Here is an 825428-nt window from a genome sequence, read left to right as displayed (position 1 = left end):
TGACGGTCACTCCTATCCCTGTTGGTACGATGGCAAAACCTGATGCCGCTATGCTAGTCGATTCTATTGGGGTAAGCCGCTCATCCATCCACAGATGCAGGGACTTGTTGATGAAGGTTATACAGAGGGGGATTATGTTGTTCACATTCTTATCCACAGGCTGTTGATAAATCAAGCCGTCATTGCTCTCCGTCCACAACAAAAACAAATCTATCATAGCAAAAGAAAGGCTCTATTTCAACGCGTGGCGGAATATTATCCACAATCGCTACTGCTTGTGTATAAGAGTTATCTACAGCACAAGATATTGTTAACAGCTTGTGCGCAGGTTCGACAGCAGGCGCCAAATCTCTTTTTTATTATGCACATGTTACTAAATTGCGACGCTTCCCGACCCGTTCCTCGGTTATCCACATCCATTTAGATGAAGGGAGCGGGCTGCGGACGGGAAGAGCGGAGCCCTGGAGGTGGTGGACGATCGAGATGCCGGTTGACTTCGCGGGCGTGAAATGGTTAAATGGAAAAAGGCGTTTTTACTTGGGCACGGACGAACAGATCGCTCGTCCAGCCGTTCCGCGGCTTCGCGCCGAGGAGCAGCCGAGTTGGACGAACGACCTTTAAAGCGGGGAGGTGCATGTAATGAGACCGACTTTCAAACCGAACGTGAGCAAGCGCAAGAAGGTTCACGGCTTCCGTAAGCGGATGAGCTCGAAAAACGGCCGCAAAGTATTGGCTGCACGCCGTCAGAAGGGCCGCGCCAAGCTGAGCGCGTAAGCTCTTTTCCTTCATAAAAGCGGCTTAGCCGCTTCAAAGCGAGAATGAACGATAGTTCTGGCTTGTGGAAAAAAGACCACCTGGCGTGGTCTTTTTTTCGTAAGGCAGCGCATATGGCGCCGAGCGGCGCCGAAAACTCATGGAGTCGGTGAACGATGCAAAGAAAATGGCGCCTCAGAAGGCGCGAGGATTTTGCCCGGACGTACCGGGGCGGGAAGTCCTTCGCCAACGGCCAGTTCGTCGTCTACTGGTCGCGGCAGCCGATTGCCGAGCCGTTCCGGCTCGGCATCTCCGCCAGCAAAAAAATCGGCAACGCCGTCGTCCGCAACCGGATGCGCCGCGTCTTGAAGGAAATCGTGCGCAAGCATGCCGACCGGATTTGCGAGCGGACCGACATGATCCTGATCGTCCGCGCGGGCGCGGTCGGCAAGCCGACCGAGGAATTGGAAAAGAACGTGCTCCACGTCCTTCGCAAAGCGGGATTGCTGAAGCCGCGGTGAAAGCTCTTTTCCGAGGCGCAGAGCCGGACGGGCTTGTTTCTTTGCCCCTTTTTGTATGGTATAGTTTAGGTTGAATCGCGACAGGCTGTCAGAGAGGAGATTTACATGTTTTTTTCGCGCTTGGCTTCAAAACGCAAATGGCTCGTCCTAGTCTCCCTGATTACGTTGGTGGCGCTCCTCTCTGGATGCATGCCGAATACGGATCATGCGACGACGACCGAGGATCTGAAGGCGAACGGCAACTGGTGGGAACGCAACGTCGTCTACTACTTCTCCTACTCGCTGGATACGTTCGCAGACTGGTTCGGCGGCCAATACGGCTTCGCGATCCTGCTGATGGTCATCATCGTCCGCACGCTGATCCTGCCGCTCACGCTTAAGCAGTACCGCAGCTCCAAGGCGATGCAGGCGATCCAGCCCGAGCTCCAGGAAATCCGCAAAAAATTCGCGGACAACCCGCAAAAGCAGCAGGAAGAGACGATGAAGCTGTTCCAGCAGAACAAGGTCAACCCGATGGCGGGCTGCCTGCCTCTGCTCATCCAGATGCCGATCTTCATCGCGCTCTACAATTCCATCTACTATAACAGCGACATCAAGACGCATGAATTCCTGTGGCTGCAGCTCGGCGAGCCGGACCATTGGCATATCCTGCCGATCATCGCGGCGATCACGACTTACGTGCAGACCAAGATGATGCAGAAGTCCCAGCCGGACAACCCGCAGATGCAGATGATGAATACGATCATGATGATCTTCCCGATCCTGATCCTCGTCATGGCCTGGAACTTCCCGTCGGCGCTGCCGCTTTACTGGATCTACACGAACATCTACACGATCGTGCAGAACTATTTCCTGTACGTCCGCAACGCGGACAAGAAGGAGCCGAAGAAAGAAGACGGCGGCCAGAACCAGGGCAAGGGCAGCCAAAAGAAAAACAAAGGCAAGGGCAAGGCTGCCGTATCCTCCAAGAACAAATAAGGAGGAGAGGCCGGCCGGCTCTCCATGCATAAAGAATCGATTTGGCGGCAATGGCTCTTACAGTCATTGCTTTTTTGCCATCATCCGGCCTGCGGCTGAGCTCCGACCCTCGGGCCTCCGCCGGACCGATCAAACGAGGTGAATGTCAGCATCATGATGACTCAAGATACGATCGCGGCCATCGCGACGGCACTCGGCGAAGGCGGCATCTCCGTCATCCGCGTCAGCGGTCCGCAGGCGATCGCGAGCGTAGGCGGCGTGCTGCGGTCCAAACAGCCGCTGGCCGAAGCTCCGTCGCATACGGTGACGTACGGGCATATCGTCGATCCCGCCAGCGGCGAGGTGATCGAGGAGGTGCTCGTGACGGTCATGAAAGGTCCGCGCTCCTTCACGGCGGAGGATGTCGTCGAGATCGGCGCGCATGGCGGCCTCATCGCCGTCCGCAAGGTGCTTGAGCTCGTCCTGCGGCAGCCGGGCCTGCGCGTCGCCGAGCCGGGCGAGTTCACGAAGCGGGCGTTTCTGAACGGCCGCATCGACCTCGCGCAGGCGGAGGCCGTCATCGACCTGATCCGCTCGAAGTCGGACCGCTCCTATACGGTCGCGCTCAAGCAGGCCGAGGGCACGCTGTCCAAGCGGATCCACGCGCTGCGGCACAGCCTGATCGAGCTGCTCGCCCATATCGAGGTGAACATCGATTATCCGGAGCATGATGTCGAGGAGATGACGAGCCGGTACATCCGAGACAGCTGCGGCGCCGCGCTGGATTCGATCGAGCGGCTGCTGCGGACGGCGGCCGAAGGCAAGATTTTGCGCGAGGGCATCACGACGGCGATCGTCGGCCGTCCGAACGTCGGCAAGTCCTCGCTGCTGAACGCGCTCGTGCAGGAAAGCAAGGCGATCGTGACGGACATACCGGGTACGACCCGCGACGTGATCGAGGAATACGTGACCTTGTCGGGCATTCCGCTGCGGCTGCTTGATACGGCTGGCATCCGGGAGACGACGGACGTCGTGGAGCGGATCGGCGTCGAGCGTTCCCGCTCGGCGGTCGCGGAGGCGGAGCTGCTGCTGCTCGTGCTCAGCCATAACGAGCCGCTGCACGAGGACGAGCGCGAGCTACTCGGCAAGCTGACTGGCCGACAGGTGATCGTCATCGTGAACAAGACGGATCTGCCGGAGCGGCTCGAGCTGGCCGAGGTCCGCGAGGCGCTGCCGGACAGCCGGATCGTGCCGATGTCGGTGCTGCAGGAGCAGGGGCTCGACGATCTGGAGCAGGCGATCCGGGAGCTCTTCTTCGAGGGCCAGCTGGAAAGCGCCGATTTGACGTACGTCAGCAATGCGCGCCATATCTCGCTGCTGCACCGGGCGACGGATGCGCTGCGCGATGCGGTGAGCGCCACCGAGGCGGGCATTCCGATCGACATGGTCCAGCTGGACGTACGGGCGGCGTGGGAGCTGCTGGGCGAAATCGTCGGAGATACGGCGGCCGACTCGCTGATCGACCAGATCTTTTCGCAATTCTGCTTGGGCAAATAGATTATCCACATGTGAATAACGATAAAGGAAGGCCGGATCAATCGAGAAGATTCGCCGGCAATGGACAGCATGGCGACGGCAGAGGGCAATTCAGGCTAGCGAATGCCGTCGGATGCTGGGTTTGAAACCCTATTTTCATAAAAGAGGGAGAGGCGGGCTGAAAAGCGGCCGATTCCGACCAGGAGGCAATCCAAAATGAATTACGAGGCAGGACAGTACGACGTCCTCGTCATCGGCGCCGGCCACGCAGGCTGCGAGGCGGCGCTGGCGGCGGCCCGGATGGGCTGCGAGACGCTGCTGCTCACAATCAATCTCGACATGGTGGCGTTCATGCCGTGCAACCCGTCCATCGGGGGACCGGCCAAGGGTCATGTCGTCCGCGAGATCGACGCGCTCGGCGGCGAGATGGGACGGAACATCGACAAGACGTACATCCAAATGAGGATGCTCAATACGGGGAAAGGCCCGGCCGTGCATGCGCTGCGCGCGCAGGCGGACAAATTCCTCTATCAGCATACGATGAAGAAAACGATCGAGGAGACGCCGCATCTGACGCTGCGCCAAGGCATGGCGGAGGAGCTGATCGTCGAGGACGGCGCCTGCGTCGGCGTCATCACCAAGACCGGCGCCGTGTATCGCGCCAAAACCGTCGTCGTGACGACCGGCACGTATTTGCGGGGCAAGGTCATTATGGGCGAGCTGATCTACGAGAGCGGTCCGAACAACCAGCAGCCGTCTGTGCGGCTGTCCCAGTCGCTCAAGGAGAACGGCTTCGAGCTGGTGCGCTTCAAGACGGGCACGCCGCCGCGCGTCCATAAGGACAGCATCGACTTCGGCAAGATGGAGATCCAGCCGGGCGACGAGAAGCCGAAGTTCTTCTCGTTCGAGACGGAATATGCGGACAACGAGCAGCTGCCGTGCTGGCTGACGTACACGTCGGAGGACACGCATCGCATCATCAACGAGAATCTTCATCGCGCGCCGATGTTCTCGGGCGTCATCGAGGGCACGGGACCGCGCTATTGCCCGTCGATCGAGGATAAGATCGTGCGGTTCGCCGACAAGCCGAAGCATCAGATCTTCCTCGAGCCGGAAGGCATGAATACGTCGGAGTATTATGTGCAGGGCCTGTCCACGAGCATGCCGGAGGACGTGCAGCTCGGCATCCTGCGCTCGATTCCCGGCCTGGAAAAGGTCGAGATGATGCGCACCGGCTATGCGATCGAGTATGACGCGGTCGTGCCGACCCAGCTGTGGCCGTCGCTGGAGACGAAGGTGCTGCCGGGCTTGTTCACCGCCGGCCAGATCAACGGCACGTCCGGCTACGAGGAGGCGGCCGGACAAGGCGTCATCGCCGGCATCAATGCCGCCCGCAAGGCGTTAGGCAAGGAGCCGGTCATCATCGAGCGCTCGCAAGGCTATATTGGCGTGCTCATCGACGATCTGGTGACCAAGGGCACGAACGAGCCGTATCGCCTGCTCACCTCCCGCGCCGAATATCGGCTGCTGCTCCGTCATGACAACGCGGATCTGCGCCTGACCCCGATCGGCCGCGAGATCGGCCTGATCAGCGAAGAGCGGTACGCCAAGTTTCTGGAGAAGAAAGCCCGCGTCGAGGAAGAGCTTGCCCGCCTGAAGACGATCAAGATCCGTCCGGAGGAGGCCGAGGCGATGCTGCAGGCAGCCGGCTCCGCTCCGCTTCAGTCCACGACCGACGCGCTTACGCTGCTGCGCCGTCCCGAGCTTTCCTACGCCCATCTGGAACCGTTCGCTCCCGCGCCGTACGAGCTGAGCGAGGACATGAAGGAGCAGGTCGAGATCCAGGTGAAGTATGCCGGCTATATCGAGAAGCAGCTCGCTCAGGTAGAGCGGCTCGGCAAGATGGAGAAGAAGAAGCTTCCGGAAGGCATCGACTACAGCGCCGTGCATGGCCTCGCATCGGAAGCGAAGCAGAAGCTCGCCGCCATCCGTCCGCTGAATATCGGACAGGCTTCCCGCATCGCGGGCGTGACGCCGGCCGACATATCCATCTTGCTCGTGCATCTCGAGCAGTTCAACCGCGCCGGCGCGGCGAGGGCATAACGCATGGACAAGGTGATCGATGCGTTCTCCGCCCGGCTGCTGGAGCGGGGAATTCCGCTTGCGCCCCGTCAGCTGGAGCAGTTCCAGCGCTACTACGAGCTGCTCGTCGACTGGAACGAAAGGATGAACCTGACCGGAATCACGGAGCGCGCGGCGGTGTTCGAGAAGCATTTCTACGATTCCGTCACGCTCGCCTTTTATGCCGACCTGTCATCCGCGGACCGGCTCGCCGATATCGGTTCGGGGGCGGGCTTCCCGAGCCTGCCCCTCAAAATCTGCTTCCCGCAGCTGCAGGTGACGATCGTCGATTCGCTGGCCAAGCGGATCTCGTTCCTCCAGCATGTATGCGAGCAGCTCGGACTGGAGGACGTGCAATGCGTCCACGGCCGAGCCGAGGATATCGGACGCCTGCCGGAGCATCGCGACCGCTATGCGATCGTGACGGCGCGCGCTGTCGCCCGTATGGCCGGGCTTAGCGAGCTGTGCTTGCCGTTCGCCCGCAAGGGCGGACTGTTCGCGGCGATGAAGGGAGCCGACCCGCAGGAGGAGCTCGAGGAGGCCAAGCATGCGATCCGCGAGCTTCGCGGCCGTGTAGATCGCGTCGAGACGCTGCGGCTGCCGGAGGAGCAATCGGAGCGGGCGATCATCCTGATCGCCAAGACGGATGCCACGCCAAAAGCGTATCCCCGCAAGGCGGGCGTTCCGCTGAAGCAGCCGATGCTCAAACGGCGCGGATGACGATGTTTCACGTGGAACATTTTGTATCCATCCGGTGAAAACTTCGTGCAAGCGCGAAATCCAGCAGGAAATTTCCGAGCCTTCAACGAATTGGAAGTAGGGAAAGGGATTGTCGTCCTCCGTCAGGAGCGTCGACGCGGCTGCCCGTCCGGCGGAAGCGACGCGACGCGACCTTATTCGGCCGATCATTGCGGGAACCGCATACCGACCTGCCCGTGCTGCATGAACCAGAGCCGCGACCGGCTCGCCTCCGCCGCCGCGACGCGAAGCTGCGGAAGCACAATGTCGGCGGGTCGGGGCAGACGCACACGGATCCTACAGCAAGGACATTGGCACATTGAATTCGGGTGGTTGTAGAATGATGAAGGAACAATTTTCCCGGCTGTTCGGGCTGTCCGACCCGAAAGCTGTTCAAGATGAAGTAAAGCAGATTCCCGTCGGCAGCATCGATACGAGTCCTTATCAGCCGAGAACGATTTTTGACGACGACCGGATCGAGGAGCTCAGCCAGACGATCCGCACGCATGGCGTCATCCAGCCGATCGTTGTTCGGATTCGGGATGGCCGCTACGAGATCATCGCTGGAGAGCGGCGTTGGCGGGCGGTCAGCAAGCTCGGCCTGGAGACGATTCCGGCGATCGTACGCGACTTCAACGACTCGCAGGCGGCCTCGATCGCGCTGATCGAGAATCTGCAGCGCGAAGGGCTGAGCGCGATCGAGGAAGCGGTCGCGTACCAGAAGCTGATCGACCTGCACAGCCTGACTCAGGAAAGTCTGGCGCAGCGGCTCGGCAAGAGCCAGTCGACGATCGCCAACAAAATCCGTCTGCTCGGCCTTAGCGATCCGGTCAAGTCGGCGCTCACCGACCGCAAGATTACGGAGCGGCACGCCCGCTCGCTGCTCGCTCTCGATTCCGAGGAGCTGCAGCAGAAAGTGCTCGACGACGTACTCAGCAAGGAGTTGAACGTCAAGCAGACAGAGGCGAGGGTCGCCTTTTACAAAGAAGCGACCAAGGCCAAAAAAGCGAAGCGCATCTCCTTCACGAAGGATGTCCGCCTCGCTCTGAATACGATCCGCCAATCGATCGATATGGTGTCCGGCTCCGGGCTGCAGATCAAGACCGACGAAAAGGACTTCGAAGATCACTACGAAATCGTCATCCAAATTCCCAAACGCTGATATCGCCGCCCGGGAGCGGTTCCCAATTCCGGCGGATTCCTTTATACTGGCTTCAATCCCTGCGATGGATGCGCGGCGTCCTGCGGCTACCGACACCATGATCGACTCTCCGATGCCCGAACGATGCCGCCGACGTCCTGGGAGCGCATAAAGCGGCAGCAGCCGCTTTTTTTTATCATCCAAGCTCTGCTTTTCCTATGCAAGCGCTATCCGCCGGATCGACTCCGACGGGATGCATGTCCGAAGATTTGGAATATTGAGGTGACAAGGTTGTCCAAAATAATCGCCATAACGAACCAGAAGGGCGGGGTCGGAAAAACGACCACTTCCGTCAATCTGGGGGCCTGCCTCGCTTCTCTCGGGAAGCGGGTGCTGCTGGTCGACATCGACCCCCAGGGCAATACGACCAGCGGTGTCGGCATCAGCAAAGCCGACGTGGAAAACAGCATTTACGACGTCTTGATCAACGAAGTCGATCCTCATGAGGCGGTAGCGCCGACGGCGGTGCCGAATCTGAGCATCATTCCGGCCACCATCCAGCTGGCTGGAGCCGAAATCGAGCTTGTTCCGACGATTTCGAGGGAAGTGCGGCTGAAAAAGTCGCTTTCGCAGCTGCGCAACGAATACGACTACGTGCTGATCGATTGCCCGCCGTCGCTCGGCATCCTGACGATCAACTCGCTGACGGCCGCCGACTCGGTCATCATCCCGATTCAATGCGAGTATTACGCGCTGGAGGGGCTGAGCCAACTGCTCAATACGGTGCGGCTCGTGCAGAAGCACCTCAATACGTCGCTGCAGATCGAGGGCGTGCTGCTCACGATGTTCGATGCGCGCACGAACCTGGGCATCCAGGTGATCGAGGAAGTGAAGAAATACTTCCAGCAGAAGGTGTACCAGACGATCATTCCGCGTAACGTGCGGCTGAGCGAGGCGCCGTCCCATGGTCAGGCCATCATCACTTATGATCCCCGCTCCAAAGGCGCCGAAGTTTATCTCGAACTGGCGAAGGAAGTGATTCAATATGAGCAAGCGGCTAGGTAGAGGACTGGATGCGCTCATTCCCTCCCTTTCGATCCAAGAAGACGACAAAATCGTCGAGATCGAGCTCAAGCAGCTAAGGCCGAATCCGTATCAGCCTCGACTGACGTTCCATGACGAATCGATCCATGAGCTGGCCGAATCGATCCGCCAGCATGGCGTCATTCAGCCGATTTTGGTCCGTTCCGTGCTCAAAGGCTACGAGATCATCGCAGGCGAACGACGATTCCGGGCTTCGCAGCTATGCGGGCTCAAGACGATTCCGGCGGTCATCCGCAGCTTCACCGACCAGCAGACGATGGAGATCGCGTTGATCGAGAATCTGCAGCGGGAGGATCTCAACGCCATCGATCTTGCAGCGGCCTATCAGGCGATTATGGACAAGTTCGAGCTGACGCAAGAGGAGCTCTCGCTCAAAGTGGGCAAGTCGCGCTCGCATATCGCCAACTTCCTGCGGCTGCTCACCCTTCCTCCGGAAATCAAGGAAAATGTTTCACGTGGAACATTGTCGATGGGCCATGCGCGAGCTCTCGTCGGCGTCAAGGAAGACAAGCTGCGCAAGGAGCTTTCCAAGCAGGCGATAGAAAGCGAATGGAGCGTGCGCGAGCTGGAGCAGGCGATCCAGGAGCTGGACCGCAAGCAGCCGGAGCCGGCGCCGAAGGCCAAAGCCGTCAAGCGCGATCCGTATTTGGAGGCGTTGGAGGAAAACCTGAGGGAGCGGTTCCAAACATCGGTCAAGATCAAGGCTTCGCGCGAGCGAGGCAAGATTGAGCTTGCCTATTACAACAAGCAGGATCTGGAGCGGATACTGGATTTGCTGAAGCTGTAGGGCGCGGTTAGGCCCGCTTCTACAGCTTCGAAGCCGAAGCGCCGCTTCAGTCGTCGAACGAGCATACCTTGGTTGTAATCTGCTTTCCGAGAGATTAAACTTAGGTATGCTATTGTTGTTTTTGGAAGAAAGTCAGATGAGAGCCGGCCGATGCCAGAGGGCCTGCTTCGAGGAAAGGATGCGAGCGACCATGACGGCAGATCGGCCCTTGATCTATCTGGATCATGCCGCGACCTCCTGGCCCAAGCCGGAGGAGGTCGTAGCGGCCGTGCTGGAGGCGATGCGCCAAGGCGCCGCCAATCCAGGGCGAGGAAGCCATCGCATGGCGGTGCAATCGGGCAGGGTGCTGTTCGAGGCGAGAAAGAGCCTGGCCAAGCTGTTTCGGATCGCGAATCCGAACGATATCGCCCTGACGGCGAATACGACACAGGGACTCAATCTTGCGATCAAAGGGCTGCTGAAGCCTGGGGATCATGTCGTAGCTACGGCGGTGGAGCATAACTCGGTGCGCAGGCCGCTGGAGTTCCTGAAGGCGGCGATCGGCATCTCCGTCACTTATGTCGAGACGGCTGCGGACGGCAGTCTCGATGCGGCTCGAGTACGGGAAGCCCTGCGGCCGGAAACGGCGCTGATCGTGGCCACGCACAGCTCCAACCTGCTAGGGTCGATCTTGCCGGTAGCCGATATCGGCGAGATTGCCCGTGCCAGCGGCGTGCCGTTTCTGGTCGACGCGGCCCAGTCCGCCGGCGTGCTTGAGCTGGATGTCGAGGCGATGGGCATCGATCTGCTCGCTTTTCCCGGACACAAGGCGCTGCTGGGACCGCAAGGGACCGGCGGGCTCTATATCCATCCGAGGCTCGATCCGCTGCCGCTGCTTCATGGGGGCACCGGCAGCCAATCGGAAGCTGCGGAGCAGCCGACGGTGCGGCCGGACCGCTACGAGGCGGGGACGCCCAACACCCCCGGAAGCGCCGGCTTGGCTGCAGGCGTCCGCCTCGTGCTGGAGCGGACGACGCGAGCCATACACGCTCGCGAGACGGAGCTCGTCGGCCGGATCATGGACGGGCTGTCCGCAGTGGCAGGCGTCCGGCTGCTCGGGCCGGACATCGGGCAGCCTCGGACCGGCATCTGCGCATTCACGATGGAAGGCGTCGAGGCATCGGAGCTGAGCTTCATCCTGGATCAGCATTACGGCATCGCGGTCCGGGCAGGCTATCACTGCACCCCGCTGGCTCATCGAAGCGCCGGAACGGCGGAAAGCGGCGCGGTCCGGGCGAGCGTCGGCTTCTCCACGACGGAGGAGGAAGCGGATGCGCTCGTACGCGCGATGCGCGAGATCCGGACCCATTATCCCCTGTAGGGAAAGATGAGGAGCGTACTTGGAATCATGAATGATTGGATCGAGTCGTGGACAGAAGAGCCATTTTACGGCATCGCGATCGGCCTGCTGGCGCTGGCGCTGCTGCTGCTGATCGTCTGGATCGCGGCGCTCGGCCGCAGGCTGAAGAAGCTGCGGAAGCAATATGTGCAGGTGATGGGGCAGACGGGCGTAACCAATCTCGAGGAGGTCATCGTCGGCCTGAGGCTGTCGCTGGACGAGCAGGAGGAGCGGCTGGGACGGTTCGACCGGCAGCTGGCCGAGTTCGGCCAGCTGCTGCGGGAGACGAAGGGCAAGGTGGGGGTACTGCGCTACAACGCGTTCTCGAATCAGGGCAGCGACATGAGCTTTTCGGTCGCCATCATCGACGAGGCCGGATCGGGCGTCGTGCTGACCGGACTGCATGGGCGGGACGAGACCTACATGTACGCCAAGCCGCTGAAGCAGGGGGGCTCGTCCTACCCGCTGACGCCGGAGGAGCAGCAGGCCATCACTCTTGCGTCGCCGCATGCATCGGATAAGGGCGGCAGTCTCGGATAGCGAGAGCGAGCGTATCGGCCATGAGCTCGGCCATGCGCATGACGAGGTTCAGCCTCGTATTCTGGAGGACGAAGTATTCCATGAAGCCGCCGACATTGACGATGCCGGTCATATGGATGTCTCCGACGGGAGGGAGCTCCTTGTTGACGCCTGCGCCGGGCCTCACCGGGCCGGCGCCGAGCTGGATGCTGCCGACGCTGCTCAGCTGGCCGAGGCAGGCGTCGATGCCGATGATGAACGGCTTGGCGTCGGCACGATGGATGTCCTGCAGGGTGCTCTCCAGATTCATCGCATGGACGGGTTCGTCCAGCGTGCCGTACAGCTCGAATCGGGAGCCGCGCAGCTTGTCCAGGCGGGAGCCGATGATCGGTCCGAGCGCGTCGCCGGTCGAGCGGTCGGTGCCGATGCAGACGACGGCGATCCGGCGATCCGCCGGCACGTGCAGCAGATGCAGCAGCAGCCGGCTCGCCAGCTGCTGGGAGGCGCCGGGATCGGTATGCGGCACCTTGAGCGGGACTTCATGCATGGCAGCAGGACGTTTCATAGATTCCCCTCCGCTAAAATGAACTACTAATAGTATATGGTAGAGACGGGGGATTTATACTTGCCTGTCCCTTCGAAAAGGAGCCCTGACGATGCTCATCGCCTTTGATTCGACGCAGCAGGCGCTGCGGACCGAAATGCTGCTCGAATATGCCGAAATCGAGATCGACATCCGGCCGACGCCGAAAACGATCACCGCGGGCTGCGCGCTGTCGATCGATTTTCCGGGCGAAGAGCTGGAGCGCGTCCGGGCGATTCTGGAGGAGCAGTCGGTCGAGATCCGCGGCATCTTCCGCGAGACGGCGGATGGGTACGAGCCGGCCTAGCTCATGTTATAAGGTCTGATGACACGAGCCTTCCCGCAGCCGATGCGGAGAGGCTTTTTTAAAAGGTAGAAAGGCGAAGCGAATCGCTAACGAAGCGTGCTTCGCCGCCAGAGAATCATGAATGCCGTTCCGCCTTGTATAGAAAGGAGCACGAATCCGATGAATCCCATGCTTCAGCTGCTGACGGCAGCGACTCCTGCGGCGACGCTGACGCCTTCCGCAAGCCCGGTGCCGTCTGCGAGTCCGGAACCTTCCGTCGCTCCGCTTCCGACGGATCTGGAGGGAGTGAAGGAAGAAGTGGCCCAGAAGACAAGCGCTTTCTGGGAGGCGATGACCAGCTACTTCGACAGCCAGTTCTGGATCAACGCGACGATCATCTGCATCAAGGTCGCCTTCATCCTGCTGATCGGCCAGCTCATCATCTTCGTCGTCGGCAAGGCGATCGACAAGGTGATGGAGCGGGAGACGCGGGTGCAGCAGCGGACGCGGCGCGTCGTGACGCTGGGAAGGCTGCTCAAGAACGTGACCAACTATGTCGTCTACTTCATCACGGGGATGCTCGTCCTGTCGATGCTGAACGTGAATGTCGCGCCGCTGCTGGCGGGCGCCGGCGTGCTCGGTCTGGCGATCGGCTTCGGCGCGCAGAGTCTCGTGAAGGATGTCATCACGGGCTTCTTCATCGTGCTGGAGGATCAGTTCGCCGTCGGGGACGTCATCCAGACCGGGACGTACAAAGGCACGGTCGAGCTGATCGGACTGCGGACGACGCGGCTGAAGACATGGACGGGCGAGGTGCATATCATTCCGAACGGCACGATCTCGCAGGTGACGAACTACTCGCTGAACAATTCGCTTGCGGTCGTCGATGTCGACGTGCCGAACGGAATCCAGGTCGAAGCCGCGGCGGAGCGCATCCGCGACATGCTGGCCAAGCTCGACAACCCGAATCTCGTCAAGGTGCCGGATCTGCTCGGCGTCACGTCGATGACGACGGCGGAATACAAGCTGCGCATCGTGGCGGAGTGCATGCCGAACACGGAGGCGTCGGTCTCCCGCCAGATCAACCGCGAGCTGCAGCTGCTGCTGCGCAGCGGAGAAGGGCCGCAAGAAGCGCTGGCCTAGAAGCGGCGGGAAGTGTAAGATGGAAAGGAACGGCCCCCTTGCAGGGAGGATCGGCGAGGCGGCCAGAGGAAGAGGTGACGGGTATGGAGCGCAAGCAGTTCGAGCTGGGAGATGTCGTCCAGATGAAGAAGCCCCATCCGTGCGGGACGAACGAGATGGAAGTCATTCGCATGGGGATGGACATCCGCATCAAGTGCGTCGGCTGCAAGCATAGCGTGCTGATTCCGCGGGCGAAGTTCGAGAAGAACCTGAAGAAGGTGCTTCGCGCGGCGGCCGATCGGGAAGAAGCGGGCGGCGAGGCGGCGTCTTCCTAGCCCGTCAGAAGACATGCTTGCACGATTGCTCGATGTATGATATGATCTATCATGCTGCGGAAAGGTACCCAAGTGGCCCAAGGGGGCTGACTCGAAATCAGCTAGGCGTCTCACGGCGTGCGTGGGTTCGAATCCCACCCTTTCCGCCATCCACAGCGACCAAGACAGCGGCACTCTACGGAGGGCCGCTTTTTTCATGCTCTTTTATCGCGCCGTCCCTGCAGGCAAAGGCGGCGAAGGCAAGACAAAAGCCCAGCCGGATGGCTGGGCTTTTGCTGACGGCGCTTAATGGGCTGCAAGATCATTCAAGCTGCACTTTCCTCATCGAATCGTACGGAATGCCGCCCGGCTTCAACTGTCCGAAGACTTTTGCGCCCGCTGCGGCGATGGCCTTAAAGACAACTGTCTTTGGCGCAACCCCTCGCTTCTCTGTGATCGTGAACATGAGTCCTCTGCTGTGTCTGTGCCCTTGCGCTTGTTACGGCCAACGGAACCACACCCTCATCTTGTCGCGCCGTCAAGGATAGTATGGCCGGCGCCGGCGCTTTTATGCGCGGCATTTTCAAACGGCATCCGCTCAGACCTTCGGCATCTTGACCCAGACGCGGTTGTGGTTCGTGTTTTTCGGGAAATGCTGGCCTTTCTTCAAGGAGATCTTCTTCGGATGGCTGATTCCCATATGGAAGGAATCTTCTCCCGCCTCCATGTACCAGCCGTCGTTCGGCGCCTTGAAGCCAGCCACAAACTTGGTCCGCTCGCCCATGTCGCTTCTCCTCCTCAAGCTTGGAATTCGGCCGCCGGAGCGCTCCCGGCAAGCTCGCGCCAGGCATCGGCGCCAGCAAGCGGGCACGTCTCAGGGCCGGACGCTTAGTGTCTGCCGGGCGGATTGGAATCATCAGCGGCAATTATTCGCACGCATAGCGTTAGGGACACGCCATCGGCCGCTCCTTTTGCCCTGCGTTTCGTCGACATGCGTCTAGCATCAAGATAAGCGAGCAAGCTTCGTCAAGCTTGCGTTGGACTTTCATTAACTTGCGTCAGACAAGCTGTTCTGGTATAGTAGGTTGGTATGCGAGTTAATCCCTCGCTCCTTGCTCTTTCATCCGCAAGGATGGGAAGGGCCGCTTAGTCCAAGAGGAGGTGAATCAAAGTGCGCAAATACGAATTGATGTACATCATTCGTCCGGAGACGGAGCAAGAAGCTGTTCAAGCTCTCGTCGAAAAGTTCAATGGCATCATCGCGAATGGCGGAGAGGTTTCCAAGTCCGACGTTCTCGGCAAGCGCCGTCTTGCGTATGAGATCAACAAGATCCGTGACGGGATCTATGTTCTTGTCCACTTTACGGGTCCGTCCGAAGTGGTCAACGAGCTGGACCGCGTCATCAAGATCACGGATGAAGTCATCCGTTTCCTGATCGTCAAAGACGTAGCGTAAGCCAAGATTCAGCTGACTTGGGAGGTGCGTACGATGTTGAACCGTGTCATTCTGATCGGCAGGCTCACCCGAGATCCGGAGCTTCGCTATACCCCTTCGGGAGTTGCGGTCACGCAATTCACGCTGGCGGTGGATCGGCCCTTCAACAGCCAATCCGGCGAGCGCGAAGCCGATTTCATTCCGATCGTCACCTGGAGGCAGCTTGCCGAAACCTGCGCCAACTATTTGCGCAAAGGTCGTCTGGCAGCAGTCGAAGGCCGGATGCAAGTCCGGAACTATGAGAACAACGAAGGCAAGCGCGTCTACGTGACGGAAATCATTGCCGACAATGTTCGGTTCCTGGAGTCCGGCAACCGCGAGAACGCTCCGCGTGAGGAAGGCTCTTACAGCGGCGGCGGAAGCAGCGGCAACGGCGGCGGCGGTGGAAATTACGGCGGCGGCAACGGAGGCTACGGCGGCGGCGGCCAATCGGGCGGCGGAAGCCAAGGCGGAGGTTCCTACGGGGGCAATCGCGGCGGCGGTGGTGGTTCTTCCAACAGCCGGGATCCATTCTCGGATGACGGACGTCCGATCGACATCTCCGAAGATGATTTGCCATTTTAGAGAGCGTAACATCTGAGATCAGAAAATGCTTTAAGACCTCAGTAAAATCAAGGGGTTTTAAAGCATTTTAACTGTGTAATGGTAATCTTCATTTACGACCAGCATCCACGGTTTATTAAGATCGCGCGATGTTGAGTAAAGTGTGTAATACGTTATGACCGTCAATGTAGTCTAGTGATGATGACCATCCTTATTTCAAGATGTGGGTGTAGCCCCGTAGTGAGAAGTCGGGTGTGGGTAAGTCGTAAGACTTATCCATACCCAACTTTGAACTAGAGGATAGTCAGAAAAAACTTGGCACGTTAACCAATGTGCAATAATGAAGGGAACGAGAAAATAACAATGGCATTTGCACAAAGAAATGACGAAGAACGTGGTGAAAGAAAGTTTGCTCCACGTAGAGGTGGCAAAGGTAAACGTAGAAAAGTTTGCTACTTTACAGTCAATAAAATTACTCATATTGATTACAAAAATACGGAAGTTCTTAAAAAGTTCATTAGCGAACGTGGGAAGATTCTTCCTCGCCGTGTGACTGGAACAAGCGCAAAATATCAACGTGCATTAACAGTTGCAATTAAACGTGCTAGGGCGGTAGCGTTGCTTCCGTACACAACGGATAATATCTAGGAAAAAGGTGTGTTGGCCTTATGGCAACACACCTTTTTCTATGGTAGCACAAAAGAGTTCATTGAACCCGCGGCGGAAGAGCATTGCATGTGCGAATCGTTCCTTTTGTTTCTTGAGTTTACTCCGGAACTCAACTATGATAATTGACAATTAACTCTATAATAATAGATGATGGATGATATACACACTCAAGATCGGTAAAAGTGGGAAAACATTGGCTAAACATCATATAGGATTGATCTCGGTGGTGATGAATATGGGCAATCTGAAAATTGAAAAAACTCTCAATGAGGCCGGAAAACGAAATGTAGTAGTTGTGGATGAGGACTACAACATTGTCGAGGAAATAACATTGTTTCTTCACTATTTAGAAGAGAAGGGGCACTCTGAGAACACAATCGAAGGTTATAGTAGAGACTTAAAGGAATATTTCACTTGGTTAAACGAAGTGGGGCTTAAATTTTACGAGGTTAGGAAAGCGGATATGTTTTCTTGGCTTGAGTATTTGAAAACGAAAGTCGGAAAGACGGACAAAGAGAAATCTGCAAAGACAAAGAATAAGTATATGGCAACAATAGCCTCATTTTATCGATATTATGAAGTGATTGGGGGCTTTGTGACGGAGAACCCATTAACTTATAAAGATGATTCAAAAAACAGACATTTCCTAGTTCAGAAAGTTAGTCGTAAAGATATGGGTTTTAATTTCTTCCGAGTTAAAGAGAAAAAATCAGTTAAGGGTAAGCGTTTGACTCGGGAACAGGTTGAAAAGCTCTATCAAGGACTTGAGATGTTACAGTCAGATGAGAGCTTGAATGCCCGAAATCAGTTATTGTTCAGATTTCTTTATGAAACGGGTTGCCGGATTAGTGAGGCACTAGGTCTTCGTATAGGTGATTATGAGATTCAAACAAAAGTTGGGGTTATAAAGGTAAAAGAGCATGATCCACTATACCATAAAGACCACAACATCAAATCACTAGAAAGGGAAATACCCGTCAGCAGAGATATTGTCTTTGCCATAGAGGATTATATCTTGTATCATCGCCCTGATGATGGAAAACATCTTACGATATTTGTGAATCATGAAACCAGCCCTGGCCAATATATGATCCGCGATACGATAACAAAGCTCTTCAATAAGCTATCTGAACAAGTGGGTATTAAATGCACTTCTCACATGCTTAGGCACACCCATGGAACCGAACTCACCGAATCGGGATTTGATATGCGTTATGTCCAAGATAGGTTAGGTCATAATGATGTTAAGTCTACGAGTAAGTATCAACATTTGTCGCTTGAAGCGAAAACAACGGCATATGAAAGCTTCATGCGTCAGAGAAGGAGCGCGGAGTTGAATTGAGTAGAGCGTATATTTCAACAGTTGATACAAAAACTGATAGATGGGAGGTTCCGTATCAATCGAGTTATGGTGATAAATTATCTTTTGAATTTTCATATTTGCCAAATAAATGGTTCAAGAAAATACATAAGCAAATAACAATTGAATGCATGAGTCTAGGGAAGCCGAGTGTCGAAACACTGTATCGATATAATTATTCATTGAAACGGTTCTTTGAATTCCTGAAAGAATACAACTTGAAAATTATGGATTATGCCGATTTATCGCACCAAATCACTCAAATGTATATTTATTATTTACAACAGATTCAATTAGCAAACTCTACAAGATCGGTTGCTATGTCTGCACTAAAATGGGTAATAGAACATGGGCAGTTTTTTGAGTATGATGGTTTTCCGGAGGGACAGGTTTTTGATGGAGATGAGTACCAAGCACTTAAGCAAGATGATGTTTTAAGGACAAGGTATATACCCGATAATGTAATGGAACAGATTGAAATAGCTTTAAAAAAGGAGAAAAACATCCTCTTGAAGTCTATTGTGGAGATCGGCATCGATTCGGGAATCAGGCTTTCAGAGGTTTTGGACCTAACCGAGGGGTGTATAACTGAAGATTTTACAGGAAAACCCGTATTGTATGTTTTCTCTCCGAAAAATAAGGCTGACAGATATATCCCCGTATCAAATCGAGTCAAACGGGCAGTTCAACTACTTGAACAATACTCAGAAGTGGCCAGGAAAGAACTTGCAACAAACTACATTTGTCTTTACTGGCAAAAACGGAATATACGGTATGCCAGACTGCTCCAAAAAATATTTCGAGATAAACTTTATCGGTTTGTCAAAAAGCATGATATCAGAGATAACGATGGCGAATTATACCCATTAACCTTTCACGCATTTAGGCATACGCTTGGAACGGACATGCTAAACAAGGGTATGAGTATGTTTGAAATTCAAGAATATCTTGGTCATGAATCATTACACTCTACAAGTTTATATGCAAAGGTCAAAGATCCAAAAATTGAAAGCGAATATAAAAAGCTTGGATTTATCGGCTTGATAGTCAAGGAAATCAGTGAGAAGGAAATAGGAGAAGGAAAAAAAATCGACACGGAAACGCTATTGTCTGCTTCATTGCCTGATGGGGCTTGTCAGAAGCCGATAAATAATGAGGGCAAGATATGCTCTAAATTTAATATGTGCGTGATCTGTCCTAAGTTTATCACGACTCCCGAACACTTACCAATTCATAAAGACCATTTGGATCGTCTCAGAGCCAACAGAGAGGCATATATGGCTCAGGAGTACATCGGTACGACGAATCATCTTGAGACTGTTGAATACGCCTTAGAAACGATTATAGGGCGTTTGGAGGCGATGCTGAGTGGTTGAAAGTATAAAGCTTCAATTGTTTGATTACAACCCCCTAATACCCCAATTAGATTTCCGCTGCGGTAATAGTAAATTCTCAGACAATGTATGGGATTTTAACGGATTTATTAATGTAGAGCATTTGTCTGGCAAGAGGCTTATGATTGATTTTGAATTTGTTGTTGATAAGCCCAAAATGCTAGAAGTAATAAAATGGTTTATGCATCATGAGTTAACCACGGGCAAGTTTTCAACTGCCAAACGAAATTTAGACGGTGTTGTTCGATTTTCTAAATTTATAAAAGAATATGCGCCGGAAGTGGAGTCGTTTTCAGAAATTGATCAGAGTTTATTGGAGACGTATTTTACGTATTTGCCTGAAGCGAAAAGCGAGACAAGTGGTCAGTCAATAAGCTCTGTTTCAATCAAGAAAAGTGCATTGGCGTTAAAAGAAATCTTATTAAAGGGAAATATTAAAGGCTGGGATGTTCCAAAAGATGTTCGATTTGTTCAGGGCATGTACAATGAGCTCATTATTAATAACAAAGCGTTAAAGAAGGATGCCAAGCAAGCAGAGCAAGTAAACATTGATAAAATATCGGACGAACAGTTGATCGATCGGATATTGCGTAAAGCAGTAAGTGATTTAGATATGGACGAAAATATACTTGTTGCAGCTAGCGTAGTAGTTGGATTGCAGCTTGGACTTCGCATTAGCGAAATCATTACGATGTATAATGCCTCCATTGAGCCAATTGGCGGAGAAACAAAATTAGTATACAACACCGGTAAACTGCAAGCCGAACCTACGAGGGTGTATAAACCAGCGAATGCCCTTGTCGTACAAGCCATTACGAAAGTTGAAAAATACACGGATCCGTTAAGAAAAGAATCGGGCTTACCGTATTTATTTCTTAATCGAATACGTAATGTCAAAGGATATCCCGTGGGTATAGTTTCCCATGCAAATTGGTCAAAGAATTTTCTAAGACCCTGGCTTCAAAAACACAATCTCCGATATAAAAATGGAGATATTGCTGATTTTTCATCTCATACATTCCGCCACGCTTGCGCTACGTATGCTTTAAAAGGCGGGGCCTCTCTGGAAACCATACGGGAATTGTTAAATCACAAGTCCATTAGAGGTACACAGCACTATACACACCTGCTTCAAGAGGATGTAAGGAACAAGTTCGCGAAAGTATTCAATGAAGGCGCAGTTCTTGTTGGTAAGCAGGCTCTTCAAATAAAAGAAAAACTTAAAGTAATTAACCCATTCAAAGGAAAGACCATCGAACAAGTTGATAAATTGCGTAAAGCGCATAAGATTCAAATTTTGTCACATGGACTTTGTCTTCACCATCCAATGCGAAATGAACCTTGTGAAGGCGACGGGATATGTTTAGGATGCCGCAATTTTTTGACTACTCCGGACTTTCTTGAAGTTCATAAAGGCCGGTTGAAAAAAATTCGTGGCGAATTGGCATCTGCACCTGCTGGAGGTCCTTATGAGAACAAGTTAAAGACAATTGAAAAATACCTCGTAGGAATTATTGATGAGTTGGAAACCCAGGTGAATTATTCCGGAATTGATAATCATTCAGATTACAATATCACACCAAGCGAATGGGAGGGAATGGCATGAGTGACCCTTCTAAAGAAAATAAACTCGTTACACTGGAGCGTATCGAACAAGCAATAACAAACCTCCGAAAAGGAAAGAAAAAACTGTCCATATCAGCGATTGCTAAAAAAGCTGGCATTGAGCGAAAGACGATCTATAATCGTCCTGATCTTAAGGAACGCTGTGATCAAGCCATTTTGCTGCAGATGGAAATTGAAAAAGGGGCAGAAGAAATTGCAGCTACTGCAATCGAAACGTCAACCAGACCAAGCGGCAAAAGATTGCTTGAGAATCGGTATGAAAAAGTTAAGCAGGCGCTTCAGAATGAGAAGGAAAAGAACGAGAAACTTCTGGAAATATGCAGAAAACATGTCATAGAGAAAGCACAACTAAAATCTCGCATCGAATATTTAGAAAATAAAATTCAAGAACTAAGGGATAGGCAATTGAAACCATTCAAATAAAGGCTTGTGCTTGACCACCACCATGTGACGAGCCGCACGCTGGGAGTCGCGCACGGCTAATAGAAATAAACATAAATAAAGGTTTCGTATACATGCCATATAAGCAGCAACCCTTACCCGTATAGGAACGCAACACCTTACAATCCGGCGAGCTTTTGCAGCCGTTGGGCAATCTGCATAAAATCCTCATTCGAGATGCCAGGGGCAAATTCTTCCGGCACTTCTTCAAGATCGGGCACTTCCCCTCCTTGGGGAACTCCTCTGACGACTTCCAATCGCTCTCCGTCGGAAGGGTGGGATCCTTTCCAGATTTGAGCGATATCTTCATAGTCTGAATCGCTAAACGTATATAACTTTCGATGAATTCCCTGTTCTTCGTATTTGCGGGTCGCATCAAATGCCCGATTCTCAAGATTGGGAATAGGGAGCATTTTTTTGACGTCGACTCCGGTCATGATTTCGAGCGCCTTCGCGTAAGCAAGCACATGAACTCCCCCGCGGACCAGCAAGTAACCCGTCATTTCGCGGGCGACAGGATGATCTGTCATCTCGTACACGCGCATCTTATGGGTGCGGGCGCCGCATTCGAGAAAAAAGTTATGCAGCAGATCAAGTACCAGATTGCCACTGTTAAAGACATAATCACCGTTCCATGCTTTGCCCATCGAATCGCCGGGCAACGAGGTTTGAGCCGTTGCAATAAAATGGTAGGTATTGCGTTTGTCAAGCCCGTTGCGCAGAGGAGCCGCATCCGGATCTGCCGGAAATGTGGAACCGGACAGGCATAAATTAATGGAATTCATCACCAATTCCACATGGCCAACCTCCTCCGCCGTAATGCTGGCCACAAGTTCATAAAAGGGCTTCAGCTTTTTTTTGCTGCGAAAATTCGAAGATTGGACCAAATAATTATTCAACGTAGACATCTCCCCGAAACGGCCGCCTAATAGTTCCTGCACAGCCGCCGCGGCGTTGGCGTCCGGATGTTTGGGAACAGGCAATGCAATGGGCAATCGATTGATGCGCTTGAACATGGCGGACATCATCCCCTTATCAGATTAATAGTTCTTATTATCTTTATGACAGGGAACGTTTGTCTCATGCCGCGCCGGAGCGCTAAGAGGGCATAACCCAAATCATTTGCTGCGTGCGCAGAAAAAATGAGGAATTGTCTGTTTGCAGCAAGACATGATCCGGTTTCACGTCGGTTATCGTACCCCGAACAGGGCCCCGAAACGTTTCAATAACCACCGGCTTTCCTTGAAGCGAGCGCAAGGTGTGATAAAAATACGGGTCAACCAAGGTTACTGTGGATAATGCGGGATTTGCCGTTTCCCTGTACATTCCATTCGGATAAGCATACACGATGAAATCTCCTCCTCATTCTCGTTACCATTTAGCCTATGCCGAAGTAAGGAAGGATGTGTCTCCGCCTGCGTATAGACAAACAACCCGATAAAAATGACCGGAAACCGGGCGGATGCCGGTGTCGCTTCTACACGTCTGCCATAGACTGATGCTGTAAGTTCAAAATTCACCTACCCAAGGAGGAATGGTATCGAATGCAGTTTACTAAACAGGCAATGCCCATGTTTACGCATGACCACGCCGTTTATGTCAGGCAAATGCACGACTGGCACATGAAAATGGCTCAATATCACGACCAATTGCGTGCCTTTCATCTGGAAAGAGCGAAACAATTTCAAAAGCTGGCCGAAGAAAGAGCGAAAACGTCAGAAATATCCAGCGATACCAGCGCCGCTTAAAGGCGAACCGACATGGAGCGATGTGATGAGTTGGCAGCATTCCGAATCAAAATCTGGGACCGTTATGTAACCCTTCGTTCCCAATATGGAACCCGGATGCCCTTGTCTTTCGATCAGTTCTGGTACGACTTTTTGGCCAGGCACATGATATCCGACAGCAAGGTTGAGAAAGTGTATGAGGACTTCTGCAACAACTGGGAGAAGTAGTGTTCGCAAAATGTTCACGATTCAAGCCACCGGTAGTAAAATCGGTGGTTTTTTCACGAACCGACTCATAATCTCAAGACTGCCAACAACCCGGAACTGCGAAGCATGTTTTTTGTTATATCGGGAAAAATAATACATGGACTGAACGCGAAAGGCAGGGAGACGATGCGTTGGATCGGTTGGTTTAAAAAGCAAGACAAAAGCGATACGCCAAAAGAAGCCGATACCCAACCTCCTGCAGGTAACTTGTCTCCGCAGCACGTGCAGCAATTGTTTCACGATATTCACGATGCACAAGTGCATGAGTTGGATGCGGGAGGGCGGAAAGTCAAGCTGTTCTACATCCGTTCCTTTGTGGATCAAAATCAGGTCGAAAGCGACATCGTGCTTCCCCTTTTGCACGCCCCGGACGAACAAGCAGGACAAAAGGTGATTTCCGAAGATCGGGTGGACGTAACGACGCTGCAGCAAACCGAAGAGCTCATCTTGCAAGGAGGAATCCTTGTTTTTGATGAAATCGGGAACGTTTGTGCAATCAAAAAGCAGAATCAGTTGGGCCGCGCCATCGATTCTTCCGAGCAGGAATCGATTGTGTACGGCCCTAAAGACAGCCTAACCGAGCAGTTGGACAAAAGCTTGAGCTTAATTTGTTTCAATCCCCAGAAGACTATGTACATCGCTGGTTGGTAAGCACCTTCCTGCGGGGACTTCGTTTTGTCGCGTTTGTAATTGCTTTGTTTTTGACCCCGGCTTACGTAGCGGTGACGGTTCATCATTATCAGGTGGTTCCTTTGGAGATGCTATTTCTTCTGATGTAATCACGGAGTGAAATTCCATATCCACCGTTCTGGGAGGCGCTGCTCATGCTGCTGACTCTGGAAATATTAAAGGAAGCCAGTATGCGCATGCCCACCAAATCCAGCCAAACACTCGGCATCGTAGGCGGTATTGTCATCGGTCAAGCAGCCGTGGAGGCGGGAATCGCAAGCAACGTGATGGTGATTGTAATCGCCATTTCCGCCATGCCTCCTTTCTCGTTCCCAATTATTTAATGACAAATGCGAGCAAGCTTCTTCAATTTTCACTGTTGATTCTGGCGGCATGGCTTGGCATGTGGGGTATCGGTCTTGGTTTGATCTGGTTCTGCATCCACCTGCATGGACTGACTTCGCTCGGGCAGCCGTACTTGCAACCACTTAGCCCGTTTTTTGCTAGCGACTGGAAAGATACAGTGCTTCGTTTGCCGCTATCCAAAATGCGTACAAGGCCAGCTTATTTGAAGACGTTGCAACGGCGATGCGCGTAACCGGGAGGAAACCGTGATGTCCCCCCCTGTGCGTCCGGTCAGTTTGTATTCGATTTCAGCGCCTTTCGGATTTTTGTCCCTCGCTTTCTGGGCAAACCGGATGCAGATGGCTGCATTCCAGAAGGAAACCGAGTTTATTACGAATCATGATATGGAAGTACACAGCCTGGCTCAATCCATCGAATAAGATCTTGTCGATATGGAAACGGGCCAGCGTGGTTTTGTGATAATCGGAGAAGCGCAATATTTGGATCCTTATAATAACGGGAATTAAAACTGGCAGACGTACTATGACGCTCTGTTCGGACTTGTCGCCGATAACCCGGACTAGCAGGAAAAACTGAAATTCAAGTCGCCGGAGAGAAAGTGATTGCTTTGCTCGCTTCGCGCGTTAGTTGGAAAATTCAAAGTATAATTTTCGAAGACAACTTATCCTGCGAAATAGGACCAAAGCCCGGCTGTTGTCCAATATGGACAGATCCGGTCTTTGATATTTGTATGCGGGGGCTGGAGTAGATTGGATCAAAGTGGAACTTTCACGATGCGGATTGCTGCTTGGCGGAATAGGATAATTCGTTTCTGGACAACTTAAATGCTGTTTGCATAAATTTGGAAAGGTGGATACCTGCATGTCACCAACATCCAGTACAAGCGTTGAAAACCGGACTACCTCTGCCCCAAGACAACCGAATCGATGCAAAAATTGCATCTGGGGCAACTGGGATGGACTGAAACAATTTTGTTCAAAACCTGTCTGCATTAAGAATCAACCGCTATAATTGAAAAACGCCAACAAATGTCAAGGAGAGGGATGAGTTTCCATTTAGCCATTGCTTTGTGGACAGTATTGTGTTTCCGCTGAAAGGTAACGTCCAACTTCTGGCGGGATTGCCTGTTCAGAAGTTGCTGAATATAATGACCGTATTCACAGGAATCGAAAAGGATGCGTCCTCATTATGTTGGCCTGCAGGAACGGGATACTCGAAGCCATAGCGAGATTGAAAGAGTCCGCCATCGCTTGGGGCAATCGATACGAAGAGCGAGCGGCTTTCTGCAAGGCTTGGCGACCGCTTCAGGATTTTCGAAACGGTTCCTGCCGTGCTGCACCAAGAAGTCGACAAGACGTTGGACAGACATCTCAGCAAGCTCTTCGATCGATTCGAACTCCTGGCTATTTTGAATCGGATTTCGGGATAAGAGGGCTACGGGACAGTTTCTACTATCCGGGCTTACGATGATTATCGTGTCGTCGTGGCTGGACCAGCTTGGGATTGCCATGGGACTTTGGCATTATCACTGGGAAGTCATACCATTCATGCCCGCTAATTTTCCATGGAATTTTTCACTTCTTCCCGTCACGGTTATGTTCTTACACCAGTACAAGTCTGGCATACATCCGTTGTTCAAAGCTCTCCTATTTGGGGGATTTTCCGCTTTTGTGGCCGAGCCGGTCTCACAAATGGCCGATTTATACCACCCCGTTCACTGGAAACATACATATTCGTTTCCTATCTATGTGGGGCTATATCTGCTGGCTTCGAGCATCGCCAAGCGGGGCGTTGATTGCACAGATTCATCCTCGGTAGATAAATAAAGGCCAAAACCATAAGTTTACCGATTCCAAAAATCATGCCCAGATTCATGAGCTGCATATTTACCATGTCATTGTTAAAGACTCAAGTTTGTTAATTGATGATCTACCGGACCACTATCGATTCTCGTCATAACGGCTGACAACGAGTTCCTTTTGGAATAAGCATTTTTTTTAAGTATAGAATTTAATGATTCTATACTATACCAGGACATGGGTGAAATATGAAGAAAAATACAAGTATGATAATACAAATCGCCGCAACATATTCGGGAACCGTGGTGGGAGCCGGATTTGCTTCAGGACAGTCGATTATGCAGTTTTTCACGGTATACGGAGCCTATGGGGTATTAGGCATTTTATGCAGCACCTTTCTTTTTGTGTGGATCGGCACTAAAATGATGATTCTAGCTCACCATATCAAAGCATTTTCATATCAGGAGTTTAATGTTTATCTGTTTGGCAAGATTTTCGGCAAAGTCGCAAATGCCTTGACTTTAATTATTCTATTTGGGGTAACGGCCGTGATGCTTTCAGGAACCGGTACCATTTTCGAAGAACAACTCCGTCTACCCTATCAACTGGGTATTATCATCAGCATCGTTTTGTGTTATCTGGTGATGACGAAGGAAATCAGCGGAATTATGTTCGTAAACTCGTTAGTTGTTCCCATGATGCTTTTTTTCACTTTTCTCCTTGTCGTAAAGGTTGTCAATGTAGACAATATTTTTGAGACTGTCGGTTGGCAGAACCAACAACTGTACAATTTGAAGTGGTTCGTGAGTCCGTTTGTGTATGCAGGATTGAATTTTGCTTTTATTCTAGCCGTTATGGTTCCTCTGGGGAGTGAGGTGGATGACGAAAGCGCATTAAAATGGGGAGGGTTTTGGGGAGGCATTGGTCTTGGTTTTATGCTTCTTGTCAGCCATTTTGCAATGAGCTCAAAGATGCCCGAGATTCTTCAATACGATATTCCGATGGCCGAGATTATTCGAGATTTCGGGCGGTATTTTCATGTATTGTTTTTGCTCGTAATCTATGGAGAAATATTCACCACATTGATAGGCAATGTATTCGGAATTTCTCGTCAAATCCAAAGTCTTTATAATCTTCCTAAAAGTTGGTTGGTTCTTGGCATATTACTTGCTAGTTTTTTGATTAGTCAAGCCGGGTTCACCTCCTTACTTGCTTATCTTTATCCGCTATTTGGGTATATGGGTTTGATACTTCTTATTTTTTTAGCAGTTCAACGGATGCCCAGGGACTAAGTCTCCATATTTTTATAAGTTGATTTCGGCACGAAATCTAACTATTAGCTCTTCTATCATGACTAATTTTAAAAAGTTCCTGCAACAAATGCCGGACTCCGATATAGAGTATTCCTCGCCATCTAATTCCTGAAACTTGCCGATGATCTTTAAAGTCACATCCGTTATAAAGAAGATGGTAATTTTTCTACTATCGGAAGTAAGGCACAAGATTCCAAAGACTTCTTGTACCTAAATGGCATTCATTTCATTCAAGGCAATGAACTCAGTACTCAACTCTGCGAACCGATTTCAACCTCTAATGTAAATTCGTATTGGTACAAGCGTTCGTGCATCTTTAGTATGAATGTTCTTACCAGTCTTTGTTGATTCCGCACCGCAATATTCCAAATGGGCGTCGAATACTGCTTGCAGTTCGTTTTCAGGTTTACCTACTTATTCAGTATGGGTGTCGCGCCAAAAGCGACATTCGAACCTTTAATCCGGTATATTCATCCCCGATATTGATGCCTCCAGTAAAAGCTTCCTGACCATCGAATACAACAATCTTACAATGATTTCGGCAACTCCAATAGGACAGCGCCCAAGGGAAGCGAATGGGGAAAAAAGATCGGCATTCAATTCCAACCTTCATCATTTGGCGGCCGTAGCCATGGGCGTGCGTTGGGCCTAGGGGGAACTTGGATACTGTCAGCTTTAGCAGTGGCGATGGGGGCGGCAGTGTTTAGGTTTATCCAAGGTTAGCTGTCTAAACAATAGAATAGTGGCGAAAAGAGATCAAACCCTACTCAACTTGTAGGGTTTGATCTCTTTTCTAATCTGTTCACCGATGAAAACAGACAAGCCATGTCCTCAATATTCATGGTTTGTCTGTTTTTCTTAAAACCCCTTATATTGAGGCTCTTCATTTTCCAACTGTTGTACGCGGCTTTCTACTTGCTGCACGATTTGTTGGGTTTGTTGGGCCGCATTCGTAAAGAGCGATTTTGCTTCTTGATTTTGTGTTTCCAAAGCAAATTGTTCCAGACTCGCCTGAGCACTTTTTAAAGATGCTACGCACGTTTTCACTTGAGAAGCAACTGTCACGGAATGTCACCTCCTTTACCTTAGGATAGGATAATGTTTCACGGGTAATAGGAATAGATGCTTGCATTCTCCCAATACCGAAATTATTATTTCCGTCTCGCAACAAAAGCATACGTTAGAAAAATTTTCAGATGGAAATGCATGAAAATAATGGAATAGGGACATATTAACCTTTGTCGATTAATGTGATTGGAAAGGAATGGTGATATTATGCCGGATTGGGTAGAAATCGCTTTGCGAACGTTATTGGCTATGGGGGTTCTTTTTGTCCTAACGAAGATATTGGGTAAACGACAGGTATCACAGCTTTCATTGTTTGAGTATATCACCGGAATCACGATCGGCAGCCTTGCAGCTTACGTTTCGTTGGATCTGGAGTCCAATTGGTATCTGGGCTTGGTTTCGATGACGGTTTGGACCGTTGTTTCTTTAGGGATTGAATTTTTACAGCTGAAAAGCAAAACGGCAAGAGACCTATTCGACGGCAAAGCAACAGTGCTCATTAAGGACGGCAAGATCATGGAGGATAACCTAAAAAAAGAAAGGATTACCACGGATGAACTTATGGAACAGCTTCGAATAAAGAATGTGTTCAAAGCTGCCGATGTTGAATTCGCCATCATGGAGTCAAGCGGTGACGTTAGCGTTCTTTTAACCAAGGAAAATCAACCGTTAACGCCTAAACACCTGGGAATAAATGTCGGGCCAGAACAAGAACCTCAATCGGTCATTATGGATGGAAAAATAATGGACGAACCGCTTGCCACGATAGGTCTAAACAGGAAATGGCTGGATACGGAACTGGAGAAATTAGGTGTTTCGATTGATAACGTATTTCTTGGACAGGTGGATTCCTATGGCCAGCTATACGTTGATTTATTTGATGATCAGATCAAAGTACCGAAACCCCAGAAAAAAGCCGCGTTGCTTGCAACATTGAAAAAGTGTGAAGCGGATCTCGAAATGTTTGGCTTATCTACCAAAGAACAAAATACAAAGCAGATGTACGAGCAATGTTCAAAAGCGTTAGAAGAGATTATTGGTGAAGTGAAACCATTGCTGATTCGTTAACTATACGCCAGCTGAAAAAATACGAGGAGAATGTTCATGGCTAATAATATAAAGAAAAATTTAACGCGGGTACAACAGGAATATAAAGAATTGGCGCAAAGCGTCGAACCTCCGAGGCCCATACTCAAAAACTTCATTCGTGCGTTTATAGCTGGCGGGGCCATTTGTTTGGTTGGACAAGCCATCCAGGAAATGTTTGTGCATTGGGGCGGCTTTGATGAGAAAAAAGCTGGAGACCCTACCGTGGCGGTTATGATACTCCTTTCTGTCATTCTGACCAGCATGGGGGTGTACGATAAGTTTGCCCAATGGGCTGGTGCGGGTTCCGCAGTGCCTGTGACGGGATTTGCGAATTCGATGGCATCCGCTGCGATTGAACATCAGAGTGAAGGTATGGTGCTCGGTGTTGGCGGTAAAATGTTTAAACTGGCTGGACCGGTTATTGTATTTGGTACAGTCGCCGCCTTTGCGGTAGGAATTGTACATTTGCTGATCAAAGGCGGGGGAGGCTCTTAATATGTTAAAGGGACACCAGAGTTGGCTATTTGAGAACAAGCCGTTCATCCGATCAACAGCAACGGTAGTGGGTCCATTTGAAGGAAGAGGCCCGCTGGCCAAAGATTTTGACATTGTCCATGGAGAATCCATGATGGGACAAAAGAGCTGGGAGAAAGCAGAAAAGGTATTGATTGAAGAAGCGGCAAAACTGGCTATTGAAAATGCGGGGTTGACAAAGGAACAAGTCCAGTTTTACATAGGCGGGGATTTGATGAATCAAATCATTAGCAGCAGTTTTGCCGCGCGAACATTATCGATCCCTTACATCGGTGTGTTTGGCGCTTGTTCAACCTCGATGGAAAGTCTGGCATTAGCAGCTAACCTTGTAAATTCCGGTTCGGCGAAATTTGTGTTGGCGGGGACATGCAGCCATGATTCCAGTGCGGAGAAACAGTTCCGATATCCGACCGAGTACGGTTCGCAAAAACCGCCTACCGCCCAATATACGGTAACCGGGGCCGGTGCTGCCATCGTATCCATGGAAGGTGACGGACCGGTTGTTACATCTGCCACCATTGGCCGGGTTATCGATATGGGCATTAAAGATCCGTTTAATATGGGCGCAGCGATGGCTCCTGCAGCGGTAGACACCATTGAGGCGCATGTTCGAGATTTGGGAATTGAACCGGGTTATTACGATTTGATCGTTACCGGCGATCTTGCGAAAGTCGGATATGAAATCGCCTGTAAATTGTTTAAGAAACATAACTTTCCCATCGAACAAACCGAATATTCCGATTGCGGGATGATGATTTACGATTATGAAACCCAAATGGTTCAGGCCGGAGCAAGCGGCTGCGGTTGTTCGGCAGTTGTTACCTATGGACATTTGCTAAATCGGATGCGAAGAGGTGAACTGAAACGAATCCTCGTTGTCGCTACGGGGGCGCTGCTATCCCCGATTTCATTTCAACAAGGGGAAAGCATTCCTTGTATCGCTCATGCCGTATCCATAGAGGCAGGAAGGGAGATATTATGATTTTTCTTTGGGCTTTTTTGGTGGGAGGTGCAATCTGTGTTTTCGGACAATTTTGTTTTGATGTCTTGAAACTTACACCGGCCCACACCATGACCCTGCTTGTTGTATTGGGTGCGATTGTCGACGGAATTGGATGGTATGATCCGCTGATTGAATTTGCCGGGGCAGGAGCATCGGTCCCGATTACAAGCTTTGGTAACGCGCTTGTCCATGGTGCGCTTCAAGAACTAAAGAGCAATGGCTGGATTGGGATCATCACCGGAATTTTCGAAGTGACCAGTGCCGGAATATCCGCAGCGATTATTTTTTCGTTTCTCGCTGCATTGTTCGTAAAACCCAAAGGATAATACGGGGCCCAATCCGAATTTCGTTGGCTAAAATACACTGTAACGGTCGGTCAGGGCGATCCCTAACCGGCCGGTTTTGATTATGAGAAACATTTACTTGTTCCAATCTGTACGGAATGTCCCCATCGATAATCTCAAAGGTTACGTTGACCAAGCTATAAAAGCCATATACTGTCAGACGCTATTTATTTCGGTTCCTATATTCTCCATCACTTCTTTGGTTCGCTCCATTAAACTCGGCTCGGTTGGAACATTTTCACTTGCCTTTCCATCCAAGATTATTGGAGATTTGTTACTTGTCGTTTTGATTCGCTGTTTAAATTGTGATTTAAGTTCGCTTTTTTCCATACTTTCTCCTTTTCATTCGCCATTTTCAGAATATGCAACTGATATTATTCCGATTTTCATATCCTTTATGCATCATAGGAGTCAGGTCCCCCAAAGGCTGTGTTTCCGCCTGCATATAGACAACCAACCCGATAAAATGACCGGAAACCGGGCGGAATTCTATGCGCCTGCCATAGAATAATGCTGTAAGTTCAACTTTACCTAACCCAAGGAGGAATGTTTTCAAATGCAGTTTACTAAACAGGCAATGCCCATGTTTACGCATGACCACGCCGCTTATGTCAGGCAAATGTACGACTGGCACATGAAAATGGCTCAATATCACGACCAATTGCGTGCCTTTCATCTGGAAAGAGCAAAACAATTTCAAAAGCTGGCCGAAGAAAGAGCGAAAACGTTAGAAATATCCAGCGATACCAGCGCCGCTTAAAGGCGAACCGACATGGAGCGATGTGATGAATTGGCAGCATTCCGAATCAAAATCTGGGACCGTTATGTAACCCTTCGTTCCCAATATGGAACCCGGATGCCCTTGTCTTTCGATCAGTTCTGGTACGACTTTCTGGCCAGACACATGATATCCGACAGCGGAGTCGAGCAAGTGTATGAGGACTTCTGCAACAACTGGGAGAATCAGTGTTTGCGAAATGTTCACGATTCAAGCCACCGGTGGGAAGGAGGCCACTGAAAAAGACACGTTTTTCTGTGATGCATCGATTTTTAAGTTTGATGTTGCAGAAAAATAAGGAAAAGTCCGTTTAAAGCCGTCTCACAGGCTAAAAACGGACTTTTTGCATCGCAGAACGAAGGCGAGGGGACTTTTTTCAGTGGCCTCGCAGGAAGCCCGTGGTTTTTTCACGAACCGACTCATCATCGCAGGACTGCCAACAGCCCGGAACTGCGAGGTATGTTTTTTGTCATATCGGGAAAAATAATATATGGACTAAACGCGAAAGGGGGGAGCCGATGCGTTGGATCGGCTGGTTTAAAAAGCAAGACAAAAGCGATACGCCAAAAGAAGCCGACACTCAACCTCCCGCAGGCAACTTGTCTCCGCAGCACGTGCAGCAATTGTTTCACGATATTCACGATGCACAGGTGCATGAGTTGGATGCGGGAGGGCGGAAAGTCAAGCTGTTTTACATCCGTTCCTTTGTGGATCAAAAACAGGTCGAAAGCGACATCGTGCTTCCCCTTTTGCACGCCCCGGACAAACAAGCAGGACAAAAGGTGATTTCCGAAGATCGGGTGGACGTAACGACGTTGCAGCAAGCCGAAGAGCTCATCCTGCAGGGAGGAATTCTTGTTTTTGATGAAACCGGGAACGTTTGCGCAATCAAAAAGCAGAATCAGCTCGGCCGCGCCATCGAGTCTTCCGAGCAGGAATCGATTGTTTACGGTCCCAAAGACAGCCTGAACGAGCGGCTTGACAAAAACTTGACCTTAATCCGTCGCCGGCTGCCCGTAGCAAGCCTAAAGTCAAAGAAATGGACCGCCGGATCGTTAAGCAAAACTTCTGTTGTGCTGCTGTACATGGAAGGTATTGTCAATCCGGAACTGGTGCGGATCGCAGATATGAAGACGAAACAAATTGATTTCGATGTGCTTCTCGATTCTTCCCATATCTCCGCTTTGATGGAGGACCACGTCAACAGCGTTTTTCCGCAATTTCAACAGACGGACCGTCCGGATGTGCTGGCCGCGGCGCTGGCCAGCGGCAAAGTGGTCTGGCTGGTGGACAACACGCCGTTTGCGCTTGTAGCGCCCATTACGTTCTTTGATCTGTTTCAGTCCCCGGAGGACTATATTCACCGATGGATGGTGGGCAGCTTCCTGCGGGGGCTTCGTTTTGTCGCGTTCGTGGCTGCACTGTTTTTGACCCCGGCTTACGTGGCGGTGACGGTTCACCATTATCAGATGGTTCCGCTGGAGATGCTGTTTGTCCTCATGCAATCCCGCAGTGAAATTCCGTATCCTCCGTTCTGGGAAGCGCTGCTCATGCTGCTGACGCTGGAGATATTAAAGGAAGCCAGTTTGCGCATGCCAACCAAATCCGGCCAAACGCTCGGCGTCGTGGGCGGTATTGTCATCGGTCAAGCGGCCGTGGAAGCAGGAATCGCTAGCAATGTGATGGTCATTGTGATCGCCATCTCCGCCATCGCCTCGTTTCTCGTTCCCAACTATTTGATGACGAACGCGAGCAAACTGCTCCAATTTTTCCTGCTCGTTCTGGCGGCATGGCTTGGCATGTGGGGCATCGGGTTCGGTTTGCTCTGGCTGTGCATCCACCTGCATGGGCTGACTTCGCTCGGGCAGCCGTATTTGTCCCCGCTAAGCCCGTTTTTTGCAAGCGACTGGAAAGATACGGTGTTTCGTGCTCCGCTGTCCAGGATGCGCACAAGGCCGGCTTATTTGAAGCCGCTGCAGCGGATGCGCGTTACCGGGAGGAAACCGTGATGGCTTCTCGTGTAGGTTCGGCCGGTTTGTTTTCGATTTCAGCGCCCTTCGGTTTCTTGTCCCTCGCCTTCTGGGCGAACCGGATGCAAACGTTATATTATCTTTTATATTTGCCCAGTGTGCTTGCGGAGCCGGTTATGATCGGCCTCATCCTGCTGGCGGCGGGATGCTCGCACCTCAACATTTTGATGATTGCCCGCTGTTTTGCATGGAAAGAAACGCCCGGCGGTTATCTCGGCATCGTCCGCACGTTGGGAACGGCGGTGTCTTTCCTGTTTTTGCTTGCGGGGCTGTTCGCTGTTTTGATGAAAGGTATCGTGCTGATGATGGGTTATGTCGATATTGTGCACCATATTTTGTTTCCCGCCTTACATGCTACGTTGTATGGCATCCTGCTATTGTGTGCTTGCGTATACCTGGCTCGATTGGGCATGGAGAAGACCATTCGTTTTGCGATCGTTGCGTTTGTCGGCACGATATGGGTTACCTTCCTGTACGTGCCGTTCGCGTTTTCGCCGGCTGCCGAATACCGCCATCTGCTCCCTCTTCTTCCGGAGCACATGCCCCAAGGCATCTGGCAAGCCTTTCTTACGGTATGGGCGGCGTTCTCCGGTCCCGAATATATGCTGGCATTGCCGAAAGAGGCGGTAGACGCGAAGAAATTGAAAACGGCTCTCATTGCCGCCAATGCATTTACCGCATTCGAATACATATTCTTTTTTGTCATTTGCCTGACGTTTTACGGATCCGATTATTTGCAACTGCAAGACTTGCCGATCGCCGATCTGATCCGGTATATTCAGCTTCCTTTCGCCGAACGGCTGGAAATGATCCTGATTCCAGCCTACGCCATTTCCTTCGTTTACGTCGTCGCCATCCTTCTATTGTATGCGGCGGGAGCAATCCAATGTCTTGCGCGTAGTCGTCTTTCAGCAGGAAGAGCGCCGCTTTGGTTGGCGTTTTTGATGATGCTTCTGCTGACATGGATGGCCGGTCGCTGGATATGGCCGGACGAATGGAAAGCCAAGGAGTGGATCACCTGGCTTTCATGGCTGGATGCCAGCACCTATACTGTTTTGCCTTTCGGCTTCTTCCTCTTGGGATGGATCACGATTCGCAGGAAATGGAGGGTCCGACATGCCGGCGGCTCGAAATAAATGGTTTCTTCTTTTGTGGATGTTGCTCGTTCTCGGCGGTTGCTCGTTTGTCGATAAAACCAATACCATTGAGGAAATATCGCCGGTTGTATTGCTTTATCTGGATGAAGGGAACGACGGATCCGTAAAGCAGTCTACCATCATTTCCCCGCTGAAGAAAGAGAAAAAGAGCGTGATTACCACGTCCTCCAATACGTTAATCGAAGGGAGATACTTACGAAACTTGAAGTATTACCGGGAAACGAAAGGGGGGCAGATCCGAATGATTTTCTTCTCCGAAGCCATGGCTAACCGGGGGCTGACGTCTCTGCTCGATACGTTACTGCGTGATCCCGAAATTTCCAGCCACGTGTTTCTCTCCGTTGTAAGCGGCGATATGATCGGATATCTGAACAGGCAGATGCAGAGCGGGCAGGAGGAAATCGACTTGTATCTGTACAAAATGTTTTCGCATTACGAAAAGCAAGGGCAATTGACGACAAGCAACGTGCATGAATTCCTGGCCAGGGTGTACAACCCTTATGCCGATCCGGTTCTTCCCTATTACGCCGTCGCGAACAATGAACTTCGTTATTCCGGGACGGCGCTGTTCCGCGGGGATAAGATGGTCGGAAAGATTCCGCTGTCCGATGACGTCTTTTTCCAAATGCTGCGTGAAAAGAGAGGCGTTCAAAAGACGGTGCCGCTAACGGAGGCGGATGTCGTGCTCGGCAGTATCAAAACCGAGCGGCAAATTCATTTTACCGATTCGTTCCGGAACGTTCATATTGACGTGATGCTTAAAGGACGGGTGGAAGAAGTCCCCGCTGGACAGAAGACGGACAGCCCACGGGAACTGCAGGAGTTCGAGCGTACTCTTGAACGGAGAATCCAGGAGAAGCTGGAGAAAGTCATCGAGCGAACGCAGTTGTTATCTGTCGACCCGTTTGGCCTGGGCATGCACACGGTAGGATGGAAGGAACAGCCATTCACCCGTGAGCAGTGGAACAAACGATGGCCGGATATGGACGTGACGATCCATGTTTCGCTGAAGCTGGAGCATACCGGGATGCTCGATTCGCATGCGGACCGGCGATGAAGACGTAGCTCGCGCGCCCTGTGTCGCTCGCCAATTAACGCGTCTTCATGACATGGAACGTTTGAAGCCGCGTACAAAAGCGCTTACATTACCCAAACAGCAAGTTCCCTGCGGATTGTAGATCTCGCATGCGCAGCGACCAGCCTGTAGCTGAGTTTTGATCCGGTAGGGACACGCATAGGTGGGATCAAAGCGGAACTTTCACGATGCGGATTGCTTCTTGGCGGAATAGGATGATTCGTTTCTGGACAAATTAAATGCTGTTTGCATAAATCTGGAAAGGCGGATGCCTGCATGTCACCAACATTCAGTACAAGCGTTGAAAACCGGACTATATCCGGCCCAAGACAACCGAATCGATGCAAAAATTGCATCTGGGGCAACTGGGATGGACTGAAACAATCCCGATGACGATACTGTCCATATTCTTTTACTTAATCATGTTCGGTTATCTGTAAAGAATTCATGCCTAGTGACTGGCATTTTTTCCGAGGAAGCATATAATGACGTGATCCAACTTTGAGGAGTGATGAATCATGTCCGTTGCGGCTCAAACAAGTACAAAGAGTTTACCTCCCTTTTCCATATGGGGAGTTCATGCATCTGTCGCCGGAAGACCGGTTGTGTGGGGCAAACTCGTGATGCGTGTTTTGCCGGACCAACAATTTCAAGGCACCATCCAATTTCGCGGAACGCCGATTCCGATTGAAGGAAGCTGGAATGAAAGCGCGAAACAGATCACGTTTCATTCCCCCTACGCCGCCTACTCCGGCCATTTAACCATCTATGACGATGTCCAGATTCAACTTCGGCATCTGGTTCTCACCGGACGTCTGCAGATGCTCCCCCCCTCTTTACAGGCGGGCGAATATGGAACCTGGGTAGCGACAACTGATATAAGCTTGCCGGAGTATAGCGGCTATGTCCCACCCCAACCGTCTTCAACTTCGCTGCCGCCGGTTGGCGTATTTGTAACGTCGAATATACTGCATGGAAACTCGCGTATATAAAGCAGGCACATATCCGTCATTGTCCCCAAATATGGCCTTGACGGATAATAAATGACCGGTGCCGGGTTCTGTGCAGGGTATGGAAATGAAATCGCTGGTGCATCGTCTTGTCAACAGAAGAGCAAATGATGGGTATCCAGATAACGGAAAGGGGTGGCATCGGTGGACGAAAATCAGATTCATCATGCAATCGAACAAGCCTATCAATTGATTGTTGAAGCACACCGCAACATGACTGACATTTGGCGCACTCACGTACTGTTTACGCGGCAATGGTGGTTGGGAGTAGGTTTATCGATATGCCCCTGGCTATTTTGGATCGGATTCCGGGACAAGAGAGCTACGGGACAGTGATGATTATCGTGTCATCGTGGCTGGACCAGCTCGGGATTGCCATTGGACTCTGGCATTATCACTGGGAAGTCATACCGTTCATGCCGGCCAATTTTCCATGGAATTTTTCACTTCTTCCCGTCACGGTTATGTTCTTACACCAGTATAAGTCTGGCATACATCCGTTGTTCAAAGCTCTCCTATTTGGGGGATTTTCCGCTTTTGTGGCCGAGCCGATCTCACAAATGGCCGATTTATACCACCCCGTTCACTGGAAACATATATATTCGTTTCCTATCTATGTTGGGCTGTACCTGCTGGCTTCAAGCATTGCCAAGAAGGGCATAGATTGCGGTAAGTCTTTTCAGGAAGACTCTAACCCCTGACAATCGCCGATCATCAAATTTTACCATTCATTAATTTTCTGACGGGTTGACATATTACATATGGATGCCATTTCAGGAGGTGATCAACATGACGGTAGCTTCTCAATTGAAAACAGCTGTAGCTTCATTAAAAAGCGCGCAGGCGAGTTTTGAACAATTTGCGTTAAATACACAAAACCAGCAGGCCAAAACCACGTTCACAAATGCAGCGCAACAGACACAAAACATCATTGACCAGGTCATTCCACGGTTACAACAAATTGAACAGGAAGAACCGCAGTATAAAGGGTTCTAAAAAAGGCCATGCCGATCTCTTCTCGGCATGGCTGCCCCTTTATTCCATCGTAGATGACTTGATTGGGAGGCTGATTTTCTTGGCATGGATAGCAGGATTATGGCTAGTAAATACGGCACTGTTGATCATTATTGCGGTTCGGGAGGTGCGCCGCCCCGCCAAAGCGTTGACTTGGATATCAGTCGGACTTTTATTACCGATTATCGGATTCGTTTGTTACCTGTTCGTCACGAATCCTGTGCAAATGCGGCGGGACAAGCTCGTTTCTTCGCACAATAACCCGATAGCGTTGCCTCCAGCATGCGGTCACTCCGCTTTTGTTATCGCCCGGGCTTTGCAACCTTTGTCTGTCAGTGGCCTTCGAACCGGTTCCGTCCAAATCCTCACGAACGGGATGGAAACCTACGGAAAACTCCTTCAATCAATTCAGGCCGCACAAAAGACAATCGATCTTGAATATTACATATACCGGAATGACCATATCGGTAAACGTATCACAGATGTGCTGATTGACCGGGCTTTATCCGGTGTGAAAATTCGTTTTATAAGGGATGGCTGGGGAAGTCGGTCGTTTCCCAAACATGCGGTTCGCCGGATGATGGAAGCAGGCATTGAATGCAGGACTATTTTTCCTATGCGATTCCCCTGGGTACTATCCAACTTGACATACCGGGATCACTGCAAGATCGTCATCGTCGACGGAAAGGAAGCTTTCATGGGAGGAATCAACGTTGGGGACGAGTATACCGGAATGAAGCCGGATGTCGGTTTTTGGCGCGACACTCATATGCGGTTAACCGGCGAAACAGCGGATGATGTGAAAGCCGTTTTTGAGGCTCACTGGAAAATGGCGTCACCGGACATGCTCCATTCAACGGGAAAGGCAAAATTTATCCCTGAATTGGCTCAACTTTCAGACGATAAAGCCATTCATCCCTTTCCATCCGGCAAAACGGAACGATCCGGATACGGATGGGAATGGGGATCGGAGCTGGGAACGATGGAGAGCACCCAAACTGGAAAAGCTTCCCCATCCGAGGATTCGCATAGCGTCTATATACAGATATTTGAAGGCAATCCCGGGCTGCCTACCCCGGTCATTCGGGAAATGCATTTCATCTGCCTGACGCAGGCGACCCGAACCATCGACGTGACCAACCCTTATTTTATACCCGATGCGGATATCATGATGGCCATCAAAACAGCCGCGGCGCGTGGCGTTCGAGTGAGATTACTGGTGCCGCGCCAAGTGATTCCTAAAGTTGCAGGAGCTGCAAGCCGTACGTATTATGGCGAACTCGTGGAAGCAGGGATCGATGTGTTTCAGTACAACAAAGGGGTGCTGCACGCGAAAGTCATGATTATCGATGGCGAGATTGCCGAAGTGGGTTCTTCCAACTACGATCTCCGTAGTTACCGTTTAAACTACGAAGTGTGTGCAGTGCTGTATAATTCCGATGTGGCTCGGGTGCTTACGGAACAATTCGAACGGGATCTCACCGAGGCTACTCCATATCGTTTGGAAGATCATATGCATCGTACCTCTTCCGAGCGCATGCTTGATCAAGCAGCGCGTTTGTTATCTCCTTTGTTATAAATCTCAAAAATTACATGGAATTGAATCGAAGTCCAATTACACATGTATATGGCGAAAGGGGAGAAGGCGCCTCCAACGAATACAAGTAATATCGAATTTGGGCAACAGTCTATGGTGCAAATATCACGCCCGGCATATAGTGTAGAAAAAAAGGAGCTGCATCATAGATGATCATGATGAAACCGATTGAAGTTGAAGGTCATCAGGTTATAAGTATCGAGGTCGCCCTGCCCAAAACAACACTTCTGGCCATCACAACCGATCACGGATATATCATGTGCGGAGCGCTTGATATTCGTTTGTTAAATGAGAAATTAAACGATCGCCGCATTGTGGCAGGACGCGCAACCGGGGTACGAACAATAGAGCAATTGCTGGATGCCCCACTCGATATGGTGACCACAGAGGCGGAATTACGCGGAATTTGCCCTGGGATGAAAGGAGCAGATGCGCTTTTAAAGATGGTAAACGAGGTTAGTTAATTTTAAATCCATACTTAAGGAAAGTAGGGGGATTTTTTGTTAACGGGTCTGCATATTGTTTTCCTTGGAGGCGATGCCCGACATCTTGAAATCATTCGGTCATTCACAGACCTGGATGCAAATGTTGTGGTAATCGGTTATGAAGATTTGCACGAACAACTTCTTGAAGTTCAGCATTCCAAGCTTACGAGGGAGGTGCTTCGCAATGCTGATGTATTGATATTACCGGTTGTCGGTACAGACGACCATGGCAGAGTAGAGTCTTCATTTTCATCTGAAACGTTATTGCTGAACAAGGAATATATGTCTTCCTTGCCGAAACACGCAAAAGTCTGTACTGGCATAGCCAAGTCTTACTTGAGGAACCTTTGCGTAGAACTAGGAATAGATCTGATTGAATTATTCAGCAGGGACGATGTTGCCATATACAATTCCATTCCCACTGCGGAAGGCGCCTTATTGATGGCCATTCAACATACGGACATTACCATACATGGTTCGCGTTGTATGGTGCTGGGTTTGGGGAGAATCGGTCTTACGTTAGCCGGCATGCTTCACCGCCTGGGAGCACACGTCAAAGCGGGGGTTCTGAAACCGGAGCAGTTTGCACGTGCATGGGAGATGGGGATTGAGCCGTTTTATACGAAAGATTTGTACGATGAAGGCGTAAATGTGGATATTATTTTTAACACGGTTCCGGAGCAAATCCTTACTTCTCGTGTGTTGACCCGTATTCCGCATCACGCTATTATTATTGATTTGGCTTCCAAACCAGGTGGGACCGATTTTCGTTTTGCCGAAAAACGTGGAATCAAGGCCTTGTTGGCACCAAGTTTACCGGGATTGGTCGCCCCAAGAACGGCTGGACGTATATTGGCGAGAACGTTATGTCAATTGATCCAGGACGAACGGAGTCAAAATCGAGAGCAAATGGATATACTTGCTTGTCCTTCCGGGATATGAGATAGCGAACACTGTAAAACGAATCCTTTGGAGGCGTCATTACTTGTTTATACTTGATCTGAGAGGCCGGCACTTTGCCGGCCTCTCAGAGTGAAGACAAACTCCCTTGCTGATTCAAAAGCAATGGGAGTTTTTGTGAATTTGAAGCACATATTGAAAAAGAGCGTGCGTTCTATTTATCCGGCGACCTGACTTCCAAAGCCAGGTCGCCATTTTTTTCAGGTTCATAGCAGTGAAAACAAGCATCGCCTGCATCGTCACCTTCTTAAGTCCTCGTAAGGTCGTCCAACGCATGCCATGCTTTTCTTTCAAATCCGCAAATACTCGTTCTATTGTTTCTTTTCGCTTTTGGTAAAGCTGTTTGCTTCCTTCCGTATGTCGGAGGTGCTCAGCTTCCTCTACGTATTCAGCCCAGATGTGCCGGCTGATCCGCTTTACAGCATCCTTGCTCTCTGTGCACCGATCTCGAAGTGGGCAGTTCTGACAAATGCTCGGATCGGACCGAACATTTTATACCCGTCGCGGTTGGTTGTTTCGTAAGACAGTACAGCGTTCGCCGGGCAAATGTAGCAGTCATAATATTCATCATACACATACTCATACTTTCGGAAAAAGCCATCTTTCGTATGGGGCCGGGTGTAGGGCATAACCGGGCGAATTCCTTCTTTGAGCAGCGTCCTGCAAATGTAGGGTGTCTTGTATCCTGCATCCGCGGCAACCGCCCTTGGAGTCGAGAGGTTCCGGGCCACCTCGCCTAGTAGATCCTCAAACATTTGACTGTCGTGAACGTTGCCTGGAGTTACCTTGACGCCCAGTACAAACCCACTCCGATCACACGCGGTATGGAAGCTGTAGGCAAATACCCGTTCTTTTTCCCCTTTTACAAACAACCCGCTCTCTGGATCAGTGGCGCTGGTCTTCACCTCCTTCATGGAGACTTCCGACTTTTTTTCCAGAGGCTTCTTTCCATGCGCAATACGGTCCTGATTAATCTCATCATCCAGCAGATCTTGAAACTTTTTGCTTTGTTCTTGGACTAGCTCTTTCACGTATTTGTTTCTGTTCGCATTAGCTTTCACGTGAGTGGCATCGATGAAAAGCACATCAGGGTGCACAAATCCATGCTTCACGGCTTCTTCTAAAACCCGGGCGAAGATCGATTCAAAGAGCCCTGTATCCCGGAAACGGCGGACATAGTTTTTACCCAGCGTCGAGAAGTGAGGAATGGGCTGGCTAAAGTCATAGCCGAGGAACCAACGATAAGCAATGTTGGTTTCGATTTCTTTGATCGTCTGACGGATCGAGCGGATGCCAAAGATACACTGAATAAGAGCGATCTTGATGAGAACGACAGGATCGATGCTAGGACGACCGGTATCTTCGCTGTAAGTGTCACGAACGAGATCGTAAATGAAATTAAAGTCAATTGCATTTTCAATTTGACGAACAAGATGCTCTCCCGGAACCAACTCCTCCAGAGAGACCAAGGATATTTGTGTACGTCCTTCATAGCCTGTTTTCCGCAGCAATTGCAAGCACTCCCATTCATCAGTGATTAATACTATTATATCATATTAACGCGGTGAATGGATGAAGTTTTTGATTAAAAAGAAACTGTCGAAAGGTACTTTGTCGACAGTCTGAGAGGCCGGCACTTTGCCGGCCTCTGTCTTATTGCGACTTTAGTCAGTTGAGCTCGCGAAGCGTGCGAAACAAAAAACCACCCGCTATGCGGGTGGAGGGATCGAGGGTTTGACCAACAAGACGGAATGGTCTTAGATGGCAAACAAGAGCTATAGCCTAGCTCACACGAAGTGGATGTGCAAGTACCACATTGTGTTCACCCCGAAGTATAGACGGAAAGAGATTTATAATCAAGTGAGGAAAGACTTAATCGAAATTTTCAAACGATTATGTAAATACAAGGGAGTGGAGATAATCGAAGGCCACATGATGCCCGATCATGTACATATGTTGGTAGCAATTCCCCCAAAGATCTCAGTATCATCATTTATGGGATACCTGAAGGGAAAAAGTTCACTCATGATATTCGAGAAGCATGCTAGCTTGAAGTATAAATACGGCAATCGGAAATTTTGGGCAGAGGGATACTACGTCAGCACAGTGGGCTTGAATGAAGCCACCGTGGCAAAATATATCCGTGAGCAAGAAGCACACGACCAAGCAATTGATAAACTGAGTGTGAAAGAGTATGAAGATCCATTCAGCAAAAACAGTAGCAAGAAGAAGTAAACCAGTTTAACTGGTAAGTGAAAGTGACAAATTACACTGAGCCTGAACAATTTTATTGTCAGGCTAGCGTCTTTAGGCGCAGTTTGGCAACAAGGGGTTATACCCCAAGAGCAAACCACCCGTTTGACGGGTGGTTCTGATTTTCGTAAGAATCGGATGATGAAGCGCGTGGTGAAGCGGCTCTTTCGTAGATCACAAGTCGGTTTCCATGGCTAGCGTTCGGGGGACTCCAAGTTAAGCTGGTCTCGGAATCTTGTTCCAACTGTTACAAATGACCTATATAATAGAGTACATACATAGGTTCTTAACAGAAGAACGTTACGTATGCAAACATATAAGCTTATTGCACAGTCGGAGGTTACTTGCACAATGGATATTTCAGATTTGCTTTCGCATCCTGTCGCCCACCACGCATTTCATTATACACTTGTCGGAAAAGCTTTGGTTCGGTTCGGCGGGGAAGTGGCAATGGTCAATCGCTCGCTATACAACATGCTGGGCTATACAGAACAAGAACTGCTGCGAATGAGAATACATGATATCATTTATACGGAAGACGCTCCATTATACAACGGATCCATCAATGACTTGTTAGGCGGTAATTCCGATTATGTCGAAATGGAAAATCGTTATATTTGTCTTGACGGCAGACACAAATGGGGAACGACAACCCTATCGATCATCGAAGTGGAGGAATATCCGGAAAGGATATTCTTGATCCAGATTCAGGAGAGCACGTATCGCAAAAGGCTTGTTGAATTGAACGAGGAATATGCCGATAAATTCAGAATGCTGGCTGACAATCATTCTGATCTTGTTTACGACGTCATGTTAGATGGAAGTATCAGCTATGTGAACCGCGCCTGCACGAAATTATTGGGCTATGACTTATACGAGTTGGAAAGAGCACTTGGAGACATCATTCGGAAAAGTCTGGAGCACGTGACGGAAACGTATACCAATGCCCCGTTTGAGATGGAAACTTCAATTGAAGCGAAAGACGGCCAAATATTAAAATTCAGCGTATTGCATATTCCGAATTTCATTCAGAATGAACTCGTAGGGCTGCATTGCATCGCAAGGGATATTACCCTGCAATCCAGTATGGAAAGGGCACTGAAGCACAGCGAGAAAAAGTATCGTTTGTTAGCGGATCACACGGGGGAAATGATCGCTACACTGAATATCAATGGCATTATCTACTACATATCGCCGGCGTGCAAACCATTGCTGGGTTATGATGCGACGGAATTGATAGGAAGACCTGTCTGGGAACTGTTCTATCCTCCCGATATAGAAAAATTGGACAACTCGCAAGAGTGGATGAATGAAGACGGCTATGTCAACATTTTGCGATTGCGCCGAAGAGACGGCTCCTTTGTTTGGGTGGAGGTCGTAAGCAGCACGCTGCGGTACGATTCGGGCAATGTTCGTGAAATCGTAAAAGTTTTTCGGGATATCACGAGCCGAAAGACACTGGAAGACGTCCTGGCTACTCAAGAACGTGTCATGAGTGGTATTGTGGAAACGATGGATGTCGGCGTTGTGATTTGTGATGAAAATGGGATATTGACAAGTATGAATAGAGCCGCAAGACAATTGCACGACTTTGTAAAGATACCTCTTTCGCCCGAACACTGGAGTTCTGTATACGGATTGTATCAAACAGATGGAAAAACGCTGTTGAGCAAGGAACGCGTCCCGCTTTATCGGGCGTATCGAGGCGAAAGTTTCCGGGATTTAGAAATGGTGGTTAAAAAGTCGAATGGCGAGCATCGCCTCATTCTCTGTCATGGGAAGCCGATCATTGTTCACAATAAAATTGTGGGCGGCATTTGTGTCATGCACGATATTACCGAATTTGATGCAGCCAAGCAATCTGCTCATCAGGCAGACAAATTATCCATAGCGGGTCAAATGGCCGCGGGAATTGCGCATGAAATTCGAAACCCGCTTACCGCGCTGAAAGGATTTCTGCAATTGTTAAGCGCCGGCAACGAAAATGGAAGTAAGTACTACGATATTATGAAGGATGAATTAACTCGTATCGAACTTATTGTAAATGAACTGCTGGCCTTAGCCAAACCGCAAGAGATGAACTTGACGCGGCATGATCTTTCCGAGCTGATTCAGGATATCGTTGTGCTGCTTCAGACGCAGGCCACTTTACATAATGTTGAAATTCACTTTCATCCAACCAAGGAATCCGTGCAGATCCGGTGCGATGGAAATAAAATCAAACAGTTATTTATTAATTTGATTAAGAATTCCATTGAAGCGATGCCTGAAGGAGGAACCGTCTGGATCGAACAAATGCGATGCGATGAATGGGTTAAAGTAAGCATAAGGGATAACGGGGTTGGAATTCCGCAAGAATTGTTGCAAAAGATCGGACAACCTTTTTTTACACAGAAAGAGACAGGAACGGGTCTCGGGCTATCCATTTGTTATCAGATTGCAGAGTATCACGATGCGAATATTGAGGTTGCAAGCGAGGTTGGTGAAGGTACAACTTTCACCGTATCGTTTCCCGTCGCTCTGTAACAGCGAATTCAATCACTTCTTTGAAAGTGGGTTTAATTTTCTTCATAACCCATCCACTTCGTGACGAGAAATTCGCTCGCTTGTTTACTTGAGTTTGCACATGATAAGTGGCCGGGAAGGGAGTTAATGGAGGAAGCAAATGGAGGACGTTAATAGAGATGAAGCAAATCGTAGAGTTCCTAATGAATTCCGATCAAATGGATATTGGACTGGCTGTCGTTGATTCAGAAGCCAGAATTTTATGGTTAAATACAACCATGAACAGATGGTACTCAGTAACCCCAAAAGAAGAATTCCCTGCACACTCGGCAATACAAGCGATCGTGGGGCAAGTATTGCAGGATAAAAAGAATTACCCGGGAGTACTCGTACAAGAGAAGTTAGATGGCAAAGTGCGATCCATGATCGCCTATGTATACCCTCAGTTAAAAGGGGAATGTTTTGTTCTAATGGCCGATATCCAAGATTTTCAGCAGTACGTGCAGCTCCAATGCGAGAAAGAAAGAAGGGAAACGATTGGGCATATGGCGGCGGGCACAGCCAATATCATTTTAAATCCTTTAGCGGTAATCAAAGGAACGCTTCAACTTTTAGAAAAAAATTTGAAGAATCATGTTTCCGTTCTGCAATTTGCTGCCTCTCCGCCTCATCAGAAAATGGCCGGATACTTTAAGCTGCTCGATGAGCAAGTTCAGACGCTTGACAAAGCGTTGCAGCGGTTTTTGCTCTTTGGAAAGCCTTCCGAATGGAAATTTGCTCCTGTTTCTGTCCTTTCGTTTTTGCAAGAATGGGTTCCCGATATACAGGTTCAAGCGTTGGAGAAAACAGTACGTTTCGCTCTGGAATATCCGGAGCGAAACGGTTTTGTGTTTGGACACCCCAAGTTGCTGCGAGCCGCGCTGCAAGAAATCATTGACAACGCCTTAGATGCAAGTCCCCCAGGTTCTGTCTTAACGCTTCGCACGCACATTACCGACAATCATATCCAAATCATTGTTCGCGATCAAGGTGCAGGAATTCCAAAAGATTTGCAGCCCCGAATCATCACACCGTTTGTTACAAGTAAACCGGACGCGATCGGATTCGGGCTTAGTTTCAGTTATGCTATGATCGAAAAAATGGGGGGAACCTTGAATATCGATAGCTCGGATGCCGGTACAAGCGTAATCGTTCAATTACCGACATTTACGGGAACAACTTAAAATTGTCGGTAACATTGCTGTAAATGCCAATGGCTACACAACAAACCCTCAAAAATTCTTTTCGGGGGCTATTGCCGGGAGTTTCCGACCAAAGGCATATTCCAATCAACTATGCAGGGTAGCAAAGAATAATATTTTCCGAAGAGTACAAAATAAAGCTGAAAAAAAAATAATGTGACAATGGAGGAAATTACATGCCGCTCATTCCTTGGGATTCGTTTCGCAATACCGATCTATGGAGAAGGGATTTGGAAAAAATTTTTAACGAAGGTTTTCCTGAAATCGGCGCGCGTCTGGGATTTGCAACCCCTCGTATTGATGTATTTGAGACTGAACATGAAGTGATTGCTTCTTGTGAAATCCCTGGTTTGGATAAAAAAGAAGACCTTCATATCGATGTGGATGAAAACATGCTTACAATTAATGGGACCATAAAGCAAGCGAATGAAGTGAAACAGGAACAAATACATCGCAAAGAACGGTTTCTCGGACGGTTCCAACGGTCGGTGTCTTTGCCATCACGCGTTCAAACGGAAGGAACGACAGCAACGTATCGCAACGGTGTCCTTGAAGTTCGCATGCCGAAATTAAAAGCCGATACCCAACGGCAAATTGATGTGCAGTTTCATTAAAATGAATTGTGAGATCACAATATAGGCGTTACATGAAAAATGGGCGCTTGCACATAATAAGCTTTGGGGGATGAAGTCCTACCATATTGAAGGAGGTCAAAAATCGTGTATCAACAAAACCTTTCACAGCAAGCAAGCCAATGCGCGCAAATTATTCAACAGTTGATCCAGCAAACCCAGCAATCGAGCAACATGTATCAGCAAATGTTGCAACAGGAGCAGCAAAACGCCGCCCAACTGGATCAGCTGGCCCAGAAAGAACGTCAAGCGGTTCAAACCATTCAATCTGTTCTGCAAGGACATCAAACTGCCATACAGCAGATGCAGCAGGCGATGCAAATTTGTTCTCAGCTTCAACAAACAGCGCAACAACAACCCGGCTTGCAGAGTGCGGGCTGGCCAACGGCTCAGAGCTGGCAGAATCAGAATTTGCAGCCACGGCAATATCAATAAAACAGCAAGTGAAAACGATCGTATTCTTTAAAAAGAAGGCGGTCGTTTTTTCACTTGACGATGCGTATACCCCAAAACCATCCAAGCCAAGGCGCGCTGGTTTGCCCGGGATGCTGAAGGCGCTGGGCGAGGCAGAGGTGCAAGTCACGTTCGGCATGCTGCCTCTTGCGCGGCATTTGCGACTATTTGCAAAGAAAACAGGGTAAGCTTTTAGCGGCGGACATTTGTCCATCGCTTTTCTGGTTGCAAAAAGGAATTTCACTCCCGTGAAACTTGAATTGTTGAACCATGCCGAATTGCCCAGCAAGAGGCGAGGATCTGACCATTAAAAATGTGTATGTACCACGAACCCCGATTTTGTGGAACACGTGAACCGATACGTGAGGGATGTTGAGCAAGGAAGACCCGTTTAGCGGATTTTTCGAAGAATTTAGCGATATGGTTCAGCGAATTTTTCCAAATGTCCAGAGTAAATTGAATGAGGATCCTGCCTTCATAGGCGGGGGATTTTTTTCGCCTATCTGATTAGGGATTTTGGTGCTAGGAAAAAGCAGATTGTACACTTCGTCCTTCATCTCGCGGCTAATTCGTATTTTTTGCGACGTGTTCAAAGCCTTCTTTGGCCAGGGCGTGGTATGATTGATAACCGGCTTGCCCGCCGGGACGGCGCGCAGTCCACTTTTCTCTGTCGGCCGCTCATACCGACGACGAACTAACCGATGCCGCCACCCGCATATGCGAAGGATACCATTAGAGTCGCTGTATCACTTCTCGTACAGGCTACCAAGGCGCTGGCGCCGACAGCTTTTATCGCATTAAAGTATCGCTGAAGGAGAGGATGAAAAACAGGAAACCGTCTACGGAAAGTTAGCGTATAGTATGAAAAATAACAGGACAACGAGGGCTTAGTACAAAAATTACATATACATCTTTCGTCTGGGAACGTTTAAATTTCTGCCTGTTTAGTTCTGGAGAGACAAATAGACTACCATAACTAACAATCGTGGTAGCCTATTTGCTCTAAATGCAAGGAGGGGACTGTACCCCACCATTAGTATATACACCGAGGAGGTTGTATAAGTACGTACAATTATCGAGGCGGAACGTGGCCCGATTAAACATTTGATTTTTAGATGTATTTGTGGTAATTTAAGAAAAGTGAATTCACGATTTACACAGCGACGTGTGTGTAATCAATAAAAACTCAATTAGAACAAGGGGTATCGGGGAATTACACAGTGTACGTTCTTCAATATTGCCGTTTTAAAGGAAAGGACGGATAGACCATGGGATTCAAGCAAAGAGAAGACGGCGGCGAGCGCCCAGAGCGCAAGTTCCGCAAAGGCGGCCGCAACAAGCGCCGTAAAGTCTGCTACTTCACCGTGAACAAAATCAAGCATATTGATTACAAGGACACGGATCTGCTTCGCAAGTTCATCAGCGAGCGCGGCAAAATTCTGCCACGTCGTGTGACGGGCACAAGCGCGAAATTTCAGCGTGCTCTGACGGTTGCGATCAAACGCTCCCGCCAAGTAGCCCTGCTGCCATATACGACGGACAACTAGGCCGTCAAGACGAACCGGCATCCGTCGTCCTCGACGGCGATGCGGGCCTCGTTCCGAGCAAGCAGCTCTTCCACTTCCGGGAGGGCTGCTTTTTTGCGTTTGGGTGCAGGCGAAGCATGAACATGACGACGAGGGCGCAAAAAACCACCTGCCCTGCGGCAGGTGGCGGAGAGAATCGTGCATAGGGGATCAAGAGGAGGAAGGCTCTCCGTTCAGCTCGGCTTGAGCCTGCGCGGCCTGGGCTTCCGCCGAGGAGATCTCGTCCTCGGTATGGATGATGAGCTCGATCTTGCGGATGCGGTTTTTGGTCGCCTCGCGGATGATGAACGTGAGGTTCTCATAATCATGCTGCACGCCGACCTTGGGCGACTGCAGGCGGGTGTACAGCCAGCCGCCGACGGTATCGGTATCCTCGTTGTCGAAGTTGTGTCCCGACAGCTGGCCCAGCTCGTCGAGCGAGACCTTGCCGTCGAGCAGGTAGCAGTTCTCCTCAAGCTTCTCGATCTCGCGGCGCTCGTCCTCGTCGAACTCGTCACGGATCTCGCCGACGATCTCCTCGAGGATATCCTCGATCGTGATCAAGCCGGACGTGCCGCCGTACTCGTCCACCAAAATGGCGATATGGACGCGCTCGAGCTGCATGCGCTTGAGCAGCTGCTTGACCGGAATGCTCTCCGGCACAGACACGACGGGATGGATCAGATCCTTGAAGTTGAACTCCTTGTCCTCCTGATACGTCAGGAAGAGCTGCTTCGTGTTGATCATGCCGACAATATTGTCCTTGCTCTCGGTGGCGACCGGGAAGCGGGTATATTGCTCCTTTTGGATGACCGCCAGGTTCTCCTCGCGGCTGTGGTTCGTGTACAGGCACACCATGTCGGTGCGGGGAACCATGATCTCGCGGGCGACCATCTCGTCGAAGGCGAAGATGCGGCTCACGTAGCCATACTCGGTATTGTTGATCTTGCCGCTCTGCAGGCTCTCGCTGAGGATGATCTGGATCTCTTCCTCGGAGTGCGCGTTCTCATGCTCGCTGACGGCGCGCAGGCCGAACAGGCGGATGAGGGCGTTGGCGGAGCCGTTGAGCAGCCAGATGAACGGATAAAGGATGCGGTGGAACCAGATGATCGGCTTCGCCACGAGGAAGCTGATGAATTCGGCTTTCTGGATGGCCCACGACTTTGGCGCGAGCTCGCCGACGACGACGTGCAAGTACGTGACGACCAGAAACGCGATCAGAAAGGACAGAAGTCCGGCCAGGCTGTCGTTCAGATGGAATTGGTGAAAGATGGGATGCAGCAGCTTCTCCATCGTCGGCTCGCCGAGCCAGCCGAGTCCGAGAGCGGTGATGGTGATCCCGAGCTGGCAGGCGGAAAGGTATCCGTCCAGGTTGCTCGTTACTTTCTGCACGGCCAACGAGCCTTTGCGTCCTTCGACGACGAGCTGATTCACGCGGCTCGGCCGTATCCGGATGATGGCGAACTCCGTCGCCACGAAAAAGGCGGTCAGAAAAATCAGCAGTGCGACCAAAGCCAAATTCAAGCCTATACTGTCCATTCTAAATCATCGACATCCTTTACCTATGAAATGAGTTCTTTTGAACCAGTATAACGAACCTATCGCCTGTCCATCAACTGTTTCAAAGCCTTTGGCTGACGGTATAAGGCTGTGGGAGCCGAAGAGAGCGGCTCAATCGGCGTTTTTCTCCTTCATGCCAGTCTTTACAGCCGCATGAGGGGGACTTATGATAGGTTCATATGAACTTGATACCCTGGAACGGAAGGAGGAAAACGGCATGGAAGCCTTTATGCTGACTCGGCGCCAGATGGCGGAGCTGCTGCTCTCGCTCTGCGGACGCCGGGCGGAGAGCCCGATCCAGATCGTTCAGGACGCATGGCGCAAGGAGCATCGCGATCAGGTGGATTCCGGCAAGGCGCTGCCGGCTTTCCTCTCGACGGATTGGCCGGCGGTGCTGGAGAAGCTGATCAAGGGGCAGGGCATCAAGGGCGTCTCGCTGCAGGAGGCGGCGACGCTCGGCGCAAGGGTCGAATATTCGTCCTTGTCGATCACGGCCATGCAGAATTGGGTGAAGCGGGATTTCAAGCCGTTCTTCGAGTCGCCCAAGGCCGGAAAAAAATACTCGCTCGAGCAGGCGGCGCTGCTTTATATCATCGACGATCTCAAGGCGAGCCTCGATTTCGAGTCGATCCGCCAGCTGTTCGAACGTCTTTTCGGCTGCGGCGAGGACGGCCGGTGCCGGCCGCTGCTCGGGGCGCTGGAATTCTATCTGGCCTATTCCTCGATTTTTGAGGATATGGACGCCGACGGAGACCAGATCCTCGACAGCGGGCCCGCTCTGACCGGCTACGGGGCGGCTCCGCTGGAGACTCGGGTCCGGGATGCCGCCAAGGCCTATCTCGACGGCCTCGAGCGGCTGAGCGAGCTGGAGCGCGTCACGCTGGAAAATATGCTGCTGATCGCCGTCTTTTCGGTGCAGGCCGCGTATTTCCATGCGCTCACCCGGCGGTACTGCAATGCGACGCTCTTCCTGCATTAATCTTCTTGTAACTATTTTTTAAGGATACTCGTCTACACTTAGGCTAAACTAAATGAATCTATTCGACCGATAGAAAGGAACTTTTTCCGATGAAGCCAAAAAAATCGCGCGCCCGGAAGGCATGGACATGGACGGCATCCGTCCTGGCGCTGCTGCTCGTACTCGGAGCGGCGGGATATTATAACCGCACGACGCTGGCGCTGTGGGGCTTTGATCTTTTCCTCGCGAAGGACGTGGAGAAGCAGCTTGAGAAATCCTACAAGCCGACCGTCGACAGCAAGCCGAAGCCGCCGGCGGCCGAGCAGATCAAGTATACGCAGGCCGATCCATACTCGGTGCTGCTGCTGGGCGTGGACGCCCGCGACGCGGAGCAGGGACGTTCGGACACGATCATGTACACCGTCATCCGGCCGAAGGAAGGCGCGATCCTCATGGTGTCGATCCCGCGGGATACGTATGCGGAGCTCGTCGGCAGGGACCGCGAGGACAAGATCAACCATGCCTACGCCTTCGGCGGAGCCAAGATGGCCATCGATACGGTGGAGAACCTGCTGGGCAGCGAGGTCGATTATTATGCGGCCGTCAACTTCAATGGATTCAAGAACCTGATCGACGCCATGGGAGGCATCTCCCTGCCGATCGAGGAGGATATCGTCAACAAGGATCCCGGCCATGAGAAGTTCACGATCAAGGCCGGACAGGACAAATACATGGGCCAGGACGCGCTCAACTTCGTCCGCTACCGCGAGGACGCGGGCGGCGACGTCAGCCGCACGGAGCGCCAGCAGACGTTCGTCGAGTCGATCATGGACGAAGCGTCGAGCATGTCCTCCTGGTCCAAAATTCCGGAGTACGTCGGCATCATGGGCGAGAACTTCGCCACGGACATTCCTCCGAGCGAGATGATCGAGATGGCCAAGGCGATGATGCAGGGCAAAAACCGCTCCATCTATACGCATACGCTCAAAGGCGAGGGCGGAAAGCTCGCCAGCAACGGCGCCTGGTATTACTTTGCCGACGAAGAGGATGTCGCCAAGAGCAAGACGCTCATCGAGGATTGGATGAATCCGGCCAAATCGCTGGCGGAGCTGACTGGAACCGGAGCGTCGGCTGCGGATAAGCAGGATGTCGCGGGCAGCGGCAAAGATCGGGAAGTGTCCACGGCCTCGGCCGGCGCGGACGAGTAAGCTTTCCCGCTAGAGAATGGAGTGCAGGCCAAGATGAACATTGCGTTTTTCCTTCTTCCCAAAGCGGAAGTCATCACGCTGACGCAGGAAGCGACGCTGCGGCAGACGCTGGAGAAGATGGAGCATCATCGCTACACGGCGGTGCCGATCCTCGACGACAAGGGCGGCTACGCGGCTACCGTCACCGAGGGCGATCTGCTCTGGTTCATGAAGAACGAGAACCTCAGCTTCGAGCAGACGCATCGCGTCAGCCTCTCCGAGGTGCCGATGCGCGTGCGGCTGAAGCCGGTGCGCATCGACGCCAACATGGAGGACCTGATCTCGCTGGCCAAGATGCAGAACTTCGTGCCGGTCGTGGACGACATGAACCGGTTCATCGGCATCGTCCGCCGGAGCGACATCATCGATTATTGCGCCAAGGGCCTTTTCCGGGGCAAGGAAGAGACGGCCGCCGTAAAGGAATAGCGCAGAACCGGATTTCCGCATCGGCGGAAAACCGGTTTTTTTCGTTTCGGCAGCGCCGTCCAAGGCGCCTTCCGCTCGCTTGCCGGCCTTGGATTTGTGGTATAATGGGTGGTAAAGCTTCTGGCCGGCCATGCCTAGGTCGGGCCAAGAGGAATCGCAGATTTGAGGTGAACGGGCTTTTGAAAACCGATGGGAAATCCATCCTCTGGAGCGTCGCCGCTCTCTTGCTGCTGCTTTCGATCGGAGTGCCGCTGCTGAACGTTCTGACCATCGCCTTGCTGATGGTTCCATATGTCGTGCTCTACACGACGCTTTCCAAGCGCATGTTCGCCGCCCATTTGATTCCGGTGTGGCTGATCGTCTATCTCGTGGCCGGACCGGCTCCGCTGATCGTCGGCCTGTTCTTTCTCGTGCCCTCGATCGTCATGGGCCATTATTACCGTACCGGCAAGCCCGTACGCTCGCGGATGACCGCGGTGCTCGTCAGCCTCGTCGCGATCGTGCTGCTCGAGCTGGTGCTGTTCGATCTCGTGCTGGACCTGTCGGTCATCGGCGCGCTGCAGGACCAGCTGCGCTCGGCTGCGAGCCGGGTCGCGAGCGAAGGGGTCATGAAGGACCTGTGGACGGCCGACATGGTCGACCAGCTCGTCGATTCCACCGTGCAGGTCATACCGCAGGCGCTGCTGCTGTCGGCCTTCCTGCTGACGGCGGTCGCCCAGTACGGATCGAGGATCGCGCTGCGCGCCTACGGCCTGCATCCGGCCGGCATGCCGCCCGCCCGCGAGTGGCGGGTGCCGCGCATTCTCGTGACGTATTACCTGATCGCGCTGCTGCTCCAGCTGATCGTGCCGGCGGGAGACAGCTCGTTTCTGACGACGGCGGTGGCCAATCTCGTTCCGCTGCTGCGGTTCGTCTTCACCGTCCAGACGATCGGCTTCTTTTTCTTCCTGGCGCATCAGAAGCGCTGGCCGAAGGGCGTGCCGGCCTTCATCGGATTTCTCGTGCTGCTGTTCCCGCCCCTCAGTCTGATCGGCGTGCTGGACGCGGCGTTTCCGATCCGCAAGTCGTTCCAGAAACCTTGAACAGGGGCGTGACTTATGCCTAGGAATCTACTCAAGCGCTGGCATGGCATGCACGGGATCGCATGGGCGGCCGCCCTCGTCCTGATCGCCGCGGCGCTGATGGCCTACAATCTGGCTCTGGGCATCGCGGGACTGGTGCTGGCGGCCGGCTGCGGCTTCTACACGTACCTGGCGGAGAGGGCGTTCCGCCGCGAGTTCAAGAACTATCTCGGGACGATGTCCTACCGCATCAAAAAAGTCGGGAGCGAGGTCATCCACGAGCTGCCTTTGGGCATTATTCTTTTCAATGATGAGCGCGTCGTGGAATGGCATAATCCGTTCGTAGCGAGCATGATGGAGGAGGAGTCGGTCATCGGCGTGCCGCTGATGGAGCTGTTCCCGACGCTGGCGCAGGCCAAGGACCGGCCCGGCAAGATGGAGATCGCGATCGGAGCCGACATCTACGAGCTGCTCTATCGTCCGGCGGAAAAGCTGCTGTACGTGCGCGACATCACGGAGATGTGGCAGCTCTCCAAGCAGTACGAGGAAGAGAAGCCGGCGCTCGGCATCGTCTTCATCGACAACCTCGACGAGGTGACCCAGTCGATGGACGATCAGCAGCGCACGACGCTGCTCTCCCGCGTCACGTCCGAGATTACGGAATGGTCGCAGCGCGAGAACCTGTATCTCAAGCGGCTCAACTCCGACCGGTTCCTGCTCATCACCGATCAGCAGGCGCTGCGCCAGCTTGAGCTGTCCAAGTTCATCATCCTCGACGAAGTGCGGGAGATGACCGGCGACCTCAAGATTCCGATGACGCTGAGCATCGGCTTCGCGGCCGGGGCGTCCAGCATCCAGGAGCTCGGCCAGTGGGCGCAGGTCAGCCTCGACATGGCGCTTGGCCGCGGCGGCGATCAGGCGGCGGTCAAGGTCGGCGAGCGGACCAGCTTCTACGGCGGCAAGTCCAACGCCGTAGAGAAGCGGACGCGGGTGCGGGCGCGCGTCGTCGCGCATGCGCTGCGGGACATGATCCGCGAGAGCGAGAAGGTCGTCATCGTCGGGCACAAGATGCCGGACATGGATGCGATCGGAGCCGCCGTGGGCGTGGCCAAGATGGCGTCCCATCTCGGCAAGGAAGCGTACATCGTGCTCGAGGGAATCAATCCCGCGATCCAGAAGATGATGGAGATGATCAAGGAGGACGAACGGCTGTACCGCCGCTTCATCTCGCCGGAGCAGAGCCTCGCGCTCGTCGACGGCCGCACGCTCGTCGTCGTCGTCGACACGCACAAGGCTTCGATGCTCAAGGAGCCCCGGATTCTCAGCCAGACCGGTCGGATCGTCGTCGTCGACCATCACCGCCGGGGCGAGGAGTTCATCAGCCACGCGGTGCTCGTCTACATGGAGCCGTACGCCTCGTCGGCATGCGAGCTCGTGACGGAGCTGCTCCAATATATCCATGACCGCCTCGTGCTCGACATCCGCGAGGCGACGGTGCTGCTCGCGGGCATCACCGTCGACACGAAGAGCTTCGCTCTGCGGACCGGCGCGCGCACGTTCGAAGCGGCCTCGTTCCTGAGGCGCAACGGAGCGGACACCGCGATGGTGCAGCGGATGCTCAAGGAGGATCTGGAGGAATATCTCAAGAAAGCCGACATCATCAAGCATGCCGAAGTGCTGTACGGCCATGTCGCGCTGGCGGTGACGGAGCCGGGCAAGCGCTACTCGCAGCTGCTGATCGCGCAGTCGGCCGATACGCTGCTCAACATGACGGGCATCTACGCGTCGTTCGTCATCGGCGAGCGTCAGGACGGCCTCGTCGGCATCAGCGCCCGCTCGCTGGGCCAGATGAACGTGCAGGTCGTCATGGAGCGCATGGGCGGAGGCGGCCATCTGACTAACGCCGCCTGCCAGCAGGAGGGCAGCGTCCAGGATGTCGAAGAGAAGCTGAAGCGCGTGCTGCAGCAAATTCATGAGGAAGAGGGGTTGTTCGAATGAAGGTCATCTTTTTGCAGGATGTAAAGGGACAGGGCAAACGCGGCGAGGTCAAGGAAGTATCGGAAGGGTACGTCCGCAACTTCCTGCTGCCGAAAGGCCTCGTAAAACCGGCGGAAGCGGGCAACATCAAGACGCTGGAGATGCAGAAGGCGTCGGAGGAGAAGCGCAAGGCTCAGGAGAAGGCCGACGCCGAGGCGCTGGCCGCCAAGCTGGAGCAGGTCACCGTCGTCGTCCGGACGAAGGCCGGCGAAGGGGGCCGGCTGTTCGGCGCGATCACGACCAAGCAGATCGCCGAGGCGCTGGAGAAGCAGGAGGGCATCAAGCTCGACAAGCGCAAGCTCGAGCTGCCGGAGCCGATCCGCTCGCTCGGCTTCACGAATCTGGACGTCAAGCTGCACCCGCAGGTTAAGGGCAAGCTGAAGGTCCAGGCGGCCGAAGAATGAGAACGGAGGCGCAGGCGGGATGAGTCAAGACGGCTTGATGTTCGACCGGGTCCCCCCTCAAAATCTCGAAGCCGAGCAGGCCGTGCTGGGCGCCGTCCTGCTGCAGGCCGAAGCGCTGATCACGGCGATGGAAAAAGTCCGCCCCGAGGACTTCTACCTGAGCTCGCATCAGCTCGTCTTCGAGGCGATGATCGAGCTTGGCGAGAACAATCAGCCGATCGACCTCGTGACGCTCACCGCCTATCTGAGCGACCGTTCGCAGCTGGAGGAGGTCGGCGGCGTCAGCTACCTGGCCAAGCTGGCGAGCGTCGTGCCGACGGCGGCCAACGTGGAGCACTACGCCCAGATCGTCGAGGAGAAGTCGATGCTGCGGCGCCTGATCCGCACGGCGACGACGATCGTCTCCGACGGCTATGGGGCGACGGACGACATCGGCCTCATGCTCAGCGAGGCGGAGCAGCGCATCATGGAGATCGCCAACCGGCGCTCCAGCAGCGGCTTCGTCTCCATCCGCGACGTGCTGATGGAAGTGTTCGAGCGCGTCGAGTTCCTTTATACGAACAAAGGCGGATCGACGGGAATTCCGTCGGGCTTCGTCGATCTCGACAAGATGACGAGCGGCTTCCAGCGCAGCGACCTCATCATCGTGGCCGCGCGTCCATCGGTCGGCAAGACGGCGTTCGCGCTCAACATCGCCCAGAACGTCGGCGTGCGCGCCCGCGAGACAGTGGCGATCTTCTCGCTCGAGATGAGCGCGGCGCAGCTCGTGCAGCGTATGGTGTGCGCGGAGTCCAACGTCGACGCCGGCCGCATGCGGACGGGCTTCCTCGAGGGCGACGACTGGGAAAAGCTGACGATGGCGATCGGCGCCTTGTCCGAGGCGGAGATCTATATCGACGATACGCCGGGCATCACGGTCAGCGACATCCGCGCCAAATGCCGGCGGCTCAAGAAGGAGCGCAACCTCGGCATGATCCTGATCGACTACCTGCAGCTTATCCAGGGCCGCGGCAAGGCCGGAGAGAACCGCCAGCAGGAGGTTTCCGAGATCTCCCGTACGCTCAAGCAGATCGCGCGCGAGCTCGAGGTGCCGGTCATCGCGCTGTCGCAGCTGAGCCGGGGCGTCGAGCAGCGCCAGGACAAGCGGCCGATGATGAGCGACCTTCGTGAATCCGGCTCGATCGAGCAGGACGCCGACATCGTCGCGTTTCTGTACCGCGACGACTACTACGACAAGGAAACCGAGAAGAAGAACATCATCGAGATCATCATCGCCAAGCAGCGTAACGGTCCCGTAGGCACGGTGGAGCTCGCTTTCCTCAAGAATTTCAATAAATTTGTTAGCTTGGATCGAACTCACGAGCCCGCATCTTAGGCTCGAGAGTTCGATCAGTCGTACTCACGAGCCAGCATCATAGGCTCGTGAGTACGATCAGTCGAACTCACGAGCCGGCATCATAATCTCGAGAGTTCGATCAGTCGTACTCACGACCCAGCATCATAAACTCGTGAGTACGATCAGTCGTACTCATGAGCCTGCATCATAAGCACTCGATCCAACCGGCCGGTCCTTCTGGACCCGGCCGGTTTTTTCGCTTCTCTCGCTGCCGGGGCCGTATGCGGACCGGAAAACGTCTATTTTCCGAACAATGATTCTTCCCTCATATGGATTGTTCGCCTTTCTAGTTGACATGCCATGGCAGGGCTGATACACTGGGATTGCTGCTTTCGGACCGCCTCCGTACTTGCGCGTGGTAACGTGTCACAGCGCCGTATGGCATTCCGGGCGGATGAGAACGCTAAAAGCAGCAAATTCCAAGCAAGCAAAGCGGAGGTATGATCATGTCTACGGTTGTTGTTGTCGGCACGCAGTGGGGAGACGAAGGAAAAGGCAAGATTACCGACTATCTGGCCGACGGCGCGGAAGTGGTCGCCCGTTATCAAGGCGGCAACAACGCCGGTCACACCATTCTCATCGACAACAAGAAATACAAGCTGACGATGATTCCATCCGGCATTTTCAATCATAATAAAACCTGCGTCATCGGCAACGGGATGGTCATCAATCCGGCTGCCCTGCTCGACGAGATCGACTATATCCACGAAAACGGCTTCTCCACCGAGAACCTGAAAATCAGCGACCGCGCGCATGTCATCATGCCGTACCATCTCGTGCTCGACGGGCTCGAAGAGGACAGCAAGGGCGACAACAAGATCGGCACGACGCGGAAGGGCATCGGCCCTTGTTACATGGACAAAGCTGCCCGCAACGGCATCCGCATCGCCGATCTGATGGACGCCGAGGAGTTCGAGAGCAAGCTGCGCCGCCTTGTCGCCGAGAAGAACCATGTCATCCAGCAAGTATACAGCGGCGAGACGCTGGACGCCGACGCCATCCTGGCGGACTACCTCAAGCATGCGGAGCGCCTGCGTCCGTACGTGACGGACACCTCGGTCGTCCTGAACGACGCGATCGACACCGGCAAGCGCGTGCTGTTCGAGGGCGCGCAGGGCGTCATGCTCGACATCGACCAAGGCACTTATCCGTACGTCACGTCGTCCAATCCGACGGCTGGCGGCGTGTGCATCGGCTCGGGCGTCGGCCCGTCCAAAATCCAGCAGGTCATCGGCGTCGCCAAAGCCTATACGACCCGCGTCGGCGACGGCCCGTTCCCGACCGAGCTGCATGACGCCATCGGCGACCAGATCCGCGAGACCGGCCATGAATACGGCACCGTAACGGGCCGCCCGCGCCGCGTCGGCTGGTTCGACACGGTCGTCGTCCGCCACGCCCGCCGCGTCAGCGGCATCACCGGGCTGTCGCTCAACTCGCTCGACGTCATGACCGGCCTCGAGACGGTCAAGATCTGCACCGGCTACAAGCTGCGCGGCGAGATCATCGAGCACTACCCGGCCAGCCTCAAGCTGCTTTCCGAATGCGAGGCCGTCTACGAGGAGCTCCCAGGCTGGAGCGAGGACATCTCCGGCGCCAAGACGCTGGACGACCTGCCGGCCAATACGCGCCGCTACGTCGAGCGCGTCTCCGAGCTGACGGGCATCCCGATCGCGATCTTCTCCGTCGGCCGCAACCGCGAGCAGACGAATCCGGTCCGTCCGATCTACGAATAGGCCGCTTCGGCCGAGCCGCTGCTTCCCTACCGGAAGCGGCGGCTCTTTTTGTTCCGGAAAAATAGAGAGAATGCGCCGCAGCGCCCTTGCCCATACTGATAGAGAGAGCAGCAGAGCGAGGGAGGAGGACTCATTCCATGAACATGAAAAAGACGGCCGCCTGGCTCGGAAAGCTGGCGGCGGGCGCGCTGCTCGTAAGCGTGCTGTCGATCTGGACGACCGGGTATATCGTGACCAGCTACGTGGAGGTGCTGCTGAAGCAGTTCCACATCCCGCTGCAAATGCAGCCGATGTCGATGAGCGGGGTATGGGGGGCGTTGTGGGGAGCCGATTCGGCGGCCAAGCCGGCCTTTGCGCCGACAGGCGCACCGGAGCCGTCGCCGGAGCCGTCGCCGTCTCCGGCCTTCGAGGCGACACCTGCGCCACAAGGCGGCAGCGGCGATGGAGATCCGGCGGCTGGCGGAATTCCGGCCGATCCGTCGGCGACCGACGGGGGAGCGCAGGAGCCGGCCTGGCAGCCGGAAGGGTCGGAAGCTCCGGACGTCAGCGGGCCGTCTTCGTCCGGCTGGCCAGAAAGCGGAGGCGGCTCCTCCGGCACCGGCGGAGCCGACGGGCTTTCCGGCGCCGGCGGCCTGGACGACGGCTGGCCGTCCGGGCAAGCGGAGCCGGGAGCGACGGGACCCTCTTCGGTGGGCCCGCAGCCGTCGTCCTCTCCCGTTCCCGGTCCGGGAGCGGAAGAGACCGATCCGGCGGCATCCGGGACGAGTCCGGCGCCATCCCCAGGCAGCCGGAGCGAGCCGGATGCCCTTCCTTCCTGGAAAACGCAGCCGCAGAACATGTAGGCGAAAGGATAAGTAATCCTTTGGAATACTCGGTATTGCTAAAGTCGAACGCCTCCGTTTCGGAGGCGTTTTCGGCTTGACCGCTTCCCCTGCTGAAGCCCGACCCCAGGCTGCGCCAAGCTCATGCAAAGCATCCCCCAATTATGGAAGCGGATTCGCAGGCAAGGGTTCCATAACCGATTGCCGCAAAGCCTGCCTCCCAGCTCGATCGTCTAGAAATCAGCGCCTGTCGCATCCTGTCGATCAATTCTGAAAAAAGTTTAATCCGCTGTGGCCGAGAAGCGGTTGAACGGGCAAAACGGGCTATGGTAAAGTAAGAAACGAATTCTTCCTCAGGGGAGGATTCGTCGTTTTTTGCCGACGGCGGCTGCCGGAGGCGAAAAGCACGGGGAACGAAGCCGAAGCAAGCGAGCATACGACAGAAGGAGCACACCTTGAAGATGATTGCTTTTAAGCCGAACGAGCACCCCTCGAATCCATCTTTTCCGGACCCGCCCTCGCAAAGGCGCTGGATCCGAATCCTCCTGATCGCCGCGGTCGCGATCGCAGTCCTCGCTGTCGCAGCGACGATCGGAACGAAGCAATATATCAACGCCCACACGTACAGTTACTATAAGGTGCTGCTCGACGGACAAGCCGTCGGCACCGTCGAGGATCCGGCTCAGGTCGACGAGCTCGTCGAGAGCGAGACGGCCAAGCTCAAGCAGTCGTACCCGAATCTGGAGATGAAGCTTCATACCGGCGTCATTTCCTACGAGGAGGTGCGGGAGTACAAGGGCGAGCCGCAGACGCAGGCGGCGCTGGACAAGCTGGCCTCCTCCTTCACGTCGACCGCGGTCGGCACGGAGGTGATCGTCGGCGGCAAGGTCATCGGCGTCGTGAAAAACGAGGCGACCGCCCAGGCGGTGCTCAAGCAGCTGCAGGACAAGTATGCTCCGCCGTCCCGCATGAAGAGCGCGCAGCCGCAGGTGACGACGCTGTCCACCGCGACCAAGGCGGCGGCCGCTCCGGTGAACCGCATCAGCGGCGTCAAGTTCGCCGAGGAGGTCAAGGTCGAGCCGACCGAGCTCGATCCGTCCGAGGTGCTCGGCCAGGACCAGCTGCTGCGCCTGCTGAGCGGCGGCACGGAGACCGCGACCAAGTACACGGTGCAGCCCGGCGACTGCGTCGGCTGCATCGCCGCGAAATTCGACATTTCGCCCGAGGTCATCTATAAGAACAACCCGTCGATCCAGGACGACCTCATCAAGGCGGGCGACGTCATCGACCTGACCGTGCAGAAGCCGGCGATCAACGTCGTCACGACGGAGAGCCAGTCGGAGATCATCACGACCGAGCCGCAGGTCATCATCCAGAACAAGGCGACGCTCAAGAAGGGCGAGTCCAAGGTGATCCAGGAAGGCCAGGCGGGCTCGAAGCGGCTCACCTACGCCGTCGTCAAGCAGAACGGCTACAAGATGAGCGAGGAGCTCGTCAGCATCGACGTCCTCGCGAAGTCGGTGCCGAAGATCATCGTGCGCGGCACGAAGGTCGTCGGCGAGGGCAGCGGCACGTTCAGCTACCCGGTCTCCGGCGCCCGCATCACGAGCACGTACGGCACCCGCTGGGGCCGGCTGCACAAGGGCATCGACCTGGTCGGCTCGAGCACGATCAAGGCGGCCGACGAGGGCGTCGTCGAATTCGCCGGCACGAAGAGCGGCTACGGCAACGTCGTCATCGTCAACCACCGCAACGGCTACAAGACGCTGTACGGCCATCTGCGAAGCATCTCGGTCGGCGTCGGCGATACGCTCGAGCGCGGCGAGAAGCTCGGCGTCATGGGCAATACGGGACGTTCGACCGGCACGCATCTGCACTTCGAGATCTATAAGAACGGCTCTTTGCAGAATCCATTGAAATACCTCTAATCGGCAATCATCTCTTCCTAATCCGCGAGCGCGGCCTTCCGAGGCCGCGCTTTTTTGATGCTCGGGGCCTCGAAGGGCCGGACCCGAAGCGGAGCGCCTGCCGGCTGTGGTAAACTAAGGAGAAAGAAGGCGGCGCTCCGCAGGCAGGGGGCAGGGGCTGCAGCGAGGAAGGGAGCGGACGGCAACGATGCAGGGCAAAATTCTCGTGGTCGACGACGAGCGGCCGATAGCGGACATATTGAAGTTCAACCTGGAGAAGGAAGGCTATGAGGTCATCTGCGCCTTCGACGGCGGAGAAGCGGTGAGGGCGGCCTTCGAGGAGGAGCCGGACCTGATCCTGCTCGACCTCATGCTGCCGGTCAAGGACGGCATGGACGTCTGCCGCGAGGTGCGGACCCGGCTGCAGACGCCGATCATCATGCTTACGGCCAAGGACACGGAGATCGACAAGGTGCTCGGCCTGGAGCTTGGCGCCGACGATTACGTGACGAAGCCGTTCGGCACGCGGGAGCTGCTGGCGCGCGTGAAGGCGCATCTGCGCCGCACGCAGAAGACGCGCGAGGCGCTGGCCGCCGGCGCGGCGCAAGGCGCGGCCGAGGCGGAGCCGGACAAGCAGGGGCTGAAGCTGTTCAACCTGTTCATCGATACGGACATGTACGTCGTCTACAAGGACGAGCAGCCGCTCGACCTGACGCACCGCGAGTATGAGCTCGTCTACTACCTCGCCCGCCACAGCGGCAAGGTGATGACCCGCGAGCATCTGCTGCAGGCGGTATGGGGCTTCGAGTACTTCGGCGACGTGCGCACGGTCGACGTGACGATCCGCCGGCTGCGGGAGAAGATCGAGGACGACCCGAGCCGACCGGAGTACATCCTGACGAGGCGCGGCCTCGGCTATCTGATGCGCAATCCGAAGCAGGGAGGACTGGGCGGCGGATGAAGGGCAGGCGCTGGTTCAGTACGATCCAAGTCAAGCTGATCGCGATCTACATGCTGCTCATCCTGATTTCGATCCAGCTGATCGCGGTCTATTTTGTCAGCACGGTCAAAAGCTCGCTCACCGACACGTTCACGAACAGCCTCAACGACCAGGCGCGCGCGCTCGCGGTGCTCGCCGCGGACAAGCTGTCCGAGGGCTCGCTCGCCGGAGGCGAAGCCGAGGAAGGCGCGATCTCGCTGTCCGACTACGTGAACAGCCTGTTCAGCCGCACCGGCGCGGAGCTGCAGGTGCTCGACTCGAGCGGGCGCGTGCTGGCGACGTCGGACGCGTACAGTGCCTACATCGGCAAGAAGAACACGTCGCTCATGGTGAGCCAGGCGCTGCAGGGCATCCCGGACAACGAGCAGGACATCCTCGACGAGGACAACGTGCGCAAGAAGATCATCACCCAGCCGATCCAATCGCCGGACAACCGCGTCATCGGAGCGGTCTACATCGTCGCCGGCATGACCGAGGTCAACGCCACGGTCGACCGGGTCAACCAGATCTTCGTCTCCGGCACGCTGATCGCGCTCGGCTTGACCGGCGTGCTCGGCATCGTGCTGGCGCATACGATCACGAGCCCGATCAAGGGGCTGACCCGTCAGGCGGAGGCGGTCGCCGAGGGACGCTTCGACCAGCAGGTGCCGGTGCTCGCGGACGACGAGATCGGACGGCTGAGCGAGGCGTTCAACGAGATGACGCAGCGGCTGCGGGAGGCGCTGTCGGTCAACGAGGAGGAGAACGAGAAGCTGCAGTCGGTCCTCTCCAACATGAGCGACGGCGTCATCGCGGCTGACGAGCGCGGCACGGTGATGGTGTCCAACCGCCGCGCGCTGGAGCTGCTCGGCGTCGACCAGTGCGAGGGCAGCCCGCTGACCGACGTGCTGGAGCTGCCGCAGGAGCGGCTCGAGGCGCTGCGCGCCTCGCGCGGCCTCGCCGCCGTGCTCGTCAAGGAGTCGCCGGACGGCGAGGAGCGCTGGGTGCTGCGCGTCACGCTCAGCCCGATCCACCGCCGCGACCGCGGCATCACCGGCACGATCGCGCTGCTGCAGGACATCACCGAGCAGGAGAAGCTGGACCAGTCGCGGCGCGAGTTCGTGGCCAACGTCTCGCATGAGCTGCGCACGCCGCTGACGACGATCCGCAGCTATGCCGAGGCGCTCGGCGACGGAGCGCTCGCGGAGCCGCAGCTGGCGGACCGCTTCGTCGGCGTCATCCGCAACGAGACCGAGCGGATGATCCGGCTCGTCACCGACCTGCTGCATCTTTCGCGGCTCGACTCCCAGCAGTCGACGCTGCGCCGCCGCGATACCGACATCGCCGAGATGCTCGACGAGGTGGCGGACCGGTTCTCGGTGCAGATGCGCAAAAAAGGCATCCGCGCCGTCGTCCAGGTCGACCGGCGCGTCGGCAAGGCCGTGCTCGACCGGGATCAAATCGATCAGGTGCTGGACAATCTGATGTCCAACGCGATCAAGTACACGCTCGAGGGCGGCCGCATCGAGCTGTCGGCCGGCCTGCAGGAAAGCGGGGCGCTGGCCGTCAGCGTCAAGGACTCCGGCATCGGCATTCCGAAGCGCGACCTTGCCCGCATCTTCGACCGTTTCTATCGGGTCGACAAGGCCCGCTCGCGAGAGATGGGCGGCACCGGCCTCGGGCTTTCGATTGCCCGGGAAATGATCAAGGCGCACGGAGGCACGATTACGCTGGAGTCCGAGCTGGATGTAGGCACGACGGTGACGTTCATCCTGCCGCAGCCGCAGCAGAAGGGGGAGCAGCCGACATGAAGGAAAGGCTCAAGACGATCGCGCTCGCAGCCCTCGTCGCCCTCAGCCTCGTGCAGAGCTACATGCTCGCCTACAGCACGCCGGGCGCGGCCGTGCGCACCGCGCAAAACTACGTCAGCACCGAGCAGATGGGGCAGGCGAGCAAGACGGAGGAGACGCTGTTCCCCGAGCAGCTCGTCCTGCACTTCGGCAACGGCAGCCACACGGTGCTCAATCCCGGCGACCTGCCGTTCTACAACCTCATCATGAGCAAGCTCAAGGGACGGGAGTTCCGCGGCTTCCAGCGGATGGCCGATACGGTCGTGCGCTGGAGCGAGATCCGCGACAACAACCTCGGCCTCGAGCTGCGGCTCGGCAGCGGCTTGCCGGTGACGCTGCTGTCGCGGATGCTGCAACTCGACAGCAGCGACGAGAGCTTCCTCGGCGATACGGTCGACCGCATCTGGATCTTCCGCAGCAGCAGCACGGAGGAGGTGCGGACCTTCTTCTTCAGCGCGGGCGGCGGCGTCGTCTACGAGGCGACTCAGGCCGACTTGACCGTGCGGGACGTCGAGGACGACGTCGGCCTCGGCGAATACTGGACGCCGTACGAGCCGGACGCCTACGGGCTGTACGTGCCCCGGCAGCCGGTGGAGGCGGCGCAAGCGCGGATCGGCTATCAGTCGTACTCGGCCGATCTGCTGCAGCGCAACCTGTTCATCGATCCCGGCACGACGCGCATGATCAAGGACCGGGACGGCTCCCAGGTGTACACGGACGGCAAAAGGGCGCTCCAGGTCGAGCAGAACGGCCAATGGATCAGCTACACCGATCCGGCCGCGCCGCTGAGCGGCAGCGGGCAAGCGCGCAGCAACCCGGCCGGCAGCATGAGCAGCGCCATGCAGTTCGTGAACCAGCATGGCGGCTGGGACGGCTTGCATCAGCTCGTCTCGCTGGGCGGCGCGGACGCGGCGGCGGGCGGATCGGCGGGGCAGACGCCCCGGCCGGGCCAGGGAACGGCCGAGGAGCAGCATGCGCTGCTGTTCCGGCAGTATTTCCGCTTCGGCGAAAATCGCGTCCTGCCGGTCGTCCCTTCGGCGGACTTCCGGTTCGGCTTCATCCGGCTGACGGTGCAGCAAGGCTCCGTAACGACCTATGAGCGCTCGCTCATCACGCTCAACCCGTCGCCCGCGCAGAAGTCGGCCCGCTGGCTGCCGGGAGGGCAGCGTCTCGACCAGTCGCTCGCGGCCTACTCGAGGCGCTCCGAAATCGAGGCGCTCTATCCGGCGGTCAAGGCGGAGCAGGCCGAGGACGGCCAGCTGCGCTTCCTGCCGGTGTGGGCGGTGCGTCTGACGGACGGCACGGAGGAGGCGCTGGCCGGGCCGCTGGAGGAAGGCTTCGACGGCTCCGCCTTGCCGCGCGAGAATCTGTCGGCGCTCGGCGGAGCCAAGAACGGCGGCGAAGCCGGCGCGGCGCCGACTCCATCGCCGCCGCAAGGCGACGGAGCGGCGCGCGTAGAGGAAGGAGGAGCGGCCCGTGGATTGGGGTAGAGCGAAGAGCGTATTGATCCTGGCGTTTCTGCTGCTCAACCTGCTGCTCGGCTATCAGCTGTGGGGCGATGTGCGGGAGCGCGTGCAGCCGAGAAGCAACTCGGCCGAGCTGTCGCCGGAGACGCTGGCGGCGCTGAAGGCGAAGCGCGTCGCGTTCTCCGGCGTCATCCCGAAGGAGACGCCGGAGCTGCATGACCTGACGTACCGGTACGTCGGACGGGCGGGAGCGCCGGCGTTTGACGCCGAATCGGCTGGCGCAGGGTCGAAGGCTGGCGCTGCGGAAAGCGGCGCAGGCGCGGAGCAGCCGGACGGCGGCGTCGCGGAGCCGGAAGGCATCACGCCGCTCGAGACGCCGGTGGACAGCCGCGTCGTCTTCCAGCGGGAGGAGCTGCTCAAGGCGCTGGGAGGAGTCATCCCGGAGCTGGACCGGTATGAGCTGGACACGCTCGGCCTCGACGACCGCAAGTTCGTGCTGTACCGAATGGAGGCTGGCCGGCCGATGTTCAACGTGAGGCTGGAGCTGTACTATAGCGACCAGCGCATCACCGGCTACCGCCAGGACCGAATCGAGCTGCTGCCGGCGGACGAGGGCCAGCGGCCGCAGCCGGTGCTGCCGGCCTCGCGGGCGATCCGCCCGGAGGTCGTCGAGAAGTACATGCCGGACGGAGCCGCGATCAAGGAGATCCGGCTCGGCTACAAGGAAGGCCAGCGGTTCGATTCGGAGACGCAGGTGTCGACGCCGTCCTGGCGCATCCTGATGGAGGACGGCAGCTCGATCTATCTGCAGGCGTCCAGCGGGGAAGTGCTGATCGACAAGCCGGAGCCTTCGCCGGCATCGGGAGGCTAGCGGAACCGCCGCCGGCAGGCGGAGCGAGGCTCGCAGCGGAGAGGGAGCCGCCGGTGCGCGGAGCGAGAACCGCCCCAGTGACGGAGCCTCTTTCCGCTTCCAATGGCGGTTTTGGCTGCTATCCTCAAAACAAAACGGCCGTCCCCTGGTCCGCGAGTCGGACCGGTCGGGACGGCTCCTTTTTTCTAGCGAAATTTCCAGCAGACTGTAGAGACGCCGGACGGACAATGGTACAATGGGACTTTAAGGGCTTGGATGGCCTTGCGGGCCATGGAAGGGAAGGCAAGGAGAATGGAATTCCGATTTACCGTGCTGGCCAGCGGCTCGACCGGCAATGCGACGGTCGTGCAGAGCGGGGACAAGACGGTGCTCGTCGATGCCGGGCACAGCCTCAAGAAGCTCGAAGAGCTGATGGGCAGCCGGGGCATCGCCGGCCATGACATCGACGCCGTGCTCATCACGCATGAGCATTCCGATCATATCAAGGGACTGGGCGCCCTCGCGCGCAAATACGAGCTGCCCGTGTACGCCAATGAGGCGACATGGGCAGCCCTGGAACGCCATGCCTCCCACGTGCCGCCCGAGCGGCGGATCGTGATGGGCACGGGCGAGGAGATGCGGTTCGGCAGCATGACGGTCCGCTCGTACCCGATCTCGCATGACGCGGCGGAGCCGGTCGGCTATACGTTCACGGACGACGGCTACAAGCTGAGCCTCGCGACGGACCTCGGGTATGTCAGCGATCTGGTGCGGCGCAGCATCATCGACTCCGACGTGCTCGTGCTGGAGTCCAACCACGACCCCGAGATGCTGCGCATGGGCCGCTACCCGTGGAACATCAAGCGCCGCATCCTCAGCGACATCGGCCATCTGTCCAACGAGGCGGCCGGCGAGGCGCTGTGCGAGCTGATGACCGACCGCACGAGGCGGGTCTACCTCGCGCATCTGAGCCTCAACCATAATCTGATGGATCTGGCGAGGCTGACGGTGAACGGCGTGCTGGAGGACCGCGGGCACTTTTTCCGCAAGGACGAGCATCCGCTGCGGGACACGCATCCGTACGAGCCTACTCCATGGGATCAAATAAAGCGGAAAGCGCTCTGAGCGGCTCGCTGTCGCCGGCCTCGAGCTGAGCGGACTTCTGCTCAAGCTCCTCGCGGGTGAGGATGCCCTTGTCGACGAGCAGCTCCAGCATGGCGCTGAGCGCCAGCAGCGTCCGGTACTGCGTATCGCTCAGATCTCCGAGCTTGCCCATGACCGCGACCTGGTTCCAGGCGCTTGGAGCGGCGTCCGGAGTGGTAATGAGCTTTATATCCATCGGCTTTCTTCCTTTCCCGGTATCGGCTGGATGAGCGGGCAGGCAGCGCTACATAGTGGATTTATCGGCGTCACGCTGCAACATTTGAGCTTTCGCCTCCGTCTAAAAGGGGAGCCTAGGCTCGCCCTATCATTATTCTAGACGCATCTTCCGAAATCATTCCAAGAAGAGAAAAAACATCCTGTAGTCGAACCAGAAGCAGCCACGTATGCTTAGAAAATAGAGCAATCGAACGCGTGCGCAAACCACGGGAGGAGCGGGTATCATGGGTTTGTTCGAGGATGAGTTCTATTCGACAAAGATCTCCCGGCGCGCCAGCAAGACCAGCCGCAAGCAGATGTCCGGATTCCCCTTGCGCAGCCGCAAGGACTGGGGAGCCGGCCGGCTCGCCCTCTTGTCCGGGGCCTCGGGAGCCGCGATCGTGCTTGCGCTGGCGCTCGCCCTTGGCGGCGGCAGCCCGGAGGCCGCGGTCGAGACGGCGGGGACGCCGGCGGCGAGCGGACTCGTCGCCCCCGGCGATGCGATCCAGCAGACCGTCGCCGCCTCGTCCAAGGTGCGTCCGGCGGTCGTGAGCGTCGTCAACGAGCAGGCGGCGTTCCAGCCGCAGCCGCAGGACGGCGAGGACGCGCCGCAGGACGCCGAGCTGCACCCGGCCAGCGTCGGGAGCGGAGTCATCTTCGCCAAGAAGGACGGCAAGGCGTATCTGATCACCAACAACCATGTCATTGACGGCGCGGCCGGGCTCAAGGTCGTCCTGATCGACGGCGAGACGCGTCCGGCCAAGCTGGTCGGCGGCGACTACATCACCGATCTGGCCGTGCTGGAGATCGACGGCGAAGGCATCGAGACGATCGCCGAGATGGGCGACTCCGCCAAGCTGCAGTCCGGCGAGATGGTCATGGCGATCGGCAATCCGCTCGGCCTCGGCGACTCGCTGTCGATGGGCATCGTCAGCAAGACGAAGCAGATCATCCCGGTGTCGCTCAGCCAGGACGGCAACTACGACTGGGAGCAGGAGGTCATCCAGACCGACGCCTCGATCAACCAGGGCAACAGCGGCGGGCCGCTGATCGACATGCAGGGCCGGGTAATCGGCATCAACAGCATGAAGATCTCCGACATCGGCGTCGAAGGGGTCGGCTTCGCCATTCCGGTCAACAACGTCATGCCGATCGTCGATCAGCTGATGAAGACCGGCGCGGTTCCTCGCCCTTATCTCGGCGTGTACACGCTCGACCTGGCGTCCTATTACGCCCAGCAGGGGCTCGGCGGCGGCGTGCCGGACGCGGAGGACGGCGATGCCGCGGCGCAGACGCCGACCTCGCCCGGCGGTCCGAAGCTGCCGCCGGAGGTCACCTCGGGCGTCATCGTGCTGGAGTCGGTCGGACCGGCCAGCGAGGCCGGCCTGCAGTTCAACGACGTCATCACCAAGCTGGACGATCAGCCGATCGGCAGCACGATGGAGCTGCGCAAGTACCTGTACGGCAAAAAGCGCATCGGCGACAAGATCAAGGTGACGTTCTATCGCGACGGCAAGCCGGATGCGGTGACGTTCAAGCTACAGGACAAGAGCGAAGAGGAAGAGTAGGAGAAAGCGGGTCGCCGGCGGGATGCCGGCCCCGCTTTTGTGGTATAATGGCGGTAATCGACATCATTTCAGGAATGAGAATAGGGGTAGGTCATCGAATGTATTGCGTGTGCAAGGGACATATTGAGCTGGCATTGGACAAGTTCGTGGATGAGTACGAGGATGCGCCGGACATGGTGGATCTGAACGAGACGCACTTCGCGAATTGGGACCCGCCGGTAAAATGTGACTTGTGCGAGGAGAAGGCGGAATTCCTCATCGTATAAGCCCGGCAAACGTTTCGAGCGCTAAAGTCTTTCCCGAAAGGGAAAGGCTTTTTTTGCTTTTCCGCATGCATGCGCGCGCCCGAAGTCCGGACTGTGGACAGCTGGCGGCGTATCCACGGAGAGCTGTGGAAAAGCGCAATCGCCCCCTTGCGGAGAGCTTATCCACATGTGGATGAAAAAAATCCGGCGCAGCTGTCGATTCGTCCGCTTCCTGTTCGTCGTGTAGATAAAGGCCACCAATCCGCATGAAGGAGAATGATCATGAACATCGCCATTTCGAAGGACGGAACCCGCATCGCTTATGAAAAGACAGGAAAGGGACCGGCTGTCGTGCTCGTGACGGGAGCGTTCAGCTACCGGAGCTTCCCGGACCAGGTCGAGCTGGCCCGCCTGCTGTCCGACCGCTATACCGTCTACTACTATGACCGCCGGGGAAGAGGAGACAGCGGGGATGCGGCCGTCTACGCCCCGCAGCGCGAGGTCGAGGATCTGGAGGCCGTGCTGGCGGCGGCCGGGGAGCCGGCCTGCGTATGGGCGCTGTCCTCCGGAGCGATGATCGCCCTGCGGGCGGCTGCAGGCGGAGCGGACATCGCGAAGCTTGCGCTCCACGAGCCCCCCTTCATCGTCGGGGAACAGGACCGGCGGCCGCCGGCGGACTTCGAGGAGCAGACGCGGAGGATCGCCGCCGCTGGCGACCGGGCGGAGGCGGTGCGTTATTTCATGACCGAGGGGCTGGGCGCTCCGGCGTTCATCGTGAAGATGATGCGGATGATGCCCGGCGTATGGAAAAAGCTGCTCGCGGTCGCGCACACGCTGCCCTACGACGCGGAGCTCATGTCCGGCTGGATGGACGGAAAGCCGCTCCGAGCGGATGACTGGAGCGCCGTGACGACGGAGACGCTCGTGCTCGCCGGCACGGAAAGCCCGGCCGCCCTTCGGCGGGGAGCGGAGGCGATCGCGGCCGCGCTTCCATCGGCGGCGCTATGCAGCGCCCAAGGGCTCGGGCATACGAAAAAGCTCCAGCCGAAACGGATCGCGGCCGAGCTGAACGCCTTTTTCGGCTAAATGGCCTCGGACTCTCCGCAATTGGAAGGGATAGGAAAGGGCAGGCGCGAAAATAGAGAGGACGCGATGTCGATTCCTCCGCGCCGTGATCGACGTGTAGATAGGAAGGGAGCCGAGGCTCTCCTAACCAAAGGAGGATACACGATGAAATTCATGATGATCGTCAAAGGAACGACCGATTCCGAGGCCGGCGTGCTGCCGGCCCCGGAGCTGATCGAAGCGATGCAGCGCTACAACGAGGAGCTGGCGCGAGCGGGCGTGCTGCTGGCGGCGGACGGCTTGCAGGCGAGCGCGAACGGCATCCGCATCAGCTATCCGGAGCCCGGAGGCAAGCCGAAGGTGGTGGACGGGCCGTTCACCGAGACGAAGGAAATCATCGCCGGCTACACGCTGATCGAGGTCAAGTCGCGCGAGGAAGCGATCCAATGGGCGATGCGCATGCCGGACCCGCATGGCGGCGGACAGGGGCAGATCGAGCTGCGGCAGGTGTTCGAGCCGGAGGAGCTGACGCCGGATGCCGAGTGGCGGCAGCGCGAAAACGAGCTGCGGCGGCAAGTCGAGTCGCAGCGCCGAGGATGAGCGAGGTCCGCCGGACGATCGAGGCGGTGTGGAGCATGGAGGCGCCCAAGCTGATCGCCGCGCTCACCCGCCTGACTCGGGATGTCGGCATCGCCGAGGATCTGGCGCAGGACGCGCTCGTCGCGGCGCTGGAAAAATGGCCGCAAACCGGCCTGCCCGACAACCCGGGCGCTTGGCTCATGACGACGGCGCGGCGGCGCGGCATCGACCTCATCCGCCGCAGCCGGCTGCGGGAGCGCAAGTACGAGCAGCTGGCGGGCCATACGCCGCTCTATGCGGAGGATGAGCCGGATCTCGGCGAGGGCGTCGGCGACGATCTGCTGCGGCTGATCTTCCTGACCTGCCATCCCGTGCTCGCTCAGGAATCCCGCGTCGCGCTGACGCTGCGGCTGCTATGCGGCCTGACGACGGAGCAGATCGCCCGCTCCTACCTCGCCGCCGAGCCCGCGATCGCCCAGCGGATCGTGCGCGCCAAGCGCACGCTGGCGGCGAAGCAGGTCGCGTTCGAGCTGCCGGAGGGGCGGCAGCTGCAGGAGCGGCTGTCCGCCGTGCTCGAGGCGCTGTACCTGATGTTCAACGAAGGGTACGCGGCGACGTCCGGCGACGACCTGCTGCGGCCGCTGCTTTGCCGGGAGGCGCTGCGGCTGAGCCGCGTGCTCGCGGAGCTCATGCCCGGCGAGCCCGAAGTCCACGGACTCGCCGCTCTGCTCGAGCTCCAGTCGTCGCGGCTCCGCCAGCGGGTCGCGCCGGACGGACGGCTCGTCCGGCTGCGCGACCAGAATCGCGCCCGCTGGGACCGGCTGCATATGCGGCGCGGACTGGCAGCGCTGGAGCGGGGCCGCTCGCTCGGCCGGCGCTATGGGCCGTATCTGCTGCAGGCGGCCATCGCCGCCTGCCATGCCGAGGCTCCGTCCGAGGCGGAGACGGACTGGGTGCGCATTTCGGCGCTGTACGAGGCGCTGATGCAGGGCCAGCCGTCTCCGGTCGTCGAGCTGAACCGCGCGGTCGCCGTGGCGATGGCGTTCGGGCCGGCGATCGGCCTGGCGATCGCCGACGAGCTGGAGCGGCGCGGCGAGCTTGCCGGCTATCATCTGCTGCCGAGCGTGCGCGGCGAGCTGCTGCAGCGCCTCGGGCGGCCCGCAGAGGCTCGCGCCGAGTTCGAGCGCGCGGCCGGTCTTGCCCGCAATGCCCGCGAGCGCGAGCTGCTGCTGGAGCAGGCGGCGGCTTGCGAAGCGATCTAAATCTATCACGTCGAGGAGAGATGACTTGATGAATCCCGAAGTAACCGCATTCCTGGAAGCCCTGAACGAGCCGTGGCAAGCGGAGCGGTCCGCCGAGCTGCGGCAGCTCGTGCACGATACGATCCCGGACGTGCAGGAGCGCATCCAGTACAAGAAGCCTCATTTCTTGAAAAACGGCAAGTATGCGGCCGTCATCTCGACGTCCAAGGACGCCGTCAGCTTCACGATCTTCAACGCCGAAGGGCTGGAACTGCCGGAGGGGCGCTTCGACGGCCCGCCGGAGCGCAAGACGATCAAGCTGCGCAAAGGCGACGCCGTGGAGACGGAGCTGCTGGCGCCGCTGCTCGCGCAGGCGAGCGCCGGGCTGGGCTGAGCGGAGGAATTCCGATCGTCTGGCGCATCAGCCGCCTGCATGCAGACATAAAACAGGAGGGACCCATTTGGGATCCCTCCTGTTTTTTGCTTCCAGCCCCGAGGCTGGCCGAGAGGCGCTTATTCTTCTTCCTCCTGGACGGCGAGCACGAGCCGGTTGGAGCGGGCTCTTGCTCGGAGAAGGCTGCCGCTCTCGTCCCGGAACGAGTAGCCGACGAGCGCGACGTTGACGAGCTCTCTCGCGTGCAGCGGAGAAGCGACGCGGACGCTGAACTGGACGATCCGCTCCGCCCCCGGGGCGAGATTGCCGATCGGCAGTCCGGACAGGGAAGGCCGGGCCGGCGGGGCTCCGTCGATCACGAGGCTGCCGGGGACGAGGCTCAGCCCTTGCGGCAGCGGATCGGACAGCGTCAATCCGGTCGTGGCGACCGAGCTCGAATTGCGGATCGCGATCCGGAACAGGACGACGTCCCCCGGCGTCGTAACGGCGCGATCCGCGCTCTTGCGCACCTCGAGCAGCGAAGGAAGGATGCGGACGGAGGCCGACGCCTGCTGCGGATCGACGCCTGTCGCCGAGGTGCGCGCGGTATTGACGATCTCCGAGCCGGTCGGAGCGGAGTCCGGCACCAGGTACGGCACGGAGAGGATCGCCCGGGCGCCGTTCACGGTCGTCGGGGAGCCGCTCGGCAGCAGGTTGACGACCGTATCGATGCCGAGCAAGGTGTCGACGATGCGCACCGGGCTCAGCGGCACGTTGCCTGCATTGCGCACGGCAATCAGGAACGCGATTCGCTGTCCCGGCCGCGCGACGGCCGGAACCGCCTGCTTGGTGAGGATCAGCGCCGGACGAGGCAGCACCGTGAAGCTGGCGACAGCCTGGGCCGGAGGCGTCTGGTCGCTGACGGCCGTCACGATGTTGGTGATGACCGAGCCCCCCGGCGCGGCGGCGGGAACGATGTACTCCACCTCAAGCACGACCGACCGGCCTGCCGGAATTTCCGTGATGATCTGGGAGAAGCCGAGCACGCGGTCGACGACCCGGATGTTCGTCACCGGCGCGTTCGAGTCGTTGCGCAGCTCGATCCGGTAGGTGACCGTATCGCCTGGCGCGGCTGCCGTGGCGCTGACGGACTTGAGCACCGCGAGGCTGAACCCGCTCCGTACCGTCACGGCAGCGGAGCTTTCCGTTGGAGGCGTCTCGGCGCTCGTGACGGTCGCCGTATTGATGAACACCTGGCCGGCCGGCGCCGTCTCCGGAATCCGGAACGGCTGCCGGATCGTCTCCGACTGTCCGATGCCGAGCAGCGGCAGCACGGCATTCAGGCCGATCAGCGTGTCGGAAAGGACGACATTCGTCAAAGGCACGTTGCCCGTGTTGCTGATGGTCAGCGAGTAGATGACCGTCTCGCCCGGGAACGCGGCCGGCGTGCTCGACGACTTGAACACGGCCAGGGCCGGAGCCGGAGATACGGTGACGATCGCCGTGTCTTCGCCAGGCGGAGTCTGATCCGATTGGGCGACGACGGTATTGGCGATGACGGTGCCTGCCGGCGTGCCGGGAGGAACGGTCAGCTGCGTCGGGATGACGACCGACTCGCCCGGTCCGAGCTCGGGCACCGAGACGCCAAGCTGCGTCACCGGATCGGCGATGAGCACATTGGTCAGCGTCAGCGGAGACGGGTTGGTCACCGTAATCGTGTAGACGATCGGCTCCATCGGCGCGGCTGTCGCCCGGTCGGAGGTCTTGACGACGACGAGCGTCGCGGCCGGATCGATGCCGACCCGGGCAGAGTCCATGACGGGCGGCGTCTGATCCGACTCGGCCACCGCCGTGTTCACCAGCACCGTATCCGACGGCGCGTCGGCCGGCACGGCATAGACGGCGGTCAAGACCGATGTCTGCGCCGGTCCGAGCGCGGCGATGACCGTATCGAGCGCGACGAGAGGGTCCTGCACGCGGATGTTCGTCAGCACGACATTGCCGGTATTGGTCAGCGTATAGGTGTAGGTGATCGTCCCTCCGGGCGAGACGATGGAGACGTCGGCGACCTTGCTCAGCTCCAGCGCCGGGTCGGCCTCCACCGTGACGGCCGCGTCCGCGGATTCGGTCGGCGCCTCATTGGACGAGGCCGTGGCGACGTTCGCGATGACCGTGCCGGGAGCGGTCCCTGCGGGCACGACGTAGGTGCCGGTAAAGGAGACGAACTCGCCCGGGATGAGCCGGTCCAGCGTCTCGAGCAGGCCGAGAAGCGGATCCTGCACGACGATGCCGGTCAAGTCGGCTCCGCCCGTATTGCGCACGACGACGACATACTGGATCACGTCTCCCGGAACCGCCGTGACGCGGTCGGCTGCTTTTTCGATGCGGATGTCGAACGTCGGCAGGACGAGCACCTCGGCCGAATCCTGCTGCGGATCGGTCTCGTCGGACCGGACGATCGCCGTGTTGACGAGCACCGTGCCGGGCGGCACGGTCAGCGGCACCGTATAGGTCCGCTGGAATTCGGCGGTCTGTCCGGGCGCAAGCGAGCGGATCGTCTCGTTCAAGCCGAGATCAGGGTCCGTGACCCGCACGTTCGTCAGCGCGACATCGCCGACATTCACGACCTGGATCGTGTAGAGCACCGTATTGCCCTGCAGCACCTCGGTCCGATCCGCCGTCTTGGAGAACAGCAGCTCCGGCACCGTCACGATCGTCAGGCGGGCGACGGCTTCATTGCTTCTCACCGGCGTGCCGTCCTCGGCCGTGCCGGTCGCCACCGCCGTATTGACGAGCACGCCGCCCGGCGGCACGGTGGACGCGACATACACGAACTCAAAGCGGAACGACTCGCCCGGCAGAAGCTGCGCCTGAGCAATCGTGAGACCGAGCACCGGATCCTCGATGGTGATGTCGCGCAGCGTGAACAGGCTCGTATTGGTCGCGGTAAACACATACAGGGCAGATTCTCCGAGCCGTACCGTCTCCGGCGTGACGGACTTGGAGAGCTTCAGGCTCTCGGGACCGGCGACGACGAACACCGTCTCGGAATCCTCGACCGGACCGGTCTGATCGGTCTTCACCGTGACCGTATTCGAGATGCGGCCATCCTGCACATAGGGCGGCGATGCCGTGATCGACACCGTGATTTCCCTCGTCTCCCCGATCCCGAGCGTAAACGGAGGCACGGATACGGGGATAAGCGAGTCGTTGACGAATACGTTCGTAAGCGGCACGTTGCCGGTATTGGTCACGCTGATCGTGTAGACGACTTCTTCGAACTCCACGACGACTTCCCGATCCGCGCTCTTGATCACCTCGATCCCGGGAAGGGCGTTCACCTCGACGACCGCCTCCGCGTCGTCGCCGGCTTCGTCGCTGATCGCGGTCACCCTGTTGAAGAACGGGCCGGCGGGGGCATCCTCCGGAATCTCGAACGGCACTTGCAGCAGCACGCTTTCCCCGATGCCGAGCTCGTCGATGAACTCGACATAACCGAGCGTCGGGTCATCCACGACGATGTTGTGCAGGATCGTATCGCCGGTGTTGATGACCTCGATCGTATAGGTGACGAGATCGCCCGGATTGACGGACGTGATGCCGCCTGTCGATTTGGTGACCAGGATGGCCGGCGAGGTGGAGCGGATGTTCGGGATGTCGATGTACTCGCCGAACTCGATGTCGATCGTAAACGGAGGGACCGGCTCATAGCCGGGAGGAGCGGCGATTTCCTGGACAAAGTAACTGCCGGGCAGCAGCTGGAAGGCGACGACTCCGTTCTCACCGGTGACGACCTGCACGTAGGAAGGGCCCTGGAACAGGAACACCGCTCCCTCGAGGCCTGCTCCCGTCTCGATATCGTACTTCCGCAGGAAGACGTTGACGAGGCTGCGGAAGTTCGTCAGCTGCAGGAAGACGGTCTCGCCGGAAAATTGGATCGTGAAATAGAGCGGCAGCGGCTCCGGAATGTAGCCGGGCGGAGGCGTGACCTCGACCACCTCGTATTCGCCGAGCGGCAGCCCTCCGAACAACACCCGGCCGTAGCTGTCGGTTACGCCCGTAAGCTCGATGCCAGGCGGATTGAGGCTGACGACGGTAATCCCGACGCCTTCAAGCGGATTGCCGCTCTCGTCCGTCTTGTAGATTTCCACGGCGCCCGTATCGCCGAACACTTCGAGGCGGTCGACGCCGATCGGCACGAGGCCGACAGGAATCTCGGCGATCAGCTGGTCCGTAGCCGTGTCGATGACGATGACGCTGTCCGTGCTCGTAATGGCGACATAAGCCTCGCGCAGCGTCGTGATCGTGATGCCTTGGGCGAGCGGATTGGTCGGGACGGGCAGCACGGAGCCGCTGCCGGGCACGATGACGAACACGTTGCCGTCCGCGTCGGTCGCATACAGCTTGGAGCCGTCGGGCGTCAAGGCGAGGTTCTGAAGATTGGGACTGACCGCGATGACGTCGATGACCGTGTTGGTAAGCGCGGCGATGACGGCAATGCCGGTTTCGTTGATGGCGTAGACCAGGCTGCTGCCGGGATCGACGACGATGCCGGCGCCGGCCGGCGGGCCGACGTCGATCGTGGCGATCGCGGCCAGCGCGACGGTGTCGATGACGGTGACCAGACCGGTGGAGCTCGTCACATAGGCGCGCTCGCCGTTGCTCGCGACCGCCACTTTGAGCGGCGTGCCGACGCCGGGGAGGGGGATCGTGGCGATGACGGAGTTCGTCCCCGTGTTGATGACGGACAGGTCGGAGCTGCCCTCGTTCACGACATAGACAAGCGAGTTGTCCGGCGAGACGGCGATGCCGTTCGGCTGCACGCCGACCGGTATCGTCGCCTCCACGAACAAGCCCTCGCCGTTGATGACCGAGACAGTGCTGCTGCCTTGATTGGTGACGTAGACCCGGTTGATGATGCGGGCCGCTGCAGGGTATTGGGGAGCGCTTCCGACCGGTATTCGGGCAATCTCCGTCTTGCTGGCCGTACTGATGACCGACACGGTGTCCTCGCCTGAATTGGCGACGAACACGAGAATAGAATCAAGACCTGGCACTCTTTCACCCGCCTTTCCTGTTCCTTTAATCCCAATCTTCATAGCCATATGTGGAGAGGCTCGGCTGATATGCCGCACGCCTTGCGTCGGCCTTGTGATTTCCATCACAACCCCGGCGTGCGATTGCTGGCACAATAGACCCAGCTAGAAGCCTCACCCATTTAGGTCGAAAGAAGGGGAAAGCATGGATGTGGTCGAGCTGTCGCGGCTTCAGTTCGCGTCGACGACGATTTTTCACTTTTTCTTCGTGCCGGTCAGCATCGGGCTCGCGCTGCTGCTCGCGATCATGGAGACTCTCTACGTGCGCCGGGGAGACGAGACGTACAAGCGCATGGCCCAGTTCTGGGGCAAGCTGTTCCTGATCAACTTCGCGATCGGCGTCGTGACGGGCATCCTGCAGGAATTCCAGTTCGGCATGAACTGGTCGGACTACTCGCGCTTCGTCGGGGACGTGTTCGGCGCGCCGCTCGCGGTGGAGGCGCTGCTGGCGTTTTTCCTGGAGTCGACGTTCATCGGCATCTGGATCTTCGGCTGGGATAAAGTGTCCAAGAAGATCCATCTGCTGTCCATTTGGATGGTCGCGCTCGGCACGACGATGTCCGCCTTCTGGATCCTCACGGCGAACTCGTTCATGCAGCATCCGGTCGGCTTCGCGATCACGAACGGGCGGGCGGAGATGAACGACTTCTGGGCGCTCGTCACGAACGGCCAGGCGCTCGTCGAGTTCCCGCATACGGTATTCGGCGCGTTCGCCACCGGGGCGTTCCTCGTGCTCGGAATCAGCGCCTGGAAGCTGCTGCGGCGGCAGGACACGGACTTTTTCCTCCGGTCGTTCAAGATCGCCGCGCTCGTCGCCGTCAGCTCCTCGATCCTCGTCGCCTTCGCCGGCCACTGGCAGGCCCAGTACCTCGTACACACGCAGCCGATGAAGATGGCCGCCGCCGAAGGGCTGTGGGGCGAGAGCGGCGATCCGGCCGCGTGGACGGTCGTCGCCAGCATCGATCCCGAGAACAAGGTGAGCAAGCATGAGCTGCAGATTCCGTATCTGCTCAGCTTCCTCTCCTACAGCCGCTTCAGCGGCGAGGTGAAAGGGATGAACGAGCTGCAGGCCGAGTACGAGCAGCAGTACGGCCCGGGCGACTACATCCCGCCGGTGCGCACGACGTTCTGGAGCTTCCGCATCATGGTCGCCGCCGGCATGGCGATGATCTTCATCGGCCTGTACGCCTCGTGGCTCATCTGGCGCCAAAAGCTCGCCGGCATGGGACGCTGGTTCCTGCGGCTCTGCTTCGCCGGCCTGCTGCTGCCGCCGATCGCCAATACGGCCGGCTGGTGCATGACGGAGTTCGGCCGCCAGCCGTGGACGGTGTTCGGCCTGATGACGACGGCGGACAGCGTGAGCCCCGGCGTCACCGCCGGCGAGGTGCTGTTCTCGCTGATCGTATTCAACGGCATTTACGCGGCGCTGGCCGCCGTGCTCGTGTACCTGTTCGTGAAGGTCATCCAGAAAGGGCCTTACGCGTCGGCGGAAGAAGAGGCGGATGCGGGGCCGCTGCCGCCGCGCCGCCCGGGAAAGGAGGCGCCTCATGCTCACGCTTAGCGATCTGTGGTTCATCCTGATCGGCGTCCTGTTCGTCGGCTTCTTCTTCCTCGAAGGGTTCGACTTCGGCGTCGGCATGCAGTCGCAGCTGCTCGCCCGCACGGAATCCGAGCGGCGCGTCATGATCAACTCGATCGGCCCGTTCTGGGACGCCAACGAGGTATGGCTGCTGACGGGAGCGGGCGCGATGTTCGCGGCGTTCCCGCACTGGTACGCGACGCTGTTCAGCGGCTTCTACGTGCCGTTCGTGCTCGCTCTCCTCGGCCTCATCCTGCGCGGCGTGGCGTTCGAGTTCCGCGGCAAGGCGCAGAGCCTGGGCTGGAAAAGGACATGGGACGCCGCGATTCTGACCGGCAGCTTCCTGCCGCCGTTCCTGCTGGCCGTCGTGTTCGCCTGCTTCATCCGCGGCCTGCCGATCGATGCCGACATGGAGATGCATGCCTCGCTGCTGGGCGACATCGTGAACGGCTATACGGTGCTCGCCGGCATCGCCGTCGTGCTGCTGTGCAATGTGCACGGCCTGCTGTTCACGGCGCTGCGCGTCACGGGCGAGCTGCAGGAGCGGGCGCGGCGGCGCGCCCGGCTGCTGCTGCTCCCGACCGGCGTGGCGCTCGCCGGCCTCGTCGCCGCGACCGCATTCGAGACGGACATCTTCGACGTCCGCGGGCCGCTCCTCTACGCGCTCTGCGCCGTCGGCGCGGCGGCGCTCGCGCTCGCCTGGCGGCTGGCCGGCGCCGGCCGCGACGGCTGGGCGTTCGGCATGACGGGGCTGACGCTCGCGGTGATGGTGTCGTCGGTCTTTATCGGCCTGTTCCCCCGGGTCATGGTCAGCAGCCTCGACGCCGCCTACAGCATGACGGTCGCCGGCTCGGCATCGGGCGCCTACTCGCTCAAGGTGATGACGATCGTGGCGCTGACGCTGCTGCCGTTCGTGCTCGGCTATCAGGCGTGGAGCTACTTCATCTTCCACAAGCGCGTCCATGCCAAGGACCATCTGGAATACTAGAACGAGATCGAGACGAAGGAGACGGTGAGCGCGGATGGACCGGAACTTGCTGACGTACAAAGGAATCCACAAGGCGCTGGGTCTCATCGGCGCGCTTGCCGTCCTGCAGACCGCCTGCATCGCGCTCGCGGCAGCGGGACTGGCGGAGGCCGTCTCCTCGCTGTTCGCGGGACAACCGGCGAAGGAGCAATGGCGCCCGGCGCTGTTGTTCCTTCTTGCTTTCTTGGGAAGGCATGGCTGCGCGGCGCTGTCCGCCCGCATCGCCTGGCGGTTCGCCGAGACGACGGCCGCCGCGCTGCGGCGGGCGATGCTGGAGCGGCTGCTGCGGCTCGGCTCCCGCGCCGCCGGCGACCTGGGCGTCGGCGGCTGGGTAACGCTCGCGCTGGAGGGGACGGGCAAGTTCCGCGCCTACCTCGAGCTGATCCTGCCGCGGATGGCCGGCATGGCGGCGACGCCGGCGCTGCTGCTCGTCTGCGTGCTGGCGCTCGACCGGCTGAGCGCCCTCATCCTGCTCGTGACGCTGCCGATCCTGATCGTGTTCCTCATCCTGATCGGCATGACCGCGCGCGGGCAGATGGACCGCCAGCTGGCGACGTACCGGCGGCTCGCGGGCCACTTCGTCGACTCGCTGCGGGGGCTGGAGACGCTGTTCGTGCTCGGCCGCAGCCGCTCGCATCGCCGCAGCATCGAGGACGTCAGCGAGCGGTACCGGGCGGCGACGATGAAGACGCTGCGCGTGGCGTTCCTCAGCTCGTTTGCGCTCGATTTCTTCACGATGCTGTCGGTCGCCTCGGTGGCGGTCAGCCTCGGCGTGCGGCTGGTGAACGGCCAGATGGAGCTCGTCACCGCGCTCACGGTGCTGATCCTCGCGCCGGAGTATTTCCTGCCGGTGCGCCAGGTCGGTGCGGACTTCCACGCCACGCTCGACGGCAAGGAGGCCGGCGAGGCGATGCGCGCCGTCATCGAGACGCCGGTGCCGGAGGCGAGGCTGCTCGGCGCGGCGGCGGAGCGGACTGAAGCAGAGGGAGCAGGGGCGGAAGGCGGGGCTTTTCCCCCGTATCGCGATCCGTTCGCCTGGGGGCCGCACAGCCGCCTGCGGCTGGAGGGCGTCGGCGTCCGGCATGGCGACGGTCCGGCCTCGCTGGAGAGCGTCAGCCTGGAGCTGCGCGCCGGCGAGCGCGTCGGCATCGTCGGAGCGAGCGGCGCGGGCAAGTCGACGCTGCTGGGCGTGCTGGGCGGCTTCCTCGCTCCGACGGAAGGCTCGGCCGTGCTGGAGAGCCGCCGCTGGAGCGGCTTGACGGCGGACGGCTGGCGTTCGCAGATCTCCTACATTCCGCAGCGGCCGCATCTGTTCGGCGGCACGCTCGGCGACAACATCCGGTTGTACCAGCCGGAGGCGACGGATGAGGAGACGGCCGCCGCTGCTCGGGCCGCCGGCCTCGGGCCGCTGCTGCGCTCGCTGCCGCTCGGCCTGCAGGAGCCGATCGGCGAGGGCGGCCGACAGCTGAGCGGCGGCCAGCGGCAGCGCGTGGCGCTCGCGCGGGCGCTGCTCGGACAGCGGCCGATCGTGCTGCTCGACGAGCCGACGGCGCATTTGGACATCGAGACGGAGTATGAGCTCAAGCCGTCGATGCTCCCTCTTTTTGAAGGGCGGCTCGTCGTGCTCGCGACCCATCGGCTGCACTGGATGGAGCAGATGGACCGCATCGTCGTGCTGGACGGCGGCCGGATCGTCGAGTCCGGCACGCCGGAGGAGCTGATGGCGCTTCGCGGCGCCTACTATGACCTGGCCACGGCCGGATGGGAGGAGACCGCATGAGCCGGCCGCGCTGGATTGCACCGTATCTGTCCCTCTACCGGTGGCGGATGCTGCTGTCGCTGCTGCTCGGCACGCTGACCGTCTTCGCCGCCGCGGCGCTCATGTTCACGTCCGGCTTCCTCATCTCCAAGTCGTCCACTCCGATCGAGAACATCCTCATGGTCTACGTCCCGATCGTCGGCGTGCGCGCCTTCGGCACGAGCCGGGCCGTGCTGAGCTATGTCGAAAAGCTGTGCAGCCACGACACGGTGCTACGCATCCTGTCGAGCATGCGCGTGCGGCTGTATCGAATTTTGGCGCCGCAGGCGATGGAGCTGGCGGCGCGCTGCCGCACGGGCGACCTGCTCGGACTGCTCGCCGAGGACATCGAGCAGCTGCAGCAGGTGTTCCTGCGCGTCGTGTTCCCGGCCGCTGCGGCGCTGGCGCTGTACGCCGCCGTCGTCGCGGGACTCGGCCGCTTCGATGCCGGCTTCGCCCTGTTGGCCGGCCTGTACCTGCTGCTGCTGATCGCCGTGCTGCCGCTCGTCTCGCTGCTGCGGACGCGCCGCGCCCAGCGGCAGGTCAAGGAGCGCCGGGCCCGCTTGTACCGGTCGCTGACCGACGCCGTGCTCGGGCTCGACGATTGGATGCTGAGCGGGCAGCAGGCGCGCTTCCTCGGCGGCTACGAGGATGACGAGCGTTTCGTCGCGGCTGCCGACGGCGAGCTGCGCCAGTGGGCGCGCCGCCGCCAGCTGCTCGGCCAGGCGCTCGTCGGCTTCGCCGTCGTCGCCGTCGTCGCCTGGGCGGGCGGCGAGGCCGGAGCCGGGCGGCTCGAGCCGACGCTCATCGCCGCGTTCGCGCTGGCGGCGTTTCCGCTGGCGGACGCCTGGCTGCCGCTGTCCGAGGCGGCGGAGCGCATCCCCGCTTATCGCCGTTCGCTGGAGCGGCTGAGAGGCTTGCAGCAGGCGGGAATGAACGGGGAGGATTACTCGATCATACAAAATGTTACCGAGGAAGTGAGAGAATTCGAGATAAAGAAGGAGAATAGAGAAGTAGATGCAGTTAAGCATGCTAGAGAGCTTGCGGCAGCGGGGGCGGTACGGAACGGGCTGACGGGCGGCGCATCCGGCGGCGCATTCGGCCTGGCGGGGGGAGGCGGATGGAGCGGGACGGCCGCTGCGGCGGAGCGAGGACTGGGGAGCGAGAGCTTCCAGAAGGCTGACGCATCGGAGCGGAGATTGGGGATCGAGCGCTTGCAGAAGGCTGGCGCATCGGAGCGGCGGCGCAGGGATAGAAGCTTCCGAGGGACGGCTGACGAAGGGAGCGCTCTGCATCTGCGCCGCCCGTCGGCGGTGACGGTCGAGCTTCGGGACGCCGGCTATCGCTACGGCGGCGAAGCGGCCTGCGCGCTGAAGCATGTCGATCTCTGTCTGCCGCAGGGCGCGAAAATCGCCGTGCTCGGCCCGAGCGGCGCGGGTAAGTCGACGCTGCTCAAGCTGCTGTTCGGCGCGCTGAGGCCGACCGCCGGGAGCGCGCGCATCGGCTCGCGGGCGGCGGCCGACTACGGCGAGCGGATCTCGGAGCTGGTCGCCGTGCTGAACCAGGCTCCGCATCTGTTCGACGACACGATCGCGGCGAACATCCGGCTCGGCCGTCCGGAAGCGACGGACGCCGAGGTGGCGCGCGCCGCCTCGCTGGCGCGGCTGGACGCGGTGACGGAGTCGCTGCCGCTGGGCCTTGCCACGCGAGTGGAGGAGGCGGGCAAGCGCTTCTCCGGCGGCGAGCGGCAGCGCATCGCGCTGGCCCGCATCCTGCTGCAGGACGCGCCGGTCGTGCTGCTCGACGAGCCGGCCGCCGGGCTCGATCCGCGCACCGAGCGCGAGCTGCTGGCGACGATCTTCGCCGCGCTGGAGGGGCGGACGATCGTCTGGGTGACGCATCATCTCGCCGGCGTCGAGCGCATGGACGAGATCGTGTTCCTGGACCGCGGCGAGATCACGATGCGCGGCACCCACGCCGAGCTGCTGGCGCGCGAGGAGCGGTATCGGCGGCTGCGGGAGCTGGACCGGGGCGATTTCCGTCGTGAAGCGGCCATCTTCAAGCGAAGGGATTGAAAGAGGAGAATCGGCCTATTTTTTATTATGAATTTTTTTAATAAAATGGATGTCATTGGGAGGTGCTAGAAAATTGAATGAAGAAGATGTGCAACAAATCATTCAAAGTCTAACTAATTCTGCTGGCTCCAACCAAGAGATAGCGGGCAAGCTTCAATTCATGGAAATGTCCGTTTCTTCCATGGCCGATCAGCTTGAAGAAGCGAATCGGAATCTGGAGATTCTTCTCTACCTGATAGGTGCGATGATCGTCTTGATCGCGATCGGTCTGGCATTCCTGATTTTCAAAAAAGCCAAGTCTTGATCTGCGCGGGTTCGTGCCGAGACAAGCGTCGCTAGAGTTGCCAAAAAAGCCCCTGCGCCGCCGAAGCGGAAGCAGGGGCTTGCTTTTGTTGGGAGCCTTACGCTTTGCCGGAAGAACCGAACTCGCGCATTTTGCCTTGAACCGTCGCCTTGATGGCGTCGCGGCCTGGGGCGAGGAATTTGCGCGGATCGTAGACTTCGAGGTCTTTCGTCACGATTTCGCGGACTTTTTTGGTGAACTCGATCTGGTTCTCGGTGTTGACGTTGATCTTCGCCGTGCCGAGGCCGATGGAGCGCTTGATGTGCTCGGTCGGGATGCCTGTGCCGCCGTGCAGGACGAGCGGCAGCTTGATCGTCTGGCAGATCTCTTCCATCTCTTTGAAGCCGAGGTTCGGCTCGCCTTTGTAAGGGCCGTGCACGGAGCCGAGGGCCGGAGCGAGGCAGTCGATGCCGGTGCGCTGCACGAGCTCGAAGCATTCCTTCGGATCGGCGTAGATGACGCCGTCTGCAACGACGTCGTCCTCTTGGCCGCCGACAGTGCCGAGCTCGGCTTCGACGGACACGCCTTTGCTATGCGCGTACTCGACGACTTGCTTGGTCGTCGCCACGTTCTCTTCGAACGGATGATGCGAAGCGTCGATCATGACGGACGTGAAGCCGGCGTCGATCGCAGCCTTGCACTTCTCGAAGCTGGAGCCGTGGTCGAGGTGGATCGCTACCGGTACCGTGATCTTCATCTCTTCGATCAGGGCGCTGACGATGTTTGTCACGACCTTGAAGCCGCCCATGTAGCGGGCTGCGCCTTCGGAGACGCCGAGGATGACCGGGGACTTCTCTTCTTCGGCGGCCGCGAGGATCGCTTGCGTCCACTCCAGGTTGTTGATGTTGAACTGGCCGACCGCGTAGTGCTCCTCGAGCGCCTTGTTGAGCATGTCCTTCATGGAAACGAGAGCCATTGTAACTCCTCCTAATGTCTGATGTCTGCAGCAGGTTTCTCCTCATGCCGGGGCATGAGAATGGCAAAGTAGGGCCTCGGCCCGTGCTTGTCTTTCGTTATTTTAACATAAATGAGGGGCTTTGAACCTGCAATTTCAGACATGAATCGCGCGCAATTCGTTACGAAAAGAAGGCATTGGGCTTAAAATTCCGCTAAAGCGTGGCAATTATGCGCGATATGGAACAAGCTTCCTTCAGAATCCGGGCAGGCGGCAAGGCGGTTCCAGGGGAGCCGCCGGAGGCGGATTCGCTTGCGCCGTCCGGCAAGGGGTATACTGGAGGAAACGTTGGCTAGGCCAAGGAGGTCATCCAAGCATGAGCGAAACGAAGGCAAGCGCCGCGGCGGCAGGCTGGCAGCTGGAGAACGGCTACGCCGAGCTGCCCGAAACGCTGTTCACCAGGCAGCATCCGCTGCCGGTCCGCGCGCCCGCGCTGGCCGTGCTGAACCGCCCGCTGGCAAAGGAGCTCGGACTCGATGCCGACGCGCTGGCAGGCGCGGACGGAGCGGAGGTGTTCGCCGGGAACCGGCTGCCCGAGGGCGCCGAGCCGCTGGCGCAGGCTTACGCGGGGCATCAGTTCGGCTACTTCAACCGGCTCGGCGACGGGCGCGCGGTGCTGCTCGGCGAGCAGCGGACGCCTTCCGGAGGGCTGCGCGACATCCAGCTCAAGGGCTCCGGGCGCACGCCGTACTCGCGCGGAGGCGACGGGCGCGCCGCGCTCGGCCCGATGCTGCGCGAATACATCATCAGCGAAGCGATGCACGGGCTCGGCATCCCGACGACGCGCAGCCTCGCGGTCGCGACGACCGGCGAGCAGATCGTGCGCGAGTCGCTGGAGACCGGCGCGGTGCTGACCCGCGTCGCGGCGAGCCATCTGCGCGTCGGCACGTTCCAGTTCGCTGCCCAGTGGGGCTCGCCGGACGAGCTGCGGCAGCTCGTCGACTACGCGCTGCGCCGCCACGATCCGCAAGGGTGGAGCGAGGCCGAGGCGGCGGGAGCGGACGGCTCCGCCCGCGCGCTGCGGCTGCTGCAGGGTACGGTCGCGCGTCAAGCGCCGCTGATCGCGTCGTGGCAGCTCGTCGGCTTCGTGCACGGCGTCATGAATACCGACAACATGACGATCAGCGGCGAGACGATCGACTACGGCCCGTGCGCTTTTCTCGACCGGTTCGATCCGGCGACGGTGTTCAGCTCGATCGACTCGCAGGGACGCTATGCCTACGGCAACCAGCCATATATCGCGGCCTGGAACCTCGCGCGCCTCGCGGAGTCGCTGCTGCCGCTGCTGCATGAAGACCAGGAGCAGGCTCTGGAGCTGGCGGAAAGCGCGCTCGCGGCGTTCGAGGGCGCCTATCACGGGCACTGGCTGGCGGGGATGAGAAACAAGCTCGGCTTGCTCGGCACGGAAGAAGGCGACGAGGAGCTCGCCGCCGGGCTGCTGCGGCTCATGCAGGAGCAGGGCGCGGATTATACGAACGCGTTCCGCGCCTTGACGCTCGGGCAGGCTGAGGCGGCCGGGCTGGGCGGCGACGGGTATGCGGACTGGCTCCGAAGCTGGCGCGAGCGCCGCGGACGTCATGGCGACGCCGCCGCATCGGAGGCGCTCATGCGCCGCAGCAACCCGAGCGTCATCCCGCGCAACCATCGCGTCGAGGAGGCTTTGGCGGCGGCCGAAACGGGCGATTTCGGCGTCATGGAGCGGCTGCTGGCCGCTCTGGCCGACCCGTACGCCTATACGCCTGAGCAAGAGGAATACGCCGGGGCCGCCCCGGCTAGCGATCGTCCGTATCGGACGTTCTGCGGGACGTAAGGGCCGGACCCGAGGCCACGGGCTCGAACCAAGGCACAAACCTGCCTTGGATCGGGCGGACCCGGGCTCGAAAGCCAAAACCAAGGCACAAACCTGCCTTGGATCGGGCGAACCCGGGCCCGAAAGCCAAAACCAAGGCACAAATCTGCCTTGGATCGGGCGGACCCGGGCCCGAAAGCCGAAACCAAGGCACAAACCTGCCTTGGATCGGCGAACCCGGGCCCGAAAGCCGAAACCAAGGCACAAACCTGCCTTGGATGGGCGAACCCGGGCCCGAAAGCCAAAACCAAGGCACAAACCTGCCCTGGATGGGCGGCTCATCTGCGGATGAGCCGCTCTTTTTTGGACATCTTACTCCTATATTCCAGATAAGGGAGACGATGAACGATGAGCTTCAGCCGCATCACCGTCGCGGGCAGCGGCGTGCTGGGCAGCCAGATCGCGTTCCAGGCCGCGTTCAAGCGGTTCGACGTGACCGTATACGACATCAACGACGAGGCGCTGGCCAAGGCGAAGGAGCGCATTGAGGCGCTGAAGCCGCGCTACATGGCGGATCTCGGCGCTTCGCAGCAGGAGCTCGACGACGCCTACAGGCGCATGGCGTTCGAGAGCGACCTGGCCAAGGCGGTCGAGCATGCCGACCTCGTCATCGAGGCGGTGCCGGAAGTCGTCGACATCAAGACGGACTTCTACCGCCGGCTCGGGGCGGTCGCACCGCTGCACACCGTGTTCGCGACGAACTCGTCGACGCTGCTGCCGAGCCAGTTCGCCGAGGCGACGGGGCGGCCGGAGAAGTTTCTTGCGCTTCATTTTGCCAATGAGATCTGGAAAAACAACACCGCCGAGATCATGCGCCATCCCGGCACGGACGAGGGCGTGTTCGGCGCGGTCGTCGGCTTCGCCAAGAAGATCGGCATGATCGCGCTGCCGCTGCGCAAGGAGCAGCCTGGCTACATCCTCAACTCGCTGCTCGTGCCGCTGCTGGACGCCGCGCAGCTGCTGCTCGTCAAGGAGGTCGCCGACGTCGAGACGATCGACAAGACGTGGATGGCGGCGACCGGCGCGCCGCTCGGCCCGTTCGCGATCCTCGACGTCGTCGGCATCAACACTGCCTACAACATCGGCCTCGCCAAGGCGAAGGCGACCGGCGACCCGCTGTACCAGGCCGTCGCGGACAAGCTCAAGCGCGACTACATTGACCAGAACCGGCTCGGCCGCGAGACCGGCGCCGGGTTCTACACCTATCCCGACCCGAGCTTCGCGCGGCCGGACTTTCTGAGCGCAGAGGTCAACTGATACCGCAACTCCATTCCTCTTTCGCGCGTCCATGTTAGGGAAAGAACTCGCATCTGCGAGTGCGAGCGAAAGGGAGGACGACTTCGTGAACGTACGTGCCGCTGCGCCTGATCGAAGAGGTGCGTCAACGGTGTTTGTTATGCTCATCATCCTGCTTTTTTGCTTCGCTTGCACAAACCATACAGATGGTGATGGGAGTAAAAAGGAAAGCATTTCAGTGCATCATTTAAAAGGTTTAATCCAAAGCGGGACGACGTTGAATTGGGAAAGGTGCTGCCTGCTCACATTTGTGAGAAGCAGCACCTTTTTCACAGAAGGCCACTTTCAACGAACTCATTCAGCTCTTGGAACAATTGCCTTCCTTAGTAAGCCGTCCAGCCGGCATCGGCCGCGATGACCGTGCCGTTGACGAAGCTGGAGTCGTCGGAAGCGAGGAACAGCGCGACCTTGGCGATCTCCTCGGCCGTGCCGACGCGCGGGTTGACGCCCATGCCGGCCATCGCGCGGCTCATGCCGAACTCGTTCGGCTGGCCCATCGTGGCGCTGATGTTCGTCTGCACGCCGCCCGGAGCGATGCCGTTGCAGCGGATGCCCTTCGTCGCGTACTGGAAGCCGACGTTTTTGGTGAAGCCGACGACGGCATGCTTGGATGCCGTGTACGCCGCGCCTGCGCGCGAGCCGTTCAGGCCGCCGGCCGAGGCGATGTTGACGATGACGCCGCTCTCCTTCTCCAGGAAGATCGGCAGCACTTTGCGCACGGTGCGCATCGGACCGGTCGTATTGACCGCGAAGACGCGCTCCCACAGCTCGTCCGTCAGATCGCCTGCCGGCACGAAGCCGTCCATGATGCCGGCGTTGTTGACGAGGATGTCGACGGTGCCGAATTTCTCGACTGCGGCGTCGATCAGCGCCTGCACGTCCTCTTCCTTGGCGACGTTGGCGGCGACGGCGAGCGCTTGTCCGCCTTTGCCCTCGATCTCGGTGACGACCGTCTGCGCGGCCTCCAGGCGCAGGTCGCTGACGACGACCTTCGCTCCCTCGGCGGCGTACAGCTCGGCGATCGCCTTGCCCATGCCCGATGCGGCTCCCGTGACGACGGCTACTTTTCCATTCAGCTTCATTCCGAAGTCCTCCTTCGCATTTATGAATAAATGTTGACTAACTATACAGGTGACGCCTTCAGTATAATACGGAAGAAGGGACCTGGATATCCGTAAAACAGGCGGTTTTGTCCATTAATGAACAAGATGAAAGCGCTTGTTGACGAAAGCGAGGATGGAGATGGCTGGAAAAGTGGATCCGCGCGTCGCGCGCAGCAAAACGGCGCTCAAGCAGGCGCTGCTCGGGCTGCTCGAGGACAAGGAATTCGAGGCGGTCACGATCACGGAGATCGTGCTGACGTCCGGGTACAACCGGGGGACGTTCTACAAGCATTACGACAACAAGGAAGCGCTGCTCGAGGACATCCTGAACGATCTGATCGAGGGACTGCTGGAGGCGTTCCGCTATCCGTACGAGCAGACGGAGGTGTTCCGCGTGCATCAGCTGCCGCCGGGCTCGGTGAAGATCTTCGACCACTTCATGGAGCATGCGCCGACATACCGCATCCTGAGCCGCAGCCAGGTCATGCCCGCGCTGCGCGAAAAGATGTTCCGGGCTCTGAAGGACATCTCCTCCCGCGAGCTGCTGCCGGAGCTGGACGGCATCGACGCCGAGCTGCTGGCGGACTATTCCATCTCCGGCCTGCTCGGCATCCTGTTCCACTGGATCGAGAGCGGCTTCGCGCGCTCGCCGGCCTACATGCAGGAGCAGCTGGTCAAGATCATCCGCTTCCGTCCCGACGAGCTGCAGACGCGGCCATCGACGTAGGCGGTCAGGGTTTCAAATAAAGGCGCGCGTCGTCGTCCGAGCTTTCGGCACCGGCTTGCAAGCGTTTTGGAAGGCTAGAGACGTCGATACATCTCTGTGCTGATCTATAACCATGTGGCAATATAGAAGCACGAATTCCGATATATAGCTTGAAGTGCTCGCCGAGCCAAGCCGGCGGTCCAAGCCCGCGCGCCCTCCGGCGTCACGCCTTGCGGTCGGCGAAGCGACGGTAGTCGCGGGTAACGGCGAGCAGCCGGCTTCCTTTCCGATAGAACCCGTCGTCGACGCGCCAGGTGTGCGTGCTCTTGTTCCGGCGCCTCATATAGACGTAGTTGTACGGCGACGTCGCGCGGATGCGGTAGCCCTTGCGCTTGCAGCTGCGCAGGAAGCGGACGTCCTCGCCGAGGGAGCGGTCCGGGAAGCGGACGCCCTTCAGCACGCGCCGGTGGAACAGGATCGTGCCGCCTTGCACGAAGTCGGCCTCCTTGTCCCTCTCCTTGGGCGAGCGGATGAGCAGCTGCCGGCTGGCTTCCAGATAGACGAGGCAGGAATGCTTGCCGACGACGGAGCTGCGGGTGCGGCGGAGCTCCTTCACCTGCTCGCTCAAGTAATCGGGAGCATAATAGTCGTCGTGGTCGAGCTTCGCGATGAGCTCGTGCTTGGCGCGGGAGATGCCGCAGTTCAGGCACTGGCCGAGCGAGACGCGCTCCGGCACCCGGTACACCGAGACATGGGGCAGCTGCCGGGCTTGGCGGCGCAGCTGGCGGATGTCGGCCGAATCGAGGTTGACGATGACGATCAGCTCTTTGCGGGCATAGCGCTGGCGCTTGTAGTTGGCCAGGATGTTCGCGAAGAACTCGGGCCGGTTCGTGCAGGCGATGATCGAGACGCCGAGAGGCATGGCAGCAGGCTCCTTCGTAGCTTTTCTGTCACTATATGTAGCGCGGCGGGCTTGAGTCCGCCGGGCGTGCGCCTCTTTTGATGCCCGGGGCCATGAGGCGCCCGTCCCACAATGAAAGCGGAGAGGGGAACTCGACATGTCGATTGAATGGAATTTGGAAATGGCGCGCAAAGAAGCGGCGGCGATCTTCGCCGATGCGCGGGAGGGTGCGTCGGCTTGTCCGGAGCCTCTGCGAGGCGTCCTGCGGCAGCTGATCGACCGCGCGGATCCGTCTGCGCGCGAGGGAGGGTCGAACTTCATCGCCTACCTGCTGCCCGCATGGACGGGAGAGCAGGCGGGCCTTCCTCCAGCCGTGGGCCGCGAGCTGGCCGTAGGCAGCGTCTATATGATGCTGCATTATCTCCTGCTGGACGACGTGATGGACGGGGACGAGATCGGGCTCGGGCCAAAGGAGGCGCTGGCGGCGGGACAGCTGCTGCATAGCCTGTTCCTGGAACGGTACGAGCGCGCCGTGCCCGGCTCGGCGGAGCTGTGGAGCCGCTACCGGGCCTATGCCGGCGAGTGGGCGCAGGCCGTGTCGCAGGAAGGACGGCAGCGAGCCGAGCCGCAGGATGCGGCCGCTCTGGCGGCCAAGTCGGCGCCGGTGAAGATCGGAGCGGCCGCCGTCTGGCTGGCGGCGGGCCGGCCGGAGCGCATCGCCGACGCGGAGCAGGCGACGGAGCTGGCGCTCGCCTCGCTGCAGCTCGCCGACGACTGGGCCGATTGGCGGGACGATCTGGCCGCGGGCGAGGAGCGGTCGAACGCGTTTTTGACGCTGGTCCGGCGGATGCTGGACCAGCCGGAGGAGCAGCCGCTGGCGGAGCGGCTCGTACGCCGGGCGGTCTACCAGGAGGACGCGGTGGAGCGGCTGGCCGAGCTCGTCCGAGGCCATCGGCGGGAGCTGTCGGATCGGCACGAGGCGCCTTCGGGACTCGCCGGATTCCACCGGGCGGTGCTCGCCGGCATCGAAGCCGACGTTATGTCGATACGGCAAACGGCAGATGGTCTGGCGTTGAATGGAGGGTTCTTTCATTATTTGTCACATCTTGAAAATTGATAGGGACTTTTTCCTAGCCATGTGTTAATCTGTAGGAAGATTTACCCATACCACTTTGAGAGGCTGTGATTTCATGACCGTTGCCGTAGAATCGTTGAGAGTTCAGATCATTCGTAAAGCTTGGAAGGATGAAATCTTTAAGCAGCAGTTGCTCGCTGATCCCAAAAAAGCCATCAAAGAAGCCTTTGATTACGAGGTAGCGGCTGATATCCAGGTCACGGCTGTTGCCGAAACAGAAAAGCACTTCTATCTCGTTCTTCCTCCTAGCCCTGAAAATGTGGCAAACGGCCAAGGCGAGGTCGAGCTAGTCTGGTAATGATATAGCATCGGTCATCTCGGAGACGATCTGACCGGTTAGAGGGAACCGAATTGTTACTTCGGTTCCCTTTCCTTTTTCGCTGCGGAAGTCGATGCTGCCGTTCATCACCTCGATGATCCGCATCGTCACCATCGTGCCGAGGCCGGTCCCCTTCGTCTTGGTCGAGAAATAAGGCACGCCGAGCTTGGCGAGCTGCTCCTCATCCATCCCCTCTCCGTTGTCCTTCAGCCGCAGCACGGCTTCTCCGCCCTCGGCGCGCGCGGTCAGCTCAATGATTCCCTCCTGGCCGAACGCCTCTACGCTGTTCTTGATGAGATTGATCAGAGCCTGCTTGAGCTTGGAAGGGCTGCCCATGATCTCCAAGCCTTCCTCTGAAATGATGACCAAGCGGCCGCCATGCATGGCGGCATGAGGCCCCATGATGAGATCTAATTGCTCCAGCAATTCATGGAGATCTATCTTTACAATCATCTCAAGATCGGGCTTGGCGAAGGTGAGGAAGTCCGTGATGATCTCGGCCGCGCGGTCCAGCTCGCTGACGGCGATCGTGATGTAGTCCTGGCTTTGGGGATCCTCCTTTTTGGAGAGGAGCTGGAGAAAGCCGCGCGTCACCTGCAGCGGGTTGCGCACCTCATGCGCCACGGATGCGGCGAGATCGCTGATGATCTTGAGCTTCTCCGTGCGCTCGAGCGACAGGTTGAACTGCTCCAGCTGCTTGGAGTAGGACACCAGCGTCTTGTAGTCGGACGAGACGCGCCGCGCGAGGATGACGACGAGCGAGAAGATGAGGGCGACGATGCCGAGCTTCCAGAGGAAGAGGACGTAGCTTTTGCCGCTTCCGTAAAACAAAATCAGGTCGATGGCGCTCGACACGGCAAAGGCCAGCAGTCCCAGCGACAGGATGCGTGCCTGCCGATCACCCTGAAAGGTGTGTGCGATGGAGAGAATCGAAATCCACACCATCTGTACCAGGATCAAGAAGCCGACGGCGACAACAGAGACGAGATCATAGAAGGCATGCAACTGACCGTCCGACAACCGGTAGGCGACGAAGCAGAGCACCCCGAACGCCGAGTAGTACGTCTGCCAGCGCGTGAAGCGCTGGAACGGCGGCGATTTGCGCTCCAGCGCCTCGTTCACGAAGTAGCCGAGCGCGGGGAACATCGTGAACAGCGACAGCTCGAAGCAGGCCAGGAACACCTGGGCCGCATCGGGGAAATAGAGGTAGAGAAGCGGCGAATAGGCGCTGATCAGCAGTCCGGCCGAGAGCGCGATCAGGCAGAGCGAGATCCAGAAGCCGCGCTGGCGGCGGCTGAGGAAGCTCGAGCAGATGAACATGATTGCCGCGAGGAAGACGAGCGAGACGCCGAGCAGCAGGCTGGGCAGCTCTTTGCGGATGTAGGTGCGGTCCAGCTCGTCGAACTCGCCGAGCTGCGGAGGCGTCAGGAAGCCGGCTCGTTCGCCCTTGTTCAGGATGCGCACGTCGAGCACGGTCTCTTGGGGCTTCGCGTCCAGCGGCACGAGCAGGCGGCCCTGGTCAAAATCGAACCCGCGGCTCGACTCGTAAAGCAGCACTCCGCGCTCGTACACCTGTACGTGCCGGCTGTACATCCGTCCGGCCAGCAGGCCGGGACGATGCCACTGCTCCGTCGCCGGCACGCGGAGCCGGATCCAGATGCCTTGGGCGTCCTTCGGCAGCTCGACGCGCGGCTCCCTCAGCTCGGCGTCCAGCCAGTCGGCGTCCGCAGGCGGCGCGGTGCCGGGCGTTGCATCGGCGGGGATAGGCAGCACCTGCCAGCGGTCCAGGGAGGATCTGGCGGCGGGAGCGGCAGAGGCGGCGACATCGCCCGGCTCGGCTGCCGATAGAAGAGAAGGCCAGTGGAGCCATCCCGCCAGCAGGGCGAGAACGGCCAGAGCCGGGAAGAGACATAGACGAAGCGTTCTCATAGATTCCTCCGAGGATTGATTGTACTCGAATTATACCTCGTCTCTCGGTATTCGTCCGCAGAATTCGACATTTTCCGCGTTGAAATCTGTAGGAATTTTCCAATATGGGAGAACTAGCTATAGGTGGGAAATTCGGCTAGGCAATCTTGAGGAAAAGGATTCGCTGCAGGCATCGAGAACGGCTAGTTGAACAAGCTCGTCCAATGGCGTACGAATGCCGGTCCTCTGCCGGTCGGCGGAGCAAGGAACGCCGTCGATGGAATCGAAGAACGTCCGGCCGCGCCTGCGTCCGGGCGTTTTTTTGCTATCGAGGCGGGGGATCGGATAAGCTGGTGGGAGAAGAATTTTCATCGAAAAGAGGCTCGCTCGACATGGGAGTATGGATCGGAATCGCCGCCGCGCTCGCCGCCGCATTGACCTTGGCTTACCTCTACATCCGCCCCGCCCTGGGCGGGAAGCCGTCTCCCGAATCGCGGGAGCGCATCCGCCGCTCGAAGCAATACCGCGACGGCGTTTTTGCCTACCCGCTGCCGACGCCGATGCTGAGCGGCTGGAAGGACCAGGTCTCGATCCTGGGCGAGTTCCTGAAGGGCACGCCGCAAGCCGTTCCCGACCGGCCGCTGGACGTGGAGCGGTACTCGCCTGCGTCCGCCGCAGAGCGGGAGAACGCGGTGCGAGTCACTTGGTTCGGGCATTCGGCGGTGCTGCTGGAGCTCGGGGACATGACGGTTTTCCTGGATCCGATGCTGGGGCGGGCGCCTTCGCCGGTTCCGATGATCGGGGGGCAGCGGTTCAAGGGCTCGTCGCCGGTCGACTTGGAGCGTCTGCCGCGGCTGGATGCGGTCGTGCTCTCGCATGATCACTACGATCATCTCGATTACCCGACGATCCTCCGGCTGAAGGAGAAGACCGGGATGTTCATCGTGCCGCTCGGCGTCGCCGCGCATCTGGAGCGGTGGGGCGTCGCGCGCGAGGCGATCCGCGAGTGCGACTGGTCGGAAGCGGTGAAGCTCAATGGCTTGACGCTGACCTGCGCCGCGGCGCGCCATTTCTCCGGAAGAGGCTTGCTCAGCCGGAATTCGACGCTGTGGTGCTCCTGGGTGATCGAGGGGCAGGGGCGGCGGATCTTCTTCAGCGGCGACAGCGGGTACGGCCCGCACTTCCGCGAGATCGGGGAAACGTACGGTCCGTTCGACCTGACCTTGATGGAATGCGGCCAGTACGACAGGCGGTGGGCGAGCATCCACATGCTGCCGGAGGAGACGGTGCAGGCGCATCGGGATGTCCGAGGCAGCTTGCTGCTGCCGATCCACTGGGGCGCGTTCCGCCTGGCGCTGCATGCCTGGACCGATCCGGTCGAACGCCTGCTCCGCGCCGCGAGCGCCGACGGCGTCGCCGTCTGCACGCCGCGGATCGGGGAAACGGTGACGCTCGGGCAGGGCGAGCCGCCGGCCACGCCCTGGTGGCGCTGATTGCGGCCACGCCGTGGTGGCGCTGAACGCGGCCACGCCTAGTGGGCTGAACGCGGCCACGCGCTAGTGGCGCTGAACGCGGCCACGCGCTAGTGGCGCTGAACGCGGCCACGCGCTAGTGGCGCTGAACGCGGCCACGCGCTAGTGGCGCTGAACGCGGCCACGCGCTAGTGGCGCTGAACGGGGCCACGCCCTGGTGGCGCTGAACGCGGCCACGCCGTGGTGGCGCTGAACGCGCCAACGGGGTTGGCTCCAGTGCCGAGCGCTCAGGCCGAGGGGCCTTCTGCGGTAGCCAAGGCGCCTGCCCTGCCTTTTAGGGGCGGCAAGCGCGCGCCGAACGAGCAAACGGGACGAAGCGGAGATGGCTCCGTTTCGTCCCGTTTGTGTTTTTCTGCCGCAGCGTGCGATGGAATTTCGTCGCCAGCCGCGCGTCTGCTACTCTTTGTCGCTGACGACCGTGAACCGCTCGTTCACATGCTGCGGATGCTCGATCTCGTCCAGCACGGCGATGGCGAAGTCGGCGTAGCTGACGTAGCTGTCGCCTTGAGCGTTCGGGATGACATGGTCCTTGCCCTTGCGGTAAGAGCCGGTGCGAGGGCCCTCTGGGTCGAAGAACGCGGCCGGGCTGATGTACGTCCAGGTCAGCGAGTCGGTCTGGCGCAGATGCTCCAGCTGCTTGCCCGCATTGAAGGCAGTCGGATAGACGAAGTCCGGGAAGTCCGGCGTATCCATCAGCAGCGACGTGCTGTCGGCGTCGACGAACAGGCTGCCCGCGCCGCCTACGACGATCAGCTTCGTGTCCGGCGCGTCCTGGAGCGCGGCCGCCAGGGCGACGCTGGAGTCGAGGTACAGCGTCTCTTGGCCGATCGGCGCCTTGAAGGCGCTGACGACGACGTCGAACGGACGGAGGTCGGCTCCCGTCAGGTCGAACAGGTCTTTCTCAATCACGGCGACGTTCGCGGCGGAGATTTTGGACGCATCCCTCACGATGGCGGTGACGTCGTGGCCGCGGTCGACCGCTTCCTTCAGGATGAGGCTTCCGGATACTCCGTTAGCCCCGATGATGGCGATGTTCATGGTGGTTCCTCCTCTATCGTCAGTCAGGAATAGGTTGTGGACAAGGCTCTAATCCTATACTATGGCAATAGTCCAAAAAGGAACAGTAGGCACATTTAAGATACCTAGTCACATTTTTAAGACCATGAAGAGGAGAGATCGTATGGCGAGAGCCAACTTCAAGGGCGAAATCCCGGAGGAGAAGCGGGAGCTCTGTCTCGTGTCGGATGCGCTGAACGTCATCGCGGGCAAGTGGAAGCTCATTATCCTTTGGCAGCTGAAGGAAACGAGAAGGTTCGGGGAGCTCCAGCGGCTGCTGCCGGGCATTTCCAAAAGCATCCTGACGAGCCAGCTCCGCGAGCTGGAACGGGACGGAATGGTGCATCGCGAGGTGTATCACGAGGTGCCGCCCAAGGTGGAGTATTCGCTGACGGGCATGGGGCGAGGCTTTCTTCCGATTCTGGACAGCATGGGGGAATGGAGAAAGAAGCATGCCGCGGGCAAAGGGGAAGACGCGGACAGCTAGGACGGGGCCAAACCGACTCTATCGCATCTACTAAGTCTATCACCACTAGGGAGGCTTTTGGATGGGACTTAGAGAGGTTCAAGGGTATGATCCGGTTCAGATCACCAACTCCACGTCGTTCAATGCGTATGGGGCGGTGGAGTATTCGTCCATCTTTTGCTCGGATGACCTTTATTCGGTGCAGCGCGACGAGACGTGGCGAGCTTCGGGCCGCGGCGTCTGCCTGCTCACTCGGATTACGGCTACGGTGCGGACGCCCAGCGGGGATATTGCAGCGGAGCCGTATACTTCATCCGGCACCTCCTACAGCCGGTTCGCCATCATCCAGGTCGGAGAGAACCGGTTCCAGGTGACGCGCATCGTCAGCTAAGTCCAGATGCCAAGCGAAAAAGACGACTTGCCTGAACATCGGGCAGGTCGTCCTTTGCGTTCTAATGGTTTCGGTACCAATGGATTCGGCGCAGCATCGTGGAGTCCTTCAAGAGCCGGAAAGGGCGCAACGCCGGCTGGTAGTTGCCCTCGATGATCCAGATCCGGCGCTCCCTATCGATGCCGATGTCGAATCCGACTTGCCGGAGGTCGGGATAGCGCTCTCCGAGCCGTTCGGCAGCCTCCAGCGCGGCCCGCGCTATTTTCGCCGGGAGGCTCCGGTCCTCGATGCGGGCGGATTTCAGCGCCCGAAGCAAGGGGAGCGGGCGGCTGGCCACATTCGTGACCAGATAGCCTTTGGTCGCCGCTTTTGCATAAGAGCCGGTCACGGTCCAAGGGGACGAGGCTGCTTTTTGGCGCTGGACCATGACCCGGATGTCGAACGGCCTGCGCCCGATGCGAGCCAGCGGGATCCGCTCCTGGACGATGTAGCCTCTTCCTTTGCTTTCAATCCACAGCCACTCGAGAACCTTGTCCGTGCCGCTCATCGTGATGGCGTTGTTCTCGTGCTGCATCCGGTAGGCGCCCGTTTCGGTTCGTTGGATGAAGATGATGTTCGTGCCGAAGCTCCCGTCGCGCGGCTTCAGGACGACGCTGGGATGGCGCTGCAGCATGCTGGACAGGGCGTCCTTCTCCAGCAGCCGCGTCTCCGGCAGCCGCGCGTCCAGCGGAGGGCCGGCTCGCAGGACGCCGTATTGCTCCCATTTGTCTTTTTGGACCGCCACTGTCATCCCTGCCTTTTTCATCGGATACGGTCATTTTAAGGGGAATCCGCGCGCCGCATAAGCGAGCATTCGTCTATCTTTTGCTACGGGGGGCTGGAATCGGATAAGCTGGGAGGAGCAGATCAATCGTTCGGAGGACCGTGGACATGCAGATTCAGATCGTATGCGTGGGAAAGCTGAAAGAGAAGTATTGGACCGGCGGCGTGGACGAGTATGCGAAGCGGCTGGGCGCCTATGCCAAGCTCGACATCCGCGAGCTGCCCGACGAAAAGACGCCGGACTCCATGAGCCCGGCGGAGGAGGACCAGGTGCGCGCGCGCGAGGGCGAGCGCATCCTGGGCGCGCTGCGGGACGGCGCGCATGTCGTCGCGCTGGCGATCGACGGCGAGACGTGGTCGAGCGAGCAGCTGGCCGCGCATCTGGACAAGCAGGCCGTCTATGGCGGCGGCTCCGTCAGCTTCGTCATCGGCGGCTCGCTCGGCCTGTCGCCCGCCATCCTGAAGCGCGCTGACAAGAAGCTGTCTTTCGGGCGGATGACCTATCCGCATCAGATGATGCGGGTAATGCTGCTCGAGCAGATTTATCGCGGGTTCCGGATTAATCGGGGGGAACCGTACCATAAGTAGGGCGAAATCTGTTTTAATTAGAGGCGCGCCAGGCGTGGCAGTCTAGTGAATCAACAAGGTAAACATTAATTGGATTTCTATTCACCAACTCGCGGTCAGCCACCTACGATCATAAATTTCTTTGTCGCCATATGCAAAATGCACGATCTGCTTCGCCTCTCGCTGTTCATAGAAACGTCTATAGCTCTACTGTAAAACGGAAGCTTATGGACTCTAAAATTTCCTTCGCTCGTTATTGCATGATATAGTGGCTTGCGCTGTAATCTATTGAAGGCTAGGTATATAATAATGTGTATTTCCAAGATCAAGATTTGGTGGGACAGCATGATGCGGAATGAGGTATCCGTCAATGACTACGAATGACATGAAGCTGAAGGATTATTTAATAGATGTAGGTTCGCCCGTTGCGTTGCCGATCTTCATCCCACTCTCGATTGCGATAACTGAGCTGGTGTACCGGGAGCATCAGCAGACTGCGGTGATCGGGTACTTGAACCCTGCGAACATCAGATTGGAATCAGAGACGCCAGCCAAGCAGGTTCGACTGTCCGCCTATATGGACTGGGATGAAGTTTATCAATCCCCTGAGCAGACAGGGTTGCTCAACCTCCAGATAAATGGTCGTAGCGATCTCTATAGTTTGGGCGTTATTTTTTATGTGATGTTGACAGGAACTACGCCATTCCAACCTGAAGAGGGGGATAGCTGGGCGGTTGCGCATATTCGGATGCCCCCGGCCGCATGGACGAGCAGTTCGGATGCATTACAATCCATAATCATGAAACTGCTGGCCAAATCGCCGGATGATCGCTATCAGAGCGCCTATGGTTTACTGGATGATTTGCGCCAGTGTGAGCGGATGCTGGTAGATGACGACAAGATGCACGCTTTTGAAATCGGTCGTCTGGATCGTCTCCGTTCCTTTCGTCTGCCAGATGCCTTGTATGGGAACCACGTAGCGATTGAGCGAATGCAAGCGGCTCTTGCACAAGCTGCGAGCGGAGCGTCTGTGTTTCGCTGGCTGTGTGGTTCTGCGGGGAGTGGCAAGTCAGAGCTGGTACAGAAGCTAAGGGAAGACATCGCAGCAGTTGGTGGAAGATTGGTCGCAGGTGTGGGGGAACAGTCGCGATCGGTTCATCCGTTGGAGCCGTTGCTCCAAGCGCTGCGGCAATGGATCGATCAACTGTGGAGCGATCCGCCCGAGACGATTGCGAGGTTGCAGGAGCGACTGACGGCGGTGTTCGGACAAGATGCACAGACGATTGTTACCGTGTTGCCTGAGGCGCGAATCTTGTTTGCGAACTTGGTGGACATCCAAGCGAAACAACGACCGACATCGGATGCGGACAGTTGGGTGCGATTCGGCAGGTTATTGCCAGCGCTCATTCGTGCTTTGGTGAATTATGGTTCACCCCGGACGCATGGGCGAGCAGTTCCCGAAGGGAACGATCAGCCGGTCGTGCTATTCATCGATCAAATACAATTTGCGGATGAACATACACTGGATGCGATTCAGATAATGGTGCGAAACCGCGGTATTCCTGGGTTGTTCGTGATCGGTGCGATACGGACAGAGCATGTGGAGCGTGTGCCGTGGCTTGCCGACAGGTTGCGCACCAATCCTGATGAGTGGGTTGATCTTCATCCGTGGACATACGAGGACATTAGACAATATGTCGTCGATGCGGTGCAAGAGGATTCGGCGCGTGTGCGATTGTTGGCAAGATCGCTACATCTGTTAACCGACGGCAATCCCCATGCGCTTCGCCTACGGCTGGAAGATTGGGTGCGGGACAAGAAACTTGTCTTTGACGATACGCAGCGGCGATGGACATGGGAAACGGAGATTGCGCGACTGACAGAGGACTTGCAGGCGAAGCGTGAGCGGCTGGAGATCGACTTCGCCATGCTTACGGATGAAGCGAAGGGGCTACTCGCGACGGCTGCCGCTATGGGCTTAACTTTTCGCTTAACCGTTCTCTGTGCATGCACGGATCTCCAACCCGATGAGGTGCTGCGTCATTTTGATGCTGCGGAAGCGCTAGGCATCGTCTGTTGGGAAGATGAGCCGGATCTATATTCTAAATCCGATCGGATGTACATGTTCATGCACGATCATCTGCACCATCTGGCGTATACTTACGATGCGGCGGGAAATGCGCAGCGGCATCTGAAGATTGGACAGTATCTGCTGCGAGATTATAGGAATGCAATGGATTCGGAGCGGTTACGAACAGCGGTCGATCATTTGAATCGTGGTCGAGCGGAATTGTCTGCGTCGGAGAGGAAGCAACTAGCATCCTATAATGCGCAAGTCGGACAGCAGTTTGGGCAAGAGAGACGATTCGATAAAGGGCAAGCGTATATGGAGGTTGGTCTGGAGCTGGTCGATGGGGATGATGAGCCGCTTTTCTACCAGCTTAAACGGGCGGCGGTTGAATTCGCCTACATGAGTGGCAACACCGAACAGTCGAAACAGCATCTGCTGGATATGGATCAACTCGGCGAACGGTTGCATCGTGCAGACCGCGCCTGGGTATGGAACAAGCTGCTTGAAATGAATTCTTTTGTTGAGAATGAAACTGCGATCAACTACGGCAAGCAAGCGCTGGAAGCTTATGGATGGCATTTGCGGGAGAAGCCCTCTAAGCTGGTTGTCCTTCGAGAGATTATCCATACCCTGGGCCATATGCGTTCTAAGCAAGCCCGGCGGATTACGCTCGCTTCTCCGCACGATGAAGATTACATGGCACTGTGCGAATCTGTGGAACTGATCATGTTCCAATTGGCAATGCACGATGGGAACGCACTGATTGATTTGTACGCTCGCTTCATTCGTTATGGGCTAGGCAAAGGATTGAATGCATCGCTGCTGTCGATTATGTGCGTCTATGAATTGCTTATGCAGCGTGGACTAAAGTCGCGCTATACAGGCGCGAATCCGCTTGCCCGCCTGCGGACGATCGGCGATGCGATGGATTATGATCCGAAGTACCAGCATACGATCGACTTTACCGTCGGCATGTTTCAACAATTAGATCATCCTGCTTCCGCCTACCTTCACATGGAACGTGCGTTGCGTGGTGCGTTGGAGATGGATAGGGTTACTGTTGCCAATGTGGATATGATCCTGTGTTTGGTGACGTATAATCATGACTTGAACGCGCTATCGAACTTGCTCACTTACTTCGACAAAGATTTGAAGTCTTATGGTGCATCCGACACGACACTGGAGATGGCGGACATTATGAGACGTTATCTGGTTGCGTTACGGGATGTTGACGCGTTAACCCCCTTCGTAGCAATTCCTTCCGGCTTGGACGATGAGGACAACGTCAGCTATATGTGCAAACTTGAAGTTGCCTACTTGTCTGGTCAGTATCGAGAAGCGCTGCATTGGGCGAAGCGAGCAAGAGAAAATGAGTTCGCCATGGATTGGGTGCGGGTATGGAAACATCGGCTCTATGAGACGTTGGCATTAGCGGCGGTATACCCGGAAGTCGATGCAGTCGAGCGCAAGTCCATTAAGCGTTCGATGCAACGGCAATTACGCGAGATGAAGCGACGGAAAGGCTACCTCGGCGTAGATTCTTCCGCTTATCTGCTATTGAACGCAGAGTGGGCGAGAGTGACTGGGGATGAGCGCGGCACATGGCGGGGATATACAGATGCGGTGCAACGTGCCAAAGAAGAGCAATATGCCTTGATCGAAGCGATTGCCTGCGAACGACTTGCCGCGTATTTGCAGCACCACGCGAAGAAACCATCGGCGGCGCTGATCGCCGCGATGGATGCGTGTACGGCGTATACCTTGTGGGGCGCCGATGCCAAAGTAGCGCAGATGAGAAGGGAATATCCGAATCTGCAATGGATGGTGACGCAACCGAATGAAGATGTCCCCGCGGAAGAGGAGAATCGAATCGACACCGCGAGCGCATCGACGCGGACACCCCGTGTATATCCTTACCGCTCCGTGGACCGCAGAGAGCTGGAACGTCCTGACGAATTGTTGCGCCAGATGATGGACTGGACGAGCCGTTCCCACGGAGAGCGATCTTGGCTGGATCACTTCTTGCACATCGCACTCCGCCAAGCGGGGGCCGATCGAGGGAGCATTATCCGTTGTCGGAACGATGAATTTCAACTGGAAGCAAGTTCAGACCGACAGGTTCATCATGAAGTGTCCGCGTTGGCTGCGATGTCTGTGTTGCGATATACGATCATGATGAATGAGGCGGTTATGCTCCATGATGCGACAGAGAGCCACTTCTTGCGTGATGCTTATATTCGCGAGTGGCGCACGAAGTCGATCTTGTGCCTACCGATTCAGGTACCTGGTGAAGATTATCTGATCTTGTTGTATTTGGAAAATCGCACTGTGGCAGGTGTCTTCACAGAGCGCGATGTGAATGTGCTTCAGCTTCTGATTACACGCGTCGTATATTTGAAGATGTTAGCGGATGTTTCGATTGAGATTGCGCCTATTAGCAGCGATGCGGAGGTGTTGGCTGAACCGTTAACCAAGCGGGAACTCGAAATTTTAGTTGCAATGGCGGAAGGGCTGTCTAATCAAGAGATTGCCGAGCGGTTCGCGATTACTGAAAGGACTGTGAAGAAGCATGGCACAAGTATATTCGGCAAGTTGGACGTGAAGCGGCGCGGGCAAGCGGTCAGTCGAGCGAGGGCGTTGCATATTATAGACTAGCGTATAGGGGACTTTTCCTGCATGAATGAGGAAAAAGTCCTTTTTTGTCGCTTATACTCCTTTCGTACACTGTATGTTACGGATGGCTCTACTATACTGTGACGAGGTAAGATGCGTTCAAGAAACACGAAAGAGGAGAACTGCTATGCATCTTGTAAAAGGGAATTGGGGCAAGCCAGCGTTGGCACTGTTGCTGATGCTGACGTTGGTACTGGGTGGGATGCCGATATGGGGAGCGCATGCGGCGCTTGCCGCAGATACGGTATCGGGCTTATCAGGAGGAACTTATCGCGCTTATAATCCCGATGGGAGTTTCAAAGATAATCTCCCTATTCCAACAGGAGTAGTATCCGGAGCGATTGCCGTCACCAATGCCACGACGACAATCGGTGACGGTACGACAAGTCCGAAGTGGTACTATGTAAGCGGATCGGTGACGACCACCGGTCTTGTGGTGTCGGGCAATGCGCATCTGATTCTGCTGGATAACAGCGTGCTGACCGCGAATGGAAGCAATCTCAGTTCGGCGGGGATAAACGTCGTAGGCACGAACAGCTTGACTATCTATGCCCAGTCTACAGGAAACAACAGGGGTCAACTACTCGCCCAAACATACGTTGATGGATGGGGATACGGTGCAGGTATCGGTGGTGGTCAATCTGGTGTTACGGATGGTGGCACAGTCACCATCAATGGCGGCACTGTAACCGCCAATGGAGGCGACGGTGCAGGTATCGGTGGTGGTTACACTGGTGCTGGTGGCACAGTCACCATCAATGACGGCACTGTAACCGCCACTGGAGAATATTCAGCAGGTATCGGTAGTGGTCTGGATGGCGATGCTGGTGGCACAGTCACCATCAATGGCGGAGCTGTAACCGCCACTGGAGGCGGCAGTGCAGCAGGCATCGGTGGTAGTTACGATGTTGCTGGTGGCATAGTCACCATCAATGGCGGCATTGTAACTGCCACTGGAGGCGACAGTGCAACAGGTATTGGTAGTGGTGGTAATGGTGCTGGTGGCACAGTCACCATCAATGGCGGCACCGTAACCGCCACGGGAGGGCACTTTGCCGCCGGTATCGGTAGCGGTAGTGGTGATGGCGGCACAGTCACCATCAGTGGCGGAACTGTAACTGCCACGGGAGGGTACTATTCCGCCGGTATCGGTAGTGGTTACAATGGTGCTGGTGGCACAGTCACCATCAGCGGCGGCACTGTAACCGCCTATGGAGACGACGGGGCTGCAAGCATCGGCGGTGGTCAGGGCGGCGCTGGCGGTACAGTCACCATCAGTGGCGGCACTGTAACCGCCACTGGAACTTACTACAGTCGTGGTATCGGTGGTGGTGCTGGTGGTGGTGGTGATGGCACATTAACGGTAAGCGGCGGGGCGGTATATACATCAGCCACACAACCGACGGGGGCGAATCTATCTATTACCGGTGGTGGCTTGTTGTTCAGTGCAGGTATATTGCAGTTCACGGGCGCGACGATCACCCTGACCGCAGATGTGACGCTGCCGGACAACCGGCAATTGACAATACTGCCGAATAAGGTGTTGTGGATTTCAGAGGGCGTAACATTAACCATTCCAAGTGACACGGTATTGCAAAGCGACGGTTCCGTAGTTAACTATGGTACGCTAATGAACAACGGCATTTTTTCAAACCTTTTTGCCTTCCATAATTTTGCTGATAGCCATCTTAATAACAACCGCATGTTTTATAACGACGGTGATTTCTACCGTTATGAGGGGAGTTTGATCACAGGCGACGGCGAATGGGTGGGTGATTTGATTCCGCCCATGGCGACAGACTTCACCTTCACGCCAACAAGCGGCACCTATAATGGTACCCAGCAAGGTGTCGCTGTAACGCCTGTGGCCGGGGTTACCGGGATGGGTTCGATAACGGTATATTATACCGGCACGTCAGGAACGAATTACGCCAAGTCGTTCACTCCCCCTACTGACGCCGGAACGTATGCCGTCACAATAGATGTCCAGTCGGGAACGAAGATCTATGATTCGGCGACGGGGCTTTCATTGAGGGATTATACGATCAACAAAATAACCCCCACGCTCACCCTTGCGGCAGAGCCGCAGAGTTCACAGACGCACCCGGGCGACGTTACGTTAACGGCGGCGCTTACTGCGGGCGGGGTGCCGCTTAGTGGACAGGCGGTCGTATTCTTGGTTAATGATGAGCTTATAGAAGATTCTATGTCAACAACTGACGATAAGGGTCATGCGACGTATACGGTGAAGAGTCCGACGGCTGGCACGTATAGCTTCGGTGCCGCATATCCGACTACCACGAATTACAATCCTGCAATTGCGACACCGATCAGTGACTATACGGTTGAATGGGGCACACAGGATGATCTAAACATCGTGGGACTTGAATCGGCTTATACCTATGGCCATGAGCCGGTTAAGATCTCCACTTCCGGCGGTTCCGGCACGGGTGCGGTGACTTATCATTCGAGTGATTCTACTGTGGCGAGTGTGTCTGGCGACATGGTGACGATTCACAAGAAGGGTGACTTCGAGATTACCGCGACCCGGGCGGGGGATGCCAATTACAACGCGGTAACGAAGAAAAGCGGTACGGTGACCGTCAATGCGGCGACGCCGGATGTGGCGTTGGAACTGACAGGCGGGGCAGACTTCAATGATCCGTTAATATTGACCACGAAGGTCAGTGCCGTAGGTGTCGGGGAGATGCCGACAGGTACGGTCACGTTCAGTGTGTACCAGGGGACGGTATTGGCGGAAGTTGAGCTGGAAGGTTCCGGCGTCGACGGCGTTGCCCAAGCGATTTACACGATCCCCAATCCGACAGGCAGCCATACGTACACGGCGACCTATAACGGCAAAACGGACAAGTACAACACGAATGCGGACCGTGAGGAGTTTAAGGTCGGTTTGGCGAAACAAGCGGCATTGGCGATTACGGACATTCCATCGACGATCACCTACGGTGACGCGGGAGTTACGTTATCGACGAGCGGTGGCTCTACCGACGGCGCAGTGACATTCGCTGTGGCGAGTGACAACGGCGTGCTGGATGTTACCGCGGACGGCAATGTGACGATCGTTGGTGCAGGAACGGTCAGGGTGAAGGCGACCATGGCGGGGGATGCCAACTACAATTCAGTCTCAACTGAGGCAGAGATTACCGTGCTCCCGCGTGACATTAGCAATGCGACGATTACGGTAACGGGTACACCGTTCACCTACAGCGGCACTCCATGGCAACCGAAGTTCAGCGTGACGGATGGTGACATTACGATCACTTCCGGCGATTACACCAACCGTTACGGTGCGAATGTGAACGCTGGCACGGGTGCAGGTAGTGTTACGCTGACAGGAAAGGGGAACTATGCAGGCGCCCAGACGGTGGTGTTCGATATTGCGCCGTTGTCGCTTAACGGGGCGACGATTACGCTCGCGGATACGTCCTTCACAGCGACGGGTAGCGAGATTGAGCCTAAGGTTACGGTTGTTGACGTGAACGGGATTACCGTTCCAGCGACGGACTATAAGGTGAGCTACAGCAACAATGTAGCGGCAGGAACGGCTACGGTGACCGTGACGGCGACGGGCACGAACTTCACGGGAAGTGCCAGCACGACGTTCGCGATTAACCAAGCTGCTGGCGGCAGCGGCAGCACTGGCGGCAGCGGCGGGGTGGACAATGCGACCGATACGAGCAGCCCCGAGCCAACGCCATCACCTTCCGTGGAGTCAACGCCGATCCCTGCGCCAGCGCATGTTATTTTCAATGATTTGGTGAATGAATCGTCATTGAAGAATGCCGTTCAGAACGCGCTGGCATCGGCACCTGTACGGACGTTCAATGACGTGCCTGCGGACAGTTGGAGTGCAGATGCCATCACGATAGCGTCGCAACTGGGCTTCGTTGGCGGTTATGGGGACGGTAGCTTCCGTGGCAACCAGCCGATTACTCGCGCCGAATTCTCCGCGATGCTCGTCAGAGCACTTGGGTTAAGCACAACAACGACGAATGCAGGGTTCAACGATACGGAAGATCATTGGGCCTCAAGTGCGATTAACACGCTAGCAGCCTTGGGGATCATTTACGGCTACGACAACGATACTTTCAAGCCGGACAAGAACATTTCCCGTGCCGAGATGGCGGCAATTCTCGCTCGTGTGCTGAACTTCAGCATGGATGTGCGAAAAGAAAGCTTCGCAGATGTGGCTTCGGACAACTGGGCAGCCACATACATCGAAAATTTGGCGGGTGCCAATATCGTGAATGGTACAGGCAATGACAAGTTCAATCCGACTGCGACGGCAACACGGGCAGAGTCGGTCGTGATGATTTTGCGGATGTTGAATGCTGCGCTTGATCTTGGGTTGGACGTTTAAGGAAGCAAGTCGCATGAGGTGATCCAAAGCGGTCAAGAAACAAACGCCGCCCGCACTCCTTGCATAAGGGGCGGGCGGCGTTTGTTATGGTTTACAAATTGATCGGCGAGTTTCAGGAGAACGGGGACTGGCGGGTTAATCGCGGGTCTCCTTTTGTTTTCGCCGATAGACCCGTTGCGCTGAGCCTTATCACAGCATAAGACCAGGATGGTATAATCCCTCTAGAGTGTTGGAACCAGGAGGGTGAGAGCCATGAGCGTCATACGGTTGGAGAACGTCACGAAGAAGTATGAGGACTCCGTGATTTTTCGCGATATCTATTTTAGGGTCATGCAAGGGGAACGTATCGGCCTGATCGGACGGAACGGTGCAGGCAAGTCTACGGTATTCAAGCTCATTATGGGCAAGGAAGAGCCGACGTCCGGCAGAGTAGAGATCGATCCTAAGGTGAAAATCGGATATTTCTCGCAATTCTCGGAATTAAGCGGAAGCCTGTCCGTTCAACAAGAACTGGAAATGTGCTTCGAGCAGGTTGCATGTATCGAACGAGAGCTGCAAGAGGTCGGAGAGAAGCTGGGCATGTCTCCAGACGATAACGAAACGGAGGAGCTGCTGGCGAGGCAGGCAGAGCTGTTCGAGCAAATGGATCATCTCGACGGCTGGAACGTGTCGATCGAGATCAACACCGTGCTCACGAAGCTAGGATTCAATGACCGATCCCGCAATCAGCCGATCGATGAGCTGTCGGGGGGATGGCGCAACCGCGCGGCGCTCGCCAAGATGCTCATTGAGCTGCCCGATGTCGTTCTGCTCGACGAGCCTACCAATTATTTGGATATAGAAGGCATTACATGGCTGGAGCAGTGGTTGTACCGGTTCAAGGGAGCCATGATTCTGGTGTCGCATGATCGGCAATTCATCGACAAGGTCGTCACGCGTACCATCGAGATTGAAAATTACCATTTTCAGCAATACGAAGGCAACTACACCGAATACGTCCGCAAGAAGAAGATGCGCAAGAAGGAGCTGGACCGCCAGTTCGAATGGGAGGAACAGCTGCTGCTCCTGGAGTCCGAGGAGATCGACAACCGCGCGAGCAGGAAAGCGGCTTCCAAGGATCGTCTTTCGCGCAAGCTGGCGGACAACAAGAAGCGGATCGAGCCGCATCCCGTCAACGTGCTGATTACCGATATCTACGAGAAACTGCGCTTCCCGGACAAGCTATGCGAAGTGAAGAAGATCGGGCAGACCTACGAAGGCAGGCAGATCTTCGAGAACGTCAGCTTCGATATTCAGAAGGAGGATCGCCTGGTCATCACCGGACCGAACGGAAGCGGGAAGTCCACGCTCATCAAGGTGCTCACGGGGACGGAGAAGCCGGAGTCAGGAGAGGTCATCTGGGAGAAGGGCGTCAGCTACGCCTACTTCAACCGAATGTGGGAGGAGCTTGACCCTAAGGATACCGTCAGCCACGCGGTGAATACGTATGGATTGGGACTGGATGCCCCTCGCAAAAAGGTGGCCAAATTCCTAGCCATGCTGCAATTCTCGGAGGCGGATCTGAGCAAAGCGATCGGCAATCTGTCCGGCGGACAGAAGGCTCGAGTGGCGCTTGCCAAGTGTTTGCTATCGGGTGCGGCGGTTATCGTCTTGGACGAGCCAACCAACCATCTGGATCTCATGAGCATTCAGGTCATGGAGCAGGCTCTGATCCATTTTCCCGGGGCCGTCATTACGGTAAGCCATGATCGCTTCTTCATCGATAAGATCGGGACGAAAATGCTGACCTTCGATCCGGCAGCGGGAGTGACGGAGCAGAGGTTGTAGAGGAGAATGGACAAATCCGTGACCAAGGGATGAGCATACTTCGCAGTTGAACATTGAAGGTGAGCATCTACCAAGAAAGGGCTGTCCCATAAGCAAATGGAGACACCCAAAATCTCGAAAAACAGCAAAGACCTCGAATGAAGCCAACTACCTCGGCTCCATTCGGGGTCTTTGCGCATCCACAGCTGCCATTGGAAGATGGAGTGAATCGCATTGCACCAGCGCTTTGCCATTAGAGTGATACAGAGAACGTAATCTACGAGTAACGGCAAGTTTTGATTTTATTAATTGTAATATTAAGCATTAGGGAGAACCCCATAAAGGTTTCTCCCTTCTATTCAGTAGGCAAAGAGGCTAAGTCTAATAATTCCTTTTTATCCTATAGACTTAACCAAATGAGGAATCCACGATCTACAACTTGTAGTCTTGAAGTGAAACGATCCCCGCCGAATTCAGGGATTAAATCATCCCAACGGCTGCATCTGCCGAGACCTTTCTTCGGAAAGGGATGTACATTATCCTGAAAGGAAAGCTTGCTATTGTTTTGCCAGAGAGCAATGTGAATTCGACGATCCATGGAACGATCTATGTCCGGCCCTTGTCTAATAGAGCGGAGGTGAAGAAATGGAGTCCCGCATGGAGTTTCAATATCTCATAAATACAGACAGCATGAGCGAGACGGAGCTCTGCCGTCTGATGACGACATACGGGGACGATGTGCGGAGATACGCGTACGCCATCACGCGGAACCAGGAGCAGGCCAAGGATATCGCGCAGGAGGTCTTTCTCAAAGCCTTCCATCATGTGGGCTCGTTCAGGGGGAACTCCTCCTTCAAGACGTGGCTGTTCGCCATCGCCAGGAACTTGGCCATCAACGAAATGAGGTCCAGCTATGTGCGCCGAATCGTGCTGTTCGAATGGGTCCATCCCCAGGCCAACGAGCGATCGGCGGAGTCGGACTATTTTGCCGAACAATCCGTGCAGGAGCTAAGAGGCATCATCCTGAGCTTGCCGGCGAAGCTGCGCGAGGCGCTGATCTTGACGCTGGAGCATGAATTGACGATGGCGGAAGCAGCTTCGTTGATGGGGGTATCGGAAGGAACGGTAAAGTCGCGGCTGCATCGGGCCCGCAAGATCATCAACAAAAAGTGGAAGGAGGCGGAGCGGTGAGCGAGCATTCGATGGAGTGGGAGGACAAGGTGAAGCAGGGACTTTTTGCAGAGGAGACCTTCTCGGAAGAAATGAAGCGTTCCGTACTGGACGCCGTGAACCGGCGCCACGCCAGATATAGGCTTCGCCCATGGAAGCAGCTCCTGGGGAGCGCCATGCTCGTTGCCGCCGCGTTGCTTGTAGCGATCCACTGGCCGTCGGACCCTGCCTCCAAGATGGCGGCCGGCTCGCCCGACAGCGTCTCCGGGCCAGCCTCCGGCTCGCCCGAGAGCGCTCCCTTGCCCGTCTCGTTCGAGCCGCTGGCGGCGAAAGACTGGGAACGGGGGCAGCCGACCTACGCGGAGGATCCGGACATTCTTCCGGGCCTGTCCAACAAGTTCAATCCGCTGAGCAACGAGTCCAATGAGCGCATCGATCAGATCCCGTTCAGCGACATTCAGCTGCTTGAGGAAAAGCCGATCGAAGGGTTCGGCACGGCCTTGCGCTACACCTTGAAGCCTGGCTCGACCGCTCCTCACGTTCTCCCGAACAACGGAGCCTACTTCGGCTTCACAGTAGACGGATCGACGGAGCCGGATACGCTTTACCATTATGGCACCGGGCATATGTACGATCTGAAGTTCAGCATGACGCGGCTGTTCGGTCAGGAAGCGCTGAAGATCGAACAGACGATTTGCAGGACGGATGGCGAGTCCTGCGTCTGGTATTTCCGCAAAGACGTGCACGGAGAAGTCTACTCCTTGATGAGGCTGGACGCCGCCAGCTATGAACGCGACTGGGATGGCGACGGCAAGGAAGAGGCGATCGTCGCGACGCACAAGCGGAATCAGATCTACGTCTTCAAGGAGCAGGACGGCCGGCTACTATGGACGAGCATAAGAGATGCGCTGCGGGCTGGGCGCGACGATGAGGTGCAGTATGACGATGGCCGCGGAGTGTTCCTTCTCCGTTCCGCCGGCGGCATGCTAGAGACGTACCGGCTGCAAGGGGAGCCGGACTCGTTGGTCCGGGTGGGCTAGCGGAGGCCCGCCGGCGAAAGCCTGATTGCCTCGTAATGGTGCCAATCCAGAGGTTATATCATCGGAACGGGTGCATCTGCCGTGACCTTTCTCCGGGAAGGGATGTACATTATCCTGAGCAGCGATGCAAAGGAGACAATGGGATGCGTGGAAAAGGCAGCGGGAGCATTTCCCTGAAGAATAAATGGATAAAGACAAAATGGCTGCAGTCCAACCGCGACTTGAAGCCGTTTGTTCCGGATACGAAGCTTTTTGATCGATCCGCGCTTGTCCAAATGACAGGCCGGTATGAACGGGTATATTTCAAGCCTACAACCGGGACAGGCGGCAACTGAATCGCGCGGATCGAGAAGGCCCCTTCGAAAACGTTCCGGTTGAAAATCAAGACGAGAACGGTTGCCGTCCGTTCGATGGATGATTTATTCCGCGAATTGAAAAAGACCGCCCGCGGCAGGAGCTACCTTCTTCAGAAGGGCATCTACCTGAAAACCTCGAACGGCAGGCCGTTCGACTTGCGTACGATGGTACAGAAGTCGAAACGGGGGAAGTGGGTCGCCACCGCCATATTCGTCAAGCTTGGTCTGAAGAATAAAGTGGTCACGAATTATCATCAAGGAGGACGCCTTGCTCTTGTAAAGCCGACGCTGCTCCGGGCAGGCTGCACGGCGGCGGAAATCGAGGACTATTTGCGAAGATTGAAGACGCTGGGTCTGAAGACGGCCCGATGCTTTGAAGGGAAAAGCCGGCGCTTCAAGGAGCTTGGTCTGGATGTGGCTCTCGACCGCAAAGGGCGGCTATGGATTCTGGAGGTCAACACACGTCCAAACTTTTACGGGCTGAAGACGCTGCCCGATAAAAGCCTGTACAGAACCGTCATTCGCTACGGCGCGGGATACGAAAGAACGAAATGAGCAGCAGGTAGACAAAGCATAGGGTCATCCTCCAGAGGATGGCCCTACTCCTGCTGCGTATCCAAGCCGCTCGTAACGGTAGCCGTCTTCTCTACGCAAAGATTGACCGTCCTCTCCTTGGACCAGGTCCGGTGCATGACGCCTTGCGGAATCGTGAACGACTCGCCTGGCTTCAGGCTCACCGTCTCTCCCTCCAGGTCGATGTAGAGCTCTCCCTCCAGCACGAGGAACAGCTCATCGCCTTCATCATGCTTATGCCAATGGAACGGCCCGTTCATGACCGCGATGCGCAGCGCATGGTCGTTCACCTCGCTGACCATCCAGTTCTTGTATTCCGACACGCCTCTCGTCAGCTCAAGCAGGTTGATCTTTTCAAGCTGTCCGGTTTTCATTTGCGTTCACCCTTTCGCATGAAGTCAGATCCAAGCAATCGCCGATCGGCCCGGTCCGGTCGGCCTTCCCCGGCTCGCAAGCTCGTCCGCCGTCTGGCCGATGAGCCGGATGCCCTGCTCGATCTGGTGTTCGTTCGTGCGGATGATGCTGAGGCGCCAGCTGTTCGAGCTTCCCGTGCCGGGCAGGTAGCAGGGCGTCGTGGGGAAGACGAGCACGTCCTTCTGGCGAAGAGCCGCGGCCAGCTCCTCTGCACCGGGATGCTCGGGCAGCTCGAGGCAGGCGAAGATGCCGCCTCCGGACGGGCTTAGCCGGAAGCCGCCGCTCAAGTGCCGGCCGCACGCCTCCTGCAGCGCCATCATCCGGCTGCGATAGCGATCCTTCACCATGGCGGCGTGGCGCTGAAACAATCCGCTGCCCAGGTGGATCTCCAATGCGGCCTGGGACAGGGCGGCCGTGCTCAGGTCGCTCATCGACTTGTACCTTCGGAACATGGGGACGAATGCCTCCGGCAGCACGGCGGCGCCGAGCCGCAGGCCGGGAAGCATCGTCTTGGAGAAGCTGCGGATGTAGATGACGCGGCCCGACCGGTCGTAGCTGAAGATTGGATCGGACTTGCGGTCCGTCTCCAGGTCGGCGAGGTAGTCGTCCTCCACGATGTACACGTCATGCCTGTCCGCCAGGTCGGCGAGGGCCTCTTTTTCGCGGCGGGACAGGCTGGTGCCGAGCGGGTTGTGGTAGCGGGGAACCGTATAGAAAAAGCGGATAGAATTGCTCCGGAAATGCCGCTCCACTTCCTCCAGGTCAAGGCCGGATTCCGTTCGGGGAATTCCGATCGCGGTCGCCCCGAGGAGATCCAGCGCCTTCAGCATCCCGGCATAGCAGGGCTGCTCGACCAATATCGTCGATTTCCCGTTCGGAAACGGCATGGACGCAAGCAAGTGCAGAGCCTGCTGGGAGCCGGAGACGACGCAGATCCGCTCAGGCCCGGCAAAAACCTGGGCGGCGGCCAGATGGCGGGACAGCGCTTCGCGCAGCGAGGGGAATCCAAACGGATCTCCGTAGGCGAACAGCTGGTCGCCGTACAGCTGCACCGCCCGATTCAGCCCATGCTGCAGCTCCTCGTACGGGATGAGGCCCGGATCGGGAGCGGCCGCGGCAAAATCGATCCGTCCTTGCGGCGGATCGTCGGACGGGGAGGAGCGGACGAGGACGTAGTGGCCGCTTTTGGGGACCGAGTAGATCAGATGCTCCTTCTCCAATTCGTCGACGGCCCGGATGACGGTGTTCTTGCTGCATGCCCACTGCAGGCTGAGCTCCCGGATGGACGGCAGCTTGGCTCCCGGCTTGATCGCTCCGCTGTTGATCTGCTGCTTCAGCCCGTCCCTTACCTTCGCATACTTCATGATCCTCCGCCCCGATCTGTATGGGTATAGAACTGTCCTAATTCCGTATTCGGCTTCAACTGGAACCATTATACTGAACCCATCTCGATCTTGAACAGGAGGAACTTGTCGATGGAATGGATTCCGGGCGATCTGCCTTACCGAATGAGCGACCGTACCGAGGAGCTGCAGCCGGACGTGGTTGTCGGCTTGCTGCAGGGCAGCTACTGGGCTGCGGATAGGTCGAAGGAGACGATCCTGGACAGCTGGCGGGACTCGCTTTGCTTCGGGGTTTACGGCGAGGACGGAGTCCAAGTCGCGTTCATGCGCGTCGTGACCGACGGAGCGACCTTTGCCTGGCTGTGCGATGTCATCGTCGTCCCGGAGCATCGGGGAAAAGGGCTCGGCAAATGGATGATGTCGGTTCTGATCGGCCATCCTCGCCTTCGCGGCACGGCGATTCATCTCGGCACGCGGGACGCGCATGGATTGTATGAGCAATACGGCTTTGAGCGAAGGGAAACGATGGTCCGCCGCGCGGTGCGATAAGCCGATTAAGGAGCCGCTCGCCGTTACTTAAACGCTTAGCAAATGAGCAACAAAAGATTCCACAGCCTCGTTTTACAGAATGGATGTCGCTGCCGATAGCGCCTTAATCCAGACGATATTCCAAATTCAAGGAGGCGAGGCTTGTGGGTAAAAAAAGACTTTTAAGCAGCTTAATAGGAGTTGCGATGCTAGCTGCAATGGGAAACAGCGCATTCGCAGCGGAAGCTCCTCTTCATCTCAACGTCAATGGAACGAAGCTTGCCGATCAAAAGCCGGTCATCATCGACCAATCGATCTTGGTGCCCATTCGGACGATTTCCCAGCTTCCTGGCTTTCATGTGGATTGGGACAACAAGAGTAAGACGGTATCCGTGACAAATGGAAGCACGCAGGACGTTCTCAAGCTGACCGTCGGCAAAACGAAGGCTGTTTTAGGGGCCAGCACCGTAACCGTCAGCGTTCCGCCCCGAAACATCGGCAGCTCCGTCTATGTGCCGCTGCGTTTCATTGCAGAATCGCTGAATGCTTATGCAGCATGGGACGCAGAATCCAGAACCGCCGTCGTATATCCCTTTCCCGCAAGCGAGGAGTACAAAAGCGAGGATCTTGCCGCCTCCCGGCAGGCCGTTTTGGGATTGCCGAAAATCAGCTTGAAGGACCATTTGGGCTTCACGCCGGATGTTCGTACAACCACGTATTATTTCCCTCAAAACCAGTCGCAAAAATTCTTCATTCAAGAAGGAGAGTACATCCGCTATTTCGAGGTGGAAAACGGCGCCGCGTGGCAGCGGTGGGAAGGGCAAGCAGGCGCCAAAAAAGCCGGCGAGCGCGATGCAGTGCCGAATTTAGTTCCAGCCGTAAAAGGCGAATGGGGAAAGCGTCCCGCTTACAGCGGCGCTTATGTTTATTTCATGCATGAATGGATGGCAGGGGAAGTAAGGTACGGGCTGCTCGATGAGACTGGAGAAGGTACGGAGCTCGGAAGTAAAGAAGGCGTATTCGACCAAGTGATAATTTTCCCGATCGATGGCGAAAAGGGAATGGAGTTGAGATGAATCAACAAAGGACACCTCTAGTCGGGTTCCTCCTCGCGAGGAGAACATGCTGGAGGTGTCTTATGGTTTAATCAATCTATTTACATACATACAGTATGTATGTTAATGTGAAAGCATTCCAAGCCGAAAGGGGCATTTCGCATGAAAGCATCCAGTTTCTATCCGGTCCTGTTGACGGATCAGGTTCGTTCTACGGCGTCGTTTTACGAGGAGCACTTCGGCTTCCAAAAAGTGTTCGAGGCGGACTGGTACGTCAGCCTAAAACTGTCCGGCGAGAAAGTTTCGTACGAGCTGGCCGTCCTGGACGCGGCGCATCCCACGATTCCGGAGCCGTACCGGAACCGTACGAACGGACTCATTCTGAACTTCGAAGTGGAGGATGTCGATGCCCAGTACGATCGCCTCATCCGCGATGCCGGGCTGCCGCTGGCGCTCGAGCTCCGGAGCGAGGACTTCGGCCAGCGGCACTTCATCACATCCGATCCGAACGGCGTGCTGATCGATGTCATCACCGTCATCCCTCCTTCGGACGGATACAGCGAGCAGTATTCCGAACAAATTTGGAACGAATAATAGAAAGAGGACTGCCTGTGAAAAGAAGCAAGGAAGAAGCGGCGGAAACGATCCGCAAGCTGATGGAGGTCGCCCGGAGCCATTTTGCCGAACATGGCTATGCGGAGGCGGCATTGGAGTCGATCGTGCAAGAGGCGGGCCTGACGCGCGGGGCGGTCTATCATCATTTTCGCAGCAAGAAGGATCTGTTCCGGGCGGTGCTCGCCGATGTCCAGCAAGACGTCGCGGAGAGGGTGGAGAGCGAGGCGGCGACCAGCGAGGAGATGGGGGAGCAGCTCTACTTGGGCTGCCGCGCGTTCATCCTGGCGGCGATCGAGGAACGCAACCGGCGCATCCTGCTGATCGACGGCCCGGCGATCGTGGGCTGGGAAGCATGGAGAGAGATGGACCGCCATCATTCCATGCGGCTGCTGAGAGAGCAGCTCGGCCTGATGCAGGAGCACGGCTATGTTCGGCCCATGCCCCTCGACGCTTTGGTCCACTTCATTTCGGGCGGCCTGAACGAGACGGCGCTGTGGCTTGCCGGTGCGTCGGTGGAGCCCGACGCTCAGGAGGAGACGATGAAGATGCTCGCATTCCTGCTGGATGGACTGAAAAAGCAAAGCTAGCGCCGATAGGACTACCCTCCCTGCACGAGACCTTCCAGATCCGGCTGCAGCTTTTTGCGCAGCGCATACAGCAGGATGGCTCCGACCAGGAACGCGGCCGCATCCGCGATGACGAGCGACCAGACCACGCCATGGAAGCCATGCAGCCGGTCGGCGAAGTACAGCACGGGAATCAGGGTAATTCCCTGGATTACGGACATAATAAACGCTGCGGTTCCTTGCGCGGTCGCCTGGAAGATGCCGACGAACAACGTGGTCAGGCCGGTGATGAACAGCGACAGGAACGTCACATGCAGGATATAGCTGCCCATCTCGATCAGGTGCGGGTCATGCGTGAACCATCCGATCAGGTGGTCGGAGACGAGGTAGACGATGACGCCGAACGAGGCGGCCAGCGCCAGGATCGTCTTGATCGTGAAGCCGATCGTCTGCTTCATGCGCCCTTTGTTCGCGGCGAAAGAGAAGGCGATGAGCGGCACGACTCCTTCGCATAAGCCCATCAGGATGAACTCGGGAAATTGCAGCAGCCGGGAGGAGATTCCGTAAGCGGCAACGGCCGGGTCGCCGTACTCCACGAGGTAATGGTTCAGGATAAGCGACATCGCCCCGAGGAAGACGCTCATGATGAAGACGGGAACGCCGATTTTGAACACGTTGGCCAAAATCTTTCGGCTTGCCTTGAACCAGCGGGCCGAGACGGTCAGGAACCGGCTCTTGACTCCGATATGATAGGCGTAGAACGCGCTCGCGACCCCGTTGGAAACGACGGTGGCGGACGCGACGCCGACTACGCCCCAGTCGAGCACGAAGACGGCGATCGCATCGAGCGCGATGTTGACGGCTACGCTCAGCATCATGCCGGCCATCGAGGTGACGGCCGCGCCCTCGGCGCGCACGATGTTCTCCAGCGTGAAGAAGAGGACGACCAGCGGCGAGCCGATCAGCATAACCGTCACATAATCCTTGGTGAATCCGAACGAATCCGGCGTCGCCCCGAGGCTATGGACGATCGGATCGATCAGCGGGAGGCCGATCGCCATGACGATCAGACCGAGGACGAGGCTGCTGTAAAAGGCGAAGGACGAGACCTGCTTCGCCTCGTCATAGCTCCTCTCGCCCAGCAGGCGGGAGATGAAGGTGCCGCTGCCCATCCCGATCAGGTTGCCCAGCGCCATGATGATCGCGAACAACGGCAGCGTCAGCGCGAGCGCGGTCAGCATGGCCGTGTCGTGGAGCGTCCCGAGGAAGTAGGCGTTCAAGATGGAGTAGATGACGCTCATCGACGTGCCGAGCATCATCGGGACGGCGAAGTGGGCGACGGCTTTGGCGATCGGGGCTTTCTCGAAATAGTGAAGGTTTTCTGCATCCATGCGGATCCCGGCTTTCTAGGTTTATTTTTTTGAGATCAATCTAACGGCGTTAGGTTGTGCCTTACAGTGTTAGATGATATCATGGCCTTATGAACCTGTAAAGCATAAACTTACACCGTTAGATAAAAGGCGGGTGCCAGATGAAAAAGCAGCAGCCTTCGATTTCGGAGGACAAGATTCTCGGGGCTTCTTGGGAGCTTCTCGGCGAGGAGGGCATCGAGAAGTTCAGCATGAGGCGGCTGGCCGAGCGGCTGGGCATTCAGGCGCCCTCGCTCTACTGGCATTTCAAGAGCAAGCAGCAGCTGTACCAGCGCCTGGCCAACCAGGTGTCGAAACGGATTCTGGAGGAGTTCCGCTCGGACGGGGACTGGAAGGAGCAGCTGGCGGCGCTGGCCGCCACGGTGCGGAGCGTGCTCGGCCGCTATCCCTGCTCGACGCAGCTCATGATGATGACGCTGCCCCACGAGCCGGACATCATCCGGTTCACCAACCGCATGCTGCTCTGCGTGGAAGAGACGCCGCTGGAGCAGGAGCAGAAGATGCAGGTCGTCACGACGCTGGTGAACTACGTCTTCTACTTCGTGCTGGACGATTACCAGCATGAGCGGAACGTCTCCGCGATGCTGCAGGACAAGGGCGCCGCTCCGGGCGACGAGATGATCCGCCTGCTCGATTCCATGGACGACGCGGAGGCGGGGCTGTTCCGGAGAATGTTCACGAACGGGCTGTTCGAGCTGATGGGCACCGACCGCGCGTTCGAATTCGGAGTGAAGCTCATTTTGCTCGGGATCGAGCAAGTCATGGAAGAGCAGGCGAAGCCATGAAGGCCGCATCCGGCAGGATCGACAAGCAACTGCGGCTGCGCGGCGAGCTGGTCGAGTGGATCGAGGCGATGCGCGAGTCGAGAAGACCGCGTTCATGGAGCCAGGCGGACCCGGAGGAAGCGGGACATGCGCGGAAGAAGCGGGTATAATAGCAGAAGGGCAAGCGGCACAGGCCCAGCAGAAGGAGCGAGCGCGCATGATCCAAATTACCATTCCAAAGCCAGACGTGACCCTATACAAGGAAAAGGATCCTCAGTCCAGCCATATTTACGGGTTTACGGATTTCCATCGGATCACCAGGGAAGAAGGCGGAATCTTCCTGTTCTACAACGACAAGGACGAGCTGCTGTTCGTCGGCAAGGCGCGGAAGCTGCGCCCCCGCATCAAGAAGCATTTCGAGGATGCTTCGTCCGTCATGAAGAACCATCGCAGCGAGGTCGCCAAGATCGAGGTGTGCCTGATCGAGGAGCCCATGCACCGGGAAATCTACGAGACGTACCTCATCAACCAGCTCAAGGCCAAGTACAACATCGAAAAGGTGTTCTATAAATAAGGACGGCAAAAAGGAAGGCCCCCCTCGGAGGGGGGCCTTCCACCGTTTTGCTGATTTTCAGCAAGCGCTTCGTTCATGTCAGGCTGCAGTGGATGACGGGCACGGGCCATGTCCCCGTAGCGGACCTGCGGCTCCCAGACAGCCATGCGGCCATGGATGAAAGTTTTTGTTTACATGTGCACACGGATGCATATAATTAAGGTAGGCGGTGAGAGGATGGGACTTGGCCACGATCCGAGCAGGTGCAAGAAGCTGATTGAAGACAATATCGATATTGAATTCTACCGAGCCGTTTTCGACCCGGTCCGAAGCGAGCTGCTGGTCTTCCTCTCCATCTACGGGGAGATGGCCATCGGGCAGATCGCCGAGCACTTTCCCCAGAACCGGTCCGTCATCTCTCGCCATCTGGACTACATGAACCGGTTCGATATCGTGCAGAGAAGGAAGGAAGGCCGGGAAATCTACTACAAAGCCAACCAGCACGTTGTCGTAGACAAGTTCGAGAAGACGGCGAGCAACATGAAAGCACTCCTGAACCTGCAGTCCTAGGGTGCTTTTCTTTTTGATCAATAGGTGCATATGTGTGCACAAAAACATGAAAAGAGGGACAACGAATGGAAAACCGTTCTCGAAAGTGGTGGGTTCTGATCATCGTCAGCCTGGCGGTGTTCATGGCCATGCTGGATCTCACCATCGTCAATGTCGCGCTGCCCGATATTCAACGAAGCTTCGCTTCCGATTTCTCGAGTTTGCAATGGGTGCTGAATGCTTATACGCTGGTTTATGCCGCCATGCTGCTGCCGATCTCCAAGCTGGGCGATGTCATAGGACGCAAAAAAGTCTTTCTGATGGGACTCGGCTTGTTTGTCATCGGCTCCTTGGCCAGCGGACTCGCGCCCAGCGATGTCTGGCTGAACCTGTTCCGAGGGTTGCAAGGCATCGGCGGCGCGGCGATGATGTCCCTGTCGCTGACCATCGTCACCGCTTCTTTCCCCGACAGGCAAAGGGGACTCGCGCTCGGCATCTGGAGCAGCGTGGTCGGTCTGGCGATCTCCGCCGGACCGCTTATCGGCGGCGCTCTGGTGGACAGCTGGGGCTGGCGATCGATCTTCCTGATCAATCTTCCGTTCGGCATCGCGGCTATTTGGGCAGGAATGTATTTCATTCAGGAGAGCGCTCGGAACCGCAAGGGGAAGATCGACTATCTGGGCTTCGCCTTCAGCACGGCGACGATCTTCACGATGGTGCTCGCCTTGATCCAGAAGGAAATGCACCCGGGTTATTCCTGGACAAACGGGCCTATCCTAGGCTTGTTCGGCGCATCGCTGCTCTTCTTCATCGCGTTTATCGTGACCGAGCGGAAAGTCGATCAGCCGATGATCGAATTGTCGATGTTCAAAAGCGCGTCGTTCAACGGCGCCAACATCGCGGCGTTCGCTTTGGGAGCGGGACTGTACGGGGGATTCACCTATCTCACGATTCTGATGCAGAATTATATGGGCTATTCCGCTTTTGAAACGGGAGCGAGGATGCTCTTGATCAGCGGATTCACCTTGGTGCTGGGGCCGGCGGCCGGAGTCCTATCCGGAAAAATCGGCAACCGGTGGCTGATCAGCGGAGCGCTGCTGATCGGGGCGATCGGAGTCCTTGTCATTCGCCAACGCATCCAGGTTCCGTTGGAATGGAGCCATCTTCTGGCGGGATTCATCCTTCTCGGCATCAGCAACGCTCTGGTCAATCCGCCCATCGCCAACGCCGCGATGAGCTCCGTCGACAAGAGCCAGGTCGGCATGGCGTCGGGCATGCTGAACGTCTTTCGGCAGGTCGGACTGTCCTTCGGCGTGGTCCTGCTCGGGATCAAGCTGACAGAAGGATATCGCGAGTCGCTGGGCAAGCAGGTTGCGAAGCTTCCGGACATCGACGTAGAATCAAAGAACAAGCTGCTCGAGCGGCTTCAGGAAGCGGGAGCTTTTGCCGGATCGCATCTTTTCGACCGCGGGCAAGCGGGGGCATTCCAGGCCCTGCCTGCTTTCCAGGACGCGAAGCCGATCGTGTTCCATGCGTTCAACGCCGGCATGAAAGAAGCGAGCCTGCTCATGGCCGTCTTCCTGCTGATCGGAACGGCGGCGAGCGCAGTTTTGATCCGCAAGCCCTCGCAGCGCGAGCAGGCTTTTGGGGATAAGCAGGAATCAACCGGTCGATCCTAACGCCTTGGTCAATCAGAATGGGAGGATATGTACATGACGCCTTATGAAAGAATGCACTCCGGCGGGCTCTACAACAGCGGGAACGAGGAGCTGCTGAGCGAGCAGCGCGAATGTCTGGAGCGGCTCTATGACTTCAATGCGACGCGTCCATCCGAGGGGGAGAAGCGCGCGCAGCTGATGAAGCGGATGTTCGCCGAGCTGGGCGAGGGCTGCTACATCGAGCCGCCGTTCCACGCCAACTGGGGCGGCAGGCACGTCCATTTCGGGAAGGGCGTCTATGCCAACTTCAACCTGACGATGGTGGACGACACCCATATCTATGTCGGAGATCACACGATGTTCGGTCCCAATGTCACGGTAGCGACGGCAGGCCATCCCATCGTGCCCCATCTTCGGGAGCAGGTGAGCCAGTTCAACCTGCCGGTCCGCATCGGCCGGAACGTGTGGGTCGGCGCCGGCGCGGTCATCCTCCCGGGAGTCGCGATCGGCGACAACACCGTCATCGGCGCCGGCAGCATCGTGACGAAGGACATCCCGGCGAACGTCGTTGCCGTCGGCAATCCGTGCCGCGTGCTCCGGGAGATCAACGACCGCGACAAGGAATTTTATTACAAGGACCGGAAGATCGACGCCTAGTGTGAGCCAGGCCGGAGGAAGACCCTATTAGGAGAGTGGATGCAATGGAATTTAGCGACGTCCTGCACGGACACCGATCGATCCGCCAGTATCAAGACCGCGAGGTGAGCCCGGAGCTGCTCGAGCAGATTCTGGACGCCGGCATCCGAGCCTCGTCCAGCGGCAACATGCAGTCCTATTCCATCATCGTCACGCGGGACAAGGAGCTGAGGCAGAAGCTGTACGCCGCCCACATGGAGCAGTCCATGGTCGTGGACGCCCCGGTGCTGCTGACCTTCTGCGCGGATTTCAACCGGATGCGGAAATGGCTGGCGATGAACGATGCGCCCGTCCATTTCGACAACTTCATGAGCTTCATGATCGGCGCCATCGACGCCACTCTGGCTTCGCAGAACTGTGCGCTGGCTGCGGAAAATGCCGGCCTCGGCCTCTGCTACATGGGCTCGACGCTGGCCAACTGCGACCAGATCGGCGAGCTGCTGAACCTCCCGCCGAATGTCGTGCCCGTCGTCGGGTACTCGCTGGGCTACCCGGCCGAGGATCCCGCCCGCCGCGACCGGCTGCCCCGGCATGGTCTCGTCCATGACGAGCAGTACCGGGACTACTCCGACGAGGACATCGTGGAGATTTACCGCGAGCGCAACGAAAAGGGCTGGAAGCGCTACATGGACGTTCCGAGCCTGAAGCGGATGACCGAGGAGATGGGACTGGAGAATCTCGCCCAGATCTACACCCGCGCGAAGTATACGAAGGAATCCCATTTGGAGTTTTCCCGGACAGTGCTGGATTACCTGGAGAAGCAGAACTTCATGAATCATCGGTAGGACGGCGCACGCCGGGCTGGAACTCGGAATCTCGCATGATGCCGTCCTCCCGGCATGGCGGGCGCTCGATTCCGGCCTTCCTTTTCGACGCATATCTATGCAGAAACGGGGAGTCGGTGGTATAGTGCTTATATAGTTAATTAACTTTACTAACTTAAAAGGAGGCTTAAGATGGCATACACTCCACAGTCGATGCGCACATCCAACGACAACGTCATTCTCGACGCTGTCATGGAGCGAGGAAGCCTGTCGCGCGCGGACATCAGCCGGTATACCGGGCTCAGCAAGCCTACGGTATCCGCTGCGGTCGAGCGTCTTATCGCTCGCCGGCTCGCGGTGGAGACGGGCCAGGCGGACAATGCGCAAGGCCGGAAAGCGACGCTTGTCAGCTTCAACGAGCGGGGGCATTACACCTGCGGCATCGACCTTGGAGCGACCCGGATCCGGATCGCCTTGTGCGATCTTAGCGGCAGGCTCCTCGGGTACGATGCCTGTCCGATGCCGGCGGACGCGACCGGCGAGGAGGCGCTCGCGCTCCTCAAGAGCAGGGCCGATTACCTGCTGTCCCTGAACGAAGTGACGTGGCAGCAGCTCAAGCATATTTGCGTCGGCGTGCCGGCAGTCGTGCTGCCGGACACAAGTCAGATCTCGCGCATCGTTGCGCCGCTCGCCGGTCTGCAGGAGTCGTTCGCTCTCGAATCGCTATCTGCGATATTCCCGTGCGAGGTCACGATCGAGAATGACGTCAATCTGGCCGCGCTCGGAGAACAAAAGCAAGGAGCCGCGCAGGGCGTGGGTCAATTTGCCTTTTTTTCGATCGGTGCGGGCACGGGCGGCGGGATCGTCGTTGACGGGCGCCTGTTGAAAGGCCATGACGGGCAAGCCGGCGAGTTCGCCGAGATGCTGCTGCCCGATGGCTCGCGGCTGGAGACGGCGTTGTCCGCGCAGGGCTTGATGACGCTCGCGGCGCGCGTGCTCGGCGAGCGGGACGACGAGGAAGCAAAGGCGCTTGCCCTTCATTTGTCGCCCGAAAAGCTGTTCTCGGCAGCAAGGCGAGGGGAAGCGGCGGCAGTGGAAACATTGGAGGCCTACGGCCGCCTGATCGCTTGGGCCGTTCATAATTTATGCGCCGTGCTGGCTCCTGAGATGGTCGTGCTTGGCGGCGGTATCGGGGGCAGGGGCGATCTGCTGCTGCCGATCTTGCATCGCCATCAGGCGGAGGGGCTGGCGAGGGGAACGAGGCTGGTCGCCTCCGGGCTGGGCGATCGGGCGGTCGTTATTGGCGCGTCGCTCTTGGCGCGGGAACGAGCGGTTGAATCGCTTCGTCTGGAGTTGTAATCGAACTAAGGGGGGAGGGCGATCCATGAGTACATTGGGCAAGGGAACGTTGGGGCAGGCAGAGGGGGAATGGCTTGCCGGCATCGATGTTGGAGGGACGAAGACGCTGATGATGCTGTCTCCGATCGCTTCCGGGGGGCCGACGATTCAACGCAAGATCGGAACCCGTACGAGCGGCTCGCCGGCGGAATTCATCGATTGGCTGTTCGCGGAATTAAAGCAGTTCGGAGAGGATTCGGGCATTCCCTATGCGCGCTTGGTCGGGGTCGGCATCGGATTCCCGGGCATCATCCAGGATGCGCGAGGCATCCTGCTGAACGCGCCGGCATTCCATTGGCCGCAGCTGGATATCCGGCCGCTGATACGCAAAGTCTACGCCGGCCGGATCTATCTGGACAATGACGTCAATCTGGCGGCGATCGGCGAGCATGCCGAAGGAGCGGCGCAGGGCTGCGACGACTTCGCGATGATCACGGTAGGGACGGGCATCGGCTGCGCGCTGTTTTTAGACGGCCGCCTATACGGCGGACACGAGGGCGGGGCGGGCGAGATCGGGCATCTGATCGTCGGCGATGCCGGACTCGAAGGCCGCGCAGGCTCCGATCCGAACGAGTTCGGCGTGCTCGAGCAGATGGCTTCGGGTACAGGCATAGCGCTTCAGGCCCGCAGGAGATTCTCCGAGCATGACGCCGATCCCTCTTCGGCTGTGCTCGAGCTGGCCGGGGGCGACCAGGCGCGCATCGAGGCCAGGCATGTGCTGGAGGCCGCCAAGGACGATGACCCTGAAGCCCTTCGCGTCATGGACAGGGCGCTAGGCTATATGGCCCGCTGCATCGCGAATATTGTCGGCCTGCTCAATCCGGCGTTGGTCATCCTCGGCGGAGGCGTGGCGGCCGCCGACCCGGATTATTATCTCGGCGGCATTGCCGAGCGGCTCGCCGGGCTTACGGCTGTGCCGGTAGCGCTCGCGCCTGCCCGCCTTGGCAACGAGGCTGGCGCAACGGGCGCGCTCGTCGCCGTCCGAGCCAAGCTGTCTGCACGCTGATTGACCGGCGCGCTAGCAAGAGCCGGATTCTGAGCCAACGGATGGAGTGGAGTTTAGGATGGGAAGCCTGCTAGCACCGGCTCGCCAAACAAAGATACGAGCCGATAAAAAAGCCAGAATCGTCTTGCTCAAGCTTCAGGGACTTTATCTGTTCATGGGGCTGGCCGGAGGGATCTTCAACCCTTACGTGAATCCACTACTCGTGAAACAGGGCTTTTCGAGCCAAGAAACCGGCCTCGTCATGGCCTTCGGCACACTCGTTTCGATTGTGCTGCAGCCGGCATGGGGGATGCTGGCGGACCGGTTCAAAATGACGCGATCGATTCTGATCGTCAGTCTTCTTGTCCCTTCGTTCGCCGCTTATTTCTATAATATCAAGTTGTATCTCTTCCTTATATTCATTTATACTCTTTGCACGATATTTCAAGTGACGCAGTATCCGGTAGCGGATTCCTATGCCGTAACCGCCGCGCGGGAAGCCCGCACCTCCTACGGCGTCATTCGGTTATTCGGAAGCATCGGCACCGGAGTAGGCGGTTATGCAGCGGGTCTGTATTTGTCGCAGTTCTCGATCCATATGCTGTGGCTGCCCTTTCTGGCGTTCAACGCGCTCAGCGCCGTTCTGGCCGCTGCGCTTCCGAGCCGGACCGACGTATCCGGGAGCTCGACCGCTTTTACCGCCGGACTGTGGGAGCTGCTTCGCAACCGGTCGTTTGCTTTGTTTTTGCTGGGCTGCTTTCTGGTCAATCAGACGCTTACCGCGTTCAATTCCTTTTTTGTCCTGTCCTTTCAGGCTGTGGGAGGCTCCTACGCGCTGACCGGCATCGGTCTGCTTCTCGCCTCGACGACGAACGTGCCCTCGATGCTGATGGCTTCATCCGTGCTGAGGAAGTGGGGATTCGAGCGTACGCTGCTTATCGCCTCGGTTGCGTATATGCTGCGTTGGGGAATTCAGTGGATATGGCCGACTCCCGGGGTGATGATCGGCGTGCAGGTGCTGCACGGCTTGTCCTTCGGCTTGTTCTATATCGCGGCGGTCGAGTACGTAGCCGCGATGACGAGCGCGGAGTCGCAAGCGACCGGGCAGAGCTTGTTCAATATGGTGTTCATGGGTCTTGGCGGCATTATAGGGAACATGCTGAACGGCTATCTGATGGACGCGGGAGGTCCGACGGCGATGTTCCTTGCCTGTACGATCAGCGCAGGGCTTGGCTCAGCCGTGTTGCATGCCGTCAGCAGGCGCGCGCGACGCAGCGGAGCGTACAGCTAGAGGATCGCGGAGGGAGGAGAGTTGAAGTTGAACATGAAGCGGAATTGGTACGCCCGGATGCTCTATTCGTATTTCCCTCTGTTCCTGCTGACCATCTCCGTCCTCGTCTTCCTGACTTTCTTGATTGTGAACGAGCTCTCGCGCAAGGAAACGCAAAAGGCCGATCTTGTTTCTACCCGCTATATCGCAGACACGATCGACCGGACGTTGGGCGATATCGAGCTGCGGCTGCTCGAAGAGATCGCTTCGGCCAAGCTGTACAATGATTTTCTCGAGCCGGGACCGGAGCAGCAGACCATTTCGTTTATCTATGATGCGGCAAGCGGACTTCGGAAAATGGTCGACCGTCAGGACAAGATCGCTTCGGTCTATCTCTATCGGGCCGCCGATTCCGAGGTGCTGACTACGAGAGGGATGACGTCGCTGATGGGCTTTGGAGACGCGGAGTACATCACCGAGTCTCTTCAGCGCCGCGGCGAGACCGGTTGGAGCGCCCCTCGCGACTACAAGGAAAGGTCGAGCGATTCGGCCGAAAAGGTCATCAGCATGAACAAGTGGCTGCCGTTGCCGTTCGGAGGGGAGGGGCTGCTCGTCGTCTCCGTGCGCATGTATGCGATTGAGCAGCAGATCGACAGCATGACGAATGATCAGCTGTCGTTCCTGAGACTATGGGATGATGAGCGCAATCTGCTGTACGTGGCCCACGGGCGCGAAGGCCTCAAGGGCCACACCTTGAACCGGCTCCGTTCCGAGAAGAGCGGGTGGACGTTCGAGAGCGGCATTCAATCCGGACAACTGTATGCTTGGGTATCGCTGATCTCTTATGTCTGGATCGGAATCGGCCTGCTGACCATCGTCGGCGCCATCATCGGCCTGCTCTACATCACGAAACGCAACTATCGCCCGATCCAGCTGATCCTGAACCGGATCCAGTCGATGCAGCTGCGCCCGGACGAGAACGAAGCCGCATCGTCCGTCAAGGACGAGCTGATGATCATCGATCGGGCGCTGGAGCGACTGATCTCGCAGACTGTCGACTACGAGCAGCGGCATCATGAGAATCTGCTCGTCCAGCGCAGGCAGCTGCTGCTTGATATCGTGGAGAGCGGGGAATCCAATTCGGCGCGAGCACGGCTGGGCCAGCTGATGCCGCTCGAAGAAGCGTACCTGGAGCCGCGCAGCCTGACGGTCATGATCGCCGAGTTGAACGGCGACGATCTGAAGCCGGATCAAAGCTTGTTGAAGCTGGCCATCATGAACGTCGTGAGCGAGATGGCGAACGGCGAGCAGATGGGCGGTTGGGCGGAATGGTTCAGCGGTCGGCGTCTCGTCGCCGCTATCGCTTCCGTCAACGAGGAGGCGCCCAGTCGGGAGAAGCTGTCGGAGCTGGCGAGGCAAGTGCGCGAATGGATTATCGAGCACTTCGGACTCTCGTTCACAGTGGCCGTCGGCCATACGGCTCCGAGCTGGGATGGCGCGGCCGGCTCCTACGCCGATGCGAATTCCGCCTTGCAGCGCAAGCTCACGACCGGTCGAGACATCCTGCTGATCGAGCGGATGCCCGGGGGCTCGGAGCTGCACGCGCATCCGTACCTGCAGCTGTTCGCGGATTTCGTCCGCGAATTCCGCTTGACGAGCGATAGCTGGCGGGAGCGGCTTGATGAGCTGTTCGCGGCGTTCGGCTCCGACCAGCTGAGGGATACCGAGATCCGCATGCTGCTGCAGGCGCTGATCCAGATGCTGGCCCGCGAATTCGGCGACCTGTCCGAGCGCCTGCACAGCCAGTTTGCCAAGGAAGTTCTCGCCCGTATGCTTGGAGAGATTCAACGGGCGGCGACGATGGCCGATGTGCAGGCTATTCTTCAGGAGTGGCTGAAGGAAGTGTACCGCAATTATGTGGCCATCAACGAGATGAAGAGCCACCGAGCGATGATCAGCGAAATGAGGACTTATATCGAAGAGAACTTCGATAACCCGGATTTATCGCTGAAGAGCCTTAGCGATCGGTTTCAGATTTCCGGCAAGTATGCCAGCTATCTGTTTAAGGAAGAATACAACATGAAGTTCGTGGACTTCCTTCTCCAACTGCGCGTCGAGCGGGCGTGCCGGCTGCTCGTAACGACCGACTGGACAGTGCAGGACATCGCGCTGAAGGTCGGCTATGCCAACTCGATTTCCTTTGGCCGCGTGTTCAAGCGGGTTACGGGAGTTACTCCCGGCGAATATCGCAAGAAGAAAGGACGGAGCGAATAAACCGAATGTCGTTCGTCCCGGCTGCGCAGCGCCCAGCCGCCCGTGAGGGCGGTTTTTTTGCGTACCGGCAAGGAAATCAGGACAGCTCAGCTTGAGCTTTCCCGATGACTTTCCCGATGAATGGATATGAAAATCGTTTAAGGCTTCGCGATTCCTGTTTATATGTTAGGTTTTATAACCATTTCCTCCGATGAAAAGCCATATGAAAATCGTTTATTGAGCAAACAAAAAAAGAGATGTAATAATTAGTGACATCCCGAGGCGCCGCTAGGCGGAGCTTGCGGGAGACGACTATCCATAGCAGGAGAGGGGAAGAGTCAAGATGAAATGGCTGCATAAAAGATCTGCAGGCAAGGCGCTGGCCGCAGCAACGGCGCTGACGCTGCTGTTGTCCGCCTGTTCTTCCGGAGACGATTCGTCATCCGGTTCCACAGGTTCCGCAGATGCCGGCTCGACGAAGAGGACAAAATTAAAAGTGGAGATCTTCGATCGCGGCAATACGCCGTCCGGCTACACGATCTCCGACAGCTACCTGACGCGGCTCGTGCAAGAGCGCTTCGGCGATCCGAACCATATCGACGTCGAGTTCGTGCCGGTCCCACGTTCCGAAGAGGTGCAGAAGCTGAACGTGCTCATGGCGAGCGGCTCGGAAGTTCCCGACATCGTTTTTACCTACGACTCGGGAACCTTCAACCGTTATGCGGAGCAAGGCGGCCTGACGGAGCTCTCTTCCCTTCTCGACCAATTCGGTCCGAATCTTAAAGCGTTTCTGGGCGAGGATACGCTGGCTTACGGTCAATACAAGGGCAAGCAGCTGGCCGTGCCCGGACGCCGTCTGGTGCTCGGCAAGTACGCCTCGTATATCCGCCAGGACTGGCTGGACAAGCTCGGCCTCCCCGCCCCGACTAACGCCGACGAGCTCTATGCGACGCTGAAGGCGTTCAAGGAAAAGGATCCAGGCGGCGTAGGCAGCAGCATCGTGCCGTTCGGCATGTCGATCGCCTCCGCTCAGTACGAGCCGCTCATCTGGTCGTTCATCAAGCCGCTGACCGAAGAACAGCGCTATACCCTGACCCAGCAGCTCGGTTCAAACGACTATCCGACCTTGCTGCCCGGCTTCAAGGACGCGCTTCAGTATATGAATAAGCTGTACAACGAAGGACTGATCAGCAAGGACTTCGGCCTGGACAAGGATAAGAAGAAGCTGTGGGAAGACATGCAGAGCGGCAAGGTCGGATTCTACAGCGAAGATGCGGGAGAGCTGTACTTCGTCGCCAACGGCTCCTACAAGAACTTGCAGACGAACGTGCCGGGCGCCGTCATGACTCCGATCGACGCCTTCAAGAACAGCGAAGGCAAATTCGCCAAGCCGGCCTATGCGCCTAACGCCATGTACGTCATGATTCCGAAGTCCAGCCAGAACGCGGAGGCAGCGGTCAAGTATCTGGATTGGATGGCTTCCGGCAAGAACCTCTTCGACATCCAGTTCGGCGTAGAGAACGAGAACTATACGATGGTCGACGGCGTGCCGGTCGTCAAGGAAGACGCCACCAAGGAAGCAAGCGACCGCATCTACAACTTCGGCGATATCGGGATCATCGTCAACGGCAAATACGCGGGCAGCGACGAGAAGAACGAAGCGGCCTACATCGCGCAGACGCCGAAGGAATATCAGGCCGACATGCGCAAGTCCGTCGAGATTTCGAACACCGACACGATCGCGCCGGTTCGGTTCGATCATCCGATCGAAGCCGAAGCCAAGTATGGCAGCAGCCTGAGCGACAAGTTCCAGGAATTCATCGTCAAGGCGACCATCGTCAAGCCGGCCAGCTTCGAGAGCGTGTACGAGAGCATGATGAAGGATTATATGGCGAGCGGCGGTCAGGCGATCCTGGACGAACGTACGGCAGCCTACAAGGAAATGTCCGGCAAGTAATCGTGTCATGCATGATTCAAACTACGTCGCCGTCCGCACGGATGCACGCCGATCCTGCGGACGCCGGCCCGTTTGAGAGGAGGATCCGCAGGTGGTATATATCCGAAGGTACTGGCAGCTGTACGCGCTGCTCCTATTGCCGATGGCTTACTTTTTGATTTTTCGCTACGGCCCGATGTACGGGACGCAGATCGCGTTCAAAGACTTCAATTTCTTCCAGGGAATATCCGGAAGTCCATGGATCGGCCTCGACGCCTTCCGCGAAGTGTTTGCGAACCGGGATTTCTTCGATGCGCTTCGCAACACGCTGATGCTTAACCTGCTCGATCTGGCCGTCTCCTTCCCGGCCCCGCTCCTTCTCGCGGTCATGCTGTACGAGATGCGCTCCGCCTGGTTCAAAAAGCTGGCGCAGACCGTATTATATGTCCCGCATTTCATCTCCTGGGTCATTATCGGCGGCATCGTGCTTCAGGTATTCGGCACGCAATCCGGGTTCATCAACAATATGCTGACGGGGCTGGGCTTCGACGCAGTGCCGTTCCTGTCGGACAAGAACTACTGGCTGATCACCTATCTCGCGGTCGGCGTCTGGCAGAGCGCGGGCTGGGGGACGATCCTGTACCTGGCTGCCATGATGGGCATCAACCGCGAGCTGTTCGAGGCGGCCGAGGTCGACGGCGCCAGCCGCATGCGCCGGATCTGGCATATCACGCTGCCCGGCATCAAGCCGACGGTCGTAACCCTCCTCATCATCAATTTAGGCAACATGGTCTCGATCGGTTTCGACCGGCCGTTCATCATCGGCAACGTTGCCGTCCGCGATTATTCGGACGTGCTCAGTACATTCGTTTACCGCGTCGGCCTCCAATCCGGGCAGATCACGCTCGCGACGGCAGTCGGCCTGTTCCAGGCGGTCGTCGGCCTGATCTTTCTGCTCGGAGCGAACTACGCTTCTCGCAAATTAACGGACGAGAGCATTCTCTGACCGTCCCGCAGACATAAGGAAAGGGGTCGTATTATAGTGGAACGCTCGCCTGGGCGGTTGTTCGATGCCGTCAACTATGTTCTCGTGCTGCTCGCGATCGTCGTATGCCTCGCTCCCTTCATTCATATCATCGCGATCTCGCTCAGCTCGGGCCGGGCGATCGGATCGGGCGAAGTCTCGTTCCTGCCCGTCGAGCTTACGTTCGAGGCGTACGTCAAGGTCTTTTCCGATCCATCCATGATTTCCTCGCTCGGCTTTACGGTTTTCTTGACGCTTCTCAGCACCGTTCTAAGCATGGCCGCGACGATCGCGGTCGCTTATCCGCTCTCGAAGCGCGCGCTCAAGGGCCGCAGATGGCTCATGCTCGTCATCGTCATTACGATGTTCTTCAGCGGGGGCATGATTCCCGAGTACATGCTCGTTCGCAATCTGCACCTGCTTGACGAGATTTGGGCGCTGGTGCTGCCTGCTCTTGTCAGTCCGTTCTACATGATCATTCTGATCTCGTTCTTCCGCGGCATCCCGGACAGTCTTGAGGAGGCCGCCGACATCGACGGCAGCACGCAGCTCGGGACGCTGGTGCGCATCATCCTGCCGTTGTCGCTGCCGGTTTTGGCCACGCTGAGCCTGTTCTATGCGGTAGGCCGATGGAACGGCTTTCAAGATGCGCTCATGTACATCACCAAGCCGGATTTGTATCCGCTTCAGCTGAAGCTTTACCAGATGATCCAGCAGAACCAGGTATCCGAGCTGATGCAAAACGAAGGCGTCGGCGCCGTCAAGATGCTGCCGGAGAGCTTGAAGGCCGCCAGCGTGATCTTCTCTTCGATTCCGATTCTGCTCGTCTACCCGTGGCTTCAACGCTATTTCGTGAGCGGGGTCATGGTCGGAGCGGTCAAGGGGTGACGGAGGATGGGAGATGACGCCACTAATCGCTTGGGCCGGGAGCAGGGGATGACGGAGCGCCAGCGGTTCTTGATCACGCAGTCCATGGCTCTCATGGATGGAGCGTACGATGAGCAGGCCAGGCTCATTCGCAGCTATGAGGAGCCGGAACGGCAAGACACCCGCGGCAGCGCGCATTATGCGCTTGGATTGCTGCTGCGCGACGAGGGGCAGGATCGGGAGCGGGCTTGCGCCGTGATCGGACGCGTTCTGGATCTGCAGTTCGATTATCCCGGGGAGATCTACCATGGGACGTTCCGGACGTCGCCGCAAGCGCCGCATCCGCCTGTCGGCGGCTACCCGTGGCAGCGGTTCGCTCCGGGCACCGCCTATTATCTGGACCGGACGCTGGAGGCGATCGCCGGCAAGCTCGCGGCGGCCGAGGCGGCTGATCCACGCAAGATGAAGCGTCTGTTCAAGTCGGCCGTATCCGAGGTGCTGCCTCCGGTATGGGATAGCTACGACCCGAACTGGCGGGAGTTCATCGCCAGCGCCTTTGCCGTGATCCTGTCCTTGTTCGAGGAGAAGCTGCCGCCCGACCTCGTCCGCCGCATGGACGAATCGATGGCGCGCGCGGTGCAGGGATCGATCGACCGCCGGCTGTCCGATGCGGTTCCGATGAATACCAACATTGAGCTGATGCATATTTTCATCACGCATTGCTACGGCTACAGGCTCGGGGAGACCGGATGGATTTCCCATGCGTACGCCCAGGCCGAAAGCTTTCTTGAACGGCATCGCGAATTCGGCACCTTCGCCGAGTTCAACACGACGACCTATTACGGCGTTGACTTGACCGTGCTGGGCCTATGGCGCCGGTTCGGCCGCAGCGATCGTCTGCTGCAGATCGGCCGCGAGCTTGAACGAGGACTGTGGGAGAACATGGCTCTTTATTACAACGCGAATCTTGAAAATCTGTGCGGGCCTTACGCCCGCGCCTACGATATGGAGATGCAGGAGCACAGCTCGATAGGCGTCTTCGTGTATTTGCTGCTTGGCGAGGGCTACGAGCATCTGACTCGCGTCAATTGCGAGACTTGCCATGACGTGATGATCGCTCTCGTCGGCGTTGACGCGCCAACCGAGGTGATTCCGTACTTCGTCTCGCACCAGGGCGACCGGATGGTGAGGAAGCGGTTCGTCGAGCTGTGCGAGCGCGACGATCCGCAAGCGAATACGAATCTGTGCACGGCCAAAGCCTGGATCGGCGCGGACCGAATGATCGGAGCGATGTCGGGAAGCCGCAACACGAACGGCCAGCTGCATCCGGCGACGATGCACTGGCGAGACGAGAGGGGAGGCCGGTATACGATGCGCCTCCTTCGCCGAGAGGCGGGGGAGGGCTGGAATGCCCATCTTCGCGGCATTGCGTTCGAAGCCGACGCAACGCCGGATTCGCTGGAAATCGACGTGCGGCTCGAGGCGGACGTGCCGATCGACGTCTTCTTCGAAATCCGCGGCCCGGCGCTTCAAGAAGCTGTGATCGAGCCGACGCGCTGGCGGCTGCCGGGATTGGACTGCCGTGTCGAGGCCGATGCTCCCAAGCCGGACGTCGTGCTGTCCGAAGGCGTGGCCGAGGTCTCTTACCGCTATAGCCCATCTGCTGCAGACGGCGCGACGATGAAGTTCACGCTTCGCTTCGACTGAAGGCGGAGGGCGGCTTCGCTTCATAGAAGAGAGGAGGGCTCCGATGTTTGCCGACAAGCAAGACTACTCCTTTTCCACCTGCTGGAACATCAGGCGCCATTCGTTCGGAGCCGATATGATCGACGAGATCCGGGGCCTGGGCTTCAGGCGGGTGGAGCTCAACTACAACGTGACGGACGATCTGCTGCGCACGATAGAACCGATGATCGAACGCGGCGACATAGCGGTGTCCAGCGTCCACAATACGTTTCCGCATCTGGACGATCCGGACTACGGCACCGACTCCGTCCTGCTCGGATTCGAGGACGGACCGCGCCGGGACCGATCGATCGAGCTGCTCGTACGCTCGGCTGAGCATGCCCATCGTTATGGCGCGTCCGCGGTCGTCGTGCATCCCGGGGAGGTGCCGATCGAAGAGGAGCTTGACCGCGAGCTGAAGACGTTGTGGCGGCAGCATGGCCCGGACTCTGCGGCATACCAGTCGCGGTGGAGCGAGCTGCTGGAACGCCGGGAGGCAGCTGCGCCCGCTTATTTGGCGCGTATCGGCGACAGTCTCGAGGCGGCATGCGAACAGATCGCCCGCCGCGGTTACCGGGTAAGGCTCGGTCTGGAAACGCGCTCGCGTTGCTATCAGATTCCGACGCTGCGGGAGGCGCGGCTGCTCTGCGATCGTTTGGCAGGCGCGCCCGTCGGGCTATGGTACGATATCGGCCACGGCATGATGATGGGGCACATGGGGCTGTACGATCCTGTCGGCGAGGCTCTCGCCATGAAGAACGATATCGTCGGCGTGCATATTCACGAGACCGTAGGCCTTGCCGATCATTGGTGCCCGTACGTGCACAGCGGCGACCCCGACGGATTCGACGTCTTTTTGCCGCTCATCGCAGCCGCGCCGGTCCGCGTATACGAGCTGAAGGCGGCCTGCGCGCCTGACGAAATCGAACGCAGCCACCGTCTGATCGCGTCGAGGATCGCGGCGCTTGGACTGGACAAGGGGGGTCTGGAGCAATGAGCGATTATAAACGCCTCGTCATCCTGAACGACCAGTGGGCGGAGCGGATCGCCGCGCGGCAGATCGACGAGGCCGGCGGGGCGTCGGCCGGCGGAATCCTCGATCCGCTGACAGGCGCCGCTTGGCCGAATCATACGACGACGGCGGCGGCTATCGAGATGTGGGCGGGGGCGCTCGCCAATCCGGACTCGGCGAGATACCGCGATCCAGAGCTGGCCGACCGCCTGGAGATGGTCTGCCGCTTCATGCTGCGCTTTCAGCATGAGGACGGGACGATATCGCCTGGCTGGACCAATTATCACTCTCCGCCCGACACGGCCTTCGTCGTGTGCGCCCTCGCGCGCGTCGTCAATCTGTGCGACCGTACCGGCTGGGACGGCTTCGCCAACGTGCTGACGGATCTTCGTCTGTGGCTCCGGCGCTCGATCCCGGCGATGCTGACAGGCGGCTGCCACACGCCCAACCATCGCTGGGTGATGACGGCCGCGCTAGGCTATCTGCATCGGATGTTCGGCCTTCCCGAGCTGGAAGAGCGCGCGGAAGCCTGGCTCTCCGAAGGACTGGACGCGACGCCGGACGGAGAATGGACTGAACGAAGCAACGGCATCTACAACGCGGTCAGCGATACGATGCTCATTCATGCGTCTCAGCTGCTGGACAAGCCGGAGCTGCTGGATTCGGTCCGGCGCAATTTGAGGATGATGGTCTATATCGTGCACCCGGACGGCGAGGTCGTCACGGATTACTCCAGTCGTCAGGATTTCGGCCGCCGCCATACGCTGGCCTATTACTATTGCGCCTACCGCCTTATGGAAGAGATCGACGGCGATCCGCTATATGCCGCAATGGCCGATCTGGCCGCCGAGGCGATCCTGGTGGACGACGTTCCGCCGAATCAGGCGATCATCGGCCATCTGCTGCATCCGCGGTGGCGCGAGCGGAGCGGCGAGCGTGCGGCCTTGCCGGAGTCGTACCGCATTGTTCTTAACCGCGGCTATGCCGCGACCCGCGCTGCCGATCTGGACCAGCTGGCGCGCAATCCGCAGCCGCAGCCGGCTCACGGCGGCCTTCATACGGAGTTCGGCTCCCGAGTCGCCCGGTATCGGCATGGCAAGACGAGCGTCACGGCGATGACGGAGGCGCCGTCGTTCTTTTCTCTTCGGCACGGCGCCGTTCGGCTGCTAGGGGTCCTGCTGGCCTCCACGTTCGATCCCGGAAGCATGCGGATGCAGGAGCTGGAAGAGGTGGGCGGAGGCTGCAGGCTGTCCGGCAGTACGGTGAAGGGCTACTACGGCCCGCTGCCGGCGAGCGAGTTGACGAGCAGCGGCGCCCCTTGGTATTTGCTTCCCCACGGGCAGCGGCCCATGACGCATGAGCAGCGCCATTCCGTCGAAGCGCTCGTAACGGAGGCGGATGGAGGCTGGGACATCTCGCTGAGCGCGGAGGGCCCGGAGAGAGTGCTCACGCAGGTGTTGTTTCTCTTCGGCGCGGAAGGCGAGCTGACGGCCGACCTGCCGCTCGCGGAAGACGGCGAGGGGAGGCTCGGCTGGCACGGGGGCGGTGTCCGGTACGCATGCGGCGGCGATTGGCTCCATCTCGAAGGGGGAGTCCAGCAACACGCTCTTTCGACGATCAGCCATATGGCGTATCCGTCGGACTGCATCGCGCTCGTCGCCAAACTTATGACGCCGTATGCGCATACGTTCAGGCTGCGGTTGTCATAGATGGAAAAAGGACGGAAAAAAAGGAAGGCGACCCTCCGCGGGTCGCCTTCCTTTTTCAGCTGCGGCTTGACGCGCCGGCCTGAGCCTCGCCGCTCAGCGTCAGCCGCGTCCTTGTCCGGCCGCTGCCGCATGATGCCGGCCTCTCGGCACGACGAGCGGCGTGCCGGATACAGGATCCTCGATGACGGTGCAGTCGAGGCCGAAGATGTCTTTGACGAGCGAGCCGGTGACGACGTCCGCCGGCTTGCCTTCGGCGACGAGCTTGCCCTCGTGCAGCGCGAAGATGTAGTCCGCGTACCGGGCGGACAGGTTGATGTCATGGAGCACCATGACGATCGTCGTGCCGTGGTCGCGGTTGAGGTCGGTGAGCAGGTCGAGGATCTCGACCTGATACGTGATGTCCAGGTACGTCGTCGGCTCGTCGAGGAACAGGATGTCGGTCTGCTGGGCGAGCGCCATCGCGATCCAGACGCGCTGGCGCTGCCCGCCCGACAGCTCGTCGATCGGCTTGTCCGCGAACTCGGTCACGCGCATCAGGTCCATCGCCTCGGCGACGGCCGCCGTATCCTTCTTGGACCAGCCGCCGAGCAGCGGCTGATGGGGATAGCGTCCGCGTCCGACCAGATCGGCGACGGAGATGCCCTCCGGCACGATCGGCGACTGCGGCAGGATGCCGACCGTCCGCGCGAGCTGCTTGGGAGCGATCGAGCCGATGGACCGTCCGTCCAGCGTCACCTGGCCGGCGGACGGCTTGATGAGCCGCGCCAGCGTCTTGAGCAGCGTCGACTTGCCGCAGCCGTTGGCTCCGATGATGACGCTGATCCGGCCGGACGGCACGACGAGGCTGACGCCGTCGACGACCGTCTTTTGGTCGTAGCCGGCCTCCAGCCGCTCGGCTTGGAACACAGGAGTCGGTTTCATGGTTACAATTCTCCCCTTCGATTCATGCGGACAAGCAGGAAGATCAGATACGGCGCGCCGAGCAGCCCGGTGACGATGCCGACCGGGAACCGGTACGCGAAGGCGAACTGGCCGATCAGATCGGACGCCAGCACGAGGCTGGCTCCGACGAGCCCGGCCGGCACGACGTTCGAGAAGCCGGCTCCGGCGAGCCGCTTGGCGATCGGTCCCGCCAGGAAGGAGACGAAGGCGATCGGTCCCGTCGTCGCCGTGGCGAGCGCGATCATGCAGACGGAGGCGAGGAACAGCGCGATCCGCGTCCGGTCGGCGCTGACGCCGAGCGACGTCGCGGACTGCTCGCCGAGCTCCAGCAGATGCAGCGGCTTGCCGAGCAGGATCAGGATCGGCGCGCAGATGAGCACGGACAGCGCCAGCGGCGGCAGCTCGTCCATGTGCGAGCCGTTGAGGCTGCCGGTCAGCCAGCGGACCGCCGCCGGCACGTCCTGCTCCGCGCTGACGAGCAGCAGGTACGAGATGACCGCGTCGAGCATCGCCTGGATGCCGATGCCGACGAGGATCAGCCGACCGATGGAGAACGACTTGCCGCGCGACAGCACGTAGATGACCGCCACGGTCGCCAGCCCGGCGATGACCGAGGCGACGTAGATGACGGCGCCGCTTGCCTGCAGGATGACGATGCCGAACACGGCCGCCGCGCTCGAGCCGGAGGTGATGCCGATGACGTTCGGATTGGCCAGCGGATTGCGCAGCAGCGTCTGGAAGATGTAGCCGCCCATGCCGAAGGCGAGTCCGGCCAGCAGGCCGGCGAGCATCCTCGGGAGCCGGATCGTGTTGACGGCGAAGGAGACGCCTTTGACCGACTCGCCCGTGAGCGCCCGGATGACGTCCTGCACCGGATAGATCGTGCTGCCGAGCAGCAGCATGGCGCAGCAGAGCGCGAGCGTCAGCAGGGCGAGCAGCGACGTGACGGCGATCCAGCGGCGGCGCCGGGCGCGGCGCCCCGCCGTGATGAGGGAGATCGAGGCCGCGCTCATAGGGAACGCACCTTCGCTTTCATCGCCAGCACGATCAGCAGCGGGGCGCCGATGAACGCCGTGACGACGCCGACCTCCAGCTCGCCGGGGTTGCCGGCCAGCCGGCCGACGATGTCGGACAGCGTCAGGATGACGGCGCCCGCGATCGCGGACATCGGGATGACGTACCGCAGGTCAGGACCGAGCACGAGCCGCATGAGATGGGTGGCCAGCAGCCCGATGAACCCGATCGGGCCGGCGAGCGCCGTCGTCGCTCCGCACAGCAGCACGCCGCCGAGCGCGGCGACGAACCGCAGGAAGCCGGTGCGGACGCCGAGGCCGGTCGCCGCGTCGTCTCCGAGCGCGAGCGCGTTGAGCGCCGGGGCGCATAGGATGGCGATGCCGATGCCCGCGAGCAGGAACGGCAGGAACGTGCCGATGCCGCTCCATGTCGCCGAGCCGACGCTGCCGACCTGCCAGAACCGGAACTGGTCCATGACGTAGGAGCGCGGGATCATAATCGCGGTGACGAGCGAGGCCAGCGCCGCGCTCGTCGCCGCTCCCGCCAAAACGAGCTTAAGGGGCGTGGCGCCGCCACGTCCCATAGACCCGATGCCGAAGACGAAGACGGCGGTGATCGCCGCTCCCGCCAGAGCGAGCCAGATGTACTGGCTCGCGGTGCTGATGTTCAGGAAAGCCAGCCCGCAGACGACGAACAGAGCGGCGCCGGTGTTGACGCCCAGGATGCTCGGATCGGCGATCGGATTGCGGGTGACGGCCTGCATGAGCGCCCCGGACACGCCGAGCGCTCCGCCGCAGCAGAGGGCGAAGACGGTGCGGGAGATCCGCTTGCGGACGACGTTCGCCCCGTAGGTGTCCACCTCCGGATGGAACAAGCCGTCCATCAGCTCGTGCCACCGCACGAAGCGGGCGCCGAAGGCGAGGGAGGCGACGACGCACAGCGCGAGCAGGACGAGCCCGAGGATCAGCACCTTCGCAAAATGCTTCGGCGCCGGCGAGCTGCCCGCCGCGTCCGGAATGGCCGCCGCCGGATTAGCCATTGCTCTTGTCGACGGCTTCTCCGATCAGCTTCAGATAGTCGTCGATCGTATAGGCGATGGACAGCGGATTCGGGTTGCCGGCTGCCGCGAGCGGCGTGCCGTTGCCGATGAAGACGACGGAGCCGCGCTGGATCGCGGCGATCTTGCCCAGCACCGGATCGGCCTTGACCGCTTCGTAGAGCGCTTCGTCGCCATAGCCGACCAGAATGTCGGCATCGCTCAGCGCTTCCGCGTTCTCGGCGCTCAGCTTGAGGGAGTAAGCCGTCGGATCGGTGATCTGGCTCGTGACGCTCTCCGGATACTCCATGCCGAGCGAGACGAGGAATTCGCCGCGCGGATCGGCCGGCGTGTACAGATGCAGCTGCGACATGTCCTTCGCGGAGAAGTTGACCCAGACGACCTTTTTGCCTTTGAACTGCGGATAAGCCGCGGCTTTTTCCTGAATGAGGGCTTCCGTGTCCTTGATGAGCTGCTCGCCCTCGGCCTTCATGCCCATGCCGGTCGCGTTGAGCAGCACCTGCTCGCGCCACGTCGTCGCCCATGGAGCCTTCTCGTACGGCACGACCGGAGCGATCTGGCTCAGCGTGTCGTAGTCTTCCTGCGTGATGCCGGAGTACGACGCGAGGATGACGTCCGGATCGGAGTCGGAGATCGCTTCGAAATCAAGGCCGTCCGTGTCCTGGTAGACGTTCGGCTTGTCCACGCCGAGCTCCTTGAGCTTCGCGGCGGTCCAAGGGAGCAGGCCGCTGTCGTCCTGTACGCCGTAGTTGGCTGCGGAGAAGCCGACCGGCACGACGCCGAGCGCGAGCACGACGTCGTGGTTCGCCCACTGGACCGTCGCGACGCGCTCCGGCTTGCTTTCGATGGTCGTTTCGCCGAAGGCGTGCTTGATGACGATCGGATAGTCGGCGGCCGGCGCAGCGGTCGCTGCGGCTGTAGGAGCGGCGCTCGGAGACGGACTCGGCGAGGAGGCCGGGGAGTTGTTGGACGTCGAGCTGGAGCAGCCGGCGAGCGCGAGCGTCAGCGCGGCGGCCAGGATCGGGAGACGGAGGGAGAAGCGGCGGTTCAAGGCATTCATCGTGGCATGACCCTTCCTTTGTCTGTAATTTTGAAAATGATGATAATGATTATCAGCATCAATGATAGCCCTCTTTTGAACAGCTTGTCAATAAAAACAGCTTGACGCGATCCGCGAATAGGCGCGGCGGCGCGGTTTCCGAGCGGATTTCCCTCACAAGCGCTGCGAGGTTTGCCGATGTACGTTTCAGCACTTGATAGCGGTATCGAAAGGGGAAATCACATGGACAGACATCCATGCGGACAGATCGGGCCTTGGCGCAGGCGCCTGAGCGGCCTGCTGGCGCTGCTGCTGCTGGCCGGCCTGCTGCAGCCGCCCGGGCCGGCCTATGCGTCGTCCGGGACCGAGATTCACGGGACGCTGCATGCGGATGAGGCGGGAATTCCCGCAGACGGGACGAGCCGGGCGACGGTGACCCTCGTGCTGAGGGACGGCAGCGGCGAGGCGGTGGAGCTGCCGCCGGAACAGATCCGGCTCCGGGCGACGCTCGGAGCCTGGGCGGGTCCGCCGGCAGCCCAGGGCGACGGCGAGTATGTCGCGGTGCTGACCGCGCCGACGACAGCCGGCATCAGCTACGTCAGCGCCGAGGCGGCGGGCGTGGCGGTGACGGATCTGGCGCGGGTCTATTTCAAGGCGGGACCGCCGTCGCCCGAGCGCTCGGTGCTGACGGCCAGCCGCATGAGCCTGCCGGCGGACGGCATCAGCCGGACGGTGCTGACGCTGCAGCTCAAGGACCGCTACGGCAACGACATCGCCGAGCCGGCAGCCTCGGTGCAGTTCGCCGCTACGGGTGGGGAGCTCGGCACGGTGACGCATGCCGCTTACGGCCGCTACGCGGCGAACCTCGTCTCGGCGGCCTACGGCTCGATCGGCAGCCTGACGAGCGCTGCCGACGCGCCGCTCGAGCTGCGCCAGCACTGGGACGACGGCGCGATCCCGCAGGAGGCGCCGAACGGAGAGCCGCTGCCGGTGTCGCTCACGTTCGCCTACGAAAGCTACGGCGCCTACCAGGCCGAGCTGACGGCGCCGACCGAGGAAGGCGGAGCGGAAATCACTGCGGCCATGAACGGCGTGACGGTGGCGTCGAGCGTGTACGTGGCTTTCTCGCACGAGACCCCGCCGCTTGAGCTCGCCTCGCTGCAGCTCGGACGCCCGGCTTATGACGTGGACGTCGGCGGGCAAGCGGAGCTCGAGGTGAGCGCGCTCTGGAGCGACCGCTCGGCGAGCCGCGTGACGGAGCTCGCCTCCTACCGGCTGGACGACGGCTCGATCGCCTCCGTGGACGCTAAGGGCGTCGTGCGCGGGCTGAAGCCCGGCCGGACGATGCTGACAGCCCAGTACGGAGGCTTGTCCGCAAGTGCCGAGCTTGTCGTGAACGCGCCGGCAGTCGAGCCGGAGCCGACGGCCTCTCCGGGCCTGCCGGAGCCGACCGCTCCGCCGGAGCCGCCTCCGATCCTGCCTCCCGCGCCGGGACCGTCGGCCCCGCCGGCGGAGCCGGATGCGGCGGTGCGGGCCGAGATCGTGTCGGCTGACGGGACGGCCGCGGCTGCGGCGATCCCGCTCGAGGCGATCCAAAACGGCGTCGTGCGGCTCGACCTGCCGGCTGCCGGAGGGGAGATCCGGCTGTCCGGCGCTGCGCTGCGCGAGATCGCGCGGCTGAACCCGCAGGCGAAGCTGCAGCTCCGCGAGGCGGGCGGAGCGATGCTGTCGGTGCCGATCGCCGAGCTGTCGGCCAAGCGGTACAGCGAGCGGTTCGGCGTGGCGGAGGATGCGGTCGGGTTTCATTTCAAGGCGCGCACTCCGGACGAGGCCATCGAGGCGGCGGTCTCTCAGGCGGCGGAAAGGCTTGGGGCGCGGAGGCTTTCGGCGGCAGCCTCGATCGACATCCAGGTGACGGGCGGCAACGGCAAAAGCGCGTTCCTGAGCGTGTTCGACCGCTACGCGGCGCGTACGGTTCCGCTGTCGGCAGACGCCGTCCCGGCGACGGCTGCGGGCGTCGCGTGGGATGCGGCGGCGAACCGCTTCCAGTTCGTGCCGACCCGGTTCGAACGGCAGGACGGCCGCTGGGTCGCGGTCATGCAGCGGCAGGGAGGCGGCATATTCACGGTCATCGACCGGCCGGCGACGTTCCGCGACGTGGAGCGGCACTGGGGCCGGGCCTCGATCGAGCAGCTTGCTTCCAGGCTGATCTTCGAGGGACGGGGCCAGGGCCTGTTCGCTCCGGATGCGCCGATTACGCGCGCGGAGGTCGCGGCGCTGCTCGTGCGGTCGCTCGGACTCGCCGATGCGGAGACGGGCAGTCCGTTCGCGGATACGGCCGGCGGCTGGTACGAGCAGGCGGTGAGCGCGGCCTATCAGGCAGGGCTCGTCTCCGGCTACGAGGACGGATCGTTCCGTCCCGGCCGATCCGTGACGCGCCAGGAGCTCGTGCGGATGGTCGTCGGAGCGATGGCGTACACGGGCGCGGAGCCGGCCGGCTCGGCCCGGACAACGACGCTCGCCGATGCAGGCGAGATTGCGGCCTGGGCGCAGGCCGCAGCGATCAAGGCCGCAGAGACGGGCATCATCGCGGACGGCGGCAAGTTCAGGCCGACCAGCTTGTCCACGCGTGCGGAGACGGCCGCCATGCTGGAGCGGATGCTGAAGCTCGTGCGGTTCATTTAACGAGAGAGAGGGTCATCATCGATGAAGATGCTGAAAAGCAAGATTGTCCTGGTGGCGGGCGCTTTGATGCTCGTCGTCCAGATTCCAGGAGCGTGGGCGACTTCCGCGCCGCTCGATTCCATCCAGATCTGCGTCAGCGGCACCGGCCAGATGAGCCTGCTCGCTCCAGGCAGCAGCTGCGCTTCGGGCCAGACGGCCTACAAGCTCAGCCTGAAAGGCGACCAGGGACCGGTCGGTCCAAGGGGAGCGCAAGGACCGGCGGGCGCGCAAGGAACGAAGGGCGAGACCGGGGATGCGGGACCTGCCGGCCCGCAAGGGCCGCAGGGCGAGAAGGGCGAGAAAGGTGAGAAAGGCGAGAAGGGCGAGCCGGGAGCGGCGGGAGAAGCCGGAGCGCAAGGCTTGCCGGGAGTAAAGGGAGAGCCGGGAGAGCCAGGTCCGCAAGGCGAGAAGGGGGAGCCAGGTCCGCAAGGCGAGAAGGGGGAGCCAGGTCCGCAAGGGCTGCAGGGCGAGAAAGGCGAGCCGGGCGCCGCTGGAGCAGCCGGACCGGTTGGTCCGCAGGGGCCGAAAGGGGACGCCGGAGCGGCCGGGCTGACGGGGCCGCAAGGGCCGCAAGGACCGGCCGGGGCGACGGGGCCGCAAGGACCGCAAGGACCGCAAGGGCCGGCCGGCGACAGCGGCGCCTACGGCGACGGCTCGGCCGGAGCGCTGAACGTGCCCGCCGGCCAGTCGCTGGATTGGGTGAATTCTCCGGGCGCTTATGCGAGCGGCAACCTGCAGTTCACCAACGTCACGATTTCAGGGAATCTGCTCGTACCGAGCGGCACGATCATCCGCGCTACGGGGGACATCAAAATAACAGGCGCCATCACGGTGCAGACCGGAGCGGGCAACGCCAATCCGTACAGCCCTCATCCCGGCGTCTCGCTGTCGGCGGCAGGTCCTGGAGTCGGCGGCAAAGGGCTGTCCTCGATCGCTGCGGCCCGGATTACGCTGCCTGAGGCGGCGGCAGGGGGCGCGGGCAGCCGAAGCGCGGCGGCCAGCGGCGGCGAAGGAGGCGGAGCCATCGTCCTGATCGCCCAGGGGAGCCTGGATGTGGCGAGCGGCGCGGTCATCAACGCCAGCGGAGCCAACGGGATGAATCCAGGCGTCCCCGGCCAGGGCATCCCAGGGGGCGGCGGAGGAGCCGGAGGAATCGTCGTGCTCGGCTCGAAAGGCCTTTTGACCGTGAACGGCGTGATCTTGGCGAACGGAGGAGCCGGCGCTTCCGGCTTCGACGGCAACGGCGGCGACGCCGAAGGCGGCGGAGGAGGCGGGGGCGGCGGCATCGTGCACCTGATCTCGGCGAACCCGCTGGCCATTACGGGCCAAATCTACTGCAATGGCGGAGGGGCAGGAGCGATGGCGGGATCGTCGCCGTCTGTCAACGCCGGCGGAGGCGGCGGCGCGTCCGGCGGCAATGGCGGGGCCGGAGGCTCCACAAGCAGCTTCGCGGCGCGCAACGGCGACGCCGGGCGGCTGATTCAGACGGTCGTGCCTTCGCCGGAGAAACTGTTCTAAACGCGCGAAGGAGCGTGCCCGAATAGCAAAGGGGCAGCCCCCAGGTCCGATTCATCGGCCTTTGGGGCTGCCCTTTTTGCTGCTCGTACGAAATCTCTTCACCGTCGCCGCCGCTAGGCCAGCCGCCACTCGCAGGTCAGCTCCAGCTCGTCGCCTTCCATCCTGGCGCTCAGGGTGCCGCCCATCTTGACCATCAGCCCGCGGGCGATGGACAGGCCGAGGCCGGAGCTCGAGCCGGAGCGGGACGCATCGGCCATGTAGAACCGGTTGAACAGCAGCTCCGGGTCGATGCCGAGCAGCTGCGGCGCGCGGTTGCGGAGGCGGAGCGCCGCGACCCCTCCGTCTGCCGTCAGGGCGATCTCGATCCGTCCCGAGGCGTGCCGGATCATGTTCAGCGTCAGGTTCTCCATGACGCGGCGCACCGCGGACTCGTCCGCGCGGATGACGAGCGGCCGCTCGGTCAGCTCGAAGGCGGGCTCCAGCCCCTTTTCCTCCATCGCGTCGTAGAAGCCCATCAGAATCTCGGGGACGAGCGTGTCGAGCCGGAGCCGCTCCGGCTTCAGCGCATAGTCGGCGGAGTCGATCCTCGACAGCTCGTAGAAGTCATCCAGCAGCGACTTCAGCCGTACGGCGCGCTTGCGGATGACGGCGACCGCTTCCCGGCGCTCGTCCCCGCCGAGGCCCTCCCGCTCCAGCAGCTGGATGTAGCCGGATATGGACGTCAGCGGCGTGCGCAGGTCATGCGAGATGTTGGCGACGGCCTGGCGGAGCTCGTCCTCCGTGCGACGCCGCTCGGCATGCGCCTGGACGATGAGGCCGGTGTGGCGGTTGATCTCCGCGGCCAGCGCCTCCAGCGCGCGGTCCGGCCCGCCGATGACGGCTTGGCCGGACACCTCGCCGTCGTTGTAGCGGCGCAGATGGCGGGCGAGGGAACGCACTTCCTTGCGCATCCGCAGCAGCCGGAGCAGGCAGAGCGCGGCCAGGCCCAAGGACAGGGTGATCAGGACGGCCGTCATGAGCTGCCTCCTCCTTTTTATGAGCTAGCGGATTTCCTTGCGCTCGAAGACGGCGATGCCGATGCCGACGAAGGCGGCGGCGACGAGCAGCGGGACATAGATCGACTGCGCGAGCTGCGCGGAGCCCATCGCCGGATCGGCATAGGTGTTGATCAGATGGAAGATGGAGTGCCGGTACATCGTTTCGACGAACGGGATGAACTTGCCGATCATGCCATACAGGCCGTCCGCGAAGAAATAGAAGACGAACAGGGCGCCGATCGTCTTGCCGCTGTCGGTCAGCGCGGTCGCCACCGCTCCGGTCACGGCGGCGAACGCCGCGGACAGCGTGATCGTCACGAGCAGCGAGCGCCAGGCGTAGTCCGCCGCGGACGCTCCGCCCGGCAGCTCGCCGACGCCCATGAGCGCGGAGCCGAGCGCGAAGATGACCGCCGGAAAGATCAGCGAGACGAGCGCCGAGCCGCCGATGAAGACGAGCAGCTTGGCGGCGATGAAGCGGCTGCGGCCATAGCCGGAAGCGGCGCCGCGCTTGATCGTGCCGGCGCTGTATTCGCTGGAGATGAAAAATCCGGCCAGCACGCACAGCCCGATCTTGATGACGTAGTTGTTGCCTCCCATCGCCATGGCCAGCAGGTCGAGCCCGCTGACCGCGCTCAGCGTCCCGCCGCCGTTCGATTCGTCGTAGTACGCCATCAGGACGTAGGCGATGCCCGATGCGGCCAGCACGGCCGCGAGCAGCCAGAGGGAGCGGTTGCGGAGCAGCTTGTAGCTTTCGGAGCGCAGCAGGTTAAGCATGATCGCCGCCTCCGATCCGCGAGGCGAAGTAGCTTTCGAGATCCTCGCCTATCGGCATGAGCTGCTCGAGCTCCAGTCCGCCGGCGACGAGCGCCGAGGCGACGGCGGCCGGCCGGTCGAGATGCGCGTACAGCCGGATGCTGCCGTCCGCGGCCACCTCGAATTCCCGGGTCGCGAGCTCGCGCTCGAGCACGACGGCCGCGCGCTCCGGCAGATTTACTTTGATATGGATGAACTGGCGGCAGCGCTCCTGCAGCTCCCGGCTCGTCAGCTGCTCCAGCAGCCGGCCCTGGTGGATGATGCCGTAGTGCGTGGCCAGCAGATGGAGCTCGCTCAGGATGTGGCTGGAGATGAGGATCGTAATCCCGCTCTCCCGGTTCAGCCGCGTGAGCAGCTCGCGCATCTCGACGACGCCCATCGGATCGAGTCCGTTGGTCGGCTCGTCGAGGATGAGCAGCTCCGGCTGCCCGAGCAGCGCGACGCCGAGCGCCAGCCGCTGCTTCATGCCGAGCGAGAACGCCCGCGCCTTCTTGCGTCCGGTGCCGGACAGGCCGACCAGCTCGAGGGTGCGGCGGACGCTGTCCCGGCCGGGGACGCCCTGCTGCAGCCGGTGCGCCTCCAGATTCTCGGCGGCGGTGAGCTGCGGGTAGAGCGCGGGGCTCTCGATGGACACCCCCATGCGCCGGCGCGCCTGCACGAGCTCGGAGCCGCTCGCGGCTCCGAACAGCTCGACCGATCCGGATGTCGGGAACGCGAGTCCCGTCACGAGCTTCATGAGCGTCGACTTGCCGGCTCCGTTCTGCCCGATGAAGCCGTAGATCGCGCCTTTGCGGACCGTCATGTCCGCATGGTCGAGCGCGACCTGCTTGCCGTACTGCTTGGTCAATTGATGCGTCCTCAGGACGTATTCCTGCATGATTGCCTCAGCCTCCTGTTCCCTGATCGGGTCATAGCTCAAGCATAGAGGCCGTTTCGTAAGCGTTCGTAAAGCCGATCCATAAGAAAGGCTTAAGTTTTGAGCCGGTAGCCCATGCCCCAGATCGTCTCGATGTACTCTTCCTCCGGATTGCCCTTGGCCAGCTTGCTCCGCAGATGGCTGATATGCACGCCGACGACGTTGTCGCCTCCGCCGAGGAATTCCTCGCCCCAGACGCTTTCGAACAGGTTCGCCTTGGTGAAAAGCTTCCTTGGAGAAGCCATCAGCAGCGCGACGATGTCGAACTCGCGCGCCGTCAGCGCAAGCTCGGTCCCTCCCGCCGTCAGCGTCCGGGCCTCGGGGTCGAGCTCCAGGTCCTTATGCCGCAGCGGCGGCCGCGGGCCCGGCTGCTGCGGCAGGCGGCGATGGCGCCGGAGCACCGACTCGACGCGGGCCGATACCTCCTCGAGGTCGAACGGCTTGGTGATGTAGTCGTCCGCGCCGGTCCGCAGCGCGGAGATCTTGGGCTCGCGCCCGTCCCGCGCGGAGATGACGATGACGGGGCAGCCGTGCCGCGCGGTGATCGTCTCCAGCAGCTCCTCGCCCCGCTTGCCCGGCAGCATCAGGTCGAGCAGCACGAGCGCCCACGGCCGCTGCTCGAGGTACAGCAGCGCCTCCGTGCCGGAGTAGGCCGGCTGGGGCTCATGCCCGTCCTTGCGCAGCACGCCGCACAGCAGCCGGCTGATGTCGTCGTCGTCCTCGACGACGAGGATGGACAGCTTGTCCGCCATCGGTCTCCTCCTCTCATTCGAACTCGCGGTAATCGCCGCTCAGCACCGCCGTCAGCATCCGGTAGAACAGGCCGTAGTCGGCCTCCAGGCACACCTCGGCGCTTGTCCGCTCGCCGCCGGTCCAGGCCGGCGTATTTTCGGGCGCGGGCCGCGTATCGACGGCGCTGAAGCCGCGGTTCGCCTCGCTCTGGCACTCGATCTCCACCTGGCAGCGCTGCGAGCGCAGCATCAGCTCCGGACGGATCGCTATCGCCATCGTGACGGAGTCGGGATGGGTGACGCCGTCGAGGCCGTTGGCGCGGTTGAAGGCGAGCGCCTTGCGGTTGACCTGGCGGTAGAAGCGGGCGATCGGCGTGTCGATCGCCTGCAGGCGGTCGAGATCCTCGCCGCCGACGAGCGCGTTGCGGCAGCAGATGTCCCAGCCGATCATGACGATCGGAAAGCCCGCCTGGAACACGATCCGGGCCGCCTCGGGATCGACGTAGAAATTGAATTCGGCCGTCGCCGTGATGTTGCCCCGGAAGTGGCAGCTGCCGCCCATGACCCACACCTTCTTGACCTTGCGGACGATGGACGGATCGAGCATATAAGCGACGGCGAGGTTCGTGAGCGGGCCGTGGGCGACGAGCTCCAGCTCGCCGGGATGCTCGCTGAGCAGCCGGACGATCGCGTTCGAGGCATGCTCGGCCTCGGCGCGATGCCGGGGCGGCGGGAAGTCCGACTCGCCCATGCCGTCCGCGCCGTGGACGTAGGCCGCCTGCACGAGCGGCCGCAGCAGCGGCCGGTCGCAGCCTTGGTAGACCGGCACCTCGCCGCCGCGGCCCGCCGTCTCGACTGTCGTCAGCGCGTTGGCCGTGCATTGCTCGACAGGGATGTTGCCCATGACGGTCGTGATCGCCTCGATGCGCACGCCGGGCCAGAGCAGGCCCATCAGCAGCGACGTGACGTCGTCGCCGGCGGTGTCGGTATCGACGATCAGTCGGAGATTCGGATTCATGAAGAGACCACCCTTTGCTTGTAGGTTGAAGCGGGCTTGCCTGGCCGGCCCGCCCGCAGGCGGCCGGAATCAGGGGGAAAGCCGCGCCTTCTTTCCACAAGGATACCATGCTTTGCGCTTCGGACCGAAACCTGCGGCGAGCGGCTCCTGCTCGATGAGCCGGAACCCGTCGCAGCTGGCGGCCCGCATGGCCGGCATGGCCGGAGGCGGGCGCTTCAGCTTGGCTGGCGGCTAGACGGCGGCGATCCCGGCTTGCCGGTCCGCAGCCCCGTCGAGAGCACGAAGCAGAGCAGCAGCACGACGCTCGCGAGCGCATACGGCATGGCGATATGGAGATCGAACAGCACGCCGGCGACGATCGGGCCGGCGATGTTGCCGAGGCTCGTGAAGGCCGAGTTCAAGCCGGCGACGTAGCCCTGCTCGGCGCCGGCGAGCTTGGACATCTGCGTGCTGATGGCCGGCCGCAGGATGTCGATCGCGAGGAAGACGACGAACGTCACGGCGAAGATGAGCCAGAACGTATGCACGAACAGCGTCAGCAGGATGAAGACGCCGGCGAACAGCAGGCAGGTTGAGATGACGCGCTTTTCGCCGAACCGGTTCAGGATCCAGCCGAAGGCGGTCACCTGCACGACGGCGCCGGCGATGGAGCCGAACGTGATGATGAAGGCGATGTCCTTCGGCTCGAAGCCGAACCGGTGGTCGACGAACAGGCCGAACACCGTCTCGAAGTTGGCGAGGCCGAACGACAACGTGAAGACGACGATCAGGCTGAAGAAGTACGGCTCGCGGTGGGACGTCAGCAGCTGGCCGGCGAGGCCGCGCCGGCGGCCGTAGGAGGCGTCCGGAAGCTGCGCCGCGTAGGCGGCTGCGTCCGGCTGCGCCGGCTTCGACTCGCGCAGCACGAACAGCGTGAGCGCCGCGGCGATCAGGCCGGCGACGCCGGCCGCGTAGAACGGCACGCGCAGGCCGAACTCGGCGATGTAGCCGCCGATGCCGGGCCCGATGATGAAGCCGGTCGTGATCGCGGCGTTGATGTAGCCCATCCCTGCGGCGCGCTCCTCCTTGGTCGTCACGTCCGCGGCGTAGGCCATGACCGCCGGCATGATGAGCGCGGCGCTGACGCCGCCGAGCAGGCGCGAGGCGAACAGCAGCCAAGGCTGCTCGGCGAAGCCGAACAGCGCTTCGGATACGGCGAAGACGGTCATGCCGATCACGATCAGCCGCTTGCGGCCGAACCGGTCGGAGAGCCGTCCCGCGAGCGGAGAGAACAGCAGCTGCGTCAGCGAGAAGGAAGCGACGAGCAGGCCGACGAGGCTGCCGGAGATGCCGAGCAGCTCCATGAATTTCGGCATGATCGGGATGACGAGGCCGATGCCGGTGAAGACGATAAACAGGTTGAGCATGAGGAGCAGGATCGCTCCGCGGTTGCGCAGTAGAAGCGTCATGATGATGGTACCCCCTGATGGATTGCGAAAATCCTGAATATTCGTTCTAGAATATGGCGAAAAAAAGCGCGGCTGTTACCGAGCCGCTCCGGCGATTCCGTACAGGAACGCATCCATTCCGGCCCGATAGGCCGCGAGAGCCTTTTCCCGCGTCATGCGCTTGGCATGCTGGCTGAGGCCGTAGAGCAGGCTGTCCAGCAGGAGAGCCGCCGTCTCCACGTCCTGGACCGCGAACTCGCCGCTGTCGACGCCCTTTTGCAGCAGCTGGCGGTTGAACGCCAGATAGCCTTCCACGATGCCGTGCATCCGCTCCTCGACGCCGCTCGTCTTGTCGGACAGGTTGAAGAACTCGTCGACCGCCTTGGCCAGCGGGTGGCTCCACTGGTCGAGCGCGAGATGCTCGGCCATGCCGTACAGCTTGTCGGCCGCCGTCTCGTAGCGGGCTTCCTCGGCGAGCCAGTTGTCTTCCCATTCGCGGTTCCACTCGTCGAGCAGATGGAGGATGAGCCCTTCCTTGCTCTTGAAATGGTAGTAGATGTTGCCGGCGCTGCAGCCGGTCGCCTGGACGATCTCGTCGATCGACGTCGCCTTGTAGCCTTTTTGCACGAACAACGTCCGTGCGGCGTCGGCGATCCGTTTTTTCGTCTGCTCCGTCTGCTGCTGCTTCTTGTTCAACTCGGCCTCACCCCGGTTTCCTAGCCTTGATCGTATCCTGAACGTATATTCAGTATTATAGCGAGGAATGCCGCCTTCCACAACCGCTTCCGCAAGGGGAACGGCTGGAAACGAAGCCGCCCGGCCTTCTACCGCCGCTCTTGCCTATTCTCCCGTGCGAGCCTATACTTCATGCATCAAAGGGGGAACGGCAATGGGTTACGTGCTTGTGCTTCTGGCCACGCTGGCCTGGAGCTTCGTCGGCGTGCTGGTCAAGACCGCTTCGCCGATGCTGGACAGCTTCGCGATTTCGTTCGGACGCTTTTTCTTCGGCGTGCTGTTTCTGGGAATCTATATGCTCGTGCGGGGCCGCGGGCTGCGGCTTCATCTGGCGCTCAAGTGGATCTGGATCGGCGGAGCGGCCAAAGCGGCCAACTACCTGTTCGAGAACGCCGCGATCACGCTCGGCTACTCGTACTCCAACATCCTGATCCCGCCGGTGCAGACGACGGCGATCCTGCTGTTCTCCGCCTGGCTGCTGCGCGAGCGCGTATCCGGCCGCGGCTGGACGGCCGCCGCGCTGTGCATGCTCGGCGTCGGCCTCATCGGCTGGAACGGCATGCCGCTGGAGCAGCTCGGCTCGGGCGGGCTGACGATGCTGCTGCTCGTGCTCGGAGGCACCGGAGCGGGGCTGCATGTCATCAGCCAGCGCCGCCTCGTCGGCGAGCTGGATTCCGGCAGCATGAACCTGTCGGCGTTCGCCGTCAGCGCGCTGCTGCTGGCGCCGTTGCCGCCGCTGCAGCCCGGCTGGGGCTTCGTCGGCGAGATGTCGCTCGCCGCATGGGCGGCGGTGCTCGCGCTCGGCCTCATTACCGGGCTCAGCTTCGTCTGGTTCGCGGAAGGGCTGAAGCGCGTGCCGCTCGCCGCGGCCGCGCTGCTCGGCAACGTGCAGGCGCTGTTCACGATGCTCTGGTCGGTGCTGTTCTTCGACGAGCCGATGACGATCTACGTCGGGATCGGAGCGGCCGTGTTCATCGGCGGCATCCTCTGGCTGCAGCTGCCGCTGTTCAGGCGGCCCGCCAAGCCGGCCTCCGCGCAGGCGTAAGCGGCGGGCGCGAGGAGCCGCTCGCTCGGCAGTCGGCCCCCCTCGGGCGACGTTGGCGAAGCTGGCCTGCGGGCCACACGGGCATCGCGGGCCATACAGGCGACGCTGGCCTCGCTGGCCACACGGGCGACGCCGGCGATGCTGGCCTCGCACGGGCCACCCGGGCGACGCAGGCGAAGCTGGCCTCGCGGGCCACACGGGCGACGCCGGCCTGCGGGCTTCAGGCCGCCATCCAGAAGCGGATTAGGCCCAGCGCGGCGAATCCGAGCAGGATCGTCCCGCAGCCGATGCCGGTCATCGCGCTCGAGGCGACGTTCAGCTTTCGCGCCAGCGGGACAGCGGCCAGGGCGACGGCGATCATGAGCGCCGCGAGCAGGTACAGCGCGGCATCGTCGAAGACGCTTTTCAGGCTGATGAAATGGACGCCGACGACGAGCGTGATCCACGGCGCCACGAAGGATGGCCGCTTGGCCCGGTACAGAAGCCAGGAGCCGATGCCGGCCAGCGCCAGCTCCGCATAAAAAGCGATCAGGTAAGCGCGGAAAGCGCTCGTCTCGTTCAGCGCCGAGGGCGCGTCCCAGTTCGTGATGCTCAAGTAGACGCCGGCGAGGCAGACGAGCAGCGCGGCTCCTGCCGCGATCCCGAGCCCGGCCCGCCATGACTCGCGCGGCTTTTCCTGGGCCCAGCCGAACCAGCTCATGCTGAACAAGCCGAATACGGACGCGTACATCGCATAATCTCTTACATATTCCTCCATCGGACATCTTCCTCCTCGGCAATCGTTTTCGGATAGGTAAACCATACCTTTTTTTCCATAGGGGGCATAGTCCAGAAAAAGATTGTTCGTCCGCTAAACAAAGTTTAAGCTAAGGGGAGCTGTCCTTGCAGCGAGGCATGCGAACGAAGCAGTGCAGCTAAAACCCAACTAGAGGAGGCAGATCCGATCATGTCATCTGCTGGCAAGAAAGTGGTCGTGACCGGAGGAAGCGGCGTGCTGGGACGCTGGGTCGTCCGGCATTTCCTCGAGCAAGGCTATGAAGTGACGAATGTCGATACCCGCCACCCGGAGGAGCCGCTCTGCCCGACGCTCATCGTCGATCTGCAGGATCTCGGCCAGACTTACGGCGCGCTCGCCGGCGCAGACGCGGTCGTGCACCTGGCGGCGATCCCGAGAGCGGGCATGGTGCCGCCCGAGACGACGTTCCGCAACAACGTCATGTCCACCTACAACGTGCTGGAGGCCGCGGCGGGGCTCGGCATCCGCAAAGCCGTCGTCGCCTCGAGCGAGTCGAGCTACGGCATCTGCTTCGCCGTGCATCCGTTCGGCCCGCAGTATGTGCCGATGGACGAGGCGCATCCTCAGCTGCCGCAGGACAGTTACGGCCTGTCCAAGGTCGTCGGCGAGCTGACGGCCGATATGTTCCATCGGCGGACCGGCATGCAGGTCGTCTCGCTGCGGCTCGGCAACGTCATTCCGCCGGAGTGGTACGAGCAGTTCCCGTCCTGGATCGACAAGCCCGAGGAGCGGGAGCGCATCCTATGGAGCTACATCGACACGCGCGATGCCGCCGAGGCTTGCCGTCTGGCCGTCGAGGCGGAGGGGCTCGGCTCGGTCGCGCTGAACCTGGCGTCGGACGAGACGAGCATGGCGGTTCCGAGCCGCGAGCTGATGGCCGCGCGCTATCCCGAGGTGCAGGATTATCGCGCTCCGCTGGAAGGGCATGAGTCGCTGCTGAGCAGCGAAAAGGCGATGCGCCTGCTCGGCTGGCAGCCGAAGCGCCGCTGGCGGGAGCAGCTCGGCCTCTAGGCGAGCTGCACTGCGGGTGAGCGGCAGGACGAGGCGGGACGGGCAAGGCGGACAAGGCAAGGCAGGTAAAGGCAGGTAGAGGAGGACGAGGCGGACGAGGCGGACAAGGCAAGGGCAGGTAGAGACAGGGCCGGACAAGGGCCGGACAAGGGTAGTAGAGGCGGACAGGACTAGCAGGTAGAGGCAGGCGGGACAAGGGCAGGTACAGCCAGGACGTACGAAGGTAGTCTGAACTCCTTCATCGCAGTCCGCCGTATGCAGCCATCCTCGCTTGCCCGGAACCGTGGATCCAAGGCAGAAAACTGCCTTGGATCCGGCCCGACGGCCGGAATCGGCGAATCCAAGGCAGAAAACTGCCTTGGATCCGGCCCGTCGGCCGGAACCGTGGATCCAAGGCAGAAAACTGCCTTGGATCCGGCCCGACGGCCGGAACCGGCAAATCCAAGGCAGAAAACTGCCTTGGATCCGGCCCGGCCGGAGTTAAGTCCATATAATTGTGTAAAATGCTCCTGACCATAAAAAGAAAAGCCATGGTAGGACTCTCGGTTAGAATGGAAGTTGTCGAGACCAACATTCCAAGGAGAGTGCCTACACATGACTCAATACCAGATTACCGTAGATCAGGACATTTTGCACCAGCTGTTTATCGGAACCGATCGGGACGCGGGAGTGGCCCGCTTGTTGGAGACGGTGCTGAATCAGGTGCTGACAGCCCAGGCGACAGATCAGCTGGCGGCGCAGACGTACGAGCGCACCAGCGAGCGCAAGGGCTATCGCAACGGCAGCTACGAGCGCGACGTCATTACCCGCGCTGGCAGCGTCACCTTGCGCGTCCCCCGGTTTCGGGACGGCTCCTTTTCTACCGAGCTTTTCGCCCGGTATCAGCGCAGCGAGCAAGCGCTGGTTCTCTCGCTCATGGAAATGGTCATCAACGGCGTGTCGACGCGCAAGGTGACTAAAATCACCGAGGAGCTGTGCGGAACCGAGTTCTCCAAGTCAACGGTCAGCCACCTGTGCAAGCAGCTGGACCCGGCTGTCCACGACTGGAACAACCGCTCTCTGGCCGACCACGCCTTCCCCTTCATCACCATCGATGCGATCTACGTGAAGGTGCGTGAAGAAGGCCGTATCTGTTCTCGAGGCGTTCTGGTGGGCTACGGCGTGAACGAGCAAGGCCGGCGTGAGATTCTGGGCCTGCGCGTCGACGACACCGAGTCGGAGGAGAGCTGGGGCGCCTACTTCCGCTGGCTGAAAGAGCGCGGCCTGCACGGCGTAGAGCTCGTCACGAGCGACTATCATGGCGGGCTGGTCAAGGCCATCGAGAAGGAGTTTCAAGGGTCTCGTGGCAGCGGTGCCAGACGCACTTCATCAAGAACGTGCTGAACGCAGCGCCCAAAGCGCTCCAAAGCGAAATCAAGAGTCGCGTCCGATCGATCTTCGATGCGCCCGACATGAAGACGGCTCGTTCCTATCTCGAACAGACGCTTGAGGCGTATGCCGAGACAGCACCCAAAGCGATGAAAATACTGGAGGACGGGTTCGAGGACGCCGTCGCGGTGCTGGCCTTCCCGGAGGCCTACCGCGTGCGGCTGCGCACCTCCAACGGCATGGAACGCCTGAACGGGGAGATCCGCAGGCGCGAGACGGTCATCCGCATCTTTCCCAATCGCGCTTCCGTCATCCGTCTCATCGGAGCCATGCTCATGGAAGAGAACGAGTACTGGATGACGAAGAAGCCGTACATGGACATGACGGACTTCAAGGCGTGGAAGAAGCAGAAAGCCACTCAGGGCGCCGGCTCGGAGGAGCAGGAAACCAGCACCACCATGACGGAAGCGACGGACAGCCTTTAAACCCGATTCCATTTTCTACCGAGAAGTGTTTTTACACACAATTATGGACTTGACCCCCGGCCGGCCGGAACCGGTGAATCCAAGGCAGAAAACTGCCTTGGATCCGGCCCGACGGCCGGAATCGGCAAATCCAAGGCAGAAAAGTGCCTTGGATCCGGCCCGACGGCCGGAATCGGCGAATCCAAGGCAGAAAAGTGCCTTGGACCCGGCCCAACCGGCCGGAACCGGCGAATCCAAGGCAGAAAAGTGCCTTGGATGCGGCCCGACCGGCCGGAACCGGCGAATCCAAGGCAGAAAACTGCCTTGGATCCGGCCCGACCGGCCGGAAACGCTGAACCCAAGGCAGAAATGTGCCTTGGATCCGGCCCGACCGGCCGGAAACGCTGAATTCAAGGCAGAAAACTGCCTTGAATCCGTCCCACCGGCCGGAACCGGTGAATCCAAGGCAGAAAAGTGCCTTGGATCCGGCGCGACGGCCGGAACCGGTGAATCCAAGGCAGAAAACTGCCTTGGATCCGGCCAGCCAGCCGGAACCGATGGATCCAAGGCAGAAAACTGCCTTGAATCCGTCCCGTCCCGCCGGTTCCGGCGGTCCATCCGCCCATCGCCATCAACCGCAAAAAAGAGAAGGAGCCGAGCTTGCTCGGCTCCTTCTCTTTTTTGCGACTTTCCCGTCCGTCCGCGCCTTACAGCGTGAGCCCGCCGTCGGCGACGACGATCGAGCCGGTCATGTAGCTGGCGCGATCCGAGGCCAGGAAGCAGGCCACCTCGGCGAGCTCGTCCGGCTGGGCGTAGCGGCCCATGCGCATGTTGCCGACTTCCTCCGGCACGTAGCCGCCGGACAGGAACGCCGCCTCGACGCCCTTCGTCAGCGCCGTCTCGACGCCGCCCGGGCAGATGGCGTTGACGCGAATGCCTTTTTTCGCATATTCGATCGCCGCGCCCTTCGTCAAGCCAACGACCGCATGCTTGCTCGCGGAATAGGCCGACGCGCTATGCTCGCTCTTCACGCCCGCGGTGGAAGCCGTGTTCACGATCGAGCCGCCGCCCTGCTGCTCCATCACCTTCAGCACATACTTCATGCCGAGGAAGACGCCGCGCACGTTGACGCTCATGATGCGGTCGAACTCGCTCTCCTCGATGTCGGCGAGCCGGTTGAACTTCTGCACGATGCCGGCGTTGTTGAAAAAGACGTCGATCCGGCCGAAGGCGTCGACGGCCGCCTGCACATAGCGCTGCACGTCCTCGGCCTTGGAGACGTCGGCCTGGACGAAGATCGCCTCGCCGCCCTGCTCCTGGATCAGCCGGACCGTTTCCTGGCCTCCGGCCTCGTTGAAGTCGACGATGACGAGCTTGGCTCCGTAGCCGGCCATCTTCAGGCTCGTGGCGCGGCCGATGCCGCTGCCTCCGCCGGTGACGAGCGCGATTTTTTCGTTAAGCATATGGGAATCATCCTTTCGGAGAGAGTGGGATCTGCTGCTCCTCCATTGTAGAGCGCTTACATCGGCGTTCCTTGTTCTTTTCTCCGATTTGTAGTACTTTTTTCACATCTTGAGATCGGCCGGCAGCCGAAGGGGGACGGACATGAACAAGCTGGAGCAGCTGAGGGAATTCGGAAGGCTTCTATACGACGCCCTGCAGGTGCCGGTCTTCATCGTCCATCCAGGGCGAAAAATCGAAGCGGAGCACGCCCCCGCCGCGCTCCGGACCAATCCGTTCTTCGCGGCCGTCCGCGACCAGGTCGCCGGCGCCGAATATGCGCTTGTGGCGGCCGACCAGCCGATCCGCTTCACGCGCTCGCGGCTGCAGTACCTGTTCGTGAACGCGCTGGACGACGAGCGGCTCGCCGGCACGATCGTGCTCGGACCGTTCGCGCAGGAGCGGGATGCGGGCGACGGCCTGGACGAGGGGCTGGCCGCGCTCCATGCCGGCAACCGGCGCCAGCTGCTCGAGCTGTACGAGGCGGTGCCGCTGCTGGAGCCGGAGCGGGCCGCCGCGATCGGCCTCATGGTCCACTTCGCGGTGCGCCGGACGCCGGTCGATCCGGCAGCCGGCCTGCTCGCCGAGGCGCCGCTGCAGGAGCCGGCCTCGGCGGAGCGGCGCGGCGCGGAGGCGGAGCTGTCGCGCAGCCGGCGCAGCGGGCTGCAGCATGCCAATCTGCCGCATGAGCGCGTCTTGCTGCACTACGTGCGCACCGGGGAAAAAGAACGGATGCGCGCGTTCGTCATGGAGTTCATCGTCGGCGAGGAGGAATTCGGCGTGCTCGCGCGCCGCAGCCGCCTGCGCAGCGAGAAGAACCTGATGATCACCGGCATCGCGCTCATCTGCCGGGCCGCCATCGAGGGCGGCCTGCCGGAGGAGACGGCTTTCACGCTCAGCGACTACTATATTCAGCAGCTCGAGGACCAGCCGTCGCTGCAGGAGGTCGGCGCGGTCATGACCAAGGCGCTGTTCGACTTCGTCGACCGGGTGGCGCAGGAGCGCCGCGGCCGCTTTTCTCCCGCCGTGCAGGACTGCCTCCATGAGATCGCCAGCGGGCTGTACGGAGAGCTGACGCTTCCCCGGCTCGCCGAGCGCGCCCACCTCAGCCCCAACTACCTGTCCGGCCTGTTCCGCCAGGAGGTCGGGCTGACGATCTCGGCCTACATCCAGCGCGAGCGGATCGAGGAGGCCAAGAAGCTGCTCTCGCTCACCGACTACCCGGTCGCGGACATCGCGGCGTGGCTGAGCTTTCACGATCAGAGCTACTTCATCAAGGTGTTCAAGAAATGGGAGGGCCAGACGCCCCGGGCGTACCGGCGCGCGGAGCGGCGTCCGGCGCGGAGGCTGCCGCAGGCTTGACGATCCCTCTGCCGAGTGGAACGATAAGGAGGAGATCGGCGCGGCCTAACCGTTAGGCTGCGCCGCCCGTGGGCGCTGGACCCATGCACGGATGCAGGGCTCGCGCGAAAAGAGCCGACGAGGGGGATGCGAGAATGGAACGGAAGATGCGGACGATGGCGCTGGAGGATGCGCCGCTGATCCGAGCGCATGGGAGGACAGGGCCGTCGCGCTCGCCGCTCGCGCTGTTCTGGACGGGCAGCGGCATCGAGCTGGTCGTGACGGGGACGGAGCTGTGGCTGGAGGTCGAGGCTTCGTTCGGATCGTATGAGCCATGGTTCAGCCTGCTGGTGAACGGGGCTCCGGTCAGCCGCCAGATGGCGCAGGAGGGCCGACGCTGGGTGCCGGTGTTCCGCGGGATGGACCCGCGGACGGCCAAGCGCGTGCGTTTCGTCAAGGAAACGCAGGCAATGAGCGGAGATCCGGCCTGCGCGCTGCTGCTCCACGGCCTGCGCACGGACGGGGAGCTGCTGCCGGTGCCGGAGCGGGCGCGCCGGATCGAGTTCGTCGGGGACAGCATTACTTCCGGCGAAGGAGCGGTCGGGGCGCAGGCGGAAGAGGACTGGATCCCGATGTGGTTCAGCGCGCTCGACAGCTACGGCTGGCGGACGGCCGAGGCGCTGGACGCCGACTGCCGCATCCTGTCGCAGAGCGGCTGGGGGGTGCTCAGCGGCTGGGACAACGACCCGCGCTCGCGGATGCCGGCGGTGTACGAGCAGACATGCGGCCTGCTCGGCGGCGAGCGCAACGCGGCGCTCGGCGCGCTGGAGCCGCATGACTTCGGCTCCTGGCAGCCGGATGCGGTCGTCGTCAACCTCGGCACGAACGACAGCGGCGCGTTCCGCTCGCCGCAGTGGACCTGCGCGGAGACGGGGCAGACGTTCAAGCAGCGGCTGAAGGACGACGGCAGCTTTCACGAGGACGATCTGGGGGCGTTCGAGGCGGCGGCCGAGCACTTCCTCGGACGGCTGCGCGCCTGCAATCCGCAGGCGTGGATCGTCTGGGCATACGGCATGCTCGGCATCGAGATGATGCCGAGCCTCTATCGCGCCGTCGACGCCCATGCGAGGCGCACCGGCGACCGCCGCGTCGCCGTGTTCCAGCTGCCGGCGATGACGGCCCGCACGCAGGGCGCCCGCCAGCATCCCGGCGCCGAGGCGCATCGGCTGGCGGCGGAGGCGCTGGCGGAGCATTTGCGGGGGCTGCTGCACGAACGTTGACAGCCGACGGCCGAGCCCCGCGCGCTGCTGGCTGACCGCATGCCGCCGCAAGTGTCGGCGAGCTCTTTGCCGCTAGGGGCAAGGCGGCGGCGCTACTAGCTTTCGCCAGGTCTCGACGATTGGCAAAAGAAGCGTCCGTCCAAGCTCTTGCGAGCCGGAACGGACGCTTCTTTTTTTCTTTCCGGTGAAGCCTTCCTACCTCTTCGTCAGTCCGATCAGCTCTTTCAGCACCTCATGGTGGAACCCGTCCATGCCGCGGAAAAACGCCACGTAATGCCGGCCGCCGCTTTCCCAGATGTAGTAGGTGTGGGTGCGGTCATCGTTGTAGCCTTTATCGAATCCATATGGATTTGTTGCGGAATTGCTGTCTTTCACGACTAATAAATCCATGCCGTGCAAGCTTATGCGGCTTGGGGGAATCAGCTTGTCCGCCTCGACGAGGGGGCCGCTGCCTTGATAGAAGGATACCGTATCGTTCCGATCGCCTATGGGGGCATTGGAAGGCGCGCGGTAGGTGCTTTCCAGAGAATCGCTCACAATTAGCGACGGATAGCTAATATTCCGTCCCCCCCGCTGGAGCATAACCGCATTATCAAGCGTCAGCTTCTCTGTCATGATCGTCTTCGGCAGCATTGGCTCGAAGCCGAGGATTTTTGTCGCAGCGTCCAGATCTTCGGTATCGTAAAGCGGAAATGGTTCGCCTGCTCCGCTGTAGTCCGTCGCCTTTACTTGATCCGGCCAGACGAACGAGCGGAGCACCTGATCACGCTGCGCGTCGCTGAGGTTCATCCAGTGCTGAGGCGTTCCTTCCTTCTGGCTATGGTTCTCGCTGAAATAATCGAGAGCGTACCAGACGTCTCCGTCCTTCCAAATGAATGTCTTGGCGTGCTCGGGAAGATGCCAGGCATAGTTCTGGACCTCCGTGACGAGCGTGCCTTGGATACCCGCGAATTCGGCCGGCTCGTGCCGGAACGCAATCGGCTCCGGTTTTCCCCACATCGCCGGAGCGTTCGTCCAAAATTCCTCGCCTGGCTGCACGCGATACGTCTCTCGCAGATCGTTAAGCGAGGCCTTAAGCTCGAACCTCGGAACGTAGCCCGCTGCAGGGCTCATGGAGACGAACCCGACGGTGACCCGGTCTTTTTCCTCTTCTCGGACGGCCTGGTCGACGTTTAAGTGGCTCATTTTATACCCCTGCGGCAGATCGTCCGGCACTTTAAAGTCAAAGTTCGTATGGACGCGCAGCCGATCCAGACTGGAAAACCATTTGAAGTCATCCATGTTGCGGGTGATGCCGAGAGATCCAGGCCCGCGGCTGTCACCCTTCGCCGAGACCGTTTCGAGCGTCTTCGGCCCTTGAAGCGGGGCGGAGGCCATCATCAGCAGCACGGCGCTGGCGGCGAGCGCCAGTACGATGATCGGAAACGAAAGGCGATACGAGCCTTCGCGGAAGCGCGCGATCATGGCGATCCGCCGCTTCAGCTCTCCGCGCTTCTGCGGGAACAGCGCGAACGGCAGTCCCGGCGCCGGGCGCGGGCCGGGGCGGCGGGCAAGCTGGAGCAGCGTCATGCCGTAGGAGGAGCCTTCCCGTTCGCCGAGCGCGTCCAGCACGCCGGCGTCGCAGGCGATCTCACGGTCGGCCTTCATGCTCCGCAGCGCCAGCCAGACGAACGGATTGAACCAGTAGATCGCGGCGACAGCGGCCCAGAGCGCGCCGACCCACACGTCCTTCCGCTTCACATGGATCAGCTCATGCAGCAGCACATGCGTCAGCTGCCGGGAATCGGCTTCGGCGGCGAACCCTGCGGGCATGTAGACGGCAGGCCTCATCCAGCCATAGACGAAAGGACCCGCTCGCCCGGGCAGCTCGTACAGCCCGATGCGGCGCCGGATGCGGAGCCGCTGCCGACACGCTTCCAGGGCGAAAAGGACGGAAGCTTCCTGAACCGGTACGGCATGCTTCAAGATACGGCGGAAGCGCAGCGCGGCATAGAGGCCGGTGCCGCCCAGCGCGAGCATTCCTGCCAGCCAGACGAGCGCGCCTAACGTCAGCCAGAGGCTGAGGGCGGAAGCAGCCGGATCCGGCGCTGCAGCAGCAGTCGGCTTGTCTGAATCCGTTGTGCTGATTGCGCTGGCCTCGGCGCCAGGAGCCGCCGGCTGAGCTGCTGCCGGGAGGCTGGCCGGACCCGATGCGGCCGACTTCGCAGGAGCTTCCGAGACGACGCTGGAAGCTTCCTGAACCAGCGCCGGGACGACCCGGAATAGATTGAACGGCGTTTCCGGCAGCGCCGGAACGAGCAGCTTGACGAGCACGAGCAGCCAGAGCAGCGGCATGACGCGCGGCAGCAGCCGCCCCTCGCGCCAGCGGCGGAGAAGGAGCACGAGCGCGATGAGCGCCGACGAGCCGATGGAGGCCTGGAGCAGCAGCAGGAAGATCGCCTCGAGCGCGCTCATGCGTCGCCGCCTTTCTTCTGCTTGTCCAGCAGCCGCTGCAGCTGCTCGATCTCTTGATCGGACAGCCTTTCTTCCTCCAGGAACTTGGCGCACATCATGCCGATCGCTCCGTCATAGACGCGGTTCAGGAACGAGCGGTTCTCCGATCTCAGGTACTCGTCGCGCGTGACGAGCGGATAGTAGAGATACGTGCGGCCGGACTTCTCGAAGCGGATCGCTTCTTTATTGAGCAGGCGGTTGAGAAAGGTCTTGATCGTCTGATCCGACCAATCCATCTGCCGCTGCAGGCGTTCGATGATCTCGCTGGCCGTGAGCGGCTCCTGCTCCCACAGCAGCTTCATCACCTCGCTCTCCGATTCGCTGATGCGGATGGGGGCGTTCATTCGGAATTCCTCCTTTTCCTTGAACATCTACACATGTAAACGATAGGTATAGATTACAGGTGTAAATGATGGAGGTCAAGAGAAATCTCGGAACGCGTGCGTGGAGCGGCGGGCAAGAGACGGGCTCAGGATGGAGGCAGGAACATTCTTCCGTCGACATCCGTCTATTCGTGAAGACCCCCATAAAAAGGAGACCCGACATGAAAAAGACTGCGCTCGCCGTTCTCGCGGCCGCCCTGTGGGCTGGCGCCGCGCTTGCTCCCGCCGATGCGGCGGACAGCGGCGCTCCGGCCTCGACGTCGCTGAAGCAGGCGTTCGACCGGACCGTCATCCTGCCCTACGACTTTCAGCAGAAGGTGTTCATCCGCGGACAGAAGACGGACCTGTACCTCGACTACAAGCTCGTGCAGCGCGAAAGCCGCGTCTTCGTGCCGATCCGCCTGCTGAGCTACTTGGCGGGAGAAGCGAACCGCTCCGGCGGCATCTGGGAAACGATCTGGGACGCCAAGCGGCCGAATGAGGTCGTGCTGACAAATGCCGCGCTCAAGAGGACGATCCGCTTTGCCGTGGGCAGCCGGACGATGGAAGTGAACGGCAAAGCCGTCGCGATCGACGTCGCCCCGTACAAGGTGAACGGCACGATCCTGCTGCCGCTGCGCAGCGCCTCGAGCGCGCTGGAGAAGGAGATTCAATGGCTTGACGGGCTCATCCTCATCGGCGACGACAAGATCGATCCGAAGCTTGCCGATACGCGCTCTCTGATCGATCCGATCAAGCGGCAGCTGACGGACAAGCGTACGCGCGCCGAGGTGGAGAGCTCGACCGGGTTGCTGGCAAGGTCGGGTAACACTTCGTACTACTACCGTGCGTTCTATACCGCCACGGCGACGTCCGAGCTGCTGTACAAGCAAAAAGACGGCGGCAAGCCGGTCCGGATCGAGCTGCCGGGCAAGCCGGTCCTCAGCCAGGCGAAAGCGGCGGACGGCAAGGTCTACTATCCGACGGTCATCAGCGGCAAAGCGGAGCTCCACGCGCTCGATCCGGCGACGGGCAAGGCGGCCAAAGCCGCCTCGCTGAGCGGCTGGAAGCCAAGCGACGGCTGGCTGGAGGCAGTGGTCAAGCTGGAGGGCCAGCTGCTGGTCAACCTGCATTCCGGCGATCTTACGATGGGCTCGGAGACGCTGTACCGGCTGGACGGCGGGTCGCTCAAGGAGGTCGGAGGCGGCAAGAGCCTGATGGCCTATGCCCGCTCCGGCGACCGGCTGCTGTACACTAACTTTCACTTCATGACGATGCAGCCGGGCAACCTGAAGCAGGTCGACCTCCGTACCGGCAAGTTTTCGTCCATCGGCGACAGCGCCTTCACCTACGGCATCAATCGGACGGTCTCAGGCGGCAGCGTCGGCCATGTCGGCAGCGACAAGCTGTACGTCAAGGACGGCAGCGCCTATGCGCTCGGCTATGAAGAGGCGGACCAGACGGCGACGAGCGCCGTCTACCGGATCCCGCTGGACGGCGGCGCGCAGACGAGGCTGACTCCATCGGCCTCCGACTTCTGGCTGGAAGGCGCCTCCGTCTACTATGTGGACCGCGCGACCGGCAAGCTTGGCCAGGCCGGACTCGGCGGAGGCGCGAGCCGCATCGTCGTCGACCGTCCCGTCTTCGACGTCCGGCTGCATGGAGGTAGCCTGTACTACCGGGCGCAGCCGGTCGGGACCCGTCCGAGCGATCTGCATGCTCAGGCGGGCGATCTGTACCGCTACGATCTGGCGGCCGGGCGCGAGATCAAGTTGAGCGACAAGCCGGCCCATTCGTACGAGGTCGGACCGAAGGGCGTCTATTACGTCTCAGATGGCTATGAGCCGGGACTGTACAAGGTCGGAGCCGACGGCAAAAGCACGGCGATCGTCCGCGACAATGTCGCTGCGACGCTGCTGACGGACAGCGGCATCGTCTATACGCTCACGTACAAAAGCGGCGTCTTCGCCGCCGGCGGTTGAGCGTAACATTTGTGCAGGGCGGCCTTCCTCGCGGGAAGGCCGCCTTTTTTGCGCGTCAGCAGAACGATTGGAACTTATCGATTCCGTGTAAAAAGGGAATACAAAAGCGGAAGAGGTGATGCATCATGTCGGAAAAGCAGACGACCCATGAACAAGCGGTGGAGAAGGTGCGGGAGCTGATCGACGGCATCGAGACCGCGATGCTGACGACGATCGCGGAGGAAGGCCTTGTCTCGCGGCCGATGAAGACCCAGGAGATCGAGTTCGACGGCGACCTGTGGTTCGTCACGATGAAGGATACGGCGAAGTACGGGGAGCTGCGGCGCGATCCGCGGGTCAACGTCGCTTATGCGGGCAAGTCATTCGTCTCGATCCGCGGCAAGGCGGAGTTCGTCGAGGATCTGGAGAAGAAGAAGGCGTTCTGGAACAAGGCGTACGAAAAGCTGCTCCATGCCTCCTACGACGACCCGAACGTCGTGCTCGTCAAGGTGAACGCCGAGGCGGCGGAGTATTGGGACACGGCGAATAAATTCGAGGCGGCCAAGCTCATGCTGCACCGGCTGACCGGCGCCGGCTCGGGCGACAGCAAGCTGAACGAGACGGTTGAGCTGCAATAGGCGGGGTTCCGCCGCAGGACGAGCCTGGAAGCCGAGAGTCGTTATTCAAGCGATGCTTGAGTGACGGCTTTTTCGGCTGTCCGCCAAGCGGTCCGAAAAAAGGGCCGCCCGAGGGCGGATGGCATGCCCCGTCCCTCTTTTCGCAGCCGTGAAGGAACCGCGAAGCGCCGGGTCGAACCCTTAGAGAGACCGAACAATATAAGGCATCAGGGGGAGCTAACCATGGACAAGATCCGGATGGCCGTCATCGGCCTGGGCAATATGGGCAAGGGCATGTCGCTGCGCACGCAGCCGAGGTTCGCGGAGCAATGCGAGCTGGTCGCGGCGAGCGAGCCGCGCGCGCAGACGCTGCGGGAGATCGGGGAGCAGCGGCCCGGAATCGCGCTGTACGAGGATTGGCGGCTCATGCTGGAGCGGGAGAAGCTCGACCTCGTCTACATCGCTGTCCCGCCGTCCCTGCATCGGGAGACGGCCGAGGCCGCGATGGCGAAGGGCATCCATGTCTTTTCCGAAAAGCCGCTGGCGAGCAGCCTCGAGGAGGCGGAGCGGATGCGCGCGGCTGCGGAGGCGGCCGGCGTCGTGAATGCCGTTCATTTCTCCTTCCCGCAGGACCCGGCCGTGAGGGAAATGCGCCGCCTGCTGCTGGAGGAGCGGACCGTCGGAGAGATCGAGAGCATGGAGCTCATCCTGGAGTTCCCGCAGTGGCCGCGCGCCTGGCAGCAGAACGATTGGATCACGACGCGCGCGGAAGGAGGCTTCCTGCTCGAGGTCGGCATCCACTGGATCCACATGATCCAGCAGCTGTTCGGCGACATCGTCGGGGTGCGCAGCCAGGTCGACTACGGCGACGGAGCGGAGGCGAGCGAGACGCAGGCCGAGGCGGAGCTGACGCTGGCGGACGGCAAGCGGATCCGGCTGACGGGGCGCACGCGCGGCGTAGCGGAGGAGCGGGTGTCGATGGTGATTCGCGGCCGAGACGGCGTCGTCGCGCTGGAGAACTGGCGGCAGCTGCTCGCCGGACGGGACGAGGCCTCGCTCGAGCCGGTGGAGGTCGCCGAGGACGAGGGACCGCTGCCGATGCTGAAGCAGGTGCTGCGCCGCATCCGCGGCGAAGAGGCGATCGTGTACGACTTCGCCGACGGGGTCAAGGCTCAGGCTGTGCTGGAGGCGCTGCATGACCCGGCTTATCGGGACGGCAAGGAGCTGCGCTAGCGCCCAGGCGCCCTACGCGCGGAAAAACCGCGCGAAGCGCACGCTGCGCTAGCGCCCAGGCGCCCTACGCGCGGAAAAACCGCGCGAAGCGCACGCTGCGCTAGCGCCCAGGCGCCCTACGCGCGGAAAAACCTCGCGAAGCGCACGCTGCGCTAGCGCCCAGGCGCCCTACGCGCGGAAAAACCTCGCGAAGCGCACGCTGCGCTAGAGCCCAGGCGCCCTACGCGCGGAAAAACCGCGCGAAGCGCTCGCCGCGCTAGCGCCCAGGCGCCCTACGCGCGGAAAAACCGCGTGTAGCGCACGCCGCGCTAGAGCCCAGGCGCCCTACGCGCGGAAAAACCGCGCGAAGCGCTCGCTGCGCTAGAGCCCAGGCGCCCTACGCGCGGAAAAACCGCGTGTAGCGCACGCCGCGCTAGAGCCCAGGCGCCCTACGCGCGGAAAAACCGCGTGTAGCGCACGCCGCCCGCGACACCAATACAAAAAAGCTGCCCGAATGATCCGGGCAGCACGGCCGTTCCCGGCGAGGGGGCGGCTTTTTTCTTTTGCCTGCGTCAAAAATCTACGCCTGCGCCGGCACCTGCGCCGGCTGCTCCGGAGCCTTGTGCCTGGCGATCGGCAGCATCGCCAGCGCGCCGAGCAGGAACAGCAGGCCCGAGCCGCTGTAGATGGCGACGAGCGGGAACGCGCTCTTCAGCACGCCGGCCAGCGACATCGACACGACCATCATGCCGATGAACAGCGGGTTGAGCACGCCGTTCACCCGCCCGACGATCGACGGCTGCGACCAGGTCAGGATCATCGTGCTGATGCCGATGTGGATGCACGGGAAGGCGAGGCCGTTGATGAACTGGGTGACGAGCGTCACCGGCACGCTCGTCGAGAAGCCGACGATGACCGTGCACACCGCGCTGAACAGCATGCCGGTGGCCAGCAGCAGCTGCGGAGGGATGCGCTTCGCGAACGCGGCGACGACGCCTCCGCCGATCAGCATCGCGACGCCGCTGACGACGAGCAGGTACTGGAGGAACTCTTTGTCCTGGCCGAGCCGCTCCGTCACGATGAACAGGTTGAGCGCCTGCGCCAGGCCGACGGCCAGGCCGGCGAGCAGGAAGGCGATGCCGAGCGTCCGCAGCACCGTGCTGCGCCAGACGTAGCGGAAGCCCTCGGCGAGCTCGCCCCAGAACTGTCCGCTTGCGCCGGCCTCGCGCGGCTGCGCGAGATCCTTGGGCAGGCGCACGAGCACGAGCGCCGACAGCAGGAACGCCGTGCCCATGACGGCGATCGACGTCTCCAGGCCGAAGCGGCTGTAGACGAACGTGCCGAGCATCGGCCCGAGCACCATGAACGTCGCCTGCAGCGACTGGAACAGCGCCATCCCTTGCTGCATCTGGCTTTCCGGGACATGCTGCTTGAACAGGCGCATGCCGGACGGCTGGGAGAACTGGGACAGGATGGCGGAGATGAACGCGACCAGGTAGATCGACTCCCAGCTGCCGAAATGGACGGCCAGCAGCACGGCGAAGACGGATACGGCCGAGAGCAGGTCGCACCAGACCATCGTCCGCTTGGGCCGCCAGCGGTCGGCGAACGTGCCTCCGATGAACGAGAAGATGAAGATCGGGGCGAACTCGGCTACGCTGATGAGCGAGATGGCGATCGGATCGTCGTTGGTCTTTTCGGCGACATAGAGCAGGATGGCGAAGTTGCGCACCCAGATGCCGATCTGCAGCGTCATGCTCGAGAGCAGGATCGTCTGCAGGAACCGGTTGTGGAAAAGGCTCGGCGAAGATGGTAGGTTCGTGGATGGAGCATCCATGGAATCAGCCCCTTTAAGGTTAGGAATGGGAAGAGGACGGCATGCGCCGGAGTCGATGCGAACCTCCGTTTCCCAGTATAACCTTATCGGGACTTCGCCTTTCAGGGGCAAAACATCTTTATCCAAACTATACCAGAAATGAAAAAAGGCGAGCTCATGGCGGGCTCGCCCGGCTGTATGCCCGATGATCGTCTTTGCGTCAGGTTCTGGAGCTGGCTTCTCTGCTTGCGGCGGCTTGATCCGGGTGCTTCTGAGGTCGTATTCTTTTAGAAACATTTATCATTACAGTCGAGAAGACTCCTCCCTCTTAGGGAGGAGATGAATCGGCGGTTTTGGTGTTTTGGGCGAACGTATGTGCTATAATGTCAAAAAACATCCATGAGGTGTGGCATGTTGGTGCATAAGGCGTACAAGTACCGGATCTACCCGTCTGTGGAGCAGCAACAGCTCATCGGGCAGATGTTCGGCTGTTGCCGGTTTGTCTTCAATTATTTTCTGAGCCTGTGGAACGCACGTTCTGAAGAAACCGGCAACGGGCTGTCCTACAACGCCTGTGCCGCACAGCTGCCTGCCTTGAAAGGCGAGCACGAGTGGCTCAAGGCGGCCGACAGCATTGCCTTGCAATCGGCCGTTCGACATGTGGCGGATAGCTTTAACCGCTTTTTCAACCGTCAGAATCGACAGCCACGGTACAAGAGCCGCAAAAATCCGGTGCAGAGCTATACCACTCGGCAGACGAATGGCAACATTGCGGTGAACGGCAATCAGCTCAAACTGCCCAAGCTCGGCTGGATCCGCTTTGCGGCATCCAGACCGCTGGAAGGCCGAATCCTCTCGGCCACGATCCGCCTAAATGCGGCAAGCAAATTCTTTGTCTCCATCGTCTGCGAGGTCGACGTCCAGCCTTTGCCGGAGGCGAATAAGACCGTCGGCATCGACCTGGGACTGAAGGCATTTGCCGTCTGTTCGGACGGACTCCGTGTCGAGAATCCCAGGGCGTTCCGCCGCTACGAGCGCAAGCTGGCGGCTTGGCAACGCCGCATGGCTCGCCGCACGAAGGATGGAGCCAACTGGCAGAAGGCCAAGCGCCAGGTCGCCCTCATCCACGAGAAGATCGCCCACGTTCGGCACGATTTCCTGCACAAGCTGACGACGAAGCTGGTTCGTGAAAACCAAACGATCCACATCGAAGGCTTGCGGGTGGCGAACATGCTGCGGAACCCTCGTCTGGCGAAGTCGATCGCCGATGCGTCCTGGAGTGAGTTTCGGCGACAGATAACCTACAAGTCGGAGTGGTATGGTCGCCAGCTGAAGGTGGCCGACTCCTTTGCGCCAACGAGTCAGACGTGCCATGTCTGCGGCCACGTTCACCCGGAGGTCAAGAACCTGACCGTTCGGGAATGGACCTGTCCCGTCTGCCAGACGCTGCATGATCGGGACGAGAACGCCGCACACAACATCGAACAGATGGCTGTCTAACAGCCTTACCATATGAACTGCGGGAATCGCAGGGATCGCTTGGTGAACTCTGCTTCGATAGAAGCAACTACCCAAGAATCCTTCACCTCTTAGGTGAGGGAGTGTTCAAATGGAATATTTTAAAAAAAAGCCGTAAATTAGGAGGGGCTCTTGATTCGTAGAGGAGAGGCAGGACAGGACGATGAGAAGAATAGTTACGAAGGGGTTAAGCGCATTCCTAGCGGCGGCAGTCCTATTGTCGGGAGGGGTTTCAGGACTCGGGGCAGCCGGCACGGCGCATGCCGAGAAAGCTCCGCAGGCAGTGACATTGAAGCAGATCGGAACGATTCCGCTGGCAAACGAGCTGACGGACTGGGACTTGGACGAAGCGAGCGGAAAGCTGTATGCGATCTCCAAGTCAGCCAACACCTTGACCATTGTGGATACGGCCACGCAGCAGGTGGAAAAGGAGCTGACGGTCGGCTCCATGCCGTCGGATCTGGAGCGGTACGGCAACGAGCTGTATATCGCCTCCTCCGGAGCGACATCGATTCGGGTCGTGGACATGACGACGCAAACGCTCGCTTCGGTCATCGAAACGACGTACAGCCCTCTGCAGCTGGCTGTAACCTCGCAATATATATTCTATACAAGCGGCGGCTCATGGAATACGGTCTATAAGCAGGACCGTTCCACGGGGGTTACGACCCGATTTGCAGAGTCGTACTCCGATGCGGTCCTGAAGGCGGATGAGAGCCGTCGTCTGCTGTACATCGGCGAGACGGGGAGTACAGGCTCCAACTTGTTGTCCTATGAGTACGACACCGGAAGGAAGAGGGGCGAGTCCAACTACCGAGGAGGGTATGGATTCGAGTTTCCAGCTCCGTACATCGGTCTTGACGGGGATGACGTCTTCTATGCAGGCTCGCGTCTGGATGCGCTCGACTTGACGTGGATCAAAGGCATGTACCCGAGATCAGGCAGCTACTCGTATCTGATTTCCAAGCTGATGGACCAAAAGGGAGAGCTGATCCTGACCCACCAAGGCCTGTACAGCCGGGATCGCTATCTGCAGCTGGCCGGATTTCCTGGAGACGTTTTCGCCGAGGCGGAGCGCGGACAGATCGGGGACGGCAGGATCTACGTGCAGAAAGGCCGGTGGGATGCCAAGGAAATTGAAGTCTACGAGCTTCCGGAGAAGCTGATGCAGCCTGAATTCAAGCTGCAGGCGGCATCCGGCTTCCACGCCGTGCCGAACGCCCCGCTTTCGAGCATCGTCTCGGACGAGACTTATCTCTATGGCGTGTCGAAGGACACAAACGAAGTCGTCAAGCTTTTGAAAAGCGACCTGTCGGTCGTGGAGAAGGCTTACGTCGGCTCCCAGCCCGCTCATCTGGAGCTGCAGGCCGGAAAGCTTTATGTGGCCTTCCATGGGGAAACCGCGATCGGCATCCTCGATGCATCTGCTCTTGGGAGCGGAGTGCAGCGGGTCCGGACGTCGTCCAATCCGCAGCGGCTGCTTCCCGCAGGCTCCAAGCTTTTCTACTGGGGCGAGGAAATGAATGGAGAATTGCGCCTTGCAGGCAGCGGAACGAATCAGCCCGTCTTCGCCTATCCGAACGATCCGTCCCAAGGCCAAGCGGTCTACGATGCGGCAAGCGGCAGCCTGTACGTCGCTACTTACAGCAAGATCAGCCGCTATGATGCAGCCACCCTGCAGGAGCTCTCCTCGACCTCCGTTGCTTTCTCCTCGGGCGACGGTCCCGTCCTGCAGGATGGGACGAGCCTCTATCTGGGCAACGTCAGGCGGAGCAAGAGCTCTCCTGCCCAGATTCTCGGAACCTACCCCGAACGGCCGCTTGCCGTGGGCAAGGAATTCGTCATCGGAAGAAAAGCGGTCTACGGCCGGGATTCCTACGCCAAGATCGCCGACCTGCCGTTTGAAGTCAAGGAGGCTCATGTCGCTGCGGACGGAACGATCGTGCTGGCCACGGACAGCCGGACGTATCGGTTCGCGAATCTGGACGGGCTGGAGGAGTACGTCCAGACGATGCTCATGCCGAGCGATGTGCAGCTGGAGTATGGCTATTCCAGCCCGAACTCCTTCCAGGGCAAGCTGTACCTGACTCCTGGAGAAGATTCCGAGATGGTGAGGGGCTACGTGGCGGAGCTGAGGGATGCATCCGGCAAGAGTCTGTCCTCCAACCTGTCAATCTACTCGGAGGCCAAGCTGGAGGACGGCACAGTCGTCCTCAAGGCCAGCGTCTATGATGCTCCTGCTCAAGCGGTCTCCCTGGCCGTGTGGCCCCGCACGGACAACTATGACTGGAAGCCGCGCAAGCCGGTCGTGCTGCCGTTCTGGAATTTCCCTGAGGCATTCGCCAAGGAGTTCTCGCTGGCGGAGCTGCCGGCAAAGGACGGGGAGCTGGAAGGCACGTTGACTTGGAAGCCTGGCGTGGAAAGAACCGCCATGACCTACAAGCTGTACTGGATGGGAGAGGACGATCTGCTCGGCGAGGCGATCGCTTCCGTTCCGGGAGGCAAAGCCTCCTATAGCCTGAAAGTCGGCCCTGTGCGGATTCCGGACAAGGCGGTCGGCCTGGCTCTGGTCCAGAGCGGCGCGGATGGCGAGGCGCCTTTATATCAGTACCTCGTCCTGAGTCGTTTTGAAAGCTCGCCGCCAGACGCGCGAGATATCTCTTTGTACAAGTATCTGTACGCGAGCGACCGGGTAGAGGTCAGGAATCTGGCGGCTGGCGACATGATCCGTGTCTATCATTCGAATTACGCGCTCCTTGCCTCCGGCAAGCCCTCCTCGGGCAGCAGCTCCGTTTCTTTGGATACAGGCGACATGGGATCGCCAGGAGGTACGGTCTTCATTACGCGGACGAGCCAAGGCAAGCTGGAAAGCGAGCCTGTCGCCATGACCATTCCGGCGATGATCATAGATACCCCTGGCGGCGGCGTCAAGCCGACTGCGCCCCCGGCCGGCGGCGGCGGGGGAGGAGGCGGAGGCGGCATGATCGGCGGCGGCGGCGGAGCGCCGGCGCCGAGTCCTACGCCAGCGCCGGCGAAGCTCGATGTCAAGGAAGAGACCGACGCGAATGGAGTCGTGACGGCGGTCATCGGCTTGAATGCGGCCTATGCGGCCGGCCAGCTCGCAGGGTCATCGGACGTCCGGGCCAAGAGCGAAAGCAAAGCCGGACAAATTGTTTTCCAAATCGAATCGGGAGCGGTCCAATCGGCCGCGCAGAAAAACGGCCGCCTGATTCTGGAAACATCGGTCGGAACCTGGACCGTTCCTGCCTCAGCCCTAGCCTCGAACATGCCGGAAGCGAGCTCGCTGCGGCTGTCCATTTTCGTCCAGGATGCCTCGCTTGGCGCGGAGCTGCGCACATCCAATAAAGGCGCGATGCTAGGCTCTGTCGTCAAATTCGATCTGGCGGCAGTTCAGAAAGACGGGTCCGTCCAGGACTTGAACGACTATGGGCAGTACGTGGGGCATACCATCCTCGTTTCCGGCAGCACGCCTGCTTCTCAGATCGGAGGCTACCGGCTCAACCCGGAAACGAACCGGTTCGAACCGGTTCCCGTACGAGTCGACTCCGCTTCAGGCGGTGCGAACGTCACGATGTACAGCCTGAAGGACGGATTGTTCGCGGTCGTCAAGAAAGCATCGTCCTTCAAGGATGCGACGGGAAATGCGGCGTACGACTCCAGCATCCTGACGCTGACTGCGCGCGGCGTCTTGAACGGCTATTCGGACGGGACGTTCCGGCCGGACGGCAAGGTGACGCGGGCCGAATTCGCCGTCATGCTGAGCAAGGCGCTGGGCTTGTCGCCGTCCGCGAGCGGCGAAGCGGCGGCGGCCTTCAAGGATGTCGCTGCAGGAAGCTGGTACAGCGATGCCGTCAAGCTGGTCGCAAAGGCAGGCATCATCAACGGATACAGCGACGGCGCGTTCAAGCCGAACCAGACTATCACGCATCAGGAAATGATGGTCATGCTTGTCAAAGCGATGCAGTTCAGCGGCTACAAGTCCATCTCCGTAGACATGATCGCCACGCCGAGCCTCTCGGCATGGGCTGTAGAGTCCTATCGCCAGGCGATCGGCTCGAAATTGATCGGAACCGCGAACGACCCGTTCCATTTCGAAAGGAACGCATCAAGCAGCCGCAAAGAGAGCGCCTTGCTGCTTCAGCGTCTGCTGGGAGAAATTCTCTTCCAGTCCTGATCCTCTCCGGAAGCTGCAGCACGAAGGGCCTTCTTCCACCGTTCCTGGTGGGAGAAGGCCCTTTTTTCGTCATCCGCCCAGCTGCATATAAAAGCTCGTCTCCGCGCCCGGGACGCTTTTCGCGTACAGGCGCCCTTTGTGCTGCTCGACGATCGAGCGCGCGATGGCGAGGCCGAGGCCGTACCCGCCCTGCTTGCGGGAGCGCGAGGCATCGACGCGGTAGAAGCGGTCGAAGATGCGCTCCAGATGCTCCTCGGGGATGCCCTCGCCGGTGTTCGTCACCTGCAGCAGGCAATGATGATGCTGCTTCTTGAGCGAGATCGCGATCCGTCCTTGCGGGCCGGCGTACTTGATCGCGTTGTCGAGCAGGATGAGCACGACCTGGCGGATCTGCTCGGCGCTGCCGACGGCGGTCAGCCCCGGCTCGATGTCATAGTCCAGCTCCAGCCGCCGCTCGTAGACGACGGCTTCCATCGTCAGGATGACGCTCTCCACCGTATCGCTCAGGTCGAACGGCACCTGCAGCGGCTGCTCGCGCGCGTCCTCCATTTCCGTCAGGTAAAGGAGGTCGGTCGTGAGCCTCTTCATGCGCTCGGTCTCCGACTTGATGCGCTGCAGCCACTTGGCCTGGCTGTCGATCGTCTCGGAGCCGCTCGCCAGCAGCACGTCCGCGTTCGTGTTGATGACCGCGAGCGGCGTCTTGAGCTCATGCGAGGCGTCGGCGATGAAGCGCCGCTGCTTCTCGAACGCCTCCCGCACCGGCTCGATCGAGCGCCCGGCGAAATAGCGGCTGGCGAGGAAGATGGCGGCGAACATGACGAGCGCGACGGCGGTGAACGTGTAGATTAGATTCGTCAGGATCGTCTGCTGCGCGCTCACGTCGAGATAGACGATGGAGTAGCCTGCGCCGTCCGGGCGCTGCTGCACGCTGTACGCCCAGCGGGTCCCGTCGAGGGTGAAGCGGCCGATTTCGACCGGGCTTGCGACCGCTTCGTCCTTGGCCTGCTCGTAAAAGTCGTCCTCCATGTCGAAGCGGGTCGACTTGGAGAGCAGGTTCCACTCGCTGTCGGTGTGCAGCGCGAACGAGACGGAGCGCTCCGGCGGCGGCTCCATGCGTCCGCCGGGCTGGAACGGCCGGAAGCCGTCGCCTTTTCCCCCGTCCTGATGCGGCCCGGCGCCTGGCCCGCCCAGATCGTTGCGGTAATAGTCCGCCACGCGCAGCAGCTCCAGGCGGATGTCCTGGTTGATGTTCTGCACGGTGATGCCGTAGATCGCGCCGAAGGCGGCGAGCATGAGGATCGAGAACAGGCCCAGGTTCAGCAGCAGGAACCGGTTGCGCAGCCGCTGGAACATCATGTCCCCTCCTCCAGCACGTAGCCGACGCCGCGGATCGTGGCGATGCGCGCCTTCGCCTTGAGGAAGGCCAGCTTCTTGCGCAGGAAGCTGACGTATACCTCGACGTTGTTCGGCTCTGCGTCGGAGTCGAAGCCCCACAGCTTCTCGATGATCTGCTCCTTGCTCGTGACCGCCGCGCGGCGCGTCATGAGCAGCTCCAGCAGCTCGCTCTCCTTCAGGATCAGCTTGAGCTCCTTGCCCCCGCAGCTCAGCTTGAGCGTCTGCGGGCTCAGCTCGATGTCGCCGAAGCGCAGCCCCTCCTCCGGCAAAACCTCGCCCTTGCGCCTCAGCGCCGCGCGGATGCGCGCGAGCAGCTCGCCGGTATCGAACGGCTTGGCGATATAGTCGTCGGCTCCCGTATCGAGGCCGGCGATCTTGTCGGCCGTCTCGCCCTTGGCCGTCAGCAGGATGACCGGCGTCGCGACGCCTTCGGCGCGGAGCGCCCGCAGCACCGAGATGCCGTCGCGCTCCGGCAGCATGATGTCCAGCAGCACGAGATCGTAGATGCCGCTGAGCGCGTGGTCGAGCCCTTCCTCGCCGTCATGCGCCAGATCGACCGAATAATGATGCTTGCGCAGCACCTGCGCGAGCGCTTCGGCGAGATTCGTCTCGTCCTCCACGATCAGAATCCTCATCGCAGTCCCTCCTATCGCCTGCGGACCCGGCCGCTCCCGGTCCCGCTTCGTTTCTCTTGTTCCCTTGCGCTTATTTTAAGAAGCGAACCTTTAGCCAACCTTAACCGGCGGCCTGTACGCCCTAAGTGTAGCATGTCCGGCGGGGTTTAAGCTTCGCTAAAGGTTGACCCTCTAAGCTAAAGCCAGCACGACGGGGACGCCCGCCGATACGACAGCCGAAAGGGGCGATGGGATCATGGCGATCGAGGTGTTCAACCGGTACGAGAACAAGTACCTGATGGATGCGAAAGCCTTCTATGACCTGTACAACCGCCTGATGGAGCATATGCAGCTGGACGAGTTCAACCGGAACGACAAGTTCTATGCCATCAGCAACCTGTATTACGACACGGAGCAGCACACGCTCATCCGCACGAGCCTGGCCAAGCCGAAGTACCGCGAGAAGCTGCGCATCCGCGCTTACGGCGTGCCGGGGCCGGACGCCAAGGTGTATCTGGAGCTGAAGAAAAAGGTGAGCGGACTCGTCAACAAGCGCCGGACCGCGATGCGGCTCGGCGAGGCGTACGGCTTCGCCCGGAGCGGCGTGCCGCCCGAGTGGCGCGAAGGCATGAACCGGCAGGTGATGAGCGAGATCGAATACTTTCTCAGCCGCTACGAGCTGCGGCCGATGGCCTATCTCGCCTACGACCGCATCGCGCTGTTCAGCAAGGAAAGCCGCGACCTGCGCATCACGTTCGACACGAACATCCGCTCCCGGCGGCATGACCTGCGGCTGGAGGCCGGCGATTACGGCGAGCCGCTGCTGGAGCGAGGACAATGGCTCATGGAAGTGAAGGCGGAGAAGACCGTTCCGGTCTGGCTGTCGCGGCTGCTCTCGGAGCTCGGCCTGTACCGGACCGGCTTCAGCAAGTACGGCAACGAATACAAGAAGAACATCCGCGGCGCAGGGGCGCCCGTCATCGAAAGGGAGAGAATCGTGCTATGATCGAATCCATCTTCGGCACCGCCGCTGCCGGCGAGTCCGCGCTCACGCTCGGCCATGCGCTGCTGACGCTCGGCGTCGCGATCGGGCTCGGCCTGCTCATCAGCCTGACCTATATGAGGACGCAGCCGGCGTACAGCCCGAGCTTCACGCTGACGATGATCGTGCTGCCGACGATCGTCGCCATCATCATCCTGCTCATCGGCAGCAACATCGCCCGGGCGTTCAGCCTGGCCGGAGCGTTCTCGATCATCCGCTTCCGCAGCGCCCCCGGCGACGCCAAGGACATTTCCTATGTGCTGTTCTCGATGGCGGCCGGCCTCGCCTGCGGCGTCGGGGCTTTCGGCTATGCGGTCCTGTTCACGATCGTGCTCTGCGCGCTGATGCTCGTGCTGAAGGCAGTCAAGTTCGGCGCGAGCCGCCCGGCGATGAAGACGCTCAAGGTGACGATACCCGAGAGCCTCGGCTACGAGGAGGCGTTCGCCGAGGTGTTCCGCCTGCATCAGGTCGAGTACGAGCTGAAGCGGGTGCGCACGACCGAGCTCGGCAGCTTGTATGAAGTGATGTACTCGGTCCAGATGGGGCCGCAGACGAACCAGAAGGAGTTTCTCGACGCGCTCCGCGTCCGCAACGGCAATCTCGACATTACGCTGACGATGAGTCCCGTCGTGCAAGAGTATTGAACCTACCTCGTGTGGAAAGGAAGATGACGATGAATGTATCGGTAAAAATGGCCGGCCTCGTCCTGCTGTCCGCCATTCTGGCGGCCGGCTGCAGCGACGGAGCGGCGGATACGGCTGCGGAGGCCGCAGCCACAGGGAGCGAGGCCGCGGCTGACGCCTCGGCGGAAAGCGCGGCGGCTGCCGCCAAGCTGGCGAGCGTCAAGCTGAGCGATATCGCGTCCTATGACGAGGATGACCTGGCGGTCGAGTGGGACGCTTCGGCAGCGACGACGATCACGCTGAGCGGCGCTGGCGCCAGCGTCGACGGCGCCGGGGCAAGCGTGGACGGCGGCATCGTCACGATCTCGGCCGCCGGCACCTATGCAGTCAGCGGCTCGCTGACGGACGGCCGCATCGTCGTGGACAGCGCGGACGAGGGCGCCGTGCGTCTCGTGCTGGGCGGAGCGGAAGTGTCGAGCTCCAGCGGTCCGGCGATCTGGGTCAAGCAGGCCGGCAAGACCGTGCTGACGCTGCAGGAGGGCACGTCGAACCGGCTGGCCGACGGCGCGGCCTATGCCGAGCAGGACGAGGACGGCGAGCCGTCGGGCGCGGTGTTCAGCAAGGACGACCTGACGATCAACGGCGCGGGCAAGCTGTCCGTGACGGCCCGTTTCAACGACGGCATCGTCGGCAAGGACGAGCTCAAGATCGTCAGCGGCACGATCGACGTGACCGCCAAGGACGACGGCATCGTCGGCCGCGACCTGCTGGCGGTGAAGGATGCCGTCCTGACGGTGAAAGCGGGCGGCGACGGCTTCAAGTCGACGAACGACGGCGAGGAAGGCAAAGGCTATGTGGCGCTGGAGGGCGGCAAGTATGACGTGGCCTCGGGCAGCGACGGCTTCCAGGCGGCGAGCTCGCTGCTCGTCGGCGGCGGCACGTACCGCATCGTCAGCGGAGGCGGCAGCGCCGAGGCGGAGCCCCATCAGGAGGAGGGCTTCGGCTTCGGCGGCATGGGGCAGCGCCAGCAAGGCGGAGCCGGAGAGGGTACGGGGAACGGGGCAGGCACAGGTACGGACACAGGCGTGGAAAATGGAACGGGCGACGAGGGCACGGAGACCGATGCGGAATCCGGCAGCGCCAAGGCGTTCAAGGCGACCGTCGGCATCTCCATCGCGGACGGCGACTTCGACATCGACGCCAAGGACGATGCGGTCCATAGCAATGGCGCGGTCGCAATTAGCGGCGGCCAGCTGGCGATCCGCACCGGCGACGACGCGGTCCATGCCGACGCCTCGCTCGCGATCAGCGGCGGCATGATCAACATCGCCGCCAGCTACGAAGGCTTGGAGAGCGCCGACATCGCCATCAGCGGCGGCGAGATCCATGTCGTCGCCAGCGACGACGGGGTCAATGCCTCGGAAGGCAGCACGGAGGAGACGGCCGCATCACCGACAGGCACGGCGGGACAAGGTCAAGCGCCGGCTGAGGAGCAGGGCGCCGCCGATGGCGCATCCGGACAGGGCCAAGGCGGTCCGGGCGGCGAGCCAGGAGGCCAAGGTGGCGGCCCGGGCGGCGGCTTCGGCGCGGCGGGCAAGGCGCGGCTCGCGATCAGCGGCGGCTATCTCGTCGTCGACGCGGAAGGCGACGGACTCGATTCCAACGGCTCGATCGCGATGTCCGGCGGCACCGTCATCGTGAACGGCCCGACGAACGGCGGCAACGGCAGCTTGGATTACGACGGAACGTTCGAGCAATCGGGCGGACTGCTCATCGCCGCCGGCAGCTCCGGCATGGCGCAAGCTCCGTCGGACACCTCTTCCCAGCGCTCCGTATCGATGACGTTCCCGTCGGCTCTCGCGGCCGGCACGCTCGTGACGCTGGCGGATGAATCGGGCACGCCGCTGGTGAGCTTCGAGACGTCCAAGACGATCCAGAACATCGTCATCGCCTCGCCGAAGCTGGAGTCCGGCAGAACCTACAGCTTCTATACGGGCGGGACGTCCGGCACCGCAGCGAAGGACGGCCTGTACGAGGGCGGCTCGCTCAGCGGCGGCATGGAGGTCGTAAGCTTCGAGCTCGGCGATTCGGCTGTCACCTATGTCGATGAATCGGGCGTCACGACCGGCGGCGGAGGCATGGGCGGAGGCCGCGGCGGCTTCGGCGGCCAAGGCGGAGGGCGCGGTCAAGGCGGCATGACGCCTCCCGATGGCCAAGGCTTCGCCCCGCCGGACGGTGCTCCAGGCGAGCCTCCTGCGCAGGGGGACGGTCCCGGCAGCACGACGCCGGGCGACAGCTCCGCTCCGGGCGCGGCCGGCTCGGCTTCCGGCGCGGCCGGCGCCGAGAGCGGCGCGTAGCCTCTTTCGCATCCGGAGCGTGCGAGCCTCCCTTGGAATTGGCGCGTGCGGCATGGAAGCCCCAGGCAGGCGATAGCCTGCCCGATCCAGCCAACTAAAAGGCCGGCGAAGCTCGATGCCAGGCATGCGGGAAGCCGCCCTCCACTACGTCGCAGGACGGGGTGGAGGGCGGCTCTGCTTTTGCTTAAACGTGCAAGAATCCCTCTTTTCCAATCGCAACGAAAGGTGTAAAGTAAAGAAGAATGGAAACAAAGAAAATGAGAAAAAAGGAAAATGGGGTATACTATGGCAATTGCAAATGAGGTGATGAACGGTATGGAATGGAAGCGTGCGCGAGTCTCGCCGAAGCGCCAAGTAACGATACCTCAAAAGTTGTTCGAACAGGCGGGCATCCAGGATGAAGTCGAATTCAGCATCAAAGGCAGCCACATCATCATTCGGCCCGTGCGTGAACAGGCTGGGAACGACTATTATGCCGATTTGATTCTTGCCGATCTCATTCAGGAAGGTTATGTCGGTTCCGAATTGCTCTCTAAATTCCGCGAGAAGCAGCAGGCTTTGAAAGCCGCCGTCAAAACCATGATTTCCGAATCCCAGGATGCCGCTCGCCACTTCGAAGGCTCCGACCGAACGGAAGCCATCTTCGGCGATGTGATGGAGGATTAGATGCTTCCCGTCATCTATCTTGGTCCTGCGGAACGCTACTTCAAAAAGCTCGTCGAGAAGCCGCTGAAGCGTGCGTACTTCGATGCGATTCTCGCCATTCGTCATGATCCATCAATCGGGGAACGAAAGACCGGGGATCTTTCGGGCTTATTCGGCTACGATGTCTCTTATAAGGAAACAAATTATGAGATCGCGTACCGTGTCGAAGAGAACGAGGAAGGAGAACTGGTCGTCATTATCCTGGCTGGTTCTAGGGAAAACTTTTACGATCAGCTGAAAAGATGCTTGAAGTAGGACAAACGAAAGGAGCCGTCTCTGAGACGGCTCCTTTTTTGATATCTTTTCAGGCTGCTGAGACTGTGGGAAAAATAGGATCATGGAAACGAACCTCTTAAAGCGGGTATTGCATGCGGCCGTAATGAATTCAAGCTGGCGGTGTGCGAGCGTTCGTCGGCATCAGCGCGTCCTAACGTCATTTTTGCCTTTAGGGAGCGCGGTTCGTCGGTATGAGCGCGTCCTAACGTCATTTTTGCCTTTAGGGAGCGCGGTTCGTCGGCATGAGCGCGTCCTAACGTCATTTTTGCCTTTAAGGAGCGCGGTTCGGGGGCCTTCGCTCTCTGCAGAAGCCAGAAGCGAAACGGAGTCCGTGTGGAAGAAGAAAGCGGCAGCGCTTTTTTCCTTGATGGACTTCGAATTCACCTAGGAACAATATCCCCCCTAGGGCGTGTTTGCAAACCCGCTCAGGGGCATCTATCACCGCCTTTTTGCCCCCTGCTTCGTCACGCAGGGATCAAAAATTCGGCCCCATCTGCTTCCTTCGGGGTATGCAAACACGCCCTGGCGAATCCGCCTCCGGCCGCTACTTCATCCGCACGCGGAGCCCCGCGGCGGCGAAGGCGTCGAGCAGCGCGACCGCCGCGTCGACCTCGTCCGGGCCGTGGATCTCGAGCGTGTAGCATTCGTCCCGCACCAGCGTGACGGTGAGGCCGAGGATGCTTTTGACGTCGATGCAGCGGCCGCCCGCATGCAGCACGATGCTGGACTCGAAGCCCGACGCCGTACGGTTGATGTCGATAATTTCCTTCGTTCCGATTCCGCTCATGCTTCATTCCTCCTGATGGCCTCTCGGGCCGAGTAACGAGAACGTTTTATGCCGCCCGCCTCATCCAAACAGCTGCTGAGCGGCGAACACGGTCGCCGCCACGGTCAGCGAGCTGAGCAGCGTCGTCAGCAGCACCGCCTCGGCGGCGTAGTCGGGATCGTTGCCGTGCTCCATGGCGAACTGCGCCATGTTGCGCGAGCAAGGGAACGAGCCGGCGATGAGCAGCGCCTGCGCGGTCACGCCGTCCAGGCCGAGCGCGAGGATGAGCGTCAGCGCCAGCGCCGGAGAGATCAGCAGCCGGCCGGTTGCCGTCAGCAGCAGCGGCAGCGACGGGCGCCGCAGCCGCAGCCCGGCGATCTGGGCGCCGAGCGTGAACAGCGCCACCGCCAGAAAGGCGGACGCGACCGTGTCGATCGGCCGCCAGATGAAATCCGGCAGCCGCAGCCCCGTCGCCTGCAGCGCGATGCCGGCCAGCATCGCAAGCACGATCGGGTTCAGCGCCAGTCCGCGCAGCGCGCGCCAGCCTGGCGTTTCCACCCGCATCGCGTTGAACAGGCCGTACGTGTTCGTGACGAGCGTCTGGAACAGCGTCACGATGACCTGGATGGACATCCCGACCGGCTGCGCAGCGAAGACGAGCTGGCTGACCGGCAGGCCGAAGTTGCCCGAGTTGAACAGGACGATGCTGTTGCGGAACGTCGAGGCGGTGCGCGCCTCCAGCCGCAGCCAGCGCGCGGCCGCTTCCGCGGCGAGCATCAGCAGGCCGTTCTGCAGCAGCAGGAACAGCGCGACCTGCAGCACGAGCGTGGCCTCGAACCGCGCCTCGTACAGATTCGCGAACACGAGCGCCGGCAGCAGCACGCTGCCCGTCAGCCGCGACAGCGTGCGCGGATCGAAGCGCAGCCGGCGATGGAGCAGCGCGCCGAGACCGAGCAGCGCGAACACGGGGAAGATGACCTGCAGCAGGATGAGCAGAAAGACGCCCATGACGGCGGATCAGCGGAAGTCGCGCGGAATGCGGCGGGCGACGCCGGTGTCGATCGCCGCCTGGATGACGGCCGTCCGCACGCGCTGCACGACTTCCTCGTTGAACACGCTCGGGATGATGTAGGACTCGCTGAGCTCCTCCTCGCTGACGGAGCTTGCGATCGCCTCGGCCGCGGCCAGCTTCATCGGCTCGTTGATGGAGCGCGCCCGGCACTCCAGCGCCCCGCGGAAGATGCCGGGGAAGCAGAGCACGTTGTTGATCTGGTTCGGATAATCGCTTCGTCCGGTCGCCATGACGCGAACGTACGGCTCCGCCAGCTCCGGCTCGATCTCCGGCTCGGGGTTCGCCATCGCGAACACGATCGGATCGCGGGCCATCCGCTGCAGATGCTCCACCTTCAGCACGCCCGGTCCCGATACGCCGAGGAAGATGTCGGCGCCGGCGATGGCCTCGTCCAGCCCGCCGCTCTCGCCATGCGGATTGCTGTGCTCGGCGAGCCAGCTCCACATCGGATTGTCGTAGGCCTCGCCCGCGCGGATCGCCCCGTGCCGGTCGACGCAGACGACGTTGCGGAAGCCTGCGGCGAGCAGCATTTTGGCGCAGGCGACGCCCGCCGCGCCGATGCCGACGATGACCAGCTTGACGTCCTCGCGCCGCTTGCCGACGATCTTGAGCGCGTTGAGCATGCCCGCCAGCATGACGACGGCGGTGCCGTGCTGGTCGTCGTGGAACACGGGGATGTCGAGCTCCTCCTTGAGCCGCTCCTCGATCTCGAAGCAGCGCGGCGAGCTGATGTCCTCGAGGTTGATGCCGCCGAAGCCCGGCGCGATGTTCTTGATCGTGCGGATGATGTCCTCCGTGTCGGTCGTGGCCAGGCAGATCGGGAATCCGTCCACGCCGGCGAACTGCTTGAACAGCATCGCCTTGCCCTCCATGACCGGCATCGCGCCGTACGGCCCGATGTCGCCGAGGCCGAGCACCGCGGTGCCGTCGCTGACGATGGCGACCGTATTGCGCTTGATCGTCAGCGAGAACGCCTTGGACTCGTCCTCATGGATCGCCCGGCACACCTTGGCGACGCCCGGCGTGTACACATGGGACAGCTCCTCCCGGTTTTTGACCGCGATGCGGGGCGTCACCTCGATCTTGCCGCCGAGATGGACGAGGAACGTGCGGTCGGAGACGTTGACGACCTTGAGGCCCTGCAGCGAGGACAGATGGGAGACGAGCGCTTCGCGGCGCTCGTCCGGCACGTGGACGGTGATGTCGCGGATCGCCGTCTCCGGCGACGAGCGGATGACGTCGGTGGCGACGATGTCGCCGCCGCAGGCGCCGATCGTCACCGCCACCTCGCCGAACGAGATGGCGGACTTGCGGATTTCCAATCGGATGATGATGGTCGAGCTGGATGCCATGGCGGATCTTCCTTTCCGGTCGGACGGGGATGAGGAAAGGGAGCGTCGCCGCTCCCCTCCTTACGCTTCTTCGTTGATGATCACTTTTTTGCCGCGCAGCTTGAGCAGCAGCGGCACGAGCAGCCACAGGACGGCGACGAGGAGGAAGGCGAGCGAGATCGGCTTCGTCAGGAAGATGCTGAAGTCGCCGTTCGACGCCGTGAGCGCGCGCCGCATGTTGTTCTCGATCATCGGCCCGAGCACGAGGCCGAGCACGAGCGGAGCGAGCGGATAGTCGTTCTGCGCCAGGAAGTAGCCGGCGATGCCGCAGCCGATGAGCAGCAGCAGGTCGAACGTCGTGTACTGCACCGCGTAGACGCCGAACACGGAGATGGCGATGATGATCGGCAGCAGGTACTTCGGCGGCGTCTCGATGATCTTGGCGAACACCTTGACGAGCGGCATGTTGAGCACGAGCAGCATCAGGTTGCCGATGAACATGCTTGCGATCAGCCCCCAGGCGACGCCCGGATGGTCCTCGAACAGGAGCGGGCCCGGCTGCACGTTGTACATGATGAGCGCGCCCATGAGGATCGCGGTCGTGCCGGAGCCGGGGATGCCGAGCGTGAGCAGCGGGATCATCGCCCCGCCGGAGGCCGCGTTGTTGGCCGACTCGGGCGCGGCGACGCCGGCGATGGCGCCCTTGCCGAACTTCTCGGGATTGCGGCTGAGCTTCTTTTCCATGATGTAGCTGAAAAAGGAGGCGAGCGTCGCGCCGGCGCCCGGCAGCACGCCGATGAAAAAGCCGAGCAGCGAGCCGCGCGCGATCGGGCCTGCGCTTTCCTTGAGATCCTGGCGGGTCGGCAGCACGCGGCCGACCTTGATGATCTCGCCTCCGCCATAGTCGCGGTGCAGCACCGTCTTGAACACCTCGCCGAGAGCGAACAGGCCGACGGCTACGGTGAGGAATTCCAGCCCGGAGTACAGCACCGGCACGTTGTAGGTGAAGCGGGCGACGCCGGAGACGTTGTCCATGCCGATCGTCGCGAGCAGCAGGCCGAGCACGGTCATGATCAGCGCCTTGGTCATCGACTTGCCGGCGAGGCCGCTGACGGCGGCGAGGCCGAGCAGCATGAGCGAGAAATATTCCGCCGGACCGAACTTGATCGCCACCTCGGACAGCGGCTTCGCCAGCAGCACGAGCGCGACGAGCGCCACGATGCCGGCGACGAACGAGCCGATCGCCGCGATCGAGAGCGCCGCTCCCGCCCGGCCCTGGCGGGCCATCTGGTAGCCGTCGAGCGTCGTCACGACGGACGAGGACTCGCCCGGCGTGTTGAGCAGGATCGACGTCGTCGAGCCGCCGTACATCGCGCCGTAGTAGACGCCGGCGAGCAGGATGATCGCGCTCGTGGCGGCGGACGCCGGATCCTGCCCGCTCGTCAGCGTCGCCGTGACCGGGATGAGCAGCGCCACGCCGCTCATCGGGCCGATGCCGGGCAGGACGCCGACCGCCGTGCCGATGAGCACGCCGACGAAGGCGAACAGCAGGTTTTGCCATTGCAGGGCCGAAGCGAAGCCGTCGGCAAGGAATTGCAGCGTTTCCATGGGGACAGCCTCCTTCTACCCGAGATTCATCCAGGAGGGAAAGCCGGGCAGAGTGCCCTCCAGGACTTGGACGAACAAATAATAGACGCCGAACGAAAACAGCGCGGACACGAGCAGCGAGACGAGCCATCGGCCCCGCTCGATGACCTGGAAGCCGAGCAGGAGGAAGAGGAACGTGCCAAGCACGTATCCGATGTCCTCCAGGAAGTACGCGTACAGGAGCGCGGCGCCGACGAGGATGCCGAAGCGCTTGTAGTCGAGTCTCGGCTTCTCGCCGCTTGCCGCGTCCGTCATCCGGCCGCGGAGCGTCTCATAGAGCAGCCGCGCGCTCAGCAGGATGAGCAGGATGCCGAGCCCCATCGGAAAGATATCCGGACCGACGTTGCTGCCGTAGGAGCTCTCGCCGATCTTGCGGCTTTCCCAGACGAAGGCTGCGCCGACCAGCAGGAACGCGACGCCGGCGTACCGGTCGAAGATGCGGTTCATGATGCCTCACCTCGCAAGAATGGAATCGAAATCAATCGGAAATACTCGGTGTTACTTAGCCATGCCGAGCGCGGTCAGCAGCTCTTGAATCATCTTTTCCTGCTCGCCGAGGAACGCGGCGAAGTCGTCGGAGCCTTTGAATTCCGGCTCCCAGGCATTGGCCGCAAGCTCTTTCTTCCACGCGTCCGAGTCGTTCAGCGCCTGCAGCTTCTCGGCCCAGTACGCCTTCTGGTCGTCGGTCATTTCCTTCGGTCCGAACACGCCGCGCCAGATCGTGAACTCGGCGTCGATGCCGGACTCCTTGAGCGTCGGCACGTCCTTGAAGTCGCCGCCGAGGCGTTCCGGGGACGTGATGCCGAGCACGCGCACCTTGCCGGCCTTGAGGTACTCCGACGCGCTGGAGATGTCGGTGCCGATGGCGTCGGCGTTGCCGCCGAGCAGCGCCGCGATCGCTTCGCCGCCGCCGTCGTAGGAGACGTACTTGACCGCCTTCGGGTCGATGCCGGCCTTATAGGCGGGCAGCACCGTGATGAGATGGTCCATCGAGCCCGGAGCCGAGCCGCCGGCGACCGTCACCTTCGTTGGATCCGCTTTCAGATCGGCCATCAGCGACTGGATGTCGGCATGCTTGGAGTCGGCCCGCACGACGATCGCGCCGTAATCCTTGGTCAGCTGGGCGAGCGGCGTCGCGTCCTTGTAGCCGTAAGGGCTGTTGCCTTCCTTCTTGAGGTTGTTGATGAGGATCGGCGGCGAGCTGACGAACAGCCGATACGGGTTCTTCTTGTCCTGCGTGGCGTATTCGGCCATGAATACGGCGCCGCCGCCTCCGGGCTTGTTCTCGACGGTCATCGTCTTGTCGACGAGCTTGGTCTCGCCGAGCACCTTCGTCAGCGAGCGGGCGGTCTTGTCCCAGCCGCCTCCGGCTCCGGACGGAGCGACGACGACGATCGGCTTGGACGGATACGAGCCCGAGCCTCCGGAGCCGCCTCCCTCTCCGCATGCCGTCAGCGCGGACATTGCCGCTGCGGCCGCCAGCGCGGCGACGACCGGTTTCCATTTCCACGAATTGAATTTCATGACGCTTCCCCCTTGTGGTATAGTACGGATACTCCAATCAAGCGCCAATCCTTTATGATAGCGGTTACAATTGTGACTGTATCATGAACATATTCCAGCCGGCTATATTGCGCGCATACCTTGCATTTGCCGCATTTCAGCCATTTTGTTCATAAAAACCACGGAAAGGACGAGCCGACCGATGCGCCTGCAAACGAAGCTGACGCTGCTCCTCTGCGCGCTTACCTCCATCATCCTGCTGCTGCTGTCGCTCGCCTTTCGGGAGATGCTGCTCGATACGTACAAGAAACAGGAGGGCTCCAAGGCGCTCAATCTGGCGCAGATGGTCGCGGCCATTCCCGACGTCCGGGACGCTTTTGCCGAGCCGGACCCGTCGCTCATCCTGCAGCCGATGGTCGAAGAGATCCGCCGCCGCACCGATGCCGAATTCATCGTCGTCGGCAATGCCGAGGGCATCCGCTACGCGCATCCCAATGCGAAGCTGATCGGCCAGCCGATGGTCGGAGGCGACAACGGGCCGGTGTTCGCCGGTCAGTCGATCGTGTCGGAGGCGACGGGCACGCTCGGCCCGTCGCTGCGCGGCAAGACGCCGGTATACGGCGCGGACGGGAGCATCATCGGCGTCGTGTCGGTCGGCATTCTGACCGAGGACATCGAGCGCGAATCCCGCAGCTTCCTGCTGCCGATCGCCGCGCTCGCCTTGGCCGCGCTCGCCCTGAGCGCGCTTGGCGCGGCGCTCATCGCGCGCCATGTGAAGCGCGCCATCCACGGCCTCGAGCCGGAGGACATCGGGCGGCTGTATCGCGAGCAGGAGGCGGTGCTCGAGTCGGTGCGCGAGGGCATCGTCGCCGTCAACAACCGGGGCGAGGCGACGCTGCTCAACCAGCAGGCGATGCGGATGCTTGGCCTCGAGGACCGCGCGCAGCTGCTCGGACGCCCGGCGCGCGGGATTTTGCCCGACGCGGCCTTTCCGCGGCCGGGCGAGTCCGAGGCCGCGGCCTACGGCGAGGAGGCGATTGTCGGCACGCGCGCGGTCATCGTCAGCCGGGTGCCCGTCAAGGATGCCGGCGGCCGCGTCGTCGGCGCCGTGTCGAGCTTCCGCGACCAGTCGGAGCTGTACCTGCTGACGCAGCAGCTGTCGCAGATGCAGCAGTACGCCGACGGCCTGCGCGCGCAGACGCATGAGTTTTCCAATAAGCTGCATACGATCTCGGGGCTGCTCCAGCTGGACCAGTACCGCGAGGCGGTCGCGTTCATCGCCCGGGAGTCCGACAGCCACAGCAGCCGCATCGGCACGATCCTCAAGGAGATTCCCGATCCCGTCATCGGCGGGCTGCTGCTCGGCAAGATCAACCGCGCGCAGGAGCTGCGGGTGGAGCTGGAGGTCGACGAGGACAGCACGTTCCGCGACGTGCCGCCGGAGCTTGACCGCTCGCAACTCGTGACGATCCTCGGCAATCTGATCGACAACGCGCTGGAGGCGGTCAGCCACGACGGAGAGGGGCGCGTCGCCGTGCTGCTGACCGATCTCGGGCCGGATCTCGTGCTGGAGGTGGAGGACAACGGCTGCGGCATTCCGGAGGAGGCGGCCGAGCGCATCTTTGAGGTCGGCTATTCGACGAAAAGCAAGGAGAGAAGAGGCTACGGCCTGGCGCTCGTGCAGAGCTCGGTCCGCCAGCTCGGCGGCTGGCTCGAATTCCAGCCGGGCGAACGCGGAGGCACGCGCTTCACGGTCGCCATCCCCAAGCAAAGGAGCGATTCGCCATGATTCAAGTGCTCATCGTCGAGGACGACGTGCGCAACGCCGAAATCCACCGCCGCTTCGTCGGCAAGGTGGACGGCTTCGAGGCGGCCGGCGTCGCCACGGACGGCCGCCAGGCGCTGGAGCTGCTGGACATCCTGCAGCCGGACCTCGTGCTGCTGGACCTGTTCCTGCCGCATGTCGACGGCTTGGAGCTGCTGCGCCGCATCCGCGCCGGCCATCCGCGCACCGGCGTCATCATGGTGACGGCGGCCAAGGAGCTGCATCGGGTGCGCGAGGCGATCGAGGGCGGAGTGTTCGACTACCTGCTCAAGCCGGTCATTTTCGACCGGCTGCAGGAGACGCTGCTCGGCTTTCGCTCCTACCGCGAGCGGATGGCGGAGCTGGAGGCGGCCGGCGCGCTCGGCCAGTCCGAGATCGACACCCTGCTGAGGCTGCGCGAGCCGGTCGTGGAGCGGGGCCGGCCGACCGGCTATCCGAAAGGCATCGACCAGCTCACCCTCGACAAAGTAAGCGGGCTGCTCGGCGAGGAAGAGGGGCCGCTCACCGCTCCGCTGCTGAGCGCGCGGCTCGGCATCAGCCGCTCGACCGCCCGCCGCTACCTCGAATATCTCGTCAGCGCGGGCCGCTTGCAGGCCGACCTGGCCTACGGCAGCGTCGGTCGGCCGGAGCGGGTGTATCGGCGCAAGGCCTAGCCGCTGCGCGCTCCTTAGCGGCAAGAACGGCCGGAACAACAAAGAGGGCTGTCCCATCGATCGGTTTCTCGACCGATCTTGGGACAGCCCTCTTGTCGTTGCGCCAGCACCAGCCGCCGCCCGGCTCAAATTCAATGCCGCGCCGTCAGCGCAGGCGCATCCGTGCGCGCATCAAGGCAGCACGTTGCCCGCAGCGCGGAAGATCGCGTACCATTCCTCGCGCGTCAGGCGGATGTCGGCCGCACGCACGCAGTCCGTGAGCCGCTCGATGTTCATCGTGCCGGTCACCGGCTGCATGTTCGCCGGATGGCGCAGCAGCCAGGCCATCGCGATCGTCGTCGCGCTGACGCCGTAGCTTTCCGCGACCTCGTCGATCTTGGCGTTCAGCTCGGGGAATTTGGCGCTGCCGAGGAACACGCCCTCGAAGAAGCCGTATTGGAAAGGAGACCAAGGCTGGATCGTGATGTCGTGCAGGCGGCAGAAGTCGAGCACGCTGCCGTCGCGGTTCACCGCCGATTCGTTTTCCAAGTTGACGTTGAAGCCCTGCGAGATCATCGTGCTGTTCGTAATGCTCAGCTGCAGCTGGTTCGCGACGAGCGGCTGCTTGACGAATTTTTGCAGCAGCTGGATCTGCATCGGGTTCTGGTTGGAGACGCCGAAGTGGCGCACCTTGCCGGAGCGCTCCAGCTGGTCGAACGCCTCGGCGACCTCTTCCGGCTCGACGAGCGTATCCGGGCGATGCAGCAGCAGCACGTCCAGATAGTCGGTGCGCAGCCGCTGCAGGATCTTGTCGACCGACCCGAGGATATGCTCCTTGGAAAAGTCGAACTGTCCCGAACGGATGCCGCATTTGGACTGAAGGATCAAGCTCTCGCGCACGCTCGGGCTCATGCCGACCGCCTCCGCGAAAATCTCCTCGCACTCGCCGGCGCCGTAGATGTCGGCATGGTCGAAGAAGTTGGCGCCGAGATCCAGCGCGCTGCGGACGAAGCGCTCCGCCCCCGGCTTGTCCAGCGAGTTGATGCGCATGCAGCCGACCGCGACCGCCGGCACCTCCAGGGCGCTTGCGCCTAGCTTGAATGTTCTCATGGATCGATAGCCTCCTTAGGCTGTTAAGGTAGGATGAATCCAGCGGATTCGAATCCGCGTCCTCCTTATTGTGGCACAGCGCAAGCAAGCGCTTCAACCTTTTTTAGAAACCGATTTCACAGTCAGCGCGGACCGGCTCGCGTACCAGGCCTGAACGACGACCGAGGCCGTCCCGTAACGGGACGGCCTCTTTGCTGTCCGGCGCTTCACCGATCGTCCTCCGGCACGACAACCTCGACATGGCCCGGCAGCAGCTGCAGCTCCAGCGGCAGGTCGGGGCCTTCTTCTCCGTCCACGTTCGTCCGCACGCGCTCGGACGAGCGCACGCTTACCTGGCGTGCCGTGAAGGCGACGACATCCTTGTGCTCCCGCAGGCTGCCTGCCCAGAGCGACCAGCCCGCCGTGAGCGTGCCGAGCCAGCCGATGTCCTTGAAAATGAAGCCGTGGATCAGGCCGTCGTCGACAGCCGCGTCCGGCACCATCTTTTCGAAGCCGGCGACCGAATTCGTCAGCGCGGCGACGAACAGCGGCGATTCGCCTTCCCAGACCTCTCCATCATATTCAATCCGCATCGGATAGGCTTTCTGCGAGACCAGCTCCTTGAGCCCTTCCTTGAGGTAGGCGAGCGAGCCCAGGCGGGACTTCTCCTCCGAGCTGACCGCCGCCACCGCTTCGGCGATGTTGCCGGCGGCGACGACGTTCGTGAACAGCCGGTCGTTGATCCGGCCCAGATCGACCGCCCGGACGCGGCTTGAAGCGAGCGCCGCGATCGCGGCTTGCGGATCGAGCGGGAGGCCGAGAGCCCGCGCGAAGTCGTTCACCGTGCCGAGCGGCACGATACCGAGCTGCGGCCGATGCTCCTGGCTCAGCAGGCCGTTGATCGTCTCGTTCAGCGTGCCGTCGCCGCCCGCCGAGACGACGAGGTCGCAGCGCATCCCGCAGGCGGAGCGGCAGAAGCGCGTCGCGTCCTGCTCGCCGGCGGTCTCGCGCAGCTCGACGTCGTAGCCTTTGGCGCGCAGCACGTCTTCGATGTCGCGCGCGTATTCGGCCGCCCTTTCCTTCCCGGAGGAAGGATTGAGGATGACCATCGCTTTGCGGGCCGGCTTTGCCTTTCCGATCTCGTTATCTACCGTGAATCCACTCATGACGACGCCTCCGTCCGCTGGTCCGGCCGCCTCCCGGCGCTGCCGTCGACCGCAAGTCATTACTACGGAATTACCACGAATGCTCCTTTTGCAAACCGCCCGGGAGGAGTCTGTTTTTTCCTATTGACAGGCAGGGGCGGCCCCCTTATAGTAATGAAGTCGCCACTGATAATCATTATCAATTACTTCATGAAACATATAAAAAGGGGTTCTTCATCATGAGAAAATGGCTTGCTCCGATCGCGCTGACGCTGGCGCTCGTCCTCAGCGCCTGCGGATCGAAAAACGACTCCAGCGGCGGCTCCGAGCCGACGGCTTCTCCGGCCGCGACCGGCACGATCACCTACCAGGCGGAATCCGGCCCGGTCGAGGTGCCGGCGAACCCGCAGCGCATCGTCGCGCTGGCCAGCGCGCCGAACGTGCTGTCCCTCGGCCTGCCGCTCGTCGGGGTCGACGAATGGACCGGCAAGAACCCGCTGTTCACGGATAAGCTGGCCGGCGTCGAGATCGTCTCCGAGGACAACCTCGAGAAGATCGTCGAGCTTGACCCGGATCTCATCATCGCCGGCACGCACAACAAGAACCTCGACAAGATGGCGGAGATCGCGCCGACCGTCGCCTACACCTGGGGCAAGCTCGACTACCTGCAGCAGCAGGTCGAGATCGGCAAGCTGCTGAACAAGGAAGCCGAAGCCCAGGCCTGGGTCGACGACTTCAAGACGCGCGCCGCCGAGGCGGGCGAGCAGATCAAGGCGAAGATCGGCGAGGACTCGACCGTATCCGTGTACGAGTATGACGCCAAGAACATCTATGTCTTCGGCAACAACTGGGCGCGCGGCACCGAGGTGCTGTACCAGGCGATGGGGCTCAAGATGCCGGAGAACGTCACCAAGGACGTGCTCGGACCGGGCTATTACGCGCTCTCGAGCGAAAAGCTCGGCGATTACGCCGGCGACTACATCGTCCTCAGCCAGACCAAGGGCATGTCCAACCCGGTCTTCGAAACGGAGACGTGGAAGGGCATCCCGGCCGTCAAAGCGGGCCGCGTCATCACGATCGACACGGAAGCGTCGACCTACAGCGATCCGACGACGCTCGACCACCTGCTGAAGCTGTTCACCGAGCAGTTCCTGGCGCTGCCTTGATCGCGCCCTGACGCGGCGCTCTTAGCGCCGCACCGACATCGTTTCCTCCACCCGCAAGCAGCCTTCGGGCTGCCTGCGGGTTTTTTTTGTTGCTTTAACGTTGACGTGAAGGTGAAGCGGTGGTACGATTGTCGCATAATATTTCAGTAATAAGATATATAGAAAAGAGAGAGTGGGCGCCATGTACAAGATCGAGGACATCGCGCAGATGACCGGGCTCACGAAGCGCACGATCCGCTATTACGAAGAGATCGGCCTGCTCGCCCCGGAGCGGAGCGACGGGGGGTACCGGCTGTACGGAGAGGAGCATGTCGCGCGGCTGCGCAAGCTGATCGATGCTCGGGACGCGCTCGGATTCTCCTTGCAGGAGCTGCAGCAGTATGTGGCGATCCATGAGGAGCTGACGCGGCTGCGGCAGGCGGTGCGGGAGGAGACGGGCGCGGAGAAGCGCGCCGCCGTGCTGCGGCTCGAGGACACGGTGCGGCAGCAGCTGGACGTGATCGACGCCAAGCTGGCCCAGATCGGACGCGTCCGCGACGAGTATCGGGAGCTGCAGGCGCGCATCGACGAGGCGAAGCAAGCATGGCGACAGGAACAGGAGTGACAACAGCGTGGCGAAATCGACTTTGACGGCAAAGGCCGTCCAGGAGGCGGCGCAGCCGTCGTCCAGCATCTTCAACCAGCCCCGGGCCGTATGGGCGGTCTTTTTTGCGGGCGTCATCTCGTTCATGGGCATCGGGCTCGTGGACCCTATCCTTCCGGCCATATCGGAAAAAATGAACGCGACCCCAAGCCAGACGACGCTGCTCTTCACGAGCTACAACGCCGTCATGGCGGTCGCGATGCTCGTGACCGGCCTGATCTCGAGCCGTCTCGGCATGAAGCGGACGCTGCTCGTCGGCGTCGTCATCGTAGCGCTGTTCTCCGGGCTCGGCGGCATCTCCAGCGGCATCTGGGAGCTCGTCGCCTATCGGGGCGGCTGGGGCTTCGGCAACGCGCTGTTCGTCGCGACCGCGCTGACCGCCATCGTGTCGATGTCGCGCGGCGGGGTCACCAAGGCGATCATCCTCTATGAAGCGGCCATCGGCATCGGCATCGCGGTCGGGCCGCTGCTCGGCGGCGAGCTCGGCACGCTGTCCTGGAGGGGACCCTTCCTCGGCGTCGCAGGCTGCATGCTCGCGGCCTTCGTCGCGCTGATCGCGTTCATGCCCAAGGAGCGCAAGGCCGCGGCCGGAACGGCTCCCGCGCGCCGCGCCTCCTTGCTGGATCCGATCCGGGCGCTCGTCCGCCACCGCTCGCTGCTCGTATTCGGCCTCACCGCCTGCCTGTACAACATCGGCTTCTTCACGCTGATGGCCTACGCCCCGTTCGTCATGGGGCTGGAAATCCGCGGCATCGGCTACGTGTTCCTCGGCTGGGGCGTCCTGCTTGCCCTGACGTCGGTGTTCATGGCGCCGCGCCTGCAGCGGGCGTACGGCACGGTCAAGACGATGGGCGCGATGCTGGCGCTGTTCGGGCTGACGCTGCTCGCGATGGCGGTCTGGACCGACGTCCAGTGGGTCGTCATCGCCAGCGTCGTGTTCGCCGGCGCGCTGCTCGGCAACAACAACACGCTCATCACGACCGGCGTCATGAACGCCGCTCCAGTCGAGCGCTCGACGGCCTCGGCCGCGTACAGCTTCCTGCGCTTCATCGGCGGCGCGATCGCGCCTTACATGGCCGGCAAGCTCGGCGAGCGTTACGGCCATAGCGTGCCCTTTTACGTCGGCGCCGGCTTCGTGCTGCTGTCGGTGGCCTTCTTGGCCGCGAACCATAAGCATATCCGCCATGTGGACCAGGCCGAGTGCCACTAGCGCGCGGCCTCCGGGCGAATGGCGGGCCGCTTCTCCCGCAGGCTCCGATGCGGGCGGGAGCGGCTTTTTTTGCCTGACGGCCTGCGATCGGGCGCTGAGGCAGTATATTTCATTCGAAGCTTGCGTTATGATAGAAGGGAATATTCGCGGATTGCAGCTTACGGAGCCTACAAGTTCGACCATACCGTGAAAATAGATCATTCAAAACGATAGGAGACCCAATGAAATTCACTGAGTTGAAGCTGATTTCCCCCATTCTCAAAGCGCTTGAGAAAGAAAGCTACACCGAGCCGACGCCGATCCAGGCGCAGGCCATCCCGGCGGCCCTCGAAGGCCGCGACGTGCTCGGCTGCGCGCAGACCGGCACCGGCAAGACGGCCGCCTTTTCCATCCCGATCATCCAGCGGCTGACGAGCCAAGGCGGCAAAGCCCAAGGCAAGCGCCGCATCCGCTCGCTCATCCTGACGCCGACGCGCGAGCTGGCGATCCAGATCGAGGACAACATCCGGGCGTACAGCCAGTTCACCGACATCCGCTGCTTCTCGATCGTCGGCGGCGTGTCCCAGCGGGCGCAGGAGATCCAGCTGGCGCGCGGCATGGACATCCTGATCGCGACGCCGGGCCGCCTCATCGACCTCATCAACCAGAAGCACGCCGACCTGCAGCATGTCGAGATCCTCGTGCTCGACGAGGCCGACCGCATGCTCGACATGGGCTTTATCAACGACGTCAAGAAGATCATGGCGCGCATCCCGGCCAAAAAGCAGACGCTGTTCTTCTCCGCCACGATGCCGCCGGAGATCAACCGGCTCGTCGAGTCGCTGCTGCATGACCCGGTCAAGGTCGAGATTACGCCGGTCTCCTCCACGGTCGACCGGATCGACCAGTCGGTCTACTTCGTCGACAAGGACAGCAAGCCGCAGCTGCTCATCCATCTGCTGCGCGACCGCTCGATCGAGTCGGTGCTCGTCTTCACCCGCACCAAGCATGGCGCGGACCGCGTCGTGCGCGTCCTGACCAAGGCCGGCATCACCGCGCAGGCGATCCACGGCAACAAGTCGCAGAACGCCCGCCAGGCGGCGCTCGGCAACTTCAAGAGCGGCGCGACGCGCGTGCTCGTGGCGACCGACATCGCGGCCCGCGGCATCGACATCGACGAGCTGGCGCATGTGATCCAGTTCAACCTGCCGAACATCCCGGAGACGTACGTGCACCGGATCGGCCGCACGGGCCGGGCCGGCAAGAGCGGCACGGCGATCGCGTTCTGCGAGGACGAGGAGGTTCCTTACCTCAAGGACATCGAGAAGCTGACGAAAAAGAAAGTGCCCGTCGTAAGCGACCATCCGTACCCGATGGCCGGCGGCGAGCCGGTGCTTCCGTCGCTGTCGCAAAGCCAAGGCGGCGGGAACGCGCGCCAAGGCTCGCGTCCGCAGTCGGGCGGCGCGCGCCAGGGCGGCGGCTCCCAGCAGCAAGGCGGCGGCAACGCGCGTCAAGGCGGGCGTCCGCAGCCGAGCGGCCAGCCGCAGCAGCGTCCCGCAGCCGGCGGCTCCGAAGCGCAGCAGCCGGGCGCAGCCGGCGCCGGCCGCAAGCGCAAGCGTCGCCGCGGCGGCTCCGGCCGCGGTCCAGTCTCCGCCGGAACGGCTCCGTCCGCGCAAGGCGCGCGTAGCGGCCAGCCTCGCGGCTAAGGCGGCTGGCAGCCGGCCTCCGGCATATCGGCGGCCTGGCGCCGCTGATATGCCGGAGGAGGACCATTTCTCGTACGGTACGCAAAGAACCTTATCTCCGCAAATGCGGGCGAGATAAGGTTCTTTTTTTATCCCGTTTTTTTTCATCTCGACTGATAATAAGAATCATTATTGGTTAATATAACAAAAGAGAAAGACGACCGCTGGCACGGCCGCCTTTCGGATGGATCACACTTTCGGTTCAAAGGTTTTGCAGTCGGTTTCGTCGGAATGGCTCGGCTTGCTGCTGCGGCTCACGACATAGATCGAAGAAGCGTTGCAGTGATTGCCGGCAGCCCAGTGCTTGCACGAGTTTACTTCACAGCGCACGTCTTTTGCCATGGATCTCACCTCCTTGGCATTAGGATGGTCGATCAGGATAGCTTTTTATACCTCCATTCGCTCGCCTTGAATCGTTGCAAGATTCGAGCGGGCTTTTTTTCGTTGCTTCGGTGAAGAAGCAATGTGTAAAAAGGCTAGACAGGAAAAGAATTTTTATTAATCCCATCATTCGTTTCGCGGAATACTGTGATTAATCGCTAACAACTTGGCCTTATCATGTCGAAATACATTCTATTCTGTTTTAGAAAGGATTATTTTCGCATGAAGATCAAGCTGAGGCACAAATTAATCGCCATTTTTGTTCTCGTCTCTCTTCTGTTCGGGCTGGCATCCGTCCTTTCCTATTTCAATGAGAAGTCGACACGGGCTTCGTACGCGTACATCACCGATGTGGCCGGGGAGCTCCGCTCCGACGCGCAGACGATCCAGATGCTGTCGGAACGGCAGGTAAGCCGGCTGAGGGCATTCCTGCTGTACGACGACCCGTCCTACAAGGAAGGGCTGTACGAGTCCAATGACGGGATCGACCAGACGATCGCGTCCGCGATGAAGCGGAGCGATGCCAAGGAGGTCCGGGAGCAGCTGGAGCGCATTCAAAAGGCGAACCATCAGTTCCGCCAGATGACCGTGCGCATCATGAACGCTTATCTCGTCAACAAACGGCAAGCCGCGCTGGAGGGGCAGAAGGACATCAAGCCGATCAGCGACGAGATCCGGGCCGAGAGCGACGCGCTGGCCACCTGGGTCGAGAAGGAAGTCATCGAGGTCGTCAAGCTGGAGGCGCAGCGTAAAGCCGAGAAGGGGCAGCTGTTCATCATGGTCATCTGCGGCCTGGCTTCGGCCGCGGCGATCGCCGCCGGCTGGTTCGCCGCGCGCATGATCAGCCGTCCGCTCGCCGGCCTGAACGGCGCCGCGCAGCGGATGGCCGACGGCGACCTGACGGGGGAGCAGCCGCAAGTGCGCGGCCGCGACGAGCTGCGGGAGCTGAGCGACTCGTTCCGCCGCATGTCGGACAACATACGCGGCATGGTCGGCGGCATCGCCGTTCACGCGGGCAGCCTCGGCTCTGCGGCGGAGCAGCTGAGCAGCGGCGCCGAGCAGTCGGCGCGGGCCGCGGAGTCCGTGGCGTCGGCGATCGAGGAGATGGCTGGCGGCGCGGAATGGACCGCCGCGCGGGTGGAGGAGAACCGGGAGACGCTGAAGGAATTCGCCCAAGGCGCGGAGCTCGTCGGATCGACGTCCGCCGAGGTGCTGGAGCTGTCTCGCCGGACGAGCCAGGAGGCGGAGCAGGGCGGACGCATCGTCGCCGAAAACCTGGAGCAGATGCAGACGATCCATGCTTCGATCGAACGCGCGAGCGGCGTCGTGCACTCGCTGTCGGAGCGCTCGCGGGAGATCCGCGGCATCCTGCAGGTGCTGGGCGAGCTGTCTCGCCAGACGAACCTGCTGGCGCTCAACGCCTCGATCGAGGCGGCCCGCGCCGGCGAGCATGGACGGGGCTTCGCCGTCGTGGCCGACGAGGTGCGCTCGCTCGCCGAGCAGTCGCATCGGTCGGCGGGCTCGATCGGCGCGCTGATCGGCTCGATCCTGCAGGAGACGGAGGAATCCGCCCGGCTCATGGAGGAAGCGATGCGCAGCGCGGAGGACGGCGTCGAGGTGTCGCGCCAGGCTTCCGACAAATTCGGCGTCATTCTCGGCGGCACCCGAGGCATTACTCCGCATATGGAGGAAATGGCGGCCGTGGCGCAGCAGATCCGCGTCCGCGCCGGGGAGATGACGGAGTCCGGCCGCCGCATGGCCGAGGTCGCGCAGTCGCATTCGGCGAGCGCCCAGGAGGTTGCGGCTTCGACGGAGGAGCAGCTCGCTTCGATGGAGCAGATGCGCGCCTCCGCCCGATCGCTCGCGGAGATGGCCGACGAGCTGCAGGGGCTGGTCGGCCGGTTCCGTACGTAGGCGGATGGAGCCTTGCCTAGCGGCGGCCAGGATGCCGCTTGCTCCATGCAGCGTCCCATGGGACGGGCTTTTGCCCTCCATGGGGCGTTTTTGCTTTGCCAAAAAACGTATAAAAGGGAGGCGGGAGGAAGAAGCTAGCAGGTGGAAAAAGGAGGAGAACAGAGCCTTGAAGCAGAGCAGGTGGAGAAAAACGGCTGCGATGGCCGTATTGGCGACGGGAATCGGCGCGACGCTGGGAGGCGGCTATCCCGGGCCGGAGGCGCAGGCGGCCCCGGCCCCGGCGCTTGCGCCGAGCTTGATGGCCATGGCGGCCCGAGCGCCGCATGCGCGGAACGAAATGGACGGAGCCGCGCCGTCGCCGCAAGCGTCGAATGCGACGGCGGGAAAGGCGGCGCGGCTGGATGCGCCGCATCAGGCAGCTGGAGCCGCGCCTGCGCCGAATGCGGCGCGCCTGGCGCCGGGCGCCGCCGCGCCAGGACAGGCAGGAAAGCCTGCGCCTCCTGGCGGCAAGAGCGGCCTCGCCGTCGCGGACGCGGCCGTCGGCCAGGCGATGGCGCGGCCGATCGCGTCGTCCGCCGAGGCGAGATGCCCGGCGCAGCCAACCAAGCCGGAGCGGCCGGGCGAAGCGTCCCAGACGGATGCGCCGTCGCGGCTCGTCTGCCTGGCGGTGGCGTTCGAGGCGACGCTGACGCCGCCGCAGCGGGAAGCGCTGCGGCTTCCTTTTACGGCCAAGCATGCCGTCAGCTGGAGCAACCGCCCCGTCGACGAGTTCCCGCGCAACGGCATCGCGCTCGGCACGCTCGGCGAGGACAGCCTGGAGGCGCTCAAGGCGCTGCTGCGGGAGGCGCTCAGCGAGAGCGGCTACGACACGGCCCGAGGCATCATCCTCGCCGACGACAAGATGTCGTCGGCCGCAGGCGGCAATCCGCGCTGGGGCTCGGCGCTGTACCATGTCGCGTTCCTCGGCGACCCGAGCAGCCGCGAGCCGTGGATGCTGCAGCTGAGCGGGCGCCATCTGGCGCTCAACCTCGCCAGCAACACGCGCGAGACCGGCGTGACGCCGATGTTCCTCGGCATCGAGCCGCGGCTGTTCTCCGCCGGCGGACGCGACTGGGCGGTCATGGAGCCGCGGCTGGAGAGCATGTACGCGATGCTGCGCTCGCTGCCGCCCGACCAGATGGCGGCGGCACGGCTCGGCGACAGCCACGCCGACGTGCTGCTCGGCCCGGGCAAGGACGGGCACTTCCCCGAGGCGGAGGGCATCCCTTACTCCCATCTCGGGGAGCAGCAGAAGCAGCGGGTGCGCGCGTCGATCGCCGCCTGGGTGCGCACGGCGGCTCCGGCATCGGCGCAGGCGCTGCTCGCGGCCTACCTTTCGCCCGAAGCGCTGGAGCGCACGTACATCGGCTGGTCGGGCTCGACGGACGACCGCGTGCCTGGCTCGTACGTCCGGATCGACGGGCCTCGCCTATGGCTGGAGACGGTCACGCTGGCGGAGGAGGCGCTGCCCGGCCGCGGCCATGTGCATACGGTGTGGCGCGACCGCAAGGCCGATTACGGCGGCTGCTTCTTTTAGGACGTGCAAGGCATGTTTGCAGCCTAAGTCCGGCTCGGCGGCATTCCGGTCGGTGACGTCCTTTTCGCCCCCTTCGCGTCAATGGCCCGGAAGCGGGTATATCTTCAATAAAACGAAGGCGCGGAGGAGAAAGGGATGCGGACGCAAGGGAGAAGAGGCAGCGCGAACGTGGAGGACCGCCGGGGCAGAGGCATCGGCGGCAAGACGGTGGTTGGGGGCGGCATCGGCGGCATCATCCTGCTGATTCTCGTCACGCTGATGGGCGGCAATCCGGGCGACCTGCTCGGCGGCGTCATCGGCGGAGCGGGCACGGAGCAGTCGCAGCCGTACGAGGAGACGGCCGAGGAGGCGGAGCTGTCGCAGTTCGTGTCGGTCGTGCTGGCCGATACGGAGGAGATCTGGGGCGGCCTTTTCCAGCAGCAGGGACTGACGTATGAAAAGCCGACGCTCGTCCTGTACGACGATGCGGTCGAATCGGCCTGCGGCACGCAGCAGTCGGCGGTGGGGCCGTTCTACTGTCCGGGCGACCGCAAGCTGTACATCGACCTCAGCTTTTATGACGAGCTGCGCCGGCAGTTCCAGGCTCCGGGCGACTTCGCCATGGCGTATGTGATCGCCCACGAGGTCGGGCATCATGTGCAGACGCTGCTCGGCACGTCGGACAAGATCATGCCGCTGCGCGAGCAGCTGAGCGAGGAGGAGTTCAACCGGTACCTCGTGCGCTTCGAGCTGCAGGCGGACTATTACGCCGGCGTCTGGTCGCATCATGCGCAGGGCAAGAGCCTGCTGGAGGAAGGCGACCTGGAGGAGGCGCTCACGGCCGCGAGCGCGGTCGGCGACGACCGCATCCAGGAGAAGGCGCGCGGCTACGCGGTGCCGGAGAGCTTCACGCACGGCACGTCGGAGCAGCGCAAGCGCTGGTTCTACAAGGGCTTCGAGTCCGGCGCGCTCGAAGGCGGCGACACGTTCGGCGCGAAGAGCTTGTAGACGCGGAGCAGCAGAGCATGCAAAAAGGTCCTCGGGGCATGAGCCCTGAGGACCTTTTTTGGCTGGCGGCAGGAGCCGGCAATCGAATATTCGCAGGTTCCTTCCTCGGAGGTCAGCAAGCGGATTCCGCGGTCCATGGCATCCTCCTTCATCTCCTGATGGTGTAGCGTTCCGGCGCGGCTACCGCTCGCCGTCCCACTCCAGCCGGAACTGCTCCAGGTAGCCGAGCATGAAGTCATGGCGCTGCTCGGCGATGCGCTTGGCCGCCGGCGTGTTGAGGCGGTCCTTGAGCTTCAGCAGCTTCTCGTGAAAATGGTTGATCGCCGTGCTTTTGTCCTTGCGGTATTCCTCGGCCGTCAGCACGAGGCGGTCGCGCGGCGGCAGGCCGGGATCGTGGATCGGATGGCCGACGTGGCCGGCATAGGCGAACGTGCGCGCGACGGCGATCGCGCCGATCGCGTCCAGCCGGTCGGCGTCCTGGACGACGCGGCCCTCGGGCGTGCGCATCGGGGGATTCGCCCCGCCATTGTAAGACATCGTGCCGATGATCTCCAGCACATGCTCCCGGTCGCCGGGAGCCAGCTCGCGCGCCTCCAGCCAGGAGGCGACTTTGGCCATGCCTGCTTCCTTGGACGGGTTCAGCTTCTCGTCGGCGACGTCGTGCAGCAGCGCGGCGAGCACGCAAAGGAAGGCGTCGGCGCCTTCCTCCGCGGCCAGACGGCGGGCCATGTCGGCGACGCGCTGCACATGCCACCAGTCGTGGCCGCTCGTATCGCCGCCCAGCTCGGCGCGGGCGTAGGCTTCGGCATCGGCGAGCAGGGCGGCTGCGGACGGGCTTGGCGGCGTCGGAGCCGCAGTCGGATCAGGATCAGGAGCCTGGGTCGGTTGCTCGTGGAGATTGGACACGGGGATCACAGCCTTTCGGGCAGGCGCTGGGCCTGGCGGGAATGGTTCATTCAGGAGGCGAAGCTCCTTCGGCAGCAAAGGATCGGGAGGGCGCGGACGAGCGGGCCTCCCTTGCGGCGGCTTCTGGCTCCAGTGCAGCAGGAGCTGTTCAGGCCGCCTCCCTTGCGGCGGGCTTCTGGCTCCAGTGTAGCACAGGAGCCGGGCGGCTCGTCTGCCCTTTCCGGGCGGCTTTCCGTGCCAGGACGGCCGGCTTTTGGTAGAATCAGGAGACAGAGGGCGGCCGAGGGCCGGGGAGGAGCGAGGACATGGAACAGGTGAAAGCGCTTGCCGATGCCGTTCGGACAAGCTTGGCGCAGACGATCGTAGGCAAGGGGGAGGAGGTGGAGCTGCTGCTGACGGCGCTGCTCGCCTCCGGGCATGTGCTGCTGGAGGACGTGCCGGGGACGGGCAAGACGCTGCTCGCGCAGTCGCTGGCGGCGGCGCTCGGGCTGGAGTTCCGCCGGGTGCAGTTCACGCCGGACCTGCTGCCGTCGGACCTGACGGGCATCCATTACTACAACCAGAAGGAAGGCGAGTTCCGCTTCCGCCCGGGCCCGCTGTTCACGCAGATCGTCCTCGCCGACGAGATCAACCGGGCGACGCCGCGCACGCAGTCGAGCCTGCTCGAGTGCATGGAGGAGCGCCAGATCAGCATCGAGGGCGAGACGATGGCGCTGCGGGAGCCTTTCCTCGTGCTCGCGACGCAGAATCCGATCGACAGCCAGGGCACGTTCCCGCTGCCGGAGGCGCAGATGGACCGGTTCATGATCCGCATGAAGCTCGGCTACCCGGATCGGGAGGAGGGCGTCGAGATTTTGCGGAGGACGGCGCTCGGGCAGCTGCAGCGGGGCGGGACTCCGGGCGAAAAAGACCCCGCGGCGGCAGGCGGCCGCGCGGACGAAGGGAACCGGTCCCGAGAGGCGCAGCTGCTGGAGGCGCAGCGCCGCTGCCGCGAGGTCGCGGTCCACGCCGACCTGCTCGCCTATTTCGTCGAGCTGGCGGAGGCGACGCGCGAGCATCCGGACGCGCTGCTCGGCGTCAGCCCGCGCGGCACCCAGGCGTGGCTGCGCGCGGCGCAGGCGTACGCGGCGATGCAGGGGCGAGCGTATGTGCTGCCCGACGACATCAAGCGGCTGGCGGTGCCGGTATGCGCCCATCGCATCGTGCCGCGCCGCCGCCAGGAGCCGCAGGCGGCGGCCGCCGGGCGCATCGTGCAGGACGCGCTGGCGCGCGTGCCCGTGCCGAGCGAGGAGGCGCTGGCCGCGCTCGCCGCGAGCGCCGCGGGCGGGGCGGGCCTGGCCGGGCCGGCAGGCGGGACAGGCGGGAATAGCCGGGCTGTCGGGGCAGCCGGATCAGCTGGCGGGGTCGGGCCGGCCGGGACAAGCGGGGCAGGCCGATTTGCCGGGACAGCGGGCGAGCCGGGCGCTTCTTCGGGCGCCGGCGCGGGAGGCCGCTGATGGGGATGCTCGCGCTGCTGGCCGCGCTGGCGGCGGCGCTCGGCCTGCAGGGGCTGCTGCTCGGGCGCTGGGCGCTGCGCGGCGTGCGGGTGGAGCGCTCGTTCAGCGCGTCGGCTTGCCATGCGGGAGATGCCATCGAGATGGTCGAGACCATCGAGAACGGCAAGCGGCTGCCGGTGCCGTGGCTGCGGCTGGAGGCGATGCTGCCGGCGGGGCTTTTGTTTCGCGGGACGGGCCAGATGTCGATCAGCTCCGGCTCGATCTACCAGAACCACGCCAGCTTGTTCACGCTGCCGCCGCGGGTGCGGATCATTCGCCGCCATGCCGCCGTCTGCGCGAGCCGGGGCGTCTGGCATATGGGCACCGCGACGATGACGGGCGGCGATCTGTTCGGCCTGTTCGCGGCGTCGATCAAGGTCGAGCTGCCGTGGCGGCTCGTCGTCTATCCGGAGCTGGCCGGCCTCGAGCGGCTGCCGGAGTCGTGGCTGCGCTGGCAAGGCGAGCTGGAGGTGCGGCGCTGGGTGGCCGAGGATCCGTTCGTGACGAGCGGGGTGCGGGACTACGCGCCGGGCGACGCGATGAACCGCATCCACTGGAAAGCCTCGGCGCGCTCCGCCGGCCTGCAGGTGCATCGCTACGGCCACACGGCGAATCCGCGGGCGATGCTGCTGCTGAACGTCGAGGAATCGGAGACGATGTGGGGCCGGGTGAACGACGCGGAGGGGCTGGAGGAAGCGCTGCGCTGCGCCGCCACGAGCGCGGCCGAGCTGCTGCGCCGCGGCCTTGGCGCGGGCTTCGCGCATAACGCGATGCTGGCCGAGGAAGCGGCCGGCTTGCCGGACCGCGTCGAGCCCGGCTACGGCGGCCTCGCGCTGGAGCCGCTGCTGGAGGCGATGGCGGCGGTGGCGCCGCAGGCGCGGGTGCCGTTTCACGAGCTGCTGCGCCAGGAGGCGGATCGGCAGGAGCAGGGAGCCGGCGGCGAGCGGCTCGATTATCTGCTCATCACGGCGCATGAATCGGCCCGCGTGCGGGAGGCGGCGGAGCGGCTGTCCGCGCTCGGGCATGGCGTGACGATCGTGCGGCCGCCGTCCGCGGACGGGCGCAAGCGAAGGAGGGAGCCGGCATGAGCGGGCGAAAGCGGTTGGACGACGGCCCCAAAGGATGGCGGCAGGAGCCGGGAGAAGCGGATTCAGCTGCAGCGGGCGGTCCGAAGCAGAAGGACGCGGGCCGGCTGGAGGTCAGCGGCTCGGGCGGGTCGGGGCACGAGGGAGCGACCGGTCCGGAGCAAGGCGGAGCTAGCGGTCCGGGGCATGTCGGAGCGAGCAGGTCGGGGCACGGGGAATCGAGCGGTCCGGAGCATGTCGGATCGAGCGGGTCGGGGCACGGGGGAGCGAGCGGTCCGGAGCAAGGCGGAGCTAGCGGGTCGGGGCACGGGGGAGCGAGCAGATCGGGGCACGGGGAATCGAGCGGCCCGGAGCGGGATGAGTCGGCGCTGGCGGCGGCGCAGCTGGCCGAGGATCGGCGAGGCCTGCTGCTGTGGGGCACGCTGCCGGAAACGGCGGCGCTCTACCCGGCGGCCGTGCTGGCCGCCGAATATGCCGCGCCGGCGCTGGCGGCGCCGCTGCTGTGGGCGCTCGGCGCGCTGCTGCACGGCCTCGGCGGCTGGAGCGGCCTGCGCGAGGCGCAGCGCGGCCGCTTGGGCGCCGGGCGCTGGCTGTCGGCGCTGGCCGCCGCGCTCGGCGCGGCGCTCGGCTGGGCGGCCGTGCCGGCCGGCGGTTCGGCCGCCGGCATCGCGGCCGCGGCGCTCGGCGCGCTCAGCGCTGCCGCCGCGATGCGCGGCCGGCAGCACGGCCGCCGCCGGTTATGGCTCGGCGGCGACGCGCGCCTGGCTCTGGCCGGGCTCGCGCTGGCGGCAGGGGTTTATTTCGCCGGCGCGGGGATCGAGCGGCTGCTGCCGTACCGGCAAAGCCTGCTGCTGTTCGCCTTCGCCGCGATCAGCTTGCTGCTGCTGCGCTGGAACGGCTGGCAGCTGCGCCGAGCGGCGCATGCGGAGGATAGCAGCCGCGCGGTAACACCGAGTATTGCCATGCTCAATCGGCGGCTCACGCTCGGCGTCGTCGCCCTGCTCGGGCTCGGCGTCCTTTGGCTCGGCCCGCTGCAGGCGCTTCTGGACGGCTTGCGCTCGCTGCTGCGCCGCCTGCTGTCGGGCTCGACAGAGCCGCCTCCTCCCGCGACGGAGCCGCCGGCCGGCGCAACGGGGATGCCGCCGATGCCTCCATCCGAGCCGCCGCCGGCTTGGCTGGCGCTGCTCAGCGATTGGTTCGGCTACCTCACCGCTGCCGCCGCTGCCGTGCTCGCGCTGGTGCTGCTTTACCGGCTCGTGCGGCGCTGGCTGCCGGAGCGGCTGCGCCGGCTGCTCGGCCAGCTGCTGCGCTGGCTGCGGCTGTCGCGCGAGCTGCGCCGTCCGGGCGTCGAGACCGGCTACGTCGACGAGGTCGTCCGCCTGGAGCGGGTCGGCGACGCCCAGCGGCGCGGCCGCCGCAGCGCCGGCGGCGGCGATCCGGCCGCCGGGCCGGGCGGCGAAGCGCGCCGCCGATACCGGGCGCTGATCGCGCGCGAGATCGGCCGCGGCTACGCGTACCGCGCCGACCGCACGCCGGCGGAGCATGCGCGCGAGCTGGAACGGCGGCTCGGCGGCGACGCGTCCGGCGGTGGAGGAGGCGTTGGCAACGGCGTGGGATCCGCGTCCGGAGTTAGAGGAGACGCGGTCGGCAGCGCGAGATCCGCGTCCGGCGGTGGAGGAAGCGCTGGCAACGGCGGTGTGAAATCCGCGTCCGGGGTTAGAGGGGGCGCGGTCGGCAGGGTGGGATCCGCGTCCGGAGTTAGAGGAGGCGCGGGAGACGCCGAGCAGGCTGCTGCTCCAGGGCGTCCTGCTGCCGGACCGGCCGCGGCCTCTATACAGCGGGGCGCAGCTTCACGCTTGGCCCGCTGGTTCGGCGGCCGAGGCTCCGTGGACAGCGGTGCGGCTGCGCCCGCTGCGGACTCGGGCGCCGAGCTGCGCTCCGCGAACGAGCTGGCGGAGCTGCTCCGCCAGTACGAGGCGGAGCGGTACGGGGCGCCCGCTGAGGCGAATCGGCATCGGCCAGCGGCTATGGACGGGCCTGGCTCCGTTTCAATTGGGGGAGGAGCGTCAAGTTCCGGCGCTCTGGCCAGCGGTGACGACGATTCTAGCGATCTCCGCGACTAAGCTGGCGACCGCTTGAGCCCGGCAGGCACCCCAATTTGGGCCGCCGACTAAAATCCAAGGCACAAAAGTGCCTTGGATGCACCGAAACGGGCTGCCGACTAAAATCCAGGGCACAAAAGTGCCTTGGATGCACCGAAACGGGCTGCCGACTAAAATCCAGGGCACAAAAGTGCCTTGGATCCTCCCAAACGGGCCGCCGACTAAAATCCAGGGCACAAAAGTGCCTTGGATGCACCGAAACGGGCCGCCGACAAAAATCCAGGGCACAAAAGTGCCTTGGATGCACCGAAACGGGCCGCCGAATGAAATCCAAGGCACAAAAGTGCCTTGGACCCGCCGATGGGATCCATAAATTTGGACCGGTGGCTGCCGCTTCAGAGGCTTGGCCTGCGTGCCGCGTCCGGAGCCGTTCAATTGAAGCGCAGGCGGTCATTCCTGCCGCCCGTGCCTCTTCTTTCCTCTGCTGTTTCAAAGGGACGGGCGCGGCGGTACTCATGAAGAAAACCCTCGCGAAACGCGGGACTAGAAAGAGGCCTTCCATGAGCGCATCCCGCCCCAATGAACCGATTCCTCCATCCGACCTCGCGGACGCCGATCCATCCGATCCGCGTCGCCGCCAGCGGCCATCCGACCGCCGCCATGCAGCGAACCCGCTTCCGGCAAAAGCGGCACGCAGCGCGCCGGCCGCTGTACAGGGCGGGGATGAGCCCGCGCCCGCTCGGCCTGATTCGGGCGGAGCTTCAAGCCGTCCGCGCCGTTCTCGGCGCCCCCGCCGCCCCGGCCTGCGGCTCGTCCTGCTCCTGCTTTTCTTGCTCTTGTACGCCGGCGTCGTCCTCTATCAGGCGAACAAGCCGCTGCCGCCCGGCGTGTCGTTCGAGGGCGCGGTCCATCCTGTGCCGGCAAGCCGCATCGAGCTGCTGACCGACCTGACGTTCGAGGACGAGGACGGGGGCAAGACGACGGAGCAGGCCATTTTCTCGCGCATGCTCCGGGCGATCGGGGACGCCGAGCGGTTCGTCGTGCTTGACCTGTTTCTTTTCAACGGGTATTACAACGAGGACCAGTCGTTCCCGCCTCTGAGCCGGCCGGTCGCAGACGCCCTCATCGCCCGCAAAAAAGAGCTTCCGAATCTGAGCGTCACGGTCATCACGGATGACGTGAACACCTCCTACGGCTCGCATCCCGCTCCTGACCTGGAGCGGCTGCGGCAGGCCGGCATCGCCGTCGTCGTCACCGACGTCGATCCGCTGCGGGACTCGAATCCGCTTTATACGGCGGGCTGGCGGTTGACGGCGGGCTGGCTCGGCACCGAGGGCCGGGGCTGGCTGCCCAACAAGATGGCCAGCGGAGCCCCCGACATGACCGTCCGCTCCTACCTCAAGCTCGTCAACGCCAAAGCCAACCACCGCAAGACGCTCATCACCGAGGATACGCTCGTCGTCGCCAGCGCGAACGCGCATGACGCGAGCTTTTTCAACTCCAACAGCGGCTATGCCGTCACCGGCGTGCCGGAGCTGCTGGCCGAGGCGCTGCGAACCGAGCAAGCGGCGATCGACCTGTCCGGCTCGGACGTGCGGCTGCCGGGACCGGATCAGCTCGCTCCGACGCCAGCAACTGAAGCGCCGTCCTCCGCCGCATCCGATCCAGCCCTGGCATCCTCCGCGCCGTCCTCCGCCGCATCCGATCCAGCCTCGGCATCCTCGGGTCCGCCCTCCGCCGAGCAAGCTTCCGTGCAGCTGCTGACCGAAGGCCGCATCCGCGCGCATGTGCTGCGCGATCTGGACGCGGCGGGAGCGGAGGACCGGATCTGGCTGGGCATGTTCTACCTGGCGGACCGCGACGTCGTGCAGGCGCTGGTCCGCGCTTCCGACCGCGGCGCGCAGGTGCGGCTCATCCTCGATCCGAACGAGGTCGCTTTCGGCAACTCCAAAATCGGCGTGCCCAACCGCCCCGTCGCCGCCGAGCTGCGGGACCGGACGGAGGGCCGCATCGAGGTGCGCTGGTACAACACGGACGAGGAGCAGTACCACGCCAAGCTCATGCTTGTCTCCGGCCCGAACGGCGCGGTTATCCATAACGGCTCGGCCAACTTCACGACGCGCAACCTGGACGACCTCAACCTGGAAACGAACCTGCGGGTGCAGGCCGCTCCGGACAGCCGTCCCGCCGCCGAGCTGGAGGCGTATTTCCGCAAGCTGTGGACGAACGACGGCGCCCGCTACACGCTCGACTACAGCGAGTACGAGGAGAAGACCGTCTGGCTCAAGCGGCTGATGTACCGCGTGCAGGACCGGCTCGGGTTCACGACGTTCTAGTCGGGACAGTCGAGCGCTTGGACTCGAATAAAGCCGCGCGTTCCGCAAGGAGCGGGCGGTTTTTCTGCTTCGGTACTCGCTTCGGGAGCTGCATCCGCACCGCACTCGCTTCGGCACCTGCTCCCACACCTGCCCCCGCAGCGCGCTCGCTTCGGCACTCGCTCCAACACCTGCATCCGTCTCCGCACTTGCTTCGGCACCTGCCTCCACACCCGCATCCGTCTCGCCCCCGCTCTCGCTCTACTCCCGCCTCGGCTTGACTATTCCGGCCGAACCTTCTTCAATGAGATCAGGAATCGAACTTGGGAACGGAGGAGACAGATGGCGCTGCTGCTGGCAGGAGAGAAGGGCTTCGAGGTGGAGGCGATCCTGTTCGACAAGGACGGGACGCTGCTCGAATTCAGCTACACATGGGGAGTATGGACGCGGCATATGCAGGAGGCGTTCGCGGAGCGGCTGCGGGGAAAAGGGTTCCCGGACCTGCCGCGCGAGGAGCTCGGCCGGGAATGGGGCATCTCGTTCGCGGAGAGCGGCATCGCCTCCGGCTACGACCGGAACGGTCCGCTCGCGGCCGGCACGCTGGCCGAGCTGCTCGCGCTGCTCGCGGCAAGCGGCTACCGGCGCGGCCTCGGCTGGAGCGAGGCGCGCGTCTTCGCCCAGGAAAGCCTGCATCTCGCCGAGAGCCGGATGCAGCAGGAGCGGCCCGCGCTGGCGCTGCCCGGCGTGCCGGAGCTGCTCGCGTCCTGCCGCGAGCTCGGGCTGCCGGCTGCGGTCGTGACCGCAGACGAGACGACATCGGCCGTGCAGCATCTGAGCTGGCTCGGGCTGGACGGCTATTTTGCCGAGATCATCGGCACCGACCAGGTCGACCGCGGCAAGCCATACGGCGACATGGTCGAGCTCGCCTGCCGCCGGCTCGGCGTCGATCCGGCGCGCGTCGCCGTCGTCGGCGACACGAACGGCGACATGCTCATGGCGCGCGCCGCCGGAGCGGGAGCCGCCATCGGCCTGGCCGACGCGGACAAGGCGCAGGAGCTGCCGGACGCGGATGTCGTCGTGCCGTCCTGCGCGCAGCTGGAGCTGCAGCGCTAGGGCGTGTTTGCAGCCCCGCTCCAGCGGGCAGGGAAGAAGGGCGACGGTTCTCGGACCGTCGCCCTTCGATTTGACACGACCGTCCGATGACTGCATCGACGCCCGCCACGGGAACGCCACATCTGCCTCCGGGACGCCACGCATGCCTGTGATATTCTGGAAGAAAACGCGAATTGGAGGCGCTTCCGAATGACCTCATGGAGGCAAGCGGTCCTGCTCGTCAGCGGACTGGGACTGTCCTATCTCGGCAACTGGATCTACTTCGTCGCCATCAACCTGACGGTGCTGGACCTGAGCGGCGGCTCGGCGGCCGCCGTGGCGGTGTTGTTCGCGCTGCGCCCTGCGGCGCTGCTGCTGACGAACTTCTGGTCGGGCAGCATCGTCGACCGCGCCGACCCGCGGCGGCTGATGATCGCCTCCGATCTCGTGCGCGGCGCGCTGATGGCGGCCATTCCTTTCGTCTCCACGCTGTGGGGCATCTACGCGCTCGTGTTCCTGATCGGGCTTGCCGGCTCGTTTTTCGGTCCCAGCCAGCAGGTGTACATCGTCAAGCTCATCCCCGGACAGGAGCGAGCGCGCTTCAACTCCATCCTCGGCATGAGCAGCTCCGGCGCGTTCCTGCTCGGACCCGCCGTCTCGGGCCTGCTCATTCCGCTATGGGGCGCAGACTTCAGCATCTTCTTCAACGCCGCGACGTTCTTCGCTTGCGCCGGCATGATCGCGCGGCTGCCGTCCGTGGGCAAAGGCGCAGCGGGCGCGCCTGCGGCTCCCAAGGAGGCCGAGGCGGATCGGGGCGAGCCGGCCGCCGGTGCAGCCGAACGCTTGCCTCATCGCTCGAATTCGGCCAACGAACCGAGCCTCCCTTCCGGCTCCGCCCTGGCCGCGCCAGGGAAAGTCCGGCTGCCGCGGCTGCGGGCATGGGCCGCCGACTGGCGGGAGGTCGGGCGCTTCGCCCGCTCGGCCAAGCCGTTCCTGCTCGTGTACGGCCTTTTCCAAGGTGCGATGCTGCTCGGAGCGGCGATCGACTCGCAGGAGGCGACGTTCATCCGCGAGCAGCTGGCGCTGTCCCCGGAGGCGTACGGCCTGCTCGTCAGCATGACCGGCATCGGGTCGCTGGCCGGCGCGTCGACGGCGGCGCTGCTCGCCCGGCGCGTGCCTTTCCTCTGGTACCTCGGCGGAGGCACGTTCATGACCTGCGTCTTCTACTTGCTCTTCTATCTGTCGGACGGGTTCTGGATGCCGTCGGCGGCGTTCATCGGGCTCGGGTTCGGCATGGCGTATGCGGGAGCGGGCTATGCGACGTACTTCCAGCAGCAGGTGCCGGCGCAGCTGATGGGCCGCGTCGCGAGCGCGTCGGACATGGCGCAGGGCGGGCTGCAGATCGCGCTCACGCTGCTCGTCGGCCTGCTGGCGGACCGGCTCGGCCTGCAGCCGGTATGCGTGGCCGTTGCCGCGCTCGCGGCCGGACTGGGGCTGGCGCTCTTTCTCCGCACGTCGCTGTTCAGGCGGTCGATGGGGGCAGGCGGGCCTTCTACGCTCGGAATGTGAGGCGCATGGCAACCTTTGGCAGGCGGCGGGCGTCAGGAAGGGCATAAGAGGCGTTCGGTCGAGCCGAAGCCGACCCGAGAAAGGGGAGCGTGCCATGCGAAAACCAGCCGTTCGGCAGCAGGAGGGAAATGTCCTCCGCGCGTCGTCGTACCCTTCCGCCGTCCCGCTTGTCCGTGCCGAAACCGCCGCAGTAAACCGCCGCCGTCCGGATCTAGAGAGGCTGGACAGCTCCAGGCTGAACCATCGCCGCCCGGTTCGGCAGGGGCCGGCAGCCACCGGCCTGCGCCATCGCCGCTTGCTTGGTCTGCTTGCCGCGCTCGCCCTGCTGGCCAGCGTGCTGGCGGGCTGCGGCTCAAGCGGCGACGCGGAGTCGCCGGCCGTCTCCACCGCTCTCCCGTGGATCGGACATGCCGTGCGCGTCGAGGAGGGGCGGTTCCTGTTCACTTCCTCCGCGCCCGGTTTGCCGAGCAACGAAGCGGTCTGGGTCGCGATCGGAGGCGAGCTGGAGCTGCCGCCGGTCGGACAGAAGGTATCCGTCGATTTTCAAGGCGGAGCGATCGCGACCAGCTATCCCGGACAGGGAACCGCCCGCGTCATCAAGCATCTGCAGGAGGAGGGAGAGCCGTTCGCAGGCGCGTCGCTGACGACGGCCGAGGCGATTCGCCGGGCGCTGGAGCAGCTGCCGGAGCTTGCCGTTCCGGTCGTGCAGGGAGTCGTCTATGCGGCGGACGATGCGAGCTGGACGGTGCGGCTGGAGGATGACCAGGCGAAGGACGAACGAGTTCAGGAGGTCCGGATTCCGGATGCAAAGACGCCCGCCGAACAAGGAGCGTCCATGACCGGACATGTCGTCCGCATCGACAAGGGCGGGTTCCTTCTCACCGGAGAGGGCGGCCCGTCGGGCAACGCCCTGTCCGTCACGAGCCCTGTTTCCGTCGAGCTCGGTCAGCAGGTGAGGGTCCGCATCGACGGAGGAATCAACGAGTCCTATCCGGCTCAGGCGAAGGCGGCGTCTGTCGAGCGGATCGACAGCGGCGACCCGCAGAAGCTGGTCCTGTCGCGGTCGGAGGCGATCCGCCGTGCTCTCAAGCAGACGCATGCGGCCGTGCCGGTCATCGTCGAAAGCTCGTACCAGGAAAACGGCGCGAGCTGGACCGTCGTCATCCAGGACGGCATGGATGCCGAGGCGGAGCCGGAAAGCATCGGCATCCGAGTCGATGCGTCGACCGCGCCGTGAACCCGGCGCTGGACACCATCGATTCGTCGATAGCGGCAGGAGCCGGCTCGTCTCGGGACGAATAACCTTTGCGATGAGCCTGGAGCTGTCTATCCGAGGAGGAGAAAGAGATGAGCCTAGAAGAGGCTGTAGGACAAAGCGGGGACGTCCGCGCCGAGCTGAAGCGCCGGCTGAACCTGAGGGAGCTGGGCGGCTTGCCGGCCGAGGGCGGCAGGCGGGTCAAGCCGGGATATCTGTACCGGTCGGGGGAGCTGACCGATCTGAGCGAAGGCGAGTTCCGCCTGCTGGAATCGCTCGGGCTGGCGTTCGTCTGCGACCTGCGCACGGCGGACAAAGGGGCCGAGGTGCCGACGCCGCGCATCGGCGAGGCGCCGTATCTGCAGCTGCCGGTGTTCGGCGGCAACTTCAGCTCCGGAGAGATTCCGAAGCTGCTCGGCCAGCTCGCGGCGGGCGGCCAGCTCGACAATCCGCTGCCCGGCATCTACCGGCAGTTCGTGACCGACGAGCATACCCGCGGCGCCTATGCCCGCCTCATGCGCGCGCTGCTGGAGGCGGAAGGCCGCCCAGTGCTGTGGCATTGCACGGTCGGCAAGGACCGCACGGGCTTCGCAGCCGCCGTCGTGCTGCTGGCGCTCGGCGCCTCGGAGGAGACGATCTCGGCCGACTACATGGCGACCGAGGGCACGCGGCCGGAAGCGACGGAGCGCATCCTCGCCCAGGTCGGCGCCGTGCTGCCGGACGAGCGGGTGCTCGGCTTCGTCCGCTCCGTGCTGGGCGTGTCGCCGGAGTACATCCATAGCGCGCTGGACGAGATGCGGCGCGTGTACGGCTCCACCGACGGCTACCTCGAGCAGGCGCTCGGCGTGAGCGCGGAGGAACGCCGCTTGCTTCGGGAGCGGTATTTGGAGTAAGGGGGCGCGGCTTCTAGAAGGCCCGCTCGATTGCCTGCGTGGAAAGGGAGGGACAGGATGGCTTTCGCCTACGAAGGAATCGACCATGTGCAGCTGGCCGCGCCGGCGGGCTGCGAGGAGGAGGCTCGCCGCTTTTACGGCGGCCGCCTCCAGTGGGAGGAGCTGCCGAAGCCGCCCGAGCTGGCGAAGCGGGGCGGCGTCTGGTTCCGCTGCGGCCGGCATGAGGTCCATATCGGCGTGCAGGACGGCTTCGTGCCGGCTCGCAAAGCGCATCCGGCCTTTCTCGCGACGGGGCTGGAGGAGCTGCGCCGGGCGCTGGACGAGGCAGGGATCGCGACGGCCGACGACGACGCAAGGCAAGAAGAAGGCATCTTGCGCTTCTACGCGCAGGATCCGTTCGGCAACCGGCTGGAGTTCATGGAGCGGGTGGCGGCAGCGCCATCGCTTATAAAGCGGACTTTCGAGGGATTGCAAAAGAGGATAGAGCTTGGGGGCGGCCGCCTGTTTCTCCAGGACGATTCTGGCGAGGCAGGCCGCTACGCTTGTTCGTTTCAGCCGCCGGCGACAGCGGAAGAAATCCAGAGCCTCCTCGATTCGACCGGATTGGATATGCCGGGCAGCTATCTGGAGCTGCTTCAGCTGACGAACGGATGCTCCCTATTTGATCACGAGCTCTACGGAGGGGCAAGCTGCTTGATCGCGGCCGATCAGGCGGAGCATCTCTACGAGACGTATCAAGAGCCGGGGTATTTGATGATCGCGGTCGTTTTCGACGATCGGATCGTCATGGATTGCGAGAAATACGCGAGAGGCGAAGAAGACTACATGCTCGTCGGCAACAGCGCGGCACCGGTGAAAGAGCTGACAAGCCTGGGGAGCGATTTCGAAACCTGGTTCAGCCGATTCGTCGTCAGCAACGGAGCCAAGTTCTGGACTTGGCGGTCCGCCGGCGCAATGCCCGGATATTCAAAAGGGTGACGTCTAGGGACGGAGTGATGGGGCCGCGAATCTCCGGGAGCGGCGAACTAGGCGCAGACCAGCACGACACCGCGCTCGAATCGGTCGTTGCGCAGAAGAAAATCAAAACAGCGACATCATCGTTTAGGATGCGTCGCTGTTTTGTTCCTCTTATTATTGCTGAATGAATAGCAATAATCCTGTAATCGTCCATAGAATTAGAGCAAAGGAGATTGAACTGACAATCTTCAAAAAATAGCTTTTTTCTTTGGCTGTAATCTGTAGGAAAGAAAACATAAAGATGAAAGCAATAATCGGTGTTGCATACAACCCTAGGAAATTAAATATATACATGGGTACCTCCTTTAAGAAAGCTTATCTTGTTGCCCCCATGCTACACTAGCTGTCGCGGAACTCTTTGAGCTATCGTAACTAGTTGCCCAACCGATTTGAATGCCTGGGATTGCTGAGCCTCCTCCAAAAGAAATTGATCCTGAAGGCTTTAAAAATTGATGGAAGTACATCGCTGAGAAGGAAGTGGTGACAATATTTTTAGAGTTGTCATGCCCTTTGCGAATGCTGAATCCGCTCCACCCCTTATGTCTATATGTTGAAAATGTCTTAGCGGCTGCTGAGCCAGGGTTTGGTCTAGACCAAGAGCCAACTAAGTTAACTTTATACGCCATACCCGCACCAACGGTATAAATTCCCCCTGTCTGGGTAACGCCGCCGTTAGTATCTTCTTCAGTACTTCCGATAAGGTCGGTTCTTTTTCCATAAGCAATATACTTATATTGCGAGGAATTGTCTACAAGTGTAAAGCCGTCTGACCAAGCGATCCCCCACTGATCTTCCATCGTATAAGTGGGATCATATTTCCAGTCCCAGTTATAATTCAATGCAATTTGAACCGTTCCTTTAGCGGATACAACTCGACTTGCGCTTACGGTGTGGGAGAAATTGTTGCTGGAGTCTAAAGCATAAGGCTGGATCAAACGTTCGTCAATTCTATTTCCAACTGTATTATAACCTAGAAAGTCGGCTTTTTGGTTGTAAAGATCCTGCTTTTGTTCTACATCGTAAAGAGCTATGAGATCGTCAGGAAAACCTTTGCTTTTTAAGTAAGCATCCAAGCTCGGGGGAGAGGTCGAAGTACTGTTTACCTGTAAAGAGTTAGTATCTTGAGCTCCGTTGGCACTAACCATGGAGAATGAAGAGAGAGAAGTTACTAAAACTGTAGCTGTTAAAGCTGTGGACAAGAAACACTTTTTCAAGAACATCTCATTCCTCTCGTTTTTAACCAATTATTCTTATGAGGCAACAAATTGGATTCTAACGAAATATGGGAGAAATGTATATGATTATATTTGCCTGGATCGATGGTCCTACAAGTCGGAGCGAGATGCAAAGAGCAAGATGCTGGAGATGAAAAACGAAACCCAAACAAGCGAGAACAATCGTTCTCGCTTGTTTGGGTTCAATAGGCGACTACTTCTTCTCGCCGGTCAGGATCGACTCGATGCGCTCGACGATCTCAGCGTCGAGCTTCACGCCGGAAGCCTTGGCGTTCTCGACGACCTGCTCGGGACGGCTCGCGCCGACGAGGGCGCTGGCGACGTTCGGCTGGCGCAGGATCCAGGCGAGCGCCAGCTGGCCGACCGTCAGGTCGAGCTCTGCCGCCACGTGCGCGAGCTGCTTGACCTTGCCGATCTTCTCCTCGGTGATGCCGTTCTTGACCCAGTCGAGCTTGGCCGCGCGGCTGTCCGCCGGGATGTCGGTCGCCGACGTGTACTTGCCGGTCAGCAGCCCTTGGGCCAGCGGCGAGAAGACGACTTGTCCGACGCCGCTGCGCTCGCTGTACGGGATGATCTCCGGCTCGATGTAGCGGTTGAACATGTTGTACTGCGGCTGGTTGACGACGATGCGGTCGAGCAGGTAGCGGTCGGCGACCGCATGCGCTTCCGCGATCTGCGACGCCGTCCACTCGCTCACGCCGACGTACAGCACCTTGCCGGCGCGCACGAGGTCGTCCAGCGTGCGAAGCGTCTCGTAGAGCGGCGTCTCCGGATCATGCCGGTGGCAGTACATGATGTCGACGTAATCCACGTCCAGCCGCTTCAGGCTCGCGTGGAACTGGTCGGTCAGATGCTTGCGCGACAGGCCGCGGTCGTTGGGCAGGTCGCCCATCGGCCAGAACGCCTTGGTCGCCAGCACATAGGAGTGGCGCGGGAACGCCTTGATCGTCTCGCCGAGCAGCGTCTCGGCCGCTCCGCGCTCGTACACGTTCGCCGTATCGAAAAAGTTGATGCCCAGATCGTATGCCGTATGGATCGCCTTGACGGCGTTCTCGCGTTCCACGTACCCTCCGTACGTCAGCCAGCTGCCCAGGCTGATGTCGCTCACCTTGACGCCGGCGCTTCCCAGCCTGCGGTAATTCATGCTCATCGGGATATCCCTCCATTGGAATCGGATTTCGGAACAGCCTCTATTCTACGCATGTTTCTACCGGGATGGAAGTAGTGAAATATTCGTCACTTTATTATACGAGGGTTATCTACTATACTTTAGGTTACTAGCTTACGAGAAGGAGACGTTCGACTTGGCTGCCAACAACTATGTACCGAAAAAGCCCGACGTGATCGACTGCAACATCGAAAAGACGCTGGACGTCATCGGCGGCAAATGGGCCTTTCTCGTCCTGCGGGAGCTGTTCGTCGGCACGCGCCGCTTCGGCGAGCTGCAGCGCCTCATCCCGGCCGTCAGCCCGCGCGCGCTCACGAGCACGCTACGCCATATGGAGCAGAAGGGCGTGCTTGAACGCAAGGTATACCCGACCGTGCCGGTCACGGTCGAGTACACGCTGACGCCCAAGGGCGAGGATCTGCATCAGATCATCCGGGAAATGAAGCTCTGGGCTTCCAAATGGACGTGAGGCCGGCTGCGGCGGCCGCCGCGCTTGCGGAGCCCCGCTAGACGCGCCGGCCGCTCGAGCGCAGGCCGAGCCGCTTGCGCCGCAGGAACGCGGCGCCGTATTCGCCATGCGGATGGATGCGGGCATGCTCGACCTGCACGGTGGAGTGGGAGATGCCGAAGTTCTTTTGAAGCGTGTCGTTGATGGCTAGAATGATGCAGTGGGGCTGGATGCGCTCGTCGGCGAACACATGCGCGGTCAGGGAGTAATGCTCGGTCGACACGGCCCACAGATGCATCTCGTGCACGTCCTCGACGCCTTCGACGGCGCGGATCGCCCGGCGGATCTCCTCGAGATCGAAGCCTCCCGGCACGGACTCCATCAGCACGAGGTACGCCTCGCGCGTGATGCGCGCGCCGCCGGCGAAGATGATGCCCGCGATGACGAGGCTGACGAGCGGGTCGAACCAGACGCGTCCGGTCCAGAGGATGAGCAGCGCGGAGGCGATGACGCCGATCGAGCTGAGCAGGTCGCCGATGAAGTGCCAGAGCGCGCTGCGCACGTTCAGGTTGTCTTCCTCCTTCATGCTGCGGCTGAGCACGATCGTCAGCACGATGTTGACGACGAGCCCGATCGAGGCGATGCCGAGCATGAGGCCGAAGTCGATCGGCTCCGGCCGCAGGAAGCGGCGGACGCCCTCGATCAGGATGCCGACGGAGATCGCGGCCAGCGCCAGCCCGTTCAGGAACGAGGCGATGATCTCGAAGCGCAGGTAGCCGAACGTATAGCGCGAGTCCGGCTGGCGCGACGCCATGTAGATGGCGGTCATGCTGAGGCCGAGCGCGATGACGTCGGAGATCATATGAGCGGAGTCGGAGAGCAGCGCGAGCGAGTTCGACAGCAGGCCGCCGACGATTTCCACGATCGTGAAGAAAAAGGTCAGCAGCAGCGTGATCCAGAGCGTGCGCTTGGACCGGGATTGCGTTTTGACATGCTCCAGGTGATGATAGTCTGGCATGGGGGTCGCGACCTTTCCGGATCCGGGGCGCGGAGCACGGTAGCAGCCGCTGTCCGGCGCCCTCGGATCTAAATTAGATTAATTATTATATTAACTCAATTCTTACATGGTTACAATTATTATAAATGACAATGATTGTCAGTCTCAGAAAAGAGGAATGAAACGATGACTTCCCTGTATGGATTCACCCAGGAAGGGCTGGAGGCTTGGCTCGGCGAGCGGGGACACCGCAAGTTTCACGCGATGCAGGCGTGGGAGAGCCTCTATCGCAAGCGGGTGCGCGACTTCGCAGGCATGGAGGAAGCGGGCGTCAAGCCGGAGGTCGTGCGGCTGCTGGAGACGTCGTTTGCGATCGGCACGCTGGAGGAGCATACGCGTCAGGAGTCGGTGGACGGGACGGTGAAGTTCCTGTTCCGCCTGCAGGACGGCAACCTGATCGAGACGGTGCTGATGAAGCATAAGTTCGGCCTCAGCGTCTGCGTGACGACGCAGGTCGGTTGCAACATCGGCTGCAGCTTCTGCGCGAGCGGGCTGCTCGCCAAGAGCCGCGATCTGACGGCCGGCGAGATCGCCGAGCAGATCATGCGCGTGCAGCTGTTCCTCGACGATGCGGGGCATGGCCAGCGGGTGAGCCACATCGTCGTCATGGGCATCGGCGAGCCCTTCGACAACTACGCGCATCTGATGGACTTCCTCGCGATCGTCCAGCATCCCAAGGGGCTGGCCATCGGGCCGCGCCACATCACCGTATCGACGAGCGGCCTGACGGCCAAAATCCGCGAGTTCGCGGACAGCGGCGTGCCGGCGAACCTCGCCGTGTCGCTTCACGCCCCCAATGACGAGCTGCGCACGCGCATCATGAAGATCAACAAGGCGTACCCGATCGCGAAGCTGCTCGACAGCATCGACTACTACCTCGAGCGCACGCGCCGCCGCATCACGCTGGAGTACATCCTGCTGGCGGACGTGAACGACCGCCGCGAGGAAGCGCAGCAGCTCGCCGAGCTCGTCCGCTCCCGCCCGCAGCTGCTCCGGCTGGCCAACGTCAACCTCATTCCGTACAATCCGGTCGACGAGCATAGCCAGTATCGGCGCAGCACGCAGGAGGCGATCGACGGCTTCTACGACGTGCTCAAGAAAAACGGCGTCAGCGTCAGCGTACGGCTCGAGCACGGCGCCGACATCGACGCCGCCTGCGGCCAGCTGCGCAGCAAGCAGCTGCGCGGCGGCGAGGGCAAGGAGCCGGCCGCTGCCGGCGTGTAGGCGCATCACGGCCTCCAGGGCTGCCCCGAACGTCCTTTGCGGACGGGACGGGGCAGCCCTTCTTTGGCTATATCCGTTTCCTCCCTTTACCGGGCCTGCGGCAGGCTTCCATAATGGAGTCATCAAGGACGCCGACAGGCGGACAGGGACAGGGAGGAACGCCATTGATCGGGACGAAGATTCGGGCGCCAAGGCTGCCGGACGATTACGACGGCATGGCCGCGCTGTGGAACGAGTGGCTGGCGGAGCCGACGACGGCGGAGGCGCTGGCCGAGGAAGACCGCAAGATGTACGAACAGGGAAAGCTGCATCGAAACGAGGAAGGCAAGCTCGCGGGCTACGACCGGCTGCGCCAGGTGGCCGAGGCGGAGGACGGACGGCTCGTCGGCTACTCGACGATCTGGCGCGCGCCCTGGACGCCGCCGGGCATGGTGAACCACTTCGTGCTCGTCGCCGCCGACGCGCATGGACAGGGCATCGGCGCGGAGCTGACCCGGAGCTCCCGCGAGTGGGCGCGCGCGGCCGGCGCGGACACGCTGCTCAGCGAATGCTGGGACGATGACGAGCGGGCGCTTGCCTTCGCGCGACGCGGAGGGTTCGAGACGGAGCGGCGCTCGTGGCAGTCGGTGCTCGATCTGACGGACGGCCAGGACCCTTCGCAGCCGGAGGACAGGATGATCATCGAGCGGCTGGAGGAGGAGGGCATCGCTTTTGCCTCGCTGGCGGACCTGCCTCCGGGAGAGGAGACGCTGCGGCGGCTGCATGAGCTGTGCACGTCGACCTATACGGACATCCCCGGCTTCCTCGGCGAGACGATGCCGTACGAGGAATGGCTCAAGTGGGGTCTGCAGGTGGAAGGCTACGCGCCGGCGCGGGTGCTCGTGGCGATGGACGGAGAGCGTCCCGTCGGCATCTGCAACGTCATCTACAACGAGGATTCCGGCGGCATGTACCACGAGTATACCGGCGTCGCGCGGGAATATCGCGGCCGCGGCATCGCCCGCGCGCTCAAGCTGCTGTCGATCCGCCTCGCGCTGCGCGCCGGGGCCCGCTATTTGCGGACGGACAACGACTCGCTCAACGTCCCGATGCTGGCGATCAACCGCCGCCTCGGCTACCGGCCGCTGCGAGGCCGCCATCGCCTGATCGCGACGCTGGAGCAAGGAGCTTCGACCCGGGAGGGCTCCGGCGCCGGCCGGACCGCAGCGCCGACGGCTTGAGGGAATTCGCCCGTCTCTGCCGCGTCGGGGCCGCCGCTCAGCATGGTCCGGCTCGATTGTGATACACTAGAGGGCATATGCGACCCGATAGGAGAGAATGATCATGGCGAATGAAGAAATAATCCTGACGGCCGAGGGACTGGCCAAGCTGGAGGCGGAGCTGGAAGACCTGAAGGGTCCGAAGCGCCGCGAGCTGGCGCAGCGGATCAAGACGGCGATCAGCTACGGCGACCTCAAGGAGAACAGCGAGTACCACTCCGCCAAGGAAGACCAGGCATTCATGGAGACGCGCATTCTGCAGATCCAGGCGATGCTCAAGAAGGCGCGTGTCGCCGACAGCTCCGATACGTCCAAGGTGACCGTCGGCTCCCTCGTCTCGCTGCTCGATCAGGAGTTCGACGAGAAGCTGCAGTACCGCATCGTGGCGCCGGCCGAGGCCGACGTCATCGACGGCAAGATCTCGTACGAGAGCCCGCTCGGCAAGACGCTGATCGGCAAGCGGGTCGGCGATACCGTCGAGGTCGACGCGCCGATGGGCAAGATCCAATACAAGGTGCTGGAGATCAAGAGCGCCTGATTTCGCAAAAAAAAGCGCATCGTTCCCGGAAGGGGACGATGCGCTTTTTTCGATATTAAAGAAAGGATATCTTTTCAGGCAATGAAGTGAGATTTTTCGATGAGAACCATCATTGGGAGCGATTCGTAGAGAAGAATCGAGACCGCATGCGGCCGTAATGAATTAGGTGTACGAGCGTTCGTCGACATGAGCGCGTGCTAACGTCATTTTTGCCTTTAGAGAGCGCGGTTCGACGGCATCAGCGCGTCCTAACGTCATTTTTGCCTTTAGGGAGCGCGGTTCGACGGCATGAGCGCGTGCTAACGTCATTTTTGCCTTTAGGGAGCGCGGTTCGACGGCATCAGCGCGTCCTAACGCCGTTGGAACCTTCGCTCTCTGCAGAAGCCAGAAGCGAGACGGAGTTCGTGGAAGATAACAAGTTAAAAAGGTTCAACTTGAAAAAGTAACCATCATAATGCCCATCGTTAGGATATAACAAACAATATATATTGATTGGCTTACTCAAATTGTCAAGAACCCCATGCTTTTTTAAAGGCATCGGGTTTCTTTTTGTTGTTTGCTCCTTTTCAGGCTGAGTGAAATAGCATTCTACGCCGGTAGCCAACAGGGGCGTTTTGGATGCACTTCCTCTCTTGCTCCTATCGCCGCCTGCTTAGACGGCAATTGCTCTTGCCCGCTATTGCAGCTTCGGATCAACGGAACGCGAGCCGTGGCCCTGGCGGGACACCTCGTCGAACAGCTCGGCCGGTCCGGCCGCCGCAGGCAGATGCTTCAGCAGCAGGTCCTCCAGGTCGCCGACGGTCGCCGGGCGCGCCCGGCGCGTCAGCTGGTAGCCGATCAGGCCGTTCGGCTCCAGCGTCGCCCGCTCGACCTCGCTCAGGCTGGAGATGCCGAGGTTGCGCAGCTGCATCTCGATCTGATCGACGGAGTGGCGCAGCTTGCGCAGGTTCGCCTCGTGGATCTGGCCGTTCTCGATGATGATCTTGGAGCCGCCCCGGACGAGCCGCTCGAACCGGTTCGACTTGAGCTCCAGCCAGTCGACGGCCAGCAGCGTAAGGATGAACATCACGGCGGAGCCGATGGCGATCCAGAGGTGGTGGTTGGCGATCGGCTGCACAATCGTCGTGCCGATCGAGATCATGATGACGGCTGGCGCGATGCTCATCTGCGACAGCGGCTTGCGGCCGGCGGCACGCAGCAGGACGATGCCTACGAGCACGAGAAAAGCGGATTTCCAAACCCAGTCGAACGACATGCAAAGCCTCCTTTATGGCAAAACGAGGATATCCATAGGGTAGGCAGCGCAGCCGGGGATTATGTGGCCGAAGGAAAAAGCTCGCCAAAAAGCCCCGGCATTCGATGCCGGGGCTTGGGATCGGGCTGCTCACGCTTACTCAAAGAAGGTCTTCAGCCGGTCCGCGATCGCGTCCGCGTCCGCCGGCGACAGCTCGACATGCGTCGGGCGCTCGAACAGCTCCGCGATCTGCGGCGGGTACGTCTGCTCGATTCCGACCAGCCGGATCGACTCGTCGAACTTGGCCGGATGCGCCGTCGCCAGCGCGACGACCGGGCTCGCCGGAGCGATGCGGTCGGCGGCTGCGACGCCGCAGGCCGTATGCGGATCGAGCAGATAGCCGGTGTCGCGATGGTAGCGGGCGATCGTGTCGAGGCATTCCTCGTTGCCGACCGCATGGGCGGAGAAATCCGCCTGCACGGCGGCGAGCTTGTCGGCCGGAATCGAAAGGGAGCCTTGCTGCTTGAACTGCTCCATCAGCCCGGCGACGCTCGCAGCGTCCTCGCCATAGAGATAGAACAGGTAGCGCTCGAAGTTGCTCGCGACCTGGATGTCCATCGACGGGCTGTGCGTGCCGCGGAACTCGCCCGGCTGATACACGCCCTCAGCGACGAAGCGGGCGAGGATGTTGTTCTCGTTGGTCGCGAGGATGAGGCGGTCGACCGGCAAGCCCATGCGCTTGGCGAGGTAGCCGGCGAAGATGTCGCCGAAGTTGCCCGTCGGCACGCTGAAGCTGACCGGGCCGGCATGTCCGCGCTTCGCCAGCTGCAGGTAGGCGTAGAAGTAGTAGACCGTCTGCGCGAGGATGCGGGCGATGTTGATGGAGTTGATCGCGCGCAGGTGGTAGCGGTGCTTGAAGTCCACGTCGGCGAACAGCTCCTTGATGATGCGCTGGCCGTCGTCGAACGTGCCGTCGATCGCCAGGTTGAGCACGTTGGCGTCGTCGATCGTCGTCATCTGCATCTCCTGCACCCGGCTGACCTTGCCGTGCGGATGGAGGATGCAGATGCGGATGCCTTCCTTGCCGCGCACGCCCTCGATCGCCGAGGCGCCGGTGTCGCCGGACGTCGCGCCGAGGATATGGATCGTCGAGCCGGTCTTGGCCGCGACGTAGCGGTACAGGTTGCCGAGGAACTGCAGCGCCACGTCCTTGAACGCGAACGTCGGGCCGTGGAACAGCTCCAGCACGTCCAGGCCGTCCCGCAGCCCGCGCACCGGCGTCACGTCCTCGTCGCGGAACGTGGCGTAGCTGTCGTCCACGAGCTGCTTGAGCTCCGCGCGCGGAATTTCGTCCCCGATGAACAGGGAGAAGATCTCAAGGGCGAGCTCTTGGTAGCGAAGCTCCTGCCACTGCTTGAGCGCAGCCTCGGACAGCTGCGGCAGGCGGGCCGGCACCAGCAGGCCGCCGTCGTCGGCCAGTCCCATCAGGATGGCGTCGACGAAGCCGACCCCGGACACTTTTCCTCTCGTGCTGATGTACTCCATATCGATCCCCTACTCTGAGTGAATTTTTCGTTATTGTATCAGAAAAGCCCTCTCTTACCCACCCCTCGCGGGTAAAATAAAGGCAGATTCATGGCAGATCGGAGAAGGAGAGGACGCGCATGGAATGGATGCCGGTCGATCAGGACTTTTTCCGCCGGCCGACGCTGGAGCTGGCGCGGGCGCTCATCGGCATGGCGCTCGTCAAGGAGACGCCGGAGGGGAGGGCGGCCGGCTGGATCGTCGAGACGGAAGCCTATTGCGGCCCGGACGACCGGGCGGCGCACAGCTACGGCGGCCGCCGTACGAAGCGCACGGAGGTCATGTTCGGCGAGCCGGGACATGCTTATGCGCATGTGATGCACACGCATTGCCTGCTCAACATCGTCAGCGAGCAGGCGGGATGTCCGCAAGGCGTGCTCATCCGGGCGCTGGAGCCGTGCGAGGGGCTGGAGCTGATGGCGCGCAGGCGCGGCCTCGGCCTCCGGCCGCATGAGCTGGCCAGCGGACCGGGCAAGCTGTCGCGGGCGCTCGGCATCACGATGGCCGATTACGGCCATGCGATGTGGGCGCGGCCGCTGTTCGTCGCGGCCGGGCGCGAGCCGGGAGAGATCGTGGCCGGCCCGCGGGTCGGCATCGGCAATAGCGGCGAGGCGCGGGACTATCCGTGGCGCTTTCGCGAGGCGGGCAACCGGAACGTGTCGCGGCCGCGATAGCGCGTTTGGCAAAACTAGCAATTGCATTTTTCTGGAATGAATGCTGTAGTAGAGTAGAGAAAAGCATTCATTATGATCCATGGGGGAATCTGATTGTGATATTGTTGCCGATGCCGGCGCTCCTGCGCCGAACGCTTGCTCTGGCGATGGCCGTATTGATCGCGCTGGGTGGCGGGCTGCTGCCTGCGCCGCCAAAGGCCAATGCCGCTTCTGGAATCGAGCCGATGCTCGGGCAGGTCGCGCTGTTCGCGACTGATTTCGCGCCGCGAGGCTGGACGTATTGCGATGGCCGGCTGTTGAGCATACAGTCGAATACCGCTTTGTTCAGCTTGCTGGGGAATAAATATGGAGGAGACGGGAGATCGACATTCGCGCTTCCGGATCTGCGGGACGAGGATCCGATGGGCGGAGTGGGTTATTATATCGCCGTGAGAGGCGCTTTCCCCAATCGCGATGAAACGGCGGATATGCCGGGTCAGATCGGAGTGAACATCGGCGAGGCCGTTCTATTCGCCGGCAGCTTCGCCCCGGGGGGCTTTCTCAGCGCCAATGGCGGCACGCTGGCCATACGCGAGCACTCCGCCCTGTACTCGCTTGTCGGCACGACCTACGGAGGGGACGGCAGCTCGACGTTCGCTCTTCCGAATGTGGCGGATGTCGATGGAGTGAAGGTGCTGGTCGCTCACAAGGGCGGCTTTCCCGACCCGCAAGTTTCTACGTATCCGCAGGAGTTAGCCTACATGGGCATGGTGTCGATGCATGCCGGCGCTGCCAGATGGCCGCAGGCCGTCGGGCAGACAATTCAGATATCGGAAAACGAGGCGCTCTTTTCCGTGCTGTACGCCCGCTTCGGAGGCGACGGCATCCGGATCTTCCAGCTTCCTGACCTGAGAGGCAAGCTGCCGTTTCCGGCTTACCTGGCGGAGACGGGCATTTATCCGGTTCGCGAGGGGGGCTCCGCGCCGCTGGCGGCAGGAGACAGCTTCAGCTTTAGAGCGGCGCCGGCCTTTGCGTCCAGCGTCAGCGTGCTCGCCAATGACAGCGGAGCCAACCGGGCGGCGGTGAGCAAGCCTCCATCGAACGGAACGCTGACGCTGCGCCCCGACGGAACCTTCATCTATCAGCCGAGGATGGGCTTTGTCGGAGGGGACTCATTCCTTTACCGCGCCTCCAACTCGGAAGGCAGCAGCACGGATGCGCTCGTCCAGCTGAACGTAAGTGCGGAGCCGGCGCCGGTCGTGACCGGCGTGACGAACGGCGCCTCGTACAGCCGGCCCGTGACGATTGCGTTCGACAGCGGTACGGCGACGCTAGACGGCCGGCAGATTCCGAACGGCCATGTGGAGTCGGGCGAAGGCTCCCATGTGCTGGATGTGCGTTCGCTGCATGGAACGTCGCAGACCAGGCTCACCTTCAGCATCGACATGACGCCTCCAATCGTGACAGGCGTGAAGGATGGGGGCTCCTACAACGTCCCGGTGACGCCGGTGTTCACGGAAGGCACGGCGACGCTCAACGGGGCGCTCTGGACGAGCGGCCAGCCGGTGTCGGCAGATGGGACGTATACGCTCGTCGTGACCGACGCGGTCGGCAACGCGGCGACGATCACCTTCCGCATCGAAACAAGCGCGGTCGTGGCTTTCGACAGCCATGGAGGCAGTACGGTCGCATCGCAGACGGTGCCGGCCGGAGGGAAAGCCGTGAAGCCGAGCGACCCTACGCGGACGGGCTATACGTTCGGGGGCTGGTACACGGACGCGGAGCTGAAGCAGGCGTATGATTTTAATGCGGCAGTGACGGGCCCGCTGGAGCTGCATGCGAAGTGGACGCTGAATCAGTATGCGGTGAGCTTCGACAGCCATGGAGGCAGCGCGGTTCCGGCGCTGGACGTGGATCATGGCGCCAAAGCCGCGAAGCCAAGCGATCCGACGCGAACGGGTTACACGTTCGGCGGCTGGTACACGGAGGCGGAACTGAAGCAGGCGTATGATTTTGACGCCGAGGTGACGGGTGCGCTGGAGCTGCATGCGAAGTGGACGCTGAATCAGTATGCGGTGAGCTTCGACAGCCATGGAGGCAGCGCGGTTCCGGCGCTGGACGTGGACCACGGCGGCAAGGTCGGCAAGCCGAGCGATCCGACGCGAACGGGCTACACGTTCGGCGGCTGGTACACGGACGCGGAGCTGAAGCAGGCGTATGATTTCGACGCCGAGGTGACGGGCGCGCTGGAGCTGCATGCGAAGTGGACGCTGAATCAGTATGCGGTGAGCTTCGACAGCCATGGAGGCAGCGCGGTCGCGAAGCTCGACGTGGATCACGGCGCGAAAGCCGCGAAGCCAAGCGACCCGACGCGAACGGGCTACACTTTCGGGGGCTGGTACACGGACGCGGAGCTGAAGCAGGCGTATGATTTTGACGCCGAGGTGACGGGTGAGCTTCAGTTGCATGCGAGGTGGACGCTGAATCAGTATGCGGTGAGCTTCGACAGCCATGGAGGCAGCGCCGTTCCGGCGCTGGACGTGGATCATGGCGCCAAAGCCGCGAAGCCGAGCGATCCGACGCGAACGGGCTACACGTTCGGGGGCTGGTACACGGACGCGGAGCTGAAGCAGGCGTATGATTTTAATGCGGCGGTGACGGGCGCGCTGGAGCTGCATGCGAAGTGGACGCTGAACCAGTATGCGGTGAGCTTCGACAGCCACGGAGGCAGCGCGGTTCCGGCGCTGGATGTGGATCATGGCGGCAAGGTCGGCAAGCCGAGCGACCCGACGCGGACGGGCTACACGTTCGGCGGCTGGTACACGGACGCGGAGCTGAAGCAGGCGTATGATTTTAATGCGGCGGTGACGGGCGCGCTGGAGCTGCATGCGAAGTGGACGCTGAACCAGTATGCGGTGAGCTTCGACAGCCACGGAGGCAGCGCGGTTCCGGCGCTGGAAGTGGATCACGGCGGCAAGGTCGGCAAGCCGGCCGACCCGACGCGAACGGGCTACACGTTCGGGGGCTGGTACACGGACGCAGAGCTGAAGCAGGCGTATGATTTTAATGCGGCGGTGACGGGCCGGCTGGAGTTGCATGCGAAGTGGACGCTGAACCAGTACGCGGTGAGCTTCGACAGCCACGGAGGCAGCGCGGTTCCGGCGCTGGACGTGGATCACGGCGGCAAGGTCGGCAAGCCGAGCGACCCGACGCGAACGGGCTACACGTTCGGCGGCTGGTATACGGACGCGGAGCTGAAGCAGGCGTATGACTTCGACGCGCCGGTAACGGGCCCGCTGGAGCTGCATGCGAAGTGGATGGCCGTTCCAACGCCGGAGCCATCGCCAACACCGACGCCAGCTCCGACGCCAACACCGACGCCGACGCCGACGCCAACGCCGGGAACGGCGAGCCCGAGCCCGACGCCAGCTCCGACTCCCGGCGCGGACGCGGTTCTCATGGTGAACGGCCAGCCGGCGGCAATGGAGAAACAGGACGTACGGCTGACGGACGGACGGCAATCGACCCGCTTCCTTGTCAGCTCGGAGCAGCTCGCGGCCTGGATGGCCGCCGCTGAGGGAAGGAGCCTGACGCTGCGCCTCGAGGCGACGAGCGAGCTTGCCGAGCTGGTCTTCCCGGCCGGAGCGCTGCAGAAGCTGACGGCCGGCGCGGCTGTCGAGCTCATCGTCGAGAAAGGCTCGGCGAGCTACAGGCTGCCGGTCTCCCGTCTTGCCGGGCTGAGCAGCGAGGCTGTCGTAACGGTCGTGATCGGCGTTCCTTCGTCGGAAGCGGCCGCTCAGGCGGCTCGCGCAGCAGGCGCTTCCGGCCGCAGCCTCGGTCCGATGGCGGAGTTCTCGCTGCGGATCGACGGCAAGAGCGCCGGCGACCATGCCGGAACGTATATCGAGCGGACGCTCGTGCCGCCTTCGACGGAAAGCGGCTGGTCCGCCTTCTATTTGGATGAGCGCACCGGACAGCTGCGGTTCATCCCGCTGCGAAACGAGAACGGACGGATCACGCTGCTGTCGCCGCATGACAGCGTCTACGGGCTGATCCGGTCCGATGCGGCGTTCAAGGATCTGGCGGGCCACTGGGCGCAGGCCGACCTGAACCGCCTGGCCCGCCTCGGCATCGCGAGCGGAGTCGGGGAAGGCCGATTCGCGCCGAACCAGGCGGTCACGCGCGCGGAGTTCGCGGCGATGCTGGCTCGCGCGCTCGGCCTGGCCGAGCCGGCGGAGCGCTCCGGCTTCGGCGATGTGCCGGACCAAGCCTGGTATGCGGGCGATCTCGCCTCTGCCGTGCGTGCCGGCCTCGTGAACGGCGTCTCCGCCGAGAGCTTCGCTCCGCAGGCGCTCGTCACGCGGGAGCAGATGGCGGTCATGGTCGCCAAGGCGCTGGCCTATGCGGGCCAGCCGGCAGCGGCAGATGCTGCGGCGCTGTCCGCTTACCGCGATGCCGCCGCTGTCTCGAGCTGGGCGCAGGAGCCGGTTTCCGCGCTGACGCAGCTCGGCCTGATGTCCGGCACCGGCAGCGGCGAGCTGGATCCGCAAGGCAAGGCCGACCGCGCGCAAGCGGCGGTGCTGATCCTGCGCTTGCTGGATCGGCTCGGCTTCGCCGGATAAAAGAAAAAAGCGTCCAGCCCCGCATCGACATGCGGGGCTGGACGCTTTTTGCCTTCAGGGCAGCCAGGATCAGCCGCTGCGGGGCATCACTTCTGCGCCCGCCCGAGCTGCTCGGCCTGGGCCAGCATTTTCGCTCGCCGCTCGTCGCTTGAGCCGCGGATCGAGCCGAAGCGGGTGACGCCGACCGGGCGGATGCCGCAGAACTCCAGCACGCCTTTTTTCATGACGGTAATGCCGGCATCCCGAAGTAGGGTTCGGTAATACCAAGTCGGAGAGTCCATCGTGGCGATGATCCGTCCGCTCCTGCCGCCCAGCAGCTTCACCGGCACCGGCTTGCTGTCGTCGTAGCGGAAGGCGAAGCCGGGCAGCAGCGCGCGGTCGAGAAAGCCCTTGAGCACGGCAGGCATGGAAGCCCACCAGATGGGGAAGATCCAGACCGTATGGTCGGCCTTCAGCAGCGTCTGCTGGGCATGCAGCAGATCCGGCTCCAGCTCGGTGCGCTTGCGGTAGCCGTAGCGGAGGCTCGGCTCGAACGCCAGCGAGGCGAGGTCGAGCACGCTCACCTGCGCGCCGGACGCTTCGGCTCCGCGGATATAGGCGGCGGCCAGCGCGTGGCAGAGGCTTTGTGAATCAGGATGGCCGATGATGACGGCGATGCGGCGGGACATGGGCAGTTCTCCTTTTTTCTTCCAGGATGAGGTTGATTCTATGATAAACTGGCCGTAACGCGCCGCGCAGTGAGCGAAGGCGCTGCGATGATGACGAAAGGCGCAAGGAGGTGCCGCATGAAGGAAAACGGAATGACGGTGGCGCTGCTGGCCGCGTCGGTGCGCGGCATGGCCGCTCGCGGGCTCGATACCGGGCGCTTCTGCCGGGAGGCCGGACTGGATCCGGAGCTGCTGCGGCGAGGCGATGCCCGGATCGCGCACGAGGAGATGGCGCGCCTCATGGACGAGGCGGCGCGCTTCGCCGGCGACCCGCTGTTCGGGCTGCATCAGGGAGCTGCGATGGAGCTGGCCGATCTCGGCGTGGCGGGCTATGTCGTGCAGCACTGCGCCACGGCCGGCGAAGCGGTGCAGGCGATGAACAAGTATCATGAAATGATCTGCAGCGGCTATGAGCTGAAGGCCGCGCCTGCGGAGAACGGCCTGACGGAGCTGCGCTTCCGTCTGAACGACCCGGCGCTGGAGGCGTCCCGCCACTGCACGGAGGACATGGTCGCCTCGCTCTGCCGCTCGCTGCTGCGGCTCGTCGGCCGCCCGGTCGAGCTGGCCGGGGTGTCGTTCCGGCATGCGCCGGCGGCGGACCCGGAGCGGTACCGGGACGTGTTCGGGCTGACTCCGGAATTCGAGGCGGCGGAGGATGCGATCCGGCTGCCGGCCGAGGTGCTGGACTGGCCCGTGCTGGCGCGGGACGAGAGGCTGCGGCAGGAGTTCCAGGCGCTGGCCGACCGGATGCTGGACTCGCTCGCAAAAGGCCAGGAGACGACGCGCGAGCTGACCCGCTATCTGCTGGAGCGGACCGGAGCCGCGCCGCCTGCGCTGCCCGCGGCCGCGCGGGCGCTCGGCATGAGCGCGCGCAGCCTGCAGGCCAGGCTGCAGCGAGAGGGGGCGACGTTCGCCGGCGTCGCCGCGGAGATGCGCCGCAAGCTGGCGCTCCGCTACTTGGCGAAGCAGGAGCTGAGCGTGGCGGAGGTGGCGTACCTGCTCCACTTCTCGGAGCCGAGCGCTTTTCACGGGGCGTTCAAGCGCTGGACCGGCATGACGCCGGGCCAGTACCGGAGCAGCCTCGCGCTCGAAGCGGGGCAAGCCGGCGGATGAAGGGCCGTCGCGGCAGGCTTCGCCTCGCGCTGGCCGCCTGCGCGGTCTACGCGCTGCTGCTGTCGCTGTCGCTGCACGCCCGGTCGGCTCAGCCCCGCGGCGAGCAGGCGACCGACGTCGGGCGCGTCGTCAGCGCGCGCGTGGACCGGACGGTGACGGTCCGCAGCGCGGACGACGCCCGCCGGGCCGTGCTGGAGGCGGCCGCCGAGGGCCGCAAGGTCAGCATCGCCGGCACGCGCCACAGCATGGGCGGGCAGACTTTTTATGAAGGAGCGGTCGTGCTCGACCTGAAGCGCTACGACCGCATCCTCGCGGTCGACGAGCAGGCGCGGACGGTTACGGCGCAGGCCGGCGCGACGTGGGCCGACATCCAGGAGGCGGTCAATCCGCTCGGCCTGTCGGTCCGCGTCATGCAGTCCCAGAATCTGTTCACGATCGGCGGCTCGCTGAGCGCCAATATCCACGGCCGCGACCCGTCGGAAGGCCCGCTCATCGCCGCCGTCCGCTCCATCCGGATGCTGCTGGCCGACGGCAGCATCGTGACGGCGAGCCGGGAGGAGCGGCCGGAGCTGTTCCGCGCGGCGATCGGCGGCTTCGGCGTGCTCGGCGTCATCCTCGAGGCGACGCTAGAGCTGACGGCGGACGAGGTGTACGAGTCCCGCACGTCGCTGCTGTCGTACCGCGAGTTCCCGCAGCGGTTCGAGCAGGCGGCCCGCTCGCCGGATACGGGGCTGCTGATCGCGCGGCTGTCGACGGCGCCGGAGCATTTTCTCGAGCGGATGTACATGACGGAGTTCCGGCGGACCGGGCTGCCGCTGGCGAGCGCGGACCGGGAGCTCAAGCAGGACCGGGCGGTCGAGCTGACGCGCTTCGTGTTCGGCCTGCAGCGCAAGCACGATTGGGGCAAGAGCCTGAGCTGGAGCCTGCAGGAGCGGCTGTTCCGCTCGGAGCAAGGCGGGCTCGTCACGCGCAACAATGCGATGCGGCCGGAGAGCGACTTCCTGGACTATCGGGATGCGCAGCACAGCGACCTGCTGCAGGAGTATTTCGTCCCGCTCTCCCGGTACGAGGCGTTCGTCGACGGCCTGCGGGCGCTGCTGCGGGAGGAGCCGCTGAATGTCGTCAACATCACCGTCCGCTACATGCCGCAGAACGGCGAGTCGATGCTGTCCTACACCGCCTCGGAGGATCGGGCCGCGCTCGTGCTGCTGATCAACGAGAAGCGGAGCGCGGCCCGGCTCGATCGGCTGGAGCGGCTGACGCAGCGGATGATCGGACTGGCCCAGTCGCTCGGCGGCACGTATTACTTGACCTATCAGCCCTATGCGACGCTGGAGCAGTTCCGCCGGAGCTACCCCGGATGGACGGAGCTTGCGGCAGCCAAGCGGAGGTACGATCCGGGAAGCCTGTTCTGGAACGACTGGTACGGCAAGTATGGAAGCGAAGAAGGGGGAGGACGCCGATGAAGCCGATGAAGCGGAGCGCGCTGCGCTGGGTCATGCTGTCGCAGAACGCGATGACGCTCGGTTCGGGCATCGTCTTTCCGTTCTACTTGATCCAGATCAAGGAGATCGGGGGCGGCTTCGCGGAATACGGCATCGCCTACGGCTTGTTCACGATCTGCTCGGCGTTTCTGAACGGCTGGTTCGGCCGCTCGTCCGACCGGTTCGGCCGGACGCCGCTGCTGCTGATCGGCTCCTGGGGGATGGCCGGACTGTTCCTGCTGTTCCCGCTCGCCACGAGCATCGCCCAGGTATACGCCCTGCAGATCGCGATGGGGGCGTTCGGAGCGATGCAGCGCACCTGCGAGAAGGCGCTGCTCGCCGATCTGACCGACGGAGAGCCCGGACGAGGCGAGAAGATCGGCCGCTATCAGACCGGCATCGCCTTGTTTTCGGGGATAGCGGTCATCGCGGGAGGCTTCCTGATCGACTACTTCACGCTCGACCTGATGTTCTATGCGGGCTCGGCGCTGCTGCTGGCCAGCGGCCTGCTGCTGCTGCGGGTGGACGAGCGGGGCGAGGAAGGACAGGCGGGCTAGGGGCTCGGCGATGTCGGATATTGGGGCTTGCCAGCCCTTGTCGAATTGTGTAGGATACGTTAAAGATAACTGAATACAAGCTCGTATAATCATGGGGATATGGCCCATAAGTTTCTACCGGACGACCATCGCAATCGTCTGACTATGAGTGGGAGCGCCCGCGCGGGCGGCCGGCCCGGACCTGGAATCAGGTCCGCCGGACCGCTTCGCGCAGGCGCCGACAGGACTTGTCATCGCAGACAGATCTCACTTGGAGCAGCGCGCCCAGGGGAGGTCTGTCTTTTGTTTTGCCGGGTGAGAGGAATCGAGGAGAAGAGGGGCGACGGACAATGGAAAAGCTGGAGCAAAGGATCCGCCAGGAAGGGCTGATCCTCTCCGACAAGGTGCTGAAGGTGGACTCGTTCCTGAACCACCAGGTCGACACGAGGCTGGCGCTGGAGATCGGGCAGGAGTTCGCCCGCATCTTCGCGGGACGCGGCATCACCAAGGTGCTGACGATCGAGGCGAGCGGCATCCAGTTCGCGATGGCCGCGGGCATCGCGCTGGACGTGCCTTTCATCTATGCCAAGAAAAAGAAAGCCGTCACGCTGACGGAAAACCTGTTCACGGCCGAGGTCGTGTCGTTCACCCGCGGAGAGACGTATCAGGTGAGCATCTCGCAGTCGTATCTGACGCCGCAGGACCGCGTCCTCATCGTGGACGACTTCCTCGCGACGGGCGCGGCGCTGGTCGGGCTCGTCGACATCGTGAAGCAGTCGCGCGCCGAGCTGTGCGGCGTCGGCTGCGTCATCGAGAAGAGCTTCCAGGAAGGGCGCGGGCTGCTCGAGGAGCTCGGCGTCGAGGTGCATTCGCTGGCGCGGATCGCGTCCATGCGCCCGGGCGAAGTGACCTATGTGCGCGAGGCGCAGGCGGCGGCATCCGCCGCATCCGCGCCGGCCGGCGGCCAAGGCGGAATCTCGCATGGCTAAGCCGCTCGCTCCCGGCAAGGTGGCCGCGCTTGGCCTGCAGCATGTGCTGGCGATGTATGCCGGCGCCGTCGTCGTGCCGCTCATCATCGGCGGCGCGCTCGGCCTGACCGAAAAGCAGATCGCCTATCTGATCGCCGCGGACCTGTTCACCTGCGGCCTGGCGACGCTGCTGCAGGTCATCGGCTCGCGCTGGTTCGGCAGCCGCCTGCCGGTCGTGCTCGGCTGCACGTTCACGGCCGTCGGCCCGATGATCGTCATCGGCTCCGAATACAGCCTCGCCGCCGTCTACGGGGCGATCATCGTCTCCGGCCTGTTCGTCGTGCTGGCGGCGCCGCTCTACGGCAAGCTGCTGCGCTTCTTCCCGACGGTCGTCACCGGCTCGGTCGTAACGATCATCGGCCTGTCGCTCATCCCCGTCGCGATGAACAACGTCGCCGGCGGCCAGGGCGCCGCCGACTTCGGCGCGCCGCGCAACCTGCTGCTCGCGCTGCTGACGCTCGTCGTCATCCTGCTCGTCAGCCGCTTCGCGCGCGGCTTCCTGCGGGCCGTCTCGGTGCTGGTCGGGCTCGCGGCCGGCACGGGCGCGGCGTATGCGATGGACATGGTGAGCTTCGGCGGCGTCGCCGAGGCGTCGTTCGTCAACGTGCCGACGCCGTTCTACTTCGGCGCGCCGGAGTTCAGCCTCGTAGCGATCGGCACGATGATCCTCGTCAACATCGTCAGCATGGTCGAGTCGACGGGCGTCTATCTTGCCGTCGGCAAGGCGACCGACCAGAAGGTCGAGCAGCGCCAGATCGTGAACGGCCTCCGCTCCGAAGGCGCGGCGATCATGCTCGGCGGCGTGCTCAACGCCTTCCCTTATACGGCGTTCTCGCAAAACGTCGGCCTGATCCAGCTGACCAAGGTGAAGACGCGCAACGTCATCTTCGCCGCGGGCGGCATCATGGTGCTGCTCGGCCTGCTGCCGAAGCTGGCGGCGCTGACGACCGTCATCCCGAACGCCGTGCTCGGCGGCGCGATGATCGTCATGTTCGGCTCCGTCGCCGCGGCGGGCATGAACATCCTGTCCGAGGTCGACCTGCGCAAGGAAGGCAACCTCATGATCGTCGCCTGCAGCCTCGCCGTCGGGCTCGGCTCCGCGACGGTGCCGTCGATGTTCGCGCAGCTGCCGACCGAGCTGTCGATGCTGCTGCAGAGCGGCATCGTCACCGGCTCGATCACGGCGATCGTGCTCAACCTCGTCATGACGCGCCGCCGCGAATCCGCCGCCGCGTTCCAGGAGGCCGGCGAAGCTTCCTGAGCGGGGCCGAGCCAGGGAAGAAGCTTCCTTGCCGGGACGTCCGCATGGCTGTCCGTAAAATAAAGAAAGGCCTCTCCGACAACGGATGAGGCCTTTCTTCATTTCTTGCGGCGCGCCGCCCTCGCTCTAAGGGGTCAGCTCGGAGCGGAGCTGTCCGCTTAAGGAAGGCTGCCGGCCACGCCTCGCGTGGCGTTAAAACCGGTTGTCGACCTTGTCGCGCAGGTTTTGGGCGCGCTCCTTGAGCGTGACGTCGCCGTCGCCGTCGCGGTCCTGATTCAGCGGCGGACCGTCCCGGCGGACGCCGTTCTCTTCATAATAACGGCTGTCCCGCGTGCGTCCCGGCTCGGCGTAGCCGTCGGCGGCGCGATAGCTGCCGTCCACCGGATCGCGGTCGCTGCCGATCACCCGGCCGTCGCGGTCGCGGTCCAGATCGGTATCGACGTAGCTGTCGCCGGCCAAGCCGATCGTCGTCGACGCGTCGGAGCGGCCGGCCCGCACCGGCGTGCCGTCCGGGTAGACTTCGCCTGCCGGCACCGCCCCGGCATCGCCGGGCAGCTCGGTCGCGGCCGCCGACTGGCCGTAAGGCTGCACGTCGCGCTCATACGAGGGGGCGTTGATGGAGCCGGTGCTCCGCAGGGAGTCATAGACTTCATGGTCGCGCTCGGCGCGCGATTCAACCAGCACCAGGATGTTGCCGTCCTGGACATATTCATGGTAAAGGGAAGCCTCGTTCTCCGGAATGCCGAGGCCGATCAGCCCGCCGACCAGCCCGCCGGCTCCCGCTCCGACGGCCGCGCCGGTAAGCGCGGCCGCAATCGGGCCGGCCGCGACGATCGGGCCGATGCCCGGGATGGCCAAGGCGCCGAGGCCGACGAGCAAGCCGGTCATGCCGCCCAGCATGCCGCCGCCCGCCGCTCCGGCGGCGACGCCCTCCGGCGCCATCGTGCCCGTCTCCTCCTGAATCGTCGAGACATCGCCCTTGTCGCGGGCCAGGATCGAGATGTCGTCGCTATCCACGCCCCGCTCCTTCAGCAGCTCGATCGCCTCGATCGCCGCCTGCTCCGTGTCGTATACGCCTACGATTTTTTTGCTCATGTCCAATGACCTCGCTTTCGTGGAGTCGTCGAGCTTGCTTCCGTACATGCATTTCCTGTCGTGGAAGTTATATAACCGGTCGGCCGATTCGATAAACGGAAGGCATCCCAGCGCGGGGCGATGCAGATCTAGGTCCAAAGAATGTCAAAATCCGACTTCTGTCGACAACATTCGAGTGATGTATGGCTCGAAAGGATACCTTGTACGGCACTTTGGGCTACTACACTGGGGTTGGAATGGACGGAACAAGGAGGAAGAGTAGCATCCTTTCGACGAGGCGGGTCTCGCTGTGGTATTCCATCGGACTGATAAAATTGGGGCGAACTGGAACACCGCAAAGTATCCTCGGGGGGGAGGCCTCGGCGCGCGCCGCTCCTCTATACTGAGTACAGACAGCAGGACGAAAGCTCTTGAGACGGAAGGTCGAGGTGAACGGAATGAAACGGAGAGGCTTGGCTGCCGGCACGGCAGCGCTGGCGCTCGCGGCGGCGATCGGTTCGGGAACAGCCTTTGGCCAAGCGGGCATCAAAGCGGCGGTGCAGGAATGGTATTCGGAAGCTTTCGGCCAGAAAGCGGACGAGCTGCGCTGGGGGGCGGAGCGCCAAGCCGCCGAGTCGTTCCGGGAAGCCGCCGACCTGCTCGCTCAGCAGGCCGAGCCAACCTACGGGAAGCAGGTCGAAGAGGCCGCTGAGCGGGCCCGTCAGAGAGCTTTCGACACCTACAGCGAGCATCTGGAGCGCTATCTCCGCGAGCTCGACGAAGCGGATGCCGCGCTTGCCGGTCCGGAAGGCGGCATCGGGCGGCAATTCAACGAAGCATCGGCGGCGGCGCGAGCCCAAGCGGATGACGAGCTGGAGCGCAGCCTGGACGAGCTTTTGACGGAGCTGACGCAAGGGGAATAAGCGCTCGAACCGGCGGCAAGCCGGATGCGGGAAGCCTTACATAACTCAACCAAAACCAATTCAAAGGGGATAAATCAATCATGGCTATCAAAATGCTTAAAACGAAAATCGCAGTCGGCGTCGTCGCAACGGGAATCGTAGCCAGCATGGGAACGGCATTCGCAGGCGTGGACATCGCAGGCCAATTCAACAGCTGGTACAACAAGCAGTTCCGCTCGGCAACGACCGAAGTGGCCGTGAAGGCGCTCATCGAGAACGGCAAGAAGCTGGACGCCTACAACACCGAGTACAAGCAGCTGAAAACGGAATCCGTAAACGGCGTCGTGTCGTACCAGAAGCAGCAGTCCGAAGGCTCCATGAAAACCATCAACAGCCAGAAAAACGACTACATCAACCAAGTCAACGCGGCGGCGGACAGCCTGTCCTCCAAAGCGCCTGCAGACTTCGATAAATTCGTGAGCGACGTGAACGCGACGGTCGACACGGCGAAAAACCTCGCCAAGGGCGTAGGCGAGATCGATCTGAAAAGCTCGGTCGAGAGCCAATCCAAAGCAAGCGTAGAGCAAGTCGGCAAAGACGTCGCTGCCTACCAGAAGTCCTCCACGGACAACCTGACGGCGACGATCAAGGACCGCCAGGACAAGCTCAGCAAGCTCATCGAGGAGCAGGCAGCGGCATCCGATGCGGAGATCCGCGCCCATATCGAAGCCAAAATCGCCGAGCTGCGCGCCGAGCTGAGCGCTTATGCGAAGCAGCAGGTCGAAGCCGCGCAGGCGAAAGTAAAAGCCGAAGCCGACACCAGGACGAAAGCCGCGCTTGCAGCGCTGGATGCGGCGGCAGTCATCAAGTAAATCGAGCGCAATCGCAAGGAAGGGAGCAGCATGGCGGGGATGCCCGTCATGCTCTTCGCTTCATGGCTTTACGGCTGAAGAGAAGGAGCGGGAACCGACATGAGGAAGCAGCGGAGCGGCGCGAGGGCCGCGAACGGATGGTGGCGGAGAATGGCGATCGGAGCGGCGGCGATCGCGTCTGCGATGGCGATTACGGCCGGAGCGGCCTACGCCGATGTGGATCTGAAGGGCAGGATCATGGCTTGGGCAGGCTTGCAGGCCGATGCCGCCGTCTCCGAGCTCGATCGCGCCATCCAGGACGAGACCGCTCGGCAAGCAGCGGAGCTGCAGCGCCAGGTCCGCTCGGAGCTGGAGCGCCAAGCGGCTGAATTCGAGCGATTCTCTGCGGAGCTGCAGACAGCCAAGCGCCAGGAGATCGCCGACTATGCCGAGTCGCTGCTCTCCTCCCGCAGCTTCGACAGCGAGGAGCAGAAGCGGGAGTACGCTTCCCGTCTTGAGGCGGCAACCGCTGCCGCGCTCGCTTCCTTATCCGGCGTAGACATGCCCGCTGCCACGCCGACGGTGTCCGGCGACGTATACGCTGGAGACGGCGCGACGCCATGAGCGGCCTGAAGAAGGAGCTGTGGGGCTGGGTCCGCTATATCGCGGGCTTGGCGGCCGTCGTTTTCCTCATCACGAGCATCGCAGGGTTGAACCGCGTCTCCGGGGAGTCGATGGAGCCCTCTCTGGCCGACCGGGACATCCTGCTCGTGAACAAGCTTTCTCGGTATATCGGCGAGCCTGCTTACGGAAAAGTCGCCGTCATCGCCAGCAGCAGCCTCGGCTATCGTCTCGTGAAGCGGGTCATCGGCCTGCCGGGCGACATTGTCGAGATTCGGGGCGGCATCGTCTATGTCAACGAGGAAGCCCTCCCGGAGCTGTATTCGACGGGCGATCCGGAAGATATGGCTCCGCAGCCGGTGCAGCCGGAGCATGTCTTCGTGCTCGGGGACAACCGCGAACCCGGCGCGAGCCTGGACAGCCGCAATCCGAAGCTCGGCCAAGTGCCGGTGAGCGAGATCGAGGGCTATGCCTTGATGAGGCTCCTTCCTTGGGGAGGCATAGCCGGTCCGCTGGACTGACCGGAACGGATCCTGCGGAGCCGTCCGCGGATGCCTTCGGGGACGTACGATAAGCGGCAACGGAAAAAGAGCCGGCGGACCCATGTCCGCCGGCTCTGTGCGTTTGCATGCAGGAAGCATCAGCTGCCGATCGCCGACCGGCTCTGATGGTAGTAGAGCGCCGCTTTGGTACGGTCCGGCAGGTCAAGCTTGGAGAGGATCTGGCTGACATGCTTCTTGACCGTGTACTCCGTCACGACCAGCCGCGCGGCGATCTCCTTGTTGGACAAGCCCTCGCTCAGCATCTGCAGCACTTCGCTCTCCTTGGGCGTGAGGCCGGCCGTGATGTCGGCGGGCTGATCCGTCAGCCGCGATTCGAGCAGCTCGACGTCGTAATACTTGCGGCCGCGGGAGATCATGCGGATGGCGTGGATCAGCTCCTCGGGAAGCGCCTCCTTGAGGACGAGGCCCTCGACCTGGAGCTCGAGCGCGCGCTTCAGCTCCGCTGGCGGCATCGACGAGGTCAGATAGACGAACCGGCATGACGATCCGGCTTGCCGGAGCTGTCCGATCACTTCCAGGCCGCTCTGCTGGTTGATGCGGTTGTTCATGATGCAGATGTCCGGCCGCAGGCTGTGGATCAGCGACTGCGCCTCCTTGCGGTCCGAGGCTTCGCCGACAACCTGAATCGAGTCTACCCCGGACAGGATAGACGTGATGCCGCGCCGGACGAGCTGGTAAGGGTCTACGACTATGACTCCGATCATCTGAATTCCCCTCTCTATCGGAACGGTCATGCCGCTATGGGATTTCAATTGGCATGAGCTATTATACAGTTACTTCATTATCCGATCAATCCGAAATATGGGAATATTCCGTTGTCGCCGTACGCCGCATCGCCAAAAAAGCGAGCCTCTCCAGCCGGAGAGGCTCGCTTTTTTGGTTTGGAAGCAGGAACGGAAGCCGGCCGCTCAGCCCAGCTCCCGGAACGCTTCGGCCGTCAGGCGGCAGGAGTGCAGACGCGCCGCGTGATCGAAGATCTGGCTGGCGACGATGAACTCGTCCGCTCCGGTCTCTTCCTGGATCTCCGGCAGGCGCCGCTTGACGGTCTCCTTGCTGCCGGCGATGGAATAGCGCAGCGTGCTGGTCAGGATCGCCTGCTCCTGCGGCGAGAGCAGGCCGTCCATCGAGTCGACCGGGGGCTGCAGCTTGCCGGTGCGGCCGCGGACGATGTTCAGGAACTGCTGCTGCTGGGAGGTCGCGAGCCACGCGGCGATCTCGTCCGTGTCGGCGGCGATGACGTTCACGGCGACCATCGCATAGGGCCGCTCCAGATGGCGCGACGGCTTGAAGCTGCTGCGGTAGAGCGCCAGGGCCGGCAGCAGATAGTCGGGCGCGAAATGGCTGGCGAAGGCGAACGGCAGGCCGAGCTCGCCGGCGAGCTGGGCGCTGAAGCCGCTGGAGCCGAGCAGCCAGATCGGAATGTCGAGCCCTTCTCCCGGAACGGCGCGCACGCCCGGGGCGGCCGTGCCGAGCGTCGGGTCGAAATAGCCGCGCAGCTCGCTCAGCAGCTCGGGGAAGTCCTGCCCGCCGGCAGTCAAGCCGCGGCGCAGGGCGCGGGCGGCCGGCTGATCGGAGCCGGGCGCGCGGCCGAGGCCGAGATCGATGCGGCCGGGATAGAGCGATTCGAGCGTGCCGAACTGCTCGGCGATCGCCAGAGGAGCATGGTTCGGCAGCATGACGCCGCCGGAGCCGACGCGGATGCGCTTCGTGCCGCCGGCGACATGGCCGATGATGAGCGCGGTGGCGGAGCTGGAGACGCCGGGCATGTTGTGATGCTCGGCGAGCCAGTAGCGCGTATAGCCGAGCTCGTCCGCGAGCTGAGCGAGCTCGAGCGTGCGGCGGAACGACTCGGCCGCGTCCGAGCCTTCGGTGACGGGCGCGAGGTCCAGCAGAGAATAGGGAATCGGCGTATGGTCAGAGGGGGTCATGATCGTTCCTCCTTGAACGTAATGGACATCCTTGTATCTATAATACTAAATAAACGGATGAATGCCTAATCTCCGGTCAAGAACTGGGTCCATAGACTCATTTATTCCCCGATCCAATCCGATTATATAGATGATAAGACCTATTTTCGTCTAATGTATTCGTATCGTTACATCCGTAATCAAAGCGAGGGATGGCAGAATGTTGAAGCTTCGTACCGTATTGTCTCTCGGGTTCGCCGGCGTGCTGCTCCTGACGATGGTCGTCGGAGGCGCCGGCTGGTTCCAGGTTGGCTCTGTCAAAGGGACTTACCAGCAATTGATGGAGGAGCGAGTCGGGAATATCGTCCTTATTCAAAATCTGCGCTATCTCGCGGCAAGCGAGGACAAGAACATCCGCGGCTACCTGTTGACGGGCCAAGAGAAAAACTACACGGCCTACAATCAGGATCGGAAAGCTTTTGCGGCCGGGATGGAGCGGCTGCAGGCAGACATGCGGGAGGAGAAGGCGGCGGGTCTCGTCACGGAGCTGCACCGTCTGGAAGGCGAATATGGGAAGGTTGTCGCCGAGCTGACGAAGCTGCGGCAGCGCGGCGACACCGAGGGCTACACCGCCCTGCTGGTGGAGAAGAGCATTCCCTTGTCGGCGCAGCTGTCGGACAAGGCCGCCGAGCTGGAGGCGTTCCAGCAGTCGCTGCTGGACGAGTCGATCGCCGCGTCGCAGGAGCAGGTGGAGCGGACGAGGCTGGTGCTGGCGATCATCGTCGCCGCCGCGCTGCTCGTCGGCGCTGCCGCCGCGGCCTGGCTGACGCGCCTCATCGTCCGGCCGGTGCGGGCGACGGCGCGGCTCGCGGGCGACATCGCCTCGGGGAACCTCGGCGGCGAGGACATGGAACGGCCGAGGATCGCGGAGCTGGGCGCGATGGCGGAGTCGGTCAACGCGATGAAGGCCAAGCTGTCCCGCCTCATCGAAACGATCGGCGACAATGCGGACGAGCTCGGAGGAGCGGCGCGGCTGCTGGCGAGGAGCTCGTCATCGGCCGAAAAGGATTCGGAGCGGATGGTGGAGACGATGCGTCTCATCTCCGAGTCGGCCGAAGGCCAGCGGCAGCGCATGGGCGAGAATCGGACGGCGCTGGAGGAAAGCTCGGTGAGCTTGAACGGCGTCGCGGAATCGGCGTCGCTGACGGCGGAGTCGTCGGAGCGGGCGATGCAGGCGGCCGAGGCGGGCAAGGCGCGCATGGCCGAGGCGCGGCGCCGGATGGACTCGGTCGGAGCGGCGATCGAGCAGGCCGGCGCGGTAGCCGAGCGCCTCGTGCGGCAAGCGAAGGAGATCGGCCAGGTGACGGATGTGATCACGGCCGTGGCCGAGCAGACGAAGCTGCTGTCGTTCAACGCTTCGATCGAAGCGGCGCGCGCGGGCGAGCATGGCCGAGGCTTCGCGGTCGTCGCCCAGGAGGTGAAGAAGCTGTCCGACGAAACGGCGGCGTCCTCGGTGCGGATCGCGGCGGCGGTGCGCGGCATGGCGCAGCAGGCCGATGAGGCGGCGGAGGCGATGGTGCGCGGGCTGGAGGAGACGAAGGCGGGCTTCCGCGAGCTGGAGCGGACCGGAGCGGCGTTCGATGACGTCAACGAGTCGATCGCGGTCGTCGCCGAGCAGGCGCAGGAGGTGTCGGCGTCGACGGAAGAGCTGTCGGCCTCGATGGAGGAGCTGCTCGCCTCGAGCGACGATCTGCTCGGCCTTGCGACGTCGATCGCGAAGCATACGGTTCACGCCGAGGAGCTGTGCGCGGCCCAGCGGGGCGTCATGCAGGAAGTATCCGCTTCGACGGAGCAGCTGCGGGACATGTCCGACGCGCTGCGCCAGGAGCTGAGCGGCTTCCGCAGAGCGGAGAACGCCGGATCGCCGCCAGGCCGGCGCGACGGAGCTGCGGCGGGCGGCTCCTCGCCGGACGCCGCCTAGAAGCTCGCGCTCTTGATTGGGGACCGTCCCCTCCGGTTAAGGAGGGAGGACATCAACCCATCTGGAGGAGGACGTTTTTTCCATGAGCGAGCAGCCGAAGCGGCACCCGAACGAGACGGCCAAGACGGAGCGACTGAAGGACTTCACCGTCGACAACGACGGGCAGAAGCTGACGACCAATACCGGCCTGCATGTAGCGGAGGACGAGCATTCGCTGAAGGCGGGCGTGCGCGGCCCGACGCTGATGGAGGACTTCCATTTCCGCGAGAAGATGACGCACTTCGACCATGAGCGCATCCCCGAGCGCATCGTGCATGCGCGCGGCGCCGGCGCCCATGGCTACTTCCAGGCGTACGAGCCGCTGACGGAGCTGACGGAGGCGGGCTTCCTGCAGGACCCGTCCAAGCAGACGCCGGTGTTCGTGCGCTTCTCGACCGTCGCCGGCTCGCGCGGGTCGGCCGATACGGTGCGCGACGTGCGCGGCTTCGCCGTCAAGTTCTACACCGAGGAGGGCAATTTCGACCTCGTCGGCAACAATATGCCGGTGTTCTTCATCCAGGACGCGATGAAGTTCCCGGACTTCATCCACGCCGTCAAGCCGGAGCCGCATAACGAGATTCCGCAGGCGCAGTCGGCGCATGACACGTTCTGGGACTTCGTCGTCCACAACACGGAGACGGCCCATATGGTCATGTGGGCGATGTCCGACCGCTCGCTGCCGCGCAGCTACGCGATGATGGAGGGCTTCGGCGTGCATACGTTCCGGCTCGTCAACGCCGAGGGCAAGGCGCGCTTCGTCAAGTTCCACTGGAAGCCGCTGCTCGGCACGCACTCGCTCGTGTGGGACGAGGTGCAGAAGCTCGGCGGCAAGGATCCCGACTTCAACCGCCGCGACCTGCATGACTCGATCGAGGCCGGCCGCTGCCCGGAGTGGGAATTCGGCATCCAGGTGCTGGAGGAGGAGGACGAGTTCAAGTTCGGCTTCGACATCCTCGATCCGACCAAGCTGTGGCCGGAGGAGCTCGTTCCGGTGCGCAAGATCGGCAAGCTGACGCTGAACCGCAATACGGACAACTATTTCGCGGAGACGGAGCAGATCGCGTTCCACCCGGGCCATCTGGTCAAGGGCATCGACTTCTCCAACGACCCGCTGCTGCAGGGGCGGCTGTTCTCCTACACGGACACGCAGCTGTCGCGCCTCGGCGGCCCGAACTTCAACGAGCTGCCGATCAACCGACCGATGTGCCCGGTGCACAACAACCAGCGCGACGGCATGCACCGCATGACGATCAACCGCGGCCCGGCCGCGTACCACAAGAACGGCATCGCCGGCGGCTCGCCGCATCCGAGCGCGGACGGCTACAAGCATCATCAGGAAAAGGTCGAGGGCCATGTCACGCGCGAGCGCAGCGACAGCTTCAAGGACCATTACAGCCAGGCGGCGCTGTTCTGGAACAGCATGTCGGACGTGGAGAAGGGACATATCGTCTCGGCGTTCAGCTTCGAGCTCGGCCATGTCAAGGACAAGGCGCTCCGCCAGGCCGTCGTCGACATGTTCGCGAACGTGAGCGGCGAGCTGGCGGCGGGCATCGCCGCCAACATCGGCGCGGCATCTCCGGCGGAGGCGGACGGCGCAGCGGGCAAAAGCAAGAGCGGCGCTTCGCCGGCGCTCAGCATGATGAACACGGTCAAGACGCCGAAGGGCCGCAAGGTCGCGGTGCTTGTCGCGGGAGGCTTCGACGGCGCGGCGACGGACGCGCTCGTCCGCGAGCTGAGGGCGGCCGGCATCGTGCCGGAGTTCTGCAGCACGCGGCTCGGCCCGATCAAGAGCGGCAGCGGGGCGGACGTCGAGGCGGACCACAGCTTCCTGACGAGCGACTCGGTGCTGTTCGACGCTGTGCTCGTCGCCGGCGGCAAGGCGAGCGTCGAGGCGCTGGCTGCCGAGCCGAAGCTGGCGGACTTCCTGAAGGAGGCATTCCGGCATTTCAAGGCGATCGGCTTCGCCCGGACGGAGGACGCGGAGCGGCTGCTCGCGCTTGCCGGCATCAAGGCGCAGGCCGGCGATCCGGGCCTGCTCGCAGGCGATGGGCTCGGCCAGCCGTTCATCCAGGCGGTCGCCGAGCATCGCCACTGGACGCGTCAGGCGCAGTAGCGGATGGACGGACGGGTGCGGGGGCGGCGGCGAATCCGGTCCGCCGCGCGCATGTCCTTCATGCAGGCATGACCAGGTATGACTTGGTCATGCCTTTCATTTTGCCGGCCGCTCAGCCCGCCCGCCGAAGCCCGGTTCGTTTACGGATGCGGCCGTCTCCCGTTATACTAGCCCTATCCGAACGAGCAAGGAGGACGAGCCAGCATGACGCTGCAGCAGCTGCGCTACATCATCGAGGTGGCGGCGAGAGGGTCGATGAACGAGGCGGCCCGGCGGCTGTTCATCTCGCAGCCGAGCCTGTCCAAGGCGGTGCAGGAGCTCGAGCAGGAGCTTCAGATCACGATCTTCCGCCGTACGAACAAGGGCATCGAGCTGTCCACCGAGGGGACGGAGTTCCTCGCTTACGCGCGCCAGGTCGTCGAGCAGGCGGACCTGCTGGAGAGCCGCTACCGGAGCGCCCGCCAGGCGCCGCAGCATTTTTCCGTCTCGACCCAGCACTATGCGTTCGCCGTGAACGCGTTCGTCCGGCTCGTCGAGCAATACGGGCAGGAGGAGTACGATCTGGCGCTGCGCGAGACCAAGACGCATGAGATCATCGAGGACGTGCGGCTGCTGCGCAGCGAGATCGGCATCCTCTACCGCAACGAGTTCAACGCCCAGGTCATCCAGAAGCTGCTCGCCTCGGCCAGCCTGGAGTTCCACAGCTTGTTCACGGCCGAGCCGCATGTGTTCATCAGCATCCGCAACCCGCTCGCCCGCAAGGCGAGGGTGACGGTCGAGGATCTGGAGCCGTACCCGTACCTGTCGTTCGACCAGGGCGAGTACAACTCGTTCCATTTCGCGGAGGAGATCCTCAGCACGCTGTCCCATCCCAAAAGCATCCGCGTCAGCGATCGGGCGACGCTGTTCAACCTGCTCATCGGCCTCAACGGCTACACGATCTCCACCGGCGTGCTGAGCAAGGACCTCAACGGCAACGAGATCATCCCCGTGCCGCTGGAATGCGACGAGACGATCGAGGTCGGCTGGATCAGCCAGCGGCAGCGCGCGCTTTCCCGGCTGGGGGCCGCCTACGTCGAGGAGCTGGAGCGGGCGGTGCGGCGGGAGGACTGAGCAGGTCCGGGAGGACGATCTCCCGGGCTTTTTTGCATGCGAAAAAAAGGAAGCCCGCGGCCGTTCGTCCGCTCTCGATCCCCATGCTTCCGCGTCCGCCTCCATCCGCAGGCGGAGCCCGATCCCCGACCGAAGTCCGGGCCCTTTGCCCTCCCGCGGATGGGAATGAATACCATCCCCCAGCCGTTTCCAGGCCTCCCCGGGCGCAAGGTACACTTTCTATGGCACTTTAATCAGACAAAGAGCAAGCGATGATGGGGAGGAAGATGGGGATGAGGTCATTCATTCAAGGAGCATTCCGAAACAAGGCGGCGGTGTGGCTATGCGTCGTGCTCGTGCTGGCGATGGGGACGGCGAGCTACCTGAAGCTGCCGATGGAGTTCCTGCCGGAGGCGGACAATCCGGAGGTGACGGTGACGACGATCGGGCCGGGCTACGACGCGGCGTCGATGGAGGCGCTCGTGACGAAGCCGATGCAGGAGGCGACGGCGGGCATCAAGGGCAAGACCGCTTCGTTCGCCTCGTCCGGCGACAGCTACTCGCAGCTCAATCTGAGCTTCGACTCGTCGACGGACATGAAGCAGGCGCGGATGGACGTGGAGCGGGCGATCGCCGCCGTGCCGCTGCCCGAGCGGGTTGCCCCGCCCTATGTGATCCAGCTGAACACGTCGATGATCCCGGTGAGCTGGGTGACGCTGACGTTCGACGATACGGTGGCCGAGGCGAAGCGCGCCGAGGCGGAGAAGGACATTCTCGAGGCGTTCCAAGGCATCGACGGCATCGGCGCGGCGCAGCTGTCGGGCCGTCCGCAGCCGTCGGTGACGGTAGCGCCGGACCCCGATAAGCTGGCCGCCAAGGGCTTGCCGCTGCAGGCGCTGTACGGCGTGCTGCAAGGCCGCACGGGCTCCGCCTCGGTCGGCGAGAGCCAGCTCGGCGGCAGCGCCGTCAACCTGAACGTGGCGTCGACGCTGCGCGACGTCGAGACGCTGCGCAAGCTGCCGGTCGCTCCGGGCGTCGCGCTCGGCGACGTGGCGCAGGTCGAGGCGAAGAGCGAGGCCGGCGGCATCAGCCGGCTCGGCGGCAAGGACGCGCTCGTCCTGACCGTGACCAAGGCGCCGGGCGCCAACGCAGTCGCCGTCGGCGAAGGCGTGGAGAAGGCGGCCGAGCGGCTGAACGAGGAGATTCCCGGCGCGGAGCTCAAGGTGCTCATGAGCACCTCGGAGCAGGTCGTGCATTCCGTGAACAGCATGATGAAAGAGGTGCTGCTCGGGGCGCTGTTCGCGACGCTCGTCATCCTCGTCTTCATGCGCAACATCCGCGCGACGCTCGTCACGATCGTGTCGATCCCGCTGTCGCTCGGCCTGACGCTCTATCTGCTCGACCTGTCGGGCGTGTCGCTCAACATCCTGACGCTCGGCGGCGTCGCCGTCGCGGTCGGACGGCTCGTCGACGACAGCATCGTCGTCATCGAGAACATCTTCCGCCGGCTGCAAAAGGAGCGCTTCTCGATCCCGCTCGTCGTCGACGCGACGCGCGAGGTCTCGACCGCGATCACCGCGTCGACGCTGACGACTGTCGCGGTATTCCTGCCGATGGGCCTGCTGCGCGGCTCGCTGCAGGCGTTCCTGCTTCCTTTCGCGCTGACGGTGACCTACTCGCTGCTCTCGTCGCTGCTCGTCGCGCTGACGGTCATTCCGCTGCTCGGCGCCGGGCTGTTCAAGGGCGTGTCGCTGAAGGAGCATGGGCCGTCCCGCCGCTTCCAGCGCTTCCTCGACTGGAACCTGCGCCGCAAGTGGCTGCCGCTGACGGCCGCCGTCGTGCTGCTCGCCGGCTCGATCGGCGCCTATGTCGCGATGCCCAAGGGCGCGCTCGACACGTCGGACGCCTCCAACCTGACGGTGACGCTGAAGTTCAAGGCGGACGCGACGCAGGAGCGGATGGACGCGGACGGAGAGAAGCTGGAGTCGTATCTCCGCAGCCTTCCTGAGCAGGAATGGGTGTACATGTCCGCCGGAGGCAACGCGGAATCGGCCCAGTACGGCGGAGTCGCGTCGCGGACGCAGATCAGCTATATGCTCGGGCTGAAAAAGGGGACGGACGCGGAGGCTCTGGTCGAGCAGGTGAAGGCGAAGGCCGGAGCGCCCGCCGACGCCGCGCTTGAGGTGCAGACGTCCAGCCTGATCGGCGGGGGCGGCGGCTCCCAGGTGTACGTGGACGTGACGGGACCGGACGCGGCGACGGCGAGCTCGGCCGCGGCGAAGGTCATGGCCGCCATCGAGCCGGTCCGGGACGTGCTCAAGGTCGAGAGCAACGAGCAGGAGCGGAAGACGGTCTACACGCTTGAGGTCGATCCGGCGAAAGCCAAGTCGGCGGAGCTCGCCCAGCAGCTGCAGGGCATGCTGAATCCGGTGCCGATCGGCATGCTGGCCGGGGAGGACGGGCGGCAGACGCCGGTCGTGCTGCAGCCGGCGCTCGCTCCGGCGGATGCCGCGGAGCTGGACGCGCTGACCGTGCTCACGGACGCCGGTCCGCAGCCGGTATCGGCGGTCGCCAAGTGGGTCAAGGAAGAAAAGCCGGCCGTCTATTACCTCAAGGACGGCAAGCCTTACGTCCGCATCGCGGCCGAGGCGGAGCCGAGCCGGCTGTCCGTCGTCGGCGCGGATATCGCCAAGGCGGTGGGCGGCCTGAAGCTGCCTGAAGGCACGCATGCCTATGTCGGCGGCGCCTCCGCGGACATGTCGCAGGACTTCGCCGATCTCGGCATGATCGCGCTCATCTCGATCGGCATCGTCTACCTCATCATGGTGCTGACGTTCAAGACGCTGCGGACGCCGCTGGCGATCCTGTTCACGCTGCCGCTCGCGGCGATCGGGGCGGTGCTCGGCCTGATCGTGACGCAGGTGACGCCGGACTTCACGGCGATGTTCGGCGCGCTCATGCTGATCGGCATCGTCGTCACCAACGCGATCGTGCTGCTCGACCGCGTCAAGCAGAACGAGGAGACGATGCCGATCCGCGAAGCGCTGCTCGAGGCGGCCGGCACGCGCATGCGGCCGATCCTGATGACGGCCGTCGCGACCGTGTGCGCGATGCTTCCGCTCGTGTTCGGCTCGGCGGAGAGCGGCAGCATCGTCTCGCAGAGCCTCGCGATCGTCGTCATCGGCGGCCTGATCGTCGCCACCGTGCTGACGCTCGTCATCGTGCCTTGCATCTACGAGCTGCTGTTCTTCCGCAAGGCGGCCCGCCAGCGCCGCGAGGCCGCAGGCGCCGCGCCGAAGCGCGAGGAAGCCGGCGAGGCTCTCGCTCTGTAGAGGACGGACTCGGGCCTTCGGGCAGATGGAAAAGAAGCCGTTCCCCCGCTTCGGCGCAGGGGAACGGCTTTTTGGCATGCGGGCCCGGGCAGGGGGGCGTAGGCCGAGCCGGGCCGAGCGCGGTCAGCCAGTGCGGTACGAACGGCCCGCATGCTCTGCATGCCGGGAGCGCTCGATCACCTCGCCGTACTGCTCCAGCAGCTCGTCGAAAATCGAGACCCATGAGCGGGTGACGGCATGGCTGCGGCCTTGCTCGCCCATGCGGCGCGCCAGCTCCGGGGCGGCCGTCAGCCGCTCGATGGCAGACGCGAAGGCGGCGGCGTCGCCGGGCGGGCAGAGCAGGCCGGTCGCTTCGTGGCGCACCGACTCCCGGATGCCGCCGGCGTCCGCGCCGATGACGGGCAAGCCGCTCGCCATCGCTTCCAGCGCCACGTTGCCGAACGTCTCCGTGCTCGATGGAAAGACGAACAGATCCGCCGACGCGTACAGCTCGGCCAGCTCCTCGCCTTCGCGATAGCCGGCGAATATGGCGTTGTCCGGCGCTGCGGCCCGCAGCTCCGGCAGAGCGGGGCCGTCGCCGACGATCAGCCAGCGCGCCCTTCCCTCCCGGGAAGCGGGCAGCCTGCGCAGCAGCTCGGCCAGCGTGGCGACATCCTTTTCCGGCGCGATGCGGCCGACGTAGAGCAGGATGCGCTCGTCCGGGGCGATGCCGAAGCGCTCGCGGACGAGCCCCGCGCGGCGCTTGGCGGGATGGAACAGCTCGCTGTCGACGCCGCGCGTCCACAGCCGGAGGCCGCCGACGCCCTGGCGGTAGAGGGCGAGCAGCGTCTCGCGCGACGGCGCGAACGTCGCTCCGCAGCTGCGGTGGAACCAGCGGATGTAGCGCCAGTAGAGCGGGACGGCTTTGGCCATGCCGTAGTAGGCCAGGTAGCGGTCGAAGTGGGTGTGGTAAGAAGCGGCATGGGGCAGGCCGCGTCGCCGGGCGTAGCGGAGGCCGCACAGGCCGATGTTGAACGGCGTCGCCAGATGAAGCAGGTCGGGGCGGAAGCGGTCGAGCTGCTGGCGGATCGACAGCAGGTTGGGCAAGGCGAGGCGGCATTCCGGATAGAGCAGGAACGGGACGCTGGGAGACGGGCGCAGCGACAGCGGCGGCGCTTCCGGGGCGGGAGGCGGCGTTGTCGCTTCTTCAGGCGAGGCGGGGGCGAAGACGAGATGCTCGATGCCGCGGCGCTCCAGATGGGCGGTCAGCCGCCCGAGCGTGCGGGCGACGCCGTTCATCTGCGGGGCGAACGTATCCGTAAACAAGGCGAGGCGCATGGCGATCCCTCCCGGTTCGGTCGTAGCGAAAGCGGCAGATTCGGCGATCCCGTCCCGCGCGCTCTCTCGGCTAGAGCCTACCGGACGACTGTCAGCGCCGGATCAGCGCGGGGTGTAGAGGTTGTAAATGAGGGCGGCTTTGGCGGTGGTGGCGCGCTAGCGGTTCGGCAAGAGCTTGGCTTCGAGGAGCGGGTTCGGCGGGCGATAACTCGAAAAAATCGAGTTACGGGTCGCCAAAGAGGGAGCGGGGTGGGCAATAAGTCGGAAAAATCGAGTTACGGGGCACCGAGGAGGGAGCGGAGTGGGCAATAAGTCGGAAAAATCGAGTTACGGGGCTTGGAGGAGGGGGCTGGGTGGGCAATAAGTCGAAAAAATCGAGTTACGGGTCGCCGAGGAGCGGGTTTGATGCAGTTCGGCAGGCTGAACGCACAAAAACGCCGGCAGGCAAGGAGCGGCGCTCCCTGTCTGCCGGCGTTCATCATCATGCGTCTAACTTTTGCCTAGGCGCCCGTGCCTGCAGCATCCGATCCTGCGTATCCGCAACGCTCGCGCCTGCAACGTCCAAACCTGCGTCCGGCGCCTGCGTATCCGCAACGCGCACAATTTCAACGCCTACGTTTGCAACGTCCGCATCTGCATCCGAGCCTGTGTTTCCACAACGCGCGCGCCATAACGCCTACGCATGCAACGCGCGCGCCATAACGCCTACGCCTGCGGCGCTTAGGCGCCCGCCGCCTCCCAAGCCCGGCGGGCGGGCTAAGCCTGCTCCTCCGCCAGAGCGGCGATGCGCAGGATGACCTCGGCCGCCTTGACCATCGTGTCGGCGGACACATATTCGTAGCGGCCGTGGAAGTTCTCTCCGCCCGCGAACAGGTTCGGCGTCGGCAGCCCCATGTAGCTCAGCTGCGACCCGTCCGTGCCGCCGCGGATCGGCTTGATGTCCGGCTTGACGCCGCAGTCCTCGAGCGCCTGCCGCGCCAGCTCGACGATGTGCATCACCGGCTCGATTTTCTCGCGCATGTTGTAGTACTGGTCCTTCAGCTCGAGCGTGACGCTGCCCGCGCCGTACGTCTGGCGGAACTCCTCGGCGATCGTCGCGAGCAGGCTCTTGCGGTTCTCGAAGCTTTCGCGGTCGAAGTCGCGGATGATGTAGCGCATGCGCGTCCGATCGACCGTGCCCTCGAACGAGATCAAGTGGAAGAAGCCCTCGTAGCCCTCCGTGAACTCCGGCACCTCGCCCGCCGGCAGGCGGCCGTGCAGCGCCATGCCGATCGACTGCGCGTTCAGCATCTTGCCCTTGGCGTAGCCGGGATGCACGTTTTTGCCCTGGATCGTGACGACGGCCTCGGCGGCGTTGAAGCTTTCGTACTCCAGCTCGCCGAGCGGACCGCCGTCCATCGTGTAGGCGAAGTCGGCGCCGAACGCCGCGACGTCGAAGCGATGCGGCCCGCGGCCGATTTCTTCGTCCGGCAGGAAGCCGACGCGAATCCGGCCATGCGGAATTTCCGGATGGGCGGCCAGATAGGCCATCGCGGTCATGATTTCGGCGATGCCCGCCTTGTCGTCCGCGCCGAGCAGCGTCGTGCCGTCGGTCGTAAGCAGCGTCTGGCCCTTGTAGCCGGCCAGCTCGGGGAACTCGCGCGGCGAGAGCGTAATGCCGGGCTCCGCGCTGAGCACGATGTCGCCGCCGTCGTAGCTCTCGATGAGCTGCGGCTTCACGTTCGTGCCGGTGAAGTCGGAGGCGGTGTCCATATGCGCGAGGAAGCCGATCGTCGGCACGGCCTTGGCGCTCGTCGCTGGCAGCGTCGCCATGACGTAGCCGTTGGCGTCGAGCGTGACCTCGGTCAGCCCGATCGCCTCCAGCTCGTCCGCCAGCTGGCGCGCCAGCACGAGCTGGCCCGGGGTCGAGGGGCATGTCTCGCTGCTGTCGTCGCTCCGCGTATCGACGGCCGCATAGGCGACGAAGCGGCGGATCAGTTCCGATTTCAGATCATGCTTGTCCATGAAAAAAATCTCCTTTGCTGTGCTGGGACGGCTCGTGGAGCCGCCGCTTCAGCGGAATCTGTCGCTTGCGCCTGCCGCGCCGCCTCCAGGACGGCTCAGCAGGCTCTTCATGCGTCCACTATAGCAGGTGCGCGGGCACATAATCCAGCGAGGCCGGCGCCAGCGGCATTCCTCCGAGCGCTGGGTCGCGGCGCAGGCCGCCATTTCCCCGAAGCGCCTGTCCGGCCGGCCGCCCGAGCCGCCAAGGCATCGGCCCCTTCATCCTGCTTGCCCAGCCCCGGCCCCCGCGGGCGGCATATGCTGGTGGCAAAGCTTTTGACGACCGTACAGGAGTTGATCGAAACCATGCCGAAGCCGAAGGCGGCGGGAGCCGCAGCGCTCCCCCGCATCGACGTGCTCATCCCCGCGATCGAGAAGGACCTTCCGACGCTGCCCCATGTCATCCGCGCCGCGCGCGCCCAGGTGCGCCATCCGATCGGCGAGATCGTCATCGTCGCCCCCCGCAAGGACGCCATCGTCTCCCTGTGCCGCGAGCACGGATGGAGATTCGTCGACGAGAACACCGTGCTGCCCCTGACGAAAAAAGACATCCATTACCGCTCCGCCCGCTGGGAGCGCTCCGGCTGGCTGTTCCAGCAGCTGCTCAAGCTGAGCGGCGACAAGCTGTGCTCGGCCGATTTTTTCCTCGTCATCGACGCCGACACCGTGCTCATTCGGCCCCACACGTTCCGCTCCGGCGGCCGCACGACGTTCTACACCCGCAGCTGGACGCAGCCGGAGTACCTGCGCATGCACGAGCGGCTCATGGGCCGCAAGGCGGCCGCGCCGCGCTCGCTCGTCACCCACTACATGCTGTTCGAAAAGGCGAAGCTGCGCGACATGAAGCGGGACATCGAGATGCGCCACGGCATGAGCTGGCATCGCGCGATCCTGACCAAGCTGAACCGCTCGCAGCAGTTCGGGTTCAGCGAGTACGAGACGTACGGCAACTATGTGTACAGCCGCAATCCGGCCGCCGTGCGGCTGCGTCCGGCGCTCAACCGCGCCCTGCACGACGGCGTCCGCAGCCTGACGCCGGAGCGGACGCGCCAGCTGGCCGCCAAGCATCGCTCCGTGAGCTTCCACGAGCGCAAAGGCTATGTGCGCAAGGCCGGAGCGTCCGCGCGCCGGATCGAAGCGCCGGCCGGAGCCGGCTCAGCTCGGCGCACGCTCGGCGGAAGCGGACGCGCCGATGACGCGGGCAGAACGGCTTTCCTGCGCGGCGGGGCGGCGAAGCGTCGGCCGCCGGCCTTTGCCGGACCGAGGCTTGCCGCTTGCGCCGCCGTGCGGCGAGGCGGGGGCGGCCGCCGATGAAGCCGCGCGGCAGCGGCCGGGCCGGACACGCCGCGCCAGGGCGGGGCCGCTCGCCGCAAGCCCGCCGCTCCGGCTGGTCCGTCGACTGGCGCGGCCCGCTCGGCCGCGCCGGCGGACTGGGCGGAGCGAGCCGGAGCTATGTGCGCGCGCTGCGCGGGGCCGGCCTGCCGGTGAACGCTTCGGCGGCCATGGGGCAGCCTGCCGCCGGCCGGCTTGCTCCGGGGACCCGCCGGATGCTCGTGTACCATTATCCGCCGCATACGCTCGATCCGGATCGGGCGCGCCGGGCCGGCTACGGACGGGTCGTGCTCAACGCCGTCTGGGAGACGTCGCGCATCCCGTCCCAGTGGCGCAGGACGATCAACCGCTACGATGCGGTGCTCGTGCCGTCGCGGCACAACGTGCAGGCGATGAAGGACAGCGGCGTCAGCGTGCCGGTGTACCGGGTGCCGCACGGGGTGGACACGCGGCGGTTCCGGCCGGGCAGGCCGAAAGCCGCGCTGTCTGGAGCGGAGGGGCGCTTCGTCTTCCTTTCGGTGTTCAGCTTTCAGCATCGTAAAAATCCGGAGGCGCTGCTGCGCGCCTACGCGGAGGAGTTCAGCGAAAAGGACTCCGTGCTGCTCGTCATCAAGACGAGCGGCTGGCGGGAAGCCGGCGGCTCGGCGGGGGCAGAGCGGGCGATCCGCCGCTACGTGGCTTCGCTGCGCCTGTCGCATCGGCCCGCGCCGATCCACATCGTCGCCGGCCATATCGGCGAGCGTCGGCTGCTGGGGCTGTACGCGTCGGCGGACGCCTTCGTGCTGCCGACACGGGGAGAAGGCGTCGGCATGCCGTTCATGGAGGCGCTCGCGAGCGGCGTGCCGGTCATCGCGCCCCGCTGGGGCGGGCAGAGCGACTTCCTGACGGACGGCAATTCGTTCGCCGTTCCTTACAAGCTGCGGAAGCCGGCGGAAAGCATGAAGGGAGCCGGCGCGATCTCGCGCCGGTTCGGCGGCCTGTTCGCGCAGGAGGGGCAGCTGTGGGCCGAGGCCGATCTGGCCGGGCTGAAGCGGCAGCTGCGCGCCGCGAGCCGGGACGTCGCGCTTTGTCGGCGTAAGGGCCGGCAGGGCTGCCAGGACATGAAGAGCTGGAGCTGGGAAGCGGCGGGACGGCAGCTGCGGCAAGCGCTGGAGAGGATCGGGACGCAGCCGCCGCGGGGCGGCGCGGCCGCTTCGCGGGAGAGCGGCGAGGCCGATCCGCCAGGCTTTGTTTCGGCCGCGCTGCGCGGACAGCGCCGGCGGGCGCCGCGCGGGAGCGGGAGCGCTCCGGCAGACGCCAAGGAGAGGAGAACGAGACGGAAGTGAGACTTATCCTATTGTCCGGAGGCTCGGGCAAGCGGCTGTGGCCGCTGTCCAACGAGATTCGGTCGAAGCTGTTCCTGAAGCTGCTGCCCGCACCGGACGGCACCCTCGAGTCGATGATGCAGCGGCTGTGCCGCCAGCTGCGGGAGGAGGGGCTGCTGGAGGGAGCGGTCATCGTGACCCATCGCAGCCAGGCCGAGATTACGCGCGCCCATGCCGGAGCGGACGTGCCGATCGTGGAGGAGCCGGCCAAGCGCGGCACGTTCACGGCGGCGGCGCTCGGCGCCGCCTATCTGGCCGGTCCGGGCCGCGCGCCGGAGGATGAGGCAGTGTGCGTGCTGCCGGTCGACCTGTTCGTGGAGGCGGACTTCCTTGCGCTGCTGCGGCGGCTGCCGGAGGCGCTCGCCCGCGGCGCGGACCTCGGCATGATCGGCACCGAGCCGACGCATCCTTCGGCGCAGTACGGCTACATCGTGCCGATCCGCGAGCCCCGCCCCCGCCGGCCGAAGCGGCGTGCGGCGGCCGGCGGCCGGAAGTTCGGCGGCATGACGGACGCTGGCGCGGGAGCGGGAGCGGGCGAGAGAGCGGCGCGACCGGACGCGGATGCAGGCGCAGACGGAGCGGGAGTTGGCAAGAGCGCAGCGCGGCCGGACGCGGATGCAGGTGCAGACGGAGCGGGAGTTGGCAGGAGCGCAGCGCGGCCGGACGCGGATGCAGGCGGAAACGGCGCGAGAGCGGGCAGGAATGCGGCGCCGCCTGGCGCGGACGCAGGCGCAGACGGAGCGGGCGCGGGCTGGCTGCCGGTCGGGCGCTTCGCGGAGAAGCCCGATCCGCCGGCGGCGACGAGGCTGATCAAGCAGGGCGGGCTGTGGAACAGCGGCGTCTTCGTCTTTCGCCTAGGGTGGCTGCTCGGTCAGCTTCAGGCGAGGGGATATCCGTCCTCGCTGCCGGAGCTGCTGCGGGGCTACGACGAATGGAGCGAGAAAAGCTTCGATCAGGAGCTGGCGGAGAAAGCCTCCCGCAGCCTCGTGCTGCGTTATGCCGGCAGCTGGAAGGATCTCGGCAGCTGGAGCACGTTCCTCAGCCAGCTCGGCGAGGCGCAGCTGGGGCCGGGAGCCGTATCGGCCGGCGCCCGCAACACCCATCTCATCAACGAGCTGGGCTGCCCGATCCACGTCATCGGCATCTCCGACGCGGTCGTGGCTGCGAGTCCCGACGGAATCCTGGTCGCGAGCAAGGAGCACTCCGACCGGATCAAGGAAGCGCTTCGCGAGCTGCCCGGACTGCCGATGCAGGAGGAGAAGCGCTGGGGCAGCTGCCGCACGCTGGAGATCGACCGGCTGAGCGGCGGCGGCCAGGTGCTGACGCGGCGCGTCGCCGTCCATGCGGGCAAGTGTACGAGCTACCATCTGCATGAAGGCAAGGAAGAGGTGTGGACCGTGCTCTCCGGCGAGGGGCGCTTCATGCTCGAGGACGAGATCTACCCGATCGGACCGGGCAGCGTCATGCGGTTTCCTCCCGGCTCGCGCCATGGCGTCAAGGCCGTGACCGAGCTGCAATGCATGCAGGTGGAGATCGGACGGGTGCTCGACGAGCGGGACATCGAGCGGCTGCTGATGAGCTGGTAGAGCTGGCGAGCGCGATGCAGGCAGGCGGTTGCAGTGAAAGTAGGCGAGCGCAATGCGCGAAAGCGGGCACGCTGTCGCGGCAGGCGGACACCTCGACAGGGAGGCTTTGCCGCCGCGAAAGCTTGCGACGAATCAGCTCGTTAGAGGGCTTCAAGCGGCCCCATTGAAAATCTAACGACGGATGAAACGCTTAGAGCGGCAAAAGCCGCCGAAACATGGCCGAAACACGCGCATCGGGACATCTAAGCGCGTGAGGAATCGTTAGCGCCGCGAAAGCAGGCCAAATGAGCTTCTAAGCGTCTGACGCGTCGTAAAGGTTGAAGCCGCGTCAATGAGGCGGCTTTCCCTGACCGCGGCAAGGCAATGGGGGGCTGGAGGCGCGGCTGCCGGCTGCAGCAAGCAGATTCAGCCGCGGCAAAGAAGCTTCTCGATCCGTTTTCGAGCGGCAACCGATCATTCCGGGCTGCTTCTGCGGGGTTCATCGATCCGCTTGAGGGCGAGTTCAGCGGTGGGCCGTCTCCTCGGGCAGCGAATTTTGACCGTCGCCAGCCTGGGGGCGGTCGCCTCGACCGTCCTCGACCAAAAGGCAGCCGCTCGCAGATCGGTTTTTTCTTGCAGCGTCTGCCTATAGGGGCATGCCCAGCTTTTTCATGCGGTTGTACAGCGTCGCTCGCGATATTCCGAGCTGGCGGGCAACCGCTTTTTTGTTGCCGCGCTCAGCCTCGAGCAGCCGGCGAATGCGCTCGCGCTCGTAGTCTTCCGGGCTGTCGGGCCAGCGAGCCGGAGGGAACGGCTGGCTTCCATTGCCGTAGCCGTGGGCAGCCCCGCCAGGAGCAGGTCCGGCGGAGAACGGCCTGCCTAGAGCAGCTCCGTCGACGGAGAGTTCGCTGGAAGCTGCGCTGCCGGGAACAGCCCCGTAGGCAGGCCCGCCGGAAGCGGCGCTGCCCGAGGCTGGCCCCCCGAAGACTTGCTCGCCGAAGGCAGCCCCGCCAGCGGCTTCCGACGTGCCGGCCCAGCCGAGGCGGTCGGGCGTCGCGGCGCTGCGAGCGCTCTTTCCGCCCGTGCCGCTGCTCTGGCGCGCCGCGTTCTGCAGCAGCCGAGGCGGCAGATGCTCCAGCCGGATGACGCCGTCGGTCGCGAGCAGCACGAGCCGCTCGGCCGCGCCGCGCAGCTCGCGGATGTTGCCCGGCCAGTCGTAGGCGGCGAGCCGCTGCACGACCTCATGCGGACAAGCCTCGATGAAGCGGCCGTACAGCAGGGCGAACTCGCTGAGGAACGCGGGCAGCAGCTCGTACACATCCCCGGTGCGCTCGCGCAGCGGCGGGATGTCGAGCGTGACGACGCTCAGCCGGTAGTAAAGATCCTCGCGGAAGCGGCCGTCCGCAATCATCGCCAGCAGATCGCGGTTCGTCGCCGCGAGGATGCGGCAGTCGGCGCGACGCAGCGTCGTGCCTCCGACGGCGTAGAACGTCTTTTCCTGCAGCACCCGCAGCAGCTTCACCTGCAGCTCCAGCGGCATCTCGCCGACCTCGTCGAGCAGCAGCGTGCCGCCCGCCGCCAGGTCGAGCTTGCCCTTGCGGCCGCGCGGATCCGCGCCGGAGAAGGCGCCGCGCTCGTAGCCGAACAGCTCGCTCTCGAACAGCGTCGGCGAGATCGCTCCGCAGTTGATCGCGATGAAAGGCGTCTCCGGCCCCGGTCCGGCATCGTGCATCGCACGGGCGTACAGCTCCTTGCCGACGCCGCTTTCGCCGAGCAGCAGCACGGGCGCCTTGGCGGAGGCGAGCTTGCGCGCCGTCTCGACGGAGGCCCGCACCGCCGGGCTGCCGCCCCGGATCGCCGAGAACGGGTCGGCGCCGCTCGGGTCGAGCCGCTCGACCTTGCGCTCGAGATGCTGCATCTTGGCTGTCATCCGGAACAGCTGCTGGTTCAGGCGGATCTGCGACGTGATGTCCTGCTCGGCCGCCACCGCCCCGATGCGCTCGCCGCCGAGCTCGATCGGACGGGCGTGGATGACGGCGTGCATGTCGGGCCGCGGCTGATGCTGCGCCCCCTGCAGCACCTCGCCGGTCGTCAGCGCGCGCAGCACTTGGAGCCGTTCTTTCTGGAAAAAAGCATCCGCCGGACGCCCCATGATCTCCTCCCGGCGGATGCCGAACATCCGCTCCGCCTCGCCGGTCCAGGCGATTACCTCGCTGTCGGCGTTGATGACCGTGATCGCGCTGTCGACCGTCTCCAGCGTCGCCTCGAAGCCGGCCCTCAGCCGCCGGAACGACTGGCGCAGCTCCTCAAGCGCCGCAGTCGCAGAGACGCAGCCGCAGGGCTGGCCGCCTTCGTCCAGCAGCAGCAGCCAAGGGCAGCCGTCCGGCAGCGGCGGCAGCTCGTCCAGCCGCAGCGATGCGGGGAACGCCGACGCGGGCAGGGCGGCTGCAAGCCGGTCGGGCAGGCTCGCAAGCGCTTCGGGCAGCCAGCTCCAGCTCCCGTCTGTCTCCTGGCGGAACAGGGGACGATCCGGCGGCTGCTCCGGCCATTCCGCGAGCGCATAACTCGTCTGGGGCAGCTCGATCAAGCGGGGGAGGTTCAGCTTCATCGTTGGTTCCTCCTCGTCGATGGGGGTGTCTAATAAGTGTATGAATAGGCAGACAATTATGTCTATAAAATTAGACACATTAGACACGATTCCTGCATGCGAAAAGCCCTTCCGCCGAAAATAGCCGAGCGGAAGGGCTTTGTCGGAAAAAAGAAGCGGCCCCGCCGGGCGGGCCGCTCCTCGGGAGCTGCGGCTTGCGCCGGCCGCTGCGGGGCGGGCGGCATTTTTCAACGGAACATGTTCTGCAGCACCATCATCAGGTTGGCTGGCTTCTCCGCGAGACGGCGCGTGTAGTAGGGGTACCACATCTTGCCGTAAGGGACGTAGCAGCGGACGCGGTAGCCCTCGGAGGCGAGGCGCGCCTGCTCGTTCATGCGCAGTCCGTACAGCATCTGGAACTCGAACTTGTCTTGGCCGATGCGGTTGGCGGAGGCGTACTCGCGCACCCAGCGGATGATCGTGTCGTCATGGGAGGCGATGGCGGTGTAGACGCCTTGGTCGAGGTGCATGCGGATGATCGCCTTGAAGTTGTCGATGACCTCGGACTTCTTCTGATAGGCGACCTCGGCGGGCTCTTTGTAGGCGCCTTTGACGAGCCGCAGGTTGACGCCGCTCTGGATCAGGTCGCGGACGTCGGCCTGCGTGCGGCGCAGGTACGCCTGGATGACGGTACCGACGTTCGTCAGCCCTTCGCCGTGCAGCCTCTTGACCATGTCGATCGTCGCCTGCGTGTAGGGCGAGTCCTCCATGTCGATGCGCACGAAGTTGCCTGAGGCGGCCGCTTCGCGCACGACGGCGCGGATGTTGGCGTAGCAGGCTTCTGGATCGAGCGCCAGCCCCATCTGCGTCGGCTTGAGCGACACGTTGGAGTTGACGCCGGCCTGCTCGATGCCGCGCACGAGGCGGATGTATTCCTCGCGATAGCCCGAGGCTTCGCTCAGCGCCCGGATGCCTTCGCCGAGATGGTCGAGCGTGACCATAATGCCTTTGCGGTTCAGGTCGCCGATGACCTGGAGCGCGCCGTCCAGCTCCTGGCTGGCGATGAATTTGGCGGCGAGCTTGCCGCCGTATTTGAGCGTCAGCTTCTCGACGAGCGAATTGCCGGAAATCGTGAGCAGCGTCTTGCGGTACAGCTCGGAGCCGATGTCCATAGTGATCCTTCCCCTTTATATGCGGATAATGGCGTTCTTAGGGAGTTGTAGTAGCAATATTCATGCCAACGGTATAGGCTATGGCATCCAGGGCGCTGGCGCCACGGCGGTTTCTGGCGGCTTGGCCGGCACGCGCCGCGGCGGCGCGCGGGCTGCTTGGAGGAAGTCAGGGCAGCGCGGCGGAATGCGGATGAGCTGGCTGCGGATGGGGCTGGGCAATGGAACGGGGCAGATGCACAGCCGGAAGAGGCAGTTGCGCGGAAAAGCCGAGTAACTCGGGTCGGATGTGCGTCCGGATGGGGGAGATACGCGGAAAAACCGAGTAACTGGGGTCGGATGTGCATCCGGATGGGGGAGATACGCGGAAAAACCGAGTAACTGGGGTCGGATGTGCATCCGGATGGGGGAGATACGCGGAAAAACCGAGTAACTCGGGTCGGATGTGCGTCCGGATGGGGGAGATACGCGGAAAAACCGAGTAACTGGGGTCGGATGTGCGTCCGGATGGGGGAGATACGCGGAAAAACCGAGTAACTGGGGTCGGATGTGCGTCCGGATGGGGGAGATACGCGGAAAAACCGAGTAACTCGGGTCGGATGTGCGTCCGGATGAGGGAGATACGCGGAAAAACCGAGTAACTCGGGTCGGATGTGCGTTCGGATAGGGGAGATACGCGGAAAAACCGAGTAACTGGGGTCGGATGTGCGTCCGGATGGGGGAGATACGCGGAAAAACCGAGTAACTCGGGTCGTGTGAGGGCATCCGGCGGGCGGCAAGACGAAGAAATCGAGTTACTGGGCATTGAAGTGGGCGCTTGGCGGACATTAAGTCGAAGAAATCGAGTTACTGAGCCCGGATTTCCGAGGCTAACGCCCTCCAGCCGGCTCCGCCTGCTATATCGGAGCCCGGATTTCCGAGGCTAACCTGGCTGTCCAAGGCTGGCGCCTCTGTACGCCAGCCCGGACTTCCGAGGCCAACCTCCTCCAGCCGGCTCCGCCCGCTATATCGGAGCCCGGATTAGTGGCACGATTCTTGCTTATCTTTTACGGCGAAGAGCCCCGGTCAGCAGCGAGGGCCAAGGAGACCTTTCCGAGGAGGATGAATTCGCATGAGAATGGAATATGCCAACGAGCCGTTCACGAATTTCAGCAAGGAAGAGGAAAGCGCCGCCTACGAGGCCGCGCTGGCCGCCGTCCGCGGGCAGCTGGGCCGCACGTACCCGATCGTCATCGGAGGCGAGGCGATCGAGACCGGGCGCACGCTCGACTCGATCAACCCGGCCGACAAGGCCGAGGTCGTCGGCGTCGTCCACCAGGCCGACCGCGAGCTGGCCGAGAAAGCGATCCGCACCGCCTACGAGACGTTCGGCTGGTGGCGCCACACGAGCGCGAAGGAGCGCTCGGGCTACCTGTTCAAGGCCGCTGCCGTCATGCGCCGCCGCAAGCATGAGTTCTCCGCGTGGCTGACGGTCGAGTCCGGCAAAAACCGCGCCGAAGCCGACGCCGATACGGCCGAGGCGATCGACTTCATGGAATTTTACGCCCGCGAGATGCTGCGCCTGAGCGAGCCGCAGCCGCTCACCCGCATCCCGGACGAAGACAACGAGCTGTACTACATCCCGCTCGGCGTCGGCATCGTCATCCCGCCGTGGAACTTCCCGCTCGCCATCATGGCCGGGATGACGACGGCCGCGCTCGTCTCCGGCAACACCGTCGTGCTCAAGCCGGCGAGCCCGACGGCGGTCATTGCCGCCAAGTTCGTCGAGCTGCTGGAGGAGGTCGGCGTGCCGGCCGGCGTCGTGAACTTCCTGCCGGGTCCGGGCTCCGAGGTGGGCGACTTCCTCGTCGAGCATCCGCTGACCCGCTTCATCAGCTTCACCGGCTCGCGCGACGTCGGACTGCGCATCAACGAGCGGGCCGCCAAGACCGCGCCGGGCCAGAAATGGATCAAGCGCGTCATCGCCGAGATGGGCGGCAAGGACTCGATCGTCGTCGACGCCGACGCCGATCTGGAGCTGGCGGCGGATGCGATCGCGGCGTCGGCGTTCGGATTTTCCGGTCAGAAGTGCAGCGCCTGCTCGCGCGCGATCGTCCATGCGGACGTGTACGACGAGGTGCTGGCCAAGGTGGTCGAGCGCACCGCCAAGCTGACGCTGGGCGATCCGGCCGAGCGCGGCACGAACCTCGGACCGGTCGTCGACGACAAGGCGTACGCCAAGATCCAGGAGTATATCGAGATCGGCAAGAACGAAGGCCGTCTCGTGCACGGCGGCGGCACAGGCGACGAGAAGGGCTTCTTCATCGAGCCGACGATCTTCGCCGACATCGCTCCGGAAGCGCGGCTCGCGCAGGAGGAGATTTTCGGGCCGGTCGTCGCCTTCATCAAAGCGTCCACGTTCGACGAAGCGCTCGAGATCGCCAACAACACCGACTACGGCCTGACGGGAGCCGTCATCTCCCGCAACCGCAGCCGCCTGGAGCAGGCTCGCCGCGAATTCTTCGCCGGCAACCTGTACTTCAACCGCAAGTGCACCGGCGCGCTCGTCGGCGTGCATCCGTTCGGCGGCTTCAACATGTCGGGCACCGACTCCAAGGCCGGCGGCCGCGACTACCTGCTGCTGTTCACCCAGGCGAAGCTCGTCTCCGAAAAAATGTAATCCCGCGCCGCGACCCGCGCGCGGTATACTGAATAAAACCGCCCAAGGAGGCCGCCGCCATGCCGGGACCCGTCCTGCAGCCTCAGGCGCTGCTCCGTCAGGAGCAGCGGCAGAAGCTCGCGCTCACGCAGCAGATGCGCCAGTCGCTGGCGCTGCTCGCGCTGCCCGCGGCCGAGCTCGACCGCGCCGTGCGCGAGCTCGCCGCGGACAATCCGCTGCTCGAGATCCGCGAGCCCGCGGCCTCGCGCCGCCTGGGCGGCCGCGGCCACGCCTCGGCCGCCGATCCGCTCGAGCGCGCCGCAGCCGCGCCGCCCACGCTCGAAGCCGAGCTGCTCGCGCAGCTGCGGCTGAGCGGCGCCCCCGCGCCTCTCCGCCGCGCCGCCGCCTGGCTCGCCGGCAACCTCGACGAGAGCGGCTGGCTGGCGCTGCCGCTCGCGGAAGCGGCGGAGCGGCTGCGCCTTTCCGCCGCCGAGGCCGAGGCGGCGCTGCGGCTGCTGCAGTCGCTGCAGCCGGCCGGCATCGGCGCGCGGGACCTGCGCGAATGCCTGCTGCTGCAGCTGGACCGGGAGCCGGAGCCGGCTCCCGGGGCGCGCGAGCTCGCCGCGCGCTGGCTGCCCCAGCTGGCGGCCCGCCGCTGGGAGGAGATCGCGGCCGGCACCGGCCTTAGCCGCGCGCAGCTCGAAGAGGCGCGCCGAGCGCTGCTGCGCCTCGACCCGCGGCCCGGCCAGCGGCTGGCGGCCGGAGCAGCCGGCCGGACGCAGGCGGTCGTGCCCGACGCCCTCGTCCGCCAGGGCGCGGACGGCGAGCTGCTCGTCGAGCTGGCCGCCGCTTGGGAGCCGCGGCTGTCGCTCGCCGATATCGGCTCCGGCCCGCTCGCGGCCGTTGCCCGCGGCCACGAGGCGTACGCCTACGTGGAGAGCTGCCGCCGCGCGGCGCGCGCGCTCATCGGCGGGCTGGAGCAGCGGCGGGAGACGCTCGCGCGGGTCGTGCGCGCCGTCTTTGAGGAGCAGGCCGCGTTCCTGGAGCGCGGCTGGCCGGCGCTGCGGCCGCTTACGCTCGCGGACGTGGCGCTGCGGCTCGGCTTGCACGAGTCGACGGTGAGCCGCGCCGTGTCCGGCAAGCAGGTGCGGACGCCGCTCGGCACCTATCCGCTCAAGGCGTTTTTCAGCGCCGCGCTCGGCCGGGGCGGAGCGGCCGAGGAGGTGTCCGCCGCCGCCGCCAAGCAGCGGCTCGCCGAGCTCGTCGCGGCCGAGTGCCGCGAGCGGCCGCTGTCCGACCAGCAGCTCGCGGAGCGGCTGGCGGAGCTCGGCATCCCGCTGTCGCGGCGCACCGTCGCCAAGTACCGGGCGGAGCTGCGCATACCCAGCTCCTCCTCGCGGCGGGGCGACTGAGCGTGGCGTTCCTACATTCGAGAAGTCCAGGGCCTCCTTGCGGGGCGCCTGGGCTTTTTCGGCTTTTCTTTCTGGACGGGCGTCCTGCCGATTCGCCATAATAAGGAAAAGGAGGTCGGACCATGGACGATCGCGAGCTGCTGCCGCTCAACAACCGCGCCATCTTCGAGCCGCGGGCGGCGGCGCAGAGCTTCCGCCTGCAGCGGCTGCTGCCGCAAGGGCCGGCGGCGGCCTATATCCGCCATTATTGGCTCATCGAATGGAATCTGCCGCCGGGCGCCGTCCACACGCAGGAGGTGCTGGAGCATCCGACGGTCAACGTCGTCCTGCAGCCCGGCCGTTCGGTCGTCAGCGTCGCCGGAGCCGAACGCTCGCAGCAGCGGCTCGAGGGGCGGGACGAGGTGCTCGGCATGCTGTTCCGCCCGGGACTGTTCCGCCGCTGGCTGGACCGCGATCCCGGCGAGCTGGCCGGCCGGCGGCTGCCGGCGGAGCAGGTGCTTGGCCCCGGAGTGCTGGAGCTGGAGCGCGCCGTCTTCGCCGAGCCGGATTCCAGCCGCCGAGCGGCGCTCGTCGATGCGTTCTGGGCCGAGCGGCTGGCAGAGCCCGGAACGCTGCCCTGCTTCCGCACGACGTCCGACCCGACATCCGACCCGCCATCCGACCCCGAGCCCGACCCGACGTCCGACCCGCCATCCGACCCCGAGCCCGACCCGACGTCCGACCCTACGCCGGACCCGACATTCGACCCGGCATCCGACCCTACGCCAGCATCCGCCCCGCCGGCCCCTGTCCCGTCCGGTTCGGTTTCCTTCGCCCCGGCCTCCCTGGGGGCCGCGCCCGAAACGGATCCGTCCAAGATGGCTCCGTCCAGATCGGCCGCGCCCGGAACGGATCACTCGAAGCGGGCTCCGTCCGGCTCGGCCTCGCTAGCGCCCGATCCGTCCGCACAGCTGGCCGATCGCATCGTCACCGGCATCCAGCTCGACCGCAGCCAGCGCAGCGCCCGGGAGGTGGCCGCGCGCTGGGGGCTGTCGCCGCGCAGCCTGCAGCGGCTGTTCCGCGCCTACATCGGCATGACGCCGCAGGCGGTCATCCGACGGTACCGGCTGCACGAGACGATGGGCCTCGCCAGCGGCGACCCGGACTGGGCGTCGCTCGCGCTGGAGCTCGGTTATTTCGACCAGGCCCATCTGATCCGCGACTTCAAGGCGGTCGTCGGCATGACGCCTGGTTCCTATGCGAAGCGAATCACGAGCGAGGAAAGATAACATCGAACAAGCGTGGATCCTCGGATCCGCGCTTTTTTCATCCTTCGGCACCGTATTGTGTAATATATATTGACATCAACCTATCTTCATCTCTATACTCTCCGCAAGAACGGTCAGGGGGAGAGATGCAAGTGGGGAGAAGATGGGGGCATTTCGGAACGGCCGGCATGCTTGCGATCTTGCTGGTGCTGGGAGCGTGCTCGGGCGGAGGCGGAGCGGCGAACGAGGGGGCGGGGCCGACGTCGGTCCCGAGCGCAGGCGAGCCGGCGGGCGCTTCTCCCGCCCCGGCAGGCGGCGGCATCGCCAAGCCGCGCGTCGCGTTCGTCTATCTCGGCGTGCCCGGGGACGGAGGCTGGACGTACGAGCATGACCAGGGGCGACTGATGATGGAAAAGGAGCTGGGCATCGAGGCGACGACCGTCGAGAACGTGCCGGAAGGGGCGGACGCCGAGCGCGTGTTCGAGGAGCTGGCCCAGAACCACGACGTCGTCTTCGGCACGAGCTTCGGCTATATGGACGCGATGGTCAATGTGGCGAAGCGCCATCCCGACGTCAAGTTCATGCACGCGAGCGGCTACAAGACGGCGGACAACCTCGGCACATACCTCGGCAAGGAGTATCAAAGCGCTTATCTGGTCGGCATGGCGGCCGGCAAGATGACGAAGAACGACCATCTCGGCTATGTCGGCGCTTATCCGATCCCTGAGGTCATCTATACGATCAACGCTTTCGCGCTCGGCGCGCAGAGCGTCAATCCGGACATCAAGCTGTCCGTCGTCTGGAGCAATACCTGGTATGACCCGGCGACGGAGCGCCAGGCGGCGGTCAGCCTGCTGGACAAGGGCGTCGACGTGCTGGCGGCCTACCAGGACTCGCCGGCGAGCATCCAGGCGGCCGCCGAGCGCGGCGTCTGGGGCATCGGCAACGATTCCGACATGGGCCGCTACGCGCCCGAGACGTACATTTCCAACCCGGTCTGGCGCTGGGGGCCGTACTACGTGGAGCAGGTGAAGGCGGTCATCGACGGCACCTGGCAGAGCGGAAGCTACTTCGGCTCGATGGCCGACGGCATCACCGACATCGCTCCATTCGGCAAGAACGTGCCGGAGGACGTGAAGGCGCTGGCGGAGGAGAAGAAGCAGGAGATCCTTGCCGGGAGCTTCGACGTGTTCGCTGGTCCGATCCGCGACCAGAGCGGGGCGGAGCGGGTGCCGGAGGGCGGCGCGATGACGGTCGAGGACATTTTGGGCATGACGTGGTTCGTCGAGGGCATCGAGGGAACGATCCCGCAGTAGGCGGAGGGGTGAAAGGAGAGGAAATGAATGAGGCTGGAAGATCCCGTACTGACGGCCTGCTGGCATCCGGCCGCGCTCGCGCGCGACGTGACGGACCGTCCCTATCCGGTCACGGTCCTGGGAGAGAAGCTCGTCCTGTTCCGCAGCGGCAGCGGCGTCCACGCGCTCAAGGACCTGTGCATCCATCGCGGAGTGCCGCTGTCGCTGGGCAAGGTCGACCGGGGCGAGCTCGTCTGCGCTTATCACGGGTGGCGCTATGACGGCGGCGGGGCATGCGTCTGCATCCCATCGCTGCCGCCGCGCCAGCCGATTCCGTCCAAGGCGCGGGCCGAAGCGTACCGCTGCCGGGAAGAAGGCGGCTTCGTCTGGGTGTGCCTCGGCGAGGCCGAGCCGGAGCGGCTGCCGCTGCAGGGCAAGGTCGACCCGGCGCTGATCCCGGTCTGGATGGGCCCTTATCCGGTGCAGGCCGCGGCGCCTCGCGTCGTCGAGAACTTCCTCGACGTCTCGCATCTGATGTTCGTCCACGAAGGCCTGCTCGGAGACAGCCGCCATGCGGAAATCAACGACTACGGCGTGCATCGGCGCGAGGACGCGCTGTTTACGGACGAGATCGTCGTCTACCAGCCCGACCCGGACGGGCGGGGAGTCGGCGTCGAGAGCCGGTATGTCTACGAGATCTTCGGTCCGACCTGCGTCAAGCTCGTCAAGCGCAGCAGCGGTTCCGACGAGGAATTCCACTTGTTCCTGATCGTCCTGCCGGAGACGGCGACCGCCTGCACCGCCTTCATGCTGCAGCTGCGCAACTACTCGCCGAACGTGCCGGAGCAGGTGTTCATCGACTTTCAGAATACGCTGCTCGCTCAGGACAAGGTCATCGTCGAGGCGCAGAAGCCCGAGCTGCTGCCGCTCGATCTGCAGGCCGAGCTGCATCTGCGTTCCGACCGCGTCGCCATCGCCTATCGCCGCATGCTGAGGGAGCAAGGCATGACGATCGGCACGGAGTAAGGAAAAAGCCCCGTTCGCCGGACAAGATCCGGGAACGGGGCTTTGTTGCGCCTGCTTGGCTGCTTCGTGGCTTCATGGCTCGTTGCGGCTTGGAGAGCCGCCCCAGCTCCGCGCGGCTTGCCTGGCGGCCTCAGCGCCCTGCCTTGCGGCGGCTGCGGTAGAACCAGAACGCGCCCGCGAGCACGCCGAGCGCGATCAGCGCGTACGCGATGTTGGAGTAGATGTCCATGTAGCCGACGATCGTTTCCCACGACTCGCCGACGGAAGCGCCGACGGAGACGAGCACGGTATTCCAGATGAGCGAGCCGATCGTCGTCAGCAGCAGGAACAGCGGGAAGCTCATGCCGGACATGCCCGCCGGGATCGAGATGAGGCTGCGCACGAGCGGCACGAGCCGGCAGAGCAGCACGGCCCACGGGCCGTAGCGGTCGAACCAGGCGTCGGCCTTGCGGACGTCCTCGGGCTTGAGGCGCAGGATGTGGCCCCAGCGCGCGACGATCCGCTCCAGGCGCTCCGCGTTCAGCCACGCGCCGATGTAGTACAGGATGACGGCACCGATGACCGAGCCGAGCGTCGCGGCGATGATGACGCCGACGACGGTCATGCTCGTGCGGGCGGTCATGAAGCCGCCGAAGGTCAGGATGACCTCGGACGGAATAGGCGGGAACAGATTTTCAATCGCGATCAGGAATCCAACGCCGAAGTAGCCGAAGCGATCCATGATCTCCGTTATCCAGGCTTCCACAAAACCATCCTCTCGAAGGGCGTCCGCCGGCGGACATAGTTCTTCCCCTATACGATTCAGCCTGTCCCTTGGTTTCAGAAAACAAGCCGCCATGGCACGCTTCGCGAATGAGGAACGCCAGAGAGGCTTTGGTTAGACGTATACGTGATCTGCTATGGCGGCGACAACTAGGCCATTCGTCGAATTATGACATTCCTTGTAAAAAGTATAGATCTATAGGAGTATTGCTTTTTTTTTGATTTAAATTGTAACTTATGGTTGCGAAAAGACGTTGAGAGGAAAGCTCATCCCTATTCTTCCACGGCACGATAAAGAATAGCCGAATCGAAAAGGAGGGACAAGTAAATCGAGTAAGGGAGGTTCTTGCGACTTTCTGTCAGGACAGATTAAAAACAGAAACATGCGCTCTGTGGTCGTTCCATCCGTTGCGAGCGCAGGAAAAGGAGATTCAGATCATGAAAAAATCGACGATAACAATCGTTTTGACAAGTGCGCTTATCCTTGTCGGTGCTGCAACTTCCCATATCATACAAGCATCAGCACCAAATGGGCCTGATCCATATCAGCTGGAAGCTGTTCCTTATGAAGGACAGATCAGTAAAGTCATGAGGGGAGAGAGCGGCTCTTCTCTTCTGGTTGACTCCATTGGTAGTAACGAGTATTCGAAAATGATGAGCATTCTTTACCCTAACGGGATTGTAGATGCGCAAGGCCAGGAAGTACCGGGGATAGACAATTTAGTCGAAGTGCGTGAACGATTTATTGAGGAGCATATGAGAGCACTTTCTCTGGTTGGTTCGACTCCAATCGAAATCGAGAAGACGCCGTTTACGATTTCTATCGCGGATGAATCGAATGGCGAATACAAAAGTTTGTTTTATAAAGCGAGTATCGGCAAGGACACCTTTGTATTCCCATCTGAATGGGGAAATCAGCCTTTTGATTTTGTCTCCGACAGTGAAAAGAATATCTATATCATCTATACGGATGCGGGGATTTGGAAGATTGATCCGATTGCTCTGAGCGCAAAAAAAATCACAGCAGACACATATTCGGGCAAAGACCGGCAACAAATCGGCCAAGAATTGACGAAGCTTCATCCGGATGCATACCTGCTCTGGGTCAGTAGTGTTATGATTAGCCCCGATGGCAAGCAAGTCGTTTATCGGACGAATCGTGACAGCACAAGGCTTGATGAGACATCAATATGGGCAATTGATCTTGATTCAGGAAAAGAGAGCCAACTAGTTCCGCCTTCTGTGAACAATGATATCCTAGGGTTCATCTCAGATCGCGATGTTGTGGTAGGGGCTCTCGCCGACACTCGTGCAATAGATGTGTATGACAAGTCGATTATTGCGCTCGATGTTCCGAAAGTGCCGAATCTGCGCATAAGTGCGGTTCAGGATGGGAAAATCGTCATATCCAGTCATGAAGAGGGCAGTTCGACTTCGACTGCGACGGTGAGTAGTGTCGATCTATCAAAGGGAATCCTCACTGAAATTTCTGAAATTTCTGGATATCTTGATGGAGAACCCCGATTTTCGCCATCGGGAACCCAAGTTGCGATCGGTTATGGAGACGATCCTTCGGTCGGGGTTGAAGATGTCATGATGGTTGAATTGTCGACGAAAACACAAAAGCTGCTCTCCAGTTCGTTGCAGAACAAGCGGTCTGTCAAAGGGAATATCATTCGTTTCCAATGGCTTAATGATGAAACAGCAGTTGTAGAAACGCAAACAGGAAGCAGCTTTTCAAGCGCTGTGGTCAATTCGACAGAAAAATGAGCCGATACTGAAAACAATTTGTTAGAAGAAGGTGTTGAGAAATGAGATACAAGAAATTAACGATAATGATGCTCTCTTTTGTTTTAGTTACTTTTATTTTCCCGGCTGGTGTTTTTGCTGCGGATTATAGCATCGTTTTCGGAAATACGCCGCCGTCTATCGTGAATTTCAACTCTCCTCTTTCAAATTCTTCATCTGCAGGCTTTGCGGCAGTGAACAGCAAATGGAATCAACCTCGGTCGAGTGGGACAAATCCCCATAACGGAGCGGATCTTCAAGCTGCATTAAATACGAATGTTTATGCTCCATATGACGGGTGGGCAACCGGAATTACTGTTACTGGTTCGTATGATATTGATTTCCTAGTCGATGCAAATAATAATAATGTTAAAGATGATGGGGATTATCATGTTCGATTTTATCATATGAATAGCAGGGAGACAGATGGGAAGAAAAGTCAAGGGGCTTTAATAGGAAAATCCGGCAATCAAGGAGATGTCCCTCCACATCTTCATTTTGGAGTTTGTTCGACATCGGGTGGATTGAAATGGCTGAGAAATGAAGTGAACTACAGGCACTTGTCTTCATCCAATTGGAGCTCAGGGAAAGACCTTGACGCTTATTCTGTGGTGGCCTGGAACAGCAACATCGCTTCTTTTACTGCATATATTAGGAATGATGGTACTAAAGAATCCTTCTCAGAAGTGAGAATTTATTATCGTACATCAGCGGGATCTTGGACGGATGGTGGAGTCATGAACAAGTCGGGAGATGTTTATAGTTACAACTTTACTGGTAAGGTGTCCTCTGGAACATCAGTACAGTGGATGTTTAGGATGCTTCGATCCGGAGTATCTCAGGCGGCATTCGGTCCGGCTAAATTTTATCAGCCAGACAACAATCCGAATGCAAGCTCATATGCATATAGCTACTTTACTAACACGGTGACATGAGTGTCATAGTACCCACGCCGATCTTGGCGAGGGTACTATGAAGTGTTTTACAGAAAAGGAGGACCTGCCATGAACCGTTTCCCCAAAGCGCCGCTGCCGATGCTCGTTACCGGAATGATTCTGACAGCCTTGACGGGCTGTACGAACGAAGCCCCCGCTGAAATGCCGCCCCCTAGCCCCCGAGTAAGCTCCGTCTCGACACCGACGGCAACGGTGTCACCCACCGAAATCCCGACGCTGTCGCCAACGCCTTCTGCGCCAGTCGGCGAGATCAGAACCTTCACGTTTGGCCGGCTGAAACTGGAGGTCACCCAAGTCATCGAGACTCGGACAAAACAGAGCAGTGATGGGGGTGTTCCTTGGGAGTACCAGCAAGTTGTTTATGGTGCGGGTGCTCGTGTTCGCGTTTTAGACACTGGCATGAGCGATGCGAGTATAACGGAAGATGGCAAGTCTCATCCCCAATTTGGGATATCCTTTGAACCGGATGGACGACAGGAAATCGACGAGAAGCTGGAGTCGTTTGAAATCACGCCCGATATGCGAGGAATTTTCAGCTTGGAGTCAAGTGTTTTTGTACTGGGATTTGAAGCCTACCAAGCAAGCTGATTCAAGAAGAAAGCCCCTTTGCAGGGGCTCTTCTTCGTTTCATCCCACCCGTTTCAGCCAAACAAGCCGCCCCTGAGGGGCTCCGCGAACGGAGCCCTCAGGGGCGGCGGTATGGAAACGCCGGGCGGCCGGGGGGCGGCCGCCTCGGACGGGACCGTCGAAGCGAGGCGGCGGGCCTGCCTCCGCCTTACCCCAGATGCTGCAGGTAAGGCGTCAGGTCGACGCCCAGCGCGCCCGCCAGCCGCTTGCCGAGGTCGGCGTCGGCGCGGTAGAAGTTGCAGACGGCGCGCAGCTGCGTGCTGGACTCCGCCTGCGCGAGGTCGCCCGACAGGTTGCGGATGACCGCGTCCTGCTCGGCGGCGGAGTAGCGGCGCCATACTTGGCCCGCCTGCCCGAAGTCGTTCGTCTTGGCGATCTTCTGGCGTCCGGCCTGCGCGCCGGCGGCGAGCGGCGCCGGCGGCTCCGCGTATGCCGGATCCTCCTGGGGAGCGTCTTTGTGGCGGGATGGCTCGTAGTTGACGGAGCCGCCGGGCTTGCCGTGCTGCATGGTGCCGTCGCGCTGGTTGTTGCTCACCTGGGCGAACGGGCAGTTGATCGGCAGCTGCAGGTAGTTCGTGCCGACGCGGTACCGCTGCGTATCGGAGTAGGAGAACAGGCGGCCCTGCAGCAGCTTATCCTCGGAAGGCTCGATGCCCGGCACGACGACGCCCGGGTTGAAGCCGACCTGCTCCGTCTCGGCGAAGACGTTGTCCGGGTTGCGGTTCAGCGTCATCGTCCCGACATGCACGTACGGGATGTCCTCTTCGAACCAGTCCTTCGTCGGATCGAGCGGATCGAAGTCGAACGAGTCGAGGTCCGCCGGATCGAGGATCTGCACGAACAGGTCCCATTCGGGGAAGTCGCCGCGCTTGATCGCCTCCTGCAGGTCGCGCGTCGCGTGGTTGAAGTCATGCGCCTGGATCGCGCTCGCCTCGTCGCCGGACAGGTTGCGGACGCCCTGCTTGGGCACCCAGCGCAGCTTCGTGTAGACGCGGTTGCCGTGCTCGTTCACCCACTTGAACGCATGCACGCCGGAGCCGCGCATCTCGCGATAATTGGCCGGGATGCCTTCGTCGGAGAACAGATGCAGCAGCATGTTCGTCGACTCCGGCGTCAGCGACATGAAGTCCCAGTAGCGGTCGGGATGCTGGATGTTCGTGCTCGGATCGGGCTTGAGCGAGTGGACCATGTCCGGGAATTTCATCGCGTCGCGGATGAAGAACACCGGCAGGTTGTTGCCGACGAAGTCGTAGTTGCCCTCGGTCGTGTAGAACTTGACGGCGAAGCCGCGCGGATCGCGGAGCGTCTCCGGGGAGTGCTGGCCGTGGATGACCGTGCTGAAGCGGACGAATACCGGCGTCTCGGTGCCGGCGTCCTGCAGGAAAGCCGCCTTCGTCCAGCGCTTCATGCTGGCGGCCGTGCGGAATACGCCGTGCGCGCCGGCTCCGCGGGCGTGGACGACCCGCTCCGGAATCCGCTCCCGGTCGAAGTGCGCCAGCTTCTCCAGCAGCTGGTAGTCCTCGAGCAGCGTCGGGCCGTTCGGGCCGGCCGTCCTGGAGTTCTGGTTGTCCCCGATCGGGACCCCCTGGTTCGTCGTCAGTCGATTCATGAATGAGTTCCCCTTTCTCCCCGGTTCCCCGGCTTCAATGAGATTTGTTTTCAACTTTACATGTTTCTCATCTTATAGTCAATATCTATTTATAATAATTATAAATTAGAACTGAAGAAGGAATTGACCCCACGCCGCGGAAATCATAAGGACCACCAACGACAGCGCCTGCGGATTGCGAATTCCATGCCGGGCGCGCCGATTCCCGAAACGGCCGTCCGCCCGGCCCGAAGGGGAGAGCGGAATGCAGACGGAAACGCAGCCGCAGCCCGGCCGCCGGCCGGAAGCGGGACAAGCGAGGCTGGGGCGAGGCATCAACTCCAGCTGGACGTACGGACTCGGCATGCTGGCGATGATGGTGCCGAGCCAGGCGTTTTTATCGTTCTACAGCTACTACTATGTCGACAAGCTCGGACTCGGCATCGGGCTGGCGACGCTCGCCCGCACGATCTACCTCGTCTGGGACGCGGTCAACCAGCCGCTGCTCGGCTACTGGTCCGACCGCACGCGCAGCCGCTGGGGCCGCCGCAAGCCGTGGCTGTACGGCGCGCTGCCGGCGTTCGCCGCCGTTTTCATCGGGCTGTTCTCCGTGCCGGACGGCGTCGCCGCGACCGCCGCCGAGGGCGGCCTGGCGCTGTTCTACTGGTTCCTCGCCGCGCTCGTCCTGTTCGAGACGGCCTCCTCCGTCATCTGGGTCAACTACGGCGCGCTGCTGCCCGAGCTGTTCGCCGGCGCGGCGGCGCGGGCCAAGGCGTCCGCCGTCCAGCAGGGCTTTCAGATGCTCGCGATCCTGATCGGGACGGCGGCGACGCCGCTGCTGTTCCAGCGGCTCGGCTTCGGCGGCATGTCCTTCGTCTACGCCGCCGTCTTTCTCGTCTGCATGCTCGCCTTCCTCCGCCATCTGCGCGAGCCGCCGCAGTCCCGCAGCCAGCCTCCGCTGCCATTCCTCCAAGCGTTCCGCGTCACGCTGTCCAACCGCAGCTTCTGGATCTTCCATCTCGCGAACTCGTTCGCCCAGACGGTGAACGGGCTGCTCAGCTCCATGATTCCGTTCTATGCCAAGTATGCGCTCGGTATTCCCGAAAGCCAGGTGTCGCTGCTGCTCGCCTCGGTGTTCGTGCCGGTCATTCCGCTCGTCGCCGTCTGGTATGTCATCGCCCGCCGGCTCGGCGGCCTGCGCAGCTGGCGGCTCGCGCTCGCGGCCTACGGCGTCAGCGCCGTGCCGCTCTGGTTCGCGCAGGGGCTCGGCGGCGGCATCGCCGCGGGCGTCTACATCGGCTTCGGCCTCGCCGGCTTCCTCGTGACGCCGGCCGTGCTCAGCGGCCGCATCATCGACCTCGACGCCGAGCGCACGGGACGCCGCCGCGAGGGCGTCTACACCGCCGTCGGCGGCTTCATCACCCGCTCGAGCGGCTTGCTGTCCGCGGTCGCGTTCTGGGTCGTCGGCCTGCTGCTCGGCTACCGGAGCGGCGCCGATCCCGGGCCGCATCCGGAGCTGGCCTTTCGCGTGCTGATCAGTCTCGTGCCGGTCGGTCTGCTTGCCGTATCCGTCGCCATATCCTTGTTGTACCGGGAAGAAGAGGAGGGACCGCATGACAAGCCGCAAGAGGCTCATCCTGAATTGTGACGACTTCGGCCAGTGCCGCGCCGCCAACGAGGCAATCATCGCCCTGCTCGAAGAGGGGCTCGCCAGCTCGGCGACGATCATGGCTCCCGCTCCGGCGTTCCGCGAGGCGGCCCAGTGGGCGCGCCGGCAAGGAGATCGCGTCAGCATCGGCGCCCATCTGACGTTCACGAGCGAGTTCCCCGGCTGGCGCTGGGGCTCGCTCACGGGAGCGGCCTCGCTGCAGGACGCGGAGGGATTTCTCCATCCGGACGTGGAGTCGTTCGAGCGCCGGGCGGAAGCCCGCGACGTGAAGCGGGAGATGGAGGCGCAGTTCCGCGCCGTCCGTGACGCCGGCGTGCGGATCACGCATGCCGACAACCATATGGGCAGCCTGTACGGGCTTGCGACCGGACGCAGCCATCTGCAGCTGACGCTGCGCGAATGCTCGGCCCGCCGCCTGCCGTTCCGCCTGTTCCGCCGCATCTGGGAGCAGGACGAGTTCCTCGCGTCGATCGCCGGCGCGGAGAAGACGCTCGGCAAGGTCGTGCTGCTCGCCGACCTGCTCGGGGTGCCGCTCCCGGATTATCTCGTCAGCCATCCGTACCATGTGGAGCCGGGGGAGACGTACGCCTCGTTCAAGGCGATTCTGTGCGCCAAGCTTTACGAGCTGCCGGAGGGCATCACGGAGACGTACGTGCATCCAGCCGTGCCCGACCGCGACATGGAGCGCATCGTGCCCTCGTGGGAGAAGCGGGTGTGGGAGTTCCGGCTGCTGCAGGACGACGACTTCCTCTATGCGCTGCGGGACGCCGGCATCGCGCTCGCCACGTACCGCGACGTCGCCCGCGAGCAGAAGCGCTCCCGCCTCGGCGCGCTCATGGGCATCGGCAAGCTGCTCGGGTGAAGCGCGGCGGCGCGAGGCCGGCGCTTTTCGCCATCGCGGCTCGTCTTTTCATGGAAAAGGAGAAGGAGGCAGGGCCGTGGGGAATCCATCGCGTCTCTCGGACGCGCCGGGCTTGGAGAGGACGCCCGATAACGACGGCTCCCGGAAGGGAAGAGCGGCTCGCCTCATCGTGCTGGCGCTGCTGCTCGGCCTAGGCGCGGCCTTCGGCACGCTGCTGTCGCCGCAGCTGGCGATCCGCGCCGACCTGCTGCTGCGGGTCCAGCCGGAGGCGGCGCTGCTGGCGGACATCGACCGGACCGACATCGTCTATCGAGGCATGCGCTACTACGGCATCGACCGCGGCCGGGACCGGCAGACGGGCAACAGCTTGGGCGGATTTTATGTGAAAAAGGTCGGACCGCTTCATTTCGTTCAGGCATCCGGAGCCCCTTGATGCCCCAGCGGAGCTAAATTTAGGCATTTTCATGACAAAAAAGGATTTTATTCGACAAAAACTAACAACAAACGGAATGAAGGGCGATAAAGAAGGAAAAGACTCGAAATCGAGGTCCTATGCCTATTTATAACCAATTCCTATATCGGCTGATCGGCAATTACCTGATCGGCTCGGCGCTCGCCGTCGTCGGCGTCGGAGGCGCGATCATCAGCCTGAGCCTCGAGCTGCAGCCGGGCCAGCCGCTCGTCGTCGTCGTCATCCTGCTGTTGTCCATCGCTTGCATGCTGCTGTGCGAGGGAGCGGCCTTCCTGCGCCATGTGGCGCCGGTCCGGGCGCTGTACCGGATGGCCGAGCCGGACGCATCTGCGATACGCCAAGCCTATTTCCGCGTCCATCGCTTGCCCGCTCTGGCGGTGAGCCGCATCATGGGGCCGCATCTGCTCGGGTTCACGCTGCCGGCCCTGCTGCTGACGCTGGCCTGCCGGCCGCTCGGCTGGCTCGCCGTGCCGAACGGTTACCTCGTCATCGCGGCGCTCTCGTCGGCGCTCATCGCCTCGCTGCATGCGATGGTGGAATATTTCCTGACCGCCCAGGCGATCCGCCCGCTGCTGCTCGACATCAAGAGCTTCGCGGAGCCCGGAGCCGAGGAGCTGAGCCTGCGGGGCAAGGTGCTCGTCCCGATCCCGATCAAGTTCCAGGCGAGCATATTCGTCATCGGGGCGCTGCCGGTCATGATCTTCGTCCTGTCGACCCAAGTCCGCCTGTCCGTACGGGGCGAGTCCAGCGTCAGCTACTGGGCGTGGAGCGCGCTCGTGCTGCTCATAAGTCTCGGATTCGCCTCCTTCGCCGCCTGGCTGCTCGGCAAGAGCGTGCGCCAGCCGATCGAGGAGCTCTACACGATGATGCGGCTCGTGCGCAAGGGCAACCTGTCCGTCCGCGTGCCGGATCTGTACTCGGACGAGTTCTCGCGGCTCGTCGACGGATTCAATCATATGGTGCAGGGGCTCGGCGAGCGGGAGCGCATGAACGAGCAGCTGCTGCAAAGCTACTTCTCGACGCTCGCCGCGGCGCTGGACGCCCGCGATCCGTACACGGCCGGCCATTCCGAGCGGGTGGCCTCCTACGCGCTCATGATCGGCCGGGCCGAGGGCCTGTGCGGCGACCAGCTCGACGTGCTGAACAAGACGGCGCTGCTGCACGACATCGGCAAGATCGGCGTCCGCGACAGCGTGCTGCTCAAGGACGGCAACCTGACCGACGACGAGTTCGCTCAGATCAAGCTGCACACGGTCATGGGCGAGAACATCCTGCGCCAGGTGGAGCCGCAGGAAGCGATGGCGGCCTTCCTGCCGGGCGTGCGCTCCCATCACGAGCGCTACGACGGCACGGGCTACCCCGACGGCCTGCGCGGCGACGAGATCCCGCTCATGGGCCGGATCATCGCCGTCGCCGACGCCTATGACGCGATGACGTCGGACCGGCCGTACCGCAAGGGCATGCCGACCGCCAAGGCGCTGGAAATTCTGGAGGAGGGCCGCGGCACGCAGTGGGACCCGAAGTTCGCGCGCACGTTCATCCTGGCGATGGGGGGCTTGGAGCAGCCGGGGCAGGTGACGCTGCTGCCGCGACGTCCCGACGGCGCGAAGAACGAGGCCGAGCCGCCGCAAGCAGCGGACGGCGAGCGCAGCAAGAGTTCGTAGCCGCTCTTAGGGAGAAGGGAGCGGCGGGAGATGCGCTCCGCTCAGGCGGCTCGCGGGGCGCGAGTCCGGGCCTCTGCCTCTGCCGCGAAGCGCGGGCGATGCGGCCGGCCGCCGGCTGCTCGTCCATGGCATGCAAGTCCGGCCTAGCCGGGCAGCAGCATAGGCAGACAAGCAAGGGCTGTCCCGGCGCCGTCATCCTCAGGATGACGGCGCCGGGACAGCCCTTTTTGGCCTTCGCGGCCGAAAGTCGCGGAGGCCTGCTCCGGTCAGGCGACGGCTGGGAGGCTTCTCCCTCTTATACGACAGGCGCTGGACTTGCTGACAGGCAGTTGTCAGCAATGAGGGGTATAATAACAGAATTCGAGTCAGCGGAGGGTGGGGGGCGGAGATGCAGAGGACGGATAATTGCGATTCCCTGCCGCAGGAGGAGCCGGCGCAGGGCCGAGTCCCGGACAGCCTGAAGCTGCTGCGCTGGCCGGAGCGCTTCGAGGCGGCTGCGGCCTACATGGCCGCCCTGCCCGACAGGGAGCGGTACAGCCGCGAGGAGCTGCTGGCGGAGCCGCTGCTGCTGAGCCGCGAAGGGGCGCTCTCCATCTACTACGCCCCGCATAACGAGCTCGCCGCGCCGGATGCCCGACTCATCATCGCAGGCTTGACGCCGGGCTGGCGGCAGATGGAGATCTCGCTCCGCGCCATGCGCGCCTGCCTGGCGGCGGGAGCGCCCCCTGCCGAAGCCTGCCGGCAAGCTCGGCGGGAGGCTCGCTTCGCCGGCCCGATGCGGACCGATCTGCTCGGAATGTTGGGACGGCTCGGCTTGCCCGAAGCGCTCGATGCCGCTCTCGGCCGGCACGACGATTGGTCGCTGCTCGACCACCCCCTCGTCCACACGACCTCGGTGCTGCCGTGCCCGGTGTTCAGGGACGGGGCGAACTACAGCGGCCATCAGCCGCCGCTTCGGCGCAGCCCGCTGCTTTGGCAGACGGCCATGGGCCATCTGGAGGACGAGCTCTCGCGGCTGAAGCGGCCGGCGCTGCTGCTGCCGCTCGGCAAGGCTGCGGAGGACGCCGCATCCGAGCTGGTCCGCCGCGGCCTGCTGCCGGAGGAGCGGCTGCTGCGCGGATTCCCGCATCCGTCGGGGGCGAACGGACATCGGTTCGTTCAGTTCGAGCGGGCTTATCCGGAGCTGAAAGCCAAGCTGGACCGCTTCTTCGCCCACGAGAGCGGCGGTCCGGCATGAACCATCGAGGAGGAACGGAACATGCTGCCGCTAAGAGATCTGTATAACGAACGGATGCTGCTGGACGTCGGGGAGGCGCTGCGGGAGCTGCATCCGGCGTTCGACCCGCAAGGCTTCGCGGCGTCGGCGATGGAGGAGCCGTGGGAAAAAGCCTCGTTCAAGGAGCGGACCCGCCTCGCCGCGCTGGCGCTCGGCCGCTTCCTGCCGCCGTCGTTCCCGGAGGCGGCCGCGCTCGTCTGCGAGGCGGCGGAACGCTTCCGCGGACTGGAGTACATCCTCTTTCCCGACTTTGTCGAGCTGTTCGGCCTGGAGCACCGGGAGACGGCAATGGACGCGCTGGCCCGGCTGACCCGCCGCTCCACCTCGGAGTTCGCCGTGCGGGCCTTCCTGCTCGCCGACCCGGCCTGGGCGATGGAGCGCCTCGGCCGCTGGTCGCGCGATCCGGACGAGCATGTGCGCCGCCTCGCGACCGAAGGCTCCCGCCCGCGCCTGCCGTGGGGGCAGCGGCTGCCGATGTTCGTCCGCGACCCGGGGCCGACGCTCGCCTTGCTGGAGCCGCTGCTCGCCGACGAGAGCGAGTACGTCCGCCGCAGCGTCGCCAACCATCTCAACGACATCGCCAAGGACCATCCGGAGCGGGTGCTGGAGCTGGCGGAGCGGCATCTCGGACGGGATGCCGCCTCCGATTGGACGCTGCGCCACGCGAGCCGCACGCTGCTCAAGCAGGGGCATCCGCAGGCGTTGCGCCGCTTCGGCTTCGCGCCGGCCGCGCAGGTGTCGGCGCATGGGCTGCAGGTGCTCACGCCCGTCGTGCCGTTTGGCGGACGGCTGGAGTTCGCGTTCGAGATCCGAAACGAGGGCGAGCCGGTGCAGCTGCGGCTGGAATACGAGATCGGCTTCGTCAAGGCCAGCGGACGCCGCGCCGGCAAGCGCTTCAAGCTGTCCGAGCGGGTGTACCCGCACGGCTCGACGCCCGTCGTCCGCTCCCATGCGATCAAGCCGATTACGACGCGAAAGTATTACCCGGGATTGCAAAGTATTACGTTGTTGATCAACGGCGAGCCCCAGGGAGAGCTCGGCTTCGAGCTGACGATGGAGCCGGCCGCAGCCGGCGGCGAGGCAGCCGAAGGCTGACGGGCGGCTCGGGTCAGACCGCCGGCCCGGCCGCCGCTTCTACAGCGCGGGCGCGGATGCGCAGCGCCATGAGCGCGGCAAGCAAGCAGACGAAGCCGGCCGCGGCGAAGGAGATCGTATAGCTGCCGAACAGGCTGCGCAGCGCGCCGGCGGAATAGGCGGCGGCCGAGGCGCCGAGCTGATGGCTGACGAGAATCCAGCCGAAGATCATGCCGGCGCGCTGCTTGCCGAACGCTTCGCCCGTCAGCTTGACGGTCGGCGGGACGGTGGCGATCCAGTCGAGGCCGTAAAAAATGGAGAATAGCAGCAGATGCGCCGGGCTCGCCGTCAGCGCGTACGGCAGGTAGAGAAGCGACAGGCCGCGCAGCCCGTAGTACCAGAACAGCAGCTTGCGGCTGTCGAAGCGGTCGGTCAGCCAACCGGAGAGCGTCGTCCCGACGAGGTCGAACAAGCCCATCAGGGCGAGCAGTCCCGCCGCCGTCACAGCGAGCATGCCGGCATCGCCGCAGGCGGCGATGAGATGCGTGCCGATCAGGCCGTTGGTGGAAAAGCCGCAGAAGAAGAACGTGCCGGCCAGCAGCCAGAACACCGGCGTGCGGGAGGCGTCCCGCAGCGCCAGCAGCGGCTCGAGCAGGATCCGGCCTCGGAACGGCTCCGGCGCCTCGACCCGGTCCGCCCCGTAGGCGGGAAGTCCGGCTTGGGCGGGATGATCCTTGAGCAGCAGCAGCACGAGCAGCAGCACGGCTGCGAGCGCGCCGAGAGCGATCCAGACGGCGCTGCGCCAGCCGAACGTGTCCGTCGCCTGGGCCATGAGCGGCAGGAACAGCAGCTGGCCGGCCGCGGCGCTCGCGGTCAGCAGGCCGACGACGAGTCCGCGGCGCTTGACGAACCAGCGATTCGCGATCGTGACGCCAAGCACGCTCGCCAGCATGCCGCTCGCCGCTCCGGACAACACTCCCCACAGCAGGACGTATTGCCAGAGCGCCGTGATGAACGGCGCGAGCGCCAGGCTGAGCCCGAGCATGCCGAGCGAAGCCCCTACGACGCGGCGGATGCCGAAGCGCAGCAGCAGGGAGGCCGAGAACGGGCCGGACAGGCCGTACAGCAGGATGCCGAGAGAAATAACGGCGGATATATGGCCCCGGTTCCAGCCGAACTCCGCCTCGAGCGGCAGCAGGAACAGGCTGGACAGCGAGCGCACCCCGGCCGAGAGCAGCAGCACGGCAAAGGTGACGGCGAGCACGACCCAGGCGTAATGGAGCCGCGGACGGGAGACGGGCGTCTCGGGAAGCGGCGGCGTTGCGGCGCTCATCGGCCATGCTCCGATTGCGGCCGAGACGGACGCCGCAGCTCGGCCTGCAGCTCGGCGGAGGCGGCGGTCAGATCGTCGGACAGCGCGCGGGCCGCCTCGGGGCCGAGCAGCGCCTCATACTGCCCGCGCAGCCTTCGGGAAGCGGCATTCAGCTCCGGCACAAGGCGCAGTCCGGCATCCGTCGGATCGATCCGGACGCTCTTGCCTTCGCCGCGCCGACGGACGAGGCCTTGAAGCTCCAGCTTGTCGAGGAAGCGGGTCAGCGTGGACGGCGCGATCGCCAGCTTTTCGGCCAGCTCCTTCTGCGGGCTGCCGGGCGCGGCGGCGGCCAGCTTGACGACATAGGCGTACATCGGGCTCATGCCGGTCGGAGCGAACGCCTCCTCGGCCATGCGGGTGATCGCGCGGGCGATCCGGTTGGCGCTGAAGAACAGGCATTCGTCGAGAAACGCTTCTTGCGGGGGGCGCGGATCGGCGGGCATGGCGTTCTCTCCTCTTTTTCATTTGTATGTACAACTAAAAATAAGCCGGAATCGGCTTTGTTGTCAAGCATTTCCAAAATCGGTTCCTTCGCTGTCTGAGCCTAAGCCAGAGCTGGAGCCTGGGTCGGCGGAAGCGACAAAAAAGCGCGCCGGGGCGGCGCGCTGCGATGCAGGAATCTAATTGTGGGATGGGATGGACGGAGCCAGCTCCGCGCCGATCCGGCTCATGTCCTCGCGAATGTCGCGCAGCAGCTGGATCGACGCCTCGATCTCGACCTTGCGGGTGGAGACGCTCTCCACGCTGCAGCCGATCGGGATGCCCTTCTCGAGGCCGAAGCGGTACAGCTCGCGGAAGACTTGGCGAGACAGCTGCACCGACTTGTCGAGGATGTCGACGGAATGGATCAGCTCGTTCTCCAGCCATTTCGGGATGCTGATGCCGAGCCACTTCATGAACTCGAGCGTCTTGGCGGAGCCGCATGGAGCGAGGTTGAACAGGATCGGCGCCATCTCGGCTCCGCTCTCGCGGCTGGAGTAATAGTAGTCCGACAGGAAGCTCTTGGACGCCTCCACGTCGAAGGTCGCCTGCGAGACGAAGAAGCCGCAGCCGGCCTCCTGCTTGGCGCGCGCCCGCTCGTGCTCGTCGCCCTTGCTGCGGTGGCGCTCCGGGATGACGACGCCGCCGGGCAGCAGCCGCTCGTTGAGGATCCCGCTCATGCGGTACGCCTCGGGCAGCCGGATCTGCACCTGCTGGCGGCTGGAGGAGGCGCCGACGAAGACGGAGTAGCGCTGCTCGTCGCGTCCCCGCAGGATCCAGCTGGCGAGCTTGTCGGGCCCTTCGCAGGCGACGCAGTGGTAGATGATCGCCGGCACGCCGAGCTCCTGCTTGAGATACTGCTCGTAGTATTCGGTCGGATCCAGCGCCTTGAGAAACGGAAACGGCCGGTTCTCGTCGGTCCGCTCGGCCTCGTCCTGCACGTCGTACAGCACGAGGCCGTCGATGCCGGCTCCTCTCAGCCGCTCGATCTGCTTGTCCGCGATCTCGCGGATCTTTTCCGGCGGATGGCTGCTTTTCGGCGGCGTCATGCCATAGGTCAGAATGCCGCTTTCCTTGCGGAGCAGCTTGTCTTTCAGGGTCGAGCTCATAAGGGCCTCCTCGGGTGATAGTCCATCTTGCACGCTGACGCGCTGACGCGCCCTGCAGCTTTTCTCCTAGTGTACCACTTTGAATTCATCCGCTGTAGCGGTTTCGGCAAAAACGGCTATAGCGATCTGCGGGAGCTGGCTATCATCGGCGGTTATAGGCGGGGACCGGCCCAGGTTCCGGACCGGGCGCGCCCGGGAAGGCCCCGTCAACGACGGGAATACGAAAATCCCCATACGGAACGCAAAAATCCCCATCTGGAATGCAAAAATCCCCAACGGGAACGCGAAATTCCCCGATGGAAACGCGAAAATCCCCATCCGGAAGGATGGGGATCTGCTGCGGACGGAAGGCAGGGGAGCCGCCGTCCGTCCTGCGGCCGGCTTTCAGCCGGCCTTCGTCACTGCAAGAGCCATAGAGCCGGAGTCGTGGCCGGCTCCCAGCCGGTCAGCGACGTGTGCGCCTGACGGCAGGAGTACGTCTTGCCGCCGTACGTTACGAGATCGCCGATCTTGTAGGCGATGCCGGGAGCCCAGGCTTGCGCGCCCGGATTCGGGTTCGTCGTGCCGACGGCCGTCTTGCCGGTCACCGTGGCGGCGGCGCTGACGTTGCCGGCCGCGTCGACGGCGCGGACCGTGAACGTGTAGCTCGTGTCGGCGCTGAGGCCCGTCACGGTGTAATCCGTCGCGGAGCCGGACAGCGTGGCGATGAGCGTGGAGCCGTTGTAGACGCGGTAAGCCGTTACGCCGACATTGTCGGTGGAAGCCGTCCACATGATGGAGATGCTGCTTGAGGTCGTCGTGTGGACGTGGATGCCGCCCGGCACGCTAGGCGCTGTCGTGTCCGGCGTGGAGCCGGTGGACGTGGACACCGTCAGGGCGTTGCTGGCGGCGCTCGTGTTGCCTGCCGCATCGACGGCCTGCACCGTGAAGGTGTAGCTCGTGCCGGCCGTCAGGCCGGTCGCCGTATAGCTCGTGCCGGATACGGTCGCAAGCAGCGTCGAGCCGCGGAACACTTTGTAGCCCGTGACGCCGACGTTGTCGGAGGAGGAGGTCCAGGACAGGGCGACGCTGCTCGTCGTGATCGTACCTGCCGCCAGGCCCGTCGGAGCGGTAGGAGCGGTCGTGTCGACCGGAGGGTTCGTGCCGCCGCCGCCAATGTTCACGTCGATGGCGTTGTAGAACGCGTTGCCCGTGTCGGCGATTTCCCAGACGCCGAGGATGACATAGTAGCCGGTGCGGTCGGAAGGCACGCTGCACGTATGCGTGACGGTCGCTTCCGGCTGCTTGCCGTTGTCCTTGATGTTGCAGAACAGCTCCAGATCGGAGCGGGCGATCGTCTTGTTCGGATCCCAGCCCTTTTTGGTGATGTAGTATTTCCACTCGGAAGTGGCATGGCGGGCCGTCAGCTTCCAGGTGAACGTGTTGGAGCCGCTGTTGATGTTGACCTTGGACCAGCGGGTCGAGCTCTGCTCGTTCAACTGCGGGAACGCGCTGCCGGCGCCGGTGATCTGGCCGTCGGCCGGTCCGCCGGTCGGGAAGTTGCCCTTGGCTTCCAGGCTCTGAGGCTCGTACACGATGTTGCCGCAGTTCGTGTTCGTGCCGGTGGAGCACAGCTTGGCGCGGCCGGCGGGCGAATCGATGTAGCCGTGCGCGGATGCGCTTCCAGCGAACACCTTGGTACAGACGATGGCCAGCGCCATCAGGGCGAAGGCGGCGAGCACCTTCAGGACAAGCGAGCGGCTTTCGGTCAAGCGTAACGTCATTATTCATGCCTCCTGGTTCGAAATGGAATGATGATGCCAACGTGAATCTTCAGCCTGAGCGATCGATTGCGGTCAGCGATGCGGCCGGACAAGCCTCCTTTGCGGAAGAGTAGGGAAGCGGGACCGAGCGTGTGCCTCCCTTTGATCCCAATGTAAGGGAAATACCGGTAAAACAATAGGGGGAATTTTCCTGGCGGCAGGGGGAGAATAGTGTGTAAACGGAACGAAACGGACAAAAAAACACGACATCGGAAAAGATGTCGTGTTCATTCAAACGAATCTACTGGTCTTGCAGACGGCGCAGCGTGTCGCGGATCTGCTCCAGATGGCGCGCCTCGTGCAGCGGCACGAGCTCGACCCACTGCGCCGCGCTCATCGGGCCGAACAGCGGATGCTCGAAGCCGCGCGTCTCCATGCGCTCCGTCCCGTAATCGGCGGCAATCGCCTCCAGCAGCCGACGGCGGACGTCGGCGAGCGCCTGCTCCGCCTCCGCTGCCGTATGGATGCGCCCGGCGGGCTGCACATGGGCCGGCGCGTCCACGAGCCGGGAGCGGTCCTTCACCAGCTCCAGCGGCGCGCGGCGCAGATCGCTGCGCTCCGGCCCGGCCAGCGCGGCCGACAGCCCTTGGGCGACCGCGCCTTCGAGCGCGGCCAGATGCTCCAAGTTCTCCAGCACCGACCAGCCCCCGCCCGGACGCGGCGCCTCCAGCGTCTCCAGCGGCAAGCCGCGCACCTCCTCCAGCAGCTCCAACCTCGTCATTTCCAATCGGTTCAGCACCAGCTCGCTCATCTCTCTCTTCCTCTCTGCGCCGAGGGTCAGCCCTCGGACGGCTCTTGATGGGGAGGCTCGACATCGAATTCCGGAAGCGCCCAAACGGACACGCTGCCGCCCTGCACCGGGAACTCGGCGAAGCCGTCCTCGCCGATGACGACGCGCTCGGCGCGGGTATTGGTCAGATCGACCCATACCTCGTTCGCGCGCTCCTCGCCGACGAACATGCGCTTCGCGCAGTCATCGGCGTTGCAGACGACGACCGCGCAGCCGGAGCGCTCGATGTCCGGCACGCCGCGGCGCACCCAGCCGATGACGTTCGGATCGTCGAGGTAGTCGTCCTGATCTCCGTAGGCGCGGTGGCAGCGGGCCCACAGGAGCGGGTCGATCGCCGCTTTTTTGCCCTCGATCGGCTTCTCGCCTCCGATGCCGTAATAATCGCCGTAGAAGACGACCGGATAGCCGTCGAGGCGCAGCAGGATGAGGGCGTAGGCACTCTGCTTGAACCAGTCGGCGACCCAGGACTCCAGCGCCTCGCCCGGCTGGGTGTCGTGGTTGTCGACGAGCGTGACCGCATGCTGGGGCCGCTCGCGCACGAGCGCGCCGTCGAAGATCGTCCGCAGGTCGAAGTCGCGTCCGCCCTCCGAGGCTTCCTTGAGGCGGTAATGGAGCGGCGCGTCGAACAGGTCGAGCTCATGGTCGGCGGCGTCCAGATAGGCGAGGCAGTCCTCCGTGATGCTGTTCCAGAACTCGCCGACGATGTAGAACGGGCCGTCGGCCGTTTCCTTCGCCGCGCGGCAGAAGTCGCGGACGAACGTGTGGTCGATATGCTTGATCGCATCGAGGCGGAAGCCGTCGACGCCGGTCTCGCGCACGAGCCACTTGCCCCAGGAGATCATTTCCTTGCGCACCTCGGGGTTGTTGTAGTCGATGTTGGCGAACATCAGGTAGTCGTAGTTGCCGAACTGGTCGTCGACGTTCTCGTTCCACTGCTTGTTCTCGCCCAAGATGCGGTAGACGCCCGTCTCGTCGCGCTTGGCGTCGAAGTCAGTGCCGTTGAAGTGGGTGTAATTCCACTTGAACGCGGAATGGGCGTCCCCCCGCCCGGGGAAGGTGAACTTCGTCCAGCCCTCGATGCTGCGCGGGTCGGAAATCTCCTCCTGGCGGTTCTCGCCGTCGACCTCGACTACCTTGAACCTCTCCTTCTCGTCCGCGCCGGCCTTATGGTTCATGACCAGATCGGCGTAGACGGCGATGCCCTGCTCGCGGCAGGCGGCGATCGCCTCCAGCAGCTCGTCCTTAGTGCCGTACTTCGTGCGCTGCGCGCCTTTTTGGTCGAACTCGCCCAGATCGTAGACGTCGTAGACGCTGTAGCCGTTGTCCTCGGGGGAGGTGGCTTTGGTCGCAGGCGGAATCCAGACGGCGTCGATGCCGGCGTCCTTCAGCTCCCCGGCCCGCTCCTTGAGGCGCTGCCAGTGCTTGCCGTCTGCCGGCACATGCCACTCGAAAAATTGCATCATCGTATGATTGCGTTCCATCTGGATCGGATCACCCTTCGAACTTTTTACCGATCCATTACCCCGCACCGCGGATGCGTCAATCAGGACGGCCGCATGGGCCGGCCCGCCACAGCTCCGTCAGCGGTCCGCCGCGGCCAAACACCGGGTCGCTCTGCGGGATCGGCACGAGCCGGATCTCCTCCAGGTCGCGTTGCCGCTCGTCCGGCTTGCCTGTCCTCATGTTGTAGTCCATGCCTCCGGGATACCCGCCCGCGATGAGGAAGTCCGCCGTCGCGGACAGGCGTCTGTGCCCGGTGCCGGCCGGCAGCACGAGCACGTCGCCCGCCCGCGCCTCGATGCTGCGTCCGCCGTCGCCGCCGAGCTGGAGACGGGCGCTGCCGCGCACGACGCCGAGCGCCTCGTGGGCATCGCTATGGTAATGGTGATAGGGGTAGACGCCGTTCTCCCAGGTGTTGCCCCAGCCGGCGGCCTCGAAAAGAGCCGTCATCCGAGCCGGCTCGTTGACCGCTCCCGGATAATAAAGCACCGGCAGGAACGGATGGTTGGGCATCGTTCCGTCGTCCTTGAACCGGAAAGTCTGCACGCCGCCGGGGGCGGCTTTGTCGCGTTTCGTCATCGTCTGCCGCCTCGCTTTTCGAATCGGTTGTCTCTTTAGATTACCCCTTCTCACCCTGTCCGCAACCCCGCCCGGAGCTTCGCTAGCTGCGGCGAGGCCCGATTGAGGGCGATCCGCGCGATTCAGGTCCCCCTGCCGGGAGGTAAGAGAAGGCAATACGACTATTCCAAGTGAAGCAGGCGAAAGGGAGGCGGCGGAAATGAAGGAGCGGGACGAAGGCGTGCAGGAGCAGACAGGAGGCTTGGCGCCGGCAGAGGCAGAGGCGGTCAGGGAAGAGGCGGCGGCCGCTTACGCGTCCTCCTTCGAGGCGGAGCCGGCCTCCATCGAGTCCGGAAAGGCGGACGGCGGGGCCTTTGCCGAAGGATACAGGCCGGTTGCCGTCCGAAGCAAGGGGGCTTCTCTGGGTCAGGAGCCGGATTCCGGTCCGTCATCCGTATCCAGAGAAGGCCGGATCGAAGCGCTGCTGCCGTCCGGCTCCGCCTGGGAGCGCGAGTGGCGGCGGGCGGCCGAGGCCCAGTACGACCAGCATATGGGCGAGATCGGCCGGGAGCTCGATCAGGATATTCTGATCGCCCTCGTCGGCGACGTCAACGCCGGCAAATCGTCGACGCTCAACCGCATCGTCGGCGAGCCGGTCGCCGGCGTCGGCGCGGAGCCGGGAGAGACGGCGGCGATCAAGCCGTATTTGTTCAAGGACCGGATCTTCTTCGTCGACACGCCGGGGCTGAACGACGTGCGGCTGGAGAACTCGCAGCTGACGATGGACTATTACCGCAAGGCGGACATCATCCTGTTCTTCCTCAATGCGGCCGGCACGGTGTACTCCGAGGCGGAGAAGCGCAGCTTCGAGGCGATCCGCGACGCCAACGCCAACATCGTCGTCGTGCTCAACAAGATCGACGCCGCCGACGAGGTGGAGCGGATCGTCGAGCGCGTCCGGGCGGAGACGGGCGGCCGCTTCGACATCGTGCCGGTCTCCTCGCGGACGGGAGAGAACATCGACCGGCTGCGGGCGACGATTTTGGAGCTGCTGCGAAAAAAGTCCAAGGATCTGCTTTTCGCCCGGAACCTCAAGGAAAAGTCGGCGACGGCCAATAAGTGGATCCTCGGAGCGGCCGCCTCCGCCGGAGCGATCGGCGCCGCGCCGATTCCCGGCGCGGACATCGTGCCGATCACGGCCGTGCAGATCGGCCTGCTGACGCGGCTCGCCGTGCTGTACGGACGGCCGATCAGCAAGGAGACGGCGCGCGAGCTCGTGCTGGCGACCGTCGTCGGCAACATCGGCAAGAGCGTGTTCCGGCAGGTGGTCAAGCTGTTCCCGGGCGCAGGCTCGATCGCCGGGGCGTCCGTCGCGGGAGCGATGACGCTCGCGCTCGGCTACGCGGTCAAGTATGCGTACGAGCATGACATGGAGATCAGCACGGCGACGGTGACGAAGCTGTACGGCATGTTCCGCAAGCAGCAGGGAGCGGCCGGGACGGCCGGGACCTGAGCCGGCCTGCGCCGCGGCGGGTTCAAAAGGCGGCGCGTCGGGGAAAGCTTGAAGCAGCGGAGGCGGAAAGGCGAAGGGAGGGGAAGGTCATGTCGAAGCCGAACGAGGAGAAGGACAAAGCGATCCGCGAGCAGGAGGAGCCCGAAGGCGGGCGCGAGGTGCCGGCGGAAATCGTCGAGCAGCAGGACGACCCGGAGCCGGAGGGCGGCAAGGCCAGCGGCCAGCCGGGACTGGGCGGATAGGAGCAGGCAAAAGGAAAGAGGCCGGGCGCGGCGCCGATGATCGGCATCGCGCCCGGCCTCTTTGCCCTGCGTTGGGGGGAGCCGACGCATCCGGCGGGCCAGGGGAGGGGCGGATGCGGGGCTTCAGCCGCCGAGCCGCTGTCCTTTGTGGCGGGAGGAGGAGTCGCCGCGCAGCAGGGAGACGAGCCGGGCGCGCTCCTTTTTGAGCTGCCAGGCGGCGTTCCACAGGCTGCTGCGGATGGAGCCGCTCTCCTCCTCGCGCAGCTGCAGGTAGATGCCCTCCATTTGACGGGAGATCTCCTCGAGATCCAGCTGCAGCTGGAGGCGCCGCTCCTCCTGCTCCTCGAGCTCGCGCAGGGCGTCGCCGTGGCGCAGCTCCTGAAGGATCGACTCCCGCCAAGCCTCGTCGCCGATCGAGGAAGCATAATTGAGCAGATCCAGCCAATCGTTCGTCCATCTGGCTTGCCTGGCGTTGCGGTCCATCCCTACCACTCCCGTCCTGTTTTTAATTCCTTATATACCCACTATTATACTAGGATATAAAAAACCTGCAATGCCTTCCGCTTTGAATCTTATTCGGAAGCGAAGGCTCGCATGACGGATGAACGGCTTTCAGACGCGAGCGCGTCTTGCCGCGGCGAGCGGACCCGCCGCTGCGCCGCCCGCAGCGGGCGATTACACCGCGCCGGCGGATACGACGCGGTTGCGGCCCTGCTCCTTGGCCTGGTAGAGCGCCTGATCGGCGCGCCGGTACATCTCCAGATAGTCCGGAATCCGTCCGGCAGGCGAGGCCGCGGCGCCGAAGCTCGCGCGGATGCCGATCTCGCGGCCGTCGGGCAGCGCGAGCCGCGCCTCCTCGGCGGCGGCTCGCAGCTGCTCGGCGAAGCGGATCGCTCCCTCCTCGTCCCAGCCCGGCAGCAGCAGGACGAATTCCTCGCCTCCGTAGCGGGCGAACAGCATCTCCGGCTCGAGCCGCTCCCGGACGATCGAGGCGGCGCCTTGCAGGGCGATGTCCCCGGCCTCGTGGCCGTACGTGTCGTTGATGCCCTTGAAGTGGTCGAGGTCGAACAGCAGCAGCGAGCAGGGCCGCTTGGCGCGGACGCAGCCGGCCAGCGCCTCGGCCGACAGGGAGAGGAAGGCGCCGCGGTTGAGGATGCCGGTCAGCGAGTCGAGCGAGGCCAGGCGGTGCAGCTCCTCCTGCAGCCGCCGGCGCTCGGTCGTGTCGCGCAGCACGAGCAGATGGCCGCCGATGCGTCCGGCTCCGCGCTGCACGGGAGCGGAGTACACTTCGAAGTGCAGCGCGGAGGCGCCTTCGCCGCGCGAGAACGGAATCGCTTCTCCGGCCGTCGCCAGCGCCGCATGGAACGCCGCGGACGCCTCCGCAGGCAGCTCCAGATCGTGGAGGCTGCGGCCGACGGCGGCCTTTTCCAGCTCGGGCAGATGCAGTCGGGCCGAACGGTTCGTATCGAGCAGCCGCCAATCGGCATCCATGACGAGCACGCCCTCGCCCATGCTCTCCATGACGCTGTCCCGCGCGAGCGGCACGATCGTGATGAGGTCCGCGCGCAGGAACGCCCAGGCGTACAAGGCGCTCGTCAGGCAGAGCACGATCGGCACGGGATCGACGCCATGCGGGCTCAAGCCGAGCAGATAAGCGAGGGAAGAGGCGACCGGCACGGCGATGCCGACGGCGACGGCCGCCAGCTGCGGCTTGAAGCCGCGGGAGGGCTGGGCGAGCCGGATCAGCACGAGCACGAGGCTGAGCATGAGCGTGCCCGACGTGAAGCTGCCATGCACGATGTACCATTGCCCCATGTCGAATTCGAGGCTGCGCACGCCCCCGACCTCCTCGAAGCGCATCGCCCGATAGAACAGGGAATGGTAGGAGCTCGTCGCGACGAGCAGAAAGCTGACGGCCGGGATGACGAACAGCAGCCGCTTGCCCCAGCGCGGCAGCAGGTCGGGCTTGCCGATCAGCTCCAGCGCCATCAGCAGCGTGAGCGGAGCGGCGAACGGCATGCCCGCGTATTGGACGGCGGTCCAGAACAGGACGCCGGAGAGCGTATCGGAAGCCTTTTCGAAGGCGGCGCCGAACGTGTAGAGGACGAAGGAGCCGCAGAGCAGCAAGTAGATTAGCCGCAGCGACACCATGCCGCGGATGAACAAGGCGTAGATCGCGATCAGGAGGTTGAGCACGCCGCTCAGCCCGGACAGCACGATATAGACGGCGGTGAACGCAGGCATCGCATGACATCCTTGTCGTAATTTGGTCGTATCTTCAGGGTAGCATAGCGAATCGGGATTAGAAATGGAAAGTTGCGGCGGTCTGTGTCGAGCGGTTGAACGGGCGCAGAACGCGAAAAGGCGTCCCCTGGGGGGGACGCCTTGAACAGGGATGGCGGCCGGGCTGGACCAGGGAGCGCCGGGAGTACCGGCAGTCTGGCGGTCAGCCCAGGCAGTTCGGCGGCCAGCCCCAGGAGGACCGGCACCGGCAGGCTGGCGGCCAGCCCCGCGAGCACCGGCAGTCCGGCGCTCCGGCCGCCGCCTACAGGCGCGGCACGGCCGCGTCCGGCTTCGCGAAGGCGAGCAGCGTCTCGTTGAACCTGGCCGGCTCGTCGAACAGCATCGCATGCCCGCTTTCCTCGAACCGATGCAGCTCGGCATGGGGCACGAGCTCATGCGCGCGCTCGGCCAGCTCCGGCGGACAGATCTTGTCCTTCATGCCCTGCAGCAGCGCGGTCGGCACGGTGATCGCCGGCAGATCCTGGCGCAGGTCCTCGTCGCGCAGCGATTCCATCGCCCGCACCGTGCCGTGCGCGGACGACTCGAGGCAGATCGAGCCCATCCACTGGGCGAACGGCGGCGAGGGCGTCTTGGCCGCGAACAGCTTGCCGAACGCCTCGACCATCGCCGGACGGTCCTTGTGCGCATCGTCGAGCATCTTGTCGACCTGCTGCGCGGGCGTGCCGTCCGCGAAGCCGCTCGTCTGCGTGAAGCGCGGCACGGCGGCGCCGGCGAGCATCAGGCGGGCGGCGCCATGCTCATGATGGCGGTGCATGTAGCGCGCGGCGATCGCGCCGCCCATCGAGAAGCCGACGAGCGTGAACCGCTCGAGGCCGAGCGCGTCGACGACCGCCCGCACGTCGTCGGCCATGCGGTCGTAGCCGTAGCCCTCCCACGGCGCGTCGGACTTGCCGAAGCCGCGGAAGTCGATGCCGACGAACCGCAGCCCGTGGCGCGGCAGCAGCATCGCCTGGTACTCGAACATGCGCGAGCTGGCCGGCCAGCCGTGCAGGAAGACGACCGGGTCCCCCTGTCCGACGTCCTCGACGTTCAGCTTGACGCCCGGCTCGACTTCAATCCTTTTTCCCATTTCTCTCATCCTCCTCGGTCTGGTCCGCTTCGATCCACGGCCTTGTCCTCCCCTCTTACCCCTGTCCCCCTTCGTCGACGCGCCGGGAGCGGCATGCTACAATGAAAGGCAAACGAATGTTCGGAGGCGGCGGGATGGAAGAGCGGGAAAAGGAAGGAGGGGCGGAGCTGGCCGAGGGCCGGCTGCGCATCGCCGTGCGGGCGCTGGCGGAGTACGCCTGCCGCAGCGGCAGCATCGAGTACGGCTTCCGCAGCTCGGCCGCGCTCGCCGAAGGGACCCGCATCCACAAGGAGGTCCAGGCGGCGTACGGCGAGCAGGACGAGCGGGAGCTGTTCCTGCGGGAGGAGCTGGAGCATGCGGGCGTGTCCTGGACGGTCGAGGGGCGCTGCGACGGCCTGCTGCGGGAGGGCGGCACGGAGACGATCGACGAGATCAAGTCCGTCTCGCGGCCGCTGGCGGACATTCCGGGAGACGGCTGGCCGGTCCACTGGGCGCAGGCGACGGGCTATGCCGCGATCTATGCGGAGCGGGAGGACCGGGCGGAGATGCGCGTGCAGCTCACCTATGTGCAAAAGGACACCGGAGCCGCGGTCCGCTTCGCGCGCGTCTGCTCGCGCGCCGAGCTGCGGGCCTCGCTGCTCGGGCTGCTGGAGGCGTACGCGCCGTACGCCCGCATGCTGGCGGAGCACCGCCGGCGGCGGGACGCCAGCCTCGCGGCGCTGGACTTTCCGTTCGGCGCCTTCCGGCCGGGGCAGCGCAAGCTGTCCGCCGCCGTCTACCGCACGCTCGAGACGCGCGGCGGGCTGTTCGCCAAGGCGCCGACGGGCATCGGCAAGACGATGAGCGTGCTCTGGCCGGCGGTGCGGGCGCTCGGCGAGCCCGCGGACGGCGCGGGCGGGGGCAAAGGCGGCGGCGCGGGCGTCTCGCGCCTGTTCTACCTGACGGCGCGCACGACGACCCGCGCGGCCGCCGAGGACGCGCTGCGGCGCATGGAGGCGCAAGGGCTCGTGCTGCATGCGGTGACGCTCACCGCCAAGGAGAAGATCTGCCCGCAGGAGGAAGTGCGCTGCGACGGGGCGGAATGCCCTTTTGCGGACGGCTACTTCGACCGGATCAACGGCGCGGTGCTCGACCTGCTCGGCAGCGAGACGCTCGTCACGCGCGAGACGGTGGAGCGGTACGCGCTCAAGCATCGCGTCTGCCCGTTCGAGTTCTCGCTCGACGCCGCCTACGCGGCGGACGCGGTCATCGGCGACTACAACTACGTGTTCGATCCCAAAGTGTCGCTCAAGCGGCTGCTGGCGGAGCAGGCGCGCCGCAGCGCGCTGCTCGTCGACGAGGCGCATAACCTGCCGGACCGCGCCCGCTCGATGTACTCCGCCGCGCTGGAGAAGGATCCGTTCCTCGCGCTGCAGCGCGAGCTGAAGGCATCCGCGCCCGCGCTCGCCGCCGCCGCGAAGGCCGTGAACGCCGCGTTCATCGCGCTGCGTAAGGAGATGGACGCTGGAGGCGGGGGCGCGGCAGGGCTGCGGCCGGCCGGCGGCGGCGCGTTCGCCGCGGACGAGGCGCCGGCGGAGCTGCTGGCCGCGGCGCGCGGCTTCCTCGAGGCGGCGGCCGAGACGCTGGCCGCCGGAGGAGCGCCGGCCGCCGGCGTGCCGAGCGGCGAAGCGCCGGCGGGCGCGGCGGACCCGGCGGCGGGCGATGCCGGCCCGGCCGGGCGCTCCGGCGAGGCGACGCTCCGGCAGGAGGCGCGCGCGCCGGCGGACGGGCAGCAGCGGCTGCTCGACGCCTACTATGCGGCCAAGGCGTTCGTCGCGGCCGGCGAATGGTTCGACGAGCGGTTCGCGCTCGTCCTGGAGCGCCAGCGCGGCTCGTCGGTCAAGGCGACGCTCCAATGCCTCGACCCGTCCGCGCTGCTGCGCCAGACCGGCCGCCAATACGGCGGGCGGGTGTTCTTTTCGGCGACGCTGTCGCCGCTGCCTTTTTATATGGATCAGCTGGGCGCCGAGGAGGAGGACCGCTCGCTGACGCTGCCGTCGCCGTTCGACCCGGCGCAGCTGGAGGTGCGGGTGCTGCCGCTGTCGACGAGGTACGCCGACCGCGCGCATACGCTGCAGCCGCTCGCCCGCGCCCTCGCGGACGCCGCGCTGGAGAAGGGCGGGCATTGGCTGGCCTTCTTCCCGTCCTATGCGTACATGAATGCTGCCTACGGGCAGCTGCGCGCGGAGCTCGGCGGAGAGCGGGAGCAGGCGGACGCGCGGCCGGAGTCCGGTCCGCCGGACGAGCCTGGCCGTCGGGACTGGAGCGGCGAAGCCCCGTCGGCTGCGCCGGACGGGCCAGGCCGCCGTGAACGGGACGGCGAAGGCTCGCCGGCCCCGGCGGCCGGCGCAGGAGGCGCCGGCGAGCCGGATGCTCCCGGCGGGGAGCGGGCGTTTCCGCTGCCGGACGGCCGGGAGCTGCGGCTGCAGCTCCAACGGCCGTCGATGACGGACGAGGACCGGGACCGGTTCCTGGCCGCCTATGCCGAGCCTCCGGGCGAGGACGGGCCGATCCGGCTCGGCTTCGCCGTCATGGGCGGCATCTTCTCCGAGGGCGTCGATCTGGCGGGCGACCGGCTGACCGGCGTCGCCGTCATCGGCGTCGGCCTGCCCCAGCTCGGGCCGGAGCGCGACCTGCTGGCCGCCTACGAGCAGCGCCAGGGCCGCAGCGGCTTCGACTACGCCTACGTCTATCCCGGCATCGGCAAGGTGCTGCAGGCCGGCGGGCGCCTCATCCGCAGCGAGTCGGACCGCGGCACGCTGCTGCTCGTCGACGACCGCTACGCCCAGCCCCGCTATCGGCGGCTGCTGCCGGAAGAGTGGCTGGCGGCGGAGCCGCGTTGATTGTCCCTCCATAGCCTCGGTCCGCTTCGGCGGACGGGGGCTATTGCTTTTGGGCCCGATTGCCGAATGCCGCCATGCTCGCCAGCCTCCTCCGCCTATCCAGAGCGACGATGTGCGAGGACGGATCCCCGTTCTGTCCGTACGGCCCGGCCGCATAGAAATAAAGGACAAGACCATGACGAAGAATGATTGAAAAATTATACCGATGGGTTAATATTAGTAGACGGGCTCTGTCCCTTTCCAGGCCTTGAGCCGGGCTCGGCCAACGAAACGAAGGAAGCAGGTGGGGGAAGTGGGGAAACGAATCAAGGCGGCCGTCGTCGGCGCCGGTCCGGGAGGCTTGGCCGCCGCGATGCTGCTGGCGGCTCGCGGCCACGAAGTGACGCTGCTGGAGAAGCAGGCCTACGTCGGCGGGCGGACCTCGGCGCTTCGCATCGGCGCTTACACATTCGACCGAGGACCGACGTTCCTGATGATGCTGCCGGTGCTGGAGGAGCTGTTCGAGCGGGCCGGCCGCGACGTGAGGGACTACCTGGAGCTGAAGCGGGTCGATCCGCTCTATACGCTGAAGTTCGGCGAGATCGAATTCTCTCCCGGAGGCAGCCACGAGGAGACGGCCCGCCGGGTGGAGGAGCTGTTCCCGGGCAACGGCGAGCGCTATCTCCGCTTCATGAGCCGGGAGCGGGACAAGCTGAGCCGCGTGCTGCCGCTGCTGAAGCGGCCGTTCGGCTCGGCCCGCAGCTATTTCGCGTCCGACGTGCTGCGGGCTCTGCCCAAGCTGGATGCCGCGGACACCGTACATAAGCGGCTCTCGCGCTATTTCACCGACGAGCGGCTGCGCTGGGCATTTTCGTTCCAGTCCAAATACCTCGGCATGTCGCCGTGGGAATGCCCCGGCACGTTCACGATGCTGAGCTTCCTCGAGCATGAATACGGCCTCTACCATCCGATCGGCGGACTGAACCGCATCAGCGAGGCGATGGCGGACGTCGCCCGCGAGCACGGCGCCGCCATCCGCGTCGGCGAGGGCGCGCGCCGCGTGCTGACGGACGGCAGGCGCGCCGTCGGCGTCGAGCTGGAGAGCGGGGAGCGGCTGGACGCCGACGCGATCGTCATCGGCGCGGACTTCGGCCATGCGATGACGACTTTATTCGAGCCCGGCACGCTGAAGTCCTACACGCCCGCCAGGCTGGAGAAAAAAAAGCTGTCCTTATCCACCTTCATGCTCTACCTCGGCATCGGGGCGGAGCTGCCGACGCTGCCTCATCACAAGATCGTCTTTGCGTCCGACTACCGGCGCAACGTCGACGACATGACGAAACGGATGACGCTGTCGGACGATCCCTCCCTCTACATCCATCATCCGTCGCGGCTCGACCCGACGCTGGCTCCTCCGGGAAAGTCGGCGCTCTACCTGCTGATGCCCGTCCCCAACAACCGCTCCGGGCTCGACTGGCGCGAGGAGGCGCCGCGGGTGCGCGCCGCGATGCTGGAGCGGCTGGCGGCGGAATGCGGCCTCCCCGGCGCGGCCGCCGTCGAGGCGCTCATCGAGGAGGAGCGGATGTATACGCCGGAGGACTGGGAAAAGCAGTCGTACGTCTATCGAGGCGCGACGTTCAACCTCGCGCACAGCCTGGACCAGATGATGCATCTGCGGCCCCGCAACCGCTTCGAGGAGCTGGAGGGCTGCTATCTCGTCGGCGGAGGGACGCATCCCGGCAGCGGGCTGCCGACGATCATCCAGTCGGCGATCATCAGCGCGCAGCTGCTGGAGGAGGAGCAGCGGGAGCGGTCCGGGCGAAGCGGCGGAGCCGGACGCGGCCGCTGGAGCGGCTGGAGGCCAGGACGACGCGGCGGAGCGGCTGGAGCCGCCGGTCCCCCGGCAGCGGGCGGCTCGGAGACTCGCGGAGCGCGCGGTGCTGCTGCCGCTCCGCCGGAGGTCCGCTCATGAAGGCCGCGATCATCGGCGCCGGCGTAGGCGGCCTCGTGACGGCGCTGCTGCTGCGGCGGCAAGGGCTGGAGGTGGACGTTTACGAGAAGGAGGCCCGCGTCGGAGGGCGGCTCGGCTACGAGGAGGACGGCACCGGCCGGTTCCGCATCGACCAGGGGCCGACGATCGTGCTGCTGCCGGACCTGCTCCGCGACATTCTGGCGGAGGCCGGCGTGCCGCCGGAGGACATCGAGCTGGAGCGCATCGACCCGCTGTACGACTTCTACTACCCGGACGACTCGCGCTGGACGAAGTGGCAGGACGCCGGGCAGCAGGAGCGCGTGCTGGAGGCGGCCTATCCCGGAGGGGCGGAGGATTTCCGGCGGTACATGCGGGACATGGAGGGGCTGTTCGACTACGGCTTCGAGGCGTTCCTCTCGCGTACGTTCCCCGGAGCGCGCTCGTTCCTGACGCCGGCCAACCTGCGCTTCCTCTATCGCTCGCGCGCCTGGCGCGGGATGCATCCTTGGACGTCGGCCTATTTCCGCGACGAGCGCATCCGCGAGGCCTACTCGCTGCAGTCGCTCTACATCGGCGGCTCGCCGCTGCAGGCGCCGGCGCTGTACGGGCTCATCCCCTACAGCGAGCACAAGCACGGCATCTGGTATGTCCGGGGCGGATACGGCCGGCTGGCCGAGGCGCTGGAGCGGGCCTGCCGCCGCTCCGGCGTGCAGATCCGCCTGTCGACGCCGGTGGAGCGCGTGCGGGTGCGGGACGGGCGCTGCGAGGGACTGTCCGCCGGCGGCGAGGAGCAGGCGTACGACGCCGTCGTCTACAACGGCGACTACCCCGCCCTGGCGGGACTGCTGGACGGCTGGCGCAGCCGGCCGAAGCGCTGGATTCCTTCCTCCGGCTGCCTGCTCGTCTATCTCGGGCTCGAACGGCGCTGGGAGGAGGCGGGAGTCCACCAGTTCTTCCTGTCGGACCGGCATCTCGACCATATGAAGGATGTGTTCGGCCGCGGACGCATCAGCCGGACGCCTTCCTTCTACGCGTTCAACCCGGTCGCGGCGGATGACGGAGCGGCTCGTCCGGGAGAAAGCGTGCTCTATTTCCTCATCCCGGTGCCCGCGGACGAGCGGCTGGACTGGGACGGGGCGGGAGTGGAGCTGGTCGACCGCGTGCTGGAGCGCGCCGAGGCGCTGCGCTTTCCCGGGCTCCGGGAGGCGATCCGCTGGCGGAGCGTACGCACGCCGCGGGACGCCGCCCGGTCCGGCCTGTACCGCGGCGGCAGCTTCGGCATCGCGCCGGTGCTGAGCCAGTCCGGCGGCTTCCGGCCGCAGGTGAAGCCGCTCCCGGTCGAGCGGCTGTACGCGGTCGGAGCGTCGGTCCATCCGGGAGGAGGCATTCCGATCGTCATGCAGGGAGCCCGCCTGCTCGGGCGAATCATCGCAAAGGAGTTGGGGACATGAACAACGGCACGACAGGACTGGATGCCGCCCTCGCCGCGGAGTGCGAGGCGGTCATGAAGCGAAGCTCGGCCAGCTTTTACGAGGCGTTCCGGCTGCTGTCCTCCCCTCGTCGGGAGGCGGTATTCGTGCTTTACGCCTTTTGCCGGATGATCGACGACAGCGTGGACGAGCCCGATACGAGCCCGTACACGCTGGATGAGCTGGAGGAGCGCTTCGAGCGGCTGGAAAGCGCGGAGGGGCACTTCATCTGGCCGGCGCTGCGCTGGCTGCTGGCGAGCTTCCCGATCGGCAAGGAGCCGTTCCGCACGCAGATGGGCGGACAGCGGATGGATCAGGTCCGCACGCATTACCGCAGCATGGAGGAGCTGGAGGATTACTGCTACCGCGTCGCGGGCTCGGTCGGCGAGATGCTGCTGCCGGTGCTGCATGAGCGGCCGGGAGCGGCGATCACCGAGGCGGGCGTGTGGCTGGGCAAAGGCATGCAGATCGTCAACATCATGCGCGATGTCGGCGAGGACCAGCGGCTCGGCCGGCGCTACGTGCCGCTCGAGCTGATGGAGCGCTGCGGCTACAGCGAGGAGCAGTTCGAGCGGGGCGTCGTCAACGAGGCGTTCCTCCGCGTGCTGGAGGAGCTCGCCTCCGTCGCCGCGGAATGGTTCCGCCGAGGACTGGAAGGCATCCACACGTATCCGGCGGACAGCGCCTTCTCGATCCGCCTGGCAGCCGCCTATTACGGCGAGATCGTGGAGGCGGTGCGGGCGATCGGCGGCGAGGTGTTCACGCGGCGGGCCTATGTCGATGACGAGGGGCGGAAGCGGCTGCTGCGCGCGGTGCTGCAGGGCATGGCGGCGGCCGAGACGGCGCGCGGCGGCGAGCGGAGCCCCGAGGTCGAGGCCGGTCGAGGCGCCGGCGGCCTGGACGGGGACGAGGCCGAGCCGTCCCGGGTGGCGCTGTGAGCCGCAGCGGCGAGGCGGGGCAGGATCAGGCCGAAGCGGCTTCCTCGCCGCCGGGCGCAGCATCCCCGCTGCGGCTCGCCGAGCTCCCGCCGCCGGTCGCCCCGGCCGCTGCGCGGCGGCCCGGTCCGCCGCTGCTCGCCCGCATCGGCCTCGGCGGCTTGCCGCTGACCGCGTTTTTCCTCGTCTGGTATGCGGTCGGCTTCGTGCTGCAGGTGTTCGCGGAGGTGCCGCCCGCGCTGTCGTTCGCGAGCGGCGTCTTCCTCGTCCTGTACGCGCTCAGCGGGCTCGAGCTGCTCGCGGTCCGTACCGGCTGGCGGCGCCTGGCGGTCCCGGCGCTGCTCATCGCCGCCGGCACGTTCGCCGTCGAGTGGGTCGGCACGCATACGGGCTTCCCGTTCGGCGAGTATGTCTACACCGACGAGCTCGGCCGCATGCTGTCCGGCGTGCCGTGGACGATGGGGCTGGCCTGGATCGGCGTCATCGCGGGAGGCGCGCTGCTGTCCGGGCGGACGAGCCGGACGCGGCGGGCGCTGGAGACGGGCCTGTGGGTCGTGCTGCTCGACCTCGTGCTCGATCCGGTCGCCGAGGCGCGCGGCTTCTGGGACTGGGCCGGCGGAGGCTTCTACTACGGCATCCCGACCGCCAACTTCGTCAGCTGGTTCATCGTCGGCGCGCTGCTCAGCCTGCTGCTGCCGGCCGTCTCCTGCGGCGCGCGCGAGCGGCGGCTGGCGCTGCGGCTGTACCAGCTCATGCTGCTGCTGTTCGGCCTGCTGGCGCTGCGCGCCGGACTGACCGCCGCGTTTGTCCTCTCCCTCTTTTGGATCGCGCTCGCCGAAGGGAGGGTCCGCCTTGATTCCCGCCGCCAAGAGCGTTCCGTTTAGACGGCTGTTCGCGCTCTACCAGAGCCTCTATCTGTTCCCCCGGCATCTGCACGGCGTCTATCTGTGGGGCGAGCTGGAGCCGGAGGCGGGCGCGGCCGCTGGCGCGGGTGGCGTCGGCAAGCTGCCGGTCGTGTATGCCGCCAACCATGTGTCCTGGTGGGACGGGCTTGTCCTGTTCCAGCTGACGGAGCGGCTGACGCAGTCGGATCCGTACATCCTGATGGATGAAAAAGGCTTGAGAGAATACCCGTTCTTCCGCCGCCTCGGGGCGTTCTCGGTGAACCGGGACCAGCCCCGCGACGCGCTCGCCTCGCTCGCCTACGCGGAGACCAAGCTGCGCGCCGGGCATCCGCTGTGGATCTTCCCGCAGGGCGCGATCACGCCGCCGGATCGGCCGATCGAGGCGCTCGGCGGCATCGGGCATCTGCTGCGGCGGCTCGGCCCGGCCGAGCTGCGTCCGGTGACGCTGCATTATGCGCTCGGCGACCACCAGAAGCCGGCGGCGACCGTCATGGCCGGCGAGCCGATCCGGCGTGATTGGTCCGCGCTGAGCCGGGACGAGGCGGCGGCGCTCGTCGCCGGGCTGCTGCAGCGCCAGCTGGAGGTCCATCGCCGGGAGCTGACGGATCGGCCGCTTCCGGACGGCGGGCGCTTCCGGCTCGCGCTGCGGGGAGGGCAATCCACCTCGGACCGCTATCGCGGGTGGAAGGAGGGATGGCGGAGATGGAAGCCGTTTTCGCGCTCGTAGCCGCAGCGCTTTTGCTGCAGCTCGTTTTCATTGTATGGAACACTCGGTATTACCGACCGCTTGGCGACAGGGGGAAGCGGGCATTGCCCGCACCCGGAACGGCAGAGAGGAAGGCGGAGGCAGAGAAGGATTCTCTTCCAAACGCGCTTAATCTCTCTGAATCGCGGGATTTTAATCGAAGTAATCCTGAGAATGATATTGTATTACTAAGTGATATTTCTGTTCTCATCCCTGCCCGCAACGAGGAGCGGAACCTGCCGCGCTGCCTGGAAAGCCTGCTCGCGCAGCGCGGCCGGCCGCGGGAAATTCTCGTCCTCGACGACCGTTCGGACGATGACACGGCGGACATCGCCCGGCGATTCGCCCGGCTGCCGGACTCGCGTATCCGGCTGCTGGACGGCCGCGAGCTGCCGGAAGGCTGGCTCGGCAAGTCTCATGCCTGCGCCCAGCTGGCGGCGGAGGCGTCGGGCAGATGGCTGCTGTTCCTCGATGCCGATGTCGCGCTCGAGCCGGAGGCGCTGGAGGCGGCGGCCCGCGAGGCTTCCGCGCAGCGGAGCGGACTCGTCAGCGGCTTCCCCCGGCAGGAGACCGGCACCTGGATGGAAAAGCTCGTCGTGCCGATGATGCTGTTCACGATCCTCTGCCATCTGCCGCTGCGGCTCGTGAGCCGCTCGCGCGATCCGCGCTTCGCGGCGGCGAACGGCGCGTTCATCCTGATCGCCGCCGACAGCTACCGGCGAATCGGCGGACATGCCGCGGTCCGCTCGTCGCTGCTCGACGACATGGAGCTGATCCGTCTCGCCAAGCGCGGCGGGGAGCCGGCGCGGCTCGCCCGCATCGACGCGCTCGCCTCCAGCCGCATGTACCGCGGCGCCGCCGAGGTGTGGACCGGCTACCGCAAAAACCTGTTCCCCGGCCTCGGCCGCAGCCTGCCGCTGCTGCTGGCGGTGAGCGCGGCTTATGCGGCGCTCTACCTGCTGCCTGCGGCGGGGCTGCTGGCGGGGCTCGCGGCGTGGGCTGCCTCAGGCCAGCCCCCGGCGTGGCTGCCGGCGGCCGCCGCGGCATGGGCGCTCGGCGCGCTCGTCAAGCTCGCGGTCGACGTCCGCGGAGCGGTGCCGGCTGCGTACTGCCTGCTGCTGCCGGCGAGCATCGCGCTCGTGCTGCTGATCGGGGCGGACTCGGCCCGCTGCCATTACCGCAAGCGGGGCTACGAATGGAAAGGAAGGCGATACGCATGAACGACGGGTCCAGACTCGGCCGCGGCCCTGAGCTGCCGCCCGCGCGCGCCGCGGCTGCGAGCTCCGGCCGGACCGGACGCCGCATCGCCGTCGTCGGAGGCGGGCTCGGCGGCCTGTCCTGCGCGATCCATCTGGCGGCCCGGGGCTGCCGGGTGACGCTGCTGGAGAAGGAGCCGGAGCTCGGCGGCAAGCTGCAGCGCGTCGAGGAGGGCAGATACCGCTTCGACAACGGGCCGAGCACGCTGACGATGCAGCCCGTATTCGACGCCGTATTCGCCGCCGCGGGGCGGAAGCGCGAGGACTACGTGCGCTTTCGGCCGCTCGATCCGATCGCGCGCAGCCGCTTCGCGGACGGGTCGGTCGTCGACCTGACCGCCGACGCGGAGCGGATGGAGGCGCAGATCGCCGTCTACAGCCCCGAGGATGCGCGGAGCTACCGAGCCTACATGCGGGAGAGCGCGCGGCTGCATGCGCTCGCCGAGCGGGAGTTTCTGAGCGGGCTCATCCTCGGCTGGAAGGACCGGCTGCGTCCGTCGCTGCTCGCCGGCTTCGCCCGCATCCGGCCGCTCGCCTCGATGGACCGCGTGCTGCGGAGCTATTTCCGCCACCCGAACACGCTGGCGATGTTCGGCCGCTATGCGACCTATGTCGGCTCGGCTCCGCGGCAGACGCCGGCCGTCTTCAACATGATGGCGCATATCGAGGCCGGAGACGGCGGCGGCAGCGGCGTATTCGCCGCGGACGGCGGCAGCTACGCGATCGTGGAGGCGTACGCGCGGCTCGCCCGCGAGCTCGGCGTGGACATCCGCACGCGGGCCGAGGTCCGGCGCATCGCCGTCCTGCACGGCCGCGCGGCCGGCGTCGAGACGGACGGCGGCTTCGTCCGGGCCGACGCCGTCGTCCTGAACGCCGATCCGCTCGAGGCGCTGCGCCGGCTCGTGCCGGAGCTCCATCGCCCGTCGACGCCCGATCGGCGGCTCGACCGGCTGGAGCCTTCGGTAGCGGGCTTCGTGCTGCTGCTCGGACTGCGCGGGGAGCTGGGCGGCCTGCTGCATCACAATGTCTTTTTCCCGAACGACTACGAGGCGGAGTTCGACGATCTGTTCGGACGGCGGGAGCTGCCGGCCGATCCGGCCATTTATGTGTGCCGGTCGGGCGGCGGGGCGGCGGCAGGAGCGGTCGGCGGCAGCGGGCGGACGAGCTTGTTCGCCCTCGTCAATGCGCCGGCCCAGCGGGACGGGCTGGACTACGAGGCGCTCAAGGACGCCTATGCCGAGCGCATCCTCGGCCTGCTCGAGGCCCGCGGCCTGAGCGGCATCGCGGAGCGGACGGGCCCGCAGGCGGGCGGCCTGCGCCGCGTGCTGACGCCGGACGATCTGGCCCGGCGGACGGGCGCCTGGCGCGGAGCGATCTACGGCATGTCGTCGAACCGGCCGAGCCAGGCGTTCTTCCGTTTTCCGAGCCGGGACCGCGACATCCGCGGCCTCTGGTATGCGGGCGGCTCCGCCCATCCCGGCGGCGGCACGCCGATCGTCACGATCGGCGGGCGGCTCGTCGCGGAGCGGCTGCTGGAGGAGCTGGGCGATTAGCGCGAATTCCAATATGCGGGTGAAACTTTTTTCCAGATTGGGCCGTATCCATCTCCAGCATCATTCCCCGGCCGGCAGTCCTTAAGCGGACCCGAGGGCGAGCGGAATGAGCAACTATCGGTCAGGGAGCGTGGGCGGCATGTCCTTCTTCAAAAACATGATGGCTTCGATGGGTATCGGAGCGGCCAAGGTCGAGACGGTGCTGGAGGTGCCGTACAGCGGCGTCCGTCCCGGGGACGAGATCTCCGGGCGGATCCTCGTCGAGGGCGGAGCGGTTCCGCAGCAGATCAACGGCATCGAGCTCGTGCTCATGACGAGCTATATCAAGGAAGTGAACGACAGCAAGGTCAGAGAGAACGTCGCGCTGGCCCGCCTGCCGCTGCGCGAGTCGTTCCAGATCGGCGCCGGCAGCCGCGAGGAATTCGACTTCCGCTGGGTGCTGCCGCAGCATACGCCGATCACGGCCGGCGGCACGCAGGTGTGGATCAAGACGTCGCTCGACATCGCGAGCGCCCTCGATGCGGCGGACAACGACTACATCAAGGTGCTGCCGCATCCGCTCGTCGCCAGCGTGCTGGAGGCCGTCGAGCGCCTTGGCTTCCGCACCCGCGAGGTGGAGTGCAAGCATGTCGGGCATTCGCGCTACGGAGTGCCGGTGCTGCAGGAATTCGAGTTCGTGCCGCGCACGCGCGAGTTCGGCCGGCTCGACGAGCTGGAGATGGTGTTCCTCCCGTCCCCGGGCTACGTAGACGTGATGATGGAGGTCGACCGCCGGGGCGGCGCCTTCTCCGAATGGCTCGGCACCGACGAGACGCGCGCTTCGTTCCGCCTGCACGAGGCGGATGTGCGGCGCGGCCCCGATGCGCTGGCGCGGGAGCTCGGCGCCCGCATCCGCAGCTATATGTAGCGACGGCAAAAAGCCTCCTTTCCGACCTTCGGCCGGAAAGGAGGCTTTTTTCATGCGATGCGGGCTCCGCTCAGGCGGACGCCCGCTCGCTCGCTCGCAATCAGCGCTGGCGCGTCAGCTCGGCATAGCGCGCGTGGATCGCGCGCGCGACCGGCCCCGGCGAGCCGGAGCCGATCGGACCGCGCCCATGGACGCCGGCGATCGGTACGAGCTCGATGCCGCTGCTCGTCAGGAACGCCTCGTCGGCGGCCAGCAGCTCCTCCGGCCCGAACGCTTCCTCGATGAACGGGATGCCCTGCTCCTCGGCGATGCGGCGCACGGCGATGCGGGCGATGCCGCCGAGGATATGGTTGGTCGCCGGATGCGTGCGGATCGCGCCGTCCCGGACGAGATAGGCGTTGGAGCTCGAGCCCTCGGTCACGAAGCCGTCCCGCACGAGCACCGCCTCGAAGCAGCCCGCCTCCACGGCGGCCTGCTTGGCGAGGATATTCGGCAGCAGGTTGAGCGACTTGATGTGGCAGTTCAGCCAGCGCTCGTCCGGATGGAGCAGCACCTGCACGCCTTGCTCGCGGACGCCGGGGGCGAGCTCGCGCCACGGCTTGATCGTCATCGTCAGCGAGGACGGCACCGACGGAAAGGCGTGGTTGCGCGGCGCGACGCCCCGCGTCACCTGCAGGTAGATGTCGCCGCTGGCGAGGCCGCTGCGCGTGACGAGCTCGTCCATGATCGCGCGCAGCTCGCCGCGGTCCGGAGCGATGTCGATGCGGATCAGGTCGGCGCTGCGGTACAGCCGGTCGAGATGCTCCTCCAGCATGAACGGATGGCCCTCGTACACGCGGAAAAATTCATAGACGCCGTCGCCGAACTGATGGCCGCGCTCCTCGATCGGCAGCACCAGCTCCTCCAGCGACACGAAGCGTCCGTTGATATAGCCGAGACTTGTCATGCTTGCTTCCTCCTTCGGATGAATGCGTTCTTCCTGCGGCACGCCTATGGGCCCGGAGCCGTCCGCCAGCCGGACGAGCGGCCAGCGCTCCAGCCAGCCCTTGGCCGCCACCCGCCGCGCGAACAACGACGGATCGCGCTGCAGCGGGCTCGGGCGCAGCTTCATGGCGAACAGGTCGCTCAGCCCGTGCGGGGCGAGCGCCTCGACCTGATCGTCCGACGAGAGCCGCAGGGCGACGGGGGTGGCGGTCTCGGGCCAGCGGCTCATCGCTTCCGCCACGCCGGCGAACGGCTCGTCCCCGTTGATCGGGTGCATGCGCGCCTGGTTTTTGACCGACCAGCGCAGGCCTGGCCTGGCCGCGGCGAGCGCCTGCTCCCACGGCTTTTCGGCAGCCTCGTCGGGGCAGGCGGGATCAAAGTAGACGACATCGGCGTCGTCCAGGGGCGTGCGCTCGGCGCGTCCGTGCAGACGGTCCCAGACGAGGTTGCGGACATAGCCGGCGGCGAGCCAGGCCCCGGGCGGACCGTGCTCGCGGACCTGCCGCAGATCGGCGAGCAGCTCCGGCTCCGAGGCCGCGAAGTCCAGCAGGCGGCGCAGCAGGGCGGCCTCGGCGTCGCGGCCGGGCGCGTTTCGTTCGGATTCACAGGCATCGGATCGGTTCGTCAGAGATCGGCCTCCTCCCGCATCGGAATCGTGATCAGCATTCAGCATACTGCGGACAGAGGGGCGTGCACAACCTCGCGCTCACGATTCGAAGCGAACTTCGCGATTCGACTCGCTCACCTCGTAGAGCAGCAGAATCTTCAGACTGTAGAGCAGGCGGGATTTCAAGCGACGAGTCTCCTTTCCGAATCGCGACAGCGAATGATCCCTATCATACCAGCGCTGGGCATGAATGGAAACCGGATCGTTCCATCGCAACCTTCGCTCGATCCGGCTCGTCCTAAGGGCAGCATCGGCCCGCGCAAGAGCGGGCAAGCGGGAGAAGAGGAGGCGAGGGAATGGGCGCCATCATCTGGATCAACGGAGCGTTCGGCTCCGGCAAGACGCAGACCGCCTGGGAGCTGCATCGGCGGCTGCCGGGCTCGTTCGTGTTCGACCCGGAGAACGCCGGGTACTACATCCGCGAGAACCTGCCGGCGGAGCTGGAGGCTTCTTTTCCATGAGCGGGCTCTTCCCGAGCGGATGCCGGTCTTGGCTGCCAAGGGAACAACCGCCGCCGAGAGCGGTTGAACCAGGAAAGAAACGAAGCCGAATCGGCTTGCGGTTCGTACCCAGTTCCATGGAAACGAAACGAGGGAAAGAGGAGGAGAACCGATGAAGAAACGCGGACGCTGGATTTGGCTCGCCGTGACGCTGGCGCTGCTGGTCGCGATCGGAGGCTGCACCGCCTGGTATTTCAGCACGGAGAACGGCTCCAGGCAGCTGAAGACCTGGAAGTCGAACAATGCCGGAGGACTGGAGCGGACCGTCAAGGTGTACGATCAGAACGGAAATCTGCTGCAGCAGTATGAGGGACGCATCGACATCCAGGACACGGAGTACGGCAACAAGGTGCTGTTCGACCTGAACGGCAAGCGCATCGTGATCTACAACGCCACCGTCATCGTCGAGGAAAAATAACCGTTCCCCGCCGCGCGCGGCCAGGTTTCCCCTTACTTCGACACGGGGGCTGGGTTACACTGGGTATGCCTGTACCGGCCTATGGTCCGGCTCCGTCCTCATCGGCGTCCGACAGCAGCTGACCCGGCCCGACAGACGCCAGCCGACGCCAGCTTCGTTCGAAGAAGGAGGAAGCCGATGGAAACGCTTGCCGCTTCGCTGTTCTTTCTCATCTATGCGCTCATCGCCGGAGTGCTGGTGTACCGGCTGCGCAAGGGCACGTTCCGCCGCCTGCGCAAGGAAAACGCCGGACTCGTCGCGCTCGTGCTGCTCCAGCTGCTTCTCCTGAACGGCACGGCCGCGCTCAAAACGGTGCTCGGAGCGGCGATGGCGGCGCTGTTCGCGGTCGGCTGGCTGCTGGCGGACAAGGCCCGGCAGCGCGGACAGCCGTGACGATTGCCCAGGAAATATTCCCCTGAACGGGGAACAAGCTGTGAACTTGCCGGACTACGGAAGGAAAACCGCTGCCCCTGTCGAATGATATTACCAGGCAATACCGCCTGGCCGCGAACAGGGCGCGCCCGCGCCCGGCCGGCCGTGGCCGGCCACAACCGCTCTCCCGAGCCGAGAGACGAGGAGGAACCGAAACATGAAGGTACATTTTCAGGTAGGCAACGACAACGGCAACAGCGAGCATGATCTGTTCGTCGACGGCAAGATGATCCGCCAGCCGAACGTATGCTGCCGGGTGGACAAGCTTCCGTGGAGCGACGAGCTGCCGCCGGAGAGCTTCATCCGCAACCTGCAGGACCAGCTGATCGTCACGATCGATTCCCCGGCGGCGCGCCCGGGCATGTACTATATCGGCAAGTTCGCCCTGATGAGCGGCGAGCTGCTGGAGAATCTGCAGATCGGCATCGACAACAAGGCCGACATGGATCTGCCCATCATCAACACGCTTGCGCAGGTCGCGGCGGTAGCCGTGCAGCGCGCCTACGACGAGGCCAAAGGCGTGCCGAGCGAGCCGATCGAGGTGACGGTCGACATGGCGACGGCGCTGCCGGTCACGCAGCATACCGACGAGAACGCGGCGAAGTTCGAAGCCAAGTTCACCGAGGGCACGCACCGAGTCACCGTCCACCTCAACAAGATGCGCGTGCCGGTAAGCATCGTCTTCGACTACGTCAAGGCGATTCCGGAAGCGACTCCGGTCGTATTCGCCCTGCAAAAGGACCGCGAGGGCGCTTGGCGCTCGGGCGACATTTTCGCTGAGTTCGTCGAAGCGTACGAGCTGGGGTCCAAGTTCAATGGCTCGTACTTCAAGGACAAGCGCGTGCTGCATACGGACATCGGCGACGGATCGACGGAATATCCGATCACCGAGGGCAACAAGTTCCTGCGCCAGTTCGTGCACGGCAGCCATCACGGCGCCGGCTACGCGATCGAGGAAGCGCTTGACGACTTCAACCGGCTCGTGCATCTGCCGGACAGCCCGCGCCAGTTTTTCAGCGACGTCATCAAAAACCCGCAGCATAAATACCATAGCCGCGCGATCCAGACGCTGCGCCGTCCGCTCGAGGGACAAGCCCGCCATATCGTGCAGAACCTCCGCAAGCAGCTGACCAAGGCGCGTAACGAGATCGACGTCATCTGCGTGTACGGCGGGGGCAGCGTGCTCATGAAGCCGATCCTGCAGCCGATGCTCCAGGAGCTGTGCGAGGAGCGCGAGATCAAGCTGCTCTACATTCCGGCCGAGCATGCGGTGACGATGAACGCCGAGGGCCTCGATGCCTTCGTGCGCGGCAAGATCTTCGAGGCGCTCAAGGCCAAGGGCCCGAAGCAGCCGGCCTGAGGCCGGCACAGAACGACAGCAGGCGAAGGCGCACAGGGGGTGAGGCCGGGTGAAGAAGATCAAGCAGCCCGGAGAGAATATCAGCCTGAAGACGAAGAAGAACGAGTCGCCCGAGGTGATGGACTGGATCAACGGCCAGTCGAACCTGATGGACTCGATCCGTTATCTGGTTGAAAATGAGATCCGCGCGAACGGCGTGCGGAATCTGCAATTGTTCATTCCGGCCGAGAGGGGCATCCTCGTGGCCGGAACGGCGGGCGGCGGCGCGGCCTATGCCGCCTCCGCAGGCTTGACGGCGCCGACGGAGCTTGCTGCCGCGGCCGGCGAAGCGTCGGCGGCCGCGGGCGAGGCGGCTGCGGCCGCTGAGGTTGAGATCGAGCAAAATCGCTACGCTGACGCTGAAGAAGAAGGCGAGGAAGGCGGCATCGCTGACGCCGCTAGTGCCGGCGGCATTGGCGAGGAAGGCGACGTCGCTGACGCCGCTAGTGCCGGCGTCGATCTTGAGGGAGACGATATCGACGATGACGATATCGACAGTTGGATGTAGCAGCCGCGCGGTTTTTGCGCATCCGGCTGTGCTCCGACCAGGAGCCGGCTTTGCCGGCTCGCCTATGGTTTTAGCGCATGGAACCGCTCGAGCGGTTCCATGCGCTTTTTTTACGCCTAATCCGACAAGGCCCGCATGATGTTGGATTTCGCCTCTGCCGCAATCGCTTCATTCCCGTCATCGACCGCTTGCATCAAGATCAGGATGGGGATGTATACCGCGATCAGCCGCGCCAGCAGCTTCGTTTCCTCGTCCGCTCCTCCGTACGTCTCGAAAAACGCGCCGCGAGCGCAAGGCGGCAAAAAGCTATAAGCAACGCTCAAATCGCAAGCCGGATGGCCTACGTTCAGATCGCCCCAATCAATGATGCCGGAAACGATCCCGTTCTCATTCACAAGCATATTTTTGAAATGAAGATCGCCATGCAGCAGCACATTCACCGACTCGACACGGTCCTTTTGCAGCCTGCCCATATACGCTTCGATCGCATCGGACTCCTCCGGCGACAAGTGTTCAACCACCTTCGATAGAAATCCCGTCATTTGCACTTTGCGCGACGCGATGTCCGTCAAGTTTCGATGATCTTGCCGAGCTCCGCCCTTCAGCGCCGCCTGCACGGGAAACTCATGCAATCTGCGCAAAAATTTCGCCAGCTTTTCTACCGATAAAGCCCGGCGTTCTTCCGTCAAGCCGATGGGGAAATCTCCTGGCACGTAGGCATAGCCAAGAAATGGCGCCGGGTATTCGTCACTTGCTTCGCCGTAAAACAACGGTTTCGGATAGGGGATGGTCATATAGGGCTCCAGCTTCGGCAGCAGCTTCCCTTCTATACGAATCGTGCCGATTGCAAATGTTCTTCTTGGAAACCGGAACACGTACTCATCCCCGATGAGAAAAACCGTATTGTCCCAGCCCCAGCCCAAACGCTTCACTTGCTTCGATGACAGCTGAGGAAATTGTCTGCCGATCAGCGTCCGCGCCTGCTCCTCGTCGATCTCCCACTCCGCATCCCATAAATTCGTTCCTCCCATGAATAGTCCGCCTCCTCGTTCCTTATGTTATTTAGATGTCTACATTCCCTAAAAGTTACGCATGACGGCCCGTTAGCTTAACAAGCGGCCCCGAGCCGTGTCCGCGCCGGCAACCGCCTCGCGCAAATCTGCCGCCCGCCGCGAAATGGCGCCATTTTTCCGGATGGCGTCTGCGGGGGCGCATAAAACGCTTGCGGCCTGTAAATTCTGTCGAGGGAATCCTCATTTTTCTTTTGCAGTTCCGTCGTTTAAGTTGTAAACTTACGTGTAGAAGTTCCGGGCCGTTTACGGGCCGACAACGCAAAGACCGGGAAAGCGACCGACCCTCGTCGTTCGCGGCCGGGTGCAGCAGGTCAGCGGGTACGGGCAAGATTTTGCGCCTTGTTTTGTGAAATTTGGTACAAAGCCGTCCCGGCCCGCGAGCCTGCCGATCCCGCAGCGAAGCGAATTGCCTCCCCGACCGGCCGTCCAGCGGCCGCATGGGGGCGGAACCGCATTTCCAGAGTAAAGGAGGAAGTATTTCCATGTCCGACAACCAAACCACTCCAGCGGTGGCGACGCAAGAGCCGGCCGCCGCGCAGCAGCGCGACATTCTTGACCAGCTCATGAAGCCGGAAGTGCAGCAGTCCCTTACGGTGCTCGTCGACAATCTTCCGAAGCTGGCCGAAATCGTGACCCTCATGACCAGCTCCTATGACGTGGCCAAGTCCCTCGCTACCGACAAGGTGCTGCTGAGCGACTTCGGCGGCGGCCTGGGCGAAATGGTCAAGCCGATCGTCGACAAGACGAAAACGGTCGCTCAAGCAGCGATCGAGGCAGGCGACCATGCGGCCAACGAGTCCAACACGGTCGGCCTGTTCGGCATGCTGCGCATGCTCAAGGATCCGAACGTGCAGCGCACGCTGCGCTTCACGCAGGCGTTCCTCGAAGCGCTCGGCGAAAAGGAAAAGCAGAAGAACTAGAACGAATCCCGTCCTCCCGCGCGGAGGCCGATAGAACGTGAACGGAGGATGAACATGGCCAAGCATATTCTTATCCTGGGCGGCGGCTACGGCGGACTTCTCGCTGCCACGACGGCGCGCAAGCATTTTACGCCGGAGCAAGCCCAGATTACGGTCGTCAACCGCATCAATGCGCATCAAATCATCACCGAGCTGCACCGTCTGGCCGTCGGCAACCTGTCCGAGGGCAACGTCGCGCTGCCGCTCGACAAGCTGCTGCGCGGCAAGGACATCGACCTGAAGATCGGCGAAGTGACCGAGATCAAGCCGGACGAGAAAACCGTCAAGCTCGGCACGGGCACGACGCTGTCGTATGACGCGCTCGTCATCGCCCTCGGCACCGAAACGGCCTTCTTCGGCATCCCGGGCCTGCAGGAGCACAGCTTCACTCTCAAGTCCGTCGCCGATGCCAACAAGCTGAAGGCGCATGTCGAGGCTTCCGTGGCGAAATACAAGCAGTCCGGCGACAAGGCCGACCTGACCTTTGTCGTCGGCGGCGGCGGCCTGACGGGCATCGAGCTCGTCGGCGAGTTCGCCGACATGCTGCCGGGCCTCGTGAAGCAGCACGGCATCAGCTACGATGACGTGTCCCTGTACTGCGTCGAAGCCGCTCCGACGATCCTCCCGGGCTTCCCGGCCGAGCTGGTCGAGCGCGCGACGACTTCTCTCGAGAAGCGCGGCGTCGTCTTCAAGACGGGCCTGCCGATCACCGAGATGAAAGGCAAGACCGTTTCCCTGAAGGACGGCAGCACGATCGAGTCGAGCACGGTCATCTGGACCGGCGGCGTGCAAGGCACCGCTGTCGTGGCGAACTCGGGCATCGAGGTCAACCGCGGCCGCGCGACGGTGACGGAAGGACTGCAGTCGACGTCCCACCCGGATGTCTTCATCGCCGGCGACAGCGCCGTCGTCATGGGTCCGGAAGGCCGTCCGTTCCCTCCGACGGCTCAGCTGGCCTGGCAGATGGGCGAGCTCATCGGCTACAACCTGCATGCCTACTTCAACGGCTATCCGCTCGATACGTTCCAGCCGGTATTTTCCGGTACGCTGGGCTCGCTCGGCCGCAAGGACGCGATCGGCACGATCGGCGGCAACCAGACTCGTTTGAAGGGCCTGCCGGCTACGCTGATGAAGGAAGCCTCCAACATCCGCTACCTGTCGCATATCAACGGCCTGTTCTCCCTGGCTTACTAAGCGATTCGGCAAGCAGCCGCGCGGCAAGGAATTCCGATTCCTTCCGCGCGGCTTTTTCGTTCTCAGAGCCTTGTCCGAGGCGGGCGCGGCTCTTTGCCGGGCTGCGATTCGTTTATCGCTTTCCCGTTCCGGGTAAGAAGAACCAGATGCCGCAAGGCCACCCTTACCGAAAAGGAGCGATCAGACATGGCAGATGGACTGAGCGATAAAGTAAAAGGCGCCGTCAACAAAGCAAAGGGCGAGGTCAAGGATCAATGGGGCAACGCGACGGACAATCCTCGCCTGCAGGCGGAAGGCAAGATCGACAAGGCGAAGGGCGAGGTGCAGGAGAAGATCGGCGAGCTGAAAGACCGTAGCTAGTAAGGCGCGTATCGCGCGCCGCCAGTAAGGCGCGTATCGCGCGCCGCCAGTAAGGCGCGGTCCGGCAGAGCGCCGCCAGTAAGGCGCGGTCCGGCAGAGCGCCGCCAGTAAGGCGCGGTCCGGCAGAGCGCCGCCAGTAAGGCGCGGTCCGGCGGAGCGCCGCCAGTAAGGCGCGGTCCGGCAGAGCGCCCGCCTGAACCGCCGCCGCTCGACTCGGCAAGTCATTCCCGATCCCACCCGATAAGCTTCCCTGCTGCGCAAGCAGCGCGGCGGAGCTTGTCTTTTTTGTTCCGCTGCAAGCGGAGCTGCGCTCGGCTTGCGGCGTCATGCCGCCGCCTGGCTGCCTGGCTGCTTGGCTGCTTGGCTGCCTGCTGTCGGCCTGAGCGGCGCCATTTGGAGCGGGCGAGCCGTTCGTTCGGGAGGAAGAGGCGATTTTCCGCCCTGCGTTTGAAATGAGGGTTTTGAAGCGGGATATTCCGCATTATTGTTTGGTGGACCTCTACAAATGTTCGGTTTATTAGCAACCTCTCCCTCTTTTTTGACTCTTTCTTGACCAAAAAAGCCCAATCGGACGGATTTATCCGTTCGATTTCGTCGTTCTTCGCTATTTTATGCGGATTTCCTTTGATAAGGGCCATTTTTCGCACGGCGCCCGAGCCTTCGGCGTCCGCTAATGCGGTGCCTGCCCGCTGCTCCTCGGCATGCTTCGTCGCATCGAGCACGGTTGAATCGCGCCGGCTGAACGTCTGAATTCGGCGGCTGGCCGCACCCGGCCGCTCGTCCAACCGCCAACCCGGATCGTGCGGACCTGTCCTTCCTTCGTTGAGAATTGCTGCGCCGCGTATTCTATTTCGCCTAACCGGTTCGCGCGCCGCTCCATGTTTAGCGCCATTCCATTCCGCTTGCTGTCGCTTTCCCTTCCGGCTGCTTGCCGCGCCTCGCAGCGAGCCGCAATCCAACCAAACCGAAATAAGCCTCCCCATTACGGCAAGTCGGCTTTATTGACGCATGTTTCTGATCATAAAATTGTACATATCAAACCCGTTTTATTCGTGGGAACGGAAGGGGTTTTAATTGGATAAGTTTAAAATGATCAAAAAAAGAACGCCCCTAGGGGCGTTCTTTTGGCTGAGTGCGATCGCTGCTGCGAAGAAGCGGGTTCGGAAAGATCTAGTACAGGAAAGCGCGGCTGATGATGACCAGCAGAATGAAGAGAACCAGAATGGCGCCCGTGCTGGAGTAGCCGAAACCGCCATAGCCGCAACCTGGGCCGACGCCTGCTCCTCCGACGGCTCCGCCGCCTACACCGTAAGACATGTGCAAATCCCCTTTCAAGTTGGATGGATTATTTCAAGTTGAATCGGTTTACGATTTCTCGATCGAGCCGGCAGGATGCCGCTCGCGGGAGTCCGCGATCCGCTCTTCGAGCGGGCTCCTTCTGTGCGAACTAGTAGAGGAACGCCCGGCTGATGATTACCAGCAGAATGAACAGAACGAGAATCGCTCCCGTGTTCGTCCAGAGACCGCCGTAACCGACTCCGCCACAGCCTGCTCCGACTCCACCTACACCGCCAACGCCGTATGACATTTGTCAAATCCCCTTTCGCTTGAGATAAGACATCATACGCATGGGACGGCCGGGATGTTTGGGCAGGGAGGGCATTCGCGCATAAATGGGCATAAGCCGAGATGGCCGGCTGCAAGGGCGGAAAAAGCACGGAGAGGCATGGGGGAGGGCGGCCGTTCGGCCGTCCTCTCTCATGGCTGTTCCGTTGTCTCCGCCGGGGGCTGCGCAGCAGCCGGCGGGACGGCTGGCGTTCGTTTCAACCTACACGAAGAAAACGCCGGAAATGACGACCAGCAAAATGAACAGGACGAGGATGATGCTGGTCGAGGAAGGACCGCGCGAAGCCGAGGCGACTCCGACGCCTTCGACAAACTCGGACATGGGGCAATTCTCCTTTTCTCGTAAGTTACCTCAGCATATGCGAGATTCGCCGGGACGTTCGGACAGGGCGGACAAATGTGCGGTTGCCGCCACGCTCTTGGTGGCGTGCGGTCCGGATCGCTGCCGCCGCTGCAAGAGCGGACGGCCCGCGTCACTGCCGCCGCTGCAAGAGCGGACGGCCCGCGTCACTGCCGCTGCTGCAAGAGCGGACGGCCCGCGGCGCTGCCGCCGCTGCGAGGCGGAAAGGAGCGCATGCAAAATCCCCGCGGCGGCTGCCGCGGGGAACTTCGCTTCAAGTTGGATCAAGCCGCGATTTTGTCAGGTAGTACTAGCAGAGAAATGCGCGGCTGATAATGACCAGCAGGATGAAGAGAACCAGAATGGCTCCGATGCTCGAGTAGCCCCAGCCGCCGACGCAGCCCGCGCCGACACCACCAACACCGCCAACTCCATAAGACATGGTGTCAATCCCCTTTCTTGTGGTATGCGACATCATACGAAGCGGGAGGGCAGGGCGATTGGGCCTTCGGTACAAATGTGCAGGAGCGCAATTCCAGCCATCGCCCATTCGGGTCAAGCCAGACCGGCATAGGAGCCTGGCCGAGGCGCCGAGGCCGCATCCCGGCGTTCCGGAAAAGCGGCGCCGCCGCCTGCTCGAGCGAGCTTCGGCGCCGTCGGGGAGCCGGCTTCCTAAAGCGTGGCGGACGCGGACCGCATATCGGGAGCGCCTCCCCGCATACACTGTAGTCCGCGAAGGACAAGGGGGGGACGGAGCATGGATATTTTCCGGGAAATAATTCAGGAGACGCATGAGCAGGTCATGCTGTGCCACGATGCGCCAAGCGGGCTGAAGGCGATCGTCGTCCTGCACGATACGCGGTCCGGCCCGGCGCTCGGCGGCTGCCGGATGAAGCGCTACGGCTCCGAGGAGGAGGCGCTGCGGGATGCGATGAGGTTGGCGAAGGGCATGACCTATAAAAACGCAGCCTACCGGCTCCCGTACGGCGGAGGAAAGGCTGTCGTCTGGCAGGACGATGGAGATCCGTGGAAGGCGGGAGAGACGGACGAGGCCGCGCGCACGCGGCTTTTTCAAGCGCTCGGCACTCAGATCGAGCGTCTTGGCGGACGTTATGTCGCCGGCCTCGATCTCGGCACGACGATCCGCGACATGGATGCGATCCGGACGCGGACGAAGCATGTGACCGATACGACCGGCACGATCATGGCCACCGACGAATTCACGGCGGAAATGACCGCGTACGGCGTCTACCTGGCGATGCGCGCCGCAGTGAAGAGGGAGATGAACCTGCCGACGCTGCATGACCTGAAGGTGCTCGTGCAGGGGCTCGGCAAGGTCGGCCGCCGGTTATGCCGCTATTTGTACGAGGATGGCGCGCGGCTCCTCGTCTCCGATCTGAATCCAAAAGCCGAAGCGGAGGCGATCCGGCTTTTCGGGGCGAAAAGGGTCAGGACCGAGCACGTCGCCGGCACGGCCTGCGACATTTATGCGCCGTGCGCGGCAGGCGGCGTGCTGGACGACCGGACGATCCCCCGGCTGAAATGCCGGATGGTCGTCGGCGCGGCCAACAACCAGCTGCTGATGGAGCGGCACGGCGAGCTGCTGCACGAGCGCGGCATCCTGTATGCGCCGGACTTCATCGTAAATGCCGGAGGCATCATCATCACGGCCGGCGAGCTGCAGGGGCTCGGCAAGGCGCGGCTGAAGCGAAACGTGGAGGCCGTCGGGCAGACGCTGCTCGACGTGCTCGATCTGGCCGAAGAGCGCGGCATTCCGGCATCGGAGGCCGCCCTGCGGCTCGCGGAAGAGCGGCTCTCGGGCGGGTGACGGCAAGAAAAAAGCCTCCTCCACCGCAGAGTGCGAGTGGAGAGAGGCTTTTGGAGCTTCCGTTCCGGTAACGCCATGCAAAAAGGCTTCGCCCGGCCGGCACCGGTCCCGTAAGGCTCGGCGTGCCACAGCGGCTCAGCCGCCGAGGCCGCGAGCCATCGCCGCGATCAGCCGTCCCGTCCGGTCGAGGCCGTACTCCCAGAACATGAGGCCGCCGAGACCGCGCTCGGCGATGTAGGCGCACTTGGCTGCGATGGACTGCTCGTCGTCATAGGAGATGAACGTCTGCCCGTCGAACAGGTACGGCGCCTGGGCATCCTCGTCCCAGTAGCGCTCGAAGCCGTTCTTTCCGATATACGCCTCGTCGAGCTCGGTGAAGTCGGGTCCGTATCCGCCTGTCGTGGCCGCCATCTGATGCAGGCCCTGCTGCCGGTCCGGCACCCCGCGCCAGAGACGGGAATAGAACGCCGCTCCGAGCACGAGCTTCTCTCGCGGCACGCCGGCGGCCTCGAACAGCCTGGCCGAAGCGTCGGCGCTGATGCGGAACAGGTCGCCCGGCGGCGTGAACAGGTTCGTGTGATGGCCGGTCAGCACCTGGAAGCCGCCGCGCATGTCGTAGGTCATGAGCTGGATGAAATCCAGCAAAGGATGGACCTCGCCCATGTCCGTGCCGTCCAGGTAGTATTGGTCCGCTCCGGCGGCGATCGTAAGCAGGTACGTCCGCCCGTCCGCCCGGCTCTTGGCGTCGAGCGCCTCGCGCAGCTCCCGCAGCAGCAGCGTGAACGTCCGCTTGTCGTCCCGATGGCCTGCGATGCCGGCGACGCTGTAGCTCGGGTACTCCCAGTCGAGGTCGATGCCGTCCAGCGGCAGCTGCTCGAGCGCTTGCAGGGCGGAGGCGGCCATGCGGGCGCGGCCTTCGGCCGTGGAGGCGGCTTCGGAGAACCCTCCGGCGCTCCAGCCGCCGACGGAGAGCAGAAGCTTGAGCTGCGGGTAGGAGGAACGGATTCGGAGCAGCGCGTCGACGTGGCGCAGATGCGAAGTCTGGATCGCGTCCTCCCGCACATGGGCGAAGGCCAGGTTGAGATGCGTCAGCTGCGCCAGATCGCGGTCCGTCAGCAGCGGCAGATGATGGTCGTTCACATATCCCGCGCGGATATAGCTTCTTGTCATGCCCCGCACTCCTCCCACAGCCGCCGCATGTTGTCCATCGCGATGCGCGATGCCGCCCGGCATTCCTCCATGCCCTCGAACTCCACCGTAATGTAGCCGTCGTAGCCGGAAGCGCGGATGAGGCGGATCAGCTTGCGGATCGGCAGGTCGCCGTGGCCGACGATCGCGCCGCGCAGATACTTGCCGTGCGAGCTGCGGAACCAGACGCCGCCGCCGGGGTTCTCGTCCTCGGGACGGACGTAGAAGTCCTTGAAGTGCACGAAGGAGGCATAGGGCAGGTTGTTCATGACGCCGACGACCGGGTCCTCGTCGACGCACAGGAAGTTGCCGACATCGAGCGTCGTGCGGAAGTTCGGCCGGCCGACGGCTCGCAGGATGCGCTGCACCCGGTCGCTCGCCTGGGCGCTGAAGCCGTGGTTCTCGATCGTCGTCGTGATGCCGAGCGGAGCGGCATAGTCGGCGATGCGCCGGGAGCCCTCGACCATCTCCTCGAAGCGGTCGTCGAACCAGCCGATGCCCATCTGCTCCGCCGGAATCGTGAACGCGGTCACGTCATGCCGCATGTGGCGCACGCCGAGTCGGGCGCACAGGTCGACATGCCGCTGCACGCGCCGCACCTCCTCCTCGAACGCCTCCGGCGTCTCCTGCGCGAAGTTGGCCGGCAGGCAGTAGTTGGACAGCTCGATGCCGCGCGCCGCGGCCTTCTCCCGCACGGCGTCCGCCAGCTTTGGATCGTCCACGAGCGTGTACCCGTACGGCACCATTTCCATATGCTCGCCTCCGTTGTCCGCGATCCAGTCGATCGCGTCCAGCACGGTCATTTCTCCCGCCTTGATCGCGTTCAGCAGGCTGTACGTGCTCAGTCCCAGCTTCATCTCATTGGCCTCCTTCTTGGGCTCCGGTCAGTCGAAAAACGAGCGCGAGCGGATTCGGCTCCGAGCGCAGGCGCTCGGGCACCGTCAGCGTCCAGCCCGCGCCGCTGCGCTCCAGCGGCGCGGGAAGCGGATCGCCGGCAGGGCCGGCGAGAGCCTCGGCCGAGACGAAGCCGCTCGGCCCCAAGGCGTCGGCGGCCGGCCCAAAGCCGTCCCGCGCCGAGGCGTGCGCCCCGACCGGCGCTCGGTCCGTCGCGGACGAGCGGCCCGCAGCCGGGCCGCAGCCGATGCCGCCCGGCAGCTCCGGCAGCTCCAGTCGCTCCCCGACCGCCTCTCCCTCGGCATAAAGGCGGATCGCATAAACGAAGCCCTGCTTCGCGGTGAAGAACCAGCTGCCGTCCCCGTAAGGCGCGATCGGACGCGTGCCGTAGATCGCCTCGCCGTTCGAGCGAAGCCACGCGCCGAGCCCGTTCATGCGCTCGATCGCCGTGCGCGGCAGCCTGCCGTCGGGCTGCGGGGCGACGTTGAGCGCCAGGTTGCCGCCTTTGGCGACGATCTCGACGAGCAGATGCACGAGCTCGCGCACGCTTTTGTACTCGTCCTCGTAACGGAAGCTGAACGCCGTGCCCATCGTGATGCAGCTTTCCCAAGGAATGAACATCGGGCGCTCCGGCAGCGTCTGCTCCGGCGTCACGACGTTCTCGTACGGTCCGCCGATCGTGCGGTCCGCCGACAGCAGCCAAGGCTGCCGCAGCCGCGCCCGCTCGACGGCCTCGCCGAGCCGGATGTCCTGGCCGCTGCGCGGGCCGACCCAGCCGGCGTCCAGCCACAGCATGTCGATCCGGCCGTAATGCGTGAGCAGCTCGTCGAGCTGCTCATGCGTGTAGGAGACGAACTTTTCCCACAGCGAGGGATGCTCGGCCGGATCGTAGGACGGCCCGCGGCTCGTGCGCTCGCGCGGCATGTCGGGCGACCAGTAGTACGGCGTATGCCAGTCCGCCTTGGAGAAGTAGGCGCTGATCGCCAGCCCGCGGGCGCGGAAGGCGTCGAACAGCGCGCGGCAGACATCGGCGTAGGGATGCGTATGGAAGGGCGTGTCGCGGCCGGTGACGGAGTAGCCGGTCGTCTTGGTGTCCCACATGCAGAAGCCGTCGTGATGCTTGGTCGTGAAGTTCAAGTAGCGGAAGCCGTTGTCGGCGGCAAGCTCCGCCCACCGCTCCGGCTGGAAGCGGAGCGGGTTGAACGTGCGGTTCAGCCCCGCGACCTCGCGCTTGATGCGCGCCGGATCGTCGGTCCAATCGACGCTTTCGCGGGACCATTCGGCATCGACGTCGTCCAGCGCCCACGACTCGACGATGCCGAGCTGGGAGTAGGGCCCCCAGTGCATCATCAGGCCGAGCTTCTGGTCGCGGAACCATTCCAGCCGCTCGCGCAGCAGCGGTTCGTCCGGCCAGACATAGTCCTCCTCGCGGCTGTAGTTGTGGACGCCCTCCTGGACGTCTCCGTCCTCCAGGGCCTCAAGCGGGAGGCCGGCTGGAAGCGGCTCCGAGGGCTCGGATGCCGCGCCCGAGCGGGTGCTCGGATCGATTCCGAGGGTCAGGCTCGCTTCGGAAGGTCGGTCGTTCATAGGAATTCCTCCTTCGGTTCATTCGGATCGGCAGGACGGAAAGAGCGTTCAAATCGGCTTGCGGCTCTGTTATGATGAAACGGCAACCCTAGTTTGGTTCAGTTAGGCTGTTAGGTCAATTCAGGGCGAAAAGGGAGAGGCCGGCGAAAAAGGCAACCTGCATCCGGGAGGGCGGACCGTACTCATGAGCTACCTGAAATCGCGTTTGTTTCTGAACTATGCTTTGTCCTATCTGCTCATCCTGCTCGTGCCGCTGCTGCTGTTCGCGGGAGCCATCTCGCAGAGCGCGACGGGCAACCTGCAGCGCGAGGTGGAGCGGGCCCACTACAATCAGCTCGTGCAGGCTCGCCATACTGTGGACTCGAGGATGCGCGAGCTCTCGATGATCGCCACCCGCATCGCCTACGATACCCGGCTGACCAACTACCGGACCCATGACCCCTATTACGGCAGCGAGGCGATCCAGGCGCTGGACCAGTACATGGCGACGAGCGCCATGATCGGCGAGCTGTTCTTGTATTTCCATGGCGACGACCGGATCTTCTCGTCGAAAGGCATGTCCGGAATGGACGTCTTCCACGAGCGCTACGCCTTTCACAACTGGCCGTCCCGCACGGTGGAGACGGATCTCGACGAGGCGAAGTTCCCGGCCATGCGGCCGGCGGATCTCGTTCAGCGCACCGCCGGCCTCCAGCAGTCGATGCTCGCCTATATGGTGCCGATCACGCCCGGCAGCCCTAATCCGCATGCCACCGTGCTGTACCTCATCGAGGAGTCTCAGCTCGGCGGCCTGATCGCCTCGATCCTCGGCAGCTACCAAGGCTCGACCTTCGTATTCGACGACAAGGGCCAGGTGCTGACGGCGACGCGGCGGGGAGAGTCGCTCGGCCCGGACGACATCCGCCGCCTGTTCCGCCAGCCCGAAGGGACGCACAGCCTCGAGCTGAACGGCACGAAGCACTCCGTCGTCTCGGTCAAGTCGGAGCAGAACGGCTGGACCTATGTGACGGCGGTGCCGAGCAGCCAGTTCTTCTCGAGCGTCGTCGAGCTGCGCAACATCCTCGTGCTGCTGCTCGGCGCGGTCGCGGCGGGCGGGGCGGGCCTCGCGCTGATCATGGCGCGGCGCCACTACGGCCCGATCTCCGATCTGGCCGCCTATGCCAGCTCCAGCGCCCGGCAGCCCGGCGCGGCCAAGGCGGCGGACGAGCTGGGCCGGATCCGCAGCGTGCTGCAGTATTCGACCCGCATGGCGGATCTGCAGGAGCCGTATGCGCGCAATCATTTTCTCCTCATGCTGCTCAAACACGGCGGCTCCGGCAGCGTCGCGCCCGAGCTGCTGCAAGCGCTTCAGCTCGGATTCGACCGGGAGCGCTATGCGGTGCTCGTCGCCGGCTGGGAGGAGGAGCAGCCGGAGGCGGGCTCCGTCTACGGAAGGCTGCGCAGCCTCTCCATCCCGGAAGCGGATGCGGCCGTCTACGGCGTGGAGCTGCCGGAGCCGCGGCGCATGGCGTTCATCGTCGGCATGAAGGGGCCGGACGGAGAGCGGTCCGATCCGCTCGGCATTGTGCTGGGGAAGCTGCGGCCGCTGCTCGAGGACGCAGGCGCGATCCGGCCGACGATCGGCGCGGGCCGGCTGTACGAGGGGCCGGGGCCGCTCAGCCAGTCGTACATCGAGGCGCTGTCCGCGTTCGAGTCGGCCCAGGCCGCCGGAGCGGGGACGGCGCAGCGATTTGATCTCATTCCCGAGCTGCGGGAGGAGGCGAGCTGGCTGCCGGCCGGCCCGCTGCTCAAGCTGGCGCAGGCGCTCAAGCAAGGCAGCTACGAGGTGGCCGCGGCGACGATTGCCGAATGCGTGGCCGCCATCCGCGCCAGCGTCGCCTCCGCTCCGCTGCTGCGGGCGATGGGCTACGAGGTGCAGGGCACGATGCTGCGCTCTGCGCCCGAGCTCGGCCCGCTGGCTCGCCAGCTGCCTCCGCCGTCGGCTTTCCGCTCGCCGGACGCGCTGGAGCAGGCGCTGCTCGGCCTCGCCGCGCAGATCTGCTCGCAGGCGGAATCCCGCTCGCTCACGGAGGAGCGCTCGCTGATGGACCGCGCCGTGCAGCACATCCATGAGCGCTATGCCGACCATTCGCTCAGCCTCGAGTCGGTCGCCGACGAGCACGGCATCTCGCCGTCGCACTTCAGCCGCTCCTTCAAGGAGAAGACGGGCCTCAACTTCACCGCCTACGTCTGGCAGCTGCGGATCGACGAGGTCAAGCGCCAGCTCGACGCTACGGCCGATCCGCTCAAGGACATCATCCAGCGGGTCGGGTACCTCGATACGCCGAACTTCATCCGCAAGTTCAAGAAGGAGACCGGCATGACGCCGGGCCAATACCGCAAGCGCGGCGAGCCGGGAGGCGGCGCCGGCGCGGAGTAGCCCGCTCGGGCGAGCGCGTCGGCGGGCTGGCGGAACAAGGGAAGAAGTTCCCTTGTCGGAGCGCCTTGCGAGTGGGCGGCCATGGAGCCCGGCAAAAACAAGCAAGCCCGGACGAACGAAGCAGGAGCAGCCGCTGCTTGGTCCCTCCGGGCTTGTTTGCGTCCCGAGTCGCTTTTCTAACGAAACAGAGCGGCGCTATTTTGCTGAAAATCGCCGTTCGGATTTTTTAACGAAACCCACAAACGTTATTCCGTTGATAAAGCGGGTTTTTCAGCGACTTATCGCCCCATAACGCGGGTCAGTTTCGTTAGCTTTTGCATTCGCCCGATTCGGAGCGAATAGCGTCTTGTCGCCGCGCCCGCGCCTAGCGGAACGCCGCGCCCGCGCCTCGCGCCTTACTTCGAGCCGTTCCAGCGGTCGTAAGCCGCCTGGTAGATCTCGACGATGCGGTCGCTGCCCATCTTCTTCAGCTGGGCGGCGTACTTGTCCCAGCCGGAGAGCGGCTCCTGGCCGGTGATGAACTTCGCTTCCATCTGCTCGACGTACGGGTTCATGTCGGACAGCATCGCCGTCACCTCGGACTGCTCCTCTGGCGTCAGGAACACGTTCGGGAACGGAATCTTGCCGATCGGCACGAGCTTCTTCTCGTTCTCCTCGGCGATGAAGGCGTCGAAGTCCGACTGCAGCCCCTTGTTGTTCTCCGGCAGGTTGACGCCCGGAGGCAGGATGCCGTAGTTCGGCGTCAGCGTGCCCTTGTAATCGTCGCGGCTGCCGCCGCCCGGCACTTCCAGCGGCTCCTTCGTGAGCGTCGCCTTGTCGCTGTATTTCCACAGCACGTTCTCCGGGCCCTGGCTGAACAGCAGCGAGCCCTCGTAGCCGTACTGGTAGTCGGCCCAGCGCATCGTCGCCTCGGGGTTCGGGTTGGTCTTGGAAATCGCGAACACGCCGTTGGCCGACTGGCCCGGATGCTTGCCGTACACCGGCGTGCCGGCGATCTCGCTCTGCAGCGGCTGCATCATCGGATGCTCGCGGCTCGGCTCGCCGCCCATCGTGAAGTACGGATAGTAGTCGTTGAATACGGCGACCTGGTTGTTCTTGCCCTTGGCCTTCTTCTGCTCGTCGGTCTGCGAGAACGTCTCGTGGTCGAGCAGCTCCTCGCTCCACAGCTTGTTCATGAACGTCAGGTAGCCTTTGTAGCCTTCCTCCTGCGGAGAGTAGTGGACCTTGCCGTCCTTGTCGGCGTAGATGACTTCGTCGTACATGCCCCAGAAGCCGAAGAAGAACATGCGCAGGTCGTCGAGCTTCGTGCTCGTCAGCGGGATCTCGTCCGCCTTGCCGTTGCCGTTCGCGTCCTCCGCCTTCACGCGCTTGAGGTAGGCGTAGAATTCGTCGGTCGTCTTCGGCAGCTCCGAGACGCCGAGCTTCTTCAGGAAGGAGCCGTTGTACCACATCGGGCTCCGGTACCAGACGGCCGTCAGATCGACGTTCGGCAGCGCGTAGATGTGGCCGTCCGGGGTCGTGATGTTTTTGCGGATCTGAGGGTTCTCATCGAGGATCTTTTTCAGATTGGGCGCGTAGCCGCCGTCGATCAGTCCTTCGAGCGGGATGAGCACGCCCTGCGAGCCGTACGTCACCTGCTCCGCCGGCTTGAGGTCGGCCGCGTAGAAGATGTCCGGGTAGCTGCCGCTCGCGAAGACGAGGTTCTTCTTCGTCTCGAAGCTGTCCTGCGGCGCGTTCTGGAACGTCAGCTTGATGTTCGTCAGCTTCTCCATTTCCTTCAGCACCGCCATGTCCTCCCACTTGGCGTGGCCGACGTCCGGCGCCATCAGCGACAGCGTGATCGGCTCCTGCACGATCGGCATGCCTTCCTTGGCGACGGCCGAATCGGCCGCGCCGGCGTTGCCGGCGGAGCCGCCTTGGCCGGCCGAGCCGTTGTCCGCGCCGGAGTTCGTGCCGGAGCAGGCGGCCAGGGAGCCCGCCAGCAGGCTCATGCCGATGGCGGTCGTCAGCAGCTTGCTGAGGTTGGTGCGAGGTTTGGTCCACATCGTCGTATTCCCCCTTGAATGTAGTATAACGCTTTCTTGCGGCTCAGCCTTTGACCGAGCCGATCATGACCCCTTGCACGAAATAGCGCTGCAGGAACGGATAGATGACGATGATCGGCAGCGTGGCGACGATGATGACCGCATACTTGACGAGCGCGGCGATCTCGGCCTTGTTGTTGAGCGCCGAGGCGGTAGAGGCGTCGATCATGCCTCCGCCCGTCTGGGCGGACATCTCCTGCAGCACGAGGATCTGGCGCAGGATGATCTGCAGCGGGTACTTCGTCTCATCGTTGAGGTAGATGAGCGCCGAGAAGTAGCTGTTCCACTGGCCGACGCCGTAGAACAGCGCCATGACGGCGACGATCGGCATCGACAGCGGCAGCACGACGGTGAGGAACAGGCGGGTCGTCGAGGCGCCGTCGATCTGGGCCGCCTCCTCGAGCTCCCTCGGGATGGTGGACATGAAGAACGTGCGGGTGACGATGATGTTGTAGATCGAGGCGGCGCCGGGCAGGATGATCGCCCAGATCGTGTCGATCATGCCCAGATCCTTCACGAGCAGGTAGGAGGGGACGAGGCCGCCTCCGAAAAACATCGTGACCATGAACATCGCCATGAAGAAGTTCCGGCCGACGAAGTCGCGGCGCGCCAGGGCGTAGGCCGCCGGCAGCGTCACCGCGAGGCTGACGAGCGTGCCCGTGACGGTATAGAGGATCGTGTTGGCATAGCCGCTCCAGATCCGGTTGTCCTGGAACACGCGCTCGTAGCCCTCGAAGGTAATGCCCTTCGGGAAAAGCCACATCTCGCCCGAGCCGACCGCCTGCGGACTGCTGATCGAGGCGCTCAGCATGTAGAGGACCGGATAGGCGACGATGACGAGCGCGATCAGCAGGTACAGGTAGTTGGCGACGAGGAAGACGCGGTCTCCGCGCGATTCCTTGATCGCTTGGCTGGTCATGGACGGCAGGCCTCCTTTCGGCGGAATCGGATTCGCGTCACCACAGGCTGTTCTCGCTCGTGCGGCGGACGATCTGGTTGATGGCGACGAGCAGGATGCAGTTGATGACGGAGTTGAACAGGCCGACGGCGGTCGAGAAGCTGTACTGGGCATCGACGAGGCCCGCCTTGTACACGAACGTCGCGATGATGTTCGACGCTTCCATGTTGAGCGGATTCTGCAGCAGCAGAATCTTCTCGAAGCCGACGCTGAGCAGGCTGCCGATGTTCAGGATGAGCAGGATCGTCATCGTCGGCACGAGCGTCGGGATGTTGATGTGCCGCAGCCGCTGGAAGCGGCTCGCGCCGTCGATAATCGCGGCCTCGTGCAGGCCGGGATCGACTCCCGACAGGGCGGCGAGGTAGATGATCGTGCCCCAGCCCGCTCCTTGCCAGACGCCGGAGAGGACGTACATCGTCTTGAACCAGCGCGGATCGGTCAGGAAGTCGGGCGGATCGAGCCCGATCCACTCGAGCATGTGGGTGATGATGCCGGTCGACGGCGACAGGAAGGTGATGATCATGCCGGCCATGACGACGACGGAGATGAAGTGCGGCGCGTAGGTGACGGTCTGCACGGTCTTTTTGAACCAGCCGTTCTTCACCTCGTTGAACGCGAGCGCCAGGATGATCGGAATCGGGAAGCCGACGGCCAGCTCGTACAGGCTGATGCTCAGCGTGTTCCAGATCAGGTCCCAGAAATAATAGGAGTTGAAGAAGCGGGTGAAGTGGTCGAATCCGACCCACGGACTGCCGGCGAAGCCAAGCGTCGGCACGTAGTTCTTGAACGCGATCTGGATGCCGTACATCGGCCCGTAGGCGAAGATCAGGAAATAGAAGAAAGCCGGGGCGATGAACGCGTACAGCTCCCAGTTGCGCAAAATCCGCCTCCAGCCCCGGCGCTTTTGCGGCTGGGCCTGCGTCTGCAGGCCGGCGGCGGCGTTCGTCGTTCCCATCGTTGAACCTCCCTTCGAGTCTAGTTTAAGTGAGGAAAGATGACGCCACATCCCTCGTCAGGCCCGATCGGAAAGAGTGGCAGCGGTCGATCCGACAGCGGCGCATCGGGGATGAAGCGTTTGCATCAGCATAGCGGGATGCGGCCGGAAGCGTAAATATGTCGTTTCGGGAGCGGCGCCAGCCGGTCTCCGATTGGCCGAATCTGCTCGGGAAAAAGCCGGGAATGCCGCGCCTGGAGCGGTTCCCGCCTGCAAGATGTCATTTCCGCCCTGCGCCTGTCCGAGGCGGCGAAGCAGAAATGACTATCGTCGAAGCGCCAAAACGGATAAGCGCTTACAGGCATGTCAGATATGAGTCATCTTTCCGAGGGCTTGTGGGAAAAAGGATGACGCTTGTTACGAATGACATATTTACGAGGCGCGACGGCCGCCCCTAGAATGAAAGCGGTAAACCGAACCGAAAGGCGGGAAGGGCATGCAGAAGTGGTTTGAGGAAGCGAAGCTCGGCATCTTCATTCATTATGGCATCTATGCCGTGGACGGCGTGGCGGAGTCGTGGTCGTTCTACAACGGGCGGCTGTCGTACGAGGACTATATGAAGCAGCTGGACGGCTTTACGGCGTCGAGGTTCGACGCGGAGCGCTGGGCGGAGCTGATCGAGCGCTCCGGCGCGAGGTATGCCGTGCTGACGACGAAGCATCATGACGGCGTCGCGCTGTGGGACACGCGGCAGAGCGAGCTGAACGTCGTCAAAAGGACGCCGGCGGGACGGGACCTCGTCCGCGAGTATGCGGACGCGATCCGCGCGCGGGGCATCCGCTGCGGCCTGTACTATTCGCTGATCGACTGGTCGCATCCGGATTACCCGAGCGTCTTCGAGGGCGGGCGCGCGCCGGACGACCTGTCCGCCGTCAACCGCTTCTCCGCCCCGGCGGACGGCGTGCAGCGGCCGGAAGCCTGGGAGCGGTTCCTCGCGTTCAACGACGCCCAGCTGCGGGAGCTGCTGACGGACTACGGGCCGGTCGACCTGCTCTGGTTCGACGGAGACTGGGAGCGCAGCGCGGAGCAGTGGGGGCTGCCGGCGTTCAAGCAGCGGCTGCTGGAGCTGCGGCCGGAGCTTATCGTCAACTCCCGGCTGCAGGGCTACGGCGACTACAAGACGCCGGAGCAGGGCTTGCCGATCACGAGGCCGGAGGGGCCATGGGAATTCTGCACGACGATCAACGCGTCGTGGGGGTATGTGCCGACGGACCATAAGTACAAGTCGGTCGGCCAGATCATCCGCATGTTCTGCGACTGCATCGCGATGGGCGGCAACATGCTGCTCGACATCGGGCCGCGCGAGGACGGCACGATCGACGAGCGGCAGGAGGCGGCGCTGCTCGGCCTCGGCGGCTGGATCCGCGACCACGAGGAGGCGGTGTTCGGCACCGGTGAGGGCGTCATGACGCGCTACTATCCGGGCGGCAGCACGCTGTCCGCGGACCGGCGGACGCTGTATTTGTTCGTGCGCGACGAGCCTAAGGAGAGCGTCTGCCTGAAAGGGCTGTGCAACCCGATCCGCCGGGCGAGCGTGCTGCACAGCGGCCAGGAGCTGGAGTGGGAAATCCACGGCGGCGTGCCGTGGTTCGACATTCCCGGCACGACATGGATCGGCCTGAAGCCGGAGCAGACGCATGAGCAGGTGACGGTCATCAAGCTGGAATTCGACAACGAGATCGATATGTACGGCGGCTCGGGCGCCGTCGTCACCCATAATTGAACGGACAGGGAGAGTGGCGCGGATGAACCGGAGCGGAGTGCCAGAGCCGGCGATCGGGAAGTATGAGCCCAAGAGCTACCGCTGCGAGCGGGCGAGCGGCCCGCTGGAGCTGGACGGACGGCTCGACAAGCCGTTTTGGGCGGCGGCGGCGTGGACGGACGATTTCGTCGACATCGAGGGGGACCGGCGTCCCCGTCCGGCGAAGCGGACGCGGGCCAAGATGCTGTGGGACGACGAGTGCTTCTATGTCGGGGCGGAGCTTGAGGACGATGAGATCTGGGCGACGCTGACGGAGCGCGACTCGGTCATTTTCCAGGACAACGACTTCGAGATCTTCATCGATGCGAACGGCAGCACCCATGGCTACTACGAGTTCGAGATCAACGCGCTCGGCACGGTGTGGGACCTGCTGCTGCCGAGGCCGTACCGCGACGGCGGGCCGCCGGTGAACGGCTGGGACATCGCGGGGCTGCGCACTGCGGTGCATGTCGAGGGCGAGCTGAACCGTCCCGGAGCGGACAACCGGCGGTGGAGCGTCGAGGTCGCGATGCCGTGGGCGAGCCTGAAGGAGTGCGCGGCGGAAGGACGGCCGCCGGCTGCGGGCGACAGCTGGCGGGTCAACTTCTCGCGGGTGCAGTGGCAGGTCGACGTCGCGGACGGCCGCTACGTCAAGCGGCTCGACCCGGAGACGGGTCGGCCTTGTCCGGAGGACAACTGGGTGTGGTCGCCAATGGGCCTCGTCAACATGCACTATCCGGAGCTGTGGGGCTACGTGCAGTTCGCGGAGGCGGACACGCCGGCGTTCGAGCTGGCGGAGGACGAGCGGATCAAATGGCAGCTGCGGCGGCTGTACTACCGGCAGCGCAACTATTATGAAGCGCAGGGCCGATTCGCGGCCGACGCGGCCGAGCTCATGACCGGCGAGGGCTGGACGATCTCGCCGCAGGTCGAGACGACGAGCGGGCTGTTCCAGCTGTCGGCGCCGTCGGAGGACGGGCGGTCGCGGCTGTGCATTCGCGAGGACGGCCGTTTGTGGAAGGAGGAGTTGCGATGAGCGGCAGAGCAGGCGGTTCGCGCTCGCCTGAGGAATCGGGGGGAGCGGACGCCGGGCGGCAGCGGGAGAGGCGGCGGGAGCCGGCCCCCTGGTCGCCGGGAGAGCGGGAGAAGGAGGGCATCGCGCGCAGGCTGGAGGAGCGGAGGCGGCTGGCGGCGGCGCGGGAGCGGGAGCTGTTCGGCGCGCTCGTCGAGGCCCGGGACGAGGAAGAGGCGTGGGCGCTCCGGCTGCTGCTCGCCTCGATGCCGGTCGGCGATCTGGCCGACTATGACGGCGCGATGCTGCTGGAGCATGCCCGGCAGTCGCTGGCGATCCGCCGCGCGATGCCGTGGGGCGGGGAGGTGCCGGACGAGCTGTTCGCGCACTTCGTGCTGCCGTACCGGATCAACACCGAGGACATCGACGGCTCGCGCGGGCTGCTCCACGCCGAGCTCGCTCCGAGGGTGCAGGGGAGGAGCATGGAGGAGGCGATCCTCGAGACGAACTACTGGTGCCACGAAAAAGCGACGTACGCCGGCAGCGACCTGCGCACGGCGTCGCCGCTGACGACGATCCGCGCCGCCCGCGGCCGCTGCGGCGAGGAGTCGACGCTGGCGGTGGCGGCGCTGCGCAGCGTCGGCATCCCCGCCCGCCAGGTGTATACGCCGCGCTGGGCGCATTGCGACGACAACCACGCCTGGGTCGAGGCGTGGGCGGACGGCCGCTGGCGCTATTTCGGGGCATGCGAGCCGGAGGCGCGGCTCGACCAGGGCTGGTTCACGCCGCCGGCGCGGCGGGCGATGCTCGTCGACACGCGGGTATTCGGCGGCTATGCCGGCTCGGAGGAAACGACGCTGGAGCGGGACGGCTATGCCGAGCTGAACCTGCTCGCGACCTACGCGCCGACGCGCGTCCTGGACGTGTCCGTGCGGGAGGAGGACGGCTCGGCCGCAGCCGGAGCGCAGGTGCGCTTCGAGCTGTACAACATGGCCGAGCTGCATCCGATCGCCGTGCTGACGGCGGATGCCGACGGACGGGCTTGGCTGCGCGCGGGGCTCGGCACGCTGCTCGTGCGGGCGGCCGGACGCGGCGGCCGCTGGGACGAGCGGCTCGTCCACGCGGGCTCGCCGGACGCGCTGGAGCTGCGGCTCGCGCGGCGCGGACAGCCGCAGGCGCCGGCGGAGCTGGACTTCGTGCCGCCGCCGGAGCGGGACGGCGAGCCGCTGCCCGAGCTGCCGGAGGCGGCGCTGCGCCGCCATGAGGAGCGGCTGCGCGAGGGCTCGGCGCGCCGCGGCGAATTCGAGGCCGGCTTCCTCGGGGAGCCGGAGGCGGCGGAGCTGGCGCGCGCGAGCGGACTGCCGGCGGAGCGGCTGCTGCCGCTGCTGGCCGGCGCGCGCGGCAACGGCGCCGAGATCGCCGCGTTCCTCGGCGAGCAGGCGCGCGCCGGGCGCGGCGCTTGGGCGCTGCGCCTCGTCGAGACGCTGAGCGCCAAGGATCGGACCGACGCGATGCGGCCGACGCTGGAGGATCATCTGCTCGGCGCGCTGGCGGCGCTCGGCGAGGCGCCGCCAGCGTCGTCGACGGATGCGGAGGACGAGCGGGAGCGGTTCGACTCCTATGTGCTTTGTCCGCGCGTGCTGCATGAGCGGCTGGCCCCTTATCGCGGCTTGCTGGCGGCGGCGTTCTCCCGCGAGGAGCGGGAGGCGCTGCGCCTCCGCCCGGCCGGGCTCGCGGCGCAGCTGGAGCGGCGGTTCGCGCTCGCCGATACGGTGCCGAACCTGCGCGGCAAGGGCACGCCGGCCGGCGCATGGAGGCTGGGCCGGGGCGATCGGGAGACGAGGGACATCCTGCTCGTCGCGCTGTACCGCAGCCTCGGCATTCCCGCCCGGCTGCAGCCGGGCTCGCATCGTCCCGCCTTCTGGCAGGACGGCTGGCGGGAAGCGCGCTTCGCGGACGAGCGCGAGCCGATGCCGGATGCGGCGGGTCGGACAGGCGACGGCGCCGGCAGCCGGCATGCGGAGCTTCGCCTCGCCGCCGTGCCGGGCGCGCCGGCAGCCGTCTACGGCGTCACGATGACGCTGGCGAGGCTGCAGGACGGCGTCTACCGGACGCTCGCCTATCCGCATGGCAGCACGGGCTACGAGGATCGGCGGCTGCGGCTGGAGCCCGGCGAGTACCGGCTCACGACCGGAACGCGCCTCAAGGACGGCACGGCGCTGGCGCGCCTGAGCTACGCCGAGCTGCGCGCCGGGGAGCTGGCCGAGCTGGAGCTGGCGTTCCGGTCGGCGGACGAGGCGGTGCCGGTGCTCGGCGAGCTGCGGCCGGCCGGCGAGCTGTGGCCGCTGGACGGCGGCGCTCCGCTCGGCTGGACGCAGGCGCTCGGCGAAGGCGCGGCGCTCGTCGCCTGGCTGGAGCCGGAGCGCGAGCCGAGCCGCCATCTGCTGCGCGAGCTGGCCGAGCAGGCCGAGCCGCTGCAGGCGGCAGGCGCGGCGGTGCTTCTGCTGCTCGCGGAAGGAGCCGCAGACGGCGGTCCGCGCGCGGCGGCGACGGCTCGGCAGCCGGACGGCGGCGACAGCCTCGCCGCCAGCGCCGTGCCGGCGGGCGGGAGGCTCGCCCGCGAGCGCGGCGGCTCGTCGCTGCCGGCGCTGGCGCAGGCCGCTTCGGCGGCAGAGGCGGGCTGTCCGCATCTGTTCGTCGTCGACGCCGAGCGGCGCATCCGCTACGCCAGCTCCGGCTACCGGATCGGCGCGGCCAAGGAAGCGCTGGAGACGCTCGCGGCGCTGCGCCGATAGGAGCCTCTTCGCCAAAGCAGCCCCCGGCCCGAATGCGGGCGGGGGGCTGCTTTTTGTGCTAGGCCGAGCGGCAAGCGCCGACGAAGGCGGCGAACAGCGCGCGGCTCGACGGCTCGCTCTCGTAGCTGAATTCGGGATGCCACTGCACGGCGGCGACAAAGGCTTTGCCGGGCAGCTCGACCGCCTCGATCAGGCCGTCGTCCGCCTTGGCCGCCGCGGCGAGGGACGGAGCGAGCGCTTTGATCCCTTGATGATGATAGCTGTTGACATGCAGGCGGTCGGACCCGACCAGGAGGCGCAGCTGCGAGCCGGGCTCGACCTGCACCGGATGGGCCGGGTTGTCGTAAGGGGGGCGCTGCTTGTGGCCGATCGCCGAGTCGAAGCCGGCCGCGCTTGGAAGATCCTGATGCAGCGTGCCGCCCAGCAGGACGTTGAACAGCTGCAGGCCGCGGCAAATGCCGAAGGCGGGCTTGTCCAGCTCCAGCGCCAGCCGGAACAGCTGCGCTTCCATGCGGTCGCGTTCTCGGCACAGCTCGCCGCAGGCTTCCGCGATCTCCTCGCCGTAGAGCGCCGGATCGACGTCATGGCCGCCGGTGAACAGGAATCCGTCCAGGCTGCGGGCCAGCGCGGCCAGCGCCTGCTCCTCGCCCGTCAGAGGCAGCATGACGGGGATGCCTCCCGCCTGCTCCACGGCTTTCATATAGCCCGGCAGCATCCAATAGCTTTCTTTCTCCGAATCGTACAGCGGCAAGATGCCGATCAGCGGCATGCTCATGATGACCCCTCCATTCGGGCGGATGGCTTTCCGGCCCTCGTTGTTCCTCCATTGTATCCGATCGCCGCAGCAGGATGGAAGAAGCCCCGACATCCGGCTGTGCCGGAGTTCGGGGCTTCTTTCGGTTCAATATTTGTACCGCTTGGAGAGCAGCTGGCTGTCGACGCGGACGACGCCCGCGATCGGGTACAGCCTGTCCTGCAGGAAGACGTCCATTTCGTCCAGGTCGGCGAACAGCGCCCGCACATGCAGGGCGCTCGGTCCGGTCAGCCGGCACACCTCCGTCACCTGCGGCTCGGCGGCCAGCCGCTCCGCCGCTTCATGCAGTCGGGGCGGCTCCACCTCGACGAGGAAAAACGCGCTCGCGCCGAGGCCGATCTTGTCCGGGCGCAGCGTGAGCGTAAAGCGCTCGATGACGCCGGACTCGGACAGCGCGTTCACGCGGGCCTGGACGCCGACGCGCGAGATGCCGACTTCCTTGCTGATATCGGTATAGGACATGCGCGAGTTGGCGCGCAGCAGCTCCAAGATGCGGCGGTCGATCTCGTCGAGCCGCGTCGCCGGGATCGGGTAGCGAGGCCGCTCGGGCGGGGATGACATGGCGATCGTCTCCTTTGGGCAGGCGGTCATCATCGGCATGGAAGAGCCTGGCAGTATCCCCTAAATGATAGCTTGAATCCGGCATCGTTGCAATGCCCGATGCAGGCGCTACAGCGACGTCAGCCGGGCGAGCGCCTCGACGAGCGTCGGCCAGCGGCCGGAGGCGGCGATGGCGGCGCGCTGCGCCTCGAAATGCGCCCGCTCCGCGCTGCCGGGCGGGCAGCCCGCATGGGCAGCCAGATGGGCCGGCTGCTGGCCGTGGCGCAGCAGGTAGCCGGCCGCCTCCAGCATGGAGCGCATCGTGCCGAGCAGCGGCAGGTAGATGCCGGCGCTTTCGGCGTCGAGCCGGTAGACCTCGTCGAGCACGAGATGCGCCTGGTAGAAGCTCATCGGCACCGGAAGATACAGGAGCAGCAGGACGAGCAGGCTGATGTCCCGGTATTTCTGCTGGAAGCGGAAGAAGTTCTCCTGCGCCTCCCGGCCGACGGAGGGCGCTACGGGATGCTCCTGGTGGTAGACGGCGGGCTCGCGGATATGCGCGAAGCGGTAGCCTTGGCGGAACAGACGGTAGCCCAGCTCCAGATCGTCCCAGCCGTAGCCCTCGTACTCCTCGAACAGCCCGCAGCGCTCGAACGCCGCTCGCCGCACGGACAGATTGCCGGTATGGCTGATCAGCCAGGGCAGATGGAAGCCCGTCAGACGGTCGCCGAAGCGCTGCAGGATCTCGGCCTCGAACACGGCCTCCATCGGCTTGGCGAACGACAGCTCCACGTACGCCTCGGCGTGGATGTCCTCCCGCCCGAGCAGCAGCTGCGGTCCGCCGCCGCCCATGAACGCCTCCCAGGCGGCATGATGGCGGGGGCGGGGAAAAATCAGGCTATACGCCTGCTGCACCTGCTCGGCCGAGAATCCGGGATGCAGATGCGTATAGGCGCCTTTCATTGTCAGCACGCCGGAGGCGAGCAGCTGTCCGTCCTGCTCGTGCAGGCGCAGATGGGACTCGACGAAGCCTGGTCCGACGAGCACCTCGGCGTCGAGAAAGATCAGCACCTCCCCCTCGGCGATGCGGATGCCCGCGTTGCGCGCGGCGGGCCGGCCGAGGCCGGCTTCCGAGCGGAGCAGGCGCAGCCGGTAAGGAAAGCTCCATGCGGCGGGGATGCCCGGCGTCGCATCCGACGAGGCGTCGTCCACGAGAATGACCTCGTAGCAGTCTGGCGGCACGGTCTGGCGCTCCAGCGCGAACAGCGTCAGCAGCACGAGCGGATGCTTGTCGCGGCAGGGCAGGATGATGCTCGCCCGCATGCCCATCGGCTCCGCCTCCTTTCCTGCTTCTAGTCCTACCAGTCTATGGGGCCGGCCGGGGACGGGGCTGGCCGCCTGCCCGGCGGCATGCGCCTGATTTGCCGCGAGCGGAGGCGTTTGCCGCATCGGGAGACTTTGCCCGGCATAGGATGGACTAGACGAGCCGGACCGGCCGAAGGAGGAGCCAACATGATTCAACGAACGGCAAGCAAGGACTTTCTCGGGTTTTTGAACGGCATGATCGCGGGCGCGGACACGCTGCTTGACGTCGGCTGCGGACCGGGCGTCCTGCTGGGCGCGATGGACGCGCGCAAAATCGTCGCGCTCGACGTGCATCGGCCCTACCTGGCGCATGTGGCCGCCCATTCGCCGCTCGTCATCCCGATCCATGCCGACGCGCTCGAGATCGGCCGCCTGTTCGTGCCCCGTTCGTTCACGGCGGTGACGATGGTCGACGTGCTGGAGCATCTGGACAAGAAGGACGGCTACGAGCTGATCCGGCAGGCGGAGTCGATCGCCCGCGAGCGGGTCATCCTGTTCACGCCGCGCGGCTTCTTCCCGCAGGCGAGCATCGACCACTACGGCCTGAACGGCGAGCAGCACCAGACCCATCGCAGCGGCTGGGAGCCGGAGGAGCTCGAGGCTCTCGGCTACGACATCCTGCTTATGGAAGGCTTCCACGACCGCTCCAACATCGCCTTCGTCGAAGCGTTCGGAGCGGAGCATCCTCCGATCGACGCGATGATGGCGATCAAGAGCCTTATTTAGCGGGCTCGCCGCCCGCCATTCGCTCGATTCGCCCGCGTCCGCGCTCCCTGCTTCGGCAGAGGGCGCGGACGTTTTCCTTTTCCGAGGGGACAGGCGGCTGCAAGTCACGAGTATTCAGATGCCGGCAAACGCATACCTATGAGCAGAACGAAGGGGAGGGGAGCGGGGAGATGGAGGATGGAAACAAGGGGCGCTTGCCGATCGGCGCCCGCAGGCCGCATAAAGGGTCCGACTGCAAGGTTTCGAAAAAGACGGGCGCCACTTGCATCGTGCCGTTCCGACCGGAACAGGCAGACCGGATGGAGGAGATCCTGGAAGGAATCGATGCCGCGCTGGCGTCTCCGGCGTCATCGCCGCCGGCCGGACGGCTGACGGCAGAGCTCAGGCAGCTGCATCAGCTGGCGGTCGATCTGGCGATGCCGAGACGGGAAAAGGCGCGTCTGCTCGCTGCCGTGGAGCTGGCGATCGGAACGGCGGAGCGCGCGGGGAGCTGGACGGATCCCGTCATTGCGGCCGTGCAGCAGCTGCTCGGAGAGCTGCTCGCGGTCGTGCTGCTCAGCTGCGTGTCGAACGCGGTCAAGGACGGCTGGGTCGCGCGGCTGAGGCTTGCCGCCCTTGAAGCGTCGTCGATTCCGACCGGCGGGGGCAGCGGACCGCCGGGACCTCCCGGACCGCCGGGACCGCCAGGGCCGCCAGGATCGACGGGCTTACCCGGGCCGGCAGGAGCGCCCGGCGCTCAGGGGCCGGCGGGCTCGGTCGGCCCGGCGGGACCGGCTGGGGCGCCGGGACCGGCGGGTGCGCCGGGGGCGGCCGGCGCGACGGGGACGACGGGAGCGGCCGGAGCGATAGGAGCGACCGGGCCGACGGGCGCAACAGGCGCGACGGGAGAGGCGGGACTGTCGGTGACCGGAGCGACCGGGCCGACGGGAGCGACAGGAGCTGCGGGAGCGCTAGGGGCGACCGGCGACACCGGAGCGACGGGGGCGACGGGCGACACTGGAGCGACCGGGGCGACGGGCGACACTGGAGCGACGGGGGCGACGGGTGTCACCGGAGTAACCGGACCGACGGGAGCGACCGGGCCGACGGGAGCGACCGGAGCTGTGGGAGCGCTAGGGGCGACCGGCGTGACCGGAGCGACCGGCACGACCGGCGACACCGGAGCGACCGGGGCGACGGGCGACACCGGAGCGACCGGGGCGACGGGGGCAACAGGCGCGACGGGAGCGACAGGAGCTGTGGGAGCGCTAGGTGCGACCGGGGCGACCGGAGTGACCGGAGCGGCCGGAGCCGGGGCGATCCTTCCTTTCGCATCCGGCCTGCCTGCGGAGCTGACCACGATCGCGGGAGGACTCGTCGGGACGACTACGCTTGTCGGCTTCGGCAGCTCCGCCACGGGCGTGAGCGTCGTCGGCAATACGATCGACTTGACGGGCGCGGCGGGAACGCTGCTCAACTTCGCCTTTTCCGTTCCGCGCGACGGCACGATCACGGCGCTCTCGGCGTATTTCAGCACGACAGCCGCCCTCAGCCTCGTCGGCACGACGATCAGCATTACGGCGACGCTGTACAGCTCCTCGACGCCGGACAACACCTTCACTCCGATTGCAGGGACCGTGGTGACGCTCGCCCCTGCGCTGACCGGCGTGCTGGCGCTGGGCACGATCTCGAACGGCATCGCCACCGGCCTGGCCATCCCGGTCACGACGCAGCAGAGGCTGCTGCTCGTCTTCAGCGCGACGGCGACCGGCCTTAACCTGGTCAATACGGTGGCGGGATATGCGAGCGCCGGACTGTCCATCTCGTAAAGCGCGTCGAAACGCAAAGAGAGAGGGGGGCAATTTCAGCCTCCCTCTTTTTGACGCGCTCCGGCTGTGCTATGATAGACCAGGTTTTTTCGGCAGGCGCAAGGCGAATCGCGGCATGGAAACAGCCGCCGCCCGCGACTACAGCTGCCGGACGCGGTTCGAGACCATCCCGCGTAACCAAAACTAGGGAGGAATCATGTTCAACTTCTATTGGGGCGTCTTTTTCGTCCTGGTCAACTTCGTGCTGTTCCTGGCCTGCTTCCGGCTGTTCGGCAAAATGGGCCTGTACGCCTGGATCGGCTTCGCGACCGTGATCGCCAACATCCAGGTGACCGAGACGATCCAGATGTTCGGCATCGTCATGACGCTCGGCAACACGATCTACGCCTCGCTCTACATGACGACGGACCTCATCAACGAGCGCTACGGCGGCGCGGAGGCGCGCAAGGCGGTCTGGTTCGGCTTCTTCACGCTGCTCGCCACGACCGTGCTCATGCAGATGGTGCTGGCGTTCGATCCGGCCGAGGGCGACTTTGCCCACGAGCCGCTGAGCATCATCTTCGGCCTGATGCCTCGGCTGGCGCTCGCTTCGCTCAGCGCGTATCTGATCAGCCAGTTCCTGGACGTACGGGTGTTCTCGGCGCTGAAGCGCCGCTTCGGCGGCCGCAGCCAGTTCTGGATCCGCATCAACGGCAGCACGATCCTGAGCCAGTTCGTCGACTCGCTCGTGTTCTGCACGATCGCATTCGCCTTTCATCCGGAATATCCGTGGGACATCTGGATCCAGATCTTCTTGACCACCTACGTGCTCAAGTTTGTCATCTCCATCGCCTCCACGCCGGTGCTGTACATCGCCCGCTCGTTCCGCTTCAAGGACGAATGAGCGCCTAGCGCCATGCGGGCGGCAGGAGTTCTTGAGCCGTCCGGCGAAAGGAAAGGGAACTTTCTTTTCGAAGGGCGGTTTTTTCATGGACAAAAGACCCGATCCGGCCGTCGTGCCGGCTCATGAAGTTCCCTATCTCTCCCGCGTGCCGGAAGGCGACCTGATCGCGATCCTGGCCGAGCAGAAGGAACGCGCGCTGGAGCGGCTCGGCGCGCTCAGCGAGGAGCAGGCGAGCCATCGCTACGCCCCCGAGAAATGGAGCGTGCGCCAGGTGATCGGCCATCTGGCCGATACCGAGCGCATCTTGAGCTACCGGCTGCTGGCGATCGCCCGCGGCGACCGGACGCCGCTGCCGGGCTTTGCCGAGGAGGAGTACGTCGACGCCGGTCCGTTCGAGGGCTGGACGCTGCCGCAAGCGCTCGCCGACTATGCGGCCGTGCGCGAGGCGACGCTGTCGCTGCTGCGCGGGCTGGCTCCGGGCGACTGGGAGCGCTCCGGCACGGCCAACGGGCTGCCGCACAGCGCGCTGCTGCTCGCCTGCGTCATCGCCGGGCATGAGCGGCATCATCTCCATATCCTGACGGAGCGCTACGGCATCGCCTAGCACATGCGCCCCAGGGACGCCCAGCATGAAAAAAAGGACGAAAGCGGCTTCGGCGCCGCTTTCGTCCTTTTTGTTCGGAGGAGAACCTCTTCGAGCGCGCCGTCACGACCGCTCCGGCCGGCTCGACGAAGCAGGGGGGAAGCGCCGCTTCAGCGCGTACACCAGCAGCAGGCTGAGGATGACGAGCAGGAACCAGCTGCTCAGCTTGCCCCAGTGGACGAGGCTCCAGCCGAGCCGCTGATCGGGATACGCCCATGCGCCGAGGAACGTCGAGACGTTTTCGGCGAGCCAGATGAACAAGGCGATGAGGGCGAAGCTGGCCAGCACCGGCATCTTCAGCCTTTGCCCGCCGGCCGTGTAGGATACGCTCGCGCGCCAGAACGCCGCGAAGATCGCTGCCGTCAGCCACCACCGCAGATCCGGCAGCCAGTGATGCGTGAAGAAGTTCGCATAGGCGAGCAGCGCCAGCCCCGTCGACAGCCGCAGGTCGGGCCAGCCGCGGAAGCTCAGCTCCAGCCTGCGCCACGCCTGACACATGTAGCTGGCGACGCTGGCATACATGAAGCCGCTGTACAGCGGCACGCCGCCGATCTTGCTCCACCCCTCGCCGGGGTAGCTCCAGGAGCCCATCCGCACCTTGAACAGCTCCAGCATCAGGCCGATGAGATGGAACAGCAGTACGACCTGCAGCTCGCGCGCCGTCTCCAGCCGCAGCAGCAGCATGGCCGCCTGGATCGCCAGGCAGAGCAGGAGCAGCAGGTCGTAGCGGGCGATGCCCGGCACGTCGACGAGCTTCGTGAAGCCGAGCGAGGCGAAGATGAGCACGGGAAACGCGCAGCTGAGCGCTTGCTTCCGCCCGAAATCGAGCAGCATCGCCGCCTTCAGCCGCAGCGGCCGCCTCGGGCCGGACAGCGTTTCTTCCATTGTCGCACGCTCCTTCATGGATATCCGATATCCAAGTGAACGAGCGAGCGCGAAGAAAAGCTGAGGACAGGGCCGATCAGCGCCCGGCCGTCAGCAGGGCGGCGAAGCGCTCCAGCTGGACGCGGTCGGTCTCGTCGAAGCGGTCCGTGACCGGGCTGTCGATGTCGAGCACGCCGAGCAGCCGGCCGTCCTGCGCGAGCAGCGGCACGACGATTTCCGAGCGTGAGGCGGCGTCGCAGGCGATATGGCCGGGGAACGCGTGCACGTCCGGCACGACGACTGTCTCCTTGCGCTCGGCGGCCGTCCCGCAGACGCCGCGGCCGACGGGGATGCGGACGCAGGCCGGCAGCCCCTGGAACGGACCGAGCACCAGGCCCTGCTCGTCGAGCAGGTAGAAGCCGACCCAGTTGATCTCGGTCAGGAACTGGCCGAGCAGCGCGGAGGCGTTGGCCAGATTGGCGATGAGGCTCGGCTCGTCTTCGATGAGCGCCTGCAGCTGGCGGAGGACTGTCTCGTACTGCTGCTCGCGCGTGCCTTCGTAGGCCGTCGTATGGAACATGGGGGAATCCCTTCCTTTTCGTATCAAAATGAATGGCCCGGTCGGCTCGGCCGCGGAACGGGCGCGGCAGCCGGATCGAGCCCGGCTGCCGCGTGCAGGAGCGGGCCGTTCGTCCCTCCACGATACCATATCCGCTCCAGTCGGGGGAATAGAGCCGGCCGGAGGCTGCGGGCGTGGCGGCGCGCCGCTCAGGCTCCCTGCACGCTGCGGACGGAGCGGTACTTGATGAAGCTGCCGATCCGCCATACCGCGATGTAGCAGAGCGCCAGCGTCATCGTCAGCAGGAGGAAGCGGTCCGGCTCGATTCCCTGGAGGAACGAGGAGAGGGCGATCCTCAGGACGATGACGGCGAGAATGACATACTTGAAGTTCGGGTTGGGCTTGGAGTAGATTTCCCCGTCCGCTCCTCGCTCGTAGGCGGTGTGCGCGAGCATGATCCAGCCGATCGCGACGCCGATCGCCGCGGCGCAGAGCTCCTCCCACAGGGGAGGAAACGGCGGGTTTCCGCCGCCGGCGGACAGGGAGCCGAGGCTGGCGGCGAAGCCGAGCGCGAGGAAGGCGAGCGGCAGGAACATCAGCCAGCCGCCGGCCCGGATGCGGCGCGGTCTCGAGCCGGAGCGGGCTCGGCGCCAGTAGACGAAGAGCAGGATAAGAGCGATGAAGCCGTACGTGCCGAGAGCTTGCATGGATGCAGCATCCTTTCGGGATGAGAATGGCCGTGCTGCCCTTAAGTGTACGGGGCGGACCATTTATTTACAACTAAACGATGCGCCTTGCGATCGAGGTCCCGAAGCCCCCCGTCCCCGCCAGTTTCGTTTAGGCCAATTTAGGCATTGACGGCCCCTGAGCGGCTGCAGTAGAGTTACGGAATGGAAGGAAGTGTTCGTGTGAAAGGGGAACAGAAAGAGGAGCGGAAAATCGGCGGCTGGAGCGTCTACCGCGAGATGCTGGGCCGCTACGTGCTGCCGCAGAAGCGGCTGCTCGGCTGGCTGGCCGCGCTGCTGCTGCTGTCGATCGGACTGCAGCTGGTCAATCCGCAGATCATCCGCTATTTCATCGACACCGCTCAGGGAGACGGAGAACTGACGGCGCTTTATTGGGCCGCCGGCTTTTTCATCCTGTTCTCCCTCGTGCAGCAGGGCGTGTCGGTGGCCGCGGCCTACTTCAGCGAGAATCTCGGCTGGTCGACGACGAACCGGCTGCGCGCGGAGCTTGCCGAGCATTGCCTGGCGCTCGACATGGGCTTCCACAAGACGCAGACGTCGGGCTCGCTGATCGAGCGGGTGGACGGCGACGTGAACGCGCTGGCGAACTTCTTCTCGAGCTTCATCATCCACCTCGCCGGCAATCTCGTGCTGATGGTCGGCATCCTGGCGCTGCTGTTCCGCGAGAACGTCTGGATCGGGCTCGTCATGACCGCCTTCGTCATCGGCGCGGTGTACGTTATCCAGTGGATCCGCCGCTTCGCCGTGCCGGTCTGGAAGCGCTGGCGCGAGATGAACGCGGAGTTCTACGGCTTCATCGGCGAGAATCTGGAAGGCACCGAGGACACGCGCGCCAACGGCGCGGCCGGCTACGTCATGAACCGCTTCTACGAGCTGACGCGCCGCATGCTGCCCGTGCGGGTGCGGGCGTTCTTCGGCTTCTGCATGATGTGGAGCACGACGATCCTCGTCTTCGCGCTCGGCAACGCCGCCGCGTTCCTCGTCTGCGCCTGGCTGTGGGAGGGCGGGCAGGGAGCGCTCACGATCGGCTCCATCTACCTCGTCTTCTACTATACCGAGCAGCTCGCCAAGCCGATCGAGAAGATCCGCACCCAGCTGGAGGATCTGCAAAAGGCCGACGCCAGCCTGCTGCGCGTGCGCGAGCTGCTGGCGACGCAGCCCAAGATCCAGGACGGTCCCGGCGCGGAGCTGCCTGCCGGACCGCTGTCCGTCGAATTCCATGACATGGAATTCGCCTACGAGGAGGGCGGGCGCAATACGCTGCACCGCCTGCAGCTGAAGCTCGAGCCCGGCCAGACGCTCGGCCTGCTCGGCCGCACCGGCAGCGGCAAGACGACGCTCGCGCGGCTGCTGCTGCGCTTCTATGATCCGCAGGCCGGCGGCATCCGGCTCGGCGGCGTCGACCTGCGCGAGCTCAAGCTGCACGAGCTGCGGCGCAAGGTCGCGCTCGTCACGCAGAACATCGAGATCCTCGAGGGCAGCGTGCGCGACAACCTGACGCTGTTCGACGACTCGATCCCCGACGCCCGCATTGCCGAGGTGCTGCATGAGCTCGGGCTGGGCGCCTGGCACGACTCGCTGCCGGACGGCCTCGACACCGTGCTCGCCTCCGGCGGCGGCAGCCTGTCGGCCGGCGAGGCGCAGCTGCTCGCGTTCGCCCGCGTGTTCCTGACCGATCCGGGGCTCGTCATCCTCGACGAGGCGAGCTCGCGGCTCGATCCGCTGACCGAGACGCGCATCGAGCAGGCGATCACGCGCCTGCTGCAGGAGAAGACCTGCATCATCATCGCGCACCGGCTCGCGACCGTGCAGCGCGCCGACCGCATCCTCATCCTGGAGCACGGGCGGGTGCTGGAGAGCGGCGGCCGCGAGCAGCTGGCATCCGACCCCGACTCGCGGTTCAGCCGGATGCTCGCGGTCGGCATGGAGGAGGTGCTCGCATGAAGACCAGACAATTTTTCATCTCCATCATTCGTTATCGGCCGGGCCTGTATGCGCTCAACCTGATCGCCTGGTCGCTCATCCATATGGCGCCGCTCGTGCCGGGCCTGCTGACCAAGGCGTTCTTCGACGATCTGGAGGGCAGCTACGACTTCCCTTACGGCATCGCCGCGATCGCCGCGCTGCTCGTCGCCGCCGCGCTCGGGCGCATCGCGCTCATCTACGTCGGCTTCCTGACCGACGTCAACGTCCGCTACCGGGTCAGCATGCTGCTGCGCCGCAACATGCTCGCCCATGTGCTCAAGGAGCCGGGGGCGAGGGCGATCCCCGTATCCCCGGGCGAAGCGATCAGCAACTTCCGCGACGACGTCGACCATACCGAGGAAGCGTTCAGCTGGTCGGTCGACATGCTCGGCCTCGTCGGCTTCGTCGTCGTCGCGAGCTGGATCCTGCTGTCCATCGACGCGCAGATGACGGTGCTCGTCTTCGTGCCCCTCATCCTCGTCGTCACGGCTGCCCAGATCGGCACGGCGCGCATCCAGAAGTATCGCGCCGCCAGCCGCGAGGCGACGGCCAAGGTGACCGGAGCGATCAGCGAGATGTTCTCCAACGTGCAGGCGATCCAGGTCGCCGGCGCCGAGAAGCGCGTCGTCGGACGGTTCGTGCAGCTGAGCGAGAAGCGCCGCGAGACGATGGTCAAGGACAAGCTGATGACCGAGGCGCTGTCCTCCGTCTTCGCCAACTCCGTCAACCTGGGCACTGGCCTCATCCTGCTGCTCGCCGGCTACAAGATGCGCGCCGGCGGGTTTACGGTCGGCGACCTGGCGCTGTTCGTCTACTACTTGACGTTCGTGACGCAGCTTATCGGCAACGTCGGCAACTTCATGACCTACTACAAGCAGATGGCCGTCAGCTTCGGCCGCATCAAGTCGATGCTGCAGGGCGCGCCGGCGCAGCTGCTCACGAAGCCCGCGTACATCGGACTCGGCCGCCGCAAGCCGCGGCGCGGCGGACAGTCGGAGGAGGCGCGAGCCACGCAGGCCGCTCCAGCGGGTGCGGCGAGTCCGGCGGATGCCGGACAGCCGGCCGAATCGCCGGTCGACGACGGCTTCCCGCCGCCGGTCGCAGCCCCGCCGCTGCAGATGCTGGAGGCGCGCGGCCTGACGTACCGGTTCCCGGAGACGGGACGCGGCATCGAAGGCATCGACCTGACGCTGCGGGCCGGCTCGTTCACCGTTGTGACCGGCATGATCGGCAGCGGCAAGACGACGCTCGTGCGGACGCTGCTCGGGCTGCTGCCGGCCGAGGCGGGCGAGATCCGCTGGAACGGCGAGCTCGTCGAGCGGCCGGCCGATTTCTTCGTGCCGCCGCAGAGCGCGTATACGGCGCAGATTCCGCGCCTGTACAGCGACCGGCTGCGCAACAACATCCTGCTCGGCCAGCCCGAGCGGCCCGGCAGCGTGGAGGGAGCGCTCCATGCCGCCGTCATGGAGGAGGACATCGGCGGGCTGGAGCAGGGGCTCGACACGATGGTCGGCCCGCGCGGCGTCAAGCTGTCCGGCGGACAGGCGCAGCGCACGGCCGCGGCCCGCATGCTCGTGCGCGACGCCCAGCTGTACGTGTTCGACGACCTGTCGAGCGCGCTCGACGTCGAGACGGAGCGCCGGCTCTGGGAGCGGCTGTTCCGGCAGCGCGGAGACGCGGCCTGCCTCGTCGTCTCCCACCGCAAGGCGGCGCTTGCCCATGCCGACCATATCATCGTGCTGCACGGCGGCCGCATTGAGGCCGAGGGCAGCGCCGAGGAGCTGCTGCGCACGAGCGAGAGCTTCCGCCAGCTATGGCATGGCGAGGAGACCGGGTGAGGCGCGGGCAAGCCTGCCGCGCGGCAAGGCCCGTTTGTCCGCCGGTCATGCGGCCTTTCGCGAGACGCGATTGAGGAAACTCAGTCGCGTCTTTTTTTTGTTGCGCTTGACAATAACCCACTTAGTCGATAGGATTTAACTATCAACTGACTGACGAGTCAATCGGGAGGCGGGAGCAGGATGTCCACCAGCGTGGAAACGGAGCGGCGCCGGCAGCTGATGGATTGCGCGCTGCAGCGGTTCGCCCGGCATGGCTACCATGCGGCCAAGATTTCCGACATCGTCGCCGATGCGGGCGTCGCGCAGGGCACGTTTTACTGGCATTTCAAAAGCAAGGAAGCGGTCGCGCTGGAGATCGTCGCCGAAGGGCGCCGCCAGCTGACCGAGGTGATCGCGCAAGGCTACCGCCGCAGCGGCGGCACGGTGCCGGACATGGTGCGGGCGTCGGAGCAGCTGTTCGCGGATCTGTACCGGTTCGCGGAAGGCAACCGCGAGTGGATGGAGCTGCTGCTCGGCGGGCTGCAGGGCAGCGAGACGGTGTCGGCGGCGATCGCGGAGTCGAGGCTGTCGCTGGAGCAGGCGTTCGTCGCCAACATCGAGCGGGCGGTGGAGCTCGGCATGCTGCCGGGAGACATCGACGCGGCGCTGCGGGCGGCGATGCTGATGAGCCTCGTCGAGGGGCTGATCGGGCGCTGGCTGCTGTCGCCGCGCCTGCCCGGCAGCGGCGTCGCCGGCCGCACGGCCGAGCAGCTCGCCGCCGAGACCGCGAGATTCGAGTTTTACGGCTTGCCGGGGGGCGCCTAGCCGTCTGGCAGGCGCGCTCGCGCTGCGGCTGGCCGAGCGGAGAGCGCGGGCCGTCCGGCGGGCGGGCGCATGATTCCGGCGCTGTCGGAAAGCTTATAGAGAAAAGGGTATCCAATCTTACCTGACTATGGGAGTGTGTGAATGATGAACAAATGGACCAAGCAGCTCGGGCTGATCGCCCTCATCTCGACGACCGCCTTGCTGGCGGCATGCGGAGGCGCGAACGGCAATGCCCCGGCGGCATCGCCGGCTCCGTCCGCGAGCCCAGGCGCGGAGCAGCCGGCCGCAGAGGGCGGCCAGCTCGCCGACATCAAGAAAGCCGGCGTGCTCAAGGTCGGCCTGATGGGCACGTACGCGCCGTATAATTTCCTGAACGACAACAAGGAGATCGACGGCTTCGACGCCGACATCGCCAAGGAAATCGCGAAGCGCCTCGGCGTGCAGGCGGAGTTCGCGCCGCAGGAGTTCTCGGGTCTTATCCCGAGCCTGCAGGCCAAAAAGATCGACGTCATCATCAGCCAGGTGACGATCACCGACGAGCGCAAGAAGGCGATCGACTTCTCGCAGCCGTACATCACGAATCAGGTGAAGGTCATCGTGCAGGAGAAGAACGATGCGATTACGAAGCTGGCGGACTTCAAGGGCCATAAGATCGGCGTCGGCCTCGGCACGAACGACGAGACATACCTGCGCACGACCGTGCTGCCGGAAGTCGGCGACTTCGAGATCAAGACGTACGACGACGTCATCACGACGCTGCAGGATCTGAACGCCGGCCGCATCGACGCGACGATCAACAACCTGTACGCGCTGAAGCCGGTCGTGGAGAAGAACGGCTTCCAGATCAAGGCGGTCGGCGAGCCGATCAAGTCCGACCGCGCCGGCGTCGCGCTGCGCAAGGACAACCCCGACCTGCTCGCGGCGATCGACGAGGCGCTGACGGGCATCAAGGAAGACGGGACGTACAAGACGATCTTCGTCAAATGGTTCGGCGAGGAGCCGCCGGCGGAATGACGGACGGCGGCAGCCGGCTCGCGAGGGGAGACTGAAGCCATATGGATCTGGTGTTCGACAACGCCGGCTTCCTGCTCCGGGGCGCGTATTATACGCTGCTCATCACGCTGCTGTCGATGTTCTTCGGCCTCTTGATCGGCCTCGCCGTCGCCCTCATGCGGCTGCGGGGGCCGTGGCCGCTGCGGGCGCTCGCCCGCGGCTACGTCTCGGTCATCCGGGGGACGCCGGCGCTCGTGCAGATCGTCATCGTCTACTACGGCCTGGTCGACTACGGCATCACGCTCGGGCCGATCACGGCGGCCGTCATCGCGCTCAGCATCAACGTCGGCGCGTTCCTCTCGGAGACGTTCCGCGGGGCGATCCAGGCGGTGCCTAAAGGCCAGCTCGAGGCGGCCTACGCGTCCGGCATGACGACGTGGCAGGCGATGCGGCGCATCATCCTTCCGCAGGCGGCGCGCATCGCGCTGCCGCCGATGGGCAACACTTTTGTCGGCATGCTGAAGGAGACGTCGCTCGTCTCGGTCATCACGGTGACCGAGCTGCTGCGCTCGGCGCAGCTGCTGATCGCCCAGTATTACGTGAACATGCCGTTCTACATCGGCATCGCCGTCATGTACTGGGTTATGAGCACGGCGTTCACGACGCTGCTGCATGCGATGGAGCGCCGGCTGGCGCGGGCGTACTGAAGAGACAGCGGAGGAAGGGATCGACATGATCGAGGCGCGGGAGCTGGTGAAGCAGTTCGGGTCGCAGCGCGTGCTGGACGGAGTCGGACTGAAGGTGGAAGAAGGAGAGATCGTCGTGCTGCTCGGCCCGAGCGGCTCCGGCAAGAGCACGCTGCTGCGCTGCCTGAACGGGCTGGAGACGATGAGCTCCGGCTCCGTGGAGGTGGCGGGCGTGGCCGTCGATGCCGGAATGAAGCCGCGCGAGCGGGAGGCGCGGTTCCGCAGCATCCGGCAGCGGACCGGCATGGTGTTCCAGCAGTTCAACCTGTATCCGCACAAGACGGCGCTCGGCAACGTCACGGAGGCGCTGCGCGTCGTGCGCGGCATGGCGGCTGCGGAGGCCGACCGGATCGGCGAGCGGCTGCTCGCGCGGGTCGGCCTGTCGGACAAGCGCGACGCCTATCCGTCGCGGCTGTCGGGCGGCCAGCAGCAGCGCGTGGCGATCGCGCGGGCGCTGGCGACGGAGCCGTCCGTCCTGCTTTTCGACGAGCCGACGTCGGCGCTCGATCCGGAGCTTGTCGGCGAGGTGCTCGCCGTCATGCGGGAGCTGGCGCGCGAGGGCATGACGATGGTCGTCGTCACGCATGAGATGAAGTTCGCGCGCGAGGCGGCGAGCCGCGTCGTCTTCCTGGACGGCGGCCGCATCGTGGAGGAGGCCGCCCCGGCAGACTTCTTCGCGGCGCCGCGCAGCGAGCGGGCGCAGCGGTTCATCCGGCAGCTGCAAGAAGAGCGCTGATGGCGCGAGGCACGACCTAATTTAGCGAAAGAAGGCGGATCGACGTGATCGTAACGACAACCTGGCAGGGAAAACGCGCGTTTACCTCCGAGGGGGATTCCGGCTATGCGATCGGCATGGACGCCACGCCCGCCTACGGCGGCGAGGGCAAGGGAGCGACGCCGATGGAGCTGCTGCTGGCCGGCCTGGCCGGCTGCATCGGCATCGACGTGACGATGATCCTCGACCACTTCCTGGATCAGATCGACCGGCTCGACATCGTGGCCGACGGGACGCGCAAGACGGAGACGCCGAGCGGCTTCACGCATATCGCGCTCACGTTCCACGTCGACGGCCGGATCCCGGACTACCGGATCTGGAAGGCGATCGAGCTCGGCAGCAAGAAGTATTGCGCCGTCTCCGACTCGCTCAAGGCCGAGATCGACTATCGGCTCGTGCTGAACGGAGAGCCGCAGACGCGGCCATGAACGAACGATAAAGGGGCAGCCTCCACCGCATCCAGCGGAGGGGCTGCCCCTTTTTCGATTGGCGCATCCGCTCAATGCAGATACGTATAGATGTACGTCTTGCCGCACATATGGCGCTCATCGGCGTCATAGACGCGGATGCGCAGCAGCTCGCTCACCGTCAGCGAGCGCAGGTAGGCGTTCAGCTCCGATTGGCGGCGGAACACCAGCTCCTGCGGTTCCTTCTCGCCACCGGCATAGCGCAGAGTCCAGGTCGACATGCTCGTTCCCTCCACGTTCGCTTCGTTCGCCTTCCGGCGAAGGGCTCGTTTTCATTGTTTCCTTTTTGGCAGGGGCTAATCAGGAGGCGGGGGCGGGCTGCCGCGGACCGAGCCGCCGCAGCTCGCGCTGGACGAGCTTGTGCAGCAGCAGCTTCTCCTCCGGCGGCAGCTCCTCGCAGAGCCGGGCGGCGGCCAGCGGCAGCATCCACGCCTCCAGCTCCGCGGCCTCCAGACCGCTGAGCCGCAAGTAGGAGCGGCGGTATTGGCGCAGCAGCAGCGAGCGGACCGCTTCAAAAAGGAAGCCCGAGAGACGGGACAGCTCCGCCGGCAGCGCCGCCGTCCGCAGCAGCAGCACGGTGCGGGCCGCGTCGGCGGCCGGATGGCCGTAGACGGCCGTCATCCAGTCGATGACCCACAGCTTGCCGCCTTTGCCCAGCAGCACGTTGCCGGGATGGAAATCGCCGTGCAGCAGCTGGCGGCCGGCCGGGAGCCTATGGAGAGCCGCTATGGCGGCCGCCTTTTCCGGCTCGGCGAGCAATGGCGCGGCCTGGATGCGCCGGCTCAGCCAGTCGATCTGGCTGGGCAGGCCGGAGTCCGGGCCGGCGCCCTTGGTGTGGATGTCGACATGCAGCCGGGCCAGCGCGGCTCCGCTGGAGGCGATGCGCCAGGGCTGGCGGAACAGGGCGGCGAGCATCGACCGGCCCTCGATCCGCTGGAAGGCGATCGCCGGCCGGCCTTGCCACTCCGACAGGAAAAGGGCCCTCGGCACGGGCAGTCCGGCCGAGGCGGCGAAGCGGGCTGCCGTCATCTCTTGCTCGGCGGCGAGACGGGGGATGTTTTCCTTGAACCATTTCAGAATCTGGTCGGGGCCATAGCTGCATATCTGAGCGGTACGGCCTTGGGCCGCGACTGGACCTGGAGCATGTTCCATGATGTCGGCTCACTCCGTTCTCGATTGTGCCTCACGCATTCCTTTCCTCATTCTGCAAGCGGTGCCAAAAATCCTGCCGGGGCCGCGCATCGCATGCGGCTGGCGCGGGCTGGCGCGCTGTGGTACGCTGAGTTCAGATGAAGCGGAGGAGGTGAGATCATGCTGGACATGCATGAGCTGCTGTCTTGGATCTGGTCGATCGGCTTGGCCTGCTCGGCCGCGTATTATTACATGGCGTGGCTGCATTCCGGATCGCGCAGCGCTTCCCTGCTGCCTGCGGCGGCCGTGCTCGGCGCTCCTAGCGTGATCCGGCCCGCTGCCGCCAGCCGTCCGATCAGCCACAGGCTGATCCGGCTGAGGAAGCGCAAGGAATCGCCCGATGACGACGCCTCCGCCTGCCTGTCCCTTGTCGCTGTCGCTTAGACAACACAAGGGAGGATCACTATGTTTGCCATGATTCCGAAGCCGAGGCTCGGAGCATTCGCCAAGGGCGCGCTGGCCGCAATCGCCCTGCTGCTGCTCGCCGGCTGCGGCGCGCACGGCTCCATTGATGCCGACACGCCAGGGCTGTTCAACCACTACGTCGTCTTTCCGCTGAGCTGGCTGCTGCGCGTTCTGGCAGGGGGGCTGCACGATAATTACGGCATCGCGCTCATCCTCGTGACGCTGCTCGTGCGGCTCGCGCTCATGCCGCTCATGCTGCGCCAGTACCGCGGCCAACAGGTGATGAAGGGCAAGATGAAGCGCATGCAGCCGGAGCTCGAGGCGCTCAAGGCGCGCCATGCAGGCGGGGACAAGACGCCGGAGTCGATGCAGAAGCAGCAGAAGGAAATGATGGAGCTGTACAGCAAGCACGGCTACAACCCGCTTGCGATCGGCTGCCTGCCGCTGCTCATCCAGCTGCCGATCCTGACGGGGCTCTACTATGCGATCCGCATGAGTCCGGAGCTGTCGAGCCACAGCTTCCTCTGGTTCCAGCTCGGCCAGCCGGACCTCGTCCTGCCGCTGCTCGCGGCGGCCGTCTACTTCGTGCAGGCGAAGCTGTCGCAGCGGGGCATGGAGCAGACCGACATGCAGAAGCAGATGGCCTGGATGGTCTACCTGTCGCCGGTCATGATGGGACTGTTCTCGTTCACCGCTCCCGCGGCGTTGCCGCTCTACTGGACGGCGGGCGGCCTGATCCTCATCGTGCAGACGCTGCTGGGGCAGCGGCTGTACCGGCATCTGGCCGAGGGCGAGGAGCCTGCGGCTCCCGCCGGACGCGCGCGCGGCGCCGCCGCCAAAGGGGCGCGCTGACGCCGCAGGGCGCCGGCCGCGATACGAAAAAAGCCATCCGACCGCCGCTGGCGACATGAAAAAGAGCCTTTCCGACCGCCAACGGCGGCTGGAAAGGCTTTTTGGCGCGGCCTGGGGCCGAAAGCTACACGTTGACCTCGATCGGCTCGTCCTTTCCCTTGAGCTTCACCCGCATGTACTCCACGTTCTGCGAGCTTCCGAGATTGACGTTCTTGGAGTCGAACTCGATCTCGTCCTGCACTTCAAGGCGACCTCCGTCCTCGACGGTTTGGCCGATCGTCTTGCGCAGCGAGCGGTCGGGATCGTTCAGCAGCAGGTTGCTCTTGAGGACGGGCTCGACCCATTCGACGTCCTGCGCCGAGCCGCTGACATTTTCGAGCGTGACGCGGTAGGTGAGCTTTTTCCAGTTGGCCTTGCCGGGCATGATATCGAGACCTTCGCTGGCGACGCGGGACTTCCAGCCGTCGGTCACGGGAGAGGTGAAATTGCAGCCGCCGAGCAGCAGCGTGGAGAGCAGGGCGAGCAGCGCGAGCAGCTTCATCGAACGGACGGCCGGACGGCGATCCAGCGAGGTGTTCATCGGGCGACAGCTCCTTGTACGCGAAAGTCGGGCAGCCGCGGAAGGCGGCCCTTTCCTCCATTGTAGAGAACGGCGGCTGCCGGGGCAAAGGACATTCCGTGACAATTGAGGCTGCGCCTGTCCGAATGACTGGCGGTGCCGGGAGAAAGCGGCTCTCCTGGCATAGCCTTCCCGGGCGAGGCAGGTTTCATGAGCGGCACGGGGAACCCCGGCGCATCGGCCCGACGAGGGAGTCGGGAGTGCCTTGGATAGCGGAACTCCGGCGCGTCGGCCCGACGAGGGAGCCGAGGGTGCCTTGGCTAGCAGAAAACCGGCGCACCGGCTCGACGAGGGAGTCGGGAGTGCCTTGGATAGCGGGACTCCGGCGCGCCGGCTTGAGGAGGGAGTGGAGAGTGCCTTGGATAGTGGAAAGCCGGCGCGTCGGCCCGACGAGGGAGCCGAGGGTGCCCTGGATAGCGAAAAGCCGGCGCATCGGCTCGACGAGGGAGTCGAGAGTGCCCTGGATAGCGGAACTCCGGCGCGCCGGCCCGACGAGGGAGTCGGGAGTGCCTTGGATAGCGGAAATCTGACGTGTTGGCCCGACGAGGGAGTCGAGAGTGCCTTGAACTCTTCGAGCCTGCGCCCGACCTCAAAGAGCCCGCACGTACACTCTCCCGCCATGCGTCTCCGCGGCGACCGGGGCCTCGAAAAACTCCGTCAGCGTCGGCGAGTCGAGCACGTCGGCCACCGGCCCGCTGCGGAAAATCTGCCCCCGGCGCAGCAGCAGCGCATGGCCGAGCTCCGGCACGATCTCCTCGGTATGATGCGTGACGTAGATGAGGGTCGGTGCATCGGGCCGGCGGGCCAGCTCGGAGATGCTTTCGAGCAGCCGCTCGCGCGAGAACAGGTCGAGCCCGTTGCACGGCTCGTCGAGGATGAGCACCCGCGGCGAAGCCATGAGGGCGCGCGCGACGAGCAGCTTCTGCTTTTCGCCCTGCGAGCAGGTGCCGTACTCCCGGTCCCATAGATGGGAGCATCCGAGCGCCTTCATATGCTCCCGGGCTCGCGTCTCGTCCCCCTCGGATACATCGTCGTACAGCCCGATCGTCGCATGGATGCCGCTCAGGACGACGTATTGGGCGCGGTCGGTCTTGTACAGCTTGTCCTGCAAAGAATTGCTCACCCATCCAATCGACTTGCGCAGCTCGCGCAGGTCGACCTCGCCGTACTTGCGCCCGAGCACGGACACCTCGCCCGACGTCGGCCAGATGTAGCCGCAGACGATGTTCAGCAGCGTCGTCTTGCCGGAGCCGTTCAGGCCGAGCAGCGCCCAGTGCTCGCCGGGCCGCACGCGCCAGCTGACATCGTCGAGCAGCGTCCGATTCTCTCTTTTCCACGTCACATGCTTCAGCTCGATCATGATGATCCCTCCCGATTCAATTGACCTGTATATCGTTCTATTCTAAAGGATTTTCCTGCAGCGGACCTATACAAAATCTTTAAAATTCGCTGACGAGGCCTTTACATCGCCTTGATATGCTCGCTAGCAGGACAGCCAAGCTGACGAGGGGGACAAACAAGATGAACAGGAAGAAGCGGAACTGGATGCGCGCGGCAGGACTCGGACTGAGCCTGACGACCGCGGCGGCCGGACTGGTGCCGGCAGCGGGCCTGGGAACGGCCGCTGCGGCGACGGAGGAGCAGGCGGCGGTCGCGGCCGTTTCGGCGACGGCGTCCGAGACGGTGTCTCAGCAGGTGTACGCCGATGCCTTCGCCATGACCAAGATCGGCGAGTACCGCGTCGGCATGGCGAGCGAGGACGGCGGCGTGGCCGAGATCGTGAAGTACAACCGCGACAACGGACGGTTCTACGTCGTGAACGGCTCCGCCACTCCGCCGAGCCTCGACATTGTCGAGCTGAAGGCGGGCACGATGCAGCTTCAGCGCAAGCTCGACGTCAAGCAGCTGGCTGAGGCCGAGACCGGCTTCGCCTTCGGCGACCTGACGAGCGTCGACATCAACGTGGCGGCGAAGCGCGTGTTCGTCGCCGTGCAGGCGGCAGGCGCGAACGACGCGGGCCGGGTGCTGGAGCTCGATTACGAGGGCAATCTGGTGAAGGCGTATCCGGCAGGCAAGCAGCCGGACATGGTGAAGTCGACGCCGGATGGCCGGTACGTGCTGACCGCCGATGAGGGCGAGCCGCGCGGCGGCGCCGGCACGCCCGATCCGGAGGGCAGCGTCACGATCGTCGATCGCAGCACGGGCACGTCGCGGCAGATCGGCTTCGGCGACGCGAGCGTCATCGACGACCGCGTCCATATCCGCGGGGCTGTCGACGGCAGCGGCCAGATCGTCGGCAAAGGACCGAAGTCCAAAGCGGCGACCGATCTGGAGCCGGAGTACATCGCGCTGTCGAAGGACGGAAAGACCGCGTATGTCTCGCTGCAGGAAAACAACGCCGTCGCCGAGCTCGACATCGAAGCGGGACGCTTTACGGCGGTGCGCGGCCTTGGTCTTAAGGATCTGAGGCTGCCCGAGAACGCGCTCGACCTCGACGGCAAGGACAAGCAGTACAAGCCGGTGACGGCCGACGCCTACGGCGTCTACATGCCGGACGGCATCGCTTCGTACGAGGCGGGCGGCCGCATGTATCTGGTCACGGCCAACGAAGGCGACGCCACGGAATGGCCGGGCATGACGAACGCCTCCAAGGTGAAGTCGCTCAAGGACAAGCTGGCGCCGGGCTCGGCCGCGGCGGCGTTTTTCGGAGCAACCAAGGCGTATGACGACGTCGAGGCGATGAGCGACTGGGGCACGGACGCCATCTATCTGTACGGCGGCCGGTCGTTCTCGATCTGGGACGCGGCGGAGCTGAAGCAGGTGTACGACAGCGGCAACGCGTTCGAGGCGATTACCGCCTCGCGGCTGCCGGACTATTTCAACGCCTCCAACACGAATAAGAAGTTCGATTCCCGAAGCACGAAAAAAGGACCGGAGCCCGAGGACGTGCGGATCGGCCATGTCGGCGAGCGCACGCTTGCCTTTACCGGCCTCGAGCGCATCGGCGGCGTCATGGCGTATGACGTGACTTCTCCGGCGGATGCCCGGTTCGTCAGCTACGTCAATACGCGGGACTTCAGCGAAAGCGGGGGCGAAAACGCGATGAACACCGATTCCGCGCCAGAGGGGCTCGAGTTCATTGCCGCGGCGGACAGCCCGACGGGACAGCCGCTGCTGCTCGTCGCCCATGAAGTGAGCGGCACGGTCGCCCTTCTGCAGCTGGAGACGACGCGCGTAGAGCTGGCCAGGCAGGAGCTGGCCTTGACGGCTGGCGAGGCGGCGGTGCAGCTGGAGGCGAAAGCGGTGCCCGGAGCGGGAGCCCCGACGGTTACTGCGCTGACCTATTCGTCCAGCCGGCCGGATATCGCCTCGGTCGATGCGGCCGGCAAGGTGAAGCCGCTCCAGGCTGGCAGCGCGGTCATCCGCGTCGTCAGCGCCGACGGCTACGGCGTCGCCGAGCTGAGCGTGACGGTGAAGGCGGCGGCAGAGCCGAGCGTCTCGCCGACTCCGACGCCAAGCGCAACGCCTACGCCGACGCCGACGCCGGGTGGTGGCGGGGGCGGCGTCGTGCCGACGTCGAGCCCGAGCGTCTCGCCAAGCCCGACGCCATCTCCTGCGGCTGTGCAGGTGAGCGTGATCGGCGGCGTCGCGAGCGGCGTGCTGGAGCAGGCGGCAGGCACGGACGGCTTCGCCGAATTCGGCGCGGCCGGTCTGGAGCAGGCGCTGGAGCAGCTGAGCACGGCCGGAGCGGCCCGGCGCGAGCTGGAGCTGCGCGCGGCAGCCGGCTCGGCGGACGCGGCCGGACTGCGGCTGACGGCCGAGGCGGCCGCGAAGCTGGCGGCGGCAGGCTTGGAGCGCGTGACGCTGAGCGCGGCGGGACTGGCTTCCGCCGAGTGGAGCGGCGAGGCGTTCGCCGCGGCGGTGCGTGCCGCCGGAGGCGGCGCATGGTCGCTGGAGGCGAAGGGCGGCAGCGGCGCGGTGAGCGTGACGGTCATCGCCGCCGGCAAGGAGCTGCGCGGAGCGGACGCCGCAGCGGTGCGGCTGAGCCTGCCTTACGCGCCGTCGACCGTGGAAGCGAAGCGGCCGGAAGCGATCGTGGCGCTCGATGCGGCGGGCCGGCCGATTATCCGCAGCTCGTATCGGGATGGCCGGCTGATCCTGGCCGGCAGCGGCTCGGGCTCGTACCGGATCGCATTTGAAGCTGCGGCCTATGGCGATACCGCCGGCAAGTACATGGAAGCCCCGGCCGCGTTCCTGACGGCCCGCGGCATCGTGCAAGGCACGGCAGCCGGCGTTTTCTCGCCGCAGCGGACGCTGACCCGCGCCGATCTCGCGGTCATGCTGAGCCGCCTGGCGGGAGCGGACGGCGGCGCTGGAGCGGCAGCCGGCGGCAGCGGCTTCGCAGACGTGCCGAGCGGCGCCTATTATGCGCCGGCAGTCGCTTGGGCGGCGGCCGAAGGCATCGCGGGCGGCACCGGCGGCGGACGCTTCGAGCCGCTCGCGCCGGTGACGCGCGAGCAGCTGGCCGTGATGCTCGCGCGCTTCGCGGGCAGCGCCGGCTGGGAGCTGCCGTCCGTCGGAGCGAGCGCCTTCGCGGATGCGGCCTCCATCTCGCCGTTTGCACGCGAGGCGGTGGACGTCTTGGCCGGGGCCGGCATCGTGAGCGGGCGTCCGGGCGCGGACGGCCAGGCGCGCTTCGCGCCGCAAGCGTCCGCCACGCGCGGCGAAGCGGCGGCGATGCTCTCGATGTTCGTGCAGGCTTCCTTCCTCTAGAGGTTACTGGGTTTATCCGGCTGTACGGCATGAGCCGGCTGCAGCCGGAAAAAATCGGGTTGCAGCTGTCGCGGAGCGCTCGAAGCCGGCTGGAACCGGAAGAAATCGGGTTGCAGCTGTCGTAGAGAGCTCGAAGCCGGCTGGAGCCGGAAATAATCGGGTTGCAGAAACGATGGCTTGAAAACGGATCGGCCAATATGTCGGAAAGCGAACCCGGGCATGTGAAAAGGATGTTCTTTGTCGAGGCGATCGACAGGGAACATCCTTTTTCGGTCTTGAAGGAAAGTCATTTTCGCAGGTTGCCGAGATTAGGGTATGGATACGAACAGAGGAGGCTGCAACCCGGCTGTTCGCGTAAGGCCCTTTTTTTGAAGAGACCCAGAGTCCGTCTCGCATCCATTCGGGTAGACGAGGCGATGTTGCTGCGGCGGAGAGGACGCTCGTCAGTGCCCAATTTACCACTGGTGGAGGCCTTGCGACAGAAATGGAGCCCGTCAGTGGCAAATCTACCACTGGTGGAGGCATTGCGGCGGAAATGGAGCCCGCCAGTGCCCAATTTACCACTAGCAGAGGCGCTGCGGCGCAGCATGCGTCTGTGCGATCGGATAACCAGCAAGGGCAGCATGCGTCTGTGCGATCGGATAACCAGCAAGGGCAGCATGCGTCTGTGCGATCGGATAATCACCAGGGCAGCATGCGGCTGCATGCAGACCGCCTGTACGGCCTGCATGCAGCTGCGCGAGCGGACCGCCCAGCCTTATCCCGCCTACCCCCGCATGCGCGAGAGGAACTGGTTCATGAGCAGCGGCAGCGAGATGAGGATCGGCGGATCGTCGGGGCGCGGCTCATACAGCAAGGCATGCTGAAAGGGCGCGGGCGAGGAAGGGCCGACCTCGATCGGCGAGCGGGCGCGGGTGCGCAGCGTCGTCTGCGGCAGCAGCATGTCCATCGCTCCCATCGCCCAGGAAAGCGTCGTCCCCATCAAATAGTAGGTGCCGGGCCGGACGCCGGTGAACCGAAAGGCGCCGGGCCGCGGCAGCAGCGTCCCGTGGATCGGCATGCCCTCCGGAATCGGCTTGGCGAACAGGCCGATCAGGACGAAGCCGTCAAAAGGCAGGACGGGCTCGACGAATCCGCTCACCTCCGACCAGACCGGGGAGGACGACGCCTGGATCGTCGGATCGTCCCAGCTGTCCAGCGCCTGCAGCCGGCGGGCCTGATCGCCGACAGCGGAGCGGGACTGGCGGAACTCGGACGGCGTCAGCCCGACCCGCTGGGTGAAGCGAGTCGTGAACGTGCCGAGGCTCTGCTGCCCGATCTCGAGGCTGATGTCGCGGATCGTGTACTCGGTTTTGAGCAGCAGGTCCTTGGCCCGGCTGAGCCGCAGCGAGGAGACGTAGTAGAGCGGCGTCAGCCCGGTGCGCTCCTTGAACAGGCGGGCGAAATGAGAAGGGCTGTACGAGATATGCTTGGCCAAACGCTCCAGGGGCATAGGGTCGAACAAATTGCCTTGGATATAGTCGATGACTTGATCCAGCTCATCTTGCGGCACGAGGCTCCTCCTTTGTCCGAAGCCGCGCATGGCGGACCTGCAGCCTCGGTCGAGAACATTTGTTCCTATTCTAGTCGATCTGGATGCGATTGGCAAGACTGGGTTTCGGGTCCCGCTCCTCTCAGCGCCTCGCGCTGAGCTGGCTTTTCCACAGCACGAAGCGGTGCCGGTCGCGCTCCGCTCCGAGTCCGCGCAGCGCCTCGGCCGCCGGCGTCTCGTCCACCGGGCGGCCGTTCCACTGCTCGACGGCGATTTTGGCCAGCCCCTGGCGGGCGGCGATCGACGCGAGCGCCTGCTGCAGCGAAGCGGCCGCAGGCGCTTCGTCCCGCGCCTCTCCCTTCGGGCCGAGGCTGCGGATGCGGCGGCCGTTGCTTTCCACCCAGAAGCGCCATTCTCCGTCCTCCAGGACGAGGAAGTTGCCGGGCTTGCGGGCAAAGCCGCCGTCGCCGTCCCCGGGCCAGTCGGCCAGCAGGCCGAACGGATTGGCCGGATCGGCCGCGCTCAGCACGGTCAGGCCATCCTCCTCGCCGGGCAGCGGCTGGCGCAGCGACTCGGCGATTTCCCGCGTCGTGAACTGCATCGCCGGGACGCCTTCGATGAGCTGTCCGCGCACGAGCACGCCCCATTCCTCGAGCCGCTTGAGCGCCGGCAGCAGCTCGTCCCAGGCGCACGGCGACATCGCGGCCGCCAGGTCGCGCGACACGATGCCGTAGACGTCGAGCAGCCGGTCGATCCAGCGCAGCGCCGGCGATCCGTCCTGCGGGAGAGAGCCTGCGGCGGGCGCGGCGCCGTCCCCATGATGCGCATTGGAGGCGGACGTCTCTGAACGGAGAGCCGGCAAGCCGCTCTCCGTGCCCGCGCTTGGCTCGGCCGCGCTCCGCTCCGCCAGTCCTGGGCTTGCCGCGGCTTGCGGCCTATGCGAACCGCTGTCCTGCGGCGGACGCAGCGAGCCGGTCCAGAACCAGCGGCCGAGCCCGGAGCCGCCCCAGGCGCCCCGGCCGGAACGGGAGCCGCGCGAGCGGGAGGCCGAAGACGGGCCGCGCAGCGGGGCGAACTGGTCGTTCGATACTTGACCTTGCCAGACGAGCTCGAGCAGCTCGGCCTGGACCTCGGACGGCTGGCGGCCGAGCTCGCGGGCGAGCGGGGCGAGGAACATCGCGCCGCCGCGCTTCAGTCGCTCCAGCAGCTGCGGATGGGCGGGCCGCGCATCCTCCTGCGGCAGCCAGGAGGCGATCAGATCGCGCGATTCCGGGAGGAAGAAGGCGATCTTGCCTTCCTTTTCCCCGTCGCCCTGGCGTCCGAGCCACAGCACCTCGCCGGAGGCGCAGAGCAGGTCGAGCTCCTCGGGCCGGTAGGAGGCGAGCCGCGACGGCAGCAGGAACGACTCCCAATACGACAGCGGGAAAAAGAAGCCCTGCAGCTGCTCCAGCACCCGCAGCAGGCCGTGCTCTCCTTGCAGCTGCGTGCCTTGGAGCGCATGCTGCCGGCCGGCGAGGAGACGGCACCAGCGGACGGCGTCCGCCGCCTCGCTGCGGCCGCGCGCCGCCTGCACGGACAGCCGGACGACGCGCGCGGCGGTCAGCGCCGACGTATAGAGGAACTCGTCCTCCTCGGCGAAAGGCGCGAGCTGGATGCGGTCCGCCTCCAGCAGCCGCGGAATCAGGCTCCGCGCGCCGTCCGCGCCGAGCGCCGGATAGCGGGCGGCCAGCTCCTCCGGCGTGAAGGCGAGCCGGCCGGCGATCCAGCGCTCGACGACGAAGGACGCGGCGTCGTCCTCCTGCGGGAAGCGGCCGTACAGCTCGGCCTCGTCCGCGCAGATGAAGCGGCCCGCTAGCCCGCCGCCCGGCTCGTAGCCGGCGACGCGCCGCTGCTGCCGCAGCTGGCGCAGCCAGCCGGCTGCCGAAGGATCGGCATCGGCTGCGCCCAGCAGCTCCGCCTCGGTCAGGTCGCCTCGCTGCTTGAGCAGCCGGTAGAGCTCGTCCGCGCTGCCCGGGGCTCCTGCGGCCGGCGTCTCGAGACGCCTGCGCTCCGCTTCGAGCACCTGCGGATCGACGGCTCCGCGCAGCGCTTCCTGGCCGAACAGCTCGCCGGCGAGCTCGCGGCTCATCTGCAGCAGCTGCGCCTGGACGGCGCGGTCGAGGCCGTCGCCCTCGTAGATGCGCATGTTGACGTAGTCGGCGGCGAACTGCGAGGCGAGCGGGGACGGCAGGTCGCGGTTATGGACGGCCATCGCGATCCGGCCTTCCTGCATCTGGCCGAGCAGATCCTTGAGGCGCGGCTCGTCGAGATAGTCCCGCAGGCATTCGCGCATCGCCTCGCCGAGATAGGGGAAGCGGTCCGCATAAGGAAGCGCGGCCCGCAGCAGCTCCTCCCCGCGCAAGCGGAGCTGCCACATCGGCGTGCGGCCGAAGCTGCGCTTCAGCAGCAGCGACGTCTCGGCGATGCGCCGAAACGCTACGGCGAGCAGCGGCGAGCCGGGCAGCGCCTCGACGAGCAGCTCCCGCAGGTTGTCCGGCGTCACGGAACGGACCGCCTGCAGCCAGGACGGATCCCACTCCGGCAGCACGAACTCGATGCCGTTGTCCTTGGCGTTGCCGTACAGGCGATGGGGCAGGCTCGTCTCGAACTTCCGCTCGATCGCCAGCTGCCAGGTGCGGTTCACTCGGCGGCCCCAGGCGTTGTGGATGACGATATGGGTCTGGCCGGCGATGTCCTTGTACACCTCCACCGCCAGCCGCGCGGCGGTCGGGACGACGCCGGTCGCCCGCTGCGCGCGCACGAGGGAGACGAGGCTGCGCGCAGCCCGGTCGTCGAGGCGGTACGGCTCCTGCAGGTCGCGGATGACCGCTTCCTCCGCCGCGCTGAAAGGGGCGTCCGATTCGGCGGCGTTCGTCGGAGCGAGCGGAGCCCCGTCGCCGGCTGCCGGCGACATGGGGCGGGCAGGCTCGGACTCCGGGCCGTCGGGCAATGCCGGGGCCGCTCCAACGCGAGCCGCGTCGAATGACGTTTCCGAGGGAGCTTCATGGGAAGCCGCATCGGCCGCAAGGATGGTCGGCGCCGCATCGCGAGCATCGGCCGGGGCGGGCGCTCCAACGCGAGCCGCGTCGAATGACGATGCCGAGGGAGCTTCACTGGAAGCCGCATCGCCGTGAGCCGCATCTGCGGCCTCCAGCCGCTCCATCAGCTCCGTCCAGAGCTGTGCGACGCGTTCGCCGAGCCGGTAGGAGCGGGAGCCGGCCTCGTTGCGCCAGAATGGAATCTCGCTGAAGCGGTTGCCCGTTTCTTTGACATAGACGCGGTCCTTGCTGATGCTCGAGATCATCCAGGAGCTCGTGCCGAGCTGGAACACGTCGCCGACGCGGCTCTCCTGCACGAACTCCTCGTCCAGCTCTCCGACATGGGAGCGGCTGTCGGCGTGGTGCACGGGATAGGCTCCGCTCTGCGGGATTGTGCCGGCTCCCGTCACGGCGGCCATGCGGCTGTTCGGGCGCGGGCCGACGGCGTCCGCCTCGCGGTCCCATTCCAGCAGCGGGCGGGCGAACGGGTACAGTCCGGCCAGCACCGCGAGCATGTCGAGCAGCCGCTGGCGCGGAAAAGCCCGGTAGCTGTCGCTGCCGAGGATGAGCCGGTACATCTCCTCGACCGGAACCGTGTCGAGGGAGGCGATCGCCACCGCCTGCTGCGACAGCACGTCGAGCGCGTTACGCGGCACCTCGATCGGGTCGATGTCCCGCTCGGCGATCATGCGCGCGAGCACCGCGATCTCCGGCAGGACGCCGCGCTGGCGGGCCAGGATGACGCCGCGGCTCGCCTCGCCGACGCCGTGGCCCGCGCGTCCGATGCGCTGGATGCCGGCTGCCGCGGACAGCGGCGAGTCGAGCTGCACGACGAGGTCGACATGGCCGACGTCGATGCCGAGCTCCAGCGAGGAGGTAGCGACGATGCAGCGGAGACGGCCTTCCTTGAGCAGGCGCTCCACCTCGAGCCGCCGCCCCCGGTCCATGCTGCCGTGATGGGCGCGGCACATTTCCTGGCCGGTGTAGTCGTTGAGGCGCAGGCACAGCCGCTCCGCCATGCGGCGGCTGTTGACGAACACGAGCACGGAGCGGCAGCCCTCCATCAGCTGCAGCAGCCGGTCCATGATCGGGAACCAGACGGAGTCGCGGCTGCCGCCGAGCCGGACGCGCCCCGGCATCGTGACGAGGACGTCCATCGTCTTGGCCATCGCGCTTTCGATGATGGCGACCGGACGGGGAACGTAGCCGAGCGGATGGGCAGGCAGCGGCTCGGCTTGGGCGGATGCCTCCTCGGCGAGGGGGCCGATCGGCGCTGGAGCCGCGTCGGGGAGAACCGCCTGCGCAGTCCCTGCGTCGGGGAGATCCGCCAGCGCCTTCGCCGCATCAGCGATGCTCGCCGACTCTTCCGCCGCGAAGGCTTTCGGCGGCGCCCAGCCGCCGAGGAAGCGCGCGACGCGCTCCATCGGCTTTTGCGTCGCGGACAGTCCGATGCGCTGCAGCGGGCTTCCCCGCCAGGCTTCGAGCCGCTCGAGCGTCAGCGACAGGTGCGAGCCCCGCTTGTCCGCAGCCAGATCGTGGATCTCGTCGACGATGATCTGCTCGGCCGTCTGCAGCATGAGGCGTCCTTTGTCGGAGCCGAGCAGGATGAACAGCGATTCCGGCGTCGTCACGAGCACGTCGGGCGGACGGCACAGCATCGCGGCGCGCTTCGAGGAGGGCGTGTCGCCGGTCCGGACGGCGCAAGTAATACCCGGCACTCCTTGGTGTGACCATTGTTCCATCCGCTCCGCGATCTGCGCGACGAACTCCGTCACATGGTCGTAGATGTCGTTGTTGAGCGCCTTCAGCGGCGTGACGTAGAGGACGCGCACGCCCGGCCGCCAGACGGAGGCGGCCTTGCCGGATCCGGCGGCTGGCGCAGAGTCGGATGCCGGTGCAAGGTCGGGAGCGGAGGCAGATTCGGATGCCGAAGCGGATCGGGGCGTGGGATCGGCTCCGGGATCGGCTTCCGCAGCTGGCGCAGGCTTGGCTGCGGCGACGCGACCCGCTCCGGCTCCATCCGGCGAAAAGGCGGCTTCCTTGGCCCGCAGCAAGCGGTCCAGGCAGGGGAGCAGCGCCGCAAGCGTCTTGCCGGAGCCCGTCGGCGCCGCGAGCAGCGTATGAGCGCCGCCGAGGATGGACGACCAGGCGCTGCGCTGCGCATCGGTCGGCATCCCGAACGAGTCGGCGAACCAGCGGGCCAGCACGGGGTGAAACGGCTCGAGAGCCGGATCGAGGCTGTCCGCGCTCCGGGCATTCCCTGGCGGGCGGTCTCCGGCGCCCCCGATGGCTTCCGCTCCCGCGTCGACGCCGTCGGCCGGGACTGCGCTTCCTTCATGGCGCCCGGACCGGCTTTTCGGACGAACGCCGGCTTCGGCTTGACGCCGGTCCCGGCTCGGACCGCCTTTTTCTCCTGGAGCTTTCATGCTTGCCAAGCCTCCCTCGCGCGCCGGATGGCGGCATTTTCCATTAGCATACACCATTGGCCGGGCCGTTGCCTGCTCCGCCGAAAAGAGCGGCTATCGCCATCCGGAGAGATTCCGTCCGTCCGCAACTCTATCAATCTCCCACTCGTCTAGAAGAGCAGGTAGAAAATTCCGGAAATCCGCTATCCCGCCGATCCGCCGAAGGAGGACCTCCATCCATGTCCGTAGTCCCGACCCGCCGTCTGACCGCCGCCGCGCTCGCCTCCGCCCTGCTGGCCGGAGCCGCACTGTCCGGTCCGGCCGGAGCAAGCGCTTCGCCGCTCGCTGCTCCAGTCGCTGCCGCCGCTGCCAAGCCGCTGCCGCCATTCGCTGGAGCGGCCGTCGCTGCGCCTTCGGCGAAGCTGTTCACGCTGGCGTCCGGCGTCCTGCCCGGCGCATCGTCCGCGACCGCCGCTCCGGCTCCGCTGGCGGCCAAGCTGTACGCTTCCGTGCCGCTGGCCGCGCCGGCGGCCGCCGTGCCGTACGCTGCCGCCGCCGCATCGGCGACGATTTTGCTCGACGGCTTCCCGCTCGCCTTTCCTGCCGCGCCGCAGCTCGTGAAAGGCACGACGATGGTGCCGTTCCGCGCCATCGCCGAAGCGTTGAACGTCCCGGTCGTCTGGGACGCCAAGGCCAAGACGGTCGCCGCGAACAAGCCGCTTGCGGACGGCAGCCGGCGCTCCGTGCTGCTGCGCGTCGGCAGCAAGCAGGCGCAGCTGGACGGCCAGGCGGCCGCGCTCGCCCAGGCGCCCGTGCAGAGCGGCGGCAGCGTGCTCGTGCCGCTGAGCTTTTTCAGCAGCGCCTTCGGCGCCCAGGTGAGCTGGGACGGCGCGGCCAAGACGGTCCGCATCCTGTCGCCGGCCGAACGCGTCTACGTCAAAGGCTATTATGCGATCAGCTCGTTCTCGCAGGTGAAGATGCTCGACCGCTTCGACTCGGTCGCCTTCGGCTGGGGGCGGATCGGCGAGGACGGCAAGCTGACGCTCAGCGGCAAAGACTTCTACTGGCCGAGCGCCAGCGGCGCCACGACGCCGGAGAGCATCGTCGCGGACGCGTCGGCGGCGGGGGTCAACACGCAGTTCATGGTGTTCGGCGCGGACGGGCGCGGGGAGCTGACCAAGCTGCTCGGCGATCCAGCGCTGCGGACGGAGGCGATCCAGGGCATCGTGTCGACCGCTTCGATCGGCGGCTTCCGCAGCATCGCGCTCGATTTCGAGGGGCTCGGACTGACGGGGGACAAGGCGGCGGCCAAGCAGTCATTCACCCGCTTCGTCACCGACCTTCGCACCGCTTCCCGGGCCGCAGGGCTCGGCTTGTCGCTGGCGCTCCACCCGCTCAACGGGGCGTTCGGCGGGTATGACTACAAGGCGCTGGCGCAGCAGTCGGACGAGATCGTCATCATGGCCTATGCGTACGAGGGGGAAAAAGGTCCGGAGCCGCTCGTCCGCGTGGACGAGGCGATCCGGCTGGCGCTAAAGGAAACCGACCGCAGCAAGCTGCTGCTCGGCATCTCGATGGGCAGCGAGACGGCGGTCTCGCTGCGCGGTCCGGCCGGGCTCGCCAAGCGCTACGGCCTCAAGGGCATCGCGCTCTGGCGGCTCGGCGCCGGCCTCGTCGACGCCAGCTCGCTCAAGGCGCTCGAAGGCACCGTGCAGCTGCGCAAGCCGGTGGAGGGCTAGGGCTAGCCGGCTTTTGCGCTTCGTGCCGCTGGCGGAGCTTTCGGCTCCTCCCGGTTGGTCGGTCGGAGCTTCTCGGACGTCGACCCGAGGCATGAGCCCAAGCTGCTGGCCAGCCTGGAATAGAGCGCGGCTTCGCCAGCCCGACAAAATCGGGCTGCAGGCGCATGAGGCCGCGGGAAAAAGGCCGCAGTCCGACAAAATCGGGCTGCACCAGCCCCTTTCGGAGCAGCTCACGCTGCCCCGAAAGGGGCCTTTGGCATGTCTGACGCACAGGCATGGAATGGACAAGCGTCTTGTGCTCATGCGTTGGCTAGCTTGTCTGAGCGTGCCGTATAATGTAGAGAACGGTTTTGCCCGTGAAAGGAGACCTCACCATGTCCGAATCGACTTCCGGAGCTTCGTCGCGCCGCATGGCGTCCAGCACCGCCGCCCCGGCTCCGCCACCGGGCTCCGCCACAGCCGAGCCCGCCGCCCCGGCTCCGCCACCGGGCCCCGCCGCCCCGGCTCCGCCACCGGGCCCCGCCACTACCGAGCCCGCCGCGCCGCGGGCCGGCTGGCGGGACTTCGTGCGGCTCATCGCCGAGACGAAGCCGCCGCGCGGGCTGTCCGCCGCCGCGCTGACGCTCAGCCTGCTGGCGACGGTCGCCGGCCTCGTCGTGCCGCTCGCGACGAAGCAGTTCATCGACGGCTTCAGCCTGAGCCGGCTGACGGGCGGGCATATCGCGCTGCTGGCCGTCTTTTTCCTGCTGCAGGCGGCCGGCGGAGCGTATTCGAGCTACCTGCTCGCGCGCATCGGCCAGCATGTCGTCGCCCGCCTGCGCGAGCGGCTCTGGCGCAAGCTGATGGCGCTGCCGGTGCCTTATTACGACCGCCACCAGACCGGCGAAACGGTCAGCCGCATGACGAGCGACACGCTCGTCGTGCGCGGGCTCATTACGGACCACCTCGTCGGCTTCGTCACCGGCCTCATCTCGGCAGCGGGCGCGCTCGTCCTGCTGCTGCTGCTCGACTGGCGGATGACGCTCATCCTGCTCGTCGCGATCCCGCTGCTCGCCGGCATCATGGTGCCGCTCGGCATCCGCATGAACCGCATCGCCAAGGCGACGCAGGACGAGACGGCGGGCTTTTCCGGCCATCTGAACAACGTCGTCTCCGAGGTGCGGCTCGTCAAGGCATCCGGAGCGGAGCAGCGGGAGCTGCGCGAGGGACTCGCGGGCATCCGCCGCCTGCAGGCGCTCGGCGTGCGCGAAGGAGCGACCGGCGCGCTCGTCGGCCCTTCGATCTCGCTGACGATCATGACGATGCTCGTCGTCATCATCGGCTACGGCGGCGTGCGCGTCTCCTCGGGCGCGATCACGGCGGGCGACCTCGTCGCCTTCATCCTGTACCTGATGCAGATCATCCTGCCGCTCAGCCAGGTCGCCGTCTTCTTCACCCAGTTCAACAAAGCGATGGGCGCGACCGAGCGCATCAACGGCATGCTCGCCGAGCCGGAGGAGCGGTTCGAGGAAGGGCTGGAGCTCGCGAGAGCGGACCGGCCGATCGTCGCGGAGGGCTTGTCCTTCGGCTACGCAGGGGGAGAGCCGATCCTGAAGGACCTCGGCTTCACGCTGCAGCCGGGGCAAGTGACGGCGATCGTCGGGCCGAGCGGCGGCGGAAAAACGACGCTGTTCTCGCTGCTCGAGCGCTACTACGAGCCGACATCAGGGAGGCTGCTGCTCGGCGGGCAGCCGATCGGCTCGTACTCGCTGGCCAGCTGGCGCGCGCGCATCGGCTACGTCGCGCAGGAAAGTCCGCTCATGGCCGGCACGATCCGCGACAACATGACGTACGGCATCGAGCGCGAGCCTTCTGCGGAGGAGCTGCGCGAGGCGGCCCGCCTCGCCTATGCCGACGAGTTCATCGACGCCTTGCCGGACGGCTATGACACGCAGGTCGGCGAGCGCGGCATCAAGCTGTCCGGCGGCCAGCGCCAGCGCATCGGCATCGCCCGGGCGCTGCTGCGCGCGCCGGACCTGCTGCTGCTCGACGAGGCGACGAGCGCGCTCGACAGCCAGTCGGAGATCGTCGTGCAGCAGGCGCTCGGCAACCTGATGGAGGGCCGGACGACGGTCGTCATCGCGCATCGCCTGTCGACGGTCGTGGATGCGGATCAGATCCTGTTCGTCGAAAAGGGCCGCATCACCGGGCGGGGCACGCATGAGGAGCTGCTTGCCTCGCATGCGCTGTACCGCGAGTTCGCCGAGCGGCAGCTGCGTACGCCCGCCGACCCCGGTTGACCCTTTTTCAACAAGAATCTATACTTAGGGCAACGCCATCAGGCCGAGGAGGAAGGCCTGGGCACGGCATCTCGCCGGAAACCTGCCGAGGCGGCACGATCCGCCGAAAAAACAGAGAGACCCGGACCGCCGGGAAGGATAGAGAGGACTCATCCTCCGAAAGCGTCGGAGGGAGAGGGAGGAGAATGGATATGCCGATGATTTTCAGCGAGGAGGACCTGCAGCGGATCGCCGAGCCGCATCTGCACGGGTACGGAGCGGCAGTCGCGGAAGAGGCGCGGAGCGCGCTTGGCGGAGGCGCTTCCGGCATCGCCGAGGAGGCTCCGGCCGAAGCGGCGCGCGACGCGAGGGACGAGCGCGGGCCATTCCGCGAAACCGCCGCCGAAGCGGCGCCTATCGTCTGCGCCTCGACCCGCCGCATCGTGCTCATCAGCCCGTATCCGAACCTGCTGCATGAGCTGATCCGCGACCTGTCGGCCGCCTGCTACGACGTGCTCGTGTTCCACCGCGTGGACGATCTCGTCCTGCACAGCCTGCAGGCGGACCTGTATCTGCTCGATGCCGGGGCGGCCAACGTGCTCGGCTCGGACCCGGGCTTCCGCACGTTCATCGCCGATCCCGCCAAGCGCCGCCGGGCGCTGGCGATCAAGCCGCAGCGGGGCCAGACGGCCTACGGAGGCAAGGCCGCCCGCCAGGCGGCGGAGTCGTGGCAGCTTGCCGCCGCCGCTCCGCATGAGATGCTCGAGCGCATCGGCCAGCATCTGCTGCGGGAGCGCTCTGCCCATGCGGCGGCGGACGAGGGGCTGCCGGGCTTCAAGGATCTCGTCGTCGACACGAAGCGCATGGCCGTCTTCCGCTCCGGCTCCCGGGTCGACCTGACCAAGACGGAGTACGAGCTGCTGCTTCACTTCATCCTGGCCGAAGGCGCGGTGCTGACCCGCGACCATCTCATGGAGGAGATCTGGGGGGCGGCCTTTTTCGGCAACAGCAACGTCGTCGACGTGCATGTCAAAAGCTTGCGGCGCAAGCTCGGCGACAGCGCCGTCAGCCCGAGCTACATCGAGACCGTGCGCGGCGTCGGCTACCGGCTCGCCGATTAGATCCGCGTGCGTCAGAACGGCCGTTTCCATGGAACCAAGGCATTCAGGGCGCCTTGATCCGCGGAAGCGGCCGTTTTTTTGCGGGAATCAGGAGGGTCTGCGCCCTGATTTTCGCCTCATCTCCGCCTGCCCCTCGTTTTCTCTCGCCGCAAGCCGGGTAATGAAGAGCACGACGATGGGCCGGCTGCGCGCGTGCCGCGGGGACCTGAGCCCATGCCAGAAATGGAAGCGGAGGAGAAAGCCAGATGGGAATTCCAACGGGATTGATCGGCTACGGACTGTCGGGCGCGGTGTTCCATGCGCCGCTGATCGCGGCGGAGGAGGGGCTGACGCTGACCGGCGTCGTCACCTCGCAGAGGGAGAAGGTGCTGGAGGATTATCCGGAGGTGCAGGTGCACGACGATGTCGAGTCGCTGCTCGCGAGCGGCGTCGAGCTCGTTGTCGTGGCGAGTCCGAACACCCTCCACTACGAGCATGCCCGCAGCGCGATTCTCGCCGGCAAGCATGTCGTCGTCGAGAAGCCTTTCACCAACACGTCGAAGGAAGCGGAGGAGCTGATCGCGCTCGCGCGCGAAAAGGGCGTTCGGCTGAGCGTATTCCACAACCGCCGCTGGGACAACGACTTCCTCACCGTCCAGCAGGTGCTCGCCTCCGGCGGCATCGGGCGGATCTCTGTCTACGAGGCGCATTATGACCGCTACGCGCCGGAGGTGGAGGTCGAGACGGCGTGGCGCGACCAGCGGCTGCCGGGCTCCGGCATCCTGTACGATCTCGGCTCGCATCTGATCGACCAGGCGGTGCATGTGCTCGGCATGCCGGAGAGCATCTGGGCCGATCTGCGGCTGGACCGGGAGGGCGCGGTGACGGTCGATTATTTCCACCTCGTGCTCGGCTATCCGCAGTCGCGGGCGATTTTGCGCGCCGGCACGCTCGTGCGTCAGGCCGGTCCGCGCTACATGGTGCATGGGGAGCAGGGCAGCTACATCAAGTACGGGCTCGATCCGCAGGAGGAGCAGCTGAAAAGCGGCCGCCGCCCCGGCGACGAAGGCTGGGGCGCCGACAAGCCGGAATGCTACGGCGAGCTCACGACGGCCGTCGGCGAGCTGACCGTGCGCACGAAGGTCGATACGCTGCCCGGCCGCTACGAGGACTTTTACCGCGGCATCGCCGAGGCGATCCAAGGCGGCGCGGCGCTGCCGGTGCCTCCGGAGGACGCGCTCGGCGTCATCCGCCTGATCGAGGCGGCGCGCCGCAGCGCCAAGGAGAAGCGCGTCATCGAGCTCGCCGAAGACGCGTCCATGGCTTGAGCCCAGGCGGCGCGGCTGCGGCGGGCGGTACGCCAGCACGGCTGCGCAGATGCGGGGCTGTGCGGCTGCACAGCTGTGCGGCGCGCGGCGCTGCCTGGCGCCTAGCGCTGTTTTATCCCGCAAGCTCTGCGGCTCGATCGCGCGGAAGCGAAAAAAGGGGCTGTCCCAAGGATCCCAAAACGGATCTCGGGGCAGCCCCTTTTGCATGCAGGCATGGCCAGCGGGAGCCGACAATGCCTTGACCCGGCGCGGGGATGGCCTTGCCCATCGCTCCGCTTCGGCGGCTCCATCGCGCGCGGCGCTTTGCCGCGCTTAGCGCGCGCCGGCGCCGCCGCGCCGCCTCGCGCGCTCGCGGGCGGCGAGCAGCTTGGCGCGCTGCGCGTCCTGCTGCGGCTGGCCTTGGCCGGCATGCAGCAGCAGCGCAAGCGCCCCGGCCGCCGCGGCGCAGGCGGCCATCGCGGCCAGGAGCAGCGACACGGAGCTGCGCATCAGCAGCGAGGCGACGGGAGGACCGGCCGCTACGCCGACGAAGCGCATGCTGCTGTAGAGCGAGGTGATCGAGCCGCGCTCCTCTTTGGCGATGCCTTCGGTCAGGAAGGCGTCGAGGCACGGCAGGGCGGCGCCGATGCCAAGCCCGGCGACGCTCAGACAAGCGACGCGCACCGCCGTCGCTTCCAGCGGCAGGCAGGCGGCGATGCCCGCCGCAGCCAGCGCGCAGCCGCCGGCGATGATCCACTTCATCGCCGCCTTGCGCTTGCCGATCGTCTTGCCGGCGGCGAACGAGGCGGTGCACAGCACAGCCAAAGGAATGGCCAGCACGAGCCCCTTGCGGATGCCGTGCAGGCCATGCTCTTTTTCCAGCGTCTCCGACAGGTAGAACAGCAGGCCGAACAGGATGAACATGGCGAGGCCGCCGATCAGGAACAAGGCCGACAGCCAGCGCGCGTTGATCCGGAAGAGCCGCCACACCTTGGCGAGGAATTGCTTGGCGGGCGGAGGCGGGGCAGCTCCGTCCCGCCGGGCGGGCACGCGCACGAGCGTCAGCAGCAGGAGCAGGGAGAGGGCGCATAGCGCCGGGATCGACCAGAAAGGCGCTTGCCAGGCGAGGACCGCCAGCGCCGAGCCGACAATCGGGCTCAGCACCTTGCCGAAGGTGTTGGCCGTCTCGATCAAGCCGAGGCCCGCGCTCACCTGCGCCTCGCTGCGGAACATGTCGCCGACGAGCGGCAGCACGATCGGCATCGCGCCGGCAGCGCCCATGCCCTGCAGCAGCCTGCCGGCCAGGATCCATCCGTAGGCGCTGTCGCCGGCGCCGGTCCAGACGCCTTCCCAGCCGCCCGCCCAGCCGCAGATCGCGCCGCCCGCGCCGGCGAGGATGAGGCTCGGAACAATGACCTTGCGCCGGCCGATGCGGTCGGACAAGTAGCCGGCGACCGGGATGAGCAGGATCGCCATGACGGAATAGACGGTAATGAGCAGGCTGGATTGAAGCGGCGTGATGCCGAGAGCGGCCTGGATCCCAGGCAGCACCGGGATGAGCATGGAGTTGCCGAGCGTCATGATGAGCGGCACGGAGGCGAGGGCCAGCAGAGCGGCCTTCTGCCCCCGCGCTCGGGTAGACAGACGTTTCAAGCGAGCCACCGGCACCTTTCTCGTCCAAAAATGCTTGCCTGCGAGTCGCGCGAAAGGCAAGGAACGCCTTGCTTACTATGCGGCTTGCAGGCCCGTTTCATACGGCTTCGCCGTCTGCCGAAGCCTGGGGGAATTGGCGCTCGTACAGACTGCGGTAGCGGCCGCTGCCGGCCATCAGCTCGTCATGCGAGCCGCTCTCGACGATCCGTCCCGCCTCCAGCACGACGATGCGGCTGGCGCTGCGCACCGTCGACAGCCGATGGGCGATGACGAGGCAGGTGCGCTCTCGGAGAAGCGCGGCAAGCGCCTCCTGGATGAGCGCCTCGGATTCGGTGTCGAGCGAGGCGGTCGCCTCGTCGAGCACGATGAGGCGCGGATCGGCGAGCAGCGTCCGCGCGATCGCGAGCCGCTGCTTCTGGCCGCCGGAGAGGCGCACGCCGCGCTCGCCGATCTCGGTGTCGTAGCCGCGGGGCAGAGCCTCGATGAAGCCATGGGCGAAGGCGGCCTTGGCGGCGTCGATCATCTCGCGCTCCGAGGCGTCCGGCCGCCCGTACCGCAGGTTGTCGCGCACCGTTCCGCTGCGCAGCATCGTCTCCTGCGTCACGATGCCGACCTGTCGGCGCAGCGATGCTTGCGTCACGTCGCGCACGTCCTGCCCGTCGATGGCGATGCGTCCGTCCCATACGTCGTAATAACGCAGCAGCAGATGGGCGATCGTCGACTTGCCCGCGCCGGAGGAGCCGACGAGCGCGGTCGTCCGTCCCGGCTCAAGGCGCAGGCTGAAGCCGTCCAGCAGCGGCGCGTCCCTCTCCGGATCGCCGTAGCCGAAGCGGACCTGCTCGAAGCTCGCCTCGCCTGCGCCGAGCCGAAGCTCGCTGGCGCCGGGACGATCGGAGACGTCCGGCTCGGCGCTCATCGTCTCGACGATCCGGTCGTAGGCGGCCGCGGACTGCTGCACCGTGCTCATGAGGCGGCTGAAGCGGCGGACCGGATTTTGCAGCAGCCTGAGGTAGGCCAGGTAGGCGACGACCTCGCCGGCGGTCATGTCGCCGCGCATCGCCTGCCAGGAGCCGAAGGCGAGCACGAACGCCATGCCGGCATACTGGAGCAGGTCGATCGCCGGACCGAACAGGGCGGAGAAGCGGGTGGCGGCCAGATTGGCCTCCTGATTGGCCCGGCCGAGCTCGGCGAAGCGCTCGTTCTCGCGTTCCTCGGCGGCAAAGGCCTTGACGAGGCGGATCTGCGACAGGCTGTCCTGCAGCTGGCCGCTCATGTCGGCGACCGTGTCCTGCACGCGGCGGTAGCTGCGGCGCAGCCGTCCGCCGTACAGGCGCGCGGCCAGCAGCATGAGGGGGAACAGCACGAGCAGGAGAGCCGTCAGCTGCCAGTTGTGCCACAGCATGAACGCGGCGATGGCGGCGAACGTGACCGCGTCGGTCAGGATGCCCATCGTGCCCCCGCTGACCATCTGCTGCAGCTGGTTCACGTCGCTCGTCAGGCGGGACATGAGCTCTCCGGTCCGGCGGCGGTCGAAAAAGGCCATGTCGAGGCTCTGCAGATGGCGGTACAGCGAGGTGCGGATGTCGAGCACGGCGCGCTGGCCGGCCTTGGCGAACGCATAGCTGCTGGCGTAGCCGAACGCGCCGAGCAGCGCCGCCGTCGCCATGATGCCGCCGGCGAGCGGCAGCAGCATGGCGTAGTCCCGCTCGGGAATGATATGGTCGATGGCATGCTGCGTCAGCCGCGGGATGACGAACTGCAGCGCGGCGATGCAGCCGGTAGCCGCCCAGGCGGCCAGCAGCAGCGGCCATTGTCCCTTGATGGACAGAAACAGGCGGCGGAACATCGGCCATAGGGGCGCCTTTGCCGCCGCCTGGGCAGGCGGCAAAGGCGCGGAAGGAATGGCTCGGTTCATGACGGTCTCCTCGCTGTCTGCGCGCCGCTCAAGCTCGCGCGATGATGGACCCGGCGGGCAGGCCGGACCGCTTCTCGGGATAAAGGTAGCATGCCGGTTCGCGGCTTGGACGATGCAGCATGCCGGGCTAGGCGCAGCTTGGCCGCGCTCGCCCCGCTGAAACGTCCTGGAGCCTGCTCGGCTGCCGCCGCCCCGCTGAAACGTCCTGTAGCGGCACGGCTGCCGCCGCCCCGCTGAAACGTCCTGAAGCCTGCCCGGCCGCGGAGCGGCTCTGCCGTCGCCACGCGAAACGGCTTGGGACCTGCCGGCCGCCGCCGCTCCGCTGACACGGCCTGTAGCGGCACGGCCGCCGCTGCTCCGCAGAAACGCTAGGCGGAGCTGGAACGCTGCCGTCCCGCCGCGGCCTTCAGCACGGGCAGCGTCACGACGACCTCGGTGCCTTCTCCGACCTTGCTCCGTACGAGCAGCGTGCCTCCGTGGTTGGTCACGATCCGTTGGCTCACCATGAGGCCGAGTCCGTTTCCTTTCTCCTTGCTCGTATAGAACGGCTCTCCAAGCCGCGCCAGCTGCTCCTCGGGAATGCCGACGCCCTCGTCGCGGATCGTCACGACGGCCTGGCCCGGCTCAGGGCAAGCGAGCGCGACGCTCAGGCGGCTGCCTCGCTCCGGCATCGCCTCGATGCCGTTTTTCATCAGATTGAGGAACACCTGCTTGAGCTGGTTCGGCTCGCCGGCGACGATCGGATCGCCGCCTCCGAGCTCCATCCGCACGCGCACGTCGTTCAGCAGCGCCTCCGGCTCGATCAGGGCAGCCATGTCCTCGAGAATCTCCCGCAGCCTGCAGTCCTGGTAGCGGTCAGCCTGAGGCTTGGCCAGCACGAGGAACTCGCTCACGATGAAATTGATGCGGTCGAGCTCCGCCAGCATGATCGTATGGTAATACGGCGCGAGCGTCTTGCCCTCGAGCTGCATCTGCACGAAGCCGCGCAGCGTCGTCAGCGGATTGCGGATCTCATGCGCCACGCCGGCGGCGAGCTGTCCGACGATCGACAGCTTCTCGGCGCGCCTCAGCAGCTCCTCGGTCTGCTTGCGGCTCGTCATGTCGCGGGTGATGCACGATACGGCGATGATTTCGCCGTGCTGGTCGCGCACCGGCGAGGCCGTCGTGCTGACGTCGATGCGGCGGCCGTCGCGCGTCTGCATCCACGTCTCCGCGTCGACCCAGGGCACGCCGAGCAGCACGCTTTCGATCATGCGCTCGAGATTGCAGCGCTGCTCCTCCGGCAGCACGGCCATGCCGCCGGGAGCCTTGAGCTCCGCCTCCGTCCAGCCGAACATCGCTTCATAGGCCCGGTTGGCGCTGATCAGTCCGCCCCTCAGATCGTAGCTGTGGATGGCGTCCCTCGTATGGGTGACGAGCGATTCGAGATATTCCTTCGTCCGGCGCAGCTCCTCCGCGGAATCCTTGAGCCGGTTCGTATAGGAGTCGAGGCTCGTCGCCATGACGTTGACGCTGGACGCGAGCTCGCCGATCTCGTCGTTCGAGCGGACCGTGACGGGCTGGCTGAAATTGCCGGCGGCGAGCTGGTTGACGCGGCGCACGACGAGCTTGAGGCTGCGCACGGCGACGCCGGCGAGCGCATAGCTGACGATGACGGTCATGACGACGAGCATGAGGGAGATGGCGAAAAGCAGCAGCAGCTGCTGGCGCAGGTCGCGGCTGAATACCGATTTGTCGATCGTGACGATGAGCGCGTAGTCCCGAATGTTGTCGACCGAGTACGGAATATATCCGCGCAGCGCCGGCATGTCCCCGATCGTCGTGTCGACGGTGATCGGCTCGCCGGAGCGCACGGCCTGACGGATGTGGCCGTAGTCCTCCGGAGCGGCCAGCCGGTAGCTGCCGAACTCCAGCGCGCTTGAAAAATCCAGCCGGCCGCCGTCGTCGCCCGCGCCGCCGGAGCCGGGCGGGGGAATGAGGCTGTAGTTGAAGCCGCTCAGCTCCACCAGCCCGGGGATGCGGACAAAGGAGCTGCCGAGCTGAAGCTCGCCGGGCTGCTTGCCGCTGCGGATGGCCGCCGAGCTTTCCAGGGTGAGGCGGATCAGGTAATCCATCGTGCCGTCGTAATAATAGCTGGTCATGACGGTCCTGCCTTCGTCGAGCACGGTCGCGCCGCTCGCCCAGAAGTCCTGCAGGCTGGTGCCTCCGGGCAGCGTGACGTAGCGGCTGCGGTAAAGCTGCCGCAGCGCGTCGTAAGGCGGCGCGACGGCGGACAGCGTCGTTCCCGCCTCGCCGGGGCGGGTGCTTTTCACGATCTGCATTTCCCCGTCCACGGGAAGGATGAGCGCGATATTGTCGAGGCCGAGCTTGCTGCGCGACTCCTCCAGCCGGGCGGACTCGGCGGCGCCGGCTTTGTCTCCGATCAAGGCGCGGACGGCGATCGAGGCGACGCGCAGCCGCTCCGACTGCCCGAGCTCCAAGTAGTAGCTGTCCTTGAGAACGGGAGTGAGCGCGCCGCGGATCTGGTCGCCGACCGAGAGCAGCTGACGCTCGGCCGCATGTCGGCTCTGATTGGCGGTGTAGAGGTAGAAGACGAGCAGGTTGAGGGACAGCATGATCGTCACGACGGCAAAAATCAGCGCGGACAGCTTGAGTTTGATGGACATGCCGGTATCCCTCTCTTCGAGTGGTGCTTCCGGGGTCGGACCGTTCATGGATGCCCTCGGCGCCGCTAGCCGACGCCGGCCCAGAACATGTCCATGATCTGGCTGGCCAGCTCGGTCGTGGAGGCGTACATGTTCTTGGCCGCCTGGCGGTTGCCGATCATGAGCAAGGCGGTATAAGAGTGGGCCATGAGCATCGAATCGCCCTTCCTGATTTCTCCATCGGCTATCGCCCGCGCAAAATGCAGAGAGAGAAGATCGTGCAGCTCCTGCTCGGCTTCGCGGATCGCGGTCCGCTGGCGGTCATCGAGATAATGCGACGCCTCGCGCATGAGCGCCTCGAATTCGATATGCTGGATCCGCGACAGCCTCCTCTCGGCAACCTCCTGCAGGCGCAGGCGCAGGCTCTTGCCCTCCTGGTCCAGCACGCGCCGCGTCCCGGCGAGGGCGAGCTGGAGCATGCGGATGACGGCGGCCGTGAACAGCGCCGGCTTGCCTTCGAAGTGATAGTAGACGGAAGCCTTGGTCACGCCGCAGCGTTCGGCGATGCCGCTCAGCGAGACGGCCTCGTAGCCCTCCTCCATGAACAGGACGGAGGCGGTTTTCAAGATCTCGTCCCGCACCGGCATGCGGTCCTCCCGCCGGGGGCGGCCGGGCGAGCGGCGCTGCGGCTCGCGTGCTTCGCCGTCGGGACGGACGGCTCCATTCGAGGCGGAATCATGGGGATTGGACATGGGCTCGTCCTCCTTTTGTTGAATATTAACCGTTGGGTATATATAATGATCTCAGTCAGACCGGCGCCCCGCTTCTCCCGGAAATTGGGGGGAAGAGGAAGAGCTGTCTTGGAGATTACAGTTTACCATGAATAAGGCCGGAATGGATGAATGGCAAGCCGGGCGAGGGAGAGATGGAACATGGCAAAACGAGGATCGTGGATCGCGTGGGCGACGACCCGCCGCGGACGCTGGATTACGCTGGGCGCGTGGGTGGCGGTGGCCGCGCTGCTGATGCTGCTGCTGCCGGGCGTGCGGTCGCAGGCGGACAGCAACGCGCCGAATTTCGACGAGAGCAAGCCCTCGGTGCAGGCGGAGAAGCTGCTTGCGGAACAGTTCCGCAGCGAGGAAGGCACGCCGGCGCTCGTCGTCTGGCATCGGGAGGGAGGGCTGTCGCAGGACGATCTGAAGGCGATCTCGGCCGTATCGGCGGACGTCGCCGCATCGCCGCTGCCGGGGCAGCGCTCGTCGCTGCCGCTGCATGAGCTGCCGCCGCCGGCGCTGGCGGCGCAGCTGTCGGAGGACGGCAGCACGCTCGTCTGGCCGGTCGTATTCCAGCCGGACGCGCCGACGGAAGAAATCAAGCAAGGCGTCGAGCAGCTGCGGGAGCGGACGGAGAAAATCGCCGGCACGCCGGCCTTCGAGGCGGACACGGCGGACGGGGCGGAGCTGAGCGCCCGCCTGACCGGCCCCGCCGGCATCTCGGTCGACGCGACCGAGCTGTTCAGCAGCGCGGATGTGTCGCTCATGATCGCGACCGTCTTGCTCGTGCTTGTCTTCCTGCTGGCGATCTACCGCTCGCCGGTGCTGGCGCTCATCCCGCTCGTCGCGGTCGGCTTCGCCTACGCGGTCACCGACCCGCTGCTCGGCTACATGGCGTCCAAAGATTGGATCGACGTCGACTCGCAGGCCGTCGCGATCATGACGGTGCTGCTGTTCGGCGCAGGGACGGACTACTGCCTGTTCCTCGTCAGCCGCTACCGCGAGCTGCTGGCCGAGGAGCGCAGCCCGGCCGCCGCGCTGCGCGCGGCGCTCGGCAGCTCCGGCGGCGCGATCGCCATGAGCGGCCTGACGGTCGTCATCGCTCTGCTGACGCTGCTGCTCGCGCAGTACGGCGTCATCAAGCGCTTCGCCGTGCCGTTCGGCCTGTCGATCCTCGTGATGGCGCTGTCCAGCTTGACGCTGCTGCCGGCGCTGCTGTCGATCTTCGGACGCGGCTCGTTCTGGCCGTTCGTGCCGCGTACGCCGGAGATGGCGGAAGAGCGGGCGCGCCGCAAGGGCAAGCCCGCTCCGAAGCGGACCGGGCGCCGGGGTCCGGGCTTCACCGGCCGCCTCGTCGTCCGCCGGCCGTGGACGGTCACGCTCGTCTCGGTCGCGCTGCTCGGGGTGCTCGCCCTGTTCAGCACGCAGGTGAAGTTCACGTTCGACATCCTGTCCTCGTTCCCCGAGGAGATGGAGTCGCGGCAGGGCTTCGCCCTGATCGGCGACAACTTCTCGGAAGGCACGCTTGCTCCCGTGACCGTGATGGCGCAGGGGGAAGCGGGAGCGATTCCGCCGGTCGCCGAGAAGCTGCAGGCGCTCGGCTCGGTCGCCAAGGTCGGCGAGCCGGCGGAGGCCGCCTCGCAGCCGGGCCTGCGCGCCTGGAAGGTCGAGCTGGCGATGAATCCGTACTCGCAGGAGGCGATGGACGCGCTGCCGGCGATCCGCGAGGCGGCGGAGCAGGCGATCGGCGGCGCAGACGCGGCGGACCGCGTCTGGCTGGCCGGCCAGACCGCCGTCCAGTACGATACGCGCGAGGCGGAGGCGGTCGACCAGCAGGTCATCATCCCGCTCGTCATCGTCCTCATCGCCGCGCTGCTGCTCGTCTACCTGCGCTCGGTGACGGCGATGGTCTACCTGATCGGGACGGTCATCCTGTCCTACTTCGCCGCGCTCGGGCTCGGCTGGCTCGTGCTGCACGAGCCCATGGGCGTCGATGCGATCCAGGGAGCGATCCCGCTGTACGCCTTCGTGTTCCTCGTCGCGCTCGGCGAGGACTACAACATCTTCATGGTATCGAGCATCTGGAAGAAGCGCCGGAAGATGCCGCTGAAGCAGGCGATCGCCGAAGGCGTGAGCGAGACCGGCCCGGTCATCACCTCGGCCGGCCTCATCCTGGCGGGCACGTTCGCCGTGCTGGCGACGCTGCCGATCCAGGTGCTGCTGCAGTTCGGCCTCATCACCGCGCTCGGCGTGCTGCTCGACACGTTCGTCGTGCGGCCGTACCTCGTGCCGGCGCTCACCGCGCTGCTCGGCCGCCGCGCCTTCTGGCCCGGCGAGCTGTCGCGCGTGCCGGAGGACGAAGTTCCAGCGGGCGGCGAGTTGGTGAAAGCCAGCGCTGAAAGAAGCTTGAACAAGTAGGCTGTCAGGCGAATGCGCCGGAGAATTGGACTGCGTCCGAATTAGTCAGGCCAGCCTTCTGCTGATGGCAGAGCAGAAGATTGAAGCGTGGTAGGGGATGACCAAACGCTCCTAAACGACATCATTCCCGGCCGAAATTTAAGGCGAAAAAATGAAACGGGACGAAGCTCCGTGGGTATTCCGGCTTCGTCCTGTTTGCGTTTTCATCTAAAGTTGCTTATTTTCCTGCGATGACCACAACCTGCGGAAGCCCCAGTTGCAGAACACGATGTTAAGAGTGAAGAAACGACAAAAGAAGACCATGCGTTAAAGAAGGCTGCGAAACGGTCTTTAATACAACAAGAAAAAACTTACAAAGATTATCCAGTAGGAGTGATGACAATCAAAGGGCGATGAGGTAAAGTGGATATATTACCAGATATCTACATTTGTGGAATTGGAGAAATATATCGTTGAAAGCCAACGTTAAAACGGAGGAAACACTAGTGAAAAAGTTCAAGAGCTTTTTTGTTGCTGCCGTTGTTGTTGCCGCAATGTCGTTGTCGTCTGCTTCGGCCATTGCTGAAACTGCACCGCCATCCTCAACCATTGTAGATTCATCTAATCCTGTAAAGCAACCAAGAACGAGCTTCCTGACTATCGACAATGCCAATCTTAATAATGGCGGAAATTCTTGGTTCCAGCCAAGTGGATACGACTATGCAAGAGTATACGTTACCAATACAACATCTTCATCTCTGACCGTTTACGTATCGTACGATTCGGACAAAACAAACATCGGTACGCATACTGTCTCTGCAAATAGCAGCTTGACTATTAATGTCTCTCATGCAAGTGGACATGTATTTTACCTTGATTACGCTACGAGTAGTGGCACAGCAGGTGGAAAACTTAGCGTACGAGCATCTGATGTACCTCTAACCTAATATCGGATGTGAAGTAATAAGGCGCTACAGCCTTATGGGAGTAAAACGAATAAAGAATAAAAAAGGTCGGTAGAATTTCTACCGACCTTTTTTCATGGAAGAGAGCATGAGCGTCCCTCGAGCTGAGCGATCGCCGCCTGTCTGCCTTTTTTAATATCGTCAAGCCTTCAGTCCATCTCATAAATCGACCCCGACTTGCTGGCGAACAGCTCGGCGTACACCTTCTCGGCGTAGGCGTCGGTCATGCCGGCGATGTAGTCGGCGACGAAGCGCGGCCAGCTCCACTTGGCGCTGTGGCGCTCGTAATTCTGCAGCCAGTCGGTAGGGATGATGAGCCGGCCGGTCTCCGGCCGGATGAAGCTGTCCCACAGCCGCTGGATCATGATCTCGCTGCGCATCTGCAGCCGTTGGACGCGGAAGTCCTTGATGAGCGTCACCCAGGCGAGCTTTTTCAGAATCTCCATCGTCCGCAGCAGCTCGTAGTCGCATGCCCCGTCGCGCACGAACGTGACGCGCTTCCAGCCGCCCTCGTCGATGATGCCGATCCGCCCGGCGAACGTGCTCACCCAGCGCGCCTTGATCTCGCGGCGGGTCCGGGACGACTCGCGGCCGCAGGCGAGATAGATCTCCTCCCACTGGCCGATGAACGCGTCCAGCACGCGGCGTACCATCGCGGGGATGTCCACTTCCTCCCAGTGGAAGTCCTGATTGCCCTCGTCGTCGACGATTTCCTGGACGAGATGCGTCTGCAGGAACTCGCTTTCGAAAAAGCTGCGGTTCATGTCGATCTTGCCCGCGCGGATGCCGTCCTCGATGTCATGCGTCGAGTAGGCGATGTCGTCGCACAGGTCCATCAGCTGCGTCTCCAGCGTGCGCGCGCCCTCCGGCATCTGCCAGCGCTCGCGCAGCTCGCGGATGACCTCCCACTCGGGAGCGTAGGCGCCCTTGATGCGGCCGGGCTCGTCGAGGTTGTACGGATACTTGTTGACGGCCAGCAGCACGGCGGCGGTCAGGTCGAGCCCGCTGCCGCTGCCGGCGCGCTTTTCGAGGAACATGAGGATGCGGAAATTCTGCGCGTTGCCCTCGTACTTCATGCCGTACTGCTCCTGCAGCAGCCGGTTCAGCACCTCTTCGCCCCGATGGCCGAAAGGCGGGTGGCCGAGGTCATGCGCGAGCGCCGCGCATTCCACGACGGCCGGACTGACGACCAGGCCCGGATGCTCGCCCTGCTCGACGAACGGATAGTGCTTGGCCAGCCTGCGCGCCGCCTCGCGGGCGATCTGCGACACCTCGAGGGAATGCGTCAGCCGCGTCCGGTAGTAGTCGCCCGATCCGGCGCCGAACACCTGCGATTTGCCTTGCAGCCGGCGGAATGCCGGCGATTGGATGAGCCGCGCGTAGTCGCGCTCGTATTCTTCCCGTTCCTCGCTGAAGGTGCCAAGGGCCGGTTCGTCCAGTCTCATATGCCGAATATCCATCTGCTGCCGCGTCCCCCTTGGCCGTGCCGAGTATTTTGCAAATTGTAGCATGAAGCGCGGGCGCTCCGGTAGAGCAAGCTGTCCCGCAGGACAGCCGCCTTGAGAGCCCTGCCGTGCGGCGCAGCCGGCCCGCCATGCTGGAGAAGTCCTGCCGTGCGGCGCAGCCGGCTCGCCCTTGCCGCGCGGCAAGGAACCGGCCCGCCTGCGCCGCACTCCTTACAGCGCCGGCAGCCTCGCCATCGTCTGGCGCACGATCGCGCAGGAGCGCTCGAACAGCTGCCGCTCAGCCTCGTTCAGCCGCAGCTCCAGCACCTCCTGGATGCCGCCGCGCGAAAGGATGGCCGGCACGCCGATGCCGATGTCTCGCTGCCCGTACTCCCCGTCGAGAATGGCCGACACGGCCATGATCCGATGGTCGTTGTTCAGGATCGAGCGGGCGATCGCGGTCAGCGCGGCGGCGATGCCGTAGTGGGTGGAGCCTTTGCCGAGCAGGATCTCCCAGCCCGCATTGCGCGTGCGCAGCGCGATCTCGTCGAGGCTCAGGTCCCGGAACCGCTCGGGGTGCTGGGCCAGGATGTCCGCGAGCGGCTTGCCGCCGACCGTCACATGCGACCAGACGGGGAACTGGGACTCCCCGTGCTCGCCCATGACGTAGCCGTGCACGCTGCGCGGATCGACCGGCAGATGCTCGGACAGCAGCGTCTTCAGCCGGGCGGTGTCGATCGAGGTGCCGCTGCCGACGACGCGCTCGCGCGGCAGGCCCGACAGCTTCCAGACGACGTAGGTGACGATGTCGACCGGATTGGCCGCCACGAGGAAGATGCCGTCGAAGCCGGTTCCCATGATGCGCTCGATCATGCCCTGATACAGCCCGTAGGAGGAGTCGAGCAGGTCGAGCCGCGTGCGGCCGTCGACCGGATTCTCTCCCGCGCAGAGGAGGATGAGGTCCATGTCGCCGCATTCGTCCAGCGATCCGGCCCGCACCTTCGTGCGCGAGTGGCTGAAGTCCACGCAGTGGGAAAGGTCCAGCGCCTGGGCCTGCGTCCGCTGCTCGCTCCGGCCGACGAGCAGGATCTCGTCGCATACCGACTGGTTGAGCATCGCGTAGGCGCAGCTCGCCCCGACCTGGCCGGCTCCGATGATGGCGGCCTTGCGCAGTTTTCCCGTCATGTCCATCCGCTCCTTCGCTCGGCTTCGGAGCCTCGCCCCGATTCGCCGGTATGGAACAAAATATGCCCGATCGCCCGTCCAGTGTCAAATAAATGTTAGCATAGATCACATAATCATCGAAAGACCCGTACATAGCCGCGCCCGTGCGGCCGACCGACCGCCGTCATCCAGCGAGGCGCCGCGCGCTGGGAGCTGCGCGAGGCGGATACGAGCCGGAGTCAAAAAGGCATCCTCCGCGTCCAGTCACGCAGAAGATGCCTTTTTTGGAACGGACTCGTGCCTTGCGCGCAAGCAGCCGCGCCTCTCGCAACGACTCTCGGGTCCAGCCGCGGCGTCCGGCCTGCCGCGTCCTGTCCTCGGCCCGCGGAGCCGCGCCTCCGGCTCGCAGCGGCGCTCCGCTTATCCCCGGCGCTCCGCCGCGTCGCGGATGAGCCGGTGCAGCAGCGGCAGCGGATCGGCCGGAGCGGCCGCCGCCATGCGGGCGTCCAGCTCCGGGCCGCTGTCCGCAAGAGCGCGCAGCTCCTGCATCAGCGTGACGGTGGACAGCTTCTCCTCCGGCAGCACCCGAGCCAGTCCGGCCGCCTCGAACGAGGCGGCGTTGCGGATCTGGTCGCCGCGGCTCTGCGCCAGCGTCAGCGGCACGAGCAGCATCGGCTTGCGCAGCGCGAGCAGCTCGAAGATCGCGTTGGCTCCGGCCCGCGAGAGCACGGCGTCCGCCAGCGCCAGCACGTCGGGCAGCTCCTCGGACAGGTATTCGAACGAACGGTAGCCGTCCGTGGCCTCCATCAGCTCGGAGCCGCCGCCTTCCGCTTCCTCGGAGCCGCCCGTCCCGGCCGGCCTCGATGCCTCTGCGCCTGTCGCGGAGCGTCCGTCCGCCGGAGCCGTCGGCCCCAAATCTCCGCCTGCTGCGGGGGCGATCGGCGCGCCGCCGATGCGGACGATCGGCCCGCTCGGCTGGAGGGCCGGATCCCGCGGAGCGGCCGCCGCCGCCGCTTGAGCCGGCGCTGCGGCCGGAGCCGCCGCCTGCCCTTTGCCGCGCAGATGCACGACCTGCCAGCGCGGCAGCAGCTCCGGGAGCGCCTCGTAGATCGCCTCGTTGAGGCGGCGCGAGCCGAGGCTGCCGCCCATGACGAGCAGCACGGGGCGGCTGCGGTCGAAGCCGCACAGCCGCCGGCCGCGCTCGGCGTCGCCGCTGTACAGCTCCGGACGCACGAGCGGGCCGGCCTGCACGACCTTGGCGCTTTTGATGTAGGCGGCCGTTTCCGGGAATGTCGTGCAGACGGCCGTCGCGCACGGAATCGCGATCCGGTTGGCGAGGCCCGGCGTCACGTCGGACTCGTGGATGATCGCCGGCACGCGGTTCAGCTTGGCGGCCAGCACGACCGGCACGCTGACGAAGCCGCCCTTGGAAAAGACGACATCCGGCTTCAGCTTCCGGATGAGCGAGGCCGCCTGCACGAGCCCCTTGCCGACGCGCAGCGCGTCGGTGACGTTTTTGCGGTCCCAGTACCGCCGCAGCTTGCCGGTCGAGACGGAGTGGTACGTCACGCCGTCGATCGGCTCGATCAGGGAGCGCTCGATGCCGTCCCGCGAGCCGATGTAGTGCACGCTCCAGCCGTCCGCGAGGAGGCCGGGGATGAGCGCCAGATTGACGCTCACATGGCCCGTCGTGCCGCCGCCGGTGAGCACGATGCGCTTGCGCTTGCCGCGGCTCGGCAGCGCCGTTCCGCCCCGATGGCCGGCTTCATCGCGCTCGGCATCTGCGCCCCGGAGCTCCATGTCGGCGCGCTCCGCCTCCGAGACTGGCGCGCCCGCCGCTTCCTTTCGGTTGTGCTCCATGCGCTAGCCCCGTTCCCAGGCTTCGCGCCGCAGGACGCGCACGCCCTCCGGTCCGGCGATGTAGGCGGCATCGGCCATGCCGACGAACAAGCCGGTCTCCAGCACGCCGAGCAGCCCCTTGAGCTCGCGGTCGAGCGCGCCGGGATCCTCGATCAGGCCGAAGTCGCAGTCGAGCACGTAGTTGCCGTTGTCGGTGACGACTGGCTGGCCGTCCCGCTCGCGGCGCACGGCGCGGCAGCCGGCGGCCTCGACGCGGCGCGCGGTCGAGCGCCAGCCGTACGCGGCGATCTCGACCGGCACGGTGAACGCGCCGAGCTTGCCGACCGCCTTGGACTCATCGGCGACGATGACGAGCCGCTTGGACACGGCCGCCACCATCTTCTCGCGGAAATGCGCCGCGCCGCCGCCCTTGATGAGCGCCAGCTCCGGCGTCACCTCGTCCGCGCCGTCGATCGTGACGTCGAGCGGCTCGAGCTCCGACAGCTCCGCAAGCGGAATGCCGAGCTCGAGCGCCAGCTTCTCGGTCGCGTCCGAGGTCGGCACGCCCGTGAAGCGCAAGCCTTCCTCCTTCATGCGCCGTCCCAGCTCCAGAATCGTATAGTAGACGGTCGATCCCGTTCCGAGTCCGACCTTCATGCCGCTCGCGACCGCTTCGGCCGCCTGGATGCCCGCCGCCTGCTTGAAATTCATCGTTTCGTTTCCTCCCGATTCGTTGGTCTGTCCGCACGGGTCAAGCTCTTCGCGCGTCACCTGTCTCTTTCGCACATTAGACGGTTCCGAAAGCCTTGTCAAATGCGAACAAGCCCTTTTGCCGCCGCCCGCGCGAACTTTTTCTGCGGCGGCCGGCCCGCGGCCCCTGCTATCCGGCCGGCCAAGTCTGGTATACTGGAAGATGCCGGCTTCTCCCGCCTTCCGCGGGCTGCGGAGCCGCCACTTGAATCTCCAGACAGGCGGGTGCCGAGTTGATCTACTTCCAGCAGGCCTATTCCCTTTTTTATGTGCTCAATATCGTTCTGGCCATCGCGGTCATCTTCCTCGAGAGGCGCAACATCGCCTCGACCTGGGCATGGCTGATGGTCCTTTATTTCCTGCCCGGCATCGGCTTCGTGCTCTATCTGCTGCTCGGGCAGAACCTCAGCCGCCGCAAGATCTACAAGTTCAAGCTGAGCCAGCTCAAGAACGCCCGCCAGCGGCTGAAGACGCAGCAGCGCATCGTCGAGAAAGGATTGTATTCCTTCAACGACCCGCTCATGACCTATTACCAGGATATGGTCTACATGAACCTGGTATCGAGCGACGCGCTGTTCACGCAGGACAACGAGGTCGAGGTGTTCACCGACGGCGAGCGCAAGTTCGACTCGCTGCTGCGCGACATCGAGGAAGCGACGCATCATATCCATCTGATGTATTACATCATCCGGGCGGACAAGCTCGGCAAGCGCGTGCTGCACACGCTTTGCCGCAAGGCGGAGGAGGGCGTCGAGGTGAGGCTCATCTACGACGACATCGGCAGCATCCGGCTGAATAAGAAATACTTGCGCATGCTGCTCCGGGCCGGCGCCCAGGTAGGCGCCTTCTTCCCGTCGAAGATCTTCTTCATCAATCCCCGGCTCAACTACCGCAACCATCGCAAGATCGTCGTCATCGACGGCAAGATCGGCTATGTGGGCGGATTCAACATCGGCGACGAGTACGTCGGCAAGGTGAAGCGCTTCGGCTTCTGGCGCGATACGCATCTGCGCATCCAGGGCGGGGCGGTGGCGCAGCTGCAGGGCCGGTTCCTGCTCGACTGGAGCCTCGCCTCGACGCAGCCCTTCCTGACCGACAGCCGCTACTATCCGGCGCCGGAGGCGGGCGGCAGCGTCGGCATGCAGATCATCTCCAGCGGCCCGGACTCCGAGTGGCAGCATATCAAGAACGGCTACATCAAGATGATCAACTCGGCCAAGATGTCGGTTATGCTGCAGACGCCGTATTTCGTGCCGGACGACAGCCTGCTCAGCGCGCTCAAGATGGCCGCTCTGTCCGGCGTCGACGTCAAGGTGATGCTGCCGAGCAAGCCCGACCATTTCTTCGTCTACTGGGCGTCGCACTCGTACTTCGGCGAGCTGCTCTCGGCGGGCGTGAAGTGCTATCTGTACGAAAACGGCTTCCTGCACGCCAAGACGCTCGTCGTGGACGGCAACATCGCCTCCGTCGGCACGGCGAACATCGACATCCGCAGCTTCAAGCTGAACTTCGAGGTCAACGCGTTCATCTACGACTCCGCGACGGCCATGCGGCTGCAGCGGATTTTCCAGGACGACCTGCTCCATTGCCGGGAGCTGTCGCTCGAGGATTACGATTCCCGCTCGCTCTGGAACAAGTTCAAGGAATCGGTCAGCCGGCTGCTGTCGCCGATCCTCTGACGCGAGGTATGGTATAATAGAGTCTTATCCACAGAGAGGATGGTTCCCATGTCCCTGGACGTAACCGCCGTCGGCAAGGCCATCCTGGATCGAGAAGACCGCCTTGCCGAGCGGATCACCCGCCTGCAATACGAGCGTCAGCCCGAGCTGCAGCAGAAATTCGGCGAGATCGGCTGGATCAAGACGAAGCAGGATACATCCTATACGCTCAAGTACCTCGCCGAGAGCATCCACCTCGAAAGCCCGCTGCTGTTCTCCAGCTACATGACCTGGCTGAGGGTGCTGCTGCAGCAGTACCAGGTCGGCACCGAGGACCTGTACGTCAACATCCTCTGCTTCCAGGAAGTGCTGCGGCAGGAGCTGGACGAGGAGACGTACCGCTATGCCACCCCTCATCTCGAGGCGGCGCTGCGCCAGCTCGGCTCGGATGCCGAGCAGCAAGGCTCCTATCTTGAGGAGAGCGGCATGGCCGCGGAAGCGACCGCCTATACCGAGCTGCTGCTGGAAGGCCGCCGGGCCGAAGCGAGCCGGCTCGTCATGGATCTCGTCGATGGCGGCGTGCCGCTGCAGACGATCTATCTGGACATTTTCCAGCAATCGCAGTATGAGATCGGCCGGCTCTGGCAGACGGGCCGCATCACGGTCGCCCAGGAGCATTACTGCAGCGCGGCTACGCAGCTCGTCATGTCGCAGCTGTTTCCTTACCTGTTCCACCAATCCCGCAAGGGACTGAAGCTCGTCTCGGCCTGCGTCGGGGGCGAGCTGCATGAGATCGGCCTGCGCATGGTGACGGACATCTTCGAGCTGAACGGCTGGGATACGTACTATGTCGGGGCCAACGTGCCGGCGCGCTCGCTCATCGAGCTGCTCAAGGACTACAAGGCCGACGTGCTCGCGATCTCCTGCACGATGACCTATCACGTCAGCCTCGCCCGCGAGCTGATCGCCGCCGTCCGGCAGGATCCGGACATCGGCGGCATCGTCGTCCTGGTCGGGGGCTATCCGTTCAATACCGACCGGGAGCTCTGGCGCGCGATCGGCGCGGACGGATATGGCCGCGACGCCGAGCAGTCCGTGCGCGTGGCGACGGAGCTGACCGGCCGAAAGGGGCGATCAGGCGCATGCCAGGCATGAATGCGGCTCCGCCGCAAGACCATCGGGTTGTCTCCCTGCTGTGCAAGCGCACGGGAGAGATCGCGCAGATCATCCGGGACGATTTCGGGCTTGCCCCTCATCTGGACGGGGGAGGCAGCGTCTTTTCCTTGATGGACGAGCAGAACCGGCTCAAGTTCCAGGATTTCCTGCTCCGGCTGGAGCGGGACAAGGCCGTCTACAACTGGGAGCTCAACCTGACGCTCGGAGGGCGCACGGAGCTGTTCTACTTCAATGGCGGCGTCGTGGACGACCGGCTGCTCGTCGTCGGCGCGACCTATCATCCGGGCTACTCTTATTTCTATGACGAGCTGACCAAGATCAACAACCAGCAGATGGTGACGCTGCGCGAGACGATCAAGAAGCTCTCGGGCCAGGTCGTCGAAAAGATGGAGCAGGAGCTGCGCGCCTTCGACGAGTTCTCGGCGCTCAACAACGAGCTCGTCTCGGTGCAGCGCCAGCTCGCCAAGACGAACATCGAGCTGAAGCTCGCCAAGGAAAGCGCCGAGCAGGCAAACCGCTCCAAAAGCGTGTTCCTCGCGACGATGAGCCACGAGATCCGTTCTCCGATGAACGGCATCATCGCGATGAGCGAGCTGCTGGCGCAGACCGAGCTGAGCGGACAGCAGCGGGAGTCGGTGTCGATCATCCTGGACTCCGGGCAGCTGCTGCTGACGATTTTGAACGACATCCTCGACCTGTCCAAGATCGAGGCGGGCGAAATGAGGCTCGATCGCGCCGAGTTCGACCTGCGGGCGGCGGTCCAGCATACGCTGGGGCTGCTGCAGTCCCGGGCGAAGCTGCAGCGGACGGCGCTGCGAACCTACATCGATCCGCGCATCCATCCGGAGGTGCTCGGCGACGGGGGACGGTTCCGCCAGATCCTGCTCAACCTCGTCGGCAACGCGGTCAAGTTCACGCAGGACGGCGAGGTGGAGACGCGCCTGTTCCTGCTGTCGCGCAGCGGCGGCCGGCAGCGGCTGCGGCTCGAGGTGCGGGATACCGGCATCGGCATTTCCGAGGAGCATGCCGGCAAGCTGTTCACGCCTTTTTTCCAGGTCGACCATTCCCTCACCCAGCGCTTCAGCAGCACGGGCCTCGGGCTCTCGATCACCAAGCATCTCGTGGAGCTGATGGGCGGGCAGATCGCCGTGGAAAGCAAGCTCGGCGAAGGCTCGGTGTTCGGCATCGAGCTGGAGCTGGAGCAGGCCGCCTCCCCTGCGGAGCCGGCGAACGGAGGGCGCTCCGCGGCGCGCAGCCGGCTGAAGGCCAAGGACAGCCGCTCCGTCATCCTGCTGGCCGAGGACAATCCGGTCAACCAGCATGTCGCTACGCTTCAGCTGCGCAACCTCGGCTTCGAGACCGTCGTCGTGGCGTCCAATGGCGAGGAGGCGATGGAGCTGTGGCGCCGGCATGAGCCGAGCCTCATCCTGATGGACAACCAGATGCCGCTCATGAGCGGCTTGGAGGCCGCGGCTGCCATCCGCGAGGAGGAGCGGCGCCAAGACATGCCGCGCGTGCCGATCGTCGCCTTGACGGCCGGCGCGCTTGCCTCCGAGCGCAGCAAGGCGTTCGAGGCCGGCATGGACGCCTTCCTGACGAAGCCGGTCACGCTCGACAAGCTGGCCGCCGCGCTGCTGGAATGGCTGCCTGATGCCCAAGGGCAGCAGGAGCTGCGGCAGCCGGGAGCGGACGAGGCCGAGGGGGCGGAAGCGGCGGAGCTGATCCACGTTGCGACGCTCGAGGACATCGCTCCGCGGCCCTGGGGCGCGGACGACCGCTCGATGCTGGAGCATCTGCTTGCGCTGTACGAGCAGGATACGCCGGCCAAGCTGCAGCAGCTGCGCGAGGCCGCCGCGCTGGACGAGCACGACCTCATGGAGCGGCTGGCGCACAACGTCAAGTCGGCCTCGCTCAGCATCGGTTTTGCCGGCGTGGCGAAGCTCGCCCTGGAGCTGGAGCAGAAGGCGAAGTACGGAGCCGGCGGCTACGAGCCGGAGCTTGCGCTGCTGGAGCTGCGCTACGGCGAGTCTTGCGCGGCTTGCCGGGGGCTTTTGGAAGAAGCATAAAGAAGCAGCACCGTGCTTCGAAGCACGGTGCTGCTTTATTTTAGAGACTGAGAACCGGATCAAGTTCTTTTCTATGATCAGACTTGGCCTCGTCAACGGCTTTCCGGCGGACGGCGGGAGGAAGCTCCCGCTCTACGATGTAAAGCGGTCGGCGTTTGACCTCGCGATAAATCTTGCCGATATATTCACCGATCAGTCCAACCGAAAGCAGCTGCACGCCTCCGATGAACCACATGGATACAATGAGGGAGGACCAGCCGCTGACGGCTTTGCCCATTAAATTAGACGTGATTCCGTAGATGGCCATGACGATGCTGACGGCAAAAACGACGAATCCAGCTGCCGTGACCATGCGGATCGGCTTCACCGAAAGCGAGGTGATGCCCTCCAAGGCGAAGTTGATCATTTTCTTCAAAGGATACTTGGATTCACCGGCAGCCCTTTCCAGCCGTTCATAATACACTACGCCGGTCTGGAAGCCGAGCAACGGGACCATGCCGCGCAAAAAGATATTCACTTCCGTGAAGCGAGCAAGTTCATCAAGCGCGCGGCGGCTCATTAGACGGTAATCCGCATGATTGTTCACAATGCGTAGGCCAAGGCCTTCCATTAATTTATAAAAGCTTTCTGCTGTTGTCCGTTTAAACCAAGTATCGCGCTTGCGGCTGCTGCGCACGCCATAGACGATGTCGCAGCCTTCGCGATATCGGAGTACCATGTCTCGGATGACTCGTACGTCGTCCTGGAGATCCGCATCAATGCTGACGAGGCAATCGGCATGCTGTTTAGCCGTCATGAGGCCGCCGAGAAGAGCGTTTTGATGCCCGACATTGGCGGCGAGATTGAGTCCGGACACACGCTCGTAGCGCCCCTTGAGATCTTCGATGAGAGGCCATGTTTGATCTCGGCTTCCGTCATTGACGAATAGGATGAAGCTCTCTGATGAGACCAGGCCTTCCTTTTCCATTTTATCGAGGACGGAATCGAGCTCTTCGACGGTAAGGCTCAGAACCTCTTCTTCGTTATAACAGGGGACAACAATGCCGAGAATCGGCTTCTGATGGTACATGATTCATTCACTCCCAATTGACTTTTGAGACACTTAATCGAGATGCTAGTCGGTTCTCTACCAAAATAATGCCTAATTATACAGGATCATTTAGTAAAAGAACAAAGATTTCCGCCTAGCCGATCGGGGTAAGTCTCTACCAAGAGACCCGACAAGGAGGCGTTTTTCATGGCGATTCGATATGTAGGGGTGTATGAGCGGGATGCGCAGGCCGAACAAGCGCTCGGCGAGCTGCAGCGCGCGGGGTTCAGCCGGGACGAGCTGTCGGTGCTGACGCGAGACAGGGAGCGGTATGACGGCGTGCTGGACGAATCCGGAACGATGGCGCCCGAAGGCATCGCCGCAGGCGTGACGACCGGCGGCCTCGCCGGCGGCACGGTCGGCTTGCTGGCCGGCCTCGGGGCGCTGGCCATCCCGGGCATCGGCCCGATCATCGCGGCCGGTCCGATCGTCGCCGCTCTTGGAGGCGCGGCTGTCGGCGCGAGCACGCTCGGCATCGTCGGCGGACTCGTCGGCATGGGCTTCGCGGAGAGCGAGGCCAAGCGCTACGAAAAAGAGGTGCAGGACGGACGCATCCTTGTCTTTGTCGAAGCGGCTCCGGAGGATGCGCGCGATGCGATCGGCATCCTGGGCGCTGCCGGCGCGCTGCGCACCGAGCGCGTCGACGACGAGGAGCCGCGTGCCGGCGGCGATGTGACGCTGCTCTGACCGCCGGAGCCGAGCCCGGAGCTGCAAGTGCCGGAGAGCGATATCCATGCCCAAGGAGGAGATCCGGATGCCGTGGAAAAAGAACGACTACCCGCCATCCATGAAAAATCTGGATGAGCGGACGCGCGGCAAGGCGATCGACATCGCCAACGCGCTGCTGGAGGACGGCTATGAGGAAGGCAGGGCGATCGCCATCGCGACCGCCCAGGCCGAAAAATGGGCGGAGGACCATCCTGGTCGAGACGACGCATGACTATAGCCGAGCAGTGAGCGCACGAAGCTGAACAGGGCTGTCCGAAGATCTCCATCCTGAGATCTTTGGACAGCCCTGTTTGCGAGCAGGATCGGGTGGGAAGACGAGATTGCATGGCTTGCAGCCTCTCCGAGCCGGACGATGCAGAAGGATTACGTTCGCGCTCGAGCAGCTGCCGGACGCTGCCTCGACCTTCTCGCCTACGGCCGCCGCACAGAGCCGTCAGTCAGCTCTACGCCTTCGGCGCTTCCAGGTTGACGACATCCCCGCTGTAGGACACCGTCGCCTTGAGCAGCTCGGTGAACAGCGCGAGCGGCACGGTCAGCCGGCCTTTGCCGTCTACGACAGGGGCCGCCCCGAGCCGGACCGGAGCCGACTTGTCGACGCTGTAGCTGTCGAGTCCTTTGGATACGGCGGTCCACGTGTCGCCCTTGCTCAGCTCAAGCGTGCTCGTCGCGGCGGTCCACTTCGTCTTGTAGCCGAGCGCTTCGGCGACCTGGCGCGCCGGAATCATCGCGACGCCGTCCTTGCTTTGCGTCACGCCGATGCCTTCGAGAGGCTGGCCCTGCACCTGAACGGCGAGCACGGGCTCGGGCAAGCCGGCTTCCGGCAGCGCGATCGGGAATTCCGGAGCTCCGGTCGCATACGGCGCGATCTCATAGGGCTGGAACACGACGCGCGCCTTGCCGCTCGAGATGTAGAACGGCTGGTCCTCCTTCACGCCCGCGAATCCGTCCTCGAAGTACAGCTCGGGATGGGCCGCGATCTGGCGCTTGATCTCCTTGTCGACATGCTCGGCGTAGTCCTCTCCGTAAAGCGTCGCCAGCGTCATGTACGAAGCCTCGGCGCCGTTCGCGACGTTGTACGTATCGATGCGGCTGATGCCATGGGCGCCTCCGCTATAGATGTAGGTATTCAGCTTCAGGGAGAGGAAGCCCCCGTCCACGAGCGACTCGCTGCGGGCGGCGGAGAACTGCAGCTTGATCTCATGCTTATGGAATGGATAAGATTCCTTCTGCGACGAAGCCCGATCCTCCTCCGCCTGCCTGGCCACCGCCTCGAGGTCTTTCAGCGCGGCGCTTTCGAGGATGCCGTTCAGCTGCTGCTGGAACTTGGCGTCCTTCAAGCCGCTCACAACCGGGATGTACAGGGAGGCCTCGTAGGCTTTCGTGCTGCGGACGATCTTCTTGACGGAAACGGCCGGGTGGACGGCTGTCTCAGCCGGCGCCGGCGTCGCGGCCGCGGCCGCGGCAGACGGGGCGTGGGAGCCGAGCGCCGCGCCTCCGAACAGGGCCGTTCCGGCCAGAGCGAGCATCAGCCTCCGGGCATGCTTTCCTTTTTGCGTACGAACGTTCATGATGCATTCCTCCTCCAACCGTGGTTGCCTTTTCTTTTCTTCTCTTCTTTTATCCTAGACTGCTTCGGCCGCCATAAGGTTACAGAAGGGTAACGTTTTGTCGAACGCCGTCAGCGAGGATCGGTCGAGGCGCCGCTTGCGCCGCGCGGCGTTCGGTTCAGATGGGGCGCGGAAGGGTAAAGTAAGGCTGTATCTTAGGAACCTTCAGGCAAAGGAGAGAATCATCATGGCAAAGGTAGCTTTTTTGCTCGGACCCCAGTTCGAGGACAGCGAGATGCAGGCCCCTTATGAGGCGATCCGGGCGGAAGGTCACGAGACGGTAATCATCGGCCTCAAGGCCGGAGAGAAGCTTGAGGGCAAGCAGGGCAAGGCCAGCTATACGACGGAGCTTGGCATCGCCGACGCGAAGCCGGAGCAGTTCGACGCGGCGGTCATTCCCGGGGGCTCCTCTCCGGAAGCGCTCCGCAACGACCCGTCGATCCAGTCGTTCGTACAGCGGCTCGACGAGGAGAAGAAGACGATCGCGGCGATCTGCCACGGTCCGCAGATTCTCATCAGCGCCGGGCTGGCGAAAGGCCGGACGCTGACCTGCTATCCGCCGCTGCGGGACGATCTGGCGAATGCCGGCGCCCACTATGTCGATCAGGAGGTCGTCGTGGAAGGCAATTTCGTCAGCTCCCGCACGCCGGAGGACGAGCCGGCCTTCATCCGCGAGACGCTCAAAAGCATCGGCTCCCGCGTCAAGCAGTCGTCGCGCTGAGCACGCGCATTCCCGCCGCCGGACAAGCCGCTTCCTGCTGCTGTCCGGCGGTTTTTCGCGTTCATTTGCATGGAGGAGGCATTTTGGGTACGATGGAGAAAGCTGTAGAGGCGCGGCCGAAAAGCAAGGCTGGCGCGCCTATTTTCCAAAGGGAGTGCCGATGCCCGTATGAACCTGTCGATCCAGATCTCGCCGCTGTGGTCCTTGCTTATCCCGTTGCTCGGAGGGCTGGCGGTCATCATGGTGCGCGTCCGTTCCACCCGCAAGCCGACGACCTTGCGCAAGATCCTCATTCCGCCCCTCGGCATGGCGACCGGTTTTTTGATGTTCGTCGTTCCCGAGACGCATATACCGCTCCTCTGGGCGCTTTGCGCTTTCGCCGTCGGCGCTCTGCTGTTCTCCATCCCGCTTATCCTGACGTCCAAGATGGAGTTTGTCGGCGAAGATGTCTACTTGCGCCGCTCCAAGGCGTTTTTCTTTCTGATCCTTATTCTGCTGGCGATTCGTCTGGTGCTTCACGACGTCGTCGAGCAGTACGTTTCGGTGCTGCAGACCGCCTCGCTGTTCTTCCTGCTGGCGTTCGGCATGCTCGTGCCTTGGCGGCTCGCGATGGCGTACAAGTTCCGCCAGCTCCACCGGGATCGTGCCGGCGCTTCGCTGTCCTGACTGCGGCGGCGTCTGCTCCTGCGCAGGACGAGGCGGGCCCTGTCCGGTTCCTTCCGAGCCGATCGCCTGGGACTTGCCCGGGCAGGCCGGGCCGTGCTTTTCTGGATTTCAGAAAAGCACGGCTTTTTTCATCGGCGGACAGCGCCGCTCGGGACAGCCGGCAGCGGTTTGCCCTGGGCGATCCATGCGGCTTCGACATCCGGGGCGATGCGTTCGGGCTCGAAGCCGAGATCCTCGAGCATGTCGAGATCGCGGCTCCACTCCTGACCGGCCGTCGTCAAGTAGTCGCCGAGGAAGATCGAGTTGGCGGCGTATAGCGCCAGCGGCTGCAGCGAGCGGAGCGTCAGCTCGCGTCCTCCGGCGACGCGGATCTCCTTGTCCGGACAGACGAAGCGCAGCAGCGCCAGCAGGCGCAGCGCATCTGCGGGAGAGACGCGCTCGCTGCCGCCCATCGGCGTCCCTTCGACCGGATGGAGGAAGTTGACCGGAATCGAGTCCGCCCCAAGCTCTCGCAAGGCGAATGCCATCTCGATCCGATCGTCGATCGTCTCGCCGAGGCCGGCGATGATCCCGGAGCAGGGAGAGAGGCCCGCTTCCCGGACTCGGTCCAACGTCTGCAGTCGGTCTTCATAGCTGTGCGTCGATACGACCTGGCCATGATGCGCGGCGCTCGTATTGAGGTTATGGTTGTAGCGCTGCACGCCCGCCTCGCGCAGCTCTGCGGCCTGCTCGGCCGTCAGCTGGCCGAGGCAGGCGCAGATCTTGAGCGGCAGCTCCGCCTGGATGGCCCGGACCGCCTCGGCTACCCGCGCCGTCTCCCGTCGGCTTGGGCCGCGGCCGGAGGCGACGATGCAAAACGTGCCGACGCCTTGGGCATACGCTTTGCGGGCGGCTTCCAGCATCGCCTCGGGGCGGAGCAGCGCATAGCTGGCGATGTCGGCGCTTGAGACGATCGACTGGGAGCAGTACCCGCAGTCCTCTGGACAAAGCCCGCTTTTTGCGTTCAGGATGCGGTTCAGCTTGACCTTCCGGCCGAAATGATGGCTGCGAACGCGGAAAGCGGCCTGGAGCAGCGGCAGCAGCTCCAGGCGGTCGGCTTCCAGGACAAGGCGCGCCTCCTCGCGCGAGGGCGGACTCCCGGCAAGCGCTTTGTCGGCGAGCTTTTCCCAGAGGGACGGGCCATCGGCAGCGGAAACGGGATGCGGCATGGGGAACCTCCTCTTTTGGTTAACCGATATTATATATTTTTTAGTTAACTAATAACAGCTATTGTAGCAGCAACTTCCATAACCTGTAAAGGCGTCGATTGACTTTAGGAGGCTTGAATGCTAAGCTGAAGTCAACGTGTTAGATTGTATGCAATGTATAGAGGGGGAGTCCATCCCATGACACCTTCACGTCCGCCGCGCCCGAGCGCCGATCAGCCAGGCGCGGCGGGCCGGGCCCCGAGCCCTTCCTCGGAAGGGCTTGGAACCGGCGCAGCAGCAGGAGCGCTCCCGCTGGATCTCCAGCTCTGCTTCGCCCTTTACGCCTGCTCCAAGGAAGTGACGAGGCTGTATCGTCCGCTCCTGCAGGAGCTGGGCATCACGTACACCCAATATGTGACGCTGCTGGCGTTGTGGGAGCAGGACGGGCTGCCGGTCAAAGGCCTGGGCAGCCGGCTTTATCTGGACTCCGGGACGCTCACGCCGCTGCTCAAGAAGCTGGAGGCGGCCGGGCTCGTGAATCGGATCCGGGACGGAGCGGACGAGAGGGTGCTGCGGGTGTACTTGACGGAGCAGGGACGGGCGCTGCAGATGCAGGCCGCGAACATCCCGCAGGAGCTGTGCCGCGTGCCCGGCATCGACCTGCAGGAGCTGGAGGAGCTGAGGGTTCGGCTGCAGTCGCTCCATGGACGGATTCATCATCAGGTTGAGGAGGAGAGTTCAGATGGCTATCGTCACGAACCATAAGCTTGAAACGCTCGGAGGAGAACCGGCGCAGCTGGCCGACTACGAGGGCAAGGTGCTGCTCGTCGTCAACACGGCCAGCAAATGCGGGCTGACGCCGCAGTACGAGGAGCTGCAGGCGCTGTACGAGAAGTACAAGGATCAAGGCTTGGTCGTCCTTGGCTTTCCAAGCAATCAGTTCGGCGCTCAGGAGCCGGGCTCCTCGGATGAGATCGAGGGCTTCTGCAAGGTGAACTACGGCGTCAGCTTTCCGCTGTTCGCCAAGACGGATGTCAACGGCGCGAACGCCCATCCGTTGTTCCGGCAGCTGACGGCGTCAGCTCCGTTCCAAGGCTTCGACGACTCCGACAAAGGCCGCCGCTTCGCCAGCATGTTCAGCCCAGAGCAGCTGGAGAGCGACGACGTGAAGTGGAACTTCACCAAGTTTCTGATCGGTCGCGACGGCTCGATCGTCGGCCGCTTCGAGCCGAGCGTGCAGCCGCTGGATATCGCCCCGGCTATCGAGGAGCTGCTTTAGGCGGACGAGCCGACGCTTTGCTTTCGAGGCTCCGCTCTGCGAATCGAGCCGCGGATGCCGGCACCGATCCGCGGGCCGACTGGACCTTCGGGCGCGCTCAAGAGCAATCCGGACGTCCGGACGGATGGTCTTGCATCGCCCTGCCCCCTTATATCAGGGGGCTTTTTTGTGTACAATAGTAGGATATAGGTCATAGAAAGGTTGGGTGGTCGCATGGATCCGAAAAATCCTCCGATTTCTAATTTCATACGCGCAATCGTCGCTGACGACGTGGAGAGCGGCCGCACGCAGCAGGTCGCGACCCGATTTCCGCCGGAGCCGAACGGTTATCTGCATATCGGCCATGCCAAGTCCATCTGCCTGAACTTTGAGGTCGCCGATGAATTCAAGGGACGCACGAATCTGCGATTTGACGATACGAACCCAGTCAAGGAAGACACGGAATATGTCGAGTCGATTCAGGAGGACGTCCGCTGGCTCGGCTTCGAGTGGGAGGAGCTTCGGTTCGCGTCCGACTACTTCGAGGAGTTCTACGAACGGGCGCTGCTGCTCATCCGCAAAGGGCTGGCCTATGTCGACGATTCGACGCCGGAAGAGATGCGGGAGCTGCGTGGCACGCTGACGCAGCCTGGGCGCAACAGCCCGTACCGAGACCGCAGCGTCGAGGAGAACCTGGACCTTTTCGGCCGCATGAGGGCAGGCGAATTCCCGAACGGAGCCCGCGTGCTGCGCGCCAAGATCGACATGAGCTCGCCGAACATCACGATGCGGGATCCGGTGCTGTACCGAATTTCCCACGCTCATCACCATCGGACCGGCGATGCCTGGTGCATCTATCCGATGTATGATTTCGCCCATCCGCTCAGCGATGCGATCGAGGGCATCACGCATTCCATCTGCACGCTCGAGTTCGAGGATCACCGTCCGCTGTACGACTGGGCGATCGAGCAGTGCGAGATGGAGTCGCGGCCGCGCCAGTACGAATTCGGCCGTCTCAATCTGACCAATACGGTCATGAGCAAGCGCAAGCTCAAGCAGCTGGTCGACGAAGGCATCGTCGACGGCTGGGACGATCCGCGCATGCCGACGATCAGCGCGCTGCGCCGCAAAGGCTTCACGCCGGAGGCGATCCGCACGTTCTGCCGCGAGATCGGCGTCGCCCGCGCTTACAGCATCGTCGACGAGCAGATGCTGGAGCATTTCATCCGTGAGGATCTGAAGCTCAAGGCTCCGCGCACGATGGCGGTCGTGCGGCCGCTGAAGGTCGTCATCACCAACTACCCGGAAGGGCAGGTCGAATGGCTCGAGGCGGAGAACAACAATGAGAACGAAGAGATGGGCACGCGCCAGATTCCGTTCTCGCGCGAGATCTACATCGAGCAGGACGACTTCATGGAGAACCCGCCGGCCAAGTACTTCCGCCTGTTCCCAGGCAATGAAGTCCGGCTCAAGCACGCCTACTTCATCAAGTGCGAGGAAGTCGTGAAAAATGAAGCCGGCGAAGTCGTCGAGCTGCGGTGCACCTACGATCCCGAGACGAAAAGCGGCACCGGGTTTACCGGCCGCAAGGTCAAGGGCACGCTTCATTGGGTCGAAGCCTCGCATGCCGTTTCGGCGGAGTTCCGTCATTTCGAGCCGCTCATCACGAGCGAGGCCGAGGAGGGCGACAAGACCTTCCTGGAGTGCATCAACCCGGATTCGCTGCAAGTGCTCGGAGGCTTTGTCGAGCCCGGCATGAAGGAAGCGGCAGCCGGAGACAAGTTCCAGTTCTTCCGTCACGGCTATTACAGCGTCGATCCGAAGCTGACGACTTCCGAGCGTCCCGTTTTCAATCGCGTCGTCTCGCTGAAAAGCTCGTTCAATCCGGCGCAAGCCTGATCTTTCCAACATGATGAAGAAGCCGTCCTTTCCCGCGATGAAGCTTGCGGCGATCGGGCGGCTTTTGGTTATTCGCGGCGGAAGCCTCTGCTCTCTAGAGCAGAGGCTTCCGTTTCTTCTCTCCATGAGAGGGTCTAGCTTTCTCCTCTGAACATGAAAAAGCGGCCCCGAAGGGCCGCTTTTTTGCTGGCTAAGGAAGGATTAGTTCGAGAGGCCAGCGATCGGCAGATAGCGTGCGATCATCGTTGCCGCTTCAGCACGGTTAGCAAAGGCGTTTCCTGCGATCGCAGTCGAGGATTGGCCGTTCACGATGCCGGCTTTCACAGCAGCGGCGACCTCAGCTTTTGCCCATCCGAGGATTGCCGTATCCTTGAATCCAGCCAGAGCTGCGTTTGCATCCGCATCCGACAGCTTGATGGATTTTCCGGCGTACTCCGTCGCGCGAACGACGATAGCGGCTACCTCTTTACGAGTGATTGGCGCGTTCGGGTTGAAGTTGCCTTTCTCGTCCCCAATGACCAGGCCGATTTCAGCAGCAGCAGCTACCGTGCCGGCATACCATTTGGTGGAGATGACGTCGTTGAACTTGTAGGTCGACGACGTTACAGGCTGTACTCCCAGCGAACGGATGACCAGCGCTGCGAATTCCGCACGCGTGATGCCGCGTTTCGGCTCGAACAGGTTTTTGCCCGTACCTTCAACGATCAGCTTCTCGGAGAGGGACTCGACAGCGTTCTTGGACCAGAACGGCAGCGCGTCATTGAAGCGAGCCGTCTTGCCTTGAATCACCGTGTAGATGGAGGAACCGTCACGCTTCAGCGTAGCGATCGTCTTGTCGTCTGCCTTGGCGAACGTGCTAGGCACGAAGCTCAGCTCTTTCGCGGTCGGGTTGAACAGGACGCCTGCAGCGCTTGGCGTAGCGGCCGAAGTCAGAGGAATCGTACGTTGTACGAGTTGTCCGAACTTCTCGATCGGGAGCTCCTTGCCGCCGCCGACAGCTACAACTTTGAAGTCGTAAGCGTCAGCCAGCTGCGTCGCGCCGACTGCTTTCACGGCATCGTTGACGGCTTTCGCCGCATCGCCTTCAAGCTTCTTCATTTCCACGCGGATGACCAGATCTTTCAGCTCGACCCCGAGGGATTTCGCCAGATCAGCCAGTTTCAGCGCAGCAAGCGGAAGCGTGATGGATACGCCGGCATCGTTGTAGATGGTCAGCGTCTTGCCGTTCAGCAGAGCGTCGGCAGGCAGATAAACCGTGTCCGTAGTCGTTTTGATACGGGCGTTTTCGTCTGCTGCCAGAGCTGCGATCAACCGGTCGCGGTTAACTTTGCCGTCAGCACCGATGATGTCACCGCCGGTCACCGGAGGAATCCCTGGGAAACCTGGGAAGCTCGTGCCATTCGTGACTCGACCGTATACAGCGCCGCCTACGGCGCTTTTATCGCCGTATTTGAGGGTGTAGTAAGTAGAGTAAGATACCGTAGAGTTGATGGTGTAGAGATATCTGCCGTCGGCGGTGTATGTACTGTAAGTCGCATAAACCGTAGTTCCGACAGTGTCGTTTTCTCCATACACTTGAATCGCGATGCGATTTTGGTCATCAATATACACGTCTTTGGCAATATAAGAATCTGCTTCGACGTATACGGTACCTGTTACACGACTATCCGTAGCGGACAGGTTCTCAAAGTTCGAGGCCGCGAAGGCGAGCACCGGAGACAGAGCGGATACCATCATCATGAAGACGAGCAAAGCCGCAGTCTTTTTTGTTACAAGCTTTTTCATAATTTTCATTTCACCTCCTTTCGAGAAAATAAATGGAAATCAAAAGGGCAGTAAGAATCCTTGTGATTCTGCGCTTGCAGATCACTGTTCTTGAAGCTATGCAACTCGTTTCCCTCCTTAATGCCTTTAGTAGAACTCTTTCTCGGGAGTCCTGCAGAGATAAAAGCTATTATAAGCAAGAATCCCGAGAAAGAAAAGGGCCTTTGTGGTAATTTTGTAAAACTATCGGGTATTCGGTAGTATCCTGTCGATGAGTGTAAAAATCAGGACGCTATGAGCTGATTAACCAGCTTTTCCTCGTTTGAATCCGCTTGAATCAATTTCTCTTTCAGAGCGTCATCCTTCTGTCCCAGCTTTTCCAAGGAAGCGATGTAATAGCGGACAGTAGAGCGCGAGGTCCCGGCAGCCGTCTGAGCTTCTTGAGATTCATCGGCTGGGGTGAGAGCATCGCCGATAGACGGTTTCAATACTTCTACCGCTTCTGCAAAACGTCCGGAGTGGAAGTCGACTTGTCCCATCGCTTGGCGGATGGTCGTCGAGATGTCGAAGCGGCGGCCTTGCAGCTGCTCCGGCGGCAAATCCTTGAGCTTGTCGGTCCTCGATACGACTTCCTCGTAAAGCTCGGAGGCGCGACCCCAGCTCTGTTCGTAAGCAGGATCTTCATTGCCGTGTTCATTCAAGCCGAGATCGGCATACTGCTTGATTCCCATTTCGTAGAGCGTAATATCCCATGGGAACTTGACCAATCCGTCTTCGATGATCGCGATCGCTTCCTTTACGTTTCCGGCCAAAAGACGGTTGTTGTATTCAGCCTGTATGATTTGACGCTCGTACGGGTCATGAAGTTGCGCTTTTTGAAGATTTTTTTTAGCTTGGTCTAAATAGTCGGCATTTTGCGTCTGCTGATAGACTTGCGTCAGCCAATCGGCCTTGACCAAATAGTATTGGGTATTGGAGGGGGAAAGCGAGATCGCTTTGTCCAAAGCCGGGAAAATCTGGTCAATCGACGCTTGTTGCTGAGCAAGGGCGCGAGCCTTGTCGAACTGGATATAGGAAGCATAGAACCGGTAGGCGAATACGCCGACAAGAATGGTCAAGGCAGCCAATACAGTCGGATAGAGCCGATTGAAGGCGGTCTTTTTCAAAGTGAGTTTAGGCAGGGACAACTCCTTGTCGTAGACGCCGATCATGCTGCCGAGAGAGAAGAAGACGATGGCTGCGATGGAAATATAGCTCATGTCGAAGTCGAAGAAGCTATGAAGCAGGATGGAAACGGTGAAAATATAGTAGATGAGCTGGCTGCCGCGCTTCTCCGGATGGCGGATCCAGCTGCGGACGAACAGGAAGTAAGCGAGCGCGAACACCGCAAGGTGAAGAAGCAAGCCGATCCAGCCTGTTTCGACGAGCAACTGAATGAGATAGCTGTGGGCCTGGTTGCTGGTATAAGGGTTCGACTGATATTGCTGGTAAAGGGCTTGCCAGCCGCCCCCCCCTGCTCCGAACAGCGGATAATCGGCCGCGATGTCCAGACCGTTTTCATAAAACGTCGCCCGCTCGAGCACGCTATGCTGCTTGAAGCTGATGTTCTCCAGGCGGTTGGCCAGGTTGGCAGGGAGCAGATCCCGCACAGCGGAGCTGGACAGGACGAGCGCGGCACCGATGACGGCTAGAACAATCATTGCGGCTGGAGCGGCGAGATAAGAGATCTTGCGCTTGGAAAATGATTCAAGGCCGCGTTCTAAAGCAGGCTCGATCCACCGATTGACTGCGAGCACAAGGAGCATGGCGACAAGAGAAGCGCCGAGGAGAGCGCCCCAGCCCGCCAGAGCTTCCGAGCTGAAGAGCGGCATCAGCTTTTCAGGTGGGATCTGAGATCCGCCTTCGTTGAAACGGAGCACTTGCTGAGCAATCGTGAAGGCTTTTGACTCGACGACGCTCAGTACGGCAAAGGAAACGCCGACGGTGATGAAAAGATGCAAGACGTAAACAAGCTGTTTGCTGACCTTGAGAAACGGCATCGTCAGCAGGACGGCTGCCGGAATGACGACCAGCGCGGCGCGCGAGTAGGTCAGCATGAACGACACGAATACCGGGACGAGCATGAACGCATGGATTCCGATCCAAAGGCGTTTTTTCGCATGAGTCGTGTAATAGGCTGCCGCCAGCAGGATGGCGATCAGCAAGGCGGCATATGTATTCGGATACTGGAAGACAGAGGTCATCCGATAAGTGCCGAGCTGGAACCAGAGCGCGTCGGGGTACCAATATTGGCCGAACAGGTTGAGGATGCCGAACCAGACGAGCACGTAGCTGGTCAGGATCAGAATGGTCTCGAGCGCAACTCTCGTAAAGCGGTTGTCGTTATAATAGAGACCGAAGACAAAGAAGGAAGCGAGCAGGCAGCTGACCATCATCATGATGTTGGCTGTATTGTCGGAGGCGGCTCCGATGGAGGAGATGGCGAAGCTGAGCGGGAGCAGCCAGATGGCGATGGACAGGATCGCTTTCCAGCTGTTCATGGTCCAGACCTTGAACAGGTGCACGGACATGAGGAGCACGAAGCAGAGGGAGTAGATTGAGGCGCCGATCAGCTTCTTCTCGAAGTTGAAGTCATACCCGTTGAATAAGCCGGCTTTGAACGTATACATCAGGAAGAAAATGGCCGCCATGAGAATCGCTGCCCACTTTAGCAGGGATACGTCAGATTCTTCCTTTTTGATGTACTTGGGTGGTGAAGGTTGTCGATTCATGGTAAACTCCTTTTTATCAAGTCTGGGCTCTACAGTTATTTTAATTGATTTTCATTTGTTAGACAGTACTAAATTCTCAATTCAGTTCAAATGTAAGATCGTGAGGTAAAAGTCGTGAAAATGCTGGATATAGTACTCGTGACCTATAATTCAGAAAAATGGATTTCAAATTGTTTGGATGCTATTAGTAGTTCTACATATCCGGCAGAATGCATTTATATCACCGTAGTAGACAATGGCTCTACGGACAACACTGCTTTCATCTTAAAAAAATATCAAAATGAAAAACTTAAACAATTTCAGATTCTTTTTCAAAAAGAGAATTTAGGTTTTGGAAAAGCTAATAATGTGGGAGTTCGCCATACAAGTCAAGAGTTGGTTTTCTTTTTAAATATTGATACTGAAGTTGCTCCTGATGCAATCGCCGAGCTTATGAATGCTGTTCAAACGTCTTCTCCCGATGTCGCATTGTGGGAATCTAGACAGTTTCCATATGAGCATCCGAAACGTTACAACCCTGTCACTCTTGACGTGTCCTGGGCAAGTGGAGCTTGCATGCTTGTGAGGAGGGATGCGTTTTTAGAGATAGGAATGTTTGACGAGAACATTTTTATGTATGGGGAAGATGTAGATTTAAGTTGGAGACTTAGACACAAGGGATATAAGCTTCGTTATGTGCCGAAAAGCGTCGTATTTCATTATACTTACGATAATGCAAATCAAGTTAAGGAAACCCAATTTTATAATAGCGTATATGTTAATTTGATGCTTCGATATAAGTTCGGGACTGCGCTTGATGTAATGAAAGGGTATGTACTAATGCTGGGATTGCTGGGTATAGGGGGCCCCTCAACTAAGCATCACGCTATTACGCTAAGCCAAATTTACAGAAGTTTTGGAGAAGGTCGAGTTTTTAGGGCTTGGAGGGGAAAGCAGAATGTTGGCTCCTCTTTTCTTCCTAGCTTTAAGTTATGGGATTACGAGGTGAATCGAGAAGGGGCTTTTTATTTTCATAAAAAAGTCGAAGAATTTCCCCTGGTTTCAATTTTGATTCGAACATGCAATAGGCCTCAAATGTTGAGGGAAGCTTTGATCAGCTGTCGGAACCAGACGTACCCCAATCTGGAGATCGTAATCGTTGAAGACGGCGAGCCGAAATCAAAAACACTTATTCAATCTGAGTTTCATGATCTAAATATCGTCTACACAGCAACCGGAACTAGGGTAGGCCGTTGTAATGCAGGGAATATCGCGCTTCAAATGGCGTCCGGAGAGTGGTTCAACTTCTTGGATGATGATGATCTTTTATTTGCAGATCACATTGAAGTGCTTGTTCGAGGAGTTACGGAGCAGAGAGGAACGGCGGCTGCTTACTCCACGAGTTTTGAAGTTCCGACTAAAATCCTTTCTTTAGATCCTTACCGTTATGAAGAGCATCTCTACTTTGTCCAACATAAGCAGCCTTTTGATCTAGCTACCCTAATTCATCACAATTATTTTCCGATACAAACCGTTTTGTTCAACCGATCGCTCTACGAGGAGCTTGGAGGCTTTGATCCGAATCTTGAGGTTTTAGAAGATTGGGACTTATGGTTAAGGTATGCTTCGCATAGGCCATTTTTCTTTGTTGACAAATTAACTTCTCTCTACCGCGTCCCTGCTGAAGGCCATACAAACTCAGAACGGCAACGGTTACTTGACTCTTACCTTGATATAGTTAGAAGGAAGCATATGAATGAATACGTAAATGTGACATTTAGAGAACTTTTCGAGCTCTATGAAATTAAGTTCTCGAAGCAATTTTCTTCTAGGTTAAGAGCTGTAGGTCCGCGTGTTTTATTGCATAAAGTAAAGAAAAAAATCTATCGTCAAATAAAAAGAGTTTTAAGCTAGCATATTCAGGGGGGATGCGAAATGAAGGGAATCATATTAGCAGGAGGAACCGGTTCACGTCTTTATCCACTGACTAAGGTTACAAATAAACATTTGCTTCCCGTAGGTAAATATCCTATGATCTTCCATTCGATTGCAAAGCTTAAGGTTGCAAATATCTTGGATATATTAATTGTAACCGGCAAAGAGCACATGGGCGATGTCGTGAACCTCTTAGGAAGCGGACATGAATTTGGCGTCAATTTGACCTACAAGGTCCAGGATCAGGCAGGAGGAATCGCTCAGGCTCTTGGCTTGGCTGAACATTTTGCCGATGATGATCAAATAGTCGTCATCCTTGGGGATAATGTATTTTCCGATTCAATTTCGGAATATGTAAACAACTTCCGCAGTCAACAGAAAGGCGCTAAGATCCTCATCCAAGAAGTTCACGATCCGCAACGCTACGGCGTGCCCGAACTCGATGGTGATCGAATTGTTTCCATCGAAGAGAAGCCGGCGCAGCCGAAGAGCAGCTATGCCGTTACAGGCATCTATATGTATGACAGCAAGGTGTTCGACATCATTAAAACTCTCCAGCCTTCCGGCCGAGGAGAGCTTGAGATTACGGATGTCAATAATGCCTATATCAAATCCAACTCTCTCTCATATGATATTTTAAGAGGATGGTGGACCGACGCGGGTACGCATGCCTCCTTGACCCATGCAAACGAACTGGCTAAAGATCTCGTTTTTGGGGAAGAGTTCGGCAAGCTCAAGCTTTAAGCAATGAGAAGAAGAGAAAGGATGGTGTTTTCTTGAACGTTCACGAGACGAAGCTGCCAGGGTTGAAACTTATTGAGCCAGCCGTTCATGGAGATCACCGGGGCTTTTTTGTCGAAAGCTATAACGAAGCCCGGTTTCATCAAAATGGCATCAAGCATGGCTTCATTCAAGACAATCATTCCCTTTCCGCAGAGGCGGGTGTCCTCCGCGGTCTTCACTATCAGCTCAACCCCAAAGCCCAAACTAAACTCGTCCGCTGCACAGCCGGAGCGATCTATGACGTGGTCGTCGACATCCGCAAAGGTTCTCCTACTTTCGGCCAGTGGCAAGGTTTTATCCTGAGCGCAGCCAACCATCGTCAGCTGCTCGTGCCGAAGGGCTTCGCGCATGGCTTCTGCACCTTGGTGCCGAACTCCGAGGTTCAATACAAGGTGGATGAATTCTACTCGGCGGAACATGATCGCGGCATTGCGTGGAACGATCCTGCGCTCGGAATCGATTGGCCGGTTCGTAAGCCGGTGCTCTCTGATAAAGACGGGAAGCATCCGGTACTGGCCGATGCCGATATCAATTTCACCTTTGAAGGCTGATTCCAACGAGAAAGGAACGTTGCCACTGTGAAGCTGCTTGTTACCGGCGGAGCCGGATTCATCGGGAGCAATTTCGTGCTGTATATGGCCGAAAAATACCCCGAGTATGAAATCATCAATGTCGATGCTCTAACCTATGCAGGAAATCTGGAAAACCTCAAATCGGTGGAAGGCAATCCGAAGGTCCGATTTGTAAAAGCCGATATTACGAAGCGAGATGAGCTGGAGCCGCTGTTCCAAGCCGGAGTCGATGTCGTGTCGAACTTCGCGGCGGAGTCCCATGTCGACCGCAGCATTCTGGAGCCGGATGTCTTCGTCAAGACGAATGTGCTCGGCACGCAGACGCTGCTGGAGCTGGCCAAGCAATACGGCGTGCAAAAGTTCGTGCAAGTCTCGACGGACGAGGTGTACGGCACGCTCGGAGAAACGGGCCTCTTTACCGAGGAGACGCCGCTCGCCGCCAACAGTCCTTACTCGGCCAGCAAGGCGGGAGCCGATCTTCTGGTGCGCGCTTACCACGAGACATTCGGGCTTCCGGTGAACATCACGCGCTGCTCGAACAACTACGGACCGTTCCAATTTCCCGAAAAGCTCATTCCGCTCATGATTCAGAATGCACTGCAAGACAAGCCGCTGCCTGTGTACGGAGACGGGCTCAACGTACGCGACTGGCTGTATGTCGAGGATCACTGCAGCGCGATTGATCTCGTCATTCACAAAGGCGTGAACGGCGAGGTGTACAACGTCGGCGGACGCAACGAGCGGAACAACTTGCAGGTCGTCAAGACGATCCTTCAGGAGCTTGGCAAGCCGGAAAGCCTCATCCAGTTCGTCAAGGATCGGCTTGGACATGACCGGCGTTATGCGATCGACGCCGACAAGATCCGCAGCGAGCTCGGCTGGACGCCGAAGCACGACTATGAATCCGGCATCCGAGCGACGATCCGTTGGTATTTGGACAACGAGGAATGGATGAAAGGCGTGCTCAGCGGAGCGTACCAGCAGTATTACGACATGCAATATGGAGATCGGCTGCAGCAGCCGAATGACAAGGCATGAGCGCTGGCACGCAGAAGCCATTGAACATCCTGGTCACTGGCGCGAATGGGCAGCTGGGAAAAGAGCTTGCGCTGTGGCAGCCGGAGGATGGGCTGAACATCGTCGGTCTTGGCCGCGACGAGCTCGATATTACTTCGCTGGAGCAATGCAGGAAGGCCATGGAAGAGTTCAAGCCGGACGTGGTCATCCACTGCGCCGCTTACACGGCTGTCGATCAGGCGGAGACGGATCGGGACGGCGCCTATCGGGTCAACGCGGCGGGGACTCGCAATGTCGCTTTGGCGGCGAAGGAAGTAGGAGCCAAGCTCATTTATGTCAGCACGGATTATGTGTTCGATGGTCAAGCAGAGCGTCCTTATGAAGAGTACGATCTGCCGAATCCCAAGACTGTGTACGGAAAATCAAAACTGGCCGGGGAGCAGCTGGTGCAGTCGCTGCATGACCGCTGGTTCATTGTCCGGACGTCGTGGGTGTATGGCAAGCATGGCGCTAATTTCGTCAAGACGATGTTGAAGCTCGGGGCGGAAAAGGATCGCCTTTCCATCGTGAGCGATCAGTTCGGTTCGCCGACGTATACGAAGGATCTTGCCGCGCTCCTGCTGGAGCTGGCGCGCTCGGAAGCTTACGGCATCTACCATGCCTCCAATACGGGCAGCTGCTCCTGGCATGAGTTCGCACAGGCGATTTTTGAGGAAGCCGGTCTGAAGGCGCAGGCCGATCCGTGCACGACGGAGGAGTTCCCGCGCCCCGCGCCAAGGCCGAAGTTCTCCATCATGGATCATGGGGCAATCCGGTCAAACGGATTTAATGATTTGCCACATTGGAGACAGTCTCTGGGGGAATTTATTTCTTCTATTTAAATCCATACTGGCGTATTTAATACGCCAGTATAATCTTTGAAAAGGGAACGTTGCCTATGGTTCTAAACAAAAAGTCATTGTTGTATATATCGTTGATTTATGTTGCCCTACTGGCGATTCATCTGCAGATTACCCTTTCAGACGGGAGTGATGATATTCATTTTGCCAATATAGAAGGATCCCTATTTGAGTGGATTGCATATCGATACCAAAACTGGTCTAGCAGGCTGTTTTCCGAAACTTTATTTTATCTTATTCTAGGGCATGGTGTATGGTTTTGGAAATTATTTAATCCTCTAATAATATTTCTTTTAAGCTATGCGATGATCAGGTTGCTGAAGAAAGAAGTTGATTTAAAAGATTTCTTGCTATCTTTAACTTTGATTGGGTTTTTGAGCAAACCAATTTTAAGTTCATCTTTTTTTTGGATTACTGGTTCATTAGTATATCTCTGGCCAATAACTATTGGATTATTTGTTTTAATCCCTTATTCAGATCACTTGTTTAGGGGGGAGGCCAAACTAAGTTTCAAAAAATTTTTACTCTTTCTTTTTCTAGTTGCTATGTCATGCTTGTCAAATGAACAAATGATCCTATGTGTAACAGCATTTGCAGTTCTTACACATATTTCCAGAGCGATAGAAAAGAAAAAACAAGATAAATATTTATTGGTTTTGACTTCAGCTATGGTTATTGGGCTGATCTTTGTGTTAACAGCTCCTGGAAACGATCTTAGATTTGCGAGTGAGGTCAAGTCCTGGTATCCAGGTTTTGATGATTTATCTTTAAAGGATCATGTATATGTAGGTGTTATATGGATGTATGATAAACTATTTAATCAAATGAATATTTTGATTACGTTCACTTCAGCTGTGATTATCTGGATTCTGTTTAAAAACGGGTGGTATGAAAAAAAGAATATACTACCTTATATATTTCTGGTGTTATTCTCCATAAACATCGCCATGTCTCTTACCGAATTTTATGGATATCTGTTTCGAGATTTTAATCAAATAAAAAATTTTAATTTCCTTCACACTACTTTTGATGCTTCTGAATGGAATATTAAGTTCTTTTCTGCTTTGATACCATACATATTCTGGTCACTATACTTGATTTTATTAATGATTCTATCTATAAAGGTGTCGCATAAAAAAGTCTTATCCTTCTTTTTGTTCATGTCTGCTATTTCTGCGATGGCTGTCATGTTCTTCTCGCCGACAATTTTTGTTTCAGGTAATAGAGTGCTCACGGTAAGCGCCATTATTATTTTATTTTTAAATATAAAAATGATTAAAGAGAACGGACTTGATTTTCCGAAGCCGATGTTTTTATTAATATCTGTGTTCTCTGTTGTTAATCTAATTGAACTAGTAATGTGGTGGAATAAAGATGGTGTTTATCTGATCATGTATTAATAAAAAACGATAAAAACGATTATTTTCTTAAGTGAAAATAATCGTTTTTATTAATTGAGGGATGGTAGTAGGAAGTCCCAATTTAACATTAGAGATAGTTGACACTAGAAACGGGTTCATGAGCGGCTTCAAGAGAAACGGCGCAAGCCTGTCGAGATAAACGGTCGGTTTCTCGACGGTATCTTGAGCCGCAGCGTACAAGTACTTTCGAAAGAACGGCACATATATCCATCGGGAATTGGATACAGTCTAGTCCGACGGGGGCGATATCAAGGCATGTGCAGTTGCGTTAATTTAATGTAGGACGCAGTTGTACGCGGCAGTCCTAATGCCAGATCGTACGGCTGCTTCTTTGGAAATCTACTTCCCAGCTCGGTGTCTATATGGAATCTTCAATCCGCTACGAACGATCTGAGCTTGAAGCAATGAATCCACGATGCTACGATTTTAGAATTCCTCCGAGGATTGAAGATCTGCTTTGCGGGCCGATACCCGTCCTAGGAAGTAGCTCTAACTAGAACGTCAAATGGTTGGCTACGTAGGTACTTTCTTAGGGCATGAGTTCGCCACGGAAACGGTGGAGCAATTAAACGAAGCTCTAACGGCTCATCAAAGATCGCCCCGGAGAATGCCCAAGTTTAAAGTCCGATCCTCTTAATTTAAAAGCGATATTTACGGGTTAAGGCAAGCGTCATTAGAGTGAAAGCAATAAAGAGTAGAATCATATTTGCTCCACCCAGAAGTACAGAAATACAAAACTCCCATCTTCTCATGTCCATACCATAAGCAAAGCGGTGTGGATGGTAATGAGGAGGTATTAATTTAAGTCTTCTTTCCACGAATCTCCCGCCCATCCCGCCGTTCAGCACCATCCAGATGTTGAGCGCGGTCGAGAGGGTGAACCAGCCGGCGGCAAAAGACCAAAGGCGGCGCGGCGTCCAGCGACGTAGAGGATGGGGTGAGCCGGTGCCGGCGGCTGGTTCCGGGACAAGGACAATCCTCGGACTGGCCGTTGTGTCGAAAGCGGACGTTGTCTCGCGTCCCATCAAAAATGGAACCAGCACCAGGAACAGCATCGCCGGAACACCGTACCGCTCGTGGATCTCGGTCGGGAGCATGAAGAAGGCCAGGTTGATGAATGCGGAGGCCATCAGCAGGTGAACGGTGCGAAGCTGCTTCAGCAGCAGGACGTAGGCGGCGACGAAGGCGCAGGCCAGGCCGAGCAGGAGGAAGCCGAACGTCTTGTAGCTCATCCCGGCCGCCAAGGTGGTCGTGTCGTTCAAGGACGGATCTGTAAACAGGTGGTACCACAGGTTGAAGGCGTTCAGCGACAGCTGCGGGTACATGTCGGTCGCGCTCAAGTAGGCGGCCTGGACCATGTCGTCCAGCGTGCCGTTGGCGCTGAACCAGGCGGCTGTCAGCGCTAGCGGAGCCAAAAAGCCTGCCGCAAGCAGCAGCGGATGGGCAAAGTCCCGCCGCAGCATCCGGCGCAGCGCATACGCTCCGATAATAGGCGCGATGACGATCGCCTGGAACTTGCTGAGCAGCGCGATGCCGAGAAGCGCTCCCGCCAGAAACGGCTGGCCGACGAGCGCAAGTACGCCCAGCGCCATGAGCAGGCTATGGAAGACGTCAATTTGACCCCAGATCGCCCCGTCGGCGAGCAGCGCCGGATTCAGCGCGAGCGCTCCAAGCAGGAGCAGCTGCGAGCGCCGGGACAGCCGGCGGCGCAGGACGAGGGGCAGGATCGCCATGGCGAGCAGATCGAACAGGATCGGAAGCGCTTTGGAGGTCAGATGGGCCGTCTTGATCTCCAGCCCAAGGGCATTCAGCACATGGCCATAGCCCTCCAGGATCGCGATGAAAACGGGAGGGTAATTCTGCATGTCCGCATGTACGTAGGAAAGGCGGACGCCATGCTCCATCGCGCCTTGCATCCAGCGGATGAAGTACATTTGGTCGCCGACATAGCCGTTTGTATAGAGGCCGAGGAGCAAGCGAGCGGCAAGTCCGGCCAGGAACAGCCCGGCGGCCCATAGGCCGAAGGTCCGTGCGGACATCGGCTCGGCTAGAGAAGCGGCAGAGGAGGAAGAGGACAAGGGCGGGGGCCCTCCTTTCGGCAGGAAGTGGAGATGTCCAAGAATCCGGCTTATATGTCGGTATCCGGAATCCGGCATTAGGTACCCGGCATCCGGATGCCGGCACCCTGTACCTGATGATGTCGGAGAAAAAAGCGCGATGAATCCCTACTCCCTACTCCCGCCTCCGGTAAGCCCCGGGCGGCACGCCGTACTTTTCCCGGAACACCCGGTGGAAGTAGGTGTAGCTGCCGAAGCCCGCTTCGTCGGCGATCTGCTCGAGCGTGAGCTGGCTGCCGGCCATGAGCCGCAGCGCCAGCGCGAGCCGGACCTGCTGCGCATACTGCATGATCGAGCCGCCGGTCTCCTGCTTGAACAGATGCACGGCGCGCGTCTTGCTGATGCCGACATGGGCCGCCGCCTCGTCGAGCGTGAACGCCCGCGTCGCGTGGGCTTCGACGAAGTGCTTGAGCTTCATCGCGAGCAGCGCGCCCGGACCGCCTTTGGCCGGCGCTTCGCGGATCGCGCGCTCCAGCAGCAGGCACAGCGCCTGCAGCAGCGCCGACAGGATCTCGGGGCTGCCCCCGTCGAGGCGCCGGCTCTCCAGCGCGAGCTGATGCCAGATGCCCTGGATCTTGCCGTCGTCGGCGATCCGGGCGCGGCGCGGGCGTGCTTCCTGCTGCCACCAGCGGTCGAGCCACGACCCGGTCGCCATGAAATAATAATCCGCGCTCGCTCCGTGGCCGGGCTCATCCCCACCAGGGACGATGTCGATCTCATACGCCTCGCCCGGCGGAAAAAGCAGCAGCTCCCCCGGCAGCACGGTCTCCATCCGACCGCCCAGCAGGACGGACGCCTGGCCTTCGATCTGCAGACGGAACAGGTAGCACTCGAGCCCGCCGCGCATCGACTGCTGGAACGGCTGCTCATGCCGCGAATAGTCGCACAGGACGATAGACACCGCGGGCGCATCCGCAGGCGCCAGCGGCTTGACCGCAGGCGCGCCGGGAGCCGGGAGCGGTCCGTTGTACCAGGACATGGCGGGCAGCCACCTTTCTCAGGAAGGATTGGAGTGCCGAGCCGTGAGCGGCTTCAGGCTGGGGAATGCGGCGGCTGGCAAGGGGGTGGACGCGGAATCATCCGGTCGACCCTCTCTGAAATCGGTGGACGCCGTCGGGCGAGAGGCCGTCGGAAGGATCCGTCCGGCCTTGGTCATTGCCGCATCCGCGCGAGCTCATCTTCCAGACGGCGCAAGCCGGGAATTTGTTCTGGATCAAGGCTTTTCCAGTATATCCGATTCAGATGAATGGCAGATGAATGGCGGGCGAATCTTTTCGGCGACCAGATCGTTGAGGTTCCTAGCCAGATTGTTTCTACAAAGGATAAGGGCTCTCCTTTTATAATAAGGGCATAGGTTGAGGAAAGGATGAGCCCGATGAACGAGCAGGCTGCAAGCGCATTCTTAACGACGGAGGCCGGAACGATCCGTCTCGTGCAGACCGCGAAAGACACCGGCGAACGGCTCGCCGAGCAGCCGCGGCTGAGCTTCCGCGCCGACGAGAACGGCCACGAGAGCCAACTGATCAACATTTACGACGACATCTCCTACCAGACGATCGAAGGCTTCGGCGGAGCGCTGACAGAGGCGTCTGCCGTGACGATCGCCAAGATGAGCCCGGCCCGCCAGCAGGAGATCATCGACGCGTACTTCGATCCGGAAAAGGGCATCGGATACACGCTCTGCCGCTCGCATATCCAGAGCTGCGACTTCTCCCTCGGCAACTATGCCTATGTGGAGGACGGCGACGACGAGCTCGCCACGTTCACGGTCGAGCATGACCGCGAGCAGATCCTGCCGCTCATCCGCCGCGCGGCTCAGAAGGCCGGCCGCGAGTTCAAGCTGTTCTCCTCGCCGTGGAGCCCGCCTCCGTTCATGAAGACGAACGGCCAGATGAACCAGGGCGGCCAGCTGAAGCCGGAGTACCGCCAGGCGTGGGCCGACATGTTCGTGAAGTACGTGCAGGCGTACGAGGCGGAGGGCGTCAAGATCTGGGCGCTCAGCGTGCAGAACGAGGCCAAGGCGGTGCAGACCTGGGATTCCTGCGTGTATACGGCCGAGGAGGAAAAGGACTTCGTGCGCGACCATCTCGGTCCGGTGCTGCAGCAGGCCGGGTACGGCCACATCAAGGTGATGATCTGGGACCACAACAAGGAGCGCGTCTATGAGCGCGCGGTGACCGCGTTCACCGACCCGGAAGCATCGAAGCACATTTGGGGCATCTGCTTCCACTGGTACTCCGGCGACCACTTCGAGGCGCTCTCGGCGGTGCATGACCGCTTCCCGGACAAGGCGCTGTTCTTCAGCGAGGGCTGCCAGGAGGGCGGCGTCCAGCTCGGCTCCTGGGCGACCGGCGAGCGCTACGGCCATGACATCCTCGGCAACCTGAACCACTGGACGACGGGCTGGACCGACTGGAACATCGTGCTCGACGAGAGCGGCGGTCCGAACCATGTCGGCAATTTCTGCGACGCGCCGATCATCGCCGACACGACGACCGACGAAATCACTTATGAAAGCTCGTTCTACTACATCGCGCATTTCAGCCGCTACATCCGTCCCGGCGCGGTGCGCATCGGCAGCTCCCGCTACACCGACAAGCTGGAGCAGACGGCGTTCCGCAACCCGGACGGCACGATCGCGCTCGTCGTGCTGAACCGCACCGACGCCGAGCTGCCGTACGTCGTGCGCCATCGCGGCCAGCTGGCCGACAGCTCGATTCCGGCGCATGCGATCCAGACGCTGCTGTTCCGCTAGCCCGTTCGGACTTCGTCCGCAGAAGAAGCCCGGCACTGCGGCATCAACCTACTTGATCAGGAGGAATTCCTATGGCACGCATTTCTTTCCCGAAAGACTTCGTCTGGGGCACGGCGACCGCCTCGTACCAGATCGAGGGCGCTTATGACGAGGACGGCCGCGGCCTGTCCATCTGGGACACGTTCGCCCGCACGCCCGGCAAGGTCGTGAACGGGGACACAGGCGACGTCGCCTGCGACAGCTACCATCGCTACGAGGAGGACATCGCGCTGCTCAAGCAGCTCGGCGTGACGTCCTACCGCTTCTCCATCGCCTGGCCGCGCATCTTCCCGCAGGGCACGGGCGAGGTCAACGAGAAGGGTCTGGACTACTACCGCCGCGTCATCGACGGCCTGATCGCCGCCGGCATCGAGCCGGCCGTGACGCTCTACCACTGGGACCTGCCGCAGGCGCTGCAGGACAAGGGCGGCTGGGACAACCGCGAGACGATCGATGCGTTCCTGGCGTATGCGGAGGTCGTGTTCAAGGCATTCGGCGACAAGGTGAAGTCGTGGATCACGTTCAACGAGACGTGGTGCGTCTCGTTCCTCTCGAACTTCATCGGCGTGCACGCTCCGGGCCACACCGACCTGCAGCTGGCGACGAATGTCGCGCATCATTGCCTCGTGGCGCACGGCCGCGCCGTGCAGCTGTATCGCAGCCTGAACCTGCCGGGCCAGATCGGCACGACGCACAACCTGAGCTGGTCCGAGCCGTATACGACGCGGCCGGAGGACGTGGAGGCGGCGCGCCGCTCGCGCGCTTGGGGCAACGAATGGTTCCTCGAGCCGACGCTGAAGGGCTCCTACCCGCAGTTCATGGTCGACTGGTTCCGAGGCAAGGGCATCGAGGTGCCGATCCTCGAAGGCGACATGGAGACGATCGGACAGCCGATCGACTTCATCGGCGTGAACTTCTACACCGGCGGTTACACGCGCTACAAGAAGGACAGCGGGCTGTTCGACAGCGAGGACGTGCAGGTCGGCTTCGACCAGACGTTCATCGGCTGGAACGTATACCCGGAGGCGCTGTACAAGGTGCTGAGCTGGCTGCATGAGGAGTACGGCGACATCCCGATCTACATCACGGAAAACGGCGCCTGCACCGACGACCATGTGGCCGAGGACGGCGGCGTGCACGACGCCCAGCGCGTCGACTACTACCGCAAGCACTTCATCCAGTGCCAGCGCCTCATCGACTCCGGCGTGCCGCTCAAGGGCTACTACGCCTGGTCGCTTCTCGACAACTTCGAATGGGCCGAAGGCTACGCCAAACGCTTCGGAATCGTCCATACTGATTACGAAACACTGGAACGCACGCCGAAAGACAGTTATTATTTTATACAGAAGGTCATTTCGGAAGGCGGGTTCGACGTTTAAATGAACATCCAGGATTCGGCGGCGCAGGCGTCGCCGTCTCCGGACAAGGGCGGCAGCGGGGCCTCGCAGGGCTCCGCTGCCGCTTCTGTCCGGGCGACAGTGAGCGTGCATATCGTGACATACAACAGCGTGGACGACATCGAGGGCTGCCTCGCCTGCGTCCGCGCCCAGAGCTACCCGATCGAAAAGATCGTCGTGCTGGACAACGCGTCCGGCGACGGCACCCCGGAGCTCCTCGGCCGCATCGGCGAGGGGCTCGACGTCGTGCTCAGCCCGGTGAACACCGGGTTCGCCGGAGGGCAGAACCGGGCGCTCGCGCGTTCGGACGCCGACTATGCGCTCGTGCTCAACCCGGACGTGCGGCTGCATCCGGACTATGTTCGGCGGCTCGTCGAGAGTCTGGAGCGCCGCCCGGAGGCGGGCAGCGCGACGGGCATGCTCGTGCGGCAGCCGGCAGAGGGGCTGGCCGGCGCCCCTGGCGTAGGGGGCGCCGAAGGCGGGATTGCGGCGCCGGACGAGGCCGGCGGCGGGGAATCGCCGCCGGCGGTCCAAGCCTGGCTGGACCGCCTGCCGGCGGAGGCGCTCATCGACAGCACCGGGCTGGCGATGGACGCGGCGCGTCAAGCCCGCGACCGCGGCGCCGGCGAGCCTGCGTCCGCCTGGCTGGAGGCCGGCGAGACGTTCGGCGTCTCCGGCGCGGCGGCGATGTACCGCCGAAGCATGATCCGGCATGTCTCCCTCGGCGGGGAGTTTTTCGACGAGACGTTTTTCGCCTACAAGGAGGACGTCGACGTCGCCTGGCGCGCCCGCGGGCTCGGATGGGCCGCGCTCTACGCGCCGGATGCCCGCGCGCTGCACGCGCGCGGCTGGAAGGAGGGCGGACGGACGTCGGTGTCGGCCTTCGTCCGCCGGCATTCCTATCAGAACCGCTTCTACACGCTCGTCAAGAACGAGCGCGAGTGGAGGCGGCTGCCGGCGATCGTCGCGATCGAACTCGCCAAATTCGGGTATATCCTGCTCAGGGAGCGCGATCTGCTCCGCTGCTGGCCGGAGATCATGCGGAGGCTGCCGGAGATGCGCGCGAAGCGTCGCGAGCTGGTTGCAATGAAGTGTCTGAAATAAATTCTGAATGAAAAAACTCGCTCATAAGAGCGAGTTTTTTTGTTTCAATAATGCACTGGAGTCAATCTAGGCTTTTAAGCAGTAAATCAAAGGGAGATAGGACCTTTCTGCTCTTTAGGTCTGTGATTTTATTGATCAGTTATGCTCATCCATTTTATCATTCTCATCTCAACCTCAGCTTTTTCTAAAGAAACGAGTCAATCTCCAACTTTTAGAATTCTGGGCATGATGAATGAAATCATCTAGTTCTTTTTCACTTGATTGGAATATATTCGGAACTTCGGTACGTTCGCCCATCCACTTCTTTATGATTCTTAAAGGTTTTGTCACGGCCCAGGAATCGGAACTTAGAATCTGATGAGCGATGTCTCGCTTGGCCCAAAGCATTTCTTGAGGCTCGCTTTGCGCAGGATGAGAGACTGGTCCTCCATGCGAAAGGGCATCTACCATAGCCGATATTCGTTTTGCGTTCCCAGGAGGCAGAATTAAATAGCTCTGATTGATTTTATTTTGTACATGCCGGTAGTTCTCCGTCCATTCTTGTGAATCATGCAGAGTTTGAGAACTATTCCCCTTTGCCCACCATCGATAGATGTTCGTTACGACGGGACTGCTCGCGACACCGCATATGAATGTAGCTCGAAGAATAAAGTCCCAATCTTCAACGGTGTTGATGGTTTCGTCAAAACGCAGGCCGAAGTCGTGATAAACGGAGCGCGGAAAGGCCAAGCATAGCCCTGGGCACTGATTATGATGCAACATGGTCAAATAATCAAATTCGGCCGGATAATCCCGATGGAATGAACTGATTGCCATCGATGCTTTCGAACCATATTCTGTTTGAACAGGTTCAAACTCTTGACGAACAGAGACGGATTTAAGTATTTTTCCATAATTCTTTTTGGATAGCGAGTAGAACTGCTCGATCCAGTTGCTAAAGACGATATCATCGTCGTCCAAGATAGAGATATATTCCCCCTGCGCCTCTTGAAAACCGGCATTTAATGGGGCAGAACGGTTGCCGCCATTTATCCGAATCAAGCGAATTTTAGCGCGAATCCAGTCGGGTGTGGATTGGATGACATTCTCTACTTTTATCTGGTTATCAAGGGTAAGGTTATGACCGACAATCAATACTTCAAAGTCCGTATTTTCCTGACCAGTTAGACAAAGAAGGACTTCTTTCAGTTCTTGCGCGCGATCTCCAGTTGTTCGAGTAACGATGGTGAGAAAAGGTCTCTTGCTCTCGGGTGCAGGTAGGACGGATGGGTGACTGGCTACGAAGAGCCGAACAATCTGATTGACTTTTCCATTAGCATTCATTCCGGCCCTGAGATTCAGCAATAGTTGCCTAAGGGAAGAGGCGTCTGCAAGCGAAAGCAGGTCTCTTGGAAAGTATTGATCGCTTTTTTCAAGTAAGACATCTTTTTCTGCTAGTTGATGCAGTCCATTCTTTTTGCAGGTATGCAGCAGCTTTTCGGCTGTAAAGAGATTAATGTGCGTTTCATCGAGCAACCCGGACGAGGTTTCATCCAATCGATTGCAAAGTAGCTTGAAAGCGACATCATCATGGGCAAAGTTTGGTACGCTGATGACTACAGGGGCTCCGTATTTATGAGAAAGAGCGCTTATGGTCTTTATTAATTCTTCATAGTACAGAACGTGCTCCAGTGTGTCGAGGACAGTAATAGAAGCCAAAGGCCGCCCTTGGAGAACTGTTTCTATGGCTTCTATGTTAGCTTTAAATAAACCGAACTGAAAAGTATGGGATTCTCTTCCGATGGATCGCAAATGCTCTGTGGCATCAGGATCAGCATCCATGCCGACATAATGGAGACCGAGCTCGTTTATTTTCTCGCTAATCGCTCCCCAACCGCAGCCCATATCCAAATGAACGCCATTTTTGGGGAAGTTAAATTTTTTCAATAAACTGAAAGCATGTCCATATACATTATCGAAAGCGTACTCGAATTTATATGCATAATCTATTTCACTTTTTCTTTTCATAGAACGAACCTCATTTTGCCATAATTATTATTTGAAAATTCTCCAATTTTATGATTGGTATCATATTGCTTGGGAAGAATTCCGGCGGCTTCTCTTCTCCTGAATTCGGCTGCCGCTTTAATATAATAATCAACATCCGATTGTTCGAAATATGCCAGTATATTTTGAAGAATATCGATTCTCGACCATTTGTACGCTAGAAGTAAACCTGCTTCTGCAGAAAAATAATCTTCAGCCGAGCTGGTCCTCCATGATGCTTCATCCGATAGTGTCTTGTCGTGGAAAGCTACAGCAGAAGGCTGGAATAGAACTTGAAAACCTTCCTTTCGAAGCATCCATGAAAAATCGACATCATCGCAATAAAGGAAGAAAGTATCTGCATCGAAACCGTCGACCGAATCAAATGCTTTTCTAGGCATAAGAACGCATGCCGTAGATGCCCAGCTTGTAGCACCTGATTTAGGATCGAACCATTTCGGATGTTCAATGGGAAGCTGTTTCGCTTCAACAATACCTATATTGTTCTTGCTTTCCCAAAAAGGTTTGGCTAATTCCAAAATCGTATCCGGAGCTAGAAGAATATCGGGGTTTATAATCATAATGAAATTTGTCGAAGAAAGACTGGCAAGCCGATTGTGCCCTCTGGCCGAACCTAGATTCTCTCCGAAGAACTCATACTTGAGTTCTATAAACTCCCCATATTCTTTTTTTAAGCATTCAAGATCTTCATCCGTGAAAATAGGGGCAGGGGAACCGTCCCCATACTGAACGACGACTTTATCAAAGATTCGTTCATGGATGGAGAAGTCTACTGCCCGGACAATACTCTTAATCGAGCGAATGATTCGAGACTTCTCGTTATGGTAGAGGACGCTTTGGATTTGCAGATTTCTTAACTGAGACATGAGAGAACTCCTTATCGTTGGAATTAGCCTAGCTGCAGGTCAATCCAGTCGCACAGATTATTCATTCCTTCATTCAGCGTCACTTCTGGAGTCCAGTTCAGAGTCGCTAAAGTATCCGAAATGTCGGCTTGAGCGTGCCTCACATCTCCATTTCTATACTTCTTACAGACAAAGGGCTGCGGCGCTCCATAGCGGATCGCGATCAATTCGGCAATTTCTTTTATCGTGGCACCGTAACCGCTGCCGACATCAAGAATCTTTTTGTTGGCATCCGGATTAATCATGGCTTCCCTGATCGCACTGGCAACATCTGATATATATACAAAGTCTCGAATCATGAGGCCATCTTCATAAAGAGGAATGCTTTCGTTTTGTTTTGCCATGCGAACGAATAAAGAAACGATACCCGTGTATGAATTAATCAAGGACTGTCCAGGGCCGTAGACGTTTTGAAAACGCAAAATGGAATAATTCACATCAAAAGAGTTGCACCAGCATGTCAGTATATTCTCTTGAGTTAATTTGGTCGCACCGTAAATACTTGTAGGCATCGACAATGTAGAAGCGCTTCTCATAGGAAGGAACGAGGATTCAACAAAATCCCATTCCTCTCGAGCCAATTGCTCATTGGTCCTTTGACCTGGATAGTAGATCGAATCATCTTGATTCATCCAATTGCCTTCACCATACACAGCCCGGCTGCTTGCCAAGACAATTTTTTGAGGCATAATCTCGTTTCGAACAAAAGCATCTAGCATCTGCGTGGTTCCTACCACGTTTACGCTTGCATGGCGGGTACTTTCCGTCAAGGACTGCCCTGTGCCTGTCTCGGCAGCCAGGTGCAGGACGACATCGGGTTTCCATTTGCTCAGAAGCTCGTCCCATGCAGAAGGATCGGTTATATCTGAAACGTAAAGATTGGCTTTCAATGAGAGTGCAGCTGGCTTTTCGGGTGATTTATGTATTTGTGGGTGCATGCTGTCCATTATGATAATGGAGGAAAAATCATCTTCAATTAGCTTGGAAACCTCACAACCGATAAATCCGGCTCCGCCGGTAATAAGACATGTTCTTGTCATCTGGATCACTCCTAATAGCATTTAGTTTTTTATTCTATATTCAGTTGGAATTCATATAAATATCGCAAATCTCAGCCGCTTCCCCTTGTGCAATCAACCTTCCTTGCTGAAGCAAAAAAGCTTTGGTGCACATAGTCCTAATTTGTTCAATGGAATGCGACACCATAATTACTGTAGTATCATCGCCGATCATTGTCCGGATCCGTTCCTCGCATTTCATTTGGAATTTATAATCACCTACGGAAAGGATCTCGTCGACAATCAAGATATCGGGCTTTACAACAGTTGCGATGCTGAACCCTATACGGGCAATCATACCAGAAGAGTAGTTTTTGAGTGGAACGTCAAGGAAATCATGAATTTCTGCAAAATCTATAATTTCGTCGAATTTGTTTTGGATAAATCGTCTTGAATATCCCAGAATGGCTCCATTTAAGAAAATGTTCTCGCGCGCAGTCAGTTCCATATCGAAGCCAGCGCCGAGTTCGATCAATGGAGCAATTTTCCCTTGCGTTTCAATTTTGCCTGTGGAAGGAACCAGCACTCCGGCAATTGTTTTTAAAAGAGTGCTTTTACCAGCTCCATTGAATCCGAGTATACCTGCGACCTCTCCTTTTTCAATAGTCAGAGAGATGTTTTGCAATGCATAGAACTTCTCGGTCTGGAGTTGTCCTTTTAGTCGCTTAATAATCATTTCCTTAAGGCTGCTGATATTCTCTTTATGAAGATCAAACACCATAGAAACATCGCTGATTTTGATCGCATAGTTCGACATTGTAGGCTCCTTAGAGATGTAAAACAATTTTATTCTCGTTTTTATTAAATATATAAAACCCTATAATTAAGCTGACCATGCTATATGCTACTGCAAGAATATTTTGAGTCAAATCAGGGAACTGGCCTTCGATCAATAAGGATCGTAGATAGTGAATATAAACATAAACGGGATTATATTCGACAAATGTTCGATAGGGATACGGAATAATTTCAATCGGATAGAACGTGGCAGAAAAGAAAGACAGCAGGCTAAGGATAATGCTATAAATGTGTAGTAAATCCCGATAGAAAACCGTCATGCAGGATAGGAAAAGACCGACTCCAGTCGAGAAAATGAATAACAGCAAAATAGGAATGAAGAAAAAAAGAGCGGTTAATGTAATGCTGTATCCCATGATTATAAATATAATTAAAATAGCGAGAAGCGAATAGCAGGTATTTACTAATGAAAAGATGATTTTTGAAAGCGGGAAAATATACTTGGGAGTATAGACCTTTTTTATAAGCGACCCATTTCCGAGCACTCCCATTTGAGCCATAGAAGTAGATTCAGCAAAGAAGGCGTACATGATTTGTCCGGTCAAAAAGTAGATTGGGAAGTTCTGAATTTGATTTTTAAACATTGTGGAAAAGATCATGGTCGTTATAAGCATAAATAATAGAGGATTCAGAATGCTCCAGAGCACCCCAAGCACTGAGCGCCTGTACTTGATTTTAAGGTCTCTCTTAACAAGCTCTGACAAAAGTTCCCTATAATTAATTATTCTTGAAAAGTGATTCACGGGGCAGCACTTCCTGACCTGATTAATAAGAATTTCAAAGATGTGTTACGAGTGTATATATCATGTAAAAACATTCCGGTTCAAACGTTCGACAGAATATGAGCTACGGTTAATATTAAGTGACTTTAATTTGAAAAACAAGGTTAGATCGAACCTAAGAAGGGTTGACTTTTCTGATTAGCAAAAGGGTAAAGATGGTACCGAACAAAATGAAACATTCTGACATACTCTGCGTCTAACGAATAGATGGGAGTCTCCTTTTTTGGTACAATGTGAGAGAAAAGAACGACTATATTGCACGAGCGGTGATGCGAATGCTTCGAAGAAACCAGCGTTTTCTGACGCAAATGTACGTGCTGTCCGATCTGGCGGTCATGCTCGGCCTGTTCTTGGGCGCCTACTGGATCAAATTCCATAGCGGGCTGCTCGTCTACTACAATACCGTGCCTCTCAAAACTTATCTGGTATGGAGCACCGTCTACGCGTTCGCGGCCGTGCTGATCGGCTTCTATACGAGCTTCTACACGCCCAAGCGGCGCAAGAAGTTCTCCCATGACCTGCTCAAGATCTTCCAGGTGCAGACGCTGAGCCTGCTGCTGCTGCTCAGCCTGCTGTTCATCACCAAGGAAGTGCATATCTCCCGCGAGTTCCTGGCGATCTTCTTCGCCTTCAACCTCGTCGGGCTGGGACTCTACCGCTACGCGCTGAAGCGGACGCTGACCGTGCTGCGCCGACGCGGACTCAACAAGCGCTACGTGCTCATCCTCGGGGCGGGCAGCGTCGGCCGCAGCTTCCATGACCAGCTGAGCCTGTACCCGGATCTCGGCTACGAGGCGTACGGCTTCCTCGACGACTTCCACGAGGAGCATGACGCGGCCGTGCTGCGCCGATACTCGGGCCGTCCGCTCGCGCCGATCGTCGGCCGGCTGGACGAGCTGGAGCGGCTGCTCGCGGACAATCCGACGATCGACGAGGTCATCCTGGCGCTGCCGCTCGAAGCGCATTCCAAGTACGGCGAGCTCATCCAGACCTGCGAAAAGGCTGGGGTGAAGACGCTGATCATCCCGGACTACTTCGACCTGCTGCCGGCCAAGCCGTTCTTCGACAACTTCGCCGGCATGCCGCTCATCAACATCCGCGACGTGCCGCTCGACGAGATGGGCAACCGGATCGCCAAGCGCACGTTCGACATCGTCTTCTCGCTGACGGCGCTGATCGCGCTCTCGCCGGTCATGCTGCTGATCGCCCTCGGCATCAAGCTGACGTCGCCGGGACCGGTGCTGTTCCGCCAGGAGCGGGTCGGCCTGAACCGCCGCTCGTTCGCGATGCTCAAGTTCCGCTCCATGCGGGTGAGCACGGACGCGGACGCGAGCCGCACCTGGACGGTGGAGAACGATCCGCGCCGCACGCGCTTCGGCACGTTCCTGCGGAGCACGAGCCTCGACGAGCTGCCGCAGTTCCTCAACGTGCTGCGCGGCGAGATGAGCGTCGTCGGCCCGCGGCCGGAGCGCCCGTTCTTCGTCGACCAGTTCCGCGAGGAGATTCCGCGCTATATGGTCAAGCATCACATCCGTCCCGGCATTACGGGCTGGGCGCAGACGAACGGCCTGCGCGGCGACACGTCGATCGACGAGCGCATCCGCCACGATCTGTTCTACATCGAGAATTGGAGCTTCTTCTTCGATATCCGGATTATTTTCAAGACCGTGCTGAAAGGACTCATCCATAAAAATGCATACTGAAATCCAGCAGGCTCCGGGCGGCATCCGCTCTCCGGAAGCGCCTGGTTCCGAAGCAGCCGGCCCCGTGCCGGCTGCTTCTGTAGGGGATCGGGTATCCGTCATCATTCCGACGCGCAACGCCGGGCCGGACCTTGAGGAGCTGCTGTCGCGGCTCTCGCGGCAGACGCTGCCGCCGTACGAAATCATCGTCATCGACACGGAGTCGACCGACGGCACGCCCGAGCGGGCGATTCGCGCCGGCGCCCGCCTGCTGTCGATCGCCCGCTCGGAATTCGACCATGGCGGAGCGCGCAACCGGGCGGCCGCCGAGGCAAGCGGCTGCATCCTGCTGTTCATGACGCAGGACGCGATGCCCGCCGACGAGCGGCTCGTCGAGCAGCTCGCCCGCTCCGTCGGAGATCCGGGCGTCGGCTACGCCTACGCCCGCCAGCTGGCCCGGCCGGAGGCCGACCTGCTGGAGCGCATGTCGCGGGAGCATAATTACCCGGCGCAGTCGAGGCTCAAGAGCCGCGAGGACCTGTCCGAGCTCGGGCTCAAGACGTTTTTCTGCTCCAACGTCTGCGCGGCGACGCGCCGCGAGACGTTCCGGACGATGGGGGGATTCGCGGAGCCGACCTTTTTCAACGAGGATCTGTTCCTGGCCGGACGCATGGTGCTGGAGGGCTACCGCATCGCCTACAACGCGGAGGCGCAGGTCGTCCACTCCCACGCCTATACGCCGGGGCAGCAGTTCAAGCGATTTTACGACAACGGCACGTCGATGGCCGAGCAGGCGTGGATCCTGCCGTATGCCGGCGTCGGCAAGGAAGGCTCGTCGCTCGTCAAGGCGCAGCTGAAGGCGCTGGCGCAAGAAGGGCAATGGGGAAAAATGCCGCGGCTGGTGGCGGACAACGCCGCCAAGCTGATCGGCTACAAGCTCGGCATCCATCATCGGCGCCTGCCCGAGCGGCTGAGGCGGGCGTTCAGCATGTACCGTCCGGGCTGAGGACGCCCGTGACGCCCGCGAGGACGCCGGGAGCGGAGAAGAAGGAGCGTTGGCGATGGAAGAAGACATGAGGGAGCGGCATGCGGCGCGCATCCAAGGCGAGCTGCTGCCTGGCTTGGATGTCGTCAGCGTGAAGAGCTGGGAGCCGGTGCAGGTGCGGCGCGCGCCGCAAGGGTGGAAGACGCTCGGCTGCGGCAATTATGCCGCCGTCTTCGCCTATCCGGGCGACAGCCGGCTGGCGGTCAAGGTGTACGCGCCCGGCCGGGACGGCTGGGAGGCGGAGCGGCAGGTGTACCGTCTGCTTGGCGAGCACCCGGCGTACGGCCGCTGCTTCGCCTCCGGGGAGCATGGCGGCAAGCGCTGGCTGCTGCTGAGGCGGCTGCACGGCAAGACGCTGTACGACTGCCTGCTGCAGGGCGTGCCGATTCCGGAGCAGGCGATCCGCGACGTGGACGCCGCGCTCGACTATGCGGTCAGCCGGGGGCTGCGGCCGCACGACGTGCACGGCAAAAACGTCATGGTGCAGGACGGACGGGGCATCGTCATCGACGTCTCGGATTTTCTCAAGCAGGAGAGCTGCGAGATGTGGAGCGACTTGAAGCGGGCCTATCGCTATGCGTACAAGCCGCTGCTCGGGCGCAAGCCGTTCCCGGTGCCCGGCTGGGCGATGGACGGCCTGCGCTCCGCTTATCGTCGAATCCGCCGCCGGAGCAAGGAGCAGCCATGCCGCGACGTCCTGGACGAGACAAAAGCCCCTCCGGACGGAGGGGCTGTGTCGAAGCCATGAGCCGAGGCGGCTGCGCAGGGGGACTGCGTCGCCGCTCTTAGGTGCTGGCGGCAGGAAGCGGCTAGCCGAGCAGCTGGCCGAGCCTCCGCAGCAGAAGCAGCAGCTCGGAGTGGGGATAGGCGCCGGAGAGGGCGTACTGCCCTTCGAAAACGAACAGCGGCACGCCGCCCTGGCCGATCCGGCGGCCGAGCTCCAGCATCGCCTCCATCTCCACCCGTCCGTCGCCCTGCTCGAGCCGGTCGGCCAGTCCGTCGGCCTCCCAGCCGGCCGCTGCTCCGGCTTGAGCGACGATCTCCAGCTCGCCGATGTTCTCGCCTTCCTCGAAGTAGCGCCGGGACAGCTCGTCCACGAACGCGCCCTGCGCGGCGGCGGGCGTCAGCGCCAGCGCCTGATGGGCGAGGCGCGTCGAGGGCAGCGTGGCGATGCGCTCGAAGCGAAAGTCGAGGCCGACCGCCTGGCCGTCGCGCGCGACATGGCGCAGCGTGCGGGTGAGCGCGGCCTGGCCGCCCCCGAGGCGCTGGGCCATCGCCTCGCGGAAAGGCAATCCTTCCGGCGGCACGGAGGGATGAAGCAGGTACGGACTGAAGCGGACGGATGCCTCTCGGCCTTCCGGAGGCTGCCACTCTCGCAGCGCCAGCTCGAGATGGCGGCGCCCGATGCGGCACCAAGGGCAGAGAAGGTCATGGTAGACTTCGATGAGCAAGGGCGGCCTCCTTTCCCGGGGCCGGCGGCCCGCGATCGTTCCTTCTAGTATGAACCAAGCGGACGGCGGCTTCAATGCTTGGCCGCCCGGAAGGTGCGCGAGCGGCGTCATGCGGGCTCGTCTGGCCTGCTTGTGAGCGCCGGGCCAGCGGGGACGGGAGGGCAGACGCCGTTGACGTCGTTCCTGCCGGGCGAATCGAGAGGCGCAGCGGCAGACAAGCGCAAAAGGACCCCGAAGCCCGCCGCCGTAAAGCGGTGGACGAGGTCCTTTTGCCGCTGGAGCCCGGCTGGGAACCGGGACTCCGCCATCCGATAAGCGATTGCTGCCGGAAGCCGGACTGCGGAAGGAGCGCGGCGCGGACTCAGCCGGTCTCTTCCTCGTACGCCTCCAGCAGCTCCCGGCCTTGCTCCAGCTGCTTGCGCAGGACGAGCAGCCGCAGATGGCCGTCCTCCTCCTCGGTGCGCGTGCGCACGCCGTTGCTCTTCAGATGCGCCTCCAGCCGGTACAGCTTGTCGATCCTCGCCTTGCTCTCACTGCGCAGCAGCGTCCAGCGCTTGCCGGACGCGATCGCCGCGTACACGACCGCGCCCGCCGCCAGTACGATGATCGCCGCCCATACATACGTCATCCGATGCACCACCTCGATCGATAGGGATCCGTCCTACACGGTTATTCTATTCCGGTAGAGGGTCCAGACATGACAACGCTCTGCCGCCAGGCGGAATGGAAGGAGGAGAGGCCTATGATTACGATCGGACTTGCCGGCTGGGGCGACCACGACTCGCTGTACCGGACGCGGGAGGCGGCCAAGGCCAAGCTCGCCGCATACAGCCGGCTGTTCGGCACCGTCGAGGTGGACAGCAGCTTTTATGCCGTCCAGCCGCAGCGCAACATGGAGAAGTGGACAGCCGAGACGCCGGAGGACTTCCGCTTCGTCGTCAAGGCGTACCAGGGCATGACCGGGCATAGCCGCGGGGCGATTCCCTATCCGGACGAGGAGGCGATGTTCGCCGACTTCAAGCTGGCGCTGACGCCGATGCGGGAGAGCGGCAAGCTGAGCTGCGTGCTGTTCCAGTATCCGCCGTGGTTCGCCTGCACGCGCGAGAGCGTCGAGACGCTGCGCAAGGCGAAGCGGCTCATGGAGGACATTCCGTGCGCGCTGGAGTTCCGCCATCAAAGCTGGTTCGTGCCGCAGATGCGGGAGCGCACGCTCGGCTTCATGCGCGAGGAAGGCTGGCGCCACAGCGTCTGCGACGAGCCGCAGGCGGGCGAGGGCTCGATCCCGATCGTCGAGGCCGCCACGGACGAGAGCCATACGCTCGTCCGCATGCACGGCCGCCACGCGGAGGGCTGGCATTCCTCCGGACAGCCGAACTGGCGCGAGGTGCGGTATCTGTACCGCTACAGCCGCCAGGAGCTGGAGGAATGGGCGGAGCGGCTGCGCCGGCTGGAGGCGCAGAGCCGGACGGTGGAGGTCATTTTCAACAACAACTCCGGGGGAGACGCCGCGGACAACGCCCGCGAGCTGATGGCGCTGCTCGGCCAGACGCCGCCGCCGATTCCCGAGGAGCCGCCGGAGCGCGATCCCGGGGTGGAGCAGCTGGAGCTGTTTTGAGGCGGGAGCGGTTTGCTCGGGCATCGGCTTCGAGGACAGGAGGGAGGAAGGCTCTCGGCATGATTTTGCCGAGAGCCTTTTTGCATCCTTGCGGCTGGCGGAGACGCTGCGGCGGAAATGGGGCGCGTATATGGTAAATGTACCACTGGCGGAGACGCTGCGGCGGACTGGGCGTAGTTTGACGAGGGGGCTGTCCGGGCAAGCTGGAGTCTGTCGCATGAGCTTTCGGCACGGCGGAGCAGGCAGGTCTATACGAACCTGCTATCCTGTGTTATCCTATGTGCCAGTTGTTAGCGCTTGCAACGCTAACGGGAGCTAACAAACCTAACAAAACGGACGGCTCAGGAGGGATCTACATGGCGGAACGAGTCACGATGCAGGACATCGCCGATTATGTCGGGATGTCCAAATTCGCCGTCTCCAAGGCGCTTTCCGGCAAGGGCGGCGTCAAAGCGGAGACGCGCGAGCGGATCATCAAGGCGGCGATCCAGCTCGGCTACCGCTTTCCGCCCAAGGCGGCGGAAGGAGCGGAAGCAAATGCGAGATGGCCGGGAGCCTCCGGCGCGGGCAAGAGCGATGGCGAGGATCTGGCGGGAAGCTGGCCGTTCGGCCCAGCTGCCGCTATGGGCCATCCAGAGCCGTCCGGCAGCGGCCAAGCATCCGGCGCCACTGCCATCGGCGGCCAGCCGGGAGTGCCCGGCTTCCCCGCCGGCGAGGCGGGCCGCTTTTCGCCGGCGAGCTCCCGCGCGGCCTCGAACCCGGCCGCGACGCAAGCCGCGTCGGACGGGCTCGGCAGCCAGGTGATCATCCTCGTGCCCAACGTGCGCTTCCAGACGCGGCTGTCGTACTATTGGGGACGCATCATCGAAGGCGTGCAGGAGGAGCTGGAGGAACGCGGCATCGGCTCGATCCTCATCACCGAGCAGGGCACGACGCGCTTCTCCTCCCTCATCAATCCCCGCGGCGTCATGGGGCTCGTCGGCGTCGGGTTCATCTCCTATCCGGTGCTGCTGGAGATCCGCAACCTCGGCATCCCGACGGTGCTCATCGACCACGAGGAGCCGCTCGTGCCGACGGACGTGCTGTCGATGAACAACTTCGAGTGGATGCGCCGCGTAGCCAATTATCTCATCGGACTCGGCCACCGGCGGCTGCAGTTCGTCGGCAACCTGACCTACTCGCGCAGCTTTTACGACCGCTGGTTCGGCTTCCGCGCGATGATGGAGGAGCATGGCCTCAGCACGGACGGGCAGCATGACGGCCTGCTGACCGTGCGCGGGCACAACCGCTCCGAGATGACCGAGGCGCTGGAGCCGATGCTGCAGGAGCTGCGCCGCGAGGGAAGGATGCCGACGGCGTTCGCCTGCGCCAACGACTCGATCGCGATCTGCATCATGACGATCCTCGCGCGCATGGGCGTGTCCGTGCCGGAGGACGTTTCGGTCGCCGGATTCGACGACATCGAGGACGCGGCGCTGTCGAGCCCGACGCTGACGACGGTGCATGTGCACAAGCACGGCATGGGCCGGCGCGCGGTCGAGGCGCTGCTGCGCCGCGTGCAGCAGCCGGCAAGCCCGGTCGAGAAGGTGCTGCTGACGGGCGAGCTCGTCATCCGCGCCTCTACAGGAGCGGCGCGCGCCGATGGCTAGGCTCTGGAGCGCGCTGCGCCAGCAGCTGGAGCCGCTGCTGCATCGGCTGGAGACGAGGCTGCTGCTCGTCTACTTCCTGCTCGTGCTGCTGCCGATCGCCGTCATCACCTACGTGTCGGCTTCGCACAACTTTGCGACGATCGAGCAGAACACGGTCACCTACGCCTCTCAGGTATCGGACCGGATGCTGAACTCGCTCGACGATTACATCCACGACATGAAGCAGATCGCCATCATTCCCGCCTATCTCGACGAGATCCAGAGCGGGCTCGAGCGCTCCAACCAGTTCTACGCCACGCGCGCGAGCGAGGGGGGCGGCGCGGACCCGTGGCTCGAGGCGGGGCTCAAGCTCAGCATCCAGCGCGAGGTGGAGAGCAGCATCTATTTCATGAACAACCTCAAGAAAGGCTCCAGCAACGTCTATCTGTTCGACCGGCAAGGCAATCCTTATACGGCGGTCAAGAGCGGAGGCGTGCGCAGCGACCTGAAGGAGGTGTACGAGCGCTGGCGCCAGCTGGCCGAGCCGAAGAACGGCACGCCGGTGCTCGTCAGCACGCAGGCGGTCACGAGCAGCGCGAACAGCAGCAAGCAGTACGTGTTCACCGTCGTCCGCGACATCATCACGACGTCGTTTCGCTCGGTCGGGCTGATCGCCGTCGACGCCAACATCAGCGTCATCGAGGACATGGTGCGCGACCTGGACGAGGCGACGCGCGGCACGACGATCATCGCCGACGAGGGAGGCACGGTCATCTACGACAGCGAGAAGCGCTACCTGGCGGAAAACCTCGGCTCGGCGCCGCTGCTCGCCGAGGCGCGGGGCAGCGCGGGCAGCTACCGCACCTCGGTCGACGGCGAGGAGCAGCTCGTCATCTACCGGCAGTCGCCGGACACCGGCTGGAAGCTGCTCATCACGATCCCGCAGCGGCATCTGGTCGAGGACGCGGTGCGCAACCGCAACTTCAGCCTGATCGCCGCCGGCGTCGCGATGGCCGCGGCGATGGCGCTGACCGTCGTGCTCATCCTGGCGCTGACCAAGCCGCTGCGCTCGCTCGTCAGCCTCATGAAGCAGGTGCAGGGCGGCAACTTCGAGGTCAGCTTTCCGGTGCGCCGGCGGGACGAGGCGGGCATGGCCGGCCAGGCGTTCAACCGCATGATCGCCCGCACGCGGGAGCTGATCGACAACATCTACCGGATCGAGCAGCGCAAGACCGAGGTGCAGCTGGAGAACCTGCAGCGGCAGATCAACCCGCACTTCATCTACAATACGCTGGAATCGATCCGCATGACGGCCGTGCTGAGCGACGCCGACGAGGTCGGGCGGATGGTGCAGCTGCTCGGCGAGCAGCTGCGCTACAGCCTGCATGCCGGCTCCGCCGCCGTGCCGGCCCAGCGCGAGTGGGAGCATCTGGAGCAGTACGTCGAGTTGATGAACTACCGCTACGGCGGCGAGCGCTTCCGGCTGACGCTGAGCGCCGAGGCGCGAGCGGCGGACGCGAGCGTCATGAAGCTGATTTTCCAGCCGATCGTGGAAAATGCCGTGCTGCACGGCTACGACGACTCGCGCGAGCGGCTGACGATCGAGATCGACAGCTGGATCGAGGGCATGGACCGGGTCGTGCGCATCCGCGACGACGGCCGCGGCATGCAGCCGGAGGTGCTCGCCCGCGTGCGGGCCGAGCTGGCGTCGGCCGCGGCCCCTTTGGACGAGGAGTCCGGCGGCATCGGGCTGCGCAACGTGCAGGAAAGGCTGCAGCTGCGCTACGGCCCGGGCTACGGGCTGCAGCTGGCCAGCGAGCCGGGCGCCGGCACGACCGTCACGATGAGGATTCCCCAGATTCAGGCTATGGACGCTCCGGCAGAAGGAGAGAAGAGAGGAGAGGGAGCCGATGCTTAAGGTCGCCGTCGTGGACGACGAGGAGAAGATCCGCCTCGGCCTGGCGAAAATCATCGAGCGCACCGGCCCGTACGAAGTTGTCGGCGTCTGGGCGAGCGCGCGCGAGGCGCTCAGCAACCTTGACGCCTCCGGGGCGGAGCTGCTCATCACCGACATCCGCATGCCGCAGATGGACGGGCTGCAGCTGATCGACGAGCTGCGGGAGCGCGGCAGCCAGATCGCGGTCGCCGTGCTGAGCGGCTACAACGACTTCGCCTACGCGCGCGAGGCGCTGCGCGGAGGAGTGGAGGACTATCTGCTCAAGCCGGTCAACCAGGACGAGCTGGCGCGGCTGCTTGAGCGCATCGCCGAGAAGGTCGGCGTGTCGCGCAGCCGTCAGCCGCTGCATGCGGAAGCGCTCATCGAGCTGCTGCTCGCCGCCGATGCGAAACGCATCCCGGAGCCGGTCATGCAAACGGCCTGCGCCCAGCTCGACGAGCTCGGCTCCATCCGCGGCATGTATGCGTTCGTCGTGCTGCACGCCGCGCCGATGCCGGACGGCGAGCGGATTGCCGAGGCGCTGGCGGCGCTGCGGCGCGAGCATCGCCTGCTGCTGCGCGAGGCCGGCCCGCCGGCCGTGCTGCTCGCGCTCCGGCACGGCGACCACGCCGACACGCCGCGCGAGCTCGCCGTCACGCTGCTCGGCCGGCTGCCGCTATCGGCCGAGCCGAGGGGCGGCATCAGCGGCGTGCACTCCGGCGCCGCCGCGCTCGCGCGCGCCTACGGCGAGGCGGAGGCGGCGCTGCTGCAGGCGTGGTATGCCGGCAGCCCTGCCGGCACGGCCGTGTCCGCGGCCGCTTCGACGCCGGGCCGCATGCCGGCGGCCGCGCAGATGCCCGGCGCCGCGCGGCCCGACGAGCAGGAGCTGCGCGCCGTGCTGCAAGCCGCCGATCTGGAACGCGCCGCCGCCATCGCCGAGGAGTGGCTGGGCGCGGCGGAGCAGCGCCGCCTGAGCTGGGCGGAGCTGGATGCCGCCGCCGCCACGCTGCTCGGCGTGCTGGACGACAGCCTCGCGGGCCAGCCTGGTCCGCAGCCGGGCAGTCGGCCGCAGCCGATCCGCAGCCGCAGCTGGGACGCTTATGCGGCCGCGCTGCGCCAGGAGCTGCAGCAGCGGCTGGCGCTGCTCGGCGAGCTGAAGCATCAGAGCCGCGCGGTCGAGGCGGTCAAAGCTTATTTGCAGGAGCATTATGCCGATGAGCTGGACCTGCAGCGGCTGGCCGAGCTCGTCCATCTGACGCCGAGCTATCTGAGCAAGCTGTTCCGCAGCGAGACGGGCGAGACGATTACCGACTATGCGATTTCCGTGCGGATCGAGGTCGCCAAGCGGCTGCTCAAGGACCGCCCCGAGCTGAAGACCTATGAGGTGGGCGAACGGTCCGGCTATGCGGACCCCGCGTATTTCACCAAGGCGTTCAAGCGGGTCACGGGCAAGACGCCGAAGGAGTACCGGGACAGCGCGCGCTAAGCGGCGGTCGCTGTGCAAAAGAAGCTGCGCGGCGAGCGTCCGCAAGCGGCGGTCGCCTCAAGTATGCAAACAGCAGGAGTTAACCTTGCAAAGACCCTGGATGGGACAGGCGAAGCCTCCCTATCCGGGGTCTGTTTACATATACGGTCAAACCTTGCGATTTCAAAACACGTTCCAATTCCAGTCGATTCGAGCGAAGTAAAAATGGGCCGCGCTTGCCGCGAAGCTACTCGGCCGAGCCGCCTATTCTGCAGCCGCGATGCCTCCGCTCCATCCCGATCTACAGCTAACAAACCACCCCGGCATGCTAACAGTCGCCTCCTGTTAGCACAATACAAGACAAAAAAACGAAACGCCGTCCATTCAGGACCCGCCGAGACGGGGCGTATAATGATAAGCACACTGAAAGCGGTCCCAACACCGGATGGAAAGCGAGGAACAACGGATGAATCAATTAAGCTATAAAGCGCAGCGGCGGCTGATCCTGTTCGGATTCCTGATCGTGCCCGTGGCGCTGTGCCTGACCTTCAGCTATTATCCGGCCGCGTCGCTGATCTACTACAGCTTCACGGACTGGACGGGAACCGGCTGGGACATGAACTGGGTCGGCCTGGACAACTACAAGCAGATCTTCACCGAGCCCGAGGTGTTCCTGGCGCTCAAGAACAACGCCTATTACTTCGTCGGCGGCCTGATCCAGGTGGCGCTGTCGCTCTGGTTCGCCGTCATCCTGACGAGCCGGCTCAAAGGCCGCTACGGCTTCCGCGTCATGCTGTTCCTGCCGTACGTGCTGCACAGCGTCGCGACGGTCATCATGTTCAAGAACGTGTACCACCTCGACTACGGCTCGCTCAACTCCCTGCTGCGGACGATCGGCCTGGAGTCGTGGCAGCAGAGTTGGCTCGGCAACCCGCATCTGGTCAACGTCTCGCTGGCGTTCATCTCGATGTGGAAGTACATGGGCCTGAACATGGTCATCTTCATCGGCGCGCTGCAGTCGATCCCGAGCGACCTGTACGAGGCCGGCTCGATCGACGGCGCCTCCGGCTGGCAGAAGTTCCGCTACATCACCGTGCCGAGCATCAAGAGCGTGCTCTCGCTCATGCTGCTGCTGACGCTGACCGGCGCGCTCGAGGCGTTCGACATCCCGTACATCATGATGCTCGGCGCGAACGGCACCTCGACCTTCGTCGTGCAGACCGTCGACACGGCGTTCAAGTACCAGAGCTTCGGCCTGGCCTCCGCGATGGCCGTCGTGCTGCTGATCATCGTCATTTTCTTCATCATCATCCAGCGCAAAGTGCTGTTCCGGGAGGAGAGGTAATCGATGGATACGACCAAAAGCCCGCCGCTCTTCACGGCGTTCAAGTACTTGACGCTGCTGATCGCGCTGTTCGTCGTCTTCTTCCCGATCTACTCGGTGTTCGTCGGCGCGTTCAAAACCCAGGCGGAGTTCTACCAAAGCTCCGCGCTGGCGTTCCCGGCCGATTTCTTCCACTTCGACAACTTCAAGCGCGTCTATGAGGTCGGCGATCTCGGGCTCGGCTTCCGCAACACGCTCGTCATCCTCGTCTGCGCGGTCGCCGGCAACGTCGTGCTTGGCACGATGGTCGCCTATGCGCTCGGCCGCTTCGACTTCAAGCTGAAGACGCCGATCATGGGCATGTACCTCGTCGCCCAGGTCATCCCGATGGTGACGACGCAGGTCGCGACGTTCAGCATCATCCAGAACCTCGGCCTGTACAACACGATGGGCGCGCCGATCCTGCTCTACCTGGGCGCGGACGTGCTGCAGATCGTCATCTACCTGCAGTTCGTCAACAGCATCCCGAAGGATCTCGACGAAAGCGCGATGATCGAGGGGGCGTCGCTGTTCCGCATCTACCGCTCGATCATCTTCCCGCTGCTCGGCCCTGCGACGGCGACGCTCGTCATCCTCAAGACGATCTCGATCTACAACGACTTCTACACGCCGTACCTCTACATGCCGTCGCAGAAGCTCAAGGTCGTCTCGACCGCGATCTATTCGTTCGTCGGACCGAACGCGGCGCAGCTCAACGTCATCTCGGCGGGCATCCTCATCATCTTCATCCCGACCGTCGTGCTGTTCCTGTTCCTGCAAAAATACATCTTCGCCGGCGTCACGAACGGCGCGGTGAAATAAGAAGCGGCCTCTCGGCCGCGCCACAAGGAGGCTTCATCCGATGACGACACAAGCGAAGGCGGCCGGCTCGGCCGCCGCAGCGGCAGAGCTCGGCTACATCGCCGGCATGACCTGGGGCTGGACCGGCGTGCGAGGCACGTGGGAAGGGCCGGAGGCCGACTTTTCCCTGAGCGAGATGGCCAAGCTGAACGTCGGCTGGACCGCCGTCACGCTCGGCGCCCTGCAGGCGACCGCGCAATCGACGGAAATCGAGTATTGGAACGAGCCGACGGTCACCGACGACGAGGTGCGCAGCGCGATCCGCCGCGCCAAGGCGCTCGGGCAGAAGGTCTGTCTGAAGCCGGTCGTCAACGTCGCCGACGGCACCTGGCGGGCGCACATCAACTTCTTCGACATGGACATTCCCGGCGAGCCGACATGGGGCCAGTGGTTCGAGTCGTATGCGCGCTTCATCCTCCACTATGCGGACATCGCCCGCGAGGAAGGCTGCGAGATGCTGTGCATCGGCTGCGAGATGGTGCAGGCCGACAAGCGCGAGGCCGAGTGGCGGGCGCTGATCGCCCAGGTACGCGAAGCCTACTCCGGCCTCGTCACCTACAACTGCGACAAGTACCAGGAAGGCAACGTCAAGTGGTGGGACGCGGTCGACCTCATCTCCTCCAGCGGCTATTATCCGATCGACCAGTGGGAGGAGCAGCTGGACCGCATCGAGGCGGCGGTCGCGCCGTATGGCAAGCCGTTCTTCTTCATGGAGGCGGGCTGCCCGAGCCGCGACACGTCGCCGGCGCGGCCGAACGACTGGTCGTTGGCCGGCCGCCCGGACGGAGAGGCGCAGCGCGCCTACTACGAAGCGATGTTCGGGGCTTGCGGCCGGCGCGAGTGGGTGCGCGGCTTCGTGCTCTGGGACTGGCCGGCGCGGCTGTACGCGGCGCCGGACGCGGCGGCGAACGACGACTACTGCATGTACGGCAAGCCCGCGGCGCAGACGGTGAAGGACTTTTACGGCAGCAGGAGGGAAGGCTGAATGGACAAGCAGGCATGGCTGCATGAGCTGCAGCAGGAGCTGCAGGACAACATCCTCGGCTTCTGGCAAACGCATGCGCTCGACGAGCTTCATGGCGGCTTCATCGGCGAGATGGACAGCTCCGGCAAGGTGAATCCCGAGGCGGACAAGTCGCTCGTGCTGAACGCGCGCATCCTGTGGACGTTCGCGGCGGCGCATCGGCGCACGAAAAATCCGCAGCATCTGGCGCTGGCCGAGCGGGCGCTGGAGCAGCTGCGGACGGTGTTTTACGACGAGCTTCACGGCGGCTTCTACTGGATGGCGACGCCGGACGGACGGCCGAGCGAGGACAAGAAGCAGGTATACGGCCAGTCGTTCGTGCTGTATGCGCTGGCGGAGTATATGCTGGCGACGGGGAGCACGGCCGAGCTGCCGCTCGCCGAGGAGACGTACCGGCTGCTGGAGCGCTGGGCGCATGATCCGGTCCACCGGGGCTACATCGAGGCGCTCGCGCGCGACTGGAGCGAGACGGACGACCTCAGCCTGAGCGGCAAGGACCTGAACGAGCGCAAGTCGATGAATACGCATCTCCATGTGCTGGAAGGCTATACGAACCTTTATCGCGTCTGGCCCTCGGACGGACTGCGGGATCGGCTGCGCGAGCTGATCGAGCTTCATCTGGAGCGGATCCTCGACGGGGAGACGGGACATTTCAAGCTGTTCTTCGACGACGAGTGGAATTCGGCGACGCGCGACGTCAGCTACGGCCACGACATCGAGGGCAGCTGGCTGCTGTGCGAGGCCGCGGAGGCGCTCGGCGATCCGGAGCTGCTGAAGCAGACGGAGCGGGCGGCGCTGCAGATGGCCGAGGCGACGCTGCTTGAAGGCGTCGACGAGGACGGCGGCGTGTTCAACGAGCTGCATGAGGACGGGCGGCTCGACGACAGCAAGGACTGGTGGCCGCAGGCGGAGGCGATGGTTGGCTTCCTGAACGCCTTCCAGCTGAGCGGCGAGGAGCGTTATGTGCAGGCGGCCGAGCGCAGCTGGAGCTTCATCCGGCAGCATGTGCGGGACGAGGACGGCGGCGAATGGCATTGGCAGGTATCCCGCGACGGCCGGCCGGATCGGACCCAGGTCAAGATCGGCGCCTGGAAATGTCCGTACCATAACGGACGCGCCTGCCTGGAGGCGCTGCATCGTCTGGAATCGCTAACAAAGGAAGATGCGTTAGCATAATCGGAAACAAGAAATGACAATGGAGTTCATTTTTCGGCCTGGAGCCAGGCGGTACAATGGACTTGTAAGCGATAACAACATAGCGAACCGATAACCAATCCTTACGACTCAGGGGGAAAACGAGATGAAAAAACCGCTTCTGGTTACGATGACGGCAGTCCTGTCCCTGTCCATGCTGGCCGCTTGCGGCAGCAACAACAACGAGGGCAATGCGAATACGGCGGGCAATACGTCCGGCAGCGCGAATACGGCCGCGAACGAAGGCGGCTCCGGCGGCGAGGCGAAGCTGAGCGGCACAATCAAGATGCTGACGCACCGCACGGACTACATCAACGACGGCACGATGGAGCGCTACCTGAAGAAATTCCAGGAGAAGTATCCGGACGCGAAGGTCGAGTTCGAAGGACTGACCAACTACGCGACCGACATCAAGACGCGCCTGACGACGGGCGAGACGGGCGACGTGCTCATGATTCCGAGCGGCATGCCGGCCTCCGACCTGCCGAAGTACTTCGAGCCGCTGCCGGACAGCATGTTCGACGACGTCTACTTCGCCGACAACTCGGCGTTCGAGGGCAAGCGCTACGGCATCACGACCGGCGTCAACACGCAGGGCATCGTCTACAACAAAAAGGCGTTCGAAAAAGCCGGCATCGCCAAGGCGCCGACGACGCTTGACGAGCTGTATGACGCCGCCAAGAAGCTGAAGGAAGCCGGCATCATCCCGCTGTACATGAACTTCGGCGCGCAGTGGCCGATGGGCTCGTGGGGCGACGGCTCGGCGTTCTACGTGGCCGGCGACGCCGACCTGACGACCAAGATGGCCGCCGATCCGGCGCCGTTCCAGGAGGGCAACGCCTGGGGCATCCTGGCCAAGATCGGCCGCGACTTCATCAAGAACGGCTGGGTCGAGAAGGATCTGTACACGAACAACTGGGAAATGTCCAAAGGCGAGATCGCTTCCGGCAAGGCGGCGATGTACTTCCTCGGCAACTGGGTCATCCCGCAGGTCATCGGCGCCGGCGCGGCGTCCGAGGACATCGGCTTCGTGCCGTTCCCGTATGACAACAGCGGCAAGCTGAACGCTCCGCTCGGCGGCGACTACATGATGGGCGTGAGCGCGAACAGCAAGAACAAGGAGCTGGCGATCGCCTGGACGGACTTCTTCGTCAAGGAATCCGGCTACGTGGCCGACTCCGGCTTCATGCCGATCCTCAAGTCGGAGAAGGCGGAATCGCCGCAGCTGGCCGAGTTCCAAGCCGCGAACCCGACCTTCATCGAAGGGCTGCCGAACAATGACAAGTTCGCTGAGATCGCCAACAAGGCGCAGATCGGCATCGGCACGGGCAACTACATCCAAGATCTGCTCCTGTCCAAGGACCTGAAGGCTGGCCTGGATGAGCTGAACAAGAAATGGGCGAAAGCGAAGACGGATCTCGGGTATTAAGAGCTCCGAAAGAACGGAACCAAAAAGCAAGCAGCGGACCGCGCGGTCCGCTGCTTTTTCGTTCGAATTGATCCGCTTGCGTCCGCTGCGAAGACGACGCTTTGTCGTTCGCATCGTCAGTTCTGCCCACGGCTAAATCGCAGCAGGATGCTTGATCGAGCAGCAGGGGGGTTTACAAAGTTGTATACGGTTGAAAGAAGTTGTGTATAATAAAGGTAACTTAAACGAAGAGAGAGCGCGCCAACGCTCTCTCCGTGCACAAACTTGGATGGAAATCCTCCAGTAACTGCCTTGCCAGAGAATAACCCGTTAACCAGGCGCTAACTTGGACGGGTTATTTTCGTTTTAAGTAGGTGAGCAGAGCGAGGAGAAACATCCCCAGCATGGTCACTTCCTGAAGCGAAAACATAGGCATCACCTCCCGACTGGAGGCTACCTTTTCCGTCCAAGCGTTGTGCTTCCAGCCAGATGACTGATGCCGCCGAATTTGTTTGATTCCGCCCTCCGGTGGTAAAATATAGAGGCGATAAACGGCAGTGAAAACAAAGCGCAAGGAGGCGTTCTCATCGTGACGGTACGACTTCAAGGGCTTGGCGATACGGTCGAGCTGCACAACGGCGTGCGGATGCCGAGGCTCGGCCTCGGCGTCTGGAAGGTGACGGAGGAGGGCCAGGTCGAGCAGGCGATCCGGGACGCGGTCAAGGCCGGCTACCGCAGCATCGATACGGCCAAGGCTTACGGCAACGAGGAAGGCGTCGGACGGGCGATCCGCGAGTGCGGGGTGCCGCGCGAGGAGCTGTTCATCACGACGAAGGTGTGGAACAGCGATCAAGGCTACGAGAGCACGCTGCAGGCGTTCCAGGACAGCCTGGACAAGCTGGGCCTCGACACGCTCGACCTATACCTGATCCACTGGCCGGTCAAGGGCAAGTACAAGGACACCTGGCGCGCGCTGGAGCAGCTGTACAAGGACGGCAAGGTGCGCGCGATCGGCGTCTGCAACTTCCACGTCCATCATCTCGAGGATCTGCTCCAGGACGCCGAGATCAAGCCGATGGTCAATCAGGTCGAGTACCATCCGCTGCTGACCCAGGTCGAGCTGCGCCAGTACTGCCAGGACCAGGGCATCGTGCTGGAGGCGTGGAGCCCGCTCATGCAGGGCAATCTCGACGTGCCGCAGATCCAGGAGCTGGCCGCCAAGCACGGCAAGACGCCGGCGCAGATCGTGCTGCGCTGGGATCTGCAGAACGGCGTCGTCACCATTCCGAAGTCGACGCATGAGAAGCGCATCCGCGAAAACGCCGATGTGTTCGACTTCGAGCTGTCCCACGAGGACATGGCGCTGCTCGACGGGCTCGATCAGGGCAAGCGCTTCGGCCCGGACCCGGACAACTTCAATTTCTAGAACGGCCGATGAGCAGCGAGCCGGGGCGGGATCGAGGAGTAGCCGCGGCCCCCGGCGAGCATGCTAACGGAAAGGGAGGGCCTATTGACAGCCTCAACTGTAACTGGTATTATTACAGTACGAAACGGGGTGGCCGTCTCGCATGAACAGTGAATTCACGATTGCCGTCCACAGCCTCGTCTATCTGGCTTACGTCCCGGAGCGCAGCGCCTCGAGCGAGGCGATCGCCGAGAACGTCTGCACCAATCCGGCGAGGGTCCGCAAGGTGATGGGCTACCTGAAGCGCTGCGGCTACGTGGCGACGAGGGAGGGCTCCGGCGGAGGCTACCGCTTGACGGCGGAGCCGTCGCAAGTGACGCTCAACGACATTTACCAGGCGATCGCGCGCGGCTCGCTCATGCCGAACTGGTGCTCGGGCGATCCCGATTGCGAATGCCTCGTCGGCTCCAACATGCAGGAGGTCATGAACGGCATCTTCTGCGGAGCGGAGCAGCGGCTGGAGAGTTACTTCCAGGGGCTGACGATCGCCGGGGTGCTGGAGCGGATCCATCGCTGCGAAACCTGCTGAGGCTTGGTGAAAGCTGCTGTGGGCGGAGAACCGACTTTATTTTTTCAAATCGAAAGGATGATCGAACATGGCAGTAGCCCTGACGAAAGAAACCTTCAACGAGAGCGTACAGAACGGCGTCGCGCTGGTCGACTTCTGGGCCCCTTGGTGCGGACCTTGCAAAATGCAGCTTCCGATCGTGGAGGAGCTGAGCACGGAGCTGGAAGGAAAGGCGACGATCGCCAAAATCAACGTCGACGAGCAGCCTGAGCTCGCTTCCCAGTTCGGCGTCATGAGCATCCCGACGCTGATCCTGTTCAAGGACGGCCAGCCGGTCGACAAGATGGTCGGCGTGCAGAGCAAGGACGCCCTGAAAAACAAGATCCAAGGCCAGCTGTAAGCATAGCCTGATCGGGCGGATGCATGCCGCTGTGCGACGGCTCCAGCCGAGCTCGGCGGACGGAAGCTCCGCCTGCGATACATCAAGCCCCCGCGGCACGCCTTGAGGCGACCGCGGGGGCTTTTTCGGCTTTTGTCCTAACCCGAGGGCGATTCGTGCGCCGCGATCAAGGCGCAGGGCCTGACGCTGCGGCGGCCTCCGAGCGGGATTTGCCGGGGCGCAGCGCGGCGAGCCTTGGAAGGACGAGCGCGTCGAGTCCGAAGCGCCCGGCGTTGCGTCCGCCCGTGACGAGCAGGAAGCCGATCAGGATCAGCCATGGGTTGAGGCTGAGCGCGCCGGCGAACAGGAACGAGAAGTTCATGACGAGGCCGAAAAACGCCCCCGCCGTCGTGAACAGGCCGAGCAGCAGCGACAGGCCGACGAGCAGCTCCCCCCAGCTGACGAGCAGGCTGAACAGCCCGAGCTGCGGCGATACGAAGTGTTCCAGGAACGAGACATAGGTCGGATAAAGCACCTCGTTCGTGCCGCTGCGCAGGACGGGATTGGCGATCGCATGCTGCACGAAGCCGCCGGCGCTGAACGCTTCGTCCCCGGTCAGCTTGCCCCAGCCGGAGCGCGTCCAGTTCCATCCTGCGTACAAGCGAAGCAGCAGCAGCGCGGCTGCTGCCGCCAGGTTGGTTCTCCACCATCGAAATGCCATGAATAGTCCCCTTTCATGATGCGGCTGGCGAGCCGCGTCCATTTCGGCCTTTGAAGGCCGTCACTTCCGAATCCTCACCTCCATGGGCTTCATCGTATCATCGAGGCGCATGGGGAAAGGACGGGGAAAAAGCTCGGATTTCGGGTGCAATTTTATTCATATCGAAGAAGATGAGTGCGAGAAATGTCGAAATTGACTTCATGTATCGCGATATTCGGTCGCGCATGCACAAAAAGGCCCGCCGGAAGGGGCGGGCCTTGTCGTTCCGTTACTCGGTTCCGCTAAGCCTGGATCGGACTGCGCTTCAGCAGCCGCTTGATCGCGCGGTCGGCCTCATGCAGGGTGACGTCCTTATCGACGGTGAGCATGACGCCGCGATCCATGACGATGCGGCCGTCGACGATCGTCGTCTCTACGTCGGCCCGGGTCGCCGAGTAGACGATGCGCGAGATCGGATCGACGTCGAACGAAGGAAACGTATGGAACTGGTTCAGGTTGAGGATCGCCAGATCGGCCTTTTTGCCGACCTCGAGGCTGCCGATCTCGTCCGCCATGCCGACGGCGCGCGCGCCGCCGATCGTCGCCATGCGGAACACGCTGCGCGCGTCCATCGCCGTCGGGCCGTGGCGCGGCTTGTGGATGAGGGCGGCGAGGCGCATCTCGTTGAACATGTCGAGGTTGTTGTTGCACGGAGCGCCGTCGGCGCCGAGGCTGACGCTGATGCTCGTGTCGATCATCTCCGGCACGTCCGCGAAGCCGGAGGCGAGCTTCATGTTGGAGCCCGGACAGTGGCTCACATGCACGCCGCGCTCGCGGATGATGCGCTTCTCGTTGTCGTCGAGCCAGATGCAGTGCGCCAGGATGAGGCGGTCCGTCGCGAGTCCGATGTGGTCGAGATAGGCGATGTTGCGCATGCCGGTCATCTGCTCGACGAGCTCGATCTCGCCCTGGTTCTCCGAGGCGTGCGTATGCACGTTGACCTGATACTGGTCCGACAGGCGGGCGACCTCGCGCAGCAGCTCGTCGGTGCAGCTGATGACGAAGCGCGGCGAAAAGGCGTAGCGGATGCGGCCGTTGTCGTGGCCATGCCATTTTTCGAGCAGGTCGACGCTCTCCTGCAGCGACGCTTCCGTCTCCTCCTGCAGCGGCAGCGGGATGTCGGCGCCCTTGCGGTCCATCATCACCTTGCCGGAGAGGGCGCGGATGCCGCTCTTCGCGATCGCCTGGAACGCCGAGTCCGTATGATGGACCGTCTCCATGTCGACGATCGTCGTCGTGCCGCTCTGCAGCAGCTCGCCGAGCCCCAGCATCGCCGAATAGTAGATGGATTCCTCGTCATGCGCCGCCTCGAGCGGCCAGATGCGCTTGCGCAGCCAGTCGAGCAGCTCGAGGTCGTCGCCTTTGCCGCGGAACAGCGTCTGGCACAGATGGATGTGCGTCTGGATGAAGCCGGGGATGACGACGCGGCCGCTCGCGTCGATGACGCGGTCCGCCTGGGACGGATCGAGGCTCGGACCGATCGCCGCGATGCGGTCGCCCTGGATGAGCAGGTCGCCGTGCATAATCTCCTCGGTGCGGTTCATCGTCACGATCTGAGCGTTCTGAATTAGGATCGTTGGGGACATAGCAGCTACCACTCCTTGGTCAAAAAAAATAGCCGCGAAAAATACGCCGAGGGCCTATTTTTCGTAGCTAGAAATTTACGGTTTCCGGTAGAGACCCTGAGCCCCATTGCTCAGGATATACGAAAGGATGCGCATTTATGCGGTTGTGGAACCAGAATACTTCATCGGCCGCTGGACTGTCAAGGGAGTGTGAGGTAAGCTGACGCCGCTCCGCGGCCGCTCGCCGATCTTTTTCCAGCTTCATGAACGGCCGATCCGGTTAAAGACGATCAACAACCAAAATCGACTCCAGACAGGGGGAATCGCTCCATGCCGTTTCTGGCCGTTCTGCTCATTCTCGTCGGACTGTTCTTCGGCATCGGCGGGCTGTTCGACTTGTTCGTCGGCACGCTGAAGCTCGTCTTTTATGTCATCGCGATCCTGTTCCTCGGCGGCGGCATCATGATGCTGCTGCGCAAAATCCGCAACTGATCCCGGGCCGTCCCCTGCAGCGGGACGGGCGGACAGAGAGCTTTCTTCGCCGCATGAGACGGCGAGGGAGGCTTTTTTTCGTTTCCAGGACGATCCAATCTATCCATCTCTAAATCCGCGATGATAGAATAGGAGGGAAGATGGTAGACGAGAGGAGCCGATCCTAGATGAATAGCAAGAGACAAGCCGCTTGGGCGGCGAAGCTGGGCCTCGCGGCCCTGCTGCTGGCCGCTCCCGGCGTCGCCGGAGCCGCCGCGGCGTCGGCCGCGCCGCCGGCTGCTGCCGCGGAGTTCCAGCTGGTGGCGCTGGGAGATTCCATTACGGCCGGATTCGAGCCGAACGTCGATTATGCGAAGCAGCAGCCGTACGGCTATGCGGACCGCCTGTACGAGCAGTCGCTGCTTCACGGCCGCGCTTCGTTGGCCAACTACGGCCTGGTCGGCTTGAAGTCCGAAGGGCTGAAAGCGTTCGCCCAAGCGGTGGCCGCAGGCCAGCCGATCGCCGGAGAGGCGATTCAGAGCGGGCTGCCGGACTATCGCGCGGACGAGTTCGGACAGAAGGCGTCCGAGATCCGGGCCGAGCTGGCCGGCGCCGACGCGGTCGCGGTGACGATCGGCGGCAACGACGTCTCCTCGCTGCTGAACGATGCCGCCTCGATGACGGATGAGGCGCTCGAGGCCAAGGTCGCCGAGCTGCTGGGACAGTACAGCCTCAACGTCTCGGCTTCGATCGACGCGCTGCTGTCGGTCAACCCGTCGCTGCGCCTCTACATCGCGGATCAATACCAGCCGGTGCCGATGCTGGCGGGCAAGGATCTGTACGCCAAGCTGAACAAGGCGACGGCCGCGTTCACGGCCAACCTCGACGCGCTGGCCGCCGGCTACAAGGCCAAGGGCGCGAATGTGACGGCGGTGCATGTCGCGGACGACTTCGCCGGCCGCGAAGGCATGCTTACGCATATGGTGTCCGCGCGCGACTTCCATCCGACGCAGGCGGGCTACGCCGTCATCGCCGGGGAGTTCGGCCGCGCGGTGTGGGGCTCCTATACGGAGCTTGCCGCTCCGGCAGCCGGCTCGCCGATGAGCATCTACGTCTCCGGCAAGGCGCTGAACACGCCGTACAAGCCGGTGCTCAAGCAAAGCGTCAACTATGTCGCCATCCAGGACATCGTGAACGCCGTCGGCGCGACGACGGCATGGGATGCCAAGACGTCGACCGCCAACATCAAGTACGGCTCCCGCACGGTCGGCGTGAAGATCGGATCGCCGACGGTGACCGTGGACGGCGCGCCGGTCAAGGTAAGCTCTCCGGCCTACATGCAGAAGGTCGGCGCCGAAGGCAAGACCTATGTGCCGCTGGCGACCGTCGCCCAGGGACTCGGCTTCTCGGTCGTCTACAGCCCGAAGCTGAAGACGGTGTTCATCAATCCTTAAGCGGCGGATCGCCATGATCGCCGGAACGTGAAGTCCGCCCCGCTTTTCCTGGCTGAAGGAGAGGAGGGGCGGACTTTTTGGCCGTCCTGATCCGATTCATGCCGTCCGTCGTTGTCCATCAGGAAGAGAAGCTTGCCGAAAGAAAGGGGTGCAGCAAAATGCGCGGACGCGTAAAGGGGATGCTCGCGGCATGGCGACGGCGGCATGGGCGGAAGCTCGCCTGGCTCCATTCGTGGAACGGCTGGCTCGTGCTGCTGCTCGCGCTGTCGGGCTTGATGCTGCTTGGAGGCTGGTGGAGGGGCGTGCTCGGCGAGGGCCGGGTCTGGCTCAAGGGAGCCCATATCGGACTTGGACTCGCGCTGCTGCTGCCGATCACCGGCTACATCCTGCTGCTGCCGAAGCACTGGAGGCAGCTGCGCGGCAAGCCGGGGCAGCGGGCCAACGTCGCGCTCGTGCTGGCGCTGCTCGCCGGCTGGATCGGATCCGGCCTCGCGCTGTGGGCGCATCGCCTGCTCGGTCCGGGCTGGGCCAATCCCGCCCTGCTCGTCCATGACGCGCTCACCTGGATCGGCCTGCCGTACATCGCGTACCATTCCATCACGCGGCTCAAGTGGCTCAAGGAGCCGGCCCGCCGCACGGTGAAGCCGCCCGAGAGCAGCTCGGCCGGCCGCGGCGGGCTGCATCCGGCCGCCGCGCCATCGCCGCTGCTGACCCGGCGGGCCTTCCTGCGCGCGGCGATCGGCGCGGGACTGGCCGTCGCCGCAGGGCCGTCGTTCCTGCAATGGGCCGGCCGCGCGCTCGGCTCCATGGGCGGCAGCTCGGCGGGCGAGCTTGCCCGGCAAGACGGCAATCGGCTGCTGCCGGCGCCGGAGCCGCAGCCGGGCTCGATTCCTTTGCCCGGAGGCGGGGCGAAGGGGACTTTCCGCGTCTATACCGTGACGCCGCTGCCGACGTTCACCAACGCGGACTGGTCGTTCCGCATCGACGGCCTCGTCGACCGGCCGGAGAGCTGGACATGGGAGCAGTTCGTGCGGCTGCCGCGCGACGTGCAGGTCAGCGACTTCCACTGCGTGACGGGCTGGTCGGTCTACTCCAACACCTGGGAAGGCATCCCGCTGCGGAGGCTGCTGGAGCAGGCGGGCGTGCGGAGCGGAGCGCGGACGGTGAAGCTCTACTCCGGCGACGGCGTCTACGCCGACTCGCTGACGCTGGAGCAGGCGATGGAGGAGGACGTGCTCGTCGCCGTGCTGCATGACGGACAGGCGATCCCGAGCCCGCTCGGCGGCCCCGTGCGGCTCGTCGTGCCGCGCATGTACGCCTACAAGTCGGTCAAATGGCTGAGCCGGATCGAGCTCATCTCCGGCGAGCATACCGGCTACTGGGAGGAGCGCGGCTACAGCAAGGACGCCTGGGTGTGAAAAAAGCCTTCCCGAAGGGAAGGCTCGATGCGCGAAGAATGAGGGCTCTTCGAGGAGGTCAGCGCTTCGTGGAAAGCTCGATGCTCCGGCTGTCCGCGGAAACAATGGATGCCCCGGCCATGCCGGCTGCGTAACGCAGGGGAACGTAATAAGCCCCTTCGATTTGAATGGCCTTGAATCCGGAGAACCCCGCGCTTCCGTTGATTTTCCGCGTTTGCGCTTCAATCTCGAACGCGGTCTTCTTCTGCTTGACGACAGACACTTTGGTCTTAGCGACGTCGAGGCTGAACCCGAAGAGGCGGGAGAAGTCCCTCAGCGAAATATAATTCGTCTGCTGGAGGCTGACGATGCCTTTGTCCAGGGCGGCGAGTTTTTCGTCTACATAAAGCGAAAGGGAGGTCTCTTCGTATTTGGCGCCGCTGTCCGTCGATTTCCGGCAGTCCCAAATCCGTTCATAGTACCGATACTGCGACGAGCTTCCGGTCAGTACATCGCTTACTTTCGTGCAATGAGCCTGAGGCTTGGCTTCATTCGCGATCACGCTCCGGACCGTCGTGGACTTTTTGGAGGATGCCGCGGTCGAAGAGGATGTGGACCCGCTGGACGAGCTGCTGGACGACCCGCTGGACGAGCTGCCGCCGTTATGATAGTGATAGCCGGTGCACAAGCCCTTTCGGATCGATTTCTCGGAGCAGTTGTGCCCTCCGCTGCTGTCGGTTCTCCCGGAGTGAGCGGAAGCGGACAACGGCAGGGACAACAGGGAGAGGAGCAGGATGATCACGACCGCCGGCCGATGGAGCTTTTTCATATCAAGACCCCTTTTCTATCGTTTTCAACTCCATCATAGATGATCCATCCTAAATATGGAATGCATAGAAAAACAGCGGCTCTCCGGTCTGGAGCCGCCGCTGTTTCATCGCTTGCGCCGAGGCGGACGGACGGGGGAATCCTCAGTCCGTCTTCTTCTTTTTCTTGCCGGTGAAGTTGGTCACGGACTTGACATCCTCCACGACATCGTTGACGAATTCCATACTTTGGTTCTTTGCATGCATGGAGGCCGTTCCTTTATAGTTACCTTGATGAGTCTTGTTCTCCATCGCTGTTCACCTCCCCTGCCGGTAGTATGGTTCGGCGGGAGGGCGAAGATGCAGGCGCGGCCGCACGGCCCGTTGCCGGACAGGCTTGGAGCAGGCTTCATCAGGAAAGGAGAGTGCAGCATGAATCCGACCCCGATTCCATTCCGCAAGGAACAACCACATACCGCGTCGGCCGCTCGCCCAGAGGCGGGTCCGCTGCGCCGGACCGCGCTCGCCGCCGGGCTGCTCGCCCTGCTGCTCGCGGCAGGCTGCTCGAACGCAGGCGGAGACGGAGCGGCCACGCCGCAGCCGGCCACGCCGAAGCAAGCCGCCTCGGCGCCCGCCGAGGAAGGCGCGCCGAGCGCCGAGCAGGTGCTCGGCCGCGCCGCAGAGACGATGGCGGACACGAAGAGCCTCGAGCTGTCCATGGAGCTCAAGCAGGACATGGAGACGGACGGCCAGACGACGTCCATGTCGATGACCAACGAGGGGCGCATCATCGTGCAGCCGCTCGCCCTCATGCAGAAGACGGTGAACGACTACATGGGCGAGTCGTCGACGCTCGATTCCTACCTGACCGACAGCGGCTATTATATGTACGATTATTCCAACGAAGCGTGGAGCCGCATGCTGGCGGACGAGGTGCCCAAGATCAAGGCGACGCTGTCCGATTTCCAGATCGCCCCGGCCAAGGAGATCGAGAAGATCGCCGAGCATGCCGCCGCGTTCCGCAGCGGACTCGAGAACGGCGAGCAGGTGCTCGTCTACGCGGGCAGCGGCAGCGACGAGGCGGCCGAGGCGCTCGTGCGCGACCTGCTGCGCAGCACGATGGGACTCGACGACATGGAGGCGCGCGTGCGGGATTCCATCCAAGTGAACGCGCTCGATTACCGCCTCCGCTTCGACGAGGCGACGGGACGGCTGACCCGGCTGGAAGCGACGGCCGACGTCTCGATCGAGTACGATCCGGGCAACCCTTCCCGGCTGAGCCAGACGTTCACGCTCGGCTACAGCGGCTGGAACGAGGCCGAGCCGGTCGTCGTGCCGGATGAAGCCAAAGACGCGCCCGAGGTGATGCCGGCCGACCAAGGACTGCTGGACGCTCTCGGCGAGGATGGACTGGAGGAGCTGGAAGGGCTGCAGGAGCAGCCGTAAGGCCAGGCGAGGCCGCCAAAAATTCCCTTTGCATAAGAACGTACATTCGGGTATATAATCAATATACGAATGTATGTTCTTTTTTGATCGCGAAGGGAGCGGCCCGCAATGAATCTGCGCAAATGGATCGGACGCGACGTGGAATTGATCTATGCCGACGCGGACGGACGGCTGACGCGCCGCCTCGTGAGGCTGGCGCGGGTGGAGGCCGACTACGTCTACGGCTTCGACCGGGAGAAGCGTCTCCCGCGCACGTTCCGGCTGGACGGCATCCTCGCGGCGCAGCCGGCAGACGGCCCCGGCGGCCGGGCCGGGAGGCGGCTCGGCTGAGCGCTTTCCTTTATCATTGCGCCCGCGTCATGTATAATGGCACCTAGATGATTCAGAGAATGTGAAGGAGTTGTTCCCATTGGCGCTCTCATGCGGCATCGTCGGTCTCCCGAACGTCGGGAAGTCGACGCTTTTCAATGCAATCACCCAGGCGGGAGCCGAGTCCGCCAACTATCCGTTTTGTACGATCGACCCCAACGTCGGCGTCGTGGAAGTGCCCGACGAGCGTCTCGATAAATTGACCGAGCTGGTCGTGCCCAAGCAGACCGTGCCGACCGCCTTCGAGTTCGTCGACATCGCGGGCCTCGTGGCCGGCGCGAGCAAGGGCGAGGGACTGGGCAACAAGTTCCTCGCGCATATCCGCGAGGTGGACGCGATCGTCCACGTCGTGCGCTGCTTCCAGGACGAGAACATCACCCATGTCTCCGGCAAGGTCGATCCGCTGGGCGACATCCAGACGATCAACCTCGAGCTGATCCTCGCGGACATCGACTCCGTCGACCGCCGCATCGACCGCTCGCGCAAGAACATGAAGGGCGGCAACAAGCAGTACGCCCAGGAGGTCGAGGTGCTCGAGCGCCTCAAGGCGGCGCTTTACGAGGACCGCGCGGCGCGCAGCGTCGAGCTGACCGAGGAGGAGCGCGTGCTCGTGCGCGACCTGCATCTGCTGACGATGAAGCCGGTGCTGTACGCGGCCAACGTGAGCGAGGAAGAGGTGGCGGACGCCGAGGGCAACCCGTACGTCAAGCTCGTGCGCGAGTTCGCCGCGGCCGAGAACGCCGAGGTCGTGCCGATCAGCGCCAAGGTCGAGGCGGAGATCGCCGAGCTCGAGGGCGAGGACAAGGCGATGTTCCTCGAGGAGCTCGGCATGCAGGAGTCGGGCTTGAACCGCCTCATCCGCAGCGCGTACAAGCTGCTCGGCCTGTACACGTACTTCACGGCCGGCGTGCAGGAAGTGCGCGCCTGGACGATCCGCAAGGGCATGAAGGCGCCGCAGGCGGCCGGCGTCATCCACACCGACTTCGAGCGCGGCTTCATCCGCGCCGAGGTCGTCGCCTACGACGACCTGGTCGCCGCAGGCTCCATGAACGTCGCCCGCGAGCGCGGCCAGCTGCGCCTCGAGGGCAAGGAGTATGTCGTGCAGGACGGCGACGTCATGCACTTCCGCTTCAACGTCTAGGACGGCCGGGCGCCGGACGAGACTCGGCCTCGCTGGAGCCCCGGCTCCCGCGGGGCTTTTCGCATGACCGTTTATGTTCTCCCGTCATATATGGTATAATGAAGGGCAAGGCATTTATCCAAGAACCTACGATACGCAATCCCATACAGAGGTGAAGTCTGGTGTTGGACCGATTACAAGCGCTGGCCGACCGATACGACAAGCTGAGCGAGCTGCTGTGCGATCCGGATGTATCCAGCGATCCTAAGCGGCTGCGCGATCTTTCCAAGGAGCAGTCGGATCTGCAGGGCGCATACGACGCCTATACGGAATACAAGCAAGTGCATGCCCAGTACGAGGACGCCAAGGCGATGCAGGCGGAGAAGCTCGACGACGAGATGCGCGAGATGGTCAAGATGGAGCTCGAGGAGCTCGGCGCGCGCCTCGAGCAGCTTGCCGAGGAAGTGCGCGTCCTGCTGCTGCCCAAGGATCCCAACGACGACAAAAACGTCATCGTCGAGATCCGCGGCGCGGCCGGCGGCGACGAGGCGGCGCTGTTCGCGTCGGATCTGTACCGCATGTACACCCGCTTCTCGGAATCCCAGGGCTGGCGCGTCGAGCTGATGGACGCGAGCGAGAGCGATCTCGGCGGCTTCAAGGAAGTCATCTTCAAGATTTCCGGCAAGGGCGCCTACAGCAAGCTCAAGTTCGAGAGCGGCGCGCATCGCGTGCAGCGCATTCCGGTAACGGAGTCCGGGGGGCGCATCCATACGTCGACATCGACGGTGGCGGTCATGCCGGAGGTCGAGGAGGTCGAGGTCGAGATTCTCGACAAGGACATCCGCGTCGACACGTTCTGCTCGAGCGGCGCGGGCGGCCAGTCCGTCAACACGACCAAGTCGGCCGTGCGTGTGACGCATGTGCCGACCGGCATCGTGGCGACCTGCCAGGACGGCAAGTCGCAGAACGAGAACAAGGCCAAGGCGCTGCAGGTGCTGCGCGCCCGCATCTACGACATCCATCGCCAGGAAGAAGAGGCGAAGATCGCCGGCGAGCGCAAGAGCAAGGTCGGCACGGGCGACCGCAGCGAGCGCATCCGCACGTACAACTTCCCGCAGAGCCGGGTGACGGACCATCGCATCGGCCTGACGTTGCATCGCCTCGACTCCGTGATGAACGGCGACATGACGGAGATCATCAACTCGCTGTCGGTGGCGGAGCAGGCGGAGCTGCTGGAGAAGGAAAACCTCGCCTGATCGAAGCCGCCCGGAGCATCTGACGGCGCAGGCCGGCGGCGATGATCCGAGCAGGCGCGCAAGCGAAGCAAAAAGCTTCTCCCGTCCGGGAGGGGCTTTTTTGCGATCAGGACTCCTCGCTCGAGCGTTCGGGCGGAACGGAGCCGGAGTCGAATTCTAAAGGACAAGGGAAACGGAAAGGGGCGGCGGGCATGGAGCATCGGGAGCTGAAGGACGCAGCGGAGGGCGCTGCGCTTCGGGAGGAGATGGAGTCAGCCAGGGAATACCGGCTGCCTGCGGCAGCGACGATCGCCGAGGCGAAGCGCCATGCGGCGGGCTATTTGGCGGAGCGCGGCGTGGACGAGCCGGAGGACAATGTCTCGCTGCTGCTGCAGCATGTGCTCGGCCGCAGCCGGACCGAGCTGATGCTCGGGGCGCGCGAGCCTTTCCCGGCGGACCGGGAAGCGGCGTGGACCGACGCGATCCGGCGCAAGGGCCGAGGGGAGCCGGCGCAGTATATCGCCGGCGAGCAGTGGTTCTACGGGCGGGCGTTCGCCGTGTCGTCGGCCGTGCTCATCCCGCGGCCGGAGACGGAGCTGCTCGTCGAGGCGGTGCTGCAGGCGGCCGACCGGCTGTGGCCGGAGGCGAAGGGCTCTGCCCGTGCGGCGGAGCATCCGCCGGCTTCGGGGCAAAACGGCGCTGCGGCCGGGACTGGCGGCGAGGCGGGGAGCGCCGCTCATGGCGCGGCCCGCGCCGTGCCGCCCGCCGGGCCGATCGCGCTGGACGTCGGCACCGGCAGCGGCGCGATCGCGCTGACGCTGGCGTCCGAGCGTCCGGGCTGGCAGGTGTACGCCTCCGACCTGTCGGCGGCGGCGCTGGCTGTCGCCCGCGCCAATGCAGAGAGGCTCGGAGCCCCGGCGCGAGGCTTCGCGGAAGGCGATCTGCTCGCCCCTGTCCTCCCGGGCAGCGGCTCGCCGTTCGAGGGGCTGGCGGTCGACATCCTCGTGTCCAACCCGCCCTATATTCCGGCTGCGGACCTGGCCGGGCTGCAGCCGGAGGTGCGGGACTACGAGCCGCGCCTCGCGCTGGACGGCGGAGCGGACGGGCTGGACCCGTACCGCCGGATGGCGGAGCAGCTGCGCGGCATGGCGTCTCTTCCGCGCATCGTCGCCTTCGAGCTCGGCATCGGCCAGTCCCGGCAAGTCGCCGGCCTGCTGGGGGCGTTCGGCTGGTGGGACGACATCCGGATCGTGACCGACTACGGCGGCATCGAGCGCCATGTCGTGGCGGCGCGCACCCGCTAGCCTGGGAGCCGGGCCGGACTCGAATCTCTTTTTCAATCTGCTAGTTTAAAAGAATCGCGGGCGGACATACTGAAGGTAGAAAGCGTTCCGGAACGCAAGCGGCGGTGCCGACGGGTGCCCGAGAGGAGCTTGTGTCATGCTTGGATCATCCCTTTCCTATTCTTCCGTATCCCGCACTTCTTCCTATTCTTCCGTCCGCCGCCCTTATGCCGCTGCGCCGCACGCGTACCGCTTCCCGTTCCGCCTCTCTCACCTGTACCTGCTCGTCAGCCTGGCCGTGCTGCTCATGAGCTGGGAGTCCGTGCGGGAAAACGCGGCGATCGCGCCGGGCGGAATTCCGAACGAGGCGATCCGCCTCCGCATCCTCGCGAATTCGGATTCGGCGGTCGACCAGGCCGTCAAGCGCGCTGTCCGCGACGCGGTCGTCGCCGAGATGAACGGCTGGGCCGCCGGCCCGCAGACGATCGAGCAAGCCCGCGCGGCGCTCCAGGCCCGCATGGGCGACATCGAAGCGGTCGTAGCCCGCAAGCTGCAGGCGCGCGGCTTCGACTATGGCTTCAAGGCCGAGCTCGGCCTTGCGGAATTCCCGACCAAGATCTACGGGGAAAAGGTGTATCCCGCCGGGGACTATGAAGCGCTGCGGATTACGCTCGGCGCAGGCGACGGTCAGAACTGGTGGTGCGTGCTGTTCCCGCCGCTCTGCTTTGTCGACTCGGACTCCGGCGAGGCCGTGCCGAAGGCGGAAGCGGCCGCCGCCAAGGGCGGTGCCGTGCAGGCGAGCGCATCCGTACAGGATGGAGCCAAGACGACGGCAGCGGCCCCGGCGGAGCCGGGCGAGGCTCCGCAAGCGAAGTTTTTCGTATGGGAGCTGCTGGAGTCTCTGTTCGCCTTCCTGCGCGGCTTGTTCGCCTAAAGGAAAATGAGGTCGGGCGCCGCGGTCGCGGAGTCCGGCCTTTTCGGTTCCGGTTCCGAGCGCAGCGTCGGCCGATCGTCGTTTTTCCGCTGCGGATCGCGAAGCGCTGCCTTGGTTTTCGCTTGCCGCGGCCCTCGCCGCTGCAGGGGCGAGCTTGGACGGAGCCGGCGATGAAGGGTATACTGGTACCATGCAAAATGCAGCGGATGGATGGGATGATCGCATGTCTGACAAGCTTCACGAAACGAACCGGCCGACGAAGCGCTGGCCCTCTGCGGAGGGCGGGGCGCTGACGGAGGCCGAGCTGAACGAGGCGGCCGCGCTGCTGGCTGCCGGGGAGACGGTCGCCTTTCCGACCGAGACGGTATACGGGCTGGGAGCCGACGCGCGCAGCACCGAGGCGGTCGAGCAGGTGTTCCGGGCCAAGGGGCGTCCGTCCGACAATCCGCTCATCGTGCATATCGCCGGGATGGAGCAGCTGCGCGGGCTCGTCCGGCCGCTCGGCGAGGCGGAGCGCCGGCTGGCGGAGCGGTTTTGGCCGGGACCGCTCACGCTCGTCCTGCGCGCCGTGCCCGGCGCCGTATCTCCGCGCGTGACCGCAGGGCTGGATACGGTCGCCGTGCGCATGCCGGACCATGAGGTGGCGCTGCGGCTCATCCGCGCGGCCGGCTGTCCGGTAGCGGCCCCGAGCGCGAACCGCTCGGGGCGTCCGAGCCCGACGGCCGCGCAGCATGTGCAGGAAGACCTCGGCGGCCGCATCGCCGGCATCGTGGACGGCGGGCCGACGGGCGTCGGCTTGGAGTCGACCGTCGTCGAATGCGCCGGTCCGGACTCGGTCCGCATCTTGCGGCCGGGCGGAGTGACGCCGGAGCAGCTGCGGGCCGCGGGCTTCAAGGTGCTGCTGGAGGCGGACGGCGCGGGCGGGCACGCCGATCCGGCGCAAGCGTTTGAGGAAGGGATGGGCTCAAGCCCTGGCGGCGCTTCTGGAGAAGGCGCGCTTGCCAGGGATGCTGCCGCAAAGCTTGCCGAGGCGCCGCCGACCGCTCCGGCCTCCGCAGCGGCCGCGCCTGCCGCCGCCCCGCGTTCGCCCGGCATGAAGTACGCGCACTACGCTCCGCGCGGCGAGATGCGGCTGATCGCCGGCGATCGCGAGCGGGTGCGCGCGGCCGTCCAGGCTGCGGCCGACGAGGCTCGCGGCCGGGGGCGGCGCGTCGGCATCCTCGCTTACGAGGAGACGGCGGCGGCCTATCGGGCCGACATCGTGCTCGCCTGCGGCTCGCTGGCGGCGCCGGAGACGGCGGCGCAGTCGCTGTACGCCGTGCTGCGCGAGTTCGACGAGCGAGGCGCGGAGGTCATCTGGGCAGAGGGCTGCCCGACGGACGGCATCGGCCTCGCGCTGATGAATCGATTATCTAAGGCTGCGGGGGGCAGAGTCGAGCATATCGACTGACGTCCCGCAGCCAGCCGGAGGCGAAGAAAGGCTGCGGGGGGCAGGGTCGAGCATATCGACTGACGTCCCGCAGCCAGCCGGAGGCGAAGAAAGGCTGCGGGGGGCAGGGTCGAGCATATCGACTGACGTCCCGCAGCCAGCCGGAGGCGAAGAAAGGCTGCGGGGGGCAGGGTCGAGCATATCGACTGACGTCCCGCAGCCAGCCGGAGGCGGAGAAGGGCTGCGGGGGGCAGGGTCGAGCACATCGACTGACGTCCCGCAGCCAGCCGGAGGCGAAGAAAGGCTGCGGGGGGCAGAGTCGAGCATATCGACTGACGTCCCGCAGCCAGCCGGAGGCGGAGAAGGGCTGAGGGTGGCAGGGTCGAGCATATCGACTGACGTCGCGCAGCCAGCGGAAGGCGAGCAGGAGCGGAGGGGACGGAATCCTCTTGGAGAAGCGCCAGCGGTTCCCTTGAAGGCCGGGTTCCTTCCATATTGGAAAGGAAGATCAAAGGAACCTGGGCTTCAGCGGAATCGGAAAGAGGATCCGTCCGCGGAGCGGCGTTTGCGTAAGTCCTCCGGCACACGTCTACATAGCGGCGTTTGCGTAAGTCCTCCGGCACTCGTCTACATAGCGGCGTAACTCCTCAGCAACACGCCCCTACGCCACCGCCCCTGCGCCACCGCCTCTACGCGAACGCAGGCCAAGCCAATCATATTCCGTTCCCTTGTCCGCATAGGCTGGATAGAACAAGCCATCGGACAAGGGGAGATCGAGACCATGTTGGAAGCTACTCTGCACGAAGGACAGCTGCTCACGCTCCTGATCATGGCGCTCGCGCTCGGAATGGACGCGTTCTCGCTCGGAGTCGGCATCGGCATGCGGGGCATCCGCCTGCTGGACATCCTCAAGCTGAGCGCGGTCATCGGACTGTTCCACGTCCTCATGCCGCTCGTCGGCATCGCGGCGGGACAATACATGAGCCTGCTGCTCGGCCATGTCGCGACGCTGGTCGCCGGGCTGCTGCTCCTTCTGCTGGGGGGGCATATGCTGTTCGTATCGCTGCGCGGCGGGGAGGAGCTCGGTCCCTCCTTCGCCGACCACCGCACGACGGGCGGCCTGCTGCTGTTCGCGCTCAGCGTGAGCGTGGATTCGTTCTCCGTCGGCATCTCGCTCGGCATGTTCGCCGCCGACGCGCTGCTGACGATATTGCTGTTCGGCCTCGCCGGCGGACTGATGTCCGTGCTCGGCCTGCTGGCCGGTCGGCGCATCGGCCGCAGCCTCGGCAGCTATGGAGAGGCTGCGGGCGGCGCCATCTTAATGACCTTCGGCATTCTCTTCCTGCTCTAGGGGGGGGCCGGGGCAAAAGGAGGGGTGAATCCGATGAAACCGGTTCGCATCTTGTTCGTGTGCACAGGCAATACCTGCCGCTCGCCGATGGCCGAAGCGCTGCTTCGCGCCGAAGCCGCAGGCACAGGCATCGAGCTCGAGGTGCGCTCAGCCGGCGTGGCGGCCTCCGCGGGCATGTCGGTGTCGCGCCATGCGCGGGAGGCGCTGCGCCGTGCCGGCATCCAGCACGAAGGCTCGTCTTCCCCGGTGAGCGGAGAGCTGGTCCGCTGGGCAGACCTCATCCTCGCGATGACCGGCTCGCATCGCCGGACGCTGCTGCAAGCCTTCCCGCAAGCGGCGGACAAGCTGCATACGCTGCTGGAGTACGCCGCCGGCGATCGTTTGGCGGAGCTGGACCGGCTGTATGGGGAGCGCGAGCTGGAGCGCTCGCTCGGCAGGCCGCCGGAGCCGGAGCTGGAGCGGCGCATCGCGGAGCTGGAGCGGACGGTCCGCGGCGACATCGCCGATCCGTTCGGCGGCCCGCTGGAGGAGTACGAGGCCTGCGCGGCGGAAATCCGGCAGGCCGTGCGCGCCGTCCTGCGCCGGCTGAGCGAGGAGCGGCGGGACTGAGCCTGGGCGGCCCTCTCCCGGCTCGAAGCTTCCCCCGGCTGTCCCGCGAGCGGGCTTGGAACGAGCCCGCCCGAGCCGCTGCCGGCTGCTCGCGGAGCCTCGCGTCGCCGGCTCCGTCCGGAGCTCCGAAAGGCCGCTTCGCGGCCGCTCGCGAGCATTGACAGTCCGCTTTCCGATAGGCTATGATGAGGGCAAGCAACAACGGTTTCCGATGTGACTGGCGACGAAGTGGGTCCAACCACGATGGAGCATCGGAACATACGGCCGGTCGCCTGGGCAGAGAGCGTGTGCGCGATTTTTTCGCGCGCAGAGCTCTCTTTTCGTTTTTTCAGACCTCTCGTCTAAAGGGAGCCCGTTTCGGTATAATAGGACACGAACGGCATCCACGGTCAGGAGGGATAGCATCATGGACAGGAATGCAGCATCGCCGGAGGCGATCGCCTCCGGCGTCGAGACGCTGATCCGCGAGCTGGCGGCCGGCGGCCGGCTGCTGCCGGGACAGCTGCTCGTTTTCGGCGTCAGCACGAGCGAGGTGCTCGGCCGCCGCATCGGCACCTCCGGCAGCGGCGAGGCGGCCCGGGCCATTTTCGCGGGCATGGAGAGAGCTCGAGCCAATCTCGGCTTCGTGCCGGCGTTCCAGTGCTGCGAGCATCTCAATCGGGCGCTCGTGGTGGAACGGTCCGCCGCCGAGCGGTTCGGCCTGGAGCCGGTGAACGCCGTGCCGGTGCCCGGCGCGGGCGGCTCGATGGCCGCCCACGCGTTCCGCCGGCTGGCGGATGCCTGCCTGGTCGAATCGGTGCAGGCGCAGGCGGGCATCGACATCGGCGAGACGCTGATCGGGATGCATCTGAAGCGCGTCGCCGTGCCGGTCCGTCCTTCCGTACGGACGATCGGCGAGGCTCGCGTGACGATGGCGTACGCGCGGCCGAGGCTCATCGGCGGCCCGCGCGCGGTCTACGAGCTGCCGCCGGACGCCGGGACGGAGACGGGCAGCTGCGACTAGAGGGAAGCAATCATCATTTACCATAGGGAGGACTTATCGATCATGGACCAACTCCGCAAGCAAGACCCTGAAGTGCTCAAGGCAATGGGACTGGAGCTGAAGCGCCAGCGCGACAACATCGAGCTGATCGCATCCGAGAACATCGTCAGCGAGGCGGTGCTCGAGGCGATGGGCACCGTGCTCACCAACAAGTACGCCGAAGGCTACCCGGGCAAGCGCTACTACGGCGGCTGCGAGCATGTCGACATCGTCGAGGACATCGCGCGCGATCGCGCGAAGGAGCTGTTCGGCGCGGAGCATGCCAACGTGCAGCCGCACTCCGGCGCGCAGGCCAACATGGCCGTCTACCTTGCCGCCCTCAAGCCTGGCGACACCGTGCTCGGCATGAACCTCGCCCACGGCGGCCATCTGACCCACGGCAGCCCGGTCAACGCCTCCGGCCTCTACTACAACTTCGTCGCCTACGGCGTCCAGGAAGACAGCTTCACGATCAACTACGACGACCTGCGCAAGGCCGCCTTCAAGCATCGTCCGCGCATGATCGTCGCCGGCGCCAGCGCCTACCCGCGCATCATCGACTTCGAGAAGATCGGCCAGATCGCCAAGGACGTCGGCGCGCTGTTCTTCGTCGACATGGCCCACATCGCCGGCCTCGTGGCGGCGGGCCTGCATCCGAGCCCGGTGCCGCACGCGCACTTCGTCACGACGACGACGCACAAGACGCTGCGCGGACCGCGCGGCGGCCTCATCCTGACGACCAAGGCATGGGCGGCGGCGATCGACAAGGCCGTCTTCCCGGGCTCCCAGGGCGGACCGCTCATGCACATCATCGCGGCCAAGGCCGTCGCTCTCGGCGAGGCGCTGCAGCCGGAGTTCAAGACGTACGCGCAGAACGTCATCTCCAACGCCAAGGTGCTGTCCGAGGAGCTGATCGCCCGCGGCCACAACATCGTGTCCGGCGGCACGGACAACCATCTCATGCTGCTTGATACGCGCGGCTTGAACATCACCGGCAAGGAAGCCGAGCATGTGCTCGACTCCGTCGGCATCACCGTCAACAAAAACGCCATTCCGTTCGATCCGACGAGCCCGTTCGTCACGAGCGGCATCCGCATCGGCACGCCGGCGGCGACGACGCGCGGCATGGACGCCGACGCCATGCGCACGATCGCCGAGGTCATCGACCTGACGCTGCGCAGCCCGCAGGACGAGGCGGCGCTGGACAAAGCGCGCGGCCTCGTGCGCGATCTGACCGCGCGCTTCCCGCTCTATCCGAGCATCCAATACTAAAGCGGATCCGCTCCGCCGCAAGCCCCTTTTCCTTCCCGATCCAGCGGGAGGGAGGAGGGGCTGCTTCGGCATGCGGACGGCCCCGCTCCTTTTTGCCGGTTCGTGACGATGCTTGATGCGCCGCCCTGCTGGGAATGCTATAATAGTTGGGATTATGCCCCGGGACGCCGGGGACAAGCAAATTCAAGCGAATACCAGGAGGGCAACCCCCATGAGCAATCTGGTCGTCTGTGACCATCCACTCATTCAGCACAAGCTGACGTTCATCCGCGACAAGGACACCAAGACAAAAGACTTCCGAGAGCTTGTCGACGAGGTCGCCACATTGATGGCGTACGAGATTACGAGGGACATGCCGCTCGATACGATCACGGTCGAGACGCCGGTCGCGACGGCCCAGTCCAAGGTGCTGTCCGGCCGCATGCTCGGCATCGTGCCGATCCTGCGCGCAGGCCTCGGCATGGTCGACGGCATCCTCAAGCTGATTCCTGCCGCCAAGGTGGGGCATATCGGATTGTCGCGCGACCATGAGACGCTCCAGCCGACCGAATATTATATGAACCTTCCGACCGACGCCACGGAACGGCTGCTCATCGTCGTCGACCCGATGCTCGCTACGGGGGGCTCGGCCAACGCGGCGATCGGCTCGCTCAAGAAGCGCGGCTGCACGCAGATCAAGCTGATGGTGCTGATCGCCTCGCCGGAAGGCGTGCGCGCCGTCCAGGAGGCTCATCCCGACGTGGACATCTACGCCGCCGCCGTCGACGAGAGGCTCAATGAGCTGGGCTACATCATCCCGGGGCTCGGAGATGCCGGAGACCGGATGTTCGGCACGAAATAATTTTCTGATGGGAGAGGTATAAGTTGGACAAGCTGAAAGTGATGACCATATTCGGGACGCGTCCCGAGGCCGTCAAGATGGCGCCGCTCGTGCTGGAGCTTCAGAAGCATCCCGAGCAGATCGAGTCGATCGTATGCGTCACCGCGCAGCATCGCCAGATGCTTGACCAGGTGCTGGAGCTGTTCCGCATCGAGCCCGACTACGACCTCAACGTGATGAAGGACCGCCAGACGCTGACGGAGACGACAGTCCGCGTGCTCGAAGGACTCGAGCCGGTGCTGCGCGAGTCGCAGCCGGATATCGTGCTGGTCCACGGCGATACGCAGACGACGTTCCTGGCCAGCTATGCGTCGTTCCTGCAGCAGATCCAGGTCGGCCATGTCGAAGCGGGGCTTCGCACCTGGAACAAGATGTCTCCGTATCCGGAGGAGATGAACCGTCAGCTGGCCGGCGTGCTGTCGGACGTGCATTTCGCGCCGACGGAGTGGTCCGCAGGCAATCTCCGCAAGGAGAACAAGTCCGAGGCGTCGATCTACGTCACGGGCAACACGGCGACGGACGTCTTCCAGTATACGGTCGACCCTGCCTTTACCCATCCGATGCTGGAATGGGCGGCCGGCAAGCGTCTGATCCTCATGACCGCGCATCGCCGCGAGTCGCTTGGAGAGCCGCATCGCAGCATCTTCCGGGCGGTGAAGCGCATCGCTGACGAGTTCGACGACATCGCGATCGTCTACGCCGTGCATCCGAATCCGGCCGTGCGCGAGCCCGCGCAGGAAATTCTCGGCGATCATGAGCGCATCCGCCTGATCGAGCCGCTTGACGTATTTGAATTCCATAATTTCTATCCTCACGCGTACATGATCCTCACGGATTCCGGCGGCATGCAGGAGGAGGCGCCGAGCTTCGGCGTGCCGACGCTCGTGCTGCGCGATACGACGGAGCGTCCCGAAGGGATCGAGGCCGGCACGCTGGAGCTGGTCGGCACGGACGAGAGCCGCGTCTACGATCGGACGAGAGCGCTGCTGACCGACAGGGGAACGTACGAGCGCATGAGCCAGGCCGCCAATCCGTACGGAGACGGGGCGGCGTCGGAGCGGATCGTGCGCGCGATCCTGCATCATTTTGGCAGGGGCGAGCGGCCCGATACGTTCACACAACGTTCATAGTTTTTGCGAGGCGGCGGTCAAGTCCAACAACAGCCTAGCATACAGTTCTACTGTATGGTTTGGAAGTTCGCCAAATCCCGTCAAATCAACGTTTTTTATCCCAAGTTCACGGAAAGTTTGCTATTATCAAAATTGACAAACCTTCGGCGGCTTGGATAAAATGATGAAGGTTGATGGGGGACACTCATGACCAAAAAGGGCAAGGGAGAGGACCCGCTGAAGGCGCTTGCGCTTGTCGGCGCTCTCGGAATCGACGTGGCGATCTGCACGCTGATCGGCTACTGGCTTGGAGCAAGATTCGGAGGAACTCCGGGATGGATCATCGCGGGGGTTTTGACGGGGCTTGCGGCAGGCATCGTTTCGGTCGTCTTCATTGTAAGAAAGGTTTTGGAGGACAGCAATGAATGAAGTGCTCAAGATGACCAGGTCCGTCGTCGTGCTGCTCTTCGCCATCAGTCTGCTGATCTGGGGCATCGTTCCCGATTGGCGCGCGGCGGCGGCCGGATGCATGCTTGGCATCGCAGCAGGATCGTTCAACGCCTTTCTCCTGCGCAGGCGCGTGGACTGGATCGGTGTCATGGCTCAAGGGGACAAACCCCGCCGTGCCGGAACGGGCATGGCCGGCAGGCTCGCGATGGTGCTGCTCGCCGTCATGATCGCCTACCGCTATCCCGAGGACATCAGTCTCCCCGCTACACTGGCTTCATGTTTTGCGGTGCCTTTTGTCATACTGGTATGCGCTTTCTTCAAGCTTGGCCGACCACGCAGTGGAAAGGGGTGAAATATAAGGTATGCATGAATTTCCCATTTTGAAATGGAACGGCCTCAACATCGATCTTTCGGCCGTCATCGCGATTCTCGTCTCCGCGATCGCGACGTTCGTCCTCGTCAAGGTGATGACTCGGAATCTATCCGTGGCCAATCCTTCGAAAGCGCAGAACTTCATGGAATGGGCCGTTGATTTCGTCCACTCCACCGTCGCGAGCGCGATGCCGCTGAATCGGGTACGTCCATTTCTGAGCTTGGGCTTGACCCTGATTCTTTTCATCTTCATCTCTAACCTGCTGGGCCTTCCGTTCGGCATCGTGACGGAGATCGATCGGCCGATGTTCGGCGTGGACGCCGCTTTCCTGGCCTCCCATGACGGACATGCGCACATCGCATGGTGGAAGTCGCCGACCGCGGACCTGTCCGTGACGGCGGGGCTGGCGCTCATCGTGTTCGTTCTCGTCCATCTTCTGGGCATCAAGCAGAACACGAAGCATTACTTCCAGCACTACTTTAAGCCTTACCCGATTTTCTTCCCGCTGAACATCATCGAGACGATCGCGAAGCCGGTCACGCTGGCTCTCCGTCTTTTCGCCAACATCTTCGCGGGCGAGGTGCTGATCGCCACCATCCTCATGCTCGGCTGGATCGGGATTCCGTTTATGGCCGTTTGGCAGGGCTTCAGTATTTTCGTAGGCGCCATCCAGGCGTTCCTGTTCACGATCCTCACCATGGTGTACATCTCGCAAGCCGCCATCCATGACGATGACGGCGCGCACTAGATCCGCAGCAGTTCGTGCTGGACGCGAGGCATTCCGCCCGTACGTTCGGTGTTAGACATATTCCACTCATTACCCAATTCAGAGGAGGATTTCAAACAATGGAAGTATTGGCAGCAGCTATCGCAGTTGGTCTGGGCGCAGTAGGCGCAGGCGTAGGTAACGGTCTGATCGTCAGCAAAACGGTAGAAGGCATCTCCCGCCAGCCGGAAGCAGCAAGCAAGCTGCAAACGACGATGTTCATCGGTGTAGGTATCGTCGAGGTCGTGCCGATCATCGGCGTCGTTATCGGCTTCCTCGCGTTCTTCAGCTAATCCATCGCTACCCAAGCGAACCATTCGTATGGCGGGGAAGGCCAGTGCCCTCCACGCCATCGTTTTCATTAAGTGTTGAACGGCATGTGAAAGGAGAGCGGTCATGCATTTTTATTGGGAGTCTACCGTGCTAGCGATCTTGGCTTTCGGCATTCTGTACTTCCTGCTGAACAAGTATGCCTTCGGCCCGTTGTTCTCCATCATGGAGCAGCGCCGCCAGATGGTGCTTGAGCAGATGAACGCTGCGGAGAACAGCCGCAAGGAAGCTTCCGCCGAAATGGAAGCGCAGAAGCAAGCGCTGGCGCAAGCCCGCCAGGAAGCGAACGAGATCATCGAGAAAGCCCGCATCACCAGCACGAAGCAGGCCGACGGCATCGTCGACACCGCCCGTGCCGAAGCGGCCCGCCTCAAGGAAGAGGCCGTGCGCGACATCGAGAGCGAGAAGAACAAGGCCATCGCTTCCCTGCGCAGCGAAGTAGGCAGCATCTCCGTCGCGATCGCTTCCAAGATCGTGGAGAAGCAGATCGACGAGAAATCGCAAGAGCAGATCGTTGATCGCTATCTGAAAGAAGTCAGCAGCAAATGAGCCGCGACAACGTCATCGCGAAAAGATATGCGCAGGCGCTGTACGAAGTCGCGGGCACTCAAGGGATCGTTTCCGAGGTGCGCCAGCAGCTGCAGCTTGTCTCCGAGGCGCTGAACGGCGACGCGGACGTGCTGCGCTTCCTCGGCACTCCGGGCATCGAAGCCTCCGAGAAAACGGAGCTCGTCAAAAAAGCGATCGGGGACCGCGTGTCCTCTATTGTTCTGAATATCGTCACGCTGCTCATCGAGCGCGGCCGCTACGCGGCCATCGGCGAGGTGTATGCGGCCTACAGCCGGATCGCGGACAAGGCATCCGGCGAATCGCGCGCGACGATCTATACGGCCCTCCCGCTGTCGGCGGTTGAGCTTTCCAAAGTCGTTCAGCAGTTCAGCTCCCTGTCGGGCAGCCGGATCATCGGCGAGCAGGTCGTAGATCCATCCCTGATCGGCGGCGTGAAGGTGCGCATCGGCGACAAGATTTACGATGGCTCTCTCTCCGGCAAGCTGGAGCGGCTGAGCAAGCAAATGAATTCCCAAGCACTGTAGACAGGGGTGAAGAAGTTGAGCATCAGACCTGATGAAATCAGCACGCTGATCAAGCAGCAGATCGAACAATATAAATCCGACATCCAAGTAGAGGAAGTCGGCACGGTCATTCAAGTCGGCGACGGCATTGCGCGCGTCCACGGCCTGGAAAACGCGATGGCGGGCGAACTTCTCGAGTTCGCGAACGGCGTCGTGGGCATGGCACTCAACCTCGAGGAAAGCAACGTCGGCGTCGTCATCCTCGGACCTTACACGGACATCCGCGAAGGCGACACGGTAAAGCGTACCGGCCGCATCATGGAAGTGCCGGTAGGCGAAGCGCTTCTGGGCCGCGTCGTCAACGCGCTGGGCCAGCCGCTCGACGGCAACGGACCGATCGCTACGACGGCGACTCGTCCGGTCGAATCGCCGGCTCCTGGCGTCATGGCTCGTAAGTCCGTCTTTGAGCCGATGCAGACCGGCATCAAGGCGATCGACGCGATGATCCCGATCGGACGCGGCCAGCGCGAGCTCATCATCGGCGACCGCCAAACGGGCAAAACGCAAATCGCGATCGATACGATCGTCAACCAAAAAGGAAACGGCGTCATCTGCATCTACGTGGCTATCGGCCAAAAGCAATCGACCGTCCGTACGGTCGTCGAGTCCCTCCGCCGCCAAGGCGCGCTGGACTACACGATCGTCGTTACGGCGAGCGCATCCGAGCCGTCCCCGATGCTCTACATCGCTCCGTACACGGGCTGCTCCATGGGCGAGTACTTCATGTACAACGGCAAGCATGTCCTCGTCATCTACGATGACCTGTCCAAGCAAGCCGCCGCTTACCGCGAGCTGTCCCTGCTGCTCCGCCGTCCGCCGGGCCGCGAGGCTTACCCGGGCGACGTCTTCTACCTGCACTCCCGCCTGCTGGAGCGCGCGGCCAAGCTGAACGACGAGCTCGGCGGCGGTTCCCTGACGGCGCTGCCGTTCATCGAGACCCAAGCGGGCGACATCTCCGCCTATATCCCGACAAACGTCATCTCCATCACGGACGGCCAGATCTTCCTGGAGTCGGACCTGTTCTACTCCGGCCAGCGTCCGGCGGTCAACGTCGGCAACTCGGTATCCCGCGTAGGCTCCTCCGCCCAGACCAAGGCGATGAAAAAGGTTGCCGGCACGCTCAAGCTTGACCTCGCCCAGTACCGCGAGCTGGCGGCATTCGCCCAATTCGGCTCCGATCTGGACAAAGTCACGAAATCCCGTCTGGACCGCGGCGAACGCACACTGGAAATCCTGAAGCAAGGCATCAACCAGCCTATGCCTCTGGAGCGCCAGGTCGTGTCGCTGTACACGGTCACGCGCGGCCTCGTGGACGACATTCCGGTTCAGGACGTCCGCCGCTTCGAAGGCGAGCTGCTCAGCTTCATGGATGCCAACAAGCCGGAAATCCTGGCGTCCATCCGCGATACGAAAGACCTCAACCCCGACAACGAGAAGGCTCTTGCAGCGTCCATCCAGGAGTTCAAGAAAGGCTTCTCCCGCTCGGTCTAATAGCTAGGAACGATGATGCCGGTCCATGTCCGGGCTCGGACATGGACCGATAAGTAAGGTGGTGACTACCAATGGCAAAAGGCATGCGGGAGATCAAGCGCTCGCTCAAGAGCAAGCAGAATATGAAGCAGATCACCAAAGCGATGGAAATGGTCGCTGCGGCGAAGCTTCGCCGCGCGCAGGAGGCGGCATTATCGGCTCGTCCATACACCGACAAGATCCGTGAAGTCGTCTCCAGCATCGCCGCTGGCGCAGGCAGCATCCGGCATCCTATGCTGCAGACTCGCGAAGTGAAGCGCACCGCTTACCTGATCATCACGTCGGACCGCGGTCTCGCGGGCGGCTACAACATCAACGTACTGCGCAAGCTGATGGGCACGATCGCCGACAAGCACCGGTCCAAGGACGAGTACGAAGTTCTCGTCGTCGGCCGCAAAGGCAGCGCCTATCTGAATCGCCGGGGCATCAACATCGCCGAGGAAGTGACGGGCATCTCGGACTCTCCGAAATATGGGGACATCAAGCCGGTCGCTTACAAAGCGGTGCAGGGCTTCGAGGATGGACGCTACGACGAGGTCTATATCGTCTACAACCGTTTCCTCAATGCCATCTCCCAGGTTCCGACGATGAAGAAGCTGCTTCCGCTGAGCTCCGACGAGTTCACCGGCGCTGCGGCGCAGTACGAATACGAGCCGGACGCGGAGTCCGTGCTCAGCGTCCTGCTGCCGAAATATGCCGAGACGGTCGTGTACAGCGCGATCCTCGAAGGCAAGGCGAGCGAGTTCGGCGCCCGGATGACGGCAATGGGCAACGCGACGAAAAACGCGACGAAGCTCATCGGCGAGCTTACGCTCTCCTACAACCGCGCCCGTCAGGCCGCGATCACCCAAGAGATCGCCGAGATTGTCGGCGGCGCCAGCGCCCAGCAATAAGAAACAGCCGATTTGGAGCAGGCTGCGGCCTGCTCGCCGCATAGACATGCAACTATCTTTACTACAGGAGGGACCCCCATGAGCAACGGTCGCGTTGTCCAGGTACTGGGGCCGGTCGTCGACGTTGAGTTCGACAACGGCCATCTGCCTGAAATCTTGAACGCCATTAAGATTGAACAAAAAGCTCAGAGCGCTTCCGAGCAGGACGTGAAGCTGACTCTCGAAGTGGCCACCCACCTCGGGAACAACACGGTCCGCTGTGTCGCCATGTCCTCCACGGACGGCCTCGTGCGCGGAACGGCTGCCATCGATACCGGAGCTCCGATCACGGTTCCGGTTGGACCGGCCACGCTCGGCCGCGTCTTCAGCGTCGTCGGCGATCCGATCGACGGCAACGGCGATGTGGACCGTAGCGTAGCGCTGCCGATCCACCGTCAGGCACCGGCATTCGAAGAGCTCTCCACCCAGCAGGAAATTCTGGAAACCGGCATCAAGGTCATCGACCTGATGGCTCCGTACGCCAAAGGCGGCAAAGTCGGCCTGTTCGGCGGCGCGGGCGTCGGCAAGACCGTTACGATGCAGGAGCTTATCCACAACATCGCATCCGAGCACGGCGGCATCTCCGTCTTCGCCGGCGTCGGCGAGCGTACTCGTGAAGGCAATGACCTGTACCACGAGATGAGCGACTCCGGCGTCATTGAAAAGACGGCGATGGTATTCGGCCAGATGAATGAGCCTCCAGGCGCGCGTCTGCGCGTAGCCCTGACAGGCCTGACGATGGCGGAGTACTTCCGCGATCAAGAGAACCGCGACGTGCTTCTGTTCGTCGACAACATCTTCCGCTTCACGCAAGCGGGCTCCGAAGTATCCGCCCTGCTCGGCCGCATGCCGTCCGCGGTAGGCTACCAGCCGACGCTGGCGACGGAGATGGGCCAGCTTCAAGAGCGCATCACTTCGACCAAAAACGGCTCCGTCACGTCGATCCAGGCGATCTACGTGCCTGCCGATGACTACACCGACCCGGCTCCTGCGACGGCGTTCGCCCACTTGGACTCGACGACCAACCTGGAGCGCAACATCGCCGCCATGGGCATCTTCCCGGCCGTCGACCCGCTGGCTTCGTCCTCGCGCGTCCTGACGCCGGAAATCGTCGGCGAAGAGCACTATCAAGTGGCTCAAAGCGTGAAGAAGCTTCTTCAGCGCTACAAAGAGCTGCTCGACATCATCGCCATCCTCGGCATGGACGAGCTCTCCGAGGAAGACAAGCTCGTCGTCCTTCGCGCCCGTCGCGTCCAATTGTTCCTGTCGCAGCCGCTTCACGTTGCCGCGGCGTTCAACGGCATTCCGGGCCTCTCGGTACGGATTCAGGATACGGTTCGCGGCTTCAAGGAAATTCTTGAAGGCAAGCATGACGATCTTCCTGAGCCGGCCTTCCACAACGTCGGAACGATCGAAGACGCCGTTGCCAAGGCGAAGAAACTCGCTCAAGAGGTTTAATCCTCGGCGGATGGAGGGATCGTATGAGCACCTTACTGCTTGAAATTGTAACGCCTGAGCGGACGGTCTATGCCAAGGACGTCAATATGGTCATTCTTCGCGGCGTCGAGGGCGAGATGGGCATCCTGCCTCATCACGTCCCGACGGTAACCCCGCTGAAGATCGCCGCCGTCGTGGCGAAGATCGGCGGCAAAGAGGAGAAGATCGCCGTCAGCGGCGGCTTCGCCGAAATCCGTCATGAAAAGGTCGTCATTCTCGCCGAAAGCGCCGAGCTTCCGGATGAGATCGACCTCGACCGTGCCCAGCTGGCCAAAAAGCGCGCCGAGGATCGTCTCCGCGGCCGCAAGGACGAGGTGGATTTCCGCCGCGCCGAAATGGCTTTGCAGCGTGCGATGAACCGGATCAGCCTGCGCGGCTGATGCTCCGGATCGATTTAAAGCCCAGTCTCCGTTCAAGGAGACCGGGCTTTTTTTTCATGCCGTCGATCGAACGGAATCTGGGGATAAACGAATGGTCATGGGGATGGAATGGGAGTGGAATGTGAATAACGAGTGGATATGTGGATAAGTTGTTCGCATCCCTCCTTTTATTGAGGATAACCCTGTGAATATCCTGTGAATAGAAATCGAATTTCGAAAAATGAAGCCTAGGCAGGATGACGATCGTCTAGGGTTGAATGAATAGGGAGCCAATTCATGGGAAAGAGGGGCATGAACCGATGATCGACATCCATACGCACATCCTGCCCGGCATCGATGACGGTGCGCGTCACCGGGAGCATTTGCTGGAGCTGGCGGAGGCCGCAGTGGAGGAAGGCATTACCGACGTGATCGCGACCCCTCATCATGCCAACGGCGTCTACTGGAATCCAGCCTCCCGCGTGAAGGAGCTCCTGCAAGAGTCCCAGGCGGTTTTAGAGGCGCATGGGCTGCCTTTGCGCCTGCATCCCGGACAGGAGATTCGCGTCCACGGCGAGCTGCTCGACCACTTGGAGGCAGGCGAGCTGCTGACGCTGGCAGGCACGCCTTATCTGCTGCTGGAGATGCCGGCCGAGGAGATGCCTGCCGAGATGCTCGAGCTCGTCTACGAGCTGACGCTGCTCGGCATCCGTCCGGTCATCGCCCATCCCGAGCGGAACCTCGAGGCGCTGCGCGAGCCGCGCAAGCTGGAGGAGCTGATCGCGCTCGGAGCATGGACGCAGGTGACGACGCATTCCCTTCTGGGCCTTTACGGCAAGACGTTCGAAAAAGGCGCGTGGTCGCTCGTGCGGAACGGACTGATCCACCTCGTCTCGTCCGATGCCCATCATGCCCGCCGGCGCGGGTTCAAGCTCGCCGATGCGTACTCGCTGCTGGAGACCAGGCTCGGGAGGCCGGCGCGGCTTTATTTCGAAGGGAATGCCCGGGCCTTGCTCGCGGGAGAGGAGCTGGCGCCTTCCGGCGACATGCTCGCCGAAACAAAAGCAGCAGCCGGCAAAGGGCTGCTGAAGGGCTGGTTCGGACGCAGAAGCTAGGGCTGGGGCAATAGAAGAGGAAGCAGGAAAACGGGGCCGGCCGCGAGCAAGCACGGTCAAGAATGCCGCCGGTCGCAGCCGAAACGGCTAGTCGTCGTAGCGGCCATAGCTGCGGGCGAAGCTCGCCATTCGATTGTAGGCGGCCCGGTCGAGCTTTTTCACCGGTCTGAACTGGGGATGGTTCGTATTGACCTCGAGCACCCACAGCTTCTTGCTGCGGTCGATGGCGAAGTCGATGCCCATTTCATGCATGCCCTTGTAGCGGCGAGACAGCGAGCGGCTGACCGCGAGCGCCTTGCGCTCGATCAGGTCGGTGTTGGCCCTGGCGGCGGAGGCCGGCAGTCCTTGCATCTCCCACAGGCTGGACAGCATGACGAGCTTCGCGCCTTGATGGACATTCGTCACGATCTTCGAAGGAGAGGCGATCTTGGCCGTGAAGGCGGTGCAGGTCCAGGGGCCTTTCGGCCGTCGCTGCACCATCGCGCGCAGATCATAGGGCCTGCCTTCGACTTGATCGAGCGGTATGCCGCGCTGGATGAGCAGCTTCTTGCCCGACTTCCGCCGCTTCAGATGCCGATAGACGGCGTCGATCGTGCGAAAGCTGCGCGTGGTCTGCTTGCGCGACAGGACGGAGGCGAGCTCGTAGTCTCCGGACGCGGTGCGGCGCAGGCGATGGACGCCCATGCCGAGCGAGCCGATATTCGGCTTGATATAGAGCATTTCGTAGCGGGAGGCCATTTGAGTCAGCCGCTCGAGCGAGAAAGGCTTCGCGGCCGGAACAAGTCCAGCCGTCGCCGGATCCTTTTTCAGCATGCGGCTGACCCGCAGCTTGCCCCAGAGAGCGCGGGATTTATATCGTTTGACATACTTCTTGACGGATGGCATGCGGGTCACCTCCCCTTACCTTATGAAGGGCGGGCGGGGGAGAATTGTGCGAATGGCGCGATGACAGAAAAAGGGCTCGGGCCGCATAAGGGAGCGCGCGCAAGCGCAACCTGAAAGAGATGGGCCGCGCTGTTTGTTTGTTCGCGGACAAGGGTAAAGAAACCGTAGATGCTTCTCCGCAAGCAAGCCTGATTGCCAAAGCGAGAAAGGGGAAAACGACAATGGCTACTTCATCCGCAAGCCGCGCCGCAAAAGCAAACGTCAAGACGCAGGAGGCGCTGAACAAGCAAGTCGCCACGCTCGGCGTCCTTTATATGAAGCTTCACTCGTTCCACTGGAACGTGACCGGACCGAACTTCTATACGCTGCATGTCAAATTCGAGGAGCTGTACAACGCCGTGACGCTCATGTTCGACGAAGCGGCGGAGCGCCTGATCGCGATCGGCGGCAAGCCGGTCTCGACGATGAAGGGCATGCTGTCGCAGTCCGCGATCAAGGAAGCGACGGAAAAAGAAGATGCGGACGCGATGGTGCGCGCCGTCATCGACGACTTCGCGACGATCGCCTCGGAGATGAAGGAGGCGGCGGAAGCGGCGGAAAAAGAAGACGATGCCGCGACGGCCGACATTCTGACGGGCATGGTCGAGCAGCTCGACAAGCATCGCTGGATGCTGGAGAAATTCCTCGGCTGATCCGTTTCCCGGCAGCCGAACGATGAAGCCCCTGCGCCCCCGCGCGCAGGGGCTTGTTTCGTTTCGTCCGGGCCTTGCCGCTGTCTGCGGGCGAGCGGAAAGCGACCGGAGAAGAGGAAATCGGCTGTGCGAAAGCGAATGAGTAGAGAGTGGAATTCCCGGTTTCCGGCGGAAGGGATAGAAGCGCGGCTTCGTCATAGGATAGATACAGAGCAAAGGATTTGAGGCTCATGAATAGATGGCATATCCTCGCGGCGACGCTTCGCCGCAAGCGGCTGGCCGCCGTGGCGTCCGCCGTCTTCCTGACGTCCGTGCTCGGCGCGGGGCCCGCGCACCCGAACGAACCGGTTCGGGTGCTAAGCGCGCGGAGCGCATCCCCGGCGGAAGCGGCGGCGACGGGACCGGCGGGAGCAAGTCCGGCAGCGGCCGCGCAAAAGGAGCAGCAGGCCTATCTTCGTCAGATCGGAGCGCTTGAGGTCCAGTCCGCCAGGAAGCAGTCGAGCGGTCTGACGGTCGCGATCGTCGATACGGGCGTCGATCTGCAGCATCCGGCCTTGAAAGGGCGCCTGCTGCCGGGCGTCAACCTGCTGCAGCCGGGCAAGCCGCCGCAAGACGACAACGGCCACGGCACGAGCGTGGCTGGCGTCGTAGCGGCGCTGCTGCCGCAAGCGAAGCTGCTGCCGGTGAAGGCGCTCGACGAGAACGGCTACGCGGAGGAGCGCGGGCTCGGCGAGGGCATCCGCAAGGCGCTGGACAAAGGAGCTCGCATCGTCGTGCTGTCCGTCGGGCTGTATCATTCTTCGCCCTATATGGCCGATATCGTCAATCGCGCGGAGCGGACGGGCGTGCTGCTCGTCGCGGCGGCCGGCAACGACATGCAGCGGTTCGGCGGCAAGACGACGGTCAAATATCCGGCCGCCTACCCGACCGTGCTCGCTGTCGGAGGCGTCGCTGCGGACGGAGCTCCGGAAAGGCGCTCGAGCCGCGGCAGCGAGATCGACGTCGCCGGGGCGTGGCGCGTCTTTACGGCGCAGCTGGGCGGCGGGTACCGCTACGAGGAAGGCACGTCCATGGCCGCTCCGCAGGCGGCCGCGGCGGCCGCCCTGCTGTGGAGCAAATACCCGGCGCTCAAGCCTTACGAGATCCGCTCGTTCCTGCGCCAGACGACGAAGGATACGCTGCCGGCCGGCTTCGATCGTGCGACCGGCTACGGACTGCTGCGGATGGACCAGTCGCTTGGCGGCAAGTACAAGGCCGATCCGCATGAGCCGAACGATACCCGCGCGCTGGCGGCGGCGCTGCCGCTCGGCAAGCAGCTGTCCGCGGAGCTGGCGGGGGGCGGGGATCGCGACTGGTACGTCCTCGACTGTCCGCATGACGGCAGCGTCAAGCTGCGGCTGCAGCAGCTTCTCTCTCCGGACGCCGCTCCGGCGCCGCTCGACGTTCTGCTGGAGCAGGACGGGGGCACGGTTGAAAAAAAACTTGCCGCCAGCAACAACGTGCTCGTCTGGCGCGTCAAGAAAGGAGCGAACCGGCTGCGCATCCAGCTGCAAGGCGCCGGCATGGAAAAAGCGGCTCCTTATTTGCTGAGCAGCGTATTTTCCATGCGTCCGGACGACGGGGAGCCGAACGGCAGCGCCGAGGAGGCGACCGCGCTTCCGGACCGCAGCCAGACGGTGAAGGCGACCTTCCACGAAACGGGCGACTCCGACTGGTACAAGATCCAGGTTCAAAAGGAGGGCAGGCTCCGCCTTCAGCTCGAGCCCGGCACGATGCGGATGGACCCGGCCTTCGCCTACCGCCGCGCCGGATCGCCGGAGACGGCGGTCGACGAGGCAGGGGAAGGTGCCGCGGAGGCCTCCGCTTCGATCCGCGTCTCTCCAGGCACTTATTATGTGCGCGTCTGGGATGCCGCGGAGCTTCCCTATGCGCCGCCCGAAGGCTATTACACGCTGTCGATCGAGCGGAGCTGAGCCCGCCGGGCGCGGAGGCGCGGGGAGCCGGCCAAGCGCTTCAGGAAGGCTGCCCTGCTGCCGATGACTATAGGGAGCCGATCCGATGGAGCGCCTGGCGGAACGACAGATTCCTGCTGCGAAGGGCAGCAGGGGTTATTGCAATGTCGATCGATTTGTCAAGATGCATATTTTACCGTTTATCGGTATGGAATCGGGGTTATTAAATGAACAGCAATCAGGGAATCAGAGAGGCGTTCACCTCGCTCGGGCTCGTCGGCCTGTTCTCCATCCTCGTCACGATCCTCAGCATCCTGCTGGCCTGGTATCTGCTGCAGGAGCTGAAGCTCGACACTTGGTTCAAGCATCCGCGCGGTCCAAGGGCGCGCGTGCTGATCGCGGTGCTCGCCGTCATCCTCGGCCATCAGTTCGCGCGCTTCATCCTCGATTACTGGTCCTGGACGAACATGCTCAAGCTGATCTAGGCCGGAGCGCTTGCCAGCTCCGCTCTTCGCATAAGCCGGGGAGCGATTGCAGACACTAAGCTCAAAACACGGTCCGAAAAGAAAAGCGGCTCCCGAATGCTATAAGCTGCAGCAGACAAATTTCGATCTTCTTCTCCGGAAGGAGCCAAGAACGGCCCGCTGCAAATTAAACCTTGTCGATTTCTGTAGACGAGTGTTAATATGGTCTGTGGTATTCTGGGTTATACTCGTCCTTTTAACCGGAATTCCCTCTGAATCCCAATGAGGAATCAGCAACGCCCGTCACTCGAATCGAACTTCAATCCTGATTCAAATAGAAGAAACGCATGAAGAAAATGCAGCGTCCGGAGGGAACGGTATATGAGCAAAATTGTCGTTAGAGGAGGCCGCAGGCTGGAAGGAACGGTGCGCGTCCACGGAGCTAAAAATGCGGTGCTGCCGATTCTGGCCGCCTCCCTACTCGCCACGGAAGGAGAAAGCGTCATTTGCGACGTTCCCCTCCTCGATGATGTCCTGACGATCCGCCAGGTGCTGGAGACGCTCGGCGCAACAGCGGTCATCGGAGAAGACTGCATGACGATCTCGGCCGAACGGCTGACCTCCTGCGAAGCTCCGTACGAATGGGTCAGCAAGATGAGGGCTTCGTTCCTCGTCATGGGTCCGCTGCTTGCCCGGCTCGGCAAGGTCCGCATCTCGATGCCCGGCGGCTGCGCCATCGGCACGCGTCCGATCGACCAGCATCTCAAGGGCTTTGAAGCGATGGGGGCGGAAATCACGATCGGTCAGGGCTTTGTCGAAGCATCCGCGCCGGACCGCCTGAAAGGCGCCAAGATCTACCTCGACGTCGCCAGCGTAGGCGCGACGGAAAACATCATGATGGCGGCGGCTCTCGCCGAGGGCACGACAACGCTGGAAAATGCCGCCAAGGAGCCCGAGATCGTCGATCTCGCGAACTACCTCAATGCGATGGGCGCGCGCGTGCGCGGCGCCGGCACGGGCATGATCCGCATCGAAGGCGTCGAGAAGCTCGTCGGCGCTCGCCATCACGTCATTCCGGACCGCGTGGAGGCCGGCACGTTCCTGATCGCCGCGGCGATCACCGGCGGCGACGTCTTTGTCGAAGGCGCGATCAGCGACCATCTGGGGCCGGTCATCGCCAAGCTGCAGGAGATGGGCGTCCAGCTGACCGAAGAAGATACGGGCATCCGCGTCACCGCCGGCCGCCCGCTGCGCGGCGTCGACGTCAAGACGCTCCCGCATCCGGGCTTCCCGACCGACATGCAGTCGCAGATGATGGCGCTGCTGCTCGTATCCGAGGGCACGTCGGTCGTCACGGAGACGGTGTTCGAGAACCGCTTCATGCATGTGGACGAATTCCGCAAAATGAACGCCAACATCAAGGTGGAAGGCCGATCGGCCATCATCACCGGCGGCGTGCCGCTGTACGGCGCCAAGGTGACGGCGACCGACCTGCGCGCCGGAGCGGCGCTCATCTGCGCCGGACTCGTCGCCGACGGCGAGACGGAGGTCGGCGGCTTGCATCACGTGGACCGCGGCTACGTCGACATCGCCGGCAAGCTGGCCGCGCTCGGCGCGGACATCCGCCGCACGGAGCCGGTCGAGCCCGCTCAGGAGCTACTCGAGCCGATCGTTCTTCCGTCGCTGCGCGAGCCGGCCGAGACCGAAGAAGTTCAGGTCGCCGCGGCGGCCGCATCGGAGGAAGACAGCTACAAGGCCGAGCAGGAAGTGGCGATCGAGGACGTGGAAGCGACGCTGGCTTGACCGTTTCGTTTAGCGGCCGCCGAGCAGCGCCTCTCGCAGGCGCGGCGCGTGAAGGCCGACAGAGATAAAGGGAGTGGAGCGCCGGTTGCCGGGGCTCTTTTTTTACGTTCATTTTCGGTTCATTTGCCTATGCTACGCTTCCCCGTGTGAGGAAGGGGAGGAGTGGCGAAGTGAGAAAATGGATGGTTGTGCTTGGAGTGCTCATTCTGGCGGGCGGAGGCTACGCCTATTATGCCTATCGCTCTCAGGATCAGGCACCCGCCGCGGCAGCGGCGACAGCCCGCACCGTGCAGGCGACGCAGGGCAGCATCGAGACGAGCGTATCGGGCAGCGGCACGGTGGCGGCGGCCGATCCGACCGTCGTGCGCACGGGCCGCCAAGGCACCGTGGAGAAGGTGCTCGTCCAGGAAGGCGACGAGGTGAAGGCCGGCCAGACGCTGCTGACCTTTGAAAAGAAGGACAATGCGCTGAGCATTCGCCAGAAGCAGCTGGAGCAGTCCAAGCAGGAGCTGTCGCTGCAGCAGCTGAAAATCCAGTATTGGCAAGAGGGCGACGAGGACAAGCAGGACGAGCTGATGCTGCAGATCGACAGCGCCAAGCTGTCGCTCGAGCAGCTCGCAGCGGACATCGCCGACTTGCAGGCGGAGCAAAATGCCGACGGCAAGGTCGTCGCTCCTGCAGCGGGCACGGTGACGTCGGTCGCGGTCGAAGCCGGCCAGGAGGTGAACGGCAGCGTCGAGGCGGTGACGCTGACCGACTACAGCGAGCTGACGTTCACGATGAGCGCGGATGAGCTGGACGTGCCGAAGCTGAAGGCTGGCCAGCCGGCGGAAATCGTGCTGAACGCGCTGCCGGACGAGACGTTCGAGGGCGAGATCACGGAAATCGCCCGCGCAGGGACGTCCAGCAACGGCGTCGCCTCGTACCCGGTGACGATCCGCATGACCCGTCTGGACGGCGTGCTGGCCGGCATGTCCGGCTCGGTCAAGATCGTGACGGAATCGGCGGACAACGCCGTGCTCGTCCCGGTGGACGCCGTCGTGACGATGGCCGGCAAATCGTATGTGCGCGTGCCGGCGAGCGGAACGGATGCGGCCGCGGGCGGCGCCGGAGCTGCTGCAGCCGACGGCGCTTCCGGCCAAGGCCAAGGCCAGTGGCAGGGGCAGCGCGGCGAGCGTCCGGCCGGAAGCGGCCAAGGACAGCCGGGGACCGGAGCGGCAGGGCAAGCCGGAGCGGCAGGCCAGCCTGCGGCGGCAGGGCAAGCTGGATCGGCAGGGCAAGTCGGAGCGGCAGGGCAAGCCGAAGCCGCAGGCGAGGCTGGAGCAACGGCCGGCCAGTCCGGCAGCAATCGCGCCAATCGAATGGCGCTCGGCGGCCAGCTGCAGGAGGTCGAGGTCGGCCTCATCAGCGAGGACTATGCGCAGATCGTCTCCGGCCTGTCCGCGGGCGACTCGGTGCTCGTGCCGTTGCCGACCGGCACGGTCGGCGGCTCGACCGGGCAATCCACGCAGCAGGGCGGCTTCGGCGCAGGAGGCGGCTTCGGCGGCGGAGCGGCCGGCTTCGGCGGCGGCATGCCGGGCGGCATGGGCGGCGGAGGCGGCTTCGCCGGCGGCATGGGCGGAGGCCGCAACTGATGGGGCGCGGGCGAAGAACGGCCGCTGCGCACGGCGACGTATCGCTGACGGCGACACTGCCGCCAAGCTCGGAGAGGGCTCCGCTCATCTCCATCCGCGACGTGCGCAAAAGCTACCGGATGGCCGGCGAGGAGGTGCCGATTTTGAAGGGAGTCGACCTGGAGGTGATGGCGGGCGATTTCCTCGCAATCATCGGCCCGTCCGGCTCCGGCAAGTCGACGCTGATGAACGTCATCGGCTGCCTCGATACCCCGACCTCCGGCAGCTATAAGCTGGACGGCCAGGAGGTCGGCGGGCTGAGCGAGAACCGGCTGGCCGAGGTGCGCAACCGGGGCATCGGCTTTATTTTTCAGAGCTTCCACCTGCTCCCCCGGATGACGGCCCGCGAAAACGTGGAGCTGCCGCTCATCTACCGGGGCTTGTCCGGCAAGGAGAGGCGGGAAGCGGCCGAAGCGGCGCTGGCCAAGGTCGGCCTCGCCGACCGGATGGACCATCGGCCGAACCAGCTGTCCGGCGGCCAGATGCAGCGGGTGGCGATCGCGCGGGCGCTGGCCGGGCATCCGCCGATCCTGCTCGCCGACGAGCCGACGGGCGCGCTCGACACGAAGACCGGCGCAGAGGTGCTCGGGCTCGTGCAGGAGCTGAACCGGCAGGGCCATACGATCGTGCTCATCACGCATGATCTGGACGTCGCGGCCAAGGCCGGGCGCATCGCGTTCATGAAGGACGGTCTGCTGACGGAGGAAGGAGGGGACGCGCGTGAAGCTTTCGCAAGGCATCCGCATGGCCTGGAGCAGCATTCTCGCTAACAAGCTCCGCACGGCGCTGTCGATGCTCGGCATCCTGATCGGCGTCGCGACCGTCATCTCGCTCGTGGCGATGGGCCAAGGCTCGGCCAACGAGGTGAGCGCGCAGCTGCAGGGCCTCGGCACGAACATGCTGTCGGTGAACGTCACCGGCCGCGGCAGCAGCACGACGCTGACTCTTCCGCAGGCGGAGACGCTCGGCGACGGGATCGACGGGATCGACGGCCTGTCGCCGACGGTCAGCGGGAGCGCGGCCGCGCGCTACGGCAGCGTGCAGACGGAGTCGTCCGTCACCGTCGAAGGCGTGACGCCCGATTACGAGGACGTGCAGGACTTCCACCCGCAGGAGGGACGATTCATCGCGCCGCTCGATCTGGAAGCCTACAGCAAGGTGGCGCTGCTCGGCATCGACACGTCGGAGGAGCTGTTCGGCCCCGGCGTCAGCCCGGTCGGCGAGACGATCCTGCTCAGCGGCGTGAAGTACAAGGTCGTCGGCCTGCTGGAGCCGAAGGGCACGTCGCTCGGCGCTTCGAACGACGAGAAGATCCTCGTGCCGATCACGACGGCGCAGCGGCTGTTCCAGTCGGAGGGCGTGCGGACCGTTGCGGTCAAGGCGGCCTCGGAGGAGACGATGGACGCGGTGACGGCGGCGCTGGAGGCGAAGCTGTCGGCTATTTTCCGGGGCAATACGAACAGCTACCGCATCACCAACTCGGAGGAGCTGAAGGAGACCGCCACGTCCGTGTCGAAAACGATGTCCACGATGATGGCCGGCGTGGCCGCCATCTCGCTGCTCGTCGGCGGCATCGGCATCATGAACATCATGCTTGTGTCCGTGACCGAGCGCACGCGCGAGATCGGCATCCGCAAAGCGCTCGGCGCGCGCAAGCGGGACGTGCTGCTCCAGTTTCTCGTCGAGGCGGCCTCGATCAGCAGCCTCGGCGGTGCGCTCGGCATCGCGGCGGCGTTCGGCGCGGCCGCCATCATGGAACGGACCGGCACCGCCACGCAGATCGAGTCCGACATCGTGCTTTATTCGTTCGTCTTTTCCGCGCTCGTCGGCATCGTGTTCGGCTTGTTCCCCGCCAACAAGGCGGCTTCCCTCAAGCCGGTCGACGCGCTGCGCCATGACTGACCGCTTCTAATCTGGAGGTATGCCGCATGAAATCCCCGTCGATCCTGCTCATCGAGGACGATCCGCTCATCACCGACCTGCTCGAGCTTTATCTCGAGCGCTATGGCTTCCGCTTCTCGGTCGCGCATGACGGCGCGGCGGGCCTCGCCCGGTTCTACGACCAGATCCCCGATCTGGTCGTGCTCGACGTCATGATGCCGGGTCGGGACGGCTGGAGCGTCTGCGAGGAGATCCGGAGCGCCAGCAAAGTCCCGATCATCTTTCTCACCGGCAAAGGAGAAGGCTACGACAAGCTGAAGGGCTTCTCCCTCGGCGCCGACGACTACCTCGTCAAGCCGTTCGATCCGAAGGAGCTGATCGCGCGCATCCGCGCGGTGCTGAAGCGGACGCATCCGACGCTGTACAAGGACAGCGCGGAGTTCCCGGATCTGGTCGTCGACGCGACCGAATACCGGGTGCTTGTCCGCGGCAAGGACGCCGGCTGCGCGCCGAAGGAGGTCGAGCTGCTGTACTGCCTCGCCTCCCGGCCGGGCAAGGTGTTCTCGCGCGAGGAGCTGCTGCAGGCGGTGTGGGGGATGGATTATTTCGGCGACTCCAACACGGTCGACGTGCATATCAAGCGGATCCGCGACCGGATCGGCGAGCATCCCGCCTGGCGGATCGGCACGGTGCGCGGCGTCGGCTACCGCTTCGAGGCCGGGGCGTCATGAGCGCCGGCGGCCTCAAGGACGCTGCCCGGCGGCTCGGCGAAAGGGCCGCCGCTGTCGCGAGGCGGCTCGGCGTCGGCGGCATTTTCGCGAAGCTGCTGCTCATCTCGCTGTCGACGCTGGCGGTCACGTTCCTCGTCTACAACCTGCTCTCCTCGCAGCTCGTCGGCCGGGACATGCTCGACCGCAGGCAGGGGGTCGAAGGAGCCGAGCTGCGGCGCACGATCACGCTGCTGGAGACGGCGGCCCGGGACGGCTGGAGCGACGACTCGATCCGGACCGCGCTGCAGCTCGTCGTGCCGCCGCAGATGAAGAGCATCCTCATCATCGACCGCGGCGGACGCTACATGCAGATCGGCCAGGTGCCGCTGCCCGAGTCCGACATCCGCGAGCTGATCGCCTCGGCCGGCATCGGCCGGAGTCCGGAGGCCCGCACCGAGATGGTCGAGAACGACTCGGGCAAGTACATCGTCAGCTCCCAGTACGTGCCGTCGCTCGATCGCTACGTCGTCTCGCTGTCGACGGGCTTCCAGCGGGAATTCCGGCGGGTGCAGAACCTGAACGCGCTCGCCATCGGCATCGCGATCGCCGTATCGGTGCTCGTCTCGTGGGCGTTCTCGCGGTACATGACGCGCCGCATCCGGCGGATGAGCCTGGGCGCCGAGCAGTTCGCCAAGGGCCGCTTCGAGACGAAGATCGCCGACCGCTCCGCCGACGAGCTCGGACAGCTGGCCGGCTCGCTCAACCGGATGGCGGGCGAGCTCGGCGCGCTGGAGCAGATGCGGCGGGACTTTCTGGCCAACGTCTCCCATGACCTGCGCTCGCCGCTCACGTCGATCCACGGCTATCTCGAGGCGATCCTGGACGGCACCGTTCCGCGCGACAAGGCGGACCGCTACCTGCGCATCACGCAGGACCAGACGGCGCGCCTCATGAAGCTCGTCAGCGACCTGCTCGACATGTCCAAGATCGAGGCCGGCCAGTTCGACGTCGTGCCGGCCGAATTCGATCTCGCGGACATGATCCGGCTGCTGCTCTCGCGCATGGAGTCTACGTTCAGCCATCACAGCGTACGGTACGAAATTGCCGGGCTGCCAGGAGGGGAGCGGCGCGAGCGGGCGGAGCCGGAAGGGGCCGAAGCGGGCATGGCCGGGACGGCTGGCGCGCCGCGAGCCGCGGAGCCGGGCGAGGTGCTCGTCGTCGGCGACCCGCACCGGCTGGAGCAGGTAATGGTCAATCTGCTGCAGAACGCGATGGCGTTCTCTCCGCATGGCTCGACGGTCCATGTCACGCTGGAATGCGGGCCGGACCGCGCCTGCGTCTCCGTGCGGGATGAAGGCATCGGCATGAGCGAGGAGCAGGCGCGCCGCATCTGGGAACGCTTCTACAAGAGCGACGAAGCCCGCGGCGGCCGCGGCGGCACCGGCATCGGGCTGTCGATCGTCAAGCATATCCTCGACGCGCACGGCTCGCGCATCGAGGTGCGGAGCGAGCCCGGCCAGGGCAGCGAGTTCCGCTTCTGCCTCGTTCGGGCGGGCTTGGCCGGTTCCGACGAGCAATACCGCGAGTCATCCGAGAAATAGGGATGACTCGCGGCTTTTTTTTGCATTGTTGGCGGCCGTGGGCTGGCAGGAGCCAGCTGGGCAGCAGGTGCAGCAGGTGTAGTGCGAATGCCAAGCTCCCATAAAATCTCCGGGGGATTCGCACCTCGAAAGTTGTCGAATCCCATCGAAAAATGGTTGTCTTGATTTTTGTCAAGTCAAAACTTATGCTAAATTCAGAGCAACAGTAGAAGCTGGCACCCCCTTTCAGGGCTGGAAGCGCTGTTATTCGCTGTCGCTCCCCGCTGGGGAACGTGGATTGAAACGCCAGGCAAGCCGCCCTCAACGAAGAACGGCGAGGTCGCTCCCCGCTGGGGAACGTGGATTGAAACTCGCCTAGCTCAATCAACCTTTTGGTGATTGTACCGCGTCGCTCCCCGCTGGGGAACGTGGATTGAAACCACTCCGATTTCATATCTTCGAGTCGTGAAAAAGTCGCTCCCCGCTGGGGAACGTGGATTGAAACAAGCGGAGCCGGTCGGACGTCGCCATTTTGATTAGTCGCTCCCCGCTGGGGAGCGTGGATTGAAACCACACGATATAGCCTCTCGACGAGGTGTTCGATTGTCGCTCCCCGCTGGGGAGCGTGGATTGAAACCGTACATGAGCGAATAGCAGACGCATTGCTTGACGTCGCTCCCCGCTGGGGAGCGTGGATTGAAACGGCGGTTGGTAGGCCGGCCGGCTGCCGGGAGCCGCGTCGCTCCCCGCTGGGGAGCGTGGATTGAAACGCCCCGCTGATGCCGCCCATGATCGCCCCGATGCCCGTCGCTCCCCGCTGGGGAGCGTGGATTGAAACCGATAAGTGGGGAAGCCGCATACAGTTGCCCCGGTCGCTCCCCGCTGGGGAGCGTGGATTGAAACCTCCGCGAAGGCGGCGAGATCGGCGATACGCTGAGTCGCTCCCCGCTGGGGAGCGTGGATTGAAACAGATGCTGCTGCGATTTCGTCCATCGAGTCCAATCAGTCGCTCCCCGCTGGGGAGCGTGGATTGAAACCATAGTGTTTTTCGTCGCCTCGAACTGCTTGCGCGTCGCTCCCCGCTGGGGAGCGTGGATTGAAACGGGTGCGTGAGCAATCGCGTCAGGACGGTGTTGGGTCACTCCCCGCTGGGAGCATGAATTGAAACGCGATTCGCGCGTCTCTGCCATCTGCTCCGCCGTGTCCCTCCCCGGCATGGAGCGTAATTGGAAGCCTATTTCCGTAGCCTTTGGAAAGGCGAGGGAATCTTTCCCTATTGGGAGCTTGAAAAACTAGGCGAGCGCTTCTCCTCACGAGAGATCATAAAAAACAGCTGATAAAAGCACAAAACCAACCCCCTCTGCGCGAGGCGGTTGGTTTTGTGCTTTTTCACAGGCAGTGTTCCCCCGCCTTCGCCCTGGGAGGCATTTCAAGCCTCTTTCCAGACTCGTTTCGCCTGACCCTTCCTGTTCTATTCTATAATTCCCCTCTCATACTCTATAACGATGAGATGGAAGTAGAAGAAGACTCCGTCTACGGCGGGAAAGGGGACATGTGGAGATGCGGCAGGAAAGGGAGCGGGCGCGCTGGACTTGGGACGAAGCTGTCCGAAGGACAGAGGGGACCGAGCCGGAATCGGACCCGATGATTACGGCGAGAGATCGGTCTTTGCCGGCCGGCGAAAGCAGGAGCGAGGAAGTCCGGCAGACGAGAGATTCGCCGCGAGAAGCAACGTTGGCTGAAGAAACGAAGCAACAACGAACGTTGCAGCGAGATGCGCAGCAAGACAGCACGTCGCAAGAGAACACCACGCAAAAAAACACATCGCATGAAAACACATCGCTACATCAATCGCCGCACCGGGACGAGCCGCCAGAGAAGAAGCTTCAAGAGAAACGGTTTAATGAACGGACGGTTCAGCCAGAAGCTCCGCGGGAGGTGAAGCAGCAGCAACACGCGCCGCAAAGGCAAGCGATGCGACGAGAAGGCCCTTCTGCCGGAGCGCTGAAAGGAAGAGGCGGGAGCGGAAACGGCGCAGAGGAAAGCCGGCGGGGAAGAGTGCCCGTCAAAGGCTCCCCCGATGCGGCTGTCCGCCGAACGCCGCCGACGCCATCGCCATGGACGCTGGCGGCGCTCGGCGCGCTGACAGCGGCGGCGATCCTGCTGCCGGGCCTGATCGCGCACCGGCAGGCCGAGCCGGAGCGGGCGGCCGTGGACGGGCCCGGCGGCTATGGGGCATCGGCTGTCTTCACGGAGCGCCAGCCGACGTTCACGACTTCCGCGGGCAAAGTCGTGCCGCTGCTGGGCGGCGCCCCGGACGTCCCGGCCCCAGGCGACGGCGGGACGAGCTCCGCCGCAGGCGGACAAGCCGCCTCCGCCTCTGCCCCCGGGGCATCGGACGCGGACGGCTCCCCGCCGTCCGGGCGCGAACAAAAGCCGGCCGAAGCCGGCCATGTCGAGCCGGAAGCGGAGCCCTCCTCTCCTTCCTCCGCCTCGGCGAACGCAGCGCCCGCCGAGCTCCCGCCGCTCGGCGAGCTCGACCGGATGCTCGTACGGGTTTATTTGACGGAAGAAAAGCGGGTGGAGAAGGTGCCGATGGAGCTGTACGTCCGCGGCGTGCTCGCCGGGGAGATGCCGATCGGCTTCGAGCCGGAGGCGCTCAAGGCGCAGGCGATCGCCGCGCGCACCTACATCGTGAAGCGGCTTGCCGCGAAGGACCGCTCCGGCGTGCCGGGCGGAGCCGCCGACGTGACGGATACGACGGCGCATCAGGTGTACGTGCCGCTCGCCGAGCTGCAGAAGCGCTGGAGCGGCGAGGAGCGCGAGCGCAACCTCGCCAAGCTGAACGCGGCGGTGCAGCAGACGAGAGGGCAGATCGTGACTTATGAAGGCAAGCCGATCGAAGCGCTCTTTTTCAGCACGAGCAACGGCTACACGGAGAACTCGGAGGATTACTGGGACGCCAGCCTGCCTTATCTGCGGAGCGTGGCCAGCCCGTGGGACAAGACGATCAGCCCGGAATACAAGGAGACGACGACGATGAGCCTGGCGGCGTTCTGGCGCAAGCTCGGCGTCAGCTCGAAGGCAGGCGCCCGCAGCCTGCGCGTGCTCGATACGACCGACGGCCGCCGCATCCGGAAGCTGGCGGCAGGCGGGCAGGTGCTTACGGGACGGGAGGTCCGGGAAAAGCTCGGGCTGCCCTCCACCCAGTTCACCTGGAAAGTAGAGGGCGGCGACATCGAGATCACGACGTACGGCTACGGCCACGGCGTCGGCATGAGCCAGTGGGGCGCGGACGGCATGGCCAAGGCAGGCCGCTCGGCCTACCAGATCCTCTCTCATTATTACACCGGCACGGAGGTCGTGCGGACGGCTTCGCTGCCCCGCAATCCCGCCTGAGCCCCGGACGGCCCGAAAGGGGAGGCCCGGCGTCCCTCTCAGGCGCTCTTGCAAATTCTCTATCGCCTCACGTATAAAGCCATCCAATCCGGCAACAATGGCTAGTGAGGTGATGAAAGATGAATGAACAAGATCAGAAGAACGCCAAGCAAGACCCTCCTAAAAATCAACTGGGAGGAAGAAAGCCCGCTTCAACCTACAAGAAGACCCTGTCGCGCAAATGGATCTCTCCGGCCATCTTTGTCGCAGCGGCAGCCATCATCGTAACCGTCATGTGGCTCTATCAAGGAGACGAGCAGAAGACTTCGACTACCGAGACTCCCGAGAGCGTGCAGACGGAGCAAGGCGGACAGGAGCAGATCCAAGAGACGGTCAAGCCGGTTCCGGGCGAGACGGCGCTGTGGCCGGTCGCCAGCGTCGAGGACGTGCTGGTGAAGCGGGGCTACTTTGACCGCAATGCCAGCGCGGCCGAGCAGGAAGCCTCCCTCGTGGAGCAGGGCAATACGTATAAGGGCAATACGGGCATCGACCTGGCCCGGGCCGACGACCAGCCGTTCGACGTGCAGGCCGTCCTGAGCGGCAAGGTAACGCTCGTGCAAGACCAGCCGACCAACGGCACGGTCGTCGAGATCGCGCACGGCAACGGGCTCGTCTCCGTCTACCAGAGCCTGAGCGGCGTCACCGTCAAGCCGGGCGACGAGGTCAAGCAAGCGACCGTCATCGGCAAAGCGGGCCGCAACGATCTGCAGAAGGAGCTCGGCGTGCATCTGCACTTCGCGCTGCTGAAAAACGACGAGCATGTCGATCCGTCCTCGCTGCTGCCGGCCGCAGCGCCCCAGCTGCAGACGGCGGCAGCCCAGCCGGAGGCGGGCAGCTCCGCAGCACCGGACGCGGCCGAGCAGACGGACGCGGGAGCGGCGGACAGCGCCGGCGCCGCGGACGGCGCTCAGCCGGACGACGCCGAATAAGCTTTTCGCAGGCGGTCCCATACGCCGGCCTTCCCCTAGGGAGGGCCGGTTTTTTTTATGTCCGCGCAAGGTCCAATTTCGGTTCTAGAAGCATCGGGAGTCCTATTTTCAGCCAATTGGGACGGAATTCCGGCTTAGGACTTGGCCATAAAGAATATCTGCCCGACCCCCTCATATAATGTACCAAACTTACAAACAGTCAAGGAGGCGGGAACGTGCACGATTACATCAAAGAGCGGACCATCAAGATCGGCCGGTGCATCGTGGAGACCAAACATACGGTGCGTACGATCGCCAAAGAGTTCGGGGTGTCCAAGAGCACGGTGCACAAGGATCTGACCGAGCGGCTGCCGGAAATCAACCCGGACCTGGCCGATCAGGTGAAGCACATCCTCGAGTACCATAAGTCCATCCGCCACTTGCGGGGCGGGGAGGCCACCAAGATCAAGTATAAAAAAAGCACCAAGCGGCGCGAGGTGCTGGCGGCCGGGAAACGCTAATTTTTTTCAACAAAATCAGAGGAAAAACGAGGTTTTCAGCGAATAATGGGTAATGGGCTTCCACACTATTCGTTAGGGGACTTCGGACGTTATGCTGAGCAAGGATATCGGAATCGATCTGGGCACCGCCAACGTGTCCATTCATGTAAAAGGGAAGGGCGTCGTGCTTGACGAGCCCTCTGTCGTCGCCGTTGAGACCGACACCCGCCGGGTGCTGGCGGTCGGCGACGAAGCCTATCGGATGGTCGGACGGACGCCGGGCAACATCGTGGCGATCCGTCCGCTTCGCGACGGCGTCATCGCCGACTTCGAGATTACCGAAATGATGCTCAAGGCGTTCATCGACCGCATCGGCGGGCGGAGCTGGTACAGCCGCCCGCGTATTCTCATCTGCGCTCCGACCAATATCACTTCCGTCGAGCAAAAGGCGATCCGCGAGGCGGCCGAGCGCTGCGGCGCGCGCGAGGTGTATATGGAGGAGGAGCCGAAGGCGGCGGCGATCGGCGCGGGCATGGACATCTACCAGCCGAGCGGCAACATGGTCGTCGATATCGGAGGCGGCACGACGGACGTCGCGGTGCTGTCGATGGGCGACATCGTCACGTCGGCATCCATCAAGGTGGCAGGCGACACGTTCGATTCGGACATCAGCCGCTACATCAAGGCGAAGTACAAGCTTCTGATCGGAGAGCGGACAAGCGAGGAGATCAAGATTCGCATCGGCTCGGTGCATTCCGGCGCGCGCAACGACGCGATCGACATCCGGGGCCGCGACATGGTGACCGGATTGCCGCGCACGATCAGCATCCATTCCGAGGAAGTGCGCGAGGCGCTGTCGGACTCCGTGGCGGCTATCGTGGCCGCGGCCAAGACGGTGCTGGAGCAGACGCCGCCGGAGCTGTCGGCGGACATCATCGACCGCGGCGTCATCCTGACGGGCGGAGGCGCGCTGCTTGACGGACTCGACCTGCTCATGGCGGACGAGCTCAAGGTGCCGGTGCTGGTCGCCGAGGATCCGATGCACTGCGTCGTCAAAGGGACGGGCTACATGCTCGACCACCTGGACCGCATGTCGCGTAAGAAAGCGCGTATCTAGCCCGCTATCAACCCGCCTGATTTTGGCGGGTTGATAGTCGGGAGCCCGCCAACCCGCCTGATTTTGGCGGGTTGATAGTCGGGAGCCCGCTAGCCCCCCGCCGTGTCCTAGGCGGGGGCCGGCGCTCGCTTGGCCGCTGCCGGAAGCAGCGGCTTTTTTGGCGCGTCCGCATCGGGGCTGCCGAACTATTCCGCCAGCGCTTGCCGGGACTCATCGCAGGCGGAATGCCGGCAAGTGGGCATCCAGCCCTATTCACAAGTCCTGGCGGCATGCCGATATAGACGACAGCAGAACACCCTCAAGGAGGCTCCTCCATGATCAGAGGCTTATATACCGCCGCGGCGGGCATGATCGCCCAGCAGCGCGTCCATGACACGGCGACGACCAACATCGCGAACCTCAATACGACCGGCTACAAAGCCTCCCATGCGCTGAACCGCTCGTTTCCCGAAATGCTGCTGTCGATGAGCGGCAAGAACGACGAGCCGGTCCGCCGGATCGGACGGCTCAGCACCGGCGTGCTCGCCGAGGAAAGCATCGCGCTGCAGGTCCAGGGCGACCTCAACAAGACGGACAAGCCGTCCGACTTCGCGATCCTCTCGGAAATCCAGGTGCCGGGCGTCACGTTCGACGCTTCCGGCAAGTCCGTCGCCGAGGACGGCACGGTGACGTATCGGCCGCAGGCTTACTTCACGGTGCTGAATGAGCAGGAACAGACGCGCTACACGCGCGGCGGAGAGTTCCACCTGACCGGAGAAGGCGCGCTCGTGACCTCCGACGGCTCGCCGGTGCTGGGGGCCGGAGGGCAGCCGATCGCCTTCGAGCCCGGCACGAGCCTGGACTCGCTGAAGCTGGACGGCAGCTTCCGCTTCGTCGACGCGACGGGAGCGCCGACGGGCCAAGCGCTGCTTATCACGCAGGTCGATCGGGTCGCCGATCTTGTCCGCGAGGGCGACGGCAAGCTGCGGCTTGACGGCGAGGGCGGCGCCGCGCCGGCGCAGCCGGGAGCGGGCATCGAGGTGCGGCAGGGCTATGCGGAGCGCTCGAACGTCGATCCGACGCAGACGATGCTCGATCTGATGGGCGCGATGCGCGCCTACGAAGCCAACCAAAAGGTGATCCAATTCTACGACAAGAGCCTGGAAAAGGCCGCCAACGAGATCGGCCGAGTGTAAAGGAGGGATGACCGGTGAACAATTCCATCATCAATGCGACGGTGTCGATGAGCGCGCTGCAGCAGCGGCTTGACCTGCTCGCCGAAAATATGGCCAACGTCAATACGGCCGGCTACAAGCGCAAGGAAGCGACCTTTCAGGACCTGCTCACGAACGCGAAGCAGCAGCCGGAGGCATTCCGCCGCGAGGGCCGCGTCGGTCCGCTCGGCTACAATCAGGGCTGGGGCGCGCGCTTCATCCAGATGGGGCCGGACATGACCCAGGGCAGCCTCAAGGAGACGGGGACTTCGACCGATCTGGCCCTCGAAGGGAACGCGCTTTTTGTCGTCGCGTCCGATGATGCCGGCGGCCGCGGCTACACCCGCAGCGGGGCGTTTCAGTTGACGGTGACCGGCCAGGGTGATACGATACTCGCGACAGCGACCGGGTATCCGGTCCTGGGTCAGGTGCCCGTGCAGACGGCGAACGGCGTCGTATTGCGCGAGGGCCCGATTGTCGTGCCGGAGGGCGTATCGCTGCAGATCAGCCCGGAGGGCGTCGTCGACGGCGTTCGCGCCGACGGCAGCCGGACTCGCCTCGGACAGCTGTCGCTGGTGCAGCCGACGCGTCCCGAATCGCTCGTCGCCGCAGCCGACAACCTGTTCGCCGTCGCCGCAGGCACCGATGCCGCCGACGTGCTGACGCCCGTCCAGGCGGGAGAGGGCGGCGCCGTCGCCGTGCGCCAAGGCTTCATCGAGCAGTCCAACGTAGACCTCGTGGAGGAGATGACCGAGCTGCTGAGCGTGCAGCGGGCCTATCAGCTCAGCGCGCGTGCGCTGACCTCTGCCGACACGATGGCCGGACTGGCCAACAATATGCGCGCTTGAGCCTTTCCTCCTGCAGCATGACGGGCGGGAGAGGGGCTCTGCCGCGCCGTCAAGGATGATGATCATGACCAACGATACTCAGGCTTCGTCGATGGGCGGAGCGCCGTCCCCGCGGGAAGGCGAGAAGAGCTCGTCTGCATCCGCAGGCGGCGCGGCGCGCCCCAAGGAAAAGCAAGCCGCGGCGTCCTCGGGCAAGCCGCGCAAGAAAAGCCGTTTTACCGCCTGGTGGTTCGCGCGCAAGCTGATCGTGCTCGCGCTGTTCGCCGGCGCGCTCGTAGGCGGTCTTTACCTCGGCTTTGTCACCGTAGGCGGAGGCAGCATGTCGGATGCGTTCGACATCGCGACCTACAAGCATATTTACGACCTGATCTTCTCGGATTCCTAGCCGGACCGGTTCCTTCGCGGAGCCGGTTTTTTGCACATCCGTCGGGAACCGGGGAGCCGTGCGCGAGGGCGCTGGCGGCAGCAGCCGGGCATGAGAAAAGGGACGAAGCCGAGATCATCTCGGCTTCGTCCCTTTTTTAGTGAAGCGGCCCGAAGGGCGGATGGGATCGAAGCGGCAGTGCCGCCTCGGAGTCCGATTTATTTGACCGTAACGCGCGCGGTGACCGACTTGCCGTCGAAGACGGCTTTGATCGTCGCCGTGCCTTTGGCGACGGCGCTCACCGTGCCGCCCTGCGTGACCGCTGCGGAGCTTTCACGGCTCGAGGACCAGAGGGAGGCTGCAGTTACTTCCTCATACGTTCCGTTGTCATAAAAGGCTTTCAGCTTCAGCTGAGCCGAAGCTCCCGGAGCAAGCTTGAGGCTTTTTTCGGAGAGCACGAGGCTCTTGAGCTTCGGCTTGACGGACAGCGATACGGTGACGCTCTTGCCTTGGTACGTGCCCGTCAGCTTGGCGCTGCCGAGCTTGAGCGCCTTGATCGTGCCGCGCTGCACGCTCGCGACAGCCGAAGCGTCCGTGCTCCAGTCCATTTTGGCCGCCAGGGAGACGGTAGAGCCGCTCTTGTACGTGCCGGTCACCTTGACCGTCTTGCTGCGGTTCGGATTGAGCGTGAGCGAGGACGGATCGACCGTCAGCTTGACGATCTCCTCCTCGATCGTTACCGGGAACGAGACGGTCTTGCCGAGGTAGGAGGCGGTCAGCGTCGTCTTGGCGCTGGCGAGGCCGCGCATCGAGTCCTCCAGCACGAGCAGGCTGCTGCCGGAAGCTTTCCAGACGGCTTTGGCAGTGACATCCTCTTCCTCGCCCGTCGTGTAGGTGATGGTGAGCTTCGGCAGCCCGACCGTCTTGCCGATGACTAGCGACAGGTTCTTCGTCTCGGACAGCAGGGCGAGCGGCTTGGCATTCACCTCGAACGGCAGCTCGACCGACATGTCGCCGAGCTCGGCCTTGAGCACGGCGCTGCCGCTCTTGCGCGCGATCCACTTGCCGTCCTTGATCTCCACGATATCGGAATCGCTGGACGTCCATTTGACGAGCTTCGTGACGCTGAACTCCGCGTCGTCGAGGCCGGCGGCGGTGATGGACGGCAGCTCGCGCGTCTCCTCGACGATCGCGGACAGCTTCTCTTCTGCTGCCTTGATGCGGACGGCGGTCGGATAGACCGTCACCTTGAGCGAGCGGCTGACGCCCTTGTATTCGGCCTTGATCGTCGAGGATCCGGCCGCCTTCGGCGTGACGAGTCCGCCGTCCGCGGTCGCCGCGTACAGGTCGGAGGACGTCCATGCCGCGAGCGCCGTCACGTCCTCGGCGCTGCCGGACGCGCTCGGGATGGAGGCGGACAGCTGCACGGGCGAGTCGGAGAGCAGCAGGTGCAGCTCGGCGGACGGAGACAGCTTGAGCACTTCATACGGCTGGCGCACGACGGCCTGCACCGTCGCGGTTACGCCGTGCAAGGAGACGGAGATCGTCGCCGTGCCGGGACCGACCGGCGTCAGGACGCCGTCCTTCTCGGCCTTCACGACCGTCGGAGCGGAGCTGCTCCAGACGGCCTTGGACGTGACGTCGAGGCTGGCTCCGCCGTCCTTCGGCTGGGCGGTCGCGCTCAGCCGGGCCGGGCTGCCTCCCGTCTCGAGCTCGACGAGCGACGTTTCGGAGAGCTCGATCGCCTTGTAAGGCGATTCGGCCGTCAGCGTCAGCGAGGCGGATACGCCGCGGTAGGAGGCCTTGATCGTCGTCGTGCCCGCGGACAGGATCTCGATTTCGCCGTCCTTGACCGTGGCGACGGCGGCGCTGGAGCTCGTCCAGTCGGCGTCCTCGGTCAGCTCGGTCGTCAGGCCGTTCTTGACGCCGAGGACATCGAGCTGAAGCTTGTCGCCGACGGCCGCCTCGAGCTTGGACGGGGCATTCTCGCCGCCGCGCTGCAGCTGCAGCTTGCTGTACGGATATTCGACCGTGACGGCCACGCTGGCGGAGTAGCCGCCGAACTTGCCGGTAATCGTCGCCTTGCCGGAGGCGACCGGCGTCAGCACGCCTCCGCTCACTTTGACGACCGAGGAGAGCGAGGTCGTCCATACGGCCGAGGACGTGACGTCTTTTTTAGCGGAGGAGCCGGAGTAGGAAGCCCACAGCACGAGCGCGAACGGGTCCTCGCCGTAGGTCAGGGACAGGCTGGAGCCGGCGTCGAGCGAGACGGAGGTGACGGCATCCTCGGCATGGGCCGCAGGGGCCAGCAGGGAGAGGGCCAGGACGGCCGCCAGCAGCAGCGACAGCAGCGTGCGGCCGCGCGGTGTAGCGTGTCGGGTCAACGGTAGACACTCCTTTTGAGTCGGGATTTTCGTCGGAATATACTAGTTAACGGCATATCGATGCGGAAAATGTAGGCAAAGGCTGGAAAATAGGAAGGGCGGCGGTTTTTTTTTCATTCGCCGGGAGGTATAATAACGGGGGCATGGCTAGGTCCCGAGGGTGACCGAACAGCCTCCGGAATCGACAAAAAGGACAAGCCCTTCGCGGATGTTCGTCCGGCGCGGGCCTGCCCTTATCTCAACCCCTGCGACCTGCAGGCTCGCGGGGGACAGTTCTAGTCTGGCCCGAAGCGGAGCGTTCCATGCGGATGCGGCCGCCGGGCCGGCGATACTATTTCCTCCGGGAGGAGACCCACAACTTGCTGAATATCAACGAAATCATGGACATCATTCCGCATCGCCAGCCCTTCCTGCTGATCGACCGCATCCTGGAGGTAGAAGAGGGCAGACGCGCCGTCGGCCTCAAGAACGTGACGATGAACGAGCCGTTCTTCGCCGGACACTTCCCGGGCTTCCCCGTCATGCCGGGCGTGCTCATCGTCGAAGCGCTCGCCCAGGTGGGCGCGGTCGCGATCCTCAAGCTGGAGGCCAACCGCGGCAAGCTCGCGATGTTCGCGGGCATCGACGAATTCCGCTTCCGCGGGCAGGTGACGCCGGGCGACACGCTGCGGCTCGAGGTGGAGATCACGCGGCTCAAGGGCATCGTCGGCAAGGGCAAGGCGACCGCCAGCGTCGATGGCAAGGTCGTGGCCGAAGGCGGCATCATGTTCGCGCTGACGGACCCGAGCTGATCCCGGCGAGGACGGCAAAACCATTCGGATAGGAAAATCGTCTTAGCGGGTGGACACTCCGCCCGCGGACGCCATACATAGACAAGGGAGAGATCAACGGATGTCCGTAACCGCAATCGCGACCGAACGCTATCATGCCTGGCTGAGCGATCCGCTCATCGACGAGGCGACGAAGGAAGAGCTGCGCGGCATCGCCGGCGACGAGAAGGAGATCACCGACCGCTTCTACCGCGATCTCGAGTTCGGCACGGGCGGCCTGCGCGGCGTCATGGGCGCCGGCACGAACCGGCTGAACGCCTACACCGTCGGCAAGGCGACCCAGGGACTGGCCCAATGGCTGCTTGCCCAGACGGATTCTCCGTCGGTCGTCATCGCCCACGACTCGCGCAACAACTCGCCGGAGTTCACGCTGGACGCGGCGCTCGTGCTGGCCGGCAACGGCATCAAGACGTATCTGTTCCCCTCGCTGCGGCCGACGCCGCAGCTGAGCTTCGCGGTGCGGGATCTTGGCGCGAGCGGCGGCATCGTCATCACGGCCAGCCATAACCCGCCGGAGTACAACGGCTACAAGGCGTACGGTCCCGAGGGCTGCCAGCTCGTCCCGCATGAGGCCGAGCAGGCGATCGCGGCGATCGGCCGGGTCGGCAGCTTCGCCGAGATCAAGCGGATCGGCCGCGAGGAGGCCGAGGCCAAGGGCCTGCTCGTCTGGCTCGGCGCCGCCGACGACCGCCGCTTCATCGAGGCGGTGGCGGCGCAGAGCCTGAACCGCGATCTGCTGAAGCGCGGCGCTGGCTCCGATCTCAAGGTCGTCTTCACGCCGCTGCACGGCACGGGCAACCATCCGGTGCGGGAGGCGCTGGCCGAGATCGGCCTCTCGAACGTGTCCGTCGTCCAGGAGCAGGAGCAGCCGGACGGCTACTTCAGCACCGTCAAAAGCCCCAATCCGGAGGAGCGCGAGGCGTTCACGCTCGCGATCCGGCAGGCGCAGGAGCAGGATGCCGACCTGATCATCGGCACCGATCCGGACGCCGACCGCGTCGGCGCGGTCGTCAAGAACAATCGCGGCGAGTACGTCGTGCTCACCGGCAACCAGTCCGGCGCGCTGCTCGTGAACTACGTGCTCAGCCAGCTCAAGGAGCGGGGCCAGCTGCCGGCGAACGGCGTCGTCGTCAAGACGATCGTGACGAGCGAGATGGGCGCGGACATCGCCAAGGCGCATGGAGCGGACGTCATCGATACGCTGACCGGCTTCAAATACATCGGCGAAAAGATGACCGAGTTCGAACGGACCGGATCGCATGCATTCCTGTTCGGCTATGAGGAAAGCTACGGCTACCTGACCGGCATGTACGCCCGCGACAAGGACGCCGTCGTCGCCGCCATGCTGATCGCCGAGGCGGCCGCTTATTACAAGCATCAGGGCAAGACGCTGTATGATGTGCTGCTGGAGCTGTACGACGAGTACGGCACCTATCTGGAGGGGCTGGAGTCGCGTACGCTCAAGGGACTGGACGGCGTGCAGAAGATCGGCGCCATCATGGACAGCTTCCGTTCGGCGCCTCCGGCAGAAGCGGGCGGCGTCAAGATCGCCGAGGTGCTGGACTACAGCATCGGCCTGGACGGCCTGCCCAAGGAGAACGTGCTCAAGTACCTGCTCGAGGACGGCTCCTGGTTCACGCTCCGCCCTTCGGGCACCGAGCCGAAGATCAAGGTATACTTCGCGGTGCGCGGCGAGTCGCAGCAAGCGGCGGGCGAGGCGCTGGACGCGCTCCGCTCCTCCGTCATGGAGCGCGTCGACGCGATGGCTTGAGGCGGCTGGCTCGCGAGCCGGGCAGATGCAGCCGATATAGATCGAACAGCCGCAGGGCGGGAGCGAGAGACGCCCCGCCCTGCGCGCCATAGAGGAACATGCAGTCAAGGGAGCGAGTGGACAAGTGTTGAAATGGCAGCAATGGAATCGGGGAGCCCGCAAGGTGCTGTGGGTGCTGGCGCTGGCATGCGTCGCCCTGTCGATGCCGATCGGAGCGAGCCGATGGCAGATGGAGAAGACCGCCGATACGGTGGAGTACGTATTCGATTATTCCGATCTGGTGCTGGTGGCCTCCTATCAGGCCAAGCCGGAGGAATTCATGAGCGCCGAGCTGGAAAAGCTCAAGGCCGCGGGCGTCGGCACGATGTCCGTATTCGAAAGCCGGCTCGACGAGCTGGAGATGGCCGGACGGCTCGGCTTGTACAGCGAGGCCGAAGCGGCGCTGCTGCAGAACAAGCCGGTTCCGGCCGATCGGAACTTCACCTACCTGCTGTTCGAAGGCGAAACGGAGCAGGCGGCGCTCGAGCCGATCATCCGCGCCCGCTTCGAATCGTCCGGCATCCGCGTGGACTCCTGGTCGTTCGACGGCCTCGCGGGGCTCGTGCTGGAGACGCCTTTGTCCGACGCGGTGCTCAAGACGATGGAGCCCGATCCGCTGGCGCTGGATCGGCTCACCCAGGCCGGCTTCCATCTGCTGCCGCGCCTGTCCGACCGGATTCCGTACGACCAGCAGCAGGCCGACGGCATGCTTGCCCGGTTCAAGGAGCTCGGCGTCACGCGCATCCTGTTCGACGGCAACGCCGTCAAAGGCGCGGCGGAGCAGGCGAACCTGCGCAGCCTCGACGGCTTCGCCGAGCTGCTGAACAAGTACGGCATCGGCCTGTCCGCGATCGAAAATCTCAAAAAGCCCCAAGAAGGGCTGAATACGCTTGCGTATAAGACGCACTATAATGTAGCGCGGCTCTACTCGTTGTCCGACAAGGATGCGGCTGCGCTCAAGCCCGATGTCATCGTGGACCGCTTCCTGCTGGCGGCCAAGGACCGCAACATCCGGATGTTCTACCTGAACGCCGCGCCCTCGGCCAACCTGGACAAGGGCATGGTGACCAACCCGCTCGACAATCTGTATGCCTCGATCGGGGGCAAGGACGGAGCGGTGCAGACGCTGGACCGCTCCGGCTTCCCGTCCGGTCAGGCGACGGCGTTCGAGCGCGACCAGCCGTCCTGGCACAAGGCGCTCAAAGGGGCGTCGGCGCTTGGCGCCGTCAGCTTGATCGCGCTGCTTGCAGGCGCGTTCTTCGGCGGATTGACCATTCCGGTGTTCCTGCTCGGCCTTGTCGGAAGCGCCGGCCTGTACGTGCTCAACAGCTCGCTGATGGAACAGGGCCTGGCGCTCGGAGCGGCGATCGCCGCTCCGACGCTGGCGATGGTGTGGGTCATCAATCGCATTTACGCCCATACGGACGGTCCTCGTCGCCCGGTAGGCGGCGAATGGAGCTCATCCGGCTCGGAGGCGACCTTCCAAGTGTCGCCGTGGAGCGCGATGCTCGGCGGCCTCAGCCAGCCGGGCACCCGCTGGGTGTTCCACGGCCTTTCCGCCGGCAGGAGGCTGTCGATGGCGCTCGCCATGTTCGTCGTGGCGACGCTCATCTCGCTGCTTGCCGTGCCGATCGTCGTCGGCCTGCTCAACAACATTACGTACAGCCTTGTCCTTCAGCAGTTCCGGGGCGTCAACCTGCTGGCCCTGGCGCCGATGGCGCTGACGGCGGCGTACCTGTTCCTGTTCACCGGGGGCAGCTTCTGGACGAGCCTGCGCCGCCTGCTCAGCCTGCAGATCACCATTCTGTGGATCGCGGCGGCGGCTGTGCTCGGCATCGTCGGCCTGTACTACTTGTCCCGGACAGGCAACGGCGGCACGGCGCCGGGCTTCGAGCTCGTCTTCCGCAATCTGCTGGAATCGACGTTCGGCGTGCGTCCGCGGACCAAGGAATTCCTGCTCGCTCACCCGCTCATGCTCCTCGGCCTGTTCCTGGCGCTTCGCTATCGGGCGGCCTGGGTATTGCTTGTTGTAGGAGCGATGGGCCAGCTGTCGATGGTCGGCACGTTCACCCACATCCACACGCCGCTGCCGATGTCGCTCATCCGCGTGCTGCTCGGTCTCGGCCTCGGCGCGATCATCGGGCTGGCGCTGATCGCCGCCTGGCAGATCGGCGAAGCGCTGTACCGCAAGCTGCGCAGCCGCGGAAAGGAGGCCACCCTTCATGGCTGAGATCCGGCAGGCAGGCGGCTCGCCGACATTCCGTATTGCCATTTCGGGTTATTACGGATTCCGCAACAGCGGCGACGAAGCGGTGCTGAAGTCGATTCTGCTCGCGCTTGAAGCAGAAGGACGCGAGCAGGGCGTCCGCATCAAGCCGGTCGTCTTGTCGGGGGACCCGGCCACGACCGAGTCGATGTACGGCGTGCAGGCCGTCGGCCGCATGAGCCCGGCAGGGCTGCTGCGGACGATCGCCGGATGCGACGGGCTCATCAGCGGCGGGGGCAGCCTGCTGCAGGACGTGACGGGCAGCAAGACGATTCCTTATTATGCCGGCATCCTCAAGCTGGCGCAGCTGCTCGGCAAGCCGACGTTCATCTATGCCCAGGGCGTCGGCCCCGTGCTGAACCGCCGCATGGACGGCCTCATCCGCCATGTCATGACGCGCAGCGCCTATGTATCCGTGCGCGATGCCGAATCCGCCGAGCTGCTCGGCCGGATGGGCGTCCCGCGCGAGCGGATCGGCATCGTGCCGGATCCGGTCATGGGGCTGCCGCTGCCAATCGGCGCGGCGGACGCGGCGAGCGGCGGAGCGGGCGATCGCACGCCTGTGGTCGGCATCTCCCTGCGGCGCTGGCGCAAGGACGGCGCCGACCTCGCCCGCGCCGCAGAGGCGCTTGGCGAGCTGGCGCGCCGCCGCCCGGTTCGTCTGCGCTTCCTGCCCTTCCATGTGCCGGCGGATGCGGAAGCTTCGCGCGAGACGATCGAGCGGCTCGGCGAGCTCGGTCCGGGCAGCAGCGCCGAGCTTGCCGAGCCCGGCGACGATCCGCAGCGGATGCTGCTCGAGGTGAGCCGCTGCGACCTGCTGGTCGGCATGAGGCTGCATGCGCTCATCTACGCCGCCGGCCAGCGGGTGCCGATGCTCGGCATCAGCTACGATCCGAAGATCGACCAGTTTCTCGCCAGGCTAGAGGAGCGCCCGGCTGCGACGACCGAGGCGATGGACGCTTCTGCATTCGCGGATGCGGCCGAGAGGCTGCTGGACGGTTCTGACGCCTGGCGGGCCGACAAGGCTCCGCTGATCGACCGGCTGCAGCGCGAGGCGGCCTGGCCCGCGCAACATATCGTCCGCCATTTGCGTCAAAAAGCGAAGAGGTGAAGGTTCGACCCATGTCGACGAATATAGACTCGAACAACAAAATAACAGCTGCCTCGGCTGCCGGGGCCGAGGATGCCGATCCGCCGAGCGGAGCGGCGCTTCAATCCGACGCTCCGGAAGCGGTCCGGCTCGCGGAAGCGATGGAGGACGCTACGGATGCGACCGAGTGGCTGGAGAGCCGGCTCGTGCCGAAGGTGTCGATCTACGGCGTGCCTTTCTCCCGCATGGGGATGGACGAGACGGTCGAGTATCTGACCAACCGGATCGAGGCGGGGCGGCCTTCCCAGATCGTGACGGCCAATCCGATCATGGTGATGATGGGCTTGGAGGATCCGGCCTTTCACCGGATGCTCCGCGAGGCCGATCTCGTCGTGCCGGACGGCGCGGGCGTCGTCTGGGCGGCCGGCCATGTCGGCCAGCCCGTGCGGGAGCGGGTGCCGGGCTTCGATCTGATGCACCGTCTTTTCCTCGAGGGAGAAGAGCGGGGCTGGACGGCCTACCTGCTCGGCACGACGCAGGAGGTCATCGACGAGGCCGCGGCCAAGCTTGGGGAGAAGTACCCCGGCACCCGCATCGTCGGGACCCATCACGGCTTCTTCGGCGAAAAGGAAGACCCCGACGTCATCGCACGCATCCGGGCGGCCCGTCCGGACATGCTGTTCGTCGCCCGCTCGGCGACGACGCAGGAGCCGTGGATCGCGCGCTACAAGCAGGAGCTCGGCGTTCCGCTCGTCATGGGCGTTGGCGGCAGCTTCGACATCATCGCCGGGAGGCTCAAGCGGGCTCCCGTCTTCATGCAAAAGCTGCGCCTCGAATGGTTCTATCGTCTGCTGCAGCAGCCGACGCGGTTCCGGAGAATGCTCGTCTTGCCGCAATTCGCTTTAAAAGTGATCCGGGACAAGGAAAAGGTGACAAAACCCTACGAACTTCGATAATTCACCGATATTCGCTGTGAAATGACCGAATATTGGGGTTGGTGTTTCTTTTTCATGCGAGTTATAATTCATTCCGGTGAACTTAAGGGGAGTTGAATTCGAGTGAATGCCACAATGCTTTATATAACGGGATTTGCCGTCGCGCTCGTTCTGGCGCTAGGACTGACGCCGCTCGTCAAGCGCTTCGCCTTCAAGGTCGGCGCGATTGACAAGCCGAATGCGCGCAAGGTCCATACTCGCATCATGCCGCGTCTGGGCGGCCTCGCCATCTTCTTGGCGTTTATCGGCTCGTTCTTCATCGTGCTGCCGTTCATTCCGGACGGCTTGCTGAGCGCGTATGACCGCAACCTGATCCGAGCCATGCTGGCGGGCGGCACGATCATCGTGCTGACCGGCGCGCTCGACGACCGCTTCGAGCTGTCGGCCAAGGTGAAGCTGCTGCTGCAGCTTGTCGCCGCCAGCGTCGTCGTCTTCGGCTTCGGCGTCAAGATCGACTTGCTCAACATTCCGTTCGGCCAAAGCATGCAGGAGATCTCGGGCTGGATCAGCATCCCGCTGACGATCTTCTGGATCGTCGGCGTGACCAACGCGATCAACCTGATCGACGGCCTCGACGGCCTCGCCGCAGGCGTGTCCGGCATCGCCATTACGACGATCCTCGTCATGGCGTTCGTGCTCGGCTTCGAGCCGATCATCCTGATGAGCTGCCTGCTGCTCGGCGGCATCCTCGGCTTCCTGGTATTCAACTTCCATCCGGCCAAGATTTTCATGGGAGATTCCGGCTCGCTGTTCCTCGGCTTCATGCTGGCGACGCTGTCGATGATCGGCTTCAAGCAGGTCACCGTCGTCTCCCTGATCACGCCGCTGCTCATCATCGGCGTGCCGATCGCAGACACGTTCTTTGCCATCATCCGCCGCTGGGTCAACAAGCGGCCGATCTTCGCGCCCGACAAGGGCCATCTGCACCACTGTCTGCGCGAGCTCGGCTTCAGCCATCGCAAGACCGTCCTCATCATTTATGGGGTGGCCGCCTTCTTTGGCTTCGCGGCGATCGTGCAGTCCACTTTCGTCCAATCTCACGCAGCCAACTGGGTGACGTTCGTCGTCATCAGCCTGCTCGTGTTCTTCATGCAGATTGGCGCCGAGCTGATCGGCATCGTCGACAAGTCCAAGCGGCCGCTGCTGAGCTTGCTGGCCCGCATGAGGCTCAAGCCCGACCAGCAGCGCGGCAAATAGCCTTCATTAGAATCGAAGCCTGTCCTTCCACGCGGAGGGACAGGCTTTTTACTATCTTCATGATAATAGAAGTTATCGTAAATCCGGCGCGCTCCTAACAATTTTCCAGTCATGGTCCGATAAATAACGTACACAAATTCCTATGCAACAGTATGGAGGAGGCTTCCCGTGTTCAAACGATTCAGCGCCATGGTCCTCATGCTGGCCCTCGTGGTCCAGCTGCTGCCGGTACTGCCTGCCCGGACGGCTGATGCGGCCGCGACCGGCTATTTCACATTCCCGAAGGAGACGAGCAGTTCGCTCAATCCCCGGGTGACGACGAACGGCCGCGTCAATCTGGAAGGCTCGGTCAGCAACATCGATCCGACGAGCATCACGTACAGCGTCCTGCAAATTGTGAACAACAAGAATACAGAAGATCCCGCCGACGACCAGATCGGCTCCAAGACGGAGAACGTCAAGGGCGGCATCTACCTGACCGGCTATAATCTGACGGCGAACAACATTGAACTATACTCCGGCCTCAACCGGATTACGTTCAAGGGCCTGCAGGGCGGCGCTGAGGTGTCGACCTCCATCTACATCATGTACCATGACGGCCCGGTGTTCTACAACCTGGCCGCTCGCCTGGACGGCAGCACGTTCCCGATGAAAGAGAACGCGACGACGGTCGTCTCCTCCGGAGCTTCGCGCGGCCGGACTTCGGCCGACATCGCCATCACCGGCAACGCGCCCAATGCGCAAAAGGTGACGATCGAGGTGAACGGCTCGAGCCGCAGCTACAATGTCTCCGCGACAAACAACTACGAATTCACGCTCTCGCCTTTGACGGTCAAAAAAGGCAAGAACCTCGTCACGATCAAGGTGACGAACAACAACCAGACCGTGGAAACGACGCGCGAGATCGCGTTCTACAACGGCGAGGTGACGTTCTATGACCTGAACCTCAACGAGCTGAACGGCACGACGATTACGAACAGCGCGGCGCTGGAATACTCGCCTGATTTCGGGACGAGCAAAGCAAATTCGCCAGCCGACCTCAGCGTGACGGGTACGGTCATTGTGCCGAACAACAAAAAAGTCGTGAACGGCGTGACGGTGCCGAATCCGGACCCGACGCAGCCGATTCAAATTACGCCTCGTCTGGATGGGACGGCGGCCGCGCCGGTCAATGCGATTCCGACTGTCAGCGCGGGCGGCTTCAGTCCAGAGGATGCCTTCTTTATTTATAAGGTCGACATCAAGCTCAGCCAGCTTCTATCCAGCTTCAGCTATGACCGCGCCTACTACCTCTCGCTGGAAGCGCTGAATACGGTCGCAGGCGAGTCTCAGGGCGTGTACAACCTCAAGTTCACGCTGCGCGACTCCTTGGCTCCGTTCATCAGCGAGATCAACTACATTCCGAACTATAAAACGACACAGGACCGCAACAATGAGAGCAAGCCGCTCTCGGGCGTGAATATCTACGACACGCCGCTGGCGGTCGAGGTGCTGATCGGCAACACGTCAGACACGACGCTTCCATTGACGGTATCCAAGATCACAGATATCAACGGCAACACGACGGACTATGAGTTGACAGGCGCAGTTCAACCGATCGATACGACACAGACCTATTCGACGACGGTAACCAAGACCGTCAACGGCGTTAACAAAACGTTCGTACGCAAGATTCTTGTCTTTACGAAGCTTCCCTATGAAGGAACGCAGACGGTCACGTTCAAGCACGACGCCAGCGCAACCGGCTCGGTCACGTTCAACATGCTGTTCGGACCGTTCCTCAAGTACGACAGCATCTATGATACGATGAAGATCGACTACGATTCGACCAAATTAACACAGCTCGATACGATCGTTTCCACGACGCTCAAGAACTTTGCTGCCACGCTGACCAACCTGAACGATCTGACGGACATTCGCTATGCTCCGGCTGGCGGCAAGCCGCAGACGATGTTTTTCTATATCAACAATGCCCCGATCGAGATCCAGCAGAATGGGGCGGTCAACTCGTTCCAGGCGACAGCAAACGGGATCGCGGCGGCCAAGGAGATCATGAAGTCCGCCGGCGCCTTCAATCTGAAATTCGTCTACAAGGGAAGCAAGAACAATTATGAGAACTCGATTACTATTTTCCTGAACCAAGTCAACCTCCCGGTCATTCCGGTCGAGGCCGACAGCATCTATCCGTACAGCAGCGACCTGCCGGCTCCGCTGGCCAATGATCCGAACTTCCCGAAATCGGGCAGCGTGTTCACGACGAAGGAACCGTATATGAACCTTCACGGCACGTTTGATTTCATCGATCTTGGAACGAGTTTGTCCGATGCGACAAATGCGCTTAATGGAACAGGCAGCACGATCGATAAGAGCAAATTCATCTTGAAGATCGAAGGCAGCAACATGAGCAGCCCGATCGTCTGGACGCTGGCTAGGGAGCTTCGCGTCATTGATACAGGTCTGCCTAAGGATCAGCAGACGGTTGGAACGATCAACACCGGCAATACCATCCCGGAGATTCCGAAACAAGGCGAGCGCGTGCCGAAGCTCGTCGTCACGTACGACCTCAAGACGCAGACATTCTCTTGGGTGCTGTCCAACCAGTACCTGAGCAAGGACGGCACGTCCAGCGTCTACAACTTCTACGTCTACAACAACGGCGAAGCCGGCGCGCGCGCCAGCTACCGCCTCGAGGTCGATCCGACGGCGCTGCCGTATAAAATTCTGCGCCCTCTGAACAGCAAGCGCATCGTCAACCAGAACTTCGTCGAGGTCATCATCGACGCGCCTAGCGCCAAGACGGTCACGGTCAACAAGCTGAACGCGGAGAAGATCGCCTATGACGCGGACAACGACGGCACGATCGACTACACGACCGCTTACCGCGTCGTCATCAGCGGGCTTAAGTCGGGCAAAAACGACCTGAAGTTTACGATCGCCAACGAGAACGACTCGATCAACGGCACCGTTACCGTCACTTACGCGCCGACGAATATTCCTGGCGCTGGCTTCATGGAAGAAATGAAGAGCTCGCACAAAATGTTTGAAGGCGAGCTGCAGCTGACCTTCCCGAAATCGACGACGCTTATCCGCCGCGACTACAACGTGCCGGAGAAGCTCAAGAACCAGGTGTTCACCGGCCATCGCCTGCTGTTCGGCATCGCCAACCCGACCGACGGCGTCGTCGACCGGCATGAGTTCGAAGTGCCGCCGGCCAACTTCGACCTGATTCTCGAGAGCCTCGGCAATATGTTCGAGAATACGTTCTCCACCAACTTTAACAAGGCGGGCAAGGTATTCTGGATCGACGCCGGCATGGCGGATGACCCGCAGACGGACAGCGTCAACGACCCGCTCACCTACGGCATCGATCCGTACCAGTATCCGACGGCGGACTTGCCTTCGTATGTGGATCGTCCGATCAACCGCGAGCTGGTGACGTCCAAAGAAGGCAGCCTGACGTTGTCGTATGACGCCAATATCGTCGATGCCAACGGCACGTTCATCACCGTGTTCCACTTCGATCCGAAAAAGCCGGAATGGGTCAACCTGGGCGGCGTTGTCGACACGAAGAAAAACACCGTGACCGTACCGTTCAAGGAATTCGGCTATTACGTCGTCGGACAGCTGAAGTATTCCTACCTGGACATCACGTCGCATCCTTATGCGCGCAACTACCTGGAGGCAATGTATGCCAAAGGCTTCATGAATGCGGCGGGGCTCGATGAGTTCGGCGCCAGCCTGTATACGTCGCGCGGCGAATTCGCCACGATGATGGTCAAGGCGCTCGGCGTACAGCTCAATTACAATACCGATCCTTCCAAGCGGCTGTTCAACGACGTCGGCGTCGAGAGCACCGCGCTGTGGGATTACCGCTACATTGAGACGGCGTTCAACGAAGGCTATATCCGCGGCAAGGCGCCGAAGACGTTCGAGCCGACGAGCAACCTGACCCGCGAGGATGCGGCCGTCATCCTGGCCAGGGCCCTCAAGCTCAAGCTGGAGACCGATCCGGCCAAGATCGAGAAGGCATTGCAGAAAGCGTTCAAGGACTACAGCGGCATCGACTATTACGCCCGCGCCTCGGTCCTTGCGATCTACCAAAAGGGCTATATTCAAGGCTCTCCGGTAGACAGCACCAATCCGAAGAACGGGTATGTGTTCGAACCGAAATCGAACCTGCTTCGCTCCGACTCGGGCATCATTCTCGGAAAAGTGCTGGTCGGCCTGAAACGACTGCCGAAAATCAATTAGATTAAATACAAGCAAATGAGCGGAGAGTCGTAAATAAGACAAGCTCATTTGCTTTTTTTATACATCTTGTGAATGTGGCAATCTATTTGGTTCCTGAATCTGGAGATGGGAAGTCAAATAAAAATTATGATTTTGATTCTAAAATATTTCATCCCAATAATACTCTCATACAGGCAGACGATCATGGTGCAGGAAATGATTATGTTATGTATTTGAGCAATCTCGCACCAAGTGAAACTGTTTATTGGAGGGTAAGAGGGCATACAACAAATGGTTTCTCGAGTACTCAGAGTTACCTTAAATGGATTGGAATTACTAGATTGTGAATGAAATCAAGTTTTGTTCTAATGGCATACAAAAAGCAAGAGAAGCTGCGAGAATAGTAGTTTCTCTTGCTTTTTGTGTGCTTGGCAGCACAATAAACTAACGAGGCACACCGTAACGCTTTTAGCGAACACCTATCTTCACCCGCTGGACCATTCTCGGACATGAATCCGAACCGGGAAAACGAACGACGCCATCGGACAAGGTGATGACGAAATTCAAAGAACGGTTGAAAGCTCTCAGGTACGAGTTCAGCTCCTTGTTGGCATAGGTAAACCTTTGGGTTAATCGATAAACTATCTAGGTTTTTTGGATGGTCGAAAGTCATTGGATTGATAAGTTAAAATTTTGATGAATGCGAAAATGGTAACATCTCATATTTCTTCATGAAAATACAAAGTTCCCGCTGGTTCCTTTGCGATACTTGGGAATTCTGAATCATAACAGAGATCAAGAATGGTAAATGGGGCTTATTCACATATAAATATAAATAATGTAATTTTGTATAAACCATATCCTTTTGAATGGAAGAAGGATCGCATTATTCCATCCAAAGGATGGGGGCTAATATTAAATCAATTCAGGAGGTTATTGTGAAAAAACTAAAACTGCTAGCACTATCAGTTGGGTTGGCCACTTTATCTTTTGCTGGAAGTGCTTCTGCAACTCCAGGTTTCGCCGATGATGGTTACAGTGCTCATTTCCTTCCTCCTAATCAATTTTTCTCTGGGAAAATTACTAGTTATGGTGACGAGGACTGGTTTCAATGGTTTAACTATACCGGTAGCCCAGTTAATTTGACTGTCTTTCTAGCAAATGGAAACGGTGACGGTACCCCAAGTAAGAATTTTGATTTTGATTTTAGAATCTATAGTCCAAACAATACTCCAGTTTCTCCTCTAGATAATGGAGCTGGAAATATAGATACAATGAGTGTTACAGGACTGCCGCCGGGATACACTATTTATTGGAACGTTAAAGGCCATTCGCCTAATGATTATTCGAGTACGCAGGAATATCTGACATGGTTATCTATTAATTAGATGAAAAATCAATTTAGGCTCCTCTGGGTTAGCTTTAGCTAACCCAGAGGAGCCTAAATTGTGAATAGACGTAAAGTAACAGATCAGTTGGCGACTTTTTTAGAATGAGGCCACCTTCTCGCTTGGTATTGTGAGTTTTAGTTAATTCACTCTATCAAACCTTTTTTGATTCTCAAGATGAGATTTGGCTGCATTCAACCGACTCCTCAAATGGGTTTAGATTGACTTGAGGCATGTTGAGTAGTCGAGTTTAGAAATCTTTAATTCATGTAAGCGCTCAACGCACATGGCGTTATTTAAGAATCTAAATTTAAATGATTTCGTTACCGACAGATGTAAAAGGGGCTAATTCAAAGAAGTCAAAGGATATTTTCAGGCTAAACTAGATGGTAAGAAGTATGAGGCCAATCTTCGACAGATTCCGAGGGATGGAAAAAGTTTCGAGTCGACGGAGCCAGGTTAACCAAGTTATACTAGGAATGCAGCCAAGAAGTACGCATCAAGGCAATACATAGCAAAACAACAGGCAAGAAAAAGAAAAAAAAGTTCCGACGGCTCGCAACTTTTCGAAACGCCCTGCGTTTAAGTACATGGAGTCGCACAGAACGGAATCCAAAGATGGCAGGGAAGCCCGTCCGGAACATCAATTCCTTTTGCTCCGGTAACTCCGATGGAAATGGAACATATTCTCATCTCCCTCTTTACTGCCTCTACTAGCCCATTGTATAATGGTTTAGTGGTTTGACAGGCTTCCATTATTTTCTACTTGATTTTACGAGTTTCTGCGACATGTTTTCACACGTGTCTACAGCATGAAGCAGACATTTTTCTATATTATACTGCTCCCACACTCTGGGAAGGGGGTGACACAACAGATGAGTACAAAGAGCACTCATAGTTCTACCAAACACTCTCACATACTTAAGCAAGTTAGAGGAGGAGACAAAAAGGTTATGAAGAAAAGTTTATCCCTGGTCGTTACTGGCGCACTCGTAACTTCCGTATTCGCAAGCTCCGCTTTCGCGGCTGAACTGTCCCCACAACAGAAATTCGACGCTCTGAAGCAAGCGGGCATCCTGACGGGCTATCCGGACGGAACGGCCGGCCTGACGAAGAACATCACGCGCGCTGAGTTCTCCAAAGTCCTCGTTCTGCTCAACGGCCTGACGGAAGACGCCGCTGCAGCCAATTACAAGGACGTAGCAGCAACTCACTGGGCGAAAGGCTTCATCGGCGCTGGCACGAAAGCTGGCTACCTGAACGGCCTTGGCAACAACCTGTTCGGACCTTCCCAGTCCCTGACGGTTGAGCAAGTAGCCAAAACGCTCGTTATCGCAGCAGGCCTGACGCCTAAAGCGGACGCAGCTGTTTCCGGCGCGGTAAGCGCTTGGGCAAAAGGCTACGTAGCAGCTGCTATCGAAGCCGGCCTGATCGATTCCGCCGCTTCTTACAAAGTAGCCGCTACTCGCGGTCAAGTCGTTGAAGCAATCTACGACCTTTCGGATGCAGCTGTATCCGTCAAGTCCGCTGTTGCTGTCGACGCTACGAACATCGAGGTTACTTTCTCCGACAACCAAGTCGTGAAGCACGCGCTGACGACTCCACTGGAAGTTGGCAAAGAAACGACGGTTTCCGTTTCCTACAACGGCAAATCCTACGATGTTAAAGTTACGCTTCAAGCTGTTAAAGCAACGGAAGCGGCTCAATCCGGCGCCAAAGCAATCACGGTTAAATTCAACCGCGCGCTGACGGCTACGGAAAAAACGTACCTGGATGGCGGCTACACGCTGAAATCCAACCTGTCCACGTTCCCTGTGACGGCTAAATACGCTGACGACAACAAATCCGTTGTTCTGTCCGCTGTATACCTGCCGGTAGGCGACTACACGCTGACGGTAAAAGGCACGGACGCTCCGTTCGCGGTTAAAGTTGCTGCAAGCGTAACTTCCTCGATCGAAGTAACGTCCCCTGCTCTTCAACTGGCTGACAATGTCGATCTCGGCGTTAAAGTCTACAACCAGTTCAAAGAGGATGTAACGGCTACGACTAGCACTTACATCACGGCTGTAAACACGACGAAGACGAATGCTGCTCTTACGGTTACAGGCGGCAAGGTCAACCTTAAGACGGCTGGAGCTGCTTCTGGCGATAAAGTCCTCGTGACGGCATTTGTCCCAGCTACGGGTCTTAGCACGAACAAAACCATTCCGGTCGTAACGGGCTCGACGGCCACTGTCCTGGAACTGGGCGAAGTTCAGCCGCTGGCTGGCAAAGTTCGTATCTCCGCTGGCGAAACGGGTCTTATCGTTCCGCTGACTCTGAAAGATGCAAGCGGTCAAGCGCTGACGCTCACGGCTGGCGATATCGACTTTAAAGCCGGCGTTGCAGCTGATACGTACACGAGCTGGAAAGAAAAAGACGGTCTGATCTTCTACAACAGCGACAACCGTGTTGTTGAGAAAATTACCGTGGACAGCAAAGGCGTTCTGAAATTCACAGCTAAAGCTGCCGGCTCCACGACGCTGACGGTTAGCAACCCGAGCGCCGGTCTTGCTAAGTCCATCGTTATCACCGTTGCAGGCAACTCGGTTGTGAAAGATATTCAACTGGGTGCACCAAGCTCGCTGGTCGTAGCCGGTGAAGAAGTGGTCTTCCCGTTCGTAGCTACCGATATCTTCGGTCAAGAAGTTAAAGGTACGGCTCTGAGCACGGACCAAATCGACATCTCCGGTGCAAACATTGCTGAAGGATACCCTAAGGTGAACGCTAAGGGCGAGCTCGTCCTGAAGTTCACGAAAGAGGGCTACTCCTACCTGGTTGCTCGTGGCAAAGTCGCTACTTCCGTACCTTCTACGCTTGGCGTGACGGTTCAAAAAGCTTCTAATGTCGTAGGCGTAAACGGCATTAAAGATGTCGTAACGACGCTGGAAGACAATGCTACGGTTACGCTGAAAGGCGATAACATCGTACTGGTTGATAACTATGGACGTACGAAGACGGCAACAGCTGCAGAAGCAGCCTATGATGTTGTCCTCTCCGAACAATCCGAAGCGAACCTGCTGACCTACAACAAAGCAACAGGCGAACTGAAAGCCGCTAACGGCAAATCCGGTTCGGCAAAAGTGACGATCTCTTCTGGATCCGCTGAAGTATACACCTTCACGGTAACGGTTGTTGATTCCGCTGACGTCAAATCCTTCTCGATCGATTCGATCGGTGCAGCATTTGCAGCTAAGACGGCTGGAGCTTACTCCAAGACGATCAAACTGTCGGGTAAAACGGCTTCCGGCGAAGCAGTCGCACTGGCTAAAGCTTCTGCTGACTTCGTAACCAGCTCCGAGCCTACTGTGCTGAAAGTTGAGTCTGACTTTGCACTTACAGGTCAAAAAGCGGGTAAATCGACGGTTACTGCATATGTGGGCAACACAGCTGTAGCAACGCAAGAAGTGACTGTTTCCGAAGATGCTCCAGTGGCTAAAGAAGTAACGCTGAAGCAAAACGGCAACAAAATCACGGCTACGGTTAAAGACCAATATGGCATCGCGATCAGCCCAATCGGATACTTCTCCTCCTCGACGCCTTCGCTGGTAACGGTTGATCAAGCTGGCAACCTGTCCCCAGTCGCTGGTAAAAAAGGAACGGCTGTTATCACGTACACGACGAGCAACAACGTGTCCGGTACGATCACGGTTGAAATCGGCTAATCTAAGGCCTCATCCCCAAAGAGCAAGCAGGATTCCCTGCTTGCTCTTTTTTTGTTGCACAAAAGTTGGAGCAAGCGGTAAATAACAGAAACAAAGGAGACTCTCTCTGCGTCTAAATGCTATATGGATTCAGGAGGGTATGACGACGTGAAGCATAACTGGATGAAAAGCGGATTGACCGCATTGACTGCAGCAGGCTTGCTGCTGGGCGGTACGATAGCGGAAAGCGGAATGCAAGTAGCCTATGCAGCGAAGAGCGTTACGCTGTCGGGACAAGCAGTTGGCTTGACGGGAGGCTCGCTGAGCATAAGGGACGCCCATTTCCTCATGCAGGACAAGGGTAAAGTGTTAGCCTATACGGTCGTGATCACGAATAAAAGCTCGAAATCTATGGATCTGCTGGATTACTGGATTCGTGTCAAATCCAAGTCAGGCAAGTCATTCAAGGCTACGGTCGTTGAAGGAGACAAGGAGAAGACATCCGTTCCTGCCAACAGTACGCAATATATGACTTATTATGCGGTCGTCGATTCAGCGACCAAGCTTACGGATCTATCCTTTGACATCATCAAGTGGGATTTCTCTTCCTCCAACTATGAAAAAAGACTGGGCACGATTTCATATCCTTCCCAAGGCACCGACAGGATCGCAGCCTTTCAGCCAGGCGTCATGCTATACGGCAGCGGCAAGCTCAAAGGAGCGGTCAAGCAAGCCTACATATCCAAAGACAAGGACAATGGCTATGTCACCGTCAATTACTTGCTTGAGAATGTAGGACAACAAGTGATTGACTTATCCAAGCTGACGTTCAACATTCAGACGGAAAGCCTTTCGGTCTATAACGTTTCATCTCCCAGCCTGGAAACGATGACGATCCAGCCGAGAGAGAGGAAAATCATTACGCTTCGTTCGACGCTTCCTTTAGCTGTCGTCGCAAAGCCGCTGACTCTCGTTCCTTCCTTCAATGACGAGGCGACAAAGCTCAAGCTCCCGACAGGCGTCTTTCAATTGCCGGCGTTGAAAGTGCAGTCCGCTTCGACTGCGGGTCAGCCTCGGAGCATCTATTTAGAGGGACAGCCGGTCACGACGAAAGCCGGAAACGCCATCATCAGCCAAGATGCCGAGGGACAGTCCGTGTCGCTTGAGTTTTCGCTCACCAACACGGGATCGACTGCAGTCGCAGCGGGGGCCTTCGATTTCTATCTTGTGACTGGCAACGGCAAGAGCTATGCTTTGACTTATGCCAAAGAAGAAAACGCGAGCCTGCTGCCAGGGATCGGCAAGTCGTTGGCGCTGACGGGGACGCTGCCTGCGGAAGCAAGTCTGACTGGCGCCGAGCTGGTCATGAAATCGTTGGCGACGGATAAAGAAAAGTCGTATGTCATTGCCTCCTATGTCGTCGAAGCCGCCTCCTTGGAAGGCGGACTGGGAACTGCATTCAGCTATAAGGATTACAGCATCCAATTGAAAACCGTGACTCGAACTTCCGGAGTCGAGCAGGACAAGCTGGTCGCTGGCATCGCCATTACGAACAACAGCAAGGTTGCGAAGCAGATTCCAGCCCTCGGAGGCTACTTTATGGTCAACGGCGTCAAGATCGGAACCGAGCAGAAAGCGATCGGTCTGGATTCTACGCTTGTACTCGCTCCCGGATCCAGCTACGAGGCTGTCGTGGCCGCAGATATTCCGTACAGTACGTCCATCAGTCAAATCGCCTTTGTCGCCACGGAATCAGCCGCGGACAAGCCAGGCAAGATGCTGTATCAATTTACGGGACAGCAACTGTCGGAGATCCCGGTTATCGGCAATCTCACGGACTACGTCATCTCTGGAAGCGGGCAAAAAGCGACGATTAAGCTTAAACGCAATGCCGTTTATAAAGGCGTAGGCACTCAAACCTTCTATGCGGAGTTCGAGGGAATCAATCAGGAACCGCGAGCCACCGCGATCGCCAAGCTGGGCGGGTACCTGGTCGATAAAAACGGCTTGATCGTACCGGTCCAGTACGCCGAAGTCAAAGAGCGGATTAGTTCGGGAGGCAAGGCACTCGTCTCCGCATGGTCTGCCCTTCCGCGCGCCTTTGACGCCAGCGATTACAAGCTTGTCATCGGACAGGCGATCGGTACGGAGCCCGCCGCTCCACCTGCAGGGGAGAATGGAGGTTCGGGAACGGGCACGAACGCAGGCTCGGTCACCTCTCCGCTTCTGGTCAAGCCGGTTTCGTTCCAGCTCGGACAGACGAACGAGAGTGTGGCGGATCAAGTAAAAGAACTGAAAGTTGGCGGCTTCGGATTGTCGCTGGCTAAGACGAGTGCTTTCTATGATGTCAAAGATATGTACAACGTCGCCGGACTTAAACTGGAGACCGTCTACTCGCTCGGACGAGATGCAACTTATGAGGCCATCGCCGGAACGCATAAAATCAAAGTCGAATTTGTCAATCAGGACACCAATCAGCTCACTTATTCCAAAACGTTTGACCTTGCTGCGGCTTTGGAAGGGTCCCAAGACGAAGTACTGAAAGAGGGTACGGACATTCCTCTCAAAATATTGTTCAATGATCCGGAGATTCAAAACAAAGTCCGCACCAATAGCAAATTCAAGCTTAATATTTATGATGTTTTCCAGGGATCGTCGATTCTGATTGCTTCCCAGGAAATGAACTGGTTCTTGATCAACAATTAATGATTTGAGCGAAGCCGAAGAAGCCGTGCCTGAGCGCGCGGCTTTTCTGCTTGATTCCATCGGGCTCATAGACAATTCGACAGCCTTTTAGTAGAGTCGGGATATTGGCGGAGTCTGGTTTAGGAGGAGATTACATTGAAAAGAAGAACACAGGCAACAGCAGCGCTCGCATTGGCCGCAGCGATTGGAGTCGGTACCCAGTGGCAAGCCATTCTCAAGACGTGGAACGGAGAGGCCTTTGCCGCCTCTTCGAGCACCTCCGCCTCGGTCGGCACTGTGCCGGGCACGGCGGACGATCCGGTCGTCACCAAGAGCTATGTCGATCAAAAGATCGCCGAAGCGCTTAAGGGAGGAGCGACAGCTCCGACCAGCACGCCGTCGCCGTCACCGTCGCAGGCGCCGTCCTCGGCTCCGACGGCGACGCCGGGCGCAGGCGGAGGAAGCTCCGACGAAGGCGGCGTCAAGGTCATCAACGTGCCGCTGGGCAAAACGCTGATCGCTGCCGACGGTACGGAGGTCGTCGTGCGGGGCGGCAAGGCGGTTGCCTATAGCCCGGACAGCAACGGCATCGCCGACGTCACGGCAGGCATCGACATCAAGTCCGGCTCGAGCGTGCCGCAAAACCATCTGATCCTGTTTCCTCGGGGCGGGAGGGGCGTAGGCTCGGCGGACGGCATGAAAGTCGGCCTGACCGTCATGGTGCGCGGGGCTTATGAGATCAAGACGATCGAGAAGTAAGCGGGGATATTTTTCCCGAAGTGGCAACAGGTTATACGCGTAGCGGACGCGGCGCGGCGGCAAGCTACTAGCACATCCTTATCTATCCCAATCCTTTGGAGGTGCTTGGTGCAATGGCAAAGACAAACCGCGTCGTCGTCCCTGCATGCAAGGAAATGCTCAATCAGATGAAATATGAAATCGCCGGCGAGCTGGGCTTGTACTCCGCACCGGCTCCTGGCTCTGCGGATACGGAATTTGCTGGCGAGCTCGGCGCATCCGGACCGGCATCCGCTCCTGGCTCGATCCACTGGTCGTCGCTGGCGACTCGCCAAGCCGGCTCGGTCGGCGGCGAAATTACGAAACGTCTGGTCGCCAAAGCCGAGCAGTCGATGCTTGGCCTGTAAGCGGGAATTTCGGTGAGAGGCAAGGCGAGTTCACGATCTGTTCACAGCTGAACCCGCCTTGCCGCACTTGCCGCTCGAGTCCTTAGAACCAGGATCCGGCAAGGGATTCCGTCCATTGACACGATCCGACAGTTGGGCTATCATAGTGTCCTAGAAGAGTTGTCTACCCGACCTTTTCCAATGGGAAAAGGTTGATTTTTTGTTAAGACATCATCCTTTTCTCATTCCATGGTTCTAGGAGGTCGATCAGCTTGTCCCTTAAAGGAAGACACCTGTTTACTTCGGAATCCGTAACGGAAGGCCATCCCGATAAAATATGCGACCAGATTTCTGACGCAGTTCTCGACGCTTTCCTTGAAGTGGATCCCCATGCCCGCGTAGCTTGCGAGGTATCCGTAGCGACCGGTCTCGTACTCGTCATCGGCGAGATCAGCAGCCGCGCGGACTATGTCGACATCTCCGCGATCGCGCGCCGCACGATCAAGGAAATCGGCTATACCCGCGCCAAGTACGGCTTCGACTCCACGACCTGCGCCGTGCTGACCTCGCTCAACGAGCAGTCGGCCGACATCGCTCAAGGCGTCAACGCCGCGATCGAGACGCGTGAGGGCAAAGACGTCCATCAGGAAAACGAAGACATCGGCGCCGGCGACCAAGGCCTCATGTTCGGCTTCGCGACGAACGAGACGCCGGAGCTGATGCCGCTGCCGATCGCGCTGTCGCACCGCATCGCCCGCCGTCTGGCGGAAGTGCGCAAGAACGGCACCCTCGACTACCTCCGTCCGGACGGCAAGACGCAAGTCACGATCGAATACGACGAGAACGGCAAGCCGGTCCGCGTCGACACGATCGTCGTCTCCACGCAGCATGACGAGAAGGCGACGCTGGAGCAGATTCAAAAGGATATCCGCGAGCATGTCATCGCTCCAGCCGTGCCGGCTGAATGGCTTGACGCAGAGACGAAATACTTCATCAATCCGACGGGCCGTTTCGTCATCGGCGGTCCTCAAGGCGATGCGGGCTTGACCGGCCGCAAAATCATCGTCGACACCTACGGCGGCTACGCTCGTCATGGCGGCGGCGCATTCTCCGGCAAGGATCCGACGAAGGTCGACCGTTCCGCCGCTTACGCAGCCCGCTATGTGGCCAAGAACATCGTTGCCGCTGGCCTGGCCGACAAATGCGAGATCCAGCTGGCTTACGCGATCGGCGTAGCCAACCCGGTTTCGATCAACGTCGACACCTACGGTACGGGCAAAGTGGCCGAGGAGAAGCTCGTGGAGCTTATCCGCGCCAACTTCGACCTGCGCCCGGCCGGCATCATCAAGATGCTGGACCTGCGTCGTCCGATCTACGGCAAGACCGCTGCCTACGGCCACTTCGGCCGTACGGACATCGATCTTCCTTGGGAGCGCGTGGACAAGGCTTCCCTGCTCAAGCAGGAAGCACTGGTCTAAGCAAGATTGCAAGCAGAGCCTCTGTCTCCATTTCATGGAGCAGGGGCTTTTTTGCGTTCAGATGCTATCGCTTTCTCCATTTTTCCTAAACATTCCCTGCGCAGCGACCGACAAAGTAACTACGAATGTTCAATCGGGGAGTGGAAAATGGTCGTGGGAAAACGATTGTGGTTGAAAGGAATCGTCGCTCTGCTTGTACTGGCGCACACGGCTTTGCCTGCAGCCGGATTGACGGCAGGCACCGCGTACGCGGCCCAAGGGGGGCCGGTCGCAGCAGGCAAATATCCGGCTGACGACGCTGCGGCGGCGCCGGCGAACGCCAGGCTTTCGCTCTATTTCGACGAGCCGGTCTTGAAAGGCAACGGGGCGGCCGTCATCTCGATCCGCAAGGTTGCGGACAACTCCGAATGGGGGCGCTACGCCGTCTCGGACAGCCGGGTGACGGTCGATCCGTCCAACTCGTCCCTCGTGACGATCCAGCCGGAGCGTCCGTTCGAGGCGGGGCAGTCCTATTATGTGCTGATCGACAGCGGCAGCTTCGTCAGCCAGTCCGGCAGCGGCGCTTTCGCCGGCATCTCGAGCGCGACGGAGTGGAATTTCACTGCAGCCGAGCCGGATACCTCCGCGCCTGTTGCGACGGACTATAGCCCGGGCTCCGGCCAAGGGGACGCGTCGGTCTTTTCGGCGCTGCGCATTACGTTCAACGAAGCGGTGTTCCCGGCTGCGGGCTTCCTGCAACTGACGAACGCCTCGACCGGAGACAGCGTGCCGATCGGCATCACCTCGACGCTGGTCAGCGGCGGGGGGACGAACGTTCTGTCGATCGCGCCGCCAAACGGCTTGCTGCCGAGCCAGTCATATACGGTGAGCGCTCCGGCCGGCCTGGTCCAGGACGGCTCGGGCAACCGCTCCGGATCGATCGGCTGGAGCTTCCGGACGGCGGCTTCGCCGATCGGGGTGACGGGGATGAATCCGACAAACGGCACCCAAGGCGTGGACGTCCGGACGGAGCTGAAGCTCGTCTTCGACAAGCCGGTCAGCCCGAACAGCAGCTCCGCTGCGCCTAAGCGCATCGAGCTCAAGAAGGTATCCGACAACAGCACGGTCCAAAGCTGGACGGCGGATCAGCTGAAATACGCCGATGACGGGAGGAGCGCGATCCTCCCGCATAACGGCCTCGCCGGCAGCACCGCTTATTATGTGCTGGTCGAAGCCGCCGCATTCCGCAGCGGCGACCTGCTGTTCGCCGGCATCCGCGACGCGGCGGCGTGGACGTTCACGACCCGCGCGGTCAGCGACAGCAAGGGGCCGTCGCTGACCGGCCTGTCTCCCGGCAACGGCGAGACGATCGCCGCGGGGGACAGCAAGCTGGCGATGAGCTTCGACCGCGCGGTCTACCCGGGCACGGGCAGCTTCGTCCTCCGCAGCGCCCAGGACTCGGCGATCGTCGCGACGATCCCGGTCACGTCCGAGCAGGTCGCGGGCTTCGGCAGCAGCCGCATCGCGATCGATCCGCGCATCTCCTTCCAGGAAGGAGCGCGCTACTATGTCGAGATCGGCACGCAGGCGATCCGCGACGCGGCGGGCACGGCTTATGCCGGCCTGGCAGGGAGCTCGGCTTGGAGCTTCACGGCGACCCGCGACTGGACGCCGCCGTCCGTCCTGACGCTGCGTCCGGCGAGCGGCAGCGACTCGGTCTCGACGATTGCCGCGTTCGAGGCGGTGTTCACGGAACCGGTGCGGTTGAGCGAAGGCTACCAGATCCTGATCCATAAAGCCGGCTCGTCCGATACGTACACGGTCAAAGCTCAAGTGACGGCCGATCGGCCGGATACGGTCGTCATCCGTCCGGACGCGCCGCTGCCCGGCGGCGGGGAATACTACATGGAGATCGGCGTGAACAGCATCCGCGATGCAGCCGGCAACGGCTTCGGCGGCATCCTCAACGAGTACCAATGGCGATTCAAGACGCTGCGCGCCACGACAGCGGCGCCCGCGCTCAGCAAGGTCGAGATGCTAAGCCCGTCCAAGATTCGCCTTACCTACGACAATGAGCTCGATTCGTCAGCGGTGCCTTATCCCGCGAGCTTCTACGTGACGGTCAACGATGCTTCCGCGGCGCGTGAGATCAGCCAGGCGAGCGTTTCGGGCAATACGGTCGTGCTCGAGCTGCGCAGCGGCATTCTGAACGGGCAGAAGGTGACCGTCGCTTATACCGCTCCGACCGATCCTGGCAGCATGCGGGCAATCCGCGGCCTTGGCGGAGCTCGAGCGGCCGGATTCTCCGGCCGCCAGGCGACCTACGATGCTTCGGCGGCTCAGCCCAAGCTGACCGGAGGCAGCGTGGCGGGGAGCCAGCTGCGGCTGACGTTCAGCGACGCGCTCGGCGCCGCGAAGGCGGACTGGGCTTCGCAGTTCGCCCTTTATGTCAACGATCGCTACCATTCGCTCAGCGAGCCGGCCGTAAACGGCAATGTGCTGACGTTCAAGCTGGCCTCGGCGGCAGGCGGCGAGGGCGGCGCCTACATCAACTATGCGCCTGGCACGAATCCGGTCATGGACCAGTCGGGCAACCTGCTGGCGGCATTCAGCGGCGCCTATATCCAGAACCTGCTCGATACGAGCCGGCCGGTGCTCACCGGCGTGGCCGCAGCAGGCAGCAAGGTCACCTTGACGTACAACGAAGGACTGAACGGATCGCTGCTGCCGCTGCGCAGCCAGTTCGCCGTCCTGAGCGGCACGAGCTCGATGAGCATCAGCGGCGTCTCCGTGGAAGGCAATAAGCTGATCCTGACGCTGGCGAGCTCGCTGACGGCCGGCACGTCGGTCAAGGTGAGCTACGTCCAGGGCGTGCCTCCGCTCGCCGATCTGGCGGGCAATCCGGCCGAAAGCTTCAGCAACCGCGAGGCGGGCGTCAGCGGCACTTATCCGGTGTTCCTGTCGGGCAGCGCCTCCGGCGCGGCCGTGACGCTGCTGTACAGCATGCCGCTGGATCCGGCCGCCGTGCCGGGGCCGTCCCAGTTTTCGTTCCGCGCCGGCGGCACGCTCATCCCGGTGTCCAGCGTAAGCGTCTCCGGCTCCGTCGTCACGCTGCTGCTGGGCAGCTCGGTCGCGCCGGGACAGACGCTGACGCTGACGTACAGCCCGCCGACCTACAATCCGCTGCGCCTGGCGGGCGGCGATGCGGCGGCGGCGCTCTCCTCCGTCGCGATCGCCAACCTCAGCGCAAGCGACGGCTCCGGCAGCGGCGCCGGAGGCGGCACGGGCAGCAAGGCTCCGGGCCAGCTGACGGAGCTGGACGTTTCGACCAGCCCGGACGTCTCCCCGGCCGGCCGCGTCGCGACCCGCTATACGGTGCTCAACGAGCGGCTGGCGGCCGCTTATCAGGCCGCGCGCGCCGCCGGCCAGTCCAAGGTGAGCTTCCAGGTGCCGGATACGAACAAGGCAGGGCTGGTCGCTCTTCCGCTGGCCACTCTGCAGCAAATGATGAGCGCCAGCAACGCTTCCTTCGAGATCCAATTCGATACGCTGACCGTGGAGCTTCCTTTGCAGGCGATCGATTATGAAAAAACCGCCAAGCTGCTCAATGCGGGCGGCACGACCGGCTATCTGCTGCTCTCGCTCGATACGAGCGCAAGCTCGCTGGCCGGTACGCTGCAGTTCGCGATGAGCCGCGCCAGCGCCAGCCTGCTGGCCGGGCCGATCAGCATCGACCTGTCGCTCGTCAGCGGCAGCAGCACGACCAAGGTCGCCTACAGCGGCCTCAAGCGGATGATGACGACGACGCTCCGCTCCGCGTCCGTCATTCCGGCGGCGCAGGCCGCAGGCGTCTTCTACGATCCGGAGACGAGCCTGATGAGCTATGTCCCGACCAAGACGCAGAGCGCGGGCAGCGGCTCGGCTGTCGTGCTGAAGCACCGGGACGGCGGCGTCTTCGCCATCGCCAGGGGCAGCGCGGTGCTGAGCGACATTGCCGGCCACTGGGCCAAGAACGACATCTCGACGCTGGCCGCCAAGGCGATCGTGCGTCCGCGCACGAACAGCTCGTTCGAGCCGAAAAAGACGATCACCCGCGCGGAGTTCGCCGAATTCGTCTCGCGCGCGCTCGGCCTGAAGGGCAATACAGCCGCCGCCTCCTCGGCCTACCGCGATACGAGCGGGCTCGGCGCGGCTGCCGCCTATATCGGCGCCGCCTCCGCCGCCGGCATCGTCGAGGGCGCAAGCGGCCAGTTCCGGCCGAACGATCCGGTTTCCCGCCAGGAGATGGCCGCGATGATCATCCGCGCCGTCGAAGCGGCGGAGATGAAGATCATCCCGCCTCAGCAGGAGCAGAACTACCTCGAGAAGTTCAAGGATCGCGGCAAGATCGGCAGCTGGGCCAAGAGCTACGCGGCCAAGGCGGTCTACATCGGCGTGCTGAACGGCCAGACGGCGGATCAATTCGTTCCGGCCGGCAAGGCGACGAGAGCGGAGGCTGTCGTCATGATCAAGCGCATGCTGCAGTACCTGAACATGATCGACGTCTAGGCGATCTCTACTGTGACTTGTTTTTCCGCCGGCCTGGCAGCAGGCCGGCTTTTGCTATTTTCATAGAAAAAGACATTCAACCTCGCAAAGGTGAAAAGACTATTCTATCGCCTCGTAACTTTTCTCTATTCTGGAAGTCTATTCATTCGTGTGCTAGACCAATCGAATGAAGGCAAACAGATAGGAGAGCTGCATTTCATATGAAACAGGCAAGCCGCATCAACCGCCGCAACGACGTCCGAGCCGCCGCCCCGTCTCCGGAGCGGAAGTCGCCGCGAGGCGTCTTCGTCCGCCGCGTGCTCGTAAGCACGCTTGGAGCCGCGCTCGTCATCCAGCCTCTGGCCGCGCTCGCGCCGCAGCTGCCCGGAGCGATGAGCATCCTGTCTCCCGTCGGCCGGGCCGAAGCCGCCAGCTCCAAGCTGACAGTCGTCAGCCAGGAAATGATCACCTCCGGCGCCCAGCGCATCGACTACCTCTGGAAAGGAACGCGTAGCGGCGCTTCCGTCCAGTCCAATATCCATGTCATCAAGATCGACCTGAACGATCCGCATGTGAGCCTGAACGCCATCAACGGAAAGCAAGGCGTCGTCACCGGCCGCAGCAGCGTGCTGAACATGGCCAAGAACGCCGGCGCGGTCGCCGGCATCAATGCCGACTATTTCCAGACGGCCTCCTCCGACGGAGCGCCGATGGGCGCGCAGATCAGCGGCGGATCGCTGCTCGTCAGTCCGATGCAGCTGACCGGCATGTACATGTTCGGCGTCACCAAGGACCGCAAGGCGGTCATCGACCGCTACGCCTTCCAAGGCAGCGTGACGGCCGGGGACGGCTCGACGTTCGCGCTCAGCGGCATGAACCAGTCCTCCTACACCACGGAGTTTCCGACCAAAGGCTACTCGCATGCGAACGCCCTCTATCTGTACACGAGCGCCTGGACAGAGCCGAGCCGTCCTGCGGGGGCGAGCTACGCCACCCCTACGGAGGTGCTCGTGCAAGGCGGCGTCGTGCAGCAGATCTCGGAGGGCTCCGCGCTCCAGACGACGCCTCCGGCGGACGGCTTCATCCTGCGCGCGCACGGTACGGCGGCCGCTTACGTGCGGGAGCATCTGCAGGTCGGCCAGCCGGTCAGCGCCGACTATCGGCTGCAGTCGCTGACGACGCAGCAGACGGTCGATCCGGCCAGCTTCGAGACGATGGTCGGAGGCCATACGATTCTCGTCGAGAACGGCAAGGCGGCGGCGTTCTCCCGCAGCGTCTCCTCGATCAGCGGCTCATCCGCGCGCTCGCGTACGGCAGGCGCCTATTCGGCGGACGGACGCACCGTGTATCTCGTCACGGCCGAGGACAACGGCAGCAGCTCCGGACTGACGCTCGCGGAGCTGCAGTCGGTGCTCGTCGAGCTCGGCGTCAGCAAGGCGGTCAACTTCGACGGCGGCGGCTCGACGACGATGGTCGCTCGTCCGCTCGGCGAATTCGGCCTGCAGCTCGGCCATCCGACGGAATACGGGACGACGATGCGCCAGGTGTCCAACGGGCTCGGCGTGTTCACGTCCGCGCCGCAGGGCGCGATCAAGGGCATCAAGGCGAGCGGCTCGGGCGTGCTGTTCCTCGGGCAGTCGGCCGCGTACGAGCTCAAGGCGTACGATCAATACTACAATCCGCTCGATCCGGCAGGCCTCGGCGCGAGCTGGAGCGCCCAAGGCATCGCGGGCAGCTGGAGCGGCAATACGTTCACCGCGTCCAAGACGGGAACCGGCTCGATCACTGTCAAATCCGGCTCGGCGACGGACAAGCTGCCGGTCGTCGTCGTGGGCTCGGACGCGATCCAGTCGCTGAAGATCGGCACCGCCCAAGGCGCGCTCGAGGCGGGCACGCAGCTGGACGTGCCAGTGACGGCGACGCTCAAGGACGGCGGCACCTACACCTTGCCTTCCGAGGCGGTCAAGTGGGAGTTCCGCGGCTTCACGGCGGCCCGCAGCGGCGACAAGCTGACGGTGCAGAGCGTGTCTGAGGGCGCGCAGGTCGGATATGCCATCGCCCGCTATGACGGCTTCTCCGCGCTCCTGACGCTCGCCAAGGGAAGCGGCAGCCGGCAGCTGGCCGACTTCGACAAGCTCCAGCCGGCCTTCTCCTTCACCTCGACCGCCGGGGTGACAGGCTCCGCCCAGCTGACGAGCGGACTGGCCGCGGAAAACGGCACCGGCGCGCTGAGCCTCGGCTACGATTTCACGAGCGGCTCGACCGATACGCGCGCGGCTTATGCCTCGTTCGGAGCCGGCGTCCCGATCGACGGGCAGCCGACCTCGCTCTCCGTCGATGTGTTCGGCGACGCCAGCCTGAACTGGGCGCGCGCCGAGCTGACGGACGCCGCCGGCGCGAAGCATCTGCTCACGCTGTCCAAGGCGGTCGACTGGACCGGCTGGCGCACGATCAAGGTGCCGCTGTCGGAGTCGGGCACGGCGGTGAAATATCCGGTCAAGCTGACCCGCCTTTACGTCGCGAGCCTCAAGGACGGCGCGGACGAGCGCGCGGCGGCGGGCACGATCGCTTTCGACAACGTCTCCGTCGACGCTCCGGCGTCGGTGCCGGAGCCGGCCAAAGCGAAGATCGAGATGAGGGCCGGCAGCAAGACCGCGATGATCGACGGCAAGACGACCGCTCTCGATTCCGCTCCTTATATCAAGGACGGCGTGACGTACTTGCCGCTGCGCTTTGTCGCGAGCTCGCTCGGCAGCACGGTCGATTACGAGGCGGCGTCGAAGCGCGTCTCCGTGCTGAGAGGGGCCAAGCTGCTGGAGCTCGTCATCGGCAGCAAGGATCTGGTCGTAAACGGCGTCCGCGCGGCGGCTCCGGCCGCTCCGATCGAACGCGGAGGAAGGACTTTGGTCCCGATCCGCGTCGTCTCTGAGCAGATGGGACTATCCGTAAAATGGGACGGCGCGACTAAGCGGATTACCGTCGAATGATAGACTTCCTCGCAGGGAGCCTATGGTATGATAGAGAGTGACCTGCTGACGCGAGGCGCTGCCGTCCTAAGGGACAGCAGCGCCATTTCGTCGCTTATGCAGGATTATCCAGCTACAGAAAGGCAGCTGTGATGCAGGTGGACAATCGCATTGTGGATATCGACCGGGTCATCAAAAACGCGATCCAGGTCATGGAGGACAGCAAATACCAGATCTATGAAATCTGCGAATCCGCGCGCAAGGAGATGCTTACGCTCGAGCAGGAGCTGAACCAGGTGCTCCAGGATACCGTCCAGACGATCGACAAGGTCGACAAGCTGGAGATGGAGTATCGGCTTGCCCGCATCCGGCTGACCGAGGTGAGCCGCGACTTCGTGCGCTATAAAGAGGAAGACATCAAGAACGCCTATGAAAGGGCGACCCAGCTGCAGCTCGACCTGATGGTGTACCGCGAGAAGGAGACCTATCTCAAGGCGCGCCGCGACGACCTGCAGAAGCGGGTGAAAAACGTCGAGAGCTCGGTCGAGCGGGCCGAGACGATCCACTCTCAGATCAACGTCGTGCTGGAGTATTTGGCCGGCGATCTGACGCAGGTGACCCGCATTTTGGAGTCCGCCAAAAACCGCCAGCTGATCGGCCTCAAGATCATTCTGGCGCAGGAGGAGGAGCGCAAGCGCATTGCCCGGGAGATTCACGACGGCCCGGCGCAGTCGCTGGCCAACCTCGTGCTGCGGACAGAAATTGCAGAAAGAATGCTGGTAAAGCAGGAATTTCAGATGGTGCAGCACGAATTAGTAGACTTAAAGGCGCAGGTCCGGTCAGGACTAGAAGAAATCCGCAAGATTATATTCAATTTGCGACCGATGGCGCTAGATGATTTAGGACTTGTTCCCACTTTGCGTAAGTATGTGCAGGATTTTGAGGAAAAAACACGAATTCATACGGTGTTCGAGACGATCGGGCGGGAAATCCGCCTCCCTTCGGCCATGGAGGCGGGCATCTACCGTCTGGTTCAAGAGGCGTTCACGAATGCGATGAAGCATGCCAGCGCCAGCTACGTTTCGTTGGAGCTGACCTACCAGTCGCAGATGGTGAAGATCGCCGTCCAGGATAACGGGATCGGCTTCGACGCCGAGCTCATCGAGTCCAGAGCCAAGATCAACTCTCATTTTGGCCTGATGGGGATGCGCGAGCGCGTCGAGCTGCTGGAAGGCCGGCTGGAGCTCGAATCGTCCAGCGGCCAGGGCACCAAGATCACGATCCATATCCCGACAGGCGTGGATCAGCGAAAGGAGTAGCAATGCATATGGACCTGAACGCAGCAGGAGGCAAGCGCAAGATCAAGCTGCTGATTGCCGACGATCATCAGCTTTTCCGGGAAGGCCTCAAGCGAATTCTCAACATGGAAGACGACCTGGAAGTGATCGGGGAATGCAGCGACGGAATTCAGGTTCTGGAGTTCTGCAATCAGCAACAGCCGGAAGTCGTGCTCATGGACATCAATATGCCGATCGAGAACGGCGTCGTCGCGACCGAGCGGCTGCGGGACCTGTTCCCGCACATCAAGGTCATCATCCTCTCGCTCCATGACGACGAGAGCTACGTCTTCGAGACGCTTCGCAAGGGAGCGACCGGCTATCTGCTCAAGGACATGGAGGCGGAGTCGCTCATCAACGCGATCCGCTCCGTCGTGCAGGGCCATGCCTATATCCATCCGAAGGTGACCGGCAAGCTGATCAACCAGCTGCGCCGAATGACCTACCTCGACGAGATGGGCGCCGGCACCGGGGCGGCGGCCGGACGCGAGACCGGCGTGAAGTTCGTCGCCGGCGAGAACAACCCGCTCACCCGCCGCGAGGCCGAGGTGCTTCGCCTGATGGCGGAGGGCAAGAGCAACAAGATGATCGGGGAGTTCCTGTTCATCAGCGAGAAGACCGTCAAGAACCACGTCTCCAGCATCCTGCAAAAGATGGAAGTCGACGACCGCACGCAAGCCGTCATCAACTCCATCAAGTACGGCTGGGTCACGCTCTAGCGCGAGACGAGCGAGAGGCGGCTCGTCCGAGGCGGGCGAGCGCAGGCCGGAGCCCGGCCCGGACGGATCCAAGCGGCTTCGGGCGCAAGCGCGAAAGCTACATAGCAAGGACGCTTCGGCGCGAAGCAGCTGAAGCGCAAGCGGTGAAAAAAGAAGAAGGGCTGCGGCCCTTCGCGTACGAGCCCCGGGAGCGATTCCGGAGGCTCGTTTTTTTTGGCATGCGCTCGGGAACGAAAGGACGGAGCTGCGCTCATGACGCCATGAAGCCTCCTCGCCGTAACGCCTAGGCTGCCTTCGGCATACGGTACCGTATCAGGCTCCGGAGCGCCGGCGCGAAAGGGCGGATCGGCCCGGCGCTCTCGCTTCGGCTGGCAGAGGAGGAGACGGGATGTACGAAATCTTGATCGGCGTCATCGCCTGTTACGGAGCGGCCGTGGCAACGGTCCACCTTTTCTGGAGAAGAGCATCCAGGCGGCCGCAGTCGGAGAGCCATTTCATCTTGTTGACCCGGGACGACGAGACGGTCATCGAGCACTGCCTGCGCTCGCTGCAGTCGCATGCGCGGAAATCCGGCATTCCGGTGAAGATCACCGTCTGGGACCAGGGCTCGCAGGACGGAACGGCCGAGATCGTGCGCCGCTGGAACGGCTCGATCCAGTGGGTCGGGCTGGAGCGCGCGGCGGACGGCGAGAGCGCGGTCCGGGAAGCGGAAGCATGGCGGGCCGACTCGCCGGATGCGGAGCAGCCGGGGGAAGCCGGGCTGTCCGTCGCGGAAAGCATGGACCCGCCGCCGGCAGGGCGAAAGGCCGATTCGGAGTCCCGCAAAGGCCGCGAGCAGATCCTTTGGTCGCTGCGCGCCTCGGGCATCGTCAGCGAACTTGATCAGCCGATCCTCATCGACATGAAAAGCGACGAGGACTGGAGCAAGCTTCCTTTTTGAAGTCGGCGGCAGCGGACCGTAGAGCGTCGGGTCTTGCGGGAGCGCGTTTCTCGGCGACAGGAGGGACGGCGGGAATTCGAGCGTGCAGACGCGACGGGAAGAAGGCGCAGATGCGGAGCGACGAAGCTTTGCTTGCAGCCGTGCGCCGAGACAGGTATACTGATGTCATATGAAAGGCGCGGGTGAAGCACACCCTCGGCGGGAAACCGTCTGAGGGTGTGCTTTTTTTTCGTTGTCCGGCCGGGCTGCCCGCAGCGGCGGGCAGGAGGAGGCGTTAAGTGAAAGCGACGCTGTATCTATATTTGGATGCCGACAAAGGCTGGCTGGCTTCCGCGACGCTGGACGCGGAAGTCGACCGGCTGTGGCGGCTCGACGCCGAATGGGCGGCGGAGGCCGCGAAGGAAGCGGGAGCATCGCCTCCTCGGCCGGCGGAGGCGATGCTCGTATGCGGCGCGCCCTTGCCGCTGGGGGCGGCCTATGAGGCTGCGGCGAGCTGGAACCGGCATGGGCCGGTGCCGGGAGGAGCCGCTCGTCGCGAGCGGCTCCTGCGCGCGAGCCGGTCTGCCGCGCCGGGAGGCGCGGCGCCGCTGCGCCTGCCGGAGGCGGCGGAGGCGCTGCGCCGCCTGGCGCGCGCGGCGCTGGCCCCGGACGGGCCGGAACGGCCGTCCGGGAACCGCCCGTGACGGCGGCGATGCCCCGTCACGGGAGCGGCGGCGCAGCCGCGGCGCTGGCGCGGGCGGCGTGCGCAGCCGCCCGCGCGCTGCGCGGCCGCGCCCTGCTGCGCGGCGAGGCGCAGGCGCGGCTGGCCGCCGCAGGCGCCGGCAGCGACGCCGCGCTGCAGCTGGCGGCGCTGCTCGGCCGGCTGCGCCTCGGCGGCGCCGTCGCCGCGGGCCGCTGCCGGCGCTGCGGCAGCGGCGAGGCGCAGCTGCTGCGCACGGCCTGCGGCGCGTGCGGGAGTAGCCGCTGCGCGAGCTGCCAGGCCTGCCTGGCGCTGGGCCGCAGCCGCGAATGCGGGCTGCTCGTGCTCGGCATGCCGGCACAGGCCGGGCGGGGCGGAGCAGGGCTTGCCCCGCCCGAGCAGCTGCCCCCCGCGGCAGAACGGCTGCGCCGCTGGGGGCTCAGCCCCGCGCAGAGCGCCGCGGCAGCCTCGGCGCTCGCCTTTCTCGAGCGGCCGCTGCAGCCGCCTCCCGCTCGCGGCCTGCGGCCGCGGCTGGCCGCGCTCGTGCGCGCGGCTTTGCCGTCCGCCGGCTTGCTTCGCCTGCCGCCTCTTCATCGCGGCGCCACTGCCGCTGCCGGCCGCTTATTCCGGCGGACGCGCCGTCACAAGCCGGCAGAGCCGCATCCGTCCTTCCTGCTCTGGGCGGTCACCGGCGCGGGCAAGACCGAGATGATCTTTCCGCTGCTCGAATCCGTGCTGAGCCGAGGCGGCCGGGCGCTCGTCGCGACGCCGCGCCGGGATGTCGTGCTCGAGCTCGAGCCGCGATTGCGCCGCGCCTTTCCCGACACGCCGCCCGTCGCGCTGTACGGCGGCAGTCCGCAGCGCGGGGAGGACGGGCGGCTCACGCTTGCCACGACGCATCAGCTGCTGCGCTTTCGCGAGTCGTTCGACCTGATCGTGCTCGACGAGCTCGACGCGTTTCCGTTCGCGGGCGACGCGATGCTGCACGAGGCGGTAGCGCGCAGCGGCGCCGCAGGCTCGCGCACCGTGCTGCTGACGGCTACGCCGCCTCCGTCGCTGCAGCGGCTCGCGCGGCTCGGCCGGCTGCCGCATGCCAAGGTGCCGGTGCGCTACCACCGCCATCCGCTGCCCGTGCCGCGCCTGCTGCGGACGCCGCCCGCTCTCGGCATGGCGGCTGCCGGCCGCATGCCGTCCTCGCTGCGGCAGGCGATGGCCCGTTCTCTCGATCGCGGCGCGCAGCTGTTCGTCTTTGTCCCCGCCATCCGGTCGGCGGAGCCGGTCGCCCGGCTCATCCGCAAGCTATTCCCCGATCGGGGCGAGGTGGCGGCGACGCATTCGCAGGACCCCGAGCGAGCGGACAAGGTCGTCCGCTTCCGGCAAAAGCAGCTCCGGATGCTCGTCACCACGACGATCCTGGAGCGGGGCGTGACGATCCCGGGCAGCGACGTGTTCATTCTCGACGCCGACTCCCGCATCTTCGACGAAGCTTCGCTCGTCCAGTCGGCAGGCCGGGCGGGAAGATCCGCCGCCGATCCGCAGGGCTTCGTCTGGTTCGCGGCCGCCTCGCCCAGCGCCTCGCAAAAAAGGGCGATCCGCCAGATCCGGCTCATGAACCGGGCGGCGCGCAAAGCGGGCTATCTCCTGTCTGGATCGGCTTCATCCCGACGCTTCCATTCTACCTTTTAAGGAGTGATCCACATGACGATGCAACCTGCCGGCGGCGCGCTCCTTTCCGAGACGCGTCCTCCGAAGCGTTCCGGAGAGCCTGCTGCCGATGATCGATTCCTGCGGCTTTCCGAGCGGGAAGAAGGAGAGGGCCCGGCGCGGCTCTATCCGCTGGCAAGCCCCTCATGGCCGTCAAAGGCGCTTCGCGGGCTGCTGGGGCTGCTGGCTCCTGCCCGCTCCGCTTGCGGGCTTTGCGGGAGAGGCTTCGCTCCCAGCCGGACGTCTCTTGCCGGCCTGCCGGAGGAGCTGCCCCGCTCCTGGAGCGACAGCGTCTGCGGCTCCTGCCGCAGCTCGATTCCTTGGATCCTGCGCATCCAATGCCAGGTATGCGGCCGTCCGGATCCTTGCGGCGACTGCTGCCGCCGAACCTCGGCGGGCTTCATCCGCAGCCGCAGCGCCGTCCGGTATACGCTGGAGATGCGCCAGCTGCTCGCCCGCTACAAGTACCGGGGCGAGGAGGCGCTTCAGCCTTGGCTGGCCGACATGCTGCTCCCGGCCTATGCCGCGCTGGCCGCGGAGCTGCGGCTCGCGGACCGGCTGACCGGCAGGCTGTCGGACCGGCTGGACCCCGACGCGCGAAAAGGAAAGGAGCCGTTCGATCTCGTCACATCCGTGCCGGTCAGCCGGCAGCGGCTCGCCGAGCGGGGCTTCAACCAGGCGGAGCGTCTGGCCGCCTCGCTCGCCGTCCGCGCCGGGCTGACGGCGAGGCCGCTGCTCGAGCGCAAGGAGGAGCGCGGCAAGATGAGCGCCAAGACGAGGAGGGAGCGGCTGATCGCGGCCGAGGGGCTGTTCGAGGCGGCGCCGGAAGCGGCCGGGATCCTTCGGCTGCTCGCCGCGCGGGACCCGGAACGCCGGAGGCCGCTGCGGCTGCTGATCGTGGACGACATCTATACGACGGGAGGCACGATGGACCATTGCGCGCTTGCGCTGCAGCGCTGCTCGCCCGTGCCGATCGATCTGTACGGCCTGACCTGGGCGCGCGCGTGAGCGGCGCCTTTTTTTTGTTTTCCCTTCTCTTCCCTGCGCTGGAAGAACATTCGCTCTCCTTTCATCTCCAAAACCGCCGCATCTCCGCCGATAATAGAAGGAGTAGAACGGGAAACGGAAAGGAACTGGTCCTATGAACCTGGACAATTGTCCGCGCTGCGGCAAGCTGTTCGCCAAAAACTTCCGCGAGGTATGTCCGGCATGCATTCGGGAGATCGACCGCGAATACGAGGCTTGCTGCGACTACCTGCGCAAAAATCGCGGCGCTGCGATTCATGAGCTGTCCGAGCAGACGGGCGTAGCGATCCGTCAGATTACGAAGTTCATCAAGGAAGGACGCATCTCCCTCATGGATGCGCCAAGCCTCAGCTATCCTTGCGAAGTGTGCGGCATCCTGATCCGGGAGGACCATATGTGCGACTCCTGCCGCCAGCGGCTGCGGGGCGAAGTGAAGCGGCTGAAGGATGCGGAGGAAGAAGAGGAGCGCCGTCAGGCAGTTCAAAAAGCCTATCGAATTAAAGATAAGACTTGAGTATGAGACAAAATTCTTGTTTAATCGATAAATATAGGACTTGACAAATAGTCCGGCTGCTCTATAAACAAAGGTTTCCGAAGGGCCGATAATAGGGTCAGAGCAGCTAAGGCCGCAGCCAGGCCAACCCAATCGAGGTGAAACGACTTGAAGATAAACGATACCGGCAGGGTTCAGCCTGTCCACACATACCAGAAGCAGAGCGAAGCGCGGGTTTCGGAGAGCGCCCGTACCCGAAAAACCGACCAGGTGCAGATCTCCGAGGAGGCCAAAGCCATGTTAGCCAGCCGCCAGCCCGAAAGCGCCGAGCGCAAGCAGCGCATCCAAGAGCTGAAGAACGAAGTGGCCGCGGGCACGTACCGTGTCGATGCCGGCAAGATCGCCGACAAGCTGTGGGATTACCTGAACTAATCTACGGAGAACGGATGGGATGAATGACCATACAGGATCTGATCGAGACGCTCGCGCAGCAGAGCGGCCTGTACCGCGAGCTGCTGGAGCTGGCCATCGCCAAGACGCCGGTGCTGGTAAAAGGGGACGTCGACGCCCTCAGCGCCCTCCTGATGAAGGAGCGCAAGCTGGCAAGACGCGCCGAGGAGCTCGAAGTGCGCCGGCAGATGCTGGTCAACATCCATTTCTCCAAGCTCCAGCTGCGCCTTCGCAGCGGCAAGCTCAGCGACCTCATCCGCACGGTCAACTCGCCGGAGGAGAAGCAGCGGCTGTCCGAGCTTCAGGAGGAGCTGACTCAGCTTCTCGAGGACGTCCGGCAGCGCAACGAGCACAACCTTGCCCTCACGAAGCAGTCGCTGGAGTTCATTGATTTCTCGCTGGAGCTAACGGCGGATGCTCCCTATGACGATTACACCTATGTGCACCCGCAGCTGCATCCGGCCGGAGCCGTCAAGGCGGGCATGTTCGACAGAAAAGGCTAGAGGAGGACCGCCCCCATGGCATCCACGTTTCACGGCATCGAAACCGCCAAGCGGAGTCTGTTTACCCAGCAGACGGCATTGAACACCGTCGGCCATAATATTTCCAACGCGAATACCGCCGGCTACACCCGGCAGCGCGTCAGCATGAGCGCCGCGACGCCGATGGAGCCGTACGGCTTCTCCCACTCGACGGCAGCAGGCCAGCTCGGCTCAGGCGTGGAGGCGTCCTCCATCAACCGCATCCGTACCGCGTTCCTCGACGACCAGTACCGGAGCGAGAGCAAGTACCAGGGCAGCTGGCAAATCCAAGCCGAGACGCTCGACAAGCTCGAGAAGGTCATCAACGAGCCTTCCGATACGGGCATCCGCACCCTGATGGAGAAATTCTGGTCGTCCTGGTCCGATCTGAGCAAGGATCCGGAGAACATCACCAACCGCCAGATCGTCCGGCAGACGGCGGTCGCCCTGACGGACTCCTTCAACCAGCTCAGCCGCCAGCTGACCGATCTCGATGCCGACCTGACCGGCAGCGCCGACACCAAGGCGACGCAGGCCAGCTCGCTGCTCAGCTCGATCGCCGATCTCAACGGCCAGATCAAGCGCATGGAAGGACTGGGCGACAACGCCAACGACTTGCGCGACCGTCGCGACCTGCTGACGGACGAGCTGTCCAAGCTCGTCAACGTCAACGTGACGGAGACGGACGACGGCTACGTCATCAACATGGGCAACATGAGCCTCGTCGACGGGACGGCTGCCGAGACGCTGACCGGGGCGGCGCTCGAGGCCGCCTATCAAGGCGGCGATCTGAGCGGGGGAGAGATCCACGGCACCTTCAAGTCGCGCGACACGAACGTCCGCGGACTGCTCTCCAAGCTCGATCAGCTGGCCAATACGCTGGCGAACGGCGAATTCCAGGTGACGGTGCCGAAAGGCTCCGTGCTGCCGGGCACGACGGTGCCGCTGGCCGCGGATACGGTCATGACCGTACAAGGCATCAACGGCCTTCATAAGCTCGGCTATACGCTGCAGCAGCCGGCGACAGCCGGTCTCGACTTCTTCACCTTCGACGCCGCAGGCGGCGCTGCGGGCATTACGGCCGGCAGCATCCGGCTCAACCCGGCGATCAGCGCCGATTCCAACCTGATCGCCAGCTCCATGCGCACGACGACCGACGCCGCCGGCGTCTCGACCGTCGTCAAGGGCAACAATACGCTCGCGCTGCTCCTGGGCGAAGCCAAGGACAAAGCGTTCACGATGGATCTGACCTCCACCGGAGGGGCCGTATCCTCGGCTACGATCGGCAGCTATTACAACGCGATCGTCGGTCAGGTCGGCGTCCAGTCCCAGGAGGCCAAGCGCCAGTACGCCAATGCCACCGCGATGGTGGACCAGGCAAACAGCAGCCGCCAGTCCGTCAGCGGCGTCTCCACGGACGAGGAGATGTCCGACATGATCAAATTCCAAAATGCCTACAACGCCGCGGCCCGGTTCATGACGACGATGGACGAGCTGCTGGAGAAGCTGATCAACGGAACCGGCCAAGTCGGCCGCTAACCGCGCAAGGGAGATGAACTAGATGGCTCTTCGCGTCACCCAGGGCATGATGCACGCCCAGCTGATGAGCAACCTCAATACGAACCTGAACCGGATGTCGACCCAGCAGGACCAGATCGCGACCGGACGCAAGATCAACAAGGCGTCCGACGATCCGGTCGGCATCACCTACGGCCTCCGCTACCGTTCGGATCTATCCGCCAATACGCAGTACCAGAGCAACGTCGCCTCGGCGCAGTCGTGGCTTGATTTCAACGACAGCCAGCTGGACCAGGCGGGAGAGATCCTGCAGCGGCTCACGACGCTTGCCACCCAGGGCTCGACAGGCACGAATACCCAGAGCTCCCTTGATGCCATCAACAAAGAGATCGGCGAGCTGAAAAACCAGATGCTCGACATCGCCAACAGCAGCTTCAACGGAAAGTATGTCTTTGCCGGGCAGATGTTCGACCGGAAGCCGTTCGACACCGGAGCCGCCGGCTTCGACGCCAAGGCGGTCGCCGCGGATGCCTCCGACGTCACTTACGCCATCAGCGAATCGATTACGATGAACGTCAATCTCCATGCATCCTCCATATTCGGCGAGGCGGATGCCGCAGGAACGACGGACAACGTCTTCTCCATCTTCGATCGGCTGTCCACGGCGCTGTCCACGGCCAACTACTCCGGCGTCGGAGCGGAGCTGGAGAGCATCAAGAGCCGGCTAAACAAGGTCATTTCCGCCCGCGCGGAGAACGGAGCGCGTACGAACCGCACCGAGCTGATGGGCAACCGTCTGACCGACCTGAACGTGAGCCTGACGGCGCTGCAGTCCAAGACGGAGGATGCCGATGTCGAGAAGCTGTTCCTGGACTCCACCGTCAGCCAAAACATCTACCAGGCTTCGCTGTCGGTCGGCGCCAAGATCATCCAGCCTTCGCTCGTCAATTTTCTGAACTAGCATGAGGCTGCCGCAGCTCCAGATCGAGTCGCAGCCGATCCGCCTGGACATCCAGTCCCGCAAAGCCCAGGTCGACATCCGGCAGCCGCGCGCGGAGGTGAGCGTGCAGACGACGCGCCCGTCGCTCGACGTCCAGCCTCATCGGCCGGTGCTGCAGATCGACCAGACGGCCACATGGAACGCCATCAACGGCGGCAAGCCGGAGGCGTTCACGCAGCGGATCTATTCGGATACGCCAGCCGTCATGCAGCAGCATGCCGCCCGTACGATTCAAAAGTGGCGGCAGATCGCCGATCTGCAGGTCAAGAGCGACCCGCTTCCCGACGTCGCGCTTTCCGAAGCGTTCCGCGAGCGGGCTCCACGCCAGGTATTCGGACCGGCGTCGCTGTTCAACACCCGGATCAGCGTCGATGTCCGCAAGCCGGAGATCAGCCTGACTCCGGGCGACGTCGACATCCAGGTGCAGACGCATCGGCCGGAGGTCGATTACGCGCCGGGCTCGGTTCAATTCACCGTCACGCAGTATCCCAAGGTCATCGTTACGCCTCCGCCGCTGGTTGAATTGCAGGCATGATCGCCTGCCCGCGTGAAGCCGACGTTGCACCCTCTAGGAAAAGAGCGATAAAATCGGATCAACGATTTTGTTGCTCTTTCTTTTTTGTCCCGCCCTTGATGAATTCAATAGGAGAGTGGAATCTTATGATCATTGAAACGGCCCGCTTCGGTCCGCTTGACGTTCGCGACAAGGAAATCTACACGTTTCCGTCGGGAATCCCCGGCTTTCCGGAATGCAAGCGGTACGCGCTTATTCCGGTCGAGGAAAGTCCGCTGTTCCACCTTCAATCGCTGGAGGAGGGAGGGCTCGCTTTTGTCGCGGCCGATCCGTTCGTCTTTTATCCGGACTATGAGTTCAAGCTGCCCGAGCAGGCGGAAAAGGAGCTGGACCTGCTGCAGATCGAGGACGTGCGGGTGCTGAACATCGTCAGCATCCACGGCGATCTCGCCGATGCGACGCTCAACCTGGTCGCTCCGGTCGTCTTCAACGTGCGCACGGCGGAAGCGGCGCAGGTCATATTGGAGGGCACGTCGTACACGACCCGCCATGCCTTGCTGCAGCCTTCCCTTTCCGCCGGAAAGGAGGAGTCCTGATGCTTGTGCTCGGACGACGCAAGGGCGAATCGATCCTCATCGGACCGGATATCGAGCTGACCGTGCTGGAGGTCGGCAGCGACGGCATCAAGCTCGGCATCTCGGCTCCTCGAGACGTCACGATCCTGCGCAAGGAGCTGTACCAGGAGATCGCGGATACGAACCGCGGCGCGGTCCAGCAGGCGGTCTCCATCGCCGATCTGAAAAATCAATTCCAATCGCTAAATTTACCGAAATCGCTATAAACTAAAGCGGAAAACCTCCCGATATATAAGTTAGATCAGCTAAGGGCGGCCGACCTGCAGCTGATTTACCACATGGAAGTGGGACTAACACTCAATTTCAGGGAGGAACTCGATCATGATTATCAACCACAACATTTCCGCGATCAATACGCATCGCAACATGGGCCTCAACAACGCTTCCGCCAGCAAAAACATGGAGAAGCTGTCTTCGGGCCTGCGCATCAACCGCGCTGCCGACGACGCTGCCGGCCTGTCCATCTCCGAAAATATGCGCGGCCAGATCCGTGGCCTCGAGCAAGCTCAACGCAATACGCAAGACGGCATTTCCTTCGTGCAAACGGCTGAGGGCGCGCTGAACGAAGTTTCCGCGATGCTGACCCGCATGAAAGAACTGAACGTGCAAAAGCTGAACGGCACGTACCAAACGGCTGACAAGGACAACATCAACGAAGAGCTTACGGCGCTTGGTTCCCAAATCAGCAACATCCTTACAAAAACGACGTTCAACGGCATCAGCATTACGTCCGGCGCTAGCATCGCTACCGACGACAAAGGTACGATCATTGCGATCGGATCCATCAACACGGGAAGCTTCAGCTCCCTGGGATCCAGCAGCAGCCTGGCTGCGATCAACGATGCCATCACTGCCGTAGCTACCGCTCGCGGTAAGCTTGGAGCCCTGCAAAACCGTCTGGAGTACACCTCCAACAACCTGGGCACCACGACCGAAAACCTGACGGCATCCGAGTCGCGTATTCGCGACACCGACATGGCGAAGGAAATGGTTGCTCTCACAAAGAACAACATCCTGCTCCAAGCTTCGCAATCGATGCTGGCGCAAGCCAACTCGGCTCCGCAAGGCGTACTGTCCCTGCTCCGTTAATCGCCATCAACGAATTCACAGAGAGAGACCTTGGAATTCAATTTCCGGGTCTTTTTCTTTTATATCTGGGGGAGATGGAATCCGGCATGACCACTTTGTCCGTCATAATGATCGTATGCAACGAAGAGAACGTCCTCTCGCGCTGCTTGGACAGCGTCCATCCACATGTCGATGAAATTATCGTGGTGGACACAGGATCCGATGACCGGACTCGAGAACTGGCTTCGCAATACCCGAAAGTCAAAGTGTCTTCCTTTCCTTGGACGGATCATTTTGCCGAAGCTCGCAATTTCGCGCTCTCCCAATCGAGCTCCGACTGGAACCTCAGCTTGGATGCCGATGAATATGTGATCGTCGCGGATTGGAAGGCACTTTACCAGCAGCTTGAGTCGAATCCCGGGTTCATTGGAAGGGTTAAATTCATCGATGAGTTTCTGAACGGCGACGGCGAAGCCGAGCACACGCAAAATCGGCTGGCCCGGTTGATGCCCGCAGGCACGCGCTTTACCGGTCGCATTCACGAACAGATCGATTCGCGACTGGTTCGATTGAATGTACCGTTGACCGTGCGTCACGACGGCTACAAGGCACAGAACAAATCGACTCGAAACATTCCTTTGCTGGAACAAGGGCTGTTGGAGGAGCCGGATAATGCCTATTGGGCCTATCAGCTGGGCCGGGAGCATGCCGGGCTGAAGCAGTTCGATGCGGCATGCGCTTATTTTGAACAGTCCAGAAAGCGGATGAACGGAAGCGAAGCTTATGCTCCGAATGCCGTGGTCAGCGAGCTGTATGCTCTTTTAGGTCTAGGGGAGCTGAACAAAGCCGAAAAGTTGGTAACGGAGACTCATCAGTCTGCGCCTGAATTTCCCGATTATTATTTTGCATGCGGTATTTTTTATCTCGATTACATCATGGCGGACCCGGCTGCGCGCATCCATCTACTCCCGCGCATCGAGCAAAGCTACATGAAGGCGATATCGATCGGAGAGACGGATCGGTATGAGAGCGTCCACGGAACAGGGAGCTTCGCCGCCTGGTATAACCTGGGGGTCTTCTACGAGACGACCGGGCAGATGGAGAAGGCGCGGGAAGCCTATTTGCGAAGCTCACGCTATGGGTATAAAAAAGCGGCTGAAAGACTAGCGGAAGCAGGACTGTAGCCCTTACAAGCAGTCCACAATCTTCCGATAATAAAAGTAATGAGAGCTATTGGAGGGAAACCCAATGTCGGCGAATATAGTAAGCTCGACCGGATTTTCACAGGCATCCTCTGCTCCAACGTATGCCAGCGTCAAGGAAGGCATCAGCAAGACTCAGGTCATAAACACATCGGAAGCGCTGAAGCTCGCGGAGTTCCGGGGAGCGGCGCCGACGGTGTCCGACGAGCAGCGGATCAAGGCGGTCGATCGGGCAATCAAGGCGATGGAAGGACCCCATACCGCAGTGGAATTTTCTGTACATAAGGAAACCAACGCGATCATGATCAAGGTCATCAACAAGGAGACAAAAGAAGTCATCCGTGAGGTCCCGCCGGAAAAAACGTTGGACGTAGCGGCCAAGCTGATGGAAATTGCCGGCTTGCTGGTTGACCAGAGAGTTTGATTACCTTTAAGGATGTGACCTTATGACCGTACGCATTAGTGGGTTCAGTTCCGGTCTCGACATTGATTCCCTGGTGACGCAGTTGATGAAGGCGGAGCGTACGAAGCTGGATAAGCTTACGCAGAAAAAAACGACGATTGAATGGCAGCAGGAGCAATTTCGGGATATCAGCACATCGCTGGTCGATTTCCGAAACAACAAGCTCTCCAAATACAATACGTTGAATGCTTTGAGCGCCAAGACGTCCACGATATCCGGCGACAAGGCGGCCGTAAGCGTCACCTCGACCAACAGCGCCGCTACAGGCTCCCTGAGCGTCAAGGTAACCGATCTTGCGAGTTCTGCTTCCTACGTAGCTCAGTCAAAGGCAACCTCGGGCGTAACGGGAGCGACAAAGCTGAAGGAATTGTTCGGAGACGCGACAAAGCTGACCGTAACGGATTCGCTTACAGGCAGCCCGGTCGAATTTGCCATCGATGGAGAAGCGACGGTCTCGAGCCTTGTCTCAGCCGTAAACGGGAATAAGGCCTTGAACGTCACGATGATGGTGGGAAGCAATGGAGAGGTCTCGATCCGCAGCAATACGACGGGCAGCCGCACATTGTCGATGAGCGCACTGGATGAGACCGATGCGAGCAACCCCCAACAAACATTGACGTTATCCAGCAGTGCTTCTGGAACAGACGCCAAAGCCCTCATCAACGGCGTGCTCGTGACTTCCAGCACCAATTCTATCAGCACCAACGGGTACAACTTGCAGCTGGATGCTGTAACGGAAACCGGCAAGGAAACCGTCGTTTCCTCCAAGCTGGATGTAGATTCCATTATGAACACGATAAAATCGTTCATCTCGGACTACAACACCGTTCTGGATCAGATCAATACAAAGCTGGGAGAAGCCCGCTATCGCAACTACTCGCCTTTGTCGGATGAGCAAAAAGAAGGGATGAAGGAGAGCCAGGTCACGCTTTGGGAAGAACGAGCCAAAAGCGGCCTGCTTCGGAACGACACGACCCTCTCATCGCTCGTTTCAAATATGCGGCTGGCACTTGTGTCCACGGTCGACACGGGGGATTCGGCGGTCAAAACGGTTCAATCCATTGGGATCGTAACCGGGTTATGGTCGGATAAAGGGAAGCTGATCATTGAAGATGAAGACAAGCTTCGAGCTGCAATTGAAGCCAATCCGGAAGCGGTCATCAAGCTTTTCAACGGCGGTTCCGCCAACGCGGACTCAAAAACGATCACCACAAATCCAAACGTCGGCATTTTTAATCGTCTCAGCAATCTGGCCATGACTTCGCTTCAGCAACTTTCGGAGCGTGTCGGCACTTCAGCCTACAGCTCCGATAAAAACGGTACTTTTTTAGGAAGCTCCATGCTTGGCGAGCAGCTGCGGCAACTGGACACGAAAATTACCAACATGAATAGATACCTTACCAACAAGGAAAATCAGTATTACAAGCAGTTTACGGCCATGGAAACGGCTATTAACAAATACAGCAGCCAGGCCTCCAGTTTCTCAAGCTATTGATAAGGAGTGAGTGGGTTTGATTCAGTCCCCTTACCAGAAATACCAGCAGCTTTCCGCGCAGACAGCGACTCCTATTCAATTAGTCCTTATGTTGTATGACGGAGCCATCCGTTTTACTAAATTGGGGATTGAAGGAATCAACGAACGTAATTTCGAAAAAGCAAACCAGAATATATGCAAGTCAGAAGCTATTTTGCATGAATTACTTGCATCGCTGAATTTTGACTATCCCATCTCAAAGCAGCTCGCCAGCTTATATGAATATATGCTGCATCGTCTGATCGAATCGAATGTCAAAAAAATCACTAAGCCAGCCGAAGAAGTGTTGGATCATTTGGAGGAAATGAAAAAAAGCTGGAGGCAAGTGGCGGGGGTTTCGCGGCGAGATGCAGCTCAATGATGCAGCTTCAGCGCTTATATGATACCACGATTGAATTAGTCCCAAGACTGGCTGGTTGCTCCTATGAGGAGCTGGAGAGTCTCATTGAGCTGCGGAGCATGGCGCTTGAGGAATTGGAAGCCTCCAAGGACGCAATTTCTTCCGCGCATCGTGGACTAATTCAGGAGATTTCCCGATTTGATGACGTGATGTTGCAGCGCATGAAGGAACTGTCAGCAGAAGCTTCATCTGGATTGAAGAAATTCCAGGACTCGCAGGTACAACGAAAAGCCTATGACAATGGGTATGGAGACGTCGGCAGTTATTTTATTGATAGAAAAAGATAATGAAGCTGAGATCCCTTTATGGCAGAGCGGTGAATCCCCTTTGCATAGGGATCTTTTATTTATTGCAAAAGACCTTGGATTTATTTCAAACCCAAGGCCATTGATAGGGGGCCTACGGCAGATCCTGGACCCAACCTGCATAACATTCGAGTAAAGATTGTCGAAAGAATGAGTAGTTCTCTAGATGAAGCGATGCTTCGTATTTAAAATCAAGCAAGTGCAGCTTCAATTCATTTGTCTGATATTTGAAATCGATATTTCGGATCCTTTTATAATTTTCTATAATCATAGTTTCGATCTTTGAGACGATTACGATGGCATGGTCAATAGAGGCATGCCATTTTTCTTCATCTTCATCTGGAGTATGAAGGGAAATATCATCTATCAAAGGGGATAGCTCGCCACAAAGAGACGCTAATTGTTGGCTAAACTCTCTGATGGAACGATCTTCTTCGAGTAGAAGAGGCTGGTTCGGCATGGTGAAGCTCGCGACAAAACGTTCCGACCCTAAGGGATAATAATCAATCCGTAAAGTATCAGGGAACATTTCTAGAGCAGACAAGCCGTCGCCAGCGCCAAATAGAACAACTCTTGCGCCAGGGGCTGCTGAACGGCAGCAGATTTGGATCATTTCGTTTGGATCATGAACGAAATCTTCCATGTTGACGAGCATCATTTCGATGCAGGATGGTTTCACTACATTATATTTTCTAAAGTGATGGACCAGGATCGTCGAGGTGTTGTCATTTTGATTGGGTTGATAATCCTCTTTTTTTGTCATTTCATAGAGATGATGCTCGCTGTCGAAAGCAGTAAGCAACGATGAAAAAAGATTGGTAAAGTAGTTTTTGCCTAAGCAGAAAACCGACACAGGTTGATTCCTGCGACCAAGCTCTTTAATCAGATAGGTAAATAAAAAGGAAGCCTGGGCCTTTGTTGCTTCTGAAATGGACGTATCATAAATGGAGTCCACAATTTGTAGCCAAAGATCAAGCTGTTTCTTGACGGAGAGCGTGGAGATATTCTCATGTGGATCTGAAAAGTCATGAATCAAATGCCCATTGTAAAGCAGCTGATTTCCGGAAAATAGAAGGATTTGTTGGAATAGGAATTTATTTATTGTCATATTGAGTAAGTCCCAGTCCCTTTGGTTAATTCGATCAAGTGGTGCAGTTTGTGAACAATTTTTCTATAGTCGAAGAACATGGTTCGATAGTGCTGAATCGCATAACAGCTTCTTTCTAAGGCTTGTTCATCGTTGCATATTTTCTTTAGAATTTGAGAAAGTTCTACGAAGTCGTACCAATCAAAATTCGTTCCGGAACGGCCCCAATTGGTAGCCTCATTGACAGCGTCAATATTGCTGCAAACGGTATAGCATCCGTTCCGAGCCGATTCAACCCAAACGTTGGGGGTACCGCCTTCAAGGATAGAAGACAATACAAAGACTTTTGCTTTTTTATATTCAAGTTCAAGAGCTGATTTATCCACAATCTTTCCCGTGAATACAATGCGGCTCTTCAGCTCAGGGAAGCGAATGAAATACTGATCGATAAAAGCGTGGAAAGAATCCTCGATTCCACCGACCAAGCGAAGCTTCCATCCAGGAATAGCATAGGCTGCTTCAGCGAATGCTTCCAACAAGATTTCCGTAGCCTTTTGGCGCGAGCCAATACGACCTACGGTAAGGATGATGTTTTCTTTCTCTTTATAATGGATTTCCTCGCGTGGAGTGAAATCGACCGAGGCGTTTGGTACATATTCAATTACATAAGGCCATTTTCGTGATAAATGCTGCTTTAATTTTTTTGATTCGACCGTGATGACGTCGGCGAGACTAAGCAGTTTTTTTTCCTCTCCGTCTGTCAGTGAAATTTTTTCGATCCAGTCCATATTGGCGTCGAGCTTCAGCAAAATCTTTCCATCCGGCCGTAGGCGTTTGAATAACTCTACCATCGGCACATGAGTCGGATAAGCGCCAAAACAGAAAAGAACGTCCATTTCTTCATAGTGGGCGGAGATATAGTCACAACAGAAACGAATCCATTCCGACAAATCTCCTCCCGTATCCGGAAAAGAATGAAATTCAAGCCCTTTGAGGCGCTCAGGATAGGGATAGGGCTCTTCTTTTTTGGTGGCCACAATAACGGAGCGATAGCCAAGGCATTCATGGAACATATAAGGAATCAAACAACAGTCTTTCATAAACTGTTCATTGCTGTAGTATTTGTAGGGTGAAAAGCTAAAAATCGATTTTCCCATATCTTCTCCTCGCCCTTCTAAGGTAAACAGACTAGCCTCACCGCAAGCCATTGGTGAGGCGAATCTTTTTTTGCTGGTTGTAAGACAAGGATCGCTATTTTTTAATAGCGATGACACGAATTACAACCGGATCGTCCTCTTTATAAACGGCAAGATTATTGCTCTCGACGACATGGTCGATGGTAAATCCGGTATCGATTAATTTTTCAGTAAGTTCCTCGAGCACGATGAATCTTCGGGAATGGTCGTTGAAGCGGTAGGTGTTTCTATCATGAAGCGTTCCTAGTCCGAACAAGGAATCTTTGACGCTTCGAGCTTCAATAAACAATTTGCCTCCGATTTTCAAAGTGGCATAAACATTGTTTAATAAAGCATTTTCTTCAGGTTCACTGATCGAATGCAAGGTGAACCTGCTGTATACATAATCGAAATGGTTTTCCCTCAGCTCTTTGGAGCAGATGAAGTCATCTCTCACGGCGGTCAAAAATTCGTTTGCATAGGTCTGAAGATGGCTTATCGCGACATCGGCTTGATCGACAGCGACAACACGAATATTGTTTTTAGAGAAGAAAAGCGAGTCGCGGCCATTGCCGCAGCCGAGCTCGATCAAGCTTTTTTGTTCTTCAAGAAAAGGAAGAACATCCAAGGCAAACGGCGATGGCTTGTCGGGAGAGGAGGAATTTTTGTAGTATTCGTTCCAATAAGCATAATCCATATCGTTTAAACTCCTTTTTTAAGGACAAACAGCCATTGTTTCGTTTCTTTTTGTTTCTTGATATCGTGGTGGAAAAACTCTTCGCTGCAAGTCAGCTTGAATCCGCGTTTCAAGAATGGAGCAAACAGCGCCTCGTATTCTTTTTCCGTCCGGTAAATTGCGCTGTATTCGCTATGAAGATCCTCGGAGTAAAAACGGTCTAAAGTCAAGCGGCTCTGCAGCGCGACAGGTTCTGAAATATAGATAATCGAGTCGTCCTCAAGCATGGAACTGATCGTTTCAATAGCGGCCCCCACCTGCTCATCGTTCACATACATGAACACGCCGCCAGAAATAATAAAGCGGTTGAACCTTGTGATCGGAAGGGCTAAGGTACGAGTTGTTAAATCGTTTAGGGAAGCGTGATAAAAAGAGGTGTTTTCGCTTTTTTGGATATCTTCTCTGTTTTTTATGGTCTCAATGAATTCCTCTATGTAATCAATACCTACATAATGGTCGACGGAAGAGGTAATATACTTGGTGATCCTTCCTGTCCCGCAGCCGACTTCCAAGACTTTGCAGGAAGGCTGCAGCTGAAGCTCCGGCAGCCTGTGCTCAACTTCGAAGGCAGTCCAAGCGTGAATATTGTTTTTGTCGCGATCGCCTGCCAATACTACAGGAGCATCAACATCAATGGACGACTTTTTAATGGCACGTTGAGCATAAAAATCTTGAATGCTGTTCTCGTTTATCGCAATCTTGCGGTCGTAAACTCTGCTCATGGTTTTTCCCCCTCCGCAACAAGCTCTGTTCCATCCAGAAATTTAACAAAAGATGCGTAACAATGACCTATCCTTTTTTCTGGAGGAGGCAACTGCATATAATCCCCGTATAGCGATGTCAACAGGTTTGAATAAGAGGCCGGAGCCGGGAATTGCTTCTGTTCAAAGAGCAGCGGAATCAATTGGGCGGTCCATTCCTTCTCGAATATATGTCCATTCAAGTTGTGGCAAATCCGTTTGGACGTGGATGGATTGCGATTATCCCGAGTCGCAAAGTGATGGAAGAGTTGAATGGTCCATTTGCGCGGGATTTTGGAAAGAATCGCGTACCAAAAACGCAGAAGGAAGGAATCGCTGCTTTTTTTTCCGACCGGAGCCCAAAGGATTTTCCGGCATGCTTTGCATGCTGCTTTAGCGACGCGCTGACGCCATTTGCTGTCCGAAATGGAGTCGATGGGAAAAATGTCGAGAAAGAAGCCGTCCTTTTGACGAAGATGCTCTTGTCCGCTTCGAATGAACGATGTTTGCTTGAGGCGAAGCTTTCCATAAACCCAGTTGTAGTGGGGATCTGTTTGTTGCGTTTGAAGAAAGAAACGGTCGTGATCCAGCTCGTTGAGGCAAACCGCGCAGAATCGTTCGTAATCTTCCCTCGGCATATCAATATCGATATCATCATCCCAAGGGATGAATCCTTGATGTCGTACGGCACCTAACAACGTTCCGTATGAAATGTAGTAATGAATGTTGTGTTTCTGGCAGATCCGATCAATTTCGATCAATAACAGGAGCAGCTCCTGTTGAAGCTTCTTCAGTTCTGAAGCGGAATAGGTGACGTAGTTCATCATAGGGCCCCAAGAGTGGATAGATTTTTTTCATGGACTAAAATCCGTTCATAATCATCGAAATAGTCGATTTCGGCCCAGAACCGCCCCTCGACATCAATGGTCTGAATGCTTTTGTCCTCCGTCAGAGAGTATAGGACATTCTCCCACCAAAGCTGGTGCTGCTGGTCGCCGATCAAACGTTCGAGACGAGTTTTAAATTCTTCCAAGAAGGAAGCCTTTATTTTTCCAACTCCGACATATTCACATGTGCGTTCCTTTATCGGCAGCTCTTTCCCATATTTCTTGACCAGTCCATTTTCAAGCTGCAGGAAATAATCGCCGACCGTAGTGCGGCTTTGATCGACCAGGAGAGCGCATTCTTTGGTCGTTTCAATAACCATGTCTAAAATTTCTTGCTCGATATAAACATCGCCATTCATGATGATGGTATCGTCCGTCAATTCATGACGAGCGAACCAGAACGAAGCGATGCTGTTTGTGACATTGAAAAAAGGATTGTAATAATATGTGACATCCAAATCGGCAAGCTCTTTGCGAATGGCCTCGTGCCGATACCCGACGCACAGAACCGGCTCGATGCCTCGATCCAGCAGCATTAAAATCGTTCGACGGATAAGAGAAACGCCGTTGATGCTGAGCACGCACTTGGGAATTTCTTCGATGCTTCTGGAGATGCGGGTGCCGCGTCCTGCAGCGAGCACGATGGCTTTCATACGAATTCACCTGCGCTTTCGGGCGATGATTTCATGGACAGGGGGGGCTCCAGCTCGATAAAATGATCCCAAAATTGCTTCATCACCGCAGCGCCTCCAGTCGTAATGCGAATCCAATCCTTAAGAAGAGGGGCTTGGTAGGTTTTGATCAAAATCCGCCGCTCCTTCAAGCGATCAAACAGCTGTTGCGGAGCGGTGCGCGGCTGAAACAACACATAATTCCCCGTGCTGTAGTGAAGCGGATAGGAATCACGAGCCAGTTGATCAATCAGATATTGCCGGCCAGTTTGTTCATGGGCAATCATTTCCTGAATCAATTGAGGGTTGTCCAGAATCGATTCTGCCAGCGCCAGCGCGAAACAATTGACCGGATAGGTGGAAGATGCGTTGCGAATCCATCCCGCCAGCCTCGAATCGGCGATGATATAGCCAATTCGGGCTCCTGCGATCGACAGGGTCTTGGAGAAGGTACGCAGCAGGATCACATTGTCGTATTTGTCCACGAGATGCTGGTAAGACGTAGGGGAAAAATAATAATAAGCCTCGTCTATGACCACGACGGCATTATTTTCGCGCGCTTTTTCAATGACCTGTTCCGTCTCGACAACCGTCCACGCGCGTCCGATCGGGCTATTCGGATTCAGGAGCGCGACGATTCTGGTGGTCGGATCAATCAGATCGAGGAAAAAGGAGAAATCCAGCTTGAATTCCGCGTCGTACGTAGCTTTTTTATGGATCATTCCGTTCATAGCGGCGTATACGCCATACATTTCAAAGCTTGGAGAGACGGAAACGAATGAATCGCCCGATTTTCCAAAAACATTAAAAACGAGTCGGATGGCATCGTCGGAGCCGTTCGTTAGGCAAAGCTGATCCGTCCGGCAGGACATCTCGGCTGCCAAGCGCTGCACCAGTCGGGTTGTCTCCGGATAAGAAGCGACATCTTCAGGCGTGATCCGATGAAGGACATCCCGCAGAAAGGGCTCGGGAAGGCCTTCCGGATTCTCGTTCATATCCAGGCGCAGATAGCCTTTCCGCGACTCCGCATAAGAGATGCGATTTAATTGGGCAATGCTGGAATTGACGTAGACCACCTAGGATCACCTGCTTTTTGTGAGGTTGATGACGTTTTTGAGATGTCGATGGATCGTTTCCCCTGCGGTTCCATCTGCATGGGCAAGACTTTGATGGAAGGCGCTCATCCGTTTTTCTTTTTTCTCGTCCTTGGTTTCCACGATGTGAATGAAGTCCCGGAGCGAAATGCCTTCGCATTCGAAATAACAGGATCGATAATCCGAATGGTAATGTCGGCTCTCATCCAGCATGTTGGATGAAAGCAGGCCCAGCACCGGCTTTCCGGTCGTAATGTATTGAAGCAGAATTGAGCTGTAGTCGCTGATTAGCGCATCTGAGGCAATAATGGCAGGATAAGCGTCGCTGCCCTGGTCGATCTGAATGTTGTCGCACTCATGAGCTTGCCGAACCAGGCGATCAAAGCGTTCCCGAATTCCCGGGCGCATGGTTGTAATGGTCGTGTCCGTCAATGGATGCGGACGCCAAATCAAACCGAACTCCGAATTCTCGATGAAGTAATGCAAGCTCTTCTCCAATTGTCCGATCCAATCATTCGCAGCCAGCAGATCCGCGATTCCCGTGTTCAGAAGAAAGACAAGACGGGCCTCCTTCAGCGTCCGCCAAGCTTTCGGCAGGTAGCGTTCGGTTCGCGCAGCTTTTAAAGCAGCATCGATTTTTGGGGAGCCGAGCACCAGCACCTTTTCGTCCGGAATGCCGGCATGAACATAGGACTGCTTGTTTATTTCGGATTGGGCGATGATGTGGTGGGAACGATCATAAGCAGGGAGCTTGATTAAATCCAGCTTTTCTGAACTGCCGGCAACATAGTAAGGGACATAAACCAGCATTTCGGTTGCTTCGGCCAGCTTGTTGGAATAGAACCGCGGATGCACCGATGTCAGCGTATTGTATTCATCGTACGGATTATGGAAATAGATGATGTCCGGACAACGATCTTCAAAATTGTACAGATCGAAAGGGACGACCGGGACATCGCCTGGGAATTGATTGCCCTCATAAAAGTAGCGGACGATCTGCCCCTCGCTGTTCTTCTCGAAATAAGGGATAGGAACGACGTAGCAGACGCAATCGGGGTCCTGGGCCGCAGTCCGGTAGATGCTGTCCATGCAGTCCCACATAGAAGATTTGTAAGGGAAAAAGGCAATCTCGATTTCGGTCTTCAGATCATGGACGACATGATCTCGCACGAGTCGCATGATCTGCTCCGTCTCGGTAATCCGCTGGCCGTCGATCCGGCCGATGTTAGCGAACTCAAGCATGGTCTCGACCGTCCGTTGAGCCTGTTGGAGCTTCAGGACGATGCGTGGCTCTTCCTTCAACAAATCGAGCAGGAAATTAAGGCAGTACAAGCAGTTGTCGAGCATGCCTGCGGCAAGCTCGATCTCGCTTGTCCGGCTGTACCGCAAGCCATCGTCCATGGACGTGATCAAATTCAGAATCCGTTTTTTCTGGTTGAGTCTCATCTCGTTTTAACATCCTCTCATGTCTTGCCGCCGTCAGGATCTTGTCAGTAGGTGCGCAAGATGGGAATCAGGAGACGAATAATCGGTTGAATTCCGGTATGCGTACAGCGCCGGCGAATTGCCGAAGCAGCTTGCTCCTCATCGCCTTGAGCCTGCCTGGATCCGAGCAATGCTTCAGATATTGAATGTAGAGGTATACCTTTTGAGGCTGGCGCCCGGCAGCCTCCTCAAGAAAAGACAATGCCTCGTCCAGGTAGCGATGGCGCAGATGGTACATGGCCAGATTCTCCACGCTGTCATCGTTCAACTGGTCGTGCTCCAGCAGGACCGAGTAGTAGTTCAGAGATGCTTCTTCGTTCCCTTTGTCGAACAGGTAGTTGGCCATCGTATTGACGACAAGAGGATCGACGTCTGCGTTGATCAATCGGTCATAAAGCTCGAACTCCTTTAGCAGATAAGCGTGCTACAGCAGAATCGATACGACCTCGGGCTTGACCGATGAAGCGTCTGCCGTCCCATTCAAAAGGGAAGGGATGGAGTCGAATTCGTTCGATTCGAGCTCGTTGCCTGGAGCATAGGCAGGAATGCTCATCTCCCACCGATGAAACCGCACTGCCTGCATGAGGTAGAGATCGCCTTTCAAGTGATGCTCCGGATATCGGGAGCGGGCCTCCGTGTACAAAGAGCGATCATTCAGAGCAAAAGCGGCCCGAAACCAGTCGTCTGCCGCAAGCTCATGCCCGGCCTCGCGGAGTTTGCTGAAATAATGCTCGACAAGCTTGTCTGCGCCGACTGTGGCGGAAGTGCGGAAAAGGATATAAAGGTTGTTTGAATTGCCTTCGGGATACATTTTATCGAGCAGGCGGATGATCGCATCCGGCTCTTCGCGCAGGAATATCGTGTGCACCAGCGAATGGAGCGCATTGAAGTCATGCGGATCCTGCTGCAGCAGCTTGGACCAATAGTAGACGGCCCTCTCGAGATTCCCCCTGTTTTCGTAGATCGCGGCCAGCTTGCGCATCGGGAGCGTAGAGGCGAACTCGGCGCTCTCCAGCCAGAAAATGGCGTCTTGCTGAGCTTTTTTCATAGCGATCTCGAGTGTTTTCAGATAAACCTGCTCCGCTTCGTCCAGGAATCCCAGATAATGCAGGAGAGAGGCTTTCAGATAGCTGAAGTCAGGGTAGGAGCTCCAGTGTCCCAAATTTTTCTCGAGCAGCTGAAGAGCTTCGACATAACGGTTCAGTCGAATATAGCATTGAACGAGCACGATGACGCACTTGGAATACCACATCGCACCGGCGTCTTCCTTGCTGCGGATCGCTTTTTCATAGTAGTAGACAGCCTTGGGGAGGTTGTCCTGCACCGCGAATTCGTTGCCGACCGTGAACAAGTCGTAGGCGACGAAGCCTTTGGACTGCTTCATCTGGGCAAGCAGCTCGGCGTTCCGGTCGATCTTGGATTTCGCCGCTACGGTTTCTTTCAGATAGCCCGTATGGTACAGAGAGACCGGGGCGACGATCGAGACGAGCTGTACGTCCCTCTCGGATTGAAGCTGCTCGTGAATCGGACGGTGGTACGAGAATCCCATGCGGTTGGGAAAAAGACGCGGGATTTGGCCTGCGGTGAGGATTGAGTCGGACCGGCTCTTGCCGATGAAGCTGGATACGTTCAGGGTGTAGATCTCATTTTCGGAGGGAACGGACCGGCCCAGGAACTCGCGCAGCTTCATCGCCTCTCCGGGAGCGAAATACTCGTCGGCGTCCAGGACAAGAATCCAGGTTCCCTCCGCGTGGCGGATCGACTCGTTCCGGGCGGCCGAGAAGTCCTTGATCCATTCGAAATCATATATTTTATCGGTATATTTGGCGGCAACTTCTTTCGTGCCGTCAGAGGATCCCGTGTCGACGACGATAATCTCGTCGGCTGCTTCCTTGACGCTGTCGAGGCAGCGTCCCAGCACTTCTTCTTCATCCTTTACGATGAGGCAGACAGATATAAGCATCGGATTGCTCCCTTATAAAAGGTTTTCTTCCTATACTTATCGGTTATTAATTGCCATTCCGATAGATTTTTTTTGAGTCTGCTTGTCGAACGGCAGGGGAAAAATACGAGTTCTGTCGCATAAGCGCAAAACATGTCCTATTTACATGACGGACCGATTTTTTTCCCGCAGCATCAGGCTTGAATCCGCTTCCATGTCATATTGACAACTGTTTGATCCCGGTGCTATAGTCAAAATGTGGGCCATGCACCTGTCGGCTTCTCACAGCATTTGAAGATGAAGGGAATGTTCTGAATGCAAGGTAAAGTGAAATGGTTCAACGCAGAAAAAGGTTATGGCTTCATTGAGACGGAGCAAGGCGGCGACGTATTCGTCCACTTCTCCGCGATCCAATCCGAAGGCTTCAAAACGCTGGAAGAAGGCCAATCCGTCGAGTTCGACATCGTAGAAGGCGCTCGCGGTCCACAAGCAGCCAACGTCGTCAAACTGTAATCATCCGGCCTATCGGCCATCGATAGATGATTCGAATGACAAAGACATGTTCGGGGTCCTGCGAGGGGCCTCTTTTTTTGCGCGCTCCTTGAGTTTAGCGGTGACATTCCGCACTCCAGGCCCGATCCGTCAAAGCGAAAGCCGCGATGCATCTATAAGTTTCTGAAAATTCGAAATACACAAATTAGTCTTTTGATTCGGAAACGCTCCTCGTGGTATACTAAGACCATGTAAAGGAGGAGTGCTTCATGAAATACAACATTCGAGGTCAAAACGTTCCTGTGACGGATGCCATGAGGGATTACGTCGAGAAGAAGTTGAACCGCCTGGATAAGTATTTTGATGCCCCCCCTGCCGCTGACTCCAGCGTGACGATGTCCGTCCATAAAGGACGCCATGGCATCGAGGTGACGATTCCGCTCCCGGGCGTGATTCTGCGGGCCGAGGAGAAGAGCCCCGACATGTACGCCTCGGTCGATGCCGTCGTCGACAAGCTGGAACGTCAGATTCGGAAGCATAAGACCAAGGTCAATCGCAAATTCCGCCAGGCCGAGAGCATCAAGACGCTGTTCCGCGAGGACGACATCGCCTCTGTCGCCGTTCAAGAGCCGGAAGAGGACCTTGAAGTGGTACGGATGAAGCGCTTCAAGCTGAAGCCGATGGATGTGGAGGAAGCGATCCTCCAGATGGACATGGTTGGCCATAGCTTCTATGTCTTCCATAACATCGAGACCAAGGAAGTCAACGTCGTCTACCGCCGCAACGACGGCCGCTACGGCCTGATCGAGCAGGAGTAGTCGATGCAGGCTCGGCCCGGCCGGCGGTGCCGGCGCAGGATCAGGCGATCCGATAGAGCCAGCGCTGCCGGGCGATCATCGGGCAGCAGCCGTTTTGGAGCAAGACGCCAGCGCTTCCGCTCATGGCTTTTCACTCCAGACGGCGCGCGCTCTGCCCCTGTGAGGCCGACGCCCTCTCCCTTTCCCGGGAGAGGGCTTTTTAATAGGTAAGGAAAGCGGCGGAATGGCGCGGCGGCCGCGCTGCCCGCCGCTCCCGCTCGTCCGGGCAGCCCTTTCTTCGCGGGCAACGTATATAATGCTGGAAAAGCCCCCGGTCTGATTGCGGGAGCATCGGACAACTGTTAAAATTAAGGCAAAGTGGTCTCACGAAAGGGGAAAACCATGCTCGGACTGGTGAAGAAGATATTCGGCGATGCGAATGAGCGGGAAGTCAAGCGGCTCATGCGCAACGTCGAAGTCATAAATGAAATGGAGCCGCAGTTCGTCGCTCTCACGGATGAGCAGCTGTCGGCCAAGACGCAGGAGTTCCGCGACCGTCTCGAGAAGGGCGAAGAGCTGGACGACCTGCTGCCGGAGGCGTACGCGACGGTGCGCGAGGCAGGCAAGCGCGTGCTGGGCATGCGCCATTTTGACGTGCAGCTGATCGGAGGCATGGCGCTGCATGAGGGCAAGATCGCCGAGATGAAGACCGGCGAGGGCAAGACGCTTGTCGGCACGCTTCCGGTCTATCTGAACGCCCTGCTCGGCAAAGGCGTGCACGTGGTCACGGTCAACGACTACCTGGCCCAGCGCGACAGCAGCATCATGCGCCCTCTTTATGAATTCCTCGGCATGACGGTCGGCTGCAACCTGAACTCGCTCTCCCACGAGCAAAAGCAGGAAGCCTACGCCTGCGACATTACGTACGGCACCAACAACGAGTTCGGCTTCGACTACCTGCGCGACAACATGGTCCTCTACAAAGAGCAGATGGTGCAGAAGCCGCTCCATTTCGCCATCATCGACGAAGTGGACTCCATCCTGATCGACGAGGCCCGTACGCCGCTCATCATCTCTGGCCAGGCCGCCAAGTCGACCGAGCTGTACCACGCGGCGGACAAGTTCGTCTCCCGCCTCAAGCTCGAGGAGGACTACACGGTCGACATCAAGCTGCGCAGCGTGACGATGACCGAGTCCGGCGTGGAGAAGGCGGAGCGCGCATTCGGCATCGAGAACCTGTTCGATCACGCCAACGTCACGCTCAACCACCATATCCAGCAGGCGCTCAAGGCCCGCGCGATCATGAAGCGCGACGTCGACTATGTCGTCCAGGACGACGAGGTGCTGATCGTCGACGAGTTCACCGGCCGCATCATGTCGGGACGCCGCTATAGCGACGGCCTGCACCAGGCCATCGAGGCCAAAGAAAACCTGAAGGTGCAGAACGAGAGCATGACGCTCGCGACGATCACCTTCCAGAACTACTTCCGCATGTACCGCAAGCTCGCCGGCATGACCGGTACGGCCAAGACGGAGGAAGAAGAGTTCAAGAAGATCTACGGCCTCGAGGTGCTGCAGGTGCCGACGAACCGGACGATGATCCGCCAGGATACGCAGGACGTCGTCTACAAGACCGAGAACGGCAAGTTCAAGGCCGTCGTCGAAGAGATCGTCGAGCGCCACAAGAAGAACCAGCCGGTGCTCGTCGGCACCGTGTCGATCGAGAACTCCGAGAAGCTCTCCGAGCTGCTCAAGAAGCGCGGCATCCAGCACAAGGTGCTGAACGCCAAGTACCATGCCGAGGAAGCCGAGATCATCTCGCGCGCCGGACAGGCCGGCTCCGTGACGATCGCCACCAACATGGCGGGCCGCGGCACTGACATCCTGCTCGGCGAAGGCGTGCATGATGTCGGCGGACTGCATATCATCGGCACCGAGCGCCACGAGAGCCGCCGCATCGACAACCAGCTGCGCGGCCGTGCCGGCCGTCAGGGCGACCCGGGCTCGTCCCAGTTCTACCTGTCGCTCGAGGACGAGCTGATGCGCCGCTTCGGCGCGGAGAACATCATGGGCATGATGGAGAAGCTCGGCTTCGAGGAAGACCAGCCGATCGAGAGCCGCCTCATCACCAAGGCGATCGAGTCCGCGCAGAAGCGCGTCGAGGGCAACAACTTCGACACGCGCAAAGTCGTCCTGCAATACGACGACGTCATGAACCAACAGCGCGAAATCATCTACAAGCAGCGCCGCGAGGTGCTGTTCAGCGAGAACATCCGCTCTATCGTCATGGAGATGATCCAGCCGGTCATCCAGCGCATCGTCGACGCGCATTGCCCGAAGGAGCAGGTGCCGGAGGAGTGGGATCTGCAGGCGGTCGTCGATTACGTGCACGGCAACCTGCTGCCCGAGGGCTCCGTCTCCAAGGAAGACCTGTGGGGCAAGGAGCCGGAAGAGATGGCCGAGTTCCTGTTCGACAAAGTCACGGCTCTGTATGACGAGCGCGAGGCGGCGATGGGCGAGGAGACGATGCGCGAGTTCGAGAAGGTCGTCGTGCTGCGCGCCGTCGACAGCAAGTGGATGGACCACATCGACGCGATGGACCAGCTTCGCCAAGGCATCCACCTGCGCGCCTACGGCGGCACGGATCCGCTTCGCGAGTACCAGTTCGAGGGCTTCGAGATGTTCCGCGAGATGATCGAGACGATCCAGGAGGAAGTCTCGCGCTACATCATGAAGGCTCAGGTCGAGCAGAACCTCGAGCGGCAAGAGGTCGCCAAAGGCCAGGTCGAAGTCGGCGGCAGCAGCGAAGGGCGCGAGGCGCGTCCGGCCAAGCGCGAGGAGCGCGTCGGCCGCAACGATCCTTGCCCTTGCGGCAGCGGCAAGAAGTACAAGCTTTGCCACGGCAAATAGGCATTCCATAGCATGAAGGGCCGGGAGAGAGGCGCTCGCCTGCTTGACCGGCTTGCTTCATGAATTCATGAAAATTTGAGGTGAAGCATTGTCATGATCGACGTAACGGTAAAGCAAGACCTGCGCGAGGCGGCAAAGCGGCTCCAAGATCTCAGGGGGTCTCTTTGACTTAGATCTCAAGCAGGAGATCATAGCCAATTTCGAAGAGAAGATGACGGCGCCGGATTTCTGGGACGACAACGAGAAGGCCCAAAAGGTCATCGCGGAGCTGAATGCCGTGAAGTCCGTCGTCGAGCAGTATGAAAAGCTGAGCACGCAGCGCGAGGATCTCGACACCTTGCTGGAGCTCGCCGCCGAGGAGGACGACGGTTCCCTCGACAGCGAGCTGACGGAAGGGGTCGCCGACCTGATGGGCAAGATCGGCGATTTTGAGCTGACGCTGCTGCTCAACCAGCCCTACGACAAGCTGGACGCGATCCTGGAGCTGCATCCGGGCGCCGGCGGCACGGAGTCGCAGGACTGGGGCCAGATGCTGTACCGGATGTACACGCGCTGGGCGGAGAAGCACGGCTACAAGGTCGAGGTGCTCGACTATCTGCCGGGCGACGAGGCCGGCATCAAGAGCGTCACGATCAGCATCAAGGGACATAACGCCTACGGCTACCTCAAGGCGGAGAAAGGCGTGCATCGCCTCGTGCGGATCTCGCCGTTCGACGCTTCCGGCCGCCGGCACACGTCGTTCGTCTCCTGCGACATCATGCCGGAGATCGACGACGACATCGAGATCGAGATCCGTCCGGAGGACCTCAAGGTCGACACGTACCGCTCCAGCGGCGCGGGCGGCCAGCACGTCAACAAGACGGAGTCGGCGATCCGGATCACGCATATGCCGACCGGCATCGTCGTCGCTTGCCAGACGGAGCGCTCGCAGATCCAGAACCGCGACCGCGCGATGAAGATGCTCCGTTCCAAGCTGTACGAGCGCAAGATCGAGGAGCAGCAGAAGCATCTGGCCGAGATCCGCGGCGAGCAGTCCGACATCGCCTGGGGCAGCCAGATCCGCTCCTACGTGTTCCACCCGTACAGCATGGTCAAGGACCATCGCACGTCGGTGGAGACAGGCAACGTCGGCGCGGTCATGGACGGCGACCTGGACGCGTTCATCAACGGCTACCTGCGCCATCAGATCAAGCAAAAGCCCGAAGAGGCGTAAGCCTGGTTCGGCACGCTCGAATAAAAGAAGAAAAGAGTTCCGACACTTGATTCAAGTGGGGAACTCTTTTTCGCGCGGAAGGAAAAGGTGGTGCGCGGTACCGCGGCAGAGCGGCGGGCGCCTGGACCAAAGGAAGGGGAACATAGCAGTGGATGAGCAGAAACGCGGCGGAGAACCGGCCAGCGGCAGCAACAATCCGGACGATCAGCGTCCGGAGCATCAAGAGGGATCCGGGCCGCAGAGCTGTACGGGGGCGACGTCGGTCGTGGCGGAGCCGATAGAGGACGAGCGGCTTCCGCCGTTCGGAGCGGAAGCGGAAGGGAGAACGGCTGCTAGCGGCGTGGCGGAAGACGGAGGGAGAACGGCCGCTAGCGGCGTGGCGGAAGGCGGAGGAAGAACGGCTGCAAGCGGCGTCGCGAAATACGGAGCGAGAGCGGCTGCAAACGGCGTCGCGAACCGCACCGGTCCGCAAGCCGCGGCCGTCCGTCCGCGGACGCGCAAGCCGCGCAAGGCGAAAAAGCCGCTGCTCGACCAGAGGGTATCGAACCTGCTGTCGCTGCTTGCGGGAGCGCTCGTCATCGCGGCGAGCTTCAACTGCTTCCTGCTGCCGAACGGCATCGCTTCGGGCGGCATCAGCGGCATATCGGTGCTGCTGCAGCATCTGTACGGCTTCACGCCGGCGTATGTCCAATGGGCGCTCAACATCCCGCTGTTCCTGGCCGGCATGGCGCTGCTCGGACGCCGGTTCGCGCTGCAGACGATCGTCGGCTCCGCGGTGCTGCCGCTGTTCGTCCTGCTGACCGCCCATTGGGGCGCGCCGACAGAAAATCCGCTGCTCGCTTCGATTTACGGCGGCATCGGCGTCGGCCTTGGCCTTGGCCTCGTCTTCCGCGGCCGCGGCTCGACGGGCGGCACCGACCTGGCGGCGCAGATCCTGCACCGCTACACGGGCTTGCCGCTCGGGCTGTCCGTCGCCTGCATGGACGGCCTCGTCATCGCGGCGGCCGGCGTCTTCCTTTCGCCGGAAAAGGCGCTCTACGCGCTCATCGGCCTGTTCGTGACGAGCAAGACGATCGACATCGTGCAGACGGGCCTCGCCCTGTCCAAGGTGGCGTTCATCATCAGCGCGCGCTCGGAGGAGCTGGCGGATGCGGTGCTGCATGACCTGGACCGCGGCTTGACGCGCCTTGACGCCCATGGCGGCTTCACCGGCGACGCCCGCACCGTGCTGATGGTCGTCGTCAGCCAGAACGAGGTGCCGGAGCTCAAGCGGCTCGTGCAGCAGGTCGATCCGAACGCCTTCGTCATCATCAGCCATACGGCCGAGGTCATCGGCCAAGGCTTCAAGCTGGAAGGCTGACGCTTTCCAGGCCCAGCGCCGTCCGATCGAGGAAGGGCTCCTGCCGGAGCCCCTTTCCGATCCGGACGGCTTTTTGCGTTCCGCCTTTTGTCCTTCGGGTTTTAAGAAAGACATAAGAACTTTCAACCCGATTCCTTAAGCCGCCCGAGCGACAATGAGGGAAAGCCGCAGCGCCGGAGCGCTGCGGAGAGCGGAAAGGAGCGCAAGGGCGAATGAGGAGGTCTTCAAGCGGAATTCAGGGGGAAGCAGGGACAAGGAAGGCGCTGCATGCGCTGCTGCTGGCGCTGGCGATCGGACTTGGCGCATGGCTGCGGGTGGACTTTCTCGTATCGGTCAGCCACCACGTCACGCATGATACGAAGAACTACGACATCATGGTCCGGCAGCTGCTGGAGCAGGGCGTCTACGGGTATAAAAGCATCGAGCCGAACGCGCAGGTGACGCCGGGCTACCCGCTGTTCATGGCGGCGATGTACGAGCTGGCCGGCTACGAGACGCGGGATCCGTATCCGCTCATCCGCTTCGTGCAGGCAGGCATCGCTACGGCGATGCTGGGGCTCGTCTATGCGCTTGGCCGGCTCGTCGCCGGACGCTGGACCGCGCTCGCGGCGGCGCTCATGGCGGCGGTTTATCCGCCGTTCGTCTGGGCGTCCGGAGGCGTGCTGACGGAAACGCTGGCCGCCTTTCTGCTGATGGCCTACGTCTGCCTGCAGCTGCTGGCGCTGCGCCGGGGCGGCCGCTGGCTGCATCTGCTGGCCGGAGCCGTGCTCGGCCTGACCGCGCTGACGCGGGCCGAGTTCCTGCCGCTGATTGCGCTCGCCTATGCGGCGCAGTGGCTATGGACGCGCGATTGGCGCGCGACGGCGCGGCAGCTTGCCCTCGGCGCCTGCGGCCTGGCGATCATGCTGTCGCCGTGGGTCGTCCGCAACGCGGTCACGCTCGGCGAGCTGATCGTGACGTCGACGCAGCAGAATCCTTTCGCCGCGGGAACGTATCCGGACAAGAACTATGCCGACGGCCTCGTGGACCGAGCCGGCAAGTCGCAGCTCGAGGTCGCGCGGGAACGGCTGCGCGTCGGCTTCTCGGAGCATACGGGCGAGTTCGTCCGCTGGTACACGATCGGCAAGCTGGACTACACCTACAGCCGGATGTTCTACGGAGCCGGCCATGAGCCTCATTATCCGGTTCTGCCGGTGCCTTGGGAGCTGCGCAACGCTTATCACCGGCTGATCGTCGGAGCGGGCGTGGCCGCGCTTGTCGCCATGCTCCGCCGCTGGCGGCATCCGGCGCTGCTGCCGGCGGCGATCGTGCTCGCCATGTCGGCGCTGCGGCTGCTGTTCGTGCCGGAGTACCGCTACAATTTCACCGTCATGCCGCTGTTCATCGTGCTCGACGCGGCCGCGGCCGGACTTGCATGGAGCTGGTGGAAAGGACGGAGAGCGGCGCGCGAGCCGCGCCCGGACCGGTCCAAGCTGAAGGAGGTGCAGGAAGGATGAGCCAAGCCCAGCCATCGCACCGGCAGGACGTGCTGGCGATCGTGCCGGCCTACAACGAGGCGGCGTCGATCCGCAGCACGATCCGGAGCATCCGCGAGCATGCGCCGTTCGCCGACATCGTCGTCGTGAACGACGGCTCGACGGACCCTACCGCGCGCCTGGCCCGCTCCTGCGGCGTGCCGGTGCTCGACTTGAGCTGCAACCTCGGCATCGGCGGCGCGGTGCAGGCGGGATACCGCTTCGCGGTCGAGCAAGGATACGGCTGCGCGGTGCAGATCGATGCGGACGGCCAGCATGATCCGCGCGAGCTCGGCCGGATGCTGGAGGCGATGCAGCGGCATGAGGCGGACATGGTCGTCGGCTCGCGCTTTTTGGAAAAGCAGGGCTTCCAGTCGTCGTTCGCCCGCAAGCGGGGCATCAAGCTGCTGGCCGCGCTCGTCTCGGCGCTCACCGGCCGGCGCGTGACCGATCCGACATCGGGCTACCGGCTGTGCAGCCGCAAGGCCGCCGAGCTGTTCGCCGCCGACTATCCGACGGACTACCCCGAGGTGGAAGCGATCATCCAGCTCGACAACCACCGCGGCCGCTTCATCGAGCTGCCGGTCGTCATGCGCGAGCGGCAGGGCGGCGTATCGAGCATCTCGCCCGGCAAGGCCGGGTATTACATGGCCAAGGTCGTGCTGGCCGTGCTGATCGCTAAGACGAAAAAGAAGCATAAGGAGTGGAGCTTCGGCTATGAAAGCTGAATTTTATGGCGTGAGCCTCGCGCTCAGCCTGGCGTTTTTCTTCTGGATCCTGCATCTGGTCCGCAGCCGGCGGCTGCGGGAGCAGTACGCGCTGCTCTGGCTGCTGCTTGCGGCCGGCATGACGGCGCTGTCGCTCGCGCCGGAGGTGCTGGATCGCCTCGCCCTGCTGCTCGGCGTCGCCTATGCGCCGTCTCTGCTCTCCTTCATCGGCCTGCTGAGCGTGCTGGCGCTGCTGCTGCGGCAGACGCTCGCCGTCTCGGAGCTGTCGCTCAAGCTCGTGCGGCTGACCCAGTCGGAGGCGCTGCAGCAGGAGCGGCTGAGGCGTCTGGAGCAGCGGGTGGAGGCGATGCCGCAGGAGGCGCGCTCCTGATGGCCTACGCGCTGCTGCTCGGCAACATCCTCTGCCTCGTCGCCGGCCAGATGGCATGGAAGCTCGGCCTTGATCGCCTCGGAGGCCTCGGCTCCGGCAATTGGCTGCAGGCGATGCTCTCGCCGCTCATCCTGGCGGGAATCGGCCTTTACGGCATCGCCACGGTGCTTTGGCTGGCCGTGCTGTCGCGGCTGCCGCTGAGCGCCGCCTATCCGCTGCAAAGCCTGGCCTACGCGCTGGGCCTCGTGCTCGCGTGGCAGCTGTTCGGCGAGGCGATTCCCTTGAACCGCTGGATCGGCTGCGCGGTCATCGCGGCGGGCGCGCTCATCGTCAGCTGGAAGTGAACCGACGCAACGCAAGGACGAAGCGGAGCCCGGCGCTCGGGCTTCGTCTTTTTGCCGTTGTCCGCTTCGGCACGATTCCTTTCTGCTGCCGCTCGGCATGGAAGGGAAATCCAGCCGGGAGGGCGAATATCCCAACGGCAAGGCGGATTTTGACTGTTGTATTATTATTAATATGAACGTATAATGATACGGAAATCGAATCGGGCGGAAGCGATGGATGCCGCAGCGGGATGGGAGAGGTCAGCGATGGAGAACAAGACAAGAGCAGCGATCGTAGGATCGACGGGCTACGGCGGGGTCGAGCTGATCCGCCTGCTGCACGGCCATCCGCACGCGGAGGTGACGAGCGTCATCTCCTCGTCCAGCGCGGGCGAGCCGATCGCCGCGGGATATCCGCATCTGAGCGGGATTCGCACGGAGCTGCTGGACGATGTCGATCCGGCGGCGATCCGGGCCAAGGCGGACGTCGTCTTCCTGGCGACGCCGGCCGGCGTCGCCTCGAAGCTCGTGCCGCAGTTGCTGGAGCAGGGGCTCAAGGTCATCGACCTGTCGGGCGACTTCCGGCTGCCGCAGCCGGATGTGTACGAGCAGTGGTACGGCAAGCCCGCCGCCGATCCGGCCTATCTGGAGCAAGCGGCGTTCGGCTTGTGCGAGATTTACGGCGACCGCGTCAAAGGAGCGCCGTTCATCTCCAATCCGGGCTGCTATCCGACGGCGACGCTGCTCGGCCTCGTGCCGGCGATCAAGGCCGGCTGGATCGATCCGGACTCGATCATCGTCGACGCCAAGAGCGGCGTCTCCGGAGCCGGCCGCGGCGCGAGCCTCGGCACGCATTATTCGGAGCTGAACGAGAACTTTAAGGCGTACAAGATCAACAAGCATCAGCATGTCCCGGAAATCGAGATGGTGCTGTCCGACGCGGCCGGCCGCGACGTCGTGACGACGTTCACGACGCATCTCGTGCCGATGACGCGCGGCATCATGGCGACGATGTACGCCAAGCTGACCGAGGAGCGCTCGGAGGCCGACTTCATCCAGCTGTACGAGGAGTTCTACGCGGGCCGTCCGTTCGTGCGCATCCGCCCGGCGGGCCAGTGGCCGGCGACCAAGGAGGTCAGCGGCTCCAACTATTGCGACATCGGCTTCGCCGTCGACCGCCGCACCGGACGGATCACGTTCGTGTCCGTCATCGACAATCTCGTCAAGGGCGCGGCCGGACAGGCGATCCAGAACTTGAACCTGATGATGGGCTGGGACGAGGACGCGGGCCTGCGGCTCGTGCCCATGTACCCTTAATAGACGACGCGTCAGCGCCAGAAGGAGACAAGCGCAGCGATGGCACACGAACATGCAGCAGCTCAAGCAACAGCGGCAACGGCCGCATTCACGGTCGTGGAGGACGGCTCCGTGACGACGCCGGCGGGCTTCCGCGCGGGAGGCCTGCATTGCGGGCTCAAAAAGACCGACCGCCACGATCTGGGCGCGATCCTCTGCGAGGTGCCCGCGGCGGCGGCGGCCGTCTATACGACGAATAAGGTGCAGGCCGCGCCGCTCAAGGCGACGCGCGAGAGCCTGGCGGCCGGCGGCCGCCTGCGGGCGATGCTCGTCAACAGCGGCAATGCCAACGCCTGCACCGGCAAGCAGGGCGAGGCCGATGCGTACGAGATGCGCGCCGCCTTCGCGGAAGCGGCGGGGGTGCCGCAGGAGCAGGTGGCCGTCGCCTCGACCGGCGTCATCGGCGAGCTGCTCAAGATGGACCGCGTCCGCTCCGGCATCGCGCAGCTGCCCGCCCGGCTGAAGGCCGGCGCGGAGGGCGCGGACGACTTTTGCCAAGCGATCTTGACGACCGATCTCGTGAAGAAGTCGGTCTGCGTCTCGCTGCAGGCCGGCGGACGGACCGTGCATGTGGCGGGAGCGGCCAAAGGCTCCGGCATGATCCACCCGAACATGGCGACGATGCTCGGCTTCGTCACGACCGACGCGCCCGTAGGCAGCGAGGCGCTGCAGGCGCTGCTGCGGCAGGCGACGGACCGCACGTTCAACATGATCACCGTCGACGGCGACACGAGCACGAACGACATGCTCGTCGCGATGGCGAGCGGCCTGGCGGGCGGCGACGAGCTGACGCCGGCGCATCCCGACTGGGAGGCGTTCGCCTCGGCGCTGACCCACGTCTGCGAGATTCTCGCCAAGGCGATCGCCCGCGACGGCGAAGGCGCGACGAAGCTGATCGAGGTGCGCGTCAGCGGCGCTGAGAGCGACGCTTCGGCGGCCGCGATCGCCAAGACGATCGTCGGCTCCTCGCTCGTCAAATCCGCCGTCTTCGGCACCGACGCCAACTGGGGCCGCATCATCGCGGCGGCCGGGCGCGCGGGCGAGCCGCTCGATCCGGATACGGTCGACATCGCGCTCGGCCCGATCCTGACGCTGCGGGACTCGCAGCCGGTCGCGTTCGACGAGGACGCGGCGCTGGCCTATCTCAAGGGCGACACGGTCGAGATCATCGTCGACCTCAAGCTCGGCGGCGGCCAGGCGACCGCCTGGGGCTGCGACCTGACGTACGACTACGTGCGCATCAACGCGGCGTACCGGACGTGACCCGGACCTACGGAAGGAGCGACAGCGGAGGCATGGAACAGCGGTTTGTGATGAAATGCGGAGGCAGCACGCTCGCGGCGCTGCCTGCCGCCTTTTTCGAGGACCTGCGGCGGCTGCAGGAGAGCGGCGTGAAGCCGGTCATCGTGCACGGCGGCGGGCCGGCCATCTCCGGCACGCTGGAGAAGCTCGGCATCGAGACGGAATTCGTCGGCGGCCTGCGCCGCACGACGGAGGAGGTGCTCGACGTCGTCGAGATGGTGCTGTCGGGCACGATCAACAAGGAGATCGTGCGGCGCATCCAGGGAGCCGGAGCGCGGGCGCTCGGCCTCTCGGGCGTGGACGGCAAGCTCATCCAGGCGCGGCCGGTGGCGAACGCGGACGAGATCGGACATGTCGGCGAGGTGACGGAGGTGAACGTCTCCGTCATCGAGGGCGTCATGGCGATGGGCTACATTCCCGTCCTCGCCCCGGTCGGCATCGACGACGCCGGCCAGCGCTACAACATCAACGCCGATACGGCGGCGGGAGCGGTCGCCTCGCAGCTTGGCGTCCTTCGCATGATCGTTGTCACCGATGTGCCGGGCATCCTGCGCGCGGTGGACGGCGAGAAGCGCGTGCTGCCGCGCGTGACGGCGGCCGAGATCGAGGAGATGATCGCGAGCGGCGAGATCTACGGCGGCATGATTCCCAAGGTCAAGGCGGCGCTCGCCTGCCTGCACGGCAACGTGCGCGAGGTGGCGATCGTCAGCGGCACGGAGCCGGATGTGCTGAGCCGCGCCGTGCTTGAAGGCGGCGTCGGCACGGTCATCGAGGCTTGACGCGGCCCGCGCGCGGCGCGGCGCTGCCTATGGCCTGCTCACGCAGGCCGATCATTTTCAATCGGAGAGGCAGGAGAAGGACATGAGCGGAGAAGCGTTATTCCCCACCTATGCGAGATACCCGCTGGCGCTCGTCAAGGGCGAGGGCAGCTGGCTGTGGGACGATCAGGGCAACAAGTACCTCGACTTCATGAGCGGACTGGCGGTCACGAACCTCGGCCACGCGCCGCAGGCGATCAAGGAAGCGCTGATCCGGCAGCTGGACGAGGTGTGGCATGTGTCCAACCTGTTCCGCATCCCGGTCCAGGAGGAAGCGGCCGAGCTGCTCGTGCAGCATACTTGCGCGGACGCCGTCTTCTTCTGCAACTCCGGCGCGGAAGCCAACGAGGGCGCGATCAAGCTCGCCCGCCGCTACTTCCAGAAGGTCAAGGGCGAGCATCGCTACGAGGTCATCACGTTCACGCAGTCGTTCCACGGACGCACGCTGGCGACGCTGACGGCGACCGGACAGGACAAGGTCAAGGAAGGCTTCCTGCCGCTGCCGGAAGGCTTCGTCACCGTGCCGATGCACGATCTGGACGCGGTCCAGGCGGCGATCACGGACCGCACCGCGGCGGTCATGCTGGAGCTCGTGCAGGCCGAGGGCGGCGTGCTGCCGGTCAAGCCGGAGTTCGTGCACGATCTCGCCAAGCTGTGCCGCGACGCCGGCATCCTGCTCATCCTCGACGAGGTGCAGACCGGCATGGGACGCACGGGCAAGCTGTTCGCGCATGAGCACTACGGTGTCCAGCCGGACATCTTCACAGCGGCCAAAGGACTCGGCAGCGGCTTCCCGGTCGGCGCCGTGCTCGCCAAGGAGTTCCTGCGCGAGGCGTTCTCGCCGGGCTCGCATGCGACGACGTTCGGCGGCACGCCGATCGCCTCGGCGGTCGTCAAGGCGACCGTGCAGGAGATCGCCGGCAACCGCGCGTTCGACCGCGCCGCCGGCGCGGCCAGCTACCTGACGGGCCAGCTGCGCGAGAAGCTCGCCGGCAACCCGTGGGTCAAGCAGATCCGCGGCCTCGGCCTGCTGATCGGCATCGAATGCGGCGGACCGGTGGCGGACGTCATCGCCACGATGCGCGAGCGCGGCCTGCTCGTCGTGCCGGCGGGGCCGAATGTCGTGCGCCTGCTGCCGAATCTGCTCGTCAGCCATGCCGAGATCGACCAGGCGGTCGGCATCATCGCCGCCGTCCTCAAGGAAAAGACCGTAACGGCCCCGCAGTAGGGCCTGATATTCTCATAGAAAAGCAGGTGTGAACCCACGATGAGCGTACCGCAATCCTCCCTCCTGACGGGAACGGCCGCCGAGGAGCTGGCCTCCAGCCTCAAAGGGCGCGACTTCCTCGCGCTCGCCGACTACACGCCGCAGGAGCTCCGCTACCTGATCGACCTGGCGATCGAGCTCAAGCGCCGCCAGAAGAGCGGCGAGACGTTCCATCCGCTGAAGGGCAAGACGCTCGGCATGATTTTCGAGAAGGCGTCCACCCGCACGCGCGTCAGCTTCGAGGTCGGCATGTACCAGCTCGGCGGCCATGCGCTGTTCCTGAGCGGCAACGACCTGCAGATCGGGCGCGGCGAGCCGGTGTCCGATACGGCGCAGGTGCTGTCCCGCTACCTCGACGGCATCATGATCCGCACGTTCGCCCACCGCACCGTCATCGAGCTGGCGCGCAACTCCACGATCCCGGTCATCAACGGCCTGACCGACTCCGAGCATCCGTGCCAGGTGATGGCCGACTACCAGACGGCGCTGGAGCACAAGGGCCGGCTCGAGGGGCTCAAGGTCGCCTACATCGGCGACGGCAACAACATGGCGCACTCGCTGCTCATGGGCGCGGCCAAGCTGGGCCTGCACATGAGCGTGGCGACGCCGGAGGGCTACGAGCCGGATGCGGACATCGTGGCGCAGACGCGCAAGGTCGCTGCCGGCACAGGCTCGCTCATCCATGTCTGCCGCGATCCGCGCGAGGCGATCGAGCAGGCGGACATCGTCTATACCGACGTGTGGGCGAGCATGGGCTTCGAGGCCGAGCAGGCGGAGCGCGAAAAGGCGTTCGCGGCCTATCAGGTCAACGAGGAGCTGACGAAGTTCGCGAAGCCGGACTACCTGTTCATGCACTGCCTGCCGGCGCATCGCGGCGAGGAAGTGAGCGAGGGCGTCATCGACGGCAAGCACTCGATCGTGTTCGACGAGGCGGAGAACCGTCTGCACGCGCAGAAAGCGATTCTGGCCGCGCTAATGTAGTCCCATTTTTCAGATGAGGAAGGAAGAGAGCAGCGCTCATGTCCAAGCAAAAAATCGTGCTCGCCTACTCGGGCGGCCTGGATACATCCGTCATTCTCAAGTGGCTCAAGGAAACGTATGACGCCGAGATCATCGCCTTCACCGCCGACATCGGCCAGAAGGAGGAGCTCGACGGCCTCGAGGAGAAAGCGCTGGCGACCGGCGCCTCCAAGGTGTACATCGACGACCTCCGCGACGAGTTCGCCAAGGACTTCATCTACCCGATGTTCCAGTCGGGCGCCCTCTACGAGGGCCAGTACCTGCTCGGCACGTCGATCGCGCGTCCGCTCATCGCCAAGCGCATGGTCGACATCGCCCGCGCCGAGGGCGCGACCGCGATCGCGCACGGCGCGACCGGCAAAGGCAACGACCAGGTCCGCTTCGAGCTGACGGCCGCCGCGCTGGCGCCGGACATCCAGGTCATCGCGCCATGGCGCAGCGAGGAGTTCCGCGCCGAGTTCCCCGGCCGCGCCGAGATGATCGCCTACGCCGAGAAGCACGGCATCCCGGTGCAGGCGTCCGCGTCCAAGCCGTACTCGATGGACCGCAACCTGCTGCATATCAGCTTTGAGAGCGGCATGCTCGAGGATCCGTGGTTCGACCCGAGCTCCGAGGAGAACGAGGGCATGTACGTGCTCAGCGTCTCGCCGGAGCGCGCGCCGGATCAGGCCGAGTACGTCGAGCTGACGTTCGAGCAGGGCGACTGCGTCGCCGTCAACGGCGAGACGCTGAGCCCGCTTGCGGTGATGGAGAAGCTCAACGAGCTCGGCGGCAAGCACGGCATCGGCCGCGTCGACATGGTCGAGAACCGCTTCGTCGGCATGAAGAGCCGCGGCGTGTACGAGACGCCGGGCGGCACGATCCTGTTCGCGGCGCATCGCAAGATGGAGTCGCTGACGATGGACCGCGACGTCATGCATCTGCGCGACTCGCTCATCGCCAAGTACGCGACGCTCGTGTACAACGGCTTCTGGTTCGCGCCGGAGCGGCTCGCGCTGCAGGCGCTCGTGGCCGAGAGCCAGAAAAACGTCAGCGGCGTCGTGCGGCTCAAGCTGTACAAGGGCAACGTCATCGGCGCCGGCGTGAAAAGTCCGGTCAGCCTGTACAATCCCGACATCGCGACGATGGAGGCCGATCCTTCGCAGGCGTACGACCAGGGCGACGCGACAGGCTTCATCCGCCTGAACGCGCTGCGCCTGAAGGTATCCTCCGGCGTCGAGCAGAGCCGCAAAGGATAGGACGGCAGCCAAGGAAAACGAAGGCAGGTCAAACAAGATGGGCTTGCGGGACGCTGCGGCGTCCGCAGGCCCGTTGCCATGCAGAAGGGGAGGCGGGGAACGACCATGAGCAAGCTGTGGGGCGGAAGATTCACCAAGCAGACGGACAAGTTGGTCGAGGAATACACGGCGTCGATTACGTTCGACAAGGAGCTGGCGGAGGAGGACGTGCGCGGCAGCCTGGCGCATGTGGCGATGCTCGGCAAGCAGGGCATCCTGCCGGCGGAGGATGTCCAGACGATCGAGGGCGGGCTGAAGCGCGTGCTCGAGCGCATCCGCGCGGGCGAGCTGGACTACAGCGTGTCCGACGAGGACATCCACATGAACATCGAAAAGGCGCTGATCGAGGACATCGGCCCGGTCGGCGGCAAGCTCCATACGGGACGCAGCCGCAACGACCAGGTCGCGACCGACATGCATCTATACCTGCGCACGCGCGTCGTCGAGTTCGTCGGCCTGCTGCGCGGCCTGCAGGAGGCGCTCGTCGGCCAGGCGCGGGAGAACCTCGACACGATCGTGCCGGGCTACACCCATCTGCAGCGCGCGCAGCCGATCCTGTTCGCCCATCATCTGATGGCGTACGTCAGCATGTTCGGCCGCGACATCGAGCGGCTGCAGGACAGCTACAAGCGCATCGACACGCTGCCGCTCGGGGCGGGCGCGCTCGCCGGCACGACGTTCCCGATCGACCGCCATTTCGTGGCGGAGCAGCTCGGCTTCGGCCGCGTGTACGAGAACAGCCTCGACGCGGTAAGCGACCGCGACTTCATCCTGGAGTTCCTGTCGCATGCCTCGATCATCATGATGCATCTGTCGCGCCTGTCCGAGGAGCTGATCCTCTGGTCGAGCACGGAGTTCCGCTTCGTGGAGCTGGACGACGCGTTCTGCACCGGCAGCAGCATCATGCCGCAGAAAAAGAATCCGGACGTGCCGGAGCTCGTGCGCGGCAAGACCGGCCGCGTCTACGGCAATCTGGTCGGCCTGCTGACTGTGCTCAAGTCGCTGCCGCTGGCGTACAACAAGGACATGCAGGAGGACAAGGAGGGCATGTTCGACACCGTGAAGACGCTGTCGGGCGCGCTGCGCCTGTTCGCGCCGATGATCGCCACGATGAAGGTGAACAAGGGCCAGATGCGCGAGGCGGTCAACAAGGACTTCTCGAATGCGACCGACATCGCCGACTTCCTCGTCGGCAAGGGCCTGCCGTTCCGCCAGGCGCATGAGGTGATCGGCAAGACGGTGCTGTACTGCATCGAGAACGGCAAGTTCCTGCTGGACCTGTCGATCGAGGAGTTCCGGCAGTTCTCGGAGCTGTTCGACGAGTCCATCTACGACGTGCTGCAGCCGGAGACGGTCGTCAACGCGCGGAACGTGTACGGCGGCACCGCCCGTCCGCAGGTGGAGGCCGCCATCGGCCGCGCCGAGGCGGCGCTGGCGGAGACGGCCGGCTGGGTGGAGCGCTTCGAGGCGCGGCAGGGGTAAGCCGGGAGCATCCCGGCACCGGATCGCCGGAGGTCAAGAGCGAGCGGATGCGGAGAGCGGCCGTTGCCTTGCAGTAGAATTCAAAAAGAGCAGACAAGACGAGGCCGACCCTGATTCGGCTTCGTCTTGTTTGCTTTTGAACGGGTGGGCGCAATCGCTCCTTCGAGCTAACGACGACTGAAACGCTTAGGCGACGTTTTTGGACATGGCTAAAAATCTAACGACGGGTCAGATTCTTACAGCAGCAGAATGGCCTCTTTCCCGCCGCTTGCCCTCCTTTTCGCAGCCGTAAGCGTACCACGCATCGTTAGATTTTCTTGCCCCCCGTTTTCGGCCTTCTAACGCGCTGATCCGTCGATAGCTCCGGGCGGGGCGGTTGGAGCCAAGTTGAGGCGAGACGACTTGGAGCGAAACTGCGGGAGTGGATGGCCTCTCTCGTGGTCAAGCCTGCAGCTTGGTCGCACAGCACGATCAAAGGCAGGCGTGGACTCGCTTTCCTATTTTGTCGTAGACTAAGCGAAAAAGGAGGTGACGCCCATGCAGCTGCTGGCCATCGTGACGATGCTGATCGACCATGTCGGGCTGATCTTCTTCCCGGACTCGCCGGGTTGGCGGATCGTCGGGCGGATCGCCTTCCCGATCTACGCCTATTTCATTACGGTCGGATACCGGATGACGTCGTCGCGGCCGAAGTACCTGCTGCGCCTGGCGATGCTTGCGGTGATCGCCCAGGTGCCGTACATGCTCGCGTTCGATACGACGCATTACAACGTCATCTTCACGCTGCTCGCCTCGGCGCTCGTGCTGCTGGCGATCGACGGGCTGCTCGCCTCCGGCCTGCCGCGGGCCGTCCGCTGGCTGGCCATCGTGCCGCTGACGCTCGCCGCCGCGCTGTTCATGACGGAGCTGCCGTTCGACTACAACGCCTACGGCCTGCTGCTCATCCTGATCTACCGCTACTCGGACAAAGGGCGCACGGTGCTGCTGCATCTGCTGCTCAACGCCCTCTACTATGTGCTGAGCGGCCCGGATTGGGGCATCCAGATGTTCAGCCTCGTGCCGACGCTGCTGCTCGTCTACGGCGCGGAGCTGCGCGCCGAGCTGAACCGGGTCCGCGTCCCGCGCTGGCTGTGGCGGGCGTTCTACCCGGCCCATCTGGCCGCGCTCGCGGCGGCGGAGTTTTTCCTGCGCTCGCGCTGAGCGGAGGCCGCGGCCAGCGCGGCTCGACGAGACGCAAAAAAGAAGCTTCCCAAAGCCGATGGCGACCGGGAAGCTTCTTTATGTGCAAGGAAATGCTGCGGCAATGCTTGTCCCTGTCCTTCAGGCGATCTGCTCGCCGAGCAGCTCCGAGATGCGGGCGGGAGGGACGGGCTTGCTGAAGTAGTAGCCTTGGGCCTCGTGGCAATGGCGCAGCAGCAGGTATTGCAGCTGCTCGCCGGTCTCGACGCCCTCGGCGATGACCTTGAGCCCGAGGTTGTGCGCCATGTTGATGATCGTATGCACGAGCGCCTCGTCCTTGCTGTCCTGCATCAGGTTGCGCGTGAAGCTCTGGTCGATCTTGAGGCTGTCGATCGGGAACAGCTTCAGGTAGCTGAGCGAGGAGTAGCCGGTGCCGAAATCGTCGATCGACAGGAAGATGCCCATCTCCTTGAGCTTGTGCATGATGGAGATGGCATGCGCGGAGTTCTGCACGATGCTCTCGGTCAGCTCCAGCTCCAGGTACTTCGGCTCAAGCCCGGTTTCCTTGAGCGCGCGGCTGACGACCTCGGCGAAGCCGCTCTGCTGGAACTGGCGCGAGGAGATGTTGACCGCGATGCGCAGCGGCGGCAGTCCGTCGTCCTGCCACTCCTTGTTCTGGCGGCATGCCTCGCGCAGCACCCATTCGCCGATCGGGATGATGAGGCCGGTCTCCTCCGCCAGCGGAATGAACTCCGCGGGGGAGATGAGGCCAAGCTTCGGATGCTGCCAGCGGATGAGCGCCTCGACGCCGACGACGGCGCCGGCCTTGATGTCCACCTGCGGCTGGTAGTGCACGGTGAACTCGTTTTTCTGGATCCCTTTGCGCAGGCCGATCTCCAGGTTCATGCGGCGGCTGACGACCTCGTTCATCTCCGGCGTGTAGAACTGGAAGTTGTTCTTGCCCTGCTCCTTGACGCGGTACATGGCGGTATCGGCGTTCTTGATGAGCGTGTCGCGGTTGTTGCCGTCCGCCGGGTAGAGGCTGAGGCCGATCGACGGCGTCACGTACATCTCCTGGTTGCCGACGAGGATCGCCTGGCTGAACGTCATCAGAATCCGCTGCGCCTTGCGCGTCATGTCCTCGTACGAGGTGCCCGGCAGCAGGACGATGAACTCGTCGCCGCCTTGGCGGGAGACGGTATCCTGCCGATCCACGCATTCGCGCAGCCGGATCGACACCTCCACGAGCAGCAGGTCGCCCATCGTGTGGCCGAGCGTATCGTTGATGTACTTGAAGCGGTCGAGATCGAGGAACATGATGCCGATCATCAGGCCGGACTCGTCCGCCTGATCGAGCGCCTCCTTGAGGCGGTCGTTGAGCAGATGGCGGTTGGGCAGCCCGGTCAGCGGATCGAGGTAGACCATCTGGTTGATCTTGTGCTCGGCTTTTTTGCGCTCGGTGATGTCGCGGATGATGCTGCTGAGAAAAGGCTGCCCTTCCTCCTCCCAGACGGCGAGCGACAGCTCGATCGGGAACTCGGTGCCGTCCTTGCGCAGACCGTACAGCTCCAGCGTGCGTCCAGCGCCGGGGACATCGTCCGGTTGCAGCGCCAGATAAGGGCGCAGCCCGTCGGCATGAGCCTGCTTGAAGCGGTCCGGGATCGTCATTTCGAGCGGGCGCCCGATCGCTTCCTTCTCGGTGTAGCCGAACATGAGCTGCGCGCCGCGGTTCCAGGACTGGATGATCGTGCGGCTGTCGGCCAGGATGATGGCGTCGCTCGCCGATTCGATGACGGAACGGAACTTGCGCTCGGACTCCAGCGACTGCGACTCGAAGCGGCGGTTCACGTACGTGCTCGTGAACACCATGGCGAGAATGATGAGCATGCCGATGCCGATCGCGTAGGCCAGCAGGCTGTTGTTCAGCGAGGACATGTCCGAGGAGACCGGGTTGCCGCCGTGGTCGTGGAACGACGCGGCCGCCATCCCGGTGTAGTGCATCGACGCGACGGCGACCCCCATGACGACCGCGGCGAGCGTCTTGCGGCGCCAGAGGTTTGGCTGATCGGCCTGCTTTTTGACGGAGTACATCAGATAGAGGGCCGTCAGCGAGGCGATGAAGGCGATCGCGGCCGACAAGCCCCACAGCAGCGGATCGTAGCGGACGGTGGCGCTCATCTGCATCGCTTCCATGCCGACGTAGTGCATCGAGACGATGCCGGCCGCCATGAACAGCGCGCGGGACAGGCGCATCGTGGGCTGGCTGATCAGGCGCAGCGCGAGGAAGCTGGCCAGCAGCGCCGGGACGATGGAGACGAGCACGATCATCGGATTGTACGTGACCGGAGTGGACAGATGCAGCGCGAGCATGGCGATGAAATGCATCGACCAGATGCCCATGCCCATCGAGATCGCGCCGCAAGCGGTCCAGACGTTGCGGGCTCTGCCTCTCGACTTGTTGATATGGATGCCGAGATCGAGCGTCGCGTACGACGCCAGTATCGGGATCGCGACGGAAAGGATGACTAGAATGATATTGTAAGAGCTGTCGAGCGAATGGTGATGATTCATGGGATTATTCTCCTTCAGTTGCTTCTCTTTATCTATAACGGCAAAAGAACTAGGTCTTTTTACCTTAAAGAGACTCTTTCCATGTTTCGGCGGGCATGGACGGGCCGCTCCCCTTGGAATCCGGCATGGGACCAAGACGCGGGCTTGGAGCGGCGAGGGCAGGCGGGGGGCTGCTCGACGGACGGGCGGAGGGCAGCGGCGCATGGCCGGCGAGCCGGACGGGGGAGGGAGAGGCGAGGGAGATGGGGTGGACCGCAGGGACGGCGGGGGGAACCGGGAGCAGATGCAGGGCATGACCGGCTACATGGGGGAAAACTGGGCTCCGTTCAGCAGGAACATGTTTATCGGCATGTAATCCAGGCGATGGCTGAGGTTCGGTCACGCCGGTCCTCAAGCAGCGGGCTTCGCTCCCGAACGGGGCTCGAACGCGAGTCGTTCGGGAGGCCGCTAGCCGACGAGCTTCTCCGACAGCCCGGGCAAAAGGGCCTCGGGCTGCAGCACGCGCAGGCCATCCTCGAGCAAATCGCTTGGGCTGCCCTCCATGCCGCCCTCTGGCGCGGCCAGCGCGCCGCGGTCTCCCGCCGGAGCCGGCGCCGGAGTCGGCGCCGCGCTTCCGCCGGGCGTCGGCGCGCCGCCGGCCGGACCGGCTTCGCGGGCGCCTTCCGGTCCGGCCTCGGGGCCGGGCGCAGGGGCCGGGGCCGCGGCAGGTCCTTCGAGGATGACGGACGGCTGCGGCTTGTACGTGTCGCGGGACAGGCGGACGCGCGACACTTCCTTGCCGTCTACATATTTGATCCGGTACGTCTCGACGATGTAGCCGGTCCGGCCTTTTTTCTGCACGATCTGCTGTCCCGGCGCCAGCCCTCCGCTGCGGCGCAGCTGCACGGGGGCGGGCAGCGTGCGCACCGTCTTGGACGCGACGGAGTAGCGCACCTCGCGCGGCATCGTGCCGAACAGCTTGATCGTCAGCTGCCCGCCGCCGGAGGTGGCGCGGATGACGAGATGCTTGCCGGTCGTATTGCGGAAGCGGAAGTTGATGACGCCTTCGGCGAACGTCGCGTCCTGGCCCTTGGGCAGGTAGGAGACGGGCACGGAGTGGTTGCGCCGCTCGACGATCTCCAGGCCGGCGCGCAGCGCGGCGTTGTACAGCGTGCTCGACACCTGGCAGATGCCGCCGCCGATGCCGCGCGTGAACTGTCCGTTGAGGATGACGGGGGCCTCGCGGTAGCCGGTCTCGCGCTCCGTGATGCGGATGATCTCGCCGTAGTCGAACACCTCGCCCGGCTTCATCTCCCAGCCGTCGAGCGTGCGCGCCGTCTCCGAGACGTTGAACGCCCGCCCCTGCGAGCTGGTCCGATAATCGGTCGAAAACGAAGCGATCCGCCGCTCGACGCCCTCCGCCTTCAGCGACTCGACCGTCTTGGCCGGCGCGACCGAGCGGAGCAGCAGCGGCGTCTCGCGGGAGGCTTCGCGGCCGAGCTCCCGCAGCAGCGCCGGCCCGTCCAGGCCGCGCAGCCGCGCGCCGGAGCGGGCCGGGGCGGGCTCGGCGGGGCCGAGCCCGGCGGAGGCCCAGCGCAGCAGCTCCGCATGCTGGCGGTCCAGATCGAGATGCATGACGCTGCGCCCGGGCGTATAGACGACCTGGTCGTAGGAGGTGATCGTCCGCACGGCGTCCACCGGCTTGCGCTCGTCATAAAAGCCCCATTCCGAGCGGATCGCCGCGTCGAACGCCTGCCGATCGTCCAGCAGCCGCACGGGCAGCTGCCGCTCCCAGCGCCAGCGGTACTTGGCCCGCTCCCAGGCCGAGCCGGTGCCGAGCCGTTTCAGCGCGGCCTCCGCGCCGCTCGCATCGAGCCGCAAGCCGAGCTCGGCGAGCGTCCAGCCGCGGCTGCGCTCGGCGCCGCTCTCGCCCGGCGGAGCGCCGTCTGCGGCCTGCGCCGGAGCGCCCCCGTCGCCGGAGCTTGCCGTCCCTGGCGACGGTGCTCGGCTGCTCGCTCCGTCCGCTGCGCCGCCGCTGCCGGCCGCGTCCGCGGCGGCAGGCTTGTCCGCGCCGAAAGAGGCGGACGGGGTTCCGTCCGCCAGCGTCACGACGCGGCTGTCGAGCGCCTGCCGGTACGTCTGCAGCAGCTGCAGCGCTTCGGCGCGGTGCAAGCCTCCAAGCGGCAGGCCGGCGGCTTCCGTGCCGGCGGGCACCTTGTCCTTGGAGCCGTAGATCCAGAGCATCCCCCAGATGGCGGTGGCTGCCAGCGTCAAGGCGAGCACGACGATGAGCAGCAAATGAAGCCTTTTCACAGGACCATCCTCCCTCCGACAAGCTGTCTCCTAGATCTATGCCGGGAGGCGGACGATTATATCCGGCAGATGGGCATTCATGGTAAACTATCCGCTGAAAGGGGCGGAACGAACGTGACCATCAAGGTGCTCATCGCCGACGACAATTCATTCATCCGGGAAGGCATGCGGATCATCCTCTCCTCGTTCGGAGACTTCGAGGTCGTGGCCGCCGTCGAGGACGGCCTGCAGGCGGTCGATTATTGCAAGGAGCATCCGGTGGACGTGGCGCTGCTCGACATCCGCATGCCCGGCATGAGCGGCACCGAGGCGGCCCGGCTGCTCACGGAGGGCACCTCCGTCAAGCCGCTCATGCTCACGACGTTCGACGACGACGCGTCGGTCGTGGAGGCGGTGCGCTGCGGGGCCAAGGGCTATCTGCTCAAAAACAACGATCCCGAGCAGATCGCCGCCGCGATCCGCAGCGTGCACGGCGGCCATAGCGTGCTGCAGGAAGCGGTGCTCGACAAGCTGCGCTCCTTCGCTGCCGGCCTCGGAGCGCCGGCTGACGGCCGATCCGCGCTGCCTGCAGAGGGGGAAAAGCCCGCCCCTGGCGGGCGAAGCAAGAGCGCGGAAGGGGCCGGCCCCGCGGCCGCGCCGTCCGCTTCGCCGCCGGCGCGCGCTCGGGGCGTGGCGCCGTCCGATGCGGCCCCGCCCGGTGCATCGCCCGCTGCGGAGGCGGCTCCGCCGATCGACCGCAGCCGCTTCACCGAGCGCGAGCTCGAGGTGATGGCGGGCATTGCCCGCGGCCTTTCCAACAAGGAGATCTCGCGCGAGCTGTTCCTGTCCGAGGGGACGACCGCGAACTACATCACCTCCATCCTGAACAAGACCGCTCTGGAGCATCGCACGCAGATCGCGATCTATTATCTGACCGGGAAGCTGCGCTGACATGAGCCGCCTCTGGACGATCGGCAACAAGCTGCTGCTGCTGCTCTACCTGGTCTACACGCTGTACTTCGGGCAGCAGGAGGAGCCGTCGGGCTTGCTGCTGCTGTCCTTCCTGCTGTACGCGGCGCTGAACCTATGCGTGCATCTGCTGCGGCAGCCGCGCCTGCAGCAGGCCGCCATCGCGACGGTCATCCTCTTCCTGCTGGCCGTCTCCTGGCTGGAGGCGCCGCCGTTTCTGCTGCTGCTGCCGCTGAGCGCGTACGAGCTCGCCTCGTTCCGCGCCAGGCGGGCGGCGCCGCTGCTGGCCGCCTCGCTGCTGCCGCTGGCGGCGCTCGGCGGCGGACTGGGCGCCGCCTATGCGCTCGTCTGGAGCCTGTCCTGGTTCAACTATGCGACGCTCAGCCGGCTCCATCGACGGTCGCTCCGTCAGGAGGACGAGCTCGATCGGCTGCGCGGCGAGCTGCGCCGCTTGTCCGCCCGCATCGGCGAAGGGCAGGAGCTGCAGCGGATCGCGGAATACGCGGGCCAGCTTGAGGAGCGGAGCCGGATCGCCCAGGAGATCCACGACGGCGTCGGCCACGCGATGACCGGGGCGCTCATCCAGATGGAGGCGGCGAAGCGGCTGCTGGGGGAAGACCCGCAGCGGGCGGGCGGCCTGCTGCAGAACGCGATCGGCATCTCCAAGGGAGCGATCGAGGACATCCGGCGGACGCTCCACCGGATGAAGCCGCCGCCCGAGCAGCTCGGCATGAGCCGGCTGCGCGAAGCGGTCGATGCGTTCCGCGCCTCGAGCGGCATGCAGGCGAGCGTGACGCATGCGGGCGATCTGGAGCGGATCGGGGCGCTGCACTGGCGGATCATCCAGGGCAACGTGACCGAGGCGCTCACCAATGCCGCCCGCTACAGCGGCGCGTCGGCCGTCCATGTCGAGGTGCGCGTGCTCGGGCGCTACGTCCAGGCGGTCGTGTCCGACAACGGCCGCGGCCAGGCGCGCATCGTCAAGGGGCTCGGCATCGCCGGCATGGAGGAGCGCGCCGCGAGCGCCGGCGGCACCGTTGTCGCCGACGGCAGCGACGGCTTCCGCGTGACGACGCTGCTGCCTTGCCCGGAAGCGCAGCGCTGAGCAGGGGTGCCCGCGCGGAGCCGCCGCATGGAGCGGCAAGCGGCGCTTGCGCCGTCTGCGAAGGTCCCGCGCACGCCGGCCGGCCGGGCTTTCCGCGCAACTCCGCCGCTAGAGCGCCTATTCTCGAGCCGAGTTGCTCGGTTTTTCCGCGCAACTCCGCCGCTAGAGCGCCTATTCGAGCCGAGTTGCTCGGTTTTTCCGCGCAACTCCGCCGCCAGAGCGCCTGTTCGAGCCGAGTTGCTCGGTTTTTCCGCGCAACTCCGCCGCCAGAGCGCCTATTCGAGCCGAATTGCTCGGTTTTTCCGCGCAACTCCGCCGCGCGGGGCGGCGGAGTTGCGCCTCTTCTATGTCTGACCTTCAAACGCTCTAGAAGGGTTAGAAGTCGCACAATGCCGACGCCCTGCGCCAGCTTCCTCCGCTCATGAACTTTCTCATACGCAAAGGGTGAACTTATGCACTGACATGAGGTCGCCCTTTTTCGTTAGGATGGGATCAACAAGAACGCGCACGACGAAAGGAATGGGGAGCATGAACGTACTGGAGCTGCGCCAGCTGACCAAAAAATTCGGAGACTTCATCGCCGTCGACGGCATGACGCTGGACGTGAAGGAGGGCGAGATCTTCGGCTTCCTCGGCTCGAACGGTGCGGGCAAGAGCACGACGATCAACATGGTCGCCTCGCTGCTCGTGCCGACGAGCGGCGAGATCCGCATCCTCGGACAGAATGTCCGCAAGCAGACCCGCCAGGCGAAGCTGAACCTCGGCATCGTGCCGCAGGACCTCGCCATCTACGGCGAGCTGAGCGCCTTCGAGAACGTCGCCTTTTTCGCCGGCCTGTACGGCCTGCGGGGCGCCGAGCTGAAGGCCCGAGCCGAGGAGGCGCTCGAATTCGTCGGGCTCTCGGACCGTGCCGGAGCCAAGCCGGACGGCTTCTCCGGGGGCATGAAGCGCCGCCTCAACATCGCCTGCGCGATCGCGCACAAGCCGCGCCTCATCATCATGGATGAGCCGACCGTCGGCATCGATCCGCAGTCGCGCAACTACATCCTCGGATCGGTGCGGCAGCTCAACGAGTCCGGCTGCACCGTCATCTACACGAGCCACTACATGGAGGAGGTCGAGGAGATCTGCAGCCGCGTGGCGATCGTCGACCACGGCAAGATCATCGCCGACGGTACGAAGGAGCAGCTCAAGGCGATCATCACCGACATCAAGGAGCTGTCGATCGAGCTGAAGCCCGGCTCGCCGTACCGGCTGCAGGAGCTGCAGCAGGTGCCGGGCGTGCGCGCGGTGACGGAGAAGGAAGGCGCGCTGCGCGTGCAGAGCGATGCCTCGGTCGACAATTTGAACCGCATCCTCAAGGCGCTGATGGAAGGCGGAGCGGAAATCCGCTCGCTGCAGGAGCTCGAGCCGAATCTCGAGACGGTATTCCTGACGCTGACCGGCCGCAGCCTGCGGGATCGCTGAGGAGGATGGACCGATGACCCCTATGCTGCGCATCGCGCTCAAAGAAATCCGGACCGATTTCCGCGACCGGAAGACCTTTTTCCTGCTGCTCGGCTTCCCGCTGCTGCTCATCCTCATTCTCGGCACGGCGCTGTCCGGCTCCTTCGACTCGGAAAGCGGCGCCGTCCTCAAGCCGCAGGTGCTCGTCCAGGACGCCAGCGGCGGCGACAAGCCGCTTGCCGAGGCGTTCGCCGCGTTCCGCCGCCAGGCCGAGACGAATGGCGTCGTCTTCACCGACGCCTCGGGCACAGCCGACGGCACCGCCGAAGTCGAAGCGGGCCGCTACGACAGCTTCGTGCGGCTGACTCCGTCCGGCATGGAGGTGCACGGCAGCACCCGCCATCCGATCGAGAGCAACATCGCGCAAGGCATGCTGCAGGCGTTCGCCGACCGCTACAACGCGGCGGCGGCGATCGGCGCGCAGCGGCCCCAGGCGCTGCAGACCGCGTTCTCCGCCTCCGAATCGGCCGGCGGTTATGTGCAGGAGCGCTCAATCGACGAGAACCGCAAGCCCGGCTCGATGGACTACTACGCGCTGGCCATGACCGTGGCGGTCGCGCTGTGGGGAGCCCTGTCCTCCGTGCGCCTCGTCGCCGGCGAGAGAGCGCAGGGCACCGCGGCCAGGCTGATGGCGGCTCCGGTGCGCAAGAGCGACATCTTCGCCGGCAAGGTGCTCGGCAACGTCGTCGTGAACAGCGTCTGCATCCTGGCGGTCGTGCTCCTCAGCAAGTGGGCGTTCGGCGCCTACTGGGGCGACAACCTGCCGCTGGCGCTGGCGCTGCTGCTGACCGTCGTGCTGCTGGCGACGAGCCTCGGGCTGTTCTTCAGCTATTTGCTGCAAGGCAAATCGGCAGGCGGAGTCGTCATGCTGTTCGTGCAGCTGGCCGCCTTTTTCGGAGGCGCGTACTTCCCGGTCTCGACGAAGGCCGCGGACGCCAGCCTTCTCAACCTATGGTCGCCGGTCTACTGGGCCAACTCCTCGCTGTCGCGGCTCGTCTATGAGGGTCAGATCGCGCCCGCTCTGCAGACGATGGCGCTCAACCTGGGGCTGGCGCTGCTGCTGCTCGCCGCATCGGCCTGGCATATGAACAAAAAGGAGGAATTGTAGCATGATCAAGGACTTGGCTTGGCTGTTCGGCTTCATGCTGCGCGGCACGTTCCGCAAGCGGAGCAGCTGGATGCTCTATCTGGGCCTCCCGGTCGTCGGCGTGCTGACCTCCGTGCTGCTCTACTCCGGCACGCAGTCGCCGCCGCTGCGGGTCGCGATCGTGAACGAGGACGGAGCGGCGCGCATCGCCGCCGATACGGCCGCCTATGTCGGCGGCCTGCGCGAGGTGCAGGTCCAGGAGCTCGGCCGCGAGGAAGCGAAAAAAGAAATCGCCTCCGGCAGCCTGGACGTGGCGCTCCTGCTGGAGCCTGGCTTTTCGGCCGCCGCCGCCGCGGGCCATCCGCAGGGAATCGCCCTGGAATCGGTCAAGGGAGCGTCGGTGACGGCTTACGTCAAAAGCATGCTGGACGCCTACCTGTCGAATGTCGCGGCGATCAGCCGGGCGGCCGACGGAGACGGCGCGGCGTTCGAGGCGATGTACGCCGCTTATCGCGACGGCGCGTTCAAGCTGACGGCGGAGTCCGCCCGCGATACGTCGGTCGCCCGGTCGATGAGCGCGCAGGCGATCGGCTTCCTCATCCTGTTCATGCTCATGTCGGCCGTGAATCTGTCCGAGATGCTGCTCAAGAGCCGCGAAAACCGCACCTACCTGCGCATCCTGTCCTCGCCGGTGCCGGCCGGCACGTACGTGCTCGCCAATACGCTCGTCAATCTGTCGGTCATGGCCGTGCAGATCGCGCTGGCGCTCGGCGTGATGCGCTTCGGCTTCGGCATCGACGCCGGCATGCCGCTCGCCGAGCTCGGAGCCCTGCTGCTGCTGTTCGGCCTCGTCTCGGTCAGCCTGTCGCTCGCGATCGTCGCCTTCTCCCGCAGCTCGGCGATGGCGAGCGCGCTCTCGAACTTCATCATCACCCCGAGCTGCCTGCTGGCGGGCTGCTTCTTCCCGGCGAGCATCATGCCGGAGACGATCCGCCGCATCGGCGACTTCATGCCGCAGCGCTGGGTGCTGACGTCGATCGACGCCCTGCAGAGCGGCCAATACGCCGACATTCCGCTCCACATCGCGGTGCTGCTCGCCTTCGCGCTGGTGTTTTTCCTGGCGGCGGCGTTCAAGCTCGGGAGGAGCGACGATACGCGCAGCTTCGTGTAACGGACCCGCATCGAACCCATGCCCTCTTTCCGAGGCGCTTGGGTTTTGTTCTTTTCAGCGAAAAAAAGAGCTCCTGGCATTGACGCGACACCATAAGGTGTCGTATTCTAAATGGGCCACCAAATGGTGTCGTATCGACCGGCATGGCGGACGGGGCAGGAAACCGAACCGATGAGGAGGAAATAAAGATGAGCATGCAGACCGGCACAGCAGCGAGCTTGAACGCAAGTCCGCGATCCCGAGGGAAAGCGGCCGCATATTGGACCGTCACGCTGTTTTTCGCGGCGGCGATGCTGCTGAGCGGACTTGGACAGCTGATGCGGCTGGAAGGGAATATCGAGCTGGTGCGGAATCTGGGATACCCGCTTTACCTCATGACCATCCTAGGAATCTGGAAGGCGCTAGGGGTCGTCGCGATCGTCGTTCCCGGCTTTCCCCGGGTGAAGGAATGGGCTTACGCCGGCTTCTTCTTCCTCATGACGGGAGCGGCATGGTCCCATGCGCTCGACCATGAGTACGGTTTTCCGGTTTTCCTCCCGCTGGCGTACGCCGCTCTCGCCGCCGCTTCCTGGGCGCTGCGTCCGCGCAGCCGCAAGCTTTGAGCTTCAGGAGCGCCGCGGGCGCTCGCCCGCCGGGCTCTGAGCAGGTCTGAGCCGGTCCATGCACAACAGGTAAGGGAGAGGACGTCATGAGCGAGAACGGCCCGCAGCGGGATGTGTTCGAAGCCATTGCAGATCCGACCCGGCGCCGGCTGATCCAGATGCTGGCCGCAAAAGAGGAGATTCCGCTTCATGAACTGACGGCGCCGTTCGCCATGGGGCGGACGGCCGTATCCAAGCATCTGGCCATCCTCAAGGAGGCCGGGCTGGTGGCGGACCGCAAGGTCGGCCGGGAGACGCGATTCAGGCTGAACGCCGCTCCGCTCCGGGAGATTCAAGACTGGGTGGCTTTCTATAGCAAGTTTTGGAGCGCCAATATGGCGCGTTTGAATCAGCTTTTACTCGAGGAGGAAGAACAACGATGAGCCAGACGTTAACGATGGATTTTCCGTTTTCGACGACGGTCGAGCAGCTGTGGTCCGCTTTGACCGACTCCAAGAAGCTCGCCAAGTGGGTCGCCAACATCCATACCGGGGAGCCGATGGACAATGATTTCGAGCCGGTCGTCGGCCGCCGCTTCCAGTTCCGCACGACGCCGAACCAGTGGTGGGACGGAGTCATCTCCGGCGAAGTGCTGGTCGTGGAGGAGCCGACGAAGCTGTCCTATACCTGGACCAGCGCCATGGAGGAGCATACGATCGTATGGACGCTGCAGGAGCTCGGTGGCGGCAAGGTCAACCTCCATCTGGAGCAGACCGGCATCTCGACGTCCCAAGCCGTCGAAGGCGCCCGCTTCGGCTGGGGCAAATGGCTGGCCGAGCTGGAGAAGCTTGTCGCCTAGCTGCGGAAAGGCCGGCTCGCGGGGCCGGCCGACAACGGAATCGAAGAGAGGGGGTTCGGCATGACAGCGAATGCGACGAACGCGCGAGTCGATGTCTTTATCAAAAAGGCGCAGAAGTGGAAGGAGGAGTACGAGCTGCTGAGGCAGATCGTGCTCGACTGCGGGCTGTCCGAGGACTATAAGTGGATGCATCCCTGCTACACGCTGGGAGAGGCGAATATCGCGCTCATTCACGGCTTCAAGGACTACTGCGCGCTGCTTTTCCCTCAAGGGGCGCTGCTGAAGGACCCGCAAGGCATCCTCGTCCAGCAGACCGAGAACGTGCAGGCGGCTCGCCAGCTCCGCTTCACGAGCGCGCAGCAGATCGAGGAGATGAAAGAGATCGTGACGGCGTATGTGCTCGAAGCCGTCCAAAACGAGAAGGCCGGGCTGAAGGTGAAGCTGAAGGAGACGGAGGCGTTCCCCATGCCGGAGGAGCTGGAAGCGCGGTTCGCCGAGATGCCGGAGCTCAAGACGGCCTTCGACGCGCTGACGCCGGGCCGGAGGAGAGCTTATCTGCTTCATTTCTCGCAGCCCAAGCAAGCGAAGACCCGCGTGTCCCGGATCGAGAAGTGGACGCAGCCGATCCTGGAGGGAAAGGGCTTGAACGACTAGCCGGTTTCGGCTTGGATGGAGATGGGCATACAGAGGAGAGGAAATCCAATTCAGGAGGCATCGCATGGACACCTCATCCTCGCCATCCGGCAAGCCTTCCCGCTTGCCTCAGCTCCCGGAGTCGCTCTGGCGGGCGACGACGGAGCTGCCCTCATTCCCGTCGCTCCGGGGCACCGTCCGGGCGGACGTCGCCATCGTCGGCGGCGGCATCGCCGGCATTACAAGCGCCTACCTGCTGACCAAGCAAGGCTTCAAGGTCGTCCTGCTGGAAGCCGGACTGCTGCTCGACGGCACGACGGGCCATACGACGGCCAAGATCACCGCCCAGCACGGGGCGATCTACGGCAAGCTGCTCAAGCATCTGGACCGGGAGCAGGCCAAGCAGTATTTCGACGCCAACGACGAAGCGCTCAAGTGGATCGTCCGGACCGTCGCCGAGCTCGGCATCGAGTGCGGGCTGAAGACCGAGGACGCCTACCTGTACGCGGACAACGAGGCAGATCTCGAGACGCTGCGCCAGGAGTGGAAGGCATACGGGCAGATCGGCCTGCCCGGCGAGTGGGTCGACAAGCTGCCGCTCGAAGGGCTTGCGGAGCTCGGCGCGATCAAGCTGCCGGGCCAGGCCCGCTTCCATCCGCTGCAGTATTTGCAGGCGCTGCTGCAGGAGGCGCTGAAGCAGGGCCTCGTCGTCCATGAATACACGACCGTGACGGACAAGGTCGAGGAGGGCAAGCAGGACGGCCGGCTCAAGCTGCGCACGGCCGCCGGCGGCACCGTCGACTGCAGCTGGGCGCTGTCCGCCTCGCATTTCCCGTTCACGGACGGCGGCGGACTGTACTTCTCGCGGCTGCATGCGCAGCGTTCGTACGTGCTGGCGGTCGAGGCGGAAAAGCCTTTTCCCGGCGGCATGTACTTGTCCGTCGGTCAGACGGTGCGCTCGCTGCGCGCGGCCGAGCTGGACGGCCGTCCGGTCGTGCTCGTCGGCGGCGAGAACCACAAGACCGGCCAGGGGCCGCCGATGATCGAGCACTACGAGGCGCTGGAGCGATACGCCGACTCCCTGCTCGGCGTCCGCAGCATTGCGTACCGCTGGTCGGCGCAGGATCTGACGACGCTCGACGAGATGCCTTACATCGGCCCGATCCGGGACAAGCATCCGAACCTGCTGATCGCCACCGGCTTCAACAAATGGGGCATGACGACCGGCACGCTGGCGGCGCTCACGTTCGAGGAGATGGTCCGCACCGGGCAGAGCCTGCATCTGGAGCTGTTCAAGCCGTCGCGCTTCCATGCCGACCCGTCGATCAAGACGTTCGTCCGCGAGAACCTGAACGTCGCCGGACAGCTGCTCGCCGGCAAGCTGGACTCGCCGATGGAATCGCCGGACGCGCTCGCGGCCGGCCAGGGCGGCGTCGTCAAGGTCGCCGGCAAGCGCGCCGGCGGCTATCGCGAGCCGGGCGGCGCGCTGCATCTGGTCGACACGACCTGCACGCATATGGGCTGCGAGTGCAAGTGGAACGCGGGCGACCTCAGCTGGGACTGCCCTTGCCACGGCTCGCGGTTCGGCTATGACGGCACGGTGCTGGAAGGCCCGGCCATCGAGCCGCTCAAGCGGCTGGAGCTTCCGCGGGCGGAGGGCTGACGCTTCGTCGCGGACCGGGAGGTGGGGGAATTCCCGGCAAGGAGAGGATAGGCCGCTGCTAGAGAGAACTCCGTAGCCGCGAGCTATAGTGAATAACGTCGAATCCTGGTATAATCAGGAAGCAGAAAGGGAACGGGCTTTATGGGCGGTCTAGGTTGAGCCTCTCGGAAGGGAGGTCATGCCATGACGGTTAAGGATGCGTTGGATCTTATGATCGGCTTCGGCGGGCTGCTGCTCGCCTTGTTATCGCTGGTCGTTTCGATCGTCGCCCTTAACAAAAAGAAATAGGCCGCCCGCCCTGGAAGGTAGCGACCTATTCCTATGAGTTGATATCCTGCCAGCCTAACCGCTCTTAAAGCGGCCGATCTGCCAAGCCGTGGACGTTACAGCGTCTGCGGCTTGTTTATGTTATGCATTCTACTCCCATATTATCACAAGTCCGCCGTAATTGAAACCGCCAGCAGCCTTGGACGGCCCGTGCCGATCAAGGTTTTTCAACGTTTTCAAGAAAACCAAAACCGAACCCTCGCTCTCCCCGTCTAATAGCGAAGGTGAACGAGAAAGGACGGCGAGGGAATGTCGGAGCGCATGGAACAACGGGGCCAAGAAGCGGCAGAGCTCGTCCGCCGGGCGCAGAAGGGCGAGGATGAGGCGTTCCTCGAGCTGATGGCCGGGGCCAAGGAGCAGCTGCTGCGCATTGCGCTCGCCTATCTCCGGGACGAGGAGGCGGCGCTCGAATGCCTGCAGGAGACGACCTGCCGCGCTTACGCGGCGCTTGGGAGGCTGCGCCAGCCGGAGCATGTCCGCACCTGGCTCGTCCGCATCCTGCTGAGCGCCTGCGCCGATGAGCGCAGGCGGCGCAAGCGGCAGCAGCCGGTGCCGGTCGTGCCGGAGAGCGCGGCGGGCGGCGAGCATCCGGGCGCGCGGCTGGAGCTGGAGGAGGCGGTGGCCGGCCTCGAGCCCAAGCTGCGCCAGCTCGTGCTGCTGAAGTATGCGGAGGACATGACGGTGGCGGACATCGCGCGGACGCTGGAAAAGCCGGAGGGCACGATCAAGACATGGCTGAACCGGGCGCTGCGGCAGCTGCGCCGGGAGCGCGGCGCGAAGGAGGGGATGGAGCATGGATGATCGGCATGGAGAACGGTTGGATCCGAAGCTCGATCGGCATGGAGAAAGGCTGGAGCAGGGGCTTGCCGAGCTGGGCGGACGCCCGCCGTCGCCGGAGCTGCTGCTGCGCGCGGATGCCGCTATTGCCGCGGGCATGGCTCAAGGCCGGCTTCGCCGCCGCAGCCGTCGCCGCTGGCAGCGCCTCGGCTCTGCGGCGCTGACGCTTGCGCTCGTGCTGGCGGTCGGACTCGCGTCGATCCGCATCTCGCCGGCTTTCGCTTCGGCAGTGAGGCAGCTGCCCGGCATGGCGGCGATCGTGGACGCGATCCGCGAGGAGTACAGCCTGAACCGGACGGTGCAGGACGCGCTCGACGAAGGCTACCTGCAGCCGCTGCATTTGACCCAGGATCACGAGGGCGTAAAGGTGACGCTGGAGGGGCTGGTCGCCGACGACTATCGGATGATGTTCGTGTATACGGTGGCGGGACTCGGCGAGAACGAGCATGCGGATGTAGGAAAGGTGAAGGCGCTTGACCGAAACGGACAGAGCGTCATCCAGGGAGCGGGCTTCTCGTTCGACGGGAGGGAGGAGGCGTTCAAGCGCCAGACGATGGAGCTGATGCTGCAGCCAGGCAGTCCGCTCCCCGATTGGCTCGACTTGCAAGTCGAGGTGGCCGGAGCCCCGTACCGCTTCCAATTTCCCGTCGACCGCGAGCTGTTCGCCGACAAGTCGCGCACGCTGCCTTTGGAGGAGACGATCTCGATCGAAAATCAGCAGCTGCGCTTCACGAGCATGCGCATCTCGCCGCTGAGCGTCGCCATCGAGGCGGAGTACGACCCGGCCAACACGATGAAGCTGTACGGCCCCGTCGACATGAAGCTGACGGATGATTCCGGCACGGAGTGGGGAGGAGTCGGCTATTCGGCGGGCAGCTTGGAGGAGCACAAGGTGCGCTTCGAGTTCCAAAGTCCTTATTTCCGCCAGCCCAAGTCGCTCTACTTGAGCGGCAAGACGTTCCGCGCCTTGCCGAAGGACAAAGGCCTCATCGTCCTCGACGCGGAGAAAGGCGAGCTGCTGGCAGCGCCGGACGACCGCCTGAAGCTGATCTCCAGCAGCGTGGATGCGAAAGGAATGAAGCTCGGCTTCGAGCTGCGCGTCGACGGGCCGGACTCTCCATCGCGCTCCTACTCGGTGCTCGGCAGCGATTTTACCGATGCGGGCGGCAGAAGCTTCGGGCTGCATCTGCAAGGGGGCACGGAGACGAGCGACCCGGACGGGTGGCAAAAGCTCAGCTACACGTACGGCCCCGGCGACTACAAGCAGCCGCTGACGTTCGAGATCTCCAATTATCCGAATTATATCGAAGGCGAGTACCGGATCCGGCTGCCTCTGGAAGAGCTCCCGCCGGAACAATAGATCATCTCCTCCGAAGCCGCTCTGCGAAAGCAGGCCGGCTTCTTTTTTTCGACATTTATCTACAAAGCGAGAGCCGCTAGCCGATGTAAATAAGGAGGCTTGAAACGCTCCGGTCCGGAGCATTCGACAGTCTTGCCGCCTGCGGCGATGTCGAAAGCCCGCGCCTCAGCGCGGCGAACGATGAGAATTGTGAAAATGAAGGAGAAAACGGCTTTCTGGAAAGGAAATCCGGTTTTTCTGTCGAACAGTCATAAGCGGAAAAAAGACAGGATGTGAGCGATACCCGTGATTGAAATGATGGACATCTGGAAGACCTACCCGAACGGCGCTCATGCGCTCAAGGGCATATCCGTGGTCATCGACCGCAATGAATTCGTGTACATCGTCGGGCCTTCCGGCGCCGGCAAGTCCACGTTCATGAAGCTGATCTATCGCGAGGAGTTCCCGACCAAAGGGCAGCTGTTCGTGAACGGCTTCAATATAGGCAAGCTCAAGCCGCGCAAGATCCCGTACGTGCGGCGCAATATCGGCGTCATCTTCCAGGATTACCGGCTGCTGCCCAAGCTGACCGCCTACGAGAACGTCGCGTTCGCGATGGAGGTCATCGAGGCGCCGCGCAAGCTGATGAAAAAGCGCACGATGGAGGTGCTCGAGCTCGTCGGGCTCGGCGGCAAGCATGCGCATCTGCCCGCCCAGCTGTCCGGCGGCGAGCAGCAGCGCGTCGCGATCGCGCGCGCGATCGTCAACAATCCGAGCGTCATCGTCGCCGACGAGCCGACCGGCAACCTCGATCCCGAGACGAGCTGGGGCATCATGAACCTGCTCGAGGAGATCAATTTCCGCGGCACGACTATCGTCATGGCCACCCATAACCGCGAGATCGTCAACACGCTGCGCAAGCGCGTCATCGCCATCGAGAACGGACTGATCGCGCGCGACCAGGCGAGAGGGGAATACGGCTATGAAGCTTAGGACGCTGGCGAGGCATCTGCGCGAGGGCGTCCGCGGCATCTTCCGCAACGGCTGGATGAGCTTCGCGTCGATCAGCAGCATCTTCATCTCCCTGTTCATCCTCGGCGTATTCGTGCTGCTGGCGCTCAACGTCAGCAAGCTCGCCGACCAGCTCGAGAGCCAGGTCGAGATTCGGGCGTTCCTGCAGCTGGACGCTACGGCGGAGAGCGCCGCCGCGCTGGAGACCAAGCTGCGCGCCATCCCGGAGGTCAAGAGCGTGGAGTACCGCACGCCGGAGCAGAACCTGCAGGAGATGAGCGAGATGCTCGGCGCCGACGGCAAGCAGCTGCTGGAGGACTACCAGGGCGAGGACAACCCGCTGCCGGCGAGCTTCACGATCGAGGTGTACGACCCGCAGACGATCGCGGCCGCCGCGTCGCAGGTGCAGGCGGTCAGCGCCGCGCAGGACCCGCCGGCGTTCCAGCAGATCAAGTACGGCCAAGGCACGGTCGAAACCTTGTTCAAGATCACGGGCGCCGTACGCAACATCGGCCTCATCATCGTCGCCGGACTGGCCGTGACGGCGATGTTCCTGATCGCCACGACGATCAAGACGACGATCATCGCCCGTCAGCGCGAGATCGGCATCATGAAGCTGGTCGGAGCGACCAACGCGTTCATCCGCTGGCCGTTTTTCGTCGAGGGGGCGCTGATCGGCTTCCTTTCCTCGGCGCTGACCGCCGCCGTCGTCGTGCTCGGCTACGGCGAGCTCATCCGCCAGTCCGAGTTCGACCTCGGCCTGATGAGCATCCGGCTCGTCTCGATGGAGGAGGCGGCCGGCATCATCGTTCCGGTAACGATCGGCATCGGCACGCTGCTCGGCGTGTGGGGAAGCGTGTTGTCCGTCCGCAGATACTTGAAAGTGTAGGAGGAAAGCAGCTTGAACAGAACGATCCGCAAGCTGGCCGGCTCCGTGCTCGCCGGCGCGCTTATCCTGACCGCCATGCCGCAAGCGGCCGGCGCGCTGTCGCAGTCCGAGAAGATCAACCGCGAGCTCAAGCAGGTCCGAGAGCAGATGCAGGCGGCCGCGCAAGGGCGCAAGCAGGCCGATGCGCAGTCCAAGACCGTGCTGACGCAAAAATTCTACACCGCCGAATCGCTCAAGGCGGTCATGACCGAGATCGACATCGTCGGCTCGCGCATGAGCGCCGTCCAGTCGCAGGTATCCAGCACGACGCAGGCGCTGGAGCAGACAGCCCGCGAGCTGGACGAGGCGGAGCAGCGGATCGCCCGGCAGGACGAGCGGCTGCAGTCGCGCATGCGCGTCACCTACATGAACGGCCGCGTCAGCTACCTCGACGTGCTGCTGAACGCGACGAGCTTTTCCGACTTCCTGGGCCGTCTCGACTCGCTGCACACGATCATGGTGCAGGACAAGGAGACGCTGTTGGACCGCAAGCAGGACAAGCAGCTCGTCGTCGCCAAAAAAGCCGAGGTCGAGCAGAAGCTGGCCGAGGTGAAGAGTCTGTACGCCAAGGTGGCCGAGTACCAGCAGGTGCTGGCCAGCAAGGAAGCGCAGAAGACGCAGCTGATCTCCTCCTACAACACCAAGCTCGACGAGCTCGGCGACATCAGCGAGGAGCAGGAGAAGCTGCTGCTGGAGCTGGCCGCCAAGGAATCCGCGCTCATCAAGAAGAAGAACTCGCTGAAGACGACCTACAGCGGGGGCCAGCTCGGCGCGCCGGTGAAGGCCTCGTACCGGCTCAGCTCGCCGTTCGGCTATCGCATCCACCCGATCAGCGGCACTCGCAAGCTCCATGCCGGCGTCGACATGGCCGCTCCGGCGGGCACGAACATCTACGCCGCGGAAGGCGGCATCGTGCTCGTCGCCCAGTGGTGGAGCGGCTACGGCAACTGCATCGTCATCGACCATGGCGGCGGGTTGTGGACGATCTACGGCCATATCCGCGACGGCGGCATCCTGGTGGAAAAGGGCCAGACCGTCAAGCGCGGCGAGCATATCGGCGAGGTCGGCTCGACCGGCAACTCGACCGGCAACCACCTGCACTTCGAGGTGCGCAAAAATGGCGAGCCGGTCAATCCGCTTCCTTACTTGAAAGGCAAAGCGAACTGAGGAATGCGGCGAAACGCGGGCATGGCGCCCGCGGCTCAAGCAACAGGAAGGAACCGTCCGGGCGATTCGCTTGGACGGTTTTTTGCTATACTGGATTTAGGAAGATGTGGGAAACGAATTCAGAAGGACGGTGATCGCATGGATGCGCGCCTGGACCTGGATATCGCGGTGGACGAGATTGAAAAGGCCGTCTCGCCGGATCTCCTCCTGCTCTTCGGCTCGGCCGCGGCCGGTCGGATGCGGGCGGACAGCGATATCGATCTCGCCTATTACGGCGGCAAGCCGCTCTCTGCTTACGAAAGGTTCCTGCTGGCGCAGAAGCTGGCCGGCCGGCTGGGCAGGGAGGTCGACCTGGTCGATCTGAAGGAAGCTTCGACGGTCATGCAGATGCAGATTTTAAGCGAAGGCCATACGCTCCGCTGCAAGGACGAAGACCTGGATCTCCGGCTCCGGACTCAGGTCTATAAAATGTATGCCAAGCTCAACGAGGAGCGTTCGCCCGTGCTGCGGTCGATCCGGGAAAGGGGGAGCATCTATGAAGCATGACGTCATCCTCAATAAAGCGGCAAACATCGAACGCTGTTTGAGACGGATCGGAGAAGTGTATCAAGGGAGACCCGAACACCTGAACGACTTTACGAAGCAGGACTCGATCGTGCTCAATCTTCAGCGCGCCTGCGAAGCGAGCATCGACTTGGCGATGGCGGTCGTGGCATCAGGCAAGCTCGGCGTGCCGCAGACGAGCCGGGACGCCTTTGAGCTGCTGGAGCAGAGCGGACGGCTTGACTCCGAATTGGCGGACAAGATGAAGGCAATGGTCGGCTTCCGGAATATCGCCGTACATGATTATCAGAAGCTTAACCCGGATATCCTCCGCTCCATCCTGGATCTGCATCTAGGGGACTTCACAGACTTCGCCCGCGCGATGCTCGCTTCGGACGGCTAGCCGGCAAGCCGCCTCGCGGCTCCTGCCATCGTTGCCAAATAATCCGCTCCTCTCTGTCGCATACTAAGCGGCGGAAGATCCGGCTCCCGTGCAGGAGCGCCGGACGAAGAGAGGAGAGGGAGCATGAACCGAAACGAAAACGCAGCGGCCGGGCCGCGCCGGCTGAAGGCGGTGCTGTCGGCGTCGCTGGCCGCGGCGCTGCTGCTGGGAGGAGCATGGCCGGCGGGAGAGGCGGGCGCGAAGCCGGCATCAGCGGAAGCGGCGCGCCCGGCGCAAGCCGGAGAGCGTCAGGACGCCTCCGCCGGCTTGACCAAGGAGGAGGCGCAGCGGCTGAGCGCCGTGATGGAGCTGATCCAGCGCCAATATTACGAGCCGGTCGACCGCGACAAGCTCATCAGCGGCGCGCTCAGCGGCATGGTGCAGGCGCTGGGCGACCCTTATTCGACCTACATGGACGCCGGGGCGGCGAAGCAGTTCTCCGAGACGGTCGAAGGCGCGTTCGGCGGCGTCGGCGCGGAGGTGACGTCCGAGAGCGGCAAGGTCGTCATCGTCTCGCCGATCAAGGGCTCCCCGGCCGAGAAGGCCGGCCTGCAGGCGAAGGACGTCATCCTGTCCGTGAACGGCGTCGGCCTGTCCGGACTGCCGATCTCCGAGGCGGTCGCCAAGCTGCGCGGGCCGAAGGGCAGCGCGGCCGAGCTGGTCATCCTGCGGGCGGGAAGGGCCAATCCGTTCGCGGTGAAGCTGATGCGCGCCGAGATCGACATCGAGACGGTCGAAGGCAAGCGGCTGGCGGACGGCATCGGCCTGATCGAGATCCGCCAGTTTTCGCTGAATACGGCCGACCGGTTCGCGGCTGAGCTGGCCAAGCTGGAGAAGCGCGAGCTCAAAGGGCTCGTCATCGACGTGCGCAACAATCCCGGCGGCATCCTGCCGGTCGTGGAGCGGATCGCGCAGCCGTTCGTGCCGAAGGGGAAGCCCATCCTGCAGATCGCGCAGCGCGGGGCGAAGCCGGAGCAGGTGCTGTCGGAGGGCGGCGGTAAGCCGTATCCGGTCGCGGTGCTGATGAACAAAGGCAGCGCCAGCGCCTCGGAAATCCTCGCCGGAGCGCTGCAGGAATCGGCGGGCGCGGTGCTCGTCGGCGAGACGTCTTTCGGCAAGGGGACCGTGCAGGTCAGCTACGACCGCCAGCTCGAGGGCGGGCTCGTCAAGATGACGATCGCCAAGTGGCTGACCCCGAGCGGCGGCTGGATCCACAAGCGCGGCATCAAGCCGGATGTGGCGGTCCGTCCGCCCGCGCTGTACGCCGCGACGCGGCTGTCCAAGACGGCCACGATCCCCGCCGATGCGATCAGCGACGACGCGAAAAGCCTGCAGGTCATGCTGAAAGGGCTCGGCTACGACCCCGGACGCTTGGACGGCTATTACAGCAGCGGCACCGCCGAGGCAGTGCGCGGCTTCCAGCGGGCCAGCGGCCTGCGGGCGAGCGGCCAGGCCGATCCGGCGACCCAGCGCAAGCTGGAGGAGGCGGTGCAGGCTTGGGTCAGCGGAGACGAGCATGACACGCAGCTCGAGGCGGCCGTGCAGGCGCTTCGCGAGGGCAAGGGGGCGCCGCGGCATTGAGCAGGGGCGCCTTCGACCAGAGGCCGGATTCTTCCTTCAGGGGAGGAATCCGGCCTCTGCGCGTCGAAACCATACGGTCTAGCCAGCCTGAAGGAAAATGAGGTGCTTGCTTGGAACTGACATTGGAGCTGCTGCGGCAGTACGGCTCGGCGGCGCTTGGGCTGCTGGCGCAGCCTTATTATTATTTGGCCTTGATCGTTATGGGATTCCTCTATCGACGGCTCGCCGTCACGGAGCGTTCGCACTTCCACGTGCGGCTGCATGCCTGGCCGCTGCTGCTGCTCCGGGCCGCTGGATGGGGCTTGCTGGCGGGCGCCGGCGTCAGCATCGCCGCCGCCTTCATCGGCGCGGCGCTGACGCCGGATGCCGTGCTTTGGCTCTGGGGCACGGCCGCTGCGCTCGCCCTGCTGCGCGTACGCTTCCTATGCTTCGCCTACAGCGCAGGCGTGCTGGGCGTGCTGCAGGCAGCCAGCGGCTTGCTGTCGCTGGAAGAAAGCGGCGGGACGGCCGGACGGCTCGGGACGTCGCTGGCGGCGCTCGACATGCCGGGCCTGCTGCTGCTCGTCGCTCTGCTGCATGTCGCGGAGGCGCTGCTCGTAAAGAGGGATGGGCAGCGACTCGCCTCGCCGCTTTATTTGGAGGGCAAGCGGGGCAAGCTGATCGGCGGCTACTCGCTGCAAGGCCTGTGGCCCGTGCCGCTGCTGCTGCTCGTGCCGGCCTCCGGCGGAGCGGAAGGTGCCGCTGCCGCGCTGCCCTGGACGCCGCTGCTCGGCGGAGAGGGCTGGAGCGCCGGCTGGACGGTGCTGGCGCTGCCGGCCGTCATCGGCTTCACGGACCTGGCGCTGTCCGAGCTGCCCAAGCAGGCGGCCCGCCTCGCCTCGCGCCGGCTGCTGATCTACAGCCTGATCCTCGGCGCGCTTGCGCTGGCGGCGTCGTACGCGCGGCCGCTCGTCCTGGTCGCTTCGCTGGCGGCGCTCGGCCTGCATGAAGCGCTGACGCGGCTGGCGGAGCGCCGGGAGCGGCAGCGGCCGCCGCGGTTCGTCCATGACGAGCGCGGCCTCTGCATCCTCGGCGTGCTGCCCGGCACGCCGGCGCAGGAGATGGGGCTCGAGGCCGGCGAGGTGCTGCGCAAGGTGAACGGACGAGGCGTGCGCACCAAAGAGGAGCTGCATGCCGCCCTGCACGAGAACTCCGCCTTCTGCCGGCTCGAGGTGCTCAACCTGGACGGACAGGTCAAGTTCGTGCAGCGGGCCCGCTTCGCCGGCGAGCATCATCAGCTGGGCGTGCTGCTCGCGCCGGACGAGGATGCGGCCTACAGCGCCGTCCCGGGCCGCGGCTCCGTGCTGGCGCTGCTGCTGCGGCGTGGACACAAGGTGCGGCGCAGAGCGTCCGGCGAGCCGCCGTCCATGGAGGCTTAGGCGCGGACAAGGTCGGAGACGCGGACATGAACGCAGCTGCAGGCGCAGGGACCGGTCAGCCACGGACGCGGCCGGATGCGCAGCCGAAGTCGCGCGGTTAGGCGATGGCAGGTGCAGGTGAAGGTGTAGGCGCAGGTGCAGGTGCAGGCGCCGGCATAGGCATAGGTGCAGGTGAAGGTGCAGGCGCCGGCATAGGCATAGGTGCAGGTGCAGGTGCATGTGAAGGTGCAGGCGCAAGTGCAGGCGTAGGTGCAGGCGCCGGCGTAGGTGAAGGTGCAAGTGCAGGCGCCGGCATAGGCATAGGTGCAGGTGCAGGCGCCTGCGCAGGCGGATCGGCCCGGAACGGGCCTTTTTGCCTTGGCCAACACGATCAGGAAAGAAGGAAAAGGCATGAGCGAAGCCACAGGCCTGAAAAAGCGGCTGGCGGAAGCGGGCAAGGGCAAAAGCGCGGGCGGCATGGTGGCCTTCCTGCTCAAGTGGCTGGCGCTCGGCTCGCTCGTCGGGGCATTGGCGGGCACGGCGTCGGCGTTGTTCCTGTGGAGCCTGGAGCTGGCGACGGAGACGCGGCTGGAGCATTCCTGGCTGCTGTTCCTGCTGCCGGCGGCGGGCTTTTTCGTCAGCTGGATCTATCGGCAGTACGGAGGAACGGCGATCCGAGGCAGCAATCTGATTTTGGAAAGCATCCACGAGGGCCGCGAGCGCATCCCGCTGCGCATGGCCCCGCTCGTGCTGGGCGGCACCGTGCTGACCCATCTGACGGGCGGCTCGGCAGGCCGGGAAGGGACGGCCGTGCAGATGGGCGGCTCGCTCGCCTGGCTCGCCGGCACGCTCGTCCGGTCCGGCGCCGCCGACCGGCGCATCCTGCTGCTCTGCGGCATGGCCGGCGGCTTCGGCTCCGTGTTCGGCACGCCGCTGGCGGGCGCGGTGTTCGGCGTCGAAGTGCTGGCGATCGGCATGCTGCGGCACGGGGCGCTTTACCCTTGCCTCGTGGCCGCGCTCGTCGGCGATGCCGTGACGCGCGCCTGGGGCATCGGCCATGCCGCCTATCGGATTGGCGAAGTGCCGGCCGAAAGCTTCGGCACGCTGGCGGCCGTCGCCATCGCGGCCGTCGCGTTCGGCCTGGCGGCGAGGCTGTTCATCGCCGCCGTGCACGGCGTGCGGCGCTTGGCGACGCGGCTGGTCGCGCCGGCGCCGGGGCGCGCCGCAGCTTGCGGCGCCGTCATCGTGCTGCTGGCGCTGCTGGTCGGCGGAGGGGATTACCTTGGCCTGAGCCTGCCGCTGCTGCAGGACTCGTTCGCTCCTGCGGGGACGGTCGAGCCGTTCGCCTGGTTATGGAAGCTCGTCTTTACGGCGCTCACGCTCGGCGCGGGCTTCCAGGGCGGCGAAGTGACGCCGTTGTTCGTCATCGGCTCGACGCTCGGCCATGCGCTCGCTCCGCTGCTGCAGCTGCCGGCTCCGCTGCTCGCGGGGCTCGGCCTGGTCGGCGTGTTCAGCGCGGCGGCGAACACGCCGCTCGCGTGCTTCGTGCTCGGCCTGGAGCTGTTCGGCGCCGACGCGGCGGCCTATCTGCTCGTCGCCAGCGTCATCGCCTATCTCTGCTCGGGCTCCGCGAGCATCTACTCTTCCCAGCGGCGGACGATCCGCAAGGACGGCCGCGAGCCGGTCGGCTGAGCGAAGCCGCCTTCTGCCCGGCGGCTGTTGCAGGCTCTGCCCGGCGGTGTAAGTCGATGTCCGCCGGTGTCCGCCGAAAGGACTCTGCCGATCTCGGACTCCTCAACCCGGCGGCTCCGTTGGTCTCCAGCATGCGCCCCGACACCGGAGCTACGCGGAAAAACCGAGCAACTCGGTTCGACCGGATGCCTCGTCGGCGGAGATACGCGGAAAAACCGAGCAACTCGGTTCGACCGGATGCTCCGACGGCGGAGTTACGCGGAAAAACCGAGCAACTCGGCTCGAACGGATGCTCCGACGGCGGAGATGCGCGGAAAAACCGAGCAACTCGGCTCGAACGGATGCTCCGACGGCGGAGATGCGCGGAAAAACCGAGCAACTCGGCTCGAATGGATGCTCCGACGAGTTAAGTCCATATAATTGTGTAAAATGCTCCTGACCATAAAAAGAAAAGCCATGGTAGGACTCTCGGTTAGAATGGAAGTTGTCGAGACCAACATTCCAAGGAGAGTGCCTACACATGACTCAATACCAGATTACCGTAGATCAGGATATTTTGCACCAGCTGTTTATCGGAACCGATCGGGACGCGGGAGTGGCCCGCTTGCTGGAGACGGTGCTGAATCAGGTGCTGACAGCCCAGGCGACGGATCAGCTGGCGGCGCAGACGTACGAGCGCACCAGCGAGCGCAAGGGCTACCGCAACGGCAGCTACGAGCGCGACGTCATTACCCGCGCTGGCAGCGTCACCTTGCGCGTCCCCCGGTTTCGGGACGGCTCCTTTTCTACCGAGCTTTTCGCCCGGTATCAGCGCAGCGAGCAAGCGCTGGTTCTCTCGCTCATGGAAATGGTCATCAACGGCGTGTCGACGCGCAAGGTGACTAAAATCACCGAGGAGCTGTGCGGAACCGAGTTCTCCAAGTCAACGGTCAGCCACCTGTGCAAGCAGCTGGACCCGGCTGTCCACGACTGGAACAACCGCTCTCTGGCCGACCACGCCTTCCCCTTCATCACCATCGATGCGATCTACGTGAAGGTGCGTGAAGAAGGCCGTATCTGTTCTCGAGGCGTTCTGGTGGGCTACGGCGTGAACGAGCAAGGCCGGCGTGAGATTCTGGGCCTGCGCGTCGACGACACCGAGTCGGAGGAGAGCTGGGGCGCCTACTTCCGCTGGCTGAAAGAGCGCGGCCTGCACGGCGTAGAGCTCGTCACGAGCGACTACCATGGCGGGCTGGTCAAGGCCATCGAGAAGGAGTTTCAAGGGGTCTCGTGGCAGCGGTGCCAGACGCACTTCATCAAGAACGTGCTGAACGCAGCGCCCAAAGCGCTCCAAAGCGAAATCAAGAGTCGCGTCCGATCGATCTTCGATGCGCCCGACATGAAGACGGCTCGTTCCTATCTCGAACAGACGCTTGAGGCGTATGCCGAGACAGCACCCAAAGCGATGAAAATACTGGAGGACGGGTTCGAGGACGCCGTCGCGGTGCTGGCCTTCCCGGAGGCCTACCGCGTGCGGCTGCGCACCTCCAACGGCATGGAACGCCTGAACGGGGACATCCGCAGGCGCGAGACGGTCATCCGCATCTTTCCCAATCGCGCTTCCGTCCTTCGCCTCATCGGAGCCATGCTCATGGAAGAGAACGAGTACTGGATGACGAAGAAGCCGTACATGGACATGACGGACTTCAAGGCGTGGAAGAAGCAGAAAGCCACTCAGGGCGCCGGCTCGGAGGAGCAGGAAACCAGCACCACCATGACGGAAGCGACGGACAGCCTTTAAACCCGATTCCATTTTCTACCGAGAAGTGTTTTTACACACAATTATGGACTTGACCCGGAGATGCGCGGAAAAACCGAGTAACTCGGCTTTAGTTGTTGCATTGGGGAGCGTGGATCAAGACTGCGACCCGAAAAAGTCGGGTTGCATAGTCCCGGCAGCACGCTCGGCAAGCTGCAACCCGAAAAAGTCGGGTTGCAGAGGACCGCGAGCGTGCCCGGCAAGCTGCAACCCGAATAAGTCGGGTTGCAGAAGCCCGGCAGCCCGCGCGGCAAGCTGCAACCCGAAAAAGTCGGGTTGCAGAGGACCGCGAGCCCGCCCGGCAAGCTGCAACCCGAAAAAGTCGGGTTGCAGAAGCTCGGCAGCGCGCTCGGCAAGCTGCAACCCGAAAAAGTCGGGTTGCAGAAGCCCAGCAGCGCGCTCGGCAAGCTGCAACCCGAAAAAGTCGGGTTGCAGAGGACCGCGAGCGCGCCCGGCAAGCTGCAACCCGAAAAAGTCGGGTTGCAGAAGCCCGACTGCCGCTCGACCCGAGCGAAGCACAAAAAAAGCTCTTGCCCTCCGGTCCTTCGGACCGGGGCAAGAGCTTTTCACTTTACTTCGAGTTGCTTGCGGCATTCTCTGCCGGAGCATTCTCCGCCGGAGCGTTTTCGCTCGATCCGTTCTTCTCCGCGCTGCCGTTCGTGTTCTGCGAAGGGTCGAGCGTGTTCGTGATCGTCGCCTTGGCGCGCAGATCGGTGATGAGTGTCTGGGACAGCGTGCTCAGCTGCTGGTTCTCCAGCGTCTTCCGGATCTCTTCTTTTTTGTCCTCGAGCGTCGGGGTCGTCGCTTCCTTGCGGTCCACCAGCTTGATGATGTGGTAGCCGTAATCGGACTTGATCGGAGCGCTGATCTCGCCGACCTTCATGCCGAAGGCCGCTTCCTCGAACTCCGGCACCATCGAGCCCTTGCCGAAGAAGCCGAGGTCGCCGCCGTTGGCCGCGCTGCCTGTATCGGTGGACTTCTCCTTGGCGATCGCCGCGAAGTCGCCGCCGTTCTTAAGCTGCTTCTCGATCGCATCCGCTTCTTCCTTGGTCGCGACGAGGATGTGGGACGCCTGCACCTGCTCCGGCGTAGCGAAGCTTTCCTTGTTCTCTTCATAGTTCTTCTTGATATCCTCGTCCGACACCTTCACCTGGTCGGCGAGCAGCTTGCGCATCTGCACCTGCATGAGCATCTGCTTCTTCAGGTCGTCCAGCGACATGCCGGACTGCGCCAGCGCGTTCTCGAATTCCGCCTCGGAGGTGAAGTTCTTCTTGATGTCCTCCAGCTCGGCGTTTTCTTCTTCTTCGGTAACCGCGACGCTTTTATTGTCGGCTTCCTGGTCGACGAGCTTCATCGTGACGAGCTGGTCGAGCGCGGACTTGCCGTAGGTCGGAGCGAGCATGTCGTACAGCTCGTCCTTCGTGATCTTCTCGCCGTTGACCGTCGCGACGGCCTCGCCGCCTCTATTCGAAAAGAGGCTGACAAGCGCGATGATCAGGCCGACCGCCAGCACGAGGGAAGCGATCATCCATCCGGTCGCCGCGCCCGAGCGCTTCGGACGGCCGCCGTCGCCGTCGCCGTGGACGCCGTCGTTGTCGAGCGGCAGATCGGCCGCTCCCGCGACCGGAGCCACCGGCAGCGAGCCGAACGCGCGCTCCGGATCGGCGGTGTGGACCTCCGCGTCGTACTCGGCCCGGCGGAGGGCATCATCGGTGCGGCGCTCCTCGACCTCCTCCTCGGCCTGGATCGTCTCCTCGCGGCGCTCGCTGCCGGAATCGCCGGCGAAGTCCGCGCCTTCGCGCGTCGCCGTATCCTCCGGCGTCAGATGGTCGTTGCCGTTCGCGTCAAGCGGATCTTTCTTGTTCTCTGCCATTCGAAAATTGACTCCCTTCTGTGTGTGGACGGGACTTGTCCCGGATCGTTCGCTCCCCGCATCATATCAAATCCAGGGAACGCTTACCTTAACGGAACATGAAATGCGGATCCGCTCGTCACATCTTCTCCTGGAGAAAACGGACCGAGGCGTCCAGCGCCGCATTCAGCTCCGGCGTCGCGCCGGCGAACGGGTGCGACGCCCCGAACGTGTGGCTTGCCCCTTCGAGCAGCAGGGAAGGCTGCCGCGGAGCGGCTTCCTTCAGCCGGCCGAACCCCTCGATCAGCCGCGAGCTGTCCGCGTCGCCCTGGATGAGGAGGACGGGGGCGCGCAGCGAGGCGAGGCGGGCGGGGATGTCGAAGCGCTCCCCGCTGCGGTCGAGATCCTCGAAAAACCCCTTGCCGATCGGCATCTGCTGGCCGGTGCGGGCGTTCGGCACGAACGCCTCGCCGTCCCTGCGCGCCGCCGCCTCGAACTCCGCATCGAACAGGTTCGCCCGGGCGATGCCGTTCCAGGTGACGGCCGCGCGCACGATCGGATGCTCGGAGGCGAAAACGATCGCGTTGCCGCCGCCCCGGCTATGGCCGCAGATGCCGATCCGCTTGGCGTCGGCCTGCTCCGGATGCGGCAGCTCGCGGCCGGCCAGCGCGGCCACGATCCGCTCCAGATCGCTCTGCTCGCGGCTGTACGTATTGAGGGCGAACTTGTTCAGCTCGTCGAATGCCTCGCCGCCGCTCACGCCGTTCCGGGAGAAATTGAAGGTGACGGCATAAAAGCCGGCCTCCGCGATCCGCTCGGCGGCATAGGGCAGGAAGCCCCAGTCCTTGAAGCCCTTGAAGCCGTGGGCGATCAGCACGACGGGCTTGCGCCCGCCGCCCGGAACGAAGCGGACCTCGCCGCGGATCGTGCCGCCGTCGCCCAGCCTCAGCTCGAAAGGGGCTTTGCGGGGCGCTTTGGTTTCCATGCGGTCGTGCTCCTTTCACTTCATAGCTTTTCCAAATCTAAGCATAAACTTCCGTGCCCGGCAGTTCAATCGCAAGTTGAGCCGCGGATTGGCAAGTTCAGGGCGTCTGAAACCATTCTTCGCGTTTCGCCGTCTGTGTGGTATAACGGAAGCTGAACTTATCCGCTTGCAGCATATAGAAAAGGACGCCGAGCGTCCCTTCAAGGAGATGGAACCATCATGAACAGCAAACGCAATCGAATGCCTGCCGCGTCCGCCCTGCTGCTGGCGGCGGCGTTGACCTTGTCTGCCTGCTCCGGCGCCGCCGCGCCGGAACCCGATGCTTCGCCGGGCGCTTCGGCGACCGCGTCGCCGCCGGCGTCTGCGGGAGGAGGCGGGAGCTCCGCTTCCCCATCGCCGAGCTTGACGCCTTCGCCGTCGTCCTCGCCGACTGCAAAGCCGTCGTCCTCGCCGTCCGCCAAGCCGAGCTCGAAGCCGTCCGCCAGTCCGGCGGGGGCGAAGGGCGGCTCCTCGGGTGGCTTCTACGAAGCTATCGAGGTGACGGCAAACGCCTCTGCCGCCGCGGCGCTCGTCAACAAGCAGTTCCGGCTGCCGGAAGGGTACGCGCCGAAGGATCTCGTCTATCCCGACATCCCGTTCACGTTCTCGGAGAAGATCGACAAGCGCAAGCTCCGCAAGGAAGCGGCGGAGGCGCTCGAGCAGCTCGTCGCCGGCGCGGCGAAGGACGGCATCAAGCTCGCCGGCGTGTCGGGCTACCGTTCCGAATCCCGGCAAAAAACGCTGTACGAGGGCTATGTGAAAAAGGACGGCGTCGCGGCGGCCGACAAGTACAGCGCGCGTCCGGGACATAGCGAGCATCAGACGGGACTGGCGATCGACATGTCCGGCATCGACGGCAAATGCGCGGCCGAAAGCTGCTTTGCCGGCACGCCGGAGGCCGAGTGGCTGGCCGAGCACGCGACCGACTACGGCTTCATCATTCGTTATCCGGAAGGCAAGGAAGACATTACGGGCTACAAGTACGAGCCTTGGCATATCCGCTACGTCGGCGTCGAGCTCGCCGCGAAGCTCGCCGAGAGCGGCGACACGCTGGAGGAGCATTACGGCGGAGCGGTTCCGGTCTCGGGCGGCAACTGACCGCAAATGAACATGGAGCCGCCCCGGTCGATCCCATCGACCGGGGCGGCTTTGGGATGCGGCCGACGCGTCCTGCATGCCAAGGCGCGCCCGCCTGCGTGCCATCGCATACCCGCCTGCGTGCCAAGGCGTGCCCGCCTGCATGCCAAGGCGCGCCCCGCCTGCGTGCCAAGGCGCGCCCGACTACGGGACGTTCGGCAGGGCTCCGCTTCTACACCTGTCCCGTCCTACATACGATACGAAAGGAGAGCAAGCGGGGGAGGTGGAGCGGATGGTCATCGATTGCGCCATCATCGGCGGCGGCCCGGCGGGCTTGGCGGCGGCGCTCGTGCTGGGCAGGGCCCGCCGCTCGGCGCTCGTCGTCGATGACGCCCGTCCGCGCAATGCGGTCACGGCAGCGGGGCACGGCTATCCGACGAGGGACGGCGTTCCGCCCGGAGAGCTGCGGCGGCTGGCCCGGGAGGAGCTGGCGGCCTATCCGGGCATCCGGCTGCGCTCGGGCAAGGTCGCGGCGATCGAGGGCCGGGCGGGCAGGTTCCGGGTGCATCTGGAAGGGGGCGGCGGCTTCGAGGCGCGGACCGTGCTGCTGGCGGCCGGGCTCAAGGAGCAGCTGCCCGACATTCCGGGCCTGCGCGAGCTTTACGGGACATCGCTCTTCAACTGCCCGTACTGCGACGGATGGGAGCTGCGGGATGCGTCGCTGGTGGCGATTTCGACGGGCGGGAATCTTTTTCAACAGGCGAAGCAATTGCTCGTCTGGTCGCGCGATCTGCTCGTCTGCACGCACGGCCGCGGACAGCTCAGTCCGCAGCAGCAGCAGGCGCTGGAGGCGCGCGGGGCGCGCGTCGCCCGCGCGCCGATCGCCGCTCTCGAAGGGAGCGGCGGCAAGCTGCATGCCGTGCGCTTCGCGGACGGCAGCCGGATCGCGCGCAGCGGCGGCTTCGTCACGCCGGACGCGATGCTCGGCACGCCGCTCGGCGCGATGCTCGGCTGCGCGCATGACGCGCATGGCGTGCTGCTCGTCGACGGCTTCGGCCGCACGAGCGTGCCGGGCGTCTACGCCGCGGGCGATACCGCCGGCATGTCGCCGTCGCAGGTCGTCGGCGCCGCCGCGAGCGGCAACCGCGCGGCTTTCTCCATCGGCGGCGACTTGGCCGAAGCGGACTTCGGCCCGGCGTGACGGACGCCGCTCGCCGCGCGGGCACTAGGAAGCGCCCGAGCTGCGGGATGGCTCCTCCGTAGTGGCAATTTTTTGCACTAGGAAGCGCTGCAGCAGCGGATGGCTCTCCTTATTGGCCATTTAGGAAACGCCGCAGCCCGTGGCGGCTCTCCGTCGTGCCGATCTTGGCACTAGGAAGCGCCGCCGCCCGGCACTGGGGCGGCTCAATAAAAAGGCTGTCTCGCCGAGAACGCTCGGGAGACAGCCTCTTTTCCTTTTTCTACCCGTTCAGCACCTGTCCGCCGTTGATGTGGATCATCTGGCCCGACACGTACGACGAGTCGCTGCTGGCCAGGTACACATAGGCCGGGGCGAGCTCATGCGGCTGGCCGGCGCGCTTCATCGGCGTGTCGCCGCCGAACTCGGACACATGCTGCTCGTCGAACGTCGACGGGATGAGCGGCGTCCAGATCGGTCCCGGCGCGACGCCGTTGACGCGGATGCCGCGCTCCACGAGATGGTTGGACAGCGCGCGCGTGAAGCTGACGATCGCGCCCTTGGTGGACGAGTAGTCGATCAGCTGCGGGTTGCCCTCGTAGGCGGTGACGGAGGCGGTGTTGACGATGGAGCTGCCCGGCTTCAGATGGGGGAGCGCCGCCTTGGTCAGATGGAACATCGAGAAGATGTTCGTGCGGAACGTCTTTTCCAGCTGCTCGGCCGTAATGTCCTCGAACTTCGGCTGCGGATGCTGCTCCGCCGCGTTGTTCACGAGCACGTCCAGGCCGCCGAGCGCCTCGACGGTCCTGCTCACCGCTTCCTTGGCGAACGCCTCGTCGCCGATATCGCCCGCCAGCAGCAGGCAGGAGCGGCCGGCCGCCTCGATTTCCTTTTTCGTCTGCTCCGCGTCCGCATCCTCGCTCAGGTAGACGATCGCGACGTCGGCGCCTTCCTTGGCGAAGGCGATCGCCGCCGCGCGCCCGATGCCGCTGTCGCCGCCGGTGATGAGCGCCTTTTTGCCTTCGAGCTTGCCGGACCCGCGATAATCGGGCGCCGCGTAGACGGGGAGCGGATTCATCTCCGACTCGATGCCGGGCTGCTTGTCCTGATGCTGCGGGGGGAACGTCTTCACGGTTTCGGTTGGGCTGGACATGGGATACCTCCTTGGGGGTATAGTGGGATAGGATAAATGTACCCCGATGCCGCCCGGATCAACCGAAAGATCGAGCTCCGGGCCGGCGGAAAGGCAAGGAGGAAACCGCATGAATACGCAAGCGATCGAAATGATCGAGCCGGAGGCGGCAGCAGGCTTCGCGGCCGAGATCGTGACGCCGGACACGGCCGCCGAGGCGTCGGAGCTGCTCGTCGGCATCGCGCGCTGGCTGCGCGGCAACGGATCCAGGCAATGGTCCGGACTGCTGGATGGAGAGGACAGCCACGGCCTGGACGAGGCCGTCCGCCGCGGAGAAGCCATCCTTTTCCGCGACGGGATGGACGGTCCCGGACGGGAGAAGGGCCGGCCCGCCGGCCTCGTGCTGCTGCTGCGGCAGCCGGGCGCTTGGGACCGCGAGCTGTGGGGCGAGCAGGGGCATGAGCCTTATGTCTACCTGCACCGGCTGGCGGTCGCGAGAGCTTATGCCGGCAGCGGGCTTGGACGGGCGATCCTGCGCTGGGCGCGGGAACAGGCGGTCCATCCCGGCAAAAAGGCGATCCGCCTCGACTGCATCGCCGGCAATCCGAAGCTGGAGGCGCTGTACGCGTCCGCCGGCTACTCGCGGCTCGGGACGAGCCCGAACGGCTTCTGCCTGTTCGAGCAGGCGCTGCCCGAGGCGCAGGAGCGGCGGCCGAGCCGGTAATCCGCTCCGCTTGAAGGCCATCGCAGCGTCAAGCAGCAGCGGATGAAAATCGCAGCGCTGTCGGCCGGCTCGAACAAGCAGAAAAAGCCTCCTTTTCCCCCTGATCGAGAGGAAAAAGAAGGCCAGGCACGTCGTCAGCCCTGCCCCGGAGCATGCGAAGCGCGCAGCGTCAGCACCGCCTCGATCTCGCCGCCGGGCGGCACCTGCACGAGCTCCTCGCGGCGATCGAGCTCGCCGGACAGCGCCATCCACGGCTCGACGCAGACGAACGGCTTGCCCGGCACGCTCCACAGCACGACGTACTTGAACGCCTCGCTGTAGGCGAGCGTCACGGTGATGCCGCTGTCGAGCGGGAAGGAGATCTCCGGCCGCCTAGCGTCGAGCAGCGCGGCCGATTCCTGCATCAGACCGAGGTCGAGGCGGCCTTCGTACGGCTTGACCTGGCCGTCGTTGTAGTCGAGGTAGCGGGTCGCGTCGGTCGCGAACGGGATGTCCTTGGCCGAGGTGGCGAAGTACGGGTGGAAGCCCGGATACATCGGCATGGCGCGGTCCGAAAGGTTCCGGTACTGCTGGCGGATCGTCAGCTCGCCGTCCTTGAGCGCATAGGCGAACCGCAGCTCGAAGTCGAACGGGAACGCCGCGCGCGTCCGCTCGCTGCTGCGCAGCACCAGCGTCGCGGAGGCGGCGCCGTCCTCGGACGTCTCCGCGACCTGCCACGCCTCGGTCCGCGCGACGCCATGCTGCTTCATCGCATAGGGCTTCCCTTCCCACTCGTATTCGCCGCCGGCGACCGGGCCGCTGATCGGGAACAGCACCGGGTTGCCTCCCCGGATGTTGGCGGACGGATCGAGGAAGGTGGCTTCGTCCAAATAGAACAGCTCGTAGCCGTTCAGCCGGCATTCCAGGGCAATGCCCCCGCGCTCGGGACAGAGCAGCACCCGCGAGCGGGTGGAAGCCTCCGACAGCTCGACCATTTCATAGGCTTCTTTATACATTCTCGCTTGATGACGGGATGACACTCGAGTTCAGCTCCTTGTTTCGATGACTTGAAAAGTTTCCAGATTGCGGTATGCTAGCGGTAATGGCGGTTTTGCCTAAAACCTAACGGATCGCTACTCCAATCAGCCCGAAAGGGCTCGCGAGGTGAACCCCGACGTATGCGCCGTCCTGCCGTCCGGATGATGTCGGTCGCCCTCGTTTCCTTCCTGCTGCCTCTCGGGATGTTCCTTGCCCTTCGGGAGAGCGGAGGATTCGACCCGCGCCTGCATGCTCCCATTATTCATTTCTATATTGTCAGCGGCGTCTCCTTCTTGGCGCTGCTGCTTGCCGCTGCCCTCGGCTATGCCGGGATGCGGCTGCGGAATTTCGGCATCGCGTTCCTGTCGCTCGCCTACGTTTCGATGACGGGGCTGCTCATGCTGCACGGGCTGGCGACGCCGGGGTTCCTGATGGACCACAACAGCGTTCAAGGCGTGTCCAGCCAGCTCGGCATCCTGGCCGCCGCAGGCTGGATCTGGCTGTCGTCGCTGCCCGCCGCCAGACGGATGGTGCTGCGGCTGGGCAACGCTTCCCGCTGGCTCGCGCCGGCGTATACGCTGCTGCTGCTCGCTTTTCTCGTCTTCTCGCTCCAGGGCCCGCATACGATGCACGACTGGGCGCTCGACCTGCAAGGCTCTCGGCCCGCGCTGACCGGACTGGTGCTGGCGCTGCTCGCCCACGCCGCCTGGAGCTACGCCCGGAACTACCGCAGCGCCCGCATGCCGCTGCAGCTCGGCATCCTGTACGGCTGCGGCTTGCTCGCTGCCGGGCAAGTCGTCATGGTGTCGGGAGAGCCTTGGCGGCTCAGCTGGTGGCTCTACCATGTGCTGCTGCTGCTCTCGCTCGTCTCGGTCGCCTGGGGGCTCGGCCGGCAGCTGGCTGGCAGCCGCGGCTCGCTGAGCGCCGCGCTGCGAGCGCTGTACCGATCGACGCCGCAGGAGTGGCTGCAGAAGTGCATCTCTCCGAGCGTCGAGGACCTGATCGAGGCGACGGAGCAAAAGGACGGCTATACGGCCGGACACAACTACCGCGTCGCGCTGTACGCGCTCAAGCTCGCGGAAAAGCTGGACCTGGCCCCCGAGCAGCTGCTGGCGATCGGTCAAGGAGCGATCGTGCACGACGTCGGCAAGCTGTACGTGCCGGAAGCGATCCTGAACAAGCCGGCCGCGCTCTCTCCGGAGGAGCGGCAGGTCGTCGAGCTGCATCCGGTGCGGGGCTACGAGCTCTGCCGCAACCTCGGCTTCATGCGGCAGGAGCTGGCCGTTGTCCGCTCTCATCACGAGCGCTGGGACGGCACCGGGTATCCCGACCGGCTGGAGGCCGAGCAGATTCCGCTGACGGCGCGCATCGCGGCGGTCGCCGACGTGTACGACGCGCTCACCTCGCAGCGGGCGTACCGGCGGGCGATGACGCCGGAGCAGGCGCTGGCGTTCATCGGCGCCGAGTCCGGACGCCACTTCGATCCGGCCTGCGTCGCCGCATGGCTGGAGCTGGCGGAGGAGGAGCCGGAGTTTTTCGCCCGCATGACGGAGGAGGACCAGCGGCCCCTGCTCGGCCGCAGCCGTGCGGTTCCCGGCTCCGTTCCTCCCCTCGCCTGAATGGGTAGAGACGCGCCCCTGATCTTCTCTACAAAAAAAGCTGCGCTCCGACGACGGAGCGCAGCTTTTTCGATTGGGGACGGATGGGCTGAGGCGCCGGCTCAGCCGACCTCCAGGTACAGCTTCGTTCCGTCATTGTATTGGAAAATCGCCACGTCGCGGCTCATCTCGACGGAGGCGATCCGCTTCCAGCGCTTGCGGAAATCGAAATTGAGCTCGTATTCCTTGAGCTTGTCGGGCAGCAGCCGAACCGCTTCTTCTTGTCCCGGGGGGTAGAAGACGGGAACGGATCGGTTCTTGTAGGTGATGGACTTCATCATATCGGCGATGCACCCCCTTGGGAAAATAGTTCTTCTTTTCTCTTATTCTACATTAAACGGATTAAAAGAATATGAAAGATTCGGGACATTTTTCAGCTTGCAGCCGTTCGTTATGAGTCTTCTTGCCTATTTCTTCGACAAATTACGCGGAAAATTGAGGTCTATCGCTAGGAAAAAGCCCGGTCCGGCGGCGAGCGGACGATCGGAGTGTTGCAATGCCGGCCAATCCTGTAGAATAGCGGTATTACGGTTACCCAGGAGGCCAAGGTGGCGTTTCTCAAAGTATTCTTCACGAATATCAGCCTGCTCGTCACTATCGCCTATCTGTTCAATCTCGGGTACAAGCTGTTCTTCCATCGCATCCGTCCGGCCGCGCAGCAGGCGGCCGCGGCGCTCGTCTTCGTCGCATCCGGCATCCTGACGATGCTGTTCGGGCTGCAGCTGAGCGACGAGGTGCGGTTCGACCTGAGGCAGGTTCCGCTGCTTCTGGCCGTGCTTGCGTTCCGCTCGCCTTGGGCGGTCGGACTGATCGGCGCCGGCATCGGCGCGGGCCGGCTGCTGTTCGGCATCGCTCCCGCCGCCTGGGCCGGCGTCGGCAACATGCTCATCCTCGGCATCGCAGGCGCGCTGGCCAACGTCTGGTTCCGCAAGCGGCGCCTTTCCTACCCGGTCCGGGCGACGATCACGATTCTAGGCATCAATCTGCTGAACGGCATCAACATTTCATTGTTTGGCGTCATTCCGTTCGAGGTCTACTGGAGCCGCTTCTTCCCGCTGACGTTCCCGCTTTCGGTCCTGCTGAGCGGATTTTTCGTCTATATGATCCGCGATTTCAGCAAGGAGCAGGAGCGGATGAAGGAGCTCGGCGTCAAGAACGACACGCTCCGCCTGCAGACTGAGGAGCTGCAAGCGGCCAAGCACGAGCTCGAGGAGCAGGCAGTCCAGCTCAAGCTCGCGTCCAAGTACAAATCGGAGTTTTTGGCCAATATGTCGCATGAGCTCAAGACGCCGCTCAACAGCATCCTGCTGCTGTCGGAGCTGATCGGCGACAACGAGGACGAGCGGCGGACCGTAGAAGAGCGGAGGCATGGCGCGATGATCCATGCGGCCGGCCGGGAGCTGCTGCAGCAGATCGAGGATATCCTCGATCTGTCCCGGGTGGAGGCCGGCAAGCTGTCGATCCAGATCGAGCCGCTGTCGACGCTGGAGCTGATGCAGTCGCTGCAGCTGCAGTTCGAGCCGCAGGCGCGGCGCAAGGGGCTCCGCTTCGACGTCGAGGTCGACCCGGAGGCTCCGGAGCTGCTGCTGACCGATCCGCTCCGGATCCGCCAGATTCTGCGCAATCTGCTGGCCAACGCGATCAAGTTCACCGATGCGGGCGGAGTCGCCTTGGCGGTGCGCGCGGAGCCGGCGGCCGATCGGACGCCTTGGCTGCGGTTCGACGTCGTGGACAGCGGCATCGGCATCGAGCCGGACAAGCATGAGCTGATCTTCGAGGCGTTCCGCCAGGCGGACGGCGCCGTCACCCGCACTTATGGCGGAACCGGGCTGGGGCTGTCCATCAGCCTGCAGCTGGCGGAGCTGCTCGGAGGGCGGCTGGAGCTGGAAAGCCGCGCAGGCGGAGGGAGCCGCTTCTCGCTCGTGCTGCCGGTCCGCATGAACTAGATTCCGATTGGCCGCGCCGAACGCTTCGATCCGCCTCGTCCTCCGTGGACGCAGGCGCGGCAAGAGGCCGCCTCCGAGAGACGGAGGCGGCCTCTTGCCGCGCCTGTTGCGTTTTTTGAAGCGGGTTTATTTCACGACCAGCACCGGCACCGGGGCATGCTGCGTCACATAATGGCTGACGCTTCCGGTGAACAGCTCCTTGAAGCCGCCTTTGCCGTGGCTGCCGACGACGATCAGGTCGGCGCCGCGCTCCTTCGCGAGTCCGACGACCCGTTTGCCGGGATCGCCGTCGGTAATCATCACTTCAATCGGCATATCGGTCGCGGAGGCGATGATCGTCCGCGCCTCGGCCGCGACGGTCTCGGCTTCGAGCCGCATCGATTCCGCGCCTGCCGGCGGCGACGCGGCTACCGCCTCGCCGATGATGACCGGCGCCGCATTGTACGCATGGACGACCTCGAGCATCGCCTTGAAGGTGGAGGCCAGCTCGATCGCCGAGCGCAGCGCTCGCACCGATTGCTCCGAACCGTCGTAACCAACCAAGATTTTGGAATAGGGCATTGCCATACGCCTCCGATCAGATAGTCTTTCTTTTTCTTTTTACCCCAACAGGATGGCCATCAATCTCGGACAAAAAACCGTCACATTTTCAGGGGCGGCAAACATTCGACAAGCGCTTGACATTATTCGCGTGATTCGGTATTCTATAAAAGTCGCCGCTGACGAAAAGGATTGGACAAGCGCGAGGCGGACGACATGAAAATAGCTTGCTGATGTAGCTCAGCTGGTAGAGCAACGCATTCGTAATGCGTAGGTCGGGGGTTCGAATCCCTTCATCAGCACCATTCACTTTACATGCAAGGATTCATTCCCTTCGCAAAAACGTTGCTTTCGGCCTGTACCGGGAGCGGCGTTTTTTTATTTTGTCTGGAAACGAGCCTCAGCTCTTCGGCGCGGTCGCCCGCTCCAGCCGCTCAAGATAGCCGAGCGCGTGCTCGCGGCTGTCTCCGCACATCTCCGGCTCGGGCAGCAGCTCCGAGCAGACGGCGGGCCGCTCCGGCCGGCCGAAGAGGGCGCAGCGCAGATCAGGCAGCAGCTGCGGACAGGGCATGCCGGCCGGCTTGCCCTGCGGCAGGCCGGGAATCGGCGAGGAGATGGAGGCGGCGATGCAGCATGCGGCGCATCCGTTTCGGCATTGCATAGCGGGTTCCTCCTTGGCATAGAGTAGTTCAAGGCTGGCTCTCTTCCGGAACGCCGGCTGAAGGCCGCGTTTTTGGAAGCGCTTAATCGGGTATTGACGCTAAACCGGTCGAGCAAGTTGCTGCTGCCAGGTCTGATCGGGCGCGTTCCCGGCCATACTGACAGCAGGAAGCCATGAACCGAAGGAGAGATGCGCCATGATACGGAGAGAAGGACAGCTGTGGATCGGCCTGCTCAACGGCTTGGCGCTGGCGCTGCCTTTTTGGGCCGCTTGCGTCGCCTGGCTGGTCGTGCATTTCGGCTGAGAGCGGAGGCTTTTCCGAATCGCTGCCGAGGGGCGGCGCCAGCCCATCCTGCACGACCTCTGTTTCCCGAATTGTTCAGGAGCGCGTACCGGCCCGGCCGGGACGCGCTCCTTTTTGCTGCGCCTGCCGCTAGCGGCGGCGCGCGGCAGGCTCGGGCGCACGCCGCTCGGGAGCGAATACGTCCAGCAGCAGGCCCGCTGCCGCAGGATCGGCGCCTTCCCAGGCGGCGGCGAAGCGGATCCGGTGAGAGACGCCGGCGATGTCGTACGGCCGGGCCAGATGCTGGCGCGGCGAGCCGAGGATCAGCGTATGGAGGCGGACGCCTCTGCGCTGGGCCAGCGTCGCCAGCCGCTCGCGGTACGGGGGCGTCACCTCGCCGACGCCGTCGGTGAGCAGGACGAAGTCGGCGGCGGCGAAGCCGCGCGCGCCTTGCACGAGCTCGATGCCGCGCGCGATCGGCGCGTCGAAGTTCGTGCCGCCGCCGTAGGCGAGCCGCGAGAGCTCGTAGAATTTATCCCAGTCGGGGCGCTGATGATGCAGGCGATGCTCCAGCACCTCGCCCTTGGCGCCGAACAGCAGCAGCGTGAAGTCGCGCCGCTCGCCGAGCGTGAAGGCGGCGAACGCCGCCGTGAACGCCTGCGCGAGCCGGAGCTTGGCCCCGCGCATCGAGTGGGAGGTGTCGACCATGCAGATGACCGGTCCGCGCTGCGGCTCCTCCTCGCGTCCCTCGGGCGCGTAGGTGAGCAGCTTGCGGTCGAGCCAGCGCATGAGGAAGTACGGCTCGTAGTCGGGGTCGGCGAGCAGGCTCGCTTCGGACGGCAGCATGCGGGCGATGTCGCCCGACAGCTCGAGGCCGCCGCGCGCCTCGGGAGCGCGGCGGGACGCGGCCTGCTTGCGCGCGGCCTTGAACGCATGCAGCTGGCGTCCGACCTCTTCGAGGAAGGCGAGCAGCTCCTTGTGGCCGCGCAGCCGCTCGACCCACAGGGCGTACTGCTCGTACGTCTGGCGGCGGAGCCGGCCGAGCTCGCTGCCCCAGCGCCGGTTCGCCAGCCGCTGGCTCGCCTGCAGCAGCGCATGGATGCCGCCGCTGTCCGCCTCCTCGCGGCTCAGCGAGCCGCGCAGCGAATCGGCCAGCCAGCCGCCGAGCTCGTCCTCGAGCCGCTGCATCGCCGCCGCCTCCCGGGCGGTGACGCGCGCGAGCCGCCGCTCCTGCTGGCCGAGCTCCTGCTCGGCCTTGGCGAGCTTGGCGCGATGCTTGTCGCGGCGCACGAAGTCGGTGCGCATCGCCTCGCGCAGCTCCTCGACGCGGCGGCGCAGCGCGGCCAGCTCCTCGAGGTCGAGCGGCCGCGCGTCCAACGTGCGCTGCTTGTCCTCGGCGGCGGTTTTGCCCTGCTGCAGCCGATAGCCGACGAGCTGCAGCTGCTGCAGCTGCTTGTCCGTCAGCCGCTCGCGCAGCTCTCCGGACGCCTCCTCGCCCCCGGAGCCCTTTTCCTGCGGGCCGGCGCCGGCGATCGGCCGTTTTTCGCGCTCGCGCTTGCGGGCTTCCTCCTCATACGATTCCGTCAGCCACATGAGCGCCTTGAGCGCGGTCTTGAACGAAGCGTTGACCTCGTGCACGGTGCGCGGATGGATCTCGCGGTAGTAGTGCTGGCGGCGCAGGGCGGCCAGCATCCAGCGATGGAACGGATCGCCGCCGGCCGGATGCTCGAAGGCGGGATCGGGCAGGTAGAAGCTCATGAAGAAGTCGGCGAACAGCTCCAGGTCGAACCACGGCACCTGCCGCTCGGCTTCCCGCATCCACTCGCGCGCGGTGCGGGAGGAGCGGACGAAGCCGTCGAACTGGTAGCGGTCGACGCGCGCGCAGCGGATGAGCATGCGGATTCCTCCTTGTCGGTCGGACGGTCGGGCGGTCGGGCAGGCGGCAGGCGGACCGGCGTTCGGTCGCGCACGCGGACGGTCGGTACACGGGCGGTCGGGCAGACGGGCGGTCGGTACACGAGCGGTCGGGCGGTCGGGCAGGCGGGCCGGCATGGCGCGCTGCAGCGCGGGCCCACGCGCTACAGCGTATAGTCGTAGGCGATGCCCGGGATGTCCTTGTCGAACAGGCTGCGGTAAAGGCCCTGCACCTGCTGCAGCAGCTTCTCGCCCTGGATGCGCAGCCGCGTAAAGCGGACGGCGTATTCGTCCGCATGGAGGACGAACACCGACTGCGCGGCGATCCATTCGGGGAGCTGCTTCTCCCGCTCCTGCCAAGCGGTCAGCCGGCCCTGCAGCGAGCGGGCGGCGTCCTCGAGCTCGGCGCGGGCTTCGTCCAGCTGGCCCTTGAGCCGCTCCGACTGGCCCGCGCCGAGCGAGCCGCCGACCTCCTTGCGGAACTGGAAGCCGCTCAGCTCGTCCTCCTTGTCCAGCCAGCGGCGCAGCGTCTCGCGGTAGGACGGGAGCGGCAGCTCCTTTTCCAGCTCCTTGGCGAGCAGCTCCTGCCAGGCTTCCGCGAACAGGCCGCGCAGCTCCTCCAGGTCCTCGGGAAAGTCCCACAGCAGATGCGGCGTCAGCACCGTATCCCAGACGCTGACCTCGTCGCGGCCGTGGATCGCCGCGCTGACCTGCCAGGTGCGGCCGATGCGGCGCCAGCGGCGGTCGGAGAGCACGTATTCCTTTTCCTCGAGCAGCGTCTTGAGCCGGAACAGCAGGACGAGCACCGGCTCCGGCAGGCGCGCCTCGCGGGCGCGCTCCTGCACCTGCTTCAGCACGGCGGGATCGAGCAGCGCCGGCGGTGGGCTGTCGGGAGCCTGGAACATGCGCTCGAAGCTCGCGATCTGCTGCAGGTAGCGCGTCTCGTAGCGGAACAGGAAGCGGTCGTACAGCGCGGCCAGCCCTTCCTGCTCCTCGGGCAGCTCGTTGGAGGCGGCGATCAGCGTCAGCAGCGGCACCGGCTGCGCCTCCGCGCCGTTGTGGAAGCGGCGCTCGTTGAGCAGCGTGAGCAGGGAGTTCAGGATGGCGCTGCTCGCCTTGAAGATCTCGTCGAGGAAGGCGACCTCCGCGTCCGGCAGGTATCCCCGCGTCTGGCGGATGTAGCGGTCCTGCTTGAGCTGCTGGAGCGACACGGGGCCGAACAGCTCGTCCGGCGAGGTGAAGCGGGTCAGCAGGTAGTCGAAGCTGCGGCTCGTGCCGAGCAGCGCGGCGGCGGCGCGGGCGAGCTGCGATTTGGCGGAGCCGGGAGGCCCGACGAGCAGCAGGCTTTCGCCGCTCATCATGGCCAGCAGCAGGACGCGGATCAGCTCCTCGCGTTCCTGGAAGCGGTTCTCCAGATGGTGCATCGCTTCGCGCAGCTTGTTGGTCAAGGCGATCGTTGAGGTCATGGCGGCGGAAGGCCTCCTTCACGGCGATGTTTCCGCGCATATGCGGTGCTTCCATTGTACCAAACCGCCGGGCTCCGCACGAATGGGCCGGGGGAAGGGGAGCGGCGCCGCCGCGAAGCGCTTGATCCGCGCGCTGCCGTCGCCGCCCGGTCCGCACAATGGGCGCGGCGCCGCAGCTGCCGGTTCATGGACGATCGCCGATGTGATAAGCTGGAGGAAGCATCAATTACGCCGGCCTGGAGCCGGCACGGAGGGGGAAGCCGCATGAGAATCGGACTCGTGTCCGACACGCATCTGAGCGGGGCAGCGGCAAAGCTGCCGGATGAGCTCGTGCGGGGCCTGCAGGGAGTCGAGCTGATCCTGCACGCGGGAGACTGGACGCATGAGCGGGCGGTCTCGCTGCTGGAGCGGATCGCGCCGGTGGACGGCGTCGCCGGCAACAACGACGGACCGGAGCTGGCGCGGCGCTTCGGCCGCAAGCGGCTGCTGGAGCTGGGCGGCTGCCGGATCGGCATCGTGCACGGCGACATCGGCTGGGGGCGCTGGACGGAGCAAAAGGCGCTTTCCAGCTTCGAGGAGGAGCGGCCCGACCTGATTCTTTTCGGCCACTCGCATACGCCGTACCGCAAGCAGCACGGCCCGTCGCTGCTGTTCAATCCGGGCTCGCCGCTGCAGAAGCGCCGCCAGCCGCGCTATTCGTTCGGCCTGCTCGACATCGAGGGCGGACGGCTGCGCGCGGAGCATGTATATTACGACGATCGGAGCTGAGCGGAGAGGCCGACGGGCGTAAAGCAGGCGAGGAGTCGAGCGGAATATCGGAGGAGAGGGAGCTGGGGAGAGGCGGGCGGGCAGGCACATGCCCGCCCGCCGCGTCATATCCTAGGGAAAGACGCCGGGCATGCAGACCCGCCTCATGGGAGGATTTCCAATGATCATTCCGAATTTTCCGAACGACCTGCTCGAGGAGCATCTGCGCTGGCACCATGCCAACCATGTCAGCGACAACGACAATCCCCCGATCGGCTGGGGCGACCGCTTCCTGAACTTCCACCGCCAGTACATCCGCAAGGTGCTGAGCTGGTATCAATCCCAGGGCTACGACATGAGCCTCGTCCAGCCTTGGACGTCCGTGCCGCAAGGCATCCGCATGAGCCGTTGCTACGACCAGAACGCGGAACGCAGAATTCTGCAGCAGCCGCAATCGTTCGCGACGGCCGACGATCTGGGCCGCTTCATCGAGCGGCTCCATGCCTGCATGCACGACGCCGGCTCCGACGTGCTGAACGAGCCGCTGCTGCAGGATCTCGACACCGCTCCCCGCTCGACGTATTTCTACAACATCCATGGCATGATCGACAACTGGTACTCCAATTGGGAAAGGCTCCAGGGCGGCGGCCAGACGCAGCCGCCCTGGGGCGGGGGCGGGGGAGCGCCGTTTCCGGGAGGCGCCCCCGGTGGCTTTCCGGGCGGATTTCCCGGAGGCTTTCCCGGCATCGGCCCGTTCGGCGGCCGGCCGGGGCTATCCGGCTTCGGCGGCCCTGTGCCGGGGCTGGGGGCGGCGTTCCCGCTCCCTGCCGGCGCCGGCGGAGCGGCCGCTGCGGCGGCCGGCCCGAGCGGCAGCGTGAACGCCGTGCCGGAGAAGCCGGCCGGCGGCCGCTCGCGCAAGGCGGCGGCGGGCGGCGCGCGCAAGGCCGCGAAGGGCGGCGCTCGGCGGCCGGCGCGGGGCTCCGCCCGCAAGGCGGCGCCGGGCTCGGCGCGCAAATCCGCGCGCGCCGGGCGCTCCGGCGCGCTGAAGCCGAAGCGCCGCGGCCGCCGGCGTTGAAGGAGAGGTGCCGGCGGCGGCAGCTGCGCGGCGCTGCGGCCGCCGCGCCGCGCGCAGCGGGCTGGCGTGCCGCGCCGGTCCGGCGCCAATGCGGCAGAAGCCAAACGGAAGGAAGGCGAGCTTGCTCGTCTTTCGTTCCGTTTGGCTTCTTTATGTTGCGGATGGATCGGCCGAATGGGCGGAGTCCGCGGGAACCAAGGCACAAATGTGCCTTGGATTGGCCGAATGGGCGGAGTCCGCGGGAACCAAGGCACAAATGTGCCTTGGATTGGCCGAATGGGCGGAGTCCGCGTCAACCAAGGCACAAATGTGCCTTGGATCGGCCGAATGGGCGGAGTCCGCGGGAACCAAGGCACAAATGTGCCTCCCTCATAATTAAGAGGTTTTCTCACGAATGCTCACTCGTTCGCAGGATTTCACACGATTCTCTTTCGAGACGGTAGGCTTGAAACCGAAGAAGATGGACCGAGAGACGGTTGTGGGCCGCTTTTAGGGCAGGCGGGAACAGAAGTCCGTGAATCACGAACCTCGGCAGGAGCGGTTTTGTCGCACCCTCTTCCACTTGTCCTTTGGCGGTTCACCCTCCCAGATCTCTACGGGTCTATGCCCTCACATTCCTTCGTTTCACCTGGCCAAAGCGTGGAGGCCGATTCGTTTTGGATAACGGGTCTGGGCCCTATTGCATAAAAAACTCGGTTCTCTCGGTGCGTTTCCGTGTAAAATCCCGCGAACGGGTCAGCATTCGTAAATGACAATGGTGTGGCGTGTGGAGGAGCTCGCCTGCTGGTTCGACTAGGCTGCGTTCGACTCTAGGTTGGGGCGGTATCGTTCCCCTTTATTTGCCATTGCGACGAGCATTCGAGCCAGTTTGCCGATCAGACAAATAATGGATTTCTTTCTGGCCATTCCTTGAGCCTGGTTTCGTTCATGGCAGGTTTTGAATTCCGGATGGTCTTTCACCAGACAGAGCACGGCTAGAAACAGGACTTTTCGCAGTAGGCTGTCGCCTCGTTTGGTCAGCTTGACTTGTCCCTTGTACGTGCCGGAACGTTGCGTCGCCAAACTAAGACCAGCGCGGTTCAACAGCTGATTGCCGTGGCGGTAGGAGCTCAAGTCGCCCGCGAGCCCAAGTAGGGCTGCTTGAACCGTTGGTCCCATGCCGCTGCCCAGACTGGCCAGCTGCTCGGCCTGCGGCAGGTCGCGCAGCAGCTCTTCCAGACGCTGGTCGACGGCTTCGATCTGGCGCTTGCCCAGCTCGTACATCTCCAGCAAGTGGCTCAGCGTCAAGATGGCCTCCTCCGGCGCTCGACAGTCGCCAATGCTGCCAGAGGCCGCTTGAATCAGCTCTGCTGCCCGTTTTCGCCCGCTGACGCCCCCAGGCCGCTGCAAGCCTTGCTCGCCCCAATGCCGGATGAAATCGTCCACGCTCCATCGGCGAAGTTCTTTCGGCAGCTGGAGCGACTTGAGCGTAGCTAGAGAACGCACGCCGTCCCAGTTCTTGAACACCGTCGAGTATTCAGGAAAGTACAGGTCGATCCAGCGCACGATCCGGTTTCCCGTCTGCGTCTGATTCCGAACCAGCATGTCACGATGAAGAACGGCGCTTTTCAACCGACCAAACCTCTCGTCCTGCGGCGTATACTCGGTGTAGTACCCTCGTGTTACGACATCCGCGATGACGAGCGCATCTTTCGGGTCGTTCTTGGCGGGACTGTTGTCGCGGTCTTCCTTGTGCCGACGGGTGAGGGCGGGATTGACCAGAACGACCTTGATTCCGCGCTCCAGCAGCCAATGAGCCAGATTGAACCAGTAGTGTCCCGTGGGCTCCATGCCGACGATTGCGGTGGAGAGGCAGTGCTTCTGCATTGCTTGATTCAACCATTGCAGCAGCTGCTCGAATCCGTGGGCGTCATTGGTGAAAGCGTAATGGCGTGGTGTCAAGGTCCGACCACGGAAATTGGTCATCCGGGCGGCATGCTTGTCCTTCGCGATGTCAATGCCGACGATAACATGCTTTTCGGTCATTTGATCCAAACGTTGATCAACCGAGTGCTTTCGAGTAAACTTCATAGTGGAACGTCTCCTTTAGATGAGTTATTAGGGCTCTGACCCGTCGCAACCTCATCTTATAGGAGCGTTCCTTTTTGTGTCCAAGCTCATTTCTTAGCTTATACAGGAATGTTTGGATTTGCCGAATGGGCGGAGTCCGCATCAACCAAGGCACAAATGTGCCTTGGATCGGCCGAATGGGCGGAGTCCGCGGGAACCAAGGCACAAATGTGCCTTGGATTTGCCGAATGGGCGGAGTCCGCGGGAACCAAGGCACAAATGTGCCTTGGATTGGCCGAATGGGCGGAGTCCGCGGGAACCAAGGCACAAATGTACCTTGGATTTGCCGAATGGGCGGAGTCCGCGGGAACCAAGGCACAAATGTGCCTTGGATCGGCCGAATTGGCGCAGTCCGCGGGAACCAAGGCACAAATGTGCCTTGGATTTGCCGAATGGGCGGAGTCCACGTCAACCAAGGCACAAATGTGCCTTGGATCGGCCGAATGGGCGGAGTCCGCGGGAACCAAGGCACAAATGTGCCTTGGATTGGCCGAATGGGCGGAGTCCGCGGGAACCAAGGCACAAATGTGCCTTGGATCGGCCGAATGGGCGGAGTCCGCGTCAACCAAGGCACAAATGTGCCTTGGATCGGCCGAATGGGCGGAGTCCGCGTCAACCAAGGCACAAATGTGCCTTGAATTGCATTCGGCTTGTTTTGCCTAGGCTTTGCCGCCGGCCTCCGCCAGTTGGAGCAGCCGCCGGAACAACCCGGCGTAATAGCCGTCGTGCCGTGGGACGAAGTGCTCCGCCCGTACAGCGAGGCTCGCCGCTACCAGCGCTGGCGCTCCGTCGCCCGCATTCGCGTCGCCGCCGTCCTTGCCGCATTTTGCACTCCCGGCGTCCCTGCCTTCGGCACTCCAACCGTCGCCCGCATTCCCGTCGCCCGCATTCCCATCGCCAGCACTCCCGCCACCACCGCCTCCGGCACTCCTGCCGCCGTCCGCATCCTCGCCGCCCCCGCCTCCGGCACTCCTGCCGCCGTCCGCATCCTCGCCGCCCCCGCCTCCGGCACTCCTGCCGCCGTCCGCATCCTCGCCGCCCCCGCCAACGGCACTCCTGCCGCCGTCCGCATCCTCGCCGCCTCCGCCAACGGCACTCCTCCGGTCGCCCTCGCCGCCCGCACTACCGCCGCCCGCCAGCTCGGCGCCTTCCGCCCTCAGCTCGCTGAGCTCGCCTTCGAACAGCCGGATCATGCCGCGCAGCGGCGCCTCGTAGACGCCGAGCACCTCCTCCGGCTGCAGCCGCAGCGACAGCGGACGCCGCTCGCAGCGGAGGGCGTACTCCTCGCTCCGCTCATGGTCGATGAACGGCTCGCCGCCCGCGCTGCCGATCGCCCTGGCCTCGCTCCAGCCGAGATAGGCGAGCTCCTCGAACGCCGCGGCGATGCCGAGCTCCTCCTCCAGCTCGCGCACGGCCTCCCGCACCGTCTCGCCCGCCGCCAGATGGCCGGCCGCCGAGATGTCCAGGAAGCCCGGATACGTGTCCTTGCCGAGCTGCCGCTTTTGAAACAGCACCTTCGGCTCGCCGGAGCCGATGCGGTACACCCAGCAGTGAAAGCTGCGATGCCGCAGGCCGAGGCGATGCACGTCCCGGCGCGAAGCGGTGCCGACCGGCATCCAGCTTTCGTCGTAGATGTCGAATTGTTCTTCCATCCGGATCCGCTCCTTTTCTCATAGCCCTAGATCGACGTGCCGGCAATCCCGCAAACACGCCCTAGTGTACGCGAGCCGGGCGCGAAATTCCAGCCCGCTCCGGCTGTAAGCGCGCCGAAATCGCGGAAGCGGTTTCTGAAAGCGCCTCCCATCCGGCATGAAAAGGATTTTCTTTCCTGCCGTCGAATTGGGTGGAAAGCCGCAGCAGGACCGGCTCCTCGAACCGATCTCCGTCAAGGAGGCGCGCGCCCGTTCCTGGCTGCGAAAAAGAGCTCCGGCAGAAAGAGAGATGAATGGGGGAGGACCCATTTACATGAAACCATACCTGACGATCGACCATCTGATTTACCTCCTGCTCGCTTTTATCATCACGACGTTCTCCTCGTACACGATGCTGAGCATGACAGGGGGGCTTCAGCGCACTCGGCCCGGCCGCTTGTTCTGGCTCACCGGAGCTGCGGCCGTGTTCGCGCTCGGCGTCTGGTCGATGCACTTTGTCGGCATGCTCGCCTATGATTACGTCATGACCGTCGGCGCGCTGACGGTCCTGCCGCTGATCGTCACGACGATCAGCGCGCTGTTCGCGCTGTCCTTCCTGCTGCGAGGCGGCCATCCCGCCTCCATCCTGCGCCAGCTGACGGCGTCGTCCATCCTGACGGCCGGGGTGCTGCTGCTGCATCTCATGGGCCTGCTGACCCACCGCCTCGGCCATTTCCGCGTCGATCCCATCTACATCTGTGTCGGAGCGCTGTGCTTCTTGAGCGCGACCGTCGCAGCCTTCCATCTCCACGCCAAATACGGCGGAAAATTCCGCCCGCTGTGCAGCCTGCTGCTGGCATGCGGCACGCTTGCCCTTCATGTGCTGTCCCTCGCCGGGACGACCGTATCGAGAACGATGTCCCCGCCGGACTACCGGCTGGACGATTACGTCATGCTCATGGGCCTGCTGCTCGTGCTGGCCGCGATCGTCATTTTCGCCTTCAGCATCATCGCATGGGTGGCCGACCGCCGCTACGGCCTCATCAACGAGCGGTACCGGCTCATCGTCGAGAACTCGATCGACACGATCGCCGTCATCAGCGGCTCCAATTGGGAATTCATCAACCGCTCGGGCCGGCGCATGTTCGAGATCCAGAACGAGTCGGAGATGGTCGGCCGATCGGTCTACGAATTTCTTTACTCCGGCCATCACGAGCGCATGAGCGCCTACCTGCGGCCGACCTTGCGCCGCAGCGGCAAGGAGAGGAGACGAGGGGAAAGCCCTCCGATCGAGCTCGATTGGGTAACCGTCAAGGGACGGCTCATCAGCACGGAAGTCATCCTTTCGGAATCGACCTTCGTCGGCAAGCCGATCGTCGTCGTCATCATCCGCGACATCTCGGAGCGCAAGAAGAACGAGGAGCTGCTCATCAACTCCGAGAAGCTGTACGTCGCGGGCCAGCTCGCGGCCGGCATCGCCCACGAGATCCGCAATCCGCTCACCTCGCTCAAAGGCTTCCTGCAGCTGATGGCGAGCGGCCGCTCTTCCTCTGCCGGTTATTTCGACATCATGAAGTCGGAGCTGAGCCGGATCGAGACGATCGTCAGCGAGCTGCTCATGCTGTCCAAGCCTCAGGTGTACGAGATGGACTTCGCCGACGTCCGCGTCATGATGCTCGACACGGTGCTGCTGCTGGAGTCGCAGGCGGCGCTGTACGGCATCGAGATCAAGGCGGACTACGGCGACAATCCGCTTTGGATCTACGGCGTCGATTCGCAAGTGAAGCAGGTGTTCATCAACGTGCTGAAAAACGCGATCGAGGTCATGCAGGACGGCGGCGAGATCGGCATCGGCCTGCGCCGGGAGGACGGAGAGGCCGTCATTTCCGTCATCGACCGCGGACCCGGCATCGACGAGGAGCAGCTCGCCAAGATGGGGCAGCCGTTCTATACGACCAAGGACAAGGGCACTGGACTCGGTCTTATGGTATCCTATAAAATTGTGGACAATCATAAAGGACGGATCCGCGTCTCCAGCGAGCTCGGCATCGGCACGACGTTCGAGATCCGGCTGCCCTGCCGCAGCCACAACGCGCGCAGCTCGTTCCGGGAGCCCGAGGCTCCCGCCTCGGCCGGCTGAGGCGGCTGTCCGCTATTTTGCGCGAATCCAAAGGAGGCCCCGCACCATGACGATAGGCGCCCGCGTCCTCAAGACGGGCATGGCCGTGGCGCTGGCCATTTATTTGAGCGGCCTGTTCGGCTTCGTCAATCCGATTTTATCGGCCGTATCGGCCATCTTCACCCTGCAGCCGTCGATCTTCCGCTCGTGGCAGCAGGTCAGCGACCAGTTCCAGACGAACCTGCTCGGCGCGGCGATCGCGCTTGGCGCGGTGCAGCTCATCGGCAACTCGCCGATCACCGTCGGCATCGTCTGCATCGCCGTCATCCTCATCAGCATCAAGCTCAAGATGGAGGCGACCGTTGGCCTGACGCTCGTCACCGTCGTGGCCGTGATGGAGGCCAACTCCACCGGCTGGATGTTCGCCGTGGAGCGCTTCCTGCAGGTGCTGACGGGCATGGGGGCGGCGTTCGCTGTCAACGTGCTCATCTTTCCGCCGAGTCCGCGCCGCCAGTTCCACGATCTCGTGCATCAGAGCTACGCCCAGCTGTCGCTGCTGCTGCGCACGTCGATCTCCGACGAGATGAGGGAGCAGGTGTACAACGCGGAGAAAGACAAGCTTCAAGGCACGATCGGCCGCCTCGAGGAGCGCTTCAAGGTGCTCGAGGACGAGCGCAGCTTCCGCGCGTCGAGCCGGGCGGAGAGGGCCCGCCAGCTGCTGCTGGCGAGGCAGCTGATCCGCGTCGTGAACAAAGGCGCCGATCTGCTCGAGGTCGTCGAGGAGCATTATTTCTCCGCGCCGGGCGCCGAAGCCTGGGCCGGACGGATGGACGCCCAGATCGAGGAGCTGACCAAGTACCACGAATTCCTGCTGCTCAAGCTCGACAACAAGGTCAAGCCCGGCTCGTTCAGCCAGGCGGAGTCGATTACCGGCTCGAGCCTGGCCCGCCAGCTGACGGACTACCTGCGGGACAATCCGGAGGAGCATCGCCGGCTCGTCTTTGTCGCCTCGGCGCTGTTCGAGTACGGCTACCATCTGCGTCGCCTCGAAAAAGTGATCGAGCAGGTGCAGACGCGCGAGGCGGAAGGCGCCTCGAGCCGCTGGCAGATCTTCCCGCTGCGCGGCAAGGATTAAGCGGCGGGCGGAGCTTCGGCTAGCCGCGAAGCCTCGCTGCGGACATGCCGCCCGGATGCTTCCGGCTGTGCAGCCGCCAAAAAGGCGCATTCCGTATAGACGGAACGCGCCTTTTTTGACGTATGGCGAGAGCGGGCCCAAGCGGGCGCCGGGCCTACTCGTCGCCGCGATGCTCTTTGTGCTTATGGCGGCGCGGATGCTGGAGATGGTTCTCCGGATCGTTCGCGCCGTCATGCGGAATCTCGCGCGGGTCGGTGTGGCCCGCGTGATGGTTGCTGAATTCAAGCTCGGTCAGCTTCCATTCCGTCGAGCCCCACATCGGGTCGGCCGGAAAGACGTCTCCGCGCTGCAGCTTCTCCTCGCGTCCCCATTGGTTCGTGTAGACGCCGTCGACCTCGACATGCTCGCCCGAGACCGGTTCCATTTCGTTGTGGACGGGGTTGTCCTCGTTCCTGCTCATCAAGCTTTCCTCCTGTTCCGGGCCGGCTAGACGCCGTGCTTCTTGACTGCCGCGGCGTCGGCGTCGGACTGACGCTCGCTGGCCTGGGCTTTGCCGCGGCCGGAGCGGTCGGCTTGCGACTGCGCCTTGCGCGCGGACAACTGCTTGGCGGACGGCTGCTCGCCTGACATGGCCATTCTCCTCTCGGCATTGGACTGCCTCAACAGTGTGCCGCCGGAGGGGCTGTCCTATAAGCGGGCGGAGCAGGCAACTTTCGGCAGCGCCGGGACGGCGGCCGCTACTTGGCGAGGTAGCGCATCTCGAGCTTCTTGCCGCCCAGCCACATCGCAACGACGACGACGGCCGCCACGGCGATGCGCCAAGGCGCGAGCTCGCCGATATTGAAGCTGAGCAGCGAGATGATCATGATCATGACGGCTTTGCCGAGCAGCACGGCGAGCAGGAACGTGCGCAGCGGCAGCGAGCTCAGGCCGGAGGCGATGTTCACCAGCACCGACGGGGAAAAGGGAAAGCAGCTGAGCAGGAACACCGGCGTGAATCCGCGGCGCTCCAGCCAGTCGAAAAACTTGCCGGCGCGAGGGAAGCGCCGCTCCAGCCACATGCCGAGGCCCGAGCCGAACGAGCGGGCTATGGCGAACACGCAGATGGAACCGGCGCTGACGCCGATCCACGAGTAGAGGAAGCCGAGGCCGAGGCCGTAGATGTTGGCATTGGCCGCGATAAAGACGAACAGCGGCAGGAACGGCAGGAACGCTTCCGCGAACGGCAGCAGGATGCCGGGCAGCGGTCCGTAGTGGGAAAGCTGCTGCAGCGTATGCTCGAGCTGCTGCAGGTTCATGTTTTTGAGTTGGCTGAGCCACTTCTGGACGTGGTTCATGGAAAAAGCTCACAACCTATTCCGGTGGATTAGTGCGGCCGTGATCGGCTTCCGCGAGAGGCAGGAAGCCGTAGCACAGCCCGATGAGTCCGAACAGCAGGGCGCTCAGCCAGACGACGAACGGCTCGCCGCGCCAGGTGGCCGCGAGGCCGCCGGCGACGGGGCCGATCATGCCGCCGACGCCCTCCACTGTGCTCAGCATACCCCAGCCGAGCCCTTTCTGGCTAGGAGGAACATAGGCGGCGAGCAGCGCGTTCCAGGCGGGCAGCACGGCGGCGTAGGACAAGCCCAGCAGGGCGGCCAGCGCCAGGCAGAGCCCGAAGCCGCGCGTGAAGGAGAGCGCGTACAGCGAGGCCGCGACAGCGAAGAAGCCGACGACGAGAAACCAGCGCCGATGGCGGCTGAGCCGGTCGGACAGCCTGCCCATCGGCAGGAGCATGCCGATCGTCAGCACGCCTCCGGCCGTGAGCAGCAGCGAGTACTGGGCGCCGCTCAGCGCCAGGCGGTCCGTCGCGAACGTCGGCAGGACAGTGACGAGCATGCCGGCGACGGCAGTCTGCAGCACCATGCCGGGCAGCAGCAGCCGCATCGCCTGCAGCCGCTCCCGGAGCACCGGCAGCTGCCGGCGCAGCGGCACATGCTGCGGAGCGTCCGCTCCGGTGCGGCCGCGCAGCAGCAGCGAGAGGGCCGTAGCGGCGGCGACGGCTCCGAGCAGCAGCAGATAGGCGGCGCCGCTGCTGAAGTCGAGCACGATGTTGCAGACGATCGGCCCGGCGCCGAGGCCGCCGAGCCAGATGGCATAGAGCGTGCCCATTTGCGAGGCCCGCTTTTCTTCCCTGACCTGGGTGAGGCAGACGATCCAGATCGGGGAGATGCCGACGCCGTACAGCGCGGACGCCGCGATGAACAGCCACGGCGCATGCGCGAGCGGCAGCAGCAGGATGCCGGCGAGCGAGGCGAGCATGCCCGCGAAGACGACGGCCCGGATCGAATGCCGGTCCAGCCAGTAGCCGATGCCGAGCTTGAGCGCCGTGTCGGTCAAATAGTGGGCGGCGATCGCCGCTCCGACCGTCCCCAGCGTCAGGCCGAGCGTATCGGTGCCGTACAGGGGCAGGAAGCTGACCAGCGCCGCCCCGCGCGCGAATTCGACGAGCAGCAGGACGGCGGCGAGCAGCGGGAGCTGGGAGCGGCTTCTAGCTTCGGAGCGCAGCAGCGATGGTATTGCCTTCATCCGAGGTTCCTCCTTGAACGGAGCTTGGCCGGATCGGCCGTTCTTTTCCAGTATACCCCTCGAGCCGCTGCAGCAAATCGTCGGCGATCCGACCGGCGCCGTCCGGCCGGCCAAGCGCTCCCGCCCGGCGCGCGCTTTCCTTAAGACGCTCCGGGTCGTCCAACAGTTTCAGCACCGCCTCGACGAGCGCCTCCGGCGTGCGGACGACGGCGGCCGCGCCCAGGCGCGCCGCGTAGGCCGCGTTGCGGCGCTCTTGGCCCGGTACGGGGCGGTAAAGCACGAGCGGCACGCCGGCCGCCAGCCCTTCGGCGATCGTCAGCCCGCCCGGCTTCGTCACGAGGCATGCCGCATGCAGCATCAGCTCCGGCAGCTCCTCGACGTAGTCGAGCACATGCAGGCGGCTCGAATCCGGGCGGCCGGCGAAGCGGCGGCGGGCGTCGCGCGCGAACGCCTCGTTGCGGCCGCAGACGAGCGCGAGCTGGACCTGCGGCCGCTCGGCGAGCAGCCGGCCGCAGGCGGGCAGCAGGCCGCCGAGGATGCCGGCTCCGCCGCCCATGAGCAGCACGAGCGGCAGCTCGGGATTGAAGCCGCGACGCTCCAGCGCGGAGCGGTCGGAGCCGCGCCGGCGCGCGTCGAAGCCGGGCCTGACCGGGATGCCGGCGAAGCAGACGCGCTCCTCGGGCACGCCGGCGGCGAGGAGCTCGCTTTTCATTTCCTCCGAGGCGGCGTAGTAGCGGTCGATGCCGGGGTGGACCCAGCGGCGGTGCAGGTCGTAGTCGGTGACGATCGCGGCCGTCAGCGCGGGACGGTCCGGCGATCCGGCGGGCGGTCCGGGAAAGAGCGGGAACGTATGCAGCACGAGGTCGGGCCGCTCCTCGCGCAGCAGCTGCCGCAGGCGCCTGCGGCCGGGGGCGTGCAGGACGGCGGCGAGCGCCGAGCCCGGCGCCGCGAGGCGCGTGCGCTCGTACAGCCAGCCGTACACGCCGGGGAAGAGGCGATAGCTGCTGCGGTAAAAGCAGCGAGAGAGGGCGTCCAGCAGCGGGTGGGCCTCGGCCATCAGATCGACCATTCGAATCGGGCCGCAGCCTCGTTCGGCGAGCTGGGCGCGGATGGCTTTGGCGGCCTGCAGATGGCCGTCGCCGTAGGAGGCGTACAGCAGCAGCGCCTTCGGCTCGCGGCGGAGCGAGCGGGACGGCGAGGCCGGGAGCGTGGGCGGAGCAGCCGCTCTCGCGGCACGCTCGGCGGCAGCCGGAGCGGACGCAGGAGCGGCGGAGGGCGGGAGCGTGGTCGGAGCAGGCGCTCTCGCGGCACGTTCGGCGGCAGCCGGAGCGGGCGGCGGAGCGGGCGCAGGAGCGGCGGAGGGCGGGAGCGTGGTCGGAGCAGGCGCCGGAACGAGCGCCGAGCTTGAGTGAGGCATGCGAAGCAGAGATGCAGCGGATTCCAAGGGCACGGCAGAAGCGGGGGTTCGCAGGAACCGGAAGCGCAGGGCCATTTCGTTCAGAGCTCCTTTCCGGATGGAAGAAGTCGTTCGGCAGAGCGGCAGACACGGCGACGGCCGGGGATACGGCCAATCCAGGGCACAAAAGTGCCTTGGATTCAGAAATCCGCCGCGGATGGGTCGATCCAGGGCACAAAAGTGCCTTGGATTCAGAAATCCGCCGCGGATGGGTCGATCCAGGGCACAAAAGTGCCTTGGATTCAGAAATCCGCCGCGGATGTGTCGATCCAGGGCACAAAAGTGCCTTGGATTCAAAAATCCGTCGCGGATACGGCCAATCCAGGGCACAAAAGTGCCTTGGATTCAGAAATCCGCCGCGGATACGGCCAATCCAGGGCACAAAAGTGCCTTGGATTCAAAAATCCGACGCGGATGGGTCGATCCAAGGCACAAAAGTGCCTTGGATTCAGAAATCCGACGCGGATGGGTCGATCCAGGGCACAAAAGTGCCTTGGATTCAAAAATCCGTCGCGGATGTGTCGATCCAGGGCACAAAAGTGCCTTGGATTCAGAAATCCGACGCGGATGGGTTGATCCAGGGCACAAAAGTACCTTGAATTCAAATTCGACGCGGAGGCGGCAGATCGGCGGCAGCCGCGCCTCTTCAGCCTAGCTTCGCCATGTTAGCGGAGCGTCATCGGCATTGAACGATTTTGTTAGTCGCAACCGCTCTCGTTTCATTTTTGGAAAGGTATATTGGAAAAAGCATGATAAGGGGTTCCCCTGAGCAATGATTGGGTTCCTGTCGAAGCAAAAAGCCGCTGTGCAAGAACGAAACGCGAGGGCGCTGGCAGGACGGGGCGTTCGTCCGCAGGTAGGCGGCATTAAACCACTTCCCTATCGTCTATATCTGGTCTATCAATAACCGAGGCAATAGTAACGTTGCCTTGCAGCCGCTAAAGCCGACTTTCTTGAGTCGACTTTTCGTCTATCGGCATGCAGCGATTTTTTTCCGCCGCCTCTTTCGTTCAGGTATACTGGTAGAGCAATTCATTTCTTGCGTCTGGAAGGGAGTTCGAAGGACAGATGGAGTACACCAAGCTTGGCCGCTCGGGGCTGCGGGTCAGCCGCCTCTGCCTGGGCACGATGAATTTCGGCGTCGGAACGGATGAAAAGGAAGCGTTTACGATTATGGATGCCGCGCTGGATGCGGGCATCAACTTCTTTGATACGGCGAACATCTACGGCTGGGGAGAGAACTCCGGCCGCACGGAGGAGATCATCGGCCGCTGGTTCGCGCAAGGCGGCGGCCGCCGCGAGCGCACCGTGATCGCCACCAAGGCTTACGGAGACATGAATGATCCGCTTGACGGGCCCAACGGCGAGTCGGGCCTGTCGTCGTACAAGCTTCGCCGTCATCTGGAAGGGTCGCTGCGCCGCTTGCAGACCGATCACATCGAGCTGTACCAGATGCATCACGTCGATCGCAGCGCCAGCTGGGACGAGCTGTGGCCGGCGTTCGGCGACATGCAGGCGCAGGGCAAGATCGGCTATGTCGGCTCCAGCAATTTCGCGGGCTGGGATCTGGCGGTCGCCCAAGGCGAGGCCAAGGCCCGCGGCGTGCTCGGCCTCGTTTCCGAGCAGCACAAGTACAATCTGCTGACCCGCCTGCCCGAGCTGGAGGTGCTGCCGTCCGCACAGGCGCATGGCATCGGCATCATTCCGTGGAGTCCGCTTGACGGCGGCCTGCTGTCCGGCAACATCCGCCGCGGCGAAGCGGGCCAGCGGAGCGGCGATAACCGCTCGGATCGGCATCGCGAGCAGCTGGAGGCTTACGGCCGCCTGTGCGACGAGCTCGGAGAGACCGAGGATCTCGTGTCGCTGGCCTGGCTGCTCCATCAGCCGGCCGTCACGGCTCCGATCATCGGCGTCCGTACGCTGGAGCAATTCGAGCGCTCCCTGCGGGCCGTCGAGATCAAGCTCGACGAGAGCACGCTCAAGCGCATCGACGAGATCTTCCCCGGCCCGGGCGGACAGGCTCCGAAAGCCTACGCCTGGTAAGGATATGCGGCCGACAGTTCTTGCCTGATCAGGGCTCTGTCTCCTAGACAAGGAGTCCTCGTTTGCGGCGATCAGGATGGACGGGCTCTACCAACAAAGACCGAACAGAAGGAAGCCGGGCTTCCTTCTGTTCGGTCTTTATTCGTAGATAAGGCAGCTTGCCTGCCTGGCTGTTGGCTATGCTGAGAGCTTTTTTGCAGGCTAAGCTCGTTTCCTTTCCTTCATCGCCTGTCTAAATAGTACGCACAATAAAATCATCCATCGCCTATTGTGACTCATATATAATATGTGTTACATTATATCCGGAAGATCCCTCCTGGCGGAGCAAGAAGCAAGAAGCAAGAAGCAAGAAGCGAGGGGCGAGGAGCCTAAATCGGCAAGCATGCGAAAGGATGAGGGCATGGAACGCGAATTGGCGCTTGAAGTGGTGCGGGTGACCGAGCTGGCCGCCTTGGCCTGCTCCCCGTGGATCGGGCGGGGCGACAAGATGATGGCCGACGGTGCGGCGACGGAGGCGATGCGGAGGATGTTCGGCTCGGTCTCGATCCGCGGACGCGTCGTCATCGGCGAAGGGGAGATGGACGAGGCGCCGATGCTCTATATCGGCGAGGAGCTCGGCGTCGGCAGCGGCCCGGAGGCGGATGTGGCCGTCGACCCGCTCGAAGGGACGGAGCTCGCCGCGCGCGGCCTGAACAACGCGCTGTCGGTGCTGGCGCTCGCGCCGCGCGGCCAGCTGCTGCATGCCCCCGACATGTACATGCAGAAGCTTGCGGTCGGCCCCGCGCTCGCGGGCCGGCTGCGGCTGCAGGATCCGCTTGCGGCGACCATGCGCAAGGCGGCGCATGAGCTCGGCAAGCCGCTCTCCGAGCTGACGGTGTCGCTGCTCGAGCGGGAGCGGCATGCGCCGCTGCTCGCCGAGCTGAGGGCGCTTGGCGTACGCGTCCGGCTGCTGACCGACGGCGACGTGGCCGGGGCGATGGCGCCTTGCTTTCCCGAGACAGGCGTCGATCTGTACGTCGGCTCCGGCGGAGCGCCGGAAGGCGTGCTGGCGGCAGCAGCCGTCAAATGCCTCGGCGGCGAGCTGCAAGGCCGCCTGCTCCCCGAGGGAGAGGAGCAGCTGCGCCGCTGCGCCGCGATGGGCATCGCCGATCCGTCGCGGGTGCTGCGCATGGAGGATCTGGTCGGCACGGGCGACGTCATCTTCGCCGCGACCGGCGTGACGCAGGGAGATTTCCTGGACGGCGTGCGCGAGCTTCCGGGCCGGCTCGCCACGACGCACTCGGTCGTCATGAGAGCGGCGACGCGCACGGTGCGCTTCATCCAGACGCGCCATGACCTGTCGCTCAAAGCCGCGATGCGCAGCGACCAGGCGCTCGGGTAAGCGCCGGCCGACTCTGGACCGACTGCCATCCAGCGGCCGCCGGGCCCGCCTCTGCGACGTCCACCGGGCGACGCCATGGCCATTCGCCGAATTCGGCTCAAGCCCGGACATCTCCGCGGGAGAGCTGGATGCGGCTTTCCCTTGCCTTATGAGGCGTCATATTGTTAATTATACGTCATAAAGGAGCTGCTTTCATGCGAATCGCCATCAACGGCACAGGAAGAATCGGCCGTCTCTGCATCCGCCGGCTGCTGGACCTCGCGGAGGGCTCGGAGCTCGAGCTCGTCGCCGTCAACACGACCTGCGCCCCCGACATGCTGGTCCATCTGCTGGAATACGACACCGTGCACGGCCGCTGGCCGGGACGGGTGAGGACGGACGGCGGAGCGCTGGTTCGGCTGGAGGCCGACGAGCGGCTGGATCGAACCGGGATCCCGCCCGGACGAAGCTCCTCCCCGCAGCCGAGCAGCCGAATCGACTCTGCGTCTGAGCGGAACCCGTCCACGCAGAACCGGATCGAGCCCGCGCCTGAGCGGAACTCGTCGCCCCAGAACCGGGTCGAGCCCGCATCCGAGCAGAGCTCGTCGCCCCAGAATTGGATCGAGCCCGCGCCTGAGCGGAACTCGTCGCCCCAGAACCGGATCGAGCTCGTATCCGAGCGCGACCCGTCCCGGCTGCCGTGGAGGCGGCTCGGCATCGACCTCGTCATCGACGCGACCGGGGCGTTCACCGATCGGGCGGGCATGGAAAAGCACCTCGAGGCGGGAGCGGGACGCGTCTTGCTCACTTCTCCGGGCGAAGCCGACCTGACCGCCGTCATGGGCGTCAACGACGAGCGTTTCGACCCGTCGGTCCACCGCTTCGTCTCCGCCGCCTCCTGCACGACCAACTGCCTTGCCCCCGTGCTCAAGGCCATGCACGAGGCTTTCGGCGTCAGGGGCGGCTGGGCGACGTCGATCCACGCCTTCACGAGCGACCAGAACCATCTGGACAACCCGCATCGCGACTGGCGCCGGGCCCGCTCCTGCGGCGCCTCCATCGTCCCTGCCGCTACCGGCGTCTCCAAAGCGCTGCGCGAGGTGCTGCCGGAGCTCGCTCCCGTCATCCGCGGCTCGGCGGTGCGCGTTCCCGTCGCCGACGTGTCGCTGCTGCAGCTGCAGCTCGAGCTGGCCGCGCCGGCAGCGGCGGACGAGGTCCGCGAGGCGCTGCGCGAGGCGGCTGCCGGGCCGCTCGCGCCGTATGTCGGCTACGCCGACCTGCCGCTCGTGTCCGCCGACTACATCGGCTGCGACAAGTCGGCGGTCGTCGACGGACCGAGCGTGCTGGCCCGCGGCTCCTCCGTGCAGCTGAGCGCCTGGTACGACAACGAATGGGGCTACGCCTGCCGGGTCGTCGACCTGGCGGCGCGGATCGCGGAGCGTGCTTCGGCCGCTGGCCGGCTCGGCGGCGCGCAGGCCGTCCGCGTCTAGCGGCGCCACGGACGCCATTGACCTTCAGCCGCATTGACCTTCGACGCCATCAACATTCAGCATCGCGAATCGTTCCCTTCCCATAGCTGCCGCTGCGCCAAGATGCCCGTTCAACCCACGACTTCATAAGGAGATGGACCCTATGAAAAACGGATTAGCCGCTGCCGAAGGCAGCCTGGACTACGGACTCATTTTATGCCCGAGCTGCAACGAGATCGTCGATACGCTTCCGACGAATCGGGTCAAAATCTTCCACAGCCTTTGCGACTCGCCGCGCTGCCGGGAGGCTGCCGCCGAATCTGGCCTGGACTACGCGCCGCTGACGCGGCCCGCTGCCGGAGAGGGGGAGCGCCCATGAGCGCCAAGCGCGTCTATGCGTTCGAGGAAGGCCGAGCGGACATGAAGCAGCTGCTCGGAGGAAAAGGAGCGGGCCTGGCGGAAATGACCGCCGCCGGCGTGCCGGTTCCCCCCGGCTTCACCGTCACGACGGAAGCGTGCCGGGATTACGGCCGCTCCGGCGGCATGCTGGAGGAGCCGCTCTGGGCGGAGATCCGCGAGGCGCTGGCGGTGCTGGAGGAGCGCGGCGGCCAGCGGCTGGGCGACCGCGCCGACCCGCTGCTCGTCTCGGTGCGCTCGGGAGCGGCGGTGTCGATGCCGGGCATGATGGATACGATCCTCAACCTAGGGCTCAACGACGAGACGGCGGAGGGGCTGGCCGCCGCCACCGGCGACGAGCGCTTCGCCTTCGACTGCTACCGCCGCCTCGTCGCCATGTTCGGCCAGGTCGTGCTCGGCGTCGACGGCTGGCGCTTCGAGCGCCTGCTGGAGGCGCGCAAGGAAGCGGCGGGCGTCGAGACCGACCAGCAGCTCGAAGCGCAGCATTGGCGCGAGCTCGTCCTCGACTACCAGCAGCTCGTGCTCCGCCAGGCCGGCCGCCCGTTTCCGCAGGACGTGCTGGAGCAGCTGCGGCTGGCGGTCGAGGCGGTGTTCCGCTCCTGGGACAACCCGCGCGCCCGCGTCTACCGAAGCGTCAACCGCATCGACGGCTCGGGCGGGACGGCGGTGACGGTGCAGCGCATGGTGTTCGGCAACAAGGGCGCGGACTGCGGCACCGGCGTCGTCTTCACCCGCGACCCGTCGACGGGGGAGCCGGGCCTGTATGGAGAGTTCCTGCTGAACGCGCAGGGCGAGGACGTCGTCGCCGGCGTCCGCACGCCGCAGCCGATCGCCGCGCTCGCCGCGGCGCTGCCGCAGGCGCATGCCGAGCTGGAGCGCTGGGGCCGGACGCTGGAGGAGCGGTACGGCGACATGCAGGACATCGAGTTCACGATCGAGCGGGGCGTCCTGTTCCTGCTGCAGACCCGTACGGGCAAAAGGGGCGCCCAAGCCGCGCTCCGCATCGCCGTCGATCTCGTCCGCGAAGGAAGGATCGCTCGCGAGGAAGCGGTGCGCCGCGTGGAGCTGGCGCATCTGGAGCAGCTGCTCCATCGCGGCATCGACGAGTCGGCCGCCGGACAGCCGCTCGCCAAGGGCTTGCCGGCGTCGCCGGGAGCGGCGATCGGCCGGGCCGTGTTCGACGCCGATACGGCGGAGCGCTGGAGCCGGGACGGACAGCCGGTCATCCTCGTGCGTCCCGAGACGACGCCGGACGACATCCACGGCGTGCTCGCCGCCGAAGGCATCCTGACGAGCCGCGGCGGCATGACGAGCCATGCGGCGGTCGTCGCGCGCGGCATGGGCAAGCCGGCCGTCTGCGGCTGCGAGGCGCTCGCGGTCGACGCTGAGGCGAAGCGGCTCGCCGTGCGCGGCGGCGGGGCCGAGACGATCGCCGAAGGCGACTGGCTGACGATCGACGGCGGCACGGGCCGCGTCATCGCGGGCCGCATGCCGCTGCGCGAGCCGGCCGTGACGGAGGAGCTGCTGCAGGTGCTGCGCTGGGCCGACGAGCTGCGGCGGCTGGAGGTGCACGCCAACGCCGATACGCCGGAGGACGCGCGCGCCGCGCGCCGGCTCGGCGCGCAGGGCATCGGGCTGTGCCGCACGGAGCATATGTTTTTCGCGCCGGAGCGGCTGGCCGTCATGCAGCGCATGATCGCCGCCGAGACCGACGAGGCGCGGGAGGCGGCGCTGGCGCAGCTGCGGCCGATGCAGCAGGCCGACTTCGAAGGGCTGCTGGAGGCGATGGACGGCTTGCCGGTGACGATCCGGCTGCTCGACCCGCCGCTGCATGAGTTCCTGCCGGGCCGCGAGGAGCTGCAGCGCAAGCTCGAGGCCGCCCGCGAGGGCGAGCGCGCCGAGCTGGAGGCGCTGCTGCGCCGCTCGGATGCGCTGCGCGAGGCCAACCCGATGCTCGGCCAGCGCGGCTGCCGGCTCGGCATCATGCATCCGGAGATCTACCGGATGCAGGCGGAGGCGCTGTGCCTGGCGGCAGCGGCCTGCGCGGAGCGCGGCGTCGACGTGCGGGCGGAGATCATGATTCCGCTCGTCGGCGAGGCGGCGGAGCTCGGCCTGCTGCGGGCCGAGGTCGAGGCCGTGGCGGAGCGGCTGCTGCCGGAGGCGCTGCGGCGCGAGCGGCCGATCCGCGTCGGCACGATGATCGAGGTGCCGCGCGCCGCGCTGACGGCCGGGCGGATCGCGGAGCATGCGGACTTCTTTTCCTTCGGCACGAACGACCTGACGCAGATGACCTACGGCTGCAGCCGCGACGATGCCGAAGGCAAGTTCCTCGCGCGCTACGTCGAGCGCCGGCTGCTGCCGTTCAATCCGTTCCAGGTGCTCGACGAGGAGGGCGTCGGCCAGCTCATCCGCATCGCCACGGAGGCGGGGCGCGCCGCGCGGCCGGGCCTCAAGGCCGGCATCTGCGGCGAGCACGGCGGCGAGCGCGACTCGATCTTCTTCTGCCACGAGATCGGCCTCGACTACGTCAGCTGCTCGCCGTACCGCATCCCGATGGCGCGCATCGCGGCCGCCCAGGCCGCTCTTGCCAGGCCCGGCCGGGACGCTGCTCCTTCCGCTTTAGCGGACGCTTTGCCGGTGTGAAATCGTCCTGCCATCGGTTACAATGGATGGTAGAACATGAAGCGAGCGGAGGGAAAGGCGATCAAACTATCGATGAGGCAAAAGAAGATCGTAGAGACGGTCCGCCGCCGCGCGCCGATCACGGGCGAGCAGATCGCCGAGCTGCTCGGAGTGACGCGCCCGGCGATCCGCTCCGACCTCGGGCTGCTCGTCATGCTCGGCTATCTCGACGCCAAGCCCAAGGTCGGCTATTTCCTCGGCAGCCGCGACGAGTCGGAGCGCGCCACGGACTCCAGCGCCGCCGCCGCGCTGCTGCCCGTGCGCGAGGTGATGGGCGTGCCGGTCGTGCAGCGCGAGACGGCGACGGTGAGCGATGCGGTCGTGACGCTTTTTCTGGAGAATGTAGGCAGCCTCACCGTCGTCGACGAAGCCGGCCGCCTGGCGGGCATCGTCTCGCGCAAGGATCTGCTCAAGGTCGCCCTCGGCAATCCGCAGGCCTCCTCGATGCCGCTCGGACTCGTCATGACGCGGCTGTCCAATCTGGCGACGGTGACGCCGGAGCAGACGGTGCGCGAGGCGATGGCGGTCATGATCGCCCGCGAGATCGACGGCCTGCCGGTCGTGCGGCCGCTCGGGGACGGGCCGGAGGCGGGGCTGGAGGTCGTCGGCCGCATTACCAAGACGACCGTGACCCGGCTGTTCTACGAGGCGTCGGCGGAAAGCTAGGAGGAGGCGGGGAAGAGGTTGAGCCAACGGTTGAACGAAGACAGGAAACGCATCGTCGTCTGCTCCGATTCGGCGGGGGAGACGGCGGAGACGGTCGTGCGCGCGACGCTGCGCCAGTTCGAGGCGGAGTCGGTCCAGGTGGAGCGCTGGGCGAACGTCAAGTCCGAGGAAGAGGTGCGCGAGCTGATGGAGCACGCCGCCTCGATCGGGAGCTTTGTCGTCTACACGCTGGTGCTGCCCGAGCTGCGGGAGATGATCCGCCAGGAGTCCGCGCGCCTCGGCGTCTGCGCCGTCGACGTGATGGGACCGGTCATGGAGGGCTTCGTCCGCACGTTCAACTCCGCGCCCAAGCAGGAGGCGGGACGGCCGCATCGGATGGACGAGGAATATTTCACCCGGGTGGAGGCGGTCGAGTTCACGGTCAAGTCGGACGACGGGCAGCATGTCGTCGGATGGAAGGACGCGGACCTGATCCTGCTCGGCGTCTCCCGCACGTCCAAGACGCCGCTTGGCATCTACCTGGCGCACAAGGGCTACAAGGTGGCGAACTATCCGCTCGTGCCCGAGGTCAAGCCGCCGGAGGAGCTGTTCCGCATGCCGGGCTCCCGCTTCGTCGGCCTGACGATGCAGCCGGAGAAGCTCATCTCGATCCGCATCGAGCGGCTGAAGAGCATGGGGCTGCCGGCCGGCGTCAGCTACGCCCGCCTGGAGCGGGTGGCGGAGGAGCTGGAGTATGCGCAGGAGCTGTTCCGGCGGCTAGGCTGCCTCGTCGTCGACGTGACCGACCGAGCGATCGAGGAGACCGCCGGCGTCATTCTCGATGCGCGCAAGCATTTGCTGGGCTGAGCGGACGAAAAAATAGACCAACGCTTTGAAGCTCGCAGGCGAGCCCCTTTCAAACCGAAAGGGGCTTTTTGCTTGTGTTTTTTGAATTGATTTCAGGTTAAATTCATTCTATTGATTTTACAAAAATTGATGGGATAAATAGAAAATGGCAATATATTAAGGGGTTTCTATCGCTTGGCAATAACAGGCCGTGGCGTGAATGGAAGGGAACTACCGATCTTCCAGTCTGACTCGCTCCGCGAGGGAGTCGAGAGTGCCTTGGTTGGTGGATTTCAGTCTGACCCGTCCCGCCAGGGAGTCGAGAGTGCCTTGGTTGGTGGATTCCAGTCTGACTCGTCCCGCGAGGGAGTCGAGAGCGCCTCGGTTGGTGGATTTCAGTCTGTCCCGCCCCGCGAGGGAGTCGAGAGTGCCCTGGTTGGTGGACTCCAGTCTGACCCGCCCCGCGAGGGAGTCGAGAGTGCCTTGGTTGGTGGATTTCAGTCTGACTCGCCCCGCGAGGGAGTCGAGAGTGCCTTGGTTGGTGGATTTCAGTCTGACTCGTCTCCCCAGTGAGTCGAGAGTGCCTTGGTTGGTGGACTCCGGTCTGACCCGCCCCGCGAGGGAGTCGAGAGTGCCTTGGTTGGTGGATTTCAGTCTGACTCGTCTTCCGAGGGAATCGAGAGTGCCTTGGTTGGTGGATTTCAGTCTGACCCGTCCCGCCAGGGAGTCGAGAGTGCCTTGGTTGGTGGACTCCGGTCTGACCCGCCCCGCGAGGGAGTCGAGAGTGCCTTGGTTGGTGGATTTCAGTCTGACTCGTCTTCCGAGGGAATCGAGAGTGCCTTGGTTGGTGGATTTCAGTCTGACTCGCCCCGCGAGGGAGTCGAGAGTGCCTTGGTTGGTGGATTTCAGTCTGACGCGTCTCCCCAGGGAGTCGAGAGTGCCTTGGTTGGTGGATTTCAGTCTGACGCGTCTCCCCAGGGAGTCGAGAGTGCCTTGGTTGGTGGACTCCAGTCTGACTAGCCCCGCGAGGGAGTCGAGAGTGCCTTGGTTAGTGGATTTCAGTCTGACCCGTCCCGCCAGGGAGTCGAGAGTGCCTCGGTTCGTGGACTCCGGTCTGACCCGTCCCGCCAGGGAGTCGAGAGTGCCTTGGTTGGTGGATTTCAGTTCCAATCTGTCACGCCCCGCCAAGGAGTCGAGAGTGCCTTGGTTCGTCGATTTCAGTCTGACCCGCCCCGCGAGGGAGTCGAGAGTGCCTTGGTTGGTTGATTCCAATCTGTCACGCCCCGCCAAGGAGTCGAGAGTGCCTTGGTTCGTCGATTTCAGTCTGACCCGCCCCGCCAGGGAGTCGAGAGTGCCTTGCCAGAAAGCAGAGTGCATTTGGAATCGGACTTGGCGAATGCAATAGCAATAGCAATAGCAATAGCAATAGCAATAGAAGCTGGAACGGTGAATTCTGCCGAATCCAGAGAGGAGGGGGAAACATGAAACGTCCGGCAAAGCTGCTGCTGGCGGGGAGCCTGCTTCTTGTGGCTGCGCTGAGCGCATCGTGGTTTTTATCTGCCGACAACAACGGAGGCAGAAATTCTGCCTCTTCCCGAGCTCCGATCTTGAACGAACCGATGTCCGGTCGCGTATCAGTCAAGTTGGACGACTCCCCGGCTGCGGTCGGCTTGCCCGCGAAGCCCGGCGTTCCCGACGAGGACGCCGCATGGTCCGGCAGGACCAGCGGCAGCAAGATGACCTCCGTTTCCTTCGAGGTTCCTCGGCATCACGGCTTCGTCGCCTTGGACTTCCTCAATGAGGGAGAAGGTGCGACGACGATCTCCGTCTCTCATCCTTCGTCCGGCGCGTTCTACTTCACGGAGAGCGTCGAGCCGGGGCAGCCTTTCGCCTGGAGCAGCGAACGCGACTATCCCGAGGGCATGCCGTCCGGCACCTACACGGTCAGCTTTCATTCCTCGACGGCTGAGGTGGAGGCAAGCTACTCGGGACGCGCGTCGCAGAGCGGGAATTCTTGAACGCATCTAGGAAAAAGACGGCTCCGCCTGGCGCGGAAGCCGTCTTTGCCGTTTCAATCCTTCCAATCATGCGAATCATTCCAATCACTCAAATCAGCAGATCGAACAGCACGGGGTCCTTGTTCAGCTCGACGAACTGGTAGCCCTTGCCCTTCATCCGCTCGATGAGCGGACCGTAGTCCTCGCGGCGCTTGAGCTCGATGCCGACGAGCGCGGGGCCGTTCTCCTTGTTGTGCGTCTTGGTGTACTCGAAGCGCGAGATGTCGTCGTCCGGGCCGAGCACCTCGTCGAGGAACTCGCGAAGCGCGCCGGCGCGCTGCGGGAAGTTGACGGTGAAATAATGCTTGAGCCCCTCGTAGATGAGCGAGCGCTCCTTCATCTCCTGCATGCGGTCGACGTCGTTGTTGCCGCCACTGATGATGCAGACGACCGTCTTGCCCTCCAGCTCGTCGCGGTACAGGTCGAGCGCGGCGACCGGCAGCGCGCCGGCCGGCTCGGCGACGATGGCGTTCTCGTTGTACAGGCTGAGCAGAGTCGTGCACGCCTTGCCCTCGGGCACGAGCGCGACGTCGTCGAGCAGGTCGCGGCAGATCGCGAACGTCAGGTCGCCGATCCGCTTGACGGCCGCGCCGTCGACGAACTTGTCGATGGAGTCGAGCGGCGTCACCTCGCCGGCGCGCAGCGACAGCTCGAGCGACGGCGCGCCCTTGGGCTCGACGCCGATGATGCGGGTGCGCGGCGACACCGCCTTGATGTACGAGGCGACGCCAGCGGCGAGGCCGCCGCCGCCGACGGTGACGAACACATAGTCCGGAATCGTATCGGTCGCATCCATGATTTCTTTGCCGACGGTGCCGTTGCCGGCGATGATCGCCGGATCGTCGAACGGATGGATGAACGCCGCGCCGGAGCGCTCGCATTCGCGGGCCGCCTCGGCATACGCGTCGTCATAGGTGTCGCCGGTCAGCACGATGTCCACCTGGTCGCCGCCGAAAAACTCCACCTGCGTCACTTTCTGGCGCGGCGTCGTGCTCGGCATGAAAATCTTTCCGCGGATGCCGAGCGTCTGACAGGAGTAGGCCACGCCCTGGGCATGGTTGCCGGCGCTGGCGCAGACGACGCCCTTGGCCAGCTCCTCCGGCGGCAGCGTGCGGATGCGGTGGTAGGCGCCGCGGATCTTGAAGGAGCGGACGACCTGCAGATCCTCCCGCTTGAGCAGCACGTTGCAGCCGTAGCGGGCGGATAAGACGCGGTTCGGCTGGAGCGGCGTGCGGGTAATGACCTCGTTGAGCGTCATCTGCGCATGCATGATGTCCTCCAGGGCGATCCGGACCGCGGGCGGCTGGTCCGCGCCGGCTGCGTCGGGACGCCTTGGAGGCTGCGGGGTGCTGGGGTTCATTCGCTTCTTCTCTTCCTTTCCGATAGATGAGATGATTGTCTTGTTATACCGCTGGGACTTGCCTTTGTCAATGGCGGGGGCAGGCCGCGGCGGGCTTCGGGCAGGACAGGCGCAGGACCGCGGGCAGAGACGACAGGAGGAGATCTACGTATGGGAAAAGTCGCAAAAGGATTCATCGGCCTGCTCGTCGCGCTGCTCGTGCTGGCCGCAGCCGGCGCGGCCGCGGCCGTCTGGTACATCCGGCCGCAGCAGGAGCTGACGCTCGCGCATGAGCCGATCGACCTCGCGGCCAAGGGGCTGGAGATGGTCCAGTCCGGCAAGGCCGAGCTGTTCCTGAGCGGGCAGGACATCAACAATCTGGCGCGGGAGCGTCTCTCCGCCCAGCCGCAGGTGACGCCGGAATTCCGCATCGAGGGGGCGCAGCTGACGCTGCAGGGACAGCGGCTGACGGCCGACATCGCCGGACGCTACCGCGACCTGCTGGATGCGGGCGTGCAGGCCGAATACCGGCTGGAGTGGCGCGATCCCGACCTCGTCGCGACGCCGCTGTCCGCCAAGCTGCGCGGCATCGCCCTGCCGGCCGGGACGCTGGAGCCGATCGTCATCCCGGTCGGCTCGCAGCTGCCGTCTGTCGTCGGCATCCGCTCGGTCGAGTTCCGGGACGGCGGCGTCGCTGTCGCGCTCCAGCTGCGGCTGTAGGCGGCGAAGGGGGGCCGGAAGGCCCTTCTTTTTTAATGCCGTTGACATCGGCGGCTGGAATCCGTATCCTATATGATGAGATTGAGAATCATTATCATACAAGCCGATGAGGCCGACCGCATGTCGGAAGCGTCGGATTGGAAGCGCCGCTGAGCGCATAGATCCATACGGAATCGAGAGAGGGTGAGAGCAGCCATGTCGAGGGACCACGCGGCGGAGACGCGCGAGGCGAGGGAGCCGCTGTCCTGCTCGTCGGTGCTGGCGGGGGGCGGCACGCTGTACGCCGCTACGATGGGCAGCGGCATTTACCGCAAGCGCGAGGAGCACCGCTGGGAGCGGATCAGCACGCCGGAGATGGACGGATTGACGGTCAACCGGCTCGTCCTGGCGGGAGAGAGGCTGCATGCGTGCACGAGCCGGGGACTGTATATCTTTGATGGAGAAGAGTGGGAGACGGAGGAGCTGGAGCTGCCGGTATTCCAGTACCGCGCCGAGGGCGGATGCCTGTATGCGTGCACGACGCACGGCCTCTGGTGCTCGCATGGAGCGGACTGGGGCTCGGCGGCGTTCGCGGACCGCAAGGTGTACGACATCGTGAACGTGCCTCAGTACCTTATCCTCGGATGCGAGAAAGGGCTGGCGCTGTACGACCGCTTCAGCTCCGCCTGGATGGAGTTCGATCTCGGGGCGGGCGTGACGAGCGTGGCGGTATGCCACGGCCGGCTGATCGGCGTGAGCGAGCTCGGCGAGCTCGTCGTCGGCACGCCTCAGCATGGCTTTGAGCGCTACCGGTATCCGGGGCTGTTCCTGTTCTCGATCGCGGTCCGGGGCGGGCAGCCGCTGCTCTGCTCGGACCGCGGCCTTTACCGCGCGGCGTGGCTGGGAGGCCGGATCGCGCTCCGTCCGGTGGAGACGACGGGACCGGTGACGGACGTGGATGCGAGCGGGGAACGGCTGTATCTGGCGACTTTATATGAGGGCATCCGTCAGCTCGACGGCATGCTGCCGGGCTGATCGCCCGAGCGAAAGGGAGGAGCGGGGAGATGGAGAAGATCATCCTGGTCTGCTGCAGCATGACCGGCAATACGGAGGAGATGGCCGACGCGATCGCCGCCGGCGCCCGCGAGGCGGGCGCGCAGCTGACCGTGCGGGATATTCTGGACGCGGAGGCGGCGGAGCTGGAGCAGTACGACGGCATATTCATCGGAGCTTACACCTGGGGCGAGGGCGATCTGCCCGACGAGAGCCTCGATCTGTACGAAGGGCTCGACGCGGTGGACTTGGCCGGCAAGACGGCGATGGCGTTCGGCTCGGGCGATACGTCGTACGACATCTACTGCGGGGCCGTCGACCAGTTCGAGGCCAAGCTGGCCGAACGCGGAGCGGCGATTTTCGCGCCCGGCTTCAAGGTCGAGTTCAACCCGTCCGACGAGGAAAAGGAGCAGCTGCGCGAGCTCGGCCGCCGCATGGCCGAGCTGACGGTCGAGGCGCTGTGACGGTTCGACCCGCCCCCTGGGCGTAACATTCAAAGCAGGCCGGATGAGCGACAGGCGCTCCATCCGGCCTGCTTTTGCTTGCGGCGAGACGGGCGACGCCCTGCGCGCGATAAAATCGTGCAGCCGGCCGGCGGGCGAGCAGACGCCCTGCGCGCGAAAAACCGGGCGTGCTGCACGGACAGCCTGCTGGGACTTTCCAGAGCTTTTTTGACGAAATGTGAAAAAGAGCGTTCTCCTATTCTCTCGGAGCGGCTATAATCAAGCAGTGCGTCTTTGGGCCGCCCTGCGGAGGGTCCGGGCGCAGAGCACTGGGGCAAGCCGCGCCAGCAAGCGAAGCGAGGCCGACTAGCCGCGCCAGTCAGGCCAGCCAGGCCAGCCAGGCCAGCCGCGCCAGCAAGCAAAGCCTGCCCTGCAGGCCAGGCCAGCCCGGCATGCCCAGATCAGGCCGGCAAGTCCCGGCAAGCCGAGAACGGCTGCCGGCAAGCATTCAAGGGGGAAGCAGCTACGATGAGTCATGCGCCATATATCGCCGTCGAGGGGCCGATCGGGGCCGGCAAGACGACGCTCGCCACGATGCTGGCCGAAGCGTGGGGATACCCGCTGGTCAAGGAGATCGTCGAGGAGAATCCTTTTCTGGACAAATTTTATCAGGACATGGACGACTGGAGCTTCCAGCTGGAGATGTTCTTCCTGTGCAACCGCTACAAGCAGCTCGAGGACGCCGTCATCCCGAGGCTGGCCGCGGGCCAGGCGATCGTCTCGGACTACCATATCTACAAGAACCTGATCTTCAGCGAGCGCACGCTGAAGGGCGTGAAGCGCGACAAGTACCGCCACATCTACCATGTGCTCACCGACGACCTGCCCAAGCCGAACGTCATCGTCTACATCCGCGCCAGCCTGGACGTGCTGCTGGAGCGCATCGCCAAGCGCGGCCGGCCGTTCGAGGACGAGATGTCCACGGCCTACCTGCAGCAGCTGATCGAGGACTACGATACGGCGATGAGCCAGCTGGCCGAGCGCGAGCCGGATACGATCATCCTGCCGATCGACGGCGACTCCGTCGACTTCGTAGCCGACCGCGGCGAGTTCGACAAGATCGTCGCGCGCGTAAAGGAGTGCATCCGATGAGCGCCAACCCCTACGGCATCCCGCAAAACGCCGTCATCACCGTCGCGGGCACGGTCGGCGTCGGCAAGTCGACGCTGACCGCGGCGCTCGCGCAGCGGCTCGGCTTCCGCACGTCGCTGGAGAAGGTCGATTTCAACCCCTATCTGGAGAAGTTCTACCACGACTTCGAGCGCTGGAGCTTCCACCTGCAGATCTACTTCCTCGCCGAGCGCTTCAAGGAGCAGAAGAAGATGTTCGAGCTCGGCGGCGGCTTCGTGCAGGATCGCTCGATCTACGAGGACACGGGCATCTTCGCCAAAATGCACGCCGATCAGGGCACGATGTCCCCGGTCGACTACGAGACGTACACGAGCCTGTACGAGGCGATGGTCATGACGCCGTACTTCCCGCATCCGGATGTCCTGCTCTATATCGAGGGCAGCCTGCCGTCGATCCTCGCCCGCATCGCTGAGCGCGGCCGGGAGATGGAGATCCAGACGGACGTCTCCTACTGGGAGCACATGCACGAACGCTATGCCAAATGGATCGACGGCTTCAGCGCCTGCCCGGTGCTGCGCCTGAACATCGACGAGTACGACGTCAACGATCCGGCCTCGACCGCCGACATCCTGACGCGCATCGGCCGCGTCATCGGCGGCTGAGCGCAGCCCCTCATTCGAAAAAGGACCTCGATCGTCGCCAGCACGGCGCGATTCGAGGTCCTTTTCATCGCTTGAAACAGGTCAGTCCCGCTCCTGCGCCGCTTCCTTGCCGGAGCGGCGCTCCTGCTTGCGGCGCTGCTTGTTCCGGGCGGGCGGCAGGCTCTTGCGCGCCGCGGCCTGCTCCTTGCGGGCGACGCGCGCCAGCTCGCGGCCCGTCTTGAGGTAGTTCTCGTAGCGCCCGGCGTCCAGCTCTCCGCTGGCGAGGGCGCTTTTGATCGCGCAGCCCTGCTCGCGCTTGCCGTGCGTGCAGTCGCCGTAGCGGCACTGCGAGGCGAGCTCCTCGATGTCGGCAAAGGCGCCGGCATGCGCGGACGAGGAGCCGCCCTCGTCCCATAGCTGCAGCTCTCGCATGCCCGGCGTGTCCATGAGCAGCGCGCCGCCCGGCAGGCGGAACAGCTCGCGATGCGTCGTCGTATGGCGGCCGCGGTCGTCGCCTCCGCGCACGCCCTGCACGCGCTGCGAGGCTTCGCCCGCCAGCTCGTTCAGCAGCGTCGACTTGCCGACGCCGGACGAGCCGGCGACCGCGATCGTGCGGCCCGGCTGCAAATAAGGCTGCAGCTGCTCGAGCCCTAGGCCGAGCTGCGCGCTGACGGCATGCACGGCGACGCCGGGAGCGGCTCCTTCGACCTCGCGCACGAGCGCTTCGGGATCGTCGGCCAGGTCGGCCTTTGTCAGCAGCACGACCGGCGTCGCTCCGCTCTCCCACGCCGCCACCAGGTAGCGCTCGATGCGCCGCAGGTTGAAGTCGTGGTTGAGCGCCATCGTCAGGAACAGGACGTCGATGTTGGCGGCGACGACCTGGCCCTCCTGGACCTGGCCGGCCTCTTTGCGGATGAGGGCCGAGCGGCGCTCCAGCAGCGCGTGGATGCTGGCGCGGGAGCTGTCGCCGGGCTTCGGTACGGAGGCGAGCACCCAGTCGCCCACGGCCGGGTAGGCGGTGCGGGACGCCGCGCCATGCGCGTAGCGTCCGGTCACTTCGGCGAGATGCTCGCCGTCCGCTGCCGCGAGCCGGTACAGATGGGAGAACTGCGCGACGATGCGCGCAGGCTCCAGGCCGGCCGTGGACAAGCCGCCGGCTTGCAGCCGGCCGGCGGCCGTCGCGAGCGGCTCGGACCAGGCTTCGTTCCAGCCGAGCGCATGCAGCGCTTCTTCGTCGAGGGCAGCGAGGCTAGGAGCGGACCCGATATCGTCCGGTCCGTTCGGTTCTTGAGGGACGCTGTTTTTATCGGTGTGGAATGGGTTCAAGGGAATCTCTCCTTTTTTTGTAGGGGGAATGAAAAAAAGCCCGCAGCGGCTGGAAGGCCGGGTCTGCGGACCGATTGAGGGAGGCGACGGAGCGGGCGAGCGGCGCCGCCTGCCCGCGAAGCTGCGGACGGGGGGCGCGGCTGCCCGGCCGAAGGCCAAGCAAAAAGCCGCAGGAGACAGCGGTCTCCTGCGGCTTAGGCATGGGCATGGCGTCAGGCAGGCAGCCTCGTCCCGGATGGGACGGCAGGCGGCCTGGCCCGCGTCATGCGGCAAGCTCCGTAGAGACCGGCATAGGGACAATCGACGACAGGCTCATTGCGATAGTAGTCACCATAGAACATCGGCCTCCTTGACTAAGATAGGTCCAGTATAGCTTCCGGCGGGCCGGCGGAGCAAGGTAGAGAACGGGTATAGCGGATTGCGGTCCCGACCGTGGAAGAAGCCCACGCTGCTCGGAGCGAGGGCTTTTGTGCACATGCCGTTTTTGCCGTAAGGGAGAGCGATCTGCCAGCAGAGGCGCTTCCTAACGGCATTTTTGCCGTAAGGGAGAGCGATCCGCCAGCTGCGGCGCGTCCTAACGGCATTTTTGCCGTAAGGGAGAGCGATCCGCCAGCAGAGGCGCGTCCTAACGGCGTTAATCCGTGAAGACGGCTTCGAGCTGGGCGCTCATGCAGTCCCGAGCCTCGCCGGTGAAGCCCGGTTGCCGCGGTTCGCCTTGGTGCATGCGGGGAACCATGCGGGACGGCGACAGCGGCCGCCGCCTCAGTCCGCGCTGGGCGGCAGCCAGTCGATCCGCTCCACGGGCAGGCCGATCTCAGCGAGCAGGGCGGAGCTGACGTACAGGCGGTCGCCGAGCAGCTGGCTCGTTGCGCTGTCGGCGCGGACGGTGCCGGCCGGGCCGGTCAGCTCGAACCAATTCTCGCTGCCGCCCTTGCCGGGAACTCGGTGCGCCTCGACGTGGAGTCCGGCGGTCTCGATCAGCTCCCGTGCGGGCAGCAGCGTGCGGCCGCCGCGGATGAAGGCGAACGACAGGTCGACGCTGATGCCGGGAGCGATGAAGGCGCGGGCGACCGGCTCTACGTCCAGCGTCGTCGCGGTCACCGGCAGCTCCTGCGGCTGCAGGCCGGCCGGCGGAGGCTCCGCCGGCGGGGCCGGATTTTGATACGACGTCCCGGGCTGGATCGGCGAGCGAATCTCGCGCAGGTCCTTGTCCGAGGCGGGCCGCCGGGAGCCGTCCTTAAGGTCGAGCACGGAGCCGGGGCGGCCCGGCTCGTTGAGCAGGAGGAGCGCCCGGTTGCTCTTGGGATCGTAGGCTTGCAGGCAGGCGAATGCGACATGAGACGGATTGCCGGTGCGGGGATCGATGCGGAGCACCTCGATCCGCTTGCTGCGAGCATTGTAAGCCTCGCCGATCATGCCGCCGTCCGGCAGCGGAAAGAAGCCGGACGACCAGCCATAGTCGCCGATTTCCCGAACAAGGCCTTTCGGCGAACGGTAATAAAGCTTGTACGAGACGCTCGTGCTGATGCCGTCCTGGAGCTTCTTATAGGACTCGATGCGCAGCATAGTCATGCCCGTAGCGCCTTCGCTGAAGGAGGCGCTTACGCCGGCCCGGTCGCGTGCCGGATCGTAGCGGCCGACGAGCGGCGTCGTGCGATTGTACATGCCGGTCAAGGCGAGCCGAGGCTCTCCGGCCACGCCGTCCCAGTAGGAGACGACATCAGGCTCGAGCGCGTGCCAGGAGCCCTCGCGGTCCTGGTAGACCTGTCGGATCAAGGGGAGGTAGCGGCCGGTCTCGTAGGCGTAGGCGGTATAATAGGAGCGGCCGCTCGCTTCATCGGCGTAGGCGGGCGAGAACGACCAGTCGTAGCGTGCCGCCGCGTCGTCGCTGTAAACCGAGGCGGAGACGGTCGCGGACGGCTGCCGCTCCTGCGGCGCGGCTCCTGCGGCAAGCGCCTGTGACGGCAGCGCCGCCGTCAGCACGGCCAAGGCGCCGAGCGCGGGCAGGACGGCCAAGGCGCTGAGCGCAGGCAGCAGGCGGCGGATCGGTTTTTTCATCGGCAGGTCTCCTTCGTTGCAGAGGGATGCGAATCTGCTCCGTTGGACGCGAGAGCCGAAGGAAAAGTTGCATGAAATGGAAGATCCCGGTTGGCGACAGCGGCGGATCGGGCGGGCTACAATGAGCGTTCAACGACAAATGGCGGAGGGTGGATCAATGACGGTTCCGCCCGCAAGACGGTGAGCGGCCAGGAGTGGATCTGGATGAACGAGGACGGACGGAAATTCGAAAGAATGGAGAAGGGGCCGTCTCTCGGCCCCTAGGAAAGCTCTCGTTCCGCCAGCCGCGGATGAAGGTGAACGACAGCCGACGCCGATGCCGGGAGCGAAGACGGCGCGGGCGACAGGCTCTACGTTCAGCGTCGTCGCGGTCACCGGCAGCTCCTCAGGGCTCCTTTTCCCTCGAATGATGCGGCTGACAGCTTGGACGCGGGCCGGCAGAGTAAGGTTTCGGCGCCAAGACGGAATCTCCGATTTCTATATGAAAACGGCTGCGAATCAGCGGGTGACCAATCGATTGAAAACGCTTTATGATAGAGTGAGTCGTCCTTTGCCCCAGCGGGCAAGGGAGAATCCGGACTGGACGAAGGAGTGCCGAGCATGAGCGAGAACACGAATGCAACCGCTGCTGCAAGCGCGGAAGCTGAGGCCATTGTCGATTCAACCGCCACGACGAGCACGAACGCCGACGCGACGCGAGCGTTCGCTTTTTATAACCATGAGCTGCCGCTGCCGGAAAGGGTCGCGGACCTCGTCTCGCGGCTGACGCTGGAGGAGAAGATCGGGCAGATGCCGCAGTACCAGGAGGAGGTGCCGCGGCTCGGCCTCTCCAAGTACAAGCACGGCACCGAAGGCGCGCACGGCATCGCCTGGCTCGGCGAGGCGACGGTATTCCCGCAGCCGATCGGGCTGGCGTCCACCTGGGACGAGGAGCTGCTGCGGCAGGTCGGCGAGGCGATCGGCACCGAGGCGAGGGTGTTTTACCAGCGCGACCCGGAGCGCAACGGGCTGACGATCTGGGCGCCGACGGTCGACATGGAGCGCGACGCCCGCTGGGGCCGGACGGAGGAGGCTTACGGCGAGGACCCGCTGCTGGCGGGCAAGCTGACGGCGGCGCTCGCGCGCGGCATGCAGGGAGACGACCCGGCGTATTTGCGCGCGGTCGCGACGCTGAAGCATTTTTATGCCAACAACAACGAGCTGCATCGCGGCTTCGGCTCGGCCAGCATCGACGCCCGCAGCAAGCGCGAGTATTACCTCAAGGTGTTCGAGCTGGCGTTCAAGGAGGGCGGCGCGAAGTCGATGATGACCGCCTACAACAGCGTCAACGGCGTGCCGGCCAACCTGCTGGACGACATCGAGGCGATCGTGCGCGGCGAGTGGGGCATGGACGGCTTTGTCGTGAGCGATGCGGGCGACGTGCTCGGCACCGTGCATGAGCACAAGCATGTCGACTCGTACGCCGAGGCGGCCGCACTCTCGATCCGGGCGGGCATCGACAGCATCACCGACGACGCGGAGACGGTCAAGCGGGCGATCCGCGACGCTCTGGAGCAGGGCTTGCTGGAGGAGGCCGATCTCGACCGCGCTCTGTCGCGCACGTTCTCCGTGCGGATGCGTCTGGGCGAGTTCGACCCGCCGGGGCTGAATCCGTATGAAGGCGTGCCCGAGGAAAAGGTCGGATCGCCCGAGCATGCCGCCCTGTCGCGCCTGGCGGCGGAAAAGTCGGTCGTGCTGCTGCGCAACGAGCCTGCGGCAGCAGGAGCGGACGGCACGGCGGCTCCGCAGAGCGAAGCGGCGGCCGCCGGCAGCGAGGCCGCGACCCGAGGCCGCGGCGAATCTTCAGCTGCCAGCGAGGCGGCTCGGACCGTAATCGCTGGCGCCGCCGCCGGGGATGCCGCGCCGCTGCTGCCGCTCGCGCCGCAGGGGCGGATCGCCGTCATCGGGCCGCTGGCCGACGAGGCGTTCACGGACTGGTACAGCGGCACGCCGCCGTACCGGAGCACGCCGCTGGCCGGCATCCGGGAGCGGCTCGCCGACGCCGGCGAAGCCGTCTATGCGACGGGCGGCAGCAAGCTGCGTCTGCGCAGCGTGACGAGCGGCCGCTACGTCGGGAGCGGGCCGGTGTTGACGGCGGACGCGGCAGGGCCGGAGGAGGCCGAGATATTCGAGGCGACCGACTGGGGCTATGGCAATGTGACGCTGCGCGCCCAGTCGAGCGGCAAGCTCGTCACGGACGCCGAGGACGGGCTGACGGCAAGCGCGGACGAGGCGCGCGGCTGGTTCGTCAAGGAAGTGTTCCGTCTGGAAGACGCGCAGGCGGGCTTGGGTGACCAGGCGCAGGCGGCGGCTGATGGAGTCCGTGCAGGCGCGCAGCCAGCAGCGGGGGCCGGCTCGTCCGGGACGGCTGCGGGCAGCCGTTTTGGCAAGGAGGAAGAGCGCGGCGCGCGGACCGTCGAGCTGCGCACCTGGGACGGCACGCCGGTAGGCCTGCTGGCGGACGGGCGGCTCATGCCGGCGGAGCTTGCGCCGGAGGCGGCGGTCAACGCGGCCGACGCGGCCAATCCGGACGCCGCCGCCGAGGCGGAGCGCGCCGAGCGGCTGCGTCAGCGCCGCAAGCCGGCGCAGGCGGAACGGTTCCTCGTCGAGGTCGTCGAGGACGGGATCTCGGCGGCGGTGCGGCTGGCGGCATCGGCGGACGCGGCGGTCGTCGTCGTCGGCAACCAGCCTTTCATCAACGGCAAGGAGGATGCGGACCGCCCCGGCATCGCGCTCGCGGCCGCCCAGCAGGAGCTGATTCGCGCCGTTCTGCGCGCCAATCCGCGCACGGCCGTGCTGCTCGTGAGCAGCTATCCGTTCGCGCTCGAGGGCCTCGAGCGGGAAGCTCCTGCGATCTTGCAGCTATGCCATGCCTCGCAGGAGCTCGGCCGCGCGGCGGCCGGGGCGATCTTCGGCGATTACAGCCCGGCAGGACGGCTGCCGATGACATGGCCGGCGACGGAGCAGGGGATGCCGTCGATCATGGACTACGACATCATCCGCAGCGGCCGCACGTACCATTATGGAGACATTTCGGTGCTCTATCCGTTCGGCCACGGCTTGTCGTATGCGGCGTTCCGCTACGGGGAGCTGCGCGTGGACCGTGAGGCGCTGGAGGCGGGCGATGCGGCGACGGTGCGGCTGGAGGTCACGAATGAGAGCGGCCTGGAGGCCGACGAGGTCGTGCAGCTTTATGCCCGCATCGAAGGCTCGGCGTTTCAGCGGCCGAAGCGGCAGCTGGTCGGCTTCCGCCGGCTGCGGCTCGCGGCAGGGGAGACGGCGACGGCGGAGTTCCGCGTCGAGGCGTCGCAGCTGGCCGTCTGGGATCCGGCGGCAGACCGCTGGGCGTTCGAAAGCGGCGTCTGCCGTCTGCTCGCCGGCGCGAGCTCGGCGGACATCCGCGCCGAGGCGCAGCTGCGTCTGGACGGCGAGCCGCTGGCCGCCCGGCCGCTCGGCGATTGGACGGCAGCCTCGTCCTATGACGAGGCGCGCGGGCTCGCGATCGACGCCTGCCGGGACGGCGGCGACAGCGTGCGCCCGGCCGGAGCGGATGCGGCAGCTTTGACGGCAGCTTTTGCAGGCGGAGCGCCCGGCCAGGGCTGGGCGCGCTTCGGGCGCGGCTTGCTGCCGGCGGGCGCGGACCGCTTCGAGGCGCGCGTGTCGGGCGCTGGCAGCGGCAGCGTCGAGCTGCGCCTCGGCGGCCCGGACGGCGAGCTGCTCGCGCGCTGCGACGTGCCGCGCACCGGCGGTCCGCAGGCGTGGACGACCGTCGCCGCGCCGCTGGCGCTGCCGGCGTACTCTGCTGCCGCGGCCGGTCGAGATGGAGCGGACACTGTTTCCGTCGTGCTGCGCGGCGAGATCGGATTGGCGCGATTCCGCGTCGTGAAGTCGTAGACGATTGGAGCGGCCTCATTTCGGCATCAAGCCGAAATGAGGCCGCTTTCTTGCGAGCAAGAATTTCCTAGCCATCTATAGGACGGTGCTATCGGTCTGGTAGCCGAGACGCTGCCTTGGTCGCCGGGTCGTTACGAATAGACTCTCAAAAGCAAACCAGGACGTGCCGCGGCACGTCCTGGTTTGCTTTCAGCAAGCTGGAATGGTTGGCTTTGTTAAGCCGGGTCGCGCTTGATGCGGGCATCGAGCCAGAACGTGCCGAACGGCACGAACGACAGCAGCACGGCTCCGACGACGCGGCCAAGCTTCCAGCGGGCGGAGATCGTGGCCAGCAGCAGCGTGATCATATACAGCACGAACAGTCCGCCGTGGGCGGCGCCGACGATCGTGACGGGCAAGCCCCAGCCGCCCAAGTATTTGATCGGCATGGCGATGAACAGCAGGATCAGAAAAGACCAGCCTTCCAGCAGAGCGACGAACCGGAAGCGGCCGACAGCCGTTTTGAGCATGGGAACCTCCTCGGATGATGGAAACGATAAGAGCGCAGCAGACTGCGAGCCGCAGAGCGGATAAGCTCCCGCATGGCCGCTGTTGGATGCCCTTGTCCGTGTAACGGCTGAGGCAAGCTGCGGTTTCGCATTCTCGGCCGGAAGTTGTGACAACTCTGGGACAGTTGCGGCGGGATGGAGCGGAGGGCCGGAATGAAGTAGGATGGAAGGAAACAAGCGGAAGCGGAGGAAGCGTCATGCGCATCACGAGAGAAGGGCTGGAGCGCCGCCAGATCGCCGTCTACGCGGCGGCTTTGCTGGCCGGGGCGGCGATCGGCCTGACAGCGGGAGAAAAAGCGGAACCGCTCGGCGTCGTCGTCAGCCCGGCGCTCGCGCTGCTGCTGTACGGCATGTTCACGCAAATTCCGTTGCTGGAGCTGCGGCAAGGCCGGGCGCAGGGCCGCTTCGCCGCCGGGCTGCTGCTCGTCAACTTCGTCCTCGTGCCGCTTGCCGTCCTGGCGTTGGCCTGGCTGGTCCCGCTGGAGCCGGCCGTGCGCTTCGGGCTGTGCCTCGTGCTGCTCACGCCCTGCATCGATTATGTGGTCGTCTTCGCCCAGATGGGCCGTGGCGACGGCAAGCTGATGCTCGCCTCCACGCCGCTGCTGATGCTGGCGCAGCTGGTCGCGCTGCCGCTCTGGCTCTGGCTGATCCTCGGCCGCGAGGCCGCCGCTCTTGTCGAGGCCGGTCCGATCGTACAGGCCTTCCTGCTGCTTGTCGCCGCTCCGCTCGTACTGGCGGCGCTGACGCGGCTCGCCGCCCGCCGCAGCCGCGCCGGGGCAAAGGCGCTTGATGCGGCTGCCTGGCTGCCGGTGCCCGGCATGGCGGCGGCGCTGCTGCTCATCGTCGCCTCGCAGGCAGGCACGGCTGTCCGCCATCTGGACGCGATCGGTCCGGCGATCCCGGCCTATGCCGCTTTCCTGCTCATCGGCCCGGCTCTAGCCTGGCCGACCGCGCGCCTGCTTCGGCTCGGCGCCGAGGCTTCGCGGACGCTTGCGTTCAGCGCAGGCACGCGCAACTCGCTCGTCGTGCTGCCGCTTGCGCTTGCGCTGCCCGGCGAGGCGGGGCGGCTGGCCGCGGCCGCAGTCGTCGCTCAGACGATGGTGGAGCTGATCGGCGAGCTGGTTTACATCCGCGTCATGCCTCGGCTTTTTCGCGGGGGGCGAAGAGCATGAAGACCGCCGTTCGGATCGATGCACGAAGGCAAATGACTCGATCCGACGAATCGGCCTTGGGTTAGCAATTCAGGGCACATTTGTGCCTTGAATCCGGCGAATCGGCCTTGGGAAGAGCAATCCAAGGCACATTTGTGCCTTGGATCCGGCAAATCGGCCTTGGGAACAGCAATCCAGGGCACATTTGTGCCTTGGATCCGGCAAATCGGCCTTGGGAAGAGCAATCCAAGGCACATTTGTGCCTTGGATCCGGCAAATCGGCCTTGGGAAGAGCAATCCAGGGCACATTTGTGCCTTGGATCCGACGAATCGGCCTGGTAACAGCCATCCAGGGCACATTTGTGCCTTGGATCCATAGATTTGGCGGGAGAATGAAAGGAGCAAGTCTAAAGTCATAAAAACCTGCTTCGGCAATAGAGCTCCTCCGCTGGCGTTCCGCCGAACCATGGCCCTAAACAGGCCCCGTTTCGTAGAGCGAGCGGGGGCGATTAGCTCGGTGCCGCGCGCTCGGGAGGTTAGCTTCTTCGGAGGGGCGGGCGAGCTGAAATCGGCCTAGATAGCGGCCTTGATGGTATAAAAAGGGTGTGGTATGCTTAAAAATAGATAGAGGCCCCGGTGTTGACGCACCGGGACCTCCGGGAAATGGCTTCCGCATTAAGAGCGGCGGCTTGCCCCCGTAAGTGTCAGCAGCAGCAAAATAGACCGCCGACCTTATGAGGGGTGTGGGCGGTCTACTTCTTTTTCAGGTACGTGAGCAGCGCCAGCAGGAACATCCCGAACATGAACATGAGGGATAAAGCCTGAAACACTTCCACGGGCAACACCTCCCTTCAACGGGGAGAGCCGCCGACCGCCCTTAAAGCCTATGCGCATTTCTTGAATCGATTATACCAAGATTTTCTAGATTGAGAAGGCGAACATAGGAAAAGAATGGCACGGTCATCTACTTCTGCCCGTTACGCCGTCGGAATGCCGACGGCGTTTCTTTGAGCTGCCGCTGGAATTGGCGCACGAAGTAGCTGATGTTGTCAAAGCCGCATTCCAGCGCGATGTCGGCGATGCGCAGCTCGGTCCGTCGGAGCCGCTCGGCCGCGCGGCGAATGCGCAGCGCGTTGAGGTAGGCGATCGGCGTCTGGCCGGTCATCTCGCGGAAGAAGCGGCTGAAATGCCCTTCGCTCATCGCGGCCAGGCCGGCCAGCTCGGCGATGCGGATCGGGCGTCCGTAATGCTCCTGGAGATGAGAGATGACCCGCTTCAGCCGCTCGACCTTGGCCGCGTCCGCCGCCACCCCGCTCGACGGGCCGCCGTCCGCGCCCGCCCGTCGATCCTCGGCCGCGCCGAGCGCATGCGTGCCGGCGAGCATGAGCAGCAGCCGGCCTTTCACCGCCGCCTCCCAGCCCGGCGGACGCTGGCGGCAGGCTTGCCGGATGTGCGCCAGCTCGCCGAGCAGCAGCGCGCCGGCCGGCTCCTGCGGCCGCGCCTGCCGCGGGAACATCGCGCGCCGCTCCAGCAGCGGCAGCACGACGCGTTCCTCCACCGCGTCGAAGGCCGCGCCCGACAGCAGCGCTCCGTGGAACACGAGCGCGAAGAAGCGGCAGCCTGCGCTTCCGCTCGCATGCGCCGCATGCAGCTCGCCGCTCGGCACGAACGCCGCTTCGCCCGCGCGCAGCAGCAGGCTTTCCGTGCCGATCTGCAGCAGCGTCTCCCCCTCGGCGACGTACAGCCACTCCATCTCCTCATGCCAATGCGCCTCGATGACATGCTCGCCGGGACCATACCGGTACTCGTAGCTGCCGAACAGCCGGCGCGCCTCGTTGTGGCCGCGGGCTTCCCGCAGCCGCTCGAAGCGCTCCTTGCGCTCGGCTCTTCCTTGTGCAGAGCCGAACGGCCCGCCTTGGGCCAAGTCCGCGTTTCCCGCCCAGTCCGCGTTTCCCGCCCAGTCCGCGTTTCCTGCCAAGTTCGCGTTTCCCGCCCAGTCTGCGTTTCCCACCAAGCCCGCGTCTCTCGCCGAATCAACGTCTCTCACCGAGGCCCCTTCTCTCGCCCAGTCCGTATCTCCCGCCCAGTCCGCGTTTCCCGCCAAGCCCGCGTCTCTCGCCGCATCCGCGTCTCTCACCGAGGCTCCATCTCCCGCCCAGCCCGCATCTCCCGTCCAATCCGCCTCTTCTGCTCCGGCCGGATCGCCTGTCGGCCGTTCGCCGCCTTGCCGCGGCGCCATCTCGCTGCCCATGCTCGTGCCTCCCCCTGCGCGACGATCAGAATCGTGTCAGAAACATCACGGGATTCTGCAAGATTAACGATCCGTCCATCGGTATACTGTCAGTATAACGCTTACACTCCCGATACGGAAGGATGGTTCCTCCCATGAAATTCACCGATGGAAACTGGCTCGTCCGCGAAGGCTTCGCCATCGACGGCGCCGTGCAGGCGCATGAAATCGTCGCCGAGGACGGCGGCCTGACCGCCTACATCTCCACGACGCCGCTCCCCGGCCGCGGCGCGATGATCAACACGCAGCTGCTGACCGTGCGCGCCCATGCGCCGCGCGAGGGCATCATCGGCGTGAGCATCACCCATTTCGAGGGCGAGCGGGAGCGCGGCCCGCGCTTCGAGCTCAGCCGGTCGGCTAGTCCGGCCGGCTTCACCGCGATCCGCCACACGGACGAGTACGCCGAGCTGACGAGCGGCGGCCTGACCTTGCGCATGAGCAAGGGAGAGCAGTGGTCGATGGCCTTTTACCGGGGAGAGGAGAGGCTGACGGGCAGCGCGTTCAAGTCGATCGCCCATGTGACGGGGCCGCACGGCGAGCCGTACACCCGCGAGGAGCTGGACCTGACGGTCGGGGAGAACGTCTACGGCCTCGGCGAGCGCTTCACCTCGTTCGTGAAGAACGGCCAGATCGTCGACATCTGGAACAAGGACGGCGGCACGAGCTCCGAGCAGGCGTACAAGAACATCCCGTTCTACCTGACGAGCCGCGGCTACGGCGTGTTCGTCGACGAGCCCGGCGCGGTGTCGCTGGAGGTCGCCTCGGAAAAGGTCAAGAAAGTGCAGTTCAGCCTCCCCGGCGAGACGCTGAGCTATTATGTCATCGACGGCCCGACGCCCAAGGAGGTGCTCGGCCGCTACACCGATCTGACCGGCAAGCCGGCGCTGCCGCCGGCATGGTCGTTCGGCCTGTGGCTGTCGACTTCGTTCACGACGGAGTACGACGAGGCGACGGTGAATTCGTTCGTGGACGGCATGGCGGAGCGCGACCTGCCGCTGTCAGTGTTCCATTTCGACTGCTTCTGGATGAAGGAGTTCCACTGGACGGACTTCAAGTGGGACGAGCGCGTCTTCCCCGATCCGGCGGGCATGCTGCAGCGGCTCAAGGACAAGGGCCTGCGCGTCTGCGTCTGGATCAACCCGTACATCGGGCAGCGCTCGCGGCTGTTCCGCGAGGGCCGGGAGCGCGGCTACCTGCTGCGCAAGCCGAACGGAGACCTGTGGCAGACGAACCTGTGGCAGCCGGGCATGGCGCTCGTCGACTTCACCAATCCGGACGCTTGCGCGTGGTACGCGGGCTATCTGGACGAGCTGATGGACATGGGCGTCGACAGCTTCAAGACGGACTTCGGCGAGCGCATCCCGACGGATGTCGCCTACCACGACGGCTCGGACCCGCAGGGCATGCACAACTACTACACGTTCCTGTACAACAAGGTCGTGTTCGAGGCGATCGAGCGCAAGCTCGGCCAGGGCGAGGCGGCGGTGTTCGCGCGCTCGGCGACGGCCGGCGGCCAGCAGTTCCCGGTCCACTGGGGCGGCGACTGCTACGCCGACTACGAGTCGATGGCCGAAAGCCTGCGCGGCGGCCTGTCGCTCGGCTTGAGCGGCTTCGGCTTCTGGAGCCACGACATCGGCGGCTTCGAGAACACGGCGCCGGCGCATGTGTTCAAGCGCTGGCTGCAGTTCGGCCTGCTGTCCACGCACAGCCGCCTGCACGGCAGCACGTCGTACCGGGTGCCGTGGGCGTACGACGAGGAGTCGGTGGAGGTGACGCGGACGTTCACCCGGCTGAAAATGAAGCTCATGCCGTATCTGTACGATACGGCGGTCCAGGCGCAGGAGCAGGGCGTGCCGGGCATGCGCGCCATGCTGCTGGAGTTCCCGGACGATCCGGCCGCGGAGACGCTCGACCGCCAGTACATGCTCGGCCGCTCGCTGCTCGTCGCGCCGATCTTCAGCGAGAGCGGCGACGTCTCGTACTACGTGCCGGAGGGCGAGTGGACGTCGCTGCTGACGGGCGAGACGGTGCAGGGCGGGCGCTGGCGCAAGGAGCGCCACGGCTTCCTCAGCCTGCCGCTGCTCGTGCGGCCGAACACGCTGCTCGCGCTCGGCGCGGAGGACGGCCGCCCGGACTACGACCATGCGGACGGCGTGGAGCTGGCGCTGTACGCGCTGGCGGACGGAGCCTCGGCCGAGGCGGCCGTGCGCGACCTGAAGGGCGCGCCGCAGCTGGCGGCAAGCGTGTCGCGCTCCGGCGGCACGCTGACGCTGCGCGTGTCCGGCGCGGGCAAGCCGCTGCGCCTGACGCTGCACGGCGGCCTGCCGGCGGCGGCTGCCGTCAGCGGCGCGGGCGCGCGGCTCGAGGGCGGAGCCGTCTGGCTGAGCGGCTGGGGCGGCGAGGCGACGGTGACGATCGAGCTGCAGGCGTAGGCGTTGGAGTCGGGCGCGGCGCAGGCGCAGAATAAGAGCGTCTGCGCCGCGCCCGCGAGCTTTCCAGCCCGGCGGCCCAGCGGCCCCGCCGCGCAAGACGCAAACGAAAGGAAGCGGAGCCGCCAGGCCCCGCTTCCTTTCGTTTCCTTGCCGGCCTTGCTTAGCTGCCGAACAGCTTCTGCGCGTCGTCGAGCGCCATCTTGTGGCCGAGCGAGGAGTAGTCCAGCCATTTTTGGCCGTCGAGCACGTACACATGGCCGTTCTTCACCGCTTTGAGCCCGGCCCAGAGCGGGTTGCTTTCCAGCAGCTCGAAGTTTTTCTTCGCTTCGGAGCCTTTGCTGATGATGACCAGAATCGCATCGGCGTCGAAGTCGTCCAGCACTTCCTGGGAAATGACCTCGTACGCCTTGCCGATGTTCTCCACGCCGTCGGCCGGCTTGAGGGCCAGATCCTCGTACAGCAGCGGGCCTACCGGCCGCGCCATGCCCATGACGCGCAGCTCCTTGGCCGTCATGCGGATGGCCATCACCTTGGCGTCGGCGCCGAGCTTGCTTTTGATGAGCTCGGACGTCTCGGCGGCTTGCTTCTCGTAGTCGGCGATGAACGTCTCGGCTTGCGGCTCGCGTCCGGTCTCCTTGGCGACCAGGCGCAGATGGTCGCGCCAGGTGCCCTGGTCGAGATCGATCGCGACGACGGGAGCGATCGGCTCCAGGCGCGGCTGATCCGCCGCGGTCTGCTGCACGTCGATGAAGATGCGGTCCGGCTTGAGCGCAAGCACCGCTTCGAGATCGGGCTCGGCGGCGACGCCGAGCTTTTCGACGCCCTCGAGCCGGTCCTTCACATGCGGGAGGAAATCCTTCACGTCCCCGCCGATGGCGGAGCCGACCGGCTTCAGGCCGAGCGCGAGCAGATGGTTGGTGAGATGGATCGACAGCGAGGCGATGCGCTCCTCCGTCGGAGCGGGCGAGTCGGCCGGAGCGGAAGGAGAGGGAGCGGCGGAGCTGGCCGCCGAGGCTCCGTTCGCGGGATCGTTCGTGCCGGCGGAGCCTCCGCAAGCGGATAGAAGCAGGCAAGCGCTTAGCAGCAGCGCGGACAGGGAAAAGATGCGTTTCATGAGATGGTTCAACCTCCAGGAATAGGGTCGCTTCGGCGGCTAGCGCCTGCGTTTGAACAGCAGATACAGGAAATAGGGGCCGCCGATGGCGGCGCAGACGACGCCGGCGGGGATGGCGACCGGCTGGAACAGCGAGCGGCCGATCGTGTCCGCCGACAGCAGCAGGATGAGGCCGCACAGAGCGGCGATCGGCAGGAAGTGCCGATGCTGCGGGCCGGCGATCCGGCGCGCGAGATGCGGAGCGGCGAGGCCGATGAAGCCGATGCTGCCGGTCATCGCCGTGCTGGATGCCGCCAGCGCGACGGCGGCCAGCGCCAGCAGCAGGCGGCTGCGCTGCACCGGCTGGCCGAGGCCGGTGCCGAGAGCGTCGCCGAGAGCGAGCAGATCGAGCTGGCGCGAGGCTCGGTAGACGAGCGGCGTCAGCAGCGCGATCCAGGGCAGCAGCGTCCACGCGTGGATCGGATCGCGCCCCCATACGCTACCGGCGAGCCAGCGCGCGGCGAAGGCGTACGTGTCCGGGTCGAGCCGCAGCGACAGCATCAAGGTCGCCGCGCTGAGGCCGGCCTCGACGGCGATGCCGACGAGCAGCAGCTGGATCGGCTGCAAGCCGCGAGTCCGGCTCCAGGAGAGCAGGAAGACGATCGCCGCGGCTGCCGTGCCGCCGACGAAGCTGAAGGCGGGAATCCAGAGCGCGGCCGATCCTTCCAGCGTGCGAAAGAAGGAGATGAACAGCATCAGGCCGAGCGCCGATCCGGCATGGATGCCGAGCAGGCCGGGATCGGCCAATCCGTTGCGCGTCGCGCCCTGCAGTACCGCTCCGGCGACGCCGAGTCCGATGCCGGCGAGCATCGTCACCACGATGCGGGGCAGACGGTATTGGAACAGCACGAGCTGCTCCTGCTCCGTCCCGCCGCCGAGCAGCGTGCGCAGCACGGCGTCAGGGCCGAGGCGCAGCGTGCCGGCATTGAGGCTGGCGAGCGCGATCGCCGCCGCTACGGCCGCCAGCGCCAGCGCGGCGAGCAGCGCCTTGCGGGAGCGCGGGGAGAGGGAGGCGGGCATCTACAGCTCCCTCCTCTCGCGGCGGGCCAAGTACAGGAAGAACGGCACGCCGACGAACGCCGCCATCGCGCCGACGGCGAACTCGCGCGGCGGCTGGACCGTGCGCGAGGCGAGATCGGCTGCGAGGAGCAGCGCCGCGCCGAGCAGCGCGGACAGCGGCACGACGAGCCGATAGTCGGTGCCGGCGAGCCTGCGCGCCGCATGCGGGGCGATCAAGCCGATGAAGCCGATGCTGCCGGCCGCGGATACGGAGGCTCCGGCCAGCACGGCCATCAGGCCGAGCGCGGCCAGACGCGTGCGGCCGGTGCGGGCGCCGAGTCCTTCGGCGGCCTCGTCGCCAAGGGAAAGCAGCGACAGCCGGCGGCCGAGCAGCACGGCCAGCAGCAAGCCGAGGACGAGCACGGGAGCGAGCAGCCGCAGCTGCTCCCAGCGGACGGCGGCCAAGCCGCCCGCATACCAGAACGCCAAGTCCTGGCTCAGCTCGAAATAGATTGCCAGGCCCACGGCGAGGCTATGCGCCATCGCGGACACGACCGCTCCGCCGATCGTCAGCTCGAGCGTGGCGAAGCCGCCGCGCGACAGCCAGGCCAGCAGCGCGATGACCGCGGTAGCGGCCGCCGCCCCGCCGAAGGACGCGAGCATGACGAGTCCGTAGCCCATCCACGGGCTGAGCGCGAAGCAGAGCACGACGGCGAGCGCGGCGCCGGCATTGATGCCGAGCACGCCCGGATCGGCGAGCGCGTTGCGCGTCGCGCCTTGGACGAGGGCGCCGGCCGCCCCGAGCGAGGCGCCGACGAGCAGCGCGGCCAGCGCCCGGGGCAGCCGCAGGCCGTGGATCGCGGCATGCTCCGGCAGGCTCGGGTCGTAGGCGGTCAGCGCCTCCCAGATGACGGGAAGCGAGACGTCCTTGGCGCCGTAGGCCAGAGCGGCTGCGAGCAGCAGCAGCACCAGGGCGGCAGAGGCGGAAAATGCGGCCGCCTTCGTCCAGCGGCGGGAATGGCTCATCACAAGCGGCAAAGCCTCCTTCAGGTCGGTGAGAGCGAGAATCATTATCAGTCAAAAAGGGACAAGCCCCAGTATACCAGCTTTCGGGGCGGAGTCCATGTGGAGATTGTGGAATGTGGACTGGACATTTTTCAGATCGGGGAAAGCGGATCAAAAGGGGGCGGCTTGCCCGGCCATCAGCCGAGGCAGGAGCGGCTCCAGCTCCTCCAGCTGGCGGAGCAACGCGCCGGGAGCGTACGGCAGCCAGAAGCCGCGGTCGAGCAGCGCCCAGCGGCCGGAGCGGATCGCCGGATGGCGCTGCCAATGGGGATTGCGGGCGACGAGCTCCAGCAGCTCCTCCCGTTCCTGAGGGCTCCCGGCGAACAGCAGCAGCGCGTCCGATTCGTAGCGGCGCAGCTCGTCCGGAGCGATGGCGGTCCAGTTGAAGCCGGTGCCGGGCGGATGCTGCCGCAGCTCGTCCGCGATGCGTCCGCCCGGGGCGTAGCCGAGCGAGCGGTAGAGCGCATGCCCGAGGTTGCGCTCGCCATAGATGCGCAGGCCGCGCCTCATCGCCGCCAGGCAGGTGAAGCTGGCGGCGCCGACGGCCGCTTCCGTGCGGGAGCGCACGCGGGCAGCCAGCGCGTCATGCCGCTCCCGCCAGCGCCGCGCCTCGTCCGCGCGGCCGGTCAGGCGGGCGATCTCCTCCATTTGGCCGTACACGTCCAGCCCGTTCCAGGGGACGCTGCGGACCGGCGCGATGTCGGCGAGCTGCTCGCGCGCTTTGGCCTCGACATTGGGCTTGCACAGGATCAGCTCCGGGCGCAGCTCCTCGAAGTCGCCGCGCTGCGCCTCCCAAGGATCGACCGCATGCTCCGGCAGCCGCAGCCCGCGCGCCAGCGCATCGGGCGCGAGCGCATAGGCCGGCAGCTGGGCGGCGGCCGGCTGCACGCCCAGCGCGAGCAGATGATCCGTGTACGGCGCCGACAGGCAGACGATGCGGGCGGGCGCGGAGGCGGCGTAGCGGGCGGGCGAGCGGCCCGCGTCCGCCTTGAAGCGGCGGCTGAAGTAAAACTCGTCGGGGTAGCCGCATTCCGCGGCGATCTCCCGGATCGGCCGCTGCCGCCCTTCGCCGAGCAGCAGCTCCTTGGCCCGGTTCAGCCGGATGGCGGTCAGGTAAGCGAGCGGCGTCTTGCCCCAGCGCTGCTTGAACACCTGCGAGAAATATCCCGGATGCAGGCCGGCCTCCTCGGCGAGCGACTCGATGCGCAGCGGCTCCCGGTAGGCGGCCTGCATCGTCTCCGCAGCCCGGTCGAGCCGGTCCAGCAGCTCGTCCCTCGCTGCCGGACGGGCGCCGGCGATCAGCGAGGCGAGCAGATCGTGGAGCAGCTGCTGCGCGCCATGCCATCCGTGCTCGCGGGCTTGGACGGCTTGGGCAGCGAGCCTGCGCAGCAGCCGGCGATGCCGCTGGCCGGACACGCGCAGCAGCCCTTGCAGCGGCATCGCCGTCTGGCGGACGAAGCTGCGCCGCTCGCCGAGCCGCGACTCCGGCAGGAACAGGTCGAAGACGATCCACTGGAGCTCGACGCTCTCGCTCCCCTCCGGCTCCAGCCGCGGGGCTTCGCCGGGAGAGAGCAGCAGCACCGAGTCGCCCTTCAGCCGCATGGGCGGCAGGCCGTCGTCCGGCTGCCAGAGCGCTTCGCCTCGCACGGCGGCGATGAGCGCGAAGTGGGAGAGCGGGTCGGAGGAGCCGGCCCAGTCCGGTACGGAAGCGGAGGAGCCGGCCTCCTCGATTTCATAGATGGCGCCTTTCAGAAACGATTTGCTCCATCGGGGAAGCATGGCTTGCACCTCCAGACGGCTTCGGCGAGCCGGATTCGTTGCTTCCATCTTAGCATATCGCATGCCGGCGAGCAGGCGGGCGCATGCCGCGTCCGGCGCGAAGCGGCCGGAGCCGGCGGCCGCGGACGAAACCGCTTCCGCCAATCTCCGATTTCTATCTGATTTTCGCTCCGATCCGTCCGGTAGGAAGCGCATTCTGTATGCGTTACCATTAGGGCATGAGGTTGGCGGATGTACGGAAACCGGTCGAGCGGCGCTTGCGATGAGCGCTTGCCGGGCGGCCGTCCGGCGAGCCGCGAAGCCTATGGAGCTAGCCGCCTTCGGCGCCGGCGTCCATCGGCATTCGCGCTTGCGTCACGCCAGCCAAGAGAGCCCGCTGGCGAGCCGAAACGGCACGCAGCAAGGAGGTCGAAAGCAGCCTTGGAAGCATACACAGACAAGACGCCCGGCAAGCAGGCGGCTGCGGGCGCGGCCGAGCAGAGCGGACTCTCCCGCTTCTGGCGCAAGATGAAGTCGCAGAAGGTGCTTTATTTCATGGCGATCCCGTTCGTCCTCTGGGTGTTCGTGTTCAGCTACCTGCCCCTCTGGGGCTGGACGATGGCGTTCCAGGACTTCAAGCCGGGACGCACGTTCATGGAGCAGGACTGGGTCGGCTTCAAGCACTTCGTCGACCTGTTCACGGACGAGCGGTTCTACCTGGTCATGCGCAACACGCTGGCGATGAGCTTCATGGGGCTGATCGTCGGCTTCACGGTGCCGATCCTGTTCGCGGTGCTGCTCAGCGAGCTGCGGGGCAAGTACTTCAAGCGGACGGTGCAGACGGTGTCGTATCTGCCTCACTTCGTCTCCTGGGTCGTCGTCGCCGGCATCGTCACCAAGATGCTGTCCACCGAAGGCGGCGCGGTGAACGACCTGCTGCTCGGCCTGAACCTGATCGACCAGCCGATCCAGTTCCTCGCCAAGGGCGAATGGTTCTGGAGCATCGTCACCGCCTCCGACCTGTGGAAGGAGCTCGGCTGGAACGCGATCATCTACCTCGCCGCCATCTCCGGCATCGACCCGGAGCTGTACGAGGCGTCCCGCGTCGACGGGGCGAACCGGCTCAAGCAGATGTGGCATATCACGCTGCCGGGCATCCGCACGACGATCTCGGTGCTGCTCATCATGAGCATCGGCCATCTCATCAGCATCGGCTTCGAGAAGCAGTTCCTGCTCGGCAACAATCTGGTCATGGACTATTCCGAGGTGCTGGACCTGTACGCCTTGAACTACGGCCTCAACCTGGGCCGATTCAGCTTCGGCACGGCGATCGGCATTTTCAACTCGGTGGTCAGCATCCTGCTCCTATTCGCCGCGAACGGCGTGCTGAAGAAGGTCACCAAGGAAAGCATCATGTAAGGAGGGGTATCCATGGCAAGGGCAACGGCGGGCGGCTTCAACGCCACCCGCGGCGAAAAGACATTCGACGTCATCAACATCATCATCATGCTGATACTCCTCGTCATCACCCTCTATCCATTCCTGAACGTGCTGGCGATCTCGCTCAACAACTCCCAGGATACGGTGCGGGGAGGCATCACCATCCTCCCGAGGGAGTTCACCTTCGAGAACTACCGCGTCATCTTCGCCTACGAGGGACTGCTGCAGGGCCTCCAGGTGTCGGTGCTGCGGACGGTGGTGGGCACCGTGCTCGGCCTCGCCAGCGCTTCGATGCTGGCGTTCACGCTCAGCCGCGTCGACTTCCAGGCGCGCCGCTTCGTCTCGGTGTTCCTGGCGCTGACGATGTACTTCTCCGGCGGACTCATTCCGGTGTACCTGCTCATGCGGGACCTGCATCTGATCGGCACGTTCTGGGTGTACGTTCTGCCCGGCATGGTCGGCGCGTTCAACGTGTTCATCATCCGCTCGTTCATCGACGGACTGCCGTACGCGCTGCAGGAGTCGGCCAAGCTCGACGGCGCGAACGACTTCACGATCTACTGGCGCATCATCCTGCCGCTGTGCAAGCCGGCGCTCGCCACGATCGCGCTGTTCCTAGCGGTCGGGCAGTGGAACTCCTGGTTCGACACCTACCTGTACAACGGCTCGAACGAGACGTGGACGACGCTCCAGTACGAGCTGATGAAGGTGCTCCAGAGCACGCAGCAGGGCGGGGCGAACATGCGCGGCAGCAACGAGGACCTGTCCAAGCTGATGAACCAGGTGTCGCCGGAGTCGATCAAGATGGCGATCACGATCGTCGTCACCGTGCCGATCCTTGTCGTGTATCCGTTCCTGCAGCGGTACTTCGTCGGCGGCATGACGCTGGGCGCGGTCAAGGCATAGCCTGACGGTTAGCCGGGCCGCCCTACGCGGCCCTTCTAATAAAAGCAAGATTGTATGCGCTTCATCTTTGCAAGACGGCATGATCGCATCCGGTTAGGGTCATACAAAGAATGGGAGGCAACGACATGAAGGTATTGCAGATGAAAAAGACGCGGACGGCGGCGATGCTCGTGCTGGCCGGCGCGCTCGCCGTGACGGCGGGCTGCAGCGGCAGCGGCAACAACGGCAACGGCAACGCTCCGGCGGCGAACTCCGCCGCGAATGCGGGCACGGATGCGGGCGGAGAGGCGAAGGCCGATCCGATCACGTTCAGCTTCTTCGGAGCGGACGCGAGCCCGAACTGGAACAACATGCAGGACGAGGTCGGCAAAGCCATCACGGAGAAGACCGGCGTCACGATCAAGGCCGAATACGCGGTATCCGGCGGCGGCACCGACAAGATCGCCCTGATGGCGGCGAGCGGCCAGTATCCGGACATGGTGTTCGCCAAGGGCGACATCAACAAGCTCGTCGACGCCGGCGCGGTGCTCGACCTGACCGACCTTATCGAAGAGCATGCGCCGAACCTCAAGAAGGTGTACGGCAAGTACATGCAGCGCCTCAAGTACAGCAAGGAGGACCCGGCGATCTACGTGCTGCCGACCAACGATTCCATCGACCAGACGTACTTCGACGCCGGCGGCGGCTTCGAGCTGCAGCAGCGCGTGCTCAAGGAGCTCGGCTACCCGCAGATCAAGACGCTCGAGGACTACGAGAACGCGCTCAAGACGTACTATGCCAAGCATCCGACGACGGACGGACAGCCGACGATTCCGCTGACGCTCGACGCCGACAACTGGCGGATCATGATTACGGTGACGAACCCGGCCTTCCTCGCGACGGGACTGCCGGACGACGGCGAGTACTACATCAATCCCGAGACGTACGAGGCTTCCTTCCATATCAAGCGTCCCGAGGAGCGCGAATACATCCGCTGGCTGAACAAGATGTTCAACGAGGGGCTGCTCGACAAGGAAGCGTTCGTCCAGAAGAGCGACCAGTACAAGGCCAAGATCGCCAGCGGCCGCGTGCTCGGTCTGATCGACCAGGAATGGGGCTACGCCGACGCGGAGAACGCGATCAAGACCAAGGAAGACGGCGCGTATACGTACGCCCATCTGCCGGTGACGATGTCCTCCGAGTTCAAGGACGCCAGCTTCGCGCCGACGGGCTTCATGGCCGGCTACGGCATCGCCATCACCGAGAGCTGCAAGGATCCGGTGCGCGCGATCAAGTTCCTGGACTGGCTCGCCTCCGATGAAGGCCAGGTGCTGCGCAACTGGGGCATCGAAGGAAAGCATTACGAGGTGCAGGACGGCAAGCGCGTCATTCCGGCCGACATCCAGAAGCAGAAGACGGAAGACAACGCCAACTTCACGAAATCGACGGGCATCGGGCTGTACTACGCGATGGGCCCTCACTACGGCGACGGCGTGAAGGATCCGTCCGGCAACTACTACACGACCAACTTCCCGGAGCAGATCATCGAGGGCTATACGCCGGCGGAGAAAGAGACGCTTCAAGCCTACGGCGCGTCGACGTGGATCGACCTGTTCCCGAAACCGAGCGAGTTCAAGGAGCGTCCTTACGGCGCGGCGTGGAACATTCCGGCTCCGACCGATCCGGACTACAACGTCATCTTCAAGAAGGCCGAGGACATCATCTGGAAAAAGGTTCCGGAGGCGATTCTCGCCAAGCCGGAAGATTTCGACAAAGTCTTCGACGACATGCTGGCCCAGCTCGACAAGGTCAACCTCAAAAAAGCCGAGGAGATCTACACCCAGGCGGTCAAGGACCGCGTGGAGCAGTGGTCGGCGAAATAAGGCTTCCGCAAGGCAGCGCGACCGCGGCCTGAGGCAGGGCTTCCTGTTCCTTTCGGAACAGGGAGCCCTTGGCGATTGTGCGGCTGGAGCGGCTGTCTTACGATAGAGGAAAAGCTTGCGGGGCGTCGGGGCGGCGCGTCCGGCAAGCGGGCAGAGAGAAGGAACCGCATGCGCGCACTCGCATCCCGCATCATCCGGAGCTTCAACAACCTCCGGCTCAAAAACCAGCTGTTCATCGCGTTCCTCATCGTCGTGCTCGTGCCCGTCCTGATCGCGGGCCTGTTCCTGACGGCGGCGTATCGGAGCAACGTGCTCGAGCAGGCGACCCGGCAGACGACGAACAACGTGGACAAGATCGTGACGCAAGTGTCCGACGTCCTGCGCGTGCCGATCGACCTCTCCGACGACTACATGATCAGCGAGTCGCTCAAGGAGACGGTCGCGGGCAGGTACGAGACGGTGTACGAGGCGACCAAGGCGCTGTGGGACTTCACGAGCTTCACCGATGCGTCCAGCCTCTACCGCGAGGTGTCCGGCATCCGGATGTACCATTCCAACGAGACGCTGCTGAACAACGGGGAGTTCGTGCTGGAGACGCCGGAGATTCAGCGCCAGCCTTGGCATCGGGCCGCGGCGGAGAAGGACGGCATCCACTGGAGCTATGTCTCCGGCGAGTCCGTGCTGAGCGGCAGGCAGCTCAGCCTCGTGCGGCGGATTCCGTTCCCGGAGTACCGCTCGAGCGGCATCCTCGTCATCGAGGTCAACTCCGACCTCTTCAATGCGATGCTGAAGCAGGAGCCGTACGACACGGTGATCGCGGACGCCGACGGCATGATCGTCGCGGCGCGCGACAGCGGCTGGGTCGGCCGCAACCTGCGGGAGCTGGACATGCCCGATCTGGCCGAGCTGGGCGCAGGAACGTACGAGCAGCAGATCGACGGCGCGGCGTACCGCGTTTTCATCGAGGATCTGCTGCCCCGCTCCAGCGTCAGCGGGCTGCGCATCGTCAGCCTGTTCCGCGTCGAGAGCATCGTCGGCGAGGCGAACCGCGTCGCCCTGCTCGGCCTCGGCGTGCTTGCCGCCAGCATGGGCGTCGGGCTCGTGCTCATCTGGATCGTGTCGAGCGTGCTGACGCGCCGCACGCTCGTGCTCTACCGCAACATGTCGCGCATCAGCAAGGGCGATTTCAACGTGTACTCCGACATCCAGGGCACGGACGAGATCGGCCTGCTGTCCCGCCAGTTCAACCTGATGGTCGCCAACATCCGCGAGCTGATGGCGGAGGTCGAGGAGTCGCACCGCCAGCGGGTCGACATGGAGCTGCGGCAGCGGGACATCAAGCTCAAGATGATGGCGAGCCAGATCAACCCGCATTTCCTGTTCAACGCGCTGGAGTCGATCCGGATGCGCATCCATATGAAAGGCGAGAAAGAGATCGCCTCGGTCGTGCGCATGCTCGGCCGGCTCATCCGCAACAACATCGAGATCGGCTCCCGGCATATCGCGCTCGCCGAGGAGCTGGAGATCGTCCGGTATTACCTGGAGATCCAGAAGTTCCGCTACGGCGGCGAGCGGCTCGCCTACGAGCTCGTCGCGGGCGAGGCGGCCGCAGCGATGCCCGTGCCGCCCCTGATCGTGCAGACGCTCGTCGAGAATGCCGTCGTGCACGGGCTCGAGGGCATCGGCGAGGGCGGCCGCGTCACCGTCCGCGCCAGGCTGACGGAGGACGGAGAGCTGGAGGTCGAGGTGGCGGACAACGGCGTCGGCATGGCGCCGGAGCGGCTGGAGCAGGTGCGGCAGGCGCTCGACGACGAGGCCGAGGACAAGGGCCATCGGATCGGCCTGCGCAACGTGCATCAGCGGCTCGCGCTCGGCTTCGGCCGGGAGAGCGGCCTGACGATCGAAAGCAAGGAGGGGGAGGGCACGCGCGTCTTCTTCCGCATCCGCGACAAGGAGGGATGATCATGTTCAAGCTGCTGATCGTCGACGACGAGCCGGCGATCCGGGAAGGGCTGCAGACGCTGGTCGATTGGGAAAGGCACGGCTTCCGCGTAGCCGGCCTCGGCGTGGACGGCGAGGACGGCCTGCGCCTGTTCCGCGAGCTGGAGCCGGATCTGGTCGTCGTCGACATCCGCATGCCGAAGCGCAGCGGACTCGAGCTGGTCGAGGAGATCCGCCGCTCGGACCGTGCCTGCCGCGTGCTCGTGCTGAGCGGCCACGCCGACTTCGCCTACGCGCAGCAAGCGATCCGGCTCGGCATCGAGGGCTATCTGCTCAAGCCGGTCGACGAGGAGGAGCTCGAGGCTTACGCCGAGCGGATCTCGCAGTCGCTGCGGGAGGAGCGGCGGGAGACGGGCGGCGGGGCGGACGGGCCGGACCGCGAGGCCGCGCTGCTGGCGCTGCTGGACGGCTCCGCGGACGCTCCGGACGAGGCGGAGGCGGCGGATCTCGCCGGCGGACCCGGTCCGTGGCGCGTGCTGCTCGTCGAGCCTCCGGAGGGCGACGCCGCCGGGGCGGAGCGGCTGCGCGAGCGGCTGTCCGCCCATGCGGCCGGCGCCGGGCTCGGCCCGGCCGTGCGGTCCGCCGGTGCGGCGGCGCTGCTCGTGCCGGGCGGAGACGCCGGGCGGCGGCTGGCGCGCCGGCTGCTGGAGGCGGCGCTGCCGGAGGCCGGCTGCACCGCCGCGCTCGGCGCCGACGCCGGCGCTGCCGAGCTGGCCCGCTCCTGCCGCGAGGCGGCGGAGCTGCTGCGGCATCGGTTCGCGCTGGAGCCGGATTGCGTGCACGAGCGGCTGCCGGAGCCGCTGGCGGCCCGGCTCGGCGCGGACGGAGCGGGCGGCGGCCCGCCGGGGCCGGAGGAGACGGCTCAGCTCGCCAAGCGGCTTGTCCAGTCGATCGAGACGGGCAATCGCGAGCGGCTGCGCGAGACGCTCGAGGAGGCGGCGTGGAGCTTCGCCGCGGCGGACAGCTCGCGGCCGGCGCTGGCCGGAGCGATGGCCGAGCTGTGCGGGCTGGCGCTGGCGGAGCTCGCCTCGGCGGTCGACGGCTTCGCTCCGGCGGCGCATGCGGGGCTCGCGGCGGGCGTCTACCGCCAGGCCCGGCTCGGCGGCCTGCTGGCCGAGCTGGAGCGGCAGCTCGCCGAGCTTTCCGCGAAGCTGGACGCCGGAGACAGCGGCTCCGTGATGCGGCGCATGCTCGCCTACATGGAGCGCCATTACGCCGAGCCGCTGCGGCTCGAGATGCTCGCCGGCTTGTACGGCTACAACAGCGGGTATCTCGGCAAGCTGTTCAAGAGCCATACCGGCCTGTCGTTCAACGCCTATCTCGACCAGCTGCGCATCGAGCGCGCGATCGCCATGCTCGAGGGCGGCATGAAGGTGCGCCAGGCCGCCGAGAAGGTCGGCTACGGCAACGTGGACTATTTCCATGCCAAGTTCAAGAAAGCGACCGGAAAGCCGCCTTCCTCCTACAAGAAATCGGCCGGCTCCGACCCCGGCCTGTCCTGAGGGCCGCGAATTTGGTAGAATAGGTTCGGTCCGGGAAGCCGGGCGTCCCCGAGCGGGCGCCCGGCCTTCCCTTTTAATCGGGGCGCAAGGCCCCTCAGGCAGGAGAGATGGTTCGATGCAGGATATGCCCGTCATGACGTTCCGCTGCCCGCCGCTGCCGTTCCTCGTGGACGCGCGGCGGCGGACGTACGGCGCGGGAGAGGAGCATCCCGGCCGGATCGACCTGGGATGGTTCGAGCTGCTGTACGTGCGTCGGGGCAGGCTGAGGATCCGCGAGGCGCAGCGGCTGTGGACGGCCGAGGCCGGCCAGGCGCTGCTGCTGCCTCCGGGAGCCGCCCGCTGGAGCGGCGGGGCGTGCGCCGAGGAGACGGAGGTCGAGCTCGTGCACTTCCAGAGCTCCGGCGATTGGGAGGAGACGGCCGCCGGCAGCGAGCCGGGACTGCTCGGCGACCATTACACGCACGCGATCCGGCTGCCGCGGCTGATCGACGCCCGCGAGGCGGAGGACGCGTTCGGCCGGCTCGCCGCGGCCGCGGCCGATGCCGAGCCGGACGGCTTCTGGCTGCGCCAGCAGCGCTTCGGCGAGCTGCTGCGCGCGCTCGAGGCGGCCGGCCGTCCGGCGCTGCCGGAGGCGGCCGCGCGGGCGGTGGCCGAGCAGGCGGCCGCCTATATGAAGCGGCGCTGGCTCGAGCCCGCGAGCAACGCCGAGCTGGCGGAGGCGCTCGGCTTCCACGCGGTGTACATCGCGCGCTGCATGGTCGAGGTGTACGGCTGCACGCCGCAGCAGTACTTGCAGTTCTACCGCCTCGACCAGGCCAAGCTGCTGCTGCTGTCGACCGACTGGCCGATCGCGCAGGTCGCCGAGGCATGCGGCTTCCGGCAGCTGCCGCATTTCACGCGCCTGTTCGCGGCGCATGCGGGCCTGCCGCCGCTGCGCTTCCGCAAGCGGTTCACGGCGGAGCCTCCTCGCCCCCATGAATAATATTCCACCTCCTGCGGATGCTAAGGGCAGCAAGCCACCATCCGGGAGGTAGACCCCATGTGCATCCGTTTTTCCCTCGCCACCGACATCGGCGAGCTGAAGCAGCAGTTCCGCATCCAGAAGCATGAGCCGCTTGAGGCGACGCGCTACAACATCGCGCCCACGCGACCGATCCCGCTCGTCCGCAACGACCGCCACGGCGTACGCATCCTCGACGAGGGGCGATGGGGCCTGTTTCCGTTCTGGGCGCGGGATTCGGTCAACGCCGACGCCTCCTCGCTGGAGGCCAAGCCCTACTTCAAGCGCATGCTGGCCGGAGGACGCTGCGTCATTCCGTGCAGCGGCATGTACGGCTGGGAACGTCTCGAGGAGGAGGGCAAGGCGGCGCGGCGCGAGGAAGGCCGCCAGCGGCAGCCGCGCGCGATGCATATCCAGGTGCAGGGCCGTCCGCTGTTCGGCATGGCCGGCCTGTACGAGGAGTGGCGCTCTCCGGACGGACGGCTCGAGCGGGCGGCGACGATCGTCACGGTGCCGGCGTCCGGCAGCCTGACGCAGTGGCAGGAGCGTCTGCCCGTCGTGCTCGACGAGGAGGGCATGGAGGAGTGGCTGCATCCGTCGATCCGCGACTTCTCGTTCCTGCGGCGGCATCTGCAGCCGCTGGAGCCGTTCCAGCTGCGCATGTACCCGGTCAGCAACGCCGTCGACGACGAGCGCTACGAGGCGCCGGACTGCATCCAGGAGATTCGCTGGGCGTGACGCCGGCGGTCCCTATCGTCCTTGTGCAAACAGCCCCGCGCGGAGCAATCCGCGCGGGGCTGTTTGACGTTCCACCGTACGTACGGCCTGCCTCCGGCGCAGCCGGTCAGGCGGACGCGATCCCCGGAGGCATCGCCGCCTCCAGCGCAAATAAAGACGAAAAAACCCGGCTTATAGCGAAAGATAGGTTCTCTTTTATTATTGGAGGAAATGGAAAGGAAAAGGAGAATAGTATCCCTTCTGCAAGTGTTTCCGAGGAAAGCGGGAAAAGGGGACAACCAGCTGCAGAACGGGAACGAGGAGGGACAGCCAGTGTCGCGTAACAACCCCGAGCCGGCTCAGGAAGCAACGATGGCGAAGTTCGGCGAACCGGTCCGCGTCGTAGGCATCGGAGCCTCGGCGGGAGGGCTCGAAGGCCTCAAAAGCTTCTTTCAGCATACAAGCGCCGAAAGCGGACTCGCTTTCGCGGTCATCCAGCATCTGTCGCCTGACCATAAGAGCCTGATGAATGAAATTCTGTCTCTGTACACGCCGATGACCATCCATGTGGTGCGGGACGGCATGGAGGTGGAGCCCAATACGATCTATCTGATCCCTCCGCGCAAGACGATGACGCTGCGCAGGGGCCAGCTGTGGCTGGCGGAGCCCCATCCCGACGAGATCCATTATCCGATCGACCACTTCTTCTACTCGCTGGCGTCCGACGCCGCCTCGCAAGCGATCGCGGTCGTGCTGTCCGGCACGGGCACGGACGGGACGCGCGGCATCTCGAAGGTCAAGCGGGCCGGGGGCATCGTGTTCGCCCAGAGCGGCGAGACGGCCAAGTTCGACGGCATGCCCCGCAGCGCGATCGAGTCGGGCCATGTGGACTACGTGCTCGCGCCGGAGAAGATCGCGGCGAAGCTCCGCTTGCCGCAGTCGCTCATTCCGAGCGTGACGCATGTGCTCTCCTCGTGCAGCGGCGACGAGGACAAGTCCGAGGCCGCGGTCGCCCTCATCCTGGAAAAGGTGCGGGAGCGGACGAATATCGACTTCAGCTTTTATAAACGGAACAGCCTGCTGCGCCGCATGGAGAAGCGGATGGCGGAAAAAAGCTGCTCCTCGCTCGAGGCCTATGCCGAGTACATCCGGGAGGAGCCGGACGAGATCTACGAGCTGCGCCAGGATCTCCTCATCCATGTGACGCATTTCTTCCGCGATCCGGAGGCGTTCCAGATCATCCGGGACACAGTGCTGCCCAAGCTGCTGCGGCAGAAGAGCGAGGCCGCCGCGCCGGAGCTGCGCGTCTGGACCGCCGGCTGCTCGACCGGGGAAGAGGCCTATTCCATCGCCATGCTCGTCTCGGAGGCGCTCGCCGCGGAAGGACTGGCGGACCGAATCGCCGTCCGGATCTTCGCCACCGACGTGGACAAGCAGTCGATCGACTATGCCAATCACGGCGTCTATCCGCTGACCATCGAGTCCACCGTCGGCAAGGAGCGGCTGGCCCGATTTTTCGTCCGGCACGGCGATACGTACCAGGTGACGCGCGAGCTGCGCCGCATGATCGTGTTCGCTCCCCATAATCTGACCAAGGATCCGCCGTTCAGCAACCTCGACCTCATCACCTGCCGCAACATGCTCATCTACCTGCAGCCGGAAGTCCAGCAGAAGGTGCTCTCCCTGTTCCATTTCGCGCTGGCGGCGGGAGGCTATCTGTTCCTGGGGCCGAGCGAGACGATGGGCAGGCTCGACCAACTGTTCGAGACGACGAGCGGCAAGTGGAACATCTTCAAGCAGAAGATGCGGCCGCGCAAGCTGACGGCGGCTGCGCAGCTGCTGCTTGAGGGCGGTCGCAGCCTGCACGGGGGAGCGGACGGACGGGAACGCCGGCGGGCGTCGATGACGTCGGACTTCCAGGAGAGCCGGCGCCAGAACCAGTTCTACAGCACGTACGTCAACGAGCATATGCTGCCCTCGCTGCTCGTCGACGAGCAGCTGGAGGTGCAGCATGTGACGGGCAGCATCCAGCCGTTCCTCTCGCCGGCCGAGGGCAAGCCGTCCTGGAACCTGCACAAGATCCTCGATCCGGCGCTCGCGATCTCGATCGTGACGGCGCTGCAGCAGATCCGCCTGGACCGCGTCCAGGAGGTGCGCTTCCGCGATCTCATCATCCAGACGCCGCAAGGGCAGGAGCGCGTGCATGTCGTCGTCCGGCCGTTCACCCGTTCGGTCTCGGCGTTCAGCACGTACAGCCTCGTCGTCTTCCAAAAGTCGGACGAGCAGGATCGGGAGGGCGTCAAGCAGATCGATCTGGACGAGAGCGTCCGCCGGCAGATGGTGTGGCTCGAGCAGCAGCTGCGGATGACCGAGGAGAAGCTGCAGACGGCGATCGAGGAGCTGGAGGCGTCCAACGAGGAGCTGCAGAGCACGAACGAGGAGCTGCAGGCGGTCAACGAGGAGCTCGTCACGATCAACTCCGAGTACCAGTTCAAGATCCAGGAGCTGACCGAGCTCAACAACGACATGGACCTGTTCCTCGTCAGCACGAAGATCGGCACGATCTTCCTCGATACGCAGTTCTGCATCCGGCGCTTCACGCCGGCGGTGACCAAGGAGATCAACCTGCTCGACGTCGACATCGGGCGGCCGTTCCACCATATCTCGCATCAGTTCTACTACGACGGCTTCATCGAGGACGCCTCCCGCGTGCTGCAGTCGCTGCGCTCGCTGGAGAAGGAGATTAAGAGCCGGGGCGGCAAATGGTACAAGATGCGCATGATGCCGTACCGGACGCTGGAGCATCTGACCAAGGGCGTCATCATCACGCTCGTCGACATCACCGAGCTCAAGGAGATGAACGAGGAGCTGCTGCGCCTCTCCTACGCGGTCGAGCAGAGCCCGAGCCTGATGGTCATCTCCGATCTCGGGGGCAAGGTCGTCTACGCCAACAGCCCGTACCTGGATCTGGCCCTGGACACGCCGGAGGGGGTGCAGGGACGCCATCTGGAGCAGCTGGACGACTGGCAGGCGAGCGGCGCGGCGTTCTCGGACATCTGGAGGCGGCTGCAGGAGGGCGAAGTATGGGAGGGCGAGCTCGCCGGCCTCCGCACGGACGGGGAAATCTACTGGGAGCAGGCGAAGTTCCTCCCGATCGTCAAGCGCGGCGAGGTCATCCACTACATGAAGCTGTCCGAGAACATCACCGACCGCAAGGAGACGGAGGAGATGCTGCGCAAGTCGGAGATGCTCGGAGCGGTCGGCCAGCTCGCCGCGGGCATCGCGCACGAGATCCGCAATCCGCTCACCTCGCTCAAGGGCTTTACGAAGCTGATGCAGGAGGACAACCGCCGCAACTATATTTCGATCATGGCGATGGAGCTCGAGCGGATCGAGCAGATCGTCAGCGAGCTGCTCGTGCTGTCCAAGCCGCAAGCGGTCGATTTCCATGCCGTCTCGCTCGGCGCGGTGCTGCGCGACGTCATCATGCTCATCGAGGCGCAGGCGATCATGAACAACGTGCAGCTCGTGCTGGAGCTGCCGGAGGAGGAGCTGTACGTGCTCGGCGTCGCCAACCAGCTCAAGCAGGTGTTCATCAACCTCCTCAAAAACGCCATCGAGGCGATGAGCTCGGGCGGCACGATCCGGGTCGAGACGTCGACCGACAGCGGCATGATCTGGACCCGCGTCGTCGACGAGGGCGGAGGCATCCCGCAGGAGAAGCTGGCCAAGCTCGGCGAGCCGTTCTTCTCGACGAAGGCGAAGGGCACGGGGCTCGGCCTCGTCATGACGTACAAGATCGTCGAGAACCATCACGGCAAGCTCTATTACGAGAGCGAGCTCGGCAAAGGCACGGTCGGCCATGTCGGCCTGCCGCTGCTGCAGGCGGACGAAAGCGCCGGAGGCCAAGGACAGGCCGGCTGAGAAGAACCCGCAGGCGGCGCCGCGAAATGCGGCCGGAAAGCCGCCGCGCGGCGGCGAGGAAGACGCCAGGCCGAGGCCGGAGGGAGCGCCCTCCGGTTTTTTTTGGCGTCCGCGCTCATACACTGGGGGTAGCCGCCGGGAGGAGCGGCGAACAAGCTTGATTGAGGAGCGGATTTTTCGGGTAATAGCCTGAAAAGCTTGTCCTTTTTCGCCGATACTCCTAAGAAGAACGAGGAATTCCAGCTGCCTGCCGCACAGGGCTCGAACAGGGGGAATGGAAGGAAGCCGGACGGTTGTAAGCGCCTCTTCCGATACGCTATACTTCTCTGGATGGGAGTTATTGGAGAAGCGAAGGGAGGCGGCGCGGATGGTGGTCAAAGGCTGGGTGACAGCGGTTACCCTCGGATTCGGAGTGCTGGTCGCCATCGTCGTCGTGATCGCTTATCTGCGTCTCTACACCCGTCAGCGGCAAGATGGAACCGTCGAGCAGGCCCGGGACAGCCGGCCGCGATCGGGGCCGGACCGCCGGTCCGATCCGAACGATCCGCCGGATCAGGCGGACCAATGATTGGAATTTTATTTCCTATCCGCGCATCAAGTGCTATAATAGTGTGAAAAATAAAAACATTCACTCATCTGCCGTGGAGTGCCTGCAGCGTAGGGGAGCGGCCGGACGCCGCTGTTTTCTCGATTGGGATGTTTCGGACTGACCATCCACTGTAAGAGGAGGAGATTTCATGGCCAAGCACAGCCAGAATGAAGTCAAGGAAAGCCTCAAGGAACTCACGAGAATTTTTCAGCCCAAGGATCCGCGCAAGTTCGTCAAGGACTACATTCGCAAGTATCGCATCACCGGCGGCTATGAGGACGAATTGACCTCTCTGGTGGAGCATGAAATGGGCAGAATGAATTCTTCCGTCAGCTGATCGGACATGAGATGAACATACCGGCCCGCCCTTCCTTCGCGGAAGGCGCGGGTCTTTTTTTGCGTCTCCCCCGAATAAGATGTAGCAAGCTTTAGGAAGCGGGGGTGGCGCCGGGTGGCGGAATGGAAGTCGGAAGAAGAGATCGCCTGCATCCGCAGAGCCGGACAGATCGTGGCCGAATGCCACGAGGCGATCGGGCGGAGGATCGCTCCGGGAGTGACGACGCTGGAGATCGACCGCTTTGTGGAAAGGCTGATGGCCGAGCGCGGGGCGAGGCCGGCGCAAAAAGGCTATTGCGGCTATCCGTTCGCGACATGCGCGTCGGTGAACGAGGTCGTCTGCCACGGGTTCCCGGACTCGATCCCGCTGCAGGAGGGAGATCTCGTCACGATCGACATGGTAGCCGATGTCGACGGCTGGAAAGCCGACTCGGCCTGGACGTACGCGATCGGCCGGCCGCAGCCGGAGGCCGCGCGCCTGATGGAGGCGGCCAGGCGGGCGATGCTGCGCGGCGTCGCCGAATGCCGCGCCGGGCGGAGAATCGGCGACATCGGCGCGGCGATCGTCAAGGAAGCGCGGGCGCATGGCTGCTCGGTCGTCGCGACGTTCGCCGGCCACGGCATCGGCCAGTCGATCCACGAAGCGCCGGAGGTCGGCCACACCGGGCTGGCCGGCAGCGGCGCGCGGCTCGAGCCCGGCATGGTGCTCACCGTCGAGCCGATCCTTGCCGCCGGCGACGGCGCTGTGTGGATCGACCGCGACGGCTGGACGGCGCGGACGCGCGACCGCTCCTGGTCGGCCCAGTTCGAGCATACGGTCGCGGTGACGGAGCAGGGACCGGTCATCCTCACCTGCCTGCAGGGCGCGGCGGGCCATGCGGTTATCCCCTGAATTGTCCACATATGCACAAAAAATATCCCCAGTATCCACAACTGACCTGGGATGAGGGAAAGCTTCTCCGTGCGCGCGCTTCCATGCGGGCAGGAGCGGCTTTTTTTGGGTTGCTTTTCCCCATGTGGACAACTTTTTCGGGCTTTTCGAGAGGAAATGAAGCGCCGGGCTGTGGATAAACGGTTGACGATCGGACGGGACGGATGAGACAATGAATCCGGTTATCATGGGGAGGGAATGGTCGAATGCTGAACAAGTTGAGAGTGACCGCCGCGGTCGCGGAAGCGGGCGTCGTGGCGGTGCTGCGCGCCGACTCCGCCGAGGAGGTCGTCCGCATGGCGCGCCATGCGGTCAAGGGCGGGATCAAGGCGATCGAGATCACGATGACGGTGCCGGGCGCGCTGCGCGCGATCGAGCAGCTGGCCGCGGAGTATTCCAGCAAAGCTGATCCGGCCTCGGACAAGCATGCGATCATCGGCGTCGGCACGGTGCTCGATCCGGAGACGGCGCGCGCGGCGATTCTCGCCGGCGCGGAGTTCGTCGTCGCCCCCGCGTTCAATCCGGACACGATCAAGCTCTGCAACCGCTACGCGGTGCCGATCCTGCCGGGCGCGATGACGATCCACGAAATCCAGAGCGCGCTTGAGCTCGGCGTCGACATCGTCAAGCTGTTCCCCGGCAGCGTCTATGAGCCGAGCGTCATCTCGGCGATCAAAGGGCCGCTGCCGCAGGCGAACGTCATGCCGACCGGCGGCGTGTCGCTCGGCAACCTGCGCGAGTGGGTCAAGGCCGGAGCGGTGGCGGTCGGCATCGGCGGCGACCTGACCAAGGAAGCGGTCAAGACGGGCGATTTCTCCTTGATCGAGCAGCAAGCGGCGGCGTACGTGCAGGCGTATCGCGACGCCAAGGCGCAGTAAGTCCGAAGAAGCGGCTCCCGCGGTGGCGGAGGGCCGCTTTTTCCGTTAAAATGGATAGCGGCAAACCAAACGGAAAGCGGTTCAACGAGTTCAAGGAGGCGGAGAAACGAATGACGGAATATCGGATTGAAAAGGATACGATGGGCGAGATCAAGGTTCCGGCGGACAAGCTGTGGGGCGCGCAGACGCAGCGCAGCCGCGAGAACTTCAAGATCGGCTGGGAGAAGATGCCGCTCGAGATCGTGAAGGCGATGACGATCGTCAAAAAGGCGTCCGCGCAGGCGAACGCCAAGCTCGGCGTGCTGGAGCCGGAAAAGGCCGAGGCGATCTGCCGCGCGTCCGACGAGATCCTCGAGGGCAAGCATGACGGCGAGTTCCCGCTCGTCGTCTGGCAGACGGGCAGCGGCACGCAGACGAACATGAACTGCAACGAGGTCATCGCCCGCCGCGCGAACCAGCTGCTCGAGGCAGCGGGCTCGTCTACGCGCATCCATCCGAACGACGACGTCAACCGCTCCCAGAGCTCCAACGATACGTTCCCGGCAGCGATGCACATCGCGGCCGTCCTCGCCGTACAGACGCGCCTGCTGCCTGCGCTCGAGACGCTGAAGGCGACGCTGCACGACAAGAGCGTGCAGTTCGACGACATCGTCAAGATCGGCCGCACGCATCTGCAGGACGCGACGCCGATCACGCTCGGCCAGGAGATCAGCGGCTGGGAAGCGATGCTGGAGAAGTCCAGCTGGATGCTGACGAGCAGCACCGACGCGATCCGCGAGCTCGCGCTCGGCGGCACGGCGGTCGGCACGGGCATCAACGCCCATCCGGACTATGCCGTGCAGGTGGCGGCCGAGGTGGCCGAGATTACCGGCCACAACTTCGTCACCGCCTCCAACAAGTTCCACTCGCTCACGTCGCATGACCAGATCGTCTGGGTGCACGGCGCGATCAAGGGCCTCGCGGCCGATCTGATGAAGATCGCCAACGACGTGCGCTGGCTGGCGAGCGGCCCGCGCAGCGGCATCGGCGAGATTACGATTCCCGAGAACGAGCCGGGCAGCTCGATCATGCCGGGCAAGGTCAACCCGACGCAGGCGGAAGCGATCACGATGGTCGCCTGCCAGGTCATGGGCAACGACGCGGCGATCGGCTTCGCGGCCAGCCAGGGCAACTTCGAGCTGAACGTGTTCAAGCCGGTCATCGCCTACAACTTCCTGCAGTCGGTCGTGCTGCTGTCCGACTCGATGCTGTCGTTCAACGAGCACTGCGCCGTCGGCATCGAGCCGAACCGCGAGACGCTGCAGCGCAACCTCGACCAGTCGCTCATGCTGGTGACGGCGCTCAACCCGCATATCGGCTACGAGAACGCCGCCAAGATCGCCAAGCAGGCGCATAAGGACGGCACGACGCTCAAGGAGAGCGCGCTCAAGAGCGGCCTGCTCACCGCCGAGCAGTTCGACGAGTGGGTTCGTCCGGAGAAGATGACCGGCAAGCGCTGAGCAGGCGCAGAAAAGAAGGACGCCAGCGTCCTTGCAGCTCGATGCAGCCCTTGCAGACGCCAAAAAGCTCGCCCCGCGAATGATTCGCGGAGCGAGCTTTTTGCCATGCGAACGTTTCGTCCCGTCAAGCGTCGGGACCGTCTGCCGCAGGCTCGGCCGCGTCCGGGCTCTTGGCCTTGCGGCGGCTGCGCCCGAGGCGGACATGGCTGGCCAGGATGCGGATGAAGCCGAACATGATGCCGATGCCGGCGAACACATAGACGATCGTGAACGCCTTGCCGAAGTCGGTCGCCGGCTCGAGGCTCGAGCCGACTGTCGTGAGCGTCGTCACGCAGAAGTAGAGCGCGTCGATCGTACGCCATCCCTCAACGCCGCGGTAGAACATCGTCCCGGACAGCAGCGTCACGGCGAGGATGAAAAACAGCCCTTGGAACTCCTTGTCCTTGAAGGCATGGAAAAAGGCGGTAAGCAGCCGCTTGCTCGTCACGATAAAGGAAAACATCGATCCCTCCGAAGCCTGGACGGGGCTCGCCCCGCCGGAATGCTCCATAGTGTACCACGCTTTGCGGCGGTCTTCAAAAAAGCGAGGTAGCGGGCAAGAGCGAAGCCGCTGCCGGACGAAGGCCGGTCTGCGGCGGACAGAGCTCGGCCGCTGCCGAAGGGAGCCCGGCCGCTGCTGGCGTGCCCCCGGCCGTGAACCGGGCCAACCAAGGCAGAAATGTGCCTTGGATCCGGCGTGACGGCCGGAAGCCGTGCCAACCAAGGCAGAAATGTGCCTTGGATTCGGCGTGACGGCCGGAAGCCGGCCCATCCAAGGCAGAAATGTGCCTTGGATCTGGCGTGACGGCCGTGAAACGGCCCAACCAAGGCAGAAATGTGCCTTGGATCCGGCGTGACGGCCGTGAACCGGCCCAACCAAGGCAGAAATGTGCCTTGGATCCGGCGTGACGGCCGGAAGCCGGCCCAACCAAGGCAGAAATGTGCCTTGGATCCGGCCCGCCGGCCGGAAGCCGTCCCATCCAAGGCAGAAATGTGCCTTGGATCCGGACCGCCGGCCGTGAGCCGGCCCATCCAAGGCAGAAATGTGCCTTGGATCCGGCGTGACGGCCGGAAGCCGTGCCAACCAAGGCAGAAATGTGCCTTGGATCCGGCCCGCTGGCCGTGAGCCGGCCCATCCAAGGCAGAAATGTGCCTTGGATCCGGCCCGCCGGCCGGAAGCCGGGCCAACCAAGGCAGAAATGTGCCTTGGATCCGGCCCGCCGGCCGGAAGCCGGGCCAACCAAGGCAGAAATGGACCTCTGTCAAGAAAGTGGACACTTTTTTAACGGACGGAGTTCAGGCTTGGACGTCGAATTGAGCCGCGAATCTTGCCGGGGACAGGTAACCCAACGAGCCATGAATTCGCTTGCGGTTGTAAAAGAATTCGATGTAGCGGTAAATGTCTTGGGAGGCTTGTTTTCGAGTCAAGAATCGCGTGCAATAGACGAGTTCTTTTTTGAGAATGCTGTGGAACGATTCCATGCTCGCATTGTCATAACAGTTGCCTCTGCGGCTCATGCTTGCGGTCATGCCGTACTGCTCCAGCCCGCTTCGGTAGGCTTCTGAGGCATACTGACTGCCTCGATCCGAATGGTGCAGCAGGCCAGCAGGCGGTTTTTTACTCGCATAGGCCTTCTCCAGCGCATCCAAAACAAGCCCGGTCTTCATATGACCTGCAAGCGTCCAGCCGACAATTTCACGGGTGCATAAATCCATGACGCTTGCTAGATACAGGCGCCCTTCCCGACAAGGAATGTAGGTGATATCCGCCACCCATACTTGGTTCGGCTTCTCAACGTCGAACTGCTGGTTCAAGAGATTTGGAGCGATGGGGTGGTCATGGTCAGAGTCGGTCGTGCGCACTCGGAAGCGGCTTGAAACGCAAGCACGAAGCTTCATTTCGGCCATGTAAAGACTGACGGTACGTTCGGAAATGGCGTATCCCTCCCGCCGAAGCAACACCGTCAGCTTCGGGGCTCCATACCGACGCTGCGCATCATGGAAGTGGAACCGAATCCGCTCTTGGATGTCGGCTTTGGACTGAGCCTGGGCGCTGGGGAGCGCCTGGCTCCATTTGTAGAATCCGCTCCGCGACACTTGCATGACCTTGCACAACTTCTCCAACGGAAATTCGAAGCGGGAGTCCTCAATGAACTGAAATTTCATTTCCGTGGATTGCTGAAGATGTGCACCGCCTTTTTTACAATGGCCAATTCTTCCTCCATCTCGCTGATCTGGCGTTCCTTCGCTTTGAGCTCTGCTTTCAGCTCCCGGATCAGCTCGGCGTTGTTCACCGGCTCGTGCTCGAATTCCCGGTACTGGGCCAGCCATTGATGCAGCGTGCTCTTGGGAATGTTCAACTCTTCGGCAATGTCACCCAGCGACTTGGTCTGCTCTTGAATGAACTTGACGGTTTCTTTCTTAAAATCCTCGTTATAATGCTGGCGCCTACGTTCCTCTGTCATGAGTACACCTCCACTTACGGTCATTATTGTCTGTCCGTTAGAGGGTGTCCACTTTTTATTCTAGTTGCAAAATGTGCCTTGGATCCGGCGTGACGGCCGAAAGCCGGGCCAACCAAGGCAGAAATGTGCCTTGGATCCGGCCCGCCGGCCGAGGCCGCATGAACGCCTGTCGCCGCCTGTGGTATGATGGGAGGACGAACGTCCGGCCCGTCACGGGCCGGATCCGCGACCACAAGGAATGAGGAAAGAGGACTGCCATGCATCTGTTATCCATCGAGCATCTGACGAAGACATACGGAGAGAAGAAGCTGTTCGAGGACGTCAGCTTCGGCATCTCCGAAGGCGACAAGATCGGCATCATCGGCGTGAACGGCACGGGCAAGTCGACCTTCCTCAAAGCGATCGCCGGCATCGAGCCGGCCGATTCCGGCAAGGTTGTCATCCCGCCGCGCGTAAGCGTGCGCATGCTGCTGCAGAATCCCGAGTTCGATCCGGAGGAGACGGTGCTGGAGCATGTGCTTGGCGGCGATACGCCGCAGCTGCGCGCCGTGCGCGAGCATGCGGCGGCGCTGGAGGGGCTGGAGCTGCATCCGCAGAGCGAGGAGCTGCAGCAGCGGCTGCTGCGGGCGGGTGCGGCGATGGACGAGCTGGACGCCTGGCAGCTCGAGAGCGACGCCCGCACGGCGCTGTCCAAGCTCGGGCTGCGCGATCCCGAGGCCCGGCTCGGCACGCTGTCCGGGGGCCAGCGCAAGCGCGCGGCGATGGCGGCGGCGCTGCTGTCGCCGTCGGACGTGCTCATCCTCGACGAGCCGACCAACCATATCGACAACGAGTCGGTGGCGTGGCTGGAAGGCATGCTCCAGAAGCGGCGCGGCGCGCTGCTCATGGTGACGCATGACCGCTACTTCCTCGACCGCGTGAGCAACCGGGTCGTCGAGCTGGACCGGGGGCGCGCATTTTTCTACACGGCCAACTACAGCCGCTTCCTCGAGCTCAAGCTCGAGCGCGAGGAGCGCGAGGCGTCGAGCGAGGCCAAGCGGCAAAATCTGCTGCGCAACGAGCTCGCCTGGATCCGGCGCGGGGCGAAGGCCCGCTCGACCAAGCAGAAGGCGCGCATCGAGCGCTTCGAGGCGCTGAAGGCGTCCGGGCCGGACAAGACGTCCGGCAAGCTCGACCTGTCCGTCGCCTCGTCGCGGCTCGGCCGCAAGATCGTCGAGCTGGACGGCGTGGCCAAGCGCTACGGCGAGCGGACGCTGATCGCGGACTTCAGCTACATCGCCGTGCCGGAGGACCGCGTCGGCATCATCGGACGCAACGGCAGCGGCAAGTCGACGCTGCTCAAGCTGATCGCCGGCCGCCTGCAGCCGGACGCCGGCGAGGTGGCGATCGGGCCGACGGTGCGGATCGGGTACTTTTCCCAGGAGCATGAGGAGATGGACGAGTCGATGCGCGTCATCGAGTACATCCGCGAGCAGGCCGAGCAGGTGCGCACGGCCGACGGCACGACGATCTCCGCGGGCCAGCTGCTGGAGCGCTTCCTGTTCCCGCCGGCGATGCAGTGGTCGCCGATCGCCAAGCTGTCCGGCGGCGAGAAGCGCCGCCTGCAGCTGCTGCGCATCCTGAGCGGAGCGCCGAACGTGCTGCTGCTCGACGAGCCGACCAACGACCTGGACATCGCCACGCTCGGCGTGCTGGAGGACTACCTGGAGGACTTCCCCGGCGTCGTGCTCGTCGTCTCCCATGACCGCTACTTCCTTGACCGCACGGTCGAGCGCATCTTCGCCTTCGAAGGCGGCGGGACGATCGTCGAGCATACGGGCAACTACTCGGAATACGAGGAGAGCCGCGGCAAAAAAAGCCTCGCCGAGCCGGAGCAAGCCGGCGCGGGCGGACGCGGCGGGGCCGGAGCGGCCCCGGGAGGCCAGGGCGCTTCGGCCGCTGCCGGAGGGGACCGGCCGGCCGGCGGCTCCGCGCCGCCTGGCGAGCCGGCCGACGCCGCAGCCGGGGCGGCCCGCCGCGAGCCGAAGCTGCGCATGTCCTATCAGGAGCAGAAGGACTTCGAAGCGATCGACGGCCGGATCGAGGAGACCGAGGCCAAGCTCGCCCGCGTGCACGAGGAGATGGGCGAGAGCGGCAGCGACTCCGTGCGCCTGCAGCGGCTGATGGCCGAGCAGGCGGAGCTGGAGGCGCGGCTCGAGGAGCTGCTGGAGCGCTGGACGTACTTGAACGAGCTGTCCGAGCAGATCGAAGCCCAAAAAACGAAGCCGAGGAGCTGACCCGATATGAGCGAAAAAGAGTTCGACCTGGAATCCGTACGCAACATCTACTGCATCGGCCGCAACTACCGCCTGCACGCCCTGGAGCTCGGCAACGAGGTGCCGAAATCGCCGATGGTGTTCACCAAGCCGACCCACGCGCTCGTCCCGATGGACGGACGCGAGGTCGAGCTGCCGGGTGCGGAAGGCGAGGTGCATTTCGAGCTGGAGATCGTGCTGCGCGCCGGCCGCGACTGGGAGCCGGGGCTGCCGGCGGACGAGCTGTTCGACGCGATGGCGCTCGGGCTCGACCTGACGCTGCGCGACGTGCAGAGCCGGCTCAAGGAGAAGGGCCATCCGTGGCTCGCCGCCAAAGGCTTCCTCGGCTCGTCGCCGCTCGGACCGTGGCGGCCTTATCCGGGCCTTGAGGGACTGAAGGGCGCGGACTTCTCCCTGCTGCGCGGAGCGGAGGTCGCCCAGCTCGGCAATGCCGCGGACATGATCTTCGCGCCGGATGTGCTGGCCGAGCATATCGGCTCCCGCTACGGGCTGCGCCGCGGCGACATCCTCTACACCGGCACGCCGGCCGGCGTAGCGGCGCTGCTCGACGGCGAGACGCTGACCGCGCTTTGGAACGGCGAGCCGGCTGGCTCGCTTCAGGTGAGGCTGCGGCCCTAGGCTTTCCTTGGCCGCTTGCGGACGGGCGGACCTGCCGCCATTCGCTGCCAGGCGGGGGAGCGGCGGCTTCCCTTCTTCGTTGACGAAAAGGCTGCCGAGACAGGCAGCCTTTTTTGCTTTCTCGGCAAAAGTGCGTCCGCCGCCCGCTGAGCCCTCGTTCATAGCCTTCTCCGTCCCCGCATAAGCTGTTCGAGAGGACCCGAGCACCAAAGCAGCAGCGAGGACGGTGAGTTGGTGACGAAGTTCAAACGAAAGCCGGAGGCGCATGACCGGGCCAACCGGCTGCGGTTCCACAACGTCAAGGAGCAGCATCTTTCGGTAGGGGACGTAGCCGACCGGCTGCTGCGCTTTGTCGCGGAGGACCCGCGGGCGAGCTATCACTTCGCGATCGGGACGGACTGCCAGGTGCACCCGAGCCATACGAAATTCATCACCGGGCTCGTGCTGCATCGGGTGGGCCGAGGGGCCTGGGCCTGCTACCGGCCGTACGTGCTCGGCCGCGAGCTGGATTCCATCCGCGAGAAGCTGGCGCTGGAGACGTCGCTGTCGCAGGAGATGGCCGCCCATCTGGAGGAGCTGAGCGTCGTGCCCCGCATGGAGGAGCTGCTGCTGCCGCATCTGTACCAAGGCGCGGAGCTGCGCGCCTTCATCGACATCGACGCCGGCACCGAGCCGTGTCTCAATCCGACCGCGCTGTACGTGCAGGAGATGATCTCCCGCGTGGAGACGATCGGGAGCTACGTGCCGCGCGTCAAGCCGGAGGCTTACTGCGCCTCCAGCTACGCCAACCGCTACACGAAGCGGCCGGCGAAGTTCGTCATGTAGCGCCGCCGGAAGCGGCGGAGCCGTGCTCAAAAGCCGTTTGCGGGCAGCCGCAGACGGCTTTTCGGCATGACGGGGCTTTCGGACTTCCGACCTTTCGGGGGCGAAACGCTCCGCCGAGCCGCCATGCCGAAAAGCGTTTCCGCGAAAACGCTTCATAAAAAAGAGTTTGACAACCAAAGCAAATCCCCGTAAAGTTGAACCGTTGTTTTAAACAACCGTTTAAATCAAAGGATAGGGGATCGAACGAATGAATCAAGCCTTCAAGGCCTTCCTGCAAAGGCCGACGACAAAAGCGGGCATCGCCACGGCGCTGCTCATGCAAGTGGTATTCTCCATCATCTGGATGACCGGATACAGCGGCGTGAACGATCGGATCGGCCAGCTGGCGATCGCCGTCGTGAGCGAGGATCGTCAAGCGGGCGACCAGCTGGCGCAGCAGCTCGTGCAGCAGCTGCCGTTCCGCATGGAGCAGTCGGACAGCCTGGCGGCGGCGAGGCAGGAGCTCGACGAGCGCGAGGTGCAGATGGTCGTGCACATTCCGGCGGACTTCACGGCGAGCGTGTTGGATCCGCAGGGCAAGGCTTCGCTGCACTACTTGCTCAACGAGTCCAACCCGGTCATGATCAAAAACGTGATGAGCTCGGTCGCGGCGCAAATTACGGCCGAGGCCAATGGCCGCGCCGCCGCGCAGGGCATCCAGGGCGCGCTGGCCGCGCAGGGCATGCCGCAGGAAGCGGCGGCGGCCGCCGCCGGCAGCCTCGCGCAGCGGGTCGAGGCCCAGCTGGAGTCGCTGCATGCCGTGGACGGCATGAACAACCAGATGGTGCCGATGATGCTCGTGCTGGCGTCCTGGGTCGGAGCGATGATCATGGCGCTGAATTTCTTCCAGTCCGGCATGGCCGTCGCCCATTCGACGACGAAATGGCAGCGCTTCGGGGCGCAGGCGTCGCTGACGGTCGTCATCGCCTTCGTCGTCTCGCTCGTCTCGGCAGGGCTGCTGGCCGCGCTGGGCGGCCAGATGGAGAGCGGCTTCCTGAGCGTCTGGCTGTTCATGCTGCTCATCCTGCTCAGCTTCATGTTCGTGTCGCAGATGGTGCTGCAGGTGCTCGGCATGGCCGGCATGTTCCTCAACATCATCCTGCTGTCGATGCAGCTGGTGAGCTCCGGAGCGATGCTGCCGCGCGAGCTGCTGCCGTCGTTCTACCATGGCATCGGCGAGTGGCTGCCGGCTACGCGCGCCGTCGAAGGCATGATGAACCTGCTGTTCGGCGGCTCGTCGACCGGTCCGGACGTGCTGGCGCTGGCGCTGACCGGCGCGGGGGCGCTGCTCGTCAGCGTGGCGGCCGTCGCGCTCAAGAAGGCCGGAGCTCCGGCGCAGCGCGCCGCTTCGCAGCCGGCGCCGTCGGCCCGCTGAGCGGGAACAGACGGACAGGAGGCGGCTTATGGGCAAGGTAGACGTGCGCGTCCGCATGCTGCGGGCCGCCAAGAAGCTGTTCGCGGAGCATGGCTTCGAAAAGACGACCATCCGGCAGATCTGCGAGGAGGCCTGCGCCAACGTAGCGCTCGTCTCCTATCATTTCGGCGGCAAGGACGGCGTCTTCGCCGCGATCTTCAACGAGTACTTCCCCGACCGGGACATCCGGTCGCTGGCGCCGGGCCCCGATCCCGAGGCCGATCTGAAGGTCATCATCCGCGAGATGACGCGGTTCCGCCGCCGCGAGCCCGAGCTGATCGCGATCATCCAGCAGGAGATGGCGCTGCGCTCCCCGCGCCGCGAGATCATCCAGTCGCACAAGTCGCTCATCCAGGTCCGCCTGCGGGAGTGCCTGGAGCGCGGCCGGGCGGAAGGCTGCTTCCGCTTCCGCTCGCTCCATACGACGCAGCTGTTCGTGATGGGCGCGCTTCTCGCCAACATGAGCATGATCGACATGCACGGCGTGCCGGAGATCGAGCGGCTGACCGCCGACGAGGTCGTCGCGGACTTGACGGCCTTCATCCTGGCCGCGGTCCGAGGGCAGACGGATGCCGACAGGAGCTAAAGGCGCAGCAAAAGGGCCGCTTTCGAGCAAGCCGGCATCGACCGGCTTCTCGAAGGCAGCCCTTTTTGGCATTCGACAGGGGAGGCGGGAGGAGCTTGAAACGATCAGGCGGAGGCGAACGCGTCCAGCATCCAGGCATGCTTCTCGATGCTTTCGTGGATCCCGAGCAGCAGGTCGGCGGTCGCGTCGTCGCCCGCCCCCTCGGCGTCGGCGATCGCTTGGCCGAGCTCCTGCGCGAGCGTCCGGTAGTCGGAGGCGACGGAACGGACCATCTCGATCGCGGACTCGTCGCCGGAGCCTTCCTGCAGCGTCGCCGCGGCCAGGAACTCGCGCATCGTGGACAGCGGGCGGCCGCCCGTGGCGAGCACGCGCTCGGCCAGCTCGTCGACGCGGGCCGCGGCTTCCCGGTACAGCTCCTCGAACTTGACGTGCAGCGTGAAGAAATGCGGCCCTTTCACGAGCCAGTGGAACTGGTGGAGCTTGGCGTACAGGACGCTCCAGTTGGCCAGCTGGAGATTGAGCGCGGCGTGGACGGCGGCGGCATCGACGGCTTTCGTGTTCGTTTGGGTCATGAGGGAACAGCTCCTTTGATTTATTTTTGTATTTGTTATTACATTAAAATTATTATAAATAAGCTGATTTGTCAAGGACATCCTCCGCATGGAGCCGGTTATTCTTTTTGAAGAGATGGCCGTCCTCCCTTTCAACGAAGCGCCGTCGGACCGATAACGTAATCAAATCCGTTAGAGAGACAGATGAGGACAAGAGGGGGAGAACGCCATGTTTGACTGGCTTGGCTTTCGAACGGGGCTGCCGCTGTGGATATCCTGCCGCCTGAACCGCGGCCGGACGGAGGACGTGAAGGAGATCTTCGAGGGCATCGCGGCCACGCGGGCGGCGCTGCTGCAGGATTGGGCGGAGGAATATTGGGGCCATATGAAGCGGCTGCGCCAGCAGCTGCAGCAGGAGGCCGGGGACGGAGGCGTGCAGGCGCTGCTGGCGGGCGGAGGCGGCGTCGATTCGCTGCGGGCGGCATATGGACGGGCGGGCGATTTCACGGAGCTGTTCTTCCTCGACCGGGAGGGATTCGTGACGGCATCGACTTTACCGCGGCACAGCGGGACTGCCTACTCGGAGGAAAGCGGAGAGGGGCTGGGTCTCGGGCTCGCGTATGCGAAGCGCATCGGCGGGCGCTGCCTGTTCGGCCCGTACCGGGACGAGCGGACGCTCGAGGCCGGGCCCCGCTCGTCGAGCTTCCACGACCGCATCACGCTGCTGTTCATCGAGCCGGTGCTGGAGGACGGGCGGTGGAGCGGAGCGCTCTGCGGACGAGTGCCGGGGGATGTGCTCGGCGATCTGATCCAGCGCGAGTCCGGGCATGTGTATCCCGATTCGGGCGACAACTATCTGTTCATGGCCAAGCCGGAGATCGACCGCACGATCGAGCCCGGCACGGCGCTGTCGCGCAGCCGCTTCGAGGATCGGACCTTCACGCATGGGGACAACCTCAAGGACGGAGTGCGGACCGATTATGGCGTCGTCGGCATCCGGGAGCATACCGAGCTGGAGCTGCGGTTCACCGATCCGGCGACGGGGGAGCTGCATCCCGGCGTGGCGAATACGATCCGGAACGGCTCCAACCTGTTCGTCGAGTTTCCAGGCTATTCGGACTACCGGCATATCCCCGTCATCGGCAAAGGCGTCACCTTCCGGCTGCCGCATCACCCCGATCTGTGGGGGATGATGTGCGAGGGCGATCTGGAGGAGGTGTACCGGATCCGGGGCATCGACTGGCAGCACCGGCGGAGCTCGGCGCTGTCGCTGCTGGCCGGGACGGCGCTGTTCGCGCTGCTCCTGGCCGTCCTGCTCAGGCTGGGCGCGGATCCGCTGACGCAGGCTGCCGCGGCCGTCGCGGCGTACGTCGTGCTTGGCGCCGCCGGCTCGCTGGCGGCCCGCCGCCGGGTGACGAGGCGGACGGCGGAGCGCCTCGGGGCGATCGCCCGCTTCATCCGGCTCAACGCCGAGGGCGGGGGCGACCTGACCCAGCGGCTGCGGACCGAGACGTTCGCGGGAGACGAGACGCGCGAGCTGGCCAAGTGGATCAACAACATGATCGACTCGCTCGAGGGCATCATGCTGCGCGTGCGGACCGCCTCCGGCGACGTCCGCGTCAGCCAGGGCGAGCTGAGCCGCAAGGCGGCCGAGCTGGCCGAGCGGACGGAGCGGGTCAGCGGCTCGATGGGGCAGATGATCGCCGGCACGGCCGCCCAGCTGGGCGACATCGAAGGCGCCAAAGCTTCGGCGCGGCAGATGCGGGAGCAGCTGCAGGAGCTCGAGGAGCAGGCCAGCCGCGAGATCGGCGTGGCGCGGAGCGAGGTGGAGCGCATCGGAGAGGCGATGGGCGCTATATCGGGTCGCATGGAGCAGTCCGGGCAGACGCTGGACGGGCTCGTGCAGGCGGTGCATCAGGTCGGCGAGGTGCTCGGGGCGATCGAGCAGATCTCGGCGCAGACGCATCTGCTCGCGCTGAACGCCTCGATCGAGGCGGCTCGCGCGGGCGAGAGCGGCCGCGGCTTCGCGGTCGTCGCCGGCGAGATCCGCAAGCTGTCGGAGATGACGCGCCAGTCGACGGAGCATGTCCGCTCCATCATCGGGGGCATCCAGGGCGAGGCGGAGCGCGCGACAGCCTCGATGGCCGAAGGCAGCCGCGCCGTCGAGACCGGACGGCAGCTGGCCGAGGCGGCCGGCGCCATGCTCATGGCCGCCGCCGCAGGCGACGGCCGCAAGGGCGAGGTTGCCGGCGAGGTCGCGCGGCTGATGGAGAGCATCGCGGAGGTGAGCCAGCACAACCGCCGGATCAGCGCCGAGGCGGAGCGCCAGATGCAGGAGCTGCAGCGGGAGATGGCCCAGGTGCAGGCGACCGCCGGCGAGGCCGAGGCGATCACCGGCCAGCTGCAAGGCATGGTCGGCCAATTCCACCTGACCGAATCGCGCGTGCGCTGAGGCCGGTCGGCAGGAGGCGCCGCATCGCGGCCTTTTTGCCCGTAAAATGTTCAAGGCCCGACCGGATCTCGCGATCCGATCGGGCCTTGCTGCGTTTCAAAAGCGCTGGCCGCCGCTAGAGCCGATAGAGCCGTCACGATGCCGAAGTCCCGGCTCGCTCGACACGGCAGCCGGGAGCGAGCGCAGTCGCGCTTTTGGAGCGGCGCCGGAGCCTAGCGGTCGCCGGTGATGCGGAGCCGGTACTCGCGCGTCCTCGGGCCGTCGAACTCGCAGAAGTAGATGCCTTGCCAGCGTCCGAGCGCGAGGCGTCCGCCTTCGATCGGGACGAGCTGGCTCGTGCCCGTCGTGAGCGCCTTCAGATGGGCGGCCGTATTGCCCTCGGCATGCCGATAGCCGGGATGCTCCCACGGATAGATCTCGTCCAGACGGAGCAGGATGTCGTGCTTGACGTCCGGATCGGCGTTCTCTTGGATGGTTAATCCAGCCGTCGTATGGGGACAGTATACCAGGACTTCTCCGCTCTGAATGCCGGCTGCCTGCACATGGGACTGGACCTGCCGGGTAATGTCGATCATTTCATCGCGCCGCAGCGTGCGCAGCGTTTCGGTGATCCGCATGGGCCTCGCTCCTATCCTTATTTGGCTTTCCAAAACCAAGCATCGCTGCCATCATAACCTCTGGTGGCGCGATCCTTCAACAATTGGTAAACTTATGGAACAAGCGGCGAATCCGTCCCGGACTGTCCGATCTTACATATCTTGCATCTCTTAAGGAGTGGTTCAATCTTGACGCATATCCGCAAAGCCATTATTCCAGCCGGCGGGCTGGGCACTCGCTTCCTTCCGGCGACCAAGGCGCAGCCGAAGGAAATGATGCCGCTGATCGACAAGCCGGCGATCCAATACATCGTCGAAGAGGCGGTCGCCTCCGGCATCGAGAGCATCATGATCGTGAGCGGCCGCAACAAGCGGGCGATCGAGGATCATTTCGACAAGTCCGTCGAGCTGGAGGCCGAGCTGGAGGAGCGGGGCAACGAGGAGATGCTCGAGCTCGTCCGCGGCATCTCCAAGCTGGCCGACATCGTCTACGTGCGCCAGCGGGAGCCGCTCGGGCTCGGCCATGCGGTGCTGTGCGCGCGCAGCTTCATCGGCAGCGAGCCGTTCGCGGTGCTGCTCGGCGACGACATCCTGCGCTCCGAGCAGCCCTGCCTGGGCGAAATGATGAACTACTACCGCGATACCGGCTCGTCGGTCATCTCCGTCATGGAGGTGCCGTGGGATCAGACGCATAAATACGGCATCGTCGATCTGGAAGGCGACGGCCTGTTCCCTCGCATCCGCAATCTTGTCGAAAAGCCGGCGCCCGGAGAAGCGCCGTCCAACTGGGCGGTCGTCGGCCGATATGTGCTCGATCCGGCCATATTCCGCCTGCTCGAGCGCGCCGAGCCCGGCAAGGGCGGCGAGATCCAGCTGACGGACAGCCTGCAGAAGCTGAACTCCGTGCTGCCGATGCACGCCTACAAGTTCCAGGGCCGCCGCCACGACGTCGGCGACAAGCTCGGCTTCGTGCAGGCGACGATCGACATGGCGCTCGAGCGGGACGATCTGGCCGAGGCCGTGCGCGACTACATGCGGAGCAAGCTGCATCCGGAGCCGGCCGCGACCTGATCCCCAGGCGTCATTCGCGCCAAGCCATCTTTGCGGATGGCTTTTTTCGGTTGGACCAAGGCTTTTTCCCCGGGATGATCGTCCTAATCGGGTGGATTGGAAACAAAACGCCGGCAAGCGGCGTATGAACGGAAGACGCTCCGAACCTCCGAGGAGGGCGGGCGAACGGAAAGATGGCGGAGGCATGAAGCGATGAGCAGTGGACCGGAATCGACGGAACGGGAATCGGGCGGCATCCGCACCCCATGCCCTTATTGCGGCTTCAAGACGCTGGACGACGAGGCCAGCTTCTGCAGCCGCTGCGGCAAGCCGCTGCATACGGCGGCTCTGCTCGTGCGGCGCCGCGAGCGGGTGGAATGGCTGGAGCAGATCCAGGAGATCGGGACCGCGCCGGCAGGAGGAACCCCGGACGCGCGGGAGCTGATGGAGCGCATGCGCGAGGACGAGCGGCTGGATCAGGCGGAGGAAAGCTCCTCCGAGCGGCCGCGTCCCGCCTACGCTCAAGCGGAGCGCCCTGCCGCCGGCTGGCGGGAGTCGCTGCGCCGCACGCGCAGGCAGTGGCTGCCGCCGGCGCTGGCGCTGCTGGTCGGCTGCGCGGGCATCGCGGGCGTGCTCGTCCGCGAGCTCAGGCTCAACGAGCGGGCCGAGGCGTGGCAGCAGCAGGCTTCGCGGGAAGCGCTCGCCGGCCGCTATCCGCAGGCGGAGCAGCTGCTCGAGCGGGCCGCGGAGATGCGGCCGGATGGAGCGGGGCTGCTGCGCGATCTTGACATTACGCGGCAGGCGCGGCGGCTCGACGATCAGGTCGAGGAAGCGGCGCGCCTGCTCGAAAGCGGCCGGCTCGAGCAGGCCGAGGGCGAGCTGAGGCAGGTGCAGGCGGCGGTGGCGAACCGCCAGGAGCGGGTGTTCGACCCTGTGCGAGGCCGCATCGGAGACGAGGCGGCGCGTCTCGCCGTCAAGCAGGTCTCGCAGGAGCTGGACGGGCTGGACAGCGTGGCGGAGCTCGCGGATCGGCTGCAGCGGCTGCGCGGCCTGCAGGATGCCGGCGCTTCCCAGCTGCGGCAGCGCATTCTCGACCTGATCGTCGAGACCGGCTCCGCCCAGGCGGAGGCGCTGCTGCGCGGACGCGACTATTCGGCAGCGCTCGCAGCCGTGGCGGAGGCGCGGGAGCATGCCGGAGCGGTCGAGCCGCTCAAGGAGCTGGAGGCGCGGATCGGACGCGAGCGGGAGAACTATGAGCGGCAGGAGCAGCAGCGTCTGGATGCGGCGCGCCAGATCGCTTACGACGAGCAGCTGCGTAACCGCACCGCCGCCGTGGCGGTGCGCGGCGTCAAGGTCAGCCGCGACGAGGAAGGACGGGCCGTCGTGTCCGGCGAGGTCGAGAGCAAGGCGACGCGCGGCATCCATTCCGTGCAGCTCGAATACAAGCTGCTCGATGCCGAAGGCCGCACCGTCGGCACGGTCACGGCAGGCACGGAGCCGGGCGTCTCGATCGAGCCGGGCGGCAGGGCTGCCTTCCGCGGCGCCGCATCGCTGCCTGCGGGCGAGCTGACCGCCATCATTACGAAGGCGACGTGGTACATTGAGTAGCCCGCCGGAAAGGAGGTCCCGCATGAAATGGAAGACGAGCTGGCCGGCGGCCCTTGCCGCCCTGCTCCTGCTGGCCGGCGGGACGGCTTCGCTGGCGATCCACCTCGACCTGCCTCGGCGGGCGGGGGCGGAGCCGCTGCTGGCCGTCCTCCCGAGCGGAGGAGCGGGCAGCGCCAGCGCTTTGAAGGAAGTCATTTTCAACACGCAGAAAAAGGTGTTCACGATCCAGAGCGACAGCGGCCTCGGCTCGGGCTTCCTGTACAACGACCGCGGCGACCTGCTGACGAACGCGCATGTCGTGGCCGGCTCCCGCACGGTGCGGGTGATCGCCTCCGACGCCAGAGAGCTGACCGGGGAAGTGATCGGCATCGGCAGCGAGCTCGACGTCGCCGTCGTGCGCGTGCCGGAGCTGTCCGGCTCCCAGCCGCTCAAGCTGGAGCGGACCGGACGGGTGGAGGTCGGCGATCCGGTGCTGGCGGTCGGCAGTCCGCTCGGCCTGCAGAGCACGGTGACGACCGGCATCGTCAGCGGCCTCGGGCGCAACTTCGCGATGAAGCCTTATATTTACCGCAATCTGTATCAGATCTCGGCGTCGATCGCTCCGGGCAACAGCGGAGGGCCGCTCGTCGATCAGCGTACGGGAGCGGTGCTCGGCATGAACTCGGCGGAGATGCAGGACGGGGAAATCGGCTTCAGCATCCCGATCGCGGACGTGCTCGGCATCGCCGAGGGCTGGTCGAACAGTCCGATGGAGGAGCTGCCCGGCGTCAGGGACGACGAGGCGGACACGGCGGCGGGCAAAAAGACGATTACGGACTATGCCGGCTACCTCGTATCCCGCTTCTACGAGAGCCTGAGCAACGGCGACTACTTGTACGCCTATTCGCTGCTCGGCTACAGCTGGAAGGCGCAGGACCCGTACGAGGACTTCCGCAAAGGCTATCTGCCGACGAAAAACGTCGTCATCAAGAGCTTGAACGTGACCCAGAACGGCGAGCGCAGCGCAACCGTCAAGGCGGTCATCGAGGCCGAGGAGCATGGTCAGGACGGGGCGAGCGTCAAGCGCAACTTCGAGGTGACGTACAAGGTCGGCTACGAGAACGACCAGCTCAAGCTGATCGACGGCAAGGGCAAGGAGCTGGATGCGGCAGGCAAGAAAGCGCCCAAGAAGAAAGGCTGACCGGGAGGGCCGGCCATGCCGGGAGCGGAAGATTCCGAGCGGCAGGCCGTCCTTGACAAGCCGAATCAGGCCGTGATATATAAACCTTGCTGGCACTCGAGCGATGAGAGTGCTAAGATTCAGGCACGAAGAGGAGAGAGTCGAAGTGGAAAAGAAACCGTTCCTGGCGGAATCGAAGCGTCTTCTGGACATGATGATCAACTCGATCTACACCCAGAAAGAGATCTTTCTGCGCGAACTCATCAGCAACAGCAGCGACGCCATCGACAAGATCTACTATAAAGCGCTTACCGACGACAGCCTGACGTTCGATCAGGACAGCTATTATATCGAGGTCAAGCCGGACAAGGCGGCCCGCACGCTGACGATCGCGGACACCGGCATCGGCATGACGCGCGAGGAGCTCGAGACGAACCTCGGCACGATCGCCAAAAGCGGCTCGCTCGCGTTCAAGCAGGAGAACGAGTCCAAGGACGGCCGCGACATCATCGGCCAGTTCGGCGTCGGCTTCTACGCGTCGTTCATGGTCGCTGACAAGGTGACGGTCGTCTCCCGCGCGCTCGGCGAGGAGCAGGCATGGCGCTGGGAATCCGAAGGCGCGGACGGCTACACGATCGAGCCGGCCGACAAAGCCGCCATCGGCACGGAGATCACGCTGCACATCAAGCCGGACACCGAGGACGAAAGCTACGAGGACTACCTGAACGAGTACCGGCTGAAGGCGCTCGTCAAGAAATATTCGGACTTCATCCGCTATCCGATCAAGATGGAGCTGACCTCCAGCCGTCCGAAGGAAGGCGCCGAGGGCGAGTTCGAGGAATTCTCGGAGCAGCAGACGATCAACAGCATGGTGCCGATCTGGCGCAAGAACAAGTCCGAGCTGAAGGCGGAGGACTACGAGAGCTTCTACCACGAGAAGCGCTACGGCTTCGACAAGCCGCTCGCGCATGTGCATGTGAGCGCCGACGGCGCGGTCGTCTATCAGGCGATCCTGTACGTCCCGGAGACGATCCCGTTCGACTACTACACCAAGGAGTACGAAAAAGGGCTCGAGCTGTATTCCCGCGGCGTGCTCATCATGAACAAATGCGCCGACCTGCTGCCGGACTACTTCAGCTTCGTCAAGGGCATGGTCGACTCCGAGAGCCTGTCGCTCAACATCTCCCGCGAGCTGCTGCAGCATGACCGTCAGCTCAAGCAGATCGCCAAGAACATTGAGTCGAAGATCAAGGGCGCGCTCCAGAGCATGCTCAAAAACGAGCGCGAGAAGTACGAGAAGTTCTTCGGCTCGTTCGGCCGCCAGATGAAGTTCGGCGTGTACAGCGACTACGGCGCGCACAAGGAGACGCTGCAGGACCTGCTGCTGTTCACCTCGTCCAAGGACAAAGCGCTCGTGACGCTGGCCGAGTACGTCTCCCGCATGCCGGAGGACCAGAAGTACATCTACTACGCGAGCGGCTCCTCCGCCGAGCGCATCGAGAAGCTGCCGCAGACCGAGCTCGTGCTCGACAAGGGCTATGAGATCCTGTACTTCACCGACGACATCGACGAGTTCGCGATCCGCATGCTGACGAGCTACAAGGACAAGGAATTCCGCTCCGTCTCGAGCGGCGACCTGGGCATCGAGGATGAGAGCAAGCCGGAGGACGAAGCGGCCGACGAGGAGAACAAGCCGCTGTTCGAGGCGATGGCGGGGCTGCTGGGCGGCAAGGTGAGCGCGGTCCGCGCCTCCAAGCGCCTGCGCAAGCATCCGGTCTGCTTCGCGACCGAGGGCGACCTGACGATCGAGATGGAGAAGGTGCTGGCGGCGATGCCCGACAGCTCCGGCGTCAAGGCGCAGAAGGTGCTCGAGATCAACACCGGCCACGACGTGTTCCGCGCGCTCAAGGAAGCCCACGCCGCCGATCCGGCCAAGCTCGAGCTGTTCACCTCGCTGCTGTACAGCCAGGCGCTGCTCATCGAGGGGCTGCCGATCGAGGATCCGGTCGAGTTCACGAACCAGATCTGCCAGGTGATGGTGTAATTCTTCCGACGGTAAAAAAAAGCAAAGCCTCCGTTCCGCATCGCTGCGGGACGGAGGCTTTTTGGGCTGCGCCGCCCTAGGGCGGGTTTGCCGCCAGGCCCTAGCTCTGGCCGATGACGATCAGCTCGATCCCGATCACGTCGCGGCGGTGGACGGGGAAGCTCAGCAGGGAGTGGGGGATCTGCCGCCCGTTGAGCCTCAGCACGTACTGGACGCCGTTCCCGATCCGCACGTCGTCGGTCGTATCGTTGCGGACGCCGCCGACGGCCTGCACGCCGCTCGTCGTCGCCCGGACGACCCCGGTGTAGTCGAGCGCCTGGGCGATGTTCATGCCTTCATAAAAGGGAATCTGGTAGTCCTCCGTGACGTAGGGGAACGACTCCCCGCCGTCGATCCGCACCGTCACGGGCGGAGCGGGAGCATTCGGCGCCGCCGTCGGCCCCGGCGGAACCGAGCCGACCGGCGCCATGGCGGAGACGGCCGCCGTCTCCGCAGGGCTCGCGGCCAGCGCTGGCGCCGCCGCCCCGGGGCCGAACGGGAACGGCCCGGGTCCGGGCGGCCAAGGCCCCGGCCCCGGAGGGAACGGCCCCGGTCCGGGCGGCCAAGGCCCCGGCCCCGGAGGGAACGGCCCGGGTCCGGGCGGCCAAGGCCCCGGCCCTGGAGGGAACGGCCCGGGTCCGGGCGGCCAAGGCCCCGGCCCCGGAGGGAACGGCCCCGGTCCTCCGGGCCAAGGCCCCGGCCCCGGAGGGAACGGCCCCGGTCCGGGCGGCCAAGGGCCAGGGCCCGGAGGGAACGGCCCGGGTCCGGGCGGCCAAGGCCCCGGCCCCGGAGGAACGGCCCGGGGCCGGGGAAGCCGCCGCCCGGGCCAAGCGGCGGAAACAGGCCGCCGCCGAACGGCGGGAAGAGCGTCGGCGGCGTAGGAGGGATCGGCGGCGGCGCGGGCTGGAACGCGCGAGGACTGCCGCATCCGCAGTCGCCCCCTGCCTGGACATAGCGATAGGCGCTGTTGGGAGCGTAATACAAGTAAGGCTGTGACATACCGGTCGAACAGCTCCTTCCGTCTGGCGCATGGCTGAAAACGCAGGATGCATTAGCCTATGCGGCAGGAGCCTATCCTCTTGACCGACGTCGGAATATTTTCTGGCGGTTCGGCCGAATCGCGATTGATCCGAACGATACTCACAAGCGCTATCGAGCCGGAAAGCAAAGGTTTGTAATTTTAACGAACCTGAGGCAGCGGGCAGCAGACAGCGGACAACGGCGAATATCGGACAGCGGACTTGGAGAGATCGATCGCGCTCGAAATCGAAAAAGCCCGCCCGCAGCATAATGCTGCAGGCAGGCTTGTCCAAGGGCAAGAAGGCTTACTTCGCGACCGCTTCGTAGCGCTTGCCGACTTCGTCCCAGTTCACGACGTTCCAGAACGCCTTGATGTAGTCGGGACGCTTGTTTTGATACTTGAGGTAGTAGGCATGCTCCCACACGTCCAGGCCGAGCAGAGGCGTTTCGCCTTCCATGATCGGGCTGTCCTGGTTGGGCAGGCTGTATACTTTCAGCTTGCCGGCTTTGTCGGCGGCGAGGAAGGCCCAGCCGCTGCCGAAGCGCGTCGTAGCCGCTTTGGCGAAGTCTTCTTGGAACTTGGCGAAGCCGCCCAGCTCGCTCTCGATCGCTTCAGCCAGCTTGCCCGTCGGAGCGCCGCCGGCATTCGGGGCGATCGTCGTCCAGAACAGGCTGTGGTTGGCATGTCCGCCGCCGTTGTTGCGGACGGCCGTGCGGATGGACTCCGGCACGCTGCTGAGGTCGGCGATCAGGTCCTCGACGGACTTGGATGCGAGCTCGGGAGCGGACTCCAGAGCGGCATTGAGGTTCGTCACGTACGTGTTGTGATGGCGGTCGTGGTGGATCTCCATCGTCTGCGCGTCGATATGCGGCTCCAGAGCGTCGTTTGCATACGGAAGTGCTGGAAGTTCATGTGCCATGATCAAAAAACCTCCTCGAATGATATGTAGCGATTCCAGATCATTATCCCTCAAGCCCTTGAATAAATCAACATTTTTCTTTCAAAAGTCGGGCGGACTGCGAGCCGACATCTAGAATGCCACAAAAACGATCGTTTATGCTTACCCGTGCGCTATAAAGTTCAAACGGTCGGGTAAGCGTTATCAATAAAGCGCTTTCAACGAAATGTAAGCGCAATGTTAAATTTAATGCGGTTTTTTGGACAAAAAGTCTCGCTTTCCTTTACTTTTGTCGTATAATCAAACTTAGCTTTTACCAATGACATTGAATGTAAGGGAGCTAAGCATTCATGCATGTTCGTTCTTTCCAGCTCGCCGACTACCGCGGCGCGACCTCCTTGCTGCAATCGGTTCTGTGCGAAGAGTGCTACGAGGAAACGAAGGAAGCTCTCAGCAGGCAGCTGTCCTGGGACAGCGATCTCGTGCTCGTCGCATCGGATGGAGATCAGCTCGCCGGCATCATCATCGGCACGATCGACAACAACCGAGGGTACTACTACCGTGTCGCCGTCCACAAGGACTACCGAGGACGCGGCATCGCCAAGGGCCTCATCTCCCGGCTGCGCGCCCGCTTCGAGCAGCGCAACGTCTCCAAGATTCTCGTCACGGCGGACAGGCATAACGAACCCGTACTTACGCTCTACAGCTCACTCGGCTTCGAGCCGAGCGACTTCTATCATTCGTTCCAGAAACTCAGCATCGTGGCGGGCTAGGACGAGCCCTGGCCGGATTTTTTCCGGACAGGCGCTCGCCGGCCAAGCCGCCCTTTCCTTCAAGCATGTCCGGCGTCCATTGATTTTGGCGCCCGGATATGCTTTTCTTATTACTATGATGGTTTAAGTCAGGGAGTGCGTAAGTGGACACGTATCGGCGCTGTTATATCAAAAGCTTCAAGCACGACGGCCATCTTCACCGCCAGTGGCAGAAGAACTGGCTCGTTCCCGACCGCTTGCTGCTGCCGCAGCAGGCCGAGGAGAACATGATCGTGCTGATCAACAACCAGACTCCGATCACGGAGGCGGACGGCTCGGTATGGGTCAGCCGCGTGCCGGCCGTATCCTTTTTCCTGCCTGGCAAGTGGTACAACGTCGTCGCGATGATGGAGGACTTCGGCATCCGCTACTACTGCAACCTCGCCTCGCCGCCGTACCTGACGGGAGACGTGCTGACGTACATCGACTACGACCTCGACGTCATCCGTACGGCGAACGGCGACCTGGCGGTCGTCGACCGCGACGAGTACGAGCGCCACAAGACGGACTACCGCTATCCGCCGATCGTCGACGCCAAGGTCGGCCAAGGGCTGCGCGAGGTGACGCAGCGGATCCGCGCCGGCGAGCCGCCGTTCGAGGACGAGATCGTGCTGCGCTATTACGAGGCCTGGGCGAACCGTCCAGTCCGGGAAGAGGAGGGGCCGGCATGACGGAGCCTGTCGCGGCCGGGCTGCCGGCCGAGCCGCAGCCGCAGCCGCGTCCAGCCGCCCGCAGGCGAGAGCTGTCCGCGCTGCTGCGGACGGCCGTCGTCGTGGCGGCGGTCGTGCTTTTTTTGAACCGCTTCGTGCTGAACCTGTCGATCGTCGAGGGCGACTCGATGCAGCCGACGCTTCATCCGGGCGACTGGCTGCTCGTCAGCCGGCTCGCCGGCGACGCGCTGCCGATCCATCTGGGCGATGTGGTCATCCTGCGCGATCCGCGACCGGAGGACGGCAGTCCGGGGTACCTCGTGAAGCGCGTCGTCGGACTGCCCGGAGACGTAGTCGAGCTGCGCCAGGGACAGCTGCTGCGCAACGGGCTTCCGGTGCCGGAGCTTTACGCCGACCGGGCGCCGGCGCTCGAGAATTTCCAGGCGGTGCAGGTGGAGCCGGGGCATTATTTCGTGCTCGGCGACAATCGGCAGTGGAGGGCGAGCCGCGACAGCCGCACGTTCGGCGCCGTCGACGCGAGCGACATCACGGGCCGGGCCGAGCTGCTGCTCTGGCCGCTGGACCATGCCGGACGCCTGTAGGCGGCCGGCGAGAGCGGCGGAGCCGCCGTCCGCCATTTACCGTGGAAGAGGAGCGATAGCATGAAGGAAGTGACCGTATACACCGACGGCGCGTGCTCCGGCAATCCGGGTCCCGGAGGCTGGGCGGCCGTGCTGTTCTACGGCGACAAGCGCAAGGAGATCTCCGGAGCCGAGCCGCATACGACGAACAACCGCATGGAGATTCAGGCGGTCATCGAGGCGCTGGCGCTGCTCAAGGTGCCGTGCCGCGTCACCGTGCACAGCGATTCGGCGTACGTCGTGAACTGCTTTCAGAACAACTGGATCCGGGGCTGGCTGCGCAACGGCTGGAAGAACAGCAAGGGCCAGCCGGTCGAGAACAAGGAGCTCTGGCAGCGGCTGTGGGAGCTGATGGGCATCCACGAGGTGGCTTACGTCAAGGTCAAGGGCCACAGCGACAACGAATGGAACAACCGCTGCGACGAGCTGGCCGTAGGCGCCATCAAGGCGATGCGGGCCGGCGGCAAGGGGTAAGGGAGCTAGGGGAGCGGGGGCTGCGCGGCTAGCGCGGCCCCGCTTCCGTTTCGCGACGGGCAGACGACGGCTGGGGCGAGGGAAAGGAGGAGGAGAAGATGGATCGAACCGCAGCAGACGCCGGCTTCTGGAGCCGGCTCAAGTCCGAAATGAAGGAAGCCGCCTACGGGCTCGGCATCGACGATATCGGCGTGGCGTCGCCGGAGCCGTTCGCGGCGCTCAAGGGGCGGCTCATCCGCCATCGCGAGCTCGGCTACGAGTCCGGCTTCGAGCCGAAGGACATCGAGCGGCGCGTCGATCCGTCGCTCCTGTTCGACGAGCCGCTGTCGATCATCGCGATCGCGGTCGGCTACCCGTCCAAGCTGCAGGATCCGCCCAAGTCGGAGCCCGGCGCGCGCCGCGGCATCCTGTCCCGCTCCTCCTGGGGAGAGGATTACCATACGGTGCTGCGCGACCGGCTGGCGCGGCTGGAGGCATGGCTGCGCGAGCGCGTGCCGGAGCTGCGGGCCGAGTCGATGGTCGATACGGGCGAGCTGAGCGACCGGGCGGTCGCCGAGCGGGCAGGCATCGGCTGGAGCGGCAAAAACAGCTTCATCCTGAACCGCAAGCACGGCACGTTCATCTTTCTCGCCGAGATGATCACGAACCTGCCGCTCGAGCCCGATTCGCCGGTCGAGGACGGCTGCGGCAGCTGCACGAAGTGCATCGACGCCTGCCCGACGGGCGCGCTTGTCGGACCGGGCCAGCTCAACGCACAGCGCTGCGTCTCGTATTTGACCCAGACCAAGGAGATGGTGTCGGACGAGCTGATGCGCAAGATCGGCAACCGGCTGTACGGCTGCGACACCTGCCAGATCGTCTGCCCCGTCAACCGGGGCGTCAACGTGACGCGGCATCCGGAATTCCAGCCCGACCCCGAGCAGGTCAAGCCGCTGCTGGAGCCGCTGCTGGAGATCGGCAACCGCGAGTACAAGGAGCGGTACGGGCGCAACGCTTCGTCCTGGCGCGGCAAAAAGCCGATCCAGCGCAACGCGGTCATCGCGCTCGGCAACTTCAAGGAGAAGTCGGCCGTGCCCGCGCTCATCCGCGTGCTGCAGCAGGATCCGCGGCCGGTGCTGCGCGGCACGGCCGCCTGGTCGCTCGGGCGGATCGGCGGGCCCGAGGCCGAGGCCGCGCTCGCCGAGGCGGCGGAGCGCGAGAGTGACGAGGAGGCCCGCTCCTGGGCGGCACGCTCGCTCGCCTCGCTGCGGGAGCAGGCCGAGGCCGACGGCGGAGCCGCCGCTGCGCAGCCGAAAGCAAAGGCGGCGGACGCTGCCGGGACCGCGGTTGAAATTGCGCGGCCCCCCCGATAATGCTAAGATGGAAGAGCTCTATCGACCCTGATTAAAGGACAGGTGAACTGCACGTGGAATGGTATAATATCGTCATCCCGATCGTTACGTTGATCGTCGGCCTGGTCGGCGGCTTTTTCATCGGCGTGTTCTATCTGCGCAAGCAGATGGAGAAGATGCAGTCCGATCCGGAGATGCTTCAAAAGATGGCCAAGCAGATGGGCTACAACCTGAACAACAAGCAGATGCAGAAGGCCCAGCAGATGATGAAGGGCCAGCAAGGCGGACAGCAAAAATTCATCCCGAACCAGCGTGGCGGCAAGCGCAGATAACACGGCAGCCGCCCGCTCCTCAAGGAAGCCAGGGAGGCCGCGATGGCAGGTTTGAAAGATTACTCCAACTCGATGGTCGCGCGCAACCGCGATCAGATCGAATATCATCTCCGCGAGATTCTCAAGCTGGTCGGCGAGGACGTCGAGCGCGAAGGGCTGCTGGACACGCCCGCCCGCGTCACCCGCATGTACGAGGAGATCTTCGCCGGCTACGAGGTCAATCCCGCCGACGTGCTCGGCGTGACGTTCGACGAGAACCATGAGGAGCTCGTCATCGTCAAGGACATCGTGTATTACAGCCAGTGCGAGCATCATATGGCGCCGTTTTTCGGCAAGATCCATATCGGCTACCTGCCGAACGGCCATATCCTCGGCCTGAGCAAGATGGCCCGCCTCGTCGAGGCGGTCACCCGCAAGCTGCAGGTGCAGGAGCGGATCACGTCGCAGCTCGCGGACATCCTCGACGAGGCGCTGTCGCCGCAGGGCGTCATGGTCGTCGTCGAGGGCGAGCATCTGTGCATGTGCTCCCGCGGCGTCAAAAAGCCCGGCAGCAAGACGATCACCTCCGGCGTGCGCGGCGAGTTCCGCTCGAGCAGCGCGCTGCGCGCGGAGTTCCTCTCGCTGCTCAAGCAGTAGCGCCGAGAGCTCCGGCAGCCTGCGCCAGCGAGCCTGCGTCAGCGTGCCAGCTAGCCCGCCAGCGGGCCGGCGAAGCGCGAGGCGGCATGAGCACGGAGCACGGCAAGCCCTCCAGCCTGAGTTCAGGCTGGAGGGCTTTTTTCGTGCTGTTTCGGTCAAGGGACGAAGCGCTTCGGACGGCAAGGCCGATCTTTTTCAAACGACGGCGCTAGTAAGGCTCCCAGGCCAGCGTCCGCGCTTTGTCGAACCGCTCGCTCACGTACGGCCAGTTGACGACGTTCCACCAGTCCTTGACGTAGTCGGGCCGCTTGTTCTGATGCTTGAGGTAGTAGGCATGCTCCCAGACGTCGAGCGGCAGCAGCGGAATCGCATCCCATTGGGACAGGTTCTGGTGCTTCTCCGCCTGCAGGATCTCGAGCCTGCGGCTGCGCGGGCTGTAGACGAGGATCGCCCAGCCGCCGCCCTCCACCTTGCCTGCCGCCTCGGAGAACTGCTTCTTGAACGCGTCGAAGCTGCCGAAGCTGCGGTCGATCTCGTCGGCCAGCGTCCCGACCGGCTTGCCCCCGCCCTGCGGCGACATGGCGGTCCAGAACAGCGTATGCAGGTAATGCCCCGCGCCGTTGAACGCCAGCTCCCGCTCCCAATGCTTGACGAGCGCGAAGTCGCCGCTCTTGCGCGCCGCCTGCAGCTCCTTCTCCGCCTTGTTGAGGTCGTCCACGTAGGCCTGATGATGCTTGTCGTGATGGATCCGCATCGTCGCCTCGTCGATGTACGGCTCCAGAGCGTTGTACGCATAGGGCAAAGGAGGCAGCTGGTGCCCGCCGATCGGAACCTGCTGGTGCGCGCCGGCGGCTTGGCCGGTGCGGGGAGGCGATTCCGCGCGGGACGGCTCTAGCTGCGCCGTCGCCGCTGCAGCCGGAGGGGCCGCCGCGTCCGTCGCCGTGCCGGCCGCTGCGCCAGCCGTCGCACTCGGCTGCTCCGCCGCGCGCCCCTGGCGGATCGCCTCGGCCCGCGCGAGGCGGGCGGTGCAGCCGCGCAGCGCCTCATGCACGGCCGAGCGCGCCTCCGGCTCGCGGCCGAGGGCGGGACTGGCCGAGAGCAGCTGCAGCAGCTGCTGGACGAGCACGCCGCTTTGCGCGGCGGCCGCCTCCAGCAGCTCGGCCGGATCGCCAGCCGCTCCTGCGGCTGGCGGCTCGGAGCGGGGCTCCAGCAGCCGGTCCGCTTCCGCGGCCGTCCGCTCCAGCAGCGGCTGCCATTGCTGCAGCACGCCGGCATAAGCCGGCTCCAGCTCGGCGGCCAGCACAATCTGCTCCAGCCGATCCGCCTCTTCTTGCTTCCATTGCTTGATCTCTTCCAGCAGCCTCGCCTGTGCGAGGTCGGACGGCGCTTCGGTCATGGCGAACCCTCCTTTTCATGGTCGGACCGGCGAGGCGAAGGTCGATTCGCGGCCGCCGGCGGACGCATGGCTCTCGCTTAGGTGTATTCGGTCGACCGGCGGGGATATGAGCGGCAGGCGAAAAAAACCGCTCCGCTGCGCTGAGGAGGCGGCATCCCGCGGCGGCGACCGGCATTCGTGTTCAGCCGGATCGAGCTTGCGAGGAAGAGGCTGGAGCCCTTCCCGTTCATGAAAAGCACGAAGCCGCCCCTGCGAGAGGAGCGGCTTCGTGCTTTTGGATATTTTCAAGTGTCGCGCCAATCAGGAATTCCGCTCACGCGTCCAGTCGGCCTTCCTGCTCCAGCGACTGGTTGACCTGGCTGAGGAACAGCGCGGCGCGCTGGATGTACTCCTTGGGATGCTGGCGGAACAGCAGCTCATGCTGGCCGCCGTTCACGATCCATTCGCGCGACAGCGGATTCGTCTGCCGGGATGCGATCGTCTCCGCATACTGGTAGGAGGCCTTGGCGTCCATCGTGCCGTGGATCATGTAGATTGGAATGGAGTAGTTCGTGCTCATGACCTGCTCGGCGGGAATCTTGTTGAAGTCGACGCCGGTCCAGAGCGGCAGCAGCTTCTCGATGAGCGGCAGCGACAGGCGCGGCAGGTCGATGATGTTGCGCACGTTGTCGAACAGCGTGTCGGGGCTGGCCACGAAGGTGCTGTCGAGGATCATCGCATCGATCGCATCCGTCTGCAGGGCGGCCTGCAGCGCCGTGCCGGCGCCCATGCTGAAGCCCCAGACGACGACTTCCTTGGAGCCGTTCGCGCGGACGTAGTCGACGGCGGCGAGCAGCTGCTGAGACTCCTCCCAGCCGCCGGTCGCCGGAGCGCGGTACTGCTGGGAGGCATAGCCGTAATCGAACATCAGGACATTATAGTTCAGCCGGTGGAGCAGGCTGGCGAGGTCGTACATCGGCACCCACGTCTCCTCGCGGTTCGCGCCGTAGCCGTGGCTCAGCACGATCGTCCGCTCGGACTCGCTCTGGATCGAGCGGCCGGGGGAGGAGGGGATGTACCAGCCGCTTACGGTCGTGCGTCCGCTGAGGCTCGGGAAGGTCACGTCTTCATAAGCGAGGCCTTTGGCCTCCATCGGATTGGAATGGACCGGGGCGACATAGGGATACGCGACCATCCAGGCGATATAGCCGTGGAAGGCGACAATCAGCAGCAGCAGCAGGGCGGCGCCGGCCGACACGGCGGCTACGAGCGCATTGCGGCGCGTGTCGCGGCGAGGAAGCACGGAAGAGAGGGACGGGTCCAGCTGCAGCGGCGAGTTCAGCGGCGTATGCAGGGCAGAGCTGCTCATTTCGTCTTCCCCTCCCTTGTTTTGTAAGCGTTCTAGATCCTATGTACTACTACTGTATGCGTCTATTGTCCGGGCTGTCAATTCATGTCGAGCAATTGTTAAGCACTTGTAATGTTGCCGTAAAATGAAGCCGTTTCTTTACGAGATAAAGGAAACGAGTTATACTAGGAGAATCTTAGTTTCACTGAATGAAACCGAATCGGGGTAGACGGACTCCGCTTTCTCCCCTATAATGATAATGATTCTCAATGAGAACGGAGGAGCGTCATGGCCTTCTCCGCCCCGGAAAGAAAGCAGGTGAGCGCATGGAACCGTCCCGTAGCGGCAAGGCCGAGGATGGAAAATCGAATGTAAGGGCCGTCGAGAGGGCGCTGGATATCCTGCTCTGCTTTACGACGGAGAGCGACCTGCCGATGACCGAGATCGCGGAGCGGGTCGGGCTGCACAAGAGCACCGTACACCGGATGCTGGCGACGCTGGAGGACAAGGGCTTCCTCGAGCGCGACCGCAGCTCCGAGCGCTACCGGCTCGGCATGCGCATCTGGGAGCTGTCGGCGCATCGGTCGCGGTCGGGCGACCCGGCGGTCATCTGCCTGCCGGAGATGGAGAGGCTGCGCGACACGCTCGGGGAGACGGTGAGCCTGTACGTGCGGGACGGCAGCGAGCGGATCCGCATCCAGGCCGTGCAGAGCAACCAGGCGATCCGGCGCGTGGCGCCGGTCGGCGTGCGGCTGCCGCTGTACGTCGGAGCCTCGAGCAAGGTGCTCATCGCTTTTGCCGAGCCGGCGCTGGCGGCGCAGATGATGTCCTTGGAGGCGCTGCCGCAAGGAATCGACCCGCAGTCGTTCCGCGAGCAGCTGGAGGAGATCCGTCGGCTCGGCTACGCGACGAGCATGGAGGAGCGCGAGCCGGGAGCGGCGGCGCTGTCGGCTCCGGTGTTCGACCGCAGCGGTCGGCTGGCGGCGGCGCTGTCCGTATCGGGACCGGCCGCGCGCTTCACGCCGGCCATCATACGCGAGCAGTCGGCGCTCGTCGTCCAGTCGGCGACGCGCATGGGCGCGATGCTGCCGGGCTGAGCGCCCTCGATTATGGCGTCTGCACAGGGATGCGGCGCCGATCCGGTTTCCTATTACCCGCAGAGGCGGCCTGTGAAGGCGCCGGGCTCTGCGGGTTTTTTGGCGCGGGAGCTTGGAGTGCCTTGATTCGGCGAGCTGGAGGCGTCGAAGCTTCATGCCAATTATTATTCACGGGCTAAATAAACGTTGACATAAGAAGTCAACCTCGCTAGTATACTATAGCATAGTAAATCACTAGGATATGAAGGGGATGGACTCATTGCCTGAAAACAACAACCTCGTGCATGCGTTCCAGACGAACTGGATCAGCCTGCTTGTCTCCCTCATCGTCATCGGACTGCTCGTCTGGCTGGCGCGGCGCCGCGTCGGCTTCGGCTATCGGGTGCTGCTCGCGCTCGGCATAGGCCTCGTCGTCGGCGTGACGCTGAACTCCTTGGAGATCGACGCCACGAGCATCAGCACGCTCGGCTCCATTTACGTCAACCTCATCAAAATGCTCGTCATCCCGCTCGTCGCCGTGCTGGTCGTCTCCAGCATCTCGTCGATCTCGAGCCTCGGGCAGCTGCGCAAGATCGGCACCAAGACGATCCTGCTCTTCATCGGCACGACCGGCGTGGCAGCGCTGATCGGCCTGCTCGTGGCGCTGGCGTTCAACCCGGGCTCGGGCATCGCCCAGGAGACGCCGGAAGGGTATGAGGCGCGGACGATTCCGACGTTCTCCGAGGTCATCCTGAACCTCGTGCCGTCCAACCCGATCGGCGACATGGCCGACGCCAAGGTCGTGCCGGTGCTGATCTTCGCGATCTTCATCGCCGTCGCCATCGTGCAGCTCAGCTCGCGCAAGCCGGAGGCGGCCGAGCCGGTGCGCCAAGTCATCGAATCGCTCAAGCAGGTCATGAACCAGGTGACCAAGTACATCATCCGCCTGACGCCATACGGCGTGTATGCGCTGATCGGCTCGATGGCCGCGCGCTACGGCTTCGATACGCTCAAGCCGCTCATCAGCCTCATTCTCGCGACGTATGTCGCGCTGCTGCTGCACTTCATCCTGACGTTCGGCTCGCTCGTCACGTTCTGGGCGAAGCTCAATCCGTTCAAGTTCCTGCGCAAGATCTACCCGACGATCGCCGTCGCCTTCACGACGCGCAGCAGCTACGCGACGCTGCCGGTCAACCTGGAGGTCATCACCAAGCGGCTGCGCGTGTCGCCGCGCATCGCCAGCTTCGTCGCGCCGCTCGGCGCGACGATGAACATGAACGGCTGCGGCGGCGTCTGGCCGGCGGTCGTGGCGATCTTCGTCGCCGAGGTGTACGGCGTGCCGCTCGGCATCTCCGACTACATCCTGATCGTGCTCGTCAGCACGATCTCCTCGATCGGCGTCGCCGGCGTGCCGGGACCGGCGTCGATCTCGACGACGGTCGTCCTGACCGCGCTCGGCCTGCCGCTGGAAGGGCTCGGCCTCGTGCTCGCGATCGACGCCGTCGTCGACATGGGCCGCACGGCGGTCAACGCGACCGGCACGACCGTGTCGTCGCTGCTCGTCGCCGTGTCGGAAGACGAGTTCGACCGCGAGAGCTACAACCGCGACGAGGAAGAGGAGCTGGAGCTGAGCCACGCGTAAAGCAGGGCGCAGCGGAATGAACGGGACGAAGCGGAGCCGGCTCCGCTTCGTCCCTGTTTTCAACCCCATGAACGCAGCGAAGCCCCCGAGGGACATGGCCCTTCGGGGGCTTCCTGCATGAGCGGATCATGCGGCAGGGATCAGCGGGTTGCCTGGATTACATCGAGTGCTGGATATGGATGTCGGAAGATTCGATGAGGTAGTGCCTTCTCCAGAAGGCGGTGGCGGGAAAGGGCATCGCTTCTCTGGAGCCGGGCTCCAGAGCCTTGCGCAAAAGACGGTCCCGATGATCGCTGATCCACTCGGCGTCATAATAGAGCACCGACATGACCTCGTCGCTCGGAACGCCGACGAACGATTGGAACCAGCCGCTCCAGCTCTGCCAGTCGGCGGGAGCCTCGGAGTAGGACATCGTGACGACGGCACGGTGCAGGCTTGAGCCTGCATAAAGATGAAGCGCGACCAGATAGTCGCCGCTGCCGCCTGCAAGCATCGCCGTGGTGCGGCTGATGAACAGGTCGATGCGGCGGATGCGGCGGTCGGGAGCGAGCGGCTCCTCGACCAGAAGAGCAGCGTGGCGGGCGTCGTGCCCCGCCTCCTCGATGACCTCGGACGCATCCAGTACGACCGGAAGCGGCAGCGAGGCGGAGCAGGCGATTTCCTGCTCGGCGCAACAGGCGGCGGAGCGGTGGACGGCTCGCAGCCGTCTCGGCTCCGGACCGCCGGTGAAGCGTTCCTGCAAAGACATGGTCGAACCTCTCCTTTGGTTGCTTACGGGGTTAGCTGACGGATTCGGGCCAAGAGAGTAGCCCTACCAGGCGCAGTCCGCGGCGGCTTCGGCAGCCGCGCGTCGGGTGCGCGCCGGATTCACCCCGGCAGGCGCGACAAGGCGCCTGCGGTTGGTTCCCCCGCTTCCACTTTCGTGGAATTCAGCAGAATAGAAATGTGCTGAACTTTATCATACTTCAGGCCGGCCTGTCTTGTAAAAGGCTATATTTAGCGAAAATTCGATGAAATGCTGTCGGGAACTCGTCCATGCGGACCCATCGTCGCTCTAAAGCGCTCTCATGGAAAAGGATCATAATCCGGAGCGCATCCGTCATAGGATGGAAATTAAGATGGAGAAATAGCGCTTCGGAGAGGATGGGGAAGGATGGCGCGGATCAAGGTGGGAAAAAGGCCTCCGCAAGCCGATGCCGGCGGGGAGGAGCGACGGAGCGAGCCGCCCGCAGGCTGGCGCGGCGCCGTGCAGCATTATGTGCAGGCCTGCAACCAGGCCGAGGTGGAGCTGCGCGACAGCGCGCTCGCCGGAATCATGACGGACGCGGACCATCGGCTGCGCCTGCTGCACCGGCTCCAGCGGCAGCGAGAGCGGGCCGAGGAGCGGGATCTGCTCACCTCCCAATGCGAGACGCGGGCCGCGCTGGTCAAGGTCAACGAATCCGGCGCGGAGGTGTCGGTCGTGCTCCAGCTGCATCTGAAGCGGCATGTCCAGCACAAAGGCCGCCAGTATACGGAGGAGCGGATCGAGCGCGAGCGGATATGGCTCGCACCGGCCGGCGCGGACGGGAGCTGGCGGCTGACGCGGGTCGAGCCGCTCGTCGGCGAGCGGCGGCCGCGCTACGGCCATGCCGCGGCGGACAGCGCGCTCGCCGAGCACCGCTCCTACGGCAACGGCGGCGGCAGCGGCATCCAGCCGCCCGGCGCGCCGCGTCCTTTCCTTAACTATGGCGTCGTTCCGCGCATCAACACCCGCTCCCGCGCCGCCCGGTACCGGCGCGAGCTGGTCGCGGCCTACGCGGACCAGTGGTGGAACGAGCCGAATCCCGCTTACGAGGAATTCGAGGTCAACTGCACCAATTATGTGTCGCAGTGCGTCTTTGCAGGGGAAGCGCCGATGAACTATACTGGGAAAAGGGAATCCGGCTGGTGGTACAAGGGACGGACGGGCGGCCAGGAGCAGTGGAGCTACAGCTGGGCCGTGTCCAACGCGTTCCAGCTCTACTTGAGCTTTCCGCGCTCGTCCGGCATGCGGGCGACGCCGGTGGAGAGCGCGGCGGAGCTGGAGCTCGGCGACGTGATCACCTACGACTGGAACGGCGACGGCCGCTTCCAGCATACGACGGTCGTGACGGCGTTCGACGGGGACGGCATGCCGCTCGTCAACGCCAATACGGTGCCGAGCCGCCACCGCTACTGGGACTACAAGGATTCGTACGCGTGGACGGAGCAGACCCGCTACCGGTTCTATCATTTGAGCGACAGCATGTAGCACGGCCAGGATGCCGGCAGCCGGTCCGCATGGGCGGACCCGGTTGTTGGCATCCTAATTTCTAGAGGGTACCGGAGGGCTAACATCATGGGAGAGAAGATTCGCGTCGGACTGGTCTACGGAGGCAAGTCGGGGGAGCATGAGGTGTCGCTGCAGACGGCGCTGGCGGTCATGGGGGCGTTCGATTTCGGCAAATACGAGATTCAGCCCTTCTACATCACCAAAACGGGCGAATGGCGCTCGGCAGGCGTGCTGCTCGCGGCTCCGGACAGCGTGGAGCAGCTGAAGCTGGAAGGCGGCGACAGCAGCCTGGCGCTCGCGCCGGTATTCCGCGGCCTGGCCCCTGCGCCGGCCGGCGAGTCGGCGCTGCAGGCGGCGGCCGCCGCCGCCGCGCCGGAGAAGGCGGTCGACGTCATCTTCCCGCTGCTGCACGGCACCTTCGGCGAGGACGGCACGATCCAGGGGCTGCTCGAGATGGCCAACATCCCGTACGTCGGCGCGGGCGTGCTCGCCTCGGCGGTCGGCATGGACAAAATCACGATGAAAAAAGTGTTCGCCCATGAAGGGCTGCCGCAGTGCATCTACCGCAGCTTCAACCGCACGCAGTGGGAGAAGGACCATACGTTCTTCGTCATGGAGATCGAGGTCGCGCTCGGCTATCCGTGCTTCGTCAAGCCGGCGAACCTCGGCAGCAGCGTCGGCATCTCCAAGGCGAAAAACCGCGAGGAGCTGATCGCCGCCGTCGAGCTGGCGCTGCGCTACGACCGCAAGGTCGTCGTCGAGGAGTTCGTCGACGCGCGCGAGATCGAGGTCAGCGTGCTCGGCAACGACGAGCCGCGGGCATCCGTGCCCGGCGAGGTCATCAGCGGCGCGGACTTCTACGACTACAACGCCAAGTACGTCGACGGCACGAGCATCATGCAGATTCCGGCCGACCTGCCGGCCGAGACGGCCGAGGCGGTGCGCGAGATGGCGATCCGCGCCTATCTGGCGATCGACGGCTCGGGCCTGTCGCGCGTCGACTTCTTCCTTCGGAGGAGCGACGGCCAGCTGCTCATCAACGAGGTGAACACGATGCCGGGCTTCACGCCGTACAGCATGTACCCGCTCATGTGGAAGGAAACCGGAATGCCGTACCGCGAGCTGCTCGACACGCTGATCGAGCTGGCGCTGGCGCGCCACGCCGACAAGCAGAAGATCCACTACGGCGGCTGAGCCGCAGCAAGCGTGCTTTCCCCAGGCAGAGCCCTGCTCTGGGGAGGCGCTTTTTTACATAAAGAGGAGGGACAAGCGATGGGCTTCGCCACCGAGTTCAATTCCGTCTGCAAATTCAAGTCCGAGCAGGAGCTGTACGAGCTGCTGGAATACGGCAAGGGCAAGATGGTCAAGAGCGGCTTCCGCGTCTTTCCGACCGGCCAGAAGGTGATCGCGTACACGCCGGACAACCGCGCGATCGCGATCGTGCGCATCCTCGCCTCCATCGCGGAGATCAACTTCCAGGGCCAGGAGGTCACCCAGGTCGAGATGGAGCTGGTGCGCAAGCTGACCGAGGAAGAGTCGCGCGTCCAGACGAACCTCGCGCATGAGATGTTCTTCGGAGAGCGGGGATGATCGTCCGCTTCGGCTTTGTCGCGATGAGCCTGCTGCTGGAGAACGCCTCCCCGTCGCGCACGATGACCTACACGAACTTCGCCAAGCTGGGCGACCGGGAGGCCGGCCTCGCCAGGCTGGAGCGCATCGCCGAAAACAATCTGCGCAGCACGCTGCGCATCCTGAACAACAACCGCTATTCGGACATCCACCTGTACCGGTTCTCCTCCAAGCTCATCCCGCTCGCCACGCATGAAGCGCTGAGCGGCTGGGACCCGTATCCGGCGCTTGCTCCGGCGTTCGCCGACATCGGCGCGTTCGTGCGGAAGCACGGCATGCGCGTCAGCTTCCATCCCGACCACTTCTGCGTGTTCAGCACGCCGCGGCCGGAGGTGCTGCGCAGCTCGATCCGCGACATGGAGCATCATGTCCGCATGCTGGAGGCGATGGGGCTGGACGAGCGGGCTAAATGCAACATCCACGTCGGCGGCGCCTACGGCGACAAGGCCTTGTCGGGAGAGCGCTTCGTCCGCCAGTTCGGCGAGCTCGGGTCCGCCCTGCGCGGGCGCGTGACGCTCGAGAACGACGACAAGACGTTCACCGCGCGCGAGACGCTGGACATCGCCGAGCAGACGGGCAATCCGGTCGTGCTGGACATCCATCACCACTGGGTGAACGACGGCGGCGAGACGCCGGAGTCGCTGCATGGCGAGCTGTGGCCGCGCATCGCCGCGACGTGGCGCCGGGAGCAGGAGCGGCTCGGCCTGGGCGGCGGGCCGGAGGGGCTGCCGCCCAAGATCCACGCCTCCAGCCCGAAAAGCCTCAGCGATCCGCGCGGCCATGCCGACGGCGTGGAGCCGGGGCCGCTGCTCGCCTTCCTGCGGAGCGTGAACGGCTCGGTGCCGCATATCGACTGCATGCTCGAGGCCAAGGCCAAGGACCAGGCGCTCGCCTGGCTGATGGAGGAGATGCGCAAGCTGGAGGCGGCCGGACAAGGCGTCCGCGTCGTGGACGGCTCGACGATCGAGCTGTAGCGTCTTTTATAGGAAAGAAATGGGGAATCGCAACGCATGCTTGAATGGATCCTGATCTTGCTTACAGGCGTCGTCGCCTCGATCTTCGGCAGCATCGTCGGGCTCGGCGGCGGCATCATCATCGTGCCGGTGCTGCTGCTGCTCGGCCCGCAGCTGACCGGCGCGCCGATCCCGGAGGCGACCGCCGTCGGCACGTCGCTGGCGGTGCTCATCGTGACGGCGCTCGCCTCCTCGCGCACCTATGCCAAGCAGCGCAAGGTGGACTTCCGCAGCGCCTGGCTGCTGTTCATCACGAGCGGCCCGGGCGCGATGGCCGGCTCGGCGCTGACGTCCAAGTTCCACGGCCCGGCCTTCCAGCTCAGCTTCGGCATCTTCATGCTGCTGATGGCGCTGCTGCTCATCCTGCGCGACCGCATCAAGCCGTCCGCGCGCCAGTGGCCGGTCACGGTGCGCATGACCGACGGCGCGGGCATCGAGCATGTCTACGGCTACAGCCTGCCGCTGCTGCTCGGCATCGGACTGCTCGTCGGCATCGTCTCCGGCCTGTTCGGCATCGGCGGCGGCTCGCTGTTCGTGCCGGTCATGGTGCTGCTGTTCGCGTTTCCGCCGCATGTGGCGACGGCGACGTCGATGTTCGTCATCTTCCTGTCGTCCATCAGCGGCAGCATCGTGCACGGCGCGATGGGCGAGATCGACTGGCTGCTCGTGGCGGCGCTCGCGCCGGGCGCCTGGCTCGGCGGCAAGGCCGGCGCCTGGATCGCCAGCCGCATGAGCGGCAAGGCGATCCTGTGGCTGCTGCGGGCGACGCTGCTCGTGCTGGCCGCGCGGCTCATCTGGCAGGGAGCTTCCCAGCTGTAGCGGAGAGCTTCGCGGGAAGTCGGGAAGTCGCTTGAATCCGAATACGGATGCCGTTCGTATACCGAGGAGGCATCCGTATTTTGCATTCGGACATTGGAAAGGCTTACATTTAGAGAAAAGGAAACGGGGGAGAAGCATGAACGAACCGATCGTAGGCAGCAAGAGCTTCGCGGCGGTGGCGATCAACTGCGCGTCCAAGGCGGGGGAATGGATCCAGTCCAAGCTCGGCGCCTACCAGACGCTCAAGGAGAAGCAGTCGCCCCATGATCTCGTCACCGAGGTCGACCGCGGCTCGGAGAAGCTGATCCGCAGCCTGATCATGATGAACTTTCCGGACCATTCCTTCCTTGGGGAGGAAGGGGTAGAGCCGGGTCCGGCCGCCTCCGCGCAGGCGCTGGAGGACGTGCGCGACGCCGAATATCTATGGATCGTCGATCCCGTCGACGGGACGACCAACTTCGTGCACGGCTTCCCGTTCTTCACCGTGTCGATCGCGCTCGCGCGGCGCGGAGAGGTGATCCTAGGCGTCGTCTACGATCCTTCGGCGGACGAGCTGTTCATCGCGGAAAAAGGCAAAGGAGCCTACGTCCATGGCAAGCGCATGAGCGTGTCGGGCGAGACGGCGCTGCGGACGAGCCTCGTCGCGACCGGCTTCCCGGCGGAGCATCGCGAGGCGCTGCCGCGCAACCTGGCGCAGCTGCAGCGGATCGCGCCGCAGGTGCGCAACATCCGCTCGGGCGGATCGGCCGCGCTCCATCTGGCCTATGTGGCGGCCGGCAGGCTGAGCGGATTTTGGGAGGTCGGCCTGAGCAGCTGGGACATCGCCGCCGGCGCGCTGCTCGTGCAGGAAGCGGGCGGACGCGTCGGCGGCCAGAACGGGGAGCCGTACCATCTCGGCGTGCGCGACGTGCTGGCGACGAACGGCCTCATCCACGAGGAGCTGCAGGCCGAGCTGGCCGCGCCCTCGGCATGACGGGAGCTTCCGCAGCCGCTCGCGCCTGACCGGAATCCGGATCTCCGGGGCGGACGAAAGACGAGGGAGCGATTCGGCTATAGCCGTTTTGCGCATGGCGCTTCGGGGCAAAATAGGCTACACTAGCGGTAGGAATCATCAAACGGACAAGCATGGAGGGATACACATGACCGAACGCAACGAATCGGCGGAAGTCCAGGCGGACGGAGCGGCGGCGGAAGCCGAAGCCCAGCCGAAAAAAATGTCGCTGGCCGAGGCGGCCAAGCTGAAGCTGCAGCAGAAGAAGCAGACGCAGGCTGTCGGCAAGCAAGGCCAGAGCGGCGCCCAGGGCGGAGCGAAGGAGCTGCGCAGCCAGCTCAACAAGAAGCCGAACAACCAGCGCCGGCGGATGGGCGTCTAACGCCGATGGCCCAGCCTTACGAGAGCGACAAGGCGGAGCGCCTGAAGCGCAATGCGGCGGCGCTGCTCCAGAAGATCAAGCCGGACGCCAAATACGGCGACCGCGTGCCGCCCGGCCAGACGGTGACCGACCGGTTCCCGATCCTGCACGAAGGGGCGGTTCCGGCCTACGACATGTCGACCTGGGACCTGCGCGTGACCGGCGCGGTCCGGGAGGAGCGCCGCTTCTCGTTCGCCGAGCTCGAAAGCCTGCCGCGCGTGAGCGTCATGCGCGACATCCACTGCGTCACCCGCTGGTCCAAGATGGATACGGTGTGGGAGGGCATCCTCTTCCGCGACTTCCTGCGTCATCTGGGCATCGAGCCGCTGCCGGAGGCCAAGCATGTGATGGTGTACGGCGACTACGACTACGAGACGAACGTGCCGCTCGCCGATCTGATGGGCGACGACATCCTGCTCGCCTTCCGCTACGGCGGGGAGCCGCTGACGGACAAGCATGGCGGGCCGCTGCGCCTCGTCGTGCCGCATCTGTACTTCTGGAAGAGCGCCAAGTGGCTGCGCGGCTTCGAGTTCATGACCGAGGACCGTCCGGGCTTCTGGGAGCGCAACGGCTTCCACAACGAGGCCGATCCATTCCGCGAGCAGCGCTACTCGGAGGAAGGCTTCGAACTGCCCGAGGACGAATGGGTCCACAAGGACTACGATTGAGCGGGACGGACCTTTCGTCCGCCCGCTGCCAGACTCCGGCCTTTCCGGCCGGATCGCCTGGACATGCATGCTGACCGCCTCGCATTCGCGAGGCGGTTTTTTCATGCTTAAAAGTATTTGACATTGATATAGTTAAAGGAGTATAAATATATTATTGATTTAACAAAAGGAGGCGCGCGAGTGAAAGAGGAGGCCAAGCGATTTCACGCCGCCGTGCAAGCCTTCATCCAGACGATGGAGATGTCCATGCCGGAGCTGCTCAAGGAATGCGGCATGACGCGGACGCAGCTGTTCGCGCTGCATCTGGTCAAGGTCAAGGGACCGTGCAAGCTGGCGCTGATCGCCGACAAGCTGGAGGTCAAGCCGAGCGCCGTCACCGTCATGATGGATCGGCTGGAGTCGGGCGGATGGGTAAGGCGAAAACCGGACACCGTAGATCGGAGAGCTGTTTTTGTGGAGATCACGGACGAGGGCAGGAAGGCGCTGGAGAAGTTTCAGCAGCTGAGGGAAAAGCTGATCGAGCGGAGGCTCGTCAAGCTGACCGTGGAGGAGCAGCGCACGCTCTCCGGCCTGATGGAGAAGCTGGCCGAGGACGTGCCGGCGGAGGGCCAGAGCGCGGCGGAAGCTTGAGGCGGCGCCCAAGGCGCGGCCGAATGGCGGACAAAGAAAAGAAACGAGGAGAACGAGAGACATCATGGAACATTTAACGCATAAACGAAAGCTGTCGATCATGATCGCCGTCATGGCGGCCATGTTCTTCGCGGCCATCAACCAGACGATCACGAGCACGGCGATGCCGCGCATCATCGCGATTCTGGACGGCATGGAGTACTACACCTGGACGATCAACATCTACCTGCTGACCTCGACGATCGCCACGATTCTCGTCGGCAAGCTGTCCGACATGTTCGGACGCAAGCCGTTCATCCTGGCGGGCATCCTGCTGTTCATCATCGGGGCGTTCCTGACGGGCACGTCCAGCGACGTCTATCAGTTCATCACGTACCGCGGCATCCAGGGCATCGGCGCCGGCATCATCCAGTCGACGGCGTTCATGGCGGTCGGAGACTTGTTCTCTCCGCGCGAGCGCTCCAAGTGGATGGGCCTCATGACCGCCGTCTTCGGCTTCTCGAGCGTGCTCGGCCCGACGCTCGGCGGCTATCTCGTCGACCATCTCGACTGGCACTGGCTGTTCTGGATCTTCCTGCCGCTCGGCGTCGTCGCGTTCGCGATGATCTGGGTGCTCTTCCCGAAAATCGAGCGCGTCAAAGGGGAGAAGATCGACCTTCTCGGCTCGTTGTTCCTGACGACGACGATCGTGCCGCTGCTGCTCGGATTCTCCCTGGCCGGCCCGAACCATGCGTGGGGCTCGCCTGAGATTCTGGGATTGTTCGCAGCCGCGCTGGTGTCCGGCTTCATCTTCGTGATGGTCGAGCGCTACGCCAAGAGCCCGATCCTGCCGCTGCATCTGTTCAAGAACGGCATCGTCACCGTCTCGAACCTCATCGGCTTCTTGATGAACTTCGGCATGATGGGCGCGCTTATCTACCTGACGTTCTTCGTCCAGGGCGTGCTCGGCATCTCCGCCACGTACTCCGGGTACGTCACGATGCCGATGTCGATCTTCATGGTCGTGACGAGCGCGCTCATCGGACAGCGCATCTCCAAAAGCGGCAAGTACAAGCGCTACGCTCTGATCGGCGTGCCGATCATGATTCTCGGCATGGGCATCATGGTCCTCATGAACAGCGTCGGCATGGCCGTGCTGAGCATGTGCATCTTCGGCATCGGCATCGGCATGGGCATGCCGGTATTCTCGCTGGCCACCCAGAACGCAGTGGCGCATACCGAGCTCGGCGTCGTCACGGCGTCCTCGCAGCTGTTCCGCAACCTGGGCGGCACGATCGGCATCGCCGTCATGGGCACGGTCATGTCCAATACGCTGACCAAAAACCTCAAGGATACGCTGACCTCGCCGAACATGCCGGACCTGAGCCAGCTCGATCCGACCGTCGCGCAGCAGCTGACCGGGTTCGCCAACCCGAACCTGCTCATGAACAAGCCGCTCATCGACGAGACGGCAGCCGGCCTGCCGGAGCAGGCGCGGACGCTGTTCCTGCAGCTGATCGAGCAGTTCCGCGGCGCGCTCGGCGACACGCTGGCGCTCGTCTTCCTCGTCGGCACGCTCGTGCTCTGCGTCTCGCTCGTGCTCGTGTTCTTCCTGCGGGAGATTCCGCTGCGCACGACGAACCAGACCGCTCCGGCTCCGGCCGAAGGCGAGAGCGCCGGCGCGGCGGCAGGCAAGCTGCAGAGCGAGAGCTGATCGCCTGCAAGGAGATGAAGAAGAGCCTTTTCGGTCCCCGACCGGAAAGGCTCTGTTTTTTTGGCTGAAGCCGTTGTGGTAAGCTGAAGGAAGGAAAGGCATTATGTGGACGAGGTGATCGGCGTGGCGCAAGAGGCGGCAAGCTTCGATTTCGGCATCATCAAGATGTATTACCATATCTCCCCGGAGGGGGCGGACGAGCCTCTGTTCGAGATGGACGCGGACCGCTTCTTCGACGCGGAGTCGCTCGGCGGGGCGCTGGATCTCGGAGGCGCGACCGTGCAGGCGACGAGCCGGGCGCTGCCCGCTTCGTTCGTCGGGACGACGATCGGCAAGCTGCTGCTGACGCAGGCTTATCTGTATGCGATGTACGAGTCGATCCTCGACCTGTCGCCGGAGCGGCTGACGTTCCAGGTCGAGGCGCATGACGATCATGCGCATCTCGGCTTCCGCATCAAGGAGCTGCTGCCTCAGCCGGTTCCGTCCGAACGGGCGGAGGAGCTGCTGGCGGCGGCGTGGACGGACTATGTGCGGTCGTTCGTCAGGCCGGCGGTCGAGGCCGTGTCGGAGGCGTCGGGGTTGAAGGCCGCGGCGATCTGGCAGCAGTACGGCGCCATGAGCGAGTACATGAAGGAGTTCGCCGGCACGATGCCGCTGCCCGAGCCGGTGCGGGAGCGCATGGCGCTTGCCTTCCGCGTGCTCGCCGAGGGCATCCCGGCGGAGGCGTTCGGCACGAGGCGCAACCCGTTCGTCCATAAGGCGCGGTATTGCGACAATCCGTATCCGACCGGCGGCGACAAGCTCATGATGCAGTCGTCCTGCTGCCTGTACGACCAGCGCGAGGGCGGCCAGAAGTGCTACACCTGCCCGATGCTGACGCCCGAGCAGCGCGCGGAGCGGCGGGTGCAGGTGCAGGCGGAGCTGGCGGGGTAGAAGGGCAGGATACGCAAGAGCGGCATGACGTGCCGGGAAGCGAATCCGGTCCCGCCCGGCTCAAGCTTCGACAGAAGCGGAATGGCCGGCAGCAGTCCCTATTGCCAGGCCAGGCTCTTTGGAGGACTGGAACTGATTTTCGCTCTTGGCGATGACGACGGTCGCCACCGAGTTGCCGATCAGGTTCGTGATGGCGCGGGCCTCCGACATGAAGCGGTCGACGCCGATAAGCAGCGCGATGCCCTCGAGCGGAATCGGATGGCCGGGCAGAGCGGCCAGCGTAGCCGCAAGCGTGATGAAGCCGGAGCCGGTCACGCCTGCCGCTCCTTTGGAAGTGAGCATGAGCACGCCGAGGAAGGTCAGAATCTGGAGGAGCGTCAGCTCGATGCCATAAGCCTGGGCGATGAACAGCGCCGCCATCGAGAGGTAGATGCTGGTGCCGTCCAGATTGAAGGAGTAGCCGGTAGGAACGACGAGCCCGACGACGGGCTTGGAGCAGCCGTAGGTCTCCATCTTGTTCATCAGGCGAGGCAGCGCGGACTCGGAGGAGGAGGTGCCGAGCACGAGCAGGATCTCCTCCTTGATGTGGCGGATCAGGCCGAAGATGCTGAACTTGTAGTAGCGGGCGATCAGGCCGAGTATGACGATGATGAACAGGAACATGGTCATGTACGTCGCGACCATCATTTTCCCCAGCGACAGCAGGGAGCCGAGACCGAATTTGCCGATCGTATAGGCCATCGCTCCGCCTGCCGCATACGGAGAGAACCTCATGATGATGCCGACGATTTTGAAGAAGATCTCGTTCAGCTTCTCAAAAAACTCGGTCACCGGACGGCCTTTCTCGCCGATCATGGAAAGCGCGAGGCCGAACAGGACGGAAAAGAACAGCACCGGCAGCATCTGTCCGCTCGCCATGGCAGCGATCGCGTTGTCGGGAATAATGCCGAGCAGGAAGTCCTTGAAGCCATGCGAGGTTTCGGAAGCCTGCTGCGCGTAGCCGGCTACCGCATCGGACTTGCTGTCGACGCCGGAGGTGTCGATGCCGTCGCCGGGACGGATCAGGAAGGCGACAGCGATGCCGATCGCCATGGCGAAGGTGGTGACGAGCTCGAAGTAAAGCAGCGCTTTGCCGCCGATGCGGCCGATCTTTTTCATGCTGCCCATGCCGGCGAAGCCGATGACGATCGTGAAGAACACGATCGGAGTGATGACCATTTTGATCAGCTTGATGAAGACGTCGGCGAGCACCTTGAGCGAAGCCCCGAAGCTCGGGAAGAAATACCCGATGGCGATGCCGATCACGATGGCGGTCAGTACCTGGACCGTCAGGTTTCTGAAGTTGATTTTCATCGGAATCCCTCTTTCTGGTCTGGTCGATGGTCAGGCTTGATGGCGGATGGCGGTCCTTAGATCGGAGTCGGAGACGAAGCCCTCGGCTTGGAGGGAGTTTCCTTGCGGGCGACGCCGGAGGCGTACGCCGCTTCGATGACCGCCTCGCGCACCCTCTCCACGACCAGGTGGTTGAACACGCTCGGAATGATATACTGCTCGTTCAGCTCCTCGTCCGTCACGACGGAAGCGATCGCTTTGGCGGCAGCGAGCTTCATCTCCTCCGTGACGCGGGAGGCGCGGCAGTCGAGGATGCCGCGGAAGATGCCCGGGAAGCAGAGCACGTTGTTGATCTGGTTCGGATAGTCGGAGCGGCCTGTCGCCATGACGCGGACGTAAGGCGCGGCCTCCTCCGGCAGAATTTCGGGAGTCGGGTTCGCCATCGCGAAGACGATCGGGTCGACGGCCATTTTTTTCAAATCCTCGGCCTTCAGCACGCCGGGACCGGAGACGCCGATGAAGATGTCCGCGTCCTCGATCACGTCGGAGAGGCTGCCCTCGAGCCGGAAAGGATTGGAGTTGTCGGCATACCACTGCCAGAATTCGTTGGCGTAGCTCTTGCCGGGGACGAGGGCGCCCTCGCGATCTACGCCGATGATGTTGGTCACGCCTGCGGCCATGAGCATCTTGGAGCAGGCCGTGCCGGCGGCGCCGATGCCGCATACGACGATCTTGCACGACTCCAGCGTCTTGCCGGTAAGCTTGACGGCATTGAGCAAGCCGGCCAGCAGCACGACGGCGGTGCCGTGCTGGTCGTCGTGGAAGACGGGAATATCGAGCTCCTCCGCCAGCCGCCGTTCGATCTCGAAGCAGCGCGGAGCGGAGATGTCCTCCAGATTGATGCCGCCGAAGGTCGGGGACAGCGCTTTGACGATTGCGATAATTTCTTCGGTGTCCTGCGTGTTCAGGCAGATCGGGAACGCATCCACCCCGGCGAACTGCTTGAACAGGACGGCCTTGCCTTCCATGACCGGCATCGCGGCCTGCGGTCCGATATTGCCGAGGCCAAGCACGGCCGAGCCGTCGGAGACGACGGCGATCGTGTTGCGCTTGATGGTCAGCGTATGGGCTCGCGACGGCTTTTCATGAATGGCCATGCACACTCTTGCCACTCCGGGCGTATAGACGCGGGACAGATCGTCCCGATTTTTGATCGGCGTCTTGGGCGTCGTTTCGATCTTGCCTCCGATATGGAGGAGGAACGTCTGGTCGGATACCTGCAGCACGCGGACGCCCGGCAGCCGGCCGACGGCCGCTGCGATCCGGTCGGCATGACTCCGTTCGTACACGTTGACGGTCAGGTCGCGCACGGTGGAGGCGGCGTCCGACCGGGTGACGTCGATTGCGACGATATCGCCCCCGGTATCGCCGATGACGGTAGCGATCTGGGCGAACGAAGCGGTGGAGCGGCTGAGCTCCAGCCGGAGTATGATCGGCGTGGAAGCTCCTGCGGGGATGGACATAGGACGGCACATCCTTTTCATGGATATAAGATAAGGTTCAGGGTTGGAAAGCGGGTCTGCCTTTCATGATATCGCTTTCAATTGAAAGCGCTAGCATCCGGTCATAATGGTTGTTTTGGTCTTTATGGTCATGGGGGAGCAGGTCGACCGAGGGGAGCCGATCGCTCTGCCGGAAAGCAAAAAAACGCAGCCGAGGCGGCTGCGGTTCTCGATGAGGCATGTAGCTCAGCTTTTGTCCAGAGAATAAAGGTTGACCGGCCTGCCGAGGCCGTATTGGAGCTGAAGGCGGAGCTGGCCGCTCTTGGCCAGATGCTCCAAATACCGTCTGGCGGTAACGCGGGCGATGCCGACATTCTCGGCGACGCTCTCGGCCGATACGGCTTCCTCCTGCAGCGCGAGATAACGCAGGATATGCTCCAGCGTTGCGGCCTGCAATCCCTTCGGCAGGCTGCCTCCGTTGTCGGAGGCAGGCGCGGAGGCTGACGCGGAGAGGGGACCGTGCAGGAAGCGGTCCAGCTCGCCCTGATCCAGCTGGCCGCCGTCGGCGAGCTGCCTGCTGCGCTGGCGCCAGCGCAGCAGGGCTTCCCGCACGCGCTCCGCCTTGAACGGCTTCATGATGTAGTCATCCGCGCCGCCTTGCACCATCGAGCGGATCGTGTCCCGGTCGTTGGCGGCGCTGATGACGATGACGCCGGCGGCATGGCCTTCGCTGCGCAGCTGCCGGAGCGTCTGGATTCCGTCGAGGCCCGGCATGTAAATATCGAGAATGACGAGGTCCGGGTTCATCTGGCGGATCAGCTCCATGCCTTCCCGTCCGCTGGATGCGGTGCCGGTGACATGGAAGCCCTCTACCGATTCCACGAACTGCCGGTTCACCTCGCGCACCATGGGATCGTCTTCGATCAGGACGACCTTAATCCTCTTCATGCTCGCTTCTTCCTTTCTTCGGCCGACTCTCCTCTGTCATCGGAAAGCTCAGCGTGATGGACGCGCCGGCGCCAGGCGCGGATTCGACCCGGATCGTTCCGCCGCCTTTCTCCGCGATGCCGGCGATGAGGAACATGCCGATGCCCCTTCCGTCTCCGGGCTTGGTGCTGAAGCCGCGCTCGAACATGCGCTGGCGGACGAGCTCGTCCATGCCGCAGCCGTTGTCCTCCACCAGCATCGAGAGCTGCTCGTCGTCTTGCTCGAGGCTGACGAGCACCCGCCGGGGCTCCGGAGCGGACGCCAGCGAATCGAAGGCATTTTCGATCAGGTTGCCGAGCAGGACGACGAAGTCATGATGGTCGAGATGCTTGGGAAACCGCTGCAGCCGGCTGTGCGGATCGATCCTCACGTCGATGCCGAGCTCACGGCCCCGGCTGATCTTGCCGAGCAGCAAGCCCGTCAGGCTGTCATGGAAAAAACGGGTGCCGAGAAACCGGTTCAGCTGCTCGCGTTCGTCCGACATGCGGAACAGGTAATCAAGAGCTTTTTCGCCTTGTCCAAGCTGGATCAGCCCGCCGATCGTGTGCAGGCGGTTCATATATTCATGGTTCTGGACCCTTACCGTCTCTACGAGCGCTTTGACCCCGGTCAGCTCCTCCGCCATCCGGGCGACCTCGGTCCGGTCCTGGAAGATGGCGACGGCACCGACGGTATGCCCCTGCACGCGGATCGGCACGCGGTTGCTGACGATATGCTGGCCGCCGATGAAGATTTCCTGCTGGTAGACCGGAGCATCCAGCTCTAGAATCTCGGGCAGCCGGGTATCGGGGAGAACGTCGCGGATCGGCCGTCCGACCACGTCGCCTCCGATATGGAAAATCTGTCGGGCCCGTTCGTTGAACACGGCAATCCGCTCGTCGTTATGGATGGCGATGACGCCCTCATGCATCGCGTGGAACGTCGCATCCCGCTCCATCAGCAGCCGCGCGATTTCCAGCGGCTCCATATCGAACATCTCTTTTTTGATTTGCCTCGCGAGCGCCCATGAGCCGGCCAGGCCGACGAGCAGCGACAGCAGCAGGACAGTGGAGATTTGCCCGGCGAAGGGCAGGATGACCTCCCTCGGCGAGGGGAGGACCCGGCCGACCAGAACCGTGCCGATCTGCACATGCATGCTGTCCATGACCGGGACGAAGGCGCGCAGCGCGGTGCCGAGCTCGCCCTTTGCCTTGGAGACATAGCTGTGCTCGGCGAATGCCGGTCCTTCGTCGGTTCCTCTGGAAAAGGTGCCCACCCGGTCCGGAACCGGATGCGACAGCCGCTTATGCTGCATGTCCAAGACGACCACATAGGTGGCGTCATGGATGATGCCGATTTTTTCGGCGGCCTCCCGCAGCTTGGGCTGCAGGGCCGCATCCTCCAGGCCGGCGACGATTACCGGAAGGCTGGCCGCCGTCTTGGCGGTGACGAGCAGCCGCCTGCCGAGCTCCTTCTCCTGCAGGTGGAGAATGCTGCCGACTGCGACGCCGCCGCCGGCAGCAAGCGCGAACAGCACGACGCCAAAGGAGAGCAGGGCGATTTTCCAATTGATTTTAAGCTGCTTCAGCATGGTCGGGCCTGTCTCCTTGCGTTGGAATAAGAGCGGCGCCTCTTTTTCCTCATCATACACCAGAGCTTGAGGCATGCAAACCGGCGGGGAATTCGGCCAAGGGCTTCTGCAAAAGAGGGCGGATAGGGTAAGATGATGTCCAAACAGGCTAGGACGGGGGGCTCGTGTCGGAATGGGGAAATGGCGATTCAAGCTATGGGGCGGAGGGCTGCTGCTGGCTGCTGCCGCCGTGCTGACGATCTTCTGGCTTGGGGGATACAAGCTGCCCGGCCCGCTGCCGGTGGACGACGAACAGACGGGCTTCAGCGGCAGGCATGTCATCAAGTTCAGCTATGTCGTCGCGGAGAACACGCCGAAGGGGCTCGCCGCGCAGCGGTTCGCGGACCTGGTGGAGGAGAAGTCCGGAGGCAAGGTGCAGGTGCAGCTGTTTCCGAACGGAACGCTGTACACGGAGCCGGACGAGCAGGCCGCGCTGGCGCGCGGGGATGTGCAGATGATCGCTCCGGCCTTCTCCAATCTGTCGACCCGCATGCCGGAGTGGAGCGTCATGGACCTGCCCTTCGCTTTCCCCACGGAAAAGGCGGTGGAGGAGGCGTTCGGCGGCGAAGTCGGCTCGATGCTGTTCAAGCGGCTGGAGAGCCGAGGGATGATCGGACTCGCCTTCTGGGGCAACGGATTCAAGCAGATGACCGCGAGCGATCGGCCTTTGGAGCATCCGCAGGATTTCCGCGGCCTAAAATTCCGCATCCTTCCTAGCCCGATCATCGACGCGCAGTTCCGGTCTTTGGGAGCGGCTACGGCGGATATTCCGTTCAACAGCGTGTACAAGGCTTTCGAAAGCGGGACGGTCGACGGCGGGGAGAACACGATCACGAATATTTACAGCAAGAAGTTCTATCAGGTGCAAAACTATATGACGGTCAGCAATCATGCGTACCTCGGGTACGCCGTGGTGATGAACCTCTCGTTCTGGGAAAGCCTGCCGTCGGATGTGCAGGGCATCATCCAAGAGGCGATGCGGGAGACGACGGGATGGGCCAACGAGAGCGCGCGGGAAATGAGCCGCAAGGAGCTCGCGGAAATGAGGAGCGGCCGCCTGATGAGCATCATCGACCTGGGAGAGGCGGAGCGACGCGAGTGGATGGACTTGTGGGAGCCGCTGTACGGACAGGCGGAGAAGCTCGCGGGGCGCGAGCTGATGGACGCGGTCCGGCGGCTGCGGAGCAAGTATGAGAGCCAAGGCGGGGAGTGACGGGGGAAGAGGCCCGTGGTTCGGCGACCGGCATCAGCGGAGTTCTGTGTTAACCGATGCCCTCAGGCGAGACCTACGTAGTCTGCTTCTTCGCGTTGTCATATTGGTTGTTTCGGTTTACGCTCCCCGCTGGGGAGCGTGGATTGAAACAAATCTGGAAAATAACCGAGGGGCCCCGGCTAACGTCGCTCCCCGCTGGGGAGCGTAGATTGAAACGGTAGCCCGATCACATTCAAATGGTAGTCCCGCGCGCGTCTCCCCCAGGGAAGCGACGATTGAAACCGCTGTCCGATCGTTGTCGCTTTTTTACAATATCCCGAACATCTCGTTCTCTATAATCGAGACTATCAGACGTCCAGCCGAGATCGCGATGTGCCGCGCGGCGGTGCCGCAACGAGGTTCCGGCCATCCGGCGTCGATCATAACGAGAGGTGGAATTAGGGTGGACCATAATGTGAGCACCAGCGGCGTTACAGGCGAGCATACGACGAACGGGAGACCGCACGGCTACTCTGCCCTGACGCCGTTCATCGTCGTCAGCGATCCGGCCGAAGCCATTCGCTTCTACGAAGCTGTCTTCGGAGCCAAGACGAAAAGCGTGACGGATGTCGGCACCGACGGCAATTCGTTCATCGTGCACGCGGACATCGACTTCGGCAACGGGTACCTGCAGCTGGGAGCGGCCAATCCGGACTATCATCTCGTTCCGCCGCCCGGCGGAGGCGACGCCTGCTACTCGCTCGGCGTCTACGTCCCCGACGTCGACCGAGCTCTCGAGCTGGCTGTCCAGCACGGAGCGACTGTCCGAGAGCCGGCGGCGAACTTCGTATCCGGAGACCGCTACTGCAGCATCCTCGATCCGTTCGGGATCCGATGGTCGATCATGACTCGCGTCGAGGACTTGTCCGAGGAGGAAAGCGCGCGGCGAGTGGCGGAGTGGAGTAAAAGCCTGTAGGCTGTCGGCCGATGGCTGAGCTCCTGGCCGCTCCCGACGGAGGGCAGGAACGGCAACGATTTATTAGGCTGGCGCAATTGGATCCAATCGGCGTTGGACACGGAATCGACAGATGAAAATCCCTCCCCGATATGCTACACTACGGGAATTGCAACAAATTCGGGGAGGTAGCGCAGCTACATGCTTATCATTGGTATCGCAGGCGGCACGGGGTCGGGCAAGACGACGGTGGCCCGATCGGTCATCGAGCGGATGGGGACCGGCAACGTGACGTTCATCTCGCAGGACAACTATTATCGGGATCGGCCGGAGCTGACGTTCGCCGAGAAGGAGAAGATCAACTACGATCATCCCTTCGCGTTCGAAAACGAGCTGCTCGTCGAGCATCTACAGCAGCTGAAGCGGGGAGTGGCGGCCGAAGCGCCGGTCTACGACTTCACGATGCACGCGCGCAAGTCGGACGAGACGGTGACGCTCCTGCCGAGCAGCATCGTCATGATCGAAGGGCTGCATGTCCTGTCGGACGAAGGGCTGCGCGGTCTGCTCGACATCAAGGTGTTCGTCGACACCGATCCGGACGTGCGCATCCTGCGCCGCGTGCTGCGCGACATCGAGGAGCGCGGCCGCTCGATCCACTCGATCCACGACCAGTACATGCAGACGGTCAAGCCGATGCATGAGGCGTTCATCGAGCCGTCCAAAAAATACGCCGACCTCATCATTCCCGAGGGCGGCCACAACGAAGTGGGCATCGGCGTCCTCGCCTCGCTCACCGAGAAATACCTGAGCAGCGGCCATTATTGAGCGCCGCTTGCACGAGCCGCCGGGCGTCCCGGCGGCTTTTTTTCATGTTCGCCCGGGAGCGGCGGCTCTATGGAGGCCGAGCCTCGAAAGCAGGCAGAAGCAACGAAACGGAGCGACGCTATTTGGCACCCGAAGCCTATTCTCAAAACTCTACCAAAACTCAGAAGCGCTATTTCTTCCGTTGAGGTGCTTATAAGGCCAGCGCGTGGCAAATAAGACGGCTCAGTATCGTTAGCCCGAAAAAGCGCCGTAAAAAGGGCCGATAGCGACGCTGAGTATCGTTAGGGCAAGACTGTCCCTTTGCCTGACCCCTTGCTGCGTCGATGGCTTTCGGTCAAGACGCTGAGTTTGTTAATGGGCGACGCTCCGCAGGCGCGACCGCCGCGTCCTCGCCACCTGAAAAATAGTAACCATACCTAGAATGAGGCGCCTATTTTTCGACATCTCAAGCGCTTACAATGACGATACGGAAATCAGCTAGCGGCGCTTGCGGCCGCGGCGATACATGGCAAGGCAAGGAAAGTGGAGGTGCAAGCACCATGGAACCAGGCGCACAGGCCGGCATCGAGGCGGCCAGCCCGAAGGCGGGCAGCGAACGATGGAAAAAATGGCTGAGGAGAATTTACAGTCAGCGATATCTGCAGGTGATGGCGCTGCTCGGCGTCGCATGGATGGTCGTGTTCAACTACATCCCGATGTACGGCATCATCATCGCCTTCAAGGAATATGACATCATCTTCCCGATGTCGATGGCCCCTTGGGTCGGCCTCGATAACTTCCGGGAATTCCTCAGCGACGACATGCTCCTGACCGTCATCAAGAATACGCTCGGCATCAGCCTCATCAAGCTGATCATCGGCTTCCCGCTGCCGATCCTCTTCGCGCTGCTGCTGAACGAGGTCCGCTCCGTCATGTTCAAGAGATGGACGCAGACGATCACCTACCTGCCCCACTTCCTGAGCTGGGTCATCCTCGGCGGCATCCTCGCCACCTGGCTGTCGGATGTCGGCATCATCAACAAGATCCTGCTCTCCCTGAACGTGATCGACGCTCCGATCACCTACCTGGCGGAGCCGAAGTACTTCTGGTCCATCATCATCGTATCGGACATCTGGAAGGAGCTCGGCTGGTCGGCGATCATCTATCTCGCGGCCATCAGCAGCGTCTCGCCGGAGCTGTACGAGGCGGCGACGATCGACGGCGCGGGACGCCTGCAGAAAATGCGCAACATTACGCTGCCGTCCATCATGGGCACGATCACGATCCTGTTCATCCTGGCCGTCGGCAACGTCCTGAACTCCAACTTCGACCAGATCCTCGTGCTTCGCAACCAGCTCAACGCCGAGGCGAGCACCGTCATCGACTACTACGTCTACCAGACCGGCCTGATCGACAACCGCTTCTCTTACTCGACGGCCGTCAACCTGATCAAGTCCGTCATCGCGCTGTTCCTGCTGCTGATGGCCAACTTCGTCACCAAGAAGCTCAACAACAACTCGCTGTTCTAAAGGAGGTCCGTGACCACGATGTTTTCCTTGAAAAGGCAAACCCCCGGCGAAGCGGCCTTCGGCATCCTCAACGGGCTGCTCATGCTCATCATCTGCTTCCTGACGCTGTACCCGATCTGGTACGTTCTCGTCAACGCCTTCAACGACGGCGCCGACGCGATGCGCGGCGGCATCTACTGGATCCCGCGCGAATTCAGCCTGGAGAACTTCCGGGCCGTGTTCCGCAGCGAGGGCATCATGACCGCGATGGGAGTGACGGTCGCCAAGACGCTGGTCGGCGTGCCCGTGCACGTCCTGTTCACGGCGATGGTCGCCTACGCGGTCAGCCGCAGGGAGCTGATCGGGCGCAACCTGTACATGATCATCGGCACGATCACGATGTTCTTCGGCGGCGGCCTGATCCCGTACTACCTGCTCATCCGCGATCTCGGCCTGTTGGACAACTTCCTGGTGTACATCATCCCGGCCGCGTTCAGCTTCTTCGACCTCATCATCTTCCTGAGCTTCTTCCGCGAGATTCCGGCGGGGCTGGAGGAGGCGGCGAGGATCGACGGGGCCAACGACCTGACGATCTTCACCCGGGTCATCATCCCGGTGTCGATGCCGGTCGTGGCGACGATCGCGCTGTTCCACGGCGTCTATCAATGGAACGATTATTTTACGGGCATGATCTATATCAACAACACGGACCTGCAGCCAATCCAGACGTTCCTCTACCGGGTCGTGGCCCAGTCCAGCTCGAACCAGATGCTGGGGGCGATGCCGAGCGGCGTCACCCAGACCGTGACCAGCCAGTCGCTGAAGCTGGCGACGATGGTCGTCACGACGGCGCCGATCGTATGCGTCTATCCGTTCCTGCAAAAATACTTCGTCAAAGGCTTCATGGTCGGTTCCCTCAAGGGCTGACGCCGATCCATCCCGGTTATCCTTCCCGCAATCCGCGGGATTGATAATATAAATCGCACTTCTATCTCTTTATAGAAAAGGGGCAACTCTACATGAGAACTACGCGCAAGGTGGCGACGACGCTGTTGGCGCTCGCCATGACCTTCTCCGTCGCGGCCTGTTCGTCGAACGGTAACGGCAACTCGAACAGCGGCGGCACGGCGTCTCCCGCGCCGACCGCAGGCACGGACGCTTCGGCATCGCCGGCTCCGGCGGCCAGCGACGAGCCGGCTTGGAAGCAGGATACTTCCCCGATCACGTTCGACTGGTACTTGAACTTCAGCTGGTTCAACAAGAAGTGGGGCGGCGACGCGACGGCCGACTACATTACGAAGAAGACCGGCGTCTCGCTGAACTTCATCGTGCCGGCCGGCAACGAGAACGAGAAGCTGAACACGCTGATGGCCTCCGGCTCGCTGCCGGACTTCATCACCCTCGGCTGGTACGAGGAAGGCGTGCGCAAGATGATCGAGGGCAAGCTGGTGCTGCCGCTCAACAAGCTCGCCGAGGAGTACGATCCGTATTTCTTCAAGGTCGGCGACCCGGCCAAGCTCGGCTGGTATACGAAGGAAGACGGCAACGTCTACGGCTACCCGAACGCGTCGTCCTCCCCGGCCGACTATGAGAAATACGGCGAGAACTTCACATCCAACCAGACGTTCGCCGTCCGCAAGGACATGTACGAGGCGCTCGGCAAGCCGGACATGAGCACCCCGGAAGGCTTCCTGAACGCGCTGAAGCTGGCGAAGGAGAAGTTCCCGGACGTCAACGGACAGCCGCTCATCCCGCTCGGCCTGCATGAGTTCACGGAGACGGGCAACTACTCGCTCGAGGGCTACCTGCAGAACTTCCTGGCCATCCCGCAAGTGAAGGACGGCAAGCTGTACGACCGCCGTCAGGATCCGGAATACCTCAAGTGGCTGAAGGTGTTCCGCCAGGCGAACCAGGACGGCCTGCTCGCGAAGGACATCTTCATCGACAAGCGTCCGCAGATGGAAGAGAAGATCGCACAAGGCCGCTACTTCGCGATGCTGTACCAGCGCTCCGACTTCGCCGCCCAGAACACGCAGCTGTACCAAAAGGATCCGAACATGGTGTACATCGCCGTCGACGGACCGAAAAACGCCGCCGGCGACCAGCCGACGCTGTCCGGACCCGGCATCTCCGGCTGGACGGTGACGCTGATCTCCAAAAACGTCAAAGACAAAAAGCGCGCGATCGCGTTCCTCAGCTACCTGATGAGCGAAGAGGGCAACAAGGACTTGTTCCTTGGTGAAAAAGGCGTGACGTATGATACAATCGACGGCAAAGACCAGTTCCTGCCGGAAGCGCTTGAGCTGCTCAACAAGGATCGCACGGCGTTCGACCAGAAATACGGGGCTTCCTTCACCTACTGGATGCTCATGGATACGAACATGAACCTGCAGTGGGCGCCGCCTAGCGTCGAGCCTGCCAAGCAGATGGAAGACTGGACGAAGGGCAAGTCGATCAGCATGGCCGAGTTCGACAATCTTGATCCGGCCGCGACGAGCAAGGAAGGCGTAGCCGGCAGCAAAAACGCCCGCGCTTGGGGCAAGGCCCTGCCGAAGATGATCCTCGCCAAGTCGGATGCCGAGTTCGACGAGATCTTCAACAAGTACCTGAAGGACCGCAGCGAGCAGGAAGCGATCGACGCCTACCGTCAAGCCGCGTACGAATCGAACCTGAAAAAGCTGGAATCCTTGAACAAATAAGCTTGCAGCCGGGAAGTGGCCCGAGCCGCAGCAGCCATTCAAGCCTGGCCGTCCGCTTCCCGATCGGGGCGGACGGCCAGGCTTGTACCATCCTAGAGCGGGAAGTGAAGACGACGTGGCGAGAACGGGAAGCTGGATCGGTACCATAAGGGAATTCGTCGGAAGCCTGCCGCTGCAGGTGAAGCTGATTTCCTCCTTCGTGCTCGTCATCATCGTCCCGATGCTGCTGTTCTCCTGGTACACGCTGCACGGCGTCTCCGACTACTCGATGCGCGAGCTGGTCAAAAAAAACGAGAGCATCCTCGACATCGAGCGGACGAACATCCAGAACAACATCGAGCTGATGGAATGGACCGGCCAGCTGGCTCTGTCCAATCGGGAGATGAACGACTACCTCCAGACCAAGGAGGATCTCGATACGGAGTGGCTGCTCGACTTCAAGACGCGCACGTTCCAGATGTTCCAGAGCTTCCTGTTCAACAACCCGCGCATCTCGGGCATCCGTCTGTTCGCGAGCAACCCCGAGGTGCATGAATTCTGGCCGATCGTGCTGAGCGAGGCGCGCATCCGCGACAAGCCCTGGTACGATACGGTGCTGGATCGGAAAGGCCTGGTATGGTGGGAAATCCAGAACAACCGCGAGCTGCTGAACAACACGAGCACGACCTCCGGCAGCGAGGTGATGTCGGTGTCGCTGCTGCGGGAGTTCAAATATCCGGACGATATGACGCATAACGGCTTGCTGGAGATCAGCATGGAGCTGCGCAATTTCTTCACCAAGACGTTCAGCAGCGTGCAGGATCCTTCCTCGCGCATGGTCGTCGTGGACCGCCGCGGCCAGGTCCATGCCGACATGGCCGCTCCGATCTTCCAGCAGACGCCGGCCAAGGAGCTGCTGCGGCATATCGCCCTGACGGAAGCTCCGGGCAACCATACGTCTTATTTCACGGCCGGCGGGCAGTCGTTCCTGGCGATCCAGGCCTTCATCCCCGGACTGGACGCGCATCTGGTCAACCTCGTCAGCCGCACGGACACGCTCGCGGACATCGAGCGCACTCGCGGCAATCTCGTCATCCTGATCGTCGTGCTCATCGCCGTGCTCATCCTGCTCTCGTACTTCATGCAGTCGATTATTCTCAAGCGGCTGCGGGTGCTGCGCGACTCGATGAAAAAGGTACGCGGAGGCGACTTCCACGTCGACGTGCCCGTAGCGGGCAGCGACGAGGTCGGCGAGCTGGCCCATCACTACCGCCAGCTGCTGCGCAAGATCAACGAGCTGATCGTCGATCAGGTGAACCGGCAGGCGGCGGGCAAGGAAGCGGAGCTGCGCTCGCTCAAAAACCAGATCGACTCGCATTTCCTGTACAACACGCTTGAGAACCTCAAGATGCTCGCCGAGATCGAGGGCCAGTACACGATCTCCGACGCGCTCACCTCGCTCGGCGGCATGATGCGCTACAGCCTGCAGTGGACGCGCGGGCATGTGCGGCTGAAGGACGAGGTGCAGCATATCCAGAACTACATCGCGATCATGAACATCCGCTACGACGGCAAGCTGGAGCTGCGGCTCGACATCGCGCCGGAATGCCTCGAGCAGGAGGTGCTCAAGATGTCGCTGCAGCCGATCGTCGAGAACGCCGTCAAGCACGGGATGGACGACCTGGACTCGGACTCGGGCAAGCTGACGATCACGGTGTCGGCGTTCATCCGGCTCGACGACTGCGTCATCGAGGTGACCGACAACGGCTGCGGCATCCCGGGCGAGCAGCTGCGGCTCCTGAACGGCATGATGCGCATGGAGGAGGCTGACTACCAGGAGCGGCGCGCGCGCACGTCGGCGGCCCGGCGCGGCGAAGGCAGCGGCATCGGGCTGCGCAACGTCGACCACCGGCTCGTCATGAGCTACGGCCAGGAGTACGGCTTGCGCGTCGAGAGCGTGGAAGGAAGCTTTACGAAGGTCGTCATGACGCTGCCCCATCTCATCCTGACCGGAGGTGAACCGCGCTGATGCGCAATCTGCTGATTGTAGACGACGAAAAGAATATCCGGCTCGGCCTGAAGGCGATGATCGAGCGTCAGTTCCCCGGGCGGTACGCGTTCCGCTTCGCGGAGAACGGCCGCGAGGCGCTGGAGCAGCTCGCCGCGAGTCCGGCCGATCTGATGATCACCGACATCCGCATGCCGGTGCTGGACGGCCTCGGGCTGCTGGAGCGGCTGCATGCGCTTGGCCGCGGAACCGGCGGCGGGGCGGACAGAGCCGCAGCCGGCGCACAGGGCGAAAGCGGCCGAGGAGACAGAGCCGCAGCCGGCGCACAGGGCGAAAGCGGACGAGGAGACAGAGCCGCAGCCGGCATACAGGGCGAAAGCGGACGAGGAGACAGAGCCGCAGCCGATGCCTCTGAGCGAGAGGCGGCCGGCGGCTCCGAGCGAGGCGCGGCAGGCTCGCCGGACCCGGCGGCGCAGGGCAAGCTGCCGGCAAGTCCGGCCGCCCGTCCGCTCGCCGGACCGGCGCCGCTCGTCATCATCCTGAGCGGACATGACGATTTCCCGTATGCCCGCGCGGCGATCCGCTACCAGGCCAAGGAATACCTGCTCAAGCCGATCAAGCGCGAGGAGCTGTTCGAGGTGCTGGAGCGGCTGGAGGGCGAGCTGGACCGCAGGCATGGCGCTGCGGCCGGCGCGGCTGCGCCGGCAGATCGCGAGTCGCGGGCGGGCGAGCTGCTGCAAGGCATGCTGGCCGGCGAAGCGGCGCCTGAGGCCGCCGCGCTGGCGGCGGCCGGCCTCGGCTGGCTCGCCGGCGACTACTCCGTCGGCGTCCTGCGGGCGGCCGGCGGCGGCGAGGGCTCGCAGCTGCAAGGGCTCGTGCAGCCGCTGTTGGAGGAGACGGGCAGCGAGGCCTGGGCGATGCGGCAGCTGCGCGGCGGCGACCTGGTGCTGGCGGCGGAAGACGAGGAGCTGCTGAGGCGCCTCGGAGCGCGGCTGGACGGCCATGCGCTGCTGCGCTGCCGGCTGGCGCTCAGCTCTCGGGCTTCCGGCCCGGGGCAGCTGCGTCGCGCGTACAGCCAGGCGCAGCAGGCGCAGAAGTATTTCCTGCTGCATCCTGGCGTCGCGCTGCTCTCCTATGACAGCGTGCGCAGCCTGAGCGCGGGCTGTCCGCTGCCGGAGGAGCCGATTCGGAGGCTGTCCAACCTGCTCGGCACGGGGCGGCTGCCCGAGATGAAAAAGCTGCTGCAGGGCATTCTCGACATCCGGGTTATCGGGCGCTGCGAGATCGGCTACCTCGAGGGCATCAGCCGGCGGCTGAACGAAGAGGTGTTCGACGGCGTGTTCCGCAGCTACGGCGAGGAGTCGGTCGATATTTTGCGGCTGTACAAGAACGCCGGGCATATCGAGAACTTCGAGCGGTTCGAGGACTACTACCGCCATGCGGAGCAGCTGCTGGAGCGGCTCGACGAGTTCGTCGGCCGCGTGCGCGGCGCCCATGCGGACCGCAAGGACATGCAGAAGGCGGTCGAGTACCTGCTGGAGCATTACGCCGAGGACGTCAACATGGCGGTCGTGAGCAACCACATCTCGCTCAACTATACGTACTTCAGCCAGGCGTTCAAGGAGCATACCGGCGAGAGCTTCTCGTCGTACCTGCGCAAGCTGCGGCTGAACCGGGCTAAGGATCTGCTGTCCAGCTCCGACCTTAAGGTGTACGAGATCAGCGCGCAGTCCGGCTTCGACAACGTCAAGCATTTCACGCGCGTGTTCAAGGAGGCCGAGGGCATCACGCCGCTGGAGTTCCGCAGCATGCGCCAGGGCATCGGCCCGGGGCGGTAGCGGCACGGCTGCCCCGGCACGGCTGCCCCAGCGCGGCTGCCTCGGCAGCGCGCAAGGCCATCAAGCTCCGCGGACGGAATCCCGTCCGCAAAGCGGCGGCGGAGACGGCGAAAGCTCGCAACGGACCGTAAACGATTACAATCAGAGAGACGGAGGCGGAACGAATGGCGACGGAGAACGGATGCCGGCAATCGGAGGTCGACGGCTGGGTCAAGGCCGACGGCAAGCGGCTCGTGAACGGACGAGGCGAGGAGCTCATCCTGCGCGGAGTCGGCCTCGGCAGCTGGCTGCTGCCGGAGGGCTACATGTGGAAGATGCCGCAGCAGGGCGACCGGCCGCGCCGCATCGAGGCGATGGTGTCCGGCCTGCTCGGCGAGAGCGGGGCGGAGGCGTTTTGGCGCACCTATTTTGAACGCTACACGGCCGAGGAGGACATCCGCCAGCTGGCGCTCGAGGGCTTCAACTCGGTGCGCGTGCCGTTCAACTCGCGCAAGCTGCTCGAGGGCCCGCTGAACGAGGACGGCTACAACGCCTTCCAGGTGGGGCTGCTCGATGACGTCGTCGGCTGGTGCCGCAAGTGGGGCGTCTACGTCATCCTCGACATGCACGGCGCGCCGGGCGGGCAGACCGGAGCCAACATCGACGACTGCGAAAACGACCAGCCGGAGCTGTTCACCTCGGCGGAGCACCGCCAGGCGTCGATCGACCTGTGGCGCTATTTGGCGAAGCGCTACCGCGACGAGTGGATCGTCGCCGGCTACGACTTGCTCAACGAGCCGCTGCCGGAATTCCACGGGCAGTACAATGACCGCGTCGAGCCGCTGTACCGCGACATGATCGCGGCGATCCGCGAGGTCGACGACCGCCATCTCATCGTCGTCGAGGGCGTGCATTGGTCGACGGACTTCAGCATCTTCACGGAGAAGCTCGACGGCAACGTGCTTTATCAGTTCCACAAGTATTGGAACAACCCCGACACCGAGAGCATCCAGAAGTACCTCGACTTCCGCGACGAGTGGAACGTGCCGATCTTCATGGGCGAGGGCGGGGAGAACGACCTGGACTGGTACGCAGGCGGATTCCGGCTGTTCGAGGACCACCGCATCGGCTGGAACTTCTGGACGTGGAAAAAGATGGACACGACCAACTCCCCCTGCTCGGTCCGCAAGCCGGATGGCTGGGAGAAGCTCGGCGCGTGGCTGGAGGGCGGCGCCAAGCCGGAGCCGGAGGAGGCGGTCCGCATCCTCGGCGACTATCTGGACGGCCTCCCGCTGGCGGCGGTCGACTACCGTCCGGAGGTCGTGAACGCGCTGCTGCGCCGGCTGCCGGTCCGCATTCCGGCGATCCACTACGGCTACAAGGGCGAGGGCGAAAGCTTCGGCCTCGGCGGAGCGGAGCGCATCGACTGGGAAAGCGGCTACCGCCGCGGCGACGGCCTGGCGATCCGCAAGCTGGACGGAGCGCCGCATCTGCCGCCGTCGGAGCCGGGCTGGCATCCGTGGAATGTCGGCGACGGGCTGTGCGTCGAGCTGCCGGCAGGAGCCTGGACGGCGTACGAGTTCCTCGCGCCGGATGCCGCAGCGGATGCCGCGCGCGCCGGTTCGGCGGCTGCGGGCGCGGCCCGGGCGAATGCCGCGGCGACCGGTTCGGCGGCGACTCCTGACGGCGGCGCCCAAGCGAGCGATGAGGCGGCAGCTGCGGCTGATTCCGCAGGCGGTGTCGGCCGCGAAGCGGCGGTGATGGACCTGGATGTCGGCGCCCAAGAGAGCGGCGAGGCGGCCGGCTTCGGCGTCAAGCTGCGCCTCAAGGCTGCTGCGGCCGGAGCGGCGGCGGAGCTCGAGCTGGACGGCCGTCCGATCGGACGGCTGGACGCCAGCGGCGAGTGGAGCGAGGCCGAGCTCGGCGCGCTGCCGCAGCCGGAGCCGGGCCTGCGCCGGCTCGTCGTGAAGGCGAGCGGCGGCGCGCTGCTGCTGGAAGGCATCTGGCTAGGCTGAGCGCCGCGGCCTGGGAGTTAGAACATTGGATAAAGCGTCCCGACCTGCATCTGCGCAGGGCGGGACGCTTTATAACAGTTTGCCGGTGCAGCCGCCTTCCGTGGAAGCAAGCCAAGGCACTCTCGACTCCCTGGTCGGGCGGAAGCCCCGTATTCCCGCGCTTCAAGGCACTCCCGGCTCCCTGGCCGAGCCGAAGCCCCGGATTCCCGCGATTGAAGGCACTCTCGACTCCCTGGCCGAGCCGAAGCCCCGGATTCCCGCGATTGAAGGCACTCCCGGCTCCCTGGCCGAGCCGAAGCGCCGGATTCCCGCGATTGAAGGCACTCTCGACTCCCTGGCCGAGCCGAAGCCCCGGATTCCCGCGATTGAAGGCACTCTCGACTCCCTGGCCGAGCCGAAGCCCCGGATTCCCGCGATTGAAGGCACTCTCGACTCCCTGGTCGAGCCGAAGCCCCGAGTTCCTGCGATTCAAGGCACTCTCGACTCCCTGGCCGAGCCAAAGCCCCGGATTCCTGCGATTCAAGGAACTCTCGGCTCCCTGGACGAGCCGCACCCCCGGATTCCCGCGATTGAAGGCACTCTCTACTCCCTGGCCGAGCCAAAGCCCCGGATTCCTGCGATTCAAGGAACTCTCGGCTCCCTGGCCGAGCCGAAGCCCCACATTCCCGCGATTGAAGGCACTCTCCGCTCCCTGGACGAGCCGCATCCCCGGATTCCCGCGAGCCAAGGCACTCTCGACTCCCTAATCAAGCCGAGGCTCTGCAACCTTTCCGCTGCGCGCTCCGTCTGGATCTATGCATCATTAATTATTTATATCTAAAATATTTACCCCGAAGCGGGCCAAACATCCTGCGGATGGGTAATAGAACCAAAAGGAGGCGTTCACCATGAAAGCAAACGCAAAAAAAGCCGCCCTCTCGGTGCTGGCGGCGGCCGTCGTCGCCGGATTCGGAGCCTCGCTGCCGCAGGAGGCGGCCCATGCAGCAGCCAAGCCGGCCGCAGCGGCGTCGGCCTCGGATCAGAAAATGGCGATGGAGAAGCTGATGGCGATGTACAAGCCGGCGCTCGAGGGCCAGTTCCCGAACTTCAACGGCTTCACGATCGGCAAGACGACCCGCCAGCAGGTCATCGACCAGCTCGGCGAGGCGCCGGAGCCGCGCAAGACGGCCGGAGGGTTCGACTTCTATCACGCCGAGATGGGCCATCCCGGCTACGCGCTCCGCTACGACCGCGACAACGTCGTCGCCGAGATGCGCTACTTCGGCACGAACGTCGAGCGCCAGACGAACATCGGCGGCATGACGCGCGACCTGCTCGTCCAGCAGTGGTTCATGCCGCAGGCTTCCACCGTGTTCACGTCGGGCGGCAAGAAGCAGAAGAAGCTCAGCTACGTGCGCGGCAACTATCAGCTCGACTTCATCTTCAACGACGTCAAAGGCACGGACCTCGACCACATCAATCTGATCCCGAAGGCGCTCTGAGCGGCCGCCGGGACGTGAAGCGCGACATCTGTTCCGGGACTCCCCGGGACAGATGTCTTTTCTTTTGCAGGCGGGGACGCCATCCCTGCTTTTCAACCGGCAGCCGGAAGGCTACACTGGAATCGGAACAGCCGACAGCGGCAGGCGAGGGCAAGAGCATGGCGGGGACTGCGTATGTCGTAGCCGGCTTGCCTGCGTGCGCTTCGGCGGGGAGGGAGAGATCGACGATGGAAAAGGCCCGTGAAAGGAAGCGGCTGCGCGAACATGGCGTGCGGATCGGAGGACTGCCGCCCGGTCCCGTCAACGCCATCACGGATGTGCCTGGCGTGCGGACGGCGCATGTGACGCTGATCCGGGACGAGCCGGGGCATGCGGTGCGCACCGGCGTGACGGCGATCCTGCCGCATGGCGGCAATCCGTTTCGCGAAAAGGTGCCCGCTGCCGCCTACGTCGTGAACGGCTTCGGCAAGACGGCGGGGCTCGTGCAGATCGAGGAGCTCGGCACGCTGGAGGCGCCGATCCTGCTGACGAATACGTTCGGCGTCGGCGCCGCGCTCGAGGGCGGGCTGCGCGCCATGATGGAGCAGGACGAGGGCGTCGGCGGAGAAGCCGGCTCGATCAACATCGTGGCGGCGGAGTGCAACGACCGCTATCTGAACGACATGCGCGGCCTGCATGTGCGGCCGGAGCATGCCGAGCGCGCGGTCCGGCTCGCCCGCGGCTCGGCGGAGGGCGTGCCTCCCGAGGAAGGCGCGGTCGGAGCCGGCACCGGCATGGTCTGCTTCGGCTATAAAGGCGGCATCGGCAGCTCGTCCCGGCTCGTGCGGACGGAGCAGGGCAGCGGCACGGTCGGGGCGCTCGTGCTGAGCAACTTCGGCCGGCGCGCCGATCTGACGCTGCTCGGCCGCCCGGTCGGGCGCTGGCTGGAGGAGCAGGCAGCCGCGGCGCGCAAGGACGCGAGCCGGCCGCTTGCCGGCATGGAGCAGGGGGGCGAAGGAGCGGGAGAAGGCGGCAGCGGCTCCTTCCCGCTGTCCCAGCCCCAGCCACAGCCCGAGCGCTCCGAGGACGGCTCGATCATCATCGTGCTGGCGACGGATCTGCCGCTCGACGCCCGTCAGCTGAAGCGGCTCGCCAAGCGGGCCGCGTTCGGGCTCGCCCGCACGGGCTCGGCGGCCGATCACGGCAGCGGCGACATCGTCGTCGCCTTCAGCACGGCGGAGCGCGTCGCCCATGAGCCGGACGAGCTCGCGCCGGCTCGCCGCTCGCTGCGGGAGGACGGCCCGACGCTCGCGGACGCCTTCCGCGCGGCGGCGGAGGCGACCGAGGAGGCGATCTGGAATTCCTTGTGCGCGGGCATCGGCATGACCGGGCAGGAGGGCCGCCGCGTCGAGGCGCTGCCAATCGAGCGCATCGTCCGCTGGCTGGAGGGGTAGCGGGCGCGATCCTGTCCTTCGAGCGCCAAGCCGAACAGCCCGAGCTCCGCGCGCAAGGCGGGGGCTCGGGCTGGCTTCGCAGGCGGGAGCGGCGGCTTGATTTTCACGATCAGGAGAGCCTCGGTCAGGACCGTGCAGGCCAGAGCCTCGGTCAAGGCTGTGCAGGCCGTTGGCGCTTCAAGGCAGACCGCGCCTGGCGGGGCGCCCGGCTCCTCGTCGGGCCGGACGCGCCTCTCTCGACCGTCAGGCGGCGTACATGTCCTCGATCGTCTGGCGGATCTCCTCCGGCGACTTGCCTTCGGCCATCATCGAGATCGACTCGGCGGCGATCTGCAGGCAGACGCCGCAGCGCGTGCCGTGGTCGTCCCAGATGACGGAGCCGTCCTCGCGCATCTCATGGATGAAGCAGTTCAGGTTGCTCTTGTGCCCGACGCTCTCCATGCAGCCGCAGTAGCACGGCATCGTCGAGAGCAGCTCGGCGGCTTTGGCGGAAGCGGCGTAGACGATGCGGATCTGCTCCGGCTGGGCGTCGAGGAAATTCGGCAGCGTGTCGGCCGAAGCGGTCTCCTCGCGCAGGTCGCCGGAGGCGTGGTCGGCATGATCGGCGTGATCGGCGTGGCCGGCCGAGGAGCCGGATTCGGCGTCCCCGCCCGAAGCGGGAGCGGAGCCTCCCCCGCAGGCGGCAAGCAGCAGCAGCAGGGCGAGGCCGGCGAGCGGCAGCAGCCGGCGCAGACGCGGCCGCAAGGAAATGCGATGAGGAATCATGGCGGGAACGGATGGCCTCCTTTGGCGGACGAGCTTTTTTCCACTATATCACACCTAGGCGCTCCATCCCGAAAAAAACGGTTGACCCTCACGCTGCGTGAGGCCTTATGCTGAAGCGGAAGGGAGGCGGAAAACGGATGCTGAAGGTGAAGGAAGCGGCGGAGCTGGCCGGGGTGAGCGTCCGGACGCTGCACCATTATGACGAGATCGGGCTGCTTCATCCGGAGGAAGCGACCGAATCGGGCTACCGGCTGTACTCGCCGCGCGACCTGAAGACGCTGCAGCAGATTCTGTTTTTCCGCGAGCTCGGCTTCCCTTTGAAGCAGATCAAGGCGATCCTGCACGATCCCGGCTACCGCGAGGAGGAAGCGCTGCGGCTGCACCGCGACCTGCTGCTGGAGAAGCGGAGGCGTCTGGACGTCTTGATCGCCAACGTCGAGCGGACGATCCGGCATGAACAAGGAGAGATGGATATGAGCGACAAGCAGCGGTTCGAGGGCTTCGACTTCGGGGCGAATCCGTACGAGCAGGAGGCGCGGGAGCGCTGGGGAGACCAGGCCGTGGACGAAGCGGGCGAGAAAGCGATGGGCGAGCAGGGGCAGGAGGAGATGAACGCGCTGTACCGCCGGCTGGCGTCGCTGCGCGAGCAGCCGCCCGCATCGGCGGAGGCGCAGGCGGCGATCGGAGAGTGGTACGCTTTCCTGCAGCGGTTCTCGACCTACACGCCGGAAATGTTCCGCCATCTAGGCGAGATGTACGTCGCCGACGAGCGCTTCACGGCGAACATCGACCGCTTCGGCGAAGGGCTCGCGGCCTTCATGAAGGAAGCGATGGCGGTTTACGCGGACCGTGCCTGAGAGGCGGCCTTGACGGGCCGCTTGATGAAGGGCTGGGCCGAGTCGGCTCAGCCTTTCTCCATCCAGAGCCATGCTTCATGCAGAGCCATGCTTCAGCTGGCACCGCCTTCCTTCCTTCGGGGGAAGGTTTTTCCGCGTTTCTGCCGATAGGTAGAGTAGAGGCGTACAGTGAGCTTGAATGGGGAGGAAAAAAGGATGAAAGCAGCAGCATGGCGCTGGCGCCGGTTCATGGCGGCCGCGCTCAGCGTATCTTTGGTCGGCTCGGGGCTGGCGGTCGGGCCGGGACGCGCGGAAGCGGCGGGACTGAGCCACGTCCAGTCCAAGATCGACGACGGAACTTCCGTCGCGATCCGGACAGGGGATTTCAACGGGGACGGAAACGAGGACGTCCTCGTGCTCGAATTGCTAGCCGATCGCGTCTTCGTGATGCTTGGACGCGGCGACGGGACTTTCGACAAGCAGGCTTCCGTCGGGGTCGGATTCAGACCGCGCATGGCCGAGCTCGCCGACTTCGACGGCGACGGGCGTCTCGATGCCGCGGTCGCCTGTTCGGAGGCCAATTCGGTCCATGTGCTTTACGGGGACGGAGCAGGCGGCTTCCGGACCGCCGAGGCGCTCGGCGGCGTGAATTATCCGTTCGGCATGGCGGCTGCCGATCTGGATGGCGACGGAGACATCGACCTTGCGGTCGGCAACCGCATGTCAGACTCGGTCACGATGTACGAAAACGATGCGGGCACGCTCAAGCTGCATGAAACGATCCCGGCAGGAACGAGAAATCGGGGCATGCTCGCCGGCGATTTCAACGGGGACGGGCTTGTGGATCTCGTGCTGGTCAACGATGCCGAATCCGTCGATTATTTGACGATCCTGCCCGGTACGGGAGCGCTCCGGTTCGGGGCGTCGTACAACGTGCCGCTTGGCCTCTCCCCGCAAGGCCTGGCCCAGGCCGATCTGAACGGAGACAGACATCTGGATCTCGTGGCGGCGCTCAACGGAACGAACGGCATCGGCGTGCTGCTCGGCCGCGGAGACGGGACGTTCGAGCCGCGCGCCCTTTATGCAGGAGGCGACAAGCCGCTTGGCGCTGCGCTTGCGGATTTCGACGGCGACGGCGTGCTCGACGTCGTTTCGGGCCGGCAGAGCGGCAGCATCGAATCGTATTTCCATCGCGGCCGCGGAGACGGGACGTTCGAGTCGGCGGCCGCCTTTTCGACGGCGCCCGTCCAGCTGGTCTACTATGCGGCGGGAGACTTCAACGGCGACGGCATCTCCGATCTGGCGGCGGCGAGCGGGACGGGCATCTACTTGCTGCTGAGCCAGGCGGAGGGCGAGCTTGCTTTTGCCGAGGCGGAAGCGACGGTCGGCGAAGCGGACGGACATGCCGAGCTGACGGTCACCCGGAGCGGCAGCGGGCTGGGCAGGCTCAAGGTCCGGCTGCGCAGCGAGGACGGCACGGCGCTGGCAGGCCGGGACTACCAGCCGGTCGACGAGCTGCTGCTGCTCGAGGCGGGGGAGACGAGCGTTTCGTACAACGTCTTTGTAAAGGATGATGCGTCGTACCAAGGAGACCGCTCGTTCCGGCTGCGGCTGGAGTCGCCGACGGGCAAAGCGACGCTCGGCGCCGTCTCGGCCGTGACGGTCACGATCGTGGAGGATGAGCCGGCGCCGGATACGACGCCGCCTGCGGTCGACGCGTCGCGCTTCTCCGCGGTTGATGAATACGCCGGCACGCCGGATCGCCTGCAGGGGGCGGCCGGCGCGGCGAGCGAGCCGGGAGCGGCGATGCGCGCCTATCTCTGGAGCGACGCGGACGCCGACGGGGTCGTCGATGCCGGCGAGCTTGGCGCTGCGGTGCCGCTGGGCGCGAGCCTTGCAGACGGCTCCGTCGCGGCGGCGGCTATCGGCGATCTCGCTCCGGGCGCGTACCGCTACGTCGTGACGGCGACTGATGCGGCAGGCAACGAAAGCGCGAGAGCCGCCGCTGCCGCCGTCGCCTTCACGCTCGTCAAAGGCGAGCGGCCGACGCCGACGCCGACACCGACGGGGACGCCGACACCGACGGGGACGCCGACACCGACGGGGACGCCGACGCCGAGCGCGATCCCGACGGAGACGCCGACGCCGACGGAGACACCAACACCGACACCAACATCAACACCGACATCAACACCAACATCAACTCCAACACCAACACCAACATCAACGCCAACACCAACACCAACACCAACACCGACGCCAACACCAACACCAACATCAACACCAACACCCACGCCATTCGCGGATGTCGTCGGCCACTGGGCGGAGGCGGACATCATTCGCGCGCAGGCGCTGGGACTGGTGCGCGGCGATGAAGCCGGCCGCTTCCGTCCGGATGCGGCCGTCACCCGCGCCGAGTGGATCGTCATGCTGGAGCGGCAACGGGGCGGAGCGGCTCCGCTGGCGTCGGGTACATTCGCCGATCAGGCATCGATCCCGGCTTGGGCCGCAGATGCGATCGGCGCCGCTCTTGCAGGCGGGATCCTATCCGGCTACGAGGATCGCAGCTTCCGGCCGCATCGTCCGGTCACGAGGGAGGAGCTGGCCGCGATGCTCGTCCGCACGACGGGGGCGTCCTTGGGCGACGACGGGTCCGTGCCGCGTTTTGCGGACGACGAGGCCATTCCGGCCTGGGCGAAGCCGTTCGTCTATGGCGCTGCCGGCGAAGGCTTGCTTCAAGGCCGAGGCGGCGGACGCTTCGGAGCCGGACAGCCGGCAACGAGAGCCGAGGCGGCCGTGCTGCTGACGCGGCTGTCGGAGCGGGGCTGATCAAGCGTACGCTTCGCGATGAGCCAGTCTTCCTGCCAGTCTTTTCTCCAGAACCAGCGGCTTCGCCTCGGCGGAGCCGTTGGTTCGTTTTTTTGGCGGAAGGACTTCTTGGCCTGCGTTAAGGTCAGCTTCGGAGCCATCTTCTGCTCCAGTTGCCGTCCAATCAAAACGAGAGTTTCGATTCCGCTTTTAGCGATCGATCTGGATCTTCTACCGCGGAATCATAGGGCACTAGAAGGAAAGCATGTCTGTAGGTTGCCGGACGTTACCCTGATCGAGAGCCTGCTCCTTTCGATTGCACGGCGGTAGTCGGGGCACTTCGATTGCTTGAAGTTACCACTAAGGAGCGAGCTAGCGTGACTGCGGAGCTCCCTAACGCCATTTTTGTCGTTAAGGAGCGAGCTAGCGCGACTGCGGAGCTCCCTAACGACGTTTTTGCCGTTAAGGAGCGAGCTAGCGCGACTGCGGAGCTCCCTAACGCCATTTTTGCCGTTAAGGAGCGAGCTAGCGTGACTGCTGCGCCGACAGGGGCAACATCCGTCCGTGACGGTCCATGTGCGGAAGTCGAAGCACATCGCCAGTTGACAGGCCAATGGCCAGCTCAGCATAATGAGAAGGTATGAGAAAACGTTTGCGCAACCGCGCCGTGGCAGCACCAGCCGGCCGACGAATCGCCGCTAGCCGCTTACGGCTGCAGTCACGGCCGCTGGCGCTCCGGCTCGCCCGCCGTGCCGCTGCCGCTCCGGCGCTGCAAGCCGCGAGCCTGCCGCAACCGCGCCGCTAGCCGCCTGCCGGCAGCGGCGGAAGTGTTGCCGCGGGGCGGCGGCCGCCTTGCCATCGGGAGGCGCAATTGGATATGCTGTCAGGTGAGAGTTCAGACAGGGGTCAGAAGGGACGATTCGAACCGCAATGAACGAAAACCAAGAACAAGAGAAGAAAGTTCCCCGCTGGGCCTACGCGCTAGTCGGCGGCATCCTGCTGCTGGTCCTGCTGAGCGTCACCTACGCCGGCTTCATGAGCGGGAGGGTCGGCGACGACGCGGATGCGAGCGGAGGGCTGCCGGAAAAGACGGAGGACGGCGTCATGTTCCACGCCTGGAACTGGTCGTTCGACGCGATCCGGGAGAAGCTGCCGGAGCTTGCCGAGGCAGGCTTCAAATCGGTGCAGACATCGCCGGTGCAGCCGAACAAGGAGCCTTTGACGAACGGCAGCCAGTGGTGGATCCTGTACCAGCCGACCGGCTTCGGCATCGGCAACTCGCAGCTCGGGACGCGGGAGCAGTTCCAGCAGCTGTGCGAGGAGGCCGAGAAGCACGGCATCAGCATTATCGTCGACGTCGTCGCCAACCATATGGGCAACGCCGGTGGCGGCGAGCTGGCGCATCGGCCGGCCAAGAACGTCGACCCGGAGCTGCTCGCGAACCCGGACTTCTGGCATGAGGCCAAGGGCGTGCTCGATTGGAACGCCCGCGGCCAGGTGACGCAGTGGGGCATCGGCTTGCCGGATCTCAACACCGCCAACGAGGCGCTGCAGGACAAGGTGATCGCGTTCCTGAACGATGCGGTCGCCCTTGGCGCGGACGGATTCCGCTTCGATGCGGCGAAGCATATCGAGCTGCCGGACGACCGGACGCCGTCGAACTTCTGGCCGCGGGTGCTCGGCGCGCTGGACGATAAGGAAAGGCTGTTCCTCTACGGCGAGGTGCTGCAGGGCGGCGCGGACCGCTACCCGTCTTATGCGGAATTTCTGCATCTGACCGCTTCGCGCTACGGGGAGTCGGTGCGCCATGCGGTCGGCTTCGGCGGGACGCCGGACGTCTCGCTGGCGGAGGACTTCAAGGCGAGCCAGGTCGATCCGTCGAAGCTCGTGACCTGGGTCGAATCCCATGACACCTACGCCAACGACAGCGAGGAATCGACCGCGATGACCGACGAGCAGCTGAAGCTCGGCTGGGCGATCGTCGCTTCGCGCGCCGGCTCGAATCCGCTGTTCTTCAACCGCCCGGCGGGCGGAGGCAAGTTCGCGGCACGCATCGGCGAGCCGGGCAGCGAGCTGTGGCGGGATCCCGACATCGCGGCGCTGAACCGGTTCCACAACGCGATGGCGGGCGAGGGCGAGCGGCTGCAGGCGCTCGGACCGGACGTGCTGCTGATCGAGCGCGGGGAAAAGGGAGCCGTGCTGCTCAACGCCGGCGCATCGGCCGCCCAGGTGGAGGCGGACACCGCGCTGCCGTCCGGCAGCTACGACAGCCATGCTTCCGCCGGCGGCACGTTCCTCGTCACGAACGGCAAGCTGGCCGGCAGCCTCGCGCCCGGCGCGATCGCGGTGCTGCAGCGCTAGCGCCGCCGGCGTCGACGGCAGGCGCGCAGCGGGAGCCCCGCTCCCGATACGAATCCCGGCAAGCGTTCGACCGGCTCTGCGGAGCCGGTCGAACGCTTTCAGGACGACGTTCCCCCTGCGGGCCGCGTTCGGCAAGCGGAGAAGGAGGGACTTAAGTCCGGCTTGACAGATTATGCAAAGGTTTGCATAATGAGGGGGACATCTAAGTGCAAGCGCTTGCATAAAGGGGGCGTCGAGCCTCGAAGCGCGACAATCCGGATGGAAGGAGGGGCTCGGGAAGGGGGAAGGCGCATGGCTTTCCTTTTTGTGAAAGCGTTTTCCAATAAAGATGGCGCATGCCGCTGCCTCATTTCAGAATGCAAAGGAGAATGGTTGATGTTCAACAAGCTTAAATCCCGCTGGGGAATCGCCCTGGCCGGAGCGCTGCTGCTCCAGACGATCGCCGGAGCGGGGCTCGCGCCGGGAAGTCCCTCTGGGCTCGCCGCCGGGACGGCCGCTGCGGCGGCACAGGAGTACGGCTTGCCGGCGGACGCCAAGGACGGCGTCATTTTCCATGCCTGGAACTGGTCGTTCGACAACATCAAGGCGCAGCTCCCGGCGATCGCGGCCGCGGGCTTCAAGTCGATCCAGACGTCGCCGATTCAGGGAAACAAGGAGCCGCTCAAGGAAGGCAGCCAGTGGTGGGTGCTGTACCAGCCGACGAACTTCGCGATCGGCAACGCCCAGCTCGGCAATCGCGAGCAGTTCCGCCAGCTGTGCGCGGAGGCGGAGAAGTACGGCATCGACATCATCGTCGACGTCGTCGCCAACCATACGGGCAATGCCGGCGGCGGCAGCCTGACGTACACGCCGGCGACGAACGTCGATCCGGATATCCGGAACAACGCCTCGTATTGGCATGAGGCGCGCGGCGTCGACAACTGGAACGACCGCTGGCAGGTGACGCAATGGGGCATCGGCCTGCCGGACCTGAATACCGGCAGCCAAGGGCTGCAGGACAAGGTGATCGCGTTCCTGAACGATGCCGTGGCGCTCGGCGCGGACGGATTCCGCTTCGATGCCGCCAAGCATATCGAGCTGCCCGGCGATCCGGGAGGCTCGAACTTCTGGCCGCGAGTGCTCGGCTCGCTGAGCAGCCGGCAGGAGCTGTTCGTCTACGGCGAGGTGCTGCAGGGCGGGGCGGACAATTTTGCCGGCTATGCGGACTATATGAGCCTGACGGCTTCGAGCTATGGACATGAGGTGCGGCGGGCAGTCGGCTTCGGCGGCAGTCCGAACGTGGCGCTCGCCCAGCCGTTCCAGGCCGGCAGCGTGAACCCGTCCAAGCTGGTGACGTGGGTTGAGTCGCATGACACCTATGCCAACGACAGCAGCGAATCGACCGGCATGACCGACTATCAGCTGAAGATGGGCTGGGCGCTGATCGCGGCGCGGGCGCAGACAACGTCGCTGTTCTTCGACCGCCCGGCCGGCAGCGGCAAGTTCGGCAGCCCGCTCGGCCAGCCGGGACGCGGCCTCTGGCGCGACGGCGACGTGGCGGCGGTGAACAAGTTCCACAACGCGATGGCCGGCCAGGGCGAGTACCTGCGCACGCAGGGCAGCCAGACGATGCTGGTGGAGCGGGGTGCGAAGGGCGTCGTCATCGTCAATCTCGGCGGAGAGATTCGGATCGACTCGCCGACGAATCTGGCGAGCGGCACCTATGCGAACCGCGCTTCCGGCGGCGGTAGCTTCACGGTGTCCGGCGGCCGCATCACCGGCACCCTCGGCGGCGGCAAGATCGCCGTCCTGTATCAGGACGCGGCGCCAAGCCCGAGTCCGACGGCCGCGCCATCCGCGACGCCGAGTCCGAGCGCGACGCCGAATCCGACTGCGGCGCCGAGCCCGACGCCGAGCGCCACGCCGGTGCCGACGCCGACGCCGGCCGCGGGCATCGTCGTGCACTTCTACAAGCCGTCCGGATGGGGAACGCCGAGCGTTTATTATTATGACGACAGCGTCAGCCCGGTCCGCACCGGGCCGGCCTGGCCGGGAACGGCGATGTCGGACGAGGGAGACGGCTGGTACCGCTACGCGATCCCTTCCTGGAGCCAGGCCAAGGTCATCTTCAGCTCCAACGGCGCTCAGCAGCCGGCGGCGCAGCAGCCGGGCTATGCCGTCTCCGGGAGAGAAGCGTGGATCAAGGACGGCGCGGTCAGCGCGGCGAAGCCGGAGCAGGGGCTGGTGCAGGTGACGTTCACGATTCAGAACGCCGCGACGGTCATGGGCCAGAACGTGTTCATCGCCGGCAGCATCGCCGAGCTGGGCGGCTGGGACCCCGCGAAGGCGGTCGGACCCGGCTCGGCGGCGGCCTATCCGACCTGGACCGTCACGGCGAAGCTGCCGGCCGGGGCGAACATCGAGTTCAAGGCGATCAAAAAGGACGGATCGGGCGCTGTCGTCTGGGAAAGCGGATCGAACCGGACCTATACGGTGAGCGCGTCCAATCCGAACGTCACGTTTTCCTTTCGGCCGTGAACCATGAACGCCGCTGAAGGTTAAGCATGTGCAAAAAAACGTCTGGCAGGGCTGGGGCGTGCGGCATCCTTTCATTATCTTTTTGGCCGCGATCTGCTACAATGGAGGCTGATTAGAGTCGCGAGCGGCTCCGGCAGCGCCGGGGCCGAGCGATCAGCCGACGGGCGCTTGCCGGAGCCGATCCACCTTCCGGAAGCTTAATAGGGAAGCCGATGCGAGTTCGGCGCGGTCCCGCCACTGTAGCGCCGAGCGGCCGCCCGCTCCACTGCGATCCGAGAGAGGAGAGCGGGAAGGAGGGCGGTCCCGCGATGAAGCGAAGCCAGGAGACCTGCCCGCCGGCGCAAGACCGGTCTTGCCCACGAGGATGGGAGGATGCCGGCCGCCGCGCGTCCGCTTCCATCCGCGAAGCCGGCCATGAGGCAGCTTTTTCGGCATCTTTCCGCCAGCGGCGGGAGGATGCTTTTTATTTTCCGGACGTGCGCGTCCGGCGGCAGGGAGATGCATGGGATGCACAGCTTCAGCGAGTGGTTGAAACGAAAGCGAAAAGCCCTCGGCGCGCTCGCCGCCGTGCTCGTCGTGGCCGGCACGGCCTGGCTGTACGCCGGCGCGGCCGGCAGCGAAGACGGCGGAGGCCGGCTGGCCGAGCGGCAGCAGGCGGAGCCGGACGGCGGGGCCGCGGCGGAGCGCCAGCCGGCCGCGGGAGCCGGCGCCGAGGCCGGCACGGCGCCGAGCCCGGACGGCGGCAGCGCGCAGCCGGCGGCGAGCGCCGAGCCGGGCGCTGGCGGCTCGGCCGGGCCGCAGCCGTCCGCCGGAGCGGCGGAGCCGCCGACGGGCGGCGGCACGGGCACGGCGCAGCCGTCCGCGACGCCGGCGGCAGGAGGCAGCGGCGGAGCCTCGCCGCCAGCGCCTGCGGGCAGCGCGGCAACGTCGCCGCGGCCGGCCGCATCGCCGGCAGCGCCGCCAGCGGCGGGGGCGTCGCCGTCCGCCGCGCCGGCGAAGACGGCGCCGCCGCCCTCAGGCGCCAAGCCGGGCGGCGGCTCGGCTGCGGCCAGCCCGGCGGCGAAGCCGTCTCGGGCGGACACGGTGTCTTTGAGCGTGACGGGCCCGGCGGAGACGGGCGCGATCTTGTCCAAGCAGGCGATCGCGGTCGAGAAGGGCGACACCGTGCTGGACGTGCTCAAGAGGGCGACGCGCGCGGCGAAGGTGCAGATGGAGTACAGCGGCGAAGGGGCGGGGGCGTACGTGAGCGGCATCGGCAACGTGTACCAGTTCGATGAAGGACCGGGCAGCGGCTGGCTGTACAGCGTTGGCGGCGAGTTCCCGAGCAAGAGCGCCGGCGCGGTGAAGGTGGAGCCGGGCGACGTCATCGAGTGGCGGTACACGCTCGACTACGGCGACGATCTCGGCGCGCCGAGCGCCCAGCAGGGCGGCGGCTGATGGTGTTCGGCTTCGCCGGCCTGCATCCGCGCGTCTCTTTCGCCTACTTCGCGCTGCTGCTGCTCTGCTGCATGCTGCTGAGGCACCCGGTGCTGCTCGCGGCGACGCTGGCGGCGGCGCTGCTGCTGAACCTGTCGCTGGACGGCGGCCGCAGGCTGCGCCGGAGCCTGCCCGCGTACCTGCTGATCGCGCTGCTCGCCGCCGTCGCCAATCCGCTGTTCTCCAGCCGCGGCGAGACGATCCTGTTCTACCTGCGCGACCGTCCGGTGACGCTGGAGGCGATCGCGTACGGCGGACTGTCGGCGGCGGCGCTGCTGAGCCTGCTGCTCGTCTTCACGGCGTTCAACCTCGTGCTGGACTCCGGGCGTCTGCTGCGCCTGCTCGCGCCGGTCGCTCCGCAGACGGCGTTCGCGGTGACGGTGTCGATGCGCTTCGTGCCGCTGCTGACGCGCCGGCTCGGAGAGATCCGGTCCGTGCAGCGGGCGCTGGGCGACCTGCCGGAGGGCATGGGCCGCCGCCGCTACCTGCGCGAGGGGATGGAGACGCTGCATGCGCTCGTCGCCTGGTCGCTCGAGGAGGCGCTGCAGACCGCGCTGTCGATGCGCGCCCGCGGCTACGGCATCGGCCCGCGCAGCAGCGCCGACGTCTCGCGGCTGGACGGCCGGGACTGGGCGTTCCTATGGGCGCTGCTGCTGCTCGGCTGCAACATCCTCATCGGACGCGCGTCGGGCGTCCATGCCTATGAGGCGTACCCGCGGCTCGAGCCGCTGCAGGAGACGCCGCTCGGCTGGCTGCATCTGGGCTGCTATCTGCTCTTTCTGGCGCTGCCCGTCCTCATGAACGGAAAGGAGAGGCTGCATTGGCGTCTTATCAGATCGAAGATGTAAGCTTCCGCTACGCCGGCTCGGCGGAGCCGAGGCTGGAGGACGTGCGCCTTTCCATCGGGGAAGGCGAGTTCGTGCTGCTCTGCGGGCCGTCGGGCTCGGGCAAGACGACGCTGCTGCGCCAGCTCAAGCGCGAGGCCGCGCCGGCGGGCGAGCGGACGGGCGCCATCCGCTACGCCGGCGAGCCGCTGGAGGCGCTGGACGAGCGCCGCTCCGCCGAGGAGATCGGCCTGGTGTTCCAGGATCCGGACAGCCAGATCGTCATGAGCACGGCGTGGCAGGAGCTGACGTTCGCGATGGAGAATCTCGGCTACCCGGCGGCGGCGATCCAGCGGCGGCTGGCGGAGCTCGTGCCGTTTTTCGGCATCGAGAGCTGGCTGCATCGGGATGTCGGCGAGCTGTCGGGCGGGCAAAAGCAGCTGCTCAGCCTGGCGTCGGTCATGACGCTGCGCCCGCGCGTGCTGCTGCTCGACGAGCCGACGGCGCAGCTCGATCCCGTCGCCGCGCGCGAGTTCATCGGGCTGATCGCCCGGCTGAACGAGGAGCTCGGTTTGACGGTCGTCATCTCCGAGCACCGGTACGAGGATCTGTTTCCGCTGGCGAGCCGCGTCGTGCTGCTGCGCGAGGGCCGCGTCGCGGTCGACGCGCCGCCGCGCGAGGCGGCGCTGGCGATCTGGCGCGAAGGCCGCGCCGAGTCGGCCCGCGTGCTGCCGTCGGCGGCGCGGCTTTGCCTCGGCGCGGAGCCGCTGGCGCCGTCCGAGGAGCGAGTGCCGCTGACCGTGCGCGAGGGCCGCGCCTGGCTGCGCGATGCTCTGGAGCGCCTCGGGCCGGAGCTCGGCCGCGGTCGAGGCGGCGGGCCGGCGGCGATGGCGGCCGAGCGCGCCGGCGCCGCCGCTTCGGCGGGGGCGGCCGCAGCAGGGGGCGGCAGCGTGGAGCGAGCGGCCTTCGCGGGCGCAGGCGCTCCCGGTGCAGCCGCAACCGGGGACGCCGCGCCATCCGCCGGTGCTGCCGCCGCCGGCGGATCATCCACTCCATCCGCCGACATTGCAGCCGCCAGCAGTTCATCTGCGCCAACCGCCGCCGTTCCTTCTGCGAACGCGCCCGCCGTCGCTTCGGCGTCCGCCGCCCCGAGCGGGGATTCAGCCTCCGCTGCGCCCGACGAGCCTCCGCTGCTGGAATGCCGAGACCTCGTCTTCGCCTACGCCAAGGACGAGCCGCTCGTGCTCTCGCGGCTGTCGCTGCAGGTGCGGCGCGGCGAGTGGATGGCATTGTTCGGCAGCAACGGCGCCGGCAAGTCGACGCTGCTCAAATGCATCGCCGGCGCGCTCGAGCCGCAGCGCGGCCGCATTCTGCTCGGCGGCGAGCCGCTCTCCGCCGGCAGCTCGCTGCGCAGCCTGCTGCGGCTCCGCAAAGGCTCCGGCGAGCCGCCGCAGCGCGGCCTGGCCGCGCCAGACGCGCGTCCGGCAGGGCGAAGCGGCGAGGCTGCCGGCGCCGACGCGGACGCTGCACGCGGCCCCGGCTCGCCGGACGCCAGCGCCTTGGCGGGGCGCGAGCCGTCCCGCGGCGCGGCCTCCTTGCGCCGCCGCATCGGCTACGTCGCGCAAAATCCGCTGCTTTATTTCACCCGCGATACGGTCGGCGCCCAGCTCGAGGACCGGCTGCGCCGGCTCGGGCTGGAGGAGGCCGCCTCGCCGCTGGCGGAGCTGGAAGCGCTGCTGGAGCTGGAAGGGCTGCGCGGCCGGCATCCGTACGACATCAGCGGCGGCCAGCAGCAGAAGCTGGCGCTGCTGCTCGTGCTGCTTGGCCAGCCTGAGCTGCTGCTGCTCGACGAGCCGACCAAAGGGCTCGATCCCGAGTCCAAGCATCGTCTCGCCGGTCTGCTCGGCCGCATCCGGGAGCGCGGCACGACGCTGCTCATGGTCAGCCATGACGTCGAGTTCGCCGCCGCCCATGCCGACCGCTGCGGGCTGCTGTTCGACGGACGCATGGCGGGATTGCAGCCGACGCGCGCGTTCATGAGCGACAATTACTACTACACGACGTCGGTCCGGCGCGTCGCCGGAGAGCTGCTGCCGGAGCTGCTGACGCTGAAGGATCTCGGCCATGCCTAAGCGCGGCGCGGAAAGAAGCTCGTCGATGCACAGCTCCGGCATGGGAGGAGTCTACGCGCTCTGCCTGCTCGGCGCGCTGGCGCTCCTGGGGCTGGCGATGTGGCGGCGCGAGCTGTATTTGCCGCTCAGCCTGGCGATGATCGCGCTGGCGATGCTGCCGTTCTTCATCCGCTTCGAGCGAAGGAAGCTGCGGGCGGAGGAGCTGCTGCTCGTCGCCATGCTCGGCGCGATCGCGGCGGTGAGCCGCATCCCGTTCGTCGCGCTGCCGAGCGTGCAGCCGGTATCGTTCATCGTCATCATGGCGGCGCTCGTGTTCGGAGCCGAGTCCGGCTTTCTCGTCGGCGCGATCGCCGCGATCGTCTCCAATCTGTTCCTCGGCCAAGGCCCGTGGACGCCGTGGCAGATGTTCAGCTGGGGCATGATCGGCTTCACCGCCGGGCTGCTGCGCCATACCCGACTCATGGGCAGCGCGTGGGGCAGGGCGGCGTTCGGCTTCGCCTGGGGCTTCCTGTTCGGCTGGGTCATGAACCTGTGGGGGCTGCTCGGCTTCATCGGCGACCTGAGCTGGTCGGCGATCGCCGCCTCGTATGCGGCGAGCTTTCCGTTCGACCTGGCGCATGCGCTCAGCAACGTCTTTTTCCTGATGCTGTTCTCCGGCATCTGGCTGAGGATTCTCGGCCGCGCCAAGCGCAAATACGGGCTGCTCGATCCGTAGCGGCTGCCTATCCAGGGTAAAAACGGACCTGGATGGACCGCCCGCGCTCCAATCCGCCCATCCAGGACCGAAAACGGCCCTGGACGAGCCGCCCTGACCGCATCGCTTTTCCGCCGCGAGCGCAAGCGCAACCGTAAAAACCGTTTCCGGCCGCGAGTGGCGGGGAAACGGTTTTTCGGCGTTCCAGGCGCGGCCGAGCCGCCGAAGCATGGGCTCAGCGCTAGAGCTTATACCCGAGCGAATCCAGCAGCCAGTTCAGCGAGATGATCGCGACGGCCAAATGAAGCAGCAGCACCAGCCAATCCTTGCGGGACATCTTCAAGTCCTGGACGAAGCTGTAGACGGCCCAGACGAGCAGCACCAGATAGGAGAGCTGAAGCAGGATGGTCGGCATTCGTCATTTCCCCTCTCGGCAAGTTGTGGAAGCGGACTTGCTGGTATAGCATATGTGGAGACGACGAGCGATAGGACGAAGGGGGAAAGAAAATGTGAAAGCGCTTGCGATCGGCATCGCCGGAGGAACCGGCAGCGGCAAGACGACGCTGGCCCGCTGGCTGCAGGAGCAGCTGTCGGGCTCCGGCCGGAGCCTCGAGGTCCTGCAAATGGACCGCTTCTACAAGCCGGTCCGCCCGCTCGGCAAGGGTCCTTTTTCCGATGCGGCCTACGAAGACTTCAACACGCCCGAGGCGGTCGACTGGGGAGCGGTGTCCGCCCGTCTCGACGAGGCGCTGGAGACGAGGGACGCCGTCATCGTCGAAGGCTTCCTCGCCTTTCACGACGAGCGGCTGCGGGAGCGATTCGACCTGCGGGTATTCGTCGACTGTCCGTCGGACGAGCGGCTCGCCCGCCGTCTGGCCAAGTTCAAGCCCGGGCGCTACAGCCAGGAGCAGCTCATCCGGGAGTATCTCGACCTCGTCCGTCACCGTCACGACCTCTATGTCGAGCCGACCCGCTGGCATGCCGATCTCGTGCTGAACGGCTCGGCTTCCGGCGGACGGGGAGCGGCGCTGCTGCTGGAGTGGATGGAGGAGGAGCTGCGGAGGCGGCCGACGAATTCCACCAGAACGAAGGTGGAGAAGCGATGATTCCGCCATGATGCCGCCATGCCGGCGCCATGTGACCACCACGAAAAGGAGGGCATCTTCATGGAAAAGAAATGGATCCACGCTCCGTCCGCTTGCGGGACGGAAATCCGCTGCCGCCTGGTCCGGCAGGAAGGCGGAGGCAGCCGCTCGTTGGCCGTCCTGTTTCCCGGCCGCGGCTACTCCTGCGACATGCCGGTGCTTTATTATGCCGGGAAGTCGGCGATGGAGGCGGGCTACGACCTCTTGAACCTGGAATACGGCTACCAGGCGGCGCGCCGGGAGCCGGAATCATTCGAGGAAATGACGGCAGCCGCGAGCGCCGACTGCGCGGAGGTGCTGCGGCCGCTGCTGGAGCGGTATGACCGCCTCGCCTTCATCGGCAAAAGCATCGGCACCGTCGTCTCCTCCCTGACGCTGGAGGCGCTGAAGGAGGAGGGCAAAGAAAAGGAAATCCGCCATCTCTTCCTCACTCCGCTCGCCCAGACGATCCCGTTCATGCTGCAGTACGGCGGACTTGCCGTAGCCGGCACGAACGATCCGGCCTTCGGCCCGGAAGAGCTGCGCCGCATCGAAGCGGCCGAAGGAATCGAGCTGCTGCAGCCCGAGGGAGCCGACCACGCGCTCGAGACCGGCGAGGCCGGACAGTCGCTGGACATGCTGCGCATGGTCTTGGCCGGGATAGAGTCATGGCTGCGTCGAGGCGCGGCGGGAAGCGGGGAGCGAGCGTGAAGCGGAGAAGGCACAGAAGCGGCGATGCGCAGGCCGTAGTCGAGCTGCACGCCGAGCTGTACGGACGGGAGCGGGGCTACGACGACTCGTTCCGAGCGTTCGTCGAAGACAGCGTGAACGGATTGGTCGGCCGGGACGATCCTCGGGAGGCGTTATGGATTGTGGAGTCCGGAGACCGCCATCTCGGGTCGATCTGCCTCAAGAAAGCGGACGAGTCGACCGCCCAGCTGGGCCTTTTTCTCCTTCATCCGGATGCGAGAGGCACAGGGCAGGGAAGGCGGCTGCTGGAGGAGGCGCTTCGTTTCGGCGTGGAGCAGGGGTATCGCAGCGTCATGCTGTGGACGAATTCGGAGCTCGTGCAAGCCCGATCCTTGTATGCCTCCTTCGGCTTCGAGCGGGTCGAGGAGCGGGTGTCGTTTCTATCCGGTCGGGAGATGACGGAGGAAAGATGGGAGCGGAGCCTCGAAGCGCCGATCGGGGGCGATTCCGCGTTCAAGCCGACCGCCAGTCCCGATCCGTCCCCGGCCGCGGACCCGGCTACGGAAACGGCCATGGACACGGATACCGAAACATTCATCTACCTCATCCGCCATGCGGAATTGGCCTATCGGCATGGCGAGGAGCGCAGCCGCGGCTTGACCGATGCCGGCCGGGCGGAGGCGCGGCGGGTCGCGGATCGGCTGCGGTCAAGGCCGATTCGGGCCGTCTATTCCAGTCCGTACGAACGGGCGCTCCAGACGGTGCGGCCGCTGGCCGAGACGCTCGGCATCGGCGTCGTCGAGCTGGAGCCGCTGCGGGAGCGGGCGATGGCGGACGAGTCCGCCGCGCTGTCGTGGGCGGAGGTGCAGGAGGCGATGCGGCGTTCGTTCGAGCAGCCGGAGCTGGCTTTGCCGGGCGGCGAGTCGCTGCGCGAGGCGCAAAGGAGCGTCGCGGCAACAGCAGCGAGCCTGCTGCGCGCGCATCCGGGCGAGTCGATCGCCCTCGGCACGCATGGCCGGATCATGGCGGCGCTGCTCGCTCATTATGATCCGAGCTTCGGCTTCGACGCCTGGCAGTCGCTGTCGATGCCGGACGTGTACCGCCTGACGTTCCGGGACGGCAGCTTCGCCGGGATGGAGCGGGTCTGGAGCGAAGACGCCGGGGGCAAGCAGGAGCCCCGCCGATGAAGCTCTATCATTTCAGCGAGGAGAGCGGCATCGGCGCGTTCCGCCCGCGGGTGAAGGCGAACCGGACCGAGCTGCCGCCGGTCGTGTGGGCGATCGACGAGGCGCATGCGTTCACGTTCTGGGTGCCGCGCGCCTGCCCGAGGATCGTCTACTGGAGGAGCGAGGACATGGTGGCGGAGGACGAGCGGCGCTTCTTCGGCGCGACGTCCGCGCCGGCGGTCATGACGGTCGAGACCGGCTGGCTGGAGCGCATCCAGACGACGGCGCTGTACCGCTACGAGCTGCCGGCGGACGGCTTCGAGCGGTTCGACGAGATTGCCGGCTACTACATTTCCCGCATGGAAAAAATCCCGTCCTCCGTGACCCGGATGACGGGACTGCTGGAAAGGCTGGCCGCCTCCGGCATCGAGCTGCGCCTGACGCCAAGCCTGCATCCGCTGCGCGAAGCGCTGCTCGGCTCCTCCGTGACGCGCTTCGGCATCCATCAGTTCGGCAACGCCTCGCCGCCTTCTCCTTGAATGCCGCTGCCGCGGATCAGCTCGGCCAAGGCGGCCGCCGCCGGAGGCAGCGGCTCGCCGCGCCGGGTGCAGAGGGCGATGCTGTTGTGCAGCCGCACGCCCTCGACCTCGACGCGGCTCAGCTCGCCTCGCCGCACGGCGTCGCGCACGACGAGCGAGGAGACGAAGCTGGCCCCGTACCCGGCCGCGACGGCGCGGATCGACTCATGCAGGCCGTTGAACTGCAGCGAGATCGTCGGCTCGGGCACGCTATGCGTCCGGCACAGCGCCAGCAGCCGCTCGCGGGTCGAGCTGCCCGGCTCGCGCTGCACGAACGGCTCGGCGACCATCCGCTCCAGCGGCACCGTCCGGCCGGCGTAGCGATGATCGGGAGAGACGACGAACCAGAGCTCGTCGCGAAAAAGCTCCTCCGAGCGGATGTCCGCCGGATGGACCTCGGGCAGGCCGCCGTACAGCGCCAGGTCGACCTCCACGGCGAGCAGCAGCCGCATCGCCTCGCTCGAGTTGGTCGTCCGCACGCTCAGCTCGACGTCGTCGTACCGCTGCCGGAAGCGGGCGAGCCAGGCCGGGAGCAAGTAGTTGGCCGGCAAATAGGTGGCGGCGAGCCGGATCTGGCCCAGGCTGCCTTCAGCGTAGCCGTGCGCCAGCCGCTCGATCTGCTGCTCCACGGCGAACAGCCGCCTAGCCAGCTCGTCGACCTGCCGGCCGGCGTCGGTCAGCCGGATGCCGCGTCCGTCGGGCTCCAGCAGCCGGACGCCGAGCTCGCCTTCGAGCTTGCGGATCTGCGACGTAATCGCCGGCTGGCTGATGCGCATCCGCTCGGAGGCGCGGGTGACGCTGCCGGTATCGGCGACATGGCGGAACAGGCGCAGCGCGTGCAGGTTCATTCGATGGAAGCCCCCTTTGCTTGCTCACGCCTCTCCGAAGCGCGCATCGAACTCATGGCGCAGCATGCCGTAGATGAGCTCGTCGTGCCGGCGGCCGTTCGTGAAGATCTGCTCGCGCAGCCGAGCCTCCAGCTGGAAGCCGAGCGCTTCCTGGAAGCGCATCGACGCCTCGTTGAAGGCGTACACATGGGCGGTCGCCTTTTCGTAGCGGAGCTCGTGAAAATAATACCGGAGCAGCAGGCGCACCGCCTCCGTCGCGTAGCCGCTGCGCCAATGCGGACGGAACAGCGCGATGCCGTAGCGGAAGCTGCCGTCGCGCGGCTCGCAGTGATGCGCGTCCAGGCTGCCGACGAGCTCGCCCTCCAGCGTCTCGACCGCGAGCGAGATGTTGTCGCCCTGCGGCTCCTCCTCGGCTTTCTTTTCCGCCCAGCGGCGAGTGCCCTCCTCCGAGCGGGGGAAGTACACCGCATCCGCCGCGCGCGCTCCTTCGGAATCCAGGTCGTTGTCGTGAAAAAGCTCCCAGTCCTCCGGCTCGATCGGCCTCAGCCGAACCTTGCTTCCTTGCCAGATGTACATCGTCGCACCGTCCTCTCGCCGTAGCATTCGACTCCACGCGGTCGATTCCTGCCGCGCCCGGGCGGGCCTTTCTTGCGGCTACTGCTCCGGCTGGCGGCGGTAGATGAGCTGGACGACGCCGGAGGAGAACGTCTTCGCTTCGATCAGCTCCAGCTCCAGCCGCTGCTTCATCTCCGTGAACAGCGGCTTGCCTGCTCCGAGCGCGACCGGATGGACCGACAGCCGGTATTCGTCCACGAGCCCTTGCTCGATGAACGTGGCGATCAGGCCGGCTCCGCCGTACAGCCAGATGTCTTTCCCCGGCTTCCGCTTGAGCTCGGCGACCTTCTCGCCGACGGAGTCATGGATGTAGACGGCGCCGCGAGCGGCCTTGTTCCGGTTCATCGAAAAAACGTACTTCTCCTTGCTGTGGACGGCCGTCCACAGCTCCTTCTCGCTCGGCGCCGCGTCGTCCGACGGGGCATGCTCTCCCCAGAGCTCGTAGCTTTTCCTTCCATACAGGATCGTGTCGATCCGGTCCAGGAACGCCAGGAATTCCATGTCGGGGTCCATGATGCACCAGTCCGTCTCCCCTTGCTTGCCTTCGATGAATCCGTCCAGCGTCACGGCCAGATCGAGAATGATGTTGCGTCCCATGGGCTCAGCTCCTTTTTGGATTGAGCTTCATCATAAGCGAGGAATAGGACATCCTTCGGCTTATTCCAGCCTGCTTCATTCATTACTTACAATTATGGATCTCTTCTTATCTTATATTATACTTATCGATTGCGATCGCATACCCTAGAGACATGAAGCCGGCTTCAACTCGGAGTCAAGGGAGAGGGCATGCATGAAACGAATCTGGAAGGATGTCGACCGTTACCTGGAGGAAAGGCTGTGCGGAAGCGAGCCGGAGGCCGAGGCGCTGGACGCGGCGCTGCTGGCGAACCGCGAGGCGGGACTGCCGGCGATCGATGTCTCCCGCAGCCAAGGCAAGCTGCTGCAGCTGCTCGCTCGCATGAGCGGGGCGCGGCGCGTGCTGGAAATCGGCACGCTCGGCGGCTACAGCACGATCTGGCTGGCGGGAGCGCTGCCGGCGGACGGACGGCTGATTACGCTCGAGCTGGAGGCGGAGCATGCCGAGCTCGCCCGCGGCAACCTGCGCCGCGCCGGGCTGGAGCGGCTCGTCGAGGTGCGGCAAGGAGCGGCGCTGGACAGCCTCGACGAGCTGATTGCCGATGGGGAAGAGCCGTTCGACTTTATTTTCATCGACGCCGACAAGCCGAACAATCCCGCCTATCTGGAGCGGGCGCTGCGGCTGTCCCGTCCGGGAACCGTCATCATCGCCGACAATATCGTGCGAGGCGGGGAGGTCGTCGACGGCAAAAGCACGGATCCCCGCGTGCAGGGCATCCGCAAGTTCCTGGAGCAGCTGGGCGCGGATCGCCGGCTGTCGGCCGCGGCCTTGCAGACGGTAGGCGGCAAAGGCTACGACGGCTTTGCGGTCGCGATCGTGAACGGGCTGGAGCAGGACAGGAGCCTTCTCGACGCATGAAGCGGCGGGGCGGCTCGCGTGGGCGGCAGCGGGAAGTCGAAGCGTCCGCTCGGACGTCCGGGCGACGGAGACACGGCGACGACCGTTAGCGGCGTCAATGAATCGGTGCGTTGACTGTTCATGGCGCAAATGGCGGGTCGTTCTTCCTGTTCGCTCGCAACATCCATGCCCCCTTCACCCGATCCCGCCGCAAGATTCTCCAATTTCTCGCCGGATGGTACAATGAACAACGTTGAAATCGTTCATTTAAGGGGCTGGGAAAGGCATGAACAAGCACTATGAGCAAGTCAAGGAGTTCCATGCGGCGTTCGGAGCGCCGGTGGCGGCAGCGCCGTCGATGGCTGCCCGGGGCGAAGGAGACGCTGTAGCCCAAGCGGCTGCGGCGACTGAAGAGCTGGCGGGGCGGATGAAGGCCGCCTCCTTGCGCGGCGAAGGCGGCAGAGCGCTGGCGCGGGCGTCCTGGATGGCCGAGGAGCTGGCTGAATTCCTTGCCGCCGAGACAGTCGAGGATCAGGCGGACGCGCTGATCGACCTGATGTACTTCGCGCTCGGCACCTTCGTCGAGATGGGCGTGGAGCCGCAGCGGCTGTTCGAGATCGTGCATGGAGCCAATATGGCCAAGCTCGGTCCGGACGGCAAGCCGATCTACAACGAGCAGGGCAAGGTCGCCAAGCCGGCGGGCTGGCAGGCGCCCGAGCCGCAGCTGATCGCCGAGATCGAGCGCCAGCGCGAGCGCGCGGGCTCGGTTCGCTGAAGCGGGAGGATAGGTGAGGACGCCAAAAAGCGGAGCCGGCAGCGGCTCCGCTTTTTGGCGTTCCCGCCCGCCGAGGGACTGCGGGAGATGGGCGGTGCGCCCCATCCTTGGAATTTCATCCTGACCCTAATGATACCTGGAAGCGCTATTCGGCGTTTTGGAAGGCTTTTTCGCAGCCAACGATACGGAGGAGCACTATTTTGTCGAAAAAGCGGATTTGGGAGCGAATTTCGCAGCAATAAGGTCTGTCCGTATCGTTACCATTCCATTCGGCGCAAATCGGACGGAATAAGGTCTGTGAGTATCATTAGCTTGCGGAGCAGGCGTACGGAAACGAACGCCTCGCTCGTCGCGATAGGCAGGTCCGGCGGCACGGCGGGGCCAGCGGCAGGTCCAGCGGCGAGCCTGGTCGGGCCAGCAGTAGGTCTGGCCAGCGGCGGGTCCGGCGGCGAGCCTGGTCTGGCCAGCGGCAGGTCCGGCGGCGAGCCTGGTCGGGCCAGCAGCGGGTCCAGCGGCGGGTCGTCCGCAGCCTTTGCGCCGGTCCGGAGAAGCGGATCGCCTTTGCCTAGCGGCCCATCGCCGCGAACGCCTCGGCGGCGGCTTCGAGCGTGCGGGCGATGTCCTCGTCCGTATGGGCGGTCGTCAGGAACCAGGCCTCGTACTTGGACGGGGCGAGGCAGACGCCGCGCTCCAGCATGAGGCGGAAGAAGCGCGCGAACGCTTCGCCGTCCGTATCCTGCGCCTCGTCGTAGTTCGTCACCGGATGATCGCAGAAATGCGTCGAGAACGAGCCGCGGATGCGGTTGACCGTCAGCGGCACGCCGTGGCGCGACGCCAGGTCCGCGAGACCGTCGGCGAGGCCGGCCGCCAGCCGGTCCATGCGCTCGTAGACGCCCGGCTGCTGCAGCACCTCCAGGCAGGCGATGCCGCTCGCGATCGAAGCCGGATTGCCGGCCATCGTGCCGGCCTGATAAGCGGGGCCGAGCGGAGCGACCTGCTCCATGATGTCCTTGCGGCCGCCGTAGGCGCCGATCGGCAGGCCGCCGCCGATGATTTTGCCGAGCGCCGTCAGATCCGGCTCGATCGCCGCCGCGTCGGGGAACGCGCCGAACGTCTGCGCCGTGCCGTAGTGGAAGCGGAAGCCGGTGATGACCTCATCGTAAATGACGACTGCGCCGGCCGCGCGCGTCAGTCGGCACAGCTCCTCGAGGAAGCCGGGCTTCGGCATGACCATGCCGAAGTTGCCGACGATCGGCTCGACCATGACCGCCGCCGTCTCGTCGCCCCAGCGCTCCAGCGCGGCCTTCAGGGCGTCGATGTCGTTGAACGGCACGGTGATGACCTCGCTCGCGATCGACTGCGGAATGCCCGCGCTGTCGGGAATGCCGAGCGTGGACGGGCCGGAGCCGGCGGCGACGAGCACGAGATCGGAGTGGCCGTGGTAGCAGCCGGCGAACTTGATGATCTTGGATCGGCCGGTATAAGCGCGGGCGACGCGGATCGTCGTCATGACCGCCTCCGTGCCGGAGTTGACGAAGCGTACTTTGTCGAGGGAAGGAATCGCGTCCTTGAGCATGCGCGCCAGCTGGACCTCCAGCTCCGTCGGCGTGCCGTACAGCGTGCCGCTGGCGGCCGCGCGGCTGATCGCCTCGGTAATATGCGGATGCGCGTGGCCGGCGATGATCGGGCCGTAAGCGCAGAGATAGTCGATATACTGGTTGTCGTCGACATCCCAGAAGTAGGCGCCTTGGCCGCGCTTCATGACGACGGGCGCGCCGCCGCCGACCGCCTTGAACGAGCGGCTCGGGCTGTTGACGCCGCCGACGATATGCTGCAGCGCCTCGGCATGGAGCGCCTCGCTGCGGGCGCGGGAGGCGCCGGGGACGGCGAAGCGGCTGGCGGATGGGTTGGACATGGGAGAACCTCCTGATCGGTCTTGGGATGGTAGGGCATGAAAGAAGGAGAGCAGCTGGCTGCTCTCCCGATAAGGGTAGATTGGACGGTAGCTTTACGGCGAAGCCGCATTCGACGCGGCGTTCTCGCTCGGCGAAGCGGACGGCGCAGGCGCGTTCTGATCCTCCGCCAGCACCTCCTGCACATACTCGCGCAGCTTGTCCTCGCTCGTGATCGCGAGAACCGACGCGCCGCCTACACGCTCGTCGGCGAGCAGCTTGCTCGGCGGCAGCTGGGCCGTGCCGGCATTGTGCAGGCCGAGGCCGAGCTGGCCGAGCTTCAGCATGTCGTTTGCCGACAGGTTCGTCTCGACAAACGGGCTGACCTTGCGGATGATCGTGCTCAGCTGGGCGATGTTGCCGAAGTTCTGCATCTTGTCGGCGACCGCGCTCAGGAACTTGCGCTGGCGCTCCGTGCGCGTGAAGTCGCTCGTCGCGTCGTGGCGGAAGCGCACGTACTGCAGCGCCTGATCACCGTTCAGCTCCTGATAGCCCTTCTTGAGATGGATATCGTAGCGGTTGCCATCGGCGTTGTCGACGTAGTTCATGTCCTTCTCGACATCGATGTTGATGCCGCCGATCGCGTCGACGAGCGACTTGAAGCCTTCGAACTCCGTGTAGACGTAATACTGGATCTCGAGGCCGGTCAGCTCGCTGATCATCTGCATGCTCAGCTTGTAGCCGCCGTAGACGATCGCTTCGTTGGCACGGCCCTGGCCATGGCCGGGGATGTCGACCCAGGTGTCGCGCAGCAGCGAGAACAAATGGGCCTTCTTGGTGACGGGATCGATCGACACGACGATCATCGAGTCGGAGCGCGCGGGCTCCTTGCTCGTTTTTTTCGCGCGTCCGTCTCCGCCCATGATGAGGATGTTCACGCGCTCGGTGCCTTCCCATTCCGGCGGCTTCTCCAGCTGCGCGTCGTTCTCGAATTGCTCGAAGATCGAATTTTCCGGGTCTTTTTGGAGATTGTTCAGGGCATTGTAATTGTCGACGATGAAGTAGGCGACCAGTCCGGCCATGACGAGCACGACGGCGAACAGCGACCAGAGCCAGGCGCGGCGCTTCTTTTTAGCCTTCGGCGGCTTGGGGGCGGCGGGTTTGACGCGTCCCGAGCCGTGCCGATCTTTTCTGCTTTCCATCCGGCGGTGATAGCTCCCTTCCCAAATAAAAGCTGCTTCGTACAAAATCGGCATCGGCCGCGGAAATCATGAACCGACGCGGCGGAAATCGACTTCAGGCGCGCTGTCCGCAGCGAGGCGCCGCCAATGGATCGCGAGGAAGCGCCAAGCGGCGCCGGGCATCCGGCAAGGATCCCGTCGCTTGCTTCCCCAAGCTGTCGTAACATATCATAAAATTATAAATCCGGGGTCGGCAGGACGCAAGCTTTGCCGCAGGATGAAGGAAATCCGTCATCCATTTCCCGGGAAATGTCGAGTCGCCTTACGAGAGGAGCACGCCATGAGCACCATGCCGGCCATAGAAGTGCGCGAGCTGCGCAAGCAGTTCCGCGTCCAGAAAAACCGAGAGGGGCTGTCCGGCGCCCTCAAGGATCTGTTCAAGCGGGAGTACCGGGAGGTCGCCGCCGTCAAGGACATTTCCTTCGAGATTCCCAAAGGGGAAATCTGCGGATACATAGGAGAGAACGGGGCGGGCAAGTCGACGACGATCAAGATGCTGACCGGCATCCTCGTCCCGACAGCCGGCCATCTGCGGGTCAACGGCTTCGTGCCGCACAAGGACAGGGAGAAGTTCGTCGGCGGAATCGGCGTCGTGTTCGGCCAGCGCTCGCAGCTGTGGTGGGACATCGGCGTTGTCGAATCGTTCCAGCTGCTGCGCAAGGTATACAAGGTGCCGGAGGCGGACTACCGCAAGCGGCTGGACGAGCTGACCGAGCGGCTGCAGCTCGGCGAGCTGCTCAACCGGCCGGTGCGCAAGCTCAGCCTCGGCCAGCGGATGCGCTGCGAGATCGTGGCGAGCCTGCTGCACAATCCGTCGATCCTGTTCCTTGACGAGCCGACGATCGGCCTCGACATCGTCGTCAAGACCGAGATCCGCGACTTCCTCAAGCAGCTCAACCGCGAGCACGGCACGACGATCCTGCTGACGACGCATGACCTGCAGGACATCGAGGCGCTGTGCACGCGCGTCATCATGCTCGACGACGGGCGCATCATCTACGACGGAGCGCTGGACGAGCTCAAAAGCCGCTGGAGCCGCGGCCGCGAGATCGTGTTCCAGTTCGGCGAGCGCGTCAAGCCGGCGCAGCTCGCGGAGCTGACGGACGGCCTGCCCGGCGTCAGCTGGCGGGCCGAGAGCGACGTGACGGCGGCGATGTGGCTGCCGCACGAGGTCAAGGTCGCCGACGCGCTCGCCCGCGTCGTCGGCGAGTCGCGCCTCGACATCCGCGACATGAAGATCATCGAGACGAACACGGACGACATCGTCCGCGAGATCTACCAGTCCGGCGACGCCGCTTCGCCGGGGCGGACGCGCGCTGCCGAGCTGGCGGAGGCGGAAGCGGACGTTGCAGCGGGAGCAGGCGCGGCCGCCGCGAATCGGACGGACGCAGCAGCGGCCGAAGCCGGCAACGGCCGGGACGCGGCCGATCCCGCCGATAGCGCGGATGCGCCCGATGAGGGCCCGACTGGCGGCGAGCCGCATGCCGGCCCTTCGCAGCCGGCGGGCCGCGACGCGCTGGACGAGCCGGACCTCGAGGGCGAGGACAGCCTGACGGCGGCCGACCCGCAGCCTGTCGAGCCGGTCCAAGGCCCGGCCGCCGCGCCCGAGGCCGGCCGCGCGCCTTCCGGCAGCCCGGCCGCCGGAAAGGAGCCGATCCGCCGTGGGTAGCGCTTATGCGGATCTGATCCGCATCCGGTTCCTGATGATGCTCGCTTACCGCGTGAACTATTACAGCGGCATCATTATTTACGCGATTAATATTGGAGCCTATTACTTCCTGTGGGGAGCCATCTACGGCGGCCAGACGTCGCTCGCCGGCTTCACGGTCGGCCAGATGACGACGTACGTCGCCGTGTCGTGGATGGCTCGCGCGTTTTATTTCAACAACCTGGACCGGGAGATCAGCAATGAGATTCGCGACGGCAGCGTGGCGATCCAGATGATCCGCCCGTACAATTACCTCGTCGTCAAGATGATGCAGGGCTTCGGGGAAGGGCTGTTCCGCTTCCTGCTGTTCATGATCCCGGGCATGGCGCTCGCTTGCCTGCTGTTCCCGGTGCGGCTGCCGTCCGATCCGGCGACGTGGGCGGTCTATCTGGTCATGCTGTTCTTCGCTTTCCTCATCAACTCGCAGATCAACATCCTGACGGGGCTGGCGGCGTTTTTCGTCGAGAGCAGCGAGGGCATGATGCGCCTCAAGCGCGTCGCCGTCGACCTGTTCTCCGGCGTCATCGTGCCGATCAGCTTTTTCCCCGGCTGGCTGGGCGAGGCGATGAAGTGGCTGCCGTTCCAGGCGATCACCTACTTGCCGAGCTCGGTGTTCACCGGGCGCACGCCGGCCGGAGAAATTCCGGGCGTGCTCGGCATCCAGCTGCTCTGGTTCGTCCTGCTGCTCGTGCCGATCGCGCTGGTATGGCGGGCGGCCCGCAGACGGCTTTTCGTACAGGGGGGCTGACCGGACGATGAAAAAAATGCTGTTCTACCTGTCGCTGTTCTGGGATTACTTCAAGAACTACGCCAAAACGAAGCTGACGTACCGCGCCGACTTCTGGATCGAGGTGCTGGCGGATCTGAGCTTCCAGGCGGTCAATCTGGTGTTCATCCTGATCGTCTTCCAGCACACGCCGACGCTCGGCGGCTGGAGCGAGGCGGAGGTCGTGTTCGTCTACGGCTTCTTCATGGTGCCGTACGGCATTTTCGGCACGTTTTTCAACCTGTGGAACTTCAGCGACCGCTACATCACCAAGGGCGAGATGGACCGGATTCTGACGCGCCCGGCGCATAACTGGTTCCAGGTGACGCTCGAGAACATGGACCCGCCGTCGCTCATCGGCTCGCTGGCGGGCATCGTCATCATGGCGAGCTGCTGGGTCCAGCTCGGCTTGCCGCTGGAATTCTGGGACATCCCGGTCATGCTGCTGCTCGTCGTCGGCGCGGTGCTCGTCTACGGCGGCCTGTATACGGCGCTGACGGCAATCGCGTTCTACTCCGACGCGCCGACCGGCATCCTGCCGCTCATGTACAACATCCAGAACTACGGGCGCTACCCGATCAACATCTACAACAAGATCATCCGCTTCATGCTCACCTGGCTCATCCCGTTCGCCTTTGTCGGCGTCATCCCGGCCTCCTACTTCCTCGGGGACCATGGCGACGGCCTGGCGCAGCTGGCGCTGCTGACGCCTGTCATGGGCATCGTGTTCATGACGCTCGGCATGCTCGTGTGGAATCACGGCGTCAAGCGATACCGGGGAGCCGGCTCCTAAGCCGAAGCAGGATCCATGCGAAAGGAAGCTGACTTCATGACCCAACTTACGCTCGGCGAGCTTGCGCCGGACTTCACCCTCGCCGCCTCCGGGACGGACAAGCCGGAAGCTTCGCTGTCCGACTTTCGGGGCCGCAAGGTCATCCTGTACTTTTATCCGAAAAACAACACGCCGGGCTGCACGCAGGAATCCTGCGATTTTCGCGATGCGATGCCGGCGTTCGCCGGCGCGGACGCGATCGTCCTCGGCATCAGCCCGGACAGCGTCAAGTCGCATGGCAACTTCCGCGCGAAGCACGGCCTGACGTTCCCGCTGCTGTCCGATCCGGATCACGCGGCGGCCGAGGCGTACGGCGTCTGGCAGCTCAAGAAGCTGTACGGCCGCGAGTACATGGGCATCGTGCGCTCGACGTTCCTCATCGACGAGGAAGGGCGTCTCGTCAAGGAATGGCGCGGCGTGAAGGTCGCCGGCCATGCCGCCGACGTGCTGCAGAGCCTCGCGCAAGCGGGCGCAGGCGAGGAATAGTCTCGAGGCGAGGCGTCCCAAGGATTCAGACGCGGGGCAGGAAGCTTCAGGTTGTCCCGCCCCGGATTCGCCGCATACGATGCAAGGCAGCCGCCTGGCCGATTTTCGGCCGGGGGCTGCTTTTTTTATGAAATTGCAGGCCCTAAAATCGGCTGCGCCAGGAGCTGCGAGTCGCGCGGCCGAGGGCGGATCTCCGCTCATCCCGCCCAGCGATTGGTAAAAGACGGGCGGATTGGAAATAGTAATGGATAGCATCGTGCAGGAGGGGATCCGAAGTGAGGAAACGCGCGTCCGGTCGAACGAATAGGTGGAGAACGAGGGGGGCTGCGGCGCTGGCTGCGACGCTGGTTTTCCTGTCGCTGCAGGCAGGGGCGGCGTCGGCGAAGGGGAGTTCTGCGGCCTTGCATTCGGCCGAGCGGCCGCCAGCATCGCAGGCCGCCGCCAAGCCGGCCGCGGTCGGACCGTTCCGACCGCTCGTGCTTGCGCATCGGGGCGCGTCCGCGGATGCGCCGGAAAACACGTTCGCGGCCTTCGAGCTGGCGCTGCGGCAGGGGGCCGACTACATCGAGCTGGACGTGCAGCTGTCGCGGGACGGAGTGCCGTTCGTGCTGCATGACGAGAAGCTGGAGCGGACGACGGACGGACGAGGCATCGCGTCGCGCCGGACGATGCGGGAGCTGGAGTCGCTCGATGCCGGCGGCTGGTTTGGCGAGGCGTACCGCGGGGAGCGGATTCCCCGCTTCGAGGAGGTGCTGCGCCGGTACGGCGGCAAGATCGGACTGCTGGTCGAGCTGAAGGATCCGCAGCTGCAGCCGGGGCTCGAGCGGGCGGTCGCCGCGGCGCTCATCCGCTTCGGCCTGACCGGAGAGCAGCGGCTGGAGGCGGGGGGACCGGGCTGGCGAAGAGCGCCGGTCATCGTACAGTCGTTCAGCCTGCCTTCGCTGAAGAGGCTGGGCGAGCTCATGCCCTCGGTGCCGCTCGGCGTCATCCTGTCGCGCGAGGAGGAGCTGGAGCAGAGCCGGCTGCATGAGATGGCCGACATCGCCACCTACGCGAACCTCCGCAAGCAGCTCGCCCAGCCGAAGCTCGTGCGCCGCGTCCATGGCTCGGGCATGGCCGTGTTCGTCTGGACGGTCGACCGCCGACGCGAGGCGGTTCAAGCCGCCGCCGCCGGCGCGGACGGCATCGTGACGGACGGACCGGACCGATTCCGCGATTGGATCAAAAAAACACCGGACGGCATAAGGCGCCCGTCAGGCTCATAGAATCTAGCACTAGATTCGAGAGTAGGAAAGGGTGGACGGATATGGCGAAAAAGCTTGGCTTGCGGCTCCTGGCCGCGACGGCGGCGCTCGGCATCGGCTGGACGAGCCTCGGAGGAGAAGGAGGCGTCGAGCGGCCGCTGGCTGCGCCGCCGGCGGCGATAGGCGCGGCTCATGCCGCCGCAGGCAGCGGCGGCGAGGGAGGGGAAGGCGCGGCGGCAAGCGCGGCTCATGCCGCCGCAGGCAGCGGCGGCGAAGGAGGGGAAGGCGCTGCAAGCGCGGTCCGAGCGGGCGGGAGCGGAGCGGAAGCTCAAGCGGCAGGGGCTAGGTCGACTCGCGCAGCGATGGCCGCAGGCATCGGTTCCGCGCAGCCGGACAGCGAGGCCGCCTCTGCGGCGGCGCTCGACTCGCCTCAGCCGGAAATCGGCGGGGCGGAGCTGCTGGAGGCGCTGCGCCAGGCCGCGTCCAGAGCGTCCTCGACGGGCGCCGCTCCTGCCGCCGGGCAGCCCGGGGCTGTCGCCGCGAAGGCGAAGCCAGCCGCAGCCGCCAAAACCGTCTACCTGACCTTCGACGACGGACCGAGCGAGCATACGGCCCAGGTGCTGGACATCCTGCGCGAGCAGGGGATCAAGGCGACCTTTTTCATGGTGGGCCGTCAGGTGAAGGCCCATCCGGAGCTCGTCCAGCGGACGCGCGAGGAAGGCCATGCGATCGGCAACCATTCCTACGACCATGACTACAATCAGCTTTACGGCAGCTTCCAGGGCTATGCCCGCCAGACGCTGCTCACGGAGCAGGCGCTGCTGGACGCTGGCGTCGCGACGACGCTAGTGCGGGCTCCGGGAGGCACGTATACGAACTTCGACGAAGGCTACTTCCGCGCGATGCGGGAGGCCGGCTACACGATGGCGGACTGGAACGTGGACAGCGGGGATTCCAAGCGGATCGGCGTGCCTGCGGCGGAGATCGCCGCCGGCGCGACGTCGGCGGCGCTCAAGCGGGAGATGACCGTGCTGCTCCATGACGGCACCGGCCACGGCGAGTCGGTCAAGGCGCTGCCGGCGATCATCGCTTTCTATCGCGCGCATGGCTACGCGTTCGCGGCTTTGGACGGGGGCGGCGAGGCGCCGGTTTTTCCGGTCGCGGCCAAGCTGAAATGGAAGCGGGAAGCGCCCAAAGCGGAGGAGATCGCCGCGCTGGCGGAGCGCAGCCGCGAGCTGCGGCGCAGTCCGGAGTGGCTGGCGGCCGCCGCGGACAGCGTGCCGGCCTGGAACGGCAGCGCGGCGCAGGCGGGCAAGACGGCGGAAGCGGATTCGAAGGCGGGAGCGAAGGCAAGTGCGAAGGTAGGCGTTGAAGCGGAGGCGGGAGCGAAGGCAGGAACTGAAGCGGAAGCGAAGGCGGGAGCGAAGGCAGGAGCTGAAGCGGAAGCGAAGGCGGGAGCGAAAGCAGGGGCTGAAGCGGATGCCAAGGTGAATGCCGAAGCAGAAGGGAAAGCAAGTGCTGTAGCAAATGGATCCGCTTCTGCCAAAACCTACGGGACGCAGCTCGCCGATCTGCGGCTGCACGGCGCGACGGGCGAGACGACGATCGTCTACGGCGAGTACCGGATCGTCGAAGGGGAGCTTTATGTACCGGTGCGCCGGACAGCGGATGCGCTGGGGGGACGCGTCGAATGGGACGGGGCGCGCCGGACGGCGACGGTGTTCGCGACGACGGGAGAAGCGGCGGCGCTGGATCCCGAGACGGCCTTCCGCGATAGCGCGGGCGTGCTGTACGCGCCGCTCGAGGAGCTGCTGCGGCTGCTCGGCGACCCGCTGCAGAAGTTGGAGAAGACGCCGGGAAAAGTGGACGGCTGGCTGAGAAGCGCCGTGGATGCCGGCGGATCTTCTCGCAGCGGTGCGGATGGAGAGCTCGCAGGTCCGAATGCGGAAACGGCGCCGGCCGCCGGGGAGCCGGCTGCGGCGGACAAAGCCTAGCGGTTCGATGAAATAGGGAAGGATATTCAAGGAGGCTCGCCGAAGCAGGAACAGCGGCGGGCCTGTTTCATCTGGAGGCCCGGTCAGCCCAAGGAGGAATGCGGAATGAAACGAATGCCGTTCAAGCGCCCGACGGAGGACTACGACCGCAGGCTGCTCGAGCTGGACGAAAGGCTGTGCGGCTTGCTCGGCGAGCGGAAGCGGATCGCCGGGACGGAGCCCGGCTTTCCGCCTGCGGCCGACCTTTCGGCCTGGGCGAAAGCGAGCGATCTGCAGGAGGACTACGTGAACGCCTTGTTCTCCTTTCTCATGACAGATGACGAGGACTACCGTCCGGCGATCGAGCCGGAAGGATACCGGCGGATGCTCGTGATGAGCCAGTCTGTCGTTGCGGGCGACACGGTGTTCACGCTGTCCGCGATCCGGCAGTATGACAATGCGAGCGTCATCACGCTGCTTGGGGACGACGAGCCTGTCCCTTGCGAGCTGCCCTGGGGAGAGCGGGACCGATGGTTCCGCTGCGAGCTGCACGTCGAAGGGCCGCACCGGGTCCGATTCGACGGAGGCGGAAGCTCCAATCATTCGTTGATGTGGCGGTACGTCGTGACGCCGGCGCTGCCGGACGAGGCGCCGGGGCAGCGGCTCGTGTTCCGTCCCTATCGCTTCAAGCGGGGCGAAGGCCCAGCCAAGGGCGAGGAGATCGCGTTCATCCGCTAGGAGCGGAGCCTGAGGGTGCCTTGAATCTCGGGAATCCGGCGCTTTGACTTGACGAGGGAACAGAAAGTGCCTTGAATCTCGGAGATCCGGCGCATCGGCTCGACGAGGGAGTCCAGAGTGCCTTGGCTCACGGGAATGCGGGGCATTGGCTCGACGAGGGAGTCCAAAGTGCCTTGGCTCACGGGAATGCGGGGCATTGGCTCAATGAGGGAACTGAAAGTGCCTTGGCTCACGGAAACCCGACGCGTCGGTTCGATGAGGGAGTCGAGAGTGCCTTGAATCTCGGGAATGCGGCGCGTCGGCTCGACGAGGGAACAGAAAGTGCCTTGAATCTCGGAAATGCGGCGCGTCGGCTCGATGAGGGAGTCCAGAGTGCCTTGGCTCACGGGAATGCGGGGCATTGGCTCAATGAAGGAACTGAAAGTGCCTTGACTTACGGAAACCCGGCGCGTCGGTTCGACGAGGGAGTCGAGAGTGCCTTGAATCTCGGGAATGCGGGGCGCCGACTCGACGAGGGAACAGAAAGTGCCTTGAATCTCGGGAATGCGGCGCGTCGGCTCGATGAGGGAACTGAAAGCGCCTCGGCTCGTGCCAGAGGTATGATGAACGTCCTAGCAAGCGGCGCGGCGATCAAGCACAAGACCGATATCAGCCATCTTTTTCCCGGAGACCGGGAGAAGGATGGTTTTTTTCATAGGCACGGGAAGCGGCAAACGCTCTGCCGAGCCTGTCGATCTCGCGGCATCGCCGTCAGAGGGCCGCGCCTTTCTGCCTCATGCTGCGGAAAAAGGGCGGGCGGCTGCGGGGGAAAGTCTAAACCTTTCGCCGAGTGGGGAGACTGTCTAGCAACGAGGCCGCTAGATTGGAAGGCGGAAAAGGGAGATGAGAGACGATGGCCATGCAGCCGAAGCAGGAGCGAGAAGTCTGGGGGGACCCGTACCGGAGCGCCCCGGAGGACAGTCGGGAGGAGTGGCCGGAGCCGCCGGGGGCGCTGCTCGCCCGCATGGCGGCCCGCTCGGAAAGCGTGCTGCTCGGGAAAGGGGAGACGATCGGGCTGGCAATGACGGCGATGCTCGCTGGAGGCCATATTTTGCTCGAGGATGTGCCTGGAGTCGGCAAGACGATGCTGGCGCGCGCGCTCGCGAGGCTGCTGGGCGGGCAGTTTCGGCGCATCCAGTTCACCTCCGACCTGCTGCCGGCCGACGTGGCGGGCTCATCCGTCTGGGATGCGCGCTCGGGCGAGTTCGTTTATCGGGAAGGGCCGATCATGGCCAACGTCGTGCTCGCGGACGAGATCAACCGCACGTCGCCGCGCACGCAATCGGCGCTGCTCGAGGCGATGGAGGAGCGCCGCGTCACGGTCGACGGCGTCACCCGGCCGCTGCCGGAGCCGTGGCTGCTCATCGCGACGCAGAATCCGCTCGACGGGGAGGGCACGTTCCCGTTGCCGGAGGCGCAGATGGACCGGTTCATGATGCGCCTGTCGATCGGCTATCCGGAGCCGCGGGAGGAGGCGCGCATGCTGGAAATGCTGGCGGCCGGCGAGCGCCAGGCGCCGGAGCAGCTGCGGCCCGTCGTCTCGCTGCGCCAGTGGCAGCAGATGGCGGAAGAGAGCCGCGCCGTCCATTGCAGCCCGGAGCTGCTCGCTTATATCGTGCAGATCGTGCAGGCGACGCGCACGGCGCCGGAGCTTGAGCTGGGCGCCAGCCCGCGCGCCTCGCGCGACTGGCTGCGGGCGGCGCAGGCGGCCGCCTACATCGGCGGACGCGATTATGTGCGCCCCGCCGATCTGCGGGCGGTCGCCCGGCCGGTGCTGGAGCACCGGCTGGCCGCTCGCGGCGCTTACGGGCAGCCGGACCGAGCCGCGCCGCGGCGCGTGCTGGAGCGGCTGCTGGCCGCGACGCCGCTGCCCGGCGGCAAGGCGGCCGGGCGATGAGCGTGGGAGGCGGACCGTTCTCCGGGCTGCGCCAAGGAGCGAGGAGCGTTGCCGGGGGGAGCGCGGGAGGCGGAGCCGGGACGAACTCGGCTGGGATAAGCGCGATGGGCGGAGGGACCGCCGTTCCAGGCGTTGCTGGGAGGAGCGCGGCAGGAGCGGCAAGGACGGACCGAACTGGGGGTAGCGCGGCTGTCGGAGGGGCCGGGACGAACTCGACTGGGATTAGCGCGACGGGTGGAGCGGCCGCCGTTGCTGGCGGCGGAGGGCAGCCGAGCTTCCCTACCGCTTCTTTTGGAGGCGGGCGTCGGCCAGCCGCAGCGCCTCGAAGCCGGCAATCGGCGGATCGCCGAGGACGGCCCCGCTCGCGAAGGCTGGCTCTAGGCCTGCTGGCGCTTGCGTTCGGCGGCGCTGCCGGAGCGGCGGCGACGCGCGGCGCGGCGCTCGATTGGTTCGCGGCGGCTTGGGCCGGCGGCCTGCTCTTGCTGGCGGCGCTGCCGGCGCTTTGGAGCTGGACCTGCGGCGGCAGCCTTCACCTCGAGCGCGTGCTTGAGGCCGGCGGCGACGCGGGCGAAGCGGCGGTGAGGCTGCGGTTCAGCGGCCGGCGCCTGCCGCCGCTGCTGCTCGTGCAGGTGCGGGAGGAGCTGAGCCGGCGCACCGGCGTCTCGGAGCAGCCGCTCGTGCTCACCTGCTGGGCGCTGCCTTGGCTGCGAAAGGAATGGACCGTGTCCTACCGGATCGGCTCGCTCAGGCGCGGAGAATATGCGTATGGGCCTTGCACCGTCTCCATTGCCGATCCGCTCGGGCTCGCATGGACGTCGGTCCGGCTGGAGGCGCCGGACGGGTTCGCCGTCCTGCCCGAGCCGGAAGGGCCGCCGCTCGGCGCCGTGGCTGCCGGCAGTCCGCGCTCCCTTGCGGCCGGGAGCGGCAGCGGACAGCCTGACGGCGGCAATCCGCGAAGCGCGCCAGGCCGAGGCCCGTTGACGCGCGCCTATCGCGAGGGCGACCCGCTTCGCCGGGTCGATTGGAGGGCCGCGGCACGCGGGCGCGGCTTGCAGACGCGTCAGGACGAGCAGGCCGGCTCGCCGGAGCTCGTCGTGCTGCTGGAGCTGGAGCATGCGCTGTGGCAGCGTCCGGGGAGCGCAAGCGGGCTGCCCGGCTCCGCCAGCGCCGAACCCGACGCGCTGCTGGACGCCTGCGCCGGGCAGGCGGCCGCGCTGCTGCGCGACGCGGCCGCTGCCGGTTGGGCCGCGCGGCTTGCCGCCGGAGCGGAGCCGCCGCTTGGGGTGGCCGGCGGACGCGGCTTGCCGCTTGCGGCTAGGCGGCTGGCTGCCGCCAAGCCCCAGCCGGGAGGCAGCGCGGACGCGGCGCTGGAGCGGCTGCTGCGGAGCGGCTCGCTGGCGCCCGGCAGCCGCATCGCGGCGCTGACGCCGCTCGGCGGCGGCTGGGAGCGGCTGGCGGAGCTCGCGCGCGCCGCCCGCTGTCCGCTCGAGCTGCGCGTGCCGATCGGGCCGGCGCTGTCGGCGGCCGCGCGGCGCGAGCGGGAGCGATGGGCGGCCGAGGCGGGCGTCGAGCTGGTATGGCTGCCGCTGGAAGCGTCGAGATGCCGCGCCTGGCGCGCGAGCGCGAGCGTGCGCGAGCACGACGGCGGAGCCGGAGGGGCAAGCCGGAGCTGGAGCGGGCGCGCGACCGGGAGCGAAAGCGGAAGCTGGACGGTCTGGCGCTGAGCCCCCGCGAACCCGGCAGCGGCGCGAAGAGTTGCGCGGAAAAACCGAGCAGCTCGGGCACGGAAGAGCGGGAATGAGGGGAGTTGCGCGGAAAAACCGAGCAGCTCGGGCACGGAAGAGCGGGAACGAGGAGAGTTGCGCGGAAAAACCGAGCAGCTCGGCACGGAAGAGCGGGAATGAGGAGAGTTGCGCGGAAAAACCGAGCAGCTCGGCACGGAAGAGCGGGAACGAGGAGAGTTGCGCGGAAAAACCGAGCAGCTCGGGCACGGAAGAGCGGGAACGAGGGGAGTTGCGCGGAAAAACCGAGCAGCTCGGGCACGGAAGAGCGGGAACGAGGAGAGTTGCGCGGAAAAACCGAGCAACTCGGGTATGGAAGAGCGGGAACGAGGTTAGTTGCGCGGAAAAACCGAGCAGCTCGGGCACGGAAGAGCGGGAACGAGGCCACCTGCGCGGACCAAGCTGCAACGGTTCGGCACACGACGCTTGCGAGGCTCCGGCCGACGCCGCTCGCAACGAATGGAGGAGGTACGGCATGAAGGACAGCGGCTCGAACGACTTTTCGGCCGGACTGGTGCTGCAGGGAGCAGCCTGGAAGCAAGCCGGTTCGGCGCAGGCAGGAAAGGCCGTCGGAACGCCGGGGCGAGGCATGGTCGGCGGGACGGCAGGCAGCGGAGGCAAGGGAAGCGCAGTCGGCGCAAACCTAGCGAGCGGAAGCGCATCGTCGACCATTGGCGGAAGCGCCTTGTCGAAGCCGGGCAGCAGCCTGGCTCCGACAAGGCGTTCGCCGTCCGCTCCGACCAGCGTCGGTTCCGCTGTCCGTCCATCGGCCTCGAGCCGCCATACGCGCCTGGAGCATGCTGGAGGCCTCCTTCGCTGGCCGCTCCGGGCCGCGGCAAGCCTGCTACTGCTCGGCTTGCTGACGGAGTGGCTGCTGCCGCTCGGGCGGCTGCCGCAGTGGAACGACGCCTACCGCATCGGCGGGCTGGCCGCCATTGCCGGCTTGCTGCTGCTTGCCGGCGTCTGGCTGCTGCCCGGCTGGGCTTCGCTGCTGCTCCGGCTCGCCGTCGTGACGGCGGGGGCGGGCTGGATCGGCGAAGGCCCGGACGGCTGGTCCGGCATCTCGGGATTGCCGCGACTGCCGGGGCAGCTGGCGCAGGATGCCGGACAGCTGCTTGCCGGCGGTCCAGCCGCGATGTCCGGCGTCGGACAGGCCTTTTGCTTGCTGCTTGGGCTGTCGATCCTGCTCTCGGCGCTGCAGACGCTCGTCTGGATCCGGCAGTGGGGCATCGGCTTGCTCGGGCTGACGGCGGCGTATCTGTGGGCGCTGAGCGAATGGTTCGGGCTGAACACGCTTCCGAATCTGGCGCGCGCGTCGGCCGAAGGCGTGCTGCTGGCCGCGCTGCTCACCCTGCATCGGCTGAAGCGGCGTCAGGCGGACGCTGCGGGCTCGGGGGCGGCTCCCTCTTCCGCTGCCGCTGCCACCGCCAGTGCGGAGATGCCGCCTTGGCGCTGGTGGGCGGCGAGCGGCGGGATAGCCGCTTTGCTCGCCCTCGGCGCGGCCGGACTTTCGGCGGGCAAGACGACTGCGGAGCGGCCGGCCGACTGGGCGCTGGCTGCGCAGCAGGCGATCCGCGCATCCGCATCGCAGGACGGGGCGGGGGCGATCCGCCAGTCGCCGATCTTCACGGGCGCAGGCGGGCAGGCGGCTGCGGAGGCCGGAGCGGGCGGCGCCGTCGCCGAAACTGGCTACGGCTTGGACGATACGCGGCTCGGGGCGCCGCTGCGGCAATCCGACCGCACGCTGTTCTGGGCGGTTTCTCCCGAGCCTCTTTACTGGAGGATGGAGGAGAAAACCGTCTATACCGGCCAAGGCTGGCGGGAAGAGGGCGGCGAGCTCGTAGCGCGGCCCGTCGGTCCGGGGGCGGCTGTGCCGGGGAAAGCAAGTGCGGCAGCAGAAGGGGCGCAGCCGGCGAGCACGGAATCGGCGAGCACGGAGCCGGAGGACACGGCGAGCCAAGGCACGGAGAGCAAAGTCACGGCGAGCCAAGGCACGGAAAGCGGAGGCGCGGAAACGATCCGGCAGTCGGTCTGGCTGCCTCGTTTGGAGGAAGGGATGCCGCTGCCTGCGGCCGGCACGGCGGCAGCGATCCTGTCGGCCCGGTCGCCGGCGGCCGAAGCATACAGGGACTGGACGTCCTATTTGAGCGAAAGCGGCGGCGGAGCCGTCTATCTGCCCCAGGCGGCCGGCGGGGCGCTGGGCTATACGGTCGTGTCGGAACTCGTCCGGCCGACGGCGGAGCAGCTCCGTCAATCGGGCGCCGCTTCGAACAGCGCGCAAGAGAGCGGGAACGGACAAGAAGGGCAGGTCCGGCGGACGGCGGCCGCAGGAGCGGCAACGGCGGAGGCCGGCGAGGCGGCGCTCCAGCTCGAGCTTGAGCTGAAGGCGGCGCTGCAGCTGCCGGCCTCGCTGCCGCAGCGGGTGAAGGAGCTCGCCGCGTCGGCGACCGCCGGCCAGGCAGATCGGTACGGGCAGGTCGTCGCGGTGAGGGACTACTTGAAGGCGCATTATCGCTACTCGCTGACGGAGACCGAGGCGCCCGCGCCGGGGCAGGACCTGGTCGACCAGTTTCTGTTCGAGCGGAAGCTCGGCTACTGCGTGCACTTCTCGACGGCGATGGCGGTCATGCTGCGCTCGGTCGGCATTCCGGCCCGGTGGGTGAAGGGATTCGCTCCAGGCGAGGAGACGGCGTCGGGAAAAGCTCCTGCGGAAGTCCGCGCGGCGCTCGGGAGCGCCGCGGCCGGAGGAGAGGTCTACCGGGTCAGCGGGCTGGACGCGCATGCCTGGGTGGAGGTTTATTTTCCCGGCGGCGGGTGGGTCGCTTTCGACCCGACGCCGGGGTACGCGGCGGGCGCTGCGCAGCCGCCCGAGGCTGCGGCCGCTGCCGCCGCAGCCGGCGCGGCGGCTGAGCCGAGCCCGGCGCCGCAGCCCGGCGCAGCCGCCGGCTCGCGGCTGCGCGAGGCCGCGGGCGCTGCGGCCGGCCGCGCGGCCGAGCTCGCGCTCACGCTGGCGCAGCCCGGCGCGCTCGCGGCCGTCGCCGCGCTGGGCGCGCTCGCGGCCGCGATGGCCTCGCCGGCGCTGCGCTCGCGGCTGCGCCTCGCGCTGGCGCTGCGCCGCTACGCGCTGGCGGCCGGCGGCGAGCGCCGCAGCCGCAGCCGCCGCGCCGCGCAGCGGCCGCGCTGCTTGCCGCCGCGGAGGCGCAGCTGCGCGCGCTCGAGCGCCGGCACGGCGCGTCGCCGCCGCTCGGCGGCGGCCCGGCCGAGCGCGCCGAGGCGCTCGCGCCGCGGCTGGCGCCGGCGGCCGCCGCGCAGCTGCGCCGGCTCGCGGCCTGGGCCGAGGCCGCGCGCTTCGCGGCGCCGGCGGCCTGGCGCGGCCCTGCGGCGGCGGGGCTTGCCGCCGCGCTGGCGCTCGTCCGCCGGGCCCGCGCCTGACGCGCCGCGCGGCGAAGCTCCTACGCGCGAAAATCGCGCGCGCAGCCGCCGCTCCTCTTGCACCAAAGGCTCCTCCGCGCGGAAATCCGCGCGCGCAGCCGCCGCTCCTGCGCGCCCGGCCCACGCCTTCGCCCGCCGTCCCCGCCCGTAGCCCACGCTCCGCCGTCCCCGCCCGTAGCCCACGCTCCGCCTTCCCCGCCCGTGGCCGCGCTAGGCCGCCAGGCCCGCGCCTGACGCACCGCGCCCGGCCCACGCCTTCGCCCGCCGGCCCCGCCCTTGGCCTTGTCTCCGCCGGCCCCGCCCGTGGCCCTGTCTCCGCCGGCCCCGCCCGTGGCCCTGTCTCCGCCGGCCCCGCCCGTGGCCCGCGCCTCCGCCGTCCCCGCCCGTGGCCGCGCCAGGCCGCCGGGCCCGCGCCTGACGCACCGCATCCGTCCCGCGCCTTCGCCCGCCGGCTCCGTCCCGGGGCCGCGCTCCGCGCCCGCGCCGCCCTCGCCGGCGGCCGTCCGGCCGCGCAGCCGCGCGGCTTCCCGCCTTGACTGGCCGGAAGCCGCTTTGATAGAATGAGTCCAATTGACTGAGGGAGGTTCGGGCGTGAACAAGCCTAATGAAATGATCGTGGTTCTCGATTTCGGAGGACAGTACAACCAGCTGATTGCTCGGCGCATCCGGGATCTCGGCGTCTACAGCGAGCTGCTGCCGTACAACACTCCGGCTTCCAAGATCCGCGAGCTGGCGCCGAAGGGGATCGTGTTCTCCGGCGGGCCGGCAAGCGTCTATGAAGAAAACTCGCCGATGGTCGATCCGGAGATCTACGAGCTCGGCCTGCCGATCTTCGGCATCTGCTACGGCATGCAGCTGATGAGCCATCAGCTCAAGGGCAAGGTGCAGCGCGCCGGCAAGCGCGAGTACGGCCGCGCCGACGTGACGTTCGCCGAAGGCGCGGCGCTCGCGCTCGGCCTGGAGAACCGCCAGACGGTATGGATGAGCCATACCGACCTCGTCGTGGAGATGCCGGAGGGCTTCCGCTTGGATGCGGGAACGGAACATGCGCCGATCGCGGCCATGAGCCATCCGGAGAAGAACTTCTACGCCGTGCAGTTCCACCCGGAGGTGCGCCACTCCGTCTACGGCAACGACATGATCCGCAACTTCCTTTATACGGTATGCGGCTGCGAGGGCAACTGGAGCATGGAGACGTTCATCGACGACGCGATCCGCGACATCCGCGCGCAGGTCGGCGAGACCGGCCGCGTGCTGTGCGCGCTGTCGGGCGGCGTCGACTCCTCCGTCGTGGCCATGCTCGTCCACAAGGCGATCGGCGACCGCCTGACATGCATGTTCATCGACCACGGCCTGCTGCGCAAGGGCGAGGCGGAGAGCGTCATGGAGACGTTCGTCGGCAAGTTCGGCATGGAGGTCGTCAAGGTCGACGCGAGCGAGCGCTTCCTCGGCAAGCTGCGCGGCGTGTCCGATCCCGAGCAGAAGCGCAAGATCATCGGCAACGAGTTCATCTACGTGTTCCAGGAGGAGTCCGCCAAGTTCGCGAACTTCGAATTCCTCGCCCAGGGCACGCTGTATACGGACATCGTCGAGAGCGGCACCGCGACCGCGCAGACGATCAAGTCCCATCACAACGTCGGCGGCCTGCCGGAGGACATCACGTTCAAGCTCGTCGAGCCGCTGAGCGCGCTGTTCAAGGACGAGGTCCGCAAGGTCGGCTCCGAATGCGGCCTTCCGGACGCGATCGTCTGGCGCCAGCCGTTCCCGGGTCCGGGCCTCGCGATCCGCGTGCTCGGCGAAGTGACGGACGAGAAGCTCGAGATCGTGCGCGAGTCCGACGCGATCCTGCGCGACGAGATCGCCAAAGCGGGCCTCGACCGCGAGATCTGGCAGTATTTCACGGCGCTGCCGGGCATGCGCAGCGTCGGCGTCATGGGCGACGCCCGCACGTACTCGTACACGGTCGGCATCCGCGCCGTGACGTCGATCGACGGCATGACCGCCGACTGGGCGCGCATTCCGTGGGACGTGCTGGAGAAGATCTCCGTGCGCATCGTCAACGAGGTCGACAACGTCAACCGCGTCGTCTACGACATCACGTCCAAGCCGCCGGCGACGATCGAGTGGGAGTGAATTGGATTGAAATGATGTAGTCAAATGCCGAAAAGCCTTGATACATAAGGGTTTTCGGCGTTAGCTACATGATGATTTCCAGTTGACGTGCAACTATAGAGTGTTAAAAATTACTCTCTTTTATCTGCGTTGTTTCAGCAAATAGAAGGGAGTATTTTTTATGACCAAAATTCATGAGTTGATTGAGGATTTCAAGTTGAACCAAGAAATTTTGGGCCGTGTGAAAAAGTACGTTGATTTGTGCATGTTCCGCTTATACCGTTGGGAAAGGTTTATGGAGAAAGAATTAGGAATTGTAGAAGTGGAGGATGTAAGCCAGCTTCACATTAAAAAGTATATTCAAGAGCGGCAACGTTTAGGGCGTGAAGTGAACCGGACATTAAATAACAACCTTGCTACCCTGAAGGTATTTTTCCAATACCTTGTTGACGAAGAGTTTATCGACGAGCAAAGCAATCCGATGCGCCGTATCAAGAATCTCAAGGAAGAGAAGACCGTTATTGTTACATTTAACGATGAAGAAGTGTCGCGGATTATCAATGACCTGAAAGAAGAGACATACTCCAACGTCAGGGATAAGCTGATTCTCATTATGCTTTTCGATACAGGGGTTCGGGTTTCTGAATTGTGTAACATTAAGAATGATGATGTGGCGAGAAGGCATATTCTTATTCATGGTAAAGGTTCCAAGCAAAGACTGGTTTATATCAGCAATATCATGCGAAAGTACATGAGAAAATACGAAGCATTGAGACAGGAGCGTTTCAAGAAAAGAGAACGGGACGAGGTTGAGGACTACTATTTTCTCGATCAGTCGGCAATCAAGCTTTCGCGTTCTCGCATTAATAAGATTCTCAAAGAACATTGCAGAAATGCCGGGGTTAGAAAAGAGGTTAGATGTTCTCCGCATGATTGCCGTCATTACTTTGCGCAGAAGCAATTAAGAAATGGAATTGATGTCTACAGCCTAAGTCGCCTGATGGGGCATTTCGATACACAGATCACTTCAAAATATTTAAGGGGGCTTGAGCAGGAGGACATCCTGAATATTGGACGGCTAAATAGTCCGCTGAACGGATTGAAGATCAAGCAAGGTTCAATGGAGGGGAGAAAATGAGAAGACTCCTCAATCTTGAACTGGACGATGCAACTACCCAAAGGCTGCTGGAAATCGCCAGAAGGCATTGTAAGCTTGTTCTTGAGTACGGTGATAAAAGTACCCCAACCCACCGCCGCGAGGCTATCAAGGGGGAAATTGAGGCTCTCAGAGCGGAAAGGGAATCGATTTTGGATTTGGAGGGGATGAAATGAGGCCCATCCAAGGCATGATCAATCTTGAAACCATTGAAATTTTTCTTGAAGCTGCTGAGGAGCGACTGAGGTTCAAGTCGTTGACGATTTATGAAAGGTTTTTTCTGTACGGCATGATTACAGCGTATCGGGATTTGCTCGAAAATCACGAAAGGGCATGGCGTACTATGAAATAGAGCGAAATAGAAGCGAACGGAGAAGGATTGCCGTTCGCTTTTTAACATTTGTAAAAGTTGACAATGAGGCAAGGAGCTTGATACGATGTGTACGTGACTGTATGTTGAAAAATACAAAATCGTATTTTTACTCAGTTCTTCATATCGCGTTACCTTGTAAAATAGCGATATGCCCACTGCTACCACAAAACCACAATAAATCATAATCCAATTGTCCCTCGAAGATTACCGTGTTTCCGCAGAATCATCATGCATCCTCAAATTCCATTATTTTACCACTACACCCTCGGCAATGCACATCAAGCGAGAGGATGGTAAAAATGGAGTCCATTCAGTCAAACTCCCTTACCGAAGAAGAAATTTCAGTCCAGTTGATCGATTATTTTGAAAGAGTGTACGGCAATTACAGCGAGAAGGATGCTTGTTTGGTCATCTCCGGGAAGAAAGGCGATTCCAAAAGTCTGAGTCTTTCACAAGCTTTTTTGTATCCTTCGCAGTCGGCAGAAATGGCTCAGTTCGTTTACGCAAAACGGAATGCCTATAGCCTTTATGTCGGGATTGCATTGCAAGACAAAGCAAAGATTGCTGGCGGCAGGGGAACTGCCGATACGGCTTTGGCTGTTCCGGGCTTTGGAGGAGATTTTGACTACTTCCAGCCGGGGCATCATAAAGCGGCAAGTATCTTCCCTTCCAAGGAAGCGGCGTTGCAGTTGATTGAGAAGTTTCCCTTCCTGCCGAGTCTCTTGATTCATTCTGGCGGCGGATTCCAGCCACAATGGCTGTTTACCGATTTGTACCTGTTCGATCACCCTGATAAACGAGCCGCTTATCAAAAGGTCAGCTCCCGACTTCAAAAGTGGTTCCGACAGCAAGCTCCTGACATAACCATTGATAATGTGGGAAACTGCGCTCAACTGTTTCGCATCCCCTTCACCAAGAATTTGAAAGTACCTGATCAGCCTAAAACGGTGGAATTGGTTTACTTCAATGAAAACCGGTATTCGTTTGAAGAGATAGCTGCATGGTTAGACGAGCAAGAAGTGGCTGGTTCAAAAGCTGCTCTGAAACCTCAAAGTAATCATGGTAACCATGCGAAAACTAATCTCGCAGACGCAAATAAGATTATCCCTAAGTGCGGCTTTATGAAAGAGGTCACGGGAAACCAGGCTCATCAAACGGAGCCACAATGGCTAAGCATGGGTTCGATTCTTGTCCATTGTGAGAATGGCAGGGAGTTGATTCATAAGTTTTCGGAGCAGTATCCCGGCTACAGTCGGGAAGAAACGGAGCAGAAGTTTGCACGATATTGGGATGAACGTGACAATGCCGATTCGCGTACATCCGTTCTCCGTCCGCATACCTGTGAGCATATCGAGTCGATTTCCAGCGCATGTCAGACTTGTCCTTACTTGGGAAAGATCAAATCTCCGATTGCTTTGGGCTATGCGAAGCCCGAACCAGAGGAGAGCATTGCGATGATTAAGGTTGCCATTGAACAGTTCAGTGAAGCCGCAGAAAGCGGGCAGAAGCCGGATGATAGCGCCCTAGTCAATGCCGATGTTTTCGGACAGCTAATCGAGTTGGAAAAAGACGTGAACACAATGGTAAAGGCGACCTCGTTAGAGAATGAGATAACGGGGCTAACGGGTCTAGGAAAGCGAGGGATTAAGCAATTCAAAAAGAGTCTTACGTTGGAACGATTAAAGTCTAGTGAGTATGTGAGTAACACATCGCCTAGTCGCTTCTATATGCCTACTATCAACGGCAATATGGAGTTTAAGCCAGCGCTAGTAGCGGAAGAGATTTTATCTGAACACCATTTCATTTTCGATCATGACTCCATTTACATTTATACAGATGGTGTCTATGACAGTGATACCGCTCGTGATACGATTGATTATTTGATTACTCGTAAACTGGGAGATGATTTCTCAGCACGGCGGCATCGGGATGTTCTACTTCATCTGACAACGACGATTAAAAGTGAAAATCGGTTTACTGTTTCTCTAATTCATGATGAATATACAAGTAAGTATATTAACGTCAAAAATGGATTGTTGGATTGGAGAACAGGCAAGTTGATAGAGCATACGCCTGATATGATTTTTCGGAACCAAATTCCAGTGAATTGGAACGTAGAGGCAGATCGTCAACTAGCTTCAAGATTCATTCAATCAGTAGTTCCGAATGATACGGTTCGTCTGATTGAAGAGTGGGTGGGCTATTGTTTAACGCCATCTATACGTTATCAGAAGCTCCTTCTTGTTCGAGGTAGCGGTAACAACGGTAAGTCTGCTTTCTTGGCGTATTGCAAAAATTTAGTGGGGCGCAAAAATGTGTCCCACGTCGAATTGCAAGAGTTAGATGGGCATCGATTTAAAGTAGCCGGACTGAAAGACAAGCTATTGAACGTATATGCAGATATCGATTTCAAACGGCTTCAAGGCACGTCTGTTCTAAAGAACCTTGTTGTGGGGGACGAGATAACCGCAGAGGAGAAGGGCGGTAAACCGTTTGTAATGAAGTCGTATGCGAAGCTTATGTTCAGTGCGAATGAGATTCCTTCTACTTCTGATAACTCGGACGGATTCTTTCGAAGACTTTTTATTGTTCCGTTTGACCGCAAGTTCGAGGGAACGAACCGTGATCGTAATATGGAGAAACAGTTAAATTCGAAAGAATACCTTGAGTCGCTTCTATTGGTTGCTATAGATGGGCTACGGCGATTGGAAGCGAACGGAGAATTTAGCGAAAGCGCCTCGGTTCGTCGTGAATTAGAAATTTTCGAGTTCGAACAGAAGCCGATTGCTCAATTTCTCGAAGACGAGTGTGTGCTTCATTCAAATTCGGAAGATAGGGCAAATAGTGTATCGAAGGAAGAATTGTTCAGTGTCTATCGTTTGTGGTGCGAGAGAAACGGGCGTGCAGCATTGAACAATACGAATTTCTATAAGAGTTTGTACCGTGAAACGGGGTTGACCAAAGAGAAGAACGAATTTCAGCCGAGAGTAGCTGGCAAACAAGTCAGACATATTTCAGGCATTACGCTACAAGTGGAATCGGAAGAAGACGAGAACCCTTTTGATATGTAAGCGAAACAGCGATGAAGCAAAGGCGAAGTCGGTTATCGGCTTCGCCTTTGCTTTGTCCGAAACCACGCCGTTAAAGGTGCTTGCCGAACTAGTATCAAGGGAAACAACTGACACGCCTAAAAGGATTAAATAATGGGTATAAAGTTCTTTGTAGTAGTGGTCATTCCCTTTGATAAAAAAATTAAAAATGAAAGAGACTGTATTAAAACTGGGTGCTTTGTTGCATCTTCTCAAAGGCATAAATCAGATACGTTTAATATAGCAATCGTTAGCGACAATCATGGGGTTATGCGAGAGGAAAGGTAAATTTGAGAATCTTAAAATGGAACATTCGTTCGCCAAGGGCTGACATCATATGTTATAATCTTACAATCTAGGTCAAGCTGAAAAGGGGGTTCAATTTGAATAATTGGATGTTGTTTGTTGTAATATTGATTATTTTCATTATAGGCTTAGCTCGGAGCATCTATGATTATCTTCAGGCGTTAAGGAAGAATAATTATTCTGTTGAATTCATTAATATCTTTAGAGAATTTGCTACTATCCTTATTCAACAAGAACACTTTGAATCTGAGAAATACCAGTGGCTGATGATGAATGCATCCAAAATGCAAAATATGATGGGAAGTTACGGAATAGCATCGTATAAACCGCCGTTTGCTAATTATATGTTCAAAAACTATCAGTTGATCGTAAATGGGATCAGAGAAATTAAAGATACTTTTCAGAGAGCAGCCAGCAGTTATGGTCTGAGTTTTGAAAAACGTTGGGTAATTGAATCAATTAATATAGTTGATGATGCTCTTATTACATTCGTCGGTGCGATGGGGAACTATAAGGATGAAGTTAATAAGCAATTGAAAAATCCACTTATCTGGTTGCGTGAAGGGGTGCGGTTTGTAGTAACAAGTCCTATTTCACTGTTCTATTGGTCTGGTCTAATGAAATACAGGACGTATAACATAATTTCGAATAATTTCTTTGTAAAATTTCTTTCATTTCTTATCGGTATCGTTGGTGTTGTTAGTTCAATTGTAACGATTGTCACTGGATATACGCCATTTAAATCAATAATTGGATTTTAGATCGAATTCAAAGATATTCGAAAGGCGGAATAGTCGTGGCGATGTATGCGTACAAGGATGCTGCTAGATCAGTAAAGATATTAGCAAGAAATGCAAAGAAAGAAGACAAAGGTAATCGCTATTATTGCCCCAATCATGAATGTGAAGCTCATATGTTTATACGAAATATTGAAGGTGTCTCTGCATCGTATTTTGGTGCAATTCATTCGCATGGACATATACTTAATTGTCCGCATGGCGCTTCAAGTGGATTTAACCCAAATGACTATGATGAAGGTGCATTTAAGTTTGATAATGCACTAATAGCATTAACTGAACTTGGCAAATCGCAGACTAAAAAAGAAGCACCAGGAACGCATGGGAGTGGTTCAGCAACACTAAAACCGCCTCGTACAATACGTCAGATATATGCTATGTGTAAAGCCCATGACTGTTCTGATACATATAACGGTGTAACAATTGGGCACATGCTGCTGGATAATAGAAGCGTTTATATGTATCCTAAAGGGGTATTTGGATGGAGAATTATTGAAGCTAAGTGCAAAAAGCCACGCTTTTATGACTCTGATAGGAAGGAAATTTCTTTAGTAGCCTCTACTGTCGGGGAAGAGTACACCTTCATATTGATATTTGAAAACGAATTGTTATTTAAGGAAATAAAAAATGTTATTTTCTCAAACAAGGAATATTTGATAGTTGCAGCAGGACAATGGAGTTCGTCTGGAATCTTTAATGTATTTTGCACTCCGGTTACAAGCAGAAAGCAGCTTGCTATAATAACGCATAACTAGATAACGATAGCCTTTGCAATCAATATACTTGTGGGGAGCGTTAATTGAACGAAATTACTGATGAGGTATAACTATGCTTAAAATCTCAATTAGTGAGTTGGAGAAATCAGGGTTCATCAAAATGAATATTCCTGATTTGAGTGAAGAAGATTTGTTAGGAATTTCCAAACAAATTGGCGCTCCTGTTGAATCGAGGATCGGGGCAAAGATTATTGATCGCCTCTCACCTAAAGATAAGGACGAGGCTCATAAAAATTCACTAAGCGGCGTACATGGAATGAATAGCTTCCCTCTTCATACTGATACTGCTTATTTCAGAACACCTGCTAGATATATATTATTGTATTCAGTAAATCCTGGGTCTGGAGATAGACCGACATTGATTTATGATACGAATCATTTTCTCAACCAAAATAAAGATTTGCGATTTGAATTATCTAATGTGCTGTATAAGGTCATTAATGGAAGATATAGTGTTTTTAACAACCCTTTATAATTGCGATCCTTATAAATGCTATTTCAGAATAGATAGAGATTGCATGAAGCCCACTTCATTACAGGGCATAGAACTCCTCAAAACAATAGACAGTTTAATTTGTCAGAAAGACATATATGAAGTGGAGTGGAACTCAGGCGATCTCTTGATCTTAGACAATTGGATATTTTTACATGGAAGAGGAGAAAGCAATGTAGTGGATAATGACAGACTATTACTTAGGATATCAATTAAGGAGAGGTAGATTACTTTGGGACTTAAATATTCTGACTTGTATAATAAATCTAAACTTTTTATTAATAAGGGTATCTCTAAGAGGAATGAATTAGATATTTCAGAGTTTTTGTTATGGGCGAGTTTATCATTGGAATTATTAGGTAAGGCAACACTCGCATTTGTTCATCCGTCTCTGGTTGTAGACCCAAACGATCCAAAAGGGTTATTGATTGCATGTGGCTACAAGAATGATGACGACTTTAAGACTATTCAAGCTAAAACGGTTTTTGAACGGTTACAAGTGAATTTATCTATTCCTAAATTTGATCAAAAGAAGAAAGAATTTTGTATGTCACTCGCTAATAAAAGGAATGCAGAATTACACTCGGGATTGTTGCCGTTCGATGGACTGAAGTTAGATTTAATACTCCCTCATTTTTGGGATATATGTTTGATACTGCTCGATTTTCAAGGAAAGAAATTAGAAGAATGGATTGGAAATGATGAGGCAGCACGAGCGATGCAAATTATTGGAGATCGTTCAGCTATCTTAAAAACTGTTGTTGAATCAAGAGTAGAAGCTTGCCGGAAAAAATATCATGACAAATATAAATTCGACCGGCCGACTATAATTTACGATTTAGATGAAGACGAGGAATTAATATCTTGTCCAGCATGTAATAATGCTGCTGCTGCATATGGTGAATTAAATGATAAAGTGTATGAGGGGGAGAGTGCGGATAACCCGTGGCACTCTGTATATACATACCTTTATGATATTACAGAAATTCATTGTAAATACTGTGATCTTAAATTAAATGGATATGAGGAAGTAGAAATAATCATAGATGATCCTGTTTTTTCTAAAAATGTTGAAGAGGAACCGGACTATGATTATGACTATGGAAACGATTGATTTATTCAACGATTACGAGAATGAAGCTATTCTTTGAATGTGTGGATAAAACGAAATTAAAATACCCTACAAAGGTAACATCAGTCACTTTACCGTTGTAGGGTATTTTATTGGTGTGCAGCTCCCATAAAATCGGATAATTGTGTGCGAGGATTTGATTTTACCCAAACACTCGGCTAATGGCTTGCTCAAGTTCGGAGTGGCTTGGCTTGCTGTATCGCCGTGTTGTATTTGTATCGCTGTGTCCTGCGAGTTCGGCAATACTGGAAAGGTCCATGCCGGAGTTGGCTAATTCGCGGCAGTAGGTGTGCCGTAATTGGTGCGGGTGTATACCGTATTGCTTGAGCATCCGCTGTACAGATCGGACGCTAATGCGCTGTTGGTATTGGCTGAGAAAGAGCGCCGGTTCATCATCGGTTCGCGTTTCGAGGTACTTGAAGAGGTAATGTCTCGCATCAACCGGAAATGGCACGACTCTCGATATATCGCCTTTACCCTTGCGGACAGTGACGGAGCCGGAGCGTTCTCCGAATTTAATATCGTTTCGGTCAAGGCTAACCAATTCACTGACTCGTAAGCCGGTGAATAGAAGAGTGAATATCAAGGCAAGGTTTCGAATATTCCCATCGCGTTCCGCATCGCGAAGCAATTTGTTGCGCTCATTGCGTGAAAGGGATTTGGGAGCCGTGTGCAGGGTTTTGCGCTGGACAGGGAAGCGAATGCCTTCTGTAATCGACGTGCAGCCTTTGAACTCGGCGAATGAGGTGATGGCGGCAAACACCTTGCCGATGGTTGCCGCGCTACGATTAGCGGCTTCTAAATGCTTGATATACTGTTGCAAATCTATTCGGGTTAGCTTATCGATATTCCCGCCGCTATCGTGCAGCCATGAAGCGAATGTTTGGAGCGCGTAGCAATAGGTTTTGATGGTATTAGCTGACTTGCCTCGTTCGATTTGAACAGCAGCAAAATCACTGAATTTTTCTACGCATCTATTTTTCATTCTTAGCAGCCTCCTTGAAGCCCTCCCGCGCGGCTATTTTCCCGATTTGCTGCGCGGAAGGACAATTCTACGACAGAAGTTACTTCTCCCAAGTCTTCTTCACAGCCTCGACGTTGTACTTAATCTTGTTAGCCTTTGCCTGATAAATTGACCAGAAGTCGCCTACAACTTTCATTTGGTATAGATCATCATTCAACCAGAATTGAAGGCTCATATCATGAATCTCACTAAATGGGTGATTAATATCGCCTAGAGCTGAAATCTCGTAATGAACACACTTGAATCCGAAATCTTCAGGGGCATCGGAGCGTTCGACTGTCAAACACGCAGCTTTGTTGTTCCGTATGGATTGCAACAAATCGCCTTCAAAGATCGGATTCCCTTCAGAATCTTTAAAGCCAGTGTTCTGAAGAAGTCTACAATCGTTAATTTCGAATGTCTGTCCACCTTTGACCGTGACAGCGATATCGGAATGGCTGATGTAATCGTAAACCTTCTCGTTGAATAGAACTTTATACTGTGGATTCATCTCAGTTTCTCCTTAAAAAATATCGTTGTAGTTTCTTCCAACTTCTTGTTGATCAGATTTGTTCAACTGGATTCCGCTTCCGAACGCATAGCCTTCATGTGGATTCCGATATCCTAAAAACAACCTTCGAAAATCGATATCATTGACATATGGGATTTTCATCAATGAGTCCATTGGTGCATCCGTTCCTCTGACAATGAATAGCCCGGAGTAATCAGTTGAAGGGAGGCGCTCGAACGCGGCGCTATTCCCAAGAGCAATCTGACTTGACGCTTGAGAATCCATTCGGCCAATGCAGCGGAAAGAGATGTTAGATCGAAAATCGGTTGAGCCTAAGCTTTCTTGTGAGGGCCGTTGTGTAGCAATGAGCAAGTGTACCCCGTTGCTTCGTCCCTTCGCGGCAATTGTCTTAATACAAGCCATGCCTTCATCAAGTCCTTGCCATTTGTCGGTAAACTGCGCGAATTCATCGAACACAATGAATATTTCAGGCAGATTCGAGCCGGTCATCTCGTTATAAACGGTAATATCCGGCGATACTCCCCATTCTTTTAATAGTTTTTCACGCCGTTCAACTTCCTGTACCGCGCCTTTTACAAGCTGTAGCGCAGCTTCTTTGGTTGTGGCAACTGGATAACCGACATCTTCCACAAATCCGAAACTAACACCGCCTTTCAGATCGATGAAAACAGGCAAATGAGCCTGTCGTTGGAGCTGCAAGATAATCGAGTATAGGGCGGTTGACTTACCAGCCCCTGTTGTTCCTGCTACAAGTCCATGCGGAATTTTACGGTAATTCCAAGCAACCGTGCCTTTGCAATTCACGCCGACAATTACACTTTCCGATGCTTGAGTGGCGGCATGAAGGTCGATCATATGCTGAAAGATAATTTCCTTCGGTAGCGGCTGTTTGGCGATTTCGACTCCAACCGTCCCTATACCGTCAAAGTCCCTGTAGACAGAGAATACAACTTTTTTCAAATAGGCTTCGATTCGGGTTAAGTTCTCTTCCCAGCGGCTAAAGGCAATTGAAGGAATATCCCATACATAAATTTCTGTTGTGCCAAGATCACGATGGAGCGGTACATCATAAGTGCCTTCTTTCAAACGGAATACTTCATTGAAGAACCGCTCCCATGCCTTTTTCATCGGGTAATACGTGATTGCGTTGTTTCCTGCTGCAGCCGACTTTGGTTCGTTAACTACCAGTTCATTGGATTTATCGAAGTAGATACTTTCCGCTTGTCGTTGTTGGAAGCCAACGGAATGAATGGCCGTTTGAATTTGATTCATGGTTTTTATTCGCTTGCTGGAAAGCAAGGCTTTGGCTTGTTTATGCAAGTCAGCGAGGCTTGCGTAGAAAAGATGCTCAGAAGCTTCATGCTCGGTGGCGAAAGCGCGGATAATCGGGAATAGCTTATATCCTTTGAATGTACAAACGATGATAAAGAATGCAACTGTCAACAGACTTATTGGGAACCAGTCAAAGGGAAACCAACTTATCCAGTGCAAGATGATAATGGTAAAGGAAGCCCCTACAGCAGAACCCAATAGCCACAAGAACCGCTTTCTAATCGCCGGAGCGTGAAGGCCTAGTCGAAGTGCCAGTCGAAAATTTAGCGGCCTGTAAGGGGATTTTATGGTTTCGTAACGTAATATCAGCCGTACAGCCTGATCAATTTTCTGCTGCGGAATGCTCACTTCAAAGGAAGGTGTTTGACTGATATTCACTAGCACCGCCACAGCATTCTGAAGATCATCGATTGCAGCTTGACTCCAAATTGCGATAACTCGTTTGCGTAGCCGCTCATAGCCTTCGTAGTTGAACCATGAATGGACTTTTTTTAACCATAGAGGAACGAAGTTAAGATGACGCAGACGCTTGAACATCATGTTTCGCTTCCTCCGCTGCTTGTCGTGTGGCAACGTATGACAGCATTAAGCTTTTAATTACCTTAGATGGACGAGTCCCAGCGGCATAAGCCCGAATACAGAAGTCCATGTAGAATTCCTTGTCTAGCGTCACGGTAATGCGTTCTTTTTCTTTTTCGCTCATGAATAGCGCCTCCTAAAAAGATCGGGAAGGGCTTGAACTAACGGAGGGCAAGCCCTTGCCGGTTACGAGTAGAATTGATGTAACAGCGAGTCATAATCGATGTTATACCAATAAATTGTTTCCTTATCGAATTGTAAGTACCCTTGTTTCTGAGCGACCAACAGAATTCTCCGAAGATGATCTTCAAGAAAAAGAGGGTGAACATAACTGAACAATTCATTGAAGGATATTACATTGTCATACGGAGTAAAGTGTACACATAGCAATGTTGCGAATAAGCCGGAATTATGAGGTGTAACCATCTTTTCGACAGTTTGTTTATCCCGCAGCAAGCTTCTGAATTTCTTACGTAAAATGTCTGTGTTGTCTGATTGCCTTTCAGTAGGGGGCGACTCCTTTTGGAATAATTTATATCCAAGATAAACAAAGAACAAAAGTAGGAGTATGCCAAAGAAACTCATAGGCGAACGACCTCCGCAAGCTTATGTCTGCTGTGCAGTTGAAAAAAAGTAAGGGGAAATTGAATTACAAACGGAAAATGAAGGTGAGAGAGGAGTAGGGGTAGGTGCGATAGGAACATGGGCGTTTCAATATATTGCCGACCCTGCCTTTGTGGATATAACCTGCACAATGTTCATCGCTATTTATGATTCTATTATAGCACATTTTTATACAATATTTAAGTTAAATTTTAAAAATATCATAGTTTTTTATGAATGTCAATTAAAACTTATATTTTAATACTTTAAAGCGATGAAGTTCGATCATCTGATTCAAGCCGAATTCAAGAGAGAGCGATTGTTTGTGTGTCTGCCACAAGCCGCGCTATATCAAGCCTTTTCGCCATTTATCATCAAGGGAAACAACTGACACACCTAAAATTCTAAAATAAGATATATTGATTATATTAGTTGTCCCCTTTGACGATAAACAGAGGGCAGAAAAACGGAAGCTAAAATATAATTTTTAAAAGAGAGTTGTAAGCAAGATTCGGATGTGTCAGTGAAAAACCGCGTCACATAAGGGGGTTGATAAGTTAGGAGGGTGTGTTTTAGGGGAATTAGCTGTGTCAACGCCACTGATACGGTTTCCAATTAACCTGACCCGAAAGTTTTTGCTGGTAACCTTCATTCGTGATCTGAACGCTATTTGTTCCGCTGTATGAACCTGTTATTGTGATATTATCTTCTTTATCACGCCAACAGTAATATACTGCCGTTCCCGTCAGGTCAGGCTGAGGTGTACACCCACCGCCGGTCGGGGATGACCAAGGAATACACGGCTGAGGTTTTCTCCAAGGTACGTTAGTAGTTTGTTCTGCTTTAACGTAATCGACTACACTAGCTGTTACAGTGAAATTATAACGAGCCCAACCGCGAACTATGGAACCATCTTTTGCAGCTGTATCGTTAGGTGTAAAAATGACCTTACCTGAACCTCCTCCCGTACTACCTCCGCAGCTAGAAGGGTTTGTTACGCAAGGGTCCTCAGCAGGAGTATTCCCATAAAATGCGAGCACGTAATACTCGTCATACTTATATGTTTCTGCAGAGAATGTTACTCTCCACGAGTTAAACCATTTACGTGTCAAACCGTTAGAAGAGTTAGTATCCTCTGTATATGATCCGCCATCAAATCTACCTGTCCATCTAAAATCTACAACGATATTACTCTTATTCGAGTCATCAATCGTCACTTTATCGCTTGTACCTGCGATAGTCCCCGTTATGACTTTATCGTCAGGCATACAAGTATCAGGACATTCAGTAGCTCCGTTATATTTCAGTTCCTTTACCTTAACAGTAGCTACCTGAGTTAAAGCAAATTCCATGCTTCCAGTGGATGTACCTTTCAAAGGAGTACCAAGTGGGTCCTGAATAGTTATCTGCCTGGATGATTCTGCAACGTTTGCGTTACTGGAAGGATATAATGGAGGCGTTCCTGAGGAGCTACAACCTGCGTTACCGCTATCTGGAGGGTAGTCGTCACCATTTGATGAAACATAACAACGTTGTCCATCAAGGTCATACATCCAGTAATTTCCTGAAGGTGATCTAAACTACGCGAAATAACCATTATTCGCGGTCTTATTTGACCCTTCAAGGGTGACTTTTGTTCCTTCTATGTTGCCGATACTCCATGTTGTATCTGTTACCTTAGTTAGATCCTTTACTTTTTTACCTTTATGATTGTAGATTGCAACAGATGTTGCGTAAATATTACCGTTCTTAGCAGGTACGTCAACAGTAGTATAAGCTAATTTTGCTAGCGGTATATACTGCGAGCAAGCATCTGTTTGGTCCCTCTTGTTTATTTCCCCATACAACGTTACTCTACCTAAATCGGTAGCACCTGTTGGAAGCGGGTTAATAGGACAAGCGGCATATGTTTTTGACGGTGTTATACACAAAGCAATCAAGGCGACCAGAAAACTGGCCGCCATGTAGTAAAGGACTTTTCGCATCCTATCACCTACTAGTTGATTTATTTTAATTCAGAGGAGTAAATTCTTGTGCTACTCGAACCTGTACCCTGACCATCAAACATTAGAGCTAACCTGTCGTTTGATGTGAATGGTTTCTTAGGAATAATGTATCCACTAAGATACGTACCAACTCCGTTCTTAGCATCAGATGGCTTAAGTTTATTGATCAAAGTACCTTTAGTGCTGTCATATTTGTAAATGCTGTAAACCGATTCAGGCTTACTTGTATTTACAGTGGACCCACGCTTAAGCACATCGTCATTGTTGATAGATATTTTGCAAGGATAGTAGTTATCCTCTACGCCTTCTTTGTTAAATTTCACCTTGCTTACAGAAACGAGAGCGTAAGCGTCAGTTCCATTAAACTCGTAAGACTTATTAAATGCAGAGAACCAACGATATTCGGGTGTCAGTAGTTTCCTGTTAGGATCATTCTTATCTGAAAGATCGATGGCTACAAGTTGATCTACACTACATGATACAGCACCGTTACTTGTAGTGGATGTCATATTAGTGTACTGGAAATCAGTGTTTCCGTTTATGTCAGGCATAGCCTTCCCGAACATCTGAGGTAATACTGTCAAAATGTTCGTCTTGTGCCAAAGAATCTCAGCCGCGGATACTGCGTACTTGTCACTCTCAAGTGTTTTACCACTCTTAACTGCAAGTACGCGTTCGATTACGACAACTGCTTGGGCGCGGGTGGATACACCATCTGGCTCGATCTCACCGGGAGCCGTACCAGATAAAATACCGCCTTTGGCTGCTTCATATAGATATCGATTCTCATCATATTCTTGCTTGTAGCCGGATAACCCCGCTCGAACGGCAAGCACTGCCATTTCTTTACGAAGAATGGGCTGGTTCCAACCTTCGAAATCATCCGCAAATATTCCAGCCTTTTTTGCAGCAGTGACATACCCTTGATACCAAGGAGAACTGCCTGTTTCTACGTCTAATTTTAAGGCTCCGACCAAGAGTTTAATAAATTCTGCTCGTGTTACGCTAGCATTGGGTTTGAAAGTACCGTCCTCATAACCATTTACATAACCGGAGGCTACCGCTGCTTTGATCTGCGATTCAGCCCAATGGTCTGTAATGTCATTAAAAAAAGGTGCTTGTAGGGTATCAATCGGCGGTTCGGTAGCGTTCGCAAAACATGGAATTGTACAAGTGAGAAAGAATGCTAAAAATAATGAAGCAGTTCGCTGTTTTAAGTTCATTCTTGGAAGTCCCCCAAATACTTATTTAATCCCTAGAGCCTTGTAAACTGCACTTAATGATACATCATTTTGATACTGGTCTTGAACAACAAGATCAGTTGTTGGCACCCCTTTAGCCCAATCCCGCTTGTTTGCGTAGTCATAAGACATAATGGAGTATCTATCAACGACCTCAGTAAATGTATCGTCGGTATAAATATTGATATCCATCTTAAACTCTGCAGGAAGGTCTTTGAAGGTATAAACTTTACCAAGCGTGATCTTTTCCTTCTTGGTTCCGTACTGGATACCTACAACAGGGTTTTTACCCGGCATCTTAGGAATACTGAAGCTCAAAGTACGAGTTGAGTTATCCCAAGAGAGAGGTTTGAAGATTTGGTTACCGTAAGCAATTTGCTCGTCTGTTGGATTCCAAACTGTTCTATCATCTTCCGTTGACTTGTTTCGGGCTTCTGCCTCGAAACCTAGGGCCTTAAGAACTGCATTAAGAGGCACAATTTTGTTATATTGGTCAACAACGATAATATCGTCAGTTTCAGGTACATCTTTTCTGTTAGTGAAAGAGCTTGGTAGGTTGTCCCTCGAATAAAGATCGTACTTATCGAATGTATAAGTTCCGCCATCCACTTCTCCAAAGATACGAATATTAAGCTTAACACCAGTAGCGCCATCATACTCGTAAAGGGTATCAAGCTTTAATTTTTTTGATTTTTCTCCATTTACCGCAAGACCTGCACTAACTTCTTTACCTTTAACAGAAGGAACCATAACTTTCAAATTCCTAGTTTTAATATCATAGCGGATTTGCTGAAACACTTGAGTTCCGTATTCCCTCTGAGCAGGCATAGGATTCCAAGTAACTGGTTCTATTATGGTCGAAGGTTGTTGTTGATTAACAGATTTTGTATTTTCATTTGCTGAATCAAAACCAAGTGCCTTAAGTACCACACTAAGAGGTACAACGTTCTTGTACTGATCGATTACGATAATATCGTCAGTATTTGGAATTTTTTCCTCTTTCACCCAGCCAGGAAGTCTGTCCCGAGAATAGATGTCATATTTATCGAATGTACCATATCCACCGTCAAGCTCGCCAGAAATACTGATATTCATCTTGATACCCGATGCGTTTTTATATTCGTACAACTTATCTAAGGTAAGAAGCTGAGATTTACCATTATTTACAGAAAGTCCGGCAGTTACTTCCTTACCTTTAACAGAAGGAACCTTAACCTTAAGGTCTTTGCTAGCAATATCGAAGCGAATCAGCTTAAATACTTGCGTAGCGTATTCTTTCTGTTCAGGAGTAGGATTCCAAACGATCACTTGAGTGTCTTTGATATCACTATTAGGATTTTCATACTTCTCTTCGTTTAATGGTGCAGTTCCGACAATTGCAAGCTTTGTTTTAACGTTTTGAATAAAAACTATCGCCTCAGCGCGAGTTAATAAGTCATTTCCTTTATACCCGGCGATACTGCGTTCGGTCTTACCATTTGATAGGCCAGCATCTAATATGTAATGAATGGAATCATTTTCATTATATTTTTTGCCTGATGCATTGGTTAGAAGTTTTGCAACTTGTCCGCGAGTTATCGGTTTGCTTGTATCAGTAACAAGTGTCCAATTGCTTTCTAGGGCATATTTCAAAAGAGGAGAATCCCAAGCTTCTCCCTGCTCTTGTTTGGTTAATTCAACGTTGTAGGCTTTGAGCAGCATAGCAAGAAATTCGGATTGGGTAACGTTCTGATCGGGTCTGTAAGAGCCGTCAGGGTAGCCATTGACGATTTGGTTCTTTAATCCCCAATGAATGGCTGAAAAGCCCCAATGAGCCTCTGATACGTCATTAAAGACAATCTGGTTTTGGATTACTTGTGTTTCGGTAGCTGTCGCTAACATTGGTGCGGTCAGCAGTAGCGCAGACATGCCTAGTGTAATCATTACTTTCTTCATACTTTCCCTCCTGATTTATACAAAATGACATTCTTTACGACATATAATACACGATAGATATATCGTTATAAAGCACGAGTTTATTCGATAACATAGGGGTAAAGCCGTTAGGAGTAATCCCCTTGAAATTAAGTGAAGCAAGAAATAGAAAAAATATTGTCCAAGAAGATATTTCTCATATGATCGATGTTTCTTTAAGATATTACCAACGGTTAGAGAGTGGGAAGTCCATTCCAAGCATTAAAATAGCCTTACGTATATGCAAAATATTAGAGGTTAGCCCGTTTGAAATTGATGAGTGGCAAGATTCCACTAATTAAAGTAACCGTCAGAATGAACTGGCGGTTATTTTATTTTCAATAGCTATCGTAATTCATGATATTCAGATATTTCCACGGACTTTAAGTCACATCCACCTACAAGACACAATAGTATACATCATTTGACCTATTTATCCGATTATCTTTATAGAGGAGTTGTTGACTAGGTTAGGGGTTGTTGTCGTGGATATTCGTTTGGAATTTGGAAAAAGAGTAAGGGAACTTCGCGCCCGTTCAGGGATATCGCAGGAATTGTTGGCTGATCGTGCGGGGCTGGATAGAACGTATATTAGTGGGATAGAACGCGGCGAACGTAATATAAGCCTTGTGAACATCGAGAAGATTGCCGCCGCGCTGAACGTTTCCATAGAATATTTATTTTCGAGTGAACGTTTCTCGACGAATCTGGCATATCTTAAAAAGGATTTTGAAGTTCCCTTCTTGGAACGTTTCAAATTCCATATCGACAACAGTAAAAAGATACTTGCCTTTCAGGTATATGGACTGTTGACTGGCGAAAATGTGGATTATATGTCTAAAACGTTGTTAAGAATCGCCTCCAACTTTTCGGAGGGGGAGTTAAGTATTTTCGTTGATCACCGGGAAATGAAAGCATCAGACGGCGAACCTGTTGTGTATTCCCCAGAAGTAGCCGAGAGAGCTGTTTTGTTTCAGCAAAAAGTAATTTCATACGGTAAACAAGCAGTAGTGCTGTGCAATTCAGAATTTATGGTTCATCAAATGAACTATGTGACAACTATTAGCGGGATACGAGACAAGGCGACACATCTATATGGCAAGGATAAGGATATGATCGGGAAGGCATATGAAATGCTGGATATCAACGGGAATGACCTGATCAAACCATTAAGGTAGGCAGGCATGAAAAGGGAGAGGCATACTCATTGGCCTCTCCCGCTGACAGTCTTATTAATGCTCTTCAGGAAGATGGATGGTAATAACTAAGCCTTCGATAGAATCCGAGCCATAGTCATCAACGCTTACCCAAATCTCCTCAAAAATGCCGGGATACGAATCCACCGATTCGGTTAAGATCGCGTTCCCGTTTTCATCTACTATGTCTACCTTGTCTTTAACGGCAGCGTGTGCAATGAGCAGTTGATCGCCGTTCTCCAAAAAACGACGAAGAGCGGTTTGGTAAAGCATTTCGACTGTAATCGATGGCAGTTCAAAAGCGGCTACTCTACTGGATTGAAGCAATGTCAGGTTTCGATTTTTTGGAGCATTCATCGTGTTCCCCTCTTTACATCATAATTTATATTCAGAGGATTGCTAATTCGTATTACAGGCAGGGAGCTTGCGCTGTTTTCTAAAATTCGCTCTGTGGTATATGCTTGCAAATAGCCGATGCCGTTGTAGCCATCAAACAAGGCATCTTGATCGATCAGGCTGAGAACTTCAAAGAAGGGATGTAGCCATACATCACAGGCGTTGATGAACTGCGGCGAATCGAAGATGCATGTGTCTCTCCAATGAAGCGAGGAAGGAGAATAAGTCCATTCAACAATAACCTCGAAGCGGCAGTTACGGTATTTGCTCTGTTCGCAGAGCAAGTTCAATTGCATTCTTTGAAAGATTTGGTTCGCTAACTGCAAAGCGACGAAAAGGCGGCTGGAAGCTGTGCTCAGCAATTCTGCCCCCGTATTCAACTCTCTTGCCAGCACTTTAAATTTCGGCGAGCGAAGATATTGTTTTCCGTTTATCATAAGGTGAATCTCTCCTCAGGAATAGGTATGGTTGTTGGATTTACAGAGATCAAGGCATGAGAACACCTCACTTTCTTCAAACTCACCTATAGATAAATGCGACTCCCGGTAGTTCTAATTTTTGAAAGGTCAGAGTTCAAAAAGTAAGCATCGATTTCGTAGACCTTTAGCTATTCCGTAGACTCATCGCTAAGTGGAGTAGAGGCTAAAAAAAGAAGAAGCATCGCAATAAAGCGACACTTCTCACTTGGAGTAACACTAAAATAGATCGTTGAGGTCACCGAATTTAGCTAACCCTTCCAACAGCTTTTTTCCTGCCTTGCCGCGTGTCCGCAAGTCGGTAATATTCTTAAAAGGCTGGCTGCGTTCTTGCAGCAGTACGGCAACTTTGGCTTCACCAACTCCGTCCAGAACGGCAAAGGGAGGAACCAGTTTTCTGTCCTGAATCGTGAATTCGGTTGATACGGAATTATAAAGCCGCACCTGATCAAACTCAACGCCGGATTGCCGCGCTTCATAGATCATCTGATTCACTTTGTATTGTTTACGTTCTTTGGCGCTGGCACGGTAGCTCTTCACTCGTTTCCGCTGTCTATGTAGCTTCTCTTCGAGTTCATTCAGCGGCAGAAAGGCGTTTGCCAATAAAAAGTCCTCACGATCAAGCGTCAGGCATACAGCGTAGAAGGCAAGAGGATAATTCAATTTATACCACATGGTTTTTACGGCGTTAATGGCGTAGGCCGCAGCATGTGCTTTCGGAAACAGATAGTTGATTTTACGACAAGCCGCTATATACCATGAAGGCAACCCAGCCTGACGCATTTCGCTCATCCATTCTGGCCGCAATTTTTTGCCCTTCCGCACAGTCTCCATCACTTCAAATGCAACAGTCCTTTCCATTCCCCGGCTTTCTAGCGTCAACATAATATCGTCCCGGCAACTGATCAGTTGCTCCAACGGGAACCCTTGTTCAAACAATTCCTGGGCATTTCCTTCCCAAACGCCTGTGCCGTGTGCCAGACCTGATATCTGTACCAATTCTCCGAACGTTCGCGGTTGAATATCCATCAGCATTTGCCGCGACAGTTCCGTATTGAATTCTCCGATACCTAATGTCCGGCCTTGGGCAAATGCTTGCAGAACCTGAGGGTTAGAAAGGGGAAGGGTATTGGGATGAACCCTGGTCAGCTCATATAGCTTTTTTAGCTTGTAGGGTTCTGTCTGGCCGAGCAAATCCAGCTTGAACAAACCGTGAGCAAGATTCTCTTTGGAGAAGTGCGTTACAACTGGCGCTGTCTTTTTGTTGGAAGGATGATGAACCGGACTGAATGCTTCCATTCGACAGCGAGCAGGGATGATAACCAGCCCTCCGGGATGTTGTCCTGTCGTTGTTTTGATGCCGGTCAAGCCTTGAAGCAAGCGTGCTGTATCGGCAGGATTCAGGTTGGTATTTGCTTTACTCATCGCGTTATAGATGGATTGTTCTTTGGTCGTCGATATCGTGCCGATACGAATGACGCTATCGTTCTCGCCAAAGATGGCGCGTAAATGGTTATGGGCTTGTTCCTGATATTCCTGACTGAAATTCAAGTCAATATCCGGCATTTTCTCTCCTGACAATCCAAGAAAGGTTTCGAACGGGATTTGCTGGCCGTCTCGATGCAATTCCGCTCCGCATAGGCAACGTTTCTCAGGAAGATCGGAGCCGCTGGCGCATAACTCTGAGCGCTCTACATCGCGGCAGTTCGGACAAACATAATGCGGCGGCAGCGGATTAACTTCTGTAATGCCAAGCAGATACGCTACGAGCGACGAACCAACTGAACCACGGGAACCAACGAAATGTCCCTTCGCATTCGCCTCGACCACAATTTGCCGGGCTGCTTCATAGATAACAGCATAGCCGCAGCCAATGATGGCTTGTATCTCGGTTTCAAGCCTTTTGCTAATGAAATCCGGGAGCGGAGTACCGTACCTGTGCTGGGCGTTCTCGTAAGCCTTAGCTCGCACAGTTTCGGCGGCTCCCGGCAGATCGGGAAGCGGCATTTCATCCGGCAGCAAATTAAAATCTTCCACATGCGAGGCTACCTTCAAAGCATTCTCGACAACGGCACGTTGGGCATCGGGCAAGTAATGGAATACCTCCAGCATCTCATCGGTTGAAAGGAAGGGGGCAGCTTCCGGCATAAACACGGGCCTGTTTTTGGAGAGATACGGGCGTAGTTGAATAAACCTGCTGTATAGACCATGATCGTGCTTATTCAGGTGTCGGACACCACCGACAGCAACAAGCAATTTGTTCGCTTGGCTGCATAGCTCGTTCAGACGGCTGTGGAAAGCCTTTGCCTCTTCTTCATCATGAAGGAGGCCATTATCAACAAAAGGTTGGGCATACGGCGAAGGCTCAAGAGTAATGAAATCATAGTCGGCAATTGCTTGTAGTGCGGCTTCCTCGCCATGCTCCATAAAAGCTGTCATTACTTCTCCCGAGAAGCCTGGAGAAGATACTAATAGCCCCTCGCGATACTCGTTGATTACCGCTTTGGGAAGCTGCGGGGCAGCCTTGGTTAGAAAATCGGTATGGGCCAGCGAGAGTAGCCGGTAAAGATGCCGGATTCCCTTCGGATTGATGGCGTACAACGTAACCGGAAATGGATAACCATAAACCTGATTTTTGGTTTGACGATGAAGTTCCGATAGTTCCATGTTCAGCGGCAGCGCTTGAAGCATCTTTCTGAATATCTCCGCAGTTGCCAGCGCGTCAGATTGGGCTTGGTGATGATTTTCAAGAGAAACATCAAGTTGATCGGCCAGAGCCTTTAAGTTGTATGAGGAGAATTCAGGATATAGAAACTTGGCGAGTCCCAACGTGTCAATGACAGGATTGGCGAGAGGAAACATAGCCAAGCTTTGCCGTTTGGCATGAATAAAACGCAAATCAAAGTTGGCGTTATGCGCGACCAGAATCGCATCCCCAATAAAAGCGTCAAAAGCAAGCAAAGCATCTGACAACAAAGGTGCATCCCTCAAATCATTTTCCGTGATGTCGGTCAAAGCTTGAATCGTTTCAGGGATAGCGTGTTTGGCACAAACATACGTTGAAAAGGAATCGACCATTTCGCCGCGTATCACTTTGACGGCTCCAATCTGGATAATGTCATGACGTTCGCTTGAAAGACCGGTTGTTTCAAGATCGAAGATGACATAGCAATCCTCAGACAACTTGCAATTGCGCGGCTGCGGAGCGTAGACCACTGGAAGCGGATTTACGACGGACAGAGTTGCGCCGGCAATCGGTTTGATGCCTGCCCGCCGCGCCTCCTTGAAGAACTCCGGCAAGGCTTGTACAGAGTGAAGATCGGTTAGAGCAACAGCTTCGTGACCGAATTGTTTCGCTTGTTTGACCAGCAATTTGATGTCCACGATGGAAGCGAGAGTAGAAAGCTTAGAGAATACTTGGAGTTCTACCCGTTTAACCGCCGCGCTGTCCACATATTCCAACCCGACGACTTGTTGAAGGCCGGAGAGTTGAAGCTGCAATTGTCCTTGGTAAAGATCGACATTGCCATATATGCGGACAGAGTCATGAAGATGAAATTCGTTCATCAAGGCCTGTGCTTCGTCAGCATCTTTCGTTAAATAAACTGTTGCAAGAGAAGAAATATAATTGGTCAAATATATCGTACAAATATGCCAGTTCCCATCTTTGGAAAGATGCGTTTGTTTGTTCACGATGACTCCGGCGGTGACAACATATTTTTCTCCTTGTCGGAGTTCGTGTAGTTTCCGTACTCCACTTGCGGGAACTGTAATTCCGAATTTGCCCGGCAGTTTTTGATTGTTAAATCGAATCCCCATCGGCTGTATCCTCCATTTTCCGAAAAAAGGCGGATTTATAGCGCTAAATAGTATCCGCCCATTATTGGCATGTTCACGATTTTAGTTATGTTGCATTGTCAAGGAATTAGGGATTAGTTACGTGAGTGTTACATGTAAGGAATCGAATATCCAACATTCACCAATTGTTTGTATCGACTTGTTATAGGGGTGTTCTCAAAATGGAAGGCCGAGGAAAATAGAAGAGCAGAGGATTCGCGGGATATTGGAGAGTAAGTAGGGTGATGCTCAAGAGATGTTCTATACATCTACCTCGATCAAATGGACTTGGAAACGGAAGCCTTTCTGGCTTATAAAACGTTGCAGTTCCGCTGCCCGATGTTCGCTTAATGCAATAATGTCCAGTGGGGCATCGGGAGAAGCTGCGCTAGTGAAATCTTCAATTCGCTGGAATGTCTTGGATACATGGCTCAAATCGTGATCGACGATTAAAGCTTTCGGATTTGGGCCTTTGACCACGCAATCAAGCATTTTGATACTTGGCTGAGCTTCAAGGCCGAGCGTTTCGAAAAATCCGTCTTGTTCGAACGCCCAAACGGTTCGTGCAATGTCCATTTGCAAAAAGCTGCGGCCGCGTGTTTCTAACCCTTGAATACCCAGTTCCTGAACGGCGCGGGAGGTTAATGCAAAAATCTTGTTTTTTCGCTTGTCTACTACACAATCGAGCCAGCCCCACGCTGTTAATTCTCTTGTTGCCTTGTATAAAGCATTCAGAGGACGTTTGTCCGGCATTAGTTTATGGAGAGATGGGACGCTCAGATGTCCCCACTTTGCAATTGCATTCATTACATTGTAATGCAGGGTAAGCAGTTGTCGTTTAATTTTTACCGTTGTTTCGTTTGTCATTTTCGTTTCTCCTTCCCTGATGATATGCCTTCAGTAAATCGGCTGCTCGAAGCATAAAAGCTTGGTACTCTTGCTCCTGTTTGATTTGTTGTTCGGATTTGTTTTTGGTTTTCATCGCTTAAATCCACTCCTCGAAGGCAAGTACGGTTTGAATGAATGGCGAAATGTCGTCATACGCTTTCGGATTCGATGAAGAGATGTGCTGCATATCGGCGGTAAAGCTAGACAGTTGCTCCTCATTGAACAATTCGACTCGCCCGATCAACTTGAACTCATGTTGGTAGACGGTAGCTATACAGCCGATCAAGTCCTTTTGGCCGGAACGAATTGCAGCTGCTTTGGTGTTGAATACGATGCAGGGCTTCAAAGAATCGGCATCAATTTCAATGCGGTCAAAGCAATTACGATTCACATTCAGACGTTTGATGTATTTGCCAAGCTCAAATTTTGTCTTCACAAAATCCCGCTGCTTCACCGTTTCGCCGTGTACCGCGTTAATTTCCCGTCCCGTAAACTCCTTAAAGGCAAACTTACCGACATAGGGGATGGCAATCTCGTTCGTCTGGTTGACCACTTCTTTGAAAATGAGGGAGTCATTGGCGCGAAGAATTCGGGCAATATCATGTTCACTCACGGCAAAGCCCAGTAAATTGAAAAGATGGTTTGACCTTTCGTTAACACTTAGTCTTTGCATGAAGTGCACCCCATAAAAGAATGTATTTTTACATACTTTTATTTTAATCCTTAATCTATATGGAGTCAATTTTAGCACTATTTATAGACCAAGAGAATCATATGCTCCTTTACAGAAGCTTCAAGACAATTGTTGTAATACTTTTGCCCTTTTCAAAGATAAGGTGATTAGCGATAATAGAATTGTAATGACTTTCCAATGAACAATATCATTTGAGTAAATACAACCAACAGTCAAAACGAGGAGGATTTCTATGTCGTACCTAACATTCAATAAGTTGAACAATATGTCTCAGTCGATTCAAAAGTCTCTTAATGAAAATTACCAATTCAGTACTTCAAATACGGTTTTCTTGTCCCATCGTCATGATGACGAGCAGGAAGTAAAACAAGCAGTAGGTTTTTTGGCGCAATTCGGCCAAAGAACTTATGTTGACTGGCTTGACCATAGTATGCCTAGCCAGACATCGTCTGAGACGGCTCAGAAGCTGAAACAAAGAATCAACCGCTCTAATAAATTTGTACTGCTGGCGACACCAGGGAGTATTCGATCAATTTGGATACCATGGGAGCTTGGGCTAGCCGATGGTGTAAAGGGTCTAAATAAAATTGCAATTCTTCCGCTTGTGAAAAATGAAGGAACATGGGACGAGCGAGAATACTATGGGATCTACAACTATATTGAACAATCATATGATGGCAACTGGTATGTTATAAAACAAGGGGAATCACGAGGGGTTCATTTAGCCAATTGGTTTGAATCTTGAATTTGAGGAGGATGAAACTGGTGAGCAAAGAAATAGCGGAGTTTCTGAAAACTTTTAAAACTGCTATTGAGGAGTCTAATGCGGCTGTATTTGCGGGCGCAGGATTGTCTAAACCTGCGGGATTCGTGAACTGGAAGGAACTGCTTCGAGATATCGCTGAAGAAATCAATTTAAATATTGATAAAGAAAGTGACCTTATAGCAGTAGCGCAGTACCATGTTAATGAGAACGGTGGAAACAGAGGGAAAATAAATCAGGCATTAATTGACGAATTTACAAAGGATGCCGAAATCACCGAAAATCATAAAATTTTAGCAAGGCTGCCTATAGATACATATTGGACAACCAACTATGATGATCTAATCGAGGAAGCCTTGAAGATTGAAGGAAAAAGAATCGACTCGAAAATAACGACCGAAAACTTAGCGGTAACAAAACCGAATAGTGATGCCAAGATTTATAAAATGCATGGGGATATTTCATTGCCTCATGAAGCCGTTTTAACTAAAGATGATTATGAAAATTACAACAACAAGCGGCAGTTATTTACAACGGCTCTTCAAGGAGACCTCGTTTCAAAAACAATGTTGTTTATTGGATTTAGTTTTGATGATCCCAACTTGGAATATATTTTGAGTCGTATAAGAATCCTATTGGGTCAGAATCAACGCACCCATTATTGTTTTATGAAGCAAGTGCAACGAGGTGATTTCAAGGAAGAGTCGGACTTTTTATATGCTGAGATAAAGCAGAAGTTAAAAGTGAATGATCTGAAAAGATATAGCATTAAAGTGCTATTGGTAAATCAATATGAGGATATTACGGCCATACTCAAGGAAGTGGAACAGCAATATAAGAGAAGAAATTTATTTGTATCCGGTAGTGCTTCTAACTATGGAAATTGGGGAGAGCAGCGCTGCTTAGAGTTCGCAAGTAACCTCAGTAAAGCAATAATCCAAAACGGGAACAATATTGTAACTGGTTTTGGTCTCGGAGTTGGCAGTTGTGTAATCTCGGGTGCGTTGGAAGAAATCTATAAAACGAGAAGTCAGCGGGTTGAAGATCGTCTGATTTCGAGACCTTTTCCTCAAAATACAACTGGTCAAATCCCTATAAAGGAATTATGGACTAAACACAGAAATAACATGATTCAAAACGTTGGGATTTCCATTTTTATGTTTGGTAATAAAATTGATGCTTTATCAGGTGCCTTAATGGAAGCAAATGGCATGATTGAAGAGTTCGAAATAAGCGTGAATCACGGCGCAATACCCATTCCCATTGGTGCGACCGACTTTACTGCTAAAAAAATATGGGAGACTGTTATAAGTGATTTTGACCGCTATGTTCCCGAGGCTGGGCTAAAAGATAAATATCAGTTACTGGGCGATGTGAATCAGACTGATGAAGCATTGATTAACACTGTAATTGAAATTGTGAATATGCTTGAAAAAAGAAAAAGGCAATAAAGAGGGAGGCTCAGGTATGGCACGTAAAACATTCATTTCTTATAAGTACAGCGAAGCTCAACATACAAGAGATCGAATAATTAAGGCTCTTGGCACAGATGCTCGTTATTATCAAGGTGAAACCAGTACTTCACCTAATTTGACAGACAGAAAGACAGAAACCATTAAAAATCATCTTAAGAGCATGATTTTTGATACTTCGGTAACTATTGTTGTTATCTCTCCAAATATGAAGCAGAGTAACTGGATTGACTGGGAGATTGAATACTCTTTGAAGGAGATTACTAGGGAAGACAGAACGTCAAGAAGTAATGGCATTGTAGGTGTAATCCAAAAAGATTATTATTTTGGAGGGTATGGGTGGATTCTTAGTTCAGTTACAAATTCTGATGGCTGCAAGTCAAGAAGCATTGATGAAAGTAAGTTATATGAGATTATCATCAAGAATCGTACAAACCAAAAAAATCCCGTATATGCTTGCCTGAATTGCCAAAGTGTAGATTCTCTAAATGGCTCGTATATCTCCTTGGTAACTGAAGATGATTTTGTCGCAAGTCCAGATACGTATATCGAAAATGCGTATGAGAAGAGTAAACGGATTAATGATTTCGAAATTACAAAAACGATTAAAACTCAACAAAATTGGTGGTCACCGTGGTGAATCAATACATTATAACTTAAACAAAAAGCTGCGTTATGAAAATCCTCATAACCAGCTTTTTGCGATATCTGCTATTGAAATTGGTCATTTCACCCGCTACAATTGATATACCGAACAACGTGGTAAATGAATAGTAATTAACTCTATAATACACTCATACTCCTACACCGTAGGCATCCGTGCCGTAACCTCCATCGACGGGATGACAGCCGACTGGGCGCGTATTCCGTGGGACGTGCTGGAGAAAATCTCCGTGCGGATCGTAAATGAAGTCGACAACGTGAACCGCGTCGTGTACGACATTACGTCGAAGCCGCCGGCTACCATCGAGTGGGAATAGCCCGCTGAGCCAAACGAGAAACGCCCTTTGCCAGACGGTTTCGTCGGGCAAAGGGCGTTTTTGATGTTGGAAATCAGGCTGCTCAGCCGAGATCATGCATCCGCACGAGCAGGACGGACGCTTCCGCGCGCGTCGTCGCCGCGGACGGCTCGAAGCGGTTGCCGTCGCGGCCGTCGATCAGCCCTTTTTGGCGGATGCCGTTCAGAGCCGGGATCGCCCAGGCCGGGATCGCGGCGTCGTCGGCGAACGTAGTGCGGCCGTCCGCCGGCTGCTGCAGGCCGAGAGCCGCTCCGACCATCGCCGCCATCTCGGCGCGCGTGACGAGCGCGTTCGGCTTGAAGCTGCCGTCGGCATAGCCTTTGACGATGCCGAGCTGCTTGGCCTGCGCGACGGCCGTCTGCGCCCACTCGCCGATCGAGGCGGCGTCGGCGAACGGCTCGCCCTCGACGGCCGGCTGCACGTTCAGCGCGTTCATCAGCATGACGGCGAACTCGGCGCGGGTGACCGGCTTGTCGGGGCCGAACGTGCCGTCGGGATAACCGGCGGCGATGCCGTAGGAGGCGGCCCGCTTGACCGGCTCCTCGGCCCAGTGGCCGGTCAGGTCGCTGGCGGCGAGCTCCGGAGCCGGAGCGGCCGGCTCGACCGTGCCGGAGGCGGGCACGTCCTGCGTGCCGATCGTCTGGAACCATCCTTTGACGGTATCATAGTCGGAGCTGAACGCCAGCGCGAGCGTCAGCAGGATGCGCGCATGCTGGGCGTTCAGGCTGTCGCCGGCGATGATGCCCGGCGTATTGCCCTGGTACATCGTGCCGGAGCCGGTGCGCGTCGTCGTGACGAACAGCACGCCTTTTTTAATCGCCTCGGCACGGGCGGCGCTCATTTCCGCGGACAGGCCGCCGGCGCCGGTGCCGGCGGTGACGATGCCTTTGACGCCGTCCAGGGCGAACTGCTTGATCGCGCCTCCGCCCGCGCCTTGGTAGGCATAGGCGATCTCGACGGCCGGGAAGTTGCTCTTGGCGATCGACGTCAGGTCGAACGGCGTGCGCCACTGCGGCGTGCCGGACGCCATCGCCCGCGCGGTGAGGCGGTAGAGGCTGATGTTCTTCTCGTCGATGTAGCCGAGCGCGCCGAGCGCCGGCGTCTCGAACGTATCCATCCGGTGGGCGTTCGACTTCGTCACGTCACGCGCCGTCTGGATGACGTCGTTCAGCATGACGACGGTGCCGTAGCCCTTCGTCTTGCCGCTGCCGGCGAGCTTGATCGCGTTGTACAGGTTGGCCGGCCCGTCGGTGCCGATGACGTCCCACGGACGCATCGCGCCGGTGACGACGACCGGCTTTTCGCTGCGCACGGTCAGGTCGAGGAAGTAGGCGATCTCCTCCATCGTGTCGGTGCCGGTCGTCACGACCGCGCCGTCGTACTTCTCCAGCGCGGCGTCCACCGTCTGCGACAGGTCGTACAGGTCCTGCAGGCTGTAGCTGCCGGATCCCTTGTTGCCGAATTGCGCCGTCTCGACGTCGGCAATCTTCTCCTTGCCGGGCAGCTGCGCGACGAGGTCCTCCATGAGGTAGGTGCCGGCGCGGTAGTTCTGGAAGCTCGTCCCGTCCGCCGCCTTGCCGGCCAGCGTGCCGCCGGTGGCGACGACGATGACGTCAGGCAGCTCGGAGGTGTGAAAAGCCTCCGGCACGGCGGGAATCTCCACCGTCGGCGCGAACGGATTGGCGCTGATCGCCGCGGCCTCGGCGGCCGCAGCGGCAGGGACGGGGCCGGACGCCGCGAAGGCGCCGGCGGCAAGGGAGAGCATCGCCGCGAGAGCGGCGGAGCGTTTGAGCGTGGTCAGCAAGGTAGCCATTGGTCTTGTCCTCCTTTATTCCGCTGCGCTGGCGGTGCTGGCGGCGTTGGCCGCGCCCGTGCCATAGTCGGCGAACCAGCCCTTGATCGTGTCGAAGTCGCTGGAGAAGGCGAGGCCGAGCAGCAGCAGGATGCGCGCGTGCTGGGCGTTCAGGCTGTCGCCGGCGATGATGCCGGGCGAGCTTCCCGGATACATCGTGCCGGAGCCGGTGCGGGTCGTCGTGACGAACAGCACGCCTTTTTTGATCGCTTCGGACCGCGCCGCGCTCATCGCCGACGACAATCCGCCCGCGCCGGTGCCGGCAGTGACGATGCCTTTGGCGCCGTCCTTGACGAAGCCGTTGATCGCGCCTGCTCCTGCCGCTTGATACACATAGGCGACTTCCACCTTCGGCAGCGCCTCGGGCGCGATCCGGGTCAGGTCGAACGGCGTCTTCCAGGCGGCGGTGCCGGCTTTTCCGGCTCGTCCCGGCGCGCGGTAGATGCGGATGTTCTTCTCGTCGATGTAGCCGAGTGCTCCGAGCATCGGCGTTTCGAACGTGTCCATCCGATGCGAGTTGCTCTTCGTCACGTCGCGCGCCGCGTGGATGTAGTCGTTCAGCATGAGGACGGTTCCGAACGAGGTCGTCTTGCCGCTGCCGGCAAGCTTGATCGCGTTGAACAGGTTGGCCGGCCCGTCGGTGCCGATGACGTCCCACGGCCGCATCGCGCCGGTGACGACGACCGGCTTTTCGCTGCGTACGGTCAGATCGAGGAAGTAGGCGATCTCCTCCATCGTATCGGTGCCCGTCGTGACGACGGCGCCGTCGTAGATGCGGAGCGCCTCGTCGACCGCTAGCGACAGCTCCCGCAGCTCCGGAATCGTGTAGCCGCCGGAGCCTTTATTGCCGAATTGGTAGGTCGACACGTCGGCGAGCTGGTTTTTGCCGGGCAGCTGCTTGACGAGATCGGCGATCAGGTAGGTGCCGGCCCGATAGCTTTGGAAGCTGGTCGGGGCGTTCGCCTTGCCGGCGAGCGTGCCTCCGGTGCCGATGACGATGACGTTCGGCAGCGGCGACGATTTCGCGGCTTGCGGCAGCGGCGGAATTTTCGCCGCTTCGGCGGCGCTTGCGCGCGGCGCTCCGAAGGCAGCCAGCAAGCTGGCCAGCAGCGAGACGGCGAGGGCGTAGACGAGCAGGCGCTTGGGGGATAAGGATGCAGACATCAGACAAGTTCCTCCACTCCATGTAATAGTAGTTGACGCCATCAGTCTATTAAATGTCAAGAAAGTTTACAAGATAGACGATTGGAAGCAGGTGCCCTTCCGTCCGTTGTGGTTGGAAGTTTATTTCACGGAAGAATTCATGACATTATGGCTGTTGAAAGGATGAATTGGACAGTTTCTTCCAAATCCATCAAAAAAGGGCGGGTATGCTTCTCGGCAGCCTGCTCGAGCAACAGGCTTTCTTTTTTGCAAGGACGGAACAACGGCTCGGCATCGGCCGGCCGTTCCTTTTTTGCATCAGCTTCATTATGGTAAAATTTAAGCGAATTTCGGACGAAAAAAATTTCTCCTGTCCGCAGCGTCAGGGTTTTTTTGCAAAGCGATCGAACGAAGGAGCCATCATCCCGACATGAATCCACCTGCTTCCGCCAGTCCATTCCTCGAGCCGCCCGAGCGGCTCGTCAGCTACCGGCTGCTCGTGCTGCTCGCCGTCGTCGTCACGGCCGGAGCGAGCCAGGGGCTGCTGCTGCCGCTGCTCGCGATTCTGCTCGAGCGCGCGGGCGTGCCCGAGGACGTCAACGGCCTCAAC

The 825428-nt window shown here is 62.5% G+C and carries 690 protein-coding genes, 2 tRNA genes, 11 pseudogenes, 1 CRISPR repeat array and 5 riboswitches (1 of these 709 only partly in view); of the genes and pseudogenes, 502 read left to right on the top strand and 201 right to left on the bottom strand.

The genetic code is table 11. The features are described 5' to 3' along the window. The first annotated feature begins 639 nt into the window (after window positions 1-639). The 11 genes from rpmH to GE073_RS24875 all read left to right on the top strand — a co-directional run bounded on the left by rpmH (window position 640) and on the right by GE073_RS24875 (window position 11576). On the top strand, window positions 640-774 hold the full coding sequence (rpmH, locus tag GE073_RS24925; RefSeq protein ID WP_084136787.1) for a 50S ribosomal protein L34: 135 nt from the start codon (window positions 640-642) through the stop codon (window positions 772-774). A gap of 155 nt (window positions 775-929) precedes the next feature. After that, complete coding sequence (gene rnpA / locus GE073_RS24920; RefSeq protein WP_028598004.1) at window positions 930-1274, top strand: ribonuclease P protein component; 345 nt, start codon at window positions 930-932, stop codon at window positions 1272-1274. Window positions 1275-1379: 105 nt separating this feature from the next. Then, the gene (locus tag GE073_RS24915; protein WP_043111057.1) at window positions 1380-2252 is read left to right on the top strand and encodes a YidC/Oxa1 family membrane protein insertase; all 873 of its coding nucleotides are present in this window, start codon (window positions 1380-1382) and stop codon (window positions 2250-2252) included. Window positions 2253-2408: 156 nt separating this feature from the next. Then, window positions 2409-3788, top strand: coding sequence for a tRNA uridine-5-carboxymethylaminomethyl(34) synthesis GTPase MnmE (gene mnmE / locus GE073_RS24910; protein ID WP_028598006.1), 1380 nt, complete (start codon window positions 2409-2411; stop codon window positions 3786-3788). Window positions 3789-3983: 195 nt separating this feature from the next. Beyond that, window positions 3984-5870: a tRNA uridine-5-carboxymethylaminomethyl(34) synthesis enzyme MnmG gene (gene mnmG, locus GE073_RS24905; RefSeq protein ID WP_028598007.1), complete on the top strand. Its 1887-nt coding sequence runs from the start codon at window positions 3984-3986 to the stop codon at window positions 5868-5870. A gap of 3 nt (window positions 5871-5873) precedes the next feature. Further along, entirely contained in the window at window positions 5874-6608 is a 735-nt protein-coding gene (gene rsmG / locus GE073_RS24900; RefSeq protein ID WP_101807361.1) for a 16S rRNA (guanine(527)-N(7))-methyltransferase RsmG, read from the top strand. A 361-nt stretch (window positions 6609-6969) separates the two neighbouring features. Beyond that, window positions 6970-7788, top strand: a complete 819-nt coding sequence (gene noc, locus GE073_RS24895; protein ID WP_028598009.1) for a nucleoid occlusion protein — start codon at window positions 6970-6972, stop codon at window positions 7786-7788. A gap of 270 nt (window positions 7789-8058) precedes the next feature. Then, entirely contained in the window at window positions 8059-8832 is a 774-nt protein-coding gene (locus GE073_RS24890) for a ParA family protein (RefSeq protein WP_028598010.1), read from the top strand. Beyond that, window positions 8813-9658, top strand: coding sequence for a ParB/RepB/Spo0J family partition protein (locus GE073_RS24885; protein ID WP_028598011.1), 846 nt, complete (start codon window positions 8813-8815; stop codon window positions 9656-9658). The genes GE073_RS24890 and GE073_RS24885 overlap by 20 nt, the downstream gene beginning before the upstream one ends. A 190-nt stretch (window positions 9659-9848) precedes the next feature. Next, the gene (locus GE073_RS24880) at window positions 9849-11018 is read left to right on the top strand and encodes an aminotransferase class V-fold PLP-dependent enzyme (RefSeq protein WP_153784619.1); all 1170 of its coding nucleotides are present in this window, start codon (window positions 9849-9851) and stop codon (window positions 11016-11018) included. A 27-nt stretch (window positions 11019-11045) separates the two neighbouring features. Next, on the top strand, window positions 11046-11576 hold the full coding sequence (locus tag GE073_RS24875) for a DUF4446 family protein (RefSeq protein ID WP_228551781.1): 531 nt from the start codon (window positions 11046-11048) through the stop codon (window positions 11574-11576). On the opposite strand, the gene yyaC is transcribed toward GE073_RS24875, so the two are convergent. After that, window positions 11527-12120, bottom strand: coding sequence for a spore protease YyaC (gene yyaC / locus GE073_RS24870; RefSeq protein WP_153784618.1), 594 nt, complete (start codon window positions 12118-12120; stop codon window positions 11527-11529). The genes GE073_RS24875 and yyaC overlap by 50 nt on opposite strands. A 91-nt stretch (window positions 12121-12211) precedes the next feature. Between yyaC and GE073_RS24865 the strand changes: the two genes are divergently transcribed. From GE073_RS24865 to GE073_RS24850, 4 genes are all read left to right on the top strand, one after another. Next, window positions 12212-12445 (top strand): putative Se/S carrier protein, encoded by a 234-nt coding sequence (locus GE073_RS24865; protein WP_153784617.1) that lies wholly within the window; start codon window positions 12212-12214, stop codon window positions 12443-12445. A 159-nt stretch (window positions 12446-12604) separates the two neighbouring features. Further along, entirely contained in the window at window positions 12605-13567 is a 963-nt protein-coding gene (locus GE073_RS24860; RefSeq protein WP_153784616.1) for a mechanosensitive ion channel family protein, read from the top strand. Between the two features lie 83 nt (window positions 13568-13650). Beyond that, window positions 13651-13881 carry a DUF951 domain-containing protein gene (locus tag GE073_RS24855; protein ID WP_153784615.1) on the top strand — a complete coding sequence of 77 codons (231 nt, stop codon included), beginning with the start codon at window positions 13651-13653 and terminating at the stop codon, window positions 13879-13881. Window positions 13882-13939: 58 nt separating this feature from the next. Further along, a tRNA-Ser gene (locus GE073_RS24850) sits at window positions 13940-14030 on the top strand. 152 nt (window positions 14031-14182) lie between these two features. On the opposite strand, the gene GE073_RS24845 is transcribed toward GE073_RS24850, so the two are convergent. Together GE073_RS24845 and GE073_RS24840 are read right to left on the bottom strand one after the other, a co-directional pair. Beyond that, window positions 14183-14326, bottom strand: a complete 144-nt coding sequence (locus GE073_RS24845; protein WP_153784614.1) for a hypothetical protein — start codon at window positions 14324-14326, stop codon at window positions 14183-14185. 132 nt (window positions 14327-14458) lie between these two features. After that, window positions 14459-14644 carry a YjzC family protein gene (locus GE073_RS24840; RefSeq protein WP_153784613.1) on the bottom strand — a complete coding sequence of 62 codons (186 nt, stop codon included), beginning with the start codon at window positions 14642-14644 and terminating at the stop codon, window positions 14459-14461. A 387-nt stretch (window positions 14645-15031) separates the two neighbouring features. Here GE073_RS24840 and rpsF point away from each other — a divergent pair, with 387 nt between their 5' ends. The 7 genes from rpsF (at window position 15032) to GE073_RS24805 (ending at window position 21370) form a co-directional block, all read left to right on the top strand. Further along, entirely contained in the window at window positions 15032-15316 is a 285-nt protein-coding gene (gene rpsF / locus GE073_RS24835; RefSeq protein ID WP_153784612.1) for a 30S ribosomal protein S6, read from the top strand. 33 nt (window positions 15317-15349) lie between these two features. After that, complete coding sequence (locus GE073_RS24830; protein ID WP_153784611.1) at window positions 15350-15919, top strand: single-stranded DNA-binding protein; 570 nt, start codon at window positions 15350-15352, stop codon at window positions 15917-15919. A 342-nt stretch (window positions 15920-16261) separates the two neighbouring features. Next, window positions 16262-16546 (top strand): 30S ribosomal protein S18, encoded by a 285-nt coding sequence (gene rpsR, locus GE073_RS24825; protein ID WP_023559051.1) that lies wholly within the window; start codon window positions 16262-16264, stop codon window positions 16544-16546. A gap of 214 nt (window positions 16547-16760) precedes the next feature. After that, the gene (locus GE073_RS24820; RefSeq protein WP_228551779.1) at window positions 16761-17909 is read left to right on the top strand and encodes a tyrosine-type recombinase/integrase; all 1149 of its coding nucleotides are present in this window, start codon (window positions 16761-16763) and stop codon (window positions 17907-17909) included. Next, window positions 17906-19303: a tyrosine-type recombinase/integrase gene (locus GE073_RS24815; RefSeq protein ID WP_054943613.1), complete on the top strand. Its 1398-nt coding sequence runs from the start codon at window positions 17906-17908 to the stop codon at window positions 19301-19303. The genes GE073_RS24820 and GE073_RS24815 overlap by 4 nt, the downstream gene beginning before the upstream one ends. Next, window positions 19296-20927, top strand: a complete 1632-nt coding sequence (locus tag GE073_RS24810) for a tyrosine-type recombinase/integrase (protein ID WP_153784610.1) — start codon at window positions 19296-19298, stop codon at window positions 20925-20927. The genes GE073_RS24815 and GE073_RS24810 overlap by 8 nt, the downstream gene beginning before the upstream one ends. Next, window positions 20924-21370 carry a DUF6262 family protein gene (locus GE073_RS24805; protein WP_005828377.1) on the top strand — a complete coding sequence of 149 codons (447 nt, stop codon included), beginning with the start codon at window positions 20924-20926 and terminating at the stop codon, window positions 21368-21370. Before GE073_RS24810 ends, GE073_RS24805 begins: the two co-directional genes overlap by 4 nt. 137 nt (window positions 21371-21507) lie before the next feature. On the opposite strand, the gene GE073_RS24800 is transcribed toward GE073_RS24805, so the two are convergent. Together GE073_RS24800 and GE073_RS24795 are read right to left on the bottom strand one after the other, a co-directional pair. After that, window positions 21508-22404, bottom strand: coding sequence for a manganese catalase family protein (locus GE073_RS24800; RefSeq protein WP_054943616.1), 897 nt, complete (start codon window positions 22402-22404; stop codon window positions 21508-21510). A gap of 82 nt (window positions 22405-22486) precedes the next feature. Further along, the gene (locus GE073_RS24795; RefSeq protein ID WP_107338596.1) at window positions 22487-22735 is read right to left on the bottom strand and encodes a YuzF family protein; all 249 of its coding nucleotides are present in this window, start codon (window positions 22733-22735) and stop codon (window positions 22487-22489) included. 197 nt (window positions 22736-22932) lie between these two features. Between GE073_RS24795 and GE073_RS24790 the strand changes: the two genes are divergently transcribed. The 6 genes and pseudogenes from GE073_RS24790 to GE073_RS24755 all read left to right on the top strand — a co-directional run bounded on the left by GE073_RS24790 (window position 22933) and on the right by GE073_RS24755 (window position 27508). After that, window positions 22933-23136: a hypothetical protein gene (locus tag GE073_RS24790; RefSeq protein ID WP_101807367.1), complete on the top strand. Its 204-nt coding sequence runs from the start codon at window positions 22933-22935 to the stop codon at window positions 23134-23136. 372 nt (window positions 23137-23508) lie between these two features. Then, window positions 23509-24033: a spore germination protein gene (locus GE073_RS24785; protein ID WP_035316911.1), complete on the top strand. Its 525-nt coding sequence runs from the start codon at window positions 23509-23511 to the stop codon at window positions 24031-24033. Continuing rightward, a pseudogene (locus GE073_RS26120) lies at window positions 23991-24649 on the top strand (spore germination protein). The gene GE073_RS24785 and the pseudogene GE073_RS26120 overlap by 43 nt, the downstream one beginning before the upstream one ends. Before the next feature lie 199 nt (window positions 24650-24848). Further along, window positions 24849-24923 carry a CHASE3 domain-containing protein gene (locus tag GE073_RS26115; RefSeq protein ID WP_081494688.1) on the top strand — a complete coding sequence of 25 codons (75 nt, stop codon included), beginning with the start codon at window positions 24849-24851 and terminating at the stop codon, window positions 24921-24923. 906 nt (window positions 24924-25829) lie between these two features. After that, window positions 25830-26243 (top strand): CBO0543 family protein, encoded by a 414-nt coding sequence (locus GE073_RS26010; RefSeq protein ID WP_280522965.1) that lies wholly within the window; start codon window positions 25830-25832, stop codon window positions 26241-26243. A 221-nt stretch (window positions 26244-26464) separates the two neighbouring features. Continuing rightward, window positions 26465-27508, top strand: a complete 1044-nt coding sequence (locus GE073_RS24755) for a YkvI family membrane protein (RefSeq protein WP_101807371.1) — start codon at window positions 26465-26467, stop codon at window positions 27506-27508. Between the two features lie 879 nt (window positions 27509-28387). Here the strand turns inward: GE073_RS24755 and GE073_RS24750 are convergent. Then, complete coding sequence (locus tag GE073_RS24750) at window positions 28388-28594, bottom strand: DUF1657 domain-containing protein (RefSeq protein WP_007781230.1); 207 nt, start codon at window positions 28592-28594, stop codon at window positions 28388-28390. 210 nt (window positions 28595-28804) lie between these two features. Here GE073_RS24750 and GE073_RS24745 point away from each other — a divergent pair, with 210 nt between their 5' ends. From GE073_RS24745 to spoVAE, 4 genes are read left to right on the top strand one after another with little or no spacing between them, the layout of a single operon-like run. Beyond that, window positions 28805-29665 carry a DUF421 domain-containing protein gene (locus tag GE073_RS24745; protein WP_153784609.1) on the top strand — a complete coding sequence of 287 codons (861 nt, stop codon included), beginning with the start codon at window positions 28805-28807 and terminating at the stop codon, window positions 29663-29665. 36 nt (window positions 29666-29701) lie between these two features. Continuing rightward, on the top strand, window positions 29702-30181 hold the full coding sequence (gene spoVAC / locus GE073_RS24740; protein ID WP_005832062.1) for a stage V sporulation protein AC: 480 nt from the start codon (window positions 29702-29704) through the stop codon (window positions 30179-30181). Window position 30182: 1 nt separating this feature from the next. Continuing rightward, the gene (gene spoVAD, locus GE073_RS24735) at window positions 30183-31202 is read left to right on the top strand and encodes a stage V sporulation protein AD (protein WP_127510464.1); all 1020 of its coding nucleotides are present in this window, start codon (window positions 30183-30185) and stop codon (window positions 31200-31202) included. Then, complete coding sequence (gene spoVAE / locus GE073_RS24730; protein WP_005832063.1) at window positions 31199-31549, top strand: stage V sporulation protein AE; 351 nt, start codon at window positions 31199-31201, stop codon at window positions 31547-31549. The genes spoVAD and spoVAE overlap by 4 nt, the downstream gene beginning before the upstream one ends. 174 nt (window positions 31550-31723) lie before the next feature. Here spoVAE and GE073_RS24725 read toward each other — a convergent pair whose 3' ends face one another. Then, window positions 31724-31897, bottom strand: coding sequence for a hypothetical protein (locus GE073_RS24725; protein WP_153784608.1), 174 nt, complete (start codon window positions 31895-31897; stop codon window positions 31724-31726). A gap of 226 nt (window positions 31898-32123) precedes the next feature. Between GE073_RS24725 and GE073_RS24720 the strand changes: the two genes are divergently transcribed. The 10 genes from GE073_RS24720 (at window position 32124) to dpsA (ending at window position 41655) form a co-directional block, all read left to right on the top strand. Beyond that, on the top strand, window positions 32124-32327 hold the full coding sequence (locus GE073_RS24720; RefSeq protein WP_101807375.1) for a hypothetical protein: 204 nt from the start codon (window positions 32124-32126) through the stop codon (window positions 32325-32327). Between the two features lie 536 nt (window positions 32328-32863). Continuing rightward, window positions 32864-34354 carry a spore germination protein gene (locus tag GE073_RS24715; RefSeq protein WP_228551777.1) on the top strand — a complete coding sequence of 497 codons (1491 nt, stop codon included), beginning with the start codon at window positions 32864-32866 and terminating at the stop codon, window positions 34352-34354. Next, window positions 34354-35511, top strand: a complete 1158-nt coding sequence (locus GE073_RS24710; protein WP_153784607.1) for a GerAB/ArcD/ProY family transporter — start codon at window positions 34354-34356, stop codon at window positions 35509-35511. Before GE073_RS24715 ends, GE073_RS24710 begins: the two co-directional genes overlap by 1 nt. Further along, window positions 35492-36589 carry a Ger(x)C family spore germination protein gene (locus GE073_RS24705; RefSeq protein WP_194843488.1) on the top strand — a complete coding sequence of 366 codons (1098 nt, stop codon included), beginning with the start codon at window positions 35492-35494 and terminating at the stop codon, window positions 36587-36589. The genes GE073_RS24710 and GE073_RS24705 overlap by 20 nt, the downstream gene beginning before the upstream one ends. 536 nt (window positions 36590-37125) lie before the next feature. Next, on the top strand, window positions 37126-37599 hold the full coding sequence (locus GE073_RS24700; RefSeq protein WP_153784605.1) for a hypothetical protein: 474 nt from the start codon (window positions 37126-37128) through the stop codon (window positions 37597-37599). Between the two features lie 299 nt (window positions 37600-37898). Continuing rightward, window positions 37899-38318, top strand: a complete 420-nt coding sequence (locus tag GE073_RS24695; protein WP_228551775.1) for a CBO0543 family protein — start codon at window positions 37899-37901, stop codon at window positions 38316-38318. 88 nt (window positions 38319-38406) lie between these two features. Beyond that, window positions 38407-38613, top strand: a complete 207-nt coding sequence (locus GE073_RS24690) for a DUF1657 domain-containing protein (protein WP_101807379.1) — start codon at window positions 38407-38409, stop codon at window positions 38611-38613. A gap of 79 nt (window positions 38614-38692) precedes the next feature. Further along, window positions 38693-40210: a phospholipase D-like domain-containing protein gene (locus tag GE073_RS24685; protein ID WP_101807380.1), complete on the top strand. Its 1518-nt coding sequence runs from the start codon at window positions 38693-38695 to the stop codon at window positions 40208-40210. A 167-nt stretch (window positions 40211-40377) separates the two neighbouring features. Then, on the top strand, window positions 40378-40692 hold the full coding sequence (locus tag GE073_RS24680; protein WP_021624005.1) for a YunC family protein: 315 nt from the start codon (window positions 40378-40380) through the stop codon (window positions 40690-40692). A gap of 36 nt (window positions 40693-40728) precedes the next feature. Beyond that, window positions 40729-41655 carry a dipicolinate synthase subunit DpsA gene (gene dpsA / locus GE073_RS24675; RefSeq protein WP_128630792.1) on the top strand — a complete coding sequence of 309 codons (927 nt, stop codon included), beginning with the start codon at window positions 40729-40731 and terminating at the stop codon, window positions 41653-41655. 114 nt (window positions 41656-41769) lie between these two features. On the opposite strand, the pseudogene GE073_RS24670 reads toward dpsA, so the two are convergent. Beyond that, window positions 41770-43184 (bottom strand): annotated as a pseudogene (locus GE073_RS24670) (IS1182 family transposase). Window positions 43185-43434: 250 nt separating this feature from the next. Between GE073_RS24670 and tnpA the strand changes: the two are divergent. The 6 genes from tnpA (at window position 43435) to rpsR (GE073_RS24640) (ending at window position 50304) form a co-directional block, all read left to right on the top strand. Next, entirely contained in the window at window positions 43435-43908 is a 474-nt protein-coding gene (gene tnpA, locus GE073_RS24665) for an IS200/IS605 family transposase (protein ID WP_007128375.1), read from the top strand. Between the two features lie 369 nt (window positions 43909-44277). Further along, entirely contained in the window at window positions 44278-46452 is a 2175-nt protein-coding gene (locus tag GE073_RS24660; RefSeq protein WP_153784604.1) for a PAS domain-containing protein, read from the top strand. Between the two features lie 158 nt (window positions 46453-46610). After that, window positions 46611-47654 (top strand): ATP-binding protein, encoded by a 1044-nt coding sequence (locus GE073_RS24655; protein WP_153784603.1) that lies wholly within the window; start codon window positions 46611-46613, stop codon window positions 47652-47654. 194 nt (window positions 47655-47848) lie between these two features. After that, complete coding sequence (locus tag GE073_RS24650; RefSeq protein WP_028406245.1) at window positions 47849-48286, top strand: Hsp20/alpha crystallin family protein; 438 nt, start codon at window positions 47849-47851, stop codon at window positions 48284-48286. Between the two features lie 105 nt (window positions 48287-48391). Continuing rightward, window positions 48392-48739: a hypothetical protein gene (locus tag GE073_RS24645; RefSeq protein ID WP_028406244.1), complete on the top strand. Its 348-nt coding sequence runs from the start codon at window positions 48392-48394 to the stop codon at window positions 48737-48739. A 1286-nt stretch (window positions 48740-50025) separates the two neighbouring features. After that, a complete protein-coding gene (gene rpsR, locus GE073_RS24640; protein WP_028598020.1) occupies window positions 50026-50304 on the top strand; it encodes a 30S ribosomal protein S18 in 279 nt (92 codons plus the stop codon). Between the two features lie 189 nt (window positions 50305-50493). Here rpsR (GE073_RS24640) and GE073_RS24635 read toward each other — a convergent pair whose 3' ends face one another. Beyond that, on the bottom strand, window positions 50494-51861 hold the full coding sequence (locus tag GE073_RS24635) for a hemolysin family protein (protein ID WP_052333045.1): 1368 nt from the start codon (window positions 51859-51861) through the stop codon (window positions 50494-50496). Between the two features lie 238 nt (window positions 51862-52099). On the opposite strand from GE073_RS24635, the gene GE073_RS24630 reads away from it, so the two are divergent. From GE073_RS24630 to GE073_RS24560, 15 genes are all read left to right on the top strand, one after another. Next, entirely contained in the window at window positions 52100-52861 is a 762-nt protein-coding gene (locus GE073_RS24630; RefSeq protein WP_028598022.1) for a DUF1836 domain-containing protein, read from the top strand. 89 nt (window positions 52862-52950) lie between these two features. Beyond that, on the top strand, window positions 52951-54048 hold the full coding sequence (locus GE073_RS24625) for an LCP family protein (RefSeq protein ID WP_084136792.1): 1098 nt from the start codon (window positions 52951-52953) through the stop codon (window positions 54046-54048). Between the two features lie 33 nt (window positions 54049-54081). Then, window positions 54082-54513 carry a CBS domain-containing protein gene (locus tag GE073_RS24620; RefSeq protein ID WP_028598023.1) on the top strand — a complete coding sequence of 144 codons (432 nt, stop codon included), beginning with the start codon at window positions 54082-54084 and terminating at the stop codon, window positions 54511-54513. Window positions 54514-54692: 179 nt separating this feature from the next. Beyond that, entirely contained in the window at window positions 54693-55595 is a 903-nt protein-coding gene (locus GE073_RS24615) for a DUF2232 domain-containing protein (RefSeq protein WP_028598024.1), read from the top strand. A gap of 15 nt (window positions 55596-55610) precedes the next feature. Continuing rightward, the gene (locus tag GE073_RS24610; RefSeq protein WP_153784602.1) at window positions 55611-57572 is read left to right on the top strand and encodes a DHH family phosphoesterase; all 1962 of its coding nucleotides are present in this window, start codon (window positions 55611-55613) and stop codon (window positions 57570-57572) included. Further along, entirely contained in the window at window positions 57569-58015 is a 447-nt protein-coding gene (rplI, locus tag GE073_RS24605; RefSeq protein WP_028598026.1) for a 50S ribosomal protein L9, read from the top strand. Before GE073_RS24610 ends, rplI begins: the two co-directional genes overlap by 4 nt. A gap of 19 nt (window positions 58016-58034) precedes the next feature. Then, window positions 58035-59390: a replicative DNA helicase gene (gene dnaB, locus GE073_RS24600; RefSeq protein WP_194843487.1), complete on the top strand. Its 1356-nt coding sequence runs from the start codon at window positions 58035-58037 to the stop codon at window positions 59388-59390. A gap of 467 nt (window positions 59391-59857) precedes the next feature. Beyond that, on the top strand, window positions 59858-61144 hold the full coding sequence (locus GE073_RS24595) for an adenylosuccinate synthase (RefSeq protein WP_153784601.1): 1287 nt from the start codon (window positions 59858-59860) through the stop codon (window positions 61142-61144). Window positions 61145-61281: 137 nt separating this feature from the next. Continuing rightward, complete coding sequence (locus GE073_RS24590; RefSeq protein ID WP_153784600.1) at window positions 61282-61986, top strand: hypothetical protein; 705 nt, start codon at window positions 61282-61284, stop codon at window positions 61984-61986. A 440-nt stretch (window positions 61987-62426) separates the two neighbouring features. Then, window positions 62427-63893 (top strand): M23 family metallopeptidase, encoded by a 1467-nt coding sequence (locus GE073_RS24585; protein ID WP_153784599.1) that lies wholly within the window; start codon window positions 62427-62429, stop codon window positions 63891-63893. Window positions 63894-64080: 187 nt separating this feature from the next. Beyond that, entirely contained in the window at window positions 64081-64833 is a 753-nt protein-coding gene (gene yycF / locus GE073_RS24580; protein ID WP_028598030.1) for a response regulator YycF, read from the top strand. After that, window positions 64830-66662, top strand: a complete 1833-nt coding sequence (gene walK, locus GE073_RS24575; protein ID WP_153784598.1) for a cell wall metabolism sensor histidine kinase WalK — start codon at window positions 64830-64832, stop codon at window positions 66660-66662. The genes yycF and walK overlap by 4 nt, the downstream gene beginning before the upstream one ends. Further along, the gene (locus GE073_RS24570) at window positions 66659-68191 is read left to right on the top strand and encodes a YycH family regulatory protein (protein ID WP_052333047.1); all 1533 of its coding nucleotides are present in this window, start codon (window positions 66659-66661) and stop codon (window positions 68189-68191) included. Before walK ends, GE073_RS24570 begins: the two co-directional genes overlap by 4 nt. Next, window positions 68178-69038: a two-component system regulatory protein YycI gene (gene yycI / locus GE073_RS24565; protein ID WP_153784597.1), complete on the top strand. Its 861-nt coding sequence runs from the start codon at window positions 68178-68180 to the stop codon at window positions 69036-69038. Before GE073_RS24570 ends, yycI begins: the two co-directional genes overlap by 14 nt. Before the next feature lie 291 nt (window positions 69039-69329). After that, the gene (locus tag GE073_RS24560) at window positions 69330-70142 is read left to right on the top strand and encodes an MBL fold metallo-hydrolase (protein ID WP_153784596.1); all 813 of its coding nucleotides are present in this window, start codon (window positions 69330-69332) and stop codon (window positions 70140-70142) included. Here the strand turns inward: GE073_RS24560 and GE073_RS24555 are convergent. Then, window positions 70105-70356: a hypothetical protein gene (locus tag GE073_RS24555; RefSeq protein ID WP_052333049.1), complete on the bottom strand. Its 252-nt coding sequence runs from the start codon at window positions 70354-70356 to the stop codon at window positions 70105-70107. The two genes, GE073_RS24560 and GE073_RS24555, sit on opposite strands and share 38 nt — an antisense overlap. A 265-nt stretch (window positions 70357-70621) precedes the next feature. Here GE073_RS24555 and GE073_RS24550 point away from each other — a divergent pair, with 265 nt between their 5' ends. From GE073_RS24550 to GE073_RS24525, 6 genes are all read left to right on the top strand, one after another. After that, window positions 70622-71944, top strand: a complete 1323-nt coding sequence (locus tag GE073_RS24550) for a S1C family serine protease (RefSeq protein ID WP_028598035.1) — start codon at window positions 70622-70624, stop codon at window positions 71942-71944. A 98-nt stretch (window positions 71945-72042) separates the two neighbouring features. After that, window positions 72043-72210: a CxxH/CxxC protein gene (locus GE073_RS24545; RefSeq protein ID WP_084136798.1), complete on the top strand. Its 168-nt coding sequence runs from the start codon at window positions 72043-72045 to the stop codon at window positions 72208-72210. Between the two features lie 261 nt (window positions 72211-72471). After that, window positions 72472-73275 carry an alpha/beta fold hydrolase gene (locus GE073_RS24540; RefSeq protein ID WP_153784595.1) on the top strand — a complete coding sequence of 268 codons (804 nt, stop codon included), beginning with the start codon at window positions 72472-72474 and terminating at the stop codon, window positions 73273-73275. Window positions 73276-73419: 144 nt separating this feature from the next. Beyond that, window positions 73420-73854, top strand: coding sequence for a YciI family protein (locus GE073_RS24535; RefSeq protein WP_028598037.1), 435 nt, complete (start codon window positions 73420-73422; stop codon window positions 73852-73854). Further along, the gene (locus tag GE073_RS24530; RefSeq protein WP_028598038.1) at window positions 73851-75095 is read left to right on the top strand and encodes an RNA polymerase sigma factor; all 1245 of its coding nucleotides are present in this window, start codon (window positions 73851-73853) and stop codon (window positions 75093-75095) included. The genes GE073_RS24535 and GE073_RS24530 overlap by 4 nt, the downstream gene beginning before the upstream one ends. A 28-nt stretch (window positions 75096-75123) precedes the next feature. Then, window positions 75124-75468 carry a DUF1801 domain-containing protein gene (locus tag GE073_RS24525; protein WP_028598039.1) on the top strand — a complete coding sequence of 115 codons (345 nt, stop codon included), beginning with the start codon at window positions 75124-75126 and terminating at the stop codon, window positions 75466-75468. 119 nt (window positions 75469-75587) lie between these two features. Here the strand turns inward: GE073_RS24525 and GE073_RS24520 are convergent, their stop codons facing one another. Continuing rightward, complete coding sequence (locus tag GE073_RS24520; protein WP_194843486.1) at window positions 75588-80504, bottom strand: DUF7507 domain-containing protein; 4917 nt, start codon at window positions 80502-80504, stop codon at window positions 75588-75590. A gap of 184 nt (window positions 80505-80688) precedes the next feature. On the opposite strand from GE073_RS24520, the gene GE073_RS24515 reads away from it, so the two are divergent. From GE073_RS24515 to GE073_RS24495, 5 genes are all read left to right on the top strand, one after another. Beyond that, window positions 80689-82104: a cytochrome ubiquinol oxidase subunit I gene (locus GE073_RS24515; RefSeq protein ID WP_153784593.1), complete on the top strand. Its 1416-nt coding sequence runs from the start codon at window positions 80689-80691 to the stop codon at window positions 82102-82104. Continuing rightward, window positions 82091-83110, top strand: a complete 1020-nt coding sequence (cydB, locus tag GE073_RS24510; RefSeq protein ID WP_153784592.1) for a cytochrome d ubiquinol oxidase subunit II — start codon at window positions 82091-82093, stop codon at window positions 83108-83110. Before GE073_RS24515 ends, cydB begins: the two co-directional genes overlap by 14 nt. 34 nt (window positions 83111-83144) lie before the next feature. Next, window positions 83145-84929, top strand: a complete 1785-nt coding sequence (gene cydD, locus GE073_RS24505; RefSeq protein ID WP_153784591.1) for a thiol reductant ABC exporter subunit CydD — start codon at window positions 83145-83147, stop codon at window positions 84927-84929. Continuing rightward, on the top strand, window positions 84926-87022 hold the full coding sequence (locus GE073_RS24500; protein WP_153784590.1) for an amino acid ABC transporter ATP-binding/permease protein: 2097 nt from the start codon (window positions 84926-84928) through the stop codon (window positions 87020-87022). The genes cydD and GE073_RS24500 overlap by 4 nt, the downstream gene beginning before the upstream one ends. A 73-nt stretch (window positions 87023-87095) precedes the next feature. Beyond that, window positions 87096-87326, top strand: coding sequence for a hypothetical protein (locus GE073_RS24495; RefSeq protein WP_028598044.1), 231 nt, complete (start codon window positions 87096-87098; stop codon window positions 87324-87326). Window positions 87327-87423: 97 nt separating this feature from the next. Here GE073_RS24495 and GE073_RS24490 read toward each other — a convergent pair whose 3' ends face one another. Further along, on the bottom strand, window positions 87424-88281 hold the full coding sequence (locus GE073_RS24490; protein ID WP_028598045.1) for a class II fructose-bisphosphate aldolase: 858 nt from the start codon (window positions 88279-88281) through the stop codon (window positions 87424-87426). A 355-nt stretch (window positions 88282-88636) separates the two neighbouring features. Between GE073_RS24490 and GE073_RS24485 the strand changes: the two genes are divergently transcribed. Both GE073_RS24485 and GE073_RS24480 read left to right on the top strand, forming a co-directional pair. Beyond that, on the top strand, window positions 88637-90130 hold the full coding sequence (locus GE073_RS24485) for a protein adenylyltransferase SelO (protein ID WP_028598046.1): 1494 nt from the start codon (window positions 88637-88639) through the stop codon (window positions 90128-90130). A gap of 387 nt (window positions 90131-90517) precedes the next feature. Further along, window positions 90518-91426, top strand: coding sequence for a 3-hydroxyacyl-CoA dehydrogenase (locus GE073_RS24480; RefSeq protein WP_028598047.1), 909 nt, complete (start codon window positions 90518-90520; stop codon window positions 91424-91426). Window positions 91427-91788: 362 nt separating this feature from the next. Here the strand turns inward: GE073_RS24480 and GE073_RS24475 are convergent, their stop codons facing one another. Next, the gene (locus GE073_RS24475; RefSeq protein ID WP_028598048.1) at window positions 91789-92547 is read right to left on the bottom strand and encodes an SDR family oxidoreductase; all 759 of its coding nucleotides are present in this window, start codon (window positions 92545-92547) and stop codon (window positions 91789-91791) included. 160 nt (window positions 92548-92707) lie between these two features. Here GE073_RS24475 and GE073_RS24470 point away from each other — a divergent pair, with 160 nt between their 5' ends. Further along, entirely contained in the window at window positions 92708-93295 is a 588-nt protein-coding gene (locus tag GE073_RS24470) for a TetR/AcrR family transcriptional regulator (protein WP_228551773.1), read from the top strand. A 202-nt stretch (window positions 93296-93497) separates the two neighbouring features. Here GE073_RS24470 and GE073_RS24465 read toward each other — a convergent pair whose 3' ends face one another. Further along, window positions 93498-94196: a glycosyltransferase family 2 protein gene (locus GE073_RS24465; RefSeq protein ID WP_153784589.1), complete on the bottom strand. Its 699-nt coding sequence runs from the start codon at window positions 94194-94196 to the stop codon at window positions 93498-93500. Window positions 94197-94332: 136 nt separating this feature from the next. Between GE073_RS24465 and GE073_RS24460 the strand changes: the two genes are divergently transcribed. Further along, complete coding sequence (locus tag GE073_RS24460; protein ID WP_127464567.1) at window positions 94333-95292, top strand: hypothetical protein; 960 nt, start codon at window positions 94333-94335, stop codon at window positions 95290-95292. 73 nt (window positions 95293-95365) lie between these two features. After that, window positions 95366-95608: an NHLP leader peptide family RiPP precursor gene (locus tag GE073_RS24455; RefSeq protein WP_043111058.1), complete on the top strand. Its 243-nt coding sequence runs from the start codon at window positions 95366-95368 to the stop codon at window positions 95606-95608. On the opposite strand, the gene GE073_RS24450 is transcribed toward GE073_RS24455, so the two are convergent. Next, window positions 95597-97558, bottom strand: coding sequence for a sensor histidine kinase (locus GE073_RS24450; RefSeq protein WP_153784588.1), 1962 nt, complete (start codon window positions 97556-97558; stop codon window positions 95597-95599). The two genes, GE073_RS24455 and GE073_RS24450, sit on opposite strands and share 12 nt — an antisense overlap. A gap of 371 nt (window positions 97559-97929) precedes the next feature. Here GE073_RS24450 and GE073_RS24445 point away from each other — a divergent pair, with 371 nt between their 5' ends. After that, on the top strand, window positions 97930-99030 hold the full coding sequence (locus GE073_RS24445) for an MBL fold metallo-hydrolase (protein WP_153784587.1): 1101 nt from the start codon (window positions 97930-97932) through the stop codon (window positions 99028-99030). A gap of 435 nt (window positions 99031-99465) precedes the next feature. On the opposite strand, the gene GE073_RS24440 is transcribed toward GE073_RS24445, so the two are convergent. Then, a complete protein-coding gene (locus GE073_RS24440; protein ID WP_028598053.1) occupies window positions 99466-100107 on the bottom strand; it encodes an NAD(P)-dependent oxidoreductase in 642 nt (213 codons plus the stop codon). Between the two features lie 142 nt (window positions 100108-100249). On the opposite strand from GE073_RS24440, the gene GE073_RS24435 reads away from it, so the two are divergent. After that, on the top strand, window positions 100250-100612 hold the full coding sequence (locus GE073_RS24435) for a winged helix-turn-helix transcriptional regulator (protein WP_028598054.1): 363 nt from the start codon (window positions 100250-100252) through the stop codon (window positions 100610-100612). Between the two features lie 61 nt (window positions 100613-100673). Next, a complete protein-coding gene (locus GE073_RS24430; RefSeq protein ID WP_028598055.1) occupies window positions 100674-100982 on the top strand; it encodes a hypothetical protein in 309 nt (102 codons plus the stop codon). Window positions 100983-101043: 61 nt separating this feature from the next. Here the strand turns inward: GE073_RS24430 and GE073_RS24425 are convergent, their stop codons facing one another. Continuing rightward, complete coding sequence (locus GE073_RS24425; protein ID WP_052333052.1) at window positions 101044-101766, bottom strand: YheC/YheD family protein; 723 nt, start codon at window positions 101764-101766, stop codon at window positions 101044-101046. A 146-nt stretch (window positions 101767-101912) separates the two neighbouring features. On the opposite strand from GE073_RS24425, the gene rlmH reads away from it, so the two are divergent. From rlmH to GE073_RS26000, 7 genes and pseudogenes are all read left to right on the top strand, one after another. Continuing rightward, window positions 101913-102392, top strand: a complete 480-nt coding sequence (gene rlmH, locus GE073_RS24420; protein WP_028598057.1) for a 23S rRNA (pseudouridine(1915)-N(3))-methyltransferase RlmH — start codon at window positions 101913-101915, stop codon at window positions 102390-102392. Between the two features lie 349 nt (window positions 102393-102741). Further along, a complete protein-coding gene (locus tag GE073_RS26005) occupies window positions 102742-107097 on the top strand; it encodes a LuxR C-terminal-related transcriptional regulator (RefSeq protein ID WP_323744211.1) in 4356 nt (1451 codons plus the stop codon). Window positions 107098-107242: 145 nt separating this feature from the next. Then, window positions 107243-111496 (top strand): S-layer homology domain-containing protein, encoded by a 4254-nt coding sequence (locus GE073_RS25875; RefSeq protein ID WP_153784585.1) that lies wholly within the window; start codon window positions 107243-107245, stop codon window positions 111494-111496. Window positions 111497-111748: 252 nt separating this feature from the next. After that, a complete protein-coding gene (locus tag GE073_RS24405; protein ID WP_028600140.1) occupies window positions 111749-113323 on the top strand; it encodes an ABC-F family ATP-binding cassette domain-containing protein in 1575 nt (524 codons plus the stop codon). Between the two features lie 624 nt (window positions 113324-113947). After that, on the top strand, window positions 113948-114493 hold the full coding sequence (locus GE073_RS24400; protein WP_228551771.1) for an RNA polymerase sigma factor: 546 nt from the start codon (window positions 113948-113950) through the stop codon (window positions 114491-114493). Next, a complete protein-coding gene (locus GE073_RS24395; RefSeq protein ID WP_028600142.1) occupies window positions 114490-115512 on the top strand; it encodes a hypothetical protein in 1023 nt (340 codons plus the stop codon). Before GE073_RS24400 ends, GE073_RS24395 begins: the two co-directional genes overlap by 4 nt. Window positions 115513-115547: 35 nt before the next feature. After that, window positions 115548-116423: pseudogene (locus GE073_RS26000) on the top strand (YheC/YheD family protein). Window positions 116424-116467: 44 nt separating this feature from the next. Here GE073_RS26000 and GE073_RS24385 read toward each other — a convergent pair. Both GE073_RS24385 and GE073_RS24380 read right to left on the bottom strand, forming a co-directional pair. Then, window positions 116468-116815: a cupin domain-containing protein gene (locus GE073_RS24385; protein ID WP_028600143.1), complete on the bottom strand. Its 348-nt coding sequence runs from the start codon at window positions 116813-116815 to the stop codon at window positions 116468-116470. Window positions 116816-116839: 24 nt separating this feature from the next. Beyond that, window positions 116840-118219 (bottom strand): aminotransferase-like domain-containing protein, encoded by a 1380-nt coding sequence (locus GE073_RS24380; protein WP_043111721.1) that lies wholly within the window; start codon window positions 118217-118219, stop codon window positions 116840-116842. Window positions 118220-118330: 111 nt separating this feature from the next. Here GE073_RS24380 and GE073_RS24375 point away from each other — a divergent pair, with 111 nt between their 5' ends. The 4 genes from GE073_RS24375 to GE073_RS24360 all read left to right on the top strand — a co-directional run bounded on the left by GE073_RS24375 (window position 118331) and on the right by GE073_RS24360 (window position 120983). Continuing rightward, complete coding sequence (locus GE073_RS24375) at window positions 118331-118747, top strand: GNAT family N-acetyltransferase (protein WP_028600145.1); 417 nt, start codon at window positions 118331-118333, stop codon at window positions 118745-118747. Window positions 118748-118890: 143 nt separating this feature from the next. Continuing rightward, on the top strand, window positions 118891-119802 hold the full coding sequence (locus GE073_RS24370) for a copper amine oxidase N-terminal domain-containing protein (protein WP_028600146.1): 912 nt from the start codon (window positions 118891-118893) through the stop codon (window positions 119800-119802). A gap of 141 nt (window positions 119803-119943) precedes the next feature. Further along, entirely contained in the window at window positions 119944-120375 is a 432-nt protein-coding gene (locus GE073_RS24365) for a VOC family protein (protein WP_153784584.1), read from the top strand. Window positions 120376-120392: 17 nt separating this feature from the next. Further along, window positions 120393-120983: a TetR/AcrR family transcriptional regulator gene (locus GE073_RS24360; RefSeq protein ID WP_153784583.1), complete on the top strand. Its 591-nt coding sequence runs from the start codon at window positions 120393-120395 to the stop codon at window positions 120981-120983. 11 nt (window positions 120984-120994) lie between these two features. Here GE073_RS24360 and GE073_RS24355 read toward each other — a convergent pair whose 3' ends face one another. Then, window positions 120995-122353, bottom strand: coding sequence for an MATE family efflux transporter (locus GE073_RS24355; RefSeq protein ID WP_153784582.1), 1359 nt, complete (start codon window positions 122351-122353; stop codon window positions 120995-120997). A 140-nt stretch (window positions 122354-122493) separates the two neighbouring features. Here GE073_RS24355 and GE073_RS24350 point away from each other — a divergent pair, with 140 nt between their 5' ends. The 17 genes from GE073_RS24350 to GE073_RS24270 all read left to right on the top strand — a co-directional run bounded on the left by GE073_RS24350 (window position 122494) and on the right by GE073_RS24270 (window position 141555). After that, on the top strand, window positions 122494-123177 hold the full coding sequence (locus GE073_RS24350; protein ID WP_153784581.1) for a TetR/AcrR family transcriptional regulator: 684 nt from the start codon (window positions 122494-122496) through the stop codon (window positions 123175-123177). Then, window positions 123174-123326, top strand: coding sequence for a hypothetical protein (locus tag GE073_RS24345; RefSeq protein WP_153784580.1), 153 nt, complete (start codon window positions 123174-123176; stop codon window positions 123324-123326). The genes GE073_RS24350 and GE073_RS24345 overlap by 4 nt, the downstream gene beginning before the upstream one ends. A 47-nt stretch (window positions 123327-123373) precedes the next feature. Further along, window positions 123374-123730, top strand: coding sequence for a nucleotide excision repair endonuclease (locus GE073_RS24340; RefSeq protein ID WP_028600151.1), 357 nt, complete (start codon window positions 123374-123376; stop codon window positions 123728-123730). Between the two features lie 216 nt (window positions 123731-123946). Then, a complete protein-coding gene (locus GE073_RS24335) occupies window positions 123947-124279 on the top strand; it encodes an ArsR/SmtB family transcription factor (protein WP_028600152.1) in 333 nt (110 codons plus the stop codon). Between the two features lie 65 nt (window positions 124280-124344). Beyond that, entirely contained in the window at window positions 124345-125937 is a 1593-nt protein-coding gene (locus GE073_RS24330; RefSeq protein WP_052333512.1) for an MFS transporter, read from the top strand. Window positions 125938-125970: 33 nt separating this feature from the next. Continuing rightward, window positions 125971-126573 carry a sugar O-acetyltransferase gene (locus tag GE073_RS24325; RefSeq protein WP_028600153.1) on the top strand — a complete coding sequence of 201 codons (603 nt, stop codon included), beginning with the start codon at window positions 125971-125973 and terminating at the stop codon, window positions 126571-126573. Window positions 126574-126617: 44 nt separating this feature from the next. Continuing rightward, window positions 126618-127397: a nitroreductase family protein gene (locus tag GE073_RS24320; RefSeq protein ID WP_028600154.1), complete on the top strand. Its 780-nt coding sequence runs from the start codon at window positions 126618-126620 to the stop codon at window positions 127395-127397. Window positions 127398-127568: 171 nt separating this feature from the next. Next, entirely contained in the window at window positions 127569-128735 is a 1167-nt protein-coding gene (locus tag GE073_RS24315; RefSeq protein ID WP_028600155.1) for an ROK family transcriptional regulator, read from the top strand. Window positions 128736-128760: 25 nt separating this feature from the next. Then, window positions 128761-129780: an ROK family protein gene (locus tag GE073_RS24310; protein ID WP_043111722.1), complete on the top strand. Its 1020-nt coding sequence runs from the start codon at window positions 128761-128763 to the stop codon at window positions 129778-129780. Between the two features lie 58 nt (window positions 129781-129838). Continuing rightward, window positions 129839-131050 (top strand): MFS transporter, encoded by a 1212-nt coding sequence (locus tag GE073_RS24305; protein WP_084137507.1) that lies wholly within the window; start codon window positions 129839-129841, stop codon window positions 131048-131050. Window positions 131051-131083: 33 nt separating this feature from the next. Further along, window positions 131084-133303, top strand: a complete 2220-nt coding sequence (locus GE073_RS24300; RefSeq protein ID WP_028600158.1) for a helix-turn-helix domain-containing protein — start codon at window positions 131084-131086, stop codon at window positions 133301-133303. Between the two features lie 322 nt (window positions 133304-133625). Beyond that, on the top strand, window positions 133626-135239 hold the full coding sequence (locus tag GE073_RS24295; protein ID WP_052333514.1) for an extracellular solute-binding protein: 1614 nt from the start codon (window positions 133626-133628) through the stop codon (window positions 135237-135239). Between the two features lie 142 nt (window positions 135240-135381). Beyond that, entirely contained in the window at window positions 135382-136224 is an 843-nt protein-coding gene (locus GE073_RS24290; RefSeq protein ID WP_052333529.1) for an ABC transporter permease, read from the top strand. Between the two features lie 33 nt (window positions 136225-136257). Next, window positions 136258-137130, top strand: a complete 873-nt coding sequence (locus GE073_RS24285; protein WP_028600161.1) for a carbohydrate ABC transporter permease — start codon at window positions 136258-136260, stop codon at window positions 137128-137130. Between the two features lie 48 nt (window positions 137131-137178). After that, window positions 137179-138816, top strand: a complete 1638-nt coding sequence (locus GE073_RS24280; RefSeq protein WP_153784579.1) for a hypothetical protein — start codon at window positions 137179-137181, stop codon at window positions 138814-138816. Between the two features lie 43 nt (window positions 138817-138859). After that, window positions 138860-139831: a sugar phosphate isomerase/epimerase family protein gene (locus GE073_RS24275; RefSeq protein ID WP_194843483.1), complete on the top strand. Its 972-nt coding sequence runs from the start codon at window positions 138860-138862 to the stop codon at window positions 139829-139831. Continuing rightward, a complete protein-coding gene (locus GE073_RS24270; RefSeq protein ID WP_153784577.1) occupies window positions 139828-141555 on the top strand; it encodes a hypothetical protein in 1728 nt (575 codons plus the stop codon). The genes GE073_RS24275 and GE073_RS24270 overlap by 4 nt, the downstream gene beginning before the upstream one ends. A gap of 99 nt (window positions 141556-141654) precedes the next feature. Here GE073_RS24270 and GE073_RS24265 read toward each other — a convergent pair whose 3' ends face one another. Genes GE073_RS24265 through GE073_RS24250 form a run of 4 tightly spaced genes read right to left on the bottom strand, consistent with a single transcriptional unit; the run spans window position 141655 to window position 145628 of the window. Continuing rightward, entirely contained in the window at window positions 141655-142476 is an 822-nt protein-coding gene (locus tag GE073_RS24265; RefSeq protein ID WP_028600165.1) for an ABC transporter ATP-binding protein, read from the bottom strand. Between the two features lie 2 nt (window positions 142477-142478). Further along, complete coding sequence (locus tag GE073_RS24260; RefSeq protein ID WP_028600166.1) at window positions 142479-143510, bottom strand: FecCD family ABC transporter permease; 1032 nt, start codon at window positions 143508-143510, stop codon at window positions 142479-142481. Beyond that, on the bottom strand, window positions 143507-144550 hold the full coding sequence (locus GE073_RS24255; protein WP_153784576.1) for a FecCD family ABC transporter permease: 1044 nt from the start codon (window positions 144548-144550) through the stop codon (window positions 143507-143509). Before GE073_RS24255 ends, GE073_RS24260 begins: the two co-directional genes overlap by 4 nt. Beyond that, a complete protein-coding gene (locus GE073_RS24250) occupies window positions 144543-145628 on the bottom strand; it encodes an iron-siderophore ABC transporter substrate-binding protein (protein WP_028600168.1) in 1086 nt (361 codons plus the stop codon). Before GE073_RS24250 ends, GE073_RS24255 begins: the two co-directional genes overlap by 8 nt. Before the next feature lie 222 nt (window positions 145629-145850). Between GE073_RS24250 and GE073_RS24245 the strand changes: the two genes are divergently transcribed. Further along, window positions 145851-148292, top strand: coding sequence for an invasin domain 3-containing protein (locus GE073_RS24245; RefSeq protein WP_194843482.1), 2442 nt, complete (start codon window positions 145851-145853; stop codon window positions 148290-148292). 21 nt (window positions 148293-148313) lie between these two features. Further along, window positions 148314-149849 (top strand): collagen-like domain-containing protein, encoded by a 1536-nt coding sequence (locus GE073_RS25870; protein ID WP_153784574.1) that lies wholly within the window; start codon window positions 148314-148316, stop codon window positions 149847-149849. Between the two features lie 113 nt (window positions 149850-149962). Here GE073_RS25870 and GE073_RS24235 read toward each other — a convergent pair whose 3' ends face one another. The 7 genes from GE073_RS24235 to GE073_RS24205 all read right to left on the bottom strand — a co-directional run bounded on the left by GE073_RS24235 (window position 149963) and on the right by GE073_RS24205 (window position 156487). Next, entirely contained in the window at window positions 149963-150865 is a 903-nt protein-coding gene (locus GE073_RS24235; protein ID WP_153784573.1) for a sensor histidine kinase, read from the bottom strand. Between the two features lie 24 nt (window positions 150866-150889). Continuing rightward, entirely contained in the window at window positions 150890-151660 is a 771-nt protein-coding gene (locus GE073_RS24230; RefSeq protein ID WP_028600171.1) for an ABC transporter permease, read from the bottom strand. Beyond that, the gene (locus GE073_RS24225) at window positions 151653-152576 is read right to left on the bottom strand and encodes an ATP-binding cassette domain-containing protein (RefSeq protein WP_153784572.1); all 924 of its coding nucleotides are present in this window, start codon (window positions 152574-152576) and stop codon (window positions 151653-151655) included. The genes GE073_RS24230 and GE073_RS24225 overlap by 8 nt, the downstream gene beginning before the upstream one ends. 92 nt (window positions 152577-152668) lie before the next feature. After that, window positions 152669-153367: a response regulator transcription factor gene (locus tag GE073_RS24220; protein WP_153784571.1), complete on the bottom strand. Its 699-nt coding sequence runs from the start codon at window positions 153365-153367 to the stop codon at window positions 152669-152671. Between the two features lie 13 nt (window positions 153368-153380). Continuing rightward, entirely contained in the window at window positions 153381-154364 is a 984-nt protein-coding gene (locus GE073_RS24215) for a nucleoside hydrolase (RefSeq protein ID WP_153784570.1), read from the bottom strand. A 215-nt stretch (window positions 154365-154579) separates the two neighbouring features. Further along, on the bottom strand, window positions 154580-155812 hold the full coding sequence (locus GE073_RS24210) for an MFS transporter (protein ID WP_028600175.1): 1233 nt from the start codon (window positions 155810-155812) through the stop codon (window positions 154580-154582). A gap of 75 nt (window positions 155813-155887) precedes the next feature. Then, the gene (locus tag GE073_RS24205) at window positions 155888-156487 is read right to left on the bottom strand and encodes a TetR/AcrR family transcriptional regulator (protein WP_028600176.1); all 600 of its coding nucleotides are present in this window, start codon (window positions 156485-156487) and stop codon (window positions 155888-155890) included. Window positions 156488-156680: 193 nt separating this feature from the next. Between GE073_RS24205 and GE073_RS24200 the strand changes: the two genes are divergently transcribed. Then, on the top strand, window positions 156681-157571 hold the full coding sequence (locus GE073_RS24200) for a DMT family transporter (RefSeq protein WP_153784569.1): 891 nt from the start codon (window positions 156681-156683) through the stop codon (window positions 157569-157571). A 220-nt stretch (window positions 157572-157791) separates the two neighbouring features. On the opposite strand, the gene GE073_RS24195 is transcribed toward GE073_RS24200, so the two are convergent. After that, window positions 157792-158328 carry a hypothetical protein gene (locus GE073_RS24195; protein ID WP_084137509.1) on the bottom strand — a complete coding sequence of 179 codons (537 nt, stop codon included), beginning with the start codon at window positions 158326-158328 and terminating at the stop codon, window positions 157792-157794. 189 nt (window positions 158329-158517) lie between these two features. Between GE073_RS24195 and GE073_RS24190 the strand changes: the two genes are divergently transcribed. Together GE073_RS24190 and GE073_RS24185 are read left to right on the top strand one after the other, a co-directional pair. Next, a complete protein-coding gene (locus GE073_RS24190; protein WP_101807517.1) occupies window positions 158518-159378 on the top strand; it encodes an NAD-dependent epimerase/dehydratase family protein in 861 nt (286 codons plus the stop codon). Between the two features lie 594 nt (window positions 159379-159972). Beyond that, window positions 159973-161231: pseudogene (locus tag GE073_RS24185) on the top strand (IS256 family transposase). A 686-nt stretch (window positions 161232-161917) separates the two neighbouring features. Here the strand turns inward: GE073_RS24185 and GE073_RS24180 are convergent. Then, window positions 161918-162673, bottom strand: a complete 756-nt coding sequence (locus GE073_RS24180) for an SDR family NAD(P)-dependent oxidoreductase (protein WP_153784568.1) — start codon at window positions 162671-162673, stop codon at window positions 161918-161920. Between the two features lie 142 nt (window positions 162674-162815). Here GE073_RS24180 and GE073_RS24175 point away from each other — a divergent pair, with 142 nt between their 5' ends. Then, a complete protein-coding gene (locus tag GE073_RS24175; RefSeq protein WP_153784567.1) occupies window positions 162816-164072 on the top strand; it encodes a helix-turn-helix domain-containing protein in 1257 nt (418 codons plus the stop codon). A gap of 134 nt (window positions 164073-164206) precedes the next feature. Further along, window positions 164207-165331: an SGNH/GDSL hydrolase family protein gene (locus tag GE073_RS24170; protein WP_153784566.1), complete on the top strand. Its 1125-nt coding sequence runs from the start codon at window positions 164207-164209 to the stop codon at window positions 165329-165331. A gap of 195 nt (window positions 165332-165526) precedes the next feature. Here the strand turns inward: GE073_RS24170 and GE073_RS24165 are convergent, their stop codons facing one another. Further along, window positions 165527-167785: a M56 family metallopeptidase gene (locus tag GE073_RS24165; protein WP_153784565.1), complete on the bottom strand. Its 2259-nt coding sequence runs from the start codon at window positions 167783-167785 to the stop codon at window positions 165527-165529. Next, window positions 167782-168168: a BlaI/MecI/CopY family transcriptional regulator gene (locus GE073_RS24160; RefSeq protein WP_028600181.1), complete on the bottom strand. Its 387-nt coding sequence runs from the start codon at window positions 168166-168168 to the stop codon at window positions 167782-167784. Before GE073_RS24160 ends, GE073_RS24165 begins: the two co-directional genes overlap by 4 nt. A 200-nt stretch (window positions 168169-168368) precedes the next feature. On the opposite strand from GE073_RS24160, the gene GE073_RS24155 reads away from it, so the two are divergent. From GE073_RS24155 to GE073_RS24145, 3 genes are all read left to right on the top strand, one after another. Then, a complete protein-coding gene (locus GE073_RS24155; RefSeq protein WP_194843481.1) occupies window positions 168369-170168 on the top strand; it encodes a stalk domain-containing protein in 1800 nt (599 codons plus the stop codon). A 125-nt stretch (window positions 170169-170293) separates the two neighbouring features. Further along, on the top strand, window positions 170294-170785 hold the full coding sequence (locus GE073_RS24150; protein WP_028600183.1) for a pyridoxamine 5'-phosphate oxidase family protein: 492 nt from the start codon (window positions 170294-170296) through the stop codon (window positions 170783-170785). Window positions 170786-171007: 222 nt separating this feature from the next. Continuing rightward, window positions 171008-171997 carry a Gfo/Idh/MocA family protein gene (locus GE073_RS24145; RefSeq protein ID WP_228551767.1) on the top strand — a complete coding sequence of 330 codons (990 nt, stop codon included), beginning with the start codon at window positions 171008-171010 and terminating at the stop codon, window positions 171995-171997. A 559-nt stretch (window positions 171998-172556) separates the two neighbouring features. Here the strand turns inward: GE073_RS24145 and GE073_RS24140 are convergent. Next, window positions 172557-173813 (bottom strand): MFS transporter, encoded by a 1257-nt coding sequence (locus tag GE073_RS24140; RefSeq protein WP_153784563.1) that lies wholly within the window; start codon window positions 173811-173813, stop codon window positions 172557-172559. A 390-nt stretch (window positions 173814-174203) separates the two neighbouring features. Between GE073_RS24140 and tnpB the strand changes: the two genes are divergently transcribed. Together tnpB and GE073_RS24130 are read left to right on the top strand one after the other, a co-directional pair. Next, window positions 174204-175292, top strand: coding sequence for an IS200/IS605 family element RNA-guided endonuclease TnpB (gene tnpB, locus GE073_RS24135; RefSeq protein WP_153784562.1), 1089 nt, complete (start codon window positions 174204-174206; stop codon window positions 175290-175292). A 307-nt stretch (window positions 175293-175599) separates the two neighbouring features. Next, window positions 175600-179505, top strand: a complete 3906-nt coding sequence (locus tag GE073_RS24130; protein ID WP_194843480.1) for an S-layer homology domain-containing protein — start codon at window positions 175600-175602, stop codon at window positions 179503-179505. 69 nt (window positions 179506-179574) lie between these two features. On the opposite strand, the gene GE073_RS24125 is transcribed toward GE073_RS24130, so the two are convergent. Continuing rightward, window positions 179575-180861, bottom strand: a complete 1287-nt coding sequence (locus GE073_RS24125) for a sensor histidine kinase (protein WP_323744210.1) — start codon at window positions 180859-180861, stop codon at window positions 179575-179577. Beyond that, window positions 180858-181535, bottom strand: a complete 678-nt coding sequence (locus GE073_RS24120; protein ID WP_153784560.1) for a response regulator transcription factor — start codon at window positions 181533-181535, stop codon at window positions 180858-180860. The genes GE073_RS24125 and GE073_RS24120 overlap by 4 nt, the downstream gene beginning before the upstream one ends. Before the next feature lie 235 nt (window positions 181536-181770). Between GE073_RS24120 and GE073_RS24115 the strand changes: the two genes are divergently transcribed. The 5 genes from GE073_RS24115 (at window position 181771) to GE073_RS24095 (ending at window position 186496) form a co-directional block, all read left to right on the top strand. Beyond that, window positions 181771-182520 carry a polyphosphate polymerase domain-containing protein gene (locus GE073_RS24115; protein WP_028600189.1) on the top strand — a complete coding sequence of 250 codons (750 nt, stop codon included), beginning with the start codon at window positions 181771-181773 and terminating at the stop codon, window positions 182518-182520. Then, window positions 182517-183200 carry a DUF4956 domain-containing protein gene (locus tag GE073_RS24110; protein WP_153784559.1) on the top strand — a complete coding sequence of 228 codons (684 nt, stop codon included), beginning with the start codon at window positions 182517-182519 and terminating at the stop codon, window positions 183198-183200. Before GE073_RS24115 ends, GE073_RS24110 begins: the two co-directional genes overlap by 4 nt. A gap of 29 nt (window positions 183201-183229) precedes the next feature. Continuing rightward, window positions 183230-185536, top strand: a complete 2307-nt coding sequence (locus GE073_RS24105; RefSeq protein ID WP_194843479.1) for a carbohydrate-binding domain-containing protein — start codon at window positions 183230-183232, stop codon at window positions 185534-185536. A 285-nt stretch (window positions 185537-185821) separates the two neighbouring features. After that, window positions 185822-186202 (top strand): AbrB/MazE/SpoVT family DNA-binding domain-containing protein, encoded by a 381-nt coding sequence (locus GE073_RS24100; protein WP_043111725.1) that lies wholly within the window; start codon window positions 185822-185824, stop codon window positions 186200-186202. After that, a complete protein-coding gene (locus GE073_RS24095; protein WP_101807524.1) occupies window positions 186203-186496 on the top strand; it encodes a type II toxin-antitoxin system RelE/ParE family toxin in 294 nt (97 codons plus the stop codon). 565 nt (window positions 186497-187061) lie between these two features. Here the strand turns inward: GE073_RS24095 and GE073_RS24090 are convergent. Genes GE073_RS24090 through GE073_RS24065 form a run of 6 tightly spaced genes read right to left on the bottom strand, consistent with a single transcriptional unit; the run spans window position 187062 to window position 192857 of the window. Beyond that, window positions 187062-187304 (bottom strand): HPr family phosphocarrier protein, encoded by a 243-nt coding sequence (locus GE073_RS24090; protein WP_028600192.1) that lies wholly within the window; start codon window positions 187302-187304, stop codon window positions 187062-187064. A gap of 60 nt (window positions 187305-187364) precedes the next feature. Beyond that, window positions 187365-188291, bottom strand: a complete 927-nt coding sequence (locus GE073_RS24085) for an AEC family transporter (protein ID WP_153784557.1) — start codon at window positions 188289-188291, stop codon at window positions 187365-187367. A 9-nt stretch (window positions 188292-188300) separates the two neighbouring features. Beyond that, window positions 188301-189707 (bottom strand): NAD-dependent malic enzyme, encoded by a 1407-nt coding sequence (locus tag GE073_RS24080; RefSeq protein WP_153784556.1) that lies wholly within the window; start codon window positions 189705-189707, stop codon window positions 188301-188303. A gap of 60 nt (window positions 189708-189767) precedes the next feature. After that, a complete protein-coding gene (locus tag GE073_RS24075) occupies window positions 189768-191294 on the bottom strand; it encodes a tripartite tricarboxylate transporter permease (RefSeq protein ID WP_028600195.1) in 1527 nt (508 codons plus the stop codon). Window positions 191295-191309: 15 nt separating this feature from the next. Beyond that, the gene (locus GE073_RS24070; protein WP_028600196.1) at window positions 191310-191780 is read right to left on the bottom strand and encodes a tripartite tricarboxylate transporter TctB family protein; all 471 of its coding nucleotides are present in this window, start codon (window positions 191778-191780) and stop codon (window positions 191310-191312) included. A gap of 51 nt (window positions 191781-191831) precedes the next feature. Next, the gene (locus GE073_RS24065; RefSeq protein ID WP_028600197.1) at window positions 191832-192857 is read right to left on the bottom strand and encodes a tripartite tricarboxylate transporter substrate binding protein; all 1026 of its coding nucleotides are present in this window, start codon (window positions 192855-192857) and stop codon (window positions 191832-191834) included. A 181-nt stretch (window positions 192858-193038) separates the two neighbouring features. Here GE073_RS24065 and GE073_RS24060 point away from each other — a divergent pair, with 181 nt between their 5' ends. After that, window positions 193039-194625, top strand: a complete 1587-nt coding sequence (locus GE073_RS24060; protein ID WP_153784555.1) for an ATP-binding protein — start codon at window positions 193039-193041, stop codon at window positions 194623-194625. Then, window positions 194622-195314: a response regulator gene (locus GE073_RS24055; RefSeq protein ID WP_153784554.1), complete on the top strand. Its 693-nt coding sequence runs from the start codon at window positions 194622-194624 to the stop codon at window positions 195312-195314. Before GE073_RS24060 ends, GE073_RS24055 begins: the two co-directional genes overlap by 4 nt. Window positions 195315-195485: 171 nt before the next feature. Here GE073_RS24055 and GE073_RS24050 read toward each other — a convergent pair whose 3' ends face one another. Both GE073_RS24050 and GE073_RS24045 read right to left on the bottom strand, forming a co-directional pair. Next, complete coding sequence (locus tag GE073_RS24050; protein ID WP_028600200.1) at window positions 195486-196403, bottom strand: aldo/keto reductase; 918 nt, start codon at window positions 196401-196403, stop codon at window positions 195486-195488. 206 nt (window positions 196404-196609) lie between these two features. Continuing rightward, window positions 196610-197548 carry a diacylglycerol/lipid kinase family protein gene (locus GE073_RS24045; protein WP_052333531.1) on the bottom strand — a complete coding sequence of 313 codons (939 nt, stop codon included), beginning with the start codon at window positions 197546-197548 and terminating at the stop codon, window positions 196610-196612. 218 nt (window positions 197549-197766) lie between these two features. Here GE073_RS24045 and GE073_RS24040 point away from each other — a divergent pair, with 218 nt between their 5' ends. From GE073_RS24040 to GE073_RS24025, 4 genes are all read left to right on the top strand, one after another. Then, window positions 197767-198693 carry an iron-hydroxamate ABC transporter substrate-binding protein gene (locus GE073_RS24040; protein WP_028600202.1) on the top strand — a complete coding sequence of 309 codons (927 nt, stop codon included), beginning with the start codon at window positions 197767-197769 and terminating at the stop codon, window positions 198691-198693. A 181-nt stretch (window positions 198694-198874) separates the two neighbouring features. Beyond that, window positions 198875-199297, top strand: a complete 423-nt coding sequence (locus GE073_RS24035) for a MerR family transcriptional regulator (RefSeq protein ID WP_043111726.1) — start codon at window positions 198875-198877, stop codon at window positions 199295-199297. A gap of 7 nt (window positions 199298-199304) precedes the next feature. Beyond that, window positions 199305-200546 (top strand): MFS transporter, encoded by a 1242-nt coding sequence (locus GE073_RS24030; protein WP_153784553.1) that lies wholly within the window; start codon window positions 199305-199307, stop codon window positions 200544-200546. 221 nt (window positions 200547-200767) lie between these two features. Further along, the gene (locus GE073_RS24025; protein WP_153784552.1) at window positions 200768-202231 is read left to right on the top strand and encodes a DEAD/DEAH box helicase; all 1464 of its coding nucleotides are present in this window, start codon (window positions 200768-200770) and stop codon (window positions 202229-202231) included. Between the two features lie 228 nt (window positions 202232-202459). On the opposite strand, the gene GE073_RS24020 is transcribed toward GE073_RS24025, so the two are convergent. Next, window positions 202460-202612 carry a DUF1540 domain-containing protein gene (locus GE073_RS24020; RefSeq protein WP_084137510.1) on the bottom strand — a complete coding sequence of 51 codons (153 nt, stop codon included), beginning with the start codon at window positions 202610-202612 and terminating at the stop codon, window positions 202460-202462. 261 nt (window positions 202613-202873) lie between these two features. On the opposite strand from GE073_RS24020, the gene GE073_RS24015 reads away from it, so the two are divergent. The 3 genes from GE073_RS24015 (at window position 202874) to GE073_RS24005 (ending at window position 207128) form a co-directional block, all read left to right on the top strand. Next, entirely contained in the window at window positions 202874-204565 is a 1692-nt protein-coding gene (locus GE073_RS24015) for a methyl-accepting chemotaxis protein (protein ID WP_194843478.1), read from the top strand. 166 nt (window positions 204566-204731) lie between these two features. Further along, window positions 204732-206141: a DUF3500 domain-containing protein gene (locus tag GE073_RS24010; protein ID WP_194843477.1), complete on the top strand. Its 1410-nt coding sequence runs from the start codon at window positions 204732-204734 to the stop codon at window positions 206139-206141. A gap of 135 nt (window positions 206142-206276) precedes the next feature. Then, window positions 206277-207128, top strand: coding sequence for a KPN_02809 family neutral zinc metallopeptidase (locus GE073_RS24005; protein WP_153784549.1), 852 nt, complete (start codon window positions 206277-206279; stop codon window positions 207126-207128). Window positions 207129-207308: 180 nt separating this feature from the next. Here the strand turns inward: GE073_RS24005 and GE073_RS24000 are convergent, their stop codons facing one another. Further along, the gene (locus GE073_RS24000; protein WP_153784548.1) at window positions 207309-208034 is read right to left on the bottom strand and encodes an HD domain-containing protein; all 726 of its coding nucleotides are present in this window, start codon (window positions 208032-208034) and stop codon (window positions 207309-207311) included. A 305-nt stretch (window positions 208035-208339) separates the two neighbouring features. Between GE073_RS24000 and GE073_RS23995 the strand changes: the two genes are divergently transcribed. The 10 genes and pseudogenes from GE073_RS23995 (at window position 208340) to GE073_RS25995 (ending at window position 220858) form a co-directional block, all read left to right on the top strand. Next, a complete protein-coding gene (locus tag GE073_RS23995; RefSeq protein WP_153784547.1) occupies window positions 208340-209530 on the top strand; it encodes an AAA family ATPase in 1191 nt (396 codons plus the stop codon). Next, window positions 209530-210657, top strand: a complete 1128-nt coding sequence (locus tag GE073_RS23990) for a DUF58 domain-containing protein (protein WP_153784546.1) — start codon at window positions 209530-209532, stop codon at window positions 210655-210657. The genes GE073_RS23995 and GE073_RS23990 overlap by 1 nt, the downstream gene beginning before the upstream one ends. Then, window positions 210654-212777, top strand: a complete 2124-nt coding sequence (locus GE073_RS25865) for a hypothetical protein (RefSeq protein WP_153784545.1) — start codon at window positions 210654-210656, stop codon at window positions 212775-212777. The genes GE073_RS23990 and GE073_RS25865 overlap by 4 nt, the downstream gene beginning before the upstream one ends. 539 nt (window positions 212778-213316) lie before the next feature. Next, window positions 213317-215092 carry a phospholipase D-like domain-containing protein gene (locus GE073_RS25195; protein WP_228551765.1) on the top strand — a complete coding sequence of 592 codons (1776 nt, stop codon included), beginning with the start codon at window positions 213317-213319 and terminating at the stop codon, window positions 215090-215092. Window positions 215093-215413: 321 nt separating this feature from the next. After that, window positions 215414-216184 carry an HAD family hydrolase gene (locus GE073_RS23975; protein ID WP_153784544.1) on the top strand — a complete coding sequence of 257 codons (771 nt, stop codon included), beginning with the start codon at window positions 215414-215416 and terminating at the stop codon, window positions 216182-216184. Window positions 216185-216373: 189 nt separating this feature from the next. Then, window positions 216374-217732, top strand: coding sequence for an MFS transporter (locus GE073_RS23970; protein ID WP_153784543.1), 1359 nt, complete (start codon window positions 216374-216376; stop codon window positions 217730-217732). 94 nt (window positions 217733-217826) lie between these two features. Then, complete coding sequence (locus tag GE073_RS23965) at window positions 217827-218969, top strand: DUF3221 domain-containing protein (protein WP_127464586.1); 1143 nt, start codon at window positions 217827-217829, stop codon at window positions 218967-218969. A 110-nt stretch (window positions 218970-219079) separates the two neighbouring features. Beyond that, window positions 219080-219880 (top strand): tyrosine-protein phosphatase, encoded by an 801-nt coding sequence (locus GE073_RS23960; protein WP_153784542.1) that lies wholly within the window; start codon window positions 219080-219082, stop codon window positions 219878-219880. A 57-nt stretch (window positions 219881-219937) separates the two neighbouring features. Then, window positions 219938-220303: pseudogene (locus GE073_RS23955) on the top strand (glyoxalase); the annotation flags it as partial. Continuing rightward, window positions 220298-220858 carry an SMI1/KNR4 family protein gene (locus GE073_RS25995; protein WP_323744220.1) on the top strand — a complete coding sequence of 187 codons (561 nt, stop codon included), beginning with the start codon at window positions 220298-220300 and terminating at the stop codon, window positions 220856-220858. The pseudogene GE073_RS23955 and the gene GE073_RS25995, both read left to right, overlap by 6 nt. A gap of 344 nt (window positions 220859-221202) precedes the next feature. Here GE073_RS25995 and GE073_RS23950 read toward each other — a convergent pair whose 3' ends face one another. Further along, entirely contained in the window at window positions 221203-222117 is a 915-nt protein-coding gene (locus GE073_RS23950) for a hypothetical protein (RefSeq protein WP_153784541.1), read from the bottom strand. Window positions 222118-222325: 208 nt separating this feature from the next. Further along, window positions 222326-223276, bottom strand: a complete 951-nt coding sequence (locus tag GE073_RS23945; protein ID WP_153784820.1) for an aldo/keto reductase family protein — start codon at window positions 223274-223276, stop codon at window positions 222326-222328. A 160-nt stretch (window positions 223277-223436) separates the two neighbouring features. Here GE073_RS23945 and GE073_RS23940 point away from each other — a divergent pair, with 160 nt between their 5' ends. Beyond that, the gene (locus tag GE073_RS23940; protein ID WP_228551763.1) at window positions 223437-223769 is read left to right on the top strand and encodes a winged helix-turn-helix transcriptional regulator; all 333 of its coding nucleotides are present in this window, start codon (window positions 223437-223439) and stop codon (window positions 223767-223769) included. Between the two features lie 37 nt (window positions 223770-223806). Here the strand turns inward: GE073_RS23940 and GE073_RS23935 are convergent, their stop codons facing one another. Next, window positions 223807-224766, bottom strand: a complete 960-nt coding sequence (locus GE073_RS23935; RefSeq protein WP_153784539.1) for a cation diffusion facilitator family transporter — start codon at window positions 224764-224766, stop codon at window positions 223807-223809. A gap of 165 nt (window positions 224767-224931) precedes the next feature. On the opposite strand from GE073_RS23935, the gene rlmN reads away from it, so the two are divergent. The 3 genes from rlmN (at window position 224932) to greA (ending at window position 227826) form a co-directional block, all read left to right on the top strand. Then, window positions 224932-226029, top strand: coding sequence for a dual-specificity RNA methyltransferase RlmN (gene rlmN, locus GE073_RS23930; RefSeq protein ID WP_153784538.1), 1098 nt, complete (start codon window positions 224932-224934; stop codon window positions 226027-226029). Window positions 226030-226193: 164 nt separating this feature from the next. After that, window positions 226194-227249 carry a GNAT family N-acetyltransferase gene (locus GE073_RS23925; RefSeq protein ID WP_194843476.1) on the top strand — a complete coding sequence of 352 codons (1056 nt, stop codon included), beginning with the start codon at window positions 226194-226196 and terminating at the stop codon, window positions 227247-227249. A gap of 103 nt (window positions 227250-227352) precedes the next feature. Next, the gene (gene greA, locus GE073_RS23920; protein WP_028600214.1) at window positions 227353-227826 is read left to right on the top strand and encodes a transcription elongation factor GreA; all 474 of its coding nucleotides are present in this window, start codon (window positions 227353-227355) and stop codon (window positions 227824-227826) included. Between the two features lie 676 nt (window positions 227827-228502). Here greA and GE073_RS23915 read toward each other — a convergent pair. Then, complete coding sequence (locus GE073_RS23915; RefSeq protein WP_153784536.1) at window positions 228503-229081, bottom strand: DUF421 domain-containing protein; 579 nt, start codon at window positions 229079-229081, stop codon at window positions 228503-228505. A 135-nt stretch (window positions 229082-229216) separates the two neighbouring features. Further along, window positions 229217-230605 (bottom strand): threonine synthase, encoded by a 1389-nt coding sequence (gene thrC / locus GE073_RS23910; protein WP_153784535.1) that lies wholly within the window; start codon window positions 230603-230605, stop codon window positions 229217-229219. A 119-nt stretch (window positions 230606-230724) separates the two neighbouring features. Between thrC and GE073_RS23905 the strand changes: the two genes are divergently transcribed. Both GE073_RS23905 and GE073_RS23900 read left to right on the top strand, forming a co-directional pair. Then, entirely contained in the window at window positions 230725-231318 is a 594-nt protein-coding gene (locus tag GE073_RS23905; RefSeq protein ID WP_153784534.1) for a DNA-3-methyladenine glycosylase, read from the top strand. 95 nt (window positions 231319-231413) lie between these two features. Next, window positions 231414-235919 carry an InlB B-repeat-containing protein gene (locus GE073_RS23900; protein ID WP_153784533.1) on the top strand — a complete coding sequence of 1502 codons (4506 nt, stop codon included), beginning with the start codon at window positions 231414-231416 and terminating at the stop codon, window positions 235917-235919. Window positions 235920-236005: 86 nt separating this feature from the next. Here the strand turns inward: GE073_RS23900 and GE073_RS23895 are convergent, their stop codons facing one another. Beyond that, window positions 236006-236587 carry an NAD(P)H-dependent oxidoreductase gene (locus GE073_RS23895; RefSeq protein WP_101807546.1) on the bottom strand — a complete coding sequence of 194 codons (582 nt, stop codon included), beginning with the start codon at window positions 236585-236587 and terminating at the stop codon, window positions 236006-236008. Window positions 236588-236704: 117 nt separating this feature from the next. Here GE073_RS23895 and GE073_RS23890 point away from each other — a divergent pair, with 117 nt between their 5' ends. The 5 genes from GE073_RS23890 to GE073_RS23870 all read left to right on the top strand — a co-directional run bounded on the left by GE073_RS23890 (window position 236705) and on the right by GE073_RS23870 (window position 242048). Then, window positions 236705-237739 carry an AraC family transcriptional regulator gene (locus GE073_RS23890; RefSeq protein ID WP_194843474.1) on the top strand — a complete coding sequence of 345 codons (1035 nt, stop codon included), beginning with the start codon at window positions 236705-236707 and terminating at the stop codon, window positions 237737-237739. Continuing rightward, window positions 237736-239205: an FAD-binding oxidoreductase gene (locus GE073_RS23885; protein WP_153784531.1), complete on the top strand. Its 1470-nt coding sequence runs from the start codon at window positions 237736-237738 to the stop codon at window positions 239203-239205. Before GE073_RS23890 ends, GE073_RS23885 begins: the two co-directional genes overlap by 4 nt. Then, window positions 239202-239780 (top strand): MFS transporter, encoded by a 579-nt coding sequence (locus GE073_RS23880; protein ID WP_052333204.1) that lies wholly within the window; start codon window positions 239202-239204, stop codon window positions 239778-239780. Before GE073_RS23885 ends, GE073_RS23880 begins: the two co-directional genes overlap by 4 nt. A 61-nt stretch (window positions 239781-239841) precedes the next feature. Continuing rightward, window positions 239842-239945, top strand: a riboswitch (purine riboswitch). Between the two features lie 164 nt (window positions 239946-240109). Further along, window positions 240110-240748: a xanthine phosphoribosyltransferase gene (locus tag GE073_RS23875; protein ID WP_052333205.1), complete on the top strand. Its 639-nt coding sequence runs from the start codon at window positions 240110-240112 to the stop codon at window positions 240746-240748. Continuing rightward, complete coding sequence (locus GE073_RS23870) at window positions 240741-242048, top strand: nucleobase:cation symporter-2 family protein (RefSeq protein ID WP_043111302.1); 1308 nt, start codon at window positions 240741-240743, stop codon at window positions 242046-242048. The genes GE073_RS23875 and GE073_RS23870 overlap by 8 nt, the downstream gene beginning before the upstream one ends. Window positions 242049-242648: 600 nt before the next feature. On the opposite strand, the pseudogene GE073_RS25675 reads toward GE073_RS23870, so the two are convergent. Next, window positions 242649-243143, bottom strand: a pseudogene (locus tag GE073_RS25675) (general stress protein); the annotation flags it as partial. Window positions 243144-243553: 410 nt separating this feature from the next. Here GE073_RS25675 and GE073_RS23860 point away from each other — a divergent pair. The 4 genes from GE073_RS23860 (at window position 243554) to lepB (GE073_RS23845) (ending at window position 246017) form a co-directional block, all read left to right on the top strand. Then, window positions 243554-244045 (top strand): hypothetical protein, encoded by a 492-nt coding sequence (locus GE073_RS23860; protein ID WP_127464556.1) that lies wholly within the window; start codon window positions 243554-243556, stop codon window positions 244043-244045. Between the two features lie 80 nt (window positions 244046-244125). Next, window positions 244126-244896, top strand: a complete 771-nt coding sequence (locus GE073_RS23855; protein WP_028598832.1) for a hypothetical protein — start codon at window positions 244126-244128, stop codon at window positions 244894-244896. 99 nt (window positions 244897-244995) lie between these two features. Beyond that, window positions 244996-245499 (top strand): hypothetical protein, encoded by a 504-nt coding sequence (locus GE073_RS23850; RefSeq protein ID WP_153784529.1) that lies wholly within the window; start codon window positions 244996-244998, stop codon window positions 245497-245499. Then, entirely contained in the window at window positions 245496-246017 is a 522-nt protein-coding gene (gene lepB, locus GE073_RS23845; RefSeq protein ID WP_153784528.1) for a signal peptidase I, read from the top strand. Before GE073_RS23850 ends, lepB (GE073_RS23845) begins: the two co-directional genes overlap by 4 nt. Window positions 246018-246136: 119 nt before the next feature. Here lepB (GE073_RS23845) and GE073_RS23840 read toward each other — a convergent pair whose 3' ends face one another. Both GE073_RS23840 and GE073_RS23835 read right to left on the bottom strand, forming a co-directional pair. Further along, a complete protein-coding gene (locus GE073_RS23840) occupies window positions 246137-246763 on the bottom strand; it encodes a LuxR C-terminal-related transcriptional regulator (protein ID WP_228551761.1) in 627 nt (208 codons plus the stop codon). Between the two features lie 204 nt (window positions 246764-246967). After that, window positions 246968-247987 carry an LLM class flavin-dependent oxidoreductase gene (locus tag GE073_RS23835; protein WP_153784527.1) on the bottom strand — a complete coding sequence of 340 codons (1020 nt, stop codon included), beginning with the start codon at window positions 247985-247987 and terminating at the stop codon, window positions 246968-246970. Between the two features lie 199 nt (window positions 247988-248186). Between GE073_RS23835 and GE073_RS23830 the strand changes: the two genes are divergently transcribed. From GE073_RS23830 to GE073_RS23815, 4 genes are all read left to right on the top strand, one after another. Next, entirely contained in the window at window positions 248187-249947 is a 1761-nt protein-coding gene (locus GE073_RS23830) for a methyl-accepting chemotaxis protein (RefSeq protein WP_153784526.1), read from the top strand. Window positions 249948-250029: 82 nt separating this feature from the next. Further along, complete coding sequence (locus tag GE073_RS23825) at window positions 250030-252099, top strand: catalase (RefSeq protein WP_101807554.1); 2070 nt, start codon at window positions 250030-250032, stop codon at window positions 252097-252099. Between the two features lie 204 nt (window positions 252100-252303). Beyond that, on the top strand, window positions 252304-253212 hold the full coding sequence (locus GE073_RS23820) for a LysR family transcriptional regulator (RefSeq protein WP_028598837.1): 909 nt from the start codon (window positions 252304-252306) through the stop codon (window positions 253210-253212). A 272-nt stretch (window positions 253213-253484) separates the two neighbouring features. Next, window positions 253485-256523, top strand: a complete 3039-nt coding sequence (locus GE073_RS23815; protein WP_153784525.1) for an efflux RND transporter permease subunit — start codon at window positions 253485-253487, stop codon at window positions 256521-256523. Window positions 256524-256646: 123 nt separating this feature from the next. Here the strand turns inward: GE073_RS23815 and GE073_RS23810 are convergent, their stop codons facing one another. Together GE073_RS23810 and pepT are read right to left on the bottom strand one after the other, a co-directional pair. After that, entirely contained in the window at window positions 256647-257840 is a 1194-nt protein-coding gene (locus tag GE073_RS23810) for a glycosyltransferase family 4 protein (protein ID WP_028598839.1), read from the bottom strand. 756 nt (window positions 257841-258596) lie between these two features. Continuing rightward, complete coding sequence (pepT, locus tag GE073_RS23805) at window positions 258597-259829, bottom strand: peptidase T (RefSeq protein ID WP_028598840.1); 1233 nt, start codon at window positions 259827-259829, stop codon at window positions 258597-258599. Between the two features lie 360 nt (window positions 259830-260189). On the opposite strand from pepT, the pseudogene GE073_RS23800 reads away from it, so the two are divergent. From GE073_RS23800 to GE073_RS23790, 3 genes and pseudogenes are all read left to right on the top strand, one after another. Further along, window positions 260190-260984 (top strand): annotated as a pseudogene (locus GE073_RS23800) (DUF6492 family protein); the annotation flags it as partial. Between the two features lie 209 nt (window positions 260985-261193). Continuing rightward, window positions 261194-262540, top strand: coding sequence for a glycosyltransferase family 4 protein (locus tag GE073_RS23795; protein ID WP_101807556.1), 1347 nt, complete (start codon window positions 261194-261196; stop codon window positions 262538-262540). Further along, window positions 262537-264165, top strand: a complete 1629-nt coding sequence (locus GE073_RS23790; RefSeq protein WP_101807557.1) for a sugar phosphate nucleotidyltransferase — start codon at window positions 262537-262539, stop codon at window positions 264163-264165. Before GE073_RS23795 ends, GE073_RS23790 begins: the two co-directional genes overlap by 4 nt. Window positions 264166-264790: 625 nt before the next feature. On the opposite strand, the gene GE073_RS23785 is transcribed toward GE073_RS23790, so the two are convergent. Together GE073_RS23785 and GE073_RS23780 are read right to left on the bottom strand one after the other, a co-directional pair. Then, a complete protein-coding gene (locus GE073_RS23785; protein ID WP_101807558.1) occupies window positions 264791-266752 on the bottom strand; it encodes a sigma-54 interaction domain-containing protein in 1962 nt (653 codons plus the stop codon). 227 nt (window positions 266753-266979) lie between these two features. Continuing rightward, complete coding sequence (locus GE073_RS23780) at window positions 266980-267903, bottom strand: proline dehydrogenase family protein (RefSeq protein WP_028598842.1); 924 nt, start codon at window positions 267901-267903, stop codon at window positions 266980-266982. Window positions 267904-269011: 1108 nt separating this feature from the next. Between GE073_RS23780 and pruA the strand changes: the two genes are divergently transcribed. From pruA to GE073_RS23755, 5 genes are all read left to right on the top strand, one after another. Further along, window positions 269012-270559 carry an L-glutamate gamma-semialdehyde dehydrogenase gene (pruA, locus tag GE073_RS23775; protein WP_028598843.1) on the top strand — a complete coding sequence of 516 codons (1548 nt, stop codon included), beginning with the start codon at window positions 269012-269014 and terminating at the stop codon, window positions 270557-270559. A 59-nt stretch (window positions 270560-270618) separates the two neighbouring features. Further along, on the top strand, window positions 270619-271950 hold the full coding sequence (gene rpoN / locus GE073_RS23770) for an RNA polymerase factor sigma-54 (protein ID WP_101807560.1): 1332 nt from the start codon (window positions 270619-270621) through the stop codon (window positions 271948-271950). A gap of 122 nt (window positions 271951-272072) precedes the next feature. Beyond that, window positions 272073-273218 (top strand): helix-turn-helix domain-containing protein, encoded by a 1146-nt coding sequence (locus GE073_RS23765; RefSeq protein ID WP_052333212.1) that lies wholly within the window; start codon window positions 272073-272075, stop codon window positions 273216-273218. Window positions 273219-273343: 125 nt separating this feature from the next. Next, the gene (locus tag GE073_RS23760; RefSeq protein ID WP_028598845.1) at window positions 273344-274513 is read left to right on the top strand and encodes a BMP family ABC transporter substrate-binding protein; all 1170 of its coding nucleotides are present in this window, start codon (window positions 273344-273346) and stop codon (window positions 274511-274513) included. Window positions 274514-274540: 27 nt separating this feature from the next. After that, complete coding sequence (locus tag GE073_RS23755) at window positions 274541-275518, top strand: aromatic ring-hydroxylating dioxygenase subunit alpha (RefSeq protein ID WP_028598846.1); 978 nt, start codon at window positions 274541-274543, stop codon at window positions 275516-275518. Between the two features lie 130 nt (window positions 275519-275648). On the opposite strand, the gene GE073_RS23750 is transcribed toward GE073_RS23755, so the two are convergent. After that, on the bottom strand, window positions 275649-276263 hold the full coding sequence (locus tag GE073_RS23750; protein WP_028598847.1) for a DedA family protein: 615 nt from the start codon (window positions 276261-276263) through the stop codon (window positions 275649-275651). Between the two features lie 455 nt (window positions 276264-276718). Between GE073_RS23750 and GE073_RS23745 the strand changes: the two genes are divergently transcribed. The 3 genes from GE073_RS23745 to GE073_RS23735 all read left to right on the top strand — a co-directional run bounded on the left by GE073_RS23745 (window position 276719) and on the right by GE073_RS23735 (window position 279612). Then, window positions 276719-278050: a TolB-like translocation protein gene (locus GE073_RS23745; protein ID WP_127464548.1), complete on the top strand. Its 1332-nt coding sequence runs from the start codon at window positions 276719-276721 to the stop codon at window positions 278048-278050. A gap of 41 nt (window positions 278051-278091) precedes the next feature. Further along, on the top strand, window positions 278092-279003 hold the full coding sequence (locus tag GE073_RS23740) for a M23 family metallopeptidase (protein ID WP_084137206.1): 912 nt from the start codon (window positions 278092-278094) through the stop codon (window positions 279001-279003). A gap of 69 nt (window positions 279004-279072) precedes the next feature. After that, on the top strand, window positions 279073-279612 hold the full coding sequence (locus tag GE073_RS23735) for a hypothetical protein (protein ID WP_028598849.1): 540 nt from the start codon (window positions 279073-279075) through the stop codon (window positions 279610-279612). Between the two features lie 187 nt (window positions 279613-279799). On the opposite strand, the gene GE073_RS23730 is transcribed toward GE073_RS23735, so the two are convergent. Further along, window positions 279800-281260: a catalase gene (locus GE073_RS23730; protein WP_028598850.1), complete on the bottom strand. Its 1461-nt coding sequence runs from the start codon at window positions 281258-281260 to the stop codon at window positions 279800-279802. 343 nt (window positions 281261-281603) lie between these two features. Between GE073_RS23730 and GE073_RS23725 the strand changes: the two genes are divergently transcribed. The 6 genes from GE073_RS23725 (at window position 281604) to GE073_RS23700 (ending at window position 288277) form a co-directional block, all read left to right on the top strand. Beyond that, on the top strand, window positions 281604-282887 hold the full coding sequence (locus tag GE073_RS23725) for an MFS transporter (RefSeq protein WP_228551924.1): 1284 nt from the start codon (window positions 281604-281606) through the stop codon (window positions 282885-282887). Continuing rightward, complete coding sequence (locus GE073_RS23720; RefSeq protein WP_153784523.1) at window positions 282853-283770, top strand: polysaccharide deacetylase family protein; 918 nt, start codon at window positions 282853-282855, stop codon at window positions 283768-283770. Before GE073_RS23725 ends, GE073_RS23720 begins: the two co-directional genes overlap by 35 nt. 76 nt (window positions 283771-283846) lie before the next feature. Then, the gene (locus GE073_RS23715; RefSeq protein ID WP_028598853.1) at window positions 283847-284203 is read left to right on the top strand and encodes a hypothetical protein; all 357 of its coding nucleotides are present in this window, start codon (window positions 283847-283849) and stop codon (window positions 284201-284203) included. Between the two features lie 119 nt (window positions 284204-284322). Beyond that, the gene (locus GE073_RS23710; protein WP_084137209.1) at window positions 284323-285906 is read left to right on the top strand and encodes an HD-GYP domain-containing protein; all 1584 of its coding nucleotides are present in this window, start codon (window positions 284323-284325) and stop codon (window positions 285904-285906) included. 388 nt (window positions 285907-286294) lie between these two features. Then, entirely contained in the window at window positions 286295-287143 is an 849-nt protein-coding gene (locus tag GE073_RS23705; RefSeq protein WP_101807564.1) for a hypothetical protein, read from the top strand. 21 nt (window positions 287144-287164) lie between these two features. Next, the gene (locus GE073_RS23700) at window positions 287165-288277 is read left to right on the top strand and encodes a DNA alkylation repair protein (protein ID WP_153784522.1); all 1113 of its coding nucleotides are present in this window, start codon (window positions 287165-287167) and stop codon (window positions 288275-288277) included. A 13-nt stretch (window positions 288278-288290) separates the two neighbouring features. On the opposite strand, the gene GE073_RS23695 is transcribed toward GE073_RS23700, so the two are convergent. The 7 genes from GE073_RS23695 to GE073_RS23665 form a co-directional block, all read right to left on the bottom strand. Further along, window positions 288291-289589 (bottom strand): MFS transporter, encoded by a 1299-nt coding sequence (locus tag GE073_RS23695; RefSeq protein WP_153784521.1) that lies wholly within the window; start codon window positions 289587-289589, stop codon window positions 288291-288293. Beyond that, a complete protein-coding gene (locus GE073_RS23690; protein WP_153784520.1) occupies window positions 289586-290071 on the bottom strand; it encodes a MarR family winged helix-turn-helix transcriptional regulator in 486 nt (161 codons plus the stop codon). Before GE073_RS23690 ends, GE073_RS23695 begins: the two co-directional genes overlap by 4 nt. A gap of 177 nt (window positions 290072-290248) precedes the next feature. Next, window positions 290249-291217: a methylenetetrahydrofolate reductase gene (locus tag GE073_RS23685; protein WP_153784519.1), complete on the bottom strand. Its 969-nt coding sequence runs from the start codon at window positions 291215-291217 to the stop codon at window positions 290249-290251. Between the two features lie 398 nt (window positions 291218-291615). Beyond that, window positions 291616-292980 carry a lytic polysaccharide monooxygenase gene (locus GE073_RS23680; protein ID WP_153784518.1) on the bottom strand — a complete coding sequence of 455 codons (1365 nt, stop codon included), beginning with the start codon at window positions 292978-292980 and terminating at the stop codon, window positions 291616-291618. Window positions 292981-293260: 280 nt separating this feature from the next. Further along, window positions 293261-293770: a DinB family protein gene (locus GE073_RS23675; protein WP_194843473.1), complete on the bottom strand. Its 510-nt coding sequence runs from the start codon at window positions 293768-293770 to the stop codon at window positions 293261-293263. A 26-nt stretch (window positions 293771-293796) separates the two neighbouring features. Continuing rightward, a complete protein-coding gene (locus GE073_RS23670) occupies window positions 293797-295290 on the bottom strand; it encodes an alpha-amylase (protein WP_153784516.1) in 1494 nt (497 codons plus the stop codon). Window positions 295291-295348: 58 nt separating this feature from the next. Then, a complete protein-coding gene (locus GE073_RS23665) occupies window positions 295349-295888 on the bottom strand; it encodes a cupin domain-containing protein (RefSeq protein WP_043111304.1) in 540 nt (179 codons plus the stop codon). A gap of 199 nt (window positions 295889-296087) precedes the next feature. Between GE073_RS23665 and GE073_RS23660 the strand changes: the two genes are divergently transcribed. Both GE073_RS23660 and GE073_RS23655 read left to right on the top strand, forming a co-directional pair. Next, window positions 296088-297380: a GTPase gene (locus GE073_RS23660; protein WP_084137212.1), complete on the top strand. Its 1293-nt coding sequence runs from the start codon at window positions 296088-296090 to the stop codon at window positions 297378-297380. An 89-nt stretch (window positions 297381-297469) separates the two neighbouring features. Beyond that, window positions 297470-297622, top strand: a complete 153-nt coding sequence (locus GE073_RS23655) for a hypothetical protein (RefSeq protein WP_153784515.1) — start codon at window positions 297470-297472, stop codon at window positions 297620-297622. A gap of 123 nt (window positions 297623-297745) precedes the next feature. Here GE073_RS23655 and GE073_RS23650 read toward each other — a convergent pair whose 3' ends face one another. The 3 genes from GE073_RS23650 to GE073_RS23640 all read right to left on the bottom strand — a co-directional run bounded on the left by GE073_RS23650 (window position 297746) and on the right by GE073_RS23640 (window position 300995). After that, window positions 297746-298105, bottom strand: coding sequence for a hypothetical protein (locus GE073_RS23650; RefSeq protein WP_052333216.1), 360 nt, complete (start codon window positions 298103-298105; stop codon window positions 297746-297748). Between the two features lie 192 nt (window positions 298106-298297). Continuing rightward, window positions 298298-299866: a histidine kinase N-terminal 7TM domain-containing diguanylate cyclase gene (locus GE073_RS23645; protein ID WP_153784514.1), complete on the bottom strand. Its 1569-nt coding sequence runs from the start codon at window positions 299864-299866 to the stop codon at window positions 298298-298300. A gap of 301 nt (window positions 299867-300167) precedes the next feature. Then, complete coding sequence (locus GE073_RS23640) at window positions 300168-300995, bottom strand: alpha/beta fold hydrolase (RefSeq protein ID WP_028598860.1); 828 nt, start codon at window positions 300993-300995, stop codon at window positions 300168-300170. A gap of 101 nt (window positions 300996-301096) precedes the next feature. Between GE073_RS23640 and GE073_RS25190 the strand changes: the two genes are divergently transcribed. The 9 genes from GE073_RS25190 (at window position 301097) to GE073_RS23595 (ending at window position 313598) form a co-directional block, all read left to right on the top strand. Then, window positions 301097-303877, top strand: a complete 2781-nt coding sequence (locus GE073_RS25190) for a helicase C-terminal domain-containing protein (RefSeq protein WP_194843472.1) — start codon at window positions 301097-301099, stop codon at window positions 303875-303877. 292 nt (window positions 303878-304169) lie between these two features. After that, window positions 304170-305828 (top strand): phytoene desaturase family protein, encoded by a 1659-nt coding sequence (locus GE073_RS23630; RefSeq protein WP_153784513.1) that lies wholly within the window; start codon window positions 304170-304172, stop codon window positions 305826-305828. Beyond that, window positions 305825-307279: a phytoene desaturase family protein gene (locus GE073_RS23625; protein ID WP_153784512.1), complete on the top strand. Its 1455-nt coding sequence runs from the start codon at window positions 305825-305827 to the stop codon at window positions 307277-307279. Before GE073_RS23630 ends, GE073_RS23625 begins: the two co-directional genes overlap by 4 nt. Next, on the top strand, window positions 307276-308235 hold the full coding sequence (locus tag GE073_RS23620) for a phytoene/squalene synthase family protein (RefSeq protein WP_153784511.1): 960 nt from the start codon (window positions 307276-307278) through the stop codon (window positions 308233-308235). The genes GE073_RS23625 and GE073_RS23620 overlap by 4 nt, the downstream gene beginning before the upstream one ends. Beyond that, window positions 308232-309116 (top strand): carotenoid biosynthesis protein, encoded by an 885-nt coding sequence (locus tag GE073_RS23615; protein ID WP_228551757.1) that lies wholly within the window; start codon window positions 308232-308234, stop codon window positions 309114-309116. Before GE073_RS23620 ends, GE073_RS23615 begins: the two co-directional genes overlap by 4 nt. After that, window positions 309085-309864: a lysophospholipid acyltransferase family protein gene (locus GE073_RS23610; RefSeq protein ID WP_194843471.1), complete on the top strand. Its 780-nt coding sequence runs from the start codon at window positions 309085-309087 to the stop codon at window positions 309862-309864. Before GE073_RS23615 ends, GE073_RS23610 begins: the two co-directional genes overlap by 32 nt. An 83-nt stretch (window positions 309865-309947) precedes the next feature. Next, complete coding sequence (locus tag GE073_RS23605) at window positions 309948-311102, top strand: glycosyltransferase family 2 protein (protein ID WP_194843470.1); 1155 nt, start codon at window positions 309948-309950, stop codon at window positions 311100-311102. Then, on the top strand, window positions 311099-312691 hold the full coding sequence (locus GE073_RS23600) for a phytoene desaturase family protein (protein WP_153784508.1): 1593 nt from the start codon (window positions 311099-311101) through the stop codon (window positions 312689-312691). The genes GE073_RS23605 and GE073_RS23600 overlap by 4 nt, the downstream gene beginning before the upstream one ends. Before the next feature lie 139 nt (window positions 312692-312830). Continuing rightward, window positions 312831-313598 (top strand): sporulation protein, encoded by a 768-nt coding sequence (locus GE073_RS23595; protein ID WP_028598865.1) that lies wholly within the window; start codon window positions 312831-312833, stop codon window positions 313596-313598. 100 nt (window positions 313599-313698) lie between these two features. On the opposite strand, the gene dat is transcribed toward GE073_RS23595, so the two are convergent. Beyond that, window positions 313699-315255 (bottom strand): D-amino-acid transaminase, encoded by a 1557-nt coding sequence (dat, locus tag GE073_RS23590; protein ID WP_153784506.1) that lies wholly within the window; start codon window positions 315253-315255, stop codon window positions 313699-313701. A 290-nt stretch (window positions 315256-315545) separates the two neighbouring features. Between dat and GE073_RS23585 the strand changes: the two are divergent. The 5 genes and pseudogenes from GE073_RS23585 to GE073_RS25670 all read left to right on the top strand — a co-directional run. Then, a pseudogene (locus tag GE073_RS23585) lies at window positions 315546-315692 on the top strand (tunicamycin resistance protein); the annotation flags it as partial. Window positions 315693-315861: 169 nt separating this feature from the next. Further along, a complete protein-coding gene (locus GE073_RS23580) occupies window positions 315862-316167 on the top strand; it encodes a hypothetical protein (protein ID WP_028598867.1) in 306 nt (101 codons plus the stop codon). Between the two features lie 177 nt (window positions 316168-316344). Continuing rightward, window positions 316345-316599 carry a hypothetical protein gene (locus GE073_RS23575; RefSeq protein ID WP_153784505.1) on the top strand — a complete coding sequence of 85 codons (255 nt, stop codon included), beginning with the start codon at window positions 316345-316347 and terminating at the stop codon, window positions 316597-316599. 196 nt (window positions 316600-316795) lie between these two features. Then, window positions 316796-317998 (top strand): ParM/StbA family protein, encoded by a 1203-nt coding sequence (locus GE073_RS23570; protein ID WP_028598869.1) that lies wholly within the window; start codon window positions 316796-316798, stop codon window positions 317996-317998. 49 nt (window positions 317999-318047) lie between these two features. Then, the gene (locus GE073_RS25670; RefSeq protein ID WP_228551756.1) at window positions 318048-318545 is read left to right on the top strand and encodes a hypothetical protein; all 498 of its coding nucleotides are present in this window, start codon (window positions 318048-318050) and stop codon (window positions 318543-318545) included. A gap of 116 nt (window positions 318546-318661) precedes the next feature. Here the strand turns inward: GE073_RS25670 and GE073_RS23560 are convergent, their stop codons facing one another. Then, window positions 318662-319576 (bottom strand): phosphotransferase, encoded by a 915-nt coding sequence (locus GE073_RS23560; RefSeq protein WP_028598870.1) that lies wholly within the window; start codon window positions 319574-319576, stop codon window positions 318662-318664. A 524-nt stretch (window positions 319577-320100) separates the two neighbouring features. On the opposite strand from GE073_RS23560, the gene GE073_RS23555 reads away from it, so the two are divergent. The 3 genes from GE073_RS23555 to GE073_RS23545 all read left to right on the top strand — a co-directional run bounded on the left by GE073_RS23555 (window position 320101) and on the right by GE073_RS23545 (window position 322131). Next, window positions 320101-320538: a DUF1641 domain-containing protein gene (locus tag GE073_RS23555; RefSeq protein ID WP_028598871.1), complete on the top strand. Its 438-nt coding sequence runs from the start codon at window positions 320101-320103 to the stop codon at window positions 320536-320538. Window positions 320539-320592: 54 nt separating this feature from the next. Further along, window positions 320593-321771 (top strand): NAD(P)/FAD-dependent oxidoreductase, encoded by a 1179-nt coding sequence (locus GE073_RS23550; RefSeq protein WP_028598872.1) that lies wholly within the window; start codon window positions 320593-320595, stop codon window positions 321769-321771. Window positions 321772-321957: 186 nt separating this feature from the next. Then, window positions 321958-322131 (top strand): CsbD family protein, encoded by a 174-nt coding sequence (locus GE073_RS23545; RefSeq protein WP_084137222.1) that lies wholly within the window; start codon window positions 321958-321960, stop codon window positions 322129-322131. Between the two features lie 221 nt (window positions 322132-322352). Here the strand turns inward: GE073_RS23545 and GE073_RS23540 are convergent, their stop codons facing one another. Then, window positions 322353-322916 (bottom strand): hypothetical protein, encoded by a 564-nt coding sequence (locus GE073_RS23540; RefSeq protein ID WP_028598873.1) that lies wholly within the window; start codon window positions 322914-322916, stop codon window positions 322353-322355. 289 nt (window positions 322917-323205) lie between these two features. Here GE073_RS23540 and GE073_RS25665 point away from each other — a divergent pair, with 289 nt between their 5' ends. Continuing rightward, entirely contained in the window at window positions 323206-323490 is a 285-nt protein-coding gene (locus GE073_RS25665; protein ID WP_228551935.1) for a hypothetical protein, read from the top strand. An 88-nt stretch (window positions 323491-323578) separates the two neighbouring features. Here GE073_RS25665 and GE073_RS25990 read toward each other — a convergent pair. The 3 genes and pseudogenes from GE073_RS25990 to GE073_RS23535 form a co-directional block, all read right to left on the bottom strand. Next, a pseudogene (locus GE073_RS25990) lies at window positions 323579-323674 on the bottom strand (YjcZ family sporulation protein); the annotation flags it as partial. A gap of 285 nt (window positions 323675-323959) precedes the next feature. Then, a complete protein-coding gene (locus tag GE073_RS25180; protein WP_194843469.1) occupies window positions 323960-324079 on the bottom strand; it encodes a sporulation protein YjcZ in 120 nt (39 codons plus the stop codon). A gap of 328 nt (window positions 324080-324407) precedes the next feature. Further along, complete coding sequence (locus tag GE073_RS23535) at window positions 324408-324539, bottom strand: sporulation protein YjcZ (protein WP_084137223.1); 132 nt, start codon at window positions 324537-324539, stop codon at window positions 324408-324410. A gap of 315 nt (window positions 324540-324854) precedes the next feature. Between GE073_RS23535 and GE073_RS23530 the strand changes: the two genes are divergently transcribed. After that, entirely contained in the window at window positions 324855-325925 is a 1071-nt protein-coding gene (locus tag GE073_RS23530; RefSeq protein ID WP_153784504.1) for a Glu/Leu/Phe/Val dehydrogenase dimerization domain-containing protein, read from the top strand. Between the two features lie 135 nt (window positions 325926-326060). On the opposite strand, the gene GE073_RS23525 is transcribed toward GE073_RS23530, so the two are convergent. The 3 genes from GE073_RS23525 to GE073_RS23515 are packed head-to-tail and all read right to left on the bottom strand — an operon-like array spanning window position 326061 to window position 329594. Continuing rightward, window positions 326061-327095, bottom strand: coding sequence for a glycoside hydrolase family 18 protein (locus tag GE073_RS23525; RefSeq protein WP_028598875.1), 1035 nt, complete (start codon window positions 327093-327095; stop codon window positions 326061-326063). Next, window positions 327092-327970 (bottom strand): sugar phosphate isomerase/epimerase family protein, encoded by an 879-nt coding sequence (locus GE073_RS23520; protein WP_028598876.1) that lies wholly within the window; start codon window positions 327968-327970, stop codon window positions 327092-327094. Before GE073_RS23520 ends, GE073_RS23525 begins: the two co-directional genes overlap by 4 nt. Before the next feature lies 1 nt (window position 327971). After that, the gene (locus GE073_RS23515) at window positions 327972-329594 is read right to left on the bottom strand and encodes an alpha-L-fucosidase (RefSeq protein ID WP_153784503.1); all 1623 of its coding nucleotides are present in this window, start codon (window positions 329592-329594) and stop codon (window positions 327972-327974) included. A gap of 184 nt (window positions 329595-329778) precedes the next feature. Between GE073_RS23515 and GE073_RS23510 the strand changes: the two genes are divergently transcribed. Next, a complete protein-coding gene (locus GE073_RS23510) occupies window positions 329779-332013 on the top strand; it encodes an AraC family transcriptional regulator (RefSeq protein WP_052333220.1) in 2235 nt (744 codons plus the stop codon). Window positions 332014-332408: 395 nt separating this feature from the next. Here the strand turns inward: GE073_RS23510 and GE073_RS23505 are convergent, their stop codons facing one another. From GE073_RS23505 to GE073_RS23495, 3 genes are read right to left on the bottom strand one after another with little or no spacing between them, the layout of a single operon-like run. Beyond that, entirely contained in the window at window positions 332409-334058 is a 1650-nt protein-coding gene (locus GE073_RS23505) for an extracellular solute-binding protein (protein ID WP_228551754.1), read from the bottom strand. 43 nt (window positions 334059-334101) lie between these two features. Beyond that, entirely contained in the window at window positions 334102-335016 is a 915-nt protein-coding gene (locus GE073_RS23500; RefSeq protein ID WP_028598879.1) for a carbohydrate ABC transporter permease, read from the bottom strand. Between the two features lie 37 nt (window positions 335017-335053). After that, on the bottom strand, window positions 335054-336010 hold the full coding sequence (locus tag GE073_RS23495) for an ABC transporter permease (RefSeq protein ID WP_028598880.1): 957 nt from the start codon (window positions 336008-336010) through the stop codon (window positions 335054-335056). Between the two features lie 475 nt (window positions 336011-336485). Here GE073_RS23495 and GE073_RS23490 point away from each other — a divergent pair, with 475 nt between their 5' ends. The 3 genes from GE073_RS23490 to GE073_RS23480 are packed head-to-tail and all read left to right on the top strand — an operon-like array spanning window position 336486 to window position 341597. Beyond that, window positions 336486-337772 (top strand): alpha-L-fucosidase, encoded by a 1287-nt coding sequence (locus GE073_RS23490; protein ID WP_101807576.1) that lies wholly within the window; start codon window positions 336486-336488, stop codon window positions 337770-337772. 22 nt (window positions 337773-337794) lie between these two features. Continuing rightward, the gene (locus tag GE073_RS23485) at window positions 337795-338826 is read left to right on the top strand and encodes a carbohydrate-binding family 9-like protein (RefSeq protein WP_028598882.1); all 1032 of its coding nucleotides are present in this window, start codon (window positions 337795-337797) and stop codon (window positions 338824-338826) included. Continuing rightward, window positions 338823-341597 (top strand): transglutaminase-like domain-containing protein, encoded by a 2775-nt coding sequence (locus tag GE073_RS23480; RefSeq protein WP_101807577.1) that lies wholly within the window; start codon window positions 338823-338825, stop codon window positions 341595-341597. Before GE073_RS23485 ends, GE073_RS23480 begins: the two co-directional genes overlap by 4 nt. 58 nt (window positions 341598-341655) lie before the next feature. On the opposite strand, the gene GE073_RS23475 is transcribed toward GE073_RS23480, so the two are convergent. From GE073_RS23475 to GE073_RS23465, 3 genes are all read right to left on the bottom strand, one after another. Further along, window positions 341656-342372 (bottom strand): gamma-glutamyl-gamma-aminobutyrate hydrolase family protein, encoded by a 717-nt coding sequence (locus GE073_RS23475; RefSeq protein ID WP_028598883.1) that lies wholly within the window; start codon window positions 342370-342372, stop codon window positions 341656-341658. 126 nt (window positions 342373-342498) lie between these two features. Beyond that, window positions 342499-342972 carry an Lrp/AsnC family transcriptional regulator gene (locus GE073_RS23470; protein ID WP_043111307.1) on the bottom strand — a complete coding sequence of 158 codons (474 nt, stop codon included), beginning with the start codon at window positions 342970-342972 and terminating at the stop codon, window positions 342499-342501. Between the two features lie 108 nt (window positions 342973-343080). Further along, a complete protein-coding gene (locus tag GE073_RS23465) occupies window positions 343081-344280 on the bottom strand; it encodes a glycosyltransferase family 2 protein (protein ID WP_180968354.1) in 1200 nt (399 codons plus the stop codon). Window positions 344281-344463: 183 nt separating this feature from the next. Between GE073_RS23465 and GE073_RS23460 the strand changes: the two genes are divergently transcribed. The 4 genes from GE073_RS23460 (at window position 344464) to GE073_RS23445 (ending at window position 348337) form a co-directional block, all read left to right on the top strand. Beyond that, window positions 344464-345042: a class I SAM-dependent methyltransferase gene (locus GE073_RS23460; protein WP_028598885.1), complete on the top strand. Its 579-nt coding sequence runs from the start codon at window positions 344464-344466 to the stop codon at window positions 345040-345042. Window positions 345043-345212: 170 nt separating this feature from the next. Further along, on the top strand, window positions 345213-346850 hold the full coding sequence (locus GE073_RS23455; RefSeq protein ID WP_228551752.1) for an exosporium glycoprotein BclB-related protein: 1638 nt from the start codon (window positions 345213-345215) through the stop codon (window positions 346848-346850). A gap of 196 nt (window positions 346851-347046) precedes the next feature. Next, window positions 347047-347733, top strand: coding sequence for a queuosine precursor transporter (locus GE073_RS23450; RefSeq protein ID WP_028598886.1), 687 nt, complete (start codon window positions 347047-347049; stop codon window positions 347731-347733). An 85-nt stretch (window positions 347734-347818) separates the two neighbouring features. Beyond that, window positions 347819-348337 (top strand): DinB family protein, encoded by a 519-nt coding sequence (locus GE073_RS23445; RefSeq protein ID WP_153784502.1) that lies wholly within the window; start codon window positions 347819-347821, stop codon window positions 348335-348337. A gap of 102 nt (window positions 348338-348439) precedes the next feature. Here GE073_RS23445 and GE073_RS23440 read toward each other — a convergent pair whose 3' ends face one another. The 3 genes from GE073_RS23440 to GE073_RS23430 all read right to left on the bottom strand — a co-directional run bounded on the left by GE073_RS23440 (window position 348440) and on the right by GE073_RS23430 (window position 350506). Beyond that, window positions 348440-349261, bottom strand: coding sequence for a DUF817 domain-containing protein (locus GE073_RS23440; protein WP_194843468.1), 822 nt, complete (start codon window positions 349259-349261; stop codon window positions 348440-348442). A 76-nt stretch (window positions 349262-349337) separates the two neighbouring features. Beyond that, window positions 349338-349820, bottom strand: coding sequence for a GAF domain-containing protein (locus GE073_RS23435; RefSeq protein ID WP_028598888.1), 483 nt, complete (start codon window positions 349818-349820; stop codon window positions 349338-349340). Window positions 349821-350008: 188 nt separating this feature from the next. Next, on the bottom strand, window positions 350009-350506 hold the full coding sequence (locus GE073_RS23430) for a CcdC protein domain-containing protein (RefSeq protein ID WP_194843467.1): 498 nt from the start codon (window positions 350504-350506) through the stop codon (window positions 350009-350011). 258 nt (window positions 350507-350764) lie between these two features. Here GE073_RS23430 and GE073_RS23425 point away from each other — a divergent pair, with 258 nt between their 5' ends. The 7 genes from GE073_RS23425 (at window position 350765) to GE073_RS23395 (ending at window position 358094) form a co-directional block, all read left to right on the top strand. Next, entirely contained in the window at window positions 350765-352489 is a 1725-nt protein-coding gene (locus GE073_RS23425; protein WP_194843512.1) for an ABC transporter ATP-binding protein, read from the top strand. Further along, on the top strand, window positions 352486-354348 hold the full coding sequence (locus tag GE073_RS23420; protein WP_153784499.1) for an ABC transporter ATP-binding protein: 1863 nt from the start codon (window positions 352486-352488) through the stop codon (window positions 354346-354348). Before GE073_RS23425 ends, GE073_RS23420 begins: the two co-directional genes overlap by 4 nt. Before the next feature lie 180 nt (window positions 354349-354528). Then, on the top strand, window positions 354529-355152 hold the full coding sequence (locus GE073_RS23415; protein ID WP_228551750.1) for a TetR/AcrR family transcriptional regulator: 624 nt from the start codon (window positions 354529-354531) through the stop codon (window positions 355150-355152). Window positions 355153-355293: 141 nt separating this feature from the next. Beyond that, window positions 355294-356166 carry a transporter substrate-binding domain-containing protein gene (locus tag GE073_RS23410; RefSeq protein ID WP_153784498.1) on the top strand — a complete coding sequence of 291 codons (873 nt, stop codon included), beginning with the start codon at window positions 355294-355296 and terminating at the stop codon, window positions 356164-356166. 41 nt (window positions 356167-356207) lie between these two features. Then, window positions 356208-356852: an amino acid ABC transporter permease gene (locus tag GE073_RS23405; protein ID WP_028598894.1), complete on the top strand. Its 645-nt coding sequence runs from the start codon at window positions 356208-356210 to the stop codon at window positions 356850-356852. A 25-nt stretch (window positions 356853-356877) separates the two neighbouring features. Next, window positions 356878-357627, top strand: a complete 750-nt coding sequence (locus GE073_RS23400) for an amino acid ABC transporter ATP-binding protein (RefSeq protein ID WP_153784497.1) — start codon at window positions 356878-356880, stop codon at window positions 357625-357627. 44 nt (window positions 357628-357671) lie between these two features. Continuing rightward, window positions 357672-358094, top strand: a complete 423-nt coding sequence (locus GE073_RS23395) for an OsmC family protein (RefSeq protein WP_028598896.1) — start codon at window positions 357672-357674, stop codon at window positions 358092-358094. A gap of 71 nt (window positions 358095-358165) precedes the next feature. On the opposite strand, the gene GE073_RS23390 is transcribed toward GE073_RS23395, so the two are convergent. Next, on the bottom strand, window positions 358166-358354 hold the full coding sequence (locus GE073_RS23390; protein ID WP_153784496.1) for a hypothetical protein: 189 nt from the start codon (window positions 358352-358354) through the stop codon (window positions 358166-358168). A 79-nt stretch (window positions 358355-358433) separates the two neighbouring features. Next, a complete protein-coding gene (locus GE073_RS23385; protein ID WP_153784495.1) occupies window positions 358434-359285 on the bottom strand; it encodes a phosphotransferase enzyme family protein in 852 nt (283 codons plus the stop codon). Between the two features lie 159 nt (window positions 359286-359444). On the opposite strand from GE073_RS23385, the gene GE073_RS23380 reads away from it, so the two are divergent. Together GE073_RS23380 and yidC are read left to right on the top strand one after the other, a co-directional pair. Beyond that, the gene (locus tag GE073_RS23380) at window positions 359445-359708 is read left to right on the top strand and encodes a hypothetical protein (protein ID WP_028598899.1); all 264 of its coding nucleotides are present in this window, start codon (window positions 359445-359447) and stop codon (window positions 359706-359708) included. 21 nt (window positions 359709-359729) lie between these two features. Beyond that, on the top strand, window positions 359730-360581 hold the full coding sequence (yidC, locus tag GE073_RS23375; RefSeq protein WP_228551748.1) for a membrane protein insertase YidC: 852 nt from the start codon (window positions 359730-359732) through the stop codon (window positions 360579-360581). A gap of 124 nt (window positions 360582-360705) precedes the next feature. Here yidC and GE073_RS23370 read toward each other — a convergent pair whose 3' ends face one another. Next, window positions 360706-361161: a hypothetical protein gene (locus GE073_RS23370; RefSeq protein ID WP_028598900.1), complete on the bottom strand. Its 456-nt coding sequence runs from the start codon at window positions 361159-361161 to the stop codon at window positions 360706-360708. Between the two features lie 628 nt (window positions 361162-361789). Further along, the gene (locus tag GE073_RS23365; RefSeq protein WP_153784494.1) at window positions 361790-362560 is read right to left on the bottom strand and encodes an ABC transporter ATP-binding protein; all 771 of its coding nucleotides are present in this window, start codon (window positions 362558-362560) and stop codon (window positions 361790-361792) included. Between the two features lie 161 nt (window positions 362561-362721). Between GE073_RS23365 and GE073_RS23360 the strand changes: the two genes are divergently transcribed. Next, window positions 362722-365973 (top strand): choice-of-anchor I family protein, encoded by a 3252-nt coding sequence (locus GE073_RS23360; protein WP_194843466.1) that lies wholly within the window; start codon window positions 362722-362724, stop codon window positions 365971-365973. 766 nt (window positions 365974-366739) lie between these two features. On the opposite strand, the gene GE073_RS23355 is transcribed toward GE073_RS23360, so the two are convergent. Then, window positions 366740-367465, bottom strand: coding sequence for a helix-turn-helix transcriptional regulator (locus GE073_RS23355; RefSeq protein WP_228551922.1), 726 nt, complete (start codon window positions 367463-367465; stop codon window positions 366740-366742). Between the two features lie 181 nt (window positions 367466-367646). Then, window positions 367647-373007 (bottom strand): DEAD/DEAH box helicase, encoded by a 5361-nt coding sequence (locus GE073_RS23350; RefSeq protein WP_194843465.1) that lies wholly within the window; start codon window positions 373005-373007, stop codon window positions 367647-367649. Window positions 373008-373225: 218 nt separating this feature from the next. Here GE073_RS23350 and GE073_RS23345 point away from each other — a divergent pair, with 218 nt between their 5' ends. From GE073_RS23345 to GE073_RS23330, 4 genes are all read left to right on the top strand, one after another. Then, window positions 373226-374725, top strand: a complete 1500-nt coding sequence (locus GE073_RS23345; protein WP_153784491.1) for a stalk domain-containing protein — start codon at window positions 373226-373228, stop codon at window positions 374723-374725. A 374-nt stretch (window positions 374726-375099) separates the two neighbouring features. Further along, window positions 375100-377004 carry an ABC transporter ATP-binding protein gene (locus GE073_RS23340; protein WP_228551746.1) on the top strand — a complete coding sequence of 635 codons (1905 nt, stop codon included), beginning with the start codon at window positions 375100-375102 and terminating at the stop codon, window positions 377002-377004. Window positions 377005-377195: 191 nt separating this feature from the next. Then, window positions 377196-378104, top strand: a complete 909-nt coding sequence (locus tag GE073_RS23335; RefSeq protein WP_194843464.1) for a winged helix-turn-helix domain-containing protein — start codon at window positions 377196-377198, stop codon at window positions 378102-378104. 245 nt (window positions 378105-378349) lie between these two features. After that, on the top strand, window positions 378350-379411 hold the full coding sequence (locus GE073_RS23330; protein WP_153784489.1) for an oxidoreductase: 1062 nt from the start codon (window positions 378350-378352) through the stop codon (window positions 379409-379411). 312 nt (window positions 379412-379723) lie between these two features. On the opposite strand, the gene GE073_RS23325 is transcribed toward GE073_RS23330, so the two are convergent. The 4 genes from GE073_RS23325 to GE073_RS23310 all read right to left on the bottom strand — a co-directional run bounded on the left by GE073_RS23325 (window position 379724) and on the right by GE073_RS23310 (window position 386355). Continuing rightward, window positions 379724-381043 (bottom strand): MFS transporter, encoded by a 1320-nt coding sequence (locus GE073_RS23325; protein WP_228551745.1) that lies wholly within the window; start codon window positions 381041-381043, stop codon window positions 379724-379726. Between the two features lie 97 nt (window positions 381044-381140). Continuing rightward, window positions 381141-382958, bottom strand: a complete 1818-nt coding sequence (locus tag GE073_RS23320) for an ABC transporter ATP-binding protein (protein WP_228551743.1) — start codon at window positions 382956-382958, stop codon at window positions 381141-381143. 368 nt (window positions 382959-383326) lie between these two features. Next, window positions 383327-385624, bottom strand: coding sequence for an ATP-binding protein (locus GE073_RS23315; RefSeq protein ID WP_194843463.1), 2298 nt, complete (start codon window positions 385622-385624; stop codon window positions 383327-383329). 65 nt (window positions 385625-385689) lie between these two features. After that, window positions 385690-386355, bottom strand: a complete 666-nt coding sequence (locus tag GE073_RS23310) for a TetR/AcrR family transcriptional regulator (RefSeq protein ID WP_153784487.1) — start codon at window positions 386353-386355, stop codon at window positions 385690-385692. Window positions 386356-386535: 180 nt separating this feature from the next. On the opposite strand from GE073_RS23310, the gene GE073_RS23305 reads away from it, so the two are divergent. Further along, complete coding sequence (locus tag GE073_RS23305) at window positions 386536-388794, top strand: MMPL family transporter (protein WP_153784486.1); 2259 nt, start codon at window positions 386536-386538, stop codon at window positions 388792-388794. A 452-nt stretch (window positions 388795-389246) separates the two neighbouring features. Beyond that, a complete protein-coding gene (locus tag GE073_RS23300) occupies window positions 389247-389720 on the top strand; it encodes a hypothetical protein (protein ID WP_146000444.1) in 474 nt (157 codons plus the stop codon). A gap of 167 nt (window positions 389721-389887) precedes the next feature. Here the strand turns inward: GE073_RS23300 and GE073_RS23295 are convergent, their stop codons facing one another. From GE073_RS23295 to rpiA, 4 genes are all read right to left on the bottom strand, one after another. Continuing rightward, on the bottom strand, window positions 389888-391198 hold the full coding sequence (locus GE073_RS23295; protein WP_028598908.1) for a deoxyguanosinetriphosphate triphosphohydrolase family protein: 1311 nt from the start codon (window positions 391196-391198) through the stop codon (window positions 389888-389890). Window positions 391199-391414: 216 nt separating this feature from the next. Next, a complete protein-coding gene (locus GE073_RS23290; RefSeq protein WP_101807590.1) occupies window positions 391415-392368 on the bottom strand; it encodes an L-lactate dehydrogenase in 954 nt (317 codons plus the stop codon). 399 nt (window positions 392369-392767) lie between these two features. Further along, the gene (locus GE073_RS25660; RefSeq protein WP_228551741.1) at window positions 392768-394207 is read right to left on the bottom strand and encodes a glycosyltransferase; all 1440 of its coding nucleotides are present in this window, start codon (window positions 394205-394207) and stop codon (window positions 392768-392770) included. Window positions 394208-394210: 3 nt separating this feature from the next. Beyond that, entirely contained in the window at window positions 394211-394897 is a 687-nt protein-coding gene (gene rpiA / locus GE073_RS23280) for a ribose 5-phosphate isomerase A (protein ID WP_028598911.1), read from the bottom strand. A 272-nt stretch (window positions 394898-395169) separates the two neighbouring features. On the opposite strand from rpiA, the gene cls reads away from it, so the two are divergent. Genes cls through GE073_RS23265 form a run of 3 tightly spaced genes read left to right on the top strand, consistent with a single transcriptional unit; the run spans window position 395170 to window position 399836 of the window. Further along, window positions 395170-396615, top strand: a complete 1446-nt coding sequence (gene cls / locus GE073_RS23275; protein WP_153784485.1) for a cardiolipin synthase — start codon at window positions 395170-395172, stop codon at window positions 396613-396615. Between the two features lie 48 nt (window positions 396616-396663). Next, window positions 396664-397749: a cobalamin B12-binding domain-containing protein gene (locus GE073_RS23270; protein WP_153784484.1), complete on the top strand. Its 1086-nt coding sequence runs from the start codon at window positions 396664-396666 to the stop codon at window positions 397747-397749. Beyond that, window positions 397737-399836, top strand: coding sequence for an ATP-binding protein (locus GE073_RS23265; protein ID WP_101807593.1), 2100 nt, complete (start codon window positions 397737-397739; stop codon window positions 399834-399836). The genes GE073_RS23270 and GE073_RS23265 overlap by 13 nt, the downstream gene beginning before the upstream one ends. Before the next feature lie 40 nt (window positions 399837-399876). Here the strand turns inward: GE073_RS23265 and GE073_RS23260 are convergent, their stop codons facing one another. Then, window positions 399877-400905 (bottom strand): glycosyltransferase family 2 protein, encoded by a 1029-nt coding sequence (locus tag GE073_RS23260; RefSeq protein WP_101807594.1) that lies wholly within the window; start codon window positions 400903-400905, stop codon window positions 399877-399879. Window positions 400906-401073: 168 nt separating this feature from the next. On the opposite strand from GE073_RS23260, the gene GE073_RS23255 reads away from it, so the two are divergent. Both GE073_RS23255 and GE073_RS23250 read left to right on the top strand, forming a co-directional pair. Next, window positions 401074-401613, top strand: coding sequence for a general stress protein (locus GE073_RS23255; protein WP_146000445.1), 540 nt, complete (start codon window positions 401074-401076; stop codon window positions 401611-401613). 67 nt (window positions 401614-401680) lie between these two features. Continuing rightward, on the top strand, window positions 401681-401866 hold the full coding sequence (locus GE073_RS23250; RefSeq protein WP_101807596.1) for a DUF2188 domain-containing protein: 186 nt from the start codon (window positions 401681-401683) through the stop codon (window positions 401864-401866). Between the two features lie 232 nt (window positions 401867-402098). Here GE073_RS23250 and GE073_RS23245 read toward each other — a convergent pair whose 3' ends face one another. Continuing rightward, entirely contained in the window at window positions 402099-403223 is a 1125-nt protein-coding gene (locus GE073_RS23245) for a PdaC/SigV domain-containing protein (RefSeq protein ID WP_101807597.1), read from the bottom strand. A gap of 226 nt (window positions 403224-403449) precedes the next feature. On the opposite strand from GE073_RS23245, the gene GE073_RS23240 reads away from it, so the two are divergent. Beyond that, window positions 403450-403983: a type 1 glutamine amidotransferase domain-containing protein gene (locus tag GE073_RS23240; protein WP_028598913.1), complete on the top strand. Its 534-nt coding sequence runs from the start codon at window positions 403450-403452 to the stop codon at window positions 403981-403983. Window positions 403984-404151: 168 nt separating this feature from the next. Continuing rightward, window positions 404152-404649 (top strand): CcdC family protein, encoded by a 498-nt coding sequence (locus GE073_RS23235; RefSeq protein ID WP_028598914.1) that lies wholly within the window; start codon window positions 404152-404154, stop codon window positions 404647-404649. Between the two features lie 128 nt (window positions 404650-404777). Here the strand turns inward: GE073_RS23235 and bioB are convergent, their stop codons facing one another. Continuing rightward, window positions 404778-405857 (bottom strand): biotin synthase BioB, encoded by a 1080-nt coding sequence (gene bioB / locus GE073_RS23230; protein WP_052333237.1) that lies wholly within the window; start codon window positions 405855-405857, stop codon window positions 404778-404780. A gap of 177 nt (window positions 405858-406034) precedes the next feature. Here bioB and GE073_RS23225 point away from each other — a divergent pair, with 177 nt between their 5' ends. The 3 genes from GE073_RS23225 (at window position 406035) to GE073_RS23215 (ending at window position 408993) form a co-directional block, all read left to right on the top strand. Next, window positions 406035-406601 carry a MarR family winged helix-turn-helix transcriptional regulator gene (locus GE073_RS23225; protein ID WP_084137247.1) on the top strand — a complete coding sequence of 189 codons (567 nt, stop codon included), beginning with the start codon at window positions 406035-406037 and terminating at the stop codon, window positions 406599-406601. Further along, the gene (locus tag GE073_RS23220) at window positions 406579-407115 is read left to right on the top strand and encodes a glutathione peroxidase (protein ID WP_153784483.1); all 537 of its coding nucleotides are present in this window, start codon (window positions 406579-406581) and stop codon (window positions 407113-407115) included. The genes GE073_RS23225 and GE073_RS23220 overlap by 23 nt, the downstream gene beginning before the upstream one ends. Window positions 407116-407328: 213 nt before the next feature. After that, window positions 407329-408993, top strand: a complete 1665-nt coding sequence (locus tag GE073_RS23215; protein WP_153784482.1) for a glutamine--tRNA ligase/YqeY domain fusion protein — start codon at window positions 407329-407331, stop codon at window positions 408991-408993. A gap of 201 nt (window positions 408994-409194) precedes the next feature. Here GE073_RS23215 and GE073_RS23210 read toward each other — a convergent pair whose 3' ends face one another. Together GE073_RS23210 and GE073_RS23205 are read right to left on the bottom strand one after the other, a co-directional pair. Continuing rightward, window positions 409195-410787, bottom strand: a complete 1593-nt coding sequence (locus GE073_RS23210; RefSeq protein ID WP_153784481.1) for an S-layer homology domain-containing protein — start codon at window positions 410785-410787, stop codon at window positions 409195-409197. Between the two features lie 254 nt (window positions 410788-411041). Further along, window positions 411042-413528, bottom strand: a complete 2487-nt coding sequence (locus GE073_RS23205; protein ID WP_153784480.1) for an O-antigen ligase family protein — start codon at window positions 413526-413528, stop codon at window positions 411042-411044. 120 nt (window positions 413529-413648) lie between these two features. Between GE073_RS23205 and GE073_RS23200 the strand changes: the two genes are divergently transcribed. The 6 genes from GE073_RS23200 to GE073_RS23175 are packed head-to-tail and all read left to right on the top strand — an operon-like array spanning window position 413649 to window position 420113. Then, window positions 413649-415421: a glycosyltransferase family 2 protein gene (locus tag GE073_RS23200; protein WP_228551921.1), complete on the top strand. Its 1773-nt coding sequence runs from the start codon at window positions 413649-413651 to the stop codon at window positions 415419-415421. A gap of 21 nt (window positions 415422-415442) precedes the next feature. Next, window positions 415443-416186, top strand: a complete 744-nt coding sequence (locus GE073_RS23195; RefSeq protein ID WP_153784478.1) for a sugar phosphate nucleotidyltransferase — start codon at window positions 415443-415445, stop codon at window positions 416184-416186. A 32-nt stretch (window positions 416187-416218) separates the two neighbouring features. After that, a complete protein-coding gene (gene rfbC, locus GE073_RS23190) occupies window positions 416219-416776 on the top strand; it encodes a dTDP-4-dehydrorhamnose 3,5-epimerase (protein ID WP_153784477.1) in 558 nt (185 codons plus the stop codon). Window positions 416777-416803: 27 nt separating this feature from the next. Then, complete coding sequence (rfbB, locus tag GE073_RS23185; protein WP_153784476.1) at window positions 416804-417835, top strand: dTDP-glucose 4,6-dehydratase; 1032 nt, start codon at window positions 416804-416806, stop codon at window positions 417833-417835. 20 nt (window positions 417836-417855) lie between these two features. Continuing rightward, entirely contained in the window at window positions 417856-418695 is an 840-nt protein-coding gene (rfbD, locus tag GE073_RS23180) for a dTDP-4-dehydrorhamnose reductase (protein WP_153784811.1), read from the top strand. A 56-nt stretch (window positions 418696-418751) separates the two neighbouring features. Beyond that, window positions 418752-420113, top strand: coding sequence for a DUF6056 family protein (locus GE073_RS23175; protein WP_153784475.1), 1362 nt, complete (start codon window positions 418752-418754; stop codon window positions 420111-420113). 659 nt (window positions 420114-420772) lie between these two features. Here GE073_RS23175 and GE073_RS23170 read toward each other — a convergent pair. Next, complete coding sequence (locus GE073_RS23170) at window positions 420773-422212, bottom strand: hypothetical protein (RefSeq protein WP_153784474.1); 1440 nt, start codon at window positions 422210-422212, stop codon at window positions 420773-420775. A gap of 154 nt (window positions 422213-422366) precedes the next feature. Then, window positions 422367-423230, bottom strand: a complete 864-nt coding sequence (locus GE073_RS23165; RefSeq protein WP_052333241.1) for a helix-turn-helix domain-containing protein — start codon at window positions 423228-423230, stop codon at window positions 422367-422369. A gap of 396 nt (window positions 423231-423626) precedes the next feature. Here GE073_RS23165 and GE073_RS23160 point away from each other — a divergent pair, with 396 nt between their 5' ends. The 3 genes from GE073_RS23160 to GE073_RS23150 all read left to right on the top strand — a co-directional run bounded on the left by GE073_RS23160 (window position 423627) and on the right by GE073_RS23150 (window position 427546). Further along, entirely contained in the window at window positions 423627-425006 is a 1380-nt protein-coding gene (locus tag GE073_RS23160) for a glycoside hydrolase family 30 protein (RefSeq protein WP_153784473.1), read from the top strand. 71 nt (window positions 425007-425077) lie between these two features. Then, window positions 425078-426424, top strand: a complete 1347-nt coding sequence (locus GE073_RS23155; RefSeq protein WP_153784472.1) for a GH1 family beta-glucosidase — start codon at window positions 425078-425080, stop codon at window positions 426422-426424. Then, window positions 426425-427546 carry a glycosyltransferase family 2 protein gene (locus GE073_RS23150; RefSeq protein ID WP_153784471.1) on the top strand — a complete coding sequence of 374 codons (1122 nt, stop codon included), beginning with the start codon at window positions 426425-426427 and terminating at the stop codon, window positions 427544-427546. It abuts the gene before it with no gap. A gap of 174 nt (window positions 427547-427720) precedes the next feature. On the opposite strand, the gene GE073_RS23145 is transcribed toward GE073_RS23150, so the two are convergent. Genes GE073_RS23145 through GE073_RS23125 form a run of 5 tightly spaced genes read right to left on the bottom strand, consistent with a single transcriptional unit; the run spans window position 427721 to window position 433096 of the window. Then, window positions 427721-429553, bottom strand: a complete 1833-nt coding sequence (locus GE073_RS23145) for a methyltransferase domain-containing protein (RefSeq protein WP_153784470.1) — start codon at window positions 429551-429553, stop codon at window positions 427721-427723. Further along, complete coding sequence (locus GE073_RS23140; RefSeq protein ID WP_153784469.1) at window positions 429550-430458, bottom strand: glycosyltransferase family protein; 909 nt, start codon at window positions 430456-430458, stop codon at window positions 429550-429552. The genes GE073_RS23145 and GE073_RS23140 overlap by 4 nt, the downstream gene beginning before the upstream one ends. Before the next feature lie 23 nt (window positions 430459-430481). Beyond that, window positions 430482-431537 (bottom strand): NAD-dependent epimerase/dehydratase family protein, encoded by a 1056-nt coding sequence (locus tag GE073_RS23135; protein WP_153784468.1) that lies wholly within the window; start codon window positions 431535-431537, stop codon window positions 430482-430484. Window positions 431538-431577: 40 nt separating this feature from the next. Then, window positions 431578-432312 carry an ABC transporter ATP-binding protein gene (locus GE073_RS23130; RefSeq protein ID WP_153784467.1) on the bottom strand — a complete coding sequence of 245 codons (735 nt, stop codon included), beginning with the start codon at window positions 432310-432312 and terminating at the stop codon, window positions 431578-431580. Between the two features lie 10 nt (window positions 432313-432322). Next, the gene (locus GE073_RS23125) at window positions 432323-433096 is read right to left on the bottom strand and encodes an ABC transporter permease (protein ID WP_194843461.1); all 774 of its coding nucleotides are present in this window, start codon (window positions 433094-433096) and stop codon (window positions 432323-432325) included. A gap of 314 nt (window positions 433097-433410) precedes the next feature. On the opposite strand from GE073_RS23125, the gene GE073_RS23120 reads away from it, so the two are divergent. Genes GE073_RS23120 through GE073_RS23110 form a run of 3 tightly spaced genes read left to right on the top strand, consistent with a single transcriptional unit; the run spans window position 433411 to window position 436610 of the window. After that, window positions 433411-434838, top strand: a complete 1428-nt coding sequence (locus tag GE073_RS23120) for an undecaprenyl-phosphate glucose phosphotransferase (protein WP_153784465.1) — start codon at window positions 433411-433413, stop codon at window positions 434836-434838. Then, window positions 434828-435823, top strand: coding sequence for a glycosyltransferase family 2 protein (locus GE073_RS23115; RefSeq protein ID WP_153784464.1), 996 nt, complete (start codon window positions 434828-434830; stop codon window positions 435821-435823). The genes GE073_RS23120 and GE073_RS23115 overlap by 11 nt, the downstream gene beginning before the upstream one ends. A 55-nt stretch (window positions 435824-435878) precedes the next feature. Continuing rightward, window positions 435879-436610 (top strand): serine/threonine protein kinase, encoded by a 732-nt coding sequence (locus GE073_RS23110; protein ID WP_228551739.1) that lies wholly within the window; start codon window positions 435879-435881, stop codon window positions 436608-436610. 61 nt (window positions 436611-436671) lie between these two features. Here the strand turns inward: GE073_RS23110 and GE073_RS23105 are convergent, their stop codons facing one another. Beyond that, on the bottom strand, window positions 436672-437313 hold the full coding sequence (locus tag GE073_RS23105; protein WP_194843460.1) for a DsbA family oxidoreductase: 642 nt from the start codon (window positions 437311-437313) through the stop codon (window positions 436672-436674). Window positions 437314-437674: 361 nt separating this feature from the next. Beyond that, a complete protein-coding gene (locus tag GE073_RS23100; protein ID WP_153784462.1) occupies window positions 437675-437941 on the bottom strand; it encodes a hypothetical protein in 267 nt (88 codons plus the stop codon). 114 nt (window positions 437942-438055) lie between these two features. On the opposite strand from GE073_RS23100, the gene GE073_RS23095 reads away from it, so the two are divergent. From GE073_RS23095 to trxA, 12 genes are all read left to right on the top strand, one after another. After that, window positions 438056-438928 carry a DUF72 domain-containing protein gene (locus GE073_RS23095; RefSeq protein WP_028598935.1) on the top strand — a complete coding sequence of 291 codons (873 nt, stop codon included), beginning with the start codon at window positions 438056-438058 and terminating at the stop codon, window positions 438926-438928. A 356-nt stretch (window positions 438929-439284) separates the two neighbouring features. Then, entirely contained in the window at window positions 439285-440577 is a 1293-nt protein-coding gene (locus tag GE073_RS23085) for a LacI family DNA-binding transcriptional regulator (protein ID WP_228551737.1), read from the top strand. Then, window positions 440570-442474, top strand: a complete 1905-nt coding sequence (locus tag GE073_RS23080; protein ID WP_052333243.1) for a cache domain-containing sensor histidine kinase — start codon at window positions 440570-440572, stop codon at window positions 442472-442474. Before GE073_RS23085 ends, GE073_RS23080 begins: the two co-directional genes overlap by 8 nt. Beyond that, entirely contained in the window at window positions 442467-443978 is a 1512-nt protein-coding gene (locus GE073_RS23075) for a response regulator (protein WP_028598937.1), read from the top strand. The genes GE073_RS23080 and GE073_RS23075 overlap by 8 nt, the downstream gene beginning before the upstream one ends. Window positions 443979-444423: 445 nt before the next feature. Next, window positions 444424-445302, top strand: coding sequence for a carbohydrate ABC transporter permease (locus GE073_RS23070; RefSeq protein WP_028598938.1), 879 nt, complete (start codon window positions 444424-444426; stop codon window positions 445300-445302). A gap of 3 nt (window positions 445303-445305) precedes the next feature. Continuing rightward, window positions 445306-446142 (top strand): carbohydrate ABC transporter permease, encoded by an 837-nt coding sequence (locus GE073_RS23065; RefSeq protein WP_101807611.1) that lies wholly within the window; start codon window positions 445306-445308, stop codon window positions 446140-446142. A gap of 40 nt (window positions 446143-446182) precedes the next feature. Next, window positions 446183-447166 (top strand): glycoside hydrolase family 113, encoded by a 984-nt coding sequence (locus GE073_RS23060; protein WP_153784461.1) that lies wholly within the window; start codon window positions 446183-446185, stop codon window positions 447164-447166. Continuing rightward, window positions 447167-448381: an AGE family epimerase/isomerase gene (locus tag GE073_RS23055; protein WP_028598941.1), complete on the top strand. Its 1215-nt coding sequence runs from the start codon at window positions 447167-447169 to the stop codon at window positions 448379-448381. A 124-nt stretch (window positions 448382-448505) separates the two neighbouring features. After that, complete coding sequence (locus GE073_RS23050; protein WP_028598942.1) at window positions 448506-449828, top strand: ABC transporter substrate-binding protein; 1323 nt, start codon at window positions 448506-448508, stop codon at window positions 449826-449828. 625 nt (window positions 449829-450453) lie between these two features. Then, the gene (locus GE073_RS23045; RefSeq protein WP_052333269.1) at window positions 450454-451233 is read left to right on the top strand and encodes an aldo/keto reductase; all 780 of its coding nucleotides are present in this window, start codon (window positions 450454-450456) and stop codon (window positions 451231-451233) included. A gap of 142 nt (window positions 451234-451375) precedes the next feature. Beyond that, window positions 451376-451801, top strand: a complete 426-nt coding sequence (locus GE073_RS23040; protein ID WP_028598945.1) for an RrF2 family transcriptional regulator — start codon at window positions 451376-451378, stop codon at window positions 451799-451801. A gap of 67 nt (window positions 451802-451868) precedes the next feature. Further along, complete coding sequence (gene trxA / locus GE073_RS23035; RefSeq protein WP_028598946.1) at window positions 451869-452180, top strand: thioredoxin; 312 nt, start codon at window positions 451869-451871, stop codon at window positions 452178-452180. 166 nt (window positions 452181-452346) lie between these two features. Here trxA and GE073_RS23030 read toward each other — a convergent pair whose 3' ends face one another. Together GE073_RS23030 and GE073_RS23025 are read right to left on the bottom strand one after the other, a co-directional pair. Further along, window positions 452347-452880 carry a DoxX family membrane protein gene (locus tag GE073_RS23030; RefSeq protein ID WP_052333245.1) on the bottom strand — a complete coding sequence of 178 codons (534 nt, stop codon included), beginning with the start codon at window positions 452878-452880 and terminating at the stop codon, window positions 452347-452349. A gap of 281 nt (window positions 452881-453161) precedes the next feature. Beyond that, window positions 453162-454505: a 5'-deoxyadenosine deaminase gene (locus tag GE073_RS23025; RefSeq protein ID WP_043111314.1), complete on the bottom strand. Its 1344-nt coding sequence runs from the start codon at window positions 454503-454505 to the stop codon at window positions 453162-453164. A gap of 44 nt (window positions 454506-454549) precedes the next feature. Continuing rightward, window positions 454550-454648, bottom strand: a riboswitch (purine riboswitch). Between the two features lie 166 nt (window positions 454649-454814). On the opposite strand from GE073_RS23025, the gene GE073_RS23020 reads away from it, so the two are divergent. From GE073_RS23020 to GE073_RS23010, 3 genes are all read left to right on the top strand, one after another. Then, on the top strand, window positions 454815-454976 hold the full coding sequence (locus GE073_RS23020) for a hypothetical protein (protein ID WP_153784460.1): 162 nt from the start codon (window positions 454815-454817) through the stop codon (window positions 454974-454976). A gap of 167 nt (window positions 454977-455143) precedes the next feature. Further along, window positions 455144-456409, top strand: coding sequence for a stalk domain-containing protein (locus GE073_RS23015; RefSeq protein WP_028598948.1), 1266 nt, complete (start codon window positions 455144-455146; stop codon window positions 456407-456409). Window positions 456410-456567: 158 nt separating this feature from the next. After that, entirely contained in the window at window positions 456568-457827 is a 1260-nt protein-coding gene (locus GE073_RS23010) for a molybdopterin-dependent oxidoreductase (RefSeq protein ID WP_127464408.1), read from the top strand. A 58-nt stretch (window positions 457828-457885) separates the two neighbouring features. Here GE073_RS23010 and GE073_RS23005 read toward each other — a convergent pair whose 3' ends face one another. Then, window positions 457886-458635, bottom strand: coding sequence for a YHYH domain-containing protein (locus GE073_RS23005; RefSeq protein WP_052333246.1), 750 nt, complete (start codon window positions 458633-458635; stop codon window positions 457886-457888). 409 nt (window positions 458636-459044) lie between these two features. Between GE073_RS23005 and GE073_RS23000 the strand changes: the two genes are divergently transcribed. The 24 genes from GE073_RS23000 (at window position 459045) to GE073_RS22885 (ending at window position 481155) form a co-directional block, all read left to right on the top strand. After that, entirely contained in the window at window positions 459045-460058 is a 1014-nt protein-coding gene (locus tag GE073_RS23000; RefSeq protein ID WP_028598950.1) for a DUF6612 family protein, read from the top strand. 108 nt (window positions 460059-460166) lie between these two features. Beyond that, window positions 460167-460388, top strand: coding sequence for a WYL domain-containing protein (locus tag GE073_RS22995; RefSeq protein ID WP_028598951.1), 222 nt, complete (start codon window positions 460167-460169; stop codon window positions 460386-460388). 79 nt (window positions 460389-460467) lie between these two features. Beyond that, entirely contained in the window at window positions 460468-461568 is a 1101-nt protein-coding gene (gene ychF / locus GE073_RS22990; protein ID WP_028598952.1) for a redox-regulated ATPase YchF, read from the top strand. A 161-nt stretch (window positions 461569-461729) separates the two neighbouring features. After that, window positions 461730-462803 (top strand): peptide chain release factor 1, encoded by a 1074-nt coding sequence (prfA, locus tag GE073_RS22985; protein ID WP_028598953.1) that lies wholly within the window; start codon window positions 461730-461732, stop codon window positions 462801-462803. A 191-nt stretch (window positions 462804-462994) separates the two neighbouring features. Continuing rightward, window positions 462995-464086, top strand: a complete 1092-nt coding sequence (locus GE073_RS22980; RefSeq protein ID WP_228551735.1) for a N5-glutamine methyltransferase family protein — start codon at window positions 462995-462997, stop codon at window positions 464084-464086. 136 nt (window positions 464087-464222) lie between these two features. Continuing rightward, window positions 464223-464999, top strand: coding sequence for a stage II sporulation protein R (gene spoIIR / locus GE073_RS22975; protein WP_084137269.1), 777 nt, complete (start codon window positions 464223-464225; stop codon window positions 464997-464999). A 223-nt stretch (window positions 465000-465222) separates the two neighbouring features. Continuing rightward, window positions 465223-466449, top strand: coding sequence for an L-threonylcarbamoyladenylate synthase (locus GE073_RS22970; RefSeq protein WP_228551733.1), 1227 nt, complete (start codon window positions 465223-465225; stop codon window positions 466447-466449). 760 nt (window positions 466450-467209) lie between these two features. Next, window positions 467210-467779, top strand: a complete 570-nt coding sequence (locus GE073_RS22965; RefSeq protein WP_101807616.1) for a manganese efflux pump MntP — start codon at window positions 467210-467212, stop codon at window positions 467777-467779. Between the two features lie 33 nt (window positions 467780-467812). Continuing rightward, window positions 467813-468388 (top strand): low molecular weight protein arginine phosphatase, encoded by a 576-nt coding sequence (locus tag GE073_RS22960; protein WP_153784459.1) that lies wholly within the window; start codon window positions 467813-467815, stop codon window positions 468386-468388. A gap of 203 nt (window positions 468389-468591) precedes the next feature. Next, window positions 468592-468673: riboswitch (ZMP/ZTP riboswitch) on the top strand. A gap of 121 nt (window positions 468674-468794) precedes the next feature. After that, the gene (locus GE073_RS22955) at window positions 468795-469391 is read left to right on the top strand and encodes a TIGR01440 family protein (RefSeq protein ID WP_153784458.1); all 597 of its coding nucleotides are present in this window, start codon (window positions 468795-468797) and stop codon (window positions 469389-469391) included. A 42-nt stretch (window positions 469392-469433) separates the two neighbouring features. Then, window positions 469434-470681, top strand: coding sequence for a serine hydroxymethyltransferase (glyA, locus tag GE073_RS22950; RefSeq protein WP_028598960.1), 1248 nt, complete (start codon window positions 469434-469436; stop codon window positions 470679-470681). A gap of 211 nt (window positions 470682-470892) precedes the next feature. Continuing rightward, window positions 470893-471522, top strand: coding sequence for a uracil phosphoribosyltransferase (gene upp, locus GE073_RS22945; protein WP_028598961.1), 630 nt, complete (start codon window positions 470893-470895; stop codon window positions 471520-471522). Window positions 471523-471545: 23 nt separating this feature from the next. Then, window positions 471546-472691, top strand: a complete 1146-nt coding sequence (gene wecB, locus GE073_RS22940) for a non-hydrolyzing UDP-N-acetylglucosamine 2-epimerase (RefSeq protein WP_153784457.1) — start codon at window positions 471546-471548, stop codon at window positions 472689-472691. Between the two features lie 186 nt (window positions 472692-472877). Further along, window positions 472878-473099 (top strand): AtpZ/AtpI family protein, encoded by a 222-nt coding sequence (locus tag GE073_RS22935; protein WP_028598963.1) that lies wholly within the window; start codon window positions 472878-472880, stop codon window positions 473097-473099. Further along, window positions 473092-473472, top strand: coding sequence for an ATP synthase subunit I (locus GE073_RS22930; RefSeq protein WP_028598964.1), 381 nt, complete (start codon window positions 473092-473094; stop codon window positions 473470-473472). Before GE073_RS22935 ends, GE073_RS22930 begins: the two co-directional genes overlap by 8 nt. Window positions 473473-473482: 10 nt before the next feature. Further along, a complete protein-coding gene (atpB, locus tag GE073_RS22925) occupies window positions 473483-474241 on the top strand; it encodes a F0F1 ATP synthase subunit A (RefSeq protein WP_153784456.1) in 759 nt (252 codons plus the stop codon). 98 nt (window positions 474242-474339) lie between these two features. Next, window positions 474340-474552 carry a F0F1 ATP synthase subunit C gene (gene atpE, locus GE073_RS22920; RefSeq protein ID WP_021880553.1) on the top strand — a complete coding sequence of 71 codons (213 nt, stop codon included), beginning with the start codon at window positions 474340-474342 and terminating at the stop codon, window positions 474550-474552. 103 nt (window positions 474553-474655) lie between these two features. Continuing rightward, complete coding sequence (atpF, locus tag GE073_RS22915) at window positions 474656-475138, top strand: F0F1 ATP synthase subunit B (protein ID WP_153784455.1); 483 nt, start codon at window positions 474656-474658, stop codon at window positions 475136-475138. Beyond that, window positions 475135-475683: a F0F1 ATP synthase subunit delta gene (locus GE073_RS22910; protein ID WP_101807619.1), complete on the top strand. Its 549-nt coding sequence runs from the start codon at window positions 475135-475137 to the stop codon at window positions 475681-475683. Before atpF ends, GE073_RS22910 begins: the two co-directional genes overlap by 4 nt. Window positions 475684-475698: 15 nt before the next feature. Continuing rightward, window positions 475699-477213, top strand: coding sequence for a F0F1 ATP synthase subunit alpha (gene atpA, locus GE073_RS22905; protein WP_028598968.1), 1515 nt, complete (start codon window positions 475699-475701; stop codon window positions 477211-477213). A 71-nt stretch (window positions 477214-477284) separates the two neighbouring features. Continuing rightward, entirely contained in the window at window positions 477285-478145 is an 861-nt protein-coding gene (gene atpG, locus GE073_RS22900; protein ID WP_028598969.1) for an ATP synthase F1 subunit gamma, read from the top strand. Window positions 478146-478223: 78 nt separating this feature from the next. Next, complete coding sequence (gene atpD, locus GE073_RS22895; RefSeq protein WP_028598970.1) at window positions 478224-479642, top strand: F0F1 ATP synthase subunit beta; 1419 nt, start codon at window positions 478224-478226, stop codon at window positions 479640-479642. Window positions 479643-479665: 23 nt separating this feature from the next. Further along, window positions 479666-480061: a F0F1 ATP synthase subunit epsilon gene (locus GE073_RS22890; RefSeq protein ID WP_028598971.1), complete on the top strand. Its 396-nt coding sequence runs from the start codon at window positions 479666-479668 to the stop codon at window positions 480059-480061. 299 nt (window positions 480062-480360) lie between these two features. Further along, window positions 480361-481155, top strand: coding sequence for a tyrosine-protein phosphatase (locus GE073_RS22885; RefSeq protein WP_028598972.1), 795 nt, complete (start codon window positions 480361-480363; stop codon window positions 481153-481155). Window positions 481156-481242: 87 nt separating this feature from the next. On the opposite strand, the gene GE073_RS22880 is transcribed toward GE073_RS22885, so the two are convergent. Continuing rightward, entirely contained in the window at window positions 481243-482040 is a 798-nt protein-coding gene (locus GE073_RS22880) for a YheC/YheD family protein (RefSeq protein WP_043111315.1), read from the bottom strand. A gap of 221 nt (window positions 482041-482261) precedes the next feature. Between GE073_RS22880 and GE073_RS22875 the strand changes: the two genes are divergently transcribed. The 16 genes from GE073_RS22875 (at window position 482262) to GE073_RS22800 (ending at window position 501184) form a co-directional block, all read left to right on the top strand. Next, on the top strand, window positions 482262-482732 hold the full coding sequence (locus GE073_RS22875) for a Dps family protein (protein ID WP_028598974.1): 471 nt from the start codon (window positions 482262-482264) through the stop codon (window positions 482730-482732). Window positions 482733-482962: 230 nt separating this feature from the next. After that, window positions 482963-484705 carry a S8 family peptidase gene (locus tag GE073_RS22870; RefSeq protein WP_052333247.1) on the top strand — a complete coding sequence of 581 codons (1743 nt, stop codon included), beginning with the start codon at window positions 482963-482965 and terminating at the stop codon, window positions 484703-484705. Between the two features lie 206 nt (window positions 484706-484911). Then, complete coding sequence (locus GE073_RS22865; protein ID WP_028598975.1) at window positions 484912-485169, top strand: DUF1146 domain-containing protein; 258 nt, start codon at window positions 484912-484914, stop codon at window positions 485167-485169. A gap of 360 nt (window positions 485170-485529) precedes the next feature. Next, window positions 485530-486951, top strand: coding sequence for a UDP-N-acetylglucosamine 1-carboxyvinyltransferase (gene murA, locus GE073_RS22860; RefSeq protein WP_028598976.1), 1422 nt, complete (start codon window positions 485530-485532; stop codon window positions 486949-486951). A 170-nt stretch (window positions 486952-487121) separates the two neighbouring features. Beyond that, window positions 487122-488585, top strand: coding sequence for an efflux RND transporter periplasmic adaptor subunit (locus GE073_RS22855; RefSeq protein WP_153784454.1), 1464 nt, complete (start codon window positions 487122-487124; stop codon window positions 488583-488585). Between the two features lie 119 nt (window positions 488586-488704). Further along, on the top strand, window positions 488705-489394 hold the full coding sequence (locus tag GE073_RS22850) for an ABC transporter ATP-binding protein (RefSeq protein ID WP_052333271.1): 690 nt from the start codon (window positions 488705-488707) through the stop codon (window positions 489392-489394). Continuing rightward, on the top strand, window positions 489345-490526 hold the full coding sequence (locus GE073_RS22845; RefSeq protein ID WP_228551732.1) for an ABC transporter permease: 1182 nt from the start codon (window positions 489345-489347) through the stop codon (window positions 490524-490526). Before GE073_RS22850 ends, GE073_RS22845 begins: the two co-directional genes overlap by 50 nt. 26 nt (window positions 490527-490552) lie before the next feature. Beyond that, window positions 490553-491236, top strand: coding sequence for a response regulator transcription factor (locus tag GE073_RS22840; RefSeq protein WP_028598979.1), 684 nt, complete (start codon window positions 490553-490555; stop codon window positions 491234-491236). Further along, complete coding sequence (locus GE073_RS22835) at window positions 491233-492816, top strand: sensor histidine kinase (protein WP_153784453.1); 1584 nt, start codon at window positions 491233-491235, stop codon at window positions 492814-492816. The genes GE073_RS22840 and GE073_RS22835 overlap by 4 nt, the downstream gene beginning before the upstream one ends. A 252-nt stretch (window positions 492817-493068) precedes the next feature. Beyond that, window positions 493069-493898: a CRISPR direct-repeat array (repeat unit 32 nt; unit sequence GTCGCTCCCCGCTGGGGAGCGTGGATTGAAAC). Window positions 493899-494853: 955 nt separating this feature from the next. Further along, window positions 494854-496194 (top strand): stage II sporulation protein D, encoded by a 1341-nt coding sequence (spoIID, locus tag GE073_RS25655; RefSeq protein ID WP_228551730.1) that lies wholly within the window; start codon window positions 494854-494856, stop codon window positions 496192-496194. Window positions 496195-496313: 119 nt separating this feature from the next. Beyond that, entirely contained in the window at window positions 496314-497162 is an 849-nt protein-coding gene (locus GE073_RS22825) for a M23 family metallopeptidase (protein WP_084137277.1), read from the top strand. Window positions 497163-497377: 215 nt separating this feature from the next. Then, on the top strand, window positions 497378-497662 hold the full coding sequence (gene spoIIID / locus GE073_RS22820) for a sporulation transcriptional regulator SpoIIID (RefSeq protein WP_021880270.1): 285 nt from the start codon (window positions 497378-497380) through the stop codon (window positions 497660-497662). A gap of 91 nt (window positions 497663-497753) precedes the next feature. Further along, complete coding sequence (mreB, locus tag GE073_RS22815) at window positions 497754-498758, top strand: rod shape-determining protein MreB (RefSeq protein WP_028598981.1); 1005 nt, start codon at window positions 497754-497756, stop codon at window positions 498756-498758. 314 nt (window positions 498759-499072) lie between these two features. Further along, window positions 499073-499933 carry a flagellar hook-basal body protein gene (locus tag GE073_RS22810; RefSeq protein ID WP_101807628.1) on the top strand — a complete coding sequence of 287 codons (861 nt, stop codon included), beginning with the start codon at window positions 499073-499075 and terminating at the stop codon, window positions 499931-499933. A gap of 14 nt (window positions 499934-499947) precedes the next feature. Beyond that, window positions 499948-500799 carry a flagellar hook-basal body protein gene (locus GE073_RS22805; RefSeq protein ID WP_028598983.1) on the top strand — a complete coding sequence of 284 codons (852 nt, stop codon included), beginning with the start codon at window positions 499948-499950 and terminating at the stop codon, window positions 500797-500799. A 64-nt stretch (window positions 500800-500863) separates the two neighbouring features. Then, complete coding sequence (locus tag GE073_RS22800) at window positions 500864-501184, top strand: DNA-directed RNA polymerase subunit beta (RefSeq protein WP_164820128.1); 321 nt, start codon at window positions 500864-500866, stop codon at window positions 501182-501184. A gap of 197 nt (window positions 501185-501381) precedes the next feature. On the opposite strand, the gene GE073_RS22795 is transcribed toward GE073_RS22800, so the two are convergent. Then, the gene (locus GE073_RS22795) at window positions 501382-503547 is read right to left on the bottom strand and encodes an Ig-like domain-containing protein (protein WP_043111317.1); all 2166 of its coding nucleotides are present in this window, start codon (window positions 503545-503547) and stop codon (window positions 501382-501384) included. 359 nt (window positions 503548-503906) lie between these two features. On the opposite strand from GE073_RS22795, the gene fabZ reads away from it, so the two are divergent. From fabZ to GE073_RS22620, 35 genes are all read left to right on the top strand, one after another. Further along, window positions 503907-504338: a 3-hydroxyacyl-ACP dehydratase FabZ gene (gene fabZ / locus GE073_RS22790; RefSeq protein WP_028598984.1), complete on the top strand. Its 432-nt coding sequence runs from the start codon at window positions 503907-503909 to the stop codon at window positions 504336-504338. A gap of 100 nt (window positions 504339-504438) precedes the next feature. Continuing rightward, window positions 504439-506148 (top strand): phospho-sugar mutase, encoded by a 1710-nt coding sequence (locus GE073_RS22785; RefSeq protein ID WP_028598985.1) that lies wholly within the window; start codon window positions 504439-504441, stop codon window positions 506146-506148. Between the two features lie 124 nt (window positions 506149-506272). Continuing rightward, window positions 506273-508417, top strand: coding sequence for a DUF5693 family protein (locus tag GE073_RS22780; RefSeq protein ID WP_028598986.1), 2145 nt, complete (start codon window positions 506273-506275; stop codon window positions 508415-508417). Then, a complete protein-coding gene (gene csaB, locus GE073_RS22775; protein ID WP_153784452.1) occupies window positions 508410-509564 on the top strand; it encodes a polysaccharide pyruvyl transferase CsaB in 1155 nt (384 codons plus the stop codon). The genes GE073_RS22780 and csaB overlap by 8 nt, the downstream gene beginning before the upstream one ends. A gap of 140 nt (window positions 509565-509704) precedes the next feature. After that, window positions 509705-510499: a WecB/TagA/CpsF family glycosyltransferase gene (locus GE073_RS22770; protein ID WP_052333272.1), complete on the top strand. Its 795-nt coding sequence runs from the start codon at window positions 509705-509707 to the stop codon at window positions 510497-510499. A 114-nt stretch (window positions 510500-510613) separates the two neighbouring features. Then, window positions 510614-511735 (top strand): glycosyltransferase family 4 protein, encoded by a 1122-nt coding sequence (locus tag GE073_RS22765; protein ID WP_043111319.1) that lies wholly within the window; start codon window positions 510614-510616, stop codon window positions 511733-511735. A 168-nt stretch (window positions 511736-511903) separates the two neighbouring features. After that, window positions 511904-515986 carry an S-layer homology domain-containing protein gene (locus GE073_RS22760; protein WP_127464415.1) on the top strand — a complete coding sequence of 1361 codons (4083 nt, stop codon included), beginning with the start codon at window positions 511904-511906 and terminating at the stop codon, window positions 515984-515986. 917 nt (window positions 515987-516903) lie between these two features. Next, complete coding sequence (locus GE073_RS22755) at window positions 516904-517353, top strand: hypothetical protein (protein ID WP_127464414.1); 450 nt, start codon at window positions 516904-516906, stop codon at window positions 517351-517353. Window positions 517354-518306: 953 nt separating this feature from the next. Then, window positions 518307-521057, top strand: a complete 2751-nt coding sequence (locus GE073_RS22750) for an S-layer homology domain-containing protein (protein ID WP_194843458.1) — start codon at window positions 518307-518309, stop codon at window positions 521055-521057. A gap of 147 nt (window positions 521058-521204) precedes the next feature. After that, complete coding sequence (locus GE073_RS22745; RefSeq protein ID WP_153784450.1) at window positions 521205-523742, top strand: hypothetical protein; 2538 nt, start codon at window positions 521205-521207, stop codon at window positions 523740-523742. Between the two features lie 135 nt (window positions 523743-523877). Further along, entirely contained in the window at window positions 523878-524480 is a 603-nt protein-coding gene (locus GE073_RS22740) for a hypothetical protein (RefSeq protein ID WP_127464412.1), read from the top strand. Window positions 524481-524593: 113 nt separating this feature from the next. Continuing rightward, window positions 524594-524866 (top strand): alpha/beta-type small acid-soluble spore protein, encoded by a 273-nt coding sequence (locus GE073_RS22735; RefSeq protein WP_028598994.1) that lies wholly within the window; start codon window positions 524594-524596, stop codon window positions 524864-524866. Between the two features lie 251 nt (window positions 524867-525117). Beyond that, window positions 525118-526323: a methionine adenosyltransferase gene (metK, locus tag GE073_RS22730; RefSeq protein ID WP_028598995.1), complete on the top strand. Its 1206-nt coding sequence runs from the start codon at window positions 525118-525120 to the stop codon at window positions 526321-526323. A gap of 153 nt (window positions 526324-526476) precedes the next feature. After that, window positions 526477-530850: an Ig-like domain-containing protein gene (locus GE073_RS22725; RefSeq protein ID WP_194843457.1), complete on the top strand. Its 4374-nt coding sequence runs from the start codon at window positions 526477-526479 to the stop codon at window positions 530848-530850. 200 nt (window positions 530851-531050) lie between these two features. After that, window positions 531051-533816: a stalk domain-containing protein gene (locus tag GE073_RS22720; protein WP_153784448.1), complete on the top strand. Its 2766-nt coding sequence runs from the start codon at window positions 531051-531053 to the stop codon at window positions 533814-533816. Between the two features lie 131 nt (window positions 533817-533947). Continuing rightward, complete coding sequence (locus GE073_RS22715; protein WP_101807633.1) at window positions 533948-535114, top strand: sensor histidine kinase; 1167 nt, start codon at window positions 533948-533950, stop codon at window positions 535112-535114. Between the two features lie 8 nt (window positions 535115-535122). Continuing rightward, window positions 535123-535851 (top strand): response regulator, encoded by a 729-nt coding sequence (locus GE073_RS22710; protein WP_028598999.1) that lies wholly within the window; start codon window positions 535123-535125, stop codon window positions 535849-535851. Window positions 535852-536239: 388 nt separating this feature from the next. Continuing rightward, window positions 536240-536791: a glycosyltransferase family protein gene (locus tag GE073_RS22705; RefSeq protein WP_153784447.1), complete on the top strand. Its 552-nt coding sequence runs from the start codon at window positions 536240-536242 to the stop codon at window positions 536789-536791. 278 nt (window positions 536792-537069) lie between these two features. Continuing rightward, window positions 537070-537474 (top strand): hypothetical protein, encoded by a 405-nt coding sequence (locus tag GE073_RS22700; protein WP_153784446.1) that lies wholly within the window; start codon window positions 537070-537072, stop codon window positions 537472-537474. After that, window positions 537471-539156, top strand: a complete 1686-nt coding sequence (locus GE073_RS22695) for a helicase-related protein (RefSeq protein ID WP_153784445.1) — start codon at window positions 537471-537473, stop codon at window positions 539154-539156. Before GE073_RS22700 ends, GE073_RS22695 begins: the two co-directional genes overlap by 4 nt. Before the next feature lie 12 nt (window positions 539157-539168). Next, window positions 539169-540182 carry a ComF family protein gene (locus GE073_RS22690; protein WP_153784444.1) on the top strand — a complete coding sequence of 338 codons (1014 nt, stop codon included), beginning with the start codon at window positions 539169-539171 and terminating at the stop codon, window positions 540180-540182. A 133-nt stretch (window positions 540183-540315) separates the two neighbouring features. After that, the gene (locus GE073_RS22685) at window positions 540316-540714 is read left to right on the top strand and encodes a flagellar protein (protein WP_028599001.1); all 399 of its coding nucleotides are present in this window, start codon (window positions 540316-540318) and stop codon (window positions 540712-540714) included. Between the two features lie 147 nt (window positions 540715-540861). Beyond that, window positions 540862-541125, top strand: coding sequence for a flagellar biosynthesis anti-sigma factor FlgM (gene flgM / locus GE073_RS22680; RefSeq protein WP_101807637.1), 264 nt, complete (start codon window positions 540862-540864; stop codon window positions 541123-541125). A gap of 23 nt (window positions 541126-541148) precedes the next feature. Beyond that, complete coding sequence (locus tag GE073_RS22675) at window positions 541149-541646, top strand: flagellar protein FlgN (RefSeq protein ID WP_153784443.1); 498 nt, start codon at window positions 541149-541151, stop codon at window positions 541644-541646. 15 nt (window positions 541647-541661) lie between these two features. Further along, window positions 541662-543203, top strand: coding sequence for a flagellar hook-associated protein FlgK (gene flgK, locus GE073_RS22670; protein ID WP_153784442.1), 1542 nt, complete (start codon window positions 541662-541664; stop codon window positions 543201-543203). 22 nt (window positions 543204-543225) lie between these two features. Beyond that, window positions 543226-544143, top strand: coding sequence for a flagellar hook-associated protein FlgL (gene flgL, locus GE073_RS22665; protein ID WP_153784441.1), 918 nt, complete (start codon window positions 543226-543228; stop codon window positions 544141-544143). A gap of 1 nt (window position 544144) precedes the next feature. Then, window positions 544145-544717: a DUF6470 family protein gene (locus tag GE073_RS22660; protein ID WP_153784440.1), complete on the top strand. Its 573-nt coding sequence runs from the start codon at window positions 544145-544147 to the stop codon at window positions 544715-544717. Window positions 544718-544842: 125 nt separating this feature from the next. Next, window positions 544843-545292 carry a flagellar assembly protein FliW gene (fliW, locus tag GE073_RS22655; RefSeq protein ID WP_194843456.1) on the top strand — a complete coding sequence of 150 codons (450 nt, stop codon included), beginning with the start codon at window positions 544843-544845 and terminating at the stop codon, window positions 545290-545292. Further along, window positions 545292-545537, top strand: coding sequence for a carbon storage regulator CsrA (gene csrA, locus GE073_RS22650; RefSeq protein ID WP_153784438.1), 246 nt, complete (start codon window positions 545292-545294; stop codon window positions 545535-545537). Before fliW ends, csrA begins: the two co-directional genes overlap by 1 nt. Before the next feature lie 115 nt (window positions 545538-545652). Further along, window positions 545653-546420, top strand: a complete 768-nt coding sequence (locus GE073_RS22645; protein WP_153784437.1) for a flagellin N-terminal helical domain-containing protein — start codon at window positions 545653-545655, stop codon at window positions 546418-546420. An 86-nt stretch (window positions 546421-546506) separates the two neighbouring features. Beyond that, complete coding sequence (locus GE073_RS22640; protein WP_228551727.1) at window positions 546507-547583, top strand: glycosyltransferase family 2 protein; 1077 nt, start codon at window positions 546507-546509, stop codon at window positions 547581-547583. A gap of 64 nt (window positions 547584-547647) precedes the next feature. Next, window positions 547648-548025 carry a flagellar protein FlaG gene (locus tag GE073_RS22635; protein ID WP_153784435.1) on the top strand — a complete coding sequence of 126 codons (378 nt, stop codon included), beginning with the start codon at window positions 547648-547650 and terminating at the stop codon, window positions 548023-548025. A 22-nt stretch (window positions 548026-548047) separates the two neighbouring features. After that, window positions 548048-549559, top strand: coding sequence for a flagellar filament capping protein FliD (gene fliD, locus GE073_RS22630; RefSeq protein WP_153784434.1), 1512 nt, complete (start codon window positions 548048-548050; stop codon window positions 549557-549559). A gap of 16 nt (window positions 549560-549575) precedes the next feature. Further along, window positions 549576-549959: a flagellar export chaperone FliS gene (gene fliS, locus GE073_RS22625; protein ID WP_153784433.1), complete on the top strand. Its 384-nt coding sequence runs from the start codon at window positions 549576-549578 to the stop codon at window positions 549957-549959. Beyond that, on the top strand, window positions 549956-550285 hold the full coding sequence (locus tag GE073_RS22620) for a hypothetical protein (RefSeq protein WP_153784432.1): 330 nt from the start codon (window positions 549956-549958) through the stop codon (window positions 550283-550285). The genes fliS and GE073_RS22620 overlap by 4 nt, the downstream gene beginning before the upstream one ends. A gap of 112 nt (window positions 550286-550397) precedes the next feature. On the opposite strand, the gene GE073_RS22615 is transcribed toward GE073_RS22620, so the two are convergent. The 10 genes from GE073_RS22615 to GE073_RS22570 all read right to left on the bottom strand — a co-directional run bounded on the left by GE073_RS22615 (window position 550398) and on the right by GE073_RS22570 (window position 560141). Beyond that, a complete protein-coding gene (locus GE073_RS22615) occupies window positions 550398-551411 on the bottom strand; it encodes a hypothetical protein (protein WP_153784431.1) in 1014 nt (337 codons plus the stop codon). Continuing rightward, complete coding sequence (locus GE073_RS22610) at window positions 551408-552547, bottom strand: glycosyltransferase family 4 protein (protein ID WP_228551725.1); 1140 nt, start codon at window positions 552545-552547, stop codon at window positions 551408-551410. Before GE073_RS22610 ends, GE073_RS22615 begins: the two co-directional genes overlap by 4 nt. 94 nt (window positions 552548-552641) lie before the next feature. Continuing rightward, entirely contained in the window at window positions 552642-553262 is a 621-nt protein-coding gene (locus tag GE073_RS22605) for a class I SAM-dependent methyltransferase (RefSeq protein ID WP_153784429.1), read from the bottom strand. A 5-nt stretch (window positions 553263-553267) separates the two neighbouring features. After that, complete coding sequence (locus GE073_RS22600; RefSeq protein ID WP_153784428.1) at window positions 553268-554023, bottom strand: class I SAM-dependent methyltransferase; 756 nt, start codon at window positions 554021-554023, stop codon at window positions 553268-553270. Next, a complete protein-coding gene (locus GE073_RS22595; protein WP_228551722.1) occupies window positions 554020-554865 on the bottom strand; it encodes a LicD family protein in 846 nt (281 codons plus the stop codon). Before GE073_RS22595 ends, GE073_RS22600 begins: the two co-directional genes overlap by 4 nt. Continuing rightward, on the bottom strand, window positions 554865-555581 hold the full coding sequence (locus GE073_RS22590) for a phosphocholine cytidylyltransferase family protein (protein WP_153784426.1): 717 nt from the start codon (window positions 555579-555581) through the stop codon (window positions 554865-554867). Before GE073_RS22590 ends, GE073_RS22595 begins: the two co-directional genes overlap by 1 nt. Further along, window positions 555578-556675 (bottom strand): pyridoxal phosphate-dependent aminotransferase, encoded by a 1098-nt coding sequence (locus GE073_RS22585; RefSeq protein WP_153784425.1) that lies wholly within the window; start codon window positions 556673-556675, stop codon window positions 555578-555580. The genes GE073_RS22590 and GE073_RS22585 overlap by 4 nt, the downstream gene beginning before the upstream one ends. A gap of 6 nt (window positions 556676-556681) precedes the next feature. Further along, the gene (locus tag GE073_RS22580; protein ID WP_153784424.1) at window positions 556682-558139 is read right to left on the bottom strand and encodes a CDP-glycerol glycerophosphotransferase family protein; all 1458 of its coding nucleotides are present in this window, start codon (window positions 558137-558139) and stop codon (window positions 556682-556684) included. 67 nt (window positions 558140-558206) lie between these two features. Then, on the bottom strand, window positions 558207-558563 hold the full coding sequence (locus tag GE073_RS22575; RefSeq protein ID WP_153784423.1) for a tetratricopeptide repeat protein: 357 nt from the start codon (window positions 558561-558563) through the stop codon (window positions 558207-558209). A gap of 39 nt (window positions 558564-558602) precedes the next feature. Then, on the bottom strand, window positions 558603-560141 hold the full coding sequence (locus GE073_RS22570) for a glycosyltransferase (RefSeq protein ID WP_153784422.1): 1539 nt from the start codon (window positions 560139-560141) through the stop codon (window positions 558603-558605). A 294-nt stretch (window positions 560142-560435) separates the two neighbouring features. Between GE073_RS22570 and GE073_RS22565 the strand changes: the two genes are divergently transcribed. The 17 genes from GE073_RS22565 (at window position 560436) to GE073_RS22485 (ending at window position 579549) form a co-directional block, all read left to right on the top strand. Next, a complete protein-coding gene (locus tag GE073_RS22565) occupies window positions 560436-560633 on the top strand; it encodes a cold-shock protein (RefSeq protein ID WP_028599014.1) in 198 nt (65 codons plus the stop codon). Window positions 560634-560881: 248 nt separating this feature from the next. Beyond that, the gene (gene hpf, locus GE073_RS22560; RefSeq protein WP_153784421.1) at window positions 560882-561430 is read left to right on the top strand and encodes a ribosome hibernation-promoting factor, HPF/YfiA family; all 549 of its coding nucleotides are present in this window, start codon (window positions 560882-560884) and stop codon (window positions 561428-561430) included. Between the two features lie 381 nt (window positions 561431-561811). Then, complete coding sequence (gene secA / locus GE073_RS22555; protein WP_101807643.1) at window positions 561812-564319, top strand: preprotein translocase subunit SecA; 2508 nt, start codon at window positions 561812-561814, stop codon at window positions 564317-564319. Between the two features lie 93 nt (window positions 564320-564412). Next, a protein-coding gene (prfB, locus tag GE073_RS22550; protein ID WP_101807644.1) for a peptide chain release factor 2 occupies window positions 564413-565532 on the top strand; the annotation gives its coding sequence in 2 pieces (ribosomal slippage) (window positions 564413-564484 and window positions 564486-565532; 1119 coding nt in all). 523 nt (window positions 565533-566055) lie between these two features. Further along, window positions 566056-566892 carry a YitT family protein gene (locus tag GE073_RS22545; RefSeq protein ID WP_052333274.1) on the top strand — a complete coding sequence of 279 codons (837 nt, stop codon included), beginning with the start codon at window positions 566056-566058 and terminating at the stop codon, window positions 566890-566892. Window positions 566893-567104: 212 nt separating this feature from the next. Beyond that, window positions 567105-568388, top strand: a complete 1284-nt coding sequence (locus tag GE073_RS22540; protein ID WP_153784420.1) for an ArnT family glycosyltransferase — start codon at window positions 567105-567107, stop codon at window positions 568386-568388. Beyond that, window positions 568385-569134 (top strand): glycosyltransferase family 2 protein, encoded by a 750-nt coding sequence (locus GE073_RS22535; RefSeq protein WP_153784419.1) that lies wholly within the window; start codon window positions 568385-568387, stop codon window positions 569132-569134. The genes GE073_RS22540 and GE073_RS22535 overlap by 4 nt, the downstream gene beginning before the upstream one ends. Next, window positions 569124-569504, top strand: a complete 381-nt coding sequence (locus GE073_RS22530; protein ID WP_153784418.1) for a DUF2304 domain-containing protein — start codon at window positions 569124-569126, stop codon at window positions 569502-569504. The genes GE073_RS22535 and GE073_RS22530 overlap by 11 nt, the downstream gene beginning before the upstream one ends. Next, entirely contained in the window at window positions 569504-569848 is a 345-nt protein-coding gene (locus GE073_RS22525; protein WP_153784417.1) for an EamA family transporter, read from the top strand. The genes GE073_RS22530 and GE073_RS22525 overlap by 1 nt, the downstream gene beginning before the upstream one ends. A gap of 246 nt (window positions 569849-570094) precedes the next feature. After that, window positions 570095-571144, top strand: coding sequence for an N-acetyl-gamma-glutamyl-phosphate reductase (gene argC, locus GE073_RS22520; protein ID WP_028599021.1), 1050 nt, complete (start codon window positions 570095-570097; stop codon window positions 571142-571144). Window positions 571145-571183: 39 nt separating this feature from the next. Beyond that, window positions 571184-572446, top strand: a complete 1263-nt coding sequence (gene argJ, locus GE073_RS22515) for a bifunctional ornithine acetyltransferase/N-acetylglutamate synthase (RefSeq protein ID WP_101807650.1) — start codon at window positions 571184-571186, stop codon at window positions 572444-572446. 32 nt (window positions 572447-572478) lie between these two features. Next, window positions 572479-573264 carry an acetylglutamate kinase gene (gene argB, locus GE073_RS22510; RefSeq protein WP_101807651.1) on the top strand — a complete coding sequence of 262 codons (786 nt, stop codon included), beginning with the start codon at window positions 572479-572481 and terminating at the stop codon, window positions 573262-573264. Between the two features lie 82 nt (window positions 573265-573346). After that, the gene (locus GE073_RS22505; protein ID WP_101807704.1) at window positions 573347-574531 is read left to right on the top strand and encodes an acetylornithine transaminase; all 1185 of its coding nucleotides are present in this window, start codon (window positions 573347-573349) and stop codon (window positions 574529-574531) included. Between the two features lie 39 nt (window positions 574532-574570). Further along, the gene (gene argF, locus GE073_RS22500) at window positions 574571-575551 is read left to right on the top strand and encodes an ornithine carbamoyltransferase (protein ID WP_153784416.1); all 981 of its coding nucleotides are present in this window, start codon (window positions 574571-574573) and stop codon (window positions 575549-575551) included. A 38-nt stretch (window positions 575552-575589) separates the two neighbouring features. Then, window positions 575590-576828 carry an argininosuccinate synthase gene (locus tag GE073_RS22495; RefSeq protein WP_101807653.1) on the top strand — a complete coding sequence of 413 codons (1239 nt, stop codon included), beginning with the start codon at window positions 575590-575592 and terminating at the stop codon, window positions 576826-576828. Window positions 576829-576933: 105 nt separating this feature from the next. Next, complete coding sequence (gene argH, locus GE073_RS22490; RefSeq protein WP_101807654.1) at window positions 576934-578349, top strand: argininosuccinate lyase; 1416 nt, start codon at window positions 576934-576936, stop codon at window positions 578347-578349. A 537-nt stretch (window positions 578350-578886) separates the two neighbouring features. Continuing rightward, the gene (locus tag GE073_RS22485; protein WP_028599028.1) at window positions 578887-579549 is read left to right on the top strand and encodes a TraX family protein; all 663 of its coding nucleotides are present in this window, start codon (window positions 578887-578889) and stop codon (window positions 579547-579549) included. A gap of 120 nt (window positions 579550-579669) precedes the next feature. On the opposite strand, the gene GE073_RS22480 is transcribed toward GE073_RS22485, so the two are convergent. Then, window positions 579670-582099 (bottom strand): EAL domain-containing protein, encoded by a 2430-nt coding sequence (locus tag GE073_RS22480; RefSeq protein WP_153784415.1) that lies wholly within the window; start codon window positions 582097-582099, stop codon window positions 579670-579672. Window positions 582100-582301: 202 nt separating this feature from the next. Here GE073_RS22480 and GE073_RS22475 point away from each other — a divergent pair, with 202 nt between their 5' ends. Continuing rightward, on the top strand, window positions 582302-582454 hold the full coding sequence (locus tag GE073_RS22475; RefSeq protein WP_153784414.1) for a hypothetical protein: 153 nt from the start codon (window positions 582302-582304) through the stop codon (window positions 582452-582454). A 92-nt stretch (window positions 582455-582546) separates the two neighbouring features. Here the strand turns inward: GE073_RS22475 and GE073_RS22470 are convergent, their stop codons facing one another. After that, a complete protein-coding gene (locus GE073_RS22470; protein WP_153784413.1) occupies window positions 582547-584391 on the bottom strand; it encodes a VanW family protein in 1845 nt (614 codons plus the stop codon). Between the two features lie 114 nt (window positions 584392-584505). On the opposite strand from GE073_RS22470, the gene GE073_RS22465 reads away from it, so the two are divergent. The 20 genes from GE073_RS22465 to GE073_RS22370 all read left to right on the top strand — a co-directional run bounded on the left by GE073_RS22465 (window position 584506) and on the right by GE073_RS22370 (window position 603537). Further along, a complete protein-coding gene (locus tag GE073_RS22465) occupies window positions 584506-585321 on the top strand; it encodes a response regulator transcription factor (protein WP_028599030.1) in 816 nt (271 codons plus the stop codon). 1 nt (window position 585322) lies between these two features. Then, window positions 585323-586444, top strand: a complete 1122-nt coding sequence (locus tag GE073_RS22460; protein ID WP_101807657.1) for a sensor histidine kinase — start codon at window positions 585323-585325, stop codon at window positions 586442-586444. 528 nt (window positions 586445-586972) lie between these two features. Continuing rightward, window positions 586973-587911: an ABC transporter ATP-binding protein gene (locus GE073_RS22455; RefSeq protein ID WP_028599032.1), complete on the top strand. Its 939-nt coding sequence runs from the start codon at window positions 586973-586975 to the stop codon at window positions 587909-587911. 13 nt (window positions 587912-587924) lie between these two features. Continuing rightward, on the top strand, window positions 587925-589058 hold the full coding sequence (locus GE073_RS22450; protein ID WP_101807658.1) for an ABC transporter permease: 1134 nt from the start codon (window positions 587925-587927) through the stop codon (window positions 589056-589058). A gap of 1 nt (window position 589059) precedes the next feature. Next, window positions 589060-590208, top strand: coding sequence for an ABC transporter permease (locus GE073_RS22445; protein WP_052333256.1), 1149 nt, complete (start codon window positions 589060-589062; stop codon window positions 590206-590208). 188 nt (window positions 590209-590396) lie between these two features. Continuing rightward, window positions 590397-590810 carry a DoxX family protein gene (locus GE073_RS22440; RefSeq protein ID WP_101807659.1) on the top strand — a complete coding sequence of 138 codons (414 nt, stop codon included), beginning with the start codon at window positions 590397-590399 and terminating at the stop codon, window positions 590808-590810. Window positions 590811-590896: 86 nt separating this feature from the next. Then, window positions 590897-591232 (top strand): ArsR/SmtB family transcription factor, encoded by a 336-nt coding sequence (locus tag GE073_RS22435; RefSeq protein WP_028599036.1) that lies wholly within the window; start codon window positions 590897-590899, stop codon window positions 591230-591232. After that, window positions 591229-591648: an SRPBCC family protein gene (locus tag GE073_RS22430; protein ID WP_028599037.1), complete on the top strand. Its 420-nt coding sequence runs from the start codon at window positions 591229-591231 to the stop codon at window positions 591646-591648. The genes GE073_RS22435 and GE073_RS22430 overlap by 4 nt, the downstream gene beginning before the upstream one ends. Window positions 591649-591708: 60 nt before the next feature. After that, window positions 591709-592302 carry a YdeI/OmpD-associated family protein gene (locus GE073_RS22425; RefSeq protein ID WP_101807660.1) on the top strand — a complete coding sequence of 198 codons (594 nt, stop codon included), beginning with the start codon at window positions 591709-591711 and terminating at the stop codon, window positions 592300-592302. Window positions 592303-592366: 64 nt separating this feature from the next. Continuing rightward, on the top strand, window positions 592367-593944 hold the full coding sequence (locus GE073_RS22420) for an FAD-dependent oxidoreductase (RefSeq protein WP_101807661.1): 1578 nt from the start codon (window positions 592367-592369) through the stop codon (window positions 593942-593944). A 183-nt stretch (window positions 593945-594127) separates the two neighbouring features. Beyond that, window positions 594128-594232: a putative holin-like toxin gene (locus tag GE073_RS22415; protein ID WP_028599040.1), complete on the top strand. Its 105-nt coding sequence runs from the start codon at window positions 594128-594130 to the stop codon at window positions 594230-594232. Between the two features lie 288 nt (window positions 594233-594520). Next, window positions 594521-595072: a sigma-70 family RNA polymerase sigma factor gene (locus GE073_RS22410; protein WP_228551720.1), complete on the top strand. Its 552-nt coding sequence runs from the start codon at window positions 594521-594523 to the stop codon at window positions 595070-595072. Then, window positions 595065-596468, top strand: a complete 1404-nt coding sequence (locus GE073_RS22405) for a DUF4179 domain-containing protein (RefSeq protein WP_153784412.1) — start codon at window positions 595065-595067, stop codon at window positions 596466-596468. The genes GE073_RS22410 and GE073_RS22405 overlap by 8 nt, the downstream gene beginning before the upstream one ends. 285 nt (window positions 596469-596753) lie before the next feature. Next, window positions 596754-597440: a cell division ATP-binding protein FtsE gene (gene ftsE / locus GE073_RS22400; protein ID WP_028599043.1), complete on the top strand. Its 687-nt coding sequence runs from the start codon at window positions 596754-596756 to the stop codon at window positions 597438-597440. Next, entirely contained in the window at window positions 597430-598347 is a 918-nt protein-coding gene (gene ftsX, locus GE073_RS22395) for a permease-like cell division protein FtsX (protein ID WP_028599044.1), read from the top strand. Before ftsE ends, ftsX begins: the two co-directional genes overlap by 11 nt. A 12-nt stretch (window positions 598348-598359) precedes the next feature. Then, on the top strand, window positions 598360-599553 hold the full coding sequence (locus tag GE073_RS22390) for a murein hydrolase activator EnvC family protein (protein ID WP_228551718.1): 1194 nt from the start codon (window positions 598360-598362) through the stop codon (window positions 599551-599553). A 138-nt stretch (window positions 599554-599691) separates the two neighbouring features. After that, window positions 599692-600099, top strand: a complete 408-nt coding sequence (gene mntA, locus GE073_RS22385) for a type VII toxin-antitoxin system MntA family adenylyltransferase antitoxin (RefSeq protein ID WP_028599046.1) — start codon at window positions 599692-599694, stop codon at window positions 600097-600099. Then, window positions 600089-600499 (top strand): type VII toxin-antitoxin system HepT family RNase toxin, encoded by a 411-nt coding sequence (hepT, locus tag GE073_RS22380; RefSeq protein WP_028599047.1) that lies wholly within the window; start codon window positions 600089-600091, stop codon window positions 600497-600499. The genes mntA and hepT overlap by 11 nt, the downstream gene beginning before the upstream one ends. A 123-nt stretch (window positions 600500-600622) precedes the next feature. Further along, complete coding sequence (locus GE073_RS22375; RefSeq protein WP_052333258.1) at window positions 600623-602119, top strand: S41 family peptidase; 1497 nt, start codon at window positions 600623-600625, stop codon at window positions 602117-602119. A 110-nt stretch (window positions 602120-602229) separates the two neighbouring features. Next, entirely contained in the window at window positions 602230-603537 is a 1308-nt protein-coding gene (locus GE073_RS22370; protein WP_101807662.1) for a PDZ domain-containing protein, read from the top strand. Here the strand turns inward: GE073_RS22370 and GE073_RS22365 are convergent. Then, complete coding sequence (locus GE073_RS22365; RefSeq protein ID WP_153784411.1) at window positions 603534-603929, bottom strand: hypothetical protein; 396 nt, start codon at window positions 603927-603929, stop codon at window positions 603534-603536. The genes GE073_RS22370 and GE073_RS22365 overlap by 4 nt on opposite strands. Between GE073_RS22365 and GE073_RS22360 the strand changes: the two genes are divergently transcribed. Both GE073_RS22360 and GE073_RS22355 read left to right on the top strand, forming a co-directional pair. After that, a complete protein-coding gene (locus GE073_RS22360; RefSeq protein ID WP_153784410.1) occupies window positions 603928-605208 on the top strand; it encodes a chloride channel protein in 1281 nt (426 codons plus the stop codon). The genes GE073_RS22365 and GE073_RS22360 overlap by 2 nt on opposite strands. 520 nt (window positions 605209-605728) lie before the next feature. Beyond that, a complete protein-coding gene (locus tag GE073_RS22355; protein WP_153783988.1) occupies window positions 605729-606988 on the top strand; it encodes an IS256 family transposase in 1260 nt (419 codons plus the stop codon). 589 nt (window positions 606989-607577) lie between these two features. Here GE073_RS22355 and GE073_RS22350 read toward each other — a convergent pair. Together GE073_RS22350 and GE073_RS22345 are read right to left on the bottom strand one after the other, a co-directional pair. Next, window positions 607578-608879 (bottom strand): foldase protein PrsA, encoded by a 1302-nt coding sequence (locus GE073_RS22350; RefSeq protein WP_153784409.1) that lies wholly within the window; start codon window positions 608877-608879, stop codon window positions 607578-607580. Between the two features lie 118 nt (window positions 608880-608997). Further along, complete coding sequence (locus GE073_RS22345; RefSeq protein ID WP_153784408.1) at window positions 608998-609843, bottom strand: alpha/beta hydrolase family protein; 846 nt, start codon at window positions 609841-609843, stop codon at window positions 608998-609000. Window positions 609844-610062: 219 nt separating this feature from the next. On the opposite strand from GE073_RS22345, the gene GE073_RS22340 reads away from it, so the two are divergent. Both GE073_RS22340 and GE073_RS22335 read left to right on the top strand, forming a co-directional pair. Next, complete coding sequence (locus GE073_RS22340; protein WP_153784407.1) at window positions 610063-610980, top strand: M15 family metallopeptidase; 918 nt, start codon at window positions 610063-610065, stop codon at window positions 610978-610980. Window positions 610981-611251: 271 nt separating this feature from the next. Then, window positions 611252-612160, top strand: coding sequence for an NAD(P)/FAD-dependent oxidoreductase (locus GE073_RS22335; RefSeq protein WP_101807664.1), 909 nt, complete (start codon window positions 611252-611254; stop codon window positions 612158-612160). 259 nt (window positions 612161-612419) lie between these two features. Here the strand turns inward: GE073_RS22335 and GE073_RS22330 are convergent, their stop codons facing one another. Beyond that, window positions 612420-613289 (bottom strand): SDR family oxidoreductase, encoded by an 870-nt coding sequence (locus GE073_RS22330; RefSeq protein ID WP_028599054.1) that lies wholly within the window; start codon window positions 613287-613289, stop codon window positions 612420-612422. 109 nt (window positions 613290-613398) lie between these two features. Between GE073_RS22330 and GE073_RS22325 the strand changes: the two genes are divergently transcribed. Further along, window positions 613399-613992: a GNAT family N-acetyltransferase gene (locus tag GE073_RS22325; protein ID WP_028599055.1), complete on the top strand. Its 594-nt coding sequence runs from the start codon at window positions 613399-613401 to the stop codon at window positions 613990-613992. A 134-nt stretch (window positions 613993-614126) separates the two neighbouring features. Here the strand turns inward: GE073_RS22325 and GE073_RS22320 are convergent, their stop codons facing one another. Beyond that, complete coding sequence (locus GE073_RS22320; protein ID WP_028599056.1) at window positions 614127-615011, bottom strand: aldose epimerase family protein; 885 nt, start codon at window positions 615009-615011, stop codon at window positions 614127-614129. 138 nt (window positions 615012-615149) lie between these two features. On the opposite strand from GE073_RS22320, the gene GE073_RS22315 reads away from it, so the two are divergent. Beyond that, window positions 615150-616628: an HD-GYP domain-containing protein gene (locus tag GE073_RS22315; protein WP_153784406.1), complete on the top strand. Its 1479-nt coding sequence runs from the start codon at window positions 615150-615152 to the stop codon at window positions 616626-616628. Between the two features lie 101 nt (window positions 616629-616729). Here the strand turns inward: GE073_RS22315 and GE073_RS22310 are convergent, their stop codons facing one another. Beyond that, entirely contained in the window at window positions 616730-616948 is a 219-nt protein-coding gene (locus tag GE073_RS22310) for a hypothetical protein (RefSeq protein ID WP_028599057.1), read from the bottom strand. Between the two features lie 267 nt (window positions 616949-617215). Here GE073_RS22310 and GE073_RS22305 point away from each other — a divergent pair, with 267 nt between their 5' ends. Further along, a complete protein-coding gene (locus GE073_RS22305) occupies window positions 617216-618613 on the top strand; it encodes an ATP-binding protein (RefSeq protein WP_153784405.1) in 1398 nt (465 codons plus the stop codon). 126 nt (window positions 618614-618739) lie between these two features. On the opposite strand, the gene GE073_RS22300 is transcribed toward GE073_RS22305, so the two are convergent. After that, a complete protein-coding gene (locus GE073_RS22300) occupies window positions 618740-619174 on the bottom strand; it encodes a universal stress protein (protein WP_194843453.1) in 435 nt (144 codons plus the stop codon). 208 nt (window positions 619175-619382) lie between these two features. Between GE073_RS22300 and GE073_RS22295 the strand changes: the two genes are divergently transcribed. Further along, window positions 619383-619458: transfer RNA gene (locus tag GE073_RS22295), tRNA-Thr, on the top strand. A 95-nt stretch (window positions 619459-619553) separates the two neighbouring features. Here GE073_RS22295 and GE073_RS22290 read toward each other — a convergent pair. From GE073_RS22290 to GE073_RS22280, 3 genes are all read right to left on the bottom strand, one after another. Then, complete coding sequence (locus GE073_RS22290) at window positions 619554-619814, bottom strand: hypothetical protein (RefSeq protein WP_028599060.1); 261 nt, start codon at window positions 619812-619814, stop codon at window positions 619554-619556. A gap of 433 nt (window positions 619815-620247) precedes the next feature. Further along, on the bottom strand, window positions 620248-621993 hold the full coding sequence (locus tag GE073_RS22285; protein ID WP_153784403.1) for a hypothetical protein: 1746 nt from the start codon (window positions 621991-621993) through the stop codon (window positions 620248-620250). A gap of 182 nt (window positions 621994-622175) precedes the next feature. After that, a complete protein-coding gene (locus GE073_RS22280) occupies window positions 622176-623477 on the bottom strand; it encodes an AAA family ATPase (RefSeq protein ID WP_153784402.1) in 1302 nt (433 codons plus the stop codon). Between the two features lie 264 nt (window positions 623478-623741). Here GE073_RS22280 and GE073_RS22275 point away from each other — a divergent pair, with 264 nt between their 5' ends. Together GE073_RS22275 and GE073_RS22270 are read left to right on the top strand one after the other, a co-directional pair. Further along, window positions 623742-624245 (top strand): YfcE family phosphodiesterase, encoded by a 504-nt coding sequence (locus GE073_RS22275; RefSeq protein WP_101807668.1) that lies wholly within the window; start codon window positions 623742-623744, stop codon window positions 624243-624245. Window positions 624246-624405: 160 nt separating this feature from the next. Then, a complete protein-coding gene (locus tag GE073_RS22270) occupies window positions 624406-625299 on the top strand; it encodes a hypothetical protein (protein WP_153784401.1) in 894 nt (297 codons plus the stop codon). A 792-nt stretch (window positions 625300-626091) separates the two neighbouring features. On the opposite strand, the gene GE073_RS22265 is transcribed toward GE073_RS22270, so the two are convergent. Together GE073_RS22265 and GE073_RS22260 are read right to left on the bottom strand one after the other, a co-directional pair. Then, window positions 626092-627369, bottom strand: a complete 1278-nt coding sequence (locus GE073_RS22265) for an IS110 family RNA-guided transposase (RefSeq protein WP_153783040.1) — start codon at window positions 627367-627369, stop codon at window positions 626092-626094. A 698-nt stretch (window positions 627370-628067) separates the two neighbouring features. After that, a complete protein-coding gene (locus GE073_RS22260; protein WP_153784400.1) occupies window positions 628068-629060 on the bottom strand; it encodes an NUDIX hydrolase in 993 nt (330 codons plus the stop codon). A gap of 313 nt (window positions 629061-629373) precedes the next feature. On the opposite strand from GE073_RS22260, the gene GE073_RS22255 reads away from it, so the two are divergent. Together GE073_RS22255 and GE073_RS22250 are read left to right on the top strand one after the other, a co-directional pair. Continuing rightward, a complete protein-coding gene (locus GE073_RS22255) occupies window positions 629374-631179 on the top strand; it encodes an ATP-binding protein (RefSeq protein WP_194843452.1) in 1806 nt (601 codons plus the stop codon). A 46-nt stretch (window positions 631180-631225) separates the two neighbouring features. Beyond that, window positions 631226-632293, top strand: a complete 1068-nt coding sequence (locus tag GE073_RS22250) for an FUSC family protein (protein ID WP_052333142.1) — start codon at window positions 631226-631228, stop codon at window positions 632291-632293. A gap of 154 nt (window positions 632294-632447) precedes the next feature. Here GE073_RS22250 and GE073_RS22245 read toward each other — a convergent pair whose 3' ends face one another. The 5 genes from GE073_RS22245 to GE073_RS22230 form a co-directional block, all read right to left on the bottom strand. After that, window positions 632448-632753, bottom strand: coding sequence for a hypothetical protein (locus GE073_RS22245; RefSeq protein WP_028598552.1), 306 nt, complete (start codon window positions 632751-632753; stop codon window positions 632448-632450). Window positions 632754-632779: 26 nt separating this feature from the next. Beyond that, window positions 632780-632923: a hypothetical protein gene (locus GE073_RS25170; protein WP_228551716.1), complete on the bottom strand. Its 144-nt coding sequence runs from the start codon at window positions 632921-632923 to the stop codon at window positions 632780-632782. Window positions 632924-633030: 107 nt separating this feature from the next. Further along, a complete protein-coding gene (locus GE073_RS22240; RefSeq protein ID WP_028598553.1) occupies window positions 633031-633630 on the bottom strand; it encodes a TVP38/TMEM64 family protein in 600 nt (199 codons plus the stop codon). Between the two features lie 16 nt (window positions 633631-633646). Then, window positions 633647-634861 carry an MFS transporter gene (locus tag GE073_RS22235; protein ID WP_101807768.1) on the bottom strand — a complete coding sequence of 405 codons (1215 nt, stop codon included), beginning with the start codon at window positions 634859-634861 and terminating at the stop codon, window positions 633647-633649. After that, entirely contained in the window at window positions 634824-636278 is a 1455-nt protein-coding gene (locus GE073_RS22230; protein WP_153784398.1) for an MGDG synthase family glycosyltransferase, read from the bottom strand. Before GE073_RS22230 ends, GE073_RS22235 begins: the two co-directional genes overlap by 38 nt. Window positions 636279-636451: 173 nt before the next feature. On the opposite strand from GE073_RS22230, the gene GE073_RS22225 reads away from it, so the two are divergent. The 9 genes from GE073_RS22225 to GE073_RS22185 all read left to right on the top strand — a co-directional run bounded on the left by GE073_RS22225 (window position 636452) and on the right by GE073_RS22185 (window position 647797). Further along, on the top strand, window positions 636452-636916 hold the full coding sequence (locus GE073_RS22225) for a hypothetical protein (RefSeq protein WP_153784397.1): 465 nt from the start codon (window positions 636452-636454) through the stop codon (window positions 636914-636916). 469 nt (window positions 636917-637385) lie between these two features. Then, window positions 637386-638360, top strand: a complete 975-nt coding sequence (locus GE073_RS22220; RefSeq protein ID WP_028598555.1) for an aldo/keto reductase — start codon at window positions 637386-637388, stop codon at window positions 638358-638360. 400 nt (window positions 638361-638760) lie between these two features. After that, complete coding sequence (gene glpX / locus GE073_RS22215) at window positions 638761-639741, top strand: class II fructose-bisphosphatase (RefSeq protein ID WP_028598556.1); 981 nt, start codon at window positions 638761-638763, stop codon at window positions 639739-639741. 194 nt (window positions 639742-639935) lie between these two features. Further along, window positions 639936-641210 (top strand): type I glyceraldehyde-3-phosphate dehydrogenase, encoded by a 1275-nt coding sequence (locus GE073_RS22210; protein WP_228551714.1) that lies wholly within the window; start codon window positions 639936-639938, stop codon window positions 641208-641210. Between the two features lie 142 nt (window positions 641211-641352). After that, window positions 641353-641568, top strand: a complete 216-nt coding sequence (locus GE073_RS22205) for a GapA-binding peptide SR1P (RefSeq protein ID WP_228551712.1) — start codon at window positions 641353-641355, stop codon at window positions 641566-641568. Further along, window positions 641565-644249 (top strand): pyruvate, phosphate dikinase, encoded by a 2685-nt coding sequence (gene ppdK, locus GE073_RS22200; RefSeq protein WP_153784396.1) that lies wholly within the window; start codon window positions 641565-641567, stop codon window positions 644247-644249. Before GE073_RS22205 ends, ppdK begins: the two co-directional genes overlap by 4 nt. Before the next feature lie 72 nt (window positions 644250-644321). Further along, window positions 644322-644954, top strand: a complete 633-nt coding sequence (locus tag GE073_RS22195; protein WP_228551711.1) for a helix-turn-helix transcriptional regulator — start codon at window positions 644322-644324, stop codon at window positions 644952-644954. An 18-nt stretch (window positions 644955-644972) separates the two neighbouring features. Next, window positions 644973-645800 carry a pyruvate, water dikinase regulatory protein gene (locus GE073_RS22190; RefSeq protein WP_043111203.1) on the top strand — a complete coding sequence of 276 codons (828 nt, stop codon included), beginning with the start codon at window positions 644973-644975 and terminating at the stop codon, window positions 645798-645800. A gap of 1460 nt (window positions 645801-647260) precedes the next feature. Beyond that, window positions 647261-647797 carry a hypothetical protein gene (locus tag GE073_RS22185; protein WP_028598559.1) on the top strand — a complete coding sequence of 179 codons (537 nt, stop codon included), beginning with the start codon at window positions 647261-647263 and terminating at the stop codon, window positions 647795-647797. 88 nt (window positions 647798-647885) lie between these two features. On the opposite strand, the gene ilvA is transcribed toward GE073_RS22185, so the two are convergent. Continuing rightward, window positions 647886-649196, bottom strand: a complete 1311-nt coding sequence (ilvA, locus tag GE073_RS22180; RefSeq protein ID WP_084137080.1) for a threonine ammonia-lyase IlvA — start codon at window positions 649194-649196, stop codon at window positions 647886-647888. A 150-nt stretch (window positions 649197-649346) separates the two neighbouring features. Here ilvA and GE073_RS22175 point away from each other — a divergent pair, with 150 nt between their 5' ends. From GE073_RS22175 to GE073_RS22155, 5 genes are all read left to right on the top strand, one after another. Beyond that, window positions 649347-649895 (top strand): hypothetical protein, encoded by a 549-nt coding sequence (locus GE073_RS22175; RefSeq protein WP_101807761.1) that lies wholly within the window; start codon window positions 649347-649349, stop codon window positions 649893-649895. A 195-nt stretch (window positions 649896-650090) separates the two neighbouring features. Further along, window positions 650091-650909, top strand: a complete 819-nt coding sequence (locus GE073_RS22170; RefSeq protein WP_101807760.1) for a hypothetical protein — start codon at window positions 650091-650093, stop codon at window positions 650907-650909. Window positions 650910-650938: 29 nt separating this feature from the next. After that, window positions 650939-651391 carry a flavodoxin gene (locus GE073_RS22165; protein WP_153784394.1) on the top strand — a complete coding sequence of 151 codons (453 nt, stop codon included), beginning with the start codon at window positions 650939-650941 and terminating at the stop codon, window positions 651389-651391. A 507-nt stretch (window positions 651392-651898) separates the two neighbouring features. Next, complete coding sequence (locus GE073_RS22160; protein WP_028598563.1) at window positions 651899-652522, top strand: deoxynucleoside kinase; 624 nt, start codon at window positions 651899-651901, stop codon at window positions 652520-652522. Beyond that, window positions 652519-653163 carry a deoxynucleoside kinase gene (locus GE073_RS22155; protein WP_153784393.1) on the top strand — a complete coding sequence of 215 codons (645 nt, stop codon included), beginning with the start codon at window positions 652519-652521 and terminating at the stop codon, window positions 653161-653163. The genes GE073_RS22160 and GE073_RS22155 overlap by 4 nt, the downstream gene beginning before the upstream one ends. Window positions 653164-653244: 81 nt before the next feature. Here the strand turns inward: GE073_RS22155 and rsgA are convergent, their stop codons facing one another. Together rsgA and GE073_RS22145 are read right to left on the bottom strand one after the other, a co-directional pair. After that, window positions 653245-654408, bottom strand: a complete 1164-nt coding sequence (rsgA, locus tag GE073_RS22150) for a ribosome small subunit-dependent GTPase A (protein WP_416362109.1) — start codon at window positions 654406-654408, stop codon at window positions 653245-653247. A gap of 822 nt (window positions 654409-655230) precedes the next feature. After that, complete coding sequence (locus GE073_RS22145) at window positions 655231-656526, bottom strand: hypothetical protein (protein WP_101807757.1); 1296 nt, start codon at window positions 656524-656526, stop codon at window positions 655231-655233. Between the two features lie 600 nt (window positions 656527-657126). Between GE073_RS22145 and GE073_RS22140 the strand changes: the two genes are divergently transcribed. Next, window positions 657127-660459, top strand: a complete 3333-nt coding sequence (locus GE073_RS22140; protein ID WP_101807756.1) for a glycoside hydrolase family 3 C-terminal domain-containing protein — start codon at window positions 657127-657129, stop codon at window positions 660457-660459. Between the two features lie 215 nt (window positions 660460-660674). Here GE073_RS22140 and GE073_RS22135 read toward each other — a convergent pair whose 3' ends face one another. Then, window positions 660675-660968, bottom strand: coding sequence for a DUF3817 domain-containing protein (locus GE073_RS22135; RefSeq protein WP_101807755.1), 294 nt, complete (start codon window positions 660966-660968; stop codon window positions 660675-660677). A 236-nt stretch (window positions 660969-661204) separates the two neighbouring features. Here GE073_RS22135 and GE073_RS22130 point away from each other — a divergent pair, with 236 nt between their 5' ends. Continuing rightward, window positions 661205-662179, top strand: a complete 975-nt coding sequence (locus tag GE073_RS22130; protein WP_228551709.1) for an arsenic resistance protein — start codon at window positions 661205-661207, stop codon at window positions 662177-662179. A gap of 731 nt (window positions 662180-662910) precedes the next feature. Here GE073_RS22130 and GE073_RS25650 read toward each other — a convergent pair. Next, window positions 662911-662988, bottom strand: coding sequence for a putative holin-like toxin (locus GE073_RS25650; protein WP_228551919.1), 78 nt, complete (start codon window positions 662986-662988; stop codon window positions 662911-662913). Between the two features lie 134 nt (window positions 662989-663122). Continuing rightward, entirely contained in the window at window positions 663123-664409 is a 1287-nt protein-coding gene (locus tag GE073_RS22125; protein WP_228551708.1) for an AraC family transcriptional regulator, read from the bottom strand. 134 nt (window positions 664410-664543) lie between these two features. Here GE073_RS22125 and yicI point away from each other — a divergent pair, with 134 nt between their 5' ends. Next, the gene (yicI, locus tag GE073_RS22120; RefSeq protein ID WP_153784392.1) at window positions 664544-666880 is read left to right on the top strand and encodes an alpha-xylosidase; all 2337 of its coding nucleotides are present in this window, start codon (window positions 664544-664546) and stop codon (window positions 666878-666880) included. A 160-nt stretch (window positions 666881-667040) separates the two neighbouring features. Here yicI and GE073_RS22115 read toward each other — a convergent pair whose 3' ends face one another. The 4 genes from GE073_RS22115 to GE073_RS22100 all read right to left on the bottom strand — a co-directional run bounded on the left by GE073_RS22115 (window position 667041) and on the right by GE073_RS22100 (window position 671876). Then, the gene (locus GE073_RS22115; protein ID WP_028598570.1) at window positions 667041-667994 is read right to left on the bottom strand and encodes an ABC transporter substrate-binding protein; all 954 of its coding nucleotides are present in this window, start codon (window positions 667992-667994) and stop codon (window positions 667041-667043) included. 39 nt (window positions 667995-668033) lie between these two features. Next, on the bottom strand, window positions 668034-669053 hold the full coding sequence (locus tag GE073_RS22110; RefSeq protein WP_028598571.1) for a FecCD family ABC transporter permease: 1020 nt from the start codon (window positions 669051-669053) through the stop codon (window positions 668034-668036). Continuing rightward, entirely contained in the window at window positions 669054-670058 is a 1005-nt protein-coding gene (locus GE073_RS22105; protein ID WP_052333148.1) for a FecCD family ABC transporter permease, read from the bottom strand. Between the two features lie 150 nt (window positions 670059-670208). Beyond that, entirely contained in the window at window positions 670209-671876 is a 1668-nt protein-coding gene (locus GE073_RS22100) for a helix-turn-helix domain-containing protein (RefSeq protein WP_164820194.1), read from the bottom strand. 507 nt (window positions 671877-672383) lie between these two features. On the opposite strand from GE073_RS22100, the gene GE073_RS22095 reads away from it, so the two are divergent. The 13 genes from GE073_RS22095 to fumC all read left to right on the top strand — a co-directional run bounded on the left by GE073_RS22095 (window position 672384) and on the right by fumC (window position 689440). Further along, complete coding sequence (locus tag GE073_RS22095) at window positions 672384-673274, top strand: ABC transporter permease (RefSeq protein WP_084137175.1); 891 nt, start codon at window positions 672384-672386, stop codon at window positions 673272-673274. Window positions 673275-673286: 12 nt separating this feature from the next. Beyond that, window positions 673287-674201, top strand: coding sequence for a carbohydrate ABC transporter permease (locus GE073_RS22090; RefSeq protein WP_028598575.1), 915 nt, complete (start codon window positions 673287-673289; stop codon window positions 674199-674201). A 140-nt stretch (window positions 674202-674341) separates the two neighbouring features. Beyond that, window positions 674342-676063 (top strand): ABC transporter substrate-binding protein, encoded by a 1722-nt coding sequence (locus GE073_RS22085; RefSeq protein WP_153784804.1) that lies wholly within the window; start codon window positions 674342-674344, stop codon window positions 676061-676063. Window positions 676064-676231: 168 nt separating this feature from the next. Beyond that, entirely contained in the window at window positions 676232-678025 is a 1794-nt protein-coding gene (locus GE073_RS22080; RefSeq protein ID WP_028598577.1) for a sensor histidine kinase, read from the top strand. Window positions 678026-678027: 2 nt separating this feature from the next. Then, window positions 678028-679566 carry a response regulator gene (locus tag GE073_RS22075; protein WP_028598578.1) on the top strand — a complete coding sequence of 513 codons (1539 nt, stop codon included), beginning with the start codon at window positions 678028-678030 and terminating at the stop codon, window positions 679564-679566. Window positions 679567-679681: 115 nt separating this feature from the next. After that, window positions 679682-680548, top strand: a complete 867-nt coding sequence (locus GE073_RS22070) for a helix-turn-helix transcriptional regulator (RefSeq protein WP_153784391.1) — start codon at window positions 679682-679684, stop codon at window positions 680546-680548. Between the two features lie 57 nt (window positions 680549-680605). Next, the gene (locus GE073_RS22065) at window positions 680606-681304 is read left to right on the top strand and encodes an SOS response-associated peptidase (RefSeq protein ID WP_028598580.1); all 699 of its coding nucleotides are present in this window, start codon (window positions 680606-680608) and stop codon (window positions 681302-681304) included. 312 nt (window positions 681305-681616) lie between these two features. Next, complete coding sequence (locus tag GE073_RS22060; protein WP_228551707.1) at window positions 681617-685207, top strand: CheR family methyltransferase; 3591 nt, start codon at window positions 681617-681619, stop codon at window positions 685205-685207. 367 nt (window positions 685208-685574) lie between these two features. Beyond that, a complete protein-coding gene (locus tag GE073_RS22055) occupies window positions 685575-685775 on the top strand; it encodes a hypothetical protein (protein ID WP_153784390.1) in 201 nt (66 codons plus the stop codon). A gap of 169 nt (window positions 685776-685944) precedes the next feature. Further along, entirely contained in the window at window positions 685945-686133 is a 189-nt protein-coding gene (locus GE073_RS22050; protein ID WP_021881178.1) for a hypothetical protein, read from the top strand. 114 nt (window positions 686134-686247) lie between these two features. Then, entirely contained in the window at window positions 686248-687024 is a 777-nt protein-coding gene (gene map, locus GE073_RS22045; RefSeq protein WP_028598584.1) for a type I methionyl aminopeptidase, read from the top strand. A 245-nt stretch (window positions 687025-687269) separates the two neighbouring features. After that, window positions 687270-687941: a bifunctional 2-keto-4-hydroxyglutarate aldolase/2-keto-3-deoxy-6-phosphogluconate aldolase gene (locus GE073_RS22040; RefSeq protein WP_153784389.1), complete on the top strand. Its 672-nt coding sequence runs from the start codon at window positions 687270-687272 to the stop codon at window positions 687939-687941. Window positions 687942-688051: 110 nt separating this feature from the next. Beyond that, entirely contained in the window at window positions 688052-689440 is a 1389-nt protein-coding gene (gene fumC, locus GE073_RS22035; RefSeq protein WP_153784388.1) for a class II fumarate hydratase, read from the top strand. Between the two features lie 124 nt (window positions 689441-689564). Here fumC and GE073_RS22030 read toward each other — a convergent pair whose 3' ends face one another. The 3 genes from GE073_RS22030 to GE073_RS22020 all read right to left on the bottom strand — a co-directional run bounded on the left by GE073_RS22030 (window position 689565) and on the right by GE073_RS22020 (window position 691944). Further along, window positions 689565-689942 carry a potassium channel family protein gene (locus tag GE073_RS22030; RefSeq protein ID WP_101807774.1) on the bottom strand — a complete coding sequence of 126 codons (378 nt, stop codon included), beginning with the start codon at window positions 689940-689942 and terminating at the stop codon, window positions 689565-689567. A gap of 833 nt (window positions 689943-690775) precedes the next feature. Beyond that, entirely contained in the window at window positions 690776-691645 is an 870-nt protein-coding gene (locus GE073_RS22025; RefSeq protein ID WP_194843450.1) for an IS3 family transposase, read from the bottom strand. Continuing rightward, window positions 691642-691944: a transposase gene (locus tag GE073_RS22020; RefSeq protein WP_194843325.1), complete on the bottom strand. Its 303-nt coding sequence runs from the start codon at window positions 691942-691944 to the stop codon at window positions 691642-691644. The genes GE073_RS22025 and GE073_RS22020 overlap by 4 nt, the downstream gene beginning before the upstream one ends. A gap of 257 nt (window positions 691945-692201) precedes the next feature. On the opposite strand from GE073_RS22020, the gene GE073_RS22015 reads away from it, so the two are divergent. The 5 genes from GE073_RS22015 to GE073_RS21995 all read left to right on the top strand — a co-directional run bounded on the left by GE073_RS22015 (window position 692202) and on the right by GE073_RS21995 (window position 697741). Then, window positions 692202-694220: an ABC-F family ATP-binding cassette domain-containing protein gene (locus tag GE073_RS22015; protein ID WP_153784386.1), complete on the top strand. Its 2019-nt coding sequence runs from the start codon at window positions 692202-692204 to the stop codon at window positions 694218-694220. 6 nt (window positions 694221-694226) lie between these two features. Continuing rightward, entirely contained in the window at window positions 694227-694877 is a 651-nt protein-coding gene (locus GE073_RS22010) for a fumarylacetoacetate hydrolase family protein (protein WP_101807744.1), read from the top strand. Window positions 694878-695111: 234 nt separating this feature from the next. Continuing rightward, window positions 695112-695702 carry a ribonuclease H-like YkuK family protein gene (locus GE073_RS22005; protein WP_153784385.1) on the top strand — a complete coding sequence of 197 codons (591 nt, stop codon included), beginning with the start codon at window positions 695112-695114 and terminating at the stop codon, window positions 695700-695702. A gap of 247 nt (window positions 695703-695949) precedes the next feature. Further along, entirely contained in the window at window positions 695950-697116 is a 1167-nt protein-coding gene (locus GE073_RS22000) for a YhgE/Pip domain-containing protein (RefSeq protein WP_153784384.1), read from the top strand. A 28-nt stretch (window positions 697117-697144) separates the two neighbouring features. Continuing rightward, window positions 697145-697741, top strand: a complete 597-nt coding sequence (locus GE073_RS21995; protein WP_101807742.1) for a TetR/AcrR family transcriptional regulator — start codon at window positions 697145-697147, stop codon at window positions 697739-697741. 104 nt (window positions 697742-697845) lie between these two features. Here GE073_RS21995 and GE073_RS21990 read toward each other — a convergent pair whose 3' ends face one another. Beyond that, window positions 697846-698313: a Dps family protein gene (locus GE073_RS21990; RefSeq protein ID WP_101807741.1), complete on the bottom strand. Its 468-nt coding sequence runs from the start codon at window positions 698311-698313 to the stop codon at window positions 697846-697848. Between the two features lie 208 nt (window positions 698314-698521). On the opposite strand from GE073_RS21990, the gene GE073_RS21985 reads away from it, so the two are divergent. Beyond that, window positions 698522-700744: a methyl-accepting chemotaxis protein gene (locus GE073_RS21985; protein WP_153784383.1), complete on the top strand. Its 2223-nt coding sequence runs from the start codon at window positions 698522-698524 to the stop codon at window positions 700742-700744. A 212-nt stretch (window positions 700745-700956) separates the two neighbouring features. Here the strand turns inward: GE073_RS21985 and GE073_RS21980 are convergent, their stop codons facing one another. Then, a complete protein-coding gene (locus GE073_RS21980) occupies window positions 700957-701361 on the bottom strand; it encodes a secondary thiamine-phosphate synthase enzyme YjbQ (protein ID WP_101807739.1) in 405 nt (134 codons plus the stop codon). A gap of 168 nt (window positions 701362-701529) precedes the next feature. On the opposite strand from GE073_RS21980, the gene galU reads away from it, so the two are divergent. From galU to htpG, 4 genes are all read left to right on the top strand, one after another. Continuing rightward, entirely contained in the window at window positions 701530-702411 is an 882-nt protein-coding gene (galU, locus tag GE073_RS21975; RefSeq protein ID WP_146000452.1) for a UTP--glucose-1-phosphate uridylyltransferase GalU, read from the top strand. Window positions 702412-702603: 192 nt separating this feature from the next. Beyond that, the gene (locus tag GE073_RS21970) at window positions 702604-703998 is read left to right on the top strand and encodes an FxLYD domain-containing protein (protein WP_153784382.1); all 1395 of its coding nucleotides are present in this window, start codon (window positions 702604-702606) and stop codon (window positions 703996-703998) included. 22 nt (window positions 703999-704020) lie between these two features. Continuing rightward, window positions 704021-705178 (top strand): S1C family serine protease, encoded by a 1158-nt coding sequence (locus GE073_RS21965; protein WP_153784381.1) that lies wholly within the window; start codon window positions 704021-704023, stop codon window positions 705176-705178. Window positions 705179-705323: 145 nt separating this feature from the next. Continuing rightward, the gene (gene htpG / locus GE073_RS21960) at window positions 705324-707201 is read left to right on the top strand and encodes a molecular chaperone HtpG (RefSeq protein ID WP_153784380.1); all 1878 of its coding nucleotides are present in this window, start codon (window positions 705324-705326) and stop codon (window positions 707199-707201) included. A gap of 100 nt (window positions 707202-707301) precedes the next feature. Here htpG and GE073_RS21955 read toward each other — a convergent pair whose 3' ends face one another. Next, window positions 707302-707670, bottom strand: coding sequence for a hypothetical protein (locus GE073_RS21955; protein ID WP_153784379.1), 369 nt, complete (start codon window positions 707668-707670; stop codon window positions 707302-707304). An 895-nt stretch (window positions 707671-708565) separates the two neighbouring features. Continuing rightward, window positions 708566-709180: a superoxide dismutase gene (locus GE073_RS21950; RefSeq protein ID WP_153784378.1), complete on the bottom strand. Its 615-nt coding sequence runs from the start codon at window positions 709178-709180 to the stop codon at window positions 708566-708568. A 329-nt stretch (window positions 709181-709509) separates the two neighbouring features. Here GE073_RS21950 and GE073_RS21945 point away from each other — a divergent pair, with 329 nt between their 5' ends. The 7 genes from GE073_RS21945 to folE all read left to right on the top strand — a co-directional run bounded on the left by GE073_RS21945 (window position 709510) and on the right by folE (window position 714035). Next, window positions 709510-709932, top strand: coding sequence for a GNAT family N-acetyltransferase (locus GE073_RS21945; RefSeq protein ID WP_153784377.1), 423 nt, complete (start codon window positions 709510-709512; stop codon window positions 709930-709932). Between the two features lie 143 nt (window positions 709933-710075). Continuing rightward, window positions 710076-710642, top strand: a complete 567-nt coding sequence (locus GE073_RS21940) for a DUF402 domain-containing protein (protein ID WP_153784376.1) — start codon at window positions 710076-710078, stop codon at window positions 710640-710642. Further along, a complete protein-coding gene (lepB, locus tag GE073_RS21935) occupies window positions 710639-711223 on the top strand; it encodes a signal peptidase I (RefSeq protein ID WP_101807721.1) in 585 nt (194 codons plus the stop codon). The genes GE073_RS21940 and lepB (GE073_RS21935) overlap by 4 nt, the downstream gene beginning before the upstream one ends. Before the next feature lie 60 nt (window positions 711224-711283). Continuing rightward, entirely contained in the window at window positions 711284-711736 is a 453-nt protein-coding gene (rnhA, locus tag GE073_RS21930; protein ID WP_101807720.1) for a ribonuclease HI, read from the top strand. A 98-nt stretch (window positions 711737-711834) separates the two neighbouring features. Beyond that, window positions 711835-713088, top strand: coding sequence for a tRNA epoxyqueuosine(34) reductase QueG (queG, locus tag GE073_RS21925; RefSeq protein ID WP_153784375.1), 1254 nt, complete (start codon window positions 711835-711837; stop codon window positions 713086-713088). A gap of 53 nt (window positions 713089-713141) precedes the next feature. Beyond that, the gene (locus tag GE073_RS21920) at window positions 713142-713399 is read left to right on the top strand and encodes a YneF family protein (RefSeq protein ID WP_028598616.1); all 258 of its coding nucleotides are present in this window, start codon (window positions 713142-713144) and stop codon (window positions 713397-713399) included. 42 nt (window positions 713400-713441) lie between these two features. Next, window positions 713442-714035 (top strand): GTP cyclohydrolase I FolE, encoded by a 594-nt coding sequence (gene folE, locus GE073_RS21915; protein WP_153784374.1) that lies wholly within the window; start codon window positions 713442-713444, stop codon window positions 714033-714035. Window positions 714036-714243: 208 nt separating this feature from the next. Here folE and GE073_RS21910 read toward each other — a convergent pair whose 3' ends face one another. Together GE073_RS21910 and GE073_RS21905 are read right to left on the bottom strand one after the other, a co-directional pair. Further along, window positions 714244-715431 (bottom strand): superoxide dismutase, encoded by a 1188-nt coding sequence (locus GE073_RS21910; RefSeq protein ID WP_153784373.1) that lies wholly within the window; start codon window positions 715429-715431, stop codon window positions 714244-714246. A gap of 313 nt (window positions 715432-715744) precedes the next feature. After that, complete coding sequence (locus GE073_RS21905; protein ID WP_101807716.1) at window positions 715745-716779, bottom strand: alpha/beta hydrolase; 1035 nt, start codon at window positions 716777-716779, stop codon at window positions 715745-715747. Between the two features lie 305 nt (window positions 716780-717084). On the opposite strand from GE073_RS21905, the gene GE073_RS21900 reads away from it, so the two are divergent. Next, the gene (locus tag GE073_RS21900) at window positions 717085-717855 is read left to right on the top strand and encodes an IclR family transcriptional regulator (RefSeq protein WP_028598620.1); all 771 of its coding nucleotides are present in this window, start codon (window positions 717085-717087) and stop codon (window positions 717853-717855) included. A gap of 250 nt (window positions 717856-718105) precedes the next feature. Continuing rightward, window positions 718106-719476 (top strand): dicarboxylate/amino acid:cation symporter, encoded by a 1371-nt coding sequence (locus GE073_RS21895; protein ID WP_153784372.1) that lies wholly within the window; start codon window positions 718106-718108, stop codon window positions 719474-719476. 157 nt (window positions 719477-719633) lie between these two features. Here the strand turns inward: GE073_RS21895 and GE073_RS21890 are convergent, their stop codons facing one another. Further along, window positions 719634-720224: a hypothetical protein gene (locus tag GE073_RS21890; RefSeq protein WP_028598622.1), complete on the bottom strand. Its 591-nt coding sequence runs from the start codon at window positions 720222-720224 to the stop codon at window positions 719634-719636. A gap of 5 nt (window positions 720225-720229) precedes the next feature. Then, a riboswitch (cyclic di-AMP (ydaO/yuaA leader) is annotated at window positions 720230-720421 on the bottom strand. A gap of 208 nt (window positions 720422-720629) precedes the next feature. On the opposite strand from GE073_RS21890, the gene GE073_RS21885 reads away from it, so the two are divergent. From GE073_RS21885 to GE073_RS21835, 11 genes are all read left to right on the top strand, one after another. Next, window positions 720630-721748: an amidase domain-containing protein gene (locus tag GE073_RS21885; RefSeq protein WP_153784371.1), complete on the top strand. Its 1119-nt coding sequence runs from the start codon at window positions 720630-720632 to the stop codon at window positions 721746-721748. Window positions 721749-721835: 87 nt separating this feature from the next. Next, window positions 721836-722963 (top strand): D-alanine--D-alanine ligase, encoded by a 1128-nt coding sequence (locus GE073_RS21880; RefSeq protein WP_153784370.1) that lies wholly within the window; start codon window positions 721836-721838, stop codon window positions 722961-722963. Between the two features lie 78 nt (window positions 722964-723041). Further along, entirely contained in the window at window positions 723042-723359 is a 318-nt protein-coding gene (locus GE073_RS21875) for a hypothetical protein (protein WP_153784369.1), read from the top strand. Beyond that, entirely contained in the window at window positions 723356-724372 is a 1017-nt protein-coding gene (uvsE, locus tag GE073_RS21870; RefSeq protein WP_153784368.1) for a UV DNA damage repair endonuclease UvsE, read from the top strand. Before GE073_RS21875 ends, uvsE begins: the two co-directional genes overlap by 4 nt. Window positions 724373-724408: 36 nt before the next feature. Continuing rightward, a complete protein-coding gene (locus tag GE073_RS21865; protein WP_153784367.1) occupies window positions 724409-725230 on the top strand; it encodes a sulfite exporter TauE/SafE family protein in 822 nt (273 codons plus the stop codon). Window positions 725231-725366: 136 nt separating this feature from the next. Continuing rightward, on the top strand, window positions 725367-726203 hold the full coding sequence (locus tag GE073_RS21860) for an inositol monophosphatase family protein (protein ID WP_153784366.1): 837 nt from the start codon (window positions 725367-725369) through the stop codon (window positions 726201-726203). Window positions 726204-726369: 166 nt separating this feature from the next. Next, entirely contained in the window at window positions 726370-726603 is a 234-nt protein-coding gene (locus GE073_RS21855; protein ID WP_153784365.1) for a hypothetical protein, read from the top strand. A gap of 5 nt (window positions 726604-726608) precedes the next feature. Then, on the top strand, window positions 726609-727310 hold the full coding sequence (locus GE073_RS21850; RefSeq protein WP_043111208.1) for a sulfite oxidase-like oxidoreductase: 702 nt from the start codon (window positions 726609-726611) through the stop codon (window positions 727308-727310). A gap of 180 nt (window positions 727311-727490) precedes the next feature. Continuing rightward, window positions 727491-727940, top strand: coding sequence for a MarR family winged helix-turn-helix transcriptional regulator (locus tag GE073_RS21845; protein ID WP_052333153.1), 450 nt, complete (start codon window positions 727491-727493; stop codon window positions 727938-727940). A 64-nt stretch (window positions 727941-728004) separates the two neighbouring features. Then, entirely contained in the window at window positions 728005-729633 is a 1629-nt protein-coding gene (locus GE073_RS21840; protein WP_028598631.1) for an MFS transporter, read from the top strand. A gap of 105 nt (window positions 729634-729738) precedes the next feature. Beyond that, the gene (locus tag GE073_RS21835) at window positions 729739-730566 is read left to right on the top strand and encodes a (2Fe-2S)-binding protein (protein ID WP_153784364.1); all 828 of its coding nucleotides are present in this window, start codon (window positions 729739-729741) and stop codon (window positions 730564-730566) included. A gap of 60 nt (window positions 730567-730626) precedes the next feature. On the opposite strand, the gene GE073_RS21830 is transcribed toward GE073_RS21835, so the two are convergent. From GE073_RS21830 to GE073_RS21815, 4 genes are all read right to left on the bottom strand, one after another. Further along, the gene (locus GE073_RS21830) at window positions 730627-731919 is read right to left on the bottom strand and encodes a dicarboxylate/amino acid:cation symporter (protein WP_153784363.1); all 1293 of its coding nucleotides are present in this window, start codon (window positions 731917-731919) and stop codon (window positions 730627-730629) included. Window positions 731920-731975: 56 nt separating this feature from the next. Beyond that, a complete protein-coding gene (locus GE073_RS21825) occupies window positions 731976-733421 on the bottom strand; it encodes an NAD-dependent malic enzyme (RefSeq protein WP_028598634.1) in 1446 nt (481 codons plus the stop codon). Between the two features lie 225 nt (window positions 733422-733646). After that, window positions 733647-734348: a response regulator gene (locus tag GE073_RS21820; RefSeq protein ID WP_028598635.1), complete on the bottom strand. Its 702-nt coding sequence runs from the start codon at window positions 734346-734348 to the stop codon at window positions 733647-733649. Further along, a complete protein-coding gene (locus tag GE073_RS21815) occupies window positions 734335-735957 on the bottom strand; it encodes an ATP-binding protein (RefSeq protein ID WP_043111209.1) in 1623 nt (540 codons plus the stop codon). Before GE073_RS21815 ends, GE073_RS21820 begins: the two co-directional genes overlap by 14 nt. A gap of 172 nt (window positions 735958-736129) precedes the next feature. Between GE073_RS21815 and GE073_RS21810 the strand changes: the two genes are divergently transcribed. The 12 genes from GE073_RS21810 to GE073_RS21755 all read left to right on the top strand — a co-directional run bounded on the left by GE073_RS21810 (window position 736130) and on the right by GE073_RS21755 (window position 751887). After that, the gene (locus tag GE073_RS21810) at window positions 736130-737209 is read left to right on the top strand and encodes a DctP family TRAP transporter solute-binding subunit (protein ID WP_028598637.1); all 1080 of its coding nucleotides are present in this window, start codon (window positions 736130-736132) and stop codon (window positions 737207-737209) included. A gap of 442 nt (window positions 737210-737651) precedes the next feature. After that, window positions 737652-738164 carry a VOC family protein gene (locus GE073_RS21805; RefSeq protein ID WP_228551706.1) on the top strand — a complete coding sequence of 171 codons (513 nt, stop codon included), beginning with the start codon at window positions 737652-737654 and terminating at the stop codon, window positions 738162-738164. Between the two features lie 180 nt (window positions 738165-738344). Further along, the gene (gene udk, locus GE073_RS21800; protein WP_153784361.1) at window positions 738345-738968 is read left to right on the top strand and encodes a uridine kinase; all 624 of its coding nucleotides are present in this window, start codon (window positions 738345-738347) and stop codon (window positions 738966-738968) included. A gap of 539 nt (window positions 738969-739507) precedes the next feature. After that, complete coding sequence (locus tag GE073_RS21795) at window positions 739508-740476, top strand: ABC transporter permease (RefSeq protein WP_028598647.1); 969 nt, start codon at window positions 739508-739510, stop codon at window positions 740474-740476. A gap of 18 nt (window positions 740477-740494) precedes the next feature. Further along, on the top strand, window positions 740495-741382 hold the full coding sequence (locus GE073_RS21790) for a carbohydrate ABC transporter permease (protein WP_153784360.1): 888 nt from the start codon (window positions 740495-740497) through the stop codon (window positions 741380-741382). Window positions 741383-741474: 92 nt separating this feature from the next. Then, window positions 741475-743154 carry a type 2 periplasmic-binding domain-containing protein gene (locus GE073_RS21785; protein ID WP_153784359.1) on the top strand — a complete coding sequence of 560 codons (1680 nt, stop codon included), beginning with the start codon at window positions 741475-741477 and terminating at the stop codon, window positions 743152-743154. A gap of 115 nt (window positions 743155-743269) precedes the next feature. Further along, on the top strand, window positions 743270-745162 hold the full coding sequence (locus GE073_RS21780) for a sensor histidine kinase (protein ID WP_228551705.1): 1893 nt from the start codon (window positions 743270-743272) through the stop codon (window positions 745160-745162). Then, on the top strand, window positions 745162-746979 hold the full coding sequence (locus tag GE073_RS21775; RefSeq protein ID WP_153784358.1) for a helix-turn-helix domain-containing protein: 1818 nt from the start codon (window positions 745162-745164) through the stop codon (window positions 746977-746979). Before GE073_RS21780 ends, GE073_RS21775 begins: the two co-directional genes overlap by 1 nt. A 164-nt stretch (window positions 746980-747143) precedes the next feature. After that, window positions 747144-748973, top strand: a complete 1830-nt coding sequence (locus GE073_RS21770) for a glycoside hydrolase family 5 protein (RefSeq protein WP_153784357.1) — start codon at window positions 747144-747146, stop codon at window positions 748971-748973. A 25-nt stretch (window positions 748974-748998) separates the two neighbouring features. Next, window positions 748999-749793: a hypothetical protein gene (locus tag GE073_RS21765; protein WP_153784356.1), complete on the top strand. Its 795-nt coding sequence runs from the start codon at window positions 748999-749001 to the stop codon at window positions 749791-749793. A 67-nt stretch (window positions 749794-749860) separates the two neighbouring features. Beyond that, window positions 749861-750454, top strand: a complete 594-nt coding sequence (locus GE073_RS21760) for a YjgB family protein (protein WP_153784355.1) — start codon at window positions 749861-749863, stop codon at window positions 750452-750454. Between the two features lie 227 nt (window positions 750455-750681). Next, the gene (locus tag GE073_RS21755) at window positions 750682-751887 is read left to right on the top strand and encodes a DmpA family aminopeptidase (protein ID WP_028598653.1); all 1206 of its coding nucleotides are present in this window, start codon (window positions 750682-750684) and stop codon (window positions 751885-751887) included. A 243-nt stretch (window positions 751888-752130) separates the two neighbouring features. Here the strand turns inward: GE073_RS21755 and GE073_RS21750 are convergent, their stop codons facing one another. Next, complete coding sequence (locus tag GE073_RS21750) at window positions 752131-752652, bottom strand: PCYCGC motif-containing (lipo)protein (RefSeq protein WP_052333156.1); 522 nt, start codon at window positions 752650-752652, stop codon at window positions 752131-752133. A gap of 137 nt (window positions 752653-752789) precedes the next feature. On the opposite strand from GE073_RS21750, the gene GE073_RS21745 reads away from it, so the two are divergent. The 8 genes from GE073_RS21745 to GE073_RS21710 all read left to right on the top strand — a co-directional run bounded on the left by GE073_RS21745 (window position 752790) and on the right by GE073_RS21710 (window position 766321). Next, the gene (locus GE073_RS21745) at window positions 752790-753509 is read left to right on the top strand and encodes a MerR family transcriptional regulator (RefSeq protein ID WP_153784354.1); all 720 of its coding nucleotides are present in this window, start codon (window positions 752790-752792) and stop codon (window positions 753507-753509) included. 195 nt (window positions 753510-753704) lie between these two features. Further along, window positions 753705-756317, top strand: coding sequence for an FG-GAP-like repeat-containing protein (locus GE073_RS21740; RefSeq protein ID WP_153784353.1), 2613 nt, complete (start codon window positions 753705-753707; stop codon window positions 756315-756317). Between the two features lie 909 nt (window positions 756318-757226). After that, a complete protein-coding gene (locus tag GE073_RS21735) occupies window positions 757227-758657 on the top strand; it encodes an alpha-amylase family glycosyl hydrolase (protein ID WP_228551703.1) in 1431 nt (476 codons plus the stop codon). Between the two features lie 375 nt (window positions 758658-759032). Beyond that, on the top strand, window positions 759033-761174 hold the full coding sequence (locus tag GE073_RS21730) for a carbohydrate-binding module family 20 domain-containing protein (protein WP_153784352.1): 2142 nt from the start codon (window positions 759033-759035) through the stop codon (window positions 761172-761174). A gap of 161 nt (window positions 761175-761335) precedes the next feature. After that, window positions 761336-761509, top strand: a riboswitch (cobalamin riboswitch). A 172-nt stretch (window positions 761510-761681) separates the two neighbouring features. Next, a complete protein-coding gene (locus tag GE073_RS21725) occupies window positions 761682-762611 on the top strand; it encodes a DUF4430 domain-containing protein (protein WP_153784351.1) in 930 nt (309 codons plus the stop codon). Then, window positions 762611-763498, top strand: a complete 888-nt coding sequence (locus GE073_RS21720; RefSeq protein WP_153784350.1) for a CbiQ family ECF transporter T component — start codon at window positions 762611-762613, stop codon at window positions 763496-763498. Before GE073_RS21725 ends, GE073_RS21720 begins: the two co-directional genes overlap by 1 nt. Then, complete coding sequence (locus tag GE073_RS21715; protein WP_153784349.1) at window positions 763471-765606, top strand: ATP-binding cassette domain-containing protein; 2136 nt, start codon at window positions 763471-763473, stop codon at window positions 765604-765606. The genes GE073_RS21720 and GE073_RS21715 overlap by 28 nt, the downstream gene beginning before the upstream one ends. Before the next feature lie 97 nt (window positions 765607-765703). Then, window positions 765704-766321 (top strand): ECF transporter S component, encoded by a 618-nt coding sequence (locus GE073_RS21710; protein WP_228551915.1) that lies wholly within the window; start codon window positions 765704-765706, stop codon window positions 766319-766321. A 220-nt stretch (window positions 766322-766541) separates the two neighbouring features. On the opposite strand, the gene GE073_RS21705 is transcribed toward GE073_RS21710, so the two are convergent. Further along, window positions 766542-766715: a hypothetical protein gene (locus GE073_RS21705; RefSeq protein ID WP_153784348.1), complete on the bottom strand. Its 174-nt coding sequence runs from the start codon at window positions 766713-766715 to the stop codon at window positions 766542-766544. A gap of 94 nt (window positions 766716-766809) precedes the next feature. Here GE073_RS21705 and GE073_RS21700 point away from each other — a divergent pair, with 94 nt between their 5' ends. The 4 genes from GE073_RS21700 to GE073_RS21685 are packed head-to-tail and all read left to right on the top strand — an operon-like array spanning window position 766810 to window position 769819. Next, on the top strand, window positions 766810-767406 hold the full coding sequence (locus GE073_RS21700; RefSeq protein ID WP_194843449.1) for an AAA family ATPase: 597 nt from the start codon (window positions 766810-766812) through the stop codon (window positions 767404-767406). A 60-nt stretch (window positions 767407-767466) separates the two neighbouring features. Then, on the top strand, window positions 767467-768135 hold the full coding sequence (locus GE073_RS21695) for a hypothetical protein (RefSeq protein WP_153784346.1): 669 nt from the start codon (window positions 767467-767469) through the stop codon (window positions 768133-768135). Beyond that, complete coding sequence (locus GE073_RS21690; RefSeq protein WP_194843448.1) at window positions 768132-769301, top strand: GNAT family N-acetyltransferase; 1170 nt, start codon at window positions 768132-768134, stop codon at window positions 769299-769301. The genes GE073_RS21695 and GE073_RS21690 overlap by 4 nt, the downstream gene beginning before the upstream one ends. Next, the gene (locus tag GE073_RS21685) at window positions 769298-769819 is read left to right on the top strand and encodes a DUF6886 family protein (RefSeq protein ID WP_153784344.1); all 522 of its coding nucleotides are present in this window, start codon (window positions 769298-769300) and stop codon (window positions 769817-769819) included. The genes GE073_RS21690 and GE073_RS21685 overlap by 4 nt, the downstream gene beginning before the upstream one ends. Here GE073_RS21685 and GE073_RS21680 read toward each other — a convergent pair. The 3 genes from GE073_RS21680 to GE073_RS21670 form a co-directional block, all read right to left on the bottom strand. Beyond that, complete coding sequence (locus GE073_RS21680; RefSeq protein WP_028598661.1) at window positions 769786-770706, bottom strand: LysR family transcriptional regulator; 921 nt, start codon at window positions 770704-770706, stop codon at window positions 769786-769788. The genes GE073_RS21685 and GE073_RS21680 overlap by 34 nt on opposite strands. Window positions 770707-770730: 24 nt before the next feature. Continuing rightward, window positions 770731-771282, bottom strand: coding sequence for a GNAT family N-acetyltransferase (locus tag GE073_RS21675; protein ID WP_028598662.1), 552 nt, complete (start codon window positions 771280-771282; stop codon window positions 770731-770733). 78 nt (window positions 771283-771360) lie between these two features. Continuing rightward, a complete protein-coding gene (locus GE073_RS21670) occupies window positions 771361-771918 on the bottom strand; it encodes a dihydrofolate reductase family protein (protein ID WP_153784343.1) in 558 nt (185 codons plus the stop codon). 193 nt (window positions 771919-772111) lie between these two features. Between GE073_RS21670 and GE073_RS21665 the strand changes: the two genes are divergently transcribed. Then, window positions 772112-772816, top strand: coding sequence for an O-methyltransferase (locus tag GE073_RS21665; RefSeq protein ID WP_153784342.1), 705 nt, complete (start codon window positions 772112-772114; stop codon window positions 772814-772816). Between the two features lie 265 nt (window positions 772817-773081). Continuing rightward, window positions 773082-773570, top strand: a complete 489-nt coding sequence (locus GE073_RS21660; protein WP_153784341.1) for a pyrophosphohydrolase domain-containing protein — start codon at window positions 773082-773084, stop codon at window positions 773568-773570. Window positions 773571-774135: 565 nt separating this feature from the next. On the opposite strand, the gene GE073_RS21655 is transcribed toward GE073_RS21660, so the two are convergent. Both GE073_RS21655 and GE073_RS21650 read right to left on the bottom strand, forming a co-directional pair. After that, the gene (locus GE073_RS21655; protein ID WP_153784340.1) at window positions 774136-775485 is read right to left on the bottom strand and encodes a glutamate-1-semialdehyde 2,1-aminomutase; all 1350 of its coding nucleotides are present in this window, start codon (window positions 775483-775485) and stop codon (window positions 774136-774138) included. 93 nt (window positions 775486-775578) lie between these two features. Then, window positions 775579-776664 (bottom strand): LCP family protein, encoded by a 1086-nt coding sequence (locus GE073_RS21650; RefSeq protein ID WP_153784339.1) that lies wholly within the window; start codon window positions 776662-776664, stop codon window positions 775579-775581. A gap of 328 nt (window positions 776665-776992) precedes the next feature. On the opposite strand from GE073_RS21650, the pseudogene GE073_RS21645 reads away from it, so the two are divergent. From GE073_RS21645 to GE073_RS21550, 20 genes and pseudogenes are all read left to right on the top strand, one after another. Beyond that, window positions 776993-778045, top strand: a pseudogene (locus GE073_RS21645) (ABC transporter ATP-binding protein); the annotation flags it as partial. A 319-nt stretch (window positions 778046-778364) separates the two neighbouring features. Beyond that, window positions 778365-779159, top strand: a complete 795-nt coding sequence (locus GE073_RS21640; protein ID WP_028598665.1) for an ABC transporter permease — start codon at window positions 778365-778367, stop codon at window positions 779157-779159. 19 nt (window positions 779160-779178) lie between these two features. Then, window positions 779179-779970 carry an ABC transporter permease gene (locus GE073_RS21635; protein ID WP_153784799.1) on the top strand — a complete coding sequence of 264 codons (792 nt, stop codon included), beginning with the start codon at window positions 779179-779181 and terminating at the stop codon, window positions 779968-779970. Between the two features lie 36 nt (window positions 779971-780006). Then, window positions 780007-780495 (top strand): thioredoxin-dependent thiol peroxidase, encoded by a 489-nt coding sequence (gene bcp / locus GE073_RS21630; RefSeq protein WP_153784338.1) that lies wholly within the window; start codon window positions 780007-780009, stop codon window positions 780493-780495. A gap of 275 nt (window positions 780496-780770) precedes the next feature. Then, entirely contained in the window at window positions 780771-781760 is a 990-nt protein-coding gene (locus GE073_RS21625; protein ID WP_194843447.1) for a glycerophosphodiester phosphodiesterase, read from the top strand. A 41-nt stretch (window positions 781761-781801) separates the two neighbouring features. Continuing rightward, window positions 781802-783733 (top strand): polysaccharide deacetylase family protein, encoded by a 1932-nt coding sequence (locus GE073_RS21620; protein ID WP_153784336.1) that lies wholly within the window; start codon window positions 781802-781804, stop codon window positions 783731-783733. A gap of 105 nt (window positions 783734-783838) precedes the next feature. Further along, on the top strand, window positions 783839-784450 hold the full coding sequence (locus tag GE073_RS21615; protein WP_153784335.1) for a hypothetical protein: 612 nt from the start codon (window positions 783839-783841) through the stop codon (window positions 784448-784450). Between the two features lie 892 nt (window positions 784451-785342). Continuing rightward, complete coding sequence (locus GE073_RS21610) at window positions 785343-786386, top strand: AAA family ATPase (protein WP_228551702.1); 1044 nt, start codon at window positions 785343-785345, stop codon at window positions 786384-786386. Window positions 786387-786865: 479 nt separating this feature from the next. After that, window positions 786866-788110: a DUF58 domain-containing protein gene (locus tag GE073_RS21605; RefSeq protein ID WP_194843445.1), complete on the top strand. Its 1245-nt coding sequence runs from the start codon at window positions 786866-786868 to the stop codon at window positions 788108-788110. A gap of 532 nt (window positions 788111-788642) precedes the next feature. Next, entirely contained in the window at window positions 788643-791750 is a 3108-nt protein-coding gene (locus GE073_RS25860; RefSeq protein ID WP_194843444.1) for a transglutaminase-like domain-containing protein, read from the top strand. 440 nt (window positions 791751-792190) lie between these two features. After that, entirely contained in the window at window positions 792191-793732 is a 1542-nt protein-coding gene (guaA, locus tag GE073_RS21595) for a glutamine-hydrolyzing GMP synthase (protein WP_101808217.1), read from the top strand. Window positions 793733-793892: 160 nt separating this feature from the next. Further along, entirely contained in the window at window positions 793893-794849 is a 957-nt protein-coding gene (locus tag GE073_RS21590) for a tyrosine-type recombinase/integrase (protein ID WP_153784332.1), read from the top strand. Continuing rightward, on the top strand, window positions 794846-795043 hold the full coding sequence (locus tag GE073_RS21585) for a hypothetical protein (RefSeq protein WP_153784331.1): 198 nt from the start codon (window positions 794846-794848) through the stop codon (window positions 795041-795043). The genes GE073_RS21590 and GE073_RS21585 overlap by 4 nt, the downstream gene beginning before the upstream one ends. Next, window positions 795040-795219 carry a hypothetical protein gene (locus GE073_RS21580; RefSeq protein WP_153784330.1) on the top strand — a complete coding sequence of 60 codons (180 nt, stop codon included), beginning with the start codon at window positions 795040-795042 and terminating at the stop codon, window positions 795217-795219. The genes GE073_RS21585 and GE073_RS21580 overlap by 4 nt, the downstream gene beginning before the upstream one ends. Window positions 795220-795539: 320 nt before the next feature. Beyond that, entirely contained in the window at window positions 795540-798311 is a 2772-nt protein-coding gene (locus tag GE073_RS21575; RefSeq protein ID WP_194843443.1) for a DNA primase family protein, read from the top strand. A gap of 401 nt (window positions 798312-798712) precedes the next feature. Next, the gene (locus tag GE073_RS21570; protein WP_153784328.1) at window positions 798713-799396 is read left to right on the top strand and encodes a hypothetical protein; all 684 of its coding nucleotides are present in this window, start codon (window positions 798713-798715) and stop codon (window positions 799394-799396) included. A 35-nt stretch (window positions 799397-799431) separates the two neighbouring features. Next, window positions 799432-800187, top strand: coding sequence for a hypothetical protein (locus GE073_RS21565; RefSeq protein WP_153784327.1), 756 nt, complete (start codon window positions 799432-799434; stop codon window positions 800185-800187). Between the two features lie 73 nt (window positions 800188-800260). Then, on the top strand, window positions 800261-800683 hold the full coding sequence (locus GE073_RS21560) for a Fe(II)-2OG oxygenase family protein (RefSeq protein WP_153784326.1): 423 nt from the start codon (window positions 800261-800263) through the stop codon (window positions 800681-800683). Continuing rightward, window positions 800574-800927, top strand: coding sequence for a TauD/TfdA family dioxygenase (locus GE073_RS26110; RefSeq protein ID WP_153784325.1), 354 nt, complete (start codon window positions 800574-800576; stop codon window positions 800925-800927). The genes GE073_RS21560 and GE073_RS26110 overlap by 110 nt, the downstream gene beginning before the upstream one ends. A 6-nt stretch (window positions 800928-800933) precedes the next feature. Continuing rightward, the gene (locus GE073_RS21550) at window positions 800934-801815 is read left to right on the top strand and encodes a hypothetical protein (RefSeq protein WP_153784324.1); all 882 of its coding nucleotides are present in this window, start codon (window positions 800934-800936) and stop codon (window positions 801813-801815) included. A 160-nt stretch (window positions 801816-801975) separates the two neighbouring features. On the opposite strand, the gene GE073_RS21545 is transcribed toward GE073_RS21550, so the two are convergent. The 8 genes from GE073_RS21545 to GE073_RS21510 form a co-directional block, all read right to left on the bottom strand. Next, entirely contained in the window at window positions 801976-802818 is an 843-nt protein-coding gene (locus GE073_RS21545; protein WP_153784323.1) for a tyrosine-type recombinase/integrase, read from the bottom strand. A gap of 79 nt (window positions 802819-802897) precedes the next feature. After that, the gene (locus tag GE073_RS21540; protein ID WP_153784322.1) at window positions 802898-803347 is read right to left on the bottom strand and encodes a YopX family protein; all 450 of its coding nucleotides are present in this window, start codon (window positions 803345-803347) and stop codon (window positions 802898-802900) included. Window positions 803348-803359: 12 nt separating this feature from the next. Then, window positions 803360-805240 carry an FtsK/SpoIIIE domain-containing protein gene (locus GE073_RS21535; protein ID WP_153784321.1) on the bottom strand — a complete coding sequence of 627 codons (1881 nt, stop codon included), beginning with the start codon at window positions 805238-805240 and terminating at the stop codon, window positions 803360-803362. Continuing rightward, window positions 805212-805403 (bottom strand): hypothetical protein, encoded by a 192-nt coding sequence (locus GE073_RS21530; RefSeq protein ID WP_153784320.1) that lies wholly within the window; start codon window positions 805401-805403, stop codon window positions 805212-805214. Before GE073_RS21530 ends, GE073_RS21535 begins: the two co-directional genes overlap by 29 nt. 1069 nt (window positions 805404-806472) lie before the next feature. Further along, on the bottom strand, window positions 806473-807435 hold the full coding sequence (locus GE073_RS21525) for a hypothetical protein (RefSeq protein ID WP_153784319.1): 963 nt from the start codon (window positions 807433-807435) through the stop codon (window positions 806473-806475). A gap of 27 nt (window positions 807436-807462) precedes the next feature. Then, window positions 807463-807846 carry a hypothetical protein gene (locus GE073_RS21520; RefSeq protein ID WP_194843440.1) on the bottom strand — a complete coding sequence of 128 codons (384 nt, stop codon included), beginning with the start codon at window positions 807844-807846 and terminating at the stop codon, window positions 807463-807465. Between the two features lie 41 nt (window positions 807847-807887). Beyond that, window positions 807888-809111, bottom strand: coding sequence for an S-layer homology domain-containing protein (locus GE073_RS21515; protein WP_153784317.1), 1224 nt, complete (start codon window positions 809109-809111; stop codon window positions 807888-807890). A 21-nt stretch (window positions 809112-809132) separates the two neighbouring features. After that, window positions 809133-811064, bottom strand: coding sequence for an S-layer homology domain-containing protein (locus tag GE073_RS21510; protein ID WP_153784316.1), 1932 nt, complete (start codon window positions 811062-811064; stop codon window positions 809133-809135). 122 nt (window positions 811065-811186) lie between these two features. Here GE073_RS21510 and GE073_RS21505 point away from each other — a divergent pair, with 122 nt between their 5' ends. Together GE073_RS21505 and GE073_RS21500 are read left to right on the top strand one after the other, a co-directional pair. Continuing rightward, window positions 811187-811384 carry a helix-turn-helix transcriptional regulator gene (locus tag GE073_RS21505; RefSeq protein WP_153784315.1) on the top strand — a complete coding sequence of 66 codons (198 nt, stop codon included), beginning with the start codon at window positions 811187-811189 and terminating at the stop codon, window positions 811382-811384. A gap of 183 nt (window positions 811385-811567) precedes the next feature. Then, on the top strand, window positions 811568-812260 hold the full coding sequence (locus tag GE073_RS21500; RefSeq protein ID WP_153784314.1) for a helix-turn-helix domain-containing protein: 693 nt from the start codon (window positions 811568-811570) through the stop codon (window positions 812258-812260). Between the two features lie 54 nt (window positions 812261-812314). On the opposite strand, the gene GE073_RS21495 is transcribed toward GE073_RS21500, so the two are convergent. The 6 genes from GE073_RS21495 to GE073_RS21470 form a co-directional block, all read right to left on the bottom strand. Beyond that, entirely contained in the window at window positions 812315-812635 is a 321-nt protein-coding gene (locus GE073_RS21495) for a hypothetical protein (protein ID WP_153784313.1), read from the bottom strand. Further along, window positions 812632-813111, bottom strand: coding sequence for a hypothetical protein (locus GE073_RS21490; protein WP_153784312.1), 480 nt, complete (start codon window positions 813109-813111; stop codon window positions 812632-812634). The genes GE073_RS21495 and GE073_RS21490 overlap by 4 nt, the downstream gene beginning before the upstream one ends. Window positions 813112-813369: 258 nt before the next feature. After that, window positions 813370-816969, bottom strand: coding sequence for a PolC-type DNA polymerase III (locus GE073_RS21485; protein WP_153784311.1), 3600 nt, complete (start codon window positions 816967-816969; stop codon window positions 813370-813372). 279 nt (window positions 816970-817248) lie between these two features. After that, on the bottom strand, window positions 817249-817854 hold the full coding sequence (locus GE073_RS21480; RefSeq protein WP_153784310.1) for a hypothetical protein: 606 nt from the start codon (window positions 817852-817854) through the stop codon (window positions 817249-817251). Then, window positions 817826-817969 (bottom strand): hypothetical protein, encoded by a 144-nt coding sequence (locus GE073_RS21475; protein WP_153784309.1) that lies wholly within the window; start codon window positions 817967-817969, stop codon window positions 817826-817828. The genes GE073_RS21480 and GE073_RS21475 overlap by 29 nt, the downstream gene beginning before the upstream one ends. 3 nt (window positions 817970-817972) lie before the next feature. Then, window positions 817973-818548, bottom strand: a complete 576-nt coding sequence (locus tag GE073_RS21470) for a hypothetical protein (RefSeq protein WP_153784308.1) — start codon at window positions 818546-818548, stop codon at window positions 817973-817975. Between the two features lie 253 nt (window positions 818549-818801). Here GE073_RS21470 and GE073_RS21465 point away from each other — a divergent pair, with 253 nt between their 5' ends. From GE073_RS21465 to GE073_RS21450, 4 genes and pseudogenes are all read left to right on the top strand, one after another. Then, complete coding sequence (locus GE073_RS21465; RefSeq protein ID WP_153784307.1) at window positions 818802-819314, top strand: toll/interleukin-1 receptor domain-containing protein; 513 nt, start codon at window positions 818802-818804, stop codon at window positions 819312-819314. 11 nt (window positions 819315-819325) lie between these two features. Next, on the top strand, window positions 819326-820783 hold the full coding sequence (locus tag GE073_RS21460) for an SIR2 family protein (protein WP_153784306.1): 1458 nt from the start codon (window positions 819326-819328) through the stop codon (window positions 820781-820783). A gap of 16 nt (window positions 820784-820799) precedes the next feature. Continuing rightward, complete coding sequence (locus tag GE073_RS21455; RefSeq protein WP_153784305.1) at window positions 820800-821444, top strand: TIR domain-containing protein; 645 nt, start codon at window positions 820800-820802, stop codon at window positions 821442-821444. A gap of 154 nt (window positions 821445-821598) precedes the next feature. Then, window positions 821599-821784: pseudogene (locus GE073_RS21450) on the top strand (GMP synthase (glutamine-hydrolyzing)); the annotation flags it as partial. Between the two features lie 82 nt (window positions 821785-821866). Here the strand turns inward: GE073_RS21450 and GE073_RS25985 are convergent. The 3 genes from GE073_RS25985 to GE073_RS21435 form a co-directional block, all read right to left on the bottom strand. Further along, the gene (locus GE073_RS25985) at window positions 821867-823636 is read right to left on the bottom strand and encodes an asparaginase domain-containing protein (protein WP_153784304.1); all 1770 of its coding nucleotides are present in this window, start codon (window positions 823634-823636) and stop codon (window positions 821867-821869) included. Window positions 823637-823651: 15 nt separating this feature from the next. After that, the gene (locus GE073_RS21440; protein WP_194843438.1) at window positions 823652-824839 is read right to left on the bottom strand and encodes an asparaginase; all 1188 of its coding nucleotides are present in this window, start codon (window positions 824837-824839) and stop codon (window positions 823652-823654) included. A gap of 137 nt (window positions 824840-824976) precedes the next feature. Further along, window positions 824977-825276: a hypothetical protein gene (locus GE073_RS21435; RefSeq protein WP_153784302.1), complete on the bottom strand. Its 300-nt coding sequence runs from the start codon at window positions 825274-825276 to the stop codon at window positions 824977-824979. On the opposite strand from GE073_RS21435, the gene GE073_RS21430 reads away from it, so the two are divergent. Continuing rightward, on the top strand, window positions 825249-825428 hold the 5' portion of the coding sequence (locus tag GE073_RS21430) for an MFS transporter (protein WP_153784301.1). 1044 nt of this gene lie beyond the right edge of the window; only the first 180 of its 1224 coding nucleotides appear in the window; it begins with the start codon at window positions 825249-825251; its stop codon lies off the right edge, out of view. The genes GE073_RS21435 and GE073_RS21430 overlap by 28 nt on opposite strands.

Source organism: Paenibacillus sp. B01 (assembly GCF_009649995.1).
Lineage (GTDB): Bacteria > Bacillota > Bacilli > Paenibacillales > Paenibacillaceae > Paenibacillus_O > Paenibacillus_O pasadenensis.
Note: the sequence above shows the minus strand (reverse complement) of the source record. Positions and strands in the feature narration are given on the sequence as shown.

Coding starts and splice junctions, on each gene's coding strand:
- GE073_RS21485 (WP_153784311.1), bottom strand. CDS start 816,969: ATGGGGATTCGATTTAACAATCAAAAACTGCCGGGCAAATTCGGAATT.
- GE073_RS24385 (WP_028600143.1), bottom strand. CDS start 116,815: ATGAAAACCGGACAGCTTGAAAAGATCAACCTGCTTGAGCTGACGAGA.
- GE073_RS24220 (WP_153784571.1), bottom strand. CDS start 153,367: ATGGCGGACAAGCTGTCCATCCTCGTCGTCGAGGACGACGACGACATC.
- GE073_RS21895 (WP_153784372.1), top strand. CDS start 718,106: ATGGACTCATTGCCTGAAAACAACAACCTCGTGCATGCGTTCCAGACG.
- GE073_RS23740 (WP_084137206.1), top strand. CDS start 278,092: ATGAGATACAAGAAATTAACGATAATGATGCTCTCTTTTGTTTTAGTT.
- GE073_RS24550 (WP_028598035.1), top strand. CDS start 70,622: ATGGGTTTGTTCGAGGATGAGTTCTATTCGACAAAGATCTCCCGGCGC.
- GE073_RS23470 (WP_043111307.1), bottom strand. CDS start 342,972: ATGTCATCCCCGCCCGAGCGGCCTCGCTACCCGATCCCGGCGACGCGG.
- GE073_RS23685 (WP_153784519.1), bottom strand. CDS start 291,217: ATGAGCTCGACCCTGAAAGACAAGCTGCTCCGCAAGGAAAGCGGCATT.
- GE073_RS23050 (WP_028598942.1), top strand. CDS start 448,506: ATGAAAAAACCGCTTCTGGTTACGATGACGGCAGTCCTGTCCCTGTCC.
- GE073_RS23260 (WP_101807594.1), bottom strand. CDS start 400,905: ATGTACCATCAGAAGCCGATTCTCGGCATTGTTGTCCCCTGTTATAAC.
- GE073_RS22620 (WP_153784432.1), top strand. CDS start 549,956: ATGATGCAGCTTCAGCGCTTATATGATACCACGATTGAATTAGTCCCA.
- GE073_RS23445 (WP_153784502.1), top strand. CDS start 347,819: ATGGACAAAAGACCCGATCCGGCCGTCGTGCCGGCTCATGAAGTTCCC.
- GE073_RS22735 (WP_028598994.1), top strand. CDS start 524,594: ATGGCAAAGACAAACCGCGTCGTCGTCCCTGCATGCAAGGAAATGCTC.
- GE073_RS25180 (WP_194843469.1), bottom strand. CDS start 324,079: ATGTCCGAGTTTGTCGAAGGCGTCGGAGTCGCCTCGGCTTCGCGCGGT.
- GE073_RS23130 (WP_153784467.1), bottom strand. CDS start 432,312: ATGTCGAACTATGCGATCAAAATCAGCGATGTTTCTATGGTGTTTGAT.
- GE073_RS23675 (WP_194843473.1), bottom strand. CDS start 293,770: ATGAGCGAGCTGGTGCTGAACCGATTGGAAATGACGAGGTTGGAGCTG.
- GE073_RS23000 (WP_028598950.1), top strand. CDS start 459,045: ATGAATCCGACCCCGATTCCATTCCGCAAGGAACAACCACATACCGCG.
- GE073_RS22020 (WP_194843325.1), bottom strand. CDS start 691,944: ATGACAGAGGAACGTAGGCGCCAGCATTATAACGAGGATTTTAAGAAA.
- rplI (WP_028598026.1), top strand. CDS start 57,569: ATGAAGGTCATCTTTTTGCAGGATGTAAAGGGACAGGGCAAACGCGGC.
- GE073_RS21480 (WP_153784310.1), bottom strand. CDS start 817,854: ATGACAAACGAAACAACGGTAAAAATTAAACGACAACTGCTTACCCTG.
- GE073_RS24915 (WP_043111057.1), top strand. CDS start 1,380: ATGTTTTTTTCGCGCTTGGCTTCAAAACGCAAATGGCTCGTCCTAGTC.
- udk (WP_153784361.1), top strand. CDS start 738,345: ATGCTTATCATTGGTATCGCAGGCGGCACGGGGTCGGGCAAGACGACG.
- pruA (WP_028598843.1), top strand. CDS start 269,012: ATGAGAATGGAATATGCCAACGAGCCGTTCACGAATTTCAGCAAGGAA.
- GE073_RS23510 (WP_052333220.1), top strand. CDS start 329,779: ATGAGCTACCTGAAATCGCGTTTGTTTCTGAACTATGCTTTGTCCTAT.
- GE073_RS23235 (WP_028598914.1), top strand. CDS start 404,152: ATGAACCTGTCGATCCAGATCTCGCCGCTGTGGTCCTTGCTTATCCCG.
- GE073_RS22835 (WP_153784453.1), top strand. CDS start 491,233: ATGAGCGCCGGCGGCCTCAAGGACGCTGCCCGGCGGCTCGGCGAAAGG.
- GE073_RS21525 (WP_153784319.1), bottom strand. CDS start 807,435: ATGTATGACCTTGATGGACAACGTTGTTATGTTTCATCAAATGGTGAC.
- GE073_RS22115 (WP_028598570.1), bottom strand. CDS start 667,994: ATGAAACGCATCTTTTCCCTGTCCGCGCTGCTGCTAAGCGCTTGCCTG.
- GE073_RS23690 (WP_153784520.1), bottom strand. CDS start 290,071: ATGCCCGCCGATCCGCGCCCCCCGCAAGAAGCGTTTCTCGACGAATGC.
- GE073_RS23620 (WP_153784511.1), top strand. CDS start 307,276: ATGAACAACGGCACGACAGGACTGGATGCCGCCCTCGCCGCGGAGTGC.
- tnpA (WP_007128375.1), top strand. CDS start 43,435: ATGGCAAACAAGAGCTATAGCCTAGCTCACACGAAGTGGATGTGCAAG.
- mntA (WP_028599046.1), top strand. CDS start 599,692: ATGGATGCGCGCCTGGACCTGGATATCGCGGTGGACGAGATTGAAAAG.
- GE073_RS22090 (WP_028598575.1), top strand. CDS start 673,287: ATGGCAAGGGCAACGGCGGGCGGCTTCAACGCCACCCGCGGCGAAAAG.
- GE073_RS23075 (WP_028598937.1), top strand. CDS start 442,467: ATGCTTAAGGTCGCCGTCGTGGACGACGAGGAGAAGATCCGCCTCGGC.
- GE073_RS23710 (WP_084137209.1), top strand. CDS start 284,323: ATGCCTATTTATAACCAATTCCTATATCGGCTGATCGGCAATTACCTG.
- GE073_RS22095 (WP_084137175.1), top strand. CDS start 672,384: ATGAAGTCGCAGAAGGTGCTTTATTTCATGGCGATCCCGTTCGTCCTC.
- murA (WP_028598976.1), top strand. CDS start 485,530: ATGAGCAAAATTGTCGTTAGAGGAGGCCGCAGGCTGGAAGGAACGGTG.
- GE073_RS23875 (WP_052333205.1), top strand. CDS start 240,110: ATGGAAAAGCTGGAGCAAAGGATCCGCCAGGAAGGGCTGATCCTCTCC.
- GE073_RS23535 (WP_084137223.1), bottom strand. CDS start 324,539: ATGTCTTATGGAGTTGGCGGTGTTGGTGGTGTCGGCGCGGGCTGCGTC.
- GE073_RS22785 (WP_028598985.1), top strand. CDS start 504,439: ATGTCCGTAACCGCAATCGCGACCGAACGCTATCATGCCTGGCTGAGC.
- GE073_RS21455 (WP_153784305.1), top strand. CDS start 820,800: ATGGCACGTAAAACATTCATTTCTTATAAGTACAGCGAAGCTCAACAT.
- spoVAD (WP_127510464.1), top strand. CDS start 30,183: ATGTTAAAGGGACACCAGAGTTGGCTATTTGAGAACAAGCCGTTCATC.
- GE073_RS24155 (WP_194843481.1), top strand. CDS start 168,369: ATGAAAAAGACTGCGCTCGCCGTTCTCGCGGCCGCCCTGTGGGCTGGC.
- atpE (WP_021880553.1), top strand. CDS start 474,340: ATGGAAGTATTGGCAGCAGCTATCGCAGTTGGTCTGGGCGCAGTAGGC.
- GE073_RS23785 (WP_101807558.1), bottom strand. CDS start 266,752: ATGAAGCTGAACCTCCCCCGCTTGATCGAGCTGCCCCAGACGAGTTAT.
- GE073_RS22450 (WP_101807658.1), top strand. CDS start 587,925: ATGACCCCTATGCTGCGCATCGCGCTCAAAGAAATCCGGACCGATTTC.
- GE073_RS23595 (WP_028598865.1), top strand. CDS start 312,831: ATGTCCTTCTTCAAAAACATGATGGCTTCGATGGGTATCGGAGCGGCC.
- GE073_RS24350 (WP_153784581.1), top strand. CDS start 122,494: ATGAAAAAGCAGCAGCCTTCGATTTCGGAGGACAAGATTCTCGGGGCT.
- GE073_RS23665 (WP_043111304.1), bottom strand. CDS start 295,888: ATGACGAAACGCGACAAAGCCGCCCCCGGCGGCGTGCAGACTTTCCGG.
- GE073_RS22170 (WP_101807760.1), top strand. CDS start 650,091: ATGTCGAGGGACCACGCGGCGGAGACGCGCGAGGCGAGGGAGCCGCTG.
- GE073_RS21860 (WP_153784366.1), top strand. CDS start 725,367: ATGAACGAACCGATCGTAGGCAGCAAGAGCTTCGCGGCGGTGGCGATC.
- GE073_RS23555 (WP_028598871.1), top strand. CDS start 320,101: ATGTCCGACAACCAAACCACTCCAGCGGTGGCGACGCAAGAGCCGGCC.
- GE073_RS22750 (WP_194843458.1), top strand. CDS start 518,307: ATGAAGAAAAGTTTATCCCTGGTCGTTACTGGCGCACTCGTAACTTCC.
- GE073_RS24545 (WP_084136798.1), top strand. CDS start 72,043: ATGTATTGCGTGTGCAAGGGACATATTGAGCTGGCATTGGACAAGTTC.
- GE073_RS24270 (WP_153784577.1), top strand. CDS start 139,828: ATGAGCGATTATAAACGCCTCGTCATCCTGAACGACCAGTGGGCGGAG.
- GE073_RS22935 (WP_028598963.1), top strand. CDS start 472,878: ATGACCAAAAAGGGCAAGGGAGAGGACCCGCTGAAGGCGCTTGCGCTT.
- argC (WP_028599021.1), top strand. CDS start 570,095: ATGGAGAACAAGACAAGAGCAGCGATCGTAGGATCGACGGGCTACGGC.
- GE073_RS23525 (WP_028598875.1), bottom strand. CDS start 327,095: ATGACAAGAAGCTATATCCGCGCGGGATATGTGAACGACCATCATCTG.
- GE073_RS21675 (WP_028598662.1), bottom strand. CDS start 771,282: ATGTACATCTGGCAAGGAAGCAAGGTTCGGCTGAGGCCGATCGAGCCG.
- GE073_RS22135 (WP_101807755.1), bottom strand. CDS start 660,968: ATGCTCAAAACGGCTGTCGGCCGCTTCCGGTTCGTCGCTCTGCTGGAA.
- GE073_RS23425 (WP_194843512.1), top strand. CDS start 350,765: ATGCTGGGCCGCTACGTGCTGCCGCAGAAGCGGCTGCTCGGCTGGCTG.
- GE073_RS23645 (WP_153784514.1), bottom strand. CDS start 299,866: ATGCCTGCGTTCACCGCCGTCTATATCGTGCTGTCCGGGCTGAGCGGC.
- thrC (WP_153784535.1), bottom strand. CDS start 230,605: ATGGAGTACATCAGCACGAGAGGAAAAGTGTCCGGGGTCGGCTTCGTC.
- GE073_RS23505 (WP_228551754.1), bottom strand. CDS start 334,058: ATGTGGACCAAACCTCGCACCAACCTCAGCAAGCTGCTGACGACCGCC.
- GE073_RS24725 (WP_153784608.1), bottom strand. CDS start 31,897: ATGGAAAAAAGCGAACTTAAATCACAATTTAAACAGCGAATCAAAACG.
- GE073_RS24095 (WP_101807524.1), top strand. CDS start 186,203: ATGCTTCCCGTCATCTATCTTGGTCCTGCGGAACGCTACTTCAAAAAG.
- GE073_RS24340 (WP_028600151.1), top strand. CDS start 123,374: ATGATCCAAATTACCATTCCAAAGCCAGACGTGACCCTATACAAGGAA.
- GE073_RS22675 (WP_153784443.1), top strand. CDS start 541,149: ATGACCATACAGGATCTGATCGAGACGCTCGCGCAGCAGAGCGGCCTG.
- GE073_RS24885 (WP_028598011.1), top strand. CDS start 8,813: ATGAGCAAGCGGCTAGGTAGAGGACTGGATGCGCTCATTCCCTCCCTT.
- GE073_RS23850 (WP_153784529.1), top strand. CDS start 244,996: ATGAGGAAGCAGCGGAGCGGCGCGAGGGCCGCGAACGGATGGTGGCGG.
- glpX (WP_028598556.1), top strand. CDS start 638,761: ATGGAACGCGAATTGGCGCTTGAAGTGGTGCGGGTGACCGAGCTGGCC.
- GE073_RS25865 (WP_153784545.1), top strand. CDS start 210,654: ATGAGCGGGCGAAAGCGGTTGGACGACGGCCCCAAAGGATGGCGGCAG.
- GE073_RS25190 (WP_194843472.1), top strand. CDS start 301,097: ATGAAAGGCAAACGAATGTTCGGAGGCGGCGGGATGGAAGAGCGGGAA.
- GE073_RS23085 (WP_228551737.1), top strand. CDS start 439,285: ATGGCGGAACGAGTCACGATGCAGGACATCGCCGATTATGTCGGGATG.
- trxA (WP_028598946.1), top strand. CDS start 451,869: ATGGCAGTAGCCCTGACGAAAGAAACCTTCAACGAGAGCGTACAGAAC.
- GE073_RS21510 (WP_153784316.1), bottom strand. CDS start 811,064: ATGAAGAAAGTAATGATTACACTAGGCATGTCTGCGCTACTGCTGACC.
- GE073_RS23655 (WP_153784515.1), top strand. CDS start 297,470: ATGTCGAAGCCGAACGAGGAGAAGGACAAAGCGATCCGCGAGCAGGAG.
- GE073_RS23945 (WP_153784820.1), bottom strand. CDS start 223,276: ATGAATTACCGCAGGCTGGGAAGCGCCGGCGTCAAGGTGAGCGACATC.
- GE073_RS24075 (WP_028600195.1), bottom strand. CDS start 191,294: ATGGAAACGCTGCAATTCCTTGCCGACGGCTTCGCTTCGGCCCTGCAA.
- GE073_RS23780 (WP_028598842.1), bottom strand. CDS start 267,903: ATGGACATCGGCTCCGAGCTGTACCGCAAGACGCTGCTCACGATTTCC.
- GE073_RS22970 (WP_228551733.1), top strand. CDS start 465,223: ATGTCTGACAAGCTTCACGAAACGAACCGGCCGACGAAGCGCTGGCCC.
- GE073_RS24490 (WP_028598045.1), bottom strand. CDS start 88,281: ATGGCTCTCGTTTCCATGAAGGACATGCTCAACAAGGCGCTCGAGGAG.
- GE073_RS24465 (WP_153784589.1), bottom strand. CDS start 94,196: ATGCCTCTCGGCGTCTCGATCATCGCCTGCACGAACCGGCCCGAGTTC.
- GE073_RS23455 (WP_228551752.1), top strand. CDS start 345,213: ATGGAGGATGGAAACAAGGGGCGCTTGCCGATCGGCGCCCGCAGGCCG.
- GE073_RS22870 (WP_052333247.1), top strand. CDS start 482,963: ATGAATAGATGGCATATCCTCGCGGCGACGCTTCGCCGCAAGCGGCTG.
- GE073_RS22030 (WP_101807774.1), bottom strand. CDS start 689,942: ATGTTTTCCTTTATCGTGACGAGCAAGCGGCTGCTTACCGCCTTTTTC.
- atpF (WP_153784455.1), top strand. CDS start 474,656: ATGCATTTTTATTGGGAGTCTACCGTGCTAGCGATCTTGGCTTTCGGC.
- GE073_RS23915 (WP_153784536.1), bottom strand. CDS start 229,081: ATGTCGTTCGACTGGGTTTGGAAATCCGCTTTTCTCGTGCTCGTAGGC.
- GE073_RS21740 (WP_153784353.1), top strand. CDS start 753,705: ATGAAAGCAGCAGCATGGCGCTGGCGCCGGTTCATGGCGGCCGCGCTC.
- GE073_RS24705 (WP_194843488.1), top strand. CDS start 35,492: ATGCCGGCGGCTCGAAATAAATGGTTTCTTCTTTTGTGGATGTTGCTC.
- GE073_RS24865 (WP_153784617.1), top strand. CDS start 12,212: ATGCTCATCGCCTTTGATTCGACGCAGCAGGCGCTGCGGACCGAAATG.
- GE073_RS21495 (WP_153784313.1), bottom strand. CDS start 812,635: ATGAATGCTCCAAAAAATCGAAACCTGACATTGCTTCAATCCAGTAGA.
- GE073_RS23705 (WP_101807564.1), top strand. CDS start 286,295: ATGCAGAGGACGGATAATTGCGATTCCCTGCCGCAGGAGGAGCCGGCG.
- GE073_RS21820 (WP_028598635.1), bottom strand. CDS start 734,348: ATGAAGAGGATTAAGGTCGTCCTGATCGAAGACGATCCCATGGTGCGC.
- GE073_RS24595 (WP_153784601.1), top strand. CDS start 59,858: ATGTCTACGGTTGTTGTTGTCGGCACGCAGTGGGGAGACGAAGGAAAA.
- GE073_RS24535 (WP_028598037.1), top strand. CDS start 73,420: ATGAAATTCATGATGATCGTCAAAGGAACGACCGATTCCGAGGCCGGC.
- GE073_RS22810 (WP_101807628.1), top strand. CDS start 499,073: ATGATCAGAGGCTTATATACCGCCGCGGCGGGCATGATCGCCCAGCAG.
- GE073_RS22110 (WP_028598571.1), bottom strand. CDS start 669,053: ATGCCCGCCTCCCTCTCCCCGCGCTCCCGCAAGGCGCTGCTCGCCGCG.
- GE073_RS24745 (WP_153784609.1), top strand. CDS start 28,805: ATGCCGGATTGGGTAGAAATCGCTTTGCGAACGTTATTGGCTATGGGG.
- GE073_RS24680 (WP_021624005.1), top strand. CDS start 40,378: ATGATCATGATGAAACCGATTGAAGTTGAAGGTCATCAGGTTATAAGT.
- GE073_RS24045 (WP_052333531.1), bottom strand. CDS start 197,548: ATGAGTGGATTCACGGTAGATAACGAGATCGGAAAGGCAAAGCCGGCC.
- GE073_RS21790 (WP_153784360.1), top strand. CDS start 740,495: ATGTTTTCCTTGAAAAGGCAAACCCCCGGCGAAGCGGCCTTCGGCATC.
- GE073_RS22495 (WP_101807653.1), top strand. CDS start 575,590: ATGTCCAAGCAAAAAATCGTGCTCGCCTACTCGGGCGGCCTGGATACA.
- GE073_RS23405 (WP_028598894.1), top strand. CDS start 356,208: ATGGATCTGGTGTTCGACAACGCCGGCTTCCTGCTCCGGGGCGCGTAT.
- GE073_RS22875 (WP_028598974.1), top strand. CDS start 482,262: ATGGCTACTTCATCCGCAAGCCGCGCCGCAAAAGCAAACGTCAAGACG.
- GE073_RS22960 (WP_153784459.1), top strand. CDS start 467,813: ATGAAACCGGTTCGCATCTTGTTCGTGTGCACAGGCAATACCTGCCGC.
- GE073_RS23570 (WP_028598869.1), top strand. CDS start 316,796: ATGAAGGTACATTTTCAGGTAGGCAACGACAACGGCAACAGCGAGCAT.
- GE073_RS23155 (WP_153784472.1), top strand. CDS start 425,078: ATGGCACGCATTTCTTTCCCGAAAGACTTCGTCTGGGGCACGGCGACC.
- GE073_RS24090 (WP_028600192.1), bottom strand. CDS start 187,304: ATGAGCGGAATCGGAACGAAGGAAATTATCGACATCAACCGTACGGCG.
- GE073_RS24720 (WP_101807375.1), top strand. CDS start 32,124: ATGCAGTTTACTAAACAGGCAATGCCCATGTTTACGCATGACCACGCC.
- GE073_RS23935 (WP_153784539.1), bottom strand. CDS start 224,766: ATGCCAGACTATCATCACCTGGAGCATGTCAAAACGCAATCCCGGTCC.
- GE073_RS24165 (WP_153784565.1), bottom strand. CDS start 167,785: ATGAGCGCGCTCGAGGCGATCTTCCTGCTGCTGCTCCAGGCCTCCATC.
- GE073_RS22130 (WP_228551709.1), top strand. CDS start 661,205: ATGCGCATCACGAGAGAAGGGCTGGAGCGCCGCCAGATCGCCGTCTAC.
- bcp (WP_153784338.1), top strand. CDS start 780,007: ATGACCCAACTTACGCTCGGCGAGCTTGCGCCGGACTTCACCCTCGCC.
- GE073_RS24040 (WP_028600202.1), top strand. CDS start 197,767: ATGAGAAAATGGCTTGCTCCGATCGCGCTGACGCTGGCGCTCGTCCTC.
- yidC (WP_228551748.1), top strand. CDS start 359,730: ATGTTTGCCATGATTCCGAAGCCGAGGCTCGGAGCATTCGCCAAGGGC.
- secA (WP_101807643.1), top strand. CDS start 561,812: ATGCTCGGACTGGTGAAGAAGATATTCGGCGATGCGAATGAGCGGGAA.
- GE073_RS23660 (WP_084137212.1), top strand. CDS start 296,088: ATGAAGGAGCGGGACGAAGGCGTGCAGGAGCAGACAGGAGGCTTGGCG.
- GE073_RS22165 (WP_153784394.1), top strand. CDS start 650,939: ATGGAGAAGATCATCCTGGTCTGCTGCAGCATGACCGGCAATACGGAG.
- GE073_RS23040 (WP_028598945.1), top strand. CDS start 451,376: ATGAACAGTGAATTCACGATTGCCGTCCACAGCCTCGTCTATCTGGCT.
- GE073_RS23815 (WP_153784525.1), top strand. CDS start 253,485: ATGAGGTCATTCATTCAAGGAGCATTCCGAAACAAGGCGGCGGTGTGG.
- mnmG (WP_028598007.1), top strand. CDS start 3,984: ATGAATTACGAGGCAGGACAGTACGACGTCCTCGTCATCGGCGCCGGC.
- glyA (WP_028598960.1), top strand. CDS start 469,434: ATGGACCAACTCCGCAAGCAAGACCCTGAAGTGCTCAAGGCAATGGGA.
- spoVAE (WP_005832063.1), top strand. CDS start 31,199: ATGATTTTTCTTTGGGCTTTTTTGGTGGGAGGTGCAATCTGTGTTTTC.
- GE073_RS21875 (WP_153784369.1), top strand. CDS start 723,042: ATGGGCTTCGCCACCGAGTTCAATTCCGTCTGCAAATTCAAGTCCGAG.
- GE073_RS21745 (WP_153784354.1), top strand. CDS start 752,790: ATGCTGAAGGTGAAGGAAGCGGCGGAGCTGGCCGGGGTGAGCGTCCGG.
- GE073_RS24480 (WP_028598047.1), top strand. CDS start 90,518: ATGAGCTTCAGCCGCATCACCGTCGCGGGCAGCGGCGTGCTGGGCAGC.
- GE073_RS23320 (WP_228551743.1), bottom strand. CDS start 382,958: ATGAACCGAGCCATTCCTTCCGCGCCTTTGCCGCCTGCCCAGGCGGCG.
- GE073_RS21945 (WP_153784377.1), top strand. CDS start 709,510: ATGCATGTTCGTTCTTTCCAGCTCGCCGACTACCGCGGCGCGACCTCC.
- GE073_RS24570 (WP_052333047.1), top strand. CDS start 66,659: ATGAAGGAAAGGCTCAAGACGATCGCGCTCGCAGCCCTCGTCGCCCTC.
- GE073_RS21880 (WP_153784370.1), top strand. CDS start 721,836: ATGGGAGAGAAGATTCGCGTCGGACTGGTCTACGGAGGCAAGTCGGGG.
- GE073_RS23950 (WP_153784541.1), bottom strand. CDS start 222,117: ATGTTCTTGAAAAAGTGTTTCTTGTCCACAGCTTTAACAGCTACAGTT.
- folE (WP_153784374.1), top strand. CDS start 713,442: ATGGCAGGTTTGAAAGATTACTCCAACTCGATGGTCGCGCGCAACCGC.
- GE073_RS23530 (WP_153784504.1), top strand. CDS start 324,855: ATGGATATTTTCCGGGAAATAATTCAGGAGACGCATGAGCAGGTCATG.
- GE073_RS23400 (WP_153784497.1), top strand. CDS start 356,878: ATGATCGAGGCGCGGGAGCTGGTGAAGCAGTTCGGGTCGCAGCGCGTG.
- GE073_RS23310 (WP_153784487.1), bottom strand. CDS start 386,355: ATGTCCAATCCCCATGATTCCGCCTCGAATGGAGCCGTCCGTCCCGAC.
- GE073_RS23200 (WP_228551921.1), top strand. CDS start 413,649: ATGCTGGATATAGTACTCGTGACCTATAATTCAGAAAAATGGATTTCA.
- GE073_RS23345 (WP_153784491.1), top strand. CDS start 373,226: ATGTCCGTAGTCCCGACCCGCCGTCTGACCGCCGCCGCGCTCGCCTCC.
- GE073_RS22480 (WP_153784415.1), bottom strand. CDS start 582,099: ATGAATCATCACCATTCGCTCGACAGCTCTTACAATATCATTCTAGTC.
- GE073_RS23460 (WP_028598885.1), top strand. CDS start 344,464: ATGATTCAACGAACGGCAAGCAAGGACTTTCTCGGGTTTTTGAACGGC.
- GE073_RS24365 (WP_153784584.1), top strand. CDS start 119,944: ATGAAAGCATCCAGTTTCTATCCGGTCCTGTTGACGGATCAGGTTCGT.
- GE073_RS24460 (WP_127464567.1), top strand. CDS start 94,333: ATGTCGATTGAATGGAATTTGGAAATGGCGCGCAAAGAAGCGGCGGCG.
- GE073_RS22710 (WP_028598999.1), top strand. CDS start 535,123: ATGGACCTGAACGCAGCAGGAGGCAAGCGCAAGATCAAGCTGCTGATT.
- noc (WP_028598009.1), top strand. CDS start 6,970: ATGAAGGAACAATTTTCCCGGCTGTTCGGGCTGTCCGACCCGAAAGCT.
- GE073_RS21435 (WP_153784302.1), bottom strand. CDS start 825,276: ATGGACTGGCGGAAGCAGGTGGATTCATGTCGGGATGATGGCTCCTTC.
- GE073_RS24355 (WP_153784582.1), bottom strand. CDS start 122,353: ATGGATGCAGAAAACCTTCACTATTTCGAGAAAGCCCCGATCGCCAAA.
- GE073_RS24785 (WP_035316911.1), top strand. CDS start 23,509: ATGCGTTGGATCGGTTGGTTTAAAAAGCAAGACAAAAGCGATACGCCA.
- GE073_RS21620 (WP_153784336.1), top strand. CDS start 781,802: ATGGCGAAAAAGCTTGGCTTGCGGCTCCTGGCCGCGACGGCGGCGCTC.
- GE073_RS23370 (WP_028598900.1), bottom strand. CDS start 361,161: ATGAACACCTCGCTGGATCGCCGTCCGGCCGTCCGTTCGATGAAGCTG.
- GE073_RS22080 (WP_028598577.1), top strand. CDS start 676,232: ATGCGCGCACTCGCATCCCGCATCATCCGGAGCTTCAACAACCTCCGG.
- GE073_RS23240 (WP_028598913.1), top strand. CDS start 403,450: ATGGCAAAGGTAGCTTTTTTGCTCGGACCCCAGTTCGAGGACAGCGAG.
- GE073_RS25860 (WP_194843444.1), top strand. CDS start 788,643: ATGAAGGACAGCGGCTCGAACGACTTTTCGGCCGGACTGGTGCTGCAG.
- GE073_RS25195 (WP_228551765.1), top strand. CDS start 213,317: ATGAGCGCATCCCGCCCCAATGAACCGATTCCTCCATCCGACCTCGCG.
- GE073_RS21705 (WP_153784348.1), bottom strand. CDS start 766,715: ATGCCGACCATCCTGCTTCAGCTCTCCTATCTGGTGCTGCTCGTCTGG.
- mreB (WP_028598981.1), top strand. CDS start 497,754: ATGCTGAGCAAGGATATCGGAATCGATCTGGGCACCGCCAACGTGTCC.
- GE073_RS22275 (WP_101807668.1), top strand. CDS start 623,742: ATGAGAATCGGACTCGTGTCCGACACGCATCTGAGCGGGGCAGCGGCA.
- GE073_RS24635 (WP_052333045.1), bottom strand. CDS start 51,861: ATGGACAGTATAGGCTTGAATTTGGCTTTGGTCGCACTGCTGATTTTT.
- GE073_RS22000 (WP_153784384.1), top strand. CDS start 695,950: ATGAATCAAGCCTTCAAGGCCTTCCTGCAAAGGCCGACGACAAAAGCG.
- GE073_RS22040 (WP_153784389.1), top strand. CDS start 687,270: ATGCTGAACAAGTTGAGAGTGACCGCCGCGGTCGCGGAAGCGGGCGTC.
- GE073_RS24100 (WP_043111725.1), top strand. CDS start 185,822: ATGGCAATTGCAAATGAGGTGATGAACGGTATGGAATGGAAGCGTGCG.
- GE073_RS22250 (WP_052333142.1), top strand. CDS start 631,226: ATGACGATAGGCGCCCGCGTCCTCAAGACGGGCATGGCCGTGGCGCTG.
- GE073_RS24855 (WP_153784615.1), top strand. CDS start 13,651: ATGGAGCGCAAGCAGTTCGAGCTGGGAGATGTCGTCCAGATGAAGAAG.
- GE073_RS21720 (WP_153784350.1), top strand. CDS start 762,611: ATGGTGTTCGGCTTCGCCGGCCTGCATCCGCGCGTCTCTTTCGCCTAC.
- GE073_RS22600 (WP_153784428.1), bottom strand. CDS start 554,023: ATGAGCAGAGTTTACGACCGCAAGATTGCGATAAACGAGAACAGCATT.
- GE073_RS23210 (WP_153784481.1), bottom strand. CDS start 410,787: ATGAAAATTATGAAAAAGCTTGTAACAAAAAAGACTGCGGCTTTGCTC.
- GE073_RS22105 (WP_052333148.1), bottom strand. CDS start 670,058: ATGAGCCATTCCCGCCGCTGGACGAAGGCGGCCGCATTTTCCGCCTCT.
- rlmN (WP_153784538.1), top strand. CDS start 224,932: ATGACTTCCCTGTATGGATTCACCCAGGAAGGGCTGGAGGCTTGGCTC.
- GE073_RS24325 (WP_028600153.1), top strand. CDS start 125,971: ATGACGCCTTATGAAAGAATGCACTCCGGCGGGCTCTACAACAGCGGG.
- GE073_RS24300 (WP_028600158.1), top strand. CDS start 131,084: ATGAAGCGGAATTGGTACGCCCGGATGCTCTATTCGTATTTCCCTCTG.
- GE073_RS21990 (WP_101807741.1), bottom strand. CDS start 698,313: ATGACCCAAACGAACACGAAAGCCGTCGATGCCGCCGCCGTCCACGCC.
- GE073_RS22085 (WP_153784804.1), top strand. CDS start 674,342: ATGAAAAAGACGCGGACGGCGGCGATGCTCGTGCTGGCCGGCGCGCTC.
- GE073_RS23895 (WP_101807546.1), bottom strand. CDS start 236,587: ATGTCCCGCCGCATCGCCGTCATCATCGGCCATCCTGATTCACAAAGC.
- GE073_RS24085 (WP_153784557.1), bottom strand. CDS start 188,291: ATGGGCGTCTTTCTGCTCATCCTGCTGCAGGTCATCTTCCCCGTGTTC.
- GE073_RS21760 (WP_153784355.1), top strand. CDS start 749,861: ATGAAAGCAAACGCAAAAAAAGCCGCCCTCTCGGTGCTGGCGGCGGCC.
- GE073_RS23695 (WP_153784521.1), bottom strand. CDS start 289,589: ATGAGCGCCGCAACGCCGCCGCTTCCCGAGACGCCCGTCTCCCGTCCG.
- GE073_RS21695 (WP_153784346.1), top strand. CDS start 767,467: ATGGAAAAGAAATGGATCCACGCTCCGTCCGCTTGCGGGACGGAAATC.
- GE073_RS25985 (WP_153784304.1), bottom strand. CDS start 823,636: ATGGCTACCTTGCTGACCACGCTCAAACGCTCCGCCGCTCTCGCGGCG.
- GE073_RS22660 (WP_153784440.1), top strand. CDS start 544,145: ATGAGGCTGCCGCAGCTCCAGATCGAGTCGCAGCCGATCCGCCTGGAC.
- GE073_RS21470 (WP_153784308.1), bottom strand. CDS start 818,548: ATGCAAAGACTAAGTGTTAACGAAAGGTCAAACCATCTTTTCAATTTA.
- argB (WP_101807651.1), top strand. CDS start 572,479: ATGGAACAGCGGTTTGTGATGAAATGCGGAGGCAGCACGCTCGCGGCG.
- GE073_RS22415 (WP_028599040.1), top strand. CDS start 594,128: ATGACGGTTAAGGATGCGTTGGATCTTATGATCGGCTTCGGCGGGCTG.
- GE073_RS22440 (WP_101807659.1), top strand. CDS start 590,397: ATGAGCATGCAGACCGGCACAGCAGCGAGCTTGAACGCAAGTCCGCGA.
- GE073_RS22880 (WP_043111315.1), bottom strand. CDS start 482,040: ATGCCATCCGTCAAGAAGTATGTCAAACGATATAAATCCCGCGCTCTC.
- GE073_RS23485 (WP_028598882.1), top strand. CDS start 337,795: ATGAACCGGAGCGGAGTGCCAGAGCCGGCGATCGGGAAGTATGAGCCC.
- GE073_RS22185 (WP_028598559.1), top strand. CDS start 647,261: ATGAAACGTCCGGCAAAGCTGCTGCTGGCGGGGAGCCTGCTTCTTGTG.
- GE073_RS22350 (WP_153784409.1), bottom strand. CDS start 608,879: ATGGCAGAGAACAAGAAAGATCCGCTTGACGCGAACGGCAACGACCAT.
- GE073_RS23745 (WP_127464548.1), top strand. CDS start 276,719: ATGAAAAAATCGACGATAACAATCGTTTTGACAAGTGCGCTTATCCTT.
- GE073_RS23795 (WP_101807556.1), top strand. CDS start 261,194: ATGAAGCCGCGCGGCAGCGGCCGGGCCGGACACGCCGCGCCAGGGCGG.
- GE073_RS21475 (WP_153784309.1), bottom strand. CDS start 817,969: ATGAAAACCAAAAACAAATCCGAACAACAAATCAAACAGGAGCAAGAG.
- GE073_RS22210 (WP_228551714.1), top strand. CDS start 639,936: ATGCGAATCGCCATCAACGGCACAGGAAGAATCGGCCGTCTCTGCATC.
- GE073_RS21980 (WP_101807739.1), bottom strand. CDS start 701,361: ATGCGGATCACCGAAACGCTGCGCACGCTGCGGCGCGATGAAATGATC.
- spoVAC (WP_005832062.1), top strand. CDS start 29,702: ATGGCTAATAATATAAAGAAAAATTTAACGCGGGTACAACAGGAATAT.
- tnpB (WP_153784562.1), top strand. CDS start 174,204: ATGTTGGTGCATAAGGCGTACAAGTACCGGATCTACCCGTCTGTGGAG.
- GE073_RS24315 (WP_028600155.1), top strand. CDS start 127,569: ATGGCATACACTCCACAGTCGATGCGCACATCCAACGACAACGTCATT.
- GE073_RS24880 (WP_153784619.1), top strand. CDS start 9,849: ATGACGGCAGATCGGCCCTTGATCTATCTGGATCATGCCGCGACCTCC.
- GE073_RS23015 (WP_028598948.1), top strand. CDS start 455,144: ATGAATAGCAAGAGACAAGCCGCTTGGGCGGCGAAGCTGGGCCTCGCG.
- GE073_RS23295 (WP_028598908.1), bottom strand. CDS start 391,198: ATGGATATTCGGCATATGAGACTGGACGAACCGGCCCTTGGCACCTTC.
- GE073_RS23420 (WP_153784499.1), top strand. CDS start 352,486: ATGAAGACCAGACAATTTTTCATCTCCATCATTCGTTATCGGCCGGGC.
- GE073_RS24585 (WP_153784599.1), top strand. CDS start 62,427: ATGATTGCTTTTAAGCCGAACGAGCACCCCTCGAATCCATCTTTTCCG.
- GE073_RS22640 (WP_228551727.1), top strand. CDS start 546,507: ATGACCACTTTGTCCGTCATAATGATCGTATGCAACGAAGAGAACGTC.
- GE073_RS24375 (WP_028600145.1), top strand. CDS start 118,331: ATGGAATGGATTCCGGGCGATCTGCCTTACCGAATGAGCGACCGTACC.
- hpf (WP_153784421.1), top strand. CDS start 560,882: ATGAAATACAACATTCGAGGTCAAAACGTTCCTGTGACGGATGCCATG.
- GE073_RS23365 (WP_153784494.1), bottom strand. CDS start 362,560: ATGATCGAGCTGAAGCATGTGACGTGGAAAAGAGAGAATCGGACGCTG.
- GE073_RS24630 (WP_028598022.1), top strand. CDS start 52,100: ATGGAAGCCTTTATGCTGACTCGGCGCCAGATGGCGGAGCTGCTGCTC.
- GE073_RS23830 (WP_153784526.1), top strand. CDS start 248,187: ATGTTGAAGCTTCGTACCGTATTGTCTCTCGGGTTCGCCGGCGTGCTG.
- GE073_RS24105 (WP_194843479.1), top strand. CDS start 183,230: ATGAATGTATCGGTAAAAATGGCCGGCCTCGTCCTGCTGTCCGCCATT.
- GE073_RS24025 (WP_153784552.1), top strand. CDS start 200,768: ATGAAATTCACTGAGTTGAAGCTGATTTCCCCCATTCTCAAAGCGCTT.
- GE073_RS22360 (WP_153784410.1), top strand. CDS start 603,928: ATGAGCGAAGCCACAGGCCTGAAAAAGCGGCTGGCGGAAGCGGGCAAG.
- GE073_RS22890 (WP_028598971.1), top strand. CDS start 479,666: ATGAGCACCTTACTGCTTGAAATTGTAACGCCTGAGCGGACGGTCTAT.
- GE073_RS22140 (WP_101807756.1), top strand. CDS start 657,127: ATGAGCGAGAACACGAATGCAACCGCTGCTGCAAGCGCGGAAGCTGAG.
- GE073_RS22720 (WP_153784448.1), top strand. CDS start 531,051: ATGAAACAGGCAAGCCGCATCAACCGCCGCAACGACGTCCGAGCCGCC.
- GE073_RS24305 (WP_084137507.1), top strand. CDS start 129,839: ATGGGAAGCCTGCTAGCACCGGCTCGCCAAACAAAGATACGAGCCGAT.
- GE073_RS24125 (WP_323744210.1), bottom strand. CDS start 180,861: ATGATGTTCCAGCGGCTGCGCAACCGGTTCCTGCTGCTGAACCTGGGC.
- atpB (WP_153784456.1), top strand. CDS start 473,483: ATGCATGAATTTCCCATTTTGAAATGGAACGGCCTCAACATCGATCTT.
- GE073_RS23140 (WP_153784469.1), bottom strand. CDS start 430,458: ATGTCTCAGTTAAGAAATCTGCAAATCCAAAGCGTCCTCTACCATAAC.
- GE073_RS23215 (WP_153784482.1), top strand. CDS start 407,329: ATGGATCCGAAAAATCCTCCGATTTCTAATTTCATACGCGCAATCGTC.
- GE073_RS23330 (WP_153784489.1), top strand. CDS start 378,350: ATGGGAATTCCAACGGGATTGATCGGCTACGGACTGTCGGGCGCGGTG.
- GE073_RS23970 (WP_153784543.1), top strand. CDS start 216,374: ATGACCTCATGGAGGCAAGCGGTCCTGCTCGTCAGCGGACTGGGACTG.
- GE073_RS25660 (WP_228551741.1), bottom strand. CDS start 394,207: ATGGAGCACAACCGAAAGGAAGCGGCGGGCGCGCCAGTCTCGGAGGCG.
- GE073_RS23890 (WP_194843474.1), top strand. CDS start 236,705: ATGAAGGAAAACGGAATGACGGTGGCGCTGCTGGCCGCGTCGGTGCGC.
- GE073_RS24875 (WP_228551781.1), top strand. CDS start 11,046: ATGAATGATTGGATCGAGTCGTGGACAGAAGAGCCATTTTACGGCATC.
- GE073_RS22930 (WP_028598964.1), top strand. CDS start 473,092: ATGAATGAAGTGCTCAAGATGACCAGGTCCGTCGTCGTGCTGCTCTTC.
- GE073_RS24065 (WP_028600197.1), bottom strand. CDS start 192,857: ATGAAATTCAATTCGTGGAAATGGAAACCGGTCGTCGCCGCGCTGGCG.
- GE073_RS22445 (WP_052333256.1), top strand. CDS start 589,060: ATGATCAAGGACTTGGCTTGGCTGTTCGGCTTCATGCTGCGCGGCACG.
- GE073_RS24715 (WP_228551777.1), top strand. CDS start 32,864: ATGCGTTGGATCGGCTGGTTTAAAAAGCAAGACAAAAGCGATACGCCA.
- GE073_RS23115 (WP_153784464.1), top strand. CDS start 434,828: ATGCATACTGAAATCCAGCAGGCTCCGGGCGGCATCCGCTCTCCGGAA.
- walK (WP_153784598.1), top strand. CDS start 64,830: ATGAAGGGCAGGCGCTGGTTCAGTACGATCCAAGTCAAGCTGATCGCG.
- GE073_RS24590 (WP_153784600.1), top strand. CDS start 61,282: ATGAACATGAAAAAGACGGCCGCCTGGCTCGGAAAGCTGGCGGCGGGC.
- GE073_RS23220 (WP_153784483.1), top strand. CDS start 406,579: ATGGCTATCGTCACGAACCATAAGCTTGAAACGCTCGGAGGAGAACCG.
- GE073_RS23480 (WP_101807577.1), top strand. CDS start 338,823: ATGAGCGGCAGAGCAGGCGGTTCGCGCTCGCCTGAGGAATCGGGGGGA.
- GE073_RS22690 (WP_153784444.1), top strand. CDS start 539,169: ATGACGATGCAACCTGCCGGCGGCGCGCTCCTTTCCGAGACGCGTCCT.
- GE073_RS23360 (WP_194843466.1), top strand. CDS start 362,722: ATGAACAGGAAGAAGCGGAACTGGATGCGCGCGGCAGGACTCGGACTG.
- GE073_RS23380 (WP_028598899.1), top strand. CDS start 359,445: ATGCTGGACATGCATGAGCTGCTGTCTTGGATCTGGTCGATCGGCTTG.
- GE073_RS24060 (WP_153784555.1), top strand. CDS start 193,039: ATGCGCCTGCAAACGAAGCTGACGCTGCTCCTCTGCGCGCTTACCTCC.
- GE073_RS22010 (WP_101807744.1), top strand. CDS start 694,227: ATGAGCGAAAAAGAGTTCGACCTGGAATCCGTACGCAACATCTACTGC.
- GE073_RS23755 (WP_028598846.1), top strand. CDS start 274,541: ATGAGGCTGGAAGATCCCGTACTGACGGCCTGCTGGCATCCGGCCGCG.
- GE073_RS24655 (WP_153784603.1), top strand. CDS start 46,611: ATGAAGCAAATCGTAGAGTTCCTAATGAATTCCGATCAAATGGATATT.
- GE073_RS24335 (WP_028600152.1), top strand. CDS start 123,947: ATGGGACTTGGCCACGATCCGAGCAGGTGCAAGAAGCTGATTGAAGAC.
- GE073_RS22840 (WP_028598979.1), top strand. CDS start 490,553: ATGAAATCCCCGTCGATCCTGCTCATCGAGGACGATCCGCTCATCACC.
- GE073_RS23560 (WP_028598870.1), bottom strand. CDS start 319,576: ATGGGAGGAACGAATTTATGGGATGCGGAGTGGGAGATCGACGAGGAG.
- GE073_RS25170 (WP_228551716.1), bottom strand. CDS start 632,923: ATGTCAGGCGAGCAGCCGTCCGCCAAGCAGTTGTCCGCGCGCAAGGCG.
- GE073_RS24805 (WP_005828377.1), top strand. CDS start 20,924: ATGAGTGACCCTTCTAAAGAAAATAAACTCGTTACACTGGAGCGTATC.
- GE073_RS22255 (WP_194843452.1), top strand. CDS start 629,374: ATGAAACCATACCTGACGATCGACCATCTGATTTACCTCCTGCTCGCT.
- GE073_RS22425 (WP_101807660.1), top strand. CDS start 591,709: ATGACAGCGAATGCGACGAACGCGCGAGTCGATGTCTTTATCAAAAAG.
- GE073_RS22420 (WP_101807661.1), top strand. CDS start 592,367: ATGGACACCTCATCCTCGCCATCCGGCAAGCCTTCCCGCTTGCCTCAG.
- GE073_RS22770 (WP_052333272.1), top strand. CDS start 509,705: ATGGAGGACGCTACGGATGCGACCGAGTGGCTGGAGAGCCGGCTCGTG.
- GE073_RS23700 (WP_153784522.1), top strand. CDS start 287,165: ATGCTGCCGCTAAGAGATCTGTATAACGAACGGATGCTGCTGGACGTC.
- GE073_RS24035 (WP_043111726.1), top strand. CDS start 198,875: ATGTACAAGATCGAGGACATCGCGCAGATGACCGGGCTCACGAAGCGC.
- GE073_RS22145 (WP_101807757.1), bottom strand. CDS start 656,526: ATGAAAAAACCGATCCGCCGCCTGCTGCCTGCGCTCAGCGCCTTGGCC.
- GE073_RS22885 (WP_028598972.1), top strand. CDS start 480,361: ATGATCGACATCCATACGCACATCCTGCCCGGCATCGATGACGGTGCG.
- GE073_RS23965 (WP_127464586.1), top strand. CDS start 217,827: ATGCGAAAACCAGCCGTTCGGCAGCAGGAGGGAAATGTCCTCCGCGCG.
- GE073_RS23350 (WP_194843465.1), bottom strand. CDS start 373,007: ATGAAAGCTCCAGGAGAAAAAGGCGGTCCGAGCCGGGACCGGCGTCAA.
- GE073_RS23550 (WP_028598872.1), top strand. CDS start 320,593: ATGGCCAAGCATATTCTTATCCTGGGCGGCGGCTACGGCGGACTTCTC.
- GE073_RS23500 (WP_028598879.1), bottom strand. CDS start 335,016: ATGACCAGCCAAGCGATCAAGGAATCGCGCGGAGACCGCGTCTTCCTC.
- GE073_RS21460 (WP_153784306.1), top strand. CDS start 819,326: ATGAAACTGGTGAGCAAAGAAATAGCGGAGTTTCTGAAAACTTTTAAA.
- GE073_RS23760 (WP_028598845.1), top strand. CDS start 273,344: ATGCAAGTGGGGAGAAGATGGGGGCATTTCGGAACGGCCGGCATGCTT.
- GE073_RS23990 (WP_153784546.1), top strand. CDS start 209,530: ATGGGGATGCTCGCGCTGCTGGCCGCGCTGGCGGCGGCGCTCGGCCTG.
- GE073_RS25995 (WP_323744220.1), top strand. CDS start 220,298: ATGGAGCGGGTGGCGGCAGCGCCATCGCTTATAAAGCGGACTTTCGAG.
- GE073_RS22800 (WP_164820128.1), top strand. CDS start 500,864: ATGACCAACGATACTCAGGCTTCGTCGATGGGCGGAGCGCCGTCCCCG.
- GE073_RS23465 (WP_180968354.1), bottom strand. CDS start 344,280: ATGGGCATGCGGGCGAGCATCATCCTGCCCTGCCGCGACAAGCATCCG.
- GE073_RS22230 (WP_153784398.1), bottom strand. CDS start 636,278: ATGCCTCACTCAAGCTCGGCGCTCGTTCCGGCGCCTGCTCCGACCACG.
- uvsE (WP_153784368.1), top strand. CDS start 723,356: ATGATCGTCCGCTTCGGCTTTGTCGCGATGAGCCTGCTGCTGGAGAAC.
- GE073_RS22955 (WP_153784458.1), top strand. CDS start 468,795: ATGGACAGGAATGCAGCATCGCCGGAGGCGATCGCCTCCGGCGTCGAG.
- GE073_RS22310 (WP_028599057.1), bottom strand. CDS start 616,948: ATGATGAAGTCCATCACCTACAAGAACCGATCCGTTCCCGTCTTCTAC.
- GE073_RS24790 (WP_101807367.1), top strand. CDS start 22,933: ATGCAGTTTACTAAACAGGCAATGCCCATGTTTACGCATGACCACGCC.
- GE073_RS23880 (WP_052333204.1), top strand. CDS start 239,202: ATGAAGCCGATGAAGCGGAGCGCGCTGCGCTGGGTCATGCTGTCGCAG.
- GE073_RS21950 (WP_153784378.1), bottom strand. CDS start 709,180: ATGGCACATGAACTTCCAGCACTTCCGTATGCAAACGACGCTCTGGAG.
- GE073_RS22460 (WP_101807657.1), top strand. CDS start 585,323: ATGAGCCGCCTCTGGACGATCGGCAACAAGCTGCTGCTGCTGCTCTAC.
- GE073_RS24450 (WP_153784588.1), bottom strand. CDS start 97,558: ATGAGAACGCTTCGTCTATGTCTCTTCCCGGCTCTGGCCGTTCTCGCC.
- GE073_RS21905 (WP_101807716.1), bottom strand. CDS start 716,779: ATGAGCAGCTCTGCCCTGCATACGCCGCTGAACTCGCCGCTGCAGCTG.
- GE073_RS24230 (WP_028600171.1), bottom strand. CDS start 151,660: ATGCTTAACCTGCTGCGCTCCGAAAGCTACAAGCTGCTCCGCAACCGC.
- GE073_RS22570 (WP_153784422.1), bottom strand. CDS start 560,141: ATGCTTATATCTGTCTGCCTCATCGTAAAGGATGAAGAAGAAGTGCTG.
- GE073_RS23475 (WP_028598883.1), bottom strand. CDS start 342,372: ATGAGCATGCCGCTGATCGGCATCTTGCCGCTGTACGATTCGGAGAAA.
- GE073_RS23005 (WP_052333246.1), bottom strand. CDS start 458,635: ATGAAAAAGCTCCATCGGCCGGCGGTCGTGATCATCCTGCTCCTCTCC.
- GE073_RS22605 (WP_153784429.1), bottom strand. CDS start 553,262: ATGGATTATGCTTATTGGAACGAATACTACAAAAATTCCTCCTCTCCC.
- yicI (WP_153784392.1), top strand. CDS start 664,544: ATGAAATTCACCGATGGAAACTGGCTCGTCCGCGAAGGCTTCGCCATC.
- GE073_RS22015 (WP_153784386.1), top strand. CDS start 692,202: ATGCATCTGTTATCCATCGAGCATCTGACGAAGACATACGGAGAGAAG.
- GE073_RS22405 (WP_153784412.1), top strand. CDS start 595,065: ATGGATGATCGGCATGGAGAACGGTTGGATCCGAAGCTCGATCGGCAT.
- GE073_RS21530 (WP_153784320.1), bottom strand. CDS start 805,403: ATGAGCGAAAAAGAAAAAGAACGCATTACCGTGACGCTAGACAAGGAA.
- GE073_RS21545 (WP_153784323.1), bottom strand. CDS start 802,818: ATGAAAAATAGATGCGTAGAAAAATTCAGTGATTTTGCTGCTGTTCAA.
- GE073_RS23340 (WP_228551746.1), top strand. CDS start 375,100: ATGTCCGAATCGACTTCCGGAGCTTCGTCGCGCCGCATGGCGTCCAGC.
- GE073_RS22290 (WP_028599060.1), bottom strand. CDS start 619,814: ATGCAATGCCGAAACGGATGCGCCGCATGCTGCATCGCCGCCTCCATC.
- GE073_RS26110 (WP_153784325.1), top strand. CDS start 800,574: ATGATACGAATCATTTTCTCAACCAAAATAAAGATTTGCGATTTGAAT.
- dat (WP_153784506.1), bottom strand. CDS start 315,255: ATGCTGAATGCTGATCACGATTCCGATGCGGGAGGAGGCCGATCTCTG.
- GE073_RS22590 (WP_153784426.1), bottom strand. CDS start 555,581: ATGAAAGCCATCGTGCTCGCTGCAGGACGCGGCACCCGCATCTCCAGA.
- GE073_RS22175 (WP_101807761.1), top strand. CDS start 649,347: ATGGGAAAAGTCGCAAAAGGATTCATCGGCCTGCTCGTCGCGCTGCTC.
- GE073_RS23625 (WP_153784512.1), top strand. CDS start 305,825: ATGAAGGCCGCGATCATCGGCGCCGGCGTAGGCGGCCTCGTGACGGCG.
- GE073_RS22435 (WP_028599036.1), top strand. CDS start 590,897: ATGAGCGAGAACGGCCCGCAGCGGGATGTGTTCGAAGCCATTGCAGAT.
- GE073_RS21770 (WP_153784357.1), top strand. CDS start 747,144: ATGGCGACGGAGAACGGATGCCGGCAATCGGAGGTCGACGGCTGGGTC.
- GE073_RS22615 (WP_153784431.1), bottom strand. CDS start 551,411: ATGACAATAAATAAATTCCTATTCCAACAAATCCTTCTATTTTCCGGA.
- GE073_RS24430 (WP_028598055.1), top strand. CDS start 100,674: ATGGGACTTAGAGAGGTTCAAGGGTATGATCCGGTTCAGATCACCAAC.
- GE073_RS21840 (WP_028598631.1), top strand. CDS start 728,005: ATGGAACATTTAACGCATAAACGAAAGCTGTCGATCATGATCGCCGTC.
- rnhA (WP_101807720.1), top strand. CDS start 711,284: ATGAAGGAAGTGACCGTATACACCGACGGCGCGTGCTCCGGCAATCCG.
- GE073_RS22535 (WP_153784419.1), top strand. CDS start 568,385: ATGAGCCAAGCCCAGCCATCGCACCGGCAGGACGTGCTGGCGATCGTG.
- GE073_RS23515 (WP_153784503.1), bottom strand. CDS start 329,594: ATGAACGACCGACCTTCCGAAGCGAGCCTGACCCTCGGAATCGATCCG.
- csrA (WP_153784438.1), top strand. CDS start 545,292: ATGCTTGTGCTCGGACGACGCAAGGGCGAATCGATCCTCATCGGACCG.
- GE073_RS21560 (WP_153784326.1), top strand. CDS start 800,261: ATGCTTAAAATCTCAATTAGTGAGTTGGAGAAATCAGGGTTCATCAAA.
- GE073_RS23905 (WP_153784534.1), top strand. CDS start 230,725: ATGGAATGGATGCCGGTCGATCAGGACTTTTTCCGCCGGCCGACGCTG.
- GE073_RS21515 (WP_153784317.1), bottom strand. CDS start 809,111: ATGAACTTAAAACAGCGAACTGCTTCATTATTTTTAGCATTCTTTCTC.
- GE073_RS21670 (WP_153784343.1), bottom strand. CDS start 771,918: ATGGGACGCAACATCATTCTCGATCTGGCCGTGACGCTGGACGGATTC.
- GE073_RS22645 (WP_153784437.1), top strand. CDS start 545,653: ATGATTATCAACCACAACATTTCCGCGATCAATACGCATCGCAACATG.
- GE073_RS21535 (WP_153784321.1), bottom strand. CDS start 805,240: ATGATGTTCAAGCGTCTGCGTCATCTTAACTTCGTTCCTCTATGGTTA.
- GE073_RS24175 (WP_153784567.1), top strand. CDS start 162,816: ATGAACAAGCTGGAGCAGCTGAGGGAATTCGGAAGGCTTCTATACGAC.
- GE073_RS22430 (WP_028599037.1), top strand. CDS start 591,229: ATGAGCCAGACGTTAACGATGGATTTTCCGTTTTCGACGACGGTCGAG.
- GE073_RS24005 (WP_153784549.1), top strand. CDS start 206,277: ATGCGGACGCAAGGGAGAAGAGGCAGCGCGAACGTGGAGGACCGCCGG.
- GE073_RS21850 (WP_043111208.1), top strand. CDS start 726,609: ATGGCCCAGCCTTACGAGAGCGACAAGGCGGAGCGCCTGAAGCGCAAT.
- GE073_RS23765 (WP_052333212.1), top strand. CDS start 272,073: ATGGACGATCGCGAGCTGCTGCCGCTCAACAACCGCGCCATCTTCGAG.
- GE073_RS23415 (WP_228551750.1), top strand. CDS start 354,529: ATGTCCACCAGCGTGGAAACGGAGCGGCGCCGGCAGCTGATGGATTGC.
- GE073_RS23680 (WP_153784518.1), bottom strand. CDS start 292,980: ATGACGTTACGCTTGACCGAAAGCCGCTCGCTTGTCCTGAAGGTGCTC.
- GE073_RS21685 (WP_153784344.1), top strand. CDS start 769,298: ATGAAGCTCTATCATTTCAGCGAGGAGAGCGGCATCGGCGCGTTCCGC.
- GE073_RS21725 (WP_153784351.1), top strand. CDS start 761,682: ATGCACAGCTTCAGCGAGTGGTTGAAACGAAAGCGAAAAGCCCTCGGC.
- GE073_RS23855 (WP_028598832.1), top strand. CDS start 244,126: ATGGCTATCAAAATGCTTAAAACGAAAATCGCAGTCGGCGTCGTCGCA.
- GE073_RS22410 (WP_228551720.1), top strand. CDS start 594,521: ATGTCGGAGCGCATGGAACAACGGGGCCAAGAAGCGGCAGAGCTCGTC.
- GE073_RS21730 (WP_153784352.1), top strand. CDS start 759,033: ATGTTCAACAAGCTTAAATCCCGCTGGGGAATCGCCCTGGCCGGAGCG.
- GE073_RS24660 (WP_153784604.1), top strand. CDS start 44,278: ATGGATATTTCAGATTTGCTTTCGCATCCTGTCGCCCACCACGCATTT.
- mnmE (WP_028598006.1), top strand. CDS start 2,409: ATGACTCAAGATACGATCGCGGCCATCGCGACGGCACTCGGCGAAGGC.
- GE073_RS21490 (WP_153784312.1), bottom strand. CDS start 813,111: ATGATAAACGGAAAACAATATCTTCGCTCGCCGAAATTTAAAGTGCTG.
- GE073_RS22280 (WP_153784402.1), bottom strand. CDS start 623,477: ATGACCTCAACGATCGCCTTGACCAACAAGCTGCGCGAAGCGATGCAC.
- GE073_RS24120 (WP_153784560.1), bottom strand. CDS start 181,535: ATGAGGATTCTGATCGTGGAGGACGAGACGAATCTCGCCGAAGCGCTC.
- GE073_RS24840 (WP_153784613.1), bottom strand. CDS start 14,644: ATGGGCGAGCGGACCAAGTTTGTGGCTGGCTTCAAGGCGCCGAACGAC.
- GE073_RS24115 (WP_028600189.1), top strand. CDS start 181,771: ATGGCGATCGAGGTGTTCAACCGGTACGAGAACAAGTACCTGATGGAT.
- GE073_RS23960 (WP_153784542.1), top strand. CDS start 219,080: ATGAGCCTAGAAGAGGCTGTAGGACAAAGCGGGGACGTCCGCGCCGAG.
- GE073_RS24110 (WP_153784559.1), top strand. CDS start 182,517: ATGATCGAATCCATCTTCGGCACCGCCGCTGCCGGCGAGTCCGCGCTC.
- GE073_RS24455 (WP_043111058.1), top strand. CDS start 95,366: ATGACCGTTGCCGTAGAATCGTTGAGAGTTCAGATCATTCGTAAAGCT.
- GE073_RS21825 (WP_028598634.1), bottom strand. CDS start 733,421: ATGTCCATCCCCGCAGGAGCTTCCACGCCGATCATACTCCGGCTGGAG.
- GE073_RS24860 (WP_153784616.1), top strand. CDS start 12,605: ATGAATCCCATGCTTCAGCTGCTGACGGCAGCGACTCCTGCGGCGACG.
- GE073_RS24050 (WP_028600200.1), bottom strand. CDS start 196,403: ATGAGAACATTCAAGCTAGGCGCAAGCGCCCTGGAGGTGCCGGCGGTC.
- GE073_RS24710 (WP_153784607.1), top strand. CDS start 34,354: ATGGCTTCTCGTGTAGGTTCGGCCGGTTTGTTTTCGATTTCAGCGCCC.
- GE073_RS22325 (WP_028599055.1), top strand. CDS start 613,399: ATGAATACGCAAGCGATCGAAATGATCGAGCCGGAGGCGGCAGCAGGC.
- GE073_RS23580 (WP_028598867.1), top strand. CDS start 315,862: ATGAAGAAACGCGGACGCTGGATTTGGCTCGCCGTGACGCTGGCGCTG.
- GE073_RS24330 (WP_052333512.1), top strand. CDS start 124,345: ATGGAAAACCGTTCTCGAAAGTGGTGGGTTCTGATCATCGTCAGCCTG.
- GE073_RS22530 (WP_153784418.1), top strand. CDS start 569,124: ATGAAAGCTGAATTTTATGGCGTGAGCCTCGCGCTCAGCCTGGCGTTT.
- GE073_RS24400 (WP_228551771.1), top strand. CDS start 113,948: ATGGAGTCCCGCATGGAGTTTCAATATCTCATAAATACAGACAGCATG.
- GE073_RS21815 (WP_043111209.1), bottom strand. CDS start 735,957: ATGCTGAAGCAGCTTAAAATCAATTGGAAAATCGCCCTGCTCTCCTTT.
- GE073_RS24435 (WP_028598054.1), top strand. CDS start 100,250: ATGGCGAGAGCCAACTTCAAGGGCGAAATCCCGGAGGAGAAGCGGGAG.
- GE073_RS23205 (WP_153784480.1), bottom strand. CDS start 413,528: ATGAATCGACAACCTTCACCACCCAAGTACATCAAAAAGGAAGAATCT.
- GE073_RS24800 (WP_054943616.1), bottom strand. CDS start 22,404: ATGTTCAAGCGCATCAATCGATTGCCCATTGCATTGCCTGTTCCCAAA.
- GE073_RS23450 (WP_028598886.1), top strand. CDS start 347,047: ATGTTCAACTTCTATTGGGGCGTCTTTTTCGTCCTGGTCAACTTCGTG.
- GE073_RS23440 (WP_194843468.1), bottom strand. CDS start 349,261: ATGGAAGAAACGCTGTCCGGCCCGAGGCGGCCGCTGCGGCTGAAGGCG.
- argJ (WP_101807650.1), top strand. CDS start 571,184: ATGGCACACGAACATGCAGCAGCTCAAGCAACAGCGGCAACGGCCGCA.
- GE073_RS22685 (WP_028599001.1), top strand. CDS start 540,316: ATGAACCTGGACAATTGTCCGCGCTGCGGCAAGCTGTTCGCCAAAAAC.
- GE073_RS24195 (WP_084137509.1), bottom strand. CDS start 158,328: ATGGAGGAATATGTAAGAGATTATGCGATGTACGCGTCCGTATTCGGC.
- GE073_RS22125 (WP_228551708.1), bottom strand. CDS start 664,409: ATGGGCAGCGAGATGGCGCCGCGGCAAGGCGGCGAACGGCCGACAGGC.
- GE073_RS24250 (WP_028600168.1), bottom strand. CDS start 145,628: ATGAATGCCTTGAACCGCCGCTTCTCCCTCCGTCTCCCGATCCTGGCC.
- GE073_RS23305 (WP_153784486.1), top strand. CDS start 386,536: ATGGCAAAACGAGGATCGTGGATCGCGTGGGCGACGACCCGCCGCGGA.
- GE073_RS21795 (WP_028598647.1), top strand. CDS start 739,508: ATGGAACCAGGCGCACAGGCCGGCATCGAGGCGGCCAGCCCGAAGGCG.
- GE073_RS23600 (WP_153784508.1), top strand. CDS start 311,099: ATGAACGACGGGTCCAGACTCGGCCGCGGCCCTGAGCTGCCGCCCGCG.
- GE073_RS24265 (WP_028600165.1), bottom strand. CDS start 142,476: ATGAAACCGACTCCTGTGTTCCAAGCCGAGCGGCTGGAGGCCGGCTAC.
- GE073_RS23145 (WP_153784470.1), bottom strand. CDS start 429,553: ATGAAAAGAAAAAGTGAAATAGATTATGCATATAAATTCGAGTACGCT.
- GE073_RS23245 (WP_101807597.1), bottom strand. CDS start 403,223: ATGAACGTTCGTACGCAAAAAGGAAAGCATGCCCGGAGGCTGATGCTC.
- rsmG (WP_101807361.1), top strand. CDS start 5,874: ATGGACAAGGTGATCGATGCGTTCTCCGCCCGGCTGCTGGAGCGGGGA.
- lepB (WP_101807721.1), top strand. CDS start 710,639: ATGACGGAGCCTGTCGCGGCCGGGCTGCCGGCCGAGCCGCAGCCGCAG.
- GE073_RS23160 (WP_153784473.1), top strand. CDS start 423,627: ATGAACGAGCAGGCTGCAAGCGCATTCTTAACGACGGAGGCCGGAACG.
- GE073_RS22065 (WP_028598580.1), top strand. CDS start 680,606: ATGTGCATCCGTTTTTCCCTCGCCACCGACATCGGCGAGCTGAAGCAG.
- GE073_RS24290 (WP_052333529.1), top strand. CDS start 135,382: ATGGCTTACTTTTTGATTTTTCGCTACGGCCCGATGTACGGGACGCAG.
- bioB (WP_052333237.1), bottom strand. CDS start 405,857: ATGCCGCATCCCGTTTCCGCTGCCGATGGCCCGTCCCTCTGGGAAAAG.
- GE073_RS22100 (WP_164820194.1), bottom strand. CDS start 671,876: ATGCTTCCCCGATGGAGCAAATCGTTTCTGAAAGGCGCCATCTATGAA.
- GE073_RS25875 (WP_153784585.1), top strand. CDS start 107,243: ATGCATCTTGTAAAAGGGAATTGGGGCAAGCCAGCGTTGGCACTGTTG.
- GE073_RS23825 (WP_101807554.1), top strand. CDS start 250,030: ATGAGCGAGCAGCCGAAGCGGCACCCGAACGAGACGGCCAAGACGGAG.
- GE073_RS22505 (WP_101807704.1), top strand. CDS start 573,347: ATGAGCGGAGAAGCGTTATTCCCCACCTATGCGAGATACCCGCTGGCG.
- GE073_RS24020 (WP_084137510.1), bottom strand. CDS start 202,612: ATGGCAAAAGACGTGCGCTGTGAAGTAAACTCGTGCAAGCACTGGGCT.
- GE073_RS24700 (WP_153784605.1), top strand. CDS start 37,126: ATGTCCGTTGCGGCTCAAACAAGTACAAAGAGTTTACCTCCCTTTTCC.
- GE073_RS22540 (WP_153784420.1), top strand. CDS start 567,105: ATGAGGAGGTCTTCAAGCGGAATTCAGGGGGAAGCAGGGACAAGGAAG.
- GE073_RS21650 (WP_153784339.1), bottom strand. CDS start 776,664: ATGGAAAGCAGAAAAGATCGGCACGGCTCGGGACGCGTCAAACCCGCC.
- rpsR (WP_023559051.1), top strand. CDS start 16,262: ATGGCATTTGCACAAAGAAATGACGAAGAACGTGGTGAAAGAAAGTTT.
- GE073_RS23070 (WP_028598938.1), top strand. CDS start 444,424: ATGAATCAATTAAGCTATAAAGCGCAGCGGCGGCTGATCCTGTTCGGA.
- GE073_RS23810 (WP_028598839.1), bottom strand. CDS start 257,840: ATGCGCCTCGCCTTGTTTACGGATACGTTCGCCCCGCAGATGAACGGC.
- GE073_RS24625 (WP_084136792.1), top strand. CDS start 52,951: ATGAAGCCAAAAAAATCGCGCGCCCGGAAGGCATGGACATGGACGGCA.
- GE073_RS24470 (WP_228551773.1), top strand. CDS start 92,708: ATGGCTGGAAAAGTGGATCCGCGCGTCGCGCGCAGCAAAACGGCGCTC.
- GE073_RS22595 (WP_228551722.1), bottom strand. CDS start 554,865: ATGAACTACGTCACCTATTCCGCTTCAGAACTGAAGAAGCTTCAACAG.
- GE073_RS24540 (WP_153784595.1), top strand. CDS start 72,472: ATGAACATCGCCATTTCGAAGGACGGAACCCGCATCGCTTATGAAAAG.
- GE073_RS22565 (WP_028599014.1), top strand. CDS start 560,436: ATGCAAGGTAAAGTGAAATGGTTCAACGCAGAAAAAGGTTATGGCTTC.
- GE073_RS22220 (WP_028598555.1), top strand. CDS start 637,386: ATGGAGTACACCAAGCTTGGCCGCTCGGGGCTGCGGGTCAGCCGCCTC.
- GE073_RS22525 (WP_153784417.1), top strand. CDS start 569,504: ATGGCCTACGCGCTGCTGCTCGGCAACATCCTCTGCCTCGTCGCCGGC.
- GE073_RS24260 (WP_028600166.1), bottom strand. CDS start 143,510: ATGAGCGCGGCCTCGATCTCCCTCATCACGGCGGGGCGCCGCGCCCGG.
- GE073_RS21855 (WP_153784365.1), top strand. CDS start 726,370: ATGACCGAACGCAACGAATCGGCGGAAGTCCAGGCGGACGGAGCGGCG.
- GE073_RS22300 (WP_194843453.1), bottom strand. CDS start 619,174: ATGCCCTATTCCAAAATCTTGGTTGGTTACGACGGTTCGGAGCAATCG.
- GE073_RS24275 (WP_194843483.1), top strand. CDS start 138,860: ATGTTTGCCGACAAGCAAGACTACTCCTTTTCCACCTGCTGGAACATC.
- GE073_RS24620 (WP_028598023.1), top strand. CDS start 54,082: ATGAACATTGCGTTTTTCCTTCTTCCCAAAGCGGAAGTCATCACGCTG.
- GE073_RS23430 (WP_194843467.1), bottom strand. CDS start 350,506: ATGCAAGCTCTCGGCACGTACGGCTTCATCGCTCTTATCCTGCTCTTC.
- GE073_RS23100 (WP_153784462.1), bottom strand. CDS start 437,941: ATGACGTATGTATGGGCGGCGATCATCGTACTGGCGGCGGGCGCGGTC.
- GE073_RS21750 (WP_052333156.1), bottom strand. CDS start 752,652: ATGATTCCTCATCGCATTTCCTTGCGGCCGCGTCTGCGCCGGCTGCTG.
- GE073_RS22355 (WP_153783988.1), top strand. CDS start 605,729: ATGACTCAATACCAGATTACCGTAGATCAGGATATTTTGCACCAGCTG.
- GE073_RS22375 (WP_052333258.1), top strand. CDS start 600,623: ATGAACCGAAACGAAAACGCAGCGGCCGGGCCGCGCCGGCTGAAGGCG.
- GE073_RS22455 (WP_028599032.1), top strand. CDS start 586,973: ATGAACGTACTGGAGCTGCGCCAGCTGACCAAAAAATTCGGAGACTTC.
- GE073_RS21970 (WP_153784382.1), top strand. CDS start 702,604: ATGAGCAGTGGACCGGAATCGACGGAACGGGAATCGGGCGGCATCCGC.
- GE073_RS22160 (WP_028598563.1), top strand. CDS start 651,899: ATGAGTCATGCGCCATATATCGCCGTCGAGGGGCCGATCGGGGCCGGC.
- GE073_RS22850 (WP_052333271.1), top strand. CDS start 488,705: ATGGCCGGCGAGGAGGTGCCGATTTTGAAGGGAGTCGACCTGGAGGTG.
- GE073_RS21865 (WP_153784367.1), top strand. CDS start 724,409: ATGCTTGAATGGATCCTGATCTTGCTTACAGGCGTCGTCGCCTCGATC.
- GE073_RS23995 (WP_153784547.1), top strand. CDS start 208,340: ATGGAACAGGTGAAAGCGCTTGCCGATGCCGTTCGGACAAGCTTGGCG.
- GE073_RS24310 (WP_043111722.1), top strand. CDS start 128,761: ATGAGTACATTGGGCAAGGGAACGTTGGGGCAGGCAGAGGGGGAATGG.
- GE073_RS24830 (WP_153784611.1), top strand. CDS start 15,350: ATGTTGAACCGTGTCATTCTGATCGGCAGGCTCACCCGAGATCCGGAG.
- fliW (WP_194843456.1), top strand. CDS start 544,843: ATGATCATTGAAACGGCCCGCTTCGGTCCGCTTGACGTTCGCGACAAG.
- GE073_RS22865 (WP_028598975.1), top strand. CDS start 484,912: ATGAACAGCAATCAGGGAATCAGAGAGGCGTTCACCTCGCTCGGGCTC.
- GE073_RS22335 (WP_101807664.1), top strand. CDS start 611,252: ATGGTCATCGATTGCGCCATCATCGGCGGCGGCCCGGCGGGCTTGGCG.
- GE073_RS22345 (WP_153784408.1), bottom strand. CDS start 609,843: ATGGAAACCAAAGCGCCCCGCAAAGCCCCTTTCGAGCTGAGGCTGGGC.
- GE073_RS22315 (WP_153784406.1), top strand. CDS start 615,150: ATGCGCCGTCCTGCCGTCCGGATGATGTCGGTCGCCCTCGTTTCCTTC.
- GE073_RS23135 (WP_153784468.1), bottom strand. CDS start 431,537: ATGACAAGAACATGTCTTATTACCGGCGGAGCCGGATTTATCGGTTGT.
- dnaB (WP_194843487.1), top strand. CDS start 58,035: ATGAGTCAAGACGGCTTGATGTTCGACCGGGTCCCCCCTCAAAATCTC.
- GE073_RS24140 (WP_153784563.1), bottom strand. CDS start 173,813: ATGGATGCTCCATCCACGAACCTACCATCTTCGCCGAGCCTTTTCCAC.
- GE073_RS24405 (WP_028600140.1), top strand. CDS start 111,749: ATGAGCGTCATACGGTTGGAGAACGTCACGAAGAAGTATGAGGACTCC.
- GE073_RS23065 (WP_101807611.1), top strand. CDS start 445,306: ATGGATACGACCAAAAGCCCGCCGCTCTTCACGGCGTTCAAGTACTTG.
- GE073_RS22365 (WP_153784411.1), bottom strand. CDS start 603,929: ATGCCTTTTCCTTCTTTCCTGATCGTGTTGGCCAAGGCAAAAAGGCCC.
- yycF (WP_028598030.1), top strand. CDS start 64,081: ATGCAGGGCAAAATTCTCGTGGTCGACGACGAGCGGCCGATAGCGGAC.
- GE073_RS24755 (WP_101807371.1), top strand. CDS start 26,465: ATGAAGAAAAATACAAGTATGATAATACAAATCGCCGCAACATATTCG.
- rpsR (WP_028598020.1), top strand. CDS start 50,026: ATGGGATTCAAGCAAAGAGAAGACGGCGGCGAGCGCCCAGAGCGCAAG.
- GE073_RS23225 (WP_084137247.1), top strand. CDS start 406,035: ATGACACCTTCACGTCCGCCGCGCCCGAGCGCCGATCAGCCAGGCGCG.
- GE073_RS22265 (WP_153783040.1), bottom strand. CDS start 627,369: ATGAAGTTTACTCGAAAGCACTCGGTTGATCAACGTTTGGATCAAATG.
- GE073_RS24245 (WP_194843482.1), top strand. CDS start 145,851: ATGGACAGACATCCATGCGGACAGATCGGGCCTTGGCGCAGGCGCCTG.
- GE073_RS21440 (WP_194843438.1), bottom strand. CDS start 824,839: ATGTCTGCATCCTTATCCCCCAAGCGCCTGCTCGTCTACGCCCTCGCC.
- GE073_RS21665 (WP_153784342.1), top strand. CDS start 772,112: ATGAAACGAATCTGGAAGGATGTCGACCGTTACCTGGAGGAAAGGCTG.
- GE073_RS24380 (WP_043111721.1), bottom strand. CDS start 118,219: ATGAAGTATGCGAAGGTAAGGGACGGGCTGAAGCAGCAGATCAACAGC.
- GE073_RS21830 (WP_153784363.1), bottom strand. CDS start 731,919: ATGAAAATCAACTTCAGAAACCTGACGGTCCAGGTACTGACCGCCATC.
- GE073_RS23080 (WP_052333243.1), top strand. CDS start 440,570: ATGGCTAGGCTCTGGAGCGCGCTGCGCCAGCAGCTGGAGCCGCTGCTG.
- rnpA (WP_028598004.1), top strand. CDS start 930: ATGCAAAGAAAATGGCGCCTCAGAAGGCGCGAGGATTTTGCCCGGACG.
- GE073_RS21755 (WP_028598653.1), top strand. CDS start 750,682: ATGGAAAAGGCCCGTGAAAGGAAGCGGCTGCGCGAACATGGCGTGCGG.
- GE073_RS22330 (WP_028599054.1), bottom strand. CDS start 613,289: ATGTCCAGCCCAACCGAAACCGTGAAGACGTTCCCCCCGCAGCATCAG.
- atpD (WP_028598970.1), top strand. CDS start 478,224: ATGAGCAACGGTCGCGTTGTCCAGGTACTGGGGCCGGTCGTCGACGTT.
- GE073_RS22070 (WP_153784391.1), top strand. CDS start 679,682: ATGCAGGATATGCCCGTCATGACGTTCCGCTGCCCGCCGCTGCCGTTC.
- GE073_RS23390 (WP_153784496.1), bottom strand. CDS start 358,354: ATGTCGACCTGGACTCTGCGCTATGCCGGTGGCGAGAAGGAACCGCAG.
- GE073_RS23010 (WP_127464408.1), top strand. CDS start 456,568: ATGCGCGGACGCGTAAAGGGGATGCTCGCGGCATGGCGACGGCGGCAT.
- GE073_RS22980 (WP_228551735.1), top strand. CDS start 462,995: ATGGAGCATCGGGAGCTGAAGGACGCAGCGGAGGGCGCTGCGCTTCGG.
- GE073_RS23055 (WP_028598941.1), top strand. CDS start 447,167: ATGGACAAGCAGGCATGGCTGCATGAGCTGCAGCAGGAGCTGCAGGAC.
- upp (WP_028598961.1), top strand. CDS start 470,893: ATGAGCAATCTGGTCGTCTGTGACCATCCACTCATTCAGCACAAGCTG.
- GE073_RS23720 (WP_153784523.1), top strand. CDS start 282,853: ATGACAAGCCGCAAGAGGCTCATCCTGAATTGTGACGACTTCGGCCAG.
- GE073_RS24080 (WP_153784556.1), bottom strand. CDS start 189,707: ATGGCATCCAGCTCGACCATCATCATCCGATTGGAAATCCGCAAGTCC.
- GE073_RS21585 (WP_153784331.1), top strand. CDS start 794,846: ATGAGAAGACTCCTCAATCTTGAACTGGACGATGCAACTACCCAAAGG.
- GE073_RS22715 (WP_101807633.1), top strand. CDS start 533,948: ATGCAGGTGGACAATCGCATTGTGGATATCGACCGGGTCATCAAAAAC.
- GE073_RS23195 (WP_153784478.1), top strand. CDS start 415,443: ATGAAGGGAATCATATTAGCAGGAGGAACCGGTTCACGTCTTTATCCA.
- GE073_RS24210 (WP_028600175.1), bottom strand. CDS start 155,812: ATGACGCTTCTACTGCGCAACCGCGGAGCGATCCTGCTCCTCATGCTC.
- GE073_RS23045 (WP_052333269.1), top strand. CDS start 450,454: ATGCCGAGGCTCGGCCTCGGCGTCTGGAAGGTGACGGAGGAGGGCCAG.
- GE073_RS23165 (WP_052333241.1), bottom strand. CDS start 423,230: ATGTCCTGGTACAACGGACCGCTCCCGGCTCCCGGCGCGCCTGCGGTC.
- queG (WP_153784375.1), top strand. CDS start 711,835: ATGGATCGAACCGCAGCAGACGCCGGCTTCTGGAGCCGGCTCAAGTCC.
- GE073_RS21465 (WP_153784307.1), top strand. CDS start 818,802: ATGTCGTACCTAACATTCAATAAGTTGAACAATATGTCTCAGTCGATT.
- GE073_RS21655 (WP_153784340.1), bottom strand. CDS start 775,485: ATGTCCAACCCATCCGCCAGCCGCTTCGCCGTCCCCGGCGCCTCCCGC.
- GE073_RS23545 (WP_084137222.1), top strand. CDS start 321,958: ATGGCAGATGGACTGAGCGATAAAGTAAAAGGCGCCGTCAACAAAGCA.
- GE073_RS24070 (WP_028600196.1), bottom strand. CDS start 191,780: ATGAACCGCATCTTCGACCGGTACGCCGGCGTCGCGTTCCTGCTGGTC.
- GE073_RS21955 (WP_153784379.1), bottom strand. CDS start 707,670: ATGGCGCCGGTCGGCTCGGTTCCGCCGGGGCCGACGGCGGCGCCGAAT.
- GE073_RS23250 (WP_101807596.1), top strand. CDS start 401,681: ATGCCGTGGAAAAAGAACGACTACCCGCCATCCATGAAAAATCTGGAT.
- GE073_RS24055 (WP_153784554.1), top strand. CDS start 194,622: ATGATTCAAGTGCTCATCGTCGAGGACGACGTGCGCAACGCCGAAATC.
- cydB (WP_153784592.1), top strand. CDS start 82,091: ATGCTCACGCTTAGCGATCTGTGGTTCATCCTGATCGGCGTCCTGTTC.
- GE073_RS23020 (WP_153784460.1), top strand. CDS start 454,815: ATGCCGTTTCTGGCCGTTCTGCTCATTCTCGTCGGACTGTTCTTCGGC.
- GE073_RS21680 (WP_028598661.1), bottom strand. CDS start 770,706: ATGAACCTGCACGCGCTGCGCCTGTTCCGCCATGTCGCCGATACCGGC.
- GE073_RS26005 (WP_323744211.1), top strand. CDS start 102,742: ATGACTACGAATGACATGAAGCTGAAGGATTATTTAATAGATGTAGGT.
- GE073_RS25870 (WP_153784574.1), top strand. CDS start 148,314: ATGAAGATGCTGAAAAGCAAGATTGTCCTGGTGGCGGGCGCTTTGATG.
- GE073_RS24610 (WP_153784602.1), top strand. CDS start 55,611: ATGCCTAGGAATCTACTCAAGCGCTGGCATGGCATGCACGGGATCGCA.
- GE073_RS24530 (WP_028598038.1), top strand. CDS start 73,851: ATGAGCGAGGTCCGCCGGACGATCGAGGCGGTGTGGAGCATGGAGGCG.
- GE073_RS24690 (WP_101807379.1), top strand. CDS start 38,407: ATGACGGTAGCTTCTCAATTGAAAACAGCTGTAGCTTCATTAAAAAGC.
- fliD (WP_153784434.1), top strand. CDS start 548,048: ATGACCGTACGCATTAGTGGGTTCAGTTCCGGTCTCGACATTGATTCC.
- cydD (WP_153784591.1), top strand. CDS start 83,145: ATGGACCGGAACTTGCTGACGTACAAAGGAATCCACAAGGCGCTGGGT.
- GE073_RS24255 (WP_153784576.1), bottom strand. CDS start 144,550: ATGGCTAATCCGGCGGCGGCCATTCCGGACGCGGCGGGCAGCTCGCCG.
- flgK (WP_153784442.1), top strand. CDS start 541,662: ATGGCATCCACGTTTCACGGCATCGAAACCGCCAAGCGGAGTCTGTTT.
- lepB (WP_153784528.1), top strand. CDS start 245,496: ATGAGCGGCCTGAAGAAGGAGCTGTGGGGCTGGGTCCGCTATATCGCG.
- GE073_RS21580 (WP_153784330.1), top strand. CDS start 795,040: ATGAGGCCCATCCAAGGCATGATCAATCTTGAAACCATTGAAATTTTT.
- GE073_RS24320 (WP_028600154.1), top strand. CDS start 126,618: ATGGAATTTAGCGACGTCCTGCACGGACACCGATCGATCCGCCAGTAT.
- GE073_RS24515 (WP_153784593.1), top strand. CDS start 80,689: ATGGATGTGGTCGAGCTGTCGCGGCTTCAGTTCGCGTCGACGACGATT.
- GE073_RS23355 (WP_228551922.1), bottom strand. CDS start 367,465: ATGCCCCTGGAGCGTTTGGCCAAGCATATCTCGTACAGCCCTTCTCAT.
- rpiA (WP_028598911.1), bottom strand. CDS start 394,897: ATGAATTTCAAGCAGGCGGCGGGCATCCAGGCGGCCGAAGCGGTCGCG.
- GE073_RS23670 (WP_153784516.1), bottom strand. CDS start 295,290: ATGGAACGCAATCATACGATGATGCAATTTTTCGAGTGGCATGTGCCG.
- GE073_RS21965 (WP_153784381.1), top strand. CDS start 704,021: ATGAAATGGAAGACGAGCTGGCCGGCGGCCCTTGCCGCCCTGCTCCTG.
- GE073_RS22235 (WP_101807768.1), bottom strand. CDS start 634,861: ATGAAGGCAATACCATCGCTGCTGCGCTCCGAAGCTAGAAGCCGCTCC.
- GE073_RS22270 (WP_153784401.1), top strand. CDS start 624,406: ATGATCATTCCGAATTTTCCGAACGACCTGCTCGAGGAGCATCTGCGC.
- csaB (WP_153784452.1), top strand. CDS start 508,410: ATGGCTGAGATCCGGCAGGCAGGCGGCTCGCCGACATTCCGTATTGCC.
- GE073_RS21900 (WP_028598620.1), top strand. CDS start 717,085: ATGGAACCGTCCCGTAGCGGCAAGGCCGAGGATGGAAAATCGAATGTA.
- GE073_RS23870 (WP_043111302.1), top strand. CDS start 240,741: ATGGCTAAGCCGCTCGCTCCCGGCAAGGTGGCCGCGCTTGGCCTGCAG.
- GE073_RS22635 (WP_153784435.1), top strand. CDS start 547,648: ATGTCGGCGAATATAGTAAGCTCGACCGGATTTTCACAGGCATCCTCT.
- GE073_RS23835 (WP_153784527.1), bottom strand. CDS start 247,987: ATGACCCCCTCTGACCATACGCCGATTCCCTATTCTCTGCTGGACCTC.
- GE073_RS22910 (WP_101807619.1), top strand. CDS start 475,135: ATGAGCCGCGACAACGTCATCGCGAAAAGATATGCGCAGGCGCTGTAC.
- GE073_RS22705 (WP_153784447.1), top strand. CDS start 536,240: ATGTACGAAATCTTGATCGGCGTCATCGCCTGTTACGGAGCGGCCGTG.
- GE073_RS24485 (WP_028598046.1), top strand. CDS start 88,637: ATGAGCGAAACGAAGGCAAGCGCCGCGGCGGCAGGCTGGCAGCTGGAG.
- GE073_RS24215 (WP_153784570.1), bottom strand. CDS start 154,364: ATGAATCCGAATCTCCGACTGATCGTCGATACCGACACCGCCGGCGAC.
- GE073_RS23575 (WP_153784505.1), top strand. CDS start 316,345: ATGGAAACGCTTGCCGCTTCGCTGTTCTTTCTCATCTATGCGCTCATC.
- GE073_RS21660 (WP_153784341.1), top strand. CDS start 773,082: ATGAACAAGCACTATGAGCAAGTCAAGGAGTTCCATGCGGCGTTCGGA.
- GE073_RS22025 (WP_194843450.1), bottom strand. CDS start 691,645: ATGAAATTTCAGTTCATTGAGGACTCCCGCTTCGAATTTCCGTTGGAG.
- GE073_RS24190 (WP_101807517.1), top strand. CDS start 158,518: ATGTCATCTGCTGGCAAGAAAGTGGTCGTGACCGGAGGAAGCGGCGTG.
- GE073_RS21785 (WP_153784359.1), top strand. CDS start 741,475: ATGAGAACTACGCGCAAGGTGGCGACGACGCTGTTGGCGCTCGCCATG.
- GE073_RS23975 (WP_153784544.1), top strand. CDS start 215,414: ATGGCGCTGCTGCTGGCAGGAGAGAAGGGCTTCGAGGTGGAGGCGATC.
- GE073_RS22765 (WP_043111319.1), top strand. CDS start 510,614: ATGCTTTATATAACGGGATTTGCCGTCGCGCTCGTTCTGGCGCTAGGA.
- GE073_RS23640 (WP_028598860.1), bottom strand. CDS start 300,995: ATGGGAAAAAGGATTGAAGTCGAGCCGGGCGTCAAGCTGAACGTCGAG.
- GE073_RS24015 (WP_194843478.1), top strand. CDS start 202,874: ATGAAGATCAAGCTGAGGCACAAATTAATCGCCATTTTTGTTCTCGTC.
- GE073_RS24560 (WP_153784596.1), top strand. CDS start 69,330: ATGGAATTCCGATTTACCGTGCTGGCCAGCGGCTCGACCGGCAATGCG.
- GE073_RS23735 (WP_028598849.1), top strand. CDS start 279,073: ATGAACCGTTTCCCCAAAGCGCCGCTGCCGATGCTCGTTACCGGAATG.
- spoIIR (WP_084137269.1), top strand. CDS start 464,223: ATGCTTGGATCATCCCTTTCCTATTCTTCCGTATCCCGCACTTCTTCC.
- GE073_RS23270 (WP_153784484.1), top strand. CDS start 396,664: ATGTCCCTGGACGTAACCGCCGTCGGCAAGGCCATCCTGGATCGAGAA.
- GE073_RS21520 (WP_194843440.1), bottom strand. CDS start 807,846: ATGGCGGCCAGTTTTCTGGTCGCCTTGATTGCTTTGTGTATAACACCG.
- GE073_RS23495 (WP_028598880.1), bottom strand. CDS start 336,010: ATGGGAACGACGAACGCCGCCGCCGGCCTGCAGACGCAGGCCCAGCCG.
- greA (WP_028600214.1), top strand. CDS start 227,353: ATGGCGAATGAAGAAATAATCCTGACGGCCGAGGGACTGGCCAAGCTG.
- GE073_RS24200 (WP_153784569.1), top strand. CDS start 156,681: ATGGGTTACGTGCTTGTGCTTCTGGCCACGCTGGCCTGGAGCTTCGTC.
- yyaC (WP_153784618.1), bottom strand. CDS start 12,120: ATGAAACGTCCTGCTGCCATGCATGAAGTCCCGCTCAAGGTGCCGCAT.
- GE073_RS22340 (WP_153784407.1), top strand. CDS start 610,063: ATGAACAGCAAACGCAATCGAATGCCTGCCGCGTCCGCCCTGCTGCTG.
- GE073_RS22075 (WP_028598578.1), top strand. CDS start 678,028: ATGTTCAAGCTGCTGATCGTCGACGACGAGCCGGCGATCCGGGAAGGG.
- GE073_RS24225 (WP_153784572.1), bottom strand. CDS start 152,576: ATGCAGGAATACGTCCTGAGGACGCATCAATTGACCAAGCAGTACGGC.
- GE073_RS23820 (WP_028598837.1), top strand. CDS start 252,304: ATGACGCTGCAGCAGCTGCGCTACATCATCGAGGTGGCGGCGAGAGGG.
- GE073_RS24235 (WP_153784573.1), bottom strand. CDS start 150,865: ATGACGGCCGTCCTGATCACCCTGTCCTTGGGCCTGGCCGCGCTCTGC.
- GE073_RS21610 (WP_228551702.1), top strand. CDS start 785,343: ATGGCCATGCAGCCGAAGCAGGAGCGAGAAGTCTGGGGGGACCCGTAC.
- GE073_RS24280 (WP_153784579.1), top strand. CDS start 137,179: ATGACGGAGCGCCAGCGGTTCTTGATCACGCAGTCCATGGCTCTCATG.
- GE073_RS24445 (WP_153784587.1), top strand. CDS start 97,930: ATGGGAGTATGGATCGGAATCGCCGCCGCGCTCGCCGCCGCATTGACC.
- GE073_RS23060 (WP_153784461.1), top strand. CDS start 446,183: ATGACGACACAAGCGAAGGCGGCCGGCTCGGCCGCCGCAGCGGCAGAG.
- fumC (WP_153784388.1), top strand. CDS start 688,052: ATGACGGAATATCGGATTGAAAAGGATACGATGGGCGAGATCAAGGTT.
- ppdK (WP_153784396.1), top strand. CDS start 641,565: ATGAGCGCCAAGCGCGTCTATGCGTTCGAGGAAGGCCGAGCGGACATG.
- GE073_RS24500 (WP_153784590.1), top strand. CDS start 84,926: ATGAGCCGGCCGCGCTGGATTGCACCGTATCTGTCCCTCTACCGGTGG.
- GE073_RS21540 (WP_153784322.1), bottom strand. CDS start 803,347: ATGAATCCACAGTATAAAGTTCTATTCAACGAGAAGGTTTACGATTAC.
- GE073_RS21615 (WP_153784335.1), top strand. CDS start 783,839: ATGAAACGAATGCCGTTCAAGCGCCCGACGGAGGACTACGACCGCAGG.
- GE073_RS24295 (WP_052333514.1), top strand. CDS start 133,626: ATGAAATGGCTGCATAAAAGATCTGCAGGCAAGGCGCTGGCCGCAGCA.
- argF (WP_153784416.1), top strand. CDS start 574,571: ATGAGCGTACCGCAATCCTCCCTCCTGACGGGAACGGCCGCCGAGGAG.
- GE073_RS24555 (WP_052333049.1), bottom strand. CDS start 70,356: ATGGATATAAAGCTCATTACCACTCCGGACGCCGCTCCAAGCGCCTGG.
- GE073_RS23385 (WP_153784495.1), bottom strand. CDS start 359,285: ATGGAACATGCTCCAGGTCCAGTCGCGGCCCAAGGCCGTACCGCTCAG.
- GE073_RS22610 (WP_228551725.1), bottom strand. CDS start 552,547: ATGGGAAAATCGATTTTTAGCTTTTCACCCTACAAATACTACAGCAAT.
- GE073_RS21985 (WP_153784383.1), top strand. CDS start 698,522: ATGTTTGACTGGCTTGGCTTTCGAACGGGGCTGCCGCTGTGGATATCC.
- rpoN (WP_101807560.1), top strand. CDS start 270,619: ATGCCGGGACCCGTCCTGCAGCCTCAGGCGCTGCTCCGTCAGGAGCAG.
- GE073_RS22245 (WP_028598552.1), bottom strand. CDS start 632,753: ATGAGCAGGAACGAGGACAACCCCGTCCACAACGAAATGGAACCGGTC.
- GE073_RS22285 (WP_153784403.1), bottom strand. CDS start 621,993: ATGCTCATCCGCTGCGCGCGCGTCGACCGCTACCAGTTCGACGGCTTC.
- atpG (WP_028598969.1), top strand. CDS start 477,285: ATGGCAAAAGGCATGCGGGAGATCAAGCGCTCGCTCAAGAGCAAGCAG.
- GE073_RS23435 (WP_028598888.1), bottom strand. CDS start 349,820: ATGTTCCATACGACGGCCTACGAAGGCACGCGCGAGCAGCAGTACGAG.
- GE073_RS21710 (WP_228551915.1), top strand. CDS start 765,704: ATGTGGCGGCGCGAGCTGTATTTGCCGCTCAGCCTGGCGATGATCGCG.
- ftsX (WP_028599044.1), top strand. CDS start 597,430: ATGAAGCTTAGGACGCTGGCGAGGCATCTGCGCGAGGGCGTCCGCGGC.
- hepT (WP_028599047.1), top strand. CDS start 600,089: ATGAAGCATGACGTCATCCTCAATAAAGCGGCAAACATCGAACGCTGT.
- GE073_RS24180 (WP_153784568.1), bottom strand. CDS start 162,673: ATGCTTAACGAAAAAATCGCGCTCGTCACCGGCGGAGGCAGCGGCATC.
- GE073_RS23490 (WP_101807576.1), top strand. CDS start 336,486: ATGCAGAAGTGGTTTGAGGAAGCGAAGCTCGGCATCTTCATTCATTAT.
- GE073_RS22995 (WP_028598951.1), top strand. CDS start 460,167: ATGAATCTGCGCAAATGGATCGGACGCGACGTGGAATTGATCTATGCC.
- GE073_RS22825 (WP_084137277.1), top strand. CDS start 496,314: ATGAATGAACAAGATCAGAAGAACGCCAAGCAAGACCCTCCTAAAAAT.
- GE073_RS22260 (WP_153784400.1), bottom strand. CDS start 629,060: ATGGAAGAACAATTCGACATCTACGACGAAAGCTGGATGCCGGTCGGC.
- GE073_RS21910 (WP_153784373.1), bottom strand. CDS start 715,431: ATGACCGAAGCGCCGTCCGACCTCGCACAGGCGAGGCTGCTGGAAGAG.
- GE073_RS23150 (WP_153784471.1), top strand. CDS start 426,425: ATGAACATCCAGGATTCGGCGGCGCAGGCGTCGCCGTCTCCGGACAAG.
- GE073_RS24845 (WP_153784614.1), bottom strand. CDS start 14,326: ATGTTCACGATCACAGAGAAGCGAGGGGTTGCGCCAAAGACAGTTGTC.
- GE073_RS24170 (WP_153784566.1), top strand. CDS start 164,207: ATGGAACGGAAGATGCGGACGATGGCGCTGGAGGATGCGCCGCTGATC.
- GE073_RS23520 (WP_028598876.1), bottom strand. CDS start 327,970: ATGAAGCTGGGACTGAGCACGTACAGCCTGCTGAACGCGATCAAGGCG.
- GE073_RS23290 (WP_101807590.1), bottom strand. CDS start 392,368: ATGACGGGAAAACTGCGCAAGGCCGCCATCATCGGAGCCGGCCAGGTC.
- GE073_RS23110 (WP_228551739.1), top strand. CDS start 435,879: ATGGAAGAAGACATGAGGGAGCGGCATGCGGCGCGCATCCAAGGCGAG.
- GE073_RS22195 (WP_228551711.1), top strand. CDS start 644,322: ATGAGGCAAAAGAAGATCGTAGAGACGGTCCGCCGCCGCGCGCCGATC.
- GE073_RS22205 (WP_228551712.1), top strand. CDS start 641,353: ATGAAAAACGGATTAGCCGCTGCCGAAGGCAGCCTGGACTACGGACTC.
- argH (WP_101807654.1), top strand. CDS start 576,934: ATGAGCAAGCTGTGGGGCGGAAGATTCACCAAGCAGACGGACAAGTTG.
- GE073_RS21775 (WP_153784358.1), top strand. CDS start 745,162: ATGCGCAATCTGCTGATTGTAGACGACGAAAAGAATATCCGGCTCGGC.
- GE073_RS23175 (WP_153784475.1), top strand. CDS start 418,752: ATGGTTCTAAACAAAAAGTCATTGTTGTATATATCGTTGATTTATGTT.
- flgL (WP_153784441.1), top strand. CDS start 543,226: ATGGCTCTTCGCGTCACCCAGGGCATGATGCACGCCCAGCTGATGAGC.
- GE073_RS22485 (WP_028599028.1), top strand. CDS start 578,887: ATGCAGCTGCTGGCCATCGTGACGATGCTGATCGACCATGTCGGGCTG.
- GE073_RS21735 (WP_228551703.1), top strand. CDS start 757,227: ATGAACGAAAACCAAGAACAAGAGAAGAAAGTTCCCCGCTGGGCCTAC.
- GE073_RS22965 (WP_101807616.1), top strand. CDS start 467,210: ATGTTGGAAGCTACTCTGCACGAAGGACAGCTGCTCACGCTCCTGATC.
- GE073_RS23030 (WP_052333245.1), bottom strand. CDS start 452,880: ATGGCATTTCGATGGTGGAGAACCAACCTGGCGGCAGCAGCCGCGCTG.
- GE073_RS23410 (WP_153784498.1), top strand. CDS start 355,294: ATGATGAACAAATGGACCAAGCAGCTCGGGCTGATCGCCCTCATCTCG.
- GE073_RS21995 (WP_101807742.1), top strand. CDS start 697,145: ATGGGCAAGGTAGACGTGCGCGTCCGCATGCTGCGGGCCGCCAAGAAG.
- GE073_RS24475 (WP_028598048.1), bottom strand. CDS start 92,547: ATGAAGCTGAATGGAAAAGTAGCCGTCGTCACGGGAGCCGCATCGGGC.
- GE073_RS21575 (WP_194843443.1), top strand. CDS start 795,540: ATGGAGTCCATTCAGTCAAACTCCCTTACCGAAGAAGAAATTTCAGTC.
- GE073_RS23095 (WP_028598935.1), top strand. CDS start 438,056: ATGATTACGATCGGACTTGCCGGCTGGGGCGACCACGACTCGCTGTAC.
- GE073_RS23725 (WP_228551924.1), top strand. CDS start 281,604: ATGCTGGCGATGATGGTGCCGAGCCAGGCGTTTTTATCGTTCTACAGC.
- GE073_RS21885 (WP_153784371.1), top strand. CDS start 720,630: ATGGCGCGGATCAAGGTGGGAAAAAGGCCTCCGCAAGCCGATGCCGGC.
- GE073_RS23730 (WP_028598850.1), bottom strand. CDS start 281,260: ATGAATCGACTGACGACGAACCAGGGGGTCCCGATCGGGGACAACCAG.
- GE073_RS22055 (WP_153784390.1), top strand. CDS start 685,575: ATGGTGGTCAAAGGCTGGGTGACAGCGGTTACCCTCGGATTCGGAGTG.
- rlmH (WP_028598057.1), top strand. CDS start 101,913: ATGCAGATTCAGATCGTATGCGTGGGAAAGCTGAAAGAGAAGTATTGG.
- GE073_RS24145 (WP_228551767.1), top strand. CDS start 171,008: ATGGACAAGATCCGGATGGCCGTCATCGGCCTGGGCAATATGGGCAAG.
- GE073_RS23335 (WP_194843464.1), top strand. CDS start 377,196: ATGCCGATGATTTTCAGCGAGGAGGACCTGCAGCGGATCGCCGAGCCG.
- GE073_RS24150 (WP_028600183.1), top strand. CDS start 170,294: ATGTCGGAAAAGCAGACGACCCATGAACAAGCGGTGGAGAAGGTGCGG.
- GE073_RS23885 (WP_153784531.1), top strand. CDS start 237,736: ATGAAGGGCCGTCGCGGCAGGCTTCGCCTCGCGCTGGCCGCCTGCGCG.
- GE073_RS22050 (WP_021881178.1), top strand. CDS start 685,945: ATGGCCAAGCACAGCCAGAATGAAGTCAAGGAAAGCCTCAAGGAACTC.
- GE073_RS22580 (WP_153784424.1), bottom strand. CDS start 558,139: ATGAGACTCAACCAGAAAAAACGGATTCTGAATTTGATCACGTCCATG.
- GE073_RS23025 (WP_043111314.1), bottom strand. CDS start 454,505: ATGTCCCCAACGATCCTAATTCAGAACGCTCAGATCGTGACGATGAAC.
- GE073_RS23265 (WP_101807593.1), top strand. CDS start 397,737: ATGCCAGGCATGAATGCGGCTCCGCCGCAAGACCATCGGGTTGTCTCC.
- GE073_RS24345 (WP_153784580.1), top strand. CDS start 123,174: ATGAAGGCCGCATCCGGCAGGATCGACAAGCAACTGCGGCTGCGCGGC.
- GE073_RS24650 (WP_028406245.1), top strand. CDS start 47,849: ATGCCGCTCATTCCTTGGGATTCGTTTCGCAATACCGATCTATGGAGA.
- GE073_RS22240 (WP_028598553.1), bottom strand. CDS start 633,630: ATGAACCACGTCCAGAAGTGGCTCAGCCAACTCAAAAACATGAACCTG.
- GE073_RS22155 (WP_153784393.1), top strand. CDS start 652,519: ATGAGCGCCAACCCCTACGGCATCCCGCAAAACGCCGTCATCACCGTC.
- GE073_RS21890 (WP_028598622.1), bottom strand. CDS start 720,224: ATGTCTTTGCAGGAACGCTTCACCGGCGGTCCGGAGCCGAGACGGCTG.
- GE073_RS22475 (WP_153784414.1), top strand. CDS start 582,302: ATGGCCGGCGAGCCGGACGGGGGAGGGAGAGGCGAGGGAGATGGGGTG.
- GE073_RS24525 (WP_028598039.1), top strand. CDS start 75,124: ATGAATCCCGAAGTAACCGCATTCCTGGAAGCCCTGAACGAGCCGTGG.
- GE073_RS23315 (WP_194843463.1), bottom strand. CDS start 385,624: ATGTCCATCAAACTCAAGCTGTCCGCGCTGATTTTTGCCGTCGTGACG.
- GE073_RS23840 (WP_228551761.1), bottom strand. CDS start 246,763: ATGATCGGAGTCATAGTCGTAGACCCTTACCAGCTCGTCCGGCGCGGC.
- GE073_RS24160 (WP_028600181.1), bottom strand. CDS start 168,168: ATGAACGCCCCCATCCGCATCAGCGAATCGGAGAGCGAGGTGATGAAG.
- GE073_RS23120 (WP_153784465.1), top strand. CDS start 433,411: ATGCTTCGAAGAAACCAGCGTTTTCTGACGCAAATGTACGTGCTGTCC.
- GE073_RS24695 (WP_228551775.1), top strand. CDS start 37,899: ATGCCCCTGGCTATTTTGGATCGGATTCCGGGACAAGAGAGCTACGGG.
- GE073_RS23255 (WP_146000445.1), top strand. CDS start 401,074: ATGGCGATTCGATATGTAGGGGTGTATGAGCGGGATGCGCAGGCCGAA.
- ilvA (WP_084137080.1), bottom strand. CDS start 649,196: ATGAACCCCAGCACCCCGCAGCCTCCAAGGCGTCCCGACGCAGCCGGC.
- GE073_RS21590 (WP_153784332.1), top strand. CDS start 793,893: ATGACCAAAATTCATGAGTTGATTGAGGATTTCAAGTTGAACCAAGAA.
- GE073_RS21810 (WP_028598637.1), top strand. CDS start 736,130: ATGGGGAAATGGCGATTCAAGCTATGGGGCGGAGGGCTGCTGCTGGCT.
- GE073_RS23650 (WP_052333216.1), bottom strand. CDS start 298,105: ATGGACCGCAACGCCAGGCAAGCCAGATGGACGAACGATTGGCTGGAT.
- rpmH (WP_084136787.1), top strand. CDS start 640: ATGAGACCGACTTTCAAACCGAACGTGAGCAAGCGCAAGAAGGTTCAC.
- GE073_RS24440 (WP_028598053.1), bottom strand. CDS start 100,107: ATGAACATCGCCATCATCGGGGCTAACGGAGTATCCGGAAGCCTCATC.